General features: G+C 54.6%; 813 protein-coding genes, 3 tRNA genes, 8 pseudogenes, 3 riboswitches and 3 other annotated features (2 of these 830 cut by a window edge). Of the genes and pseudogenes, 312 read left to right on the top strand and 512 right to left on the bottom strand.

What is annotated here, in order from left to right; translation table 11 throughout:
* The 20 genes from MJA45_RS14910 to MJA45_RS14815 form a co-directional block, all read left to right on the top strand.
* Positions 1-2,076, top strand: the 3' portion of a protein-coding gene (locus tag MJA45_RS14910; protein ID WP_315602708.1) for a glycoside hydrolase family protein. 48 nt of this gene lie to the left of the window's left edge; the window shows 2,076 of its 2,124 coding nt (coding positions 49-2,124); its start codon lies beyond the left edge, outside the window; its stop codon occupies positions 2,074-2,076.
* A complete protein-coding gene (locus MJA45_RS14905) occupies positions 2,051-3,343 on the top strand; it encodes a four-carbon acid sugar kinase family protein (RefSeq protein ID WP_315602707.1) in 1,293 nt (430 codons plus the stop codon). Before MJA45_RS14910 ends, MJA45_RS14905 begins: the two co-directional genes overlap by 26 nt.
* On the top strand, positions 3,340-4,368 hold the full coding sequence (pdxA, locus tag MJA45_RS14900; RefSeq protein ID WP_315602706.1) for a 4-hydroxythreonine-4-phosphate dehydrogenase PdxA: 1,029 nt from the start codon (positions 3,340-3,342) through the stop codon (positions 4,366-4,368). Before MJA45_RS14905 ends, pdxA begins: the two co-directional genes overlap by 4 nt.
* The gene (dapA, locus tag MJA45_RS14895) at positions 4,362-5,261 is read left to right on the top strand and encodes a 4-hydroxy-tetrahydrodipicolinate synthase (protein ID WP_315602705.1); all 900 of its coding nucleotides are present in this window, start codon (positions 4,362-4,364) and stop codon (positions 5,259-5,261) included. The genes pdxA and dapA (MJA45_RS14895) overlap by 7 nt, the downstream gene beginning before the upstream one ends.
* Positions 5,258-6,445 carry an iron-containing alcohol dehydrogenase gene (locus tag MJA45_RS14890; protein WP_315602704.1) on the top strand — a complete coding sequence of 396 codons (1,188 nt, stop codon included), beginning with the start codon at positions 5,258-5,260 and terminating at the stop codon, positions 6,443-6,445. The genes dapA (MJA45_RS14895) and MJA45_RS14890 overlap by 4 nt, the downstream gene beginning before the upstream one ends.
* Before the next feature lie 16 nt (positions 6,446-6,461).
* The gene (locus MJA45_RS14885) at positions 6,462-7,400 is read left to right on the top strand and encodes a pectinesterase family protein (RefSeq protein ID WP_315602703.1); all 939 of its coding nucleotides are present in this window, start codon (positions 6,462-6,464) and stop codon (positions 7,398-7,400) included.
* Positions 7,401-7,686: 286 nt separating this feature from the next.
* A complete protein-coding gene (locus tag MJA45_RS14880) occupies positions 7,687-9,918 on the top strand; it encodes a helix-turn-helix domain-containing protein (RefSeq protein WP_315602702.1) in 2,232 nt (743 codons plus the stop codon).
* Positions 9,919-10,208: 290 nt separating this feature from the next.
* Entirely contained in the window at positions 10,209-11,198 is a 990-nt protein-coding gene (locus MJA45_RS14875; protein WP_315602701.1) for an ABC transporter permease, read from the top strand.
* A 28-nt stretch (positions 11,199-11,226) separates the two neighbouring features.
* On the top strand, positions 11,227-12,126 hold the full coding sequence (locus MJA45_RS14870) for a carbohydrate ABC transporter permease (RefSeq protein WP_315602700.1): 900 nt from the start codon (positions 11,227-11,229) through the stop codon (positions 12,124-12,126).
* A 50-nt stretch (positions 12,127-12,176) separates the two neighbouring features.
* On the top strand, positions 12,177-13,760 hold the full coding sequence (locus MJA45_RS14865; protein ID WP_315602699.1) for an extracellular solute-binding protein: 1,584 nt from the start codon (positions 12,177-12,179) through the stop codon (positions 13,758-13,760).
* A gap of 77 nt (positions 13,761-13,837) precedes the next feature.
* Positions 13,838-16,906, top strand: a complete 3,069-nt coding sequence (locus MJA45_RS14860; RefSeq protein ID WP_315602698.1) for a glycosyl hydrolase 2 galactose-binding domain-containing protein — start codon at positions 13,838-13,840, stop codon at positions 16,904-16,906.
* Complete coding sequence (locus MJA45_RS14855; protein ID WP_315602697.1) at positions 16,893-17,672, top strand: SDR family NAD(P)-dependent oxidoreductase; 780 nt, start codon at positions 16,893-16,895, stop codon at positions 17,670-17,672. The genes MJA45_RS14860 and MJA45_RS14855 overlap by 14 nt, the downstream gene beginning before the upstream one ends.
* Before the next feature lie 25 nt (positions 17,673-17,697).
* Positions 17,698-18,615 (top strand): dihydrodipicolinate synthase family protein, encoded by a 918-nt coding sequence (locus MJA45_RS14850; protein WP_315602696.1) that lies wholly within the window; start codon positions 17,698-17,700, stop codon positions 18,613-18,615.
* Complete coding sequence (locus tag MJA45_RS14845; RefSeq protein WP_315602695.1) at positions 18,612-20,048, top strand: aldehyde dehydrogenase family protein; 1,437 nt, start codon at positions 18,612-18,614, stop codon at positions 20,046-20,048. The genes MJA45_RS14850 and MJA45_RS14845 overlap by 4 nt, the downstream gene beginning before the upstream one ends.
* 14 nt (positions 20,049-20,062) lie before the next feature.
* The gene (locus MJA45_RS14840) at positions 20,063-21,226 is read left to right on the top strand and encodes a mandelate racemase/muconate lactonizing enzyme family protein (protein WP_315602694.1); all 1,164 of its coding nucleotides are present in this window, start codon (positions 20,063-20,065) and stop codon (positions 21,224-21,226) included.
* A 40-nt stretch (positions 21,227-21,266) separates the two neighbouring features.
* The gene (locus tag MJA45_RS14835; RefSeq protein WP_315602693.1) at positions 21,267-23,519 is read left to right on the top strand and encodes a glycosyl hydrolase family 95 catalytic domain-containing protein; all 2,253 of its coding nucleotides are present in this window, start codon (positions 21,267-21,269) and stop codon (positions 23,517-23,519) included.
* On the top strand, positions 23,516-25,174 hold the full coding sequence (locus tag MJA45_RS14830) for a hypothetical protein (protein WP_315602692.1): 1,659 nt from the start codon (positions 23,516-23,518) through the stop codon (positions 25,172-25,174). Before MJA45_RS14835 ends, MJA45_RS14830 begins: the two co-directional genes overlap by 4 nt.
* 74 nt (positions 25,175-25,248) lie before the next feature.
* A complete protein-coding gene (locus tag MJA45_RS14825) occupies positions 25,249-27,972 on the top strand; it encodes a hypothetical protein (RefSeq protein ID WP_315602691.1) in 2,724 nt (907 codons plus the stop codon).
* A 20-nt stretch (positions 27,973-27,992) separates the two neighbouring features.
* Positions 27,993-29,102, top strand: coding sequence for a Gfo/Idh/MocA family protein (locus tag MJA45_RS14820; RefSeq protein WP_315602690.1), 1,110 nt, complete (start codon positions 27,993-27,995; stop codon positions 29,100-29,102).
* Positions 29,080-30,645, top strand: a complete 1,566-nt coding sequence (locus MJA45_RS14815; protein WP_315602689.1) for an alpha-L-fucosidase — start codon at positions 29,080-29,082, stop codon at positions 30,643-30,645. Before MJA45_RS14820 ends, MJA45_RS14815 begins: the two co-directional genes overlap by 23 nt.
* Positions 30,646-30,741: 96 nt before the next feature.
* Here the strand turns inward: MJA45_RS14815 and MJA45_RS14810 are convergent, their stop codons facing one another.
* Positions 30,742-31,800 carry a LacI family DNA-binding transcriptional regulator gene (locus MJA45_RS14810; protein WP_315602688.1) on the bottom strand — a complete coding sequence of 353 codons (1,059 nt, stop codon included), beginning with the start codon at positions 31,798-31,800 and terminating at the stop codon, positions 30,742-30,744.
* 351 nt (positions 31,801-32,151) lie between these two features.
* On the opposite strand from MJA45_RS14810, the gene MJA45_RS14805 reads away from it, so the two are divergent.
* The 3 genes from MJA45_RS14805 (at position 32,152) to MJA45_RS14795 (ending at position 37,918) form a co-directional block, all read left to right on the top strand.
* Positions 32,152-34,830, top strand: coding sequence for a family 78 glycoside hydrolase catalytic domain (locus MJA45_RS14805; RefSeq protein ID WP_315602687.1), 2,679 nt, complete (start codon positions 32,152-32,154; stop codon positions 34,828-34,830).
* Between the two features lie 97 nt (positions 34,831-34,927).
* Entirely contained in the window at positions 34,928-35,959 is a 1,032-nt protein-coding gene (locus MJA45_RS14800; protein ID WP_315602686.1) for an alpha/beta hydrolase family protein, read from the top strand.
* Between the two features lie 150 nt (positions 35,960-36,109).
* Positions 36,110-37,918, top strand: coding sequence for an LTA synthase family protein (locus tag MJA45_RS14795; RefSeq protein WP_315602685.1), 1,809 nt, complete (start codon positions 36,110-36,112; stop codon positions 37,916-37,918).
* Between the two features lie 9 nt (positions 37,919-37,927).
* Here the strand turns inward: MJA45_RS14795 and MJA45_RS14790 are convergent, their stop codons facing one another.
* Positions 37,928-38,773: an ABC transporter permease gene (locus tag MJA45_RS14790; protein ID WP_315602684.1), complete on the bottom strand. Its 846-nt coding sequence runs from the start codon at positions 38,771-38,773 to the stop codon at positions 37,928-37,930.
* A gap of 46 nt (positions 38,774-38,819) precedes the next feature.
* Positions 38,820-39,596, bottom strand: a complete 777-nt coding sequence (locus tag MJA45_RS14785; protein ID WP_315602683.1) for an ABC transporter ATP-binding protein — start codon at positions 39,594-39,596, stop codon at positions 38,820-38,822.
* Positions 39,597-39,815: 219 nt separating this feature from the next.
* Between MJA45_RS14785 and MJA45_RS14780 the strand changes: the two genes are divergently transcribed.
* The gene (locus MJA45_RS14780; RefSeq protein WP_315602682.1) at positions 39,816-40,079 is read left to right on the top strand and encodes a hypothetical protein; all 264 of its coding nucleotides are present in this window, start codon (positions 39,816-39,818) and stop codon (positions 40,077-40,079) included.
* Here the strand turns inward: MJA45_RS14780 and MJA45_RS14775 are convergent.
* Positions 40,021-40,881 (bottom strand): AraC family transcriptional regulator, encoded by an 861-nt coding sequence (locus tag MJA45_RS14775; RefSeq protein WP_315602681.1) that lies wholly within the window; start codon positions 40,879-40,881, stop codon positions 40,021-40,023. The genes MJA45_RS14780 and MJA45_RS14775 overlap by 59 nt on opposite strands.
* Before the next feature lie 125 nt (positions 40,882-41,006).
* On the opposite strand from MJA45_RS14775, the gene MJA45_RS14770 reads away from it, so the two are divergent.
* The 7 genes from MJA45_RS14770 (at position 41,007) to MJA45_RS14740 (ending at position 47,563) form a co-directional block, all read left to right on the top strand.
* Positions 41,007-42,155, top strand: coding sequence for a glycoside hydrolase family 88 protein (locus MJA45_RS14770; protein WP_315602680.1), 1,149 nt, complete (start codon positions 41,007-41,009; stop codon positions 42,153-42,155).
* 153 nt (positions 42,156-42,308) lie between these two features.
* Positions 42,309-43,013, top strand: coding sequence for a response regulator transcription factor (locus MJA45_RS14765; RefSeq protein ID WP_315602679.1), 705 nt, complete (start codon positions 42,309-42,311; stop codon positions 43,011-43,013).
* 1 nt (position 43,014) lies between these two features.
* Positions 43,015-43,956 carry a sensor histidine kinase gene (locus tag MJA45_RS14760; protein WP_315602678.1) on the top strand — a complete coding sequence of 314 codons (942 nt, stop codon included), beginning with the start codon at positions 43,015-43,017 and terminating at the stop codon, positions 43,954-43,956.
* Positions 43,957-44,031: 75 nt separating this feature from the next.
* Entirely contained in the window at positions 44,032-44,949 is a 918-nt protein-coding gene (locus tag MJA45_RS14755) for an ABC transporter ATP-binding protein (RefSeq protein ID WP_315602677.1), read from the top strand.
* Positions 44,942-45,715 carry an ABC transporter permease gene (locus tag MJA45_RS14750; protein ID WP_315602676.1) on the top strand — a complete coding sequence of 258 codons (774 nt, stop codon included), beginning with the start codon at positions 44,942-44,944 and terminating at the stop codon, positions 45,713-45,715. Before MJA45_RS14755 ends, MJA45_RS14750 begins: the two co-directional genes overlap by 8 nt.
* A gap of 12 nt (positions 45,716-45,727) precedes the next feature.
* A complete protein-coding gene (locus tag MJA45_RS14745) occupies positions 45,728-47,245 on the top strand; it encodes an alpha/beta hydrolase family protein (protein WP_315602675.1) in 1,518 nt (505 codons plus the stop codon).
* 168 nt (positions 47,246-47,413) lie between these two features.
* Positions 47,414-47,563, top strand: coding sequence for a hypothetical protein (locus MJA45_RS14740; protein ID WP_315602674.1), 150 nt, complete (start codon positions 47,414-47,416; stop codon positions 47,561-47,563).
* Here MJA45_RS14740 and MJA45_RS14735 read toward each other — a convergent pair.
* Entirely contained in the window at positions 47,556-48,278 is a 723-nt protein-coding gene (locus tag MJA45_RS14735; protein ID WP_315602673.1) for a stalk domain-containing protein, read from the bottom strand. The genes MJA45_RS14740 and MJA45_RS14735 overlap by 8 nt on opposite strands.
* Positions 48,279-48,495: 217 nt before the next feature.
* Here MJA45_RS14735 and MJA45_RS14730 point away from each other — a divergent pair, with 217 nt between their 5' ends.
* The gene (locus tag MJA45_RS14730; protein ID WP_315602672.1) at positions 48,496-49,758 is read left to right on the top strand and encodes a Gfo/Idh/MocA family protein; all 1,263 of its coding nucleotides are present in this window, start codon (positions 48,496-48,498) and stop codon (positions 49,756-49,758) included.
* Here MJA45_RS14730 and MJA45_RS14725 read toward each other — a convergent pair.
* Positions 49,738-50,613 carry an AraC family transcriptional regulator gene (locus MJA45_RS14725; RefSeq protein WP_315602671.1) on the bottom strand — a complete coding sequence of 292 codons (876 nt, stop codon included), beginning with the start codon at positions 50,611-50,613 and terminating at the stop codon, positions 49,738-49,740. The two genes, MJA45_RS14730 and MJA45_RS14725, sit on opposite strands and share 21 nt — an antisense overlap.
* Positions 50,614-50,780: 167 nt before the next feature.
* On the opposite strand from MJA45_RS14725, the gene MJA45_RS14720 reads away from it, so the two are divergent.
* Positions 50,781-51,770 carry a stalk domain-containing protein gene (locus tag MJA45_RS14720; RefSeq protein WP_315602670.1) on the top strand — a complete coding sequence of 330 codons (990 nt, stop codon included), beginning with the start codon at positions 50,781-50,783 and terminating at the stop codon, positions 51,768-51,770.
* 37 nt (positions 51,771-51,807) lie between these two features.
* On the opposite strand, the gene MJA45_RS14715 is transcribed toward MJA45_RS14720, so the two are convergent.
* Positions 51,808-53,007, bottom strand: coding sequence for an MFS transporter (locus MJA45_RS14715; RefSeq protein WP_315602669.1), 1,200 nt, complete (start codon positions 53,005-53,007; stop codon positions 51,808-51,810).
* 103 nt (positions 53,008-53,110) lie between these two features.
* On the opposite strand from MJA45_RS14715, the gene MJA45_RS14710 reads away from it, so the two are divergent.
* Positions 53,111-53,905: an alpha/beta fold hydrolase gene (locus MJA45_RS14710; RefSeq protein ID WP_315602668.1), complete on the top strand. Its 795-nt coding sequence runs from the start codon at positions 53,111-53,113 to the stop codon at positions 53,903-53,905.
* A gap of 39 nt (positions 53,906-53,944) precedes the next feature.
* Here the strand turns inward: MJA45_RS14710 and MJA45_RS14705 are convergent.
* Positions 53,945-54,447 (bottom strand): annotated as a pseudogene (locus MJA45_RS14705) (class I SAM-dependent methyltransferase).
* Positions 54,448-54,797: 350 nt separating this feature from the next.
* On the opposite strand from MJA45_RS14705, the gene MJA45_RS14700 reads away from it, so the two are divergent.
* From MJA45_RS14700 to MJA45_RS14670, 7 genes are all read left to right on the top strand, one after another.
* On the top strand, positions 54,798-59,192 hold the full coding sequence (locus MJA45_RS14700; RefSeq protein ID WP_315602667.1) for an S-layer homology domain-containing protein: 4,395 nt from the start codon (positions 54,798-54,800) through the stop codon (positions 59,190-59,192).
* A 186-nt stretch (positions 59,193-59,378) separates the two neighbouring features.
* Complete coding sequence (locus MJA45_RS14695; RefSeq protein WP_315602666.1) at positions 59,379-61,142, top strand: cache domain-containing sensor histidine kinase; 1,764 nt, start codon at positions 59,379-59,381, stop codon at positions 61,140-61,142.
* Positions 61,139-62,743, top strand: coding sequence for a response regulator (locus tag MJA45_RS14690; RefSeq protein ID WP_315602665.1), 1,605 nt, complete (start codon positions 61,139-61,141; stop codon positions 62,741-62,743). Before MJA45_RS14695 ends, MJA45_RS14690 begins: the two co-directional genes overlap by 4 nt.
* Before the next feature lie 287 nt (positions 62,744-63,030).
* Complete coding sequence (locus MJA45_RS14685) at positions 63,031-63,888, top strand: ABC transporter permease (RefSeq protein ID WP_315608028.1); 858 nt, start codon at positions 63,031-63,033, stop codon at positions 63,886-63,888.
* A 9-nt stretch (positions 63,889-63,897) separates the two neighbouring features.
* Positions 63,898-64,776 (top strand): carbohydrate ABC transporter permease, encoded by an 879-nt coding sequence (locus MJA45_RS14680; RefSeq protein WP_315602664.1) that lies wholly within the window; start codon positions 63,898-63,900, stop codon positions 64,774-64,776.
* A 71-nt stretch (positions 64,777-64,847) separates the two neighbouring features.
* The gene (locus MJA45_RS14675) at positions 64,848-66,377 is read left to right on the top strand and encodes an extracellular solute-binding protein (RefSeq protein ID WP_315602663.1); all 1,530 of its coding nucleotides are present in this window, start codon (positions 64,848-64,850) and stop codon (positions 66,375-66,377) included.
* Positions 66,378-66,389: 12 nt separating this feature from the next.
* A complete protein-coding gene (locus tag MJA45_RS14670) occupies positions 66,390-67,790 on the top strand; it encodes an FAD-dependent oxidoreductase (RefSeq protein ID WP_315602662.1) in 1,401 nt (466 codons plus the stop codon).
* 108 nt (positions 67,791-67,898) lie between these two features.
* Here the strand turns inward: MJA45_RS14670 and MJA45_RS14665 are convergent, their stop codons facing one another.
* Positions 67,899-71,156: an OmpL47-type beta-barrel domain-containing protein gene (locus MJA45_RS14665; RefSeq protein ID WP_315602661.1), complete on the bottom strand. Its 3,258-nt coding sequence runs from the start codon at positions 71,154-71,156 to the stop codon at positions 67,899-67,901.
* 182 nt (positions 71,157-71,338) lie between these two features.
* On the opposite strand from MJA45_RS14665, the gene MJA45_RS14660 reads away from it, so the two are divergent.
* Positions 71,339-72,724, top strand: a complete 1,386-nt coding sequence (locus MJA45_RS14660; RefSeq protein WP_315602660.1) for an extracellular solute-binding protein — start codon at positions 71,339-71,341, stop codon at positions 72,722-72,724.
* 94 nt (positions 72,725-72,818) lie between these two features.
* On the opposite strand, the gene MJA45_RS14655 is transcribed toward MJA45_RS14660, so the two are convergent.
* Positions 72,819-73,193, bottom strand: coding sequence for a YciI family protein (locus MJA45_RS14655; protein WP_315602659.1), 375 nt, complete (start codon positions 73,191-73,193; stop codon positions 72,819-72,821).
* 287 nt (positions 73,194-73,480) lie between these two features.
* Here MJA45_RS14655 and MJA45_RS28655 point away from each other — a divergent pair, with 287 nt between their 5' ends.
* From MJA45_RS28655 to MJA45_RS14605, 11 genes are all read left to right on the top strand, one after another.
* Positions 73,481-73,924: a class I SAM-dependent methyltransferase gene (locus tag MJA45_RS28655; protein WP_407083043.1), complete on the top strand. Its 444-nt coding sequence runs from the start codon at positions 73,481-73,483 to the stop codon at positions 73,922-73,924.
* Positions 73,828-74,115: a hypothetical protein gene (locus MJA45_RS14650; protein ID WP_315602658.1), complete on the top strand. Its 288-nt coding sequence runs from the start codon at positions 73,828-73,830 to the stop codon at positions 74,113-74,115. The genes MJA45_RS28655 and MJA45_RS14650 overlap by 97 nt, the downstream gene beginning before the upstream one ends.
* Before the next feature lie 273 nt (positions 74,116-74,388).
* Positions 74,389-75,984, top strand: coding sequence for a type 2 periplasmic-binding domain-containing protein (locus MJA45_RS14645; RefSeq protein ID WP_315602657.1), 1,596 nt, complete (start codon positions 74,389-74,391; stop codon positions 75,982-75,984).
* Between the two features lie 62 nt (positions 75,985-76,046).
* A complete protein-coding gene (locus tag MJA45_RS14640; protein ID WP_315602656.1) occupies positions 76,047-76,952 on the top strand; it encodes an ABC transporter permease in 906 nt (301 codons plus the stop codon).
* Positions 76,953-77,027: 75 nt separating this feature from the next.
* Positions 77,028-77,921, top strand: coding sequence for a carbohydrate ABC transporter permease (locus tag MJA45_RS14635; RefSeq protein ID WP_315602655.1), 894 nt, complete (start codon positions 77,028-77,030; stop codon positions 77,919-77,921).
* 65 nt (positions 77,922-77,986) lie between these two features.
* Complete coding sequence (locus tag MJA45_RS14630) at positions 77,987-80,323, top strand: helix-turn-helix domain-containing protein (protein WP_315602654.1); 2,337 nt, start codon at positions 77,987-77,989, stop codon at positions 80,321-80,323.
* Positions 80,324-80,327: 4 nt separating this feature from the next.
* Complete coding sequence (locus tag MJA45_RS14625) at positions 80,328-81,131, top strand: hypothetical protein (protein ID WP_315602653.1); 804 nt, start codon at positions 80,328-80,330, stop codon at positions 81,129-81,131.
* 1 nt (position 81,132) lies between these two features.
* Positions 81,133-83,016, top strand: coding sequence for an FAD-dependent oxidoreductase (locus tag MJA45_RS14620; RefSeq protein WP_315602652.1), 1,884 nt, complete (start codon positions 81,133-81,135; stop codon positions 83,014-83,016).
* Positions 83,017-83,127: 111 nt separating this feature from the next.
* A complete protein-coding gene (locus tag MJA45_RS14615; RefSeq protein WP_315602651.1) occupies positions 83,128-84,630 on the top strand; it encodes an FAD-dependent oxidoreductase in 1,503 nt (500 codons plus the stop codon).
* Positions 84,631-84,756: 126 nt separating this feature from the next.
* On the top strand, positions 84,757-85,245 hold the full coding sequence (locus tag MJA45_RS14610) for a DinB family protein (protein ID WP_315602650.1): 489 nt from the start codon (positions 84,757-84,759) through the stop codon (positions 85,243-85,245).
* 104 nt (positions 85,246-85,349) lie between these two features.
* Positions 85,350-85,916 carry a YdcF family protein gene (locus tag MJA45_RS14605; RefSeq protein WP_315608027.1) on the top strand — a complete coding sequence of 189 codons (567 nt, stop codon included), beginning with the start codon at positions 85,350-85,352 and terminating at the stop codon, positions 85,914-85,916.
* Positions 85,917-85,934: 18 nt separating this feature from the next.
* On the opposite strand, the gene MJA45_RS14600 is transcribed toward MJA45_RS14605, so the two are convergent.
* Both MJA45_RS14600 and MJA45_RS14595 read right to left on the bottom strand, forming a co-directional pair.
* Positions 85,935-86,825 carry a helix-turn-helix transcriptional regulator gene (locus MJA45_RS14600; RefSeq protein ID WP_315602649.1) on the bottom strand — a complete coding sequence of 297 codons (891 nt, stop codon included), beginning with the start codon at positions 86,823-86,825 and terminating at the stop codon, positions 85,935-85,937.
* A gap of 381 nt (positions 86,826-87,206) precedes the next feature.
* Positions 87,207-87,647 (bottom strand): hypothetical protein, encoded by a 441-nt coding sequence (locus MJA45_RS14595; RefSeq protein ID WP_315602648.1) that lies wholly within the window; start codon positions 87,645-87,647, stop codon positions 87,207-87,209.
* 962 nt (positions 87,648-88,609) lie between these two features.
* On the opposite strand from MJA45_RS14595, the gene MJA45_RS14590 reads away from it, so the two are divergent.
* The 5 genes from MJA45_RS14590 (at position 88,610) to MJA45_RS14570 (ending at position 98,344) form a co-directional block, all read left to right on the top strand.
* Entirely contained in the window at positions 88,610-90,916 is a 2,307-nt protein-coding gene (locus MJA45_RS14590; protein ID WP_315602647.1) for a helix-turn-helix domain-containing protein, read from the top strand.
* A gap of 147 nt (positions 90,917-91,063) precedes the next feature.
* Positions 91,064-92,038, top strand: a complete 975-nt coding sequence (locus MJA45_RS14585; protein WP_315602646.1) for an ABC transporter permease — start codon at positions 91,064-91,066, stop codon at positions 92,036-92,038.
* Positions 92,039-92,049: 11 nt separating this feature from the next.
* Complete coding sequence (locus MJA45_RS14580; RefSeq protein ID WP_315602645.1) at positions 92,050-92,937, top strand: carbohydrate ABC transporter permease; 888 nt, start codon at positions 92,050-92,052, stop codon at positions 92,935-92,937.
* A 61-nt stretch (positions 92,938-92,998) separates the two neighbouring features.
* The gene (locus tag MJA45_RS14575; RefSeq protein WP_315602644.1) at positions 92,999-94,555 is read left to right on the top strand and encodes an extracellular solute-binding protein; all 1,557 of its coding nucleotides are present in this window, start codon (positions 92,999-93,001) and stop codon (positions 94,553-94,555) included.
* A 126-nt stretch (positions 94,556-94,681) separates the two neighbouring features.
* Complete coding sequence (locus MJA45_RS14570; protein ID WP_315602643.1) at positions 94,682-98,344, top strand: glycosyl hydrolase family 28-related protein; 3,663 nt, start codon at positions 94,682-94,684, stop codon at positions 98,342-98,344.
* Positions 98,345-98,527: 183 nt separating this feature from the next.
* Here MJA45_RS14570 and MJA45_RS14565 read toward each other — a convergent pair whose 3' ends face one another.
* Entirely contained in the window at positions 98,528-100,621 is a 2,094-nt protein-coding gene (locus tag MJA45_RS14565; protein WP_315602642.1) for a GxGYxYP domain-containing protein, read from the bottom strand.
* A gap of 347 nt (positions 100,622-100,968) precedes the next feature.
* On the opposite strand from MJA45_RS14565, the gene MJA45_RS14560 reads away from it, so the two are divergent.
* The 6 genes from MJA45_RS14560 (at position 100,969) to MJA45_RS14535 (ending at position 111,753) form a co-directional block, all read left to right on the top strand.
* Positions 100,969-102,138 carry a GntR family transcriptional regulator gene (locus MJA45_RS14560; RefSeq protein ID WP_315608026.1) on the top strand — a complete coding sequence of 390 codons (1,170 nt, stop codon included), beginning with the start codon at positions 100,969-100,971 and terminating at the stop codon, positions 102,136-102,138.
* Positions 102,139-102,340: 202 nt separating this feature from the next.
* Positions 102,341-105,571: an alpha-mannosidase gene (locus MJA45_RS14555; RefSeq protein ID WP_315602641.1), complete on the top strand. Its 3,231-nt coding sequence runs from the start codon at positions 102,341-102,343 to the stop codon at positions 105,569-105,571.
* Positions 105,572-105,656: 85 nt separating this feature from the next.
* Complete coding sequence (locus tag MJA45_RS14550) at positions 105,657-106,574, top strand: ABC transporter permease (RefSeq protein WP_315602640.1); 918 nt, start codon at positions 105,657-105,659, stop codon at positions 106,572-106,574.
* A gap of 21 nt (positions 106,575-106,595) precedes the next feature.
* A complete protein-coding gene (locus MJA45_RS14545; protein ID WP_315602639.1) occupies positions 106,596-107,492 on the top strand; it encodes a carbohydrate ABC transporter permease in 897 nt (298 codons plus the stop codon).
* Positions 107,493-107,617: 125 nt separating this feature from the next.
* On the top strand, positions 107,618-109,279 hold the full coding sequence (locus MJA45_RS14540; RefSeq protein WP_315602638.1) for an extracellular solute-binding protein: 1,662 nt from the start codon (positions 107,618-107,620) through the stop codon (positions 109,277-109,279).
* Between the two features lie 101 nt (positions 109,280-109,380).
* A complete protein-coding gene (locus MJA45_RS14535) occupies positions 109,381-111,753 on the top strand; it encodes a hypothetical protein (RefSeq protein ID WP_315602637.1) in 2,373 nt (790 codons plus the stop codon).
* A gap of 96 nt (positions 111,754-111,849) precedes the next feature.
* On the opposite strand, the gene MJA45_RS14530 is transcribed toward MJA45_RS14535, so the two are convergent.
* The gene (locus MJA45_RS14530; RefSeq protein ID WP_315602636.1) at positions 111,850-112,518 is read right to left on the bottom strand and encodes an LrgB family protein; all 669 of its coding nucleotides are present in this window, start codon (positions 112,516-112,518) and stop codon (positions 111,850-111,852) included.
* A complete protein-coding gene (locus MJA45_RS14525) occupies positions 112,515-112,886 on the bottom strand; it encodes a CidA/LrgA family protein (protein WP_315602635.1) in 372 nt (123 codons plus the stop codon). Before MJA45_RS14525 ends, MJA45_RS14530 begins: the two co-directional genes overlap by 4 nt.
* A 115-nt stretch (positions 112,887-113,001) precedes the next feature.
* On the opposite strand from MJA45_RS14525, the gene MJA45_RS14520 reads away from it, so the two are divergent.
* From MJA45_RS14520 to MJA45_RS14505, 4 genes are all read left to right on the top strand, one after another.
* Positions 113,002-113,895, top strand: coding sequence for a LysR family transcriptional regulator (locus tag MJA45_RS14520; RefSeq protein ID WP_315602634.1), 894 nt, complete (start codon positions 113,002-113,004; stop codon positions 113,893-113,895).
* Between the two features lie 136 nt (positions 113,896-114,031).
* Positions 114,032-114,301, top strand: a complete 270-nt coding sequence (locus MJA45_RS14515; protein ID WP_315602633.1) for a metal-sensitive transcriptional regulator — start codon at positions 114,032-114,034, stop codon at positions 114,299-114,301.
* Between the two features lie 268 nt (positions 114,302-114,569).
* On the top strand, positions 114,570-115,466 hold the full coding sequence (locus tag MJA45_RS14510) for a hypothetical protein (RefSeq protein ID WP_315602632.1): 897 nt from the start codon (positions 114,570-114,572) through the stop codon (positions 115,464-115,466).
* Positions 115,467-115,617: 151 nt separating this feature from the next.
* Positions 115,618-116,022 carry a hypothetical protein gene (locus MJA45_RS14505; protein ID WP_315602631.1) on the top strand — a complete coding sequence of 135 codons (405 nt, stop codon included), beginning with the start codon at positions 115,618-115,620 and terminating at the stop codon, positions 116,020-116,022.
* A gap of 35 nt (positions 116,023-116,057) precedes the next feature.
* On the opposite strand, the gene MJA45_RS14500 is transcribed toward MJA45_RS14505, so the two are convergent.
* Both MJA45_RS14500 and MJA45_RS14495 read right to left on the bottom strand, forming a co-directional pair.
* A complete protein-coding gene (locus tag MJA45_RS14500) occupies positions 116,058-117,659 on the bottom strand; it encodes a hypothetical protein (protein ID WP_315602630.1) in 1,602 nt (533 codons plus the stop codon).
* A gap of 176 nt (positions 117,660-117,835) precedes the next feature.
* Entirely contained in the window at positions 117,836-119,263 is a 1,428-nt protein-coding gene (locus tag MJA45_RS14495) for a sialidase family protein (RefSeq protein WP_315602629.1), read from the bottom strand.
* Between the two features lie 148 nt (positions 119,264-119,411).
* Between MJA45_RS14495 and MJA45_RS14490 the strand changes: the two genes are divergently transcribed.
* From MJA45_RS14490 to MJA45_RS14465, 6 genes and pseudogenes are all read left to right on the top strand, one after another.
* The gene (locus MJA45_RS14490; RefSeq protein WP_407083042.1) at positions 119,412-120,920 is read left to right on the top strand and encodes a UDP-N-acetylmuramoyl-L-alanyl-D-glutamate--2,6-diaminopimelate ligase; all 1,509 of its coding nucleotides are present in this window, start codon (positions 119,412-119,414) and stop codon (positions 120,918-120,920) included.
* A 189-nt stretch (positions 120,921-121,109) separates the two neighbouring features.
* Positions 121,110-121,697 carry a DUF6241 domain-containing protein gene (locus tag MJA45_RS14485; protein WP_315602627.1) on the top strand — a complete coding sequence of 196 codons (588 nt, stop codon included), beginning with the start codon at positions 121,110-121,112 and terminating at the stop codon, positions 121,695-121,697.
* 208 nt (positions 121,698-121,905) lie between these two features.
* Complete coding sequence (locus MJA45_RS14480) at positions 121,906-122,250, top strand: ArsR/SmtB family transcription factor (protein ID WP_315602626.1); 345 nt, start codon at positions 121,906-121,908, stop codon at positions 122,248-122,250.
* Between the two features lie 29 nt (positions 122,251-122,279).
* Positions 122,280-122,795: an SRPBCC domain-containing protein gene (locus tag MJA45_RS14475; protein ID WP_315602625.1), complete on the top strand. Its 516-nt coding sequence runs from the start codon at positions 122,280-122,282 to the stop codon at positions 122,793-122,795.
* 22 nt (positions 122,796-122,817) lie between these two features.
* Entirely contained in the window at positions 122,818-123,198 is a 381-nt protein-coding gene (locus tag MJA45_RS14470) for a VOC family protein (RefSeq protein WP_315602624.1), read from the top strand.
* A gap of 83 nt (positions 123,199-123,281) precedes the next feature.
* Positions 123,282-123,458: pseudogene (locus MJA45_RS14465) on the top strand (ArsB/NhaD family transporter); the annotation flags it as partial.
* Positions 123,459-123,463: 5 nt separating this feature from the next.
* On the opposite strand, the gene MJA45_RS14460 reads toward MJA45_RS14465, so the two are convergent.
* Together MJA45_RS14460 and MJA45_RS14455 are read right to left on the bottom strand one after the other, a co-directional pair.
* Complete coding sequence (locus MJA45_RS14460) at positions 123,464-123,952, bottom strand: ArsI/CadI family heavy metal resistance metalloenzyme (protein ID WP_315602623.1); 489 nt, start codon at positions 123,950-123,952, stop codon at positions 123,464-123,466.
* Between the two features lie 279 nt (positions 123,953-124,231).
* Positions 124,232-124,690: a MarR family winged helix-turn-helix transcriptional regulator gene (locus MJA45_RS14455; RefSeq protein ID WP_315602622.1), complete on the bottom strand. Its 459-nt coding sequence runs from the start codon at positions 124,688-124,690 to the stop codon at positions 124,232-124,234.
* A 167-nt stretch (positions 124,691-124,857) separates the two neighbouring features.
* Between MJA45_RS14455 and MJA45_RS14450 the strand changes: the two genes are divergently transcribed.
* Positions 124,858-125,571 (top strand): DsbA family oxidoreductase, encoded by a 714-nt coding sequence (locus MJA45_RS14450; protein ID WP_315602621.1) that lies wholly within the window; start codon positions 124,858-124,860, stop codon positions 125,569-125,571.
* A gap of 93 nt (positions 125,572-125,664) precedes the next feature.
* Here MJA45_RS14450 and MJA45_RS14445 read toward each other — a convergent pair whose 3' ends face one another.
* Positions 125,665-126,555: an AraC family transcriptional regulator gene (locus tag MJA45_RS14445; RefSeq protein ID WP_315602620.1), complete on the bottom strand. Its 891-nt coding sequence runs from the start codon at positions 126,553-126,555 to the stop codon at positions 125,665-125,667.
* A gap of 146 nt (positions 126,556-126,701) precedes the next feature.
* The gene (locus MJA45_RS14440; protein ID WP_315602619.1) at positions 126,702-128,774 is read right to left on the bottom strand and encodes a hypothetical protein; all 2,073 of its coding nucleotides are present in this window, start codon (positions 128,772-128,774) and stop codon (positions 126,702-126,704) included.
* A 284-nt stretch (positions 128,775-129,058) separates the two neighbouring features.
* Here MJA45_RS14440 and MJA45_RS14435 point away from each other — a divergent pair, with 284 nt between their 5' ends.
* The 6 genes and pseudogenes from MJA45_RS14435 (at position 129,059) to MJA45_RS14415 (ending at position 133,450) form a co-directional block, all read left to right on the top strand.
* Positions 129,059-129,505, top strand: coding sequence for a hypothetical protein (locus MJA45_RS14435; RefSeq protein ID WP_315602618.1), 447 nt, complete (start codon positions 129,059-129,061; stop codon positions 129,503-129,505).
* 52 nt (positions 129,506-129,557) lie between these two features.
* Entirely contained in the window at positions 129,558-130,067 is a 510-nt protein-coding gene (locus MJA45_RS14430) for an isochorismatase family protein (RefSeq protein ID WP_315602617.1), read from the top strand.
* An 854-nt stretch (positions 130,068-130,921) separates the two neighbouring features.
* Positions 130,922-131,788: pseudogene (locus MJA45_RS14425) on the top strand (P-loop domain-containing protein); the annotation flags it as partial.
* Between the two features lie 102 nt (positions 131,789-131,890).
* A complete protein-coding gene (locus tag MJA45_RS28650) occupies positions 131,891-132,223 on the top strand; it encodes a hypothetical protein (protein WP_407083161.1) in 333 nt (110 codons plus the stop codon).
* A 175-nt stretch (positions 132,224-132,398) separates the two neighbouring features.
* Entirely contained in the window at positions 132,399-132,911 is a 513-nt protein-coding gene (locus tag MJA45_RS14420; protein ID WP_315608025.1) for a GNAT family N-acetyltransferase, read from the top strand.
* The gene (locus MJA45_RS14415; protein ID WP_315602616.1) at positions 132,908-133,450 is read left to right on the top strand and encodes a CYTH domain-containing protein; all 543 of its coding nucleotides are present in this window, start codon (positions 132,908-132,910) and stop codon (positions 133,448-133,450) included. The genes MJA45_RS14420 and MJA45_RS14415 overlap by 4 nt, the downstream gene beginning before the upstream one ends.
* Here MJA45_RS14415 and MJA45_RS14410 read toward each other — a convergent pair.
* Both MJA45_RS14410 and MJA45_RS14405 read right to left on the bottom strand, forming a co-directional pair.
* Positions 133,447-134,271, bottom strand: a complete 825-nt coding sequence (locus tag MJA45_RS14410) for a M55 family metallopeptidase (RefSeq protein WP_315602615.1) — start codon at positions 134,269-134,271, stop codon at positions 133,447-133,449. The two genes, MJA45_RS14415 and MJA45_RS14410, sit on opposite strands and share 4 nt — an antisense overlap.
* A gap of 172 nt (positions 134,272-134,443) precedes the next feature.
* The gene (locus tag MJA45_RS14405) at positions 134,444-135,241 is read right to left on the bottom strand and encodes an IclR family transcriptional regulator (RefSeq protein WP_315602614.1); all 798 of its coding nucleotides are present in this window, start codon (positions 135,239-135,241) and stop codon (positions 134,444-134,446) included.
* 282 nt (positions 135,242-135,523) lie between these two features.
* Here MJA45_RS14405 and MJA45_RS14400 point away from each other — a divergent pair, with 282 nt between their 5' ends.
* From MJA45_RS14400 to MJA45_RS14270, 27 genes and pseudogenes are all read left to right on the top strand, one after another.
* Positions 135,524-137,239 (top strand): extracellular solute-binding protein, encoded by a 1,716-nt coding sequence (locus MJA45_RS14400; protein ID WP_315602613.1) that lies wholly within the window; start codon positions 135,524-135,526, stop codon positions 137,237-137,239.
* Positions 137,240-137,321: 82 nt separating this feature from the next.
* The gene (locus MJA45_RS14395; protein ID WP_315602612.1) at positions 137,322-138,227 is read left to right on the top strand and encodes an ABC transporter permease; all 906 of its coding nucleotides are present in this window, start codon (positions 137,322-137,324) and stop codon (positions 138,225-138,227) included.
* 16 nt (positions 138,228-138,243) lie between these two features.
* Positions 138,244-139,119 (top strand): carbohydrate ABC transporter permease, encoded by an 876-nt coding sequence (locus tag MJA45_RS14390; RefSeq protein WP_315602611.1) that lies wholly within the window; start codon positions 138,244-138,246, stop codon positions 139,117-139,119.
* A 31-nt stretch (positions 139,120-139,150) separates the two neighbouring features.
* A complete protein-coding gene (locus tag MJA45_RS14385; RefSeq protein WP_407083160.1) occupies positions 139,151-139,996 on the top strand; it encodes an amidohydrolase family protein in 846 nt (281 codons plus the stop codon).
* Positions 139,997-140,034: 38 nt separating this feature from the next.
* A complete protein-coding gene (locus MJA45_RS14380) occupies positions 140,035-141,144 on the top strand; it encodes a mandelate racemase/muconate lactonizing enzyme family protein (protein WP_315602609.1) in 1,110 nt (369 codons plus the stop codon).
* A gap of 13 nt (positions 141,145-141,157) precedes the next feature.
* Entirely contained in the window at positions 141,158-141,895 is a 738-nt protein-coding gene (locus MJA45_RS14375) for an amidohydrolase family protein (RefSeq protein ID WP_315602608.1), read from the top strand.
* 1 nt (position 141,896) lies between these two features.
* Positions 141,897-142,658 carry an amidohydrolase family protein gene (locus MJA45_RS14370; RefSeq protein ID WP_315602607.1) on the top strand — a complete coding sequence of 254 codons (762 nt, stop codon included), beginning with the start codon at positions 141,897-141,899 and terminating at the stop codon, positions 142,656-142,658.
* Between the two features lie 10 nt (positions 142,659-142,668).
* Positions 142,669-143,418, top strand: a complete 750-nt coding sequence (locus MJA45_RS14365) for a creatininase family protein (RefSeq protein ID WP_315602606.1) — start codon at positions 142,669-142,671, stop codon at positions 143,416-143,418.
* A 20-nt stretch (positions 143,419-143,438) separates the two neighbouring features.
* A complete protein-coding gene (locus MJA45_RS14360; RefSeq protein WP_315602605.1) occupies positions 143,439-143,819 on the top strand; it encodes a RidA family protein in 381 nt (126 codons plus the stop codon).
* A 17-nt stretch (positions 143,820-143,836) separates the two neighbouring features.
* Complete coding sequence (locus tag MJA45_RS14355; protein ID WP_315602604.1) at positions 143,837-144,856, top strand: Gfo/Idh/MocA family protein; 1,020 nt, start codon at positions 143,837-143,839, stop codon at positions 144,854-144,856.
* Positions 144,857-144,869: 13 nt separating this feature from the next.
* Positions 144,870-145,541 carry an RraA family protein gene (locus MJA45_RS14350; RefSeq protein WP_315602603.1) on the top strand — a complete coding sequence of 224 codons (672 nt, stop codon included), beginning with the start codon at positions 144,870-144,872 and terminating at the stop codon, positions 145,539-145,541.
* Positions 145,542-145,650: 109 nt separating this feature from the next.
* Positions 145,651-146,535: a ComEC/Rec2 family competence protein gene (locus MJA45_RS14345; protein ID WP_315602602.1), complete on the top strand. Its 885-nt coding sequence runs from the start codon at positions 145,651-145,653 to the stop codon at positions 146,533-146,535.
* 49 nt (positions 146,536-146,584) lie between these two features.
* The gene (locus MJA45_RS14340) at positions 146,585-147,139 is read left to right on the top strand and encodes a HupE/UreJ family protein (RefSeq protein ID WP_315602601.1); all 555 of its coding nucleotides are present in this window, start codon (positions 146,585-146,587) and stop codon (positions 147,137-147,139) included.
* Between the two features lie 26 nt (positions 147,140-147,165).
* On the top strand, positions 147,166-147,834 hold the full coding sequence (locus MJA45_RS14335; RefSeq protein ID WP_315602600.1) for a hypothetical protein: 669 nt from the start codon (positions 147,166-147,168) through the stop codon (positions 147,832-147,834).
* Positions 147,835-147,866: 32 nt separating this feature from the next.
* Positions 147,867-149,585, top strand: coding sequence for a DUF4091 domain-containing protein (locus tag MJA45_RS14330; RefSeq protein ID WP_315602599.1), 1,719 nt, complete (start codon positions 147,867-147,869; stop codon positions 149,583-149,585).
* 21 nt (positions 149,586-149,606) lie between these two features.
* A complete protein-coding gene (locus MJA45_RS14325) occupies positions 149,607-151,325 on the top strand; it encodes a DUF4091 domain-containing protein (protein WP_315602598.1) in 1,719 nt (572 codons plus the stop codon).
* Between the two features lie 39 nt (positions 151,326-151,364).
* Positions 151,365-153,866, top strand: a complete 2,502-nt coding sequence (locus MJA45_RS14320) for a discoidin domain-containing protein (RefSeq protein WP_315602597.1) — start codon at positions 151,365-151,367, stop codon at positions 153,864-153,866.
* A 149-nt stretch (positions 153,867-154,015) separates the two neighbouring features.
* A complete protein-coding gene (locus tag MJA45_RS14315; protein WP_315602596.1) occupies positions 154,016-155,878 on the top strand; it encodes a DUF4082 domain-containing protein in 1,863 nt (620 codons plus the stop codon).
* A 174-nt stretch (positions 155,879-156,052) separates the two neighbouring features.
* A complete protein-coding gene (locus tag MJA45_RS14310; protein WP_315602595.1) occupies positions 156,053-157,168 on the top strand; it encodes an acyltransferase domain-containing protein in 1,116 nt (371 codons plus the stop codon).
* A 78-nt stretch (positions 157,169-157,246) separates the two neighbouring features.
* A riboswitch (ZMP/ZTP riboswitch) is annotated at positions 157,247-157,326 on the top strand.
* 60 nt (positions 157,327-157,386) lie between these two features.
* On the top strand, positions 157,387-158,004 hold the full coding sequence (locus tag MJA45_RS14305) for a DJ-1/PfpI family protein (RefSeq protein WP_315608024.1): 618 nt from the start codon (positions 157,387-157,389) through the stop codon (positions 158,002-158,004).
* Between the two features lie 42 nt (positions 158,005-158,046).
* Entirely contained in the window at positions 158,047-158,442 is a 396-nt protein-coding gene (locus MJA45_RS14300) for a GNAT family N-acetyltransferase (protein WP_315608023.1), read from the top strand.
* A gap of 99 nt (positions 158,443-158,541) precedes the next feature.
* Entirely contained in the window at positions 158,542-159,414 is an 873-nt protein-coding gene (locus MJA45_RS14295) for an AraC family transcriptional regulator (RefSeq protein WP_315608022.1), read from the top strand.
* Positions 159,415-159,484: 70 nt separating this feature from the next.
* Positions 159,485-159,931, top strand: a complete 447-nt coding sequence (locus MJA45_RS14290) for a hypothetical protein (RefSeq protein ID WP_315602594.1) — start codon at positions 159,485-159,487, stop codon at positions 159,929-159,931.
* A 79-nt stretch (positions 159,932-160,010) separates the two neighbouring features.
* Positions 160,011-160,264, top strand: a binding site (T-box leader).
* A gap of 64 nt (positions 160,265-160,328) precedes the next feature.
* Positions 160,329-162,002: a glutamine--tRNA ligase/YqeY domain fusion protein gene (locus MJA45_RS14285; RefSeq protein ID WP_315602593.1), complete on the top strand. Its 1,674-nt coding sequence runs from the start codon at positions 160,329-160,331 to the stop codon at positions 162,000-162,002.
* 136 nt (positions 162,003-162,138) lie between these two features.
* A pseudogene (locus tag MJA45_RS28645) lies at positions 162,139-162,462 on the top strand (HD domain-containing protein); the annotation flags it as partial.
* A 354-nt stretch (positions 162,463-162,816) separates the two neighbouring features.
* Positions 162,817-163,263 (top strand): hypothetical protein, encoded by a 447-nt coding sequence (locus tag MJA45_RS14275; protein ID WP_315602591.1) that lies wholly within the window; start codon positions 162,817-162,819, stop codon positions 163,261-163,263.
* A gap of 13 nt (positions 163,264-163,276) precedes the next feature.
* Entirely contained in the window at positions 163,277-163,720 is a 444-nt protein-coding gene (locus MJA45_RS14270) for a GNAT family N-acetyltransferase (RefSeq protein WP_315602590.1), read from the top strand.
* A gap of 12 nt (positions 163,721-163,732) precedes the next feature.
* Here the strand turns inward: MJA45_RS14270 and MJA45_RS14265 are convergent, their stop codons facing one another.
* Together MJA45_RS14265 and MJA45_RS14260 are read right to left on the bottom strand one after the other, a co-directional pair.
* Positions 163,733-164,077 (bottom strand): YrdB family protein, encoded by a 345-nt coding sequence (locus MJA45_RS14265; protein ID WP_315602589.1) that lies wholly within the window; start codon positions 164,075-164,077, stop codon positions 163,733-163,735.
* A 51-nt stretch (positions 164,078-164,128) separates the two neighbouring features.
* Positions 164,129-164,746 (bottom strand): NUDIX hydrolase, encoded by a 618-nt coding sequence (locus tag MJA45_RS14260; RefSeq protein ID WP_315602588.1) that lies wholly within the window; start codon positions 164,744-164,746, stop codon positions 164,129-164,131.
* Positions 164,747-165,009: 263 nt separating this feature from the next.
* Between MJA45_RS14260 and MJA45_RS14255 the strand changes: the two genes are divergently transcribed.
* From MJA45_RS14255 to MJA45_RS14230, 6 genes and pseudogenes are all read left to right on the top strand, one after another.
* On the top strand, positions 165,010-166,026 hold the full coding sequence (locus MJA45_RS14255; protein ID WP_315602587.1) for a medium chain dehydrogenase/reductase family protein: 1,017 nt from the start codon (positions 165,010-165,012) through the stop codon (positions 166,024-166,026).
* A gap of 13 nt (positions 166,027-166,039) precedes the next feature.
* Positions 166,040-166,474 (top strand): MerR family transcriptional regulator, encoded by a 435-nt coding sequence (locus tag MJA45_RS14250; RefSeq protein ID WP_315602586.1) that lies wholly within the window; start codon positions 166,040-166,042, stop codon positions 166,472-166,474.
* The gene (locus tag MJA45_RS14245) at positions 166,471-167,046 is read left to right on the top strand and encodes a histidine phosphatase family protein (RefSeq protein WP_315602585.1); all 576 of its coding nucleotides are present in this window, start codon (positions 166,471-166,473) and stop codon (positions 167,044-167,046) included. The genes MJA45_RS14250 and MJA45_RS14245 overlap by 4 nt, the downstream gene beginning before the upstream one ends.
* A gap of 71 nt (positions 167,047-167,117) precedes the next feature.
* Positions 167,118-167,531, top strand: a complete 414-nt coding sequence (locus MJA45_RS14240) for a helix-turn-helix domain-containing protein (RefSeq protein WP_315602584.1) — start codon at positions 167,118-167,120, stop codon at positions 167,529-167,531.
* A 91-nt stretch (positions 167,532-167,622) separates the two neighbouring features.
* Positions 167,623-167,776: pseudogene (locus tag MJA45_RS14235) on the top strand (glutamate--tRNA ligase family protein); the annotation flags it as partial.
* A 557-nt stretch (positions 167,777-168,333) separates the two neighbouring features.
* Positions 168,334-171,519, top strand: coding sequence for a polysaccharide lyase family 8 super-sandwich domain-containing protein (locus tag MJA45_RS14230; RefSeq protein ID WP_315602583.1), 3,186 nt, complete (start codon positions 168,334-168,336; stop codon positions 171,517-171,519).
* A 115-nt stretch (positions 171,520-171,634) separates the two neighbouring features.
* Here MJA45_RS14230 and MJA45_RS14225 read toward each other — a convergent pair whose 3' ends face one another.
* Positions 171,635-172,099, bottom strand: a complete 465-nt coding sequence (locus tag MJA45_RS14225) for a DUF1259 domain-containing protein (protein WP_315602582.1) — start codon at positions 172,097-172,099, stop codon at positions 171,635-171,637.
* 152 nt (positions 172,100-172,251) lie between these two features.
* Between MJA45_RS14225 and MJA45_RS14220 the strand changes: the two genes are divergently transcribed.
* From MJA45_RS14220 to MJA45_RS14180, 9 genes are all read left to right on the top strand, one after another.
* Positions 172,252-173,187: an aldo/keto reductase gene (locus tag MJA45_RS14220; protein ID WP_315602581.1), complete on the top strand. Its 936-nt coding sequence runs from the start codon at positions 172,252-172,254 to the stop codon at positions 173,185-173,187.
* 32 nt (positions 173,188-173,219) lie between these two features.
* Positions 173,220-174,635 (top strand): MFS transporter, encoded by a 1,416-nt coding sequence (locus MJA45_RS14215; RefSeq protein WP_315602580.1) that lies wholly within the window; start codon positions 173,220-173,222, stop codon positions 174,633-174,635.
* Between the two features lie 144 nt (positions 174,636-174,779).
* The gene (locus MJA45_RS14210; protein WP_315602579.1) at positions 174,780-174,941 is read left to right on the top strand and encodes a hypothetical protein; all 162 of its coding nucleotides are present in this window, start codon (positions 174,780-174,782) and stop codon (positions 174,939-174,941) included.
* Between the two features lie 162 nt (positions 174,942-175,103).
* Positions 175,104-175,502: a hypothetical protein gene (locus tag MJA45_RS14205; protein WP_315607905.1), complete on the top strand. Its 399-nt coding sequence runs from the start codon at positions 175,104-175,106 to the stop codon at positions 175,500-175,502.
* 3 nt (positions 175,503-175,505) lie between these two features.
* Complete coding sequence (locus tag MJA45_RS14200) at positions 175,506-176,102, top strand: gluconate 2-dehydrogenase subunit 3 family protein (protein WP_315607904.1); 597 nt, start codon at positions 175,506-175,508, stop codon at positions 176,100-176,102.
* Positions 176,099-177,685 carry a GMC family oxidoreductase gene (locus tag MJA45_RS14195; protein ID WP_315607903.1) on the top strand — a complete coding sequence of 529 codons (1,587 nt, stop codon included), beginning with the start codon at positions 176,099-176,101 and terminating at the stop codon, positions 177,683-177,685. Before MJA45_RS14200 ends, MJA45_RS14195 begins: the two co-directional genes overlap by 4 nt.
* A 127-nt stretch (positions 177,686-177,812) precedes the next feature.
* Positions 177,813-177,953, top strand: a complete 141-nt coding sequence (locus tag MJA45_RS14190) for a hypothetical protein (RefSeq protein WP_315607902.1) — start codon at positions 177,813-177,815, stop codon at positions 177,951-177,953.
* A gap of 12 nt (positions 177,954-177,965) precedes the next feature.
* Positions 177,966-178,370, top strand: coding sequence for an HIT family protein (locus MJA45_RS14185; protein WP_315607901.1), 405 nt, complete (start codon positions 177,966-177,968; stop codon positions 178,368-178,370).
* A 56-nt stretch (positions 178,371-178,426) separates the two neighbouring features.
* Positions 178,427-178,649, top strand: a binding site (T-box leader).
* 52 nt (positions 178,650-178,701) lie between these two features.
* A complete protein-coding gene (locus MJA45_RS14180) occupies positions 178,702-179,514 on the top strand; it encodes a class I SAM-dependent methyltransferase (RefSeq protein ID WP_315607900.1) in 813 nt (270 codons plus the stop codon).
* 63 nt (positions 179,515-179,577) lie between these two features.
* Here MJA45_RS14180 and MJA45_RS14175 read toward each other — a convergent pair whose 3' ends face one another.
* Positions 179,578-180,183 (bottom strand): dihydrofolate reductase family protein, encoded by a 606-nt coding sequence (locus MJA45_RS14175; protein ID WP_315607899.1) that lies wholly within the window; start codon positions 180,181-180,183, stop codon positions 179,578-179,580.
* A 115-nt stretch (positions 180,184-180,298) separates the two neighbouring features.
* On the opposite strand from MJA45_RS14175, the gene MJA45_RS14170 reads away from it, so the two are divergent.
* The 8 genes from MJA45_RS14170 to MJA45_RS14135 all read left to right on the top strand — a co-directional run bounded on the left by MJA45_RS14170 (position 180,299) and on the right by MJA45_RS14135 (position 185,984).
* Positions 180,299-180,667, top strand: coding sequence for a histidine phosphatase family protein (locus MJA45_RS14170; protein ID WP_315607898.1), 369 nt, complete (start codon positions 180,299-180,301; stop codon positions 180,665-180,667).
* 226 nt (positions 180,668-180,893) lie between these two features.
* Positions 180,894-181,439 (top strand): cysteine hydrolase family protein, encoded by a 546-nt coding sequence (locus MJA45_RS14165; RefSeq protein ID WP_315607897.1) that lies wholly within the window; start codon positions 180,894-180,896, stop codon positions 181,437-181,439.
* A gap of 41 nt (positions 181,440-181,480) precedes the next feature.
* On the top strand, positions 181,481-181,975 hold the full coding sequence (locus MJA45_RS14160) for an NUDIX hydrolase (protein ID WP_315607896.1): 495 nt from the start codon (positions 181,481-181,483) through the stop codon (positions 181,973-181,975).
* 34 nt (positions 181,976-182,009) lie between these two features.
* Positions 182,010-182,474 carry an NUDIX domain-containing protein gene (locus MJA45_RS14155; protein ID WP_315607895.1) on the top strand — a complete coding sequence of 155 codons (465 nt, stop codon included), beginning with the start codon at positions 182,010-182,012 and terminating at the stop codon, positions 182,472-182,474.
* The gene (locus MJA45_RS14150; RefSeq protein WP_315607894.1) at positions 182,471-183,094 is read left to right on the top strand and encodes a hypothetical protein; all 624 of its coding nucleotides are present in this window, start codon (positions 182,471-182,473) and stop codon (positions 183,092-183,094) included. Before MJA45_RS14155 ends, MJA45_RS14150 begins: the two co-directional genes overlap by 4 nt.
* A gap of 114 nt (positions 183,095-183,208) precedes the next feature.
* Complete coding sequence (locus tag MJA45_RS14145; protein ID WP_315607893.1) at positions 183,209-183,586, top strand: hypothetical protein; 378 nt, start codon at positions 183,209-183,211, stop codon at positions 183,584-183,586.
* 29 nt (positions 183,587-183,615) lie between these two features.
* Positions 183,616-184,092: a GNAT family N-acetyltransferase gene (locus MJA45_RS14140; protein ID WP_315607892.1), complete on the top strand. Its 477-nt coding sequence runs from the start codon at positions 183,616-183,618 to the stop codon at positions 184,090-184,092.
* Positions 184,093-184,223: 131 nt separating this feature from the next.
* Entirely contained in the window at positions 184,224-185,984 is a 1,761-nt protein-coding gene (locus MJA45_RS14135; protein WP_315607891.1) for a Rieske (2Fe-2S) protein, read from the top strand.
* Between the two features lie 88 nt (positions 185,985-186,072).
* On the opposite strand, the gene MJA45_RS14130 is transcribed toward MJA45_RS14135, so the two are convergent.
* Positions 186,073-186,864: an IclR family transcriptional regulator gene (locus MJA45_RS14130; protein ID WP_315607890.1), complete on the bottom strand. Its 792-nt coding sequence runs from the start codon at positions 186,862-186,864 to the stop codon at positions 186,073-186,075.
* A gap of 308 nt (positions 186,865-187,172) precedes the next feature.
* Here MJA45_RS14130 and MJA45_RS14125 point away from each other — a divergent pair, with 308 nt between their 5' ends.
* The 14 genes from MJA45_RS14125 (at position 187,173) to MJA45_RS14060 (ending at position 208,163) form a co-directional block, all read left to right on the top strand.
* Positions 187,173-188,111 carry a dihydrodipicolinate synthase family protein gene (locus tag MJA45_RS14125; protein WP_315607889.1) on the top strand — a complete coding sequence of 313 codons (939 nt, stop codon included), beginning with the start codon at positions 187,173-187,175 and terminating at the stop codon, positions 188,109-188,111.
* 49 nt (positions 188,112-188,160) lie between these two features.
* Entirely contained in the window at positions 188,161-188,985 is an 825-nt protein-coding gene (locus MJA45_RS14120) for an SDR family NAD(P)-dependent oxidoreductase (protein ID WP_315607888.1), read from the top strand.
* Complete coding sequence (locus tag MJA45_RS14115) at positions 188,982-190,001, top strand: aldose 1-epimerase (RefSeq protein WP_315607887.1); 1,020 nt, start codon at positions 188,982-188,984, stop codon at positions 189,999-190,001. Before MJA45_RS14120 ends, MJA45_RS14115 begins: the two co-directional genes overlap by 4 nt.
* Positions 189,982-191,166 carry a mandelate racemase/muconate lactonizing enzyme family protein gene (locus MJA45_RS14110; RefSeq protein WP_315607886.1) on the top strand — a complete coding sequence of 395 codons (1,185 nt, stop codon included), beginning with the start codon at positions 189,982-189,984 and terminating at the stop codon, positions 191,164-191,166. Before MJA45_RS14115 ends, MJA45_RS14110 begins: the two co-directional genes overlap by 20 nt.
* Positions 191,167-191,340: 174 nt before the next feature.
* Positions 191,341-192,861, top strand: a complete 1,521-nt coding sequence (locus tag MJA45_RS14105) for a helix-turn-helix domain-containing protein (RefSeq protein WP_315607885.1) — start codon at positions 191,341-191,343, stop codon at positions 192,859-192,861.
* Between the two features lie 29 nt (positions 192,862-192,890).
* Positions 192,891-194,693, top strand: coding sequence for a sensor histidine kinase (locus tag MJA45_RS14100; RefSeq protein WP_315607884.1), 1,803 nt, complete (start codon positions 192,891-192,893; stop codon positions 194,691-194,693).
* Between the two features lie 244 nt (positions 194,694-194,937).
* Positions 194,938-195,831, top strand: a complete 894-nt coding sequence (locus MJA45_RS14095; protein WP_315607883.1) for an ABC transporter permease — start codon at positions 194,938-194,940, stop codon at positions 195,829-195,831.
* An 11-nt stretch (positions 195,832-195,842) separates the two neighbouring features.
* Positions 195,843-196,727, top strand: coding sequence for a carbohydrate ABC transporter permease (locus MJA45_RS14090; protein WP_315607882.1), 885 nt, complete (start codon positions 195,843-195,845; stop codon positions 196,725-196,727).
* A 61-nt stretch (positions 196,728-196,788) separates the two neighbouring features.
* The gene (locus tag MJA45_RS14085; protein ID WP_315607881.1) at positions 196,789-198,336 is read left to right on the top strand and encodes an extracellular solute-binding protein; all 1,548 of its coding nucleotides are present in this window, start codon (positions 196,789-196,791) and stop codon (positions 198,334-198,336) included.
* 118 nt (positions 198,337-198,454) lie between these two features.
* Positions 198,455-203,410 carry a hypothetical protein gene (locus MJA45_RS14080; protein ID WP_315607880.1) on the top strand — a complete coding sequence of 1,652 codons (4,956 nt, stop codon included), beginning with the start codon at positions 198,455-198,457 and terminating at the stop codon, positions 203,408-203,410.
* 76 nt (positions 203,411-203,486) lie between these two features.
* Positions 203,487-205,361 carry a glycoside hydrolase family 97 protein gene (locus tag MJA45_RS14075; RefSeq protein ID WP_315607879.1) on the top strand — a complete coding sequence of 625 codons (1,875 nt, stop codon included), beginning with the start codon at positions 203,487-203,489 and terminating at the stop codon, positions 205,359-205,361.
* Between the two features lie 13 nt (positions 205,362-205,374).
* The gene (locus MJA45_RS14070) at positions 205,375-206,091 is read left to right on the top strand and encodes a glycosyltransferase family 2 protein (protein ID WP_315607878.1); all 717 of its coding nucleotides are present in this window, start codon (positions 205,375-205,377) and stop codon (positions 206,089-206,091) included.
* A gap of 158 nt (positions 206,092-206,249) precedes the next feature.
* Positions 206,250-207,266, top strand: coding sequence for a TIR domain-containing protein (locus tag MJA45_RS14065; RefSeq protein ID WP_315608021.1), 1,017 nt, complete (start codon positions 206,250-206,252; stop codon positions 207,264-207,266).
* A gap of 366 nt (positions 207,267-207,632) precedes the next feature.
* On the top strand, positions 207,633-208,163 hold the full coding sequence (locus MJA45_RS14060; protein WP_315607877.1) for a DinB family protein: 531 nt from the start codon (positions 207,633-207,635) through the stop codon (positions 208,161-208,163).
* A gap of 6 nt (positions 208,164-208,169) precedes the next feature.
* On the opposite strand, the gene MJA45_RS14055 is transcribed toward MJA45_RS14060, so the two are convergent.
* Entirely contained in the window at positions 208,170-209,054 is an 885-nt protein-coding gene (locus tag MJA45_RS14055) for a GNAT family N-acetyltransferase (protein ID WP_315607876.1), read from the bottom strand.
* Positions 209,023-209,604, bottom strand: a complete 582-nt coding sequence (locus tag MJA45_RS14050) for a hypothetical protein (RefSeq protein ID WP_315607875.1) — start codon at positions 209,602-209,604, stop codon at positions 209,023-209,025. Before MJA45_RS14050 ends, MJA45_RS14055 begins: the two co-directional genes overlap by 32 nt.
* Positions 209,605-209,825: 221 nt before the next feature.
* On the opposite strand from MJA45_RS14050, the gene MJA45_RS14045 reads away from it, so the two are divergent.
* The 11 genes from MJA45_RS14045 (at position 209,826) to MJA45_RS13995 (ending at position 223,116) form a co-directional block, all read left to right on the top strand.
* Positions 209,826-211,997, top strand: a complete 2,172-nt coding sequence (locus tag MJA45_RS14045) for a histidine kinase (protein ID WP_315607874.1) — start codon at positions 209,826-209,828, stop codon at positions 211,995-211,997.
* Positions 211,998-212,027: 30 nt separating this feature from the next.
* Positions 212,028-212,657 carry a response regulator gene (locus tag MJA45_RS14040; RefSeq protein WP_315608020.1) on the top strand — a complete coding sequence of 210 codons (630 nt, stop codon included), beginning with the start codon at positions 212,028-212,030 and terminating at the stop codon, positions 212,655-212,657.
* A gap of 229 nt (positions 212,658-212,886) precedes the next feature.
* Positions 212,887-213,111, top strand: a complete 225-nt coding sequence (locus MJA45_RS14035; protein WP_315607873.1) for a hypothetical protein — start codon at positions 212,887-212,889, stop codon at positions 213,109-213,111.
* A 37-nt stretch (positions 213,112-213,148) separates the two neighbouring features.
* The gene (locus MJA45_RS14030; RefSeq protein WP_315607872.1) at positions 213,149-214,945 is read left to right on the top strand and encodes a stalk domain-containing protein; all 1,797 of its coding nucleotides are present in this window, start codon (positions 213,149-213,151) and stop codon (positions 214,943-214,945) included.
* Positions 214,946-215,272: 327 nt separating this feature from the next.
* Positions 215,273-215,452 carry an aspartyl-phosphate phosphatase Spo0E family protein gene (locus tag MJA45_RS14025; protein ID WP_315607871.1) on the top strand — a complete coding sequence of 60 codons (180 nt, stop codon included), beginning with the start codon at positions 215,273-215,275 and terminating at the stop codon, positions 215,450-215,452.
* Positions 215,453-215,594: 142 nt separating this feature from the next.
* Positions 215,595-216,056, top strand: a complete 462-nt coding sequence (locus MJA45_RS14020) for a GNAT family N-acetyltransferase (protein WP_315607870.1) — start codon at positions 215,595-215,597, stop codon at positions 216,054-216,056.
* A gap of 349 nt (positions 216,057-216,405) precedes the next feature.
* Positions 216,406-217,725 (top strand): extracellular solute-binding protein, encoded by a 1,320-nt coding sequence (locus MJA45_RS14015; RefSeq protein ID WP_315607869.1) that lies wholly within the window; start codon positions 216,406-216,408, stop codon positions 217,723-217,725.
* A gap of 212 nt (positions 217,726-217,937) precedes the next feature.
* On the top strand, positions 217,938-218,810 hold the full coding sequence (locus MJA45_RS14010) for a carbohydrate ABC transporter permease (protein ID WP_315607868.1): 873 nt from the start codon (positions 217,938-217,940) through the stop codon (positions 218,808-218,810).
* A gap of 26 nt (positions 218,811-218,836) precedes the next feature.
* Positions 218,837-219,664 (top strand): carbohydrate ABC transporter permease, encoded by an 828-nt coding sequence (locus tag MJA45_RS14005; protein WP_315607867.1) that lies wholly within the window; start codon positions 218,837-218,839, stop codon positions 219,662-219,664.
* A 78-nt stretch (positions 219,665-219,742) separates the two neighbouring features.
* Positions 219,743-221,542 (top strand): sensor histidine kinase, encoded by a 1,800-nt coding sequence (locus MJA45_RS14000; RefSeq protein WP_315607866.1) that lies wholly within the window; start codon positions 219,743-219,745, stop codon positions 221,540-221,542.
* Positions 221,539-223,116 carry a response regulator gene (locus tag MJA45_RS13995; protein ID WP_315607865.1) on the top strand — a complete coding sequence of 526 codons (1,578 nt, stop codon included), beginning with the start codon at positions 221,539-221,541 and terminating at the stop codon, positions 223,114-223,116. The genes MJA45_RS14000 and MJA45_RS13995 overlap by 4 nt, the downstream gene beginning before the upstream one ends.
* Positions 223,117-223,195: 79 nt before the next feature.
* Here the strand turns inward: MJA45_RS13995 and MJA45_RS13990 are convergent, their stop codons facing one another.
* Positions 223,196-224,212 (bottom strand): glycoside hydrolase family 130 protein, encoded by a 1,017-nt coding sequence (locus MJA45_RS13990; RefSeq protein WP_315607864.1) that lies wholly within the window; start codon positions 224,210-224,212, stop codon positions 223,196-223,198.
* 193 nt (positions 224,213-224,405) lie between these two features.
* Here MJA45_RS13990 and MJA45_RS13985 point away from each other — a divergent pair, with 193 nt between their 5' ends.
* The 9 genes from MJA45_RS13985 to MJA45_RS13945 all read left to right on the top strand — a co-directional run bounded on the left by MJA45_RS13985 (position 224,406) and on the right by MJA45_RS13945 (position 233,099).
* On the top strand, positions 224,406-225,506 hold the full coding sequence (locus tag MJA45_RS13985; RefSeq protein ID WP_315607863.1) for an amidohydrolase/deacetylase family metallohydrolase: 1,101 nt from the start codon (positions 224,406-224,408) through the stop codon (positions 225,504-225,506).
* Positions 225,484-226,587 (top strand): DgaE family pyridoxal phosphate-dependent ammonia lyase, encoded by a 1,104-nt coding sequence (locus tag MJA45_RS13980; RefSeq protein WP_315607862.1) that lies wholly within the window; start codon positions 225,484-225,486, stop codon positions 226,585-226,587. The genes MJA45_RS13985 and MJA45_RS13980 overlap by 23 nt, the downstream gene beginning before the upstream one ends.
* A gap of 1 nt (position 226,588) precedes the next feature.
* Positions 226,589-227,344, top strand: coding sequence for a 2-dehydro-3-deoxy-phosphogluconate aldolase (gene dagF / locus MJA45_RS13975; RefSeq protein ID WP_315607861.1), 756 nt, complete (start codon positions 226,589-226,591; stop codon positions 227,342-227,344).
* On the top strand, positions 227,337-228,353 hold the full coding sequence (locus MJA45_RS13970; RefSeq protein ID WP_315607860.1) for a sugar kinase: 1,017 nt from the start codon (positions 227,337-227,339) through the stop codon (positions 228,351-228,353). The genes dagF and MJA45_RS13970 overlap by 8 nt, the downstream gene beginning before the upstream one ends.
* 8 nt (positions 228,354-228,361) lie before the next feature.
* Positions 228,362-229,072 (top strand): GntR family transcriptional regulator, encoded by a 711-nt coding sequence (locus tag MJA45_RS13965; RefSeq protein ID WP_315607859.1) that lies wholly within the window; start codon positions 228,362-228,364, stop codon positions 229,070-229,072.
* Between the two features lie 304 nt (positions 229,073-229,376).
* Positions 229,377-230,282: an HPr(Ser) kinase/phosphatase gene (hprK, locus tag MJA45_RS13960; RefSeq protein ID WP_315607858.1), complete on the top strand. Its 906-nt coding sequence runs from the start codon at positions 229,377-229,379 to the stop codon at positions 230,280-230,282.
* A gap of 31 nt (positions 230,283-230,313) precedes the next feature.
* The gene (locus MJA45_RS13955; RefSeq protein WP_315607857.1) at positions 230,314-231,099 is read left to right on the top strand and encodes a PhzF family phenazine biosynthesis protein; all 786 of its coding nucleotides are present in this window, start codon (positions 230,314-230,316) and stop codon (positions 231,097-231,099) included.
* Positions 231,100-231,297: 198 nt separating this feature from the next.
* Complete coding sequence (locus MJA45_RS13950; RefSeq protein WP_315607856.1) at positions 231,298-231,903, top strand: class I SAM-dependent methyltransferase; 606 nt, start codon at positions 231,298-231,300, stop codon at positions 231,901-231,903.
* 194 nt (positions 231,904-232,097) lie between these two features.
* Positions 232,098-233,099: an FUSC family protein gene (locus tag MJA45_RS13945; RefSeq protein ID WP_315607855.1), complete on the top strand. Its 1,002-nt coding sequence runs from the start codon at positions 232,098-232,100 to the stop codon at positions 233,097-233,099.
* Here MJA45_RS13945 and MJA45_RS13940 read toward each other — a convergent pair.
* From MJA45_RS13940 to MJA45_RS13930, 3 genes are all read right to left on the bottom strand, one after another.
* Entirely contained in the window at positions 233,090-234,007 is a 918-nt protein-coding gene (locus MJA45_RS13940) for an alpha/beta fold hydrolase (RefSeq protein ID WP_315607854.1), read from the bottom strand. The genes MJA45_RS13945 and MJA45_RS13940 overlap by 10 nt on opposite strands.
* A gap of 24 nt (positions 234,008-234,031) precedes the next feature.
* Entirely contained in the window at positions 234,032-234,655 is a 624-nt protein-coding gene (locus MJA45_RS13935; protein WP_315607853.1) for a TetR/AcrR family transcriptional regulator, read from the bottom strand.
* Between the two features lie 152 nt (positions 234,656-234,807).
* Complete coding sequence (locus MJA45_RS13930; RefSeq protein ID WP_315607852.1) at positions 234,808-235,638, bottom strand: aldo/keto reductase; 831 nt, start codon at positions 235,636-235,638, stop codon at positions 234,808-234,810.
* Positions 235,639-236,215: 577 nt separating this feature from the next.
* Here MJA45_RS13930 and MJA45_RS13925 point away from each other — a divergent pair.
* From MJA45_RS13925 to MJA45_RS13845, 17 genes are all read left to right on the top strand, one after another.
* On the top strand, positions 236,216-237,697 hold the full coding sequence (locus MJA45_RS13925) for a hypothetical protein (protein WP_315607851.1): 1,482 nt from the start codon (positions 236,216-236,218) through the stop codon (positions 237,695-237,697).
* A 191-nt stretch (positions 237,698-237,888) separates the two neighbouring features.
* On the top strand, positions 237,889-239,970 hold the full coding sequence (locus MJA45_RS13920; RefSeq protein ID WP_315607850.1) for a PrsW family glutamic-type intramembrane protease: 2,082 nt from the start codon (positions 237,889-237,891) through the stop codon (positions 239,968-239,970).
* 1 nt (position 239,971) lies between these two features.
* Entirely contained in the window at positions 239,972-240,301 is a 330-nt protein-coding gene (locus tag MJA45_RS13915; protein WP_315607849.1) for a hypothetical protein, read from the top strand.
* Positions 240,302-240,422: 121 nt separating this feature from the next.
* Positions 240,423-241,160 (top strand): 5-oxoprolinase subunit PxpB, encoded by a 738-nt coding sequence (gene pxpB / locus MJA45_RS13910; protein ID WP_315607848.1) that lies wholly within the window; start codon positions 240,423-240,425, stop codon positions 241,158-241,160.
* Positions 241,157-242,161 (top strand): 5-oxoprolinase subunit C family protein, encoded by a 1,005-nt coding sequence (locus MJA45_RS13905; RefSeq protein WP_315607847.1) that lies wholly within the window; start codon positions 241,157-241,159, stop codon positions 242,159-242,161. The genes pxpB and MJA45_RS13905 overlap by 4 nt, the downstream gene beginning before the upstream one ends.
* A gap of 12 nt (positions 242,162-242,173) precedes the next feature.
* Positions 242,174-242,953 (top strand): LamB/YcsF family protein, encoded by a 780-nt coding sequence (locus tag MJA45_RS13900; protein ID WP_315607846.1) that lies wholly within the window; start codon positions 242,174-242,176, stop codon positions 242,951-242,953.
* A gap of 135 nt (positions 242,954-243,088) precedes the next feature.
* Positions 243,089-243,769: a serine/threonine protein kinase gene (locus MJA45_RS13895; RefSeq protein ID WP_315607845.1), complete on the top strand. Its 681-nt coding sequence runs from the start codon at positions 243,089-243,091 to the stop codon at positions 243,767-243,769.
* 68 nt (positions 243,770-243,837) lie between these two features.
* Positions 243,838-244,413, top strand: a complete 576-nt coding sequence (locus MJA45_RS13890) for an RNA polymerase sigma factor (protein ID WP_315607844.1) — start codon at positions 243,838-243,840, stop codon at positions 244,411-244,413.
* Complete coding sequence (locus MJA45_RS13885; RefSeq protein WP_315607843.1) at positions 244,400-245,989, top strand: WD40/YVTN/BNR-like repeat-containing protein; 1,590 nt, start codon at positions 244,400-244,402, stop codon at positions 245,987-245,989. Before MJA45_RS13890 ends, MJA45_RS13885 begins: the two co-directional genes overlap by 14 nt.
* A gap of 24 nt (positions 245,990-246,013) precedes the next feature.
* A complete protein-coding gene (locus MJA45_RS13880) occupies positions 246,014-246,724 on the top strand; it encodes a class I SAM-dependent methyltransferase (RefSeq protein ID WP_315607842.1) in 711 nt (236 codons plus the stop codon).
* Positions 246,725-246,914: 190 nt separating this feature from the next.
* Entirely contained in the window at positions 246,915-247,490 is a 576-nt protein-coding gene (locus MJA45_RS13875; RefSeq protein WP_407083133.1) for a sulfurtransferase TusA family protein, read from the top strand.
* A 15-nt stretch (positions 247,491-247,505) separates the two neighbouring features.
* Entirely contained in the window at positions 247,506-248,654 is a 1,149-nt protein-coding gene (locus MJA45_RS13870) for an MBL fold metallo-hydrolase (RefSeq protein ID WP_315607841.1), read from the top strand.
* A 14-nt stretch (positions 248,655-248,668) separates the two neighbouring features.
* Positions 248,669-248,896 carry a sulfurtransferase TusA family protein gene (locus MJA45_RS13865; protein ID WP_315607840.1) on the top strand — a complete coding sequence of 76 codons (228 nt, stop codon included), beginning with the start codon at positions 248,669-248,671 and terminating at the stop codon, positions 248,894-248,896.
* A gap of 317 nt (positions 248,897-249,213) precedes the next feature.
* Complete coding sequence (locus tag MJA45_RS13860) at positions 249,214-250,005, top strand: sulfite exporter TauE/SafE family protein (protein WP_315607839.1); 792 nt, start codon at positions 249,214-249,216, stop codon at positions 250,003-250,005.
* A 47-nt stretch (positions 250,006-250,052) separates the two neighbouring features.
* Positions 250,053-250,526 carry a DsrE/DsrF/DrsH-like family protein gene (locus MJA45_RS13855; protein ID WP_315607838.1) on the top strand — a complete coding sequence of 158 codons (474 nt, stop codon included), beginning with the start codon at positions 250,053-250,055 and terminating at the stop codon, positions 250,524-250,526.
* A 48-nt stretch (positions 250,527-250,574) separates the two neighbouring features.
* Positions 250,575-250,820, top strand: coding sequence for a metal-sensitive transcriptional regulator (locus MJA45_RS13850; protein ID WP_407083159.1), 246 nt, complete (start codon positions 250,575-250,577; stop codon positions 250,818-250,820).
* Positions 250,821-250,859: 39 nt separating this feature from the next.
* A complete protein-coding gene (locus MJA45_RS13845; RefSeq protein ID WP_315607836.1) occupies positions 250,860-251,171 on the top strand; it encodes a rhodanese-like domain-containing protein in 312 nt (103 codons plus the stop codon).
* A gap of 21 nt (positions 251,172-251,192) precedes the next feature.
* Here MJA45_RS13845 and MJA45_RS13840 read toward each other — a convergent pair whose 3' ends face one another.
* Together MJA45_RS13840 and MJA45_RS13835 are read right to left on the bottom strand one after the other, a co-directional pair.
* Positions 251,193-251,534 (bottom strand): hypothetical protein, encoded by a 342-nt coding sequence (locus MJA45_RS13840; protein ID WP_315607835.1) that lies wholly within the window; start codon positions 251,532-251,534, stop codon positions 251,193-251,195.
* A gap of 14 nt (positions 251,535-251,548) precedes the next feature.
* On the bottom strand, positions 251,549-251,779 hold the full coding sequence (locus MJA45_RS13835) for a hypothetical protein (RefSeq protein ID WP_315607834.1): 231 nt from the start codon (positions 251,777-251,779) through the stop codon (positions 251,549-251,551).
* Between the two features lie 114 nt (positions 251,780-251,893).
* On the opposite strand from MJA45_RS13835, the gene MJA45_RS13830 reads away from it, so the two are divergent.
* Together MJA45_RS13830 and MJA45_RS13825 are read left to right on the top strand one after the other, a co-directional pair.
* Entirely contained in the window at positions 251,894-252,229 is a 336-nt protein-coding gene (locus MJA45_RS13830) for a rhodanese-like domain-containing protein (RefSeq protein WP_315607833.1), read from the top strand.
* Between the two features lie 75 nt (positions 252,230-252,304).
* Positions 252,305-252,688 carry a DUF302 domain-containing protein gene (locus MJA45_RS13825; RefSeq protein ID WP_315607832.1) on the top strand — a complete coding sequence of 128 codons (384 nt, stop codon included), beginning with the start codon at positions 252,305-252,307 and terminating at the stop codon, positions 252,686-252,688.
* Between the two features lie 71 nt (positions 252,689-252,759).
* Here the strand turns inward: MJA45_RS13825 and MJA45_RS13820 are convergent, their stop codons facing one another.
* Complete coding sequence (locus MJA45_RS13820; RefSeq protein WP_315607831.1) at positions 252,760-253,068, bottom strand: hypothetical protein; 309 nt, start codon at positions 253,066-253,068, stop codon at positions 252,760-252,762.
* A gap of 192 nt (positions 253,069-253,260) precedes the next feature.
* On the opposite strand from MJA45_RS13820, the gene MJA45_RS13815 reads away from it, so the two are divergent.
* Entirely contained in the window at positions 253,261-253,617 is a 357-nt protein-coding gene (locus tag MJA45_RS13815) for a group I truncated hemoglobin (protein ID WP_315607830.1), read from the top strand.
* A gap of 126 nt (positions 253,618-253,743) precedes the next feature.
* On the opposite strand, the gene MJA45_RS13810 is transcribed toward MJA45_RS13815, so the two are convergent.
* From MJA45_RS13810 to MJA45_RS13795, 4 genes are read right to left on the bottom strand one after another with little or no spacing between them, the layout of a single operon-like run.
* Positions 253,744-254,589: an ABC transporter permease subunit gene (locus tag MJA45_RS13810; RefSeq protein WP_315607829.1), complete on the bottom strand. Its 846-nt coding sequence runs from the start codon at positions 254,587-254,589 to the stop codon at positions 253,744-253,746.
* Complete coding sequence (locus MJA45_RS13805; RefSeq protein ID WP_315607828.1) at positions 254,586-255,572, bottom strand: ABC transporter ATP-binding protein; 987 nt, start codon at positions 255,570-255,572, stop codon at positions 254,586-254,588. Before MJA45_RS13805 ends, MJA45_RS13810 begins: the two co-directional genes overlap by 4 nt.
* The gene (locus MJA45_RS13800) at positions 255,569-256,678 is read right to left on the bottom strand and encodes a hypothetical protein (protein WP_315607827.1); all 1,110 of its coding nucleotides are present in this window, start codon (positions 256,676-256,678) and stop codon (positions 255,569-255,571) included. Before MJA45_RS13800 ends, MJA45_RS13805 begins: the two co-directional genes overlap by 4 nt.
* Complete coding sequence (locus MJA45_RS13795) at positions 256,635-257,201, bottom strand: sigma-70 family RNA polymerase sigma factor (protein ID WP_315607826.1); 567 nt, start codon at positions 257,199-257,201, stop codon at positions 256,635-256,637. The genes MJA45_RS13800 and MJA45_RS13795 overlap by 44 nt, the downstream gene beginning before the upstream one ends.
* A 172-nt stretch (positions 257,202-257,373) precedes the next feature.
* Here MJA45_RS13795 and MJA45_RS13790 point away from each other — a divergent pair, with 172 nt between their 5' ends.
* From MJA45_RS13790 to MJA45_RS13780, 3 genes are all read left to right on the top strand, one after another.
* Positions 257,374-258,408 carry a dienelactone hydrolase family protein gene (locus tag MJA45_RS13790; RefSeq protein WP_315607825.1) on the top strand — a complete coding sequence of 345 codons (1,035 nt, stop codon included), beginning with the start codon at positions 257,374-257,376 and terminating at the stop codon, positions 258,406-258,408.
* A gap of 82 nt (positions 258,409-258,490) precedes the next feature.
* Positions 258,491-260,482 (top strand): TetM/TetW/TetO/TetS family tetracycline resistance ribosomal protection protein, encoded by a 1,992-nt coding sequence (locus MJA45_RS13785; protein ID WP_315607824.1) that lies wholly within the window; start codon positions 258,491-258,493, stop codon positions 260,480-260,482.
* Positions 260,483-260,687: 205 nt separating this feature from the next.
* A complete protein-coding gene (locus MJA45_RS13780; protein ID WP_315607823.1) occupies positions 260,688-261,263 on the top strand; it encodes a hypothetical protein in 576 nt (191 codons plus the stop codon).
* Between the two features lie 115 nt (positions 261,264-261,378).
* Here MJA45_RS13780 and MJA45_RS13775 read toward each other — a convergent pair whose 3' ends face one another.
* The 3 genes from MJA45_RS13775 to MJA45_RS13765 all read right to left on the bottom strand — a co-directional run bounded on the left by MJA45_RS13775 (position 261,379) and on the right by MJA45_RS13765 (position 264,960).
* On the bottom strand, positions 261,379-262,305 hold the full coding sequence (locus tag MJA45_RS13775) for a carbohydrate ABC transporter permease (protein WP_315607822.1): 927 nt from the start codon (positions 262,303-262,305) through the stop codon (positions 261,379-261,381).
* A 12-nt stretch (positions 262,306-262,317) separates the two neighbouring features.
* Positions 262,318-263,283, bottom strand: a complete 966-nt coding sequence (locus MJA45_RS13770; RefSeq protein ID WP_315607821.1) for an ABC transporter permease — start codon at positions 263,281-263,283, stop codon at positions 262,318-262,320.
* 63 nt (positions 263,284-263,346) lie between these two features.
* Positions 263,347-264,960: a type 2 periplasmic-binding domain-containing protein gene (locus tag MJA45_RS13765; RefSeq protein WP_407083132.1), complete on the bottom strand. Its 1,614-nt coding sequence runs from the start codon at positions 264,958-264,960 to the stop codon at positions 263,347-263,349.
* 257 nt (positions 264,961-265,217) lie between these two features.
* On the opposite strand from MJA45_RS13765, the gene MJA45_RS13760 reads away from it, so the two are divergent.
* The 3 genes from MJA45_RS13760 to MJA45_RS13750 are packed head-to-tail and all read left to right on the top strand — an operon-like array spanning position 265,218 to position 268,697.
* The gene (locus MJA45_RS13760; protein WP_315607820.1) at positions 265,218-266,630 is read left to right on the top strand and encodes an FAD-dependent oxidoreductase; all 1,413 of its coding nucleotides are present in this window, start codon (positions 265,218-265,220) and stop codon (positions 266,628-266,630) included.
* Between the two features lie 28 nt (positions 266,631-266,658).
* On the top strand, positions 266,659-268,071 hold the full coding sequence (locus MJA45_RS13755) for an MBL fold metallo-hydrolase (RefSeq protein ID WP_315607819.1): 1,413 nt from the start codon (positions 266,659-266,661) through the stop codon (positions 268,069-268,071).
* A gap of 29 nt (positions 268,072-268,100) precedes the next feature.
* The gene (locus MJA45_RS13750; RefSeq protein WP_315607818.1) at positions 268,101-268,697 is read left to right on the top strand and encodes a histidine phosphatase family protein; all 597 of its coding nucleotides are present in this window, start codon (positions 268,101-268,103) and stop codon (positions 268,695-268,697) included.
* On the opposite strand, the gene MJA45_RS13745 is transcribed toward MJA45_RS13750, so the two are convergent.
* A complete protein-coding gene (locus MJA45_RS13745; RefSeq protein ID WP_315607817.1) occupies positions 268,694-269,509 on the bottom strand; it encodes a helix-turn-helix domain-containing protein in 816 nt (271 codons plus the stop codon). The genes MJA45_RS13750 and MJA45_RS13745 overlap by 4 nt on opposite strands.
* A gap of 537 nt (positions 269,510-270,046) precedes the next feature.
* On the opposite strand from MJA45_RS13745, the gene ppsA reads away from it, so the two are divergent.
* Positions 270,047-272,665: a phosphoenolpyruvate synthase gene (ppsA, locus tag MJA45_RS13740; RefSeq protein ID WP_315607816.1), complete on the top strand. Its 2,619-nt coding sequence runs from the start codon at positions 270,047-270,049 to the stop codon at positions 272,663-272,665.
* Positions 272,666-272,680: 15 nt separating this feature from the next.
* On the opposite strand, the gene MJA45_RS13735 is transcribed toward ppsA, so the two are convergent.
* Complete coding sequence (locus tag MJA45_RS13735) at positions 272,681-273,583, bottom strand: LysR family transcriptional regulator (protein ID WP_315607815.1); 903 nt, start codon at positions 273,581-273,583, stop codon at positions 272,681-272,683.
* A gap of 196 nt (positions 273,584-273,779) precedes the next feature.
* Here MJA45_RS13735 and MJA45_RS13730 point away from each other — a divergent pair, with 196 nt between their 5' ends.
* From MJA45_RS13730 to MJA45_RS13690, 9 genes are all read left to right on the top strand, one after another.
* Positions 273,780-274,247 (top strand): DinB family protein, encoded by a 468-nt coding sequence (locus MJA45_RS13730; protein ID WP_315607814.1) that lies wholly within the window; start codon positions 273,780-273,782, stop codon positions 274,245-274,247.
* Positions 274,248-274,292: 45 nt separating this feature from the next.
* On the top strand, positions 274,293-274,697 hold the full coding sequence (locus tag MJA45_RS13725; RefSeq protein WP_315607813.1) for a nuclear transport factor 2 family protein: 405 nt from the start codon (positions 274,293-274,295) through the stop codon (positions 274,695-274,697).
* A gap of 261 nt (positions 274,698-274,958) precedes the next feature.
* The gene (locus MJA45_RS13720; protein ID WP_315607812.1) at positions 274,959-275,459 is read left to right on the top strand and encodes an NUDIX domain-containing protein; all 501 of its coding nucleotides are present in this window, start codon (positions 274,959-274,961) and stop codon (positions 275,457-275,459) included.
* A gap of 49 nt (positions 275,460-275,508) precedes the next feature.
* Positions 275,509-276,102: an RNA polymerase sigma factor gene (locus MJA45_RS13715; protein WP_315607811.1), complete on the top strand. Its 594-nt coding sequence runs from the start codon at positions 275,509-275,511 to the stop codon at positions 276,100-276,102.
* A 3-nt stretch (positions 276,103-276,105) separates the two neighbouring features.
* Entirely contained in the window at positions 276,106-277,059 is a 954-nt protein-coding gene (locus MJA45_RS13710) for a DUF4871 domain-containing protein (protein WP_315607810.1), read from the top strand.
* Positions 277,060-277,206: 147 nt separating this feature from the next.
* On the top strand, positions 277,207-277,956 hold the full coding sequence (locus MJA45_RS13705) for an NRDE family protein (RefSeq protein ID WP_315607809.1): 750 nt from the start codon (positions 277,207-277,209) through the stop codon (positions 277,954-277,956).
* A 295-nt stretch (positions 277,957-278,251) separates the two neighbouring features.
* A complete protein-coding gene (locus MJA45_RS13700) occupies positions 278,252-281,650 on the top strand; it encodes an S-layer homology domain-containing protein (RefSeq protein ID WP_315607808.1) in 3,399 nt (1,132 codons plus the stop codon).
* A gap of 214 nt (positions 281,651-281,864) precedes the next feature.
* The gene (gene gap, locus MJA45_RS13695; RefSeq protein WP_315607807.1) at positions 281,865-282,938 is read left to right on the top strand and encodes a type I glyceraldehyde-3-phosphate dehydrogenase; all 1,074 of its coding nucleotides are present in this window, start codon (positions 281,865-281,867) and stop codon (positions 282,936-282,938) included.
* 55 nt (positions 282,939-282,993) lie between these two features.
* A complete protein-coding gene (locus MJA45_RS13690; RefSeq protein WP_315607806.1) occupies positions 282,994-283,911 on the top strand; it encodes an NAD(P)-dependent oxidoreductase in 918 nt (305 codons plus the stop codon).
* Between the two features lie 68 nt (positions 283,912-283,979).
* Here the strand turns inward: MJA45_RS13690 and MJA45_RS13685 are convergent, their stop codons facing one another.
* Together MJA45_RS13685 and MJA45_RS13680 are read right to left on the bottom strand one after the other, a co-directional pair.
* Positions 283,980-284,408 carry a MerR family transcriptional regulator gene (locus MJA45_RS13685; protein ID WP_315607805.1) on the bottom strand — a complete coding sequence of 143 codons (429 nt, stop codon included), beginning with the start codon at positions 284,406-284,408 and terminating at the stop codon, positions 283,980-283,982.
* Between the two features lie 96 nt (positions 284,409-284,504).
* The gene (locus tag MJA45_RS13680; RefSeq protein ID WP_315607804.1) at positions 284,505-284,834 is read right to left on the bottom strand and encodes an ArsR/SmtB family transcription factor; all 330 of its coding nucleotides are present in this window, start codon (positions 284,832-284,834) and stop codon (positions 284,505-284,507) included.
* A gap of 214 nt (positions 284,835-285,048) precedes the next feature.
* Here MJA45_RS13680 and MJA45_RS13675 point away from each other — a divergent pair, with 214 nt between their 5' ends.
* From MJA45_RS13675 to MJA45_RS13665, 4 genes are all read left to right on the top strand, one after another.
* Positions 285,049-285,471, top strand: coding sequence for a DoxX family protein (locus tag MJA45_RS13675; RefSeq protein WP_315607803.1), 423 nt, complete (start codon positions 285,049-285,051; stop codon positions 285,469-285,471).
* 170 nt (positions 285,472-285,641) lie between these two features.
* Positions 285,642-285,986, top strand: coding sequence for a carboxymuconolactone decarboxylase family protein (locus MJA45_RS28640; protein ID WP_407083158.1), 345 nt, complete (start codon positions 285,642-285,644; stop codon positions 285,984-285,986).
* A gap of 355 nt (positions 285,987-286,341) precedes the next feature.
* A complete protein-coding gene (locus MJA45_RS13670; protein WP_315607802.1) occupies positions 286,342-287,121 on the top strand; it encodes a class I SAM-dependent methyltransferase in 780 nt (259 codons plus the stop codon).
* Positions 287,122-287,384: 263 nt separating this feature from the next.
* A complete protein-coding gene (locus MJA45_RS13665; protein WP_315607801.1) occupies positions 287,385-289,316 on the top strand; it encodes an alpha/beta hydrolase family protein in 1,932 nt (643 codons plus the stop codon).
* A gap of 40 nt (positions 289,317-289,356) precedes the next feature.
* Here MJA45_RS13665 and MJA45_RS13660 read toward each other — a convergent pair whose 3' ends face one another.
* Both MJA45_RS13660 and MJA45_RS13655 read right to left on the bottom strand, forming a co-directional pair.
* Entirely contained in the window at positions 289,357-289,899 is a 543-nt protein-coding gene (locus MJA45_RS13660) for a cyclic-phosphate processing receiver domain-containing protein (protein ID WP_315607800.1), read from the bottom strand.
* Entirely contained in the window at positions 289,851-290,594 is a 744-nt protein-coding gene (locus MJA45_RS13655) for an MBL fold metallo-hydrolase (RefSeq protein ID WP_315607799.1), read from the bottom strand. Before MJA45_RS13655 ends, MJA45_RS13660 begins: the two co-directional genes overlap by 49 nt.
* Positions 290,595-290,703: 109 nt before the next feature.
* Between MJA45_RS13655 and MJA45_RS13650 the strand changes: the two genes are divergently transcribed.
* From MJA45_RS13650 to MJA45_RS13615, 8 genes are all read left to right on the top strand, one after another.
* Positions 290,704-291,603, top strand: a complete 900-nt coding sequence (locus MJA45_RS13650) for a LysR family transcriptional regulator (RefSeq protein WP_315607798.1) — start codon at positions 290,704-290,706, stop codon at positions 291,601-291,603.
* 157 nt (positions 291,604-291,760) lie between these two features.
* Positions 291,761-292,315, top strand: a complete 555-nt coding sequence (locus MJA45_RS13645; protein ID WP_315607797.1) for a dihydrofolate reductase family protein — start codon at positions 291,761-291,763, stop codon at positions 292,313-292,315.
* A 131-nt stretch (positions 292,316-292,446) separates the two neighbouring features.
* Positions 292,447-294,723, top strand: a complete 2,277-nt coding sequence (locus tag MJA45_RS13640) for an excinuclease ABC subunit UvrA (protein WP_315607796.1) — start codon at positions 292,447-292,449, stop codon at positions 294,721-294,723.
* A 593-nt stretch (positions 294,724-295,316) separates the two neighbouring features.
* Positions 295,317-297,281 carry a golvesin C-terminal-like domain-containing protein gene (locus tag MJA45_RS13635; RefSeq protein ID WP_315607795.1) on the top strand — a complete coding sequence of 655 codons (1,965 nt, stop codon included), beginning with the start codon at positions 295,317-295,319 and terminating at the stop codon, positions 297,279-297,281.
* Positions 297,282-297,499: 218 nt separating this feature from the next.
* Positions 297,500-299,341, top strand: a complete 1,842-nt coding sequence (locus MJA45_RS13630; protein WP_315607794.1) for an FAD-dependent oxidoreductase — start codon at positions 297,500-297,502, stop codon at positions 299,339-299,341.
* A complete protein-coding gene (locus tag MJA45_RS13625; RefSeq protein ID WP_315607793.1) occupies positions 299,338-300,486 on the top strand; it encodes an alpha-L-fucosidase in 1,149 nt (382 codons plus the stop codon). Before MJA45_RS13630 ends, MJA45_RS13625 begins: the two co-directional genes overlap by 4 nt.
* Positions 300,487-300,501: 15 nt before the next feature.
* Positions 300,502-302,907, top strand: a complete 2,406-nt coding sequence (gene galA / locus MJA45_RS13620) for a beta-galactosidase GalA (RefSeq protein WP_315608017.1) — start codon at positions 300,502-300,504, stop codon at positions 302,905-302,907.
* A 60-nt stretch (positions 302,908-302,967) separates the two neighbouring features.
* The gene (locus MJA45_RS13615) at positions 302,968-305,907 is read left to right on the top strand and encodes a discoidin domain-containing protein (RefSeq protein ID WP_407083131.1); all 2,940 of its coding nucleotides are present in this window, start codon (positions 302,968-302,970) and stop codon (positions 305,905-305,907) included.
* A gap of 55 nt (positions 305,908-305,962) precedes the next feature.
* Here the strand turns inward: MJA45_RS13615 and MJA45_RS13610 are convergent, their stop codons facing one another.
* On the bottom strand, positions 305,963-306,826 hold the full coding sequence (locus MJA45_RS13610) for an AraC family transcriptional regulator (protein WP_315607791.1): 864 nt from the start codon (positions 306,824-306,826) through the stop codon (positions 305,963-305,965).
* A gap of 127 nt (positions 306,827-306,953) precedes the next feature.
* Between MJA45_RS13610 and MJA45_RS13605 the strand changes: the two genes are divergently transcribed.
* The 6 genes from MJA45_RS13605 (at position 306,954) to MJA45_RS13580 (ending at position 318,788) form a co-directional block, all read left to right on the top strand.
* On the top strand, positions 306,954-308,420 hold the full coding sequence (locus MJA45_RS13605; protein WP_315607790.1) for a HEAT repeat domain-containing protein: 1,467 nt from the start codon (positions 306,954-306,956) through the stop codon (positions 308,418-308,420).
* A gap of 290 nt (positions 308,421-308,710) precedes the next feature.
* Positions 308,711-309,721 carry a glycoside hydrolase family protein gene (locus MJA45_RS13600; RefSeq protein ID WP_315607789.1) on the top strand — a complete coding sequence of 337 codons (1,011 nt, stop codon included), beginning with the start codon at positions 308,711-308,713 and terminating at the stop codon, positions 309,719-309,721.
* Positions 309,722-309,999: 278 nt separating this feature from the next.
* Positions 310,000-311,589: an extracellular solute-binding protein gene (locus MJA45_RS13595; RefSeq protein WP_315607788.1), complete on the top strand. Its 1,590-nt coding sequence runs from the start codon at positions 310,000-310,002 to the stop codon at positions 311,587-311,589.
* 304 nt (positions 311,590-311,893) lie between these two features.
* Positions 311,894-315,391, top strand: coding sequence for a golvesin C-terminal-like domain-containing protein (locus MJA45_RS13590; protein ID WP_315607787.1), 3,498 nt, complete (start codon positions 311,894-311,896; stop codon positions 315,389-315,391).
* A 196-nt stretch (positions 315,392-315,587) separates the two neighbouring features.
* A complete protein-coding gene (locus tag MJA45_RS13585; protein WP_315607786.1) occupies positions 315,588-316,556 on the top strand; it encodes a GDSL-type esterase/lipase family protein in 969 nt (322 codons plus the stop codon).
* A gap of 18 nt (positions 316,557-316,574) precedes the next feature.
* Complete coding sequence (locus MJA45_RS13580; RefSeq protein WP_315607785.1) at positions 316,575-318,788, top strand: glycosyl hydrolase family 95 catalytic domain-containing protein; 2,214 nt, start codon at positions 316,575-316,577, stop codon at positions 318,786-318,788.
* 168 nt (positions 318,789-318,956) lie between these two features.
* Here the strand turns inward: MJA45_RS13580 and MJA45_RS13575 are convergent, their stop codons facing one another.
* The 3 genes from MJA45_RS13575 to MJA45_RS13565 form a co-directional block, all read right to left on the bottom strand.
* Positions 318,957-319,781 (bottom strand): AraC family transcriptional regulator, encoded by an 825-nt coding sequence (locus MJA45_RS13575; protein ID WP_315607784.1) that lies wholly within the window; start codon positions 319,779-319,781, stop codon positions 318,957-318,959.
* A 107-nt stretch (positions 319,782-319,888) separates the two neighbouring features.
* Positions 319,889-320,959, bottom strand: coding sequence for a mannonate dehydratase (uxuA, locus tag MJA45_RS13570; protein WP_315607783.1), 1,071 nt, complete (start codon positions 320,957-320,959; stop codon positions 319,889-319,891).
* A gap of 84 nt (positions 320,960-321,043) precedes the next feature.
* The gene (locus MJA45_RS13565) at positions 321,044-324,700 is read right to left on the bottom strand and encodes a glycosyl hydrolase (protein WP_315607782.1); all 3,657 of its coding nucleotides are present in this window, start codon (positions 324,698-324,700) and stop codon (positions 321,044-321,046) included.
* A gap of 174 nt (positions 324,701-324,874) precedes the next feature.
* Here MJA45_RS13565 and MJA45_RS13560 point away from each other — a divergent pair, with 174 nt between their 5' ends.
* The 10 genes from MJA45_RS13560 (at position 324,875) to MJA45_RS13515 (ending at position 336,793) form a co-directional block, all read left to right on the top strand.
* Positions 324,875-325,699 (top strand): AraC family transcriptional regulator, encoded by an 825-nt coding sequence (locus MJA45_RS13560; RefSeq protein WP_315607781.1) that lies wholly within the window; start codon positions 324,875-324,877, stop codon positions 325,697-325,699.
* Between the two features lie 249 nt (positions 325,700-325,948).
* Positions 325,949-326,917, top strand: a complete 969-nt coding sequence (locus MJA45_RS13555; protein ID WP_315607780.1) for a glycoside hydrolase family protein — start codon at positions 325,949-325,951, stop codon at positions 326,915-326,917.
* A 216-nt stretch (positions 326,918-327,133) separates the two neighbouring features.
* The gene (locus tag MJA45_RS13550; RefSeq protein ID WP_315607779.1) at positions 327,134-328,090 is read left to right on the top strand and encodes an ABC transporter permease; all 957 of its coding nucleotides are present in this window, start codon (positions 327,134-327,136) and stop codon (positions 328,088-328,090) included.
* A gap of 10 nt (positions 328,091-328,100) precedes the next feature.
* Positions 328,101-328,967: a carbohydrate ABC transporter permease gene (locus MJA45_RS13545; RefSeq protein WP_315607778.1), complete on the top strand. Its 867-nt coding sequence runs from the start codon at positions 328,101-328,103 to the stop codon at positions 328,965-328,967.
* 64 nt (positions 328,968-329,031) lie between these two features.
* On the top strand, positions 329,032-330,621 hold the full coding sequence (locus MJA45_RS13540; RefSeq protein WP_315607777.1) for an extracellular solute-binding protein: 1,590 nt from the start codon (positions 329,032-329,034) through the stop codon (positions 330,619-330,621).
* A gap of 113 nt (positions 330,622-330,734) precedes the next feature.
* Positions 330,735-332,459 carry a cache domain-containing sensor histidine kinase gene (locus MJA45_RS13535; RefSeq protein ID WP_315607776.1) on the top strand — a complete coding sequence of 575 codons (1,725 nt, stop codon included), beginning with the start codon at positions 330,735-330,737 and terminating at the stop codon, positions 332,457-332,459.
* A gap of 3 nt (positions 332,460-332,462) precedes the next feature.
* A complete protein-coding gene (locus MJA45_RS13530) occupies positions 332,463-334,058 on the top strand; it encodes a response regulator transcription factor (RefSeq protein WP_315607775.1) in 1,596 nt (531 codons plus the stop codon).
* Positions 334,059-334,137: 79 nt separating this feature from the next.
* On the top strand, positions 334,138-334,809 hold the full coding sequence (locus MJA45_RS13525; protein WP_315607774.1) for a GntR family transcriptional regulator: 672 nt from the start codon (positions 334,138-334,140) through the stop codon (positions 334,807-334,809).
* Between the two features lie 102 nt (positions 334,810-334,911).
* Entirely contained in the window at positions 334,912-336,009 is a 1,098-nt protein-coding gene (locus tag MJA45_RS13520; RefSeq protein ID WP_315607773.1) for a mandelate racemase/muconate lactonizing enzyme family protein, read from the top strand.
* Between the two features lie 19 nt (positions 336,010-336,028).
* On the top strand, positions 336,029-336,793 hold the full coding sequence (locus MJA45_RS13515) for an SDR family NAD(P)-dependent oxidoreductase (protein ID WP_315607772.1): 765 nt from the start codon (positions 336,029-336,031) through the stop codon (positions 336,791-336,793).
* Between the two features lie 127 nt (positions 336,794-336,920).
* Here MJA45_RS13515 and MJA45_RS13510 read toward each other — a convergent pair whose 3' ends face one another.
* The 3 genes from MJA45_RS13510 to dapA (MJA45_RS13500) form a co-directional block, all read right to left on the bottom strand.
* Positions 336,921-339,182: a glycoside hydrolase family 95 protein gene (locus MJA45_RS13510; protein WP_315607771.1), complete on the bottom strand. Its 2,262-nt coding sequence runs from the start codon at positions 339,180-339,182 to the stop codon at positions 336,921-336,923.
* A 245-nt stretch (positions 339,183-339,427) separates the two neighbouring features.
* Positions 339,428-340,429, bottom strand: coding sequence for a LacI family DNA-binding transcriptional regulator (locus MJA45_RS13505; RefSeq protein WP_315607770.1), 1,002 nt, complete (start codon positions 340,427-340,429; stop codon positions 339,428-339,430).
* A gap of 105 nt (positions 340,430-340,534) precedes the next feature.
* Positions 340,535-341,422, bottom strand: coding sequence for a 4-hydroxy-tetrahydrodipicolinate synthase (dapA, locus tag MJA45_RS13500; RefSeq protein ID WP_315607769.1), 888 nt, complete (start codon positions 341,420-341,422; stop codon positions 340,535-340,537).
* Positions 341,423-341,537: 115 nt separating this feature from the next.
* On the opposite strand from dapA (MJA45_RS13500), the gene MJA45_RS13495 reads away from it, so the two are divergent.
* From MJA45_RS13495 to MJA45_RS13435, 13 genes and pseudogenes are all read left to right on the top strand, one after another.
* Positions 341,538-342,419 carry a LysR family transcriptional regulator gene (locus MJA45_RS13495; RefSeq protein ID WP_315607768.1) on the top strand — a complete coding sequence of 294 codons (882 nt, stop codon included), beginning with the start codon at positions 341,538-341,540 and terminating at the stop codon, positions 342,417-342,419.
* 70 nt (positions 342,420-342,489) lie between these two features.
* Positions 342,490-342,882, top strand: coding sequence for a GNAT family N-acetyltransferase (locus MJA45_RS13490; RefSeq protein ID WP_315607767.1), 393 nt, complete (start codon positions 342,490-342,492; stop codon positions 342,880-342,882).
* A 187-nt stretch (positions 342,883-343,069) separates the two neighbouring features.
* On the top strand, positions 343,070-344,140 hold the full coding sequence (locus tag MJA45_RS13485) for a hypothetical protein (protein ID WP_315607766.1): 1,071 nt from the start codon (positions 343,070-343,072) through the stop codon (positions 344,138-344,140).
* Between the two features lie 231 nt (positions 344,141-344,371).
* Positions 344,372-344,938, top strand: coding sequence for a hypothetical protein (locus MJA45_RS13480; protein ID WP_315607765.1), 567 nt, complete (start codon positions 344,372-344,374; stop codon positions 344,936-344,938).
* A 6-nt stretch (positions 344,939-344,944) separates the two neighbouring features.
* Positions 344,945-345,109 (top strand): annotated as a pseudogene (locus tag MJA45_RS13475) (DUF5915 domain-containing protein); the annotation flags it as partial.
* A gap of 343 nt (positions 345,110-345,452) precedes the next feature.
* Positions 345,453-346,517, top strand: coding sequence for a Gfo/Idh/MocA family protein (locus tag MJA45_RS13470; protein WP_315607763.1), 1,065 nt, complete (start codon positions 345,453-345,455; stop codon positions 346,515-346,517).
* 120 nt (positions 346,518-346,637) lie between these two features.
* Positions 346,638-346,877, top strand: coding sequence for a hypothetical protein (locus MJA45_RS13465; protein WP_315607762.1), 240 nt, complete (start codon positions 346,638-346,640; stop codon positions 346,875-346,877).
* Between the two features lie 596 nt (positions 346,878-347,473).
* Positions 347,474-348,400, top strand: a complete 927-nt coding sequence (locus MJA45_RS13460; protein ID WP_315607761.1) for an MFS transporter — start codon at positions 347,474-347,476, stop codon at positions 348,398-348,400.
* Between the two features lie 134 nt (positions 348,401-348,534).
* A complete protein-coding gene (locus MJA45_RS13455; protein ID WP_315607760.1) occupies positions 348,535-348,735 on the top strand; it encodes a hypothetical protein in 201 nt (66 codons plus the stop codon).
* Between the two features lie 132 nt (positions 348,736-348,867).
* Positions 348,868-349,626, top strand: coding sequence for a phytanoyl-CoA dioxygenase family protein (locus MJA45_RS13450; RefSeq protein ID WP_315607759.1), 759 nt, complete (start codon positions 348,868-348,870; stop codon positions 349,624-349,626).
* 45 nt (positions 349,627-349,671) lie between these two features.
* The gene (locus MJA45_RS13445; RefSeq protein ID WP_315607758.1) at positions 349,672-350,505 is read left to right on the top strand and encodes a helix-turn-helix transcriptional regulator; all 834 of its coding nucleotides are present in this window, start codon (positions 349,672-349,674) and stop codon (positions 350,503-350,505) included.
* A 363-nt stretch (positions 350,506-350,868) separates the two neighbouring features.
* On the top strand, positions 350,869-351,906 hold the full coding sequence (locus MJA45_RS13440; RefSeq protein WP_315607757.1) for a sialidase family protein: 1,038 nt from the start codon (positions 350,869-350,871) through the stop codon (positions 351,904-351,906).
* A gap of 250 nt (positions 351,907-352,156) precedes the next feature.
* Positions 352,157-352,999, top strand: a complete 843-nt coding sequence (locus MJA45_RS13435; protein WP_315607756.1) for a polysaccharide deacetylase family protein — start codon at positions 352,157-352,159, stop codon at positions 352,997-352,999.
* Between the two features lie 932 nt (positions 353,000-353,931).
* Here MJA45_RS13435 and MJA45_RS13430 read toward each other — a convergent pair.
* The 17 genes from MJA45_RS13430 to MJA45_RS13350 form a co-directional block, all read right to left on the bottom strand.
* Positions 353,932-354,966: a sialidase family protein gene (locus tag MJA45_RS13430; RefSeq protein WP_315607755.1), complete on the bottom strand. Its 1,035-nt coding sequence runs from the start codon at positions 354,964-354,966 to the stop codon at positions 353,932-353,934.
* 2 nt (positions 354,967-354,968) lie between these two features.
* Positions 354,969-355,919, bottom strand: coding sequence for a dihydrodipicolinate synthase family protein (locus MJA45_RS13425; RefSeq protein ID WP_315607754.1), 951 nt, complete (start codon positions 355,917-355,919; stop codon positions 354,969-354,971).
* A gap of 503 nt (positions 355,920-356,422) precedes the next feature.
* Positions 356,423-358,678 (bottom strand): ATP-binding cassette domain-containing protein, encoded by a 2,256-nt coding sequence (locus MJA45_RS13420; RefSeq protein WP_315607753.1) that lies wholly within the window; start codon positions 358,676-358,678, stop codon positions 356,423-356,425.
* Between the two features lie 223 nt (positions 358,679-358,901).
* Positions 358,902-361,631, bottom strand: a complete 2,730-nt coding sequence (locus MJA45_RS13415; protein WP_315607752.1) for a DUF6528 family protein — start codon at positions 361,629-361,631, stop codon at positions 358,902-358,904.
* A 38-nt stretch (positions 361,632-361,669) separates the two neighbouring features.
* Positions 361,670-363,238, bottom strand: a complete 1,569-nt coding sequence (locus MJA45_RS13410; RefSeq protein ID WP_315607751.1) for a discoidin domain-containing protein — start codon at positions 363,236-363,238, stop codon at positions 361,670-361,672.
* Positions 363,189-363,680: a hypothetical protein gene (locus tag MJA45_RS13405; RefSeq protein WP_315607750.1), complete on the bottom strand. Its 492-nt coding sequence runs from the start codon at positions 363,678-363,680 to the stop codon at positions 363,189-363,191. The genes MJA45_RS13410 and MJA45_RS13405 overlap by 50 nt, the downstream gene beginning before the upstream one ends.
* A gap of 41 nt (positions 363,681-363,721) precedes the next feature.
* The gene (locus MJA45_RS13400; RefSeq protein ID WP_315607749.1) at positions 363,722-364,633 is read right to left on the bottom strand and encodes a DUF6528 family protein; all 912 of its coding nucleotides are present in this window, start codon (positions 364,631-364,633) and stop codon (positions 363,722-363,724) included.
* A 13-nt stretch (positions 364,634-364,646) separates the two neighbouring features.
* A complete protein-coding gene (locus MJA45_RS13395; protein WP_315607748.1) occupies positions 364,647-365,474 on the bottom strand; it encodes a sugar phosphate isomerase/epimerase family protein in 828 nt (275 codons plus the stop codon).
* A 54-nt stretch (positions 365,475-365,528) separates the two neighbouring features.
* Positions 365,529-367,127, bottom strand: a complete 1,599-nt coding sequence (locus MJA45_RS13390; RefSeq protein ID WP_315607747.1) for a type 2 periplasmic-binding domain-containing protein — start codon at positions 367,125-367,127, stop codon at positions 365,529-365,531.
* 31 nt (positions 367,128-367,158) lie between these two features.
* Positions 367,159-368,034, bottom strand: a complete 876-nt coding sequence (locus MJA45_RS13385) for a carbohydrate ABC transporter permease (protein ID WP_315607746.1) — start codon at positions 368,032-368,034, stop codon at positions 367,159-367,161.
* A 60-nt stretch (positions 368,035-368,094) separates the two neighbouring features.
* Positions 368,095-368,949, bottom strand: coding sequence for an ABC transporter permease (locus MJA45_RS13380; RefSeq protein ID WP_315608016.1), 855 nt, complete (start codon positions 368,947-368,949; stop codon positions 368,095-368,097).
* Between the two features lie 298 nt (positions 368,950-369,247).
* The gene (locus MJA45_RS13375; RefSeq protein WP_315607745.1) at positions 369,248-371,488 is read right to left on the bottom strand and encodes a helix-turn-helix domain-containing protein; all 2,241 of its coding nucleotides are present in this window, start codon (positions 371,486-371,488) and stop codon (positions 369,248-369,250) included.
* A 22-nt stretch (positions 371,489-371,510) separates the two neighbouring features.
* Positions 371,511-373,589: an alpha-galactosidase gene (locus MJA45_RS13370; RefSeq protein ID WP_315607744.1), complete on the bottom strand. Its 2,079-nt coding sequence runs from the start codon at positions 373,587-373,589 to the stop codon at positions 371,511-371,513.
* An 82-nt stretch (positions 373,590-373,671) separates the two neighbouring features.
* The gene (locus MJA45_RS13365) at positions 373,672-374,439 is read right to left on the bottom strand and encodes an SDR family NAD(P)-dependent oxidoreductase (protein WP_315607743.1); all 768 of its coding nucleotides are present in this window, start codon (positions 374,437-374,439) and stop codon (positions 373,672-373,674) included.
* Between the two features lie 63 nt (positions 374,440-374,502).
* Positions 374,503-375,498: a zinc-dependent alcohol dehydrogenase gene (locus tag MJA45_RS13360; protein ID WP_315607742.1), complete on the bottom strand. Its 996-nt coding sequence runs from the start codon at positions 375,496-375,498 to the stop codon at positions 374,503-374,505.
* 15 nt (positions 375,499-375,513) lie between these two features.
* Positions 375,514-376,701 carry a mandelate racemase/muconate lactonizing enzyme family protein gene (locus MJA45_RS13355; protein ID WP_315607741.1) on the bottom strand — a complete coding sequence of 396 codons (1,188 nt, stop codon included), beginning with the start codon at positions 376,699-376,701 and terminating at the stop codon, positions 375,514-375,516.
* 38 nt (positions 376,702-376,739) lie between these two features.
* Complete coding sequence (locus tag MJA45_RS13350) at positions 376,740-377,375, bottom strand: GntR family transcriptional regulator (protein WP_315607740.1); 636 nt, start codon at positions 377,373-377,375, stop codon at positions 376,740-376,742.
* 72 nt (positions 377,376-377,447) lie between these two features.
* On the opposite strand from MJA45_RS13350, the gene MJA45_RS13345 reads away from it, so the two are divergent.
* Positions 377,448-378,077, top strand: a complete 630-nt coding sequence (locus MJA45_RS13345; protein WP_315607739.1) for a GntR family transcriptional regulator — start codon at positions 377,448-377,450, stop codon at positions 378,075-378,077.
* An 86-nt stretch (positions 378,078-378,163) separates the two neighbouring features.
* On the opposite strand, the gene zupT is transcribed toward MJA45_RS13345, so the two are convergent.
* The 3 genes from zupT to MJA45_RS13330 form a co-directional block, all read right to left on the bottom strand.
* Entirely contained in the window at positions 378,164-378,961 is a 798-nt protein-coding gene (gene zupT / locus MJA45_RS13340; protein WP_315607738.1) for a zinc transporter ZupT, read from the bottom strand.
* Positions 378,962-379,036: 75 nt separating this feature from the next.
* Positions 379,037-380,881: a sensor histidine kinase gene (locus tag MJA45_RS13335; protein WP_315607737.1), complete on the bottom strand. Its 1,845-nt coding sequence runs from the start codon at positions 380,879-380,881 to the stop codon at positions 379,037-379,039.
* A 37-nt stretch (positions 380,882-380,918) separates the two neighbouring features.
* On the bottom strand, positions 380,919-382,418 hold the full coding sequence (locus MJA45_RS13330) for an extracellular solute-binding protein (RefSeq protein WP_315607736.1): 1,500 nt from the start codon (positions 382,416-382,418) through the stop codon (positions 380,919-380,921).
* A gap of 332 nt (positions 382,419-382,750) precedes the next feature.
* Between MJA45_RS13330 and MJA45_RS13325 the strand changes: the two genes are divergently transcribed.
* Both MJA45_RS13325 and MJA45_RS13320 read left to right on the top strand, forming a co-directional pair.
* Positions 382,751-383,809: a Gfo/Idh/MocA family protein gene (locus tag MJA45_RS13325; protein ID WP_315607735.1), complete on the top strand. Its 1,059-nt coding sequence runs from the start codon at positions 382,751-382,753 to the stop codon at positions 383,807-383,809.
* Between the two features lie 42 nt (positions 383,810-383,851).
* The gene (locus tag MJA45_RS13320) at positions 383,852-387,043 is read left to right on the top strand and encodes an Ig-like domain-containing protein (protein WP_315607734.1); all 3,192 of its coding nucleotides are present in this window, start codon (positions 383,852-383,854) and stop codon (positions 387,041-387,043) included.
* A gap of 143 nt (positions 387,044-387,186) precedes the next feature.
* On the opposite strand, the gene MJA45_RS13315 is transcribed toward MJA45_RS13320, so the two are convergent.
* The 24 genes from MJA45_RS13315 to MJA45_RS13200 form a co-directional block, all read right to left on the bottom strand.
* Positions 387,187-388,029 (bottom strand): Gfo/Idh/MocA family oxidoreductase, encoded by an 843-nt coding sequence (locus tag MJA45_RS13315; protein WP_315607733.1) that lies wholly within the window; start codon positions 388,027-388,029, stop codon positions 387,187-387,189.
* A gap of 75 nt (positions 388,030-388,104) precedes the next feature.
* Entirely contained in the window at positions 388,105-389,625 is a 1,521-nt protein-coding gene (locus tag MJA45_RS13310) for an extracellular solute-binding protein (protein WP_315607732.1), read from the bottom strand.
* 101 nt (positions 389,626-389,726) lie between these two features.
* Complete coding sequence (locus tag MJA45_RS13305; RefSeq protein ID WP_315607731.1) at positions 389,727-390,638, bottom strand: carbohydrate ABC transporter permease; 912 nt, start codon at positions 390,636-390,638, stop codon at positions 389,727-389,729.
* Positions 390,639-390,656: 18 nt separating this feature from the next.
* Positions 390,657-391,625, bottom strand: coding sequence for an ABC transporter permease (locus MJA45_RS13300; RefSeq protein WP_315607730.1), 969 nt, complete (start codon positions 391,623-391,625; stop codon positions 390,657-390,659).
* Positions 391,626-391,870: 245 nt separating this feature from the next.
* A complete protein-coding gene (locus MJA45_RS13295) occupies positions 391,871-393,481 on the bottom strand; it encodes a response regulator transcription factor (protein WP_315607729.1) in 1,611 nt (536 codons plus the stop codon).
* Between the two features lie 218 nt (positions 393,482-393,699).
* Positions 393,700-395,007, bottom strand: a complete 1,308-nt coding sequence (locus tag MJA45_RS13290; RefSeq protein WP_315607728.1) for an FAD-dependent oxidoreductase — start codon at positions 395,005-395,007, stop codon at positions 393,700-393,702.
* 26 nt (positions 395,008-395,033) lie between these two features.
* The gene (locus MJA45_RS13285) at positions 395,034-396,581 is read right to left on the bottom strand and encodes an extracellular solute-binding protein (RefSeq protein WP_315607727.1); all 1,548 of its coding nucleotides are present in this window, start codon (positions 396,579-396,581) and stop codon (positions 395,034-395,036) included.
* A gap of 48 nt (positions 396,582-396,629) precedes the next feature.
* Positions 396,630-397,490 carry a carbohydrate ABC transporter permease gene (locus MJA45_RS13280; RefSeq protein ID WP_315607726.1) on the bottom strand — a complete coding sequence of 287 codons (861 nt, stop codon included), beginning with the start codon at positions 397,488-397,490 and terminating at the stop codon, positions 396,630-396,632.
* Positions 397,484-398,449 carry an ABC transporter permease gene (locus MJA45_RS13275; RefSeq protein ID WP_407083130.1) on the bottom strand — a complete coding sequence of 322 codons (966 nt, stop codon included), beginning with the start codon at positions 398,447-398,449 and terminating at the stop codon, positions 397,484-397,486. The genes MJA45_RS13280 and MJA45_RS13275 overlap by 7 nt, the downstream gene beginning before the upstream one ends.
* A 180-nt stretch (positions 398,450-398,629) precedes the next feature.
* Entirely contained in the window at positions 398,630-400,096 is a 1,467-nt protein-coding gene (locus MJA45_RS13270; protein ID WP_315607725.1) for a response regulator transcription factor, read from the bottom strand.
* Positions 400,074-401,849 (bottom strand): cache domain-containing sensor histidine kinase, encoded by a 1,776-nt coding sequence (locus tag MJA45_RS13265; protein WP_315607724.1) that lies wholly within the window; start codon positions 401,847-401,849, stop codon positions 400,074-400,076. Before MJA45_RS13265 ends, MJA45_RS13270 begins: the two co-directional genes overlap by 23 nt.
* 256 nt (positions 401,850-402,105) lie before the next feature.
* Positions 402,106-403,056 carry a C40 family peptidase gene (locus MJA45_RS13260; RefSeq protein WP_315607723.1) on the bottom strand — a complete coding sequence of 317 codons (951 nt, stop codon included), beginning with the start codon at positions 403,054-403,056 and terminating at the stop codon, positions 402,106-402,108.
* Positions 403,053-404,156, bottom strand: coding sequence for a dipeptide epimerase (locus MJA45_RS13255; RefSeq protein ID WP_315607722.1), 1,104 nt, complete (start codon positions 404,154-404,156; stop codon positions 403,053-403,055). The genes MJA45_RS13260 and MJA45_RS13255 overlap by 4 nt, the downstream gene beginning before the upstream one ends.
* Before the next feature lie 13 nt (positions 404,157-404,169).
* Entirely contained in the window at positions 404,170-405,099 is a 930-nt protein-coding gene (locus MJA45_RS13250; protein ID WP_315607721.1) for a S66 peptidase family protein, read from the bottom strand.
* 142 nt (positions 405,100-405,241) lie between these two features.
* The gene (locus MJA45_RS13245) at positions 405,242-406,867 is read right to left on the bottom strand and encodes a peptide ABC transporter substrate-binding protein (RefSeq protein WP_315607720.1); all 1,626 of its coding nucleotides are present in this window, start codon (positions 406,865-406,867) and stop codon (positions 405,242-405,244) included.
* A gap of 28 nt (positions 406,868-406,895) precedes the next feature.
* Positions 406,896-407,939, bottom strand: a complete 1,044-nt coding sequence (locus MJA45_RS13240; RefSeq protein ID WP_315607719.1) for an ABC transporter ATP-binding protein — start codon at positions 407,937-407,939, stop codon at positions 406,896-406,898.
* Between the two features lie 5 nt (positions 407,940-407,944).
* Positions 407,945-408,862: an ABC transporter permease gene (locus tag MJA45_RS13235; RefSeq protein WP_315607718.1), complete on the bottom strand. Its 918-nt coding sequence runs from the start codon at positions 408,860-408,862 to the stop codon at positions 407,945-407,947.
* A 3-nt stretch (positions 408,863-408,865) separates the two neighbouring features.
* Positions 408,866-409,798 carry an ABC transporter permease gene (locus tag MJA45_RS13230; protein ID WP_315607717.1) on the bottom strand — a complete coding sequence of 311 codons (933 nt, stop codon included), beginning with the start codon at positions 409,796-409,798 and terminating at the stop codon, positions 408,866-408,868.
* Positions 409,799-409,812: 14 nt separating this feature from the next.
* Complete coding sequence (locus MJA45_RS13225) at positions 409,813-410,637, bottom strand: M55 family metallopeptidase (RefSeq protein ID WP_315607716.1); 825 nt, start codon at positions 410,635-410,637, stop codon at positions 409,813-409,815.
* A 189-nt stretch (positions 410,638-410,826) separates the two neighbouring features.
* Positions 410,827-411,177 carry a DUF3870 domain-containing protein gene (locus tag MJA45_RS13220; protein WP_315607715.1) on the bottom strand — a complete coding sequence of 117 codons (351 nt, stop codon included), beginning with the start codon at positions 411,175-411,177 and terminating at the stop codon, positions 410,827-410,829.
* 140 nt (positions 411,178-411,317) lie between these two features.
* Complete coding sequence (locus MJA45_RS13215) at positions 411,318-412,481, bottom strand: serine hydrolase domain-containing protein (protein ID WP_407083129.1); 1,164 nt, start codon at positions 412,479-412,481, stop codon at positions 411,318-411,320.
* Positions 412,482-412,534: 53 nt separating this feature from the next.
* Entirely contained in the window at positions 412,535-413,413 is an 879-nt protein-coding gene (locus MJA45_RS13210) for a radical SAM/SPASM domain-containing protein (protein ID WP_315607713.1), read from the bottom strand.
* Positions 413,414-413,456: 43 nt separating this feature from the next.
* Positions 413,457-414,443, bottom strand: coding sequence for a lipoate--protein ligase (locus MJA45_RS13205; RefSeq protein ID WP_315607712.1), 987 nt, complete (start codon positions 414,441-414,443; stop codon positions 413,457-413,459).
* 268 nt (positions 414,444-414,711) lie between these two features.
* Entirely contained in the window at positions 414,712-415,110 is a 399-nt protein-coding gene (locus tag MJA45_RS13200; RefSeq protein WP_315607711.1) for a hypothetical protein, read from the bottom strand.
* 177 nt (positions 415,111-415,287) lie between these two features.
* Between MJA45_RS13200 and xerS the strand changes: the two genes are divergently transcribed.
* Positions 415,288-416,367 (top strand): tyrosine recombinase XerS, encoded by a 1,080-nt coding sequence (gene xerS, locus MJA45_RS13195; RefSeq protein WP_315607710.1) that lies wholly within the window; start codon positions 415,288-415,290, stop codon positions 416,365-416,367.
* A gap of 34 nt (positions 416,368-416,401) precedes the next feature.
* Here xerS and MJA45_RS13190 read toward each other — a convergent pair whose 3' ends face one another.
* The 3 genes from MJA45_RS13190 to MJA45_RS13180 all read right to left on the bottom strand — a co-directional run bounded on the left by MJA45_RS13190 (position 416,402) and on the right by MJA45_RS13180 (position 419,442).
* On the bottom strand, positions 416,402-417,238 hold the full coding sequence (locus tag MJA45_RS13190; protein ID WP_315607709.1) for a DegV family protein: 837 nt from the start codon (positions 417,236-417,238) through the stop codon (positions 416,402-416,404).
* A gap of 14 nt (positions 417,239-417,252) precedes the next feature.
* Complete coding sequence (locus MJA45_RS13185; RefSeq protein WP_315607708.1) at positions 417,253-418,101, bottom strand: DegV family protein; 849 nt, start codon at positions 418,099-418,101, stop codon at positions 417,253-417,255.
* Positions 418,102-418,326: 225 nt separating this feature from the next.
* On the bottom strand, positions 418,327-419,442 hold the full coding sequence (locus MJA45_RS13180) for an aminopeptidase (protein ID WP_315607707.1): 1,116 nt from the start codon (positions 419,440-419,442) through the stop codon (positions 418,327-418,329).
* A 474-nt stretch (positions 419,443-419,916) separates the two neighbouring features.
* On the opposite strand from MJA45_RS13180, the gene MJA45_RS13175 reads away from it, so the two are divergent.
* Complete coding sequence (locus MJA45_RS13175; RefSeq protein WP_315607706.1) at positions 419,917-420,714, top strand: phytanoyl-CoA dioxygenase family protein; 798 nt, start codon at positions 419,917-419,919, stop codon at positions 420,712-420,714.
* Between the two features lie 115 nt (positions 420,715-420,829).
* On the opposite strand, the gene MJA45_RS13170 is transcribed toward MJA45_RS13175, so the two are convergent.
* Entirely contained in the window at positions 420,830-421,597 is a 768-nt protein-coding gene (locus tag MJA45_RS13170; RefSeq protein WP_315607705.1) for a helix-turn-helix domain-containing protein, read from the bottom strand.
* A 579-nt stretch (positions 421,598-422,176) separates the two neighbouring features.
* On the opposite strand from MJA45_RS13170, the gene MJA45_RS13165 reads away from it, so the two are divergent.
* Entirely contained in the window at positions 422,177-422,545 is a 369-nt protein-coding gene (locus MJA45_RS13165) for a hypothetical protein (RefSeq protein ID WP_315607704.1), read from the top strand.
* Positions 422,546-422,751: 206 nt separating this feature from the next.
* On the opposite strand, the gene MJA45_RS13160 is transcribed toward MJA45_RS13165, so the two are convergent.
* The 10 genes from MJA45_RS13160 to MJA45_RS13115 form a co-directional block, all read right to left on the bottom strand.
* Entirely contained in the window at positions 422,752-424,035 is a 1,284-nt protein-coding gene (locus tag MJA45_RS13160; RefSeq protein WP_315607703.1) for a hypothetical protein, read from the bottom strand.
* Between the two features lie 30 nt (positions 424,036-424,065).
* Complete coding sequence (locus MJA45_RS13155; protein WP_315607702.1) at positions 424,066-424,875, bottom strand: phytanoyl-CoA dioxygenase family protein; 810 nt, start codon at positions 424,873-424,875, stop codon at positions 424,066-424,068.
* A gap of 24 nt (positions 424,876-424,899) precedes the next feature.
* Positions 424,900-425,823, bottom strand: coding sequence for a phytanoyl-CoA dioxygenase family protein (locus MJA45_RS13150; RefSeq protein WP_315607701.1), 924 nt, complete (start codon positions 425,821-425,823; stop codon positions 424,900-424,902).
* Positions 425,824-425,872: 49 nt separating this feature from the next.
* The gene (locus MJA45_RS13145) at positions 425,873-428,065 is read right to left on the bottom strand and encodes a hypothetical protein (RefSeq protein ID WP_315607700.1); all 2,193 of its coding nucleotides are present in this window, start codon (positions 428,063-428,065) and stop codon (positions 425,873-425,875) included.
* Entirely contained in the window at positions 428,062-429,117 is a 1,056-nt protein-coding gene (locus MJA45_RS13140) for a phytanoyl-CoA dioxygenase family protein (RefSeq protein ID WP_315607699.1), read from the bottom strand. The genes MJA45_RS13145 and MJA45_RS13140 overlap by 4 nt, the downstream gene beginning before the upstream one ends.
* Before the next feature lies 1 nt (position 429,118).
* Positions 429,119-430,501, bottom strand: coding sequence for a dipeptidase PepV (gene pepV, locus MJA45_RS13135; RefSeq protein WP_315607698.1), 1,383 nt, complete (start codon positions 430,499-430,501; stop codon positions 429,119-429,121).
* A complete protein-coding gene (locus MJA45_RS13130; protein ID WP_315607697.1) occupies positions 430,473-431,915 on the bottom strand; it encodes a DUF455 family protein in 1,443 nt (480 codons plus the stop codon). Before MJA45_RS13130 ends, pepV begins: the two co-directional genes overlap by 29 nt.
* Before the next feature lie 125 nt (positions 431,916-432,040).
* The gene (locus MJA45_RS13125; RefSeq protein WP_315607696.1) at positions 432,041-434,806 is read right to left on the bottom strand and encodes a family 78 glycoside hydrolase catalytic domain; all 2,766 of its coding nucleotides are present in this window, start codon (positions 434,804-434,806) and stop codon (positions 432,041-432,043) included.
* A 99-nt stretch (positions 434,807-434,905) separates the two neighbouring features.
* On the bottom strand, positions 434,906-436,249 hold the full coding sequence (locus MJA45_RS13120) for a DUF455 family protein (protein ID WP_315607695.1): 1,344 nt from the start codon (positions 436,247-436,249) through the stop codon (positions 434,906-434,908).
* Positions 436,233-437,960: a hypothetical protein gene (locus MJA45_RS13115; protein ID WP_315607694.1), complete on the bottom strand. Its 1,728-nt coding sequence runs from the start codon at positions 437,958-437,960 to the stop codon at positions 436,233-436,235. Before MJA45_RS13115 ends, MJA45_RS13120 begins: the two co-directional genes overlap by 17 nt.
* 171 nt (positions 437,961-438,131) lie before the next feature.
* Here MJA45_RS13115 and MJA45_RS13110 point away from each other — a divergent pair, with 171 nt between their 5' ends.
* A complete protein-coding gene (locus MJA45_RS13110) occupies positions 438,132-439,202 on the top strand; it encodes a M42 family metallopeptidase (RefSeq protein WP_315607693.1) in 1,071 nt (356 codons plus the stop codon).
* A 264-nt stretch (positions 439,203-439,466) separates the two neighbouring features.
* On the opposite strand, the gene MJA45_RS13105 is transcribed toward MJA45_RS13110, so the two are convergent.
* The 27 genes and pseudogenes from MJA45_RS13105 to MJA45_RS12975 form a co-directional block, all read right to left on the bottom strand.
* Entirely contained in the window at positions 439,467-440,114 is a 648-nt protein-coding gene (locus tag MJA45_RS13105) for an HAD family hydrolase (RefSeq protein ID WP_315607692.1), read from the bottom strand.
* A 101-nt stretch (positions 440,115-440,215) separates the two neighbouring features.
* Positions 440,216-440,491, bottom strand: a complete 276-nt coding sequence (locus tag MJA45_RS13100) for a hypothetical protein (RefSeq protein ID WP_315607691.1) — start codon at positions 440,489-440,491, stop codon at positions 440,216-440,218.
* Positions 440,492-440,621: 130 nt separating this feature from the next.
* Positions 440,622-441,074: a MazG nucleotide pyrophosphohydrolase domain-containing protein gene (locus MJA45_RS13095; RefSeq protein ID WP_315607690.1), complete on the bottom strand. Its 453-nt coding sequence runs from the start codon at positions 441,072-441,074 to the stop codon at positions 440,622-440,624.
* Between the two features lie 433 nt (positions 441,075-441,507).
* Positions 441,508-442,077, bottom strand: a complete 570-nt coding sequence (locus MJA45_RS13090; protein ID WP_315607689.1) for a dihydrofolate reductase family protein — start codon at positions 442,075-442,077, stop codon at positions 441,508-441,510.
* A 586-nt stretch (positions 442,078-442,663) separates the two neighbouring features.
* Positions 442,664-443,173: a DinB family protein gene (locus tag MJA45_RS13085; RefSeq protein ID WP_315607688.1), complete on the bottom strand. Its 510-nt coding sequence runs from the start codon at positions 443,171-443,173 to the stop codon at positions 442,664-442,666.
* A 257-nt stretch (positions 443,174-443,430) separates the two neighbouring features.
* Positions 443,431-445,038, bottom strand: coding sequence for an extracellular solute-binding protein (locus tag MJA45_RS13080; protein ID WP_315607687.1), 1,608 nt, complete (start codon positions 445,036-445,038; stop codon positions 443,431-443,433).
* A 35-nt stretch (positions 445,039-445,073) separates the two neighbouring features.
* Positions 445,074-445,988: a carbohydrate ABC transporter permease gene (locus MJA45_RS13075; RefSeq protein ID WP_315607686.1), complete on the bottom strand. Its 915-nt coding sequence runs from the start codon at positions 445,986-445,988 to the stop codon at positions 445,074-445,076.
* Between the two features lie 29 nt (positions 445,989-446,017).
* On the bottom strand, positions 446,018-446,980 hold the full coding sequence (locus MJA45_RS13070; RefSeq protein ID WP_315607685.1) for an ABC transporter permease: 963 nt from the start codon (positions 446,978-446,980) through the stop codon (positions 446,018-446,020).
* 171 nt (positions 446,981-447,151) lie between these two features.
* Entirely contained in the window at positions 447,152-448,249 is a 1,098-nt protein-coding gene (bglB, locus tag MJA45_RS13065; protein ID WP_315607684.1) for a beta-galactosidase BglB, read from the bottom strand.
* A gap of 77 nt (positions 448,250-448,326) precedes the next feature.
* Complete coding sequence (locus MJA45_RS13060) at positions 448,327-449,952, bottom strand: response regulator (RefSeq protein WP_315607683.1); 1,626 nt, start codon at positions 449,950-449,952, stop codon at positions 448,327-448,329.
* The gene (locus MJA45_RS13055) at positions 449,927-451,711 is read right to left on the bottom strand and encodes a sensor histidine kinase (RefSeq protein ID WP_315607682.1); all 1,785 of its coding nucleotides are present in this window, start codon (positions 451,709-451,711) and stop codon (positions 449,927-449,929) included. Before MJA45_RS13055 ends, MJA45_RS13060 begins: the two co-directional genes overlap by 26 nt.
* Positions 451,712-451,901: 190 nt before the next feature.
* The gene (locus MJA45_RS13050; RefSeq protein ID WP_315607681.1) at positions 451,902-455,165 is read right to left on the bottom strand and encodes an alpha-mannosidase; all 3,264 of its coding nucleotides are present in this window, start codon (positions 455,163-455,165) and stop codon (positions 451,902-451,904) included.
* A 24-nt stretch (positions 455,166-455,189) separates the two neighbouring features.
* A complete protein-coding gene (locus MJA45_RS13045; protein ID WP_315607680.1) occupies positions 455,190-455,972 on the bottom strand; it encodes a phytanoyl-CoA dioxygenase family protein in 783 nt (260 codons plus the stop codon).
* Positions 455,973-455,998: 26 nt separating this feature from the next.
* Positions 455,999-457,075 (bottom strand): glycoside hydrolase family 172 protein, encoded by a 1,077-nt coding sequence (locus MJA45_RS13040; RefSeq protein ID WP_315607679.1) that lies wholly within the window; start codon positions 457,073-457,075, stop codon positions 455,999-456,001.
* A gap of 78 nt (positions 457,076-457,153) precedes the next feature.
* Positions 457,154-458,548 (bottom strand): Sapep family Mn(2+)-dependent dipeptidase, encoded by a 1,395-nt coding sequence (locus tag MJA45_RS13035; RefSeq protein ID WP_315607678.1) that lies wholly within the window; start codon positions 458,546-458,548, stop codon positions 457,154-457,156.
* The gene (locus tag MJA45_RS13030; protein ID WP_315607677.1) at positions 458,545-459,720 is read right to left on the bottom strand and encodes a trans-sulfuration enzyme family protein; all 1,176 of its coding nucleotides are present in this window, start codon (positions 459,718-459,720) and stop codon (positions 458,545-458,547) included. The genes MJA45_RS13035 and MJA45_RS13030 overlap by 4 nt, the downstream gene beginning before the upstream one ends.
* A 10-nt stretch (positions 459,721-459,730) precedes the next feature.
* Positions 459,731-461,572, bottom strand: coding sequence for an ABC transporter ATP-binding protein (locus MJA45_RS13025; protein ID WP_315607676.1), 1,842 nt, complete (start codon positions 461,570-461,572; stop codon positions 459,731-459,733).
* Positions 461,529-463,337, bottom strand: coding sequence for an ABC transporter ATP-binding protein (locus tag MJA45_RS13020; protein ID WP_315607675.1), 1,809 nt, complete (start codon positions 463,335-463,337; stop codon positions 461,529-461,531). The genes MJA45_RS13025 and MJA45_RS13020 overlap by 44 nt, the downstream gene beginning before the upstream one ends.
* A gap of 104 nt (positions 463,338-463,441) precedes the next feature.
* The gene (locus tag MJA45_RS13015) at positions 463,442-464,284 is read right to left on the bottom strand and encodes a patatin-like phospholipase family protein (protein WP_315607674.1); all 843 of its coding nucleotides are present in this window, start codon (positions 464,282-464,284) and stop codon (positions 463,442-463,444) included.
* Positions 464,275-464,883: pseudogene (locus tag MJA45_RS13010) on the bottom strand (alpha/beta fold hydrolase); the annotation flags it as partial. The gene MJA45_RS13015 and the pseudogene MJA45_RS13010, both read right to left, overlap by 10 nt.
* Positions 464,856-465,077, bottom strand: a complete 222-nt coding sequence (locus MJA45_RS13005) for an alpha/beta fold hydrolase (RefSeq protein ID WP_315607673.1) — start codon at positions 465,075-465,077, stop codon at positions 464,856-464,858. The gene MJA45_RS13005 and the pseudogene MJA45_RS13010, both read right to left, overlap by 28 nt.
* A 167-nt stretch (positions 465,078-465,244) precedes the next feature.
* Entirely contained in the window at positions 465,245-465,838 is a 594-nt protein-coding gene (locus MJA45_RS13000; RefSeq protein ID WP_315607672.1) for a MerR family transcriptional regulator, read from the bottom strand.
* 238 nt (positions 465,839-466,076) lie between these two features.
* A complete protein-coding gene (locus MJA45_RS12995; RefSeq protein WP_315607671.1) occupies positions 466,077-466,598 on the bottom strand; it encodes a mismatch-specific DNA-glycosylase in 522 nt (173 codons plus the stop codon).
* A complete protein-coding gene (locus tag MJA45_RS12990; RefSeq protein ID WP_315607670.1) occupies positions 466,595-467,065 on the bottom strand; it encodes a low molecular weight protein-tyrosine-phosphatase in 471 nt (156 codons plus the stop codon). Before MJA45_RS12990 ends, MJA45_RS12995 begins: the two co-directional genes overlap by 4 nt.
* A gap of 33 nt (positions 467,066-467,098) precedes the next feature.
* The gene (locus tag MJA45_RS12985) at positions 467,099-467,782 is read right to left on the bottom strand and encodes a metal-dependent hydrolase (protein WP_315607669.1); all 684 of its coding nucleotides are present in this window, start codon (positions 467,780-467,782) and stop codon (positions 467,099-467,101) included.
* 144 nt (positions 467,783-467,926) lie between these two features.
* A complete protein-coding gene (locus MJA45_RS12980; protein WP_315607668.1) occupies positions 467,927-468,532 on the bottom strand; it encodes a Sak single strand annealing protein in 606 nt (201 codons plus the stop codon).
* Between the two features lie 284 nt (positions 468,533-468,816).
* Positions 468,817-469,899, bottom strand: a complete 1,083-nt coding sequence (locus tag MJA45_RS12975; protein WP_315607667.1) for a Gfo/Idh/MocA family protein — start codon at positions 469,897-469,899, stop codon at positions 468,817-468,819.
* 209 nt (positions 469,900-470,108) lie between these two features.
* Here MJA45_RS12975 and MJA45_RS12970 point away from each other — a divergent pair, with 209 nt between their 5' ends.
* Both MJA45_RS12970 and MJA45_RS12965 read left to right on the top strand, forming a co-directional pair.
* The gene (locus tag MJA45_RS12970) at positions 470,109-472,184 is read left to right on the top strand and encodes a carbon starvation CstA family protein (protein ID WP_315607666.1); all 2,076 of its coding nucleotides are present in this window, start codon (positions 470,109-470,111) and stop codon (positions 472,182-472,184) included.
* Position 472,185: 1 nt separating this feature from the next.
* Positions 472,186-472,389, top strand: a complete 204-nt coding sequence (locus MJA45_RS12965) for a YbdD/YjiX family protein (RefSeq protein WP_315607665.1) — start codon at positions 472,186-472,188, stop codon at positions 472,387-472,389.
* Between the two features lie 125 nt (positions 472,390-472,514).
* Here the strand turns inward: MJA45_RS12965 and MJA45_RS12960 are convergent, their stop codons facing one another.
* Positions 472,515-473,771 (bottom strand): erythromycin esterase family protein, encoded by a 1,257-nt coding sequence (locus MJA45_RS12960; protein ID WP_315607664.1) that lies wholly within the window; start codon positions 473,769-473,771, stop codon positions 472,515-472,517.
* Positions 473,772-473,918: 147 nt separating this feature from the next.
* On the opposite strand from MJA45_RS12960, the gene MJA45_RS12955 reads away from it, so the two are divergent.
* Positions 473,919-474,566 (top strand): metal-dependent hydrolase, encoded by a 648-nt coding sequence (locus MJA45_RS12955; protein ID WP_315607663.1) that lies wholly within the window; start codon positions 473,919-473,921, stop codon positions 474,564-474,566.
* A gap of 81 nt (positions 474,567-474,647) precedes the next feature.
* On the opposite strand, the gene MJA45_RS12950 is transcribed toward MJA45_RS12955, so the two are convergent.
* From MJA45_RS12950 to MJA45_RS12925, 6 genes are all read right to left on the bottom strand, one after another.
* Positions 474,648-475,391, bottom strand: a complete 744-nt coding sequence (locus tag MJA45_RS12950) for an amino acid ABC transporter ATP-binding protein (RefSeq protein WP_315607662.1) — start codon at positions 475,389-475,391, stop codon at positions 474,648-474,650.
* Positions 475,392-475,408: 17 nt separating this feature from the next.
* Positions 475,409-476,098: an amino acid ABC transporter permease gene (locus MJA45_RS12945; protein ID WP_315607661.1), complete on the bottom strand. Its 690-nt coding sequence runs from the start codon at positions 476,096-476,098 to the stop codon at positions 475,409-475,411.
* A 9-nt stretch (positions 476,099-476,107) separates the two neighbouring features.
* Positions 476,108-476,953, bottom strand: coding sequence for an amino acid ABC transporter substrate-binding protein (locus tag MJA45_RS12940; protein WP_315608014.1), 846 nt, complete (start codon positions 476,951-476,953; stop codon positions 476,108-476,110).
* Positions 476,954-477,159: 206 nt separating this feature from the next.
* Complete coding sequence (locus MJA45_RS12935) at positions 477,160-478,377, bottom strand: MFS transporter (RefSeq protein ID WP_315607660.1); 1,218 nt, start codon at positions 478,375-478,377, stop codon at positions 477,160-477,162.
* A 95-nt stretch (positions 478,378-478,472) separates the two neighbouring features.
* Positions 478,473-479,243, bottom strand: coding sequence for a LysM peptidoglycan-binding domain-containing protein (locus tag MJA45_RS12930; RefSeq protein WP_315607659.1), 771 nt, complete (start codon positions 479,241-479,243; stop codon positions 478,473-478,475).
* Positions 479,244-479,250: 7 nt separating this feature from the next.
* Positions 479,251-479,409: riboswitch (cyclic di-AMP (ydaO/yuaA leader) on the bottom strand.
* 152 nt (positions 479,410-479,561) lie between these two features.
* A complete protein-coding gene (locus tag MJA45_RS12925; RefSeq protein ID WP_315607658.1) occupies positions 479,562-480,428 on the bottom strand; it encodes a polysaccharide deacetylase family protein in 867 nt (288 codons plus the stop codon).
* A 192-nt stretch (positions 480,429-480,620) separates the two neighbouring features.
* Between MJA45_RS12925 and MJA45_RS12920 the strand changes: the two genes are divergently transcribed.
* Entirely contained in the window at positions 480,621-482,210 is a 1,590-nt protein-coding gene (locus MJA45_RS12920; RefSeq protein ID WP_315607657.1) for an S-layer homology domain-containing protein, read from the top strand.
* A gap of 157 nt (positions 482,211-482,367) precedes the next feature.
* Here MJA45_RS12920 and MJA45_RS12915 read toward each other — a convergent pair whose 3' ends face one another.
* From MJA45_RS12915 to MJA45_RS12895, 5 genes are all read right to left on the bottom strand, one after another.
* On the bottom strand, positions 482,368-482,631 hold the full coding sequence (locus tag MJA45_RS12915; RefSeq protein ID WP_315607656.1) for a DinB family protein: 264 nt from the start codon (positions 482,629-482,631) through the stop codon (positions 482,368-482,370).
* 33 nt (positions 482,632-482,664) lie between these two features.
* Positions 482,665-484,428 carry an ABC transporter ATP-binding protein gene (locus MJA45_RS12910; RefSeq protein ID WP_315607655.1) on the bottom strand — a complete coding sequence of 588 codons (1,764 nt, stop codon included), beginning with the start codon at positions 484,426-484,428 and terminating at the stop codon, positions 482,665-482,667.
* Entirely contained in the window at positions 484,425-486,179 is a 1,755-nt protein-coding gene (locus MJA45_RS12905) for an ABC transporter ATP-binding protein (protein WP_315607654.1), read from the bottom strand. Before MJA45_RS12905 ends, MJA45_RS12910 begins: the two co-directional genes overlap by 4 nt.
* Before the next feature lie 149 nt (positions 486,180-486,328).
* Positions 486,329-487,468 carry a metallophosphoesterase gene (locus tag MJA45_RS12900; protein WP_315607653.1) on the bottom strand — a complete coding sequence of 380 codons (1,140 nt, stop codon included), beginning with the start codon at positions 487,466-487,468 and terminating at the stop codon, positions 486,329-486,331.
* Positions 487,469-487,746: 278 nt separating this feature from the next.
* Positions 487,747-487,971 (bottom strand): hypothetical protein, encoded by a 225-nt coding sequence (locus MJA45_RS12895; protein ID WP_315607652.1) that lies wholly within the window; start codon positions 487,969-487,971, stop codon positions 487,747-487,749.
* Positions 487,972-488,183: 212 nt separating this feature from the next.
* Between MJA45_RS12895 and xylA the strand changes: the two genes are divergently transcribed.
* From xylA to MJA45_RS12875, 4 genes are all read left to right on the top strand, one after another.
* Entirely contained in the window at positions 488,184-489,500 is a 1,317-nt protein-coding gene (gene xylA / locus MJA45_RS12890; RefSeq protein WP_315607651.1) for a xylose isomerase, read from the top strand.
* Between the two features lie 373 nt (positions 489,501-489,873).
* The gene (locus tag MJA45_RS12885; RefSeq protein ID WP_315607650.1) at positions 489,874-490,644 is read left to right on the top strand and encodes a glycoside hydrolase family 25 protein; all 771 of its coding nucleotides are present in this window, start codon (positions 489,874-489,876) and stop codon (positions 490,642-490,644) included.
* Positions 490,645-490,736: 92 nt separating this feature from the next.
* On the top strand, positions 490,737-493,361 hold the full coding sequence (locus MJA45_RS12880; RefSeq protein ID WP_315607649.1) for an Ig-like domain-containing protein: 2,625 nt from the start codon (positions 490,737-490,739) through the stop codon (positions 493,359-493,361).
* 23 nt (positions 493,362-493,384) lie between these two features.
* A complete protein-coding gene (locus tag MJA45_RS12875) occupies positions 493,385-494,116 on the top strand; it encodes a hypothetical protein (protein WP_315607648.1) in 732 nt (243 codons plus the stop codon).
* An 83-nt stretch (positions 494,117-494,199) separates the two neighbouring features.
* Here the strand turns inward: MJA45_RS12875 and MJA45_RS12870 are convergent, their stop codons facing one another.
* The gene (locus MJA45_RS12870) at positions 494,200-495,426 is read right to left on the bottom strand and encodes an MFS transporter (RefSeq protein ID WP_315607647.1); all 1,227 of its coding nucleotides are present in this window, start codon (positions 495,424-495,426) and stop codon (positions 494,200-494,202) included.
* 265 nt (positions 495,427-495,691) lie between these two features.
* On the opposite strand from MJA45_RS12870, the gene MJA45_RS12865 reads away from it, so the two are divergent.
* On the top strand, positions 495,692-496,021 hold the full coding sequence (locus tag MJA45_RS12865) for a winged helix-turn-helix transcriptional regulator (RefSeq protein WP_315607646.1): 330 nt from the start codon (positions 495,692-495,694) through the stop codon (positions 496,019-496,021).
* A gap of 194 nt (positions 496,022-496,215) precedes the next feature.
* Here MJA45_RS12865 and MJA45_RS12860 read toward each other — a convergent pair whose 3' ends face one another.
* Both MJA45_RS12860 and MJA45_RS12855 read right to left on the bottom strand, forming a co-directional pair.
* Positions 496,216-497,166, bottom strand: a complete 951-nt coding sequence (locus MJA45_RS12860) for a 3'-5' exonuclease (RefSeq protein ID WP_315607645.1) — start codon at positions 497,164-497,166, stop codon at positions 496,216-496,218.
* 76 nt (positions 497,167-497,242) lie between these two features.
* Positions 497,243-499,546, bottom strand: coding sequence for an ATP-dependent DNA helicase (locus tag MJA45_RS12855; protein ID WP_315607644.1), 2,304 nt, complete (start codon positions 499,544-499,546; stop codon positions 497,243-497,245).
* A gap of 169 nt (positions 499,547-499,715) precedes the next feature.
* On the opposite strand from MJA45_RS12855, the gene MJA45_RS12850 reads away from it, so the two are divergent.
* On the top strand, positions 499,716-499,937 hold the full coding sequence (locus tag MJA45_RS12850) for a hypothetical protein (protein ID WP_315607643.1): 222 nt from the start codon (positions 499,716-499,718) through the stop codon (positions 499,935-499,937).
* 42 nt (positions 499,938-499,979) lie between these two features.
* On the opposite strand, the gene MJA45_RS12845 is transcribed toward MJA45_RS12850, so the two are convergent.
* Positions 499,980-500,945, bottom strand: a complete 966-nt coding sequence (locus MJA45_RS12845; protein ID WP_315607642.1) for an MsnO8 family LLM class oxidoreductase — start codon at positions 500,943-500,945, stop codon at positions 499,980-499,982.
* A gap of 112 nt (positions 500,946-501,057) precedes the next feature.
* A complete protein-coding gene (locus tag MJA45_RS12840; RefSeq protein WP_315607641.1) occupies positions 501,058-501,570 on the bottom strand; it encodes a type 1 glutamine amidotransferase domain-containing protein in 513 nt (170 codons plus the stop codon).
* Between the two features lie 154 nt (positions 501,571-501,724).
* Here MJA45_RS12840 and MJA45_RS12835 point away from each other — a divergent pair, with 154 nt between their 5' ends.
* Positions 501,725-502,249 carry a CBO0543 family protein gene (locus MJA45_RS12835; RefSeq protein ID WP_315607640.1) on the top strand — a complete coding sequence of 175 codons (525 nt, stop codon included), beginning with the start codon at positions 501,725-501,727 and terminating at the stop codon, positions 502,247-502,249.
* A gap of 18 nt (positions 502,250-502,267) precedes the next feature.
* On the opposite strand, the gene MJA45_RS12830 is transcribed toward MJA45_RS12835, so the two are convergent.
* The 5 genes from MJA45_RS12830 to MJA45_RS12810 form a co-directional block, all read right to left on the bottom strand.
* The gene (locus MJA45_RS12830; RefSeq protein ID WP_315607639.1) at positions 502,268-504,415 is read right to left on the bottom strand and encodes an MMPL family transporter; all 2,148 of its coding nucleotides are present in this window, start codon (positions 504,413-504,415) and stop codon (positions 502,268-502,270) included.
* A 17-nt stretch (positions 504,416-504,432) separates the two neighbouring features.
* Positions 504,433-505,563: an NAD(P)/FAD-dependent oxidoreductase gene (locus tag MJA45_RS12825; protein WP_315607638.1), complete on the bottom strand. Its 1,131-nt coding sequence runs from the start codon at positions 505,561-505,563 to the stop codon at positions 504,433-504,435.
* Between the two features lie 23 nt (positions 505,564-505,586).
* The gene (locus MJA45_RS12820; RefSeq protein ID WP_315607637.1) at positions 505,587-506,306 is read right to left on the bottom strand and encodes a methyltransferase domain-containing protein; all 720 of its coding nucleotides are present in this window, start codon (positions 506,304-506,306) and stop codon (positions 505,587-505,589) included.
* Positions 506,299-507,408 carry a type III polyketide synthase gene (locus MJA45_RS12815; protein WP_315607636.1) on the bottom strand — a complete coding sequence of 370 codons (1,110 nt, stop codon included), beginning with the start codon at positions 507,406-507,408 and terminating at the stop codon, positions 506,299-506,301. The genes MJA45_RS12820 and MJA45_RS12815 overlap by 8 nt, the downstream gene beginning before the upstream one ends.
* A gap of 179 nt (positions 507,409-507,587) precedes the next feature.
* Positions 507,588-509,126 (bottom strand): FAD-dependent oxidoreductase, encoded by a 1,539-nt coding sequence (locus tag MJA45_RS12810; protein WP_315607635.1) that lies wholly within the window; start codon positions 509,124-509,126, stop codon positions 507,588-507,590.
* 148 nt (positions 509,127-509,274) lie between these two features.
* Between MJA45_RS12810 and MJA45_RS12805 the strand changes: the two genes are divergently transcribed.
* Positions 509,275-511,380 carry an LTA synthase family protein gene (locus MJA45_RS12805; protein ID WP_315607634.1) on the top strand — a complete coding sequence of 702 codons (2,106 nt, stop codon included), beginning with the start codon at positions 509,275-509,277 and terminating at the stop codon, positions 511,378-511,380.
* 124 nt (positions 511,381-511,504) lie between these two features.
* Here the strand turns inward: MJA45_RS12805 and MJA45_RS12800 are convergent, their stop codons facing one another.
* The 5 genes and pseudogenes from MJA45_RS12800 to ku form a co-directional block, all read right to left on the bottom strand.
* A complete protein-coding gene (locus MJA45_RS12800; protein WP_315607633.1) occupies positions 511,505-511,705 on the bottom strand; it encodes a cold-shock protein in 201 nt (66 codons plus the stop codon).
* A 241-nt stretch (positions 511,706-511,946) separates the two neighbouring features.
* A complete protein-coding gene (locus MJA45_RS12795) occupies positions 511,947-512,177 on the bottom strand; it encodes a DUF2188 domain-containing protein (RefSeq protein WP_315607632.1) in 231 nt (76 codons plus the stop codon).
* Positions 512,178-512,245: 68 nt separating this feature from the next.
* Positions 512,246-513,138 (bottom strand): annotated as a pseudogene (gene ligD / locus MJA45_RS12790) (non-homologous end-joining DNA ligase).
* On the bottom strand, positions 513,135-514,043 hold the full coding sequence (locus MJA45_RS12785) for an ATP-dependent DNA ligase (protein WP_315607631.1): 909 nt from the start codon (positions 514,041-514,043) through the stop codon (positions 513,135-513,137). Before MJA45_RS12785 ends, ligD begins: the two are co-directional and overlap by 4 nt.
* Before the next feature lie 3 nt (positions 514,044-514,046).
* Positions 514,047-514,961, bottom strand: coding sequence for a non-homologous end joining protein Ku (gene ku, locus MJA45_RS12780; RefSeq protein ID WP_315607630.1), 915 nt, complete (start codon positions 514,959-514,961; stop codon positions 514,047-514,049).
* A 413-nt stretch (positions 514,962-515,374) separates the two neighbouring features.
* Between ku and lepB (MJA45_RS12775) the strand changes: the two genes are divergently transcribed.
* A complete protein-coding gene (lepB, locus tag MJA45_RS12775) occupies positions 515,375-515,983 on the top strand; it encodes a signal peptidase I (protein ID WP_315607629.1) in 609 nt (202 codons plus the stop codon).
* A 166-nt stretch (positions 515,984-516,149) separates the two neighbouring features.
* On the opposite strand, the gene hisA is transcribed toward lepB (MJA45_RS12775), so the two are convergent.
* The 7 genes from hisA to MJA45_RS12740 all read right to left on the bottom strand — a co-directional run bounded on the left by hisA (position 516,150) and on the right by MJA45_RS12740 (position 521,762).
* Positions 516,150-516,905: a phosphoribosylformimino-5-aminoimidazole carboxamide ribotide isomerase gene (gene hisA / locus MJA45_RS12770; RefSeq protein ID WP_315607628.1), complete on the bottom strand. Its 756-nt coding sequence runs from the start codon at positions 516,903-516,905 to the stop codon at positions 516,150-516,152.
* A gap of 8 nt (positions 516,906-516,913) precedes the next feature.
* Positions 516,914-517,498, bottom strand: a complete 585-nt coding sequence (locus MJA45_RS12765) for a nucleotidyltransferase family protein (RefSeq protein WP_315607627.1) — start codon at positions 517,496-517,498, stop codon at positions 516,914-516,916.
* A complete protein-coding gene (locus MJA45_RS12760) occupies positions 517,495-518,124 on the bottom strand; it encodes a hypothetical protein (protein ID WP_315607626.1) in 630 nt (209 codons plus the stop codon). Before MJA45_RS12760 ends, MJA45_RS12765 begins: the two co-directional genes overlap by 4 nt.
* A gap of 50 nt (positions 518,125-518,174) precedes the next feature.
* Positions 518,175-518,624 carry an NUDIX hydrolase gene (locus tag MJA45_RS12755; protein ID WP_315607625.1) on the bottom strand — a complete coding sequence of 150 codons (450 nt, stop codon included), beginning with the start codon at positions 518,622-518,624 and terminating at the stop codon, positions 518,175-518,177.
* Between the two features lie 192 nt (positions 518,625-518,816).
* The gene (locus tag MJA45_RS12750) at positions 518,817-519,323 is read right to left on the bottom strand and encodes a GNAT family N-acetyltransferase (RefSeq protein ID WP_315607624.1); all 507 of its coding nucleotides are present in this window, start codon (positions 519,321-519,323) and stop codon (positions 518,817-518,819) included.
* 140 nt (positions 519,324-519,463) lie between these two features.
* Positions 519,464-521,209, bottom strand: a complete 1,746-nt coding sequence (locus tag MJA45_RS12745) for an ABC transporter ATP-binding protein (protein WP_315607623.1) — start codon at positions 521,207-521,209, stop codon at positions 519,464-519,466.
* Positions 521,210-521,297: 88 nt separating this feature from the next.
* Positions 521,298-521,762 (bottom strand): DUF4385 domain-containing protein, encoded by a 465-nt coding sequence (locus tag MJA45_RS12740; protein WP_315607622.1) that lies wholly within the window; start codon positions 521,760-521,762, stop codon positions 521,298-521,300.
* 149 nt (positions 521,763-521,911) lie between these two features.
* Between MJA45_RS12740 and MJA45_RS12735 the strand changes: the two genes are divergently transcribed.
* The 3 genes from MJA45_RS12735 (at position 521,912) to MJA45_RS12725 (ending at position 524,220) form a co-directional block, all read left to right on the top strand.
* The gene (locus MJA45_RS12735; RefSeq protein ID WP_315607621.1) at positions 521,912-522,103 is read left to right on the top strand and encodes a hypothetical protein; all 192 of its coding nucleotides are present in this window, start codon (positions 521,912-521,914) and stop codon (positions 522,101-522,103) included.
* Positions 522,104-522,263: 160 nt separating this feature from the next.
* A complete protein-coding gene (locus MJA45_RS12730) occupies positions 522,264-523,949 on the top strand; it encodes a glycoside hydrolase family 13 protein (RefSeq protein WP_315607620.1) in 1,686 nt (561 codons plus the stop codon).
* A 73-nt stretch (positions 523,950-524,022) separates the two neighbouring features.
* On the top strand, positions 524,023-524,220 hold the full coding sequence (locus tag MJA45_RS12725) for a YwbE family protein (protein ID WP_315607619.1): 198 nt from the start codon (positions 524,023-524,025) through the stop codon (positions 524,218-524,220).
* Positions 524,221-524,504: 284 nt separating this feature from the next.
* On the opposite strand, the gene hrpB is transcribed toward MJA45_RS12725, so the two are convergent.
* The 3 genes from hrpB to MJA45_RS12710 all read right to left on the bottom strand — a co-directional run bounded on the left by hrpB (position 524,505) and on the right by MJA45_RS12710 (position 529,023).
* Positions 524,505-527,048, bottom strand: a complete 2,544-nt coding sequence (hrpB, locus tag MJA45_RS12720; protein WP_315607618.1) for an ATP-dependent helicase HrpB — start codon at positions 527,046-527,048, stop codon at positions 524,505-524,507.
* Between the two features lie 222 nt (positions 527,049-527,270).
* Positions 527,271-527,510: a YkuS family protein gene (locus MJA45_RS12715; protein WP_315607617.1), complete on the bottom strand. Its 240-nt coding sequence runs from the start codon at positions 527,508-527,510 to the stop codon at positions 527,271-527,273.
* A gap of 79 nt (positions 527,511-527,589) precedes the next feature.
* On the bottom strand, positions 527,590-529,023 hold the full coding sequence (locus MJA45_RS12710; protein WP_315607616.1) for an NAD(P)/FAD-dependent oxidoreductase: 1,434 nt from the start codon (positions 529,021-529,023) through the stop codon (positions 527,590-527,592).
* 69 nt (positions 529,024-529,092) lie between these two features.
* Positions 529,093-529,191, bottom strand: a riboswitch (purine riboswitch).
* A 188-nt stretch (positions 529,192-529,379) separates the two neighbouring features.
* Between MJA45_RS12710 and MJA45_RS12705 the strand changes: the two genes are divergently transcribed.
* Positions 529,380-529,544, top strand: coding sequence for a hypothetical protein (locus tag MJA45_RS12705; protein ID WP_315607615.1), 165 nt, complete (start codon positions 529,380-529,382; stop codon positions 529,542-529,544).
* A gap of 180 nt (positions 529,545-529,724) precedes the next feature.
* Here MJA45_RS12705 and MJA45_RS12700 read toward each other — a convergent pair whose 3' ends face one another.
* From MJA45_RS12700 to MJA45_RS12640, 13 genes are all read right to left on the bottom strand, one after another.
* Positions 529,725-530,585: an alpha/beta fold hydrolase gene (locus tag MJA45_RS12700; protein ID WP_315607614.1), complete on the bottom strand. Its 861-nt coding sequence runs from the start codon at positions 530,583-530,585 to the stop codon at positions 529,725-529,727.
* A gap of 27 nt (positions 530,586-530,612) precedes the next feature.
* Positions 530,613-531,071, bottom strand: coding sequence for a DUF441 domain-containing protein (locus MJA45_RS12695; protein ID WP_315607613.1), 459 nt, complete (start codon positions 531,069-531,071; stop codon positions 530,613-530,615).
* Between the two features lie 3 nt (positions 531,072-531,074).
* A complete protein-coding gene (gene msrB / locus MJA45_RS12690) occupies positions 531,075-532,046 on the bottom strand; it encodes a peptide-methionine (R)-S-oxide reductase MsrB (RefSeq protein ID WP_315607612.1) in 972 nt (323 codons plus the stop codon).
* Between the two features lie 184 nt (positions 532,047-532,230).
* Positions 532,231-532,326 (bottom strand): YjcZ family sporulation protein, encoded by a 96-nt coding sequence (locus MJA45_RS12685; protein ID WP_315607611.1) that lies wholly within the window; start codon positions 532,324-532,326, stop codon positions 532,231-532,233.
* 78 nt (positions 532,327-532,404) lie between these two features.
* The gene (locus MJA45_RS12680) at positions 532,405-533,667 is read right to left on the bottom strand and encodes a DUF445 domain-containing protein (protein ID WP_315607610.1); all 1,263 of its coding nucleotides are present in this window, start codon (positions 533,665-533,667) and stop codon (positions 532,405-532,407) included.
* A gap of 153 nt (positions 533,668-533,820) precedes the next feature.
* Complete coding sequence (locus tag MJA45_RS12675) at positions 533,821-534,744, bottom strand: hypothetical protein (RefSeq protein WP_315607609.1); 924 nt, start codon at positions 534,742-534,744, stop codon at positions 533,821-533,823.
* Between the two features lie 21 nt (positions 534,745-534,765).
* Positions 534,766-535,305: an NAD(P)H-dependent oxidoreductase gene (locus MJA45_RS12670; protein WP_315607608.1), complete on the bottom strand. Its 540-nt coding sequence runs from the start codon at positions 535,303-535,305 to the stop codon at positions 534,766-534,768.
* A 50-nt stretch (positions 535,306-535,355) separates the two neighbouring features.
* Positions 535,356-536,993 carry a DHA2 family efflux MFS transporter permease subunit gene (locus tag MJA45_RS12665; RefSeq protein ID WP_315607607.1) on the bottom strand — a complete coding sequence of 546 codons (1,638 nt, stop codon included), beginning with the start codon at positions 536,991-536,993 and terminating at the stop codon, positions 535,356-535,358.
* A 13-nt stretch (positions 536,994-537,006) separates the two neighbouring features.
* Complete coding sequence (locus tag MJA45_RS12660) at positions 537,007-537,657, bottom strand: efflux RND transporter periplasmic adaptor subunit (protein WP_315607606.1); 651 nt, start codon at positions 537,655-537,657, stop codon at positions 537,007-537,009.
* A gap of 7 nt (positions 537,658-537,664) precedes the next feature.
* Positions 537,665-538,027 carry a MarR family winged helix-turn-helix transcriptional regulator gene (locus tag MJA45_RS12655; protein ID WP_407083157.1) on the bottom strand — a complete coding sequence of 121 codons (363 nt, stop codon included), beginning with the start codon at positions 538,025-538,027 and terminating at the stop codon, positions 537,665-537,667.
* 259 nt (positions 538,028-538,286) lie between these two features.
* A complete protein-coding gene (locus tag MJA45_RS12650; protein ID WP_315607604.1) occupies positions 538,287-538,928 on the bottom strand; it encodes a response regulator in 642 nt (213 codons plus the stop codon).
* Complete coding sequence (locus MJA45_RS12645) at positions 538,925-539,755, bottom strand: sensor histidine kinase (RefSeq protein ID WP_315607603.1); 831 nt, start codon at positions 539,753-539,755, stop codon at positions 538,925-538,927. Before MJA45_RS12645 ends, MJA45_RS12650 begins: the two co-directional genes overlap by 4 nt.
* A 70-nt stretch (positions 539,756-539,825) precedes the next feature.
* Positions 539,826-540,635: a YihY/virulence factor BrkB family protein gene (locus MJA45_RS12640; RefSeq protein ID WP_315607602.1), complete on the bottom strand. Its 810-nt coding sequence runs from the start codon at positions 540,633-540,635 to the stop codon at positions 539,826-539,828.
* Between the two features lie 185 nt (positions 540,636-540,820).
* On the opposite strand from MJA45_RS12640, the gene MJA45_RS12635 reads away from it, so the two are divergent.
* Positions 540,821-541,324, top strand: coding sequence for a hypothetical protein (locus MJA45_RS12635; protein WP_315607601.1), 504 nt, complete (start codon positions 540,821-540,823; stop codon positions 541,322-541,324).
* Here the strand turns inward: MJA45_RS12635 and ald are convergent.
* Positions 541,300-542,406 (bottom strand): alanine dehydrogenase, encoded by a 1,107-nt coding sequence (gene ald, locus MJA45_RS12630; protein WP_315607600.1) that lies wholly within the window; start codon positions 542,404-542,406, stop codon positions 541,300-541,302. The two genes, MJA45_RS12635 and ald, sit on opposite strands and share 25 nt — an antisense overlap.
* Before the next feature lie 191 nt (positions 542,407-542,597).
* Between ald and MJA45_RS12625 the strand changes: the two genes are divergently transcribed.
* Positions 542,598-542,744, top strand: a complete 147-nt coding sequence (locus MJA45_RS12625; protein ID WP_315607599.1) for a hypothetical protein — start codon at positions 542,598-542,600, stop codon at positions 542,742-542,744.
* Positions 542,745-542,801: 57 nt separating this feature from the next.
* Here the strand turns inward: MJA45_RS12625 and MJA45_RS12620 are convergent, their stop codons facing one another.
* Both MJA45_RS12620 and MJA45_RS12615 read right to left on the bottom strand, forming a co-directional pair.
* The gene (locus MJA45_RS12620) at positions 542,802-543,938 is read right to left on the bottom strand and encodes a DUF3900 domain-containing protein (RefSeq protein ID WP_315607598.1); all 1,137 of its coding nucleotides are present in this window, start codon (positions 543,936-543,938) and stop codon (positions 542,802-542,804) included.
* A gap of 125 nt (positions 543,939-544,063) precedes the next feature.
* A complete protein-coding gene (locus MJA45_RS12615; protein ID WP_315607597.1) occupies positions 544,064-546,418 on the bottom strand; it encodes a sensor domain-containing protein in 2,355 nt (784 codons plus the stop codon).
* Between the two features lie 288 nt (positions 546,419-546,706).
* Between MJA45_RS12615 and MJA45_RS12610 the strand changes: the two genes are divergently transcribed.
* Positions 546,707-547,195 carry a cysteine dioxygenase gene (locus MJA45_RS12610; RefSeq protein ID WP_315607596.1) on the top strand — a complete coding sequence of 163 codons (489 nt, stop codon included), beginning with the start codon at positions 546,707-546,709 and terminating at the stop codon, positions 547,193-547,195.
* Positions 547,196-547,223: 28 nt separating this feature from the next.
* Here MJA45_RS12610 and MJA45_RS12605 read toward each other — a convergent pair whose 3' ends face one another.
* The 4 genes from MJA45_RS12605 to MJA45_RS12590 all read right to left on the bottom strand — a co-directional run bounded on the left by MJA45_RS12605 (position 547,224) and on the right by MJA45_RS12590 (position 551,654).
* Positions 547,224-547,517, bottom strand: coding sequence for a hypothetical protein (locus MJA45_RS12605; RefSeq protein ID WP_315607595.1), 294 nt, complete (start codon positions 547,515-547,517; stop codon positions 547,224-547,226).
* A 119-nt stretch (positions 547,518-547,636) separates the two neighbouring features.
* Positions 547,637-549,943, bottom strand: a complete 2,307-nt coding sequence (locus MJA45_RS12600) for a thiamine pyrophosphate-dependent enzyme (protein WP_315607594.1) — start codon at positions 549,941-549,943, stop codon at positions 547,637-547,639.
* Between the two features lie 27 nt (positions 549,944-549,970).
* Positions 549,971-550,981, bottom strand: coding sequence for a 2-oxoacid:acceptor oxidoreductase family protein (locus MJA45_RS12595; protein ID WP_315607593.1), 1,011 nt, complete (start codon positions 550,979-550,981; stop codon positions 549,971-549,973).
* A 400-nt stretch (positions 550,982-551,381) separates the two neighbouring features.
* On the bottom strand, positions 551,382-551,654 hold the full coding sequence (locus MJA45_RS12590) for a YciI family protein (protein ID WP_315607592.1): 273 nt from the start codon (positions 551,652-551,654) through the stop codon (positions 551,382-551,384).
* 180 nt (positions 551,655-551,834) lie between these two features.
* Between MJA45_RS12590 and MJA45_RS12585 the strand changes: the two genes are divergently transcribed.
* On the top strand, positions 551,835-552,566 hold the full coding sequence (locus MJA45_RS12585; RefSeq protein ID WP_315607591.1) for a phytanoyl-CoA dioxygenase family protein: 732 nt from the start codon (positions 551,835-551,837) through the stop codon (positions 552,564-552,566).
* 63 nt (positions 552,567-552,629) lie between these two features.
* Positions 552,630-553,484 carry a helix-turn-helix domain-containing protein gene (locus MJA45_RS12580; RefSeq protein WP_315607590.1) on the top strand — a complete coding sequence of 285 codons (855 nt, stop codon included), beginning with the start codon at positions 552,630-552,632 and terminating at the stop codon, positions 553,482-553,484.
* Positions 553,485-553,583: 99 nt separating this feature from the next.
* On the opposite strand, the gene MJA45_RS12575 is transcribed toward MJA45_RS12580, so the two are convergent.
* The 101 genes from MJA45_RS12575 to MJA45_RS12075 all read right to left on the bottom strand — a co-directional run bounded on the left by MJA45_RS12575 (position 553,584) and on the right by MJA45_RS12075 (position 655,576).
* Positions 553,584-554,039: a YlbF/YmcA family competence regulator gene (locus MJA45_RS12575; RefSeq protein ID WP_315607589.1), complete on the bottom strand. Its 456-nt coding sequence runs from the start codon at positions 554,037-554,039 to the stop codon at positions 553,584-553,586.
* Between the two features lie 33 nt (positions 554,040-554,072).
* A complete protein-coding gene (gene miaB / locus MJA45_RS12570) occupies positions 554,073-555,554 on the bottom strand; it encodes a tRNA (N6-isopentenyl adenosine(37)-C2)-methylthiotransferase MiaB (protein ID WP_315607588.1) in 1,482 nt (493 codons plus the stop codon).
* 70 nt (positions 555,555-555,624) lie between these two features.
* Positions 555,625-556,194, bottom strand: a complete 570-nt coding sequence (gene pduL, locus MJA45_RS12565) for a phosphate propanoyltransferase (RefSeq protein ID WP_315607587.1) — start codon at positions 556,192-556,194, stop codon at positions 555,625-555,627.
* A gap of 85 nt (positions 556,195-556,279) precedes the next feature.
* Positions 556,280-557,146, bottom strand: coding sequence for a 2-oxoacid:ferredoxin oxidoreductase subunit beta (locus MJA45_RS12560; protein WP_315607586.1), 867 nt, complete (start codon positions 557,144-557,146; stop codon positions 556,280-556,282).
* Positions 557,134-558,882 carry a 2-oxoacid:acceptor oxidoreductase subunit alpha gene (locus tag MJA45_RS12555; protein WP_315607585.1) on the bottom strand — a complete coding sequence of 583 codons (1,749 nt, stop codon included), beginning with the start codon at positions 558,880-558,882 and terminating at the stop codon, positions 557,134-557,136. The genes MJA45_RS12560 and MJA45_RS12555 overlap by 13 nt, the downstream gene beginning before the upstream one ends.
* A gap of 209 nt (positions 558,883-559,091) precedes the next feature.
* The gene (locus MJA45_RS12550; protein ID WP_315607584.1) at positions 559,092-560,030 is read right to left on the bottom strand and encodes a dipeptidase; all 939 of its coding nucleotides are present in this window, start codon (positions 560,028-560,030) and stop codon (positions 559,092-559,094) included.
* 104 nt (positions 560,031-560,134) lie between these two features.
* Positions 560,135-560,395 carry a stage V sporulation protein S gene (locus MJA45_RS12545; RefSeq protein ID WP_006286829.1) on the bottom strand — a complete coding sequence of 87 codons (261 nt, stop codon included), beginning with the start codon at positions 560,393-560,395 and terminating at the stop codon, positions 560,135-560,137.
* 129 nt (positions 560,396-560,524) lie between these two features.
* Positions 560,525-561,322, bottom strand: coding sequence for a TIGR00282 family metallophosphoesterase (locus tag MJA45_RS12540; RefSeq protein ID WP_315608013.1), 798 nt, complete (start codon positions 561,320-561,322; stop codon positions 560,525-560,527).
* Between the two features lie 74 nt (positions 561,323-561,396).
* On the bottom strand, positions 561,397-562,941 hold the full coding sequence (gene rny / locus MJA45_RS12535; RefSeq protein ID WP_315608012.1) for a ribonuclease Y: 1,545 nt from the start codon (positions 562,939-562,941) through the stop codon (positions 561,397-561,399).
* Between the two features lie 323 nt (positions 562,942-563,264).
* A complete protein-coding gene (locus MJA45_RS12530; RefSeq protein ID WP_315607583.1) occupies positions 563,265-563,921 on the bottom strand; it encodes a regulatory protein RecX in 657 nt (218 codons plus the stop codon).
* A gap of 124 nt (positions 563,922-564,045) precedes the next feature.
* Complete coding sequence (gene recA, locus MJA45_RS12525; RefSeq protein WP_315607582.1) at positions 564,046-565,092, bottom strand: recombinase RecA; 1,047 nt, start codon at positions 565,090-565,092, stop codon at positions 564,046-564,048.
* Between the two features lie 219 nt (positions 565,093-565,311).
* Positions 565,312-566,571, bottom strand: a complete 1,260-nt coding sequence (locus MJA45_RS12520; RefSeq protein ID WP_315607581.1) for a competence/damage-inducible protein A — start codon at positions 566,569-566,571, stop codon at positions 565,312-565,314.
* Positions 566,572-566,638: 67 nt separating this feature from the next.
* Positions 566,639-567,220 carry a CDP-diacylglycerol--glycerol-3-phosphate 3-phosphatidyltransferase gene (gene pgsA / locus MJA45_RS12515; RefSeq protein WP_315607580.1) on the bottom strand — a complete coding sequence of 194 codons (582 nt, stop codon included), beginning with the start codon at positions 567,218-567,220 and terminating at the stop codon, positions 566,639-566,641.
* On the bottom strand, positions 567,217-568,545 hold the full coding sequence (gene rimO, locus MJA45_RS12510; RefSeq protein WP_315607579.1) for a 30S ribosomal protein S12 methylthiotransferase RimO: 1,329 nt from the start codon (positions 568,543-568,545) through the stop codon (positions 567,217-567,219). The genes pgsA and rimO overlap by 4 nt, the downstream gene beginning before the upstream one ends.
* A 133-nt stretch (positions 568,546-568,678) precedes the next feature.
* On the bottom strand, positions 568,679-569,170 hold the full coding sequence (locus MJA45_RS12505) for a YajQ family cyclic di-GMP-binding protein (protein WP_315607578.1): 492 nt from the start codon (positions 569,168-569,170) through the stop codon (positions 568,679-568,681).
* Positions 569,171-569,194: 24 nt separating this feature from the next.
* Positions 569,195-570,091 carry a helix-turn-helix domain-containing protein gene (locus tag MJA45_RS12500; RefSeq protein WP_315607577.1) on the bottom strand — a complete coding sequence of 299 codons (897 nt, stop codon included), beginning with the start codon at positions 570,089-570,091 and terminating at the stop codon, positions 569,195-569,197.
* A gap of 35 nt (positions 570,092-570,126) precedes the next feature.
* Positions 570,127-570,885 (bottom strand): YmfK family protein, encoded by a 759-nt coding sequence (locus MJA45_RS12495; protein ID WP_315608011.1) that lies wholly within the window; start codon positions 570,883-570,885, stop codon positions 570,127-570,129.
* Between the two features lie 149 nt (positions 570,886-571,034).
* The gene (locus MJA45_RS12490; RefSeq protein ID WP_315607576.1) at positions 571,035-571,283 is read right to left on the bottom strand and encodes a DUF3243 domain-containing protein; all 249 of its coding nucleotides are present in this window, start codon (positions 571,281-571,283) and stop codon (positions 571,035-571,037) included.
* Positions 571,284-571,358: 75 nt separating this feature from the next.
* A complete protein-coding gene (gene ymfI, locus MJA45_RS12485) occupies positions 571,359-572,108 on the bottom strand; it encodes an elongation factor P 5-aminopentanone reductase (protein WP_315607575.1) in 750 nt (249 codons plus the stop codon).
* Positions 572,108-573,391 carry an EF-P 5-aminopentanol modification-associated protein YfmH gene (gene yfmH / locus MJA45_RS12480; RefSeq protein WP_315607574.1) on the bottom strand — a complete coding sequence of 428 codons (1,284 nt, stop codon included), beginning with the start codon at positions 573,389-573,391 and terminating at the stop codon, positions 572,108-572,110. Before yfmH ends, ymfI begins: the two co-directional genes overlap by 1 nt.
* 4 nt (positions 573,392-573,395) lie before the next feature.
* Positions 573,396-574,676, bottom strand: a complete 1,281-nt coding sequence (gene yfmF / locus MJA45_RS12475; protein ID WP_315607573.1) for an EF-P 5-aminopentanol modification-associated protein YfmF — start codon at positions 574,674-574,676, stop codon at positions 573,396-573,398.
* A 116-nt stretch (positions 574,677-574,792) separates the two neighbouring features.
* A complete protein-coding gene (gene sleB, locus MJA45_RS12470; RefSeq protein ID WP_315607572.1) occupies positions 574,793-575,563 on the bottom strand; it encodes a spore cortex-lytic enzyme in 771 nt (256 codons plus the stop codon).
* 180 nt (positions 575,564-575,743) lie between these two features.
* Positions 575,744-578,206 carry an FtsK/SpoIIIE family DNA translocase gene (locus MJA45_RS12465; RefSeq protein WP_315607571.1) on the bottom strand — a complete coding sequence of 821 codons (2,463 nt, stop codon included), beginning with the start codon at positions 578,204-578,206 and terminating at the stop codon, positions 575,744-575,746.
* A 57-nt stretch (positions 578,207-578,263) separates the two neighbouring features.
* A complete protein-coding gene (locus MJA45_RS12460; protein ID WP_315607570.1) occupies positions 578,264-578,500 on the bottom strand; it encodes a YlzJ-like family protein in 237 nt (78 codons plus the stop codon).
* On the bottom strand, positions 578,497-579,264 hold the full coding sequence (locus tag MJA45_RS12455) for a ClpP family protease (RefSeq protein WP_407083128.1): 768 nt from the start codon (positions 579,262-579,264) through the stop codon (positions 578,497-578,499). Before MJA45_RS12455 ends, MJA45_RS12460 begins: the two co-directional genes overlap by 4 nt.
* A 138-nt stretch (positions 579,265-579,402) precedes the next feature.
* Entirely contained in the window at positions 579,403-581,079 is a 1,677-nt protein-coding gene (locus MJA45_RS12450) for a ribonuclease J (RefSeq protein WP_315607569.1), read from the bottom strand.
* A gap of 178 nt (positions 581,080-581,257) precedes the next feature.
* A complete protein-coding gene (gene dapA / locus MJA45_RS12445) occupies positions 581,258-582,142 on the bottom strand; it encodes a 4-hydroxy-tetrahydrodipicolinate synthase (protein ID WP_315607568.1) in 885 nt (294 codons plus the stop codon).
* A 15-nt stretch (positions 582,143-582,157) separates the two neighbouring features.
* On the bottom strand, positions 582,158-583,363 hold the full coding sequence (dapG, locus tag MJA45_RS12440) for an aspartate kinase (protein WP_315607567.1): 1,206 nt from the start codon (positions 583,361-583,363) through the stop codon (positions 582,158-582,160).
* Between the two features lie 31 nt (positions 583,364-583,394).
* Positions 583,395-584,432: an aspartate-semialdehyde dehydrogenase gene (locus MJA45_RS12435; RefSeq protein ID WP_315607566.1), complete on the bottom strand. Its 1,038-nt coding sequence runs from the start codon at positions 584,430-584,432 to the stop codon at positions 583,395-583,397.
* 69 nt (positions 584,433-584,501) lie between these two features.
* Positions 584,502-585,095, bottom strand: coding sequence for a dipicolinate synthase subunit B (locus tag MJA45_RS12430; RefSeq protein ID WP_315607565.1), 594 nt, complete (start codon positions 585,093-585,095; stop codon positions 584,502-584,504).
* Positions 585,092-585,991 carry a dipicolinate synthase subunit DpsA gene (dpsA, locus tag MJA45_RS12425; protein ID WP_315607564.1) on the bottom strand — a complete coding sequence of 300 codons (900 nt, stop codon included), beginning with the start codon at positions 585,989-585,991 and terminating at the stop codon, positions 585,092-585,094. The genes MJA45_RS12430 and dpsA overlap by 4 nt, the downstream gene beginning before the upstream one ends.
* 187 nt (positions 585,992-586,178) lie before the next feature.
* Positions 586,179-586,634, bottom strand: coding sequence for a dUTP diphosphatase (gene dut / locus MJA45_RS12420; protein ID WP_407083156.1), 456 nt, complete (start codon positions 586,632-586,634; stop codon positions 586,179-586,181).
* Positions 586,588-587,871, bottom strand: a complete 1,284-nt coding sequence (locus MJA45_RS12415; RefSeq protein ID WP_315607563.1) for a M16 family metallopeptidase — start codon at positions 587,869-587,871, stop codon at positions 586,588-586,590. Before MJA45_RS12415 ends, dut begins: the two co-directional genes overlap by 47 nt.
* Positions 587,872-587,937: 66 nt before the next feature.
* A complete protein-coding gene (locus MJA45_RS12410) occupies positions 587,938-588,969 on the bottom strand; it encodes a polysaccharide deacetylase family protein (protein WP_315607562.1) in 1,032 nt (343 codons plus the stop codon).
* 226 nt (positions 588,970-589,195) lie between these two features.
* The gene (gene pnp, locus MJA45_RS12405; RefSeq protein ID WP_315607561.1) at positions 589,196-591,304 is read right to left on the bottom strand and encodes a polyribonucleotide nucleotidyltransferase; all 2,109 of its coding nucleotides are present in this window, start codon (positions 591,302-591,304) and stop codon (positions 589,196-589,198) included.
* Between the two features lie 167 nt (positions 591,305-591,471).
* The gene (gene rpsO / locus MJA45_RS12400; RefSeq protein ID WP_315607560.1) at positions 591,472-591,741 is read right to left on the bottom strand and encodes a 30S ribosomal protein S15; all 270 of its coding nucleotides are present in this window, start codon (positions 591,739-591,741) and stop codon (positions 591,472-591,474) included.
* A gap of 130 nt (positions 591,742-591,871) precedes the next feature.
* Positions 591,872-592,813 (bottom strand): bifunctional riboflavin kinase/FAD synthetase, encoded by a 942-nt coding sequence (locus MJA45_RS12395; RefSeq protein ID WP_407083155.1) that lies wholly within the window; start codon positions 592,811-592,813, stop codon positions 591,872-591,874.
* A gap of 39 nt (positions 592,814-592,852) precedes the next feature.
* Positions 592,853-593,764, bottom strand: coding sequence for a tRNA pseudouridine(55) synthase TruB (gene truB / locus MJA45_RS12390; RefSeq protein ID WP_315607559.1), 912 nt, complete (start codon positions 593,762-593,764; stop codon positions 592,853-592,855).
* Entirely contained in the window at positions 593,761-594,753 is a 993-nt protein-coding gene (locus MJA45_RS12385; protein WP_315607558.1) for a DHH family phosphoesterase, read from the bottom strand. Before MJA45_RS12385 ends, truB begins: the two co-directional genes overlap by 4 nt.
* The gene (rbfA, locus tag MJA45_RS12380) at positions 594,750-595,106 is read right to left on the bottom strand and encodes a 30S ribosome-binding factor RbfA (RefSeq protein ID WP_315607557.1); all 357 of its coding nucleotides are present in this window, start codon (positions 595,104-595,106) and stop codon (positions 594,750-594,752) included. Before rbfA ends, MJA45_RS12385 begins: the two co-directional genes overlap by 4 nt.
* Before the next feature lie 6 nt (positions 595,107-595,112).
* Positions 595,113-597,791, bottom strand: a complete 2,679-nt coding sequence (gene infB / locus MJA45_RS12375; RefSeq protein ID WP_315607556.1) for a translation initiation factor IF-2 — start codon at positions 597,789-597,791, stop codon at positions 595,113-595,115.
* A gap of 1 nt (position 597,792) precedes the next feature.
* Positions 597,793-598,113: a L7Ae/L30e/S12e/Gadd45 family ribosomal protein gene (locus tag MJA45_RS12370; protein WP_315607555.1), complete on the bottom strand. Its 321-nt coding sequence runs from the start codon at positions 598,111-598,113 to the stop codon at positions 597,793-597,795.
* Positions 598,106-598,417: an RNase P modulator RnpM gene (gene rnpM / locus MJA45_RS12365; protein WP_315607554.1), complete on the bottom strand. Its 312-nt coding sequence runs from the start codon at positions 598,415-598,417 to the stop codon at positions 598,106-598,108. The genes MJA45_RS12370 and rnpM overlap by 8 nt, the downstream gene beginning before the upstream one ends.
* Positions 598,418-598,448: 31 nt before the next feature.
* On the bottom strand, positions 598,449-599,546 hold the full coding sequence (nusA, locus tag MJA45_RS12360; RefSeq protein WP_315607553.1) for a transcription termination factor NusA: 1,098 nt from the start codon (positions 599,544-599,546) through the stop codon (positions 598,449-598,451).
* 41 nt (positions 599,547-599,587) lie between these two features.
* On the bottom strand, positions 599,588-600,046 hold the full coding sequence (rimP, locus tag MJA45_RS12355; RefSeq protein ID WP_407083127.1) for a ribosome maturation factor RimP: 459 nt from the start codon (positions 600,044-600,046) through the stop codon (positions 599,588-599,590).
* 176 nt (positions 600,047-600,222) lie between these two features.
* Positions 600,223-604,551: a PolC-type DNA polymerase III gene (locus tag MJA45_RS12350; protein ID WP_315607552.1), complete on the bottom strand. Its 4,329-nt coding sequence runs from the start codon at positions 604,549-604,551 to the stop codon at positions 600,223-600,225.
* 285 nt (positions 604,552-604,836) lie between these two features.
* On the bottom strand, positions 604,837-606,285 hold the full coding sequence (gene proS / locus MJA45_RS12345) for a proline--tRNA ligase (RefSeq protein ID WP_315607551.1): 1,449 nt from the start codon (positions 606,283-606,285) through the stop codon (positions 604,837-604,839).
* Positions 606,286-606,308: 23 nt separating this feature from the next.
* Positions 606,309-607,565, bottom strand: a complete 1,257-nt coding sequence (rseP, locus tag MJA45_RS12340) for an RIP metalloprotease RseP (protein ID WP_315607550.1) — start codon at positions 607,563-607,565, stop codon at positions 606,309-606,311.
* Positions 607,566-607,781: 216 nt separating this feature from the next.
* Positions 607,782-608,930 (bottom strand): 1-deoxy-D-xylulose-5-phosphate reductoisomerase, encoded by a 1,149-nt coding sequence (locus MJA45_RS12335; RefSeq protein WP_315607549.1) that lies wholly within the window; start codon positions 608,928-608,930, stop codon positions 607,782-607,784.
* A gap of 18 nt (positions 608,931-608,948) precedes the next feature.
* The gene (locus tag MJA45_RS12330; protein ID WP_315607548.1) at positions 608,949-609,746 is read right to left on the bottom strand and encodes a phosphatidate cytidylyltransferase; all 798 of its coding nucleotides are present in this window, start codon (positions 609,744-609,746) and stop codon (positions 608,949-608,951) included.
* A gap of 24 nt (positions 609,747-609,770) precedes the next feature.
* The gene (locus tag MJA45_RS12325; protein WP_315607547.1) at positions 609,771-610,535 is read right to left on the bottom strand and encodes an undecaprenyl pyrophosphate synthase; all 765 of its coding nucleotides are present in this window, start codon (positions 610,533-610,535) and stop codon (positions 609,771-609,773) included.
* A 102-nt stretch (positions 610,536-610,637) separates the two neighbouring features.
* The gene (gene frr / locus MJA45_RS12320) at positions 610,638-611,192 is read right to left on the bottom strand and encodes a ribosome recycling factor (protein ID WP_315607546.1); all 555 of its coding nucleotides are present in this window, start codon (positions 611,190-611,192) and stop codon (positions 610,638-610,640) included.
* On the bottom strand, positions 611,192-611,920 hold the full coding sequence (gene pyrH / locus MJA45_RS12315; RefSeq protein ID WP_315607545.1) for a UMP kinase: 729 nt from the start codon (positions 611,918-611,920) through the stop codon (positions 611,192-611,194). Before pyrH ends, frr begins: the two co-directional genes overlap by 1 nt.
* A gap of 75 nt (positions 611,921-611,995) precedes the next feature.
* Positions 611,996-612,649, bottom strand: a complete 654-nt coding sequence (tsf, locus tag MJA45_RS12310; RefSeq protein WP_315607544.1) for a translation elongation factor Ts — start codon at positions 612,647-612,649, stop codon at positions 611,996-611,998.
* Between the two features lie 123 nt (positions 612,650-612,772).
* On the bottom strand, positions 612,773-613,471 hold the full coding sequence (rpsB, locus tag MJA45_RS12305; protein WP_315607543.1) for a 30S ribosomal protein S2: 699 nt from the start codon (positions 613,469-613,471) through the stop codon (positions 612,773-612,775).
* 209 nt (positions 613,472-613,680) lie between these two features.
* A complete protein-coding gene (locus MJA45_RS12300; RefSeq protein ID WP_315607542.1) occupies positions 613,681-614,166 on the bottom strand; it encodes a hypothetical protein in 486 nt (161 codons plus the stop codon).
* Positions 614,159-614,701 (bottom strand): DUF6115 domain-containing protein, encoded by a 543-nt coding sequence (locus tag MJA45_RS12295; protein WP_315607541.1) that lies wholly within the window; start codon positions 614,699-614,701, stop codon positions 614,159-614,161. Before MJA45_RS12295 ends, MJA45_RS12300 begins: the two co-directional genes overlap by 8 nt.
* Positions 614,702-614,771: 70 nt before the next feature.
* Complete coding sequence (locus tag MJA45_RS12290; RefSeq protein ID WP_315607540.1) at positions 614,772-616,184, bottom strand: flagellar assembly protein A; 1,413 nt, start codon at positions 616,182-616,184, stop codon at positions 614,772-614,774.
* Positions 616,185-616,206: 22 nt separating this feature from the next.
* The gene (locus tag MJA45_RS12285) at positions 616,207-616,992 is read right to left on the bottom strand and encodes a FliA/WhiG family RNA polymerase sigma factor (protein WP_315607539.1); all 786 of its coding nucleotides are present in this window, start codon (positions 616,990-616,992) and stop codon (positions 616,207-616,209) included.
* 15 nt (positions 616,993-617,007) lie between these two features.
* The gene (locus tag MJA45_RS12280) at positions 617,008-617,427 is read right to left on the bottom strand and encodes a hypothetical protein (RefSeq protein ID WP_315607538.1); all 420 of its coding nucleotides are present in this window, start codon (positions 617,425-617,427) and stop codon (positions 617,008-617,010) included.
* Between the two features lie 3 nt (positions 617,428-617,430).
* Positions 617,431-617,928 carry a chemotaxis protein CheD gene (locus MJA45_RS12275; RefSeq protein ID WP_315608006.1) on the bottom strand — a complete coding sequence of 166 codons (498 nt, stop codon included), beginning with the start codon at positions 617,926-617,928 and terminating at the stop codon, positions 617,431-617,433.
* Positions 617,922-618,539: a chemotaxis protein CheC gene (locus tag MJA45_RS12270; protein WP_315607537.1), complete on the bottom strand. Its 618-nt coding sequence runs from the start codon at positions 618,537-618,539 to the stop codon at positions 617,922-617,924. Before MJA45_RS12270 ends, MJA45_RS12275 begins: the two co-directional genes overlap by 7 nt.
* A gap of 5 nt (positions 618,540-618,544) precedes the next feature.
* Positions 618,545-619,006, bottom strand: coding sequence for a chemotaxis protein CheW (locus MJA45_RS12265; protein WP_315607536.1), 462 nt, complete (start codon positions 619,004-619,006; stop codon positions 618,545-618,547).
* A gap of 29 nt (positions 619,007-619,035) precedes the next feature.
* The gene (locus tag MJA45_RS12260; protein WP_315607535.1) at positions 619,036-621,072 is read right to left on the bottom strand and encodes a chemotaxis protein CheA; all 2,037 of its coding nucleotides are present in this window, start codon (positions 621,070-621,072) and stop codon (positions 619,036-619,038) included.
* Between the two features lie 40 nt (positions 621,073-621,112).
* On the bottom strand, positions 621,113-622,192 hold the full coding sequence (locus MJA45_RS12255) for a protein-glutamate methylesterase/protein-glutamine glutaminase (protein ID WP_315607534.1): 1,080 nt from the start codon (positions 622,190-622,192) through the stop codon (positions 621,113-621,115).
* Positions 622,193-622,242: 50 nt separating this feature from the next.
* On the bottom strand, positions 622,243-623,112 hold the full coding sequence (locus MJA45_RS12250; RefSeq protein WP_315607533.1) for a MinD/ParA family protein: 870 nt from the start codon (positions 623,110-623,112) through the stop codon (positions 622,243-622,245).
* Positions 623,109-624,383: a flagellar biosynthesis GTPase FlhF gene (gene flhF / locus MJA45_RS12245; protein ID WP_315607532.1), complete on the bottom strand. Its 1,275-nt coding sequence runs from the start codon at positions 624,381-624,383 to the stop codon at positions 623,109-623,111. The genes MJA45_RS12250 and flhF overlap by 4 nt, the downstream gene beginning before the upstream one ends.
* The gene (flhA, locus tag MJA45_RS12240; RefSeq protein WP_315607531.1) at positions 624,380-626,413 is read right to left on the bottom strand and encodes a flagellar biosynthesis protein FlhA; all 2,034 of its coding nucleotides are present in this window, start codon (positions 626,411-626,413) and stop codon (positions 624,380-624,382) included. Before flhA ends, flhF begins: the two co-directional genes overlap by 4 nt.
* Before the next feature lie 17 nt (positions 626,414-626,430).
* Positions 626,431-627,540 (bottom strand): flagellar biosynthesis protein FlhB, encoded by a 1,110-nt coding sequence (gene flhB, locus MJA45_RS12235; protein WP_315607530.1) that lies wholly within the window; start codon positions 627,538-627,540, stop codon positions 626,431-626,433.
* Positions 627,541-627,548: 8 nt separating this feature from the next.
* Positions 627,549-628,343, bottom strand: coding sequence for a flagellar biosynthetic protein FliR (gene fliR, locus MJA45_RS12230; protein ID WP_315608005.1), 795 nt, complete (start codon positions 628,341-628,343; stop codon positions 627,549-627,551).
* Positions 628,344-628,356: 13 nt separating this feature from the next.
* Positions 628,357-628,626 (bottom strand): flagellar biosynthesis protein FliQ, encoded by a 270-nt coding sequence (fliQ, locus tag MJA45_RS12225; RefSeq protein ID WP_315607529.1) that lies wholly within the window; start codon positions 628,624-628,626, stop codon positions 628,357-628,359.
* 24 nt (positions 628,627-628,650) lie between these two features.
* Complete coding sequence (gene fliP, locus MJA45_RS12220; RefSeq protein ID WP_315607528.1) at positions 628,651-629,421, bottom strand: flagellar type III secretion system pore protein FliP; 771 nt, start codon at positions 629,419-629,421, stop codon at positions 628,651-628,653.
* A complete protein-coding gene (locus tag MJA45_RS12215) occupies positions 629,411-629,884 on the bottom strand; it encodes a flagellar biosynthetic protein FliO (protein WP_315607527.1) in 474 nt (157 codons plus the stop codon). The genes fliP and MJA45_RS12215 overlap by 11 nt, the downstream gene beginning before the upstream one ends.
* 33 nt (positions 629,885-629,917) lie before the next feature.
* Positions 629,918-630,280, bottom strand: coding sequence for a response regulator (locus MJA45_RS12210; RefSeq protein WP_315607526.1), 363 nt, complete (start codon positions 630,278-630,280; stop codon positions 629,918-629,920).
* A 26-nt stretch (positions 630,281-630,306) separates the two neighbouring features.
* Entirely contained in the window at positions 630,307-631,641 is a 1,335-nt protein-coding gene (fliY, locus tag MJA45_RS12205) for a flagellar motor switch phosphatase FliY (protein ID WP_315607525.1), read from the bottom strand.
* Positions 631,631-632,629: a flagellar motor switch protein FliM gene (fliM, locus tag MJA45_RS12200; RefSeq protein ID WP_315607524.1), complete on the bottom strand. Its 999-nt coding sequence runs from the start codon at positions 632,627-632,629 to the stop codon at positions 631,631-631,633. Before fliM ends, fliY begins: the two co-directional genes overlap by 11 nt.
* Positions 632,630-632,667: 38 nt before the next feature.
* Positions 632,668-633,132, bottom strand: a complete 465-nt coding sequence (locus MJA45_RS12195) for a flagellar basal body-associated FliL family protein (protein ID WP_315607523.1) — start codon at positions 633,130-633,132, stop codon at positions 632,668-632,670.
* A complete protein-coding gene (locus MJA45_RS12190; RefSeq protein ID WP_315607522.1) occupies positions 633,133-633,354 on the bottom strand; it encodes a flagellar FlbD family protein in 222 nt (73 codons plus the stop codon).
* A 63-nt stretch (positions 633,355-633,417) separates the two neighbouring features.
* Positions 633,418-634,248: a flagellar hook-basal body complex protein gene (locus tag MJA45_RS12185; RefSeq protein WP_315607521.1), complete on the bottom strand. Its 831-nt coding sequence runs from the start codon at positions 634,246-634,248 to the stop codon at positions 633,418-633,420.
* Between the two features lie 92 nt (positions 634,249-634,340).
* Positions 634,341-634,724 (bottom strand): TIGR02530 family flagellar biosynthesis protein, encoded by a 384-nt coding sequence (locus MJA45_RS12180; protein ID WP_315607520.1) that lies wholly within the window; start codon positions 634,722-634,724, stop codon positions 634,341-634,343.
* Positions 634,721-635,170, bottom strand: coding sequence for a flagellar hook assembly protein FlgD (flgD, locus tag MJA45_RS12175; protein WP_315607519.1), 450 nt, complete (start codon positions 635,168-635,170; stop codon positions 634,721-634,723). The genes MJA45_RS12180 and flgD overlap by 4 nt, the downstream gene beginning before the upstream one ends.
* Before the next feature lie 43 nt (positions 635,171-635,213).
* On the bottom strand, positions 635,214-636,467 hold the full coding sequence (locus MJA45_RS12170) for a flagellar hook-length control protein FliK (protein ID WP_315607518.1): 1,254 nt from the start codon (positions 636,465-636,467) through the stop codon (positions 635,214-635,216).
* Between the two features lie 245 nt (positions 636,468-636,712).
* On the bottom strand, positions 636,713-637,612 hold the full coding sequence (locus MJA45_RS12165; RefSeq protein WP_315607517.1) for a MotE family protein: 900 nt from the start codon (positions 637,610-637,612) through the stop codon (positions 636,713-636,715).
* A gap of 31 nt (positions 637,613-637,643) precedes the next feature.
* Entirely contained in the window at positions 637,644-638,087 is a 444-nt protein-coding gene (fliJ, locus tag MJA45_RS12160; protein ID WP_315607516.1) for a flagellar export protein FliJ, read from the bottom strand.
* Positions 638,088-638,093: 6 nt separating this feature from the next.
* Positions 638,094-639,416, bottom strand: a complete 1,323-nt coding sequence (gene fliI / locus MJA45_RS12155) for a flagellar protein export ATPase FliI (protein ID WP_315607515.1) — start codon at positions 639,414-639,416, stop codon at positions 638,094-638,096.
* Positions 639,400-640,251: a FliH/SctL family protein gene (locus tag MJA45_RS12150; protein ID WP_315607514.1), complete on the bottom strand. Its 852-nt coding sequence runs from the start codon at positions 640,249-640,251 to the stop codon at positions 639,400-639,402. The genes fliI and MJA45_RS12150 overlap by 17 nt, the downstream gene beginning before the upstream one ends.
* Positions 640,244-641,260 carry a flagellar motor switch protein FliG gene (gene fliG, locus MJA45_RS12145; protein WP_315607513.1) on the bottom strand — a complete coding sequence of 339 codons (1,017 nt, stop codon included), beginning with the start codon at positions 641,258-641,260 and terminating at the stop codon, positions 640,244-640,246. Before fliG ends, MJA45_RS12150 begins: the two co-directional genes overlap by 8 nt.
* Before the next feature lie 14 nt (positions 641,261-641,274).
* Entirely contained in the window at positions 641,275-642,849 is a 1,575-nt protein-coding gene (fliF, locus tag MJA45_RS12140) for a flagellar basal-body MS-ring/collar protein FliF (protein ID WP_315607512.1), read from the bottom strand.
* 42 nt (positions 642,850-642,891) lie between these two features.
* Positions 642,892-643,197 (bottom strand): flagellar hook-basal body complex protein FliE, encoded by a 306-nt coding sequence (fliE, locus tag MJA45_RS12135; RefSeq protein WP_315607511.1) that lies wholly within the window; start codon positions 643,195-643,197, stop codon positions 642,892-642,894.
* A gap of 28 nt (positions 643,198-643,225) precedes the next feature.
* Positions 643,226-643,675: a flagellar basal body rod protein FlgC gene (flgC, locus tag MJA45_RS12130; protein ID WP_315607510.1), complete on the bottom strand. Its 450-nt coding sequence runs from the start codon at positions 643,673-643,675 to the stop codon at positions 643,226-643,228.
* Between the two features lie 5 nt (positions 643,676-643,680).
* Complete coding sequence (gene flgB / locus MJA45_RS12125; protein WP_315607509.1) at positions 643,681-644,088, bottom strand: flagellar basal body rod protein FlgB; 408 nt, start codon at positions 644,086-644,088, stop codon at positions 643,681-643,683.
* A 275-nt stretch (positions 644,089-644,363) separates the two neighbouring features.
* A complete protein-coding gene (gene codY, locus MJA45_RS12120; protein WP_315607508.1) occupies positions 644,364-645,113 on the bottom strand; it encodes a GTP-sensing pleiotropic transcriptional regulator CodY in 750 nt (249 codons plus the stop codon).
* Positions 645,114-645,140: 27 nt separating this feature from the next.
* Complete coding sequence (hslU, locus tag MJA45_RS12115; protein ID WP_315607507.1) at positions 645,141-646,535, bottom strand: ATP-dependent protease ATPase subunit HslU; 1,395 nt, start codon at positions 646,533-646,535, stop codon at positions 645,141-645,143.
* A 62-nt stretch (positions 646,536-646,597) separates the two neighbouring features.
* Positions 646,598-647,140: an ATP-dependent protease subunit HslV gene (gene hslV, locus MJA45_RS12110; protein WP_315607506.1), complete on the bottom strand. Its 543-nt coding sequence runs from the start codon at positions 647,138-647,140 to the stop codon at positions 646,598-646,600.
* A 25-nt stretch (positions 647,141-647,165) separates the two neighbouring features.
* Positions 647,166-648,068 (bottom strand): tyrosine recombinase XerC, encoded by a 903-nt coding sequence (xerC, locus tag MJA45_RS12105; RefSeq protein WP_407083154.1) that lies wholly within the window; start codon positions 648,066-648,068, stop codon positions 647,166-647,168.
* Positions 648,069-648,183: 115 nt separating this feature from the next.
* Complete coding sequence (trmFO, locus tag MJA45_RS12100) at positions 648,184-649,512, bottom strand: FADH(2)-oxidizing methylenetetrahydrofolate--tRNA-(uracil(54)-C(5))-methyltransferase TrmFO (RefSeq protein ID WP_315607505.1); 1,329 nt, start codon at positions 649,510-649,512, stop codon at positions 648,184-648,186.
* A gap of 76 nt (positions 649,513-649,588) precedes the next feature.
* The gene (gene topA, locus MJA45_RS12095) at positions 649,589-651,679 is read right to left on the bottom strand and encodes a type I DNA topoisomerase (protein WP_315607504.1); all 2,091 of its coding nucleotides are present in this window, start codon (positions 651,677-651,679) and stop codon (positions 649,589-649,591) included.
* Between the two features lie 24 nt (positions 651,680-651,703).
* Entirely contained in the window at positions 651,704-652,795 is a 1,092-nt protein-coding gene (gene dprA, locus MJA45_RS12090; protein ID WP_315607503.1) for a DNA-processing protein DprA, read from the bottom strand.
* 85 nt (positions 652,796-652,880) lie between these two features.
* Positions 652,881-653,813 carry a succinate--CoA ligase subunit alpha gene (gene sucD / locus MJA45_RS12085; RefSeq protein ID WP_315607502.1) on the bottom strand — a complete coding sequence of 311 codons (933 nt, stop codon included), beginning with the start codon at positions 653,811-653,813 and terminating at the stop codon, positions 652,881-652,883.
* A 33-nt stretch (positions 653,814-653,846) separates the two neighbouring features.
* Positions 653,847-655,013, bottom strand: coding sequence for an ADP-forming succinate--CoA ligase subunit beta (sucC, locus tag MJA45_RS12080; RefSeq protein ID WP_315607501.1), 1,167 nt, complete (start codon positions 655,011-655,013; stop codon positions 653,847-653,849).
* A gap of 329 nt (positions 655,014-655,342) precedes the next feature.
* Positions 655,343-655,576, bottom strand: coding sequence for a hypothetical protein (locus tag MJA45_RS12075; RefSeq protein WP_315607500.1), 234 nt, complete (start codon positions 655,574-655,576; stop codon positions 655,343-655,345).
* Between the two features lie 198 nt (positions 655,577-655,774).
* On the opposite strand from MJA45_RS12075, the gene MJA45_RS12070 reads away from it, so the two are divergent.
* A complete protein-coding gene (locus MJA45_RS12070) occupies positions 655,775-657,322 on the top strand; it encodes a YifB family Mg chelatase-like AAA ATPase (RefSeq protein ID WP_315607499.1) in 1,548 nt (515 codons plus the stop codon).
* Positions 657,323-657,517: 195 nt separating this feature from the next.
* Here MJA45_RS12070 and MJA45_RS12065 read toward each other — a convergent pair whose 3' ends face one another.
* The 26 genes from MJA45_RS12065 to MJA45_RS11940 form a co-directional block, all read right to left on the bottom strand.
* Positions 657,518-657,895, bottom strand: a complete 378-nt coding sequence (locus tag MJA45_RS12065; protein WP_315607498.1) for a YraN family protein — start codon at positions 657,893-657,895, stop codon at positions 657,518-657,520.
* The gene (locus MJA45_RS12060) at positions 657,892-658,179 is read right to left on the bottom strand and encodes an EscU/YscU/HrcU family type III secretion system export apparatus switch protein (RefSeq protein ID WP_315607497.1); all 288 of its coding nucleotides are present in this window, start codon (positions 658,177-658,179) and stop codon (positions 657,892-657,894) included. Before MJA45_RS12060 ends, MJA45_RS12065 begins: the two co-directional genes overlap by 4 nt.
* Positions 658,176-660,065, bottom strand: coding sequence for a hypothetical protein (locus MJA45_RS12055; protein ID WP_315607496.1), 1,890 nt, complete (start codon positions 660,063-660,065; stop codon positions 658,176-658,178). Before MJA45_RS12055 ends, MJA45_RS12060 begins: the two co-directional genes overlap by 4 nt.
* Before the next feature lie 64 nt (positions 660,066-660,129).
* Complete coding sequence (locus MJA45_RS12050; protein WP_315607495.1) at positions 660,130-660,750, bottom strand: ribonuclease HII; 621 nt, start codon at positions 660,748-660,750, stop codon at positions 660,130-660,132.
* Between the two features lie 23 nt (positions 660,751-660,773).
* Positions 660,774-660,965 (bottom strand): hypothetical protein, encoded by a 192-nt coding sequence (locus MJA45_RS12045; protein WP_315607494.1) that lies wholly within the window; start codon positions 660,963-660,965, stop codon positions 660,774-660,776.
* 142 nt (positions 660,966-661,107) lie between these two features.
* Positions 661,108-661,998, bottom strand: a complete 891-nt coding sequence (gene ylqF, locus MJA45_RS12040; RefSeq protein ID WP_315607493.1) for a ribosome biogenesis GTPase YlqF — start codon at positions 661,996-661,998, stop codon at positions 661,108-661,110.
* A 30-nt stretch (positions 661,999-662,028) separates the two neighbouring features.
* Positions 662,029-662,613 (bottom strand): signal peptidase I, encoded by a 585-nt coding sequence (lepB, locus tag MJA45_RS12035; RefSeq protein WP_315607492.1) that lies wholly within the window; start codon positions 662,611-662,613, stop codon positions 662,029-662,031.
* A gap of 75 nt (positions 662,614-662,688) precedes the next feature.
* Entirely contained in the window at positions 662,689-663,030 is a 342-nt protein-coding gene (rplS, locus tag MJA45_RS12030) for a 50S ribosomal protein L19 (protein WP_315607491.1), read from the bottom strand.
* A gap of 189 nt (positions 663,031-663,219) precedes the next feature.
* Positions 663,220-663,963: a tRNA (guanosine(37)-N1)-methyltransferase TrmD gene (gene trmD, locus MJA45_RS12025; protein WP_315608003.1), complete on the bottom strand. Its 744-nt coding sequence runs from the start codon at positions 663,961-663,963 to the stop codon at positions 663,220-663,222.
* A 2-nt stretch (positions 663,964-663,965) separates the two neighbouring features.
* Entirely contained in the window at positions 663,966-664,484 is a 519-nt protein-coding gene (gene rimM, locus MJA45_RS12020) for a ribosome maturation factor RimM (protein ID WP_315607490.1), read from the bottom strand.
* 93 nt (positions 664,485-664,577) lie between these two features.
* A complete protein-coding gene (locus MJA45_RS12015) occupies positions 664,578-664,808 on the bottom strand; it encodes a KH domain-containing protein (RefSeq protein WP_315607489.1) in 231 nt (76 codons plus the stop codon).
* Positions 664,809-664,830: 22 nt separating this feature from the next.
* Positions 664,831-665,103 (bottom strand): 30S ribosomal protein S16, encoded by a 273-nt coding sequence (rpsP, locus tag MJA45_RS12010; RefSeq protein ID WP_315607488.1) that lies wholly within the window; start codon positions 665,101-665,103, stop codon positions 664,831-664,833.
* Positions 665,104-665,148: 45 nt separating this feature from the next.
* Positions 665,149-666,513, bottom strand: a complete 1,365-nt coding sequence (gene ffh, locus MJA45_RS12005; protein WP_315607487.1) for a signal recognition particle protein — start codon at positions 666,511-666,513, stop codon at positions 665,149-665,151.
* A 25-nt stretch (positions 666,514-666,538) separates the two neighbouring features.
* Positions 666,539-666,886, bottom strand: a complete 348-nt coding sequence (locus MJA45_RS12000) for a putative DNA-binding protein (RefSeq protein WP_315607486.1) — start codon at positions 666,884-666,886, stop codon at positions 666,539-666,541.
* A gap of 278 nt (positions 666,887-667,164) precedes the next feature.
* Complete coding sequence (ftsY, locus tag MJA45_RS11995; RefSeq protein WP_315607485.1) at positions 667,165-668,157, bottom strand: signal recognition particle-docking protein FtsY; 993 nt, start codon at positions 668,155-668,157, stop codon at positions 667,165-667,167.
* A gap of 174 nt (positions 668,158-668,331) precedes the next feature.
* On the bottom strand, positions 668,332-671,907 hold the full coding sequence (gene smc, locus MJA45_RS11990) for a chromosome segregation protein SMC (RefSeq protein WP_315607484.1): 3,576 nt from the start codon (positions 671,905-671,907) through the stop codon (positions 668,332-668,334).
* A gap of 126 nt (positions 671,908-672,033) precedes the next feature.
* On the bottom strand, positions 672,034-672,732 hold the full coding sequence (rnc, locus tag MJA45_RS11985; protein WP_315607483.1) for a ribonuclease III: 699 nt from the start codon (positions 672,730-672,732) through the stop codon (positions 672,034-672,036).
* Positions 672,733-672,736: 4 nt separating this feature from the next.
* Complete coding sequence (fabF, locus tag MJA45_RS11980; protein WP_315607482.1) at positions 672,737-673,981, bottom strand: beta-ketoacyl-ACP synthase II; 1,245 nt, start codon at positions 673,979-673,981, stop codon at positions 672,737-672,739.
* Positions 673,982-674,071: 90 nt separating this feature from the next.
* The gene (gene acpP / locus MJA45_RS11975) at positions 674,072-674,305 is read right to left on the bottom strand and encodes an acyl carrier protein (RefSeq protein ID WP_315607481.1); all 234 of its coding nucleotides are present in this window, start codon (positions 674,303-674,305) and stop codon (positions 674,072-674,074) included.
* A gap of 125 nt (positions 674,306-674,430) precedes the next feature.
* Positions 674,431-675,171, bottom strand: a complete 741-nt coding sequence (gene fabG / locus MJA45_RS11970) for a 3-oxoacyl-[acyl-carrier-protein] reductase (RefSeq protein WP_315607480.1) — start codon at positions 675,169-675,171, stop codon at positions 674,431-674,433.
* A gap of 37 nt (positions 675,172-675,208) precedes the next feature.
* Entirely contained in the window at positions 675,209-676,135 is a 927-nt protein-coding gene (gene fabD, locus MJA45_RS11965) for an ACP S-malonyltransferase (RefSeq protein WP_315607479.1), read from the bottom strand.
* Between the two features lie 36 nt (positions 676,136-676,171).
* Positions 676,172-677,158, bottom strand: a complete 987-nt coding sequence (locus MJA45_RS11960) for a beta-ketoacyl-ACP synthase III (protein WP_315607478.1) — start codon at positions 677,156-677,158, stop codon at positions 676,172-676,174.
* A gap of 10 nt (positions 677,159-677,168) precedes the next feature.
* Complete coding sequence (gene plsX, locus MJA45_RS11955; protein WP_315607477.1) at positions 677,169-678,158, bottom strand: phosphate acyltransferase PlsX; 990 nt, start codon at positions 678,156-678,158, stop codon at positions 677,169-677,171.
* Positions 678,142-678,747, bottom strand: coding sequence for a transcription factor FapR (gene fapR, locus MJA45_RS11950; protein WP_315607476.1), 606 nt, complete (start codon positions 678,745-678,747; stop codon positions 678,142-678,144). Before fapR ends, plsX begins: the two co-directional genes overlap by 17 nt.
* Before the next feature lie 137 nt (positions 678,748-678,884).
* Positions 678,885-679,058: a 50S ribosomal protein L32 gene (gene rpmF, locus MJA45_RS11945; protein WP_315607475.1), complete on the bottom strand. Its 174-nt coding sequence runs from the start codon at positions 679,056-679,058 to the stop codon at positions 678,885-678,887.
* Between the two features lie 28 nt (positions 679,059-679,086).
* On the bottom strand, positions 679,087-679,611 hold the full coding sequence (locus MJA45_RS11940; protein WP_315607474.1) for a YceD family protein: 525 nt from the start codon (positions 679,609-679,611) through the stop codon (positions 679,087-679,089).
* A 142-nt stretch (positions 679,612-679,753) separates the two neighbouring features.
* Between MJA45_RS11940 and MJA45_RS11935 the strand changes: the two genes are divergently transcribed.
* Positions 679,754-680,980, top strand: a complete 1,227-nt coding sequence (locus MJA45_RS11935) for a nucleotidyltransferase (protein ID WP_315607473.1) — start codon at positions 679,754-679,756, stop codon at positions 680,978-680,980.
* Between the two features lie 85 nt (positions 680,981-681,065).
* Here the strand turns inward: MJA45_RS11935 and MJA45_RS11930 are convergent, their stop codons facing one another.
* Positions 681,066-682,223, bottom strand: a complete 1,158-nt coding sequence (locus MJA45_RS11930; protein WP_315607472.1) for a SepM family pheromone-processing serine protease — start codon at positions 682,221-682,223, stop codon at positions 681,066-681,068.
* A 139-nt stretch (positions 682,224-682,362) separates the two neighbouring features.
* On the opposite strand from MJA45_RS11930, the gene MJA45_RS11925 reads away from it, so the two are divergent.
* Complete coding sequence (locus MJA45_RS11925) at positions 682,363-683,610, top strand: nucleoside recognition domain-containing protein (protein ID WP_315607471.1); 1,248 nt, start codon at positions 682,363-682,365, stop codon at positions 683,608-683,610.
* Here the strand turns inward: MJA45_RS11925 and coaD are convergent.
* The 4 genes from coaD to MJA45_RS11905 form a co-directional block, all read right to left on the bottom strand.
* Positions 683,591-684,094 (bottom strand): pantetheine-phosphate adenylyltransferase, encoded by a 504-nt coding sequence (gene coaD, locus MJA45_RS11920; RefSeq protein ID WP_315607470.1) that lies wholly within the window; start codon positions 684,092-684,094, stop codon positions 683,591-683,593. The genes MJA45_RS11925 and coaD overlap by 20 nt on opposite strands.
* Positions 684,075-684,677, bottom strand: coding sequence for a 16S rRNA (guanine(966)-N(2))-methyltransferase RsmD (rsmD, locus tag MJA45_RS11915; RefSeq protein WP_315607469.1), 603 nt, complete (start codon positions 684,675-684,677; stop codon positions 684,075-684,077). Before rsmD ends, coaD begins: the two co-directional genes overlap by 20 nt.
* Before the next feature lie 343 nt (positions 684,678-685,020).
* Positions 685,021-686,205, bottom strand: a complete 1,185-nt coding sequence (locus MJA45_RS11910; RefSeq protein WP_315607468.1) for a NupC/NupG family nucleoside CNT transporter — start codon at positions 686,203-686,205, stop codon at positions 685,021-685,023.
* A gap of 161 nt (positions 686,206-686,366) precedes the next feature.
* Positions 686,367-686,672: a hypothetical protein gene (locus MJA45_RS11905; protein WP_315607467.1), complete on the bottom strand. Its 306-nt coding sequence runs from the start codon at positions 686,670-686,672 to the stop codon at positions 686,367-686,369.
* Positions 686,673-686,999: 327 nt separating this feature from the next.
* Here MJA45_RS11905 and MJA45_RS11900 point away from each other — a divergent pair, with 327 nt between their 5' ends.
* Positions 687,000-688,181: an MGDG synthase family glycosyltransferase gene (locus MJA45_RS11900; protein ID WP_315607466.1), complete on the top strand. Its 1,182-nt coding sequence runs from the start codon at positions 687,000-687,002 to the stop codon at positions 688,179-688,181.
* A 48-nt stretch (positions 688,182-688,229) separates the two neighbouring features.
* On the opposite strand, the gene MJA45_RS11895 is transcribed toward MJA45_RS11900, so the two are convergent.
* The 6 genes from MJA45_RS11895 to MJA45_RS11870 all read right to left on the bottom strand — a co-directional run bounded on the left by MJA45_RS11895 (position 688,230) and on the right by MJA45_RS11870 (position 694,394).
* Entirely contained in the window at positions 688,230-688,565 is a 336-nt protein-coding gene (locus MJA45_RS11895; RefSeq protein ID WP_315607465.1) for a YolD-like family protein, read from the bottom strand.
* 218 nt (positions 688,566-688,783) lie between these two features.
* Positions 688,784-689,071 carry a stage VI sporulation protein F gene (locus tag MJA45_RS11890; RefSeq protein ID WP_315607464.1) on the bottom strand — a complete coding sequence of 96 codons (288 nt, stop codon included), beginning with the start codon at positions 689,069-689,071 and terminating at the stop codon, positions 688,784-688,786.
* Positions 689,072-689,332: 261 nt separating this feature from the next.
* Positions 689,333-691,381, bottom strand: coding sequence for an ATP-dependent DNA helicase RecG (gene recG / locus MJA45_RS11885; RefSeq protein WP_315607463.1), 2,049 nt, complete (start codon positions 691,379-691,381; stop codon positions 689,333-689,335).
* Positions 691,378-692,235 (bottom strand): DegV family protein, encoded by an 858-nt coding sequence (locus tag MJA45_RS11880; protein ID WP_315607462.1) that lies wholly within the window; start codon positions 692,233-692,235, stop codon positions 691,378-691,380. Before MJA45_RS11880 ends, recG begins: the two co-directional genes overlap by 4 nt.
* 12 nt (positions 692,236-692,247) lie before the next feature.
* Complete coding sequence (locus tag MJA45_RS11875) at positions 692,248-694,014, bottom strand: DAK2 domain-containing protein (protein WP_315607461.1); 1,767 nt, start codon at positions 694,012-694,014, stop codon at positions 692,248-692,250.
* A gap of 20 nt (positions 694,015-694,034) precedes the next feature.
* Positions 694,035-694,394: an Asp23/Gls24 family envelope stress response protein gene (locus MJA45_RS11870; RefSeq protein WP_315607460.1), complete on the bottom strand. Its 360-nt coding sequence runs from the start codon at positions 694,392-694,394 to the stop codon at positions 694,035-694,037.
* A gap of 216 nt (positions 694,395-694,610) precedes the next feature.
* On the opposite strand from MJA45_RS11870, the gene rpmB reads away from it, so the two are divergent.
* Positions 694,611-694,799: a 50S ribosomal protein L28 gene (gene rpmB / locus MJA45_RS11865; RefSeq protein ID WP_315607459.1), complete on the top strand. Its 189-nt coding sequence runs from the start codon at positions 694,611-694,613 to the stop codon at positions 694,797-694,799.
* 148 nt (positions 694,800-694,947) lie between these two features.
* Here rpmB and spoVM read toward each other — a convergent pair whose 3' ends face one another.
* From spoVM to MJA45_RS11770, 19 genes are all read right to left on the bottom strand, one after another.
* The gene (gene spoVM / locus MJA45_RS11860; RefSeq protein ID WP_315608002.1) at positions 694,948-695,028 is read right to left on the bottom strand and encodes a stage V sporulation protein SpoVM; all 81 of its coding nucleotides are present in this window, start codon (positions 695,026-695,028) and stop codon (positions 694,948-694,950) included.
* A 205-nt stretch (positions 695,029-695,233) separates the two neighbouring features.
* Positions 695,234-695,515 carry a hypothetical protein gene (locus tag MJA45_RS11855; protein WP_315607458.1) on the bottom strand — a complete coding sequence of 94 codons (282 nt, stop codon included), beginning with the start codon at positions 695,513-695,515 and terminating at the stop codon, positions 695,234-695,236.
* Positions 695,508-696,185, bottom strand: a complete 678-nt coding sequence (gene rpe, locus MJA45_RS11850) for a ribulose-phosphate 3-epimerase (protein WP_315607457.1) — start codon at positions 696,183-696,185, stop codon at positions 695,508-695,510. Before rpe ends, MJA45_RS11855 begins: the two co-directional genes overlap by 8 nt.
* Before the next feature lies 1 nt (position 696,186).
* On the bottom strand, positions 696,187-697,101 hold the full coding sequence (gene rsgA, locus MJA45_RS11845; RefSeq protein ID WP_315607456.1) for a ribosome small subunit-dependent GTPase A: 915 nt from the start codon (positions 697,099-697,101) through the stop codon (positions 696,187-696,189).
* A 2-nt stretch (positions 697,102-697,103) separates the two neighbouring features.
* A complete protein-coding gene (gene pknB / locus MJA45_RS11840) occupies positions 697,104-699,164 on the bottom strand; it encodes a Stk1 family PASTA domain-containing Ser/Thr kinase (protein WP_315607455.1) in 2,061 nt (686 codons plus the stop codon).
* A gap of 6 nt (positions 699,165-699,170) precedes the next feature.
* Positions 699,171-699,926: a Stp1/IreP family PP2C-type Ser/Thr phosphatase gene (locus MJA45_RS11835; RefSeq protein ID WP_315607454.1), complete on the bottom strand. Its 756-nt coding sequence runs from the start codon at positions 699,924-699,926 to the stop codon at positions 699,171-699,173.
* Positions 699,927-699,931: 5 nt separating this feature from the next.
* On the bottom strand, positions 699,932-700,984 hold the full coding sequence (gene rlmN, locus MJA45_RS11830) for a dual-specificity RNA methyltransferase RlmN (protein ID WP_315608001.1): 1,053 nt from the start codon (positions 700,982-700,984) through the stop codon (positions 699,932-699,934).
* 43 nt (positions 700,985-701,027) lie between these two features.
* On the bottom strand, positions 701,028-702,422 hold the full coding sequence (rsmB, locus tag MJA45_RS11825) for a 16S rRNA (cytosine(967)-C(5))-methyltransferase RsmB (RefSeq protein ID WP_315607453.1): 1,395 nt from the start codon (positions 702,420-702,422) through the stop codon (positions 701,028-701,030).
* 24 nt (positions 702,423-702,446) lie between these two features.
* Positions 702,447-703,397 (bottom strand): methionyl-tRNA formyltransferase, encoded by a 951-nt coding sequence (gene fmt, locus MJA45_RS11820; protein WP_315607452.1) that lies wholly within the window; start codon positions 703,395-703,397, stop codon positions 702,447-702,449.
* Complete coding sequence (def, locus tag MJA45_RS11815; protein ID WP_315607451.1) at positions 703,394-703,876, bottom strand: peptide deformylase; 483 nt, start codon at positions 703,874-703,876, stop codon at positions 703,394-703,396. Before def ends, fmt begins: the two co-directional genes overlap by 4 nt.
* Before the next feature lie 90 nt (positions 703,877-703,966).
* A complete protein-coding gene (priA, locus tag MJA45_RS11810) occupies positions 703,967-706,573 on the bottom strand; it encodes a primosomal protein N' (protein ID WP_315607450.1) in 2,607 nt (868 codons plus the stop codon).
* Positions 706,563-707,780, bottom strand: a complete 1,218-nt coding sequence (gene coaBC / locus MJA45_RS11805) for a bifunctional phosphopantothenoylcysteine decarboxylase/phosphopantothenate--cysteine ligase CoaBC (RefSeq protein WP_315607449.1) — start codon at positions 707,778-707,780, stop codon at positions 706,563-706,565. Before coaBC ends, priA begins: the two co-directional genes overlap by 11 nt.
* A 116-nt stretch (positions 707,781-707,896) precedes the next feature.
* On the bottom strand, positions 707,897-708,118 hold the full coding sequence (rpoZ, locus tag MJA45_RS11800) for a DNA-directed RNA polymerase subunit omega (protein ID WP_315607448.1): 222 nt from the start codon (positions 708,116-708,118) through the stop codon (positions 707,897-707,899).
* Complete coding sequence (gene gmk / locus MJA45_RS11795; RefSeq protein WP_315607447.1) at positions 708,119-708,760, bottom strand: guanylate kinase; 642 nt, start codon at positions 708,758-708,760, stop codon at positions 708,119-708,121.
* Positions 708,750-709,010, bottom strand: a complete 261-nt coding sequence (remA, locus tag MJA45_RS11790) for an extracellular matrix/biofilm regulator RemA (protein ID WP_009672664.1) — start codon at positions 709,008-709,010, stop codon at positions 708,750-708,752. The genes gmk and remA overlap by 11 nt, the downstream gene beginning before the upstream one ends.
* Positions 709,011-709,060: 50 nt before the next feature.
* Entirely contained in the window at positions 709,061-709,948 is an 888-nt protein-coding gene (locus MJA45_RS11785; protein ID WP_315607446.1) for a YicC/YloC family endoribonuclease, read from the bottom strand.
* Positions 709,949-709,973: 25 nt separating this feature from the next.
* The gene (locus MJA45_RS11780) at positions 709,974-711,857 is read right to left on the bottom strand and encodes a bifunctional homocysteine S-methyltransferase/methylenetetrahydrofolate reductase (RefSeq protein ID WP_315607445.1); all 1,884 of its coding nucleotides are present in this window, start codon (positions 711,855-711,857) and stop codon (positions 709,974-709,976) included.
* 52 nt (positions 711,858-711,909) lie between these two features.
* The gene (dapF, locus tag MJA45_RS11775) at positions 711,910-712,752 is read right to left on the bottom strand and encodes a diaminopimelate epimerase (protein ID WP_315607444.1); all 843 of its coding nucleotides are present in this window, start codon (positions 712,750-712,752) and stop codon (positions 711,910-711,912) included.
* A 247-nt stretch (positions 712,753-712,999) separates the two neighbouring features.
* Positions 713,000-715,774, bottom strand: coding sequence for a calcium-translocating P-type ATPase, SERCA-type (locus MJA45_RS11770; RefSeq protein ID WP_315607443.1), 2,775 nt, complete (start codon positions 715,772-715,774; stop codon positions 713,000-713,002).
* Positions 715,775-715,959: 185 nt separating this feature from the next.
* Between MJA45_RS11770 and MJA45_RS11765 the strand changes: the two genes are divergently transcribed.
* A complete protein-coding gene (locus tag MJA45_RS11765) occupies positions 715,960-717,714 on the top strand; it encodes an Rqc2 family fibronectin-binding protein (RefSeq protein ID WP_315607442.1) in 1,755 nt (584 codons plus the stop codon).
* A 30-nt stretch (positions 717,715-717,744) separates the two neighbouring features.
* On the opposite strand, the gene MJA45_RS11760 is transcribed toward MJA45_RS11765, so the two are convergent.
* The 6 genes from MJA45_RS11760 to MJA45_RS11735 all read right to left on the bottom strand — a co-directional run bounded on the left by MJA45_RS11760 (position 717,745) and on the right by MJA45_RS11735 (position 722,374).
* A complete protein-coding gene (locus MJA45_RS11760; RefSeq protein ID WP_315607441.1) occupies positions 717,745-718,668 on the bottom strand; it encodes a MerR family transcriptional regulator in 924 nt (307 codons plus the stop codon).
* A 93-nt stretch (positions 718,669-718,761) separates the two neighbouring features.
* Positions 718,762-719,622 (bottom strand): UTP--glucose-1-phosphate uridylyltransferase GalU, encoded by an 861-nt coding sequence (gene galU, locus MJA45_RS11755; RefSeq protein WP_315607440.1) that lies wholly within the window; start codon positions 719,620-719,622, stop codon positions 718,762-718,764.
* Entirely contained in the window at positions 719,609-720,469 is an 861-nt protein-coding gene (locus MJA45_RS11750; protein WP_315607439.1) for a PHP domain-containing protein, read from the bottom strand. Before MJA45_RS11750 ends, galU begins: the two co-directional genes overlap by 14 nt.
* 25 nt (positions 720,470-720,494) lie before the next feature.
* Positions 720,495-721,406, bottom strand: a complete 912-nt coding sequence (locus MJA45_RS11745) for a selenium metabolism-associated LysR family transcriptional regulator (protein ID WP_315608000.1) — start codon at positions 721,404-721,406, stop codon at positions 720,495-720,497.
* Positions 721,407-721,583: 177 nt separating this feature from the next.
* Positions 721,584-722,021 carry a hypothetical protein gene (locus MJA45_RS11740; protein WP_315607438.1) on the bottom strand — a complete coding sequence of 146 codons (438 nt, stop codon included), beginning with the start codon at positions 722,019-722,021 and terminating at the stop codon, positions 721,584-721,586.
* Positions 722,022-722,110: 89 nt separating this feature from the next.
* Complete coding sequence (locus MJA45_RS11735; protein WP_315607437.1) at positions 722,111-722,374, bottom strand: YlbG family protein; 264 nt, start codon at positions 722,372-722,374, stop codon at positions 722,111-722,113.
* Positions 722,375-722,422: 48 nt separating this feature from the next.
* Between MJA45_RS11735 and MJA45_RS11730 the strand changes: the two genes are divergently transcribed.
* A complete protein-coding gene (locus MJA45_RS11730; RefSeq protein ID WP_315607436.1) occupies positions 722,423-723,445 on the top strand; it encodes an asparaginase in 1,023 nt (340 codons plus the stop codon).
* A 5-nt stretch (positions 723,446-723,450) separates the two neighbouring features.
* Here the strand turns inward: MJA45_RS11730 and MJA45_RS11725 are convergent, their stop codons facing one another.
* From MJA45_RS11725 to MJA45_RS11715, 3 genes are read right to left on the bottom strand one after another with little or no spacing between them, the layout of a single operon-like run.
* The gene (locus MJA45_RS11725; protein ID WP_315607435.1) at positions 723,451-723,906 is read right to left on the bottom strand and encodes a YlbF/YmcA family competence regulator; all 456 of its coding nucleotides are present in this window, start codon (positions 723,904-723,906) and stop codon (positions 723,451-723,453) included.
* 38 nt (positions 723,907-723,944) lie between these two features.
* Positions 723,945-725,636 (bottom strand): helicase-associated domain-containing protein, encoded by a 1,692-nt coding sequence (locus tag MJA45_RS11720; protein WP_315607434.1) that lies wholly within the window; start codon positions 725,634-725,636, stop codon positions 723,945-723,947.
* 18 nt (positions 725,637-725,654) lie between these two features.
* The gene (locus MJA45_RS11715; protein ID WP_315607433.1) at positions 725,655-727,295 is read right to left on the bottom strand and encodes a DNA repair helicase XPB; all 1,641 of its coding nucleotides are present in this window, start codon (positions 727,293-727,295) and stop codon (positions 725,655-725,657) included.
* A gap of 203 nt (positions 727,296-727,498) precedes the next feature.
* Between MJA45_RS11715 and MJA45_RS11710 the strand changes: the two genes are divergently transcribed.
* Positions 727,499-728,218, top strand: a complete 720-nt coding sequence (locus MJA45_RS11710) for a thermonuclease family protein (protein WP_315607432.1) — start codon at positions 727,499-727,501, stop codon at positions 728,216-728,218.
* Between the two features lie 106 nt (positions 728,219-728,324).
* Here MJA45_RS11710 and MJA45_RS11705 read toward each other — a convergent pair whose 3' ends face one another.
* The 3 genes from MJA45_RS11705 to MJA45_RS11695 all read right to left on the bottom strand — a co-directional run bounded on the left by MJA45_RS11705 (position 728,325) and on the right by MJA45_RS11695 (position 731,956).
* Complete coding sequence (locus MJA45_RS11705) at positions 728,325-729,989, bottom strand: stalk domain-containing protein (RefSeq protein WP_315607431.1); 1,665 nt, start codon at positions 729,987-729,989, stop codon at positions 728,325-728,327.
* 244 nt (positions 729,990-730,233) lie between these two features.
* Positions 730,234-730,653 (bottom strand): CBS domain-containing protein, encoded by a 420-nt coding sequence (locus MJA45_RS11700; protein WP_407083153.1) that lies wholly within the window; start codon positions 730,651-730,653, stop codon positions 730,234-730,236.
* Positions 730,654-730,762: 109 nt separating this feature from the next.
* Positions 730,763-731,956 carry a M20 family metallopeptidase gene (locus tag MJA45_RS11695; RefSeq protein WP_315607429.1) on the bottom strand — a complete coding sequence of 398 codons (1,194 nt, stop codon included), beginning with the start codon at positions 731,954-731,956 and terminating at the stop codon, positions 730,763-730,765.
* Positions 731,957-732,116: 160 nt separating this feature from the next.
* Between MJA45_RS11695 and MJA45_RS11690 the strand changes: the two genes are divergently transcribed.
* Both MJA45_RS11690 and ftsW read left to right on the top strand, forming a co-directional pair.
* On the top strand, positions 732,117-732,464 hold the full coding sequence (locus MJA45_RS11690; RefSeq protein ID WP_315607428.1) for a YugN family protein: 348 nt from the start codon (positions 732,117-732,119) through the stop codon (positions 732,462-732,464).
* Between the two features lie 9 nt (positions 732,465-732,473).
* On the top strand, positions 732,474-733,625 hold the full coding sequence (ftsW, locus tag MJA45_RS11685; protein ID WP_315607427.1) for a putative lipid II flippase FtsW: 1,152 nt from the start codon (positions 732,474-732,476) through the stop codon (positions 733,623-733,625).
* Positions 733,626-733,659: 34 nt separating this feature from the next.
* Here ftsW and MJA45_RS11680 read toward each other — a convergent pair whose 3' ends face one another.
* Positions 733,660-734,043, bottom strand: coding sequence for an Asp23/Gls24 family envelope stress response protein (locus MJA45_RS11680; protein ID WP_315607426.1), 384 nt, complete (start codon positions 734,041-734,043; stop codon positions 733,660-733,662).
* Between the two features lie 151 nt (positions 734,044-734,194).
* Between MJA45_RS11680 and cax the strand changes: the two genes are divergently transcribed.
* Positions 734,195-735,262, top strand: coding sequence for a calcium/proton exchanger (gene cax / locus MJA45_RS11675; protein ID WP_315607425.1), 1,068 nt, complete (start codon positions 734,195-734,197; stop codon positions 735,260-735,262).
* Positions 735,263-735,317: 55 nt separating this feature from the next.
* Here cax and MJA45_RS11670 read toward each other — a convergent pair whose 3' ends face one another.
* From MJA45_RS11670 to MJA45_RS11655, 4 genes are all read right to left on the bottom strand, one after another.
* The gene (locus tag MJA45_RS11670; RefSeq protein ID WP_315607424.1) at positions 735,318-735,605 is read right to left on the bottom strand and encodes an Fpa/YlaN family protein; all 288 of its coding nucleotides are present in this window, start codon (positions 735,603-735,605) and stop codon (positions 735,318-735,320) included.
* Between the two features lie 155 nt (positions 735,606-735,760).
* Positions 735,761-736,009, bottom strand: coding sequence for an HPr family phosphocarrier protein (locus tag MJA45_RS11665; protein WP_315607423.1), 249 nt, complete (start codon positions 736,007-736,009; stop codon positions 735,761-735,763).
* 83 nt (positions 736,010-736,092) lie between these two features.
* Positions 736,093-736,758 (bottom strand): TVP38/TMEM64 family protein, encoded by a 666-nt coding sequence (locus tag MJA45_RS11660; protein WP_315607422.1) that lies wholly within the window; start codon positions 736,756-736,758, stop codon positions 736,093-736,095.
* A gap of 97 nt (positions 736,759-736,855) precedes the next feature.
* Entirely contained in the window at positions 736,856-738,739 is a 1,884-nt protein-coding gene (locus tag MJA45_RS11655; RefSeq protein WP_315607421.1) for a GGDEF domain-containing protein, read from the bottom strand.
* 441 nt (positions 738,740-739,180) lie between these two features.
* Between MJA45_RS11655 and rpsD the strand changes: the two genes are divergently transcribed.
* Positions 739,181-739,783 (top strand): 30S ribosomal protein S4, encoded by a 603-nt coding sequence (gene rpsD, locus MJA45_RS11650; protein ID WP_315607420.1) that lies wholly within the window; start codon positions 739,181-739,183, stop codon positions 739,781-739,783.
* Positions 739,784-740,007: 224 nt separating this feature from the next.
* On the opposite strand, the gene tyrS is transcribed toward rpsD, so the two are convergent.
* Positions 740,008-741,264, bottom strand: coding sequence for a tyrosine--tRNA ligase (tyrS, locus tag MJA45_RS11645; protein WP_315607419.1), 1,257 nt, complete (start codon positions 741,262-741,264; stop codon positions 740,008-740,010).
* A gap of 510 nt (positions 741,265-741,774) precedes the next feature.
* Between tyrS and MJA45_RS11640 the strand changes: the two genes are divergently transcribed.
* Positions 741,775-744,867 (top strand): transglycosylase domain-containing protein, encoded by a 3,093-nt coding sequence (locus tag MJA45_RS11640; protein ID WP_315607418.1) that lies wholly within the window; start codon positions 741,775-741,777, stop codon positions 744,865-744,867.
* A gap of 88 nt (positions 744,868-744,955) precedes the next feature.
* Here MJA45_RS11640 and acsA read toward each other — a convergent pair whose 3' ends face one another.
* Complete coding sequence (gene acsA / locus MJA45_RS11635; protein WP_315607417.1) at positions 744,956-746,680, bottom strand: acetate--CoA ligase; 1,725 nt, start codon at positions 746,678-746,680, stop codon at positions 744,956-744,958.
* 161 nt (positions 746,681-746,841) lie between these two features.
* Between acsA and MJA45_RS11630 the strand changes: the two genes are divergently transcribed.
* Positions 746,842-747,474, top strand: coding sequence for a GNAT family N-acetyltransferase (locus MJA45_RS11630; RefSeq protein ID WP_315607416.1), 633 nt, complete (start codon positions 746,842-746,844; stop codon positions 747,472-747,474).
* 80 nt (positions 747,475-747,554) lie between these two features.
* Entirely contained in the window at positions 747,555-748,736 is a 1,182-nt protein-coding gene (locus MJA45_RS11625; RefSeq protein WP_315607415.1) for an acetoin utilization protein AcuC, read from the top strand.
* A gap of 105 nt (positions 748,737-748,841) precedes the next feature.
* Here the strand turns inward: MJA45_RS11625 and MJA45_RS11620 are convergent, their stop codons facing one another.
* The 12 genes from MJA45_RS11620 to aroA form a co-directional block, all read right to left on the bottom strand.
* Entirely contained in the window at positions 748,842-749,543 is a 702-nt protein-coding gene (locus tag MJA45_RS11620; RefSeq protein ID WP_315607414.1) for a 5'-methylthioadenosine/adenosylhomocysteine nucleosidase, read from the bottom strand.
* 52 nt (positions 749,544-749,595) lie between these two features.
* Positions 749,596-750,603, bottom strand: coding sequence for a catabolite control protein A (gene ccpA / locus MJA45_RS11615; RefSeq protein ID WP_315607413.1), 1,008 nt, complete (start codon positions 750,601-750,603; stop codon positions 749,596-749,598).
* A gap of 243 nt (positions 750,604-750,846) precedes the next feature.
* Positions 750,847-751,257, bottom strand: a complete 411-nt coding sequence (locus MJA45_RS11610) for a hypothetical protein (protein ID WP_315607412.1) — start codon at positions 751,255-751,257, stop codon at positions 750,847-750,849.
* Positions 751,258-751,308: 51 nt separating this feature from the next.
* Positions 751,309-751,755 (bottom strand): VanZ family protein, encoded by a 447-nt coding sequence (locus tag MJA45_RS11605; protein WP_315607411.1) that lies wholly within the window; start codon positions 751,753-751,755, stop codon positions 751,309-751,311.
* A gap of 12 nt (positions 751,756-751,767) precedes the next feature.
* Positions 751,768-752,295 carry a type 1 glutamine amidotransferase domain-containing protein gene (locus MJA45_RS11600; protein WP_315607410.1) on the bottom strand — a complete coding sequence of 176 codons (528 nt, stop codon included), beginning with the start codon at positions 752,293-752,295 and terminating at the stop codon, positions 751,768-751,770.
* A 16-nt stretch (positions 752,296-752,311) separates the two neighbouring features.
* Entirely contained in the window at positions 752,312-754,036 is a 1,725-nt protein-coding gene (gene ptsP / locus MJA45_RS11595; protein WP_315607409.1) for a phosphoenolpyruvate--protein phosphotransferase, read from the bottom strand.
* Positions 754,029-755,924, bottom strand: coding sequence for a glucose PTS transporter subunit IIA (locus tag MJA45_RS11590; RefSeq protein ID WP_315607408.1), 1,896 nt, complete (start codon positions 755,922-755,924; stop codon positions 754,029-754,031). The genes ptsP and MJA45_RS11590 overlap by 8 nt, the downstream gene beginning before the upstream one ends.
* Positions 755,925-756,051: 127 nt before the next feature.
* Positions 756,052-756,804, bottom strand: coding sequence for a hypothetical protein (locus tag MJA45_RS11585; protein WP_315607407.1), 753 nt, complete (start codon positions 756,802-756,804; stop codon positions 756,052-756,054).
* Positions 756,805-756,996: 192 nt separating this feature from the next.
* Entirely contained in the window at positions 756,997-757,638 is a 642-nt protein-coding gene (gene thiE, locus MJA45_RS11580; RefSeq protein ID WP_315607406.1) for a thiamine phosphate synthase, read from the bottom strand.
* Positions 757,635-758,060, bottom strand: coding sequence for a CoA-binding protein (locus tag MJA45_RS11575; protein ID WP_315607405.1), 426 nt, complete (start codon positions 758,058-758,060; stop codon positions 757,635-757,637). Before MJA45_RS11575 ends, thiE begins: the two co-directional genes overlap by 4 nt.
* A gap of 11 nt (positions 758,061-758,071) precedes the next feature.
* Positions 758,072-758,890 carry a C39 family peptidase gene (locus MJA45_RS11570; RefSeq protein WP_315607404.1) on the bottom strand — a complete coding sequence of 273 codons (819 nt, stop codon included), beginning with the start codon at positions 758,888-758,890 and terminating at the stop codon, positions 758,072-758,074.
* 12 nt (positions 758,891-758,902) lie between these two features.
* Positions 758,903-760,195 carry a 3-phosphoshikimate 1-carboxyvinyltransferase gene (gene aroA, locus MJA45_RS11565; protein ID WP_315607403.1) on the bottom strand — a complete coding sequence of 431 codons (1,293 nt, stop codon included), beginning with the start codon at positions 760,193-760,195 and terminating at the stop codon, positions 758,903-758,905.
* Positions 760,196-760,371: 176 nt separating this feature from the next.
* Between aroA and MJA45_RS11560 the strand changes: the two genes are divergently transcribed.
* Entirely contained in the window at positions 760,372-760,674 is a 303-nt protein-coding gene (locus MJA45_RS11560; protein WP_315607402.1) for a rhodanese-like domain-containing protein, read from the top strand.
* Between the two features lie 55 nt (positions 760,675-760,729).
* Here MJA45_RS11560 and MJA45_RS11555 read toward each other — a convergent pair whose 3' ends face one another.
* Positions 760,730-761,239, bottom strand: a complete 510-nt coding sequence (locus MJA45_RS11555; RefSeq protein WP_315607401.1) for a shikimate kinase — start codon at positions 761,237-761,239, stop codon at positions 760,730-760,732.
* A 99-nt stretch (positions 761,240-761,338) separates the two neighbouring features.
* Between MJA45_RS11555 and MJA45_RS11550 the strand changes: the two genes are divergently transcribed.
* Positions 761,339-761,650, top strand: coding sequence for a hypothetical protein (locus MJA45_RS11550; RefSeq protein WP_315607400.1), 312 nt, complete (start codon positions 761,339-761,341; stop codon positions 761,648-761,650).
* Here the strand turns inward: MJA45_RS11550 and gndA are convergent.
* From gndA to MJA45_RS11515, 7 genes are all read right to left on the bottom strand, one after another.
* Positions 761,647-763,059, bottom strand: a complete 1,413-nt coding sequence (gndA, locus tag MJA45_RS11545) for an NADP-dependent phosphogluconate dehydrogenase (protein WP_315607399.1) — start codon at positions 763,057-763,059, stop codon at positions 761,647-761,649. The two genes, MJA45_RS11550 and gndA, sit on opposite strands and share 4 nt — an antisense overlap.
* A 21-nt stretch (positions 763,060-763,080) precedes the next feature.
* Entirely contained in the window at positions 763,081-763,848 is a 768-nt protein-coding gene (locus tag MJA45_RS11540; protein WP_315607398.1) for an SDR family oxidoreductase, read from the bottom strand.
* Between the two features lie 14 nt (positions 763,849-763,862).
* Positions 763,863-765,416 (bottom strand): gluconokinase, encoded by a 1,554-nt coding sequence (gntK, locus tag MJA45_RS11535; protein WP_315607397.1) that lies wholly within the window; start codon positions 765,414-765,416, stop codon positions 763,863-763,865.
* Positions 765,413-766,684: a nickel pincer cofactor-dependent isomerase, group 22 gene (locus MJA45_RS11530; RefSeq protein ID WP_315607396.1), complete on the bottom strand. Its 1,272-nt coding sequence runs from the start codon at positions 766,682-766,684 to the stop codon at positions 765,413-765,415. The genes gntK and MJA45_RS11530 overlap by 4 nt, the downstream gene beginning before the upstream one ends.
* Before the next feature lie 30 nt (positions 766,685-766,714).
* The gene (locus MJA45_RS11525; protein WP_315607395.1) at positions 766,715-768,178 is read right to left on the bottom strand and encodes a tagaturonate epimerase family protein; all 1,464 of its coding nucleotides are present in this window, start codon (positions 768,176-768,178) and stop codon (positions 766,715-766,717) included.
* Between the two features lie 33 nt (positions 768,179-768,211).
* Positions 768,212-769,225 carry a LacI family DNA-binding transcriptional regulator gene (locus MJA45_RS11520; protein WP_315607394.1) on the bottom strand — a complete coding sequence of 338 codons (1,014 nt, stop codon included), beginning with the start codon at positions 769,223-769,225 and terminating at the stop codon, positions 768,212-768,214.
* A gap of 108 nt (positions 769,226-769,333) precedes the next feature.
* Positions 769,334-769,930 (bottom strand): hypothetical protein, encoded by a 597-nt coding sequence (locus MJA45_RS11515; RefSeq protein ID WP_315607393.1) that lies wholly within the window; start codon positions 769,928-769,930, stop codon positions 769,334-769,336.
* Positions 769,931-770,168: 238 nt separating this feature from the next.
* Between MJA45_RS11515 and MJA45_RS11510 the strand changes: the two genes are divergently transcribed.
* Positions 770,169-770,792, top strand: coding sequence for a YktB family protein (locus MJA45_RS11510; RefSeq protein ID WP_315607392.1), 624 nt, complete (start codon positions 770,169-770,171; stop codon positions 770,790-770,792).
* Between the two features lie 291 nt (positions 770,793-771,083).
* On the opposite strand, the gene MJA45_RS11505 is transcribed toward MJA45_RS11510, so the two are convergent.
* The 19 genes from MJA45_RS11505 to MJA45_RS11415 all read right to left on the bottom strand — a co-directional run bounded on the left by MJA45_RS11505 (position 771,084) and on the right by MJA45_RS11415 (position 798,385).
* Positions 771,084-772,556, bottom strand: a complete 1,473-nt coding sequence (locus MJA45_RS11505) for a four-carbon acid sugar kinase family protein (RefSeq protein WP_315607391.1) — start codon at positions 772,554-772,556, stop codon at positions 771,084-771,086.
* A 1-nt stretch (position 772,557) separates the two neighbouring features.
* Complete coding sequence (locus tag MJA45_RS11500; RefSeq protein WP_315607390.1) at positions 772,558-773,817, bottom strand: ribulose-bisphosphate carboxylase large subunit family protein; 1,260 nt, start codon at positions 773,815-773,817, stop codon at positions 772,558-772,560.
* A gap of 83 nt (positions 773,818-773,900) precedes the next feature.
* Positions 773,901-774,560, bottom strand: coding sequence for an aspartate/glutamate racemase family protein (locus MJA45_RS11495; RefSeq protein WP_315607389.1), 660 nt, complete (start codon positions 774,558-774,560; stop codon positions 773,901-773,903).
* 40 nt (positions 774,561-774,600) lie between these two features.
* Positions 774,601-776,331 (bottom strand): glycoside hydrolase family protein, encoded by a 1,731-nt coding sequence (locus MJA45_RS11490; RefSeq protein ID WP_315607388.1) that lies wholly within the window; start codon positions 776,329-776,331, stop codon positions 774,601-774,603.
* Between the two features lie 21 nt (positions 776,332-776,352).
* Positions 776,353-777,936 carry a response regulator transcription factor gene (locus MJA45_RS11485; protein ID WP_315607387.1) on the bottom strand — a complete coding sequence of 528 codons (1,584 nt, stop codon included), beginning with the start codon at positions 777,934-777,936 and terminating at the stop codon, positions 776,353-776,355.
* Between the two features lie 32 nt (positions 777,937-777,968).
* Positions 777,969-778,793, bottom strand: a complete 825-nt coding sequence (locus MJA45_RS11480; RefSeq protein ID WP_315607386.1) for a carbohydrate ABC transporter permease — start codon at positions 778,791-778,793, stop codon at positions 777,969-777,971.
* The gene (locus MJA45_RS11475) at positions 778,790-779,659 is read right to left on the bottom strand and encodes a carbohydrate ABC transporter permease (RefSeq protein WP_315607385.1); all 870 of its coding nucleotides are present in this window, start codon (positions 779,657-779,659) and stop codon (positions 778,790-778,792) included. The genes MJA45_RS11480 and MJA45_RS11475 overlap by 4 nt, the downstream gene beginning before the upstream one ends.
* Before the next feature lie 79 nt (positions 779,660-779,738).
* Positions 779,739-781,103, bottom strand: coding sequence for an ABC transporter substrate-binding protein (locus MJA45_RS11470; protein WP_315607384.1), 1,365 nt, complete (start codon positions 781,101-781,103; stop codon positions 779,739-779,741).
* 88 nt (positions 781,104-781,191) lie between these two features.
* Positions 781,192-782,991, bottom strand: coding sequence for a sensor histidine kinase (locus tag MJA45_RS11465; protein WP_315607383.1), 1,800 nt, complete (start codon positions 782,989-782,991; stop codon positions 781,192-781,194).
* A 77-nt stretch (positions 782,992-783,068) separates the two neighbouring features.
* Entirely contained in the window at positions 783,069-785,462 is a 2,394-nt protein-coding gene (locus tag MJA45_RS11460) for a glycoside hydrolase family 95 protein (protein WP_315607382.1), read from the bottom strand.
* Positions 785,459-787,510 carry a beta-galactosidase gene (locus MJA45_RS11455; protein ID WP_315607381.1) on the bottom strand — a complete coding sequence of 684 codons (2,052 nt, stop codon included), beginning with the start codon at positions 787,508-787,510 and terminating at the stop codon, positions 785,459-785,461. Before MJA45_RS11455 ends, MJA45_RS11460 begins: the two co-directional genes overlap by 4 nt.
* Before the next feature lie 17 nt (positions 787,511-787,527).
* The gene (locus MJA45_RS11450) at positions 787,528-790,749 is read right to left on the bottom strand and encodes a glycoside hydrolase family 2 TIM barrel-domain containing protein (RefSeq protein WP_315607380.1); all 3,222 of its coding nucleotides are present in this window, start codon (positions 790,747-790,749) and stop codon (positions 787,528-787,530) included.
* Positions 790,750-790,850: 101 nt separating this feature from the next.
* The gene (locus MJA45_RS11445; protein ID WP_315607999.1) at positions 790,851-792,896 is read right to left on the bottom strand and encodes a beta-galactosidase; all 2,046 of its coding nucleotides are present in this window, start codon (positions 792,894-792,896) and stop codon (positions 790,851-790,853) included.
* A gap of 39 nt (positions 792,897-792,935) precedes the next feature.
* Positions 792,936-793,631 carry an SDR family oxidoreductase gene (locus MJA45_RS11440; RefSeq protein ID WP_315607379.1) on the bottom strand — a complete coding sequence of 232 codons (696 nt, stop codon included), beginning with the start codon at positions 793,629-793,631 and terminating at the stop codon, positions 792,936-792,938.
* A gap of 22 nt (positions 793,632-793,653) precedes the next feature.
* Entirely contained in the window at positions 793,654-794,760 is a 1,107-nt protein-coding gene (locus tag MJA45_RS11435; protein ID WP_315607378.1) for a Gfo/Idh/MocA family protein, read from the bottom strand.
* Between the two features lie 12 nt (positions 794,761-794,772).
* Positions 794,773-795,603 (bottom strand): amidohydrolase family protein, encoded by an 831-nt coding sequence (locus MJA45_RS11430; RefSeq protein ID WP_315607377.1) that lies wholly within the window; start codon positions 795,601-795,603, stop codon positions 794,773-794,775.
* Positions 795,604-795,635: 32 nt separating this feature from the next.
* Positions 795,636-796,778: a CaiB/BaiF CoA transferase family protein gene (locus tag MJA45_RS11425; protein WP_315607376.1), complete on the bottom strand. Its 1,143-nt coding sequence runs from the start codon at positions 796,776-796,778 to the stop codon at positions 795,636-795,638.
* A complete protein-coding gene (locus MJA45_RS11420; protein ID WP_315607375.1) occupies positions 796,775-797,932 on the bottom strand; it encodes an extracellular solute-binding protein in 1,158 nt (385 codons plus the stop codon). The genes MJA45_RS11425 and MJA45_RS11420 overlap by 4 nt, the downstream gene beginning before the upstream one ends.
* A gap of 3 nt (positions 797,933-797,935) precedes the next feature.
* Entirely contained in the window at positions 797,936-798,385 is a 450-nt protein-coding gene (locus tag MJA45_RS11415; RefSeq protein ID WP_315607374.1) for a MaoC family dehydratase, read from the bottom strand.
* Positions 798,386-798,542: 157 nt separating this feature from the next.
* On the opposite strand from MJA45_RS11415, the gene MJA45_RS11410 reads away from it, so the two are divergent.
* On the top strand, positions 798,543-799,253 hold the full coding sequence (locus MJA45_RS11410; protein WP_315607373.1) for a FadR/GntR family transcriptional regulator: 711 nt from the start codon (positions 798,543-798,545) through the stop codon (positions 799,251-799,253).
* 72 nt (positions 799,254-799,325) lie between these two features.
* Here the strand turns inward: MJA45_RS11410 and MJA45_RS11405 are convergent, their stop codons facing one another.
* The 18 genes from MJA45_RS11405 to MJA45_RS11320 form a co-directional block, all read right to left on the bottom strand.
* On the bottom strand, positions 799,326-800,978 hold the full coding sequence (locus MJA45_RS11405) for an extracellular solute-binding protein (protein WP_315607372.1): 1,653 nt from the start codon (positions 800,976-800,978) through the stop codon (positions 799,326-799,328).
* Positions 800,979-801,074: 96 nt separating this feature from the next.
* Positions 801,075-801,983, bottom strand: a complete 909-nt coding sequence (locus tag MJA45_RS11400; RefSeq protein ID WP_315607371.1) for a carbohydrate ABC transporter permease — start codon at positions 801,981-801,983, stop codon at positions 801,075-801,077.
* Positions 801,977-802,951 carry an ABC transporter permease gene (locus MJA45_RS11395; RefSeq protein WP_315607370.1) on the bottom strand — a complete coding sequence of 325 codons (975 nt, stop codon included), beginning with the start codon at positions 802,949-802,951 and terminating at the stop codon, positions 801,977-801,979. Before MJA45_RS11395 ends, MJA45_RS11400 begins: the two co-directional genes overlap by 7 nt.
* 105 nt (positions 802,952-803,056) lie before the next feature.
* Positions 803,057-804,646 carry a response regulator gene (locus MJA45_RS11390; RefSeq protein WP_315607369.1) on the bottom strand — a complete coding sequence of 530 codons (1,590 nt, stop codon included), beginning with the start codon at positions 804,644-804,646 and terminating at the stop codon, positions 803,057-803,059.
* Positions 804,643-806,379: a sensor histidine kinase gene (locus MJA45_RS11385; RefSeq protein ID WP_315607368.1), complete on the bottom strand. Its 1,737-nt coding sequence runs from the start codon at positions 806,377-806,379 to the stop codon at positions 804,643-804,645. Before MJA45_RS11385 ends, MJA45_RS11390 begins: the two co-directional genes overlap by 4 nt.
* 161 nt (positions 806,380-806,540) lie before the next feature.
* Entirely contained in the window at positions 806,541-809,213 is a 2,673-nt protein-coding gene (locus MJA45_RS11380; protein ID WP_315607367.1) for a family 78 glycoside hydrolase catalytic domain, read from the bottom strand.
* A 23-nt stretch (positions 809,214-809,236) separates the two neighbouring features.
* Positions 809,237-810,193, bottom strand: a complete 957-nt coding sequence (locus MJA45_RS11375) for an SGNH/GDSL hydrolase family protein (RefSeq protein ID WP_315607366.1) — start codon at positions 810,191-810,193, stop codon at positions 809,237-809,239.
* A 20-nt stretch (positions 810,194-810,213) separates the two neighbouring features.
* Entirely contained in the window at positions 810,214-811,221 is a 1,008-nt protein-coding gene (locus MJA45_RS11370) for a hypothetical protein (protein WP_315607365.1), read from the bottom strand.
* A 34-nt stretch (positions 811,222-811,255) separates the two neighbouring features.
* Entirely contained in the window at positions 811,256-815,110 is a 3,855-nt protein-coding gene (locus MJA45_RS11365; protein ID WP_315607364.1) for a hypothetical protein, read from the bottom strand.
* Positions 815,107-817,509: a glycoside hydrolase family 95 protein gene (locus tag MJA45_RS11360; protein WP_315607363.1), complete on the bottom strand. Its 2,403-nt coding sequence runs from the start codon at positions 817,507-817,509 to the stop codon at positions 815,107-815,109. Before MJA45_RS11360 ends, MJA45_RS11365 begins: the two co-directional genes overlap by 4 nt.
* 107 nt (positions 817,510-817,616) lie before the next feature.
* Positions 817,617-819,272 (bottom strand): extracellular solute-binding protein, encoded by a 1,656-nt coding sequence (locus MJA45_RS11355; protein WP_315607362.1) that lies wholly within the window; start codon positions 819,270-819,272, stop codon positions 817,617-817,619.
* A 131-nt stretch (positions 819,273-819,403) separates the two neighbouring features.
* A complete protein-coding gene (locus MJA45_RS11350; RefSeq protein WP_315607361.1) occupies positions 819,404-821,062 on the bottom strand; it encodes a response regulator transcription factor in 1,659 nt (552 codons plus the stop codon).
* Between the two features lie 6 nt (positions 821,063-821,068).
* On the bottom strand, positions 821,069-822,808 hold the full coding sequence (locus tag MJA45_RS11345; protein ID WP_315607360.1) for a sensor histidine kinase: 1,740 nt from the start codon (positions 822,806-822,808) through the stop codon (positions 821,069-821,071).
* A 31-nt stretch (positions 822,809-822,839) separates the two neighbouring features.
* Positions 822,840-823,727 (bottom strand): carbohydrate ABC transporter permease, encoded by an 888-nt coding sequence (locus MJA45_RS11340; protein WP_315607359.1) that lies wholly within the window; start codon positions 823,725-823,727, stop codon positions 822,840-822,842.
* 21 nt (positions 823,728-823,748) lie between these two features.
* Positions 823,749-824,654: an ABC transporter permease gene (locus tag MJA45_RS11335; RefSeq protein ID WP_315607358.1), complete on the bottom strand. Its 906-nt coding sequence runs from the start codon at positions 824,652-824,654 to the stop codon at positions 823,749-823,751.
* Between the two features lie 127 nt (positions 824,655-824,781).
* Positions 824,782-826,860, bottom strand: coding sequence for a glycoside hydrolase family 65 (locus tag MJA45_RS11330; RefSeq protein ID WP_315607357.1), 2,079 nt, complete (start codon positions 826,858-826,860; stop codon positions 824,782-824,784).
* A 183-nt stretch (positions 826,861-827,043) separates the two neighbouring features.
* Positions 827,044-828,213, bottom strand: a complete 1,170-nt coding sequence (locus MJA45_RS11325) for an MFS transporter (RefSeq protein WP_315607356.1) — start codon at positions 828,211-828,213, stop codon at positions 827,044-827,046.
* Between the two features lie 106 nt (positions 828,214-828,319).
* Positions 828,320-829,570: an MFS transporter gene (locus MJA45_RS11320; protein ID WP_315607355.1), complete on the bottom strand. Its 1,251-nt coding sequence runs from the start codon at positions 829,568-829,570 to the stop codon at positions 828,320-828,322.
* Positions 829,571-829,674: 104 nt separating this feature from the next.
* Between MJA45_RS11320 and MJA45_RS11315 the strand changes: the two genes are divergently transcribed.
* The 3 genes from MJA45_RS11315 (at position 829,675) to MJA45_RS11305 (ending at position 833,197) form a co-directional block, all read left to right on the top strand.
* Positions 829,675-831,141 carry an aminotransferase class I/II-fold pyridoxal phosphate-dependent enzyme gene (locus tag MJA45_RS11315; protein WP_315607354.1) on the top strand — a complete coding sequence of 489 codons (1,467 nt, stop codon included), beginning with the start codon at positions 829,675-829,677 and terminating at the stop codon, positions 831,139-831,141.
* Between the two features lie 315 nt (positions 831,142-831,456).
* A complete protein-coding gene (locus MJA45_RS11310; protein WP_315607353.1) occupies positions 831,457-832,518 on the top strand; it encodes a Gfo/Idh/MocA family protein in 1,062 nt (353 codons plus the stop codon).
* A 256-nt stretch (positions 832,519-832,774) separates the two neighbouring features.
* On the top strand, positions 832,775-833,197 hold the full coding sequence (locus tag MJA45_RS11305; RefSeq protein ID WP_315607352.1) for a DUF1885 family protein: 423 nt from the start codon (positions 832,775-832,777) through the stop codon (positions 833,195-833,197).
* A gap of 85 nt (positions 833,198-833,282) precedes the next feature.
* Here the strand turns inward: MJA45_RS11305 and MJA45_RS11300 are convergent, their stop codons facing one another.
* The 4 genes from MJA45_RS11300 to MJA45_RS11285 all read right to left on the bottom strand — a co-directional run bounded on the left by MJA45_RS11300 (position 833,283) and on the right by MJA45_RS11285 (position 835,868).
* Positions 833,283-833,594, bottom strand: coding sequence for a DUF1292 domain-containing protein (locus MJA45_RS11300; RefSeq protein WP_315607351.1), 312 nt, complete (start codon positions 833,592-833,594; stop codon positions 833,283-833,285).
* 214 nt (positions 833,595-833,808) lie between these two features.
* The gene (locus tag MJA45_RS11295) at positions 833,809-834,423 is read right to left on the bottom strand and encodes a stalk domain-containing protein (protein WP_315607350.1); all 615 of its coding nucleotides are present in this window, start codon (positions 834,421-834,423) and stop codon (positions 833,809-833,811) included.
* 88 nt (positions 834,424-834,511) lie between these two features.
* Entirely contained in the window at positions 834,512-835,432 is a 921-nt protein-coding gene (locus MJA45_RS11290; RefSeq protein ID WP_315607349.1) for an alpha/beta hydrolase, read from the bottom strand.
* Between the two features lie 91 nt (positions 835,433-835,523).
* Positions 835,524-835,868 carry a YhjD family protein gene (locus MJA45_RS11285; protein WP_315607348.1) on the bottom strand — a complete coding sequence of 115 codons (345 nt, stop codon included), beginning with the start codon at positions 835,866-835,868 and terminating at the stop codon, positions 835,524-835,526.
* Positions 835,869-836,048: 180 nt separating this feature from the next.
* Here MJA45_RS11285 and MJA45_RS11280 point away from each other — a divergent pair, with 180 nt between their 5' ends.
* Positions 836,049-836,204 (top strand): aspartyl-phosphate phosphatase Spo0E family protein, encoded by a 156-nt coding sequence (locus MJA45_RS11280; RefSeq protein WP_315607347.1) that lies wholly within the window; start codon positions 836,049-836,051, stop codon positions 836,202-836,204.
* Between the two features lie 86 nt (positions 836,205-836,290).
* On the opposite strand, the gene MJA45_RS11275 is transcribed toward MJA45_RS11280, so the two are convergent.
* Both MJA45_RS11275 and MJA45_RS11270 read right to left on the bottom strand, forming a co-directional pair.
* Complete coding sequence (locus tag MJA45_RS11275) at positions 836,291-836,776, bottom strand: CcdC family protein (protein ID WP_315607346.1); 486 nt, start codon at positions 836,774-836,776, stop codon at positions 836,291-836,293.
* Between the two features lie 102 nt (positions 836,777-836,878).
* Positions 836,879-837,082 (bottom strand): hypothetical protein, encoded by a 204-nt coding sequence (locus tag MJA45_RS11270; protein ID WP_315607345.1) that lies wholly within the window; start codon positions 837,080-837,082, stop codon positions 836,879-836,881.
* Between the two features lie 125 nt (positions 837,083-837,207).
* Between MJA45_RS11270 and MJA45_RS11265 the strand changes: the two genes are divergently transcribed.
* Both MJA45_RS11265 and MJA45_RS11260 read left to right on the top strand, forming a co-directional pair.
* Positions 837,208-838,002: an MBL fold metallo-hydrolase gene (locus MJA45_RS11265; RefSeq protein ID WP_315607344.1), complete on the top strand. Its 795-nt coding sequence runs from the start codon at positions 837,208-837,210 to the stop codon at positions 838,000-838,002.
* 48 nt (positions 838,003-838,050) lie between these two features.
* The gene (locus MJA45_RS11260) at positions 838,051-838,311 is read left to right on the top strand and encodes a DUF3892 domain-containing protein (protein WP_407083126.1); all 261 of its coding nucleotides are present in this window, start codon (positions 838,051-838,053) and stop codon (positions 838,309-838,311) included.
* A gap of 104 nt (positions 838,312-838,415) precedes the next feature.
* On the opposite strand, the gene MJA45_RS11255 is transcribed toward MJA45_RS11260, so the two are convergent.
* A complete protein-coding gene (locus MJA45_RS11255) occupies positions 838,416-838,862 on the bottom strand; it encodes a GNAT family N-acetyltransferase (RefSeq protein ID WP_315607343.1) in 447 nt (148 codons plus the stop codon).
* Positions 838,863-839,032: 170 nt separating this feature from the next.
* On the opposite strand from MJA45_RS11255, the gene MJA45_RS11250 reads away from it, so the two are divergent.
* On the top strand, positions 839,033-839,452 hold the full coding sequence (locus MJA45_RS11250) for a CBS domain-containing protein (RefSeq protein WP_315607342.1): 420 nt from the start codon (positions 839,033-839,035) through the stop codon (positions 839,450-839,452).
* A 75-nt stretch (positions 839,453-839,527) separates the two neighbouring features.
* On the opposite strand, the gene MJA45_RS11245 is transcribed toward MJA45_RS11250, so the two are convergent.
* The 4 genes from MJA45_RS11245 to MJA45_RS11230 are packed head-to-tail and all read right to left on the bottom strand — an operon-like array spanning position 839,528 to position 842,155.
* Entirely contained in the window at positions 839,528-840,739 is a 1,212-nt protein-coding gene (locus MJA45_RS11245; RefSeq protein WP_315607341.1) for an ArnT family glycosyltransferase, read from the bottom strand.
* Positions 840,740-840,761: 22 nt separating this feature from the next.
* Entirely contained in the window at positions 840,762-841,109 is a 348-nt protein-coding gene (locus MJA45_RS11240) for an EamA family transporter (RefSeq protein ID WP_315607340.1), read from the bottom strand.
* On the bottom strand, positions 841,081-841,452 hold the full coding sequence (locus MJA45_RS11235; RefSeq protein ID WP_315607339.1) for a DUF2304 domain-containing protein: 372 nt from the start codon (positions 841,450-841,452) through the stop codon (positions 841,081-841,083). Before MJA45_RS11235 ends, MJA45_RS11240 begins: the two co-directional genes overlap by 29 nt.
* 4 nt (positions 841,453-841,456) lie before the next feature.
* Positions 841,457-842,155: a glycosyltransferase family 2 protein gene (locus tag MJA45_RS11230; protein ID WP_315607338.1), complete on the bottom strand. Its 699-nt coding sequence runs from the start codon at positions 842,153-842,155 to the stop codon at positions 841,457-841,459.
* 334 nt (positions 842,156-842,489) lie between these two features.
* Between MJA45_RS11230 and MJA45_RS11225 the strand changes: the two genes are divergently transcribed.
* Complete coding sequence (locus tag MJA45_RS11225) at positions 842,490-842,720, top strand: hypothetical protein (protein WP_315607337.1); 231 nt, start codon at positions 842,490-842,492, stop codon at positions 842,718-842,720.
* A gap of 109 nt (positions 842,721-842,829) precedes the next feature.
* A tRNA-Val gene (locus tag MJA45_RS11220) sits at positions 842,830-842,905 on the top strand.
* Between the two features lie 804 nt (positions 842,906-843,709).
* On the opposite strand, the gene MJA45_RS11215 is transcribed toward MJA45_RS11220, so the two are convergent.
* Positions 843,710-844,357: a TetR/AcrR family transcriptional regulator gene (locus tag MJA45_RS11215; protein ID WP_315607336.1), complete on the bottom strand. Its 648-nt coding sequence runs from the start codon at positions 844,355-844,357 to the stop codon at positions 843,710-843,712.
* Positions 844,358-844,376: 19 nt separating this feature from the next.
* On the bottom strand, positions 844,377-845,636 hold the full coding sequence (locus MJA45_RS11210) for a glycosyltransferase (RefSeq protein ID WP_315607335.1): 1,260 nt from the start codon (positions 845,634-845,636) through the stop codon (positions 844,377-844,379).
* 200 nt (positions 845,637-845,836) lie between these two features.
* Between MJA45_RS11210 and MJA45_RS11205 the strand changes: the two genes are divergently transcribed.
* Positions 845,837-846,043 carry a hypothetical protein gene (locus tag MJA45_RS11205; RefSeq protein ID WP_315607334.1) on the top strand — a complete coding sequence of 69 codons (207 nt, stop codon included), beginning with the start codon at positions 845,837-845,839 and terminating at the stop codon, positions 846,041-846,043.
* A gap of 177 nt (positions 846,044-846,220) precedes the next feature.
* Positions 846,221-846,490: a phage holin family protein gene (locus MJA45_RS11200; RefSeq protein ID WP_315607333.1), complete on the top strand. Its 270-nt coding sequence runs from the start codon at positions 846,221-846,223 to the stop codon at positions 846,488-846,490.
* Positions 846,491-846,521: 31 nt separating this feature from the next.
* Here the strand turns inward: MJA45_RS11200 and MJA45_RS11195 are convergent, their stop codons facing one another.
* Positions 846,522-847,358 (bottom strand): alpha/beta hydrolase family protein, encoded by an 837-nt coding sequence (locus MJA45_RS11195; RefSeq protein ID WP_315607332.1) that lies wholly within the window; start codon positions 847,356-847,358, stop codon positions 846,522-846,524.
* A 128-nt stretch (positions 847,359-847,486) separates the two neighbouring features.
* On the opposite strand from MJA45_RS11195, the gene MJA45_RS11190 reads away from it, so the two are divergent.
* Positions 847,487-848,158, top strand: coding sequence for an S-layer homology domain-containing protein (locus tag MJA45_RS11190; RefSeq protein ID WP_315607331.1), 672 nt, complete (start codon positions 847,487-847,489; stop codon positions 848,156-848,158).
* 138 nt (positions 848,159-848,296) lie between these two features.
* Here MJA45_RS11190 and MJA45_RS11185 read toward each other — a convergent pair.
* The 4 genes from MJA45_RS11185 to MJA45_RS11170 form a co-directional block, all read right to left on the bottom strand.
* Positions 848,297-848,373, bottom strand: a tRNA-Ile gene (locus MJA45_RS11185).
* Positions 848,374-848,395: 22 nt separating this feature from the next.
* A tRNA-Met gene (locus tag MJA45_RS11180) sits at positions 848,396-848,472 on the bottom strand.
* 78 nt (positions 848,473-848,550) lie between these two features.
* A complete protein-coding gene (locus tag MJA45_RS11175) occupies positions 848,551-848,715 on the bottom strand; it encodes a hypothetical protein (RefSeq protein WP_315607330.1) in 165 nt (54 codons plus the stop codon).
* A gap of 127 nt (positions 848,716-848,842) precedes the next feature.
* Positions 848,843-849,460: a phosphatidylglycerophosphatase A family protein gene (locus tag MJA45_RS11170; RefSeq protein WP_315607329.1), complete on the bottom strand. Its 618-nt coding sequence runs from the start codon at positions 849,458-849,460 to the stop codon at positions 848,843-848,845.
* A gap of 367 nt (positions 849,461-849,827) precedes the next feature.
* Between MJA45_RS11170 and MJA45_RS11165 the strand changes: the two genes are divergently transcribed.
* Positions 849,828-849,995, top strand: a complete 168-nt coding sequence (locus MJA45_RS11165) for a hypothetical protein (protein WP_315607328.1) — start codon at positions 849,828-849,830, stop codon at positions 849,993-849,995.
* Positions 849,996-850,114: 119 nt separating this feature from the next.
* On the opposite strand, the gene MJA45_RS11160 is transcribed toward MJA45_RS11165, so the two are convergent.
* The 8 genes from MJA45_RS11160 to pyrR form a co-directional block, all read right to left on the bottom strand.
* A complete protein-coding gene (locus tag MJA45_RS11160) occupies positions 850,115-850,288 on the bottom strand; it encodes a hypothetical protein (protein ID WP_315607327.1) in 174 nt (57 codons plus the stop codon).
* A 102-nt stretch (positions 850,289-850,390) separates the two neighbouring features.
* A complete protein-coding gene (gene pyrE, locus MJA45_RS11155) occupies positions 850,391-851,023 on the bottom strand; it encodes an orotate phosphoribosyltransferase (RefSeq protein ID WP_315607326.1) in 633 nt (210 codons plus the stop codon).
* Positions 851,016-851,756, bottom strand: a complete 741-nt coding sequence (pyrF, locus tag MJA45_RS11150; RefSeq protein WP_315607997.1) for an orotidine-5'-phosphate decarboxylase — start codon at positions 851,754-851,756, stop codon at positions 851,016-851,018. The genes pyrE and pyrF overlap by 8 nt, the downstream gene beginning before the upstream one ends.
* A gap of 2 nt (positions 851,757-851,758) precedes the next feature.
* The gene (gene carB / locus MJA45_RS11145) at positions 851,759-854,980 is read right to left on the bottom strand and encodes a carbamoyl-phosphate synthase large subunit (RefSeq protein WP_315607325.1); all 3,222 of its coding nucleotides are present in this window, start codon (positions 854,978-854,980) and stop codon (positions 851,759-851,761) included.
* Positions 854,967-856,136, bottom strand: coding sequence for a carbamoyl phosphate synthase small subunit (locus tag MJA45_RS11140; protein WP_315607324.1), 1,170 nt, complete (start codon positions 856,134-856,136; stop codon positions 854,967-854,969). Before MJA45_RS11140 ends, carB begins: the two co-directional genes overlap by 14 nt.
* 85 nt (positions 856,137-856,221) lie before the next feature.
* Positions 856,222-857,508, bottom strand: coding sequence for a dihydroorotase (locus MJA45_RS11135; protein WP_315607323.1), 1,287 nt, complete (start codon positions 857,506-857,508; stop codon positions 856,222-856,224).
* Positions 857,509-857,587: 79 nt separating this feature from the next.
* Positions 857,588-858,481, bottom strand: a complete 894-nt coding sequence (locus tag MJA45_RS11130) for an aspartate carbamoyltransferase catalytic subunit (protein ID WP_407083152.1) — start codon at positions 858,479-858,481, stop codon at positions 857,588-857,590.
* A gap of 14 nt (positions 858,482-858,495) precedes the next feature.
* Entirely contained in the window at positions 858,496-859,050 is a 555-nt protein-coding gene (gene pyrR / locus MJA45_RS11125; RefSeq protein WP_315607321.1) for a bifunctional pyr operon transcriptional regulator/uracil phosphoribosyltransferase PyrR, read from the bottom strand.
* Between the two features lie 495 nt (positions 859,051-859,545).
* Between pyrR and dapD the strand changes: the two genes are divergently transcribed.
* Together dapD and MJA45_RS11115 are read left to right on the top strand one after the other, a co-directional pair.
* Positions 859,546-860,256, top strand: a complete 711-nt coding sequence (dapD, locus tag MJA45_RS11120; protein ID WP_315607320.1) for a 2,3,4,5-tetrahydropyridine-2,6-dicarboxylate N-acetyltransferase — start codon at positions 859,546-859,548, stop codon at positions 860,254-860,256.
* 19 nt (positions 860,257-860,275) lie between these two features.
* Complete coding sequence (locus MJA45_RS11115) at positions 860,276-861,409, top strand: N-acetyldiaminopimelate deacetylase (protein ID WP_315607319.1); 1,134 nt, start codon at positions 860,276-860,278, stop codon at positions 861,407-861,409.
* 165 nt (positions 861,410-861,574) lie between these two features.
* Here the strand turns inward: MJA45_RS11115 and MJA45_RS11110 are convergent, their stop codons facing one another.
* Genes MJA45_RS11110 through lspA form a run of 3 tightly spaced genes read right to left on the bottom strand, consistent with a single transcriptional unit; the run spans position 861,575 to position 864,203 of the window.
* Complete coding sequence (locus tag MJA45_RS11110; protein ID WP_315607318.1) at positions 861,575-862,735, bottom strand: aminotransferase A; 1,161 nt, start codon at positions 862,733-862,735, stop codon at positions 861,575-861,577.
* 39 nt (positions 862,736-862,774) lie between these two features.
* Positions 862,775-863,713 (bottom strand): RluA family pseudouridine synthase, encoded by a 939-nt coding sequence (locus MJA45_RS11105; protein WP_407083125.1) that lies wholly within the window; start codon positions 863,711-863,713, stop codon positions 862,775-862,777.
* Complete coding sequence (gene lspA / locus MJA45_RS11100; RefSeq protein WP_315607996.1) at positions 863,694-864,203, bottom strand: signal peptidase II; 510 nt, start codon at positions 864,201-864,203, stop codon at positions 863,694-863,696. The genes MJA45_RS11105 and lspA overlap by 20 nt, the downstream gene beginning before the upstream one ends.
* Positions 864,204-864,309: 106 nt before the next feature.
* On the opposite strand from lspA, the gene MJA45_RS11095 reads away from it, so the two are divergent.
* Positions 864,310-865,053 (top strand): TraR/DksA C4-type zinc finger protein, encoded by a 744-nt coding sequence (locus MJA45_RS11095; RefSeq protein ID WP_315607316.1) that lies wholly within the window; start codon positions 864,310-864,312, stop codon positions 865,051-865,053.
* A gap of 98 nt (positions 865,054-865,151) precedes the next feature.
* Here MJA45_RS11095 and ileS read toward each other — a convergent pair whose 3' ends face one another.
* From ileS to MJA45_RS10905, 38 genes are all read right to left on the bottom strand, one after another.
* On the bottom strand, positions 865,152-867,923 hold the full coding sequence (gene ileS, locus MJA45_RS11090; RefSeq protein ID WP_315607315.1) for an isoleucine--tRNA ligase: 2,772 nt from the start codon (positions 867,921-867,923) through the stop codon (positions 865,152-865,154).
* 66 nt (positions 867,924-867,989) lie between these two features.
* Positions 867,990-868,222: a binding site (T-box leader), on the bottom strand.
* Between the two features lie 49 nt (positions 868,223-868,271).
* Positions 868,272-868,763, bottom strand: coding sequence for a DivIVA domain-containing protein (locus MJA45_RS11085; RefSeq protein WP_315607314.1), 492 nt, complete (start codon positions 868,761-868,763; stop codon positions 868,272-868,274).
* A gap of 108 nt (positions 868,764-868,871) precedes the next feature.
* The gene (locus MJA45_RS11080) at positions 868,872-869,654 is read right to left on the bottom strand and encodes a YlmH family RNA-binding protein (RefSeq protein WP_315607313.1); all 783 of its coding nucleotides are present in this window, start codon (positions 869,652-869,654) and stop codon (positions 868,872-868,874) included.
* Between the two features lie 9 nt (positions 869,655-869,663).
* Positions 869,664-869,960 (bottom strand): YggT family protein, encoded by a 297-nt coding sequence (locus MJA45_RS11075; RefSeq protein WP_407083124.1) that lies wholly within the window; start codon positions 869,958-869,960, stop codon positions 869,664-869,666.
* Between the two features lie 2 nt (positions 869,961-869,962).
* Complete coding sequence (locus tag MJA45_RS11070; protein ID WP_315607312.1) at positions 869,963-870,397, bottom strand: cell division protein SepF; 435 nt, start codon at positions 870,395-870,397, stop codon at positions 869,963-869,965.
* Positions 870,398-870,413: 16 nt separating this feature from the next.
* Complete coding sequence (locus tag MJA45_RS11065) at positions 870,414-871,079, bottom strand: YggS family pyridoxal phosphate-dependent enzyme (RefSeq protein ID WP_315607311.1); 666 nt, start codon at positions 871,077-871,079, stop codon at positions 870,414-870,416.
* 41 nt (positions 871,080-871,120) lie between these two features.
* Complete coding sequence (gene pgeF / locus MJA45_RS11060) at positions 871,121-871,975, bottom strand: peptidoglycan editing factor PgeF (RefSeq protein ID WP_315607310.1); 855 nt, start codon at positions 871,973-871,975, stop codon at positions 871,121-871,123.
* 89 nt (positions 871,976-872,064) lie between these two features.
* Positions 872,065-872,379: a YlmC/YmxH family sporulation protein gene (locus tag MJA45_RS11055; RefSeq protein ID WP_315607309.1), complete on the bottom strand. Its 315-nt coding sequence runs from the start codon at positions 872,377-872,379 to the stop codon at positions 872,065-872,067.
* Between the two features lie 121 nt (positions 872,380-872,500).
* On the bottom strand, positions 872,501-873,283 hold the full coding sequence (gene sigG / locus MJA45_RS11050; protein ID WP_315607308.1) for an RNA polymerase sporulation sigma factor SigG: 783 nt from the start codon (positions 873,281-873,283) through the stop codon (positions 872,501-872,503).
* A gap of 253 nt (positions 873,284-873,536) precedes the next feature.
* A complete protein-coding gene (gene sigE, locus MJA45_RS11045) occupies positions 873,537-874,259 on the bottom strand; it encodes an RNA polymerase sporulation sigma factor SigE (RefSeq protein WP_315607307.1) in 723 nt (240 codons plus the stop codon).
* A 38-nt stretch (positions 874,260-874,297) separates the two neighbouring features.
* Positions 874,298-875,197, bottom strand: coding sequence for a sigma-E processing peptidase SpoIIGA (gene spoIIGA, locus MJA45_RS11040; RefSeq protein ID WP_315607306.1), 900 nt, complete (start codon positions 875,195-875,197; stop codon positions 874,298-874,300).
* A gap of 265 nt (positions 875,198-875,462) precedes the next feature.
* Positions 875,463-876,593 carry a cell division protein FtsZ gene (gene ftsZ / locus MJA45_RS11035; protein WP_315607305.1) on the bottom strand — a complete coding sequence of 377 codons (1,131 nt, stop codon included), beginning with the start codon at positions 876,591-876,593 and terminating at the stop codon, positions 875,463-875,465.
* Positions 876,594-876,662: 69 nt separating this feature from the next.
* On the bottom strand, positions 876,663-877,892 hold the full coding sequence (ftsA, locus tag MJA45_RS11030; RefSeq protein ID WP_315607304.1) for a cell division protein FtsA: 1,230 nt from the start codon (positions 877,890-877,892) through the stop codon (positions 876,663-876,665).
* A 253-nt stretch (positions 877,893-878,145) separates the two neighbouring features.
* Complete coding sequence (locus MJA45_RS11025) at positions 878,146-878,916, bottom strand: cell division protein FtsQ/DivIB (protein WP_315607994.1); 771 nt, start codon at positions 878,914-878,916, stop codon at positions 878,146-878,148.
* Between the two features lie 184 nt (positions 878,917-879,100).
* Positions 879,101-880,381, bottom strand: a complete 1,281-nt coding sequence (gene murA, locus MJA45_RS11020) for a UDP-N-acetylglucosamine 1-carboxyvinyltransferase (protein WP_315607303.1) — start codon at positions 880,379-880,381, stop codon at positions 879,101-879,103.
* 46 nt (positions 880,382-880,427) lie between these two features.
* The gene (gene murB, locus MJA45_RS11015) at positions 880,428-881,336 is read right to left on the bottom strand and encodes a UDP-N-acetylmuramate dehydrogenase (RefSeq protein WP_315607302.1); all 909 of its coding nucleotides are present in this window, start codon (positions 881,334-881,336) and stop codon (positions 880,428-880,430) included.
* A 167-nt stretch (positions 881,337-881,503) separates the two neighbouring features.
* On the bottom strand, positions 881,504-882,616 hold the full coding sequence (gene murG / locus MJA45_RS11010; protein ID WP_315607301.1) for an undecaprenyldiphospho-muramoylpentapeptide beta-N-acetylglucosaminyltransferase: 1,113 nt from the start codon (positions 882,614-882,616) through the stop codon (positions 881,504-881,506).
* 4 nt (positions 882,617-882,620) lie between these two features.
* Positions 882,621-883,718: a stage V sporulation protein E gene (gene spoVE, locus MJA45_RS11005; RefSeq protein ID WP_315607300.1), complete on the bottom strand. Its 1,098-nt coding sequence runs from the start codon at positions 883,716-883,718 to the stop codon at positions 882,621-882,623.
* A 71-nt stretch (positions 883,719-883,789) separates the two neighbouring features.
* Positions 883,790-885,184: a UDP-N-acetylmuramoyl-L-alanine--D-glutamate ligase gene (murD, locus tag MJA45_RS11000; RefSeq protein ID WP_315607299.1), complete on the bottom strand. Its 1,395-nt coding sequence runs from the start codon at positions 885,182-885,184 to the stop codon at positions 883,790-883,792.
* Positions 885,185-885,187: 3 nt separating this feature from the next.
* Positions 885,188-886,150, bottom strand: coding sequence for a phospho-N-acetylmuramoyl-pentapeptide-transferase (gene mraY / locus MJA45_RS10995; RefSeq protein WP_315607993.1), 963 nt, complete (start codon positions 886,148-886,150; stop codon positions 885,188-885,190).
* 74 nt (positions 886,151-886,224) lie between these two features.
* Complete coding sequence (locus MJA45_RS10990) at positions 886,225-887,613, bottom strand: UDP-N-acetylmuramoyl-tripeptide--D-alanyl-D-alanine ligase (RefSeq protein ID WP_315607298.1); 1,389 nt, start codon at positions 887,611-887,613, stop codon at positions 886,225-886,227.
* Positions 887,610-889,097: a UDP-N-acetylmuramoyl-L-alanyl-D-glutamate--2,6-diaminopimelate ligase gene (locus MJA45_RS10985; protein ID WP_315607992.1), complete on the bottom strand. Its 1,488-nt coding sequence runs from the start codon at positions 889,095-889,097 to the stop codon at positions 887,610-887,612. The genes MJA45_RS10990 and MJA45_RS10985 overlap by 4 nt, the downstream gene beginning before the upstream one ends.
* A gap of 157 nt (positions 889,098-889,254) precedes the next feature.
* Positions 889,255-891,195: a stage V sporulation protein D gene (locus MJA45_RS10980; RefSeq protein WP_315607297.1), complete on the bottom strand. Its 1,941-nt coding sequence runs from the start codon at positions 891,193-891,195 to the stop codon at positions 889,255-889,257.
* 122 nt (positions 891,196-891,317) lie between these two features.
* Positions 891,318-893,663, bottom strand: a complete 2,346-nt coding sequence (locus MJA45_RS10975) for a penicillin-binding transpeptidase domain-containing protein (protein WP_315607296.1) — start codon at positions 893,661-893,663, stop codon at positions 891,318-891,320.
* A gap of 8 nt (positions 893,664-893,671) precedes the next feature.
* A complete protein-coding gene (locus MJA45_RS10970) occupies positions 893,672-894,088 on the bottom strand; it encodes a hypothetical protein (protein ID WP_315607295.1) in 417 nt (138 codons plus the stop codon).
* Positions 894,089-894,101: 13 nt separating this feature from the next.
* Positions 894,102-895,052 (bottom strand): 16S rRNA (cytosine(1402)-N(4))-methyltransferase RsmH, encoded by a 951-nt coding sequence (gene rsmH / locus MJA45_RS10965; protein WP_315607294.1) that lies wholly within the window; start codon positions 895,050-895,052, stop codon positions 894,102-894,104.
* 29 nt (positions 895,053-895,081) lie between these two features.
* A complete protein-coding gene (gene mraZ / locus MJA45_RS10960; RefSeq protein ID WP_315607293.1) occupies positions 895,082-895,519 on the bottom strand; it encodes a division/cell wall cluster transcriptional repressor MraZ in 438 nt (145 codons plus the stop codon).
* A gap of 199 nt (positions 895,520-895,718) precedes the next feature.
* Complete coding sequence (locus MJA45_RS10955; RefSeq protein ID WP_315607292.1) at positions 895,719-895,970, bottom strand: hypothetical protein; 252 nt, start codon at positions 895,968-895,970, stop codon at positions 895,719-895,721.
* Positions 895,971-896,158: 188 nt separating this feature from the next.
* Positions 896,159-897,421, bottom strand: a complete 1,263-nt coding sequence (locus MJA45_RS10950) for an adenosylhomocysteinase (protein ID WP_315607291.1) — start codon at positions 897,419-897,421, stop codon at positions 896,159-896,161.
* A gap of 22 nt (positions 897,422-897,443) precedes the next feature.
* On the bottom strand, positions 897,444-899,072 hold the full coding sequence (gene bshC, locus MJA45_RS10945; RefSeq protein WP_315607290.1) for a bacillithiol biosynthesis cysteine-adding enzyme BshC: 1,629 nt from the start codon (positions 899,070-899,072) through the stop codon (positions 897,444-897,446).
* A 114-nt stretch (positions 899,073-899,186) separates the two neighbouring features.
* Positions 899,187-900,143 carry an ABC transporter ATP-binding protein gene (locus MJA45_RS10940; protein ID WP_315607289.1) on the bottom strand — a complete coding sequence of 319 codons (957 nt, stop codon included), beginning with the start codon at positions 900,141-900,143 and terminating at the stop codon, positions 899,187-899,189.
* Entirely contained in the window at positions 900,136-901,164 is a 1,029-nt protein-coding gene (locus MJA45_RS10935) for an ABC transporter ATP-binding protein (protein WP_315607288.1), read from the bottom strand. Before MJA45_RS10935 ends, MJA45_RS10940 begins: the two co-directional genes overlap by 8 nt.
* An 11-nt stretch (positions 901,165-901,175) precedes the next feature.
* Complete coding sequence (locus tag MJA45_RS10930) at positions 901,176-902,093, bottom strand: ABC transporter permease (protein ID WP_315607287.1); 918 nt, start codon at positions 902,091-902,093, stop codon at positions 901,176-901,178.
* A gap of 3 nt (positions 902,094-902,096) precedes the next feature.
* The gene (locus MJA45_RS10925) at positions 902,097-903,029 is read right to left on the bottom strand and encodes an ABC transporter permease (protein WP_315607286.1); all 933 of its coding nucleotides are present in this window, start codon (positions 903,027-903,029) and stop codon (positions 902,097-902,099) included.
* A gap of 109 nt (positions 903,030-903,138) precedes the next feature.
* A complete protein-coding gene (locus MJA45_RS10920; protein WP_315607285.1) occupies positions 903,139-904,815 on the bottom strand; it encodes a peptide ABC transporter substrate-binding protein in 1,677 nt (558 codons plus the stop codon).
* Between the two features lie 358 nt (positions 904,816-905,173).
* Positions 905,174-905,443, bottom strand: coding sequence for a late competence development ComFB family protein (locus MJA45_RS10915; protein ID WP_315607284.1), 270 nt, complete (start codon positions 905,441-905,443; stop codon positions 905,174-905,176).
* A 21-nt stretch (positions 905,444-905,464) separates the two neighbouring features.
* Positions 905,465-906,397, bottom strand: coding sequence for a ketopantoate reductase family protein (locus MJA45_RS10910; RefSeq protein ID WP_315607283.1), 933 nt, complete (start codon positions 906,395-906,397; stop codon positions 905,465-905,467).
* A gap of 116 nt (positions 906,398-906,513) precedes the next feature.
* Positions 906,514-907,158 carry an RsfA family transcriptional regulator gene (locus MJA45_RS10905; protein WP_315607282.1) on the bottom strand — a complete coding sequence of 215 codons (645 nt, stop codon included), beginning with the start codon at positions 907,156-907,158 and terminating at the stop codon, positions 906,514-906,516.
* A 290-nt stretch (positions 907,159-907,448) separates the two neighbouring features.
* On the opposite strand from MJA45_RS10905, the gene MJA45_RS10900 reads away from it, so the two are divergent.
* A complete protein-coding gene (locus tag MJA45_RS10900; RefSeq protein ID WP_315607281.1) occupies positions 907,449-907,679 on the top strand; it encodes a DUF2626 domain-containing protein in 231 nt (76 codons plus the stop codon).
* A gap of 148 nt (positions 907,680-907,827) precedes the next feature.
* Here MJA45_RS10900 and MJA45_RS10895 read toward each other — a convergent pair whose 3' ends face one another.
* On the bottom strand, positions 907,828-908,940 hold the full coding sequence (locus tag MJA45_RS10895) for a class I SAM-dependent methyltransferase (RefSeq protein ID WP_315607280.1): 1,113 nt from the start codon (positions 908,938-908,940) through the stop codon (positions 907,828-907,830).
* A 116-nt stretch (positions 908,941-909,056) separates the two neighbouring features.
* Here MJA45_RS10895 and MJA45_RS10890 point away from each other — a divergent pair, with 116 nt between their 5' ends.
* Positions 909,057-910,010, top strand: a complete 954-nt coding sequence (locus MJA45_RS10890) for a hypothetical protein (RefSeq protein WP_315607279.1) — start codon at positions 909,057-909,059, stop codon at positions 910,008-910,010.
* A 106-nt stretch (positions 910,011-910,116) separates the two neighbouring features.
* Entirely contained in the window at positions 910,117-911,193 is a 1,077-nt protein-coding gene (locus MJA45_RS10885; RefSeq protein ID WP_315607278.1) for a coiled-coil domain-containing protein, read from the top strand.
* Between the two features lie 7 nt (positions 911,194-911,200).
* Here MJA45_RS10885 and MJA45_RS10880 read toward each other — a convergent pair whose 3' ends face one another.
* A complete protein-coding gene (locus MJA45_RS10880; RefSeq protein WP_315607277.1) occupies positions 911,201-912,523 on the bottom strand; it encodes an ABC transporter substrate-binding protein in 1,323 nt (440 codons plus the stop codon).
* Positions 912,524-912,695: 172 nt separating this feature from the next.
* Here MJA45_RS10880 and MJA45_RS10875 point away from each other — a divergent pair, with 172 nt between their 5' ends.
* A complete protein-coding gene (locus MJA45_RS10875) occupies positions 912,696-913,184 on the top strand; it encodes a hypothetical protein (protein WP_315607276.1) in 489 nt (162 codons plus the stop codon).
* Between the two features lie 111 nt (positions 913,185-913,295).
* On the opposite strand, the gene MJA45_RS10870 is transcribed toward MJA45_RS10875, so the two are convergent.
* On the bottom strand, positions 913,296-914,618 hold the full coding sequence (locus MJA45_RS10870) for a PhoH family protein (protein WP_315607275.1): 1,323 nt from the start codon (positions 914,616-914,618) through the stop codon (positions 913,296-913,298).
* 131 nt (positions 914,619-914,749) lie between these two features.
* Here MJA45_RS10870 and MJA45_RS10865 point away from each other — a divergent pair, with 131 nt between their 5' ends.
* Complete coding sequence (locus MJA45_RS10865) at positions 914,750-915,274, top strand: YhcN/YlaJ family sporulation lipoprotein (protein ID WP_315607274.1); 525 nt, start codon at positions 914,750-914,752, stop codon at positions 915,272-915,274.
* Positions 915,275-915,335: 61 nt separating this feature from the next.
* On the opposite strand, the gene MJA45_RS10860 is transcribed toward MJA45_RS10865, so the two are convergent.
* The 7 genes from MJA45_RS10860 to MJA45_RS10830 form a co-directional block, all read right to left on the bottom strand.
* Positions 915,336-915,788, bottom strand: a complete 453-nt coding sequence (locus tag MJA45_RS10860; RefSeq protein WP_315607273.1) for a pyridoxamine 5'-phosphate oxidase family protein — start codon at positions 915,786-915,788, stop codon at positions 915,336-915,338.
* A gap of 74 nt (positions 915,789-915,862) precedes the next feature.
* A complete protein-coding gene (locus tag MJA45_RS10855; RefSeq protein ID WP_315607272.1) occupies positions 915,863-916,138 on the bottom strand; it encodes a hypothetical protein in 276 nt (91 codons plus the stop codon).
* Positions 916,135-916,572 (bottom strand): hypothetical protein, encoded by a 438-nt coding sequence (locus MJA45_RS10850; protein ID WP_315607271.1) that lies wholly within the window; start codon positions 916,570-916,572, stop codon positions 916,135-916,137. Before MJA45_RS10850 ends, MJA45_RS10855 begins: the two co-directional genes overlap by 4 nt.
* A gap of 1 nt (position 916,573) precedes the next feature.
* Complete coding sequence (locus MJA45_RS10845) at positions 916,574-916,852, bottom strand: YlaH-like family protein (protein ID WP_407083123.1); 279 nt, start codon at positions 916,850-916,852, stop codon at positions 916,574-916,576.
* A 24-nt stretch (positions 916,853-916,876) separates the two neighbouring features.
* A complete protein-coding gene (gene typA, locus MJA45_RS10840) occupies positions 916,877-918,718 on the bottom strand; it encodes a translational GTPase TypA (protein ID WP_315607269.1) in 1,842 nt (613 codons plus the stop codon).
* A 121-nt stretch (positions 918,719-918,839) separates the two neighbouring features.
* Positions 918,840-919,328 (bottom strand): hypothetical protein, encoded by a 489-nt coding sequence (locus MJA45_RS10835; protein WP_315607268.1) that lies wholly within the window; start codon positions 919,326-919,328, stop codon positions 918,840-918,842.
* A gap of 171 nt (positions 919,329-919,499) precedes the next feature.
* On the bottom strand, positions 919,500-920,153 hold the full coding sequence (locus MJA45_RS10830) for a TerC family protein (RefSeq protein WP_315607267.1): 654 nt from the start codon (positions 920,151-920,153) through the stop codon (positions 919,500-919,502).
* Positions 920,154-920,247: 94 nt separating this feature from the next.
* Here MJA45_RS10830 and MJA45_RS10825 point away from each other — a divergent pair, with 94 nt between their 5' ends.
* Positions 920,248-920,550 (top strand): 4a-hydroxytetrahydrobiopterin dehydratase, encoded by a 303-nt coding sequence (locus tag MJA45_RS10825; protein ID WP_315607266.1) that lies wholly within the window; start codon positions 920,248-920,250, stop codon positions 920,548-920,550.
* Between the two features lie 145 nt (positions 920,551-920,695).
* On the opposite strand, the gene MJA45_RS10820 is transcribed toward MJA45_RS10825, so the two are convergent.
* The 3 genes in view from MJA45_RS10820 to MJA45_RS10810 are tightly spaced (at most 42 nt apart) and all read right to left on the bottom strand, a layout consistent with a single transcriptional unit that may run on beyond the window.
* On the bottom strand, positions 920,696-921,358 hold the full coding sequence (locus tag MJA45_RS10820) for a tRNA sulfurtransferase (protein ID WP_315607265.1): 663 nt from the start codon (positions 921,356-921,358) through the stop codon (positions 920,696-920,698).
* Entirely contained in the window at positions 921,352-921,897 is a 546-nt protein-coding gene (locus tag MJA45_RS10815; RefSeq protein ID WP_315607264.1) for a THUMP domain-containing protein, read from the bottom strand. Before MJA45_RS10815 ends, MJA45_RS10820 begins: the two co-directional genes overlap by 7 nt.
* A gap of 42 nt (positions 921,898-921,939) precedes the next feature.
* On the bottom strand, positions 921,940-922,746 hold the 3' portion of the coding sequence (locus MJA45_RS10810; RefSeq protein ID WP_315607263.1) for a cysteine desulfurase family protein. The gene runs 336 nt beyond the window's last position; 807 of the gene's 1,143 nt are visible here — the last part of the coding sequence; the start codon falls outside the window, past its right edge; the stop codon is at positions 921,940-921,942.

Raw genomic sequence — 922,746 nt, 5'->3', positions numbered from 1 at the left:
CGGGTTATCGAGGTTACGGAACGCGGAGGGAAAATCGGATTGCGGTTAGGGCTCGCCGATCAGCCCGGCTCCTTCTGTGAAGGAACGCTGTCCTCCATCCTTAAGTTTTCCACGGGAAGGCCCTGGCGGGCCGACCGGATGGCCATCCGGGAGCAGAAGGCGGAGCAGCTGGAGAAGGGGATTCTGCTCTCCATTCAGGGAGATTCCGTAAACGTAAGGATAGAGGTTACCTTTGATACGGAGGGGTTCCTCCGGATGGAAACCGCTTGGACAAATACGTCCGGCCGGATACTGGCGGATGCTTCCGTCGGGTTGGAGTGGGAGCTTGCCCCCCATGATAAAGAGATGGTCACCATTCCTCATATGATCTACAACAACAACCCGTCTGCCGACCCCGACCGGTTGGTCCCGCATTTAGGCGTCGGAGAGGGGAAAGGGCTTCTGTGCGAGGAGCACCGCCTCCCCATTCCTTGCGTGAATGTGGAATGGCAGGAAGGGCAGGGGCACCTGTTTTTGTCCTTTTTCTCCCTTCCGTCCTATGTGGAAACCGCTGACGGTGTCGTGCATTACGGCTCTCTCGGAGCTTACCAGCGTAACGGGCAGACCACGATTGCCGCAATGAGCGGAGTGCTCATGTTTAACGGCGAGAAGGATATCGTCTATGTCAGCAAAAGCTTGACCGCGCCTTACGAGGGAGGGTACCTGGATTTCGAGCCTGGCTTCACCTTGTCCAAAACCTACGTTATGGAATGGGGACCGCTGGACAACCCGGGCCGCGGCTTTGTGGAGGTCGTGAGAAGCGCCATAGCGCTTTATAACCCTCAAGGAGCGGAGCCTCATACGCTGGACGAAATCATCCGGCTCAAAACGGCTGCCCTCGATGACCGCTGGAGGGAATCGGAGAAGGGGGCGGGCTACGTTAAGTTTTCCGACTCCAACTCCTTCGGTTTGGTTTCTAAGCATGGGCTCCATTATATGTATGGCTGGACGGGGCAATGCTTGAAGCTGGCCTGGTGCGACGCCGTTCTGGGATTGGATGGGGAAGAGGAATCACGGGTCAAGCGGTGTGAAAAAGCCGTTGATTTCTATATCCGCCAAAGCATCACGAAGGTTCCCGGCCTGCGCAACGGAGCTTACTTCCTGAAGGACGGCCGCTGGGATAACTTCAACTGGCAGGAAGAGCCGGTCGTTTCCACCCGGGCATACGGGGAAACGGTAAGCGACTTGGCCGACATCATCCTCTTATTCCGGAGCCGGGGGAGGGAGGTGCCTTCCGGTTGGGAGCCAGCCTTAATCGAGGCGGCGGATTTCTTCCTGGGAAGCGTGCTGCCATCCGGGATCTTCCCGGCCGCCTGGCGGATGGATGGAAGCGCAGCGGATGACCGGATTACGGCCGCAGGAATTCCTTGCGCATTTGCGCTTCTAAAAGCTTATCAGGTAACCGGAAAAGAAGAATATAAGAGCTGTGCATTTACCTGCATGGAGCAGTATTACGAGCTTCATGCCCGTACCTTCGAGCGCCCGTTTGCCCGGTCCACCCTGGATGCGAAATGCGAGGACAAGGAAGCGGGAATGTTCTTCTTTCTCGCTGCTTACGAGCTGTTCCGGATGACCGGGGACGCCCGGTACAAGGAATGGGCGGAGCTGGCCGCGGATTGGCAGCTGACCTATGTCTACCTGTGGAACCCGGTTTACGACCGGGGCACGGCTTTTCGGGAAGCCGGGTTCCAGGCGACCGGCTGGCCGGGTGTCAGTGTTCAGAACCATCATGTGGATGTATTCTTTCCAACCTATGAACTTTATCAATTCGGGGTGGAAACCGGTCAGGAAACCTACCGGCGCCTCGCTCAGATGATATTCCTCGCTCTTGGGCAGGGCATCTGCACCGCCCCGGGAGAATGGGGTTTTACGGTGGTAGGCGAGCAGGCCGAAGGATTCTTTCCCTCCAACTTTCAGGGAAGGGGAAGAAGCAACACCTGGAATCCGTCTTGGGTCATCTCCGAGGTTCTGCATCACGCGCTCCGCTTCCGATTGGAGAGGGGGGAGGAAGATGCTGGCCGTTCTGCTGGCGGATGATCTGACCGGAGCGGCCGACACGGCCGCGGCCTTCCTCGGAGCGGGACGAAAGGTGTCGGTCTCCCTGTTCGAGCCCGGCGGGGGCCTGACCCCACCCTCCTGCGACGTGTGGGCCATAGACGTGTCCTCCCGCGGCTGCTCCGCCGAAGAGGCTTACCGGCGAACCCTCGAAGCCGTTACGGGCTTGCCTGACGGGGGGATCCCCATCCTCTACAAGAAGCTCGATTCCGCGCTTCGGGGAAACCCGGGAAGCGAGTGCGAGGCGATCCTCGAAGTGACCGGGGCAGAGCTTTGTATTGTGGCGCCGGCCGTGCCGAGGCTTCGGCGTACGACAAGCAGCGGAGTTCAAATGATCGACGGGATTCCGGTTCATGAGACCGAAATGGGCCGGGATCCGATGAATTCCGTCCTAAGCTCGGAGGTGGCGGCCACACTTGCCCAACCGGCCCGTTATCCGGACGGGCATGTCGCCGCCTCCTCCGATCCGGCCGAAACGGCTGCAGCCCTTCGCCTGCTGGCGAGTCAGGGCAAGCGATATGCATTCTGTGATGCCTTGACAGATGAGCATCTGGATAATCTTGTGTCGGCCGGGGAGCAAAGCGGGCTGCACCTCGTCTGGGCGGGGGCCGCCGGACTCGCCCAAGCTCTGGCCAGGGGCTTATACCGGAGAGCTCCGCAAGAGGAACAGCCGGAGCCTGCCGCATTCCTTGGAGAGAACGGGGCGGAGGAAGGAAACATCTGGTTCATAAGCGGGAGCCAGACGGCCGTTACGGCCGTTCAGCTTTCCAAGCTGGAAGATCTCTGCGTAAGCGGCCGGTACTTTACAGGGCAGGAGCTTATGGAAACGGACGGGGAAGATGCTGACGTGCTCTCCTCTGAACCCTTGGAAGGTGATGCGGTTCTTGCCATGGGGAAGCAAGAGGGTGCGGCGCAGTGGCTGCAGGAAAAAGCGGCCCAGAGGGGAATGACCTTGAGCCTCGCCAGCGAAATGCTTCTAAGGAACTTGGCGAAGGAGGCGGGAGCTCTTCTGTCCGCTTCCCCTCGGGTGACCCGGCTGGTGCTGAACGGAGGGGAAACGGCAAGGGCGGTGATGAAGGAGCTCGGCATCTCGGTCTTTTCCTTGCACCGGGAGTGGGAGCCCGGCATCATCGAGGCAAGCTGCGACGGTCCAAGACCGTTTAAGCTCGTGACCAAATCGGGCGCCTTCGGAGATGAAGAAGCGTTAGTGAGGATCTGGAAGGCCCACAGGAGAGGAGTCGGGAAATGAGCGGAATGCTGCCGACCATCGGGATTACGATGGGGGACCCGGCCGGAATCGGTCCGGAGATTATTGCCAAAGCGTTATCGCGCCCGGACGTGTATGAATGGTGCCGGCCGGTTGTATTCGGGGAACGGAGAACGATGGAGAGGGCTTTGTCCCTGCTGTCCCTTCCGAGCAAAATCGTGGAGGCGGTGGGGCCTGATGCGGCTCTTGTTGAACCCTCCGCCAACGTGCTTGCTCTGGTGGACATAAGTTTTCCGTCAAGTCCCCCCGCATTCGGTGAACTTTCCCCCGAGGCGGGCGATGCGGCTTATCGTTATGTGAAGGAAGCGGTTCAGTACGGAATGGCAGGAAGGATTGACGCTATTTGCACCGCTCCCCTTAACAAAGAAGCTATGCATTTGGGCGGCCACCGCTACCCGGGGCATACCGAATTGCTCGCGGAGCTGATGGGAGTGACGGAATACGCCATGATGCTGGCTGCTCCCCGGCTAAGGGTTATCCATGCAACAACGCATATAGGGCTTGTGGAGGCCATTGCATCCCTTACCCCTGCCCGGGTATTGAGGGTCATCCGGCTTGCCCATGATCTCTTGAAGAACGGAGGGATGGACAACCCGCGGATCGCCGTTTGCGGAATCAACCCGCATGCGGGGGAGAACGGCTTGTTCGGACAGGGAGAGGAAGAGGCCAAGATCGTCCCTGCCGTGCAGGAAGCGGCCGCAGCGGGAATCGAGGTGACGGGTCCTTATCCAGCCGATACGCTGTTCTACCGGGCGGTCAAAGGGGATTTTGACGTGGTGGTGGCCATGTACCATGACCAAGGGCATATTCCGGTGAAGGTGCTGGGGCTGGAGCAGGGAGTTAACATTTCGGTCGGCATGCCGCTGGTTCGCACAAGCGTGGATCACGGGACGGCCTTTGATATCGCGGGAACGGGGAAGGCGGACGAATCCAGCCTGCTCGAGGCCATTCGCCAAGCGGCTCTTCTAACCCGGACCCCTAAGGAAAGGAGGGAGGCTTCATGCTGAAGCCGGAAGGAATCATCCCGGCCATGGTGACCCCTTTTACCGAGGACGGGAGCTTAAACGAACCGGCGGTACGCCGGTTGATCGAACACCTGCTGAAGGCCGGAGTTCACGGTATTTTCGTGCTGGGCACGAACGGGGAATTTTTCTCCATGACGGAAGAAGAGAAGGTCGAGCTTGTCCGGATCGCAGCCGATGCCATCGGAGGCCGCGTCCCCCTGTATGCCGGAGCCGGTACGATAACGACCGCGGGAACGGCCCGGCTGGCCCGGAAGCTGGAAGAGGCGGGAGCCGACGCCCTCTCGGTCATTACTCCTTATTTCGTACCGGTTACCCAGGCGGAAATGAAGAGGCATTACGAAGCGGTGGCCGCATCGGTGGAGCTCCCGATCCTGCTGTACAACATTCCGTCGAGAACCGGCGTTACGCTTGAGGTGGAGACGGTGGCAGCGTTAGCCGAGCTTCCTAACGTCGTTGGAATTAAAGATTCCAGCGGGAATTTCGAATATGTGCTGCAGCTCATCCATAGAACCGGCCCCTGGTTCGCCGTCATGGCCGGCACGGATTCCCTCATTCTCTCCACTCTTCTTGCCGGCGGCACCGGGGCGGTAGCGGCATCTGCTAACGCTGCCCCCCATACGGTAGTATCGCTTTATGACCAATGGCGTTCGGGGAACTTGGAAGAGGCCCGGCTGCGCCAGCAGGAGCTGGGACCTATCCGCAAGCTTATGCAGATGGGTACGCTTCCCAGCGCATTGAAGGAAATGGTGACACAGCTGGGGATCGAAGTCGGCCCTCCCCGACTGCCGGTTCAGCCGGTCAGCCCGGAGATCCGTCAACGGATCAAGGAAGGCCTTAAGGCTGCCGGTCTAGGGAAGGAGAGCACCCCCTCATGACGGCCGTCTTTCAAACAGCCGGAACCCTACTGGCGGGGCATGGCTCCTTTCAGTCGATCGCCGGACGGCTCGCCGCCTGGGACAATAAGCCCCAAAGAGTCCTTGTCGTGACCAGCCCTAGCTTAGCGGCCGCCGGCTGGGCCAAAACTCTTCAGAACGGGCTGAGCGTGGAGGGGATCGCGTCGGATTGCTTGACGATCCATCTTAAGGAACCGACGGCTGAGCAGATCGAAGATCTTAACCGACGCGTGGAGCGGGAGCCGTTCGATGCGTATGTGGGAGTAGGCGGAGGAAGCATTCTCGACGCGGTTAAGCTGCTTTCGGTCCGACGCACGAATTTCCAGCCGGTCGAAGCCATGCTCGGCGTCGGCAAGGTGATCCGGGAGGGGCTCCCGACCGTTCTGGTCCCCACAACGGCTGGGACGGGGGCGGAGGTTACGCCGAATGCCATCGTCACCCTGCCGGACCAGGAGCTGAAGGTGGGGGTCGTCAGCGACCGTCTGTATCCCCGGCTCGCGGTACTGGATCCGGAGCTGACCTTATCGCTGCCCCAAGAGGCAACCGCGGCGACCGGGATGGATGCCTTCACCCATGCCCTGGAATCGTACCTGGGCAAGAAGGCGAACCCAATCAGTGATATGTATGCGTTGGAATCCATCCGCCTCATCAGCGGAAGCCTTGTGCGCTCCTATGAGGATGGGCAATCGCTTTCCGCCAGGAGCGACATGCTGTATGGGTCCGCTTTTGGCGGAATGGCTCTGGCTGCCGCCGGTACCGCTGCGATTCATGCCATGGCTTACCCGCTTGGCGGGAGGTTCGGCATCACCCACGGCACGGCCAACGCTATGCTGCTTCCGCATGTACTGGAGGCGCAGCTTGACGAGGTGCGCGGCCGGCTGGAAGCGGCCGCCGCCGCCATGCGCCAAGGGCTCTCGGGCGCCGGGGAGGACGGCATCCCCATTCAGCCGGGTGCGGACTGGGCACTGGAGCAAATGGCCGATTGGGTGAAGCGTCTCCGCATTCCCCAAGACCTCACCGCCTGGGGCGTGAAGGCCGCCGATCTTCCGGATTTGGCGGAAGCCGCATCCAAGGTGACCCGGCTTATGGCCAATAACCCCAAAGCTTTTACGGTCGGGGAGCTGGAACAAATTTATCGCAGGCTTATGCCCGCTAAGAATGCTTAAGGAGGGGGGAAATGAAATGAAGGTCATCTGGGTGGATCATAAAGGAAGAGGGGATTACCGTACCGTCACGGAAGCGGTGGCGGCGGTTCCCGACCATTCCGGGGAAAGAACCGTGATCCGGATCCGGGATGGGGAATATTTTGAGAAAATCAGGATCCCGGCCAGCAAAACCAATCTTAGCCTGATCGGAGAAAGCCAGGAAGGGACCGTGCTGGTCTATGACGATTCCGTATCCAAAAGGCATCCCGACGGAAGCAAGATGACGGTGTACGAAAGCGCAAGCACGTCGGTTTTGGCTGCCGACTTCTACGCCGAGAAACTGACCTTTGCTAACTCGGCAAGCCGGGGAGAACGCCGCGGCCAGGCTCCAGCGCTTCAAGTAGAGGGTGACCGCGCTGTCTTCCACCAGGTCTCCATTTGCGGTCACCAGGATACGCTCTATACCCCGGGTGCCGGAAGACAGTTTTACGAGAACTGTTACATTGAGGGAACCGTTGATTTTATCTTCGGATCGGCCACCGCTTATTTCACCTTTTGTGAGCTTCACAGCATCACCCGTCATAACGGGTATGTGACGGCCGCTTCCACGGGCGAAGACCAAGAGTTTGGTTATGTGATGGCGAACTGCCGGCTCACTTCCTCCGCTCCGAAAGCGACGGTAGCCTTAGGGCGGCCCTGGAGGCCGTACGGCAGCGTCTATTTCATCAATACCTGGATGGACGAGCATATCCGGCCGGAGGGCTGGGACAATTGGAGAGACCCGGAACGGGAGAAAACCGCCCGCTACGCGGAATACGGCAGTTCCGGGCCCGGAGCTTCCCCGTCTACCCGAGTAGGGTGGGCCAAGACGCTTGATGCGGAAGAAGCGGCCCGCCTGACAGCCGAACGGGTGCTGGGCGGGAAGGATGGCTGGCAGCCCGAGAAGGTGAGGGGTCAGGCCGGGATAACCGCCTGACGTAACAAGAGGCCAACCTTAGACGGGCTGGCCTCTTGTTACGTCAGCCTTGGCGGGGCTTAGGAAGAACGCGGAAAGGAACGGGGCAAGGATCGTACACGAACATAGGTTTAATAAACGGAACGGACGTGAACTAAACAAAACCCTTAAATTTTACTAAAATTTTATTGACGGCAAAAAGTTTCCAATGCTACGATACCTCTAAGATATCCAAGCCTGGCCTGGAAAACAGAAAAATCGGTCGTCCAGTCAGCCGGATTGATCCTTCGAAAGGAAGAACTCACTGATGAGGAATTCGTTGCTGCGTTTACTGGAAAAAAGGGGAAAACCATCCGTTTTCGTTAAGTACGTGCTCTCCTACCTGCTTATCCTGCTGATCCCGATTGCCTTCGGAGCGGCGCATTACGAGAGAACCCAGCAAGTGCTGACCGATGACGCCACGGAGTTAAACCTGCAAATTCTTCAGATGAGCCAGGATATCGTCGATCGCCTTTTCCTGGAATCCGATAATGTCGTCTCGGCCCTGGCGGTGGATAATGACGTGATTCGTCTTCTCCAGAGTCCCCAAAAACCGCCCACGCCCGAACAGCTCTATAATTACTCTCTGCTGCGGAACAGCCTGAACCGGTATGTCATTACCAATAAATTGTTCCAGGATATCTTTATCTGGTTTCAAGAGAGCGGCTCCGTGGTCACCTCCCGAACCGCTTACGATCTTACCAATAACAACGTCAGCATAGAGGGGAAGCCGCTTGCGGAATGGCTTCAGGAAGTCTCGTCCACGGACGGGAAGAAACAGGTCTTCAACCTGAATGATGTCAAGCTGGAAGGAAGAGACTATTCCCTGATCGCCTATGTGAGCCCGCTTCCTAACGGGGTGCAAGGCAAGGCAAGGGGGTCCATCGTCGTTTTTATCGATCAGAAGGACATTACCAGCCTTTTTCAGCGCCTTGTTAAGAAAGGGGGATACGCTTACATTGCCGATCGGCAGGGACAGCTGATTGCACCCACCTTGTCACCGGAGCAGCTGAAGGCGGAGGGGAAGCTTCCTGCCTTCTTTGACGGGAAGGCAGGAGCGGCTTTTCAACAGCTGGGGGGGCGGGCCATGCTGGTTTCTCATTCGCGTTCGGTCCAGAACGGGTGGACGTATGTGTCCGCTCTTCCTTCTTCCGTCGTTCTGGCCAAGGCAGAGGCCATCAAACGGACGATTCTGCTCTTCGCGGCCTTGACGCTGGGGGGCGGAGGGCTGGCCGCCTTGTATCTGGCTTATCGAAACAGCAGGCCTTTTGCCGAATTGCTGAGCTCGTGGACCGAGCTGCACTCCCGAATCGAGCATCAGCTGCCTCTCTTAAGGGAAACCGTGACGGAACGTCTTCTGAGGGGCTATTACAAGCAGGAGGAAGAGGCCAAGGAGGCGGTCGCGGAAGCCCGGATCCCGCTGAACGGCGAGGGGTATTTCGCCGCTTCCGTCATCGCTTATAAGGATGAGCTTGCCGCCCCGCTGACTCAAGACCCCCAGGAGCTGAGCTCCTTTCTGACAGATCGGATTGCTTTCCTGTTCGGAGGGATGGACGTCATGATGAATACGGAAGGGAACAAGGCCGATATGATCGTGTCTTTTCCCGAAGCCGATCGGGAACGCCTGCCCGAGTTACTTAGGCAGCGTTGGGAGGAACAGCTGGATCAGCTGCAGGAGAAGAACGGAATGCGGCTGATCGTCGGACTCGGCCGAACGACTTCTCAGCTTCATGAGCTTTGGCGTTCCCACCGCGAAGCGCGCCAGGCGCTGGAATATTATATTCCTTCGGAGCAGGGAGCGGTGATCCGGTACGAAGACAGGGCCACGGATTCCTCTCACTATTACTATCCGCTCGATGTGGAGCTCAAGCTGATTCAAACGGTTAAACACGGGGACCTGGAAGAGCTGGAGCGTATGCTGCAGCATATCCAGGAAGTGAACTATTCGGAAAGGCGGCTGAACGGAGCCACCCGGAGGCAGCTGAATCAGGAGCTTCAGGGGACCCTTGCCAAGCTGCTGGAGCAGATGGAAGCCGGGTCGGAAGCGTTCGCGGAATGGAAAGAGAAGCTTCCCGTTGCCGCCACGGCGGAAGTTGAAACCTTTGACTGGGAAGGCTGGAAGGAATCGCTGCGGCTTCTTTGCAGCCATATTGCCTGCCACAAGAAAGAGAAGCACAACCGGACGGCGGAGGCCATGCTGGAGATGACGGCCCAACAGTTCGCGGACCCGAATTTCAGTCTGGCGGGAATGGCCAGCCATTTTAAATTATCGGAAAGCTTTATCTCGGTGCTCTTCAAGGATTATGCCGGAGAGACGTTCTCGGAGTATTTGGAGCGCTTGCGCTTAACCAGGGCGTGCACCCTATTGAAGGAATCAGACAAAAGCATTATCCAGATCGCCCAGGAGACGGGGTACAACAGCGACAAAACTTTCCGCCGTGCCTTCAAAAGGGTGTACGGGGTTCAGCCGACCGCTTACCGCGAATCGTCCCAGACCTGAAGCCAATACCCGCAAACCCCTTATTTTACTGGGGCGGTAAGCGTTTTCCAAAGAAAAGGGCGTTCTTAAACTGGTGTACCTAACCCCCATAACCGTTGGAGAGGCAAACGGAGGTCCCAATAAATTTATCCGCTCCCTGTAAGGGTTTTCACAGGTTCAGCCAAGTGAAAGTATGCCTCCTAAAGAACTGTTCCTTTACGGGGATCCCACCGAACCTATAGAGTTTGTGGTGAATAAAGCGTTTGCAAAAACTTCGCCAAAACGTCTAGCAAAGGGTGGTGGGAAAACACATGGGCGCCAGTCATCAGTCGCTTCTCGCGGGTGCCTCTATCAAGCGGGCAAAAGCGGGAAACGGACTCTGGTTCAAAATCAAGCAGCAAAAAATTCTGCTGCTGCTTCTCGTGCCGGGTCTGCTTTACTTCTTTCTATTCTCTTATGTACCGATGTACGGAATATTGGTGGCCTTCAAAAAGTTCCGCATGCAGGCGGGACATCCGTTCTGGAGCTCGGTGTTCACGGCACCGTGGGCGGGAGCTTACGGGCTGGATTATTTCAAAGCCTTCATAAACGGCCCGTATTTCTGGATGCTTATGAAGAATACGTTCCTCCTGGGGTTCTATTCGATCCTCTTCGGGTTCCCGATTCCGATTCTGTTTGCCCTTCTTCTTAATGAATTGCGTAACCGCTATTACAAAAGCTTCGTCCAAACGGTGTCGTATCTGCCTTATTTTCTTTCCATTGTGGCGGTGGTGGGCATGATGAAGCTGATGCTCGCCCCGGACACCGGTATCGTCAACGTGCTGCTGGTGAAGCTGGGGTTCGAGCCGATCTACTTCTTCGGCCTGCCGGGATGGTTCCGCACGCTGTTTGTCAGCTCACATATTTGGAAGGACCTCGGGATGGGCGCGGTCATTTATCTGGCGGCCTTGTCCAAGGTAGATGCGGAGCAGTACGAGTCGGCCGTGCTTGACGGAGCGACCCGTCTGCAGCAGATGTGGAATATTACCCTTCCTGCCATTAAGCCCGTGGTGGTCATTACCCTCATTCTCGGGTTGTCCCATGTACTCGGCGTCGGAGCGGAGAAAATTATCCTGATGTACTCGCCGCTCACCTACGATACGGCCGATGTGTTCTCCACCTATGTGTACCGGCAGGGGCTGGTCAACATGGATTTCAGCTTCGGGGCGGCGGTTGACCTGTTCAACTCGGTCATTAACGTCTTCTTCCTGGTCAGCGCCAACTACCTGGCCAAAAAAATAACGGAGGAAAGCCTCTGGTAAGGCCGGCTGGCGGAAAGGAGAGTCCTTTATGGTAAGAGACACATCGGTTGGTTCGCGAATTCTAGATATCGTTATTCACCTAGTCATGATCCTGGTCATCGTCGCGACGCTGTTTCCCGTGCTGAATGTCGTCGCAGTCTCGTTCAGCAGCCCGGAGAACATTGCGAGCGGCCAGGTGGCGCTGCTGCCAAAAGGCTTTAATTTAAGCGCTTATCACACCATTTTGTTCGAGGATGTGCATATTCCCAAATCGTTTCTTAATTCCGTCTTTATTACCTTAATCGGAACCGCGGTCAATGTCTTGATGACAACCATTACGGCCTACGCGCTTTCAAAGAGATATTTGGTGTTCCGGGGTGTGTTCATGACTTATGTCGTGATCCCCATGTTCTTTGGAGGAGGAATCATCCCGCTCTTCCTGGTGGTGAAAACCTTGGGACTGGTCGGTTCGTTCTCATCGCTTATCATTCCCTATCTGATTAGCCCTTGGTGGCTCATCATCATGATTTCCTTCTTCCGCACCTTTCCGATTGAACTGGAGGAGGCGGCCAAAATCGACGGGTGCGGCGACTTGGGCGCTCTCGTGCGGATCGTGCTTCCCCTATCGACCGCCGCCGTGGCGACCATTGCGCTATTCTATGCGGTTTCGTATTGGAACTCTTTCTTTCCCGCTTTGATGTTCCTGAACGACTATGCGAAGTATCCCCTTCAGCTGATTTTGCGGGATATCGTGCTGCAGAATACGCTTGCCGACCAGCTGGCTTCACAAGGAAATGCGGCGCTCGCCAACGATCTCCAAGAAAGCATAACACCGCAAAGCGTTCAGTATGCCACCTTGGTCATCTCCATTGTCCCCATGCTGATCGTGTACCCGTTCATCCAGAAATATTTTGTGAAGGGGATCATGATCGGCTCGCTTAAAGGCTAAGGAAACCAGAATCCGAGGGAAAATTCATGTAAAGAGAGGCGAATGTAAGCATGAAGAAAAAGAAATGGGCGATGGTGACCGCCGTCACCGCCCTATCGTCTGCCGTTGTCTTGACCTCCTGTTCCTCCTCCAAGCAGAACGCAGCGGACCCCAGCCCTAGCTCGAGCGATTCGAACAGCGCGAACAAAACCATTTCGCTGTCCGTCGTGAGCCAGACCAAGTACGCGCCTAATGCCGTTCCGAACGAATACACCAAGCGGACGGAAGAGAAATTCAATATGAAATGGGATTACCAGGCCATTCCATTATCGGCGGGGATGGACAAATACAACGTCATGTTCGCCTCCGGGGACTATCCGGATTTCATCCCGAACATGAACCAATGGAATGCCGTTCGCAAATGGGCGGCCGCCGGTTATCTGCTTCCCATCGGGGATTATTTCGACAAGCTGCCGAACTACCGCAAGCTGTACTCCGACGACCAGTGGAAGATGCTGAAGGATTTTACAAGTGTAAACGGCAAGATGTACATGCTTCCCTTCATTACGACTAGCTACGATCCGATGACCTTTGTTTACCGGAAGGATGCCTTTGAGAAAGCGGGCATCACCTCCTTCCCCAAAACAACGGATGAGCTGATGACGGTGCTGCAGAAGCTGAAGGACTCCAATCCGGACTTTATCGGACTCGGGGTGCGGGGGGGCTCGGGCAATACGGGGGTCCGCAATCTTCTGATCAGCTTTGACAACACCTTCCGGATCCCGCCCGACTTCAACGGCTCGAACGGCTGGTACGGGTTCTGGCATGATCCGGATTACAACAAGCAGCTCGTCTTCGCTCCCGCGACCGATAAGCAGCGTGCGATGCTTACGTACTTGGCCAAACTGTATAAGGCGGGCCTGATCCAGAAGGATTTTGCCACGGCGACGGAGGACCAGTTCAACCAGAACCGCAAGAACGGCAAGGATCTCATCGACTTCCAATATGTCAGCCACGTGATCTCCCTGGAGAAGCAGAGCAAGGATCAGGATTGGGATTATGCAAAGGCGTTTGTGAAGGATGAAGCCTTCGGCAAAAACCCCGTCATGTTCAAAGGCCCGGATTTCGCGCTGTTCGGCTCCATCTTCAGCAACAAGCTGGCGGACCAGCCCGACAAGCTGAACCGGCTGCTGCAGTATCTCGATTGGGCGTCGACACCGGAAGGGACGCTGTTTAACCAGATGGGTGTGGAGGGCCTGACGTACGAGCGGAAGGACGGCCTCCCGGCGTACAAGGGCGACCTGGACCGCAAAAAAGTTTTGGAGCAGTACGGCTTCGACTACTATCTCACCAAGAACGACGATGCCCAGAAGACGGATCCGGTGTTCAAGATCGATGAGGAGGCAGCCCCCATCTTCAAGGCGATGGAAACGATGTACGCCCAGAGCGCTTCGATGAACGACGAGGATTCCAACACCGCTAACACGATCATGACGGGAGTTTGGAACGAAGTTTACCAATTCGCCACAAAGGCTATCATGGGCGTCGTCAATATCCAGGATGACAAAGTGTGGAAGGACCATCTCGCGAATCTTAACAAAGTCGGCTTAGATAAGGCTCAAGCCCTCTATGAGAAGGCCATGAAGCCGCAATAACAAGGGAACGGGCTGGCATCCAATTTGCATAAGCGGGTGTCCGCCCCTTCCGTTCGGAAAAAGGAGGCTGTTCGATCGTGGCAGAGACAGGGAAACCAGGGCCGGCGGACCCGTTCGCCGAAATTGCCTTAAGGGAGCACCCGATGGCAGGGGAAGGCTTGGAGTCAGTCGGGCCCCGTCCTTGGAAGAAGCGGATGTTCCTTCCAGGCAAGGAAGCGGCTGTCCGCTTGCCGGTTGCGGAGTACGAGGACCAGCTGGAAACCTTTAAAGAAGAGCTGGAAAGGTTGAGGAAGCAGTATCGTCCTTATTTGCGGCGGTTCACGCCGGAATCCGGCTTCGCACGGCCCCGTCATGATCTGAAAAGGTTTGATTTTCGTTATGAAAACGAGCAGGATGGGGACTTCTCCAGGGTTTTGTCGGGGCAAGGGGAGTGGGAACAAGTAGAGGTTCCGGACTTTCGCGGCCCTACGAAGGAGAAAGGAAGATGGACCGGCTATTACCGGACAACGTTCAAATGTCCCCAGCCTCCTGCGGGCAAACGGGCCTTTCTTGTCTTTAAAGGGGTGGACTACAAGGCGGCCGTCTATGTGAACGGCAAATGCGTGGGCACCCATGAAGGCTTCTTCGCACCGTTTGAATTCGATATCAGCTCCGTGCTCCGGGACGAGAACGTTCTGGTCGTGGAGGTACATAACGATTATCCGATGATGGGGGTAGGCGGCACCCGGCTGGACGGGGATAAAATGTACGCGGCCACCGGGCCGGGCTGGGATGAGCCGGTTTACGGCTGGCATCATTGCCCTCCCGGCGCCGGCATCTACAACCGCATCTATGTGGAAGAGCGCTCCGAGCTGCATATTCAGGATGTGTTCGTAAGGCCGCTGCCCGACGAGGATAACTTCGAGGCCTGGGTGGATGTGACGAATACGACGGGAGGGCTTCTGGAGAATGCCGAGCTACGGCTTCAAGTCTTCGCGGACAATTTCACCGGAGAAGGACTGGATGTTATGTCCTTTCCTGTGGCGTATGCCGGGCCTGGGCAGAACAATTACCGGTATAAGATCGCGTTCCCCGGTTTCCGCCGCTGGGACCTGGAGAACCCTAATCTCTACACCTTGCGGGTGAGCCTTCATTCCGGAGAACGGCTTCTGGATGAATCAGACCGGAGATTTGGAATGAGATCGTTTCGGATGGACGAAACGGAGGAACCCAAGGGGACCTTGTATCTGAACAACCGTCCGATTCTTTTGCGGGGGGCCAATGAAATGGGCCACCTCCAGCAGTGTGTCATGCAGGACGATTATGACCAGCTGGTTGATGATATTCTGATTGCCAAGCTGGCTAATCTGAATTTCTACAGGCTGACACAGCGGCCGGTTCAGGAAGAAATTTACGATTATATGGACCGGCTGGGGATGCTGAACCAGTGTGACCTCCCCGCGTTCGGGTATATCCGCCGAAGCCAATTTTGCGAGGCGGTGCGCCAGTCGGCCGAGATGGAGCGGCTGGTGCGCAGCCACCCGTGCGTCATCCTGGTGTCCTTAATCAACGAGCCCTCCCGTCCGGCAAAACGGGGCAAAGGGCACCGTCATCTGTACCGGGGCGAGATGGAGGCGTTCTTCACTGCCGCCCGTCAGGCCATCTATATTGAGAATCCCGACCGGATCGTCAAGAATGCCGACGGGGATTATGACCCGCCGACCTCGGAGGGATTATCGGACTTTCATTGCTACACGATGTGGTACACCAACCATATGATTCCATTCGGCGAGCTGTATAAGGGAGGGCTTCCGCCCCTAAAGACCGGCTGGAAAACGGGGTGCGGGGAATACGGCTCGGAAGGGCTTGACCGCCTTCCGCTCATGCAGTCCCGCTATCCGAAGGAATGGCTGCCGGAGAAGCTCACCGATCCCTGGATGCCGAACGCTATCGTGGACGCACAGTCCTATGCGCTTCATGGGGACTGGTATCCGGAGCCGAACCGTATAGAGGATTGGATCCGGGAGAGCCAGAGCTACCAGGCACACGTGACCCGGCTCATGACGGATACCATCCGCCGGCGGTCCGACCGGATCGTTCAATCCGCCATTCATCTGCTTATCGACGCTTGGCCGTCCGGCTGGATGAAAGCGCTCGTTGGGGTCGATCGTATCCCGAAACCGGCCTATTTCGCTTACCGGGAGAGCCTGGAGCCCATTCGCGTGAACCTGCGCGGGGACCGCTGGCGCGCTTATGCCGGAGAAAGCATCGAGCTGGAGGCCTGGCTGCTTAACGATTCGGCGGAGGAGGTAAACGGCGCCCGGCTATTGGTTACGCTGCGCGACAAAACGACCGATTATGCCACCTATGAGCAGGCGGTGAACCTGGAGGCCGCTTCCTCCAACTATGCCGGATCGGTTTCTCTGCGGATGCCGCAGGCGGCCGGCCGGAAAAGGGTTTATGCGGAAGCGAGTCTCCTGGATGCCTCCGGACAACTCATCAACGGGGAACGATTCGAATTGGAGGTTTTCGAGAAAGCGGCCCCGGCTGGGGAAGGAGTTCGGATAGCTCACTTGGGAGCTCAAGCCCAGCAGGTGTGCCGGGATATGGGCTTGAAGAGCCGGCCCTATTCCGCGGGAGATGAATTCGATACACTCCTTGTCTCTTCCTCGGAAGGCTTCCGGGTTCATGAGCCGGAGGTTTCCCGAAAGATTAAGGCCGGTGCCCAAGTAGCGTTTCTCGCAGACGAGGATGGGAGCGCCTCCTGGTTGGTCGGGGAAGTGGAGGTTCATCGGGAGAAGGCGGGAGGGGTGTTCACCGTTTCCTGCCAAGCCGCAGATCCGGGTGGAGAAGGATGGGATTCCTTGGATTTCCGGTATTTCTACAACCGGACCACCGATCGGATCGAACCGCTTGCGGGCTGTGCCTGGAGAACGGAAGGCTTGGTCCCCTTGCTCTACACCTACGGAAAGCCGCCGCACGGCAGCCGGCCGACGGTGGAGGGAAAGCCCAAGCTGGCGGTTGTCGGTTCTCTTGAGCTGGGCCAAGGCCGGGCCGTGTTCATCGGCCTTCTGCTGCAGGGACGCTTAGGGGTAAACCCGCCGCTTGACCGTCTGATAGCAGGTATCCTAACCGGAGTAAGGAGAGAAGCCGATGCTAACCGGTAAATTGGAACAGAAGACCGCTGTGGTCACCGGCGCGGCGTCCGGGATCGGCCGGGCGATCGCCCTCCGTTACGCTGCGGAAGGCGCTCATGTGGTCGTCAATGACGTTTCGGACAGGGGGCAGGAAGTCGTCGAGGAGATTACGCGCTCCGGCGGCCGTGCCCAATTCTTTAAGGCGGATCTCCGCCGTGAGGCGGAGGCCGCCGCTTTGATGAGAGAGGCGTACGATCAATTTGGCTCCCTGCATATTCTGGTCAACAATGCCGGGGTATCCGGAGGGAAATCCGTGGTGGAGGCTGAGGAGAAGGATTGGGAGCGGATCATGGACATTAACCTGAAGGGCTCCTGGTACTGCAGCAAGTACGCCATTCCCTTGATGATCGACAGCGGAGGCGGCAGCGTGGTGAACATTGCCTCCACCCATGCCTTCCGGACGCAGGCGAACCACTTTCCTTATCATTCTTCCAAGGCAGGCATGATTGCGATGGCAGCGGGCATCTGCGTGGATTTCGGACGATATAACATCCGGGCCAACAGCATCTGCCCAGGGTTTATCGAAACCCCGCTTGCCGAAGAACACATGAGGCAGTTTCCGAACCGGGAAGAGAAGACGAAAGCCATGCTGGCGACTTATCCGCTCGGGAGATTCGGGCAGCCGGAGGACGTCGCCTCGGCCGCCGTCTTCCTCGCTTCGGAGGACGCCGCCTTTATAACAGGCACGACACTTGTGGTCGACGGAGGCCGTTCGGCACTCCAGAAAGCCGAATAAGGAAGCAGAAGGAGGGGACGACCCATTGTTCGAAGCATTTGCCGGGAGCTTGAAGGGCATCAACGCCATTCCCGTTACTCCCTTTAATGAAGAAGGCCGGGTGGATTACCCGCTTTATGCCGAAGTTCTGGATCATCTGCTGGCCAGTGGGATCCAGGCGATCTACCCTTGCGGCAATACGGGGGAATTTTATTCCCTGACCGTAGAGGAGGCGAAGGAGGTCATCTCCTACTCCGTCGATCACATAGCCGGGAGGGCGAAGGTGATTGCGGGGGTCGGGTATGACGCCGCAACAGCCGGAACGATGGCACGTCACGCGGAGGAAGCAGGGGCGGACGGCATCATGATCCACCAGCCTGTTCATCCGTTCCTTCTCGACCGGGGACTGGTCGCGTACTACCGGACCGTCGCCCGGTCCACCCGCCTGCCGCTTATCTTGTATATCCGCAGCGAGAACGCAACGGCCGAAGCGATCCGGGAGGCCGCGCAGGAGCCGAATATCGTCGGCGTTAAATATGCGGTTAACCACTTGCCTTCCTTTGCCAAGGCAGTGGGCTTGATCGGAGACGAGCTGGTATGGATTTGCGGAACGGCCGAAATGTGGGCGCCGTTCTTCTATGCCGCCGGCGCCGTCGGCTTTACATCCGGCTTGGTAAATGTGGATGCCGGACGGTCCAAGGGCATGCTGGAAGCGCTCGAGGCCGGGAGATTTCCTGAAGCGATGAGGATCTGGGACGAGGTTCGCCCTTTCGAGGAGCTTCGGGAAGGGAACCGGAACGGTAACAACGTCAGTGTCGTGAAGGAGGCGATGGCACAGCTCGGCCGCATCCCGTCCCGGGTTCGCCCGCCGATCGCGGAGCTGCTGCCGGAGGAGAAGGTGAAGGTACGCGTCCTCTTAACGGGATGGGGCCTGCTTAAGGAAGAAGGAGGAGGAAGCCGATGAAAAGGGCTTTGAATTACGTGGCAGGGGAATGGAGAGAATCGGAATCCGGCGAATGGGCAGCTGCCTATAATCCCGCCCGTCCTTCCGAGCAAGTCGGAGAGGTAACCCAGTCCACCCGCGAGGAGGTTAGCCGCGCAGTGGATGCCGCGGAAGCCGCTTTCGCCGCCTGGCGCGGCTTGCCGGGGATGAAGCGCGGAAAGTTTCTTGCAGCGGCAGCCCGAATTCTGGAGGACAGGGCCGATGCAGTAGCCGAAACCATGACCCGGGAGATGGGCAAAACCTTCGCGGAAGCCCGGGGAGAAGTTCTCCGGGGAGCGGCCATCCTGCATTACTACGCAGGCGAGGGGGAACGGTCGAACGGAGAGCATATTCCTCCTGCTGATGGAAAATCCCTTCTTTATACCCGTCGCATCCCTCTCGGGGCTGTCGGCCTGATTACCCCGTGGAATTTTCCGGTTGCGATCCCCGTTTGGAAGCTGGCTCCCGCTCTTGTCTATGGCAATACCGTTGTGCTTAAGCCGGCGGGCAACTCTTCGGTTACGGCCTGCCTGCTGGTGGAAGCGCTGGAGGAGGCGGGACTGCCGCCGGGTGTCGTCAACCTGGTGCACGGCTCCGGCCGCCTGACGGGCGACGCTCTCTTGGAGCATCCCAAGCTGGCCGCCATTTCCTTTACCGGCTCGAATGCGGTGGGCCGGAAGATCGCGGAGAAGGCTTCCCATAGAGGATTGAAATACCAGCTCGAAATGGGCGGCAAGAATGCGGTCATCGTCATGGAGGACGCCGATCTGGATCAGGCGGCCGATATGGTCGTTTCCGGCTCCATGAAAAGCACCGGCCAGAAATGCACCGCCACGAGCAAGGTTATCGTTATGAGTGCGGTGGCGGAGGTTTTTATAGAGAGACTAACGGAACGGCTGCGTTCCATCCGGATGGGAGACGGCATGGAGCCGGAAACGTATTACGGCCCGCTTTCCTCCCGTCAGGCCCAGCAATCCGTCTTGTCCCATATCCACCAAGGCCAGGAGGAAGGAGCCCGGCTGCTTACCGGGGGAAAAGCACCTGATGCCGAAGGCTACCACGTCGAGCCGACCCTTTTTGCCGGCGTAACTCCTTCCATGTCGCTCGCGAGGGAAGAAATCTTCGGTCCTGTGCTGGCCGTCATGGAAGCAGACAGCCTGGACGAGGCCATCGGGATGGCGAACGACACGGATTTCGGCTTGAGCGCCGCCATTTTCACACAAAGTCTCTCCAATGCCCTGACCTTCGTATCCCGTATAGAAGCGGGCATGATCAAGGTCAACGCGGAAACGGCGGGAGTAGAGTACCAAGCGCCGTTCGGCGGCTTGAAGCAGTCCAGCTCCCATTCCCGTGAGCAGGGGCGTGCGGCCATGGAGTTTTTTACTCATACCCAGACCATCTCATTGTCCCTATAAGGAGGTAAGACCAAGTGAGAATTACCGATGTTCTGCTGGATATCGTCAGCATCCCCCGTTATACGGGCTTCGTCTGCCAGCACGGCTTGATCCGGATCATGACCGATGAAGGGATCGTCGGAATCGGAGAAATGTCCGACTTCTCCCATTTGCCGAAATATTCGCTGGATGCGCGGGATTTGCAGGCGACCCTCCGGGCACACCTCGTCGGACGCGATCCGTTCGATCTGGTGGGGATAAACGGAGAGGTGGCCGGTCTGTTCCCCGAAACGATGTATTACTACGAGAAGGGTACCTTTGTCCGCTGCGGTGTTGATCTGGCTTTGCACGACCTTGTGGGCAAGGCCCTCGGGGTTAACGTAAGCACGCTTCTGGGAGGACGTCTGCGGGATAAGCTGAAGGTGTGCTACCCCATTTTCCGGTCCCGGACTCTGGAGGAAGTTAAGGCGAATGTGGATGTCGTCCGGCAGCGATTCGCCCAAGGCTTTGACGTCTTCCGGCTGTATGCGGGCGTAAACCCGGATGCGGATGAAGCGTTTCTCGATGCGGTCCGGCAGGAATTCGGCAGCCGGGTGACCATCAAATCGCTTGATTTCAGCCACCTGCTGGACTGGAAAAGCGCCCTTCGGGTGACGAAGCGTCTTCTTCCTTACGGAGTACAGCTCATTGAAAGTCCGGCGGTGCGCAACGATTTTGAAGGCTTGAGGCACTTCCGCTTGGCGGTCGATCTGCCGGTAAGCGAGCACGTCTGGAGCTTCAAGCAGCTGCACGATATGCTCCGCCACGATTCGGTGGATATCTTCAACATTGCGCTGATCTTTATCGGCGGATTCGCAGCGGCACGCAAAGCGGCGGCGGCCGCGGAAGTGGCCGGCAAGGGGGTTCTGATCGGGACGACCCAAGAGCTGTCGCTCGGGACGGCGGCTCAAGCACTGCTGGGCGCAAGCCTGCCTAACTTGAACGCGATCTCCGATCCGACCGGACCGGAGCTGTATATAGACGATGTAACCACCGCGCCGGTTCGCTACGAGAACGGATATCTTCTCGTGCCGGATGCCTCGAAGCCGGGGCTTGGAATGGACATCGATTGGAACAAGGTGGAGCGTCTGCGGATCGAAGGGTTTCACTGGAGCGCTGAACGGGTCGCCAATCTGCAGGACCGCACGAGCGCCTCATAACGAGGAGGCACATCCTGTTAGTAGAGAGGAGCTTGTCATTGTGAGTAAGGCGGAGCCGATTAAACCGGATTATACGATTCCCTGGACGCTGGAAACCCGCTACTGCCATGACGGAATCCCGTTGTCCAACGGAGTGTTCGGCGCTTTGGTCTGGTTTCAGCCAGGGAAGATTATGCTGACCATCAACCGGGCGGATTATTGGGATCACCGCGGCGGAACCATTTGGCGGGAGGACGGCACCTATGACCGGCTAAAGACCCTTCTTCAGGGCGGGGATTTTGAAGGGGCCCGCAGCCTCTACCCGACGATGCAGCTGAACGGCAAGGAAAAGCGGCCGACCCGGCTTGCCATGGGCCGGTATGATCTTCAGCTGAAGGAAGGAATCTCTATCGTCTCCGCTTCTTTGCAGCTCGAAGAAGCGGAAGCCGTTATCCGCCTGCGTGCGGATGAGGAGGAATGGGTGGTCCGGATCAGCGTTCCGATGGAACGAAACATGCTCGCCGTTTCTTGCAGCGGGGAATGCCTGGCGGATCTCGAGGCCAAGCCTTCCTACAGCTTTGCCCAGGTCAAAGCCTATTTCGACGACTTCGGGATCCCCGCCCCCCAGGTGGACCGGACGGGCTGGGTACAGGAGCTACCCGAGGACCCGGCCTGCGCCGTTCGCGCGGAATGCTCGCCTTCCGGGCTATGGATCTCAGCCGAGTACGGACCTGATGCGGAAGCAGCAGGGAAAGCCGCGGAAGCCCGGCTAAGCGAGGTCCGGGAGTCTTCCTACGATAAAGAGCTTATGGCAACCAAGCGGCACTGGCGTGCGTTGTGGCAGCAGACGGCGGATATCTTCCTTTCGGACCGGGAGATCGAGACCATGTATTATTTGGGACTCTACCGCATGCTGGGCAATTCCATGCCGGGCAAGCTGGCGCCGAGCCTTCAGGGACCTTGGGCTGAGGAGTACCGGAATCCGCCCTGGAGCTGTGATTATCACTTCAATATCAATGTGCAGGAATGCTTATGGCCGGCTTACGGAGCCAACTTGCTGGACTGCCTGCAGCCTCTATTCACCATGATCGACGGCTGGAAACCGATTATCGCGGAAAATGCCAAACGCTTTGTCGGAATTGACGACGGGTATATGCTGGGCCATTCAGTCGATGACCGGGGCCGGCCGGTAGGAGGAATGTGGACCGGGACCATCGATCAGGCCAACACTTCCTGGGTGGCCCAGATGATGTGGCTGTATGCCCGCTACGCCGGGGACGAAGCCTATATGATCAACGAGGTCTATCCTTTCATGAGGAAGGCGCTGAATGTCTTCTACGCCATGATGGAGCGGGAAGAGGATACTTATTCCCTGCCGGTCTCCGTTTCGCCGGAGTACGGCGGCTCGAGTCCGGACGGTCTCGGCCGCAACTCCACGTTCTTTCTCGTTAACGTTCACTTTCTGTGCGAGAAGCTTCTCGAGCTGGAGGAGCGTTACCGGCTCGATGCCGATTATGCAGCCTTCGCGGCCGACATTCAAACGAAGCTGCCTCCCTATACCGCAGGCCCCCGCCAATATCAGGAATTCGGCCGCAAGCCCGGTCTAGAGCTCTATTTATGGGAAGGGCAGCCGCTTGCGGAATGCCACCGGCATCATTCCCACCTGGCAGGCATCTATCCGTTTGACACCGTCAATTTGGAGGATGCGGTGCAGGCCGAGGTGGTCAAGAACGCCTACAAATCGTGGGTGGATAAAGGGATGGGACGCTGGGCGGGCTGGTCGATGCCTTGGGCCTCCATCCTCCATAACCGGCTCGGGTACCCGGACATGGCGCTGCTGTCGCTTCGTCTTCTGAGAGAAGTCTTTATGATGCCGAGCTATGCCACCCAGCATAACGGAAGCTATGGGGGCTTCACCCAATTCGTCGGAGGCGAAACGATGCAGGTGGAGGCTTCGATTGCCGCCTCGGCCGCCGTTCTTGAAATGTTCGTCCAATGTGTCCGGGGGACGGTAAGGGTCTTCACCGGGCTTTCTTCGAGGTTCAAGGACGCCGCATTTTCGGGGATTCGGGCGGAAGGAGCTTTTCTCCTATCCGGCCGGAAGGAGAACGGAGCCGTTCAGTCGGTTACGGTGTTTAGTGAGGGCGACGCGGTCCTGCGGCTTGCCAATCCCTTTGGAGGAGCAGCCGAGCTATACCGGGACGGCAAGACGACGGAGATGTCGGGGAACCTTTTGGAAGTGAAGCTGAAAGCAGGCGAGACGGTCGAGTGGAGGGCCGCTGCCGAGATACGGGAAGGGGTGGAAAGCCGATGACAGACGAGCAGCGGAAGCACCGGCCCCGGCTCGGGATCCAGGGCCCGGTTCTGGCTTGGCAGGATCCATGGGCAGGAGAGGCATCGGACCGGATCATGAGAACCGGCACGGGGATGATTTATCTATCCCAGGACCCGGTTCCGTCGGGGGAGCGGTTCGTCGAAGCTATGCAGAACCTTGGGGCGGATTTCTACCTGCATCACATGATGCCGGGCCTCGAAGGACAGACGGATATGCTGAAGGACATGGTCCGGTCCGGCATGGACGTGTGTCTCGGTAATGAATACGGCAATATTAACGGTCCCTGGGTGGAAGGGACGAACCGCTGGGATGTTCCGGACAAGGCCATTCTGGAAGCGGCCCGGAGCGGAAGGCTCATCGGATTGCTTTATGACGAGCCGGAGCATCTGCAGATTAACGCCGGCCAGTACCGCAAGGACGGCTGGTATCCCCACTGGGGGACGACAGACGGGCTTAGCCTGGAGGAGTCTTACCAGAAGGTGGTGAAGGCCGTTTCCGACCGGACCGGCCATGTTAGGGAGCTTATGCGGAAGCACGGGCTTGACCCCGCCTCCGTCCCGCTGCTGTCGGAGCAGGTGTTTCCCACCCTGTTTCATGCCAAAGCCCGTGCCGGAATGGACCTGTGCCCCAAAATCATGAAGGAGTCATTCCAGGCCCTTCAGCTAGGAACAGCACTTGGAGCGGCCCAGCAGTATGGACGCGACATGTGGATCTGCGCCGATCTGTGGGGACCGGACATCGGGCATTGGTTCACCCGGACCTCGGGCTTTCCCGGCCATTCTCCGGAGGAATTCGAATCCGCGCTTCACATGGGGTATTTGATGGGGCCGACCCATCTGTTTACCGAGAATGTGGACGTGCTGCTCCATCACGGGGGGGACCGCTTCGAGAAGACCGCTTTCGGCGAAGTCTGGGACCGCTTCGTGAAAGAGTATGTGCCTCAACATCCGCTTCACTGGAGTCACCGGGAAGCCGCACCCGATATCGTGATCATTCATTCGGATGACAGCAACTACGGGCAGAACGCCCGTTTGTTCGGCAACCGAGGGCTGGAAGCACCCGAATCAACCAAAAGCCTTTTTGCGGTCTGGCACCTCATCAGCCGGGGATCCATTCCCGCTCATGGCAGCTGCATGCACATCCCGGGCTATTCGTTCCCGCGGCATGAGCTTAAGAAAAGGGTCCCGCCGGAGGGGTATCCGCTGCTGTCCGGAAGCGCAGAACTTACGCAAACGGCCATGCACGGGCTGTTCCACCCGGTGAACAATGCCATCGCCTTCGACGAGCGGGTGCGGGACGATCAGTTGGGCCGTCCCAAGTTGATCTTAGCCGCCGGGTCGCGTCTTTCCTCCCATACGGCAGCCGCCCTGCGGGGCAGAGCGGAGGATGGCGCCGTAGTGATCGTCGCGAGCTGGCTTGCCCCCGGGGAGTGGAAAGAGAGCCGGCGTTTCGCCGGAGGGGGAGCCTGGCTGGTTACGGAGGATTTCCTTAGCGAGGAAGTGCAGGAAGCGGCCGCTCCCTTTTTGGGGGCAAAGGATTGTTGGAGACAGTGCTTCGGGGAGACGGAAATCCGTTTCTATCCGGAGGATGCTTCCGGCAGCCGGCTGAAGGCGGAAGTGCATACGAGATCGTAAGTGACCACGCGTTTGGAGAATAAGAAGCAAGAGATGAATGGGCAGCCAGTAAAAAGGTTTGGAGGAGAACATACATGAATAAGGAGAAAGAAACCGTCTATCTGGGTACGCAGGGCCAGGAATCACCGCGTCTGCTTTTTGCGTTGGAATTGCTGAAGGAGAGCCTGGAAGCGACCGGGTATCGGGTGGAGAAGGCTTCCGGGGAAATATGGACCGCTGAAGCTTACCGGAATACGAAGGGAACCCAAATCTACATCGGCAGCCGGGAGGACTCCGCGTTCCTCCGTACGCTTGAAGAGCAGGAAGTGCTGATCTATCACTCCACTCCTCCAGGTAAAGAAGGCTTCTACCTGGCCACGCTGCCCGGCGATTTGATTACCGTTTCGGGCGGCGGAGAGACCGGTGCCTTGTACGGGGCTCAGGAGCTTGCCCGGCAGATTCGAAAGGCCGGCCGCCTTCCCGAACTGCTGGCGGTTGGAGAAACGCCGTCTTTTGTGCTTCGCGGGCCGGTGCTCGGCCTCCAGAAGACGAAGATCGAGCCTCCCCGGAGAACCTACGAGTACCCCATTACGCCGGATCGTTTTCCCTGGTTTTATGACAAGGATATGTGGCTCGACTATTTGGATATGCTGCTCGAACAGCGCAGCAACGTCGTTTACATATGGACCGGTCATCCGTTCGCTTCCCTGGTTAAGCTGAAGGATTATCCCGAAGCGCTGGAAGTAACGGAAGAAGAATACCGTTTGAACGTCGAAACCTTTCATTGGTTGACGGCGGAAGCCGACAAGCGGGGAATATGGGTCGTCCTGAACTTCTACAACATTCATATTCCGCTGCCCTTTGCCGAGAAGCACGGATTGGAGCTGCACCAGCCGAAGCCGCTCCCCATCACGGCCGATTATACGCGGAAGTCGATTGCCGAGTTCGTCCGTTCCTTCCCGAACGTCGGGATCATGCTCTGCCTGGGCGAGGCTCTGCAAGGCAGCGTTTACGGGACGGAGTGGTTTACCGACACCATCATTGCCGGTATGAAAGAAGGCTTGGAGGACAACAAGCTGAAGGAGCTGCCGCCGATCATTCTCCGGGCCCACGCCGTCAAGGCCGAGCCGATCATCGAGAAGGCCATGCCTCTCTATTCGAATCTCTACACGGAAGCCAAATACAACGGAGAATCTCTCACCACTTGGACACCAAGAGGCGGCTGGGTGGAGACTCATAATAATTTGAGCTCCATGCAGTCCGTTCATATCGTCAATATTCATATTTTGGCCAATCTGGAGCCCTTCCGCTATGGTTCACCGGCTTTCATTCACAAAAGCATGCAGGCGGCGAAGCACCGGCAGCATGCGAACGGCCTTCATGTCTACCCGCTGTTTTATTGGGATTGGCCTTACACGGCAGATAAAACCACTCCAAGGGTTAAACAGGTCGAACGCGATTGGATCTGGTATGCCGCTTGGGCCCGGTATGCCTGGAACCCGGATCGGGATCCGCAAACCGAGCGCTACTACTGGGCCGAAGAGCTGGCGGAACGCTTCGGAAGCCGGGAAGCCGGCGCCGCCCTTCTTGATGCCTACGACGCCTTCGGCGAATGTGCCCCGCGCCTGCTTCGGCGTTTCGGCATTACCGAAGGGAACCGCCAAACGCTCTCTCTTGGCATGACCATGAGCCAGCTGACTAATCCCGACCGTTACTCGCCTTATAAGGCGCTTTGGGAAGACCATGCCCCTCAGGGAGAGAGGCTGGAGCTCTACGCCGAGCGTGAGGCGAAAGGGGAGCCGCATATCGGAGAAACGCCTTATGACGTTGTGGAAGCGGCGGAAGCCTTTGCGGACCTGGCGGCCAAGGCGATCGAACGGGCTCGACCCCATGTGACCCGGCATGCGGAAGAGTTCGAGCGGATTGCGACGGACGTGGAAGCGATCCGGGATATGGTTTATTTCTATGGCGCCAAGGTGCGTGCCGCGGTTCAGATCCTGCTCTACAAGCATGCCGCCGGCGGAGATTATCTCCGTTCGCTTGATATTCTGGAGAAGGCCCAGCCGTATTTCGAGGAAAGCGTGGAGTGGTACCGGAAACTGACGAAGCTGACGGAGCAAACTTATCTGTATGCCAACAGCATGCTGACGCCGCACCGCAAAATTCCTTTCCCCGACGGCCAGAAATACTGCCATTGGTCCGACTGCCTGCCGCTGTACGAAGAGGAGCTTGCCCGCTTTACGGCACAGCTGGAGAGGCTGAAAGCAGGGGAGCTGCCTACTTCCGTCGCAAGCGAAGAGAAAATACAGCCTTACCGCCAGGCGGAGTTCCGGCTGCTGTCGGACAACGCGGAAACGTATACCATCCAGAAAGACAGCTGCCTCTTCACCGACGGAGAAGTATACGCCCAAAGCTGGGCGGAGGAGCTCGACGGGCTGACCGGGATCCGGTTCAGCCGGGAGGAAGCCGCCAAGCAGGGAGTTGCCCTGGAGTTTGAGCTGGCGGAACCGGCGCGCGTGCTGGTGGGGTACTTCCGGTCCGAAGACAGCCAGTGGCTTCAGGTCCCCACCCTGGACGAGAATACCCACGCCGACGACCGGGGCGGACTGGCGCCCGTTCTGCGTAAAGGGGTTAAGCCGGCTTTCTATCCGTCCGTCAACGTGCATGCCTTCCTGTATGAGCCGGGCCGGCATACCCTTAACCTGGGGGTAGGGGCGTACGCTGTCTTGGGCGTGATCCGGGCGGACCAGAAGCTGGCCGAGCGCGATGTTTCCCCGTTTAGCGAAAGCGCCCGTTCGTTGGATTGGCTTTACCAGTAAGCAAAAAGGGAGTGTGACCCATGAGTCGAACCTACAAGCTGGGAGTAATCGGGCTGGGGGAGGGACGCAGCATCATCTCGGCGGCGCTTCAAAGCGAACGCTGGGAGTTGATCAATGTCTGTGACTTGAACGAGGAAGTCTGCCGCGCAAGAAGGGAGGAATTCGGCCTATCCCGTTATACCCTGCGTTATGAGGATTTGTTAAACGATCCGGAGATTGAGGTTATCGCCATCTATACTCCGGATCAGCTGCACGGCCGGCATATCCTGCAAGCGCTGGAAGCCGGAAAGCATGTGATCGTGACGAAGCCCCTCCTGCATTCGCTTGAGGAGGCCTCGTCCCTCCTGGAAGCGGCGAAGAAGGCGGGCAAGCTCGTGTTTGTGGGCCAGAGTTCCCGGTTCTTCGAACCGATGATTCATCAGCGGAAGGATTATGAAGCGGGACGCCACGGGGAAGTGGATACCGTGGAAGCGTATTACATTTCGGATGCCCGCTGGTTTCTGAAACGGGACTGGAGCCGGCAGAAGGGCTTCTCCTGGATGCACAATTTCCTCAGCCACCCGGTGGACCTGGCCAAATGGTACCTGCCGGGCATTGAGGAGGTTTTCGGATACGGTCACTCCAGCCGGGTGAACCAGGAGTACGGCTTGTCCTCACCCGATACTTTGCGGTTCCTGCTCCGGGACGGAGAAGGCCGGATTGCCCAGGTGAGCGGGTCCTATACGAAGCCGACGCTCCGCCAGGTCGATTCGGGGATCGGCTGCACGCTTCGCGGCTCGGCCGGGACCAGCCGGGCGCTGTATTCCAAGCTGCTTTACCACACCCATTTTGCCGGTGAGGGGCCGATGACGCATTCCTACGAGGAGAAGCATCCCTATTATTTCCGCTTCGAGGGGGAAAGCCACCATGCGGGCGAATACCAGAATTATATCGAGTATTTCGCCGATTGCCTGGACCGGGGAGAGACCCCGAAGCCGGATCTTCTGGAAGGAATTCATACACTGGCGGTCATGGCCGCCATGGAAAGAAGCCGGGAGACCGGGCGGCCGGTGAAGGTCGACGAGCTTCTGCGTGAATATTCTCTTCCGGTACAAGGAGGTGAGACGGATGCTTACGCCAACCGAGCTTGAGATCATGGATACCTTTCTGAAGGCGGCGGGAATGCCGGCGGAGGAGAAAGCGGAGTATCTGCGCCGTCAGCTGGATAATCTCTCGGAAGAGCAGCTGAATGAATATGCAGGGAAGATCAACCGTCACCAATCGACGCTGAACCCCGAAGAAACCTACTGGTTCTCGCTTCAGGAAGTGAAGAAGCTGATGCAGAACGAAGCCAACCGGCGCAAGCTTGAGAAGCGGGGGCTGACCTATTCGAACGGGGAGCCGTCGCCCATGAGCGGGGCGGAGCTTGCTTCCATGCTGAAGAGCAATGTCCGGTTCAAGAGCACCGACGGCATCAAGTGCCCGGAGCTTAAGCTGGTGGAGGAAGATCTACGCTGGTGGCGGGACGCCAAGCTGGGCATGTTCATCCATTGGGGCGCATACTCGATCATCGGACGCGGGGAGTGGGTGCGTCACCACGAGCAGATTCCGGAAGAGGAATACCGGAAGATTGCGATGTCCTTCAATCCGCAGTCGTTCGATGCGGGCGAATGGGCGAAGCTGGCCAAAGACGCCGGCATGGGCTACATGGTCATGACCGCGCGGCATCACGACGGCTTCTCGCTATGGGACAGCCCGGGCAGCTACGATTCTTTCACCACCATGCAGGCGGACGCCCACCGGGATTTCGTGAAAGAATACACGGAAGCGGCCCGCCGTCAGGGCCTCCGGGTCGGGCTCTATTATTCTCCGCTCGATTGGCGGTTCCCCGGCTACTTTGAGCCGGTGGAGAAGTATGACAACGCCCTTCTTCTCAAAAAACAAGCCTATGACCAGGTGGAAGAGCTGATGTCCTCCTATGGGACAATCGACATCCTCTGGTACGACGGGTCATGGCTTGCCCACAAAGGATCGGATGCGGGCGGAGCCTGGCTGTGGGAGCCCGTTAAGCTGAACACGATGGTTCGCAAGCATAACCCGAAGACGGTCATTAACGAGCGCTCCGGGTGGGAAGGGGATTTCTCCTGCGACGAGGGACCCCATGACATTGGCGGGGCAATCATCCCTTTTCCTTGGGAGAAGAATTTCAGCATTGGGGGTTCCTGGGCGTGGAGGCCGGAGAACCGGGCGATGCCTTTCGAGAAGGTAATGGATTTGATCCTGAACGTGTTTGTCCGGGACGGCAATGCTCTGTTGAACGTTACCCCGGATAAGGACGGAGTCATACCGGACGATCAGGTTCAGCTTTTCCGCGAAATCGGGCAATGGATGCATAAGAACGGTGAAAGCATTTATGGGACGCGCGGAGGGCCCTGGCAGCCGGTTGACGGCGTATACGGCTCTACCTTCCGTGACGAGACGGTTTATGTGCATGTTCGGAATCCCGAAGCCTTCCGTTCGGAAAAGCTTCCTCCCCTGCGTCAGAAGGTGGTAGCCTGCCGTACCCTGGAGGGAGAAGAGCTGGCGTATACCCAAGATGAGGCCGGAATTTCCCTAACCCTTCCCGAGAACCTGTGGCAGCCGGTCAATACGATTATCAAGCTGGTCCTGGATGGGAAAGCGGCCCGGGAATAACAAAAAAGACAAAGAGCTCAACGGGAAATTCCCTTTCTGTTGAGCCTCTTTGCCTTCCGGCTGTGGCCGAGCCGTTCATAAGGTGGAGAAGGATTCCTAATGGTTCACGTTTAAGGCGGTCCGGACTTCCGGCGGGCGGCACGACTGACGCTCCACATAGGTGGTGTCTACCAGAGTCTTTACACGGGCGAGCGAAGGGTCTTCCAACGTTTGCACGAGCAGATCGACGGCTAACTGCGCCATTCTCTCCTTCTCTACATGAATCGTGGTCAATTCAGGGGAAACAATGACCGCTTCGGAAATGTTATCAAACCCGATGACGGAGATCTCTTCGGGAATGCGGACCCCGAGCTCGGTTAACGTTTTAATGGCAGAGATCGCGATATAATCGCATTCGCAGAACAGCGCGCCCGGAAGTCTTCCCTGGCGTTTCCGGTAAGCGGCAAACTGGTCGGCGAGCGAAGGCTGGGAGGTCAGGACGGTGGGGGAGCAGGTGAAAACGTCCTTTTCGGCCAGCGACATCCCGTTCTCGGCTAAGGCGGTCTCGAAGCCCCGCCGCCGGTCGTTAAAATTGTTGATTCGGACGGAAGAGGCCACATACCCGATCTCGGTATGACCCATCCGGCAAAGCGAAGAGCCTGCTTGATAAGCCCCCATTCCATTATTGATCTGCACAAAATGAACCGGCAGCGTTTCGAAGGACGTATCGAGCACCACCAGATGAGGCAGCTTTCGGGAAATGCTTTCGATCTCAGGGCGGCTTAGGTTTGTACCGAGCAGAATAACGCCGCTTTCCCGGTGCTCCGACGCCACGAGTTCAATCTCCTGTTCGAAGGATTCCATGTTCACGGAACGAAACAGAAGGGAAAAGCCTTTGGATCGGCAGCGTTCCTCCGTGTGCTGGATGAGCTCGCGAAAGAAAGGCTGCCGGTAGTACTCTTCGAGCACGATGCCTGAATTGGTGAAGGCGAGAAAGACCAGCGATTTCTGCGGTCCGGTCTCGGAGGATTTGCTTTTGGGCATGTAACCGGATTCCCGGGCGATCTGGAGTATGCGTTCCCGTGTCTCGGCCCCGATCCCGGGCTTACCGTTAAGGGCTAGGGAAACAGCGGCTTTGGAAACGCCGGCCAGTTTGGCGATATCTTCTATTTTCAAGAGCAAGTCTCCAATCTGCTTAATATAGGGAATGCGTTAAGTTGAGTTTACTATTAGTTCTCCCCCTCAAGCAAGGGAGTATACGAAGAAGTTTAACGGAATTAGCCTATTTTACTTAAATAAATATAAAATAAACTGAATAATTCACGATAAACGCTAAACGATCGTTGACGTTTAAGTAAATACGGTGGTAGGATGAGGTTAACCGGTGAGGTTTGGAAGAATAAGACTATGTGCCTAGATAAACATTTAGTGAGGCAGCCAGTTGCGCCGGCCGAAGGGGAAAGGTTGGAGCCCGGGTTAAGATGCCGAGCAGCAGCTGTTCCATACATACAATAGGAGGAATCCAACATGACCATCCAAGTGACGGCCTGCCGGACCGAATACGAGACGAACCCGGTAGGATTGGACGAAAGGAAGCCCCGCCTGTTCTGGCGATTGGAATCGGACCGCAGGAATGCGCGGCAAACGGCCTATCAGATTCTGGTGTCCTCAACCCGCGAACGCATCAGCCGGGAAGAAGGGGACCTGTGGGACAGCGGCCGGGTAGAGAGCGGGGAGTCTACCCATATTGTTTATGAGGGGAAAGCCCTTCAATCGGACACCTCCTATTGGTGGAAGGTTCGCGTATGGGACGAGGACAACCAAGCCTCGGAGTGGAGCGAGACGGCCTCCTGGGCGATGGGCATCCTCGAGCGCGGAGAATGGAAGGCCAAGTGGATCGGGCGCAAAGCCAAGCCGGATCTGGAGCTGCAGCCCTCCCCATACTTGCGCAAGGAATTCTCGGTTCGTAAAGGACTTCGGCGGGCGGTGGTCTATGCAACGGCGCTCGGATTGTTTCAGTTAAGAGTAAACGGCTCTCCGGTAGGCCATTTGTTTGCCCCCGGCTGGACGGATTACGACAAACGCGTTCAAGTTCACGCTTATGACATCACGGGTCTTCTATCTGAGGGTGACAATGCGTTCGGCGCCATAATAGGAGACGGCTGGTATGCTGGAACGGTAGGCTTCCTGGGTCGGCATGTGTACGGGGAAAGGCCTTTTTTCCTGATGCAGGCCAGCCTGGAGTATGAAGACGGCAGCCAAGAGCTCGTCATCACGGACGGCTCTTGGCGCACCTCGGAGGGACCGATCCGCTATTCGGATATGATTCTCGGGGAGACCTACGATGCGAGGCTCGAGCTAACGGGGTGGGATCGACCCGGCTTCGATGCGGCCGCCTGGGAAGAACCCGATGTCCGAGCCGGTTACAATGGAATCCTGTCGGCGGCCGTGGAACCACCCATCCGGATTACGCAATCGATGCAGCCTGCATCCGTCCGCCGGACGGAAGCAGGCACCTATATCTATGACATGGGCCAGAACATGGTCGGCTGGACGGACGTCCGCGTGAAGGGTGAGGCGGGCACGAAGGTGTCCTTAAGCCACGCCGAGATGCTGAATCCGGATGGAACGCTCTACCTGGACAACCTGCGTAAGGCCGTTCAGCAGGATCACTATATTCTGAAGGGCGACGGAGAAGAGCGTTATGAGCCTCATTTTACCTTTCACGGTTTCCGTTATGTGGAGCTGATCGGCTACCCGGGTGAGGCGGATTTGTCCACGATTACCGGCAAAGTCATTCACTCCGATACCCCGGTAACCGGCACTCTGGAAACGTCCGATCCGATGGTCAATCAGCTGTTCTCCAATATCACCTGGGGGCAGCGGGGAAATTTTCTATCGGTTCCGACGGACTGTCCGCAGCGCGATGAGAGGCTGGGCTGGACAGGAGACGCCCAGATTTTTGCCCGTACGGCTTCCTATCATATGGATGTTTCTCGGTTCTTTACCAAATTCGTAGGGGACATGATCGATTGCCAGCAGCCGTCCGGCGCCTTTACCGACGTGGCTCCGGATGCGGGCTGGATCCGGCACAAGATGTGGAATACCCGTCTGAACTGGTTCGCTCCGGATAACGCGGGCTGGGGCGATGCGGGCGTTATCATTCCTTGGACGCTGTACCTGATGTACGGGGATAAGCGCATTCTCGAGACCCATTACGGAGCCATGGTCCGCTGGGTAGAGTACTTGACGAATAACACAGACGGGCTGATCCGGCCGGATTACGCCAACTACGGCGATTGGCTGTCCATTGATGCGGATACGCCGAACGAGGTGCTGGCCACCGCGTATTTTGCCTACAGCACGAAGGTGCTGGCCCAAATCGCGGGGGCCCTGGGCCGCACGGCCGATCAGGACAAATATGAAGCCCATTTCGCCAGTATAGCAGAAGCCTTCCGCCGGGCATTCGTGGAGGAAGACGGCCGGATTCATGGAGAGACGCAGACCGTTTATGTGCTTGCTCTTCAATTCGGGCTGCTTACCGAGAGGCTGAAGCCGCTTGCCCTTGCCCGTCTCACGGCGGATATCCGGGAGCGCGGCAATCGTTTGTCCACCGGCTTCCTCGGAGTGGGCTATCTGCTTCCGGCCCTGACCGACAGCGGTGAGCTCGAAGTTGCTTATACGCTTCTGACCCAGGAAGCCTTCCCTTCCTGGATGTACTCGATCAAGCACGGGGCTACGACCATCTGGGAAAGATGGGACGGATGGACCGAGGAGAAAGGCTTCCAAACTCCATCCATGAACTCATTTAATCATTATTCCTTAGGTTCCGTAGGGGAGTGGATGTTCCGCTATATGGCGGGCATAGAAGCCGATCCAAACGCACCCGGTTTCCGCCGTGCCATCCTTCGCCCGCAGCCGGGAGGCCGGTTAACCAGCGTCAAAGCTTCTTATGATTCGCTTTACGGTCGTTACTCCATAGAATGGCAGTTATCCGATTCGGGCCAGCTGACGCTGGAGGTCGAAATCCCGGCTAACGCAGCGGCCATCGTGGAGGTTCCGGGCAAGGATATCCTCTTAGACGGAAAACCGGCTGAAGGCGGAAGGCCGGCAGCGGGACAGGAGCAGGGAATGGCAGTTGAACTAGGCTCCGGCAAGTATACCTTCACCTCCACCTTGGTCTCCAGGCAATCCTTGAACGTTTAGATCCTGTTATGATAACGGCTTAACCCGAGGGGACGTGGAAGCGTCCCCTTGGCTTTTGCAGGGAATGGCCCGATAATGGAAACGAGGTGAAAGAAGCATGTCTTTCAATTATTCGATGGATGCTTATGTGAAAAGGCTGTATGGGGAAGCGGCGCAGCGGCGCAGCGGCCGGCCGGAGGAAGGGACGGAAGCGTGGAGGGAAGCCCTGCTGGGAGGCTTGCGTCAAGCGCTTGGCCGTCTTCCTGATGAGGATGCGGCTTCGCCGCTTGAACCGGTCCTTCTGGAAACGAAGGACTATGGGGATTTTGTTATGGAGCGTGTGGCCTATTCCACTATACCTTCCGTAACGGTTCCGGTTCTGGTGCTCAAGCCGAAAGACGGAGAAGGTCCATGGCCGGCGGTTATCGCCTGTCATGGCCACGGGAACGGGCAGCTCGATGCCGTCGGCATGGATCCGGAGGAAGCCCTTCTGGACCAGCCGGGCATCCACAACCGCTTTGCGGTGGAACTGGTCAAGCGCGGTCTTCTCGTGGTCATCCCCGAGATCATGGGGTTCGGCTTGCGGAGAATAACGGAGGAGATGCGGAAGAAGCCTCACTTGAGCTCCTGTGCTACTCTGTCGTCCCACCTGTTGATGCAGGGCAGCACGTTGGCCGGGATCCGGGTCTACGAAGCGAGGAGAGCGATCGACTACCTCCAGTCCCGGAACGATGTGGACTCGCAACGGGTGGGGATCATCGGCTTCTCGGGAGGCGGATTGGTCGCCGCCTACACGGCTGCTTTGGATGACCGGATTTCGGCCGCCGTCTTGACCGGCTGGACCAATACCTTCGAAGGAAGTATCCTGAGCGTGACTCACTGCATCGACAACTACCTGCCGGGGATTCTGAACGAGGCGGAGCAGCAGGAACTGGTGGGGCTGATCGCTCCCCGGCCGCTATTTGTAGAGGCGGGAGAAGGGGACCGGCTGTTTCCGGTGGAGCATGTGAGGAAAGCGGCGGCCTATCTGGAGGGAGTCTACGAGAGGATGGGAGCCGGCGGCCAATTCGGGCTGGATGTGTTTCCGGGCGGGCATGAAATTTCCGGAAGAATCTCCTTTGACTGGCTCGCCGACCGGCTTTTCAGGTAACCTTCAGTTTATTTTAAGCTTAGATTAAGGTTAGTGGGGTACCTTTACCATACCTACATAAAACCCGATCCAAAGGAGGAGCCTTTCACCATGGGGTTCCTCTATTTTTTTCGGGCACCGGCTAATCAAGATGGGAAAGGAGATCCACCCTTGTCGATCCTTAGAAGAATGGTAAGCTTCCTATTGACCTTTGCCGCCGCGAACGCCATGGCGATTTCGCTTCAGTATGTGACCCTCAAACCCTATCAGGACAGCCTGAAGGATTGGATGGGCACTCATCTTACCCTTTATCTGCTCAGTACATTCATTCTGTATCTGTTGATTGTCGGTCTCGGAGCCCTAGTGAACAATGTTTATTTCGCTATAGGCTTAACCGCCGCTTTGATCGGATCGGTGAGCTTCAGCCAGTACCATAAGCTTAAGCTTCTGGGCGAGCCCCTGTATCCCTGGGATTTAAAGCAGCTGGTCAATTTATCCGAGATGCTGAAAATTGCAAGGGGAATTGCTTCCCCTGTCGTCCTCATGGCGGCCGCGGGGGGCGTCGTTCTGGCGTTGGCCGCAACCTTTGCTCTGCCCAGAGTCAAGCGGAAGCTGCCCTCCCGGATGGCTTGGGTGGCGGCGGGACTGCTTACGGTCTTCTTCTGTTTTCACATTCAGCATTCCGTCTTCGCGAAGCCGCTTGCCAAGATGGGAATGGTCAACTATAACTGGAACCAGCGAGAAAATTATCTGATGAACGGATTCATGCTCGCCTTCCTGCAGAACATCAATTCGAAAATTCAAAGCCAGCCGCCCGATTACAATGAAGCCGCGGTTAGTCAGGTTGCCGGGAAGTATGCTAGCCTTGCCGCCAACACCTCCGGTGTTAACGGGGAGAAGCCCAACATTGTCGTCGTGATGGATGAGTCCCTCTTTGACCCGACCAGGCTGAGCGGTGTAACCTTCAGTGAAGATCCGATGGCGAATATCCACCGGCTGCAGGCGGTTTACCCTTCCGGAACGACTCTCTCCCCCATGTATGGAGGGGGAACCTCCAACGTGGAGTTCGAAGCATTGACCGGGCTGTCCATGTCCTTCCTGAACCAGGGAACGGTCCCGTATCAGCAGCTTCTCGTTAACAAAACAAGCTTTCCTTCCATGGTCAGCCTTCTCAAGGCTCAAGGCTATTCGGCCACGGCCGTTCATCCGTTTGACGGAACGTTCTATAACCGCAACCGGGTCTATCCGGTTCTCGGGTTTGACCGTTTTATTACCCAGGACGACATCGCCTACAAGGACAAATTAAGCCCCAACGCCTTTATTTCCGACCGGGCCGCCGCCCAGCAGGTGGTCGATGTCTTAAAGGAGGGGGACCAGCCTCATTTCGTTCATTTGGTCACGATGCAGAACCACCTTCCCATTATGGAAGGCTTGAACGGACCCAACACCGTTACGGTTACCGGGTTGGAGGGCAGCGGCAAAACCGAGCTCGAAAGCTACTCCCAGAGCGTGAAGGAGACCGATAAGGCGATCGGCTACCTGGTGGAGGCGGTGCAGGCGATCAAGCGTCCTACCCTTGTGCTGGTTTTCGGGGATCATTTGCCGGCTTTGGAGGATTCCACCTTATTCCCGACGACCGGTAACATGTCCGGAGCCGAGCAGCAGCAGTTCATTCATGAGACTCCTCTGCTCATTGCGGCCAACTATCCCCTGGAGCAGAAACCGTTAGGGGCCCTCTCCCCTTCTTTCTTCGGGCCGGTTCTCTTCCAGCTGGCCGGGCTGCCCGAGCCGCCTTTCTATCAGATGCTCAACACGGTACGTCAGCAGCTTCCCGGCGTCAGCCGGAACGTCTACGTCAATCAAGAAGGCCAGCCCCTTCTGGAGCTGACCCAAGACCAGACGAACCTGCTTCATGAATACGAATTGGTTCAATATGATATTCTTTACGGCAAAGGGTACGCCGCTTCCATGCTTCCTTGACGGTTCCGGTCAGCCTGAGTAGGAATCCCGCCATTTCAGCAGCTTTCTCTCGAGAAAGCGGACGAGGGAGTCTGTCGCCTTGCCAACCACCGCGAAGATGACGATGCCCACAAAAACGATGGCCGTCTGGGAGAACTGCCTCGCATCCATGATCAAGTAGCCGATGCCTTCGCTTGAGCCCATCAGCTCGGCGACGACCAGACCGAGCCAGGATACCCCAAGCGACAGCCGGAGGCCGAGCAGAACGTTGGGCAGGGAGGCGGGGAGCACGAGACGGGTAATTTGCTTCCACCGGGAAAATTCCAGGATCCGGGCGACATCGAACAGCTTGGAATCGGCGCTGCGGATGCCTAGGAACGTATTGACATAGAGCGGAAAGAAGGCGCCTTTGGCAATCAGCAATATTTTGGATACCTCCCCAAAGCCGAACCACAGAATAAAAAGAGGCGTGATGGCCAGGTGGGGAATCATTCTCAGCATTTGGACGCTGGGGTCGACTGTCTGCTCCACCCGGTTGAACATTCCGGTCAGGACGCCGAAGAGAAGACCGAGGCTGCCTCCGAGCAGAAAGCCGATGGCCGCCCGCCGGATGCTTACCTGCAGGTGAAGCCACAGCTCTCCGGACACGGCCAGCTCCCACGCCGCTTGAGCGATAGCGGATGGCGGAGGCAGAAGGGTGGGAGAGATCAAGCCGAGTGTTCCGGAGATTTGCCAGCCCAGCAAGAGAAGGAGGGGCAAATACAAGCCCCTGCGTACCGTCCTCCATTTGGCCGATCCGGCACGGGGGACGGTTTTTTTGTTCCTTTTGCCAGCTGCCTCTATAACGGGTCTAACCAATGTTTCCGATGTGCTCATTAGGTGATACCTTCCTTTCCGGATTGGATTAATAATTGGATTTAAATTAAATGCCGGAGCTGTCCACGAGCTCAAGCTCGTCAACGCGTTCAAATTCATTCAGAACGAGCCGCCTGTATTCCTGAAACGAGACGCTGGATTTCTTGCGGGGAAACGGCAGGTCGATCCCAACGATTTTACGGATCGTCCCCGGCCGGGGATCCATGATGACGACCCGGTTCGCCAGGAACACCGCTTCGTCAATGTCATGGGTCACGAGAATCATAGTCGTTTGGTTCTGCCGCCAAATATCGAGAAGCACCTCCTGCAGATGCCCTCTGGTAAAGGCGTCCAGCGCCCCGAAAGGTTCGTCGAGCAGAAGGACCTTCGGGTTGCGCAGCAGGGCGCGGGCGATGGCCACACGCTGGGACATGCCTCCCGAGAGCTCCCGGGGAAAAGCTTTCTCAAAGCCCTTGAGCCGGACGGTCTCAATGAGCTCATCAACTTTCTTTCGCACCTGAGGATCGGATAGTGACAGATCGGCGGCAATGTTTCTCTCGACATTCAACCAGGGGAAGAGCCGGTGCTCCTGAAAAATAAATCCCTTGTCGATGCTTGGCCGTTCCACCGGCCGGTTCTCCAGCAGCACTTTCCCTTGGTGAGCGGTGTCCAGCCCCGCTATAATTTTGAGAAGGGTGCTTTTGCCGCAGCCGCTCGGGCCAATCACCGTAACAAATTCCCCTTGCTTAACCTGCAGCCGGATGTCGCGAAGGGCCTGAATGGAACCCGCCGGGGTTTCGAACGTTTTGTCCAGATGATCGATGTCCAGAATAATGATGCTCATTGAGATCTCTCCTTTGCGGGGGATGTGAAAAAAAGAAAAGACTCTCCACAGCGCCTGTACCTGTCAGGCGAGAGGAAAGTCTCCGGTGTTCCGGTTGACCTTAAGTAAGATCAAGCTTATAATTCCGATATGTTTAGTTTGATATGTTATCCTAGTATAGTCATGTCCGGGCTCCGGTGTCAATGGCTTATTTTCCCCCCCCATGGAAGGTGCCTTGTGATGATTCTTCGTCTTGTTCTCCTGATCGCGTTATCGTTCCAGTTTATGCTTTTTAGCACTAGGCCTATCCTGTCGCTCTATGCGTCGGTGCTGGGCGTCCGGCTGGCGACCAACCGGCTGTCGCAATTTATCGCTCCCCTCGTCTTCGGGTTAATCGGCTCTACCGCAGGTGTCGTTTCGATCTTCCTGGCAAGCGGAGCCTTTCCTAACTCCCCGACTGTTCATCGTACAGCCGCCTCGTTTGGCGGAATTGATGGGGAGTAAGCCCTGTATGCCGTTTGAAGGTCTGGCAGAAATACGAGAAATTGGTCAATCCGACGGCTTCACCAACGGCCTTTACGGACTGGTCGGTCGAGCGGAGCAGCCAGCACGCTTGGCGGATCCGGCGGGCCATCCAGTACTCCGTGATACTGCTGCCCACCGCCTTTCGGAACAAGCTTGACACATGGTTGGGGGATAAATGAACCGCTTGGGCAAGCTTGCTTAATTCAAAGGGTTCTGTATAGTGCTCTTCAATCCATTCCATGATGCTCTCGGCCGTGGCAGAAGCCCGTTTAGCGGAAGCCAGCTCGGACGCTTCCGTCCAGAAATGGCGGATCCGCTGCAGCAAGCCGCCAAAAAATATAAGCTCATCTTCGAGCCGCCGTTCGGGAGGACTGGCCCCTATCTGCCGGGAATAAAGGAGAATCCATGACTCCCAATCGTTTTCCTCCTGAAAAGTCATGATTTGCCTAAGGGAATCTTTACAGAGTGTTCGGAAAAAGGCTTGAAGGCCGGGAAAAGGCTGCAGAACGGTATCCACCATCGACGGTTCGCAAACGAACAGAGAACGCCTGTATCGCTGATTAGGCTGCAGCTTCAATTGAATGCGATGAAGCTGATAAGGGCGGAAATAGAACAAGGTTCCGGGTTGGAGTTCGAAAATCTGCCGGTCGACCACCACATGGCCTTGTCCTTCATGAACATAAAGAAACTCCATTCCCTGGTGGGCGTGGTAAATTTCCGTAAATTCCTGGGTGCGGTCCTTGAAGAAGGACAGATAAACGGGATGCTGATTCAAGTTCATATAGTTTAGGGAATTCATGGGCGCTCCCTGCTTTAGGATATCGTAATACAGCAACATTTTATCATAAGCGAACGAAACACCGGTAGAGCCGGCATCTGCTATCCTGTAAGAAAGGGGGAATGACGATGGGTAACGGAATAAGCGCATGGCAGAAAGCGGAACGGCTGGAGGAAATCCTGCCGGAGGTAAGAGAGGCCTTAACGGCAAAAGTCGACCGGATGATCGATCAGCTGAAAGGGAAGTCGCCGCATGTGGCGAAAGCGGATGGAATCTACGACGACTTGCGTCTGGATTGGTGGACATCGGGCTTCTGGCCGGGTATTCTGTGGATCCTCTACGAGCAAACGGGGAAAGAGCATTACCGGAAGGCCGCTTGGGACTGGGACATCCGGATCGAGGGGAAGTTCGCGGAGGACAACAATTTTCATCACGATGTGGGGTTCCAGTTCCTTCCGACTGCGGTCATCAAGCATGCGTTAACCGGCTGTAAAGATGCTCTAAGGCGCGGGGTTCAAGCGGCGACCTTCCTGAGCGGCCGGTTCAACCCGGCCGGCTCGTTCATCCGGGCATGGAACCAGGAGAAGACAGGCTGGGCGATCGTGGATTCCACGATGAACCTCTCCCTGCTGTTCTGGGCTTCCCGGGTTACCCAAGATCCGCGTTTCAGCCAGATTGCCCGTCTGCATGCGGATACGGTCGTCAGCCGCTTTATCCGGCCGGACGGCTCCGTCAACCATATTGTCAGCTTCGATCCGGCGACCGGAGAATTCATCGAATCGCTTGGCGGGCAGGGGGCCGGGCCTCACTCCTCCTGGAGCCGTGGAGCGGCGTGGGCGCTGCACGGCATGGCCAACGTCTACCGGTATACGGGGGACAGGCGGTATTTGGAAGCGGCCCAGAGAGTGGCTCATTATTTCCTTGCCTGCCTGCCGGAGGATGCCGTACCCGCCTGGGATTTCCGCGCATCCGAGAACCTGGAGGAGGAACCGCGCGATTCGTCGGCGGCAAGCTGTGCGGCTTCCGGTCTGCTGGAGCTCGCAGATGCGCTTCCGGGAATCGAGGGCAGCCTCTATCGCCGTGAGGCCGAACGGATCCTGCTGTCGCTGACCCGGAATTACGGAACGTGGGAGAATCCGGCCCATGAGGCAATTCTAGTGGCGGGAACCGGCAACAAGCCGGCGGGCCAGAATATTAACGTGTCTCTGATTTATGGCGACTATTATTATGTGGAAGCCATAGCGAAGCTGAGCGGCTGGAAGTCTAGAATTTTTTAGCGGCAAGCTGACATAAGCCCATTAGTAACCTTAAAAAGCCCGCCTATCCGGCGGGTTTTTCTTTTCCGGGATTAACGTCCGTCATGTCAATTTCTGGTGGGGCCTGCTACAATACAGAGGATGATTTCATTAGACGGGAAGAGGGGATTAGGCATGAAGGCAGCCCGCATTCTGATCATAGAAGACGATCGGGAAATCAACCAATTGATCGCCAACTATTTAAGCAAAGAGGGGTTCGTTACGGAGTCCGTCTACAACGGTCGAGAAGCGCTTACGCGGATCGCCCGGCCGGATTATCAGCTGGTGATACTCGATATGATGCTCCCTATAGTGGAGGGTCGCGAGGTATTACGGAAAATTCGGGAGAACCAGACGATTCCCGTGATCATCCTGTCGGCCAAAGACCGCGAAATGGACAAAATTGACGGACTCGGGCTGGGAGCGGACGATTACATGACCAAGCCGTTCACCATTGGAGAGCTGGTGGCGAGGGTAAACGCTCAGCTTAGGCGCTATATGGCCTTCCAACCGGACCATACGTCCGCTTCTCCTCCGGTTATCAAGCATGGGGGACTGGAGCTAGACACGGGGACCTATCAAGTTCGCGTAAACGGAGAGGAGAAGCCGCTCACAGCTAAAGAGTATGCCATCTTGAAGCTGTTCCTATCCCATCCGAACCAGGTCTTCTCCAAGCCGCAAATCTTCGAATCCGTCTGGCAGGAGGACAGCCGCTCCGACGATAATACCGTGATGGTCCATATCAACCGGCTCCGGGCCAAAATCGAATCGGATCCGTCCCGCCCGGTTTATCTCCTTACGGTATGGGGGATCGGCTACCGGTTGGGAAAGGGGGACTAGCATGCTTATCCCCAGCCTCTTTTTAACAATCCTTCTCCTCTGTTCCCTTCTTCTTAGGTACCACATCCGGCTTCGCAAAGAAATAGAAGGAATTGCCCGGACGACTAAGGACATCCGCAGCGGCCAATTGAACAGAAGGTACCGGCTCTACACCAGACACAATTACTTGCAGGACCTGGGAGGTGAACTTAACCGGATGGTTGATTCCTTCCAGGCCGCTTTGGAACGGATCCGCACACTGGAGGACGAGCGCAAGCGGATGATCTCCAATCTCTCCCACGACCTCCGTACTCCGCTTACCTCCCTCCTCGGTTATATGGAAGCCCTCCGGACCGATCCCTCCTTAACCGAGGAGGAACGTGCCGCTTTTCTTCGCATAGCAGCAGATAAGGGACAAGCTCTGATGACGCTTCTGGAGCAATTCTTCGAGCTGGCCCGGCTGGAATCGGACGGTTCCGCACCGGAGCTGGAAGAAATCAACCTGACGGACCTGCTCCCGGAGGTGGTTCTTGGCTTCTATCCGGACTTCACCAGGGTGGAGATTACTCCCTCCCTAGACTTACCGGATAAACCGGTCTATGCAAGAGGGGATGCCGCTTACGTGAGGCGCATTCTGAACAATCTGCTCTCGAACGCCCTGCGTTACGGCACGGATGGCCGCGAGATTGGACTCTCGCTGCGGGAGGAGAACGGTCTGGCCTGGATGGAGGTCTGGGACCGGGGACAAGGGATCCCTCCGCAGGAGCTGTCCCGTGTGTTTGACCGGCTGTATACGGGAGAAGCTTCCCGTAACCGGAATATCCGAGGTACCGGCCTGGGACTGACCATCGTGAAGCATCTGGTGGAGCAGCAGGGCGGACGGATCGAAGTGTCAAGCCTGCCCGGGGAACGAACCGTCTTCTCGGTTGGCCTTCCCTCGTTATCCGTTTCTCGAAAAATGTAAGAGTTTTGTAAGACCTTTCTTAAAGGTTTGTTAGAACTCTCCGCCATAATAGGTTCCGAAAGGAGCGAATGGGTGATGAGCTATATAGTAAGAACCAACCGGCTGACCAAGAGGTATGGGGAGCACACGGCCGTAGATTTCGTCAATCTGTCCATACGGACAGGGGATATCTACGGGTTCCTCGGGCAGAACGGAGCGGGCAAAACGACAACGCTTCGGATGATCATGGGCCTGATCCGTCCGACATCGGGAGATATGGAATTATTCGGGGAAGGAGGGCCGGGCAGCAGCCGGGTGATGGAACGGATAGGAGCCATTATCGAATATCCGGGATTTTATTTGAATTTGAGTGCGGCCGACAATCTGGACCTTCACCGCCGGCTGATGGGGATCGGCAACAAGGAATACATCGACGACGCTTTAAGCACGGTTGGCTTGCTGGATGCGAAGCATAGCAAGGTGAAGGGCTTCTCGCTTGGGATGAAGCAGAGGCTTGGGCTGGCGAGAGCCCTGCTTCATCGGCCGGAGCTTCTTGTCCTGGACGAGCCGACCAACGGACTGGATCCGGGAGGCATTAAGGAAATGCGTCAGCTTTTCAAGGAGCTGGCCCGGCAGAGGGGAATCACCTTTCTGATTTCCAGCCATCAGCTGAGCGAGGTCGAGCAGCTGGCTACCCGGATCGGAATCCTCCATCAGGGCAAATTGGTAGAGGAAATGGATTATGCGGACCTGCAGATCAAGTCGAGACGCTATTTGGCCATAAAAGTCGACGAAGACAAGAAGGCGGCCTATGTACTGGAGCAGCAGCTTCGTGTCTCCGACTATGTGGTGACAGAATCCGGAGTTATCCATCTTTATGAACTTCTGGATCACCCGGCTTCGGTTACTCAAGCGTTGACCAGCCATGGAGTAGGAGTACACGAGATTAGGCTGTCGGGGGACAGCCTGGAGGATTATTTTATCCGATTGACTGGAGGGAACGCCCATGCTTAGCTTACTTCTTACGGAATGGAGAAAGCTTAAGCATACGAGGATGCTTTGGCTGGTTCTGATCGGGGCGCTGCCCTCCAATTTAATATCCTTAATGGAGCTTTTGCCGAAAACGGCGCCGGATGGAACACCGGTTGGCTTCGACCTGCAGAGCCTATTTTACCGGCAGGGGATGATGCTCGTCATGATGGCTCCCTCGATTTTCACCTTGATGACGGGTTATATCGTGGCGCGCGAATATCAGGAGCGAACGATCAATCAGCTGTTTTCCTACCCGGTTCCCCGGTGGCAGATCGTAGCGGCTAAGCTGCTGGTTGTTCTCCCGCTCATTTTTCTAACGGTCTTGATTTCCTGCGTGTTCGTCTTCTTGTTCGGAAGCGTGCATCTCTTCCGGCACCCGGGACAAGCCGAAGCGGTATGGCTCGGCATCCGGATGAATCTCTTCATCGGCTTGCTTTCCTTCGGAACCGTTCCGGTTGCGGCCGCTCTCAGCTTTGTAGGCAAAAGCATCATTCCCGCTGCGGTAGTGGGCGGAATGGCGACCATCGTTACGGTCATCGGGGAAATAGGTCATGGCCGGGGAGGCATTCTGTTTCCCTGGCTGACCCCCTATTGGCCGGTCCGGCATTTGGCGGAGGGCATCGCGAATAACGTAGGGCCGAATCCTTACGGACCTGCCGCTCTTGGAATCCTACTATCCGTTTTTGTGGTTTCTTCCGCTTTCTGCATCGTCTATACGACGAAGGCGGACGTCCACAGCGGATCCTAAGGGAGGGTGGACATGAGATTATTGGAATGGCTGCTTATAGCCGCTAATCTTGTTGCTTTATTCCTTCTTTTGGGAAAAGCCAGCCGCCGCACGCGCAGTTGGGCCGTCGCCCTTAACGTCTCGGTCTTGATTCTTCATGCCCTCGTGGAGGGCATCCGTTATCAGCTGGCGTTCTCGTATCTTCTGGTCCTTCTGTTTGCGGCACACCTGGCCGTCGTAAAGCGCGGCAGCCTTCAGAGGACTACCCTGTCGAAGGCCCTGAGGGGCTTTGCCTATGGCTTGGCCATACTACTGTTGGCTTTCTCCGTGCTTCTGGCTTATGCGCTGCCGGTCTTCCAGCTTCCCCGGCCATCGGGAAGTTACGCGGTCGGGGTGCAGCGCTTCCACCTGGTGGATGAGCAACGCCAGGATCCCTTTTTGGATAAGGCCCCCAAGAAGAGAGAGCTTATGGTCAAGCTGTACTATCCGGCTGGGATGGAGAAGGGAGGGACCCCTCTACGCTATTTCGACGGCAATGGCGAACTGCTTCGGGCGTTCACCGGCTTCTATCAAGGCTTACCTTCGTTTCTCTTCGATCATCTAAAGCTGGTTAAGACGAATGCCCTGCCGAATTCTCCGATCGCAGACAAGGAACCGAGTTATCCGGTTGTGCTGTATTCTCACGGCGCCGGTACGTCCATGGAGGTCGAAACCTCTCCTTGCGAAGACTTGGCGAGCCGCGGTTATATCGTGGCGGCGATCGATCATACGTATGTATCGGCTGCAACGGCCTTTCCCGATCGCATTGTTTCGCAAAAGGAGGCGACAACCGATTTCCAGGCGGTTGAACCGGCGGGAATCATCTCGGAAATCATGGCGGAGGATGCCCGATTCGTGATCGGGAAGCTGGAAGCGCTCAATGCCGGAAGCCTGGATGCCCGGTTTAAGAACAAGCTCGATCTCGATCGGCTTGGAGCCGTTGGCCACTCCGTCGGCGGAGCCGCCGTCTATGACCTGGCCTTCACCGATAAACGAGTCAAGGCCGCCATTAATGTGGACGGATTTGTTTACCGGACGCCGCCGAAAGACGCCGCATCTTTGGCTCCCCTCCTTATGATAGCTAATGACCGGTACCATGTTCAGCTGTTCGAGAAACGGCGCGCTTTAATGGAGAAATTCGAGGATCTGCCCGAACTGGACCAACAAATCAATCTTGAGCTTTATGGAAGCAGGGAGGCGTACGACGAGGAATATCGGAAGGCGAATGAGAATTTGCTTGGGCTCGCGGATGCCGTCAAGCAGAACGGGGCCTTGTATACCATTCAGGGCAGCGATCATATGAAGTTTACGGATATCGGCCTTTACTTCGGACTTCAGCCGCTCCGGGAGAGGATCGGAATAGGAGGAGAAATTGAGCCTGTGCGGTGCCTGAGGATTACCGAAGATTTGACCGCGGCTTTTATGGACCGGCACCTAAAAGGGAAATCAGAGGCGTCTCTAGAGAAGTTGTCCGAGACTTATCCTGAGCTCAAAAAAGTAACTTTGCCGTAAAGCACCGCCTGAAGTTCGCGTAGGATCGGCAAGGGACGGGCAGGAGGAGGCTGCGATCCTCGCGGCTTCCTTTAGTTTGCGGCAAGGATTTGCTCAAAAGGTGCGGTTCAGCCGCGCCAGCAGGCTACCGAACTTGCGGCGGGAACTCCGCTCCTCAGAGAGCAGGGCATGACGCTGGGCGTGCAGGATGTATTCCTGACGGCCGCGGTGATCTGCCTGCTGGCCACTCCGTTTACCTACATCCTGAAGGAGAAGAAGAGCGCTCCCGAAAGAGAAGAAGGCGGGGATCCGAGAGGGGAGCGGCCCCGTTCTATTTGACCTCGATGTCCATCTCCCGGTAGAGCCGGATTTCTTCCTGATTTTGCGGACGGATGACCGCCTGCACCCCTACCGTGTAGATACCAGGCTCCAAAATGTCCGTATTCGGAGACTGGAGGAAGGCCTCGAAGTCACGGCTCCCGCTGCGCTGAAAGTTAAAATAGCGGATGATGGACGGCGTTAAGCTCTGTAGGTATTGAGCGTCTTTCTCCAGAACGGAGCCTCCTGCGTCAAAGGACGCCTCGGTCCGGACGGTTCCGGAACGGTCCTTGATGGAGTATTGAAGGATCGGGGTGGAATGCGCAAGCGAAACGGCCGTCTGTCCTACATTCTCTAGCGTACTCCAGATGGTTAACGGCTCTCCTGCAGAATATGCCTTTTTGGCGGAGTAGAGAGCAAGCTGGAAGGCTCCATCGGTCTGAGTTGAGCTTAGCTCGGAGGAGACGGGCCGCGGGTCCGGGTACCGGATCGAAACCGTTTGGGATTCATGATGATAGCCCACCAGCCCGCCCATGTTCTCTGCTATAAAACGAACAGGAACATAGGCATGTCCGTTATAATTCAGAATGGCGCTGTCCGCGTCGGGCTCTTTGCTTTGTCCGTTGAAGGTAAAGTGGATAGGGAACAGGCTGGTCACCAAGGTTGGGGAAGCCAACGCCGTAGTGGCCAAGGAGACGATGACGCCGCATGCAAATCCTGTGATTAGCTTCTTCATTAAATTCAACTCCTTCTATTTATGTAAGGGAATGGAAAGTTCCTTCTAACGTTATACCTCCTCCCAATGAAAAAGTTTCTAGCTCTATGAGAGCCAATGTTCGCCCTACAAAATGACAAGAGGGCAGACATAATGATATTTCACCCTTTCCCGAGCTGCCTTACTATAAAGGGGAATGCAGGCATGCCGCCAATGAGAGAAAGGGAGAGAAGAGATCATGAGTCCGTTGACCGCCATCTTGATCGGAGCCGGAGCTAGAGGGGCCGGATGCTACGCCCCTTATGCCTTGAAGTACCCGCATGAGCTGAAGTTTATCGCCGTTGCCGAACCTAACCGGGAACGCCGGGAAGCGTTTGCCGAAGCCCACGGCATTCCCGCCAAGAACCGGTATGAGTCGTGGGAGGAGCTTTTGGCTAACCCGCAGCTGGCGGATATCGCCCTGATTACCACGCAGGATCGTCAGCATTATGAGCCTACCCTGCGGGCGCTGAAGCAGAAATACCACGTGCTGCTCGAGAAGCCGATGTCTCCCGATCCGGCCGAATGCCTGGAGATGGAAAGAGCGGCGAAGGAGAACTACCGGCTGCTTACCATTTGTCACGTGCTGCGGTATACTCCCTTCTGGAGCAAGCTGAAAGCCATCATAGCCGAAGGAAAGATCGGTGAAGTCATATCGGTTCAGCTAAACGAGAACGTGGGCTACTGGCACATGGCCCACAGCTTTGTCCGCGGAAACTGGAGCCATTCGGCGGTATCGAGCCCGATGATCCTGGCTAAATCCTGCCACGACATGGATGTGCTGTCCTGGCTGGTGGACCAGCCCTGCGAGCGCGTCAGCTCCTTCGGTTCCCTTAAGCATTTCCGACCGGATCAGGCGCCGGAAGGGGCCGCCGACCGCTGCTTGGACTGCCGGGTGCAGGGGGAATGCCCCTATGCCGCCCCGCGCTTCTATCTAAGTGACACCTACCGGCATTGGGCGCGCCATTTTGCCCCCGAGCTAACCGAAGCGCAAATCATTCAAGGCCTCCGCGATACGGATTACGGACGATGCGTATACAAGAGCGACAATGACGTCGTGGATCATCAGGTGGTAAATATGGAGTTTGCGAATGGAGCGACGGCCATGTTCAGCATGTGTGCGTTTACGATGAATTCGGAGCGCCGCATCCAAATTATGGGGACCCGCGGGGAGCTTCGAGGGGAAGAGAACAAGATCATCTGGTGGGATTTCCTCAGTGGGGAGAAGATGGAGATCACGATCCCGGTTCCCTCCAGCGGCCATGGCGGCGGAGATGAGGGAGTGGTGGACAGCTTCGTCAAGGAAGTCCGGGGTTACGACGGTCAAGAGTCTTTAACGTCGGCCTCGGCTTCCGTCCGCAGCCACATGATGGCGTTCGCCGCGGAGCATTCCAGGGTTAACGGCGGCAAGGTCGTGGATCTTGCAGCATTTGCCGGCGAATTAAACGTACCCGTCCGTTAGCCTGTCGGCGCGGAACTCCGTGGGGGGAAGCCCGTAGTAGTTGCGGAACGCGCGGGTGAAGGAATAGAGGTCGGGATACCCGAGCGAAAGGGCGATGTCCGTTACGGTCCAATCGGTCTCCTCGAGCAGATGGGAAGCGTGCTGCATTCTGAGCCCCTGCAAATACTGCAGAGGAGACTGCCCCATCTTCTCCGAGAAAACCGCTGAAAAATGGGTGCGGTGCAGACCCGCGAAGGACGCGGCATCCTGAACGGTTAAGCCTTTGGCATAATGAGAGTTCATGTAGGAAAGGCATGGGTTCAGCCAGGCAGGCTGGTCCTGCTTTTCCATGTCTTTTTGACCTGCAGCCGCCAGCTGGGAGAAGAGCCCGTATAAGTGGCCGATGAGCTGCAGGGAGCTGCCGCCTATGCCGAGCTGGCGGTATTCATGAAGCAGCTCGCGGAATTTAGCGGGAAGCCCGCTCACGGGAACCTCCGGCCAGAAAGGCCGGGATTCTTCAAGACCCGCCTGCTTTAACAGAGGTCCAGCAGCAGGTCCGTTGAAACCGATCCACGTCATACGAAGCTTGCGTTCGCCCGGAACGGCGGAATATTGAAAGGTCGTTCCAGGGAATAAGACGAACAGGCTTCCTTTGCCGAGGGTGGCTTCGATCGTCCCGCTGCGGAATGCCGCCTTACCGTCCAGAATCAGATGCACATTGTAATACCGGATCTGGCGCGGTCCGGACAGATAATGCGGCTTGGCCATGTTGCGTCCGGCTTGCACAGGCCATAGGCCTAGGGATTGCTGTTCTTCATCCGGAGTATGAAACAGAAATTCGGCGTATTCGCTTGGGTATTCGTTTAATCTGCCCATGGTTTCCTCCTGTTGCCTTCAGTTTACGGCTTGTCCGACAAAATGACAATCGGCAAAGGGAGAGTTCTGGTCATGTTTTACGGGGAAAGTTACCGTAAAGTGTAACCTATTCGGGGAATTCCCCGTCTATAAGGGGGAAAGACCAACTTTATCCAGGGGGGATGACAATGAAGAAATATGTAATAGCAGGATCCGTCCTGCTCTCCAGTGTGATGGGGGCTACGGCTCTGGCGGATGGAGCATTGAAGGTTGTCGTCAACGGCAGCCTGCTTGGGGTGGAAGGACAAGCAGAGCTTAGAGAGGGAGTCACGATGGCCGCTGCCCGTCCGTTGGCGGAAGCGCTTGGGGCGAAGGTTACGTGGGACAACGAGACCCGAACCGTACATATCGACCGTCCGGACGATAAACTGCTTCAGCAGCAGATCTCCTTGCTGGAGGCGGCTGTAGCGGCCGAATCGCCGGAAGAAGCCGCCAAGCAGTGGGCCGAAGCGGTTAAGAAGCGCAACGGGGCCCTCCAATATGCCCTTATGACGGATGACCTGCGGGCCCAAGAGAAGGAGAAGATGGAAGCCTCCTTCTGGGTCACCGGCACCTCCTCGCCATGGGTGGACCGATATACCGTGAGCAAGGGGACAGATAATGCCGATGGAACGGTCAGCTATACGATTACGTTCGTCTATGCCGATTCTACCAAGAAGGAAAGCGAGCAGAAGGCGACCATCCGGGTTAAGCAGCAGGAAGAGCATTGGTATGTAGCCCAGATTCCGGAGAATCCGGCAGGGGAGGGGGATTCGACCGAGGAATTCCCCTTCGATCATGTGACCTATGAGAACCAATATTGGGCGTATAGCTTGACCTTGCCCAAGTCCTGGTTCGGCAAGTTCCTTGCTGTTGAAGAAGAGACCAAGACCGAGCTGGTCTACAATTCCAAGACAGGGCTGAAGGCCACGATCCTCGTCATCTATTCCGTTCCCGCCAAGGAATGGAAGCAGGATGAAAACGGCCTATTTCATAAGCTGGGGGAACATAACGGGAGGGGATATTACTATCTGGATCCTCTGGATTATGACAATCCGTACCAAGGGGCGGAAGCCGAGGAATTCACGCGGATGTTTGGAGAGGCCCGGAAGGCGGTTTCCACCTTCCGGCTGGAGTAGCCGCTCCAGTCCTCTTCAATAGAATAGGCTAAGCCCACTAGACGGGAACGGTTTCTCCTTTTTCTTTCTCGAAGGAGTCCGTTCCCATTTTTGAGAAATAGGGGATGGTTGCCGCGCAGAATAGAGCGAGGAATAGTAGCAGGAAGAAGCCGGCCCCCTGGAAATCCTTCACCTGAAGTCCCAGCACCAGAAGAAGAAGGACTATCCGGGAGACATTCAGGAAGCATTCCCGCCAAATAAAGATCCGGGCTTGCTCCACCGGGGTAGACACGCTGATGATGGCAAACTGCCGGGTATTCCATATCGTGGAGAAGTAAAACATGCCCATCGTCGTGAGAAGGTTGGACACAATAAGCAGCGGCGCGTAAGGGATCATCGTGACCAGAAAACCGGCGGACACACAAACCATCCCCCCGGTAAGCCAGACGTTATCCCGAAGGGCGAATTTACGGTAGAGCATCATCGCGGTTATCGCCGACCCCGTGTACAGTACGTTCAAGAGCGCGATGATCAGCTTATCCTTCGAAACCGAGAAGGTAAACAGCAGGGCGAACAGGCCTTGAAACTGCAGGAAGATCCCGGCCGCCAGGCAGGAGGGAACCATCCACCTCAAGGAAGCGGTGGTGAAGACCCGGGAGAACGAGACGTGCTGGAACAACGGCATTTTCTCACCCGACAGGGAGATCGGGGGAATGAGAAACGAGACCACCAGCAGGATCGTGACGAAAACGAACATAAGCACGAAAGAGCCCGTGTACCCGATCCATTTAATCACCAGGGCAAAGACAATGGGATTCAGGACGGAAATCGTTTGACCGATAATGGTGGAGGCAGAGAAATAGCCGGCAAAATCCTTCCCCTTGCCGAACAGGCTGAGGGTAATGTTCTGCGCGGCCGCGTAGATTCCCCACATCGTTCCGACCGGTATAGCAATGATCGTGATCCAGAGCAACCGGTTATCCAGATGAAGAAAGGTAAGCAGGAGGAAGGTAGCCGCTCCGCTCAAGGCCACCGCCCGAACGAGCAGCCGGTTGGAGAACCGGGTCATGAGCCGGGCCCCGGCGATAAAGGTGACGGTCCAGGCCGCAAAGAGGATGAAGTTGAACCAGGTCACGTCCCGGATGCTCTTGCCCGACTCCCAAATATACAGATTTACGAAAATGCCGACATAGTTGAAAATAATATTGGACGAGGCATTCATCACCAGCAGCCGTTTGATTTCCTTCGAGACGCTCAAGATCAACTCTCCCATGGGGTTTTGACCCCAGCATACTCCTTTTGCACCAAAATGCAATGGCTTTTTTCGCACATTTTATTCCTGTATAAGGAGACTGAAAGCTATGGCCATGAAAACGATTAATGGAATCCAGCTCTATGTGGAAGGGAAAGGGGAAGGGGAGCCGATCCTGCTTATTCACGGGAACGGCGGAAATGCCAGCCAGATGAGCCATGCCATCGAATGGCTGTCTCGCGCCTACCAGACCATTGCCTATGACTGCAGGGGGCACGGGAGATCGGAGAAGCCCGCCAGCTATACATTGGAGGATCATATTCAAGACGGCCTCGGGCTGCTGAACGAGCTGGGCATCGAGAGGGCTCACGTGATTGGGGTTTCAGGCGGGGGGTATATCGCCCAAGGGTTGGCCCTTGCGGAGCCAAGCCGGATAGGCAAGCTGATTCTGGTCGTGACGAAAGCCCACGGTTTGAAATCGTCTCTTCAGGAATTTAGCGAAAGGCATGCGGACGAGCTAAAGTCCCTTACCGAGCCGGATAGAGGAGCTTTCTTTATGGAGCGGGTGTTTGCCTCCGGTTTCGCACAGAAAGTGAGCCCGGAGCTGCAAAAACAACTGCTGAGTCCGGAACCGGTCATGACTATGGAAGAAACGGCTGCGGCGAACCAAGCTTTTCAAGGGTTCGATTTTCGTTCCTTATTGCCCTCCATCCAGACGCCGACCTTAATCATAAGCGGCAAATACGACGGGCTTAATCCGCCGGCTTACGGACAAGAAATCTCCAGTCTCATTCCCGATTCCATCTTTGTGGAGATGGAGAACTCTGGTCATGCGCCAAGCGCCGAGGAACCCGAACGATTCAAAGAACTGGTGTTGGGCTTCTTAAAAGAAAGGCTAGGTTAGATCTTAATGTAGCGTCACATGGTTCTTACCGGGTGAGGCTCAAGGCTTTTCGGCTGATACAATTAAAAACATGGGCCTTCGCAGCTCATCCATCCGGAATGTTTTGCAGCATTTCCTCAGAAGGAATGGGTTTTTTCACCGCTCTAATACGGAAACCCGCGTCAATTAAGTTATTTATATAAGTGGATAAGGTTCGGTGATATTTTATCACGTTATCCGTTAGAAATGATGTTTCCCGAACCCCCTCATTCTGATAGGTATCGACCGCCCAATGCAGACGATTTTTTTGGTCATCGTAATACCAATCTTGCTCGGTTCCCGGATATGTCTACTCCGACCACTGAACTTGCTTGCTGCTCACGAGCATATCGGCAATGCCAGCCAAAACCGCAACCCAAATCCAGGACACTCTTATTTCGCAAATCTGGTAATAAGTTTTGCCATACATGCCATTCCCCTGCGCCTTCCAGACCTTTTACGGAACGCGGCATTTTTTCATACGCCGAATAAAAATTCACGTCATCATACTTGTTTTGCTTCATCATTCAGACACCCCTTCCATGGTTCGTATTCCATAATTATTATGAGACCTGCTAAATCCACTTACCAGGTGAAACACTTGTATAATCAAATTCAACCGGCAAAAGCCGGCCAGCTACTATCGAAAAGCATGGGAATTGTCCAGGAACACGAATAGAGCCTTTCCGACTTCCTATTGGGAAGGGGAAAGGCTTATCGGTTTGCAGATTTTTGTTCCGAAAATGTCACGAATCGAACAGATCAAGTCATGGTAGTGACCTTACCAAGCCCACTAGGGAGTTTTATAATCAACTCGACTAGAATTACCATCTTAAACCCGGTTCAAATTCAAAGGAGAAAGGATGATGGGACTTTGAGAAAATGGAACGCCTGGCTGCTCATAATGGTCCTGGTTAGCGGCGTTATTTGTGGAAGCGATTACAAGGTCGTGGCGGAAACGTCCTCCGTTAATATCGCAGGTCTTGCCCAGCTTCAAGTCGATTCGGTAACCGGAAGCAACACCGCAACCATGGCGGTAGACGGGAACAAAACCACCCGCTGGGTGTCCGGCAGTGGAACGTACGAGCACGAATTTATCATGACGTGGGATAAGGCCAAGTCCATCAATCAGGTTAAGGTATGGAGTGGAAATACGGGAAACGGTGCCTCTAACTGGCATATTCGCGATTATACGCTGGATTACTGGGATGGAAGCGCATGGGTCACAATCGCCGCTGTAGTCGACAACGACAAAGATAACAATCAAGGGCAATTCAATGATCTGGTCTTTGCTCCTGTGACCGTATCCAAGCTCAGGCTTCATATCACGAAGCCCAGCTGGGGAGGGTATTACTCCACCGACGACAAAATCGCAAGATTGGCTGAGATAGAGGTTTATTCCATTCCTTTGGCTGACCAGACAGCCCCGCAGGAAGTAACCAATCCTGTCGTAACCCCCGCGGACGGACAGTTAATGGTTACGTGGAATGACCCGCCGGACGAAGATTTGGAGAGCATCCGGATCACACAAACCGGAGCGGTCACGGAGTCGGTATATGTTCCGGCAACCGTTCAAACGCGCCTTTTCTCCGGACTGACGAATGGAACAGCCTATGAGTTCCGCATACAGGCCATGGATCACTCCGGCAATGTCTCGAACGGAATTGTTGTATCCGGTACTCCCGATGCCTCTGTCGATCCTCCGTCTGCCGGAATGGATCATTTCATTACACGGAACGGAGACAAGTTAATGAACGGCAGCAAAGAGTTCCGGTTTGTTTCCGTCAATGCCTCCAACCTTACTTATATGCCTGCGCCTGCTTGGCACCGGGCCGATCCTTGGGAACAGGAGGATATCTTTAAGTCGTTAAGGCAGATGGGGGGGACGGCTACCCGCATCTATACCTTTACCGTCAAAGGAGGGACGGCGAACGGGGATCAGAAGAGTCATATCAATGGGCTGCGGGACTATGACGAAGAGTTCTTCCGCGATCTGGACAAGGTTCTTCAGTTAGCCAATCAATACGGGGTCCGGGTAATCATTCCTTTCCTGGATACGTGGGACCATGTAGGAGGGATTAAGCAGTTTGCGGCTCTACGCGGCAAAACACAGGATGTCTTCTACACCGATCCGGAGCTGAAGGATGATTATAAGCATCTGGTCCAATATGTCGTGAACCGAACGAATACATACACGGGAGCTAAGTACAAGGATGATAAGGCTATCCTCGCTTGGGAAACAGGAAACGAACTGTATTCGCCCGACGAATGGACCCAGGAAATGGCCGCCTATCTGAAAAGCCTGGATCCTAATCATTTGGTTATGGATGGGCACTATGGCATCACCGATGCCTCGTTGGAAGACCCGAACGTCGATATCGTATCCAATCACTATTATGAGAGCGGAGGAGCCCATTACGCTCTTCGTGCCGAGGCGGACAGAGCCAAGAGCATAGGCAAAAAGGCGTTCATCGTAGGGGAGTTCGGCCAGTCCAATACGGAAAATTTAAAGAATCTGACGGATAAGGTTATCTCCTCCGGGATTCCAGGTGCTCTTCTATGGACCTTGAAATCTCATAACAAAGAGGGGGGCTTCTATAACAAGGCAGGCGATTACCGCTGGCCCGGCTTTTCTTCAGGAGACAGCTTTGATGAAAGAATCCTGATGCAATGGATACAGGAAAAGGCTTACGAGATCCGGGGATGGCCTGTTCCCGCCCAGGAGAGACCGGATGCACCGGTTCTGCTTCCGATTGAATCGGTTCTCGGGATTTCGTGGAGAGGGTCGGCTGGAGCGGATTCCTATCGGATCGAGCGCGCGGAGAACGAGTCCGGTCCCTGGACAACGGTCGGCACGCAAGTATTGGACAGCGATGTTCCTTATCAACCGTTTCGGGACGACACCGCGGTAAGCGGCATCCCTTACTTCTACAGAGTCCTGGCAGAGAATGCGGCAGGTGTTTCCGAGCCCTCTAATCCGGAAGGGGCCGTCGGGGCAAGCGCTCCTCCCGTCCCCGCTTCACCGGCTATCCTCCCCTTCCAATCGGTTTCCTCCATTTCCTGGGAGCCGGTCAAATGGGCGGAGGCTTACGATGTTGAAAGAGCTTCCTCTCCATCCGGACCGTGGGAGGTTGTAGGTTCGCATCTTAGCGAAAACCAACGGCCATTCCGGGATACAACGGCCGCCAGCGGAGTTCCCTACTATTACCGGGTGAAAGCCGTTAATCAAGGTGGGACTTCGTCGCCTTCTCCGGCCTTCGGGCCCATTGTCGTCACCAATATCGCACAATTGGCGGAGATTACGGTGGACTCGACAACGGGCAGTAATCCGAAGGAGAATGCCGTGGATGGCAATCTGGCCACCCGATGGCTGTCCCAGGGAACGGAAGCCCGGCACGAATTTCTGCTTAGGTGGCCGACTCCCCAGACGATTAACCGCGTCAAGGTATGGAGCGGAGCTTTAACAGGGGAGAAATGGAACCTGCGTGATTATACGGTGGAGTATGCCGATGGAGAGGAGTGGAAAACAGCCGGCTCGGTTAGGGATAACGAGAAGGACGGATTCTTCAGGGAATTCAACGATATCGTGTTCGAGTCGGTCCGAACCACCGCCTTACGGCTTACCATCCTGAAGCCGTCCTGGGGAGGCAAGCCGGTTAACCCTCAAGATAACATAGCGCGCTTAATGGAGATCCAGGTGGAGAATGACTTGCTGGAGCCGGTGGCCAGTCTTCCTTCGGGAACCTATCCGGGCACCCAGACGGTTACACTCGAGACGTATTCCAAAGATGCCGGTATTCACTATACGTTGGACGGGTCGGTACCGACCGCCGAAAGCCTGCGTTATACCGGTCCCCTTTCCATCTCGAGAACGGCAGTTCTCCAAGCCGTCGCCATTCGGGACGGAGGGGGAAGCAGCCCCGTAGCGGAATATCATTACAACATCCAGCAACAGGAGGAAGAGGAGGAACCATCTCCATCACCAGCACCAACGCCGACGCCAACTCCGTTGCCATCGCCATCACCGGAAACGCCTTCTGAGCCATCTGTTCCATCTGCTCCAACGGCTCCATCCGATGGAGAGACGACTTGGCCCCCAGCACCTGCACCTTCTTTACCATCTGAGCCGTCAAACTCAATGGGACTTGACGTAATGGTGACTCCGGATTCCCTCGGAACGGCGAATGGGGAGGTTTCCAGAGAGTCCCTGGATGCAGCCATCCGGGAAACGCAAGGACATGAGATAGAAATTCAGGTACAGACCACCGGGGAAGCCAAGAAGATTTCCGTTACCTTCGCGGCTGCTCCGCTCCGAGCGGCGTCCGCCAGGGGCATCGAACGAATAACCATTCGAACCCCGCTCGCTGACATCTCGCTTCCTTATACCTTATTGGATGGTCTAACAATATCTCAAAAGTCAGCGTTTCGGTTCGAGGTCGGGAAGGGCATTCCTTCTTCACCGGAGGCTAAAGCAGAGCGGGAGATTCATCTGAGCCTAGACGGGCAAGTCGTTGAAGGAGCAGATAATGGGGCGAAAATGAAGGTCTCCATACCCTATAAGCCCAAACCGGGTGAGCCTGCCCATCGTCTGGTCATCTACAAAGAAAAGGTGGACGGGGAGGCGGAATTGATCAAGAACAGCCGCTACCAGTCGGATAACGGAAGTATAAGCTTCACCACCAAGGAATTTGGCAGATATGTCGTCAAATTGCCTGAGGTTTCCTTCGATGATCTGGGAAGCGCCGCCTGGGCCTCAGCCGAGATCGAAGGCTTAGCGGCCCGTGAGATCGTAAACGGAACCACCGATCGAACCTTCGATCCATTCCTCCAGGTGACCAGGGCACAATTTGTACAAATGCTGATGAACGCTTTCGAACCTGGCGGCAGCGCATCTCCTGGAGCGTTTACCGATGTACAGACGAGTGACTGGTATGCCGGAGCTGTGGCTGCTGCTCAGCAGATCGGTATTGTCAGCGGCCGGGAGGATGGAACCTTCGGCCCTGAGGAAAGCATTACCCGTCAGGATATGGCGGCGATCGCCTTCCGGCTGGCCCAAATCCTCCATACCGATTGGAATAAGCCCAATCAGCCTATGCGATTCACCGATCAAGCCGGCATTTCTCCTTATGCAAGAGAGGCGGTTATTGTCTTACAGGAGAACGGGATTTTGAACGGTCTGGAAGAGGGCCGGTTTGGTCCAAGCTATTCCGCCACCCGTGCGCAGGCGGCGGTTATGATTTACCGGCTTCACCGGCTAATCGAAGGATAGTCTAATTAAGGGGCATCCTGCCAAGAGGATAGCCCTTTCTTTATTGGGCTTGCCAGGGCCAAAGAATAGCCTAAAATAGAAGCATATGGATGACCCCTTCAAGACGTACGGATAGGAGAGCCTATGGTTTTACTTTTTAGAAAACGTTTCCGGGAATCGGTGCAATTCCGGCTTACCTTCTGTTTCGTGTTTATTCTTATCCCGATCTTTGCCGTTTCAATCTTCTCGAATTACCGCTCGAGCAGAATCCTGCAGGAGCAGATCGGGGAGAGGACCAGCAGCGCCATGCTGTCCGTAATCAATTACATTGATCTTTCGATGCAGAATGCATTTGAACTGACGACGGTTCTGGCGAACGACAACGACCTTAACCGCATATTTGTGTCCGCCGGAAAGGAGCTGACGCCGGAATCCCTGCTTGATTTTCAGAAGGCCACCAACCAACTGGTGTCTGTCACCACCTCAGTTAACCGTATGATCTCGCAGGCTTCCCTGTTTCATTCTTCGTCCGGTATACTGCTGTCGACATCCGGTTACCAGCATATTTCAGAGAAGGATTCCGGCGAATGGGCCCGGATCGCGATGGAGGCCAATGGAAAGACGGCCCTCTACTTTCCCGCTGTTAACAAGTTCAACTCCAACCACCAGCCGGATCCTATCTACAACAAGGAGAATCTTGTCGTCATGAGGCTCATGAACGTGCTGAGGCAGCCCAACGACAATATCGTGCTGCTCCCCATCAAAAAACAATACTTTGCCGACTTGATACGGGACCTGCTTCCCCGCTCGGGGGCCCAGATCTATTTGCTGACGGACAAGGGACAACTGGTCGTGAATTCGATGGGAGACAACAGCCTGCCTCCCTTATCTCCGGAGAAAACAATAGAAATCCGGGAGCTTCCCGGCGGAAGTGACCAAATGCTGATAGTGAAGGCGGTATCCGCTGCTTCAGGCTGGTCTCTCGTGATGATCCAGCCCGCCAAGGCCATTTTTCATGACACGACGCAGCTGAAGTGGTGGACGTTCGGTGTTATCGGGGCCAGCCTGATCGTGGCGCTCTGGATGTCCTTGACGATCTTTAATGGAATAGCCCGCCCGATTAAAAAGATGGTCCATGCCATGAAACAGGTCCGCAACGGCCAGCTGGAGACCGTTGTTGCCCATGACCGTCAGGATGAATTCGGCTATATGATGGATTCCTTCAACCTCATGACACAAGGCCAGCGGCATTTGATCCAAGACGTATATGAGAAGCAGCTGCGCCTGGCCAAGACGGAATTTAAATTGCTTCAATCTCAAATCAATCCCCATTTTCTGTATAACACGCTCGATACGATCTATTCGGAGGCGGTCCTTAACGGGGCGGACGAGTTGGGAGAGATGGTCCTAAACCTTTCGCGATTTTTCCGTTACAGCTTAGGCAAAGGGCGGGAGACGTATACGGTAGTGGAAACCTTCGAGCATCTGGCTTATTATTTGGCCGTTCAGAGAATTCGCTGCCAAGGGCAGCTAATCGTTCATTCGCGAATTGCTCCGGAGGCGAAAGACCTTCACGTGCTTAAGCTTGCGGTCCAGCCGTTGGTGGAGAATGCTATCCTGCATGGCTTGGAAAAGAAAACCGGTACACGAGAGCTCTGGTTGTCGGCTCAGGCCGTTAACGGCGTTCTTCAAATTGACATCCGGGACAATGGAATTGGCATATCGGATGAACGGCTCGCCGCGATTAAGGAAAGCCTGGCCAAAATAAGAGCCTTTGATTTTGATCTTATTGTAAGCGAAAGCCGAAGCTCGGCCGATTTGTTTGGACTGCGGAATGTGAAAGCCAGAATCAAGCTGCATTACGGTGAGGAAGCGAATATGGAAGTGGACAGTGAGGAAGGAACAGGGACCCGCATTCGTTTAAGCTTACCGATAGCTATGCTTTCAGCGGAGGGGAATACAACCAAGTGAATGTGTTAGTAGTGGAGGATGAACCGGGCATTAGAACCCGGGTGGCGACAATGATTCCATGGGAGATGCATGGCATTGATATTGTCGGGGTGGCGGAGAACGGAGAGGAAGCGCTTCGCCTCATGGAAAGGACCAAGCCGGATATCGTCTTGACGGACGTGAGTATGCCCGGAATGGACGGAATTACCCTAGCGGGGAGAATTGCCCGGCATAATCCGACGATCCGGGTTATTATTTTGAGTGGTTATGACGATTTTGACTATGCCCGATCCGCCATGGAATACGGAGTTCAGAAATACTTGCTTAAGCCCGCCAGCAATGAGGAGATCCGTGACGCGGTAGTGGAAACGGCGGAGAAGGTAAGGGCGGAGAGGGAGCAGCGCCACAATCATGAGGCTCTTGCTCTTCAATGGAAGAATCATCTTCCTCGTCTGAGAGAACATTTCTTTTTGAACTGGATAAGGGGAGCTTATGCGCAGTGGGAGCTTGATCTAAAGAGCAGGGACCTGCAAATCGCACTGGACAACACGTCATGCTATACGGTTGTTCTGTTCGATATGGATCCTCTGCCGGAAGAAGAACACCGCTTCCAGGAAAAGGACAGCGGCCTGCTGCAATTTTCTCTGAAAAGCATCGCGGGAGAAATCATTTATGATCATAACGGCGGAGTTTTCCAAGATGAGCAGGGCCGGTGCGTCGTTTTGTTTCAGAGCACCGAAGAGGGGGAGGGAGAGTTCAAGCTGAGAATCGGCTACTCGGTTGCCAAAGTCCTCACCACGGTGAAGGAAATCCTTAAGCTGACCGCGAGCGCCGGAATCAGCGGAACGGGGATAGGAGGAGACGCTGTTCCACTTCTCTATGGCCAAGCGAAGGATTCGCTTCAGAAAAGGGTCATGTATGGACGCGATATTGCCATTCCCTACTCGGAAGAGCAGGATGTCCCCGATAAGGTGACCCTTCCTTCATCAGCTGAACGCGAGCTGGAAATTGGCATTGAGACGGGCAACCTGGCTAAGGCCGAGGCGGCGATCCTGCAGCTAGCGGAGCTAAGCCTGGACCAAGCCGGTACGGTAGAAGAGGCCCAAGTCTGCGTCCTTCATCTGTTCCATCTCTTTTTTCAGATAGCCAAATCGAACAATTGGGCGATTCAAGAAGCGGCCGGCGAGGATTTTATTTACTTCGGCAGTCTGCAAAGCCTACAAACGCGCGAGCAAGTCATCGGGTGTCTGGTGCGTATCGCCCGGTCGCTCGCCAAATTCGCTTTGGAGAAATCACAGGCTAAGGGGGGCGGAGCCAAGCTCATTCAGAGCATTCTGGATACGGTGGAGAAGGAGATCGATCAGGATATCAGCCTGCATGCGATAGCCGGGCGATTCTTTATCAACTCTTCCTACCTCAGCCGGCTTTTCAAGCATGAAGTGGGGGAAACCTTCTCGGATTATGTGGTCAAGCGCAAGATGATTCGGGCCAAGCAGCATCTTCAGGACGGATCCAAAGTTCAGGATGCGGCCCAAAAGGTCGGCTATACGAATGTCGGCTATTTCTCCAAACTGTTTCAAAGGTATTGGGGGGTTCTTCCCAGCGAAATTAAACAAGGATAGCCGGCAAGGCGCAGAAGAGGAAGGAATATCCGACAAGCCCGGTCCGAAGGACGCGGGCTTGTCCTTTGTCCATCAGGTCATGAGTCGAACAGGAGATGTCATCGCCGTTATATAGGAATAAGAGCAAGGGCAAGGTAGGATGAAGATAGACCAAATCCTATCGATTGGAGGTGCTTAGAGTGAGCATTACCGCTGCCGAACTGAAAAGACCGGATCCGAAAACAGACCAAAGGGTCAAGAGCAACAGCCGCCTGCGATTAATCAAAGGGAACCTCGGCCTGTACTCGATGCTGGTTCCCGGGATGATCTTCCTTATCCTTTTCAAGTACACGCCGATGTACGGCATTCTGATTGCATTTCAGGAATTTAATATTTTCGACGGCATCAGCGGCAGTCCGTGGGTAGGCTTGGAGCAATTTCAGAAGCTGATGGTATCCGATGAATTTGGCAGAGTATTCCGTAACACTTTGCTGATCAGCTTCTACAAAATTGTTATTCTCTTTCCCATTCCCATTCTGCTCGCGCTCTTCCTGAACGAAGTGGCCAAAATGTGGTTCAAGCGCCTTGTCCAGACGATCGTGTACCTGCCGCATTTCTTGTCCTGGGTCATTATAGCCGGGCTGTTCGTCAACATTCTCTCTCCGAGCGGCGGATTGATCAATGAAATGATTGTGGCCCTTGGGGGCAAGCCGATTTCTTTTCTGATCGATAACAATTATTTCCGGAGCGTGCTGGTCCTCACGGCGGGATGGAAGGAAGTCGGATGGAACGCCATCATTTTTATCGCGGCGATTGCGGGGATTGAGCAGGATCAGTATGAAGCGGCCGCACTGGATGGAGCCGGGCGGATCAAGCAAATGATTCATATTACCCTTCCGGGGATCGCCCCCACGATTGTCCTCATGTTTCTCCTGCGGATCGGCCACCTTCTGGAGGCTGGAACGGAGCAGGTTCTGACCTTGTACAACCCGGTCGTCTACGAAACCGGAGATGTCATCGGAACCTATGTGTACCGCGTCGGTCTCGGCAAGCTGGATTACAGCTTCAGTACGGCCGTCGGCCTGTTTAACTCGGTTGTCGGCTTCCTGCTGATCGTTTCCGGCAACTGGCTAAGCAAAAAACTATTAAACCGGAGTATCTGGTAGGAGGGCCGCATGAACAAAAGAACGTATGCCGATTACTCGCTGGATGCCGTCATCTACCTGGTTTTGATTCTCATGGCTCTTTCCACTTTGCTGCCCTTTGCCAATGTCCTGGCCAAAGCGGTAAGTGCGGAGTGGGCCGTCCTTTCCGGTAAGGTTGGCTTGTTTCCCATCGGCTTCCAGCTGGATACGATGAAGTTTGTGGCCACCTCACCTCAGTTTATCCGGTCGTTTCTCATATCCGTTGGGGTAACGATTGTCGGGACTTTGCTTTCCCTGCTAATCACGGCCGTCACTGCTTATCCGCTTTCCAAGCGGAAGCTTCCCGGTATTAGTGTCATTCTTATTCTGTTCGTTTTTACCATGATGTTCAGCGGCGGGATCATTCCAAATTACTTGCTGGTCAGAAAATTGGGATTGCTGAATACTCTCGGGTCGCTCATTCTTCCAGCCTTAATCAGTGTGTTCAACATGCTCGTGATCAAGAGCTATTATGAGAGCCTTCCCGAAAGCCTGGAAGAATCAGCCAAGATGGATGGTGCCAAAGATTGGACCATTCTCTTCCGCATCATTCTTCCGCTGAGCGGACCGGTTCTTGCCACCATCGGCTTGTTTTATGCCGTTTCATACTGGAACGATTTCTTCAGCCCGATGCTGTATATCAACAGCCCCTCCTTGAAACCGCTGCAGTTGTACCTTCGCGACATCGTGATGGATGCTAACTCCGTCACCGCCGGATTGGACCGAAGCGCCGACGACCTCATGAACGTGTCCTCCGAAGGGGTTCAAGCGGCCACCGTGATCGCATCGACTATTCCGATCCTGTTGGTTTATCCCTTCCTGCAAAAATATTTTATTAAAGGAGTGTTAATCGGCTCGGTTAAAGGATGAGAGGGCGATTTCTGATCATCGTTTCTTGGGACACCAAATCATTGAACTCATATACTTGAGGAGGAAATTCTATGAAGCCTACGACTAAAAAATGGACCACTGTTGCTTTGGCGGGATTAATGGCCGTCGCTGCAGCGGGATGTGGAAACAAAGCCAATGAAGCGGATCTCCGTTCCGGTGCGGGAGAAGCCAGCCAGGCCAAGCCAACGTTAAAATCCTTGCAAATCTGGATGAAGGACGATTACAACACTTATCCGGTTGCCAAGATGCTGGAAGAGAAAACCGGGTACAAGGTGCAGTATGACATGCTTCCCCAAGACAAGCCGGAAGACAAGCTGAACCTCATCCTTTCTTCAGGGGAAGCCTACGATGCCATTACCACCTTGGGCAGCGTGGACATGAAGGCGCTGTATTCCGATTATGCCAAACGGGGCGCGCTTCTCGATCTCGGACCTCTATTAGATAAGTACGGTCCGAATATTAAAGCCTCTCTGTCACCGGAGACATTGGAATCGGCCAAAATCGACGGGAAGCTGTACGGCATTCCGACCAGCGCGACGGAATCGGCTGCCGCCAGCCTCATGATCCGCCAGGACTGGCTGGATAAGCTGGGCTTGAAAGTACCGACCACCACTGATGAGCTTGCGGCCGTGCTGAAAGCCTTCAAGGAGAAGGACCCAGGCGGGAACGGGGACAAGAATGTTCCGCTCGCCATTAAATCCGATGCTCCGTTTGTGGAGAACCTAGCAGGGGCGTTCGGACTGGCCAATAACTGGAATGCGCTGGATGGCAAGCTGGCACCACGCGTTCTGGATCCGGCTTATAAAGACTATGTCACCTATATGAACGGACTTTATAAAGACGGCCTGCTGGATAAGGAATTTGCGATCAACAAGGATGCCAATGTCAAAGAAAAATTCTCCAGCGGGAAAGCCGGCGTGATTCCGATGAGCTGGTCGGATGTGCCGTCGCTCACCGATGCTCTAAAGAAGAACCAGCCGGATGCCAAATGGACCTATCTGCCTGCCTTGAAGGGACCAGGAGGAAAATCGGGACTGGGGATGGCATCGGGATGGGACCGTATCACCTATATCCCGAAGTCTTCCAAGCATCCCGAGGAAGCCATCAAATGGATGAACGCCAAGCTGGATAAGGATACGTTCAAGCTCATGGCCATTGGGGAAGAAGGGAAGCATCACACCTTCAAAGACGGAGCTTATACCCCTATTCTGCCGATCTTCGCGGATGAAAGAAACCAGGCTAACAATTTCCTGATGGGGGCGGACGAGAAAAATTATCCGACCTATTGGCAGGCCCGGGTAAGAAAAGATATGCGCTTGTTTGAGGCATGGGATTACTTGAACAACAAGCTGCCGGCCGAAGTACGCTTGTCCGACCCGCTTGGCAAGAGTCCCTTCCTTCCCGAGTTCTCCCGTAACAACGGATCGCTTACGGCCATGATGAACGAGCAAACGATCAAGTACGTGATGGGAGTAGATGGCTTCGCCAATTATGACGCTTTCGTTCAGAAATACAAGGCGGCGGGCGGCGAAGCAAGCGTGAAGGAAGTCAATGACTGGTATGGAAAAACGAAAAAGTAGGAGGAGAGCCAAATGACGATAGAAGCTAAGCGAACCGTTACCATTCCCTCTCAAGAGCTGCCCGTCTCCTATACCCCGGATGTCGTAGTGGTGGGCGGAGGGCCTGCCGGAATTGCCGCCGCCCTGGCCTCTTCCCGTAACGGGGCGAGGACGCTTCTCGTCGAACAACGCGGCTACTTGGGCGGAATGGCAACGGCCGCCCTGGTGCCGGCCTTCTGCCCTTATACCGACGGGGAGAAGGCGGTGATCCGGGGGATTGGACTTGAGCTGCTGGACCGGATGAAACAAGAAGCCGGCGGCGACTATCGGGAGTTGAACGAAGACAAGATCGACTGGGTCCCCATTGACGCGGAAGTGTTGAAGCGTGTTTACGATGAAGTCGTGGCAGAGAGCGGCACCACACTGCTCTTTCATACGGCCGTTGAACAGGTGCTGGTAGAGGGAGAAACGATTACTGGCGTGGTGGTCAACAACAAGTCAGGCCGTTCCGTCATCCAAGCGAAGCTGTATATCGATGCCACGGGAGACGCCGATTTGGCCGCCTTGTCCGGAGTGCCCTTCCATAAGGGGGGAGTGGAGGGAGAACTGCAGCCCGGAACCATGTGTTATTTGGTAGCCGGGGCCGACAGGGCCAAGTTTCAGGCCTTCCTGGAAGAAACCGGACAAAGCCTGCAGCTGGAGAAAACGGTGGTCGAGGCCCAGGAACGAGGCGATCTGCCGGCAGGGAGGAAGAGAATCTCCGGGATTGCCTGGGTGACTCCTTACGTGGCCGGCTTCAATTTTGGCCATATTTTCGGGGTTGACGGGACCAAGGCGGAGGATCTTACACGAGCTGCCGTAGAAGGCCGGCAGCTGATTGCCCGCCAGATGGCCTTTCTGCACCGTTATGTTCCCGGCTTTGAGAACGCCCATCTCGTTCATACCGGCGACCAAGTCGGAATTCGCGAAACAAGGCGGATTGTAGGAGATTATACTTTGGTTGTCGAGGATTTTTTAACCATGCGCACGTTTGAAGACGATATTGCCCGCAATTCCTATTTCATCGATATCCACCTGGCCCATGCGGGCAGCGCCATGGCGATCAAGCATTTGCCCAAGGGAGAGTCTCACGGAGTACCCTACCGCTGCATGCTGCCGGTCGGCAAAGCCAATCTGATTGTGGCGGGACGTGCCGTTTCTTCCGACCGGCCCGTTCAAGGGTCGCTGCGGGTGATGCCCAATTGCTTTGCCATGGGGCAAGCGGCTGGAACGGCGGCAGCCATGGCAGCAAGCGGCGGTCAAGGATTCCGGGAAATTGAGATCAAAGGGCTGCAGGAGCGGTTGACCCGCCAGGGAGCCTGGCTCGGTGTAGGGGAGAGGCGGCAAACGGCCGCTCTAGCAGGTTCTGTGATTGAATTTGAGGAAGAATGTTGAGGGAAGTAGAGCTCATTGAGCCATACAACCCTAAAGTTCCTATCACAAAGAGGCACCCTCGCTTGATAAGCGAGGGTGCTTCTTTTGTGTTTATTGCACAAGTTGACCCTACTTCAAAGCCTGAGCATCTCGCATCAGGTAGCCGGCGGCCTCCTCTTGAATGTGTTTTCCGGCTTGGGCCGAAATTTCATTCAGGAAGGATGCCGGGTCGGCCTGGTCCAGTTTGCTGGTCAGGCTGTTGCTGATTCCTGCGTTATCGATCCAGCCTTTGGCCGTGAAGGCAGCCACTAGACTACGAAGGGAATCGACGTTCGATTCCGTTGTGAACGAGACTTCCTTGGTCAGGCTGTTGCCCGCTTGATCGACCGCTGTGACCGACAGCGTATGCTGGCCGAGCGGCAGGGTGTAGAGAGGAAGCCGGGCATCCGGTGACACGGTTTGACCGTCCAGTTGGACAAGGGTCGCGGCTTGGTCTATCCCCGAATCGCTATCGGAGAGGGCGATGCTTACGACCAGCTCTTCTGACGTGCTGTAGCTTTTCCCTATCGGCTCTTTAATCTCGATGACCGGAGCAGCCGTGTCAATGGACATGGTAATGCTTTGAGTGGACTCGACATTCCCGTCCTTATCCATTGATTTGTACTGCACGGTATTCAAGCCATTGCGTTCCAGCAGGATAGGAGCGGTGTAGGCTGCCCAGGTGCTGCCGGAATCCAGGCTGTACACCGTTTCCGTGACGCCGGAACGGTTATCCGTGGCCTGCAGGCTGACGGTGACCGGAGCCGTATACCAGCCGTTCTTTCCGTTAGGAGCAGGTGGGTCCAGAAGGGCATTGGTCACGGGAGCCTGAAAGTCCGATTTCACACCGGGAGGCGTATATTTCCACAGGACCGAGCTGTTGTCGGAAAAGTAGAAATTGCCGAAGGGGTCCCGGTTCAAATAGTTGCCGAAACTGGAATTGAGAAGAATGAATTCATTCGTTTCCGGCTTCATCATAAAGAATTGACCGCGGGACGTTCCGTACATGTTGCCGTCTGTTCCCGGGTGCAGGAAGGCGTACGTCCAAGTGGTGCCGTCCGCTTTATACCGGCGAAGCTTGGCGGCCTTGTATACATATTGTCGCGTGGAGGGGTCGAATTTAAAGATCGTATCCTCGGCTACCCCCCAGATTAGACCGTCCGGTCCAACCGAGAGTCCCGTGACTCCTTTGCGTCCGGTTACCGGCGCGCTCTCATAAATCTTCGTCTTGGTGGCGGGGTCAAAAATGATCAGCTTGCCGCTTGTTTCCGTAGGTCCGTCGGTTCCGAGCCCTCCGTAAACCGTCGTGCCCGCGTAGACCAGTCCATCCTTGTAAACGATGGAGATGAGGCTCTGGTTCTTCACGATGTTGCGGAAGACATCCAGCTTGCCGGTGGCAAAGTCATACATCGCCAAAGCTCCCTGCAGGGAGGTCGTGTTCGGAACCGTTCCGACGAACAGCTGATCCCGGTCTTCGGCATAGGCCATAGCGAACGGACGGTCTTGGCTGTCCTTACGCATATCGAAGAGCTGAACCGGGTTAGAGCCCGAGAAGGGCTTAGCCGGATCGTATTCCAGAATACGGGCTCCGGCATAGGCGCCCAGGATCATTTTTCCTTTGCGGATGGCGGACGATTCGATCTGGCCGAGCGGATTGGTATCCGACACGGCGCCCGTCACCGGATCATAGGACGTCAGTCCTGACATGTAGCCGGCCACGTACATTTTGTTGTCTAATCCCTTATGAATGCTTTGGATGAGAATCGGAGCTCCACTGTAATGGGCGGGCTCTACCAGTGTCTTGCCGGTGGAGAGGTTATAGTAGAGCATGTTGCCGTATGGACCCATGCCGACAAAGGTCATACCGGGCCACTCGGTGCTCTTCAAATCTACGAATGCTCCATCCTGAAAATTCGTTCCGCCTTCGATTTCTTTCAAGAGGGTAGAAGAGCGGGTGCTGCTGTCATAGACATACAGGTTGTAACCCAGGGTAAAGAGCGCTTTTCCGGGCTGACCCGGAATGGCGGCCACCGCGCCGGAGTGGATATCCTGCCCGTTGGGATCGTAGTACTCGACCGTATCCTCGGGGGTCACGACCAGCAGATCGCCGTTGGAGAATTTCACGAACAGCCGGTCCTCTTCAAAATCCATGCTGTAGGGCCATGCGTAATTGTCTCCTCCGCCTGGGATCAGCGTACTGAGCAATTCCTTGCGGGTTCCGTCAGGCAGGATCTTATAGATCCGGCTCTTGTTGCCCCCGGCGCCGGCATATAGAACATTGCGCTTGGCATCATAGGCGAGCGAACGCAAATACTTCTGCTCGGGATCGACCTCCCCGAGATCCGTAATCTTATTTGTGGCCGGATCATATTCGTACAGCTTGCCGTTCGGATAGGTTCCGGCAAAGATTTTACCGTCCGGTCCTGCGGCCATGGACCAAACATGCGTTTCCCCGGTAAAGTTGCCTAAGGATTCGAGCTGATCGTTTCCGGGAGTGTACCGGTAAAGACCGCCATCATAATGCGTACCGATATAGACGCGTCCATCCGTTGCCACTTCGATTCCCCAAGCCGCTTCAACACCGGGCATCGAATAAGTATGAAGAACTTCCCGGGTTAAGGCGTCGATAACGGCAAAGGCCGTCGGAACCTCGTCCCTTCCTTTGAACACGGTGTAAAGGACGCTTTTCCCATTTTCCATTCCAATGGCGGTTTCTTCGTTGATCATGCCTCTAACCACGCCGCCGATTCTTTCGAACGTGCCGATCTCGTTCTCCTGCACTTTTACGGAGTCCGCATACCCTTTGGTCAGTCCGGGAGCCGACGAATAGAGGAGAACCGCCGCACTAACCGCATTATCAGGAACGACGGAAGAGGCGGCGTTCTTCACCCATTGTCCGTTCGTCGGCGTCACCCAATTCGATGCCTCGCCTACCTTCGTTCCGGAAGCGTCGTAGAAGCGGAAATAGATGGCCATCGAGCCGGCTTCTACCTTCATCATAGCGGAAGCGGAATAACTTTTGCCTGGAGTAACCGTTACTGGAACGGATTCCAGACCTAAAGCACGGACCGAGTTGCGGTCATCGAGCAGTAAACTGTAAGCGCCTTCATAATGTTCAGAAGAATTCACCGAATAGTAGACATCGGATTCCCCGTTGCCGAACACCTGATTCCAGCCGGGAATAGAGGTTCCGGAAGCCGGTTCCTCGAAGCCGGGGTTAGCCAGGTTCACAACGGCGGGGGCCATTCCTTCCGCTGCGGATCCGGGGGAGGGCAACAAGGACAGACCTAAACCTAAGGCAGCCATCACACTTGTCAATCGGCGATAAATCGGTTTAATGCCACTCATCTCCTTTATTTGTGATTCACATCTGACTCACTTCTCATTGTACGGGCGGAGGTATTTTCTGTCAATTGGGATTTATCATAAAAAGGAGCGGGAAGAGGCGGACTTGCCTGCCTGGCCTATCCTCCGGTATGCTGGTAGGGAAAAAGGCCGTATGATCAAAAATTTGATGATCGGGTGTTCTCATGACTTCTGAAAAACAAAGCCGCAAAACGTTTCGCCTGCGTCTAGAGCAAATGCAGAGCGTTCTTCGCGGAGAGATTCTCACAGGAAAAAGGAAGGCGGGAGAGTTCCTGCCTTCCGAGCGTGACCTGACGCGCCAGTTTCATCTGAGCAACAAGCTGGTGCGGACGGGACTGGAGGAGCTTGTCGCCGAGGGGTTGATCGTTAAGATTCCGCGCGTGGGCAACCGGGTAACGGAACAGGCCGGGGAGCATACCGTCACTCTGCGGTTTGGTTATCATGCAAGCCTGGAGACCGAGGCGCAAATGGAAGCGCTGCTCGCCGATTTTCACTGCAGCCATCCCGCCATCCATGTACAGCCGATCCGGATTTCTTATAACAGCTATGCCTCGACGGTTCACGAATACCTGGATGCCGGCATTATGGATGTGGTGACGATGAATCACAACAATTTCGACCACTTCTGTACGAACGGCAAGCTGGATCTGCTTCAGGAGCAAGAGCCGGCTGCCGGAGTGTATCCCGAGCTGTTCCGAGCGTATTCCCGGGAGGGCAGGCTTTATGCCAAGCCGTTCCTTTTCTCTCCCTTGGTGCTGTGCTACAATCGGCGGCATTTTCGCGAAAAGGGGGTTACCCTGCCCTTCAAGCCCGACAGCTGGGAGGAATTGATGCAAACGGCTTCCCGTCTGACCGTCGAGAACGAACGATTCGGCTTCTACTTTTTTCTGCTGTCCAAGAACCGCTGGCCGGTATTCCTGCTACAAAACGAAGCCAAGCTGGGACGAGGACGGAGGAAGGCGGAAGAAACGGTCGACCGGATGCTGGAAGGCTTCTCGCTGTGCCGGGACATGATCCACGATTCGCAAACCTTCCCTACCTTTCTGGCCGGAAGCGATGCCGACGCGGAGGAGCTGTTCGGGCAGGGGAAGGTATCCATGATCATGACCTCTTATTTCGCTTTGAACTCGATTCACTATCGCGGCGTGGAATTTGACATTGCCCCGCTTCCGGGAAGGAAGAACCGCGATACGATTCTGATGACCATCGGATTGGCCGTCAACCGGAAGTCCAAGGCATTGGTGGCGGCCCAAGCGTTGGTGGATTATCTGGTTTCGGCACAAGCGCAGAGCAAAATCCGGGAGCTGACCTTGAGCATCCCCGCCCGCCAAGCCGCCGCAGAAGCGGACGTGACGGATGCCGCCACGGACAGCCCGGAGCATTTTGACCTCTATGAAGAGCTGCTTCCACAGTCGCGCCTCTACACCGAATTGAACCTGAGCTCCGACGAGCTGGATGGGGTTATCCAGGAAGCGCGGATCTTCTGGGCTCGGCTGCAGACAGAGGAGCAGCTGCGGAGCCAGCTTCTTAAGCGGCTGCTGCCCGAATGACCTAGTGCCTTATCCGGTAACTTAGTCGGTGAGACCGCCCCCGTATGCGAACGAAAATCAATAGGAAAGAAGAATTTCATTTGCGGATAAGGCACTAGCCCTTCATCTCAAAGTGATGAATAGGACGGATTTCGATTCTCCAGCCCCATTCCTCTTCAGCGTCCAGCTGAGTAGCGGGATGAAGGGAGGCAAGCCGAAGGGCTTCCTCCATGTCCTGGGCTTCCAGGATAAACACGCTGCCGATCATTTCCTTGGATTCGGTAAACGGACCATCCGTCACCTTCACCTCGCCGTTAGTTCTGCGCAGCCCTTTCGATTCCAGTTCTAGACCGGCATCTAAGATGAGGTGCCCGCTCTCATACAGCTGCTTCAGGTGGGGACCGCATTCATCCATTACCGCCTGAATTTCCTCTTCCGGGTGCGCATTCATTTTCTCAGGGTTGAAGTATCCGATACATAGAAATTTCATTGTCATGCTCTCCTCTCGGCTGGCTAAATTTGTTGGGCCGGTTATCCTACTTGTACCATCCCTGAAACCTCCTTTGCCGTCAAGTCTTTCTCTTCGCGGGAAGGAGGAGCTAAAGGGAATCAATCAGGTTATCCGGCCCTATTTTAGCAACGAATGACTTGGCGCAATATCGACATGGAAATGGCAAGGAGCATCAAAAAGCCGCCGTTGCAGAACGGCGGCCTTTAGGCTTTTCTGTAAACAAGAAAAGAATAAGGTAAACTCCTAATGGGAGAGGGTGGAAAAAGATGTTTCCAGATTTAACTAAGCATCCGGAATGGTTGAGCGGGCAAAGCCGGGAATGGTGTAATCAGTTAGCTGCCATGACGGGGAAATACGAATATACGTGGAATTACATTTATGAAGGGCAGCCGGCGGAGAACCGTTTAACAGAAAAGCTGACCTCTCGCCTGCATGGAAAGGTACTGGAAGTCGGCTGCGGACATGGCGATTATACGAAGCAATGGGCGGAGCTTGTGGAAGAAATGGTCGGATATGACATGACAGAAGGATTTCTTGCAACGGCGGAAAGGAATCGAACGAACTCTAACGTCCGCTACGTGAGGGCGGGGAACTCGGGAAAATCTTTCCGGGATTGTTCGCTCTCCCTTCGGCAGGAACCCCGATTCTGGATAAAATTCAGGAGAGGCTGGAAACAAGCGGCCTCACGGTCATCGAGTTGTCTGTCTTGAAAGAAACCATATCGATTCCGTCACCGGACGATGTGTTGGAGATGATCTGCTTTGGCCAGAGCGACGGATTTAAGCAATATACCCGGGAGGCAGGCTACCAACGAATCGTATCTCAATTTGAAAAGCATGCGAGTGCACAGGGGATCAAAACGACAGCCTTTTACTATTTCATTAAAGCCAAAGCCTCCTAATTTTGGGAACCAAGACGCTATACCAAAGAGAAATCAGCTATGCAAAGCTATGCTAAGGGGGATAACACCCCCCAGGCCTAGCTTTATTTGTATTCCCGTGTTCTCCATTTCCATTTGTTGCTCTCGGTTTGCATCTCATGACCTGATCATCCGATACGAATCCATATCACCAATTACCGATTGTCACGTCTTCCGAGGCGACGATATACTTAAGGCGAATTCGCGAAAACGTTTACACCTATCTTTTGAAGCCCACAAGGGAGGTCATGTTCAATGAGAAAAAAGAAAACAGGCTCGTACATCCGCACCGCTTCTTTACTCGCCCTATCCGCAGGTCTTGCTGCCGGATGCAGCCCCCGTACCGAAGAGAAAGCGGCCGTCGCATCAACGGATTCATCCTCGCCCGGTCCGCTCAAGCTTACTTATTGGGTCGGCCTGCCAGGCGATGCGGCAAGACTCATGAAAAACTACAATGAAAACACCTTCTATCAGGAGCTGGAAAAGAAAACAGGGGTGAAGGTCGATTTCCAGCATCCGGCGATCGGCAGCGAGAAGGAGCAGTTCAATCTATTGATTGCATCGGGCAATCTGCCCGACGTTATTGAAAACAACTTTACCGCCTACCCGGGCGGACCGGAGAAGGCCATTGCGGACAAGGTCATCATCCCGCTCAACGAACTCATCGACAAGAATGCCCCTAATCTGAAGAAGTATCTGGATGCCAATCCGGCTATGAAGAAAGAAATCAGCACGGACTCCGGCGTTATTTATTCTTTTCCTGCAATCGGGGTCGGCAATTCCCAAGTCAGCAGCGGGCTCATGGTACGCAAAGACTGGCTGAACGAGCTGGGCTTGCCAACTCCGGAGACCGTGGAGGAATGGACTGCGGTCCTGCGTGCTTTTAAAGAAAAGAAAGGAGCAAAGACCCCGCTCACCATGACGAGGGATGAATTGAAATCGGATAAGTTCAACGGGGCCTATGGCGTTGGCAGCTCCTTCTACCTGGACAATGGCAAAATCAAGTACGGACCGTACGAGCAAGCGTACAAGAATTACTTAATGCAGTTGAACGCCTGGTATAAGGAAGGCTTGCTGGATAAGGATTTTGCCACACAGGATACGAAGGCGAAGGATGGAAAAGTGACCAATGGCAGCGCGGGAGCCTTCACCGCCTTTATCGGCAGCGGCATGGGCAAGTATTTGAATGCGCCAAGCGATAAAGCCTTCGATCTCACCGCTACGCAGCATCCCGTTATGCAGAAAGGGCAGGAACCGCGCCTCTTCACGGCGGCTTATGAATATCGGGGAGATGGAAGCGCCGCTATTACACCGGCCAACAAGCACGCCGCCCAAACCGCTAAATGGCTGGACTACCTTTACTCCGAGGAAGGAAACAATCTGAAGTCCTTCGGTATGGAGGGACTTACTTACAAGAACGAGAACGGCTTTCCTAAATATACGGACCTGATTACCAATAATCCCGATAAACTGTCAGTGGGCGAAGCCATGGCCAAGTATCTTCGAGTGGCCACGCCCGCCCCAGGATTTGTCGGGGATGACCGTTATACGGAGCAGTACTACAAGTTCAAGCAGCAGAAGGAAGCGGTCGCCATCTACAACAAATACTACAAGAATCTGGAGCAAACCCGCGTCCCCCGGATTTCCCAAACCCCGGAAGAGGCGCAGGAGCTGTCTGCTATTATGGCAGAGGTCGAGACCTATAAGGATGAAATGTTCCTTAAGTTTGTCATGGGCGCCGAGTCCTTCGATAACTACGACAAATATATCGCCCAGCTGAAGAACATGAAGCTCGATCGGGCCATCGCCCTTAAGCAAGCGGCATTGGAACGTTACCTTAAACGGAAATAATCTCATCCATTGGGCGATTCGAGAGGGGCGGCCCCAGAGCGGCAACGGACAGGAGGAAGAGCATGAAATCGCTGGCTCTTGACTATCGAAGAAACAAGTATTTGTATTACATGATTTTCCCGGTCATTCTGTATTATCTCATTTTTCACTATGTCCCCATGTACGGAGCCATCATCGCCTTTAAAAATTACCGGATAGCCGACGGGTTTCTTAACAGCCCCTGGGTGGGCTTCGAGCATTTTACAAGCTTTTTTCAAAGCTATTATTTTTGGCGATTGATCAAGAACACGCTGCTGCTCAATCTTTACATGCTGATTTTTTCGTTTCCCGCTCCGATTGTCTTTGCCTTGTTAATTAACGAAATCGTTGTTCAGAGATTTAAACGGGTGGTCCAAACCGTTACCTACCTTCCTCACTTTATCTCGATGATTGTGGTCTGTGGCATGATTACCCAGTTCCTATCCAGAGACGGCTTTATTACGGACATTCTGGTTTTTCTGGGTATGGAACGGCAGGTGCTGCTGGCCCATCCGGAATATTTCCGTACCGTTTATATCGTTTCGGATATTTGGCAGGGAATAGGCTGGGGCTCCATCGTGTACCTGGCGGCCATTACCGGAATCAATCCCGAGCTGTATGAAGCCTCCCGCATAGACGGAGCCAGCCGCTGGAAGCAAACGCTGCATATTACGCTGCCGGGCATTTTGCCCATTATCATCATCCTGTTCATCCTTAAGGTCGGGCATATGCTGGATGTGGGATTCGAGAAAATCATCCTGCTTTACAATCCCAACACGTATGTTACAGCGGATATGATCAGCACCTTCGTGTATAGGAAAGGCCTGCAGGGCTCCTTTGAATTTAGTTACGCTACCGCTGTAGGACTGTTCCAGGCGGCCGTCAACTTCCTCCTGTTGATCGCAGCGAATCGTATCAGCAGGAAAGTAAGCGAGAACAGCCTGTGGTAAGGCGGCTGCGTCTGGAGTACCTGCTGCCCGAGACTGGCGGTTAAGCAAACGAAGATCAGCTAGGAGGAGTCGCTTATGGCAAACCGTACCATTCAGAGAAGCGCTGGAGAAACGGCCTTCCAACTGTGCAACAACTTATTCATGGCGCTCATGGTCGCCATTACGCTATACCCTTTCGTTTATGTCGTCTTCTCGTCCATCAGCGATTCCCGGCTGCTGCTCTCCCACACGGGAGTGCTGCTCGCCCCCCTTGGATTTACGCTGGAGGCATATACCATGGTGTTTAAGAACCCCAATATTCTGACCGGCTATCTGAACACGTTGATTCTCGTGGTGGTGGGAACCGCACTTAATTTGTTCATGACCAGCCTTGGGGCTTATGTGTTATCACGCAAGGGGATTGCTTGGACCAAGCCGATCATGCTTATGATTGTGTTTACGATGTTCTTCTCTGGCGGAATGATCCCCATGTACCTTTTGGTCAACAATTGGCTGCATCTGGGAGATACCTTGCTGGCGTTGATCATTCCCGGACTCATCTCTACGTGGAATCTGATCATTCTTCGCACTTCTTTCGGGACCATACCGGAAAGTCTGATCGAGTCGGCACGGATCGATGGTGCTCAAGATTTCAGCATTTTGTTTCGGATCGTGATTCCCCTTTCGCTTCCGGTCATGGCGGTTATGGTGCTTTTCTACGGCGTAGGCCACTGGAACTCTTGGTTCGGTGCGATGATTTATTTGCGGGATAGGGAATTGTTCCCCCTTCAGCTCATCCTCCGAGAAATTTTGATCCAGAACAATACGAGCTACATGTCAGGGAATGCCTCTATTGAAGATGTGGAAGCCATTGGCGAAAGCATCAAGTATGCGACCATTGTCATTGCCACGCTGCCGATCCTGTTTGTCTACCCTTTCTTACAGAAATATTTTGTTAAAGGTGTTATGATTGGGTCAATTAAGGAGTAACAGGCAAATTGGCAGCAGGAGTGAGATAAGTGAGGATAAACTATCCGTGGAAAGGGAAGGGCATCTTGAGCAGGTGGCTGTGGTCTTATGCCGTAGTTCTGCTTATTCCTATCCTGGTGATGGCTGCGACCCATTTGCAGACCCGGCGGGTTCTGGAGGGTGAAATTTTAAGAGCGAATTCTGCCTTGCTGTCCCAGCTTCAGCAGGAGATCGACAATTACATTGACTTCACTTATCGGTTATCCGAGGTAATCAACTTTAATCCGAAGGTCACTTCTACGATTCGTAACCAGAAGGATATCGGGACCACCGAACGTATGGCGATCGTCCAGCTTCTTGCGGATTTTAAAGCTTATAACCTTACCAAAGACTACGTCAGCAGCTTTTATCTTTACTTTCCCGAAGGCGATTTTGTTCTTACGGGCAGCTCCTTCTACGACACGGTCTTGTTCTACCAGCAATTTATTCAATCTTCCGGCTTGTCCCTGGAGGAGTGGAAGAAAGGACTCGCCCGTGCAGGGCGGGGGACTTTTTCGGGCATCGAAAGCCTTGATGCGAAGGGGAAGACCGGCATCCAATATTCGCAGATGCTGCCCATTCAACAGAACAGTCCGTCTAAGGCTACTCTGGTCATTGAGCTTAATGAGGAACAGCTGGTTGCTACTCTTCGGAATATTCAATCGTATAACGAAGGACATGTGTATATTCTGGATGCCGCGAATGTCCTTCTGGCTTCAACCGAAGGGGAGCCCGCAAAGAAACGGGAGTTCGATTTTGACGGAGTAGCGGGAGAGCGGATTCAGAAGACAGATGCCGTCTGGGACGGAGAACCGGTCGTGATCTCCTACATCGAGTCAGCCAAAAGCAATTGGAAGTATGCGTATGTCCTCCCCGCCAGGATATACAGCGAAAAGGCCGAGTACGTGTGGAATCTGGCCCTCCTCATGCTGGCCATTGCCGCAGCTCTCGGCTTTGCCATCGCGGTACTGCTGGCAAGGAGGAACTACTCTCCACTGAAGAAACTGGTCAACAACGTGGCGAACCGAAGTGAGCTGAAATCGTTAAAGGGATCGAAAGTCAATGAATATGATTATCTGGAAGAAGCGATTGACAGCACGCTCGACCGTTACCATCTGATGAACCGGACGCTGGAGAAGCAGAACAAGACGCTACGTTCCAATCTGCTCGTCAAGCTTCTGAAAGGGCGGATTGAGCAGGACTTCCCCATGGCGGACGTTCTGCCTGAATACGGGATTCAGCTGCATTCCGAGGAGTTTGCCGTCGTCTTGTTTTATTTGGAGGACTACAGCGGCTTTTTCCGGCTGGATGAACAAGATGAGGAGAAGAATCGGGAGTTCGTTCACCTTATCATGATTAACATCATAGAGGAGATGGCCGGCCAGAAGCATCAAGGCTGGATGACGGAGATCGACGAGATGCTGGCGTGTATCGTCAACCTCAAGCCGGGTACCCCGCAGGAAGAGTCAGTAGAGCATCTCAAAAGCCTGACGGAGGAAGCCCAACGGTTTATCGGAGAGCGCTTTCATATCCGGTTTACCGTATCGGTCAGCTCCATGCATCGATCCGCCGCCGAACTTCCTGTCGCTTATCAGGAGTCGCTCGATGCGATGGAATACCGCATGCTGTTCGGAGACCAAACGATCATTTGGCATGACCGGATCAAGGACCAGAAGCCGTCGTACGATTATACGATGGAGAAGGAGCAGCAGCTGCTCAATTATGTGATGGCCGGGGATTTTCCGGGAGCGAAACAGATGCTGCATGACATTATAGACCGCAATCTGGCGCAGGAGAACATTTCCGTCGATATGATCCGCTGTCTGATGTTCGATATATGCAGCACCATGATGAAGGTGGCCATGGAGTCTCAATTGGACCCGGTCGAGCTTTATTCGGAGAATTTGGAAGCCATCCGGGAATTGATGAACGGAAGCACAGTAGCCTCCCTGCGGGAACGGATGACGCTCTTTTTGCAGAAGGTATGCGGGTTTGTGGAAGAGCGGAAGAAGAACAATAAGAAGATCAGGCTGAAGGAAAACGTGATTGCCTATATCGAGGAGCACTATCGGGACACCGAGCTAAGCATCAACATGATTGCCGAGCATTTCCATGTGCATCCTTCTTATTTGTCCCGCTATTTCAAAGAACAGGTGGGAGACAATTTGACCGAATACCTCAACCGCTATCGGGTGGAGCAATCGAAAGTCCAGCTGCTGCAGGAGGAGATTTACATCCGGGATATCAGCGAGAAGGTCGGATTTCATAGCATCAGCACCTATATCCGCTTGTTTAAAAAGTACGAAGGCGTGACACCTAGTGCTTATCGAGAGGCCAAAAAGTATCAAGTCCAGCTGGACTTGCCGCGCAAACAAATGAGGTGACGTGTTGATAACAAACCGAGACTACTTTCCCACGGTTATTTTGGGTGCGACCTTTGCCGGACTGGGCGCAGCCTATGCGAATGAAGAATCGCTGGTCATGGAAAGAACCTCTTTTGTCGGCCACGAATTTATTAACAGCTTTCATCCTGGTGTTGGCTGGCACGAAACGGCCCTTACCGAGAAAGGCATGAAGCTCAAGCAGGAGCTGATGGAGCGCGGCGTCATGTCGGATGAGGGGAGCGTTCATATACCTGCCGTCGCCCCGATTCTGTATAACAAAATTATTCAGGACTCCCTTTCCGTCCTGCTTCAAACGGAGGTGACGGAGATCGTTTCCGCAGGAAACTCCTGGGAGGTTACGGTCTACAACAATTCCGGCTTCCGCCGGATCAAGACCGACCGGGTCATCGATACGAGGCCCGAGATGGCTCCGACCGAGCTGCTCCGATCGAAGAGCCTTAATGCCCTGTTGAACTGCGGGGAGGAAGAGCTGGTGCTGCCTGAGGAGATCAGGGGGCAGGCCCACTTGGTGAAGGGGAAGCTGAAAGGGGAAATCATTCTGAAATTCCCAGTTGATGTTAAGGATGACTGGTTTGTGTCCAGACAAAAGCTGCATCAGTTTTGGGTGAACCGGCCGGAAGCCTGGAAGGCGTGGACGATCTCCGCCATCTCAGGCTGCTTCGAATGGCGGCATGACCAAGGAGAGCCGGCTTCCGCTTCACCCGGCCGGGTGAGTCTGCCGTCATCAGCCTACCGCAATCCGTTAGAAGCTTTCGAGGCAGGCCTTGCCGCGGGAAGGGGGAAGTAACTTGTTGTTATCCCAGAAGGTGAACGGACAACTAACCGTAACGGATAGGGAAGCACCTGCATTTTCGGAGCATTATGATGTGATTGTAACCGGTCTCGGGACCGCAGGAGCCATCGCCTTGATATCCGCAGCGAGCAGAGGCCTTAAGGTGCTGGGGATCGAACGTCTGAATTGCATGGGGGGAATGGGAACGGCCGGCTCGGTTAACGGATACTATTTCGGATCGCCTGGAGGCTTATATGAGGAAATCGACCGGAAAGTTATTTCTTTGGTGGAAACCGTTTACACTCGGTCCAGCTATTACAACGTGGAAGCGAAGAAGTATGTGCTGGAGCAGGAAGCCGTGAGGCATGGGGCAGCCCTAGCTTACGAATCGACCGTCACCGGCATCTATATGGATGGCAAAACGGTCAAGGGGGTACAGTGGATTGGTCCCGACGGGCTGCAATCGGCGGACTGCAAAGTGCTGATTGACTGCTCGGGCGATGCGGAAGCCTGTCATTTGGCTGGCTGTTCAACGTCCTTCGGCCGACAGCTGGATGGAAGGGCGCAGCCTTATACAAGCGTAAAGATCTTTGCTGCGGGCAACAAGGTGAGCTGGAGAAATTTCGATTCCGGCTGCACCAACCAAACGGACGGAGATGAATTGTCACAGGCGCTCCTCTTCTCGCATGCCCAGCATCTCGAGGACTATTATACGGACGAGAACCGCCTGCTGCAGCTGGCCCCTCACTTGGGCATTAGGGAAGGGCGTTTGATCGAAGGTGAGGAGACGATCACGATTGAGGATTTCTTCGCAGACCGGATATCCGATAAGCCGGTATTCTATGCCTACGCGGATATCGATAAGCATGGCCGGGATAATGCTTTTGAGAGCCAGCATCTGAAGGATTGGTTCGTGGCGAGCAATCTGGGGGCGGTGAATGTCACAGTGCCGATCCCGCTGGGCGCGTTGATTCCGAGAGGCTATGACGGTTTGCTTGCGGCGGGACGCTGCTTAGCCGTTGACCATGACCTGTCTACCTGTGTCAGAATGAACCGCGATATGCAGAAGTCGGGCGAGGCGGCTTCAACGGCGGCTTGGCTGGCCATCACGAAGGAAGTGCCGGTAAAAGATGTGCCTTATGAGGAGCTGATCGCCCTCCTAACGGAAACCGGCTGTTATAATCCAGAGAACAACAAAGGTTACCAATTTGCCTATCCCTCCGGCAACAAGCCTGTCCAGCCGATTGCATGGCTTACGGACCCCGAACAAATCCGCGTGGGCTTGTCGACCCTTCAGCCGGGAGTCGCTATCTGGTCTTGCCGGAGGCTGGGCTCCACGATCGTAGCTTCGTTACGGGAATGGGTACTTACGGAGGAAGAAACGCTTCGCAAGCACAGTGCTTTTGCACTCGCGGTTCTTGACGATGAGGCGTGCCTTCCGGTGCTGAGGGAGATGGTTAAGGAGCGCGATTCTGTTGTCCTTCAGGATGTAAGGAAAAATAACCAGATGCGTGGTCATGTGGCGATCTACTTGCTCGGCCGGATCAAGGATGTGCACAGCGTGAAGGAGCTGGCGGCTATTGTCACGAACCCGGAGGAATACGACAGGCCGTTGTACCGGCTGGGGGAAGGGACGGACGGGAAGGCGAAGAAGTACAACGATGTGTACTTTCAGTTTTTCTCCCATGCGGTCATGGCCCTGATCCAGATCGGAGAGCATCATCCTGCGCAGCGGGAAGCTATCGGAGAAGCTTTGATACAAGCGGTGGAGAACGGCACTTACCTCCCCCGGATTACCCATATGCCGTACGGCACCTATGAACATTCCATTGCGGCCAACATTCAATCGGTGGCCCATGATGCCTTGGAGCGTTGGGGGCAAGTGGACAAAGGGCTGTAAATACGAGGGTGGGCAGCAGGATACACAGGGTACCCCCATCTCCATTAGATGACGAGGGAAGACCCATTCACCAATTAACGGAGAGAACGGGAGTAGAGGAGGAACTGGAACATGGCTAACCGGCAGGGAGACATCATCATTTACGGGGGAACCTCGGCAGGCATTATGGCCGCCGTACAGGCTGTTAGAATGGGAAGAAAAGCGATTGTTATCGAGCCGACTAACCGGATCGGTGGACTCAGCACCGGCGGTCTCGGCGATACGGACTCCGGGGAGAAGTCGGTCATTGGGGGGCTCTCGCGGGAGTTTTACGAACGGTTAGGCCGCAAATACGGTCAGTCGGAGGCGGTATGGCTATTCGAGCCGAAGATGGCGCTGGAAGTGTTTCACGATTATGTCAGGGAATATGCTATCGAGGTCGTCAACGGAGAACGTCTGGATCGGGGCTCCGGAAAGGGTGTGGTTAAGGAGGGAGATCGGATTACGAGCATCCGAATGGAATCCGGTCTTACATTCGAAGGCCGAATGTTCATCGATGCCAGTTATGAGGGGGATCTCATGGCAGGCGCCGGCATCCGCTACACCACAGGACGCGAGCCGAACAGCCTATATGGAGAGCGGCTGAACGGCATTCAGACGGAGCAAGCCACTAAGAACCAGCTGCCGACCGGCATCGACCCCTACTGGACTCCAGGAGACCCTGCAAGCGGGCTTCTTCCTCATGTGAATGCTAATGCAGGCGGCTCGGATGGCGATGGGGACAGCAAAATCCAGGCCTACTGCTACCGCATGTGTTTGACGGATCGGCCAGATAATAGAGTTGCGGTAGAAAAGCCGGAGGGGTATGACGAGAAGGAGTATGAGCTGCTCTTCCGCTCCATTGAGGCCGGGCAGACCCGCTTCTTCAAATTAGCGATGCTCCCCAATCGCAAGACGGATTCCAACAACGATTTCGGCTTCTCTACGGATTACATCGGAAGGAACTACGGCTATCCCGAAGGGGATTATGCAGCACGGGAACGGATAGGCAAGGAGCATGAAATCTACCAGAAGGGTCTGGTCTGGACGATTCAGAACCATCCGCGCGTACCGGAGGAAATCCGGGAGTATTACCGGCCCTGGGGCCTGCCAAGAGACGAATTCCTCGAGAACGGTCACTGGTCTCCGCAGCTATACATACGCGAATCGCGGCGGATGCTGGGTGTCTCTGTCATGACGGAGAAGCATGTCCGGCATGAGGAGAAGGTGGAGGCTCCTATCGGAATGGGGTCTTACGCCATGGATTCCCATAATGTACAGCGTCATCTGGATGCCAATGGTTATGTGACCAATGAAGGCGATGTCCAGATGTTGAGTGTAAAGCCCTATTCGATCAGCTATCACACGATCGTGCCCAAAGCGGAGGAGTGCGCGAACCTGCTGGTGCCGGTCTGTCTGTCCGCTTCGCATATTGCGTATGGTTCGATTCGCATGGAACCCGTCTTCATGGTTCTTGGGCAATCGGCAGCAACGGCCGCGGTCCAGGCGATCGAGGCCGAGTGCAGCGTGCAAAGGGTCGATCTCGCCAAGCTGACGGAGCAGCTGCTGAAGGATAGGCAAGTGCTAACACAATAGAAATAGACAGACGTCAAATAGCGAAGACCGGATATGACTATGAAGGATGTTTTCGCACGCCCTGGAACTCTTTTCACTTGATCGGGTTTATAGTATGCTAAGCAGAGATGGGAGGAGTGGGAATATATGGGGAAACAATTGATCATGGGTGATGTCCAGCAGGAGCTGGCCAGCACGCGCCGGATTCTGGAACGCTTGCCGGACGAGCATATGACCTGGAAGCCTCACGAGAAATCGATGACAGTAGGAGAGTTGGCAACACATCTAACCAACCTGCTGAATTGGCAGTTGGCCATTTTTCAGTATCCGGAATTGGATCTTTCCACCGTGCCGTTTCGTCGGGAAGCTATAGAAAGACGCGCAGACGTGCTGGAGGAATTTGATACGAACCGCGCCAAGCTGGAGCAGCTGTTAGCTAAAAGCGACGAGAACCAGCTCGGGGAGGAATGGACCTTACGGAACGGCGACCATGTTATCCTTCGTCAGCCTCGGGCCCTTGCTCTTCGTACCTTCGGAATAAGCCATATGATCCATCATCGGGCGCAGCTCGGAGTGTATCTGCGGCTTCTCGATCTTCCGGTGCCGGGCCTTTACGGTCCGTCGGCCGACGAGTAAGGCGTCCACGAAGACGCGGCAAACAGTCGCAGGGCAATCGGCTTACGCTGATCACCTGCGGCTTTTTTTCTGAACCCTAGTTTCCAGGGAGTGAGAAAATGAACATGTCTTATCCTTTTGACTGTATCAGCGACTTTATGTTTTTTGAAACAGAGGTTTCCCTTTCCGATGTCATTCTGATCCCAGGGGCCAGTCACCCTCAACTAATGGAGAGAGCGGCGGAGCTCTATCATCAAGGCATCGCTCCCTATATTCTTCCATCCGGAGGGGCTACAGCTCAAGTCCAAACGACGGAATGGGAATTCCTGCGGGACCTTGGAGTGCAGTTAGGGGTTCCGGCACAGGCCATTCTAAGAGAAGATCAAGCCGCCAATACGTTCGACAATGCCCGGTTATCAAGGGAGACCTTGGAACGAAAAGGGATTCATCCGAAAAAAGTCGTGCTGGTTTGTAAAAATTATCATGCTCGAAGAGCGCTGTTGACTTATCAATTTCATTTCCCAAAAGAAACGATCTTCCAGGTCAGCCCCGTTGTGGACCTGACCGGAACGACCAAGGACAACTGGTTTCAGGATGAAGCCCGCATAGCTTATGTCATGAATGAGCTGGAGAAAGTCGGCCGCTATTTCCGTAAGGCCATCTACCAGACGGGAGCGTCTATTGAAAGGTAACCGTACCAAGGAATTCTTCTAATGGTCCCTATGAAGCTGCCGGTATTTGCCGGGAGAGACGCCGAGCAGCTGCTTAAACAGCTTGTTAAAGAAGCTGAGATCGTCAAATCCCACCTCATGGGCAATGGACAGCAGATTGTCATCGGAGTGGAGGAGGAGCTCCTTGGCGACCCGGATGCGAACCTCGTTCCGGTACTCGATGAAGGTTTTGCCGATGGCCTGCTTGAACTTGGAGGTGAACGAAGAGGTGCTCATTCCGCACATCTGGCTCACTTGCGCGAGCGAGAGCGGCCGGGCATGATGCAGCTCGATAAATTCGCAGACGCGTTCCATCATTTTATGCTCCGAAGCCATGGCGGCCATCGGGCGGTGCTGCAAAAGATCGTAGCAGCGGCTGAGATAGATGAGGATTTCAATGAGCCGGGTTTTGACTAGAATCCGGTAGCCGATGCGTTTGTCGTTGTATTCCTTGACCAGGTGGGTTAGCAGCTGCAGAAGGTCCAGCCGTTGGGCCGGATCGAGGGTCAGGTGGGATTGGAACTGGACGGACGGCCGTAAAAACGGCTCGACAAAGAAGAAATTGACGAACGGGGTAACCTTCGAAAGCGATTCCAATTCGTGGGACAGAAACGTATGATGAAACAAGATGTTGTATACAGTCATGCCGGTGGGGGAATGGACGAGATAGCTGTGCTCGGCGTCGGGCTCAATGATAAAAACATCCCCTTCCCGGATCGGATAGCGGTTGTTCCGGTGGGTATGAATCCCCGAGCCTTCGGCGATATAGACAAATTCGATGAATTCATGCGAGTGCGGCTCGAGAAGCTGACCCGGCTCGAGGCGGTAAGGAGCCGCATGAAACGGAAATTCCGGGCTTTCCAGAAAGGCGTCATTGCTATACCGGGTCATTTGGAACCCTCCGACCGTAAGGATGCAGAACTCCCTCTAAGTATAGCATAGTGGAGAGCGCAGCCGGGAGTTCTGCTCCTATTCCTCATGAGTGTAGGGTATCAAATTCATAAATCGGGTTTATACAACTCAGGATAGAGACAATCGCATTGTTATATCCAGACTTTTTCGCCGTTTCTTTCTCATCCGTAAATTCTTCTTTTTCGAATCGTATAGCAAGGTTACTTATTATTTAGAGGTACTTGTTTACAAATTCGTTCTCATCCATCACCTTAACATCAACTAACATTTCATTAACCCCCTTATTATTTATGCAATCAACAAGAAAAAGCTTTACGCCGGATTCCAGCATTCGTATCCGCAAAAAAGAAAAACAGCCCGTCACTCGGGCTGTTCCTTCTGACATTGATAAAATTCCCGGTAAAGCTCCAAGAGCTCGGATTCCTTCACCTGAATCAAGAAGGATAGCTTCCGGAGCCGATCCTCTCTATCCTTCTGGTCCAGCTGGCTGCCTGCATAAGGAAGATCATCCCCGCAGCCAAACACCTCTTGGGCCCATTGATGAGCCTGGTCGAAGCCATGCTCCAAGTAAATTTGCTTGTACGATTCGAAGATGAGATTAATGCTTTGCCTGCGCTCGTAGCTAAGGACGCCAAGTCCTTTTTTGGCATGTGAAACGGCCGCCATCATTTGGAACTCGCTCAGATGTCCCCGGGATGACTCGATGCGGATGATTTCGCCCACGAGCTCCGGATAAACCGATTGAAACAGCTTGGCCTCCGATTTCATTTCCTCCAAGGTGACCGGTGATAACTTTTCCATGGTGTCCTTCCTTTCCTAACTTACCCTTTTATGTATACTCTTCGTTGAAAACTTTCCATATGGGGGAGAGGGGGAGCCGCTTCTTATAGGATAGCACACCTAGTGCCTTATCCGGTAACTTTGATGGCAAGAAAACTTCAGGATGCGCACGAAATTCAACAGGAAAGCAGAACTTCATTGGCGGGTAAGGTACCGGGAGGTGACTTGAAGGGCAGGCAGAGAGGTACAATCCATTAGAATGAATAACTAACGATGTTAATAAGCGGAAGGGATGACATCGTGAAAAAGGTTTACCTAATCAGACCGGAGGGCTTCCAGACACATTATCAAGTTTGGGGGTCGAAGAATACGAATAAGCTGCCGATCCTCTGTATTCATGGCCTTTTGTCCAATGCAAGGCTCTATGACTGGATAGGAGAAGAGCTTTCCTCCGGAACGGAGGAGAACGCCAGGCGGGTGATTGCCCTGGACATGAGAGGGTGCGGGACATGACGTCTTGGAGCCGAGGAAGCAAGTTCGTGACGCTTTGAGAAAGTTTTTCGATTACCTCGAATAGTAGAAGGAAGAAATCCACGCGCTGCGTGGATTTTTACGTTTTTATCCTGCCACATTCAGCGGAGTCCTCGGAATATACGGCGAAAGTCCTCGATTCATAGTCCGGGGATTTTCCAAGCCAATATAAAAATGTCGTTGAGTCCTTTATCCATTTCCTGTAAGCTTAGATTAATCATGCTAAGTGGGAGAAGATTATTCCAAATTAAGGAATCTGAACAACCGCCTTCTTCCACACGGGCGGTTTCTTCCTTTTTCTATGCAAACGCCGGGTTAAGAACTGATCATAGTAATGGAAAACCCGGTTCGATATAGTAACAGAACTATAGTAACAGAACGTGTGTCGTATGGAAAACAAGAGGCTGGAGTTGAAGGAAATCATGATGAAAAGGCTACCATGGCTTCGCCGAATGGCTAATCAACGACTGATCATTGCCGTTCTGCTGCTGTCGATCATTCCCGTCTTGGGCTTCGGCTCGACGGTGTACGTCATGGGCACCCGGATCATTGAATCCGAGATCGACCGGTCCTCCCGGCTCGCTCTCGGCCAGATGAAGGATCAGGTGGACCAGCTGTTAGGGCAGACGGAACAGCTGTCCGGGCAGCTTGCCATGCAGGCGAATGTGGGGGAAATCATGAACCTCGGATCCTCACCGCTGCTTGGGGCGCTGCCTCAAAGCAACGTCCTGCGCGGCGATTTATCCTCCTTGGTCGGTTCGTATCCTGCCCTTCATTCCGCCTATTTGTTTCATAATGCCCAAAATGTCGTCATCACCTCCCAAACCATTACCGATGCTGGGGAGCGCCAATTGTTTCCGGACCAGAGCTGGCTGCCCGCTGTACGGGAAGCCGCACGTCAGCATAAAATGAACTTTTGGATGGCCCCCCGGCAGGTGCCGGACTCTACCGGCAAAGAGCGCAGCGTGATTACTTATGTCAAACTGCTTCCGCTTTTTTATACCGAGATGCACGGAGCTTTGGTTATCAACATTGATACCCAGTCCATTGCCGAGATGGTCAAGAGCTTTCCTCTCCATACCTCAGGTGGCATGCTTGTCCTTTCCGATAGCTATGAGCCCATTGTCCAAGCGGGATCCTATTCCCGGGTAAACGCTCAGGACCTCAACCGTGTTGTCGAAACGGTTCAAGCCGCCGATTCCTCCGACCGGTCTCCCAAGCTGAAGCTGAAGGATCAGACGATGTTCCTCACCATCGAGAAGTCGTCGAAGAATAACTGGACCTACGCCATGCTTATACCCGCGGATCAGCCGTCCCGCCATGTCCAGCAGCTGAAGGAGATCGTCATCTCCAGTACCATTCTTCTTTCCCTGCTGGCGCTCCTTATGTCTTTTATCAGCTTTAACCGCTTTCAGAAAGGGATTCAACGCATCTCTTCGGTGCTCTGGAAGAGCGGAAGAACAGAGCCGGAAGCCCATACGGATATTTCTTTGGCTCCCTACAAAGATAATATCGTCCGTATAGAGCGCGGGATCTCGGGTCTGCTGGAGGAGGTGCATGAGGTCAGGGGACAGTGGAAGGAGCATCTACCTCTGCTGAGGGACCACTATCTGCAATCGGCGCTGCTTGGTAATGGGGAAAGGCTTGGAAGAACCTCATACGGGGAATCCACGATCGGAAGCCTGTTCGGTTCCTCTAAATTAATCGTGATGGCGGTTGAAATGGATGAAGTCAAGGAGGGAGGAAGCTTTCGGGCCGGCGACGAGAAACTTTTCCAGTTTGCGGTAAAAAATATCGTGGAAGAGCTGATGAAGGACGTCCATCCGACGGAAACCGTTCTCCTCCATAAGCATGTCGTGATGATCTTGAGTCTTCCGGATGGTTCGGAATCAACGGCGTTCCAGGCAGCGGAAATGGTAAGGGATACAGTTAAACGTTTTCTGAAAATGACCGTAACCATTGGGGTAGGGCGTCCTGTCGATTCCTTCGAGGATCTGTATGTGTCGTACAATGACGCGGTTCAAGCTCTGCAGCTCCACTGGTTCCGGACCGGGCATGAAGTCGTATCGTACAAGAAGGGCGCGAAGCTTGCCCCTAAGACACCGCCTTATCCAGCTGGAATCGAGCAGCAGATCATGGAACGGATTCGAACATCAGACGAAGGGGAGATCCGGGAGGAGCTTCTCCTATTCGGAGAATATTTTCAGCATGAGCAGGTGCCGTTCAACCTGCTGAAAATTTATTACATGCAGCTGCTGGTGGCGCTTCTCCGTTCGCTGCAGCTGTATGATGAGCTCGACCGGGTGTTCCCGAACCGCAACCCCTATTCTGAAATGATGACGTTGGACCAGGGTTCGGACCTGTCCGACTGGTTCTACCGCGAGCTGATCGTTCCGGTCTCCCGCTACCTGGACCAATGGAAGAAGAGCAGAACGAATGAGATCGTCTCCCATGCCTTCGCTTTTATTGAACAGCATTATTCCCGTGACCTCTCCCTGGCCATGGTGGCCGACCACTTTCAGGTGAGTACCTCCTATATCAGCCAAGTCTTCAAAGAGAAAACCGGAGAGACGTTTATTCAATACGTGACCCGGTTCCGCATCGAGAAAGTGAAGGCCATGCTGCTCCAGACGGAGCTCACCATCTCTCAAATTGCGGAAGAAATCGGGTACAGCAATGCCCAGCAGCTGATCCGCGTCTTCAAGAAGCTCGAGGAGATCACGCCCGGGGAATACCGGTCGCGCGCATCGGCCGAATAATTAGGAGCAATGGGCAAGCCGCGTGAAGGATTTAGCTCCTCATGCGGCTTTTTTACGCCCTAAAAAAATGAATATCGATGTGGAATCCGGGTATCTGCTATGCTTCGCCTTGTAGTCACACCAGGGAAAGGATGAGTTGCTGCCCCCATGTCAAAGTTATATCTCCCAAGCAAGGAATGGAAACGGTCTCCTTATCCGGCAAGCCGGCCGGCGGCTCAATCGGGCTGGAGACGAAAGCTCTTAAGGAAACACTCCGGTCTGATTCTGATGTTTCTTCCCGGTTTCCTGTTGTTCCTATTATTCAGCTATGTCCCGATGTACGGCATTCTCCTTGCGTTCAAGCAGTTCCGTATCGTCGATGGAATCTGGAACAGCCCGTGGGCCGGCCTGGAGCATTTTCAACGTTTGTTTACCGGCGAGGATTTTCTTCTTGCCCTCAAGAACACGCTGGTCATCGCATCCCTTAAGCTGGTGTTCACCTTCCCCGCGCCGATCGTATTGGCGATTCTCTTGAATGAGGTCCGGCAGGCGGCCTTCCGCCGCATCGTCCAGACGGTATCCTATCTGCCGCATTTTTTCTCCTGGGTTATCTTAGCAGGGATTCTCTTTTCCTTCTTGGGAAGCGAAGGCGGCTTCAATCAGATGCTTCGGTTCATCGGGCTGCAACCGGCCGATTGGATGCTCGATCCGGATTCCTTCTATCCCATTATCGTGATCAGCACAATCTGGCAGAGTATCGGTTGGGGCTCCATCATTTATTTCGCAGCTCTCTCCTCGATCGACCCAACGCTGTATGAAGCCGCGGTAGCCGACGGGGCGGGGCGGTGGAAGCAAATTGCCCATATCACGATTCCATCCCTTATGCCCACGATTATCATCATGTTTCTGCTCTACATCGGGCATTTTCTCACCGTCGGGTTCGATCAGATCTACAACTTGACGACACCGACGAATTCCAGCCGGGCGGACATTCTGGACACGTACGTGCTGCGCCATCTGCTTACTATGGATTATGAGCTTGGGGCGGCGGCCGGAATCTTCTCTTCTTTGGTCGGTTTGGTGCTTGTGGTCGGCTGCAACGGGCTGGTCAAGCTCTATGACAAAGACCAAGGATTATGGTAGGAGGTGACGGCATGATTCCATCCAAAGGAGACCGCTTCTTTAATGTGGTTAATCTTCTCCTGCTCACGGCGCTGGCACTGGCCACCTTATATCCCTTCCTGTATGTGCTGACCATCTCCCTGAGCAAGCCGGCCGACATTAACCGGCTGGGGCTGCATGTTCTGCCGTTGGATCCGACCTGGACGGCGTACCGTAAGGTCCTCGCCAATCCGAATCTGTACACCGCCTATCTCAACACGATGGTTCGTACGGGACTCGGAGTGGCATGCGTGGTCGCGCTGACTTCCCTGACCGCCTATCCGCTCGCCAAGAAGAGCTTTCCACTCCGATCCCTGTGGATGAAGCTGCTCGTCTTCAGCATGATGTTCAGCGGGGGGCTGATCCCGAGCTACTTGCTGATCAAGCAGCTGGGCTTGATCAATAGTGTGTGGGCTCTCGTTCTGCCCACGGCTGTGACGGCTTTTAATCTGATTGTCATGCGCAACTTCTTCGAAGCGATTCCGGTTGAGCTGGATGAATCGGCCAAGATGGACGGGGGAGGGGACTGGACGGTTTTTATGCGGATCGTGCTGCCTCTTTCTACGCCGGTGCTGGCCGTCATCGCTCTGTGGGCTGCGGTCGGACACTGGAACGCCTGGTTCGATGCGATGATTTACATGAACGACCTCAAGAAGCAGGTCCTTCAGCTGTTCCTGAGGCATTACATCATCAACGATCCGAACAATCCGACGACGGCTAACCTAAGCTCGGAGTTTGCGCTGAATGACATGGCCCAGGTGGTGCCGGAAAATCTGAAAGCGGCGCTCATCATGATCATTTCCTTCCCCATTCTTCTTGCTTATCCGTTTACACAGAAATATTTTGTCAAAGGCATCATGCTGGGCTCCGTCAAAGGCTAATGGGCTTACCAAACATAATAGCTTGATAAATTTCTATATTCACAGGGGAGGATTCAACGGTATGAAAAGAAAGAAAATCGCTTTATGGGCCGTCTCGGGGGCAGCAAGCTTGTCTCTGGTAAGCGGTTGTGCGTCAAACGAAGGGACGAAGGTGGAAGGAAAACCGGCGGATTCCGGGAAGCAGCAGCAGCCTATCGTGATCGATTGGATGAACTACCCGGGTGCGATAATGGAGAATTCCTACGGGCAAACCTTTCTCGAGAACAAATTCAACATCAAGCTCAAGAAAGTTTATCCCATCGCCTACGACGATTACAAAAAGAAGCAGCAGCTCATGCTCACCTCCGGGGAAGTGCCGGACGTCCTGTTCGTCTTCGATCCGGGCGATCTGAACAAATATGCGTCTCAAGGGCTGCTGGCCGAGGTTCCGTTTTCGACCATCGAGAAATACGCCCCCCGTACGAAGGCCAATCTGGACAAACAAGCTCCCCAGGGCTGGTTCTACTCCCAATCCGGGGGCAAAAATTACGGCGTGCCTACGTTCTACTACACCGGCCAATTTCACACGAAGCAGGCCTGGAGAACCGATCTGTTGCAAAAAGCGGGCATCACCAAAATTCCCGAAACGATCGACGAAATGACGCAGGCGTTCGCCGCTCTGAAGAAGATCGGCGTATACGGGATGAGCTCCAACGGGCAGTCCTATTACAACCAGTTTCATTCCTTGTTTGGGGCCTTCGGTGTGATGCCGACCCAATGGATGGAGAAGGACGGAAAGGTGGTCAATGGAGCCGTACAGCCGGAAGCGAAGGAAGCGTTGGCCGTGCTGAGCGACTGGTACAAAAACGGTTATATCGATCCGGAATTCGTCACCGGCAAAGACTTGATTCCTAAATTTGCTGCGGGCAAGTATGCGTTCATGGATGCTGCCAGCGCGACGGCTACCGATGAGAGCGACCCGAACTCCGTCATCAGCGCGGTAAAGAAGGTAGATCCGAACGGCAAGGTGGAATTCGGACCGCTTCCCAAAGGCCCACGGGGACAAACCGGAGGTTGGGCATGGGGAACGGCAGGGAACATCTGGGCCTTCGGCAAGCAGGTCGAGAAGGATCCGGCCAAGCTTCAGAAGGCTCTAGAAATCCTCGATGCGCTTCAGAATGACGAGCAGACTTGGCTCGCTCTGGCGTGGGGGGAGAAGGGCAAGCATTGGGATTTCAAGGATCCGGCCAAAAGCCCGTCCGGCGGATTGAAGCGTCTCTCTCCCTATGATGATGTTAACAAGCTTCAAGCGGAAGGGATGCCCGAGCTTTCTAACGGCACCATGTATTGGGGCGGCCAGCCGAACCTGGATTTGAACGGAAACTACAATGCCAACAAGGAGAAGGCCAAGCTCTATAATCACTCCGTCTCCGATATCTTTGGGAAATCCGATATTTTGCCCTCGTCCGGGAAGTTCTGGTCCGATCTGATCAAGCTCAAAACGGAAACCTATGCCGCCATCATCCGGGGAGACAAACCGGTCTCTTCCTTTGATGATTTTGTTAAACAATGGAACGATAAAGGAGGTGCCCAGCTCGAGAAAGAGGCAAACGAGATGTATAAGCAGGTCAAGAAGTAAGCCCTTTCAATAGAAGGAGACCGGCCGGACAGGACCGGTCTTCGTTTCTACCTGGCAGGGTAGAATAGCCACAAGGCGGAGAGGGAGAACCATATAAAATTATTATCCCTAAAGGAGAGGATACGGATGCGTTACCTTGACTGGAAGCCGCGGCGTAACAGGCAGCGCCGAGCATTCCCGTTCGTCTTGTCGTTTGTCATGCTGCTGGGCTGCTTGGCCGGAGGATGGGTTCAGCCTAATGGGGCTTCCGCTGCAGGAGATCCCCCGGTGGTCATTCGGGCTTCCTGGAAAGCAGGTCCGGGAGAAGTCATCGAGGTAAACGGCGGGCATTTAACGGGTTCATCCGGGGGAGAGCCCACGCAGGTGCTTCTTCAGCCGTTATCCGGACTCACCGGCCCTCTGGTGCCCGAAGAGGCGCCGCTGCAGCTTGTCCCTCTAAAGGCAGAGGACCAAATGGTTCAGGCGCTGATTCCTGAGAGCGCTCCCAAGGACACCTATGCCCTCTGGATTCGAACGGAAGCGGGATACAGCGATCCTGTCTTCGTCGGGCAGGCGGAGCCGTTCTGGCTTGCGGAGCGCCTGGCCTATCCCAGACAGCAGGTCCGGGTCTTCGGTCGCAACTTCCTGAACCCGGCAACGGGAGAAGGACATACGACTCAAGTCCAGCTTGTGGACACGGTGGACGGGAGCACCATCAGCGCCGTTCCGGCGGAGGTCACCGACTATGCCCTGGATTTCATCGTTCCGCCTCAAGCCGTTCCCGGCCGATCTTATTCGCTTAAAGTGACGAACGGAGCCGGAGGAGAATTCGGCTGGGTATCTCTTCCCGTGAATGAAAACTTTCAAGTCATTTCAGCCAACTCAAACGTAAATTACTTCCGGAACAAGCTCGGCGTAGATGCCGCGTGGGTAGCCGACATTCCGCACGGCCAGCATGTTCAGGTTCGGGATTTCGGGGCGGCAGGTGACGGCTTATCTGACGACACGGGGGCCATTCAGGCTGCTTTGAACGCTGCAGGAAGCATGGGCGGGGGAATCGTCGATTTCGCCACGGGGACTTATCTGATTTCCGAATTGACCGTCCCGGCTAGAACGGTGCTTCTGGGAAACAAGGAGACGAACACCATTCTTCGCTATATCGGCGGACGCGTTCCGGCCGACCAGACCAAGCAGGGCTGGAACTATGGAGAGGCGATCCCTCTCATCCATACCAAGGGTGACGCGGTTGGCTTCGCCCGCCTGACGATCGAAAGCGAGGAGCGCCGGCCGGCCGACGATACGAGGAGACGTTTGAACGGATGGCTGACTCCTCTGGCGCTTGGCTTCGATGCCAGCCTCAAGGTAGGAGATACTCCACAGTACGTTAACCGGGGGTATTTTGTAAGCGAGGTGAAGATCCGTAATGCGGACGGCAATGGAATTCAGACCGTGGCTCTATCGGATCTGATCGTCCAGAACTCCGATATTAACGTGACGCACAGCGCGGTCCAGAACGATATGCGGGAGAAATCCATTCGTGTCCGGAACAACACGATGTTCAATTCCCAAAGACCGCTGGTCTTCGCCGGGCCCTCTGCCTGGATCGAAGGGAACGAGCTGTCTGCCCTAAGCTGCAGCAACCGCACGGATATCGGCTGCGAACCTCCGCAGAATGCGACGACCCAGGAGCACCGGATTATGGAGATGTCCCCGACCCACAGCTATGTGGCCAACAATCATGTAACGGGCCAGTTCGGAACGGCGACCAATGACGGAGAAGGGATCCTATGGCAGGGAACCCAGCGGATGGTTTACAGCCTGGTAAGCGCCTCCGATACCTTAGGGTTGACTGATAACGTCAAAACGTTTACCCCGGGTGCTTTTACGGGCATGAAAGTGATCATCGTAGGAGGAACCGGTGTGGGGCAGATGCGCACGGTCACCTCCAATACGAATCACGCTCTCACCGTCGACACTCCTTGGCAGATCGTTCCGGATGCGACGAGTGTCTATACGGTGGACCGGTATGTGGCCACCCACAATCTCCTCATCGGCAATACGATAGAAGGCAAGACGAAGAAGGGCGGCATCATGTTCTACACGAAGGACTATGATAATGTGATTTTCGGCAACTGTTTGGCTAACACCGGAGGAATCTGGATGACCACGACACAGAGTGCGGGACAGAACCGGGCGGATTTCTCCTACTTCTCCTATGTAGCCAACAACCAGGTGAGCGGAGCGTCCGACCCGAACGGCCATATGCCCAATCATGTGACGATCGGATCGGCCAGCGACGGCGGGGTGGCGACCAGCCTCGATATCACCCTGCCTTCAACAGGAATCTACGGAAGTGAATTCCGCGGCAACCGGCTGACCGGAATCGGCACGGATGCGGCCGCCCTCTATGTCAGCACGGCCAGCATGTCCAAGAAGTTCGTCGACGGAAGCGGAATTATGGTTTCGACTCCTTCTACCTTGTCCTATCCCGGTGTCCTGGGAATGATAGTCGAGGGCAACCGGGTCACCAATACCATTGCCGGCGTTCATTTGGCTAACACCGCCTACCACACGGTTCTTCATAACAATGATTTCAGCGGCAACGGAACCGAGTACGATGACAAAGGGAGCATCGGGACGCTGCAGATCGAAGGAGACCAGGTCCTGCCTTCCGCTCCCCAGCAGGTGAAGGCCTCCATGGATGTCAAGGGCGATGTAACGGTATCTTGGGCGGCGGGGGCTCCAAATGTAACCTACCGGCTAAGCCGGGCCGAACAGGCATCCGGGCCCTATTCGGAGCTGAATGGCTGCGTGACTTCTAATGTTTACAAGGACCAGACGGCGGACGGGAAGTTCTATTCCTACCGGGTTACCGCGGTCAATGCCTTCGGGGAAAGCTACCCCATCACGGTCACTTCCTCCTTGAAGCTGGCAAAGGAAGGATCCGTCGACACACCGGGACGGGCCGTCTCGGTCACCACCAACACGTACTATGCCTATGTAACGGATGCGGAAAACGGATTTCTCGTGGTGGACGTCTCCAATCCGGCGGCCCCAACGGTGGTCAGCACCTTGGATACCCCGGTCAGTGCCGGTAAGGTGTACGTGGAGGATAACCTGGCCTATGTGACTGACCAGACGGGCGGGCTGCTTGTTATCGATATCTCCAATCCGGTAAGCCCTTATCTGGCGGGTAAGGTTCAAACCACCTATGCAAGAGGGGTTTACGTAAGCGGCCAATATGCCTACGTTGCGGACAGCACGACAGGCCTGAGGGTTATCGATATTTCCGATCCAACCAAGCCTTCCGTCAAAAGCATCGTAGCGACAGGCAACGCCACCTCGGTCACGGTCCGGGATCACTATGCTTATGTGGTTAACGGAAGCGCCGGGCTTAAGGTGGTCGATGTGGCGGATCCGATTCATCCCGTCATCGTCGGGCAGGCGGACACCCCGGGGAACGCGCAATTCGTCGTGCTTAGCGGGTCGTATGCTTATATCGCAGACGGAACGACGGATAAGCTGAACGGGGTTCAGATCGTGAACATCGAGGACCCTGCCAACCCAGTTATCGCCGGCTCCTTCAATACGGCGGGGGCTCCCGGCACGCTGGCCGTGCAGGACAACATACTATATGTAGGCGATTACTTCAACAAGCTTCATCTTTACCGGATCGATAACCCGGTCCAGCCGGTCAAGGTAGGGGACTTTACGACGACCAACAATGTGTTTGGAATAGCGGTCGGGGAGAAGGAACTCTATCTGGCGAACAGCTATGACGGGTTAACCGTCATCGGAACCCAGCTTTAAATCCGGCTTCATATAGCCGTAATGGCGCAAACAGAAGCGGATTGCAAGAAGATTAACCTAACTTTGCTTTTGAGAAGCTTCAATAAACAAAAGGGACCAAAAAAGCTCCGAGGCGATAAAGCCCTCGGAGCTTTTTTCATGATATCAGCTTCTTATTCGCTTCCCAAGTCAGACACAAGCAAATCAGCGTGCTTCTTCCGAAGCGGAGCGGGGAGGGAGACCGTTAGCTTCACGCAGGAGCGTAAAGTAGTGATCGGCCCGTACCGCTTCAAATTCGGGACCAAGGGAATCGGTCAGCTTCATCAGATCCGTAGGCGTCATGCTCCACGCCAATGCCCCGAGGGACACGAACAACGGCGACTTTCCGTCCCACTTGGCCTTCGCGTCGGCTAGAATTCGCTGCCCGTCCTGCACCGTGCTGATGCCTTGAATGGTCGACACCGGAAGCGTACCGTTCGCCAGCTCGACTCCGTGCCGATCCTCCCAGCTGAGGAAAAGGCCCGGTACCTTGTACTCGTCTTCGTAGGCATCGGCTTTGGCTTTGCTAAGCGGAACGTTCTGGCCGTCGATGCGGTTGAGCACGTATGGAATGGTCATGCCGGTCCTCTTCAGATACGGATAGGTTTTCTTCAGGTAGGCGGCGAAGGTGTCATCCGGCCAGGCATTGGGATAGAAGTATCCCGCTCCTGAAGGACCGGCGATCAACAGGTCGTTGGCGGTAGCCGTCTTCCGGTAATGCCCCAGAATGGCCGGAGCCGCGTCGTCCAGCAAGGGACTGGACGTCCAGTTGATCGGAACCTTGCCCCGGTTCGGATCGTCCCACAGAATACGCATGCGGTGCTGGTTGTATTGGAGGTTATCTCCCTCACTCATCGTATAGGTGACATAGATTTTGTTTTCCAGCTTCGGGGCTTGAACCGGCTTCGCAGGAGCGGCATCCGCCTTCGTTCCCGAAAATACCGTCAGGTTGCTGAACCAGTCGGCTGCCAGCACATAGACGCTGTGGCGGGAAGTAATTTCCACGGAGTTGAACTCTCCCTCCACGTCGTTGCTGAACCAGCCCAGGTAAGGGGTTCCCGGATCGACGGACGAGAGGATCCGCTCGAACAGCTCCCGCTGCTCCGGAACGTTAGAGTCCAGCCAGAACACCATCGCCTTGTTGGAAACGGCATAATCCCTTAAATAGCCATAAGGCTCCTTCTGCCCGGAGGAAGGCGGCTGCTCATTGCCTGCCCAGACCTTGAACTGGTTCCACATGTCCACTTTGGCGGTCAGCTGTTTGGTTCCGGCAGGCGGGGTGAACTTGTAAACAAAGTAACGGCCGTTATCGGCAAAACGGTGCCCGCCGCTTCCCGAAGAGAGCTGGGAGCTCTGGGCGTCAAAGAGATAGGGCTCCTCCTCAGGCGTCCCGGGAATGAAATGGGCGATGGGTTGTCCGTCGGCTTCCACGGTCACTTCATGAACGGCCGTTCCCCAGCCGTCCTGCGGAAAAGCATCCTCGAAGCGCAGGTAGACGGAGTCTTGGCCGAGGAAGGAAGACAGGTCTAGGGAATAGACTTGGCGGTTACCGGCATCCCGCTCCTGCTTGGTCTCTTCCGCAACGATCCGGAAGGAAGGGGGAAGACTGGAGGGCAGGCGAATGGACGTGTCCGGGCTCAGGCCAACGAGCATCCGGTGGGTGGTCTGGCTCCAGAGATGGTCGAACTGCCATGTGTACGCGTCCAGCCGGTTCTTGAAGCGGCCCTGCAGATCTTCAAGCACAGGAAGGCGATAAGGGGCGGCTGCCAGCTTCTTCGCCAGCTCGGGACTGGCGACAACGGCATCTTTAATGCCGGCCAGAGTCGTCGCGACGTTGATGGAATCGGGAACGGCCGGGTCATAGACGATGACGCCCTTCGCTTCCTCCCGGAAGCGCTCAACGATATCCCAGTAGTTGTCCCGCACTTTGTAGGGAATGTCCAGATCGTTCAGCCAAGTAAACTTCCCTTCTTCTTTATTTTCCAGCAAGTAGAGGCGGGGCTCTTGACGGTTAACGAGACCTTGGAGGGTGGAGAGTAGAAGCTTGATATCCCCTGGCGCGTCATAGATATCCGCCACCTCCAGCTCTTTGGCTTTGGAGAACGTGGGGAGCTGCTGCTGGGCGGGCCATGTAATAGAGCCTGCTCCCGGCCGTGAGGAGGACGGCTCGCCGGAAGCGCCGGAATCGGCGAATGCGGACCAGGAGAGGGAGAGTGTGCATACACAAGCGAGAGTGACGGCGGTAAGCTTACGGATCATGCTTCGGAACACCTCGTCTTATTAGGGTATGGGTAGCCAAAAACACCTGCCTTGCGGGGATCGCTTCACCTCCTGACCTTTCCGAACTGATCTTTCCAAAAAAAGGCGATAAGCGAGAGACAGCATCCAACAAGTAATATTTAATATATTGTATATATTAATTTCAAGTCATTCGACAAAGGTTGTCAAAAAAGCCCCTTCATTTTGAAACAAATGAGGCAAGAGTCATAAGTCTTTAAGCCGGGGTGCTCCCCCTCTTTTCCTACGCGTACAGAGGGGCGGGTTGCATTGGGCAATAATTGGATATATTATATATATAAATTTGGACGGAAATTTGGTGATGACTTATCAACACAACCGAAAGAACCCCGTTATACCAGAAAATTCAAGATTATATCCGGGATCTCATCAACTCCAGGGGCTTAAAGGAAGGCGACCGCATTCCGACCGAGAAGGAGCTGATGGAGCTGTTTAACGTCAGTAAAATCACGGTGGTCAACGCCTTGTCAGGCCTTGCCAATGAGAAGATCATTACGCGCGTGCCGGGACGCGGAAGCTTCGTAAGCGGAAGAGAGTCCGAGGAAACCGGCGCCGAAACGCCTTCCAAGCAGCCGGGCGGAGCCAAGACGTCTGCCGAGCGGGCGGACCGCGGACCGGTTACCGGCATCATAGGACTGATCATGCCCTCCATTTGCGATTATTTCGCCATCCGGCTTATTGACGGAATTTCGAAGGGGCTTGAATCGAAAGGCTACCGCAGTGTCATTCTCCTATCGGAGGGCGACATCCAGAAAGAGAAGGAAGCCATCAAAACCTTGAAGGAAATGGGGGCCGAGGGCCTTCTTATTTTTCCGGTCGACGAGGAGCAGTACAACGAGGAAATTCTCGCCATGAAGTTTACGGGGTTCCCGTTTGTGCTGATCGACCGTTATTTGCCAGGGGTAGAAACGAATTATATCGCGGCGGACGGCCGGGCGGGCACCGCCCTCGCAGTCGATCATCTGTGGGAACTGGGTCATCGGGACATCGCGATCTGCTCGGATTCCCCTCTGCAGACGGTGACCGTCCAGGAGCGGATAGAAGGCTATATGAATGCCCTGAAGAACAAAGGGGCGCTTATTAATCCCGCTCATATCATTACGGATTTCCGGGTGGAAAGCTTGAAGGATGCGGAGACTCATCCGCTCTACCGGTACATCCGCAACCGGATGGCGACGGCTTACATTTCCCTGAACGGAACGCTCGGGGTGCAGATTTATCAGATGGCGAGACAGGCAGGCCTGAAGGTTCCCGAGGATTTATCGATCGTGAGCTTCGATGACCCTACCTCGATCGTCGAGGAATTCAGTATTTTTACGCACATCAAGCAGTTTGAATACAATATGGGCGTGCAGGCGGCGGAGAAGCTGCTGAAGGTGATCCAGAAGGGGAGCGGCAAGATAGGAAAGGATGCCAAAACGCTGCTGACGCCCGAGCTTGTCGTGCGCCAGACGACTGCCGGTCCCCCTGAGCTGTAGAACGGCGGTCTTCCGAATGATTTATTTCTCTGTGATGGCATTTAGCCGTAACAGCAGCCGGTTCCAGAAGGGGGCCGGTTTTTTTGTGCATTCAGTCAAGTATTAAAAATATATTGAATATATACAATATTTAGATTATAGTTAGGGAGAGACGAAAGGCAGCTCCATCCCACTTCGATGTGTAAAGGAGACGAGAGAGCCGATGCCCTATGAAGTCATCAAATCCAACCAATTAAGAGCCCTGCTGCAAAGGCTGCAGGAACGAATTTACGAGCCGGTTTCCGAGCTTACCGTTAGCGCCTGGGTAACGCGGGAACCGGTACCCTACGAGGAACGGACGTCCGGAGCAAGAGTTGACCTAAAGGCCGGTGACCGGTGGGGAAGCCTGTGGGACTGTGCCTGGTTTCATTTTGCTGGTGCGGTGCCCGAATCGGCCGCAGGCCGTAAAGTAGTGCTTCTTCTGGATATTAACGGGGAGATGTGTCTGGTGGACGGCGAAGGTAGTCCTGTCCAGGGGTTGACTAATGTCAATTCCGAGTTCGATTACTCTTTGGGACTCCCGGGCAAGCGGGTGGTGGAGGTAGCGGAGGCCTCGACCGGCCGAGAAACGATCGATGTATGGGCCGATGCCGGCTGTAATGACCTGTTCGGAAAGTATCGGAGCGGAACCTTGAAGGAAGCGGTCGTTGCCGTTTGCCGGGAGGAGGTTCGGCAGCTCTACTACGATGCGGAGGTGCTGCTCGAAACGGCAGAACGGCTGCCGGAGGGCTCGGCCCGCAAGGAACGCCTCTTCCGGAAGCTGTACGAGGCTTCCCTTCTGTTAACGGATCTGTCCGAGGATCAGGTGAAGGAGGCACGGAGTCTTCTGGGCGAACAGCTCGCTAAGCAAGGGGGCGATCCCGTTCTAACGATCAGCGCAGTCGGTCATGCCCATATCGATCTGGCCTGGCTGTGGCCGATCCGGGAGACGATCCGCAAAGGGGCCCGCACCTTCTCCACCGCCCTTAAGATGATGGAGCGTTATCCCGACTACGTGTTCGGGGCAAGCCAGCCCCAGCTGTACGAATGGATGAAGGAGCATTATCCGAAGCTGTACGCGCGGGTGAAGGAGAGGATCCGGGAAGGGCGCTGGGAGCCGCAGGGGGCCATGTGGGTGGAGTCGGACACGAACGTGCCGGGAGGCGAATCGCTCGTCCGTCAAATCTTATACGGCAAGCGCTTCTTTCAGCAGGAGTTCGGCCTGGAAATGAAGTCGCTGTGGATGCCGGATGTATTCGGCTATACGGCGAGCCTGCCGCAAATTCTCCGCAAGGCCGGCGTCGAATATATGATGACCCAGAAGCTGTCGTGGAGCGTCTACAACCGGCACCCTCATCACACCTTTCTGTGGGAAGGGATTGACGGCTCGCAGGTTCTGACCCACATGCCTCCGGAGGATACCTACAACAGCCCGGCGGCCCCCCGGTCTATCGTGAAGACGGAGGAGCAGTATCTGGATAAGGGTGTGTCGGACCGGGCCCTCCTGCTGTTCGGCATCGGAGACGGAGGCGGCGGGCCGGGGGAAGAGCACCTGGAACGGTTAGCTAGAGAGAAGAACCTGCTCGGGCTGTGCCCGGTCGAGCAGGAGCCTTCCTGGCGGTTCTTCGAACGGCTTGAAGAAGGCAAGGACCGCTACCAGACTTGGCGCGGGGAGCTGTATCTCGAGCGCCATCAGGGTACGCTGACGAGCCAAGGCCGGAACAAACGATACAACCGGAAGCTGGAGAAAGTGCTGCGCGAGCTGGAATTCGCCGCTATTCTGGCGGAAATGGCCGGCGGCAGCCCTTACCCGGCGGAGGAGCTGGAGAGGATCTGGAAGGAAGTGCTCCTGTATCAGTTCCATGATATTCTTCCGGGCTCCTCCATCAAGCGGGTTTATGACGAATCGCTGGAGCGGTACCGGGTGCTCGCCGAGAGGACGGAACGAATGACGGCGGAGGCCTATGGGCAGGCGGTTTCCGGCTTTACTGCCGCGGGCGGCGGGGCGGCCGTGTTCAATTCCCTGCCGTGGGAACGCAAGGAATGGCTGAAGCTGCCTGGAGGCTGGCAGGAGGTAAGCGTTCCGCCTATGGGTTTCGCGTTGGTGGAAGCACACGCGCTGGAAGCCGCCCCGGCGAGTTCGCCGGAACGGGCGGATAACCGGTTGGCGGCCGCCCCGTCACCGAGCGCCTCGGCGAAGGAGCTTCGTCTGGAGAATGATAGGGTGGCCGTGCGCTTCGGTGCGGACGGGGCGGCCGTCTCGATCTTCGACAAGGAGAACAGCCGGGAGATCGTGCCGCACGGACGGAAGGCGAATCGGCTGACGGTGTACTCCGATGACGGCGATGCCTGGGATTTCCGTCAGGAATACCGGCTGACTGGGAGCGGCGGAGATCCTTTTGTTCTCCGGCAGGTCGAAGAATTCGCCGACGGCCCGACGGTCGGGCTGATCATGCGGTACACCTACGGCCATTCCGAGCTCGTCCAGCGGGTGGTGCTGACGGAAGGAAGCCGGAGGATCGATTTTGAGACGACCGTCGACTGGAGGGAATCGGGCCGGATGCTTCGCACGTCGTTCCCGGTCAACGTCCGGACGCCCTCCGTCACCTGCGACATCCAGTTCGGCTTCTACCAGCGGCCGACACACCGGAACACGATGTGGGATTACGCCCGCGATGAGATTTGCGCGCATCATTACATCGACTTGTCCGAGCCGGATTACGGCGTCGCCCTGCTGAACGACTGCAAATACGGCCATCGGGCGGAAGGGAACGAGCTTGATCTGAACCTGCTGCGCAGCCCGTCCTTTCCGGATCCCGAAGCCGACCGGGCGGAGCATACCTTCACGTATTCGCTGTTTCCCCACCGGAGAGATTCCATTGAAGCGGAAGTGTATAAGCGCGGATACGAGCTTAACGTTCCGCTGCGTACGGTGCAGGCAGCGCCGGCAGCGGGAGGGACAGGGCAGGGAGCGGTGCTTTCCAACGCAGCGGCAGCAGGGGAGGAGCTTCGCGGCCGGCAGCCCGCGGCCGGTACTGCGACGTCATCCGCCGGTTATCCGGCTGAAGGCGAAATCCCCGGCTCCGGCCGCGACTCGGCTGGCTCCGCCAACTCCGGCTGCGCCTTGGCCCCGGGCCGCTCCTTCCTTCTAACCGGCCATCCGCATGTCATGGTGGAGGCCGTCAAGAAGGCGGAGGAGAGCTCCGATCTCATCGTCCGCCTGTATGAAACGGCCGGAACCCGGCTGCAGACGACCGTGACGGCAGGCTTCCCGATCTCGGAAGCGTGGCTCTCCGATTTAATGGAGAACAAGCTTCAGCCGGTGGAAGTGAAGGACAGATCCCTTCCGCTAACATTCGGCCCCTTCGAGATCATCACGCTGAGACTTGCCCGGGCATCCGCTTATGAAAATTAACCGGTCGGCCAAGGCGGAAGCAGTTTCTCAAGAAACCGCTCGACTTAATGTCCGCCGCCTTCATTCCAGGAAGGAGGATACGCGTATGACGGCACATCCGCTTGTGAAGCGAATCTGGCGGCATAAATTGTTCTACCTGTTCATGCTGCCCGGGATCGTCTGGTTCTTTCTGTTTTCTTATGTTCCGCTTTTCGGCATCCAGGTCGCCTTCCGAGACTTCCGGTTCTCGGGAGGATTCTCGGGAAGCCCGTGGGCCGGTTTGAAATATTTTCATCAATTCTTCGGGTACTACCAGGCGTGGGAGCTCATCCGCAACACGATCCTCATCAGCGCCATGAAGCTCTCCGTCGGGTTTACGATGCCCATTGTTCTGGCCATTCTTCTTAACGAGGTGCGTAACCTTAGATTCAAGAAAGTCGTGCAAACGCTTTCGTATCTGCCATACTTCGTTTCTTGGGTTGTCGTGGTGACGCTTATGCAGCGCTTGCTGACGCCTTACGGCGGACCGGTTAACGATTTCCTGAGGGGGACCGGTCTCATCCAAGAGCCGATTACCTTCTTGAACAACACGACCTGGTTCTACCAGGTGATCCTCGGATCCGACGTATGGAAGAACATCGGGTGGAACTCCATTATCTACATGGCGGCCATCGCAGGCATCGACCAGCAGCTGTATGAGGCGGCCCGCATCGATGGAGCGGGGAGGTTCCGCCAGATGTGGCACGTGACGCTGCCCGGCATCCGCAACATAGCGGTCATTCTGTTCATTTTGGCGACAGGCAGCCTGATGAGCGCCGGGTATGAGCAGCTGCTTCTGCTTAACGGACCCGCCACGGCGGCCATTGGCAGTGTCCTGGACGTGCATGTCATCAACTCCGGGATCAGCGAAGGGCGTCTCAGCTATGCGGCGGCCGTCGGCTTGTTCCAGAGCGTGATCGCCCTGGTGCTCATCGTGACCGTTAACCGGGTGGCCCGCAAAATCAGCGACGTGTCGCTCTTCTAATCCGAAAGGAGTGTTGCGTTAATGGGGAAGCGCAAACTATCTCTGTTCAGCCTTCTTAACGGGGCGTTCCTGATCCTGTTCAGCATGTCCATGCTCTATCCGTTTCTTTATATCCTCATTTATTCGCTGAATGACGGCAAGGATTCCATGCTGGGGGCGCTGTACTTCTATCCGCGCCAGTTTACGCTGGACAACTACGCTCAGGTGTTCCACAATCCCAAAATATGGCAGGCATACCGCATCACCATTATGAGGACGCTGCTCGGTACGATTCTTCATGTCTCGCTCTGCACCCTCATGGCGTACGCCCTGTCCAAAAAGACCCTGCCCGGTCGTACCTTCTTCACGTTCTACATCTTCCTGCCGACGATCTTCAGCGCCGGCTTCATCCCCTATTTCATTACCCTGCAGAAGCTTCATCTCGTTAACACCTTCTGGGTGTATATCATTCCGATGCTGTTCAGCTTCTTTCATATTGTGATCATCCGGACCTTCCTGCAGGGGATTCCCGAGGAGCTGGAGGAGTCGGCACGGATTGACGGCTATGGGGATTTTCAAATTTTCCTGCGCGTCATCCTTCCGCTCTCAGGGCCCGTGCTGGCCACCATCTCGCTCTTTAACGGAGTGGCCCACTGGAACGACTGGTTCACCGGGACTTATTTTGTATCCGATAAAAGCCTGATTCCCGTCCAGACGCTTCTTCAGCAGATGCTGACGGAGGCGGAGGCGCTGTCTTCCTCCATGCAGCGGGCGGCCCAGCAGGGCGGTCAGACGATGAACAATAACGTGGCGGGGGCTACGCCGGAATCGCTCCGGATGGCGCTTCTGGTCATTACCGTTTTCCCGATTCTGTGCATCTATCCATTCCTGCAGCGTTATTTCGTCAAAGGGGTGATGATGGGTTCCGTGAAGGGCTGATCCCTCCGGCCGCCCGCCATCATGATCGAAGCGTCACCGGATGAATGCTCCTGTGCAGAGCGCATCGAAACGTTAGGTGCGGGGGCTTTATCTTATATCCAATCTCGTTCTTAGGAGGGTTTCTTATGAAAACCAATCGGGCAAAAGTCTCTTCAGCTCTTCTTGCCGCCGCTTTGATGGGAAGCACGCTGGTCGGCTGTACCGGGGGCGGCAAGGACGGCGGAACATCGTCAAGCGGGAACGACGGAGGAGGTTCGGGGAAGGAGGTCACGCTCAAAATCCTTCACAACTGGAACGGCTCCAGCGCCGGGGATGTGGACCTGACTCCGATCACCAAGGCGATTCAGGAGAAGACGGGCGTCAACGTGAAGCTGGATTACACGAAAGGCAGCGAAGTGGAGAAGGTCAATACGATTTTCGCTACTCAAGATCTGCCGGATATCTACACCGGCCCCGCTTGGGGAGGAGAGCTTGACGGAATCATCAAGGCGGCTAAGGAAGACCAGCTGGTGGACTTGTCCGGGAAGCTGGCTCAGTACCCGAACCTGGCCAAAGGCATCAAGAAGGAGAACGTGCCGCCCGCTCTCTATGAGAAAGCGATCGGAGCCTTCGGCGACAAGAAATATATGCTGTACCAGAACCAGCCGGCCACCGACAAGGATGCTCTGGATTGGCTTTACGGCTTCTACGTCCGCAAAGACATAGCGGATAAGATTGGGGTCGATCCGCAGAAGGTGAAGACGAAGGACGACCTGTATGCCTTTCTAAAGAAGATTAAGGATGCGGGCTTGAAGGAGAATGGAATGCCGGTCATCCCGCTAGGGGGCTTCCACAACGGCTGGGCGGTTGGAATCGGCAGCACAATGTTCTACGGCTCCAATTATGTGGATAAAGGAGACGGCACGCTCGAGAATGTTTTCTTCACGAAGGCCTATGAGGACTATACCCTGTACTACCGGAAGCTGCTTTCCGAAGGGCTGCTCGATCCCGAGGCCTTCACCCAGACCGACCCGATAGCCAATGAGAAAATCAAGCAGGGACGCATCGCCGTTCTGGCCGCTCACTACCCGGCCATTCTGGATGCTTCGAAGGATTACGTGAAAGCCCATCCGGGCAGCGACTATATCCCGGTTGGTCCGCTGGAGCGCGCCGGAGCCGAGCCGAACCGGCCTGCGGATCTAGCCATTCAGGGCAACAATGTCACCGTTATCACGAAATCGTGCAAGAATGTGGACGCGGCTCTGAAGCTGCTGGATTTCCTAGCCTCGGATGAAGGCTTCAAGCTGGTCCATTACGGGGTGGAAGGCGTCCATTATGACATGGCGAACGGCAAGCCGGTCGCGAAGAAGGAAATCTTCGACAAGTTTGCCGCTGACACGACCGGCAAGCAGAAGAAGAACGAAGGGTTCGGCATCGGTTTCGAGTCGTTGACGGGACCGGACCGCACGAATTCCCTCGGCGGCGACATCTGGATGGACCAGGACCGGATGAAGGCGATGGAGAATGCGCGCAAAATTTTGAGGCCGAACGGAATCAAGGTAATCTCGGCCTATAACGCGGGTGATGTCATCACGAAGGCACCGAACTGGGAGACGCTTAAGCCTTCAATGGATAAGATGAACGATGTGTGGAAGGAAGCGATCTTCGCCAAGTCCGACGAAGCGGCTCTTAATGTGCTTAATGCGCTTCGGGGGCAGTTGAACAAAATGAACTATCCGGAAGCGATCAAGTACGTCAACGACAACCTGAAGGGAAAAGAAGTGGTGAAGGTGCAGATGCCGAACTAACGGCCGTTATTTTTGCTTGAGAGTTCGCCACCCGTAAACGTTCCTCCCGGGCCTGCTTTTGACCCGGGGGGCCTTTTTTCCAAGAGAGGAGATCTGCCTGTATGACCCGTCTGAGCCAGAAGAGTCCGGAATGGACCGGCTTTCAGGAGTCCCGGCCCTATGGGGCCAAGTATGATCTGCGAACCGACTTCGTTATGGTGTATGGCCTTTCGGACGACCTGCCGGAACGCATCGAAGGTTGGAGAAAGGCCGGCTATACGATTCACCTGATGACCGGCGTTTCCTGGGGGGAGTATCAGGATTATCTTTACGGGCGATTCGACGGGCGCAGCCATTGGGACGAAGCCCAAATGGACCGTAAAGGGAAATACGTGCAGCACGGCCCCGACGTGCCTTATATGGTTCCGACGATCGCGTTTGCCGATTATTTGGCCGCCCATCTGAAAAAGGCGGTGGATTGCGGCGTAGAGGCGATCCATCTGGAGGAGCCGGAGTTCTGGGCGCAGTCGGGTTATTCGGAGGCGTTCCGCCGGGAGTGGCTTACCTTCTACGGAGAGGAATGGATTCCCCCTCACTCTTCGCCGGACGCGCAGTACAGAGCTTCGAAGCTGAAGGCTGTCATGTACTACCGGGCCTTGGACCGCCTGTGCAGCCAGCTGAAGGACTATTCGCTCGTAACCTACGGACGGACGATCCGCTTCTATGTGCCGACTCACAGTCTGATTAACTACACCCAGTGGAGAATCATCAGTCCCGAGGCGCTGCTCGTGAATATGCCGGCCTGCGACGGCTTTATCGCCCAGATTTGGACCGGCACGGCCCGTACGCCCAACATCTATCAGGGAATCAGACGGGAACGGACCTTCGAGACGGCGTACCTGGAATACGGCATCATGCAGGAGCTGACGCGCGGTACCGGACGGGAGATGTGGTTTCTGCATGATCCGATCGAGGATAACCCCCGATATACCTGGAGCGATTACCGGCGCAACTACCGGGCCACCGTCACCGCCTCGCTGCTGCATCCCGGCGTGAAGCAGTATGAGGTCTGCCCCTGGCCTTACCGCGTCTTCGAAGGGAGTTACCCGAAGGAGGATGGCACCGGGAAGGAGCCCCTTCCCGGGGAGTATGGAACCGTTCTTTTGACGGTCATGAATGTCCTGCGCGATATGCATAGTCATGAAGAAATAGCGGAGGGGGAGGGAAGGGAAGCGATATATACCCGCGGCATCGGCCTCTGTCTTGCCAATTCCGCGATGTTCCAGCGGGGAGACGTGTTGGCTGACGACGAAAGCAGCGCCTTCAAGTATGACGGCACGGACACGTCGGAGGTTCTGCCGGAGGCACAGCGCGAACTGCTGGATTGGTCGGCTTTTTACGGCCTGGCTCTTCCCCTTGTGAAGAAGGGGATTCCGCTCCGTCCCGTCCAGCTGGATAATCTTCTTGCTTTCCCAGGCTATCTGGAAGGATACCGGGTGCTGCTGCTCAGCTACGAATTCATGAAGCCCGAACATCCCGGCCTCCATCAGGTGCTGGCCCAATGGGTACGGGAAGGCGGAATTCTGCTGTATTACGGAGATGGGACGGACCCGTTCCACGAAGTAAGCGAATGGTGGAACCGTTCCTCCGGCTCCCGAACCTACGAGCGGCCGGAGCATCATCTGTTCGAGGCCTTGGGACTCGGACGGGAGCCCGCGGAGGGGGATCATCCGGCAGGCGCCGGTGCCCTTCGGTATCGCCGAATTCATCCGGCGGCGTTTGCCCGGACGAAGGAAGGAGCCGGGCTTGTCGCGGAGGATGTCCGCTGGGCACTGGAGCGGCGGGGGGAAGAAGAGGAGTACCGGGAAAGCGGGCTTTTGCGGATTCAGCGGGGCCCGTACGTCATCGCCCATGCCCTCGACGAAACGGAGACGGGGGAGCCGCCTGTTCTACAGGGACCGTTCCTGGACCTGTTCGAAGCGGACCTGCCGGTCGTGGCGTCCGTCAAGCTCCAGCCAGGTGAGGACGCTCTGCTGTATGATCTCGCTTATGAGCGCCGAGAACCGTTCGGATCGGACGATTGCGGCGAGTCCGGTGGGGCGGGCATTGACGAAGCCGGATTAAACACGCCCGCTGTTCTAGTGAGTTCTTCGCGCGTGCGTAACGAGCGGCGCGGAGAGGGGCGGCTCTTTTTCCACTCCGAGGCTCCTGCCGGGCTGACGGTCAGCACCCGAATCCGCTCGGCCTCGGCTCCTCTGCGCATAACCGCCGAGCAGAGGAGCGCCGGCTTGGCTGGAGCGGGGGACCGGGCAGCAGAGGAAGGAGCTGGCGGTAACGTTGAATCGCAGAAGACAGGGCGGGATGAGCGCGGATCCTCTTCCGTTCCCGTCGAGGTCGCCTCGGCTTACGATCCGGCGTCGGCCACGCTGCTGCTCCGTTACCCGGGCATTCCGGAAGGAGTCCGGCTGGTTGTGGAGTGGCCGTCCCCTATCTGATCCCTACCCCAAAAGGGGCTTTCCTAGCGAGCCGACTCGCCGGGAAAGCCCCTTGTTATTGCCTTCTTCCCAGGTGTCCCATTCCGGATTGACGAATCACGGCATAAGCCACGGAGCGAGGAGCAGGGTGAAGAAGGCGGTAAGAATCATGGAGATGCTGGCGATGCTTCCGGCGGCCGAGCCCGACTCGAAGGCCTTCGAGGTTCCCGCATTGTGCGAGCTCGTTCCGAACAGAACGCCGCGTGACACCTCGCTGCGGATGCGCAGCAGCCGCACCATATAAGGACCGAGGATCATGCCGGACAAGCCCGTCAAGATAACGAAGACCGCCGTCATGGTCGGAATGCCGCCGATCCTTTCGGAAACCGCCATGGCGATCGGGGTGGTGGCCGAACGGGGGGCGAGGCTTTCCACCAGCCGGTTGTCGAGATGAAGCTCGCGTGCCATCCAGGCGGAGCTGATCAAGGCAGCGGCGGAACCGAAAAGCACGCTCAATGTTATTTCCGCCGCATGCTTCTTAAGCATGCCGAAGTTTTGATAGAGCGGGATCGCCATGGCGACGGTTGCCGGCCCGATCATCCGGGTCAGCCAGTGAGTGCCCGCCTCATAGGATGGATAGGGAAGATGGGCCAGAGTGAGAATCCCGATAATGATCACGGGTGCGACCAATAGCGGGGTCAAGTAAACCCGCGGAAAAGCCCGGTAGACCCGCTTCGCGCCCCAGTAGATGACAAGCGTGGCCAACAGGCAGCCCAACGCGATCATGGCATCTTCCTCCCTTTGCGTCTGATGATCAGCTCCGCCGCCAAGCCGGCACAACCCATTACGAGAGCGGTACCGGTTAGGACGACCAGCAGAATTTGCGGACCGCTGCTGAGGAGCATGGGCTTATATTCGACAACCCCGGCCGCGGACGGAATAAAGAACAGGAGCATTTCGGCAAGCAGCCACTTCGCTCCTAGCTCGACGGCGTTCAGGGGGAGGATTTTTAGTTGAAGCAGAACAAAAACGAAGCCCAGCCCCAGAATGCTTCCCGGAACCGGCCAGCCCATGAAGCCCACCCACGCATTCATTCCATAAGAAACCAGGACGAAAAACAAAATTTGCAGAACGCCTTTACCGAAACGAATCAAGAAGATCCCTCCTATGAAAATTGTACACCTCCCGCTTTCATGGGTAAAATGAATAGATGGAATGTTTTTCATTCCATTTGTCTATTGTACAGGTGTGGCAAAGGAGCTTTTTCACATGGATATCCGGGATATGAACTATGTTTGGGAGGTGGCCCGCCATGGCAGCTTCACCAAAGCGGCCGAAGCGCTTCACGTCACCCAGCCCACCATTAGCAAAATGATCAAAAGACTGGAAGAAGAGCTGGGCGTCACCTTGTTCCTCCGAACGGGAAAGAAAGCGGAGCTCACCGATGCCGGGAAGGCGGTAGCCGCCCATGCGGAAACGATGGTTAGTTCCTTCCGCAGCCTGAAGGAGGAGCTGAACGACCTTACCGGGTTTCGGAAAGGATCGATAAGGCTTGGGCTTCCGCCTATGGTGGGCGTCAGCTTCTTTCCGGAAATGATGGGAAGATTCGGGGAGCGCTACCCGGGCATTGCGATTCGCATGGTGGAGGACGGGTCCAAGAAGCTGGAGAACGAGCTGCGCGGGGGAGGTCTCGATGTCGCGGTCATCCTGCTCCCCACAGGGGATTCCGCCTTGGATGGCTATGTATTCGTAGAAGAAAGCCTCCAGCTCGTGCTTTCTCCCTTACATCCGCTTGCCGACAAGGAGAGCATCCGGCTGGCCGAGCTGGCCCGGGAGCCCTTTATTCTGTTCAGGGAAGACTTTGCCCTTAACGACCGGATTCTAGCGGCCTGCCGGGAGGCGGGCTTCGAGCCGCGGGTTGCCTATGAAAGCGCCCAATGGGATTTCATCAGCCGGATGGCAGCGGAGAGGCTGGGGGTGGCCCTGCTCCCGACGACCATCTGCCGGCAGCTGGATCCCGGGAGGATCCGTGTCGTACCTTTGAACGATCCTATCATTCCGTGGAGGCTCGCCATGATGTGGCGCAAGGAAGGGTATCTGTCCTTTGCCGCCCGGGAATGGATCCGGTTCAGCCGGGAACGGCTCCAGGAGATAGGGACATAAAGGCGTTTCTTCAGCAGATTACCGATTAGGATTCGTCTTCCGACACTATCGTATACCATTTGTCCCTTTATCCTTCTGAGGGTATACTAGCAATAGGGATACCTGTACCTGTATCATGTGAAAGGCGGGGAAATCGTTGGATTATAACTACACGGACGCAATGAAAACAAGGCTGAGAAGAATCGAGGGCCAGATCCGGGGAGTCCTCCGGCTGATGGATGAAGAGAAGCCATGCAAAGAAGTGGTGGCACAGCTGTCGGCCATCCGGAATGCGTCGGACAAAGCCATCGCCCATATCGTAGCGGAGAACCTGCAGCAATGCATCCTGGCCGAGCAGGCCGCAGGCAACCACGACACCGGCAAGCTGGTGAAGGAAGCTGTGGAACTGCTGGTTAAAAGCCGCTGATTCGGGTAGGAAAAGGAACCATGACCGTTAAGGGCAGGCTCCTTTTTTTGTGCCAAAAAAAGAATGAGAATTTTACGAAAATAACAAAAATTCTTACGGCTAAATTCACCGAATGGGGACGGATTCAGGGTAATATATATTGACGTACTCAAATCCATTTTATGGAGGTTAGGGAATGACGATTATGCCGGCAAGAGGAACGGGAACGAGGATAAAGTCATGGACAAGAAGGAAGCGCTTTACTACTTTTCTGGTACTGCTCTTATGTATGGCTTTTCTGTTGCCGATTACAGCCAGCGCCGCGTATTACAATACCTACACCACGATGGCCACACTAGGAAATGCCAATGATTGTTATGCTGCTCAAGGTTTTGCCGTGGGGTCTTCTTACACTTATTCGGTCAAAATTAACGGAGACGACACCAAGGCCGTCATTTACCGGACCAGAATGAGCGACGGAACGACCACTCTCATGACCAATGGAGACAACGGGACCACCTACAATACCTACCTCGGCCATGCCAATGATATGGTGCTCAGCACGATTGACGGAGAATACTACATGTTCGTTATCACCATGAAAGCCGGAAGCATGAGCCTCGTGAAGCTGAAATATGTCGGAACGACCTACTACAAAGTAGGGAACTACACAATCCAGTACAACGGGGTAGACAAAGGAATGTCGGGTGTAGCCATCACCAGCAAAGACGCGAGCAACATCTACTTCCTCTTCAAGTCCGGCCTTACTCTCTATCGGGGAACGCTACCTTTGACCGCTAACGGCGGCACGATCAATGCCACCTACGGTTTCACCCTGAACACGTCCGATGCTTTGGTCAACGGCAGTACCATTTCGAATATCAGCTCGTATGTTTCCCAAGGCTTCGGGTATTATAACAATACCATCTATGTTCCCCTTACGTATGAGAATGTAAGCATCGTTCTGGTGTATCGGAGCATTTCTACGGCCTCGGGTACCATCTATTCGGATGACAATCTCTCGTTCCGTATTACATCATCGACCTACCCTGATCTATTTGAGATCGAGAGCGTCGGAATCGCCAATGGCGATAAGCTCTGGTTTAACACCAACCGAAGGACAGCACCCGGGGATACCGCCCACGACGGAGTGCATTACTTCAACGGGTACAGCGCTACACCATAATAAGGAACGCCGAACCGACCATATCTCAGTTCTGCAAAATGATAAATCCTCCCGCCTGAGCAGGAGGATTTTTTTTGTTGGTTGTGCCCTATATGCTTCTGAAACATAATAACCTTCCGTACCGTCTTACTTGCTATAGGAGGCGGTAAAAATGAAACCATTCCTTTCGTTCCTTGTCCTTTTGCTAACTCTTACAGGCTGCATGCCGTCCGAGAAGAGTCGTTCCGTGGATGACTCCCTAGCTATTGCCACCCATAATCCAACAGCCGAGGAGGTGTTGGATCAATCTCCCGATGCGGATCTTTTCCAGTTCAACGGATTTGTCTATCTCAACGCAAGGGAAGTGGAATGGGTTCAACAATCGGAATGGACCATAGGCTCGAAGGTGGGCACGATTGCGGAACGGTATAGGTCCAGTTTCCCTTTCGAAGAAGGAATGGCGACCAGGCTTCCGGTAGGTACCGAGCTGTATGAGTCCCGGGAGCGAGCGGCAACGATTCTGATCGCAAAAGCCGATGGAAAACAAATCTGTTATCTAAAAATGGTGGAAGGGTAGCAGCGCCGACTCCTGGCTTTTCCAAATGGATTGTGTTATGGCTTCTCCACATACCATTTGGCGATTTCCTTGGAGCCGGTTCCGCGTGGATAGCTGAGCAGGCTAACGGCGGTAATCCGGTACAGCCCCTTCCCGTTCTCCAGAGGAAGAATAGTGTGAAAGTCATTCCCCTCAAAGGGAGCGCTTGTTTGAGAGAGGAAACGGTACTCTCCGTTCTCCTGCTGCTTCTCCACCTTAAAGGTAATCCCACTGCCTATTTTTTTCGTCGCCTGGCCGTTCACTTCAAATAAATTCCCTTCCGTGGTTTGGTGTGCCTTGGAGGGATTTACGGAGGAGAGCTCCGTGAAATCGCCGTGGCCGACCGGGCCGCTCCAGTCGATTATGGGCTCTACCGTTTGCATCGTCAAATCCACGTTGATCGATTTCTGGTAGAGGATCCGCTGGTTGGAGCTGAAGACTACGCTAATCTCGTTGGAGCCCAGGTCTGCCGGGGTTACCGCTCCAAATCCATACAAGGGAAGGGCGCCGGGATTCTCCGCCTTCTGGTAGGCCGTGGCCCCTCCGCTGGTGTAGCTGCCGTTCAGCCAATTTCCGACCCGCAGCTCCGGCATCAGCTTATTCCCCTGCAGGAAGCCCTCCGCCTCGACCTTATAGGCATAATTGGTCAAGCCTTCGGTTACTCCCCAGTCCTCCACGAGAAAATCCCGGTATTCAATATTCAGCGTTCGCGTATCGTTGTGCCAGTCATAGTCATAGCCGAACAGCTGCTTCAGATCGAGCTCGTGGGCATACAGCCTTCCGCTGCTCTCGACAGGAGGGGTGATGGTCGGGTACTCCTGCACGACCCCGCCAAACCAGGTAAGGGGAACGGAGGAGGCCCCCTTGCTCAGGTCGAACCGGTAAGGGCCTTTCTGAACCAAGAGGTGGTCATCTGCCCAAGTGGAGACCGTGTAACCCAGCTTTCCGGCCATCCATTGGACGTCCAAGAGGGGTGTACCATTCGAGATAAGGCCCACTTCTTCTCCCTTATAGGTAATAACCTCTTCTCCATAACGGATAGAATCCAGCCGGACTGAGCCGGTTTCTTGAATCGTCAGAGGAACTTGCACCTGCGCATGCTCTGCTTCCGGGAGCGCCTCGGGCGTAAAGGTAAGGGTCCGGCTTCCGTTATCGTAGGCCAAATCTCCGAACGGATCCAGGTCGTTCAGCCGAACGGCGGTCCGTCCTCCTATGTTGTAGGAAGGGATCGGAGTATTCCCGTAGAAGGCTTGGATATCCGTGTAGAGCACGTCGCCGATCTTAGTTCCGACCGGAAGCGGGGAAGAAGGGGCGGGCAGGGGAGAGAGCGGCTTCTCCCCGCTGCGGTAAATGACCACTTTATGCTCGGCCGGTACCCACGCCACCTCGAATCCGTAATGGCGAAGATCCTCCGCCGCCACCGCCGTATAGCCGTCGACATTAAAGGACGGAATGGGCAGCTTATTCACATAAGCCACAATGTCCGTAGAGAGAACGCGGCTTAAGGGGGTTCCGATAGCGGACGCCGGGGCGTGATTTTCAGCATGCAGAACGGAGGCTCCGGCCGGCAGAGCAAGGGATAAGGCCAGCAAAGCCAAAGAGAACTTGCGGATCTTCATGTAAGGACTCCTTTTCGATTGGATTCTTTTTCCATATGTAGTTAGACGAGATAACCCGCAAAAAGTTACTGCCGGATGATGTTTAACCTTAAGTCTGCCGCAATAAGCAGGAGACCTCTTTATCCGCTCGACAAAGAGGAAGGCCGTCCCGCCTGTTTTGGTGGAGCGGCTTCCTTTCATTTAACCGGTCTTTTCCAGAACGGCCAGCGAATTTGGCTGACTTTAACCACGGTTGCATACACTCCAACGGGATCCTTGGCTGACGGGCGATTGACTTTGGAGAAAAACAAATGAAAGTCGTTGCCGAAGGTTTCCAGCCCTTGGTAATCCCCAATAAAGAGACCCGGCGAAAAAGGAGAAGTAGCCTCGGGGGCTCGCAGCAGATTAAACGGTTTGGTAATTAGCAGGGGAGGCCGGAAGGTACGGCCGTGATCCGTGGAGCAGGCGAACCAGTAGTCGACGGGCAGCGTTTTGGGACTGCGCCGGTTGCTCACGATCCGGTAGTAGGTCACGCCCACCACGCCGGCATAGTTGATGCGCACCATAGGGGTGAAGGCAGCCGTCCCGGAAGGGGGATTGACTCGAATGGGAGAACTCCAGGTAATTCCTCCGTCCGTCGAACGGGTGAGGGCGATTTCATCGTATTTGCCGCCGTTGAACCTCGCACTCTGCCACACGACAAAGAGTTCTCCGGTCCGCTGATGGATGGCGGCTTCGGGCATCATATCTCCGCCTCCTCGAATCGTTTTGCCCGTCACCGGATCAATGACCGCCACGGAGTCGAAGGGAGCGATAATCCGGCCCTTGGACCATGCTTGCCCTCCATCTTTGGACGTTTGGACCGTAATCCAGTTTTCGGGGTTCTTTGAAGACGTCCCCTTGGTCCAGTTGAAAAAGTTGTACAAGGTGCCTGTCCTCGCATCCACGATGATCTGGTTGCCGAACGTCTGGTTTCCCTCCCCGGGCGGGAAGATGACCTTCGGCTTGCTCCACGACCGGCCTCCGTCCGTCGTCTTGCTGAAGATAGTGGCGACAGTCGTTGCCGTTCCCCGGTTCCATACGATGTAGGCGGTGCCGGCCCTGGTGGGATCCGCCGTGATGAGTTCTTTATCATTGAGGATCCAAGGCCCTTTATCCGATTGGATGAACCGGAGGTTCTTCCATGTTTGGCCCCCGTCCGAAGAGGTGGCGGCGGTGATGGTTGACTGGGAGACGTCGGTGCCGTTCGGGCTTTTACTTAAGGAAAGGGCCGAGGCATAGGCTTTCCCATCGGGGCCAAAGGAAACATTCGGATCGGAAGCCCTTTCGAATTTCACGTTGAGTGAGGCGCATTGGCTGAAGGGCAGCGTCCTACGTCTCCAGGTTCTTCCTCCGTCCCTCGAGAAGGCGGCAACCAGTCCCCGCGCTCCGCCGTTGGACCAACGGTCCTGCTGCCAGATGCCTAGCAGGTGCGGCTTCCCCGATTTCGTTGGGAGGGGGTTGACGGCCACCCATGGCTCCACGGCTGTATTAAGAAAATTGGTTCCCGGTCCGCCGATTTTGCAGTTCCGATAAGGGCTGATGCCCGACACTTTAACCAGACGTGATCTTCTTACCCGAATCAATGACTAATCCCTCCTGGAAGCAATTTGCCTTCAGTGTATTCAGCCGTCTGGAGTCAGGTCCCTGAACTACCCCGTTGAATAGTGGGTTTCCATTATCCCTGAAAGGGAATAAAATCGATAAAGGACTACAATGATGAGGAGGGATCATTTGGAACTCAAGGAACTGGCACAACAGCTGCCGACCGCCCGGATCTCGGGTGATACCGCGATCGAAATATCGGGCCTCTCGATTAACACGCGTACCCTTCAACCAGGAGAGCTGTTTATTTGTATTCCAGGCGTAGAGGGGCTGCAGGAAGACCGGCACAGCTTTATTAAAGATGCGTTAAAGGCGGAGGCCGCCGCCTTGGTTGTCGAAAGGGAAATAGAAGCGGAAGTGCCGGTCATCCGGGTAGAGGATGCACGCTATGCTCTTGCCGTTCTCTCTGCCCATTTCTTCGATTATCCAAGCTCCAACCTGAAGCTGATTGGGGTAACCGGAACGAACGGGAAGACCACAACCACCTACCTCATCGATGCCATCCTCTCCCATGCCGGTTACCGGACGGGAAGGATGGGGAATATCGGAACCAAGATCGGGTCCACCTTTTACGAGACGGATATCAACACGCAAGATCCGATCCGCCTTCAATCCAATTTACGGAGAATGAAGGAGATCTCCGCTGATTTTTGTACGATGGAGGTTTCCTCGCAAGGTCTGGATTTGGGAAGGGTGCTCGGTTGTGAGTTTCGGACGGCCGTTTTCACCAACCTTACGCAGGACCATTTGGACTATCACGGCTCCATGGAGGAATACCTGGCCGCCAAAGGACTTTTATTTTCAAGGCTGGGCAATTCTTTCTCCAAGGATCAATCCAAACGCAAGTTTGCTGTTCTAAATGCCGACGAGGAGGCCTCCTCTTATTTGAGAAAGGTGACTCCGGCACAGGTGATAACCTACGGGATCGATAACGCGGCGGATGTGAGAGCCAAAGACATTCAGCTCACCTCAAGAGGCACCCGATTTACTGTAGAATCCTATGCGGGTCAGGGAACCGTGGACATGAACCTGATAGGAAAGTTTAACGTGTATAACGCCCTGGCCGCCATAAGCACCGCACTTGCGGAGCAAATTCCACTGGAGACTTGTGCAGAAGGGCTGTCCCTCCTGCAGAACGTCCCGGGCCGCATGGAAGTGGTGGAAGAAGGCCAGGATTATCTTGTTATCGCCGACTATGCTCATACTCCAGACGGGGTAGAGAAGACTCTTTCCGCTTTACGGGAATTTGCCGGGAGGAGAATCCTAACCGTGTTTGGCTGCGGAGGAGACCGGGACCGCGCCAAGAGACCCATCATGGGGCGAATCGCTGCCAAGTACAGCGATTATGTTATTCTGACGTCCGACAACCCGCGTAAAGAGGATCCTGACCAAATCATTCAAGACATGGAGCCCGGGTTATATGAGAATCAGGCGGTGATTTGCCCTTACGAAAAACAACCCGACCGGCGGCAGGCCATTCGGCGCGCCATATTCATGGCGGAGCCAGGGGATATTGTTCTTATAGCAGGAAAGGGACATGAACCTTACCAAATCCTGCATGACCGCACCATACCTTTTGATGACCGCGAAGAAGCGAAAGAGGTCATATGCAGCCGCATGAAAGAAGAATCGAGTTGAGAACAAGGGAGCCGCTGTTAAGCGGCTTCTTTTCATGTTCGGCCCGTAATTTGGAGCCGGATTACGAATCCTTTAGTAGTTAGAGTTACGGCCCTAATGGCAAAAAATTCTGATGAGGCTCTTAAGGTATAATGGATATAACCACGAGAGGGCCAAAACCTTTTCAATCCAACAAGGAGATATGCAACCATGAATTCAACGAAAAAAGTCGTCCTTACGTCTCTCGCTGTCATAGTTGTTCTGTTTGGAGGGGCCTTGGCCTATTTCAGCATCACCGATCAGGCGGCGCCCTCCCCTGCCACTCCTCCTTCCGAAGCCTCTCCGGCTCCTAGTCCAAGTTCCAGTCCAAGTCCGACTCCAGCGGCCTCCGGAGCTCCTGAAGCGACGGCCGATTTTACCATGGGCGAACCCTTCGCCAAGCAAGCTTTTCTTCAACTGGCGAATGGCGAACGGAAAGAACCGGAGGAGGAAAGCACCATAGTAGCGCTTATGCACCACATGACCCATCAAAAGGTTAAAGCGGACGCCAAGTGGACAAGCGTTCAAATGCTGCCCGACCGAGTGGAGACGGTTGTCCAGATCGTGGAGCACCATCCGGAGTGGGAGCACCAGAAAAAGCTTCTGGAGATAGCCCGTAAGTGGAAGGCAGGAGACTTCTCAACCGTCGACCAGGACCATAATTTCTTCTGGGGCCTGGAAGGCGGCAACTTGGGAAAAGCGGAAGGAATTTTAAGTGCAGTTGAAGAAAAAGAGTTTATTGAAAAAACCTTTAAATAATCCGATCCGTTCCTGACCTCTGACATAAAGACGAGCAGAACGGGCAAAAACTACAAGGGCACCGGACTAAAACCGGTGCCTTGCATTCTTTAAAATATTCCTTGACAGGAATATTCCTTTAAGTGTATATTTAGGTCATCAGGAAAACGAACCCGATGGGAAGGAGAGAAGCCTATCCGATAGACCAGCACATGATGAGGTGAGCGGCATGCCAGGGAACCATAAGGCATTGGAGATGACAACACTAAGCGCATTAGCCGCAAGGATCAGAGTGGATATCGTGGAACTGCTGCGGCACGGTCCCTTGACTGTGGGGGAAATTGCCGGCCGGTTGGGGGTAAGCCAGCCTCATGCCTCGAAGCATTTGAAGATTCTTACCGACAAGGGTCTGCTCGAAGTAAAGGCGGAAGCCAACCGCCGGAACTATAAGCTGCGGCCCGGACCTTTTCAAGCGATGGATTCGTGGGTTAGAACCTTCCGCAGCGAAATGGAGGAACGATTCGACAGCTTGGAGAATTACTTAAGGGAAGTTCAAACAAAAGAAGACCTATAATGGAATGAAAATAAGGAGGATGAAGGTAAATGGCTAATCAAACGATGGTTTCAAGAGTGGAGAATGAACGGGTGCTGGTGCTGGAACGAGTCTTTAATGCGCCGCGTGAGCTTGTATTCAAAATGTTTAAGGATCCAGAACATCTTAAGCGCTGGTGGGGACCACGTGGCTGGGAGCTTCCCGTATGCAACATCGATTTCCGTCCGGGCGGCGTATGGCACTACTGCATGAAATGTGTCGATAAGAACCAGGGGGATTTTTACGGTATGGAATCCTGGGGGAAAGGCATTTATGGGGAGATTGCCGAGCCGGAAATGTTCCAATATAAGGATTATTTCTCCGATGCCGAAGGCGGCGTTAACGAGACCCTTCCCGCAACCGAGATCACGTTGGAATTTATTGAAATGGACGGGAAGACGAAGCTCGTTAACCGCGCTCAGTATGTTTCGGCGGAAGCCCTCAAGACAGTTATGGATATGGGAATGATGCAGGGCATTACCGAAACATGGGATCGCCTGGAAGAGCATTTGAATTCCGTTAAGTAAATTAACCAAGGGAGAGAGGCCCATGATTACGAGAATTGGACAGATTATGCTGTATGTGAACGACCAGGATAAGGCCGTCAAGTTCTGGACGGAGGTCGCCGGATTTCAAGTTCTCTATGAAGAGAATAATGGGGAGGGCTTGAGATGGATGGAGGTGGCTCCTTCCAAGAGCTCCGAAACCAGCCTTATTCTGCATAACAAAGACTTCGTTGCCAAGATGTCTCCGGGATTGAACCTTGGGACGCCATCGCTCATGTTCTTTACCGACCAGTTCGATCAACTCCACCATGACCTGTCCACTAAAGGTATAACCGTTGGCGAGATCGTCGAGCTCCCTACAGGAAGAGTCTTTAATTTCTCCGATTATGAAGAAAACTACTTTGCCGTGATGGAGAAGAAGTAAGGCATAATCTCAAAATGAACCTTGCCTAACGAGGCGGCTGACCGATAAGTCGGCCGTCTTTTGTTATGCCTGAAGTGTGATTAGTGATGACCGATGCTTTGGCCATTCAAGGTACAGGGGCAGAAGGAGTATTCCGGGGAGTGTTGATCTACGCCAACGTGATCGAATCGGACCTCGGACCGAAAATAACACCCATCGGCTCCCTGGCTACCTTGTTGTTAAGGCTGCATGTGCGGTCCCGCAAGGGGATCCGGATGAGCTGCCGCTATTCCGAGCAGCCGCAGCTATTTCCTTTGATGGACGTTGTAACCTTAGAGACAGGGATCCTTTGGACAGGAGCAGGTGTGCAGCAAACGTCGGGAAGAGATCGGGCTTCCGCCGATTCGAATTCCGAGTCCGCTTTCGTATAGAATACTTCCCAGGAGTTGCCTTCCGGGTCGGTTACCCAAATTTTGTCCTGAACGGCATAGCAGCAGGTGGTGTCCATTTCATCGAAGGATACGAGACCGGCTTTCTGCAGGCGTTCTTTAACCGCCAGGACCGTTTCCTTGCTGTCTACCTGAAAACCAAGGTGGTTTAGTACGCCTTTGTCTTCATAGGGACGAACATTCAGGGAGAAATGAAGAGCAGGCTGATTCAATTCGAACTTGGCGTAGTTTTCCTTTACTTTGGTCGGTTCGGCGTCAAAGAGCTTTCGGTAGAAGGCTAGGGAAGCTTCTAACTTTCTCACGTTAAGGACAACATGCATTTTCATCAACTTAATCATCCTCTCTTTATGTATGGATTAGCAGCAAGGTGCGCAGCAAACGGCAGGTGATTTCTGTGGAATTCCTTTCTGTGCGGCTATACGAATCCAAGAAGGAGAATGGATGGGCAAGGTGCTCCATTTCCAAGTGTTTTGGAGTTTTTTTATCAATTCTTGTTCACGCTGGTGCATAAGACTCTCGGTAAGAAACCAATTTTCATTCAAGATAATCACTCCCGTTTAATAATAATTGATAAATGCAACTATTGGTTAAAAAGAAACTCCTTTTTATAAAGGAGGGGTGCAGCAGTTGGGGCTTTTACTCATGGCCGTGCTCAGCAGGTGAAGACTTTCCAAGACCTGATCCTTTTTGTCAGAGGGGATATTCTTGAAAATCTCCTGAATATAGTCTTCCATGGACTGGGCAATGGAGTGTGCTTGGGCTTCCCCTTCAGGGGTAAGAGATAGAACGACGTAGCGGCGGTCCTTAGGGTCCGGAATCCGGCTGATGAATGTCCATTCCACCAATTGATGAACCTGCCGGCTAAGCGTACTCGTATCGACACAAAGAATGTGGCCCAGATCATTCAAGGACTGGTTAGGACGTTTAAGGAGCTCATACAGAACATGACTCTGTAGGACCGTTACGCCGCAGCATTGGGCGCCGTCCTTCTGGAGCAGGCCGAACCTTCTGACCAGAACTTGAAGAACTTCTCGGACATTTACGTATGGAGGAAGCTGTTTCATTATTATCACCTGAGATAGTTATAACATGAATTAGTTGATTCTTGCAAGTATTAATTTGCCCGTTAGTGGAAATGGGTGGAGTTTGGTTTAGTTGACATAGCTATTCTAATGTTCCTACAATGATCACAGCCGCTCCGTTAAAGGAGAGAAGGAAAGGTGGTAGTGTCATGAAAGTTGAAATATGGTCCGATTTTGCATGTCCCTTCTGTTTTATTGGGAAACAGCGGTTTGAAGAAGCATTAAGCCAATTTGCCCATAAAGATGAGGTAGAGGTGGCATTCCGGAGCTTCGAACTTGACCCGAACGCACCGAAAGAGGTTGACCAGGATGTCCATAGTATGCTTGCCGGTAAATACGGCATGAGCCGGGAACAGGCCGTCGCCATGAACGAGAACGTAACCCGGCAAGCCAAGGAAGCCGGGCTGGAGTTCCATCTGGACACGCTGATCCTCACTAACACATTTGATGCTCACCGGCTGGCTCAGTATGCGAAGAAGTTCGGCAAAGACCAACAGATAGTGAAAGAGCTCTTTCAGGCGTATTTCACCGACTCAAAGCATTTGGGCGACCCGCAGGTGTTGGCTGACTTGGCCGGGAAGGCCGGGCTGGACCGGGAGGAGACTCTCCGGATCCTTGCCGGTGATGATTATTCCGCCGAGGTACGGGAGGAGGAGGAAGACGCCGGCCGGCTAGGCATTAATGCGGTCCCGTTCTTCGTGATCGACCGCAAGTATGGGGTCTCCGGAGCCCAGCCAAGCCCTCTGTTTCTCGAAGCGCTGCAGAAGGCATGGAGCGAGTCGCAGCCGCTGCAGGTGCTGAATGAGACGATCTCGTCCGAGGGATGCGGCGATGGCAGCTGTACACCCGGCAACAAACCTTGAGATGAAGTCGAGTGAGATCTAGTACAGTGTAAATAAAGGGCTCATAAAAAAGGGATTAATGGCAGGCGAACCGCCTTCCTTAATCCCTTTTCTCTATGGATTGGATATTCCGTTCTCTTCCGCAAGCACCCGGTACTGCTTGGGGTTCATGCCTACAATTTCCTTGAACACCCTTGAGAAAGAACGGGTATGCTGAAAGCCAACCTCCTCAGCAATATCCGTTACACTCATATCGGTGGAGGCGAGCAGACTGAGGGCACGGTGAATCCGCAGGGTATGTAAGTAGACGGTAAAATTCTGGCCGGTCACCTGCTTGAACAGCCGGCTGATCGAGGAAGAGCTCGAATGAAAGACCTGGGAGATTTCTCGAAGATTGATCGGCTCGTTGTAATGCTGGTGTACATAAGGTACCAATTCTCCGATATGGCGCTTCTTGGGCCGGGGAGGATCTTCCGTCTCCGTGTGACCGGCTAGGTGACAGCGCAGCATAAGAAGCAAGGCTTCCGTTAGCTTCGTCCGAAGATACGTGTTTCGGCCGTACCGGTTGCTTTCATATTCCTCTTTAAGGTTTACCATGAAGCTTTCCATTTCCAGGGTTTGCTTTTCGTTCAATTGATAGTAGGAAGGAAGCTCGAGACCAACCTTAAGAAGGTCGCCGATCCACTCCTGCTCATCAGGGGAATGGGTCAGAATAGCTAAGTCAAACATGCAGGAATAGAGTACAATCGGGGTCTCGGGATGGCTTTGAATCTCGTGGATATGATGAGGCATCAGGAAAGAAACCGTGCCTCTTCGCATGGTGTGGGTCTTGCCGTGAATCTTTTCCGAACCCAATCCTTCAATGACCAGGGAGAGTTCGGCAAAATCATGATAGTGGAGCGGAGAGCGGACTTTAACGTTATGCAGAACGTACAGAGGGAGCTGACCGCTGCGATAAAAGTTAGTTTGCTTCGCGTCTTGGTAAACCGGAAGAACGGAAACCATACCCTCACCTCATTAGGTTGGCTTGAGCCCAAAAAGAAGCTCTTTCGGCCTCATTATAGCATGAAACCTTGTCTTATAGAGGAGGTTTCCGTCCGGCAAAAAAAGCGGTCCCGGCCTTGTTGGCTTAGGACCGCTTCTTCGTTTATCTACCAAGTATCCCCTTGTCTTTTGATGACGACATTATCAAAGTGGGCCTGCCCATTGGTAACCGCTATATTGCTGTGTCCCAAATACAGCTTGAGCGTATCGGTCGCGGATGCGGGAGCCGTGAACGTAAAGGAATAAGTTTGCCACGAGGATCCCGTAAAGGTAAGGCTTCCAAGTGTGGTTCCCGTGGTTTCATCGTACATCCACACCTTCCCGCCGGCGCCTGATCCGTCGGTCTTTCCGTCAAACGTTACCACATAAGCGGCGGAAGCCTGCTCCTCATCCCAGCGCTGGTAAACGGTCTGGGCCGTAGAGCCGTTCGAAACGAGAGTCAGTCCATAATCGCCAGAGGCTTTCTGCGAAGCGTTCCGGTACGCAGTAGAAGAGGTAGATCCTGCCCGGGTCCAGCGGGAAGGACGGGTGCTGTCATCGCTTGCCTGAAGCTCAAATCCTTGGTTTACGAGCTTCACCGGGTCCCATCTCATTATCTCGGCAAGGACGAGACCGCGGATGCCGCTATTCAGCGCAAGCCCGCTGTCATCATACTGATAGGCGGCTATTTTCCAGGCGGTGTTGTCAAACTGAGCAAGCTTGGTCCAGCCCGGGATATCCAGCGTATACAGATAATCCGATGAGGCGCTTCCTTGGGTCCCGTTTACGTAATTATGAAGCTTGGGAGCGGTAAGGGAGCCATTCCACAAATTAGCGGTTAACGTATCGGTCAGCTGCTCCAATTGGGTCCCGTTAAAAACAAGCCCATGGTTATAGAGCTGCAAAGCGGCGTTGATGTCGATGTTCCCGTGGGAAGCGTCCTCAACAGCAGATCCTGCATAGGCGGCATAGTCCCACACATAAGAGGATCCGCTTGCCGTCAGGTGGTTTTTGAAGTAGTTCCCCATCTTCGTGGCTTTGTCCAAATAGCCGGTATTGCCATTTACATCGTAGAGAAGAAGCATCATTTCCGAGAAAACGAGAAATTGGTTGAAGGGCAGAGGGTTCAAAACCGTTGAGGTAGAGAAGGCATTAATATTAGTCGATTCCTTGTAATATCCCTCATTGGTGGATGGTAAATCCACCCAGGTGTTGCCGACATAGCTGGAGGAGGTCTGCCATTTCGGGATGATCTCATTCTCAAGGAAAGTCTGATAGCTGCCGGCTGTCGTTACATAAGAGGATAGTGCGGTTGAATTTTGATTGACGAGCTTGATGAATTTCGCCATGGCAATGCCGATGATTCCTTCGTGCACGAGATAAGGGAAGCTTCCCGAGACCGAGACATTGTCGAAATAGGCATATCCGTTTGTATACGTATAGGTATCGTGACCCAGCCAAATTTCCAGTGTGTGACCGGCTGCCGGTGTCGTAAAGTTAACGCTGTAATCTTTCCATGCGGTGTTGTCTACCACGACGCTTGTCAGAATAGTGCCCGCCGTCCGGTCGTAAATGTAGGCTTCGCCCTTGGCGGCAGAACCGTTGGTCTTCGCCTGGAAGCGAAGGTTGTATTTCGTGTTTGCCTCATACCCGGTGAGAGGCTGGTAAAGCTTCTGCCAGGAGGTGCCATTCGTCTTCAAAACAAGTCCGTTCGAATCCGATCCGGGATAGTAGTCACCCGAGGTGCTGGACACATAAGCGGTGGAGCTCGTCGACTGAAAGCGGGTCCAGCCTGTCGGGAGAGTGGTATCGGACGAGGAGCGGCTTGCGAAGGTTCCGTTGGTCGTGACCACCGGAGAATACCGGTGAGCCGTCCATCCAAGATACCCGTCACCATCGGGATCGGATGCATTTGCCACCATCGTGTCGGCATGGGTTTTGAATTTGGTCAGCCAGCTGGTGTTCTTGGTCAATTCATATAAGGCCAGATACCCTTCCAATACGTAACTTTCTCCCCAAGCGAGGAGAGCGGAGTCCTCGCTGGTGTAATATTGATTTCCATAAGCGTTATCATAGGCTGCATACTTGTCGTACCATGGATTGCCGGATGCATAAGCAGGGACGGAGTAGACCATAAGCAGCAAACCAACAAGCACCATGACAATTTTTTTACTCCAGGAATGGCCCTTTCTCATCTTCAAGTGAGCTTACCTCCTTCAGATTGATCTTAAGCCATAGATTGCTTAAGAATGTTGGCTTGCTGTCCGTCACCTCCCTGGTCTAAGTATGAGAAAGATTCGTAGAAGAAAAGGGACGAAATTTTCCCTTCAGCGGTTGTATTTTTAATTATTTGAATTTGGTTGAGGGAGACATCTTCCTTCCGTTGAGCGTAGGTCCGATTAATAGTAAGATTAAAGTACCGACGATCGGAAGCAAACACGGATCCCTAAGATCAGTATGTTCATGACCCAAAGGAAGAATAAACATGACGCAATCTATCGTGAAATTAATTCCAATCGATGAAACCTTTGTTCCTCGTTTGGAGGATACGGACCAAGCCGTCTCCCTACTAAAGACGCTTTTTAAGGAGACCATTGAAGTAAACCGCTTCGAAGAGATTGAATTTATCGACCAGGGGAGCAATTTTGAACAAATTGTCTGTCCCGTTTGCTCAAAGGAGATAGATCCCAATTGGTGGCAAGAGGAAATGAATAAAGCTTACCTGACCAAGTTCCGTAACTTGATGACCATCCTGCCTTGCTGCAAGGCAAACCTATCCTTGAATGAATTGGGATATACCTGGCCAGCCGGATTCAGCAAATATTGTATTGAAATTCTAAACCCGTCGGAAACCGCTATAATCTACGAACACATAAAGGAACTGGAGGATCTTTTAAAGACCAAGCTAAAGATCATTCTCAGTCGCTATTAATAGAGAAGTAGGCGAGTGGCGACAATAGGATATTAGGATAAGGAGGCCGATCATGAAAATCGCATTCTTGATCATCGACATGCAGAAGCTGTTCCTCGATGATTCCGTAGACAAGCGCCAGATAGAGTCAGCGTGCGAGTATATCAACTATGTTTCGAATATCCTGCGCAAGACAGGCCATCCCGTGGTTCACATTCAAGATATGGAGGGCCGTCAGCACGATCTCAATCCGGAAGTCCGGAACATTATTCCACAGATTGCCGTGGAACCGGACGATCTTCGGGTGGAGAAAGAATACTCCAACGCTTTCTGGCAAACGAATCTGGAGCAGCTTCTTCGCGACCGCGGCGTGAAATTCGTGGTGACGGCGGGCTTCTCCGCGGAATACTGCGTCACCTTCACGACCAATGGCGCCGCGGAACGGGGGTTTCCGGTCGCCATTCTCCAGAAAGGATTTCTAAGCCAAGACCCGGATGCCGTGCGCTCGGTTTATCGGGACCGGCAGGTGGTGTCCTATTCGGCTATCGAATTTATGGCGAAAGCCTGCCAGGGGTTGAGTTAATTATAATTAATCTTTCCCTTTATAGTGGACGATCTTAATGATATGTTTGTGATGTAAAAATAAATCGTAACGAGGTGAGGACAATGAAAACAAAAAAATATACGTTTTATCCTCATGGTGCTTTTTAGTTATTTTTCTACGAATTCATTAGGCTCTGAGGGTAGGATTCACTCTCAGGGCTTTTATATTTAGGCAGAAGGAGCGCTTAAGCTTCCTAACTGGTCTATGACAGCCACTCCCAGAGTGGCTGTCATTTTTTTTAGGACAAAAAGTCGGTCAAGGCAACCACTCCATTAGGGGGAATAGATATTATGTTTGAACAGGCTCCTGCCTGGAGATTAGGGGAGGACCCGTTTCGTCGTCACCTTGTTCCAAAGGATAAGGGGCCCCCTTCTTGAGGTATCGTTTTAACTTCGGCATCGTTTCCCGTTATTCACCGCTTTGCTAATAAGAAAGGATGATGCTTTATTAAAAGACTCGCTCAATATTTTCGCTCCTTACAATCCAACCAGTCCTCTTACGGTATAATTTACGAAGACCCAACCTATTGGAACCATGATGTTGCCTATTGCATTGACCGGACCCATAAACTCACCCTGGATAAACCATGTATCACCATAAAAATCCCATTTGACCGACTAGGCTTAGATGAAAATAGGGATCCGGTGGTTCTCTCCGATTTTGCCCTAAGGGAATGGGTTCCTCATATCGAGGCATTAAATGAATCCATCTATAACCGCTCACGTCCCGATAAAGAAAACGGTGCTTTTTATTGCTTTCGTCCAACGAATGCGGTTCTGCACCGTAATGCCTCTTTTGTCGAAGTCCTGCCGGACAACTGCTATTTATGCTTGATGATTACGGTTCAGCTCCCCTTCCAGAATAATGATAAAGCGATGCGCATGCTCTGCAAAATGCTTCCAAAAGCGGTAGAAAAGCTTATTGCCGAGTTCGATCTCATCCAAATGCAGGCTGCCTATGAATTGGCAGATAAACAAAATAGGATTCGAGAATGGCTGAAATCCAGTGATTATTGTGCGTTTATTGCGAATGGCAGCATTTTGCCAAGAAATAAAGACAACAGCGGGCCGCTGGAGGGTGCCTTGCCTTTTACATCCCCGGAAGATGTTGAAGTTGAAATTTGTGGTTTGCGCGGAATGGGGATCAAACAGGGAGTGACGGTCATCACCGGCGGTGGTTATTCGGGGAAAAGCACCTTGCTGGACGCACTTAATTCAGGGATTTACAATCATATCCTGGGCGATGGACGAGAATTTGTGGTTACCGAACAAAGTGCCATGGAAATATCGGCGGAGGAAGGCCGTTCCATCAAAAATATCAATATTACGCCTTTCATAAAATGGATACCCCATGGTTCGGCTGAACAGTTCTCGACGGACTACGCCTCCGGTTCCACCTCACAAGCCGCAAATATTATGGAAGCCATCAACATCGGGTGTAAACTTCTTCTTATAGATTAAGACAGAAGTGCCACGAATTTTATGATCCAAGACATCAAAATGCGTTCCTTAATCAAGCATGAACCCATTACCCCTTTTACGGAACGTGTCAGGGAGCTTTATGAGGCAGTTGGCGTATCTTCCGTTCTTGTTATTGGAGGCAGCGGTGAATTTTTATCCGTTGCCGATCAAATCATCCTGATGGACAATTTTGTGCCCAAAAACGTAACCGAGGAAGCAAAACAGTTATGTAAACACGACAAACCACGCGAACGGGTCCCCTTTACCAAGTGGGAGATAGAAAGAAAAATAACCGCCGATCACTTTTCGAGCTATCCAAAGGGTAGTGGGACAGAAAAGCTGATGGTCTCATCCATGGGATACCTGATGATAGGTGATGAACAAATTGATTTCCGAGGGCTTTACAATATCACATCGCACGCCCAGCTTGCCGCTATTGCCTTTTTACTTCGAAAAATCGCTGTAAGCAATCAGGATCGCCTCATCTTCCTTCATGATAAGATCAAAAAAGTTCTTGATGATATGGAGAAGGAAGGGGTGGACATTGTATTTTCTTCCTTTTTTCCCGGTTTCGAAAGATGGCTTGAATTACCAAGAATTAATGAGGTATTATCTGTCCTAAACCGAATGAAACATTTGAATTTCATTCAGTCTGAGCCCTCTGAACACCTCTAATTACGACATAATTATACGTTTATCCCATTAGGAGACGGGTTGTAGAGGCCCTGCCTGATATAGAGCAGGGCCGTGTCCGTGATTCAAGAAAAGCAAAAAGGAGGGAACCAACCTGCCGGCTACTGTAGAGATAAGAAGACCCGCTTACCAGGATCTAAACGAACTGGATCATTTGATGGAGCTCGTGATCACGGATACCTTTGACAAGGAAGGAATCGCCCATTTAACGGATGAGCGGCAGCAAGAAATCGAAGCCAAGCGAAGAGCCATTCGATTGGACCTGGAAACGGATGGGAGAGAGAGGCATTTTTATTTGGCTCTCCATGCTGACCGGATCATCGGAACGGTGGAGGCTGGGCCTTCCAGCAGGCTTATTCATGACCTTACCCAAGGGGCCATGGACCAGGTGACCGAGGTGGGGACGGTGTTCGTTCATCCCGGCTATCAGGGACAGGGAGTCGGAACTCTTCTTCTTAATGCCATTTTGCTGCACTTGCAAGGGAAAGGGGTTTCCGAATTTTGTCTCGACAGCGGGTATCCAAGGGCGCAGCAGCTATGGACGAAGAAGCTCGGAGAGCCGGCCTATCTCCTACCTGATTATTGGGGAGCCGGGATGGATCATATGATCTGGAGATGCAATATGGAAAAAATCGTGACAGGTTATTCTCCTAAAGGAGGTTTAATATGATTATCTCTCTTCGACGGGAGGCAAAATACCGCTGTGAGGATTTCCAAGAAATTCGAAAAGTCCTCCAAGACCAACAAGCTCGATATGTTACGAAAAAGCAGCAGACCGATCGGATTTACAAGGTTCCTGATCCTCTCACCGGGACCTACTCCAAACGGATCAAGGTAAGAAAAGAAGAGGACAAGCCTTTTATGGTGTACATCTATAGCAGGCGGGATCGAGAAGTAGAGATCGAATTTGATTATTTTGAGTTGAACGATCCTTCAATTGTCTCCATGTTTGACACTCTCTATGGTCAACCTGTCCTGATTACAAAGGTTAGGGAGGTATGGACCAAAGGTCACGCGATCTTTCACCTGGACAGCGTGGAGGGAATTGGCCTCATTTTCGAAATGGAGCTTCTGGAAAGCCTGGTTTCATCGGGAGCCGAAGAGGTGGATCGACTTTTGCAGCCGTTTCAGCCTTATCTTCTAGAAAAGATAGAAGGCTCTAATGAGGATCTTCTCTCGGGAAGGGATAATCGCAGTGACATCTTTTAGCAATCAACCGGTCTACCCGGCTCGTTCATCAACTCAATGAGATCGGAGGGATGGTCGGCTGCCAAGGTGCGGGCGGGCGAATCCCCTTGCTTGCGGTAACGGGTGATCATCCGGTAGGGGGGAGCCAGTTTCAGCAGAGGAAAGGATTCGGGATCGCGCAGGAAGCGGGCCAGCGCCTTCTCTGCTCCTTCTCGGATACGTGCCCTCGCCACGGCAGGGTGGAGATGGATGGCAGAGAGGTTGCGGCTGCGGTAAGCGTCGGTTTCGCATTCGTCTCCTGATCCGGGGACTTTTCCCTGCTTCACGCTGACGGTTTCGATTCCGCCGGTCAGCTTCCTCGCCTCCTCTACAAACGCTTCGTCACCGGAGCCGAATATCGACGGGATCCCCAGAGCGGCAGCACAAAGGGCGACTTTGCCGAATTCTCCTACCGATAGACCATTAATCGTACAGTCGAGCACGTCATAGGACCCCGTATGCGGCAGGTGGGCATAGTCCGTTCCCGCTTTGGCATGCTGCCCGACCCAAGCGATAGCCGAATAGGTGCTATCCAGATAAAACGGATAGGGCTTAGGAAGAAAGTACCTTATGTACGAAACGCGGGGGTCAAGTAAAAGATGATTGACCCCTCCCCAGCCATGACCGTCGACCACGTGGATTTCCGTCGCGCCTGCAGCATAAAATCCTTCCACGGCCGCATTGACCTCCTGGGTCAGAAGCTCTTTGCCTTCCTCGTAATAACTCCCGCCAGGCTCACACCAATCCTTATTATTAATAACTCCGCTGACGCCTTCCATGTCCGTCATGATGTAGATCTTCATGCTCCCTCATCCTCTCGTCCTAGAATTCACGCCTATTTTTAGAAAAATAACGAACCTCTAGTGAAAATATTGGAACGCAGCTAAGCGGGTTATCGATTATCGTAAAAAAGTAAGCTTAGCTCAAGAAGGCCGTCCCGGTCATCGATGATGACTTTTGGAACGACCTCTCTTCTTATGGCTTGGGATAGGAACCGGCGTAACCGAGGCTGCGGGAGAGCTTCTCTGCAACCTGCATGAGCAGCTGGCCGTATTCCTGGAACTTCTGAACGGGCAGGTTGCTTTTCAGTGTCGATACGCTCACCGCGCCGAACATTAGCCCGTCTTCCATGAAGATGGGCGCACCCAAGCAGCGAACCCCGATCTCGCCCTCCTCATCGTCCACCGCATATCCGAATTGGCGGATCTGAACGAGATGCTCCCTGAACTCCCGTTCATTAGTAATGGAGTTGGGGGTCAGGTTGTTGAATCCTTTGGAGAAAACCACTTGAAGCTCATTCTCCGGTAAATACGCTGCTATTGCTTTTCCGACGGAGGTCGTGTTCATCAGCTTCCGTTCTCCCACGTAGGAGAGGAACCGGATGGTACCGGGGCCTTCGATTTTCTCCAGGCAGACGGTTTCGCCTTTCTCGTAAGCACAGAGATGAACGGTGAAATGAGTGTCATCCCGCAGTTGTTCCAAATAAGGAACGAAAGAATCTTTGATGTTTATGTTCCGCAGCGAAGACATCCCCAAACTATAAAGCTTTAGTCCAAGCTGAAACAAGCCGCTGCTATCCTTGCGCACCCAATTATAAGCTTCCAACGTCTGCATAATATTAAAAACACTGGTTTTGGGAAGACCTAGCTCGCTGCTAAGATCCGACAAGCTTACTCCCTTACTGTTTTTCGACAAATGGTCCAAAATGACCATCGTTTTGTCGAGAGCGGGGACGGAGTATTTGGCTTTCTGAATTTCGGTATCCATTTTCATTTTCGTTCCACCTATTGAATATATTTTGAGGAAATAATCCTTATCATAGTGCGTTATCGTTCATTTTACAATATCTAAACATCAATTACAAAAAACCCGTTGACAGGAGTATGGCGGCGGATTATCCTTTATTTAGAACAACTTCATATTAATGTTCAACATATGGAACAGAACGATCGTGCTAAAAGAACTTACAAAGGAGGTGTCGGCTTTTATTGCCGCTGGTTCAGGAAGGAAAGTATGGTTACCGCTGGACGAAAACAGGTAAAAGGGGATGTTGCAATGGGATTGCTACATAGGAAACGTAAAGCGTTCGTATGGTCCTTGTGTCTTCCGGTTCTCTTGTTAGCGGCTTGTTCGAAAACAGGGGAGGTTGCACCCTCGCCAAGCGCGGCCGGCACCAATGCACCATCTAACGCGCCTTCTGCAGCTAAATCGGAATACGTCATCAAGTACATGGTGCCGGGCGGGGACGGCAAGATCAAACGCAGCGATGAAACGGAAATCGGAAAAGTGATTAAGGATAAATTCAATATTGTCATCGAATATGTCCCCTATGCAGGAAACTATGACGAGAAAACCAATCTGATGCTCGCGGCCAAGGACTACCCGGAGATCATGTGGATTCAAGGGAACATCAATTTCAAGAAATACCAGCAGGCAGGAGCGCTTCTTCCCCTTGACGAATACCTTCCGCAGATGCCGAATTTCTCCAACCGCTGGAAAGAACAGATCCCCTTTTGGAAAGCGTTATCAACCGACGGCAAGCTCTACAAGTGGGAATTCCGGAACTATGATTCCACTTCCCTTGGAACCGGGAATGATGTCTGGACCCGAATCGATGCTCTGGCGAAGCAAGGTTATCCCAGCCTCGTCTCGGAAGACGATTGGGTTAAATTCCTGAAGCAGGCGATGAAAGACTTCCCGACCGCTCCGGACGGCTCCAAAACCATCGGAATGGTCGCTCCCTTCGGAGAAGCCTGGGGCATGGCGGGGATCGCCGGAATTATGTATGAGAAAGGCGGCAAAACAACAGGCGTAGCCGGCAACGAAGGCGTCCTGTTCAGCAGTGCGGAGAACAAGTTTCTGGACTATTTCAAAAACCAGGATGTTGTCGACTCCTTTAAGTTCTTCAACCGCCTATACCGGGAAGGCATCCTCGATCCCGAGAGCTTTACGGATAAGGTAGCGCAGGTCGGGGAGAAAATGAACAGCGGACGCGCGCTTACCTCCTGGTATTCCAGTGGTACGGCAGACAATAAGAAGATCAAAGCTTCGGGTCGCGGGGACCAGCAGTATGTCATGATGCCGATCCAGAGCAACCGGCAAGTGCAGAACAAAGAACCGCGCCTGATGATGGAGCTGGATATTTATCCGTTCTACTCAACCGTCATCACGAAGAACGCCAAAGATCCGAAACGGATCGTCGAGCTGCTGGACTGGTTTGCCTCCGAGGAAGGTCAAATCCTAATGCAGGACGGCATCGAAGGCAAGCATTTCACCGTGCAGAATGGCAAGCGCGTACCTACGGACCTGTATAAGACGGAAACGAAAAATCCGGATAACCGAATCGGACTCAATCTGTTCGAAGTCTTCGGCAAAGATGTGCGTGCGGGTAAAGACGGCAAGCCTTACGGGTTCACCTACGATCCGCAGCTCCGCGATGAGCTCATTCAATCGCCTGAGTCCATGGCGGTATTCCAGAAGCTGGGTTGGAAATCGTCCATCGACTGGTGGCAGAAGAACGGCAAAGGCGCCAAGGTGGGCATCATCGGCAACATCAAGCTGGATCCAACCTCGGAGCTGACTCCAACGTATCAGAAGATGGTCGATCTGCGTGTCAAGAACACGCCGAAGCTCATCATGGCGAAGAGGGAAGCGGAATTCGACCAGATCTACAACGACCTGGTCAAGGAATATGACAAATTGAATCCGGATAAAGTCATCGCCAAGTTCAACGATATGTACAAAGAAGAAATGAGCAAAGTCAAGAAGTAATAAATCCTAGTTGCGCAAAACGTCTGACAACCGGTCGGGTAACCGGTTGTCAGGCAATCTTCGGAAAGGGGGGTGCTGTAAGGTGGCGGCAAAGCTCTATAAACAACGGTATTTGTATCTCATGCTGGCACCCGCCGTTATAGCGGTGCTCATCTTTCATTACATCCCGCTTGCCGGCTGGACGATGGCGTTCAAGCGGTACCAAGTCGGATTGAGCATATGGGATGTTCCTTGGGTCGGCTGGGATAATTTCAAAATGTTCTTCGTTCAAAGCAAGGATTACATCTACCTGCTTCGCAATACCCTCAGCATGAATCTCATGTCCATCGTCATCAATCTCTCTTTCGGGTTGATCCTGGCCATCCTCTTCAACGAAATCCGCATCCGGTTCTTCCTGAAAACCATCCAAACCGTTTCCTTTTTTCCCTTTTTCATCTCCTACGTCATTACGTATTCCATCGCCAACAGCTTCCTTGCTCAGAATTCGGGCATTCTCAACCAGCTGCTCGTCAAATGGGGCATTCTCTCGCAGGGCCTCAATATTCTCGGAGACGGCAAATATGCGTGGTTTCTCGTTGTGGCCTTGGAAGCCTGGAAATCCATCGGGTACATAAGCATCATCTTCTTGGCCTCCATATCGGCCATTCCCACCGATCAGTACGAAGCGGCCGATATCGATGGAGCAAGCCGCATTCAGAAAATATGGAACATAACCATTCCCAACCTGATGCCGACACTTATTGTCATTCTCATTCTGAACAGCGGATGGGTGCTGAATTCCAACTTCGAGCTGTACTTCATGTTCACCAATCCGACCAACTGGGAGCGGATGGAGGTCCTGGATATGTATATCTACAAATTCGGGTTGAAGCAGCTGGATTACTCTTACGCCACCGCTGTCGGAATCATCAAGACCGTCGTCAGTATCCTTCTCGTCTTCAGTGTGAATGCCTTATCCAAGAAATTTACGGAAAGATCCATTTTCTGAAGAAGGAGAATCTCTCATGTATAAACCCTCTCTTGGAGACCGGCTGTTCGATATCCTGAATACCTTGATCATGCTTCTCCTGTTTGTCGTTATGGTGTTCCCTTTCCTTCACCTGATCAACTATTCCTTGAGCGATGCCACCAAGGTAAGCGGAAAGTTCCTGCTGCTGCCGAGAAGCCCGACCTTCGAATCGTACATAACCATGTTTAAGAACCCCAATCTCCTGCACAGCATCTATATCTCGATAGCAAGATCCGTTCTGGGAACCGCGCTGATGATCTTCATCACTTCTATGGCCGGCTATGTTATCTCGCGGGACGATTTGATCGGGATACGTTTATTTCGCCGATTCTTTGTTCTGACGCTTTATTACTCGGTCGGCCTGATTCCCTCCTATCTTCTCGTTCAGAAGCTCGGGCTCACCAATACGTTCTGGGTGTACATTGTACCCGGAGCCGTTAGCGTGTTTAACATGATTCTCTTCAAAACCTATGTGGAAAGCTTACCGAAGGAGCTCGAGGAAGCGGCTTTGATCGATGGGGCAAGCGATCTGTACTTATTCTTCCGGATCATCTTTCCGTTAAGTACGCCGGTGGTAGCGGCCATTTCTCTTTTCTCAGCCATCGGCCAATGGAATGCTTTTATCGATACCCAGTACTACAATGCCATGAACCCGGACTTGTTTCCTCTCTCCTACGTCTTGTACATAGCGCTTCAGTCCATTAACTCCATTGAACAGTTTCAGATGGATAAAGAGGCCATGCATTTCGTAACTCCCGAAAGTTTGAAAATGGCGATGACGGTCATTACCGTATTTCCGATCATGGTCGTGTATCCCTTCCTGCAGAAGTATTTTATGAAGGGGATGTTGATCGGCTCCATCAAAGGCTAAACTTGCACCCCATTTCGAATCAAAGGAGACGATTCCCATTATATTCGATTGTCATACTCATCTGGTGGAAAGAGAACATCTTTCCGGCCATTTTCTGGCGGATGCCAAGAAAGCGTGGGGAGAGCAGTTCACCTTGAGCAGCACACCCGAGGAGCATCGGCAATCGATCGCCGGCTGTTCCGGTGCGATTGTGCTTGCCCTGGATGCCCCCGCCGTGGGCTTTAATGTACCGAACGAATGGGTGGCGAAGTATACGGCGGAAGATCCGACAAGGCTGTTCGGCTTCGCGAGTGTCGATCCCAACCGGGACAGCCCGGAACGTATTCTGGAGCAAGTCGTCAAAGATTGGAATATGAAAGGGCTTAAGCTGGCTCCGATTTACCAGGACTTTCATCCGCTTGACCCGATATGCTTTCCGCTTTATTCGAAGGCGCAGGAGCTCAAGCTGCCGATCATGTGGCATCAAGGCACGTCGTTCGTCCATAAGGGGCCATTGGAAAAGTCCCGTCCCGTTTACCTCGATCCGGTAGCAAGAGCCTTCCCCGACCTGAAGATGATCATTGCGCACATGGGCCATCCGTGGATCGGGGAGACGATCAGTGTGGTCCGCAAAAATCCCAACGTCTTCACCGACATTTCCGCCCTAGCGAGCCGGCCCTGGCAAATGTACAACGCCTTGGTGGAAGCGATCGAATACGGAATCGAAGACAAGCTGCTGTTCGGTACGGATTTTCCCTTCTTCACCGTCCAGAGGATGGTCGACGCTCTCCAGAACATCAACGAATTGGCCCAAGGAACCAAGCTTCCGCATGTCCCCGACCGGGTCATCGAGAAGATTCTTCATAAAAATACGCCGGAGTTGCTGGGGCTGGCATAGGGCGGCGGTATAAAGGGTGAGAACGGAGGAGGTACGGTTTGAAAATAGTATCGGTTGAGGCCATCCCCATCAATCTACCGTTTCGCGAACCGGTAAGCGACAGCTGGGGGAAGTACCACTCGTCCAACCACGGGATTGTCATTGTTCGCAGCGAGAACGGCGACTATGGCGCCGGGGAAATAGCGCTCGCCTGGTTCGGGGGAGCTCATGCCCTTTGCCAGGAAGTAAACGAAAGGTGGGCCCCGCGGCTCGTTGGCTTGGAGGTAGGGGACATTACGCGGGGATGCACCATCATGGACGGGTTTTGCGCATTCTCCAAGAGACATCTTCTCGCCAAAGCGGGAGTGGAGATGGCGCTTTGGGACTTGTGGGGAAAACAGACGGGGCTTCCTGTTCATCGGCTGCTGGGCGGGAAGCTGAGAAATACCGTGCCGCTTACCGGTGGAATTTCTATGGGAACGGTAGAGTCCATGGTGGAGGTGGCGTGCCGGAAGGCGGCCGAGGGCTACAAAGAGCTGAAGCTGAAGGTCGGGCTGGAGGAGCAAACGGACCTGGAAACGCTGAAACGCATTCGCAAAGCCATTCCGGATTCCATTCGAATCCGCGTCGATGTCAACATGGCCTGGACCAGTGCCAAACATGCCAAACGGCTGATCGACGAAATGGTCCATTACGGCGTACAGATCGTGGAGCAGCCGCTGCCCAGTGAGCAGCTTAAGGATCTGGCATGGCTCCGCGAGCACACGGAGGCTCTAATCTTAATTGACGAAGGCGTGTGGGACGCCGAGGACGCCAAGCGCCACCTGGAATCCGGGGCGGCGGATATGCTTCACCTCTATATCTCCGAAGCGGGAGGGATCCGGGAATCGCGTCGAATTTTTGAGCTCGCCGGGCTGTATCGGCAGGACTGCACCATCGGCTCCATGCCCGAGGGGAGAATCGGCGCGGCAGCCTCCGCCCATGTGGCAGCCGCGATGCCGAATCTGTCCCGGCATGCTTCGGACATCCGCGGCTTTACCGGATATGCGGAGGATGTCACCGTCGAAGAGCTGCTCATTATCCATGGAGAATTGCACGTGCCCGATAAGCCCGGCCTCGGCGTTACAGTGGATTGGGATCAGATAGAGAAGCTGAGAGTGAAACCATAAGGAGGGGGAAGAGATGAAATGGATAGACGCCCACTGTCACGTGGGCAAGGGATTGATGAACGGAATGGAGGAGGAGGAGCTGCTGGAGCAGATGGACCGCTATGCGATTGAGACGGCGGTCATCGTGCCGTGGGATCAAGCGATTGCGGTTCATAACCGGGAAGGCAACGACTACGTCCGCCGGTTGACGGAGAAACACCCGGACCGGTTCGCCGCCTTCTGTACCGTAAATCCCTGGTTTGGCGACCAAGCTCTGGACGAGCTGGAGCGCTGCGCCAAGAGCGGGATGAGCGGCCTGAAGCTGCATCCGGTATACCAGGGCTACCAGCTGACGGACCCCTTCATCCTTCCGGTCATTGAGAAGGCCGTCTCCTACGGACTGCCGATCTACATAGCCACAGGGACGCCGGTTTCTTCCCTTCCCATGGCACTTTCCTATGTGGCCGATCTATACCCGGAAGGCGTATTCATACAAGGACATTTTGGCTTCCCGGACTTCTGGATCGATGCGGTTCCTTCCGTACAGAAATCGGGCAATATCTACATCGATACCGCCTACAACATGCTGACTTCGATTGAGAATGCGATTGAGCTGTTCGGAGCCGAACGCGTTATTTTCTCGACGGACTCTCCCTATTTGTCCATTCAGCATGAAACGGGCAAGCTCCTGGATCTGGAGATTACCGAGGAGCAGCGCCGTATGATCGGCTATGACAATATGAAGAAGCTGCTGAGCAGGGGAGGCCGCTGACATGGTGATCGACTTTCATACCCATTACTCCGGGGGGCTTTACTTCTATAAAGAAGCGTCACGCATGGATACCGTTCTGGAGGAGATGGACAGCAACGGGATTGAGAAAAGCCTGCTGCTTCCGCTTGACGGCTTTTTCAGCAACTGGGAAGAAGACAACGACCGCATACTCGACGTCATCGCGAAGCGCCCGGACCGTTTTGCCGGGGTCGGCACGTTTAGCCCGCGGCTCGTGGAACCGGCCGTACGCGAGATGGACCGCTGCCTGTCCCAAGGCATGATCGGCATCAAGTTCCATCCTTGGCTGCAAGCGTTCAGCCCGCTGGAGGATTGCTTCATGGAAGTGGCGGCGGAGGCGAACGCCCGCAAGACCTTGTTTTTCTTCCACGACGGAACTCCGCCTTATACGGAACCGTTCCAGATCGCCGAGGTGGCGAGACGCAACCCCGAGCTGACGGTGGTGATGGGCCATAGCGGTTTGAACGATCTATGGCGCGAGTCGATGCTTTCCGCTTTGCAATACGACAATATGTGGCTCTGCTTCTGCGGCTGTCCGCATTGGGGCATGACGGAAATTGCGAAACGAATGAGCGGCGAACGCATCGTATGGGGCTCCGATTACCCCCTTGCCTCGAAACGGGATACGAAGGAGCGCATTCAGCAGATCGATCATCTGCCGATCTCCGATGATTGGAAGGAGAAGATTTTGTACCGCAACGCCAGTCAGCTCTTGGCCAAATTCGAGACTCGCTCGAAGGGGTAGGTGCTCCGCCATGATTTATCAACAGATGACCTGGATGGAATTGAAGGAAGTGGATTACAGCCGGACGATCGTGCTCATCCCCACCGGGGCGATGGAGCAGCATGGCCCCCATCTTCCGGTTGATACCGACACGCGGCTCGTGACGAAGCTGGCGGAAGAGGTGGAACTCCGGAAGCCGGATACGCTGCTGCTCGCGCCTACCGTGTGGCTCGGCCATTCCCCGCACCATCTCTCGTTCGGGGGCACCTTGTCGCTGCATCACCAGGTCTATATTCAAATGCTCGTATCGGTCTGCAAGTCGTTCATCGGCATGGGAGCCGAGCGCATTTGGCTGCTTAACGGTCACGGCGGCAACCGGAGTCCTCTTTCGATCGTGCTGCAAGAACTGAAGAATGAGCATGATAAGGTTGCTGTCATAGCATCGGACTATTGGACGATCGCGAGGGAGAAAATTGAAAGCATTCGGGAATCGGGACTTGGCGGCCTGGGTCACGCCTGTGAGCTGGAGACGTCTTTGTATCTTTTTTTGGATGGAGACAAGGTCCGAAAGGATCGCATTCAGGATGACGGCCGTCAACCGGACAGCCCGTTGTTCCGGCAGGATATGCTGCATGGCGGCCCCGCAGCCAGGGTGTTCAACTTCCGGGAGCTGACGGCGTCCGGGGTGTTCGGCCGGCCGACGCTCGCGTCTGAGGAGAAGGGGGAACGGCTTTTTTCCGCGATCTCCGACAAGCTTCTAGCCTTTTCCGATCAACTTTAAGCCAAGAGGAGGTTCCACCCATGAGTTCTAAACAAATTCTGGAATCACCACGCGTCCATACGCCGTTCGGCAACTATTCGTCTGCCGTGCTTCGCGGCAGTCACTTGTATTTGTCAGGCTTCGGCCCGTTCGACCGGGAGAAGCAACTGGTCGGCGATAACATCACGGATCAGACTCACATGACCATGAAAAATATTAAGCATTTGCTGGAAGACAACGGGTTCACGATGGATGATATCGTTCGGGCTACCGTCTACTTGAGCGACATCGGCGATTGGAGCGGGTTCAACGAAGTGTTCGGGCAGTATTTCGAAGGAAGCTTTCCGGCCCGAACGGTTGTCGCATGCCAGTTGAACGGCTTCCTTGTGGAAGTGGAATGCACGGCCATTAAAGGAGACTAGACAAGGAGGACACGGTCATGCTGGATCGGCCGATTCGTATGGGTGTGATCGGATGCGGAGATATCGCGGTTAGCCGGCATATCCCGACCATTCACGCCCATCCCGATGCCATGCTGCTTGCCGTATGCGATGCCGACCCTTCGCGTGCGGAAACGGTGGCTGCCCAATACCCGATGGCATCGGTGGAGAAGGATTATAAGGACCTGCTCGCAAGGAATGATATCGATGCGGTTATTGTTGCGACACCGCCCTGGGTGACGCCGCTCATCACGATGGAAGCCTTGCGGGCCGGCAAGCACGTCTTGTGCGAGAAGCCGATGGCGGTCGACGGGGACACAGCGAGGCTGGTCCAGGAAACGGAACGGGAGACGGGGAAAAGGGTGCAGGTAGGCTTTACGTACCGTCACGGTCCCCTTCTGGAATCGCTGCGTTCGTGGATCCGGGAAGGCCGGCTGGGCGCGCCTCTTGTATTCCGGCTGGGCATTTTTGATGAGGTGTGGGATCCGGAAGGCCATCCCGAGCATTACGAACGCCTATTCCGAACCATGCAGCACGGCTCTCCGTCGGTGCATGACGGGGCTCATGTGGCCGATTTCCTGCATTTTTTGGCGGAATCGAAGGTGGCAAGCGTGGAATCGTACGGCTTGAAAACAAGACCGGAGTTTCCCACCTCCAATTACGACGTCTCCGTCATTCGTTTCGAGAACGGGGATATGGCCAAGGTGGAGATCGGCTGGTTTCTGCCCCATTTTCCCAAAGGGGAATTTGAAGTTGCCGGCCCGCTCGGTCTCGCGGTATTCGATCGGTTTGAACAATACGTGAGCCTGCGCACGGGAACGAAGACCGAGACCGTTCGTCTGGAGGAAGACTGGGCGGCTTCGTGCTTCCGCATTCAGCTGTCAAAATTTATTGTGAGCATTCGACGTGACGAGCCATGCGTTCCGGGAACCGAGGAGGGGCTTCAAAGCTTGCTTCTCACGAAGGCCATGGAGCAGGGAGTCCAAGCGCACTTATCACGATCCGATGCCAAATGTTGAAGGAGGGAACCGCATGGGCAAGGCTCTAATGACAGACGAGGAGCTCTTCGAGCTTATGAGTCAGAAGCTTTATACAGGAGTGATTTGCGATACGCTCGATGAACTCGGTTACCGGAATCAGGCGATGAACGAACGGCTGCGGCCTATCGTAGACGATACGGTCATCGTGGGCAGAGCCAAGACCATCCTGGCTGCCGATGTGTATCACGTGCATGAGAAACCGTATGACACCGAGATTAGCGCCATGGACAGCATCAAGCCGGGCGAAGTCGCGGTCGTTTGTACGAACCAATCCAAGAATAACGGGATTTGGGGCGAGCTTCTCTCGACCGCCACTCATATGCGCGGCGGCCGGGGTGCCATCGTGGACGGTCTCATCCGGGATACGAAGAAAATCAAGGAGCTCGGTTTCCCGGTATTCTGCACGGGGTTCAAACCAGTGGATTCGCGCGGCCGCGGACTTGTCATCGACTACGATTGCCCGGTAGAAGTCGGAGACATCCTCGTGCAGCCGGGCGATCTGGTCTTCGCGGACAGCGACGGGGTTGCGGTTATCCCGGCCGCGGTCGTTTACGATACCGTAGAGCGGGCGGTGGAAAAGGTGGAACGCGAGAACAACACCCGCCGGGAGCTGCTTGAAGGAAAGCTGCTGCGGGACGTTTACGAGAAGTACGGAGTTCTTTAATACAAAGCCGGACATCAAGAGCCACGGTACAATTCCTCCTAAAGACAGAAAGGGATCTTTAGTTTGAGGGTACACTGCGGCTCTCTCTATTTTGCGGGAGGTGGTAGATATGGGCTTGATCCGGAACGATAGCCATATTTTTGACCGTAGGCGGGAGGAAGGGCTTTTTACGGTTCGCTATTTGTGCATGCGCTGGGAATACCCGACCGGAGACTGCATCCTGGTTCGCTCGCCTGACGGGAAGACGATGCTTATCGATTCGGGGGTGTCGCATACGGCAGACCAGGTACTCGAATATTTGGAACGGCTTGGAGTGGAAACGATTGATCTCGTTCTGCTGACTCACCCTCACGGTGATCATGTTGGGGGGATGGCCCGCATTCTCGAGGAGAAGCATGTTAAGAAACTCTACACGATTAACGTTTCGCTTGAGAATTTATATTCGGATGCGTACCGGGACGCCGAAGAGGTGCTGGCCCGCAAGCAGATTTCCCGTCATGTTGTCGGTGAGGGAGAAAAGTTCTCACTAGGGGCGGATGTCTCGATTGAAGTGCTGAGCCCGGAGAAGGAGTTTAAGCTTTCCGAGCTTGAATACCGGTACGATTCGATCCTCAATAACCATTCCATGGTCTATAAGGTGACTTATAAGAACAACTCGTTTCTTTTTTCAACCGATATTTACGAAGAACGGGAACAGCTGCTTATCGAGAAATATGGAGCCTATTTACAAGCCGATGTCATGCATGCCCCGCACCACGGAAGCACGTCCTCCAGCTCGGTCGCCTACATCCGGTCGGTTAATCCGCAAGTGGCAATCGTCAGCTTTCACCGTAACAATCCGGTTACGGCTGAAATTCTCGCCCGGTATAGATCACTTGGAGTGAAGCCTTATCACGTCGGCATTCACGGGAACATTATGCTGGTGTCGGATGGAAAGCAGATTGAAGTGGTTACGGAGAACGGGGAAGACCAGGAAGAAAAGATTGTAGGTTGAGCCGGAGACGAGGGAAAGGGATGCAGCCCGGACAAGGAAGAGGGAGTGGATGAGGGTGGAGTGGAGCAGCTTCTGGGATTACGTGAATCTGGGAGTGGAGCATATCTGGACGGGATATGATCATCTCCTGTTTCTGCTTGCCGTGATGATCGGGACGGGGAAGCCGGCGCATTATATCCAAATTCTTACTGCGTTTACGATCGGGCATAGCCTAACCTTGGCACTGGCTTCCCTGGATCTTGTTTCGCTGCCATCCTCTATCATCGAGCCTCTTATCGCGCTGAGCATCGTAGTTGTCTCGTTAGAGAGCCTGTTTCGTCCAGCCCTCGCCGGCCGATGGCGTCTTACCTTGCCGTTCGGGCTTATTCATGGGTTTGGCTTCGCCGGGGTGCTGCAAGGCTTCACTTCCTCAAATTTCGCGCTTGCTCTGTTTTCCTTCAACTTAGGCGTGGAAATCGGCCAGCTGGCGGTTCTCCTGATCATCCTTCCGGTGCTGCACTATTTGCTTAGGCAAACGACCCGAAAAGAATGGTTCAAGCATGCACTGGCTTTGGTAACAGGAATTTTCGGTCTGGTCTGGCTTGTAGAGCGTACGATCTTCTAATCTGCCGAATGAAAGGAGCTCTTCGTGTGTATAGCCGATTCCTTGCCGCTTTCCTCCTGTTGGCTGTCCTGCTGCTCCTGTACGCGATGCCGCCTTCCCTATACGCCCATTCCTTCGGGACCGCAGGCTATTCGGAGATTTCGATCAGCGGCCGGACGATTGACTATGAGCTGCTCCTCGATCATGATCAGCTCCTTGCCTATTTGCCTATTGATCAAGACGGGAATGGTACGGTCGATAAGAAGGAATGGGACAATACGACGATGATTCAGGAATTTATGGCCGATCACATTACGGTCAGCGCTGACGGCATACAAGGAAAGCCGGAGCTGACGGGCGCATCGGAGGTGAAACGAAACGAACAGTCTTTAATCCGGTTTGCTTACCGATACACATTCGATCAGCCTGTCCGCAGCTATGAAGTCGATTATCGCCTCTATTTCAACGAGTTTGATAACGATCATAAAAACTTTGCCGCCGTGAAAGCTTCGGGCACCAGCAAAGATAAAATTTTCTCGAAAGGCAGCAGCGTGCTCCAAGGAACGATTAACGGGATCTCCGGTGAGGCGCAGGGAGGACATTCGGAGCGGGAATCGGGAAATCGGGCTTTCCTCTGGATTGCAGCATCGGTATTCGTACTGGCTGCGGGAGCCTGGTTTATTCGGTTAGCCGGGCACAAACAATTGATGCGTTAACCATAAACGATCTCACATAAGGAGGTGAAGGGGTGAACACAGGGCATTTGGAAGAAAAAGGACCAAGGAAAATTCCACTGGATGCCAATAGCCGTTACGGTATCGTACGAAAGGATGCGCATCTCGCCTTCTGGCTTCAAAACTCGCTCCAACGGGTTTACCCGCTTTCTGAGCCTGCGGGGGGAGCGGAGATCGAGCTCGTCTCGCCCCGCAAAGCCAGACTTTCCTTTCAAGCCTGCGTTCGAAACCACAGAGGCCAGCCGATCTCGGTCGGTTGCGAGGTGGAAGGGGATGACGGCATTGTGCCGCAGGTACGCCGGGTTGGTTATGTCCCGCAGGCGTACATCACGCATGATACAGCAGAGTCCGAACGGGATGGACTAGGTCATGTCCCGGGGCTTGTTCCGGATCCGCTCTTTCCCGAGCCGCAAGCTCTAGTCGGGCCATTCGCCAATCAGGCCTTCTGGATTACTCTACACGTTTCGGAGCAAGCCGGGCCGGGCATGCATACGATTCGGGTCCGCTTAATCTGTGAAGGATTAGCGGAAGACGTGACCTTGAACGCCGTTGTCAATGTAAAAGACGTAGTGCTGAAGCCGCGGCAGCATTTTCACGTCACCCATTGGTGGAACGCCGATTGTCTTTACGATTGGTATAAGGTCGAGCCGTTCGGCGACGAGTTTTTCGACCGACTGAGGCCTTACTTGAAGAACATGTATGAGCACGGCAGCAACGTCATTTATGTTCCTATCTTAAATATTCGGCGAGAGCTTACGGACCGGCCGCCTCAATTATTGATCGTAAAGGCTCAGGGGCCCGGAAAGTACGAGTTTGATTTCAGCCGTGTGCGAAGATTTGTGCACATGGCCAAAGAAATCGGCTTTGAGCTTTTCGAATGGACCCACTTCTGGACATACGGCAATCTGGTCGACAAGCCGATGCCGGCCGGAACGCCTACGCGAATCTATACGGAGCGCGAGGGCAGGATGGAGCTTTTGTTTCCGGAAGACCTTGATGCGACGGGGGACGTTTTCCAAGCCTATATGCAGCAGTTTCTGCCGGCCATGAAAGAGTTTCTGCTCGAAGAAGGCATCCTGGACCACTCCCTGTTTCATATTTGCGATGAACCGCCGGAATACCCCGAGGCAATCGAAAGCTACGGTCGGGCCCGTAAGATGCTGGAGAAAATCGATCCGACCATCAAGGTAATGGATGCCCTCTATCATGACGTGTACACCACTCTGGGTTTGGTGGATTATCCGGTTCCGCAGGCGCCAGGCGCGTGCCGTTATTTAGAGAAAGGGATTCCCCACTGGGTGTACTACTGCCTCAGTCCTCAGGGTCCATATATTAACCGCTTTTTCGATACGATTCTGACCAAAATCCGAATGCAGGGGCTCATTTTCTACAAGCTGGGAACTTTGGGCTTTCTGCATTGGGGCTTCAATTATTGGTATCACTTGACCAGCATGTATGACCAGGAGTGTCAAAAGATGCTGGATCCGTTTGCGGATGGTTCCGCCGGCGGCAAAGCTCCCTATGGGGACCCGTTTGTCGTGTACCCCGGTCCCGAGGGGCCGATCGACTCGATCCGTTGGGAAGTGTTTGCCGAAGCCATGCAGGATTATGCGCTCTTGCAGACGCTTGGAATAAACCCGGATGACGAATTGTTGAAGCCGATCCAGTCGTATGCCGATTTCCCTAAGTCGGAGAAATGGTTCCTGGACACGATGAAGCAGCTTATCAAATGATGACTAAAGGAGTGGAAAGGATTGAACTTGTCGACTGCTAAGGAAAGCCAACCGAAAGTGATTCCCTTTGGAGCGAAAAGCCGGTACGGGCTCGTGCGCGAGGATGCCCATCTTGCCTTCTGGCTGCAAAGCTCGCTGAAACGAGTCTATCCGCTCTCGAGTGCAGAAGGAGGTGATTCCATTGAGCTCCTAACCGCGCGCAATGCCAGGCTTTCGTTTCAGGCATGCGTGAAGAATCACAGAGCCCAGCACGTTTGGGTTACCTGTGAAGTCGAAAGTGCCGGTGGGATAGAAGCGCAAGTCCGGCGGGTCGGTTACGTTCCGCAAGGGTACATTACGCACGATACGGCCGAGGAGGAGCTGGACGGCTTCGGGATGATCCCGGGTCTTGTGCCGGATCCCCTGTATCCGGAGGCAAGAGCCCTTATCCGTCCGTTCGTGAACCAGTCGTTCTGGATCAGTCTGCGGGTGCCGGAGGAGACCGTCCCGGGCAAGCACGAGCTGCGAATCAAGCTTACCGGAGAAGGAGTGGACGAAGACGTAGTCCTGACCGCCTTGGTGGATGTGCGCGAACCTGTCCTGCAGCCGAAGAAAAATTTCCCCGTCACTCACTGGTGGAACCCGGACTGTATCTACGACTGGTACAAGATGGAGCCGTTCAGTGACGAATGCTTCGACATGCTGCGTCTGTATTTGAAGAACATGGTCGAGCATGGCTCCAATGTGATCTATGTCCCTATCCTTAACATCCGGCGCGAAATCATGAAACGGCCCCCGCAGCTGCTTCGCGTGAAGGAAACCGAGCCCGGTCAATATGAATTTGACTGGACCCTTATCCGCAAGTTCGTACATATGTGCAAGGAGCTGGGCTTCGAATATTTCGAATGGACCCATTTCTGGGCTTACAGCCATTACACGGAAAAAGCAGTCTCCGCCGGAACTCCGACCCGGATCTATACGGAACGGGAAGGACGCATGGAGCTGTTGTTCCCTCCGGATCTGGATGCGACCGGGGAAGTGTTCGCGAATTATATGAAGCAGTTTCTTCCCGCCTTCAAGCAGTTCCTTGTGGAAGAGAACATCATCGAGCAGTCTCTTTTTCACATTTGTGACGAGCCGCTTGATGTTCCCGAGGCGATCGAAAGCTACCGGCGCGCCCGCAAGCTGCTGGAACAGATCGATCCCTCCATCAAGGTGATGGACGCCGTCTTTAGCGATAAATATGCGGCTCCGGGACTTACGGATTATCCGGTACCGCAGGCGGCCGGCGCCACGAACTATCTTCAGAAAGGAATCCCGCATTGGGTGTATTACTGTATGAGCCCCCAGGGACCTTACATCAACCGCTTCTTCGATACGCCGCTGATCAAGGTCCGGATGCAGGGGATTCTTTTCTACAAGCTGCGGACCCTCGGCTTCCTGCACTGGGGCTTCAATTACTGGTATGAGCTTCACGACGGCTTCGATCCGGAAACCCAGGTGATGATCGATCCGTATACGGACGGTTCGTCAGGGGGCAAGGCACCATACGGAGACGGCTTCGTCGTCTATCCAGGACCGAACGGGCCGATTGATTCCATCCGCTGGGAAATCTTCGCAGAAGCGATGCAGGATTATGGGCTGTTCCAAACGCTAGGCGTCAATCCGGAGGAAGAATGGCTGCAATCGATCACGACGTATGGAGAGTTCCCGAAGACCGAGGAGTGGCTGCAAACGGCTATGCAGAAGCTTTTGACCTAGCATTACTAAAAGTGGATATGAGGAAGAGGAGGATCTGGAATGAAAGCCAAAAAGCTCATCTCGACCATCCTGTCAGCCGCCATGGTAGTCAGTCTCATGATAGGAGCTCCGCTCCCGCGAGCGGAATCGGAAGAGTCCGGCGGCAGCCTAACCGCGCAAGCCGGAGAGGTCAACCTGGCCCTGAACAAAACCGTCACGGCATCATCCAGTTATGAAGCCGGTGTCATCGGCAAGAAGTATTTGGTCGATGGCGTCCGGGGCGTGACGAGCAAGAGCTTTGGTTGGTCCAGCGACGTCTACAATACCGGCGATACCACTTGGGTGTGGGCCACCGTAGATCTGGGCGCATCCTATAATGTCAAACGCATCGATTTATATCCGAGGAATGACGGCTCGTTCACCGGTAATAACTTTCCCGTCAACTTCGAGCTCAAGGTATCACTGGACAACATTAACTGGAAGGTTGTCCGCAAGCTCAGCGATTACCCCCTGAACCCAAGCGGCGTGCAGTCCTTTGACTTCCCTGCTGAACGCGCTAGATATGTTCGGGTGGAAGGGCTTGGCGTGAAAACGTGGATGTACGGCATGCAGCTCTCCGAAATGGAAGTATACGGCGATCCGGCCTCCGGGCTCGGAGCGGTAAAAGGCGTTCATGAGAACGGCGAATTGAAGCTGGAGGTTCAGAACTCGTCCGGCGTTCCCCTGGATGCCCAATTTTACAAACGGGTTCTTATTCCCGCCGACCTGACTCAATACGGCGTCTCCGCCTTTCAGAATCCGGATGCGAAGGAGCTTCCCGCTTATTATCCGCAAGAATATGGGGATATCAGCCTCTCACCTGAAGAAATGGCCAAGATAACCCAATCGGACGACAAGTACCAGATTACAAAGTCCGTGGAGAATTCTCCTTACCAGCGCTTCGATCTGGAATTCGACCAGCCGGTGGAACGGGAGCTATATGTGACCTGGGAAGGGCGGACGGACCAGGTGGCGACGCTGTATGTATGGGACTATGCGATAACGAACTGGGTGGCGTTGACCTCCCGGGAGGGCAATCCGCTGCGGGATATCCAATTAACCGGTAAATTCGGTACGTCGAACGTCCAAGGAGGCAAAGCTCACTTTATGGTGGCGGCCGCACAGAAAAATATTACGGAACCCTCCAAGAAACCGGCCCCGAACGAGTACGATTTCACGTTTATCTGGGAAACGGATACCCAGTATTATTCCAGGAGTTATCCTAACATTTTTGAGAAGATGAACCGCTGGATTGCCGACAACAAAGACCCGCTCAAGATCAAGTATGTCATCCACACCGGGGACCTCGTGCAGAATTGGAACATGGCGGACCAGTGGGGAGTGGCGGACCGAAACATGAAAATATTGGAGGAGGCCGGCATTCCGTATGGCGTGGTTTCCGGTAATCACGACATTAACCATAATGTCAACGATTACGAGTACTATTGGAACTATTTCGGCCGCGACCGGTTTGCCGGGCAGCCTTGGTACGGAGGCGACCTGAGCAACAACCGTCATCATTATGATCTGATTTCCGCCGGCGGCATGGATTTTGTTATCTTGTATCTCGGGGTGTATGGAAGGCTGGACCAACAAACGGTCGATTGGGCAAACAGCGTATTATCCAAATACAAAGACCGTTATGCCATTGTGGGGACTCATGCTTACATTGAAGGAAGCGGCAAATATGGGGTCAACGGCAAAGAAATCATGGAGAAGGTAATTGCCCCCAACGAGAATGTGTTCATGGTGGTAAGCGGTCATTATCACGGCGCGTTCTACAATGTCAAACGCATCAACGGGAAAGTGGTCTATGAAGTACTGTCCGACTATCAGGAGGGGCCGGAAGGTGGCTTGGGCTACATTCGTTTGCTGCAGTTCGACGCGAAAAATAAGCGGATGTACATGAACACGTACTCTCCTTATAAGGATGACTACAATTTCTTTGCCGACGACAAGGAGCAGGCGACCTTTCCGCTTGATACGGCAAAAGGGGAGATGACGCTGATGACGGACCGTTTCGGCATCAGCACGGAATGGAACGATGAGCTGCTCGGGACACTCCCGAACGTACAGACCGGTCCGGCCTCGATTAAGCTGGAACCCGTTGCAGTGGGGAACGCAAACGAGTGGTTCGTGAAGCTGATTGACTCGAACGGGAACGCCACCTCTTCGGAACTGTGGAGGTTCCAAGAACCAGCCTACCTGGATACCGCTTCGGTAGACGGCGATAAGATGGTTCTACGGTTTGATAAACCTTTGGCGGACGGAGCAGCCGCTGATCCCGCTGACTTTAGCGTACAGGTACAGGGAAAGCCCACGGTCGTCCGTTCGGTTTATTCCGCCGGTAACGAGGTTCAGCTGACTCTCTCCCAGGCTGTCCTATTCGATCGAACCGTTACCATCTCCTACACGCCGGGGACCAAGCCGCTGAATGATTATGCCGGATATCCCGTGAAAGGAATCACGAACATTCCGGTAACTAATTTAAGTCCAAAGCCGGGGCGTGCGTTTACCCCATAGGTCATCCGGAAAACGAATAGGCAGCCAGCAAGAAATGGGGAGCAGCGCTATTGTGCTCTCCCCATCCATAGATGAAACGTGCCTCCCCTTTTATTGACTAAGCTTAGGATTGCTTTATAGAAGCAATCCTCCAAATGGAGGGAAAGGAAATGAAGATAATCAAGCGTTTTGTCGCCATCGTACTGGTCTTGATCCTCACCACGTTAATGCCCGTCACAGCCGGTGCCGCTTCCTACAGCACCTATACCCAGGTCTCCTTGCTGCCCAATGACGTGTTTACCGCAACGGAAGGATTGGCCCTGGCCAACGGCTATGCCTATTCCGCAAAAGTCGAACCTAACGATACCCAAATGGCCCTTTACTCTACGAACATGACCAGCGGGGCCACTACGCTCATGACGAATGGCAGCGACAATACTACCATCCTTTCGTATTTCAGCCATGCCAACGATATGGCTGCCACGGTAATCGACGGAGTGACCTATCTTTTCGTCGCCACCTTGAAGAACAGTCCCGGAACTATTCAGCTGTTGAAGCTGAAGGTGGTAGGAAACACCTATTTTCTAGTGGGGGAGTTCAATATTCAAGATCCTACCGGTCAACTCTGGGCCATGTCGGGAGTTGAGGTTACGGGGCAAACCGGCAGCACTATAAATTTACTCCTCAAATCGGGAACGGAGTTTCGCCGGGCATCGCTCAGCATGAGTGCGACCAGCGGAACCATAGCGGTAGCCGCAGCGCCTGATTTCGTGATTGATCTTGGAAGCTACACGGGATCCCAGCATCAGGGGTTGGGGTATTGGAGCGGTAACGACAGCATCTATGTTCCTATGACCTTCGGTTCCCCGGTCGAGAGTGCTGTACTGGTTTATCATAATATATCCACAGCATCGGGAACGATCTCATTGGATCTTAATCTGACTTTCAGCCTTAAGGAAAGCACCTGGATTGAGATTGAGTCCGTCAATGTTGCCCCCGACGGAAAGCTCTGGTTTAATACCAATCGGCAGGGCGGGTACGACAATGTCGGCTATTGGAACGGCTACACGGTACCGGGGATCAATACGATGTTCGCAACGAAGGTACCTACGGGAACAGGCTCACAGCAAGTGGAGCTCGGGACGAAGTTCCAGGCAGCGACTAACGGTTACATTGCGGGCGTAAAGGTTTACGGGGTTACAGGGGAATCGGGGGTCCATAAAATAAGGATATGGAGGAATTCGGACGGAGCCTTGATCGCCGGTCCTTATGACTTCACCTTTACAGGCTCAAACAGCTGGAAAACCTTCTATCTGCCTACTCCGCTATATATTGAGTCATCGACGAATTACACGGTCTCCGTTTCAGTAGGTACCGATGTGTCGCATAAGTACGCTGCTATCAGCGGAGACCTAACCAGCGGCGGGAGCAGCGGCAACCTGACATGGGCTGCGAACGCCGGTGTGTTTACCACGACAATGGGAACTTTACCGACCACCACCTTCAACAGTACGAACTATTTAAGAGATGTTATTTTCTATCCGGAATCCTTTACTTCGGAGAATATGTTCGGCGTGAAGGCGGATACGGGAAACGGGGGCAACGGAGGGGCCTATGAACTCGGCACGGTGTTCACATCCTCGGTTGCGGGTCAGGTAACCGGGGTTCGATTGTTCGGGGTGCAAGGGGAGTCGGGAAACCATACCATCCGGATATGGAGAAACTCGGACAATACGGTCATCGGCGGTCCGTACACGTTCAAGTTTAGCGGTAATGACAGTTGGGTGCAGTACAATTTGGCCACTCCCGTCAACCTAGCGGCGAATACCGACTATACCGTGTCGGTTACGACGGGAACGGATTCCGGCAAGCTCTATGCCGCTGTCGCCGGCGACTTAACCAACTCCGGCAGCAACGCGAACCATCTGTCCTGGACGGCCAATGCGGGTGTCTTTACGACAACGCTCGGAGCAAGACCGACCAGCACGTTTAATGGAAACAACTATTTGCGCGACATCGTCTTCAAACCATAAAACCATTAACAGGGAGGCTGCCGGCAACTCGGCGGCCTCTCGTTCATCGAGGAGGAAGGAACAGGGATGGACTTGGAGCACCTCACGCAGGAATTGACAGGAAGCCCTGCCCCAGCAGGCTGGCCGGACCATTGGCCGGCCTATCTTAAAGCAGTGGAGTCCGGAGAGTACAAGATGTCATTTCAAAAAATACCGGAGAACGCTTCCCTTATTTATGATTTACCGCAGGAAGCGATGGCCGAGATAGCCGGGCTTTATCCCGTTATCGGCGCGAATCCCGGATTGTCCCTGCTCGCGCGATTCTGGTCCTATCTCATTTTCCATCAACCTCCGGGAACGGCAGGCGCTGTTTCCACCTGGCCGCTCCCTGTGCCCGTGCTGGGGGACCAGGCTGGGATCTGGCCCTTAGCTATCTTGGTCTCCGGCGCCGAACGGGCATTTGAGGCTTATCGCAAGCTGGGAATGGAAAACCGGATTGCGCTGGAGACGCTTGCATTCGGCGGTCTTTATACACGTGACTATTACCGAAGAAACGGAAGATGGGGGTTATCCGAACTTAATTGGCTCAGGCGCCACGTCCAGGCCCGCATTTTCCGGTTAGGCAGGCTTGTCTTCAATACCGGCACCTACTCCTGGCCTTTTATGACGGTCCGCAACAGGGAATCCCAAATCATAACGTTATGCGACGGGGACGTCCCGTATCGGGCCGATGGCCTGCCGGATGGGACCAACAACCGAAGGGAGGCGGAATCCTGGCTGCCGGTTCTTCAGAAGTCGGACCTCTCGCTAGTCGGTCATCCGGTCGCATCCGATGGAACGGTGCAGAGGGAGACGATCGCCCTTGATCCGAACGAGTGGAGGGTGGTTCTCCGAAAAGGAGATCGCGTCGTGGACGTGCACATCCCGTCCGGCAGCAAGCTTTCCCTTAAAGAATGCGAGGACGCTTACCGTGAGGCGTATCGTTTCTTTCCCAGATACTTTCCAGGAATTCCGTTTAAGGCGTTCGTCTGCAAATCCTGGATTATGGATCCCGCACTTTCCCTCATCCTGCCTCCGGAGTCCAACCTCGTCAAATTTCAACGAATGTTTAAGCCGCTTCCCGTTATAGGGGACGAGAGGCAAACCTATGAACTTGTTTTCGACGATCCCCATGTGGAGCTTGATCAGTTTACACCCGTTACCTCCCTGCAGAAAGCGATCATCCGGCACGTTAAGCTTGGAAATCGAATGAGGTCCTCCGCGGGATTCAGACTGTGGGAACAGCCGGCGGGTTCCGTAGCGTTGTCATAGCTGCGGCCCAAAGCCGTGACTATCCTGTGAAAAAACATAGACAAAATAACCATCTCCCTTGTATAGTAAAAGTAAATATATGGAATGCGTGACTGGCGTAAACGTGGAGGACCACGAGGGAGCGCATGGAACAACCGCCGTACGCCTGGGCAAAGTATTTGATCCTTCGATCAAATGCTTTTTTTATTTTCTTAACGAAGAAAGGACAGGTGGAAGAAATGAGGATGGCGTTTGTATTGTTCGACGGAATGACGTTTATGGATTTGGCGGGGTTCTACGAAGCAATCACGTGGCTGGGTATTATGAAGATCAAGGAGAATGTCACCTGGAGGTTCTGCGCCGACCAACCGGAAGTGAAGGATGACCGGGGGCTGAAGGTAAAAGCGGATCTGGTGCTGCCGCCTTTAAGTCAATTCGACCTGGTCTTTCTGCCGGGCGGCATGGCGACCAGGAAGTTGCGGTTAGACGATGCTTTTGTGGAATGGATCCGAACCGCCGAGTCTGTGCCGTATAAAGTATCCGTCTGCACGGGTGCCCTGCTATGGGGAGCAGCCGGCTTCCTGGAAGGCAAAAGAGCCACCACCAATCCCTCCGCCTACGATCTGCTGGTTCCTTATTGTGCGGAAGTGGTAAAAGCCCGGGCGGTGAGGGATGGAGATACCTTTACCGGAGGCGGCGTCACGGCCTCGGTGGATTTGGGCCTCTTCATGGTCGAGAATCTGACGGATCCAGAGACGGTTCGTCAGGTTCAGAAGAAGCTGGTCTATCCCTATTACAAGGCTGGCCAGACAGGCGACGTTTATGGGCAGATAGATCCACAAGAAGAGGAGCGGTGAAGGTGGAGATTCGTCTGCTGCTCTTTCTCCTTTCCCACCTTCATCCGGGAACAGTATCCCTGCCGATGGAGCTCTTTCCTGGAAGCCAACGATGACAGCAGCGGTTATTTCGTGATGGTCAACGCACAGAATGAAGTGATTGGTCATGCCGGTTATCTTCTTCAGCATTCGAAAGGCCGTTATGAAATCGTAGGTGTTGTAACCTGTAAGGATTGGCTCCGCAGAGGAGTAGGGGCTTCCCTGATTGCTGCCATATGCCAAAAAGCAAAAGAACGGGGACATGACGAAGTTGTCCTGTATACCCTCGACCATGAGCGGAATCAGGCGGCGCTCGCTTTTTATGATCGATTGGGGTTCCAGGCTGTGCATCTGGAGAAAGACTATTATCAACCAGGTTACCATCGGTTAACCTTGGTTAAATCGCTCGAAACGGAATGATTACCATACTCGAGGAACCCCACAGAACCGTGCAAGCATTGTCGGGAAACGAAAAGGAAGTTTTGTTATCTTTGAGGTAACGAGGGAGGCGTGAATGTCTTGGATCTGCTGGCCAACTGGAACGTAGCTTTGTCCTACATCGAGGAGAATCTAACCGATACGATTGACTATAAGGAGGCTGCCCGAATCGCCTGCTGCTCGGAATATCATTTTACCCGGATGTTCTCCTTCCTGGCAGGGATTACGTTATCGGAATACATCCGGCGCAGGCGGTTAACCTTGGCGGCCCACGAGCTCTGTCATGGCGATCTCAAAATCATAGATGCCGCTTTGAAGTACGGCTACTCGTCTCCAGATTCCTTTGCCCGGGCTTTTCAGGGGGTCCATGGCATCACACCTTCGGAAGCCCGGATTCACGGGCATTCCCTCAAAGCCTTCCCTCGGATGAGATTTCAGCTGACCATTCAAGGAGGAGAAGAAATGAATTACCGTTTGGAGAACAAAGAAGCTTTTCGTATCGTAGGGATCCAAAAGCGGGTGTCCGTTGTATTCGACGGAGTGAATCCGGAGATTGCCTCAATGTCTCAAAGTTTGACGCCCAAGCTTATTGAGGAAATGAAGAAGCTGTCTAACATGGAGCCTGCCGGAATCATCAGCGCTTCTACGAATTTTTCTGAAGGAAGGATGGAGGAAAAGGGGCAGTGCGACCATTATATCGGTGTGGCCACCACGGAGCAGGCCGGTCCCGGGATGGTTCAGCTGGAAGTTCCGGCTTCCCGGTGGGCGGTCTTCACAGCAATCGGACCTTTCCCGCAAACGCTACAGGAAACCTGGGGCCGTATTTATTCGGAGTGGTTCCCCTCCTCAGGCTATGAAGTCAAAGAAGGACCGGAAATCCTCTGGAATGAGCACAAGGATACCACAGCTCCCAACTACAAAAGCGAAATTTGGATCCCGGTCCAGGAAAAATAAGCCTGGCCATTGGGTTCCAGGTAACTTTCTCCATCCCTTTTACGTCTGAGGCTAGGAAAGGGGTGGAGTTATGTTTATGCCCATAAAACCATCATTTCGCGTCATCCTGGCTGTCTTCCTTGTGCTAATGATGGGATGCGGGAATAGCAAAGACAAGATCGAGCCATTCTTACTTGTAGGGGACAGCGATTCGTTCAGCCTCGAGGAGATGATAGTTCGTTTCGGGGATGGCCGTGAGCTTATCATTACCGATCAAGAGACACTTGGAAAGGTGACCAGCCTTTTGAAGAGTATCCGATTACACAAGGTCGGAACAGAACCGAATGGGGTCGGACAGCTGTATCAACTGGAAATGAAGAGCGGGTCAACACATATCCGTTTTTCCAGCGGGCTTTACCTAAACAGAGCCCAGTACGAAGCCCGTCCGGAATCCGCGAGGAGGGAGCTGGACGAATACATCGTTACCCTGGGAAGAGCCCCGTACCCGGATCTGCTGCCAGGATTACCTGCCCGGTGAGGCCCCCTAGAAGATAGAAGCAGGACTAAACAAATGTCCGTTTACAAGAAAGGAAGGAACTGGTATTATAGGACCAACTTGAAACGCGATGACGAGAATAGTAAGGGAAGCCGTTCTTCTGCAGAGAGCCCCGGCAGCTGAAAAGGGGCAGGAACGTAACCCTGAACCAAGCCTCAGAGCAGCCTGCCGGAACCTTCGATGGGGATGGCAGGACGGGCGCTCCCGTTATAGGGCTAGAGTATAAGCAGGGCTCGACCCTGCCGTACTTGAAGAGGTTAATATGGCGACATATTAATGAACCTGGGGTGGCACCGCGAGAACTTCGTCCCCAAGACTTAACCGTCTTGGAGGTGAAGTTTTTTTATTTCGCTGAATATTCCACAAGGAGGAATCCACCATGGTCCACCCAAGGGACAACAACGAGTCATTTATCTTAAAGCTTATTCGAGAGGAACTGGAGCAAAGTCCGTTTAGCCGGGATATGTGCACCCGCTTCCCTCCCGAGCCCAACGGCTACCTTCACATCGGAAGTGCTTACGCGATCCACACGAACTATACCGCGGCTCAAAGGTTTAACGGAGCTTTTCACTTGCGGCTTGACGATACCAATCCACGTAAGGAGGACTTGGAATACGTCCATGCCATTATGGAGGACATCCGTTGGCTGGGGTACGATCCTGGCGACCACATCTACTACGGCTCGGATTACTCGGACGACATCTACAAGGCCGCGGTCACTCTGATCAAACGCGGAAAAGCGTATGTCTGCGATCTTCCCCCCGACGAGCTGACGAAGTACCGGGGGACCCTTAAAGAACCCGGCCGCAACAGCCCTTATCGGAACCGATCGGTGGAGAAAAATTTGGAGCTCCTGGAAAAGATGAAGAACGGCGTTTTCCCGGACGGCTCTAAGGTTCTCCGTGCGAAGATCGATATGGCTTCGCCCAATATGAACCTCCGTGATCCTGTTCTTTACCGGATTATTCATGCTGAGCATTACCGGACGGGACGGGACTGGTGTATCTATCCTATGTACGATTTTGCCCATCCGATTCAGGATGCGATCGAAGGCATTACCTACTCCCTCTGCTCGATAGAGTTTAAAGACCACCGTCCTTTGTACGAGTGGGTCTTGAACGAGCTGGGAATTCCTGAGCCCCCGCGGCAGAGGGAGTTCGGCCGGCTCAGCTTGACGGGAGTCGTGACGAGCAAACGTTTTTTGAGGCAGCTGGTCGAGGAGGGGCACGTTGATGGATGGGACGATCCCAGGCTGCCGACGATCCGGGGCATGAGAAGAAGAGGGTACACCCCGGGCAGCATTCGAAGGTTCATGGAAGAGATCGGCAGCATCCGAGCCCATAGCATGGTGCACATTTCCCTTCTGGATCACGGTATCCGGCAGGAGCTGAAGGACCAAACAATTAGTGTAATGGCCGTATTACAGCCGTTAAAGGTGATCATTACCAACTACCCGGAGGGTGAGGTGGAGTGGTTGACGGTTGCGAACAACAGCGAGAATGAAGCATTAGGGGAGAGGAAGGTTCCGTTCTCTCGAACCATTTATATCGAGCGGGAAGATTTTAACGAAGAGCCTCCCAAAGGCTTCCACCGCCTTAGCCTGGGGGCTGAAGTCCGGTTGAAGGGTGCGTATTTTATCCGGTGTGAGCAGGTCGTCCATGATCCTGTTACCGGAGAGGTAATGGAGCTTCACTGCACTTATGATCCGCTTACCAAAAGCGGCACGGGCTTTACCGGGCGCAAGGTAAAAGGAACGATCCACTGGGTGTCGGCCGACCACTCCGTCCAAGCGGACCTTCACCTCTATGACAGCCTGCTGCTGAACGATGACCTTCCAGAGAATGGCGAGCCTTGGTCAAGTATCGTCAACCCACATTCGCTGGTTACCCGAAAGGACGTAAGGATCGAGCCGTTTGTGAAACTGGCTTTGCCCGGGCAGAGGTTTCAATTTTTCCGTCACGGATACTTTTGTGTGGATTCGAAATCGTCCGCGGGAAACAAGCTTATCATTAACCGGATCGTTCCGCTAAAGGACACGTGGAACCGGGAGTAGGCGTGCGCCCGTCATAGAAAGGAAAGTCTCTCGAGGAAGCCGAATCTATAGGAAGATTTAGGGAATCAAGAGGAGGGAGTAAGATTTGATTTTATCCGATCCGATTCACGGACTCATAGAAATAGACGACCCGGATATGCTGGATATAATGAAAACCAAAGCTTTTCAACGGTTAAAAGGCTTGAAACAGCAAGGAAACACTTACTATCTGCTACCCGATGCGATTCAGACGCGGTTTTCTCATTCCTTAGGCGTCTACGCCAATACGGCTGCTATTCTTGATCGTTTGGTCACGGGGAACGGGATTAAAATTTCCGCTTATGAAAGAAAACTCGCGGGAATGGCTGCTCTTCTGCACGATATCGGGCATGGACCTTATTCCCATTGCTTTGAGTACATGACGGGCAGGCACCATGAAGAATGGAGCATAAGGATTATCCAGGAGGAGGAAGAGGTTGGCGGAATCTTGGATAGAATACCCGGATTGCGGACCGATGTCGCGGATGTCATAAGCAAGAGCGGAAGATTTCCTGTCATGGAGAACGTGATATTCTCCCAGCTCGGTGCAGATTCCCTGGATTATAATAAGAGAGATCATTGGCATTCCGGGCTTAAGACAGATTCCTTCAATTTGCAAAAGCTGATCGATCATCTTACGTACAAGGACCATCATTTGGTTATCGACCGGCTGGCGATCCCGGAGATCGAAAATCTTATGAAGGTCCGAAAGGACTGGTTTGAGCGAGGATTTGGCCATCCGTTCGTTGCGGGAAAGGATCTCTTGCTGAAGCTGATTTTTAGAAGAGCTTCCTTCTTGCATAAATCAAAAGGGTGGGAGCCCACTCCACCCCGTCTTCTTCCTATCCTAGACCCTTCCGCCCACTGGCCGGTTGACCATTACCTCGAGTGGAATGACGACTTTATTAACCAGGTCGTCGTTAGTTGGATGGAACGGGAAGACGAATTGTTGTCTCAACTTTCCGCTTGTTACCTTAATCCCGTGCTTACCTTGAAGTGGACCGAAGTGGATGACGAAACCAGTCCAGCAGCTTTGGAGAAGGTGAAGCATCCGGAATGGCACTTCCAAACGGAAGTGTTGGTGCCTAATCCGAGATACGGCTATTATACGGGAGGCATTTTCGTTTGGGAAAAGGACCAAAGGGTAGATGTTAGGGAACGGTCGCCCTTCATCAAGGAATTCTCTAGGCTTTCACCCAAAAGCTATTTATTCTACGTGGATAAAAGTCCATTGGAAGGGTAGGGAGGCCATGAAGTTGATAGAAATCCGAAAAATCGGATCACACGACATTCACCGCCTCGATTTGTTGGTGGAGGAAAGTGTAAGGGAAGGCTTTCGTCACCTGACGAGGCTGGTGAACGAGTATGCATCCGGAGTCAACCGATTTGGTAAGGACGGGGAAGCCTTATTCATGGCCATGCGCAATAAAGAAGTTGTGGGCGTTTGCGGCGGCCTGAATCGGGATCCTTTCACCGCTGGTAAGGAGAGGGGACGGGTTCGCCGGCTTTATACCTCTCCTTCCGCACGCCGGTCGGGAATTGGCCGAAAGCTTATGCAGGCCGTTATGATAGAAGCAAGAAAGCATTACAAGTGCTTAACCTTGAAAACGGACAATCCCGCTGCTGATGCTTTTTACCGTTCTTTGGGGTTTCAAGTAATCTCTGGCTCGGATACGGACACTCACGTTATTTTTTTCTAGTCAATAGGTAGGCTAGAGTTCAATCCCTTGCTTGAACTTGAGAATGATGAATCGGTTCACAAAAGATACCAAGAGAAAGATTATGGCAAATACCTTGAATCCATCACTTAGTAAGCACAGAAAAGCGGCACCGAATATCAGCAATTCCGTTAAAATGACGCCAAGTAGAGGCAGCTTGATCGTCGCTTTTGGAGATATGATCTTTCCCCATAGGATAGCTGCAACAAGCGGCAGTCCAAGTCCTAAAAGAATCTGAATGATGAATTCCGAATCATAATGAAATCCCCAATAGCCCAGTGCAAAGAGTATAACCAATTCTAATATAAATCGTATGGTAAGATTAATAGCTTTGCCCATGTCTCCCATCCCTTTTTTGGAAAAGTCCCCGTCCTTCTCGTCCCCTTATTTTTAGTCGAGAAGGGTCTCTTTGGCCGGGTTATGCAGAAACTCAAACATCGTTTGGATCTGAGCCGCCGTGTTTCGTTCCGCGGAAAGCTCGGGCAGCCGGTCCCGGCCGAAAAAGGCGACCTCGCTGGTCTCCAAGCCGCTGATGGCTTCTCCCCCTATGATTTTGCATTGGATGAACATTTTATAGACATGGTATGGCTCCGGGGGATGCTGATGAAACTTCTTGTCGAGGACCGCGAGCAGCCGCATTGGTTTCACGTCATATCCGGATTCTTCCTTGACCTCTTTAACCGCTACCTCTGAAGGGGAGTACCCGATATCCGCCCAGCCCCCCGGCAGGGACCAGGCCCCATCGATCTTTTCCCGAACCAATAGAACCTGATCTTTTTCGAAAATAACTGCCCGGATGTCCACTTTTGGCGTAGCGTAACCCGTTTCGCTGGCAAAAGTAAGACTAATCTGCTCCCGGCCCGCCGTCGTATAGTTGGCAAGAATATCCACACTCAACTCCCTTAAGGCTTCGTACCGCTCGAGGTCGTAGGGGTCCTTCGAATAGGTCAGGCCGATTTGAGAGATGGCTTGGATCTGCTTGGCCCATTCCAGCCATTTGGTGTCCATGGTTCCTTCCTCCTCGTGAACAACTTATGGAAATACCTGTTAGATCGAAGTATAGACCGAAAAAGGATTATTTTCTATAACAAGTGTCTGATTCGGTAACTTTGTTGGCAAGAAAACCTCCTTACGCGCACGAGAATCAATAGGGTAGAACTTCCTTTGCGGATAAGGCACAAGTTGGGGTTTCCCCAAATCCCTTGACTTAGAGTTTACTCTAACCTGTAGAGTTCTAGGTATCTTGCGAACTTTACAAAGGAGCGAACGAAATGGGAAACAAGCGAGTGATGGTATCGGAATACGGAGGACCGGAAAAGCTGCAGATCCACGAGGAGCCTCTGCGTCCGTCTCAGCCGCATGAAGTTCGTATCCGGGTGCACAGTGCCGGTGTGGCGCTTGGGGATGTGATGCGGAGAGAAGGTAAGTTTCTGGGAGGTCCGGCAACGCCCTTTACACCGGGATATGAGGCGGTCGGCTTCGTCGATGAGGTTGGCGAGCGCATAAAGGGGATTCCAAAAGGAAGCCGAGGTGCCGTATTTTATAACGGAGCCGGGGGCTATGCCCAGTATGTCTATGCAACGGCCGACGAGTTCTATCCCGTACCGGAGGGGGTCGATATGGGTAAAGCGGTGGCCGTTATCCTGAATTACGTGACGGCCTATCAAATGCTTCATCGGGTCGCAAAGGTTGTCTCAGGAGATCAAATCTTGATTCACGGAGCAAGCGGAGGCACGGGGACGGCGCTTCTCGAGCTCGGCCGGCTTGCAGGGCTGAGGATGTATGGCACGGCGTCGGCCCCCAAGCACGACATTGTCGCCGGATACGGGGCCGTGCCGATCGATTACCGAAGCGAAGATTTTGTGCAGCTGATGCGGTCACGGGTACCGGATGGGGTGGACGCGGTTTTTGATCCGATCGGGGGAAGCCATTGGGTGCGGTCTTTTCAAACGCTGAACAAGAAAGGACACTTCGTCGGCTATGGGTATACCTCTGTTCTCGAAGAGGAGGATTCCAGCGAATGGGCAAAGAACTGGACGTATCTGATGACTAACCAGACGACTCCTCAAGGAAATCCCGCCTGTCTTTATTCCATTACCACGCTTAGAAAGGAACGCCCGGACTGGTTCCGCGAAGACCTTGCCCATCTGTTTCATCTCTTGGTCGAAGCTCGGATTGACCCGGTAATTGCCGAGCGTATCCCGTTAACGGAAGCCGTTCGGGCTCATCAGCTGCTTGAAACCTCTCAAACCGCTGGTAAAATAGTTTTAACAAATCCATGTCTTTGAAGAAGGTGCTAGTGTGGTCTATTCGATCGGGGATATCGCAAGATTATCCGGGGTGACAGCTTTTACGCTTCGCTACTATGAAAAAATCGGATTGCTTCCCAACCCCCGTAGGCAAGAAGGGAGGAAGGACGGTGTCCGGCAGTACAGCGAGGAGGATTTGCGGTTTATCCGGTTTATTCACAGCATGAAGCAAACGGGAATGAAGCTGGAGGATCTTGCAAGCTTTACGGAGGACGGTTGTCTTCTTAATCTGCCGGAGGAAACGGATTGGAAAGAGATGCTGCAGAAACGGATCGAGCTGCTGGACCGGCACCTGGACGATCTGGATCATCGAATGAAGCAGCTTCAGGCCGGCAAGGAGTACGCGGAGAATAAACGAGCCTATTACACGAACATGCTGAGGGAGCAGGCGGTACTTCATCTGCCGGAAAACGGAGGAATATCATGACGAAGCTCGTATGGATTAGGCATGGCAGAACGGACTGGAATTCGGAAAGAAGGGCGCAAGGACAAAGTGATATCCCTCTGAACGAACAAGGTCGTCAGCAGGCACGAGCCTTGGCCCTTCGAATGGCAGCGGAAGGAGTAGACTTTATCTATTCAAGCGATCTTTCCAGGGCCAAAGAAACAGCAGCCATCCTAGCCGGAGCGCTTGGTCTGGAGGTGCAAACGGATTCCCGGTTAAGGGAAATGCACAAGGGCGAAACGGAAGGAACGACATTAGAGGAGCGAATAAAACGATGGGGCGCTGGGTGGGAAAGCCAGCCACTCGGGATCGAAAACGATCATTCGGTAACGAACCGGGGGTTAGCCTTTGTCAATGAAATGGTAAGGACCTTCCCCGATAAAAGAATAGCCGTAGTCAGTCACGGAGCCTTGATCGGCTTAACGGTGAAAGAGCTTGTGCCCGCATTACCGGACGTTGCCCATTATCACAATACCTCCATTACCACGATTACTTACAACGGATCGGAGTGGTTCTGTGACCTTCTGAATTGTGCCAAACACGTAGTTCGGTGAAGCTTCCTTCTTTACCTATCCCTCGTTATCTCTTATCATATGGATAATAGTGGATAGGAGAGTGGGCAAAGATGAATGCTAAAGAAGCGGCTCTAATGCTTGGTGTTCATTACAAGACCGTATTGAACATGATCAATGACGGTCGTTTAGCAGCTTCCAAGTCGGATTCCGGCGATTGGGAAATCAAGGAGAGCGACCTCGCGGCTCGAGAGCAGTCCATCGAGGATAAGGAATTTTCAGCGATTTATACTCATATGGCCGTTAAGATCATTGAGAAAGTACACCATCGTTCGGTTAGAGCGGCGCAGGAGGAGCTTATTCTGGCGGCACGCTCGATAGTGAAGCAGGCCGAGAATCCAAGCGAGTTGGATCATCTAGCCAAGCGGCTTCAGGCTGCCTTGGATGTCTACAAAGCGGCCCAAGCCTTCAATCAGACGGTAGACTCCATTCGAAAACAGGCAGATGCCGAGAGCCTTACTCTTTAAAAAGTTGTTGTGCCTCTGTCTTTCCCTTGGCAACGACGAGCAGAATGGAAGTACCTGCTCTTTTTTTGTATTCTGCAAGGAGCGTGACCGTATGAATCGACGACGCGGACGTTTCTCCCCGAGCCCTACCGGCTTGCTTCATATAGGCAACGCCTTCACCGCTCTTACGGCATGGCTGCAAAGGCCAAGCGGGCGGGGAATTCCTGCTGCGGATAGAAGACATCGATCAAGCCCGTTCCCGTCCGGCATAACAGTGCCCATCCAAGCGCGACCATTCGCTAACGCTTGTCTCTCTCCGAGAGGCGGGATCCCGCCCGAGTGGCTGCTGGGCACCTTGGCTTACTTGCCCGGATGGATCGATCAGCCGGAGTCTTTAACCGCCCAAGAGCTCATCCCGTACTTCCGACCGGTTCCTCCCAAAGGGTCCCTGATATTACAGACCCCATCCAGAAGGTTTTGTTAGCGGGGCGTCACCAAGGGTCGAGCTTAGGGTAACCTCCGCCTTTTCCCGGGCGGTTTTTTTGTGCCCCCTTTTATGAGCTTTTTTCATGGATAGGATTTTCGCGATTCGGACGACACTAGAACCTTCACAGTACCATTCTCATCAGACCTTAAAACCGGTTTATCCGCATGTAATCGGTTTATCCAGAAAAATAACTCCGGTTGGTCATCCATCGAAAGGGTTATGGAAGGGAAACGGGACGGAGCGTATAATCGCTTTGATGCGTTATACGTAAGCGCTTTCCATGAAGCGATCGTTACGCCTCAAAAAAAGGGCAGTGCAGAAGGGAGAAGGTAAGGAATGGCCAGGAAGACGGTGATAGTGGGAATGATAACAAGCTTGATGCTCGGGGGGGTAACCGTAATACCCAGTAATCCCCTGCCCGTACATGCGGAATGGATGGAACCGTCCGACGCCGCGGCAGCCGAGAATATTTTGTCTAATGGCGGTTTTGAACAGACAAAAGTAACCACCCGAAACAAATGGACGGGTAATGTGGAGCCGCTCGGCTGGTCGGAATGGTATGCCTCCGGCAGCATACAGGCAACGGTGGATTCAGCGGTTTACCGGGATGGCAGCCATGCGCTTCGTCTCGAATCGGCAACTGGGGGGCGGGGGGCCGTGTCCACGGCGGTGAATGTGACGCCAGGACAAACCTACCGGTTGAGCATCTGGATGAAAACCGATAATATTCAGTCTGCCTCCGGAGGAGTTTTTACACGGGCTCAATTCATGGATACGTCAGGCAAAAAGGTGGGGAATCTCCAATACACGGATAGTCTGACGGGAACCCAGGATTGGGTCCGGAAAGAAATCCTTTTCAAGGTTCCCTCCAACGCCAGCCAAGTGAAGATAGAGCCTTTCTATGAAACTGGAACCGGCAGAGCCTGGTATGACGGCATCGAATTGGTCCCTTACAATGGCCTGACGGGCCTGCTCCTGAATCGGAGTTACTTGGCATTGGAAGAGGGAGCGTCCTCTACCATTCTTCCTGTTTTCATTCCGGAGAATGCCACCGATAAGACGGTAATCTGGTCCAGCTCCGATCCCGGGGTAGCGGAAGTTATTAACGGAACCGTAACGGCTAAGAAGGAAGGGAACACCCGGATCACCGCGTCCACACCGGATGGAAAGTTTTCAGCGAGCTGTGAGGTGAGCGTCGAAGCTTCGGATACATTTGCCCGTTTCGCCGAACTCCGGCAGAAATGGTTCCACAAGCTGATCGGAGATGACCATCCCGATCTATCCGATCCCCAGGTGAAGAGTTATTTGGATGGCTTGGTCAACAGCCTTACGAACGCGCAGGGGGTCGGAATTTGGGATACGTTCAACCGGTCCGCTGACAGGACCTATTTGTGGAGCAACCTGGACAGTACGACCCGCTCCGGAGATATACCGGTTGGGTACGGCCGGTTGAGAACCATGGCCTTGGCGTACAACACACCGGGAACAAGCCTTTACCGGAATGAGCAGCTGGCGGAGGATATTATCGGTGGGCTGGACTGGATGTATGCGAACCGTTACAATGAACGGTCTTCCGAATACGACAACTGGTTTCACTGGGAAATCAGCGGACCGCAAGCTTTAAATGACGCGGTTATCCTCATGTACGACAAACTGTCGGGCACCCAGATCGAGAATTACATGAGGGCGGTGGACCGGTTCGTGCCTACCCCGTATTACCGGACAACCAATAACGCTCAAGAAACCGGAGCCAACCTGCTGGATAAGGCCATGGTAACAGCGGTTCGAGGGATGATCGGCAATATTAATCAAAAGACTTCTCTTGGCCGGGATGCGGTCAGTCCCGCGCTTCCGTATGTGAAGAGCGGGGACGGCTTCTATGAGGACGGCTCGTTCATCCAGCATACCCAGGTGGCGTACACGGGCGGCTACGGATTGTCGCTGATTAGCCGGGTGGGGGATCTGATGTATCTTCTGCAGGACTCCCCGTGGAAGATCACGGATCCTCAGCTGGCTAACGTGTATCGTTGGGTCAGCCATTCATTCGAACCGCTCATCTACCGTGGAGGGATCATGGATATGGTGCGGGGCAGGGAAATTGCCCGTCCGCTAACCAATGACCACAGTGTTGGCCGCAACATGGTAGTGGGGCTTTTACGGGTAGCGGAGGGAGCTCCGGCGGACGAAGCATTGAAGATTAAACGCATGGTGAAGGAATGGATCAATACCGATACCACCTATGCCGATTATAAAACGGGATTGTCGTTGTATGACATCCGCCTGATCGAGGCTTTGATGTCTGATTCCTCCATTGCTCCGAGAGGCGAGCTGATTAAAAATCAGGTTTTCGCTAGTATGGACCGGGCGGTGCATCTGCGGCCCGGCTTCGGATTCGGGATTGCGATGTTCTCCGACCGAATCTCCGCTTTTGAATACGGCAATAATGAGAACCCCAAGGGATGGTACACGGGAATAGGTGCTACGTCTCTATATAACAACGACCTGACGCAATTCAGCGGCGGCTACTGGCCGACGGTCGACAGCCTTCGGCTTCCCGGAACGACGACGGACGGATCCCAGGGCATCCTGAAAAACTGGCAGTTCTACCGTAATCCCAAGAGCTGGGTAGGGGGGGCTTCTCTCAATAACAAGTATGGAGCGGTGGGCATGGATTTCTCGCTTCAGGAGACGACCGGCTCCAGTCTTCAGGGAAAGAAATCCTGGTTTCTGTTCGATGATGAAATCGTCGCACTGGGAGCCGGCATTAGCAGCTCAGAAGAAGCTCGGGTGGAAACCATCGTGGAGAACCGCAAGCTAAGGGACAGCGGGGACAATCGGCTAATCGTGGACGGCCAAAATAAATCGAATGGGTTGGACTGGTCGGAAACGATGACCAATGTCTCCTGGGTTAATCTAGAAGGGAATGTTCCGGGTTCGGATATCGGATACGTGTTTCCGAAAGGAGCGGATCTATACGGCATGCGCGAGTCCCGTACCGGTTATTGGAAGGAGATTAATCCGGGAGGGACGACGGAGCCTATCACCAACGCCTTCCTCAGCCTGGCGTTTGAGCATGGATCCCACCCGCAAGACGCCAGTTATTCGTATATCCTGCTTCCCAATAAAAATGCAGCCGAAACCCAGTACTACAACCAGCATCAAGACGTTATTGTCTTGAAGAATACGGCGGATATCCAGGCGGTAAAAGAGAAGAGGCTTCATCTCACGGCCGTTAACTTCTGGAGCCCGGGCAGCATAGATGACCTTACCTCTCACAATCCGGCCTCCGTGCTGCTGGAGAAAGATCGGGGCGAGTGGACCTTGGCCGTGTCCGACCCTACTCAAGCCCAGAGCACCATCACGATAGAGGTAAACAAGCCGGGCTTGTCCGTATCGAGCAGCGATCCGTCCATTGAGGTGGAGAAGACGGAAACCTCCCTAATCGTGAAGGTCAACACGGAAGGATCGCAGGGGCGAACCGTTACGGTAAAGCTCACAGATACCCTGGAGAAGGCGGAGTAGTCCAAACCTGGTCCGTATCTGATGATAGGGAGTACGGCGGTTACCCAATGAAAAAGAAGGAGTCCCTCAGCCGTTTACACGACTGGGGGACTCCCTCTTTATTTCAAGCAGAGGTTCAGCCCTTACGGACGGCATCAATAGCTTGCCTCACGGTCTTGGCTAGGGCCATCTGGTCCCCGATTCCCTGAAAATGAAGATACAGGATCCGGGGCTGCTCCCCTATCAGGTGGTTGTGGATGGCGGTAATCTCTATGCCGCCTTTCCGCAGCGCATCCACAACAGGGTTAACTTCTTCTCCCAGAAGAGCGAATTCTCCCGTCACCACGGTTTGGGAATCCTTCTTCTCGAAGTTAGCTTCAAAGCCAAGCTCTATCAGCTCAGGAGATACGGGAACCCCCATCAAGGAAACCTGGAGATTCTTGCGGGGGACTTCCGCCTTGCATACGTTTTCCTTCTGATTAACTTCGCCACCTACTATTTTTTGGATTTTCGAACAATCGGAACCATCCGCTCCATATGCCGTCCCGGCGGGGACGAGCAAGAGCATAGGCAAGAGCAACTTCCGCCCCAGAATTTTCACAGGCTGACCTCCTTTATTTTCCCATACTATCCCACAATAGCCCGGAATAAATTCATCGCTTACCAGACTTGTATTCCGATGATTTCCATTCCCGAGTTAATGTCATAGAATAGAGATAGTTCATAACCACAAGAAGCAAGGAGGGATTCCCAATGTACCATAGTCCTCATCCATTAGATAAAAGGAAGCTCGGCCGTTCCGATATAGAGGTGAGCCGGCTCTCCCTCGGCGGTGCCGGGCTTGGCGGGATCTTTGGGCAGGTACCGGAAGCCGAAGGCATTGCCGCTGTTCAAAAGGCATTGGAGCTGGGCCTGCACTGGCTCGATACGTCCCCCTTCTATAAGGAATCGGAACGAAGAATGGGGATGGCACTTAGAGGAGTCCCGAGGGAGCAGTATGTTTTGTCCAGCAAAGCCGGGACGCACCCTGACTGGTTTCAGCAGTACTCCGCGGAGTCTTTCTACCGGTCAGTCGACAACAGCTTGCGCCTGCTGGGCACGGATTATCTGGACCTCTGTCTGATCCATGATCCGCTTCCCCGGCATATGGATGAGGTCCTCGGACCCGGCGGAGGCCTGGAGGCGCTGAGGGACCTGAAGCAGCAGGGGATCATTCGCGCTATTGGAATCGGGGTTCGCCAGCATGCGTCGCTTCAACGCGCTATCGATACGGGGGAAATGGACGTCGCCCTTACCTTCAGCGATTATACCCTCATGCGGCAAACCGCTCTAAAGCTGCAAAGTCATGCGCAGAATCACGGAACGGCTCTGGTCAATGGAGCCCCGCTGGCGATGGGTCTTCTTAGCGGACAAGCTCCGGAGAAGATCGGAACCTCCGCCTGGAAACCGCCGCAGGAGGAGGTTTCCGCCGTCAAAGAAATCGCCGCCTGGTGCGGACAGCGAGGCATTACCGTCCTGTCGCTCGCGCTTCAGTTCAGCTTGCGCCAGGAGGCTTTTGCCGCGACCCTGATCGGAGCCTCTACACCGGCCGAGGTGGAGCAGAGCTTCGCGGCAGTCTGTGAACCCATACCCGTTCCGATATGGGAAGAGCTTCCCGAGCTGCTTGCCCGCTTACGGCTTTCTAATTAAACAGTTTATTACCTACAGGGGGCTTACTTTTCATGACGTATTCGAAACGATGGGGCATCCTTCAAATCATCAACATGGGAACGCTGATGTCGACGCTGGATGTCGGAATCGTTAACATCGCCATGCCGACCATGGCCGATCAGTTCGGCCGGCCGCTTTCGCAAATCCAATGGGTGGCGACCCTTTATCTGCTGACCATGGTCACGCTGCTGCCCTTCCTCGGCAAGTTCTCGGATCAATGGAACCGCCGCCGCGTCTACAGCTGGGGCTTCCTGCTGTTCAGCGCAGGTTCCCTCTGTATTGCGCTGTCCGACGGGCTGGCAGAAGTGCTCCTTTCCCGGGTTCTCCAGGGAGTGGGAGCTACTATGATCATGGCCAACAGCCAAGCCATGGTCAGGCAGATCTTCCCGGATCATGAGCGCGGACGCGCGCTGGGGATCAATGCCATCGTGATCTCGATGGGGACCTTGTCCGGTCCCGCGGTCGGAGGTTTCCTGCTCCACTATGTCACATGGCCATGGCTCTTCGCGATCAATGTTCCGATCGGCCTCGTTGCGTTTGGCCTGGGGCTGCGCTGGTTTCCGGATACGGAGAGCACCGGAAAGAAAGGCTCGTTCGATCTTCCGGGCTCGGTGCTGCTCGGGGCCGGAACCTGTCTCCTCATGCTGGCTGCCGAAGGCAGTCAGGCTAGCGGGTGGATGAGCCCAGTCGTTATCGGAGAAGCTGCTGCGGGCGCCCTCTTGTTCGTTGGGCTCTGGCTGCATGAACGAAGGATCGAGAACGGCATCCTGGACCGGGAGTTGTTCGGGAACCGGGCCGTTTTGTTCGGCAATGCCGGTTCGTTCCTCATCAACCTGGCCCAAATGGCTACGATTATTCCGATCACCTTCTATCTTCAGGGCCAGCTGGGCTTATCCGTCCAGTCGGCCGGCTTGCTCCTGATCCTGCAGCCGCTTCTCATGGGAACGATAGCTCCTTTTGCCGGCTGGTTTCGGGACCGGTATGGCGCGTTCTTCCCCGTTATGGCCGGATCCATTTGCTGTGCCTTCTCGATGCTGTTCGTGATGCTTGCTCCCGAGGCCCATGTCTGGATCATCGGCCTGCAGCTGGCCTGGTTCGGGGTAGGGATGGGGCTTTTTCATTCCACCAACAATGCGGAAATCATGAGTGCTGCGCCTTCCTCCAAAAGCAGCCTGGCCGGCAGCATGCTTGCCTTGGTACGCTATCTAGGGCAAATCGCCGGCATCGGCCTGGCCACTTTGCTGGTAGGTACCTGGGGGCTTACACCATCCACGGGCAGCGGAATCGACGTTCCGATGAGAATTCTGTTTGGATTATGCCTGATTTCGTGTATCGGGGTGACCCTGTTAACCCTTTCCCTTAAGCGGGGCAAGAGAAGAGAACCTTCAAGGAACCTCTCGCCCAGGGACTTGGGATCGGGCCGGTAAAGGAAGGAGAGGGATTTCGCTACGAATCGACAATAGGTATCAAGAAAAGTGCCGGATAAACACCAGCATTAGACAGCCTTTTTGCTTCCGCCCAACTATGATGGAGAGACAGGAATCCAAATCATGTTGGGAGAGGATCCGATAATGATGCTAAAAGAGTTGGAGCAAGAGCAGCGGAACGAAACCATTTCGTATGGCCAGGCCGCTTCCTTGGCGGCCGAGCAGAAAGAAAGCGTGATTCACCGGATGATCGCCGTCGCCGAGCTGCATTGGGCGGACAAAGAGAAAGCCAGCCATTATTGGTAAGCGATATTGACATAGGCAAAAGCCGCGCGAAGCGCGGCTTTTTGCTTTGTCTTCTTACCCTTCCCAACTCCCCCGTTTCTTTTGTGGAGGAAAATGGATAAGACGTAAAGAAACTGAAAAAAATACCAGTAAACCATAATCTTGCGGAAACGGGGTTGAAGCATGTATTGGAACGACTGGTCACTCGATCGTATTGTGGTCTTGTTTGTCAGCCTGGCCTTCCTGCTGATTGGCATTCAAGTAACCTTGTATCATTATCGTCAAAATTTTCATCACAAAGCCATGTGGCTGCCTGTCCTGGCCTCTCCTGTATTTTTTGTCGCCGGGATCATTCTCACTTGGTATAACGCTTCGTGGCTGCATACGTTGTTCCTTGTTCTGATGTACGTCGGTGCCGTGGCCGGCTTGATCGGCGTGTATTTCCATTTTCGAGGGGTTGGGATACGCGTAGGAGGGTGGGCCCTGCGGAATTTTATGATCGGACCGCCCGTCATCCTGCCTATGGTGTTTACGGCTGTCAGCGTGCTGGGCCTCATCGCCCTCTATTGGAAGGGGATGTAGGAAATGAGCCGGCAAACCCATTATCCATCTTATAATGTCATGCGGGAAGAGGACGCATGGGATGACCACACCCAGAGCATCGTAAGGGCCAGGCATTCGGTTTCTTCGGATCTCCATTTTCTAACCCAAGAGGAAGCGGATAAGCTCACCGTCCTTTGCGGCTTGCTTGTGAATGATGACTCGCCGGAGGTGCTGAGCTATGTCGTCCGGCATATCGACGATACCCTTTCTTCTTCAGCGGGAGAAGGGCAGCGGCAGCAAGGAGTTCCGGCAGCGAAGACGCTGATTCGTCAAGGGTTACAGGCCTTGGATAACTGCGCTAAAGAGGGTCATTCGGTTTCGTTCTTAAAGCTCGACCGGGCGGGACAAAAACGGATGCTTGAGGAGATAAGCGCGGGAAGCGCGGAGCCGCATACAGCATGGAGCGGCATACCCCAGAAGCCTTTCTTCCAGAAGCTCTTGAATCTGACGGTGGAATCCTATTGCTCGCATCCGCAAATATGGTCAGAAATCGGGTATGGCGGACCGGCCTATCCGCGCGGCTATGTTCGAACGCAGATCGGTCAATTGGACCCTTGGGAGGCGAAGCAGGAGAGATGAAGAGAAGATGGGCTAACGAGGAAGTCGATGTCGTTATTGTCGGTGCCGGGGCGGCCGGGGGAGTATTGGCTAAGGAGCTGAGTGAAGCCGGAATGAGCGTGGTCGTGCTGGATGCCGGTCCCTTTCGGGACCCGCAAAAAGAGTTTGCCAGCGATGAGCTGGCGATGAAGACTCTCGGTTGGCAGGATACCCGCCTGGTGGACGGCCGCGATCCGCTGACGATGGGGCACAACAATTCCGGCTTCGGAATCGGAGGAGGAACAACCCATTTTACCGGTGTGTTCCTTCGGTTTCATGATGTAGACTTCAAGGGAAAGTCCATAGAGGGAACCGGAGAAGACTGGCCGATCTCCTACGAGGAGCTCGAGCCGTATTACAGCCGGAACGAGAAAGAAATCGCCGTTTCCGGCCCCAAGCACTTCCCCTGGGGAAGCTATCACGGTCCGTATCCTTATCCCGAGCGGGAGCCCCTTAGCCCGAACGCGTACCTCTTCATGAAGGGATGCGAGAAGCTGGGCATCCGTTCCTCCGTTGCGCCTCTTGCCATTTTGTCGGCTCCTTTTGAAGGGCGGCCTCCTTGCATCAACAGGGGATTTTGCAACCAGGGATGTATGCCGAATGCCAAATTCAGCACGCTTATCGTTCATATTCCGAAGGCCATCCAGGCAGGCGCCGAGGTGCTGCCGGATTGCAGGGTGACCCGGATTCAGATGGGAACGGACGGAAGAGCCGAAGGGGTGGAATTTGTTAATGGCGGAAAGACGTATGAGCAGAAAGCCAAACTAGTCATTCTCAGCGCCTTTGTCGTGGAAACGCCGAGACTCCTTCTCCATTCCGCGACCTCCGCTTTTCCCGATGGCCTGGCGAATAGCAGCGGGATGGTGGGCCGGTCTATCATGGTCCATAGCAGCAATGACGTCTATGCCAAGTTTCCTAATGAAATCCGATTCTACAAGGGTACGCCGGTCTTGGCCACAACGCAAGATTTTTACCGGACCGATCCGGCACGATCGTTCGTCAGAGGATACACCCTCCATGCCCATGGATCAAGACCGGTCGAGTTTGCCAAAGGCATTTCGAAAGCGCAGGGAGGACCTCTATGGGGCGAGAGGCTTCGGGACGCGTTGCTTCAATACAATTACTACGGAAGGATAACCATGGTGGGAGAAGTGCTGCCCCATCCGGATAATCGGGTTACCTTATCCGAGGAGGTGGACGAATATGGAGTTCCACGGGCCAAAGTGACCTTCAGCTATGGAGATAACGATCAACAGCTGGTCGATCATGCGGTACGTACGATGAGCTCCATCCTGGAAGCCGAAGGCGGCCAAGTCGAATTTGTCGTACCGGATACCGCTCATATGATGGGAGGATGCCGAATGGGGACGGATCCTTCCCGCTCCGTCGTCAACTCCTATGGACAGACGCATGATATTGAAAATTTGTTCATTTGCGATGCGAGTATATTCGTTACCTCGGGCGGCGGAAACCCGACCAATACGGTCATGGCTCTTGCGCTGCGCACGGCGGATTACATCAAAGAGAAAGCGGGAAAACGGGAAATACAAGCAAGCCGGTCTTGACCGGCTTGCTTGTATTTATTTATTGAATTGGCTGGGATTAAGCTTAGAAGTTCTCGCTTGCGTCAAGTTGACTTTCCTCTTTAGGCTCCCTTAAGATAATAGGCAAACTAGATTGGGAGGTTGGAGGATGGAGCCCAGACGAGCAACCGAAGTCCCGCCATGGAAATGCTTCAACTGCGGACAATGGAACGGATGCTGCGGGGACAGCACCGGCGATCCGGGAGGCTTGTGGTGCGAGCCGAAGGAATTGAAGCGGGAGAAGGAGTAGGGGGAGCTATTTTTGAAGAAATGTCCGCTATGCACTGTCCATGAAGATCCTGAGCAGCGGATCGTGTTTGAAAATGAATACTGCCTGTTTATTCAGAAGAAAAGTGAGCAAGAAGTGTTAGAAGGCAGCGGACTGATCATCCCAAAAGCCCATAGAGAAAATGTATTCGAACTTTCCCTGGAGGAATGGAACGCAACCTACGATCTCTTGCATCGGGCTAAGGAGTTTCTAGATGGCCAACATTCACCGGATGGATACCTGCTGGGGTGGAACGTGGGGAAAGTATCCAATCAGCACCTGGACCACGCTCATTTTCACATTATTCCGCGGTTTAACGATGAGCCTCACGCGGGTAAAGGAATCCGCTACTGGATCAAACAGCCGGAAAACAAAAGAAGAACGGAACCTAATAACTAGAAACAAAAATAGGTTTGACAGGATGTTTATGGGAAATTATACTTGGTTTCAATACTTTAAACGCAATGATCGGGAGTAGTAAGAAGAACCTATTGTCCAGAAAGCTGTCGGATGGTGCGAGACAGTCATTAGATCTTCCCAACTCACCCGTAAGCGGTAAGACTGAATCGTCAGGTCTTAACGGATTACCTCCGTGATCGGGTACTTAAGATGGTTCGTCGTTATCCAGCACGAATCAAGAAGAGTGGTACCGCGTGGGCCAAACCTATCGCCTCTTTGCAGGTGATAGGTTTTTTATTTTTCCCAAAATTCAAGTAGGGGGTAAGCGAAGATGAACCAGGTCTTGGACTATTATTCCGGTTTCGATGAGTGGGGAAGGCTGGACCGGGAACCCTTGGAATTTCTCATTAATTGGCATTATATTCAGACCTATTTGCCGTCGCATGGCCATGTACTCGACAATGGGGCGGGGCCCGGGAAGTATTCCATGGAGTTAGCCAAGCGGGGCTACAAAGTAACCCTTTCAGACTTAACGCCAAAACTGGTGGAATTGGCAAAGGAAAAGGCCGGTGAACTAAACGTAACGGAGAATTTTCATGGGTTTCATGTAAGAAATGCCACACAGTTGGAAGGAATGCCTGACGAGCAATTTGATGCGTCCTTAATGATGGGCCCGCTGTATCATTTGCAGACGGAAGAGGAGAGAACTTCCGCCGTTCAAGAACTGTCCCGCGTTACGAAAGCCGGCGGGTTGGTATTCGTTGCATTCCAAAGCCGGACTAGGATGATGATTACTTCCCTGCAATACCCGAAGTTTTGGAAGCCCAACGATAACCTGGAGGCCATTAAGACGTTTCAGGAAACGGGGGTTTTCAATCATCAAGATAAAGGTCGATTCACGGGAGCTTACTATTACGAGATTGCCGACATTAAGCCCTTCATGGAGCAGAATGGATTTGAAACCGTCGATTTTATTGCTTCCTCCAGTATGGGCGGGCTGCTAACCGCTGACCAAAAGCGATATTGGGAAGAGCAAGGAGATCAGAAGGAACTGCTGGGATTGCTCATTAATATGGCAAAAGATCCTTCGATCCTGGGCATCTCCTCGCATTTGTTGTACATCGGAAGAAAGAAACAGAAATAATCTCATTGAACCGTAGCCTCAAATGAATGGCCTCAATTTTACGGACCTTCCCTTCCGTCAGCATCATCCCATGTTGCCGAAAGACGGTTTTCCCGCAGGCTCGTAACGCAATAGAACCGTGCCCTTCGAAAACACCCTGGACTCAACCAATTGGAGGGCCGTTGGTATCGTTCCATCGCCGAAGAACCTTTTTCCCTTTCCAAGCAACACCGGAAACTGCCAGATGTTCATTCGGTCAATCAGTTCGTGACGAAGCAAGGTCTGGACCAAGTCGCTGCTGCCGGCGACGTGAACCTCTGCGTAGCGCTCTTTCAACAAAGGCACGCTTGTCGTAACATCCGCGTCTAGCAGCTTGGTATTGTTCCAATCGACGCTGGTCAATGTCCGGGATGCGACAAATTTGGGTTTCTCATTCAGCAGCTTGGTGAACGGGTTATCCAGAGGTGCCTTCGACCAGTAGGGGGCGAAGATTTCGTAAGTCTTGCGACCGAGCAGCAAAGCGTCGAGGCTTGCATAATCGGCCGCTATCACTTGTCCGGTCTGCGCATGTTGATACGGTGCCTGCCACCCGCCATAGGCGAAACCGCCTTCGCGATCTTCCTCGAGCTGGCCGGGCGCTTGAACAACGCCATCCAAGGTCATGAACATATGTACAATAAGTTTTCCCATTTTGAGTTGACAGCTCCTCACCTACTAGTTTCTTATAGGATAGCATGTCACCCAAGGTAGAACTTCTTTTTTATTGCTCTTTTTATTGGTGTCTGTCGTATAAGGAGAGAGGGAAATGACGACTTTTTATCTGATCCGGCATGGGGAAGCCGATTGGGCATTTAAGGAGGAAAGGAACCTCCAGCATGCTTTACGGGATTTTGTCCCTTTAACAGAAAGAGGGGTTCAGCAGGCGGAGCAAGTCTTGTCTTGTCATCCCCACTTGCAGGATTGTGAATTGATTCTTTCTTCTCCGTATACCCGGGCTTTACAGACCTCCGCTATCATCAACAGATCCCTAAGCTTGCCCATAAAAGTCGAGTACGACTTGCATGAATGGACCCCCGACAACTGGCAGGCTGCATCGGTGGAAGAACTAATGGAACTGTGGGAGGCCTACAGAAAGCATAACGGCCTCCACCCTGCCCATGAGCGTAAAATATGAGAGTCCAGAGAAAGCGTACTTCAGCGCGTCCATAACGTTTTACCTAACTATCTCAACCTTTCCAAAGTAATGGTCGTTTGTCACGGCATGGTTATCTCTACTTTACTGGGCATCCCGGATGAAGAAGTGGAGCTATGCATTATATATGAATACATCTTGACTAAGGGATAGGAAATACATACTAAACCAAATAAACGAAAAAACAGCTTAAGAAAGGGAAATTCACATGCGATCTGCCCTGCTTGTTTTGGATGTACAAAAAGATTTTTTGGGGGAGCACGCCCTACTGCCGGTTGCGGCAAATCAACAGGAGCCCCTCATTGCAAACATCAATCAATGCATTGAAAAAGCAACACAGGAAAACCTGCCTGTCGTTTACATAGGAAATGAATTTGAGAAAACTCAATTTCTCTCGAATTGGTTTCGAAATCACGCTGCCCTTAAGGGCTCACCGGGTACCGAGCTGGACGATCGAATTTATCGGGTGGAGGGCGACTATTTTCCGAAAAACCGGGGGGATGCCTTCACAAACCCCGAGCTGCTCTCTTTTTTGAAAAGTAAACAGATTAGCCATTTGTTTATTATAGGCGTGTTCGCTGAAGGTTGTGTAACGGATACCGCCAAAGGAGCATTACGCCGTAGCTTTAAAGTAACCGTCCTAAGTGATGCGGTGGCGGGGGCTAACGATAGCAAGAGGGATAAAGCGCTGCAAAAGCTGTTTGCTTGCGGTGTATCCGTAAGAAAGAGTATGGCAGAAGCTCAGGTAAAATAAATGGCAGAAGAAATCCTGGTTGGATAGAAGGAGGGGTTCCGGTGTTTTTAGTCAATTCACGAGCCATTATTGAAAGAGTGGAGAAGGGGGCATTAGAGATCGTGGTCCAGACACGGAATAAACCGGGCGAACCTCAACAAATCGAGCTTCCCGGAGGGCGAATAGAGCCTTTCGAATCTTTACCCGCTGCTCTAATTAGAGAAGTTCAAGAAGAAACGGGTCTTGAGGTAGTCGAAATAGAAGGTGCGGATACCCGGGTAGATACCGTTGGGATGGAGGAAAATTTCGAGGTGGAATGCATTAAGCCCTTCGCGGCTTATCAGACCATCAAAGGGTCTTTTGATTCGGTTGGAGTTTACTTTCGATGCAAGGCACAAGGGGAATTGCTATCTTCGGGGGATGAGACCAAGAACCCGCGATGGGTGGCCGTAAACGAACTGAGACGAAGGATGGAGGAGGACCCGCTGCATTTTTCTCCTGTTGATCGAGCGGGAATCTTGTTTTATTTAAAAGTCTTACAACAGGAAAGGGGATAGGGTGCTGGAAAAAATACGTCTACGCTCTTGCGCTTTGATCATTAGTAATGGAGCCGTTTTGTTAATCGAGTTTCGGAATGATCAAGATTCCGGGGTGCACTACAATCTTCCGGCAGGGGGTGTGGAACCCGGAGAAACGTTGGTCGAAGCGGTGATAAGAGAAGCTAGGGAAGAGGCCTCCGTTGACATTGAAGTAGGGCCAGTGGCATTCGTTTATGAATACCAGCCAACTAAGAACAACAACCTCTATGGAGAGACCCATTCCGTGTCGGTTACCTTCCAATGTGATTTGAAGCCCGGCTCTACGCCCAAGCTTCCCGATAATCCCGACTCGAACCAAACGGGGGTCAAATGGATCTCGATCGAGGAGCTTCCCTCGATTCAGCTTTACCCGGAAATCTGCCAAGACATTATGAATTACTATAACGGCTTGCCATACCGTAATTACGTGGAAGAGCATGAAATCCAAAGAGAGCGCTTAATGGGGGGCAGCCCATGATTCGCGGAGTTATCATCGAAGGGATGTCCACAGCAGGAAAAACGTCTACCTTTGCTGCCATCAAGCAAGTACATAGTCATCTGCCGAATGCCGAACGAACAACCGTAGCCATAAGCGAGCATTATTCTCAAGTTTTGCATTCTCATCACGGAAGCTTAAGAAAAATGGCCCGGGAAGACCATCTTCAATTTCTGGGTCGTCACGTGGATTATCTAGAACAGCAAGCGGAATGGATTCATTCCCTGGGGAATACAAAAGTCTCCAATGGAACGTTTTTTCTTCTGGAGAGATTTCATCTGAATCATCGGGCCGCCTTCCAAGATGACAGGGAAATCGAGAAGCTTGAAAAGCGATTAACCAGGCTGAATGCCCTCTGTGTTCTTTTGACCTTATCGGAAGATATTGTCGAATCCAGGTATTTGGATAGCCGCGGGGAACACTGGAAAGCTTATGTGATGCAGAATCACCGTACAGCTGCGGAGGCTTGCCAAACGTTTCTAAAAGAGCAGGAAAGGTTACGCCAAGGTGCGAAGCTGTCGCCAATTCCTACCTTGGAGATAAACACAGATGGAGCTGATTGGGAAGGTTACGCTAACCGGATTCTGTCCCGTTCTCAATAATCTTCCCATTGACCGCGTTGCTCGCTAATCCATACAGGTTAGAAGGAAAAGGGGCTTGAACGTGGAATAGTATACAGCCTGTCATGGATTGGTAAATAAATGAGGAGGGATGGAATGCTGTCTGCCTGGATCGGAAGCTTGGCTTTTCTGTGTGTTGCGATTCTGTATGTTTTCTTGGCATTGGGGTTTCCGCTTGGCGAGTTTGCAATGGGGGGAAAACACAAGATCATGCCTAGGCCGATGAGAGCGGCTTGTGCGGTGTCAGTCTTGATTCAACTCCTAGCCATCTTCTTTATTTTGCAAGCCGGTCATGTTATTAACGTAGGTTTCCTGAATCAAGCAGCCAAGTGGGTCTGTTATTTCTTCGCCGTGTACTTGATCTTGAATACGGTGATGAACGGCATGTCCCCCAGCCGAAAAGAAAAAATGCTCATGACCCCTTTATCCTTTATTGCGGCGATTTGTTTTCTCATCACGGCGTGGAATGGATAAGCTTCTGAATCCGAAAGGAGCAGTTCGGTATGATAACACTCAGAAAAATAACGCTGGATAACCGGCGTGAGATCTTTAAGCTGGAGGTAGCAGAGGATCAACGCGGTTACGTGGCGTCTAATTTGTCAAGCGTGGCTTCGTGTTATGTCCTTTCCACCAATGGGGGCCATCCCTTTCCGTTTGCCATATACGCGGAGGAGCAGCCGGTCGGGTTTGTGATGTTGGTTTATGGAATTACCGGATACGACGAGCCCTCGTTGGCCAAAGACAACTATTGCATCCTGCGGCTGATGATTGACAAGCAATACCAGAACCGAGGGTATGGTCGCGAAGCCATGGTCCAAATTCTGGAGTTTATCCGCACCTTTCCGGCCGGTCCTGCAAAGTACTGCTGGATTCCGTACAAGCCCGAGAATACCATGGCCAAAAAGCTTTATGAAAGCTTCGGCTTCCGTGATAACGGCGAAATCTTCAACCAGGAGGCCATAACCGTTTTGCAGCTGTAATGCGCTTGGGTAGGGGGACAGGCCAGGGAAGGGGATGTAGGAACAGAAGCTACCGGACCGGCGGATCCTGCACGGTCCCACATGCTGGTGTATACTGGATAGGTACGCACATTCGTGAGGAGGAGAGCAGGATGAGCACACCGGAATGGATTCATGCGGGAACGTTGGAAGAGCTGAAGAAGGAGCGCGCCAAGGTCGTCAAGGGAGGAATCGCGGTCTTTTATCAGGAAGGACAGGTAGCCGCGGTCGACAATCGCTGTCCTCACCTGGGCTTTCCGCTTCATTTGGGAAGCGTTTGCGACGGGATCTTGACCTGTCACTGGCACCATGCCCGCTTCGATGTGTGCAGCGGCGGCACTCTGGATCCTTGGGCGGACGATGTACCGGCGTATGATGTCAAGGTTGAAGACGGGGACGTCTGGGTAAACACCGCCTCCCGATCCAAGGACAATGTAGACAAACTTAAGCGGCGGCTGCGCGAAGGACTGGAGCAGAACATAGGGATCGTCATAGCCAAAGCGGTCGTCGGGCTTGTCGAAGCGGGGGTCCGGGCCGACGATATCTTTGGCATCGGGATAAGCTTCGGAACCTCGCAGGGAAACGGCTGGGGAGCGGGGCTGACGATTCTCACCGCGATGCGCAAAGTGCTGCCGAAGCTGGATAAGACGGGACAGATTCTGGCCCTCTATCATGGACTTGTGCATGTGGCCAGAGCCAGCTCCGGGCGGCCTCCCCGGCATTTGCTTGGCCCGCTGCCGCCATCCGGTACCTCTACCGGCCATTTGGTGAAGTGGTACCGGAACTGTGTCGAGGTACGCGACACCCAAGGGGCCGAAAAAGTCCTTCTCACCGCCATAGAGAACGGAAAACCTATGGAAGAATTGGCGGAGATGATGCTGACCGCTGTCACCGACCATTATTACTTGGACGGCGGTCATACCTTCGATTTTCACAACAAGGCCTTCGAAGCGCTGGAGCTCATGGGCTCCGACTCCTCGGCTGAGGTACTTGCCTCGCTAGTCCCCCTGATGCGGGATCCGTCGCGCAGCGAGGAGCTTCATCACTGGCAGGCACCCGTCGATTTGGTATCCCCCCTGCGGCAAGCCTTCGAGCAGCTGGGTGAGGAAGCGCGGCCTGCAAACGAAGCAACATTTGAGGAAGGGGCGTTCGTGGAGCAGGTGCTGAGCGACCGTCCCCTGGAGACGATCCAAAGGCTCAAGGAGCTTCTCTTGGGTGGTGTGCCGGCGGCACGCTTGGCGCAGCTCATCGCGCTCGCAGCGGCGGAACGCCTCGTGCGGTTTCACACCCAGAATGACTTTGGCGACTGGATATCGGTGCTGCATACCTTTACCTACGCTCATGCGGTCCATGAAAGGCTGCTTCGCTCCAGCGGGCCGCTCTTGACCCGCGCGTTGTTTTATGGGGTTGTTGCGGTCTACCATGACCGGTTTCTTAACGTACCCCGGGCGGCTAGACCTGCAGGGGACCCAGACGTTTCGAAGGGCCGCGAGTACCGTACAGAAGAACTGCTAGACCTGATGGACCGCCGTCAGCAGGTGAACGAGTCGGCCCGGTGGGTGGCCGGATACCTGGCGGCCGGCAAGGACCCGGACCGACTTCTCAATACGCTTGGCCATTGCCTTCTGCGGGAAGACGCGGAGTTCCATACGTTCCAGCTTTACGAAGCGTGTGTCTCCGAGTATGAGAGGTGGCGCGATCGTTCCGACGCCTTCGCCGCTCAGGCTAAGGAAACGCTGCTCCTTGCCTGTACCCGTTATCTGGCCGCCCATGCCCCGACGGCAAGGGAGATGCCCCACACGGCGAGGATCGCCTGGCGGCTTTATCGGGGCGAGCGTCTATTTGAGGAAGAGGATGCTCCCCCCACCAGCTAGTTCTAATGCAAAGGTTGACCAAAGAGAAACGACAAAGGCTGCCGGCCATTCCCGCAGCCTTTTCAGCATGTCCCTGACTAACTAACCTTCACATTCTTGCCGTCACGTATCCCATTTTGACGGAGATCCGGTCGGCGACTTCAATCAAGATGCCCGCCAGTTCCCGTTCCCGTTCCGGCAAGCGGATATCCGAGAGAGGACCGGATAAGCTGATCCCAGCTACCACCTTGCCGCTTCTTCCCCGAATGGGGGCCGCCAAGCAGGCTCTCCCTAAGGCAAGCTCCTCCAGCTCTGTGGCATACCCACGGTTGCGAACGCCTTCCAGCTCTTGAAGCAGCTTGTCTCGATCCGTAATGGTATGTTCCGTGTATGACTTCCATTCCATCCGGTCCAGAAGCGCCACCGCATCCTCTTGGTCCAAGTGGGCCAGCAGTACCTTGCCGATGCCGGTGTTATACAGTGGGTTGCTCCGCCCTAGGAGGGTGTACATTCGGGGGGACCGGTGGCTGTCCACATGCGCCAGATAGAACATATGCCGGTCCTTTAAAACAGCCACATTCGCGCCAAGTCCCAGCCTTCTCTCCAAATCGAACAGCTCGGGAAGAGCGAGCTTTCGAATTTCGGAATTGTTCAGGGCAATCCCGCCGAGCGTAATAATCTGGTGCCCCAGCCGGTAAAACCCGCTCATCTCATCTTTCTCTACATATCCCAAGCTGACCATGGTGGCAAGAAGTCTCGAGACATTGCTTTGGGTCAGATTCAGCTTTTTGGAGAAGTCAATGACCCTAAGCTCTGGCTGCTCGTCGGAGAAACAGGATAAGATGGCCAATGCCCTCGTGACGCTTTGGGTGATCATCGGATTTGCGTTATCGGTCTTCATTCTGATCCATCCATCCCTCTTATTCAAATTGTTGACCTTTTGAAATCGGTAAGGGTAATTAGCAATTTATCCGGATCATAAATATTGTATTGTAATATCCACATTCGCATTATAGAATACAATTGTATATTAGACAATCCAATATTTGGTTAACGCTTTCAGAAGAGAGGAAGACACCATGAAAAGGACCACATGGAGTTTTCTTTCTGCGAGGTTCCCCAGGGCCGGACTATCTTAGGAGTTGGCTTCCGTTTTAGAGCCATTGTAAACGCATTCACCTCTAGTCCAAGCGAAGGAGTGAAAATGACATGTCCACATCGCAAGTAACCTTGGAAGGCGTTTATCCGATCCTCGCCACCCCATTCACAGATAGGGGTGAGGTGGATGAGGAGAGTCTTCGTGAGCTTGTCCGATTCCAGCTGCAAGCGAAGGTAAACGGCATCGCCTTGTTCGGCAATGCCAGTGAGATGTACACCTTGCTGGAGCGGGAACGGGAAGTGATTGCAGCCATCGTAACCGATGAGGTGAAAGGCCGGGTTCCTCTAGTGTTTGGAAGCGGCCATACCGGGCTCGAAGGAGCGGTTCAGCTGAGCAAGTGGGCGCAAAAGGCGGGGGCCGACGCGTTGATGGTCCTTCCTCCGTACATGGTGAAGCCCGATGGGAAACGCATGATCGAATACTTCTCGGCTATCGCAAAAGCGGTTGATATTCCCATTATGCTGCAGGATGCGCCGGTCGCAAGCGGGGTGAGCATCCCCGTCTCCACCATGGCCAAACTGGCTAAAGAGTGCGAGAACATCTCCTATGTGAAAGTGGAAGCTCCCCCGACGACGGTTAAAATAACCGAAGTGCTCGAGCAATCGGAGGGTCGATTAACGGTTTTCGGCGGCTTAAACGGAATGTACTACTACGAAGAGCTGTGCCGCGGGGCGGCCGGTACGATGCCTGCCTGTGAATTTCCTGACGTCTGCGTAGAGATCTATCGACGCTTTGTTTCTGGCGACAGGGAATCTGCGAGAGCTCTGTTCTATCAGTACCTGCCCTTCATCCGGATCGGGACGGTTGCCGGCTTCGCCATGTCCGTACATAAAGAAGTACTGAAGGAGGGAGGCGTCATTCAATCCGCTTACGTTCGTAACCCGAACGCCCCGATCGACAATATCCTGCGTAAAGAAGTGTTGGAAACCTTAAGCGGGTTGGATCCGCACGTGCTGCGATGGAAGCGTAGAACTGATCTCAATGGATAGGGATTGGGACCGTCCGCCTATATTTTAGAATGAATGGGAGCTGCTGATATTGCTATTAGCCGGCAAAAAGGCTCTGGTTACCGGGGCAGGCGGAAAATTGGGCGGGGCCATCGCCGGGCGATTCGCCTCGGAAGGCTGCAGCGTGATCCTGGCGGATATCCATTCTCAGAAGGCAGAAGAAGCCGCGGATCTCCTTAACAAGCAAGGGCACGAGGCCAAAGCCGTTGCTATGGATGTAACGGACGAGCAATCGGTAAACCGCGTCTTCGACGGGTTGGCCAAGTTGGATATTTTGGTCAACAATGCCGGGGTCACCCGGGGACATTACAACCTGCAGAGCACGCTTCAAGAATGGAATGAGATCCTGAATGTAAACCTCACCTCTGTATTCCTATGTGCCAAATCCGCTTTTCCGCTTCTGAGGCAGTCCCCCTCACCCGCTATTGTTAATATGTCTTCCATCAACGCCTTCCGGATGAATCCGGGACTGCCTGCCTATGCGGCAGCGAAGAGCGGCATTATCGCCTTGACGGAGCAGCTTGCCTTAGAAGGGGCTCGGGATCGCATACGGGTCAATTGCCTTTCACCCGGAAGGATCATGAGCGAAGAACAGCAGCAAGAAAGATCCCATGAGCCGGTTTTTGCTATTGATCGGGACTGTTATCCACTCGGTCGACTCGGGTATCCAAGGGATGTCGCGAACGCCGCCTTATTTCTTGCCTCCGATCTCTCCGCCTTCGTAAACGGCATCAACTTGGTCGTGGATGGCGGGATGTCCATTCAGGCGGTCTCCAGTCTGGTGCGGCCGGATTTGCGCCGTAGGTGGAAATCCGGCCTCTATAAGCTGGAAATGGAGGAAGAAAGGGAGAGATGAGCCGCTATGAGGTCGTTTGGCTGAAAAGGGAAGGGGATCTCGTCTGCCGGTTGAAGGATTTCCAATCGGAAGCCGAGGTCGATCTGATCCCGGCACTCGGAATGAATGTCATCCGATATGCGGTCCGAGAGAAGGGGGTCATCCTGCCGCCGCCCTCCCTTACAGCCTTAAGGCAAACCCCTTTCCGGTATGGAATTCCAGTGCTGTGTCCACCGGGACGAACGCGCTTTGGAAGATTTACATACCAGGGGATAAGTTGCCAGCTTCCGTTGAATACAGGCATGCACAATGTTCACGGAGAACTCGGCACCCTTCCGTGGAAGGTCATCTCATGGGGGGCTGAGGAAGGGGAAGGAGCCTGCCTCCGAGCTTGTTATGCCTACCGGAAGGATCCCGAGCGGTTTGCCTATTTTCCGTTTGATCTCATTTATACCGTGGCCTATTCCTTGAAGGAAGGAGCCCTGCAGCTCGAAGGGTGCGTGTTGAATGCGGGAGACCGATACGCTCCCTTCTCGCTTGGTTATCATCCTTATTTCACTTGTGACAGGAGCCGGACCTCGCTCCAGCTGCCGGCTAGCCTGGAATGGCCCAAAGCTCCAAGAGGAGTGGGAGAAACATTGCCCCTAGCAACGAGACTCGCAGCCGAGCTCCACGATGGGGCGGATTTGGCCGGCCTGAAGGAGAGCCTGCATTATTTTCAGTGCCGGGATAACGGTTTAGAGAGAGGCGGCGCTTATGTTTGCCGGCTCCACGACAAAGGAAGCGGCCGGCGGATTCACTTTCAAGTGGATGGACTCTTTTCGGTGATGGTGCTCTTCCTGCCTCCGTGGGGGGAGGCCGTTTCCTTAGAACCGCATACCTGTATTCCGGATGCCTATAATCTCCCGTGGGACGCTTCCAAGACAGGCGCCTTGGAGCTGGCTCCCGGAGAAGAAAGACGATTCGGCTGGCGCCTAGAAGTGGAAGACAGGGAATTCGATGAGGAGGATCGTAATCATGAAAGTGAGCCAAATTGAAGTCTTTATTGTAAAGCTTCCGCCTTCAGGACCGGTTCAAAGAGGCGGCAAACGGTTTATTACGCCCGACTATTTCGTAAGCGACAGCAACCGGCGTTCCTGTGTGTACTCCGTTAACGCCGAAACCGTCTTCGTGAAGCTTACCACCGATGAGGGCATTATCGGATGGGGCGAGATCCTGGCCCCTACGAACCCGGAAGTCGTGGCCGCGATCCTGAAGCATCATCTGGCCCCGATGGTGCTTGGCGAGAACCCGATGAATAACCAGGTCTTGTGGGACCGAATGCTCGACACGCTTCGTGAACGCGGCTATACCGGAGGATATTTGGTAGATGCCATGGCAGGGCTTGATATTGCCTTCTGGGATATTAAAGGGAAGGCGCTTAAACAGCCGGTCTATCGGCTGCTTGGAGGCGGATACCGCGACAAGCTGCGGTGCTACTGCTCCAGCGTGCCGGGCGGGGATGCGAAGGAACGGGTGGAAAGTGCGATCCGTTTGAAGGAGGAAGGCTTCGATGCCATCAAATTCCACACGTTTGGCAAGGGCAAGAAAGCCGACCTCGAGGCGCTGTACGCTATCCGTCATGAATTCGGAGCGGACGAGATGGAATTGATGCTCGACGCACATGGGAAATACACGCACTCGGAGGCCTATACTGTCGGGCGAGCGTTAGGAGAGCTCGACGCTACCTTCTTCGAAGCGCCTTTGACGTTTGAGGATCGGGATGGCCACCGCAAGCTGGCGGAAGCGATTGATACGGCGGTTGCCGTAGGCGAGCCGCTTCGTACGATTTATACGTTCAAGGAGTGGATCAGCTCGGGCGCCGTCGAGGTCGTTCAGCCGGATATGGGAAGGAACGGGATTACCGAAATGATGAGGATCGCCCACTTGGCGGAAGCGTACCACGTGACGTTTGCCCCTCATCTAAGCGCTCATCAGGCTGTTGGCCATGCGGCTTCTATCCATGTGTCCGCCGCTGTTTCGAATTTCCTCATCTATGAATACCAGCCTAATGCGCTGCAGCGAAGTGCCCCTTATTCGAACGCCTCCTTCCGTCTCGAGAAGGGACAGATTATCGTCCCGGATGATCCCGGTCTTGGGGTGGAGATCGACGAGCAGGCCATGCGCAGCGTGGTAACGGAGCATTTTGCGGTCAAGGGCTAAGGTAAAGGGCTGCGTAGAATAGGAAGTGCGGCATCCGTTTCGGCCTTCCCCGCTGAAACGGATGCTTGACGTTTTTCCCTGCCTGCCGCCTTTTCCATGATCTGCAAAAATTAGTTGATTGTTTGCTGTCCCCTGTGTCAATCTAGACTTATCCCAACAAAGTGGAGGGCTGACATGAAGGATACGGCCTATCGGATTTTAATCGTGGACGATGACGAAGAAGTCAGAAGCGGGCTGGCGGAGATTGTGGATTGGGAAAGCTGCGGATTTCAAGTGGCGGCCGTTCTTAAAGATGGGGGAGAAGCGATCCAGTACCTCGAGGGTGCCAGGGTCGATGCGGTTCTATCCGACATCCGCATGACCTTCGTGTCGGGGCTCAGCCTCGCGAAGCATATTTATGAAACCCGCCTTCCCGTTAAGGTCGTCCTGATCAGCGGGTACCAGGAATTTGAGCTGGCGAAAGAAGCCATCCGCTATAACGTGCAGGACTATTTGCTGAAGCCTACCGATTTAGACGAAGTGTACCGTGTCTTCCGCTCTCTGAAGGAGCAGCTGGATAAGGAGCGGTCGGAGCAAAATCAGCAGGAGGCCAAAAAGGAAATGTGGCATCAAATGCTACGGTATTTGAAGGATCGGTACCTGCCGCATCTCTTGTTCGACACGCTGGCCGACGAAGGGGAAATCCGGAGACAATTCGAGATGATCGGGATGAATCTCGATCCGAGAGCATGCGCCTGCGCTCCTGTCCGCCTCTCGTGGACAACCGCTGCCCCGGCCGAAGCGGTGCAGCGCACCCTGCTTCACAGCCTGGCCGAATCTTCATCGGCCATTACGCTTTTGCCTCTCGGCCCGGCAGGGAATCCATTGACTATGCTCGCCATCAGCCTGGATCCGGAAGAGGAACCGTTATCCATTGCGGTTTCCCGAATTTTAAGTCTAGCCGCTGCCCGGCTTCGTTCCTTGATCGGCCTTACCATCGACTGGCAGGTGGAACACGTCTATCCTGCTCTGTCGGAATTTTTGGAGGAACACCGCAGCCTTCGAATGCAGTCAGGGCCTCTGTCCGTCTCGCGGCTTCGTCAGTGGAAAGAGGACAAACGGCTTTGGACGGAATTGCTGGAGGAGGGGCGCTATGAGAAAGCGGGTCAGCTTCTGGATCACTATATGGTCCACTACGGCCGGGATCAGATCGACCTCCTCAAATCGATTCTAATCCAGCTGTTCGGAAGCCTGGATTCCGTGTATGCGCACGACAGCGGCAGCGCCCGGCTGATGCAGCTCTGCAAATCCGAGAATCCGGAGGAGATAAAACAAATTAGTCATTCCCTCCTGAAGGAGTTGGGCCGGAGAGAGGCAGGCGGCTCCGCCGAAACGGAGAGAAGGGTCATCACGCAGGCCAAGCAATTTGTAAAGGCCAATGCCGGCAAGGAGATCACCTTACAGGAAGTGGCCAATCATGTTTATCTTAATCCTGTCTATTTAAGCCGTTTATTCAAGCTGGAGACAGGGGAGAGCTTCTCCGATTACGTAACGAACATCCGAATTAACCAAGCGGCCCATCTGCTGCAAAGTACCAATATGAAGATCTATGAGGTTTGCGAACAGGCAGGCTATAAAGACGTACGGCATTTCTATAAGCTGTTCCGAAAATACAAGGGATGCTCGCCGAGCGAGTACCGGGAAGGCTTAGGGTAACAAGCGGCGGGAACGAAAGAGGGGCGGTTATGAAAGGAAAGCCGACGTTGTGGACCGATATCAAGACTTACAAATTCAACAGCATTTTTATCAAAACCTTCATTGTGGTTTTCTTTCTTCTCATGGTCCCCTTGGTTTGCCTGCATTATCTCGTGTTTATCTACAACGATTCGTCGATGAGGGAGGAAATCAGCCGCGCCAGCCTCAACGAACTAACCCGAATCCGCGATAACGTTGATCTTATTATGGCGGAAGCCGAAAGCCTCAGCATCCGTCTTGGCAACGACCCCGACATTGAAGTATTTCTCAAGGAAGACCTCTTCGATTACCCTTTGGACTATTCCACCATTTCCAGAATAAGGAGAATTCAACACATCCTCGGTATCTCCATCCTGACAAATCCTTATGTAGAGACCATACAGCTGTATTCCGGATCCGGAAAGAATGATTATTTGCTCTCCGAGACAAGCGGAGGAACATTAGACAAGTTTGATCATCAATGGTGGTACGACGAGTTCTCAACCAGAAGAGACGGGCGGAACTTCTGGATCCGTACGCTTCCTAAGCCAGTTAGGGATACGTTCGAACACTACCTCGTTCTCTTCCGTAAGCTGCCGGTAACCGGCTCCAAACAAGAAGGGGGGCTGATCATGAATATCGGCTCCGAGCAATTGGCACCCCTGCTTAAAGAGATAACACCCGAACAAGAAATCTATATCGTGGACCGGGAAGGAAGAATTGTCTTTACTCAGGATCAACTCCTGATCAATCAGCAGCTAAAGAGCCAGCACCCCCAACTGCCGATGCCGTTCCTCGGCTCCACTTATTCCAGCATCCTTTCCTTCGAAAAAATGGATCATGTCGTAACGGCGGTGCCTTCCTCCCGGGGGGAATGGACCTTCTTTTCCATCGTTCCGCTTAAGCATTACGAATCCAGACAAAGCCAGCTTCGGTCCTTTATCGTTCTCCTGATTGCCATCGGAGTGGTGTCCAGCCTGCTTATTGCTTTTCTCGTTTCGGTCAAGACTTACCAACCGATCCGGGGAATTCTCTCTTTATTGAAGAACAGCCAGCCTCCGATGAGGGACTTTAAAGGAGCCGGGGCTGTCAACGAGATCAAATATATAGCCGCAACCATCCAAGACTCCAGCGAACAGAAGAAAGAGATGGAAGAGGAGTTACGGCGACGCTACGAAATGATGAGCAAAGCCCAAGCCATAGCGCTTCAAGCGCAAATCAACCCGCACATGCTCTACAACACGCTCGAAGCGGTGAATTGGAAGGTGATGCGGCTGACCAAAGGCAAGAACGAGGCGTCGGTCATGATTCATACCTTGTCGCGTTTGCTGCGGCTGAGCCTTTCCCGAGGAGAAAACATCATTCCGCTGCGGACGGAGATGGAGCATGCCCGCTTGTATGTCGAGGTTCAGCAGCTTCATTATAAAGACCAGCTGGAAGTGGCCTGGAAGATCAACGGCAGTATTCTCGACTACTTAACGGTCAAGCTCACCTTGCAGCCGATTATTGAGAACGCCATTTATCACGGCATCAAACCATCCGACCGGCCGGGCATGATCACGATTATCGGATACGAGGAAACGAATGCCGTCGTGCTGAAGATCAAGGACAATGGCGTAGGCATCAGTCAAGCTTTGGCGGATAGAATCAACCTGGGCTTTCAATCCAATGAAATAAAAGAAGACGAGCATATCGGGCTCAGCAACGTGAACCAAAGAATCCGGCTAATCTTCGGAGAGCCTTATGGATTACGGATATTCGGAAAAGAAGGGGAGGGAACGTTAGTCGAAATGCGAATTCCGAAACAGACCTAATGTTGACGGTCTCCCACCAAATCTTGATTTTCTCCCACAGATTAGGCGCGAATTCATAAAAGCGTTTACATCCCCTCACCATTTGTAAAGGGAGGGGAATTTTTATTTGGTCCTGCGGCTTATATACTCAGGGTAAGTCATTTAAGAAGGGGAGGAGAGAGGTACGGTGGAACCATCCAATCCCGGGATCCGGCAAGGAGCCCTTCCAACGCAGAGAGTGCTAACGATAAAGAAAGAAAGCTTCATGAGATACCTGATCAAGAACAAATGGCTGTATGTCTTTCTAATTCCCGGACTTCTGTACCTGCTGATCTTCAAATACGTTCCGATGTTCGGAATCGTAATCGCTTTCAAAAAGTTGAGCATCGTGAAAGGCATCTGGGGTAGTGACTGGGTCGGCTTTCAAAACTTTGAGACGCTGTTTCAGTCCGCCCATTTTATCCGGGTATTGAGAAATTCGATCCTGTTAAGTGTTTATCAGATTCTTTGGGGCTTTCCTGCTCCGATTCTCTTGGCGCTTATGCTCAATGAGGTCAGGCAGATGCTTTTTAAGAGAATCACCCAAACGATTCTATATTTGCCTCATTTTATCTCATGGGTGGTGCTGGCCGGCATTGTCATCAACTTCCTCTCTCCCACGTCCGGGCTGGTGAACCAGATCATCACCTCTTTCGGCCACGAGCCGGTTAAGTTTCTGATGGAGCCCGGCTACTTTCGAAGTATCATCGTGAGCGCCGAAATCTGGAAAGGTGTCGGATGGGGGACCATCATTTACTTGGCAGCCATGACCGGCATCGATCCCACCTTGTACGAGTCAGCCAAGATTGACGGAGCCTCAAGGCTGCAGCGGATTCGCTACATTACCATTCCGGGAATCGCGACGACGATTATCATCCTGCTGCTTTTAAACCTGGGCAACATCCTGGACAACGGATTCGAGCAGGTTTTTCTGCTGTATAACCCGGTAACCTACGAGACCGCCGATATTTTCGAAACCTATACCTACCGGATCGGGTTACAGGATGGACGGCTGTCTTACGCCACGGCAGTCGGCTTGTTCAAAAGTGTAGTCGGCTTCGTTCTGATCCTTTCGGCGAATTATGCGGCACGAAAAATCAGCGGAAAATCAATATGGTAGGAGGGAAGCGAATGCGGCTGCGAAGGGTCAGTCTTTTTGACATCCTAAACAATACGGTCATCACCATTATTACCCTGCTCATGCTTTACCCGTTCGTCAACGTCTTCGTCGTTTCCATCAGCTCCTATTCCGCCTTCGTGGAAAACCCGATGCGCATTTGGCCGAAACAGGTGACTTTCGAAGCGTACAAGGAAATTTTTGGCCATCCGGTGCTCTGGAGCAGCTACTGGAATACGATCGTGGTTACGGTCTCCGGCGTGCTGCTCGGCATTCTTCTCTACATTCTTACTGCTTACCCGCTGTCCAAGAAGCATCTGCGCGGCCGCAACCTCATCATGATCGCCGTTGTCTTCACGATGCTGTTCAACGGTGGCCTGATCCCGAATTACTACTTGATGCGTTCACTCGGGTTGATCAATACATTGGCCGCTCTCGTCATACCGGCGCTGCTTACCGGATTCAATCTCATCCTGATGAAGACATTCATGGAAAATATCCCGGAAGAACTCGAAGAAGCGGCACGCATCGACGGCGCCTCGGATCCCTATATCCTCTTCCGCATCGTCGTCCCGCTGTCGGGTCCCATCATTGCCACGCTCTGTTTGTTTACTGCCGTGGGCTATTGGAATAACTTCTACAGCGCCATCGTGTATATCCGGGATGTAGACAAGTGGCCGCTCATGCTGTTTCTCCGGGAGATCATCGAAGGGGCCAAACTGACTTCCATCTCGACCGGTGCGGGGGACAATGCGGCGGAAGCGGCAAATCTGAACATCACCCCCGTCACCCTCCAATATGCCACGCTGATCTTCGTGATGATTCCGATTCTCTGCGTCTATCCGTTCGTCCAGAAATATTTCGTCAAAGGCATCATGCTGGGTTCGGTCAAAGGCTAACGATTCGGTAATAGAGGCCATGCCTTTGTTATAGAAAAAAAAGATTGAGGGGAGTACGGCAATGAAGCGTTCATTCAGAGGTATGATCGGCTTAGGGATGACCACGGCCCTGCTTGCGCTGGCGGCTTGCTCTGGCAGCAGCTCAGGAGGCGACGCTCCAAAGACGAGTCCGGATGGATCCGCCGGACCGAAGGAGAAGGTCACGATTAAGATTATGGCTAACTTCTCGTCAGCCGACATTGCGCCGGCCGACAAGGCTATATTCGACAAGCTCGAGAAAGCACTCAATGTTGAGCTGAAATGGATCGTCCCTCCGTCGAGCGGATATAAAGAGCAGCTGCAGCTGTCGCTCGTGTCCGGAGATTATGCCGATCTTGTCATGTTTCCGTCCGAAACGGACGAATCGTTCCTGAATGCCGTTGACGAAGGGGTGGTTATTCCCGTTAACAAGTATCTGGATCAGCTGCCCAACATCAAGAAATATACGTACGATGTCTCTTGGGAAGCGCTCGAAACGAAACGTGACGGGAAGATTTATGGGGTTCCCCGCACGTCTGTCGCACGGAACGACGGTTTTATAATCCGCGAAGACTGGCTGAAGAACATCGGATTTCAGATGCCGGCTAACCGGGAAGTGACAATCGAGCAGTTTACGGACATCATGCGCAAGTTTACCTTTAACGATCCTGACAAGAACGGCAAGAACGATACGTTCGGATTTGCGGGGTACTTAAACACGACGAAGATGATCGACCCCATTCTTTCTTCCCAATTCGGCAACTTGGGCTGGCAGAAGACGAATGGGGGAGAGTATGCCTACATGACGCCGATGTATGACAAGAATTCCACCGTATACAAAGACGTACTCGCCTATACCCAGATGGCGTTCAAGGAAAAGCTGGTCGATCCGGATTCGGCCGTCATCGACCGGAACGCTTCGATAGACCGTTTTCAACGCGGGATGACCGGTATCCGCTACGAATTTGCGGGGAATGCTCCCGGCGCAGAGAAGAAAGGGAAGGAGCTCAATCCGAACACGGAGATTTCTTATATCTTCATCAAGGATAAACAGGGCCAGCTGAAGGGGGTCTCCTACGGTACGGCGATCTTCGGTGTCTGGGGGGTAACGAACAACGCGAAGCATCCGGACCGGGCCCTTCAAGTACTCGATTGGCTGCTATCGGACGAAGGCTTCGATATGGTGAAGTACGGCGTGGAGGGCGTCGAATACAACAAAGAGAACGGACAGCGGAAGTACATCGACGGGGTTAGCGCTCCATGGAGAAAATCCATCGTCAGAAGAGCGAATGACGGAGACTTCTTTATTGACGCCAAACTGGATGAGGCCACCCGGAACAAAGTCAAGCCATGGGTAGACCGGTCGATTGAGACGGTTGCTTTCTCCTTGGATCAAGGCTACATTCCACCCGCAGCGAAGGAACCGAAGTTTATGGATTTCAAGCTGATCTGGGATGAAACCATAACGAAAATCATGATCGGGGAGCTGCCGGTCAGCGATTTCGACAAGCTTCTCGCTCAGTGGTATGAAAAAGGCGGCAAGGAATATGTCAAGCAGATGAACGACTATATCGCCAGCACTCAAAAGTAAAATCCTTTCAGCGCAGATTAGGCCGCCGGCCGCAGCTTCTAGAATCGAAAGAAGCTGCGGCCGGCCATGTTTGAGCATGCAACAAGCCGATTTTGAGGATAGGGAGGGTTAAATTAGCATGAAGAGAAGAAGGCTGTCCTTTTTGTTGCTGTGGACCTTGATCATTTCCTTGAGCGCCCCGTTCGCTTCGGTACAGGCAGAAACACCTGTCATCACAAATATGCCGAACATTTCCAATCAAGCTGGCGATCATCAACGTTATTTCCTTGTTCCGGAGCATTTCCAATCCAACCTCGGCACATGGTTGATCCAGGCTTCAGACGGAACGCTGCGCGGGAAAACGTTGGTCGGCCGCACCGACCGGAATGTTAGCGCCACGAGGCCCACCAGCACATCCGTCTCCATTGCCTCATCAGACGTCTATTATGTATGGGCCCACACCCGGGATTTCAACACCTTTACGGGACAAAGGCAATTTACGATGAGCTTCAACGGGTATACGCTTCCTTACAAGTTTGGGGCCCACGGCTTCCATGGCTGGAAGTGGGAGAGAGGCGGAAGGGTAAAACTTAACGCCGGCGAAGCGGCTGTGGCTTTGCAGGACATTTCCGCCTACTATCCAAGGGTGGATGGAATCGTCCTGACGACGGATCCCAACTTCGTACCCAATGAGAACTATACGACGCTTAAGACACAGCTGGAGTCTCCTCAGCCCAAGACTCCACTCTCGCCATACGAAGACGTTCCGTATATTTTCAACATGCCCGGGTATTTCTCTAATTACTTCGTAGTCCCCGAGCAGTTCGAGAGCCGATTGGGGACCTGGACGATTGATAGTACTACGGAAGCGCTCCGTGGTGTCGCGCTGAAAGGGAAAGAAGACGGGCAACCCGCCTCAGCGATGGCGGCAGAGGCGTCTTTAACGGTAGAGACGCCAGGCATCTATACGGTGTGGGCGTATACCCGGGATAATGGGACGGGAAGCGGACACTTCTCCTTAGCTGTGAACGGGCAGGTCGTCTCTGAAACGCTAGGGGATCACGGAACAGCTGGCTGGAAGTGGGAAAAAGGCGGCCGGGTGAACCTGGCTTCAGGCTCCGCGGCGTTATCCCTTACCGACACGTCGGCAGCAGGTCCCCGTGTGGCCGCCTTGTTGTTTACAGCGGACCCGGAGTTCGTCCCGAGCGAGACCTATGCCACGCTGAAGACTGACCTGGCGGCATCCCGCCCGGTATCGGAAGGCCCGCCGCCGTCGGACGTAGTGTTCCTGCGCTCGGGAAGCTTCGAAGAGTTCGGTACCTGGACGCTTCAAGGCTATGAATCCGCCTTCGGCACGGTCAATCTGATCGGAATGACGAAGGACGATGACGCCGTGTTCGATCCGTCTACAGCGAGACCTGCCGTCGCCCGGTTTGAAGCGCCGATCTCCGGAACCTATAAAATATGGGTTCGATCCCGTGACTTTTCTGCACGGCAGGGGACCCGCTTCTTCAATGTGGATGTGAACGGGCAGCCGGTGGCCAAAACCTTCGGAAAGCACGGCATCAACGGCTGGGCATGGGAGGATGGCGGCACAGTCGAGCTGACACCCGGAACGAACGTGCTGAAGCTTCATGATACGTCAGGCTATTATGCCCGGACGGACGGCATCTTTCTGACGAACGACTTGAACTTCACACCTCCAAGCACCTATCGGGAACTATTGGAAATCGCGAAGCCGAGTTATGTTTTCCAGGATCGTTTGGATTACCCAACCTGGGCAAAAACCGGTGCCGAACCCTCTCAAGTTCATACCCTGGAAAACGACCATGTACGGGTGGAATTTTATGAGGTATCCACTCCTCAAGGGAACGTCATACAGAAACGCACCTATGTGAACCATAACGGAACCTTCGTGCCGGTCGATTCCCGAACGGACGAATTCGGCTATCTCCTTCTGTATGGGGAGGAAAGTGAGCCTGCCGGCATGGCCCAGCAAAGTCCGATCTTCTCGACGGAAGTGGAAGATGGCGGCAAGGAAATCCGGCTCGTGACCGTCAATGCCTTCGAAGGGGGATTGCCCCAGTGGATGATTCCGTCTTCGGTATCCCCCCTTGGTTCAGACGGAGCGGTGCTCGTGGCAGAGAATGACAGGGCCCGTCTGGAAGCGGAATGGAGCTTGCCGGACGACGCCATGGAACCGGTTGTGACCCTGAAGCTGCATGCCAAACAGCCTGGTGCCTACAGCATCGGAATGTTTAACGGGACGGAGCAGCGCTTGGAGGATGTCGATTATTTGCTTAATCCGTTCCGTTATCACGGCAAGAGAATGCCCGAGGATCCGGTACTCAATACGGAACAAACCTCTTCCAGCGCGTCAAGTTCCATGACCTTATCCGGTAAGCCTCAGCTGGCGAACGGGATGGAAGTGACCTACGCCGTCGTCCCGGATCCTGAGTCGCTTAAGCCTCGGTGGGCGTACGACGACAACTCAGAATTCGGCCTTGGGATCATGGGAAGAAACCGCGGCGTGCAGCCTTCCTTGTTTGCCCCGCTGCTCGGACTGCCGGACTCCCAGCTGGCGCAAGGAGAAACCTTCACTTTTACGTATCGCCCCGTGACCCGGCTTCAAGGCTGGTACGAAACGTATCAGCATGTGACGCAAGATATTCTTGGCCTGGAGGATTACCGCAAAAACGTGGAATCGTCCTTGACTGATACTATCCTGAACGTTCAAGACTTGATGATGGACGATAACTACGGCGGCTGGGATTCGGATATGTTGGGCCATTATAACATGGAAGGCCAAAATGTTGTGACCACCAGCAATCCCCTCGCCACCATGCAGGCTTACCTGTTGACTGAAGATCCGGCTATCTACGAACGCCGGGTTCTGCCGACGCTGGCCTCGATGCTTACCCGGAAGAACCAGCATTTCACGTCCAAAGGCAATACGGAAGCTCATCAAGCCTTAACGTTCCCCAATCCCCTCCCGATCGGGTCGCCGATAGGGGGCTTCGGAACCAGTGTCTTTGGCGGCTTGTTCGAGATGACCCAGGGTCTATCCCCGGCCTTCCGGCAAGTTGGCATTGACAATGGCGTTAAAGGAACAGCCGGCAATGCCCCTGCCTGGTCGGACGATGTCTGGATGTACCGGTACACGGGGAATTCGGCTTATCTCGATAAGGCAAAAGCCGCGGCCGATCAATACTTACAGAACGTCGTCTATGCTGCTCCAGGAACCCTGCCTGATTTTGGTAGCTTTATCTACATGAGCTATTATCCGAATCTAAATGCTCTGCTGGATCTGTATGAAATCAGCGGAGAGACGAAATATTTGGATGGAGCGGCGCAATCGGCCCGTATGCTGATGACAACGCTTCGGACCTTCCCGGTTCCGGAAGGGGAATTGACGATCGATGCCGATGCGATCCGGGAGAGAGGATTCCTGAATAATGCGAACTTCTGGTGGAAGGGAGAATATTCGGACCGGTTGGGTTATCCTGAGAAATTGGCCGATCTACAGGACGTTACGGTTCCGGCCTGGATGCCTTCTCCCGTCGGCCTAGGAGTAGAACAGGCAAGCACGTTTATGGGAACCGACTCCGGCTTCATTACCATGTCGAACTGGGCACCCGATTTAATGCGCCTGGCGAAATGGACCGGTGACGATACGTTCGAGATGTATGCCCGAAATGCCGTTCTCGGCAGGGGCGCCAATTACCCGGGCTATTATCAAAATCAATATATGATGCACCAGAAATCGGCGGAGTTCCCTTATGTGGGACCCGATCTTACGAGCATCTATTATCATCATATCCCGGTCTATTATGGCATGCTGACGGATTACTTGTTCGCGCAGGCTTGGAATTGGTCTGACGGGCAGATCGACTTCCCGTTCCTGCGCCAGCAAGGGTACGCTTACTTCAACAACCGCCAGTTCGGAAGCGAGCCGGGCAAATTTTTCGGTGAGACGGGAATGTGGCCTTGGCTGAAGCGCGGGCTTGTGACGACAGATAACATCCAGATCGATTGGCTGGCGGCCCGCAAGGACGGAGCCTTTGGTGTCGCGCTGATGAATGAAGAGTCGGCGGCCATCACGACAACCGTTCATTTTGGGGAGGCTTTGGGGGGAGCGCTGCTGGAGGGGAACGCAACATTGTATGACGCCCAAGGCAACGCCTCGACTGTGACGGTATCCGGCGGAGCGGTTACCCTCACGGTTCCCGCCCATGGATTGGTCGGACTGGTCATGAATCAACCGGAGGTGAAGGCGCCGGCCTTCGCGGCAATCGATTCCTCGCAGGAGATGACACGTCCAGTCGGCGAAACCGTTGTTCAGGCGGCGGGCGGCGCCGATTTCGGGGCAGGGGCGGTGCTGCAGACGAATCCAACGTTCTACCACGCGTATACTTATGTGACAGATATGCCGGACACAACCGATCATGTCTCGCTGCACTATCGTATTGGAGATGGGGAATGGCAGGTAACGCAAAAGGCCACCTATCCTTATGAGTTTACCGTCAAGGTGGAATCCGATGCCCCGTTCCGTTTCTACTTTGATGTGTATGGAAAAGACGGAACGGTACGCACTTCCTCAGAGAAGCGGTTAAAGCCCTTTGCCGCCGGCACGGATATTACAGGCTTCCAAGTGAAGGATCAAATCGGGAATGCGTTTATCTCAACCGAACAGAAAACCGTCGTTTCGATAGTCTATGGTTCTGATCTCACGAGTTTAAGTCCTACCGTTAGCTTGTCCGAGGGAGCGTCGCTTCTTACCCCTACGGGACCCGCCGACTACAGCGATCCGGTACACTATAGAATCCGGGCTGAAAACGGATTAACGAAAACCTGGACGGTATTCGTTACCGCCATCCAGGACAACAATAGCCTGCAAAAGCTGGTAAACCTGCTTAGGGAGCAGGGCTGGATCGGGACGGACGGGATCGCCAATTCCTTAGAGAAGCAGGCGCTTCACGAACAGTACCGGGCCTTCAAGCAGCATGTGGCATCCTTGGAGACCGACGGACAAATCACACACGAAGCCGCTTCGCTTTTGTACCAAGCGGCAGATGTTCTGCTGGAAGGGCCATAAAGGAACGTTAGAGAGCTGGCCGGCATCCCGCCGGCCGGCTTTTTACCGTACTATTCGTAAAGGAGACGGTTACTATATGAACAGCGGCGACAGCTCATGGGTCCTTAGAAGTCCGAATGGAGGCCTGACGGCGTCCATCCGACTTACTCCAGAGGGGCGGCTGAAGTACAAAATAAGAAGAAATAATACGGTTATCCTGGAGGAATCGGATATGGGTCTAACCGCGGATGGGGTAGACCTGGGAGGAAAACTCCTCGTAGAAGCCGTTCATCAGAGGACTGTCTTAGAGACCTATGAGACTCGAGGAGGGCATACCAACGCGGTAAATCATGGCCAGGAAGCCATCCTGATGCTGCGGCATGGCTCCAGCGAATGGAAATACGGGCTGCATGCAAGAGCTTATGATGACGGATTCGCTTTCCGGTACGAGCTTCACGTGGAAGGGAGCATCCTCATCCAAGAGGAGGCTTCCAGCTGGAGCCTCCCTCCGGGCAGCCTCGTATGGCTGTTCGAGCGAAACAACGCATGGAAGCTTAAGAGCTATGCCGGCGAATGGATCCGTGTCGACGCCGACGAGCTTATTACCATATCCAGCCAAGGTCCCGTTCAAGGTACCCCTCTCGTGGTGGAGCTTCCAGACCAAGGCGGCTATGCCGCTATCGTGGAGGCCGCCTTGTATGGCTACAGCGGCATGCGTCTCGAAGCAGTCGGGAACCGATCGGTTAAGGTTCATTTTACCGAAGCGGAAAGAGGTTTTACGGTGAAAGGCCCGTTCACGACCCCTTGGCGCGTTACGATCGTGAGCTCGGACTTAAACGGTCTCGTGAATAGTGATTTGATCACAAGCCTAAATCCCCCTCCCTCCGAGAAGCTGTTCCAGGATACGAGTTACATCCGGCCGGGACGCTCCGTATGGCGCTGGTGGAGTCTCGGAACCGGCACACCCGAACAAGAACGGGAGATGATCGAATTCGCGGACCGTCTGGGTTTCGAATATACGACCATCGACGAGGGCTGGGAAGCATGGGAGAATCCATGGGAAGAGCTGCAGAAGCTGACCGCCTATGCGGGAAGCAAAGACATCGGCGTCTTTGTTTGGAAAAGATCCGGTGAAATTAATGACCCGCAGGACGACTGGAGAGCGATGCGCGAATTTTTCGATAAAGCCCGGTATGCCGGGGCGGCAGGCTTAAAAATCGATTTCATCGATAACGAATCGAAAGCCGCCATCGATTTTCAAATAGCCGCACTTGAAAAGGCAGCCGAACGGAGGCTGATGATAAATTTCCATGGGATCTCAAAGCCGACCGGTGAGTCGCGGACTTATCCCAATGAAATATCGAGAGAAGGGATCCGAGGGCTGGAGCTGAACAAGATGAAAGAAGGCCCCATTCCCGCCTGGCACAATGCCGCGCTGCCGTTTACCCGGTTCCTCGCCGGTCATGGTGACTACACGCCTTTAGGATTTTCCAACCGGGGAGAGACCACGTATGCCCATCAGCTGGCGACGATGGTTGTCTTTACCTCGCCGCTTCAAGTTGTCGCCGAGAACCCGGCTTATCTCTTGGAAGAAGAATCGGTTCGGGCAGGGCTTGACGTGCTCAAAGCGATTCCTTCGGTATGGGAGGAAACCAGGGTTCTGGAACCAAGCGTCATTGGCGAGCTGGCTGTCTTTGCCCGGCGGAGGGGGGGCATCTGGTTCCTTGGTATACTGAACGGCAAACCGGAAGAGGTCGTGTTGGAGCGACTTTCGTTATCCTTCCTGGAAGACAAGACAAGGTATGAGGTAACGGAGATCACCGATCGAAGAGAGCGGCCGGGATTGGAACGCACCGTGCGTGAGGTGGTCCCGCCTTCTGCATTGACGACTATAAGACTGGAGCCAAACGGCGGCTATGTGGCCATGTTCACCAGTGTAGCGGAGGGACATATTATGAAAGACCGAAGCTAAAGGGGGGACGCTTTTGGCCGGAGCAGCGGCTGCTGACGGAGTCTCGATTGTGGTCTGTACCAATCGTCCGGAATTCATTGGAAACATTCTCGCCAACTATCGAAACCAGCGGTACCGAAAGAAAGAGCTTATTCTTATCCTCAACAAAGACAGCATGAAGCTAAGCCTGTATCAGGCCGTAACCCGGAAATATGATGATGTGAGGGTGTATCAAGTTCCCGAAACCATATCATTAGGCCAATGCTTAAACTGCGGCATTGCCAAAGCTCGATACCCGTTAATCGCCAAGTTTGATGATGATGACTATTACTCGCCGTATTACTTGAAGGAGCAGGTGAAAGCTCTCTATCGGACGAAAAGCGACGTGGTCGGAAAGCATTCCTGCCTGGTTTACCTGGCCGCTGCCAAAAGGCTCCTCCTTAGGTCACCCGGAGAGAAAGACAAGGTTTCCCTGCTGGTTCAGGGAGGTACCATATTATTCAGGAGACGGGTACTCGCCCGTGTACGATTTGCCGACCGTTCCATCGGCGAGGATGTGAGATTTTTGATCGATTGCCGAAAGAAAGGGTATAAGACTTACGCTACCTCGCCTTATAATTACGTTTATATGCGCAGAAGAGACAAACAGAGCCACACCTGGAGGGTCGGCGACGACTTCTATAGGAAAGGGAGTCTGGCCTTGGGGGTAACGGACAACTACGAAAAGTATGCCGACCGCACGATAAGATAAGGGCTGGTGGGCAGGTCTTGGAACAACAATTACGAAGTAATCTTGGTCGCGCTAAGCGCGGCTATTTTTTTAAGAGGAAAACCAGCTTTTCCCAATGGCGGAAATGGTGTATAATTAATAGGTACATATGTTCGTAAAAAGGAGTCTGCCTTGTGATTATGAAGCCGGCAAGCAAACCGAAATTGTTCATTGGCTCTTCTCGCGAATCCATAAAATACGGGCCTGCTATTCATTCCAATCTCCAAAGGGTTGCACAGGTTTTGCCCTGGTATAATGGTACGTTCCAAGAAAATGACTATACGATGGAATCGTTATCCAGAAGATTAAGCCAGTGCGATTATGGGGTGTTTATTTTTTCACCGGATGATGTAGCCATTATTCGCCATAAACCTGTATTCATCACTCGAGACAACACGATTTTCGAAGCGGGACTGTTTATGGGGAAATTGGGATTAAAGCGTGTTTTCTGTCTAATTCCTCAAGATCTTGAAGTGAGCGACGGGGACCATATCAAAGACGTGCGAGTAGGCACTTATCACCTTTTGTCTGATCTGGCCGGTATTACCATTCTGCAGTATGAATACGGTCATGATGACGAGCTGGAAGCAGCCGTTTCCGTAGCCTGTGCTCGTATTGCTAAAGTGATCGCGGAGGAATCTTTCTTCATCGATCCAATCGATAAAGCCAAAAGAAATGGAAGCATCGTCAAATTATTTTGGGAAATGAGCAGAATTGTCCCTCTTACCGAAGAGGCCCCGCTCTCCAAAAGGTACCATGCCTTAAGCGAAGGCATCCGGGTCTCCTTCCTGGTTCCGCCTATGGGCGAAACGAAAGTCACGCACGTCGCCCTATATGCCAAACGAGGGACAGATGGAATGGCCTATGCAGCGGGTAATATAGATGAAGGGGCTTTTTATCCCTTTCAATCGTTTGATTCCGAGAAGGAGCCGCCTATCGTCATTAAAGTTCAGCAAAGCAACAAGTGGTCCTTCACTCATGAGCAGCACGTTGAAAAGGTTAGTGTGCTATGTTATCCTTTAGGTGAAAACCATGTTTTGTCAATCAACCTGGTAGGAGATTCGGTTCTTACCAAAGAACATCTTCCAAAGGTTGTCGATCATAATGCGGAGCTGTTAACCACCATTAAACACATCGTCGGAGGGGATTCAAAATGAGCGACAAAGGAAAAGGGACGAGTCAGCCAGGAAAATCCGCCGGAAACCGATGGGGGGTAGGAGGAAAGCTCGGATCTTCACGCTTGCGCCGGAGTCGTCCTTCCGCTCTAGTTATGAAATGTTCCTCTAAGCAGATCCTGCGGGGTCCTTCCATTCAGGGAAAGCCCATGAAGCTGGTCGAAGTGGTGAGCGGCGAGGTAATAGACCGGATGCCTTCTTTTGTATAGCAGCAAATCATACAGGAAGCTATTAACAGAAGATGATCTCTGGAGGGACAGAGGTCATCTTTTTTCGTGGTTCCGCGGCGTTTAATAACCCGCTAGTCGGGCAGAGCGGAGGCAGTCAATATTTAGGGAGGTCATTGATTTGAAACTAAACGATATCGTTCTGAGGGAAATGAACAAGCAGCTGAAGCGAATCGAGACTTGCTTAACCAAGCTGTCCGATGAACAAATTTGGCACCGCGTCAAACCTAATATGAACAGCATAGGGAACCTATGTATGCACCTGGCGGGTAACGAATACCAGCATTTGGTTAGCGGAATAGGGAAAGCTCCTTTTACGCGGAAGCGGTCAGAGGAGTTTTCCCTAAACCAAGGCCTATCCGGAAAAGAATTAGTCGCACGGCTACGTGAGGTTAGGCTGCAGGCGTCCCGCATCCTTGAAGGTATAACGGAAAACGACCTGCAGACCAGCATCGACATCCATTACTCGATCGAGGATTGGAATAAAATGATAGAGCGCCCGGCTTACGAAACCGAATCGCATTATACGAGGGATCTGACGACCCTGCTCATTCAAGTTTGCGAGCATTACAGCTACCATGCAGGGCAAGTGGTTCTCCTAACCAAGCTATTAATCGATACGGAGGACAATCTTACGGGTACTTATCACTAAGTCCTTTTATTGGTTGTAGGACATGAGGGTAACCGATGGGGCGGACCAGAAGCCCAGTTTCTCGTACAAGTTCTTGGCTGGATTCCCCTCCGTCACGAACAAAAGGAGCAGCGGTTCTTGTTCATATAGTCGGGACAAGGCCTGCTGGATCATCGCGGTGGCCAATCCTTTTCCCCTATAAGCCGGCAGTACGGCAAGATAGGAAATGAAAGGCCAGCCTTCATTGCGTCCGATCAAGCAGACACCGGCAATCGAGGAGGTGTGGTTATCCCAGACGACCGTTGAGGCTTGCCGGAGGGGGAGGTCCTTCTCCGATAAGAGAAAAAAGTCCGCCAGGTCCCGCTTCAAGCCCTCCTCGGTTTCGGTCATGGAAGGATCGGCCGTTCCCTGTCGAAAGGCCGTGTGAAGAACCGAGGCCAGTTCGTCGATATCCGCCCGATCGGGCTGCCCCGCTGTCCAGTCGTGCGGAAATGCCGCTGGGAACGGGGCGGTAGGCCGGATCATGCCATGACGGGTTAGGATCGGGGCAAATCCGTTCCTCCGGAACCCTTCCAACTGGGAAGAAAGGATACCGGCCGCCTCGATGGGTACCGTGAAATCGGAGATCGAAATCACGTAGGCGACGAGCTCCTGCAGCCAGGAGTCCTCCAGCTTATTCGGCGGGATGACAAACAGGGGGCCTAGTTTATTGGCTTCTGCCAGCACCCGGCCGATTCGTTGACCTTGCCGCATGATCCAATAGCAGACCCCATTCCGGGGAACGGAGGTAAGCGGCAGGTTCCAGTCTTTGCGCAGTCTAATGTTCTCCCGGTATACGGAGAAATATGTGGTAAATTCCAAATGCTCGGCTTGAACCAGTTCAAGACTTATAAGTTTTATGGTTGATCTCATTCAGCACCTTTGATGGATTTAATCTTCCCCTCCAGATGGCATAGCCCATTCCCACATACGTCAATCCCCAGAAAAACGCCATATATTTGTTGTCTTCTACGGGCAGCACCATGGACAAAAGCATCATGACCAGCAAAACGATAACCCAACGCGGAAAGATGTTTGCCCGGTAGGAGAGAAAGGTAAAGGCGAGGGTTCCTCCGGTTAATCCTACCATCATCAGCAGGCCCAAAATCTTGACGGCTATTCCCTCAGATTCGGCGGGCGGCGCAGCGGATTGGATCAAAGACCAGAGCATGCAGGTGGTGGCAATGTTTCCGAGAATTATGGCAAGAACCGTAACAAATCCTGGAATTCCTGTCTCTTTTGCCTGTACCATATAGATGGCGATCGTGCCGACGGACATGAGAATGCTGGCAGTGATTCCGAAAGTCAACTCCTGGATGCTGTCCGTCCCCCAAATCATGGAGCTCGGTGTCATCCCCATCCGGCTTAAACCGGCCAGCAGGCAAATCATACCTAACCATTGAATAACTCGTGTTTCTTTCATGTTTTTATTACCTCCTGAATGAAGTGGTTTGGCTTACGAGATTGATTATAGGGGAGAGGAAATCACGAGAAACAGAGCAGGGCTCTCACAAGATTCGGGGAACGGAGACTGGGAAGATTTTTGGGAAAATCGGGAATTCCTTTGGGAAGTTCCGTTTCCATCGTATTCTGGCAGCAGGCTGCCTATTATAATAGAAGGAGTTCAATTGTCGGAGGGGTCTCATGCAGCAAACGCAGGATCAGATCGTCAGTCGCACCGCGGAACCAGCAGCCCGTGTGCCGCACAAAGGGCTTCTTGCTGCCCTTCAGCTCTTTACCGCTTTGTTTTCTCTCGTTACCGTCGTCTTGTATTCATCAGGGGTTCCCAAGTATTACCATAAGCTCTTATCCACTTGCATCTCAAACGGCTGCGGCAGCTTGGTCCCGGCCATGCCCCTTGCTAATGCCCAAGGCCTTTCCCTCTCCCTGGAGACCTATGCCGCCTTATTTGTGATGATCGACGTTGGGTTTACGTTCGGCTTCTACGCGGCGGCGCTGCTTCTATTCCGGAAAGGCTTTCGGGAGCCGATGGCCCTTCTGGCCGCCTTGGCCCTGGTCGCGTTCGGCACGTCTTTTCCTTCCCTAACGCCGGTTGCCTTTCAAGGGAATGCCGCCTGGGAATGGTGGTTTTCTCTGGTCTCGGCTCTCGGATGGATGGGATTGTCCCTCTTGTTCTTGATCTTCCCCAACGGTTCGTTTGTGCCCAGATGGACAGCAGGCGTCTTCCTGTTCATTCTGCTGGTCGATGTAAGCAGCTTCTTCAACCAGGGAATCATCTGGAACCGAATGCCGGGCTCCGCTTACCTTCTGCCCTTATGGTACGTCGGATCCACGCTTATCCTTATTTATTCGCAGGTTTTCCGGTATCGGAAGGTATCCTCGCGGGCTCAGCGCCAGCAGACCAAATGGGTAGTATACGGCCTTGCCGTCAGCATGATCGGCTTTGTCGTCATGAGCATCTTATTCGATCCCCGTCTGAATGACGGAAGCGCCCTGACCTATGTGTACCTCAATGCCATTCTGAATATGAGCTTATTGGCCATTCCGCTTACCCTCACCCTCGCTGTATTGAGGCGCAGGCTGTGGGATATCGACCCGCTTGTCAGGAGAACGTTGATCTACGGCGCCTTGACACTAAGTGTGGCAGCCCTTTATATTTTCTCGGTCTATTATTTAAGCCGCATCTTCGAGACCGAGAACAATCTGTTCATTTCCTTAACCTCGACGGCCCTCGTGGCGGTCGCTTTCGCTCCCTTGAAAGAAAAGCTACAGAGGCTCATCAACCGGATGTGGAAAGGCCGCCACGACGATCCGTATGCGGTCCTGCTGGACCTGGGAAGCCAGCTCGTTCGGCCGATGGCTCCGGAGGCCATGCTGGAAGCGCTCGCCGCTACCATTAAAGATTCACTGCGCCTTCCTTACGCCGGCATTGCCCTAGGAGTAGGGGAGAAGGATGCTTTAGTCGCGTCCTCCGGCTCCCCCCTCGATGAGGTGCTGTCGTATCCCATTATCCACCGCGGGGAAAAGCTGGGGACGCTCTACTTATCCAGGCGTTCCCCCGGAGAAGCCTTCTCGTCGGAGGACAATAAGTTTCTGGAGGTGCTCCTGCACCAAGCCGGCCCGATCGTGGAAAATGTGAACATGACCTTGGGCATGAAGCTGCTCGCTAAGGATTTGCAGGAATCCAGAGAAAAGCTGGTCTTGGCCCGGGAGGAGGAACGGCGGCAAATCCGGAAAAATCTGCACGATGATCTAGCCCCGCGTCTTGCCGCACTAGCGCTCAATTCGGCGACGGCGGAGAAATTCGTAACCAAGAAGCCTGACATTGCCATCGAGATGCTGGGAGATCTCCGTAAAACCATCCGTACAACCGTTGAGGAAATTCGGACGCTCGTTCATGACCTGCGTCCGCCCTCCCTCGACGAGCTGGGGTTGATCAGCGCGATTGAAGAAAGAATTAACGAGCTCAATAAGCCGGCCAGGCTGCTTGCGGATGACCAGGGAGTGACCCCTATCCATATCCAGCTGCAGGAACCGCCTCCCCTTCCGGCTTTACCGGCGGCGGTAGAAGTAGCCGCTTACCGGATTGTTACGGAATCGCTGGCAAACGTGATTAAACACAGCCAAGCGACCGAGTGCACGGTCATGCTTTATGTGATGGATTCCCAGAAGCTGGTTGTCGAGGTGGCGGACAACGGCAATGGTCTTCAATCCGCTTATACGCCAAGGCTTCCCGGCAAAGGAGGCATTGGCCTTCAATCCCTGCGGGAAAGAGCCGCGGAATTAGGCGGACATTGTTCTATAGAACCAGCGGAGCAGGGTGGCACAAGAGTGCTTGCCGTATTGCCCATCTAACTTGAAGGAGGAGCATGAATTTTGAGAATCGTGATTGCAGAGGATCATCCGTTATTTCGGAGCGGTGTCCGTAATTTGCTGAGGACGACGGACGATCTGGAAGTGATTGGGGAAGCCGCATCAGGGGAAGAGGCGTTAACGCTTGTCGAGCAGCTGCAGCCTGACCTGGTGCTCATGGATATCCGCATGCCCGGAATGAATGGAATCGAAGCGACGCGGCTGATCAAGGAAAAGCATCCCGCGACCGAGGTCTTGATCCTCACGATGTTTAGAGACGACCAGTCGGTTTTTACTGCGATGCGGGTGGGGGCCAAAGGGTACATCCTGAAGGATTCCGATGAGGAGGAGCTGCTGCAGTCCATCCGAATGGTAGGCAATGGAGTAGCGGTGTTCAGCTCGGATATTGCGAGCCGGATGATGCATTATTTTTCGCAGTCTCCTGCCGTTCCGGCAGACGACCCTACGTTCTCAGAGTTAACGAAACGCGAATTCGAAATATTGGAGCAGATTGCGGAGGGAAGCAGCAACGCTCAAATTGCCGCCCGTCTGCACATCAGCAGCAAGACCGTCGCCAATTATGTTTCGAATATCCTGAATAAGCTGCAGGTTACGGATCGACACGCCGCGAAACGATTGGTCCAGAAAGCCCGTGAGGAATAGGGAATCTCCCGATCCTTACGGCATCCTTCCTTTACAGCCTCCCGGTTGCGTTTTGAGAGCGCGGCCGGGAGGTTTTTTGGCGTCCTATCCCAGAAAAAATTCCCACTCCGTTCCCGGATTCCTTCCCAACTTCTTCCCGCGGCTCTTCCTGGCCATGACTCATGAAACCGGAAGCCGAACCACGTTATGATCAAGGGGTAAGCGATACGAGAACATGGAGGTTATGGAGATGAATCAAAAAGTAAAAGCAATGCTAGCGTTGACTCTGCTTGGTGCGAACGCCGTTCCGGCAGCCATGAGTGCCAAACCGGAAGCGAAGCCGGAAATGGCTTCCACGGCTCAAGCCAAGTGGACGGTTGCCGCCAAGCCGGAAGCGAAACCGGAAATGGCTTTCACGGCTCAAGCCAAGTGGATGGTTGCCGCCAAGCCGGAAGCGAAACCAGAGGTAGGTTGATTTTACGCCAATTTTAGAGGGAGAAGGAGAAAAGGAAATGATGAAGGGTTACGGAAAGAGAAAACAAATGGCCGGCTACTCGCTGCTGCTGGCAGGTTGTCTGGCGTTTAACGGGATAGCGGGTGCTTTCGGGGAAACGCAGCCGGAGGGAATCAAGATTAAAGAATTCAGCCTGCTCGACACGGGATCGGATGTGGTCGGGGCGGCGGATTTCACCCCTGAGGGCAAGAAGGACGGCCACTTTAAGCTTCAGCTTCACTTGAACCAGAAAACGACGATTAACGCCGTTGTCTTACGGTCCACCGATGATTATGGCAAAGACAATTACCAGGGGGTATGGAGAACCAATCGGGTGACCACCGGATGGCTGCTCGGCATTGTGCAGGATAAAACGGTAACCACCGGCAGCGGCACGACTCATGAACGCATCATCGTTAATCCGGGCTTCCGGAAGGATATCAAAGAACCGGTCGGCCAGTTTGAAGGCGACCTAACGTTCGACCTGTATGCGAGCGACAATGGGACGATCAAGGAAACGCAATCCTACGTACTGGAAATCGAAACCCCTCAGGGCACGGTGTTTTCCAAGCCGATCAAATACAAGCAGCCGATGACTTCGGGAGAAACACCGGCGCCTTCGCCTAGTCCGGTTACGTCGCCAGCCCCGGTACCGAGTCCTACACCAGTTCCCACGCCGACTCCTGTCCCGGCTCCTGCGCAGGGCTCGCATGACCTGGAGATCCGCGTCTTCTTTAAAGGGACGGAGCTTCATTTTGACGAGATGGCGCCTGTCCTAAAAGACGGCCGGACGCTTGTTCCGTTCCGCCAGTTGTTCGAAACCTTGGGCTTCAAGGTGGACTGGGTGGAGGAAGGAAACGTACGCAAAGCAATCGGGAAGAAGAATGGGCAATCCATTGAATTGACGATTGACAGCACCACGGCCATGGTTAACGGCAAGGCGGTCGCTTTGGATGTGCCGGCTCAAATTATGGGAGGCCGCACTATGGTTCCGCTGCGCTTCGTATCGGAAAGCAGCGGCTACGAGGTCGGTTTCTCCAGCAGCGGCCAGGTGTGGACGATCCACATTGAAGAAGCGGCTCCCGGCACACCTGTTCCAGTGCCGTCCCCCTCTCCAACTCCGGCCCCCATTCCTTCGGTAGGGGAAGTGGAGCCCTATGTGGTCAAAGGCTTCCTGCGTAATGCCCACGGAGATCCCCTTCCCGGCGTGACGATCAATGCGGATAACATGCTGTTCTCCGACAGCAACCTGGCGGCGGTAACCGATGAGAAGGGCTTTTACCGGATCGAGCTGGCTCAGCTGCCCACCACCTGGAGCATGACGACCACCTTCACCAAAGAATATAACGGGAAGGAACAGAGATTTTTCTTAAGATCGGACGTCGATCAACCTTTCGCCGGAAGCACGGGAGCCATTCGCCATTTCACCCTTAAAGGGGTAGTCGGGCATATCGAGATTCATCCCGATTTCTGGTCGTTTGACGACAACTTGCCGATGTTTGAAATGAAAGACCTGGAGGTAACCCTCACGCCGGTCGGTCTCTTATTCGACGGAAGCGGTGGCGAAACGATCACCACAATGGCCGATGTCCTCCCGACAGGCGGTCACGGAGTGGATAAAATCCCGCTCGGCCGGTACAAAATCTCCGCTGCCTGGAAGCCGGAAGGGCACGCACCTATGCCTATGCTGGTACGGGTTACAGGAAAGGGTAAGTTTGGGCCGTCCGTCGAATTCGATTTCCATAATCCCTTGGGAGCCCCTTCGATTTTTGTGAACGAGATCGATGCCAAGCTCGACAGCCAATCCGTCAACTAGTGCCTTATCAGGTAACTTTGTTGGCGAGAAAACTTCTCTATGCGCGCGAAAACAAAAGGGAAGCAGAACTTCATTTGCGGATAAGGTACTAGCAAACGAACTTTATTAACCAGAAGCCTCTTATTCCTTTATGGGATAGGGGCTTTTGGTTATTTTGCTGCCCTCCCTATATGTTGAAAAAGAACAACTTTATCAAACTTTTTTCTGAATGCGTGCCTTTTACCGTTTGGACTGGCTATCTGCTGGGTATTAAATAGAAAGAAGCTTTGGAAATAATATCAAGTTTAAGGAAGTTTCTGCCGATATAAGAAGAGGAGGTCGATGAAGATGAATTTAGATCCCTTGGAGTTGGCAATCGAACAAAAGCGTATGGAAATGAACGACGCCAGCGAGCGGTTCGGTTTGTCGTCGTCTATCGTCTTGCAGCTTTCCCAAGAGCTCGACATTCTCTTAAATCAGTACAAGTGGAACGGTTTCTGGAAAAACACACAGATGGTGGCTGTTTAAATACAAGAGGAACTTGACCAGAAGGTATGGATGAAGAGGCTATCTGCTGCGCGGAGCGCGGCTTTTTTGGCGTTCTATAGGGTGTGCCCGATATGGTAAAATGATTCCATCGCACTCCATTACCTGCAGGAAGGGATAAAGAATGATCAGGAAACTTACTCCAAGTGAGCCCACTCCATGGGGCCTTCTGCTAATGGCAGATCCTTCCCGAAAGCTGATAGAAGGTTACCTTAACCGGGGAGAATGTTATATTTGCGAAGAGGATAAGGAAATAGTCGGAACCTACGTTCTTTTGCCTACAAGACCGGATACGGTTGAATTGGTGAATGTCGCCGTTGCCGAGCATAGACAGGGCAGAGGAACCGGGAAGCAGCTGGTCATGCATGCTATCGAAACGGCGGCTTCCCAAGGCTTTAAAACAATCGAGGTAGGAACAGGCAATTCCAGCATCGGGCAGCTGGCGTTTTATCAGAAATGCGGCTTCCGAATCGTCGGGGTGGATTTAGATTTTTTCACGCGGCACTATTCGGAGGAGATCTATGAGAATGGAATTCTCTGCCGGGACATGATTCGGTTGTCTCGGGACAGAGGACTTAGTGGTTAAAAATTCCACGAAACGAAAAGGAAATACAAAAATCCCGTGAGCCAGGCTCACCGGGATTTTCTTTTTTTGCTAGTGCGTTACTAGGTACATACTAATGTGGCAAGCCTATGAGTCAGACGGCTTCGAGGAAGCTGGTTATCCAGGAAGGCGTTCGGGCTGGATCATTCCCTTAAAGGTGTCAGTTATTCTAACATGACAAGGAAAATAATTACAGTTTTATAACTTTAGATTAAAAATTTGAACTTTATTGTAAGTTAAACGGATAGTTAAGCGGTCTCACCAAACGTTATAATGTTTTTGTAAAGACGTGCTCCATACCAGATAGACATTTAGAAAGGGGAACCGAAGAATGAAGAATGCCATTCGCAAAACGATGCTCGTTACCGCTTCCACGACTTTAATCACGGCCTTGGCGGGGTGCGGCGGGTCCACAACAGATGAGGGCAAAGAGAACGGCACGCCAGCCAACAGCCCGGTAACGCTGACGATGGAATACAACTGGTCCACTCCTAACGTGGACAACACGATTTACAAGGAACGGATCAAGAAGTTCCAGGAGCTTAACCCTAACATTAAGATTGAAGCGCAGGATATCCCATCCGCCCAGTACCGCACAAAGCTTCGTACGGAAGCGGCAGGAAACAGCATGCCGGATATGTTCATCCTCTATCCGGGAATAGAGATGGATCCTTACATTGCCGCCGATGTGCTGATGCCGATCGACGAAATTATGAGCAACTGGAAGGACATCCTGCCGGAACAAGCACTCGCCGGTTATAAAGTGAACGGCAAACAGTATGCCATTCCGACCAAGATGACGTTCGTCGATATTGTTTATTACCACAAAGACATGCTGGCCAAGGCAGGTTATAAGGAATTCCCGAAAACCTACGACGAATTCCTTGATCTCGTGAAGAAACTGAAGGACTCCGGTGTCACTCCGCTGGCCATGGGTAACAAGAACAGATGGCCGATGCAGTCGACCTTCATGTCCGCCGTCGGAGATCGGTTTACGGGAAGCGACTTCCTCCCGAAGGTTAACAAAGGGGAAGCCAAATTCACCGATCCGGACTATGTGAAATCGCTTTCTGTCATTTCCGACCTCGTTAAGCTTGATGCTTTCAACGCGGACATTAACACGATGGACGAAGTGCAGCAGCAGGATTATTTCCTGCAGAAGAAAGCCGCTATGACCATGACGAGCTCGACGATTGACGCCAAGTTCAGAGGAAGCAACTCCGACAAGGCGGCTGCCGACAACATCGGTATTGCCTTGTTCCCAGCCGTCAACGGAGGCAAGGGGGATCCGACTGCTAGTGCAGGGGTCATTCAGTACGGGATCGGCCTAAGCAAAAGTTTGAGCGGTGCAAAGAAGGATGCCGCGATGAAATTCCTGCAATATTTCTACCAGCCTGAGCTGTATCAAACCTTGATGAGCAAAGGGATCGTCGTACCGGCCAAAGTCGAGGTTCCCGCCGATGCGTCTCCTTATCTGAAAGAAATGCTGGCGCTGACCAAGAACGGCTCTGCTCCCGTGTTCGACAGCGTGATGCCGGCGGCTGTGAAGGATGTCCTGGAGAACGGCATTCAGGCTATCACGACCAAGCAGAAGACGGCGGAGCAGCTTGCCAAGGATATGCAGGATGCCCAAGACAAGAGCAAGAAATAACGTACCGCTATTTAGAATCGCCTGACGAGATAGGGCGGTCTGCCACGAAGGACCCGCAGGGTCCGGTTCCCCTAGAGGGATCCGGATCCTGCGGGTCACGACAGGCAGCACCGTAAAGTGCTTGACGACTGCACGATGCGGGCAGGAAAGGGCAGCCAACGCACAGTCTCTTGCCGTCAAATTGCAATTTCACCGGGAACGGAGGCTGTACCATGCATGTGTTGAAAAGAACAGGCTGGACCGTTTTTATCGGAATGCTGCCGGCCCTCGTGATTTATATTGGAATCGCGCTGGTGCCGATCGGCATGTCCTTCTATTATTCTTTCTTTAATTGGGACGGGTTATCTCCCATGAGATATATCGGTCTCGATAACTTTACTTCGACGTTAAAGGATTCGGTCTTCTGGAAAGGCGTCGGGAACAACCTGATTATGATGGCGACGGGGCTTCTGGGCCAACTGCCTCTCGGTTTGTTTTTCGCTCTGATGCTTAACCGCGGGCTAAGGGGCATCAAGGCCTACCGGTCTATGCTTTTCCTGCCGGTTGTCATCTCGGCGGTCATTGTGTCCATTATTTGGGGCATGGTGTTTAAGATTGAAAACGGCATGCTGAACGGACTACTCGAGCTCGTCGGCCTCGGCAGCTGGCAGCAGGACTGGCTGGGCAATCCCAAGCTCGGGATGCTCTCGATCAGCGTCGCATATATATGGCAAAATTACGGCTTCTACATGGTTATCTTCTTGGCGGCCCTGCAAAACATTTCGGCAGAAATCAAGGAAGCGGCCGTTATGGACGGAGCCACCGGTTGGAAGCAGTTCTGGTACGTCACCCTGCCTATGCTGAAGGAAACGATCTGGGTCACTCTCGTATTCGCCATCAGCAACAGCTTCCGCGTCTTCGACCTCATCTATGTCATGACGGCCGGCGGACCGGCGCATAACACCGAGGTCATGACAATTTACATGTACAACAACGCTTTTCAGAACATGAGCTTCGGCGGAGGAAGCGCGGTGTCCATGCTGATTCTGGTATTCAGCCTGATTGCCATTTATGCCGCTAATCTGTTAACAAGACGCAGCCAATAAGCAGGATGTGGCGGAAAGGAGAAAATATGCACACTTCGCGTTTCAAATTGTCGGTCGTCCATGCCTTTCTGGCTGTCCTATGTTTTCTTAACGTGCTTCCCTTGGTATGGATGGTCATCAGCTCGTTTAAATCCGAGAACGAATTTGCCGTCAACCCGATGGGATGGCCGAAGCTGTGGGATTTCAGCAATTACGCCAACGCCTGGAAAGTGGCGCATCTCGGAACCTATTTCTGGAACAGCTTGTACGTGACGGTATTGGCCATCTTGCTGACCGTGCTGCTCGGTGCGCTTGCTTCCTATTTTATCTCAAGGTTCGATTATAAATTCACCAAATGGGCTTACGCCTTATTTATCATCGGCATGACCATTCCGATTCATGCGACTCTTGTGCCGATCTTCATCCTGATGAAGAAAATCGGCCTGTTGAACACCCATATGTCCCTGGTGCTTCCCTACACTGCGTTCCATTTGTCCATTACGATTTTCATCCTCGTCGGATTCATGAAATCCTTTCCGAAGGACATTGAAGAATCGGCGATCATCGATGGTGCCGGGGTGTACCGTATTTTCTGGTCGATTATTTTGCCGATGACCCGGCCTGCACTGGCTACCGTTATCATCATCAACTTCATCTACAACTGGAACGAGTTCCTGTTTGCTCTCGTGCTGATTAACAAGGAGCCCCTCAAGACGCTGCCGCTTGGCCTGGCGAACTTCACCGGCACGGAAACGAAGTTCCAAACGATGCAGATGGCGGCTCTCGCCATGGCATTGGCACCGGTGCTGGCCTTCTATTTGCTGCTGGAGAAGCAGCTTGTACAGGGAATGACCGCAGGGGCGGTCAAAGGATAGCCAAACAATTTCCATAGCTTCTCCTCCCACTCTCTTATATGATAAAAGAATAGAAGCCAAGGGGAGGGGGGAGCAACTATGATAGCTAACAAGCTGGGACGGTCCGGCATCAGCTTACGGCAAAAATCCATTGCGATTTTCCTTCTGCTGGTGACGCTGCCTTCGCTGGTCGTGGGGTACGCGTTCCTTAACTGCTATGACAAGATCTTGCGGCAGCAGTTCATCTCTTCCACCGAGAAGAGTCTCAATACCATTGAGATGAACCTTTATGAGAAAATAAAGGCCGTGCAGGATATTACGGATTATATGATCTACCAGAAGGAATTCCGTGATTTCATGCAGACCCCCGAGACACCAGATACGCAAAGACAGCTGGAATATGACCGCCAGACTATTGAAGGCTTCGTCACTTTTCAGCTGATGTCCAAGAGCTATATCAAATCCGTTACCCTTCAGGGAAACAATGGGAATAAAATGCAGCTCGGCGAACCGGTGGAGGGACCCGAGCAGCCATGGATCGATCAGGCGAGAATGAGCCGCGGAGGCAACGTCTGGTCGAATTCCTATTCCCTCGTAAGCGGCTGGACGGGACCGAAGAAGGTCCTTTCGCTGTTTCGCGTCATCTATTCCTTCGATGATTTAACAAAGGATGTAGGGATTGCGGTTGTGCGGCTGAACGAATCGGAAATCTCGGGCCTGCTGGCATCGGCCATCCCGCAGGAGCAGACGTCCACCTTTATTCTCCGGCCGGATGGCACGGTTCTTCTGCATAAGGACGACCAATGGATCGGAAAGCCATACCCGAACGCCGATGTTCTGAAAACGCTTCAGCAGCATCCCGGCAAGAACACGGTACTGCAGATGGATGGCGAGAGCTATGTCCTCTTCAACAAAGTGATGAGATCAACCGGTTGGAATATCGTGACCCTGGTGAAAGATAAAACGATTGTGGCCAAAACGAACGCCCTCAAAATCACATTGCAAATCCTGTTCCTGCTCGTTATCCTGTTCGGTATGTTTGCGCTGATCGGCTTCGAGGTGGCGATTATCCGCCCTATGCTGGAATTGAAGAAGGAAACCGGCCGCTTGAAAAGCGGGGATTTCTCGGCCCGGGTGACCATCCGCTCCCACGATGAAATCGGCGAATTGGGCCGTCAATTCAACAACATGGTCACGACGATTAAAGACTTGATTGACAATAAGTATAAGCTGGAAATTCAGCAGAAGGAATCGGAGCTGCGGATTATGCAGAGCCAGATGGATCCTCATTTCCTGTACAATACGCTCGATATGATTCGCTGGACGGCAAGACTGGAGAAGGCTCCGGAAACGAGCCAGCTGATCGAGGCTTTGTCGGGATTTTTCCGGATGAGCATGAACCGGGAGAAACAGACAGCCACTCTTGCGGACGAGCTGGAGTTTGTCCGGTCTTATCTTAATCTGCAGCAGAAGCGAATGGGTGACAAGCTGGCGTTCTCCTTGCTGATGGAAGCTTCCTTGGAGGACACGGTCCTGCCAAGACGCCTGATCCAGCCGCTCGTCGAGAATAGCATCAAGCACGGCTTCGCCGCCCGTCAGAAGGGCAATATTCGAATACAAGTTCGCTGTTATAGGGGCCGGGAGAATGAGCTGATCATCGACGTGTCAGATACCGGCATCGGCTTCCCGCCGGAACGGCTGCAAGCGATCCGCTATGCCCTAGCCGAGAAAAGCGGGGAACGGGAGCTGATCGGCCATGCGCTCTACAACATTCATGAGCTGATCACCCTTCTGTATGGCAGCGGCTGGGGTATCGACTTCCCGGAAGAAGGCAACCGGTATGGAGCTTGCGTCCGTTTAACCATTCCCGTTCTGGAGAAGGAGCTGAAAGCGCTATGACCATCAAAATGCTGATAGTAGACGACGAACCGGTCATTTGCCGGGGGCTGAGGGAGACGATCCCATGGGAAACGATTGGCGTGGAGGTAGTGGGCGATGCTTCCGACGGGGTGGAAGCCCTGGAGCGGATCGAATCGCAGCCTGTTGATCTGGTGCTGACGGATATTCACATGGACGGCATGGATGGTCTGGAGCTGGCCAAAGAATTGCGGCAGCGGTATCCGCACATCCGTATTATCATCCTGAGCGGCTACGATTATTTCGATTATGCCCGCCAAGCGATCCGGATCGGCGTTGAGGACTATCTGCTGAAGCCGGTCGACGTTGACGAGCTGATGGAGATGGTACGACGAATCGGGGGAGAGCTGGAGCAGGAAGTGAGCCGCGGGAGAGAGCAGGTGAAAGACCGCTGGCAGAATTGGTTAAGCCGTCTGCTGCAGAACGACCAAACTCTCCCGGAGGGGTCTCCGATTCCGGGCGTTTCGGCATCGGAATTGAGCTTTGGCTTGATAGCCAGCCAACGGGAGGACTATGCGCTTTGGCGCGAACAATCGACGCCGGAGGAGAGGCGGGCAGCCCGCCGGGATTGGGAAGAGAGAGTGAGGGAAGCCTTAGCGGGCCACGGGCATGAGGTGATCTCCGCCTTTCTTCATCCGAATCTGCTGATTGTCCTATGTGTTTACTCCCGAGAGCCGAGTCGGGAAAACTTGCCCTCGATTCTGACGAAGCTGGCGGGGCAGGCGGCCTCCGGCCGCCGCCTGCATTTTGGCGTTTCGCCTGTCTTCCATTCGTTGACAGAAGCGTACGTGCATGGCCATGAGGCGATCGAAAGCGTTCAGCTTGGAGCCTTGCAGGAGCGTACCGTCACGTTTCCCGGAGAAGAGGTTCGCTCCCGTAAAAATCGCGGGTTGGTCACCGCGTTGGAGCTGGAGAAAGAACTGGTGAACTTCCTGTTCAACGGAGGAGAAGACGAGCTTAAACAGGTATGGGGAAAGATAATGGAGCAGTACCGGATCAAAGGCTGTTCGCTCGCGGAAATCGACCAGGCGTACAAGGAGCTGAAGATCGTCATCCAACGCAGATTGAGGACGAGCGGCATCGAGCTTTCGGAAGAGCTCGTGAACATCCTGGAAGGAACCATCGACCTGTATGCGAATAACTCCTACCGGGCGATCGAAGCGCTAATTCGGAGCGAGCTGATGTCACTATTTTCCTCGATTCATTCCACCTTAGGCGGGAAAAACCATTGGACGGTCGATCGGGTTACGAAATATATTGAAGCCCATCACAGCACCGATCTGAAGGCTTCCGAGGTGGCGGCTTGGCTCAAGATTACGCCGAACTATTTCAGCATTATCTTTAACCAATCGTTTGGCAAAGGATTTGCAGAGTATTTAAACGAGGTTCGGATCGAGCATGCCAAGGAAATGCTGAGCGGTACGCACGACAGGGTTTTCGAAATTGCGGAGAAGGTCGGCTACAACGATTACAAATATTTTTGCTCGATTTTTAAAGCGCATACCGGCGTCACGCCTACGCAGTACCGCAAGCTTGCCGATTCCACAACAGCTTAAGATAAAACGGCTCCCGGACCGAGTTGAGGCCGGGGGCCGTTTTATAATTATGGACAAGAGGATCAGTTGGTTCTCTATCTCAGCTGTTTTCGTTCAGCACATGTTCCACCAGCTCATCCAGCGGCACGGTGGCAAGCGCAATCGCCGTATCGGTGACCCCGTAGTAAATATAGAGCAGGCCGTCCTTCACCACGTTGCCGGTCGGAAAAACGACGTTCGGGATCTGGAAGCCGAATTTCTCGTAGTACGTTTCGGGCTCCATAATAAAGTTACGGGTCCGGGCAATAATGATTTCCGGATTCTCCAAATCGAGTAGCATCGCTCCGACACGGTAGACGGTGTTTTCGTCGACCCCATGATACAGGACGAGCCAGCCTTTGTCCGTCTTGACCGGAGGAGTGGACCCGCCGATTTTTTTGAATTCCCAGTCCATGTTTTCCGCCTTGGCCAGCAGCTTCGGTTCTTCCCAGTTAATCAAATCGTCCGAATAGGTAATCCACATGGCGGCCTTCTCCGTGCCGTACTTCTCGCCTACATATTCCTCCGGCCGGCGCAGCAGCACGTATTTCCCTCCGATTTTCTCGGGGAACAGGATGTTATCGCGGTCGTTGATATCAAGCGGGGTCGTATCCGCCAGATACTCCCAGTGAATCAAGTCCTTGGAGGTCATGATGCCCGAGCGGGTCAGCCAATGCTCCGGCTGCTCTCCCCATCCGTCTGGGTACTTGGGAACGGAGCGCTCGGGAATTCCGGCACCGGTAGGATAGTAGCTCATGGCGCAGGGGCGCAGGGCGTAATTGAGATAGAACGTGTCGTCGATCTTGACGATGCGCGGATCCTGAACGCTTCCGTACGGAAATCCGAGCATATCCGGGGTGACGACAGGCTCCTCCACCACATGGCGGAAATGAACGCCGTCTTCGCTTTCGAGCAAACCCAAGAAGTTTTTGCATGGTGTCAGCGATTCGGCGGTCCGCTCGATCATATAGAATTTGCCGTTGTCGATAATGACAGCCGGGTTAAAGACGGTCACTTTCCGCCAGTCGTATTTGCCCGGCACCACGATCGGATTGGCCGGATGTCTTTCGATGTGCATGTCTGTTCCTCCCGTTGAATGCGGATAGTATGATGCTCTTCTATCATTCTAATCGATTGAAAGTATCGCTAATATCCCAGGAAGCTATGAAAATATCGTAATTTTTATAGCGGTAAGCATATATACTCGGGCTATGACAGGTGGTAAAATAACATTATAACGTTATAACTTATTTTCACCGAAGGAGAACATCATGAGCGAGCGATTGGTACTACGCGGAGTAAAGCGGGTTAGCGGGGAAACCGTCGATATCGTCATAGCGGACGGCAGGATCCGGGAAGTGACGGAAGCGGGCAGCGGATCGGGCGACCGGGTGATGGACTTCTCCGGTGTCTATGTGTCGAGCGGATGGATTGACCTCCATGTCCATGCTTTTCCTGAATTCGATCCCTATGGGGATGAAATCGATGAGATTGGTGTCAAGCAAGGGGTCACATCTATCGTGGATGCGGGAAGCTGCGGAGCGGACCGGATCGGAGATCTGGTTGCGAGCGGGAAAAGGGCCAGAACCCATCTGTATGCGTTCCTGAACATCTCCCGGATTGGGCTGCAAAGAATCGACGAATTGTCCCATCTGGAGTGGATCGACCGGGAGAAGGCGGCTGATGCCGTACACCGGTATAAGGACAGCATCGTCGGGCTGAAGGCCAGGATCAGCCGCAGCGTCGTCAAGGAAAGCGGACTTCAGCCACTGGTTATGGCCCGTGCGCTCTCCGAGCAGCTGTCTCTGCCGCTTATGGTGCATATCGGCTCCGGACCACCGGACATTCAGGAGATTATGCCGCTTTTGGCGAAGAGAGACATTGTCACCCATTATCTGAACGGCAAGAAGAACAACCTATTCGGCCCGGACGGTCAGCCTCTTCAGGTACTGAGGGATGCGGTGGCAAGAGGGGTGCACCTCGACGTTGGCCATGGCACCGCCAGCTTCTCGTTTAAGGTTGCCGAGGCCGCCAAGCGGTACGGCATCCCCCTCGGCACGATCAGCACGGACATCTACCGAGGCAATCGCATGAACGGCCCCGTGTTCAGCATGTCCCACGTGCTCACGAAATTCCTCTCCTTGGGCTATCCGCTGGAGGAAGTCATAGCCTCGGTCACGACGAAGGCGGCTGACTGGCTCGGCAAGCCGGAGCTAGGCCGAATTCAACCGGGAGACCCCGCGCGGTTAACCTTATTCACGGTAGAGAACAAACCGGTGGAGCTGACGGATTCCGAAGGGAAGAAGCGCACGGCCGGTCTAACTTTGGAAGCAAAAGGAGCAATGATCCATGGCGAATTCATTGAATGCTAAATACGGCTTGAAGCGTGTAATCAACGCCAGCGGAAGAATGAGCATATTGGGCGTATCGGCCCCGACGGACACCGTCATGGAAGCCATGAAGCAGGGCGGGCAGAGCTACGTGGAGATCGCCGATCTGGTCGACAAAGCGGGGGAATATATAGCCCGCACGATCGGCTCCGAGGCCGCGGTCGTCGTCAATTCGGCGTCTAGCGGCATTGCGCTCTCCGTAGCAGCGGTCGTGACGCAAGGCGATCGCCGGAAGAGCGACCGACTCCACCAGGAGAGCATCGCGAGAAATGAAATCATCATGCTGAAGGGTCATAATGTCCAGTACGGTGCCCCCGTCGAAACCATGATCTATTTAGGCGGAGGCAGGCTCGTCGAGGTCGGATATGCGAACGAAGGCAAGGCGGGGCACATCGAATCGGCAATCGGAGAGAATACGGCGGCCATTCTGTATGTGAAATCCCATCACTGCGTGCAAAAGAATATGATCACGGTCGAAGAGGCTTGGGAGGTCGCCAAGCGGAACCGCATTCCGCTTATCGTCGATGCGGCGGCCGAGGAAGATATCCGCAAGTATGTGCTGGTTTCCGATTTGGCCATCTACAGCGGTTCCAAGGCCATTGAGGGGCCGACTTCGGGAATTGTAGCCGGCAAGCAGATGTATATCGAGTGGCTCAAAGCCCAGCTGCACGGCATTGGACGAAGCATGAAGGTGGGCAAGGAAACGACCTTCGGGCTGCTTCAGGCGCTGGATGAATACATGGAGAAGGATGACAAGAGCGAGCAGGAAAAAGCAAGCCTGCAGGCCCTCCTGCCGCTGAACGACATCAAGGGCGTCAAAGTGTCGGTCGTCCAGGATGAAGCGGGACGGGCCATCTACCGCGCGCGGATCCAGATCGATCCGGACGAGTCGGGAACGACCGCCAAAGAGGTCGTTCATAAGCTGCAGAACGGAGACATCGCCATCTATACGCGTGATTATGGCGTGAAACAAGGGTATTTCGACATCGATCCCCGCCCGCTCATGGGCGATGACATTCTGGTGATCGCATCCAAACTTCGGGAATTCACAGGAGGCAAATAAGATGGCTAACCTATCCAAACGATTTTACAAAGACCGGGTTTCCTTAAACGTGCTGGCGAACAGCATCGAGAACGCCAAGGCCGTGTTCGAGGCGGCGGAAGGGTATGTGCTCGTGGGCGTTCTGTCGAAGAATTACCCGACGGTGGAGGAAGCCGTATCGGCTATGAAAGAATACGGCAAAGAGATTGAGGATGCCGTATCGATCGGCTTGGGGGCTGGGGATAACCGGCAGGCAGCCGTTGTAGCCGAAATCGCCAAGTCGTATGCCGGCAGCCATATCAATCAAGTATTTCCCGCAGTCGGTGCGACACGTGCCAATCTGAATGGAAAAGAAGGCTGGATCAATAGCTTGGTTTCACCGACGGGCCGAGCCGGATACGTCAATATCTCGACAGGTCCGGTCAGCGCGGCAGGGGAAGAGCAGGCGATTGTGCCGGTCAAAGCGGCGATTACCCTCGTCCGTGACATGGGCGGCAATGCGCTGAAATATTTCCCGATGAACGGATTGAGCCGGGAAGACGAGCTGCGGGCCGTGGCTCAGGCTTGCGCGGAAGAAGGCTTTGCGCTTGAGCCGACCGGAGGCATTGACAAAGACAACTTTGAGGCCATTTTACGCATTGCACTGGAGGCGGGAGTGCCGCAAATCATCCCTCACGTCTATTCCTCCATCATCAGCAAGGAGACGGGAGCAACGAACGTACAGGATGTCCGCGATTTGCTCGCGATCGTGAAGAAATTGGTGGACGAACGTGTCTAAGAAGCTGGCAGCCTTCGGTGAGGTGATGATGCGCCTTCAGGTACCCGGCTATAACCTGCTGTCCCAGTCGAGCACGTTAAGCTTTTCCTTCTCCGGTACGGGCGTGAATGTCGCTTCGGCGTTAGCCCGTTTCGGGTACGACGGCTTCCTCGTAACCCGGCTGCCCGACAATGCGGTGGGAGACGCCGCGGCAGCTTATCTCAGCCAGCTTGGCATCGCCCGGGATTTTATCGTACGGGGGGGCCAATACGTCGGCATGTATTTCTTGGAGAACGGCTTCGGCGTCCGGCCAAGCCGTGTGACCTATACGAACCGGTTGGACAGCAGCTTCAATACGGCTCCGGAAGGATCGTATGATTATGAAAGCATCGCCGGGCAGATCGACTTGATCCATTTTTGCGGCATTACGCTGGCCATGAATGATACCGTGCGGCAGCATATGAAACGATTGGCCCAAGCGGTCAGAGCCAAAGGAGGCCACGTGGTCTTCGATTGCAATTACCGCCCCTCTCTCTGGGGCGAAGGCGGCTACGAGAAAGCCAAGCCGCATTACGAGGAGATGCTGGAGCTTGCGGACCTCGTCATCATGAACGAGAAAGATGCCATCCATACGCTCGGAATGAGCACGGTGCAGCAGGACCGTCATCAGCAGCTCGCCGAGCTCATTCCGGCCGTGGCGAACCGTTACGGCATTCAGGTCATTGCCGGTACGCACCGTTCGATCAACGGGGATAACTCGCATTCCTTGCGGGGGTATCTCTATAAGAATCAGACGTTCACCTTCTCTCCAACGCTTACTTTCTCCGTCTATGACCGGATCGGCGCGGGTGATGCCTATACGGCCGGCATTGTTCACGGGGAACTGGCGGGATGGGAGCCGGAGGAAACGGTTCGTTTCGCGGCGGCTTCGAGCATGCTGGCGCATACGACAGCCGGCGATACGCCCATGTCGTCTGTCAGCGACATCCGCCGGGCTATGACCGAGTCGGTTAGCGACGTGCAAAGGTAGGGAGCTCCATGAGTCTATCCAGAACCAACCGTCCTCTATACAGACAGATCTATAAGATTATCAAAGACCGGATTCTGCACGGTGCGTACCCGATCGGGTCTAATATTCCGTCGGAGCCGCAGCTGGAGAAAGAATTCGGCGTCAGCAAAATTACGGTCCGCAACGCCATCAAAGAGCTTGCCCAGGAAGGTTACGTCGAGCCGGGCAGCGGCAAAGGAACGAAGGTTATCCGGAACACGTCGGCCTCCAAGCTCTCCAAGTGGAAACGATTCACGGAGCTCTTGGTCGAGGAAGGCCATCAGCTGCAGAAGGAATGGGTGCAGGCCAAAGCCATACTCAACCAAGCGGAAACGGAATGCTCCCTTTTGTTCGGGGAGCGCTGTATCTGCATTGAACGCTTGTACCGCTTGAACGACGTACCCTATATTCATTTCACGCACTACCTGGCTCCTCGGATTAACGGACTGGAGACGGCGATGGATATCCAATCGCTGTATGAAATGCTGGAGGAGCAGAACATTTCGCTCGGAAAGTTTCGGGACGAATTCACTGTTGAGGCAGCTCCTTCTGATGTGGCGAAGCAGCTGCAGCTGGAGGAAGGCTTCCCCTTGTTAAAGAGAACACGGTACTCCTATGAGGAAAGTGGAGACGCCATCGAGTACAGCATAGGTTATTACAACACGAAGCTGCATCCTTATGTTGTCAACTATGATGCCTAAGCGAAGCTATTGCCTGGCAGATGGTTTCATTAGTAAAGTCGCATAATCTGCGGCTTTTTTTGTTTGGAACAAGAATTCTGTATATTTTATGGAGTAAAGACAGGCATTCCAAATACGTTCTGACAAGTGGAGGTACTTTTTCCATATGCTTAGACGGAGAGTCCGGGGAAGCCAGTGAAAGAATCCGATTAGGCTTTTGCCCAGGTGTTTGGGTTGTCAGTGAGCCTTACGACGAACCCCTGCTTCTCGGAACCCGATTAGGTATAATAGGAATAGACGAGTAAGGAAAAAAGGGGGAGCAGGGATGAAGCCATTGAAGGTTCAGGATTTGATTGACCGGTTTTCGCTGGAGGTACTGGTAGAGGGAGACACCTCCCGTACCATCTCCAAGCCGAAAGCCCACCGCCCGGGCTTGGAGTTCGCCGGCTATTTCGATTTCTTCTCTCATGATCATGTTCAGGTGCTCGGCCGCAAAGAAATTACTTACCTGCACAAACTGACGGAGGAGGAACGCAACGACCGGATCGGTAACGTCGTGAAATACCGTCCCCCGTGCTTCGTCGTGACGCGAAGCCAGGAGGGCTTGAAGTACATAACGAAATACTGCGAGGAGGAGGGCATCCCTTTGCTGCGCACCCCGCAGCCGACCTATAAATTTATAGAAATGGCCGACATCTATATGACGAAGGTGTTGGCACCGGAGATTGCCATTCACGGGGTGTGCGTAAACGTATCGGGAATCGGGGTTCTGCTGCGTGGCAAATCCGGCGTTGGCAAAAGCGAAACGGCCCATACGCTCATCCGCAGGGGACACCGGCTGGTCGCTGACGACATGGTCGTCCTCAAAAAAATCAGCCCCGAATCGATTCTGGGCACCCATAACGAAGTCAACAAAGAGTTTCTGGCGCTGCGAAGCATCGGTCTGATCAACGTTTCCCGGCTCTACGGCCGTCGGGCCTTCCAGGACGAGACCCGAATCGTGCTGGATATCGAATTGACGCATTGGCAGGAGCATGCCTTGAACAACGATCTGGAGCTGGAGCCCAAATTCACCGAGTACTTGGATGTCCCTGTTCCGCATATCGAGATCCAGCTTCAACCGGGTCGGGACGTAGCGGGACTCGTGGAAGCGGCGGCGAACAGCTGGTATTTGCGTATGCAGGGCTACAGCGCGGCCGATGAGTTCATGAAGCGGCTCGAACAGCAATAGCCTTGTCACATTTAGGAAGGAGGTTATCAACATGAGTCTAACCATTTACGTGGTGGATGCGTTTAGCAAACAAGCCTTTCGAGGCAACCCGGCCGCCGTATGCCTCACAACAGACCCGCTCCCTGATGAACAAATGCAGAAGATCGCCCAAGAGATGCATTTATCGGAGACGGCCTTCTTGGTCCCTGTACAAGAAGGCTTCAGCCTAAGGTGGTTTACCCCCTTGGCGGAAGTGGAGCTATGCGGCCATGCTACACTGGCCAGTGCCCATATTTTATGGGAAACCGGTACCTTGGATCCAAACCGGCAAGCGGTGTTTCATACAAAAAGCGGAAGGTTAACAGCGGACCGGAACGGTTCTTGGATAGAACTGGATTTCCCGGCGGAAGAAGTGGAGAGAAGCGATTATCCTGAAGAATTGATAGAAGCGCTGGCGGTGGAGCCTGTCTTTGTCGGAAGAAATCGCTTCGATTATTTCATTGAGGTCGAATCCGCGGATCTCCTTTGTTCGCTTCAACCTAACTTTTCGTTATTGGCGGGAATCCCAACGAGGGGAGTCAACGTGACCAGCCGCTCGGATGACTACGATTTTATCTCGCGGTGTTTTTTTCCGGCCATTGGCGTTAACGAAGATCCCGTTACGGGGTCCGCCCATTGCGGCCTTGCTCCCTATTGGGGCCGCCTGTTACAGAAAACGGAAATGACGGCTTATCAGGCATCCAGCCGAGGCGGCGTGTTGAAGCTAAGCCTTCGGAACGACCGGGTCCGGATCGCCGGACAAGCGGTTACCGTGATGAGAAGTACTCTTTTGGTATGATTTGAAAAAGTAAGCAACCGAGAAGAAACCGGATTGCCGCTCTCGCTCAAGAAGACACGAGTCATGGAAACGGGCCGGCGTACGGACTTATGGTTTACCGTACAGAATTAAGAGGGATCAACAATTAGCCTGCTGGAAATAGCAGGTTTTTTGCTTGCGTATCTAGCCTAATTATCGGAATGAAAAAGGGAGTGGACCATGAACCCTACGAAGAAGATCCGCAAATTCAATAAGCAGGCGGTCAGATACGACAACCGGAGAAGTAAAGGCGATTTGGCTCATCTGCGTGCCCCCCTTATCGGGCGTGCTTCCGGCAAGGTATTGGAGCTGGGGGCGGGAGCGGGGGCCAACCTTCCGTATTACCGTCCCGATGTGATTTTAACGGCCGTGGATTTCAGTCCGGCGATGCTGAGCAAGGCCAGGGAGGCTAACAACCGGCACTTTAACCTGTCGGCTGAGTTCAGGGAAGGTAACGTGGACACCATTGACCTTCCGGAGCAGTCCTTTGATACCGTGGTCTCCACGCTGTCGCTGTGTGCTTATCATAACCCCGAAAAGGCTCTGCTTAACATGAACCGGTGGTGCAAGCCGGACGGCCGCGTTTTGCTAATGGAGCATGGACTGAGCTCACGCCAAGCGATGGCGCTTGCCCAGAAGACGGTTAACCCCCTCGCTTACCGGCTCTTCGGATGCCACCAAAACCGGGATGTGCTCTCCCTGATCCGCCGGTCTCCCTTGAAGATCGAATGGGCGGCTTCTCATATGGCCGGTATGCTTCATGTAATGGTCTGTCATCCCTCCTAAACGAGGTTGCCGACAACTCGGAATGGGTATTAGAAGAAGAGGCAATCGGGATGCGGTCAGGGACCTTTCCAAGAAAGACTTATGCGGCGTGGTCCGATTGGGCCATACTGGATATTCAGGAAGGAACCGACGGACCGGGGCGATGAGATCGCAGTTTGATCCTTTCAGCGACTTGGAGAATGGGAGGGGAAGACATGGAGAGACATCCTTGGGTGCCCGGCAACCGGATATGGAAAACGGCTTTGGCGGCAACCGTCTCCTGGGCCGTGGCGGGCGTGGTCAGCTCGGAGCATCCCTTCTTCGCTCCTCTTGCCGCGGTGCTGTGCATGCAGGCTACGGTTGAACAGTCGCTGACGAAGGGCATGCAGCGTGTGCTCGGCATTGTGATGGGCGTGATTCTTGCAGGTGCGGCCCTTCAGATTGGGGGACCCTCCTGGTGGAGCATCGGCCTCCTTCTGCTAGTGGCGCTGACCGCCGCCCGGGTGCTCCGGTTGCCAGAGTACAGCGTCACGCAGACAGGAATTAGCGCGCTGCTGATGTTTACCATCGGGGCGGGAAGCGGCCACTACGGCCTGGACCGGATTCTGGAAACGATGATCGGGGCCGCCATTGCTACGCTGATCAATCTTCTCGTGGCACCGCCTGATTACACCCGGATATTTGCCGATTCGCTAAAAGCTTCGGTAGAGGAGATGAGCCTGCACTGCCGCAAGCTGGCCGCATGGCTCGACCGGGAGGAATCTGCGGAAGACGGCATGGCGCTGCAAGAGACCTTGAAGGAGCTGTGCCGTACGATTGAGCAGGCGTCGGACCGCATGGAACAGGCGATTCAGGCTTTAAAGTTCAGTCCTTTCGTGCAAAGCCGCCGAAAGCAGCTCGAGAGGTACCGGAACTTGCTTCATGCCGTGAACCGGGGATACGCAAGAGGAGAAGAAATCCAGCGTCTGCTGGTCACGATGGCGGAGCAGGGTGTCCTGACGAAAGAGGATCGCAAGCGCTGGGCGGAGGGGCTCGAGCGATTTGCCGGATACTTGGAAGAATGGTGGTTGGCTCAGAAAAAGGGGGGAGACTCCATATCGGCTACCGATTCCTTAGTAAGGTTGGCTGCCGGTCTGCCCCCTTTGACCGCAACCCATTGGCTTCATGCCTTGGAGGTCGAAGCGCATCAGCTTCTAAAGGATCTCAATCATCCATGACCCGCATGACCGAGCAAAGTCTCGATCGCTTCGACCACTTCATCGGGACTGTCCGTATGGATGGTGGTGTGACCGGCATCGGGGAAGAGGCGATGCTCTCCTTGCGGAACAGAGCGGGCTAATCTGGTGTAGATGGTCTTCTTTGCTTCCGTGAACGGTTCCATAGACTCCCGCAGGAAGGAGGAACTCACGACCGGAGTTAGAAAGGGGTCGATCCCCGTTCCCGTCACCACGATCAGCGGGACATCCGGCAGGTCTCCTCCTTCGCGAAGCTCTTGGTACAGCTTGTTGTTCAAGTTTTTCCTCTCGGTCATCGTACTCGATAGGGTCCGGAGATGATACTCGACCAGCGGTTGGCGTACCGAATCCGGCCATTTTTCGAACATGCGATCGAATAGTCTGCGAAAGGTCCGCTTGTAGGTTAGGGCGGTCCGAAGGATGGTGTATGCCTGCTGAGGCAGGTGGCGTTTCTTAAGCTTGGGGGTATGCGATAGAAAATCCTCGTGCGGCGGCTCCAGGAGAAGCATCCCGGCCACCTCATCCGGGTAGCTTTGGGCGTACCGGCAAGCGTATAGGCCGCCCAGCGAATGGCCGACGAACAGATAGGGAGCGGGGACCCCTGCGGTATGCAACAGGCTCCGCAATTCATTCGTGACCTCCGCGGCACTTCGGGGAAGCTTGACTGGATCGCTCCAACCCGTTCCTGCCCGGTCGTAGATGACGGATGTCGTGCTTTTGCTAATGCGCCGGTGAATATTATCATAATCGAGACCTATCATGCCGGCCGCCGGAATAAAAACGACAGCGGGAGTTCCCGTCCCCGAACGGTGGAGGAACAACTGCCGCCCCTCGACGCTGTAGAAGCATCCGTTGACGGGTAACGGATGCTTTTTGACCGAATCGTTCATACGGAATCAAGCCCCCATCCTTATTCACTTATAGAAAAGCTTCCGCAGCTCATGAAAGAAACCATCCAGCTTGGCAGCAAGGCTGTCCGAGTCCCATATGGATGCGTCTGGATTTTGAAGATCGGCCAGGAGCTCATTGGTAAACCCGACGTTCGCCCAAAAAATAATCTGCTTGCCTTTCTCGACGTCCAATCCTTCCCGGAAGTTAGATTCGTCGATAGAACCAAACATCGCCTCATAGCAAAACGGCTGCTTCTCATGCTGCCTCCGTTCCATTTCCTTGTTGATTTCTGCTGATTGAGTAGGCGCCGAAAGCTTCTGGAATTCAAAAATCCAGGGATAGCGTCTCAGCAGCTCCAGCTGGAGAAGATAAGATTGCCGCAGTCTCTCAAAAAGATCCGGTTCCTTGAAGTTCATCAAAGCCAAGTATTCTTTATGAATAAGGTCCGAGCAGTAATCGTAAAGGAACAGAAAAAGGTCCTGTTTGCTCCCGACATAATGAAAAAATAACCCTTTCGATAGGCCGGCTTCTCTCGCCATCACATTCGTTGACGCTTCATCAAATCCTTTCCCGGAAAATTCCTTTAAAGCCGCGTTTAGAATGGCATCCCGTCTTGCCGCTTCCAGATTAGAAAGCAATATAGGCATGTAATCCTCCTTCCCATCTAAAATATCGTATTGACCTAATAGGTCAATCCTATTATATCTATATTTACCTGTTAGGTAAATGATGAATAAATAAAAACGCGAAGCCAGATGGCTTCGCGCTTTTCCGTCTTTCGTTTCCATCCAAACAGCCATCAAAACAGCTTGTCATCGGGGTCAGACCCGAACCGGTGGTTCTGGTTCAAGCCGTCCAGTGCGGTCATGTCTTCGTCCGACAAAGCAAAGTCGAAGATTCCGGAATTCTCAACGATGCGTTCCTTGTGTACGGATTTGGGAATAACCACCACGCCATGCTGCAGGTCCCAGCGCAGCACGACCTGTGCAGGCGTTTTGCCGTGCTTGGCGGCCAGCTCCTTCAGCAGCGGAAGGTAAAGCTTGCCCTGCATAAGCGGGCTCCAAGCTTCAAGCTGGATGCCTTTGTCCTGGCAGTAGTCAAGCAGCTCCTGCTGACGGAGCAGCGGGTGGAATTCCACCTGGTTAACGGCCGGAACCGTGTCGCTCACCTCACGCAGGCTTTCGAGGTGGTGGATTTTGAAGTTGCTTACCCCAATGGCGCGAATATACCCTTCCCGATACAGCTTGTCGAACGCTCGCCAGCTGTCTTTGTACTTGTCTTTGCCTGGCCAGTGAATAAGATAGAGATCGAGGTATTCCACCCCCAGCTTACGGCGGCTTTCGTCGAATGCCCGCAAGGTGGACTCATAGCCATGGTCGGAATTGGCCAGCTTGGTCGTAAGGAACAGCTGGTCCCGGGGAACGCTGCATTCCTTGATGGCGGTGCCGACGCCTTCTTCGTTCTGGTAGCCCGCCGCGGTGTCGACGGCACGGTAGCCGGCTTCGATCGCATGGCGGACGGCTTGAATGACCTCGTCGCCATCCTTGACCTGCCAGACGCCGAGGCCGAGCCGAGGCATAGCGACGCCGTTGTTCAGTGTTGTCGTATCGGTAATCTGCTGAAGAGTCATTTTGATTCCTCCCTGTCCAGATGTTTCCTTTCGCTACCCAGTGTAGTCGATTAGCTAACCGGGTGCAATAAAACGCGGCAGGACGGCTGCCGGCAAGTGGCGTTCTTACGGCTTGATGAAACAAATCGCATCCATTTACGTTAATAACTGGGAGGAGGTTGGTGAAGCAAAGAATACCATAACAAGCTGGGAGGTAGGGATGGCTTATCTGCGCTTGATAGTTCTGGTGTTGGCCTTTGAGGTTCTAATCACCGCTTTACTCGGATTGGGAATGTATTATGGGTTTGCCGTCTTTCCTTATTCTCCCTCACCGCTGGTGACGACAAGATCCGCTGCGCAGTCAGGCGGATTTCAAGCTACCCTTCCGATGTATGTTCCCTCCTTACAAGACCTAAAAATCCCCTACACGCTTCTGCAGGAAGGGAAGCAGAGATGGGGCATTGCGGCGTTCCTTGTCTCTGCGGCTGTGACGGTTTTGCATAGCTTTTTCCGAGGGATGTACCTGGGAGGGCTAAAAGGTTGGGTAACGAACAAATCTGCCGCCTTATTTGCCTGTGGACGCCAATATTTCGGGAGGATGCTGGCTTGGTCGATTTTTCAAATCTTGACGGGAGGACTGATGATTTTCATCGCGGTCACCCTCTTTCCGATAGCAGCCGTCCTCATGCTTGTCTTATTCCTGTATTCGCTGACGCCTTATCTGGTAGTCCTTCAGGATATCTCGTTTGGCGAGGCACTGGGGAAAGCTCCGCGCCTGCTGCGGCGTTATTTCATCAAGCTGCTGCCCCTGTCACTTCTCGCCTTGATCGGCACCTTCTCCGTAAGTCTTCTACAGTCACTGCCCGCTCCTTGGGGGTACGCCGTGCCGCTGGTTGCCTATGCATTCGTCGGAACGTGGCTGATCGGAGAGCTGATGAGGCAGCTGGCCGGGAAGCTGAGAATATACGACGAACCGGCTCCGAATCTGCCGGTGGGAGAGTTCCAAGCACCTAGATGGATCCATGCTTTGATGATCCTGCTCGTTCCGGTGCTGGTCGCCGCAGGAATTCTGGCGGCTTCGGGCAGGCATCTGAGCGTTCTGGATATTGGACGGAAGGATAAGCTGATGGACGGGGTCGCCTATCGGTCGAATTTCTCCGATGCCTATTATGCGTCTCAGTGGAACTATACGGCATACGAATGGCAGACGAACGGGTATAGCCTGACCATTAGCCTTCCGGATCTGTCCGGAGAACAGAAGCCGGAGGTACTAAGGGGGATAGCGGACATTACATGGCAGGTGACAGAAGACATTCGTTCGGTAAAGGGGCATTCCACCCTAATGGAACGAAAGCCGGTCACGCGAAAGAGTCGGATCATGTACCGCCTTGTACGGCAAACCGCAACCAATGGCGGCTTCTACTATTCCAGCAAAGGGGGCGCTGCTTCGATCCTTCCGAATGGAGAACGGCCGCATGAGCCCCTTTCCGTGGGTATGATGATCAGCGGAGATGGCAGCCAGCTGTATGTTCTGCAGTTTCCTTCAAGATTCGACAGCTCGCAGGTGTTCCGTGTCTCGGATGACGGGCGTTATTTCATCCCTAAAACGAACGAAATCAACCCGACGGATTTTCACGCCTACTGGTTCACGGCTGAACAGAATACCGATAATTTGTTCGGCTTGCTGGCCGCCAAAAACAAAACGAATAACCTGGGAATTCTCAACCAGTCAGCTATAGTGCTTGCGAGCGCCATGCAGGAAGGGGATGGTCGAATGGTCGTGAACCTGCTGGAAACGCTACGGAAGGCCGGGGTAAGCGTGACCTCACCCGACTGGGATGAACGGACTTGGACCGACCATTTGCATAGCCGTTATAACGGAGTAACGCTGCAGCAAACGCTCGAGCTGCTGACCAAGGCCGGCGTTCAAGGAACCTATCAAGCCAAAGAGCTGCAAGACCTAAGCGATGATAAGACAGGGGTTTACCGGCTGGAGGTTTCGTTCCCGGACGGGAAGCTGCCGATCACCTACCGGATCTCCAAGGCGGACGGCAAGCTGTTGTCTATGAGCTTAGGATGACTTTTAGTTGATATGGAAGTGGGAAGAAAGTCCGGTTTTTGGCTTGGGTTTCCCTTTCTCCTGTCCGGTTTGGTAGAATATAGAGTGTGTTTTGCCGACCGACAAAGGAGGGATGGGAAACGGAAAAAGTATGGAAGATCCGAACAAGGATCCGAGATATTGCGGAAGCCGGCTATCAAGCGATACGGGAAGTGCTTCAGCGGCTTCCCTGGCTCAAAACCGTTTATACGGTATGGTGCTGGATCTCCTTGCTGTTTTTTATCGTGTGCCTCTTCCTGTTCAGGGATTCCCGCACCATGCTGGTCCAGTATTTGTGGTCCTTCTACGTCATGCTTCAATTCTGGTTCTTGTGCCGGAGCAAAACCTTCACCTGGAAACAGGCCGCCCTGTTCATGCTGCTGGGAGTGTTCCTTGTTATCCCGCTGACAGCGCTTACTTTGCTGGCGGCCCACGGGATATTCGGCGGGAACACGAGGGATACCTGGTCCCAGGCCGTGCTGACCCCGATTGCGGAGGAAGTCTGGAAGCTGCTGCCGCTCGGGTTGTTCCTGTTCTTCTCCCGCCGCGCGTCCTCCATGAGTCTGGCGGACTATACCCTGGCTGGGGCTGGGGCTGGCGTGGGCTTCCAGCTGATGGAGGAGCTTACCCGGCGCTGGCTGAACTCAGGTATCATCGGACGGACCTATGGCTACAGCACGACCTTGCTCGGCGGGGAGACCATCCATTGGGATTTCTGGACGCTTTTCCCCGGCCGGTTTGAAGAGAGCCTCTTTCCGACCGTCATGTCGGTCAGTCATCCGGTGCATACCGGCCTAGTCGCGCTGGGGCTCGGGCTGGCCGTCCGCTTCCGCAAGCAGCGGGGAAATAAAGTCTTCGTGCTGCCGGGACTGCTGCTGGCTTGGTCCATCCTGGATCACATGGGCTATAACGGCCAGGATTCCCTGCCGGACTGGTTCTTGAAGCTGAGTGACTGGACCGGAAGCGGGTACCTCACCAAAGATGCCTTTATTCTGCTCTTGGCGCTCGGACTGTTTATCGACTATGCCGCTCTTAACCGCATCAAAGGCCAGCTTCCCAAGATAGAGGGAGAAGGATGGCTTACCCCTTTCTCAGAGCTGTGGTATATGGGAAGGGCTCTGTTCACGCGAAGAGAGACGTTCGCCCCTGTCTTGGCATGGACACGGGAGCGAAGGGAGATGGGCTTCTCCCTTCTCTATGGCAACGAGGAAGCGGTCAGTCTGCGGGATTCCTTGCACACGCGGCTGCAGCGTCATTACCGGGCGGCGGCCGGGGTAACCGCTGTGCTGCTCCTGCTCGGCGTATGGGCCGGCTTTGCCGCCTATTCCCACATCAGTGGGCATCCCACGGAATCCGCCTGCTTCTCCTGCATGTTCGATTCGCTTCAGAATTGGTGGGACCGTCTCGATACATGGGAGAAGGGAGCCATCGTCCTGGGGGCGTTCGCGCTCTCTCTCCTGTTTGTCGGCTTCTGGCCGGCTCTTGGCATCGCCCTTACGGCGGCAAGCATCCCGGCCAGCGGCCATGAGATCGCCAAGGACATCCGGGATCCCAAGCGGCTTCTGACGCCGGAGACCGCGTTGTCCACGCTTATCGCTTTGGCGCTCAGCCGTGTTCCGTTCGGACGGCTCGCCGAACGCCTAAGCGGAAAAGCAGGCAGACGGCTCAAGGAATGGCTTGAGAATCTGCTCAAGCGGCCGAAGAAGCCGAAGCCGGAGCCGGATCTTCCGCAGAAGCCTCATAAGCCGCAGAAGCCGGAAGGGGAGGAACCGCCGTCGAAGAAGAATCCGGAGGAGGATCCCCCGCCTAGCGACCCTGAAGATTATGTGCACTGGAGCCAAGCGAGGTACAAAGGGGTGGAGCTGTATGACAGCCGCAATGGTGCGCTAGGCGAGTTCGATGGGGTCGATCTGGAGAAGGGTGTCTTCTATGAAGCCAAATCGGCCAAGGGTTTGGACCGTATCCACCCGAAAACGGGCAAACCCCAGCAAACACCCCAGCAGTTTACGGATAAACAGCTGTACCAGAAGACGAAGGTGCGGATCAACAACCTGGAGAAAGCTGTCGGGACGCGGACAACGCCGGACGGGACGTCGGACATTCCGACACTGGAGCAGATCAAAGGAATCCGGCATTTTGAATTTCAGCTTGACGGGGATTCCCCGGCGCTTCGGGAAGCGGCCGAGAACAGCCTCAACCGCCTGCGCCAGGATTTCCCGGATTACACATTTACCATACGGTTTGGGGTGAACTAGCATGTCGATCAGCGCGATCATTATCGATCCGGAAGATGAGTTTGAAAGCTCGTTTATGCTCCCTGTAGCGACGGAATCATTCTATTCGAAATATTGGCTTCCGGCCGTCGAGGAACTCAATCTGCAGTGGGCCGCCCTTTTTCAGGACGGAACGGATGTGGAGAGCGAGGACATTCCTGCAGTACTCGAGGAAGTCGCCCGGCTCAAGGAATGGGCACACACCCGTATGGACGGGGAGGACCGGGAGCATATGCTGCGCCGGCTCGAGCTGCTCGAAACGGAGCTGCCGAAAGCATACAGGCGGGGCGGGGCCGTCGTGTATATCGGCTGAGAATGGTAGAATAGGGATAGAGGCTATTCCGGAAAAGCCGGAGGCTCTATCCTTTTTTAACGGCCCGGAAGATAGAAAGCGGCGCTTTCTTAACAAGAAAGAACAGACGGTAAAGGGGGGGATGGGTATTCAATACGTGGACATGACCCGGCTCGGGGATAGCGCCATTATCATAAGGCTGGGTAACCGGATCGACGAGGAGACCCATACGAAAGTAAGAGCTTTGTCGCGCTATCTGGAGAATCATTCCTTCGAGGGGATGGTGGAGGTGATCCCAGCCTACGCTTCGGTTACCGTCGTCTACGATCCCGTACGTATTTTTAGGACAACCGGCGGGTCCAATTCGCTAGAGGAAATACGGTATCCCTACGAAGAAGTGGAGAGCAGGCTGAAGAACCTGCTGGACCATCTGCAGGAGGACAACGTCCCCGACCATAGGGTCGTCGAAATCCCGGTCTGCTACGGGGAAGAACTTGGACCGGATCTGAAGCACGTCGCCGGAATGACCGGCTGGAGCGCGGAGGAAGTGATCCGGATTCATGCGGGCACGGAGTATTTGGTTTATATGCTGGGGTTCGCCCCGGGCTTTCCCTATCTGGGAGGCATGGATAAACGGATAGCGGCGCCGCGGAAACCAACTCCCCGGTTATCCATTCCTCCGGGAACGGTTGGGATTGCCGGGGAACAAACGGGGATCTACCCGATCGAGACCCCGGGAGGCTGGCAGTTGATCGGCCGAACGCCGCTGCCGCTGTTTTTGCCGGATAAAGAGCCCCCCACCTTGCTGGAAGCCGGCGACCGCATCCGGTTCTATCCGATCACCCGCAAGGAGTATGACCGGTGGGAGGGAAGAGGATGACCATTCAGGTACGTAGGCCGGGTCTGCTTTCCACCTTGCAGGATCTGGGCCGGTACGGGTACCAGAAATATGGGGTTATGGCTGGCGGGGCCATGGACGGCTTTGCCCACAGAGCGGCTAATCGTCTGGTTGGCAATGACGACGCGGAAGCCACGCTGGAAATGACGGTAACGGGACCCGTGCTGTATTTTGAAGAGCCGGCACTTATCTCGCTGTGCGGCTCAGACTTATCGCCGCGGATAGACGGGATCCCCATCCCTTCCTGGAGGCCCATTTATGTAAGAGCAGGAGGGACGCTTCAATTCGGCTCGGCTCGTGAGGGCTGCCGGTGTTACCTGGCTGTGTCCGGGGGTTTCAACGTCCCTCCGCGAATGAACAGCTGCTCGACCTATCTGCGCGCAGGGCTTGGCGGCTTCGAAGGCCGTGCTCTTCAAGCGGACGATCGGCTCCTCCTCAAGCCCGCCACGTCGCTAGGGAAGCGCATGATGCGCCGATTAAGCGAACAGTCGCCCGAGGCGCCTTTCAGCGCTCCTGCCTGGCGGGTGTCCTATGAAATGGTCCCCGACTACAAGGCCAACCCCGAAATTCGGGTGATGCCCGGAGGCCAGTACCATTGGTTGGAGGAAGCCGGCAGGAAAGCCTTTTTCGAGTCGGAGTTCAAGGTCCTTCCCCAATCCGATCGGATGGGCTACCGGTTGTCCGGGACGCCTCTGTATATGGCCAAGCCACAAGAATTGCTGTCCGAGCCGGTAGCGTTCGGGACCGTTCAAGTGCCGCCGGACGGACATCCCATCGTCTTGATGGCGGACCGGCAGACGACAGGAGGCTATCCCAAGGTGGCTCAGGTCATGACGGCGGATCTGCCTTTGCTTGCCCAGGCTTCAATCGGCAGCCGGATACGCTTTCGGCTAGTTGACTTGAAGGAGGCGCAGGCTGCGCTGCTGCGGACCGAATGGAACTTGGACTTGCTTCAACTGAGCATTCAAATGTTCTTCCAGTAAGGGGGAAACCAAATGAAATATGCTGACCTTAATTGCGACATGGGAGAAAGCTTCGGAGCGTATAAGCTGGGACAGGACGCCGAAATGCTGTCTTATGTCACCTCGGCGAACATTGCTTGCGGCTTTCATGCGGGCGATGCCTCCACCATGAGAAGAACGGTCAAGCTTGCCCTGGAGAAGGGAGTCGCTATCGGGGCTCATCCCGGTCTGCAGGACTTGATAGGCTTCGGCCGTAGAAGGATGGAAATCTCGCCTCAGGAGGCTTATGACATCGTCGTGTATCAGATCGGCGCCTTGTGGGGAGTTGTCCGCTCGGAAGGCGGAACCCTGCAGCATGTGAAGGCGCATGGGGAATTGTATAACATGGCGGCCGTGAAACCGGACCTGGCCGAAGCAATAGCCGAAGCCGTGTACAAGGTGGACCCGGAGCTGATCCTGTTCGGCCTCGCCGGAAGCGAGTGGATCCGGACAGGCCGGAAGGCGGGACTTCGCACGGCAAGCGAGGTCTTCTCGGACCGCACTTACCAGGCGGACGGAGCGTTAACTTCGAGAAGAGAAACGGATGCTCTCATCACCGATGACCGGGAGGCGGTGGCTCAGGTGCTCCGCATGGTGAACGAAGGTAAGGTGCTGTCGCAGCAGAACGTGGACGTTGGGATTCAAGCGGACACAATTTGTATTCATGGAGACGGGGAGCATGCCCTCGCTTTTGCCAAGACCATTAGAGATTCTTTGAAGAAATCCGGCGTTGTCGTGCAGCCCATCGGTCAAACAATGAAGGTTCGGACATAACGGGCTTTTTTATGGCACCCCGGAGCCCTTTCATGCGTATAACTTGGGAAGCGTCCGGTTACGATGACCCTTAAGCCGAGCAAGCTAAGGGGAGGATGGCATCAGCCGCGCTGGTAGGATGAAAGGATGTGCTGGATGAAACCGGATTGGCGGGAGGCGGATGAACCGCTTCGCAAAATTACGATTACCGGTAGTGAGCTTAATGAGATGGTCGAAATCACCGGATCTGCAAAAGGGCTGCATTGTATAGGAATCGGGACGGATGCCGCCGCATTCACCTATGACGGCACACCCGGGTACGCGTACAAAGTCTATTCCGATCTTGCCCTGCCGAAAAAGGAAATCGAAAAACAGGTTTATGAACGGCTTGCGGGGATTCCCTTTTTTCCGAAGTTCTATGGGGAAGGAGAGCATTATCTGGTCATCAGCTATGAAGAGGGGCCGACGCTGCACGAGTGTCTTACGTCAGGCATTCCGGTTCCCGAGCAGGTGATCCGCGATGTGGAGGAAGCACGCACGCTTGTCCGCAGCAGAGGCTTGAATCCGCGAGACATTCATTTGAAAAACGTTCTCCTTCAGAACGGACGCGCCAAAATACTGGACGTGTCCGAATATGTACGGGACGGTGACGACAAGCGTTGGGAGCATCTGGTGTGGGCTTACCGTCTGTTTTACCCGAGTGTGGAAGGAAGTAAAGTCCCTGCCTGGGTGCTGGATTCGATCAAAAAAGGTTACAACCGCCTCGACCAGGCAAACGGAAGCATAGAGGAGTTCGCCCAGCGGATCTCCCAGCTGTTCTCGAAATTTATGAAGTAGCGCCAAGCCGGCGCTATTTTTTTATATTTTTTTAGAATTTGGGTGACCGGCGGGGAACTTACGAACCGATGAATTGTCTAATAGATGAGGTGATCGGGGTGGAGCATGAGTATTTGCGCCATATGAGCCGGATGGATGAGAACGGGCTGCGTGATTTGATGAACAGCTACGGACAGAGCGTATGGGATTACGCCTTTGTCCTCACGAAAAGCCCTCATCTGGCGGATGACATATCCCAAGATGTGTTTCTTAAGGCGTTTCAGCGGATCAGTACGTTTCGGGGGGAATCGTCGGTCAAAACCTGGCTGCTTGCCATTACCCGCCATACGGTTTTCAATTACCGCAAGTCCGCGTTCTTTCGTAAGGTGCTGCTCGTCGGGTTCCGGCCGGACCGCCAAGCGTCACAGTCGGCTGAGAAGGAATATCTGTCGCATGCTTACGCTCATGATCTATGGGCGCTGGTGCTTGCACTGCCAACCAAGTACCGGGAAGTGCTTGTTCTTGAGGTGAAGTACGGACTCAGCATGCAGGAAATGGCCTCGCTGCTTGGCATCTCAGAGGGCACAGCAAAATCACGGCTGCACCGGGCGCGCAAAAAAGTATCCGATGCGTTAAAGGAGGGGGAAGGCTATGAAACGATCTAGACCCGACTGGTACGATCACTTGGCCAAAGGTCCTTTTGCCGGGGCGACCTTTACCCAGCGGCATGTGGAAGGCACGCTTAAACGGGTGACGCAGGCCAAGCTCAATAGACGGCCGAGCAAACGATGGGCAGCTTGGGGGGCGGCGGTGTGTGTTCTTGCCATCGGAGTTGGGCTGGTGTGGCGCGGGGGCGATTGGCTGCCGATGAATGTGGTAACCGAGCCTGCTCCCCAAACCGTTGTTGCCTCCCCCGCTCCGACAGCCGGAACCACGCCGAAGCCGACGTATATAGACGAAGCGACGGCACTGCGGGTTGCGAAGGAGCACAATGCGGATCCATCCGTGAAGTGGACGGCTCGCTTCAACGAATCCATGAAGGTGGAGGCTCAGCACCAAGAGCTTCCTGTTTGGATAGTGGAGGGAGAGTTTCCGGCAGGAAACAAGGACATTTTCTATGTCGACGGGATAACGGCAAAAGTACTGGCCAACACCGAAACCGAGGCGCCGGGTCTGGATTCCCGTTTTACGGAAGCCCTGGACAGCAAAACGGAAGCTTCAACCGGTTGGCTTCTTACGGCAGCGGACGTTTGGCGGACGGCCAAGCCAGGCACCGGCTGGAATCTCGTTACTCCGCCAAACTATACGTCGGGTAAAGCGGCTTCCCAGAGTCCAGCTAAAGCGGCGTTCCTGGATAAGGAAACGGCCGTCGTGGCGGTGCCGCAGGCGGGGAAACCCCGGGTGACGGTCTATCGGACTAAGGACGAAGGCAAGTCTTGGCAGCAAAGCGAGCTGGAATCGTCGTTCGCCCGGGACCGAAATCCGGACATCGTCCAAGTAACCTTCGCCGACCCGGAGCATGGCTGGATGCTGCTGTCGTGGGGGGTCGCGGCGGGCTCGAATCCCGTGGAGATCTTCCGCACGGCCGACGGCGGTGCTACTTGGACTCTTGCGGCGGGCAACGATCCCGAGAACCGTCCCCGCTCCAATGGGCTTCCGTTTGGCGGCGGCAAAACCGGCTTGGTGTTTGCCGATTCCAAGCACGGTTATTTAACCGGGTATTCCGCGGCACCTGGTATCTGGCTTTACGCCACGACAGACGGCGGAGTGAATTGGAAGCCGGCTACCATCCGCTTGCCCTCCGGCTACAGCCCTGACGGAATCATGACGGGAACCCCGCAATTTGTATCGGCCAAGGACGGCTTTTTGGCGGTACAGGGAAATGGGGGGGAGGTCACCCAGCTGTTTTATGAGACCCACGATGGAGGACTCACCTGGAGCCCATTGGCTCCCCTGTCTCTTGCTCCCGGTGAACCGGCTTCTTACAGTTTTCTGGATGCGCGGCTCGGTTTTGTCACGGACGGGGAGGCACTGTTTAAAACTCAGGACGGAGGGAAATCCTGGTCGGAGGTAATCAACAACCGGAAGGATGCTTCCAAGCCGCTGCCGCTCAAAGGCGTGAGATCGCTGCAATTCGCGGATGAGCAAACCGGTTATGCCCTCGCCGACGGCAGCTACTACATGACCAAGGATGGGGGCCGGACGTGGCAGCCTATCTATACGAGCAGCGGGAAGCTGTAAAGGCCTCCATTTATAAGCCGCCTGATGCGGCTTTTTCTTTTGCAGGAAATAGAAGCTGCCAAAAGAATATTACTATTACACCAAAGTGCATCACCGCAGCATTTCACCATCACTAACGGCGTCCATAGGGTCGCAAAAGGCGGATCGATAATGACCTTCTTCAGCAGAAACTACGACCGGCTCATGGGGCCATTGGAAAATAAAATCATCCGGTCCTTTCGGGAACGTCTATTGCGAACGGTAAAAGGAAACGTGTTGGAAATCGGATCGGGCACCGGCTTAAACTTCTCATGTTACCGGGAGGCTGACCAGGTCGTCGCCATAGAGCCGAATCGCGTCATGCGGGAAAAGTCCATGATTCGAGCGGAGCAAGCATCCGTTCCGATTGAGGTAGTCGGCGCAGGAGCGGAAAAGCTGCCGTTTGAGGATCAAACCTTCGATGCCGTTGTGGGTACCTTGGTCTTATGCACGATTCCGGATCCGGAATCGGCCTTGCTGGAAATGAAAAGAGTTTGCAAGACGGGCGGGACTTTGGTATTCCTGGAGCATGTGCGAATGAATCATGCGCTGTGGGGACGGTTGCAGGATTGGCTAACTCCGGCCTGGAGCCGTGTCTGTGACGGATGCCACCTGAACCGGAATGCGGTGGACATGATCCAGAAGGCCGGCTTTCGGATTGTTACGGTAGAAAAGAAATACAAAGGCCTGGTCGTTGTGATCCACGCGGAAAAATAAAGCGCCGCAGTAAGCCTGCTTGAAAAGCATAGTTCGTCCATCCCTATGGGACAGCCAGATTAATCGGGTTGTCCTTTTTTCCATTTATGAAACCACCGGGAGACGATTGACAAAGTGATCACCCCCTTGTATTATACCCATAGGGGTATAAGTATTAAATTAAATTCCAAACTTAATAGGAGGGTTTACCTTGTCAGACATTAAAGCCGATCAAACATTGGATTGCAAAGGGCTTGCCTGCCCTATGCCTATCGTGAGAACAAAGAAGGCCATCGACCAGCTTGAACCCGGCCAGGTCATCGAGGTTCAGGCGACGGATAAAGGTTCCCTCGCAGACATGCAGGGCTGGGCCAAGAATACCGGCCATCAGTATTTGGGAACCGTAGAAGAAGGAGAGGTTCTAAAGCATTTCATTCGGAAATCAAGCCCGGGTGAAGTAAAGGAAGAGAAGAAACACCCTCATTTGGTGACTAACGAGGAATTGGAGAAGATGCTGGCCGGGAATAAGGAACTGACGATCCTGGATGTCCGCGAGCCCGCTGAGTTTGCTTTTCATCGGATACCCGGTGCCGTATCCATTCCGCTGGGCGAGCTGGAAAGCCGTCTTAACGAGCTGAAGCAAGAGGACGACATTCATGTCATTTGCCGAACCGGCACCCGCAGCGACCTGGCATGCCGGCTGCTTACGGACAAAGGCTTTAAGCATGTGAAGAATATTATTCCCGGAATGACCGGTTGGACCGGTCCGACAGATAAAACCAACTAAGGGGGAAACGTAAGGATGGAGGCCACAACAAATCTAAACGTGATGACGGCCAAGGAGCTTACCCGTATTGTCCTGGCCAAGGAAGAATTGTTTATTCTGGACGTTCGCAATGAAAGTGATTTTAACGATTGGAAGATCGAAGGCGAAAGCATCGAGATTGTCAATATCCCGTATTTCGACCTGCTGGACAGCGTGGATGAGGCGCTCAAGCAAATCCCGGAAGGCGCAAAAGTGCTGGTTGTCTGCGCCAAGGAAGGTTCCTCCCTATTTGTGGCGGAGCAGCTCATGGAAGCAGGCAGGAAAGGGGTCTATTACCTTAAGGGCGGCATGAAATCCTGGAGTGAACACCTGGAGCCGGTAAAGATCGGCGCGCTCGCCGGCGGCGGTACCTTATACCAGTTCGTTCGAATCGGCAAAGGCTGCTTGTCCTATATGGTTATTTCCGATGGGGAGGCGGCCGTCATCGATACGCTTCGAATGACGGAAGTATTTGAGCAATTCGCGAAGGACAAAGGGGCCCTTATCAAGCACGCGCTGGACACTCATCTGCATGCCGACCATATTTCGGGTGGACGTAAGCTGGCCGAGCAAACCGGTGCCGCCTACTGGCTGCCGCCTAAAGACGCGGGAGAGGTGACATTCGATTATGAGAGACTGGAGGAAGGCCGGGACATTACAGTCGGCAGCACGACCATCCGCATTCAACCGGTCTATTCACCGGGCCATACGATTGGCAGCACTTCCTTCATTGTTGACGATCAGTATCTGCTGTCTGGTGACATTCTATTCATCGAGTCGATCGGACGTCCTGACCTCGCCGGCAAGGCGGAGGACTGGGTAGGCGATCTCCGGGAAACCCTCTACAACCGGTACAAAGGCTTGCCCCAGGATTTGATTGTTCTCCCGGCCCATTTCGGCAAAATAACGGAATTGGGCGAAGGAGGAAGGGTGATGACGAAGCTCTCGGAGCTCTATCATAAGAATCCCGGGCTAAATATTTCCGAGGAGGATGATTTCCGGCGCACGGTAACGGAGAACCTCCCGCCTCAGCCCAATAGCTACCAGGAAATCCGCGAAACCAATATGGGCAAAAGAACACCAAGCGAAGAGGAGCAGCGCGAGATGGAAATCGGTCCGAACCGCTGCGCCGTACACGACAAATAAAGGAGGATTACACAATGAAAGCTGATGTGATGGTAGACACAAAAGGAATGGCATGCCCGATGCCGATTGTGAAGGCGAAGAAAGCACTGGACAGCCTGGGAAGCGGTCAGGTGATGGAGGTTCAGTCTACGGACAAGGGTTCCGTTAATGACTTTCAGGCATGGGTGAAGCAAACCAATCATGAGCTTCTCGGTTATGAAGAGGATAATGGCATCTATAAATTCTTTGTGAAGAAGATATAAAAAAATAAGCGGACACCGGAAGGGGTGTTCGCTTATTTACAACCGTCATAGACGATGGTTACCCCAAGGGTCCCATAATTCTCTTCCTTATAGTGCCCCTGTGGACAGAGCTTGGTGCAGCAGGCGGCTTCGTTTACGGCTTGAAGCTTCCCGCGGCAGACAGGGCACTTGTCCTGGAAGAGGGCCTTCACTCTAGAAAACAAAATTATCACCACATTCCAATGAGTTTACTTGGTTTAATTATATCCTTTTTTTCAGGTTACGTACAGGGGGAGAGTTACCTTTTCTCTACAAAACAGCAGAAGGGGGGGAGAGGGATGGATGTTCCACTTTTTCTTGTGATGCTGGTCCTCGGCCTGGTGGGGTCTTTCTTCTCGGGATTGCTTGGGATTGGCGGCGCCATTATCAATTATCCTCTCATATTGTATGTACCGGCCATGGCAGGGGTAGCCCATTTCTCGGCTAACGAGGTCTCTTCCATCAGCATGTTTCAAGTCTTTTTTGCTTCGCTCTCCGGGGTCTTGGCGTTTCGGCAGAATAGCAAAGCCGGACCAGCAGCCATTAATAAAGGGCTTGTTCTGTACATGGGAAGCAGCATCCTGGCGGGAAGCCTGATTGGCGGATTCCTATCCGGCAGACTGAGCGGCGATATCATCAACTTGATCTATGGAATTCTGGCCGTCTTAGCCGTGATCCTCATGCTGATCCCGCGTAAAGGCAAAGAAGACGGGGCGGATCCTCTGTCCTACAACAAATGGATCGCCGCGGGATCTGCTTTTGCCGTCGGCATCGTGTCCGGCATCGTAGGGGCGGGAGGAGCCTTCATCTTAATCCCGATTATGCTGACCGTTCTTGCCATTCCGACACGCACGACAATCGCTTCTTCCCTCGCCATTGTTTTCCTATCGGCCGTAGGTGGCGTTCTAGGTAAGTTCACGGGAGGGGATATTCCCCTTTGGCCGACCGTTTTAACCGTGGTGGGAAGCGTAATCGGCGCACCGCTCGGATCGTGGGTCAGCTCGAAAATCAATGTGAAGATTTTGCGGTATGGCCTTGTTGTTCTGATCGCCATTACAGCCGTCAAGGTTTGGTCGTCTATTCTTGATTGAACCGAAAAAATTGAATTTCTACCATAAGAGAAAGGTGGGTCTTATTAATGTCTGATCAATCTACCATTGTCCTATTCAGCGGCGATCTCGATAAGGCGATCGCAGCGTTTATTATTGCGAACGGTGCGGCAGCCTACGATCATGAGGTTACGATATTCTTCACCTTCTGGGGCTTAAACGCTCTGCGGAAGGACGAGCTAGTCCAGACAAAGAAAGGGTTTCTTGAGAAAGCGTTCGGCTGGATGATGCCGCGCGGGGCCAACAAGCTCGGTCTTTCCAAAATGAATTTTGGGGGACTGGGTCCGAAAATGATCAAGCATGTCATGAAGAAGCATAATGCCTTGACGCTGCCCCAGCTAATCGAGCTTGCCCGGGAGCAAGGCGTGAAGCTGGTGGCTTGCACCATGACCATGGATCTTCTTGGTTTGAAGCAGGAAGAGCTCATCGATGGCTTGGAGTACGCCGGTGTGGCCGCTTATCTAGGGGATGCGTCGAATGGTAAAGTGAATCTCTTTATCTAATTCAGAAGAGAGGAGCGGATATTCGTGGAGTACAACTATACCGAAGAGATGAGAAGACGACTGCGCCGATTGGAAGGGCAGGTACGAGGAGTATTGCGGTTAATGGAGGAAGGCAAATCGTGCAAAGATGTCGTTAGCCAGTTGTCGGCGGTCCGTAACGCTTCGGACAAGGCCATTGCTCATATTGTGGCCGAGAATTTGCAGCAGTGCCTAATGGCCGAGCAAGCCAAGGGCACCCAGGATACCGGAAAAATGGTTCACGAAGCCGTTGAGCTTCTCGTAAAAAGCCGCTAAATTGGAGCAGACTAATATCGAAGTTAGGAGAGAAGCAAAATGGCATTTACCTTTCCAAAAGCTACGACGCCGCAGGAGGTAGCGGCGAGATTGAATGCCGGTGAAAAGCTTTTCCTGCTGGATGTCCGCGAGTCGGAGGAGTGGGCAGCCGGACATATCGCCGGAGCCGTGCACATACCGGTAGGCCAGCTATTCGGTCGGCTGCAGGAATTGGACCCGTCGAAGGAAACCATTGTCATCTGCCGCAGCGGCAATCGCAGCGGGCTCGCTTGTGAAATGCTGAGTGAGAAGGGATTTAATGTAGTGAATATGACGGGCGGTCTTAATGCCTGGACGGACAAACTCGTGTAAACCATACTATATAGGCAGCAATCACTCCGCCTGGTTTTTTATAGCCCAATTGCCGATATGATCTAAATCCATGCTGTCAATTTGGTCTTTGGTAGCTTGGTCGCTAAGTGAACCAATCGTAGAATAAATTTCTTTTAAATTGTTGTCATAGGCAACATTCTCGATATCGTCGCTATAAGGAATTTCTGGAGTAATGGCACGAAGACATGTGGAGTCGTCAAGCTCTGACTTGAGTTCAAGAAGCATTTGCAGATTGTTTATTTCTTCAGAACTTGCATTAACTTCAAATTCATACGAGGCTTCTCCTTGATTTTCGTGAATAGTACCTGCTTGGACGGAAACATAATAGGTCTTCTTATCCATTCGAAAGGACTCCTTTATTTGAGATAGTACAGGACGATCAAGGATAACAGCACCACGGTTACAGGAAACAAAACGTAAGTGAGCAGCATGCGGTTCCCCAAAATATGGTGTTTGGTCGAGAAGGCATTGACCCCTTTATCCAGCTCCTTTTGTTCCTGCTTCTTCATGAGATTGACGGATGCAACAAGTGAGATGACACAAATGACCAGTGCAACTGCCAATAAAGCATACAGCCATATTTGCATTATGCATTCCCCTTCAGCGAAGTTTGCCTTGCTTGATTCGGATTTATTATGTCCTCGTGATTTTGCAGCATTCTTGTGGAGTTTGCCAAAATAATGGTTATCCATGCAACCTTAATGAAGAAAGGAGTTGTCGAGATGGATACCGGGACTATCCTCAACATCCTCATCATCGCGCTTCTCGTGTGGTTTGGGTATAAACCGCTGATCCTCGATGTCCGGGAGCCGGGCGAGTATATAGGCGGCTATATTGCCGGAGCCAAGAACCTACCTCTTTCCCAATTGTCCAGGAGGCTTTCCGAAGTATCTCCTGATCGGCCGGTGCTGCTATACTGTCGAAGCGGAATGCGCAGCCAAAATGCGGCGAAGCTGCTAATCAAGAATGGCCACCAAGATCTCGCCCACCTGCAGGGCGGCCTCAACGCATGGAACGGGCCATTGGCAGGCAAGTAAAGCAGGCAGTTGCGATAGCTTGCCGCTAATTAGGGTAAAGATAAACGATAGTCATAATATCGGGAGGCGATATCCATGTTTCATTATACGGTAGAGACCACCAAGACCCCTGAACAAGCCATCGATGCCTTAACGGAAAACCTCAAGGAGGACAAGTTCGGTGTGCTTTGGCACCTGGATATGAAGGAAAAGCTGAACGAAAAAGGAGTGGAGCTGGACCGTCCTTATCATATCCTTGAGGTATGCAATCCGGTTGAAGCGAAACGGGTCCTATCGGAAAATGCTTTGGTCGGGTACTTCCTTCCTTGCAAGCTGGCCGTTTATGAGGAGAACGGGACGACGAAGATCGGCATGCCGAAGCCGTCCGCTCTAATCGGATTGGTCGAGAATGATACGTTAATGAGCATTGCCCGGGATATCGAGGAGCGGTTGACCGCTTGCGTCGACAAGAGCATCTAAACTTAGAGCGATAAGCCTAACAAAAAAAGAATCCAAGTGGCTCAGCCCCCACAGGCTGCCGCTTGGATTCTTTACTTTTCCTCTTTTTTCGGAGATGTCGCCACTTTGACGTCAGCCTTGATCAGCGAGTAGGGGATGGTTTTTCTATCCTGGTCCATCAGATACTCATCGAGTTCTTCGGCATTGCCTACGGGATAGGTGCTTTGCCGGCTGTTCGCTACCGTCTCGTAAGAGGAGAGACTTTTTTCCAGTGCGGGGGTAGCTTCTTGTTCCGAGCCCTTCTCCTTCAAGCTCTTCTTCTCCATGGCGATTTGTTCCTCTAACATTCGGAGGACTTCCGACTTCTTGAGCTGCGGCCCGCGAGCTTCTCTCGAGTTCATATTCCTCTCCTCCTGTAATCCGATTGGATTCAGACTGAATTCATTTGTTTAATGGTAAGGGAAACCAACATTATCCTTCTATTCTTCTTAACACTCTTTGTCCAGCCTGAAACTACAATCGACAACATAGCCGTTACATGAAATGGTTTCTTGTGGGAAAAACTATTCCAAACAAAAAATTAGGGAGGGCCTATGAGTAACTTATACGACAAGTTTGGCGGCGAGGAGAACATTTCGAAAGTAGTGGATTATTTTTATGACTTGGTTCTAGCGGATCAGAAGGTGAATGCCTTCTTCGAAAATACCGATATGGAGAAGCAGCGGCGCCATCAGACTAAATTTATCAGCTTCGCATTAGGCGGGCCTAATAACTACAGCGGTGGAGCGATGGCCAAAGTACATGAAGGAATGAATTTGCAGCCGGAACATTTCGATGCGATCGTCAGACACCTGCGGGCCGCACTGGAGCATTTTGGCGGGAAGGAAGAGGACATAGCGGCGGCATTGGATAAGGTGGAGTCCCTGCGAAACGATATCTTGTACAAATAAAACAAGTGGGACCTGTGGTGTATGACGAGAAAGCCGAAAGAAAGAATCCAAGTGACGGCCCTGGCAGGCTGCCCCTTGGATTCTTTCCTTTTCTCTTTTTTCTTAAGATGTCGCTGCATTCGGGCTCTATAGATCTTTGCGATTGAACGCCCGGCATCCCAAAAAAAGCAAAAACAAGGCGTACCCTACCGTATACAGCAGGTAGCTATTCGAAGGAACGCTCGGCATGGAAAAAGGACCCATGTCAGACGTCGCCAACCCGGCAAAGTCGGCTCCCCCAAAAGCTTCATAAAGGCTTCTCCGGTAGACGGAATCCGTAGGGAGGAGCAGCCCCGTTAGAAGGAAGAATTTGTCTAATGCCGGATGGTTTCCTCCATAGCTGGAAACCCCTTCCACCAGCCCGCTAAACAGGGCAAATCCATACAGTAGAGCGGAACATATTCCGTTCCCGAGCATCGGCAAATAGACGGAACCCAGCATGGTCAAGGTAAGAAGAAGAAGCGGCATCCAAAGAAACAGGACGGCGCCCCGCAGCAAGTCTGAGATCAATACGGGAAGTCCGGCCAGACTGTTTGCCACCCAAACCACGGAAACAAACAAAACGGTGCTGTACACGGAGATCCAGATGGCGTGTCCCAGCCATTTGGCCAAATAGAGCTTCCAGCGGGGGATGGGGCGGGCGGCGACCGCCAGCAGCAGGCCGTTTTCCTGTTCACCCGTGATCGTTCCCATCGTGGAAAACAGCACGAAGAAAGCGGCCAGCAGCTGGGAGAAAAAAAGCCCCAGTATCATTAGAACCATACCATTCAGCATGGCTTCGGCAGGGGAGACCCTGTTCTGTTCCCAGACCGAGCTCAACTCCCGGATTCCGAAGGCGAAGAGGACCAGAAAGACGAGGGTTAGAATAAGCGTGACCAGAAACACCTTTTTTCGCGTCAGCTCCTTAAAGGTGGCCATAATGTACATGGTCATTGCGGAGCACCCCCTTCCCGATAACGTGCCATCCGGAGAAACCAGGCCTCCAGGCTGTTAGGTTCAGGGCCGGATTCGTAGAGGCTTAAGCCGCTTTGGATGAACAGGGAACACAGGTAGCCGGCCTGTTCCCGGCCGGTCACGCGTGCTCCCAGGAGAGCATTCCCGCTTGCATCTACTTCCACTAGCTGCAGCGGGGAAGAGAGGACGTTTCTGACGGCTTCGTTCAGTTCCGTTAAGGTATAGGGCAGCCATCCACCGAGCCGGAAGCGCCAGTTGGCTCCGCTTTCCCCAAGTTCACCGGAACTAAGAAGAAGCTGATGCAGCGGACCCGACGCCAGCAGTTCTCCTCCGTATAAGAAGGCCGCTTCATCGCAGAGGTCCTCCACATCCTCCAATAGATGAGTGTTAAGGAAGATGGTCACGCCTTGGTTCCGAAGCCGTTTGAGCAGCTCCCGGATTTCATAGCGGCCGACAGGGTCCAAGGCAGACGCAGGTTCGTCCAGAATCACCAGCTCGGGATCGAGAAGAAGGGCGGCAGCCAGGCCTAGACGCTGCTGCATCCCCTTGGAGAAGCCCCCGACCCGCCGGTTTGCCGCTTCGGACAAGCCGACTAGCTCCAAAGTATCCCGGACCCGGCTGCGAAACGCGGATGTCCTCGTCTCTATCGGGCGTAGCCCCCCCAGCTGTCCATGGAAGCGGAGCACCTCCTCCGGGGTCAGCCAATCCTGAAAGCGGAACAGCTCGGGCAAATACCCGAGCTTGCGCCTTGCCTCCGGCCGGCCCAACGGATGTCCCAGCACGGCGGCCCGTCCGTGATCGGGACGATGGAGGCCGGCCAGCATTTTGACGAAGGTGCTTTTGCCGGCACCGTTAGGACCTAACAGGCCAAAGATGCACCCCTCCGGCACCTGCAGGGTGATTCCGCGGCAGCCGCCTTGGCCGTTATAGGTTTTGGTTAATTCCACCGTGTCGATCATCATGGCCGGATGAGTTCCTCCGCCGCTTGCTGCATGTCGGATTCCGTTGAGAACAACTTCGTATCTCCGCTCAGCAAGTTGATCCGGTTCCCATCGACCCAAAGCAGATAACGCGTGCTGCCATTTACGGTCATGACCGCATCATGCCCTCTCAGGCTAAGGTTCTTGGTCACACCGCCGCGGGCCGGAATCGGCAGGGTGTTCTTCCAATCGCCGATGGCCGCGAGCTTGGTCCGCAGGCTGTCCGGCAGAACAGGCAGCCCCAACACCGCCTCCCGAACGGCTGCTGCATCGATCCCGTCATCCACGTTCAGTTCCGGCTTGCCGAACTGAAGCAACCGTACCGGCTTGCCCGCCAAAGTGCCCTCTGTCGAGATGCCGTCCGGGATATTCAGCCGGAGGGCTTTACCATCCGCCTCGGCAGGCAGATTCGTCGCGCTGCCCAAACGGGTGAGGAGACGGTTGACTGCTTTTACTTTCAAATTAAAGGTTAAGGTGGTTCCGGGTTGATAAAGCGGATCCGTCGAATCCTCAAGCTGAAGCAGGGAGGACCCTATCCCTTGTTGTGCTTCGCTCCAAGTAACCGTATGGGCTTTCCCGCCGCCGAGCTGGGTCAAGGTGCCGTATTGGGCAAGATCAAATCTACGGTCTCCGTCAGGGGATCCCCGGTCTATTAAGGAGGAGATGGCCGTCATGTCATCCGCGGAGATTTCGACTCCGACCACATGCTGAATACGGAAGGTCTGCTGCATAGCGGCCAGAGCCCGGTCTCCCAGCGTGGTGGTGAAAAGACCGATCACCAGAACAGAGGCCGCCGCGCCGGCGGCTAGTCTTCGAATTTGGCGTCTGACGGGTTTCTCCGTCCGCCAGGTGCTCATCTTTACGGAACTTCCCGAGTAGGAAGTCTTTGCCGCTACGTCAGCCGGAAACTCTGGAGTGAATGGGGTAAAATTCGCTTTCTTCATGCTTCGGTCACCATCCTTATTGAAATGTTTCTGTTTCCAAACCGTTGGCACCGGCTCCCGGGCAGCTAGCCTTTCGAAACGGTGCCAAGCCCGATCCGTGTCAAAAACCGGCTCCCCGCCGGTCCGCTTCGTCTCGTCCGCCATTGTGGGGTTCCTCCTCTTGATCGTATTTCTTCTTCAGCCGAGCCTCCGCCCGAGCCAGCAGCGTGCCGACAATCTTCGGATTGACCTCCAGTCGGGAGGCAATCTCTTCGTAGCTGTATCCTTCTTCCCGTAAAAGTAAGGCGGTCCGGTCCCGATCCGTTAGCTTCTTCAGCAGACGGCGGACCACTCCTTTTTCCCATTCCCGGATTGCCTCCGTCTCTCCCGAAGGCACCGTTCCTTCCGCAGCCGCTATACGCGCGCTTTCCTTTTCCATTAAGGTCTTGCCTGAAGAGCGCTGTCTCAAATAATCATAGCCCAATCGGGTCAGTACCCGGTGAAGCCAGGCGCCAACCGCTTCCAGCCGATCCGGAGGGTTCCGGTACAGACGCAGGAATACCTCTTGGGCCAGATCCTCCGACGCCGCATAATCGCCGGTCAGCGCAAAGAGCTTCCGTGCCACCCCAGGGTAATGCTCCCGGAACAGACTCTGGAATAGCTCAGGTACCTGTTCGCCTTTTTCCATGCTGCCGCCGTCCCCCTTTCGTATATAAGACGGATGCCGATCCGTTTTTGTAGCAGGCAGAATAAAACAATAGGAAAGTCTTTATAGTGGATTTTACTGGAAGACGCTCCGGAAAAATAGTAGGATCAGGTTAGATAGAAGTCAGGTTTGTTACAAGAAGGGAGTGTAGGTCATGTCATGGCATCCGGACGATTATTTGGAGCAGCTCTATACGAAGGTGCAGCCGGAGCTTAGATTCCGGGCCGCAGACCTGGCGGAATGGGGGGCTTGGCGGGAACGGCTGCGTCAGCGGTTCCTCGAGAGGCTCGGCGGCTTTCCGGCCGAACGCGCAGCGCTTGAGCCTCGTTTGCTGGAGGAGAGGGACTGCGGGGATTATACGCTTCAGCGAATCGAGATAACCACGTATGCAGGCTTGCGCATGCCGGTTTATCTGTTAATCCCCAAGCATTCCGAAGAGCAGGCCCTGCCCGCAGTGCTGGCGCTGCACGGTCACGGATATGGCAGCAAGGAAATCGTCGGTCTCTCGCCGGACGGGGAGATGGAGTCCACGGAGGAGAGCTACCAGAAAAACTTTGCCGTATCGCTTGTTCGCCGCGGTTTCCTCGTAGCGGCACCGGAGCTTCTGGGATTCGGCGACCGCCGTCTCCGGCAGGAGGCAAAGGAAGGAGCATCCCATTCCTGTCACTCGTTGTCCACGTATTTGCTGCACATGGGACTTACCATGGCGGGTCATCGTGTTTATGAAACGATCCGGGTGCTGGATTACCTCCTGAGTCGAGGGGATATCGATCCCGGGCGAATCGGCTGCATGGGCATCTCCGGAGGCGGACTGACGGCCGGGTTTGCCGCCGCCCTCGATGACCGGATCCAGGCCAGCGTCGTCAGCGGCTATGTCAACACGTTTCAATCGAGCATCCTGTCGATCCACCACTGCGTTGACAACTATGTGCCCGGGCTCGGAGCAATCGCGGAAATGCCCGATTTGATTGGATTGATCGCGCCTCGGCCTTTGCTGATTGAGGCGGGTGACCGGGATCCGATCTTTCCGGTCGGGGCGGTACATGAAGCTTACGGACAGCTGACCCGCATTTACCGGCTTCTCGGTGCGGAAGACCGGCTGGCGTTGGATCTGTTCGAGGGAGATCATCGCATTAACGGAGCCGTAGCTTACGACTGGTTGGTTCAGCAGACCGGCAAGGATTGTTAAAAACGGATTCAACTTCTTTAGCACGTTCCGCCCGCTCGGTTATGGTACAATCGTCTGAGACCAGCTTGAGGAGGAAGCCCTCTTGAATCAATCCTTACCGGTGCCTATTCGTAATGTAGGCATATTCGCCCATGTCGATGCGGGCAAGACGACAACTACGGAGCATATCTTGTATGAAAGCGGGCGGATTAGGACTCTCGGCAGTGTGGATGCGGGAACGGCGCAGACGGATTGGCTCGACGTGGAGCGGGAGCGCGGAATATCCGTTCACGCAGCGGTTACCCGGTTTGACTGGAACGGGATTCAAGTTAATCTCATCGACACCCCTGGGCACGTGGACTTCTTAGCGGAGGTTGAACGATCGATGCGGGTTCTGGACGGTGCCGTCGTCATCGTTTCGGCCGTCGAGGGCGTGCAAGCCCAGACGGAGGTCGTCTGGCAGGCGCTTCGGGATCTGCAAATCCCTGCGATCTTCTATATAAACAAAATGGACCGGGTCGGAGCCGACCCCGAACGGACGCTCGCCCATATTCGTACCTTGCTATCGGACGGCGCCGTTCCCGTCCAAGCTCCGGCGGGCAGGGAAGAGGCGTTCGCCGGAAATGTTGACTTGTTAACGGACCTGCCGGCTTCACCCGAAGCAGCCTCCTACCGGCTGATCCTGGAGGAAGCGCTGGCTGAAAGGGAGGAATCGCTGCTCGAGGCGTTTCTGGAGAAGGGGAGTCTGGACAACGCGGACTTGCTTCCGAAGCTGGAGGAGGGAATCCGCCGCTGTGAGCTTTTTCCGGTGCTGTTCGGAGCCTCCAGCCGGGGCCTAGGTGTTAACGCTTTAATGGAAGCGATGGTGCGCTGGCTCCCAAGCCCGGTCGGGGACCCCGAGGCGAAGGTGTCCGGAATTGTCTTCCGCTTGGAGCGCGATCCCGAGATGGGGCGTGTCGCCTTCATGCGTCTCTATAACGGTACCTTGCGCAACCGGGATACCGTTCACAATGTAAGCCAAGGCATAGACGAGAAGGTTACGCAGATCCGCAAGATCGACATCCGCAAATCGGAGGACGTCGGCTTGCTCCAAGCCGGAGACGTGGCGGCGGTGTACGGCTTCGGTCGCACGCGAATTGGCGATATCCTCGGTTCGACGGACGGGATTCCGGGTGAGCGGAGGCTCGCGGTCCCTCTCCTGACCGTTCAGGTGCGCTGGCAAAGCGAGGTTGACTATCCGAAGGTCGTGGCGGCCTTTCAGGAATTGGCGGATGAGGATCCTCATCTGGATGTCCAGTGGCTGCAGGGGGAAAAAGAGCTGCATCTGAAGGTGATGGGTCCCATTCAGGCCGAGGTGTTGACAGCCATCATGAAAAGCCGCTATAAGCTTGACGTTACCTTTGACCCGCCGTCGGTCATCTACAAAGAAACGCCTTCGCAGTCAGGGGAAGGGTATATTGCTTATACAATGCCTAAGCCTTGCTGGGCCATTCTGCGGTTTCGGATTGAGCCCGGTCCGAGGGGAATCGGTCTTGTGTACCGGTCGGATGCCCGGCCGGAGCGTTTATTGGAGAGATACCAGAATGAAGTCGAGCGCCGGGTCCCCGAAGCGCTGCAGCAGGGGCTATCCGGCTGGGAGGTGACGGACCTCCGGGTCACGCTGCTCGAAGGTGAGCATCATGTGTGGCACACCCACCCGCTCGATTTCGCCGTGGCGACCCCGATGGGGATCATGAACGGTCTGGCGAATACAGGCACGAAGCTGCTGGAGCCGCTCTTGAAATTCCGCTTGTCGGTGCCGGAGGAGTTCGGAGGCAAGGTGATTAACGAGATCGTCGTCATGAGAGGCGAGTTCGATTCGCCGTTCATCCGAAGCGGGCGGCTCGAGCTCGAGGGGATTCTGCCCGTGGCGACGTCTCTCGATTTCCCGGCGCGTCTAGGGTCGATGACCAAAGGGCGCGGGACACTCGCCACCTCTTTTGCCGGCTATCAGGAGTGTCCGCCGGATGTACGAGCGGAACGCAAACGCCAAGGAGTGAACCCGCTGGACCAATCCAAATATATTTTGGCGGTACGCAATGCCATTACCCAGTAGAAAGGCGATCCCGCCGTTACTCTTACAAAGTCCGGGGTTTTTAGGAGATGCTTAGTAGCGTGATGCAAGGAAGCTCATGAGAGGCAAAAAACCGGGAAGGTCCGAGACCTTTCCGGTTTTTTGTATGATGGAAGCCCGAACAAGCCGGCAACCCTAGCATATCTTGAAGGGAGGCTAATTCAGATAGAAGAGGAGGATAACAATAATGATCCAAAAATCGAACCCCAACCGGTTTGTCACGGCTCGCGTTCTGCGCGAGGTGGCCAGGGCGATGCTTCCGTTCTACCAGGCCGTTGCTCTCAACAAGGACTACGCCACCCGATGGGGAAGGGCGGTCATAACCCTCAACGTGACGGAGATGCTGCGGTTGTTCCGTCTAGTCTCCCCTTTTGCCAAGAAGCCGCTTCCCGGCACATTCAAGAGCGGGTATACGGTAAATTTTGAATTCACGGGTCCGGTCAATCTTTATGGCAGCAGCACCACGCTTCCGCCGGGAACCCTTAAGCTTATCGCGCAGGAAACGAGAGCCCATCAAGCAGTGGCTCGGGCGATTTTGCCGCTTTATAGGGCATTGGCCTTCAACGCCGCCTTTGCCGAAGTATTGGCTAAGGCGATCCGCAGGGGGGATACCCAGACGGTCACGTTCCTGGTGCGCAGTCTGATTCGAGACCCGCGGCTCCGGACGGTCAAAATCGAAGAATCGGGAGTGGCGCTCGCTTTCAAGTTTGCTTTCAGTCCGAACACGTATGAACATTTTCTGTTCCATGAAGTGTTCGAATAGTTCCCGCACTCCTCTTTAATCAACTTAGGGAGACTTCAGTGAACAGGAAAAAGGCAGCCGAAGTTTGAAATCGGCTGCCTTTTCCTACGGCGGCTTTTTACAGCCATTTTAACGATTACCCTTTTACCGAACCGATCATCATGCCTTTGACAAAATACCTCTGAAGGAAAGGATACAGCACGAGGACCGGGATGCTCGCGACCATGATGAGGGCATACTTGATGAGCTCGGCGTAGCGCTGGGCTTCCGCGATGGATTCGGGATCGACGACGGCATCGGAGCCGTGAGCCGACATCTGGCTCGATATCAGGATGCCGCGCAGGACGAGCTGCAAGGGGTAGAGCTCGGCATTGTGCAGGTAGATCAAGGCGCTGAAGAACGAGTTCCATTGGGACACGGCGGTAAACAAAGCCATGACCGCGATAATGGGGGCCGAAAGAGGAACCGCCATTTGGAAGAAGAAGCGGAATGTCGAGCAGCCATCCACCTTGGCCGATTCGAACATTTCCTCCGGCAGCGTGTTCTGGAAGAACGTCCGCACCACGATGACGTAATACGCCGATACGGCGGAGGGCACGAACAGCGCCCACATCGTATCCACCATCCCCAATTTCTTGATGATGATATAAGTCGGAATCATGCCGCCGCTGAAGAACATGGTGAACACGATGAGAAACATGAGAAGATTGCGCCCGGCCATTTCTTTGCGGGATAGGGCGTAGCCCCCTGGTATCATGAGGGCTAGGCTGATCACGACGTTCAGCACCGTGTACAGAAGCGAATTGCGATAGCCTCTCCAGACATCGTTGTTATTAAGAATGATGCGGTAGCCTTCCATGGTGAAGCCTTTGGGGATTAAGCTGACCCCCCCTGTATTGACCGCCGTCGGATCGCTGAACGAGGAGATGACTATGAAATATAAAGGATACAGCACAATTAAGAGAAAAATGGACAATAGCGTGTAGTTGATATAGTCAAACGCCTTGTCGGCCCGGGAACGGGCAATCCTGGACACGGCATCGAACGCATCCGTTTTGGCCATGGCCGATTCCTCCTAGAACAGGCTCTGCTGCTTAAATTTTTTGGCGAGCTGGTTAGCTGATAACAGCAGAATGAAGTTAATGAGATTGTCGAACAGTCCGATCGCCGCCGAGTAGCTGTACTGCGCGCCGACCAAACCGGTTTTGTACACATAGGTTTGAATAACCTCGGAAGCATCGATATTGAGGTCGTTCTGCATGAGCAGGACCTTCGAGAAGCCGAGGGAGGCAAAGTGTCCCATCTTCAGAATAAGCAGGATCATGATGACGGGCATGATCGACGGGATGTCGATATGGCGTACCCGGTGGAATTTGTTGGCCCCGTCCATAATAGCGGCTTCATGAAGCTGTGGATCGACGGCCGTTAAAGCGGCCAGATAGATGATCGCGCTCCAGCCCGTCGTCTGCCAAATCTCCGAGATGATGTAGATCGGCTTGAACCAGGCGGCTTCTCCAAAGAAGTTGATTCGTTCCCCGCCGAGGAGATCGATCAGGTTGTTGACCATACCCGTCCGCGGGTTAAGGAAGATGAACAGCATGCCCACCAAGACGACCGTCGATATGAAGTGGGGAGCGTACGTGATGGTCTGCACCCATTTCTTGAACCGGAGCTTGGTAACCTGGTTCAACATTAACGCGAAGAGGATGGCGATCGGGAAAGCAAAAATCAGTTCGTATAGATTGATCAACAGCGTATTGCTGAGCGTGTTCCAGAAGGAATAGGAATTAAAGAAGCGTTCAAAATGCTCCAAGCCTACCCACTTGCTCCCGAGAATGCCGGCGCTGGCTCTAAAATTTTTGAAGGCGATTTGAAGGCCGTACATAGGCGCGTACTGAAAAATGGCGACATGCGCAAGCAGCGGCAGCAGTAAAACGTAGAGCTGCCAGCTGCGGAGAATCCGCAGCCGCAGCGCGACGACCCTCGGTTTGGCAACCGGTTTGGAACGCGCTAACATCGCCCTTTCCGTTTTGGTATTCATCCGTTATCTACCGTCCTTTGCATGATGCAAGCCGAGAAATACCCGCTAGATAAAGGATTGCGGTTATTTTTTGGCCAGATTCTTTTTGTTGGTGTCATAGCCGTCCTGATAGACCTTGATGAAATCCTTCAGGCCCATTTTGTCCAGCGTCTTAAGGTAGTTGTCCCATTCTTCGTCAATTCCGCCTTTGGCGATCCATTGGGCTTCCGTTTTATCCGTATATTTCTTGATGTCCGTTTGGTAACGCTCAATTTGCTTGTACTGCTCGTCGGTGAACATGATATTCGGGAAGATCCAATGCTTCATGTAAGGTTTGAGGGCTTCATACCACTCGTCGAAGTCGGGATCCAACTGACCGGGCTCCGCCTTCGGAAGGTTCTGCTTCTTACGCATTTCTTCGGAGAATCCGTAGACGAAGCTGTTGTAAGGCGTCTCCTTAACCTTCCATTCCCCGGCGGTAAAGTTGGATGGATTCTCAATGATGTCATACGTTCCGTTATCGAGCTTCTTCAGACGGTTAGGACCTTCGCGAAGCATTAGGGACATTTCGGGTTCGTACGCCCGGTCCACCCATCTCATGGTCGCTTCCGGATGCTTGTTAACCTTCGTGATGGTGAACATGCCGGGCGTCATCTGCAGGTTGTTGTACGCCGTGACCTGTGCTCCGGTAGGACCGACCAGGGGAACCATAGGAGAACCATAATCCCAACGGAACGAAGCATTCGTGATCTGATCCGCGCTCCAGGCGAAGAATGCGCCGACCGACGCCTTCTTGCCGGCCGAAATCTTGGCAATATGCTGCGTGGAATTTTGCGTAAAGCTATCAGGATCGATGAGGCCTAGCTCGTACAAAGAATGAAGGTACTTGATCGCATTCTTGAACTCTTCCGTTCCCCGAACGAATTGAACCTTGTCATCCTTCACGATGAACTGACGGTCCAAAGTATTGAAGGAGCCGAACAGATTGCCGAAGCCATACTGGCTATCTCCATATACGCCGGTCAGCGGGATCTCATTGTTGGGGTTGCCGTCCCCATCCATATCCTTCTCTTTAAACGCTTTCAAAACTTTAAGTAATTCTTCTGTTGTTTTGGGCATTTCCATTCCAATCTTCTTCAGCCATTCTTTGTTGATCCAAAGGGTGTTCCCGTCGGCATGCTTATACTCCGACATGTTGGCGAGCGGAAGGGAGTAGATATGCCCGTCGGGAGCCGTGATCGCCTGCCGGACCTCCGGATATTTAGTCAGAAAATTTTTGAGATTCGGAGCATACTTCTCAATCATATCCTCCAGCGGAATAAACATCCCGTCCGCTCCGCCCGTCACGACCTGCGAGGTGGTGAGATCGAGAAGGACATCGGGAAGATCATCGCTTGCAATGATCAGGTTTCGCTTCGTCTTCCAGTCGGTACCCGGCGTAAGATTCCAATTGATCTGAACGTTCGTTCCCTCGTTGATTTTCTTGAACGTCTCCAATTCGTTCCATTTTGCTCCGGTTCTGTCGTCGAAATTGCCGGCAATGGTCAGCGTAATCGGATTATCCACGATCGGCAGCCCGGTTTCATGGAAGTCTGCCGGCGTTTTTGCTGTTGCTTGCTTCTCGCTCGAACAGCCTGCCATCAGAATCACGACCGCGCCCGATACGGCCGAGATTGTAGTTGCCCGTTTCATTTTCACGTTCCGTTTCCTCCTATAGGTCTGTATTGGGAATGACCCCCGCTTGAATCTTACACCCACATGTTAGCAACCGCTTCCGGGAAGAGTCCATGCACGTTTTTTTTCCGCACATAGATTTTGTTTCATAGTGAAACAAAGTCCATCTTTCATGAAGGAATCTTACATGTTCAGGCAGAGGAGCGCTCCGTATAATGAGGGCCAAATAAGACTTCTTGCCCAAGGGTTGGAAGATTCCATCACAAGAAAGCAGGGAAAACATGGAAAATTATTCGAAGCGAGAAGTTGTCCACACGGAAGTATTGGTGCTTGGCGGGGGATCCGGAGGCATCGGTGCAGCCCTTGCCGCCGCCCGGGAAGGAGCCAAAACGATGATCGTCGATCGCCAGGGGTTTCTTGGCGGGAATATGACCATCGGGCTGCCGCTGCTCGCTTTCCTGGATGCCCAAGGCCGCCAGGTTACCGGGGGGCTGCCTCAGGAAATCGTCGACCGTTTGACGGAGCTGGGCGGTTCCTTCGGCCATCGTGAATGCCCGCTGCATAACTCCACCACGGTCATTGATCCCCAATTAATGAAGATCGTCATTTTCGAGAAAATCAAAGAATACGGGGTGCAGCCTCTTCTGCATTGTGAAATAATAGGGGTGAATGTCGAAAACGGTGAATTAAAATCCGTTCTCTTAAAAGGAAAAGGCAAGGAAATCGAAGTGTTCGCCGATGTGTTCATCGATGCGACCGGAGACGGCGATGTGGCCTACATGGCGGGAGCCGAGTTCGAAAAGGGGCAGTACGCCAACGGGGAAACCCAGCCGCCTACTCTCATGTTCACCGTTGGCGGGTTCAACCTGGAGAAGTTCATGGATCACCTGGAAGAGCATCCGGAGGAATTGAGGCACGGCCATTCGATGAAAATCCGTCCCGGTTACACGGCGGAATTCCTGCGGGCGAGCGAGAATCATGTGTTCGTCGGCTTGAAGAATACGATTTCCAAGCTCCGGGAACAGGGCAAATGCCCGATCAGCCGGGATACGATCATCTACATCAATCTGCCAAGAGAAGGACATATTGCCCTCAACTGCATCCGTATTCTGAACTTCGACGGAACGAATATCGAAGAGCTCAGCCGGGGTGAAGTGGAATCTCATCTGCAGGTTCTGCCGTTGATTAACATGCTGAAGGAACACATCCCGGGCTTTGAGGAGATCTATCTCTCTTCGATCGCACCTTTCCTGGGGATCCGCGAGACCCGCCGGATCGTCGGCAAGCAGATGATTCGGGAAGAGGCCGCCGTGAACGGCACCATTCCGGACGATACGATCGCCTTGGGCTCCTACATTATCGACATTCACAGCGGAACGAACGATTCCACCGTCATCCGTTCGCTTGCCGGCCCTTACGGCATCACCTATGGGGCGGTGATCCCCAAAGACATCAAGCGCCTGATGTTGAGCGGACGCTGCATCAGCGTCGATCCCGTCGTTTTCGGTTCATCCCGGGTCATGCCGACCTGTATGGCCGTTGGAGAAGGGGCGGGAATCGGAGCCGCTCTGGCCGTTCAACAGAAGATTGCCCCGGAGGACGTGGACGTTCAGGAGATCAGAAGCCGGCTGCGGAAGCACGGAGCCATTCTTTCGCTGGAGGACGCCGCCGCAACCGCAGGCGCCCAAGCCTAACCTTTAATCGAATCGGGAGGGGATTCTTGTGTCGGAAGGACAATTAACCTTTTTTGGAGGAGTCGCGAAATCCGGTGGCGTGCAGGTGATGTACGGGAAAGAAAAGCAGGCGCTGTTGTTCGATTTCGGCGTGGAGCACAGCAGCCTTCTGTTCCCTACTCAGGTCACGCTGTACGAACCGGTCAATGCGACGCCGGGGCGTGAGCTGCGCCAGTTTCTGCTGGGCGGCATGACGGCGCCGCTGCTGGAGCTGTACGACCCGGACCAACGGAAAGGGCTGGATGAGGCTAGTGTGCTTCGTGCATGGGGGGGAACCGAGTTCCCCCGTTATGAGCAAATTCATCTCTACATCGGGCATATGCATACCGATCATATGGCGCTGCTTCCTTTTGCCCATCCGGATCTTCCGGTGTACATGAGCCACGATTCGCATGCCCTGTTCCGCGGGATGGTGGCTGGCGGACACAGCTTGGATACCAAAGCCCGGATCACCGCCTGCGACGATCTGAGAGTATTGGATTTCGGTGACTTTACGGTTCAGATCGTGGAGATGGATCACAACGCGACCGGAGCGTCCGGCATCATCATCGACGACGGTACTCATAGAATAGCGTATACGGGAGACTGGCGGAGACAGGGCAAGCACCCCGACCGGATTGACCGGTTCATCGAGCTCTGCCGCAGCAAGCAGATCGACGTCCTGATCACGGAAGGAACCCGGCTTACGGCCGATCCGTCTTCCGTGCCTTATCAAATGACGGAGGAAACGCTGCTCTCTCGTTTCAACGACCTGATCGGTGAAGCCGAAGGGCTCCTGTACCTGCAGGTTTCACCGAGGGATCTGGAGCGTATGGCCGACATGATCGCCATCGCCGCAGGCGAAGGGAAGAAATTGGTCATGGATGCTTCGCTAGCCGCGGTTTGGGACGCCGCCAACCGGGAAGGGGTACGCCGGCTTAACGGACATCCGGCTCTGGACATTCCTATTCGTATTCTCGATGCCACTGTCACGCCGGACTTGGCTGTGCCGTATGAAACCGTTTCTCTCGAAGAGGTTGCGGAGCACAAGAGCGAGTACGTGTATTTTTTCAAATTCCCATCCCTTGCTCTTCTCATTGAGCTGGAGACGCTTGGGGATGCGCAGGGCCGCTCGATGTTCATTCAATCGGATTACAGCGTCAAAATCGACAGCCCCGCCATCAGCAAGTTCCTGAACGCCTTCGGCATCGCAGGCCATTCCTTGTCGAACGGCGGACATGCCCATCCCGAGGCGCTGGCGGACCTGATCGAGCGAATCGCGCCGAAAACCGTCATTACGCTTCACAGCAAATTCCCAGAATCGCAAAATACAAAAGGAATCCCCGCTTACTTCCCGACGAAAGGGGAAACCGTCCCGGTTTCTTCCATCCTGAATTCCGTCGTAAGCAGCGTGAAGGGATGAACGACAATGAAGAAGGGAGCGAAAAACCGGTGACAACCATTACATTTGTCAGACACGGAATTACGGATCACAACATCGAGAACCGGGCACAAGGGCATACCCAAAATCCGCTGAACGCGACCGGCCGGGCACAAGCGGGCCTGGTGGCCAAGCGGCTGGCTAAGGAAAGCTGGGATGTCTTTATCTCGAGCGATTTGCGGAGAGCCAAAGAGACCGCTGAGATCATCTCGGCGGAAATCGGCAAACCGGTGGATTTCTACGATGAACGGCTGCGGGAGATGGACCGCGGCATGATCGCCGATACGATCGAAGAGGAACGGGTTCAGCGGTGGGGAGAGAAGTGGCACGAGCTGGACATGAAGCAGGAAACCCATGAAAGCATGCGGGCCCGCGGCCTTCACTTCATGGAAGATATCGCGGCCCGGTTTCCCGGCCAGAAGATTCTGGTCGTCACGCACGGCTATTTCCTGGGCCAGACCTTAAAGGAACTGATGGGAGACGAGACGACCGGCGAGAAGATGCGTAACACATCGGTGACGACGGTCTATCTAGACAGCAGCAAATGGTGTTATTCGCTGTACGACTGCATCCGTCACTTGGAGGAAGCCAAGGACCCGGTGCTTTAAAGCCGGTTCTGATCCCGGTACTTGGAAGGGCTGGCGCCCATGTTCTTGGAGAAAACCCGGCTGAGGTACAGCCCGTTCTCATACCCGCAGCAGGTGGCGATCTGATCAAGCGTCATATCGGTGTCGAGAAGCAGCTCGGCCACCTTGCTCATGCGCAGGGAACGAACGTAATCCGAAGGGGCAATGCGAAAGGACTTCCGGAACCGACGCGTAAACTGGACGGGGCTGAGCTCGAGAGAGTCGGAGAGCGCTCTCATGCTGAACGGTGTGTAGGCGTTGCGGTAGATCCATTCCGCGGCGCGTTTCATCAAGGCATCCTCGGAATCGACCAGAAGCAGCAGCTCATCGCGCAGGTGCTCTTCTTCCCAGACCTCGCAAGCCAGCTGCCAGACATCGTTCAGAATCATCTCTTTGCGCATCACACTGCGCGGATCGGACGAAAGGTGAAGCCTTCGCAAATAGGCAAAGTCGGAAACGAGACGCTTGTTGTCTAGCGTTCTCGCGAGAAACGACGGCGGCAGCGGCTCATGCGAATTAGAGGTGCCCTCGTCCATTTCGAAGTTAATGTAATGAAGCGCCAGGGGAGAGACCATTTCACGTTCGAATGAAACCCCAGGGGGACAGAAGACCAGGTCTCCGGCGCCGGCTTCTCCCCGTTCCTCACCGATGCGGTAATAGAACTTGCCTGATTCTACGGCAAACAGCACCCATACGGGGTAGCAGTCGCGGTCCATTTCGAACATTTCTTTGCGCTCGAAGTAGGCATGTGAAACAACATGAAGCGTTTGACTCCACAAGGTTGAGGTACTCATCTGTGTCACCCGAATCCTTTACCGGTTAGATAGTCTAATTGTAGCCGCATTTCCGAGGAGCGTTCAAGAGGAGGAATGACAATATCACAAAAGCTTTACAGAAGAGAAGGAACGGCATCCAAATATAAACAGACATTCCACATTATACACTATGCCAACGCTATCCTCGTGAGGGGACGGCGTTTTTTATCTACTGGGTCTTTAATCAGCCATGACGGCCTCCGGACGGTTACCGCCAACTGTGTCGGAACAGTGCTTATTAGCCGACCTAAAATCATAGCAGGTAAAAAGGGCGCAAGATGCCATTCATTCTGTTCGTTCTATTTATCGGTCACTATCAGAAATCAAAAAAGAACCTGGACAGGTGCCCAGATTCTTTAGGTATTGCACATCACGAATTACGGTGCTATAATCGGTCTACGACTGTATTTTTTGGTCGAAAGAGCATAGCTTATGTATCTTACACTTTCAGTGTACCATGCCGGCGGGATCTTGTCAAATGGTTTCTACAAATTCATGGTTAGGGGAGATGCTTTAATGAGTTCTTTGGCTATTGGTTTTCAGGAAATGGATGGAACACAGCTTCAGCTAGTTGGTGGAAAAGGGCTGCATTTAGGGAGATTATCCAAAATAGACGGCATCCATGTTCCAGAAGGATTCTGTCTTACCACCGAGGGGTACCGCAAAGCCATCGAACCTAACGAGACGTATCGTGGATTATTGGATCGACTAACCATGCTGAAAGCAGAGGATCGGGAACAGATTGGGGAAATCAGCCGAAAAATCCGGCATTTCATCAGGGAAGCAGGGATTCCTTCCGAGGTCAGGGAAGCCGTTGCTCGCCATCTCTCGCTTCTTGGCGAAGAGCACGCTTATGCCGTGCGGTCCAGTGCAACGGCGGAAGACTTACCGCATGCTTCTTTTGCCGGTCAACAGGACACGTATTTGAATATTATCGGACTGGAAGCGATCCTGCAGCATATCAGCCGATGCTGGGCATCCCTGTTTACCGATCGAGCGGTCATCTACCGGATGCAAAATGGGTTTGACCACAGCCAAGTCTATCTATCCGTTATCGTTCAAAGGATGGTATTCCCGCAGGCTTCCGGCATCTTATTTACCGCGGATCCGATTACCTCCAACCGAAAACTGCTGTCCATCGATGCCGGTTTTGGACTGGGAGAAGCCTTGGTCTCGGGCTTGGTATCGGCGGATTATTATAAAGTTCGTGATGAGCAGATTGTCGAGAAGAGGATAGCCGCCAAAACATTGGCTGTCTATGGACGAGAAGAAGGCGGAACCGATACAGTGCCGATCCCACCCTATCAGCAAAAGACCCAAACCCTCACGGACGATCAAATTATTCAATTAGCCCGCATCGGAAGGCGGATCGAAGCCTATTTCGGCTGCCCGCAGGACATCGAATGGTGCTTGGTCGAGGATACCTTCTATGTTGTCCAGAGCCGGCCCATCACAACGTTATTCCCGATCCCCGAGGCGAATGATCAAGAAAACCACGTGTATGTATCGGTCGGTCATCAGCAAATGATGACCGACGCCATGAAACCGTTGGGCTTGTCCTTTTACCTGCTGCTAACTCCTGCACCCATGCGTAAAGCCGGGGGAAGGTTGTTTGTTGATGTTTCGCCTATGCTGGCTTCCCCTTCCGGCAGGGATACTTTAATAAATGTGCTGGGAAAAAGCGATCCGCTCATAAAAGACGCACTGACGACCGTCATCGAGCGGGAGAATTTTATAAAACCCATACCGGATGATAAGAAAGAACAGAGTAACGGTAAAAGCAATCAAAGTCCGGCGCCTGCGAATTTTCAAACCCTCAACGATTACGATCCGACAGTCGTTTCGGATTTGATTAAACAAAGCGAATTATCGATCGAAGAACTAAAACATAAGATCCAAACGAAATCGGGAGCGGATCTATTTGATTTTATCCTGGAAGATATCCAGGAATTAAGGGAGAGGAAGCTAGCTGACCCCAAAAGCTTTGGTGTGATTATGACGGCTATGAATGCTTCCTCCTGGATCAATGAAAAAATGATGGAGTGGTTGGGTGAAAAAAACGCAGCCGATACGCTGTCTCAATCAGTGCCAAACAATATCACTTCGGAAATGGGTCTGGCTCTAATGGATGTCGCCGATGTGATCCGTCCTTATCCGGAGGTCATTGCTTATTTACAACAGGTGAAAGATGATCGTTTTTTGGATGAACTGGTTAACTTTAATGGGGGCCAGGAAACCAAAGACGCGATCTGCCATTTTCTCAACAAATACGGAATGCGGTGCGCTGGAGAAATCGATATAACCCGAACCCGTTGGAGCGAAAAGCCCATCGCCCTGGTCCCCATGATTCTGGGTAACATCAAAAACTTTGAGCCTAATGCCGGAAAGCGGAGATTTGAGCAAGGGCGGCAAGAAGCTTTGAAAAAAGAACAAGAGCTATTAGAGCGATTGAGGCAATTGCCGGATGGCGAATTAAAAGCCAAAGAAACAAAACGAATGATCGATCTAGTCCGGAATCTCATTGGATATCGCGAATATCCGAAATACGGGTATATCAATCGCTACTTCCACTATAAACAGGCTTTACTTAGAGAAGCCGAGCATCTCGTGCAGGCGGGCGTTATTCAGGAAAAAGAAGATATTTTCTACCTCTCGTTTGAAGAGCTTCACGAGGTCGTACGAACCCATAAACTGGATGAGCGTATTATCAGCAAACGAAAGGACGAGTACAAACGATATGAGAAACTAACTCCACCGCGTGTCATCACGTCGGATGGGGAAATCCTTGCAGGGAAGTACAAGCGGGAGAATCTCCCGGAAGGGGCGATTATCGGTCTGCCTGTATCTTCCGGGGTGATAGAGGGCCGGGCCCGTGTCATCTTAAACATGGAGGAGGCGGACCTGGAGGAGGGGGATATTTTGGTTACCCCCTTCACGGACCCTAGCTGGACCCCGTTGTTTGTATCCCTTAAAGGTTTAGTAACCGAAGTTGGCGGGCTGATGACCCATGGTGCTGTTATCGCACGGGAATATGGCTTGCCGGCCGTTGTCGGAGTGGAGGAGGCCACCAGGCTGATCCAAGATGGTCAGCGCATTCGCGTGAATGGAACGGAAGGGTATATCGAGATTTTGTAAAAGGCTTGCCTCTAACTAGGAAGACTTCGACTGTTTAATAGCCGTCTCGATGTAAGCTCTCAAAGTCTTAATAAACGTACGCATGGCGTATCCGATATATCGGTCGCTGCGGTAAATCAGGCAAATGTCCTGAGAAGGCGTGGGATTCCTCAGGGGCACGACTTGGATGTCCGGGTTCTGAAGATTCTCCAGAAGAAGCCGAGGCAGAACACAGGCGCCCACTCCGCTCTGAACCATCTGGAGAAGGGAAGATAATGTGGTCGTCACCATATGCGGCTGTACGGCAAACCCTTTGTCCTGGCAAAAGCGGTCGATCAGCTTGCGGCATTGATGCTCGGGCGGAAACATGACCATTTTCAAGGTATGCAGTCTATTCAAGGAAATGAAATTCTCCGCCGCTAGGGGATCCCTCCTGCTTACCGCCAAGGAAAATTCCTCGTTAAACAGGGGGATGGACGTGAGTCGTTCATCGTTCACCGGTCCAATGGTTACACCGACATCGAGGCTTCGGTCCAGGACTTGTTCGGTTACTTTCATGGTTTCCAGAAGTGACAGTGAGATCGTAGGATAGGTCTGATGAAAATCCAACAGCAAGGCATTAAACAGGAGATCCGCATCACCGGGCAAGACACCGATCGACAACGACCCGCCCCGCATCTGCTTAAGGTCCGCAATGGCATCGCTCGCCTGCTGCAGATGTCCGAACACGGCAGCGCCATGTTCTTGAAGAATCGCTCCTGCTTCGGTTAGGACGATGGTTTTTCCCACACGATCGAATAATAGAACCCCTAATTCTTCTTCCAGTTTCCTTATCTGCTGGCTGATGTTGGGGGCGCTGACTCCCATTTTCTCTGCAGCTCTTGAGAAGTGAAGCTCTTCGCAAATAGCCATAAAATATTCGAGTTGCTTTAATTCCATACCTCGCACCTGCTTTCGCTGGCATTGCGGAATGCCTGTGATAGGATCATTGTTACTCCATCTTCCTTATCCTGTCAATGAATAACCATTAACTTATACTTAACGTTCCGGTAACGCCCACTGCATTGATGGGGAAGGCCGGGAAACCTATACTGGAAACAGATCAAGCGGTTCCCAAACCAAAGGAGGAGTTAACATGTCCGAAATGATCATCAACACGGTAAAGATTGTACGTCCCGTAGTGCTGCAGCAGGTGCAGGGGATCCCGGAGGAGAGGTTCGACGTTCAGCCTGCAGGGTTTAACAATACCATCCGCTGGAATGTCGGCCATATGATTTATTGGATGCAGGAGTATTCCGCCCTTAGCTTCGGCTTCCCGTCAACCATACCGGACTCGTATGCGGCACTGTTCAACTCCGGGACCAAGCCCTCGGACTGGACGATGGCTCCTCCATCCAAGGAGGAGATGATCGACTTGTTGACGGCCCAGCTGTCCCGATTATCGGAGCTGACACCGGAAATGTTGAGTCAGAAGCTTTCCACTCCGTATGCCATGGGGCCGTTCCTATTCCACACTGCCGGCGAGCTGTTCAACTTCGCCTTGATCCACGAGGCCATTCACCTTGGCACGATATCGAGCCAGCTTAAGGTTCTATCACACTAGCCTACGTTTGAGCGGACCCTATACCATTCAAAGGAGGAATTCTTTATGATAGAATCTACAGGCTCCGTCACATCCCAAACCAGCGCAGGGTTTGAAGCTTTCAAGCTGGCTTTGGAAACCGGGCATACGGAAGAGTTTCTTGAGAAGGTTACGGAAGATTTTCGTTTCTCCGTTCCGCTCCCGCTGGAGGGATGGAACCACGAGCAGCAAGGCAAAGAACGGTTCGAGGAATTGGTCCGGTTCGAGCGATCCGTTTTTCAGATGCAGCTGACTCCGCTGCTCTCGCTGGAGAATGGGGATAACGGGGTAGTAGTCTTTCGCTCGGAAGGTTCGTTGAATGGGCGATCTTTTCAGAATGAGCTAGCCATCGTCTTCCAGTTCGAAGAGGGGCGGATCCGCTCCTTTCGGGAATACGTAGGGATGCCGCTGAAGAACTACGAGAACCCCTAAGAAGCAAACCCGCTGCATTCGGTGAATTTTGAAAGAATAAGCTTGCCATTAGGCGAGCTTATTTTTATTTTCCTGTTGTATGATAGAGACCGATCGATATTTTTGGGTCCGTAATAATTGATGACAGTCTTGGTGTCACCGGTTAGTCCAAGAGGAGAAACGGATTGGCGCGGCTGGTTAACGGTGGAACGGTTGAAGACTTTGAGGTCGTATGGGGTTACTTAATGCTTTGCTAGGATTGGATTAAGGAGGAGGATCCCCATGATTCGAAATACAGTAAGGGCCTTGATTACTCAGGAAGGCAAGCTTTTATTAATAAAAAAACACAGACCGGATATAGGCATTTACTACGCACTTCCTGGTGGAGCTCAGGAACCGGACGAAACATTGGAACAGGCGTTACTACGCGAATGCAGGGAGGAATTAGGCGTTAAAATCTCAAGTAGTAAATTAGTTTGCGTAAGAGAATACATATCTCACCATCATGAGTACTCGTTCATCATGAAGGAAGTTCATTCAATTGATTTTATTTACGAGTGTGAAATTTCAATCAGTAATGAATTAAAGAGCGTACAAGCTGATGTCGGACAGGTCGGGATCGATTGGTTACCCATCACTGAAATCAAGAAAACTGTTTATAAGTCAGAAGGATTAATAGAGCCATTTCAATTCCCTAGAACAACCAATGAATTCTTTATGGAATACTTTTCAGAGAAAGCGGTTGAACCGTATCTTAGTAAGAATTATGGGAGTCCTTCATAGATGACAGACGGAACAGGAACTTGATCCCGAAAGAAATTTTTTTTGTAAAATGGAACCATTCCAAGTAATCTACGGTCTTATTAGTGGGGTGAAGGCATTGATGGACCAGTGGAATTACTTAAAGCATCTGGCGCAAGGATATGACAGGGGTGTCGTGCTTCATGATTTGATGGATTCGTTCGGAAATGATGTTTGGAACTTTGCCTATTTTATGACGAATCGTTCCGATTTCGCCGACGATCTATCACAAGAGGTGTTCTTAGCCGCTTATAACGGCTTGTATGCTTTTCGAGGAGACTGTTCAGTCAAGAGCTGGTTGCTGACCATTACGAGGAACAAAGCCTTACATTATTTGCAAAGTGCCTTTATCCGTAAAGTAATCCTGACCGACAAATTTAGGAACAGGGGGACCTCTCCAGCCGCGGAGCAGGTAGTATTCGATCGTCTTGGTAACCGCGCGGTTTGGAAGGCAGTCATGCAATTGCCACGCAAATACAAGGAGGTATTGGTCCTCGACTTTCATTACGGTCTGAAGCAAAAGGAAATTGCCACCTTGTTAAAAATATCAGAAGGAACAGTTAAATCCAGATCGCATCGAGCGAAAATACGGATGAGCAAACTTCTAACCCGTGAGGAGGTGTAAACCATGAGCGACGAAAAACCCGCTTGGGCAAAAAGGTTGGTCGATCCACCTTTTGTCAGTAGTCAGTTCTCATCGGATTTAAAGCATAAAGTGATGCGGCGTACGGGTGAATCGCATGGTAAGCGTACTACTATCGCGAAGGCCATTTATATACCTCTCTTGCTAGCATCGTTTGTCATCGGGTCGTTGCTTCTCAAAGAGGATGGGGTTCTTTCTGTTGATCCGCAAAGTGAACTTTCTGGCAAATCAGCAGCGATAAAGAAAACTTTTTATGAGAAAGGGCGACTATTATTCACGCTGTATCCGGAACCGTATGCGAATGCGGGCAAAACAGCGGGCTATCTGATTCATTTCGAAGAACCCTTGGAAAATTTCCTAGGAAAAACGCTGACACTTCAAGCGGTCCATAGGTTGTCGGGAGTGAAAGACACCGTGTCTTCCCAGGTCATTACGAAACCAAGCCCCGGGTCTTCGGGATTGGAGCAATACACAGCCCGGTTCGCTTTGCCGCTGGAGGGGGTGTGGGAACTGAATGTTCTTTTGGACGATAAGCCCTATGGTAACGTACAACTGGTCATGCAAGAACCGTCATGGGAAGTCACACCAGAGTTCAAGTCTGGAACTTACACGATGCGCGGGGTGGAGAATAAGGTGGGGTTCATAGAAGCCGGGTTCATCGCCGGCAAACCCCAAAAATACATGTGGCATTTCTGGGGAAACGAGGACCTGCTTAACGGGCCATTTGAGGTGAAAGCTGTTAAACAAGGCACAGACCAGATCATCGATGTTTATTCTTCCAACCTGATGAGCTCCGCGAACGCTTTGGCCGGGGGATTAAACGGAGCGGACCGTACGGCCGTCACCATGATGGAATTACCGGAAGCAGGGCGTTGGCGGTTGCTTCCCTACGTAAGGGGACGGCTGCTGGATACCATTGTCGTGGAGGTATCGGAGTAAAGCAATTCATGGGTTATGATAGTAATTTTAGGCAAATTAAAAAGAAAGTAATATATACCTATGAAAACTACGTACCAAAGCAATGGTTCATTTAACTTGAGGCAGCTACCGAAAATAAATTTCGTCTGGGAAGGTTGAGGGAACATCATGTGCTTGATTTTATTCGCTTACCGCATACACCCCGAGTATCACCTCATCCTGGGTGCTAATAGGGATGAGTTTTATAATAGGCCGACAGCTTTAGCTAATTATTGGGACGATTATCCAAACATACTTGCAGGCCGCGATTTAACCAAAATGGGAACCTGGCTGGGAGTTACGAAAAAGGGGAGATTTGCAGCTCTTACCAACTATCGAAACCCCGAAGAAGAGGGACAAGGCAAGAAATCTCGTGGAGAGTTGGTTGCCGACTTTTTAAAGGGCCATAAAACCCCAGAAGCTTTTATGTCTGAAGCCAAACAAAAACGTAATTCTTACCCAGGCTATAATTTGCTGACAGGGGACGCAAATGAACTGTATTACTATTCAAACGTTGAAGATGAGGTCCGAAGACTAGAGCCTGGAATCTATGGAGTGAGTAATCATTTGTTGGATACCAGTTGGCCAAAGGTAACCCACGGCAAAGCAGGTCTGGCTAACCTCCTCCATCGTAACGATCTTGTCGAACAATTGTTTGAACTATTAAGGAATGAAACTTCCTTTCCGGATGAAATTCTACCTCGAACCGGAGTTTCTCTTGAGTGGGAACGACTACTTTCTCCACTCTTTGTTAAAAGTGACGGATATGGAACCAGATGTTCAACTATCCTTCTGTTAACGGATGAAACCCTTGAATTCAAGGAGAGGACTTATTCGATCGATGGGATGAAAGAACAAGAATTCACGATAAGAAAATAAAGACGTAATTAAAGGGCGGGAATTAAGAAAAAAATAGAAGACGTATGGCTATTGACCATTCGGCCCATACGTCTTTTGCTTTGCCATTGGGTTTGGAAATTCGGGATTTCAAATCTTTGTAAAAATTAAAAGGGGATTTGACCATAATTGTCGAATACTAGAAAGTTTAAGTTCGGGTTGCTTAGGGTTTGAAGGGGGGAACTTTACAGGATAAACAACCAAACCTACCAAAACAAAAATCGCAGACACCCTTACTGCCCTTTTAACCATTTTACCTATTGAAAGGTGATTAATAGTGAGAAAGTTGATATTGGCCATTATTATAATTGTAACGATCGCCTGTCCTCGGCTGCAGCCAGCCGTAGCCGACGCGGCGAGTCCGATGTTCACAACCGTTTCTTCACAGCTGAACACGACGTTATCCCTTGATGCCGCGGGTCATCTTTGGGCTTGGGGCTCTAATGCCTCCGGTCAATTCGGCGACGGAACATTGAATTCCTCTTCTACGCCCAGGCGGATTACGGTTACGGATAACGGAACGGAAGTGCTGTTCAAGGAAGGGAAAGCAAGCTTCAACACCGCTCTTGCTTTGGATCAAGACGGAAATTTATGGTCAGCCGGGTCGGACGGGAACGGCCAGTTGGGACTTGGAGAGGCCGTTTCGTCCGCACATATCTGGACAAAAATCAGCGTGACGGAAGGGGGCTTGCCGATCTTATTTAAGAAGATCGCGATCTCGCGCTATTCCGCTGCGGCCTTGGACCAGGACGGGAACCTGTGGGTATGGGGGTTCCGGACAAACGGAGCCGGCAGCTATTATATTCCGACCCGACAACCGGTAAGCAGCGGTGGCAGCCCCGTCACCTTCGAAACGTTGGAAATGAACGATGAGCACGGGATTGCGATCGATTCCGAGAACCATGTATGGACTATTATGTCTCAAGTGATCAATCCTTCGATGTTTGCCATCCAGGAAGGCGGTGTAGACGTCCCATTCCAATCGATCGCTGCGGGGTCGACCTATGGAACGGGTTATTTCTTTAATACGGCGATCGATAAGAACGGAAATCTATGGACGTGGGGCTCAGATGCCGGATTGTACGAAGGACAGCTCGGAGACGGACAACCCCTGGGGACAAGTGTTCAGGGTGTGTGGGCACCGGTCAAAATCTCGGTGTCAGATAACGAGAGTCCGGTCCATTTTGAACGAATTGCCGCGGGGAGGAAGCATGGGCTGGCGCTGGACGAGAATGGGAATCTATGGACGTGGGGGAGCAATAGAACAGGGCAGTTAGGGGACAACAGCACCGCAAACACGAACGTCCCTCACAAAGTTCAAGTTTCGGATAACGGGACCCCTGTCCAATTCTCGGATGTATGGGCCGGTTATGATGTTTCCTATGGACTCGATGGGAACGGCCGGTTATGGTCATGGGGAGCCCAAGGGTTGCTCGGCGGCAATTCGTCTGGCGGCGGAATGCAGAAGGTTCCGCAAAGGGTGTTCCTACCCTCGCAAGCATCACTAACGGCATCCGTAACCTCCTCTACGTATCTTCAGCCCGTCACGCTTACGACTTCCATCGTCGGTGCCCTCAACACGCCGACTGGAGTGGTGGAATTTAAGGACGGCGCCGCTGTGCTGGGAAGCGGGACTGTCGCCTCGGATGGAACAACTCAATTCACTACTTCGGATTTGCCAACCGGTCATCATTCGATTACCGCCCAATACAAGGGCGACGCGATTTATTTGGCTCACACTTCGGAGGCGGTCAATCTTACGGTAAGTATGCCGGCGGCGCCTTCCCTAATGATCACACCGTCGGTTACCGCCCCTACGAACGGTCCTGTGACGCTAACCGTGACTACCCAAACGTACGGGAGCGGAAACTCGCTTACCGCTTTAAAATGGCTTCCGGGCCATAACGACGCCGAAGCATTTGTCAGCGCAGGCAACGATATACTGGCAGCTTCAAGCTTCGAAGCCGTAGACAACGGGACTTATACGGTGTATGCCAAAGATTTGGCGGGGAATGCGTCGGTGCAAACCATTCAGATAGCCAATATTAATAGCGTGCTTAACCCGTCAACCGCAAGCTTCGATAAGTATGCGGCCTCTGCGGGGAATGCGGATGTTTCAACGGCGCTGACGCTGAATGGCAATACACTGACCAGCATTACAAACGGAGCGACTCCTCTGGTAGCCGGGAGGGATTACAAGATAACGGATGACACCGTCACGATCCTGAAAAGCTACTTGCAGGCACAGCCTACCGGCCCGGTCAACCTGGCATTCACGTTCAACGAAGGAGAAGCGCAGACGCTTGCCATCACCATAACTGATTCGACGCCGACAGAAACCAATCCCAATCCCCCCAGCTCCGGTTCTGAGCCTGCTGAGGAAACGGAACCGTTTGGGATCGTGGTTGATCCTTCCATCGGCGTAGTCATCAACGTTGATTCGTCAGCTTTGGTTACGGAAACTGCGGCGGATGGTACGCGCATTCAGAAGCTGAATCTCCCTAAGCCTATTTTGGACCAAGCTGCGATCCAGCTGAAGAACTCTGTTAAAGCAATCATTACTATTAAAGTGCCAGATACTCAACGGTCTGTGCAAGTACAGCTCTCCGGGTCATCCGTAGCAGCTATTGGGAGTGCGTTCCCCGGCACCGACATCGAAGTCGAGCTGAACGGTTCCAGTTTGCAGTTGAAAGCGAGTGATGTAGACCTGGAAGGCATTGCCGAACGACTAGGAGTGGACATTTCCACTCTGAAGATCGTTACGACTATGAAACAGGTAAGTGATTCTATGCAAACGGAGTTGGAGAAGCTTGGCACAAGCGAACGGTTCCGTTTAGCAGGCAGCCCCGTGGACTTTCATGTGAATGTCGAGACGGAGAGCGGCCAGTCGGTTGAGATGCGGGATCTCGGCGGCAAGTATATGGTGCGTGCCATCGTGTACGATGCCAGTCAAGCAGCAGGCAATGTAATAGCCGTCCACTTTGATCCGCTCGCCAATACCGTGTCTTACGTTCCGACTCACTTGGCCACGCGCGAGGACGGCAAGAAGGAAGCCGTTATGAAAGTACTGCATTACAGCATTTACGCGGTCATCCATTCGGAAGACCGCCATTTTGCCGATCTGAACGGCCACTGGGCGAAACAAGATGTCGAGCTCTTGGCATCGAAGCTGATCGTAAACGGCGTGACGTCAGAACGGTTCGTGCCGGACACCAGCATTACGCGGGCGGAATTCGCTTCGCTGCTCGTCCGCGCAATGGGGTTATTGATGGAGCATGACGCCGCTTACAAAGGTTTTGCCGATGTCGCCGGTACGGCTTGGTACGCGTCTGCCGTAGAAGCAGCCGCGAAAGCCGGGCTCGTGAACGGAGTGACGGCGGATCGGTTTGAGCCGAATGCGCTGATTACACGGGAGCAGATGGCGGTAATGATCGCCCGATCGCTTGCTCTTGTTTCCGGTGAATCAAACGGGCCGGGGAACAGCCATTCGCTTGCCGCGTTCACCGACCGCGAATCGATCTCCTCCTGGGCACAGGCTGCCGTCGCCGGATCGGTGGAGGCGGGAATTATCAACGGGATGGACGGCGGACGTTTCGAGCCGCTGCAGTTCGCAAACCGGGCCCAAGCCGCCACAATGCTGAATAGGTTGCTGCAAAAGGTAAACTTTATCGAGTAGTCCGGCTTTTCCGTTCTAACATAAGCACCTCGCGCCTGGTGAAAGGCTGCAGGGTGCTTTTTTGCGTTTGGAGTCCCATTTTGTGGAAGGGAAATTTTAACATTAGTATGTCATTAATCATTCACATTTCTGTAATATATATTTATATTATGGACTATTGAAAATAATAGTGTGTAATATATAATGAAAAAAACGAATAAGAGGGTGTGTAAATATGAAGGTTGGACTTAGCGGTACCGGTAGAATCGGAAGATTGTTCCTTCGAAGAGCATTCTCGCAGGTGGGAACACTTTGCGATACGGTCGTCATCAACTCGACGTGTTCCTTGCCTACCTTAGCGCACCTGCTTCAATATGATACCGTCCATGGCAAGTGGGATGCGGAGGTTCTAGCGGATTCAGACGGGTTATTCATTAATGGTCGGCGGGTACATGTTCTTGCGGAAAGGGATCCCGGAAAGATCAAGTGGCAACACCATGGCGTCCAGCTTGTCATTGATGCGACAGGGAAGTTTACCGACCGAGCTTCCCTCGGCAAGCACTTTCAAGGGGGCGTCCGCAAGGTTCTGCTGACGGCGCCGGGAAAAGGGTTGGATCTCACTGTGGTCATGGGAGTCAATGAGAAGGCTTATGATCCCGCAAGGCATCATCTGCTCTCGGCTGCCTCCTGCACGACCAACTGCCTGGCTCCGGTTCTCCATGTTCTAGACCGTGCGTTTGTGGTTGAGGAAGGGTGGATGACTACTGTGCATGCTTACACCAATGATCAGAATCATCTAGATAATCCTCACAAGGATTTGCGCCGGGCGCGGGCGTGCACGAGTTCGATCATCCCAACGACATCCGGCGTAACAAGTGCTTTGGCGGATGTGCTTCCTCACCTAGCCTCGCGCCTGAATGGGCTATCCATTAGAGTTCCAACACCGGATGTATCCCTGCTTGATCTTCAAGTTTCTCTAGGCAGAACCGTTCAAGCCGCGGAAATCAAGGAGGCCTTCGAAGCAGCGGTTAAGGATGGGATGGGGACCTATCTTGAGTATAACGAGTTGCCACTCGTTTCTTCCGATTACATTGGAAACGAAAAGTCGGCAGTGATCGATGGCATCAGCCTCATGGTCCGAAATAATCAGCTCAAACTGTTGGCCTGGTATGACAATGAATGGGCTTATGCATGTAGAGTATTCGATCTTGCTCAATACATTGCGAAAGCTGAAGGCAGGCTTCAACAGGAGGAGGAGCCCAGTAGTTCTTGTCGTTCGACTGACTTTATCATCAAAAATACAAGTTGACTTTGACACAGTGTCAATCTTTTAAGATAAGGGGGAAAGGAGAGGAGATATCCGAATGAAAGAAAATGAACAAAGGGAGAATACGAACACAGCGAGAGTTACCTACCCGCCAGTAAGCGTAATCGGCTTAGGCATGATGGGTTCGGCTCTTGCCCGAACGTTCCTGAAGGAAGGACATCAGACGACCGTCTGGAATCGCACGCCTGGCAAAGCAGATGCCCTTATGAAGCAAGGGGCGAAGGTCGCAAGCACAGTAAACGAAGCGATTGCAGCGAGTCCGATAGTGGTGATCTGCGTGCTGGATTACGGGGCCCTACACGAGATACTGGAGGAGGCAGGTGAGCTATTGGTCGGCCGGGCGATCGTAAATCTCACAAACGGGACTCCGGCACAGGCCCGACGAACAGCCGCCTGGGTGACCCACCGGGGTGCCGAATATCTGGACGGCGGGATTATGGCTGTTCCCCAGATGATCGGCACCTCTGGCGCACTTGTGCTGTACAGCGGATCGGAAAAGGTTTTTCAAACCTACCAACCGACACTGAAGGGGATCGGGGGCGTGAATTATCTTGGCGAAGACCCCGGGTTGGCACCCCTGTACGACTTGGCGCTGTTAAGCGCCATGTACGGGATGTTCGGCGGCTTTTTCCATGCCGTTGCGATGATCCGTTCGGAGCAGATTAAAGCGGAAACGTTCACTTCGCTTGTGGTGCCTTGGCTCCAAGCCATGTCGGGCTCGTTGCCCTTGATGGCACAGGCGGTTGATGCAGAAAATCATCAAACGGACGTATCCAGCCTTTCTATCAACCAGACGGCATTTTCCAATTTCATCGAAGTCTGCGGAGAGTTGGGTATCAGTAATGAGCTTATGATTCCTATTCAAGGGCTGATCAATCGTGGTGTTGCGGAAGGCTACGGTGCGGATGGGCTTTCAAGGATAGTTGAGCTTATCCGGAATCCGGTTTCGGTTTAACTGATTGCCAACAATATTTCTGAATTTAACGGAAAAGGTCAGGTCCACATCCTGGATCTGACCTTTTCTTAAACCTTTTTCGCTACTATAGCTTTGCTTGATTGTTCGGCGGAACCGATAGCCGTGCTTATCATCGTTTTCTGAACTCTCATTTGTTCAATACGTTTTTCCAGCTTCCGTTGTACCGTAGTCATCGTTTGAATTTGAAGGACGATCTCTGCATGTTTTTCCTCATAAGCTCCGAGCATTTCCTCGCAGAACTCATCGCTGTCGTAAGCATCGTAATTATCATGGCACTTCAAAATTTCAAGAATTTCCTTCGTTGACATACCGAGCTCTAAATAAATTTGTATCGTTTTGATTCGCTTGACGTCCGCTTCGTCAAATTCGCGATAATCATTATCTAACCGCTTTGCAGTCAGCAGCTTTTTCTTTTCGTAATATCGGATCGATCGGGCACTGGCACCGGTCTCTTTGGAAAGCTGGCTTATTTTCATCGGAATTACTCCTAATATTCTCTTTTAATTATGAAAAACGAGCCCCGATTGGTCCAAGCTAATTTAGACTTCTGTCTAGGAGCGTCAGATCTTGCGTTATTCCTGTTCCTCCTTAAGAAGTTCATCCAGACGAGCCATATTATGTTTCCAAAATTTCTCGTAGTACGACAACCAATCCTGTAGCTCCTTCAGAGGAGCGGTAGTAAGCCGGTTTCGCGTCTCCCGGCCGACTTTACGCTCGATGACGAGGCCGGCTTCTTTCAAAATCGTTAGATGCTTAGAGACTGCGGCCCGGCCCATCGTAAAATGCGGGGTTAACCGATGGAGCGGCAATTCATCCGAATCTGCCAGCAGTCGAATGATTTTACGCCTGCTCGGATCGGCCACGGCATAATAGACATCCCGTGTCTGCGCAACGGCGCTCATCAACCACCACTCCTTTGCATGTAAAAATTATGGCCAAAGATTGCCTAGATTATAGGACACTATTTAGTATCCTGTCAACTGTAACCATCCGTCTTTTATAGCAATCGACCCGTTAAAAGGAAGATGAAAATTATGGTTGACAGGATACCATTTGGTGTCCTATAGTGATAAGCGACACCAAATGGTATCCATTTAATTGTGGAGGAGGAGAAGAATGATCAAAATGGTTGGGGCGGAAGCAAACGCGAAAGAAGGAACCAATCCCCGGGGAAAAGTTATCGCTTATTGGGTTGCCACGGCGCTGCTTGCATTCATTGTGGGGAGTGGAGGGATCGGGGATATAACCAATCAATGGGGAACCCTCGAGACGGTGGAAATCTTAGGGTATCCGGTGTATTTCCTGACCGTTATCGGAGTTTGGAAGGTTCTGGGGGCGGTCGCCATCCTGGTACCTCGATTTCCGCGGATTAAAGAATGGGCTTACGCCGGTATTTTTTTTGAAATGACAGGGGCTGCGGCCTCACATGCTTTCGTAGGGGACTATGGGGCGTTTGCCTACCATATTTTGACCACCCTCGGTTTTGCAGCCTTGGCCCTTGTCTCATGGGTGCTGCGTCCAGAGAGCCGCAAAGTTTAAGGAGGTGATGAACTCCGCCGCCCTTCTAGAACTACACCACCTAAAACCATTCAAGGAGATGATGTCATGCAAGGACGTATGAAAAACCCTGCCGTAATCGTATCCGACGCCCATGAAGGCCATTCAGTCCAGCCTTACACAAAGGCTCCCTATCAGAAACAACCCTTCATCTGACTCACTTACGTGCGAGTCAAATAAACGGTTGCAACTCTTGCGTTGACTCCGGTACAGCGTATGCCAAAAAAGCTGGTGAATCGGATGAACGCCTATTTGCCGTAGCAGCCTGGCGGGACTCTCCGCATTTTACGGACGCAGAACGGGCTGCTTTGGCGTTAACCGAAGCGATAACCAGGCTCAGTGATCGGGAAGACCCGGTTCCGGACAAAATTTGGGAGGAGGCCACCCGGCATTACGACGAAACGGCTTTGGCTACCCTGATTCTCTCCATAGCTACAACCAACCTCTTTAATCGCCTCAACGTTACAACCAGACAAGTGGCGGGATCTTGGGGTTGAATGTCTAAGGTTTCGCTGCAGCGACCGGTCAGCAACCTACGAGCAAAGCTTACTAAAAGGAACTTCCATACATGTTGAAGTTCCTTTTTCTGTCCTATCCTTTGATTCGTGATCCTTTTATTGACACGGCACGGGAGCAGCCGGTTCCGGTTGGGATAGAACCCCTTATTAAAAACCTGCCATCCACGTGTAGTCAACCGATAGAACGATCGGGGGAATAATGTAATAATAAACATAAGCTTTCCGTTGTCCAGTTTTTTCCCATCCTGTATTCTGGAAGCATCCCTTTAGAAGGCGAGTGATTGTCGTGAAAATTAAATTTGTTGTCGTTTCAGATAATGGAGGGAAAGGATAAATGTCTTTCAGTAATTACGGTGAGCTCTGTACGGAGGTCTATGACCTAACCAAGAAAATTGGACAATCACTCGGCGGAGACATTGAGTATTACCGCGAAAAGCTTAAGCATTGCAAGGGGCGCATTCTGGAAGCAATGGTCGGTTCAGGGAGAGTGATCATTCCTCTTCTAGAATCTGGGCTAATTGTGGATGGGGTGGACTACTCCCCTCAAATGCTGGCTTCTTGCCGAGACCGATGTGAAGAGCGAGATTTAAGACCAGAATTATATGAAGCGAACTTACAGGAACTTTCTTTGCCACATAAATATGAGGCAATTATCATTCCTGGGGGCTCCTTTTTGTTGATTGAACAACGGGAAGAATCGCTGCGGGTTTTACATCGATTGTATGAACATTTGGAATCAGGCGGGCGGTTGATCCTTGATCTGTTTTTACCAGACAACAATTACAACAGTTCCGAGCTTGGACGATGGGGCGGATCGGCAACGTACCACATGCCTAATGGTGACATGATTACGTTGGAAAGCAAGTGCGTGGAAGCTGATTTATTCTTTAATCAATACCGTGTAAGCTACTTGAAATATGAAAAGTGGCGGAAGGGGACATTGGTACAAACGGAGCTTCAGCGTTTTGCTTTACGCTGGTACGGGGTCGAGGAATTTAAGTATATCCTTGAGAGTGTTGGATTTTCAAATATAACCGTTTGCGCAGATTTTGACGATGAAAAAAAGCCGACCTGCGGCAATCAGAAAATCGTTTATCAAGCCTTTAAATCCTGATTAAGCAAGCCTCCCTTACCATTTCATTGTGGGAGGCTTGTTGCGCTAGCAAGCACGATAGATACTTCCAATAACTATTATAATAGAATAGAGGATTGGGGCAAGCGGGAGGAGCTGATCCAAGATCAGGATCACTTTCCACTAGAAAAATTAAAAGCCTCTCATACCGGCGGGGCACATTCCTATATTATGCTAACAGGATAGAGGGACTGCGGAGATATTGAAAAGGCTTGGAACATCAAGGTAAGATGGGAGGCAGGCGCATGAATCTTTCTCAGCTGGAAAACTATTTTGTCGATTACGACGTCAAAGACGAGCTGAAGCAGCATGTGTACGGACGTTCGATCGAGGCTTTCGCACGCGGCGATCAAGCCCGTGACGCGATCGTCAGCTGGGATCAGTTGGAAGCCAGAAGAACGCAACTTCGAGGCAAATTTATGGAAGCGATTGGCGGAATTCCCGCCTGCGATACCCCTCTGAATCCGAGAACGACCGGTAGGGTACAAGGGGAAGGTTTCTCCATCGAAAAAATCATGTTCGAGTCCAGGCCGCAAACCTATGTAACGGCGAATCTGTATATCCCGGACGGCCTTGACTCGCCCCGAGGGGCCGTGCTGTTCCTTTGTGGACACGATCGTGAAGCGAAGCATTCCGAAGAATACCAAACCGTATGCCGGATTCTCGTGCATAGCGGGCTTGTCGTACTGGCCGTCGACCCGATCGGCCAAGGCGAACGCTTCAGCTATTACGAAGCGGACACCGGGGAGCTTACGGTAGCGGACGGCATCGTGGAGCATGAGTATGCGGGCATGCAATGCTTGCCGCTCGGGGACGGACTCGCAAGATATTTCGTGCATGATGCGATGCGGGCCATCGATTACTTGACGACCCGTCCCGAGGTCGATCCAGCCAGAATCGGCGTGACGGGAAACTCCGGAGGCGGAACACAGACGAGCATGTTGATGCTCGCGGATCCACGCCTGGCGGCGGCCGCTCCGGGCACTTTCATCATGAGTCGGCAAAGTTATTTGATCACGGGCCAAGCCCAGGATGCCGAGCAAGTCTGGTTTGGCATGTCCGCCGCCGGCCTTGACCACGAGGACATCCTGCTGGCGATGGCTCCTCGTCCGGTACTGGTACTGGCCGTGACGAACGATTTTTTTCCCATTGAAGGCACGCATCGAACTTTCGAGCGGACCAAACGATTCTGGGAGATGTATGACTGCGGAGACAAGCTTGCGCTTGTAGAAGACGATTCCCAGCATAAGTATACGCTGCCGCTGGCAGCAGCGGCAGCGCAGTTTTTCAGCAAACACTTGTTGGAGCGTCCTGCAGGCGGTACGGGGGGAAAGGCCGGATTACTGGAGCAACGTTCGCTCTGGTGTACGAAGAGCGGGCAAGTGAGGGGAGAAATTCCGGGGGCGCGCGGGGTCCACGAAGAAGTGCTCGAACATTTGGAGGTCCTGGGGCAGGCTCGTAAGCGACAGTCCCCCGATGCCCGGAAAACCCTTGCTCTGGCTTGGCTGAGGGAGAAGGTGTTCACCGGCCGCCAAGAGAGTCCGTTATACCCGCGATTTACAAGGCTCGGACAACTGAATGAGCTGAGCGTTCAGAGCGTAATCTGGTGGAGCCAAGCGGGGATGCACGGCCATGCCTTTCTTTTCCGACACGTGAGGGAAGAGGGAGGCGACCTTCCGGTTACGATCGGGTTATGGGAGCACGGTACCCGCGACTTGCAGCATCATCTGCCGGCGATCCGGCGCATCTGCGAGAGCGGAAGGCAGCTGATGGTCCTCGATGTATCGGGGAGCGGGGCGCTTATGCCGAATGCGATTAACCGATATGACCTCTATGCCTTCTTTGGTACCGTTCACAAGCTGACGGCCGATTTGTTCTGGCTGGGCGACAGCTTGGCGGCCATGCGTGTCTACGAGGTAATCCGCGCTCTGGAGGTAGCGGAGCAGCTGACTCAGAAGCATAAGGGAGACATTCCGTGCTACGTCACGGATCGTTTCAGCCTTTATGCCCAGCTCGCCCAAGCCCTTGACCCGAGAATAGCCGGTATCGAGGGGCAAAGCAAGGTAGACAGCGTCAGCTCGTGGGTTAAGGCACGCTATTACGACGACTACAACCACATCGGCTTGGTCATTCCGGGGATGCTTCGCCACTTTGATCTGAAGGATATTGGAGATTGATTCCCGAATAGGATGCGTGGGCTCATTTTACGCGTTATCTTTATAATTTGAAAAAGATTGGTTCAGGACGTATATATAGTTCAACCTGAGCCGGTTTATGCTTCTCCAACAACTTAAACATCCTTATTCGACCAAAAGGGTTAGCACTGTGGATAATGATCTTTTTTGCATATATCTTATGGGTGACCATGTACTTTACAAGCTCATATCCACTGGGTCTACCAAAGCCTAAATCATGATCGAGAGAAAGGGTATTAACCTTTTTCAAGCTAATTAACTTAATACATGCCTCTACGGTTCTAACTAAAATAAAGCCTTTCGGACATGGACGCATATCGTCTAAATAAACGTTAATCATTAATAATCGCCTCTTTCTGTCTTTACTATATGAAGAGGCCGAATAATAATCTTGGACGGTAGGGCCTTTGTTACAATGACCCTGTTTATGAAGGGATGCCTCCCTTATATGTTCGCCTGTTGCTGCAGACGAACGTACAAGGGAGGCATCCTTTTTCTTTTCTGAGATAGCTTCGTTTAGCTGTTTGCTAAATGAAGGATCCGCTGATTCACGTTTTCTTTCCATACCCCTCCATGATAACAAATGACGGTTTGGATGTCGTAAGGAAGGAATTTTTTTAACGACCTTTTCGCCAGATCCGCATCCACACAGTTGTCAGGTGCAATGAACCTCCCGTCTTCGATCATAAAAGCGTCTCCTGCAATAAGGAGTTTACTTCGTTTAAGATAAAGGCTGATATGTCCCGGAGTATGGCCAGGGGTATGAATGACGATGAGTCCACCGAGAATAGGAAGCTCTTCTCCATCCGCTATGGTTTGGTCCACTCTCGCTTTTGGCGGATTTTCAAACACTTGAAGAATCGCTTTGCGTCTTTCGGGCGGAAATTCAGCAGGGATCCGAGCGCTGATTTGACGGATGAAATCGGGTGTTACTTTCAGTAACATTCGGTCTCCTTGGATATAGGGTTTTTCTTCCTCAGCGGCAAGCACGTCGACAGGGTGAGAGAATTCGTTCAGCAACTCCGGCAATCCGCCGATATGGTCCAAATCCTGGTGGGTAATAATGATTTTGCTAAGCTTTGAAAACGGAATTTCTGCCCTGGTCATCGCTTCCTTGAAAGCGGACAATTGGTTCGGGATTCCCGCATCTACCAAGACGGCTTCGTGATCGTCCCAAATCAAAGTCGGATGGTACACTTCCGGTTTACCTCTAAAATTCGTCGAGATCTCAACAGTTTCCACTCCATCAATGGCTTTCATCTTTAGTATCATCTCCTTTACAAACAGCTTACCCTTGATCTTATATAAAATCTAATTTATTATAAAAATGATTATCATGAATTATATTAATGAATGGAGATCGAGGATAATGGAACTGACTCAGTTAAAATATTTTTTAACAGTGGTTCGACTCCAACATGTGACAAAAGCATCAGAAGCTTTATCCATTACTCAGCCGGCATTAAGCCATTCCATATCCAAATTGGAAGAGGAATTGGGTGTGCCGTTATTTGAACGTAGCGGACGGAACATCAAGGTAAACCGATATGGACGAATGTTTGCCGATTCCGTAGAACGTACGCTGCTCGGGTTGGAAGAGGGCAAACAAGCGCTTGAGGAATACTCGAATCCCGAGTCGGGTGTAGTCAGCCTTGCCTATCTGAATATACTTGGTGCGGAGCTCGTGCCGAAACTAATTCGAGGATTTCAAGTGCTTTGCCCGAAGATCCGATTTGAGCTCGTACAAGGTAACCACAAAACTATAGGTAAGCATATGGAAAACGGTGATTGCGACCTTATGATTTCATCCATAAAGATGGAGTCGGATGAGTACGGATGGATTTCGTTAAAGACAGTTCCCTTATATGCGGTGGTACCCGTGACTCATCATTTTGCACAGCGGGAGGAGCTCCAATTATCGGAATTAACCGGTGAACCGTATGTGGAAGTAAAGCATTATTGCGGGCTGAAAACAACGCTGGAGACGTGCTTCCTTCGGGCCGGTTTCACTCCAACTTCATCTTATGAAGCGGAAGACTTAATGACGGTAGTTGGCTTCATAGCGGCTGGTCTCGGTGTATCCATACTTCCTAAAACCAATGGTTTGATGCTGGACGGCCTTGCGTGGGTGCCAATAAAGGACGAAGGAAGCTTCTGTGAAATCGGCATGATCTTGAAAAAAGGTACTTATCTTACGCCGGCGGCAAAACGATTTTCAGAATATGTGAAAGGATGTTTTCCTAAAGCGCATGAGAAAACGAATGGATAGAACCTATGACAGCCACTTACGGAGTGGCTGTTATTTTTTAGGACAAAAGCTCGGTCAAGGCAACCATGTGAAAAAGATATCCTTTCTTTTATATGACACAAGGTGACATATATAAGGTCTATAATGGGTAGTAGATCAACGAAAGGAGTAAGATATCATGAAGCGAAAAATAATTTTAGATTTAGCCGTTACGTTAGATGGTTTTATTGAAGGGAAAAATGGGGAAGTGGATTGGTGCATTATGGACTCTGAGATGGGGTTTAATAATTTCTTAAATCAAATTGATACTATTATTTATGGAAGAAAAAGCTATGATCTGTGGGGACAATTTACTCCAGGAATTAAACATCCTGATTCTGAAAAAGAATTTTGGGAATTGGTTCATAGTAAAGAGAAATATGTGTTTTCCAGGACTCAAAAGGGGACGGATAATAAAGCAATATTCATAAATAATAATATTCTTGAAGAAGTAAATAAATTAAAGAATAAGCCTGGTAAAGACATTTGGCTATATGGTGGAGCAAGTCTTATTACAACCTTTGTAAATTTAGGACTTGTTGACGAATTTAGATTATCTGTTCACCCTGTTGTTTTGGGAGAAGGGAAACCGCTGTTTGTGGATATAAAACAGAGGTTGAATTTAAAATTGGTTACTACAAGAACGTTCTCCTCAGGCGTTGTGCAACTAATTTATCATTTTGATGGGTACTAATAATATTGCACATTCCCGTGATAAAAGCGTTAGTACCATAACAGCGGCAAGTCTAAGACTTGATTTTCTGGTCTTCGACCGCCGCTTTTTCACTGGGAAAGCTAAGAAAAAGGGAAATCGAGGTGGAGTCTATGAACGTCGAAGATATCATAATCAAAGGAGCACGCGAGAATAACCTGAAAAACGTGAATGTCCGTATTCCGAAGCGAAAAATCACCATCTTCACCGGCGTCTCGGGCTCGGGAAAATCTTCCTTGGTCTTCGACACCGTAAGCGCAGAAGCACAGAGGCAGCTTAATGAGACTTTTACCGCATTCATCCGCAACCGGCTACCCCGGTTTAGTCAGCCGGATGCCGATCTTATCGAGAACTTGTCTACGGCGGTTGTTATCGACCAGAAACGGCTCGGCGGCAACTCCCGTTCAACGGTCGGCACCATCACGGATATTTATGCCATGCTCCGGTTGCTTTTTTCCAGAATTGGCACGCCTTTTGCCGGCTCTTCCCATATTTTCTCGTTTAACGAACCGGCCGGCATGTGCCCGGAATGCTCCGGAGTCGGACAGGTGGTGCAGTTTGATGTGGATAAACTGCTCGACAGGTCCAAATCGCTGAATGAAGGCGCGATCCTGTTCCCCGTATTTAAAGTGGGAAGCTGGTACTTGAATACCTATACCCATTCCGGCTTGTTCGACAACGACAAGCGGCTTGCCGACTATACACCGGCAGAATGGGATACCCTCCTCCACGGCAAAGAAAGCAAGATCATATACCGCACCAAAGGCGGCGATATCGAATCGGATTATGAAGGTCTGCTGCCTAAGCTCACCCGCCTGTATTTAAAGCGAGACAGCAGCGAGATGTCAGATGCCAAACGCGAAACCCTTGACCGCTTTCTATCCTATAGCGAGTGTAACCTTTGCGGGGGAAGCCGGCTTAATCAAGTGGCCTTGGGCTGCCGGATTAACGGATACAACATTGCCCAATGCGCAGCGATGGAGATTGGCGAGCTAATACGTATGATGGAAGCTATTCGAGATCCTGTTGCCGGTCCGATGGTTAGCGGGATTCTGATCCGATTGAACCATCTGGTCTCTATTGGGCTGGAGTATCTGAGTCTGGACCGTCAAACCGCAACCTTGTCGGGCGGGGAGTCGCAGCGCATCAAGATGATCCGGCATCTGAGCAGCAGTCTTACCGACATGATCTACATATTCGATGAACCGAGCGTCGGACTGCATCCGCGGGATGTCCATCGTCTGAATGGCATGCTATGCCAACTCCGGGACAAAGGGAATACCGTACTGGTCGTCGAACATGACCGCGAAGTAATGGAGATCGCCGATTACATCATCGATGTCGGACCTCATGCTGGAACCCGCGGCGGAGAAATCGTCTACGAAGGCGATTTTGCGGGCTTGCTCCGCGCGGATACCTTGACAGGACGGTACTTAAAGCAAAGCCTGCCCTTGAAAACTTCAACCAGGGTGCCCAAGGGTCGGATGACCGTGACCGGCGTCAACCTGCACAATCTGAAGGATGTGACAGTCGATATCCCCGTCGGTGTGCTGACCGTGGTTACGGGAGTAGCGGGCTCAGGCAAAAGCACGCTGATTAACGGAGCATTCCTGCCGTTGCATCCGGATGCGGTTGTCATCGATCAGACGGCCGTGGGCACGTCCATCCGCTCCAATCCGGCTACCTACACGGGGATGATGGACGAGATCCGCCGGCTGTTCGCTGCAGCCAACAAGGTGAGCGCTTCCCTGTTCAGCTTCAACTCCAAGGGAGCCTGTTCCAACTGTCAGGGTCTCGGGATGATCTACACGGATTTGGCCTTTCTCGAGCCGGTAAGGACGACATGTGAAATATGCGCGGGTAAGCGGTTCAGCGATGAAGTGCTGCAGTATAAACTGAACGGAAAATCCATCAGTGACGTCCTCGGTATGACCGTACGGGAAGCTTCGGATTTCTTCAGCGGGAAGGAACTGCTCCGTCAAATGCGGATGCTTGAGGAGGTGGGACTCGAATACATAACGCTGGGCCAGCCTCTGAGTACCTTGTCGGGCGGGGAGTGCCAACGCATCAAATTGGCCGGGGAACTTCACAAAAAAGGCAACCTCTATGTAATGGACGAGCCGACAACCGGATTGCATATGTCCGATATCTCTCGTCTTATGAACATTATTAACCGCTTGGTCGACGGGGGCAACACGGTGGTGGTCATCGAACACAACCTGGATGTGATCAAGAGCGCCGACTGGATCATTGACATGGGTCCCGAGGGCGGCCACCGGGGTGGCCAAATTGTATTCGAAGGCACCCCTGTCCAGCTTGCTGCTGCTGAGCATTCGATAACGGGGGCGTATTTGCGCAAGGCAGAAATCGGCCAGGGAGCGTCTTCCTGATTGGCGAAAGGCATGGCATGGGCCATTCCCGGACATCCGCTAAGCCTAAAATGCCATTCACCATTAGCCACGGTGGGCAATTCACTAGATAACGAAGTAGTGAGTAAGCCAAAACCCAAACGAAAAATAAGACAATCTGAAGACAGAGATTAGTGAAATTAAAACACATCATCATATTGATGTGTTTTTTCACTTTCAAAATTTTCTCTGTATGGGGAATGGGATAAGGTTCTTGTCATTGAAAATTTCAAAAAATATTGGAAGAAAGACCAAAATTATTGGAAATTTCAGACTTTCCTCTGTGATACATTTACAGAGATTTCGCACGGTTAAATCCAGTGGAGTCTCAGTCATTTATACTTGGTAAGAGGAGAAAGGAGGAAGGAGCCGAGTCAGCGAATGCCCCCTGGTCAGGCAGAAACTATGGGTTTGGGAGGGATTGTATGAAAGCGCTTAAATTATTTCGGATGGTATTACCTGCACTTGCCCTTATGGTAGGGTGTTCAACGTTTGTTATGCAAAACTCCTCGGCAGAGGCAGCCGCACCAAACTCGGATTACTCACTAGAATATGAAGACAATTTCGATGGCGGGGTGCTGAATACGAATGATTGGTATTATCGCGCTTCCGATACCGTCCGGTACGGAGGTTACAGCCAGAAAGAAAACGTATCCGTGGAAACCGCAGACAATACCGGTTACCTGCGGATCGGTTACAGCAAGTGGGATGTCAACAACGACGGGGTGGATGACCTTGTCGGCGGCGGGGTTATGTCGAAACGAACCTTCGGATATGGCTATTATGAAGCGAAAATAAAATTCTATAATAACAGCCAGGGATTTCACCAATCCTTCTGGACAACCGGGTTGGGTTATTATACTTCCTATTCCAACCAGTACACCTACAACACGGATGCTACCAACGAACAGGTTCCCTGGAGCAACAGTATGCTGGAAATCGACGCGATCGAATTGGATTCGAGTTACAATTACGGAGCGGCCAATTTTCATTGGCATAAACCATCCTTCAGCACTCCCACGGGGGCAAACAAAAGCTATTCCTCCACTTACATGAATCTAAACAATTGGATCACGGTAGCCTTTGACTGGCAGCCCGGCGTGATCATCTACTACATTGATGGGGTAGAGAGGCATCGGGTCACATATACCGATACTCGTTACGCACCGCAGGAAGTATGGCTGAGCGGCTTGGCGAATAACAACTGGGGATCGGGAGTTCCTGATCCGACCGCCAGTATGAAGGTTGATTACTTCCGGTACTATACCAAACGCTACCCAGGGACGAACCTAATCGGAAACAACGGGTTTGAAACCATTGGCGGGAGCTACCAGATTGTTAATAATTGGACGGAAGTAAACGGGATTCCGGGACAGCCGGATACAGACGAAAGCAAAATTATAACCGCAACGGATGCCTATGAAGGAAGCTCTTATTTGAAGCATGAGAACCCTTCTAATGCCTATAACGTTACAACCAAGCAGAGGTTGGATTATATTCCCAACAGCACTTACCGTTTAACGGCATGGGTTAAGAGTTCCGGGGGCCAAGCGGTGGCGGCCATGAAGATCCAGAATGACGGCTCCACCCGGAGTGCCGTTATTCCAGCATCCAGCACCTGGACTAAGGTATCGATCGATAATATTGTCGTGACCGGTAATCGGGCGGATATTTCTTTTACTTCCAATGCGTCGGCAGGTCAATGGCTGCAGGTTGACGACGTCATTTTGGAGGACACCGTGCCGCCGTCAAGCCAAATTCTCGTCGACAATGGAGATGTCGGCTATGTGGAATCCGGTGTGTGGAACCCAAGCAGCCTGACGGGATATAACAACTCAGGGACTAGATATGCCGGAAGTTCTTTGGGCCCTTCCGTCAAATGGACTCCGAGCCTGCCGTCTTCCGGGAATTATGACGTCTATTTGTACAAAATCGTGAGCCCCAACAGCGATCCGAATGCCAAAATAGATGTCATTTATAACGGAGGTACGGATACTCAATATGTTAACTACACAAGCGGAAGCTCGGGATGGATCCATCTGGGCACGTACTCCTTCTTGTCTGGAACGGGCGGGTATGTCAAAAATACATTGAACACGGCTGGAACCTACGCAAGGGCGGATGCCGTAAAGTTCGTGCCGGTAGAAGTTATAGTAGACAACGGGGAAGCGGGATACTCCGAAACGGGGACTTGGTACAACAGCAGTTTGACAGGGTATAACGGATCCGGAACCCGTTATTCCGATAACCTTGGTTCCCATACGGCCAAATGGGTGCCTAATCTCCCCATCCAAGGAAATTATAGAGTATACCTTTACAAAATTGTGAGTTCAACCGGTGATCCCAATGCCAAAATCGACATTGTCCACCAGGGTGGAACTCAAACGGTTTATGTAGATTACTCGACGGGTACGTCCGGATGGATGGATCTGGGACTATATGCCTTCGACTCGGGAACCGGCGGCTATATTAGGAATTCCTTGAATACCCAATATAAGAATGCCCGGGCCGATGCCGTTAAGCTGGTGAGGGTAAATTAGATTATTTGAAGTAGATCCACAAAGCAGAAGGAACGGGGAAGACTGCCGGTCATGTTACCACAGTCTTTTTCCTGCTTAAGGAGGAAAGTTGGTCAGTCGTTTCTTCCTATTCGACCACTGAAATTATGTATATATTTTGTTTGCTTTTCTGCATGTTTCCAATTGGGATCGGGTGTTACATTTACGGTAGCCGGAACTAGCAGCTGGGAGGAAATGATATGTTTACGAATCTTTCGAAACGTCACAAGGCAAGTACGCAGATCCTTATAGCGGGGGGAGGCATGTCCGGCATAACCGCGGCCCTTGCAGCGGCCCGGTGCGGCTCCAAAGTCATTCTATGTCATAATCGACCTGTGCTCGGCGGAAATGCTTCCTCCGAAATCCGCATGCATATTCTCGGTGCCTGTATACGAGGCAGGGCCCTGGAAACCGAAGGACGCGAAACCGGAATTTTGGAAGAAATTATGCTGGAGTGCGCGGTTCGAAACCCTCAGGCCTCCACTAGCATGCTGGATTTAATCCTGTACGAAAAGTGCCGGGCTGAGCCTAATTTAACCCTGATGCTGAATACGTCCGTGACAGGCGTAATAAGGAAAGAAGATCAGATTCAGTCCGTTCTTGCTGTCCGGGAAAGCACGGAGGACGAATTCGAGATAGAAGCGGACTTGTTTATCGATTGTACGGGGGATGGCCGGTTGGGCTATGAGGCGGGCGCCTTGTACACGACCGGTAGAGAAGCGGAGGACGAATACAAGGAAGCGGGAGCGAACGCCGAGCGGGATTCGTACCGTCTCGGTTCCTCGCTGTTATTTACCACCCGGGATATGGGCAGGCCCATGCCCTTTCAAGCGACGCCATGGGCCAAACGATTCGACGAAGAAGACCTGAAATATCGGCCGCATGACGCGTGGGAATACGGGTACTGGTGGGTTGAATTTGGAGGGACACTGGATACGATCAAGGATAATGAGCGGATCCGCGATGAACTTCTGGCCATTATGCTGGGAGTCTGGGACCATATCAAGAACAGTGGGAATCACCCCGAATCCGAGAACTGGGCGCTGGATTGGTTCGGCTTCCTGCCCGGCAAGCGGGAATCGCGCCGTTTCCTCGGCCATCATATGCTGACTCAGAACGACATCGAACAAGCGGTCGACTTCCACGATACGGTTGCTTACGGCGGTTGGTCGATGGATACCCACCCGCCCGAAGGCATAGCGGCTAAGGACCGTGATCCTTGCCATCAGCCGCTTACCCCCTACATGTACAGTATTCCTTTGCGAAGCATGATCTCCCGCAATATCCGGAATCTGATGTTTGTGGGACGCAATCTTTCCGCTACCCATATTGCTTTTTCGAGCACGCGGGTTATGGCAACCTGCTCCGTTATGGGACAGGGGGCAGGCACGTTTGCCGCGTTGGCGCTGGCGAGCGGGAAACCGTTCGAACAAACCTGGAGCGATCCCGACATCCTGATCATGACTCAGCAGAGCCTGCTTCGCCAGGGGGCTTACCTGCCTGGGAAGAAGCTGCTTGACCGGAACCTTGCCGCCGAAGCGGACATCCGGGCTTCCTCCGAACAGGAAAACGGAAAAGCGGTTCAGGTGGCGGACGGTTATTCCCGGGCGGACCATGGCCCGCGGGGCATTCGGCCGGATCTCGCGGAGCCGGGTACCCACCGCTGGATGTCGGACCCTTCCGACCGCGCTCCGTGGCTCGAGTGCTTATGGGAAAAGCCTGTCTCCATCTCTCATCTCACCATTGTTCTGGACACGGGACTTCACCGCTTTTTGACCCAAAGCCATCAAGCCAGCTTTTTCAAACATATGGCCTGGGGACCCCAGCCGGAAACGCTGAAGGAATTTAAAGTAATGGTGGAGAGGAATGGAGAATGGGAGCAGGCGGCCCATATCAAGGACAATTATCAACGTATGGTAGATCTGCCTGTCAGACTGGAGGGAGTAAACCGTTTGCGGCTCGAAGTGTTGTCCACCAACGGACTGGATCATGCCCGGGTTGTCGAACTCCGGTGTCTGCCCAATAGGAGGAGTCAAGAATGACAAGTATAGTCACGGTTCCAGCACATTTGAAAGGCTATGAAGAATTATACCGCACCGATCCGAGAGCAGCGTCGCTTCAATGGTTTCAAGATGCTAAATTTGGACTCTTTATTCATTATGGGCTATACAGCATCCCGGCCCGCGGCGAATGGGTGATGTACCACGAGAAAATTCATGTAGCGGGTTATGAAAAGCTCAAGGATGAATTTACGGCGGACCAATTCGATGCGGAGGCTATCGCCGATCTGGCTGTGGAAGCCGGTATGAAATACATCAATTTGACGACGAGGCATCATGACAGCTTCTGCTTGTTCGAGTCGCAGGAGACCGATTTTCACAGTGTCCATTCCCCGGCTAAACGGGATTTGGTGGCCGAGCTGGCTGCCGCCTGCGAGAAAAGAGGATTGGGGTTATTCCTTTATTACAGCTACGGAATCGATTGGCGTCATCCTTATGCTCCTAATAACGACAGCGGTGTGTATTGCGCCCGCCCGAATTACGATGAGCCGGAGCCCGCTTATCTGGGCAGGACCGATGCCGATGTGAGAAAGTATGTGGATTTCATGCACAAGCAGCTGACCGAGCTGTTAACCAACTATGGAAGTGTCGCTGGAATCTGGTTCGACCTCATCACCGCTTGTTATTACCGGCCGGATCTGTTTCCAGTACAGGATACGTATGACCTGATCCGGGGTCTTCAACCCCATTGTCTTATCTCCTTCAAGCAAGGCGTGAACGGTGATGAGGATTACATGTCGCAGGAGATTCATTTTGTTCCGCTGAAGGACCGGTTGATTCAAGGTGGCGCATCCGAAGAAGCGGTGAGGATGTCGGAAGAGGTATGGCAGAAGCATATCACCAAATGGAATGAGGTCTGTACCATCCTGCAGAATAAGGGATGGGGCTATATGGAGGGGGCCGGTCACAAGAGTGCGGACGAAGTGATGGATCTATTGGCCCGAACGCTAGGCAAGCGCTGCAATCTGCTCTTAAACATCGCCCCGGTTGGCAACGGTGCCCTTCAACCCGTGGAAGTCGAAATCCTTCGGGAAGTCGGCCGCAGAATAGCTGGAAACGGCTGGCCGGAACCCGTTACAGAAGAGGCACCAGCCTCACAAGTGGATACAGGGGCAGGGGCCGAATAAGAGAGAGGGAAGGTGATGAGAATGAGAGTCCGGGAATCCTTTGACAAGGATTGGCTTTTCCATAAAGGCGATATCCCGGTTCAGACCGCAGTGAAAGCAGGAATGACGGGCGGCGTCACCGACTGCAAGAAGAACGGGCAGGGCGAGTGGCTGCTTATCGCCTACGCGGACAAAGAGAAAGATGCGGACGAAGGCTCCATAGAGTGGCAGCCGGTCACGCTTCCCCACGATTGGGTAGTGGAAGGCCAGTTTGTGAACGATCCGACGATCGGCAGCCGTCCCGCCAGCCATGGCTATCTGCCGACAGGGATCGGCTGCTATTTGAAGTCGTTCGACATACCGGAAGAGGATTTAGGGAAGAAGATAACCCTGCATTTCGATGGGGTGATGAAGAAGGCGACGGTCTGGGTTAACGGTCATCTGTTAGGCACGAACCAGAGCGGATATTCAAGCTTTTATTATGATCTCACCCCGATGCTCCGTTATGGGGACGAAGGACGGAACGTGGTATTCGTCAAAGCTGATGCGGAGGAGTATGAAGGCTGGTGGTACGAAGGAGGCGGTATCTATCGTCATGTATGGCTGCAGAGAACTGGCCGGCTTCATATCGCCCACCATGGAGTCAACATCACGATTCCTACGGTTACCGATACAGAGGCGGAGACGGTGGTTCGAACCGTCATTCATAACGAGGAATTTAGCAAGCAAGCTTGTGAACTTATTACCAGGCTGTTGAATCCTGACGGGGTTATTGTCGCAGAAGAGCGGCGTAAGGTCGATATCGAACGCTACGGTCATTTGGAAGTAGAACAGCGTTTACAGGTATCCCATCCCAAACGATGGTCTCCTGAAAAGCCCAATCTGTACACCGCCTTAACGGAACTTCGGAAGGATGGACAAATCCTGGACCTTTTGGAGACTCCTTTTGGCATTCGGACGATTGAATTTACGGCCGATATAGGGTTCTTGTTGAACGGCAAGCCCTATCGGATCAAAGGAACATGCAATCACCAGGACTTTGCAGGGGTAGGAGTCGCTCTCCCGGACCGGTTGATCGAGTACAAAATCAAGCTGCTGAAGGAAATGGGCTGTAACGCCTATCGTTCCGCTCACCATCCGCCTACCCCTGAGCTGTTGGATATTTGCGACAGGCTGGGCATGTTGGTGATGGACGAGAACCGCAAGCTGGACTCCTCACCGGAAGGTCTAGCCCAGCTGAAGAATCTCGTTTGCCGGGACCGGAACCATCCGAGTGTGATTCTGTGGGGCTTGGAGAATGAGGAGATTCTGGAGGGGACGCCAACGGGCGCTCGAATCCTTAGAGAACTTGCGGAAACGGTGCGCCGGTTGGATCCGTCGCGTCCTGTACTAGCCGCAATGAATCATGGCTGGACGGATGGAGAGTACAGCGAACAGGTTGATATCGTAGGGTACAATTACGGCCAGCGTGTCATCGGCTATCGGGGGACGGACCGTCCGGGACAGTACTTAACGGACAAGGAGCGCTATCCCGAGCGGCTTATGATCTGCAGTGAATCGACGAGCAGCACGACAACGCGCGGAATTTACGAGGACGATCCCATCCGAGGGTATTGTTCCTCGTATGAGACAAGCATGCCCGTATGGGCGTGCAGCCATGAGAAGTCGTGGCAGGATCTTTTAGCCTATCCTTTTCTGACCGGCATTTTCGTGTGGACCGGATTCGATTACCGGGGAGAGCCAACGCCTCACGCATGGCCTTGCGTGACCTCGCATTTTGGCATTATGGACCTGTGCGGCTTTCCCAAGGATGCCTACTATTATTACAAATCCGTATGGACCGACGAACCGACCATTCATCTTATGCCTCATTGGAACTGGCCGGGGAAAGATGGACAGATGATTCCGGTGAGGATCTGCACGAACGCCGAGCAGGTAGAACTGATCTTAAACGGCCGCAGCCTGGGGGTGCGGGAGGCCGCTACAGCTTCTTATTTGGATTGGGATGTCCCTTATGAGAAAGGCTCTCTCTACGCGGCAGCTTATTCGAACGGGCGTCGGATCGCAGAAACCGCGATAGTGACGTCCGGGCCCCCGAACCGGATTGAACTGGTGCCCGATCGGGATTCGATGAATGCCGACGGGGTGGATGTGCTTGTTTTGCGGGCTTCGGTTGTCGATGCCCAAGGGTGTATCGTGCCAACCGCCGATCATGAAATCGAATTTCATGTAGCAGGAGCCGGAAAGCTAATCGGAGTCGGCAACGGGAATCCAAGCAGTCATGAATCGGATAAGGGCACTATTAGACGTGCTTTTAACGGGCGCTGTCTGGCCATAGTGCAGTCAACCGGAGAGGAAGGAGTCGTTGCCGTTACCGCAAGTGCCACCGGGCTGCTTAAAGGGTCTTGTAAATGGAGCGCAGTCACGATTATAAGGAGGTGATCAAGGAAGTAAAGCGTTCTTAATTTGGGACATCTTACCAAACAAAGGAGGAAAAATTCCATGGGCAATCGATGGATAAGCAGGTGGATAAGCAGATGGATGATTTTCATTCTTTTAGTTAGCTTTATGCTGCCGGCCGGGAAGATGCACGCCGAACCATCTGAGGTAAATCTTCTTCTGAATAAACCTGTATCCGCTTCCAGTGAAATGACGACCAATCCTGCCAAATGGGCCGTCGATGCAAACGGGGGATCTTATTGGCAGGTCAAAGAACAAAAGGGAAGTATCTGGCTGACGGTGGATTTAGGAGAAGTGATCACCTTCAACAAGTTCATGGTCTCCCTATACGGATACCCGAACTTCTCTAAATTCATCATCCAGTATTCCAATGATGGGGTGCAGTGGGCGGATGCCTATACCAAAGAGAATGCCTCCTCCTTGGAAACAGGGATTTTCGCGGATGTTTCGGCCCGGTATGTAAGATTCTTTGGTGTCATTAAGAACAACACCACCTACGTGGGCCTGAGGGATTTTCAGGTATACCACCTGGACCCGGAAACGGCTGTCCATCTGGCGGAGCTAAAGGTGTCACCCCTTCCTTTCTCTGTCACTTATCCTACCCAAACGGAATTTACAGTCACACCGCCGGAAGGATCCGATCAACTCACCGTCGAGGCGGTTCCCGGTGTAGAAGGACAGAAAGTCACAATAGACGGAGAGGAAACGAACTCCAAGACCCTCGATCTATCCCTTCTCCCGAACAATGTGAGCAGCCAAACCGTTGATATTGCGGTAACGGCAAGGAATGGCCGAGTTACCCAAATTTACTCGCTTGTCATCATGATTCCGATTCCCGAAGAAGCTCGCTTGAAGGAGATTAAAATTCAGCCCATCGGAAAAACGATTACCGCTCCTGCCGAATACCAGCACGAAGTTCAGATTCCCGAAGGGATCCATTCGGTGAACGTGGAGGTGACCCCGTCCCAACCGAACCAAACGATCCTCATTGAGAATACTGTGGGAACCTCGAGCCCCATTGTCATTCCGGAGGACGGCCACAAGACGGTTTCCATCACCGTGCGTTCGGAGGATCTGTCCGTACAGCGCACCTATACCTTGTTCCTGGTTTCCCCTCCGCCGGCGAGAGACGATTATGACCTGCTGTATGAGGATCATTTCCAAGGAAACTCATTAAACGAGAACGATTGGAGCTACCGGACCGACTCCCGGTTCGGCGGGTACAATCTTGCCCAGAATGTCAGGGTCGCCCCGGACGTAGACGGGAACTCCAATCTTTATATCGACTTCAAGTATGAAGATTATAATCATGACGGCAAAATGGATTACACCGGCGGAGGCGTCATTTCCCGGCATAACTTTGGATACGGCTACTACGAAATCAGGACTAAGCTTTACGGCGGCTCCAAAGGACTTCACCAATCGTTCTGGACGATGGGAACGAATAATGGAAATGACATCATGCCGGTTAACAATACCGTGCTGGAAATTGACGGATTCGAGGTGGATTCCGGCACTCCCGGACACATTGGCTCCAATACTCACTATTACATACCGAATCCGAATCCTTTAGGCGGTCCTTCGGTTGATGTGGATACGACCCAATGGTTTACGATGGGCTATGAATGGCTGCCGGACCGGGTGAATTATTATGTTAACGGTCATTACTATGGAAGCGCGGCCAATGGAAAATACTTTGCTCCACAGAATCTGTGGCTGACGGCCCTCGCCACTCCGGACGGGTTTGGCGGCGCGGTTCCTCCGCTTCCGGGAGCCGCCATGCAGGTGGATTATTTCCGCTATTACGGAAAAAATCTCGATGGAGTGAACCGGATCGGGAATGCTTCCTTCGAGTACAATTCCACCACCAAAAATGCCCAGGATCCGGTAAGCTGGATGGAGACGGGGGTTAAAACCGCCAGCCGTGTGATCGAAACGGACTCTCACTCCGGCAAATACTCTCTGGAACAGGGAGGCGCGACCCCCTACAGCGCAGAGACGATGCAGAATCTGGAGTATCTCCCGAATGGAACCTACCGGGCTACAGCATGGGTGAAAAGCTCAGGAGGTCAACAGGCAGCCAGACTGAAGCTGTCCGGTACAGGAAGCGGCGATCGTTATGTGGATATCCCGCAAACAGACCAATGGATTCCCATCACGCTGGATAACATCGAAGTGAGCAGCCATCAAGCTGTGGTTATCGTGAACTCGAAGGGAGAGGGGAACCAATGGCTTCGGGTGGACGATATCCGGCTGGAAAGGGTAGGACTGGAAGATACGGAAGCCCCAGAGATCCAGGCCTCCGTTCTTCCGAAGCCTAATGAGTGGGGATGGAACAACAGCGACACAGCTGTGTCCTTTACCTGTCTGGATGCGGCCAGTGGAATTGCGGATTGTACGCAACCCGTTAACGTGGAAACCGAAGGGGCCAATCAACGGATCACCGGTAAGGCCACGGACCATTTCGGGAATCAGGCCAGCACCAGCGTAGTGCTGAATATCGATAAAACGGCACCAACGGTTACGCCCCTCGGAAACACCGTGACTTATGAGGTCTATGAGGAGGTAAACATTACCTGGAAGGCGGAGGATGGCTTATCGGGTATAGCTTCCGAAGCCCTGCCTGAGATAGCTGGACCCGCCTATCAATTTCTGCTTGGTGAGAACAGCTTCACGGCCACGGCGGTGGATAAAGCCGGGAATGCAGCAGAAGCCAAGACCGCTTTTACCGTAAGAGTAAGCTATGAAGGAATCGCCCAATTAACCGAAAAATTCCTGGAGAAGAAGGAGCTTGCCCCATCCTTTACTGCCAAACTGAAAGCGGCTGAGAAACTGGGGAGAGATGGTAATCGCAAGGCCCGGGACCAGGTTCTGGAAGCTTATCTTCATGAAATTGAGGCACAAACAGATAAAGCCATTACAAAAAGCAATGCGGATGTCCTCATCCGACTGGCTGAATATATGAAAGAGCAGGCGCTCTAAACGATAGAGGGGTCAGAGCATACAATGCTCGGATCCCTTTGTTTGTATAAGAAGGTTACGTTCTTTCCCGGTATTCACTCGGCGTCATGCCGGTCAGCTGACGGAACAGCTTGGAGAAATAATGGATGGAGGAAAATTGATACTTCTCCGCAATCTCCGTAATGCTTAGACCTGAACCTTGGAGCTCCTCCTTCGCCCGGTTGATCCGGTAGCGGTTGACATACTGGATAGGAGACATTCCAGTCGTCTCCTTGAACAGAGAGAAGAAATACCCGCGGCTGAGCCGGCATTTTCGGTAGTATTCTTCCAAGGGGAGGACTTGGCCGTGGACCAGATCCTGGTCCATCTCTTCCAGCAGCCTGACGATGCGCGGATCCGGGATATGCTCATCCTTTAGCACGAAAGATAGGAAATGACCGATAAAGTCCTGGAACTGGCTCTGCACCTTCAAATGGCGGAAATAGGTCCGGTCGTTAGGAAATTCATTAGGCGTATAGAAGAGCTCGAAGCGTTCGACCCACTGCCAAACTTTATCGACCTGGGTATACTCCGGGATGGTGTAGGGAAAGGCCGGGCCGACAAGGGCGGAGTTCAGTTTGGAAAGGTCATAGCAAATGATGTGCGGATGATCGTGCTGTGCTTGGAGGGGAATATGGTGGGCCCAATCGAAATAGCAGCATACATGCACCATCGGGTCCTCCGGTTCGGCAATCCAATCGTGCGGCTGTCCGGCGGGAATATACACCAGGGCTCCTGGATAAGTTTTATAGGTTCGCCCGCATGTGGTAAGCCTACCCTTGCCTTCACTTATTAAATAGAGGGAAGAGGAATAGCACATTCTGGAACGGCTTGCTTGACCAGGAGCAAAAGGAAAACGGGTTGCATAATGAACGTAGGGATGAAGCTCCGCTATTTTCATGCCTTTACCTCATCTTCAAAGATTGATAGGACTATTGTATAAAAATATACCGATTCTGCAAATACAGAATGAGGTTCTTTTACTACAATAGGATTATTAAATCTAGCCGCTAGGGAGTGAAAGAGGGATGACGGAGAGAATGGATTTGTTGACGGATGAACAAATGGCCCAGTTTATTACAAAGGGATACCTGGTGCTTAAAAATGATCTTCCCGAGCAGCTTCATCAGAAGGTAAGGGATAAGATTTATAAAGTAATTCACGAAGAGGGGAACCCCGGGAATAATATCCTGCCCCGGGTGCCGGAGATTCAACAATTCTTCGAGACTCCTGTCGTCCGGGGAGCGCTGACCAGTATACTTGGCGAAGATTACTACATGCATCCTCATCGGCACTGCCATTACAACCGGCCGGGCAATCCTACACCGGGAGGAGGAAAATGGCACAAGGACGGATATTGGTCCTCCCTGCGCAGCCATCGACCTTGGTGGGCCATTCTTTTCTATTACACCCAGGACATCACAGAAGAGCTGGGCCCAACGGCGATTATGCCGGGAACCCAGTATTATGAGAAGTTTCTGGGGGACAAGGGAGAGACCCTGCTTCCGACAGGAAAGGCGGGAACGATGGTCCTGGTGCATTTTGACCTATGGCACAAAGCAACCCTTAACGTATCTGAGCTCGACCGCTATATGTTGAAATTTCAATTCGTACGGTTGAAAGCACCGGATCGCCCCAGCTGGGATCACCGAAATCCGGGGATGACCGTCCCGGACGGAATGCCGGCTCAACATCCCGAGTTGTGGAAGGATGTGTGGGATTGGCTGCGTGGGGATCAGGACTCCGGAGTCCGCTCTTCCGATTGGACGGCTGGGAAGGTGGAGGAAATTGGGAACAACCTGGGAAGTTCATCCGAAATAGAAGCTCTGAACGCCGCCTATGCCCTTGGCCGAATGGGAAGCAGCGGGGTGGAGGAGCTGGTGAAGCATCTTGGAAACGGAAGTAAACAGGTAGCGGAACGCGCGAGTTACGGCTTGCAGCCTGCCGGTGCGCAGGCGATTCCCTTTGTTCAGCCCTTGTTGAGCCATCCGGATGATTTCTGCAGAGGGCTTGCCTGTTTTGTTATTGGCATGATGGGACCGGCTGCCCGGGAGGCGGTACCTTCCCTAGTTTCCTGCCTGGAGGACGAAAGCGAATGGGTAAGGCGAAATGCGGTCGAGGCGCTGGGGATGATTGGTAAGCCCTACAGCGTAAGTGTTCAAGCGGTGACGGAGACCCTGCAGCGCTCAGTGGAGCAGGAAGCGGATGAGGTGGCATTGAATTCGGGAGATATGTACGTCGGTCAACAGAAGTACATTATCAACAAAGTCGGCTATACGGCTGCTTTATCCCTGCTAAGGATAGGAAAGTACGGGGAGGAGGAAATCGTCATCCGCGGCTTGGAGCAGGCTCTGACCAGCAGGGACCGATATGTCCGGGCCTATGCTTCGGAAGCTCTTACTCAACTTCGGACGGATAAAGCCGTTGAGGTGCTGATCCGTTATTACCGCACCTCCCGATGGTGCCCGGATACCAGCAAGGCCAGTACCTTCTAGAATAGACCTTATCGACGAATAGCCATCGGAAAACAGACAGAAGCCAGGAGAGCCTTTTTCTCCCGGCTTCCTTTTTATTGCCCTTTGCCGGTACTAAGGCTTTTGACAGTTTCTTATACCGTTCGGATCTATCAGGGAAATAATGATAAGGGTGAGGCGGTAGATGGAACAATGATCCGTGCCATCATCTTAAAATCGTGGAATAATTACTTAAAATCGTGATAATCCTGGCCTCCTTCTGCCAGTATGATGAACAGACAGAACGTTCAGAGAACAAGGAGGACCTAACCATGGATTTTAACGGAATGATAAAGCCGGTTCCCCGAACCGCTGTTTTTCGTATGGACGATTATTTGGTATGGTGCGGAAGCATGGTGGAGCACGACGGAAAGTACTATTTGTTTTTCTCGAGATGGCCTAAGGCAAAGGGACATTATGCCTGGGTGACATGTTCCGAAGTGGCTTACGCGGTTGCGGACCATCCGCTTGGCCCTTATACGTACAAGGGAATGGCTATAGCCGGAAGCGGCGGCAGCAACTGGGATGCAGCGACTATTCACAATCCTACGGTCGTTCCGATAAACGGAAAATATTATATGTATTATATGGGAACCAAGGGACCCGCTGCTTACCAGACCAAGCCGACCATGAACGATCCCGAATGGTGGGAATACCGGAACAATCAGAGAGTCGGAGTGGCCGTGGCGGACCATCCCGCAGGACCGTGGCAGCGGTTTGACAAGCCTTGCGTTGACGTTACGCCGGGGTCATTCGATCACTTGGCCACAAACAATCCAAGCGTAGCCCAAGGGCCGGATGGCCGTATTTACATGGTGTACAAAGCGGTCGGAGACGGTCCGATGCCGAAGGGCGGGGGTGTTATATGCGGAGTTGCCGTTGCTGACAACCCGGAAGGGCCATTCGAGAAGATGCCGGAGCCGATCATGGTGAATCCCGAGGAAGGCTGGTCTGTCGAGGATCCGTTTATCTGGGTTCAGGATGGCCGGTTCTATGCACTGGTTAAAGATTTTCAGGGGTATTTCACCAAAAGGGGGAAAGCAACCGTCGCGCTTTTTGAGTCCAGCGATGGAATAAATTGGGGACAAGCAGCCAACCCCTTTGCCTTTGACCGCGAAGTAATCTGGGAAGATGGAGAGGTGGAGCGGTTGGATGCGCTCGAACGGCCGCAGCTTTGGCTTGAAAACGGCAAGCCGGCCGTCCTGTTCTGTGCGGCAGCCCGCCTGAATGACCCGGAACGGGAGGATTCCTTTAACATCCACATACCGCTCGTTCGTGATTAGTTCCTATCTTCCGGCAGCAATCTGCCAGGCTGAAGTTGCCAGCAACCGCCCTTCCCCCTGGGGGAGAGCGGTTTTTTTTGTAGGAAAGGCCGGCGCAAATTTATCGGGATGGATGGTTCAGGGCAAACGCGTCTTTCTTTACAGCCCACGCAGCACTTGGTCTAATATCCTTAAAATTTTGGACTTATTGCTTAATTTTATGGAAAGAGAATCGAAGGAAACCCGATAGGATAGGAGCATAATGGATAATATAATCATGCACCAAAAGGAGAGGTCAAATGAAAGCTAAAGGAAAGATCATGGGTTCTCTGGCCGCTGTTATGGCGGGCAGCCTGTTGTTAAGCGCCTGCGGAAGTTCCGAGACCAAAAGCCCGTCTGCCACCTCAGCTGGTAATGGAGGGAATGAAGGCGGCTTTGGCAAGCAGATGAAAATTACAGCTTACCATTCAGCCGCTTATCATCCCGAGGTACCCATGCCGGCTCGCGAGGAAGACCCTATCCGTCAAATGATGGAGAAGGCGGTGAATGTGGATTTCAACATGATCATTCCGCCTGCTGATCAGAAGGTGACTAAGCTCAATACGATGATCGCATCGGGGGATATCCCGGATATGATCTTCATGCCGGATCGGGGAACGGCCGTCCAATACTACGAACAAGGTATTTTGGCTGACCTTGACAGCTACATCAAAGATTATCCGGCCCTGCAAAGCCGCTTTAAACCGGAAGAATGGGAAGCTATGAAGTATAAGGGGAAAACGATCGGGACGCCCGGCTACGAGTTCGTTAACGGCATCTCCAGCTGGTGGATCCGCAACGACTGGCTGACGAAGCTTGGCTTAAAGGCTCCGACTAATCCGGATGAGCTTCTTACTGTAATGAAAGCGTTCACTTTTAACGATCCGGATGGAAACGGCAAGAATGATACCTATGGCTTCGTCGCGGGAATTGGTAAAGATGGCAACCTGTCGGGAGCCTGGGGAATGATTTTCTGGATGTTCGGAGTTAATCCGAACGTCGTCGACATGGTGAACGGGAAACTCACCTTCGACAACACGGACTCCAGAATGCAGGAGGCCCTTGCCTATATCAAAACCATGCTGGACGCCAAGGTAGTCGATCCCGACTGGGTCACGATCAATGACGGGACGGCCAATGATAAGAAAATGTACAGCGGGAAAGTCGGTATCCTCATCAATGACTGGAGACGAATGGAAACGAACACCCAACAGGCCATGAAGGAGGTTTCCGGAGAAATTCCGGACTGGATCGTCTTTCCTCCTGTGAAAGGGCCCCATGGAGATCAAACGGTCGGCTTAAAGTCCTTCCAGAACAACTCCTGGGCCATCTCAAAGACGGCTGCAAAGGATCCCGAGAAGGTAAAACGCATTTTGGCCCTGCTGCAGTACTGGTACACGGACAAGGACTTTTACCCCTGGGCCAATTACGGGATAAAAGGAATTCATTGGGATTTGGCGGATGGCAAAATCCAACGCCTTACCGACAACCTAAACAATAGAGAGCTGATGAACAAGTATATTTGGACTTCCAACTACGCTCTGTCAAGAAGGGCGGATGACGCCCTCTATTTCAACTTCACGAATCCGAAAACGTCGGATTTTCATAAGATCAACCTGCAGTACATCCGACCCAATCCGGTTAATCCCTTTGTTATGCCGGACCCGAATGATACCTTATATAGCGACCGCATCAAATATGTAAATGAATCGCTGTTGAAATTCATGATGGGCAAAGAGCCTCTGTCGAATTGGGACAATTACGTCAAGACGTTGGAGACCAAGTTCGAGTATACCAAATACAAAGAGTATGCAGCCAAGCAATTGAAGGATGCCGGTTTATTGAAATAAGAAAATGCAGCAGGAGAGGCGGGCGTTCCCCTCTCCTGCTGCTGTTTCAATGGATAGTGAAAATATGTATATAAAATCGTAATCTTCTGCATGTACCTGCGAAAGCAAACCTTATAGATTAGTAAAGAGACCGATAGGTCAGCAGGAAAACAAGCGGCGCCATGCCGATTGCAAAACGGGAAAGGAGGGAATGCCAATCAAACAACGAGGATCAGATTTGTAATGTAAGCGCTACAAATCCATTGCTCCTGTCTGAATCTCTCAGCCAAACCGCCCAACTACTTTGTTACAAAAGGAGAATGATATGAAGAAGAGAGTCTGGAGTATCGTATTACCCGTTTGCCTGGCGGCAAACCTGCTGGTCACTGCATCACCTGCCGCTTACGGAGGGATTGTCACCGAGGCGGCTGCTGCAACAGACAAGTCGGAGCTTCTAAAGATCGTTAACGAGGCAGCCTCCTTGCTGCCGGGTGTTGAGGAAGGATCGTCAGAAGGGCAGTATGCGCCCGGGTCACGAATTAGGCTGCAGGAAAGAATAGACAGCGCCCGCACGGTTCTGAACAGCCCTAGTCCAACAACGGAGGCGGTGGATGCCTCAACCGCTGATCTGAATGCCGCTATCGCCTTTTTCAAGTCAGGTCTTAACGCACGGATTGCCGGCTCCGTATACCAGGTATCCAACCCCAAAACCAATTTGATTCCGGCTGATACCCTTACCAAGCAGCCGGGCTTAAAAAACACCGTCACCCGGTTCGTGTATGGACCTCTGCAGGGAACCAAACCGCAGTCCGTCGTGATAAGTTACAAAACCAGTGCCAATTGGACTAACGCCACCCTTCCCAACAAAGAGCAGGGACTGAAGAAGTCCACCATACCGGGGGAATACTACCAGTACAATTCGTCTACACCTAGAGGAATGACGAAACTGAAGGTGTACAAATATGCCGGTGTGGCTGCGGATGATCAAGCGGTCGTTACGATCTATCATAACGGGAAGTCCGAGACTCTTACCCTCGATATGAATGGCGCGCAAGACGGCTGGTACGAGATCGGCGACTATTATTTTGATGGAAGCCCTGAAGAGTACGTAAGATTCACAAGAGGATCGAAAGATGCTTCCAAACCGACCCTCACCTTGCTCGTAACCTACGAGGTTATGCTCGAGCGGACCTCCAGAAGCCAGACGGAGGCGGAACGAACGGCTGTATTTCCGGCAGGATACCGGGAAACGGGCAGCTGGCAGGATACTTCGCTAGCCTCGGATAACGAGTATTCCGTACCGAGACGAAGCTCGGAGAAAGGGGCTACCGCCACCTATAATCCGGGAAAGCTGGAGTCCGGGAAGTATGAGGTCTTCACGTACATACCGGAACGGACCCAGTCCGGAGACAATTCTTTGCAGGTTGAAATCTTCCATGACTCGAAAGTGGAAACGTTGGTCTTTGACCAGAAAAAGCTGGAGAGCGGATGGTTTCGCCTCGGGGAGTTTGACTTCAAGGGAGCCGGCAGTGAACTGGTCAAAGTGACCAAGCTGGGTTCCGGGGGAGAAACGATTGCCTCCAGCGTGAAATTTGAAACACCCCAACTGGAAGGAGTGACGATCAACCGAACTATTGTCACGACCAATAAAGCAGAACCATCCATCGAGCTGCCTAACATTACCATGAAAGAAAAAGTGCGGGCATCCAAGGTAACGCCTGGACTAAGTCCTCATGATGGCTCGGTCATTAGAGGCAGCTCGTTTGCCCTGGATCTTCCTTACGGGAAATATTATTACATTGAAGATAGATTCGGGCCGGACGGCGCCAACTACCAGTATCATATTGATTTCAAATGGAATCCGATGCTCTTGGAACCCGGTGACTATAAAGTTTCCTATTATATTCTGAATGCGGCCCACTTTCCAAACAGCTTCCACCTGGACGTCCATCATAATAGCGTTACGGATTCGGTTTATGTGCCGAAGGAGAAGCTGGTTACGGGAACCTGGTACGACCTGGGGACGTATAATTTCGCGGCCGGTACAGCCGATGAGTATGTTTCATTCAAAGACCTGCCCAGAATGACCGCCTTCAAGTACGAGAAAGTAACCCCGGATCATGCGATCATCAAGCAGGTGATAGCCTCCACCCATAAGTTTTTTGATCAATATCAGGTAGACGACCTGAACAACGAAGAAGCGGTGCAAATCGTCAACGCCATGGCAGTAAAAGGGATTACGGACGGATTGATCACAAATCACCAATTCGATCCCGACCGCAAAATCACCCGGGCCGAAATGATCGCTCTGTTGACCCGGATGATGAATCTCCCGGAGGACCCGGAAGCGGCAGACTACGGGGATACACAGGGGAAGGCAACTCCCTACAAAGGAAATATTGGAGCGGCCGAGAAGGCCGGACTTTTGTACGGAGTATCGACCAACGGCCGGGCATTGGGAGTAAACATGCCGGCGGACCGTGAATTTGCCGCACGCCTTCTTTCCAACGCCATCGATTATACGGGAAGATACTTGAACGTGGACAATTTCTTTGCGGATGATCCGGCCGACTATTTGGTGAAAAATACGACGGATTCCTCCTCTCTAGAAACCTATGCTCTTCAGGAAGCTTTTTACCGTCTATTGAAACTGGAAGTACTCAAAGAAGAGCCGGACCAATCGCTGAAGCCTTCCCTGAAGCTGTCGAGAGAAGAGGCCGTTCTTATGTTGAACCGGTTTGACGGACAGCTTCTGTCGGCAGGACCTGATTTGCGTTTTGACTGGCATAAGACGTTTGCCGATGAGTTCAACGGTTCGGCTTTTGACTGGAGCCAATGGTCGGCGGATAATTATATCCGATTTGACGGCATATCCGGCAGGTGGTCCGAATACGTAGAGCAGAAAGAAGGGGTGGTCCGGCTCAGAACCGATGTGGATAACCGGTTGGGTGCGCCTTATTCGTCTGCCTCGATTACCTCCGCCTACCGGCAGAACTACGGATTTTATGAAGCCAGGTATAAATATCCCAATGCTTATGGCAGCCACACTTCTTACTGGAGTATCAATGGCTCCAATACGGATTTTGACTGGAATGAAGGAACCCTTCCGGACACGGTCGGCAACAACGTCTGGTTTATTAGAGAAGCCAAGCCGGCACCGGAATTCGGTCTGAAGAATGTCCGGGAAGTGAATTGGTCCACCAATGATAATAATGCTAAAGAATTCCACAACTTCTCCGGTTACATGGAGCCGAACCGGTTCTACATGGCTTATGACAATAAGGTGAGCTACGAAGTGCCGGATTACTCCAAGTATATCGCCCCAACCGGGAAAACAAATGGGCAGTATCCGAACATTCTGAGTACGGTCGTCACGGCTTTTGACGGCAATATGAATGTAAACAAGATTGACGGAACGGTAGCGGAATTCGATTGGGTGCGCAATTACCTAAAGACGGCCGACAGCGACCCGGCATCCCCGTATGCCGCTTTCCCCCCGGTTCTAATTCCGGAGGACAGCGTAACCGTTACGGACAAACGGAATCCTCCTGGAAAACAGACCTTCGTGCTGCGGTTCAACAAGCAAATGAACGGAGCGACCCTTACCAAGGACAGTGTGCTCGTTGCCAAGGTCGGCGGAGGAGAAGTTCCGGCCTACAAGATCGTTCCGATCAGCCCGCTGCGGTTCCAATTATCCTTCGACGGAGCGCTTGATCCTAAAGGTGACTATGAAGTGAAGGTAACCACGGCAGTCAAGGACAGCTTGAACAACAGCCTGGCGGCTGAACAAAAGGTAACGTTCCGTTCGGGTAACAAAAAGTAATTTAACCTTAACCAGATTACACAAAAAGCAGAGATCAGAATGCAGCTCATTCTGATCTCTCTTTCCATGCTTAACCCTCATGGGAGTGCATTGGGATCATAATTAGATTTATATGGAATGGGGGAAACGTGTGATTAGCCACCAGGTTGAGCTGTTAAATGTGGAGGAACTTGTAGAAATACCCGGCAGACCCGGCTTGCTGCTGCAAAGGATTCCCGAAGCTGTCCGGCAGCGCCTGCGTGAGCAAAGCCAAGCCATGTATCGGAAAGCGGCTTGCTGTGAAATCCGTTTCGTCAGCGACTGGAAGCCGGCTGTCGTCACCTTGGTCAGCTATGAGGGAAACAGCGTCATCAGTATTTTTTATGGCGACTATTTTGTGTCCCAACGCCTGATCATGGAAGAAGCGACCGACTTTTTACTGGAGCTGCCTTCCCCCTACTTTTTGCCGAGAGAAGAGCTGAATACGGTTCAGCATTCTTTTGCCCCCCAAGTTTGGAGATTGGTGCTTCATGGCGGGGAAGTCCATCTGCTTAATATTAAAGGAGAAACGCTTAGGCCTCCAGATAGGAAGGAACTGCCACCTTATACCTATCTCGCCTATGGACCCTCCATTACCCAGGGGGCGGCTGCTGCAAGTGCGGACTTGACCTATGTGAAGCAGGCGGCCTGGAGGCTCCGGTCGGACGCCATTAATCTTGGAGTTTCGGGCTCCGCCTATTGCGAGGAAGAACTTGCTGATTATATCGCGGACAGAGGGGACTGGGATGTAGCGTCACTCTGTATTTCGGTGAACATGCTGAATCAAGGGGTTCCCGTCGAGAGCTTTCAACAGAAAGCAGCTCATATGGTGGAGAAAATGGCCGCCAAGAATCCCGACAAGCCGATTATTTGCATCGGCCTGCTGCCTGTCTTCATGGACATCGGGTTGATCTGGCCGGAGCGGAATCCCGCTTCCACATCGGAGGCTTTTCGGACCGCTTTGCAAGAGGTCGTGCATTCCATCGATTCGCCTAATGTTCATTATGTTGATGGGCGCCAGCTGCTGCGTTCAGGCTTGTATGGGCTTTCCCATGATCTGCTTCATCCCGGGAATCACGGCATGATTGAAATGGGCGAACATTTGGCTGCTTACATCAAGCCGCTTTTGGAAAGGAATCAAGTTTAGAAACGGAGGTCGTCTGTAATGAAAGTAACCGAGATAAACCCGAACTATTGTCTAGATTGGCCGATTGACACGGACTATTGCCACCATGGAATTCCCTTATCCAATGGAAGATTCGGTGCCCTCCTCTGGTTTCAAGAAAATACAATCATGGTCACCGTGAATCGGGCGGATTATTGGGATCACCGCGGGGGAATGCTTTGGAATGAACAATGTCATTTTTATCGCTTGCGAAAGCTGCTTGAGGCGGGAGCCTACGCCGAAGCACAGGAATTGTTCCAAATCGAACAAATCAACGGTCAAGAAAAGAAACCGACCCGGATGCCCATGGGACGCTTTGAACTGAAGCTTAAGGATGAGCTTCAGATCGTTTCCGCACATCTGGATCTGTTCCATGCAGAAGCCTCTATTGTGTGCACTCATCCCGATGATGGGGAGATCACCTTCAAAGCAACCCTTTTGATCGATGAGCCTGTGCTTGCTTTCTCTATAAATAGCCGATGGTTGGATTCAATTACGGTTCGGCCGGCTTATGCATTTCCGGAAGTGAAAACTTATTTCGACCAATTTGACATTCCCCCTCCCCGTGTCGTTCAAGGGAGTGGACAAGAAGGGTGGATTCAGGAGCTTCCGGCTGACCCGGCGTGTGCCGTCCTTGCCGAGGCTTCCGAAAATCTGCTAGTGACAAGCCATTACGGCGAAACGAAAAAGGCTGCATGGGCAGCGGCCAAGGATCAGCTGGAAGCCTTGAAGGAAACGGCCTATGAGCAACTGACCGCTCCCACAAAGGAAGTGTGGAGCCGGCTCTGGAAGAAGACGGCCGATATCCGGATTCCGGACGAGGAAATCGGCACGATGTATTACCTCGGCATCTATAAAATGCTGGGTAACTCGATGCCCGGGGGGATTGCTCCCACACTGCAGGGGCCTTGGGTGGAAGAGCATCGGATGGCTCCTTGGAGCGGGGATTACCATTTTAATATTAACGTGCAGGAATGTTTATGGCCGGCTTATGCCTCGAACCATCTGGAAAGCCTGCTTCCCTTATTTAACATGATCGATAGCTGGAAGCCGCTGCTGGCGGAAAGGGCCAAATTGTTCACGGGAGAAGAGGACGGCTACCAGATGGTTCATGCCTGCGATGATCGCGGCAAAGTGATCGGTAAATTTTGGACAGGAATCATCGATCACGCCAACACCTCTTGGGTTGCCCAGTTGATGTGGCAGTACGGCCAATATGCACGTGATGAGGAATTCCTGCTGCGTGAAGTCTACCCTTTTATGAAGAAAACGCTGAATGTGTTCATTCGTATGATGGAATTCAAGGATGGCATCTATACTTTGTCTGTCTCGATCTCGCCGGAATACGGAGGCGCGGGAAATGAGGCCTGGGGCAAAAATTCCACCTTCTTTCTAACCAATGTTCATTTCTTGTGCGACAAAATCCTTCGTTTGGCCACTCGGTATCAGATCGACAGCGATTATGCCGAGAAGGTCAGGAAGATCCGGGAGAATCTGCCCCCCTACACGACGGGGCAAGGGGCAAGTGGCGAAGAGATCTATTTGTGGGAGGGCCAGCCGCTGGCGGAAAGCCATCGCCACCATTCCCACTTGGGGGGAATTTATCCTTTTGACACGATCCCTTTAGAGGATGAAAAGCATAAGAGCCTAGTCCGCCATTCGTATCAAACCTGGGTCGCCAAAGGGATGGGGGCATGGACGGGATGGTCGATGCCGTGGGCCTCCATACTTCATGGTCGAATGGGCGGCAAAGACATGGCTTATACTTGTCTGAAGCTGCTGCGGGAATTCTTTATGATGCCCGGGTTTGCGACACGCCACAATGCCCAGTATCCCGGCTTCACGACGTTTACGGGCGGAGATGTCATGCAGCTCGAGGCTGCTATTGCCGCTTCGGCCGCTGTCCTGGAACTGTTCGTCCAATGTGTGCAGGGCGAAATCCGCTTGTTTCCGGCGCTTCCCGACCGGTTCAAGGATGCGGCTTTCGCAGGGATCCGGGCGGAAGGGGCTTTTCTCATCTCAGGGTCACGCAGCAATGGCCGGATCGACAGCATTTCGATTTATAGTGAGAAAGGCGGTACTTTACGCTTGAAAAATCCTTTCTCAGGGAAGATGATGATCGAGAGAAAAGGAGTGAAGAGGGAAACGGACGCCTCTGTGATTGAACTAGAGACCTCCGCAGGAGAAACGATTCATATGAGAGATTTCCATTAGTGGTGGAAAAGCCGGAATCATGCCGGTTGCGATAAGTTTGAATACCTGCCATCCTCTGGTAAACAAAAGAAGCAGGATCTTACGGCAGTTGCACCCGCCGGGTAAGAGCCTGCTTCTTTGCTCATGTCTTATCCGCACATGAAGTTCTGCTTTCTACCGGATAAGGCACTAAATCATATGAGTTTTGCGGTATTGGGACGGGGTGAGACCAACATGCTTAAGGAAAACACGAGCAAAATAAAATCCGTTGTCGTAGCCGCAGGATCGGGCAATCCGGTCGATGGTTTGATCGGAGCCGGACAAAAGCGACCGGGCTTTCTTAATGCGAAGCTGGGTCACATAATCCATTGGATTGACTCCAAACGACCGGCGAAACCGGCGGGTGAGCTGGACTTTATTAAGGTGAAAACGCTCAGCTATATCCATAAGCAGGAAAGGCTGATAGGCAAGCTCTTGGATGGCCGACTTAACCTCAATCATAAGTGGATCCTGATAAGATGGTGATGCTTTTGCGCTTTGAACCGATTCCAAATAGAGCGCCAGCCACAAATCATTGAGAAGGTGCTCCCTAAGCTTAAAGAGAAACGAGGAATTGGGAGTAGAATGGGATAGCCTCCGGAAATGGGCAAGCGTAGAAAGGGTTCGGTCGTCATCCAGCAGACGGAACCGGCAGTCGGGAAACCGGGAAAGCACCCCCCTTGCTTTCCTTTCTTCTTCCCCGAGCTCTCCCTCCCGCCAGTCGAACAAAATAAAATGAAACGTCAGCCACCCGCTTGCCAAACGCCGGTGAAAATCCGTTTGCGGCGGACATAGCACGAAATCTCCCGCTGCAGCCTGACCGGTGTATCCATTAATCGTGTATTCAAAGCTGCCTTCCTCAACGGCGAAAATGGCCCAGTATTCATACCGATCGGCATCGAGCAGGAAGCCGGGCTTATCCTTCCAATAGTTATAAGCGCGTATAGCCATGGAGTACTCGTTGTAGATCGGCATAGGCTCCCCCCTGTCTTGTTTCTAACAACGCTATTATAAAGCCAGGGGGGAGGGAGTGCGAGAGGAAAACTTGATAAAGGTAGAGAGGGCTGAATGATGCTTGGAGGTTACCGCCCTTGATTAGCACGCTCCAAAGAATCCCATATTCCCCATAGATACATAATGCCGAGAGCTCTATCGTATAAGCCGTATCCGGGTCGACAAGACTCATCCCATAGGTGCCGGCCATGGTCGGGACGGGCGTAGCCTCGAAATCCCGTCTCGTGGTAGGCTCTTACAATTTCACATATATCGACCGTTCCGTCAGAAGCCCGGTGGGAGCATTCGATAAAATCGCCGTTCTCGTAGGTTCGCACGTTTCGAATATGAGCAAAAGGGATACGGTCCGCAAATTCCCGGATCATGGCCGGGATGTCGTTGGCGGGATGGGCGCCGAGCGACCCGCTGCACAACGTGACCCCGTTATAAGGACTGTCGACCAGCTGCAGCAGCCTGCGAATGCTATCGCGCCCCGTCATGATTCGTGGCAGCCCGAAGACGGGCCAGGGCGGATCGTCCGGATGGATCGCCATACGAATGTCAAGCTTCTCCGCAGCCGGCACGATTCTCACCAAAAAATACTTTAAATGGTTCCACAGATGCTCGGAGGTGATTTCCCGGTACGCTTCAAACAGAGGGATGAGCTTACGCAGTCTATCCGGCTCCCAACCGGCCATCGTGTAGGTGGGGTTGCCCGCTATGGCGAGTACGAGTTCTTCGGGGTCGATCGAGTCAACCTTGGCCTTCTCATAAAATAGAGCCGTCGAACCGTCTTCCAGTTCCTTAAACAAATCGGTCCGGATCCAATCGAAGACCGGCATGAAGTTATAGCAGATGACCTTAACGCCAACCCGGGCAAGCTTCTCCATCGTGCGGATGTAATTACTAATGTATCCGTCCCGGGTAGGGAGCCCCAGCTTAATGTCCTCATGAATGTTAACGCTCTCGACAACTTCGAGATGAAAGCCGTATTCGTCGGCTTGGGCTTTGTAGTCCAGGATTTTGTCCAGGGGCCACTCTTCACCGGGAGGAACGTCATGGAGTGACCAGACAATGCCTTCCACGCCGGGAATTTGTTTAATGTGCCGGAGGGAAACCGTATCATTGCCTTCCCCATACCAGCGAAATACCATTCTCATGACGATTCCCCCCAACTAATTACATCCTAGCCGACTCCGAGCCGGATTAATAAAAAAATCTTGCGAAAAAAAGTTCTGATCTTGCTATTCTCTGATCTGCAGACGGACCGGACCCATTAACCCCGAAGTCAGGTCACCGCGATACCGGGTTGGAATCGTCACATAGTGATTGGCTAGCGTATTGTATATCCGAACTTCGAGCCGATTGTCCCCGCTTCGCAAATAGGAAGTGATATCAACGGACCAGGGGGGAGCAACGAGGATTTGGACAAGTTCTCCGTTCATCCACACCTCCGCTGAAGCTGACAGTTTTCCTAAATCCAGAATGACTTTTCTATTCTTGCCGGCTTCGTCAGGCTCCCAGCAGAAGGATTGGGAATAGGAGGCTCCGCCGGAGTAACAGTGTAACCCGTCAATGGCCGACCAATCGCCAAGCTGCATTTCCCCTTCGTCGCATTCCAGTAAGACTGGTTCCGGCAGCGCAGCCCCGCCGTAGGAGCAGGCTTCGTAGGCGATGCGAAGGGCGACCTGGTGAATCTTCGCTTTGTTCACCGGACCAGCCGCCACATATTCGAGCGATCCCTCCGCACCAGTGCCGGTTTGCCGGACTTCCCATTCCTCATCATCCACCCATACCTGAAGCCGCCCGTGAGCAGCTACTTTCATGCTCTTTAAGCCGGGAGGTGCCGTGAACCGGTACCAGCCCGCAGCCGGCCTGCTGTGTCCTGGAAAAGCATCGAAGGGGAATAGGGCGGGATTCTGATACCAGGTAGTAGCCAGCGGCAGGGACTGTTCCCAGTCCGCCGCATCCGGTCTCTCAAAACGAACGCAGCCGCGTCCCGGTTGGTCGTAACGAACAAGAACGATATTTACTCCAGGCTGGATGGCCAGTGGTTCCGGGTCTTGCACGATGGTTCCGTTTAGCCATATCCGCGTTGGCACGTTGCCGCTCACCCGCATGACTGCGCTGCGTTCTCCACCGGCGTCGAAGGTAGACCAGAAGTAGGTCACCGCTCCTTCTTCTTCAACGTCATAGACCGTATCCGTATGAACGAATCTTTTGACGCCGACGGCAAGAAGATCGTCGTTCATCTCGCCCTTCAGCCCATGATAGCCTTGATGGCCCGGATCGCCTTCGATCCCGTACCGCATAGAAAACTCATAAGCTTTCCATGGATATTCATTCCCGTGTTCGGTTAGAGGCTGGCCGAGTGCCGGTGCCGATCTCGAAGTGAGAAGCCGCTGCTCCAGCTCCGGCGTTGCGTCTTCTTCTGGAAGCGGTCCAAGTTTCCAGAAATAGGGGCCGTACCCATTGGTAACTTTTGGCCAAGAGGAGTCGTCGAATTCAGATAATTGCCATTGCCCGACGGATTCCGCGTGTTCCAAGGCATGCTGGAATTGGCGAGCTTCGGCGCCGATATAGACCGGTTCGGGAGGCTGCCGATAATCCCCGAATCGGTTATCCATCGTAGGCAGCAGCTTAAACGACCAAGGATCTCCCAATTCGATGAACCGGCTGGATTCGTTCCCGTAGCGGGTGATAATCGCACTCCCATGACGGTCCGGAATCGTCATCTCCCGGGAGAACACGAGTAACTGGAGCTCTGTTTGCTCAAGAGGCAACCGGATAAAAGTGCCTTCCGACGTCGTGCGGCCAGGTTCCAGGGGAGTGACGGAAGCATCCCAAGGATTCCATAGCTCTACCGTGCCTTGACACCGGAAGAAGCATTCCGTCCCGCTTGGAACGCCGTAAACCGCATAAAGGTCGCGGCTGCCGATGCGGCGATGCATGACATAAGGAAACGTCGTGTCATCCATGTCCATGCCGCAAGCAAAATCGCGGGGAAAGGCCTCGGTAATGGTCCTCTCCACTTCCTGGAAGGAGCGAGCGGTAACGGCCCATCCCCCTGACGGGTTACGGAACGTCCGGTTATCGCCTGATCGTTCGGCTTCGGACGCCGTCCAACCGAATAATGTACGCACGGCCGCATCCAAATCCGGATCGTCCGCTCCGAAGCGGTCACTGGCTTCCGGGAGACAATCGAACGCGAGAACGAGTCCCCCCGCTTCGTAGAATTCCAACGCCTTCCAGAGGGTGGAATGGCGGATCGCACGCATGGCGGGCAGAATCAGCACCCGGTAAGCTTCTCCGGCTGCTTGCAGCTTCCGGTCGGCGATCACCGCGCGGTCGACGGATTGGAAGTCGATAAAATCCCAATCGATTCCCCGTTTGTACAGGTACTCGCCGATCCCGAACGCCGCAGCCACCGAGGCCTCTCCGCCCATTCCGGCCTCCATGGCTTCCACCGGATACAGGACGGCCACGTCGCATACGTGAACGCCTTGACTTAGCAAGTAACTGAGTCGTTCCGTACAATCCAGAAGCGGCTTCATATGCTTCCAATAGGGCATACGGAAATGGTTGCAGGGCGGGGCCCATTCCCACCAGCCTCCGTAGGTTGTGTAATACAGACCGTGGAGGGTCAATAGATTGTGACCCGACACGAAATTACGGAAGATGGCATCCGTCAGATCGGCGGTCGTCGATCCCCAGCCGGAGCTGTAGAAGCCTTCCAGCCAAGTGCGGGGACGCTCATACAGGTGGGCGATGGAGCTCGCCACTTTGTTTTTGATCAGGTCGCAATAAAAGTAAGGTTGATCGCAGCCCGGCCCCTGATTCCAGCGCTGGGTGCGGAAGTAATCGCCGAACTCGGTCACATCCTTGCCCCGGCCTCCGTGGTCGCAGCCATAGATCATGTCCCGCTGTTCATGCCATTCAAAGATAGGCTTAAAATAATGTTCTTCGGATAGGGCAACCAGCACGTCGGCGTAATCCATCCGAATTTTCGGTGCCCGGGGATCAACGGGGAGGAAGAGGGAGGCGAGTTCAGGCAGGAGGTCGTAGCCTTTACGCCGCATGAATTCCTTCCGGAACGTATCGTTCCACAGCCGCCCTTTGATGCCGAAGCCCAGCTCATCCGAGAAGAAGAAGCCCAGCTTGGCGTTCGGAATGTTGGCGAGCCTTTCTTCGAATCGCTGGAAAAAGTGCGAGATGACGAGCGCCCCGCTTTCCGGGTGCATCGGATCAATGGATCGGGGACGAAGCTCGGAATAGACGGCGGCAACACGCCAAGTCCCATCCGGCTTCGCCCAATGGAGGGAGTTACCGCGGACATGATCCGCAAGGCTCGTCCACTCGCCGGTCGATTGACCCGTTTCGTCACAGCGATAGGAGATGACCGAGAGGACACCGGGAGGAAGCGCCAGCTCCAATAGGCCATCCCCGGCATCCCATTCCTGGACGAGCAGGTTATATCCGCTGATGTCCGGTCGGCTGCCGAGTATCTCATCGATGTACCACCCTTGTCCCGGCCAGCACAGCGTGTAATCGCTAAGGCTGACGGATATCCCGTAGGTGCCTGCTTTCTCAGCAAACCAAGCGAACAGCTCCCACCAGGCTTCAGAGAAGAGAGGGGGATCGCTCGGAATCGTCAGTCCCCAAGCGTCCCCGCCCTGATCGGAATGCGCATAATTGATCTGCAAAGAGGTGATCGGGTAATCCTTCAACTGATCCAGCTGCCATTCCAGCCTCTCCTTGGTTAAAGGCTCACCGACCCACCAATAGAAGGCCACTTCTCCATAACCCGAAGGCGGAGAAACAAACCCGGGATAAACATCCAGTCCGGGATCGCGGCTCGGGAAACCGGGAGCTTGCTTTGCCGTGCGTTCCAACTTATCCATGCGGATCACATTCCTTTCTTTGCCTTTACGAAATGATCGTAGCAAATTAAAAAGGGGACCGCAGTCTACAATATTCCCGACTATGTGTCGAAAAGTATCCCATTTCCGGTCTCCATGTATGGTAATCTCTAGTTACATAAGCAACGCTTACGGCCAAAAGATGGAGGAGAACCCGTGGAAGCAACACATCTGAAGAAGCATTTGGAGGATTTATCGGTAAGCGTTTCAGTCGCCGCCCACGTCAAGGTGCCGAGCCATTGGAAGCACCACAATCATGTGACGGTGAATAACTGCTTGTATTATTTTCGCGAAGGAGAGGGGAGCCTGCACATTAGGGACTCGGTCTTTCTGCCAAAACCAGGGGACCTATATGTCCTGCCTGCCGGCGACCGCATTTCGTTCTCGACGGTTCCTGAGGCTCCCTTCCGGCTGATGTATTGTCATTTTCATGCGATGTCCGGTCGGTTCCCGCTCTTTCAAGTCGTGGATACCCCGCTATTCATACGCCTGCAGGACCAGGATCGGGCGGAAGAGCTCTTCGGTCGCTTGATCCAGAACGTTAGGCGAACGGACGACTTGTCGCCTCTTGCGGTGAAAAGCGCCATGTTTGACCTTCTTCTCTTTATTTGGGAGCAGGAATCGCGCAAGCCGGTCCCGATCCTCTCTTCATCCATGCAGCGCTGGAACGATATCGTCCACTTCATGGAGCTGCATTCCGACAGAGCTTTAACGGTTACGGAAATAGCGGAGAAATTTAACTACAGCACCAAGTATTTCATTCGATTGTTCAAAGCCGCCTTTGGCGTCCCTCCTCATCGTTATCTGGTAAAGCTGAGGATGGAACGCGGGAAACACCTGCTTCTTACTACGGATTGGACCGTGACCCGTGTTGCGGACGAACTGGGGATGGAACGCTCCCACTTCACCCGGCTCTTTCAGGGGGAAACCAACATGACGCCTACCCAGTACCGCGACTGGTTAAAGGCTTCGGATGGATGAAGAGAATGCCAAGACGAGATAGGACAATCGCGAAAATTTTATGACTACCGGACAGGTACCCTCGGCATAAATTAGAACAGCAGGCCAAAAAGAACCGGCGATCGTCAGATCGCCGGTTCTTTGTCTTAATATTTTGAACGGTTTTCCATAAATTTTGAAACCTGGGCTTTCCATCGTGAATTATTCTTAACCTAAACACGAACCAAGGGATAGGGTCGGGTTATGTTACCCAGTTGGGAGAGATTTTTCATGTCCATTATATCCGTTCCGGAAGGGTTGAGGTTGGCTTATCGTGCCAAGTTTGAATTGCCGGATTGGAATGTATGGGGTTCCACTATGCTTCGGACGGAGGAGGGAACCTGTCACTTGATTTTCTCGAGATGGCTTCGTTCCCTCGGCCATCAGGCGTGGGCCACCCATTCCGAGCTGGCGTATGCTACTTCTTCTCATCCGGAAGGACCGTACGAGGTGCAGGGGACCGCTTTGACGCAAGACGAAGAAGGAAAGTGGGACTCGGGCGGGTTCCATAACGAGAGCTTGATTGAAGCCGACGGAGTCTATTATTTATACTACATTGGCCAGCATGGCAATGGGGAATGGTGGAATCACCGCAACAATCAGCGGGTAGGGGTGGCGGTAGCCGAACATCCCAGCGGTCCGTGGAAGCGTTTCGACAAGCCGCTGCTCGAGCCCCGCCCGGGTCATCTCACTACCGGGACGCCTCACGTTTTCAAGCGGCCTGACGGAAAATACCAGATGGTGTACAAAACGGTTACGGAAGGGCCCATGCCCTTCGGCGGCAGTGTTCGCCATGTCATCGCCCTTGCCGATCATCCGTTAGGTCCATTCGTTGATCATCCGGAACCGTTCATTCGAACGCCCAGAACCCATTTCCCTATCGACGATCACGTCGAGTGGGTGCAAGACGGCAGGTACTATGCCATCGTCAAGGACAACAAAGGGGAATTTACCGGAATGCACAGCGCCATGATCCTGTTCGAATCCGAGGACGGCTTTCACTGGGAGCTGAGCCGCGACCCGCTCGTCATGAAGCCTCAACTCACATGGGAGGACGGAGTCGTGCAGCATTTCGAGCGATTGGAGATGCCGAAGCTTTACTTCGAGAATGGAAAACCCGCTATCCTGTATCTTGCCGGCCTTCCAAAGGGCAGTGAACATTCCTTTATGGTTGCTGTCCCGCTTAATAAAGCATTCTAGAAGCCGCGTTCCATGTTTCCATTCCGCTAGAGAGTGAAGAAGGGGAAAGAGCATCTTTGGATGGCCCTGCCGTCGGAAGGTGCTCTTTTTGTTAAACGGGAAGCTCATATCTTAAAATATTGAAGTCTTTCGTTAATATATTGGAAAACACCGTAGCCGAAAACCGGTACGATAAGACCATAAGAAACCGACTTACCAGACAGGGGGAAACCAAAAATGAACGCACCGACCGACACGGCGGCTGCTCTTCTCAGGGAGAAAGGGGCCAGGCAGACCACGCTGTGGGCGCGGATGAGAAGATATCGCATCCTGTATCTCCTTCTGCTGCCGGAACTCATCTATTTTGCCGTATTCAAGTATATCCCGATGTTCGGCATCCTGATTGCCTTCAAAAATTACAACCTGGCGCTTGGATTTTGGGATAGTCCATGGATCGGATTTAGCAACTTCAGCAGCTTCATCAACGGGGTTTACTTCTGGGATATTATGGAGAACACCATCTTAATATCGGTTTACAAGCTGCTCTTCGGCTTTGCCGCCCCCATTGTGCTGGCTCTCATGCTGAATGAGGTAAAATCGAACTGGTTCAAGAAAGTGGTGCAGACGATCACCTACCTTCCGCACTTTGTTTCGTGGGTCATCGTGTATGGCTTGATGGTAGCGCTTCTCTCCCCGGGAGAAGGCTTGGTCAATCTGCTTCTGAAGGAGTACGGCTACAGCCCGATCTCCTTCTTGACCGAACCCGGTTGGATTCGCCCGATTATCGTGTCCTCCGATCTGTGGAAGGAAGTCGGCTGGGGAGCCATTCTCTACCTGGCTGCGCTGGCGGGAATCGATCCGAGTCTATACGAGGCCGCCCGGATGGACGGGGCCTCGAAAGCCAGACAGCTGTGGCACGTCACCCTGCCCGGCATTCGCAACATTATCATCATTCTGCTTGTCATTCGGCTCAGCCATATTCTCGACGCAGGCTTCGATCAAATCTTTATGATGGCCAATACTTTCAATCAAGAGAAGGCGGATATCATCGACACGTGGGTGTACCGCCAGGGCCTCGAGCGCATGCAGATTGGCCTGGCGACCGCGGTAGGGCTTTTCAAAGCCGTGATCGGGTTCATTCTCGTCGTGGCGGCGAACAAAGCGGCCAAAAAATTCGACGGCCAGATCTGGTAGGAGGGATATCATGAAAACCAACATAGCGGGCAGGCTCGGTCATTCGGTAAACTATCTGCTTCTAACAGCGATCGCCGCTGTTACACTCTTTCCGTTTCTTTATGTCTTAAGCGTCTCGTTCACACCGGAGTCGGAAGTACTGCGCCGGGTCATCGTCCTCATTCCCGAGAAGATTACCCTTTCCGCTTATCATACCGTCTTCGCCGGCCTTGGGCTGGGCCAGGCGTATAAGATTACCTTGTTTCGGACGCTGGTGGGAACGGCGCTGAACCTGCTGTTCACCGCCATTCCGGCCTATGTGCTCTCCAAGAAGGCATTGCCCGGAAGAAGTGGTCTCCTGCTGTTCATCGTCTTCACCATGCTGTTCAACGGGGGGTTGATTCCGACTTATATTCTGATCAAATCCCTTGGCTTGATGAATTCTATCTGGTCCCTGATCATACCGGGGTTAATCAGTGTGTTTAATCTGATCGTGATGAAGACCTTCTTCGAACAGCTTCCCCCGGAACTGGAAGAATCCGCGAGAGTGGATGGGTCGGGAGAACTGACCACTTTATGGAAGATCATTCTTCCGCTATCGCTTCCTTCGTTTGCCACGATCGGCCTTTTCTATGCGGTCAGCCACTGGAACAGCTACTTTGACGCCGTCATGTATATTAACAATCCGCAGCTGATGCCGCTTCAAGTGGTCCTGCGTAACATTCTGCTCAGCGTGCAGAATCAAAGTGCCGAGCAGTCGGCTTTAGACGGACCGGTTAGTACCTTCGCCATCCAGATGGCTGCGGTTATCGTCTCGACGGTGCCGATTCTATGCGTGTATCCGTTCATTCAGAAGCATTTTGCCAAGGGTGTTCTGGTCGGTTCGGTAAAAGGATAAAGTCCCTTTGATTATCCCGGCAATCCCGGATAATATAAACATGAGTATAGAGGAGAGGTCGAACATGAGAGATAAACGAAGAATTACCGGAGCCCTTGCCGTGGTTATGGCAGGCAGCATGATCCTTAGCGCATGCGCAAGCCAGGAAAGCAAACAACCTTCAGGTTCCCCGGGACCATCCGGCAATGGAGGGAAAACGGACAAGACGATCAAAGTAACGGCTTATCATACAGGCGCCTATAATCCGCAGGTGCCGATGCCGGCCCGGGAGGATGACCCCATCCGGCAAATGCTGGAGAAGGCGGTGAATGTCGATTTCAACATGATCATCCCGCCCTCCGACCAGAAAATTGCGAAACTGAACACCATGATTGCTTCCGGGGATATCCCGGATATGATCTTCATGCCCGACCGGGCCACGGCCATTCAATACTATGACCAGGGGATTCTTGCGGACTTGGACAGCTACCTGAAAGACTACCCGGCTCTGCAGTCGCGTTTCAAGCCGGAAGAGTGGGAGGCCATGAAGTACAAGGGCAAGACCTTCGGAACCCCCGGCTATGAATTCGTAAACGGCATCCAGGGATGGTGGATCCGCAACGACTGGCTCACTAAGCTCGGCTTGAAAGCACCTACTACTCCGGATGAACTGATGAACGTCATGAAAGCGTTCACCTTCAATGACCCGGACGGGAATGGCAAAAACGATACGTACGGCTTTGTGACGGGGATTGGCAAGGACGGCAGCCTGACTTCCATGGGCTGGCAGATGATCTTCTGGATGTTTGGGGTTAACCCGAATACGGTGGATATGGTGGATGGCAAGCTCACCTTTGACAACTCCGACCCGAGAATGCAGGAAGCCCTCGCTTATATCAAGTCGATGCTGGACGCGAAGGTAGTGGACCCCGATTGGGTGACAATTAACGATGGCACGGCATTGGACAAGAAAATGTATGCCGGCAAATCGGGCATTCTAATCGGCGATTGGAGACGAATGGAAAAGACTTCCCAGCAGGCCATGAAGGATGTTTCGGGAGAAGTCCCGGATTGGATCGTGATTCCTCCGGTAAAAGGACCTCATGGAGATCAAACGATAGGCCTGAAGTCGTTCCAGAACAACTCCTGGGTCATCTCGAAAACCGCCGCCAAGGATCCTGAGAAGGTAAAACGTATACTGGCTCTTCTTCAGTATTGGTATACGGATAAAGACTTTTATCCTTGGGCCAACTATGGGATCAAGGGTGTCAGCTGGGACGTAGTAGACGGCAAAATCCAGCGGCTTACGGAAAATATGAGCAAAAAAGAAGTGTCGGATAAGTACTTATGGACGACGAACTATGCCCTGCCACGGCGTGCAGACGACGCTCTTTATTTCAACTTTACGAATCCTAGAACGACCGATTTCCAGAAGATTAATCTGCAGTATGTCAAGCCTAACCCGGTTAATCCGTTTATCGTGCCCGATCCGAACGACAGGCTGTACAGCGACCGCAACAAATACGTCAATGAAATGTTCTTGAAATTTATGATGGGCAAAGAGCCTTTGTCGAACTGGGATGCTTTCCTTAAAACCTTGGACAGCAAATTCGAATACGCCAAGTTTAAGGAGTACGCCACGACGCAGCTGAAGGAGGCCGGTGCTCTGAAATAACAAGATTTGGCTAGGAGAGGGGGGATTCCCCTCTCCTAATGCCGTTTTATTTGATAGGATATAAGAACCACAGTGGAATAGGACTGATGATCTTGGGGAAATGGTTCAGCAGCATGACGTTCAAACTGTTCCTGATTTGCTTTATTTTCGTGTTTGCTACGGTGTCCCTGGTCAGTCAGCTGGCCTACCGGTATATTCAGAACGAGACGCGTAGCAACAATCAATATTTCGTCCAGCAGATTCTATCCAAGGTGGATCAGTATTTGACCGTAACATTCTCCTCCTTCCAGACCATCCTGTTCTCTATCGATTCGGCCTATACCCCCGGGCAGGATACCATCGAGTCGCTCAAAACGGAAATGCAGAAGCTGCTCGAGTTAAATTCGGCTACCCTTAAGAATGTCTATATCATCCGGGAAGACATGTCCATCGTAGGAGGAAGCTTGATTACGGTCGCCTTCGATGAGCCAAACGAAGAGAGGCGTCCGTTGTATGACCAGGCGATGAATTCCAAATTGAGCACCGCCATCAGCAGGCCATACCGATCTTCCTCGTCCGGCTGGACGGTTACGATGACCAAATACTTGCACGGAAGCAATCCGCCTGCAGCAATTGCGGTGGATCTAGACTTAAACGCAGTCGAACAGACCATTCTCAAAATCATGCGGGATGACCTTATCACGCTTACGCTGATCGATCCGGAAGGGTTTGTCGTGGCCGGACAGAACAGTGAGCTTGGGATGAAGCCAGACCCCGATCACCGGATGGTCTTTGGCAGCATGAGCTCCCGGGAGGTTGCCCAAATCAATGAGAATACGATCCACCTGACGAGCGACACCGGGAAGCCATTTACTTTGTTGAAGCTCCCGACGTCCCGGTTCAACTGGTCCATCATCTCCGTGAATAATGAAGCGAGGATTCAACAGTCCCTGCAGAAACTGGAACACTATTACCTCCTGCTGCTCGGGATCGGGCTTCTTATAAGCGGAATTGTGGCTTCCATCATCGCCCGATATATCCGCAAGCCGCTTCAGTACCTTATCAACAAAATGAAGCTGATCCGGCAGGGGCACCTGGATGTGAAAGTGCAGTGGAAGCGGCGGGATGAATTCGGTCTTCTCGCCCACACATTCGACCTTATGATTAAACAAATCGTAGGGTTGCTCGATCATTTAAATGTGAGCAACGAAAGCAAGCGGAAACTGGAAATCCAGGTGCTGCAGTCCCAGATCAACCCGCATTTTCTTTACAATACGCTCGGCTCGGTTTGCAATGTGGTCGGTTTGCAGCAGTATGACAAGGTGGACCCCATGATCCGGGCTCTGATCAATATTCTGGAATACGGCATTGCGGACGCTTCGGAGTGGGTTACGCTCGATGAGGAACTGCAGAACGTGCGGGATTATGTCCTTATCCAGAACATCCGTTATAACCGGATCTTTGACGTGCAGGTGGAGGTGGAGGAAGGCCTCCGAGCCTTTCCTGTATTCCGTCTTCTCCTCCAGCCGATAGTGGAGAACAGCCTTTTTCACGGCTACCGGGGAGGAAGGGTGGAAGGACCGATTACCATTAAGGCTTACCTGCAGGATAACCGGGTCGTGGTGGAGGTGCGGGATGAAGGGGAGGGAATGTCTCCGGAAACCGCTGACAACCTGCTTCAAGCCGAAAAACCCGGGAGGCCGAACGAACGGGGAAGGGTTAGAATAGGGCTGCGGAACATTCACCAGCGAATCAGGCTCTACTATGGGGAAGCCTATGGATTAACCATCTTGAGCGAACCGGGAAGGGGCACCTGCATACGTGCCGTCTTTCCAAAAGGAGAAAGGGGGGAGGCCTAACCCATGAGGCTGTTCCGTTGCTTAATCGTAGATGATGAAGATTTGATTCTGCAAAGGCTGGAAATGATTTTCCGGGAGTTTGACCAGTTTGAAATAGTGGGAAAGGCCTATTCTGGTAAGGAAGCGCTGGAACTAGCCGTCGAGCTCAAACCGGATATTATCTTAACGGATATCGTCATGCCGGCCATCGACGGAATCGAGATGATTGAACGGCTAAAGGCAATGCTTCCCCGGACCGTCTTCATTATCCTCACCGCGTATTCCGATTTCGCCTACGCCAAGCGGGCTATTAAGCAGAACGTGCTGGATTATTTGATGAAGGTTCCTCTTACCTCTTCGGATATTAAAGCGGCTTTGGAGAAGGCGGCCGGCGAAATCGGGATCATGGAGGCCAAGGAAGAGGAACTGTCCAAATTAAACCGGGCCCGCTTGGAAAATGTCCATCGGATGCGGAAGCAAATTTTCCAGGAATTTCTTCGAGGTGAAGTGGAGCCGGGCCAGATGGAGCGGATGAGCGACGATCTAAGGCTGGATGGCAAGCTTGGCCCCTACAGCTGTCTGGTTATGGAGATCGGCAAGTATGAAGAGTTTGAACGGATATATAAAGCAAGGGAACAGAGCGTATTGAAATACGCGATGCTGAACGTATTGGAAGAGACCCTTCGGCAGGTCGGGAACGGCTTTGCCTGCGAGACTTCGGAGTTCACGATGATGGGGGTCATTTCTTGGCCTACCTACCACAGTCAATCGGAACAGGAGGCAAGGGCTCAAGCCTTAGGAAACACGATTATTTACAACATGAAAACTTATTTGAAACGGAACGTTAACCTGGCGTTTAGTCCGGTGTACAACGGTTGGTCGACCCTTCCGGATGCTTACCGGCAATGCCGCCAAAGGCTGCGCGCCGTCTATTATCTTAAAGATGGCACGGTGCTGGGCCCATTCCAACCCATTCGGCCGGATGAGGAGAAAGTAAGCGCCCTTCAGGAACAGCTGCGAAGATTGGTCCGGCTTCTTACCTCTCAGCAGATGGAGGAGGTGGAAGAGGCCTTTGAACAGATGGCCGAAACGGCAAGAGAGGGGAACATTCCTCGGGAGCGGATGGAGTTGTTTCTGCGGGGGTTCCTGTCAGAGGTGGAGTCTCATTATGCAAGCTCCGGCGGGGCGCTGCCCTCCAACCCGGCCGAACGGATGTCCGGCCTGAAATTTGAGGACCAGCTCGAGCTGTGCCGATCTTACTTAACCGGCTGCTGGCAGATGAAGCTGTCTTCCCTCCGTCCCGAAATCATTAAAGCCAAGCAGTATGTGGAGGATCATCTTACCCGGAAGCTCTCCCTTGAGGAAGTTGCCGACCATGTCAACTTGACTCCCCCCTACTTCAGCAGTTTGTTCAAAAGAGAAGTCGGAGAAAATATGGTGGATTACATTAACCGCTGCAGGATCGAGTTGGCGGTGAGATTGCTCAAGGAAAAGGATTATACCAATTCACAATTGAGCGATGCCGTCGGAATTAATAACGAGAAATATTTCTGCACGCTGTTTAAACAGCATTTTGGCGTATCGCCGCAAAAGTTCCGCAGGCAGCATTTTCGGACGTAACTTTTTCAGTTTGATTGAGGCATAAGACCGTGCTATCATAAACCATACACGATTCTGAACAGAAAGTATGGGATGACTGATGCGTAAGCCGACACGTTCTGTTGTCACGGAAGAGATCTATGAGATTATTAAAGAGAATATCCTGAACCATAAGCTGATTCCCGGCGAGAAAATCAACATTGATCAGTGGTCAAGGGATCTGGAAGTGTCGAACATTCCCATACGGGAGGCCCTTTCCCGTCTCACAGCGGAAAGCCTGGTAGCGGCCGTTCCTTTTAAAGGCATGTTTGTCACACACATGAGCCTTAAAGAGCTTGATGAAATTTTTGAGCTGCGTGTCCCCTTGGAGCTGCTTGCCCTCAAGAAGGCTTTTGATTCACTGGACCGTAAAGAGATCGATAAGCTGCTCGGCGAGTGGCGGGTTGCCTCATTCCCATCAGACCAGAGCCTGGAAGTGGCCCTGCAAACCGTCGCCGAGATGAACGACAAGCTGCATGGCTTGTTTTTGAACCGCTGCGGCAATGAAACGCTAAGCCAACTGATTAAGCAGTATATCGAGCGGATCCAACGGTATCTCTTGGTGCTTCATCCTGATATTCAGAAAGGTTTTCTGCTCACCGAGCACAACGAGCATTTGCAGGTGCTCGAAGCTTTAGCCGAAGGGAACATCCACCAGGCGGCGGAACGGCTGGAAACCCATCTGCGTAATTCTCATCTTCGGACGAGAAAATATTTTACCGAATCTCAATAGCTGAATACTAGGGATGATCTTCCTTTTCTCATTGACAAGATCACCCCTTCCTTTTATTATAAATCATACACGATACATTATATTAGAGAAGGTGCGAAACTTATGAAAATTATCAAGGTTGAACCGTTTATTCTCCATGTTCCGATTACGCCTCCTATTACCGATGCGATCAATGCCGCTACCCATTGGGGGCTTGCGGGCGTACGTATTTTTACGGATGAAGGAATAACAGGATACGGGTATACGGGGACTTGCGCACAAGGGGATGACCTGATCACTAAAACCATTGAGCAGTACTATGCCCCCATTCTGCTTGGCAGGGATCCTTTCATGGTAAAAGAGTTGTGGGATGACATGCGATTCGGCAAAATGCACTGGATAGGGCGTGCCGGAGTGACGCATATGGCGCTTGCCGCGGTCGATATTGCCCTATGGGATATTATGGCGAAGGCGGCCGGCAAGCCGCTTTGGCAGTATCTCGGGGGACATAAGTCCAAGAAGATCAAGGCGTACAATACGAACGGAGGCTGGCTCAACTGGTCGAAGGAGCGGCTGCTTCGCGACGTCGGGGAAATTGTGGAGCAAGGTTTTACGGGGGTGAAGATCAAAGTCGGCAAACCAGACCCGCATGAAGATTATGACCGGGTGAAGGCGGTTCGCCGGCTGATCGGTGATCAAGTGATTTTCATGATCGACGTCAATCAGCAGTGGAACATCAATACGGCCATGACATGGGGGAAACGGCTGGAAGAATTCGACCTGTTCTGGCTCGAGGAACCCCTGAACCCGGATGACATACTTGGTCATAAGAAGCTGGCGGATGCCTTGAATGTTCCCATTGCGCTCGGTGAGCATGTCTATACGAAATATGCCTTCCGCGACTATATTCACCAAGGAGCGGTCGAATACGTGCAAGTGGATGTGACCCGTGTCGGGGGAATAACCGAATGGCTGCAGGTAGCTGGACTTGCCGCCTCTTACGAGCTTCCGATTTGTCCCCATGTAGGAGACATGGGCCAGATTCATCAGCATCTGGTCGCCTCCACTTCGAATGCCATCATGCTGGAGTATATCCCGTGGATCCGGCATATCTTCGTGGAACCGGCCACCGTGCAGGACGGTCACTATATGCTGCCACAAATGCCGGGTGCCTCCACCGAAATCATCCCGAGCTGCTTTGAACAGTACCGGATCGGTTAAACCAAGGGAGGGAAATAGATTGATCTTGAATGGAAAAACGGCTATCATCACCGGTGGCGGCTCCGGTATAGGGGAAGCGGCCGCCCGGTGCTTTGCCTCCGAGGGTGCAAACCTCGTGCTTGCCGATTGGGATGAGGCCGGTGGAACGAGAGTGGCTAATCAGATTAACGAGATAACGAAAGGCCGGGCAAGGTATGTTAAAGCGGACGTCTCCTCCGCTGAAGATGTGAAGAATGTGGTGGGGTGCACCCTCACGGCCTTCGGCAGATTGGACATTTTGTTCAACAATGCCGCTTCGATCCTTCCTAAGCCGCTAGAGGAGGTAGAGGAAGAAGAGTGGGACCGTTTGATGGCCATTAACCTGAAAAGTATCTATCTTGCTATCAAATACTCCATTCCGGAGTTACGCAAAACAAAAGGGGCGATTATCAACATGGCCTCGCTTAACGGGTTGGTAGGGCAGCGGCAGAATGCGAGCTACGCGGCAACCAAGGGGGGCATCGTAGCCATGACCAAATCGCTTGCCTTGGATTATGCAAAGGATGGCGTACGGGTCAACTGCTTGTGCCCGGCTGGAGTGATGACCCCTCTAATGGAATCATGGATTGATCAGCAGGAAGATCCCGCCGCCGTTAGGAAGTCGTTAGACGACATGCATCCCCTTGGACGAGCTGCCCAGCCGGAGGAGGTCACTCAAGCGGCCTTGTTCCTCGCTTCCGAGAAAGCGAGCTTTATTACGGGGGTTGCGCTTCCGGTAGAAGGCGGCGCTTCGCTCGGGTACTGAATGAGCAAGGAGGGCCGTCAAAGAGCCCGCAGGTTCGACGAGCATAACGATAAAAAACTTGAGAACGGTAACGCTCCTCAAGTTTTTTTGTCATTCCTTTCGGACGGTTTATAGGAAAATCGGATTATTACATGTAGGAAAGCAAAGTATGTTGATCCATCCTAAGAACACCGCTCTTGCCCAATTGAAAGTCGTGATCCTGATGGTTCACTCGAATGACTCCGCTGCGGCCGGCTTGCCCATATAAGACGACGTCAACCAGCTTACCCTCATTCCATCGCATGTCGATGGTAAAGCCTCCTCTTGCGCGAAGTCCGCGGATGAATCCGCTTCTCCAAGCGGCAGGGAGTGCCGGAAGCAGATGAATAGCTCCATCCAACTCGCTTTGCAGCAGCATCTCTACGACTCCAGCAGTAAATCCGAAATTGCCGTCGATTTGAAACGGTGGATGAATATTAAAGAGATTATCGTGAACCGAATGGCGAAGAATCTTCTGCACAAATTCATAGGCTCGCTCGGCTTCATATAGCCGGCTCCACAGGCTGACCTTCCAAGCACGAGCCCATCCTACTCCTTCGTCCCCCCGGCAGGTCAAGACCACTTCCGCTCCCTTGGACACCTCAGGCGTCTTCTCTGGCGAGAAGAGCTGACCCGGATACAAGCCAAATAGATGCGAAACATGCCGATGGGTATCTGCTGGGTTATCCCAGTCCTGATACCATTCCTGAATTTGACCATATCTCCCGAGCTGTACAGGAGCCAGCCTGGATAGCGCATGCTCCAGAGATTTCTTAAACCCATCGTCAGTGCCGAGCAGCTCACATGCTTTTATGCAATGGCGGAATAAGCTTTCGATAATGCGATGATCGATCTCTGAGCCGTCGCTCACGGTGCATTTCTGACCCTCCACCCAGAAGCTATTCTCCGGAGAGGTGGAAGGAGACGATACGAGGTATTCCTCCTGGTTCTCGGTTAAATAATCCAGATAAAACTCCGCGCTCTCCTTCATGATAGGGTAAGCGGTTTGAGCTAAATAGTCACGATCTTGGCAATAGCTGTACATCTCCCAAACGTCCTCGCATAACCATCCTCCTCCACCGATGAACAAACCGTTCACCGCTGCCGCATACGGTTGGGTAAAGTTCCAAATGTCCGACTTTTTCGCAGCGAACCAGCCCTTTGCGTTAAAATAAGCTGCCGCGGACTTCCTGCCGCTGGGCCGCAGCCGGTCAATAAATTCAACCAAGGGCCGGTGACATTCGGCGAGGTTCGTTGATTGCGCATGCCAATAATTCATATTCAAGTTGATGTTATAACAAAACATGGAGCCCCACATCGGGTTATTGCTATCATTCCAGATCCCCTGCAGATTGGCAGGCAGGCATCCCGGACGAGAGCTGGCGATTAACAAATATCGTCCGTACTGAAAGAGCAGCGTCTCGAGTCCAACATCCGACTCCCCATTCCGGTAACGAAGCAATCTTTCGTCCGTAGGCAAAGGATGCCGTTCCGGCCCGTCTAGCATTAGCTCTACACGTTGAAACAACGCTTGATAGTCAGCCACATGCGACTGCTTTAATTCTTTGAACGATTTCCGTGAGGCCTGTTCCAGCACCAATCGGTTATACGCATGGAAGTCTTTGCCCCGGTAAGATTCTTGTTTCACGTCATAATCGGTAGAGGCGCTCATCAGCAGGATTACTTCGTCCGCCTCATGTACAATTAATGTCTCGTGATCATGCTCCAAACGACCTCCTTGAGGGAGGACCTTAAGCACCGCTTCATAAGATAGATTCGATAATTGTCCTCTCAATATCAGTTCAGACAAGGAGGGGGCCACCGTGATTTTGTCTTCCTCATGAGCCCCGGCCAACTTGATATGTAAGGTAACAGAGCCAGGTTTCGAGCAGCGATACCGGACAGCGAGCACATGATCGGGGTAACTGGATAAATACTCACGCCGGTAATGATGCCCGCTGCAGGTATAGCTGACGGAGACGACGGCATCATCGAGATTTAATTCCCTTCGATAATCTGCCGGCGTCCCCTCAGGGTGCATGACGTCAACAAAAATATCCCCGAAATTTTGATACATGCCAAAATCGCTTTCATCTCCATAGGAGGCAGGCTTTAAATAGACGTTCTCGGTGTGCTCTTGTGCGGCTTTGTAATTTTTTTGCGCCAGTAGCTTCCTGATTGTGCTTAGCTCTTGGTAAGGGCTTCCTTCGACGGTGACCGGTCGCCCCGTAAACAAGGTTTCTTCATTAAATTGAATCCGGTCTCGTGCCACGCCCCCGAAGATCATCCCTCCCAATCTTCCGTTACCAATCGGAAGGGCATGCTCCGCCCAGTGGATTGCCGGCTCCCGGTACCAAAGCGAATGATTCATTATGTCCAGACTCCTCCATACAGAATTATCTTACATTAATAAACGTTACTCGAAGCAGCGTTACCTGATCGTAAGGGTTCAACCAAGGAGGAGATAGCAAGCTTCGATTCAACCGAAATAACTACCTCCTATATAAAAATATACACGTGTAGATTTCAGGCGAAAAAGGAAAAAGCCATTGTAACTACTATCCATCGGAATGATTATACACGTGTAAATTCGACTTGACAACCGCTATTTTTGTATTATTTTGATGCTTTTCCAGTGGATTGCCGAATAATTAACTCAAAATCAATCTTCTCATTCTGCAACTGGATACGACTATTCGTATGCCGCATGATGGCCTCGATGGACTTAAACCCAATCTCCCTTCTGGGGAAACGCACGGTAGTTAAGGTGGGGGTGGTGTGGGAAGCCATTAAGATATCTTCGCATCCCGCGACAGACAGATCTTCTGGTACGGACAACCCGAAATCTCTGCAAGCGGACAATAGACCGATAGCCATTAAATCATTAGCACAGATCATCGCACTAAAGGGAAGCTGCCGATTTGCGCATAATTTCTTGTTCATGACTTGATAGGCCGACTCAAGGTTTTCTGCTTTTAGGAGCATCGTTTTTTCTTGAAACACAAGTCCGGAAGCCTTCATGGCTTCTGCGAAAAAGCGATACCGTACCTGGTGATGATGGTCACTTGAAGTATTGGTCATGAAACCGATATGACGATGTCCAAGCTTTTTCAAGTGAGTGATTAGACACAGCATGGCTTCATACCAATCAATATCCATATACTTCACGTAGGGATGGGCAGAGACGGGAGTCGTAATGGAATAGAGGGGGATTTCTAATCTTGAAAAGTAATCAATGGTTTCGGCCTTCAAGTTCTGGCCCAAAAGGAGGATGCCGTCCGTTCGGCCCATAAAGATCGTTTTTAATTTTTCTTCCTCCGTATCAATGAACGTATGAAAAATTAGAGAGTATCCATATTGTCGCGCTCTTTCTTCAAGTCCGAGTGAGATACCGGTCTCAAAAGGGTTGGCAAGACTGTTAAACAATACCCCGAGTTGACCAGCTTTTTTCGTCTTCAGGTTTCGTGCAGCCAGATTGGGATTATATCCGAGCTCCTGAATAGCTTTAAGTACCTTTTGTCGAGTAACTTCTTTAACATTGTTTTTATTATTTACTACGTACGATACCACGGCGACGGACACACCCGCATGCCTGGCTACGTCATCTCTTGTTACCATGGGCAGCCTCCTTCCTGAGAGCCATTGTATCATTTATCAGCATGAGCAGAATAGCGTAAGCCGGATGACCAGAACTTTAACCCATTCGATGTGTTAATCCCGGTATTAAGTGAGATTAGGAATCGTTCGTTCCAATTCCATTTGCAATTCTTTGGTAATCGGTCCCATTGGGGAACGGAGAGTGTCAGAAGAAATGATCCCTTGCCGAGCAAGCAACCATTTTAGCGGGGAAGGGTTAGATTCCTGGAAAAGTTTTTGGATAAAAGGAACCAGAAGATCAAAGGCCCTTTTCGCGTTAACCAAGTCTCCTTTGCTAGCAAGACGGAAAACATCGACAGAAGCGTGCGTTTTTACATTCGCTGAAGCAAGTATGCCACCGCAGGCACCTTGGCTTACCATAGCATAAAAATAAATGTCCTCTCCACAAAGAACCGGCTTCGTATCTAGGCGTGTCAATTCAGAAAAGAGCTCCAGGCCACCTGAGCTGTCTTTTAAACCAATAACCCCATTCAAATCCATAATCCTTCTAATCGTATCGGTGGTTAACCGAACGCCGGTACGGGAAGGGACATCATAGACAATAATCGGCACCCCAACTTGTGCCACCTTCCGAAAATGCTCAAGAATGCCCTCTTGCGATGGACGGCAGTAATAGGGTACCACGACAAGGACAGCATCCGCCCCTATATGTCCTGCCATTTCGGTCCGATTCACGGTAGAGACCGTATCATTTGTCCCTGTGCCTATGACAATGGGTATACGTCTCGGCCTACCCTTCCTACTTGCCTTTGTCGTCTGGACGAGATCCACCACCTCTTCCCAGGAAACCGTTGCAGATTCTCCAGTTGTACCATTAATGACCAATCCTTGTATTTCTTGTTCTAACAGACCGCCTAAGTAGTTCCGATACGAATCCATATCCAACTCTCCATTCGGCAAGAAGGGGGTGACTACGGGTACGTAAATACCTTTCAGATCCTGTTCATTCAGCAAAACTTTTCCTCCCCATGTTCTTTAGTGACCTAATCTTATCATGGTTTTGGAATCATGGTTATCTATAATAAGTGATGATCAGTATCAATAATATTAATGAGTGGAGGGAGGGAATATGGAGTTACAATATTTTCAAACCTTTCGGGAGGTCGCTTTACGCCAAAGTTTTACAAGGGCTGCCGAGGAGCTCGGCTATGCACAGTCCAGTGTCACGATACAGATTCAGAAATTGGAAAAGGCCTATGGAGTACAATTGTTCGAACGGTATGGCCGGCGGCTTCGTCTAACTTCGGCTGGAGAGGAGCTGCTGAAGATTGCTGTTCAGATGCTCGATCTTTATCAGCAGTCGAAGGAAACGTTGAACAAGCAAGGGGGAGGAACCCTTTCGATTGGGACGATCGATTCCCTAGCTTCCTACTATCTACCGCCTTTGATCCAACACATTCGGCAGAAATATCCCGATCTTTCTATTCGGCTTCAGCCCGACCGCGAAACAATCATTGTAAACAAGGTCAGGGAAGGGGAAATTGATCTAGGCCTTATCCTAGAAAGCAAACCATCGGATTCCACTCTTCAATGGATAGCGATCAAGGAAGAGCCTTTGGTTCTGTTAGCCAATCCAGATCATCCATTATCCGTATTTGATGAAATCGATCTCAACCATCTAAGTGGTGTGGAATGGATTATGCCAGAGGATAGCTGCAATTACCGGATTATGCTGGAGAAGGTGCTGCGGGAAAAAGGAATCTCCTATCGAATTGGTCTAGAATTAGGTAACCCGGAAGCCATCAAAAGATGCGTCAGGGCAGGTTCGGGTATCTCCCTTTTGCCAAAAATGGCAGCTGCAGAAGAGATCCGAAGAGGGGAATTGATAGTCCTTCCCTTCACCCATCCCGATATCCGGTTGGATTTGCAAATGATTATACACCCCAAAAAATGGATTTCGCACTCGCTATTGGAATTTATTGAAATTCTCAAGTCGAGTTCGAAAGAATAGAAAAATATATAGTCAGATAGGGTGGTTCTTATATAAGAGCGACCCCAAATCTGAAGATAGGTGGTTATATATGCCAAGCAGCCATTACGAAATCCTTAAAACATTATGGGAAGCGGTTGGTTGGGGAAGCGTCAATGTAGAGATGACGGAAAAGTCCATTGCTAATTCTGTTTATGGTTTAGTTGCCATAAGCGATGGAAACGTAATCGGTATGGGACGCATTGTTGGGGATGGGGCCATGTACTATTATATTCAAGATGTAGCTGTCTTACCTGAATATCAGAATAAGGGAGTAGGCAGGCAAATGATCGAGAAACTGCTGAAGCATATAAAGGATCATTGTCCCGGAGCCGCATTTGTCGGACTGTTCGCCTCACAAGGAAAAGAGGATTTCTATGAACGGTTCGGATTCAAAAATTATTCTCCCGAAATGACCGGGATGTTTATGGTCATGGACATATAGAAATGGTTACTAGTGGAAAACGGCGCAATAGAGTTGAGCGACCGTCCATAACTCCGTATCGCGGTCATCTGACAAGGGTCCCTAATTACGAGAGCAGGAGGTCCTGGCTAGATTAAAAATCCCCGCAACAAAAACGTGCTATCCAGCGTCATTTGTGAGTAGTGGTAACACGGGGAGGGATAACAAGATGAGTCATCGTTGGAAAGGTTTTACGGCATTTGGTTTAGCATTAATGATCGTGTTCAGCGGCTGCCAAGAATCCGGCAATCCCGCCGACGGAGCGGACAAAGGGAAATTCGAATCACCGGAGCAGGAGAGCGGAAAAAGCCAAAGCTCAGATACCCCTTCAAAACCCACGGATTCGGTCGGCGCAGCCGGCACATCCAACGGCAAGCTCACCGGTACCTCGCCAATCACGTCGAGGCCGCCTTCCGACAATACCTCCGCAGCATCGATCGGCCCTACTGGCGAAAATGGCGCTGCCAAAACCAATAAACCACTGAGGTACGATCCGTTCACGGTTAAGGAGGGTGATCAGCTCGGAAGCTGGACAGTGACGAAAGTCCGTGCGAAGCCGACGGGCGACTATATCGTTTCGTTCGTGGATTACTCCGGTTCGGCTGAGGTAACAGGTCACTTCACACATTTTGAAGAAAATGTCGACTTCTTGGGCGGCCAGGTCTTTTTTACTCTCCTTCCGGACTCTGCCAACCGAATTCCGATGGTGTATATTGATGGGAATATGACGGATCGCTCTACCATTTCTTTCGTGCTTGAGAACGCCGATAAAGCCCGCCAACTATTTGGCGGCGCTGGCACACGCGGAGTCGCGACGATTAAAATCTCCGACTACAAGACGCAATACGCACCCAAGGAAATTTGGGATACAGCGAAGTTGGTGGAGGTTATAAACAAAGAAACGCCGGTTATCGATCTCCATTACGTTAAGAAGTACATTCGCATGGGAATGACACAAAATGAAGTGTCCGATTGGTTCGGTAATCCATCCGCCTTTGATACGAGCGGTGCCCTTCTATGGCGTTACGATTACGGCAGTGCAGCAAATGGGAACATCGCTCAGCAAGGGCAGAGTACCATTGATGGAATTCATCCAGATACTCCTGCAATCGAAAAAGGAATATTATCGATGCAACTATTCGTTGGTTGGACGAAAGATCATACCATTGACTATTTGGAGGCCTACACCAAAGGCAGCGACGGAAAAGTCCAGTTGTATCGAATCCCGGCAACCAAATAACCCTTGGCTTCCAAGCGTACAGACGAAGGTGAATATACAACAAATGTGCTCCAAAAAAAGCAGCTCTTGTTATTTCTCAAGCGTCTACACTAGTTCAAATTAGAAGGGGCAGCCGCGCGGCTGCCCTCCACTCCACTAGCAGGCAGTTAAATGGTGAAACAAGTCAAGTGGGCAGGATTGAAGAAATCTTTATTGTTTGGGGCACAAATACGTTGGGAGGAGGGAATACAATTGGGCAAGTTGTTGATAATCATATGTGCCATCACCTTCGCTTTGGCAGGGTGTTCTAAAGATACAAAAGCGTACGAGCAAAACGGCATACAAGAGACAAAGATTAGTCCTACTGCTAAGGTGACCGAAGGTGATTTCATATATCGACTTGTTTCAGAAAAACCCATTTACAACAAAGGTGAGAAAGTGAATGTATATTCGGAACTGGAGTATGTGGGAAATGAGAAAGAAATCAGAATTGCGCATTCCGCCTCTCCATTTTCATTCCCGATGAAAGAAAAGACAAGAGGGTTTGACATTGTCTATATGATGGAACAGCCTCGTATTGAAACAGTGCTTAAAAAAGGGGAGCCCCTTAGGGAATACTATAGAGGCGGAGGCGGATACGGATCACAAGATCCGAAGGAATATATAGATTTTATTGAAGCTATAGCAGAGGCATCTCAAAAAGGCACACTCCCTCGGGGAGAATATGAGGTTTCGGGAGTAGCTGAGTTCCAACCACTGGATGGATTGGCAGGAGAGTTAAAAAGCATGAAGGCAAAAATCGAGTTTAATGTAGAGTAGTGAGGGGAAGGTTTCGCTTCAGCGGCCGGTTACCAAATGACTGTCGCCCTGAATACTGTAATTTCGGAGGAATTGCAGCAGGAGGGTGTGGTACGTGAGATCATACGCGCCGTTCAAGACTACCGTAAAAAACGGGATTTTCCGATTGAGAAACGTGTGAACCTTTTCCTACGATAAAAAAGCAGGCATGGAAGCCGTATCGATCGCAGACAAAACAGTCCGCCTGTTCATTGATTAAGATACAACCATATAGGGAGTAAAGCTTACTAAAAGGAACTTCGGCTCATGTTGAAGTTCCTTTTTTCTGTGCCTGAAGAAAAATTGCAAATGATTTTTTCGAAGAATATTTTTCAAAGCAGTCCTATCTATTGGATGCGGAGATTTGCTTTTCTTTCAGCCTTCCGGGTCTGTAGGAAATCTCCTAAATAGTAAAAAAAGTAGCATAGAAACGGCTTCCTATTGATGGTATGTTGTTGGAAAATACCGGAGTTTCCTTGCTTAGGAGGGATATCAGTTGACTCAACCCTTACGATTTATTTTGGTTGGATTGGGGACGATGGGCAGTGTTTGGTGCCGGCAAACCGTGCCTTATCTGACCGGCAGCCTGGGGGCGGAATTCACAGCGGCGGTGGATCCGAACGAAGCGTCCCATCGCCATGCCATAGAGGCCGGACTTTCCCCGGATAGCTGCTATACGGATTTGCGGAGTGCGCTTCAGCAGCACAACGCGGATTTCGTCATTTCCGTTGTTCCGCCTGCCCTTCATGAAGGAATCGTGGACTTGGCTCTGGAATTTGGCTGTGACATCCTGTCCGAGAAACCGATCGCCGACACATTGGAAGCAAGCTGCCGGATCTTTCATAAAGTTACGGCGGCGGGCCGGAAGATGGCGGTCACGATGAGCCACCGGTTTGATCAGGACAAACAAACACTGGAGCGGTTGATCCACAGTGGCAAATATGGAGCCGTCGATTCGATCATTGGTCGGTTCTCGGCTGATTTTCGCCGTTTTGCCTCGTGGGGGAAGTTTCGACATGAGATGGAATACCCCCTCTTGGTCGAAGGGGCTATCCATCATTTTGACATCTTACGTTCGCTTGCCGGATCCAATCCGAAGACGCTTTATGCGAAAAGCTGGAAAGCGGACTGGGGCCAATACAGCGGGGATAGCAACACCATGGTGATATGCGAAATGGAGAATGGGGTCAAGACATTTTTTGAGGGATCCAAGACGAGTGCCGCCACAACGAACAGCTGGAGCCAAGAGTACTTCCGTGCAGAGTGCGACAAAGCCACGCTTGAGTTGAGCCGAAGGGAGGTCACGGCCAGAAGCTCGCTGGGCTTCCCCTATCCGGAGCTGGAAGTGATCCCGTTGGCCAAACAAACGGTATGGACCAATACTTGGCTTGCGGAGTTGTTTGTAGATTGGCTGAGGGGCGGAAGCATCCCTCCGAACAGTCTGGAGGATAATTTGCAGTGCACGGCGATGGTGTTCGCCGCTATCGAAAGCGCCAGAACCGGCAAGGAAATCCATGTACCATCCTTCCTGCATGAGTATTTAGCAGCGGCAGCCGAATAGGGAATTGCACATTATAGCCGGAGAGCGCGGCGATCAACTGTTCCGCCGAAACGGGAAGCACCGTAAAACTGCCTATGGTATAGGCATAACAACTATAGGTACGAAAGGGAGACGATTAAGATGCCATTGATTCGCGGTGGAGTCGGACAGATGCCCGCTTGGTGCGAACTTGAATCGTTTGAAATCATTCGGCTTCCTGACGGGGGGTCACGGAAGCTGCAGCGGATGGGCCGCAAGGAGCGTATTGTGATCGGCTGGGGGAGTACCGTGGTGAGCAGCGGAGAAGAACAAGTGAACGTATGCAGGGGCGCGGGCTTGATCTTACGGCGGACTCCGACCTATTCACGATTATCGGGTTAGAGCCGGATACGGTGGCGGTTCGATTGGTCGGACGCTGGGGAGAGGAAACCGGCTTGCCGCAAGTCGGGAAGAGACGATTCGGGAGCCGATCGGCGATCCGGTCGACTATCCAAGATAGACGAATTTCGACTGCCACTATCATGACTGCGACGAATATTGGATTTTTTTCGAGGGTCGGGGGTGTGCGGTTTCGGAGGGTGTCCGATACGAAGTCGAACCCGGCGATTGCATAGCGACGGGCATGGGCCATCATCACGATTTTCCGCTTGGCTCCGAGCCAATCAAGGCCGTCTTTTTCGAAACGACGTTGGAAGGGCGAAAGCGCCGCGGCCATTTGTGGAATCATACGCACGGCTCGGCTGAGCCGAATCCGGAACGAGTATAGACGACTCGACAAAGATTCCGAAGCGGCGAAGAATTTCAAGTCGTGAAGACGAGCTGCCCGGCATGGTTTCTTTCTACAATTATGAGGGAGAAACGCACAGCTTCGATGCCTAGGCGGCTAACGGAAAAGGGCTGGGGAACGGGCAAGCGGCAGATCGATAGGCTAAGCTAGAAATGGGAGTGAGCAGAAGAAGATAGAAGGGATTTGTCGAATGGGGATCACATCACTTTCGGCCGGGCTGCGGAAAATTCTCTTAATGAACGTAATAGGAAATGTTATTTTTATTTATATTAATTTATTCGTCAATCTGTTTATTTGGGAGAAGAACAAGCAGATCGGGGATTTGGCTTGGTACCATTTCATTCTCTATTTGTCTTGGGTGATCATCTTCATCCTTAGCGCCCATTTGTTAACCAAACGATCGATTCGGATGCTGGTCGTGCTGGCGGCAATATGCGGTTTTGCGGCGTTCCTGGTGCTGCAGTTGGCGCCGTTCTCCGATCGGCCGCTGATGTTTATTTCCTCGTTTGCCGTGCCGTGCGGGTTTATGTTCGGATTTTTCTATGCGGCTAACAACTTAAGCATCACACAGCTCTCAAAGGACAAGGAGCAATTCACCCATTTCATGGCATTGGCGAACATCATCAACCATCTCGTTTCCATGACAGTTCCGCTTGGCTCAGCCTTAATCATCGAGCATTTCTCCTATAAGGGCTCCTTCGTCCTGATGCTCATGATCGTCGGCCTGCTGTTGGCGGTTTCCCTTGGTCTTCCGAAGATCACGCTGCAAGGTGTATTCCACTTGGAGGACGCGCTGTACAGGCGAGCGGCCTGGGTGAAGCTGATGGCGAACCCGCCAGGGGTGTGGCTGCAGCTGTCGTTTGCTGCGGCAGGCATCTTTTATATGTTCCAAGGCTTGTTTGTGCTTGTGTTTACGTTCAGCGTCACGGGAAGCAAGCTGACGATCGGGCTGTTAAACGCAGGGTACATGCTGGCAGCGGCCATCGCTAATTTCATCTACAGGCGCACTCGCGGAAAAGAGCAGGTCTGGATGATCGTTTCCATCCTGTTCATCGGGGCCGGCTTTCTGATATCGCTGTTTCCTGCAGCCTTCATTCTAATTTTGTCAATTTCCTGACGACGGTCGGCACGTTTTTCTTCGCCATCCTCTGGACGGCGCAGCATCATCATTACATCAAGTGCTCCTCACCCGGAGAACAAATGCGATTTCTCATCTGGAGGGAAAGCATGGTCTGCTTGTCGCGCTGCCTCATGGTGCTGCTGATTATTCCGGTCCAAACCCTCGAAGGCCCTAAGTTTTGGGGCCTGCTGACATTCTCGATTATGTGTATAGGGCTGGTACCCTACTTTCAGCAAAAAGCCTTTCGCTTGGCCGCAAGCTTGTCCGAACGTTCAAATGCCATTACTCCATCCACTCCGATGGATAGGGAAGAGGCGAAAGCTTCCGTTTGAAGGTGGGTGAGGTCACGATCGCTCTATTATGGCCGGAATATCAACTGCAGACACAAACTCGCCGTTCTCGTGCATTTTCTAAAGGGCCGACTGACCTTATAATCAACTACATATCCAGTCAGGAGGTATTCTATGACCATCCAGCAGAAAACAGAACGATTGGCGCCGCTTAGCGAGGCTCAAGTTAAGCAATATCACGAGCAGGGATATTTCGTCATGAAAAACGGGTGCAGCCATGATCTAATCGACACCTATAACGCTCATATCCACTCCATACGTTCCGCTGAAGTGCTTGAGGAATGGGCTAAACCGCGCAAAGGAAAAGAAGCGGTCAACGACAAAGATCGATTCTCGGTACGTTTGTTTAACCCCCATCTTCACGATGGCTTTTCCCTTCAGATGATGAAGCTTCCCGTCGTCCGCGGCGTCCTGGCGCAGGTGCTTGGCGACGAAGCGTGCGGCGTCCAAAGCATGTACTTCTATAAGGAGCCCGGTTCTCCCGGACAAGCCGCACACCAGGATTATTACTATATTCGGAATGAACCGAATACGCTTACAGCGGCTTGGGTTGCCATGGAATTTACGAATGAAGAGAACGGCTGTCTGTGGGTTATTCCCGGCACGCATCGGCTGGGGCTGCTGCCGCATGGCGCGGTGAAAAATCTGAAAGAGCACGAAGCATGGACGAATGAGGTAGAGGGCATCGACTTGAGTCAGGAAATTCCGGCGGTGCTCGAGAAGGGAGACATCCTGTTCTTCGACAGCCTCTTGATTCACTCCTCCACGCGTAATCGTTCCGAGCGCTGGCGGCGCTCCTATGTGTGTCACTACATTCGGCACGACTCGACGATCGAACGGGAAGATTTAAAGCGAAAAATTTCTTTGGTATAATGGTTTCGCTGGTTCAGGCTGGACCAAGCAAGAGGAGAGTCGTAGATGAAAGACAGAGCCGCGGAGCATCGTTTGTCGCGCCTACCTGTTACCGAGACGCATGCCGGTACCGTTGTCTATAGTCCCGGCGGGACCTACGGCCCGCGGGTGCAGCAGGATTTGCAGCTGGTCCTGCTTCATACGGGATCGGCGACGATCGAAATCGATGGCCGTCGGCATCTCCTGCAGGGCGGAGGAGTGGCGCTGTTGAAGCCGGGTTGCCAGGAACATTTTGCTTTTAGCGAGATAGGGGAAACCTGGCATAGATGGATTGCGGTCACGATCGAGAGGGAAGACCCGGCCGAGCTTCAATCGCTGGAAGGCCTGCCCTTCTCGATTCCCATCTCCGATCAAATGAACACGATTACCGATATGCTCCTCACTTTAATGAATAGTGGCAGTACGCCTGCGGATGAGCTGATAAAGTCGCTCGGACGCTCGGCGATCCTGCTTTATGCAACCGAGTGCGAGCGAAGGCAGACCAACATTTCCAAACACCCGGCCGTGCTGCAAGCTAAGGATATCATCCACCACGACTATGCGGACGATCTATGCCTTGAAGATTTGGCTAAGCGGGTTTACAAAACTCCTGAGCATTTTATTCGCCTATTTCGACGGGACGAAGGGGTAACGCCGATTCAATATTTGTGGCAATACCGCGTGAAGCAGGGCTTAGCTTTGCTGCGGAACACGGGATTAAGCATTGGGGAAGTGGCGGATCAGGTGGGCTTTAAGACCTCCTATCACTTTGCCCGGACAATCAAGCGGCACACAGGTAAAACGCCAACCGAATACCGTATAGCAAGCAGTCCAGTATCTTTTACCAACTATCGAAAATAAACCGTAAGCCTCTCGCACAATATTTATGGCGGGAAGGCTTGCTTTTTTAATGAGGCAGGATCCTTCTAATAGGGGTTATATCGAAGAGAGGAGGGGGGCAATGCTGCTCCTTTGAAAAAGCAAATGGAACTTAACAAAACTAAAATATATCGCAGAAAAATTATTGACTTAGCTAAAAATTTAACTAAATCTTAGGTTGACAGCGGTATCTTTTGAAAATATGATAAGAACTGTAGGAAAAATTTGTATGACTTCAATGAACAATATAATATATCTAGGTAAAATTTTATATTCTTTTCCAGTTATCAGTCATCAACACAGGCAACATAATTTGCGTTGCATTATAAATAAAGAGGTGCGACAATGAATCGGTTTGATGGGATTATTCGCAATCATTCGGAACTAGCAAATTGGAAGGAAGCCTATTTACCGAATTTATATGTTTCCAGTCATGCTGCAAATTTTCTTGAGCTGAACAACGGAGACTTGCTTTGCGTCTTCTTCTCAGGCAGCGAGGAAGGAGCACCCGACTGCAATATCGTGATGTCCCGATTGCCGGCGGGTTCCGATACGTGGACCAGACCAATAGACTTGTCTAAGGATTTGACTCGCTCTGAGCAAAATCCTGTCCTTTTTCAGACGCCGGGCGGGAGTATTTGGCTGCTGCATACCTCCTACGATCCTGGCAAAGAAACGGAGCCCAGGGTTATACGCCGTATTTCTGACGATAACGGTTACACTTGGAGTGAACCGGAAATCTATTTTGAAGATAATAGCGTAGAAACACGGCATCCGATATTGGTTTTACCAAATGGAGACTGGCTTTTGCCATGTAATCGATTAGACAGCCTCGTAAAGATTTCTTCCGATCAGGGGCAGTCTTGGCAGGAATTTGTTGTGCCCAACAGTAGAAAAAGAATACATATGAATGTAATTCCGCTTCGCGATGGTAGTCTATTCGCTATGTATCGCAGCAGTGAATCGGATCGAATCTATTTCAGCCGATCATCCGACTATGGCCGTACTTGGACGGAGCCTGTACGAAGCGATCTGCCCAATAATCATTCCTCTACACAGATGATTCGTCTTTTGGATGGACGCTTGGCCTTGGTTTACAATCCGGTCAGTATGGAGAATGGGGATGTCCGATGGTACATGAAAAACGGAAAGAGACTGCAAAAAGCCGTACGGACCCCTCTTGCCCTGGCCATATCCGAAGAAGAGGGGAAGACCTGGCCAGATAAACATATTATCCAAGCGGCCGATGACGAGTATTGGGAGAATGAAATGGGATACTCTTATCCATCGATTATCCAAACACGGGATGAGCAGCTTCACATTGCCTACACTTATTTACGTAAGGGAATTAAATATGTACGGCTGGATAAGGCATTCTATTAATTTTTACCGTTAATTGCCGCGTAAATCGCGGCTTTTTCTTTTTTTGGGATAAGGTTCTTGTCAAAAACAAATGACAAGAACCTTATCTCATTCCCGATTTTGACAAGAACATTATCTCATTCCCGACGTGCCAATCACAGGTAGAGAAAGGGGGGTCCGAACGCAAAGTGCCGTATTTGGTTGTTCCCGCATAATTTACCCGGCAATAAGAAAACCTATACGACAAATAGAAAAGTAGGAGGTTATTTCTGTGAAGTTACGCTGCATCGCCCTATGCGTCGTTGGTTTATGTATCAGTTCCGGGTGTTCGCAAAATAACTTGCAAAGAGCACAGCAATCCACACCGCAAAGTTTGTCCGAACAAACTAAAATACGTGTGGAATCCTTAACCCCTAATTTGGCGGGTGGACTGGAGCAAAACATTCGTAAGCCGCATCCCATGACTCTGGCGGACTTGCGAAATAAATACCGAAGCACTTTTTTGTTAAATGGCCCCGGAACGAAACGAGAGGTCGCCTTGACATTTGATGATGCGCCAGACGCAAACTTTACCCCGCAAATACTGGATGTATTGAAACGCAAGGGGGTAAAAGCAACCTTTTTTGTTGTTGGTAACAGAGTGCTGGCCCACCCAGATATCGTAAAACGCATGGTTCAAGAAGGGCATACAATTGGTAATCATTCGTACAATCATGCGAATCTTCCAAAACTAACGGATGCTGAATTTCGAGATCAAATTACGAAGACCGATGAGCTAATCCGCCAATATACTGGATTTACCCCTAACATTGTTAGACCTCCATACGGAAACATCGCAGAAGAACAAATCCAATGGTTAGCGAGTCAGCATAAAAAAATTGTGAACTGGAATGTGGACTCCTTGGATTGGAAAGGCTTAAGTGCTAAACAAGTCGAGACCAATGTTCTTGCGCACGTGCATCCAGGGTCCATTGTTTTAGAGCATGCCGCTGGTGGAACGGGCGAAGATTTATCCGGAACGGTACTCGCGTTGCCGAAAATTATTGATGAGCTTAGAAACGATGGGGTTAAGCTAGTGACGATTCCCGAATTGTTGGATATCCCCACCAAATAGACAATGATTAACAAATAGGAGTTACACATATTAAGCTATAATTCAAAAGAAAATAGACAATTTGATCTTAGAGATTAAAACACATCACCATATATGATGTGTTTTTTACTTTCAAAATATTTCTGCATGGGTAATGGGAGAAAGTTCTTCTCATTTATGACATCAAGTTCTTGTCACCCGACAAGAAAGAAAAGCAAAAGGTTAAAATTTCGTCAATAAAATTGAGTCCGATAATATATATTATGTAAACAAATTTTGGGAAAGGTAGTTTATCACTCGGGGTAGCTATCATTCTTTTAGATATAAATGAAACTAACACAATGGCCATCCCATCATCGACTTGGTGTCGTTCAAACATCCTTCTGATAAATAGAAAAAAACAAAACAAATCGACCTCAACCATTTGATCGCCAACTAGCTAAGCCAAGCTTGATTAGAGTCTCCATGGGATACTCTATAAATCGGATTGACGAAACGACCACTTAAACAAGGTCGGAAATATTCAGAAGCTTTCTAAGGCCAACAAAACTTGCTTAGGAGTTGACTGTTACCGATTAAACATAACGCGTACCACATAAGAATTCGTATAGACCAGCTTAATGACAAGGCAGTTATCATTCGGGACAGCCTGGTTTTCGTTGGGGATCGTCGTCCATCCCAAATGAATTCTTCCAAACCGACATATGTACAAAATACGGTTTTTGTGAACATGTCTCTCTGGCATACTTAATCTTTTCCTTTTTCTGTGCAAGCGAAAACTATAAATTTCTCTAATTGATCATCCTGCCTAACGGCAATTTGCCGAACCAGCTCCTTCCGCTCCAACATGTCGTTCCAAGCCCAGAAAGGCACGAACCGGAAGCCGGATGCCAGCTCCCGGAACGGTTCCTTACCGGTTTCCAATCCGTCAAGGTATCGACTCCCCTCCCCGATCAGGCTTCCAGCTCCAGACTCCAGCAGACTATTCGCTGGCGCTTCCACGTATAGGTCACGTAGATCCGGTTGCTTTCCGCGATAACGGCGGGGTACGAATATTCCCCCGTCCCTTCGGGCAGCTTATACGTCTTAGTATCGCCCTCCAGCACCAGCAGTTCCTCCCAGGTTTCCCCGTTGTCGGTAGAGGCGCTCAGCAGCAGAGGCATTCGGGGGCCCTTGTACATGCCAACCGGATTGTAAGCAAGAACAAGTGTTCCGTCTTCCATTTTGGCTAAATCGATGCCGCTGTTGTTGTTCGGCAGATACGTCTTGTAGCAGGTCGACCAGGTGCGCCCGCCATCGTTCGAATCGGTGCGGTAAATAAAGCCGGCCGTGCTCCGCATCAGCATATGCACCTTCCCGGGCTCCGATTCCCAAGCCGTCGGCTGAATTAGACCAGCCCCCCGAACCATGTGCTTGGCCCTAATCTCGGCCGGCACGTCGTCCGTGCTCCTCACGATCGGAGCCTGCTCACTCATCTGCCACGTGGCTCCCTGATCGGGGGATAAATCGGCGAAGACACGCCAGCCTGCCCCCTCGAGAGAGGCCGGTGCCAGCCAGGAGCCGTCGTGCAGCTCGATCAGTTTGTTCTTCACCGGGCCACGGCCCCCGATCCGGTCTCCCGGGACAAGCTCCGCCGGCTCGCTCCAGGTCTTCCCGTCATCATCCGAAACGATGACACGCGTAAACCATTCCGGAATGGGCCTCCCGACCTTGTAGTGCAGAACGACCTGGCCGTCCCGCTTGCGGAACAGCACCGGATTCCAATGCACGAGCCCCTCCTCGTCCGCCACCTTATAGGGCGGCGACCAGACACCGTCCGTCTTCCTCGAGCACCAGATGGCCACATCCGGCACCCCTTCGCGAGAACCGGCAAAATAGGCGACAAGCAGATCGCCATTCGGAAAAGTAATCACTGTGGAGGCATGGCAGCTAGCAAACGGGCGTTCGTCCTCGAACAAAAATTCCCTCAGGCTGCTTTTCAGCTCCATCGTTACACGCTCCCCTTCTTCAAGTGCTCGTATTGCTCACGATACTGCTGGGTCAAGGCATATAGCTGCTCCACTTCCCGGCAGTTCGAATAGGTCAGGAGCGCCTTGTTCTTGGTCCGGGTATGCAGCCCGACCGGCAAGCCCTCCAGCTGCAGATAATATTTGGCGTTCACCGGGTATAGCTGATTCTCAATAACGGAGGCCAGCCCGAGAAAAGCTTGCAGCCGTTCCGCTTCTTCGGGCAGGCGATCATGGATTTCAAGCAGCCTGACGTACAGGTCGGGGTGAAAATTGGCCATAATGCCGCTGTATCCATGTACCCCGAGCTTTAGCGATTCCAGCAAGGTGGCCGAATTGGCATTGTATAGCTGCAGAGGACGGTTCCTTACGGCATTGAGCTTACGTCCGATCTGCTCCGTATCGCAGCACGTATCCTTCAGGAACTGAAACCGTCCCGTATCCGCACACCACCCCAGCAGCTCCGGGGGGAGCAGCCGCTTGTAAGGGTAAGGGCATTCGTAGAGACCGAAGGGAATATCCGGCACCTCTTGCAGCAGCTTCTCCGCATTTGCCTTCCAGACATCATCGGAATCTTCCGCCGCGGCCAACCTGTTGCTAACAAGCACTACCGCCTGTACTCCGGTGGAAGCCATCATCTGCAGCTCCGTGATCTGATCCACGATCGAGTCCGACACATGGCCGGAAGCGATGACGGGAACGCGGCCTTTTGCCTGTTCGACCACGAAGCGGGCGATCTGCCGGCGCTCCTCTAAGGTGAGAAAGAACATTTCGCTTGACTGGCAGACGGCAAACAGCCCGTTCACCCCCTGCCGGATATACCATTCCACGAGCTGCTCCAGGGCAGCGTAGTCGACTTCATTCGAATCGGTAAAGGGCGTAATCATCGTTGGCCATACGCCCTTGTTCATCGTATTCTCCGGTTGAATATTCATCATGGCCTCCCTGCCGCAAAATATTCCGCCCCCGCTATCCCTCTCTCGATAAACTCATAAGATCTTGCGTCTCTATTTGGGATTGCTGGTGCCAAGAAAATTCACTTCCCCTTCCCCATTATTCTGAACGTCAAAATAGACGGTGGCCGTGTAGTCCTTACCGTTGTTGCCGTAGATCTTTAGTTAGTTAATTTCAGCTAGACCATCTTTTTTGGTTTCCATTTGATAAAATTTCCTTTAGACATTTTATTTTACTGTAAAAGGTGAATATTCCTACATCCTTATTCCTACTAATATATAGGCGTATACAACCAAATGATGAAGCCTGTTCCCACACCAAAAGAGGCGGGTCCACTCCCCAGGAGTAGAATCCGCCTCTATACCTCTTATAGGTCAAACCACGCAGACCGTACCTCGGTTGATGCCGGGCTCGGTCCTCCTTGGACTTGGAGGAACGGTCGGGATTACTGCCCGAGGAACGTGGTCAGCTCCGGAGGGTACCCCTACTTCAAATAGCTGCCCGTGATCGACTGCTCTGCATGGATGATCTGCGAGGGTGTCCCCTCGAACACAACCTGGCCGCCCTTGCTGCCGCCGTCCGGACCCATATCGATAATCCAGTCCGCTTGGCTGATCACCTCAAGGTTGTGCTCGATGACGATCACCGTATTGCCGGCATCCACGAGCCGGTTCATGATCTCCAGAAGGTGACCGATGTCGGACATATGCAGGCCGGTCGTCGGCTCGTCCATCACATAGATGCTTCCCTTCTTATGCAGCTCACTTGCCAGCTTGATGCGCTGGCATTCCCCGCCCGATAACGTGCTGAGCGGCTGGCCGAGGGTAAGATAAGTTAAGCCCACATCACTCATCGCCTGCAGCTTGCGAACGACCTCCTTCAGCTCAAAGAAACCCAAAGCCTGCTCCACCGTCATCTCCAACACCTCGGCAATAGACTTGCCGTTCAGCTTGTACGCCAGCACTTCTTCCTTGAACCGCCTGCCTCCGCATACTTCGCAGGGCAGCTTCACGCTGTCCAGGTAGGCAAGATCCGTATACACCACACCGAGCCCTTGGCAGTTCTCGCACGCTCCCTTGGAGTTGAAGCTGAACAGCCCCTGGTTCACCTTGTTGGCTGTTGCAAACGCCTTGCGCACGTCATCCATGATGCCCGTGTAAGTCGCAGGATTCGAGCGGGTGGACACGCCGATCGCCGATTGATCGATCACGACGGCATCCGGATGCTGGTGGAGGAAGATTTCGTTAATGAGCGTACTCTTACCGGAACCAGCGACACCGGTCACGACGGTCAGCACACCGGTGGGAATGTCGACACTGACGTCCCGCAGGTTGTGGAGGGTCGCGTTTCGGATCGGCAGCTTGCCGGAGGGCAGCCGGCAGGCTTGCTTAAGCTCGAGCGGACGTTTCATATGGGTGCCGGTCAGCGTATCCGCCTCCAGCAGACCGCGGAAGCTTCCCTCATACACGATAGACCCGCCGCGGCTGCCGGCGTAAGGGCCGACGTCGACGATATGATCCGCCACCCTGATCACATCGGGATCATGCTCGACGACAAGGACGGTGTTGCCCTTGTCGCGCAGCTTCTGAAGCAGGTCATTTAACCGGTGGACATCGCGGGGGTGCAGGCCCACGCTCGGCTCATCGAAGATGTAGGTCACATCCACCAGACTGCCGCTCAGGTGCTTGACCATCTTGACGCGCTGCGACTCGCCGCCGGACAACGTATCCGTCTCCCGGTCCAGCGTCAAATAGTCCAGCCCGATGTCCACCAGGTGCTGCAGCCGCTCGGCCAGCGCCCGGATGACCGGTGCGGCCGCCGGATCGTCCATCTCGCGGATGACGCGGATGAGCTGCCCGACCTCCATAGAGGACAGGTCCGCGATGTTGTAGCCCTGGATTCTGCAGTTGAGCGCAGCCTGACTGAGTCTGGCCCCGCGGCAGCTTGGGCAAACCCCCTCTGTGATGAAAGGAGCAACCGTTTGCTGGGTTCGCTCGGACTTTGTTTTGAGATCCCGCTTTATGTACTTGTTGGTAAACTTCTCGATAAAGCCTTCCACCGTTATGTTCATGGTCTTCCCGCCGAACTGCGTCGCTACCTTCTTGGCTTTGCCGTACAGAAGCGGTTCCAGCTCTTCCTCCGTATAATCCTTCAGCTTCTTATCCGGATCGAAGGGTCCCGACTCGACGAGCATCATCCATTCGAACCCGTCCACCGAATAGCCCGGCAGCAGGATGGCTCCTTCCCTCAGCGACTTCGATGGGTCGAGGGCCTTGCTCAGGTCGACGCCCAGGCTGCGTCCGATTCCATTGCATTCGGGACACATGCCCTGCGGATCATTAAAGGAGAACTTATTCACATGGCCAATAGGGGGCTGGCCCACCCGTGAGAAAAGAAGGCGGAGGATGGGAGAGATATCCGTAATCGTCCCCATCGTGGAATGGGAGCCGCCCCCCAGCCTCTTCTGGTCCACGATCACGGCCATGCTCAAGTTCTCAATCGCGTCCGCCTCCGGCTGCGGGAAACGCGGCAAAAAGGTGCGGACGAACATGCTGAAGTTCTCGTTCAACAAGCGTTGGGATTCGGAGGCAATCGTATCGAAGACAATCGAGGACTTGCCGGACCCGGATACCCCGGTGAAGATCGTGATTTTTCTTTTGGGGATACGCAAGGATACATTCTTGAGGTTGTTCTCCCGCGCTCCCGATAGGACGATATACTCCTGATTCGCTTCGCTCATCATCAACATCCTTCCCAATCGTGTTAAATTCTTCTAATCCCCATCTTCCATCATTATATCATTCTTTCCCCTTTCCGCTTCAATAGAAAATCCGGTAGGACCGACCATCCTAAGCTCTGGAAACAGCAAAAAAAGCCCCTCTTTTTACCTGCAAAAGAGGAGCTTCATCGTAACGATTGGGCTGGACGGGGCCCCCCCCTCCCAACTTGAACCTATTCCCTACTTATTTGCTGGGCTGCGTTTCTATATGGATGCCGGTTAAACGAGATAAGGTATACAACTTTTCCTCTTTTGAAAATACCGAAATTCCAGCTTTGATGAACTTGCCCATATTTACACTAACACCCGAATGGCCTTGATTTCCGTTAAATGGCACCCATGATTCATTTTTTTTGTAGAAGCCGGTAAAACGATTGCCTGTCTTGACCAGCTTCAATTCCGTCGGGAAAACCGAATATTCCCCTTCGATTTCTTCAACTGTCCCGGCTTCCGTCCGAGCCGTCATGATCATTCTTCCCTCCGGATTGATGGCCAGAGAAACGAACGGTTCGTCATCATCCTCATTCGCCCCGTCCCGAATCATGATTCCAACCTCACCATTTGTTCCGTTTGAAGTTTTGTAGAGGGATTCCACTGCCGCTGTCACCGTGACCGGATTCACAGTAGCAAGCTTTTGATACAAATAAACGAAGCTATCGTCCGTTTGCCCCGTTCCCCTCCCGTTTGCCCGAACCTCAAAACCGTCCGGAAACGAGGTGACGACCCCGTAGGCATGCCCGTAGAAGTCTGCCCTCCATGGTGAAGGCAAGGTTTCGACGTTCACTTCCAATCGGGCGGACTCTATCCTTCCATCCCTCCTAGTCACCTTAGCCGTAACGATTGACGTCCCTTCGGAATGGGCGGTTACTACGCCTTTATCATCAACCGTGGCAATGTGGGGATCGCTGCTTTCAAAGTCCACGATTGCCCCTTCCATCGGATCCATGGTTCCGTCCGGCATCCAGCCAATCACCTTGATTGAACCTGAATTCCCGACCAGCAGCTTAGACGGTGACATGTGGAGCGACAAGCTGCTTCCTGTACGGAAATAAATCTCGGCCTCGGCTAACTGGAGATGATAGTTGCCATTGGGGTCTTTGGTCAAATTCGTCCCTTCAATCTTCACGTAGCGTGCCGTTACCGCATCAAAATCATACCGCAGCATGCCTGAAGGCCTTGTTGCTTGGTGTCCGTAGACAACCGTACTCCAATTCAGGTTATCCTCGGACACCTGAATCGTAAAATCCGTCGGGTAACCCAATCCGGTGTTATTGCCGTCCGCCCGCGGATACAAATCTACCGTATTGATGCTGTAAGATGAGCCCATATCCACCGTTACCCATTCCGTGTGATTATTTTTAATATCATTAAAGCTGGTCCAGCCAAGTGAGTCTGAAGTGGAAGTCCTCCGCCCATCAACCAATGCATTCAAGCTCCACCCTGACTTTCCGTAGCTGCTTGATGCGGATACCTTGGCATTCCGAGCAAGATTGGTATAAGGGCCGATTTCCGATATCTCGGGCGAAAGCTGTTGAGGAATTTGGTATCGGAAGCCGACGGGTAACGCAAATAGCTTGCCCTCACCCGGCATGAGCCTATCGGTAAGCGTACCGGTTTGGCTATCATAGTTGGTTGCCACCTCTGCTCCGGTTTCTTTGGACACTTCGGTCACCTGATCGATGCGGCGTGCCGGGTCGAACCGGAGTTCAAGCGGTATCGTCTCCGTCAACGAATTATTGACAACCATCACAAAGCTTCTGGAGGTTGTCGTGTCCATAAAGCGGGTAAACCCAAGATTTTCCGTCGTATGAATCGGTTGTACAAAGAAGTACCCCGGCAATTCGCTTGCGCCAGCGGGAATGCTGCCCGTGAAATGAGTTTCCACAGGGACTGTATTTATAAGAACCGATCCCCGCTCATCCACACCCGTGTCCAAAGCACGCGCTTTGTAGAAAGCGGCCCCGGTCACCGTTCGCGTCATATCCGGCGCATAAAAATCTACTGTATCGGTGCACCAAGTGCTCAACTTGCAACTGCCGGCAGGACTCTTATCGCCATCCGGTCGGGTCTCTACAATCTGACCGGTAGGTAGGTTGCTGATGGCTTTCACGGAAGACCGGTTTGCCCCGGCCGGAGCGGGTGTAAACGTCTTCGTCCTTTTGTCGTATAGGTAGGCTCCCGCGTTCGTGCTGACCCAAAGCTTGGTATTATCATAAGAATAGGAAGAAATATCATGGCCCCAAGGACTTGGCAAAATGCTTCTCCGGCTTCTGTCTTCTGTCAATGTCGGATTACCCGCCGTCCCTCCCACCTGTAAAGCGGTTAGAATATGCTCTTTCGTTACAGCATCATAGCCAATAACCCAGAGAAGATGATTTTCTGCGTCCCACTCCGCTGCATGGGCGAAATCAAGGCTGTATTGAGCAAAAGTTGTGCTATTCGGGCCTTGGGACGAAGTATAGACGCGCACCCATTTTCCATCGCTGGCGGCGACGGCAACATTGCCGTCCGGAAGCAATTCAATGGAATGAGGGTTGCTGTTGCTGCCAACGTCAGCTGCCCATATCCGGGTACCGGAGGGGTAAGCGGCGATTGTGGCCAAACGCCCAGCCGTAGATAGAAGCACATCACCTCTTATTTTTGCTTCCGAGGGTCCCGACCACATTTCCACCTCCGCAGAGGAATACCCCAACGCTGTGCTCGGCTTCCAGGACCATTTTAAGGCAGCTTGATCATCCCACTGATTGACCGCCGGGTCGTACACTTCAACCTGGTAGTTCATCTGATTCGTGGTGATAATCATACAGTCGCAGGACGGGGAAGCTTCCGCTTTGCCATCCCAAAGCATCCAAATCAAGAGGCTGGCCAGGATAAAGAGCGAAGGCCCTGCCACTAACCATAACCATCTTCTCATAACAATCATCCTCCCTATGTCATTGCCGCGGCCCGGTTTTAGTGCACCTCGACTTCTGAGAATTGCATCAAATAGTCCGTGGAACCAACCTTTCTGAGATTGGTTGCATAGATCCTCACCTTGCTTGTCGTATCCGAATAGCCCCAGGAAAAAGATTGCCCATCGTTTCCGGGTTGGGGATAGCCGGTTTTGGTTACCCGATCCACCCAAGCGGTTCCGTCCCATATTTGGAGTTTAAAATCGATCGGGAAGCCGGCTCCGACATTTCCGCTATCGTTTCTCGGAAATAGATTGATGCTCGATATGGTCTTCGGAGAAGCCAAGTCGACGACCAGCCACTCGGTGTGATTCGCTGTCACACCCGTCGCACTCGAGTATCCCAGCGCGCCATTAGCCGAGTTCCGTTCTCCATCTGTAACATACCCCTTCCCCCAACCCCAATAGGTACTTTCATTCGAGCTGGAGGCGGTGACCGTCGAGGAGGTGGCAAGATTATTTCCATCCGTCAAACTGTTATGAAGCACCTTTACTTCAGCGAATTGCATCAGATAATCGGTTCCGCCTACCTTCCTGAGATTCGTCGCATACATTCTGATTTTGTTTGTTCTGTCCTTAAATCCCCAGGAGAACGTTTGAGGAGCATTACCCGGAATCGGGTAATTCGTTACCGATACCCGATCCACCCACGAGCCGTTCCAGACCTGAATTTTGAAATCAATGGGGAAACCTGCGCCTATGTTCCCGCTATCGTTCCTCGGATAAAGGGTGACACTTGAGAAGGTTTGCCGTTCCGGAAGATCGATTTCCAGCCACTCGGTATGGTTTGTCGTCATGCCGGTTTGGCTGGAATACCCCAGCGCTCCGCTAATCGAATCGACGATCCCATCCGTGGCATATCCTTTTCCCCAGCCCCAGTAGGTGCTCACGTACTCACTTGATGCCGATACAGGGGAATTCAAGGCCAAATTCTCTTCCGCCTGCCCCGTCGTCCCATAATAGTCGGGGTTCCAGAAACGAGCTTTGTAGGTGGCGGCCCCGGTCACCGTTCTCGAGCCGACGTGTGAGCCATCGACGGAACTATACAAATCCACCGTATCCGTACACCAAACGTTGATAGTGCAAGCACCTGCCGGGGATTTGTTAACATCCGGCCGGGTTTCGTAAAATTCACCGGTAGACAAATTCCCCGCTGACCTGACCTCATTTTGTTGGAGATCTCCGGAAGGCTTGGAAATACTTTTCGTTGATTTGTCGTATAGATAAACCCCGTCGCTTGTCGTCAGTACCAATTTATTCTTATCATTATAATAAGGCTGGAGATCATGGGCCCACCGGGAAGGCACAAGATCCTTGCGGTATGCCGGATCTTCGGTGAGCGTAGGATTAGCAGCCGTTCCCCCTACGATCAATGCTGTCAATATATGCACTCCTGTCACGGGATCTTGCCCGTTTACCCAGAGTCGGTTTCTGTCCGGGTCCCACAAAACGGCATGGGCGAAGTTGATGTCGTACTGGGCATAGGTCGAGTTGCTCGACCCTTGCGAAGACGCATACACCCTAACCCAATTGCCATTTGATGCAGCAAGGGCGATATTCCCGTTCGGCAACAGCTCTGCCTCGTGCAGGTTCCCGGAGATGACATTCGCCCATTTCTTTACGCCCCCTGGATAGGAAACAATGGCGGCAAACGAAGAATCCGTTACGACTACCCATTGCCCCCCCCCATACGCTGCTATTCCGCAGCTTCATGCCGGAACCACCATTCCATGCGTTGATTTCAGATGCAGTGAATCCAAGAGCGGTCGAAGGGGCAAATTCCCATTTGATTGCGCTATCGCTATTCCAATCGGTGACGGCTGCATCGTAAACATGCATTTTTTTGGTTGTACTATCGGTCGTGCCGATCCATGTCCCTGTGCCCGCGTCTACCGGATTCGTCTGAGCGAGAATCGCGCAAATCATACTGATTATAAGCATGTACCGGAAAATTCTTTTCCCCCCTGCCCCTGTAGGAAGAGCATGTAGGTTCTTGCTCGCATCTTTTCGCATCTTCATTCCTCCGTCCGGATATGATCGTTGGATGGCGAAACCTAGCAATAATCCGGCCGCCATATACGCGCCTTATAAATGGCGGCGCCGTCTTTGACAAACACTGCCTCTTCTTGGAACTGATGAATCTTGTCGGTAGCCCATTCGTAGAGGCAGCCCTCTTCCGGTTTTGTTAATACAACGGGGCCATTGGGGAAATTCCCGATGCTTTTCACGAAACGAAGATCAAACGGATCGTTCGTCAGAAGAGGCTCCGACCACGCGACGGCCGATTTATCGAAATGATAGACACCGTAATTCGTCGTCACCCAGAGGCGGTTAGTGTCGCCATAAACAGGGGATAAATCGTGGCCGTACCTCGTCGGCAAGTAGCTGCGAAGCGAGGGATCCTCCTGCAGCAAGGGAGCTGAAGACGTCCCCGATACGACCAAGGCGGTGAGGTAATCGTCCCCTACCGTCCATAGAACCTGTCGAGTCGGATCCCACAGAACCCCATGAGCTCCGGGAAGCTCGTATTCCGCATAGTGGAAGGGAGCATCGCTTTGGGAGGCTGTGTAAAGTCTCACCCATCCTCCATGACTTGCCGCAATGGCCATATTCCCATCCGGCAGCAGTTCCGCCGCGTGAGGATTGCCGCCGACATCGCAAGCCCACCTGGGTGCTCCCCCTTCCGGATAGGATACGATGGCGGCCAGCCCATAGGAATCCGTCACCAACATGCACAATCCTTCGAAGTGAGGACTATGCCGCAATTTTACGTCGGAAGGAAGCCCCCATGCATGTAGGCTGTGCTCGGCATTCGGATGCCATGACCACTTGACGGCTCTGCCATCCTTCCAATCCGGAACCTCCGGATCAAGCAACAGGATTCGTTTGGAGGCTTGATCCGTTACCGCCAGGAGGCGGGGCGTATCGGCGAATATAGTGGATTTTACGAAATTAGGTTCCGTCATCACGAACTTCTTCTCACCAGTCAATGGCTTCCAGTCCTTTCCAACACGCCGAAACTTGCTCGGCCGTCTGATTCCGCACTTCGAAAATCATGGGTCCGCGATAGCGAGTCTCCTGAAACGAACGAAAAACGTTCGGCCACTGGATGACTCCGCTGCCCGGCAGCCAATGCTTCTCGTCAACCCCGTCATTGTCAGAAATATGGGTCGTCACAATCCGTGATCCAAGCTCGCGGATAAAGCTTTCCGGCGATTCCTTAAATAAGTGATTGACGTCGCAGCAAACGTTCAGTGCCGGATTCCCCTCTAACAAATAACGAATTTCGGTCGAAGAATGCCCTAGACAAGTTCTCGGTAAGCATTCGATCGCCAGCGTAAGGTGGAGGCGTTCGACTTGTTCCGTTAGCCGGTTCAAAGACTGGCGGCATACTTCCAAGCGGGATTGCCGTTCCTCCGGCCGTATGGGTTCATAGCTCGGATGGAGAACCGCATTGGGAATTCCCCACTCCGATGCCAGTTCTATGACCCAGGCAATCTTACCGTGGGCCGCCTCCCTGACTTGCGCATCAAGAGAGGACAGATCCCATTCCACACCGAACGGGATATGAAGCGACCAAACGGAAATCCCCGCGTTTCTCGCCTCGTTTACGATCCGCGTACAGGTCCTTCTGTTCTCCGGAGTGAAGATATCCAGCTCCCGCCAATTGAGTTCCATACAGCGGATCCCGTTGTCGGCAAGACTGGACAGATCTAACGGCTTCGCTGCATTATAAGACATGCCGAGCTGCCACCCGTCGAGACTGTTATTGTCGAACGTTAGAGCCAATTTGCTCCCTCCCGCCATGAAAATGAACCCTCCCGACAATTTCGGAAATCGTCGTGGAGGGATGGCCGTGCTTTAATTATTCATGCTGTTGGCTTCGTCAATGATTTCTTGCCCGTGGTTTTTATAGAAATAGTCGACCCATTTGTCGAACGTCTCGAGCGGCTCGCCTCCGGTAACGATCTTCATTTTGATCTCGTCAAAATAGGTGATCAAATCCGGCAAATATTGGGAAGCTTTAGGTCCGGCAATTTTCAAAGCGTTTTTAACGCCATATTGGGACTGGATTTTCATATCGTCGGAAGTGCCTGGTTTGGTCGCATCGCTAAGCTTGCCGAATTCGATCATTTTATCGTCGGGAAGCATATGCGTGGAGGAATAGAGCAGCCGGTAGGAGAAGCGGTAATTGTCCGCTTTCGCTTCTTCCGTCGCCTTCGAAGCAGGCATTTCCGATAAGAATTTCTCTCCTAACAGCTCGCTGTTGACGCCCAGCACCCCCATATTCAGGGCATCGCCCAACGTTTTGTTATAATTGACCGAAGTGTCCTTCTCCATAAACCAGTTCAATAGCTTCGCAATAGCGGTAGCTTGCTCAGGTGTCGTGCCCTTGGTAACCGCGAACAAGTTTCCTACGTTATCCCCGCGCGGAACCCCTTGCCCGCCTTGAGGCCCTTTCGGAGGAGTAAGCACGATAAACTCCGCATTCGGATCTGCTTTCTTGATATTGTTGTTGATTCTTCCGCGCATAGCCGAATCATAAAACGTGGCGGCGCCGTATTTTCCGCTGGTCAACTTTTCTTCCAGCTTACTGTAGTCGAGCACCAACGACTCCTTGTCATAAACCCCGCTCGCATACATTTCCTTAAAGTAGGCAAGGGCTTCTTTCGCGCCGGGGGCCACGATATCGGGCAGCAGCTTGCCGTTCACCCGATGCCAGTTAATATTTTTGTTTTGAGTATCCAAATTCACCCTGAACGACAAGGCAAGCGTGCTGTCCATGAAGATCAGATTTTTTTGGCTGGCGAATCCGAACGTATCCTTCTTGCCGTTTCCGTCAGGATCCTGATTCGCAAACGCCTTCATCACATTCATGAGCTCCTCCGTTGTTTGCGGGACCGGAAGCTTCAGCTTATCCAGCCAATCCTTGCGAATATACGTGACCAACGGATTTTGCAAACTCGACAGCGGAGTCGGAATCAGATACTGCTTGCCAAGATACTTGCCGTTTTTCATATCTTCTTCATTCAGGTAGTTTTTCAAATTGGGCATATTATTCGTTACGAATTCGTCAACCGGAATAATCATGCCGTTGTTCGCCCAGTTCACCATATCCGTTTTGGTCGCGAGCACCAGATTTGGAAATTGTCCCGATCCCATCAGCAGCTGTTTCTTTTGCTCGAACTGCGCTGCGTCGCGGGGGGCGAGAATCCAATTGATTTCGAGATCCGGAAATGCTTTGCTGATGACATCCGTCCATTTGTTCTTATTGGGATCCACGCCGGCCGGAAGATCCCACAACCCGTTCAGAATGGAGATCTTAACCTTCCCCGTCTTGGTCGGTTCCCCTGTATTCCCACCGGAAGGGGTCACCTCGGAACCGGTTTTTGAGCAAGCCGACACAAGCAGCGCGATTGACGCCGACAACAGGAGCGAAGCCGTTCCTACTTTTCTCATTGCGCACCTCTTATTTTTTGTTTTTCTGCTGTTAGCTCTTAATGGCCCCCAACGTAACGCCTTTAACAAAATACTTTTGCAGGAATGGGTACACAATCACAATCGGCATCGTGGAGACAACGATGACAGCCATTTTTAAGTTCTCCGAACCGAACATGTTATGCATGTCTTGATCAGCGGCATGCTGGCTGTCAATAGAGCTCTGCGCGAAGATGAGCATCTGATTCAGCACTTGCAGCGGATACAGCTTCGGCGATTGAATGTACATGACGGCCGGAACATAGATATTCCAGAAATGAACCGCCGCGAACAGACCGATGGTCGCCACGATAGGTTTCGAAATGGGCAAGAAGATCTTCGTCAAGATCTGAATGTCATGGCACCCGTCCAGTGAAGCGGATTCTTCCAGCTCGGACGGCAGCTGTTCAAAGAAGCTTTTTACCAATAACATGTAGTAGACATTCATGAGGCCCGGCAAAATCAGCGCCCACAGCGTATCGTAAATGCCCAACCTTTGAATATTGAGGAAGCCCGGAATCATGCCGGCGCTAAAAAACATGGTGAACAGAAAGTAGAGCATAATCGTCCGGCGGGCAAGAAGCCTTTTTTTGGACAATGCATACCCGCTTGTAATGACCACAAACAGGGTAAGCAGCGTTCCCGCCAACGTTATGAATACCGTGACCTGAATGGAACGCATAAACATAGGACTTTTAAACACCAGGTTATAGGCATACAAGTTGAACTCTTTGGGCCAAAGGCTTACTTCTCCCGCCATGACCATCGAGTTGCTGCTAAGCGATTTGGCAATCACATTCAGGAATGGCAGCAGCATCGCCAACGCGAGCAACAGCATCAAGAGCAAATTGAACCTATTGAACCATCTTTCCCCGGTAGACAGCAGCATGTTTGAAATCCCCCCACGGTTAAGTCCTTGGGCATAATGGCGATTGTACGAGACCCATTATCACCATAGCCCTCCTCCGACTCTACGGCTTAACCGATTTGCGATCATGATTAACGTAAACCCGATAACGGACTGAAACAAGCCGACGGCCGTCGTAAAGCTGTACTTGCCTTGAAATAATCCGAGACGGAACACATACGTGGAGAGAACGTCCCCTACATCGTAAACATTCGCCGAGTAAAGGACTAGGATCTGCTCGAAATCGCTACCCATCATGTTCCCGATCCTCAGCACCAGCAAAATAATGATGGTCGGCATAATGGCGGGTAACGTGACGTGCAGCGTTTGTTTCCATCTTCCCGCCCCATCAATGACAGCCGCATCGTAATACTCCGGATTGACCCCGGTGATGGCCGCCAAATAAATAATCGCCCCCCAGCCCACATTCTTCCAGATCTCCGAGATAACCAGGATGGCGCGAAACGCCCGCGAGTCCGTTAGCAGAAACAATTGACTGCCTTCATAGCTTAGCCAGTTTTGAATGGTTGTCAGAATCCCTGTGTTGGGTGATAAGATCGCAACCACAAACCCGCCAATGACGACCCACGAAAGAAAATGCGGAAAATACGTAATGGTTTGCATCCATCGCTTCACCATCATCGACCGGATCTCATTCAACAACAAAGCAAACACAATGGGAGCCGGAAAGGCGAACAAGATTTGATACCCGTTCAGAATGAGCGTGTTCTTGAAGGCCCTCCAAAAAAACGGGGAGTCGAACAGCTCGGTGAAATTGCGCAGCCCTACCCAGTCACTGCCCCATATTCCTTTGATCGGATTATAGTTTTTGAAGGCAATGATGACACCGTACATGGGTAAATAGTGGAAGATAAAGGTGAGAACGACCCCTGGCACCAACAAGACAAACAACAATTTTTGTTTGCCGAATGTCTGCAGCACCTTATGTTTTTTTATTCGAACAGTTGCCGCGGTTGTAATGATGACACCTCCTTTTTATCCCGTCGTGTTGAAACCGTTTACATGTTATAAAGTAACAGGATCCCGTTTCGCTTTCTACAGTACGTTTATTGGATTAGGCTTCACTTCTTTAGTTAACATGCGCTGTTTCACTTTTATGGATGGAGTCTTCACTCTTTTAGGCGACATGCACAAAGAAAAAACGGATCCCTAAGCCTAGGGCCAAGGGATTCGCTTAATTCAGTTGACGCCGATATTGTCCTGGTGTACACGATTCATACTTCTTAAAGAAACGGTTAAAGCTTTGCGTATTGTGATAGCCTACTTTCTTTGCCACTTCATCCAGCGGCATATGGGGGAACCTCTGAAGGAGCTCTTTACTTTTGTTGATCCGCAGCTTGTTCACGTATTCCACATAATTGATGCCCGTTCCATCCTTGAACAGTTTGCTGAAATAGGCCGGATTCAAACCTATTTGCCCGGCTAAGGATTCGAGCGTCAGCTCTTGATCGTACTGTTCCCCGATCATGGTCTTTGCCATTTCCACTTTGCCATGGGTATCACTCTTCTCGTCCAAGTCATGAAGGCGGGAGATGATTTCCTTGTAAAATCGCTTCACCCAGCTTTGGAGATCCTGAGCGGATTCCAGGTTAGCGAGCTCATGATAAACCGCTCTTTGCATAAGCTCCTGATACAGGATAACATGGAGTTCTTCCAGCTTTTTGATGGAAGCGGACAATACTTGTAGCCACATATTCATGTTTTGCGTCCACGTGATGGACGATTTCCCTTTGGCATAGCTGATCAAATCATCAACAGCCTGCATCACGCCGCTCTCATCTGCATTCGCCAAGCTATAGCATATTTTCTTTTCATAAAAAGCAACCTGCATGGTTGGTAATGCCATATCACTCGAAACGTCGGTGTGGTAAACGAGAGAATAGCGCGCTTGCCTGCATGATTCGTAAATTTGCGCCCACCCGCTGACATAGCCCCCAACGCCGATTCGCAGAGGAAAGGGCACAAGCTCTATCATGGCACTTTTCATTTCTTTGACAAAATGATTCTTCCTATTCTCATCCTGATTATCCGAATTGACGAGAAGTACAACGGTATCGGAATCCATCTCGAACGCCAGGCCCTTTAATGCGTACTTTTCCATCAATTCCTCGGCCAGCATATAAGCGGACAGTTTTCCGGCCGCCGAATCATGATACGAAGCCTTATCCCAAATCTCCATTTTAAAACCTTTAATGAAAACAGCGAAAAAATAGTCGAAAGGGAGATCTCCCCCGAGCAACGACAGTTTCTCGCGAATGGCGCCTTCATTTAATTCCCGTCCCTCGACGACATTAAACAACAGCTGGTTCCGCATCAAATCTTTGTTCGTATCGAGGAACGTCTCCAAATGCGCCTTGTTGTTCAGCACCTTATGGTAGAGCTGATCGATGATCCCAAATTCATCGCTGCCGCCGGGTGCCGAGTCGACCGTCGGATTGTTTAAAATCCGACGAAGCAAGCTTCTCAAGGGGCGATACAAAATTCTTCCGTAGACAAAGGAGAACATGACGGCTACCGTACTCGCCAATAAAAAAATCAGCAGCGACATTTGCCCGAATACACTAATTTTGCTGGTTAGACGTTCTGCGGGAAGCAAAGAAACCAGCGTCCATTTATTCAAGCTCAACTCGCTTCTCGATACGACCAGGTTCTGATGCTCCCTCTTCACGGTACGATAGTTCCCCGGTATGGGGTCCGCCGCCACAGCCTGAAGCGATTCCCAACTGCAATCGTTGCCTTCGCACCAAATCGTTTGGTTCTTTTCGTCGAGTATGGTGATCGTATCCTTATCGGACGTTCGGATCGGTTCAAAAATTTCCTTGAACTTTGCTGCGCTCACGGTAATTACAATGGCGCCTACCGTTTGATAGGAAGCATTTTGTATCGGTCGAACCATATACAACATGCGGTCCCCCTCATCGGGATAAAAATAAAATCGGGTATAATCCGAGTGCAGCATCGTTTCGTCCAAGGCCGTCGTTTGCTGAATCGGCAGCAGGAAAGCATTGTTCGTTGTATGGGTGCCAATGACGTAGTCGAATCGATCAAACACTACATAGATCGAGGAGAGGTACCGGCTCCCGCTCCGCATGGTGCCCAGTTTATCCATCAGATCGTTGAATAACTTCGCATCGGAGGTGTAGTCCGTCTGCATAAAATAACTCACGCTGGGATCGTTCAGCAGCGCGCTTGCCGTATACGTCATTTCATTGATCATCATGTTTCCGTTCAATGATGCCTGTTCCAGTAATTTGGTATTCGAATTGCCGATTTCGTCCATCATGCTCTTGATAAACTGATGATGCAGCGCATACACCGTCGCCGCTGTCGGAATGACGGCAACGAGGAATAAGCCCGCCATCAATTTATAGAAGAACATTTTTCCTCTTGGATAAAAGAGCAGCAATCGATTCACCGAATTAGTCCCCCCGACTCGATTAAGAATCGTTATCTATGCCAAAGAATGCTATGCAGGCGGTTGGTTTATCGAACGTGCAGCTCAAAACCGCTCTTCCCGCGGAATCGAACTGTACCTCTCCCCCCTCGGAAACCCACGCGTTCCGGTCTACCTTTTCGAAGCTGATATATTGACATTGGGTAGGCCGGGGGGTCCCCCACGGCTTGCCGAAGGAACTGGCGAATGCGACCATAACCCCTTTTCCGGTCGAAGGGTCGATTTTTTCATATACTTCTCCATTACTGCCCGGCAATCCTGTACGCCTTATGGTGGCTTTCGTGATTTCATCACGAACCTGCTTGTACAAGGATAGGCATTTTGCCATCAAGTCCACGCCTTCCGCCGATAGGTTCAACAAATCCCCCCAAATCCCATTCTGGCCAAGAATGAGTGATCCGATATTGATCCGTTGTGATTCTTTTGGATCATCCGCTAAATAGTGGGTTAACAAAAGGACGGTAGGGATCCACTTGTCGTAGGTCAGCGGCGACCGGCAGATCCAACCCCGTGCAGGACCGGGATGAAAAAACAGGTTCTCATTAGAAAACTGAATATCTACATTTTTGGAAATATCGAAATTTGCAAAGTACGGACCATTATTAAGAAGGAAGAACTTTCCGGCGGACAAGAAGCTCAGCCCTGCACAACGATATCCTTCCGTAATGTCCAAATCGATGATGGCGTCAGGACACTGAGAGGTCACCTTTTCCACAATACGAGTCAGATAAAGCGGGAGCTCAAAAGCATAGCATTGTTCCCTTTCCTCTAATGAACAATGGGTATTGCCGTGATGGTGGTCAGGGTCGTTGCAGCCATATTGACCAATCGCATCCCATTTAAAATAAGTCACTCCGATTTCCCGGTGTAACCGGATTAATTCATCAGCGAAGTCAACGGCATAGTCGCTCACCAAGCACATGGGCGAGCTTTCTTCGGTTTCCCAAACCGGATGCTTATCATAGACCTTTCCGTTATAGGATTGACGATTGTTTATGTTATGGGAAAGCATTCGGCTGCTGGCTGCCGCGGCCTTGGGATCGAACCACAGCCCCAATTTCATCCCGTAATTATCCAACTTGGCCTTGATCAAATGCATTCTGTCCGGAAATCGAGCCTCATTCACTTGCCAGTCGCCTGTTTTATCGTACCATCCCGTATCGATGACGAAGACTTCGATTCCAATCGCGTGCGCTCTGTCGATCTCCGCATCCATTCGAGCAAAATTCATGGAATCCAAGTACGACTTCTGGTACCAATGTTTATTTCTTTCCTGAAAGGCCCAGGTATTGTAAAACAAATACGGTTTCCTGGATTCGTTATTTAGGCTGAGATACCGGAGAACGAATTGCCGATAGTAGGCAGCCATGCTTGTTTCATCCCCTGCACAGATGCCTGCCTCAAACCAGATCGTGTCGTAGGAAGAACGGGGGCCAATCAGTCTTCCCTTATAGTAGTTGCCTTTCACCGCACGAACACGAACACTTCGGTTTCCCTTTAGTGCAAAGGCAAGGTAGGCATCCGGATATTGAGACCCGTGTTCATAGGCGATCAAGGAAGTCAGGTTGTCCAAGGTGCTAACCATCATGGGCCCCATAATCCATTGATTGGCTTCGAATTGCTCCTGCCTAACCTCCGTTTCGGTCATGGTATAACTATGGACCATCTCGTTAAACTCGGAGAAACGCACCTCTTTGGCGGATCCCATGGCATGGAATGAAAAGTATAGGATGGAATCTTCGCCATGAGTCTTGGTCATTTGGCACTCGCGAACACTCATCAACGAATATCGAAATCGAATGATGGGGTTGTCGTACGCCATTCGAAAAACCAGCTTGACGCTTAGAAATGGATGCGACATCAACGGGCCCTGCAGTTCAAACTCATGACTTCCGTTCGCCAGAGCGCAGGTTCGGATGAGCTGCACGCCGGCAAGTTCTACAGGTATCGTTTCGCCGTCGATCTCAAAGCTCGGCGCACTGATCGGATAGGTCTTACCCGAGGCCAAATCGCGAAGCAGCCAAAAGGAATCCCGCTTTCCTTTCATCTCGATTTCAGTCATTCCCTTTGCGACCTTTATTATCACTTTGATCTACACCTGCCTTTCATTGGCTCTCCCAACCAGAACTTTCTTCGGCTGCTGCTCATAAATCTGCTGTCATCCCGCCATCGGCGACGAGGGTGGCCCCTGTCATGAAAGAATTTTCGGGACTGGCAGCGAACATAACAACGGTGGCGATCTCCTCGGGTTGTCCTACGCGGCCGATCGGCTGCGCTTCATTCCATTGCTTCATGATTTCCTCACGAGGCATTCCCAGGTTTTTCACGCTGTTCTCAAGCATCGGGGTTTGAACGGCACCGGGAAGTACGGTATTAACCCGTATGTTCTGACGGGCATAATCAAGCGCTATGGCCCTCGTCATGGCCACGATGCCCCCTTTGGAAGCCGAATAAGCCGAATACCCCTCAAGCGTTGCCAGGGCATGAACGGAGCTGACATTCACGATCGAACCGCCGCCATTCGCGAGCATGCACGGAATGACTTCCCTGCAACACAGAAATACCGAGGTAAGGTTATTCGTGATCACTTGATTCCATTGGTCCAGACTCATATCGGTAAGGCGAATTTGAGGACACATGGCAGCATTATTCACCAAGACGTCGATTTTCCCAAGCTTGCCCAGCGTATCTCGAATTACCCTTTTCACATCGATTTCCAGAGCCACGTTGGCCTGCATCTCAATAGCTTGGCCCCCGGCGTCTATAATTTCCTGCGCAACAGTCTCCGCATGGGCGGCCATAAGATCAATTACGACGACCTGCCCCCCTTGGGCAGCGAACTTATGGGCAACCGCGCGCCCTATTCCGCCGCCGCCACCCGTCACCACGATAACCTTCCCCTGCCAATTCATTCCGAACCTACCTCCACATACGTAACGTTATGGTTCCGATGCCAAAGTCCGAATGCCCTCCCTCTACAAACCCAGCATTATTTTGGCGACCTTCCCCGGACCGGAAATCAATTTCTCAAAGCACAGACTCCCCTCGCTTAAGGAAGCGTGCTCCACCCAGGGGAGCATACTGACTCTTCCTTGTTCAATCCACAATAGGGCCGTTTCAAAATCTTCTCTTGAATACGCGAACGCCCCCATGGTTAGCGTCTCCATGCGGATCATGTCGTTGACCTGCAGATTGCTTTCCGCCTCATGCAAGCCGGTGAAGACAACTTTGCCACCAGGCCGGGCCGCCTTTACGCTGATTCTGCGGGTAATCTCCGCTCCAACCGCATCAACGACCGCATCGAAGCCTCCTTGGAATGTAGAATCAATCTGATCCAGGCCGGTAACGGCGATTCCGCCAAGCTCACGAACGATTTCTAGTCTGGCTTCATTGAGATCAGCAACCACGATATTGCGAAGTCCGTAAACTTGAGCAGCCTGTAAGGCGAACAGACCGATGGGTCCGGCTCCATATATCAGCAATCGGTCGGTCGGCGTTAAGGCCAGCAGCCGGCATACATGAACCGCACATGCAAACGGTTCGGCGAATGCCCCTTCCTCCCAAGACACGTGATCCTCCAATCGATATACATTTGACGCAGGTACGGCAACAAATTCGGCAAATGCTCCCGGCCTGTGTGCGCCAAGTAAATTTCGTTCGCCGCATAATTGCGACTGTCCGTTACGGCAAAACCGGCAATGTCCGCATGTTACCAAGGGGTTGGCTGTCACGCGATCTCCCCTTTGCCATCCTTCCGCCTGAGAACCCAACCGTTCCACAACGCCTGAAAATTCATGGCCCATGATCAGCGGCGGCTTGCGAAGGGAGTTATGACCCAAGTAACCGCTAAGCTCGGAGCCACAAATTCCAGCCCGCTTCACGCGGATTAACACCTCATCTGGCCGGAGGTCGGGAACCGGAACTTCTCGGATTATCAGGGAACGAGGACCTTCATATACCAATGCTTTCATATCCATTCGGCTCCTTTATTCAACTCGCTCGCGTTTTTCCCAGCCTTGCTTAAACAAGGGCAGCCAGTGGCCGGGGTCATACGGATGCTTGGCGATTTCGTCCAAGTTAAGCTCGAATCCTAAGCCCGGCCGTTCCGGCGGCTGAAGATAACCGTTCTCGACTTTAAACGCTGGAGACAAGATGGCCTGTGCCCACGGAGCATTAAACTCATCAAAAATTTCATGCAGAAAGAAATTCGGACTGGCCATGTTCAAATGGGCACAGACGATGGAACATATGGGGCCTTGTGCGCTGTGCGGAGCGGTTACCCCATTATGGGCATGGACCATCCCGCATATTTGCTTCGATGCACTAAGACCCAAGAATTGCGGCTCTAACTGAATGATATGAACGGCATCGTGTTTGAGAAGCTCCGCGAACTGCTCACGATTATAGTAATCCTCACCGCATGCAACCGGCACCGGACTACGCTTGGCCACTTCGATCACGGAGGAGAGCCGGTAAGGGGGAACCGGCGCTTCAAACCAAGTTGGACGATACGGTGCCATCGCTTCTGCGAACTGTAGGGCCGTATGAACACTGAAACGGTTATGCCCCTCGATTAAGAGATCGGCATGGGGACCGACCGCCTCACGGACAACGGCGATTTTTCGGACGGCATCAGCAAAATCGGCTCGCTCTACCGTTCGCCAGGCCACTCCAAAAGGATCGAACTTCAATGCCGTGTAGCCTTTCGCAGCGACTTCCTTGGCTTGGGCGTGCAAGCTCTCTTCATCGGTTCCGCCACGGTACCAACCGTTGGCATAGCAGCGCAGGTTATGATGGCATTTGCCTCCGAGCAATTTGTAAACCGGTTGTCCCGTCGCCTTCCCCATAATATCCCAGCAAGCGGTTTCAATTGCCGCAAGCGCCGAGCCCTGAATCTGACCTCCGTCCGAGTATACATCCCGAATCATCTTCAAGGAAATGGTCTCCACATCAAACGGACTCATTCCGATAACCAAATGCTTAAGCTCATGGATCGCGGCCTCGACTGTCTTTGCAAAGCCATTTAAGGTTCCTTCCCCGATACCGGTCATTCCCTCGTCGGTTTCCACCTTGACGAAAAGCCAGTTTTTCCACTGGTTTCCAACGATATAAGTATGTACATCCGTTATCCTCATGTCCTTTACCCCCTCATTTGATTGAGTAAAAGGTAACATGGCACCTGTATATCTACAAGATGTCTCACTTGTATACATCAAAGCATGATCTTTTTTACAAACTCAATATGGTGGTACACCAGCTCTTCAGCGGCAGTCGGATCGTTCCCCTCCAGCGCTCTTCGGATTTGCTTGTGCTCATTCAAGCTTCCCGCCAAGCGATTATGATTTTTGTAAAAGGTGACCCGTACCGCCATCAAAAATTTATCCTGCAGCCTCGACATGACCTCCCTGTACTCCTCGTTGTCTAACCCCGCGATAATCGTTTCGTGAAAGGTACGGTCCAGCTGGACAAATCCAACAATGTCCTCCTCACGTACGCAATGCTCCTGCCGTTCTAAATTCTCATCTAACCGGTGAAAAAAAGGCGGATCCATCTTTCCTGTCAGTTGCTTGACTGCAAAGGTTTCCAATGAAAGCCGCAGCTCATATATCTCCATGATTTTCTTAAGGGAAAGTTCTTGAACGATCACTCCCTGGTTGGGCGCAAGCTTCACCAGTCCGATCATTTCAAGTCTGTCCATGGCCGAACGGATGGGCGTTTTGCTCATTCCCAGAAGCTCGCTTAGCCGTTTCTCGGAAAGAAATGTCCCGCCTTCCCATTCCCCGTTCACAATTTTTTGTTTGATGGTTTCGAACGCTACTTCTCTTAACGTGGTTCCCATGACGGGCATAACACTTGCTTCCTTTCGATGAACCGTTGTTTTATGATAATTATACCATTTCTATGTGGGGGGAATTGCCAATTGCGTACACCATCCTTACGCCATCATGCTTATCAATCGATTCACCAATGGATTGTTTCCGGACAATTGCCAAAAGGGACATCGACTTCTGAGGGTGCACTGAGCTCGATGCTGGATATGAGCCGCACACCTGTAAGAGCCGCTCTTCAACAGCTGGAACAAGAGGGATACGTTCGAATCGCTCCCAAACATGGAGTCATTATCTTAGATTCGTCTTCCCAACGAGTAAGCGATCTATTGGAAATTTTGATTTCCCTTGTCTTATTTTCGGTACACGCCGCATGGGAATTAAAACATCAGGAGCTCCTGGAATATTCATCCAAACAACTTCAATCCTTTCGGGTTCTACTTAACTTGGATACGGTTGATGCCGATTCTTTGGTTATATTTGAATATGGCTATATGTTGGGTCTCATTCGAATCGGCCGCAATGAAGAAATGTCCGTCCAATTTCAGAACACCGCCTCTAGAGTATTTTGGTCTGCCAACAACAAGAGGTGGAAGGCCCCTTATCAAGCGGAAACCACCCATGCAATCGGTCAACTGCTCATGGCGATACCAATCGGTTTGGGTGCCTTTCGTGAGTCCTTATTTCTCTATCTGCAAATTATAAAACGAACCTGGCTATAGGCGACCTGGCAGGCGGTCTCGTCAGCAAAAAAGGCCAAACTCCCCCAGGAGTAGGCCCTCGATTTACCTATCCGATTCCATAACAATTAAATAAACAAAAGCAGGCTGACCGCCATGATGACCATTCCCCCGATAAGCCCGTAAATGGAAAGGTGTCCCTCGTCGTACCGTTTGGCTGCGGGCAGCAGGCCGTCCAGCGAGATAAACACCATGATTCCGGCAACCCCGGCAAAAATGACCCCGAACAGGAAATCGTTCAAGAAAGGCATTAAGATGAGGTAAGCCACAAGGGCCCCTACCGGCTCGGAAAGCCCGGACAGGAAGGACAGCTTGAAGGCCTTTTTCCGGCTGCCCGTGGCATAGTATATCGGAACGGAAACCGCAACCCCTTCGGGCACATTGTGAATGGCGATAGCAATGGCAATGGCGATGCCGAGCGACGGATCCTGAAGTGCGGACGTGAACGTCGCGATCCCTTCGGGAAAGTTGTGAATGGCAATGGCCAAGGCGGTGAAGGTGCCCATCTTCTTCAACGCCCGTTCGTCGGAGGCTTTGTCGCTCTCCAAGCGGGCTTCCGCATGGGGGTTCTCCTGCTGGGGGACGAATTTATCGATAAGCGCGATGAGGAGCATGCCGCCAAAAAAGCCTATCGCCGTATACCAGTTCCCCGCCGGACTGCCCGAAGCGGAGACCAAGGCATCCTTGGCCTTCACATAAATTTCGATCATCGAAACGTAGATCATGACCCCGGCTGAGAAGCCAAGCGTCAAGGACAGAAACTTCTTGTTCGTCGTTGGCGTCACAAACGCCAATAAGCTGCCGATCCCGGTCGACAAGCCCGCGACCAGCGTCAACCCGAAAGCCAGCCATACATTTTCCGGCATTCCGCAGCTCCTTTGCCATAACCAAAATAGTTTTCCCTAAGGAAACATTTTAGGTCATATCAAACTTTTTGTCAATCATCCGGCCGTGGCCGGAAGAGGGCGGGTCAGGTCCGAGGCCAGGCATTTCTCGAGCGGAAGATAGATTAGGGAAGTCGTCCCCACTCCCTCTTCGCTCTCGAATACGAGCTCCGCTTCCTCTCCGTAGAAGACAGCAAGCCTGGCGGCGACATTGCGCAGCCCGAACAGGTCCTTGCCCTTCCTCTCGTCAGCGGGAACCCCGCTGCTTTCGCGGGAAGCCCGGTCCAACTCCGTACGAATATATGCCAGCCTGTCGGCGTTCATGCCGATTCCATTGTCTCGGACCCCCAGCACGAGCCGATTGCCTTCTACCATAGTAAAGATGACGAGCTCGCCTCCCCGGCTTCTTTTCTCCAGCCCATGCAGGATGGCATTCTCCACCAGCGGCTGAAGCAGAAGCTTGAGCACCTGATACGGCTTGCTTTCCTCCGAAACGGCGTACCGGACCGTAAAATGATCGAGAAAGCGGAGCTGCTGAACCTTGATATAGTATTGCAAATGCTCGATCGTCTCCGAGATGGACACGGCTTCCCTGCCTTTGCTGAGGCTGAGCCGGAAGAACTTGGAGAGGTTCAGCACCATTTCGCTGATCTCGTCGGCTTCGTAATTTTTGGCCGTCCAGTAGATGGAATCCAGGGTGTTGTATAGAAAATGCGGGTTGATCTGCGACTGCAGAAACTTGAGCTCGACCTTGGACAACAGAAGCTCCTTCTCGTAGTGATCTCGAATAAGGCTTCGCTGGTTCTCGGCCATCCGATTGAAGGATTCGATTACATAGCCGAGCTCATCGACCCGCTTATCCGCGAGCTGGATGTTGAAATTCCCTGTCCTTAGCTGCTTCATCCCGTACGCAAGCTTGCGGAGCGGCGAGGAAATTCCCCGGTAGACGATCCACGAAATCCACACGGCCAGAATCAGGCTGAGGGCAATAATTCCGTAGGCAAACCGCTTTATGATGTCGGTCTCCCGGCGAAGCTCCTTCAGCGGCTGCTCCAGCACCATGGACCACCCGGTGAAAGCGGAGGTTACGCGAATGCTCACCAAATCCTCACCCGTATCCGGAGAACGGCGGATCGTCTTCTCCTCTCTTTGGAGGTTAAGCTCCTGCGTCCCTGTGCCAATCCCGGTTCCCGTGATGAGATGCCCTCCCTTGCCGTACAGGTAGAGATTGGCTTGCCCGGACGGAAGCAGCTTGCGGGCCACCTCGATAAGTGTGCTTTTCTTCAAGGACAAGAGCAGCAGATTCGGGTTAATGACCGTCCGGTTATATGGGTCCATCGTGCGGATGAGGTAGACGCTGTCGGACGCGAGATAAGCATCCCCCTCCTGGGGAGTGTAGAAGATCATGCCTTCGTCGGATTCCATCAGCGACCGGTACCACCCCTGCTTCTCCGCCCCTTCGGGAAGCCGGATCCCCCCGCCCTTCGTGGAAATGACGGTACGCGAGGGCATATGGATGATCGAGATCTGGTCGACCATCAGGTTAACGGCCGAGATATCGGTGATTTCGTTCATCACCTGGGCGAACTGAACATACGCCCGTTTCTCCGGCTCCCGGCCCACGCCCTGAAGATTGGAGTTGATTTCCGTATGGAAAGCCACGAGCGAAGAAAGCTGGACGATGTTCTGCAGGGCGAGATCGAGGGAATCGGCCATCGCATGAAGGGCCGCCTGCGTCCTTTGGCCGGTCTGCTCCTCCAGCACCGCTTGGGAGCGGAAAATGGCGAACAGGCTGAGCCCGACGAGCGGGAGCAGGATCAGAAGGAAATACCAGGTCAGCCGGACTTGAATATAACCGGCCAACCGGTAGCGTATGCGGGTAAGCCATTCTTTTGCGGTCATGCCGTTTGCTCCTTTCGGGCGGTATGCGAACCCCTGGTTAATGGCCGTTTTCCCGCCACCACTCGTTCACCTCTCCGGTAATTTCGTCGCCGCCCATCTCCTTCCACTTCTGCACGAACGTATCGAAGTCGTCGAGGGGGCTGATCCCCGCCACGATCCGGGTGAAGGTCTCCTCCTGAAGGCCGGACAGCTTCACCTGATGCTTGCCCATGGCAGGCACGGATGGACCCGTGAACCGGTTGATCATCAAATGGCTCTCGATGCTCTGCACGTTCTCAGAGAGCCGCAGGGAGGGGCCGAGCGCTTCCAGTCTCTCCTTCGTCATGACGGGATCCGCCATATCTGCGAGCGCTCCGTAGATGCCGCGGTAGCCCTGCTCCACATGCCGGTCGAACCGGATGGCGAGACGGTCGTTCTCCCTCGTCCAGACATCACCTTGGAAGCCGAGCTTCAAGGTCGTTTGGCCGGGACCCGCCACGAAATCGAGGAAGCGGATCACTTCCTCCGCATGCCCGCTTCCGACGGGAATCATGTTGTACGACCGGACCACCGGCGTGTTGTAGACCCCGCTCCGCCCGCCGCTTCCGACCGGAAAGTCCAGCGGGATCCACTCCGCCTTCGGATCCTTCGCCCGGTTCGCGGCAATATACGTCCGGGTGTCCGACCAGGCGGCGGAATAGAGGCCCACCTGGCCGTTCGCGATTTTATCCCCGAGCACCTCCATCTTGTTGATGGGAAATTCCGGGTCGAGCACATCCTGCTCGTACAGGTCGCGGAAATAGGCAAGCGCCTGCTTCATCTCCGGAAGAATGCCGGAATAGACAAGCTTGCCATCCCGCTCGTACCACGCGTTCCACTGCACCCCAAACGCGCCCAAGAGGGGCGACGTGCGGCCCATGCTCTCCAGCATGGAGAAGCCGTAGGTGTCATTCCGGCCGTCGCCGTCCGGGTCTTGTCCGGCAAAGGCTTTCATCACGGCCGTATACTCCTCCAGCGTATGGGGAGGCTTCAGCCCGAGCCGGTCCAGCCAATCCTTGCGGGCGTACATGATCTCGTTTCCTTTCACCTCATTCAAACTCGGGATCGCGTAGATTTCCCCGTTTACCGTCACCATATCCCAAGCCTCCTGGGGAATCTTCTTCTTCAGGTTCGGGCCGTATTTCTCGATAAGGCCGGTCAAGGGGAGAAGCGCACGGCGGTTCACATGATGAACGAACCACGAGGAATTGCTTGTGTTAATCATATCGAGTCCCTTCCCGGAGCCCATGATCAGGTTCAGCTTCTCGTCATACCCGTTCAAAGGAGGCAGGGTCACATTCAGGCGGATGCCCGTTTCCTTCTCGATATAGTCCACGTAAGGGTTGTGGTTCACATCCGTTCCCTTAGGAAAGGCAACGCCCAGGCTGTTGGCCACGATTTTGATCTCCCGGGTTTTTTCATGGGGAGAAGCCTGGGGAGAGCTCGGTCCGAGGACCGAGCAGCCGGCGGAGAAGACAGGCAGAAGGACGAAGATGAATGAAACGGTTTTACGCAGCACGGGCTTGTTTCTCCCCCTTTGATTAGGACTTATAGGCTTTTCCTCCTATTATAATGCCTTTTCCCGCTTCCATCGACGGATAAGTCGACTGACTCCCTCTCAAAGGTTATTAAAGTACCAAAAAGAGTCATGGTCCTCCGCTGTCCCCCCGCTGCCCCGGGACTACAATGAAGATAGCCGGGCGAGGTTGGCCCTGTATGCCGACGTAAGGAGATGATGGATGAGTAAAGACCTGTCCATAACAGCTGATTAACCCGGATAGCCGGTTTGGCTATCCCCTGTCGTTCGTTTCTCGTTCCCATTCCCTTAAATCTTTCAACGAGGTGTTCCCATTGGAAAAAGTCCGCATTGCGGTGATCGGAGCCGGCTCCATCTCCGCAGCCCATCTACGAGCCTATCAGAATCATCCGGAGGTGGAGCTCTACGCCATCTGTGATTTGAACGAAGAACGCGCCACGGCCAAAGCCGAGCAGTACGGGATTCCCCGGGTGTTTACCGATTACCGGGAGCTGCTCACGCTTAAGGAGATTGACGCCGTCAGCATTTGTACGTGGAACAACAGCCACGCGCCTATCTCCATCGCCGCCCTGGAGGCGGGGAAGCACGTCCTCACCGAAAAACCCTTATGCAAAACGGTGGAAGAAGCGCTGGCCGTCGAGGAAGCGGTCCGCCGTTCGGGCAAGACGCTTCAGGTCGGGTTCGTGCGCCGGTATGGGGCCAACACCGAGATTGTGCGCACCTTCGTCGAGAATGACGAGCTTGGGGAAATCTACTATGCCAAAGCTTCCTGCATCCGCCGTTTGGGGAACCCGGGCGGATGGTTCGCCGATGTGGAGCGCTCGGGCGGCGGCCCGCTTATCGATGTGGGTGTCCATGTCATTGACCTGTGCTGGTATTTGATGGGCCGCCCGAAGGTCAAGACGATCTCCGGCAATACCTACAACCGGCTGGGCAACCGGGCCAATGTGAAGAACCTGTCCTACTACAAAGCCGCCGATTACGACGCGTCCCTTAATACGGTGGAGGACATGGCCAATGCCTTGATCCGATTCGAGAACGGGGCTTCCCTCCTCGTGGACGTCAGCTTTACCCTGCATGCGAAGGAGGACGGCCTGACCGTCAAACTGTATGGGGATAAAGGCGGTGTCGAGCTCGAGCCGGAGCTGACCATCATCACCGAGAAGCACGACACGATCCTGAACGTGACTCCCCAGATCAACAACCGGACCTTCGATTTTATCGCCGGCTTCCAAAGCGAAATCAACACCTTCGTCGGCGTATGCCAAGGAAAGGCGGAAACCCTCTCCCCCGTCGAAGACGGCGTCGAGATGATGAAGATCTTGTGCGGCATTTACGAATCGGCCGAAAAACAGAAAGAAATCCACTTCTAATCTGGAATCACCGCAGCTAACCCATACGAAAGGATGATTTCCTTGAGTAAAGCGAAATGGCTTCGATTTCCCTTATTGGTTACCTTGTTGGCTTCTTTATGGCCAGCTGGGGCATGGGCCGCCGATTCCGGCACCACTGCCTCGCAAGCTGCCGCTCTCTCCCCCTCGTCCTCCATCTCCGCCGACGATTACATAGAAGTGGAGGCGGCCCCGGCCGACGTTACCGTCGAGATTGAAGGGCCGAGGAAGCAAATCAACGCCGTCGATGAAGACATGACCGGCGTAACGGATTACCTCGCCCTGTTCACAACCGAATATGCCCCGCAGATTACCGTCGGCAAAACCTCGGTGGCAGTCGTCGTCGATTCCACCTCCCGGGTCACCCGGGTCGTCAATCCGTCCGTTAACGGCGGGGTACCGGTCTGGACCGGCCCGACGGACCTGGCGCTTCCCCCGGGAGGCTATATTCTCGTGGCGAACGACGACAGCTGGGCAAATAAAACCTATAAGCAGTACCTTGCCAAAAACTTTAAAGTCGGCGACGCCATCAAGCTCCGCAAGAACGATCAGGTCGTTCCGGTGACCGATCTTATGACTGGCCAAGGCCTGAAAGCCCGGCTGAAGCTGGACAACGACGCCTGGAGTACGGTCACCTCGCCTTCGGTTGGGGTAACCGGCAAGGTGGAAAATCTGGATCCGGCGGCTTCCTATTCCGTTCAAGTCAAGGACAGTCTGGTTTCCTTGCAGGCGGACGGCACCTTCCACACCACGGTCGGCCTGCAGGAGAGCGTCAACTACGTGGACGTGGCGGTGCTCAAGAACGGGACGGAAACCGACCGGAAGTCGCTCGTCGTGTTCTACAAGAAGCAGACGGACGCCCCCAAGGAAGTGGTGCTCTGGGTAGACCAGGGGACGAATATCTTCAAGCTGCAGACACCGGAGGACGTCAAGAACATGCTGATGAAGGCCAAGGACGCCGGAGTGACGGCGGTCGCCTTGGACGTCAAAGGCGTGGAGGGCTTTGCCAATTACAAGAAGAATGACCTGACCGGCCGTCCTCACATTTCCCAGATGACCGCCCCCACCCGGGCCGGCGCCAACCCTAATCTGGATATGCTGCAGGAGTTCGTGACCTCCGGTCATCAGCTGGGGATCAAAATCCACGCTTCGTTCAATGTCTTTGCCGAAGGCTCACCCGCCCATAATGAATATGCCCTGCTCAATGACCATCTGGATTGGGAAGAACGCGTGTTCCGTCCGGAGGACGGCGGGAAAATTCTCCGCTTGCGGGACAGCCAATACTACAAAACCGGCAAATCGCTCGTCGCTTTCGTCAATCCGGCTAACGACGATGTCCGGTCCTTCGAGCTGAAGAACCTCGAAGAGGTCATCAAGAACTATGACGTGGACGGCATTGTGCTGGACCGCGCCCGTTACGACAACGAAACCGCGGATTTCAGCGAGGTGACGCGAGCCAAGTTCGAAGCCTTCCTGGCCGCCAAAGGGAAGACGCTTACGCACTGGCCGGCCGATGTGTACACCTACGTGGACAATGCGCGGCAGTACGGACCGCTGATCAACGACTGGTGGGAATTCCGTTCCCTTATTATCAAGTCGTTCTTCGATGAGGTTCGTGCCTTGACGAACACGTATACGGACCAGAAGGGCAAGAAGATTCAGATGTCCGCCTATGTCGGGTCCTGGTTTGAATCCTATTATTTAAACGGCGTCCATTGGGGAAGCCCCACCTTCCGCTACGATGACCGCCTGAATTTCCCTTCGGACGACCTGTACACCGACTCCTATGCGAAGACCGGGTACGCGAATGACCTGGATTTCCTGATGATCGGCACGTACCAGACGACCCAGAAGGAGATTGAGAAATACATTACCCTGGGCAACATCGTGACGGACGGCAAGATTCCGATGTACGCGAGCATCGCGCTTGCCAACATCCAGGACCCGGCGCTTCAGCGGTCGGTTTTCCAGACGGGGCTCGCCCAATCCAACGGTTTGATGCTGTTCGATTATTCCCAGGTTAACTGGCCGGTGATCAAGGCCTCCCTGCATGACGAGGTCTATGTAAAGGATTATCAGCTTGGCCTGAGCGTTCCCGGCAGTCCGGAGGCCTTCCTCGAAGGGGACGAGCATAACGTCAGCCGGAACGAGAACAACCTGAATGTGTTTACCGATTCGTTCGGCCAGTCGACGGCAACCAATAAGTTCGGGGTGGAAGCGGTCGTCGACGGCAAGGGCAAGGTGACCCAGGTGGTGAACCAGACCCAGGCGCTAACCTGGAACTGGACGAACCCGTCGCCGAACAATAGCCTTATTCCGACCGGCGGTCTCGTTGTCTCCGCCTTGGATGCCTCCGGGGTGCGAACGAAGAGACAGCTGGTAGCCCGGACCTACAAGGCCGGTGACGACGTCAGGGCGGCTCTCCTGCGGGGCTGGCTTGCGCTCGACCACACCTCGACTCCGCTTAAGAGTCTCCCCATTCAAGGAAATGTGGAGGTGCTGGGAGCTGGAGGCAAAGTTGAAGTCAAGATTAACGGGGGTTCGGCTGCCGTCCAGTCAAACGGCGACTTCACCGGTGCCGCCGAATTGAGCCTGGGGGAGAACACCGTCCGGATCGCTGTCTATGTTGACGGCTTGAAGACGAATGAGAAAGCCGTCACCATTACCCGAACCGCTCCCGTTCTGACGGGCCTCTCGCTGGATTCCTCCGCGTACCGCCTCGTCAAAGGCGATCAGCACCAAACCGTAGCCGAAGCGGTATATTCGGATGAATCGAAAAGAACCGTCACAGAGGGGGTCCAGTATACCTCAAGCACGCCGGATGTGGCTTCGGTCGATGAGCATGGAGTCGTAACCGCCAGGAAAGCGGGAACGGCGGAAATCACCGTGACCTACGAAGGCCAGACGGCCAAAGCTGTGGTAACGGTCGCCGAGCTGACCCTTCTCACTTACGAGTCGGAGAAAATCAGCCTCGTTCAAGGCGAGACGGTCCAAGCGCCGCTCACCGCGGTCTACTCGGATGGCGTAGAGGAACGGATCACCACCGGTCCGGCCTACTCCTCCTCTCTGGCCAAGGTCGCTTCCGTTGATAGCAGCGGCAACATAACGGCCGTGAAGCCGGGAACGGCAACCATTACCGCCGTCTACCGTGACAAGCAGACGGAGCTGAAAGTGAAAGTTTTCAACGATCATAAAGCGAAGCAGAGCGAAGAATAACCGGCCCCAGGCCGTAAGTCTCCTTTCTCCCCTGCCGAACGAAAAAGCATCCCGGCCTTCGAAAGAAGGACCGGGATGCTTTTTTTGATATTGGCTGGCTTTAGGATGGCTTGCTTCTGCCTACGTTTAGCGGGAAGAACAAATTACTTCTTCGGAAGCTCCACCCATTGGTAAGGAGTCTCCTTCGCCTTACGGCCATTTTCCAGAATAGCCGCGATGGCAATCGTCTCTTGCTTATCAAGCTTCACTTCCCGGGTCCGGAAAAACTCGGTGAGGCCCTGGATAAAGGCGCCGAAGAAGTTCGATTCAATCTTCAGCATGCGGTTCTTGCCGTTATCGTATTTAAGCGCCATGGCGAACGGACAGTCATCGCCGTAATGATGAATTTCGGCCTGCCGGCCGCCGGAGAAGCCGATTAGCATGGACTCCGACTGATCCGTACCGGTCCACATGACCCGTTCGGCCTCCGTTCCCATCAGCTGCACAATAGGCTCTACCTGGTGAATCGAGTAGGTCTCGAACTTGCCCGCGCCAAAGCAGCTGATGGCGGCGATTCCGGCTTTCTCCACATCCGCATATTCGGCCGCATAACGCAGAGCGGAGGAAGAGTACATCGGGGTTCCGTGCTTCTCGGCCAGCTCGAACAGGCGGACCGCCGTCTCCCGGTCGGGAGCGAAGGTTTTGTCTATGTACACCGGCTTACCGGACTGAAGCGGAAGCCGGGCCAGCTCTTCATGGTATTCGGGGTTGTTCGGCGACAGCACGACCAGCGCATCGCACGCTTCGATGACCGCTTCAATGGAACCGAGCAGCTCGATGCCCTTCTCCCGGCACCACTCCGCGTTCGGCTTCATCCCTTCCTTCTCGCTCAAGGCAAAGGCATGGGTGACTTTCATCTCCCCGTTGGTCGCCTCGTCAATCCAGCCCGGGTACATCTTGGAATGCCAATTGTCCAGAAAATAATCGATAAACCCAATCTTCATCATATTTCTCTGTTCTCCTCTCCTGATGGAAAACCCCCGGAACCGAAGCCCCGGGGGTGCCTGATCTAGAATCAGGTTCTACTTCTTGGTACTAGCATACCATTCATTGACAGCCTTCGTCATCTCGTCCCCGCCGTCCGCTTTCCATTGGGCGAGGAACTTATCGTAATTCTCCAGAGGCTCGGCTCCCGTAATGTACTTAAGGAACGTATCCTCGACCAGCTTGTTAAGCTTCTGGTTGTATTTTCCGACCGCTTCCAAAGGAGGGGCGAAAGAAAGAGGATCCAATACGGCGCTGCCTTTGGCATTCGCTTGGTTGCTCTCAAACGCGCTGAACAGAACGGGATCCTTGCGCACCCTGGCCTGCCAGTAGATCGGATAGTTCTTCTCATCGACACCGGTCAGGAAACCGGAGGCATCGTTGTAATCCTCTGTGAACTTCGGAAGAATCGGAATGTAGTTGCCGTTCTCCACTTTATGGTGAACGCCCTCTTTCCCGATCGTCGCTTCCTTGTGGATGTCCTTATCGAGCTTGAGATCCAAGTATTTGATGATCTCTTCCTTGTTCTCGGCCCACTTCGGAATGCCTACATAGAAGCTGATGCCCGCGGTTCCAACTACCCGAACCTTGCCATCGTCGCCCTTCAGATAAGGCACCGTGCCGATCTTGGCGGTAGGGGTATTCTTCTCCAGCGCCGTCTTCACCGTAGGCGCGTTGAAGTAGCCCATGGACATCATAGCGGCTTTGCCGCTTGTGAAGTTCTCAATGACCTTGTTCGACTGGTTCAGCGACCACTCCTGGTCGATCAGCTTCTCGGAGTACAGCTTGCGCATGAACTCGAGGTATTTCTTCATGTTCGGGTTCTCGACGGCATTCACGAGCTTGCCGTTGACTTCCTCCCAGCCGAGGGCGGCCGTCGTCATGGGGAGGCCGAAGGTCGGCAGAATTTCAGGAGCGAGCGGGCTCTTGCCGCCCGACAACGCCATCACGTTCTTCTTTTCCTTGATCGTCTTCATGACGTTATACAGCTCATCCCGGGTGGTCGGCATCTTCAGGCCGAGCTCATCCATCCAGTCCTGACGGATCACAAGAGAGGAGTTGACGACCGTACCGGAGCCGGTTTGCGGAATGCCGAATATTTTGCCGTTCAGCTTGGCTCCGTTCCAGGAGTTCTGGGAAATGACGTTCTTCAGGTTCGTACCGTACTTGTTGACCAGCTCGTCAATCGGCTCGAGGGCGCCGGAGGCGGCCAGCTTGGAGTACTGGGTGGCGGACAGGATCATGAAGGAATATTTCTCTTTGTTCGCCATGAGCAGGTTCAGCTTGTCGTCCGGGTTCTCCACCGGCAGCATGTCGTAGGTGACCTTATATCCGGTTTTTTCGTTGAGCAGCTTGGCGACCACCTGCTCGTTCGGGTCAAACCGGCCGTACTGCATAAGTGCTTTGAATTCCGGTTTTGGCTTGGAAGCGCCGGCCGTCGCTCCGGGGGATGCGGACGGGGCATTCGTCCCGGAGGCGGAACCGCCCCCTCCACCACAAGCGGTAAGAGCCGCCGTCATGGCCGAGATGGACAGAACAGCAATCGATTTTTTTAACATGGATGAACCTCCCTTATAATAGCCCTACAAGTTGTCTTGCTTCTGGTGATGCTCTCGTCCTTCCGGATTCCTTCACCTCCTTGCGAGAGTTCCCTTCCCGATCAGCCCTTCACGGAACCGATCAGAACCCCTTTGACGAAATATTTCTGTAGAAACGGATACACGAGCAGAATCGGCAGGGTGGCCAGCATGATGGAAGCCGCCTGGATGGACTGGGGCGACACGTTCAAGTTGGCTTCCACGTTATCCCTCAGGAAGGTATCCGTTGACGAAACGAACAGCTCTTTCAAGTAAAGCTGCAGCGGCTTCAAGGACGACGAGTTGATGTACAGGAGCGAGGTGAAGTAATCGTTCCAGAACTGCACCGCATAGAACAAGGTGATCGTGGCAAGCACCGGAAGCGACAACGGAAGAACGATCCGCACGAGAATGGTCATGTTGCTCGCTCCGTCGATTTTGGCCGACTCCTCCAGCCCTTCCGGCAGACTTTCGAAATAGCTCTTGATGATGAGCATGTTGTAGACGCTGATCATAAACGGCAGGAACAGCACCGGAAGCTTATCGATCAGGCCAAGGGAGTGGATCAGCAGGTAAGTCGGAATCAGTCCCCCGCTAAACAGCATCGTAAACAAATACATCAGGATGAAAAATTTGCGGCCTCTGAGCCTCGGCTTGGACAGCGGATACGCGGCCAGCGTGGTCATGAACAAAGCCAGGAACGAACCGATGACCGTGACCGTAACCGAGACCATAAAGGCATTCAGAAACATCGAGCTGCTCGCTACGTATTTGTAGGTTCCGACCTGGAAGTCGATCGGGAACAGCGTAACCATGCCGGAGACGACGGCCGCTTCACTCGAGAACGACTTGGCAATCAAGTTAAGAAACGGGAAAACGGTCGTAAGGCCGAGCAGAACAAAGATGACGATATTGATCGCTTGAAAGAGCTTCTCTCCAACGGAGGAACGAATGGCTTGACTTTTGGCAGGCTTTGCTGCCGGGCTGTTTTTCATATGACTCCCTCCTACTCCCTACCAGATGCCCCGGCCGAAAAACTTACGGGCCAAGGCGTTGCCGGACAGAATCAGAATGAAGGCGACCACCGATTCAAAGACGCCGACAGCCGTCGTGAAGCTGTAGTTCTGTTCGCCGAGGCCGATCCGGTACACGTAGGTCCCGATGACGTCCGCTACGTTGTAAACGCTCGGGTTGTACATGACGAGGATCTGCTCCGTTCCCGCCTCCAGGACGGAGCCCAGTCTCAGGATGAACATAAGAAGAATGATCGGGATGAGACCCGGCAGGGTGATATGGATGATTTGCTTCCACTTGTTCGCTCCGTCGATCCGGGCCGCTTCGTACAAGCCGGGGTCGATCCCCGCCAAAGCAGCCAGGTAGATGATGGTGTTCCAGCCCGTCTCCTTCCAGCCGGCAGACGAAACCAGCACCGTCCGGAAGATACTGTTGTCAAGGAAGAACCGGATGGGCTCCCCTCCCAGGGCGACGATGATTTTGTTCACGATCCCGCCGTTGGTCGACAGCATATCGAGGAACAAGCCGCTAACGATAACCCAGGACAGAAAGTGGGGCAGGTAAATGACCGTCTGAACGGTCCGCTTGAATGCCATGTTTCTTAATTCGTTGAGAAGAATGGCAATGACAATCGGAAGCGGGAACAGAAACAAGATTTTGTACACCGAGATAACCAGCGTGTTCCGAAAGACGTGAAGGAAGCTCTCGGACGAGAACAATTTCTCAAAATGCTCCCATCCTACCCAAGGGCTCGCCGCCAATCCGTCAAAAATGTTGAAGTCTTTAAAGGCGATGATGATTCCGTACATGGGGGCGTACTTGAATAATAATAGAAAGGCGATGCCGGGGATCAGCGCTATATACAGATCCCAATCCTTCGCCACATCGCTCCCGAGCTGCCGCAGGTAACTTCCGCGTCCTCGTTTTACGGGAACGGGGACAGCTTCGGGGGCCGTGCTTTCTCTCATGGGGATGTCCTCCTTCCGCGTAGGGGTTTATGACATTAAGTTTACCACCGCGGCCCTTTTCGGGAATGAGAGGACGATTACCTGTTTTGGTAATCTCATAACTTCTCGTGCCTTATCCGTGAGGATGGTTCTGCTTCCTATGAGATTTCCATGCGCAAAGCAACCGGATAAGGGACTGGCAGAAGAACGGCAAAAAACCTTCCGGCAAAGGAAGGTTTTTTAGGAGGAATCGGGGGGTGTCCCCTCTATTGTCCGCGAATTTCGCCGGGGGTGACGCCCCAATACTTGCGAAAGACCCGGGTAAAGTAGCTGACGTCCCGGTAGCCGACGGCGGCAGCAACATCCATAATCCGTCCCCCGTCCTGCAGGTGGGCCTTCGCCCGTTCCATTTTGCGCTCCAGTACGTAGGCCGAAAAAGCCTTTCCCGTTTCCTGCTTAAACAGCCGGCTCAAGTAAGAAGAGTTGACGTAAAGCCGGTCGGCGATCGTATGCAGCATCATTTCCTGATCCATCTCGTTCTCTACGAGATCGAGGATGGCGGCTATCGTTTCGTTGCTGGTCCGCTTACGCCGCTGATTGGCATACCCCAGGTAAGCCCTAACCATCCGCGTGGTCCAGGCGAGAAATTGTTCGCGGGCGGTAAACCTGCCGTGATTGTGAAAATAGGAATAATCGTCACCCGCTACCTCCTTCACGCGCCAGCCCTGCTTCTGAATAATGCGGACGAACAGACTCGCGAAATACAGGATCTGCTCCTGCATCGTTTCCACGGATTCCGCCTTGTTCATTCCGTCGGTCCACATGGCTTCGACCGCCTCCATGGCCCGTTCGCCGTCTCCGGTTTCCAGGGCGATCTCCAGCATCTTCTCGTGGTTCGGCTGCGGGGTGACGGATGCCGCTTCGCCGGCTTCCTCCCGGTACGGAATCGCGAGATTGTCCCCGAGCACGATCCGGTTCTGGAGAGCCCGAACCGCCTGCAGGTAAAGCTTGTTCATCTCTTCCGCGACGCCGGTCGTTCCACTGATGCCGGCGCTCGCCGTCAGCTTCAAGCAGGTGAGTACGGAGTTTAACGCTTTCTCCGCAAGAGCATTCGTCTTCTGCAGAGCGGCGGGAGAGTCCTCCCCTTCCCCGTGACGGAAAATGATCACGGTTGCCCCTGTCGCATCGCTAGCTACCCAGCAGGCAACCCGCTGGAAGGTTTCCTTTACGATACTGTTCAAGCTAAATTGCAGGAGCGGCGCATCTTTGTGGCTGAAGCGGGTTTCGTCCTCGGACAGCGGGTCCATGTCGATAACCGCCACCGTATACCGAGTGTCCGGCGTGAGTTCCAGCTGCAGGTCGCGGCCCTTCTGCTCCAGCTCCCAGGACTCGTACTTGCCTTCCAGCCAGCCCTTGATGAATTCTTCCACAAGATGAGGAAGATGCAGCATCCATTTCTTGCGGATCTCCTCGCTGTTGTGCCGGCGGTCCCACTCTTTACGCAGGCGCTCCGCCGCTTCAAGCACCGTCCCCAATATTTCTTCATCGCCGGCCGGCTTAAGCAAATATTTCATAACCCCGAGTTCAAGCGCCTTCTGCGCATATTCGAAGTCGTCATGCCCGCTTAACACGATAATCTGCAGAAGAGGATCGGTCTCCCGCAGGCGTTTGGCCAGACTGAGCCCGTCCATTTCGGGCATCTGCAGGTCAAGAAGGAGAATGTCCGGCCTTCGGCGGTCGATCAGCGTCAAAGCCTCCCGCCCGTTTCCCGCCTGCCCGACGATCTCGATTCCATGCTCCTCCCAGGGAATGTTGTGGACCAGAGCATTCCGCAGACGGATTTCGTCTTCCACGATAAGCAGATTCAACGTCAGCACCTTCCTTGCGACTAAGCTGTTCTTGTCCTTCGCCTCCCGGGCCGCGGATTCCTGCTTGACGGAGAAAAGGCACCCGGCTGTTCCGGGTGCCCGTTCTTGCTATGTCCCATCTGCCTTCCAACGTCTTCCAGGCCGAGCTGGGCGCTTGGTCTCTTTCCCTGTCCGGGAGCCGGGACGTCTCGCTATGGCCTAAAACGAGCCTCAGAAGGAGCAACCGATCAGCTGCCTGCCGCTTCGGCTGCTTCGCCCTCGGTCTCGCCGTACCCGAGCACCGCTCCCTGCTTGGTGAGGGCTTCCTGCACCAGCCGGACGTCGAGCTCGCGCGGGGTCGTCTTCTGGGCCGCGCACAGGGCGGCTGCGGTCCCCGCCGCCTGGCCGATAGCCATAGCGATCGGCTGGACGCGGATGGCCGAATGCGCTTCGTGGGTAGCGGAGATCGGACGCCCGCCGATGAGGAGGTTCTCGATCTTCTTCGGAACCAGAGCCCGGTACGGAATGTCGTACCACTCCCCTTGCGGAAGGTGCTGCAGAATCGTTCCCTCCCCGTCGGGGTTGTGAATGTCCACCGGATAAGCCCCGCGGGCGATCCGGTCCTCGAACCGGCAGGAAGCGAGAAGCTCCTCCGCCGTGAGCCGGTATTCGCCTACCACCCGGCGAGATTCGCGGACGCCGATCTGGGGGGCGGTCGTCTGCAGGTAGGCGTCTTCGAAGCCCGGCACCTCTTCCTTCAGAAAGGCGACGAGCTGCTGAACCTGACGGCGGCCTTCGATCTCCGCTTCGGTCAGCTCCCACGGATCGGTGGCATCCTTGCGGACCACGCGGGTCGTGTTAAAGTGAATGACACCCGGCTGATTCGCGTAGAACCACAGCACATTCTCGCGGGGACATTGAATTCGGCCCTGGCGCTTGGCTTCCAAGTACCGCTCGGTAATCCCTTTCCGGTCGGGCATCCGGTCGACGTCCACCTGAGCCATCCGGAAGTTGAGCGTCATCGGCTGGCTCAAGCTGTCCACGGCTCTACCCTTCTCGACCAAGGCGCCTGCCAACGCGGCAAGGTCGGCATCTCCGGTGGCATCCACATACACCTGGGCTCGAAAATCCATGAGCCCGGCCTTGTTCGCCAGCCGGACACGCTCAATGCGGGTCCCCTCCTCGTTCATGACGGCCTCTCCCAGGAAGGAATGATAGAGCAGATGAACGCCCGCTTCCCGGCACAGTTCCTCGGCGGCGACCTTCAGCGCTTCCGGATCAAATGCGGTCTTCTGCTTCGGATGGCCGTACATGCCCATCGCCGTCATCCGGTCGATCAGCTCCTGAAGCACCCCGAAGATCAGCTGCACCTGATTCCCGCCGGATGCCCAATAGGACATCCACGGATTGACCATCATGGCGGTTCCCGCACCTCCGAGAAAACCGTACCGCTCGGCAAGCAGCGTCCGCGCCCCCATTCTTGCCGAAGCGACGGCTGCCGCGATCCCGCTCGGGCCGCCTCCCGCCACCACTACGTCATAAGTCGATTTGTCCATGTTCTCCACCTTCCCTTTCTTGGGTATTATTTGACAAAGCCCTGCTCCTTGATCTGCTTCGTTCCTTCCTCGACAAACAGTTTGTACTTGAACGTTGTTTCGAGCGTCTTCAGGAAATCCGGATACTCGGCGAGGGGACGCTTGCCGGTGACGAACTTGATCATCTCCTCCTCGGCGAACCGGTCCGCATCGGCCTTATTGAACCCGGTCGGCGGAATGACCGAGCTGTCGAAGGAAGGAATGCGGGGCGTTTTGATCGCAAATTCGGTAGCCGCCGCCTGGTTCGGGAACTTGATGGCCAAATACTCCTTGTTCGGACGGCCGGTGATTTGGTACAGGTTGAAGTAATTGCCTTCCTTCGCCATCAGGTCGGTGGGAACGACCTTCCCGTCCTTCAAGTTGTAATGCTTGCCCTCCAGGCCGTACATGACGAGTGTGTTCCCTTCCTTGCCGGAAACATAGTTGATCAGCTCGAGCACCTTTTGCAGCTTGGCTTTGTCCTTCTCGATCGCCTTCGGAATCACCCAATAGCGGGAGGGGCGGTCATAATCGAACGTTCCGTCGAACGCTCCGCCGGGCCCTTTAAGCGGTGCCATCTGCACCCAATCCGCGTTAGGGTTGATGGCCTTGTATTGGCTGACGAATTCATCCTTGGCGATTTCCGTCCAGCCCTTGAAGATAAAGCCGGCTTTTCCTTGAAACGCCTTCTGCACCTCGACATTGCCTTTGTTCGTCATGATCTCCGGGTCCACTACCCCCGCATCAAACATGGACTTGATGTACTTCAGCGCCTCCGGCATGGCCGGGTCAAAATAGGCGTTGGTCACTTTGCCGTCCTTCTCGTAGAACGTGCCCGGCTGGCCGACCTTGTACGCCCCGAAGATCGTGGCAAAGCCGTCGAGCTTCGCTCCCGTTATGCCGTACGTGTCTTTCTTGCCGTTGCCGTCCGGGTCCTGCTCGGTGAAAGCTTTGGCGACGGTGAGGAATTCATCGAGAGTGGTAGGCATCTGCAGATTCAGCTTCTGCAGCCAGTCCTTGCGCACCCACATGGTAGAGAAGGGAACATCCGCCACGCGGGGGATGGCCAGAATTTTGCCGCCTATGGTAACCTTCTTCAAGATTTGGGGCGTCAGATTCGTTAAGAATTCCTTAGACGGCTTCAATTCCTTGTCCATGTAGGCGGTCAGGTCGAGAAGAAGCCCCTTATCCGAAAACTCCTTCACGTCGGAGAAATCGACCGAGAACAGATCGGGATAGTTGCCGCCCGACAGCCTCACCCGGACCTGGTTCTTGTAATCCTCCCCGGAGGCGATGGTCGTCAGCTGCAGGTCGGTGTTCAGCTTCTTGTCGATCGTCTTCTTGATGTCGTCCGCTTCCGGCGCCGGCAGCCCCGACGCGGCCATAGCCATTTGGATTTTAACCGGCGCCCCCGTTCCCTCGCCGGCTTTGGCGCCGCCTGCCGGACTGGCCGCCGCCTCCTTCTCGGTCTGGCCGCCGGAGGAACACCCCGAGAGCAGGACACCCGTCACCAATGCTGCGCTTACCCCAATCGGAATCCATTTCTTCTTGTTCATCCTATCCCTTCCCTTCCGGTTCTAATGAGGATAGCCGGGAAACCGGCTTCAGCCTTTAATCGAGCCAAGCAGCATGCCTTTCGTAAAATGCTTCTGCAGGAACGGATAGACCGCAATAATGGGAAAGCTGGCGAACACGACCGCCGCCATCTGCATCGTGACGGTAGGAACCTGGTCCTCTGCATTCTCAAGCGGCTGCTGGCTCAGCATCAGAATTTCCCGGACGACGACTTGCAGCGGAAACAGCGTCCGGTCGGTGACATACATAATGGCGGCGAAGAAGGAGTTCCAATGGCCGACCGCATAGAACAAACCGACCGTAATCATCACCGGCAATGACAGCGGAACCGCCAGCCGGAGGAGAATGCGGAATTCCTTCGCTCCGTCGATCCGGGCGGATTCGAACAATTCCTCCGGAAGCTGCTCGAAGAAGCTCTTCATCAGCAGCACGTTGAAGCTCGATACGGCGGTCGGCAGGATGAGTGCCCACAGGCTGTCGATCAGGCCGGTTGCCTTGACGACCAAGTACGTCGGGATGATCCCTCCGCTGAACAACAGGGTGAAGACGACCATGATCAGGAAGACATTCCTTCCCGGCAGGCTTCGACGGCTGAGCGGATAAGCCACCAGTGTCGTCAGAATCAGGTTGATCGCAGTTCCCAGCAAGGTGATCGTAACGGTTATGACGAGAGAACGCGGAATTCCCGAAGTCTCCATCAGCTTCCGGTAGGCGTGAAAGGTAAATTCCCGCGGGATGAGAACATAACCACCGTGCTTCAGCACCTCCGCAAATGGAGTTAGCGACACGGAGACGACGTACAGCAGGGGCACGACGGCCACGATCCCGACAGCGGCCAGGACGGCATACGTGAAGGTGAGAAACGCTTTGTCCTGCTTCGTGTTTACCATATGCTCTCCCCCCATCGCTTGGCGAGTGTGTTCGAGAGGTAGACCAGAATCAAACCGATGCCCGATTTGAACAACCCGACGGCAGAGGCCAAGCTGTAGTTCCACTGCTCCAGACCGGTACGGAACACCCAGGTGTCGAGAATGTCGGCTACCGAGTAGACATGCACGTTATACAGGACATAGATCTGCTCGAAACCGGCATCCAGCATATGCCCGAGACGGAGGATCAGAAGCAGAATGATGACATGGCGGATGCCGGGCAAGGTAATGTGCCAGACCATCCTCAGCCGGCTTGCCCCGTCCACCCTTCCGGCTTCATAGAGCGTGGGATCGATGCCGGCAATCGCGGCCAGGTAAATGATCGCTCCCCACCCGAGGTTTTGCCAAATCTCGGAGCCGACGAGCACAGAGCGGAACCATTCGGTCGACGTCAGGAACGGAATGGTAGAAGATCCGCTTTCCACGAGCCAGCGGTTGACAATGCCCGAATCCTGGGAAAGAAACATGAGCAGAATACCATAAATGATCACCCACGAGAGAAAATGAGGCATGTAGCTGAGGGTCTGGACCAGCCGGCGGAACCAGGGGGTCCGGCATTCGTTCAGCAGGATCGCGAGAAGAATAGGCGGCACCATGCCGAATAGAAGCTTGTACACGCTGATGAGGAACGTATTGGCGAGCAGCTGGGTAAAATACGGGGATTCATAAAATTGCTGAAAATACTTGTACCAGGGGTCCGCCCACGGACTGCTCCAGATGCCTTCCAGCATGTCGTAGTCCTTGAAAGCGATGATGACCCCGTACATCGGGAGGTATTTGTAGACCAGGTAGTAGATCACACCGGGCAGAAGCATCAAATAGAATTCTTTGTGCGCCCAGAAGGCCTTCCTGGTTTTGCCCAGCCGGGAAGAGGCAGCCGGTTGAGCATACGAGCGGGAATTGGCGGTTTTGGCGGGCATGGCCCTCCCCTCCTTTTGGCGATTGGCTTCGTCGGTCGTCGGTCTACCGCTTTCGCTTGGCGGTACGTTTCCCTCCCTTCTTCGGCTTAACTATTGGCTGAAGTGGTAACTGATTTAACGATACCATCCGACTCTCAAAGGGATAAGGAACAGATTTGAGGGAACCTGGAACAGATTTGGTTATCTGCACAAGTGGCGGTAATCCCCGGGAGTCGCTCCTGTCCATCGCTTGAAGATTTTGTTGAAATAATTGGCGTTCGGAAATCCCACCTTATCTGCGATCTCGGCAACAGGAAGGCCGGTCTGCTCCAGAAGGCGCTTCGCTTGTTCCACCCTTTCTTTGTGAAGGTAATGAATGAGCGTATAGCCCGTTTTTCTTTTGAAGAGCGCACTGAAGTACGTTTCGTCAAGCGCAACAAGGGACGCAACGGACCGAAGGGTCACTTCCTGGCTGTAGTGCCGGCGGATATGCTCCAGCGCCTTGTCGATCTCGGGGTGTCCCGTCCGAAACGAGCTTGTGCCGTCCCACGGAATCCCGTACCGGTCCATATTGGCGAGCAGCCGTACAAGCAGGTCCTCGTGAACGACATACCCGGCGAGCTCCCCCTCGGTCATCCCCTTGCATCCGGCCGTAAGGGACAGCATACGGTCCACCCGGCGGGCGCATTCCTTTACGACGGGCATCGGCACCTCATGCTCGGCAAGAGAGGCCCAGCCTTCCTGCAGCTTGCAGCGAAAGTCATCCCGGTTGCGCTGATCGAGGCTCTTGATCCATCTTCTCTCCAGGGACCAGATCAGGGTCCGGTCGTAGGCCGATTCCCGGCTGGCCGGTCGAACCGGCTCCTTCCCGTACCAGAGGGAGTCCAGCCTACTCAGGCAGGCCATCCAAGCCTCCCGCAGCTGACCGGAGGGGGCGATCGGTGACCAGAAGCCGGGAAGAGCGGGTTTAGACCGGGCGCTTACCGGAGAAGCGATGGCCGGCGGGTTCCATATAAAAAAAGTCGTATGCCCCAGCCGGCGGAAAGCATGAACGACGGTTCGAGCCCCCGGGGACAGCCCGCTTTCCCGTAAGAAAGCCTCCAACGGAATCGACTCCGTTCCATGAAGGAAAGAGGCGACCCGGACCGTCTCATAATTCCCGGTCCGCCCCCCTTCTGCCAGGGCTTCCACATTATCTTCCGACGGCCGTCCGTCCAGCCAACCATGCCACAGGTTCTGGTAAACCCGCTGAAACGATGTCTCTTCAAGCGAGGATCGGGTAAGTTCCACCCGAAGGAGCTCCTGCCGGATTTTGGCCAGCACGATGGCCAGGGATTCGGGATTCATCGACAACTTGAGCAGGTAAGACGACGCTCCGTATTCCAGAGCCTGTCGGGCGTATTCAAATTCATTCATGCACGTGAGCATGACGAAAAGGGATGCCATCCCCTCTTGCTTAGCCTGATTCAGCAGCTGCAGGCCATCCATCACCGGCATGACGATGTCCGTGATGACAAGATCGGGGACCTGCTTTCTCATCAGATCAAGAGCCTCCTCGCCGTTAGCCGCTTCCCCGGCAATCCGGAAGCCGTACTCTTCCCAGGAAATCAGGTGCTTGAGCGACCGCCGGACAAACCCTTCATCTTCAACGAGCAGAACGTTCCACATGGGGATCCCCTCCTTCGGTATAGGGAGTCGAGAGCAGCAGCGGGAAGCCCAGGATGACCTTCGTTCCATCGGCTGACGGTTCGATGGTTAACGTGCCCTCCTCTTTGAACATCAGCCCCAGCCGTTCCTTTACGTTTTTCAGTCCGATTCCTTTTCTTTTGCGTATGGCGGTACCGGACGAGGCTTCCTTCCATCCTCCGTTGTCCTCCACCTCCAGAAAGCAGCGATTCCGCTCGGCATAGGCCCGGATCCGGATCTTCCCCCCGCCCTTAGGGGCTAGCCCATGAAAGATTGCGTTCTCCACCAGCGGCTGCAGGCTGAGCTTGGGCACCAGGGCATACTCGAGCCGGCTCTCGTACTCCCACTGGATATCGAAGGCCTGCTCGTAACGGAAGGCTTGAATGGAGACATAGGCCTCCGTCAGCCCCCGCTCCGTCCTCAGGTGGATAAGATCAGTCTCCTCGTTCAAGCTGGTCTCCAGCAGAGTCCCCAGAGAAACGCAGATACCGGCCGTGTCCTCGTCCCCTTTGCTCAGCGCATTCCATTTCACCACGTTCAAGGTATTGAGCAGAAAGTGCGGGTTCATCTGGGAAAGCAGCATATGGTACCGGACCGCCTCTTTCTGTCTCTCTTCCGCCTTAAGTTTCTGGAGAAGGCCGCTCAGATCGCTGACCATTTGGTTAAAGGCTTGAGCAACGGCAAGCAGTTCCCCCCGGAAGGAGCCGGTAGGCAGATGGGTTTTGAGCTGCTGGCGGACCACGTTCTGCATCTTCTTCTGAAGAAGAGCAAGCGGCCGGGTAATGGTGGACAGCAGAAGAAAGGTTATGATGACAAAAAGCAGGGTGAACAGCAGCGCCGTCGTGATCATCTGGCGTTTTACCGCCTCTACGTCCCCGAACAAGAGACGAAGAGGAAACCGGCTCATCATGGTCCACTGCATCGTAGGAATTGGCAGCCGATTGTACAAAAAGGAGCCCGTGATTTGGTGGGAATTCCCCTCTGTTTCGAGGGTCCGGTAGCGGTAAGCCGCCAGGGCGGGATCTGAGGAATCGCCCGTCCCCCCAATGACGATGCCTTGTTCATTGAGCAGATAGAAATCCTGCGTGATAGGGAAGCTCTTGGCCATCGCGGACAGCCAGGCCTGAAAATCGATGGAAATGCGCACCACAGCGGCCGGCTCTTTCCGGTTGTCGCGAATCAAGGAATAGAGAGAAAGGTAGTGAGTGCTTCGGCTTTCTTCGGTAAGCTGGATCAGCTCGTCCCCGGGAATCCACAGATAATCCGTTTTGCCGGAGCGGATGGCCTGGAGCTTGTCATTCGGAAGCCACGTGAGATCGGAGGGCTTGCCCGGACGGTAAGAAGGGTACTCCCTGCCATCCCGGGTTAACAGGGAATAGTAAATGTAGGGGGAAGTCAGGGCTTTGCTCTTGATATCGGTCCACAAGGCTTCCATTTGGCGCGTGGTCTCCGCCTCGTCTTGCGGAGGGTCGTTCAGGAGGCCGAGCACCACCGGCTCTCTTTCGAGCCGGACGGCGATCCGAAAGACGGTGCTGCGCATATCTTCAAAAATGAACTTGAGCTGCTCAAGCTGTTCTGTATTCTGGTGAACCACTTGGTCGACAAAGGACTGCTGAATGCGGCTGACGCTGTAAAACTGGAGCAAGGAATACGGGATGAGAATAAAAAGCAGAAAAACGAGGAACAGCCGGTTTCGTAAAGAAGAGAATCCTCCTAACCAAAGCTTGTTGAGCATAGGCATGCCTCCTTTTCTTCGTGTAAGCGCCATCAAAAGTAAGAAAAGCGATTGACTTGATGTTAACATCCTCTGAGGAGTCTAACAACGGGACTCTGGTTGGAGCGTAAGGTTGGCGAAATCGTTTGGGGCAGGTTTGGGTACCAGATTTGTTTACATAATTATTATTATGTCACCTTTCCTGTCGTCTGTTGATGTCAGTATTCCTTCTCCGATAAAACAAAAAAACCTTCCGGGCATCCCGGAAGGGTCTGTTCTATTCCCAATAACGACGGGAGATGCAGTGCTCCTCCGCCAGCTTATACGTGGCCAAGTCCACCAACTCAATGGAGAAAATCGTCTCGGGTGAGTGCAGCATCTTGCCTTCCCCCGCATAGATACCGACATGATGCACCGCCCCCTTCCCCTTCTCATGGGCGAAAAACATCAAGTCACCCGGCTCCAGGTCGTCGGGGGCAATTTCCTTGCCGTGCTTGGCTTGATCGGAGGCATCTCGCGGCACGAGGATGCCGAACGACCGGTGCATGCTGTAGGCAAAGCCCGAGCAGTCATAGCCGTAAGAGGACATGCCGCCCCACAGGTACGGAAGATCGAGGAAGCGCAGGCCCTGCTCGACAATCGCTTGGCCTCTCTTTCCTTCCGGAACAAGGGAAGAGGAATCCCCGTCGGTAACTCGCACTTCCTCCGCCGACAGGTAGGCGATGCCGTGCGGAGTCAACACTTCCACCCGCTCCCCTTCTTGGGCAACGAGCGGCAAGGTGGTTAAGAAGCTGAGCTCGATCAGCGGCGCGGAGCTCCCGTCCCTTAGCCATGCCTTGTCGGCCATCACGACAGCCTGCGGCCCACCGGCTTCAACGGCTGAGTCGCCGGATTCTGAGGAAGCGGCAGGGTCATCGATCAACTGATCCCGCGGCACCCAGCCGGGGTAGCCCAGCGGATTTTTGCGGGTGGGTTGATCCGGAATGAGCACCTGCACCCAGTCCTCCTGCTCCTCGGTAACAAGGACCGGCGTGCCGTACAGCATCTGGGTTTGCACCCGGTTGCCGTTGCAGAGATCCAGCTTACCTTCTATTCCCATGCGGTCAATCCATTCCTTGGGATCGGCCGGCCGGGCAACCGCCGGAGCGTCAATCGGGCGGACCGACTCTGGACTCGTCCAGACGGTGGCTACGGAAACCCCGCATATCAATCGCTTGGGCGCTGTCATGTCGCCACCCCTACGTTCGTCGTATACGCGACGTCGGTGATCCCCAAACCGGCTCCGGCCGGGAAGGTCATCTTCCGGCCTTCGTACTGGACCCCTCCCGTCACGATATCGCTGCTCATCATGAGGGGCGCGTCAAAATCAAACCGGGTAATGTTCTTCTTGCTTGCCGCGAGATGGGCCGCGGCCGTTACCGCCAGGCGGGATTCGATCATGCTGCCGACCATGCATTCCACACCGAACTCCTCGGCGATGTGGTTGATGATTTGGGCTTTGTAGATTCCACCGGATTTCATGAGCTTGATGTTGATCATGTCGGCCGCGCGGCGCTTCAGCACCTCGAACGCTTGAGCCGGCGTAAAGACGCTCTCATCGGCCATGACAGGGGTCTCGACGGCATCGGTCACCGCCTTCAGCCCTTCGATGTCCAGAGCCTTGACCGGCTGCTCGACAAGCTCGATATTCAGGCCCAGATCCTCCATGCGGCGGATGGAGCGGACGGCGTCCTTGACCTGCCAGCCCTGGTTTGCATCGATGCGGATCTTGACCGCCTGCCCGACGCAGCTGCGGATTTCCTTAATCCGTTCAATGTCTTCCTGAATGTCATCCTTGCCCACCTTGATCTTCAGGACATTGAAGCCGTCCTTCACATAACGAAGCGCATCCTCCCCCATCTCCTTCGGGGAATTGACGCTGACGGTGTAATCCGTCTCGATTTCGTCCTTGTAGCCGCCCAGGAACTGATACAGGGGCAGCCCGCAGTACTGGGCGACGAGATCATAAACGGCCATATCGACCGCCGCCTTGGCGCTGCTGCTGCCTATCATGGAAGCGTGAAGCGTCTGCAGCACCTGTTCATAGGCAAGCAGATTTTTGCCAAGGAGCTGCGGCTTAAAGGTATGGACGATGGCGGAATGAATGCTGTCCAGGCTGTCGCCTGTGATGACCACGGTGGCCGGCGCTTCGCCCCAGCCGACCCGCCCGTCGTTCGTCCGGATACGGACGAGAACGGATTCCGCGTGGTGCACGGTCCGCAGGGCCGTTTTGAACGGCTTGATGAGCGGTGTGGATTGTCTCATGACTTCTATGCTTTGAATAATCATGGCTGCGGCCTCCTTATGCCTGTACCCCCGGTTCCAAGCCTTCCAGCAGCTTCTTCCTCGTGCTGAGCCGGGCCCGGATGCCTACCGGAACAGCCGCATTCGGAGAACAATGTCCGATCCGGAACCCGGCCAGGGTCGGCTTTCCGGACGTAAGAATGTGATCCCCGATGACCTGTTCCAGCGTTAGCGATTCCTTGCGTTTGTTCGGTTCGCAATTATGAAAATCACAGATGGCGATGCCGGCCGCATCGTCAAACTTGCCTGCCTGCTTCAGCTGGTTGAACATCCGGTCAAGCCGGTACGGCTCTTCGTCGATGTCCTCCAGAAACAGAATTTTGCCCCTCGTGTCGATTTCATAGGGCGTTCCAAGGGTACTTGTCAGGAGCGAAACATTGCCTCCCGTAAGCTCCCCTTCCGCCTCTCCTTCAACCAGCACCTGGAGCGGAGACAGCTCTTCTCCGTAGGCAGGAACCACAGGCTCGAGCATCATCCGGAAGCCTTCCAAGGTGGCGGGGTGAAGATCCTCCCGGCCGAGGTCGATAAGCATAGGTCCATGAAAGGTTACCAGACCCGCATAACGGCCGATGGCCGAATGAAGGAATGTAATATCGCTGTAGCCCCAGAAAATTTTCGGATTCGCCCGGATGGCGGCGTAATCGAGCATGGGAGCGATGCGGCCGGTTCCGTAGCCTCCGCGTGCACAGACGATAGCCTTTACGGATTCGTCTGCGAACAACCGGTTAAGCTCGTCTGCGCGTTCCGCATCCGTACCCGCCAAATAGCCGTGTTTCTTGCGGGTCGTTTCCCCAAGTATGACGTTCAACCCCAAACGTTCCAAATAGCCGGCTGCCGCCTCCGTCTTGTCCCGGTCTCCCCAGCTGGCCGGGGCGGTAACCGCCACCGTATCTCCGGGGAGCAGCCGTTTCGGTTTGATTCGTTCCATCGGTCATCCGCTCCTCTTCCATCCTTACAAAAAAAGGGGAGGAGCGCCGGGATCCGGCGCACTCTCCGCTTAAGACAAGGGAACCTTGCATCTGTGTGATTTTTGAGCATCCGAACGGCATAAGCCGTCCAAGAGCAGCCCCTTATTTAAAGGAAGCCCACTTGAAATCAACGAAACCAAACGGATGCTTCACGATCCCGTCTACTTTGTCGCTTTTCAGATAGGCGGTGTTGTAGAAGTAAAGCGGCAGGATCGGCGCTTCGTCCATCAGGATTTTCTCCGCCTCATGCATCATCTTGAAGCGGTTCGCTTCATTCGGTTCATTATATGCGTCTTTGATCAATTTATCATATTGCGCATTGGCCCAGCCGGTCCGGCTGAACGGGTTCGTCGACTGGAAGCCATCCAGGAAGTTGATCGGATCGGCAAAATCCGGGAGGAACGACGAACGGGAAAGCTGAAGCTGAAGCTTCTTCTGCTCGTCGGTCAGCACCTTGCCTTCTTTGTTCGCGAGCTTGATGTCAATCCCCAGGTTGTCCTTGAACATGGCCTGCAGAGCTTGGGCAATGCGCTGGCTCGTATCGTTCGTGTTGTAGGTCAGGGTCACTTCAGGCAGCGTGGTATAGCCGGCCTCCTGCATCCCTTTGGCTAACAGGCTTTTGGCTTCGGCCGCGTCGAACTTGATCAGACTGCCGCCGACTTTGCGGAAGTCACCGCCGGCCGGATCCTTAAGGCCTGGGGAGACATAACCGTCCGCCGGCTTGTGCTTCTGCTTAAGCACGAGATCCACGAGTTTCTGGCGGTCTACCGCGGCCACGAAGGCTTTGCGGATATTGGCGTTCGTGAACGGCGCCATCTTCGTGTTAAAGCGGTAAAAGGCGGTTCCGGCGGCATCCTCTATCGTTACCTTGTTCTCGGCGAACAGCTTCTCGCTCATGTCCGCCGGGATGGATTCCGTATAGTGGAGCTCACCTGTGGAGAACAGCTGGTAAGCCGTGTTGGTGTCGTTGACCATTTTGTAGGTTACGCCGTCGAGCTTAACGTTCGCCGCATCCCAGTAGGAGTCATTCTTAACCACCTTCAGCTCGCTGTCGTGCTTCCATTCGGAAATTTTGAAGGGTCCGTTGCTGACGATGGTGGCCGCTTCCCCTGCCCATTTGGCATTGCCTTCCACCGTTGCCTTATGTACGGGGAAGAATGCGGGACTGGATACCATTCCGATGAGCCACGAGGCTGGCTGGGCCAGCTTGACCTCCAGCGTCTTATCGTCGACCGCCTTAATCTTCACGTCGTCGGCGGAGCCTTTCCCGGAGTTGTAGGCCTCGGCTCCTTCAATCGGATAAGCAAGGAAAGCCGCATCGGAGGCCGTTTTCGGATTCAAGAGGCGCTTCCACGCATACTCGAAATCCGAGGCTTTTACCGGATCACCGTTCGACCATTTGATGCCGTCCCGGAGCGTGAATGTAACCTGCTTGCCGTCGGCGCTTACCTTCCATTCCTTGGCCATGGCGGGCTGCGGCTGCTGGTCCTTGCCGAGGCGGGTCAGCCCTTCAAACACATTGTTGACGACATCATACGAAATTTGGTCAAACCCGATAGGAGGATCCATGGACGTCGGTTCTTTGCTGTTGTTGAAAAGCAAAATTTTCGATGCCGTGCTCTTGCCGGAATCCGTTGACGGTCCGGACGCGTTGTCTTTGCTGCAGCCGGCGAGCGCCGTACCCATGATCAGAGTGCAGCTGATCAACAGTGTGGAAACTTTCTTCATCGCATTCTCCCCTTAATCCTTATAGTATTTATCCTAGAGCCGACTTGATGTTAATCTTGATCGGCGGCTGGAACACGTTTTGAGCTCTTTCGTCCTGAAGCCAGCAGGCGGCTGTGTGGCTGGCGGATACCGAGACGGGCTCCGGCGGATAAGCCCCGCACACCTTCATAGCGTAAGGACATCGGGCGGCAAAGGCACACCCTTTGGGAGGAGCGAACAAGTCCGGCGGCGTCCCCGGAATGGGCGTTAGCGGAACATCCTTTTCCATATCCAGCCGCGGCATGGACCCAAGCAGGCCTTGCGTATAAGGATGCTGGGGATGCTGAAACAACTCATCTACCGTGCCGCTCTCGACAACCTGGCCCGCATACATGACGTTCACGCGGTCGGCGATCTTGGCGACTACCCCTAGATCGTGAGTAATGATGATGATCGAAACGCCCGTCCGTTCCTGCAGCTTCTTGAACAGCTCGATGATCTGGGCCTGAATCGTGACATCCAGTGCCGTGGTTGGCTCGTCCGCAATGAGCACCGAAGGTTCGCAGACGACCGCAATGGCGATCATGATCCGCTGCCGCATCCCGCCGCTGAATTCATGAAGGTACTGCTTCAACCTTGCCTCGGGATTGGGGATGCCTACCAGCTTGAGAATCTCGATCGCTTGCTTTCGGGCTTCCGAGCGGGAAACCTTCCGGTGCCGGACGATCCCTTCCATGATCTGCTCGCCGATGGAGATGGTCGGATTCAAGGCCGTCATCGCATCCTGGAAAATCATAGAGATCTCCGAGCCGCGTAGCTCTCTCATCTGCCTCTCATTTAAAGCGGTGAGCTCCCGCCCCTTAAAACGGATGCTCCCCCCGGTGATCCGGGAGCTGTGCTCCGGGAGCAGACGCATCAGGCTTCGGGCGGTTACGCTTTTGCCGCAGCCCGATTCCCCGACGATCGCCAGCGTCTCGCCCGGCTTAAGGGATAAGCTGACGCCGCGGACCGCTTGGACGGTGCCGCCGTGCGTGGTGAAGGTGACATGCAGGTTGTCCACTTCAAGCAAAGGGTTCGGATTGGCATTGGTCATGGGAATTATCTCCTTTGCTTCGGATTGAAGGCGTCTTGAAGCCCGTCGCCCACCAGGTTAAAGGCAAGCATGGTCATGGAAATGAAGAACGCCGGAAAGAACAGTCTCCACCATTGGCCCGAGATCAGGGTGGTCAGGGCGTCGTTCGCCATGACTCCCCAGCTGGCGAGCGGCGGCTGAATGCCGAGTCCGAGGAAGCTCAGGAAGGCTTCCCCGAAGATAGCGGACGGGACGGAGAATGTCACCTGCACGATAATCACCCCGAGGGCGTTCGGCAGCAGGTGCTTGAAGATGATGTAGCCCCCGCTTCCCCCGAGAGTCTTTGCCGCCTGGACGTACTCCGCCGACTTCAGGCTTAACACCTGGCCGCGCACGATCCGGGCCATGCCGATCCAACCGGTCGCGCTCAAGGCGATGATGATGGTCTTCAAGCCCGGTCCCATGACGACCATGAGGAGGATGACGATGAGCAGATACGGGATGCCGTACAGCAGGTCGACGAACCGCATCATGATGTTATCGACCCGGCCGCCTACATAGCCGGCAATCCCGCCGTAAACGATGCCGATCAGGAAGTCGATGAGCGCGGCCATCAAGCCGATGAAAAGCGAGATGCGCGCCCCATAGAGTATCCGGGCGTACACATCGCGGCCCAGGTCATCCGTGCCGAACCAATGAGCGGCGGACGGCTTCTGGTTCGCTTCGAGGAGCGCCTGCTTCGAATAGCTCTGGTCCGTCAGGAGGGGGCCGAAAATGGCCAGAATCGCCAGAATGGCGATGATAATCAACCCCAGCATGGCCAGCTTGTTCTTGCGCAGCCTGAGCCACGCCTCCTGCCACAGTGAAAGACGGGGACGCACAATGGCTTCTCCGGTCCCTTCCTGCTTGGGCATGGGGACAAATAATGAATCGGGAACCGCCATCGGCTAGCCCTCCTTTCGGTGAAGCTTGATTCGAGGATCGATGATTCCATAGGCGATGTCGACCAGGAACATCATGAAAAGCAGCAGAGCACTGTAGAAAACGGTGGTCCCCATGATGACGGCGTAATCGCGGTTGTTGATGCCGTCAACGAAATATTTTCCCATCCCCGGGATGGCAAAAATCTTCTCAATAACGAAGCTGCCGGTCAGCACGTTCGCCACCAAAGCCCCAAGCAGGGTAATGACGGGAAGAACGGCATTGCGAAGCGCATGCTTCAGAACGATCGTCGCCGGTGAAAGCCCTTTTGCTCGGGCGGTTTCGATGTAATCCGCGGTAAGGACTTCGAGCATGTTCGCTCTCGTCAGCCTGGCGATAATGGCAATCGGTCCCGTCGACAGCGCAAGTGCCGGTAGAATGACGTGCCTCCACGTTCCCCACGTGGCTACGGGCAGCAGCCCCCATTTGACCGCCACGTACTTAATGAGCAGAGTCGCCATAATAAAGTTCGGCACCGCGATCCCGATAACCGCGATAATCATGGCCAGGTAATCAATGATCCGGTTATGCCGCAGCGCCGCCACGGTCCCGAGTGCGATCCCGGAAACAATCGCGAAGAGAATCGCCACCATGCCGAGCTGGAACGAAACCGGAAACCCGCGGTCGATCATGGAATTGACCGTATCCGGAAAATGGCCGATGGACGGGCCGAGATCGAAGGTCAGCAGCGACTTGAGGTAGAGCAGGTACTGAACGGGAAGCGGCTTGTCCAGGTTGTAGAATTCCATCATGTTCTGAACAGCGGTCGGATTTGCGTTCTTGCCGTCTTTCTCAAAGGGAGATCCCGGTACGGAATGCATCAGGAAAAAGGTTACCGTGATGATCAGCCACAGCGTAACGACCATCGACAAGAAACGGCGCAGTATGAATTGTGTCATGGGTTCCCCCGCTTCTAACAGAATGTGGTTCGCATGGCCAGCTCGGTCATGACGAGCATCGCGCGGTAGGCTTCCAGGATATCTTTGGCCTGGTAGGTGACGATCGGACTCTCGCTGTCAATCTCCGTTCCCGGCATCAGATGGGCCCATTCGGCCTGCCCATAATTGTTGAATTCGATCGTGAGCAGCGGATTTTCAGGCGGGACAAGAGGCTTGACCTGATGGCGGTTGGACCAGGCTTCCTCCGTCTTGTCCTTCAGCAGCTTGGAGCTCTTCTCCGGGGTCAGGCAGAGAGCCGAGGTGCGGGAAATGCGCTTCTTCACGACAGCGGTGGTGACGCCCGGAATGAGTTCCTCCGCCTCCAGCGCCGTTTCGTCGTCTCCCGCGACCAGGAGCACCGGCACGCCATAATGCCCGGCGACCATTGCGTTGAAGCCCATCTCCCCGATCGGACGGTCGTTGATCAGCATGTTTCTGACACCGAAGATCATCGTGTGGCTCAGCACACCCTTCCGGGCTGCCCGCGTATGGTAGCCGATAAAGGCGGCTCCGGAAAAGGACGAATCGAGTCCCTGAACCATGGAAAAGGGCTTGACGTCACCGGAGATGAGCTGGGCTTCCGGATGGAGTCTCTCGATGAGCAGATTGTTCATTTTGGAGTGGCTGTCATTGACCACCACTTCCTCGAGTCCGAGCTCAAAAGCCGTTCTGATGACGCTGTTGGCCTCCTCCGTCATGATGACCTGCCCGCGGGAATAGTTGGATTCCCTCGAGTCGATGAAGGTGGTGTCCACCAGTCCGGTAATGCCTTCCATGTCAACCGAAAGATAAAGCTTCAACCTTGCTTCCTCCCTTAGCTATCTGTTTGGGTATAGTCCGCTCTATCCGCCTCTTAGACGAAGCCTCGTCGCGAATGCGGACGGAGGGACGCAAAAACCCAGCAACCGCCCCGGACATGGCATCCCAAGGAGCGTCTGCTGGGTTTTATTTACGGGTATGCCGGGCATACGGATAAATAAAGCAGCTTATTATGTACTTGTTGGCAGCGGATGGATCTCTTCCCGGCTGGCCAAAGCCAGCTTGTATTTCTTGGCGGCATCCTTGAAGGCGACGATGAGGGCCTTCTGGGAGGAGCCGTGGTACCTCATGCGGATCTCTTGAGCCACCTCGTCGTAATCCGACATCCGGTAGCCGATGAAGAGAGAACGTACAAATTCATTAGTTAAAGGAATGGTAGAGGAACAGCCCGCATCGATAATTTTGTGGCTTGCGGTATCCACGACCAAGCCGATAAAAAAAGCGCTGTACTGCTGGGTGATCGGGTTGTTCACGGACGCTTGAGCGTCGCCGATCACATAAAGCGTGTCCTTGTCGTACACCGACGCCACTCCTTGTCCTTATTCTGTTCGTTGTCCGTTCGGGATGTGGGAAGGTCGGCTTCCACGACCGGCGGACTTCAGAATAATGTAGAGATGTTATTTAGTCTAACACCGCATTAACATGTTGTAAATGGAAATTGCTATAAATGAGAATGAATCCACTCTTCGTATAATAGACGGAACAAGTCCTCCTCCGCCTCAAAGAACACCCCGTCCCCTTTGGTTTGCCGAAGACCGTTCATCAGGAGGACGATTCCCCAACCTTCTTCCGGATCGAAGAACCAGTCGCTCAGCAGACCGTAAGCGTCCCCCGCATGCCCGATCAGTCGACGGCCCGGAAACAGGTCATCCGTCAACTGAAGCTGCAGGCCGCTATTGCGGAAGAAGCCATCCGTCCGGTAGCCCGACCAATGCGGCTTATGCATGAGACGGATCGTTTCCGGCTTAAGGATGCGGGTCCCCTCCGCCTCTCCTCCATTCAGATGGGTGAGCATAAATTTGGCGAGATCCGCTGCCGTTGAACGAAGCCCTCCCTGCGGGCTGAACAAAGCCCCGTTGGTGCCGGGAATATAACCGCTGTAATCTACCGATTCCGGCATTCCCGTCTTGAAATCGTCCAAATTGGCCTCGTAGGCATGCTTCTCCTCGGAGTATGAATACAGGACAGCAAGCCTATTCGGGTTGGCGAAGTCGGCCAGTCGGAAGCTGGAATTCATCATGCGCAGTGGTTCGAACAGATGCCGTCGGCAGTAAACGTCGAACCTCTCACCCGACAGCTTCTCCACGATCGTGGCAAGCACAATCGCTCCGAGGTTGGAATATTCGAAACCATGCGGATCCCCCGGCATGGTTCTCCCCCACAAATCCTCTGTGTGGTAACGGCCACCCGTGACCATCAGCTCTTCCAGCCGGATGAGAGGCGGGTTCTCCTTCCGGGAATCGACCGCGAAGCGGACATATTCATCCTGAAGACCGGAGGTATGAGTTAGCAAGTGCGCGAGCGTGACTTTACCTTCAGGATAATGCGGATGGCGGAACGGAAAACCTAGAAGTTCGCCTGCGTCCGAATCCAATGCGCAGAGCCCCTTCTCCACCAGCTGGAGAAGTGCCGTCGCCACGAACACTTTGGAGATGGAAGCGATGCGGAAGGCCGTTGCTGTCGTCATGGGCCGGCCGCTCTCCAGATCCGCTTGGCCGTACGCACCGGTCCAAACGTCTTCCCCCCGGCGGACCACCGCAGCCGAAAGCCCAACGATGCGGTGCTTTTCCATGATCGCTTGTAGGGACCTCTCCAGTCTTTCCATTCGTAAGTCACCTGCCTCTCTGCTTTTTTATGGCAGCATGCCTCAAGGGATTGTTATGTTCCAAACCGCTTGCGATAGCCGCATTTCCGGCATAGCTCCTCCACCGCTTCCCGGCGGGAAAAGCCTTCGTACAACCGGTTAGCGCGCTCCCCCTCTACGATTTCCGAGAAAGGGGTTTGCTTCACATTCCCCAGGTTGATAACCCCTTCCCCGTCGAGGCAGCACGGAACGACCGTTCCGTCCACCAGAACCGCGGCTTGGTTGCGAAGGGCATGGCAGAATCCAGGCGAATGATCTTCCTCTTCCTTAAGATCCGGCCATTTGAATTCATGGTCCTGGTTCAGGTACACCCGTTCCGTCAGCTTGAGCCCGCTGCCGCGGACGAAGCTTTCTTCGATCCGGTAAGGGAGTTCATACTCCTTCTCCAGCATTTCGAGAATGTCCCGGTTCCGTTTCTTTTCGGCGTTCGTGGCATTATCCTCCGTCAAATTCCACAGCCGCAGCGAGAAGATAATGGACGTGGCCGCCAACGCTTCCCGGATAAAGGACAGGATGCCGCCCACATACCCCTCTTTGTCGGTTGACCCGACATGGCCGTCAAAGCTGTGCAGCGAGAAGTTCATTTGACGCAGCGCCGGCTTTCCGAGGAGCTTGTGCCGGTTTTTGGCGAGAAGGGTGCCGTTCGTGGTGATGTTGACCTTGAAACCCTTCTCGTGGCTGATGTCCAGCAGTTGATCGATTTTGGGATGCAGCAGCGGCTCACCCTTAACGTGGAAGTATAAATAATCAGTATGCGGCTTAACCTGATCGAGCAGGTCGGTAAAATCCTCAATGCTGATGAACTGGGCCTGTCGCTTCGTCTGAGGACAAAAGATGCAGGCCAGGTTGCAGACGCTCGTGGTTTCGATATAGAACTTCTTGAATCGTTTCATTAACCGGTTGGCTCCATTCTCGTATCCTATATAGTCGGTCTCCTTAGAACAGGAGGCTGTAAAATTCCTCTTCTTCCAGAGGGCCGAAGTATTGCTTCAAATCCAGACCGGCTAGTGCTTCGCGCACCGAAGCGGCATCGTAGCGGACATCCTTCAATCGGCCCTCCACATCGGCCACCTCGCCAACCCCGAAGAAGTCGCCGTAAATGGAAGCCTGGCGAATGATTCCGCCGACAACATGCAGCCTAACATCAAACGTTCCTGTCGAAAGGCGGCGCACTTCCCTCACGTTAAACTCGGGTGAACGGCCGTACGTCCAGTCCCAGTTGCGATACCGGCTTTCCGAGATGCTTCGAATGGTTTCCCAATCCTTGTCGGTCAAACGGTATTCTTGGACCTCGCCCCCTCCGAAGATCGAGGAAAGCAGCGACTGGCGGAACTGTTCGATGGTCATCGGTTCCTTCAGAAACTCCGATATGTTGGCGACCCGGCTGCGGATGGACTTGACTCCCTTGGATTTGAATTTCTCAGGGTTCGCTTTAAGCGCGGAGGCGACGTTCTCCATTTCGGAGTTGAATAGGAGGGTACCATGGGTAAACATGCGGCCCTTCGTCGCAAATTGCGCGTTCCCGGATATTTTGCGCTCGCCTACTTGAATATCGTTGCGTCCCGACAGCTCGGCCTCTACCCCCATCTGACGAAGGGCTTGCACGACGGGTTCGGTAAATTTGCGGTAATTGTGAAACGATTGGCCGTCATCCTTAGTGATGAAGCTGAAGTTCAGATTGCCGAGGTCATGATAGACGGCACCGCCGCCCGATAGCCTCCTGACAATATGGATGCCGTTTCTTTCGACATACTCCGCATTGATCTCTTCCAGCGTATTCTGGTTCTTCCCGATAATGATGGAAGGCTCATTGATATAGAAGAGGAGATAATCTTCCTCCGGGGGCAGGTGCTTCAAAGCAAATTCCTCTATGGCCAGGTTGACCCGGGGATCCGTAATTCCCTGATTGTCTATAAAAAGCATGGTTAATTCTCCTTTGCGGCAAGCGGCCTGGGCGGCCGGCTGACTTACATCCTCTCCGCATTATACCACCGGAAATAGCAAGAATGAAAACATTCCGACCGTTTTCGACGGCAAACGTTAATCTTTTTAATGGTTAATTGCATAATTTGTTTATAACATTAATTATAAATATAGCGAATCGTGTCGATTGGGTCAGATTTAAACAAAAAAAGAGCGGATTTCCCCGCTCTCTGCTTGGTTATTCATGTCTATGGCACGCTATCTCTTTTTATCCGGTCCTAATCGCATCCATTCCCCCGTAATGAGAGACGGCTTCCAGAATTTCGCCGATAATCGGCAGGATGAACTCCGTGGGGCCGATCCTATAAATTCCGCTGCGGTTATGCATCCATACGTCCGTGGCGTAAATTTTGAAATGGCGGGAGCCGACGGAATGATTCGTGAACTCTCTCCCGGAAGCGTTCTGATTCGTAATGGTCAGCTTACGGGAGCCGTGGAACTCATAAGGCATAATACTTACAATACTTGAAAGCGCGACGTGGTAATTGACGTGCGGCTTCTGAATAACGAGCTCCCGGGTAGAAACGGTTAAGCCAAGATGGTGGTTCTTATGCGAGAGCTTCAGCTCCCCGCCCATTTCCTTGATGCTTATAAAATCATTGTACATACGTCCTGCCTCCTTTACGGCTTCTACTAAAGGACTTGTCCGGTTGAACGGCCTGACGGCATCTTTTGAGTAGCATACCATACCTTCCCGACCCTCTGCAAAAGAAAGCGGCGAACGTGCGTTCACATTCCCGGGAACTTATGAAATAATAGAAGGATATTCCTTGCGAGGTGTCCTATGAACGTTTTCCGTATCAAAGCCCGTCAGGACCTGGAGTCCCGGCTTCCTTCCATGCCCTGGTATATCGATAATTTCGTTCACCATAAGCTTCCCGATCTCTCCCCTTCCACTTTACTCGAATACGTCCGGGATTATGAAGCTTTCTTCTCCTGGATGCTCGCCGAGGGGCTGTCCTCCGCTGGGTCTATCGGTGCCATCACGCTGGAGGATCTGGAGAAGCTGCATGCCGAGCATATCGACTTGTTCAAAGCTTATCTGGCCTCCCGCCGGGAGCAGGCCAACACCCGAACGACGATCACACGCAAGCTTTCTTCTTTGAAATCCTTGTTCCATTACCTCAGTCAAATAGCCGAGGACGAGAATTTCTATCCTCTTCTCAAGCGAAATGTGATGGCGAAGGTGGAGATCCGCCGCACGCAGAAGCCGAAGGAACGGGCGGGCCGGCTCGAAGGTAAGCTGCTGCAGGAGAGCGAGATCGACGAGTTCATCGCTTACCTTCACGAAGGCTATGGGGAGGATATAGCCGATAACAAGCAGGCCCTTCATTCCTACCGGCTGAACAAAACAAGAGATGCGTGCATCGTGAGCCTGATTCTGCATTCGGGCCTGCGTGTGTCCGAAGTCGTCAACCTGTCGGTCGAGGATATTGATCTGAACCTTAAGCTCGTCCACATCCAGCGCAAAGGAAGCAGCGAAGACGCCTTTAAGACCGCCGTCTATTTCCGCCAGGAAGCCCGGGATGATCTGGCCCACTACTTGTCCTTGCGCTCCACCGCGTACCATCCGCCCAAAAAGGAAAAAGCCCTGTTCCTCACGATACCGAACGGGCAAAAGGAAGGAAAGCGCATGACCAAGCGCGCGATCCAGGAAATGGTGATCAAATACGCGAAGCGGTTCGGCAAACCTTACCTGAGGGTTCACATGCTCCGGCATTCATTCGCCACCGATTATTATTTGCAGAACGACCTGTACAAAACCCAGGAGCAGCTCGGGCATGCCTCCCCGGAAACGACTCAAATCTATGCCCATCTTACCGACAAAACCATGTCCCGCGCCATCGACAACCGCAAAGGCTGACAAATGTAGACCCGCTTAATGCCGCGGGCCCGCCCTAAAAAGCCAGGAGAAGACCGCCTTCTCCTGCATAGGTCCCGATGACCGGTCCCATATCCGACACCACGATTTCCCGGAAGGAATACCGCTTCTCGATCTCCTCCTTCACCGCCAAGGCTCTGTCGAGGCAGTTGGAGTGTGCGATGCCGAGCACGCGGTCGCCGAGCTCGGTTTCCTTCTCTCCTACGAAGTCAATGAGCCGGCGGACGGCATTCTGCCTGCCCCGGCATTTCTCAACAAGCTCCAGGGTCCCTTCCTCACTCGCCTGCATGAGGAGCTTGATGTTAAGCACGGTGGCAACGGTTCCACGGAACCGGTCGAGTCTCCCTCCCTTGATAACATTCTCCAAGGTATCCAAAGTAAACAAGGTCGCCGTGTGGGGGATTCGGCTGCGAACGAACGCGGCCGTCTCTTCGATGCCTCTGCCTGATGCGGCAAGGCGGGCCGCCTGCATAACCAGCACCCCCAATCCAAGGGAAGTCGTACGGGCATCGAGCACCTCAATGATTCCTGCGAAGCCTTCTTCGAGGAGCATTTCTTTGGCCATCAAAGCATGATGATAAGTGCTGCTGAGGCCCGAAGACAGGCAGATGACGAGAAGATCGCGGTCTGCCGACTTCCGATAAGCCTGCAGGAAATCATGAGGACTAGGGCTTGAGGTTTTGGGCAGGGATTTCCCCTGCTTCATCCGCTCGTAGAATTCTCCGGCATCCATTTCCGAGGTGGACTCCTCTTCGTCAAACATTACTTTCAAGGGAACTACATGGACCCCCGCCTTCTCCCTCCAGCCTGCAGGTAAATCCGAACTGCCGTCTGTTATAATCTGGATGCTCATCTATTTCCCCATCTCTACTTGTTGATATAAATAACCCCGACCGTCCCGGGTCCGCAATGGCTGGAAATGACGCAGCCCGTCTCAGTCAGAAGAACCTGCCTGGCTCCTGTGTGAGCCTCCAGCTGGTGCTTCACGAACTGGGCTTCCTCATAAGCCATGGAGTGCGTAACAATCAGAATACTATTGTCCAGATGGTCACGTTCGGCCAAAACATTTTGAAGCAGCTGATCAAGGGCCTTCTCCCGTCGGCCGCGAATTTTGGAGGCCAAAATCATAGAGCCGTCCACCACTTTGACGATCGGACGAATTTTCAAGAGGCTTCCTACGAAGTTCTGCAGGCTCGACAGCCTTCCGCCCTTGTAAAGATAATCCAGCGTGTCGATAATGAACGCCGTCTCTACTCTAGTACGGATATCGGTCACCAGCGTTTCAATCTCGGCAGCCGACTTCCCTTCTTCCGCCGCCAGGGCTGCCGTCAGAACCTGAATGCCTATACCCGTCGACAGGTTATAAGAGTCCACGACCCGGACCCGGCCTTCTGGAAGCTGAGAAGCCGCAAGAGAAGCGTTCTGCACCGTGGAAGACAAGGCGGAGGAAAGCCCGATGTACACGATGTCTTTCCCTTCCCCGACCGCCGGTTCAAATGCATTCAAAAAGTCGGCCGGAGACGGCGCGGCGGTCTTCGGCAGCCGTCCTCCCGTTTCCACTTTGCGGTACAGAAGCTCCGGGTACATATCCACGCCATCCCGGTACGACTCCTCGCCAAAAGTAACATACAGGGGAACTACACCGATTCCATGCCGCTCCAGCAGCTCGGGGGTTAAATCATTGGTGCTGTCGGTAAAAATTTGAACGGGTGCCATTCGATGTCCTCCTGATTAATTAATCCTATTAATTAATAATATTAATTATAAACTAAATTAATTATACATTTCTTCTTTCCAGCAAGTACTCATTTTACAGGGGCTCTGCCCCTCTGTAAATAACCTTTTCCCTTCGGCGGCATCAGCCGGCAAAAATATTTCCTCTTCTTCAAGAACAGCAAAAAGACACCCGTTTTGGAACGAGTGTCTTCACAAGACGCTAGCTTATTTCAAGTTTTCCGGGTTAAGGCTTTCAAGCTCCGGCACCACAAACCGTCCGTCTTTGCGGATCAGTCTGCCGTCGAACCAAATTTCGCCTCCGCCGTACTCGGGGCGCTGGATGCATACCATATCCCAGTGAATGGAAGACTGGTTGCCGTTGTAAGCCTCGTCGTAGCATTGGCCGGGGGTGAAATGAAAGCTTCCGTCAATCTTCTCATCGAAGAGAATATCCTTCATCGGCTCCCGGATAAACGGGTTGACCCCAATGGCGAATTCTCCGATATAGCGCGCCCCTTCGTCGGTGTCGAGGACTTTGTTAAGGCGCTCGGTATCATTCGCTTCCGCCCGGATGATCTTGCCGTCCTTGAATTCCAATACGACATTTTCGTAAGTGAAGCCATCATTAGGGGTAGGCGCGTTGAAAGAAATGACCCCGTTCACCGAATCCCGGACCGGCGCGGTAAACACCTCTCCATCAGGAATGTTGTTCTCGCCGGAGCACTTGATGGCGCCGATTCCTTTGATCGAGAAGCGAAGATCCGTCCCGTTGCCTTTGATCTGAACCTGGTCGGTGCGGTCCATCAGGTCCTTGAGGGAATCCATGGCCTGCGACATTTTGGAATAATCGAGGGTACAGACATTGAAATAGAAATCCTCGAACGCTTCCGTGCTCTGATTGGCGAGCTGCGCCATAGATGGATTCGGATAGCGTAGCACGACCCATTTGGTCTTTTTCACCCGCGTTTGCAGATGAACCGGATGGGAGTACAGACTGGAGTACAGCTTCAGCTTCTCCTCCGGAACATCCGACAGCTCATTGATGTTGCTTCCGCCGCGGATTCCGATGTAGGCCTGCATTTTCTCCATCTGGTGCTGATCGAATTCTGCCCAAGTTCGGATCTGATCTTCCGTCGCATTCATTAGCAGGGCTCGGGTAACGGACTGGTCCCGCAGGTTAACGTACGGATATCCGCCTGCCTCCTGCACGAGACGAACCACTTCCTTGACAAGGGCTGGTTCGATTCCGAAGGCTTCAATGAGAACATTCTCGCCGGGCTGCACCCGGGTCGAGTAATTAACCAGCCCATCGGCCAGCTTGGATAGTCGGGGATCTAGCATAAGTATGTCTCCTTTTGTATGGGGAATGGGTTTTGTAGGAAGAGATATCTTACCTATTGTGTCATAGAGTTCGGGTCCTATTCAAGTCGGGCGGAATGCTGAACCCCATAAGTTAACATAACATTTATTATGTATACAAACTAATCGCGGAATCCGGAACTAGCAGATAAACGGCCCACACTGGACTGGATAGTTTCTGCTGATGTGGTCTACCTACCTTCCCTCTTGCTTCTGTTAACCTCCGCTCTTCCCCCTTCTTGGTTGCCCATGGGGACTCCATCTCTTCATCAGGTCATGCTCCTCTTCGAGAAGGTCAACCGTGTAGTTTGGCAGATCACCAATAATCGTTAGCAAATCCTCCAAGAAAGCTCCCTTTCCATAAGCTACACTTAAAACAACAAATGCTTGAATCTGGAATGGAGTTTACGCTTCCTTCCGGGATAAGCATCACCAAGGTCGAAGGGGAGAGATCCGATGAGCCAAATGGTAACACAGGGCCTGCTTAAGCAGGAGCAGATTGATTTCTACCGCCAGAACGGCTTCGTTCAGGTGAATGACGTTCTGACTTCCGAAGAGTTGGCCGAGCTAAGGGAATACATGGATGAGGTAATGGGAGCCGACCAAGGCATGTCCCTGCAAACCGACCAGCACGGCGGCGCTTATTACCGGGTGCTGAACCAACGGGTCAATACGTGGCGAGATCACGCGGGTATGGCCCGGTACACCACCCATTCACGATTCGCCGAAATGGCCCGGCTGCTGACCGGAGCTTCCGGGATCCGTTTGTTCCACGACCATGCGTTGCTGAAGATGCCGGGCGATTCCAAGCCGACGCCTTGGCACCAAGATTCCACCTATTGGCCGATGAACGAGGACGGAGCGCTGTCGATCTGGATCGCGCTGGACGATGTCGACGAGAACAACGGCTGCATGATGTTCGTTCCAGAGTCCCGCCGGGCCGGCAAGCTTAACCCGATCAGCCTGTCGGATCCCCAGGATCTTTTTCAATACGCGGAAGGAACCGGGCATGACCAATCCCAATCGGTCATCTGCCGCATGAAGGCGGGAAGCGCTACGTTCCATGACGGCCTCACGTTTCACTTCGCGCATGCGAATGTAACCGATAAGCCCCGCCGGGCGCTCGCGATCATCTTCATGCCGGATGGTACCACGTACAGCGGCAAGTCCCACGCGGTGACGAACGGACAGCCGCTTGAGAAGGACCAGCCGATCCGCGGCGGACTCTTCCCTCTTCTTGCCCGCGGCGTTTAGCGAAATAGATAAGTATGGGCTTCCTTATAGAAACAGCGGCTGCCTTGGACGGAAAATAAAGTCCTGGACTGCCGCTGTTTTGTTAAGCTATCTTCTGTCGTTATTTCAAAGGCGGTTACTTAGGTTTCCCCACTGTTACATTCATCGTTCCCTGCTTGTTGATCGTTTGATGAAGGATGGCCAGTAATCGCACGGCAAGATCAGCCTTGAAATTAAGCCGGTAGCCGCCTCTTACCCGGTCTACAAACCCAAGCTCTATACACTTTACAAGGATATGGTCGAAATTTAAAGTGTTTGGCAAGAGCGACTGTAGCGTCTTTTCATCCACCGCATAGTCCGGTTTCAAATCATCCATGTCCCGCAAGAGGGCTAATAGGACAAGACGAATTTCATCGGGCAGAAGGGTGAGCGGGAACTCGGCTTCTTTCTCTAATGTTTCCACGGCTTCATTCAAAAACGTCGTCGTCGCTATGCAGACAAGCCGATCCTTTGCCCATAGACCGATCCCCGCTGGACCCAGGTGAATGTGTACCATGGAAGGATGCGCTCCAACCGGCGGCGCAAGTATCGAGACTTCTGCTGCTGTGATAATATCACCAAGGAATCCGATTTTATCTTCTATCGTCATGTTGACAAACGCTTCACGAATCTGGGGCAGCAGCGATCGGAGTCCGCCTTTCCGCCCTAATAAATAATCCGTCGAACAATCAAAAATATCCGCCAGCTCCACGATAATGGAAAGATCAGGTAGAGAGTCCCCCTTCTCCCATTTGGATACCGCTTGTGCAGACACGGATACGTGCTTCCCCAGTTCTTCCTGGGTTAGGCCACGGGATCGCCGCAGTTGAGCAATTTTTACACCAATCTTGCCTAATTCAGCCATTCGAACAAAACCTCCTTGTCACCTTTACCTTTACAATAGCGTGTTTTCTTTATTTTTAGTATGGAGGTGTACGAGAGTCTTCAACTAGCGGTTGTGAAATCATTATTAACTAGTTGTAACATCACAATTATGAAATTATGTTGTCTGCCCACTTGGTCGTCGGTACGGCCATACGCCGCATAGGATAAGTATTTGTAACGAACCTTTCTTACAGAATGATTTCTCCTCGAATCTCTTCATCTACATCCGCTGAACCTGATTACACCGTGAAACTGCAGGTCTAAATTCCACTCTAATTTTGTCTTATGGATCGTTTGCTGATAGGTGGGCTTTTGGCGAGATTCCGCTCCACCCTCCTGAAAACTCGAAGAAGCTGAGCCTGAGTATCTTGGAAGTGAGTTTCGTTTCTTGTCGTTACCACTAGTAGTGTACCGAAGCTCGATTTGGATCGTTTCCACGCGGTCAAGCGACCCGTTTCCGTCCTTACCAAAAAATCGAACACTAATTTCTCTTCTGTCTATACGGGCGGTGATATGCATGCATATCTTATCGTATCTGTACGGATGGGAGGTGAAGACCATGAAAGGAAAACTTAGGATGTCCCTCACACGGACTGCTTCCTTTATTCGTCGGCTTGTCACGTTCCGCTTCCTCAATATTTTGCCGGGAACATCGCGCCTTACCCGTTCTCTCCAGCTGACCCGGGTGACCAACCGGGGAGAAGTCATCGCATTCCAGCGCCGTGCGGTCGGGGCAACCGGGACTACGGTGGTCCGCTATCAATTCGTCAACGCTGCGACCGGCGTACCGGTTAGCAACAGCGTTACGGTCTCAGGCAACCGTGTCGTCGTCCTGCCGTTCGTTCTTCCTGCCGGAACAGTCAAGCTCCGAATCACCAACGTAGGCACGGCAACCGTGCAGGTAGAAGGAGTTATCCTTGTATTCTAATGCCCGCTTACAGGGGCAACCTGATGGGGTCACCTACAGGATGACCATGCGTTAAGAAACGGCTGCTGATCCCTTGCGATCAGCAGCCGTTTTAGGATGTTGTAAATGAATAGCAAAGACTGTAACTTTTACTTGGAACGCGAAGATAACAAACCCCCTATGGTTAGACCCAAGGGGGTTCTTCTTTGACCTTCCACTCACACCTATCAATAGTTTCCCGCGAACCCGTTGTCCGTTTGCTTCCCCTGCAGCCGATCCATGTAGGCCTGCCTTATCTTCACCGTGCGGTCCGCCGCCTCCATGGCCTTCCGGGTATCGCCTCCGAAGACGGTTTCCACGATCCACTTCTGGCCGAAGCCGGCATGAATCACTTCATCGGCCCAATCGAAATCCTGGAAGGTGGTCATCAGCGGGTCCTGCACCACATCCCGGCAAAACTCCCATTCCTCCCGCTTCCCAGGCGGATATTTCATTCCCGCCTTCTCAATCGCGATCGTCAGGTGAATGTAGGCTTCCTCCACGCTGAACGCATTCGCCGCCATATCGTGCCAGCCGACCCAGTTGGGCGCCTCGTAGATGTCCTCTCCCCTCGCCCGGAGAGCGGCTTCTCCGAACCAGGAGTGGCGGACTTCGTCCCACAGATGGCGAGCTGTATCGTAATAGAAGCCCCAAGGCTTGTTCTCCGACAGATAATGAACCCGGGCAATTCCCTCTGCCGGAGACATTTCAAAGAAACGGTGATAGAGCATCGTTCGAAAGCGGCCCTGCTCGGTCGCGTCCAGGTGCATGCCGTCGAATTTCAGCTCCGAGGTGCGGAACCTCCCATCCCTGGCACTCTTCTTCGGCAGGACAAAATCTTCCCGTTCAACCGTCTGGGCCGGATCCTTGTCCGGTTTGGCATGTTTACCATCTACCCCTCCGGCCAAGCTCAGCAAATGCTCCAGATAAGCCCCCCATCGCCTCGCTTCCTCGATCGTCTCCTCCGGAAGAGAGTCCGACAGCTCGATGATCGCCTCTTCCCCCCAGGCAAGCTGTTTCTTTCGGTCCATCTCCTGGTGGGCAAGCAGATGCAGCGTAGGCTCGTCAACGAGCGGCTGCGTTTCCTTCCGGTATGCCTCGATCGCCTTCAGCTGGGCGGGCTTGATGACCCCGAAGAGAGCCACCAGCAGCTCCAGCGTGGAGGAGGATTTCAGTGCTTCCTCCATGAGGAAGCGGAGGTCTTCATCGGGACACTTGTCAAAGGCGACCGAGCTCATGCGCAGCTGCTGGCAGCGGCCGCGGAGCTGATTGTGGTGCTCGGCATCCTGCCAGACCAAGCGGCCCAAGGCCCCTTTCACCTCATATTCGGGCCTGGCGATCATGTGCCCGGCTTCCACCTTCATGCACGCTCGGTCCAAATAAGCGAGGCGCTGCAGCCTTCGGGAGCACTCCCCTACCGGTAAGCCGACACGGTCCCACTGCCGGATCTCCATAAATGGCGACAGCCCCATAGGTCCCCTCCTTTCCGTGGTAAATCCTTTTTATTGGCCGCTTTCGTATTCATCCGCACTCGCAATATGGAATTCCTTTGGCAGCCGTGCGAATTTCTCGATAGGCAGCTCTCCTTGGGGATTATGGAGAAATTCATCTGTGCCATTCACCAGATAAGCACGAAACTGCGGCGCCCGGGAAAGGTCGCATTTCACCTTCGTTCCGGAATAGCGGATCGTCAGGCCGATCCGCCAACGGTCGGAAGGGTTAGCGGGCGACCCGTGGACGATGGCGTCATCGTGCAGCGAAACCTGCCCGGCCTTCAGCCGAAGCGGCTTTGCCGCCGACTCGTTGAAGGTACCCTGCTCCAGCTCCAGGGTAAGGACGGAGTCCCCGCTGACGTTCCGGTGCTTGATCAGGCCGGCTTTATGACTGCCCGGGATGATCCCCATGGCCCCATTCTCTTCATCCACGTCAGTAAAGGCGAGCCATACGGTAACCGTATGGTGAGGATGAAGCGGCCAATAGTACGCATCCTGGTGCCACGCCACCGTATCGGGGGAACCTGGGGCTTTGGCGAAAAATTGGGAGCCCCACACATAAAAGTTCGGCCCCAGGATTCCCTCCACATAGCGGAGCAGCTGAGGATGGGTACAGATCTCGTACAGCCAAGTGCTCGACATATGCCATTCCCGAATGTCCTTCATGGTCTCGCCGGGCTCAAGCCGCTTCGTTAATTCCTGTAGGTCCCGGTTCAGCTGCTTCATTTCCGCTTCCGTGTAAACGGGAGCCAGATCGAGGAGGTAGCCGTTTGTACGGTAGAACTCCTTCTGCTCCTCGCTTAACTGCTGTAGTTCCATTACACCAGCCTCCTAAAGCAAAAGTTATCCCTGCCGCCAATAATCCGCATGCGCGTACCGATAGGTGGGCGGCTTCCGAACCCCGTGCAAGCGGAAAGCCCCGTGGGGCCGATACTCGAATGCCGTCTCCCCTTTCGCATAACCGGCCGCTTTTCTCCGTTCCAGGCAATCCACCAGCATATGCTGCTTTAGGGAGAGATACTCCAGCGTATGGGGACCAAACTCCGCTTCAGTATCTCCCGGCCGGAATTCGTAATAGACCGTGCGCCTCAAGGCGTTGCCGTCTCCGCTCGGAGACCCGTGGACCACCGTAATGTCGTGGAGAATAACATCGCCCGCCCTCATCGGAACGGGAATGGCATCCGACGTGTCGAAGCCTTCCCGTTTGCAGCGCAGAGCGGCTTGCTCCTGGGACCAGCGGTTGCTGCCCGGGATGACCCACAAACAGCTTCGGAGATCCGCGTCATCCAGGTAAAAATCCACGTTAAAGATCGGCTTGGCCGGATCGGCGCCTTCCGGAACTTCGGCATCCCGGTGCCACGGGACGATAATGCCCTCGTCCGGCATTTTCAGCACCATCGAATCCCAGGTCGGGATAAAATTCCGCCCCTGAAGCTTCTCCACGCTTCGCAGAATAAAAGGTTGCCCGAGCAGCGCCTTCATCGGGTCGCTTTTGTCGATGACGTATTCGATTCGTTTCAGGATACGGCCTCCGCTTTTGACCCCTGTGCCGTAGCTGTAATCGGGGTCCCCCGCCATACCGGCCGCCCCTTGGTCCACCAGCTTCATCATTTCCGCTTGAATTAGCTCAAGCTCGGCTCCCCGCAGCACGTTGCGGATAACCAAAAAACCGTTGTCCAGAAAAAATTGCTGCTGCTCCTCCGTGATGCTTTCTTGAACGGCTGCATCCGCAATAAGCATCTCCGGGTCCTTCGCTTCCATGCTCATGTTCCCATCCTTCCTTTGGTTTGTTCTTCTTTCCGTTCGGGAAGAACCGTCAGCCGATCGGGCCGGTCCACGCCCTCCATTTGTGATGGGCCGTTAAGTACGTCCCGGTATGAAATTGATAGGAGGACATGACCGGGGTTAAGTAGAGATCCCTATCCTCCAAGCGGATGCCGGCTCCATTGACGAATCCATAGCTCCCTTCACCGGAAGCGTCCCGATCCACGAACGCAAAATCCGCATCGGATTCGATGCTTCCATACGCGAGCCGGCTTTCGTCCCACGAATATTTGGGATAATGGGGGGTGTCCAAGAGGCCTTTGTTCAAATCGAGCTTATAGGCCAACTCGATGGTTCGACCCGGACGGCGGTAGGTCAGGGCCAGCTGATCGTTCTCCGGCGAAAGAGAAGCCACCGTTACCCTCCCGGCGTAGTCCTCCGCTTTGTCCTGTACCGCGAAAGGAGTTAAAACCGTGACGAAAACGTTCATGCTTCCGGCTGGAGCATGCCGGCTGTCCGCTTCATAGATCATATCGCTCTCCCCATAGCAGCGTCTGATCTCTTCATGCCCCTTCCGGCGCCCGCTTCCGGGGAACTCGATCAGCAGGGCCAGCTCCTTGCGGTTGACGAACGGCTGCGTATCCCCCGGGTACCGGTAAATATGCTGAACCTGCCCGACAAAGTAATCGTCCCGCGCCTCCAGAACCTTTCCCGGATGCCACAGGTTCACGGTGCTGAGCCATTGATCCGCCTGCGAAACGGTCCAATCCATAACGAGGTAAACCCCTTCCTCCTTCAAATAGGTAATGGCTCGGTCCCAAAGCATTTGACGGTAAGGGTCGTTCAACCGGGTACGGGAGTATTCGATCCCCCCAAAGGTATGAAAATGAAGCAGCTCCGTTGTCACGCGCCGATAGGTTCCGTCGTCATGAATGAACTCATACATCGAGCCCTCTTCACCGGGCTGTCCCTCGCGAAAGACAAGGCGGTTGTGATAAATGTCCGCGCGGTATTTGCCATTGGGGGCCTGGTCCCGGTACCCTCCGTCGTGCAGGAGAATGTTTTGCTGCTTCGCGAGCATGAGCACGGCGTTCTCGTCGGCATGACCGTGATGGGCCTTCTCCGCGGGAGCGTTGATCGTACGGCGCAGGTATTCACGCGGGGTATAAGCATAATCGCCTTCATCCCGGAAGTTGTGAAGGAAATACCCGGCATCTTCATGGGAGCCGTCCCGGAACAAGATCTTCTTGCCGATCACGTCCTCGAGCAGCAGCCCGCTTTTCCAATCCGGCTTTACGGGATCGAGGGTGTCGTCCCCCCATAGATAAGCGTAGCTGTAATACGCGGCCAGAAAGACGGACGGAGGCCCTTCGATTTGCCGGGCGGCATACTCCTGAATCCGCTCGGCGGCATATTTCATCTGCCCGCACCGGTAGCGGGAGGCTCCTTTTTGCAGGCAGGCATACCACAGGTACCAGTTGCAGTTATAGTGCGAGTCGCCGAAGTCCGGGATCTGACCATAAGGAGTGATGGCCTGGGTGATATAATCAAAATAATATTTCGTCTGCGGCTTGGCGTAATACTCCTCTTCCCTGCCCGTATGCTCGGCGTAAACGATGCAGGAAATAAGCCAAAGCGGCAAATAAAGCTCCGAATCCTCAATGGACCACCGGCCGAAGGATTCTTCGGCGAGTACGTCCCTAAGCCTGGCCCATTCCCTAGTTTCGTCCGTCTCTCCTAAGGCGGTGATGGCAAGCGATAAAGCATGAACCCTCAGCATAGAGCGGTTATGCGCCCCCCATTCGGGGAAATGCAGCATGCCATGGATGGCGCTGCGGATGGAGTCCTCAATTTGGCGGGTTTCCTCTTCGTTTACCAAATCCGAACCTTTGATGGACAAATAGCCTTGAATATAATGCGTTCCTTGAAACATCGTTTCAAAGGATGGAATTCCGTTCGCGTACTCCGGATGACGGCTTACAATGCTCTCCGGAATGATGGATTTGAATTCTTCGATTGCCAGGAGCATCCGCTTCGCCTGCTCGCCATACTCGCGCTCGCCGGTGATTTGGTACAGGAAGCCTTCCGTTTGCGCTTGAATGGGGATGTTTCCCGGAGGAATGTACATGCCGAGGAAGCGGTCTGGATCGAACGATTGCCTCCAGTTCTCGATGCTCCTCTCATACTGCCTCCGTCCTTCCAGTACCGCTGCTTGGATATACTCCACATAGGCCTGCCGGTTCATGAGCCCATCTCCCCCTCTTCTCGATTGCCATCCTTCTCTCGGTCTTCCTCCATCCTCCTATGCGGCTGATCCGCCATCATCCCGTCCCCCGTTCCCATCATTCGGCCAGGCATAGCTTTCCCGGTCCCAGCCTGTTTAGGGGAGACGGTCTCCACTACAGTGCCGTAAGCTGGACGGGCATAGGGCAAATGGGTCTCGCCGCGGGCCAGGATATGCAGGGAATTGGCCGCCGGTCCTTTGAAGGGCGCCCCATGATTCCAGGGAACCCACGATCTGGCATTGCAATAATGGCAAACATAGGAACGTCTAAACCTTGTGGCGGACCGGTTCGGATACGACCGGTGCAGCAGGTGGCTGTGAAAGAACAGAACGTCGCCTGCCTCCAGCAGGACCGGAATCTTCTCGGGATAGAGGGCAGCCCGGAGGGACAGCGTATTGATCTCATCGTCCAGATGACTCACATTCTCAATGGGATCGAGATTCCGGAAGGCTTCGAGCGAATGAACCGATGGCAAGTTCTGCTGAACGGGAGGATAGATCGGCTCGCAGTGCGAGCCGGGCGCAACCCACAGGCAGCCGTTCTCTTCATCCGCCCGTTCCAGGGCGAACCAGGCCCCGATCAGCGTTTCCGGGTAAGTCGGTATGTAATAGGCATCCTGGTGCCAGCCCTGGCCCCCTTGGCCCGGCGGATTAAAGAAATTCATCGACTGAAGCGCCAATACGTCGGGACCGACCAGCGCCTCCACGACATCCAGCACCATCGGGTAGAGAAGTCCCCATTCAGCCGTGGGATGAGAGCGGTGTAGCATATGGATACGGGTAAAGCGTTTCACGAGCTGGTCCACCGGGGTGTGAGGCCCGACCGGGGGCAGCCCGGGCACCTCTACCCGGCCGTATAGGATATCGTCCGCCCACTCGCGAAGACGCACGATATCCTCGGGAGCGATCAGTGACCGGACGATGAGATAACCGTTCCGGTGGTAGAACTTGTATTCCTCTACACTCACCCGGTAACGCTCGGGGCGGGAAAACGCGGCACGCTGTAGAGTCATGCTATCCCTCCTCCTCATCCAGCATTTCGAAGATGGCCTGCGTGCAAATGACGGCATGCCGCATCAAATCATCGATCGGTACAAACTCGTCGGGCTGATGCGCTTTCGTGTCCGTTCCCCGGAAGCCGGGTCCGAAGGCAACTCCGCGGTTTTGCAGCTTACGGGCATAGGTCCCCCCGCCGATGGAAAGCAGCTCGGCCTTCTCGCCCGTCACCGCCTCATACGCCCGGGAAAGCTTGCGGATCAACGGATGATCCGGCGGAACATACAGCGGCTCCAGATGCTGTAACACCTCTACGCGGATCCCATATTCCCATGCCGCTTCGCGTAACGAGTCGATAAGGGACGGTCCATTCTCCGTAACCGGGTATCTCAAATTAAGCAGGGCCATGCTTTCCTTATCCCTTACCTCCATCTGTCCCAGGTTGATGGTAAGCCGGCCGTGTACCGGATCGCTGACCGCGAGCCCCAAGGATTCGCCGAACGCCTCCCGGCCGATCTTCTCTCCCACAAAACGGATCAGGTTCATCGGCCCGCCGACGAACGGAAGCCCCTGCAGCAGTTCAACGAGGATCGAGACGGCGTTGATTCCAGACGGCGGGTACGAGCCGTGGCCGCTCTTGCCTGCCGCTGTCAGCCGGATTCGGTTCTCTTCGGGTGAGCATTCGATCCTTCCGGAAGCTGCCGCTTGTTGAAGGAGAGGCTCCAAAGACTTCTCCCCCAGGGCGATACGGTCGATATCGGCTCGGCAGCGGTCGGGCACCACGTTGGGAGCCGTTCCCCCGGTAAGCGTCACCGGACTGGACGGGTGCTCCACGGACAGCCGGATGACGTAATAGCCTTTCTCGGCATGGATGATGGGGTAAGCCGCATCGGGGGTGAAGCCATAGTCGGGCAGCGGCTCCTTTGCAAAATAATGATCCAGGTCCGTCATGCCATTCTCCTCGTTCGTTCCGAATATAATCCGGATCCTTTTCTTCGGGAGCAAGCCGGAGTCTTGTACGGCTTTGAGACAGAACAGCGCCGCAATGGCTGCCGCCTTGTTATCCGATGCGCCCCGGCCGTAAATGCGGCCGTCCCGGAGCAGCGCCTGAAAGGGGTCAACGCTCCAGCCGTCCCCTTCCGCCACCGTATCCACATGCACGAGAACGGCCGCCAGCTTCTCCCCTTCGCCATATTCCGCGTGACCGGCGTGGCCGTCGACCTGGGCCGTCCGAAAACCCAGCTGTTCTGCCAGCTGCAGGACATAGGTCAAGGCCGCATGAACCCCTTCGCCGTAAGGCATGCCCTCCTTCGGCTCGGAGAGGACACTTCGAATCCGGATCAGCTCCCGGACATGATGAAGGATGTCTTCCCTATAGACTAGAACCTTCTCGCCAATCATCTTCGGCCCCTCCATGCTCCGTGCTGGTTTGCGCGGCATAAACCGGGATGGCCTTGCCCTTCTCCTCCATCCATCTCTCCATATGCTCCCGAATGGATTCCAGCGTATGGCGGTTCGCGTCCGGCATCGTTCGGGTGAAGGCGGCCGCCTGCTCTTCCCGCAAGGCCGTTCCGAGCTTCTTGACTTCCGCCACAAATTCGTCCACCGTCCGGCTATCCCCGTAATGGCGCATCAGCTTCTCCACCCACTTGTGGCCGAAGCTGACATGAAGGGTTTCATCGGCCAGATCGAATCGGAGCAGCTCCACCGCCAGGTCTTCCCCTCCGGCTTCTTCCGCGAGCCTTGCCAAATAATCCGGCTTGACCTGAAAGCTGCCCGGCTCGTACCAGCACGTAACCGCGGCATACCGTTCATAGGGCTTCAATTGGATGGAGCTCATATAGGTCGCCACCCACACTTCAAACTCCCCGGGAGTGAACCCCAGAGCCGTCATGAGCTTTAACCCGAATTCGGAATGCCGGGCCTCGTCCCAGGTATGCCTCGCCACGTCATAATAGAACTCCCACGGCATGCCTCTCACTTCATACAGAATCGGAGAAAGGTACTCGGCCGCGTCGAGCTCGTTGTACAGCCAGACGGCCAGAGCGGCCCGTTCGATCAACGGGTCGCCCTTCAAGTTGTTTGACCACAAATACCCTTCGATCGGATGCTCATAGGAGTAATGCGAACCAACCGTCCGGTGCTGCATCTCCGGCGAACGATAAGTTCGACCGGCATAGCGCCGCTTCGCTTCCACGGTTGCCGTTTCGGCTTTCCCCGAAAGGCCTCCCGCTGTATCGAGGAGGGCTTGCATATGCCGGACCCATTCGGCAGAGGAGTCAGAACCCGAAGCAGACACGTCCGAAGCCGTATCCGGAGCGGTGTCACGCTCCCTCCGGAAGGACTGGAGCATGTCTCGGCCTTCCTGGAGCTGCTGCTCGATAGTTCTCGCCGCGTCTTTAAGAAGATGAACGGAAGGACGGTCCGGCAGTTCCACCGTGGACTGAATATAACCAAGATATGCACGGCGGAGAGCGGGTAGGAGGACATTATATAGAGCATCCAGAAAGGGCTCTTCATCCGCCGCAAAGAGAGCCTCCTCTAGCACGCTGTTCAAATGATTCTCAAGCGGGGCATCCGGCTTTCCTCCGGGCATTTCCAGAAGCCTCTTCCTCAGGCCATCGAAAATCTCGGCCCATTCCCACAGGTGACGGGCTGCCATGTACTTGCACTCGGCATGCCTCAAGCGTGCGATCCATGCGCCCGTTATGCCGATCAGGCTTCTCTGAAACGCCGCCGCCCGGCGCAAACCGGCAGCTTGCGGGATGCGCCGCAGTTCTTTTTTGCTCCACTCCCGCTTAGATTGGTCCGACATTCCCCTTCCTCCTCTGCTTAACCGTTAGGTCCGGCTTAATAGGCGCGTGCCGGTGCCATATCCGTGAGTTTGTTCGGCTTCCCTGCCCATGATCGTACTCATACGGAGTCTTTTTGAGAACAAACCTACCGGGAATAAGGCACTTGCCCCTCGATGGGGGCCAGACTTTTCCGCGGCTCGCCTTCGACCCGAAACAGATAGTCCCCGGAGCCGGCATCGAGCAAACAATAATCCTTCTCGTGAACGATCACCCGCAGGTCTTCCGACAAGCCGAGATCCCGGCCGCTTTCTATGATTCTCTGGCCGGCCTTCAGCGGGATGCGGATAGAAGCGGACGTGTTGGCGGGAATCGAGACGGACAAGTGAAGCCTCCCCGCCTCCTGCTGCCAGGAGCAGGCGATGGGTCCATAGATCGACTCATATTGGCAGCGGGCCGACTCGAGGCCGCCTCCGATTCTCGGCTGGATGCGGATACGCTTGAAGCCCGGCTCGTCGTAATCGATTCCTCCCACATACCGGTACAGCCATTCGCCGACCGAACCGAGGGCGTAATGGTTCAAGGAATTCATGCCCGCCCGCTGAAAGCCTCTCTCCTCCGTCCATCCGTCCCAGCGCTCCCATATGGTGGTAGCCCCCTGCCGAATCGAGTACAGCCAAGACGGGAACGTCTCTTTCATCATGATCCGGAATGCGGCCTCCTCCTGTCCGGCTTCCACTAGCAGCGTCAGCAAGTAGCGGGTTCCGTGAATGCCGGTGGAAAGGTGCCAGTTCCGCTGCTCCAGAAGCTGGAGAAGACGTTCCACGGCTGCCTGCCGCTGGTCCTCTGGAAGCAAATCCATCGCGAGTGCCAGCATATACGCCGATTGGGTGTCTCCTTTAATCCGGCCGGAACCGTCGATGAACGCCTTCTGGTAGGCCTTCATGATGTCCTCCTTGAGCTCTGCCCACTCCTTGGCTTCCTCGTGACGCCCGAGCTTTTCGGCCACAAGGGCCAGCACTCCTACGGAGTAAGCATAATAAGAGGTGGCGAAAACGTCGTACGGTGTCGTGGACAAGGAGGACACATTCCGCAGCTCGGCGATCCCCCCGGTTTCCGGAATGGACAGCCAGTCTCCATACTGAGGCAGATCCTCCCGGATATGGCGCGGATGCATTTCTTGCAGGAACCGGATCCACCGGATCATGGACGGGTAGTGCTCCTGAAGAATCCGCTTGTCGCCGTACACCTGATACATCATCCAGGGAACGAGAACCCCCGCATCCGCCCATCCCGCCGAAGCCGTATGGTCATAGGTCATGTCTCCTCCGTGCTCCGTTTTTCCACCCGGTATAAATGGGGCGAAATCGGTGAAAGCGCCGGTCGGACGCTGGGCGTCAGTTAGATCCGTCAGCCATTTGGTAAAGAAGGAGGCGGATTCCAGCTGGTAGCAGGCCGTCCGGAAAAACACCAGGGCATCCCCCGTCCACCCGTGCCGTTCGTCGCGCTGCGGACAATCGGTTGGTACGCTTACGAAGTTGCCCCGCTGCGTCCATTCGATGTTGGAGATCAGTTGGTTAAGCAGCGGATGGGAGGTTTCCAGCGTCCCCGTCTTCGGCAGGGCCGAGTGCAGGACAACGCCCACCACGTCCTCAGTGCTTAGAACATCCGGGTAACCGGATAGCTCCACATACCGGAAGCCGTGAACGGTAAAGAACGGCTCAAACCACTCCTCCTCTTCCCCGTTCAGAATGTACGTGTCGGTCTGGCGGGTTAAGCGTAGGTTATCCGTGTACAGGTTACCGTTTTCATCCAAAGCCTCCCCATGGCGGAGGATGACCGTGGTCCCCGGCTCGCCCGATAACCGCACCCGCAGCCGGCCGACCATGTTTTGCCCCATATCGATCACATAAGTGCCGGTTTCCTTCCGCTCGACCGACACCGGAGAGAGCTCCATAACCGGCTTTACCGGAGGGCATACCGCCCCGCACAGAAAGCCTTTGTAATCGTAAAAGACCTCCGCCTGCCTCCATTCCGCATCGTTGAACGCCGGTTCCTTCCAGCCGGGAAAAGCCAACCGGGCGTCGTACGTTTCGCCCATCTGAAAATCCGTGGCAACGAGCGGCCCGAACGAGGCTTTCCATGTAGAGTCCGTGTATGACTTCTCGACCGTTCCGTCCTGGTACTCCACGTTCAGCTGAAGCATAATCCGGGGGTCCCTGCCATACCGCTGATAGCCAAACATGCCGATATACCCGGAGTACCAGCCGTGGCCGAGCAGAACCCCCAAGCCGTTGCCTCCTTCGGCCAGCTGTCCTGTCACATCGAAGGCCTGGTACTGGAGCCGGATGGCGTAGTCCGTCCAATCGGGGTTCAAGGAGCCATTGCCGATTGGACTTCCGTTCAGGTAAAGCTCATAAGCCCCAAGTGCCGCTGCATACAGGACAGCCCGCCTGACCGGCTTGGATACTTGGAGGCTCTTTCTTAAGTACACGGCAGGCTTAGGCGCGGCATGGGTCGGAGCATGCGGCGATTTCAGGCCGATCCATTTGCCCTTCCACTCGCTTCGTTCCAGCAGTCCCATGGACCAGACGGCCGGCTCGCTCCATGGGGATGGGCGTCCCTCCCGGTCCCAAACCATCACCTTCCAGAAAACCTCCTGACCGGATGTCAAGCCGGCTCCTTCATATTCGATATGCTGGGAACAATCGGACGGCACTTTCCCCGTATCCCACAGGTCGCCGGAATCCCCGAGCAGCGCCTCCCGGCTGGAAGACACTATAAGGCGGTAAGCCGACTGAACGTCCCTCCGCAAGCCGGACTGGAGTCTCCAGCCGAGACGGGGCCTCAGCCGATCGATGCCCAGCGGATTCTCTTTATATTCCACTCGTAAATGATAGGCGGTTAAGTGCATCCTTCTTCCTCCCCGACTTAGGTTTCCTGCGAAGCTCCTCCGGTAAACCGCCTTATATAGACGGAAGGATCGGACGAAGCCCGACCCCGGTGGTATTCATTAATACTTCGCATAGTTCAAATCCATGGTGGCAAACCCGCAAAATTCGGGAAAGCTCTTCAGAACCTGATCGATTTGCTCCTGGGTGTATCCCATCTTCACCAGATGGCTTCGCTTGACGGTCTCCGCCACCTTGCCGGCCGTCACGAAATCCCCCGTGTGTTCATACAGCTTGGCTCCCCACTTCTGGCCGAAGCCCACATGAAGCCTTTCGTCCGCAATATCGTATTCCGACTGAATGGACGATAAAGGATCCCCATGCTCCATAAAAGCGGTGATCGATTTCCGTTTCTTGATGAACGAGCAGGGCTCCATGACCATAGTCAGACTTGAATAAAATTCCGGAAAAACCTGCTGCATCGTTTCCGGGGTCGGAATGGTCGGCGGATGCCAGGCAAAATCCTCCGTCCGGTAGCCCCACTGCTTCAGCCGGCGAACCCCCATCTGGCTGTGCCGGATCTCGTCCCACGTATGACGGGCGACATCCATGTAGAAATCCGCGGGCATGCCCTGTACTCCATAGTACAGGTAGCACAGGCTTTCCGCCGCCGACATTTCGCTGGCGTTGATGAACACCATATGCTTGACGCTGTCATAGGTCGGGGATTGCGGGTCGAACATGGCGCTTTTGTATTTCGTCAGATCCACAAGCGGATACCGGGGGTCGTGCGCCGCTTGCAGAGGAATGGGGCCAGCCGGTTCCCGGGCGGGAGGGGCCGGCCAATCGGGCACAGAGCCCGGTACGGATTTTTCCAGCGCGGTCCAGACGTCGTTCACATACCGGGTCCACTCCCGATAGGCATCCCGCTCTTCGGGATCGTCTATTCCTGCAAACATCGTGAAGGGGACCGCCCAGCCGAGCAGCCGGTCACGGTCGACCAGAATATGCCGAATCCGGTCCAGGGTCGGAGCATCGAGGACGGGATCGAACGATTCCATGAATTCTTCGTACCTCCGGTTAAGCTTGGAGACAAGATGGTGGTAGCCGGTGGCGAATTCCGCGAACGTCGGCGCACAGGAAATGCGCTGGCAGGCGTCCCGGATTCCTGCAGGGGGCGAAGCATGCTCCCCGATGTCCGGTCCGGGCAGCTCATGGATCCGGTCCCGCAGCAGCTTCATGTGCTCCGTGTGCAGATAGCCCATCCGGACGAGCTCGCCTTTAACGTCCCAGTCGGGAACCCCCGGCACCCAGCCGATGGTCATGCGGGACAATTCAAATTCCAGCCAGAAGCACGGTTGCAGCAAACGGGCGGTGTCGATCGGACGGAGAAGCGAGCCCTTGTAAGCCGAATCCTCCTCCAGGAAGCTGTAGTCGGTTACGTCGACTTCAATTTTTCTCGCCATGGCTTTCATCTCCCTGCCCTTTCGGGTTAGTTATGCAGCGGAAGCGGAGGGTCCGGTCCGCCGGCGTCACCCAATTTACGGTAAGGTTAAGGGCATCCCGGTTGACTTTGTCGTTGCGCATCGACAGATCCCCATGCTCCTTCGCTCCCCCGGACACCACGATCGTATCCCCTCCTCTGGTAAAGCTCGCTTCTCCTTCCTTTAAGCACTGAATCCCCGGGGCGGCTTCCTCCAGAGAAGGACTGCTTAGCGTTCCTTGCGGGTCAAACATACAGACGGCCTGCAAATAGATGTTAGGAATGGCTTCAGAGAGAACGCGGACATCCACCCCGTTATCCACCAAGGTAAGTTCCACGGCTACCGGCAAAAACTGAACGTGGGTCTTCTCCCGAAGATGGTTCGGCATCTTGACGTACATGCCGTCCGTCCCTTCCGTCAAATGCTTCGGCAAAGGATTCCAGTAGCAGCCTTCGAGCTCGATCTGCATCCGGTAGGTCGCTTCCCCGGTTTGCCGGATCGAGGGAAAGGCCACCCCGCCGATGCCGAACCAGCCGGCTCCCAGCTTAAGCCCGTACATAGCGGCTTCCCCATAGCGGATGGTTAGAAGCTCCGGCTGGCCGGCCATCGCCGTTACGCTCAGCTTGCCCTTGCGGTGCCGAAGAACGGAAGCCCCGTGGGGGTGCTGGACCAGTTTTCCCAGGTAAGGGACGTTCTTCGGGACAGGAACCTCGTTCTCTTCCCCAAACAGGATCGTGTATTCGTCGGACAGCGGTCCCATGAAGGTCCGGGCTCCGCTCATCTCGTCCGGATACAGCATCCAGAACATCAAAGCATGGGACCCCCGGGGAGCCGTCTTCTCGGCTACGCCCGCCATCGCTCCGAAAACAGGATTCTGATCGCGGGAGGCCATCAGATGGCAGATGACGTAGTACCAGTCGCTCATCATCATCGTCTGCCCCAGATCCTGCCGCCCGGAATACTCCGTGACGATCGAATCATCCGGATGGAACATGTACTGCATCATCGTCAAATTGGAGCGGATCGCCTGAAAGGCCGGCTCATAGCCGAAGATCAGCCCAACGTCATACAGGTGAATGGCGCACGCCCCGTTATAGATGGCATTGCTGCGCTCCGTCCATTCTCCGTATTCCGTCATGTCGAAGCCCTCGTCGAGAAATTGAAAAGCCCGGTCGCGGAAAGTATCCTCTTCAAATATCTCGTACATTTTGGCAAGCGCACCCGCCATAACCCAGCGGTGGTTCGGAGTATGAATTCCACCGTTTAGCAGGCACGGCTTCGCCCGCTCCAGAAACAGACGAAGAGCTCCCTGCACCCCTTGAAGCTCAGGCAGGCCCGATCGTTCAGCCACCTGGTACAGCAAGGAGGTAAGGTGAGTGGTAAAAGCCGTATCCGGAGGAGAGTCGATGTTGCAGTTCACGAGGGAGATGCAGCCGCTCGGCAGCTGCGTCTTCAGAAAGTTCTCCGCTCCCACTTCCATTTCGGGCAGCAGAGAGGCATCCCGGTAATAGGCCGAATCGGGGTGGGCGTACAGAGGCAGCATGAGGGAGACCGTACCCAATCCAAGAGGATCCGGTGTTCTTCTTTCCGCGGCCGCGGCTTGCCGCTTTTCCCTATACTCGCTTAATCTTCCGTCCTGCAGCTTAACAAGGTCCTGTACCGCTTCCACCATGGAACTGTTCAGAGGAATCATCTCCTGTGTTCGGTTTATCGTCACCCTCAGTATAAAGAGCGATGTAAGCGTTTCACATCATGCGATCTTGCTGTTTTATTAGGAATCTTGCCTTTTTGGATAGGCAGGATTGACAGCCCCCAAGACGGCGGATAAGTTGGAAAAGAGTACCGTTACCGGGAGGGATTAGGGATGGATCAGACGACGAGAGACATGTTCAGAACGTTGACGGAGCTTCCGGGGGCTCCGGGCTTTGAGCACGAAGTGAGACGCTTCTTGCTCGGGGAAATCAAGAAACATACCGGGGAGATTGTAGAGGACAGACTGGGAAGCTTGTTCGGGGTTCTCCGCGGAGATCCGGCCGGTCCGCGCATCATGGCCGGCGGCCATATGGACGAAGTCGGGTTCCTGGTCACCACCATTCTGGACAATGGAATGGTTCGTTTCCAGGCGCTTGGCGGCTGGTGGAATCAAGTGCTGCTCGCTCAGCGTATGACGATCTTGACGCCGCAGGGGCCCGTTCTGGGGGTGATTTCCTCGACTCCCCGCCACCTACTCGACGAAGCGCAGAGAAGCAAGCCGGTCGACATCCCCTCCATGTATCTCGATATTGGAGCGGACAACCGTCAGCATGCCCAGGCCCTGGGGGTCCGTCCAGGTCTTCCCATCGTGCCCGTCAGCGAGTTCACGCCCCTTGCCAATGAGAAGAAAATTTTGGCCAAGGCTTGGGACAACCGGTTCGGGGTCGGCCTTGCGATTGAGCTGCTCCGGGAGCTGAAGGACGTTTCGCTTCCTAACACCTTGTATGCGGGAGCGACCGTCCAGGAGGAGGTCGGCATGCGCGGTGCACAGACGGCGGCCGCCCTGATCGAGCCGGATCTGTGCTATACGCTGGAGGCCGGGCCGGCGGGAGATGCCGGAGGGGATCCGAACGCGTTCGGCCGCCTCGGACAAGGCGCCGTCGTCCGCATTCTGGACAGCGCCATCATTCCTAACCGCACCTTGACGGAGTTTATTCTGGATACGGCCGAAACCCACCGGATCCCTTACCAGCTCTACATTTCCCCGGGAGCGACCGACGGCGGCAAAATTCACCTGTACGGGCGCGGCGTACCGACGGCCGTCCTCGGCGTATGCGCCCGCTATATTCATACCTCCGCCTCCATGATCCATACGGATGATTATGAAGCCGCTAAGGAGCTGCTTCTGAAGCTGATCCAAGCCTCGGACAAATCGATGTACGAGTCCGTTATTTCGTTCTAGGTGTCCGATCAAAATGGTGGATTGAGACTACCTTAAGAAATGGAAACAGCGACAGCCAAGGACGAGAAAATAATGTCCTGGACTGTCGCTGTTTCAACTATGTCGTCCGTTAGCGTAGTCACTTAACTCCTTATCCATTCATCGAAGCGATCTGTTACAAACTGAATCTCACTCTCTTAGGTGCCTGTCCATCGTCAACCATTTCAGCACTACTCATGCATCCATTGAGCAAAACTCGAAACAAGATTACGAACATGAAGAGCTTCAGGTCGGGTGGCTGCTTAGGATAATGTCCTTTAGTTCCATCAGAGTCTTGATTCGATAACTAGCCTGCGAGAAGTCATGTGTTTTGGTGAAGTCGTTATGGACAATAGCACAGTCGATACCAGCCGCCACGGCTGAGTTCAAGCCTCTATTTGAATCCTCTACAACCAAGGTTTCTTCTTTGGCAGCTCCGAAGCGCTTTAGGCCGGTCAAGTATGGTTCCGGGTGCGGCTTCGTGCGCTCGTAGTCTTCGCGAACAAGAACGAATTCCATGAATTGTCTAATCTGGCGCTTTTCATGAATAAGTTGAAAATCAGCACGTTTTGCAGTCGTCACGATGCTCATGCGGACGTACTTTGACAGTTCGGCTAGTGTTTCCACTACGCCTTCAATCTCTATGGCTTCTGTTCGTAGATATTCCTGATAATAGACGTTGCGGACCTCACGCTGCTTGCTGATGGTCTGTTCATCAATACCTGCCACCCTAGCTTGGGACCAAGTGCCCAATGACTGGGTCATGTCGATGAGGTATTGATCTTTATCCAAGGTAAATCCAATGTCAGCCAGAGCGCGTTCTCCCGCTTTGTAATACCAGAACTCAGTATCAACCAGAACACCATCATGATCAAAGAGTATGTACTTTTTCAATGTTTCGTTCCCCTTTGTCAGCTGCGGCAACCATATTACATCTAGATGGGACAAGATAAGTCCCCATCACGCCATACAATAAGCCTACTTCATAAATAGGCTCATGCTTTCATACTCACTTTTTGTCTCTCATTTATTTCATGGAGCAACTTGATTACTTCTCCAAATCCAATGAACAAAACTCCAGTTACAATACCACCAAACAGATAAGCAACCAAGAATCCATTCCCCATACTTAATCCAATCAATATACCACAAATAATGTTCAGAACTCCGATTCCTTGAAGAATCATGGCAACTCGGTTATCCCTATATTGCTTAGTTCGCTTCTCTTTTTTATTGACCGGTTCCTTTAAAACGAACTCCTGCATATCCATGATCAGCACTCCCCTTTTGTTATATATTACCATATCCAAAGGAGAATTTATGTATGTTTATTTATGCGATATGCCACGCGCATAGGAACGATCGTTCCCCGGTTGGTTGAGTAGAGAAATATTGTTATTTTTATTTTAATGTCTGTTCCTTGTTATTTACTTCTAAAAATTCTTCTAAATTTGGAGATTGATTATATTTAATTGAAGCTTGCTTATCCTTTTTGATAATGGCCTTAGTTAAATCAATATGATTTATGCTCGCAATGGCCACTGCGTAATGTATAACATCAACTAACTCTTTTTCTAAAGAAGCATCCCCTGAAGTTTCCTTTTGACCTTCTAACTGGTTTAGTATCTCTGCTACCTCACCAATTTCTTCTACTAGTTTCATAAACAAAGCAGATGAAGTACGTCCTTCTTTGTATTTTAGTGCTAGGTAGCTCTGTAACTCATGGAATGTTAATTGCTTCACAGGAATTCTCCCTTTTAATATTGTATTTCTTATTTCCCTAGATGAAATATGCTCTGCCATATAACGATAATCTTCCTCAAAATCGGTACGGCGGAAAATCCCAATCACCATATGCGTTATTCATTTTATCGACGACATGGAAAAACCATGCTATATCATTTTCTTAAGTTAAATACGAAGGAACTCCTTCCTCAATTCCAAACTCCGATATATCGGTTACGACAGGGCCGATATAATGCCTCTTCTTCGCCAATAATCCGTCTGCCAATGCAACATTTTTTCCGTCGTTTCTAAGAAATAACTGAATCCACTCATGAATTGCACCCCGTTGGGCATAATCAAGAGCACATTTTGTACTGCCATATATCATTAGGTTCACACTCTCCTTGATGGAGTTTGTTCAACCTATCGTACACCATTTCCAAATAGGACAAAATGGTATTAATAGATATAAATAAGCGGAACAGCCTGCCGGAATCACGCCGGCAGGCTGTTTAATTATAGTATCGTTCCCCGTTAGAGCGAAACTCCTTGTAAAGGGCGACTATTTCTCCAACTCATAACGGGTCGCAATAATACCCGAATCGAGCGTACGGCTGGACAGCAGCTTTAGCCTGAATTTCTCGAAGCCCCCGTCGAATACCGATTTCCCTCTCCCCAGGACGACCGGACAAATCGTCAGCAGGAATTCGTCGATCAGGCCGAGCTCAAGCAGCGTCTTCGCAGCCCCCGGGCTGCCGAAGATAACGAGATTTTTGCCAGGCTGCTCCTTGAGCGCCTTGATTTCCTCTGCAATTTTGTCCTTGATCAGCATCGTATTGTTCCATTCCGCCTTGTCCATCGTACCGGAAATAACGATCTTCTTAACATCCTGCAGCCATTTGGCATGCTCCATATCGTGCCTCGACGAATTCGGGTCATCCAGCACCTTGGGCCAGTAGTTCTCCATCATCTGATACGTCGTACGTCCGTAAACGGGAGAGCCGACTTCGGCTACGACCTCCTCAGCGTATTTTTCTAATTCCTCGTTGTACGGAATCCAATCGAGTCTTCCCATTGAATCTGACGCATACCCATCCAGCGACACATGCATGAACAATACGAGTTTTCTCAAGTTCGGTTCTCCTTCGATTTCGAATTTATTTTGTTCTATTTTTTGGCCGTTGTCCTGTGTTTTGTCCTGCTGTTACGTTCACTATAAACCATCACGTTACGTAAGGGTCAAGCAAAATATTTGAAAACAACAATATTGCGCGAAACTGCCGGGTAGTCGAACAAAGACTGCCGTTGCTGCCAGCAGCTATACAATTTCCTGGTATAGAGGCTCTACATCTTTCAGTAGATCAGGTATCCAGGTTTCTGATCCAAGTCTTGTATCTGTACCACCATAAACAAGCCAACGCAATGTTTTGATCAGCCAGCATAAAAGCCGCCTATCCTCAATTGCCAGTTCAGATGATCACATGAAGATCAGTTACGTAAAGGTATGCTGAAATCAAAAGTAGACCATGCCGCGGCATGGTCTTCTTGTCAATTCGCTTGATTTAAATGGCCGTTCTGGCGCTTATCATTTGCCCATCCCTAAGACCCTAATGACCTGGCAAAATTCGCTTCGTCCCCTGCTTGACTAGTAATCAACTGGCCTTCCATAAAGAAAGGAAGACGCGTTGCCGAGCAGCTTCCGCCGATCTTCCGGACGACTAACTCAAGTACCGATTACGGATGACACCCATGTGATGAAGTTCGTGTCCCGCAATGCCATACGCGATGGCGCGCGCCGTAATGCTTACGTTGTTGGCTGTGCCCTTGCGGGACCACGCCTCCTCCGGCAACCCGCGCAGCAGCGCGATCGTCGATTGCCGTACGGCCCGGTAGTCTTCAGCCAATTGGGGCATTGTCCAGTTTTCAAAAGGAGAGATGAACAATTCCTGGTCAAAACCGGGCAGAGGCGTCTGGTCCCCTCTCGCGAACCGGAGCAGGCGGTAGGTCATGACGCGTTCCCCGTCCGCGATGTGGCCAACGACTTCTTTCAGCATCCATTTTCCTTCCGCATACCGATACGCGCCTTGGCTTTCGGTCAACGATGCCAGCAGCTCGGTCATTTGCTTTTCCTGGGCGAGTAGAATGTCGATGATGTTGCCTTCCGGCACCAACCGAATATAATAGCCGAAGTCCCCAGCGTATTCTTCTTCTGACGGTCTTTGGTTCATGCGTGGTCCCCTCTCTTTGGAATTGTAGAGAATTATAGCACTCGTCTTATGTATAAGCCATCGTTTCCCTTTGGCCCCTCTCGGGGCAGCACAGATTAGGTTACTGCATGTATCAAGACAGCTGAAGGAAAGTTTAGACGTTTTCTACCAAGCCTGTTTTCTGTTCAAGATAGTGGTCTGGCGTCAAGTCCCAGACAAAGTTCCCGTGCAAGAAGAAAGGACCTTCACCCGTTGGGTGAAGGTCCTCTTCCTTATGCTTATTTCTTCTTCATTTCCGCCAGCTTCTCGGAAATTTCCTTATCGTAATCTCTACCGCCCAGCTTCACCCAGCCATCCAGCGTATTGGTCCATTCCTTCTCGAAATCGGAAGCGATAATGGCTTTGGAGAGCGCCTCGTACCCGTATTTCGTCAAGTTTACGATGTTTTTCTGGGCGACCGGACGAGGGCTGTCGATAAACGGCGCTTCTTTCCCGTACTTCTCGAACTGCTCATAGAAAGGAGTGAGGAGCTCCGCATATTCCGGGTTTGTATTCATTTTTAGAAGCTGCTCTTTGGTTGGAGGCCCCATATAACCCTGCGTCAGAAGGTTCAAGTCGCCGAGGTACCAGCCGATTTCCTTAGCGTTCTTATCCGGATCGATCGGCAGACGAAGCCCGTTCTCAACTTTGTAATGGGTTCCTTCAATCCCGCTCTGTACGACGTTGATATGCTTGGCGAGGAAGTTCAGGAACTTAACAGCGGCTTCCGGATTTTTGGTCGTTTTGGGGACCATGTTGAACAAGCCGTAGGAGCTCGCTTTCTGCATGTACTGGCTGCCGTCGCTCCGTTTGAACGGCATGACGGTGACCCACTTGGCGGTCGGAACCGTTTTTCTGGTGTTCACGGTCAAGCTCCAGGGATCGTCGTTCGAATCCACAAAGCCGGCTTGGCCCGACGTATACTGCTGGGTATATTTCTGGGAGTTGACGTCGGTGACGAACTCCTTGGAGATCAGTCCCTCTTTGTAGAGCTTGTTCATGAAAGCAAAGAATTCTTTGCCCTGCTGGGTGTCGATGGAGGAATGGAACTGTCCGCTCACCAGGTTGCCGGTCGGCATATACAGATCGATCCCCGGCCCTTCGCTGTTAACCCCCGCTCCCCACATCGGTCCGAAGAAGAACCCTTTGGCCGACTGGTTAATGGCCGGGATGGCCCACGGCACGACGTTCTCTTTGCCTACTCCGCCCGGATCCTTCTCCTTGAACGCCTTCAGCACGGTATAGAGCTCGTCGAGCGTCGTCGGGGCTTTCAGACCGAGCTTATCGAGCCAGTCCTGGCGGATCTTCATCGAGGGTCCGGCCGCTTGGCTCATCCGGAAGGCCGGAATGGCGTAGCGCTTGCCTTTATACGTTCCCGCCGTGTCTAAGGCCGGCTTGATCAGCTTATTGATGTCCGCCCCGTATTTGTCCAGCAGCTCGTCAAGCTGCCAGACTCCTCCCTGCTCGGCGTACTGGAAGACCAGATCAGCGTTATACGTAATGATAATGTCTGGTGCCTCTCCCGAAGCCATCCAAACGTTCAGCTTCTCGGTTTCTTGAGATCTTGGAAGCGGAACGTACTCCACCTCCAGGTTATCTTCCTTCAAAGCGTTCTCCTGAATCCACTTGACGATGACACTGTCTGTAATCTTCGTGCCGTCCGGCGAGTTCGAGCGGTCCCACACGGATACTCTAACCTTCTGCGGCTTTCCCGGAGTCTTCGTGGCCGAGGCCGATGAGCCGGGTGCGGGCGTGCTGGCGCTGCCGGCATCTCCGTTCTTCGAGCAGCCTGCAAATACGGTCGTAACCAGGGTGAGGGTCAAGCCAAGCAATAGACCTTTTTTCACTTCGGTTCCCCCTTCTTCCACCTACAAGATATGGATCAGCCTTTGATGGAGCCAAGCATGGCTCCCTTGACAAAATGCTTTTGCAGGAAAGGATAGACAATCAGAATCGGCAGGGTGGCAAAGACAACGGTTGCCGATTTTAGGGACTCTTCAATCACATGCAGCTGATTTTGCTGCTGCAGCGTTTCGAGAGAAGTATCCATCTGCGCGAGTAGCAGAATGTTTCTTAACTTCACCTGAAGCGGATAATAATCCGGATTGTTGATGAAGAGCACCGCATTGAAGAAAGAATTCCAATGGCCCACCGCATAGAACAAGCCGATGGTCGCCATCGAGGCTCCCGACAGGGGAAGTACGATCCGGAGCAGAAAGCGGATGTTGCCGCAGCCGTCCACGATCGCCGCTTCGCGCAATTCGTCCGGGATGCCCTGGAAGAAGGTCTTCATGATGATGACATTGAATGCGCTGATTAAGCCGGGAATCATGAGCGACCACAAGGTGTTCAGCATGCCGAGAGCCTTGACCAGCAGGAAGAAAGGAATCAGGCCTCCGCCGAACAGCATCGTGATGATCATGTAGTTCATAAAGAGGGTGCGCCCCTTCAGATCCCTCCGGGACAACGGGTACGCCGTGAGGATGGTAAAGATCATGTTAAGCGCCGTTCCGATCACCGTGATGTAGACAGTGACCCCGAGAGACCGAATTACCTGCTTATCGCCCAATACGGTCTTCATCGCGTCCCACTGCCATTCAATCGGGAAGATGGTGACGAGCCCCGTCTGGATAGCCCGGTTGCTGCTGAAGGCATTGGCTACTGCGTTGAGAAAAGGAAACAAACAAGTAAACGTGATCAGGGTGATGAGGCTGTAGTTGAGAATGTTGAAAAGAATGTCGCCTGTCGTCCGTTTGGGGGAAAGCCGTTTGGCCCTCCCTTTGGCCGCAGCCTGCATAAGATCGTCCTCCTTTCCGTTGCTCGCTTCTACCAGATTCCCTCACGGCCCATCCGTTTGGCCGCATAGTTCGCCCCGAGTACAAGGCAAAGATTGATGACGGATTGAACCATTCCCACCGCCGTCGTTAGTCCGAATTGGCCCTGCTTGATCCCGACGGAATAGATGTAAGTACTGATGACCTCCGACACATCGGTGACGACCGGGTTGGTCAGGGCCATCGGCTGCTCGATGCCTATGGAAACCATGTGGCCGATGGTTAGGATAAGCAGGACCACGACGGTCGGCATGATGCCCGGAATGGTAATGTGCCAGATCTTGCGGAAGCGTCCGGCTCCATCCATCACGGCGGCTTCATAGAGGGAAGGGTCGATGGACGTCATGGCGGCCAGATAGATGATGGTTCCCCACCCGGCTCCCGCCCAAACGCCCGTGAGGGTATAAACCGCAATCCACCAGGACTTGTCGGCCATAAAATAAATCTCGTTAAAACCGAGCTGCCGGAGGAGTTCATTGACGATCCCGTACTTGGGAGAAAGCAGATTGTACACAATGCCGCCAAGCACAATCCAGGACATGAAGTGCGGCAGGTAGAGGAGGGACTGGGAGATCCGTTTGAAATATTTGGCCCGGATTTCATTCAGCATCAGCGCCAGAATGATCGGAGCCGGGAAGCCGAAGATTAAGCCAAGAACATTCAGCGTGAGCGTGTTCCGGACCATCTGCCAGAAGGCGGGGATCTTGAGCATCTCCCGAAAATGAGTCAGTCCGGCCCAATCGCTCGCAAAAACCCCTTTAAACAGGTTGTAATCCTTGAAGGCTATCAGCAGACCGAACATGGGGACGTAAGAGAAGAGCAGGAAAAACAAGAAGCCGGGAACGAGCAGCAGATAAAGATCATAATTTTTTCTCAGTTCCTTATGAAGCGGCTTCATCTTAGCGGGAACTTCCGTTTCTCTTATCTCGGTCAAACTAGCGGAACGAGCTTCCACCTCCAATCCCTCCTTATCCAATTGTAATCGAACACAGGAAACGCTTACATTTTCGTCTGGCTGCTTCAGTCGACTTGGCCGTGAATTCAGTATACGAAAACATGTAAGCGCTATATATAGGATTTTCTGTACATTTTATTAGGTTTCTTTAACCGAATTTTCCGCCATCCCTTATAGGCTGTCGACGTGCTTCAGGCTCTCCGCGTGTCTCAGGCTCTCAACCAGCATAAGCAGAGTCATGGACTGGCCGTAAGGCATCGGACACTGCGGGATGTGCTTGTAGAAATCAAGCGTTCGTCCCATTCTCGTCCCATACGAGACTCCGTGGACCGCGCCTTTTCCGTCGATTTTGCCGATTACCGCATGGAGTGCCTTCATGCCCACTTCACGGTATTCTTCGCTGAGGTAGCCTTTGCGGATCGCCTTCAGAATCCCATAGGCGAAACCGGCCGTTGCCGACGTTTCTTCATACGAGGTGGGATCGTCCAGCAGGGTGTGCCAGAGGCCATTAGGCGACTGGAGCTCTGCAAGCTTCTGAACCTGCCGCTCCAAGGAGGACAAGAGAAAGAACTCCACGCCATGCGGAAGCTGGATAATGTCCAGAAAATCCACCAGGCCGGCCGTATACCAGGCGTTTCCTCTTCCCCACAGCGCTTTGGCAAAATTGTGATTGCCTTCGAAGGTCCACCCGTGGAAGAACAGACCGGTCCGGGTATCCGTCAAGTATTTCAGATGGACCAAAAACTGCCGGATGCTTTCCTGGACGTAATGCTCCTTGTTTAGGAGAACGCCCATTCTTCCCATGAACAGAACCGTCATGTACAGCGTGTCGTCCCACAGCTCCCCCTGGTTCGGGTTGTCGATGGCATTGTGCGTAATTCCGAACTCCATGGTTCGCGGCATTTCATCGGCCGCATAGCTCGCCCACTCCTCGCAGATCCGCAGGTAATCGGGGTTTCCCGTCAGATCGTAGAGATAGCTCAAGGTCAGCAGCGGGCACATCGTGTTCACGTTTTTGGCGGGGAGCCCTTCTTTCAAGCGCGCATCGAACCAGCCGGTCAGATAAGACAAGATGGATTCGTTACCTGTTTCCAGATAATAACGGTAAAGGGAAAACAGGCCGACTCCTTGCGACCAATCCCACTTGTCCATCGAAATGATGCTGACGGGCGTGTCCTCCTGGATGGTGATTTCCAGGTTCTGCATACCCGAAATGACTTTCTGAATCAAGCTTTCCGTTTCTTCCCTAGGCAGCGGCCTAATCATCATTCGATTCCCTCCTTTGTTCCTGCCTTAAATGTAAAAGAGAGTAAAGAAGGTTTACATACGGGAATTTTAAGGTTTTATTAGGTTTCTTTACTTCGGTTCTTGAATTCTTTAGGGGACTGTCCCTCGATCCGTTTGAATACCTGATAGAAATAAGCGTATTCCTTATAGCCGACGAGCTCGCCGACCTCATTGACTTTGTATTTGGGATCCCGCAGCAGCCGTTTGGCCGCCTCGATTCTTGCCTTTGCCACCAGATCGACGAAATTGATCCCGGTTTCCGTCCGCAGGAGCCGGCTGAGATAACTGGGGCTGATTCCGAAATGCTGGGCGACGGAGGTCAGGTTGATGGTTTCGGAGAAATGGGTGTTGATATAGTCCACCGCCTTCTTCACCATAAGGCTGTATTCCTTGTCTCCCCCTTCCACCTTGCGCTTCACGATCGTGATCCAGCCGGCCAAATAGTCCGAGGCTTCCTTAAGGCTATTCAGCCGGAAAACGTCGTCCAGCATCTGGTCAATGCTTTTCCCGAGCCCGAATTCGTTGCCCGTCAATCGGAAATAATACCGGGCGGTCGACAGGCAGACCTCGGAGAGCAGACCCTTCACCACCAGGATGTTTCCTTCGCTGTACATCCGGATTTGCTCCAGAAATCGTTCCAGGTAGCTGATCACTTCCTCGCCGGACGACTGCTCGAGCATCCGGTTGAAGTTCTCCAGGTCATGCATGATGGCGAATTTGCCGGACTCCCGGGAAACGGGATTCGCTTCGTGGAGCAAAATCTCCTCCTCCCCCCGGAAAAAGCCGGACTCCAGCAAAGCCTTCACCTCGCTGTAGGCTTCTCCCAGCTCCTTAAGCGATTTGCGGAGGTGCCCGATGGCGATATGGCAGCGCTCGCCGTTCAGGCATCGGATGCGCTCGAGCCAATCGGACGCGATCGTCTGAAGCTTCATCCGCGCTTCCCGTGTCGTGGGGATGCGGGGGAACAGGCAAACAAACAAGAGCTCGTCATTCCAGACGGTATCGATGATTTGGAGCTCCTCCTTCTCCGGTGCGGCCATTACGGTCTGAACGATCCGCTCCCGATGGGCGGAAGTCAGGGACTCCTCTCCTCCGTTGCTATACGGTTTGATGGCAATCAGCGAGAACCGGCTGTATTGAATGCCAAGCTCCCTCTGGGCAGCCGGCAGATCGGCCTCCTCCACCTTTCTCCGGATGAGATCGGTCATCCATTTGCTGCGCAGAGCCGGAAGGCTGTTCGTGTGAAGCTGCTCGAGGTCGCTGTAGTCCCGGCTCAGCTGCTCGACGGCATGCTTCTCCGATCTTGTCGCTTCGATCTCCCGGACCGCCGCCTCCACCACCCGGTACAGCTCATCATTGCGGAGAGGTTTGACGATGAGGTCGAAAGCCCCCAGGCGGACGGCTCGTTGGGCGTATTCAAACTCCTGGTATCCGGTGATGAGGATTGTTTTGGAACGGGGAAAGCGGCTGTGCATCAATTCGGACAAATACAGCCCGTCGTGACCGGGCATCCGGATGTCCGTTATGAGGATATCGGGCTGCATGTCGAGAATGAGGCGCTCCCCTTCCTCCCCATCCTCCGCCTGGCCAATTACTTCGCAGCCAAGCCGCTCCCAGTCGATCGTCTGCACAATGGACCGGACAATTAGGGGCTTGTCGTCAATCACGATAACCTTCTTCTTCATCTCGCTCCTCCTCCCGTATGATAGGCAGCCGGATCTGTATGATGGTGAACTCTCCCGGAACGCTTCGGATCGCAAGGCCGTACCCGCTTCCGTAGAGGATGCCGACCCGTTTATGTACGCTGATGATGCCGACTCTCGTGTGTTTGTCTTTAACCGGCTGGCCGGGGTATTTTTCCGGGTTCATCACTTGGTCAATCGTTTGATCGTCCATTCCGATTCCGTTATCGGATACTTCGAGAAGCAGGGTTTCGCCTTCGGCCCGGCAGCCGATTCGGATAATCCCTTTCCCGGGCTTCTCTTCGATTCCATGCTTGATCGCATTCTCCACGAGAGGCTGGAGGATGAACTTGGGCACCCGGCTGTCGAGCAGCGATTCGTCGAGCTCATAAATAATTTCGATTTTGTCCTCATAAATGATTTGGTGAATGTCCAAATATTTCCGGATGTAATCCAGCTCGTCCCGCAGGGGAAGAATATCCCCCTTCCTTCCCAGACTCTCCCGCAGCAGCGACCCCAGAAGGTAAATGAGCTCGCCGATCTGCTCCTCCCCCTTCAGCTTGGCCATGGAGTAGATCGACTCCAGGGTATTGTATAGAAAATGCGGGTTGATTTGAGCCTGCAGGGCTTTGTATTCGAACTGCAGCGTCCGGTACTCCGCCTTCTGCTTGAGGAGCTTCTCGTGATAAACCGAATTGACGAGCTCCTTGATTTTTTCGGCCATCAAATTGAATTTCTCCGCCATCAATCCGACCTCGTCCCGGCTTTTCGGCACAATGATTTTGTGGGAGAAATCAACGGAGAAACTTGTCATGCTTTGCAGTAGCATCCGGACGTTTACCGTAATGCTCTTAGAGAGGATAGCCGCCAGGATGGACGCCACAAGGAGCGAAATGATGATAATGCTGACGGTCCAGAAGGTAATGGCGGACGTGCCCCGCGTCAATTCTTCCACGGAAATGATCTGCACGATCTTCCATTTGTCCATGGAGGTGGAGAGCACCGTGAACAAATAGTTGGTCCGGTTCCATGTAAAGGACGGACTGGGGAGGTTCTCTTCGAGATACAGTTTCTTCTCCATAAAATAAGCCGCAAAGCCGGGAACGTTACCGCTTCCCTCCATAAGCTGATTGTCTTCGTTCAGAATGAGGATATTGGCGCTCGTCAGCCGGTTGATCTCCGTATAAAGATTCTCTATGTGATCGCTGCCGATCCCGAGAATGACCGTGCCGGCATAAGCCCCCGAGGTCAAGCTGTAGAGGGCTTTGGCCATCATCACGGTTCCCAGAGGACCGGGGTACCAGAGGGCTTTGCCTCTTTTTTGCTGGATCTTCTCCAGATGGGCTTCATCCGCTAATCCGGTGCCGGTTGGACTGGCGTCAAAGACCCGGCCGATTTGGTGGGAGTCGCCGTTCGGCTCCACATAAGCCGCATATTGGAAATATTCGCGGGAATAAACGAGATGGGATAAATAATTGGCGATTTCTTTGCTGCGGAAGACTTGATTGGCCGGATCCAAATTTTCCTGGGCCAGCGTACGGTCCAGCGAGGAGGTCCGGAACAGCTCGAAGGCCAGCTCCTCGATATCCGATGTCCGTTTATCGAGGTTGATTCCGATCTGCCCGATCAGGAAACGGGAATAATTCGCGGTATTGGATTTGATCGTGTTGACGGATACCTGGTAGATAACCGTTCCAATCATCAGAACCATAATCAGAATGATCAACACGAAGGAAAGGAGAAATTTCGTGTGGAGCTTCATATGGGAGGGTTTGAGCACTTCCGGAATCAAGGGGGTCACCTGCCCGAGTCTCGAGGTAGATAGCGCTTTCTTTTTAATAACTGTACCACGTCCCTCCCCAATCGGCCATCCTAATGTTTCTTAGCAGCCCAAAACAATAGACCGGGGCGCGGTCCCCCGGTCTATCCCGATTGGAATTCGGTTGCATCTGTCACCCGGTCCGTGTCGGCCGAATGCGAAGAGTGAGAAGGTCAGCCGGCTTAACCGTACCCAGATCAAGAAGGTTGTTATCGAGAGACAGCCGTCTGATGGCATCCTCCACCAGATTCACTTCCTCTACGAAGGAGACCGGAAAGGAGAAAACGATCCGGGCCCTCACCGGCCGGCCATGCGGCTCCAGAATTCGTAAGATGACGTCCTCCGAAGCGCCGCTGCTGGTGTAAGCCGGCTTGAGTGCCGTGGCAAGAAGCCCCCGCGACGGCTGCCAGCCGGCTGCGCCAAGCTCCTCCAAACGAATGGCGCCAAACGGCTCCGGAGCCGGAGCACCTCCGCTTTCCGTCGTACATACCGTCATGGGCTGGTTGAATTCCCACGCTCTCCGGTCGGCTTGACTGGCCTTCCAGTCCGAGGCATGGGGATAGACCGCATAGGCGAATTCATGGTCGCCCCGGTCGGGAAAGTTATCCGGTTCATACGAGCTTCTAACCAGCGTAAGGGATAGGGTCGATCCCTGCACGGAGCAGCCGTATTTCCCGTTGTTAAGGACGGCGAGGCCGGCGCCCTCCGGGGTACCCGTTTCCGAAACGCCGAACCAGTGGGTAGCGGGAACCTCCTGTCCGTTGGTTTCGCGGCGGATGGTTCCGAACGGAATATCAAACACGGCCTCCGGGGCTTTCAGATCCGTCGCGAACGTCACCTTCAGCATAGGGGCGTCGGTTTCGGCCGTCCCTTGTTCCTCCCAGCGAATATTTGTCAAGAAATCGATCCGTTCAATCCCCGCGTACAGACGAATTTCCTGGCGGATTTCGGAGGCTTGATGACGGTGCACAACCCATACCGATTGGAAGACGGGCCCGTTCTCTCCCGGCCGAACCTCGGCCTCTCGGAGAAGCCGGTGAATCCGCGTGATGGGACCAATCGTCCAGGCGGACATTCCGTGCGGGGCTTCCTCGTGGACCTCGAACAGATTAAAGCCGGACGCCCTCGTCATCTCCCGTTGCAGCATTTTGTCATAGAGACTCGTGACTGTACCGGATCCCTTGTGCACGGCGAGACGGTAACGGGAGTTCTCCAGCACCTCTTGGCCACCGCCTGCGGGAACGCTCATCCCGGCCACGGTAGATAAGCCCTGATCCGCAGCCTTCGCATAACGGTAAGAGGCGAAGCCGTAAGCCGGGATGCTTCCGGCCAGGAAGACGGCGGAGCCGTCGCTTAGCTTTTGCAGCGGAGTCCGGTTTCCGGCGGAATCGATCAGTTCATCCCCGGTTTCCCACGCTTCCACCTGCGGGAACCGGCTTAACGGAAGCGTGACGATATCCGTCCGGGCCCAGGAAAGCGAATTAAACACCGCCAAGACTTCCGAGGAAGAAGACGTTCCTCCATCGCCGTTAGTCGAAACGGCGGCCGGAAATGCCTTAACGATGGTCTCCATCGCTTGATCCGCCTGTTTTTCCGCCTCAAGGCCGGCAAGACGAGACGCCGGTACCGCCTCCTCATAAGTCAGCCGGATCGCACAGCCGCATACGATATCGTGGAATTGGTGGAAGCACTGGGTCCGCCACGGCTCCCGCAGCGCCTGCAGTGCTTGCCCAGCCTCCCCTCCCTGTTGGCCGGATGCCGTCCCTTCCCTTTGGCCGGAGGCCAGACGGTAGAGGTCGGCCAGGACCGCCAAGCTTTCCGCTTGAACCAGGGCATGCTCCGTTTCCCGGTTAGCTTTCTTGATGTCTCCATGCGACGTGTAGCACCCCTCGAAGGCGGGATTCAGTTCTCCCCGTATGACGGGTAGCCTAACGCCGGATTGCTCCACCTCCCGGTAGAAGGCCGTACTTCCTGAGAAGACAAATTGGGGAAGCAGACGGCTTTCGTTCAGCCGCAAGCCCCGGCGGACATCCTGTTTGGTTACGCCGCCCCCGTGGTCGCCAATGCCGTACACGTACATATTGCAGCTCAATCCGTAATCCCTGGCCATCTCGATCGTTCCCGGCACCATGTCGGAAGCATAGATCCTTCCGTTATAATGCCGCGGATCGTTGAAGGCGAGCACGCGGGATCCGTCTTCGCCTTCCCACCAGAAGAGAGGGACTCCCCGGCCCGCCCGGCAGAAGTAATAATACTTCAGCCCGGCCCGAGCGAGCAGCATCGGCATCGTCGCCGGGTGCCCGAACGTATCGGGCTCCCAGCAAATTTCCGGTGAGACCCCAAGCTCATCGCGGCAGTAGGAGATCCCCTCCAGAAACTGGCGGATCATGGTCTCGTATCCGGCCATGTTCAGATCGCCTTCCACCCAGGTAGCGGCCGTTACATCCCAGCGCCCCTGCTCGATCCGCGCCTTGATTCGGGACCATAACCCGGGTTGCTTCTCCTGCATCGCCCGGTAAGTGGCGGCTTGGCTGTGGGAGAAACAGACCTCCGGGAACTCCTCCATGATAGAGTTGACCGATTCGAAATCCCGGCGGATCAAATCCTCCGTTTCCTTCCACGGCCACAGCCAGTTCATGTCGATGTGCGCATGGCCGACCATATAGATCTTGTACCGCTTGGCAAAAGGTTCGAAGCCGCGAAGCTTCTCCCGTACCGTCCCAATGGACTCTGCTAGCTCTTCCCACCGGTTCTCTTCGAGCGCCGCTGAGGAAAAGCCCCCCAAGGCCTCCTGCAAAGAGCGGGTCAGCTCCGTTTCCTGGACAACCCCGTTCTCGAGCAGAAAGAGAACGAAGCGGAGCTCTTCGGAGAAGGTGTCCAGCGTAAAGAACCAATCTTCCACGGCGCTGATCCGGAGATCGGCATCATGAAAATAACCGAACCCGTCTCCCTTGCGGCAGTGGATCACGACGTCATAGCTTTCGTTCCCTTGGACCTCTTTCGTGAGAGGAATGGGAACGACCTTCGTGTCGGCCCAATAGTCCACGCCGTACACAAGCTCCCCGTTTAGATAGACTTGGGATCCGATTAAGAGACACAGCTCCAGCTCCGCCTCAGCGCCCGCCAGATCAAGACCCAAGTGATTCCCGGGGATACGGATTTGACGGTAAAACGTCTTGTCGCTTTCCTGGGGGGGCCAGGCAAACCGGATCCGAGCCTCCTCCCACCCTTGATGCCGTGCCGGGCACTCCTCTACCGGAATGATTTCGTTCGTATAATGCCACGTTTTCAGCGTAGAAAGCGCAGCAAGCTGCTCCTTTTTCCCCTGGAGCGCTTCTCTTAGGCGGTCAATTGAAGCAGCGGCCTCTGACAAGGACCATTGCGCAGCCGTTTCCATTCCGTCTCCTCCTCTCATACAGCGTTAACGCCATTGTTCACAGCCCTGAAACGGCATATGCTCGCCTTCTACATAACGGGGAAAAGGAAGATACGTGTTAATGCCGGGGACGGCTTCTCCGCGGAGCAGGAAGGCGGACGCCCACTGCCCGTCGGTTTTGATTCGGGTCGTCGTCGGGATGTACCGGATGGTTAAGCCACACCTTCTTCTTGCAGACTGGTTCGCGTTGGAGCCGTGGATGATGTTGGGGTTGTGCACGGAAACGCTCCCCGCCTTCAGAATCAAATCCACCGCCTTGTCCTCCTCGACTAGTGACGGATCCACCTCGGAATCCAGAACGTTCTCGATGTCCGTGCGCCGGCGCATCTGCTGCAGTTTCATCGTATGGGTTCCGGGGATGACACGGAGGCAGCCGTTCTCCTCTACAGAATCGTCTACCGCCAGCCACAGGGTGACGACTTCCATCGGTTCGAGCGGCCAGTAGCTGCCGTCCTGATGCCAAAGCACGGGACGCCCCTCGAACGGGGGCTTGGAGATATAGTGGGAGGCAAAAAGCGCGATATTCGGACCAATGAAAGCTTCCGCAATATCCAGCAGGCGTTCGTCGCTGATCAGGCGCACCCAGAAAGGATCTTTGGCTACCAGGTCGTGCGTCAGAAGCTCCGGTCGCTTCTCCGGATATTTGTGCATGAGCCAGGCTATATGCTCCTGCGCCTCCCGAACCAAGCCTTCATCCAGTACATCCGGGAATACCGCGTACCCCTGCTGATCGTAGTGATCCTTCGCTTGCGTAAGCTGTGCGTTCATGCTTATCCGCTCCTCCATATTGGTTTCTAACGCGGCAGGTCTTTGCGGTCCTTGCCCGGCCAACGCTCCAAGCCGCCGAAGGCATAAGGAATCCGCGAGTCGAAGCTCCCCAGATCAGGCAAGGGCGAGGTACGCCCGACTTGGTACCAATAAGCCGTGCTGCTCCAATCCCCCTGGCGGTCGTTCGCATGTCCATGCTCGATTGTAAACCGTAACGACTTCTCGAAATAAATCGGATCCTCGAGATGGAACCGGTATTGGGAGTGCTTGCCGGTGTAATCGTTATTTCCTTTGAAATGGTAGCCGTAATAAGGGGTGCAGTACGGCTTCTCCAGTTTGTTGTAGTTCCAGGCCCCGCAAAAATAATCCTCGGTACCCGTCCCATGAAGCGTGGGCGGCCACTTCTCGCCGTCCAGGAAGAACATGTCGTCTCCTTCCCCCCACCAGCCCGCTTCGTCCGTATCGATGTGGAGCACGCAGCCCACATAATGGCCTTTGCCGGTTGCCCGCAGAACCTCATAATTGTTCCGTCCCGTCAAGTTCAGGGCTTGAACGGTGCCGTTCGCATTCGGCCCCTGCTCCTCCGTGGCAGTGTGGAGCAGCTCTCTTCTCCAATTGGCGTGAAAGCGCCCGCATGCTTCCGGAAGCGCGTCCATCTCCTGGTAATCGATATAGAAATAGAGAAAGGAATCCGACTCCATCTCGTTCGTCACGGTGATCACCGCTCCGTTCTCATAAGGCATCGGAAACCAGGCGTTCAAGCCCAAATACGACGCTTGAAGCGGCAGCGACTCGAAATAAGCGGCTTTCCCATGACCCAAGCCGAAAAAATCCCCGAGCGGACATTGAACCGATGGCGTGTCCTCCCCGTCCCAATACATCCGGAGGACAAGGCCGCGAAGGTTGTGATTATCTTCCTTGGTCGTCAACCATATATGCTTGATTATCCCCGGGCCCGACATTTGGCCGAGGGTAACCGTTTCTCCAGCCCGGATCTTCCAATTGTCATAGTTTCCACCCGTCCTGTCGTAGGACGCATGCCGGCGGCTGCGCACTCCGCTGCCCAATCGGTAAAGCGTGCTTAAGGATTGGCTGCCCAGCATAACGGCTTTCTCCTCTCTCGGATAGCAAGTATGGGTTATTCCCTGTTACGGCAATGAATCCGTTTACAAAAGAGCTTGTCAACAAGGCTCTGTTTCCTCGGAGGACAGCTCTCGTAAGGCCTGAAAGGAAATGTCCGCATGCCTCATCATATCCTCGATGCGGACAAATTCGTCCGGCCGATGCACATGGGTATCGACTCCTCCCGGCAGACCTGCCCCAAAGGCGACTCCGTTATTCCGCAGCTTGCGGGCATAGGTACCGGCTCCCATTCTAAGAAGGACCGCTTTCTCTCCGGTCACTCTCTCGTACACCCGGCTTAAGATGCGGATAACCGGATGCTCGGGAGGAACATAAACCGGCCGGAGATGGCGGAGGATGGCCGTTTGCAGCCCATAGGCTTCCGCTTGATCCGCGACGAGGCCGAGCAGCCGGTCGCCATCCTCCTTCACCGGGTACCGGATATTGATCACCGCGGTAAGGAGATCTCCCTCCGTATAGATCTGCTTCAGAAAGACTACCGTGGAGCCGGAGACCTCATCGCTGCGGTGAATGCCGAGCAGCCTCCCGTCCGTCTCATGACCGAGTTTGTCGTTCAAGAAGGCAATCATTGGATCCGCGTCCGTCTTCATGGGAAGAGCGGCGAGCCCCTTCATCAGGTCGGCGATCGCGTTGCGAGGCTCCCCCGCCGCTTTTCCGTCAGCCGTTAGGACCGCCGCTCCGTTTTCCTTCCGCCAGGCTGTTACATTGGAGGAACCGGCTGCGACAGCCTGCCAGCCGCTCTCCGGGAAGTGACCGGAACGGAACCGGACCTCGCATTTCTCCGGGACAAGCACCATCGGCACTCCTCCCGTCAGACTGTCGATTCGAAGCTTCTCTTCTTCCTTCTGCCTATCCAGAAAACAGGTCACCGCCACATTCGCGTTTCCCATCTCCACGTTGAAGATCGGATAGCCGGCATCGGGAACGAACGCATAATCCGGTAGCGGTTCCTTGGAGAAGTAATAATCGAGATCCTTCATCCCGCTCTCCTCGTTCGTTCCGAAAATGATCCGGATCCGGCTGCGGATGGGGATGCCTTGGTCCCGGATGGCCTTCAGGCAATAAAGGGCGACGACTGCCGGTCCTTTGTTGTCCGAGGCTCCTCTGCCTATGATCCGCCCCTCTTCCACCGTTCCTCCGAAGGGCGGATAGGTCCAGCCTTCCCCTTCCTGAACGGTGTCCAAGTGGACGAGAACGGCGGTTAGGCGATCGCCGGCTCCATACTCCGCATGACCGGCATACCCGTCTACGTTCTTCGTCCGAAATCCCATTGAGGCGGCCAAGTCCAGCATATACTCCAGCGCCCGGTTGACCCCCGATCCGAACGGCTTCCCAGCTTCTCCCTCTTCTTGCACGCTCCGGATTTGGACAAGTTCCGAAATGTGATGAACGATCTCGTCCCGGTAGCGTTCCATGAGTCTGCTGCCCGTCATCCGATTTCCCGTCCTTTGCTGAGGGAATAGAGCCCACGGTCCAAGTCATCGATCAGCGTCTCGGCTTTCTCCAAGCCGATCGAGATCCGGAGAAGACCCGATGGAATCCCGGTAAGCCGGGACGCTTCCTCCGAAATCCCCAAGCCGGGAGAGTTGATCAGGCTCTCAAAGCCTCCCCAGCTAGGCCCCTCTTCGAAGAACTTCAGTCCCTTCATGAAAGCGTGGATTTGTTCGCCGCGTCCCTTCGGGACAAAGCTCAAGAGCCCGGAGCAGCCGGACATCTGCCGGCGGCCGAGCTCGTACTGCGGGTGGCTCGGAAGGCCGGGATAATAGACCCGGGAGACCGCCGGATGCTTCTCCAGAAATTGCGCCACCTTCATGGCGTTTGCCTGGTGCTCCCGCATACGCAGGGGCAGTGTACGGATCCCGCGCAGCAGCAGCCACGCTTGATGAGGATCCATTATTCCGCCCAGCATGCCTCTTTCCCGGTGCATGATTTGGGTCATCGCCTCCTTCCTGCCGATGATGACCCCGCCGATGATATCACTGTGTCCGCCTAAATATTTGGACGCCGAATGCACGACAAGGTCAATTCCGAAGCGGATCGGGTTCTGGTACATCGGGGTCGCCCATGTATTGTCGACAATCGTCGTCAGGCCATAGGCCTTGGCCAGCCGGGACAGCTCGGACAAGTCCTGGAGGCTGAATACATTGGATACGGGGCTCTCCAAATAGATCACCTTCGTATTCGGGCGGATGGCCTGCTCGAAGGCTTCCACCGACTCCGATTCCACGAAGGTCGCTTCCACCCCGAACCGGTTCAGATAGATTTCGAGAAATCCGCGTGTCGGGGCATAGACGCTTTTCGGACATAGGACATGGTCCCCCTGTTCCAGAACACTGAAAAGCGCCGAGGTAATAGCCGCCATGCCGGAAGCGAAGCATTTGGCCTCCTCCCCTTCCTCTAATGCGGCCAGCTTCTTCTCGGCCACCTCGGTGGTGGGATTCGTTACGCGCGTGTAGGTATAGCCGTGATTGACCGTTTTGCGTGTGAAGAGCGAGTTCTGAAAGATAGGAGGAACGACGGCCCCGTGAAACCGGTCGTAATCATCCCCAAGATGCGCGCAGATGTCTTCCTTCGTCCAACCCTCTAAGCTTTGACGATCGTCCATTTCCCCACTCCTAGGACAGGTATTTGTACTGCGACTGAATCAACCCGTAGTAAAGCCCGCGGCGCTCCATCAGGCCGGCGTGATTTCCCTCTTCTTTCATGACTCCGTGATCCATGACGATGATTTTGTCGGCGTTCCGGATCGTCGACAGCCGGTGCGCGATAAGGAAGGAGGTTCGCCCGGCCAGCAATGTTTTTAGGGCTTCCTGAATTTTCAGCTCCGTTTCGGTATCGATGCTGGCTGTCGCCTCATCCAGAATGAGAATACGCGGATCGCTTAGCAGAGCCCGGGCAAACGAGATCAGCTGCCGCTGCCCCATGGAGAGCACAGACCCTCTCTCCTCGACCTCGGTATCATAGCCGTTCGGAAGCTTGACGATGAAATCATGCGCATGAACGGCCTTGGCCGCCCGTTCGATTTCTTCATCGGTGGCCTCCAGCTTGCCGAAACGGATGTTGTCCCGGATCGACCCGGAGAAAATGAAGGTATCCTGCAGCACGATGCCGATCTGTTTCCGCAGGCTGTTCAGCGTGACGTCACGCAGGTCGTAGCCGTCGATGCTAACTTTCCCTTCGGTCGGGTCGTAGAACCGGCAGATCAGATTGATGATGGTGCTCTTGCCCGAGCCGGTATGGCCGACAAACGCCACGGATTGACCGGGCTCGGCCGTGAGGCTCACCCCTCTGAGAGCGGGCCTTCCCGGCTCGTACTCGAAGTGTACGCGGTCCAGTTGGATCCGTCCCTGAATCGGCGGCAGGTCCACGGCATCGTCCTTCTCGTCAATGCCCGGAAGTTCATCCATGAATTCGAAGATACGCTCGGAAGAAGCCATCGCCACCAGAAGCTGGGAATACATGCCCCCGAGCCGGTTGATGGGCTCCCAGAAGCTTCCGATATAGTTCGCAAAGGCGACCAGCAAGCCGATCGTGATGGCGCCGGACTGAACCTGATGGGAACCATACCAGAATAGGATGCACGTTCCGACAGCCATTGTTATCTCGATCAAGGGTCCGAAGCTCATGTTAAGCGAGAGTGCCCGGTTCCAATTCAGCCGGTTCCGTTCATTCACCTCCGAGAAATACCGCATGTTCGGCTGCTCCTGGGTATAGGCCTGCGTGATGCGGATTCCCTGGATCGATTCGTTGAGGTGGGCGTTCATCTGGGACTGGATCGTCCGGACTCCCTGCCAGGCCCGGCGGATCCGCAGGCGAACGGCTTGGGAGACGATGAACATCAGCGGCACCACCACCATAATCGCCACAGCCAGCTTAACGTTCAGAAAAAGCAGAATGATGATGACCGCGGTCAGCTGGATGCAATCGATCAGCAGATTAACCGCCCCGTTGGCGAAAAGATCCTGCAAAGCGTTAACGTCGTTCGTGATCCTCACCAGCACGGAGCCGGCCGGGCGCTTGTCGAAGAAACGAAAGGATAATTTCTGAATATGCTGGAACAGATCCGCCCTCAGATCGTAGATAGCCCTCTGCCCCATGACGCTCGTCAGCCGGATCCTCCCCATATTCGCTCCCCATTGAACCGCGTACAGGACGAGCATGCATCCCACATAGATTACGAGCAGGTTCCCGTTGCCTTTCATTAACGCTTTGTCGATGGACCAGCTGATGAGCAGCGGAATGGACAGCTTCGTCACCGTTCCGAGAAGGGTGAACAGGACGGTCAAGGGAATGACCTGGCGGCGATAGGGCATCAGGTAACGGAGCAGGCGGCACAACTGGGCCCAGTTGAAGGCTTTCTCCATCTCCTCGTCGTCCTGGTAAATGAACCTCGTCCGCGGCGGAGTCCGGACTTCAGGCCGGACTGGCCTGGTCTCGGCGAGCTTCGGTTGACTCATCATACAGCCCTCCCTTCGCTTCTGCCTGCTGATCGTCCAAATAATCGGCATACTGGATGCGGTAGGTTTCCCGGTAAGGTCCCGGCTTGCCCAGCAGTTCGGCATGCGTGCCCCTCTGAACCGTGGTCCCCTCTTCCAGAACGAGGATCTCATCGGCATGCTGCAGCGAGGAAATGCGGTGCGCGATTATGAAGACGGTCGTGCCGCGCAGTGTGCGAAGCCCCATCTGGATCTCATGTTCCGTTTCCATATCCACGGCACTCGTGGCGTCATCCAGAATGAGGATCCGGGGCTTGCGGATAAGCGCCCGGGCAATGGCGATCCTCTGCTTCTGGCCGCCGGATAAGCCCAAGCCCCTTTCGCCTACAACGGTATCGTAGCCGGCCGGTAGCTCTGTAATGAAGTCATGCGCCTGGGCCAGCTTGGCGGCCGCGATGATCTGCTCCATGGTCGCCTCGTTCAGGCCGTAAGCGATATTATCCCAGATGGTGGCGGAGAAGAGGAACGTTTCCTGGAAGACAACGGCCATCCGTTCCCGCAGCTGCTCGAGCCGGTAGTCCTCCAGCTTCTTTCCATCGATCGTGAGGAGGCCCGTTTTGACCGAATAGGCCCGGATGAGCAGCAGAACCGCCGTCGTTTTGCCAGAGCCGGTTCCGCCTAGCATTCCGACGATATGACCCGGGGGAGCATCCAGGTTCAGTCCGTTCAGCACCTGGTGAACGCCGTCATAAGAGAACGAAACCTCCTCGAAGCGGACATGCCCCCGGAACCCGTCCTCCGGTACGGCTAAGGCGTCCGGCTTGTTCCGGATATGCTCATATTGCTGAAGAAGATCGACCAGACGTTCGGCAGCCGCTTTCGTCTGCGTATAGACATTGATGTGGTAACCGAGCGACCATAGGGGACCGATTATGAAGCCGATCATGCCGAAGAAAGCGACCAGTTCCCCGATGGTGAGCATTTTATGCAGGGCCAGGTAACCGCCCGCACCCATCAGAATCACGAGACTTAGGTTCGCGGTCATTTCCATGGCCGGAAAGTACCGGGACCAAATGTAGGCGGTTTCAATATTCTTATCTTGATACAGACGATTTCTTTCGGAAAACTTCTCCACCTCGAAGGACTCCCGGCCGAACGATTTGACCGTGCGCACCCCGGAGATATTCTCCTGGGCGGCCGAGGTCATCCGGCTGAGCGCCTCCCTAATGGAGCGGAAGGCGGGATGGATCCGGTCCTGAAACCGGACCGCCATAAAGCCGATGACCGGCATGGTGACCATCGCAATCAGCGTCAGCTGCCAATTGATCGTGATCATGAATAAAGAGCCGAGAATGATGCAGGAGCAGAAATTGATGAAATGCCCGAACTCCCAGGCGACAAAGTGTCGGAACTGCTCCAGATCGGCCGTGAGCTTGGACATCAGGTCTCCGGTCTTGGAACGGTCATAGAAGGTGAAGGACAGGTTCTGCAGCTTCCGGTAAAGGGCGTTCCGCAGACGAAGCGCCACCCGGTTCCCGGCTCGCCCTCCGATATGCCCGTACAGGAAGCCGAACAACGCCTTCACGCTGATCAGTACGATGACGAAGAGGGCCAGAAAAGGAACCTGCCCGTAGCGGTTCTCCCCGATAACGACATCAATCAGATAGCGGAGCAATTGAGGATAGACAAGGCCGAGGGCGGTGTTCAGCGTCAGGCATAAGACGGCTAATGCAATGGTCTTGCGTTCGTCCCGGTAATATTCGTTTAGCGCCTTAAATATTTCCACGGGGCGCCTCCCTTCGGTTTCGCGCTTCTTCTGAGTCGTACTCCATTGTAGAGAATACGGGAGGCGCTTCCCATAGGAAGACCTTTACTTTTTATTAGTTATTTTTACGTCGGCTCCTGCAGCTTTCGTATGATACCCTCCATCCGTTCCTTGGTGTACCGGTAGCCGATCTCAATGCAGTGATTCACCTTGCCGAAATCAAAAGCACTGACCTCCCCTACGGAAGGATACAGGGCGATGTCGGAATGACGGTGCTCTTCCCTCATCTGCCCTTGGAGGGTCAGGTTAACAATCTGGTTGAACACGGCATAAGCCGATGGAATCGAGAAGGTGCGGCGGGTTACGAACGGGGTGACCGGGTCGACCGAAATCACCTTGGCGGCTCCCATCGCCTTGACGATCCGGACCGGACAATTGTTCAACACCCCTCCGTCCACCAGCACGTAGTCCTTCCACCGCACCGGCTGAAACAGAACGGGAATCGAGAAACTCGCCTGAACGGCCTGGGCGATGAGCGCCTCGGTTTCCGTCGAATAGCCTTCTACGGCCGAGTTGGAGAAGAGAACCGGCTCGCCGCGGCTCAGGTCCGTCGTCATTACCGCACAGGGAATACGGAAACGCGACAAAGTAGAATCTTCCGTCAGCTTGGCGATCAAGTCATGAAGCCTCTTGCCCTTCAGCCAGCCCTCCAGGTAAGGACGGTAGAACAGAACCTTCATCATGACCGCCTTCCAGTCAAAATCCAGATACCTCCGGTTAAGCTGGGGAACGACCTCCGTCATGTCATCGGGTGTGAGACCATAGGCATACAAGGCGGCGATCATGGCTCCTGAGCTTGCCCCTCCGACATGAGTGATGCGGATTCCCTCCTCTTCCAAGGCTTTTATCACGCCGATGGATACCGAACCCGGAACGCCGCCCCCGGCCAGTGCCAAGCCTACCTCCATTCTCTTTCCTCCCCCGGAAATTCTCCCGATTCGACGGCTTGAATAAACCTCCAGATTTGCTCGTTCAACGCCCGGCTCCACCGTCCGGGAAGCTCGTGCTCGGCTGCAGGCAAATAACGCACCTGAGCGATTGGGACAGCCTCGGCAAAAGAATTGCCATAGGGCGCAAACAGGATGTCCTTCTCTCCATACAGAAACAAAGCGGGCTTTGTCAGGGACGACATCCAGTCCGCACAGGAATAATGCAAATAATTTAGATAGTAGGCCCGGGCGTCTGCCGGATGGGTCCGGAGGGAGTCGAAGAACAGCCGGCGGAACATGGAGAGATCCTGGGCATTCCGCAAGGTCCCGAGAAAAGCGAGAAGCGGCAAACCTCCCAGCCGGGCTATTGCGGCCCCGAGCTTGATCAGGTTGGCGAGCAGGCCCTTCTTCATTTCCGGCAGCGCTCCTATCAGAATGGCTCCAGAAACGCGGTCGGGGTAACGGATCATAAATTCGATCGCAATGGAGGCTCCCGCCGAATACCCGCACAGGTAGACGGTTGCGAGCTGCTTTTCGTCAAGAAGCCGCCTTAAATCATCGGCCGATTGCGCGAAGCTCCACCCCCCGGGGAGGGAGCGCTTCGTCCGTGTCCGCGCAAATCCGGTACGATCGTTTGCAGGAAGGGCGACAGCTCGCTCACCTGCCTCTCAAAGACTGTCCCCGGCAGGACGGGGGGATGCACGAAGAGAAGGGGGATGCCGGACCCCCGGATGGAGCAGTGGAGATCGCCTGCGCTTCCGTTATTCTCCATTAGGCCCCCTCCATCTCTTTCAAGAAGATTTCCTATCTTTCTTTCCTTTTCCTTCCGGTTAGGGTTTGTCATTTATGGGTTCTCTATCCATCAACAACACAAATAACCGTCCGGCAAGATGCCGGACGGGATAAGGAAGACGGGGCTTTCCTTGTAACGGATGCCCTTTATAAATGCAGGAGGCTGGCCAGCAGCGTCTTGCGCTTCTCGGTCCTTGGCGGGCCGGCGTAAGCCGCGGCCACGGGAGCCGGCTCCGCCAGCTTCTGCAGGTGCGACAGGGATTTGTCGATCGCCTCGACATATTGCGAAAGCTGGTGCAGCGAGCTTCTCAGCTCGTCGAGCTCCTTGCGGTGCTGGAGCAGCTGCACGGACACGACCGTGCCCGCTTTCTCCGCCAGCTTGTGCTCCATCGCGTCGAGACGGCCGTTCAGCTGGACTGTGGTTGTCATCAGCAGCTCGGATAGGCCGGAGCCCGCAGCCTCAAGGACCTCTTCCGAAACGATAGTGGGGGCGGGAGCGGGGGATGCTTCCTCCCGGTTCACGCCCCTATTGTTCAGTTCGATCCGGTTTAAGCTGGCCCCCCGATCAAGCTCCTTCTGAATGTAGGCAAGCTCCTGAAGATCCGGCTCGCTAAAATAATAATGGCCCCAGTGGTCTTTGCGGAAACGGTCCTGGAAATGTGAAGCCCACCGTTTAATCGTTGTGGGACTGACGTTCAAGGCGGCGGCCGCTTCCTTCGTTTTGTACACGGCGGTGGTCATCGTCATCACCCTCCTCGGTCTTTACAGAAACGTATTCGCGCCGGCGAACCCATTCCCTGCAAGGCCGACAAAGGTAGTCAGCGTTCGCTAAACAAAGTGGAAAACCCCGTTTATCTTCCACAAGTGCTCTATTTTGACGGATTTCCCCGTTCCCCGGACAACCGCTTCTTGCGTCGAAAAAGAAAAACCCGGCTGTCGGAGAGCAGACCAGCCGGGATGGAAGCCGGAGACAGCCGGCTTATCCGTTTAGATAAGCCTCCAGCTCCTTGTATATGTCGATCATCTCTTCGAGCTTCATCCGGACCAGCCCGCTGGAGGAAGGGGCGACGAAGTCTTTAACCCCATTAACCGTCTCTTCCTCTTGAAAGCCCCAAGGGATGCGGCCCCGGCTTCCTCTAAACTCTTCATATACGCCTTTTCCGACATAACAAGCCACCCGGGGCTTGGCCTTCTCCAGCTTGCGCCGAAGCAGAGACCGCCCTTCGCGGTATTCCTCGCGGGTGATCTCATCGGCGGCCCGGGTCGGCCGGGCGACAATGTTGGTGAAGCCGTACCCGAGCTCCAGCAGGTCTCCATCCTCTTCCGGCCGGTACAAGCGGGGAGTCAGACCCGACCCTTGGAGAATTCTCCAGAACCGGTTATTCGGGTTCGCGTAATTGTGGCCGGTCTCTCCGGACCGCAGACTCGGGTTAAAGCCGATGAACAGAACGCGGAGCCCGGGACGGATGTGATCCGGTACCGGCGCATGTGCGTCTGTCATAAGCCTTCCTTCTCCCGGATGGACGCGAGCAGCCGGCTGCAGCCGGTGTCAATCCGTTCATACACCTCATCGAAGTTGCCGGTAAAATACGGATCCGGCACATCGGTGCCCTCCCCGCCGGGCACGTAATCCATGAACAGCGGAATGGAACATGCCCGGCCTGTCCCGGCCAGAGCCTCCAGATCCTTCTTGTTCTTGCTGTCCATCGCAATGACGTAATCGTACTCCTTCAGATCGGCCGCCAGCACCTGACGGGCCTTCATCCTCTCATAGCCGATACGGTACCGATCCAGCAAGGCGCGGGTTCCTTCGTGCGGCGCAGAGCCGATGTGCCAATCTCCAGTTCCCGCCGAATCGGCCGCTATCCGATTCTCGAGCCCGGCTTCCTTCACTTTATGCCGGAATACCGCTTCGGCCATGGGGGACCGGCAAATGTTCCCCAGGCAGACAAACAGAACGCGAATCATCTCTTCTCTCCAGCTCCTTTATCTCTTGAGCCTTTAGACTTCCAGGCTTTCTTTGCTCTGCAGGGCTTCACAGCGGATTCCGAGCTTCTGAAGCCGCTCGGCGAATTGGCCGACATCCTGTCGGATGGGCGGGAAGGTATTGTAATGCAGCGGCAGGATCCGCTTGGCTTTCACCCACTGGGCGGCCATGGCGGCCTCTTCGGGTCCCATGGTAAAGTTATCTCCGATAGGGAGAGCCGCGACATCAATCGAATGCAGCTCGCCGATCAGCTTAAGGTCGCTGAACAGGCAGGTGTCCCCTGCATGGTAGAACGTTTTACCGCCTGCGGTAATCAGGAGGCCGACGGGCTGGCCGACATAGATGATCTGGTCTCCGTCTTGCACCGAGGAGCTATGGAAGGCTTGGGTCATCTTGATCGTAAAGCCTAGAAACGTGTAGGAGCCGCCGGTGTTCATGCCATACGATTCGGCTCCCTTCGATGCGCAGTAGGCTGCCAGCTCAAAGACGGCAATAACCGGACAGTTATTCGCCTTCGCAATCTCGATCGTGTCCCCGAAATGATCGCCGTGCCCATGCGTCAGAACGACGGCGTCCACCTGAAGGGAAGACGGGTCCACTCCCGATTGGGGATTACCGGACAGAAACGGATCGATGATCAGGCGCTTCCCCTCATGCTCCACCAATACGCAGGAATGCCCGTAATAAGTAAGCTTCATCATGCTTCCTCCTCTCCTCTATTCTCTACCATTGTATCCAAAATGACGCCATCGACACAAATCGCCCTCCTTCCCGCTGCCAACAAAAAAAGAGCAAACCGGTTCGTCCGGTCTGCTCTCCCTCTGCTTCTATCTAGATCTGGGTCAGCTTACTTTGCTTTCCTCGGCTTTCTTGTTCAGCGCTTCCTGCAGGATGTAATCCATCTGCGGGAACGTCATGCCTTTGCTCTTCATTTTTTCCATCCAGGCTTCAAAGCCTTCAGCGTTTCCGGTTCCGAGCTGAAATTTCGCTTTCAGCCTTGCCGACGGATCGGCTTCTTCTTCCTTAACCGGCTGGGCGGATTCCGGAAGGTCTTCCCCGGCATAAATGTACAGCCCCAAGCCATGCAGAGCGATAGCTTTCACCAGACAACGCTGGATACTGGTATTGATCTGAAAAGCATTCGGCTGGGCGATCGGCCGGTTGTTGTTATCGAGCACAGGATGAATTTGCGAAAGGGTAATGCCTTTGCACGTGACGGCCACTTCCACAAAGTAGCCGCATTCGGACTTCAGATACGGAAGCCCGTCAAAGCGAATCACTTCCCAAGTGGCCTCGGGATCGTTCTTGCGCAGCTGATCGACCGCCCAAGCCCAGCTCAGGTAAGAGAATTTGCCCTTCTTCTCAATGTGCTCCGAGACATCAATACTGGCCAGCTCAGTAAAATAATTGTCTTTCGAACGGGAGGCGGCGGTCTTGGCTGTCGTCATCTATGGTTGTCTCCTTTATGGTTCAATTTAGTCTATCACCAACTGCTATACTCATATATATATTATAACAAACATTTGTTCTTAATGGAAGAGATAAACAAAGATTTTTGCTAGATTTTTTCAAATCATTTATGAGGTTAACTATCGAATGAAAGTAACAGGATTTATAATTGTTATATAACAATAATGAATGGGACATTCGGAATTAAAAAGAAGCCACTCCGCTCTGGCGAAATGACTTCAAACGACTTGCCTTTATATTAGCTTTCATCCGTCGGAGCAGCTTACCTGCCCGACTGCTTAAGAACCCGGTCGATCCATTTCTCCGCAATCAGGCAGTCACCGAGCGTGGGGGCCAATCCGATCCAGCGCTCCTCTCCGGCGATCCGGTGCAGGAAATGGTTCAAGCCGCCGAAATGAGCGTCCATCGCGAAGCCCATGGTCGACTTCTCATCCGGAATAAGCTCGAGCGAAGAAGGGCCGGGAATGACCGGTGCGGAGCCGTCCAGCCGCTTGATCCGGGGGACCGTGTCCTTCTCCAGGTTGCAGATCAGGCTTCCTTCCGTTCCGAAAACCTCCACGTCGAAGGCTTCAGATCCCCAGGCGATCCGCGAAACCTCCGCCGTTCCCTTCACTCCCGACTCCAAGGTTACGTTCATCAGCGCCCAGTCATCCACACGGATATGGACCTTCTCCGCCGAGCCTTGGGTCACGGGACGCTCCTTGACGAAAACATTCGTCGTTCCCTCAACCCGCGAGATCTCTCCGAACACGTGGCGGATAAGATCCAGCACGTGCACCCCGAGATCGGAAATGGCCCCGCCTCCTGACAAGTCGTCCTTCAGGCGCCAGCTGACCGGCCGCTTGGCGTCCAGATAGCCGGAGCGGCGGTAGGAGAGCTTAATCTGCAGCACATCGCCGATCAAGCCGAGCCGGACCGCTTCCTTAAGGCGCATAACGGCGGGATGATAGCGATAGACGAGTGCGACTTGATGAGGGTGACGGTCCCCGGCTGTCCGGACGAGCTCGGCGGAGTTCTCATACGTATCCGTCAGCGGCTTCTCGCAATAGAGGATCTTGTCCGCAGCTGCGGCATGCCGGACGGCCTCCAGATGCATGGCATTCGGCGTACAGATATCCACCACTTCGAGCTCTCTGTCCTTCAGAGCCTCCGACAGGGAATCCGTCACATGAGCGAAGCCCATCGCGCGCGCCTGGTTCTCGTTGGCCGACAAGTTGCGGGTAACCAGGGTATCGAGCACCGGTTGAAACGGCAGCTTTTTGATGACGGGCATGGCCTTCAGGGCCACGATATGGGTTTTGGCGATGTTGCCCAGTCCGACGAAAGCAAAACGAACGGTTTTCATGAAATTCTCCTTTGGATGGATAAGGTTGTATGTAGTGTTTACCATAGTTTAGCACAATTATGCTGCTAACGGCCTAGCTGGTCCGGCAAGAAGAGCAAGCCTAACAGGTATTAAGTCTCACTTCCAGATAAAGCGATTTCATTTTGCCGGAATTGTCTATATAATCTTGCTTGAGGTTCCTAACTCTATTGACGGAAAGGCGGGTTATCATGAAAGCAGGACTTAAATCGGTACTCCTCTGGGGAGTGATTTCCCTTCTTGGCGCTTTCGGCTTCGGCGTGCTGGCGCTGAACCGCGGTGAGACGGTTAATGCCGTTTGGCTCGTCGTGGCGGCCGTCTGCGTCTATGCCGTCGCTTACCGGTTCTACAGCCGGTTCATCGCCAGGCGCGTGCTGGAGCTTGACGACAACCGCAAGACGCCGGCCGAGCTCAACAACGACGGCAAGGATTACGTGCCCACCAACAAATGGGTGCTGTTCGGCCACCATTTCGCCGCGATCGCCGGCGCCGGCCCGCTGGTCGGTCCGGTGCTGGCCGCCCAGATGGGCTACCTGCCGGGTACGCTCTGGATAGTCGTCGGCGTGGTTCTGGCCGGCGCCGTGCAGGATTTCATCATCCTGTTCGCTTCCGTCCGCCGCAACGGCAAAACCTTGGGCGAAATGATCAAGGATGAGATCGGCCCCGTGGCTGGTGCGATCGCCAAGGTTGGGATTCTCGGCATTATGGTTATTCTCCTTGCCGTCCTCGCACTTGTCGTCGTGAAAGCGCTTGTTGGCAGCCCGTGGGGAATGTTCACCATTGCCTCGACCATCCCGATTGCTCTCCTGATGGGCGTGTACATGAGGTACATCCGGCCTGGACGCGTAACCGAAGCCTCCTTGATAGGCTTCGTTCTTCTGATCGCCGCTCTCCTGCTCGGCCGGTCCGTTGCCGAAAGCCCGACCTGGGCTCCCTTGTTCAGCTACAAGGGCGAGACCATCGCCCTCCTGATGATTGGCTACGGCATCGTCGCCTCCGCCCTTCCCGTCTGGCTGCTCCTGGCTCCGCGGGATTACTTGAGCACCTTTATGAAAATCGGCACGATTGTCGGACTGGCCTTGGGCATCTTTATCGTCGCCCCTGATCTTCAGATGGCGGCCGTTACCAAATTCGTCGACGGCACCGGCCCGGTTTTCTCGGGTAACCTGTTCCCCTTCCTCTTCATCACAATCGCGTGCGGCTCCGTCTCAGGCTTCCATGCGCTGATCTCCTCCGGCACCACGCCGAAGATGCTCGAGCGTGAGCCGCAGGCCCGCATGATCGGCTATGGAGCCATGTTGATGGAATCGTTCGTGGCCATCATGGCGCTCGCCGCCGCCTGTGTCATTACGCCCGGTACGTATTTCGCCTTGAACAGCGGGGCGGCCGTCATCGGGACCGATGCGGCCAGTGCCGCCGCAACCATCTCTTCCTGGGGCTTCACGATAACGCCGGACGTGCTCACCCAGACGGCGAAGGATGTCGGCGAAACGTCCATCCTGTCCCGTACCGGAGGAGCGCCGACGCTGGCCATCGGAATGGCCCAGATCTTGTCCCAGCTGATCGGCGGCAAAGCGATGATGTCGCTGTGGTATCATTTTGCCATCCTGTTCGAGGCTCTGTTTATTCTGACGACGATTGATGCCGGCACCCGCGTCGGGCGGTTTATGATTCAGGAGATTCTGGGAAGCGTCTACAAGCCCCTTGGCCGGACGGAGGCTTTCCTCCCGAATATGATCGCGACGGTCCTGTGTGCGGCCATGTGGGGCTATTTCCTGTACCAGGGCGTGATCGACCCGCTGGGCGGCATCAACTCCCTGTGGGCGCTTTTCGGGATCGCCAACCAGATGCTGGCCGGCATCGCGCTGCTGCTCGGGACCACCATCCTGTTCAAGATGGGCAAGAAAGCGTACACCTGGGTCTGCCTGGTTCCCACCGTCTGGCTGCTGATCGTCACGATGTCGGCCGGCTACCAGAAGCTGTTCCACGCCAATCCGTCCATCGGATTTTTGGCCCAGGCTAACAAATACAAGGATGCGCTGGATGCCGGCAAAACGCTCGCCCCGGCCAAAACGGCCGAGCAAATGCAGCAGATCATCACGAACAATTACGTCGATGCGGCCTTATGCGCCATCTTCATGATCGTGGTACTGGCGGTGCTCCTCACCTCCGTAATCATCTGGTACAAGGTGCTTACGAATCAGTCGACGGGAACCAAAGAAACCCCGTATGTGCCGAGAAGCTCCGGAAAAGCGAGGGTGGTGTAGCATGCTGACCGCATGGAAGAAAATCATGAGCTACCGCCGGCAGTTTCTCGATCTGCTGGTGGGGGTCCCCTCCTACGAGAAGTATGTGGAGCATATGAAGGAGCATCATCCGGACGACCCGGTCCAATCCAGAAAGGACTTCTTCTGCGAGGCCCAGGAGGCCCGCTATAATGCGAAGGGGGGCAAAATCTCCCGCTGCTGCTGATCCCCTGCCCTGATCCTTTACCGGATAAGGCTTGGATGGATGCACCAAAAATAGAGGGTGTCCCAAAAGCCATCTAACTGGCTGAGGGATACCCTCTTTTTATGAGGATCCGGGACTTGCCGCTTCTAAACCTCCTGAAGGACCAGCGGCTCCAGCGCCCGGGTTTCGTCGACGTGCAGGAAAGCATCGTATCGCTCCGGAACCACGGTAGGGACATAATTCCCCCGTTCGTACTCGGGATGATAGACAACCCCAATGGCCCGGTGTCCCACCCTCCGGTAGAGCTCTTCCGGCGCATTATCGAGGAGAAGCAGCTGATCGTGGCTGCCCGCCTGATGCATGAGCTCCTCCCAGCTGCCCGCAGCGGCTTCCGGAACCTTCATGCGGCTTAGAGGAGCCCCCCAGGACCGGCCAGCTATCACGGTTCCGCGGTAAGTGCCGAATCCGAGCGCGAACACCTCGCCGGGATGCTTTTCCCTTAACAGCTGGCCGACATTGACCATGCCGTCCTCCTTCATATCCGTCGCCCGGGCATCCCCGATGTGGGTATTATGCTCCCACACGATGGCTTTGGCGACGGAGCCATGGAAATCCATCAGGCGTTCCAGCGCTTCTACCATATGGCGGTCGCGGACATTCCACGATTCCGGCCCGCCCCGCATCATTTCGCGGTAATAATGCTCGGCGTTGGCGGCGGCCATGGCATTCATCTCGGCCCCGAGAGCTTCCTCGCTGTCCCCTTGAGCGGCCTTGTTGCGCCCTCGCATATCCTGGAGAAGGGCCTGCACCTCCTTCTCGCAGTCCTCCGACAGGAAGGCAGCCGCCGCCCCGTACGTTTGCTCATCCCGGGAATAGGGCTCGAAGCATGAGAAGGCCTGACGGGCCTTTTCCAGCTCATCCATCAACCCTTTGTCAGTCAGATACTCCATCACCGCATCCATCGATTCCCATAAGCTGTAAACATCGAGCCCATAGAAGCCCGCCTGGCGCCCCTGTTCCCGGCTGCGGTTAAGCTCCTTCATCCAATCCAGCAAACGCGCTATCTCCCGGTTTGCCCACATCCACTCGGGCCAGCGGCCAAATGCCTTCATGGCCTCGGCCGGGGATTCCGGGGCGCCGGGATAGCTTTTGATATATTGGTTTAAGGCATAGCAGGAGGGCCAGTCTCCCTCTACCGCCACAAAGGAAAATCCGTGACGCTCCAGCAGCCGCTGCGTGATCCGGGCGCGGATGGAATAGAATTCCGAGGTCCCGTGGGAAGCCTCGCCAAGCAGCACGAACCGCGCATCGCCGATGGCTTCGAGAAGGCGGTCCATCGTTTCCTCCTTCCTCCAATCCAGCGAATGGGAGCGAATGTATTCGACCAAGCTCCAGGTTTTCATAACCAATCTACCTCCTTGTCAGGGTGAGGGCAGGACGGCAGAGGGAGATTTCCCTTCTGCCTAGCGGAAGAATCTGGACACAAACAAGCGTTCGGGATATAATGGGACCGGGCTCTAATGCCAACTTTACCTAAGGACGGGGACTGTATGAAGGGCACGACACATTTGGCCATAGGAGCGGCGCTTGGTGTGGCGGCCGGCCTGCGGCTGCAGACCGATTTTGAGACGGGTATGGTATGGATCGCCGTCTCTTCCCTCTCCGCCCTCATTCCCGACCTGGACGGCCCCAGCATCCTGAGCGGGAAGCTGAGCAAGTTCGCCAAGACCTTCCGGGAGGTCGTTCTCTCTTCCGGCATTCTCCTTGTGATTGGGCTCGCCGCTCTCTACCATTGGAAAGGTTACTATCACTTTCCCCTTACCCTTCTTGGGGCCGCTCTGACACTGGCTGGCTTTGCCTTCCGGGAAGGCTTTATCCGCAATGCCCTGGTCAGCGGGATCGGAGCGGGACTCGCCGCTTGGGGAGCTTTCCACTCGATCTACTGGCTTATCGGGCTCGGAGCCTATGTAGCCATTGCGCCTTGGCTGAAGCATAGAGGATTGACCCATACCGTTTGGGCGGCGGCGGTCTGGTGGGGAATCTCCTTAGGTTTCGAGGCGTATGTAGGCTATGAGGGAATTGCGACGATCGCTGTGCTGGGTTATCTTTCTCATCTTATGGCGGATACCTTAACGCCCAGCGGAGTGAAATGGCTCAACCCGCTAGTCAAGAAGACCTTCAAGCTTCCTTTTCTCTAAGGACTTAAACGGCCGAACGACCAGAAAAAGAAAGAAGCCTCCGCAATCCTGACGCCGCGGAGGCTTCTTGGCGCTGTTGTCTTATCCCCGGATGCGCTGCAGGAAACGGACCGTCCTCTCTTGGGAGGCCCGGTCAAACACCTCCTGCGGAGTCCCCTTCTCCACCACCATTCCTCCGTCCATGAAGATGACCTCGTCGGCCACCTCCCGGGCGAAGTTCATCTCGTGGGTGACGATGACCATGGTCATGCCTTCCTTGGCGAGCTGCCGCACCACCCCAAGCACCTCGCCGACCAGCTCGGGGTCAAGCGCCGAGGTAGGCTCATCGAACAGCAGCACCGCCGGATCACCGGCCATCGCCCTCGCAATGCCTACCCTCTGCTGCTGGCCCCCGGAAAGCTGCCGGGGATAGCTGTCCCGCTTGTCGGACAGCCCGACCTTGGCGAGCAGCTCCTCGGCCCGCTCCCGGGCTTCCTTACGGCTCCTGCCCAGTACGGTGACCGGCCCTTCCATGATGTTCTCTAATGCCGTCATGTGGGGGAACAGGTGATAGGCCTGGAATACCATCCCCGTTTGCTTGCGGAAAGCAAGAATGTCACCCGACCGGGGAGGCGCGTCTCCCCCGAAAACCACTTCCTTGTTTTCGATGCGGACCTTCCCGGATGTAGGCATTTCAAGAAGGTTGATGCAGCGCAGCAGGGTCGTTTTTCCGGAGCCGGACGGTCCGATCAGCACCGTGGTCCGGCCGGAGGGAACCTCCATCGAGATTCCCCTCAGCACCTGCAGGGTTCCGAAGCTTTTGTGCACGTCGGTCATCGCAAGCAAGCCGTTTCCCCTCCCGGTCAGGCTCCGGTCAGCCGGTCGAACCGGCGTTCCAGCTTTCCTTGAATGTAATACAGAATGGTGCAGAAGACGAGATACAGAACCGCCACCTCGACGTACAGAAGAAGAGGCTCATAGTAATAAGCGACCTTCTGCTGGGAGACCTGAAACATCTCGGTCAGGGTAATGGTAGCGGCGAGCGACGTATCCTTCACCAGGCCGACGAAGGAATTGGACAGAGGCGGAATCGAGACGCGGACCGCCTGCGGAAGAATGATCCGTCGGAGCGACTGCCTCCGGTTCATGCCGATGGAAGCGGCCGCCTCCCACTGGCCGTCGGGAACGGATAGAATCGAGGCGCGGAGTATTTCCGAGTTGTAGGCGCCCATGTTAAGCGTAAAGCCGATTACCGCTGCCAAGAACGGATCGAGCGTGACGCCTGCCCGCGGCAGGCCGTAGAAGATAATAAACAGCTGGACGAGCAGCGGCGTTCCCCGAATCAGCCCTACAAACAGCGACGCCGGAACCGAAAGCACCCGGTAACGGGAAATCCTCGCCAGAGCAAGCAGGAAGGCGAGGCACAGCCCGAGCACGAACGAGATCACCGTTAAGGTGAGCGTATACTTTAATCCCGCCTGAAGCATCGGCCAGAACGACTCGATGACGATCTGCCACAGCCGAGAGGTTCCCGCCGCTTGATCCATCTCCATTCCTCCCCTTTACTTGGATACGTCCGCCACCCCGAAGTAGGTTTGCGATATTTTGGCGTAGGTGCCGTCTTTCTTGATTTCGGCCAAGGCCGAATTCACGGCATCCACCAGCTCTTTTTGACCTTTGGCAAACAGCATTCCGCTTTCGGAAGCCCCGCCGGCCTCGTCCACTGTTTTGATGGCCGCATTCGGCTTCTGCTTCTTGAAATCCAGGAAAGACAGCTTGTCATTTACGGTCGCGTCGATCCGTCTGGACAGAAGCAGCTCCACGGCCTGGTTGAAGCCTTCGACCGTCACGAGCTCGGCGCCGTTCTTGCGGGCGATGTCGGCTAGATTGCTCGTCAGCGACTGTCCGGATTTCTTCCCTTTCAGATCAGCAAACGTCTTGATCGCGGTTTCGTCGCTGCGGACGATAAGCACGGCGGGCGAGGAAATATACGGATTCGAGAAATCGTACTTGACTTTGCGGTCTTCGCGGATGCTGACCTGGTTCGCCACCATATCGAACCGCCCGGCGTCAAGCCCGGCCAGCATGCCGTCCCATTTGGTCTCGACGAATTGGGGCTGAACGCCCAATCGCTTGGCAATTTCCGTGGCCAGCTCCACATCGAAGCCGGTCAGCTTGCCGCTCGGATCGTGGAACGTGAAGGGAGCATAGGTTCCTTCCGTACCGACCCGCAGCTTGCCGTTCGCTTTGATAGCATCAAGCGAGTTCTTGCCGGCAGGAGGATTCGTTGACGCTCCCGGTGAGCCGGCAGGAGCAGCCGATGGAGCACCCGGTCCGGCTGATCGGTTGGAGCATGCCGAAGCTCCGATTAGAGCCGTAAGGAGCAGGAGCAGAGCAAGAAAGCGCATTTTCAAAGAGATCCCTCATTTCGGTAATTGGTCTTCTTTGGATTAGGCTTTCCCAAGTTCTCATAAACATTCGACCTTCCCCAGGTTTTCCGGTCCATATAAAAAAGCCGCCCAAAGAAAGGGCAGCTTAAGAAAGCTATCTAAATCATCTTTGCCTTCGGGCCGGATAAGGGCTGCGGCAATAAATCTGCATCTTGGCATGCGGTTTATCCGACAGGTTGCTTCTCCCCTCCCTCCTCCTGCCTCCCCTTAAAGAAGAGGCCGGCAAAAGCAAATAAGAGAAAGAACCCTCCCAGAAAATAGAAAAGCGAGCCGAGCGACAGGTACTGGATGCCCAACCCCCCGGCATTCGGTCCAGCGATGGAGCCAATGCTGAAGTTCAGGGAAGCGATCACGTTGGCGGACGCGAGCAGGGGCCGGGGCAGCAAATCCGCCAAATACGCGAGTCCCAAGGAGAAAAACGAGCCGACCAGCCCTCCGGCCACCGCAAAGAGAAGGTGAACCACCCATAACCGGTCTCCCGCTGCCGGCACCATTAAGAAGGCAAGAGAGCCTATAAAAGCCGCCGCAATTAGAACCGGTTTCCTCCCGGCCCGGTCGCTCAGCACCCCCAGCGGCATTTGCAGCACCAGACTGCCAATCCCGATCGCGGGCAGCAGCACGGAGATCCACCCTTCACTCCAGCCCATTCTCAAACCGTAAACCGGAAAAGAGCTGTTCATCGTCGCTTCCATATAGCCATACAAGAAGGACGGAATAAGGGCGAACCACGCCAGCCGGATAATGCGCGCGTAACGCCGGCCATCTGAAGAAGCACGGGACGGATCCTTCTCCGGATATTCATTCGGCAGGCGGGCCATGAGCAGCAGAGAGAGCGCAAAGCAAGCTGCCATCGCCGCAAACGGAACCCAAGTTCCGAAACGGAGCAGATTGAGCCCGACCGGTCCAAGACTGAAACCAATCGCATAGGACATCCCGTAGAACGAAATGTTCCGTCCCCGCCGCTCGGCCCGGCTCGAAGAAATGATCCACAGCTGGGTACAGAAATGCAGGGAGCTTTCGCCGATCCCGACAAGAATCCGCAGCACCACCCAGAACCATAGATTCTCCCAGGCCGGGAATAAAAGCGAGGCGGCCATGACGGCGATCATTCCGCCGACAATGATACGCTTGTACCCGAACCGGGCAAGCGGCTTCTCAATGAAGAACATCGAGGCAAAAACCCCCGCATAGAGAGCGGCGGAGTTAAGCCCGTTCATTCCGGAGGTGACCCCCGCTTGCTCCAGAAGCACCGTGAGCATAGGCAGAAGCATTCCCTGGCTGACGCCGGCCAGCACGGTAATGACAATCAAGGTGGCGAATCGGTATCTCTCTTGCTTTATCTGCGTAAGTTCGTTGTTGTCTGTCATTTTAATCCCGTCCATTCCCTAGTTCCTAACTAGCAAAACAGTCCTTATTCTATCACTATTCCTCCATAGAAAAAAGCCCCACGAGGTGGGGCTGCTTTCATGCTTATGGATTAGTCCAATACGTATACCGTCACATTCTGAAGGCCGAACTCGCTGACCTTCTCCCGGCTGCCGGGCATAAAGATGTCGATCCTCGAGCCCTTGATCGCGCTGCCCTGGTCGTTGGCGTAGGCGATCATTCCGCCTGCCGGCAGGCCGTTGCTCGTATAACCGGTAATATAGACCTTGCTGCCCATCGGAATGACCGACGGATCGACGGCGATCGTCCCCAGCTTCAGCGGGTTCCCGTTGTAATCGACGGGTCCCCATTTGCCATTCTCTTCTGCCGAGGCAGAGTAGGCGGTGGCTGTCACCGGGATGGCTTTTTTATATGAAAGGGCTTGTCCGGAAGCCGTGACCACCTGGGAGCCGCTGGAAGCGGCGGCCGCTTTCACTTTAGAAGTTACGGGAGCAGACCCTTTCGCGGGAAGCGTAAGGACCAGTCCCTCATATAGGTTAAGAGGATCCAAGTGAGCGTTGGCTTTCACCAGCGCATCCAGCGGTACTCCGAGCTTCTTGGAGAGGTTCCAGAAGGTATCCCCTTCTTTAATGCGGTAAGTATCCGGCAGCTGAACCGATTGTCCTGCCTGAAGATTAGCGGGGTTGACCCCAGGGTTAGCCTTAAGAACGGCTTCAAGCGGGATTTGACGGGCTTGCGCCAGCTTCCAGAACGTATCGTCTTCCTTGAGCTGATAAGAGGCAGCCATGGCGGGCGCTGCGGTCATAACCAGACCGGCCGTCAAGGTCAGACCCAGGAAGGATTGGCGGATGAACGATTTCATGAAAGGTGTTTCCTCCTTTTGTTTGCCTGCGAGGTTAGCTGTCGGGTTCGGAATGAGGATACATCCCTACGTCTGCACGATTAGCCCCACCGGGCAGGAAAGCCCGGATGTCAATCATCCCCCGTGCTTCCTTCTTTTTCTTCGGAAGCTTCGGCGCTTACAGAGTAGCATGGGCCAAAGGGCGTCTGAAACAAGTAAATGTTGGTAAAAGGATTCGCAGGAACCCATTTCCCTCTATATTTTCCAGACGACAAAACCAAAAACCCGCCTGGGGGCGGGCTTGGAGGAAGGTTCCGTTTCCTGTTCGTACGGAGCCTTTTATTTGCTTTTGGAAATATGAAGCAGCTCCGGAAGGGTCACCAGCTCGTATCCTTCCCCCTGAAGCTTCGTAATGATAGTGGGCAGGGCTTGGACCGTCCCGGTCATGTCAATGCCTCTTCCCCCGGAGGAATGCTGCAGGATAATGGCTCCCGGCTTCATGGTAGACAAGACGTTTCGGGTCACCTGAGGGGCCTTCAGCCCTCTCCAATCCAGGGAATCGACATTCCAGTTGGTGACCAGGCTGTTCCGGCTTTCCAGCCAAAGAAGCTGATGTTCTTTGATGCTGCCATACGGCGGGCGGACGAGCTTGGGGGTGTAGCCGGTCAGATGGTGAATGACCATCTCCGTTTGCCGGATTTCGGTTTGGAACCTCGTATCGGATAGACGGGACAGATCGGCGTGGCTGTAAGAATGATTCCCGATGATATGCCCCTCCCTGACCATGCGGCGGATCACGTCGGGGTACTTCTCCGCCCTCCAACCGACCACGAAGAAAGTAGCCTGGACATGGTGCTCACGAAGGACATCCAATACCCGGGGGGTATACTTGTTGTCCGGCGCGTCGTCAAAGGTAAGGGCCGCCTGACGAACCAGGGGATTCCCGTTAAGGATGAGAAGCTGCGGGTATTTGCGGTGAAGCTGAGCCAGGGTAAGCGTCCGGGACCGTTTTGTCTTTCCGGTGTTGTCCGTTCGTCCGGTCGTTTTGTTGGCTGGCGGGGAGGGCTTGGGAGCAGGCTCCGCCGCTGCCTCCTGGCTAGCCAAAGCAGATGGAGGAATAAGGGCAGGAGACCCGGTTTCCCGTCCGCCGGCGCAAACGGCCGTCATCAGGAGGAAGACAGTGAAGAGCAGCAACAGTTTGGGCATGTTCGGCTGACCTCGCTCGCAGGGAAATTTTCGTTCCCCCTAATGTTTCCGCACCGGCCGGAATCCATACCCCGCTTTCCGCCAAAAAGCCTCTCCACCCACCATTTCCCAGTTGGCCCTGTCCCTCTCTCCCTCTATAGTTAATAGAGATGGTACTAGAGACATTAGGTGAGAGAGGAATCATTTACTGTTATGAAGGCAAAAGCAAAAGCGGCACTTCTGCTAGTCCCGGTCCTGCTTGCGGGAGTGCTTATACCGGCATCAGCGGGAAAAGCTGCCGGTCGTTTCAACCTGTCCTATCTCTTCTCCGGGACCCCCGAAACCTTCGTTCGGGATGTGGATCAGGCGAAAGGAAGCCTGCAGACGGTTGCCCCGGCCTACTTGGAGCTGACGCAGGAGGGAACCGTTCAAGCCGCTCCGGATATGGGCTCCTCCTTTATCCGGGACATGCACGACCGGGGAATCCGGGTAGTGCCCTATTTAAACAACGAGTGGAACCGGACGCTGGCCGTCAAGACGGTCAACAACCGGGCGCAGGTAACGGACCAGCTGGCCGAGCTTGTAAAGACTTATAATCTGGACGGAATCCAGCTGGATCTGGAAAACCTGCCCGCCTCCAGCCGGGAGTCGTATACCGACATGGTCCGGCTCCTTCGCGGGAAGCTGCCGACCGGCAAGGAAGTGTCCGTTGCCGTAGGGGCGAATCCGACCGGCACCTCGTCGGGCTGGCTTGGGGCTTTTGACTACAAAGCCCTCGCCCCCTATTGCGATTACTTGCTCATCATGGCGTATGAGGAGCATTTCGAGGGGGACCCTGTCCCGGGACCGGTTTCGGGATTGCCCTTTACGGAATCGTCGCTGCAATTCGCCCTATCCCAGCTTCCTCCCGAGAAAGTCGTTCTCGGCATTGCCTTCTACGGCCGGCTTTGGAAGGACGATGGCACCCTGCTCGGGGTCGGGGTCCCGGACCGTCTGGTGGACACGCTAGTCCGCCGCTATAACGGCAAGGTCGAAGTGGACCGGACGTCGGGCTCAGCCGTTGGAACCTTTACGATCGGGCCGGCGGATACCGGAATCACGATCAGCGGACATCGGCTGACTCCCGGGAATTACACGGTTTGGTTCGAGAACGAATCGACCCTGAAAACCCGTCTCGCCCTCGCCGACCGCTATAACCTGTTGGGCACCGGAAGCTGGAGCCTGAACCAGGAATCGGCTGGAACGTGGGACTACTACTCTCTTTGGTTGAACGGAGCAGCCTTCGGCGATGCGGAAGGCCATTGGGCGCAGAACGAGATCGCGTCCACCGTACATAAGGGCTGGCTGAACGGGATGGAGCCCGGCCTCTTCTCCCCGGACGGTCCGCTTACCCGCGCCCAGGCCGCCGCGGTGCTGAGGCGGGTCGGGAACGGGTTGTCCCCCTCGGCAGACGCCTCCACTCTGTTCCGCGATGTGCCGCAGAATCATTGGGCCGGCGCGGACATCGTGTGGGCGTACACGGAAGGTGTCATCGACGGAACCGCTCCGGGCCTGTACGAGCCGGAAGCTCCCCTCACACGCGAACAGCTGGCCGCCATGCTGGCCCGCTGGTACTCCCTCCCGTCGAAGGGGACCGCTTCCTTCTCGGACGTGTCCCCGGGACGCTGGTCCGCGAACTCCATTGCCGCCGTTCAGGAAAACGGCCTGGTGAACGGCTTCGAGGACGGGACCTTCCGTCCGGCGGAGCCTCTTACCCGCGCCCAGATGGCGGCCGTTCTTGACCGTCTTAGCAAGCTTGCTTGAAGGACGGGAGCCAGGCGAAGGAACTGTAGAACCCCCAAAAAAACTAACTAGTTAATGGTGTTAATCAAAAAACTGCCCTTGAATCGTTTGTACCCTATGGAGACCTTGGTAAAGTATCTACTCCATAGGTTACAGATTATTCAACGGGCAGTTTTTGTTATAGCGGGCCGGCAATGCGGAGGCCAAGGCATCGTTTTCGCTTAGGGATCCATTTATTACGGTCTTCCGGGTCCGCCAGCGCGCGGGCCATTCCTCCCGTAATCGTCTGCTCCATGAGACGAAGGTGTTCGATCACTTGAATGAGGGACCACCGGTTATCGTCCGGCCGGCGGTTCAGCTGTTCGTCGCTCAGCCCCTCGACCGTCTTCCAGACTTCCTCCCGAATCCGTTGTTTCTCCTGGCTGTTCATCTTGGCTGTCATCCTTTCTTCTGCGCACTTCCCTCCTATTGTAGCCTATTCCTTGCCGCGGCTCCAAAGGCGGCGCATTTCGGCGCTCGATTCCAAGAGCTCCTCCAGAGAGCCTTCCGCCTCGATGCGGCCGTCCTTCAGGACGATAATGTGATCGGCATGGGCAAGCACCGTTTTGCGGTGCGAGATGACGAGACAGGCCGCCTCCCTCCGTTCAAAAAGCCGCTGCCAGAGCGTCTTCTCCGTATCCACGTCCAACGCGCTCGACAGATCGTCGAAGACGTACAGCTCCGCATCGCGCACGAACATCCGGGCAGCCGCGGTCCGCTGGGCCTGCCCGCCGGACAGCTTCACCCCGCGGGGGCCGATCACGGTGTTCAGCCCGCCGGGCAGGGCCGCGATGTCCCGCTCCAGCACCGCCGCCTCCACCGCGATCCCGATGTCCCCGGGACCGGCCGGATGGCCGAGGCGGATGTTCTGCTCGAGCGTGTCGCTGTACAGCCGGGGCACCTGCGGCGTATAGGCGCTGTGCGGCGGCACGAAGAACGAGCCGGGGTCCCCGACGGGGCGGCCGTTCCAGCGGATCTCCCCGCTGTCCTTCGGCAGCAGGCCGAGCAGCACGCGGGCCAGGGTCGTTTTGCCCGAACCGATGCGCCCTGTAATGACGGTGAACGAGCCGCCGGGGATCCTCAGGCGGATATCCTCGATCCCCCGGCCCGTCCCCGGGAACCGGTAGGTCAGCCCGTCCGCCTCCAAGAGATGCAGGCGTTCCTTCGGCTCCTGCTCCGGCAGGGACGGACTCTCCTCTTTCTTCGGCCCCTTGAGATTCAACCGGTGAAGCTCGGTGAGCCGTTCGGCCGGGGCATTCTGAAGCAGGTCGATCAAACGGTCCTTCGAGACCGTACTCTGCTTGTAATAGGTTATAAACTTGCCGAAGTTCTGGATGAACTGGGTCACGAAGGTCAAGTAGTAGATAAACAAGGCAAAATCCCCTACGCTGAAGCTTCCGTCCTTCATGGACTGCGCGGCCAGCAGAAGGATCAGCCCCGTGCCGATATTGACGGTGTTCGAGAAGACCGACTCCAGCACCTGGGTCAGCACCTTGTCCTTCAGCACCGACTGCCGCCGCTGCTCGTTCAGCTTACGGAACCGGCCGATCACCCGGCCCTCTGCTCCCGCTACCTGAATGGCCTGGACGGTCGTAAACATCTCGCTGATCGCTCCGGTAACCTGGCTCGTGGCTTCCCGGCTGGCAGCCCGGTATTTCTGCAGGAGGGCCGTCGCCAGCTGGGCGACGGTCACGACCACGACGAGCGGCACGAAGACCCAGAAAGTCAGCTGCGGGCTGATGCCCACCAGAATCCAGCCGGAAACGAGGGCGAAGCAGGTCATCCCGAAAGCGTCAACCGACCAGGAGACCGCTTCCTCCACCTGCTCGACGTCGTCCCGGAACGTGCTGATGGCCTCTCCCGGAGAGCCCGGTATGGCTTTCGCTCCCGGTTCTTTCAGAATGTGTCGTAGGAGGTTGCGGCGGATGAGCCCGGCTATGCGGAACCGGAAGTTCACATCGGTCACAAAACCGAAAAGGATCATCACCACCCGGCCCAAGGTTGCGGCCGCTAGCAGCCCGATCAGGCCCCAAACCGTAAACCCGTAAGCCGACTCCCCCGCCAGCATATCGAAAAATTGCTTGGTGACCAGTCCGGGAAGGACCGGTGCCAAGTAGATGAGGGTCCAGGCCAGGGCATTCGCCCAGTAGAGCCATGGGTTATAGCGGTATAAACGGTATAACAGCGTCCAAGTGCTCATGCCGGCGTCTCCTCCAATCCCTTCTCGAGAATGCCGCTGAACCGGGTGTGGCGGTCGGCCGCCAGGCGGCTCCGCTCTCCGTATTCCACAACCCGGCCATTATCGAGGACCAAAATCTGGTCCACCCGCTGTACGGTTGCAAGCCGGTGGGCGATGATGATGCTGGTCCGGTTGCGCAGCAGCTTGCTGATCGCCGATTCGATTCTTTGCTCCGTTGCCGGGTCCAGCCGGGAGGAGGCTTCGTCGAGAATGACGAGGCCCGGGTCCATCAGGAAGACGCGGGCGAAGGCCATGAGCTGCGCTTCTCCGGCGGACAGCCCGCCTCCGGACGATTCCAGCGGCGAGTCAAGGCCGAGAGGCATGGAATGCAGCCATTCCCCCATGCCGAGCTCCTCCAGAACGCCGATGATCCGGCTGTCGGGGATCGACTCGTCAAAGAAGGTCAGATTGTCGCGCACCGTTCCCTGGAACAGCTCAATCTGCTGCGTAACCATGCCGACACTCCGGCGGAGCTCGGCCAGCTTGGCGTCGCGGATGTTCACTCCGTTCAAGTAGATCCCCCCGGAGGCGGGATCATAGAACCGGAGCAGGAGCCGGGCCAGCGTCGATTTCCCGCTTCCGGTCCGTCCGAGCACCCCAAGCGACTCGCCCGGCTTCAGCTCGAAGTGAATGGAATCGAGCGTGACCGAACCCGGCTCGTACCCGAAGGTCATCCGGTCGAACTTAACCCGGACGGGACCGGCGGGAATTGAGGTGCCTCTTCCATCCGTAACCGCCGGGCGCAGCTCCAGCAGCTCCTTGATCCGGGTTATGCTCGCGTCGGCTTTCTGAAGATCCTCCATCTGCGTGCGGATCTGCTCGATCGGCTTCGCGAGAAGCTCCGTATAGTAGAAGATCATGTAGACGGCCCCGATCGTGAGGCTGCCCTTCTTCCATAGATAAGCGCTGACGGCAAAGGCCATGGCGTTGCCCATGGCGAACACCACGATGGTCGTGATCCACATGGCAGCGAACCCGAAGAAAGCGCGGATCCGGATCGGAAGCCACTTTCTCAGCAGATCGTCGAATCGGCTCAGCACGAACCCGGAGGCGCCGTTCGCCCGTACGTCCTCGGTGCCGTCCAGCTGTTCGCCCAGGAAGCCGTAGAAGTCCGCGGAGATTTGGCGCATTTTGCCCCAGAAGGGAGAAGCGTACCGGCGGATGTACTGAATGGACCAAATGGCGAAGACGGTAAAGACCAGCATGCCGAGCCCGATCTCCCAGCCCTCCCGAAACAGGAGGATGATAATTCCCGCGACAAGGACAAGGTTGCTGAGCAGGGTGACCACAAGCTTGGAGAAAAAGTTGGCCAGCGCGTTAATATCGCCGTCCACCCTCTCGATGAGAGAGCCGGACGTATGGGCCTTGTGAAAGGACATATCGAGCCGCAGGCAGTGCTCGGCCACGTCTCCTCTCAGCTTGTTGGTGGCGATCCAGCCGATGTTCTCCCCCAGATAGGTGGCCGCCAGCATGATCGCCTGGTACAGAAGGGAAACGCCGATAAACAAGACCGCGGCATAGATCAGCTTGGTGGAGTCGGCCTGCTCCTTGGCCATGTCGATGAAGGACCGGATGATTTGCGGATTGATCAGCTGCATCCCGATCGACAACAGCAGAAGAAGGAGCAGCAGGGTGATGCTTTTCCATTGAGGACGCAGGTAAGCGGACAGCAGGGCCGCGTACTGGCGGAGGGGAATGTTAAGTTTGCGCATAGATCTACTCTCCCGAATCGTCTAAAATATCCAAAAAGATGGAATGTCTAACTTACTTTAGTTCACCCGTGGGCAAGCGTCAACAGGAGAAAATGGCTAAACTCGTTTCTTCAGCCAACTAAAAAAGAGCCCGGAGGCTCTTTCTCGGTTCAATCGGTGAAGGTGACAACCAGCTGGATGATTTCACTCCGGCTTGCGAGCCGGATCGGCGGGCCCCAGGTTCCGAACCCGGAGGACACCGCAACGTGAAGGTTTCCCTTGCGCATATAACCCCAATCCAGCTCGAACAGCCGGCGGGTAATGAAGTGATTAGGGGCGAACTGCCCCCGGTGGGTATGCCCCGACAGCAGAATGTCGGCCCCCGCCTCCGCCGCTTGCTGAAAGCCGTACGGCTGATGATCCATCAGGACAATCGGCAGCGTCTTGTCCAGGTCTGCGAGCAGTGCTTCCGTGCTCATGCGCCCGCCCCCTCCGGCTGCTTCGGAGGTTTTGTCCTTGCGGCCGGCGATGGCCAGCGTCCCGGGCAGGGTGACCGTTTCATCCCTCAGCACCCGCACGCCGATGGTGTCCATCTGACGGATGTATTCCTCGATGTGCCCGCCGTAATACTCATGATTGCCCAGGACGGCGTAGATGCCGAGCCTCGACTTCAGCTGCTGCATGACCTCTCCCATCCGGTTGCGGATGAACGGCTCAATGACATCGTCGATGACGTCTCCCGGGAATAGGATGAGATCGGGCTCCATGGCATTGATCCGGCGCACCAGCCGGTGAAGATGACGGCGGCCCACCAGGTTGCCGAGATGGATATCGGAGGCGACGGCTATTTTGAGGGTACGGGCAGCCCCCGGTTTCTTGCGGATATCGATCGGGTAGGTCCGGACCACAGGCGACCAGGCGTTCCAAGAGCCCCACAGAAGAAGGACGATCATGACGGCCGTAACCGTATACCCGATCGCCGGGATATAGACGGAGGCTTCGACTCCTCCCAGATGGAGCAGCCAGGCGGCCAGGTCTGCCAGCGGAAGCAGCAGGACCGAGAACTCAAGTACCGCAAAATAGTACGAGCCGATCACCTTGAACAAGCGGCCCGCCGGTCCGGGCAGCAGACGCGCACGTCCGATCAGGTACGAGAAGGCGATCAGGAAGAAAACGATCCAGTACACGCCTTGCGGCACTCCGGCTCCTGAATAGCGGAGCAGAAAAGCCCCGTGCCAGCCAATGTAGAAATTAAGCAGCAGGTAGACGGAAATGAAGATGATAAACATGAGAACCATTCGTGGTTTCAAGCGGGACGGGCTCCTTTACCTTATCTGGATACACTCTATTCGTCACACAGTATAGCACAGCTCGTCTTCCCTTCCCAGCGGAACGGCCCCCTCGGAGACCCCAGGGCGAATTCCCGCCTGGATAGCCGCCAGGTCAACAGGTCAAGACTCTCCCGTTTCCCCCCGCTTCCATGCTGAAAGACTTACCGGCTTCCAGATGGAAATCCCGAAGCATACAGGAACAGCCTTTTTTCGCGGCAAAAAGACGCCCGTTCCCGGGCGCCTCCCTCACTAAGGCGCTAGCCTTTCTTATACTTCTGCTCGCTTGAGGAGTTATTCTTAGTCTTGGTGTTCTGCTTCTCCTCTTTCTGCTCCATATTTAAATCTTCCAATGGAATGGAATCGACGTTCTGCTCGCTTTTGAATTGATCCAGGAGGCTTTCCTTTTCGGTTGGAAACTGTTCGGGGTTATCCCGCTTACCGGCCTGGTCTAACGTATCCCTGCTTTTCTCGAACGGATCCATGACATTCACCTCTTTCTTGGGTCTACTCCTTTATACCGTCAAAGGACGGGCTTTGAAACAGAAACCTGGCCGCAGGGAATCACCGAAAAACTTTGTTTAACGAATTTACAAAGTGCGTAAGCGATGCTATGATGAGAATGAAAGCGTTATGCATCCCGATTCGACCAACATCCTATCAAGCCAATATCCTTTATAACCGGAGGGAATGTACCATGAGTTATTTCGGCAATGTGAACCCCATCAAATTCGAAGGAAGACAATCCACCAACCCGCTCGCCTTTAAATTCTACAATCCGGATGAAGTCATTATGGGCCGGACGATGCGCGAGCATCTCCGCTTCAGCGTCGCTTACTGGCACTCCTTCACCGCTAACGGCTCCGACCCGTTCGGCGGCGGTACGGCCATCCGCGGCTGGGACCGCTTTTCGGGCATGGATTTGGCCAAAGCCCGCGTGGAGGCCTGCTTCGAGCTGCTGAACATCCTCGGCGTCGATTATTACTGCTTCCATGACCGCGACATCGTGCCGGAAGGCGATACGCTTCAGGAAACCAACAAGAATCTCGACGAGATCGTGGCCCTCTTGAAGGACAACATGAAGGCGCACGGCAAGAAGCTGCTGTGGAACACGGCCAACATGTTCTCGAACGCCCGTTTCGTTCATGGGGCGGCGACGACGAGCAATGCGGACGTGTATGCTTATGCCGCCGCTCAAGTCAAGAAAGCGTTGGAGCACGGCAAAGAGCTCGGCGCCGAGAACTACGTTTTCTGGGGCGGACGCGAAGGGTATGAGACGCTGCTTAACACTGATCTCGGGCTGGAGCTCGACAATCTCGCCCGCTTCCTTCACATGGCGGTGGATTACGCGAAGGAAATCGGCTTCGACGGCCAGTTCCTGATCGAGCCTAAGCCGAAGGAGCCGACGAAGCACCAGTACGATTTCGATGCGGCCACGTCCCTTTCTTTCCTGCAGAAATACGACCTGATGAAGGATTTTAAGCTGAACCTGGAAGCGAACCACGCCACTCTGGCTGGTCATACGTTCGAGCACGAGCTGCGGGTGGCCCGGATCAACGGAGCGCTCGGTTCCATCGATGCGAACCAGGGGGATATGCTCCTCGGCTGGGATACGGATGAGTTCCCGACCGACCTGTACGGAACCACGCTTGCCATGTACGAAATCTTGAACAACGAGGGCGGAATCGGACGCGGCGGCGTCAACTTCGATGCCAAGGTACGCCGCGGTTCATTCGAAGCCATTGATGTGGTTTATGCTCATATCGCCGGAATCGACGCCTTCGCCCGCGGCCTGCAGGTAGCCGCCAAGCTGATCGAGGACCGGGTTCTGGATAAAGTGGTGGAAGACCGCTATGCCTCCTTCAAGACGGGAATCGGAGCCGATATTGTAAGCGGTAAAGCCGACTTTAAATCCTTGGAGACTTATGCCCTTCAGAACAATCCGATTGAGAATGCATCGGGCCGTCTGGAATTGATTAAGAGTGTGGTAAACCAATACATTCTTAACGTCTAATAGCTTCCCTCCACGAAAGTAAGTTTGCGCCCTGCCGGTCTCCCCTGGGATTCCGGCGGGGCTATTTTATACTGGCTGTACAACCAAGCAAAGACGACCCTTCTCTTTCTTAAGGAGAAAAGGTCGTCTTTTTGTTTGCCTGAGCTGACTTGGTCAGATCTTTATTATCCTCTCGCCAATTCCGGATGGCGGACCGGATCTGGTCCACCTTGTTTCGATGCCGCTTCAAGGCCGGGTGACCGGCAGGTACTAGAAAAAGTTAGTACTATGCCATAATATGGCAATCCCAGTAGAATAACATTTGTAAGCGGGACGGCGAGAAGGGAAGCCGGCGCCGCTCCCCAACAACCTAACTAGAAAGGAGTAAAGCTCAATGCAGAACCGAACAGAAGTAATGGCACGGGGCATCGACGTTTCGCATCACCAAGGCCGGATTGACTGGCCGAAGGTTCAGTCTTCCGGAATCTCCTTCGCCTTTATGAAGGCAACGGAAGGCTCCACCTTCAAGGATCCCCGCTTTGCCCGCAATGCAGCCGAAGCCGCAGCAGTGGGTATCGCCATCGGAGCTTACCATTTTATGCGGGCCAAGAGTCCGGAGGAGGCGGCGCGGGAGGCGGACCATTTTGTCCGCACCCTGGAAGAGGCGGGACCGGAACGCTTCACCCTGCCTCCCGTACTCGACGTGGAGACCAACGACGGAGGGCTCAAGCCCGCGCAGCTGTCGCTCCTGTGCCGGATCTGGCTGGAGCGGGTGCAAGCCGCTTTAGGCAAAACTCCCTTGCTGTACACGTACCTGCATTTTGCCAGGACGGCACTGGATGACACGCTCGCTGACTTTCCCCTGTGGTTCGCCTATTACAACGATTCGTGTCCCCCCGACTGCCGGGGCTGGACACGATGGAGCTTCTGGCAGCACAGTGACAAAGGAACGGTACCCGGTATCTCGGGACCGGTCGATCTCAATGTCTATGAAGGGACGGTGGCCGACTTGACGGGCTACAAATTAAAAGAGGAAGACGCGAACAAGATCATCCAACTCCTGCAGGCCTCTTGGAGCATGATTCAGGATTACCCGGAGGCGAGGGATGAAATCCACCGGCTTGCCGACGAACTTCGACTGGCCTCGGGCCAGCCTGTTGCTTAACACTAGAAACGAAACACCATCCATACGGGTTGCCCATTACGGAAGCTTGGAGCGCCCTCCCCATATTAGAAAATTAAAGGAGAAGATTAACGATGGCAAATCACCTGGAACCCATGATCAAGCTTCAACCCGGAGGAGAAGCATCCGTCCTCAGCTACAACGTACCGGAGCCCACTACATACAGCGGACGTAACTTTATTGATCTTCAGCTGCCGGACAGTTATTTTATCCCGAGCAAGCCGGAGGTTACCATTAACGGACTTGCCGCAAGCCCGGAGAGCCGTGCGGCTGCCTTGCCCACTGAGCCCTACAACGTACTGGCTGCCTCCGGCGCCGACCGGCTCAGCCCTAAGCTGGCCAGCCTGACGCCTGAAGAAGTGGCGCAGATGGCGGAGCAGGGCAAGAAGCTGAACCTGTACCGTTCCATGACCGGGGCGCTTACCTACAATTACATTGATGCCGAGGGGGTCGATGCTCCCGTGCTTGCTTCCGCTCCTTACGCGGCAAGCGGACGGTCCTCGCTGCTCAAGGCGGATGACGGTGGGATCGTCGGGATGCTTCCGATCGACGATGATAACGATCCCGATCCCGAGCCGGACCCTGTCGAAATTTCATGCGACATTACCTCCCCCGCCCCTAACTCCACGATCAACGGAGTCTACACCGGAGCTGTCTTCGATGTCAGGGGAAGCGCGACCGTCGATTACGGAGGAGGCAGCATCACCAAGGTACTTGTGACCGTCGGTACCCGTACGGCCCAGACCGCGAACCTGTCCGGAAGCTCTTGGGTGCTTCCCGGCGTAACCGTCACCACACCGGGTACGCTCGATATCACGGCCAAAGCCTACCATTCGACGGGAATGACCAGCCTGCGCAAAATTACCGTTACCGTCACGATCGCGCCGGCACCAGATGTGACGCTTCCAGTCGTCAAAATCACGACCCCATCCCCGGGTCAGATTTATTCCAGCGGTTCGATTGTGGTGGAAGGGACGGCCTCGGACAATAAAGGCGTCTCCCGCGTAGAGCTTTCCGTTGACGGCGGTCCCCTCGTTCAAGCCGAGAGCCTGAACGGTTGGGCCAATTGGAAGAAGGGGCTTACTCTCGCCCCCGGAAACCATTCCATCGTCGCGACTTGCACCGATGTGAGCGGCAATAAAGCTACGGCAAGCCTGACGGTCGGCGTGGATACCTCTCCGCCCAAGGTAACCATTGTGTCTCCGACGGCCAACCAACAAATCGCGGGCACCTTCTCTCAAGGCGCCATCATCGAAGTAACCGGAACCGCGCAGGATGCCGGCGGGATCTCCCTCGTGGAAGTTTCCCTTAACCAGAATCCCGTCTATGTGCGCGCAGCGGAGAAAGCTCCCGGTGACTGGTCGCAGTGGAAAGCGACGTTCAAGGTAACGGAGCCGGGCATCCATATCCTTACCGCACGCTGCACCGATCCGGCCAAAAATTATTCCGAGACAACCGTGGCCGTCCAGGTCACCATCCTGCCGGAGGTCAATTCACGGCTGAAGCGTATCATTCTCGTCGAATCGTATCGTCTCTCCTCCTATCTTGGAAACTATGGGGCCGGACGCACCCTCAAGACGTTCTCCCTCCTGCCCGGCGAGAAAACGAAGATCAGCGTCAAAACGTATACGCAGAATGAAACGACGGCCAAAAGCGCCTCCACCATCCTCGACTCCGTCACCGATGAAATTGCGGATGAGTTCGAGCAATCGATGGGACGCGAGCAGACCGACCAGAAGAAATACCAGGAAAGCTTCGACTATAAAGTAAGCGCCGAGGCCGGAGCGAGCTGGGGCTGGGGCAGCGCGTCGATCTCCGCAAGTGCCAGTGGCGGCACCAATGCGGCCCGCGAGCAGTTCGCGAAGAACATTGCCGGCAGTACCCAGAAGCATGTCGCCAAAGCTTCCGCCCGGCGCGATGTCCAGGTCAACACGTCATATGAGGTCAAAACCACTTCTTCCGATGAAGTGTCCATCGTCCGGGATATCGAGAACATCAACGTTAGCCGTACCCTTAACTTCGTATTCCGTCAAATGAACCAGGAATTCATTACGCTGCTTCACCTCGTAGATGTACGCATCGGCTTCTACAAAATCGACATGGTCAACAATGTGGAGAAGCGCACCTATCAGGAGGTGACCCTTCCACAGCTTGACTCCCTCATCGCCGAAACGATTGTACCCGATAAGCGGACCGAGGTGAGAAATGCCATCATTCACCAGCTGACGAATATTTTTGATTACCAGGACCGCCATCACCGCTTTGTCGAAGAGGAGCCGTTCCTGGACAACGACGGCAACATCATCCCCCTTTCTCACTACCTCCGGGTGAAAAAGGATTATACCTCCTCTTACACTGACGCAGCATCGGGGACGCATATCGAGGTGCCAGGCATTATTTTGGCGGCTAACCGCCACGTGCTTCGGACCGAAGGAATTATCGTCGAAGCCCTGCTCGGCCAAGGCGAGGCACTGGACAATTACTCCCGCGACCTCCAGACCGAAACGGTACGGGAAAAAGAGCTTCGCAACGAGCTGCTGGAAGCCGAAATGAAGATGAAACGTTATGCCCTGAAGATTCTGGAGAACCGCGACGAAACGGCAGCTCAGCTGTATGGCATCCTGAATCCGCCGCCCAAAGCGCCCGAAACCAAAGAAGAATCCCAGCCGGCTTCCCAGCCTGTCGGTACCTTCGCTTAACCGGCTGATGAAAGGAGAACGGCATGGATACGGATCTGGAAATTACGTTGGGTGACCGTCATTCGACACGGGTATTAAGTGAGGATGCGCTGAAGAACAGCGACAAAGCCTCTATCGATTACAAGGTGCTGGAGAAGCGGTATAAGCTGCTGTTCAAGCTCTTGCAGAAGCTGCTGCCCAAGGTGGGGGGCAAAATTCTGGAGTATCATAAAATTCATTTTCAATATCTGCTGACCGTCCTGGCCGCCGTCGAGAACATGAAGCCGGTCGACCAGCCCGTGGAAGCCATTAAGAAGAATCTCGACGACTATGTGTTGGAGACGGAAGACCTGTTCCGTACCCTGGAGGAAATTCCGGATAGTCCGTTCGAAGACATGAACAAGATGGGCCTCATTCTTCTCGCCCCGGCGATCAAGCAGAATCCTATTCTCAAGAAACAGTACAACGATCTGCTGGATACGTACCAGAATATAACCCAGCAAGGCCTTAACGGAGCATCCGCCGCCGCCGAAACCGGACGGCGCATGGAAGCCGACGGTAAAGAGAAGACGCGTGAGCTGCTGGAGAAGCTTTCCGCCATGGAGGCACAGGGAGCGATCGACCGCCTCCTGATCGAGACGTACAAGAAGAAAGTCCAGTTTATTCAACTGGACTTGGGCACGCGGATTCAGCGTACGCGAAGCCGCGCGGATGATCACGTCCGCCGGATGCAGGGGCTTGTGCTACAGGCCGCACGAATCAAGCGGTTTGATTAATCGGATGAGGATGACAGCTAACGAAGAAAGAGCCTGGAAGAGAATTTCCTGGCTCTTTCTTCTATTCTATATGTCTATATGGCTTAGCCCTGCCCTGTCTCTTTCCGATCCTGCCTAAGCGAATAGCCCGTCAACGCGATGGCTCCCCCTACCATCAAAGCCCCGACCCAAGGAGTGTGAACGAGTCCGATGGAATCGACGACCCAGCCTCCGATCAACGAACCGGCGGCAATGCCGATGTTAAAGGCGGCTATGTTCAGAGCGGAAGCTACATCCACAGCCGATGGGGCATATTTCTCCGCCAGTTGGACCATATACAGCTGAAGCCCCGGCACGTTCATGAACGCCAGCAGTCCCATGAGGAAGACTCCGACGAGTCCTGAAGCAGGATGAGGCAGCAGGATGCTGAGCAGAACCAGAACGGCTGCCTGGAGGAGGAACATCTTAAACAGCGCTCTCGCCGGATGACGATTCGCCCAACGTCCTCCAATGGAATTGCCGATGGCGACAGCCACGCCATAAGCGAGCAGGACCAGGCTGACCATCCCTTCTCCGAGACCCATGGTTTCCTGCAGAATCGGAGTCAGATACGTGAAGGCAACAAAGGTTCCTCCATACCCTAAGGCCGTGATCAGCAGAGCACGAAGCAGCTTCGGATGCGTCAGAAGCGGGAGCATCGACGAAAGCCGGGAAGGCTCCGGCTTTCGCAGGTTACCCGGAACCAGCCAGGCGATAGCCGCCATAGAGACGACGCCGAGAAGCGCTACTCCCCAGAAGGTGGCGCGCCAGCCAAAGGTCTGTCCGATAAACGTGCCGAGGGGCACACCGGTTACCGTTGCAATGGTCAGCCCCGTGAACATAAGCGCGATGGCGCTTGCTTTCCGATGCTCCGGGACAAGCTGGACCGCTATCGTAGAGCCGATCGAGAAAAAAACTCCGTGCGAAAACGCCGTAATAAAACGGGAGATTAGCAGCAAAGGGAAGGAGCTCGAGAGAGCGGCGGAGCTGTTCCCGATAATAAAGACCACCATCAGCCACAATAAAAGAGTCTTCCGGTTCAGCCTTCCGGCAAGAGCGGTCAGGATGGGAGCACCCACCGCCACTCCGGCGGCATACCCGGAAATAAGCAGCCCGGCCCATACGATCCCCATGTTCAAGTCTTGGGCGATGGCGGCCAGCAGCCCGACCGGAACGAACTCCGTCGTGCCGATGCCGAAGGCGCTGACCGCCAGGGCAATCAGTGCCAGCGTACCGGTCCGGGATTGGGTATCCCCGACCGGGGTGGATGTGTCTATATAAACTTTACTCATCATGAACCTCCTGTTGGTTATATTCAAGCATAAGGATCCTTTACTTTTGGCTTGTAGATGCTATTATATAGCCATGGATCCCTCATGATAAGTACGTACTTTGAAGTGATATAGGGACTTCAAAGTGATATAGGGACTTCAAAGTGATATAGGCACCTTTAAGTACCTTAGTGCCTTTAAGAGAGGATGTCGTTCCAATGGGAGGGCGTCCCATATCGCTCAGGCTCTATACATCCATGAATGTCTTAAGCAGGAGGTGCCCGCTGTGGCCTACAACATACCCGTGGAAGCTACCCTTGATGTGATCGGAGGAAAATGGAAGGTCGTCATCATGTGCCATCTGATCAAGGGAGAGAAACGAACCAGCGAGCTGAAGCGCCTGATGCCGGGGATTACTCAGAAAATGCTGACCCAGCAGCTCCGGGAGCTTGAGGAGGACGGCGTGCTGAGCCGCAGAATTTACGAGCAGGTCCCTCCGAAGGTAATCTACTCGCTTACGGACTACGGCTGGTCCCTCAAGCCGATCCTGGACGCCATGTGCGCCTGGGGAGAGCAGCATATGGAGATTAACGGCTGCGAGCGGGTCACCACGTGACGTTTTTCCGGAAAGCCGCTGGTCCGCTCTATCCTGTTGCCGTTTGAACCGCTCCCCCAAAAAGCCTGCTTCCATCGGCAGACGTCGAACCAAAGGCAAAACCGCCCGGGAATGCTCCCGGGCGGTTTTGCTTTGTTCAGGCCCTTGCTCCTTGGTTCCAAGGATGCGGGCCGCCATATTTGATTTTCTCTACCCTATTCTTCCCGCTCGCCCCGCTCCGTGGTTTGCGGCGAAGGCATCGGCTTCCCGATGTCCGCCTCGGCTTCGATCCTCGGATTGGAGCCCTCCGGCCGCTCCCCCTCTAAGGGAGCAGTCGAATCCGTATCGCCTTCCTCCGGCTCGGCCCCCGGTGCGGCGACGGCTAGTGCCTCCTTGGCCGGATCCGGCACCTTTTGTTCGACCTTTTCCGTCAGCACGGCGAAGTATTCCTGAAGCTCCGCCGCCTTGCGGGGATCCTCTAGCGAAAGCTTGTCTTTGACATATTTTTCCGTGAAGAGTTCCCAGGAAGGAACCAGCTTCTTCGCCTTCATATCCCTTAGGGCATTCTTGACATATCTTCTTTCCTTCGCATTCGAATACACGTCTTTGTAATGACGGCTCAAGGAGAAGTCGAGGCTGCTGAAGACAGCCCGGAAGACGTGGGCGGTCATTTTGGCGTCGTCCAAGGCGCGGTGAGCGGTTCCCTCCAGCGGAATCCCGAGATCCTGGAGAGCCCCTTCCACACTGACGTCGTTCGTAACGTTCTTGTAGCGCAGGTATCCTTTGAGGAGATCATAATAAGTGGCCTTCATCCAGTAGGCGTCATCCAGCTTATGCATGCGGGTATCGAACACAATCCGTTTCAGGTCCTCCCCTCCCCACGTCAGAAGCAGGAAGCTTTCGCTGCGGTTCAGCCATGCCTGGAAGTCTCCAATTACCTTAACGAAGCCCGGAGCCTCGTCAATCGCCTCCTGCGGAATCCCGGTCTTCTTCTTGATGAAGGAGTTCAGCTTGGCAAAATAAACTGGCTTGATAAGAGCGGAGAATTCATCGATCTCCTGCAGATCCGGCCCTAACCGGACGGCTCCGATCTCAATAACCTCCATGGGAAGCTCACTCGCAAACTTCCTTCCGTTAAATTCAATATCCAATACAATATAGTCCACGGTATATCCTCCGATCTGCTGTGCTTGGGTATGGCGGTTTCTCCGTTCTAGCCCTGGCTTCAGGGCTAGAGCCGGTTCAGCTGAGAGAGCTTTCGTTAACGATGCGCCCGTTCCTCCACTCCGCCGGCATCATGCTCCGGTAATGAGGCTGCAGGAAACGGTCGTCCACCAGCACCAGAGTTCCCTTGTCAGTTTCCGACCGGATCAGCCGGCCTCCGGCCTGCAGTACCTTATTCATTCCCGGGTAGACATAGGCGTAGTCATAGCCGTTTTTGCCCATTTTAGCAAAATGCCGCTTGATCACATCCCGTTCGAAGCTGAGCTGAGGCAGCCCGACCCCGATGATCATGACCGTAGTCAGCCGGTCTCCCTGAAGGTCGATTCCTTCCGAGAAAATGCCTCCCATGACGGCAAACCCGATCAAGGGCCGCTCGGGCGTCGAACGGAAAGCCTCCAGAAAACGTTCGCGTTCCTCTTCGCTCATGCTGGACCCCTGCAGAAGAAGGTTATAATCCTCCGCGTCTTCTTGCGCAAAGGCTTCATAAACGGCATCGCGGTATTCAAACGAAGGAAAGAAAACGAGCATGTTCCCTCCCCTCTCCGCGGCCAGCCGGCGGATGGAACGGCTGATGGGGATCAGGGAACGGGGGCGGTCCCGGAATCGCGTAGAGAGGGGAACCATTCTTACGTCCCATTGCTCGGGGGAGAAAGGCGACGGGATGGACAGCGTATAATCCTCTTCCGTGCCTCCGAGTAGATCGAGGAAATAAGACATCGGACTTAACGTGGCGGAGAAATAAATGCGCGCCCGGTACCCTTTCCCCGTCTGGCTCAGCTGCTTCGAGGGATCTACGCAGAACAGCTTAAGGCGGACTTCGCTTCCCTTATGCTCCACACAGGTCAAGTATCGTTCATCGTATCCCTTAAGAATGCGAAGATACCCTTGGACGGCAAAATACGTTTCCAGAAGCAGCTCCCGGCTCTCCTCCGTTCCGCCTTGAATCAATTCTTTCTCGGCTTCCGCGGCGAAAGCCGTCAGTCTTTCCGGAAGCTCCTCGGGAGGATCCCGTCGTACCCATTCCCTCTTGTCCTCCTCTTTGCGCAAGGCCAGCAAGGAATCGTTGACGGCCCCGGCCGCTTGGGAGACACCGGCCGCCCGGCCCTTATAATCCCGCTTCAACGCAAGGAAGCCGGATTTGGCCAATTCCGCCGAGAACATGGAGCGGGCCCGATCCACCAAATTGTGGGCTTCGTCCACCAGCAGCACGGTCTGCTTGCGCTGGTCGTCCCCGAAGCGTTTCAAGGAAACCCGGGGATCGAACACATAGTTATAATCGCAGATGACCGCATCGGCGGCATAGGCCAAATCCAGCGAAAACTCAAAGGGACATACCCGGTGCTTGCGGGCGTAGGTCTCGATCTCCTGACGCGTCAGCGCACCGGCATGGGTCAGCGTATCCAGTACGGCTTCATTGATCCGGTCGTAGTAGCCGTCCGCAAACTCGCAATGTTCTTTGGTGCAGATCGGCTGCTCCTGAAAGCAGACCTTCTCCTTGGCCGTAATCGTCACGGTGGTCATTCTCAGTCCGCGATCGGTCATGAGCCGGAATGCGTCTTCAGCGGCCGTCCGGGTTATCGTCTTGGCGGTAATATAGAAAATCCGCTGCAGCAGGCCTTCTCCCACCGCTTTCACAGATGGAAAGAGTGTGGAGATCGTTTTGCCGATGCCGGTCGGGGCCTTTGCGAACAGGTTCCTCCCTTCCCTGACGGCTGTATAGACCGCACCGGCCAGCTTGCGCTGTCCTTCCCGGTAAGCAGGGAACGGAAAGGAGAGCTCCTTGATGCTCGCGTCCCGTTCCCGCTGGTGCCGGATCGTCCATTCCGCATAGGGAAGGAAACTTTGCAGCAGGCCGTTCACGAACTCCTCCAGCTCGGCGAAGGAGTGCTCCACCTGGAACCGGTTAAGCTCGCCGCCCGGTACCTGTACATAAGTAAGCCGGACGCCCATCCGGCTTACTCCGTTCAGAAGCGCGTACAGGTAGGCATAGCATTTGGCCTGGGCCCAGTGAACGGGATAGCGGTCCGCCGTATAAGATCCCACCTCCCGCGAGGTGGATTTGATCTCCTCGATCGTCCAGGAGTCCTCTCCCGTCTGGAGAAGGCCGTCGCAGCGCCCTTCCAGCGCGAAAAGGATTCCTCCCGCTTCCAGATCCGCCTTCAGCTGGACTTCTTTGCGGTCCGTCTCCTTATATTCGTTCTGAAGCTTCTGATGGGCCTTGGTCCCTTCGCTCAGGGGAGTCATCGTCATAAAGCCGCTTTCGATGCTGCCGCTCCGGTAAACGTACTCTACCAGAGAACGGACGGATAAAGGAATGATCATGGTCTGCCTGCTCCTGTCGGGAACGTTTGTTTCGGTTCATTATCTCATACCCGGGCGGATTAGAAAACCGTCCGATACATAGCCGGGGATGGTTTGGAGGATGCTAACGATAGACAGATAAAGGAGATAGGCCGTTATGTCCATCAGCTCATATTGGAGGTATGTATCCATGACAAGAAATGATAACCGGCAGCAGCCCAAAAATACCATTGGTCAAATCCAGGAACAGCTGAACCACCAGCTCGAAACAGCCGAATCCCTTCAAGGGGAGAACGGGATCGACCGTCTGATAGATCAGCCGGTGGGCTCGACCTCGCTGGATGAAGTGATTCCCGCTTCCGGAGAGCCTTCGGACGTAGAGGAAAGAGGCTTGACCGAATTCGAGGAATAACCCTCATCCAAGTACCTGATCCGGTAACGTTTGTTCTTCCCTCTAGAGGCAGGCTTCGGCCAGAAGCCGGTAAGATTCCAATCTCCCGGAGTAATCCGGTATCGGGCAGACGATCATCATTTCCTCCGCCCCGTACAGGAGGCTGGCTTCGGCCAGACGGTTTCTAACTTGCTCAGGCGTACCGGCAATCAGACGGTACCCGCTGTCCGTAGGCTCCGGTCCCTTCGAATCCCGCTCGTCCGAGGACGAAGGAGCCGCAGAGTCCGGGCGGAAAATAGACATCCCTTCCTCGGCAAGCCGGCGTGCCTCCATCTCGGTTGGGGCGCAGAAGACGCTGACCGTCAAAATCACGCGCGGCGCGGCTCCCGGCTTAGACGGACGAAACGAAGTCCGGTAACGGTCCAACAGACCGGCGGCTTCCCGATCCCCTAGCGGGCTCATGAAGCGGCCGAAAACATAGCCGGTCCCAAACTCCGCCGCGTAGGCGGCGCTCTTCTCATTTGTTCCGAGCATCCACAGCTCCGGGCCAGCCGAAGGAATGGGCCTGGCGGTGACCTGTGCGCCCTCCAGCACATAACGGTCCTCAAGAAGCTCCGTCAACGCCTTCAGGGATTCGGGAAGCCTTCGCACGTTCTCGAGAAAGTTCCCGCTGAGCGCCATGGTGACATGGGCCGATCCCCCGGGAGCCCTCCCAAGCCCCATATCGATTCTTCCGGGATACAGCGCGGACAGCAGACGGAAAGTTTCCGCCAGCTTGATGGGCTTGTAATGCGGAAGGAGAACAGCACCCGAGCCCAATCGGATCCGTTCGGTCAAGGCTCCGATATGGGAGAGCAGCACTTCCGGAGCCGGGCAGGCCAAACCGGCCATATCGTGATGCTCGGCCGCCCAATACCGGGTATAGCCCACCCGGTCGGCGAGCTGGGCCAGCTCGGCTGCCTGCCTGAGGGCCTCCTCCGGCCGGCAGCCGGGGTAAACGGGAACCAGGTCCAAGACGGACAGCTTCATCCCTTCCGCTCCTTTCTCTTTCGGTAATCCCTATTCTAACAAAGAAGCCTTCCCCGGCCAAACGGGGAAGGCTTCTTCTCGGGATGGCAGGCGGTGCAAGGACCGCCGAAGCCTATTCACCAAGCTTGTTCTTGATCTCCCGGATAAAGGCCGGCTCGTCCTTCGGCTGGCGGGAAGTGATGAAGTTGCCGTCCACGACTACTTCCTTATCGACGAACTCCGCTCCGGCATTGCGCATATCATCCTGCAAAGGCTGGTAGCAGGTGATCGTGCGGCCTTTCAACAGATTGGCGCTTGCCAAAATCTGCGGGCCGTGGCAAATAGCCGCAATCGGCTTGCCGTTCGAATTCATCTGCTTGACGAAATCGGTAATTTTGCTGTTAAGGCGAAGATTCTCAGGGGAGGATCCCCCGGGAATGACCACAGCGTCATAATCAGAGGCATTGACCTCATCTATCGATTTATCGGAGGTATAGGTAACCGACTTGTTCTTCCCTTGAAGCTCTTCGCCCTGTTTCTGGCCTACGATGACCGTCTCGTAACCGGCTTTGCCGAGTTCTTCGTAAGGCTTCTGCATCTCTGAATCTTCGAAACCGTTGGCGAGCAAAAACGCAATCTTCTTCACATGTACCACTCCTTCTTCCAGATGTAAAAAGCCCAACAAAGGTAACTTACCCTAAAAGGAGTGGTTTGAATACCGGCGGTCTATCATAGGGAACGTCTTTTCAGGGTAAAGTAAGGGAAGCTTTGCAGACCAATACATCCGGGAGGCTGCCGACATGCACGTGGCCATCGCCCTTTTTACCATATATTCGGTTTGGCGTTGGGGGGATTGGAGAAATTGGAAGGTGTATCACCCCACCATGCTTTACATATCCGTTGGCGGCCTGCTCTATGAATATTTAACGCACGGTTTCGTCCTCTGGAAATTTCATCCCGACTTTCTATACAACCATCCGATAACGGTCATCGTCTACGCCGTCCTCACCATGCCCTTGACCGTCCTTCTGTTTCTATCCCGTTATCCGGAGGGCGGATCGATCCAAGAGAAGGCCGTCTATTATCTGTTCTGGGTGGGCTGTTATTCCTTCTTTGAGTGGGTGCTGTATTTGGCGGGCCGGATCTCTTACGACCACGGCTGGAATCTGGGCCACTCCATCCTGTTCGATATTATGATGTTTCCCATGCTCCGTTTTCACTTCGTGAAGCCGCTCGGGGCTTATAGCGTGTCGGTTCTTATCATCATTTATTTGATGGTCCACTTCGATGTTCCGTTCGAAAGTCCGATGAAATTGTGGCCCTAGTAACCTATACGAGGCCTATCAGCGAAAAAGCTTAGGAAGCCGCCAGTTCCAGTCTCCCAGCAGCTTCATGAGCGGCGGCACGAGCATGAGCCGGATCACCGTCGCGTCCAGTGCCACGGCGGCCGCAATACCTACTCCGAGCTGCCGGACTCCTACGACCTCCCCGAAAGCAAAAGGCAGCGTAACCGCAACCATAATCGCCGCCGCCGCTGTCAGTAAACGGCTGGTGGAAGCGACCCCGTATGTCACCGCCCGTTCATTATCTCCTGTCAGCTGATAGTGTTCCGCCATCCGCGAAAGCATGAAGATCCCGTAGTCCATACTCACCCCGAACACCAGGCCGAAAACAAAGACGGGAATCATCAACGCCACCGGGTACGGCTCCATTCCGAAGGCCCCCTGAGAGAAAACCGCCGCTAAAATGCCGAAGGAGGCGGCAAGGCTGAGCGCGTTCATCACAATCGCCTTCACGGCGATAACGAAAGAGCGGAAAGCGATCAGGAGGACAAGAAAGGTGCTGGTCCCAATAAATCCCACCGAAGCGGGCAGCCCGTCCCGGACGGCATCGAACACTTCCTGCTCATATTTGGCCTCCCCGCCAAGCCGGTAAGCAACCGGTCCCCCGCTCCCTTCCCGATCCCAGCTTCTAACCCATTCTCTCGCTTCCTTCGTATGGGTTCCTGCTCTGAGCGTTATCGGCAAGAGCACGGACGTTCCTGCTGTTGAAGGAGAGCCCAGCGAAGCGGCCGCCATCCCGCTGTCGGAGGACGGCCTTCCCTCATTCCTCCCCTGGGCGGGAGGCACTATCAATAAATCCGTATCCACCCTTAGTACCTGAGGATCCCGCTTCAGCTTGTCAACCAAGCGATAAACTTCCTCTCTTACTTCCTTGTCCGAGAGTCCAGGCTTTCCCTGCAGCAAGAGATCAACGCGTGCCTTCCCTCCTTCCCCGAAGAGCTCCTCGTAAGCTTCCGCCGCGGCACGGGATTCATAGCCCGCAGGAAGCGAGGACGCATCCGGGATGGCTATCCCCATGGTTCGCAGGGGCATCATGCCAATCGCCAAAAGAATGAGGGCCAAGCCCCCGGTCCTAAACGGTCTAGCCAGGAGCTGCCTCGCAAGTCGCTGCCAGAGGTCCGGTCGGCTGGTACCGGCCAAGCCCCTTTCCCGGTTCCGGCTCTTCATCACCGGGGTGAGAAGAGCCAGTGCCGCGGGGAGCAGCGTGAAGGCAGCCAGCACCGCAGCGGCCAGAACCGTCAAAGCCCCGGCGGTGACGCTTTGAAACATCGGGAGCCGGATGCTGCAAATCCCGGCCAGCCCCAGGGCTACGCAGCAGGCCGAATAGAAGACGGCCCGTCCGGCAGTCCGGAGCGTTCGGTTCATGGCCTTTTCGGCGGTCAACCGGCCGAGCTCTTCCCGGTAGCGGCTCACCAACAGGAGTGCAAAATCAATGCTGAGCGCAATGCCCACCATTGGAACCACATTGAGAACAAAATGGGAAAGCTCGAAGGCTTGGCCGAGCCTCGACAAAGCCCCCATGGCGGTGACTACAGCGGTGAGACCGGCCGCCACGGGAAGAAGGGCGGAGACCGGGCCGCGGAACGCCCACCAGAGGATCAGAAAAGCGGCTGGAAGCCCGATCCGTTCCGCTCGGCCGAGATCCCGCCGGCTCGCAACGTTTACATCCTGCTGCACGACCGGCTTTCCCGTCAGCCTTACCGTGGCGGATAGGTCCAGGGGAAGCTTATCCCTCAAGCGGGTAACGACGGCGGTTCTTTCGCTGCCGGCAGGAGGAAGGATCAGGATGCCATAAGCCGCGGTGTCCTTGAGCATTCCTTCCTTTTCGAGAGGGGAAAGATAGCCGCGCACCCCTGGAACTTCTTTCAACTCCTCCATGGTCCGCTTGATGAACCGGATGAATTCCATGCCGGATGCGCCGGATCGCTTGTTGAACAGGACAAGGACCGGATCCTCCGGAATCCCGAATTCGGCGGAGAGCCTATGCTTAACCTCCAGATAGCTCCCATCGGCGACCAGCCCATGATCCTTAAGAACGCCGGGAAGGTCAAAGGCCGGACCCGCCGACAGGGCGAGCAGCATGCCCCACAGCATAAGGACCGTACGGGGAAACCGGAAAGCGGTCATGCCCAATCTTAACAGGAGCATAGGCTCTCCTCCCTGTCTCATCCGTCAGCAAAATCTTTCAGGCGGGTAGCTTTAAGAAGCGAGGAGGCCAGCCAAGGGCTCACCCCGGCCAGCCGAAAAAGCACAGCGGGAAGCAGCGTCCGCTCGCTTGCAGCATGCAGCCGGTTTCCCCAGCGGAGCGGCCGGCGAATCTGAGAGCTCATCGCTTCGGTATACCGGGTTTGCCAGTCCTCGACCGTGCTCTCCCCCGCCAGGAACCGGTCGGCAAGCCCCGCGCATATAAGCGCTGAGCGAAGGGCGACGGACATGCCGTCCCCGCATAGCGGGGGAAGCAGGAGAGCGGCGTCCCCCACTTGGGCGAACCGGTTCCAGAACACCGGTCTGCGGCTCAGCCGGACGGGGAAACAAGCGGAGGCCGTTCCCGGCAGCCACTCCGCATGGGCCAGTCTCTCTTCGAGCTGTGGATTCCGCCGCGCCGCCTCCCGGAGGAGGCTAAATACCGTTCCCTCCGTCCCTTCGAAGGCACGTGGATGAATCAGCGCGGCCGCGTTGAATACTCCCCCCTCCACCTCGTTCAGGCCCAGATAGCCTCCCGGGAAGAAATAGAGCTCGACCGCTCCGGATGGCGCCAGCCCCGCCATGTGGGCTTTCACCCCCATATAGGTGGGGGCTTCGCCTGCCGGCTGATTCCCTTCCCGGCTTCCGCAGGCATAGATGACGGTCCGCGCCTGTAACGAAACGCTGCCGTTCCGGCTTCGGGCCGCTATCGAACAGATTCCATCCCCCGCCTGAACGTCCGCCACGGTCATCCCCGTGTGCAGCTCCGTTCCTGCCTGAACCGCGGCACGCTGGAGGATGGGGTCGAGGGCGTACCGGCTAAGGCCCCAAGCCGGGCCGGGGAGCGGGATCTCCACCGCCTCCCCCTGGGCGGGAACCAGCCGGGCTTTCGTCAGGATCGCCGGGCTCCGGGCTTCGATTTCCGGTTTGACCCCGAGCCCCTCCAGCATGCTTAAGGCTTCGGGCGAGAGGAATTCGCCGCACACTTTGTGACGCGGAAACATTCGGCGGTCAAGCAGGAGCGTTTTCCATCCCTTATCGGACAGAAGCTTGCTTACCGCGCTGCCTGCGATTCCTGCTCCAATAATCGCCACATCATAACAGGCTTCCATCTTATCCTCCTCCCCTGCCGGGATCAAAGACTTCGCGGCTCCCTGGTCACCAGCACCGCGTACCGGAACAAGGGCCTCCACGAGCAGGTCAGGCGGTATCCCGCCAGCTCGTCCCCCACCTTCTTCCAGTCCCCCTCGCGAAAGCCTTTGTGAACGGACAACGGTCCGTCGTGGCGGATATAGCGGTTGCGCGAAACCAGTCGGGCCGTCAGCCAGACTGCGCACCAGGCTATCCAATGCCGGTGAATATCATGAATGACGGTGCCAATCGTGGAAGCTTCCGCCAACGCCCGGGCCGCAGCCGGAAGCTCCTCCTGGCCGAAGTGATGAAATACTTGACCGGCGGTCACGATATCCGCCTCACGTAGAGACAGCCCGAACAGGTCCCCCTGCCTGACTTGGACCCGTGGCTCGTAGCGGAACAGACGGGCTGCCTCGGTACACGCTTCCTCCGACCGGTCGACCAAGGTGACCCGAACGTCCACCCCCCGGGAATCCGCCCATTGGAGGACCCGCCTGTTCCCTTCGCCCGATCCGCAGCCGGCATCAAGCACCGTCAGCCGGGCCGGCTTGCCCGCCTCCCGCCACAGCCGATCCACTCCATAGAGCAGAGGACCGGCTGCGTGGAAGATTCGGTTAAGCCGGCGCAGATGCACAAGCGCCTCCTCCAGCTCCGGCCCTCCGGCGCGGAGGTCATCCATCAGCTCGGGCTGCTCCGCCCGCCGGTCTAGGAAGCTAAACATATTGAAACCGGAGAAGCTCGGCCGTCAAGCCCGGGCCGAAGGCAAGCGCCGTTCCCTCCGCTTCTCTTTTTCCCAGCTCGACCTGCTGCCTTCTCATTTCCTGAAGAACGAATAGAATCGTGGCGGAAGACATGTTCCCGTAGCGGCTCAGGATATGGCGGCTCGGGAAGGTCTGTTCCTCCGTCAACGCGAAAATATCCTCCAGCGTATCCACGATCCCCCGGCCGCCCGGGTGGATGGCCCACAGCTCGGGCTTCCTCCGTCCTTCCAGGAACCGGCCCAGCTCGTCCGGAAGATGCCGCCCGAGAAGCTTGGGAATGTCGGGAGAAAGGTACAGCTCGAAGCCGTGGTTGCCGACCTCCCACACCATATCGCCCGCCGAATCCGGAAAGAGCACCGACCGGCTGTCCAGAAGCCGGTAATAACCCTGCCGGCTCTCCTCCTCCGCTCCGATTACGCAGGCGGACGCTCCGTCCCCGAAAAACGAAGCTCCGAACAAAGCTTCCCTTCGGGTAGAAGGCTGTATGTGCAGGGTGCACAGCTCTACGCAGACCACGAGTACCTTGGCCTCCTGCTCTCCCGCCACCGTTTGCCGGGCCAGCCCGATCGCTTTCAAGCCGGCGGCACATCCGAGGAATTGGAGAGGGATCCGGTTAACCCGGCCGGACAGACCCAGCTCTTGGACGAGGGAAGCATCAAGACCGGGAAGAAATTGCCCCGTACAGCTCACGGTCATCAGATGGGTAAGGGCATCGGGCCCGATCCCGCTGTCGGCCAGCGCCCGCCTAGCGGCCTGCACCGCCAAAGGAACCGCCTCCCGCTTGTATTTCTCCATCCGTTCTCTCGTGGTGGGGGCGGCTTGTCCGGAGGCATAAGGTAGATAAGAGCATTCCGAAGCCTCCCGGAGGAGCTCCGGTTCGCAGGTATAACGGGTCTCCACCCCGCATCCGCGAAAGATTCGTTTGGCCCAGCGCATCGAATCGGGGTATTCCTTAAGCCCTTCCGCCAGCCTGCCCGCCACCTCGGATTGGATGATAAGGCCATCCGGAACCACCGTCCCTATTCCCAGAATGACGGGGTCTTGTCTACGTTTATAATCCATAAAGATCTCCTCCTGTCCGCTGCCTTCTTATCCATATTATTCCGGCTTATTCTTCTTTATGAACATAAGCCGCGCCGGAAGCTTCCGGACAGTCATCTCCAACAAAAAAAGACAGCCCGTTAGCAGGCTGTCTTCCCTTCCAGAATGAAGATTGGTTCTGGTTCGAATCTTATAGGATCTTACTCTCCCTTGACAGGATCAAGGGCCTGCTTGGCCGGACCTTCGATAACCTGGCCCGTGTGGTCGTAACGGGAGCCATGGCAGGGACAATCCCAAGTGCGCTCGGCCGCGTTCCAATTCACTTCGCACCCCATATGCTTGCAGGTGGTGTCGACCAGATGAAGCTGGCCCTGCTTGTCCCGGTAAGCCCCCGTACGCTTGCCCTTGATCTTGACGACGCCTCCTTCATCGCTGCCCAGTTCTTCGGGCTTGCGGTAATTGAGGTCGAGCTTGCCCGCCAACAGGTTGGCGGCTACGTTGGTGTTCTGGGCAACGAATGTTTTCACGTCGGGGTCGGCATGGAAGCGCTGAGGGGAGAACAGCTCCGCATAGGGGCTGCCCTCGCCGGTAATCAGCCGCGTGTTAAGGATGGCCGCCGCCACGCTGGTACTCATCCCCCATTTTTTATACCCCGTCGCCATATAGATGTTGGGTTGGTCCTTCAGCATTTGTCCAATGTACGGTACTTTATCCAGCGTATAGAGATCCTGGGCGGACCACCGGTAAGCTATCTCCTCAAGTCCGAATTCCTCCCGGGCGAACTGTTCCAGGGCTTCGTAATACTGGAAGGTGCAGATGCCCTGCCCCGTCTTATGGCCTTCGCCGCCGAAAATGACCATCGGTTCGCCGTCTATCCGGACCGAACGCAGGGACCTCGTGGGGGTTTCGGCACTGATGTACATCCCCCCGGGGAACGGAACCTTCGTTTTGCCGGCGATGACATAGGAGCGTTCCGCGTGAAGCCGGGAGAAATAGAAGCCGTTCCGGTCATTGAAAGGAAAGTGCGAAGCCACCACCACGTGGCGGCAGGTCACCTGATGACCGTCGCTCGTCTTGACCTTGGGCATCTCTTCCTTGGACACACCGTTGACCGTCGTATTCTCATAGATTCTGCCGCCCATGCGGATGATGTGGCCGGCGAGATGCTTCAGGAAAGGCACCGGATTGAACTGAGCCTGGTTCTTCATTCCCACCGCGCCTTTGGTCTCATACGGAAGGGAAATCCGCTCCGCATATCCCCCGGGAATCCCGAGCTTACGATAGGCTTCGGCTTCTTTTTGGAGTTTCTCGACATAGGAATCGGACTGGGTGTAAACATAGGCGTCTTCTTCGCTTAGCTGACAGCCGATGCTGTGGTCGTTAACCAGCTTTTTGACAAAATCGACGGCTTCCTGATTGGCCTGGTAGTAAAGCCTGGCCTTGTCCTCTCCAAAATGGGAAATAAGCTCGTCGTAGAACAGGCTGTGCTGAGCCGTGACCTTGGCTGTCGTATGGCCCGTCGTTCCGTGAACCATCCTGCCGGCTTCGAGAACGACCACCCTTACCCCACGCTCGGCCAGAAGATAAGCGGTGGTAAGACCGGTAAGGCCGGCTCCCACAATCGTCACGTCGGCCTCGATATCTTCCATGAGCTTGGGCTGGGCAGGGATTTCCTCGGAAGCGATCCAATAGGATTCGGGAAACTGTGGAAACCGGGACGATGGAGGTTGCTGAGACATGAATACAACTCCTTTACTGGGCGTATTTGGGATAATATAACCAGAATCCGGCCTTCTATTCCAGAAATTTCTTCTTATCCCCTTTACCCCATGCTATAATGGGGCAAACATGGGTTTATCAAATCTTAAAGGTTTAGGTGATTGACTAATGCCAAACGGGTTACGCCGCTTCTTCCCTCTGTTTATGCAAGCGTTTACTTTGCTGCTTCTTTGCTTCCTTCCGCTTTTTCTAACGGAATTCATGAGCCGGGGGGAGCTAAGGGAGGAGGCGGCCTGGGTCCTGCGCGGCGGACCGGCTTTCTGGGTGAATACGCTGCTGATGCTCGGTCTTCTGCTCCTGCTGACCTCCGTGTTAGGAAGGCTCCGGTGGTCGTATTGGCTCGTTTCCGCCATCCTGCTTACCCTATCCCTGGTGAGTGGAATCAAGCTGAAGATGCTTGGCGTCCCTCTTCTTCCTTGGGATTTCGTTCTGGCGGGGGAAACCAAAGACATGGCGGGATACATCAAGGGAATCGTTACGCCGGGCAGCGTTCTGGCGCTGGTGACCTTTGCTGTCCTGAGTTACCTGGTGCTGTACAGGCTCTCTTCCCTTCCCCTCAGGATAGGGTGGTCAACCAGGTTGTGGTGCGGGGCGGGAGCCGCTGCCATTCTCGTGATTCTCTACATGGACAAACCGGTCAATCCCCTGCTTGCGGTTAACATCAAGCCGCTGGCCTGGAACCAGGCGGAGAATGTCCGTGCGAACGGCTTTGCCCTATCCACTCTGCTCAATACGAAGCTGAGTCCGGGCGGAGAGATTAACGGCTACACCGACGAAGCCGTGAATGCGATCATGGACCAGTCCGTTCCGGTCGCGGGCGAGCCTTCCAGCTTCCAGCCTAACGTGATTGTCGTTCTGAGCGAATCGTTCTGGGATCCGACCGTCATGACCAACGTGTCGTTCAGCCGTGATCCGCTGCCCTTCTTCCACTCCCTTCAGAAGACATCCACAAGCGGATGGCTGCTTTCGCCGCAGTTCGGAGGAGGAACGGCCAATGTCGAATTCGAGGTGCTCACCGGCAATTCCATGCGCTTCCTGCCGCAGGGATCTATCGCCTACAACCAATATATTGATAAACCGATCGACACCCTCGCTTCCATCCTGACCCGTCAGGGCTACACGGCAACGGCCGTCAGTCCCTTCCACAACTGGTACTTCAATTCCCGCAAGGTGTACGAGAATTTCGGATTCGGCCAATTCATTCCGATAGAATTCTTTAATCCTGTATATGAGGGCCCTTATATAGCAGACCGCGAGGTGGCGAATGTCATCATCTCTGAAAGCCGTAAAACGCCCGGGCGCGACTTTATTTTTGCCAATACGATGGAAAATCACTTCCATTACTATCCGGGTAAATTCAATGACAACACCATCAAAGTAAACGGTCCGGTCAATGCCGACTCGCGGGGTCAGCTGGAAACCTATGCCCAAGGAACCTCGTCCGCCGACGCGATGCTTCAGCAGCTGGTGGAGCATTACAAGACCGTAGACGAACCTACGATTGTTGTGTTTTTCGGCGATCATCTGCCCTTCCTCGGAGACGATTATAAGGTTTACAAGGATGCCAAGTATTTGACGGACGGCGATCCCGATCTGCTCAACAAAATGTACCGGACCCCGTATGTGGTGTGGAATAACTATCTGCCGGAGAACCCCGCTCGGGTAGACATGAGCCCCTCCTTCCTCGGGCCATATGTGCTTAAACAAGCCAAGCTGCAAGGGAACGCTTACACCGACTTTCTATCCCGGTTGTATGAGCGGATTCCCCTTATTCCCCCGAAGGATAAATATGAACAATACCGGATTAAAGAGGATGACTTAAAGGAATACGAAACCCTCCAATATGACGTCTTGTTTGGGGAGCAGCATCTATTCAAAAAAGAAAAGGACCGGATCCTCCAGCCCGGTTACCGGTTGGGGTACGGTCCTCTCGAGATCGAGAAAGTAAGTCCGGAAGCTTTGGCTCCCGGAGGCCAGGCGGATCTGAAGATAACGGTTACGGGGGCCAACCTTCCCGCCTTGGGGGTCCTTTATGCTAACGGCAAAGCCCTGGTTACAAAAGCCGGTCAGCCCGGCACCCTGTCGGCTTCCCTGCCGAAGGACCTGCTGAAAGCCGGCTCGGTCGAGCTTAAGGTGAAGGTCATCGACAGCAAGGAGACGGTCATCGCCGAAACCGCCGGTGTCACCCTGCCGGTTCAGCCCTCCGCCCCTTAATCGAACAGGTAGTAAGGCAGCCGGGAGATTCCCGGCTGCCTTTGCTGTAAAGAAGCATGAACGCAAAAAAAACAGTCCCTCGGTAGACTAATCTACCGCAGGGACTGCTTTCGGTTCTGCTTTCTTACAGCTTTACAACGTTCTCGGCTTGCGGTCCGCGGTTGCCTTGAACTACGTTGAATTCAACGGCTTGTCCTTCGTCCAACGATTTGAAGCCTTCACCTTGAATAGCGCTGAAGTGAACGAATACGTCGCTTCCGCCTTCCACTTCGATGAAGCCAAAGCCTTTCTCTGCGTTAAACCATTTCACTGTTCCTGTTTGCATGGAATCTACCTCCAAAAAGTATTAATATGTTCCTAATCCTCATAAAAAAGAAAATTCACACATTGAGAAATGGACATTTACAAAAATGAACCCTTCTCAATACGTGAATTCCGGTTTCAGATTTATAGCTTGTTCCAAGTATACCACTTCGTTTCGGTTTCAGCAAGTGGTAAACGCTCTCTTTTCCATTATAAACGAAAAAGAGAGCCCTTATACCTGCCGGCTGGAAGCGATCCCCGTATTAACCCTTTGGAGGAAATGGATCGTTCCCGTAGCTGTTGGATTCGGAAATTTTACCGTCCTTGTTGTGGATTTTATGCTCGGTCTCGGACTGTCTGGCTTCCTCCCGGCCTTGCTTCTCGGCCTCGTCTTTGGTGTTATGATGACTGAGCTTTCTGCCGTTCTTCTGGTTGTCCCAGCCCCCCTTGGGGTTAGGGGTAGTGTGAACCGATGCTGGATTGGTGTCGGCCATGATAATCCCTCCTTCTGGTTTGCTAATTATATACCCTGCGGCTCAGCTGCCGAAGCAGGGAGGCTCCCTTACTGCCTTCGGCGGATATAATCCAGGATGGGATCCAGGGATTGCTTAGGCACTTGAGCAATCAGATCTCCTACCCGGTCAAGGCGTTCTTCGATGGTAAGCAATGTATAATCACGGGGATCGGCATTTTGTCGAACCTCCTCCCACAGCAGGGGAGTTGAGACCGTCGCCTCCGGTCTCGCCCTTGGCGTGTAGGGGGCCGCCAGGCTTTTGCCAGCCGCATGTTGAACGTAATCGATGTAAATCCGGTTTCCCCGCTCATGAAGAAGCCGTTCGACCGTGAACCAATCCGGGTATTTCTGCGCCAGGTACGTTCCGATGAACTTGCCGATTCTTTTCAAATCCATGAACCGGTAGCCGTCTCGGATCGGGATAATAATCTGAACGCCTGTCGCTCCGGATGTTTTGGGAACGGACTGGATTCCGAGCTCGTCCAGGGTTTCTCCTATCAGAGAGACCGCCTCCATGAGCTGGGGACGCTTGTCCTCGCTGGGATCGATATCCAGCACCCACTCCGCCGGCTCCTCCCCTCCGATGTACTCGAAGCTGGGATGAAACTCCAAGGCGGCCAGATTTCCCAGCCATAACAGCGTGGGCAGGGAATCGAGATGGATATAGGTGATCTCCTCATGCTCGGCTGTCCGGACGTAGTCGGGAAGCGGGCGCGGAGCATTTTTCTGGTAAAAGGACTTTCCCCCGATCCCGTTCGGATAGCGAATCGTAGTCAGGTACCGGTCCCGGCAGTACGGCAGAAGATAGGGGCCAAGGCCACCAGCTTCTGAAGGTACATCACCTTGCTGATGCCAAGGTCCGGCCAGTATACCTTCTCCGGGTGAGTGACGGTGACTTCCTCCCCTTCGACTTCCAGAATCTCTTCCTCGCGTTCTCTCATAAGGCAATCCCTCCTAAGGAGAGCAGCTTGGGATGACGGAGCAGCCCCGTATTCGTAAGCTCCCTGGCTGTCACCTGAGCGGTTAACGGGCGCTGCAGCCAGAAGACTTCCGTACCGCGGAGGCCTTCCGGTTCGATGGAAAAATAATCTCCGGGTTTCCTTCCTACTTCAAGCTGCAGCAGCTGTTTCTTCGCCCTGCCGCTCAATCCGGAGGAGACCCGGCCGGCATAGATTCCATTCCGGCGCATGACCAGGCTGGAAACCCGCCCCTCCTTAACGATAACACCCGGGATGTCCGTTTCCAGCTGGAGCACAATTTTGCGCTTCAGCCAGTCCTCCCCGTGATCCTTACCACTGCGGTAAGGACCCTCCAGCCGTTTGCTGACGATTCCTTCCCAGCCGTGGGCGCCAACCCATTCCCATAAGCAGTCCGCATCTTCATACAGCTCGGTGAAGACGAGCGGTTCCTCCCAGGAAGCGGCCAGCTCCTGCAACGCCCCGTATCGCTCGCGAAACGGCTTCGGCCGCCAGTCCTCCTGACCAAGCTGCAGCAGATCGAAGAGCATGTAACGGACCGGGTGATCCGCTGCGGCACGACGGATCACAGCGGGGTCCGTCAGCTTATCGCGCTGCTGCATCCTCTGAAAGCTTGGGGCGCCTGTCTCGCCATCGGGAAGAACCGCTTCTCCGTCCAGGAGGAAGGTTCCTTCAAGCGCGGATAACGCTTGGACAAGCTCCGGGTAGACGGCTGTCTTCGGCTGCATCCGCTTGGAGAACAGCTCCACCCTTCCGTTGTCAACCAAGGCCAAGATACGAAACCCGTCATACTTCAGCTGGCAGACCCGGTCGGCATCCGCAGGCAGGCGATCCACCAGTATCGGCGACATGGGGATGAACAGGGCCATGCTTTAAGCACCTGTTTTTTTGGAACGTGATTTCGAACGGGTTTTGGCCGGCTTGGACGCCTTGGATTCGGCTGGGCGGCGCGAGCTTCCCCCGGAACGGGCTTTCTTCTCGTTATCCTCCGAAGTCTTCTTAGCCGGACGGCGCTCCGCTCCTTCAGACTGCTTCAAGCTCGCCTTGAGCGCATCCATCAGGCTAACAACATTCGGGTTCTTTTCTTCCGGAGCGAATTTCACTTCCTTGCCCTCGACCTTATCCTCAATAGCCTCCAGCAGGCGTTCGCGGTATTCGTCTTCATATTTGTCCGGTTCGAAGGCCGAGCTCAGCTGATCAATCAGCATGACCGCCATATCCAGCTCTCTCTTGTCTACCTTGGACGCTTCGGGGAGATTGGGAATTTCCTCTTTAGGCCGGATTTCTTCTGCAAAGTACATCGTGACCATAGAAAGCACCCCGTCCGCTACCCGGATGGCCGCGAGAGAGCTCTTGGAACGGATGGTTACGTTCGCGATCCCTATCTTGTTTGTCTCCTCCAGCGCCTGTACGAACAGGTTATAGGCGTGAGCTCCTGTTTCTTCCGGAGCAAGGTAATAGGTCTTCTGGAAATAGATGGGGTCGATTTCTTCCAGGTCCACAAAATCCAGGATGCGAATCTCCCGGGACGACTCCGACGCGAGCTGGTTCAGCTCCTTCTTATCGAAGGTAACGAAGTGGCCGGGTTCGTATTCATAGCCCTTCACGATTTCGTCCCAGCTGACGTCGCTTTCGCATTTCGGGCAGGTGCGGGTGTAATGAATCGGTACGTTATATTCTTTATGAAGCATTTTCATAGGAATGTCATTGTCTTGGGTGGCGGTGAACATTTTGACCGGTACATTCACGAGGCCAAAGCTGACCGCGCCTTTCCATACGGTTTGCATCGTCAATTCCCCTCCCGGCATGGATTTCCTTACTCAATCGGTATACGGGTTATTAACCGTAAGGGGGTTAGCCCAATCATGGAGAGAGATGGTAGGGAGCCGGATGCATGGTAAATCGCAAGAAAAAGGGAGCCTGCATTCAGCTACCGGTTTCCGTTTTGAGTGCAATATTAAATTGTCATGAAAAATGCAGTGCGAACTGGCAACAGGTTGACACTCCATTTTTATTGTACATTTTAAAATCAACCATTTGACACGGATGAGGTTTCATCGATTTTACGATCAAAGATATTACCTTCATAATGGAATCTTTCATAAAAATTTTGGAATTATTTAGATGGGGATCTTTATTTTAGTCGTATAATGAGATTATGGAAATAATTGGGGGGGGGTGCCATGTGTATCGATTTATAATGATCTTATTAATGGTGTTTCTTTTCCCTGCTTGTTCCCAGCCATTGCGTGATAATCGCACCTCAGAAGCGGTTGCCAAGGTGGACGTTGGAGCCGGCATGGTTGTATTCAAACATATGAATGACAATATGGAGCGCGGAAACAAGGAGTTTTCCGGGGTTGGTGTAGTTATTGATCAAGGCCATTATAAATCCAACCCTGTTCAAAGAGGCGACATCGTTTATTACAAAAATCCGCAGGCAGCTAAAAGCAATAACGGTTTACAAAACAACGAAATTTCAAGAGTTGTTGCGCTTCCTGGAGAGAGTATTCGAATTGAACAAGGTCAGCTTTATATCAACGGGAAGAAACTGGATACCTTTTATGGTCAAGCACATTGGGGTGGAATGGACTTGGCTCAATTAAAGAAACAAAGTTCAAATTCGGAAGCTGTTAAAAGTGTAATTAAAATTATTCAGGAAAGCGATGAGACCAACAAGCAAGAATTGAAAATTCCTGACGGGCAGTATTATATTATCGGGGATAATTGGATTCGAAGCGGTGATAGCAGACATTTCGGCCCGATTTCAAAAGACAGCATTCTTGGAAAAGTGAAAGGTTATAATTAAACGTTGCCACAGAAATGGATCGTTGGCCTTCCCCACGAACGATTCTAAGGAAAAAGAAATAAATGAAAAAGAGCTTGGTTGATAGCCAAGCTCTTCCTTTTGCCACTTCAAATCCTATATAGTTTTGTGCCATTTTCCGTTAGTTTCACGCCAAGCCCTCAGGACTTTACCCGCGGCAGAACGCCACGACGTCCCGGTAAGGAAGGCTTCCGCCGAAAATATCCAATGCGCTGCCGATGGTGATGTCCATCCGGCCCCCGCTCAAACGTTCGAACTCCCGCAGGTCTTCGATGGAGCGTGCGCCGCCCGCGTAAGTCGTGGGGATCGTCACGCATTCAGCCAGATGGCTGACAAGGCTACCCAAAATACCGGTCCGCTTGCCTTCCACGTCAACGGCATGGATCAGAAACTCGTCGCAGTACGCTTCGAGCTCCCGAAGATTGTCGGCGTTGACCTCGAAGGAGCTGAACGTTCTCCACTGGTTCGTCACGACGAACCACTTGCCGTCCCGCTCGCGGCAGCTTAGGTCGATAACGAGCCGCTCCCGTCCGACCTCGCGGTGGATTTGCTCCAGGTGACCGCGGTTCAGCTCCCCATCCTGGAAGATATAGGAGGTTACAATGACATGAGAGGCCCCCGCTTCCAGATAAGAAGCGGCATTGCCCGGGTGAATGCCGCCTCCAATCTGAAGACCGCCCGGATAGCTTTCCAGAGCTTGGACAGCGGCCTCGTGGTTGCCGCCGCCCAGCATGATCACATGGCCGCCGGTCAGCCCGTCCTGCTTGAACAAGTCCGCATAAAATGCGGAGTCCTTCTCCGATACGAAATTTTCCACAACCCGGTTCGGGTCGTCCGTCAACGTCTCCCCCACGATTTGCTTCACTTTGCCTTGGTGCAGGTCGATGCACGGCCTGAATTTCATGATTACCTCTACCCTTCTTCTTGATTCTCTTGGCCGATCGGCTCCTGGATCAGACGGAGCTTCGGCCAGCGGGCCAGCCAGCCCTTGGTCCTTACCCTTGCGAGAAAAAAGGCCGGATCCCGGAAATAGGGACTCCGTCTAACCAGAAGCCCGAACAGATCCCCGCTTCCATGCGGGGCGATCCATTCCAGCCGGCCTTCCTGCGTAAGCCGCACTCCAGTTGCCGTCGCCGTCTCCGGCCAGCGTTTCATCGCATCCTCGACAGAGGAATACGGCTCCGCTTGACCGTTGCGCCGATGCATCCTGGCCTGGTTCTTCACCGACCAGCCGTTCCGCCGGAGAAGCTTGCGGAGCGTCTCTTCGTGTTCCTTCTCCTCCTGCTCGTCCGTTCGGGAAGGATCGTAGTAGATCACGTCACGATCGTTCAATGGTGTTCGAGTGTCATACCCGTGCAGCTTGTCCCATACATAATTGCGGATCCAGCCGGCCGATAGGCAGGCCTGCGGGAGGCCGATCATCCGGACCGCTTCCAGCTCGCTCACCATCTCCTCATCTTCCCGGATCCAGGAGAGAGCCTGTTCGATCTCTCTCATCCTTGTCCCGCACCCTCCGCCAGCCTGATCTTCGAATAAAGCTCCAGACAAAGCTGAACCGATTCCACCAGCAGATCATGAACTTCAGCAAGGCCGAGAAGCTCCAACTCCTCTTGCTTGGCCTCCTCCATCCTCGCGAAATCCTGAGACATATCCTCTTGAAGAGCCGGCAAAAAGAGCGGGTCGATTTCCTCGATCGTTCCGATAAGGGCAGGATCGATGGCAGAAGACCGCCACTGTAGCCCGTAATGGTCCGCCAGCTTGCCGTTCAGCCGCCAAAAGTCGCGATACGATTGCTGTTGGGCTTCCTTCTTGGCGGGCTGAGGCAGAAGGCCGATCCGCGGGTGGTAAATCCTCCTCACCCACAAATCGTCGGACACCAGATGAAAGTAGTAGCCGAGATGAAAAGGCGTGCTCTCATCCGGCTTGTATTTGGCTTGAAAAGCAGCGTAATCCGGGTAGCTTCTTCCCTCCTCCTTCACGAGAAAGTGGGAGAGGGGCTTCGGCACGTTCATGTTTTTGTGAACATCGGGAGCGATTCCCCCTAGCTGGAAAAGCTCGTTTTCGATCCCCAGCTCTCGCTGAAGCAGAACGGTAATGGCGTAATGCATCATTCTGGAGCCCATTGTTAACCTCTCCTTTGGGGACATTCGGATCGAACCCGTCCCGTTCCGCGTTAGTTCAGGTAACCGATTTTTCGGAGGACGAGTTCCGTAAAAGGATTCAAATCCGGAATCGGCTGATCGAGTGCAAAATACTTCAGCTCCAGCCCTTCATCATCGTTCACCGTGGGGATCCCTTCCACTCCGACCGCTTCGTACACGGCCATCACGTTGTACACTTCATCCCCATGCGGATAGCGGTAATACATGTCCTGTCCGGACAAGAGGGCGATCAGCTGGAAGGCCTTGGCCGTTAAGCCGGCCTCCTCCTGCAATTCCCGTGCTGCCGCTTCCTCCAGCGACTCCCCCAGCTCCAGCGCGCCGCCAAGGGTTCCCCAGTCGAAGCTGTCGCTCCGCTTCTGAAGAAGAAGGTGACCCTCCTCGTTGCGGACCAGAACACAGGCCCCCGGCATCAGGAGAGGCCGGGAACCTAGCGTTTCCCGCAGTTCCATTATGTAACCCATCGTTATCCCCCTATTCTAAAAAAAGAACACCAAGGCCCGTTCGTCCCTGATGTTCCATGCCATGTGTTGAACAGACGCCGTGGGTTTATCCGCTAATTATAACCCATTCGGCCGCCGCTTGTCAGATCTTTATCCCTTCGGACCTTATTCGCGGAAGTGGCACATCGAGCCGGTAAGGAAACCTCCAGCCCCCTACAGCTCCTTGAAATAGAAAACGGTCTCATGCAGCTGCCCGTCAGGGGATTTGGCATAGTTGGGAATACGACCCACTTCCTGGAAGTTAAGAGAGCGGTAAAGATGATTGGCCGGATCCCCCGTCCGGGTATCAAGGATGAGCAGCGTTCGTCCCTGCTCCTTCGCTTCTTCCTCGAGACGCTGCATAAGCATGCGGCCCACGCCCTTCCGGCGTTCCCCCGGCAAGATCATCAGCTTGGCGACTTCCGCACGGTGTCCGGCATTACGCTTCATGGCCAGATGCAGCTGGACGCTTCCGATGATTCGGTTATCGCGCTTGGCAATCCACAGAATGACGCCCGGGCTCATGAGCTTTCCCCAGTAGTTAGCGGCTTCTTCCCGGCTTAAGGGGGGCAGGAAACCAACGGAGGCTCCGTCCTCCACCACCGCAATAAGCAGATCGGTTAATCCGGCGATCCGGTCGTTATCCATGGAATTCACGGTAATAATGTCGACTTGGGCCATTTTCTCAGTCCTCTCTAATATTAATCTATTCCAATAGTTTACCTGATTTCCGACAAAAAGGGCAAAAAAAAAGAATCCTTCCGGGTTTCTTGACCCGAAAGGATCGGTTTCTTCCCCACCATCACGAACAAACGGCACGCTTAATCCCGCAGATGCTGAACGTTGAACAGGCGGGCATAGGAGCCGTCCAGCCGCATGAGCTCGGCGTGCGTTCCCTTCTCGGTAATCTCCCCATGCTCCATCACGACGATTAGATCCGCATGCGTGATGGTGGACAAACGGTGAGCCACAATCAGCGTAGTGCGGCCCCGGGAGAGACTGTCGAGGGACTCCTGGATGAGATGCTCGGACTCCAGATCCAAGGCAGAGGTCGCTTCGTCCAGAATAAGAATCTCCGGATTCTTAAGGAACACGCGGGCGATGGCAACCCGCTGCTTCTGGCCACCCGACAGTTTGACGCCCCTCTCCCCGATCTCTGTGTCATACCCGTTAGGCAGGGCGCTGATGAAGTCATGGGCGTTGGCCGCTTGAGCCGCTTGAATCATCTCCTCCTCCGTAGCTTGGGGATTCCCCATCCGAATGTTTTCCCGGACCGTTCCGCTGAACAGAATGTTGTCCTGCAGCACCATCCCGATGTGTCCCCTCAAGCTTTTCAAGGTGATGTCCCGGAGATCGGTGCCTCCAACCCGGATGCTTCCTTCCTGAATGTCATAGAAGCGGGGGATAAGGCTGATCAGGGAGGACTTGCCGCCCCCGCTCATTCCGACGAAGGCCACCGTCTGTCCCGGTTCAATGGTGAGCGAGATGTCCTTCAGCACCCATTCAGCGGACTTGTCATACCGGAAGGAAACCCGATCGAACTCGATCCGGCCCCGGGCCGTTCCGATCGGCTTGGCCCTGTCCGTATCCTTGATATCGTAGGGCTCATTCCACAGCTCCAGTACCCGTTCCAGCGAGGCGCTCGCCTGGGTCAGTTCCGTAGAGGAGTTAACAATCCTCCGAAGCGGGCTGTACAGCCGGTCCAGATACGCGAAAAAAGCTACAAAGGCCCCGAGCGTCAGGTTACCGTGAATGACCTGATATCCCCCGTAGCTGATAACCAGCAGAGGAGCGATATCCGTTAGGGTATTGATGATGGAATTCGTAAGCGCGTTCCATTTGGTCAAGGCGATGGCACGGGAGAGAAATTTGCCGTTCCGCTCCTTGAACTGTCCCTGCTCGTGCTGCTCGAGGGTAAAGCTTTTGATGACCGGCATGCCGTTCACCCGTTCATACAGGTAGCCCTGCATCTCGGCCAGCGCCTGCGAGCGGGACTTCGAAAGCTGGCGGAGCCGCTTGTACAGCAGCTTCACCGAAACCCCGTAAAAGGGAAAAATCGCCACCGCGGCGACCGTCAGCCAGAAATCCATATGAAGCATGAAGCCCATCGCAATCGTGAGGGTGAACAAATCGAGCCAGACGTTCATCATCCCGGTCTCCACCAGGCTCTTCGTCTGCTCTGCGTCGTTGATCATGCGGGAAATAATTTCCCCCGTTTTGCGGTTCTGGTAATACCGGAGCGACAGCTTCTGGGCATGCTCATACAACCGGCTTCGAAGGTCGTACAGAATGCGGCTCGTCGTGAGCTGGGCAAAATATTGGCGGAAATATTCCACCGGCGCCCGGATGATCACGAAAAGGACGAACGCCCCGGCCATGACGGTGAACAGCTTCTGCGTCTTCTCGGCAGGCGGCCCGCCCCCGAGCAGCAGGGTATCGACGACATACTTCATAATAAGAGGAAGGGTTAAAGGAATGCCGAACTTGACCATCCCGATCAGAACGGTAACCAGAATTAGCTTCCAATAAGGCTTGACAAAAACAAGATAAGAGCGGAATCCAGACATGGCGGTTCTCCTTTGGCAAGGTGGATAAAGGAAACAATCTTATTATTATAGTAGTACCGGCCCAAGGGTTCAATGTCGATCTGGGCCATTACGCCTTGTTTTCGTAGAGGGCCCTGTGTTTTTGCTTCATCCGAAGGTAATCGGCATCCTCCTTCGCTTCAAACCATTTTTCCTTGAAGATCGCCGCGGCTTCCGCCTTTACGGGATCGTTGGTATAGGGCAGCACCTTCCCGTTCTCCTTCGAGTACTTGCGGCCCCCTTTGTGGTTGGTGTACCTCCGCGCCCTCGTATAGCCCATCTGAAGAAATTTCCGGGCCATGTCCATCCCGACGAAATCGTCCGCTTCCTTGTACTCGAGAAACATCCGGTAAATGATCTCCGACGATTCCTCCGCAATCTCCGGAGTTTTGAAACGCCAATGGGGCAAAATTTCGCTTTTGTAAGGCTCCACGAGCAGCACGCCCTGCTCTCCCCGGCCGACCGTGTAAAGCTCCGGATGCCGGCGGAAATCGGTATGCTCGAAATCCAGGGTGTAGTCGAAGGCTTTGGCCATCGGAATCTCTCCTTCCCTCCGTAGATTTTCTCTATCCTTATATACCCTTAATCGGGCAAAGGAACACGGTAGGACGGCATAGAGCCGGCCAGAGAAGCAAATGCTACAGGGGATGGGCTTGCCTAACAAAAGAACAAGGAGAGGATCTTGTGACCGACCAGGACGGCAAAGTGATGAACGACCAAGCCAAAACCATTAACCGGAATTTCAAAACACCGGAAGAAGCTAATGAGATCAAGACGGAAGAGAACGGAGTCACCAACTCCGGCGACGACGCGGTTGGGGCCATCACCAGTCACCTTAACAAAACGGCAGCCTTTGATGAATCTCCCGACGCCTAGAATGGGAAAAAAGGCATGCTGTAAAAAGGCGGGTCCTCTCGGATCCGTCTTTTGCCATGGGGCTCGTAAGGGATGAGGAATTTGGCATGGACACGATGCGATGTCAGGCGGTATGGGTAAATCTTGAAATAAAAGCTTATAAGCAGGCAGGAGGCTGGCGATGAACAAAAAGTGGTGGAAGGAAAGCGTGGTGTATCAGATCTACCCAATGAGCTTTAAGGATTCGGACGGGGACGGCATCGGGGATCTGCAGGGGGTCATCTCCAAGCTGGATTACTTGAAGGATCTCGGCATTGACGTCATCTGGATCTGCCCCATTTATCAGTCTCCTAACCATGACAACGGGTATGATATCAGCGATTATTGTGCTATTATGGACGCGTTCGGAACGATGAAGGATTTCGACGAGCTGCTTGCGGAGGCCCATGCCCGGGGAATCAAGCTGATTATGGATCTGGTGGTTAATCACACCTCGGACGAGCATCCCTGGTTTATCGAATCCCGTTCGTCCAAGGACAGCCCCAAGCGGGATTATTATGTATGGAGGCAGGGCAAAAACGGCGGACCCCCGAACAATTGGGAGTCTTTCTTCAGCGGCAGCGTATGGGAATATGACGAGCCAAGCGGCGATTACTACCTTCACCTCTTCTCCAAGCACCAGCCGGATCTCAACTGGAAAAATCCGGAGGTCATCGAGGAGATCTATAAAATGGTGCGCTGGTGGCTGGACAAGGGCATTGACGGCTTCCGGTTCGACGCCATCGCCCATATCGTGAAGGCCGAAGGCTTTCCTGACGCGGACGATCCCGATAACCGGCCGGTCGTTCCGGCTTACCAGATGTTCTCCAATCTGGAGAAAGTCCACGACCTTCTCCGGGACCTGAACCGCAAGGTTCTGCTTAATTACGACCTGATGACCGTCGGGGAAACGTCCGGTCTCGGTCCGGAGCAGGCACTCTGCTACATAGGCGATGAACGTCACGAGCTCAACATGGTGTTTCAGTTTGAGCACATGCAGCTGGATGCCGCCTTCGGGGGTACCGGCAAATGGGAGCTCCGGCCCTGGAACCTGCTCGAACTGAAGCAGATCATGAGCAAGTGGCAGACCGTTCTGCACGGGAAAGGCTGGAATGCGAACTATTTCAACAACCACGACCAGCCCCGTGCCGTATCCCGTTTCGGCAACGACAAGCTTTACCGGAAGGAATCGGCCAAGCTGCTCGCCACCTTCATTCATACGCTCGAAGGGACGCCTTTCGTCTACCAGGGGGAAGAGATCGGCATGACCAACGTCCGGTTCGACTCCATTGACGACTACCGCGACGTAGAGATTCTGAATTACTATGAAGAGGCCCGCAAGGAAAGAATTCCGGAGGAAACCATCATGAAGGCCATCTGGAGCAAGGGACGCGACAATGCCCGAACTCCCATGCAGTGGGATTCCTCCCCCCAGGCCGGCTTCACCTCCGGCGTTCCCTGGATCCGGGTCAATGCCAACTACCCCGAGGTCAACGCGGAGGAGGCGGTGGCCGATCCGGATTCGGTCTATCACTACTACCGCCGGCTGATTGCCCTGCGCAAAGCCCATGAAGTGATCGTGTACGGAGATTACCAGCTTTTGCTACCGCTTCATCCCGAAATTTATGCGTACACGCGTTCCTGTAACGAAAGCCAACTGCTCGTCCTGCTCAATTTCTTCGAACGGCAGCCCGTCTGCGAGCTTCCGGACTCCATCGAGCTGGAGAAGGCGGAGCTTCTTCTGTCCAACTACGAAGGCTCTTCGCTGGACTCCGGCCGTGACTTTACGATGCAGCCTTATGAAGCGCGGGTGTATCGGCTCTCTTGAAGAGCAGTGGAACCGCAACGGCACAAAGGATAAAAGGGAGCGAGAAACCGATACGAAAGGAAGGGAATGCTTCATGAACGGACAGAACCGCAAAGATATCCGGCCCGGTCTTCAGGTGAACATCGTCCTGAAGAAGGACCAACGCACCGGAAGCCTGACACGGGGAACCGTGAAGGACATTTTGACCAATTCGCCTACCCATCCCCACGGGATCAAGGTACGCCTGGCCGATGGCCAGGTCGGCCGGGTTAAGGAAATTTTGCCGGACTAAGAATCGCCGCTTTATAACGAAAACGAATCGTCAAAAGGCAAATCGCTCCTACTCGAGTTGAAAGGATGTCCCCCGCCCATGATAACGGGATAGCCTGACCATGATTCGTTAGTCCGAAGAAGAAATAGGATAAGGCAAAAAAGCCGTTCCTCCAGTAGAATGACCTACTTTGGGGACTGCTTTTTTGCTTTTTTTGCGTCGGAAGAGCATTCCGAACTCCCCTTATGAAAGGAATTTGAGCCCCTTCTACGGCCTTCCGAAAAAGACTCCCGGCCTTCGCCCTGCTACCTCTCTCCTTTTCCCTGCGCACTAGGCTTCGGCCTCACCCGGCTCGTGGCTTCCGCGATCAGCGGATCGTCGGGCCAATAATGCTTCGGATAACGTCCCTTCAGGTCCTTCTTCACCTCGAAGTAACCGGTTTTCCAGAAGCTTTCCAGGTCCCGCGTCACTTGCACGGGCCGCTGGGCCGGGGAAAGCAGATGAAGCGTTAAGGGCAGCCGCCCTCCGGCAATCCGGGGGGTTTCCCGCAGCCCGAACACTTCCTGAAGCCGCACCGCCAGAACGGGCGCTTCGGGATGGGTATAGTCTATTGGTATTCTCGACCCGCTAGGAACGGTGTAATGCGTGGGCAGCGCTTCTTCCAGTTCTCGTCTCTGCGGCCAGGATAACCGGCTTTCCAGCGCCTGAACCAGATTCAGCCTCTGCAGATCGCTCCGTGTCCTCATCCCGTAGAGCGGATCGCCGAGCCAAGAGTCGAGATCGGCGGCCAGCGCTTCATCCGAAACATCCGGCCACTCCTCCGAGACGGAACGAAGGGCCAGCAGACGCTGCTGAAGCTGCCTCGCCGGCTTCGTCCATGGCAGGAGCTTCAAACCCTCCTCCCGGATGCCGAGGATTAAAGCCTGCTTAACCGCTTCCGGTTCCGGTTCCGGATCCACCGTCTCCTTCAGCGTCAGGGCTCCGAGCTTTATTCGGCGCCGAGCCCGTACGGCTTGGGCGGAGCGGTCCCATTCGACCGTCGCTTCCTCCTCCAGCTGCTCCTGGAAATAACCTTCCAGCTCGGACAGAGCAAGAGGAGCGGCCAACCGGATGCGGCTGTCCACCCCGCGGTCCTCCAGGTCGGCAACGGCCAGGTAGGACTCCGCAGAGAGCGGCTGAAGCTCGGGAAGAGCGGCTCCCCGGCCGCTGGCGAGCAGAAACCGGCCGTCCCCCCGCCGCTCGGCGATCCGGTCGGGGTAGGCGAACGCGAGCAGCACGCCGCACCAGGCGGCATCCCCGGCCCGCCGGTCTTCTCCGCGCACCCCCGCCTCCCGCTTCAGCTGGGCGGCCTCGGCCTCGATCCGCCGGCACGCGGCTCGATCGGCCGCCAGGCCGCCCGTCCCGGCCGTGCCGCTGCCGGCTTCGCCCCGGAAGCCCTTCAGGGCTTCCCAGCGAAGCCGGAGGTCCGCGTTACGGCCGGCATCCGGTCCGCCGCGCAGCACATCCCGCTCTCCGAGAAGCGCCGCCAGCTCGCAAGCCGTGCCGCCCAGGCCGAGCGGAATCGCCCGGCGGATCATGTGCGCGAGCCGCGGGTGCAGCCCGAGGCCGGCCAGCTCCCGGCCGTAGGGCGTGAGGCGGCCGTCGCGGCCGACCGCCCCGAGCCGGGCGAGCAGCTCGCGGGCTTGCGCCAGCGCCGCAGCCGGAGGCGCATCGAGCCAGGCGAGCTCGCCGGCGTCGGCGGCGCCCCACGCGGCCAGCTCCAGCGCGAGCGGCACGAGATCGGCCTCGCGGATCTCCGGCACGCTGTGCGGGGCGAGCCGGCGGTGCTCCTCCTCGGTCCAGAGGCGGTAGCACACGCCCGGTCCCAGGCGCCCGGCCCGTCCGCGCCGCTGGTCGGCGGAGGCAGCCGACACCGGAACCGTCTCCAGCCGGGTCAAGCCGGTGCGCGGCGAGAACCGGGGGACCCGGCTTTGTCCGCTGTCCACGACGACCCGGACCCCTTCGACGGTCAGGCTCGTCTCCGCGATGGAGGTGGTCAAGACCACCTTTCTCCACCCGGGAGCAGCGGGAGTGATGGCCAGGTCCTGGCCTTCTGCGGGAAGGCTTCCGTGCAGGGGGGCTATCACGATCCGGCGGTCCCTAACAAGCGGAAGCAGCGCTTCCTCCACCCGGCGGATTTCGCCCATGCCCGGAAGGAACACGAGCATATCGCCTGTCTCTTCCGCCAAGGCTCGTAAGACCACGCGCGTAACCGCCGGCTCCAGCCTCCCTTCGTAGGGCCTGTCGAGGTAACGCGTCTCCACCGGGTAGCTTCTTCCGCTGCTGGCCAGAATCGGCACGCCCCCCATCAGCCCGGACACGGCCCCGGCATCCATCGTCGCCGACATGACGAGCAGCCGGAGGTCTTCCCTCAAGAGCTGCTGCACCTGCAGGCAAAGGGCCAGCCCCAGGTCGGCTTGCAGGCTTCGCTCGTGGAACTCGTCGAAAATTACGAGGCCGACTCCTTCCAGGGCCTGATCCTGCTGAAGCATGCGGGTCAGCACGCCTTCCGTGATGACCTCGATCCGGGTACGGGGCCCGACCGCCGTATCCTGCCGGACGCGGTACCCGACCGTCTCCCCCGCTTTCTCGCCTAGGGAAGCGGCCATGAAGCGGGCGGCGGCCCGGGCGGCGAGCCGCCTGGGCTCCAGCATGAGGATGCGCCGGCCCTGAAGCCACGGCTCGCGGAGAAGCTCGAGGGGCACGCGGGTCGTTTTGCCGGCTCCCGGCTCAGCCGTCAGAACCGCCCCTGTCCCTTGGCGCAGGGCCTGCTGTAGGGCGGGGATAATGCTATCGATAGGAAGGGTCATGAGATCACTCCATTGGTTGCTCCCTCTCTTTTCTTAGATGGAGAAGGGGTAAAGTAGTGTCTTATCCGGCAGCAAAAGTTCTCTGCCGATAAGGCATTGGACTACCGCTAATCATAAGACAAGGAAGAAGCCCTGACAACTTCCGGTGTCCCTCCCCGCAACAAAAAAAAGAAATACAGCCGGGGCCGTATTTCTTCGTTCCTACACTATAACCTACTTAAATTAACGGTTAGCCATGCTTTCGTTGATCCGATTCAGAATCTCCTCATCGGTCAATCCTTCCGCATTGATGACGGAGGCTTGGGTAACCGCGTTGCTGATTCCCATCATGTTGGCATCCTGTCCGGAAATGACGCAGCAGTCGCATCCTTCCGCCTGGTCCATCGACACCACCTCGTGTCCGCTGTTCTGGAGGGCTTCCGTCATGTGGCTCAAGCTGTTCTCAACGGCGATTCTAGCCATTCGTTCCTCACCTCCCCGGCAGGTTATCTTTCCCTGCTATTATGGATGGGTTGTGGAAGAAATATGCATGCCGCGCCGGTTACTTCAGCCGGTCGATGACGCTGCGCGCGATCCAGACACCGGCCGCTCCCGCCTGAGCCAATCCCCGGGTGATTCCCGCCCCGTCTCCTCCGCAGAACATGCCGCGGATCTCCGTCTCGAACTGCTCTGTCAGTTTCGGACGGGCGGAATAGAATTTGGCCTCCACACCGTAGAAGAGCGTATGCTCCGCAGCGATGCCCGGGGTGACCTTCTCGAGAGCCTGGATCATTTCCACGAGACTCTTCATCGTGTTATACGGAAGAACGAGTCCCAGATCGCCGGGTACGGCTTCCTTGAGCGTCGGCTCCAAAAAGCCTTCTTTGATGCGGTCGGCCGTGGAACGTCGTCCTCTGACGATGTCCCCGTATTTCTGAACGATCACACCTCCGCCGGAGAGATCGTTCGCCCTTTTGCAAATTTCGCGGGCGTATTCGTTCGGCTTGTCGAAGGGCTCCGTAAACTTATGGGAGACAAGCAGAGCAAAGTTCGTATTCGGGGAGCCCAGCTTAGGATCCTTATAGGAATGGCCGTTCGCCGCCATGACCCCGCTGTGATTCTCCACGACGACGTGGCCCGAAGGGTTGCTGCAGAAGGTGCGGACCCGGGTGCCCACGGACGTGTTGAAAATAAATTTCCCTTCATACAAATGCTCGTTGATTTCCCTCATCACGACATCGGAAGTCTCCACGCGTACCCCCACGTCCACCTGGTTGTTCGTCATGGACAACCGGCGCTTCTTCAGAACCTGGGTAAGCCAAGCGGAGCCGTCACGGCCCGGGGCCACCATTACATACGGCGCTTCGAGGATCTCCCCGTTCTTCAGCTGAATGCCCTTAACCACGAGCCCTTCCGCTTCCTTGACCGTCACGACGTCCTCGACCTCCGTCTTGAACAGCATCTCGATGCGCGTGGTCAGGTATTCGTAGATGGACTGCAGAATCTGCAGATTCTGTTCCGTTCCCAGATGCCGAACTTGAGCGCGAAGGAGCTTTAACCCTGCGGCATACGCACGCTGCTCAATGTCCATGACCCGCTCGGTCGTAGGATCCGTAATGTCCCGCACCGCCCCATGCTCGAGGTTAATGTCGTCCACGTAGCGGATCAGTTCAAGCACTTTGGAAGGCGCCAGGTAGTCGGTCATCCAGCCGCCGAATTCGGTGGTGATGTTGAACTTTCCATCGCTGTAGGCACCCGCTCCCCCGAAGCCGCTGGTAATGGAGCAGGCCGGTAGGCAGCCGGCGAAATCCTTTTTCCCGGCCGGCGGCGGGCAGAGCTTGATTTTCTCCTCCAGAATCGGGCAGCTGCGGCGGTAAATATCATGTCCCTTGTCGACCAGCAGAATGCGGGCAGAGGGATGCTTCAAAGTCATTTCGTAGCAGGCAAAAATTCCGGCCGGCCCAGCGCCGACCACGATAAAATCATAGGCTTTCATGGAAAAAGACCTCCTGAATGAGAAGATTGTCAGGCGAAAACCACACAAAAAAACCCAGCCCCGTCCGGGTACTCCAAGAGCACCGGTCGTAGCTAGGAAGTTAAGGCTTCCTCTAGAAACCTTCGAGCCCATTCTCGAAGTTATACGATCGCCAGGGGGGAATCCTTCCCGCCCTAATCGATGATACACGAACGATTATTAAGAGTCAATGGGTAATAGTTCGCCTTTGGTTGCGTGAAAGGGTTTCTTCAGGGAAGACGGCTGGTTTTGTTTGATTTTTTGTTTTCCGGCAGGTGTTAAAGGGTAAAGAGTATGTGAGGCTTACCCGCCTTTCCCTTTTAAAGGAGGAGATCTCAATGGATAAACAAGCTTCGTGCTTTGAGGCCCGCAATCGCGAGAACAACGAGAACAATTCCGAAGAGCAATCCGGCAAAATCCGGAAGAAGCAGGACATTGAACCGCAGGCCGAAAAATGGGATACCCAGCAGCCCGAGGACCGGGACAAGAAGAGCCCGAACTGACGGCTGGTTCCCCTGCAGATGCCCCGAGCCGGCTATTTCCTTGTATCTAAGGGAGAAACATTACGGCCGGCATCGGAAAGCTTGGCAAGAGAATGGTCCGGCATAGCAAAAAGACCAGCTTCTTCTTTAATAAGAGGATCTGGTCTTTTTGCTTTCCGCCCTATCGCAGCCGGCACCCCGTTAGTCCCGGGCAAAGTCAGCTATCTTCTCAGTGACGATCATCGGTTCCTCATGGTGAATCCAATGCGTGGCTTCCTCCATCATCACCAGCGTTCCATTATCACACATTTCCAAACTTGGCCGAACGAGGGATCGGCTCAGGAATGCGTCCTTCGCTCCCCACATTAATAGAACGGGTAGGGAGATTCTACCCACACGGGGTCTCCCCTCCTGCAGCCGTAAAGCCCGGTAGGCATTTAACATTCCCTTTAAGGCCCCCGGTTCCTTCCAAGCCTCGCGGTACCTGGCCAATTCCCCGTCACCGAAAGTGCCCGGACGGCTTGTCTTTTGAAGGGCTCTCTCGAGAACACGAAACCGGTTTCGTCTAAGCACCCACTCCGGAAGTCCTGGAAGCTGAAAAAAGAGCATGTACGAGCTTCGCAGCATTTGAGAAGGCTTCCTTACCACTTGACTATACATAACGGCGGGATGAGGGACGTTCAGGATGACTGCTTTACGCACCCTTTCCGGGAAGCTCCAGGAAGCATACCAGGTTACAGCCGCCCCGAAATCATGCCCCACCCAAACCGCCCTTTTTACCCCTTCTGCATCCATCAAACCGAGAATATCCCCGGCAAGCTGCGGAAGCGTACTGGAACGATAATGTTCATCCTTGCCGCTTGCCGCATACCCTCGCATGTCCGGGGCCCATACGCGGAATCCTTGTTCCGCTAACTCAGGAATCTGCTTATGCCAGCCGTACCAAAATTCAGGAAAGCCATGAAGCAGAATGATAAGCGGCCCATTCTCCGGACCGCTTTCCACTACATGGAGGTCGATATCGCTCACTCTAACCCATTTATGACGAAGGGAAGTATTCATGCTCAGTCTCCTAAAGGAGGATTGACCTTACCCGCCTTTTCCAATTAAAAGAGTCAGCAGCCCGGCGGCGATTAACGGACCGACCGGCACTCCGCCGAACAAGGCTACTCCCAGAATGGTGCCGGTCAGAAGGCCGACCACGATGGTGGGCTCCCCTGCCATCAGGGTGACCCCCCTCCCGCCGAGATAGGAAACCAGCACGCCGATAACGACAGCCAGCAGCGACTTCACCTGCAGGAAGGAAGCGCCCATGGCCTGCAAGCTGTATTTGCCGCTCGCCACAGGAGCCAGTACGCCAATGGTTAGAACGACGATGCCGATCGTCAAGCCGTACTTCTCCAGCCACGGGAAGACTTCATGCAGGCGGGTCACCCGGAGGAGAAGCAAGACGACGGCCGCTATCGTAACCGAGCTGTTGCTGCTAAAAATACCTAGAGCCGCGAGAAGCAAAAGAAGCAGGGCAGGTCCGTCCCACTGTGCGGCCATCGGTTAAGTAAACAGGGAAAGGAATTCGCCGTAGCCTTCCTTCTCCAGGTCCTTCTTCGGAATAAACCGAAGGGCGGCCGAGTTGATGCAGTACCGAAGCCCGTTCGGGCCGGGTCCGTCGTTAAACACATGGCCCAGATGCGAGTCCGCTTCCCGGCTTCTCACTTCCGTCCGGACCATGAAATGGCTCCGATCCGTCTTCTCTTCCACTTGATGGGGCTTGACCGGCTTCGTGAAGCTGGGCCAGCCGCAATTCGAATCAAATTTGTCCAGAGAGCTGAACAGGGGTTCCCCGGACACAATGTCCACGTACAAGCCTTCCTCCTTGTGATCCCAGAAATCGTTGCGGAAAGGAGGCTCGGTTCCATTGTTCTGGGTGACGTGATACTGCATGTCCGTCAGCCTTTGTTTCAGCTCTTCTTTCTGTTTCGGGGATTTCCGGTGCTGTTCGATAAAATCTTCCCGGCCCGACCCTTTGCGGTAGCGCTTGTAGTGGGCCGGGTTTTTGCGGTGATACTGCTGGTGGTACTCCTCGGCCGGATAGAAGACGGAAGCGGGAACGATCTCGGTTACAATCGGTCCAGGGAAGCGTCCGCTCTCGGCAACCTCTTTCTTGGAGGCTTCCGCCTGCTCCCTCTGCTCCTCGCTGTGATAGAAAATGGCGGTCCGGTAAGAGGATCCCCGGTCATGGAATTGCCCCCCCGCATCGGTGGGGTCGATCTGGTTCCAGAAGATCTCCAGAAGCTTCCGGTAAGGAAAAATCTCCGGATCGAAGGTGATTTGAACGGCCTCCGCGTGGCCAGTGGTTTCGCTGCATACCTGCTCGTAGGTCGGATTGGCGGTATGTCCTCCGGTATAGCCGGATAAGACTTGATGGATGCCCGGCATCTCCTCAAAGGGGGACACCATGCACCAGAAGCAGCCCCCTGCGAAGGTTGCTTTTTCCAGTTTGCCTTGTCGGGTTTCGTTGTTCATTGCGTTCCCTCCTCGCTATTCTGTCTACAAGTATTGTAGCAGGTGTCCGGGGAAGAACCAAATCAAGCGGGAGAACGATGCAGGCGGGACACGGGGCATCCACCCAGCAAAAACACCGATCCTTGGCAGGACCGGTGTTTTCTTAAAGGGTAAAGATCTTCCACGTCGATACACTCCGGCTTACTTACACAATCCAAGCCTGGCTTACGATAACCAGCAGGATGAAAAGAACCAGGATGACCCCAACGGAAGTGAAACCTGCGCCGGCTACACCACCCATGACAACACCCCCTTGCCTTTATCTAAAAACAAGATATGGGATAAGGGGGCCCTTTGATTGGGCGGACGAACGGTTTATTTAGACAACCAGCTTGAAGACGGCGAGCACCAAGCCGATCAGGAAGCCGCATAACGCTCCGTTGATCCGGATCCATTGCAGGTCCTGGCCGATCCGGTCTTCCATCATGGCGATTAGGGTTTCATTGTCGAACTGGTTAAGCTTCTCTCTTACCAGCTGACCGATTTTGGAATGATTGGCTTCCAGGAAAACGGCCAGCTTGCCCTGAATCCACCCCTCGGCCTTGGCGGACCGGCCTTCGTCCTCCCGCAGCTTGTCCAGCAGAAGGGAGAGCTTCGGCCGGACGAAGCCGTTCACATAATCCGGGCTGTCAACGAAGGCCCTCGCCTTCTCCATTAACCGGTCGATCATCCCGCTAACCGGCTCTCCGAACTCCCAGCTCCCAATCCACCCCTGCTGCCAGCGGCCGATCTGCTCGGCGAATTCGGGAGAACCCTTCAACCTTAGCATCTCATTGCGGATGGCCCCGAGGGCTCCCTCCCGCTTGGGACTGCCGTCCTGCTGAAGCTCCCAGATCGTAGTCAGCAGAAATTTCTGGATCATTCCGCCGACCTTGTCCGCATCCATCATGCCGATGAAAGCATTCACCGCGAAGCCCATGAAGCCGTTCACCTGAAGGCCCTCGAGCGCCTTCATGGCCATCGTTCCCATCTGCTGCCGGGTTTCCGGCTTAACCGCCCATTCCTCGAATTTGCCTACCGCGAGGTCAAAGGCTTTGGCTTCATATCCATGGGTGAGAACACCGTCCATCGCCTTCTCGACGAGCGGCATCAAATCGACTGAGAGGAGATACTCCTTCAGCTCTTTCACGAGCATCAAGGCGATCTGCTCCGTAGGAAGCCTGTCCAGCAGGTCGCGGCTCAGCGCAAGGATCATTCTCTCGGCCTCATCCGAGTTCAACTCCCGGGAAGCGGCATCCAGCAGCTTCCCGAAAATGGCGGTTTGCCGAAGGTGACCGGCCAGGGTCTCCTTGCTAAGCAGGTCGTTCTCCACCGTATTAACGAGCGCGTCGGTGATCTTCGCACGGTTCTTGGTCAGAAGCGCGGTATGCGGGATCGGAATCCCGAGAGGATGCCGGAAAAGCGCCGTCACGGCGAACCAGTCGGCCAGTCCGCCGACTACTCCCGCCTCAAAGCCCCCCTGGAGGAGTGCTCCCCATACGGTGCCGTTCACGGGCAGAGTAGCGAGAAAGCCCGCTCCCATAATGCCCAGGGAGACGGCGGCAATGGATTTCGTCCCTCGTTTCGGTTTGGTTGGTTTCATCTGGCGGTATCCCCCGTCCGTTCATATTTCTCTTCTTATTCTAGCCTCTTACCCTTATTTTGTACCAAAAAAACGCCCCTGTCGACAAATTCCGCCGCGCGCCCGCAAAAAAAGCCCCGCCATCGGATGATGGACAGGGCTTTGATGTTCTAGCTATTTCTTATCCGGCCGGCTCATGGAGCGCAGGATGCTGCGGTAATCATCGTCGCTCACGTCATCCGCCTTGGCGGAGGAAGACTCCTCAGCCCTGCGCTTGGCTGCAGCCAGCTCCTGCCGGAGCGCGCTGCGGTAGTCGCGGTCGCTCGGAGCCGGGTCCGCCGGTGGGACAGGCGGCTCTTGCGAGGCGGCAGGCGCGGCGCTGGACGGCGCGGCCGGCAGCTCGGGCATAGGCTCGGGCGCTGCCGTTGGAGCGGGCGTGGCCGCTTCCGCGGCAGCCGGAGCCTCCGCCTGACGGCGCGGCTCGGCCAGAGGCGCCTGAGCCCGGCGGCCGCGGCTGCGAGCCAGCCGGCTCTTGCGAGGCGGCAGGCCTTCGGCCGGCAGCTCTAGCGATGCCGCCGTTGCCGCCGTCTCGCTGGCCCCGACGCCGCCGCGGGCGGACTCGCCCGGCTCGTGCAGCGCCGCTGCCCGCCGGCCGGCTTCCTCGCCGCCCGGCGGATGCGGCCTCACCGCGTCAGCGTCCGCTTCATGCGGCCAGCGGCCGTCTGCGGCTTCCCGATCATGCGCTCCTTCCGCCATGGGGCCGGTCTCCGGCCAGCGGCCAGCGGCCGCTCCTGCCTCGCTGCCTTCGGCAGTTTCCGGATAGCTTCCAGCCTCCGGTTCGCGGACAGCTGCCGAGGGCTCACCGCTTCCGCGGGTTTCCTCGGAAGGGCCCGGTCTTCCTGCCTCAGCCGATGCCGGGCGGGATGCTCCCCTTTCCGCTGCGCCATCCTGGTTAGGACGGGTGACGGCTTCTTCTCCTGCCTCCTCCGGCTCAGAAGCGTCGGCTCCCGTCTTGCGTTCCTTAAGAAGCCGCAGGTTGAGCGGGATCAGAATACAGCCGGCCACGATGACGAACAGGATGAAATAAGTAACAAACACATCCTTCACCTCCCCGCACGTTTATGACGTAAGTTTGCGGGCAACATCCGCTACCCGGCGTCCCAGCGCCCGGCCCAAGGCCAGGTCATTCTCGGTCGGCATGTTAAGCGGAGCGTTTTCGTCCAGTTCGACCGGACAAGTGATGCCTACTCCATAATAGGTTCCGTAAAGAGCGTTCTCGGGGATATTGCCCGGCAGTCCGACAATGATCATGCCGTTATGCAGCATAGGGGTGATCAAGTTCCAAAGGGTCATCTCTGTCCCCCCGTGAACCGTAGCCGTCGTACAGAACGCGGCTCCTACCTTGCCCACCAGCTTGCCGGCCGCCCATAAATACCCGAGCTTGTCGATCCATGATTTGAGCCCCGAGCTTATCGTTCCGAAGTGACCGGGGCAGCCCCAGATAATCGCATCGGCATCCTCAAGCTTCCGGACATCGGCCTCCTTGACATGCATCAAGGAAACCTCCGCTCCCGGAGCAGCCTCGGCTCCTTCGGCTACAGCCCGGGCTAACGCCTCCGTCCTTCCGCTTTCACTGTCATAGATTACATACACTTTCATCCAACGGTTCCTCCGTTCTTGATGCGGCTTTACTTGTTAATTGGATGGGATTATCCCTGCTTGACGACAATCGTCCTCTGCTGTTCCCTCGGAACGGGGACAAGCTCCGTTTTGACGGCAGGTGCTTTGTCCAGCTTCACTCTTTTCAGGAAAAAGGAGCAGACGAGCGCGATAACCGTAAGAACGGTCGCCACGACAAAGGCATCGTTGATCCCCATAATCGTGGATTGCTTAACCGCAAGCCCGTACAGCATCTGGGAGACGACTCCTTGAGAGGCGTCCGCCGGAATGCCCAGTTTGGCTGCGAAGCCCGCCCCGAGCTTCTGGACGATATCCACCAGGTTCGGGTTGGTCGAGGTCATCGTGTTCGAGAATTCCCCCAGATGGAACGTCGAACGGTTGGACATGACGGTAACGAGAAGCGCCGTTCCAAGAGAAGCCGCTACCTGACGGGCCGTGTTGGAGGCCGCGGTTGCGTGGCTCACGAGCTCCCTTGGAATTTGGTTGAGTCCGGCAGTCATAATCGTCATCGCAATGAACGACATTCCAAACATGCGCAGCGTATAGAGCAGCATGAGGGAATGATAGGTCGTATCCGGGCCAAGCTTCGACAGCTCCCAAGTCGTAACGGCCGTAATGGTTAATCCGATGATGGCGAGCGGCCGTGCTCCCACTTTGTCCATCAAGGCGCCTGTTACTGGCGACATGACCCCCATCAGAAGAGCTCCCGGCAGCATCAGCAGACCGGAATCCATCGCGGAGAAACCCCGGATGTTCTGAACATAGATAGGAACGAGAATAGTCGCCCCGAACATAGCCATGTTGACGATACAGCTGACAATGACGCTTGTGGTGAAAATACCGAATTTGAAGACCCGGAGGTTCAGCATCGGATTAGGAGTCGTCAGCTCCCGGATAATGAACAGCACGAGAGCGATGGCTCCGATGATCAGGGATACGTCCACGATCGCGTCCCCCCAGCCTTTGCTTCCTGCCTCACTGCAGCCGTACAGCAGAAAGCCGAGACCGACGGTCGAAGTCAGGAATCCCCAGAAATCAAAAAGAGGATTTGTCTTCTTCGTTACATTTTTCAGCAGGAAGTACGCCAGAATGATATCGGCGATGGCGAGCGGCATGGCTACGTAGAACAGAATTCTCCAAGACCAATGCTCGATAATCCATCCGGAAAGCGTCGGCCCTACCGCCGGAGCAAAGAACATCGCGATCCCGATCATCCCCATGGAACGCCCCCGGGTTTCCGGAGGGAAGATGTTAAGGATGACGGTCATCATAAGAGGCATGATAATACCGGCTCCGAGCCCCTGAACGATCCGGCCGATCAGCATGACGGAGAAAGTAGGCGCCACTCCGCAGATCAGGCTCCCGACCGTAAAGGAAATCATAGCGCCAAGAAAAAGCTGCCGGGTCGTAAAGGTCCCGATCAGATAGGCCGAGATCGGGATGACGATCCCGTTCACGAGCATGTACGCCGTCGACAACCACTGGATGGTGGAGGACGATACATTGAAGTCGTTCATGAGATGCGGAATCGCCACATTAAGCAGCGTCTGATTCAGGATGGCAATAAACGCCCCCAGAACCAGGACAAAAAGGAGAACGCCGCGATGAACAGGTTCTTCCTTCACCGGAACGGCGTCATAAACAACTAACGATTTAGATTCTGCCATAAAGTCCTCCCCCTCACTTATGGATGCGGACTTCAGCGCTCATGCCTGGTGCCAATCCCGCGGCCTGGCTGTTGTTCAGAGTAATTTTTACCGGAATGACCTGAGTCACCTTCGTATAGTTCGCATTGCTGTTCGACTGGGGCAGCAGAGAGAACGTTCCCGCCGTCGTCATGCCGATCTGCTCCACGGTACCGTTGAACGTGATGTTAGGATAAGCATCCACATATACATCGACCGTTTGGCCGACCTTGACGTCTTCGAGATCCGTTTCACTGATGTTCGCCGTTACCCACAGATTCTTAAGGTCGTAAGCGTAAGCAAGGGGCGTCCCCGGTGCCACCATCTGGTTGTCCACCGCCATGTTCTGGACGATCGTTCCGTCCTGCGGAATGGTTACGTTAACCTGAGCCGTGCCTTGCGCTCCGGCCGTTTCCACGTCGCCAACGGTTTCTCCGGCTTTCAGAGCCGTCCCCGACTTGCCTTTCCAATCTTTCAGATGGCCGGCGGCCGGTGCGGCGATGGTCATCTGCTGGCCGGCTACCTGTGCGTTTTTGGTTTTCAGATATAAAGTGGACTGGTTGTAGTAATAATATCCGGTGAACCCGCCAGCAATTAAAAGCAGCAGGACCACGATGTTAATCATTAAGACTTTGGTGGTGTTCATAAAGGCGTTACGCTCCTTGTTTAAAAATTTTCATTAGTTTTTTGTGTGTATCGAGCATTTGCGTTACTTCGTCTGCAGAGAATCCTTGCAGCTTGGACAAGCAGTCACTGTACAGCGAATCGCCATGGTGAATGCTGCCCAGCTTCCGCGTCCCTTCCTCCGTCAGCGTAAGGCCGACGATCCGCCGGTCATCCCGGTGCCGTGTTCTTTCAACAAGTCCCATCTGAACCAGCTGATCACTCGCTATGCTGACGGCACTTCCGGACATGCAAACCTTGTCGGCCACATCCGTAACCTTCAAATCGTGGCCGCGCGAGATGGCCCCCAGGATACTCAACTGCAGAGGGGTCAGTCCCGCCTCCTCGGCAATGCTGCGCAGCAGGTGGTGGAGGGCTCCGTTAATCTCCTTAACAGAGAGAAAGACCTCCGTGAATTTCTCTTGAGCGTTATCCGTAACAATTCCTCCTTTCGCAAATTATTTAAGTATTGAATATATTAGTACTAAAATATTAACCTTCGATCTATTATAGACCTTTTCCCCGAAAATTCAAATCCATTTTCTTACAATTGGTATCCATTTTAGAATTAAAAAAAGCCGGCCCAAGGAAGCGGGCCGGCCGTTCGTAAGTCTAGAATAATCCTTGTTCAAAAGCGAACCGGGTTAATTGAACCCGGTTCTCCAGATGCAGCTTCTGAAGCAGGTTCTTCAAGTGATTTTTGACCGTATGCTCGGAAATGATAAGCCTCTCGGAAATTTCCCGGTTGGACAGGCCCTTGGCGACGAGCTCCAGAATCTCCTGCTCCCGTGCCGTCAAGGGGAGCTTCTTCGGCTGGCTTCTTTCCCGCAGCGTAAATTCTCTTAAGAACTGCAGAGCGAGCTCCCGGGACATCGGGACCTCATCGGTTGCGATCGCCCGTAAATATTCATGCCATGCCGTCGGACGAAGGTTTTTGAGAAGATAGCCCTGCGCCCCTTTCTTTAACGCTTCGAAGAGATCGGTGATGTCGTCGGATACGGTCACCATGACAATCTTAACATAGGGGTACCGGTCCTTGATCCTCTTCGTCGCCTCCAGCCCATCGAGCTCCGGCATGTTAATATCCATCAGAATGAGGTCCGGCATCCATTTCTCCGTGAGCTCCAAAGCCTCTCTTCCGTCTGCGCCCTCGGCCACCACCTTAAAGATGGGGTCCATGCTCAAAATTTCGGCCATCCCCTGCCGGGCAAACGCATTGTCGTCTACGAGCAGCACCCGATATTCCGCTGTCATCTCTTCCCTCCTTTCTCCAGGGTCAGGCTTGTACCGGCCGGGGAAGAAACGATCTCCAGCTTCCATCCCATCTCGGCCGCCCGTTCCTTAAGAATTCGAAGGCCATAACGCTCCGGAGCTGCGGGCGCCTCCGCTTTGAAGCCTTTTCCATCATCCCGGACGGTGCACACCCAGCTCTCCTTCCGACCCGCGGCCGTAACCTGAACGCTGTCCGCCTGGGCATGCTTCTGAACATTGATCAGCGCTTCGCGGACAAAAGCATACAGCTCCACCTTCTCCTTCGGAGTAAGGCCTTCCTCGTCCAAGGTCCAGTCCAGCGAGGTCCGGATCCCCGCCGACTCCTCCAGGCCCGTCAGAAGCTGCTCGATGGACTGCCTCCAAGGATAAGCCTCCGATTGGGGAGGGAAGCGGAGATTGGAGATCGCCTGCCGGACATACTCATTGACCTGGTGAACCGTCTGGCGAAGTTCCCCATACCTTTTCCCTTGTCCTTCCTCTCCTTCATGCTCCAGCCGGTCCATTTTGACCGATAAGAGGAAAAGAGACTGGGCGATCCCGTCGTGAAGCTCCCTGGCCAAACGTTCTCTCTCCTCCAAGGCCGCTTTAACGCTCCGTTCTTTGTTCAGCTCCTCTTGTGTACCCTCCAGCAGCTTGAACAGGATCCGCATCAGGACGAGCAGGACTGCCAGCAGAATGACGGGGGCCAGCCAGTTGCCGAGTCCCATCGAAATGTATTTCATGAACAGGTTATGCCGCGCATACTCGAACAAGCCGAGAACGATCGTGGGTACGATCAGAATCATCCATTTGATTTGCTTGTAGGTCAACCGCCACTCCCCCAAAATAGGCCTTTCCCTTTAGTTTACCTTACTTGGCCGCTCCCGGGTATGGCCCGTCCTAGGCATTCTTCCGCCTTCCATAAGTGATAGCGTTGATTTCTCCTCCGATCAGGATAAGAAGAGCGCTTATGTAGAACCAGACCAAGAGCACGATGATCCCCGCCAAGCTTCCATAGGTGACATTGTAGCGCCCCCAATGGCTCACGTAGAAGGAGAATCCAAAAGATGCGACCTGCCATCCGAGAGCGGCAAACAGCGCCCCGGGCAGCACATCCTTGCACGTCAAGCAAGTGTTGGGGGCGACGAAATATACTCCCGTAAACACCAGGAACAGGACGACAAAGGCTACTACCCAGCGCAGACCGTTCCAAAGCGATACTTGATCTCCTGAGAGGAAATGCCATTGAAAAAGCCAGTCTCCTATGGTTTGTCCGAAAACACTGAAGAGGAGTACGAAGACGACAACCAGGAGAAGGGCCATGGTTAACCCAATCGCAAGCAGCTGGGAATGAATGAAGCTCTTGCGCGCCGGAAGCCCATAGGCTTTGTTAACATTTAGAACAATAGCATTAAGAGCGGTGCTGGAGGAAACCAGTGTAAATAAGATTCCGAAGGAAAGAGCGCCGCCGCGCCGAACCTCAAAAATATGCTGAAGCTGCTCCCGGACACCCGGTTCGACTCCTTTCGGGATATACTGGCGGGCCAGCTCAAGAACACTTTGCGTCGTAACGGGCAGGTAGCCGAGCAAGCTGACGAGAAAAAGCAGGAAAGGAAAGAACGATAGCAGGAAATAATAGGCGCATTGAGCCGCCATGCCGAAGGGCTCGTCTTCCTTAATGTGACGGAACAGCTCTTTAATAAAGGTCACGGCCGGTCTCCCTTCCTTCTTCGTTTCCGCCATCGGCGTACCCTTTACGTTCCCCGTTCTTTCCCTTTCTTACTCTGGGAGGCCGGGTCCCTTCTTCTCTCGGAAGGCCCCCGCCGGCTTCTTTAAAACTCTTACCGATTGTGTTAAATTATATGCAATCATCCGCTAAAGGAGAATCGCCGCCCATGAAGAACGAGCCTCTGCATCTGCTGGAGAAGGCCCAAACGGAAGAAGACCTCCTGGTGTTCCAGGAGATCGTGACCCGCGGAGGGTATTCGGGCTTTCATGCCCTGCTGGAAGGGTTTAAGCTCAAGATCAAGACGTTTATGGACGAAGAGGCAGACTCCCTGCTAACGCTTGTCGCCACAGCAAGAAGGCTGCTTCCCGATCCCGGCAGCGTTAGTCCTTCCTGGCAGGTGGTTTGGGACGAGCTGGAGAAAGAAGTGGAGGCCAAGCGGGAGGTCTTGAAGCGCATACCTCCATACGAGCGGGACGGGGAATGGCAGATCATCATCGATAATCCCCACGCCGTGAAGGAGGTCGTTTGCTACCCGGGGCTCGTCTTCCCCGATGCCGCTTACCTGTACGCTTATTTCAGCCACCAGCTCGAGAATAATGAATACATACGGCTTCAGAAAATTGTAAATGTACTCGTGAATTACGGTCAGGATGCCGGCCAAGCCGAGTAAGCCATCTGATGGGCGTCCGCTACGGCCTTGTAGGTAATCTTCCCGTCATGCACGTTTACTCCGGTTGCCAATGCTCCTTGCGCGGCCGCTTTCAGCCCTTTATCCGCCAGCTCCATGGCATAAGGAAGGGTGGCATTGTTCAAGGCAAGCGTGGAGGTGCGGGGTACGGCTCCCGGCATATTGCCGACCGCATAATGAAGAACTCCGTGAACTTCATACACCGGATGGCTGTGAGTGGTCACCCGGTCAATGGTCTCGATGGAGCCCCCTTGGTCCACAGCCACGTCCACGATCACCGATCCCGCCGTCATCTGCCGGACCGTTTCTTCGGTGACCAGCCGTGGAGCTTTCGCCCCCGGGATCAGAACGGCTCCGATGAGGAGATCGGCCGCCCTTGCCGCCTCATGCACATTGTAGGGATTAGAGTACAAGGTCTGCAGCCTGGCCCCGAACTGATCATCGAGCTGCCGCAGACGGTCAAGGCTTCGGTCCAAGATCGTCACGTCGGCCCCGAGCCCCATCGCCATCTTGGCGGCATTGGTGCCTACCACCCCGCCCCCCAGAATGACGACCTTGGCCGGCAGCACGCCCGGAACGCCTCCTAAGAGAACGCCTTTGCCTCCATAGGCCTTCTGCAAATAATGGGCTCCGGCCTGTACCGACATGCGGCCCGCTACCTCACTCATCGGGGTAAGCAGAGGGAGAGCGCCGTTAGAGGCTTGTACCGTCTCGTAAGCGATACCGGTTACCCCGCTCTCCACCAACGCTTCCGTCAGCGCGCGATCCGCAGCAAGATGAAGATACGTGAACAGGAGGAGTCCTTTGCGGAACCGGGGGTACTCGGCCGGAATGGGCTCCTTCACCTTCATCACCATATCCGCGCGGCTCCAGACTTCCTCCGCCGAATCGAGCAGCATGCATCCCGCCTTTTGGTATTCCTCGTCGGAGAAGCCGCTGCCCGCCCCCGCTTTTTTCTCAATAAAGACTTGGTGGCCCCTCCCGATTAACGTATAGGCCGAAGCGGGGGTTAACGCCGCCCGGTTCTCATCCGGTTTAATCTCTTTCGGTACACCGATTATCATGATCTGTTTCCTGCCTCTCCTATGGTAGACGCCGTCCGGCCAAACCGAAACCATCCCGCCTAGCTTTCCCGGTTTCGCCTGTCCTTACTATATTATACAGGGAGAAGAATCCCATCACTAGGCCCAAGGTACCGCTTCAACGGATGAACGCGGGAGGTTCAAGATAAACTAACCGGGGAGGTGAAGGACAGATGGCACCGAAGGAGAAGAAAGCCCCCGCTCACCAAATCAACAAGGTCATCCAGGAGCCCCCGTCTCAGGAGACCTTGTCTGCAAGCAAAGCGGCCGAGTATCCACCCAGCCTGAACCGGATCCCGAAGCAGAACAACCCGCAATAACAGCAAAAAAAGAGCAGGCGCTACAATCCGCCTGCTCTTTTTGCACGTTCATTTCTCTTACCAAGGGGGCGCATCGTCCTCCGCCGTCTCCGGGGTCGCCGGCTGCCCGGCGTCCTCTTCTTCCCCATTCCAGCTCTTGGTCTGCACCCGGTCGATCACCTGGTGAAGGTCCTCCGGCTCCAGCAGCTCGACCGGGGAGAAGCCTTTGTCAAAGAGCAGGGAATCTCCTTCGATGAGAACCACATACCGGCCGTTCAGCTTGGAAATATGAAGCTTGTCCCCATAGTCGGCCAGCTTGGCTCTCACCATAATGTCGTTCACCTTGAACTTCATTTCGAGCTCGGGCTGGTATTCGATCATGCGGGCTGCGGCTTCCCGGACCTGCCCATGGTCCCACTTCTCCTGGAGCTCCCTCTTCTCGCTCGCCGCCCACAGCTCAATGTCCTGCTCTACCTTCTTGCGCTCCTCGTGCTCCGGCTCCTGCCATTTCTGTTCGATATATTCCTGCACCATGCCCATCACCTGATCCGTTACGATCTCCGGCATGGATTTCTCGTAATACACGAACTTCAGAAAGTCCTCAAAGTACCGAGCGTGGGAGGACTGATGGATCTTCAGCTCCCATTCCTCTCTCATTCCTTCCTCCGGCATGTGAGGATATTGAATCGATTTGATGTTCCGGGCATTGATGGCCATTTCCACCTGCCCGATCAGGCTTCTTTCATCCGTAATCCTTACGATGTTGCTCTCAAAATCACATTTCAGCACAAAAAGAAACGGCTCATCGAAATATTTCGTCAGCCTAGCCCGGACAATAATCAGGGCTCCCCCCCGCACCGCGCTCGTTTCCAGGTAATCGCGCACCAGCTCATCGCAAAAATCCAGAAAGCTTTCCTTGTTGCCCGCCGACGCCAGCCGCATAAACAGGTTGTAATTGGGGTTGCTGGTCAGGTCATGCCCGGGCTCCACAATGAACCGGCCGATCTTCGTCGGCGCCTGCTCGGTGCTCGGGTGCTTCTCCACCTTCCGCTTGGCGGTTCGCTTCAGCTCGGCATCCAGGAACCCTTTGATCTCGCTGTCTTCATAGTCGTCCCGGTCAAGCGTCTGGTAGTGCTTATAGTGCTTGGAAGACTGGCCATCGACCCCTTCCAGCTGAATGACGAAAAAAGACAAATAATCCACCGTAAAATCCAAACCCGCACCGCTCCTCACCAATAATTGAGTTCAGACCTCTACTTTATCCAGATTTCCCTGCCGGCGCAACCCTCGTTGGGATTCTTTCCCGAAGCAAAAAGCCCCGCTCGGCGCGGGACTCTGGTCTAGGCTCCTTCGGGGACGGCGGTCTTCTTCCAAACCTCCTGCCAATTCCCGGCCGTTTCCAGCCAAGCCCTCTTCATGATCTCCTCAGCCGGAAGCGGGCGGCTCAGCAGGTACCCTTGGATTCCGTCGCAGGAAAGGCGGGAGAGGAAGGCCAGCTGTTCGGCCGTTTCCACCCCTTCGGCCACCACCTTCATGTTCAGGTTGTGGGCCAGCCGGATAATGGTCTTGATAATATTCTCATCCTTGGATTCCGAATGAATTTGGCTGATGAAAGAACGGTCGATCTTCAAATAATCGATAGGAAAATGGTTCAAGTAACTTAATGACGAATACCCGATGCCAAAATCGTCGATCGACAAGCTGATGCCGAGTGCCTTCAAATCATAAAGAAGGTCCATGTTCTTCTTGGAGCTGCGGAGCAGCAGACTCTCGGTGATTTCCAGCTCGAGCCACTCGGGAGCCAAGCCCGTTTCCTTCAGGATGCGGTCCACCGTCCGGACGAAATCCCCCTGCTGGAACTGGATCGTGGAGATATTGACCGAGACCGTAAGCGGCGTCATGCCCGAATCCTGCCAGCGGCGGTTCCGGGTGCAGGCTTCCCGCAGTACCCATTCCCCTATGGGCAGAATCTGCTTGCTGTCTTCAGCTACCGGGATGAACCGGTCGGGAGAGACTTTCCCCAGCTCTTCGTTTTCCCAGCGGAGGAGAGCCTCCATTCCGTAGACCTCACCCGTTTTCAAATTCAGCTTGGGCTGGTATTCCAGGTAGAATTCCTTCCGCTCCAGCGCCCGCCGCAAGTTGGTATGTAAGGTCAATCGTTCCTCGTTGGCTTCCTTTAAGGCCGTCGTGTACAGCTCATAATGATTGCCCCCGTTTTCCTTCACTTTGTACATGGAGGCATCGGCCATTTTGATCAAGGAATCCACATCCTGTCCATCGTCGGGGTACAGGCTGATTCCAATGCTCGGAGTAAGAAACAGCTCGTGTTCGCCAACGGTAAACGGGTTCGTAAAGGCTTCCAAAATCGTTTCGGCCGCCCTCACACTGTCTTCCGGTCTCTCCAACAGAGGAAGGATTACGGTAAATTCATCACCGCCGAGGCGGGAGACCGTGGACGGGGCCGGGAGGCTGGCCTCCAAACGCCGGGCGACTTCGACAAGCAGGAGGTCGCCGGTATAATGGCCGAGCGTATCGTTGATGGTTTTGAACTGATCCATATCGAGAAAGAGAACCCCCGCGGCCCTGCCGGCCGCGGCCGATTCCTGGATCGCCTGCTGCAGCCGCTCCTTGAACAAGGTCCGGTTCGGAAGCCCCGTTACCGCATCGTAATAGGCCATCCGGTAAATGATGCGCTCGTACTCCTTATTCTCGGTAATATCCTTGGCGATGGCATACACGCCTACCACCGCATGATCCACAACGATGGGGGAACTGGATACGAACAATTCCCGGCTGTCCCCGTTCTTGTGCTTCGCCATCATGGTGAACTCTTGAGGCTTTCCGGTCATCACCCTTTCGTAAGCTTCCCGGATATAATCGCTTCCGGGCCGATCATACATAAGGCTCAGGTTAAGCTTCATAAACTCCTCGGGGGTATAGCCTAGAAGCTTCTCAAACATAGGATTCGCACTAACAAAATTACCCTTGCGGTCAAGCGTGCATACCAGGTCGGGATGATAATCGAACAGGGAGCGGTACCGCTGGTTGCTCTCCTCCATGGCGAAGAGCTGCTTGCTGTAAGCCGCAGAGAACAGATTGATAATGACCATAAAGAGAGAGGCATAGAGCATTTCCATCAGCAAGTCGTAATGGCTTGGCTGGAGGAACAGCCGGTACAGGACCAGTGAGCAAATCAGGCAGGAAACGATCAGGTTCAAACGGTTGCTCCAGAGGGTATGACGGACGGAGATCCGGTTGACGGATTGGAGGATGCAGCCCAATAGAAACAAATTAACCGTTTCATAAACGACAATACCCGCACTGATCATGACGATTACCGGCAGCTCCGCCAAGCCTTTCATCACAAGCACCGAGCTCAAATAGCTGATGAGGTACATCCCGTTGGTCGCGAGAAATTTGTACGCGTTAACCGCGTTGAAGGATTTCGCCTTAATAAAATAAATGGCAGCCGTACTGACGAGAATCACCGTGACCCCTGTACCGGCGGCAACCTTAAGGTCCATATACAGGATGGGAATAGTGGCGAAGCTGTACAAATGGCCGCTTGGCATTTTGGTCGGGATGAAATCGACGAGAATGACGAAAAGCAGCAAAATCAAAAAGACGGGCCAATCCGTCACCTGAAACAAATGATAGACTCCCGTCAGGATGGATAGAATCCCAACCATACCCATACTTGCGGTAAACCTGTTTTTCTCTCTCATGGTTTCCTTCCCTTTAATCAGGCTGCAAAGCGTAATAGACTAGTAAAAATGGATATATTTTCATCCTGATTATAGCCCGATCGGGAAGGTTTAACAATATCTGAACCAAAACAAACCTAACATGCAAATGCGCAAACGAGTCACCCGTCCCCCTATCGGGACATATGGTAAGGTAACCAGCTGTCGGTCATTTATAAGCATTTCTTATGGAATTTGCCGATTCAGGTTATATCTCACCTGCAAACAGGAGGATTTCCTATGAATTTGATTCAGCAAGCGGAAAATAAACTCGCTAGCTTGTGCCACCCCACCCTGGAAGAGCTTCGGCAAGCACTAAGCTCTTTGGACCTCACCCCGGAGCAGACATCCCCCTATGTGACGGAGCCGGATCGGCTTCCTTACGGGAGGCGGGTCATTTTCCGGTCGAAGGATGTGGAGGCTGTCGTTCTTCATTTTCCCCCGCACGTAAAGACGGCCATCCACAACCACGGCGATGCCATTGGATGCGCCTGTGTCCTTCAAGGGACCATCCTCAATACCGTCTACAAGGTAGGGGCATATGGCTTTGCCGAGCCGGAGGAAAACCAGGTGGTGACGGAGGGCCAGTGGCTGTTTGCCCCCTATTCCCAAATTCATGCGTTGAGCAATCCCTCCGACAGCCCGGCGGTCAGCGTCCACCTCTATTCCCCGCCCTTGGAAGGGATAAAAGGGTTCCAACCGATCCCCGAGCTTGACTTTGTCATTTGACTAGGGACTGATTAGAGCAGCGGATTCTTTAACGACCCGGCCGTTTCTCGGCTGTGATTCCCTTTCCTTCTTCGTAGAAGACCATCCAATCCGCATTGTTCCTTAGCTTGACGTTGAACAGCTTTAGACGGCTTTCGTCCACTTCCGTCAGGACCCATGCTTCCTCCGGTTGTCCTTGGTCACGCAGAAAGTCAGGTGCTTCGTTCTCCGCTGCCTCCTCGGTTTCCCAAAACTTGGTTCCATAGTAAGGAAGCCGGTAGGCGTTAACCAGCATGCAGGAATAGACCTGTCCGGTCTCGCGCTGTCTAAGGATGTACGGCATATTCGCTCTCTCCTTTCCCTTGATTGGAACAACAGAAGGCCCTGTCCTTAACGGACAAGAGCCTTCTGCTCCTCACTGCGGCTTAGCCGCTTATCGGACTTACCACCAACCGATTACCATTAGAGGTACGGATTCTCGTGCTTCGCCTTCAGCATGTTCCAGCGGCGCTCCACTTCGGTCTCAAACGATTTGTAGGATTCCTCATATTCCGGTTTAGTCAGGTGCTTGGTCTTGCCCATCGTCTTAAGCCAATCGGAGAGCGGAACCTTCTTGTTCTTATCCTCCGGGTTGTAAGTGAGTGTCGTCACCCCGTGCTCCACCTCATATAGAGGGAAGAAGCAGGAATCGACCGCCGCCCCGACAATGTTCGAGCCGTCCTGGTCTTCAGACAGCCAGTTAAGCGGACAGGCGATCAGAATTTTGCCGTAGACCATGCCCTCGTTCTGGGCGTACCATTGGGCCTTGGCCGCTTTCTTGACCAGGTCCTGAGGGAAAGCCTCCGAGCCGGTGAACACATAAGGAATGTGAGTCGCGGCCATGATTTGAGCGGTGTCCTTGTGGTGAAACACCTTACCTCCCTGCTTGGACCCGATATTCGAGGTCGAGGTGCGGTGCCCCATCGGCGTCGAGTAGGACAGCTGGGCCCCCGTATTCATATAGCCTTCGTTATCGTATTCGAGGATGATCATCTTGTGGTTCCGCAGGGCCGCACCGATGGCAGGTCCCATCCCGATGTCCATCCCTCCGTCACCGGTAATCATCACGAACGTAAAATCGTCCGGCAGGTTAAGATGATCCAGCTCGCCTCTGCGCTTGCGCTCCCAGAACATTTCGACGACACCGGACAGGGTGGCGGCTCCGTTCTGGAACAAGTTATGGATATACGTCGCTTTGTGCGCGGAATACGGATACCCGGTGGTCACCACCATCGCGCAGCCCGTATGGAAGAGGGCCACAATGTCTCCTTCGATTCCTTTAAAGAATAGCTCGAGACCCGAGAAAATGCCGCAGCCCGGGCAGGCTCCATGTCCGGGAGCAATCCGCTTCGGCTTCTTCGTCAAGGACCGGAGAGGCGGAATGCGCACGTTGATTTTGCCGGTATTGGCATCCGGGGTCACCGTAATCAAGCCTGACTTCAAATCCTCGTATTTCATCGGATTTAGCACACGCTTCGGTGCTTTTTCCGGGTCTCCGGGGGTATGCCCGTAATAATCGAACGGCACCTCCACGGTCCCCTTCTCCACCGCTTCGATGGCGAAGCGGAACAGGTTATGCCCGTCCTCGGCATAGAAATCCTTGCCGCCCAGACCATAAATGCGGCTGATGACCATGGTGGTCGAGTTGCCGTGGGTGAACAGCGCCGCTTTGATCTCGTTGACCATGTTGCCGCCGTGCCCGCCGTAGGAATCGGCCCGGTCACCGACCGTAACCGCTTTGACGTTGCGAAGCGCTTCGGCGATCGCCTTCTGGGGGAACGGACGAATCATGTTCGGGGCGATCGACCCCGCCTTGATGCCCTGCTCCCGCAGCTGGTCGACCACGTCCTTGATGATCTCCGACGAGGAGTTCATCAGGAACACCGCCACTTCGGCATCCTCCATCCGGTACAGGTCGAGGATCGGATAATCGCGGCCTGTCAGATCGGCATATTCTTGGCGGATGCGGTCATATACTTCCTCCGCCTTGTACATGGCGACGGACTGCTGGTAGCAGTTGTTGATATAGTCCGGCTCGTTCATGTACGGGCCGACGGTGATCGGATTGTTCCGGTCGAGCGTATCGGGATAACCGAGCGGCGGCTTCTCGCCGATAAAGGCATGAACATCCTTCCGGTGGGCGAAGGTCTGCACCTTCCGCTTCTGGTGGGAGGTGAAATAGCCGTCCGATGCGACAAGCACCGGCAGCCGAACCTCCGGATCCTCGGCCAGCTTGATCGCCATGATGTTCATATCGTAGACGGCCTGCGGATCCCGGCACATCAGAATCGGCCATCCGGTGTTAAGCGCATAGTACAAGTCCGAGTGGTCTCCGTGAATGTCCAGCGGACCGGAAACCGAGCGGCAGACGAGGTTCATGACCATGGGGAAACGGGTACCGGATTGAACGGGCATTTGCTCCAGCATGTACAAGTAACCGTTTGCGCTGGTGGCGTTGAATACCCTTCCTCCGGCCGTGGACGCTCCATAGCAGACTCCGGCGGAGCCATGCTCGCCGTCTGCGGGAATCAGCTTGATGTCATGCTGCCCGTTCGCCTTCATAAGATCGAGGAACTGGGCTACCTCTGTGGAGGGAGAGATCGGGAAGTATCCCATAATATGATAGTTGATTTGATGGGCAGCATAAGCCGCCATTTCATTGCCGGACTCATATACAATCCGCTGTTCTATCTTGGCTTCGCCCAGCACCTTCTTAACATCTATAGCCAATGTCGATTCCTCCTTAACCCGGGATCATTAATGGTTTGCCGCCAGATCGAAGCGGTGAGGCACGCGTTTCGAATCCGCGTAGCCGTCCTCTTCCCTTTCGCTCGACAACGCTTCGGTCGGACAAGCCTGAACACATTTGAGACAGCCTTTGCAGTACTGATAGTCGACTCCCTGCAGGAACATTTGCGGACGGCCCTTCTTGTCCGGCTGCTCCTCCCAGACGAAGCAGAAATCCGGGCATACCGTATCGCAAGCTGCACAATGAATGCACTTGTCTTCATGGAAGTCCGGCATCATGCCCGCACGGGAGATGCTTAAATTTTTGAGAATGCTGTTGCCGGGGTTCGTGATCAAACCGCCAAGCGGCTGTGTCGCATAGCCCAGAACGGGCGTATCCTGCCGGATGAAGGCGGGCATTTCCTCCCCTGCCGGAAGAGGGAAGGTCTGGAACTTTACTTCTTGATAACCGCGGTCGAAGGTACGAAGGGCCGGTGCAACCGCCTGAGGATATTTCTTCTCCAGCGATTTGCGGATAACCCCTTTCATGATTTCCGGATCCAGGAAATCACAGAGCCGGAAAAGCGCCCCGAGCATCGCCATGTTTACCCGGTTCTTCTCCTCCAATGCGATTCCTATCGCATCTACAACGGCAATCGTTCCCCCGCGCATCTTCATCCGGTCCTTAAGCTCCTCCGGTGACTTCGACGAGTTAACGAGAACGAGACTGTCTTCGTAGATCCCGCTGATGACGTTAACCGTCTTGTACAGAGCCTCGTGAAAAATTCCTACCACATGAGGCCGTTCGACTGGGGAAGTGTCCCGGATATTGGTCCGGGGGTCGCAAAACCGGATATGCGCTTTAACGGCAGACCCTTTCTTCTCCGAGCCATAAGAAGAGAAGCTTACGCCGTCGAAGCCCGCACCGACTACGCCTGCTTCCGCAAGCATTTTACCGGCCAGGTTGGCGCCCAGGCCACCGATGGATTCAAGCCTGATTTCAAAAAAGCCAAGTTCGTTGATTTTCGGCAAGGTAGCCACTCCAAGTCCCCCTCCATATTTTACGGAATTAATAATATATTCTTAACGGGCCGGGATTTTCCTGCTATGTTTCTCCAAATTTTTTAAGGAGAGTGCCAGGTGAAGGGTTTTGGGTTGGAACGATGCAGTCTTTCCCATGCCTTTAGTGTCCATTAAAGGACAGGCTTCACCTGAAAAAAGAGGGTTCCTGCCTACTATATTCAACGGGGCGAATAAAGATGAGGAAAGCAGCAGGTTAAGAAAATCTTAAGAAATAAAAAAGCCTCCGAATGGAGGCCAAATTCAAATGAGAAATGAGTTCGAATGGGAAAAGGATTCCCTATGCTTTCCTAGCCACAGGTTGGTTGTCCGATTACAGAATAGGAAATAAGTTTACATAATATTTATTATGTATCCTTCCTTACAACTGGACCGTTTGGGTAAATTTCCATTCCCGCAGCTCGAGCCGCCGGACCCCCTCCGTCACATAAGGATCCTTCTCTGCTATTTCTTTTGCTTCCTCGTAAGAATCCGCCTTGTAGATGACGAGCCCGCCGCTCCCATCCGCAAAGGGACCGCACCCGAAAAGCTTTCCCTCCTCTTCCCGATCCTTCAAATACTGCAAATGCTGAGGCCGGAGCTCCTGGTTTCTTTCCGGATTCTGCATTGCCAAAAACGCTGCGAAATAAGCCACTTCCGTTCACTCTCCTTGTCTCCTGGATTCCCGATCATTTTACCATATCCCCTCTTCCTTTCACAAAGCGGGTGCACCGGAAGATAAGCTAACTTTTTCTAACCAAATGATAAGCATTAAAGAAGCTTGTTACCTTATAGTAAGCCTAAGAAACAAGAACAAGCGAGGAGGGCCCTGACCATGAGCAAGCTGACGGCCGAAGAAGTGCAGTTTTATAAGGAACATGGGTATTTGTTGTATCACAAGCCGTTGTTTTCTCCTGAGAAAATGGCGGAGTTGACGCAGCTCTTCGAGGAGCAGCTGGCGCAGAAGGGAAAGAAGCTATCGGATGAGCTCGACACTCCCCACTTTCGGGAGGACAGGCTGCTGGACTTTCTGCTGAGCGAAGAAGCGCTTGATTTGGTAGAGCCGTTAATTGGGCCGAACATCGGGCTTTGGTCCAGCCATTTCATTTGCAAGGACCCTTATGTGGGAAGAGCGACTCCCTGGCACGAAGATTCGGCTTATTGGAAGGGGCGGGTCAGCCACTTCCACTCGATCGTCACCATCTGGCTCGCCCTGGACCGAAGCAGCAAGGAAAACGGCTGCATGCGGGTGATTCCCGGTACGCATACTAACGGGTTCTCGGAATATGAGCCGGTCGACGGCTCCCGCAATCTTTTCCGGACCCAGATCAAGAACCTGGACGATTCCCAGGCGGTCTATTTCGAGCTCGAACCGGGAGAATGTTCTCTGCATGACTCCCGCATCATCCATGGCGCTACTCCTAACACAAGCCCCTACCGGCGATGCGGCTATACGATGCGCTATTTTGCAACGGACATGAAGGTATACCCCGAGAAGAACCCGAACTTCAAAGTATGGCTCGCGAGAGGCAAGGATCTGGCCGGCAACGAATACGCCAATGCCTAACCGTGTTACGCCGAATGTGCTATACTCGGGCTAACCATTAGTTTCGGGGAGGGGTCCTCCGCAATGAACGGCAAACAACCCAACCGGCTTAGGAAGGAGCAATTCCTCCACTCTTCCTCTCCTTTGAAGCTCTACCGCCAGGAAGTCGGAGGCCGCCATGAGCTTCACTGGCATGAGTTCTATGAGCTTTGTTTCATCACGTCCGGCAAAGGGTGGAATATCGTCAATGGGCAGAAGCATCCTCTAACGCCCGGCAGCCTGTTTTTGCTCACCCCCGCCGATTTTCACGAAATTTACGCCGAAGGCTCGGATTCGATGCGGCTGTTCAATCTTGTTTTCGACGAAGAGATGCTTTCGGATGAGCTGCGCGGGCTGCTATTTGCAGACGGCCGCCTGCTGATGGCCGATTTCGCGCCAACGCCGGCCATCCGAATCCAAGCGGAATTCGAGAGAATCGAGGAAGAAACGACCGATCGTCGGCTTGGGGGCAGCCTGATGATTCGGGGAGCCATGGAGAGAATTTTGCTGGAGCTGGCAAGACAAAGCGGGGTCGAGACGGAAGCCGGGGCCTCCCCGCCTCCGGCCTTCTCCCCGATTCAGAAGGCGTTGGTCTATATGCATCATCATTTCCGGGACCCGCTTCCGCTCGAAACGGCGGCCCGGCAGGCCCGATTGTCCCCTAACTACTTTAGCGAATGCTTTCGCAAGCACACCGGGATGCCCTTTCAGGCGTATTTGCAGCATTTAAGACTTACTTTTGCCGTTTCCTTATTAAGCGCTTCCCGGCTGCCGATTACGGAAGTTTGCCACATCTCCGGCTTCCAGACGCTCACCCACTTCGAGCGAGTGTTCAAAAGCCGCTATGGCGTCTCTCCCCGACGTTACCAGAAAAGACGGACCCTACCGGATGGAGGGTGACGGAAAAAAGCACCGGATGCCTGTCATCCGGTGCTTTCTCTATTCCTCGTTGTCTTATCCGCAAATGAAGGTCTGCTTTACCGGCGGATAAGGCATAAGTTATTCGCTGCAAGACGCCGGCTCATCGGCTTGTCCCTGCTCGACTTCGATTTTTTCCGAAACGGTATCACGAACGATGGTCATCACAAGCTGCAGCACATAATTGATGTCGCTCTGGGTTTGCTGAAATTCGCGTACGATCGGAATGCCGTCGAGTTCATCCTGAAGCACGGCAATTTCCCCTTCGATCTTTTCCACCATGGCTTTGTTTTGGAAGGATTCGAAGGCTACAATCTCCTTCTGCTTCTTCTTGATGGCGCTGATCAGCTTCTGCACATGGTCATTGCCTTGGATCTGCTTCTCGGCCTTCTTATAGAATTGAACGTCATCCGACGTGGAAATCAAGTCAGCGAGTTCCTTTGCTTTGGCGATGATGTCTTCGCTTACGATCATTTCGGTATTGGTGTGTCTCTCCATCATGCAGTGATCGTCATTGTGATGATGTTCGGCTGTCATCCGATTCCCCAACTTTCCTTAGTAAATAAGAGATTAAATAACCTTCTGAACCGGCTCTTCCACCCGTTCCCCTTTGAGAATCCAGGTCTGGGATTCCGTTACCTTGACGTACATCAGCTGGCCGATCCATTCTTTAGGACCCGTAAAATGAATCAGCTTGTTGCCGCGCGTGCGTGCCGCCAGCACCTCGGGGTTGTTCTTGCTTTCCCCTTCGACCAGTACTTCCACGATCTGGCCCTTCAGCTTGTCGTTGCTAGCCTTGCTTAAATCGTTCATTGTGTCGTTCAGCCTCTGCAGGCGTTCCTTCTTGACCGATTCCGGAACATTGTCCTCCATGGCCGCCGCCGGTGTCCCTTCCCGGGGAGAGTAGATGAAGGTAAAGGCCATATCATACCCGACTTGTTTGACGAGCGATAGGGTATCTTCGAACTGCTCGTCCGTTTCACCCGGGAACCCGACAATAATGTCCGTCGTCAGGACCGCATCCGGGATAGCTTGGCGGATTTTACCGACGAGCTCCAAGTAATGCTCCCGCGAGTATTTGCGGCTCATCTTCTTCAGGACCTCGGTGCTTCCGGATTGGACCGGTAGATGAATGTGCTCCATCAGGTTCCCGCGTTTGGCCAGCACTTCAATAAGTCGATCGTCAAAATCCCTAGGATGCGAAGTCGTAAAGCGTACCCGGGGGATGTCGATCTTGCGGATGTCATCCATCAGGTCGCCGAACGAATACGAGATATCTTCAAAATCTTTGCCGTAGGCGTTGACGTTCTGTCCAAGCAGCATGATTTCCTTGAACCCTTGGCGGGCCAAGTCTCTTACCTCGGCCAATACGTCTTCCGGACGGCGGCTTCTTTCCTTGCCGCGCGTATACGGTACGATACAGTACGTACAGAATTTATCACAGCCGTACATGATGTTGACCCAGGCTTTGATGCCTTCCCGCTTCTTCGGAAGATTCTCAACGATGTCGCCTTCCTTCGACCATACTTCGACGACCATCTCTTTGCTGAAATAAGCTTCCTTGAGCAGATGCGGCAGCCGGTGGATGTTATGTGTTCCGAAAATCATATCCACAAAAGGATGCTTCTGCGAGATCCGGTTTACTACGGCTTCTTCCTGGGACATGCAGCCGCATACGCCGAGCACAAGATTTGGCTTCTCCGCCTTCAGCGCCTTCAGGTGGCCCAGCTCCCCGAATACCTTATCCTCCGCATTCTCCCGAATCGCACAGGTATTGAGAAGAATGACGTCGGCCAGCCTTTTGTCTTCGGTCGGTTGATAGCCCATCGTTTCGAGAAGGCCCTTCATCGTTTCGGTATCATGCTCGTTCATCTGGCAGCCGTAGGTGCGGATAAGATAATATTTATCCTTTCCGAACGTCTGCATCTCTTCCGGGATGGCAAAATCGTAATGAACCTCAATCGATTCCTTCCCGCGTTTCTTGGCATCGGTTAGGGAAGGAGGCTGAAAATATATAGAGAAATCCTTGTCGGATTTATTCTTTGCTGGCATCTCGAACTTCCTCTCTACAAAATCTCATGCCTTATATTATATCATTGAGAGGCGCCCGAACACAAAGACATTATCCGATGATTTCCGCCGTATCCCCGGTTTGAACCCCTGCGGCATTCGCTTCATCGGTATCGATATGCATGTCCAAGGCATAGGAATCCGAAACCCGGGCCAGCACTTCTTCAAAAATGAGCGGGCGTTCTCCGTTTACTCTTACCTTCAGCAACTGCTTGTCCTGGATCCCCCAGCGTTCGGCATCGCTTGTATGGAAGTGAATATGACGGGCCGCGACGATCACCCCTCTGTCCAGCTCCACCTCGCCGGCGGGGCCAATAACTTTGATCCCGGGCGTTCCTTCAATACGGCCGGATTCCCGGACCGGCGGCTTAACGCCCAGACCGAACGAATCCGTTCGGGAGATTTCCAGCTGGGTGTTTCCCCGGGCGGGCCCCAATATGCGGATCTTGCCGATCTCCCCCTTCGGCCCTTGAACACGGACCGTTTCCTCCGCTGCAAATTGGCCGGGCTGGGAAAGGGGCTTCATCTCTTTCAGCTCATACCCCTTGCCGAACAGGACTTCGATATGCTCAGGGGAAAGATGAATGTGTCGGGCGGATACGCCGATGGGCACTTGTTTCATAACGTCTTCCTCCTCGTGGTCTTCTTCTCTTTGATTCTAGTTTAAACAAAAAAAGCATAGGGGATAACCCCTATGCCTATGAACATTATTTGAACTCGGCTACCAGCTTGTCGAATTCGGCTTCCGTCAGCTTGATGTTCTGGTTGGCCAGCCCTTCCGGCTTAAAGCCCGCGACCAGATCCTCATAGCTCTTGCGGTTCTTATCTTGGTAGATAAGACCAGTAACCATCCCGTTCGTCTCCATCAGCTTCGTCATAGCGGCTACCCGGTTGGAAGAATCGTAATTCGCATCTTCTTCGAGGTCTACGATGTTTTCCTTGAACCAGTCGTAAGTGTTGATCTTGTTGAAGGTTACGCATGGGCTGAAAACGTTGATCAGCGAGAAGCCTTCGTGTTTCATCCCTTCTTCAATTAACGTCGTTAATTGTTTCAGGTTACTCGAGAAGGACTGGGCTACGAAGGTAGCGCCCGAAGCCAGAGCCACTTCAAGTGGAGCCAGCGCCGATTCAATCGAGCCTTGCGGAGTGCTCTTCGTCTTGAAGCCTTCGGAGCTGCGGGGGGACGTTTGTCCTTTGGTCAGCCCGTAAATTTGGTTATCCATGACGATGTACGTGATGTTGATGTTGCGGCGGATGGCATGAACCGTATGCCCCATCCCAATGGCGAAGCCGTCGCCGTCACCGCCTGCTGCCAGAACGGTCAGTTCGCGGTTGGCCATTTTCAAGCCTTGCGCGATCGGAAGGGAGCGTCCGTGCACACCATGGAAGCCGTAGGCATTAACGTAACCGGAAATCCGTCCCGAGCACCCGATTCCGGAGACGATAGCCAAGTTCTCAGGCTCGAGGCCGACATTGGCAGCCGCTCTCTGGATGGCCGCTTGTACGGAGAAGTCTCCGCAGCCCGGGCACCAGTTAGGTTTTACGTTATTTCTAAAGTCTTTTAATGTTGCCATACGAACATCCCCTTGCATTCGTTGTAAATTTCAGAAGGTAGGAACGGATTTCCGTTATATTTCAGGTGGTTGTGGATTTTCTCCGCCGTGTGCGGCAGGTTCAGCTTGATCAAGGAAGCCAGCTGGGCCGTTGCGTTGTTTTCCACGACAACCACTTTCTTCGCTTTGTCCATGTAGGGACGGAGCTCTTCGGCAGGGAACGGATGCATCAGACGAACGGTAACATGGTTCGTTTTGATGTTCTCGTCAGCAAGACGCTGTCTGGCTTCGTCGATCGTTCCACCCGTGGAACCCATTCCGATGATGAGCAGGTCCGGCTCTTCGTGCGGAGCGTCAACCAGAATCGGATTGGTTACCTTCACTTGCTTCAGTTTATCCATACGCTTATCCATCATTTTACGGCGGTTAACCGGGCTTTCGGACGGACGGCCGTCCTCGGCATGCTCTACGCCGGTCACGTGGTGAATCCCGTTCTTCTGCCCTGGAAGGACACGAGGAGAGATTCCGTCTTCCGTAAACTCATAACGCTTGAACAAGCTTCCGTCTTCGCGGGCTTGAACGTCGCCTACAAGCTGTCCGCGGTCGATCACGACACGGTTGAAGTCCAGCTGCTCGGCCGATTGCTTACCAAGGCTCAGCTGAAGGTCCGTCACGATGATAACCGGGCATTGGTATTTCTCAGCCAGGTTGAAGGCCTCCACCGTATCATAGAAGCACTCTTCCACAGTACTTGGGGAAATGACGATCTTTGGAATCTCGCCGTGCGTACCATGGATCATGGCGAGAATATCGCTCTGCTCCTGCTTGGTAGGCAGACCGGTCGAAGGACCTCCGCGCTGCGTGTCCACGATAACGACCGGCGTTTCGGTCATACCGGCAAGGCCGATTGCTTCCATCATGAGGGACAGGCCGGGACCGGCGGAAGCCGTCAAGGCTCTTACGCCGCCGTAGTTGGCTCCGATGGCCATCGTGCAGGCTGCAATTTCGTCTTCGGTTTGAATAACCGTACCGCCGAATTTCGGCAGCGTCTTGATCAGGTATTCCATGATCTCGGAAGCCGGTGTGATCGGATAAGCAGGCATGAAACGGCACCCCGCCGCCACTGCGCCGAGTCCGATCGCATCATTACCGATCATGAACAGCTTCTGCTTGCCGTCGGCTGGCTCAAGTTTGAATTGATCCAACGGTCCGCCGGCTTGGTCCAGAATGAATTGGGCTCCGCTCGCTACGGCTTGAATATTTTTCTCTACAACCGCAGGACCTTTGCGTCCGAATTCTTCTTCTACTGCTTTATTGAAAACTTCCATTGGCAAGCCCAGGAGAGCCCAGGATGCGCCGGAAGCTACCATGTTCTTCATCAGGGATGTTCCCAATTCTTCAGCAATCGCCGTAATCGGAACGGCGAACAGGCGGGCGTTTACTCCTTCCGGAACGGTAGGGTTAAACTTGGCATCCGCTACTATGACTCCGCTGTCGCGAAGCTCGCGTGCGTTCAGATCGATGCTCTCCTGGTCAAAGGCAACCAGAATGTCCAGATCATCCGAAATGGCCCGGATGGGCTTCGTGCTGATGCGAATTTTGTTATTCGTATGTCCGCCTTTGATCCGGGATGAGAAGTGGCGGTATCCGTACAAGTAGTAACCCAGACGGTTAAGAGCGGTCGAGAAAATACGGTCCGTACTTTCGACACCTTCCCCCTGCTGTCCCCCGATTTTCCATGATAACTGATTAATCACGATGTCCATCTCCCTTTTAACTTAACGAACGAATCAATGTGGAGCTTATTAATATTTCTTTTCAATCCCATCAAACAAATTTTATGATTTCACCCAGCAAAAAGCAAGGAAATAAGTCCATTTGATATATAGTATTATTAGATGAAACATATCTCGCATCGAGATAGATTGAGGTTTTTACTATCTATTATTGTGATATAAAGCTTATTTCATACCTGTGGGAGATTGTCTTGCAAAAATTTGTACCAATTGTCAAACAGGAGGCCGCGAACCTCGTCTTCCTTATAATGCTTCTGCAATTCATTTACCAGGTTAGGAAAGCACCCGGGGTGCTCCAAGCCGGGGATCCCGCCGTCGAAGCCGTCAAAATCCGATCCGAAGCCCAGGTAAGGCATACCGCCGCGGGAGCCGATGTAGTCGATATGCTTAAGAATATCCTTAAGGGAAGCTTTTCCTTCGCTCAGAAACCAGGGAACGAATGTAATGCCTATTCTTCCCTGGCGCTCGATCAGCGCTGTGATTTGGTCATCCGTCAGATTTCTCCGGTGGGGGCAGAGGGCTTTCGCATTCGAATGCGAGGCGATGAAGGGTTTATCCGACAGGTCCGCCAGCTCCCAGAAGCCTCGCTCGGCCAAGTGGGAAACGTCCATAATAATTCCCAGCCGGTTGCACTCCCGGACCAGTCCTTTTCCCTTCTCCGTAAAGCCGCCGTTCCGCGATTCACCTACACCGTCCGCCGCCCAATTCGCATGGTTCCAGGTAAGTCCTAAGAGACGCAGCCCCAGCTCATGCAGCGTCCGCAGGCAGGTTAGGCTGCCTCCCAGCCCCTCGGCGCCCTCTAATGACAGCAAGCCCCCCAGCTGTCCTTTCTCCGCCGCTTTCTGCAAGTCGGACACGCTCCGAACGAGGATCACGTCCCCTTCCCGGCACACCCGCTCCCGGAACAGATCCACCATCTCCAGAACCTCGGGAAATCCCGGCCGTCTCAAGGATTCCGACAAGTAAAGCGCGAAAATTTGAAAAGCATAGTTCGCTTCCTGCATCCTTTGCCGGTTCACCCGGGTATCCGGATGTTCCGTTACAAAGGACACCGTAGAATCCACCAGCATCCGGCCCAGCAAATCGCAATGCGCATCGATGATTCTCATGATGACCCTCCTTAAATGGAAAAAACCTCTTGCGAGGTTGGAATGGGTTTAATGGCATGAAAAAACCCGTTTACCAAAGTAAACAGGCTGTCATTCGGCTAATCTTATCTGGGCTCGACAATCAGCTTAATAGCGGTCCGGTCTTCTCCATCAATGACAATGTCCGTGAAAGCAGGTATGCAAATCAAATCCACCCCGCTGGGAGCAACGAATCCCCGGGCAATGGCAACGGCTTTGATCGCCTGGTTGAGGGCGCCTGCGCCGATGGCTTGAAGCTCAGCAGCGCCGCGTTCCCGCAGGACTCCGGCCAAAGCCCCGGCGACGGAGTTTGGGTTGGACTTTGCTGAAACTTTTAATACTTCCATGAAAAGTACCTCCTCAGGAATGATGGATTGATCCCCAGTACCATTCCTATTCTAGAGCTTCAGCAAAAATTCCTTCTTCGCCCCAAGAAACTTTGAGAAGAGAGACACAGACCGCTTAAGACTTGGGAACTATTCGAGCAACAGATCTTCTTCATACTTGCGAATCAAATCTATCCGGGTCGCCTTCCCCGTCGCTTCGTCAATTTCTACGATGACGGCATGGAAGTGCCAGGTTCCTTCATCCACGACAAAACGGACCGGAAGCTGGGTTCTGAACTTACGCAGCACGGCTTCCCTTTCCATGCCGAGAATTCCGTCGCGAGGGCCCACCATCCCCACATCGGTCACATAAGCGGTGCCCCCCGGGAGAATTCTTTCGTCATGGCTCTGGACGTGGGTATGCGTGCCCACCACCACGGACGCCCTTCCGTCCAGGTGCCAGCCCATGGCGATCTTCTCGGACGTTGCCTCCGCATGAAAATCAACCAGAATCGCCTTGTTCTTCCCCTTAAAAGGGGCCAGAAGGGCATCGACCTTCTCGAAGGGGCAGTCAATCGGCGGCAGGAAGGTTCTTCCTTGAAGGTTCATAATGATTAGCTCCTTGCCGTTCGCCTTGATGGTGGTCCATCCCCGGCCAGGGGTGGTCCCTTCAGGGAAGTTGGCCGGACGAACCAGCCGCGGCTCATCGTCGATAAAGTCAAAGATCTCCTTCTGGTCCCAAGTGTGATTCCCCATGGTGACACCATGAATGCCCCATTCAAAAAACTCCTTGGCGATCTGCCGGTTGATGCCCCGGCCGGCCGCCGCGTTCTCTCCGTTTGCAATGATGATAGAGGGCTTATAACGGGAGGTTAAGGAAGGAAGCATCTGCTTCACGGCTTTCCTTCCCACCGCGCCTACGATGTCTCCTATAAACAAAACCTTGATGACCGGTCACTCCTTAAACGTCAATTGGTCCTACAATAACAGAAAAGTGGCTTATCAGCCACTTTTCGTTCCACCTATTTAGCGTATTCCACAGCCCGGGTTTCGCGAATAACGGTAACCTTAATGTGGCCGGGATAATCCAATTCATTCTCGATTTTCTTCGTAATATCACGGGCCAAGCGGAACGCCTCGGTGTCATCCACCTTGTCCGGCTGAACCATAACCCGGATTTCACGGCCGGCCTGGATGGCGTACGATTTCTCGACCCCTTCGAAGGATTCCGAAATATCCTCCAGTCTTTCCAGCCGCTTGATGTACGTTTCGAGCGTTTCGCGGCGGGCCCCCGGCCTTGCAGCCGATAAGGCGTCCGCAGCACCCACGAGCATCGCGATGACGGAAGTCGCCTCGGTGTCTCCATGGTGCGACGCAATGCTGTTGATGACAACCGGATGCTCTTTGTATTTCTTTCCGATCTCTACGCCGATTTCCACATGGGAGCCTTCGACTTCGTGATCCAAAGCTTTACCGATGTCATGCAGGAGTCCGGCACGTTTCGCCAAAGTAACGTCTTCTCCAAGTTCTCCTGCCATAAGCCCCGACAGATAAGCCACTTCCATCGAATGCTTAAGCACATTCTGTCCATAGCTGGTTCTGAATTTGAGCCTTCCCAATATCTTGATAAGATCGGGATGCAGACCATGTACGCCGATCTCGAAGGTGGCTTGTTCCCCGTATTCGCGGATTCGTTCGTCCACTTCCTTCCGGGATTTCTCCACCATCTCTTCGATTCGTGCCGGATGGATTCGTCCATCCGCCACAAGCTTCTCCAGGGCCGTCCGCGCGATTTCGCGGCGGATCGGATCGAATCCGGAGAGGATAACGGCTTCCGGCGTGTCGTCGATAATGAGGTCGATGCCGGTCAGCGTCTCCAGAGCCCGGATGTTCCGTCCTTCGCGACCGATGATTCTGCCCTTCATTTCTTCGTTAGGCAGCGTAACGACGGATACCGTCGTCTCGGCAACATGATCGGCTGCACAACGCTGGATAGCTAGCGTAATGATCTCTCTGGCCTTCTTGTCCCCTTCTTCTTTAGCCTGCTGTTCAATCTCTTTAATCAGTTGGGCTGCTTCATGACGGACTTCCTGTTCAACATTGGTGAGAATGATGGACTTCGCTTCTTCCATTGTCAATCCGGAAATACGCTCTAACTCGGCAACCTGGCTGCGATAAAGCTGATCAATTTGTCCTTGGGTCTCGTCGATCCGCTTCTCCTTGTTGGCCATTTGTTCTTCTTTGCGTTCCAGAGATTCTAATTTTTTATCCAGCGACTCCTCTTTTTGCAACAATCGTCTTTCTTGTCGTTGTGTTTCATTCCGACGTTCACGAATGTCTTTTTCAGCTTCGGCCCGAAGCTTGTGGACTTCGTCTTTGGCTTCGAGTACCGTTTCTTTCTTAAGTGCCTCGGCATCTTTCCTGGCGTTCTCAATAATCTGTTCGGCCGCGTGTTCCGCACTCGAAATTTTCGCTTCAGCAAGAGATTTGCGGATAAAATACCCAATCCCAGCGCCAAGAAGAATCCCAACAACGAGAGCGACCACGGCCCAGATGACGGTAGTCATCATCATGTTCACCTCCCCGTTGTTCCTCCAAGGTGTTAGCTTGGGATATGTTCGGTTTTTAATCCGAGCTTCATTGTACAGGTAACTGCTTTACATTCTTGTGGGATCATTCGATTCGCCGTCATAAAAGGTTATGAAAAGTAAAATTGGCGATTTTACTTTGCGAATCCAATGATTTGAAGAAAAGATATACAAAATTTATTTTATCTTTTGTCGAAGAATATTGTCAAGCTTGTGACTAATGGAACTGGCAGGCATCCCCATGGAGAGAACAGGAATATGATTAATATCATTAAATAATAGGTTAACGACGTTAATCTAATTCAATCAAATTCCTCTATACTCTCTCCTGTTATCCGTTTGACGGCCTCTCCTACGATGGAGGGGGTATACCCTCTCCTCATGAGAAAAGCATACAGTTTCCGCTTCTTCTCGTATTCCTCCCCGGATAACGTAGGCCATTTTTTGCGGGCCAGGTCTTCAGCGCTGGTCAACTCCTCTTCCTCCCCAATTCCCTCGACAGCTTCTTGAATTTTGCTGCGGTCGATTCCTTTCTGGGCGAGCTCGGCTTGAATCCATTTCTTCCCTTTCTTGTTGAAGGTTACTCGCTGTTCCGCCCACATCTTCGCGAATTGGGTATCGTCCAAGTAGTTCTGATCCAGCAGCTTGTCAACCGTTCCCTGAATTAGAGGCGGTTCGTACCCCCGCTGTTTCAGCTTGAGCTTGACTTCCTTTACCGATCGTGGCCGAACCCCAATAAACCGGATGGCATCGAGGTAGGCACGGTGTTTCTCGTCTTCCTCCAGTATGGTTTGAAGCTGTTCTTTGTTTACGACCTCTCCCTTAAGGAGGCGGTATTTGATAAGCAGGTCCTCATGCACGGAGAAGGCATATTCCCCATCCAAGTGAACGTTATACCGGTGCTTGTTTCTTTTCTGTTTGTCGACCCGGGTAACTGTCGATTCTTCCGATGCTTTCATACTCTCTCCTTTCCGGGCTCCTGGCAGCCATTAGGAATGAGACTTTCACCAACCCTTCCTGCCTTCGGGTTAGGTGAGCAAATTCCAAAAAAGCCGCACCTGGTAGGCGCGGCTGGTTGTATAATTATTCCAAGCTAAGCAGCAAATCCTCGTCTTCCTCTTCCTCGGTGTCTTCGGTCACAACCGCAACCAGATTGCTGGATTCCCGTATCTTCTTCTCAATGTTATCGGCGATGTGAGGGTTCTCCTTCAAGAACTGCTTGGCGTTCTCGCGTCCTTGTCCGAGGCGTTCGCCCTCGAAGGAATACCAGGCGCCGCTCTTGTCGACGATATCCATCTCGGTTCCGATATCGACGATGCTGCCTTCCCTCGAAATGCCTTCTCCGTACATGATGTCGATGTCGGCTTGTTTGAACGGAGGAGCAACCTTATTCTTAACAACCTTGATCTTCGTACGGTTCCCGATCATATCATTGCCCTGCTTGATGGTCTCTACCCGGCGCACTTCAAGGCGGACAGAGGAATAGAACTTAAGGGCACGTCCTCCTGGGGTAACTTCCGGGTTACCGAACATAACCCCAACCTTCTCGCGAAGCTGGTTGATAAAGATGGCGATAACCTTGGATTTGTTGATCGCACCGGACAGCTTACGCAATGCCTGAGACATGAGACGGGCCTGCAGGCCGACGTGAGAATCTCCCATATCCCCTTCGATCTCGGCTTTCGGTACGAGAGCCGCAACCGAATCAATGACAATAATGTCCACCGCTCCGCTTCGCACTAGAGCTTCCGCAATTTCAAGAGCCTGTTCTCCGGTATCCGGCTGGGAAAGGAGGAGCTCATCAATGTTAATGCCTAGCTTCCGGGCATAGACAGGGTCCAAAGCATGCTCGGCGTCGATAAACGCCGCTTGTCCACCCGTCTTCTGAACTTCCGCGATCGCATGCAGAGCCACCGTCGTCTTACCGGAAGATTCCGGTCCGTAGATTTCTATAATTCTCCCGCGGGGAAATCCCCCGATGCCTAATGCTATATCCAAAGCCAAGGAACCGCTAGGAATTGTCTCTACCTTCATATGGGTAGATTCACCGAGCTTCATGATGGAACCTTTGCCGAATTGCTTCTCGATGTTACGCAAAGCCATTTCTAATGCCGCACGACGATCTGACAAATGACTCACTTCCCTCTTCGTTTATATTTATATTTTACCCTTTTTCCTCCCGCTTGCCAAGCATTTTTTCGAACATACATTCGTTTTTTTGGTCGTGCCGGGTCAAGAGGACAACAAAAAACCGCAGCCAAAGTCGATAACTTCGCTGCGGTTCTTCCGCTAAAAAGGATACTCTTATTTTACTCTATTTCTCTCGTCCTGGCAATGCGGTGCAGCCTATTACGGATTCGGGGCCTCTGTCAAAGTAAGCCACAGGTGGTAATACGCCGCCTTAGCCGCTCTCCATTTGATAGATTCCCGATTGCCGGAAGCCTGGATCCGGATTACCTTGGCCGGCTTGTTCCTTTCGGCAATGCCCAGAAAGACGAGACCAACCGGCTTGCCTTCCGAGGGACCGGGTCCCGCTACACCGGTTATGGCTGCGGCATAATCACTTCCGGTTGCCTCCATTGCCCCGGCGGCCATAGCCGCAGCCGTTTCCTCACTTACCGCTCCCGGTGCATGCTCTCCCTCCAACAGCTCCAGCGGTACCTTCAGGACATTATGCTTGACCTCATTCGTATAGCTGACAATACTGCCCTTGAAGACGGTCGAGCTCTCCGGAATGTCGGTGAACATATCGCTGAACAAGCCCCCTGTGCAACTTTCGGCGGCCGAAAGGGTCCGCTCCCGGGAGCGGAGAATCCGGAATACGGCCTGCTCGATCGGTATGTCCTCTTCCGCATACAAGTGACGTCCCACCCGCTTCTCAATTTCCTGCTGGGCCGGCTTTATTTTGGCCCATGCCTCCTGCTCACTGGCGGCACGGGTAGTGAGACGGATGGTCACTTCGCCTTCTTTGGCGTAAGGCGCGATGGTCGGATCCTGCTGGCCTTCGATAAGATCCAGAAGAGCATGCTCCAAATTGGATTCGCCGATTCCCGCGAATTTTAGCATTCTGGAATACAAAGGGGTCTCATCGGTCATTCGCTTGCGGATCCAGGGAATCCCATGCTTCTCGAACATCGGCTTCATTTCCTTCGGAGGCCCGGGGAGCAGCATGTAGTGAGTCCCATTCTGGGTTAAGGCCACCCCCACCGCCAAGCCCGTTTCGTTCGGAAGAGGGTCGCTCCCTTCCAAAACAATCGCCTGCTTGATATTGCTCTCCACCATTTCCGCTCCTCGTGCTTCAAAAAGACTGCGGATTTTGTTCATGGCTTCTTCCTGGATATGCTGCTTGCGGGTAAGGTAAACCGCCAGCACCTCTTTGGTCAGATCATCCTGGGTTGGCCCGAGTCCCCCCGTGCAGATAATCAAGTCCGCCCGGGATTTGGCCAGCTCCAAAGCGTCCCGGATCCGGCCGGCGTTATCTCCGACGACCGTCTGAAAATAAACATCCACCCCGATCCCAGCACACTGCCTGGACAGAAATTGGGCATTGGAATTGACAATTTGGCCCAGCAGCAGCTCCGTTCCCACTGCAATGATTTCCGCTCTCATACCGCCATCTCCTTTTTCCTAAGCCCTTATGGGGGGAATAAAAAACAATAGGGTGTCCCCTACTGTTTTAGATGTTGTCATAGTTGATGACATGCTTGTTTTTAATAAAATAGACGTAGCCGGAGTAAAGCGTAATGATCGCCGCCAGCCAGCTGACCACCTGGTCAAACGGGAAGTCGATGAAGTTAAAAGGAAAATTGTTCAGCAGAAGGGAAATGATCGCCGTGATCTGTACGGCCGTTTTCCATTTGCCCCACTTGTCCGCCGCCATGACGATCCCCTCAAGCAGCGCAATTTGGCGCAAACCGGTCACTGCAAATTCCCGGCTGATGATGACGATGACGATCCAAGCGCTGAGCTTGTTCATTTCCACCAACGAAACGAGTACCGCCGACACCAGAAGCTTGTCCGCCAACGGATCAAGCAGCTTGCCTAGGTTCGTCACGAGCTTCCGTTTCCGGGCTATGTAGCCGTCCAGACTGTCCGTGCTTGCGGCGACAATAAAGATCAGGGCGGCAATAATCTGGTTATAAGTAATGCTGAACTCCTGCAGCTTAATGTCAGGGAATTTCACTTTCACCAGCAGAAAGAAAATGATGACGGGGACCAGCAAAATTCTGGCCACCGTTATCCGGTTGGCCAGGTTCATGCGATTTCCTCCCCTGACAGATCAAATTCAAAGGAATGCGTAATTCTGACCTTGGTAATTTCTCCGATATTCGCCTTGCAGCCGCTGACGAATACTTCCCCGTCGATCTCCGGCGCATCAAATTGGGAACGCCCGATATACACATCGTTGCGGCCGTCATAGCGCTCAATAAGCACGTCCAAATCCTGGCCGATGCGCAAGCCGTTGCGTTCGTTTGCAATCTCACGCTGGACTTCCATCAGGGTATTCGCCCGGAATTCCTTTACGTCATCCGGAACCTGATCCGGAAGGCGGGAGGCCGGCGTATCCTGTTCTTGGCTGTAGGTGAAAACTCCCAAGCGGTCGAACTTGATTTCACGCACGAACTCCACCAGATTCGCGAAGTCCTCTTCCGTTTCACCGGGAAACCCGACGATAAGGGAAGTTCTAAGCGAAACGTTAGGGATTCTTTCGCGAATTTTGCGGACCAGCTCCCGGGTATCCCGCTGGCGGCCCGGTCTTCTCATTCTCTTCAGAATGGAATCTTCACTGTGCTGAAGCGGCATGTCGATGTACTTGCATACTTTAGGATTCGTGGCAATGGTTTCAATCAGCTCGTCCGTAAAGAAGCCCGGATAGGCGTAATGAAGCCTCACCCACTCAATTCCCGGAACTTCACTAACCTTGTTAAGAAGCGCGGGTAGCATGAACTGCTCGTACAGATCGGTTCCGTAGTTCGTGGAATCCTGGGCGATCAGACTGATTTCCTTTACGCCTTGGGAGGCCAGCTGGGCCACTTCGCCGAGAATCGATTCCACGCTGCGGCTGCGGAACTTTCCTCTCATGATGGGAATGCTGCAGAAGGTGCAGTTGTTGTCGCAGCCTTCGGCTATTTTGACATAGGCGGAGTAGCGCGGAGTCGCCATCCGTCTAGGCAGCGCCTGCTCGTAGTTGAAGATAGGATTGCCGACGGCGACAGGTTTCTTGCCGACCAAAGCTTCGTCAATGATAGCATTGATGTTGTGAAAATCCCCGGTCCCTACAATTCCGTCAATCTCCGGCATTTCCTTCATGAGCTCTTCCTTGTACCGCTGGGTCAGACAGCCGGACACGATCAAGGCTTTCAGGTTCGCCGTTTCCTTCAGTTCCGCCATATCGAGAATGGTGTTGACGGACTCTTCCTTGGCTGCATCTATAAATCCGCATGTATTAACGATAATAACCGTGGCTTCTTCCTTGCTGTCGACAAGGGAATACCCCCGCTCGTGCACCAAACCTGACATGATTTCGGAATCAACCAGGTTCTTCTCGCACCCCAATGTAACCACTTTAATCTTCTCTGTCATCCGTAAGCCTCCAATACGTTCCGTTCATCCTTAACAAGTATAATACAACGATATTGGAGTGTCAAAATGGACAACCCCTTGATCCACAGGGCCGGAAGCCGCTGAAATCAAGGGGTTGGAGGGGGGATGCCGTTTAGCGGAAATTCGAGAATTGAAGCTCCAGCGGCAGATCGGCCTGCTTGATCAGCTGGATGGCCTTCTGAAGATCATCCCGGCTCTTGCCCGAAACCCGGATCTGGTCTCCTTGAATCTGACTGGATACTTTCAGCTTCGAGTCACGAATCATGACATTGATCTTCTTGGCCATGTCCTGGTCGATTCCCTGCTTGAGGGTGACCTTCTGCCGGACCGTACCGGATGAGGCGGGCTCCACCTTTCCGTACTGCAGATTTTTGAGGGAAATCCCCCGCTTGGCCATCTTGGATTGAACGATATCGATGACATTCTGCAGCTTGAATTCATCGTCCGAAATCAGCACGAGCTCGTCTTTTTCCAGCTTGATGCTGCTCTTGCTTCCTTTAAAGTCAAAGCGGGTTTCGATTTCCTTCTCGGCTTGGTTGATTGCATTGTTCAGTTCCTGCATATCGATTTTTGAAGTGATGTCAAAGGAGTTATCGTTTGCCATGTGCCCTCATCCTTTCCCTTATTGTTATTGAACGGTGGCCGGGGATCCCGAAGGTAACGGTGCTCCTCCCGGATCAAATTGGAACCGCTTCGGATTGGGGGCTTCTCCCACATTAACAACCGTTCCATTCACCTTTAACTCGACGGCGTTGGCTTTGCCGAGCAGCAGGAAGGTCGATTGTGCCTGGGTCCACGTCTTCGTTTGCCCTTTCTTAGGCTGTCCCTGTTCGATCATCGTTCTTTTGTTGTTTTCCACCTTATCGAGCTTGTAATAGCATTCATCGCCCGTCACGGTTAGCTGAATTTGAACGGGGCCTTGGGTCACCGCGTAATAGTCGACTCCATCCTCCGTTTTGACCAGCTTAACCTCCGGTACCGGGGTAGGCGTTGGAGTTGGAGTTGGTGCAGGCGTAGGTGTAGAAGACGAAGCCGCCTGAGGGTTATCGCCTGTTCCGGCTGCTTTGGATGTGGACGAAGGGGTCTTCTCCGTGAGCCGCTTGGTTTCTTCTTCGGTAAATTTGGTGCCACCGCCGGAGGCATTATGACTTAGCACGTAATACAGGATAACGGCTATAAGAATGAAGAAGGCCCATAAAATGACGCCCGTAGCCCAAACGTTCCATTTGATGGCGGATTTGGCCGGGGTTCGGTTTCGCCGGAGCGGCTCGCTGACCGTTTCCGGTGCGGTGGCAGGAATAACGTTCTTGTACATGCTAAGCACTTCACTGGGATCCAGGCCTACGGCCTCTGCGTAGCTCTTGATGAAGGCGCGGACATAGAAATTTCCGGGAAGGTCCTTGAAGTTCCCTTCCTCAATTGCTTCCAGGTATCGTTTACGGATCTTGGTGGTTTCCTGCAAGTCTTCCATGGAAATGCCTTTGTCCAATCTGGCTTTCTTAAGCTGCTGGCCCAACTCAAACACACGGTCACCCCCTTGCTAGAAATTTCTCTTAGGAATCAGAAGCCTTCGTAGTTTCCGGTAAAGGTTTCATAATTGATTTCTTCGTCCGGCGTGTTACGCAGTTCAATAATATAATCAAAATGACTGTAATCATACTCCGATTCCCGGATAAAAATATCCGGATGCTCAATAACCTTTGTGGAAGGAGCGCCCATGATATCCTGAAGGAGGGCGTAATGCTTCTCGTTGGAACGAATGGTAGAAACAATTCCGTCAATGATGAAGACGTTGTTAACATTCATCTCATCCTCGGACAGCTGGCTTCGCACCGTTTGCCTCAGCAAGGTGGAGGAAACGAACGTCCATCGCTTATTGGAGCAGACGCTTCCTGCGATGATGGATTCCGTCTTACCGACACGCGGCATTCCGCGCAGGCCGATGACCTGGTTGCCTTCCCGTTTGAAGATTTCCCCGAGGAAATCCACCAAGAGCCCCAGCTCGTCCCTCGTGAAGCGGAAGGTTTTGCGGTCATCCGAGTCCCTCTCTATGTATCTACCATGCCTTACCGCCAAAATGTCCACGAGCTTCGGAGCCCGAAAGGCATTGATCGTTATGTTGTCGACTTTTTTTAACATTTTACCCAATAAATCGATTTTCTCATCATCGGCACATTGGAGCAGCATTCCCCGGGTGCGGTCCTCGACCCCGTTAATCGTGATAATGTTGATCTCCAGCATTCCCATGAGGGAAGCGATATCGCCGAGCAGACCGGGACGGTTTTTGTGAATTTTGTATTCCATGTACCACTGCTTCATTTCCAAGGAAGAACACCCCATGTGTGTTATGTATTCGATCATATTCTACTTGATTAGGCATTAAGCTTCAAGTTTGTGCAGGAAGACGATCCCTACAAGTATACCAAAGAAAAACCTCCCGAAAAAGGGAGGTTTTGAGAAGGCGTCCATTAGGACTTGCTGGCCATTTTCACCATTAGCTTGGCGATCGTCTTCTGCTCCTGCTCGTCGCCTGCATCCCACAGGTCCTTCAGAACACGCTCTTCTTTATTCTCGGGATCGATTTTGTTAGCCAGAAAATCTCCGATTTCATAAGCAAGGTTCGCGATTTTCTCCTCGCTCATTCCATGGTTCTCCGCCGCGTTAACGCGATTTCCCAAAAAGTGTTTCCAGTTGTCAAACGATTTCAGAACCGACATGGGACTTTGCCTCCTTTGAGAATGTTGGAATTGCCTTTGTTAATATTCTCATCGGAGCCGCTCTTTATGCGGTCTCTATGTGACCCAGCCGCCGTTTGCGCTTATGATTTGACCGGTAATGTACCCGGATTCGGGAAGCGACAAGTAGTAGACCAGTGAAGCAATCTCATCAGGCTGAGCGAATCGGCCTGCCGGAATCTCATGCTCCAGGGCCGCCTTCTCCTCCACGCTGAAGCCCGCCATCATTTCCGTATTCACCGGACCAGGGGCCACGGCGTTTACCGTAACGCCAGACGGGGCCAGTTCCTTGGCCAAAGCCTTAGTGAACGCGTTGATCCCGCCCTTGGAGGTGGAGTAAGCCACTTCGCAGGAGGCTCCCGCCATTCCCCAGATCGAGGAAATGTTAATGATTCGTCCGTATTTGCGCTCCACCATCGCCTTCATGAAAATCTGGGAGCAGAGAAAGGGACCCCGCAGGTTAATGCTCATCAACTGGTCCCATTCCTCTACGCTTAAGTCGGCAAGCATTCCGTAATGCGACACCCCGGCATTGTTGACCAGAATATCCGGAATCATCCCGTGCTTGGTGAGCTTCTCGTTCATCTTAAGAATTTGTTCCCGGCACCCGAGGTCCGCGGTTACGGTCATGACCCGGGCTCCTGCCGAGGTACAGCGGCGTGCCACCTCATTAGCCGTTTCATGGGATTCCCTATAGTGAATGACTACATTCATTCCCACAGAAGCAAACCGTTCGGCAACCGCGGCCCCTATTCCTCGGCTCCCCCCGGTAACCAGAACCGTTTGATCCTTGAAAGCTTTCTCCATTACTCCTCACTCTTTACCAGGGACACAGCAAGCCGCTCCCAATCAAAATGTTCCTGAAGCCTGCGGTTGACATCCTCGAGCTTCATGCTTTCGTAAACGGGTAGGATCTCAAACAAGTCCCCGTCGCGGAAACGGTATTTCGTAAATTCATTGGCTATGGCTTCCGGAGAATTCAGCATTCTTAAGTAGCTGCCGATCTTCTTCTTGCGGCTTCGCTCAAAATCGGCTTCGGTGATCCCTTGCTCAACGACCTTTCCTACCAGCTCCTTGAAGGTTGCGAGAAGGGCTTCGGGATCGCGGGTATCGCCGCCCATTACAGAGAAGGCATAATCCGGGCTGCTGTTGTATTCATATCCAAAGCTGTCCGAGATCAAGTTATCGTCGTACAGCTTCTGGTAGATGGATGAACTGGGGCTTAACAGAATATCGAGCATTACCTTCGTGGAGAGCTCGTTCTGCAGCAGTTCCTTGCCGTTCATCTGGACATGAGGCTCTTTGAAGCCGAATAGACATTTGGGCAGGGAAACCGGCAAGCGGGTTACCTTTTCCGGAATATGGACTTCTGCCGGCTCTTCTGGAGTAAACCGGTGAATCTCTCCTTGCCGGTCGTACTTTTTGGCGGCCTGGTTGGCGCGAATCTGCTCCATCGTAGCCTCGGCGTCGATTCCCCCAACCACAAACAGAATCATGTTGCTCGGATGATAAAACGTGTGGTAACAATCGTACAGCGTCTCCTTGGTAATCCGGGAGATGGATTCCACCGTTCCCGCAATGTCGATATGCACCGGATGGACCTTGTACATGGCTTCGATCAGGCCGAAATAGACCCTCCAGTCCGGATTGTCCTGGTACATTTTGATTTCTTGGCCGATGATTCCTTTTTCCTTATCTACGTTCTGGTCGGTGAAATAAGGATTCTGGACGAAGTTGATCAAGGTCTCCAGATTTTCCTCAATATTACCGGTAGCCGAGAACAGATAAGTGGTCCGGTCAAAGCTGGTGAAGGCGTTCGCGGAAGCTCCGAGCGAAGAAAATTTGGAGAAAATGTCTCCCTCCGGCTCTTCGAACATTTTGTGCTCCAGAAAGTGAGCGATTCCGTCCGGAACCTGTGCTTCCTCTCCTCCTTCCACCCGGAAGTGGTTGTCAACCGAGCCGAACTTAGTGGAAAACGTGGCATACGTTTTGCTGAATCCCGGTTTCGGAAGCAGATACACGCTGAGGCCGTTGGGCAGCTGTTCATAATAAAGCGTTTCCTTGAGCCTGTCGTATTGAAGTTTCTCCATATCGTTACCCCTCCTTCCGGTCTCTCAGGAAGTAAATGGTGTCCAGCTGTACCTTGCGGGCCACTTCCTGAATGGCTTCCGGTGTAACCCGGCCGACGGCATCGATTAATTCTTCAACGGTTCTTTCCTTTCCGGATAATACACTGTTGAAGTCAAAGGAGATCATCTCGTAAGCGGAATCCTGGATTTCCCGGAGATGGTTGTAGATCATCGCCCTCGTCTGGTTAAGCTCAAGCTCACTGATTTCTCCTTTGCCCATGGCATCCAGCTGCCGTTTGATAATCTCCACGGCTTTCTCATAATTGGCGATCTCGATGCCCGATTGAATGGTCAGGATCCCTTTGTGGCCGTCCAGACGGGAAGAAGCGTAATAGGCCAGGCTTTCCTTCTCCCTCACGTTAACAAAGAGCTTGGAATGCGGGTATCCGCCCAGAATGCCGTTATAGACCAATGCGGGGGCATAATCCTCATCCGCATAGGTAATCGAGGTTCTTAGCCCCATGTTGAGCTTACCTTGGCCAACGTCCAGCTTCTCCACCACTGTGTTGACCTCGCGGGGGGCGGAAGGCTGGCTGCGGGACACATATTCTTCCCTTGCCCCGTTACCCGGATGGAAGGTTTCCTGAACGATGGACCGGACTTCCTCCTCCGTGGTATTGCCCACGACGTACAGATCAATCGGAGAGCGGCTCAACCATTCCCGGTAATGGGTGTAAAGGGACTCGGGTGTAATGGCTTGAATGGCGTCGAGCTTTCCGAGCGGATGAAGCCGGTACGGCTCGTTCTTGCACATTTCCTCTATGCAGCGTTCGGCGGCATAACGGATTTTATCGTTAATGATGGATTCGATTTTCTTCTGCAGGGTGCGTTTCTCGGCATCCACGTATTTGCTGACGAAGGCGTCCCCTTCTTTGGCAGGGCGCATGACGGCTTCCCCGAGAAATTGAAGGGCCTGCTTAAGGAGCGAATTCGACTCCTTGACAAAATCATCCTGAATGATGTCCATACGGAACTGAACCAGCTGATAATCGCCGCGCTTGTATATGTCAAAGCCAAAGCCGGCTCCGTACAGATCATCCAGCTTCTCCCGGAACTGCTTCGTCTCCGGAAGCCGCTCGGTTCCGCGGCGCAGCACAAAAGGAGTCAACGCTACCGGAGTTACCCATTCTTCCGCGAGCGGAGTGCCGATGTATAACGAGATGGCGTAGGTTTTAAACCGGTCGGTCGGTAAAACATGCAGCCTGATGTTGCCAATCTGGCTGCGAACAAATCGGTGGTTGTTCAATCCGGACGGCTCCCTTCTGATTCAGCTTGAGTGTGCCCTTTTCCGGCACGGTTACGCCCCTCCATTATATTCCTACAGAAAGAGAAGAAGCAACCGGAGCGGTTACTTCTTCCCGTTTATTTGCAGAAAATATGCTTTCCGATCGTCTTGATCTGCTGGCGGCTCCAAATCCACTTCGACGTCGCGGTGACCGGGTTGAAATAGTACGTGCAGCCTCCTGTCGGATCCATGCCGTTCAACGCATCCTGTACCGCCTGCTTGGCTCTTTCGTTAGGGGTAAGCCAGATTTGGCCGTCCGCTACCGCGGTGAACGCCCCAGGCTGAAAGATTACGCCCGATATGCTATTGGGGAAATTCGGATCATCCACACGGTTAAGGATAACGGCGGCTACCGCCACTTGACCGATGTATGGTTCCCCCCTCGACTCCCCATAAACGGCGTTCGCCATAATTTTGAGATCATTGTCCGAAAGTCCGCGTCTGGACGAGGCGGGAATGGCCGGTTTCTTGGTGGCCGCCGCCGCTTTTCCGCCGCCAGCACCGCTTGTTTCGGCCGTCGGCTTCCAGCTTTTGGTCGCCTGCCAAAGCTTCAGCTTTGTTTTGGACCCGACGATTCCGTCCACCTTCAGCCCGAACTCGCTTTGGAACCATTTGACGGATTTCAAGGTCCGGTAGCCGTAATCCCCGTCAATCTTGCCGGTGAAGAAGCCGAGGTATTTCAATCTCCCTTGAAGCTCGTACACATCGCCGCCCTCCGCTCCGTAACGGATGTCGGTTTTGCTAAACACCTCTTGATCGGACTTGGTCTTACCCATCTGCTTAACCTGGACAGCCGCAAAGATAACGAGCAGGATACCGATTGTGACATAAATCAGGCGTTTGTTCATTCTTCCCTCCAGCCTTTCCTTATCATGGTGTGAAACAACCTGAGGTTATTATTTGAAAGAGGCTGGGCTTCTATACCGGTAGAGGAAACCTAATCGGATTCCACGGCTGGCGGGGGAGTTAGCCGGAGTTCTTCCACCATGCACCCGCCCATAAAAAAACCGGGCCCAAGGCCCGGCATTTTAGGAGCTTATTCGGTTCTGCTGGAATTGATCGAGCGTAAGGAGCACTTCGCGCGGCTTGCTTCCCTCATAGGGGCCGACTACTCCTTTGGCTTCCATCGTGTCGATGAGGCGCGCCGCTCTCGTGTAGCCTACCCTCATTCTTCGTTGAAGGAGGGACACCGACGCCTGCTTGGCTTCCAGCACGATCTGGACCGCCTGGTCGTACAGCTCGTCCTCGAACGTGTCCTCCGCTTCCGGTATGTCTTCCACTTGAGGAACGAGGTCTTCCTGGTAGTTCGCCTTCTCCTGGTTGCTGACAAAGCTGACCACGGCCTCTACCTCCTGGTCGGACAAGAAAGCGCCTTGCACGCGAACCGGCTTGGAGGCGCCTACCGGCAGGAAAAGCATGTCTCCGCGGCCCAGGAGCTTCTCCGCTCCCGCCATATCCAGGATGGTCCGGGAGTCTACCTGAGAGGAAACGCCAAAGGCGATCCGGGAAGGGATATTGGCCTTGATCACGCCGGTAATAACATCTACCGATGGACGCTGGGTGGCGATGATCAAGTGAATGCCCGCGGCACGGGCCATTTGGGCGAGACGGCAGATCGCGTCCTCAACGTCGTTGGCTGCCACCATCATCAGGTCCGCGAGCTCATCCACGATAACCACGATAAGCGGAAGCGGCTCTCCCGGATTCGGGTTGTTCTTGTCGGTGAGCATGGCGTTGTAGCCTTCGATGTTGCGCGTGCCGCTCTTCGAGAACAGCTCGTACCTCTTCTCCATCTCGACTACAATCTTCTTCAGGGCAAGGGAAGCCCTTCGGGGGTCTGTCACCACAGGAGCGAGAAGGTGCGGAATGCCGTTGTAAACATTCAACTCTACCATCTTGGGGTCGATCATAAGAAACTTGACCTCGTCCGGTTTCGCTTTAAACAGAATGCTCGTGATGATCCCGTTGATACAAACGGATTTCCCTGAACCGGTTGCTCCTGCCACAAGAAGATGGGGCATCTTGGCCAGGTTGCCTACGATCGGCTGTCCGGAAATATCCCGGCCGAGCGTAATGGACAGCTTGGAGGCGGCATCCTGGAACACTCCGCTTTCCATAACCTCTCGTAAGGTAACGATGGAAACCTCCGTGTTAGGCACTTCAATCCCAATGGCGGATTTCCCCGGGATCGGAGCTTCCATCCGGATATCCTTGGCCGCTAACGCCAAGGCGATGTCATCCGTAAGGCTGACGATTCGGCTGACCTTGACTCCGACATCCGGCTGGATCTCATAGCGTGTTACCGACGGACCGCGGACGACTTCGAGTACCTTCGCCCGCACGCCGAAGCTTTCCAAGGTAGCCTCCAGCTTTCGTGCGTTCGCCTTGTAATCGTTCATCTCCCCGCCCTTCCCCGCACCGGCCGGCCGGGAAAGAAGCTGAAAGCCGGGGAGCTGATAAGGCTTGGAAGGCGGCTTTTCTTTGTCCGCCGCTAAGCCCAGCTCAGGGAAGTCCTCCGAACTTTCCGCCCCTTTGTTTTCCGGTACGGAAGAAGAGACGGGTGGAGCGGATAGAACAGCCGGATCCTCGACCGGCGGCTCGATGTGATCTTGAAAATCCCTTATGTAAGGTATGGGAGCAGCCGACTCGTTCACATAAACGGTTTCCTCTACGGCAGGCTCGGAGGGAATGGCTTCCTTCTTCTTGGCCGAGGGAAGACGCGGGAAGAATATCGGTTTCCGGACGGCTTCCGGCTCCGGTCCCCCTACTTCCTCTTCGTCCGCTTCATCGACTTCGTCCAAATATACCGGTGCTTTCTTGCTCTTTTTAGGAGCAGCGGCTTGGGCTCTTCTGGATTTGGCCCATTCGGACATCCGGTTGGAGAGGCCTTTACGTAAGGTTTGGAGAGAGGTGCGCAGCTTCATTCCGACATCCACAAAGGAGATACCGGTCAACAGCATGGCTCCTACGGCAAACAGGGCCACGACCATGATAACGGTTCCTTCGTACCCGAACAGAAAAAACAGGCAGGAATATAGAAACGCCCCTATGATCCCTCCGCCGATTTCTCTAGTGAGGATGTCTCCTTGCGACGGATAAGTGGAGATTCCCTCTTTCAGTGTCTTCCAGGTATCATTCCATATCAGACTGGGGGTGATCGCATCCGTAGAGCTCACCAGCTGATGAATGAAAGACATCTGGTTCATGAGAATCCAGCCGAGCAGAGCGAGCAGAATTCCGGATTTTTTCGGCGTCCAGGACCGGGGCCACGCCCGGTTGATCATCACGAAGAAAGCCAGATATATAAACACCAAGGGAATGATCCAGTCCAATACCCCTACCGTGAATCGGAAGAGAATGGTCAAGGATCTCCCGACCGACCCGGTGCGGAACAGGGCAATAGCCGAAAATAGGAGCATGGCAATGCCAAGAAGCTCGAACTTCAATGTTGTCTGGACGGATTTTTTCTTTTTCTTTCGGCCCTTTGCCACTATTTTCACCTCCGATATGCTATTATAGCATATTTTCCGCCTCTGTCGGCATATCGGTCAGCTGCGGCTGGAGGTCGTTCCGGGTGCAAAATTCAGCAGGCTTCCCGGCGTGTATTCGGCCCGCAGGTAATCATTCGGGTTGCCGCTGTAAATTCTTTCGATTCTTGCCTGGGTCTGGTTGATGAACCGGACCTCCATCTCGATGCCGTCATGCTTGATCAGCGTAGAGCGGTAATCTGTATTCTCACTGTTCTCAAAAATAACGGTTTCCGGAATAATGGAGTAGATCGTCATTGGATCATGGCCTCCCCGGCCTGCCCTCTTCTTTCCGCAATTCTCCGGTTCAGCTCCCGGATGGCATCGCCGACGCCGCCAATGGCATCGATCAGCCCGAACCTTACCGCATCCGTTCCCACCACGTTCGTCCCGATGTCCCGGGTTAACTCCCCGGTTTTGAACATCAGCTCCTTGACTTTCTCTTCCGGAATGCGGGAATGACTCGTGATGAACCGAATCACCCTGTCCTGCATCTTATCCAAATATTCGAACGTCTGCGGAACTCCGATAACCAAACCGGTTAGTCGAATCGGGTGAATCGTCATGGTGGCCGTTTCCGCTATGATCGAGAAGTCGGCCGAAACCGCAATCGGCACTCCGATGCTATGACCTCCTCCTAACACCAGGGCAACGGTAGGCTTCGACAACGAAGCGATCATCTCGGCTATCGCCAGTCCCGCTTCCACGTCTCCCCCGACCGTATTGAGGACAATCAGCACGCCCTCGATCTTCTGGTTCTGCTCGGCTGCTACCAGCTGGGGAATGAGGTGCTCATATTTGGTCGTTTTGTTCTGCGGGGGCATCACCATATGCCCTTCCACTTGACCTATGATCGACAGACAGAAGATGTTCGATTCCGCCGGCGGGGTGTTCATCTGCCCCAGTTGTTGAATGTTCTCGAGCACCGCATTCTTCTTCTGGTCTTCTCCCGGCTGCATGGGCATAGGCTGGTAAGGGGGTTGAGGGGGCTGCTGATTGGATTCCAGATAATAATAGGTCATGGTTTTCGCCTCCAAGGATTATACTGCCAACTCTTCCTAGTATGGGTTTCCCCCTTCGGCTTTATCCCTTGAAACGTGAAAAAGCCCTCCCGGTTAGGGAGGACTGGGCTAGTCGGTTTCAAGTGACTAATGCTGGATTTACACTTCCATAATGATAGGAAGAATCATTGGTCTTCTTCTGGTTTGCTCATATAAAAATCGTCCGAGTGCGTCTTTTACATGGGTTTTGAGCGACGCCCACTCGTTTACATTCTCGTTCATCAACCGGTTCAAGGTGCTGGTAACAATCCGGTTCGCTTCATCCAGCAGACCTTCGGATTCTCTCACATATACGAATCCACGGGAAATGATGTCCGGTCCGGACAGAATATTGCCTTCCTGCTTGCTCAGCGTAACCACCACGACCAGGATTCCATCCTGCGAAAGGAGCTTACGGTCACGAAGAACGATGTTTCCTACGTCGCCGACGCCTAAGCCATCGATCAGGATATTGCCGGCTTGAACCTTGGAGCCTTTGCGAGCCGTCCCGTTCTGAACTTCAACCGTATCCCCGTTGTCGATGATGAAGATGTTCTCCTTCTCCACCCCTACGGATTCGGCCAACACGCCATGCTGGCGAAGCATCCGGTATTCGCCATGAATCGGCACGAAATACTTAGGCCTCATCAGGTTCAACATCAGCTTCAATTCCTCCTGGCTGCCGTGTCCCGAAACGTGGACGCCGGAAACCGAGCCTGGCCCGTAAATAACATGAGCACCTAGACGGAACAACTCGTCTACCGTCCGGCCTACATATTTTTCATTGCCGGGGATTGGGGTTGCCGCGATGATAACGGTATCACCCGGAAGAATATCCACCTTGCGATGGGTCGAACGGGCCATCCGCGTAAGCGCCGACATAGGCTCACCCTGGCTACCCGTAGAGAGGATGACAACCCGGTCAGCCGCCATGCGGTTGACTTCCTCCGGCTCAATCAGCATGCCGTCCGGAATTCTCAAATACCCCAGTTCCGAGGCGATCGAGACGACATTGACCATGCTTCGTCCGATTACCGTTACTTTTCTCCGGGTCGCTTCCGCCGCGTCGATGACCTGCTGAATACGGTGAATGTTGGAGGCGAACGTAGCCACCACAACGCGCTGCTTGGCTTTGCGGAAGACATCCTCGAGCTCTACTCCTACACTCTTCTCCGAGCCGGTAAAGCCCGGACGCTCCGCGTTGGTACTATCCGACAGCAGCATGAGAACGCCTTTGCTCCCAATCTCCGCCATCCGGTGAAGGTCGGCATATTGATCATTAACCGGGGTTTGATCGAACTTGAAGTCCCCCGTATGAACAACCGTCCCTTCCGGGGTTTCCAAAGCGACCCCTACCGAATCCGGAATACTGTGATTGGTTTTGAAGAAAGTCGCTTTGATGGTTCCCAGATCCAGCACCGAATCCGCGTTAATGAGAATACGTTTCGTATCGCCAAGCAGGTTGGCTTCCTTCAGCTTGCTTTCGATCAGCCCGAGCGTAAGCTTCGTCCCGTACACCGGAACGTTCAGCTGCCTCAGGACGTAAGGCAATCCTCCGATATGATCCTCGTGGCCGTGCGTCACCAAAATCCCCCGCACTTTATCGCGATTCTCCGTCAAATAAGAAATGTCAGGGATGACAATGTCGACACCGAGCATGTCCTCTTCCGGAAACTTCAATCCCGAATCCACCACAACTATATCGTTGGCATATTGAATAACATACATATTTTTTCCGATCTCGCCCACGCCGCCTAGAGCGAAGACCACCAATTTATCATTACTTTTCTTAGACAAAACGTAACCTCCTTATTGAAATTAACGACGATTTATATAATGCCAACCAGAATTAGAAACCGCACCAGTCACTTGCCATCATTATACATGATCGAAAACCTCTATTACAAGTTTGCCGCATTTACCCTATATTCTCTCCAAAAAACGAAAACCGATGCCTGGCGGCACCGATATCTGTTCACTCGAACAAAGCCTTGATGAATTGAGCTTCCTGCTCGGTTGGGTTGACCAGCGGCAGCCTTACCCCGCCCACGTCTACCCCTTTTAGCTTCAAGGCATATTTAACCGGCACCGGACTGGGAACCGGATGAGGGCAATGGAACAGACCCTTGAACACCGGGAACAGCTTCTGATGCGTTTTGGCTGCCTGCTCTACTTGGCCGGACAGGTACTGAGAAATCATCTCTTTCATTTCTTTGCCGATAACATGACTAGCCACACTGACAATCCCCTTGGCGCCGACAGACAGGTAAGGAAGGGTCAAGGAATCGTCTCCGCAGTAAACCACAAAGCCCTCCGGTGCCTTGGCAAGGAGCAGCGTAATGTGATCCAAATCGCCGTGAGCTTCTTTGGTCGCCACAACATTAGGAATTTGGGCGAGGCGAAGCATAGTATCCGGCAGGATGTTAGCTACGCTTCGGCCCGGTACATTATAAAGCATAACGGGAAGGGCTGTAGCCTCCGCAACCGCTTTGAAATGCTGATAAAGTCCCTCTTGGGACGGTTTGTTGTAATAAGGCGCCACCAGAAGAATCCCGTCTACGCCTGTCTCCTCGGCGAGCTTGGTCAGATGGATGCTGTGGGCCGTGTCATAGCTTCCTGTGCCCGCTATAACCTTGCAACGGCCCGCAGCCAGCTCTACCACCTTGCGGAACAGCTGAAGCTTCTCTCCATCGGTTAGGGTGGGGGATTCACCCGTTGTTCCGCTTACAATTAAAGTCTCGCTTTGCTGCTCCTCGATTAGGTAATCGACAAGCACCTCCAATTGCGACCAATGGATTTGAAGATTGTCATCCAAGGGAGTCACCATTGCCGTTATTAATCTACCGAAATCCACAACCATTCCTCCTACTGTTGGTTAAACGTGCAGCTGGAATTGCTTATGAAGAACCTGAACCGCTTGAACCAGGTTCTTTCCTTCCACCAGCACCCAAATCGTTGTATTCGAATCTGCCGACTGAAGAATGGATATTCCTTCGCCCGTCAGAGCTTCTACTATTCGGGCCATGATTCCCGGAACGCCGTTAATTCCTCCGCCGATGACCGAAACCTTCGCACATCCGGGGACGGTCCTGGCTGTACAACCAAGGGATCGTATAGCGGCTTCGGCTCGCTCCCTTTCGGAATCCGCTACCGTGTAGACCATTCCCGATGGATTAACATTAATAAAATCGACGCTGATCCTCTCATGGGCCATGGCTTTAAACACTTTAAGCTGGAGATCGTATTCCCCTTCGGTCTGGTCCACTTGAATCTGGGTGACACCCGACACATGGGCGATTCCCGTAACGAAACGGTCGGTGACGGGACTTCCAGCTTCCGCCGAGGTGACGAGCGTCCCTTCTCCCGTATCGAAGGTGGAACGGACCCGTATAGGGATGTTGGCCTGCATGGCAAGTTCAACCGCCCTGGGATGAATCACTTTAGCGCCATTATACGCCATGTTGCATATCTCTGTGAAGGTAACCCTTTCCAAGGGGCGGGCGTCGTGGACAAGCTTGGGGTCCGCCGTCAGAATGCCGTTGACATCCGTAAAAATATCCACAATCTCCGCTTTCAGAGCGGCACCGAGCGCCGTCGCCGTTGTATCGCTTCCCCCGCGTCCCAACGTGGTAAAATCCCAGGAATCCGTTCTTCCCTGAAACCCCGTGACAATGACGACCTGTCCCTTGTCAAGCAAGTCGTATATGCGGGCAGGCTGCACCGATTGAATGCGGGCGTTGCCCCAATGGTCATTGGTAATGATACCCGCTTGGGCGCCGTTTAGCACCGAAGCCGGAATGGATTCCGCTTGCAGCAAGCTGCACAAGGTAACGGCGGAGATCATCTCTCCGCAGTACAGCAGCATGTCTTTTTCCCGGTCGGGAAGACGATTGCCGTTACGTTCCACCCAATCCAAGAGAGTGTCCGTTGCGTAGGGCTCGCCTTTTCTTCCCATCGCTGATACGACGACGACCAGCTTATACTGCCGGTCTATCGCTTGTTTAATATGACGAATGACATGATTTCTGGCTTCAACGGTGGAAAGGGAAGTGCCTCCGAATTTCTGAACGAGAATTCGCATATTCTCCCCCTGTTCTAAGCTGTGCCTGATGTTACTGTTCGATGGCGATGTATTCGCCGATTTGAACGGCGTTCCAAGCCGCACCCTTGAGAAGGTTATCGGAAACGATCCAAAGATTCAAGGCCTTCGGGTTGCTTAAGTCCCGTCTCACCCGCCCCACGTACGTTTCCAGCCGGCCGGCTGCGTTAGAAGCTAGCGGATACTGTTGTTCCGCCGGGTTGTCCTGCAGGACGATCCCCGGAGCGCTGGCGAGAAGACTCTTCACTTCCTCCAGGTCGTACTCTTCCTTAAGCTCCACATACACCGATTCGGAATGCCCGTATAAAACCGGGATGCGGACACAGGTGGCGGTAACGTCCAGTCCTTCCTCTCCCAAAATCTTCTTGGTTTCCTGGATCATCTTCATTTCTTCGTTGGTAAAGCCGTTATCGTGAAACTTGTCGATTTGAGGAATGGCATTAAACGCGATCCGATGCTTCACCGGGAGAGAGGCAACCGGCAGCAGCTCCGGCTTATCTTCCTCGCCGTCCAGAAACCGGCGGGATTGCCTTACAAGCTCGTCGACCGCCCGGCTGCCAGCCCCTGACACCGCCTGATACGTCGAAACAATGATACGCGAGATGCCGAACCGGTCATACAGAGGTTTCAGGGCCGCTACCATCTGAATGGTCGAGCAGTTGGGATTCGCAATAATCCCTTTGTGCTCGTTGAGCCGGTCCAGGTTAACCTCCGGAACGATCAGCGGAACTTCCGGGTCCATACGGAAAGCGTTGGTGTTGTCAATGCAAACGGCACCGCTCTCCACCGCATGGGGAACGAGCTCTCGGCTGACATCTCCCCCTGCACTGAAGAAGGCGATATCGACTCCCTCGAAGCTGCCCGGTCCCGCTTCTTCGACGGTTATTTCCCGTCCCTTGAAGGGAACCTTGGTGCCGGCCGAACGCTTGGATGCAAGCAGCTTAAGATCGCCGACCGGAAAATTCCGCTCTTCGAGCAGCCGAAGGATTTGCCGGCCGACCGCTCCTGAACTCCCTACTACCGCAATATGGAACAGCTTCTGAGTCGACATCTCCGTCCCTCCTGACCAGTCTCTTCCTAATCGGCTTCCAACGCCGCCTAGCGGCAGCTATAAGTCATTTCAGTAATTAAATCTCTCGATCAGAACAGGCTGGAGCTGGGTACCGTGTAAAGCAGCTTCACACGTTTCCATGATCAGATCCATCCGGGCCACGAGAGAATTCGGTTTAACCAAGGGGGCGTCCTGCCCGTATGGTACGAAGTAAATGTTTTTGGCTACGATCAATTTGGCAATGTTGGCCGCATTAAAGCCCAGGCCGTCATTGGTCGATATGGCCAGGACGAGCGGCCTCTGGTTGCGCATCTGGGCTTTGGCAGCCATAAGAACCGGACTTTCGGTCATGGCGTTAGCCAGCTTGCTGGTGGTATTTCCCGTGCACGGAGCTATGACCATGACATCCAGCAGCTTCGACGGTCCCAATGGCTCCGCCGCTACGATGGTCGAGATGATCTCGTTGCCGGTAATCTCCCTAAGCTGCTTCTGCCATTCCTCGGACGTCCCGAATCTCGTATCGGTCGTCATCAAGGTGTGAGAGGCGATGGGAATGACCTTCGCTCCCGCCTTAACGAACCGTTCGATCTGAGGCATAACCTCCGCAAACGTGCAATGCGAACCGGTTAAAGCAAACCCTACCGTTTTTCCCTGCCAGCTCATTCTCCGTTCCCCCCGTTTCGGTCGTCTTCCATCAGCAATGTGCTCAGCGTATTCGCAATGATGCGGCCGGCTGTTTTGGGAGCGACGATACCAGGCAATCCGGGGGCGAGCATGGCTTTGATCCCCCTCTTCTCGGCAAAGCGGAAGTCCGTTCCGCCGGGCTTGGAAGCGAGGTCGATAATCAGGGCACGGTTGGGAATTTTGGCTATAATTTGTGCTGTGATTATCATAGTCGGAATTGTATTGAAAATCAAGTCAATGTTCCCCACATGCTGGCTTATTTCCTGCGTGTAGAAAGGCTCGAATCCCATCTCCCAAGCCCGGGCATAATGCTCCGGACGCCGCACTCCCATCTTCACATGAGCGCCCAGTCCCTGAAGGGTTCGGGCCAAGGTAAACCCGGTTCTCCCCATCCCGAGCACCATGCTTTGCGAGCCGTGTATCGTGAAGTCGGTGTTCTGGATCGCCATCATGATGGCTCCTTCCGCGGTCGGAATGGAGTTATAGATGGCTACATCGTCGCGGTCAAACAGCTCATAGAGCTTAAGGGAATGTTTGGCGCAAAGCTTCTTCAGATAGCCTTTTGCCATTCCCGTAAAAAGTTTAGCATGCGGCGGGAGTGCTTCCACAAGCTCCTCGGTGAGCATCAGTTCCTCGGAGGAGAACACCGCCTCCACCTTCCCCGAATCATCCGTACCGACGGCAGGCAGCACCAGGGCGTCTGTTCCCGCCAGGGCTTCCTTGGTCAGGCTGGTCTTGGTAACCCCATTATAAGACAACTGCACGTGCTCAAAGCCGATCAGCTGTACCGATGCATCCAATTCGCTCAGCTTCTGGATGACCTCGAGCTGCCTCGCATCGCCGCCGATAAAAGTTACCTGGGTACCGGTAAGCATGGTAAACACCCTTTTCTTGGCCAATTTCGATAGGGTAGTTTATGCACCGGGCAAGGGATAGGTGACACGATGCCCCATGAATGAAATGGCCTGTCTGCCGGCCGGCATGACGGGGAGGAAGCAATCTCAAGAATTCAACAAAAAACCCCTGATTCCATTCATCAGGGGTTTCTTTGGGGCTATGCAGTCAGGAGCGCCCGGTATGGCCGAAGCCTCCGGCGCCGCGGGCTGTTTCCGTCAGATCCTCGACTTCCTCCAGCCGGATGTCCGGGACGTATTGGAAGACCATCTGGGCCATCCGGTCTCCCCGCTTGATGCGGAACGATTCGCTGCCGTGATTGATGAGAAGCACCTTCACCTCACCCCGGTAATCGGCATCAATCGTTCCCGGAGAATTAAGGGCGGTTATTCCATTCTTATAGGCCGTTCCCGAACGCGGTCGAATTTGCGCTTCCAGTTCTCCCGGCATGCTCAGGCAGAACCCGGTTGGAACTAAAGCTCTCTCTCCCGGTGACAGAATGACCGGTTCGCCGACGGCGGCATGAAGATCAAAGCCGCTAGCGAGCTCGGACATTTTGCAGGGCAGGGGAATATCCTCACAGCCCGGTAGTCGTTTGATCTGGACGGTGTGCCGCAAGCTGATCCCTCCTGAATCCTTGAATCGCTTTATCCGACTGCCCCACCATGGCAAGGGCGAACGGATGGGAGAACAGCTCCTTGGTCAAAGCGCGAACGTCTTCCATCTGCACCGACTGGATCCGTTCGATGGTTTCGTCGAGCGTATAGTGCCGGCCGAGCATGAGCTCATTTTTGCCTATCCGGTTCATCCGGCTGCTGGTGCTCTCGAGACTAAGAATTAAGCTTCCCTTCAGCTGCTCTTTGCCTTTGGCGAGCTCCGATTCCGTCATGCCCTTGGTCACCATCTCTTCAATGATCTCCATAGAAACCTTTAGCACTTCTTCCGTCTGCTTCGGAGCCGTGCCGGTGTAGATCGTAAACAAGCCGCTGTCAAGATGTGCGGAGTGATAGGAGTAGACGGAATACGCCAGCCCTCTCTTCTCCCGGATTTCCTGAAACAGCCTGGAGCTCATTCCTCCGCCGATAGCATTGTTCAGCAAGATCATGGCATACAGCCGGTCGTCTTTCAAGGAACAGCCGGGAAGGGACAAGCAGATGTGATTTTGCTCGGTTTGCTTGGATTCGTACTCCAATTCGCTCTGGAAAACCGGACTCGAGCTGGACTGTTCGATTCCCGCTGTCCGAAACTCTCCGAAATGCCGTTCGATGAGGTCTAAGACGTCGTCTCCGAAATTCCCGGCCAGGCTGATAACCGTGTTCGGTATGGCGTAGTGCTCATCCATGTAGGCCCGCAGATCGTCCGGCGTCATGGCAAGAAGATTCTCTTCCGGTCCCAGAATGGTGTAGCCGAGCGGATGGTCTCCGTAGGCCGCTTTGGCCAGCAAGTCATGAACCAAATCATCCGGCGTATCGTCGTACATGGAGATTTCCTCCAGGATGACGTTACGCTCCTTCTCCAGCTCCCCTTGATCGAACCGGGAATGGAAGAACATATCGGATAGAACGTCGACCGCAATGGGCAGATGCTCATCCAGAACTTTGGCATAGTAACAGGTATATTCCTTTGTCGTAAAAGCGTTCACGTTCCCGCCGATACCGTCGAAGACTTCCGCAATATCTTTGGCGGAGTACCGGTCCGTTCCTTTGAAGAGCATATGTTCAATAAAATGCGAGATCCCGTTCTGCTTGACGGATTCATTCCGGGATCCGGTCCGGACCCATATTCCGAACGAAACCGAACGGCCCGTAGCAATTTTCTCCAGAACCACTCTTACTCCGTTAGAAAGCTGGTGTTTGATCACTAGGATTCCTCCCACTAGTTGACTCGCTTATTTGGGTTGCCGGTCCGTGTCTTTCTGCCGGCAAGGTTACTTCTTCGGTGCCTCTTTCGGCTCCAGCTCCGGGATTCGGTCCGGCGAGAGCAGCTCGCTAACCGTACCGAGTACGAGCCCGCGGCTTTTGGCCGCTTGAATGATGGAGGAAAGAGCCTCACTCGAGGCGTGGGTAGGATGCATGAGAATGAGAGAGCCCGGTTCCAGCTGGGAGGTAATCCGCTTGACGACGGCCGAGGGTTCGGGTTTCTTCCAGTCTACGGTATCCAGCGTCCACAGCACGGTCCTCAGCTTCATTTCATGGGCAACCTTAACCGTTTCCGCATCAAAATCTCCTGACGGAGGGGCAAACAACGTATTATGTACGCCAAGCTGTTCGAGAAGCTTCTCGGTCCGGGTGATTTCCTCCACCGCTTTGGCCCTGCTCAGCTGGCTCATGTTCTTATGCGTATAGGCATGATTGGATAACTCGTGCCCCTGTTCTCCGATTCGGCGGGCTGTTTCCAGGTTTTTGCTCAGCCAGGTACCGTCGAAGAAAAAGGTGGCGTGAACATTCTCCTTCTTCAAGGTATCGAGCATCTTAACGAGATATTCATCGCCCCAGGCCACATTGATCATCAAGGAGATCATCGGCTTGTTGGGGTTGCCCTTATAGATCGGCTGCGGCCCCAAATCCTCCAGCCCGACCTCCGGCTTGATCTCCCGGTAAACAAAAGGAAGCGGACTTCCTTTCGGCAGATCCCGGGTCAGGGCCAACGTGCGCTCCTTGTCCACTTCCCGCCCGTTGTAGCCGGGAATGGCCTTCCATATCCGATCGACCTTGGCATTAATCGGAGCAATCCGCTGGGCCGGAGCTTCCTTCTCAATCCTGGCCTTCCACTCTTCTTCCGTCAGCCCTTCCCCCTGGACGGCCGTCTTCCACGCGGCCAGTTGCTTCCATGGATCGGCCGGCCGGCTGGACGGATGCCGGATGGTCTCGATATAACGGTCAATGCCCGTGACTGGCCCCAGTCCCCACAGGAGAAGTGCCACCACCAGGGCACCCAGGCCGATATATTTATGCTGCATGTCCAGTCTCCTTTACTCAAAGGGGGCTTGCATGACAAGCCGCTTGATATAAAGGTATGCCGGCCTGGACAAGTTTAGACGCGAGGGAGAAGTAACCGATTACCGCTTCATAAGAAAAAAGAGACAGAAGGGCTCTGGCTCTTTATTCTAACGTATTTTGTTGGATGCAACAACTTTCTCCCGGTGCGGATCCGGCGGAATGCCGTCCATTCGGAAAAAGGCGGCTTTATTGCTGAGGCTGGGCTTGAGGAGCCGCGGTCAATGTAGCCTTGCGGGACAGGTTAACCCTTCCCTGCTGATCGATCTCGGTTACCTTAACGGTGATCTTGTCTCCGATCTTGACCACATCTTCCACCTTTGCTACCCGCTCGGTCGAAAGCTGGGAAATGTGAACGAGGCCTTCCTTGCCTGGAAGCACTTCAACAAAAGCACCGAATTTCTCCACCCGCTTGACCGTCCCCAGGTAAACTTCCCCGACGACTACTTCGCGGACGATGCCTTCGATGATTTCCTTGGCTCTGTCGTTCATCGCCTGGTTGGAAGAAGCGATATACACCTTTCCATCCTGCTCGATGTCGATCTTTACGCCGGTTTCTTCAATGATCTTGTTGATGATCTTTCCGCCGGCTCCGATAACATCGCGGATCTTATCCGGATGAATCTGCATGATCGTAATTTTGGGAGCGTAAGGAGACAGTTCTTTCTTCGGCTCGCTGATGTGAGCGACCATTTTGTTCAGGATGAACATGCGGCCTTCTTTCGCCTGTGTAAGGGCTTCGGACAAAATCGCCCGGTCGATCCCTTCGATCTTGATGTCCATCTGAATGGCTGTCACGCCTTTGGCCGTTCCGGCCACCTTAAAGTCCATATCGCCGAGATGGTCTTCCATTCCTTGAATGTCCGTCAGAATGGAAACATGCTCGCCGTCCTTAATCAGACCCATGGCTACGCCAGCCACCGGAGCTTTAATGGGAACTCCAGCATCCATCAAGGCCATCGTACCGGCACAGATACTCGCTTGGGAGGTCGAGCCGTTCGATTCCAGCACTTCCGAAACGACACGGATGGTATACGGGAACTCGCTTTCGGGAGGCAGTACCATCTGCAGAGCGCGTTCCCCTAGTGCTCCGTGACCGATTTCGCGGCGGCCCGGTGCCCGAAGCGGACGGGCTTCCCCTACGCTGAACGGAGGGAAGTTGTAGTGATGCATAAACCGCTTGGTTTCTTCCAGGTCCAAGCCGTCGAGAATCTGAACATCTCCCAAGGCTCCAAGGGTACATACGCTCAAGGCTTGCGTCTGACCCCGGGTGAACAGCCCCGTTCCATGCGTGCGCGGCAGAATGCCCGTATCGCATTCGATCGGACGGATTTCGTCCAAGGCCCGGCCGTCCGGACGGATTTTGTCATGCGTGATCAGGCGGCGGACTTCTTCCTTCACGATATCGTACAAGACTTCCTTGACATCGCCAAGCTTGTCCGGTTCGTCCACATAGACTTCGTTGAAATGGGTGATGGTGTCGTCATTGATCAGATCGATAGCATCTTGACGGGCGTGCTTCTCGCCGATGCTCACGGCTTGAACCAGCCGGTCTTTAGCATACTGGCGCACCAGCCGGTTCACTTCTTCGTCGACCGTATGGAGCTTCACTGCCATCTTCGTCTTTCCGACTTCTGCGGTAAGCTCCTCAATAGCGGCTACAATCTTCTTGATTTCTTCATGGCCGAACATAATGGCTTCCAGCATAATTTCTTCGGGAACCTCGTGGGCTTCCGCCTCAACCATCATGATGGCATCCTTCGTTCCGGACACGACGAGATAAAGCTCGCTCTTGTCGGCCTGCTCGACCGTCGGATTGATCACGAACTGACCGTCCACGCGGCCCACCACCACACCGCCGATCGGACCGTTAAACGGAACATCGGAGATGCTGAGCGCCGCAGAGGTTCCGATCATCGCGGCAATTTCCGGCGAGCAATCCTGCTCTACGCTCATGACGATATTGACGATCTGCACATCATTCCGGAATCCTTCCGGGAACAGAGGGCGGATCGGACGGTCGGTCAACCGGCTTGCCAGAATGGCTTTCTGGGTCGGACGGCCTTCCCTTTTCACATAGCCTCCGGGAATTTTCCCGACGGCATACAGACGCTCTTCATAATTCACCGTCAGCGGAAAGAAATCGAGGTCCTTCGGCTCCGTGGAGGCGGTTACTGTACAAAGAACAGCCGTGTCTCCATATCGCACCATGACGGCCGCATTGGCCTGCTTGGCAAGACGCCCCGTTTCCAAAACGAGCGGGCGCCCGCCCAAATCTATCTGTATCTTTTTCTCCATAACACCCTCCTGGTCTGGAATCATCCTACCTATCCTTCGGCATAGAAGTCATTATTTCCTTCTTCTTTCCTTATATAAACCCGGAATCTATGAGAAAAAGCAACCCTGCCGTCCGTGCGCATAACCGGCACGTCGGATCAACGGTTGCTTTTCCCTTTGAATTCGGCTTATCGGCGAAGGCCGAGTTTTTCGATCAGTGCGCTGTAACGTCTGACATCGTTGTTCTTCAGGTATGTCAGCAATTTACGGCGTTGTCCTACCATCTTAAGCAATCCGCGGCGGGAATGATGATCTTTCTTGTGCTCGCGCAAATGCTGGGTAAGGTTAACGATGTTTTCCGTTAGGATAGCCACTTGAACTTCGGGGGACCCGGTATCCGTTTCGTGGACCTTGTGCTCCGAAATCAACTGCTGCTTACGCTCTTGGGTAAGTGCCATCCTGTTCACCTCCTTTACGTGTTGGATCCCCAACAACCCAGAAACCGCTGGTGAGGCGAATCTCCATGTCGTGGTTCTTTGTTGCCGATAGTCAGTATACCACATCCGTGGAAGGAAAGTAAATGTTTCTTCAAAAGTCCTGCAGAAGCTCTCGTGCCTGTGCGGCATCCCTATGAATCTGCTCCACCAATTCGTTCACCGAACCGAACTTGATTTCAGGGCGCAGGTGACGGATAAACTCCACCCGGACCATTTCCCCATAGATGGATTCCTGGAAATCGAACAAATGTGCTTCAAGCGACGGAGTAAGCTCACCGGTGGCAAAGGTCGGCTTCACCCCTATATTCATGACGCCTTTATAGGCTTGTCCGCGGACATAGGCTTTAATGGCGTACACCCCGTTGGCCGGCAGAACGTAACGCCAGTCCGTCTCCAGGTTCGCGGTCGGAAAACCGATGGTCCGTCCCCGGGCCTCCCCGTGAACGACCGTCCCCTGGATGGAGTACGGACGTCCGAGCAGACGGGCGGCTTGGTCCACCTTGCCTTCCTGAAGACTCTCCCGGATATAAGTGCTGCTGACTTTATGATCATCCATCTGATAGGGGCGCACAATCTCAACGGCAAATTGCCCATGGCCCTCTTGGGCGAGGGTGTCGGGCGTCCCCCGGCCTTGATAGCCAAAAGAGAAATCAAACCCGACGATTACCGACTCCAGGCCGATCCCAAGCAGAATATCGGAAATAAACTGCTGGGGGCTCAATCTCGAGAAGGGTTCGTTGAAGGAAACCACATAAGCATACTGCACCCCGAGCTCCCGGAAGATTTCCAGCTTTTCCGGCAGCGGGGTGAGAATGCTGCGGTATTTATCCTGTCCGAGAATTTCCCTCGGGTGAGGATGAAAAGTCATAATGGACGCCGGAATCCCCAGCTTCCTTGCGGTCTCCAAGGCACGTCCGATGACTTCGCGATGCCCCCGGTGGACGCCGTCGAAGTCGCCGATGGCCATCACTTGGGCGGCCGGCATCCCCGGCTGGGGGAGCAGGCATGGATAGTTCAGTTCAAAAACCTGCATGCTGCGGTTCACCAATCCTTAACCAATCCTGACGGACCGTTAATTAAAAACTTTAACCGGGCTTAGCTGCCGGTCCTTGTCTTCCCACTGAAAGATACCTAGAAAAGGACCTTTTTCCGAGTAGACCCGGTACAATCCCGCTTCGCCGGCACCCCCCTCATGGGAGAGAGTCAAGTGCAGCTTACGTCCCTGCAGAGCCTTGGCCGAATCCGATTCAATCAAAGTCAGCTTAGGGAGATATGACACGGCCTGATCGGCCGGAATTAATCTCTCCTGCAGCCTCCCGCTCTCCGCTAAAGCCTGGATCTCCTCCAGCGTGAGGCACTGCTCCCTCGTCATCGAACCGGTCGACGTGCGGACCAGCGCGGACATGACCGCCGGATAGCCGAGCGCCTTGCCGATGTCGGCACATAAGGTGCGGATATAGGTTCCTTTGGAACAGAGAACCCGGAAACGAACGCGGGGATAAGGCTCGTCCAAGGCAAGAAGGATAATGTCGAGCTTGTAGATCTCGACCTTCCGCGACTTACGCTCAATCTCCTTGCCTTCTCTAGCGAGCTCGTACAGCCGGCGCCCGTCGACCTTAACGGCGGAATACATAGGAGGAACCTGGTCGATCACCCCCACGAAGGCTTTCACCGCGTCTTCCACCTGATTCTCGGTGAGCGAGACGCTTTCGACCTGCTCCGTGATGGCTCCGGTTGCATCTTCCGTATCCGTCGCATATCCAATAGTGAGCTCTGCTTCATATTCCTTCGGGAGCTCTTGGATATATTCGACCACCCGGGTTGCCCGGCCAATACAAAGAGGAAGGACACCGGTTACTTTCGGATCCAGTGTCCCCGTATGGCCGATTCTTTTAATCCGCGTCATTCTCCTCACCTTGGCGACCACGTCATGGGAGGTGAAATCAACGGGCTTCCATACCGGCAAAACTCCTTCAAGCGTCATACGAGTGCCTTCCCTACTTCCTTTACGATCTTGTCCAGAACAGACTCGATGGTTCCTTCGAAGGAGCAGCCTGCCGCGCGGACATGTCCTCCGCCGCCAAAACGTTGGGCTATTTCAGCCACATTCACCTTTCCGGCCGAGCGGAGACTGGCTTTGAACCGGCCGCCCTCCCCTTCCTTAACGAGGATGCCCACTTCTACCCCTTCAATATTGCGGGGGTAGTTGACAATCCCTTCCAAATCTTCATTGGACGCTCCCGCTTCAGCAATGTCCTGGGCCGAGACCGCTATCCAAGCAATCTTCCCTTCGTGCGAGAAGGAAAGCTGAGCAAGGGCTTTGCGGAGAAGGGCTACGTGGCTGCGGGTCATCCGCTCGAGCAAATGTTCCGCCAGTACGCTGCCCTTAACGCCGTAGCCCAGCATCTCGGAAGCAATCCTCATGACATTCGGAGTCGTGTTGGAATACCGGAATCCGCCTGTATCGGTCAATAGTCCTGTGTAAATACAAGAAGCAAGCTCTTCCTCCCAGCGGATGCCGAGAACGACGGCCAACTCATACAGAATTTCAACCGTAGCGGCAGCATCCGGCCGGATCAGCTGAACGGTACCGAAATAGTCGTTCGTGGGATGATGATCGATATTCAATAGAGAGGGGGCCTCCCCGAAGATCGAGGAAACCTGACCAATCCGTGAATAATCGGCACAATCCACGCTGATCACATGCTGGAAGTCTGGCTTCCGTTCGATAACGGAGAAATCCGCAATATCGCTGTTTCCCCACAAATAATCAAACTTATCCGGAGACTTGCCCTCGTTTACCATGACAAAACGCTTGCCCAATTGCTTGAGCATCCAGCCGACGGCCAGGGTCGAGCTAATGGCGTCTCCATCCGGATTTATGTGGGCCACCACGAGAAAATCATCCTGCTCCTCCAGGAAGCGCTTGGCTTCCTGCAGCTGCCAGTCGTAAGAAGGCCTCTCCGGCTTCATAGATCGGTCTTCCCGTCGTTAAGCTGCCCGAGGAGCCCTTCGATCCGGCTTCCATACTCAATGGAAGTATCGAATTTCCAGAGAAGCTTCGGAACCACCCGAAGCCGGATTCGTTTTCCGAGCTCCGAGCGGATAAACCCGGTTCCCCTTGCGAGCGCCTTTAAGGTTTCTTCCTTCTGTTCCTCCGATCCCAGCACGCTAAGGTAAACCTTAGCCTGCGAAAGATCGTTCGTTACCTCCACCCCGGTAATCGTCAGGAATCCGATTCGGGGATCCTTGAATTCCGTCTGGATGATAAGGCTCAATTCTTTCTTGATCTGTTCTCCCACTCGGCCTGTTCGAACCTTAGCCATACTAGATCACCTCTCAACGGTTTCCATTACGAAGGCTTCAATGATGTCGCCTTCCTTCAGATCATTGTAACGTTCGAGGGTAATACCGCACTCGTAGCCCTGTGCCACTTCTTTGGCGTCATCCTTAAACCGCTTCAGGGAATCGATCTTGCCTTCGAAAACAACAATCCCGCCGCGTACCAAGCGAACCTCTGCCGACCGGGTAATCTTCCCGTCTATAACCATACAGCCTGCGATGGTCCCGACCTTGGAAATTTTGAATGTGTTCCGCACTTCGGCGTGCCCGATGACACTCTCCTTGAAGACCGGATCCAGCATTCCCTTCATGGCCTGCTCGATTTCCTCGATTACGCTGTAAATGACGCGATGGAGGCGGATATCCACTTTCTCCTGATCGGCCTGTACTTTGGCCATAGGCTCCGGACGAACGTTGAACCCGATGACGATGGCGTTCGAAGCCGATGCCAAGCTGATATCGGACTCGGTAATGGCTCCTACTCCGGTATGAATGATCTTTACCCGGACGCCTTCCACTTCAATCTTCTCAAGCGATCCTTTCAAGGCTCCGACGGATCCTTGTACGTCCCCTTTGATGATAACGTTGAGGTCCTTCATTTCGCCTTCCTGGATGTACTTATGCAAATCATCCAAGGTTACGCGGGTATTCGCTCCCATCTCAGACTGACGAAGGGTAGACGCCCGCTTCTCGGCGATGTCTCTTGCTTTGCGCTCGTCTTCATAGGCAAGGAACGGATCCCCCGCCTGCGGAACCTCGGTAAGACCGGTGATTTCGACCGGAGTAGAAGGACCGGCTTCCTTCAGGCGCTTGCCCTTGTCGTTGACCATGGCGCGGACACGGCCGAAGCAGACACCGGCAATAAAGCTGTCCCCGACGCGGAGCGTTCCGTGCTGAATGAGCACGCGGGCCACAGGACCTTTCCCTTTATCCAGCTCGGCTTCGAGCACCGTACCGCGGGCTCTCTTATCCGGGTTCGCTTTAAACTCCTGAACCTCGGAGACGAGAAGGATCATTTCAAGAAGCTGATCCAGGTTCGTGCGCTGCTTAGCCGAGAGATTAACGAAGATCGTATCGCCGCCCCACTCTTCCGGAACCAGTTGATACTCGGTAAGCTCTTGCTTTATTTTGTCCGGGTTGGCACCCGGCTTATCGATTTTGTTTACAGCCACAATAATCGGCACATTGGCTGCCTTCGCATGGTTGATGGCTTCCACCGTCTGCGGCATGACACCGTCATCGGCCGCCACCACAAGAATCGTAATGTCCGTAACCTGCGCGCCGCGGGCACGCATCGAAGTGAACGCTTCGTGACCCGGAGTATCTAGGAACGTAATTTTCTTGCCGTGCGTTTCTACCTGGTAAGCTCCGATGTGCTGGGTAATCCCGCCGGCTTCCCCTTCGGTCACGCTGGTCGAACGGATGGCGTCCAGCAGCGTCGTCTTCCCGTGGTCGACGTGACCCATAATGGTAACAACCGGAGGACGCTCCATCAGATCTTCTTCTTGGTCCTTCTCCTCGATCAGCTCGAAGTTCTCTTCATCCACACGGATCTTGATCTCGACATCCACCCCGAATTCCGTCGCGATCAGCTGGATCGTATCCAGGTCAAGCTCCTGGTTGATCGTGGCCATGACGCCAAGAGTCAGAAGCTTCTTGATAACCTCCGAAACATCTTTGTGAAGCAGTTTAGTCAGCTCGCCGACGGTCATGGCACCGCGGACGATGATCTTCTTAGGCGTATTGTCGATCTTCTCTTTACGGACTTGAGGCTGCTGCTGTCTTCCCCGCTGTCCATAACGGTTGCCGCCTCGACCTTGGCCTCCGCGGTTTCCTCCCGAACGGTTGTCATCAAAACGCCGGCCGTTCGGCTTCGTACGCTTGCTGGCCACTCCTTCGTTCGCCTTTACATCCATGGCGTCCACGCCAGGAACGACCGCATTGCGGTTCGGACGGCCCTCGGAAACTCTCTGATTGCCCTGCTGTCCCCCGCGGTTATCGTGGGACTTCCGCTGTTCCGGTGTGCGTGTCGCCGGCTGGGCAGAGCTTGCCGCCGGACGGCTCGCTCCGCCGGCTTGAGGCCGTTGCCCGCCTTGGCCTTGGCCTTGACCGGAACGCTGGTCCCGGCTTCCGCCGCTTGAGAACCCGCCGCCGGACGGACGATTGCCTCCGCCGCCTTGACCGCCGGTGCGGTTAGGCCCGCCGCTGTTGTTATACGGACGAGATTGCCCTTGTCCGCCGCCTGATCTTTGCTGCGACTGCCCGCCTGGGCGCTGCTGGGACGATCCGCCCCCTTGGCCCGAACGCTGCTGGCCGCTTCCTCCCTGCTGGGTGCGCTGCTGGCCTCCTTGGCCTTGGCCTTGGCCGCCTGCTTGCCCTGCCGGGCGGTTGCCCGATCCTGCCGTTTGAACCTTCGGCTGCTGGGACTTGGCAGGCGCCGAAGCTACCGAAGCCGAACCTTCGTTAGCGCGTTTGGCCGCCGCATTGGCCTTTACATCGCGAAAAAACTTTTCCACTGCATCCACCGCCTCATTTTCCATCACACTCATGTGGTTATTAACCGAGATGTTTAGTCGTTTTAGAATGGTGATAATTTCTTTGCTGCTCATATTTAAATTTTTGGCGTATTCATAAACCCTAAGTTTATCCTTGTTATCTTGTTTACTCAAATCATTCCACCTCCGCAGGTTTTCCCTGGCTCCTGACAAGCATCTGTGCGAATCCGGCGTCGATGACGGCGATCACCACTCGTTCCGCCTTGCCGATTCCGGCTCCCAGCTGGTCCCGGGTCCCAAACTCCGTTAAGGGGACCTCGTAGTGAGCGCATTTGTCCCGGTACTTCTTCTGTGCGTTGGGAGAAGCGTCCAAAGCCATAATCACCAGCTTGGCTTCCCCGCTGCGGATGGCATCCAGAACACCGGTATCGCCGGTAACCAGCTTTCCCGCCCGCATGGCAAGACCCAGGTTGGAGAAAAATTTATGATTATTCATCATCTTCGATGGTATCCTTATTGGCTATGAATTGATCTTCCACTTTCACAAAATCCTGTTCCAGCTGCCGGTAAATATCCGCATGGACATTATGCTTAAGCGCCCGGTCGAGCGCCTTGTTCTTCAGAGCCAGCTTAAAACAGGCCGTTTTCCCGCACAGGTAGGCGCCGCGGCCTGATTTTTTGCCGGTGAGGTCGATCTGAATCTCTTCCTGGGGAGTCCGCACCACCCGGATCAATTCCTTCTTCGGCATCATTTCCTGGCAGGCTACGCATTTTCGCAAAGGGATTTTGCGCGGTTTCATGGTTCATCCCCCGTTTCTAACCAACCTAACGTCAGTCGATACTTACGGAATCCTGGTGCATCTCCTCGGTGATGGCTTTAGGCCGCCCGTATTCCTGCTCCGCTTGGGTCTCGCTCTTGATGTCGATCTTCCAGCCTGTCAGCTTGGCGGCCAGTCTTGCATTCTGGCCCTTGATTCCGATAGCGAGAGAAAGCTGATAGTCCGGAACGATAACCCGGGACATTTTTTCCGATTCGAAGACGTTGACCTCGAGCACCTTGGAAGGGCTGAGCGCATTCGCCACATACTCTTCCACGCTCTCCGACCAGCGGACGATGTCGATCTTCTCGCCCTTCAGCTCGTTAACAATCGTCTGGACGCGCATGCCCTTCGGTCCCACGCAGGAGCCGACCGGGTCTACTTCGGAATTGCGGGAGTGAACGGCGATCTTGGAACGGAAGCCGGCTTCCCGGGCAACGGAGCGGATTTCCACGACACCGTCGAAGATTTCCGGCACTTCGAGCTCAAACAGACGCTTAAGCAGGCCCGGATGAGTGCGGGACAAGAAAATCTGCGGCCCTTTGGTCGTATTCTCGACCTTGGTGATATAGGCCTTGATGCGGTCGTTGTGCTTGAACTTCTCGTTCGGCATCAGCTCGTTAAGCGGAAGCACCGCCTCCACTTTGCCCAGGTCCACATAAATGCTGCGGGTATCCTGGCGCTGAACGATTCCGGTTACGATATCTTCTTCTTTCTCTATGAAGGCGTTGTAGATCAGCCCTCTTTCCGCCTCGCGAATCCGCTGGGTTACGACCTGCTTGGCAGTCTGGGCGGCGATCCGTCCAAAATCACGCGGAGTGACTTCGATCTCGACGATGTCGTCCAGCTGAAAATTGCCGTTGATCTCCCTTGCCGCTTCGAGCGAAATTTCCAGTCTCGGATCCAGCACTTCCTCCGAGACCGTCTTCCGGGCGTATACCCGAATGACGCCGGTGTGGCGGTTGATGTCGACGCGGACATTCTGGGCCGTATTGAAGTTGCGCTTATAGCTCGAGATAAGGGCCGCTTCAATGGCCTCGATCAAGATGTCCTTGCTGATGCCTTTGGTCGTTTCGATTTCATGCAGAGCTTCAATAAAATCGGTGTTCATTTGCGAGAGGTTCCCCCTTCCAATAGTAAAAGCAGCCCCCATTAAAAAACGATCGCAAGACGTGCGCTGGCGACCTTCTCACGGGCGATGCTGTGCTGTTTCTTTCCGGTTTGGATGACCAGTCCGGTGTCGTCGTAGGAAAGCAGCTTTCCTTCGAACTCCTTAAGTCCGTCAACCGGTTCATAGGTCGTCACAAAAACATGTTTGTCGACGGCTCTGCGGTAATCCTCCGGCTTCTTGAGCGGACGCTCGGCGCCTGGAGAGGAAACCTCCAAGAAATAAGCCGCAGGGATCGGGTCATTCTCATCCAGCTTCACGCTTAAATATTCGCTGATACGGCCGCAGTCGTCGATGTCGATTCCGCCTTCTTTGTCTACGTACACGCGCAGGAACCAGTTGCTGCCTTCTTTGACGTATTCCACATCGACGAGCTCCATCCCGTTCTCTTCGAGATAAGGCGTGACCATGGATTCAACCGCTGCTTTGATATGCGAACTCATTATTTGTTCTAAGCCCCCTTTATATCTGAAGAAAGGAGTCCGAAAACTCCCCTATCAAAATGTAAAGAGTGGGTTGCCCCACTCTCCATTAACTAAAGCTTATCATCATTATTACCAAAAAAATTATACCATAACAGATGTTCCCTTACAATAGGGGTTACCTTTTCACGGGCCGCCTAAAACAAAGAGAGCTGGTTGGATTCCGGCAGACCGCGGAAGCAGCCCATGGAAGCCAAAACCTCGACGGCTGTCTTCGAAGCGCGGGAGCGTCGCTGGAAGTCCTCGATGGAGAGGAAATCCCCCTCCTCCTTGGCGGCGGCGATCAGCTTAGCAGCGTTCCCGCCGATCCCGGCAATCGCCGAGAACGGAGGAATGAGCGAATCCCCATCAATGATGAAGCGGCTTGCTTCGGACCGGTACAGATCGATCGGCTTGAAGCTGAACCCGCGCGCCGTCATCTCAAGGCCCATCTCCAGAATGGAGATCATGGCCTTCTCCTTCGGAGCGGCGGCGAAGCCTTTTTCCTCAATCTCGTTCAGCTTGCGGAGAATGGCGTCATAGCCTTGGCAGAACAGCTCCACATCGAAGTCCTCGGCCCGTACGGAGAAATAGGTCGCATAGTAAGCGATAGGATAATAAACCTTGAAATACGCCGTTCGGACTGCGGAAATAACGTAAGCGGAGGCGTGGGCTTTCGGAAACATGTACTCGATGCGCTCACACGAATCGATGTACCACGCCGGAACGTTGCATTTCTTCATCTCTTCCTTCCATTCCGGGGTCAAGCCCTTCCCTTTCCGGACGCTCTCCGTAATTTTGAAGGCGAGCCCGGCGTCCATGCCGGCTTTATAAATCAAGTATAACATAATATCGTCCCGGCACCCGATTACGGTCTTGATGGAACATATTCCCTTGCGGATAAGCTCTTGGGCATTCCCGAGCCATACGCCCGTTCCGTGGGAGAGTCCCGAGATCTGCAGAAGGTCGGCAAAGGTCGTCGGCTGGGTTTCCTGCAGCATCTGGCGGACGAACTTCGTCCCCATCTCCGGAACCCCGAACGTGGCCACAGGGCTGCGAATCTGATCCGGCGTTACGCCAAGCGCTTCCGTGGACGAGAAGATGCTCATCACCTTCGGGTCGTTCATCGGGATGGTCGTCGGATCGACCCCCGTCAAATCCTGAAGCATCCGCATCATGGTCGGGTCATCATGGCCGAGAATATCGAGCTTAAGCAGGTTCTCGTCGAAGGCGTGATAGTCGAAGTGCGTGGTCTTCCATTCCGCGCTTGTATCATCGGCCGGATATTGGACCGGAGTGATGTCCTCTACGTCGATATAGTCCGGTACGACCACGATCCCCCCGGGATGCTGGCCGGTGCTGCGCTTCACCCCGGTACAGCCGGCGGCAAGCCGTTCCACCTCCGCCTTGCGCCAGTTGTAGCCCTTCTCTTCCTGGTACTTCTTGGTGTAGCCGAAGGCTGTCTTCTCGGCCACGGTTCCAATGGTGCCCGCCCGGAAAACATTCTTCTCCCCGAAGATGGTCTTCGTGTAATTATGGGCTTCGGGCTGGTATTCTCCCGAGAAGTTAAGGTCAATATCGGGGACTTTGTCCCCCTTGAACCCGAGGAAGGTCTCGAACGGAATGTCTTGGCCTTCCCCTTTCATCATCTCTCCGCATTTCGGGCACATCTGATCGGGAAGGTCGAAGCCGCTCGGAATCCGCCCGTCCGTAAAGAACTCGCTGTGCTTACACGACTTGCACATGTAGTGAGGAGGCAGCGGGTTAACCTCGGAAATCCCAAGAGCGGTGGCGACGAAGGAGGATCCGACCGAACCGCGGGACCCGACCAGATAGCCGTCGGCGTTGGATTTCTTAACCAGCTTCTCCGAGATAAGATAGTTTGCCGAGAACCCGTACTGAATGATCGGTTTAAGCTCCTTCTCGAGCCGGGCGACCACAATTTCCGGCAGCGGCTCGCCGTACATGGCTTTCGCGGTGGCATAGCAGGTGTTGCGGATTTCCTCGTCCGCCCCTTCAATAATCGGCGAGAACAGGCCGTTGTCGGTCGGCCCGCCCGTTTTGGGGAACAGGCTGAGCTCCTCGAACTCATCCGCGAGCTTATTGGTGTTCTTCACGACCACCTCATAAGCCTTGTCCTGACCGAGGAAGGCGAACTCCTCCAGCATCTCCTCTGTGGTACGGAAGTGGACATCAGGCTTGCGGATCTCCTTCAGCGGGCTGAAACCCGTTATGCCGTTGATGGTAATATCCCGGCACAGCTTATCGCGCGGATCAAGGTAGTGAACATTGCCCGTCGCGATAACAGGCTTGCCCAGCTTGTGACCTATGGAGACAATTTTGCGCAGGGAGTTCTCAATATCGAGCTTGCTGCCGACGAGGCCTTTTTCCACGAGATGAAGGTATAAGTCCATAGGCTGAATTTCCAGCACATCATAGAATTCGGCTACCTGCTCTGCTTCTTCCTCAGACTTGTTCAGGACGGTTTCGTAGAATTCCCCTTTCTCACAGCCCGAGATGATCAGCAGGCCCTCCCTCATTTCGACGAGCTTGCTTTTGGGAATGCACGCCACTCTTTTGAAATATTGGGTGTGGGAAAGTGAGATTAGCTTGTACAGATTCTTCTTGCCGACGGCATTCTTCGCATAGATGCAGCAGTGGAACGGACGCGCGTTGCTCAAGTCCTTCCCGACGTAATCGTTCAAGGAACCCAGCTCGGCAATTCCATGTTCCTCCGCGGCATCCTTGATCATGTGATACAGAACGTTACCCAACGCTTCCGCGTCATCGATCGCCCGGTGGTGGTTCTCCAAGGAAACCTTGAATTTGGCGGACAACGTGTTCAGCCGGTGATTCTTCAAGGATGGATAGAGGAACCTGGCCATCTCCAGCGTATCCAGCACGGGGTTCGGCAGCACCGGATGGCCCAGCCTTTTGAGATTGGCTTGAATAAAGCCCATATCGAAGCGGGCGTTATGCGCGACCAAAATCGCGTCCCCCACGAATTCCACAAACTTGGGCAGCTGCTCCTCCAGCTCGGGAGCGCCTTTCACCATGTCGTCTGTAATGTTAGTGAGCTGACTGATGTTATACGGAATGCTCTCATGAGGATTGATGAAGGTCGCAAACCGGTCGATGACCTTCTCATTCTCAATCTTAACCCCCGCTATCTCGATAATCTTGTTGTTTACGACCGACAAACCGGTGGTCTCGATATCGAATACCACGTATGTCGATTCCTTGAGCGGCCGGCTGTCCGCGTTGTCGACGATCGGAACGGAATCATTGATTACATTCGCTTCCACGCCATAAATTACCTTGATGCCATGCTTCTTGCCTGCTTTGTTCGCATCGGGATAGGACTGGACCCCGCTGTGATCGGTAACGGCAATGGCCTTGTGGCCCCACTTGGCCGCGGTTTTGATATATTCGCCTACCGGAGTAATCCCATCCATCGGACTCATGGAGGTATGTAAATGGAACTCCACCCGCTTCTCCTCGGCCCGGTCCATCCGTTCCGGAGGAGCCATCACTTCGTTCACGTCCTGCGGAATGAACATAAGCTCCGGCGGGTTGCTGAACGTGTCGTAATCGATTTTGCCGCGCATCTTGACCCATTTGCCGTTAGCGAGAAGATTGTAGACCTTCACATCTTCCTTGTTCCGGGCGAAAGCCTTCACCATAATCGAATCAGTATAATCGGTTACGTTGAACATGAACAGCGTCGTCCCGTTCTTAAGCTCCTTGGAATCGAGATTAAACACCATGCCCTGGATCGTAATTTTCTTCTCGACGTCCTTGATTTCCTGAAGAGGCACGGGAACGTCCTTGATCTCGATTCCGACCATGAGCTTCAGTTCCGCATCAGCCAGCTTGTCCTCCTCGTTCTCTTTATCGATGGAGGTCATGATCGTTTGGGTGACCACTCTTTCTTCCTGCTCGATGAGCTGGGCGAACTTGTCGTATTCCTCTTGGCGCGATTCGCTGACCTTCAGGATCACCTCGCACTCATGACCGAAAAAATCTTTGTAGAAGCGCTTGACCCAGCTGTCCAAACTTTTCTTCCTCGCCAATTCGAGTCCGATCGAATCAAGAAGATGCAGGGTGATCCGGCGGCCCGCCACTTCCCTCCGCGCCTTCGTCAGCCAGCCGTTGATGGAGGTTTCCTCCCGCTGCAGCCATTCCAGCAGCAAGCTCCAATACTCTTCGATCAGCTGCTCGCTCTTGCACTGCTCCGAATATTGAATGACGAACTTTACTTTCGCAATATGATGAAATTTATCCTGGATCGTCCGGCAGAAGGAACGGTAAACGTCCTGAGGTACCAGCTGGTCCTTGTTCAGGTAAAACGTCCATTCCCGGTTCGTCTTGCTCACCTCAACCCGATCGATATGTCCGTCGGTAAAATACGTGCCCGTTATGTCCGGCGCGATTTCCGCCTGCTTCATCAGCAGCTCGAACCGGCTCCTCTTCTCAGCAATACTCATTCCTCGTCCTCCTGCAAATCCGAAATTCTATAAACCTTCTATCTACTTCCTCTATTGGATTCCAGCAGACGGCAAAACCAAACCCATGCATGCCGGCAAAAGACGGATTTCTCCATCGGGTACCCTATGCAGGTATCTTGACCAAGAGTCTCCAAAGCAAGAATAGGAAGACTCTCCTATCTATCCAAGATTTCGCCATGGGGATGCCAAAATTCATTTGGGGATAAGGCACCGGCAATAAAAAAAGGCAAAAGAGAAAGTTCTCTTTTTGCCTTTCTATTGTATCTAATAAGCACGTCCGAAGACAACCGTATGTTTGGCTTTTTCTCCACAAACGAGGCAAGTGTCTTTCTCTTTGGCCGGCTCAAACGGGATGTTTCGGCTCGTGGCGCCCGTTTCCTCCTTCACCTGCGCTTCGCAGGCTTCGGACCCGCACCATCCGGCAAGGATGAAGCCGCGCTGCTTATCGAGGAATTCCTTCATCTCGTCCAGCGTATCGACATCGGTAAAGTTCTCGTCGCGGAACCGCTTCGCTTTCTCGAACATTTCCTGATGGATGGCTTCAAGAAGCTGCTGCACTTCTTGTACGAAATTCTCTTGGGCCACGATCTTCTTCTCTCCGGAAATCCGGGACACGAGTACCACTTGACCGTTCTCCATGTCGCGAGGACCCAGTTCGACCCGGATTGGAATGCCGCGCATTTCGTATTCGTTGAATTTCCAGCCGGGGCTCTGGTCCGGCCGGTCGTCGACCTTGGCCCGGATTCCGGCCTTCTTCAGTTCGGCGAACAGCTCGTCCGTCCGTGCGATCACCTGCTCCCGCGTCTTGGGCGGCCCGATCGGGATCATCACGACTTGGGTTGGAGCAATCTTCGGCGGAATCACGAGGCCACGGTCGTCGCCGTGTACCATGATCATCGCCCCGATCAGTCGGGTACTGACTCCCCAGGAGGTGGTATGTGCGTACGTATGCGTGTTCTGGCGGTCCAAATACTTGATATCAAAGGCGACGGCGAAGTTGGTCCCCATGTAATGGGACGTTCCCGCCTGAACGGCTTTGCCGTCTTTCATCATCGCTTCAATGGAGAACGTGTCTACCGCTCCGGCGAACTTCTCGGACGGCGTCTTTTGGCCCATGATGACCGGAATGGCCATGATGTTCTCCACAAATTCGCGATACACTTCGAGCATCTGCATGGTTTCGCGTCGGGCATCCGCCTCGTCTTCATGCGCCGTGTGTCCTTCCTGCCACAGGAATTCACTCGTCCGCAGGAACGGCTGGGTGCGCTTCTCCCAGCGGACAACGTTCGCCCACTGGTTAATGAGCAGCGGCAGGTCCCGGTAGGAATTGATCCACTCGGAATACATATGGCCGATCATCGTTTCGGAAGTCGGCCGGATGGCCAGACGCTCCTCCAGCTTCTCTCCGCCCGCTTCGGTTACCCAGGGAAGCTCCGGGTTGAAGCCTTCCACGTGCTCCTTCTCCTTCTGGAAGAAGCTCTCCGGAATGAAGAGCGGGAAGTAAGCGTTGCGGTGACCGGTTTCCTTGAACCGGGCATCCAGCTCCCTCTGCATGAGCTCCCAGATTTCATAGCTGTCCGGCTTGAAAACGATGCAGCCCCGGACAGGCGAATAGCTCATCAAATCGGCTTTCTTGATGACATCCAGATACCACTTGGAGAAATCCTCGCTCTGAGGAGTGATTTCCCTTACGAATTGCTTATCTTTGGACATGGCGACCTCCGTCGTTCTCCCCGTCAGCCTTTAATCAAACGAAGGATATCATTATAGGTTACAGCAATCATTAACAGCATTAACATAGCAAATCCGATAAAATGAACGAGGCTTTCCCGGTTCGGATCCACCGGACGTCCTCTAAGCGCTTCGACTCCCAGGAACACCAGACGGCTTCCGTCAAGCGCCGGAATCGGAAGAAGGTTGAAGATTCCCAGGTTCAAGCTTAGAATTGCCGACCAGTACAGCATCGGAGTCACTCCTGCCGAAGCCACTTGGCCGCTCACTTCTACGATTCGCACGGGTCCGCCAAGATCGTCCATGGCGAACTGTCCGAAGACAAGTCGCTTAAACCCGATCAGCAGCTGCTTGCTTATGTTGACCGTATGATCCCAAGCCCCGGTAACCGCCTCGCCAACGGAAGGAGCCCTCGTGTCTTGAGTCAGGTTGGTTCCGATTCGCGGCGTTCCTTCGATCACTTCGGGGGTGACCGTCTTCTGAAGCTGCTCCTTGTTGCGCTGGATGATCAGTTGAACGGGCTGGTTGAGCGAACCGGCGATAATGGTGCGCAGCTTCTCCATGTCATCCCCGATCGGCTGGTTGTTCGCTTCCTTGATGATATCGCCTGGCTTAAGTCCGGCTTGGTCGGCCGGCTTGCCCGGCACCAGCTCCCCGAGCTTTACATTCGTAGGAACACCGGTGGAGATGACAAAAATGAGGAAAAGCACGAAAGCCAAAATAAAATTCATCACCGGGCCGGCGAAGATGGCGAGCGCTCTTTGGCCAACCGATTTGCTTCCGAATTGACGGTTCCACGGGGCGATTTGGTTCTCGCGTCCCTGTGAAACGGTTACCGCCTGAGGGTGAATGGGAAAACGCACCGATTCCCCATCGACGTCCAGCTTGACGAACAGGTCCTTCTCCAGATCGATTTCTTCCACAACGCCTTGTACCGTATCCGACCGCTGGTCAAACCGATCGGTGAACAAGTGCGTAACCTGGTCTTGATTTAGCTGAAGAGCAACGGACTGGCCCGGCACAATCTGAATGGTTTCGGGGTCCTCCCCCGCCATCCGGACAAAACCGCCGAGCGGGAGCAGCCGGAGGGTATACTTGGTCTCCCCTCTCTTATAGGAAAAGAGCTTCGGACCAAACCCGATGGCAAACTCGCGCACCAGAATCCCGGCCCGCTTGGCAAAGTAGTAATGCCCCCATTCGTGCAGGGTGACCAACACAAAGAACATTAGAATGATCTGAATCCCGATTTGTAAAGAATGCAATACGCTTCCTCCTTCTATAGGAACAACCTCGTCGGCAATTGGAACGGATTGGCTCTAGTCTGTTCTAAGATTAACATGTTTGACAAGAACAATACAAGCCGACGCCCTGTCCTTGAGGTATATGCCCGGAAGGCGTATCTTTATTCAACGGAAGAAATCCCCGGGCTTCCCGCGGCAGAAAAAAAGCCGATCAGCCCCGGCTGTCCGGCTTTTCCCTTACGGGCGAAACTGCCCCGCTCTTTCCCGTGCCCACTGATCGGCTTGAAGGATCTCTTCTAGCTCCGGATTCTTCTTCGTAACGTGCTCGTCGAGAACCCAAGCCAGGACGTCCTCAATCTGAAGAAAGGAAATTTCACCCTTCAAGAAACGGGCAACCGCCTCTTCATTAGCGGCATTAAAGACGGTAGTAGCGGTTCCGCCTTCCCGCCCGCAATCGAAAGCGATCCGCAAGCAAGGAAACCGATTATAGTCCATCTCCCGGAAATTCAGCCTTCCGATTTCCGCCAAATTCAGCATGTCGGTCGGCGTCTTCTTTCTTCTCGGGTAAGTCAGCGCATATTGAATGGGAACCCTCATATCCGGATTGCCCAGCTGGGCCATGACGCTGTTGTCAACAAATTCGATCATGGAGTGAATGACGCTTTCCGGATGCAGCAGCACTTCAATCCGGTCGTAGGGAATGCCAAAAAGCCAATGGGCCTCGATGACCTCTAACCCTTTGTTCACCATGGTAGCGGAATCGATTGTTATTTTGGCACCCATGGACCAATTGGGATGTTTAAGCGCATCCTCCACCGTCACTCCATGTAGCTCCTCCCGGGTGCGGTCCCGGAAGGAGCCGCCCGACGCCGTTAGAATCAGCTTGGCGATGTCCTCCGGCGATTCTCCGTTAAGGCATTGGAAGATCGCCGAATGCTCGCTGTCCACCGGAAGCAGCTTCACTCCTTGCCGCGCCGCCTTCTCGGTCACGAGATGGCCGGCGCTTACCAGGGTTTCCTTGTTGGCGAGTCCGATATGTTTTCCCGCCTCGATAGCGGCCAAGGTAGGCTTAAGCCCCTGACTGCCTACAACCGCGGTGATCACGATGTCCGCCTCCGTTTGCGAAGCGACCTCCTGCAGTCCTTCCTCCCCGTAATAAACCTGCACCGGCTCGGAAAGATGAGCTTTCAAGCGTTCCGCATGCTCCCGGTCGGCAACCGATACCTTGCTTGGACGGAATTGGCGGATTTGCTCCAGCAGCAGAGGAAGATTCGTCCCCGCGGCCAAAGCTTCAACCCGGTAGCTGTCCGGATCGTTCGCCACAATATCGAGCGTTTGGGTTCCGATGGAACCCGTCGATCCCAGTATGGCTAGTCGTTTAGTCATGATTTCCTCCCGGATGGATTAGTGGGGTAGCAGGGAGAACAGGTGAAGAAACGGGAACACGATCAGCCAGCTGTCCACCCGATCGAGTACTCCTCCATGACCGGGAAGCAGCGTTCCCGTGTCTTTGATTCCTTTGACCCGTTTGTAAGCGGATTGAATCAGGTCTCCCAGTTGTCCCACGACGGCAATGACGGCGCCCAATACGACGGCCTGTCCCAAGGAAACCAGGTCGGGGCGTCCGAAGTGAAAGCAGACGGCGACGATAATGGAGATCACCACACCGCCTAATGCCCCCTCCACCGTTTTGTTGGGGCTAATGGCCGGCCATAGCGGATGCTTGCCGATCGCCCGTCCCGTGAAGTACGCGCCGCTGTCGGTTGACCAAATGCACAGAAAAATCAATAGAGTCCAGAACAATCCGTGCGGCTCCATCATCCGGGTGACGATCATATAAGCGAACCCCAGCCCTATGTATACCACTCCGATCAACACGAGAGCGGCTTGATCCAGCGTTACCTTATTCTTGCTTATCACCGTGACAGAAAGAAGAAGGAACATAAGGACCCAAATCAATCGTTCCAAGGTCAGCCAGCTTCCCCATTCCAGGCCGAGGCTCGGACCGATTAAGCAGACAAGCCCGGCCAAGCCGGCCAGCATGACCGTGACACTGTGCTTCAGATGATTCATCCGCAAATACTCGTTGTATCCTATTAACGCGAGCAGTGCGATAAGCCCCCCGTACCAGTACCCGCCCAACAGCAGCAGGCCGATAAAGGCGGCCCCCGCGACGATGCCCGTTACCAAACGCTTCTGCAAAAGTCATTCCTCCGTCTTAAGGAACTACAAACCGCCGTATCGGCGAATTCGCTGCTGGTATTCCCGGATTGCCTGATGAAAATCTTCCTTAGAAAACTCAGGCCAATACAGAGAGGTAAACCAAAGCTCCGTGTAGGCCAGCTGCCAAAGCATGAAGTTGCTTATTCTCAGCTCGCCGCTGGTGCGGATCATGAGATCCGGGTCGGGCAGCCCCGATGTCTTCAAATAGGAATCATAGACATTCTCCGTGATCGAATCCGGATCCAGCCTTCCTGCTGCAATGTCTTTGTACATGAGCTGCATGCCTTCGATCATCTCTTTGCGGCTGCCGTAATTCAGGGCAAAATTAAGAATAAGTCCCGTGTTGCCGCTTGTTGCGCGCTCCGCTTCCTCAACTGCTGAGAGGGTATGATCCGGCAGGCCTTCTTTCCACCCGGTCATGCGGACGCGGACGTTCTTCTCCACCAGTTCCTTGAGCTCGAGGGAAAGGAATTCCTGGGGCAGCTTCATCAGGTAATCGACTTCGTCCTTGGGACGTTTCCAGTTTTCCGTAGAGAAGGCATACAGGGTTAGAATCTCCACCCCAAGCTCATCGGCCGCCATGGTAATCTTCTTTACGGTCTTCATGCCGGCATGATGGCCCGCAATGCGCGGCAGTCCTCTTCTTCTTGCCCAGCGTCCATTGCCGTCCATGATGACCGCAATGTGCTTGGGCACCTTATCCCGTTCGATTTCCTGTAACGTTTCGGGTTTCCTTTTGGAACTGAAGCCCTTGAAAAGTTGAACCATTTTGTATGTCCCCCAGAAAGGTTAGAATGCCGTCTACCTGAGTCGTCTTGTGAGAGGATGCATTAAAAAGCCAAAAGCCCCCTCTGACAGGGGGTTTCCGTATTAAACTTCCATGATTTCCTTCTCTTTGGCCGTCAGAATTTTATCGACCTCGGCTATGTACTTGTCGGTCATTTTCTGGATATCATCCTGGTGCCGGCGGGATTCGTCTTCCGAAATGCCCGTTTTCTCCAGCTTCTTGATTTCATCATTGGCGTCGCGGCGAATGTTACGCACCGCTACCTTGGCTTCTTCTCCGGACTTGCGGGTCATCTTAACCAGGTCCGACCGGCGCTCTTCCGTCAGAGCCGGAATGACAATGCGGATCATGCTTCCGTCGTTGGACGGATTCAGCCCCAAGTCGGACTTAAGAATGGCCTTCTCAATGGCCGCTAGAGAGGATTTGTCCCACGGCTGAATGAGCAGCGTGCGGGGATCCGGCGTATTGACATTAGCCAGCTGGTTCACGGGAGTCATGGCCCCGTAATATTCGACTTGAACCCGGTCAAGCAGGGCAGGAGTTGCGCGTCCCGCGCGCAGGGAGGCGAGGTCTCTCTTGAGGGCCCCCATCGCTTTCTCCATCCGTTCTTCGGCGTCTAGCTTAATTGCGTCTGGCATTAGTTGACACTCCCTTTTACAATGGTTCCGATTTTCTCACCCAAGGCCACGCGGCGGATGTTGCCTTCCTCCGTAATCGAGAAGACAATCAAAGGAATATTGTTGTCCATGCATAGCGACGAAGCGGTGGCGTCCATCACGCCCAGGTTCTTGTTCAGCACTTCCATGTAAGTCAACGTTTCGAACTTAACGGCCGTTGGATCCTTGAACGGATCGGCGGAATACACTCCGTCCACTTTGTTCTTCGCCATAAGAATAACCTCGGCCTCGATCTCCGCCGCCCGAAGGGCCGCCGTCGTATCGGTCGAGAAATAAGGATTTCCGGTTCCTGCCGCGAATATAACGACGCGGCCCTTCTCCAGATGGCGAATCGCGCGGCGGCGGATGTATGGCTCCGCTACCTGCTGCATGGCGATGGAGGATTGCACGCGGGTCGGGACTCCGACATTCTCGAGAGCATCCTGCAGAGCCAGGGAGTTCATAACCGTCGCGAGCATGCCCATGTAGTCGGCGGTCGCCCGGTCGATTCCTTTGGCGCTTCCGGCGATTCCGCGCCAGATGTTGCCCCCGCCGCATACCACGGCCACTTCCACGCCCAGCTCATGCACGCTTTTCACTTGCTCGGCTACCGACGAAATGGTCTGAGAGTCAATGCCATACCCCTGCTGGCCAGCCAGCGCTTCCCCGCTGAGCTTAAGTATGATCCGTTTAAACCTTGGCTGCTCCAACTTCGTAACCCCCATCAACAGATTTCTTTGTTTACAAAAGAAGGAACACAGCGTGTTCCTCTCTCTTGTTGTTGCTTATTGCATTTTAGCTTGCGCCATTACTTCTTCAACGAAGTTGTCAACTTTCTTTTCCAGGCCTTCTCCGAGCTCGAAGCGAACGAAGCGGCGGATGGAGATGTTCTCCCCGATCGTGCTGATCTTCTCGTTCAGAAGCTGTGAGATCGTTTTGTCGGGATCTTTAATGAAAGCTTGCTCCATCAAACAGAATTCCTCGTAGAATTTGCTGAGGCGGCCTTCCACCATTTTCTCGACGATTTTCTCCGGCTTGCCTTCGTTCAGAGCCTGGGCTTTCAGAATCTCGCGCTCTTTCTCGATATCTTCTGTCGGTACTTCTTCCCGGCGAACATAGCGAGGGCTGGAAGCGGAGATTTGCATAGCGATATCTTTAACGAGCTGCTGGAACTGGTCGGTTTTGGCAACAAAGTCGGTTTCGCAGTTGACTTCAACCAGAACGCCGATCCGGCCGCCGGCATGGATGTAGGAGCCTACTGCACCTTCCGTTGCGATACGGCCGGCTTTGTTGGCTGCTGCCGCCAAACCTTTCTCGCGAAGGATTTCGGATGCTTTCGTAACATCCCCGTTTGCTTCTTCCAGAGCTTTTTTGCAATCGAGCATTCCTGCTCCTGTTTTCTCACGCAATTCTTTAACCATTGCCGCTGTAACTGCCATAATGGAACCTCCCTATAGTGGATAGCTTATTAGTTTCTAGAAATGAAGCCGTTCGCAGGCTCAAAAAAAAGGGTGGCGATCGGTTATTACACCATCAACCCACCCTTTTTCTAATTAGTTCAATTAAGCTGTCGTTTGCTCGCCTTGGTGAGCTTCGATAACAGCGTCCGCGATTTTGGCGGTAAGCAGCTTAACGGCACGGATCGCGTCGTCATTACCAGGAATCACGTAGTCGATTTCGTCCGGATCGCAGTTCGTATCAACAATACCGACGATTGGGATACCCAGCTTGCGGGCTTCGGCAACCGCGATGCGTTCTTTGCGAGGGTCGATAATGAAAAGCGCGCTTGGCAGGCCTTTCATGTTCTTGATTCCGCCCAGGAATTTCTCGAGACGCTCTTTCTCTTTGCGGAGAATGATAACCTCTTTCTTAGGCAGAAGTTCGAAGGTGCCGTCCTCTTCCCACTTTTCCAGCTGATGCAGACGGTCGATCCGCTTCTGGATGGTTTGGAAGTTGGTCAGCGTTCCACCCAACCAGCGTTGGTTGATGTAGAACATTCCGCAGCGTTCAGCTTCCTCGGCAACCGAGTCCTGAGCCTGCTTCTTGGTTCCGACAAACAGGAAAGTACCGCCTTCGGCAGCGACAGACTTAACGAAGTTGTAAGCCTCTTCTACCTTCTTGACTGTTTTCTGTAAGTCGATAATGTAAATTCCGTTTCTTTCGGTGAAGATGTAACGATCCATTTTAGGGTTCCAGCGGCGGGTTTGGTGACCAAAGTGTACACCAGCCTCCAGCAGCTGCTTCATGGAGATTACTGCCATCTTCACACACCTCCTCTTGGTTTTGTATTTTCCCTCCGTCTCTCGCATCTCCGATCAAAACTCCCTAAGGAGCACCCTTGAACGGATTGATTGACGTGTGTTTTTAACACCATGAGTTAATATATCACAACTGTTGGAGCGATGCAACTGCCCATCCGACAAAACCAAACAAAAGTCCCAAGCCTTCGATAAGGCCTGGGACAAGGGGTTTACGACTTGGGGGGAGGAGCGATTTTGGCGATCACTTCTTCTATAGAAGAGTTGACTTTGAAGGTATACAGTCCGGCTTGAATACGGTTCTCCAGCTTGCCGGCCGCTATCTTCTGCTGGAAGGCAAGCCGGTCCTGTATGACGCCGGATACAAAAAGATATTCCTCGACCTGCGAGAAGCTCATATCTTTATAAAGGAAGATAGTTCTCTCCGGTGCCGAAGGTGCGGGGGCAGTGGTAGGGGCCGGCGTCTGCTCTGCTTTTTTAGCGGCAGCGTTCAGCGCTTCCCAGTCTTTCCGGCTTTCCACCACCAGTCCCTTCTCCGCTGCCTTCGTTTTCAGAGTCTCAACATCGTAGCTCGGCTCCGGATTATTCAAGGCGGTGCGGGATTCGATGGCGGCCGCCCCATTCATCAGCTGGACGAGGAACGCTCCCACCATGAGACCGATCCCCAATCCTTTCAGAAGGCTTCTGTTCTTAAGCACGATTAGCTTCCTCCTGCTTGGAAAGCTGGAGAATCAGCTGTACCTCTCCCTTGTTCATCCCGAGCTTCTTTGCGATCTGCTCCACCGATTTGCCTTCGGCATAAAGCCCGAAAAGCTCACCGTAGCGGCTCTTCAGATCGGCTGCAGGCGGCTCGGGTTGAGGGGAAGGAAGGAGCTCCTCCCGGACTCTCTCTTCGGCCTTAACCATCACTGCTGCAGGCGGAGGTGAGCTTTGGGCTTTCAGCCGTACGCTCTTCAGCTCTTGGGAGAGAGCATGGGAGTGCTTCTCCAGCTGATCGATGCGCGTCTCCAGACGGGCCATCTGCTTCTCCTGCTCCTTTTTCATGACCGCAATCGTCTCCAGAAGCTCCCGGTTCTCTTCCTCGAGTTCCGCTGCGAAGCTTCCCATCGTATCTTCCATGTCTTTCAGAAGGGAAGCGGAGGACTCGGACGGCTTCGGAGCGAACCGGGAAACAACCAAGAGAAGCAGGCCCAAAAGCACAATATAGATCCAAGCGTAAGTCAAATCCTTCATCCTCTCTTGCAAAACTAATCTCGACATGACGTCCTTTGCAGAAGTGCGCGTCTGATAGGAACCTTACCGGCTAACCCGTCCGGGATCCCATCACGATGTCTCCCTCTTCCAGCCGGAAATGAACCCTCATGACCGTGTCTTTAATAAACCGGGTGGAACGTCCGATCACAAGCTTCGTGCCGCTGTAGATGGTGGAGCCGATTTCTATCCCGGCTTTGTCCGCATCCTCGAGGGACGATTCCAGCTCGTAGATGCGTTCGCGTATTTCGGTCAGCTCCCCGGTATTCTGCCTTCTTGTATTGGTGAGCCTGATTCTAAGTGCCAGCTTGTCGGGCGTGAGCTGACCTGATGCCGCCAGCTGATCCAGAAGAACGAGCGCCTGCTCCGCCTTCTTCAAATTCTCCGAAACCGTCCTCGCCTGCGAGCGCAATTCGATCAGTTCGTTTCGGAGCTCCGGCAGGACGCCTACCTCTATCACGGTTGACGTCGACATCGAGTTGCCTACCGTTCGGGCCTCGACTTTCTCTCCCGCCTGGATAAGACCGCCTACGATCAAGCCCTTGGCTCCCGTACAGATAACATGGCGTCCTGCGCGTACGGTGGAGTGCATGATGCTTTGGTTTACGACAATGTCTTCCACGGCTTCCACCCGGCCGTCCTGGATAAAAGAGCTTCTCACGTTTTTGCCTGCCGTGATGACCCCTTTGTTCTGCCCGAGAAAGCCGGCACCGATCTCAATGGACCCGCCGGCCGTCAGCTCAGCGGCCTCCACACTGCCGGTGATGCGGATATCGCCGGAGGCCTTAACCCGAAACCCGCTCAGCACATTTCCCCGGATAACGACCGATCCGATAAAATCAATGTTTCCGATGTTATAATCCAGATCACCGTTTACTTCATAAATCGGAAAAACATTGATTTTATCCCGGTCGGTACGGGTAAGGACTCCATCAATAGCCGCATACAAACGCATCTGCTCCGCATCCGTGACGACATTCTTCCCAACCTTGAACCGGACCTCCCGTCCTTTCTTGGGGGAGATGGAATCGCCGGTGACGGTAATGCCCGCCGTTCCTTCCTCCGGCAGAAACCTTTGGGCCAGCAGTTCTCCCTTTTGGATATTATAAATTTTGGTTAGTTCCTTATAATCCACCGTTCCGTCTTCCAGCTCCATCGGTTTGTGGTGGTCGTTGTCCAAATCGTACTTGTAGTCGATGCGGCCGTTTTTCCCGTTCTTGGGAGGAACCCCGCATGCCACTACCATCTTTTGGTTCACGAAGGCTTGAGGAGCGGCGGCGATAGCCGCCAGGGTGTCCTGCTGAAGACCGTAAACTACTCCTTTTTTCTCTAGCAGCTCTTCAAGCTGAACCCGGCTGCACAGGAACGCGTCATCCCAAGAGGTTAGATGAAGATAAGCCTGCAACCGATCGTCGGTTAGCGTGATCTGAATATAATTCTCTAACGGAAGTTCTGTTCCGCTCATATTCGTTCTCCTTAGCTTCTTTCTAATTTTGGAATAGTTGGCCTTTAAAACGGCCCAAGGAGCCCCTGAGTCTCAGAATAGCCTTCGAGTGCAGCTGGGAGATGCGGGACGGAGACAAGCTCATGACCTCTGCAATCTCGCTTAGCGAGAGCTCCTCGAAATAAAACAGGGAAACCACGGTTCTTTCTTTTTCCGTAAGCTTGTCTATGGCTTTGGCGAGGGTATCCTTCAGGTATACCTCGTTAACTTTGTAATCGGGATTTTTGGCCGTCTCGTCGACCAGAAGGGACAAGCGGGTCTCCGCCTCTTCTTCTTTAATAGGATCGTCAATCGAGCAGACGGACGTGATCGCGATATCGTTAACCATTTGCTGAAAGTCCCCTTCCGAAACCTGAAGGTATTCGCTTATTTCCGCATCCGTCACCGACCGCAAATACTTCTGCTCCAGCTTCTGGTAGGCATCCTCAATCTTCTTCGCTTTTTCCCTGACGGAACGAGGGACCCAGTCTCCCTGGCGCAGCCCGTCAATCACCGCGCCGCGGATCCGCCAGGAAGCGTACGTTTCGAATTGAAGCCCCCGGGTATAGTCGAATTTGTCAATCGCGTCAATCAGGCCCATTATACCATAGCTGGACAGGTCGTCCCGCGATATGTTTTTGGGTAAGCCGATGGCCAACCGGTTGGAAACAAAGTCGACAAGCGGAATGTACTGCTCGATGAGACTTTTTTTGGCCTCGGTCGAGCCCTCTTCTTTCCACTGCTTCCAGAGAGGCAAATTGGATAAGGGGGAATGCTTGACTTCCTTCATTAAAGAATCACCACCTTATTCTTCTGAAATATGGCGTACGGCCTTCGCCAGTTCCTCGGGATCTAGAGTCTTGGTTGCAAGCTTCGGCGGCTTCAGCGGAGTGAACACGTCCGTGTCTTTCGAAGAATCCCCCTGCGGGGTCAACAGCTCCTTCAGGGAGCCAGGGTCCTCCGGTGTCGTTATATCCAAGCTTCTTCCTTTGTGGGAATCCTGCTCCTCCTGACGGTATCCGCTGCTTGGAGAAGATTCTTTTGGCGGAGCAAGAAGGACCGATAGAACGAATCGGATCAGAAACATAAGGAAGAAAAAGAACACCCCGCACAGGACCGCCCGGATCAAGGAAGTAGTCCAAACGTTGCGGGATAAGGATAAAAGCAGGGTAACCCCGAACCCGAAGACGGCAAAGGCCAGATTCCAGCTGATCCTGCCCTTCATGATTTACAATTCCTTGCTGCCCTTTTGCACACTGCGCACCGATAAGACACCCGTCGAACAGTCAAATTCAATGGTTCGTCCATGGTTCCCTCCCGTGTCTTCCGCCATAAGCGGGATTGCGTATTTGCTCAGCATGGTTTTGCACGATTCCGCGTTTCTCGGTCCGATCCGCATGCTGTCGCTTCCGGTCGAGAAGGCAAACATCTGGGACCCGCCCGCCATTTTGGATTCCAGTCTCTTTACAGAGGCTCCCCGGCTGACCATTAACCGGATGAGCTCGGGAATGGCGGTGTCCGCATACTTCGCCAGATTTAGCTGACCTTCTCTCGCAATATCGGAGGAAGGAAGCATGATGTGCGCCATCCCCCCCACCCGGCTCTCGGGGTCGAACAACGTAACTCCCACGCAGGAACCCAGCCCGGCTGATTTCAGAACGTCCGGTTGGGCGGCCACCTGCAGATCAGCCATTCCGACCTTAATCAGATTGGACGACTTCATGATGTGACTCCCAATGCAGAGAACAGAACATCGAAGGAATCGGGATCCGGTATGAGAAAGAATCGGCCTTCGACTTCCTCTTCCCCGTTCAGAAACTTGGTGTCGATGAACAAGGCGTGGTCCCCCATCTGCCCGTGCTGGAGCAGCCCGTAGCTTAGGATGGCACCGGCCATATCCATGGCGAGAGCCGGAACCGTAGGGGCCATGTTGAGCTTGGTTAAGTCGGCGAGAGAGCTTAAATAGGAACCGGCCAGAATGTTGCCGATCTCGTTCAGAGCCGATAACTCCATATCGGTAAAACCGTCTTCTTTCTCGGTTTCCATCCCGGCTAGGTTCCGAAGAAGTCCTTTGGCGGATTCTTCGGATAAGATAAAAAACATATTCCCCGGTGTTTCGCCCTCTACCCTTAAGTAAATGGCCACCACCACTTCCTCCGCGCCGCCGACACTTTCCGAAATGCCTTCGAAGGGAACGAGGCGGACCTGGGGAACCAGCATGTCCACCGGTTTATCGAGCAGATTGGATAACGCGGTCGCTGCATGACCCGCGCCGATATTGCCCACTTCCTTTAGAACGTCCAATTGAAATTCGGCGAGTGGCTTCCATTCCTTCACGCGGCCTAGTCCTCCAGGTGCTCCAGCTGAATAATCTCTTTCCGGTTGAGTACTTCCGATAGATTCAGAAGGACCAGGATGCGGTCATCTCCGATCCGGGCAATTCCGCGTAAATATTTGGCCCGGATTCCTCCTACTAATTCAGGAGCTTCGCTGATCGAATCGGAGTCCACGTCGATGACATCATTGGCGGAATCCACAATCAGCCCGACCTCCAGGTCATTGACCGCGACGATAATAATTCGGGTGTTATCGGTGTATTCGCTGGTTTCCAAGCCGAATCGTTCCCTCAAGTCGATGACGGGCACCACCACTCCCCGGAGGTTGATGACACCGCGAATAAAGGCCGGCGTCTTGGGCACCCGCGTCATGGGTTGCATTCGTTCGATCGTCTTTACCTTCTCTACCTCTACGCCGTATTCTTCACGGCCCAATGCAAATACGATTACCTTCAACTCTTCTGCCATGCTGAACCCCTCCATCACTATAATGGTCCTTACTTGATCAATGCGTTCGGATCCAGGATCAAAGCGACCTGGCCATCGCCAAGGATGGTTGCTCCCGATATGGAAAACACTTGAGTCAAATAGCTGCCTAAGGACTTAAGGACAATTTCCTGCTGCCCGATAAACTCATCCACGATTAGGGCAGCCTGTCTGTCCCCTTTGCGGATAATCACCATGTTGACCTCTGCTCTTCCCGCTTCATCATGTTTGGGCACATCCAAAACCTCCTCAAGCGACAGAACCGGCACCACGGCCTTCCGGTAATCCATCAGCTTGTTGCCGTGCACCGAACGGATTCTGTCCGCCGGAACGGCAGCCGTTTCAACGATGGAGGACAGCGGGATGGCATATTTCTCCTGGCCAACGCGAACCAGCATCGCCGCAATGATGGATAGGGTGAGCGGAAGCTGGACGGAAAACTTCGTTCCGAGTCCCCATTTGGAATCTATCCCGACATGTCCGCCTAAGGACTGGATCTTCGTCTTCACCACGTCCAGACCGACGCCTCTTCCGGAAATATCCGAAATCTTGTCGGCGGTGCTGAAGCCCGAGGCAAAGATCAGCTGCTGCACCTCGTCATCCGCCATTTTGGCCGACTGCTCCTTGGTGATGACCCCGTTCTTGATCGCGGTCTGAAGAACCTTCTCGCGGTTGATGCCCCGGCCGTCTTCTTCGATCTCGATAAAGACGTGGTTGCCGCTGTGAAAAGCTCGGAGATGAATGGTTCCCGTTTCGTTCTTTCCAGCCGCTATCCGTTCCGATACCGTCTCGATTCCATGATCGACCGCGTTTCGCAGCAGGTGAACAAGCGGATCCCCGATTTCATCGATAACCGTACGGTCCAGCTCGGTCTCTGAGCCGGTGACGACCAGATCCACCTTCTTGTCCAAGGACTTGGCAATATCTCGGATCATTCTGGGGAAGCGGTTGAAAACCGTTTCGACCGGAACCATGCGGAGCTTAAGGACAATGTTCTGCAGGTCACTGCTGACCCGGGACATATGCTCCACGGTTTCCACGAGATCGCTGCGGCGGATTTCCGCTGCCAGCTGCTCCAGTCTTACCCGGTCGATCAGAAGCTCGCTGAACAGGTTCATCAGCGTATCCAAGCGTTCGATATCCACGCGGATGGTCCGGCTTGCCACCGGGGCATTCGTCTGAGCGGCCGCCGGTCTGGCCGGTGCCGCCGTGGCTGCGGCGGCTTGTGCCTTGGCTTCCTGAAGCTCGGCGGCGGCTGCAGGAACAGACGATTCCGCCGGCTGCGCCCAACCCTTGAGCGAGTCGGAATCGAGACCGGCCGCGGACGCCGATTCAATCTCCGATACGCCAGTGATGCTTTCCTCCAAGGTTTGTCCATCCACCTGCGTAACGAAATAGACGGTGAAGGTGCGGTCGAATTTCTCTTGTTCGATTTCTTCGACAGAAGGAATCGATTTGACGACCTCTCCGCTCTGTTCCAGCACGTTAAAGACCATATAGGCACGGGCGGCCTTCAAGACACAATTTTCCTGAACGGCCACCTGGATGCGGTAGACGTGAAACCCTGATGCGAGAGACTGCTCGAGGATGGAAAGCTGAAAATCATCGAGCTCCCCTCCCGGGCTAAAGCCGGCAGCTGATGCTGGTGAAGCTTCCCCCTTACCGTAATCGCCGCTTACGATAGACTTGAGGGCGAGGACAATTTCGGTGACATCGGCTTTCCCGGTGCCTCCCCCGATGATATCCTGAACCATAGCCTCGAGAGCATCCGTGCTCTTGAACAAACAATCGAAGATAAACGAATTCATCGCGAGCTTGTGGTTCCTTACAAGATCCAGAACGTTCTCCATCTCATGCGTAAGAGAGGCCAGATCCTCAAAGCCCATCGTAGCCGACATTCCTTTCAGGGTATGGGCGGAACGAAAAATGGTATGAACGATCGACGTATCTTCAGGATTCTGTTCGAGACCGAGCAAGTTCTCGTTGATGGCCTGCAGATGTTCGGTGGATTCATCGATAAACATGGATAGATATTGATTGAGTTCCAACTAAAGCACCCCCGCTAATATTCAAAGCTTGTCCTTGCGGCTATCTTCTGTCGATCCCATCCTCCGTCAGGCGGACCAGATGGGAGGCGATTCGGGGAAGAGGCTGAACATGCATCGCCCCGTTTAGATGGACCGCCGCCCTCGGCATTCCGTAAACCACACACGACTCTTCGGATTCCGCTGTCGTGGAAAAGGCTCCTGCCTGGCGCAACGCGAGCATTCCCTTCGCTCCGTCGCTTCCCATGCCTGTCATCAGGACGATATGGCGCTTCAGTCGGCGGAATGGAAGCAGCGATTCAAACAGATAGTCAACCGAAGGCCGGTGACCCATGCGGGGCTCCTCCTCCGTAAGCTTGATCCGGAAATGTCCGCCATTCTCCTGAACCATCGCCATATGATAGCCTCCCGGCGCAAGGAGAACCTTTCCCCTTTCCACCCCTTCCCCGTCCTCCGCTTCCTTCACAAGAAGGGGAGAAACGGCATTAAGCCGGTCCGCCAGAGACTTGGTGAATTTGGGCGGCATATGCTGCACCACAAGGACCGGTGCCGGGAAGTCGGCGGGAAGACCGGAAATGACGGCATGGAGGGCTCTTGGCCCTCCGGTTGAGGTTCCCATGGCGACCAAATGCTCGAAGGACCCCTCGGGGCTGGTTTCTTTTATCTGTCGCACCCGAGGAAGGACCGGCTCCGGCGCCGCGTCCTGCACCCAAGCAGGAAGGACTTTGGAGTGTACGGCGGCCAAGAGCTTCTCGTGAAGCAGCTCTCTCACTTTATGCAGATCGAACGAAACGGAGCCGGATGGCTTCTGGAGGAAATCGACGGCTCCTCGTTCCAAGGCTTTGACCGTTTCCATGGCCCCTTCCTGAGTCAGGCTGCTGAGCATAATGACCGGTGTCGGCTTCTCCTTCATAATCAGAGCCAGGGCCTCAAGGCCATCCATAACGGGCATCTCCACATCCATGGTGATGACGTCGGGGTTCAGCTCCTTGACCTTCTCAAGGGCTTCCCGCCCGTTCTTGGCCGTTCCCGCCACATGGAAACGCGAATCTTCTCCGACCATATCGGAAATGATTTTGCGCATAAAGACCGAATCATCCACCACCAGCACTTGATAAGCCATAGAATCCCTCCTTCTCAGCTGTCTATCTATCCTTGTGCAGGCCAAGCGGATTATTTAAGCAGCCGGATCATCCGATGCAGAAAGCCCTTTACCCCACCGGTGTGGACCGGCTCCATTTGCTGGCCCTTGATAAAATGATCGACCAGCTCCTCCAGGCTTCGGGCGGCCGGGCTGCCCGGAAACGCTACGGTGAACGGGGTCTGCTTCTTCACGGCTTTGGTTACCGAGCTGTCATCCGCCACATAGCCCAGGATGGGAATATCCAGCTGCAGAAACCGCTTCGCCACAAGACGGATCTTATCCGCCGTCTGAAGCCCTTCCCGGTCATCCGATACCCGGTTGATTACGAGCCGGAAGGGAACGTTTTTCTCCTCGCTGTGAACCATTTTGATAATGGCATAGGCATCGGTGATGGAAGTCGGCTCGGGTGTGGTGACCACGAACGTTTCATGAGCGGCGAGAATAAATTTTAAAGTTTCTTTGGAAAGCCCGGCTCCGGTATCAAACAGAATAAAATCGACATGACCGTTCAGCTGGCTGATCTGATCCGAGAAATAATCGAGCTCGCTGTCCTTTAACCGCAGCAGATCGGTAAAACCGGAGCCTCCCGCAATGAACCGCAGCCCGTGCGGCCCTGTCTGGATGATGTCCCAGATGTTTTTTTCCTTCTTGAGAAGGTGATACAGGCTGTACGGAGAAGCCACTCCCATGAGCACGTCGATATTGGCCAACCCAATATCCGCATCGAAGATGAGCACCTGGTAGCCCCGCTTCTGTAGAGTTAAGGCAAAATTCAAAGTGAAGTTGGACTTTCCCACTCCCCCTTTTCCGCTCGTCACCGTGATGACCCGTGTGTTCTTAACAGAGGAAGCCTGCCGCGTTAGAATTAAATTTCTTAAGCTTTGAGCCTGGTCACTCATGACAGATCCTCCAGAAGAAGCTCGGCCAGCCGGTTAACATCCGCCGGAACGATATCGTCCGGAACGTTCTGTCCGTTGGTCAAATAGGACAGCTGGAGAGGAAAATCATTAACGAGGTTAACCACCGCACCGTACGAATCGGTTTCATCCATTTTGGTGAAGAGCACTTTATCCAGTTTGAATTTCATGAAGTTCTCGGCGATCACTTTCATGTCTTTGTATTTGGTGGTCAAGCTTAGAACCAGAATCGTTTCGCTTCTCCCCTTGGTCTGCAAAAGCGCGTTCAGCTCGGAGACATACATTTCATTGCGGAAGTTTCGGCCGGCGGTGTCCATGAAAATCATGTCACAATGGGCAAGCTTCTCGAACGCCTTATGCAGATCCTGTGGAGAGAAGACTACCTCCAGAGGGACGTTAAGGATGGTGGCGTAGGTCTTCAGCTGTTCGACGGCCGCGATCCGATACGTATCCGAGGTGATGAACCCGACCTTGCGCTGGTGCTTGAGAACCTGCTCGGCGGCCAGCTTGGCGATCGTCGTCGTTTTGCCGACACCGGTAGGACCGACGAAATGAACGATTTGCGTATGGGGCGAAATCTGCTCCCCTTTTCGTCCTCCCATTCGTTCCTTCAGAAGAGCAGAGGCGTTCTCCCGAACGGTTTCTTCCGTCCATTCCACGCCCTCCCTCTCTTCCGCTTCCAGGCAGTCCACAATATGCTCCGCGAGATCCGGGCGGATTTCCTGCTCCAGGAGCCGGCTGTGCAGCCGTTCTAAGAGCGGATGGCGGGCAGGAGATCCGGAATCCGTTCTGCGGGAGAGTCGGGTGACCATCTCCTTCATCTGGCGGATCTCCTCCAGCAGGGTCTCTTCACTTCCTGAAGAACGGCCTCCGTTTCGCTGCGGAATCCCGGTAAGAGCCGCCGTCTCTCCCTCCGTAAGGACATCAGGCACGTAAGGCAGTCTTTGCTCAAACGCAGCGGCCGCGGGGTCAGGCCGCTTGGGGAGCGGGGGTACCCGTGTTTCCTCGGCTTGCTGCCGAAACGGCAGCGAAACGGCAGGAGGAGGGAACGCAGGCGGCACAGATGGCGCAGCCGCAGGGGCGGATGAATCGGTGGCGGCCACCACTTCGATCCTCTTCTTCCCGAACATCCCGAGAAACCCTCCGGTACGGATTTCTTTCGTATTGATGATAACGGCGTCTTTCCCCAGCTCGTTCCTTATTTGCTGTAGAGCATCCGGCATGGAGTCCACCACATATCGTTTAACTTTCACAGGTTAACCACTCCCATGCTTTGGATTTCTACGCTTGGCTCCAGTTCACTGTAAGACAGCACCGGGATATCCTGCATCGTTCTTTCCAGCAGCTGCCTCAAATACATGCGAATGGTCGGCGACGTCAGAATAACCGGCTGCTGGCCCGTTTGGATGGCTTTGCTCACCTGCTCATTGAGACGGTGATAAATGATCTGGGAGGAGGACGGGTCCAGCGCCAAATAAGAGCCTTGCTCGGTCTGCTGAACCGCCTCCGCTATTTTCTTCTCTAGAGAAGGCCCTACCGTAATGACTTTAAGGGAATCCCCCCTGTCGGAATACTGCAGGGTGATTTGCCTGGAAAGCGCCTGCCGGACGTATTCGGTCAGAATATCGGGATCCTTCGTATAAGTTCCATAATCGGCGAGGGTCTCGAGGATGGTTACCATGTCCCGCACCGATATTTTTTCCCGAAGCAGCTTGGCGAGCACCTTCTGGATGTCTCCGATGGAAAGGATGCTCGGGATCAGTTCATCCACCAAGGCCGGGTACGACTCCCTCACATTGTCCACCAACGCTTTCGTCTCCTGGCGTCCCAGAAGCTCATAGGAATGCTTTTTGATGATTTCCGTCAGATGAGTGGCCACGACGGACGGCGGATCGACCACCGTATAGCTGGCAAGCTCGGCTCTTTCCTTGGTCGCTTCATCTATCCAGAGGGCCGGGAGGCCGAACGCAGGTTCCGTCGTTTCGATACCGGTTACGGAATCGTCGTCGAAGCCCGGGCTCATGGCCAAGTAGTGGTTTAGGAGAAGCTCTCCTCCGGCCACGGTGTTACCTTTGATCTTGATGACATATTCATTCGGCTTCAGCTGAATGTTATCCCGGATGCGGATGACCGGCACGACGATCCCGAGCTCCAGGGCGCACTGGCGGCGGATGAGGATGATCCGGTCCAGAAGGTCTCCTCCCTGCTGCGTATCCGCCAGAGGGATAAGCCCATAGCCGAACTCAAATTCAATGGGATCGATCTGCAGAAGCGAAATGACACTCTCGGGGCTGCGCACCTCTTCGATCTGTTGTTCCTCCTCCATCTGCTCCTCTTCGGCCTGCTTGCGGCTGAGATTGGTCTGCATGCGGCGCGCCGAGATGACCAGAACGATGGCGAGCGGATAGGTGGCGGTAGGTCCGATCGGCGTAAAGGTCCCGAGCACGAACACGGTGGCGGCGACCACGTACAGCAGCTTGGGATAGGCCAAGATTTGACCGGTAATATCGGAGGCCAGGTTTCCTTCCGATGTAGCGCGCGTGACGATAAGTCCGGCCGCCGTGGAAATAAGCAGCGCCGGAATTTGGCTGACGAGGCCGTCCCCGATGGTCAGCTTGGAGAACAAGGCGGCCGATTCGGCTGCGGATTTGTTAAGAAAGAGCATTCCGATGATCAGCCCGCCGATCAGGTTAATGATCAGAATGACGATACCCGCAATGGCATCTCCTTTTACGAATTTGCTCGCTCCATCCATCGCTCCGTAGAAGTCCGCTTCATTCTCAATCTTCTTCCGCCGTTCCCGGGCCTGCTGCTCGTTGATCATTCCGGCATTCAGGTCTGCATCAATGCTCATCTGCTTACCGGGCATGGCATCGAGGGTGAACCGGGCTGCGACCTCCGCCACCCGCTCGGAGCCCTTGGTGATTACGATAAATTGGACGATGACTAGAATAAGGAAAACAACGAAACCGACGACCAGGTTATCCCCGGCGACAAAAGACCCGAACGTTTCCACCACATGTCCGGCCTCGCCCTTGGACAAAATGTTCCGCGTCGTGGACACGTTTAGTGCCAGCCGGAATAAGGTCGTAATCAGAAGCATGGACGGAAAAATGGAGAACTGCAGGGCGTCCGTCGTGTTCATGGCGACCAGAAGAATCATCAGGGCCAGGGAAATATTAATGACGAGCAGGACGTCCAGCATGACGGTTGGAATGGGAACGACCATCATTAGAACGATTCCGATAATCCCGACCAGTACAAACAAATCTCTTGGCTTCATAACCGACGTCTCCTTCTCTACTTGCTTCTGCCTTTCAGCTTATATACGTAAGCCAATACTTCCGCTACCGCTTGGAAAAGATCGGCCGGTATGGACTGGCCGATCTCCACCTGGTCGTGAAGGGCCCGCGCGAGCGGCCGGTTCTCCATCAGGACGATTCCGTGCTCCCTTCCGACTTCCTTGATCTTCTGGGCGATGAAATCCGTTCCTTTGGCGAGCACCTTCGGCGCCTCCATCCCCGATTCATACTTGATGGCAATCGCATAGTGCGTCGGGTTCGTGATGATGACATCCGCCTTGGGAACATCCTGCATCATCCGCTGCATGGCCATCCGGCGCTGGCGTTCTTTGATTTTGCCTTTCACCAGAGGATCGCCTTCGGATTTTTTATATTCGTCTTTGATGTCCTGCTTGGACATCTTCAGATTTTTTTCATGTTCATAGCGTTGGTACATGTAGTCGAATGCGGCCAGTACGATGAGAATGAGGCCGATTTTGATTCCGAGCTGAACGGTCAGGCCGGAGACGAAGCTCATCGTATTCGCAAGCGGCATTCGGGACAGGCCCAGGATCTGGTCCTTGCTTCCCATGATGGTGCTGTAAACCACAACGCCGATCACCGCCAGCTTGAGAATGGACTTTAGGAAATCCACCGCCGTTCGGAGACTGAAGATCCGTTTGGCTCCTTCAAGCGGGTTGATCTTATTGAATTTCATAAGGAGCGGATCTCCTGTGAACAGGATGCCGATCTGCAGGTAATTGCCCACGAGGGCGATCAGAACGGCGACGAGAAAAATGGGAGCAAGCAACAGCAGGCTCTCCACCAGCAAATTGCCGAATAAGGAGTTGACGTTCGAGATGGTAACCTCCATCCCCATGTAATCATGGAACGTTACGCGAAAGAGTTTGATGTATTTCTCCTTCATGAATCCGCCGAACAGAATAAAAGCAAGAAAGCAGAAAAACAGGATGAAAGCCCCGGGCAGCTCCATGCTTTTGGCGACCTGCCCTTTTTTTCTCGCCTCCTGGCGCTTCTTGGGGGTAGCAGGCTCCGTCTTCTCCCCGGAAAAAAGCTGAAGATCCAATCGATAGCGATACGCTGACACTAGCTTCCTCCCTGTCTTCATGTACTCTCTTACGGCTGTGCGGGAGGGGCTCCCCCCAGCAGCTGAATCATGCTGCGGACTTCGTCGATCATATCCTGGAAAAGATCCGAGAAAAGGGGACTGAAGCCGGGAATGAGCAGGATCAGAATCATCAGCCCAACCAAAATTTTAAGCGGCATGCTAAGGACGAAAATATTGAACTGCGGCGCCGTCCGGGCGAGGATCCCGAGCCCCACATCGACCAGGAACAAGGCGACCACCAGCGGGGCGGCCATCTGAAAAGCGAGCTCGAAAGCGGTGGAGAGAGAACGGACCAGGAACTCCGTGACGCCTCCCTGATAAAGCCGCTCAAAGGCTTGGTTATCCAGCGGCACCCATTGGTAGCTGTCGATGATGGCGGAAAACAGATAATGATGCCCGTTGAAGGCCAAGAACAGTACCGTCGCCAGCATATATTTCAAGTTTCCCAAAATGGGACTTCCCGCCCCGGTCATCGGGTCGATGATGTTGGCGATGCTGAAGCCGATTTGGATATCTACAAAAGATCCCGCAATCTGCACGGCCGCAAAAAAAACATAAGCAACGAAGCCGAGCAGCAGACCGATTAGCGTTTCTTTAAGGATGGAAAGGACATAGTTCCCGTCCATCGGGACTGGCGCTCCGCTAACCAGAGTCAACACGATTAGGGAGACGAAAAAGGAAATCCCCAGCTTGAAGGGAGTTGGGACGTTGCGGGCGGAAAACACCGGTGCCGCGACAAAAAACGCCGCAATTCGACAGAAAACAAGCAGAAAGGATGGAAAAGCCTGCAGGATCGGCTCGATGTTCACTCAACCCCTAACCTATATATTTGTAGAGGTTCCCAAGCAGATTGGAAGTGAAATCCGCCAAGGTGGTGAGAATCCATGGCCCGAACAGCAGCAGCACAAGCAGTACGGCGATAATTTTGGGAACAAAAGCTAACGTCTGCTCCTGGATTTGGGTGGTCGCCTGGAAAATGCTGATCACGAGACCGACCACCAAGGCGGCGATCAGCATCGGCGCACTGGTTTTTAATACGGTATAAACCGCCTCGCCCGCCAGACGGATAACAAAATCGGAAGCCATGACTCTACTCCTTCGTAAGGTCGATCAAGTATTAAAGCTGAGCAGGAGCGATTTAACAATCAGGTACCAGCCATCGACCAGAATAAAGAGCAGGATTTTGAACGGCAGGGAAATCATGACCGGTGGAAGCATCATCATTCCCATCGCCATCAGCGTGCTGGAGATGATCATGTCGATCACCAGAAAAGGAATGAAGATCATAAAGCCCATCTGAAAAGCCGTCTTCAACTCACTTATGGCGTAAGCCGGGATGAGTGCCGTAAGCGGCGTGTCTTCCACCCCAGCCGGGGCTGCTTTGGCATAATCCAGGAACAGCTTGAGGTCCTGCTCACGCGTCTGCTTGATCATGAACTGCTTCATCGGACCCGCCGCCTTCTCCAATGCCTGGGTCTGATTGATCTCTCCCTTAAGGTACGGCTGGAGCGCTACTTGATTGACTTCCCCCAAGGTCGGCGACATGATAAACAATGTCAGAAACAAGGCCAAACCGATCAGCACCTGATTGGGAGGCATCTGCTGGGTTCCAAGCGATGTCCGTACAAACCCCAGCACGATCACGATTCGGGTAAAGCTCGTCATAAGCACCAGAATCGAGGGGGCCAGGCTTAGCACCGTAATCAGAAGGATGATGGAGATGGTGCTGGAGCCTCCTGCCCCGCCGTTCCCGATTCCGATATTAATATCCGGAATGGGATTCACCGTGCCGGTTTCGCCTGCCGCCGAAGCGGTGGACAGGAATCCTAACGAAAGAAGCAGGAGGGCGGGGACGAGCAGCATCCATTTCCTACTCTTCATGCTTTTTCCACCGTTCTTCTAGACTTTCTTCCTGGATCAATTCCTCTACCCTCTTTTTTCGATTCGGCAGAGACTGCATCTTTTGCCGGAATACCTGCTGGAAGGTCGGCAGCTCCTCTTCCCGGGAGCGGGATGCTGTCGTCATCCCCTGGATCCATTTCATCAAGGAAGCCGGGCTCCGGTCTGCCGACCGGCCGCCCATCATATGATCCCGGATATACTCCGCTTCTTCCTCGTCCTCAATGATCGAAATCAGGTTAATGCTATCCCCTACTCCGAGAACATACAGCTTGCGACCGATCTCCACGATCTGGACCGATTTGTTTTGTCCGAGCGGAACCCCTCCCAGCGGTTTTACCGAACGTCCCGCCAGCATGCTTTTATTTTTTTGCGCGAGAAGCTTAACTATGACATAGAACAAACCGATAATAAGGAGGAGATAGAAAACGACCTTAACGATCATGGTGAGATTGCTGGTTTCGATAACGGCAACACCTTATCCCAAAGTTTTCTTAATCGCTTCGATAACCCGGTCAGCCTGGAAGGGCTTGACGATAAAATCTTTCGCGCCCGCTTGAATGGCGTCGATAACCATCGCCTGCTGGCCCATGGCCGAGCACATGATGACCTTCGCGTTCGGATCCAGCTTCTTGATTTCCTTCAGGGCGGCAATCCCGTCCATCTCCGGCATCGTAATGTCCATCGTGATCAGGTCCGGCTTGACTTCCTTGAACTTCTCGATGGCCTGCGCCCCGTCATTCGCCTCTCCTACTACGTCATATCCGTTTTTCGTCAGAATATCGCGGATCATCATCCTCATGAATGCTGCATCATCAACAACTAGAATCCGGTTAGCCATGGTAAACCATTCCTCCTGAAATATGTCTATTGTAGTTTTTGAATCCGATCCCACTGGTTGATAATGTCGGTTACCCGAACGCCAAAGTTCTCATCGATGACGACAACCTCTCCTTTGGCGATCAATTTGTTGTTCACCAGAATATCGACCGGCTCTCCCGCCAGCTTGTCCAGCTCGATAATAGAGCCTTGCGAAAGATCCAATATGTCTTTAATAACCTTGTGGGTTCTTCCCAGCTCTACTGTGACCTTAAGCGGAATGTCGAGCAGCAGATTGAGATTCGTTTCGTCGGCACGGCCGGCGAAACCGGGGGTAAAGCTGCTGAACTGGGCCGGCTGCACGTTCACGTTCCGGTTCGCAGCTTCTCCGTAAGAAGCCGGCGGAGGCGGCGTCGGATAACCCTGCTGGGCCTGTACTCCGTACCCGTAAGCCGGATCCGGAGGATAATACGCAGCCGGCTGCGGAGGATATCCCGGAGGCTGTTGCTGCATGGGCGGTTGATACATAGGCTGCTGCACAGGCTGCTGATATACCGGCTGCTGGGCGGCGGGCTGCTCGGGAGCATCGGCTTTGGCGGCGGCCGGAGGCTGCTGCTGAGGTGCTGGAGCAGGTACTTCCATACGAGGCTCTTCGAATCCTCCGGGAATGGCGGACTCGTCTGCATCTCCGCCTCCCATCAGGATATTGACCATGTTTTTGGCAAAGGAAACGGGAAGAAGCTGCATGATGTTGCTGTCAATCAAATCCCCAATCGTGAGACGGAAAGAAACTTTAATAAAGACATCTTCCTCCGGAAGGTTGTCCTGACCTCCGTCGCCAGCCAAATCCAGAATGTCAATCCCGGGAGGAGAGATATTCACCAGCCGGTTAAAAATAGTCGACATGGAGGTGGCCGAGGAGCCCATCATCTGATTCATGGCTTCCTGAACGGCGCTGATGTGGATCTCCGACAGCTCGGCTTCCTGGGTATTCGTCCCGTCTCCTCCCATCATCAGGTCGGCTATAACTTTGGCGTCATTCGTTTTGATGACGAGAAGATTGATGCCGTGGAAGCCGTCTACATAGTTAACGTGCACGGCCACATGCGGCTTCGGAAACTCGAACTTTAATTCGACTTTGGAAATAACCGACACTTGAGGAGTGGTAATCTCCACTTTTTTACCGAGTAGAGTGGACAATGCCGTTGCTGCACTTCCGAAGGTAATGTTCCCAATCTCGCCAAGGGCATCCTGTTCGAGCGAGGTTAAATAATGGTCTACATGGGGGGAACCCGGCTCGGAAGCTGCCCCTCCGTCATCCGACGTCTGCCTCAGCAGGGCGTCAATCTCCTCCTGCGACAAATAGTCTTTGTTATTCGTCATGCTCTTCCACCTCTTCCGTAACAATATCCGTAATCTGTATGGCTACCTTGCCTTTTAGCGTCCCCGGGCTTCCCATGTACTTGATTTTGTCACCCACTTTGATGTGCAGCCCCTCTTCAACCGGCTTGTTCAGCGAAATGACATCCCCCGGAGCAAGACCGAGAAATTCCCGGACGGACAGATGCGATTCCCCCAGCTCCGCTATGATCGGCAGCTTGGCCATGTTTACCCGGGCGTGCAGAGCTTCGCTTTCTTCCGGCGTCTTGCTCTTCTTGTGGGTGACGAACATATGATGAACGGACAGGCGCTGCATGATGGGCTCGATCACCACATGAGGGATACAGAGGTTGATCATTCCGCTTGTGTCACCAATCTTGGTACTGAGGGAAATCAGAGCAATCGTATCGTTAGCCGAAGCAATTTGCATGAATTGAGGGTTGGTTTCCAACGCCTCCATTCTTGGCGTCAGATCCATGACCGTCTTCCACGCCTCCTGCAAGGAATTCAACGCCCTGCTGAAGATTCTTTCCATTATCATGGTTTCGATTTCCGTCAGCGCATGGATTTTGGAGGGCGACACTCCCATTCCGCCAAGCAGACGATCCAGCATGGCAAAGGCAACATTCGGATTGACCTCCAGCACCATCCGGCCTTCAAGCGGTTCCGCCTCAAAAATATTCAGGATGGTCATCTTCGGGATGGAGCGGATGAACTCATCGTATGGAAGCTGTTCGACCTGAACCACGCTGATCTGAACGAACGTCCGAAGCTGTGTCGAAAAATAGGTGGTGAGAAATCTCGCAAAATTTTCATGTATCCTAGTTAAGCTCCGCAGATGATCTTTAGAGAATCTCGTAGCCCGCTTAAAATCGTAAACCCTGACTTTCTTCTCCGTGTCCTCTTTTTTGAGCTCTTCCGCATCCATCTCTCCGGAGGAAAGGGCGGCGAGAAGGGCATCAATTTCATTTTGCGAGAGTACGTCAACCAATAAAGTCACCTCCTTCGAAGCGTCATAGCCGAATTACGCTACTGCACAATCATTTCCGTAATGTAGATTTGGGTGATCTTCCCATCGTGCAGGAAGGAGTTGATTTTGTTCATGAGAAGAGCGGTCAGGTTGTCCTGGCCTTTGCTTCCGGCGATCTGTTCAGCGGTCATGTCGGCCAGCGTCTGATTAAGCACGCCTCTCACTCTGGAATCGACCAGATTCTCGAACTCCGTCTTGCCTTTCTTGTTATTAAGCTCGAAGGCAAAGCTGGCTTTCACCACTTTGTTCTTCTCCGAAAGATTCGTCAAAATTTCTTTTACCGGGACCGTAAGCTCCTTGACTTCGGCAGCCGTCAGCTGCTTCTCTTCCGCTGCCGCCTTAACGCCGGGAACCGTGCTATTGTTCTTGTCCAAATAGTTCCATAGGACGACGAAGGTAACCAGGATCAGGGTAATGACGATCAGCATGGCGATCACGATTTGAAACAATCTGCTCTTAAGCAATTAAGTCCCCTCCGAATCCACACTCTTGATAGTCCCTTGAATGGAGCCGATCGAGCGCATGTAGGTTTCCACCAGGCTGACCACTTCCTGGTTCTTTTCCAGCACCATAATCTTCTTACCGTTGGTTAAGGTAATGACGGTGTCCGGTGTTTCTTCAAGACTCTCAATCAAAATGGCGTTAATGTAAATTTGCTTACCGTTCAACCGGGTAACGGGTATCATGCTTGCCCTCCAGACATTAGCAGCGGGGGCCAGGTTGTCCCCCGCCCGCTAACGGAGTTTAGATTAACGCTTAAGCCCTACAACCTCTTGCAGCACTTCATCCGAGGTGGTGATGATCCGGGAGTTTGCCTGGAACCCACGCTGGGCGATGATCATTTCCGTAAATTCGGAGGTAAGGTCCACGTTGGACATCTCCAGCTGGCCGGTTACAATCGCCCCGGTGCCGTCCGCCGAACTGTTTGCATTGTAGAGGGTCAACTGCCCGCCGCCCGCCGTAGCCGCATCGGCGTTCGGGGTCGTACGGTACAGGTTACCTCCCACTTTCTCAAGACCCGACGGATTGGTCACTTTGGCAATCCCGATAGACGTTTGCACCGTAGGTGCGGCTCCACCAACCGAGGTGATGATATCTCCGTTCGAGGCTATGGAGAAGGAAGTAACACCCGCCAGGTTGATTTCCGCTCCGCCCACATCCAGAACGAACAACCCATCCTGGGTGACCAGGTTGCCATTGGCATCGACTTTGAAGTTACCGTCCCGCGTCAGAAACGGGTCTCCGCCGTTTGCCATATCGGCCTTTACCGCAAAAAAACCGTCTCCGTCAATTCTTAGGTCGGTCGCCACATTCGTCGTCATGGCCGATCCGGGAGTATGGATCGTATCGATGGACCCGATCGCCGAACCGAGGCCGATCTGCTTGGCGTTCACGCCGCCTTGGGTCGTTCCGTTCGGAGCCGTAACCCCGGCGGTCGTCTGGCTGAGGATATCCTTGAAATTCACCCGGCCTGCTTTAAAGCCGACCGTGTTTACATTGGCAATGTTGTTACCAATAACGTCAAGCTTGGTCTGAAAGCCCCGCATACCGGAAACACCGGAGTAAAGAGATCTCAACATATGGGAAGTTCCTCCTAATAAATAAAGTAATGGAATCGGCTGCTTCAATCGGTCCGCAGCCGCCGGCTTCCGGGTAGGGCCAGCCGGGTTCTTTAGCTCACCACAATGGCACTGTCAATTTGGGTAAAAACATTGTCTTTCATCGTCGCTCCGTCCAGAGCCGTCACGATGGTTCGGTTCGGAACGTTCACGATCAGCGCCATGTCATTCATCAGGACAAGGGAGTCTTTGGCGCCTTTGGCTGCCGCCTTGTCGATGGCACTTTGAATTTTGGTCAATTGTTCGGGCTGAAGCTGAATTCCTCTCTGCTGCAGCCTGACCTCCGCATGATGACTCAGCTTCATTTGACTGCTGAGGAGCTTGTCGAAGGATGTCGGGTTATCGCTGCGACCGGAGGAAGACGCCGTTTGCTTCGGCTGAATTCCCGGCTTTGGCGGGTGGGGATACAGTTGACCTATGGAGATGCGTCCTGTCATGGAGCCACCCCTTCAGCATTCCAAATTTTGGTTAGGCGGTCAATAGGAATCTCTTCTCCTTGTATATGCGCATACTGGAGGCCCTCTTTAATGGAGAGCGCTTCGACAATCCCTGATTTTGTGACCTTTTTCCCATCGGTGTCCATCGTTTCCCAGTTAACCGATTTTCCTATTAGTTCAGGAGACAAGCTGAAGGATTGACGCAGCATTTTCATTTCATTGGCCATGTTGGTGAGCTGTTCCACCGACGTGAATTGGGCCATCTGGGCGATAAATTCCTTGTCCTCCAGAGGCTTGCTGGGATCCTGATTTTTGAGCTGGGTAATCAAGATTTTGAGAAAGTCATCTTTCCCCAGGTTATTGCTTTTGGCCTTGGCCGCACCGTTGTCAATATTGGTTTTGGAATAATAAGGCCAAACGTTGTTGGTTCCCGTCACATTGGACATGTTGACACCTCCTGTCCGTGAGTATCCTTCTGGTATAGAAGAATTAGGCGGTTGTATCGACGGTAGCTCCGAAAGCCTGCTGCCGGATATTCATCAGCTGCGAAATTTCCTTTGCATAATCTTCCTCCGTGAGCTCGGCTTCTATCGTCCGCTCCCGGTTTTTCCGGGTAAACTGCTGGGAGGACTGCTGCTGGCGCTGGTCCTGGAACATTCCCGAGGCAAGCGAGGAAGCTTGAGCCACTTCCAATCTTTCCACCTGAATGCCTTGGTTTTGGAGATTCAGGCGAAGCTGCGAAAGCTGGCTTTCGATCATCTCTTTGCCCAGAACGGATTGTGCCGCAAAATGGGCGATAACCTGGCCGTTATGGACGCTGATCTTCACTTCCACCTTGCCCAGATTTTCCGGGGTCAAAGTCAAGCTGGCTTCCGACATCCCGTTGAGAGGATTCACGTTAAAGCTTTTCATGACCAGCTGGGTCATTTCTCTTGCAAAGCTTTGAGCGCTCACCGGCTGGTTCTTGAAGGTCTCTTGAGGAACAGTCTTCAGAAAATCCTGCACCGTGACCGGTGCGAACTCCGGCAGGTCATGATCCGCCGGTACCATACCATCCGGAATCGGTGCCCCCTCCGGCTTAAGCTGCTGAACCATTCTTTCCCTTACTCCGCTCTTAAGAGCCAGAACCTCCAGTTTGGTCAACGGTTTAGTCTGTGGCGGAAGAGCGGGTCCGGATTCCTTCTGGTCTTCATTAAGCGGCTGGGCGAAAAGAACAGCTGCCGCCTTCTCTCCTGCGGACCGGGGCTTGCCCTCTGCCCTTCTGCTTTCTTGAGCGTCTGCAGCAGTCGAAATCGCCTTGTCCAGCGCCAACCTAATCCCCTGCTCTGTTTGACTGCTTGCTGCCGTCCCGCCAACCGGGTTCAACACCCGGCTCATGGTGGAAGCCACCAAGGGCTGCAGAGTCGAGGCCAGCTGCTGAAGCAGTTCGCTCCCCGGCTCCTTCTTAAAGGCCTTTAGAAAAGTGCTGAGAATGTCTCCTTCTTCTGCTGAAGGCGTCCCATCTGCTACAGTCTCTCCCTCTTGGGAAATCCCCTGTGCGGCTTGTCCTTCCCCGGTGGAACCCGAGGAGGATGGGAGCAGTCCCATGCCGGCTAGCAGGTCTTTGGCCTGAGCCAGCCAACTTGTCCATTCGGCCGCAGCCTGTGCACTTGCCCCATTCCCTAGCTGTCCGAGGAGGGATGCCATATTTTCCGGATCGGGATTAGAAGCTTGATCTACAGGTGCGGGAAGCATAAGACTCATCCATGCGGCCGGGAGCCCTTGAAGTAGTGCATCCCAAGCCAGTTCCTCCCCAAAAGGGTCGGCTGCCTTCTTGTCTCCGCCCCCCAGTTTCTCGTTTAAAGCTGAAAAGAAAGAGACAGGACTCCCCGGCTCGGCGGTGGTCTGTCCGGCGGAGGAAGGTAACTTTGTCTGGGCAGTCGGGAGAGCGGTATTTGTCATGCTAATATCCATGCTTATTCACCTCCTCTCCAAGTTCAATTCTGATGTTACGAGCCCAGCTTGCTGGTGATTTTAGCCGCCGTGTCCTTATTCGCATCGGCAAGGGCCGACATGATCTTGGAGCGTGCCTGGGTGTCCGTTGCGGTTAAAATATCCAGTACCTTGGTGGGGTTGACGGCATACATTTCCACGAGAACGGCTGCGGCACTTTTCGGCGTCATGTTGGAGAAGGTTTGACCCAAATCCGTAGTCGTCAGCTTCTGACCTGCCTTCGCTGAATTGTCATTCAGTTGAATTCTTTCCTGAAGGGCTGCTATCTCCCGGTCCTTGACCGGTGTCAGGTCTTTCAGATAGATAGAGGCTTCCGCCGCTTTTTTCGGATCCATCTTCTCCAATATTTTGACCCGGTCGTCCGGCTTCATTTCGCTGAACAGGAGCACCTGCTCCTTCAACGTTAAGTTTTCCATGATAGGTGCGGCCTTGGAAGGATTCATCTTGGTGTACATGGAGGCGGTCTGCTGAATTTGAGCATGATACTCTTCATCGGTTTTGGCTTTACTCTTCAGCTGCTCCTCGAGCTGGGCGACTTTGGCTTGGAGGTCTTTAATCGTCTGGTCCTTCTGCAGGAACAGCTCGTCGGACTTCTTGAGCTCGTTGTCTTTCTCACCCAGCTTCGCGGTTAAGTCCGCTACCGTCTTGTCCTGGGCTTTGGCCTGTTCCGCCGGCTTCTCCCCACTCCCGGATAACGCGCCCGCCGCCGGATCAGGAACAAGCTTGCTCACAACCGGAACGCGGTTGGCGGCTTTCAGCAGGCTGTCCTTGACGTCATAATCAAACAGTGTCAGGAGGACGACGATCAGCACAAGAACAAAGACGATCGGAACGAGAAACCAGTATAAGAATCGTTCAAATGCGCTTAACTCCGGCTTGTCCATTTCCGTTTCCAATGTCTACTCCCCCTTTCCGGATGTTTATCGGCTATGACGGCTGCTTGTGACGCGACACGGACATTTCGTCCAACGCTTCCTGGTCCTTTTTGAGAAGAGCAGCCGTAAAATGAAGCTTGGCCTTCTCCCTTGCTTTGGACCAAACCTTCTCTTCTCTCATTTTGGCGGTAAGGTTGCTCTGCTTATCTTCGACATTGATTTGCGCCGCCCGGACAGCGGCATTCTTGTTAAGGATCTGATGGTCGATGTGATCGAGATATTTCTGATAAAGCATCAGCTCGGATACCGTGGTCCGGTTGGCCGCAGCCGAAACGAGCGTTTCCTGTACTTCCGATTTGTGATGCTTAAGATCGGAAAGCTGATCTTCTTCGACCCGCAGGTCATTTACCGCAGAGGAGAGAATCCATTCCGCTTGGGTTTTCTCATTGGTTTTCAAATCCACTATCTTCTGAAAGGAATAGCGAAACCGCGACACTCAGGATCAACCTCCGTTAAATTCGGCCAAGAGCCGCTCTTGAGCTTCCAAATAATTGACCTTCTCATCGGTTCTCTGGCGGGTAAAAGCCCAAATGGATTGAATGTATTGCAGGGAAGCATCAATTTCTGCATTGGAGCCTCTCTGGTACGCCCCAATATTAATGAGGTCTTCCGAATCTTTATAAATAGAAAGCATTCGTTTTAGAAAATTGGCGGCATCCTGCTGCTCCCGGGGAACAATTTCCTTCATCACCCGGCTGACGCTTGACAGAACCTCGATAGCCGGATAATGCCCCTTGTTGGCCAGGCTCCGGTCAAGCACGATATGCCCGTCCAGGATTCCCCGCACCGCATCGGCTATGGGCTCGTTCATGTCGTCTCCATCCACGAGTACGGTATAAAAAGCGGTGATGGACCCTTTGGGTCCGGTCCCGGAACGCTCCAGCAGCTTGGGGAGCGTGGCGAAAACGGACGGCGTGTATCCCCTTGTAGCGGGAGGTTCTCCGACCGCAAGACCGACTTCACGCTGGGCCATGGCATAGCGGGTGACGGAATCCATCATAAGCATGACGTTCAAGCCTTTGTCCCGGAAATACTCCGCAATGCTTGTTGCAATAAGCGCTCCTTTGATCCGGATAAGGGCGGGCTGATCGGAGGTAGCCACGATGACGACGGAACGGGCCAAGCCTTCCGGCCCCAAATCCCGCTCGATAAAATCCAGCACCTCCCGCCCCCTCTCTCCGATCAAGGCGATGACATTGACATCGGCGGATGTGTTGCGGGCAATCATCCCGAGCAGGGTGCTCTTGCCGACGCCGGACCCCGCGAAGATTCCTACGCGCTGTCCTTTGCCGATGGTTAGGAGACCGTCGATGCAGCGCACCCCGACGCTTATGGGTTCGAGAACCCTCGGCCTCTTCAGGGGATTGCCGGGCGCATTATGCGTCGAATAATGAGTCATCTGAGCCGGAAGGACGCTGCCGTCAAGCGGCTGGCCGAGACCGTCGAGCACTTGTCCGAGAAGCTCATGCCCCACTTGAACGGTGAGGGGCTTCCCCGTACTGACCACCTCACACCCCGGTCCGATGGAATGCAGCTCTCCAAGGGGCATCAGGATGACCTTGTTGTTGCGAAATCCGACCACTTCAGCCTTGATGGGCTTGTCCGATTTGTAAGGGTAGATGTGGCACACATCGCCTACGCTCGCATCAGGTCCTTCGGATTCTACCGTGAGCCCGATCACCTGTGTGACTTTCCCATTGACCACCACCGGATCCAGCCTTCTTAACTCCTCGGCATACTTGGAAAAATCAGGAAAGTTCGTCATGATCCGTGCCTGCCTCGCTGCGGAGTGCGATCTGCCGCAGGGTTTCTTTGATTTGCTGCAGCTGGGTATCGATTCGGGCGTCCATGCTGCCAAAATCGGTCCGGATCACGCAGCCTTCATCCGAAACCGTGGCATCCGGCACAATCTGAAGCTCCGCCTGGGAATCCATGACCATCTCGAATTCCTCCCTTGCCTCCTTGAAGAAGGTAAAATGCTTGGGAGCGACACACAGGGTGACGATGCCTTTGTCTCTTTTTCGGGCAAGCTGGCTGCGGGTCAGGTCCAGAATCCAATCCGGCGATAAGGATAGCTGCTTCTGGATGATTTTTTCGGCGATCGACGTACTTAACTCGATAAGGAACGGCTCCGCTTCGCGAATGATTTGCCTTTTGCGTTCATAGGCTTGAGCCAGCACCGTCTGGGCTTCCTGGATGCTATCGGCATATTCCTCACGCACGCTCTGCCGTGCCTGCTCCAATCCGGCCTGGTAGCCGGCCTCAAAGCCCCGGCTCTTCGCTTCTTCCTGCTCCTGCTCGTCGGATTGCCTTCTCTCCTCCCACCAGCTGCGAATGTCAGCCTCGGTTTCCTCCCGCAGTCGCTGCGCTTCCGCCGCCGCTTGCCGCATGGTCGCTTCCGCCATCTCTTCGGCATCCTTCAGAATTTGATCCCGGGTTCCATACACCCGATCGAGCTCATCCTGACGCGCTGCCGTTTCCTCTTCCGAAAGTACCGTTCGGGAAGTAGCTTGAAGCTTGCGGGCGAGCAGCTGCAAATGGTCGATGATCTTGGAATCCTCGAGCGAAACATAATAATTCGGCTTGATCAAGTTAGACAATGATATCGTCTCCTCCACCGCGTGCAATGATGATCTCTCCGGACTCTTCTAGGCGGCGAATGGTGGAAACGATGCGGGTTTGGGCTTCTTCCACATCACGCAGCCGAACCGGTCCCATATACTCCATTTCTTCTTTGAAGGTTTCGGACATGCGCTTCGACATATTCCGGAAAATGACTTCCCGGACCTCTTCGCTCGCCACCTTGAGGGCCAGCTGGAGATCGGCATTCTCGATATCCCGGATGATCCGTTGAATGGACCGATTGTCGATGTTGACGATATCCTCAAAGACAAACATTCTCTTCTTAATCTCTTCAGCGAGCTCGGGATCCTGGATCTCCAAGGAATCGAGAATGGTCCGTTCGGTCCCCCGGTCGACCCCGTTAAGAATCTGAACGATCGCTTCGATTCCGCCTGCCGAAGTGTAATCCTGGGTAACGGTCGCGGAAAGCTTCTGCTCCAGAACCCTCTCGACCTGGCTGATAATTTCAGGAGACGTGCTGTCCATCAGGGCGATTCGCTTCGCGACCTCCGCCTGCTTCTCCTGAGGCAGGGAGGACAAGATCATAGAGGCTTGATCCGCCTGCAGATAGGAAAGCACGAGAGCGATGGTCTGCGAATTCTCGTTCTGGATGAAGTTAAGGATTTGAGCCGGATCGGCTTTGCGGGCAAAATCAAACGGACGAACCTGCAGGGTCGCGGTCAGCCGGTTGATAATGTCCATCGCCTTTTGGGCACCGAGCGCTTTCTCCAGAATTTCTTTGGCGTAATGGATCCCGCCCTGGGAAATGTATTCCTGCGCCATACAGATTTGGTGAAACTCGGTCAGGATCGCATCTTTCTCGGAGGAATCCACCTTCCGGACGTTGGCGATTTCCAACGTGAGCTGCTCGATTTCTTCATCCCGTAAATGCTTGAAGATTTGGGCCGAAACCTCAGGACCTAAACTGATAAGCAGAATAGCGGCCTTCTGGCGGCCGGATAAGCCTTGCTGAATGCCTTTAACCAACCCCGTACAACCTCCTATTCATCCACAAGCCAGGTGCGCAGCAGGTTGACGAATTCCTCAGGCTTCTTCTTCGCAAGGGTCTCGAGCTGTTTACGCACTTGATTGTCGTTGGTCACACTTTCCAAATCCACTGTCGGATATTCGATTGCCGACGAAGCGGGCAGATCGTTCTCCTCTTCGGCCGATCTCCTTCTGCGGGAGAGGAAGAATCCTCCTGCTCCGGCTAGAGCAAGGGCAGCCAATCCAATGCCTCCAAGCAGATACCAGTTGGTCGGATTAGGAACATCCGTATTCGCCGGTCCGGCAAAAGCATGGTTGAATACCGTTACTTTCTTGAGCAGGTCTTCATCGGTGTAGGTTTTGCCATTATTGGCAAGCGTCGAGCTGATGACGTTGGCTAATAGCTGCTTTATGGCATCCGTTGTGTCGGGAGTGAGACTCGCGGAATTTGTTTTTTCCGGTGGTTCGACCCCGACGGAAATGGTTAAATCATTAATAACGAATGGATTGGAATCAATTTCCTCATTGAGCTGATTGACTTCGTAATTGATAATATTCTGCACTTCTTCCGACGTGGACTTCCCTGAGCTGCTGGCTCCGGGGTAGTTAGGCACGTCGGTTTGACCTGTTCCCGGCGTTCCTCCCGTCGTGCCGCCATCGCTGCTGTACGATTTCTGAATCTCTTGAACGCTGCGCTCAATCCCCTTCTGATCGATGACCGGAGAGTACGTTTGACGGGTACTGTGCTTCTTGTCAAAGTTGATGCTAGCGGTCACCATAGGAATAACCTTGCCGGGGCCCAGAATCCCGCCCAGAATGCGGGAAACGTTCTTCTGGATATCCTGCTCCAACTGCTTCTTGATCTGGAACTGGCTCGCCGCCAAGGTGGAGGCCGTGGCCGCACCGTTCGACTTGGAGTAAGGGAGGAGCTCCCCGTTCTGCTCCGAGATGGTGATGTTATCGACCGGCAGGTTCTTGATGCTCTTGGAGACCAGGCTGTACATCGTATCGATTTTCTGCTGGTCGAGCTCGTAGCCCGGCTTGATTTGCAGAACGACGGCTGCGGAGGATTGCTCGGCTTCCTTGCCCGGTGTCACGAACACCGATTTCTCGGGCATCGTAATCATAACCTTCGAGCCGGCCACCGGTTCGAACGAATTCAGCATCTGCTGAAGCTCGCCCTGGACCATCGAAAGCTTCTTGACTCCCCACTCGTTGTCGGTGCTTCCGAACGGGCTGTCTTTCAAAGACTCGTACCCGATGGACCCGTTCTTGTTCAGCCCCTGGGAGACGACATTGATCTTCACGTCCGCCACCTGGCTGCGGGGAACGGAAATTTCTTTCCCGTCCGGACTCAAAATGTAAGGGATCTTCGAACTATCTAAGTACTTGGTAATGCCAGCCGCATCATTGGGCTGAAGATCGGTAAACGCCAGCGCATATTCGGTTTTGGAAAAATAATAAATGAGCCATGGTATGGATACGGCTAACAGAAGGACGGTTGCCAGCAAGGTCATCTTCTGTGTTTTGGTATAACTGGCCCAGAATTGTTTGGCCCGATTCCAGTACTGAAGAATCGACTCGTTCACTATGTCACCCCATCTAAACAAGCAATAAATGATTACGTTCCATTACATTTGCATTCTCATCATTTCCTGGTAGGCTTCGATCACTTTATTGCGTGCTTGGACGGTAAACTCCAACCCCAGTGACACTTTCTCGGCTGCGATCATGACTTGATGAACGTCGGTTACTTCCCCTTTGATAAACTTCTCGTTCAGCTGGTCCGCCTGCTGCTCCTGAACCGAAAGCTTCGTTAACGCCTCGTTCAGATAAGAACCAAACTGCTTCGTCAACTCCGCTGCAGAGCCCTGGGCTACCGGTTTAGGTGCGAGGGCTGCCAGGTTAGCGGCTTTCAACCCCACTTGTTCGATCATATCCACTCTACCTCTCTAGTCTGGTAATCTATTTACCAATCTCCAAAGCCTTCATCATCATCGATTTGGAAGCGTTCAGTGCCGTTACGTTCGCTTCGTAGGACCGGGTGGCGGACATCATGTCGACCATCTCTTTCAACACGTCCACATTCGGCATTTGCACATATCCATTCTCATCCGCGTCGGGATGGGTGGGATTGTAGACAAGCTTGTTTGGAGCCGTATCCTCGAAAATGCGGGTAACCTTCACGCCTTCTCCCCCCGCCTGTCCCATTGCGTTTTGAAGGTATTGGGAGAAAGGGGCGGCCGCCTTAGGTTCCATGGTGACCAGCTTGCGCTGATAAGGCACCCATTTGCCGTCGACCATACGTCCCCGGGTCGTTTCGGCATTGGCGATATTCGATGAGATGACATCCATTCTGAGCCGCTGGGCCGTTAAGGCCGATGAGCTAATGTCAAAGCCGGTATTCAGTCGCATCGCTCTTATTTCCCTCCGTTAAGCGCCGTTCTGAAATGCTTGAACTCCGTATTCATCTGCTGGATCATCACATTGTAGCGAAGCTGGTTTTTGGCCAGGAGGGACATTTCCGTGTCGATATCCACGTTGTTGTTATTGTTGTTAATCACGGATTGCTCATCCAGTTTAATCTGGGGCTTTGTTCCTTCGTCGGATTGGCCTATGGCGAAATGTCTCGAATTGGTTCTTTGGCCCTGTATGCCGACTAGTCCGTTGGTTTCGTTCTGAAGCATCTCTTCGAAGCTGACATCCGACCTTTTGAAGTATGGAGTGTCGACATTTGCGATATTGTTCGCAATGACATTCTGCCGAAGGCTTGCCGCATCCAGGGAGCGCTCCAGCAGGCTAAATCCAGGTTTATTAAGCATTATCATCATCTAACCTCCCTGTTTTTGGTAGTAGGTACTTAAATCATATTCCACGTCAAAATGGATAATCCTTCTTCATTCGACAAAAATTTCGTCGTTGTCATATTTTAGAACTACGTTCTCTATATTGGATGGTTTGCCCAATTAGTACAATGAGAAATTAGTGCTATCTTTCAGAAAATGAGAAGAAATATCCTAAAAAAAGGAAGAACCCGAGCCGAGTATCAAAAATTGATAGTCGTCCTCAGGTTCTTCCTTCCTACTTCCTATGCAGTTATGTCTTATACCTTGGTCTTATCCAGCCCTTGGATAAGCTGGTCGTTCAAGATTTTGATATAGGTCCCCTTCATACCGAGGGATCGGGTTTCGATCACACCGGCACTTTCCAGCTTGCGCAGGGCATTTACGATAACGGAACGGGTAATGCCTACCCGGTCGGCGATTTTGCTTGCGACCAAGAGCCCTTCCTGTCCCTTCAGCTCCTCGAAAATATGCTCCACGGCCTCCAGCTCGCTGTAGGAAAGAGAACTGACCGCGACCTGGACGATCGCCTTGCTGCGGATTTCCAATCCGCTCTCCTCGGCCTTCTCGCGTAAAATCTCCATCCCCACAATCGTGGAGCCGTACTCGGCCAGAATCAGATCGTCATCCTCGAACGGCTTTTCGTCCCTTGTTAGGACCAAGGTGCCCACCCGGTCTCCCGCTCCCGTTATGGGAACGACGGTGACCACCGCATCCTCAAACAACCGGTGAACCGGGTCCGCCGAATTGGAATCCGTTTCTTCGATTTTGAGCAGATGGCCGTTGTAATCCTCCGGGATTCTGCGGTCCTGAACGATCATTTGATCAAGCTCGGCCGAATAGTCTCCGGTCATGGAGCATCCAAGTATCTTTCCTCTGCGGCTGACCACATAGATGTTGGCGTCAATAATATCCCGCAGAACCTGAGACATCTCCATAAAATTGACGGACCGCCCGGCAGCCTTCTGAAGCAGCCGGTTCAGCTGTCTCGTTTTCGTTAATAAGCTCATGTTTGCTTACTGCCCCCTACGCATTCCCTATAAAATGTACTGGCTCAAATCCCGGTTCTTGGCGATCTCCACCAGCTTCTCCCTCACGTATTCCGGTGTGATAACAAAACGGTCCAGCGTGATATCCGGAGCTTCGAAGGAGAGATCCTCCAGCAGCTTCTCCAGCACCGTATGCAGCCGCCGCGCGCCGATGTTGTCCGTATTCTGGTTAACCTCGGCCGCTATGCGGGCCACCTCCTGTATGGCTTCCTCCGAGAACTCTACCGTAATCCCTTCCGTTTCCAGCAGGGCGGTATACTGCTTCGTCAGGGCGTTCTTGGGTTCCTTCAGGATCATCTCAAAATCCGCTTGGGTCAAATTGTTCAGCTCGACACGAATAGGAAACCGTCCTTGCAGCTCCGGGATCAAATCCGAAGGCTTGCTCGTGTGAAAAGCCCCTGCGGCGATAAAAAGGATATAGTCGGTATGAACGGGACCATACTTGGTCGTAATGGTGGACCCTTCCACAATAGGAAGAATGTCCCTTTGTACTCCCTCCCGTGAGACATCAGGGCCATTGGCTCTTCCTGCACTAGCCACTTTGTCGATTTCATCGATGAAAATGATCCCCGACTGTTCGGCGCGCTTCAGCGATTCCTGGATGACTTCATCCATGTCCATCAGCTTCTGGGCCTCTTCATGGGTCAAGACTTCCCGCGCTTCCTTGATAGTCAGCTTGCGGCGCTTCTTCTTCTTCGGCATCATGCTGCCGAGAATTTCCTGCATGTTCATGCCCATCTGGTCGTTCCCCTGACCCGATAGCATATCGAGCATGTTAGGGGCGTTGTCTTCGACCTCGATTTCCACCGTTTCGTTCTCCAGCTCCCCCTTGGCCAGTCTCTCCAGAAGGTCCTTACGCTTGGCCTGAATGCCCGGATCGGGAGCCGGCTCTTCCTGCGCTCCCTGATTCTGGCCGCCGAAGATCATCTCGAACGGGTTGCGCTGCGACTTGGGAGGGACCGCCGATGGCGCCAGAATGGCAGCGATCCGTTCGTTTGCGGCTTTCTCCGCCTTGTCCTTCAGCTTCTCGGTCTTCTCAGCCTTTACCATCCGGATCGACGTCTCGACCAGGTCGCGCACCATCGATTCGACATCCCGGCCCACATACCCGACCTCGGTGAATTTGGTCGCTTCGACCTTAACGAACGGAGCTTGCACCAATTTGGCCAAACGGCGGGCGATTTCCGTTTTCCCTACCCCGGTCGGACCGATCATCAAAATATTTTTGGGAACGATCTCATCCCGTAGGGCTTCATCAAGCTGGTTCCTTCGATACCGGTTGCGCAAAGCCACCGCTACCGACTTCTTCGCTTTTCCTTGCCCGATAATGTATTTGTCCAACTCCGCTACGATTTGTCTTGGAGTTAATGCAGCATGATTCATGGCGGTCCCTCCTTATCGATCTATAGCCTTTACAGCGAACGGCTCTACGGATAGGAGCCGGGTTACTCGATTTCTTCCACGATAATATTGTGATTGGTATATACACAAATGTCGGCAGCCGTCTCCAGCGCCGCTCTTGCGATTTCCTTAGCCTCCAGGTGCGGGGCATACCGGTGCATCGCCCGGCCGGCGGCCAGCGCAAAGCTGCCTCCGGAGCCTATGGCGAGAATGCCGTCATCCGGCTCGATAATCTCCCCGTTACCGGAGATGAGCAGCAAACCCGAGGAATCCATGACGATCATCATGGCCTCCAGTTTGCGAAGAACCCGGTCTGACCTCCATTCCTTGGCCAGCTCCACGGCGGCCCGCTGCAAATTCCCGTGGTGTTCTTCGAGCTTGCCCTCGAATTTCTCGAAAAGCGTAATAGCATCAGCAACCGAGCCGGCAAAACCGGCGACTACCTTGCCGCGGTACAGCCTCCGCACTTTTTTGGCCGAGCTTTTCATAACCATGCTGTTGCCAAACGTCACTTGACCGTCTCCGGCAATCGCTCCCTTGCCGTTATGACGGATGGCGAATATTGTCGTCGCGTGGAAATCGCCCATCGTATACCCCTTTCCCCTCTTAAGGCTAAGCCCTGGGATGGGCTTGATTATAAACCGATTGCAGATGATCCTTCGTCACATGCGTGTAGATTTGCGTAGTCGAGAGATTCACGTGCCCGAGCAGCTCCTGCACCGTCCTCAAATCCGCCCCGGCCTCCAGCATGTGGGTCGCGAAAGAATGACGAAACGTATGAGGACTGATCCTCTGATGGCCGGCAAGAGAATCCAGATACTTGTCAAGCACCCGGCGAACACTCCGGTCGCTTAATCGGGTGCCCGTATAATTAAGAAACAGCGCTTGTTCTTCTCTGCCTTGCAGCAGAGAAGCCCGGCCTTCTTGTACATACAGCCGGATCGCTTCAACTGCCGGATCCCCTAGAGGAACATAGCGCTCCTTCGAGCCCTTCCCGCGGACAAGCGCGATACCGGCCGGCATGTCTATAGACTGAATATTCAGACTTACAAGTTCGCTGACACGCATCCCGCTTGCATAGAGAGCCTCCATGAGCGCTCCATCCCTCTGGCCGAGCGGAGTGGAACGGTCAGGAGCTTCCAGCAGCGAGATCATTTCATTCGTATACATGAATTTCGGCAGCCTTTTGTCCTGCTTCGGCGTTCGAATGTACGTAAAAGGACTGACGTCCACCTCCCCCTCCCTTACCAGGTACTGATAGAAAGACCGGAGGGCGGAAAGCTTGCGGCTTACACTCTTCTTGGCGTACTCTTGCTCATTCAACAAGGCCAGGTAGGTTCTGACATTCAAATAAGAAACCTGCTTGAAGTCGTCCAGCTGCCTCTCCTCCAGAAAGGCCGTGAATTGATGCAGGTCCTTGGCATAGTTTTCTATGGTGTGCTCCGAGGCATTCCGCTCCGAAGCGAGATAGCGCAAAAAACCGTCGATCCAATGCTCATTGATCAATAGGAACACACTCCATTCGGTGGAAATGGAAGGGATTGGCCGGTTCAAAGCAAGCTTATCGTATCACAGCAAGCATTTCCCTTACAAGTCAAACCCATGCCGGAGTACGATCCCCATCGCCATCCTACTTATTGATACTATGCGGCAGGGAGGAAGCAAAATGCCGGATCGAGTCCAGAGCTCTTTCGGCTAGCTTCTCGTTTTTGGCCTTCTTGTTGCGGATCCGTTCGGACAGCGGCGGGAACAGGCCAAAATTCGCGTTCATCGGCTGGAAATTGGTAAACTCCGCGTGCGTAATGTAGGCGGCCATTCCACCGAGTGCCGTTTCCTCCGGCAAGGTGACCGGCTCGAGACCTAGAGCAAGACGCCCTGCGTTAAGTCCCGCGATAAGCCCGGATGCCGCAGACTCCACGTACCCTTCCACTCCCGTCATCTGACCGGCAAAGAACAGGTTATCCCTTCCTTTAAACTGGTACGTCTGATTCAGCAGCTTAGGAGAATTGATAAACGTATTCCGATGCATAACGCCGTACCGGACGAACTCCGCATTCTCGAGCCCGGGGATCATGGAGAAGACTCTCTTCTGCTCTCCCCATTTCAGGTGCGTCTGGAAGCCGACCAAGTTATATAAGGTACCGGCGGCGTTATCCTGCCGAAGCTGAACGACCGCATAAGGAAGCTCTCCCGTGTGCGGGTTCACCAGCCCAACCGGCTTCAACGGACCGAACAACAGCGTCTGACGGCCGCGGGAGGCCATGATTTCCACCGGCATGCAGCCCTCAAAATAAATTTCCTTCTCAAACTCCTTAACCGGAGCTACCTCGGCGCTGATCAGGGCATCGAGAAAGGCGTTGTATTCTTCCTCGGACATGGGACAATTCAGATAAGCGGCTTCTCCCTTGTCATAACGGGATGCCAGGTAGACCTTGTTCATGTCGATGGAATCCTTCTCCACAATAGGAGCGGCCGCATCGTAGAAATACAGGTACTCCTCTCCCATTAGGCTCTTCAGGTGCTCGGAAAGCGCAGGAGAGGTAAGGGGCCCCGATGCAACTACCGTAATGCCTTCCGGCAGCTCGGTCAGCTCCTCGTTCTTCACTTCGATCAAGGGATGGTTTCTTAAGGTTGAAGTAATTTCTCCCGAAAACAAATCCCGGTCCACGGCCAGGGCTCCTCCTGCCGGAACCGCATGCTTGTCCGCGCTAGCCAGGATGAGGGAATCCATGATTCTCATTTCTTCCTTCAGGACGCCTACTGCATTGGACAGCCCGTTCGCCCTAAGCGAATTGCTGCAGACGAGCTCAGCGAACTTGTCTGATATATGGGCCGGTGTTTTGCGGACCGGACGCATTTCATACAGGGTAACCGGAACGCCTTGACGGGCGATTTGCCAGGCGGCTTCGCTTCCCGCCAACCCCGCCCCGATAACGGTAACTTTCTGTGGTGCTGACACTGGAACTCCCTCCAAATTCTGTTCTACAAATTCGAAAACTAAGCCCCCGCCTGCGGGAACTTAGTTTCCATCGTCTTTATTCGGCCGCTTCTTCCTGCGGCTCTTCTTTGAAGTCGCATTCCACGCATTGGATGACCGGACCGTTCTTCGTGTTCTTCTGGATCAGCATGGCCCCGCAGTTGGGACAAGGACGGTCGACCGGACGGTCCCACGAAACGAAATCACAAGCCGGGTACTGGTCGCAGCCGAAGAAGATCCGGCCTTTCTTGCTCCGCCGCTCGACAATTTTGCCTTCCTTGCACTTCGGACAGGTAACCCCTATGTCCTTCACAATCGGCTTCGTATTCCGGCACTCCGGAAAGCCGGAGCAGGCGAGGAACTTGCCGAAGCGGCCCATTTTATAAACAAGCGGATTGCCGCACTTCTCGCAAATCTCGTCGGAAACCTCGTCTTGGATCTCGATTTCCTTCATTTCTTCCTCCGCGACCTCAAGCCGCTTCTCGAAGGAGCTGTAGAAGGAATCCAGCACCTTCACCCAATTCTCTTTGCCTTCCTCCACGTGGTCAAGCTCTTCTTCCATATGGGCGGTAAACTCGACATCGAGAATTTCCGGGAAAAACTCTTCCATCAGCTGGATGACGAGCTCCCCGAGTTCCGTCGGCACGAACTTCTTCTCTTCGAGTGCCACATAACCCCGCTTCTGGATCGTTTCCAGCGTAGGGGCATACGTACTCGGGCGTCCGATGCCCATCTCCTCAAGCGCTCTTACGAGCCGTGCCTCCGTATAACGGGGAGGAGGCTGCGTGAAATGCTGCTTCGGTTCAATGTCTTCCTTCTTGACTTTATCTCCCTGGGCCATGATCGGCAGAAGCCGGTCTTCCTCGGTCGTGCCGTCATCATTGCCCTCAATATAGACCTTCATAAAACCCGGGAACTTCACTTGCGAACCGACAGCCCGGAACACGTGATCGTTGGCATGAAGATCCACCGTAACCGTATCGAGGACAGCCGAAGCCATCTGGCTCGCTACGAAACGCTCCCAGACAAGCTTGTACAGCCTTAGCTGATCTCGGGACAAGTACTCCTTCAGCTGATCCGGCTCCCGAAGAACGGAGCTTGGCCGGACCGCTTCGTGCGCATCCTGGGCGTTTGCCGCCTTCTTCGAGTAGTTGCGGGGCGTTTCCGGAACGTAATCGGCTCCGAACTTCTCCGTAATAAACTGTTTGGCTTCCTCTTGAGCGACCGGCGAGATCCGGGTGGAGTCGGTACGCATGTAGGTGATAAGACCGACGGTCCCTTCCTTGCCGAGGTCGATGCCCTCATACAGCTGTTGGGCCACGGACATGGTTTTGGCCGCCCGGAAATTTAGCTTGCGTGCCGCTTCCTGCTGCAAGGTACTTGTGATGAAGGGCGCGGAAGGGTTCCGGTGCCGTTCCTTCTCCTTGACCGTGCTGACCACAAAGTCCGCCTTCTTAAGGTCGGACAGGATAACATCGACTTCTTCCTTGTTTCCGAGTTCCCTTTTTTCTCCCGCGGTTCCATGATATTTCGCTTCAAAAGTAGCTTTGGCCGCCGCCAGCTTGGCGGTAATGGACCAGTATTCCTCCGGAACGAATTCCTTGATTTCGTTCTCCCGGTCATTGATGAGCTTAACGGCAACCGATTGAACGCGGCCGGCGGATAAGCCCTTTTTGACCTTCTTCCAGAGGAGCGGGCTGATTTTGTACCCGACCAGTCGATCCAGAATCCGCCGCGCTTGCTGCGCGTTCACAAGATCTATATTGATCGGCCGAGGGTTCTTGAAGGCGTCCTTGACGGCCTGCTTGGTGATTTCGTTAAAAACCACCCGGCAGGAGTCCGTGTTCTGGACCTCCAGGTAATGGGCCAAATGCCAGGCTATGGCCTCCCCTTCACGGTCAGGGTCAGCCGCCAGATAGATTTTTTTGACTTTCTTGCTCGCATCCTTCAATTCCTTCAGGACGGAACCTTTGCCGCGGATCGTTATATATTTAGGTTCAAAGTTGTTGGTCACTTCTACGCCGATCTGGCTTTTGGGAAGGTCTCGTATGTGGCCCATGGAAGCCTTTACGATATACTTGCTGCCTAAATATTTGCCGATAGTTTTCGCTTTGGCGGGTGATTCTACTATGACTAACGAATCGGCCATTGGTACCGACCTCCCTCAAAATTTCTATATCACGACGTACGCTGCGCCCGGCAGCGGCTTGATCTTTTTTTTCAAAGTTAAAGATAACAGAATTGTATGCAAATGTCCAAAATTTGTTTGGCTTTGCTCCAAAATGCTGTCCAACGTTTGGGGCTCATGAGACAGAAGATTCCAGATCGCTTCTTCCTCCGAGGTGAGTTCGGCCGCCTGAAGAGGCTCTTTATCGCCTTCCCAGGAGAGACCGGAAACCCTTCCCGCATACTCCTGCCAGATGTCCTCCGGCTCCGTCACCAGCTTCGCTCCCTGCTTGATCAGGGACATAGCACCCAGGCTTTTTGGTGAGGTGATAGGCCCGGGAACCGCAAAAACATCGCGCGATTCCTCCAATGCTTGATCGGCGGTAATCAACGACCCGCTGCGAAGGGCGGCCTCTACCACTATCGTTCCCCAACTAAGCCCCGCTATAATCCGGTTGCGAAGCGGAAAGAGACCGGGCTTGGCGGAGGTGCCTGGCGGGAATTCCGACAAAAGAAGTCCTTTTTCCCCGATCTCCGCATAGATCGCTCTATTCTCCGGCGGGTACAGGACATCCACTCCGCAGCCCAGCATGGCTATGGTGCCCCCCTTCTCACTTACTGCCCCGCGGTGGGCGGAGGTATCGATTCCGCGGGCCATCCCGCTGACGATGCAGAAGCCCGCCCGGGCCATAGCTCGGGCTAAATCCTCCGCAACCTTGCGGCCGTAAGGCGTAGGGACCCGGGTACCCACCATCGCAAGGCATGGCCGTTCCAAAAGCCGGAAGTTCCCGATTCCGTACAGCACCCAAGGGGGCTGAGAGGTTTGCTTAAGCAGAGCGGGATAGGACGGATCATACAGCGTGACGACTTGAATCCCCTTCTCCTGGTACTTCTCCTCCCAAGCTTCGCCTCCGCTGTCGCGTAAAGCCGACAAAATCTTCTCTCCCAGGGGAAGCGGAATGTCCAGACGGGTTAAGTCGCCGGCTTCCAAGCTTGCAAGCATGCTTAGGTCCGGCAAGCCGCTGACCAGCTTCAGAATGGTCTTCCAGCCTACCTGCTTGATCTCATTCAAGGCGAGCAATGCCGTTCGATTGTCCATCCTCATCCCTCTTTCTTCTATATATAATAAAAAAACCTTCCAGTTCCCGGAGGAATTGGAAGGTTGCTTACCTTCTGGGTGGTGCTTATTTTTTGGTGATGCACTTGTCGAGCAGGCCTTTTTCTTCCAGCACGCTTACCAGCGTGGAGCCCATCTCGGACGGAGTCGGAGCTACCTTGATTCCGCAGCGCTCCAGAGTAGCTACTTTCTCCGCAGCCGTTCCTTTGCCTCCGGAGATAATGGCACCCGCATGGCCCATGCGCTTGCCGGCCGGAGCCGTCTTGCCGCCGATGAAGCCGACAACCGGCTTCGTCATGTTGGCTTCGATCCACTCGGCTGCTTCTTCTTCCGCCGTACCGCCGATCTCCCCGATCATGATAACAGCGTAAGTATCCGGGTCTTCATTGAACATCTTCAGGATGTCGATGAACTCGGAGCCTTTAACCGGGTCTCCGCCGATACCAACGGCAGAGGATTGGCCGATGCCGCGCGTCGTCAGCTGATGAACGGCTTCGTAAGTAAGGGTTCCGCTGCGGGAAACGACCCCAACGTGACCTGGGGCGTGGATATAGCCCGGCATGATGCCGATCTTGGATTCGCCTGGCGTAATAACGCCCGGGCAGTTAGGCCCGATCAGGACAGTGCGCTTGCCTTCCATATAACGGCTTACCTTCACCATATCCAGAACCGGAATGCCTTCGGTGATACAGATGACTAGATCAAGATCCGCGTCTACGGCTTCCATGATTGCTTCCGCCGCGAACGGAGGGGCCACGTAGATAACCGACGCGTTGGCGCCCGTTTCTTTAACGGCATCCGCTACCGTATTGAAGACGGGAAGGGAAACCGTCGAGCCGTTCTCCAGGTCGAAATCCACCTTGGTGCCGCCTTTACCGGGAGTAACCCCGCCTACCATTTGAGTACCGTAGTCCAGTCCGCCCTTTGTGTGGAACATTCCGGTCTTGCCCGTCATTCCTTGGGTGATGACCTTCGTATTTTTGTTGATCAAAATACTCATCGTATGTTCACATCCTTTACCAATTATCCAGAATTAAACGTTCTTTACTTGCTCAACGATCTTCTGAGCGCCGTCCGCCATCGAATCCGCTGCAATGATGTTAAGCCCGGACTCGTTAAGAATCTTTTTGCCCAGGTCGACATTCGTTCCTTCGAGACGAACGACGAGGGGCTTGTTCAAGCCAAGCTGTTTAGCGGCTTCCACGACACCGTTCGCGATAAAGTCACAGCGCATGATTCCGCCGAAGATGTTAACGAAGATCCCTTTAACTTTAGGATCGGAAAGAATGATTTTGAAGGCTTCGGTAACCTTCTCCGTCGTCGCACCGCCCCCTACATCAAGGAAGTTGGCCGGTTCGCCGCCGTAGTATTTGATAATATCCATCGTAGCCATGGCTAGACCCGCGCCGTTAACCATACACCCAATGTTTCCGTCCAGGGCAATGTAGCTCAGGTCGAATTTGGAAGCTTCGATTTCTTTCTCGTCTTCCTCGGTCAGGTCGCGAAGCTCAAGGATGTCTTTATGACGATAGAGGGCGTTAGAGTCGAAGTTCAGCTTGGCGTCGAGAGCCATTACATTGCCGTCGCCCGTTACCACGAGAGGGTTGATTTCCGCGATGGAGCAGTCTTTGTCCACAAAAGCGGTGTAAAGAGCCAGCATGAACTGAGCCGCTTTGTTTACAAGCGCGTTCGGGATGTTGATGGCGTAAGCCAAACGGCGGGCTTGGAAAGCCTGCAGCCCGACAGCCGGATCGATCACTTCTTTGAAGATTTTCTCAGGGGAATGCTCGGCGACCTCTTCGATCTCCGTTCCGCCTTCTTCGGAAGCCATCATGACGACACGGCCGGTGGCACGGTCAACGACAACCCCTACGTAATATTCTTTCTTGATGTCGCAGCCCTGCTCGATCAAGAGACGCTTGACTTCCTTGCCTTCCGGACCCGTTTGGTGGGTAACCAGAACCTTGCCGAGAATTTCCTGGGCGTATGTACGCACTTCGTCCAGGTTTTTGGCGACTTTAACACCGCCGGCTTTTCCCCGTCCGCCTGCATGGATTTGCGCCTTGACGACAACTACCTGAGTGCCGAGTTCCTTAGCCGCTTCAACCGCTTCATCCACGGTGAAAGCCACTTTGCCATTGGGAACGACGACTCCATATTGTCTCAGGACTTCTTTGCCTTGATACTCATGGATATTCATTCTCGAATCCTCCTATCAGCATTTCTGTATGTTTAGCCTAAGCTTCACAAACAATGGGTCACCGAAATAGGCATAACCGTATAAACCCGTTCCTCGGATCTCCAGTCACACCGCTCGACAAGCCTCATCTATTGTACCACGTTTTCTGTCACGTTTCCTCTTTTTTAACACGAAAATAACATTTTGCTTTCCCTGCTGTGCGGAACCGCTCGGAATAAGGCGTTTTTTCTTATTGTTCAGGAAATAATTGCATTTCCCTGGCTGCGGCCGGACATAGAAACAGCGCCTATTTTCTATACGAAAAAGGCGCGTTTCGAGTTCAGAGCCGGTCAGCGTCTCGGCTCCCGCTCCGCCTGCTTGATGAATCGCAGCTCGTTGCCTTCGAAGCCGCATACCTGGCACTGGATAACCGCCTCCGGCTCGTGAACGAGCTCCGGCTCCATCCTCTCGACGACCTCTCCGGTTACCGCATCCTTGTAGAAAGGCTGGGTGTACGTGATGACCTGCTTGAATTTGTACCGGTTGGACCGGCAGCTAGGACAATAATACGGCTGGTTGTTCATTCGTCTCACCTCCAGGTTAGTATGTCCGGTTGAGCCGAACTTCCATCCGTTTTTCCAAATTTGGCAGGAGTACCTTTTCAGATGGAATTGGTTTATAATAGTAGAAAGACATTATGGAAATGAGGAAGCACCTTTTTCCGCAGGACTTTCGCCGCCTATTGGGCAGGGGGAATATATCCGGGAGAGAGGTGCTTTCATTTGTTTGGCAAAGTATGGAGTGCATGCGTCCATGGAATCGACGCACAGTTAATTGAAGTAGAGGCGGATATCAGCAGCGGACTCCCCCAAGTTAATTTGGTGGGGCTACCTGACTCCGCCGTAAGGGAATCGGCGGAGCGGGTGCGGGCTGCTATCCGCAATTGCAACTATACCTTTCCGATGGAACGGGTCACGATTAACCTCGCTCCTGCGGATGTCCGCAAGGAAGGGTCTTCCTTCGACTTGGCCATCGCCATCGGTCTTCTTGTTTCGAGCGGGCAGCTGGAGGCGAAAGGCTTCGAGCGGACCCTGCTTATCGGAGAGCTAGCTCTGGACGGATCTCTTCGTCCCGTTCCCGGCATTCTGGCTATGGTCCACCATGCCCGGGAAAAAGGTTTGGAGAAGATCGTCCTCCCCGCAGCTAACTTGCACGAGGCGCTGCTCGTAGAAGGCCTCAAAGCTTACCCCTTATCCCATCTGAACGACATTCGACAGGTTTCGGGGGATTTGATTAACGGGATTAATTATTCACAGCATATAATAAATCCTGCTCCGGGTTCGATCTCAACCGCTTCGTCCGAACCCGATTATGCCGATGTTAATGGCCAGCAGCATGTGAAGAGAGCCATGGTCATTGCCGCCTCCGGCCTTCACAACATCATTCTCGTGGGTCCACCCGGCACCGGCAAAACGATGCTCATCCGGCGGCTCCCGGGCATTCTTCCGGACATGCCCGACTCCGAAGCCCTGGAGGTAACCAAGATTTACAGCGTAGCCGGGAAGCTGAACGGGCGGGCGGAGCTTTTACGCCGGCGGCCCTTTCGCTCCCCTCATCATACCATCTCCGGCGGGGGCTTGATTGGAGGCGGAGCCATCCCCAAACCGGGTGAGGTCAGCCTCGCCCATCGGGGTGTGCTGTTTCTCGACGAGCTTCCCGAATTCTCGCGCAGCGTTCTGGAGGTGCTGCGGCAGCCTCTGGAAGACAGGAGCGTAACCATCGGACGGGCACGCGCCGTCTTCACTTTCCCGTCCCATTTCGTCCTGGCGGCCTCCATGAATCCATGCCCTTGCGGTTATTACGGTGCGGAGACCCCCTCCCACTCGTGCACCTGTTCGCCGCTCAAAATCGGAAATTACCGGTCCAAAATATCCGGGCCCTTGCTTGACCGCATCGACCTTCATGTGGAGGTTCCCCGAATGGATTATGCCTCCTTGACCTCCAAGGAAGCCAATCTTTCCTCTGCCGCCATGAAAGAACAGGTGGAGAAAGCACATGCCATCCAGGCCCGCCGGTTCCATAATACCGGGATTCGCTTCAATGGGGAATTATCGGGCAGCTCGCTTCGCCGGCATTGCGCCTTAAAACCCGAAAGCGAAGATCTGCTTCGCCTCACCTTCGACGCTCTGGGGCTCAGTGTCCGGTCCCACGACCGGATTCTCAAAATCGCCCGCACCATCGCTGACCTGTCCGGATCCCGGGACATCGAGACCGAGCATCTGGCCGAAGCGATCCAGTACCGCAGCCTGGACAAGAAGCAAGAAGGTTAGACAATTATTGACAATAATAATTAACCTCGTTAAATAGTTATTTTCTCAGGATCCGGTCCGTTCTCTATCCTTCTAGCTCCTTCCATTCCACTTTCATCCCCCTCTTCCTCCTTCTCCCCCTATCCGTTCAAATGAAAAAGGAGCCCTTCACGGGCTCCTCCTCTTCTTGTTTATTGTATGGCTTATCAAAGAGACTTAGAAGGCAAACGGCAGATGCTGGATCTCCAGGACGTCCCCCTTTAAATCAAGCATAACCGACACCAGATCGAAACGGATTTGGCGGTCGTGGCCTCCCGTCTGATGCAGATAGACTTGAGCGGTCTCTCTTACCTGCCGCTGCTTGCGGTAATCAACGGATTCCTGCGGGGTCCCAAACCGCCCGGTTGCCCGCCGGGTCCGCACTTCGACAAAAACGAGGATACCTTCCTCCTCCACAATCAAATCCAGTTCGCCTGACCGGCATCTCCAATTGCGTCGGATTACCCGGCTTCCCTTGTCGGTGAAGAATTGAGCGGCCAGGTCTTCTCCCTTTTGCCCCACTTCTCTTCGGCTTCCCGGCTTGGCCGCCTTCATGATGGACCTCCCTTGGCTCTCTGATCCGAACGGTAGACAAAGCTTAAAATTTCGGCCACAAGCTGATACAGCTCAGGGGGAATCTCCTGGTTAATTTCCAGCTTGGAGAGCACCTCCACCAGGGACGGATCTTCCTGGATCGGAACGCCATGCTCCCGCGCTTTCTTCAGAATGGCTTCCGCTACTTGCCCTTTCCCCTTGGCCGTCACGGTCGGGGCTTGTTTGGTACCGGGAGAATACCGGAGAGCCACCGCTTGTTTAAGGTTCGTTTTGGATGGCTTCATATCCGTAGATCCACTCCTTTATATGGCTTGGAGCGGTAAGCAGCCGGAACGGGCGGTATGCCCGCCGCATCGTTCCCTTCATTCAGGTCCGCGGGCTGCTCCGGAAAGGACGAGCATTTCAAAGAGAGGAACCGGTAACCCAAGCCGGAGAGTCCGTTGGCGATCTCCTCTTTGTGGCTCTCCAGAAGGGAGGCCGTAAAGGGCTCGTTGTTCAAAACCTGCAGGCTCACGAGGCGGTCATATACTTGAACGTCCACCAAGGTACTGCCCAATGCCTTCATCTGCAGATCAAAAACAAGCCGGCAATTGGAGGGATCCAATTCCCCCCGCGGGCCTTTGCGCGACTGAACGTGAACGGCTGCCGTCTGAACTCCGTTCCCATCTCGGAAGGGAAGAAGAATCGTAACATGGGTGAACGCGGATTGACGATCTGAAGCCAGAAGGAGCTGCTGCCCGGTCACCTGCTGAAGAGCCTGCTGCACCGAATCCTTTAAAGAGGAAGGCAGTCCTTCGGTTGCCGTCAGCTGCAGCAGGAGACTTTTCAAATTATCTCCCGCCGCCCGTACGGCTTCGTGCGCTTCCGGACTTCCCTCCAGCCAGGCTACTCCTTCCTCCAGAGAGTTCGGAGAGACGGCTGAGGCGGCTTGCAGCCTTCTTGCCACGTGATGCTCATGGTCGATCCCTACCGCTTTCAAGAGCTTGCCTATCCAAGGTTCTTCTTCAATTGACGGAGAAACCTTCCTTTCCTGCGGCGTATTCGAGCTTTCCTCTGTTTCCAAAGTCTCGGATCGAATAAGGGCCTGCTGCCTGTCCAATCCTTTCCTTGGCCCCACTTCATCTCCGTTTTCCGCTCCTGTTATCCCGGATTCAGGTCGGGTAGAAGCGGTTTCGGGAGGAGGAGAATCTTCCGCGGAAAGAGAGGAATCCGTTTGGCGAAGGGGGGCAGGAACCGGGCTGCGCTCTGTGGCAGGCTCGGATAATGTCCGATCTCCCGATCGTTTACCCCGTGCGGTTTCCTGACCCTTGAGATTTCCGTCCGCTTCCTTAGGTGGAATGAACGGGACACTCGCGCGGAATTCCGCAATTTCTTCCGGAACAGAACCCCGAGCTGCTGCCACCGCAGCCGACGGAGGCCTGCTTCCTCCTTGGATTTCCTCAGCCATCAGAGAGGAGGAGGGAGTAAGCGTAGTTCCCTTCGCCTCCATCGCCTCCTGTCCCATGCCAAGGACCGTTTCGAGGAGCTGCACGGTCTGCTGCAGCATTCGGCCCGTCGGGGTTGAGCTTGCCCCTGGCTGGCTTAGAAAGGTCTCCACTTGTTCTCTCAGACTAGTAAGCTTCTGGTGAAGCGGAATGCCATACAAGACCTCCCGAAGGGGAGCTACGGTCTCCCGGCTAAGCGGAATGCCCTTCTTGACGGCCAGAAGAGCCGCCTGCTTCCACTCTCCGGACGGGACGCCCGAAGGGGCCTGCCCGCTCATTTCCGCGTATCCCCTGATGGTTTCTTTCGTTAGCGGGATGCCTTCTCTTTGCAGAATCCTCGCCGCTACCCGGTTTCCCGGCTCGTCCGGCAGAGCAAAGCTTTTAAGAAGCAGAGCTAAGGATTCCTCCCCCTCAACGATTGCGGTTCCATTAGCGGCCGGACTAAGGACGAGCGGGCCGCCATCCGGGGACGGCTGCACCTGCAGCCAAGTCGCTTCTCCCGCCTTCAGAGGGGCCTCCAGGCGCGCTTTAACCGTGATGCCATCTATCGACACCATCGCCTGCTGATCGGCCAGCAGACGAAGCACCATCCCTTTTACCACCTGGCCTGCTTTCAGCTCCAAGGTTTTGGGCTCCGCCGGCTGTCCTTCTCCGATCATGCTCCGAAGAAGCTGACCAATATTCATGCCTTCCCCATCCCCTTCGCTCTTCTGTGTCTATGGGTTATTTATCGGCAGGCGGAAGCCTATTTCACAGATCAAATGTCAGCTGTTCCTTCTCTTCTTGAAGCAGCTTGCCGAGAAAGCTTTTTCTATGTAACGGACTAGGTCCCAATTCCCTTAATTTGGCCCGGTGATGCTTGGTGGCATATCCTTTATGCTTGGCCAGCCCGTACTCGGGGTACTGCTTGTCCCATTGCTCGCACATCCGGTCCCGGGTCACCTTCGCGACGATAGAGGCGGCGGCTATGGACTGGCTGACCGTGTCCCCGTGAACGATGGCCAGCTGCCGGATCGAGGTGTCCACCTTCTCGGCGTCCACCAGCAAATAATCCGGACGAATCGTCAACCTCTCCAAGGCCTGCTTCATCGCAAGCCGTGCGGCCTGTTTGATATTGATGGAATCGATGGTCGCACAGTCAACCATTCCGATCCCAACCGCCAACGCTTGGTCCATGATTTGGGCATACAGCTCCTCCCTCTTCTTGGCGGTCAGCTTCTTCGAATCATTGACCTCTTCTATAATCAGGCCGCAGGGCAGAATGACCGCCGCCGCCACCACATCGCCGAACAAACAACCCCGCCCGACCTCATCAATTCCCGCTATCCGGGTATAATTCATTTTCCATAAATCCTGCTCGTATTGCAGCATGCTGTCCTCACCCCGTTACTCGATTATACTCCATCCCCCCTACCCGGGCCAGAACCAAGAGACTCCATAATAAAAAAACCGCCGGCGGAAACCGAACGGTTGCGTATGCGGATGGCCGCTATTTTTTCCATGAACTCCACCGCCTCATCCACCACCTGCTTACGCAGACTTTCCTCTTCCGAGGCGGTTCCCAGCAGACGGACTGCGGCCGTCACGAGCTTCGCCCCTCCTCCACTACCCTTACTTTGGACCTTAATCTCAAGCATTTCTTCTCGTCTTACCAAAAAAAAAGACCAGCCTCTTCGGCTGGTCTTTGCTCTTCTGTCAAGCTATTGGTATCCGGTTACCCGGTGGTTTTCAGCGTTCTACCGACAAATCCACTCCGTCGTCGGGATGCTCCAAGGAAATCCGGCCCATTTTGCCGGCCCGAAGATCGCGAAGAATCAGGGTGGACGCCTTCTCCAGATCGACTCGTCCGCCGCTCTGCAGGCATCCCCGCTTGCGTCCGATCGCTTCCATGACCTCTACGACTTCTTGCGGATTCTCCAGGTCGATTCCTTCCACGTCCAGGGAGAAGCGTTCCTTCAACGCTTCTTCGTAATACTGCACCATATATTTCACGGCGAAAAAGGCGACTTCCTCCCAGGGCAGCACTTCATCCCGGATGGCCCCGGTCGCGGCAAGCCGAAGGCCCACGCCCGGATCCTCAAATTTCGGCCAGAGGATACCGGGCGTGTCGAGCAGCTCGAGCTCCGATCCCGCCTTGATCCACTGCTGCCCCTTGGTAACGCCGGGCTTGTCCCCGGTCGCGGCTACCTTACGTCCTGCCAGACGGTTAATGAGGGTCGATTTGCCGACGTTAGGAATCCCCACGATCAAGGCCCGCACCGCACGCGGCTGGATGCCTTTGCGAAGCTGCCGCTCGATTTTTTCCTTCAAGAGGGCTTGGCTGCGGGGAACAATCTCTTTCATCTGGTTACCCGTTACCGCATCGATCGGCAGGGCGTCGAGACCTTTCCTTTTAAAATAAGCCACCCAAGCCTGAGTCGTTTGAGGGTCGGCCAAATCGAATTTATTCAAAAGAACGAGCCGCGGCTTCCCCTGCAGAATCTCATCGATCATCGGATTGCGGCTCGATAGCGGGATGCGCGCATCCAACAGCTCGATCACGACATCGATCAGCTTCAATTTCTCTTCAATCTGCCTTCTGGCCCTCGTCATATGGCCCGGAAACCATTGAATCGTCAACAGGATCACCCCCTCTTCGGTCTAAAGGTTCTAGTAGTCGTGCTTGATTAGCTGCAGCTTGGAGAGCGGCCAGAAGATAATATCCGCACGCCCGATGATTTTCTCATAGGCAACGGGTCCGATCATCCGGCTGTCCGTACTGTTCACGCGGTTGTCTCCCATCACGAAGATTTCCCCGTCCGGAATAGTCATTTCCTTATAGTTCGCGTTATAGTCGGCGTTGTTCTCCTTAAAATATTTATCAATCGCCTCTTGGATATAAGGCTCCTTTAATTCCTCGTTGTTGATGTAGACTTTGCCCTTCTCGATCTTGATCGTTTCGCCGGGCAGCGCGATGACCCGTTTTATGTAATCCTTCTCCTGCGGGGCGTGGAACACGACCACTTCTCCCCGGTGGGGCTTCCGGATGGTGTAGATGATTTTGTTAACGATGAGCCGTTCTCCCGTGTAGAAGTTAGGTTCCATGGACGGTCCTTCGACGATAAAGGGGGCAAACACAAAAAAACGGATCAACAACACCAAAGCTCCCGCAATGATAAGGGCTTTGGCCCATTCCCATATTTCGCTTTTTACTGCATCCGGCTGTTGAACCTGCCCATCTTCCACTGCCCACACCGACCTTTCTCCAGCATCTGTCCGTTTCTTGGAAAACGAAAAGGGACTTGCTTGCACAAGCCCCCCGTTTCAATCTTATCGAATTTCTTGAATTCTCGCTGCTTTACCGCGCAGGTTACGCAGATAGTAGAGTTTCGCACGGCGAACTTTACCACGGCGAGCCACTTCCAATTTGTCGATCTTAGGTGTATGCAGCGGGAAAGTTCTTTCCACGCCCACGCCGTAAGAAATTTTACGAACGGTAAACGTTTCGCTGATTCCGCCGCCGCGACGCTTAATTACAACGCCTTCGAACAGCTGAATCCGCTCGCGGGTACCCTCGATAACTTTTACGTAAACCTTCACCGTGTCGCCAGGGCGAAACTTAGGAAGATCTTGGCGCAATTGTTCTTTCGTAATCTCCTGAATCAAATTCATGGGACTCCCTCCTTCCACACAGGTGTTCATTCCGCTTTCATCGTGTCACTAATCTAGCTGTCAATGCGTAGAGGACCACCAGGATAACAACCCTTTAATAACCGAATTCCTATAAGAGGAACGGCCCTAAAGGAAAATTCACAACAGAATTAATCCTACCACAGCTGCCGTTAAAATACAATAGCGGCGCTAGGTTTCCGCCTCATTCTTTTGGAGTTCCTCCAGGAAGCGTCGATCGGCTGGGGTAAGCTCCATCCGCTCCAGAAGGTCGGGCCTGCGCCGGAAGGTCCGTTCCAGCGATTGCCGGCGGCGCCAAGCTTCGATATTGCCGTGATGGCCGGATATGAGCACCTCGGGCACCTCCCAGTCGCGGAATTTGGCGGGTCTGGTGTAGTGAGGATATTCCAGCAATCCCGTGCTGAAGGAGTCCGTAACGGCGGACAGCTCGTTGCCGAGGACACCGGGAAGCAGACGGACCACGCTGTCGATCATGACCATAGCCGGAAGTTCTCCTCCCGTCAGGACATAATCACCGATGGACAGCTCGTCCGTAACCAAGTGCTCGCGAATGCGTTCATCATAGCCCTCATAGTGGCCGCAGATGAACACCAGGTGCTCCTCCCGGGAAAGCTCCTCCGCCTTGGATTGGGAGAAGGTCTCGCCTTGCGGGCATAATAGGATAACCCGGGGCTTGGGCTCTCCTTCCCGCATCAAGTCCTCCACCGCCGCGAAGACGGGTTCGGGCTTAAGCACCATCCCTCCGCCTCCCCCATACGGATAATCGTCCACCGTATTGTGTTTGTTGGTCGAATATTCACGGAAGTTGACCGTGGCCAAGGAAACGATTCCCTTCTCCCGGGCCTTGCCCAGAATGCTGGCGCCGAAGACGCCCTCGAACATTTCCGGAAACAGGGTCAGCACATCGATTCTCATCACTACAGCAGGCCCTCCAGCAGGGATACGGTTACGGTCTTGCCGGGAACATCCACATTCAGCAGAACATCATCGATGACCGGAATGAGCACCTGCTTGCCTTTCGGCCGGCTGACCACCCAGACATCGTTCGCTCCGGGCGACAGAATCTCGGTAATCGTTCCGAGCTCCTCCCCTTCATCCGTGATCACACGGCAGCCGATGATCTCGTGGTGATAGTACTCGCCCTCTTCGAGCTCGACGAGGTGCTCTTCCTTGACCTTCACGAGCCAGTTTCGGTACTTCTCCACTTCATTGATATCAGTCATGCCCGCAAATTTAACCAAGTATACGTTTTTCTGCGGACGTCCGGATTCCACCTTTACCGTCAAGGTTTCGTCGCGCTCCGGATGCAGCAGCACCAGCTCGCTGCCCTTGGCGAACCGGACTTCGGGAAAGTCCGTTTGGGGGACGATTTTCAGCTCGCCCCGGATGCCGTGGGTATTCACAATCTTACCTACGTTATAAAGCTTGCCGCTCATGGCAACCTCCCTGTTGGTTATTGAAGGGTACAGCAAAAGGGCTAGGTTTCCCTACCCCTTTACTGGATGTGCCGTGAGAGAGACTCCTAGAAGCTAAGAGTCAATCTCGACGGAAACACGTTTGTTTTCCTTCACCGCTGCCGAGGTGACAACGGTACGGAGTGCCTTGGCGATGCGTCCCTGCTTGCCGATCACCTTGCCCACATCGGACGGGTTCACGGAAAGCCGGTACACAACACCTTGGCTGTCTTCCACTTCCTTCACATGGACATCTTCGGGATGATCAACCAACGCTTTAGCGATAACGGTCACCAGATCCTTCATGATAGACCTCCAAAGGTAAGGCTTACTTCTGGAGCTTGGATTCGTGGAATTTGGTCATGATGCCGGCTTTGCTGAACAGGTTGCGAACCGTGTCCGAAGCTTGTGCACCGGTTTGAAGCCATTTCAACGCTTTCTCTTCGTCGATGTTTACAGCCGCCGGTTGAGTCAGCGGGTTGTAAGTACCGATTTCTTCGATAAAACGTCCGTCCCGGGGGGAACGGGAATCCGAAACGACCACACGGTAAAAGGGAGCCTTGTGAGCACCCATGCGCTTCAAGCGAATACGTACTGCCATGATGTTTCACCTCCTTAAAAGAATCGTCAAATCCTAACCGCCGGATTAACCGAACGGGAATTTAAAACCTTTGCCCAGCTTGCCGAGCGGGCCTTTGGGGCCCTTCGGTCCCATCATGCCGGAGAACTGCTTCATCATCTTGCGCATATCATCGAACTGCTTGATGAGCCGGTTCACTTCCTGGATGCTGGTCCCGCTTCCGTTCGCGATCCGCTTGCGGCGGCTCGCGTTGATGATCTCAGGCTGGCGCTTCTCCTGAACAGTCATCGACTTCACGATGGCTTCGATGTGCCCCATCTGTTTGTCGTCGACCTTCAGATCCTTCATGCCCTTCATCTTGTTCATGCCGGGGAGCATCTCGAGAATCTGGTCCAGGGGACCCAGCTTCTTGACCTGATCCATCTGTTCGAGGAAGTCCTCGAACGTGAACTCGGCGTTGCGGAGCTTGCGCTCCATTTCCTTCGCCTTGTCGGCATCGATGTTCGACTGGGCCTTCTCGATCAGGGTAAGCATATCCCCCATCCCGAGAATCCGGGACGCCATCCGGTCCGGGAAGAACGGCTCCAGCGCATCCACCTTCTCGCCCATCGCCGCGAACTTGATCGGGCAGCCGGTCACAGCTTTGACCGACAAGGCCGCACCGCCGCGGGTGTCCCCGTCGAGCTTCGTCAGAACAACACCGGTCAGCTCCATCTGCTTGTGGAAGCTTTCCGCCACGTTCACGGCGTCCTGTCCGGTCATGGCGTCCACGACCAGGAGAATCTCATCCGGCTTGACGGCTTCCCGGATGTTCTTCAGCTCGTCCATCAGTTCCTCGTCGACATGGAGCCGGCCCGCGGTATCGATAATGACGTAATCGTTATGGTTGTCCTTCGCCTGCTGCATGCCCTTACGGGCGATCTCTACGGGGCTTACCTGGTCTCCAAGAGAGAACACCGGGGCTTTGATCTGCTCGCCCAGCACCTGCAGCTGCTTGATCGCAGCCGGCCGGTAAACGTCGCAGGCGACAAGCAGAGGGCGCGCATTCTGCTTCTGCAGCAGCTTTGCTAACTTACCGGTAGTGGTGGTCTTACCGGCCCCTTGAAGACCGACCATCATGATCACGGTAGGCGGCTTGTTGGCCTTCGCCAGCTTGCTCTGCGTCCCGCCCATAAGAGCGGTGAGCTCCTTGTTGACGATGTCCACGACCACCATGCCGGGGGTGAAGCTCTTCATCACATCCTGGCCGATCGCCTGTTCCTTGACCTTGGCAACAAATTCTTTGACGACTTTGAAGTTGACGTCCGCTTCCAGAAGGGCCAGGCGAACCTCGCGCAGGGCTTCATTGACGTCTTCTTCCGAAAGCTTCCCTTTTCCTCTCAGCTTGCCGAATACATTCTGCAGCCGGCTGGCCAAACCTTCGAATGCCATGAATGCCCACCTCCGTACCTAAAGATTATTCTATATCTTCCAGCTGTTTAATCCATTGAGCCAATCTTTCGGCCGAGCCGTCCTGGACAGACAGGGCCGCTTCCTTCAGCTGCCCGAGCAGGGCCTTGCGCTGTACATGCTTCTCCCAAAGCTGAAGCTTGTTCTCGTACTCCTCAAGTGTGGCTTCCGCCCGCTTGATGTGCTCGTATACCGCCTGCCGGGAGATCTCAAATTCCGAAGCGATTTCTCCGAGGGACAGGTCATCGTGAAAATAGCAGGACAGAAAGGTTCTCTGCTTCTCCGTTAAGAGTGGAGCGTAGAAATCGTAAAGCAGGTTAACCCTGGTTGTTTTGGCCAGTGCATTCTGTTCCATCCGGCTAGATCACCCCCGTCAAGGAAAAACCCTTTACATCAACCTTGATCAGTTTACTCCAGACCGGGACTAATGTCAAGGGTTTGACCTTGTCACTCTTCCGGCGGCCTTTCAAGCTTCAGGGACCGGATTAAAAGGCATGACGCCGGACGAAGAAGTCGGTATCCGGAAATTCGGACCAGCTTGTCTGTCCTGGCCCGGCTGGCAGGCTGCGAAATCCTATCCGGGCCCTTTGAGGCTTCAACGGCTGCTGGCGGGTAATAACCCCCCCGTGTTCCTTACGGCGTATCGGCGGCTTCCTCGGTTACCAGTCCAGCGAACAGGGCATGCACGAACTGTTCGGAGTCGAACTCCTGCAGGTCGTCCATTTTCTCGCCGAGGCCGACGAACTTGACGGGAATGCCCACTTCCTGGCGGATCGCAATAACGATCCCTCCCTTGGCCGTTCCGTCGAGCTTCGTCAGCACGAGACCGGTCAAGCCCGTCTTGTCGCCGAACAGCTTCGCTTGGCTGAGCGCGTTCTGGCCGGTGGTGGCATCCAGCACCAGGAGCACCTCGTGGGGAGCATCCGGCACTTCCCGCTTGATGACGCGGTAAATTTTGTTCAGCTCCTCCATGAGGTTGACCTTGTTCTGAAGCCGCCCGGCCGTGTCGCAGAGCAGAATGTCGGCTCCGCGCGTTTTGGCGGCCTGCACGGCGTCGTACATGACCGCTGCAGGATCAGAGCCCGCCTGCTGCTTGATGACGTCGACGCCTACACGCTGGCCCCACACCTCCAGCTGCTCGATGGCACCCGCGCGGAACGTATCGCCCGCCGCCAGGAGCACCTTTTTGCCCTCCTGCTTGAAGCGGTGCGCCATCTTGCCGATAGTGGTGGTCTTGCCGACGCCGTTGACCCCGACAAACAGGATGACGGTCAGCCCGCTCGGAGCGAGCTTCAGGCCGTTGTCCTCATCGGAGCGAAGCAGGCCGACCAGCTTCTCCGACAGGACCGGCTGAAGTTCGTCTGCGTTCTCGATGCGCCGCTTGCGGACTTCCACCCGCAGCTCGTCGATCAGCTTCATGACCGTATTGACGCCTACGTCGGCGCCGATTAGGATTTCCTCGAGCTCCTCGTAGAACTCCTCGTCGATTTTTTTGCGGCGAATGATGAGGTCTTCGACCCGTTCCACGAAGGCGGTCCGCGTCTTGGTCAGGCCTTCGGTAAACTTCTTGGTGACGGCCTCGGTTTTGCCGGTGATGCTCTCTTTAAGTTTTTTGAAAAAGCTCATGGTTTCCCTCCGGGTGGGGTTTGCCGGGAAAGCATCTGCGAAATTTGAAAATGGCCTCCGGCTTCTCTTGTCATCGGGTTTATTCAACTTACCAAGCGGTAAAAACCCGATAAGCCCGTAAACTCTCCGGCCCACTTTCAAATTCTCCGACTCTTTCCCGGCAAACGTAATGTATTAAGCCGAGACAATCGCCTCTTCTTCCTCGAGGCGGACGGAGACAAGCTTGGACACGCCGCCCTCCTCCATGGTGACGCCGTACAGAACGTCGGCTTCCTCCATCGTCCCCTTGCGGTGCGTGACGACGATGAACTGCGTGACGTGCGAGAACTCGCGCAGGTATTCGGCAAAGCGGGAGACGTTCGCCTCATCCAGCGCGGCTTCGACCTCGTCGAGCACGCAGAAGGGCACCGGCTTGACGCGCAGAATCGAGAAGAGCAGCGCGATCGCCGTCAGCGCCCGCTCGCCGCCCGAGAGCAGCTGCAGGTTCTGCAGCTTCTTGCCGGGCGGCTGAGCAACGATCTCGATGCCGGTATCCAGCGGGCTGTCGGGATCGGACAGGATGAGGTCGGCCCGGCCGCCGCCGAACAGCTTGGCGAAGACCACGACGAAGTGCGTGCGGATCTGCTCGAACGTCGTGTGGAACCGCTTGGACATCTCTTCGTCCATCTCGCGGATGACGTGATACAACGTCGTTTTGGCCTCGATCAGATCGGCCTTCTGGCCGCTCAGGAAGTCATACCGCTCGCTTACACGGCTGTACTCCTCAATCGCACCCAAGTTCACGTCGCCGAGGGAGGAGATTTCCCGTCGGATCTCTTTGACGCGGAGCTGAGTGCCCGCCACATCCTCGGGAACCGGGTAGCGGTGTTTGGCGAGCTCGAAGCTCAGCTCGTACTCCTCGGACAGCTTCTTGAGCAGGTTGTCGAGCTCCACATCAAGCCGGTTAACCCGAACCTCCGTCTGGTGAAGCTCTTCCTCCACCTCTTTCAGCTCGTTGCGCTGCTCGCGGGTTTTGCTTTCCTCTTCCTCGAGCTTGCGCAGCCACTCCGTCCGTTCGGCACGCTTGAACTCCGTCTGCGACGTATAATCCTGCTTCTTGATCTTGAGGTCGTTCAGCCTCTCCGTATGAAGCACGCTCTCCTGCTCATTCAGCTCGGTGTCCTGGTTGAGCTGCTTCAGTAGGCGGCGGTTCTGCTCGAGCTCCGTCTGCCAGACGGCATAATCCGCCTGAAAACGGCGGTATTGATCGCCAAGCGACTGGCGCTCCTGCGAAGCGGCCGCCGTCTTGACCCGCAGCTCGGTGAGCTGGGTCTGCAGCTCTTCCTTCTGGGATTCGCTTGCCTTGCGGGCAAGCTCCGCCGCGCGGATCGCCTGCTGCAGCTTCTCTTCCTTCGCCTGCAGCTTCGCAAGAGATTCAGCCGCCGCCTCCTTGCGGGCGGTCAACTCGCGGATTTCGTCCTTCAACGCATCCCGGTCCTGCAGATGCACGGCCAGATGATCTTCCGTGTTCCTTGCTTCGTTTTCCAGCGGATTAAGCTCCGCCGCATACTGCTGCTCCTCGATGCGCTTAGCTTCGCCCTCCTGGCGCAGCTGCTCGATCCGCTCGGCATGGGATGCCAGCTCCTGCTTAAGCTGAAGGCTCTTCTGGCGCAGCTGCTCAAGCTGCCTCCTCGTCTGGGTGATCTCGTTGTCCATCTCGTCGATCTGCCGCTGGCGGCTGAGCAGGCTGGTCGCTTTGCGATGCTGACTTCCTCCGGTCATGGATCCCCCCGGATTGACCACGTCTCCCTCCAAGGTGACCACGCGGTACCGGTACTGGCACTTCGCCGCGATGTGGTTCGCATCCTCCAGCGTCTTGGCAATGATGACATGACTGAGAAGCGACGAAACAATTTGCCGGTATTTCTCGTCGAATTGAACCAAATCCACCCCAACGCCGACGAATCCGTCGGCCTGCCGGGCCGAACGCAGCTCCATCTCGTTGACGGAGCGGCCGCGGATAACATCAAGCGGAAGGAAGGTAGCCCGTCCGAGCTGGCGTTTCTTCAGGAAGGCAATGGCCGCACGGCCGTCGGATTCGTTGTCCACGACAACGTTCTGCAGCGCCGCTCCGAGCGCGGTCTCGACAGCCGTTTCCACCTCGCCCGGAACCCTCACCAGCTCGGCGACCGCGCCGTGAATTCCGCGCAGTCCGTCCGGCCGGTTCTTCGCCTTCAGCACTTCCTTGACTCCCTGCAGGAAGCCGTCATAGTCGTTCGCCATTTCCTTCATGGTGTCCCGTCTGGAGACAAGGGAATCGAGGCGCTGCTCCCATTTGCGGAGGGCGGCCATCGCTTCCTCTCCCAGGCTCTGCTTCGTCCGGGTCTCCTGCAGGAGGGCCGAGTACTCCTCGCGGATGCGGGTGGTGGCTTGAGCCGCCGCCTCCCGTTTCTCCTTAAGCTCCGCCCGCCGGCGGACGAGCCGGTCCTTCTGCTCGGCCCACTTGGCCTTCTCTTCCTCGAGCCGCTCGCTTCTTCGGAGAAGCGTCTCGATCTGCTGCTCGGTATAGCGGATCTCATTGCGGGCCTGGGCCGTCTCGTTCAGCGTCTCGAGGAGTTCCCCTTTGTACCGCTCCTCCGTCTCGCTGCTGATTCCCCCTACCACGCCAAGCAGACTTTCCTCCTCCGCCTTCAAAGCCCCCTGGTAGTCCTCCAGACGCTTCGTCAGCTCAGCCATCTTCTTCTGGTATTCCTCCAGCTCGGCCTGCTGGCCTTGAAGACGCTTGTCCTGCGAGGAAATGGTCTGCTCCAGCTGAACCCGGTTCGCCGCCAGGTTCTTACGTCTTTCCTTCAGCACTTCCCCGTGTCCTTCGCATTTCTCGAAGTCTTCGCTCACCTGCAGCAGCAGCCGCTGGAGCCGTTCCAGCTCCTCATCGAGACGCCGGGTTTCCCAGCGGTGCTTCTCCAGATGGGCGTCATGCTGGTTGACCACCGCCCCGAGCTCCATTTGCTTGCTCCTTAGCTGAGACAGGCGGGAATTCGTTTCGGTCCAGCTCGCGTGAATCTGCTCGATCTGGTACACATACATGGAAATTTCGCTGTTCTTAAGTTTTTCCTTCAGTTCCTTGAACCGAATGGCCTTCTCCGACTGGTCGCGAAGAGGACCGATCTGGTCCTCCAGCTCCGAGACCAGATCATGGATGCGCAGCAGGTTCTGCTCGGTTTCATTCAGCCGCTTCTCGGCTTCTTTCTTGCGCGATTTATATTTGACGATCCCCGAGGCTTCCTCGAAAATTCCCCGTCGATCTTCCGATTTTGTACTGAGAATTTCTTCAATCCGGCCCTGCCCGATGATGGAATAGGCTTCTTTCCCAATGCCCGTATCCATGAACAGCTCGGTGATGTCCTTCAGGCGGCAGGCCTGCTTGTTGATAAAATATTCACTGTCCCCCGACCGGTGAACCCGGCGGGTAACCGTCACCTCGCTGAAATCCAGAGGCAGGGCGTGATCGCCGTTCTCGAGCGTGAGCGAGACTTCCCCGTAGTTAACGGCCCTTCTCGCATCGCTACCGGCAAAAATAACATCCTCCATCTTGCCGCCGCGCAGGCTTCGGGCGCTCTGTTCGCCGAGCACCCAGCGGATTCCGTCGGAAATGTTGCTTTTGCCGCTTCCGTTCGGTCCGACGACGGCTGTTATGCCCTGGACGAATTCCAGCTCCGTTTTGTCGGCAAAGGATTTAAACCCTGCCAGCTCAATCCTTTTTAAAAACATGGACTCACCTCAACCATATTGTAACATAACGCCCATCCGCTCAAAAGGGAAGGACCCTTGCCAATCAAAGAAAAGAGAGCAGAAAGTCCGCCCGAATTCAGGCGGTCTGCCCTCTTGCTCAACAGCCTATTTGGCCTTCACCTGGAGCTTGGCAAGCGCCCGTTCCGCTGCCTGCTGCTCCGCTTCTTTCTTGCTGCGTCCGCTGCCCCTGCCGAGGAGGCCGTCTTCCATCCAGACCTCGGAAACGAATTCCTTCTCGTGGGCGGGTCCGCGCTCCTCGACAATGCGGTATTCGAGCGTGCCCAGGCCATGCTGCTGGGTATGCTCCTGAAGACGGGTTTTGTAATCGACGATTTGGGGCTTGCCGTCTGTCGATATCTTCGGAAACAGGATCTTCTGGAGGAACGCTTTAACCGCCTCGAGCCCCTGGTCCAGATAGAGGGCCCCGATGAACGATTCGAACACATCGGCAAGCAGCGCCGGCCGCGTTCGTCCCCCCGTCAGCTCTTCCCCTTTGCCCAGAAGGACAAAGCGCCCAAACTCCAGCTCTTCGGCAAAGATCACGAGCGAAGGCTCACATACGATGGAAGCCCTAAGCTTGGTGAGTTCTCCTTCGGACCGGCCGGGATGCAAGTCGTACAGATACTCGGAAACGGTCAATTCCAGAACGGCGTCGCCCAGAAACTCCAGGCGCTCGTTATCCTTGTTGCCGGAGATTCGATTCTCATTCACATAGGAAGAATGGGTGAAGGCCTGCCTCAAAAGCGACGGGTCTTTGAAGCGGATACCGAGCTGCGCCTGAAGCTGCTTCAAGTCGCGGTTCATCGGATTACGCCTCGAACCTTTTCAGGATGATCGTCGCGTTGTGGCCGCCGAATCCGAAGGAATTGGACATGGCCACCTCCACGTCCGCTTGGCGCGGTTTGTGCGGGACGTAGTCCAGGTCGCATTCCGGATCCGGGTTATCCAGGTTGATCGTCGGAGGAATAATCCCATTCACGATCGTCAATCCGCAGATAACGGCCTCCACGCCTCCAGCGGCTCCAAGCAGATGGCCGGTCATCGATTTCGTCGAGCTGACCGGTACCTTGTACGCCTGCTCGCCGAATACGGACTTAACCGCATCCGTTTCGCCTTTGTCGCCGACCCCCGTCGAAGTTCCGTGGGCGTTGATGTAATCGACGTCCTCCGGCTGAAGTCCGGCATCCTTCATCGCCTTCTTCATACAGCGGGCCGCACCTTCCCCACCCGGTGACGGATCGGTCATGTGATGGGCATCCGCGCTCATTCCATAGCCCACGACCTCGGCATAGATTCTCGCTCCCCGCTTCTGTGCGTGCTCAAGCGATTCCAGCACGAGAATTCCTGCGCCTTCGCCCATGACGAATCCATCGCGGTCCACGTCGAACGGGCGGCTCGCTTTCTCGGGCTCGTCGTTGCGGGTGGACATCGCCCTTAGGGCACAGAACCCGGCCATCCCGGTCGGGCTGATGGTCGCTTCCGCACCGCCGCAAATCATGACATCCGCATCCCCGTGCTGAATGAGCCGGAAGGAATCGCCGATGGAATGAGTTCCGGTGGCGCAAGCCGTCACCGATGTGCTGTTCGGTCCCTTAGCGCCCGTATTCATCGAAACCTGCCCGGATGCCATGTTCGCGATCATCATCGGAATGAAGAAAGGGCTTACGCGTTTCGGTCCTTTCTCGAGGAGAATTTTGTGCTGCTCCTCCCAGGTTCTCAATCCGCCGATGCCCGACCCGATATAGACGCCGACGCGTTCCGGATCCGTATCTTCCTTAACGTTCAGACCGGCGTCTTGGAGCGCCTTCTCGCTTGCCACAACGGCAAATTGAACGAAACGGTCCATGCGGCGGGCTTCCCTTTTGTCCATGTAGTCTTCCGGGTTGAAATCTTTGATCTCCGCCGCGATGCGCGTAGGGTATTCGCTTACGTCGAAGCTTTCCACGAGAGAAACACCGGACTTGCCTTCCATAAGGCTTGCCCAGAACGTCTCCAGGTCTTTCCCCAGAGAGGTCATGACTCCCATTCCTGTTATCACGACACGTTGTACCATTGAATTCACCTCTATATCCGAGACCGTATAGCGTCCGATTATTCTATCTTAATGAGGAGAAGTCCCGTCGTAACCAACGGGACTCTGTTCTTACGTATGAGATTGTATGTAATTTACTACTTCTCCCACAGTCGTAATTTTCTCTGCATCTTCGTCGGAGATCTCCATATCAAACTCATCTTCAAGTTCCATAACCAATTCCACTACATCCAAGGAATCGGCCCCCAAATCATCTTTAAACGATGCTTCGAGGGTAACTTCAGACTCTTCCACCCCGAGGCGATCGATGACAATTCGCTTAACACGATCCAAAACATCGGACATCCGGTTCACCTCCTCTTTGGTATTATACGAGAATTGATTCATAATTTCCATAGCCAACCGGGACAGGCTCCAAAAAGCTTTCCAAACCGCAGGATATAGGGCTTTTGGGACTCCTAAACGGACCGTTACATGTACATGCCGCCGTCTATATGAACCGTCTGTCCGGTCATGTAAGAGGCGTCGTCGGATGCCAGAAACCTGACGGCCTTGGCAATATCCTCCGGCTGTCCGAGGCGGGCCAGCGGGATCATGCCGATCATGGCCGCTTTGGCTTCCTCCGTCATCTTGTCGGTCATGTCGGTGACGATAAAGCCGGGAGCCACCGCATTGACGGTAATGCCCCTGGAGGCAAGCTCTTTCGCCGCGGACTTGGTCAGGCCGATAACGCCCGCCTTGGCCGCCACGTAGTTGGCTTGTCCGGGGTTGCCGAGTGCCCCCACCACGGAGGAGATGTTGATGATCCGCCCGTACCGCTGCTTCATCATCGGACGCGTAACGGCCTTCAGGCAGTTAAACACGCCCTTCAGGTTCGTGGCGATGACGTCATCGAATTCCTCTTCCTTCATGCGCATGATTAAATTATCCCGCGTAATCCCGGCGTTATTCACCAAAATGTCAAGACGGCCAAACGCTTCCAGCGTCTGCTTGACCATCTCGTCCACCTGGCCGGAATCGGCTACGTTGGCTTGAATCTTGAATGCCCGGCGGCCCATCGCCTCAATTTCCCGGACGACCGCCTCCGCTGCGCTCTCGCTGCCGGCGTAGTTGACGGCAACGTCCGCTCCGGCTTCCGCCAAGCCTAGCGCGATGGCGCGGCCGATGCCCCTTGAGGCGCCGGTGACCAGCGCGGTTTTTCCTGTAAGCATGTATTCCGCCTCCTTCTCCACATGATTACGCTTCTCGTTACAGCGATAAGCTCTCGACCGCTTCGCGGCTGTTGACCGATAGGACCTTAACACTCTTATCGATTTTCTTAATTAGGCCGGCCAGAACGGTTCCCGAACCGATCTCCACAAAGGTATCGACTCCTTGAGCGATAAGCCACTTGACGCTGTCCTCCCAAAGGACGGGAGAGTAGACCTGCTCCGTAAGGAGCCGGCGAATCTGCTCAGGATCCTCCACCGGCTCCGCCGTCACGTTAGCGACAACCGGAACGGCAGCCTGTTTCACTTCGATCCCCGCCAGAACTTCCGCCAGCTTGCCCGCCGCCGGCTTCATGAGAGAGGAATGGAACGGGCCGCTTACTTCAAGCGGAATCACCCGTTTCGCTCCGATTTCCTTCCCTCGCTCCGCAACGGCCTGGACCCCTTCCCGGCTGCCCGAGATGACGATTTGGCCCGGGCAGTTGACATTGGCGAGCTCCACTGTGCCTGTTTCCGCACTTACCCTGGCGCAGAAGTCCGCCAACGCCTCCCGCTCCGCGCCGAGAACGGCCGCCATGGCCCCCTGTCCGCCCGGAACCGCCTGCTCCATGAACTCTCCGCGGGAACGGACCGTCCGGACGGCATCCTCGAAGGTCAAAGCGCCGGCCGCCACCAAAGCGCTGTATTCGCCCAAGCTGTGACCAGCGGTGTAAGACGGCTCGATCCCTTTGTCCTTCAGTGCCTCCAGAATAGCCACGCTTGTCGTGAGCAGAGCCGGCTGGGTGTTATAGGTCTGCTTCAGCTCCTCGTCCGGCCCGTTAAAAATAAGCTCCGAAAGCGGGAAGCCGAGCGCTGCGTCCGCCCGTTCAAAGATTTCTTTAGCCCCGGGATGACTGTCGTAAACGTCCTTCCCCATCCCGACGGCCTGGGCTCCCTGGCCCGGAAAAACAAATGCCACTTTTCCCATGTGTTCTTGCCGTCTCCCTTCTTTCGTGCGTTTTCCTTACCAGATGAGAACCGACGCGCCCCAGGTGAGGCCGCCGCCGAAGCCGACCAGCACCAGGCAGTCGCCTTCCTTCACGCGCCCTTCCTCTACGGCTTCTGCCAGAGCGATCGGGATGGACGCCGCCGAAACGTTCCCGTATTTGTTCAGATTGATCATGCACTTCTCCTCCGGAAGATCCAGCCGGTTAAGCGATGCTTGGATAATCCGGATGTTGGCTTGATGCGGGACCAGCAGGTCGATGTCCGACTTGTCCCGGCCCGCTTTCCGCAGGGCCTCCTCGGCCGCATTGCCCATAATCCTCACCGCGAACTTGAATACCTCACTGCCCGCCATCTGGATAAAATGCTGCTTGCCCTCCAAGCTATCCGGCGAAGCCGGGCAGCGGGAGCCGCCTCCGCTGATCTTAAGCAGGTCGGCACCCGTGCCGTCTGCCCCGAGCTCGAAGGACTGGAAGCCGCGTCCTTCCTCCACCGGGCCGATGACGACGGCGCCAGCGCCGTCGCCGAACAGGATGCACGTATTCCGGTCCGTATAATCGGTAATTTTCGATAAGCATTCCGCTCCTACCACCAAGGCGTATTTATAGGTACCCGTGGCAATGAAGTTGGCGGCATTCGCGAGACCGTAGATGAAGCCCGAGCAGGCGGCGGACAAATCAAAGGCCGCCGCCTTCTTCGCCCCGAGCTTCGCTTGAAGGTGACACGCCGTGGAAGGAAACGCCATATCCGGCGTCACCGTCGCCACCACGATCAGGTCGATCTCCTCCGGCTTGACGCCCGCCCGCTCAAGCGCAATCACCGAAGCGTGATAAGCCAGATCGGACGAGGCCTCCTCGGCGGACGCCAGCCTTCTCTCGCTTATTCCCGTCCGGGTCCGGATCCATTCGTCATTGGTTTCCACCATCTGCTCGAGATCGAAATTGGTCAGAACGCGCTCCGGCACGTATTTGCCCGAGCCCAGAATTCCCACAGGTGTTAGTTTCATTCCCCACAACTCACTTTCCACTGCTGATTTCACTTGATATGGCTTCCACCAGACGACCGGCGAGCGCCGTTCTCGCCTGACGCACCGCATTCTTGATGGCATTGGCGTCCGAGGAGCCGTGGCTCTTCAGCACCAGGCCGTCGATTCCAAGCAGAGGGGCGCCGCCGTGCTCGGTGTAATCCAGCTTCTTCTTGAAGCTGCGGAGCCCGGGGGCCAGGACGGCCGCCGCCAGCTTGGTCGTCAGGCTTCGGGTGAACTCCTGCTTCAACACCCCGAATATTGCTTCCGCCGTCCCCTCGAGAGACTTCAGAAGAATATTGCCGACAAAGCCGTCGCACACGAGCACGTCGCATTCCGCCTGCAGCACATCGCGGGCTTCCACGTTACCCACAAAGTGGATCGGAGCTTCCGCGAGCAAGGGAAAAGCCGCTTTGGTCAGCTCATTTCCCTTCTTCTCCTCCGTGCCTACATTCAGCAGGCCTACCCGAGGCTTCCCGATCCCGTGCACCTTGTTTCGGTACAGGCTGCCCATGATGGCGTACTGGAGCAGGTTCTCGGGTGAAGCGTCCATGTTGGCTCCCAGATCAAGCGCCAGCACTCCGCTGCCGTCGAGCGTCGGGATCATCGGCGCCAGGGCCGGCCGGTCGATGCCGCGGATCCGCCCGACCACCAGCAGACCGGTGGCCATAAGGGCGCCGGTGTTCCCGGCCGAGATCATGGCGTCCGCCGCTTTCTCCCGGACGAGACGGCCCGCCACCACCATGGAAGCGTCTTTCTTGCGGCGCACCGCCTTAACCGGTTCGTCCTCCGCATCAATGACTTCCGCTGCATGATGAAGGCTTACATGGGCCGGCTTGTCCCGGAGAAGCGGCTCCAGGGTGGCGGAATCGCCCACCAGAATGAGCTCGGTATCCTGCCACTCCTTTGCGGCCAGGAGCGCTCCCTCCACTACCGCTTGAGGAGCCCGGTCCCCGCCCATAGCATCAATCGCTATCCGCATGACTGTCTCCGCCTCCTTCTCCCCGGTTCTTGGAGTGATAAATAATAAAGTTTCCTTGGAAAACGAGTTCGTCGTTAACGTACGTAAAAACTTCTACCTTAGCCTTGCCCTTCGAGACCGACCGCACATAGGCTTTGGCCACGCATTTCTCCTGCAGGCGGATCGACCGGATAAACCGGATATCCGCCGAGGCGGTCAGAGCGATTTCATCATTGATGACAGCCACGGCGAGCGAATTCGCCTGGGAGAAAATATGGTGCCCCCGCGCAATTTTGGTTCGGGAGAAGACATGCTCCTCGCGTATTTCAAAAAGCGAGATTCCGCTTTTGTTAAGCTGAAGGTCGATGACGTCCCCGATAACCTCATGCAGAGGAAGGGAACGGACTTGATCGTAGCTTTGTTCCGCCATAAGCTTAAGCCTCTCGCGCAGCTCCGGAATTCCGAGTTCCATCCGGTCGAGGCGGACGGTTTGAATGCTTACGGTAAACCGTTTGGTCAACTCTTCGTCGGTGACGAAAGGATTCTCTTCAATCACCTTCGCCAGCTGCTGCTGGCGCTGCCTCTTAGGTAGACGTTCGATAACGGGCACCGCCTTTTGCTATCATAATAGGCTCGGATAATGCTATGACCTGGTACTAAACTGAGTATATAGAATTCCTTCTCAAAAGAAAAGGCAAAAAAAATAGCACTTCACCAAAGATGAAGTACTACATAGGGAAACTGCTACTATTGCTTGATGATCTCTCTTCCTTTGTACGTTCCGCAAACTTTGCAGATGCGGTGAGCCAATTTCAATTCTCCGCACTGCTCGCATTTAACCATGCCCGGAACTTCCAATTTAAAGTGAGTACGGCGCTTATCGCGACGAGTTTTGGACGTTCTTCTCTGAGGTACTGCCATATTCCCACCTCCTTAAGCGAATTCAGGATTACTCTTTATTCTGGTTGAAGAAATCGGCCAGCCCGGCAAGCCGGGGATCCACCTTCTCCTGGCTGCAGCCGCACGGATCGGTATTCCGGTTCTGTCCGCAAGTCGGGCACAGCCCCTTGCAAGCTTCGGAGCAAAGCGGAATGTAAGGCAAGGCCATCCAGACGTTCTCTTCCACATAGGGCCGGAGATCGAGACGATCTTCCTTTACCAGATGGACCTCTTCTTCGGATTCCTCGTTGTCCTGCGGGATCAGCTCGGTTCTCTGCGTAAATCTTTCCCGGAAAGGAATGGTTAACACTTCGTCAATTTCCGTCAGGCACCGGGAGCAAAGCATCGTTACAGGCAGGGTCAATGTTCCCGCCACTTCTATTATTCCGTCCTTGGAGGCTGCCTCCAAGTCGGCTTCGAGAGTGCCGAATTTGGACAAGTCCTGTCTTTCCTTAAGAAAATCGGAGAGGTCAAGCTTATCCTTCCATTGGACCGTATGATCTTTGGTGTTCCATTCTTTTAAATTGAGCAGCATGTAACGATCACCCCAAACAAACAAAGATTATTATAGCTTTAAAGATTTAGTCTTGTCAACCTTTTCTCTTTACACCCCCCGCATGCACCGCGGGCCAATGTTTGTTATGATATAGGAAAAGGCCGTGTACGGGAGGGTGGATGTGAAGACCGTCGGAATCATTGTCGAATACAACCCGCTTCATTACGGGCATGTGTATCACTTCGAGCAGGCCAAAAGCGCCTCCGGAGCCGATGCCGTCATCGCCGTGATGAGCGGGCATTTTCTGCAAAGGGGCGAGCCCGCTCTCGTCAACAAATGGGCGCGCGCCGAAATGGCGCTGCGGATGGGAGTGGACGTGGTGATCGAGCTGCCCGCCGCCTTCGCCTCCCAGCCGGCCGAATGGTTCGCTTACGGTGCCGTGTCCGCTCTGGATGCCTCAGGCGTGACGGACAGCCTGTGCTTCGGCAGCGAAAGCGGAGAGATCGGCTGGCTGGAGCGGCTCGCGGAGGTGATGCACCGGGAGCCGGAAGGCTTCGGCGAGCTTCTGCGTCAAGAGCTGTCCCGGGGCGCCGCCTATCCGGCGGCCTACAGTTCCGCCGTTAGCACCCTGACCGGACAGCCGGCCGAAGGCTTGGCCCAGCCGAACAACACGCTCGGGCTGCATTACCTCATAGCCTTGAAGCGGCTGAAAAGCTCCATTCGTCCCCTGACCATTACCCGCCGGAAGGCAGGGTACCACCAGCAGGAGGTGACGGACAGCCGGATCGCCAGCGCCACCGCCATCCGGAAGCTTCTCTTCGAAGAGAAGGACCTGCGCGCCGCCGCCCGCCTGCTTCCGGACTACACCTATGCCATTCTCGAGAGAGAATGGGCAGCGGGACGAGCCCCCATGAGCTGGGAACGCTTCGCCGGTCCGCTGTTCCATACGCTGCTCAGCCGCACAGCCGCTGATCTCGCTTCCATAAGCGAAATGACCGAAGGGCTCGAGCACCGCATCAAGCGTGTTCTCCCCCTTCTCGATTACAGCCGGCCCGACCAGGTGGGCCAGCTCCTTGCCGCTCTCAAAACCAAGCGCTATACGCAAACCAAGCTGCAGAGAACTTTACTCCGCATCCTGCTTCATCATTCAAAGTATGACCTTAACCGGGAAGCTTTAGCGCTGGGAGTTCCTTACCTGCGCATCCTTGGCTTTACCACCCGAGGAAGAGAATTGCTGAAACGCATGAAGCGGGTGGCCCGAGTTCCTATTATATCAAAAGTGACCGAAGAAAGCGCGGATTTCCTTCAGCAGGACATCCGCGCCACTTCGGTGTACAGCTTGGGCTATCCGACCCGGAACGCCCGTGACTTGTTCAGGGATTATTACGAGCCTCCCCTTCGTTTGTAGTGACTTGATCCAACGCCGACGAAGGTACCGGAATATGGACCTCGCGTTACTCCACACCGATACAACAAAGGCTAAGCCGTCCGGCTTAGCCTTTGCTGCCTTTTGGCGGCAGATTTTTCAAATAATCCAGCGCCTCTTCCATTGTTCCTACGGATACGACCTTCATCTTCGTCCCGATTTTCTCCGCCTGCCGTTTGGCGTCCGTTGTGTTAAGCACCGGCTGGAACGTCTGCCCCGCCGCCGGATACAGATCCTTCGGAGCGAAGAAAATCTCGGCTCCCTCCCGGTCCGCCGCCACCACCTTGTGCTGAATTCCGCCGATGACTCCGACATGACCCAGCTCATCGATCTCTCCCGTTCCCGCTACCCGGTAGCCTTTCGTGATATCCTCGGGCACCAGCTGGTTGTAGATTTCAAGCGAGAACATGAGCCCGGCGGAAGGGCCTCCGATCTCTCCCGCTTGAATGGTCACCTGCTTGCCTTCGTCATCGGCCTGAACGGATTGCACCTGCGAGAACGTAAAGCCGATTCCTACGCGGGGAGGCTCGGAGGACTGTCCCGCCGCGGGAGAAGCCGCGGGTAGAATGGCGAGAGAGACGGTTTCCTGCTTCACTTGGTCTCCCCGGCGGAAAGTCACCTTAACCGTGTCGCCCGCCTTTTTGGTTTTGAGATAATTCACCAGCTTCTCGCCATCGGTAAGAGAAAGTCCGTCAATCTCCAACAGGTAATCGCCGACCTGCAGCACTTTCTCCGCCGGCATTCCCTTGACCACATGAAGCACCATCACGCCTTCGTCCTTGATGTGATAAGGAATCCCGAGCTTGTTATAGGCGGCCTGGATGGCGCTGCTCTGGGAAGAGATCATTTTGTACACTTGGCGCTGGGTATATTCCTGATCCGTTTCATCCGCCTGCTTTACCGAGGTCTTCGGCCGGATCTCTTCCTTAAATAGCTTAGCCCAGAAGTAGGAGAACACGTTGGAATCCATCACCCCTACGGTAGTAAGCAGGAAGGCCCCCTGCTCGGGAGAATCGCCCTGGGTGACCTTAACCATGGGATGGATCTCTTCGGCCGAACCCGGCTTGAAGATATAATAAGGCAGCGGAATGATAAAAAGAATGTAGGACAGCAGGAACACGATTACCAGTCCTGCTAAAAACCTCCTAAGCGACCATCCTCTTTTCAGAGAACGCTCAGGAGCAAGATAAGAACCGGGCTCCCCCGGCTTGTACTCTTCGTCCATTAGGCTTCCTTTCCTTTCGTCTTGTCGGTCCCAGTGCCTTATCCGAACAATACTCACGGATAAGGCACTACAGGGGCTTGGTCTATTCCCGCTCTCCGGGGCGTAAACATGTAGCAATCCACGAAAGGAAGGTGCAGGCATGTCCCCCTCGCCCATCGGAACGCAAAGCAAAGCCGTCACGCTTGCCTTGGGAGTTCTGGCGATCCTACTGGTCGTCTTTATCATTATATACCCGGATGATGCCTTTCAGTCTTCCTTGGGAGGGCTTAAGCTTTGGTGGAATTATGTGTTCCCCGCTCTGCTGCCTTTCCTCGTCGTGACCCAGCTCATGACCGGCCTTGGCGTCGTTCAAGCGGTTGGCGTCCTGCTGGACCCGTTCATGCGCCTCTTCTTCCGCATTCCGGGAATCGGAGGCTGGGCACTCGCGGCCGGCCTCACGGCAGGCTACCCGGCCGGTGCCGAGCTGACGGCGTCTCTTAGGAAGGAGGGCCGCCTTAGCGTGGCGGAAGCGGAACGCCTGCTTGCCATCTCCCATCTCTGCAGCCCGGTGGTCCTTATCACCGTCATCGGCATTGGCTTTCTTCACAGCGCCAAAGCCGGTCTGGTGCTCGCGGGGATCCATTACCTCTCGGCCATTCTTATGGGCATCTGGTTTCGGCTTACCGCACCGAAGGAGCCTGCCGGAGAGGCGGCCAAGGCTCGCAAGCCGCTTAGGAGCAGCGATCGGCAGGGGCTCCTGACACGAAGCCTGGCTGCTTTAAGAGAGGCCCGCAGCCGGGATGGCCGGGCCTTCGGCAAAATGCTCGGCGATGCCGTCTCCTCCGCCAATCAAACCCTTATGATCGTGGGAGGGTTTATGATCCTGTTTGCCGTTCTTACCCGGATGGCCCTGCTCCTGCTGCCCGCCCCTCTTAAAGGGCTCTCCCTCTTCGTGCCGGGGCTTCTGGAGCCTCATCTGGGGGCGTATGCCATCACCCAATCGGCCCTCCCCCTGCCTCTGCTGCTCGGCTTGCTGGGAGCTGCAGCCGCGTGGAGCGGCCTTTCCCTTCACGCTCAGGTCAGAAGCTTCAGCCTCCCGGCGGGCATCCGTTACGGCTCTTTCCTCTACGCCCGAACGGTGCACGCCGTCTTGGCTTTCGGGCTTACCCTGGCGCTGTGGAAGCCGCTGGCCGGATGGCTGGCCGATCCGAAAGCCGCCTTCCTCCCCTTTTCCGGAGGGGAATGGAGCACCGCCTCGGGAGAGCCCGTCTCGGGCTGGGCCCTGTTGCTTAAAGGAGGCGGACCGCTTGTTTGGTTTACCGGTCTTATAGCCTTACTGGGTGGCGCCTCCCTTGTCATTTTCCTTACACGCGGCCTGGCTAGAGTCTTTAACGCCCGGCGTATTTGACCCGGAGCGCCTTTTCCACCGCAGGGGGAACCAGATCCTCGATAGGCCCGTGAAACATGGCCAGCTGCTTCACGATGCTAGAGCTCAGGTAGGAATACTGGCTGCTCGACATCATGAAGAACGTTTCGATTTTATCGCTGAGCTTGCGGTTCATCGAAGCCATCTGAAGCTCATACTCAAAATCCGAAACGGCCCGCAGCCCTTTGACGATAATATGGGCTTTTTTCTGGGTCATGTAGTTGATCAGCAGATCGTCAAATCCGTCGACCTCGACGTTAGGAATGTCCTTCGTCACTTCCTGCAGAAGCTGCATCCGCTCTTCCACGGTGAACAGCGGCTTCTTGCTTGCGTTGTTCAGCACCGCCACGATGACCCGGTCAAACGCTTCGGCCGCCCGGGAGATAATATCCAAATGCCCGTAGGTCACCGGATCAAAGCTTCCGGGGCACACCGCCACCGTAGCTTCATGCTTGATCTTCTTCATCCTGCGTCAGCTCCTCGTTGTCTCCGTCCTCTTCGTTATACCGGTATACCGTTATAGCGGTCTCTCCGTAAACGGAATGCTTCACCGTATGAAACGAACCGGCCTCCTCGGGGTACGTATGGGACGAATCATGCTCGATCATAACCGTCGCCCCGTCGTTCAGCAGGCGCTGTTCTTTCATAAGGAGCATAAGTGCGTCCATGTCTTTCATCCGGTAAGGCGGATCCAGAAAAACCAGATCGAACCGCACCTCCCGTTTGGCAAGCGCCTTCAGCGCCCGCACCGCCTCATTGCGGTAAACCTCGGCTTTCCCTTCCACCTTGGCCGTCTTCAGGTTCTCGCGGATCACCTCGATGCTCTTGCTATCTTTGTCAACGAAGACCGCTTGTTCCATCCCCCTGCTTAACGCTTCAATGCCCAAGCCGCCCGTCCCGGCGAACAGGTCCAAAGCCCGTCCCCCGTCAAAGTAAGGGCCGATCATGCTGAAAACGGCCTCCTTAACCTTGTCCGTCGTAGGACGCGTCCCTGTGCCGGGCACGGCTTTAAGCGGCCTTCCTTTGGCCGTTCCCGATATGACTCTCATGCTTCCATCACCTGCTTTAGGATTACCATCGTTGCTATAGTACCACATTCTTAACCGCCGTCAAAAAAATTTGGACAGGCATGTATAATTTACCGCCGGCCTGTCCATTCTATAAGTATCGGCATGAAAGTGCCGTAGACAACCGCGGAGAAGACTTACGTTTCCCCATAAGCCTTCGTCCGGTTTCTCCTCTCCCATGAGGGCGTCGTGCAAACGGCGCCCAAACCTTTTCTCCTGCAGCCTAGGGCTTGCAGGTTTTTTTTGCTGTGCGGGCTTGCCCCATTAAAAAAGCCCCCTGGAAAACAGGGAGCATTTGCCGGTCGTGTCGGGGGCAGGCTGCAGGCTAGATAAAGAGTCCCGCTATCGTCCCCGAAAGGACGGAGGCGACGGTGGAGCCGAGCAGAAGCCGGAGCCCGAAGCGGGCTACCTGATCCCCCTGTTTCTCATTAAGGGCTTTTACCGAGCCGGTAATGATGCCAACGGAGCTGAAATTCGCGAAGCTGACGAGGAAGACGGAGACAATCGCCACCGTTTTGGCGGAGAGTCCTCCTGCCATGTCCTTGAAGGAGAGCATCGCCACGAATTCGTTCGAGATCAGCTTGGTGGCCATCACGGACCCCGCCTGAACCGCCTCTCCCCACGGAACCCCCATCAGGAAAGCCACGGGGGCAAAAATATACCCGAGCACCGCCTGGAAAGAGATCTGAAAGACCAGCTCGAACAAGTAGTTGATCATGGCGATTAAAGCGATGTACCCGATCAGCATGGCTCCGACGATGATCGCCACCTTGAAGCCGTCCATGATGCTGTCGCTGATCATCTGGAAGAAAGAGTCGTGCTTCTCTCCTTCCCCGATCCCATACAAATCTTCCCCTTCCGCCAGCTCGTACGGATTGATGAGATTGGCCACGATCAGCGCGGAGAGGATGTTCAACACAATGGCAACCACCACATATTTCGGAGGAAGCATAGTCATGTAGGCCCCTACGATGGCCATGCTTACGGCACTCATGGCGGAAGTACAAAGGGTATAGAGCCGCCTTCTGGAGACGAGACCGAGCTGCTGCTTCGTGGTCAGAAAGACTTCGGACTGCCCCAAGAAAGCCGAGGAAACGGCTATGTAGTTCTCCAGCTTGCCCATGCCGTTCAGCTTGCTGAGCCCGAGTCCCACGTATTTGATGATCCAGGGCAAAATCCGGAAGAAATTCAGAATTCCGATCAGAATGGAGATAAAAACGATCGGAAGCAGAACATCGAGAAAGAAGGTCGAGGCTCCGGGGTTTTCCAGTCCTCCGAACACAAAATCCACTCCGGCGATTCCGAAATCAACCAGCTTGCCGAACATCCGGGAAACGAGACTGATGAGCCAGATCCCTACCTGGGTATTGAGGAGAAGAAAGGCCAGGATCAGCTGGGCGGCCAGCATAGCCAGAACGGGACGCAGCCGGATGCCTTTGCGGTTATAGCTGAACAGCGAGCATACGATAAAGACCAGGGCGAGCCCCGTCAACAGATACAGAATCCTCATCGGTCAAACCTCCGTTATCGTCTTAAAGACCATAAGAAGATTTTTCCTCAGTCCTCCTCCGCCTATTCAAGCCATTCCCTGGAAGCCGCGAGGTTGTCCTCTTTTACGCCCAAGCCAAAGCCGCAGACGGGTAATCGCCGCGGCTTCGGTTGAGGGTCGGTTTATTCGTTGTGGGTTTCGACGATGACATGGTTCTTCAGGGCCACTTTCCTCAGGTAGCTTTCCGCAGCGGAAAAGGATGATTTGAGCTTATCGCTGCGAAGGACCAGCGGTTCCTCGCTCTGCTTCGTGTAGATTCGGATGCTTTCCACCGTTTTGGAGCCGAACCACTTCTTGACCTTCTCCCGGTTGAATTGGATTTTCTGGATGGACTCGTAGGCAATCGTCTGGGATGAGGCGGTTTTGCCGTTCTCCACCTGCACCTTCATTTCCTCGATATCCAAGTTCACGTCCAGAACCTGCGCCACTGTATCTCCCTCCCGGCATCTTGATTTTCCTATTGTATTTAGCCGGAAAGGGAAACAGAAGCGGTTGCTCCCGAAACTCTGCAAAAAAATTTCCGCCCCTCCCTCCCCGGCCTTCCCTTTCTTTGGGCCTTTTCCTTATCAGGCATAGCCCGGGACGGGCTGGGAAATGTTATTAAAGCCTGGTACTTGGTAAGCGGCTTGCTTCATCCCGATGCTCTTGGGTAAATAGCTGATAAGCAGGGAGACCGGTCTCCTTCCGTCAAAGGGAGGCCGATTTTCCGATCAAACCGAAAACAGTCCTTAGGGGGTACCTGAAGGAGGAACTCTATGAAAACAACGAAGAAAGCGCTGATTCTATATGCCAGCTACGGAGACGGACACCTTCAGGTGACGCGCGCCCTGACGGAAGCCCTTTCGGCGGAAGGGGTGGAGGTGGAGACGGCCGATCTTTTTGCGGAAGCCCATCCTTTTCTCAACGCGGCGGCCAAATGGTTCTACATCAAGAGCTACGCCTGGTTTCCCAGCCTGTACGGCTGGCTATACTCGAGTTCCAAGGAAATGAATCACGAGACACCGTTCTCCCGCGCTCTGCATTCCTTCGGGATTTCCCGGCTTCAGAAGATTCTACAGAATAGCCGTCCTGACTTTGTTATCAACACCTTCCCCATGCTCGCCATGCCCGTTCTCCGCACACGGGGGATCGTGATTCCTACCTATACGGTGATAACCGACTTCACCCTTCACAACCGGTGGATTCATCGGGATATCGACCGGTTCTACGTCGCTTCGGAAGAGCTGCGGCACGAATTGGTCGGCCGCGGACTGGAGACGGAGCAGGTCCGGGTCACCGGCATTCCGGTCAAAAAAGCGTTCCGCCAGCCGGCCTCGGTCGCCAGGCTGTGCCGCAAATACGGCCTGGACCCCCGCCGGCGTATCCTTCTCGTCATGGCCGGGTCCTACGGGGTCATGCGCGATCTGAAGGAGCTGTGCAGCGAAATTTCGGACGATTTCGCCATTCAGACCGTCATGGTATGCGGAAACAACCAGAAGCTCCAGGAAAGCATGGAGAGGGTCTTCCGGGACCATCCCCATGTGAAAGTGCTCGGGTTTGTCGAGGAGGTTCATGAGCTCATGGCCATCTCCTCCTGTCTCGTAACCAAGCCGGGCGGCATCACTCTCACCGAAGCCCTGTGCTGTCACCTGCCTACCCTGCTGTACCGGCCGGTACCGGGTCAGGAACGGGATAACGCCGAGTTCATGATGGCCAAAGGAGCGGCTCTCGTGGCGGACTATGCCGATCAACTGGTGCGTCAGCTCCGTTTCCTGCTTCACAACCCGTCCGCGCTCGATCGGATGCGCCGGGCCGCCGCCAAGCTGCGGAATCCCCGTTCGGCCGAAGATATCGTCTCGGACATGCTGCAGCATATCCAGGCTCCGGTTCAAGAGACCCTTTCGGCGGCCTCGGACCAGGCCGTCGAGAGCATGCCGCTATTTCATACCCATTCTTAACGGGCGGCGGCTTATGTATGGATTGGATACTGCGTCCCAAAGGAAAGCTTACTCCAGGACAATATCGAGAATATCACGGAGCGGGACTCGCCACTCCTCCTCCCCGGCTGTCACCCTTACCCTTCCCAGCAGGGGATCCACCCTCTCGATTCGCCCATGCAGGATGGAGGGGCTGATAGGATCATAAAGCGTGAGCTGCACCGCCTTCCCCCGGTTTACCGCTTCCGCCAGCAGGTCCGAGAGCTCCTGAATCCGCTGCTCGTCCAGAGCGGGCTTCGCTTTCTTCGGCAGATCCCCGCGGTGGCGGATGATCTGCTCCCTATGCTCGGGGAGCATCATGCGCGATGCCTCCCATATTCCATTTCCCTCCAGCTTTCTTCCCATGGAACCTCTCTCCTTTCATTTACTGTTCCCCTTTATCCTGTCCCTACAAACAAGTGTTCCTATTCGTACGCTTATTATACTACGAACATGCATTCCCCTTTCAAGAGGAAAGTGTTTGCTCCCGTTCCAGGTAACAGGAAAAAACCCGCTGAGCTTACAACCTCAACAGGTTAAAGAATCCCTCGCCCGACGGAAGGCGAAGTCCGATTTAGGCGGTCTTAGCGGAACATTCCCCACAGCTTAATGAGGTGAAAAGTGTTGGAAGGATCAATCTTCTGGGCGATCACGAACCGGATGATTCCGTCCGCCTGCTGGGCCGTCAGCTTTTCCCCCAAAGCAGCCGCGGTTTGGGAGAGCAGACGGCTGACCTTATTCGGATTTTGCAGGTCGGCCTTCGTCACTCCGTTCATCAGATTCTTAACCCGCTCCTTGTAGACGGGATTTTTAAGCTTAAGCTTGATTCGTTCCACGAGGTCGCGGTCGATTCCATAATTCAAGTAGCTCATTAGGCACCTCCCCAAACAGTCATTCTCTAGTCTATGAAGGGATCCGCCCAAATGTGACCCGAAACTCCTGCCGGGGACGGGAAAGAGGTCATCAAGCATACCGCTTGCAATCGGGAAAAGGCCGCGAGGAATTCCCCTGGTTTAATCCCAAGCCGCCCGCCTTGTGTTAAGTAACTGGAAGCTGGAACTGGGCTACAACATCAAAAAAAAAAAACGCCTCCGGGCAAGCCCGGCAGGCGCTATAGCTAAGAAAACGATAGGTTAATCCAGCAGGTCGCTGCTGAGAACCTGCTCCCGCTGCAAGTATTCCCGCAGGGGAAGGTATTCCGCAGCTGTCCAGAAATCGGTCCGGGCCACCAGTTCGACGGCGTCGTCCCGGGCCTCTTCGAGAATTTCGAAGTCGGCCGCCATGTCCGCCACGCGGAATTCGGGAAGCCCGCTCTGCTTCGTGCCGAAAAATTCCCCCGGGCCCCGCAGCTCCAGATCCCGGCGGGCGATCTCGAAGCCGTCGTTCGTCTCGGTCATGGCGCGCATCCGTTCCTTGCCGACCTCACTCTTCGGATCGGCGATCAGGATGCAGTACGACTGGTGTTCCCCCCGGCCCACACGTCCCCGCAGCTGGTGCAGCTGAGAGAGGCCGAAGCGGTCTGCATCGTAGATGACCATGATGGTCGCGTTCGGAACGTCGACCCCCACCTCGATGACCGTAGTCGACACGAGCACCTGAACCTCGTTCTCGCTGAACCTGCGCATGATCCCGTCTTTCTCGGCGGCCGGCAGACGTCCATGCAGGAGACCTACCTTCATATCGGGGTATTGATTCTGCAGCTGGGCGTGAAGATCGATGGCATTTTGAACGTCCAGCTTGTCCGATTCCTCGATCAAGGGGCAGATGATGTAGGCTTGGCGCCCCGTCCGCACTTCTTTGCGGATAAACTTCAGAATCCGATCGAGCAGGTGATGCTGCACGAAGTAGGTTTCGATCGGCTTACGGCCTTTGGGCAGCTCCCGAAGCGTAGAGACATCGAGGTCGCCAAACGCCGTAATGGCAAGGGTCCGGGGGATCGGAGTCGCGGTCATCGTCAACACATCCGGAGTCATGCCCTTGCGCCGCAGGATGCTTCGCTGGTTTACCCCGAACCGGTGCTGCTCATCCGTCACGACCAGTCCCAGCTGACGGAAGAACACATCCTCTTGAATCAGGGCATGGGTGCCGACCACAATGTCGATCAACCCGATCTGCAGGGCCGCCAGAACATCCCGGCGCTTTCGTTCTGTCAGGCTGCCCGTCAGGAGCCCCACTTGGATGCCGTAGGGCTCGAACAGCTTCTCCAGGGAGCGCTTGTGCTGTTCGGCCAAAATTTCCGTTGGCACCATGAGCGCCCCTTGGTGCCCGGCTTTGACCACGGCATACAGGGCCACGGCCGCCACTATCGTCTTGCCTGCGCCGACATCGCCCTGGAGCAGCCGGTTCATGCAGGCCGGCTGCTTAAGGTCGTCGAGTATCTCCGCGATGACCTTCTTCTGGGAATCGGTCAGCTGAAAGGGCAGCGCCCGGACGAACTCTCGAACCGCCGGCAGATCAATGTCGTGAGCGACCCCGTCCGCTTTGCTGCGGTTCAAGGAACGAAAGGCCTGCAGCTTTAGCTGAAACAGGAACAGTTCCTCGTAGACCATCCGCTTGCGCGCCTTCTCCCCTTCGCTTAAGCTTTCCGGGTTGTGAATGACCGCCACAGCCTGCTTTCTTGGCATCAGCGAGTACTTGGCCACCAGCTCGCGGGGCAGCACTTCTTCGATCATCTGGCCGTACTGGACGAGAGCCTGGCGAATGGTTTTACGCATCCAGTTCTGCGTAATGGCCCCCGAAACGGAATAAACAGGCTGCAGCGTGCCCGTCCGGGAAGCTCCTTTGCCGGGAAACTCCGATTCCGATACCGAGATCTGCAGCCTGCGGGCATCCCACTTGCCGGTTAGAACGATGTCCTCCCCAGCCTTCAGCTGGGCTTTCAGGAAATGCCGATTGAACCAGACGGCCGTCACCAGAAACCGGTCTATCATGACTTTGCACGACAGGCGGGATTTGGTCCGTCCGTACATCTGCAGGGACGGCTCGCTGAAGATCCGTCCTTGCACGGTGATTTTGTCCCCGTCCTTCACTTGGGTCAAATCTTTAAGATGATAATCCTCATAACGAAAAGGAAAATAATCCAGCAGCCCTCCGGCGGAATGAATCCCCAGTGCGCCCAGGTCATCCGCCTTCTTCCCTATTCCCTTGATGTTGGTTACGGGAATGAGATGAAGATCCGTCATAATACGGGAAGCATGAAGACCGCAACCGTTCCCGGGCCCGTATGGGTTCCGATAACCGGACCGAGAGGGGTATAAGCCACCGATTTCACGTTAAAATGCTGACCGACCAGCGCACTGAGCTCTTCGGCATAAGCGGGAGCATTCGCATGAGCGATGATCACTTCCACTTCCCCGTTCAGCTTAGGACGTTCTTTCAGAAGTTCGACAATCCGACCCATGGCCTTCTTGTGGCCCCGCACCTTATCCACCGAGTAAACCTGTCCTTCTTCATCCAACGAGAGAATCGGCTTGATGTTCAGGAGAGAACCGAACAAGGCCGCTGCCTTGCCGATCCGGCCGCCCTTCTGCAAGTATTCAAGCGTATCGACGAGGAAGAACAGCCCGTAATCATCCCGAAGCCGGTGAATGAGAGCCAGGCACTCCTCCAGGCTCTTTCCATCCCGTGCCGCTTCCGCCGCCTTAACCACCAGGCAGCCGAAACCGTACGAGGCCGACCGGGAATCCACAATGGTGATATCGGCTTTCTCTTCCAGGAGAGACTTGGCCAGAACGGCCGACTGGTACGTACCGCTCAACGCGGAGGCCAGGTGGATGGAGATGATCTGAACCCCCGGCTCCTGCGCCAGTCGTTTGTAGGTTTCGAGAAAATCGACCGGAGAGGGCTGGGAAGTGGTCGGCAGCGTTGACGATTGGGCCAGCTTCTCATAGAAGGGGCCTGACTGCAAGGTGACCGCATCCTGGTAGGTCTCCGTACCGAAGTGCACCTTAAGCGGGACCATTTCGATTCCGAGCGCCTCCCGGATTTCAGCGGGAATATCCGCCGTACTGTCGGTTACTAACCGGATCCTGCTCATAGACGCTCCTCCCTATTCCACAGAAAAAATATAAACATACAAAGGCTGACCGCCCGGGTGAACCTCCACATCCACCTCGGGATGGTGCTCTTTCAGCCAGGTCAACAAAGAAGCCGTCTGATCCTCCGACGCGTTTTCACCGGTCAGAATCGTGACGATTTCCCCGCCGCCCGCCAGCATGGCTTCCAACAGACGGGTGCAGGATTCCTCCAGAACCGTCTCGGAGGTGACGATTTTGCCCTCGGAGAGGCCGATATAATCGCCTTCCTTGATGTCGAGCCCGTCGATGGACGTATCCCGGACGGCATACGTCACTTGTCCCGAGCGGATCTGGCTGACGGCGCGAAGCATCGTCTGCTCATTCGTCTCGGGATCCGCCTGCTCCTGAAAGGACACGAGCGCAGCCATTCCTTGAGGAATGGTTTTGGTCGGGATAACGACCACCTGCTTGTCCTCCACCAGATCCTTCGCCTGCTTGGCGGCCATAATGATATTCGAGTTGTTCGGAAGCACGAAGATCGTGCGGGCGGGAACTTCCCGGACCGCATTGACGATGTCCTCGGTACTCGGGTTCATCGTCTGTCCACCCGAGATGACGACATCGACTCCGAGGCTTGCAAAAATCTCCTCGATTCCGCTTCCCATGGAAACACCTACGAACCCGTAAGGCGCAAGCTCTTGTTCCGGCTGGGCTTTCTCAGCTGCAGCGTGAGCGGTTTCCGAAGCCGCCTCTTTATTCTCGGCAAGTCCTGGCGCCGCATGACGCGGATCGTATTCGTTCGTCTGCACGATGTGCGTATGCTGCTCCCGCATATTTTCTATTTTGATCCGGGTCAATTCCCCGTAATTCTGGGCATAAGTCATTACTTCCCCGGGATGCTCGGCATGAATGTGAATTTTGACCAAATCGTCGTCGGCCACGACCAGTAGAGAATCCCCTAGCTTGGACAATTCCCCGCGGAACTCCGTCTCGCGGAACTCGTAGCCCTTCACTTTCCCCGGAACAAGCTTCACGAGGAATTCCGTGCAGTAGCCCTGCTCGATGTCTTCTGTAGCGAGCATGGACTGGGCGTTCCGGTGCTCATGACCCGCATGAGCTTCACGGGCCAGGTTGACTTCCGCCACCGGCGTCGCGGGGATGGCCAAAGGCTCCTCGTTTCCGCTGAGAGCGGCAACCATGCCTTCATAGACGCAGATGAGTCCCTGTCCGCCTGCATCGACGACTCCGACCTGCTTCAGCACCGGAAGCTGCTCCGGCGTTCTCGCCAGGGCCTGTTGGCCGTGGGCCAGCACTTCCTTCATAAGCTCCAATACATCGCCGGAGCGTCTGGAATAATACAAAGCATGCTTGGCTGCTTCCTTCGCCACGGTCAGAATCGTTCCCTCGACCGGCTTTACGACGGCTTGGTAAGCCGTGTCCACCCCTTGCTGCAGAGCGGCTGCCAGCTGCTGGGGGGTGATTTCCGCATGAGGTTGAACGGATTTGGCGAAGCCTCGGAACAGCTGGGAAAGAATCACGCCGGAGTTGCCGCGCGCGCCCATAAGCAGTCCTTTGGATAGAGCCTCTGCCGAGCGGCCGATATGGTCGTTCTGCTTCTTTCTCAATTCCTCCACGCCCGACGTCATCGTCAGGTTCATGTTCGTTCCGGTATCCCCGTCGGGTACAGGAAACACATTAAGGGCATTAACGTTATTTACATTCCTTCTAAGATGATCCGCCCCCGATAGCATCATCCGGACGAAATCGGAACCATTGATTGTATTGAAGCGCTTACTCAACAATAACTTCTCCTTCCTACCTAACGAGCTCCTCGGACGCCCTGAACGAATATATTGACGAAATCCACCTTAAGTCCTACTACCTCATTAAGCACATACTTTACGCGGTTCTGCACGTTAAGCGCCACCTCGGAAATTTTGGTGCCGTAGCTGACTATGATATGAAGATCAATGTGGATTCCTTCCGGAGCGTGCCTGACTTCCACACCGCGACCAAGGTTGTCCCGGCCGAGAATTTCGGCGATGCCGTCTTTCAGCTGCTTACGGGAGGCCATGCCTACAAGACCATAGCAGTCCAGGGCGGCCGAGCCGGCCAGAACGGCAATGACTTCATCCGTAATGTTAATTTTTCCTTTTTCATTCGCAACTTGTATAGGCATGTTGAACCATCACCTTTATTCTCTAAATGATTGGGATTAATCCTGATTGTACTATACCGAAGCCGATAAAGAAATGCAAATTCCCCATATTCAAGGAGAGGGGCAGCGGTTTGCCGGTTGACTAGGCAATTCCGGCTATGCTATTATGTTCTAGTATGTTTTCTACGAATGTATCGTAAGTTGTACTCCGAAAGCTCATCAGAGGAGGTGTCATTCATGTCTCGCAAATGCTTCATCACCGGCCGAGCGCCGAAAGCAGGTAACCACGTTTCCCATGCCAACAACAAAAACAAGCGCACTTGGGGCGTTAACGTGCAGAAGGTACGCATTCTTGTGGACGGAAAGCCTAAGCGCGTTTATGTAAGCACACGTGCTTTGAAATCCGGGAAAATCACCCGCGTATAATAGAAGCGCCGAACGCGTTCTTCCCTTTAGGGGACGGACGCGTTTTTTCGTATGCTTCCCTTCCCTTGTTCTCCCTTTCCCTTATTAGCAAAAAGCACCTGCTCCCCAGGTGCTTTCCTCTCGGCAGCCGTCGGCCTGCCGCGCCCCATTAGTTTTTGCTGAAGGTTCCGAGAACCGCTTTGACAAAGCCGCCCAAAAACTTCGGAAGTTTGATGGTATAGAATTTCATTGCTTCGCCTCCCTACATGCATTTCCCCTCGATACTGACAGTATATTCCCGCATCCGCGAAAATGTACCCGCCCGATCGCTTTTCTTCCCGAGAAAGAAAAAAGGCCGCAAAAGCGGTAAAGCTTCTGCAACCCATTCTATGCCGGAGACTAACCGGCTATGCCTTTGTAGTGCTAATTCGGTAGGTTGGCGAGCGGGTAAGGCTCTAAGGAGTGGAGATTCCTTCCGTCATCCGGGGATCGACCGGCCAGCCGTTGGCCACGGCCAAGGCGACATAGAGAACGGGAAGAAACAAAGCGAGCACGAAGGTGATGGCAATGAAGCCGATCCGGATTCCTTTGCCGTCGTACGTTTTGAAAAATTGAATTCCGAGGAACAGAGCCCCCAACGAAAAAACATATTTGATCATGCCGGTTACCAGAATAAATCCGCTCATCAGAAGGGCCGCCGCCAGGCTGAACCCGAGTAAAGCCAACCACCTAGGCACGCTGTCCTTCCTCCCCCCGTCCGCGAAGATGAGCAATGGCCTCCCGGCGCTCGGAGACACCGAATACCGCGCTTCCCGCCACGAGAACGTCGGCTCCGGCTTCCGCCACGAGAGGAGCCGTTTCCCCGTTGATTCCTCCGTCCACTTCAATGCGGACGTGGGAAAGTCCTTTTTCGTTCAGCGTGCGCCGCAGCTCACGGATTTTAGGGAGAACCCCGGGAATAAAGGACTGCCCGCCGAAGCCGGGGTTAACCGTCATCAGAAGGATGAGGTCCACCTCGTCGAGCACATACTCGAGCGACGTAAGCGGTGTGGCGGGATTGAGCACGACCCCGGCCTTCACCCCATGCTCTTTGATGAGGTGAAGCGTCCGGTGAAGATGCGGGCTGGCCTCGGCGTGAACCGTCAGGCTGTCCGCCCCCGCTTTGGCAAAAGCAGGGATGTAGGCGTCCGCCTGTTCGATCATAAGATGAACGTCCAGCGGCAGGGTGGTATGAGGGCGTATGGCCTCCACTACTACCGGGCCTAACGTAAGATTAGGAACAAAGTGGCCGTCCATGACGTCCACGTGAATCCAGTCAGCCCCTCCCTCCTGGACTTCCCGCACCTCTTCACCAAGCTTGGCGAAGTCCGCGGAAAGGATCGAAGGGGCGATCAACAGTTTGTTCAAGTTAGTACCTCCGTTTCCGGTCTTTGATCTCCGCAAGGAAGAGCAGGTAATGTTCGTAGCGCGAAGGAAGAATGTCCCCGCTTTCCGCCGCCTGCCTGACATGGCAGCCGGGCTCTTGGTGATGGAGACAGCCGCGGAATCGGCACCCCTCGGCGAACGGGGTGAAATCGCGGAAGCAGCCGCCCAGCTCCTGGGCTTCCAAGCCGCTGAAGTCCAGCTGGCTGAAGCCCGGCGTATCGGCTACCCAGCCGCCGCTCTCAAGCGGAATCAGTTCCACGTGCCGGGTCGTGTGCTTCCCCCGTCCAAGACGGGAGCTGATCTCATTGGTTTCAAGCCGCAAGTCCGGCATCATGGCGTTCAAGAGGGACGATTTGCCTACCCCCGACTGTCCGGAGAATACGCTGATCGTTCCGCTGAGTCGCTTGCGCATAGCGTCGATCCCCCAGCCCTGCCGGGAGCTCGTGGAGTAGACCTCATACCCCATCTCCTGATAAGGCAGGATCGAGGCGGGAACGCAGTTGTCACCGCCGTCTTCCCCGTCCAGATCCTTCTTCGTTAGGCAGATAAGAGCTTCTATGCCGGCCGCTTCAATGTGAACCAGGAACTTATCCAGGAGCTGCAGGTTAAGGTCCGGCTCCGCTACGGAAAACACGAGAACGGCCAGGCTGACATTTGCGATCGGGGGCCGGATCAGCTCCGAGGTGCGGGGCAGGATTTCATCCACGGTCCCTTCCCCGTTCTCCGTCGCTTCATAGATTACCTTATCTCCTACAAGCGGCGTCACCTTGTTCTTTTTGAAAATGCCTCTTGCCCGGCACTGGATGGATTCCGTCCGATCCGGTCCGTGCGTCGTGCCGCCTTCCGGAAGCACATAGTAGAATCCGCTTAAAGCTTTAATAATGGTTCCTTGTGCCATACCTACCTTCCTCCTGACGGGGAAGGGGATGGGCTTTTTCCCGAGGCCCCGGGACTCACTCCCGGAGACCCGGATGGAGCCGGGCTTCCGGATGGAGAAGGAGTCGGAGTAGAGGACGGACGGGTTTGGGCATCGGTATAGTCCTTATAGGTGAACGTCTTCGTGTCGATCAAGGCATTGTCCCGGAAAATTTGAATGGTCGCCGGTTTGTCGGCCGTCACAATGATCGGAATATTAAAAATTTCCTGCTTGGAGATGGACTTGGTGGCAAATTCCGCGTTATCCGCCTTTGCGTCGCTGACGACAATCCGCACAATGGACGGTTTTCCTTCCGCGGCAGGAGAGGCCGGAACGCTGAAGACATACTCCCCGGCATTTTCCGGCATGCCTGTTGAGACATAAAGGACGATGTCCTTCGCTCCCTGGTCAACCGAATCACCAGGCTTGTAAGGGAACTGATCGTAAATTTTGCCCTTCGGCTGCTGGAAGCTCGGCTTATAAATAATGTTCTCCTGGGCAACCTTAAGCTTGGCCGCCGTTAAGCGGGCCGTAGCCTGGGTCAGCGTCTGGCCGATCAGATCGGGCATGGATGCACTTTCCTTGCCTTTGCTTACCGTTAAGGCGATGCTTACTTTGGTCGGATCGTAGGGGTCGTTAGGATTAGGAGACTGCTTGATAACTGTTCCTTCCGGCTGATCTGAGAATTCATCCGTCCGGGCAATCTGCTCTTCCTTTAATCCGCTGTTGATGAGCGCATCATGGGCTTCGTTGAAAGACTTCCCGATATACCCGCTCATCGTCTGCATTTCCACGCCCTTGCTTACAAACAGCTTAACCGTGTAGCCCGGCTTTACCTTCATGCCGGACGGCATCTGGCGGATGACATAGCCCTTCTCCACGCCCGGATCAAATTCCTCATGGACTTCCGACTTCAGCTCGGCTTTGGCCAATTCGTTCTGGGCTTCGGCCAGGGGCTTCTTCTCCACGTTCGGAATGGCCACATCCTGAATGAAGATGGAACCCTGCATCGCTTTGGCCGTGACCCATAAGCCGATGATGAGAACCAGCAGAACGGCTGTCCAAACCGTCGGTTTGACCCATCGTCTTTTCTTCTTTTCGACGGCCCGTGGTACGGAGGCGGCGGCCTCTCCTTTGTCTCGATCGGGACGAATGGCCGGGACGACCCTCGTCCTCTCCTCATCGTCTTCGTCGTCGTCGAAAGCAAGCTTGGGCTCGTTTCTCCGCTCCGGCTTCAAGCACGTTTCCAAGTCCATCAGCATTTCATGAGCGGACTGGTACCGGTTTTCGGGATTTTTGCGCATCGCTTTAAGGATGATGTTCTCGACGCTTTGCGGAATGAGGGGATTAACCTTCCTCGGCTCCTCCACATCCTCCTGCAGGTGTTTCAAGGCTACACTGACCGGGCTGTCTCCGGAGAAGGGAAGCTTTCCCGTCAGCATCTGGTAGAGCACAATGCCAAGCGAATAGAGATCGGACTTGGCCCCTGCGGTCGTTCCTTTGGCATGCTCGGGAGAGAAATAATGAACGGAGCCCAGGACCGAGCCCGTCTGGGTAATGCTTGAGGAGGTCCCCGCCCGGGCAATGCCGAAGTCCGTCACCTTTACCCGGCCGTTGCGGCCCAGCAGGATATTATGGGGCTTGATATCCCGGTGAACGATCTGATTGCTGTGCGCATGCTCGAGAGCATCGCAAATCTGGGAGGCAATATGTATGGCTTCCTCTACTTGAAGAGGGGCTTTTTCTTTAATCAAGTCATTCAAGGTCTGGCCTTCCACGTATTCCATAACGATATAATGGGTTTCGTCCTTCTGGCCCACATCGTATATGCTTACCACATTAGGGTGTGAGAGTGCGGCTGCCGACTGGGCTTCCCGGCGAAACCGGTGGATAAACTCTTCGTCGTGAACGAACTGGGAACGAAGCACCTTGACGGCCACTTTTCGGTTCAACAGGATGTCACGCGCCTTGTAGACAAGCGCCATGCCTCCCCCGCCGATTCGATCAAGGATTTCATACCTCCCGCCAAGTACCTGACCGATCACTAATCATCACCTCTTTTTATCACTGTCGCCGGGTTCGTTGGAAACAAGAACCGCGGTTATGTTGTCATCCCCGCCTGCTTCCAGTGCACTATGTATCAATTGGTCGGCCTTCTCCTTCAAGGATCCCGCTCCGTTAAGAATGTCGCTAATCCGCCTATCGTTCACAAGTCCGCTAAGCCCGTCGCTGCACAAAAGGAGAATATCTCCTTCCGCCCACTCGTGGTGCAGAATATCGACTTCTAAGGTGGCTTCCGTGCCGAGGGCCCGGATAATCATATTACGCCGCGGATGATGCTCGGCTTCTTCCGGGGTAATCTGGCCGGACTTGATTAAGGCGTTAACGAGAGTGTGATCTTCGGTCAGTTGGACCATCCGGCCGCTGCGGCATAGATAGGCCCGGCTATCGCCGACATGCCCCAAAGTGACCCGGGCGGGATCCGCCACCGCTACAAGGAGAGTGGTTCCCATTCCCTGGAATTGGTCCCGGCCGTCCGCGAATTCGAACACTTTGCGGTTCGTGGCGAGGACCGCATATCGGATTAATTCCGCCCTCTCTTCGGGTGTCATCCCGGAATGAAGCCCTTCCATCCCTTCCCGCATAAGATCAATCGTCATTTGGCTCGCGATGTCTCCGGCCTGATGTCCTCCCATGCCGTCCGCCACCAGAGCCAGAGCAAAGCCGTTTAGGTCGGACTGGGCATACGCCCGGTCTTCATTGACCGGACGTACCCTGCCGACATCGGTTCTACTGGCTGTTATCATCCAACTCACCTCTTACCCGACTCCATATGCTTCGCGCGAAGCTGTCCGCACGCCGCTGCTATATCACTTCCGTGCTCCCTGCGTATGGTTGCGTTAATTTTGTTTCTCTCTAATATTCTTTGGAATGTAAAAATGTCGTCCCGTTCGGTCCGTACGTAATCCCGTTCCACAACAAAATTGACCGGGATCAAGTTAACGTGGCAGAGCGGGATGTTTTCCTTCAGCACCTTGGCGAGCTCCTCCGCATGCTCCGGCTTGTCATTTACCCCGCCCATAAGAGCATATTCGAAGGTAAGCCGGCGGCCGGTCTTCTCCACGTAGTACTTGCAGGCCTCAATCAGATCGGCAAAAGGAAACCTCCGGTTCACCGGCATCAGCTTGGACCGCAGAGCGTCATTCGGAGCGTGAATCGAGATCGCCAGGTTAATCTGGGTATCCTCATCGGCAAAGCGGTAAATGTTCGGAACAATCCCGCTTGTCGAAACGGTGATGTGCCGCTGCCCGATGTTCAACCCCTTCTCGTGGATCATCACCTTCAGGAACTTCATCATGGCGTCGTAGTTCTCGAACGGTTCCCCGATGCCCATGATGACAATGCTGCTTACCCGCTCTCCGGAGGCATCCAGCAGCTTCTGCGCCGTCACCACCTGCGCGATGATTTCGCCCGGAGCCAGATCCCTCTTAAGCCCTCCCAACGTAGAGGCGCAGAAGGTGCAGCCCACACGGCAGCCGACCTGTGTCGTAACACATACGCTGTTCCCGTAATTATGTTTCATAATGACCGTTTCGATCGCGTTCTTGTCCTGCAGCTCAAACAGAAATTTGACGGTGCCGTCCTTGGATTCGTGACGGGCGACCTCCGTAAGCGTGACGAAGACGAACTGTTCCGCCAGCTTGTCCCTCAAGCCCTTGGGAAGGTTCGTCATTTCCTCAAAGCTTCCGATTCGTTTGACATACAGCCAGTCGAATATTTGTCCGGCTCGGAACCCGGGCTCTTTATTGGCACGGACCCATTCCTGCCAGTCTTCGTATGTTAGATCATAGATGAACGGTTTCACTCTTATCACAACCTGTTTTTTCTTATATTGTAGCTTATCCTGTCTAGTTTAACACATCGAACTTTCGTTTGCGCAGGCGTGCGATAAAAAAGCCGTCCGACCCGAAGTGATACGGCAGAATTTGAACCATTCCTTCCCGCGCCCCTTCTTCGAGGGGGGTTCCCTTTAGAAGTTCCTCCGGAAAAGGGATTCGTTCGAATTCCTCATGCTCCCGAAGGAAGCGTTCGATCATTCCGCCGTTCTCCTCCCGCTCGGTCGTGCAGGTGCTGTACACCAGCACGCCGTCCGGCTTCAGAAGACCGTGGACGGCCTCCAGCAGCGAATGCTGCACTTGGGTAATCTCGGCAATTTCCTTCTCTTCCTTCGCCCATTTCAGATCCGGCTTGCGGCGGATCACCCCCAGGCCCGAACACGGGGCATCGAGCAGAATCCGGTCGAAGGAAGCCGGTTCGAAGTGCTGCGCCAGCTCCCTCGCGTCGCTTACGACTGTCCGAATGATGTCAAGCCCAAGCCGGCCCGCCTGTTCCGCGATCAACCTTTCCTTGTGCTCATGAACGTCGCAGGCGATAACCTCCCCCTTGCCGTCCATGAGCTCGGCCATGTGGGTCGTTTTGCCTCCTGGAGCGGCACAGCAGTCCAGAACCCGCATGCCCGGCTCCGGACGGACCGCCTCGGCTACCAGCATGGAACTTTCGTCTTGTATGGAAATGTCCCCATTCCGGTACCATTCGGTCTGGGCCAGGTTCCCTCCGTTCTCGAGGAGGATTCCGGCGGGGGCGAGCGGGGAAGCTTGTGCCGAATAGCCCGCCTCGAACAGGCGAATCAGCATTTCACTCCGGTCGTGCTTAAGCCGGTTGACCCGCACACTTGGGTGGGGACGTTCATTGTTCGCTTCGCATATCCTTTGCGCGGCTTCTTCCCCGTACCGGTAGAACCACCGGGCTACCATCCATTCCGGGTGAGAGTGCTCCAAGGCAATCCGCTGGATCGGAGGAAGGTCATCGGGAAGGGCCAAGAGGTCGTTCTGGCGCTGAAGAGTCCGCAGGACCCCGTTTACCATCCCCGAGATACCGGAATGCCCTCTCCGCTTGGCGATTTCCACCGCTTCATGGACAGCCGCATGCGCCGGAATTCGTTCTAAATAATAAAGCTGGTAAAAGCTGAGCCGAAGGAGATTCCTCACCCACGGCTCTAGCTTGTCCAGCCCTCTCTTGACCGCTCGGCCGAGCCCGTAATCGATCGTGTTCCTCCGCTGGATGGTTCCGTAGACGAGCTCCGTGACGAGCCCGGCCTCCACCCGCTCGAGCTTATGCTTCTGCAGCATCTGATTTAACAGGAGGTTGCTGTAGGACTTGTCCTGATCTACGCGGGTCAGGATGTCCATGGCGAGCTCTCGGGCTCCTATCTGGCGTCCGGGCTTCTCCGGGCTCTTTCTCATGAACCGTTCCTCCCTCTGGTTGGTTTATCGTCCAAGCACCGTTCCCGCCGCAATTCCGCTTCCCCGGTTAAAGGTAGCGGCATCCATCGCTTTCTTTCCGGCCGGCTGAATCTCCGTCAGCACCAGGATTCCGTCTCCTGTCAGCACTTCGATTCCGCGGCCTTCGGCCTTCAGCACGGTTCCCGGTTCGGCTTCGGCCTGTTTAGGAGATGGTTTTGTTTCCGACTTACGGGAGGACCATACCTTAAATACTTCACCATTCCACAACGTAAAAGCCACCGGCCACGGATTCAGTCCCCGGACCTGGTTGAACAGCTCTTCCGCGGACCGTGTCCAATCCAGCCGCTCGTCCTCCCGCTTGATGTTAGGCGCGTAGGTGGCCTCCTCTTCCTTCTGGGGAACGGGAGTGATTCTACCGGCCAGAAGATCGGGCAAGGTAGCCTTCAGCAGGTCCGCGCCGGATAGGCTCAGCTTCTCGAACAAGGTCCCGGTCGTATCCTCCTCGGTTATCGGGATGGCCACCCGGCTCAGCATGTCTCCGGTGTCCAGGCCTTCGGCCATGTACATGATCGTTACCCCGGTTTCCTTCTCTCCGTTCAGAACGGCATGCTGAATCGGGGCGCCGCCCCGGTATTTCGGCAGCAGCGACCCGTGGACATTGATACAGCCGTGCTTCGGCAGATCCAGGACATCCTTCGGCAAAATCTGGCCGAAAGCGGCCGTAACAATCAAATCCGGTTTAAGGGCCGCGATTTCCGCTACCGCCTCCGGCTCGCGCCGGAGCCGCTCGGGCTGCAGCACCGGAAGACCGTAACGCTCCGCCTCCACCTTCACGGGTGGAGGCGTGAGCACCCTTTTCCTCCCTTTGGGCCGGTCGGGCTGGGTAACGACTGCGATTACGTTGTACCCTTCCTCCATTAGCATGCGCAGAGAGGGAACGGCGAAGTCGGGCGTTCCCATAAATAAGATGTTCATCGTTCTTCTCTTTCCCTTTGATCGTCCCGGTAGACAGACTCCGCCACATCAGTGAACAGGACTCCGTTCAGGTGATCCACCTCATGCTGGATGCAGCGGGCGAGCAGGTCCGTTCCTTCAATGACGATTTCCTCCCCTTCGCGGTTCCATCCTTTTACGGTAACCGTTTGGGCGCGGCGGACATCGCCGGTCAGCCCCGGAATGCTCAAGCAGCCTTCCGGCCCGAATTGCTCGCCGTCCTTCGAAATGATCTCCGGGTTAACGAGATGAATCAGCCCGTGCTCATCCCCTACGTCCATCACGATCACTCTCTTCAGAATGCCGATCTGTGGAGCGGCCAGCCCCACTCCAGGCGCATCGTACATCGTATCGGCCATATCATCGAGAAGCTTCTGAATATTGGGGGTCATTTTCGGTACCGGCTTCGCTTTCTCCCTCAGCACCGGATCCGGGTCTTTCACAATCATTCTAATCGCCATGAGGCAGCACCATCCTTTATTCGATTCGACGGCCTGCTAAAGCAGGACCTATCGGCATTATATTCGCTGCTGCGTTACTTTCACACACGTTTACATCAAAAGCTGGGGATCGACGTCGACGCTGATTTGCAGCCCTTCCTGGCGGCACATCTCGTCAAACGCGGCCACGGCCTTCCCGACAAGCTCGGAAACCTCCCGCCCCCCCTTGTATTTTACCATGCAGCGGAACCGGTAGCGATCCTTAATCCGCGGGATGGGGGAGGCAACCGGGCCGAGAACCTCCATCCCTTCGGCACCTCCGCTCTCCGAAAGAGCCGAAACCAGCAGGCCGGCCTGTCCGGCCAAGTCCTTGAGCCGCTTGGCGAGCGATTCGGAGGCGCGGACCAGAAAGGGGATTTCCTCGTGGGACAGGGTAAGCAGAATGAGCCGGCAGTAGGGCGGATACCCGCAGGCCAGCCTTGTCTCCAGCTCGGTGCGGATAAACCCGTCATAATCGTGCTGGGCGGCATTGATGATGCTGTAATGTTCGGGGGTATAGGTCTGCACGTAGACCTCCCCGGGCAGCTGATGCCTCCCCGCCCGTCCCGCCACCTGCGTCAAGAGCTGAAACGTTCTCTCCCCCGCCCGGAAATCCGGAAGATTGAGTACGGTATCGGCCGCAATAACCCCAACCAGCGTAACATCGGGAAAATCCAGCCCTTTGGCAACCATCTGGGTCCCGAGCAGCACATCCGCCTTGCGTTCCCGAAACATCGTTAACCACTTCTCGTGGGAGCCCTTCTCGCTCGTCGTGTCGACATCCATGCGAATCACCCGGATCCCGGGGAAAAGCTTGCCGAGCTCCTCCTCCACCCTCTGTGTGCCGGTGCCGAAATAACGGATGTGATCACTGTCGCAGCTCGGACAAGACGTTACCTGCCGCTCGGCATGCCCGCAGTAGTGACAGCGGACCATACGGGTGCTCTGGTGGTAGGTCAGGGCTATATCGCAATGAGGGCACTGCAGGGTATAACCGCACGTCCGGCACATGACGAAAGTGGAGTATCCGCGGCGGTTAAGGAGAAGAACCGACTGCTCCTTGCGGCGGAGACGTTCGGCTATCGCCGCATGAAGGGGCCGGCTGAACATGGAGCGGTTCCCGTCCTTCAGCTCATCCCGCATGTCCACTATGCGGACAGGAGGGAGCGGACGATTCTGAACCCGCTGGCGCATGGTCAGGAGGGTAAACGGCTTCTCCGGCTCGGGAGGCGGTTCTTCTTCCTCAAAGAAAGAGCCCTGTCGGGGAACCGGAGACGACGCCCAGCTGGAAGCGAAGCGCGAGGCAGCCGAGGCACCAGCCGCCACCGGCTCCTTTTCGAGAGTCCGGTAGAAGCTTTCCAGAGAGGGCGTAGCAGACCCCAGAAGCACGGAAGCGCCGTGAGCCTTAGCTCTTTCAATCGCCACCTCACGAGCGTGATATTTTGGACTCTCCTCCTGCTTATAGGACGATTCATGCTCCTCGTCGATGATGATCAGCCCAAGCTTTGTGAAAGGAGCAAAAATCGCCGACCGCGCTCCGATGACGACCCTGACCTGCTTCATGGAAATTTTTCGCCATTCATCGAACCGTTCCCCGGTGGACAACCGGCTGTGGAGAACGGCAACCTCGTCACCGAAGCGGCCTTTGAACCGCTCGACCATCTGGGGGGTCAGGGCGATCTCGGGAACCAGCACGATCGCCTCTTTGCCGAGGTCCAGGCACTGCTGAATAGCCTGAAGGTAGACTTCTGTCTTACCGCTTCCCGTTACTCCATGAAGAAGAAAGACCTCGTGCTTCGAATCAATCACCGCCTGACGGACAGGCTCGAACACGCGTTTCTGCTCCTCCGTCAGCGGCAGCGGCGAAGTGCGGGGGAAGTTCCGCTGGGCGTATGGGTCCCGCAGAACCTCCACCTCCTTCAGCTCGACCCAGCCTTTATCAGCCAGTCCCTTAACCGTTCCCGCCCCAACGTTAAGCTTAAGCATCACTTCGGTTAATCGGATCGGCTCCGGGTTCTGGAGCAGAAAATCAAGCACCTCCCGCTGCCTCTTGGCATTCGGCGGAACGAGTTCGCGATAGACCTCCAGCTGGCTTACGGGTTCGGGAGGGAAGAGCGTCAAGGCCTTCTTCTTGGAAACCCGGTTCTTGATCGTTTGGCTTTCATTCAGCACCCCGCTGCGGATCTGCTCCTTGATCCACATGCTTTCCTGGGGAAACCGCTGCAACAGGGAGTCCAGCGGAACGCTTCCCTTTTCTTTGATATAGCGGACGATTTCATCCTGACCCGAGACCGTCACATGCCACGGATTGGCGTCTTCCTCTTCATTTACCGTTATGTACCGCTCGTATTTGGCTTTGAGGGCGGCCGGCACCATCGCCTGCAGAGCGGAGAGCTCATGGCATAAATAGGTGCGGCTCATCCAATGTGCCAGCTCCACGAGCTCGGGGGTAAGGGGGGGATACAGATCCATTACATGATCCACCGGCTTGAGCTTCTTAGGGCTGAGGTCCGTGCGGTCCGACAGCCCGACGACAAAGCCTTGAAGAATCCGCGGTCCGAACGGCACCCCCACCCGGCTCCCCACCTCGATCCAGGGAGACAGGGAATCGGGTACGGTATAGTCGAACGGCCGGTTGGTCTGCTTGGCCGGAACGTCGACGATGACTTTAGCGAACATCCGGGCTCACCCTCTGCCGGGTCATTCGTTCGGCGGCCAGCCGGAGAAGCCGGCCGGCCACTTCCTTCTTGCTCATCAAGGGCATCGCTTCCACCAGCCCGTCCTTGTCGTACACACGGACGATATTCGTATCGGTTCCGAACCCGGCCCCCTCCACAGACACATCGTTTGCCACAATAAGATCGCAATTCTTACGATTTAGTTTGCGGAGAGCATGCTCTTCCAGATTCTCCGTTTCGGCAGCAAAGCCTACGACGAACTGACCGGTTTTTCTCCGGCCGATGGCTTCCAGAATATCGGGGTTCTTCACAAGAGTAATCGTTAGCGTCTCTTCCGATTTCTTGATCTTCTGCGGGGCGGTTTCCGCCGGGCGGTAATCCGCCACTGCAGCCGACTTGAACACCAGATCCATCGTATCGAGCCGGTCCATGACGGCATGGTACATGTCTTCCGCCGACTGTACCTGCACGACCGTCATGCCGCTGGGAAGAGGAATGGATGATTTAGCGCTGACCAGGGTGACCTCGGCTCCGAGATCCCGGGCGGCTTCCGCGATGGCATAGCCCATTTTGCCGGAGGAGTCATTCGTGAAGTAACGGACCGGATCCAGCCGTTCGACGGTGCCCCCGGCCGTGACCAGCACTTTGCGTCCGGCGAGCCGGGTCCGGTCGGTCCACAGCCTGTCGATGGATGCCGCAATCTCCTCCGGTTCCGCGAGCCGTCCCTTGCCCACGTACCCGCAGGCAAGCTGTCCTTCTCCCGGCTCGACAAAGCGGACCCCCCGCTCGGACAGAATCTTAAGATTCTGCTGGACGGCCGGATGCTCGTACATATGAACGTTCATAGCCGGAGCGACGAGGATCGGAGCGGTCGTTGCCAGCAGAGTCGTGCTCAGCATATCGTCGGCGATTCCGTGGGCCATTTTGGCCAATAGATTGGCGGTCGCCGGGGCAACGACGAAAACATCGGCCCGATCCGCCAGGTCGATGTGGGAGACTACCGTTGGGTCCTTCTCATCAAATGTATCGATCATGACGGGATTTCGTGTCAGCGTCTGAAGGGTTAGAGGAGTAATGAATTGGGCCGCCGACTCGGTCATGATGACCCGGACGTCCGCTCCGGCCTGTGTCAGACGGCTGCACAGCTGGGCCGCCTTGTAGGCTGCAATTCCTCCGCAAACGCCAAGCACAATCGTTTTGCCTTTCATTGGGTAATCACCGTCCTCTTGTAAAATATCATCCGAGGCCGCTCCGTGCTGCCTGAATGGGGCGAAAGCCGGCAGGTTAGAAAAAAATAACAACCCGCCGGGTTGTTATCGCATGCTTACTTCAAGCCTTCTTGGTTCGGACTTTGGATTTTCTCGTAGTGGATGTTGTCCAGGTAGAGCTCCTCCAAAGCAACGCCCACCATTTTATGAGACTTGGGCTCGGTGATTTCGGATTTGGTTCCTTCGCGCAGCTGACGGGCTCTTTTGGCCGCGGCCACCACCAAGGAATATTTGCTGTCCACTTTATCGAGAAGCTTGTCGATCGACGGGTATAGCATTCAATGCACCTCTTCCAACCATTTTTGTAGTACGGGTAAGTAGCGTTCCTTCTTGCAGTGCTCGGCTTCAAGAATGGCTTGAATCCGCTGGCAGGCGAGCTCCACCCGGTCGTTCACGATCGCGTAATCGTAATGCTCCAGCAGGGCGATCTCTTCCCGCGCCGCGTTCATCCGGCTCCGAATGGCGTCCATCGAATCCGTTCCGCGGGTCACGATCCTTTGCTCGAGTTCATCCAACGATGGCGGCAGCAGGAAGATAAACACGCCTTCGGGGAACTTCTGTTTGACCTTCAGAGCTCCTTGAACCTCAATCTCCAGAATGATATCTTTGCCGGCATCGAGCGTGCTGCGGACGAACTCCCTCGGAGTCCCGTAATAATTGCCCACGTACTCGGCCCACTCCAGCAGCTCATCCCGTTCAATCATGGACAGGAACTGCTCTTTGGACTTAAAGAAGTAATTAACGCCTTCCTGCTCCCCGGCCCGCGGGCTGCGGGTCGTGGCCGAAACGGAATAGACCAGATCACTCGTGCATTGGCGGAGAGCCGAGCATACCGTTCCTTTGCCCACTCCGGAAGGCCCGGAGAGAACGATCAGGATGCCTTTATCCGATTTCTGCGTCCAGCCGTTGTTATTCGTCATGATCGTCGTCCTTGTTCGAAAGTCGATGGGCTACCGTTTCGGGCTGCACCGCAGACAGGATCACGTGGTCGCTGTCCGTAATGATGACCGCCCGCGTCCGTCTGCCGTATGTAGCGTCAATCAGCATATGCCGGTCCCGGGCTTCCTGAATGATACGCTTAATCGGTGCCGACTCCGGGCTTACTATCGAGATGATGCGGTTCGCGGAAACGATGTTTCCGAATCCGATGTTGATTAATTTGATAGCCATCTTGTTCCTCCCAAGCCTCTCTTGAACCAATTTATAGAATGAATTAGATGTTATTCGATATTCTGTACCTGCTCGCGGATTTTCTCCAGCTCCGCCTTCCATTCCACGACCGCTGCAGAAATCTGCGCTTGGGAGCCTTTGGAGCCTATCGTGTTCACTTCGCGGTTCATTTCCTGAATGAGAAAATCAAGCTTGCGCCCTGCGGGCTCCTCGGCTTCCAGCAGACCGGCGAACTGGCCGAAATGACTCTCGAGCCGCGTCAGCTCCTCCTGAATGTCCGCCCGCTCAGCAAAAAAGGCCGTTTCGTTCGCGAGCCTCTGCTCATCGACGGGCACCTCGCCCAGCAGGTCGCTGATCCTCTGCCTCAGCCGGGAGCGGTATTCCTCCACCGTAAGGGGAGCCAGGGACGAGAGCAGGGAATGCAGACTTCGCAGGGAAGACAGCCTCTCGGAAAGATCCTTCTGAAGGAAGGCTCCTTCCCGCTTCCTCATGGTTACCGCCTGCTCCAAGGCATCCCGGAAACATTCGTTTACGAGCGCCGCTACCGGCTCATGCCCCTCTTCCGCAGGGCTTTCCGTGAGGAACAGCCCCGGCAGAGCCAATAGATCCTTAGCGGTTACCTCGCCGGGAAGGCCGAATCTCTCCTTCAGGGCTTGGGCCGCTTCCACATAACGTCCGGCAAGCTCCCAGTCGATCGCGGCGGCGCCGCTTCGTTCCCCGGAGCCTTCCCGGCTGATGGTCACGACCGCATCCACCCGGCCCCGCTTCATTCTCTCCCGGATCTCCCGCTTCAAGGACTCCTCGAGAGCGGAGTAGCCGGGAGGAAGGCGAAGCGACGCTTCCAAATACCGGTGGTTCACCGTTTTCACTTCGGCGTGCATGCGAAAACCGGCTGTCGTACGGCTCGCTTGTCCGAACCCGGTCATGCTGCGAATCATGTGCCATCACATCCGATACCCTATTTTAATTCATTTTGTTACCGGGTACAAGGGCGTTTGTCTTTTTCCAAACGTGCCTTGTAAGCTCGGCCGTCATCTCGTAAAAAAGAATCGGCGTCATATAATAGATGCCTTTAAAATAGCGAATCGCCGTATCCGTAAGCTCTCTTGCAATCTCCGTGCCGACCCTCCGGCCCTCTTCTCCCTCCAGCCCCGCCATCCTCTTGCGGATGCCGTCGGGGATGCGGATTCCGGGGACTTCGTTATGCAGGAATTCGGCGTTTCGTCCGCTGATTAGCGGCATGATCCCTATGAATATAGGCACCTGGAGATGTTTGGTAGCTTCATACAGCATTTCTATTTTCTCGTGCTCGTATACCGGCTGGGTCATAAAAAAGTCCGCTCCGGCCTCGATTTTTTTCTCCATGCGCTGGACAGCCTTCTCCAAGTATTTCACATTGGGATCAAAGGCGGCTCCGACGATGAAGCGGGCTTTTTCCTTGAGCGGCTTACCGGAGAAGGCGTGGCCGTCGTTCAGCTGCTTCGTCATCCGGATAAGATCGATCGAATTCATATCGTAAACGGAGCTTGCCGCGGGCAGGTCTCCCACTCTTGCGGGGTCCCCCGTAATGGCGAGCACATGATTGATGCCGAGCGCATGAAGTCCCATCAGGTGGGACTGCGTTCCTATCAGATTCCGGTCCCGGCAGGCAATATGAAGAAGCGGGCGCATCCCCAGTCTGTCCTTCACGAGGTACCCCATCGACAGGTTGCTCATCCGGGTCTGGGCGAGCGAATTGTCGGCCATCGTAATGGCGTCAGCCCCGGCCTCCTTCAGGGCGGCCGCTCCCTTCATGAACTTCTCAATGGACAGCCCGCGGGGAGAGTCCAGCTCGACGATGACCGTATGCCGTTCCTTCACCAGGTCCAGAACAGTCGGTTCCTCCGCCGGGCCGCCAGCTGATGCAACAACGGAGGCGGGCTCCGTCCGGAGTTCGACCGGGCGCTCCGCCTGCTCCTGCCGGGCGGCTCCCGAACCGGGCACATAGCCTTCCAGAGCCTTCGCCATCGCGGCGACATGCTCCGGATTGGTCCCGCAGCAGCCGCCGATCAACCTGGCCCCTAGGTCCGCAAACCGGCGCGCGGTGTCGCCAAAATACTCCGGAGTCGCCCGGAACGTCAGCCTTCCGTCCACCAACCCGGGGAGACCGGCATTGGGGAACACGGAGAAGGGGAGTCCGCTTGCGCCGCTCACTTTCTCAAGGGCCCTCAGGATGCCGTTCGGACCGCTGTGGCAGTTGAAGCCGACCACATCCGCGCCTTCGTCCTTCAAGCGCTGAAAGGCTTCCGGATAGGAAATCCCGTCCTGGGTGGAGCCGCTGCCGTCGGTGGCAAACTGGCAGATGACGGGAACCGTACTCAACTTTCGGATCAGGCCGAGCACGAGATTCATTTCTTCCCATTCGTAGAACGTCTCCAGAAGAATGCCGTCGACTCCCGCCTGAAGAAGCACCACGATCTGCTGGCTCAAGTCCTGCTTGATTTGTTCCGCCGGGATCATCCGGCGGCGGGCGGTGCGCAGGGAGCCTACCGCACCGACCACGTAGGCGTCGGCGCCCACCGAGGAACGGGCGAGCTCCACCCCGGCCCGGTTAATAGCCTCGACCTCCTGCTCCAGCCCGAACTTGGACAGCTTCTCCCGGTTCGCCGAGAACGTGTTCGTTTCGATCACCCGGGCTCCGGCTTCGTAATAGCTTCTATGCACATCCCGGATAACCTCAGGCCGGGTCAAATTCAATTCCTCATAGGAGATCCCCACAGGAAAGCCCTGTTCATACAAATAGGTCCCCATGGCACCGTCTCCGGTCAAGACCCTTTCCTTCAGGGCTTCGCGCAAATCGGGTTTCATCCGTCATCCCACCTAACTTCCTTATTAAAATCCGGCTGGCGCCGGAATCCTTTTACTCCTCCGCAGCCAGCCGGCCTTCGAATACCTCTTCGGCCGGGCCTGTCATATAGAGGTGTCCGTCCGCTTCGTTCCACTCGATCTGCAGGTCTCCGCCTTTCAGTGAAACGACCGCCTCCCGGTCTGCCTTGCCGTTCAAGACAGACGCGACCAGCGTCGCACAGGCTCCCGTGCCGCAGGCGAGCGTCGGGCCGGCTCCGCGCTCCCATACCCGCATATCGATATGATTCCGGTCCCGGACGGTTGCGAATTCCACGTTAACCTTATTCGGAAAATAAGGATGAGTCTCCAGCTGCGGACCCCATTTCCCCAAATCGAAGGCAACCGCGTCATCCACGAAAATGACGCAGTGCGGGTTGCCCATGGAGACGGCCGTGAAATGATAAGATTCCCCGCCCGCTTCGATCGGCTGGTTCACGACCGGCGTCCGGTCTATGGTAGTCGGAACCTTGCGCCCTTCGAGGATGGGCTTGCCCATGTCCACCTTCACGGCAGCGGCCTTCCCGTTCTCGACCCTAACCGTTACCTTCTGCGCGCCCGCTCCGAACGTCTCTATCATAAGCTCCTCCGAGGATACCATTCCCCGGTCATACAGATATTTGGCCGCGCAGCGGATCGCATTCCCGCACTGCTCCGCTTCGGAGCCGTCGGAGTTGATGATACGCATCTGATAGTCCGCTTTGTCCGAAGGAAGAAGATAGACCATCCCGTCCGCTCCGATTCCAAAGTTCCGGTCGCAGAGCTTCACGGCAAGACGGGCCGCTTCCGCCGGAAGCTCCTGCCGGTCTCCTATTACAATAAAATCATTGCCCAATCCGTGCATTTTCGTAAACTTCACAGCCGCCGCACCCCTGCTCCATTAAGAATAGATAGCACCTATCATAGCTAATAATGCTCGAAAAGTGAAGCCATTCCTGCTAAAACAGGCCGATTCCCCCTTTTCTTCCTGCACTAGAAGAATAGCCAACGAAGCATCCGGCAATGGGAGCGTTTCCACTTCCCCTTCCTGCACGTAAGCCCATAAAAAAGAAGCCGACCGCCTGGGATCGGCTCCTTCCCTATGGTCCACTCAACCTACACCCGGTTTAGCGGGTCACCGGCTTGGAGGAATAGGTGAGCTTTTTCTTTTTGCCCGGATTTTGGGACACGCTTCCGATCCCCATCAGTACGGATGGAATGGCGGCGGCTACGAGCACGAGGATCCATTCGGCCGTCCCGATCGGAACGGTTTTGAAGATGGGCTGAAGGACCGGCACGTACATCACGCACAGCATAAGGGCGACGGAGGACAGCACCGCGACGACAAGATACCGGTTCTGCAGCGGATTGCGGTGGAAGATGGACCGCGAGCTGCGGCAGTCAAATACATGGATGAGCTGGGCCATGACAAGAGTGGCGAAAGCCACCGTCTGGGCTTTAACAAGCGTTCCGGCGCCGCTCGGGTTGGTATGAAGCGTAATCCAGAAGGCCCCAAGCGTACAGAGACCTATCAGAATCCCTCTGGAAATAATTTTCCAACCCAGCCTTCTAGCAAAAATATTCTCCTTGGCGGAACGCGGGCTGTGCTGCATCAAATCCTTCTCGGCCTGGTCCACCCCTAGCGCCATGGCGGGCAGACCATCGGTTACCAGGTTGACCCACAGGATTTGAATGGGAACGAGCGGAAGCGGCATGCCCATCATCATCGCCAGGAACATCGTCAAAATTTCGCCGACATTGGAGGCCAGCAGGTAACGGATGAACTTCCGGATGTTCTCGTAAATTCCGCGGCCCTCTTCAATCGCGGCGACAATCGTGGCGAAATTATCGTCGCTGAGAATAAGCGCGGAGGCTTCCTTGGACACATCCGTGCCGTTGATGCCCATCGAGATGCCGATATCCGCCGCTTTGATGGCCGGAGCATCGTTCACCCCGTCTCCCGTCATGGCCACCACATGCCCCCCGCGCTGCAGGGATTTCACAATTCTAAGTTTGTGCTCCGGCGAGACGCGGGCGTACACGTACGTGTTCTCCACCTTCCCGTCCAGCTCTTCATCCGACATAGCCTCGATCTGCTGGCCGTTCAGGGTCATGCCGTTAGCGGGAAGCATGCCCAGCTGCTTGGCAATCGCCTCGGCCGTGGTCAAGTGATCCCCGGTGATCATCACCGTCTTGATCCCGGCTTTTTTGCATTTGGAGATGGCATCCCGTACTTCCTTGCGCGGCGGATCGATCATGCCGGTCAACCCGACGAACACGAGGTTCGCCTCCACGGAGTCCTGGCTGTCGTTTCTTTCGCTGCTTTTCATTTCCCGGTAAGCCAAGCCGAGAACGCGGAGAGCCGATTTGGCCATCCCTTCATTCGCCGCCATCACTTTTGTTTTCAAGGTATTGGTAAAAGGGATGATTTTGTCGTCCCAGAGAATGTATTGGCACTGCTGGAGCAGCATGTCCGGAGCACCCTTTGTAAAAACGAGCCGGCCGCCCTGGTGCTCCAGCAGCACGGACATCCGTTTGCGCTCCGAATCAAACGGGTATTCGCCTACCCGGTTAAACGTGTCTGCGAGCGACTCCTGCGTCAAGCCGGCTTTCGCTCCCAGGACGACCAAGGCGCCTTCCGTCGGGTCCCCTTTGATCTGCCAGCTTTCGGCGGCTTCCTCCCGGCTTTTCTTGCCCTTGCTCTCCGTCTCTTCCTTATGCAGGGTAGCATTGTTGCAAAGCACGGAAATTTGCATCAAACGGCGAAGAGAGGGATCCTGGCGCAGGTCGGCCGGCTTACCGTTGTGCAGAATATCCCCGTGAGGCGTGTAGCCGTCCCCGGTTACTTCCAGCAGGTCTCCTCCCCGCCATAGATGGGTCACGGTCATCTTGTTCTGCGTCAAGGTGCCGGTCTTGTCCGAGCAAATGACGGAGGCGCAGCCCAAGGTTTCCACCGAGGGAAGCTTCCTGACAATCGCTTTACGTTTGATCATTCGCTGCACGCCAAGGGCAAGAGCAATGGTTACGATGGCCGGCAGGCCTTCGGGAATGGCCGCCACCGCGAGACTGACTCCGGCGAGGAACATCGCATAAGGCGGCTGTCCGTGAAGAATACCCGCGAGCACGACCATGACGGTCAGCCCGATGGAAACGAGAATGAGAATTTTGCCAAGCTGCTCCAGGCGGTGCTGCAAGGGCGTTTCCATCGCTTCCGTCCCTTGAATCAGGCCGGCGATTTTGCCCATCTCCGTGTCCATCCCGGTCCGGACCACCACGCCTTTCGCCGTCCCCCGGGTGAGCATCGTACCCATAAAGCCTAAATTTCGCTGATCCCCGAGCGGGACTTCGGCATCCCGAAGAGCATCCGTATGCTTGCTTACCGGAACGGATTCGCCCGTCAAGGCGGATTCTTCGACATAAACGCCATTCGTCTCCATCCATCGGATGTCTGCGGGAATACGGTCCCCCGCTTCGAGCATGACGAGGTCGCCCTCTACCAGCTCTTTAGCGGAAAGCAGATGCTGGGCTCCTTCCCTCACCACCTTGGCCGTCGGCGCAGACAGCTCCTTGAGCGACTTAAGTGAACGCTCCGCCCGGAATTCCTGGATAAATCCGAGAATGCCGTTAATGAGGATGATGGCCACGATGGTAATGGCATCCAGGTATTCCCCGAGAAGACCGGACACCAGAGTAGCTCCCATCAGCACCAGTACCATAAAATCTTTGAATTGATTCAGAAACAAGGTAACGGGCGATACCGATTTCCCCTCCGACAGAACATTCGGTCCTCGTTCCTCCTGCCTCTGCCGAACGGCTTCCCAGGACAGCCCGTGATTCGGGTCCGATTGCTGGGTGTGCAGCGTCTCCTCCACGGACATTTGATACCACTTCTTCTGACTCATTCCATTCCCTCCCTGATCGTCGGACAGCCTCCTGAATTTAAATCTATTCAGACAAGCGTCGGAATATCCCAAACGAAAGAATGGTTTACAGCCAACCGCGCCCTTAAAATTTGCGTTCAAATATGGCATGATAGTACAGGATGGAATTGAACGGGGCCTATCCCCCGGAAATGGAGTGTAACCTTATGGCTTTAGACGGACTAGTGGTGCGCGGCATGGTGCACGAGCTTCAGAAATTGACCGGAGGCCGGATCGCCAAGATCCACCAGCCTTCCGGAACCGATATTGTTATGCAATTACGAGCGCAGGCGAGCAACCTGAAGCTTCTGCTTTCGGCCAATCCAACCTACCCGAGGATCCATTTGACCCGGCAGTCGTTTCAGAATCCCCAGGAAGCGCCTATGTTTTGCATGCTTCTGCGGAAGCACTGCGAAGGCGGCGTGATCGAAGAGGTACGCCAGGTCGGAACGGAACGGATCGTCCATATGGACATCCGGCAGCGGGACGAACTTGGAGACGTCTACCTCAAGAGAATTGTGGTGGAAATTATGGGACGCCACAGCAATATCATTCTTATTGATCCCCGAACCGGGACGATTCTGGACGGGATCCAGCATGTGACGCCGGCGATCAGCTCCCACCGGATCGTGCTGCCGGGCAGCTCCTATACCCCGCCTCCGGAGCAGGGGAAAGCGGATCCCCTTACCGTAGACCGCGATGCTTTTAGGGAAATCCTGGGGCAAGCTGCCGAGGCCGACGAGTCAGAGGGCCAATTGGCCAAACGTCTGGTAGGGGCATTCAGCGGGATCAGCCCTCTCGCTGCGGCGGAGACGGTCTTCCGTTCCCGTGCCGAGCGTGATCGGATCGGCCCGTTGGACGCTTTAGGGAACGCCTTTGAAGGCATTCTGTCCAATATCCGGGATAACCGCTATTTCCCTGAAATCCGGGAGGATGCGGCAACGGGCAAGTCGGCCTTTTCGGTCATCGAGCTAACGCATATTCAAGGGGAACGGGAGACGTTCTCCTCGGTAAGCGAATGCCTCGAAGCCTTTTATGGGGACAAGGCCGAAAAGGATGCTGTCAAGCAGAGAACGGGAGATCTGCAGCGTTTTCTAATCAATGAACGGAACAAGAACGGCAAGAAGCTGGAGAAATTGGAAGAAACCTTGGAGGAAGCGAAGGACGCGGACAAGTACCGCATTCTCGGGGAGCTGCTGACCGCCTCCCTCCATCTGCTCAAGAAAGGCGACAAGGAAGTGGAGGTCGTCAACTATTACGACGAAGAGCAGAAGCCGGTCACGATAGCTCTGGATCCGCTGCTGACCCCTTCGGAGAACAGCCAGCGTTACTTCAAGAAGTACACCAAAACCAAGAACAGCCTTCTGGCCGTGGAGGAGCAGCTCGTTCAAACCCATGAGGAGATCCGCTACCTCGACTCGCTGCTTCAACAGCTGAACAGCGCGAGCCTGGCGGATATCGAGGAGATTCGTGAGGAACTGGTCGAGCAGGGGTATGTCCGGGACCGGGGACGCAAGCAGGCCAAGAAGAAGAAAAAGGACAAGCCCGCCCTCACCCGCTACGTGTCCAGTGAAGGAATCGATATCTATGTGGGCAAGAACAACATCCAGAACGAGTATTTGACCAACCGGCTGTCTCATGCCAGCGATACGTGGCTTCATACGAAGGATATTCCCGGCTCCCACGTCGTCATCCGAAGCGCCTCCTATGGAGAGGCCACTCTGCTCGAGGCCGCCTCGCTCGCCGCCTATTACAGCCAGGCCAAGGAGTCGAGCCAGGTTCCGGTCGATTATACGCTTATCCGGCACGTACGCAAGCCTAGCGGAGCCAAGCCCGGGTTTGTGATCTACGACCATCAAAAAACTTTATATGTAACGCCCGACGAAAAGCTCATCAAACAAATGCAAAACTCACCGGCCTGAGGCCCGGTGAGTTTTTTTGTTTCGTTCTATTCAATGGAGTGCCGGATTCCGGATGAGGTTTCTCATCTTCTCTATCGCGACTCTGGCGTCTCCGGTCAGCATATGAACGTGCTTGGTCCCCGGCATGGTGCCGTCTTCCCGAACAACGGAGCCGCCTACGACCACCTTCGTGGGATACCCGTTCTCTTCGATGAGCCTGTCGAGCTCGCGGTAGAACGACTCGGCTTCCGCAAGCAGCATTCTCGAGGAAGAGGAGAAAGCAAAGGCGGCCGGCTTGAATCGGTGCAGACAGTCCACAATTCCTTTCTCCGATGGCGAGGTGCCGAGATGAACGATCCGAAAGCCGCTTTGGGCGGCGAAATAGACAAGAATCAGCACGCCCAGCTCATGCCGCTCATTCGGGGAGCACGAGGTGACGAGCAAGGGCCCGTCTACCGGAGAGCGATACATGTTCTTCAGGGCAAGGAGACGGTCCCTTACAAAATGGCTCCCGAAATGCTCCTGAAACTCGGAAATCTCCCCGCTCTCCCAGCGCTTCCCGAGCTCCACCAGGACGGGCTGGAGAACCTCCAGCAGAACGTAATCCATATGATGGCGGGAAAGCATCCGGTCAAAAAGATGCTGGGCGGCATAGGCATCCAAGTTAAGAAAGCTTTGGAGCAGGCTCCCGACATAATCCTCTCCCGGTGCTTCACCGGAGGATTTGATCTCGGACGGGTCAGGTCTCTCCGCCATCAGCCGGTGCTCCTGGACCGCCATCCCGATCGGAATGCCTTCATCCGCTTTCTTCTTCAGCCAAAGCAGCGTATCTATATTCTCCTGAGTGTAGCCCCGGTAGCCGTTCGGAAAGCGCGAAGGAATAACGGCTTCGTACCGCTCCTCCCATTTGCGGATCAATTGGGTGGAGAGTCCCGTTCTAAGTGCTGCTTCTTTGATGGTATATAATCTTCTCACGGTAGGACACCCCCATAAACGTGACTATGGAACCATCGCAGAATGGCCCTACCAGAACTATAAACCATTTACAAAGATTATACAACTGAATCGTTACTCCCAGGACTGAACCAATTGGCGCAAATACTCCTTCAAATGCCCTTGGAGCTCGGGACGGGCCAGGGCAAACTCAATCGTCGCCTCGATGTAGCCCTGCTTATCCCCCACGTCAAACCGCCGACCCTGCTGCAAATAAGCGGCCATCGGCTTGTTCCGGTTCATCACGCGGAGGGCGTCCGTCAGCTGGATTTCCCCGCCGCGGCCGGGCTCCTGCTTCTCCAGAATGGAGAAAATCTCAGGCTCGATCACATAGCGTCCGATCACCGCAAGGTTGGACGGAGCCGATTCGCGCTCCGGCTTCTCGATCAAATCCCCGATCCGGTTGTCCTGCGACAACGAGATGATGCCGTATTTGTTCACATCTTCCCAGGGAACCTCCTGAACGGCGATGACCGAGGTCGACGCCTGCTCATAAAGATCGATCATCTGCTTCAGACACGGAGGCTTGGAGTCGATGATATCATCCCCGAGCAGCAGGGCGAATGGCTCCTCCCCGATGAACTTGCGGGCGCAGTAAACGGCATGTCCGAGCCCGAGCGGCTGCTTCTGCCGGATGTAATGGACGTCCACCAGATTGGACACCGTCTGAACGATCTGAAGCAGCTCCCGGCTGCCCTTTTCTTCGAGCATGGTCTCCAGCTCAACATTCTTGTCAAAATGATCCTCAATCGCCCGCTTGTTGCGGCCGGTAACAATAATGATGTCCTCCACCCCGGACTCTATCGCTTCCTCGACAATATATTGGATCGCCGGTTTGTCCACGATCGGAAGCATTTCTTTCGGCTGTGCCTTGGTGGCAGGCAGGAAACGGGTGCCGAGGCCGGCTGCCGGAATGATGGCTTTACGAATTTTCATAGAAGTGGCTCCTCTTTTTCATAGTTTCGATACCCTTTATAGGTATGCTGCGGGAACCGATTGGTCCATGAAATACGCTGCCGCCCCGGGAGCCGTGAAAATCGGACCCGCCGGTAACGAACAAATGATGACGATTCGCCAACCCGGCATATCTTTCTTCGTCTTCGGCCGAGTGGTCGGAATGGAACACTTCCAGTCCGTCCAATCCCGCCTGGGCGAGCTCGGGAATGAGGTCATCCTGACCGTACAAGCCCGGATGGGCCAGGACGGCACAGCCGCCCGCTTCATGGATCCAGCGTACCGCCTCGGACGGAGGAATGCGCATAGGACTTATGTAGGCGGCCCCGTCTTTGCCCAGGTACCGGTCAAACGCATCCTTCATGTCGGACGCATACCCGCGGGCCGTGAGAAATTCGGCAAAATGCGGCCGTCCCACGGTTTCATCCGGCTTAAGCTCCTTGGACATGTTCGCGATTACCGCTTCCATGGTAATGTCCACGCCCAGCTCGCGAAGCCGCTCGATTAAGAGCCGGTTGCGGTTCTCCCGGACGTCCCGCAGGCTCTTCAGCCGTTCGAGAAAGACGGGATCTTCCGTATTCATAAAGTAGCCCAGGACGTGGATATCCTGCCCGCCCGCAGCGGTGCTGATCTCGACGCCGGGGATCACCGTAATGCCCAGGCGATTTCCTTCTTCCATGGCCTCGGGAATACCGGCTACCGTATCGTGATCGGTGATCGCCACACCGGCCAGTCCGTTCTCTTTGGCCATTCTTACGTTCTCCGCAGGAGAATGAAGGCCGTCGGAAGCCTTCGTATGGGTATGTAAATCAGCTCTTGGGTTCGTCATCCGGACGCTCCTTATCCAATTAAGGTTACAGCCATTGGGCGAGTTCGCGTTCCCTCATGAAGGTCAGGAAGGTAACCGCCGAAATGGGCAGAAGGGTGGATTTTAAGTAAATCGAATAGAAGCTTCGGGTAAAGCGGATTCCTTCGATGCTTCGGGCATGAAGAAGGCTCAGGGCCGCTTCGTGCTTGATCGAGGATTGGGAGAGGATGGACAGCCCCAAATGGGCTTCCACCGCGGATTTGATCGCCCCGGTGCTCCCCAGCTCCATCACAATCTTCATTGTGGAGGCATCGTAGCCTTGACGCTGGAACTCCTCCTGCATGACCGAACGGGTCCCGGACCCCTGCTCCCTCAGGATGAAGGGATATTGAAGGGCGTCGTCAATGGTGATGGCTTCTTTCTTGAGGAGCTCATGGCCGGCCGGAAGAATCAATTTCAGCTCATCGTTAAGCACCGCTTCCACATGGAAATCCGGATGGCTGACCGGGGCCTCCACAAGACCGAAATTCAGCTGATGGGACAGAATTTCCTCTACGATCTGCGTCGTGTTAATTACCTTCATGGAAACGGAGATATGCGGGAATTCCTTATTGAAAGGCCCGAGCAGACGAGGCAGGATGTATTCTCCCACCGTCAGGCTGGCCCCCAGCTGCAGACGCCCCTCCAGCATGTGCGTATAGCGGGACATTTCCCGTTCCGTCTCGATCATGAGGTCCATGCTCCGCTTGGCGTAAGGAAGAAGCGTCCGGCCCGCTTCCGTCAATTCGATTTTTTTGGTCGAACGGAGAAACATCTTGGTCCCGAAGTGATCCTCCAGGGATTGGATCTGCATGGTTACGGCCGGCTGGGTCATATGTAAGGCTTGCGCCGCGCTTGAGAAGCTTCCCTTCTCCGCCACGGTGAAAAAAATATGCAGCTGATGAAAATTTAACGCCATCGCGTGAACGCCTTCCTTTCGCTCCCCCATTATATCACAAACCGGCCTGGTTCCTTGAACCCCGGTTCCCCCGGGCCATAGGAATTCCTTCTCAAGGGTTTTACGTGTCTTCCTTAACCTAGGGCAAATAAAAAAGCATACATTTCGAGGAAAATGCATGCTTTGTTCGTTTATGGGTCAGCGGCGCTTGCGGCTGTTCTTGATCAGGGTCATCCGGCGCGAATGCCGCAGCCAGGAATAATAGGACTTAAGGTCCCGGAGCTCTATCGTTTCGGACATGCGGCCGAGGAAGGTGACTACGATCATCTTGTGCAGCGGATTGCCCGCTATATCGGTCTCGTTCTCGATGACGGCGAATTCCGCCACCATGACGAGATCCTCATCGATCAGATAGACGTCCTGTTCGTTACGGTAATAAGGATCGACCTTGCCGTCCTTCAGCTTCTCCCACAGAAACGCGCAAATGTCCTCGAAGCCTGTCTTGGTCCCCTCGATCCGGTCGCTCCACCGCATTCGAGCATGGTTTGTGATGACGATGTCCGCAATCTTCTTGTCGGCAAGATTCACATAAAACGGTTCGTAGGTGCTCCATCTGTCCATAATCTTGTCTCTCATGCCACGACCCCTCCTCACAAACCAGGACTTAAGACTATGCTTCGCGATACCTATATTCTACTTCAAAATTAAAATATTTCCAATAGCCTTTATAGCGAGTAAAATCTTGTCTTGTCCGCCATGTTACTGGTATACTCCGTCTTGATCTCATTTCGGTATGAGCGCTCTACCTTCTTGACGTAAGGAAGTCTCTGAAGGTTGCGCATCGTATCCTCCAGCTTATCGGCATGCACGTACATGGCGACGTACTGCATCTTCTTGGAGATATAATGAACGGTCCCGTAACGCTCCAGGTTGCGGGCGGGTTTCGTATCCGTGACCCACACGATGAGTCCGCTTCGTTCGGTAAACAAAGAACAATCCCTCATTTCCACAATAAAATAATTCAGGAGGTGGCCGTCATGCCAACCGAGCCTATTGTTAGAATCACCCGGGGCGGCTATACCGAAAGCCTTCACCGGGGAGCGGCAGCCGTGGTGAACACGGAAGGAACCGTGCTGCATCAAGTCGGGGATCCTTCCCATTTTACTTTTGCCCGATCGTCCGCGAAGCCCCTTCTGGCCATTCCCGTGCTGGAAAAAGCCGCCGCGGAGGGAACAGCCTTCTCGCCGGAGGAAATTTCCCTCCTGTGCGCTTCCCATAACGGAGAACCGGCTCACGTCCGCATTGTGGAAAACCTGCTGCAGAAAATGGGAATGAGCCGGGACCTGCTTCAGTGCGGGGCGCATGAGCCGTTTTACAAGCCGGCCGCGGACGCCCTTCGCGAGGAGGGAAAGGCCCCGACCGCCTTGCACAACAACTGCTCCGGCAAGCACACCGGCATGCTGGCGCTTTCGCAGCTGCTGAACGTCTCCTCCGGGCATTACATGGACCCGCAGCATCCTGTCCAGCAGCTTATGCTGAAAGCGGTTAGCGTTATGGCCGGCCTGCCCGAGGCGGATATCCGCCTCGGAACCGACGGCTGCGGGGTCCCCGTCTTCGGCATGCCTCTGTCTAATCTCGCAGCCGCTTATGCCCGGCTCGGCCGGCCGGATTCGCTCGGCGCCGCCAGGGCGGAGGCCTGCCGCCAAATTGTCGGGGCCATACGCGCTTTCCCTTTCGGGATCGCCGGAACCGGACGGTTCGACACTCGTCTAGCCGAAGTGACCGGGGGCCGCATCATCGGCAAAATGGGCGCCGAAGCCGTCTTTGCCCTTACGGTTCCCGCGGAAGGACTGGGCATCGCCGTTAAGGTCGAGGACGGCAACCTGCGCGCCCTTTACCCGGCGGTGATGGAGGTGCTGCTCCAGCTCGGCCTGCTGGATGGAGAGGAAAGCAAAGAGCTCCGCTCCTTCCACCGGCCCATCCTTCACAACTGGAGCGGGACGAAGGTCGGGGAAATCATTCCCGATTTTCGCCTTTCGTCCCCTCCACCCGTGACTTAAGTCCTTTATCCGCAGCTTCCGCTGCAGTTTCCGCTGCAGCCTCCCGAGCTGCAGCCTCCGCTTTCCACGCCCGGGTTGTTGCTCGGTACCTTGATGGTATCGGACACGGCATGGGCGATGGTTTTGGAGATGGTGAAGAGAAGATTGTCCACGGCGCCCTCGGCCTGCTGATACCTTCTCAGCGCCTCACACTCCTCCATCTTCTCCTGCCAGCGCTGAACTTCCTCCAGAGCCTTATGATAATCCGGATGAAAGTGACCGAACCGTTCGCATTCCTCGAACTTTTCTTTGAGGCGGGCGAACCCGGCAATCAATTTCTGGGCCTCCTCATCCTTCTGTACCCGTTCTTTCCAATATAAGTAATCCGCCATCTCGGCGGAGGAATTGATTAAATCTCCCAGCTCGTAAGCCTGCAGCAGCACGGAAGACATGTCGAGCGCGGCGGCTTCTTTGATGCTCAAGAAGCAACTCTCCCTTCCTATAAACTGCTTCTATCATATCACGAATCGCCTGTTTCCGGTAACAGAATCTGTAATTGGAGCGTCTCTTTCTGCGGGATCACGACCATCCTATTGCCTTCCAGCGCTTCCAGTCTCCATCTTCCTTTTTCTTCGTGAAGCTTCTTGGGAAGGACCTTTCGCGCGGTTCCGGCGTCTTTCAAGTAAAGAAACGTCTTCCATTCGGCCGCCTGCCGGATCATCTCCTTCATCGTACTAAAATGATAGGGCCGGCACTCTTTCAGCCACATGGCGGGAACGGTATGCCTCTCCTCCTCCCACTCCGGAGCCCAGGGCGCTACAGCTTGGACCGATGCCTTCCGGATGGACGGCCGGGTGCGGCGTCCTTTTTCTCCCCGGGAAACCGCTGGCTCCGGCAGAGAACAGGGATTGCTCGCTCCTTCACGGCCCAGCTCCAGATAAAGTGGGCTGGCGCCGCCTGTGCCGCTGGAAATGCCTTGCTCTTCCCCCCACTCCCGCAGAATGAGCTCCACATTACCCGGGAGTCCATAGACGGCATGCCCGTCCAGGAAACGAATGAGCCTCTCCGCCGAACGACCGCCGGCTAAAGCGCGAAGCCAGGTCTCCCGGGTGAGCCGGTAGAGCAGACAATCATCGCTCCCGACCCGGAGGGCCATCAGCTCGAGCTCCCATAGAAGCTCATGAGGGATACCAGGAGGCACAATAACCTCCAGATCGGGCTGCACATACCAACGGACCGCTTCCTTCTCTTCCTCTTCTAGTTCTTCCAGCCTATTTATTTCAGCCGCTTCTGCTGCCAAACGGCGAAAGCAGATAGTGCCATCCGGACGCTCCGCCTGCTCCATCCAGCCCATGCCCGCCATCGGCTTAAGCCATTGGCTTTCGAAGCTGGATAGGGTTGGGTCCTCCTGGTCAATCGGAATCCCCCAAGCTTTAAGCTTCTTGACCAGATCATCGACGGAGAAAGAACAGCCGGCGGAACCGTTCTCGGCAGCGGCAGCCAGATGGGCTTCCAGCGGGCTGCGGATCGGCTGTTTCCCCAGCCAGATGCCGCGAAGCTCTTCATCCCTGACACAGGGCCTCTTACCGAGCCATTCTTTCAAGGCGGGGGGGACGAGACGAAGCTGCCCCCCTACCACCTTTAGAAGCCCTAGCTCCTGGGCCCACTCCATCAGCCGTTCTCCCGTTCCGGGCCCGGCATCTGTTCGTCCGTCTTTTCCGTAAGGGCTGAAACCCTCGAGCCGTTTCTCCAGGCTCTTCCCGGCCCGGAGGGGGAATCGCCCCGCCTGCGTAAGCCGGATGTCCTCCCACGAGACATAGGATAGAAACTGCAGCATGGCATGAACCGCCGCCAGCGGCCGGTAGAGGATGGGCTCTTCCCTGTCCAGCGGGGAGATGGGCTCCTCGTCAAGGCGCGGAAAAAGCACTTGATGCCATTCGGCAAGGCGCTCCTTAGGAAGCATATGATAGGGAGCGGTTCCGGGTTCATGGAAGAAGCCGACGGCGCCTCTTCTTCGAAGAACCGCAAGGCCGGCCGCGGCCTCCGCCCCCGACAGCCCCTCCCGCTCCGCCCAGTCCTCCAGATGGCTTATTCCGAACGGGCAGCAGGCCGAATAGCTCACAATTATCCTCACGACGTCCTTCGCCAGAGCGGGAAGCCCTGAATAAAGAACGGCCGGACGGCCGTTCCCCTGTTGATCGCTATTGTTCATATTCCAGCCGCCTCCGTTTTACGATTCCACAATCCGGTAATGATAGCCCTGTTCGACCAGAAACATCTGGCGCCTAAGGGCAAATTCCTGCTCGTTCGTCTCCCGGCTGACCAGCGTATAGAAGTATGCCCGGTTCACTCCGGCTTTCGGACGGAGGACACGGCCGAGCCGCTGAGCCTCCTCCTGACGAGATCCGTAGCTGCCGGACACTTGGATGGCTACCGCGGCTTCCGGGAGATCCACGGCAAAATTGGCTACCTTGGAGACCACCAGAAGGGACACTTCCCCGCTTCGAAAACACCGGTACAGCCGCTCCCGTTCCTCGTGGTCCGTTGCTCCGGTAATGAGAGGAGCCCCGGTCGCCTCCGCGATCAGACGGAGCTGGTCCAGGTATTGGCCGATGATAAGGGTAGGCAGGCCCTTATGCCGGTTCAGCAGCTGCCGGACCACCTGGAGCTTGTCGGGATTCTCGGCTGCGAGCCGGTAACGGCTCCGGGGACCGGCCTTCTCATACCCGGCTCTCGCCTTCTCGCTGAGCGGAAGTCTGACTTCCGTCGTGGTCACTTCGGCTATCCAGCCCTTTGCCTCCAGCTCCCTCCAGGGGAGCTCGTACTGCTTGGGACCGACCAGGGCGTAGACATCCTCTTCGCAGCCATCCTCCCTGACCAGTGTGGCCGTCAGACCGAGCCGCCGGGTTGCTTGGATGTCTGCCGTGACGCGGAAGATCGGAGCGGGCAGCAGGTGCACCTCGTCGTAGATGATCAACCCCCAATCCCGCTCGTTAAACAGATGCATATGGGGAAATTCCCCTTCCTTCGACTTGCGGTGGGTGAGAATCTGGTACGTGGCAATGGTAATGGGGCGGACTTCCTTCCGGACTCCTGTATATTCCCCAATCTGGTCCTCCCCGGCCCCCGTCTTCTCCAGAATCTCCTTCCTCCACTGGCGCACCGACGCCACATTGGTGGTCAGAATTAAGGTGGCGCAGTTCAGCCGGGCCATCACCCCGATCCCGACGACCGTTTTGCCGGCTCCGCATGGAAGAACCACGACTCCGCTTCCCCCATGACGGCTTCCCGTCCGGCAGAACACCTCGACCGCTTCCGCTTGGTAGGATCTAAGAGAGAAAGGAACCCCTTTCGCGTTGGCCGTCTGAAGACGAATATCCAAGGCTTCTCCTTCGTGGAAGCCCGCGTAATCGATGACCGGATAGCCGAGCCGCGTCAATTCCTTCTTAAGCAGCCCTCTCGCGGATTCCTTGATTTCGATGGTTTCCGCGGAGCAGCGGCCGATGAGCATTCCGCCCAGGGAGGGGTTGGCTTCCAGCCGGTCGAGGAAATCAGCGCTGTTGGAAACGAGCAGCAGCCGGCTTTCCTGCCTCTCCAGATGAAGCATTCCGTAACGGCTGTAGTAGGCCGTGATTTCCTTGCGGACGGAGTCGGGTACCCGAAACTTACCATACTGCTCCAGAAGACCGAGTATGTCTTCCTCCCGTACCCCCGCCGCCGCCGCACTCCATAAGGAAAAAGGCGTGATCCGGTAGGTATGAAGATTCTCCGGGCTTTTGACCAGGTCGGCAAACAGGGCCAGTCGGCTTCGGATCGTCTCGTATTCGGGATGGTCCGTCTCAAGGAGGACCGTTCTATTGTTTAACAGCATTAATGGTTTAGGGGCTGCCTTCATGCCAGAGAACCTCCGATTGCTTGCCAGCTTCTTTTTATACGCCCAGAATAAGGCATTAGCTATAGTATGAAGGCAACCCGTGGAAATTAAACCTTTTTCCTCTTGCCAAAGCACGCCGACTATGGAAAAATGAGTTTCTACTTTCCTTGCGAACATGACGAGAACAGGAGTCCGGATCGATGATGAAATTTTTGCTGATGCTGCTTTCGCTGCTTATCCTGTCGGCGGGCTGCTCCCCGGCCCCGGGTAAGCCGGATCATGACTTTGTGAGCTCCCTCTATAAAGACTACCCCGCTCTTAAGGATAGAAGGTATTCGGTCGAGAAGGTTCAGCGGGTGGTCGACGGGGATACGTTCGTCACCGGAACCGGAGAGAAGGTCCGGCTGATTGGAGTGAACACACCCGAGAGCCTGGGTACCGTCCAGCCTTTCGGCAAGGAAGCGAGCGCCTACACGAAGAAACAGCTGGCGGGCAAGACTGTATATTTGTTCAGCGACGCGGGGAACACCGACAAGTACGGAAGGCTGCTGCGGTATGTGTTTCTCGAAGGGGAAGCCTTGATGTATAACGAAAAGCTGGTTCGGGAAGGGTACGCCAACCCGATGACCGTTCCCCCTAACGTGCTCTACGCCGATCGTTTTGTCCAAGCCGAGAAGGACGCCCGCAGCCAGAAGAAAGGCTTATGGGGAAAGCATGCCTCTGATGGAAGCAAGCCCTCTTCTGCGGTGTCCTCCGGCTCCTCCTGCGAAGATCCCCAAATCAAAGGCAACATCAACTCGAAGAACGAGAAAATCTATCATCTTCCGGGAACCGCCTATTATGACAAAACCGTCCCGGAAGCCCTGTTCTGCACCGAAAGCGAAGCGCGCAAGGCCGGCTTCCGGAAGGCGGGAGGCTAGAGGCCAAAAAGAAGACAACCTTCTTCTCTGTACCGGATTCCCGGCTTCGAGGAAGGTTGTCTTCTTTTTACAGCCCGTCATAGGGGCATAGAATGGCATTAGCGGCTCAGTAGGTAATTTTCACGGTCCGGGTCGCATCGATATAATCCACCTGACAGCCCAGCAGATCGGAGAGCAGCCGCACGGGGACCATGGTCCGGGGATTATCCGTTCCGACATCCGTTAACCGGGCCGGGGTATCGGTCGGGTAAGCGGTGCCGTTGATTTCATAGCTGCTGCGGTTCACGTAGAACACGACGGTGCGGTTGTTTTTGGTATAGACGGCCGCCTTCCGCGTATCGTCCCACTCCACCCGGGCCCCCAGGGCCTTCTCCAGATCCCGGATCGCGAGATAAGAGAAGCCGTATAGAAGGAGCGGCTTTACCGTCATCGGCAGGCGGGTCTGGTCGACCACATAGGTGGAATCATCCAAGCCGAAGGTTACCGTATGTCCGGTATGGCCGGTTGTCGAGGAAGCCAGATCGGAGGGAATCGGCGGATGAAGGACCTTCCGCCCGTCGCCGCTCAAGCTTTCGGTGGTGAATGTCCACTCCCGGTCAACGGCTTCCTCGGATCCATCCTGTTTGCCGATCACCGCCCGGAGCTTGACCCGGTAGGTTTCGCCTGCCTGGAGCGGCTTGGCCGGAAGAAGAAGGAGCTGGTTCGTGAGATGAGTATCCCCGGCCGGCGAATTAAGGAGGAGTTCGATATCCCGTCCCGAGGAATCGGCAAGAGAGGCGCCAGCCAGCCGGACCTCCTTAAAGTCCGGGCTGTAAAAGCCCGCCATGATCGGATAGCCTACCGGATAGGCGGCTTGTCCGTGAAGACGGAGAGGATCGGGAATTTCGTGGCCGTTCCAGCCGGCTGCTACTCCCCTCTGGTTCCCCGCCGGGGAGACGACGGTCTCCACCCCGCTCTTTCGGGCTCCCTCTATCCCGAACAGCAGGACATGGAAGCTTCCCTGCTGCCCGTATCCGATCTCCTTAAGGCCGGGATCCAGGAACGGAATCCGGTGGTAGGGAGCATCGAACAAGCTGTCCACCGCTTCGGTTGGGCTGGTGCTCGTCTGCTGGCTGATGTCCTCGGCTGCCGAATCATTGGAATAGCCGAAATAGGCAATCCGCTGGCTTAACGTTTGTCCGGTAAAGCCTTCCTTGCCGGCTGTTTCCTCATGCGTAATTATCCCCTGCTTGTCCTGGTAACGGGCATGGGCCGCAGCCGACAGGTTCAAATTGTTGTTGAGGACGACTTCGGATAATCCAAGCTGGCGGCGAATATCGTTGACGGCCCTCAGGGCCTCGAGCTGGCTCTCCTCCCACGCCGGGAACGCTTGAACCGCTCCCGGAACGACGGTGAAGGTCCAGGCATACTTCTTGGGCTGGTACCCTTTAAATTGAAGCTGAAAGCCTACCGCATAACCCCCAGGGGCAAGGTTCTCTTTCGGGCTGTATTGAAACCTTCCGGACATTTCATCATATTGAACCGGCACCGGAGCTCCGTTCAGCATCATGCTGTAGGAAGTGACTTCCAATCCGGTGTATTTCACTTTCATTTGAACGACGGGTTTGGCCACTCCCACACTTCCCGAAGGAGAGGCGGGCCAGGTATAGAAGGTAGCGCTCTGGGCTGAAGCCGGCGTTACCGGAACGGCCGGCGTGAGACCGATAACCGTAAACAATAGGGCACTGATAAGAGCGGAAATCCACTTCGTGGAGCGGGACGTCGGATGCAAGAACCATTCCTCCTACTGCGTTTTCTCCAAAATCCTTTTCTACTATAAAATAGAGAAAAGAGAGACGTCCATAGGAAGGTGGTCTAATTCGACAAGATTTTTGCGAATTAGGAAGAAATTCCTTGAAATTCCCCGGTTGGTCCTCGGTTCAGGTCTCTCTCAACAGCAAAAAAACGGCACTCCGCAGGTGGATTGCCGTTTCTTAATGTTCTTCAAGATAAGCCGATTGGAAGCCGGGTTTCCATTAGTGATAGGCTTGGGTTTCGTTCAAGTCCGGTTCGGAGATGCGGCTAAGTGCTTGTCCGGCTTCGTCTTCGAGCTTTTGGCGAACCGCCAAATCCCCGATCGCCACAACGCCGGCCAATTCCCCGTTCTCGACGATGGGAAGACGGCGGATTTGTTCACGTGCCATTAATTCCGCCGCTTCGCGGACGGTCATGTCGGGAGAAGCCGTGACCGTCTTCTCGCTGATGACCTCTTTCACAGCCGTCGAGCCGGAACGCTTCTCCGCATAGCCGCGGACGACCAAATCCCGGTCCGTTACCACACCAATTAGCTGCTTGCCGTCGACAACGGGAATGAACCCGATGTCATGCTGTTTCATTTTGACGGCGATTTCGTATACATTGTCCTCTAGCGTGACAGTTACGCAGTCCCGGGTCATGATTTCTTTAAGGGTCGTCAAGGATGGAAGCCTCCTGTTGTTAAGTTGGATCCCCGCCCGCTTAATGGCAGAGCAAGGGTTTTCCATAGGCTGTCCAAACGACCGGGATTCATTCACCGGGCTGCCGCACCGGCAGGTCCGTATACCCCTCCGCCAGACGGACGAACAGACGCGCCGCCGTTCTCATGCAGCTTTCGTCGATGTCAAACTTGGGGTGATGATGCGGATGCACGATGCCCTTCTCCGGATTCCCGGCTCCCACGAAGAGGAAACAGCCCGGAACCTTCTGCAAATAGTAGGCAAAATCCTCCGCCGCCATAATCAGGGGAGACGTGAAGACCTCGCCGTCCGCATGAGCCTCCGCCGCTTTCCACACCCGTTGCGTTTCCCGCTCATGGTTGATGACCGGAGGGTAGCCTAGCTTGTACTCCACCTCGCCTTCCGCCCCGAACATGGCGCAGGTGTGCCGCGTTATTTCTTTGAGACGCTGCCGAATATAGTCCCGGACTTCCACGTTAAAGGTTCTCACCGTTCCATTCAGTGTACACAGATCGGCAATGACATTAAAGCTCGTTCCCGCCTGGATGGAGCCGATGGACACCACACCAGGTTCAGTCGGATCCAGGTTCCGGCTCACAATCGCCTGCAGGTTAACGGCCAGATGAGCCCCTACCACGAGACTGTCCACCGTTTCGTGAGGAAGGCCGCCATGTCCTCCCTTGCCTTTGATGGTAATGGTAAATTCGTCGGCTGCCGCCATAAAAGGGCCGGGCCGGGTTGAAATGCTTCCGGCCGGATAAGGTGTCCAGAGATGAATGCCATAGATGGCGTCGACCCCGGTGAGAACCCCGTCACGGATCATCGGCTGCGCTCCTCCCGGACTCATTTCCTCCGCTGGCTGAAAGATCAGCTTGATCTTTCCGCTCCAGTGCTCCTTGCGTTCTTTCAAGATTCCCGCCGCGGCGAGCAGGACGGACGTATGGGCATCATGTCCGCAGGCATGCATGACGCCGTCCACCTGTGATGCATAATCGCACGATTTCCCATCACGGATCGGCAAGGCGTCCATATCCGCCCTTAGGGCGATGGTCGGCCCCGGTTTTCCGCTGTCGATCAGACCGGTTACTCCGTGGCCGCCGATTCCCGTCTCGGTTTCCAATCCCAGCTTTCTTAAGACTTCCGCCACCATGCGGGAGGTCTCGGTTTCTCGGTACGAAAGCTCGGGATTCCGATGAAGGTGCCGGCGCCATTCGATCATTCGCGGAAACCATTCGTCCAGCTGTTGTTCTAAGGTCTCGCTCATCTTGTCCCCCTTTCGCTTCGTCAATCCGGGTCTCTATATGCATTCTACCAAATCCACAAATTAGCCACAATTGCTCGGAACGCCCGGCGGGTTAAGGCTTGCACAAGTAAGGGAAACATACTATCATGAGTAACAAACAGACTCAGGAGGCGTACCACATATGATTATTGAAAATGCCGGACTTAAGGGATTGAAGAGCGACCTTGCGCATCTCGATGAGGTGACCGAGAAGCTCGGCTTTTTCCGCGGCCAATGGGAGTCCTACCGGGCAACCTACGACTACAAGATGACGGATAAAAACGGAACAGACGAATATTACCTGCGGATCAACTCCCGTGTGGAATCCGGTAAGCTGGAGAACCCGTACTCCATTCTGGTCCTTACGGAAACCTACATAGGCAAAACCTCCTTCCCGCACGGACTGGACTACGATGCACCGATCCCGCCAAGCATCTTGAAGGAAGCACAGGACAAGATCGCCAAGTTGAAGCAGCTCCTGGCGGAATAAGGTAGTCTTATGACTTCCCCAAGGCGAGGAACACCGGACTTTCTGCTTTTGTTCTTGACCCTTGCTCTCGTCGCCTTCGGGTTGATGATGGTATACAGCTCCAGCTCGATGGTGTCTACCTTTAAATATGACAACTCCTTCATCTTCGCCAAGAAGCAGGCCGTTGCGGTCGGATTGGGCGCCGTCGGCATGCTGTTTTTTATGAATGTTCCTTACAGCAAGCTGAAGAAATGGACCCTGCCTTTGTTCGCGATTGTCCTACTCTTGCTGGTGCTGGTTCTCTTCATCGGAAACGGGGACACCCAATACGGGGCCCGAAGCTGGATCGACTTGGGGCCTTTCAATCTGCAGCCTGCCGAGTTCGCCAAGCTGGCCGTCATTCTGTATTTGGCCAACCTGATCCGCAAAAAAGGGGACAAGATGTACGACCTTAAAAAAGGGCTGATCCCCTGCCTGGTAATCACAGGTATCCTGGCTTTCCTGATTATGCTGCAGCCTGACTTGGGTTCGTGCTTGGTGCTGGTCTTAGGCGCCATGGTCATCATCACCATCGGGGGAGCCAACCTGAAGCATATCTTCGTGCTTGGAGGATCAGCTCTTGCTCTTGGTATCGCCTATTTCGGCCTTTCCTACCTGAGCAACCCTAACTCGAGCAATTACCGGCTAAAGCGGATCACGACTTTGTTCGACCCCTGGTCCGACAGCTCGGATTCCACCTACCAGATGGTCAATTCCCTGCTCGCTTTCGGGCATGGAGGGTTTACGGGAACCGGGCTGAGCCGAAGCATTCAGAAAATCAACTTTCTGTCCCAATCGCACAGCGATTTCATCTTTGCCATTATCGGGGAAGAACTGGGCTTCCTGGGGACGAGCCTGTTCCTCCTTGTGTACTGCTTGTTTGTATGGCGGGGAATCGTCGTTTCCCTGCGCAACCCCGATCCATACGCGTCCCTCATCGGGGTAGGCATCATGAGCATGATTGCCATCCAGACCCTGATCAACATCGGCGGAGTAACGAATTCCATCCCGATGACGGGGATCACCCTTCCCCTGATCAGCTACGGCGGGTCATCGGTACTTGCTACCATGATCTCCATGGGCATGGTGCTCAGCATCTCACGGGATCAGACCAAACCGTCCCCCAACAAAAAGAGAACTTGACCAAGTGGACAAGTTCTCTTTCTTTATGCCTGGATTATTTGACGCGGTTCGGATCCTCGGGCTCTTCCTCCCGCTCTCGGAAGGCTACGCCCTCCACCTTAACGTTTACTTCCACTACTCGAAGGCCTGTCATGTTCTCCACGGCTTCCCGCACGTTCAGCTGCAGTTCATGGCAAACCTCTTGAATGTTCGTGCCGTAATGCACGATAACCCGAAGGTCAATGGCCGCTTCCAGCTGGCCGACTTCAACGGTTACGCCCCTTTGGACGTTTTTGCCGCTCAGCCGCTTGGCCAGGCCCTCCGAGATTCCTCCGGACATCCCCGAAATTCCTGGGGTATCCATAGCGGCAAGCCCTGCGATGGTGGATACTACGTCATCGGATATGCGAATAAATCCTGCTTGGTTTTCTTCTGCCATCGGCTCACTCCCTTTTCATCTATTATAATAAAGGCGCTGTCAACGAGTCAACGCTCGGCCTTTCGGCGATTGGGAGTTTGCCCCCGGCCAACTTTTGTAATAAAATGAGTTAGGCAATCTTGGAAACGAACCTGTATGGGAGTGGAAACCTGTGAAGCAGAAGTTGTTTTTTATCGGGTTGGGAATCTTTTTCGTGGCGGCCGGAGTGGCCCACTACACGCATCAAGGTCCTATCCTGCAATTCATTCTCTCCTGTGTCGCGGTCATTTTCGTAGCCGGGTTTCTCGGCAAAGCTACGGAGAGTGTCGCTCATTACGCGGGAGAACGGGTAGGAGGCTTCCTGAACGCCACCTTCGGGAACGCCGCCGAGCTGATCATCGCCATCATCCTGATCAAGGATGCCGTAAACGGCAAGCCGCAGCTGTTCGAAATGGTAAAGGCGAGCATTACCGGTTCGATCATCGGCAATCTGCTGCTGGTCCTTGGCCTGAGCGTTCTCCTGGGCGGCATCAAATTCAAAACCCAGCGTTACAACGTCATGCTGGCCGGGCATAATGCTTCTCTGATGCTCCTTGCGGTCATCGCCCTCTTCATCCCGGCCATGTTCTTTACCAAGCTGACCCCAGGGGAAACGAATACCCTCAGTCTCGTGGTAGCCGGTATTCTGATCGTCTGCTACTTCCTGTGGCTGTACTTCTCCATGGTGACCCATAAGGACGAGCTCGCGGATTCCCAGGTAGTGGACGAACACCAGGAGGTTCCGTGGAGCAAAGGACGCTCCATCCTCTATCTGGTCGTGGCTACCGTTATGGTCGCCCTGGTCAGCGAATGGCTGGTGGGAACCGTGGAGGAATTCGCCCATCTATTCGGCTTGTCCGAGCTTTTCGTCGGGGCCTTCCTGATCGCCATAATCGGGAACGCCGCCGAGCATTCCGCCGCGGTTATGCTGGCCATGAAGAACAAAATCGGAGCCGCCGTCGAGATCGCCATCGGCAGCTCCCTGCAGATCGCCTTGTTCGTGGCCCCCGTGCTGGTCTTCATCAGCTTCTTCATGGGCGAGACCATGAACATTGTCTTTACCGTTGCGGAGCTCGTGGCGATCGGAGTCAGCGTCTTCATCGCGAAATCCATATCGCGGGACGGCTCGACCAACTGGTACGAAGGCGTGCTGCTGATCGCCGTCTACCTCATTCTCGGCATCGCCTTCTTCCTCGTTTGAGGTTCGCCGCCCGGTTATACGCCTGATAAATATAAAAGAGTAACTCCCGCGGGAGTTACTCTTTTATATTTAAGGCTTCATACAGCTGCGCCAGGTTGCGCTCCAGCTTGCTCAGAAGCTGCTTGCCGGTTGATTCGCTGATTAGCCCCGCTCTGGTGGCAAAATCAATTTCCCGGGAGAACCCGTACATCTGGGTATCCAGCACTTCCTCGTAGAGGGGACATTTCCGGGTTGTCAAATTCTCCATCTGAACTTCAATCAACTTCTCGATTTTATCGGCATCTTCCTGAAGAAGAGTGAGTGCTTTCTGATTTAAATTCAACAATAGATCAGATGAAGTCATGATCCTTCCCCCCGTCCGTAAAGAACAATTCCTTTATGCCTTATATTAGACGAAATCGCCGGAAGATACAAGAGAATCGCCGGAATGGGGGTTGAGACGCCCATAGGCCAAAAAAGCATTCCGCCCGGGCGAAATGCTTGATTGTTCTTTCTTAATTAATCGGTGATTACGTTTACCGCCATGTTGTGCTTGGCAAAGACTTCGCTCATGGCCGTCTTGGCTTCTTCCGCATCGGGACCGTGGACATGGAGATTATACTGTCCGCTGGTCAGCAAAGTGGTGAATAGACCAAGGATGCTTTTTACGTCGATATACTTGTTTTCGTACTGCAGAACGATCGAAGAGCGAAACTTGTTCGCCGTCTGGGAAATTTCCACAATCGCTGCATTGCTGGAATTGGACATCGTATTCCCTCCATTTGATTATGAAATCGGTTAAATCTTCTTTATGATACCTTTTCAAGCGCTTGCATGCAATACGAAGTGTCTTACTTTTTGGGGGAATTGGATTTCCCGGTGATTTTGCTTTTAAACAAACTCCCAATATACAGCAGCACGAGGAAGATGACCACGTAGAGAACGAGCCGGCCCTTGTACCTGTGAATATGAAGCATGTCATGGGCGATGGTGGACTCCAGGTAGACGATCGGGAGCTTCCCGATTAGGGTTGCCAGAATAAAGTGAGAGACTCGAATCTTGCTTACGCCCGCCCCTAGATTGATGGCTGTCGAAGGGAGAATGGGAATAAGCCGCCCGACTAGAACATAGAAGAAGCCATGGGTTTCCAGCCGCTTGTTGAACTCCAGCACCGCCGGATACCGGTCCAGTTTCTTCTCCACCCAGGAGTGCCCGTAATAACGGGCGAAGAAAAAGGCGGCAGCGGCCCCGATACAGGCCATCATGTAGTTGATGGTAACTCCTTGGACAAGCCCGAAGACAAGAACATTCGCCCCGGCCACCAGCATAAAAGGAACGATCGGGATAAGGGTCTGGATAAAAACCGCGAGCATACCGAGAAGAAGCGCATAAGGCCCGAGAGCCTGAAGGTCCTCCGACAAATCCCGCATGTTGACGTGCGTTAACCGGAGACCGGTCCGGGTGAAGAAAAGAAAATAAATGAGCCAGGCGGCCGCGGCCAGGATACCTGCGTACATTATGCATTTCTTGATGGATGGCATTCTCAAAAAACAATCTACCTCCTTGGCATTCCCGCTCCCTGTAACCAAGGAACGGCCAAGTTCCCTGTTATCCTTACCCTATCCGGTGTTGATTCTTTCCGCCGTGCTTGGCTTTGTACAAGGCCATATCCGATTTGTAGAAAAGCGATTCCACGCTGATCTTGCCGTCCCCGTATCTCCAGTCCGAAATGCCGCAGGAGACGGTGACCGTCGGATCCGTCTCACTCAACACCCGGCAGCGAATTCTTTCCGCTATGCGGACAGCGGCATCGCTTCCGATCTGGGGGAGATAAATGGCCAGCTCTTCCCCACCCCACCGGGCGGGGATATCCGTTTCCCGGATGGATGAACGGACGATCGTACTGACCTGGATGAGAATGCGGTCTCCTACCAGATGACCGTACGTATCGTTGATGCCTTTAAAATCGTCGATATCCACTACAATCAGCGAACCGCATTGGTCCTTATGCTGCATGTGGGAAACCTGCTCGTTCAAATAATGCCTCGTGTACAAGCCCGTCAGGTTGTCGGTGATGACCATCCTTCTTACTTCCGCATGCAGGGAAGCATTCGCCATCGCCAAGCCGATATGCCCGGAAAGCACCTGGAGAAGCTTGTAATTGTCATACGTAAAATAATGGGGATACCGGTGAGTCACCAGGATGACTCCGATCACCTCCCCATTCACATACAAGGGGCACCCGATTAAAGAGCGCGAGTCCGTCATTTCCATGAGCCGGGAAGCGAACGTCCGGTTCTCTCTGTAATCGGAGACGATTACCGGCTCCCGGGTTTCGTAAATCAATCCGGCATAACCTTCCTGAAGCGTAAACTTCGCTTGCTCAAGGGCCGGCAGATTGCTTGCCTGGACGATCATCTGTTTGCTGCTCCGGTCGTGCTGGAGAATGCAGCAGAAATCCGCATCGAAAATAGAGATCAGCTCCGAGGAAGCGAAGCTGTAGATCTCTTTCAGCTTCAAGCTTTCGTTCAGCCTTCTTGTAATTTCATTAATAAGCCGCAGCTCTGCGACGAGCAGATTGGACTGCTCGTACAGCAGAGCGTTCTCGAACGCCGCGCCGGCCGCCCGGATCGCCGATTCCAGCACGCTCGTATCCAAACGGAGCTCGGCCCCTCTCTCATGCAGGAAATGAACGACGCCGTACACGCCCTGCTTGCCTGCCAGGGGAGCCGCCAGCTCCCGAATCCCCTCCGGTCCTCCTTCGGTAAGGAGACGTCCCTCCATGAACGCCCGGATAGAGATCTGGCTGGTTCCGTTAAAAATGCTCAAGGGCTTCGCCGGGAGGCTTCCCTCCTGGCTGTCCTGGGAAAGAAGCAGGTCTACCCGAAAATTCGGGAAAAACCGGTGAAGCGAATCGAGCAGCTCCGTTAAGATGGAGGGCCCGTCATTTAGAGAGAAGAGCCGCTCAGACAGCTTGAAGACTTCCTCTTTACAGGATATCAGCTGTTCGCGAGCTCGAATTCTATCTTCCCTGAGACGGGACAATTCCCTCTCCCAGGAAAGCAGCACATAAGGAACCAGAGCGGCAGCCGTCCTGTTCCCCCACTTCTCCATATAAGCTTCCGATTTCTCCGCGAGGCCGAAAAGGCCGACAACAGCAATTGCCCTGCCATCTTGGTCAGCAAGCGGAACTCCAAAAGCTCCTTCCCACGCCGATCGGATGCCCGACTGCAGGCAGAAGCCTGCTTGCTTCCACAGGTCCCGAGCATCCTCCGGAAGCTCATGGACGCAGTACCATACCGTGCCCTCTTCCCGGTCCAAGCCCAGCTTGTCTTCCATTCCATTCGTCGTATACATATATAGCAGACCTTCCCTCTCCGGAGGCAGCTGCTCCTTCCAAAGGGCAAATCCGCTTACCACCGACCGGTACAGGAGTAGAGCCGGCTCATCCGGAATCTCCCGGCAGGGCAGGTTAACCATTAGGGAAGCTTCCGCCATCCGGACAGGGCCGGCGGGGGGAAGATAACAGCTTTCAGGGGAGGAAGACTCTTGAGGACAGTCCTTCATTAGGAGCTCCTTTGTTCGGCATAAGGTAAGATCGAATGCTGTCGTTTCTTACTGTCATCATACTATGAATATATGAATATTGCACTAGAAATCCCGCTTTCCTACCTGATATCCTTCCTTAACGAGCCTAAATGCCCTTGACATGCAGCATCGATATCTTATAGAATTAGATGTTGTGTGAACCAACCTATTTGTTGATACGTCGTGTCAACCCTCGCTGATTTTGTTGCTGGCAGGACTGCGGCTGAACATGCTTGCCAGGAGGCTCAACGTCTCTTTAAACAAAGTCAGGCACGACCGGGATCAACCCCATCACGTTTTACCCAACTACACACAAACCCAAAACTAAAAAGCTGAAGGAGCCATTGATACATGTCTCGTTACACAGGTCCTAAATTTAAACTCAGCCGTCGCCTGGGCATCTCCCTGAGCGGCACCGGCAAAGAATTGGCAAAACGTCCTTTCCCTCCAGGCCAGCACGGCCCAGGGCAAAAAAGAAAAATTAGCGGCTACGGCATGCAGCTGCAAGAGAAGCAGAAGCTTCGCCATATGTACGGCTTGAACGAGAAGCAATTCCGCAACCTGTACACGAAAGCTTCCAAAATGAAAGGCATTTCCGGTGAGAACTTCATGGTTCTGCTGGAAAGCCGTCTGGATAACCTCGTTTACCGTCTTGGGTTCGCTAACTCACGCGCCGGCGCGCGTCAGCTGGTTTCCCACGGACACGTACAAGTTAACGGCAAGAAAGTGGACATCGCTTCCTACACCGTTTCCGTTGGCGACGTAATCGGTCTTCGTGAAAGAAGCCGCGGCCTCGCTTCCATCAAAGAAGCCGTAGGCAACCGCCACCACATTGCCGCTTACCTTGATTTCAACGATACCGCTATGGAAGGCCGTTATGTTCGTCTTCCTGAGCGTTCCGAGCTGTCTCAAGAAATCGACGAGAAGCAAATCGTCGAGTTCTACAGCCGCTAATCGGATCCTTCCCCCGGAGTCTTTCTCCGGGGGTTTTCTTTTGGGGGCAGGCGGGAACCAGTGGTTGATCCATGACCGCCTTCTGCCACCGTCCATAGCAAAAAAGCGTGCCTTCTTCCCTTCGAAGGCACGCTTTTTTGCTGTTAGATGAGCCTGCACCGTTATCCGGCACGGCCGGTGTCCTCGGCCGAAAGTACCTATGGCCAAAGGGCCAATAGGCAGCGTTAGGCCAGTCGGATTTTGGCAAACTTACGTTTGCCCACCTGGATGATGTCCCCATCGGCCAGGGCAATCTCCGCTTGGGGATCGTCGTTCTTCTCTTCGTTGATCTTGACGGCTCCCTGCTGAATGCTCCGCTTGGCTTCCCCGTTGGAGGCTTGAAGGCCGGCGGTCACGAGCAGCTTCACGAGCCGGATCTTGCCGTTATCGAGCTCGGAGGACGGAACCGTAACCTCCTCAATCTCATCCGGAAGCGAACGCTGCTGGAAGACCGTCACGAAATGCTGCTCCGCTTCCTTCGCGGCCTCTTCCCCGTGATACATCCTTACGAAGGAGGCGGCCAGCTTCATTTTGGCATCCCGCGGGTGAACGGTTCCGTCCGTCAGCCCCTGGCGCAGCGCAGCCAGCTCCTCATTAGAGATGTCGGTAGCCAGCTCGTAGTATTTGATCATGAGTTCATCCGGGATAGACATCGACTTGCCGTAGATCTCGTTAGGAGCCTCATCAATCCCGATGTAGTTACCCAAGCTTTTGCTCATCTTGTTCACGCCGTCGAGCCCTTCAAGCAGCGGCAGCATGAGCGCCGCCTGCGCAGGCACCCCGTATTCCTTCTGAAGCGTACGCCCCATGAGGAGATTGAACTTCTGATCCGTTCCCCCCAGCTCCACGTCACTCTTCAAGGCAACGGAATCGTATCCCTGCATGAGCGGGTAAAAGAATTCATGGATATGAATCGGCAGGCCGCCGGCATAACGCTTGCTGAAGTCATCCCTTTCGAGCATGCGGGCAACGGTCAGCTTAGCCGACAGCCCAACCACATCCGCAAAGGTCATCGGAGCGAGCCATTCGCTGTTGAAGTAGACCTGGGTCTTGTCCGCATCAAGAATTTTGAAAATTTGCTTCCGGTAGGTTTCCGCGTTGCGGGTCACATCCTCTTCGGTCAGCTGCTTGCGGGTTTCTGATTTTCCGGTGGGGTCTCCGATTCTTCCCGTGAAATCCCCGATGATCAGCTGAACCTGATGCCCCGCCTCCTGGAATTGACGAAGCTTATGCAGGACCACCGTATGACCCACGTGGATATCGGGTGCGGAAGGATCGAGCCCCAGCTTTACTTTCAAAGGAGTCCCGGTGGCGACGGACTGAATGATCTTGTCCTTCAGCTCTTCCTCAGGTACAATTTCGGCCGCACCCCGGCTGAACAGCTCCCACTGGCGGTTGACCTCCTTCTGCTGCTCTTCGCTTAATTCATTCCATTTAACCATGCTTGCAAACCCCTCTCGACAGAAATAGAAAAAAGCCTTTCGTCTCCACAAGGGACGAGAAGGCTTAGCTCGCGGTACCACCCTACTTAAAGCACACCCTGACCAGCCCTTACCAGGCAGGCGGTGTACTTTCACTCCACAAGGAATAACGGGATTGCCCCGGTAGGAAGATAATGAAACAGGAGCTTTACGGAAGCCCTCCCGCTTGTTCCCTTCCCCGGCTCCGGACGGTAATTCGAATGCCGCCTGTACCGGTTCGCACCTCCCACCGGCTCTCTGAAATGCTGCAGCTTGCATTCTACTGCGGAGCGGATAACGGATCCGCTCCTGTCCTTCAACGCTTTTTGAGATTAAATTTTATGTTAAGTATATATCATTTCTTACCAACAAAGTCAACCGGAGCCTGTATGCCGAACCCGGCCGCCCCTCTTTCCTAAAGCATCCAGCAGCCCTCCACCCCCATTTTAACGCTTTTGTGCTATAATGTAGCTGTTCTAAGGAGGTTTCTGAATGTTCAAAGATAAACTGAAGCGGGGGTTGGCCCATTTTCGCCGGCCGTTTTACCGTAAATCGGGACTCTTTTTGCTCCTAACGATTAAATGGCTGGTGATTGGCGGAATCATCACCGGATTTCTCGGTGCGGGGGTCGCCTTCGGGTATGTCTCCGCCCTCGTGAAAGACGATCCGGTCCGAAGCCGGGAGTACATAATGAAGGAAATGCAGGACGATGCCCAGACCGGATTCGTGTACTTCAACGATGGAACGAAATTGGGCCAGCTTCGGACGGACGAAGACCGGAGGCTTGCCACCCACAGCGAAATTCCCGAGACGCTGCGCCATGCCGTCATCGCCATTGAGGATGCCAATTTCTATGAGCATCACGGCGTTTCCGTAAGCGGCTTCCTAAGGGCCGCCAAGGAGAAGCTGCTGAACGAACCGATTCAAACGGGAGGAAGCACGCTGACCCAGCAGCTCGCCCGCCGTGTCTTTCTCAGCCTTGACAAAGAGATGAGCCGGAAGTTCAAGGAGCTTCTGCTTTCCTTTCGTCTCGAACGGTATATGTCGAAGGATGAAATATTAACGGCTTATCTGAATAAGGTTCCTTACGGGAATGGAGCAACGGGCTACAACCTGTACGGGATTAAAGCGGCGGCCAAAGGGATATTCAACGTGGAGGACTTGAACCAGCTCAACCTTGCCCAGTGCGCCTACTTGGCGGGAATTCCCCAGCAGCCGAGCAATTTCTCCACGTACAACAGCAAAGGCATCCGCGACGAGGACAACATCAAGAAAGCGATTGTAAGGGAGCAGCAGGTTCTGCGCAGCATGAGAAAGGAAAATTATATTACCGAGGAGCAGCTGCAGGAAGCGCTGAACTTTGATATTGCCTCCACGTTCTCCGAGAAGCAGGAGAAGGCTTACAATACTTATCCTTACTTGATGATCGAAGCCGAAGAGAAAACGGCTGAAATTCTTCTTAAGGTGAACAACCCTAAACTCGATCAAGAGAAGGATCCGGAGGCCTACTCCGCCGCTCTGAAGGAAATGCGCATTACCCTGCGCCGCGGCGGCTACCAGATCTATACGACCATCGACAAAACGATTTATGACGCCATGCAGGCCATTGCCCAGAACGAGAAGAACTTCTCGCCCGACGATAAGGTCAAAGGTGCCGAGCAGGTCGGTGCCGTCCTCATGGAGAACAAGACCGGCGCCATCCTCGGGATGATCGAAGGACGAAACTTTGAGAACCAGGTCAACCATGCCACACGTACCTTCCGGCAGCCCGGTTCCACCATGAAGCCCATCGCCGCTTATGTGCCGGCTCTCGAGAAAGGCGCCATCCAGCCGGCCGGGGTCATTGACGACGTGCCGATCCTTCTCAAGGACGGCTCCAAGGGCTATCATATTCCCGAGAACTGGGATGATGACTTCCATGGCTTGGTTACAGCCCGCAAGGCCTTGAACCAGTCCTACAATATCCCGGCCATCAAGCTGTTCTTAAACGACGTAGGCATCAAGGAAGCCTGGACCTACGCCAAAAAAATGGGGATCAACACCATTACAAAATCCGATGAAGCGGCCCAAACCGGGGTAATCGGCGGTCTGAGCAAAGGCGTTTCGGTATCCGAGCTCACGAACGCGTACGCCACGATCGCGAACCAGGGAACGTTTAACGACGGGTACATGATCAGCAAAATCGTCGATTCCCAAGGCAAAACGGTCTATGAGCATGAACGCAAGCCGGCCTCGGTCTTCTCCGAGGAAACCGCCTACCTGATGACGGATATGCTGCGTACGGTTATCACCGACGGGACCGCCGTCTCGCTTAAGAAGGACTTCAAGCATTACGGTCAGATTCCCGTGGTCGGCAAAACGGGATCGACCCAGGATGACGCCGACGCCTGGTTCATGGGGTACTCGCCGGATATTACCGTCGGCGTCTGGGCCGGCTACGAGAAGCCGGTCAACAAGCTGAGCAACGCCGGCAAGAACCGGGCCAAAGCGATCTGGGCCTTGGTTATGGACGAAGCCATTAACAAGAAGCCGGAGCTGTTCGCCACCAAGGAATTCAAGCGTCCGGCCAATATTGTCGAGATGACCGTCTCCAATCTGTCCGGCAAGCTTCCAAGCGATCTCGTGGCGAGCTCCGGTCATCTGGTGACCGATCTGTTCAACAAGAAGTTTATCCCTACCGAAGTGGACGACGTGATGATTCCGATGAAATACATCTCCTACAATGGGGTCAACTATGTCCCCCATCCGGAGACGCCGGAGGAGTTCCTTCATGAGAAGGTCGTGATCAAACGCAAGGAGCCCATCAGCTCGATCCTCGGCAAAATTTCCAGCGTGATGGACAAAGTGGCGAAGGACCGCCGCAGGCCGCTCAGCTTCTATGTCCCGCTCGATGCGGACAATGACGCTCCGGTGGATACCGATCCCCGTACCGATGACGGTGCTGCTCCAAGCGCTCCGGGAGGGCTGGTCTTTACCGCCAATGGAGAAAGCGGACGCCTTTCCTTCTCGGCCTCGGGCAGCAAGGATGTCGTCGGGTACCGGCTTTACCGCTCCGTTAACCGCGGACCGTTCCAGCGGGTTCCCGGCCAAATCATTGAAGCCGGGAATGAGACCATGTTCCGCAACGTTCCGCTCGCGGGGGGCTTCTCCACCTTCTACGTAACGGCCGTGGACGTGGCCGGCAAGGAGTCTCCTCCAAGCCAGGCCATTACCGGCGACGGAAGCCTGTTCGACCCCAACTCGGCCATTCTGCCTATCGGAGGGAACCCGCAAGGCGGCAGCAGCAAGCCGGAAGGACCCAGCGATGGGAAAGAAGGCAAGCCCGGCTCGCCTTCCGGCCTGAGGGCCAAATCGGAAGGGATGTCGGTTCAGCTTTCCTGGAACGCCAGTCCTTCTTCCGAGCAGGTGACCCAGTATACCGTCTATTACAGCAACAAGGAGAACGGTTCTTACCGCAAGCTGGGCACCTCTCCGATTAACGGCTACCTGCATATGTCGAATGTCACCGAAGGCTTCTACCGGGTCACCGCGGAGAACCGCTCCGGGGAGTCCCCTCCCTCCCCCTCTATCGAAGTTAAGAAATAAAGGCATGCAATAACAAGACCCCGCCGTTCCGGACATTTCCGGAACGGCGGGGTCTTGTTTAAGGTGAGGTCTTGTTTAGGATGTAGGATTAGTCCTCGATGGTCGAGAGGTCTCCGGTCGGAAGGTTCAGCTCCCAAGCCTTCAGAACCCGGCGCATGATCTTACCGCTGCGCGTTTTGGGAAGCTTATCCTTGAACTCAATCTCTCTTGGTGCGGCATGAGCGGAAAGGCCTACTTTGACGAACTTGGCAATATCGGCTTTCAGTTCATCGGACGGCTCGAATCCTTCCCGCAGGGAGATGAACGCCTTGATGACCTCTCCGCGGAGAGGATCCGGCTTGCCGATGACACCGGCTTCGGCGACGGCAGGATGCTCGACCAGCTTGCTTTCGACCTCGAACGGGCCGACGCGCTCACCGGACGTGTTGATCACGTCGTCAATTCGTCCCTGGAACCAGAAATACCCGTCCTCATCCTGATAGGCGGAGTCGCCGGAGATGTACCAGCCCTGCAAGCGGAAATACTCCTCGTACTTGGCCGGATTGTTCCAGATTTTGCGCATCATCGACGGCCAAGGGGTCTTGATGGCCAGATTGCCCATCCGGAACGGCGGAAGCACGTTGCCCGCATCGTCCACGATGGCCGCCTCAACGCCCGGAATCGGCTTCCCCATGGAGCCCGGCTTGATCTCCATCGAAGGGTAGTTGCAGATGAGCTGGCCGCCCGTTTCCGTCATCCACCACGTATCGTGAATACGCTGGTTGTATACCTTAAGCCCCCAGCGTACGACTTCCGGGTTAAGTGGCTCGCCTACGCTAAGGACATGACGGAGTGAGGAAAGGTCAAACTGTTCAACCACATCGTCTCCGGCTCCCATCAGCATACGGAAAGCCGTCGGAGCGCTGTACCAAACCGAGATGTTGTAACGTGCAATTGTCTGGTACCAATCCTGCGGGCTGAAGCGGCCGCCGCGGATCACGTTGGTGGCTCCGTTCAGCCAAGGAGCGAAGATTCCATAGGATGTTCCCGTTACCCAGCCAGGGTCAGCCGTACACCAGTACACATCGTCTTCCCGGAGATCCAGAACGATCTTGCCGGTGTAATAATGCTGGACCATAGCGTTATGGACATGGAACACGCCCTTCGGCTTGCCGGTCGACCCGGAGGTATAATGAATCAGAAGACCGTCCTCGCGGTCCACCCATTCGATGTCCAGCTCATCCGAAGCCTGCTCCATTTCTTTGTGGAAGTCGTACTGGCCTTCCGCAAGCTCAGGCGAATCCCCCACGAGGATCACATGCTTCAGCTCCGGAAGATCCGCAACCGGCACGCGGGAGAGCTGGGAGGGCGTAGTGATGATGGCTGCCGCTCCGCTGTCCTCCAGCCGGTCCTTGACCGCCGTCTCCATGAAAGCTTCAAAAAGCGGACCCACCACCGCTCCGATCTTGATGGCTCCGAGAAGCGAGAAGTACAGCTCAGGCGTTCTCGGCATGAAGATAAAGACGCGGTCTCCCTTTTGGATGCCCATTTTGCGGAGAACGTTTCCAAATTTGTTCGACTGGCGCTTCATTTGCTCATATGTATACTGCTCGTCACGCGTATTGTCCGAATAATACAGCGCTACTTTATCTTTCCGTCCCGATTCCGCGTGACGGTCAATGGCCTCGTAAGCCGCATTTACTTTCCCCGTTGTCGACCAGGAAAAGTCTTTTTCAACCTCTTCCCAGCTGAAATTCTGCCTGGCCTCGTTATAGTTTCCCAGGTTGCTCCGGTCCGCGGTTACCGGTACGATTTCCGAATTCGTTTGCTCCATCCTCTATCCCTGCTTTCTTTCGATATTAAACGCTTACATCAGAATTGTGACGTTTTTCGCACTTCTATTATAGCATAGCGCTTACGGTAAGCCTATTTCTTTTAATCGTCGCAAAAGTTTGTTATAAGTAGGTATAAGCCAAATAAAGGGGCCAATCACCTATGGAGCATGTTAAACGGTATCAAACGATGACCCTGCATGGTAAAAATAAAGAGGTCGTTCTCGAAGGGCCGGTGCCGGCGGAGAAGGTCTCCCGCCTCGTTATGCACCGGGACCTGGATGCCTTCCGCCGTCCAAAGGATCAGCAGGAGGCGTTGGTTGAAATCGCCGGTCTTCCGGAAGGCCGGATCATCCTTGCCCGGGACGGGGAAACCATTGTCGGCTACGTTACCTTCCATTATCCGGATGAGATGGAGCGCTGGTCACAGGGGAACATGGTGGATCTTATTGAATTGGGCGCCGTAGAGGTGGCCAACGAATACAGAGGACTTGGGATAGCCAAAGAGCTGATCAAGCTCGCCTTCCGGGACGAACAGTTGGAGAATGTCATTGTTTTTACAACCGAATATTACTGGCACTGGGATCTTCAATCCAGCGGCTTGTCCATATGGGACTACCGAAAAATGATGGAGGATCTCATGAAGAATGTGGACATGGTCTGGTTCGCCACCGACGATCCCGAAATCTGCTCGCATCCCGCCAATTGTCTTATGGTGCGAATCGGCAAGGAGGTTCCGATTTCTTCCGTAGAACAGTTCGACAAGGTGCGTTTTCAGCAGCGGTTTATGTATTAAACGTCAGGGGGCCTGCCCCCTTTTGCGGTTTTTGTGTTATGGTAGACAGGAGCGTTGTTATCCTTTAGGAGGAATTTCCGGTGAAAGATGCATCCGTTTTCATATACGATCCCGAGGAAAGCGATTACCGATTTAACGACGAACATCCCTTTAATCAAAAAAGACTCGACCTGACGGTCGATCTTCTGAACCGCATGGGCGCCCTGCCGGAAGAAGCCCTGCGTAAGCCTATAACCGCAGAAGCCGAGAAGCTCCTGCTGGTCCATTCGGAAGAATACATCCAAGCCGTTCGCGAGCTTAGCTGCCCTTCTCCCCGGGAGCCGTGGCTAAGTGCGGCCGAGCGGTACGGCCTGCGGACGGAGGATACCCCCTTCTTTCCGCGCATGCACGAGATTACCTCCCATGTCGTGGGAGGCTCGCTGCTGGCTGCCGAACTGGTTATGAAAGGCGAAACCAAGCATGCCCTACACCTGGGCGGAGGCCTTCATCACGCGCTGCGGAATCAGGGCGCCGGCTTCTGTGTGTACAACGATGCCTCCATTGCCATCGCTCACCTGAAGAAGGAATACCAGGCCAGGGTGCTCTATATCGACACCGACGTCCATCACGGAGACGGGGTCCAGTGGTCCTTCTATTCGGACCCGGATGTCTGCACCTTCTCCATTCACGAGACGGGAAAATACTTGTTCCCGGGAACGGGAGGCGTTCCGGAACGCGGTGAGGGAGAAGGCTTCGGCTTCAGCGTCAACCTTCCGGTCGAGCCGTATACCGAGGATGATTCCTGGATGGAATGCTTCGAGGAGGTGCTGGAACGGACGGCGGCCACCTTCCGGCCCGATGTCATCGTTTCGCAGCATGGCTGCGACGCCCATGCGTACGATCCGCTTGCCCATGTGCACTGCAGCATGAGAATTTACAAGGAAATGCCCGCCCTCATTCATAAGCTGGCCCACACCTGGTGCGGCGGCCGATGGATTGCTCTCGGCGGCGGAGGCTATGACCTGTGGAGAGTAGTCCCCCGGGCGTGGAGCCTCGTCTGGCTTACGATGACCGATCACCCTCTGCTGAAGCAGCTGGAGGAGAACCCGAAGCTTCCCCTGCCCCTGGAGTGGCTGGACCGCTGGCAGCCGGAAAGTCCTGTCGAGCTTCCTCCCACCTGGCTGGACCCGGTGGATTGCTGGACGCCGATGCCCCGGCGGATCGATATCACAGCGAAGAATAAAGTGACCAAAGAGCTTGCGATGCTCTACCTGAACAAATAAGACCTTCCCATTACCCTCTGGGTTCATCACAAAAAGCCGCCGGGCAAGAGATCGACTCTCTGCCAGACGGCTTATTTTTACGGCTTGTTTTTCTTCGACTTCTGCTTATATCTTCCCCACAAGCCCTTCCACAATGCGGTAGGAATGAAGGGAAGCCTGCTTGGTAAATTCGGGGAAGTTGATGTGCGCGGAGCCGTCCGCTTTGTCCGACATGGAACGGAGAATCACGAAAGGAACTCCATTCATGTGGCACACTTGGGCGACGGATGCCCCTTCCATCTCCGTGCAGGCTCCGTTAAGCTCCCGATGAAGCTCGGCTACCGTCTCACGGCTTGCGATAAACTGGTCGCCGGAAAGCACACGTCCGCGCTTGGTTCTTCCTTCGAAGAGGGACTCGCTCACCTCATAGGCCTTGTCGGAAAGTCCAGGGTCGGCCGGGAAGACCGAAGCCTCTGCGAACGGAATAACCCCTCTCTCAAAGCCCAAGGCCCGCACATCCATGTCATGCTGCAAGCATTCGGTGGAAATCACAATATCTCCGATCTCAAGCGACGGATCCAAAGCCCCTGCTACCCCGGTAAAAACAACCGCCTCCACCCCGAAACGGTCAATCAAAATTTGCGTGCAGACGGCGGCATTGACCTTGCCTACTCCCGACCGGCACAGCACCACCGGCTTGCCTTGAAACGTGCCTTCCCAATAGGTGATCCCGGCTTTCTCGTGCTCGGTCACTTCCTTCATATGCTCATGGAACAACTCAATCTCCTCAACCATGGCTCCAATCAGACCTACTTTTGTATAAGTCATCGCGGTTAGTCTCCTCTCCTGCCGGCCAAAGGGCCTAAACGTAAAAAAAGGCTCACGCTTGGTGAGCCACCGATTGACGGTTTATGATCTCGTGAGAGAGAACATATTTGACCTGCTCGACATTTTCCTTATTCATGAGCTTAGTCAGAAGCCGCATCGAAACCGCCCCGATGTCATACATGGGCTGAGCCGCGGTTGACAGCTTAGGGCGAACCATCGAGGCCATGCGGCTGTTGTCCACACCCATCACGGAGATATCCTCGGGCACCCTCAATCCTTGGTCCTGGATCTTATGTATGGCTCCAATGGCCATTTCATCCGTTGCGGCGAAGATGGCCGTAGGGCGGTCTTCCAGGGAAAGGAAGTAGTTCATCGCTTCCATTCCCGATTCATAACGATAGTTGCCGACCCTTACATAATCCTCGCGGAAAGGAATGCCGGCCTTCTCCAGCGCCTTCTTGTAGCCGTTGTAACGGGCAAAGCCGTTAGCCGGATCCTCCAGCGTCCCGCTGATCATGCCGATCTTCTGGTGGCCGTTCGCAATAAGGACACTGACCGCGTCAAAAGCCGCCTTCTCGTGGTCGATATCCACTCCCGGCATGGCGTTGTTCTCATCGGATGTGGCACAAAGCACCACCGGCACCGAGGACGTGCGGAAGGCTTCCATATGCTCCTCCGTCACCGTTCCGCCCATGAACAACAGCCCGTCCACCTGCTTCTCCAGCAGGGTGTTGATGACGCGGATCTCCTTCTCTTTCTTCTTGTCGGCATTACACAGAATAATATTGTAGTGGTACATGGTCGCGATATCTTCAATCCCCCGCGCCACCTCGGCATAGTTGTTGTTCGAAATATCCGGAATGACCACTCCAACGGTGGTCGTCTTCTTGCTTGCCAAGCCGCGGGCTACCGCATTCGGGCGGTACCCAAGCCGTTCGATCGCTTCGAACACCTTCTTGCGGGTTTGCGGTTTCACGTTCGGATTGTTGTTGACTACACGGGAGACGGTGGCCATCGACACCCCGGCTTCGCGAGCTACATCATAAATGGTTACGGTCACGTTAACTCTCTCCAATTTGTCTTAATTTGATTGTCGTTCTTCTCTGCATTAGAAACATGATACGACAAAAGACAGCTTTACGCAATGACAAGCCCTGTCCGGTAAGCTTACATCAGTACCCTGGCCCATTATGCCGGATATTTCCGCTTGACGGGGGTTGGGTAGGTTTGGACTAATACTAACAAAAAAAAAGAAAAAAAGCCACTTTTGAAGGCGGCTTGGGTAGAAAAAGAGCGATTCTGTTCATCCTTTGGCCGGATGATGGCTCGAAATTTGCGAAAGTCTTCCGCGGATATCTTCGGCCCATGCTTGATCGGACAAAGACTGGGCGAGCAGAAGCAGATCCAGAAGCTCGTTGATCCGGTCTTCCAGAATCCTCTCCACCGGAAGGTGATGGTTTTCTTTTTCGGTCACTTTCTTCATAAGATCCGCCAACTCACACATTTCATTGAATTGGTACTGACGCCGGCCGGGATCGGATCCAAGGGTTCCTATAAAGCCTGTCAGGTTCGGTTTGACCGGGGGATAGACCTCACTCCTACTGCATTCTTCACAGCAATAAATCGGAACGTTGTCTATTTCCACTTTGTTCTGGTAGATGACCGTCCGCAGCTTGATATGCATCCGGCGGCCGCATGGACAAGGTTTGTTCACGACAATTCCACTCCTTCAAATCCCACAGCGTATGACATTTCTAGATAATTTCTACTTCCTCTGGGAAAATCCTTCTTTTACGCTCTGGGATTTACTGGAGTAGTGGAGCTTGGCATAGGCCTTCGCCACAGGAGGAGAGGAGACGAACAGCATCGCTAGAGCCGCTCCTATGCCGTCGTTGCGCAGATCGTGAAAATCCGGGCTGCGCTTGGGAACAAACATTTGATGAAATTCATCGGTGACCCCATAGAGGAGACATAGGAGGACTACCGCCGCCTTCACTACCCATGGAGGCCGCGGCGTCCGAAACGACCACAAATAGGTCAGAGCCAGAAGAAAATAAGCGACAAAATGCCCGCCGTCAAATCCTTTCATGCCGGGAAACAGATGTTGGAAGAAAGGAAGCACCGAATCCAGTTCATCCCCCGTTCGGGAAGAGAAATAGAAGATTAGGCCCATCATGATCAGGCAGGGCAGCAGGGCAGCGTAACGCTTCATGTCATCCGCCTCTTACTTACGGGCGGCAAGCAGGGAGATGAATTCCCTCATGAAAGCGGGAAGATCCGGCGGACGGCGTCCCGAGACGATATTCCGGTCCACCACCACTTCTTCGTCCACCCAGGCGGCTCCCGCATTCTCCAGGTCGTCCCGAATTCCGGGCGTTGAGGTCATCGTATACCCGTCTACAATTTTGGCCGAGATAAGGACCCATCCGGCGTGGCAAATTTGGCCGATCGGCTTCGAGGCCGCATGAAAATTCTTCGTCAGCTGAAGGACCGGAGCATAACGGCGAAGCTTGTCCGGAGCCCAGCCGCCCGGCACATACAAGCCGTCGTATTCCTCGGAATCGGCTTCTTCAAAGGCTATGTCGGCTTGCAGCGGCACCCCGTATTTGCCATGATAAACGGTCTTGGCTTTGGGACCGGCTACCACCACCTCGGCTCCTTCCTCCCGTAAACGGAGAACCGGGTACCACATTTCCAAATCTTCAAACTCATCATCCACAAAAGCCAGAACACGGCTTCCTTGAAGCTTCATGTCACATACCTCCATTTTAATCGGTTTCGCAGGAGTTAAATTGGAACAGCTGGCGGATCTCTTCACTGGTCCGACAATTTAAAGCACGGCTCAACAGGGAAGCACTTTCGCCTCCATCCGATTTCAGCAGCCGGTCCTTTACGGGAAGAATGGACTGGACCGACATGCTGATCTCCTCAATCCCCAGGCCAAGCCACAGGGGGATAGCACGCTGGTCTCCCGCCATTTCTCCGCATACACTGACAGGGATTCCATGGCGTTTGGCCGCTTCCACGGTCATTTGCAGCATTCTAAGCACCGCGGGATGGAAAGGGTCATACAGATGGGCCACCGACTCATTCATCCGATCGACCGCCAGCACGTACTGGACGAGGTCGTTCGTCCCGATGCTGAAGAAGTCGACTTCACGGGCCAGCAGGTCCGCAATGGCCACGGCAGCCGGGATTTCGATCATGATGCCGATAGGGATTTCCTTGTTGTAAGGAACTCCTTCCTTCTCCAGCTCCCTCTTGGCCTCCTCCAGCGCTTCCTTCGCCTTCCACACTTCGTCCAGAGAGGAGATCATGGGAAACAGCAGACGGATATTCCCGTGCAGGCTCGCCCGCAGAACCGCTCTCAGCTGCGTGTGAAACAGGTCCTTCCGATCAAGCAGGATCCGGATGGACCGGTAGCCCATGGAGGGATTCTCCTCCGCGGGAAGGGGCAGGTAGCTGACCATTTTGTCCCCGCCGATATCAAGGGCCCGAATGTCCAGTGAATTTCCGTTAAGCTTTTCGGCCGCCTGCTTGTACAGCTCCATCTGCTCCTCTTCGGAAGGCATGACGCTCCGATCCATGAAAATGAACTCTGTCCGGAAAAGCCCCACGCTTGACACCCCGTTCTTAAGTGCCTGCTCCAACTCCTTCAAGGAATTGATATTCGCTTTAAGCACCAGCCGCCGGCCGTCCCGGGTCACAGGCGGAACCTCGACAATCTCCTGAAGCATCTCCCGACGGGCGACCTGGTTAACGTGCCGGTTGCGGTACTCCTCGATAAGAGCGGGCTCCGGGTTAATCAGGACGACTCCGTCGTCTCCATCCACGATGAGGAAATCCCCGGTCTGGATGGGGCGCTCGATCTTCCCTTCCATGCCGACGACGAAGGGGATCCCCATCGCCCGGGCCATGATAACGGCATGAGAGGTCATCCCCCCCATGAAGGTGACGATCCCGAGTACCTCGGACGGATTCACATTCGCCAGCTGCGAAGGAGTTAATTCCTTGGCCACCAGCACGTAAGGCTCCTCCAACGGCGGGGAAGCGTCCTGAAAGTTGCCCAACAGATGCTTCAGCAGCCGGTTTCCCACATCCTTGATGTCGGCCGCTCGTTCCTTCATGTAATCATCGTCCAGCAGGTCAAACATGTTGACGAACTTGTCGATGGTTTCTTTTACCGCTACTTCAGCCGCCTTGTACTGCCTCTGCATGATCGAACGAACCTCGGTGATGAAGATCGGATCCTCGAGAATGGCCAGATGGGCGTTGAAAATGTGGGATTCTTCCTCCCCGATGAGCTCGCTTATGTCTTGCTTGATGGCTTCCAGCTCTCCTTTGGAGAACCGTATGCTGTTATGAAGCTTCTCCAGCTCCAGTGCCAGATCGGTGACATCGACCATCTTGTCGGGAAAGTCCCATTCCAAAACGGGAAGAACGTAGGCTCTTCCGATGGCGATTCCCGATGAGGCGCCTATCCCTCTACCCATTTTTGATCCCTCCTGCCTGCAGAGCTTCGTCCTTCAATATGACGGAAAAAACGGAGGCCTGCCCTTTCTTGACGGCCTTGAACGGGGCAAAGCTCCATGACTTGACCATGTCCGGATTGGTGATAAGCATAGGAGTAGCCAGCGACTTGCTGTGCTTCTTAATCTTCTCAAAATTGAACCTCACGAGAAGCTGGCCGGCCGTCACCATATCCCCTTCCTTGACATAGGCGGTAAACCATTTGGGCTGAAGCTGGGACGTATCGATTCCGATATGTAAGAGAACCTCCAGCCCCTCCTCGGTTTTGATCCCAAGCGCATGCTTGGTCGGGTAGATGTGAATGATCTTCCCGGCAACGGGAGAAACCAGTTCTCCTTTTTCCGGTATGAACGCGACCCCGTTGCCTACGATCCGTTGGGCGAAAATAGGATCGGGTACCTCCTCGAGGGGAATCATCCTTCCCTGCATCGGGGAGTGGAACGGCACCTGCTGCAGATCTTTCCGGGAAACCTTCATGATTTCCTCGCGGATCAGCTCCGAATAGGTCCCGAACACGACCTGAATGTTTCCCCCGCCGAGCCGGATGACCCCGGCGGCGCCCAGGTGCTTCAAGGCGGAAATGTCCAGCAGCTTCTCGTTCTCCAGCGTAATCCGAAGCCGGGTGATGCAGGCCTCCATCGTCTTGATGTTATTTTTGCCGCCCAATGCCTGCAGGATAAGGGGAGAGCGGTAAGGAATGTCCCCTGCCCATTCCTCCAGCTGCGAGCCCTCCTCCCTTCCGGGAGTCGGAATTCGAAACCGCCGGATCGCCCAACGGAACAAGTAATAGTAAACGAATCCGTAGACCAGGCCGATGGGTACGAGCCAAAGCCCGTTGACCGACAGATGGAGATTGACGATATAGTCGATAGCTCCTGCCGAATAAGAGAATCCGTGGTGAATGTTCAGCGTATAGGTAATCCACATGGCGAAGCCGGAAAGAATCGCGTGAATGACGAACAAGTAAGGCGCCACAAACAGGAACGCAAATTCGATCGGCTCTGTTACCCCGGTCAGGAAACAGGCCAGAGCCGCCGTTAGGAAGGTAACCTTAATCTTAGGCTTGAGGTCTTCACGGGCTTCCTGGATAATGGCCAGAGCGATGGCCGGAAGGGCGAACATCATAATCGGATACAGTCCGGCCATGAAGATTCCGGCTGTCGGATCCCCCGCAAAGAAGCGGGGAAGATCGCCGAAAACATAGGAGCCGTCGGGTCTCTTGAAGGCCCCGAGCTGAAACCAGTACACATTGTTAAGGATGTGATGCAGGCCAGAAGGAACGAGAAGCCGGTGAACGACCCCGTATAGAAACGTACCAAAGCCTCCCATGGACAGGAGTCCTTCTCCCATGAAAACGAGAGCATCCGCCACATAGGGGCCAACCGCCACTGCCAGCAGGGAGACGATCACCGACACCAGGCCCATGACAAGGGGAACCAGGCGGGCGCCGCCAAAGAATTGAATCGATTCGGGAAGCTGGACATTCTTAAGACGGTGAAAGCAGAGGGCGGCCAATATACCGATAACGATCCCGCCGGTTACTCCAAACTGCAGATCGGGACCGATAAATTTCTGGGTAATTTGAGTAAACAGAAAATAGCTGAACAAAGCGGACATACCGGCAATGCCTGCACTCTCGGTAAGGCCCAGGGCTACACCGACAGCAAACAGAAAAGGCAGATAAGTAAAAATCGATTGGCCCGCAAAATAAAGGATATCGCCGAATTGCTCCAATCGGCCGCCTTGCCAAGGGAGAGTCCCTAAGCGAATGAGGAGAGCGGCCACCGGGAGTGCGATTGTAGGCATCATAAGGGAGCGGCCCAGCTGCTGCAGGTTGCCCATCCAGTTCAAACGTAAACCTCCTCCTTTCTATTAACGATGGTAAGCTTTGTCCTTCCTTTTGTAAAGCTTTATCCCGCTTACGAAAAAACGGCGGCCCCCTTTAAGGGCCGCCGTCTTCTTCAATCAGAGAAAGAAATTAGAAAGTAGAACCGGACTGGTTAGCTTGCTGGGAATCGGCACGCAGGGAAGCATCATGCCCTTGCTGGTTTCCCTTATAATTCGAAGCATGGAAGGATTGCGTTCCTTGGCTTTGGTTCTGGCCGTAGGAAGCTCCTTGGCTGCTCATCGACGTGAAGCTTTGGCTTCCCATCGGGCTGTAACCGGATTGAGCCGGCTTCTGGGAATCGCCCAGGTAAGCGTCATGTCCTTGTTGGTTTCCCTTGTAGTTCGAAGCATGGAAGGATTGGGCTCCCTGACTTTGATTTTGGCCACCTTGGCTGCTCATCGACGTGAAGCTTTGGCTTCCCATCGAGCTGTAACCGGATTGAGCCGGCTTCTGGGAGTCGGCACGCAGGTAAGCGTCATGCCCTTGCTGATTTCCCTTGTAATTCGAAGCATGGAAGGATTGCGTTCCTTGGCTTTGGTTTTGGCCATAAGAAGCACCTTGGCTGCTCATCGAAGTGGAGCTTTGGCTTCCCATCGAGCTGTAGCCGGATTGAGCCGGCTTCTGGGAGTCGGCACGCAGGTAAGTGTCATGCCCTTGTTGATTACCTTTGTAGCTGGAAGTATGGAAGGATTGCGCTCCTTGGCTCATCCCATAGCTTTGTCCACGGGTGCCCGATTGAGCTTGTTGGTTCTGCTTGTAGCTGGATTGCACATATCCGGTTGGCTGGAACGCGTTCATCTTGGAACTGCGGCCTTGGTTGGAACCGGCTTGTTGTTGGAACATGGGGGGTGTCCTCCTAGATGGGTAGTCCTCCCGGGTCTGCCAGCAGCCCGCAGGAAGCCTTTTTTATTGTCGGCTCCCTCCCCGCTTTTTATATCTGGAAAGATCTGTCCTTCCCCTTTCCCACTTAAGCAAAAACCGCCCCTAAGGGGCGGTCTCCACGCTGCTTCTGCAACTGAATGGCTGAATAGAAGATCAGGCAGACATGACGGACTTCTTCAATATCGCAGCCGCCTCCCGGGGGTCCGTGCTCCGCGTTATGGCGGAGATCACGGCCACTCCGTCGGCTCCGGCTTGAATGACGGGACCTGCATTGGCAGCAGTAATCCCGCCGATTGCGACCTGGGGAACGTTCCAGCGCTCCTTGATTTCGGAGATGAGGGCCGTTCCAATGGCCTCGCCGGCATCCGCCTTGGAGGAAGTCGCATAGATAGACCCAACCCCCAGGTAATCGGCCCCATCCCTGACCGCCTGCTCCGCTTCCTCCGGCGTTCCGGCCGAAACCCCGATGATTTTACCGGGTCCCATCAGCTTTCGGGCATAGACGGCGGGAATGTCCTCCTGCCCGACATGAACGCCATCGGCGTCGAGCAGAAGGGCCACATCGACGCGGTCATTCACGAGAAAGGGGACCTCGTGCTTTCGGCACAGCTCCCTCAGCTCCCTGCCGGTCTCCAGCACCTCGGACAGCGGAAGGTTTTTCTCTCTCAACTGAAGCATTGTCACGCCACCGGAGAGGGCTTCCCCGGCCAGCTCGACCGGGCTTCGCCCCAGCACAGGCTCCAGCCCCATAACCAGGTAAACGGCCAGCTGCTTCCGAATGTCCGCTCCGCTCATGAGCTTCTCGGATGGAGAATGGCGTCCTCCACCTTGATGCAGCGGTCCATGACCACCTCGAGCCCTGCTTCGGCAGCAATCCGGGCGGCCTCCTCGTTCACAATCCCCTGCTGCAGCCAGAAGACCTTCGCTCCGATCTTCACTGCCTCCTCCGCAATCGGCACCACCTGCTCGCTGCGGCGGAAGACATTGACGATGTCGACCGGCTCAGGAATGTCCGTCAAGCTGGGGTAGGACTTCTCTCCGAGAATTTCCCCGGCATTCGGATTAACCGGAATGATCCGGTAGCCGCGTGTCTGCATGGCGGCCGCCACCATATGCGAAACCCGTTCCGGGTTATCGGAAAGCCCGACGACCGCAATGTTTCCAGCGTCTCTCAACATTTCTTTAATCCGCTCACGCGGCGGGTTCTCAAAGCTCATCGTAATCCCTCCTATTGTGTAGCTCTGGACGGATAGGAAAGAGCCTGCTTTCCCATCGCTTCCCATGTTTCCAGAAAGGCTGCTTTGTTGACCGGTAAAGAGCTTTTGCCGCTCAACGGGTCGTTCACGTAAACGTTCTGCTCGTCATAACCCACGAGCACGACGGCATGCTCGGAGAAGGTCGTCCGGATCGGGCCGAGGGACGTATCCCAAACCACCCAGCGATCGGGCTCCGGGACGATATAATCAATGGTCGTCCAGACCACGACCGGACTGCCGGATGCCACCTGTTTCTCCAACGCTTCAAAGGAACCTCCGGTCAGGTCGACGGCATCCGGGATATACTTCCTCATCAGTTCGATCAAGGCCGTATGATAAATCCCGAAGCCTTTGGCCCTGCCGGTGATTTCACCCACGAAGCCGACGTTGGGGTTGCCCCATGATAGTATGGTCCCGTCCGGGGCTCTTTTTAATTCGGTAGTGTCCCTCTTCATTTCAGCGGCCAGCTTCAGCTTGTCCGTCTTCGCGCCGTAGTAGGCGAGAAGCATGCTGAGGCTCGTCACCTCGCAGCCTGACGGAAGCTCCGGATTCTGGCGGATGAGAGGGACCTCCAGAAGGGCCGAAGCCGGCTTGGCCGGTGCTGGGGAAGGCGAGGGGACGGGCAGCGTTTCGGCGAACGCCACCGCGGTGTCCGACTTCCAGGACAGCACCCAGTCCTTCCCCGTCATTTTGGCATAGAGAAGAACGCTCATCACCCCGCTGGAAAACACCAAACCGGCTAGAAGCAGAAAGCTTATCGTGTAGTTGACCGTTTTGCGGATTCCATTCATGGGGATTCCTCTCTACTCCGTAAATTCGATCTCGGCCCCTAGGGCAAGCAGGTGTTCAAAATAATGCGGGTACGATTTGGCCACATGCTGAGCGTCCAAAATCGTCAGCCCTTGACGGGAACGGAGCCCGACAACGGTCAAAGCCATGATGACCCGGTGGTCATAGTGGGCATTGATTTCGACTCCACCCTCCACTCCTTCGGGCTTCCCATGGATAATGATCTCGCTCTGCCGCTCCTCCACATCCGCCCCTGCCTTACGCAGCTCGTTGACGTAATCGGTAATGCGGTCGCATTCCTTGTAGCGGAGATTCTCCACGTTGTAGAAGCGCGAGGTTCCTTCGGCAAAAACCGCCGCGGCTACCATGGCAAGCACGGCATCCGTAAAGTGATCCCCGTCAAACTCGCCCGCCCGGAGCTTCTCGTTCCCCAGCACGTGCACAACTCCGTCCTTGTGCGTCAGGTTAACGCCCATGGCCTTCAGTACGTCAACCACGGCCCGTTCGCCCTGTCTGCTCTTCTCTTCGAGCCGGTGCACGACGACATCCGAGTTCGTTACCGCCGCTGCGGCCAGGATGGCCGCGGAGCCGGGATAGTCCCCTTGCACGGTGTACTTCTGGGCCTGGTAGGACTGGCGTCCCGGAATGCGGTAATGCATCAGGTCCTCGCTTGCTTCCACCTGGATTCCGGCTTGAGCCAGAACCTCCAGCGTCTGCCCTACGATCACCTTCGATTTCAGGTCATGCAGCACCTCGATCTCGCTGTCCTCCTCCAGCAGAGGAGTCATGAACAAGAGTGAGCTCAGGAACTGGGAGCTTACGTTGCCGGATACGGTAATTTTGCCTCCTCTCGGCTTGCCGCCGCGGATCGTGATCGGCAGCTTGCCGTCCCGGTCTTCCACTTCAATCCCCATCTGGCGAAGGGAGTCGATGAGGTCGTTATGCGGCCTTTTGCCGAGGGATGCGGGATATTTGTTGACGAAGGTGACCTCAGGGCAGAAGGACGCGATGGACATCAGAAAACGGAGCACCGCTCCCGCATTGCCCACGTCGAGCTCTTTAACGTCCTTAGGATGACGGCCAAAGCCTGTGATCGTGATCTTCTCTTCGTCCTCTTCGATGACGGCTCCCAGATCCCGGATGCAGCGGCGCATGGCATCGCTGTCCTCGCTGTGGGCCGGATAATGAATGGTGCTTGTCCCTTCCGCCAGCGCGGCAATCAGCAGGTAGCGGGTCGTGTAATTTTTGGAGGAAAGCGCCTGGATTTCCCCCTGCAGCCGGGCTGCCGGTTTGACGATGGCCTTCATGTACGGTTAACTCTCCCTTTGTCTCATATAAAGTGAACTAGTTTTACAGCCAGTGTACCACAGCTTCGGGCGGGATGGAATAAATTCGAAAAGGCCCGATTTGACTTCACGGGTTGGCCTCATTATGATGAAAGGCGTAACCAAGACGCACCCATCAACCCTAATGGAGGTAACCCATGAGCGATATCCAAACCATTACCCCCGAAGAAATTCGCGACCGTCTCCGCAAGGGGGAAAAGCTCAACCTGATCGACGTCCGGGAGGACGAAGAAGTCTCGGAAGGCATGATTCCGGGAGCCAAGCACATTCCCTTGGGCCATTTGCCCGAACGGCACTCCGAGATCGAGCGGAACGGAGAGATTATCCTGGTCTGCCGGAGCGGCAACAGGAGCCGGCGTGCTTATGATTTCCTACAGGCCAGCGGCTTCCAGGGACTTAAGAACATGACCGGCGGGATGCTGGAGTGGGACAAGCTGTAATTCGCAAGGCCTCGGCCGCCCCCGTAAGCCCGCCCTGCGCGAAGGGGACAAGGGGCTATTTACCGGCTGCCAGAGCGGCCAGCTCCTCCACCATTTCCTCCAGAGACCGTTCATCGGTCATTAAGGTAAGATCCGCAAAATCGTAAGCCTCCTTGCGCTGTTCAAGCAAGCCCGCTACCCGCTGTTCCAGGTCCCCCTGCAGCAGCGGGCGGTTGGCGTCCCCCCGAACTCTATCGACGATCGTCCGCGGAGAGGCTTTAAGGGCTACGATCGTTCCGGCCGCTGCCATCAGCCGGCGGTTCTCTTCTCTTAAGACACAGCCGCCTCCCGTCGAAATCACCTGGTTGGTCCCTTCCGCCAACTCGGCCAAGACCGCCGTTTCCACCCTGCGGAAGTAGTCCTCCCCCTGAGATTCGAATATAGAGGGGATCCCCCTTTCCTCCTTCTCTTCTATTCTTTCATCCATATCCACAAACGCCCAGCCCAATCGTTCGGCCACTCGGCGTCCGAGGGTCGTTTTCCCCGTCCCCATAAACCCGATTAAAATAATGTTATTCTTGTTCACTCGACGAACCGCTCCTGCCTATTTTTTATGAATATTTTACAGGAATTATAGTAATGATGGTAGTAGACTTATCATTTCGCATAGGAAAGGAGAGGCTTTATGTCCGCCCTGCTGCCCAATCCCGCCGAGGACCGCTTCGCCCAAATCCTCCGCCCTTCTCATGTTCTCTGCAAGGACGACGTCGTCTGGATGCTGGAGTATATCAAAAAAAAGGTGGCTGAGAAAGACCCCCGGTTGTTGGAGCTGTCTCAGCCACGCCTTCTTCAAAATTACCAATATTACTCGGAAACGGCCATGCTCCTTATTCACCGGCGCTCCATGTTCGATCAGGAAGCGGACCGGCTAAAGGCTTGGCTGAGGGAGGCAGCATACGGTCTCTATCCGAATCCGGAAGACCGCCAACCCTTCTAGTTCTCGAGCCACTCGAAGTGGAAGCTGCCTTCCTTGTCCACCCGTTCGAACGTATGGGCTCCGAAGTAATCCCGCTGGGCCTGCAGCAGGTTAGCCGGCAGGCGTTCCGTCCGGTAGCTGTCATAGTAAGCTAGAGCCGAAGCGAAGGCAGGAACCGGGATTCCGTTCGTAACCGCCGCGGCGACGACTTGTCTCCACGCGTTCTGGTAGTCCTGAACCACCCGGCCGAAGTACTCGTCCAGCAGCAGGTTGCGAAGCTCCGGATCGCGGTCGTACGCATCCTTGATGTTCTGCAGGAAGCGGGCCCGGATGATGCAGCCGCCGCGGAAGATCATCGCGATGTTGCCGTACTGGAGATTCCAGTTGTATTCCTCGGAGGCGGCGCGCATTTGAGCGAAGCCTTGGGCGTAGGAGCAGATTTTGCTCGCGTACAGGGCTTTGCGCACCGCTTCGATGAACTCTTCCCGGCTGCCTTCATATTGCGAAGCGGAAGGTCCGCTCAGCACCTTGCTCGCTTGGACCCTCTCCTGCTTCATGGCCGAGAGGAAACGGGCGAACACCGACTCGGTAATGATCGACAGGGGCACGCCAAGATCTAGGGAGCTTTGGCTCGTCCATTTGCCGGTGCCCTTCTGGCCCGCGGTGTCGAGAATAACGTCCACCATCGGCTTGCCGGTTTCGGGATCCGTTTTGGTAAAGATGTCCGTCGTGATTTCGATGAGGTAGCTGTCCAGCTCCCCTTTGTTCCATTCTGCAAAGATATCATGAAGCTCCGTAGTCGTTAAGCCCAGAACGTCTTTCAGGAGCTGGTAGGCTTCGCAAATCAGCTGCATGTCGCCGTATTCGATGCCGTTGTGAACCATCTTGACATAGTGGCCGGCACCATCCGGGCCGATGTAGGTGCAGCACGGATCGCCGTTTACTTTAGCGGAGATGGCCGTGAGAATCGGCTCCACGAGCTCGTAAGCGTCCTTCTGTCCGCCCGGCATGATGGAAGGTCCCTTCAGTGCCCCTTCCTCACCGCCCGACACGCCGGTGCCGATAAAGCGGAAGCCCTTCTCCTGCAGCTCTTTGTTGCGGCGCTGGGTGTCCGGGAAGTAGGCGTTCCCGCCGTCGATCAGAATGTCGCCTTGATCCAGGTAGGGAACCAGCTGGTTGATCGTATCGTCGGTAGGCTTTCCGGCCTTGACCATGATCAGGATGCGGCGCGGCGTTTCCAGCGATTGAACGAATTCCTCCACGCTGAAGGTTCCGTGCAGATTTTTGCCTTTGTGTTCTTCAAGGAGCTCGTGCGTCTTCTCCGGTGAACGGTTGTAAACGGAAACGCTGAAGCCTCTGCTTTCAATATTGAGGGCCAGGTTCTTGCCCATAACGGCCAAGCCGACCACACCGATTTGCTGCTTAGTCATGTACCCAACATCCTTTCCTAATTAAATGGTCATGGAGCCAAAGCCGCCGTCCACACGCAGAAGGGAACCGGTGACGAAGCCGGAAGCCTTGTCGGAGGCAAGATAAACGGCTGCCCCTTGAAGCTCCTCGGCCTCTCCGAACCGTCCCATGGGAGTATGCGAAAGAATGGATTCCGTTCTCTCCGGAGATAGAATCTTGCGGTTCTGCTCGGCTGGAAAAAAGCCTGGAATGATGGCGTTAACGCGAACCCGGCTGGGGGCAAATTCCCGGGCAAGGAATTTGGTCACGTTGTTGACGGCCGCTTTGGAAGCGGAATATGTAAAGACCCGGGAAAGCGGAGGCTCGGACGAAACGGAGGAGATGTTAATAATGCTTCCCCCCTGGCCCTGATCGACCATATGCTTGCCGAAAATTTGACAGGCCTGCACTACTCCCTTAAGGTTAACCTCCATGATGGAATCCCATTCCTCCATGGTCAGTTCAAAAAACGGAGTCGGGCTGTTCTTGCCGGGGGCATTCATTAGAATGTCCACACGGCCCGTCCAGGCCAGGACGTCCGCGAGCAGCGCTTTCAGGTCATCCGCCTTCGTGGCGTCAGCCGAGAAGACCTTGGCCTTCCCGCCCGCTTCCTCAATCCGGCGGCGGACCTCTTCCGATTTCTCCGCGTTACGGCCAACGACCGCTACATCGGCACCGTGCGCACCGAGGGCGACGGCCATCGTTCCACCCAGTGTGCTGTTCCCTCCGATAACGACGGCGGTTTTCCCCGACAAATCAAACAAATTCATCTCTTATCTCTCCCTTATCTCCCGATATGTTTAAGCTGGAAGGCCGAGATTTCGTCGAATTCATTGGTCAACTGATGATACACCCGGGAATAAATGCCTGTCAATTCACGGTAGATCTCATGGTTGGCCTCATCGACCGAATGCCGGCTTCCGGTTTGCACCCATTCGTGGATGCCGCTGAAATCCTGAATCTCTCCCATGGCCAGCAGGCCCAGCTGGGCGGCTCCCAAACCGGACGCTTCAATGGCATCCGGGACCGTAACGGAGGCTCCCAGCACATCCGTCATGATCTGCCGCCAGAACGTGGAGCGGGCAAAGCCGCCGGCCGCGCGGATTTCACCCGCTTTCCCGCCAAGCTCCTCCAAAGCAGTCATAACCGAATGAATGCGGTACACGACCCCTTCGAGGACCGCGCGGATCATATGGCTCTTCTGATGGTACATCGACAAGCCGAAGAAGATTCCCCGGGCATTGGCATTCCAATAGGGTGCCCTCTCCCCGAGAAGGAATGGAAGAAAAAGAAGTCCGTCGGAGCCCGCCTTGACGCCTTCCGCCAGCTTGGTGAGATGATCGTAAGGATCCAGCCCCAGACTTCGCCCCTCCTCCGCTTCGAGAGTAGCCAGCTGGTCCCTCACCCAGCGGAACATGATTCCACCGTTGTTGATCGCCCCGCCGATTACCCAAAAGTCCTCTTTCAGCGCATAGCAGAACAGCCTGCCCTGCGGATCGGTAACCGGCTCGCGGACCACTCCCCGTACCGCACCGCTCGTGCCGATGGTGACCGCATAAACTCCGGGATCGATGGCTCCGCCCCCCAGATTTGCCAACACCCCGTCGGACGCCCCGATGACAAACGGCGTATCCGGGGAAAGCCCCATCTCAATCGCCTGGACGACGGGAAGCCCCTCGAGGCGGTAGGTGGTCGGCACGGGCTCCGACAAGCGTTCCCGGGTAAGGCCGGTGAGACGCAGGGCTTCGTCGTCCCAATCCAGCACCTTAAGATTAAACATTCCGGTCGCGCTGGCGATGGAATGATCGACCACGAACCGGGAGAACAGCTTGGCAAAAACAAATTCCTTGATGCCGATAAATTTATACGCCTTCTCGTAAATCTCCCGGTCATGGTCTTTCATCCAGAGAAGCTTCAAGAGCGGGGACATGGGATGGATAGGCGTTCCCGTTCTCCGGTATATTCCGTGTCCGTCATGGTCCTTCTTAACGATTGGGACATAAGCGGAGCTCCGGTTGTCCGCCCAAGTGATACAAGGGGTAAGCGGATTCCCTTCCCGGTCCACCGCAATCAGGCTGTGCATGGCCGAGCTGAAGGAGACGCATAAAATCTCCTTAGAGGAAATCCCGGCCTTCCAGATGACTTCCTTGATCCCTTTGGTAACCGCCTGGTAGATTTCCAGCGGGTTCTGCTCGGCCCGGTCGGGTGTCGGCGTATGCATCGGATACTCGATGGAATGGGAGGCCAGCACCTTTCCCTCCCGGTTGATCACGAGCGTCTTGGCGCTTGTCGTCCCGATATCCGACGCGATCACATACGGCTTGGCGGCAGGACTCATCCGAAAAGGTTCCCTTCGCTGTCAAACGCCAGGTCATACGGCTCGGTAAGGATTTCGATATCCGGATGCTGTCTGGCTTCCTCCAGAAGGTTGACCGAAATTTCAATTTCCCCGAGATGCAGCGTATCCTGAATGCGGACGAGCCGGCATTTCGTGTAATCGAGAATGTTGCAGGTTTTGACCGCGGCTTTGATCGCATAGAGCTGATTCTCGAGCGTCGTCGCTAGTTTGGTCGGCGCACATACGGTGGAGGTCAGTCCATTCGCATAGGTCCCCGGCAGATCGGTCTTGTCCACAAGCCGCTGGGTCGTAAAATCCGCCGTGCCGACTCCGTTCGCGTTCCCGTTCGTTTCCTCCGTCAGGTCGAGCACTACCATCTTGCTCACATCCGGTCCTCCGTGCGCATACGGGGTGGGGTACCGTCCGGTCACGTTCGGATCCATGCCGTCTCCGCTGATGTTCTTCCCGATATAGTCGATTACGAGCACGTCCACCTGGCCGAAAAGAATTTGCGGAAGCCGGCTCTTGGCTTCCTTCAGAAGCTCGACTTCCCTTTCTTCGATGTCGGAAGCGGGGAGCACTTCGATAAGGCACGTCTCGTCATACGCGTTCTCCACCACGGCCACCCCGAAAAGAATAGGCAGCTTGTCGATCATGATACGGGCCATTTGGGGGACGTTCTCCGCCATATACTTGAACCCGAGCTGATGGCACGCCTCCGCCCCCTTCTGCTTGCCAAGGCCGATGGCGATCATTTTCATGATGCCGCTCTCGATCGGACCGCGGAAGGCGGTGTGCGGCTTAACGCGGTTGATGACCACGATGGCGTCGGCCTCGGAAGCGATCTTGTCGACATAGACGGGAAGCCCGTTCGGCAGGGAATCGATCTTCACCACTTCCATAGAAGACAGAATGGGAGCGCCCATGGCCTCCTCGGTCACGCCAAGGTGATGCAGAATATTCTTCTGCCCTTCCGCCGTCGCTCCTCCGTGGCTGCCCATGCAGGGAACGATGAAGGGCTCGCCGCCCCGCTCCTTAATCGCGTCAATCGTCGTGCGGGTCAAGAGACCGATGTTCGCCACGCCACGGCTTCCGACCGCAACGGCTACCCGCTGGCCCGGCTGGATCCGGTCGACGGCCCCCGGCTTGCGCAGCTCTTCCTCGAGCACCTCCCGGATCTCGGTCACCGCGGTCCGGTCAAATTTCTGCCGGATTCGGACCATTTGAGGAACGGGAATGTCCTTAAGCAGCTCTTGTAAAATACTCATTGCCTCTCAGCTCCCAACCATAATATTCGTTCACAATCCCAAGGCTTTGACATGCGACTCGATATCGGCCGCCACCATCCCGGCGTAATCTTCCTCCCGCTCCGTCAGCAGCCGGACCAAATCCCTTCGGATCAGAGGTTGGCCGTCCGCCCCCGCGGCCTGCAGCAAACGTCCGTATAGAATATAGAACATTTGCCGGACCGGTCCATCGTTCAGGTAATCCGGAAGCCGAACATCAGGCGTTTCATTAAGAGGCCGGATCTCGTCGGGCCGAACGGAAACCGGATCGTAGACGGAAACCTCATCCACCTGCTCCAGGGCGTATTCATGCATGAGACGATAGAGAAAGGGTTCCCCTTCCGCTGCGAGCTTTACCGCGGACAGCCACCCGCTTCCCGAGGTCTTGATGTGGAACCTTCCGCGGGTTTTCTCGGCCAGCAGCGGAAGCACGGTAAACTTATTCCCTGCTTTGTGCAGGCAGAGCTTATAGCCAAAATGGTCGGCCACCGCCGCGTGCAGCTCCAGCTCTTTCTCCAGAAGCACCGGATCCCCTTCGAAATCGACACCCTTGCCGAAGACCCCGGTTAAGCCGGGAGCGACTCCGAACAGCTCCATCCCCTTTGCATATAACTCGTTGGCCAGCAGAAAATGCTCCTCCGCCGACGTCGGCACCAGTCCGCCGTCAAGCGCTATCTCGAGCTCCACCGGCCGGGAGGAGAGCCGGATATACTTGTCGTACAGCCGGATGATTTCGGCCACCGCCCGCTCATAGAGGAGAACGGTCCGGACAAGACACGTCCGGTTATAGGAGAGCCGGGTTCCCCCCACGGTAAAGGATTGGTTAAGATACCGGTTCTCATAATGCTTGCGGGTTTCGGCGGACAGCCTGCTGTAGGCCGCCTCCAGCTGTTCCTCATCGGAGGAAAGCACGGGATAATGAAGCCAGTCCCCCGTATCGAAGGTAAGCAGAGTCGCCCCCTGCTCCACCGACATCTGCATGTCGGCTTCCGAGCGCAGCCGGTCGGCATCCGCCCCATATCCGTCCCGGTAGCCTTCCTGAAAGACGGCAAAGGCAGCTTCATCGACCACATCCCGGAAGCTCCGTCCCGTCTGGATCAGCTCGCCGACACTTTGCTGGGCGAGAATCGGGAAGACGGCCTTGCGGCGGATGGCCCGGATATAACCGGGGATAGCGCAGCCCAGCCGGTCGCCAAGGCCGAAGGAAGGGTGCCGGGTACCGGCCGGCTTGGGAGCGGTGAAAGGGAAGAACCGGTTCAGGACGACCCGGTTGGCATGGGTCAGCGGGCAGAGCTTCCCTCCCGATTCCGGCTCTCCCTCCAGAGCTTCCAGCAAAGCTCCTTCCCCCGCGGCAAACAGCTTTCGATCCCCATCTTCCTTTATCATAACCACAGCCGTTCCATCCACGGCGGCAAAGGATCGGGAGTAGACGATAAGCTTCTCGCTCGCGGCGTCGGCCGGTCTCTTGTCAGTCATAGCCATTCGTAAGCCGGTTAACCGTTCCATCCCTCATTCCCCCTGTTCGATTCGTCTGACGGACTCCCTCTCCACAAGCTCGGTATGCATAAAGACGGGATCGTCCGGCATCTCCTGCCTCCCCATCAGCCTGAGGAGCATCGAGGCCCCTTCCCGGCTGATGCTTTCAATGGGCCGTTTAACCGTCGTAAGAGCGGGAAAGAGGTAGCCCGAGAAAAGGTTATCGTCGAACCCGCTGACCGAGATGTCCTTGGGCACCCGCAGCCCATGTTCTTCTATGGCGCGGATGGCCCCCACGGCCATGTCGTCATTGAAACAGAAGACGGCGGTCGGCAGGGGCTCGGCTTTCAGGAGCTTCTTCATCGCCTTGTATCCGCTTTCCATCGTATACGCCCCTTTGACCGAGTAGCTCGGGGTAAAGGGCAGTCCGTTAGCCTGAAGCGCATCCTTCACGCCGTTTAACCGTTCCTGTGATGAACGAAAGCCTGCCTTTCCCTCCAGCACCGCTATCCGGGTATGGCCCATGGCGATCAGGTACTCCGTCATCCGGAAGGCTCCTTTTCGCTCGTCCGATAGAATGTTGGCAGCTTTCACCCCTACCAGCTCCCGATTCAGAACGACCAACGGGATCCCAATGCCGGTCACATAGCGGATGAAGGCATCGTCCTGCTCACTCTGGCTCATGAGGATGATGCCGTCGAAGCTCTTGCGGGTAATGCGGGGGAAGCCTCCGGCGTAATCGTCAATCCCTTTGACTACCAGGTTGTATTCGTCTTTGATGACGCTGTTAACCCCGCGGACGGTATCGTGGAAGAAGCCGGCGGACGTTCCCGTCTCCAAGGTGGAAAAGAACAGGCCCACGTTGTAGGAACGGTCGAGAACGAGACTTTTGGCACTAAAATTGGGTGTATAGTTCATCTGTTCGGCCAGCGCTTTAATGCGGTCTTTCGTCTCCTGGTTAATCAGGGGACTGTCGTTCAGCGCCCGGGATACCGTCGTGTGCGAGACATTCGCCCGCTTCGCGATATCCTTGATCGTCACGCTCATGATACCACCTCACCCCTAATGATAGCATGGAGTGCACACGTTAAACAACCAAAACCTCCCTCCCTTGAACGCAAAAAAGCCGGTCCCAAGACCGGCTTTCCCGCTTTACTAAAGCTCCATCATCAGCATTTCCTGGCGGAGCTCCTCGAGCCGCTGCTTGATGGCTTCGGCTTCCTCGTGGTCTCCCTTGCGGATGGCATCCAGCAGAGAGGCCAGCTCGTAGTCCACTTCCAGGCGAAGAACGGGAATCCGCTCTTCAATTCGTTTGGATTTCATAGCATGCATAATCTCTTCCCCCGTTACCACAGGCTCTCGTTGAAACAATATTTTATGCTCTACTCCGGTGATCTCAACCATTCGGATGATCTCGCCGAACATGATGTTCTCGATTAGGATCTGCCGGTCCTTGAAACGCTTTACGACGGCGTGGCCTCTTGTGTCACCAATCATCTTTTCCATAAGCTCAGCCAATTTCTCGTCTTTCAGCACGTAATTCCCGACAATTTTGAAACGCTCCCCCACCCTTTGAAACTTGAGCTTAACCAGCTTGCGTCCTGTCCGTATGGAGACAATGAACAGATGGTCCGTCTCGTTCCAGTAGAGGGAGTAGCCTTCTTGAATCAAATGTTTAATGAAGTTGCGGATTAGCCGGCGATCGAAACGCAAATCCAAGTTGCAGTATTCCACTTCATGACTCTTATTCACGGCAATCCCTCCCAGTAGTTAACCGCAATTAGACTGAATGTTCTGACAACTCAGTGTTTGTTATATTTTATTATGATTAATATGTTTTAGCAACTTGGATTATTGACTATTTCTTTAGCAAACGGGGATGTTCGTTCTTTAACGGAAATGGCGGGCACCCCGTATCTTCTCTGTGCTATAATCTTAAAATAAAATTACCCTGCTCCCTTGCTTATTAATCATCCAGAGGAGGCTCCCCATGACCTTTCCAGGCTTCACCGATCAAGATTTCGACGTATTCACCGTACCCGGGCTGGAGCCCCGCATGAACCAGCTTATCGAGCAAGTCCGTCCGAAGCTTCATGAGCTCGGAGACCGGCTTCAGCCTTTTCTCTCGGCGCTCTGCGGGGAACCGATGTTTTCCCATGTGGCCAAGCATGCCCGGCGGACCGTCCATCCTCCCGAGGATACCTGGGTCGCTTGGGCGCCCAGCCGGCGAGGCTATAAAGCTCACCCCCATTTTCAAGTCGGTCTATGGTCCACCCACCTGTTCATTCAGTTTGCCTTGATTTACGAAAGCGGCCAAAAGCAGGCTTTTGCCGACGGGCTGGAGGGCCGCCTGGAGGAAATCCGCGGCGCCATCCCTTCCTCCTTCTTCTGGTCGACCGATCATACGAAGCCGGACGTGCAGCTCCACAAGCAGATGACCGGAGACGACTTTGCTCAGATGCTGTACAAGCTGAGGCACGTGAAGAAGGCGGAAGTGCTTTGCGGAGTCCGTCTGGAACGGAACGATCCGCTTGTCGGGCAGGGAGAGGCTTTACTCGAAACGGCGGAGCGTACCTTCGAAACCCTGCTTCCGCTCTACCGTCTCTCCTATTGACTCTCTCGTATTGCTATGTATATTCACATCTTTGACCGTTTTGTCCGATATATTCACCCCGCTCTAAAAAAAGCTTCCATCTCTTTTTAAAAAGGTACCCTGTGGAGAACACCTTAACGTGTTTCTCTATAGGGTATATTTTTTGGGCAGCTGGCAGAGGAGCAGCCGCATAAAAAAACCTACGTCAAAGGGAATCGTAACCCTTCGACAGAGGTGCAGGAAGATCCTTATTAGCTGATAGATTCACCGCTCCTTCGGCTTCTTCCGGGGGGTCCACTTCCGCGGCCGGCTTTATCGGACTCGCCCAAGGCGAACATGCTCGAAAAAGGAGTCGCTGCCGACCTGGCCGCCTTTGAGTGCCAGCTCCAGGCCGTCCAAGCCGGGATCGGTGGAATGGGCCCGGCAGATGGGCCCTCCCGGCTCAAGGGTGGAGACGCACTCCAGGGCATAGATGCCGAGCTCGCGTGTGACGTAACCCGAGGTGTCGCCACCAGCGATGACGATACGGGTCAACCCGGCTTCCCGCACCAGCTCACGAGCCAGTACGCCGAGCGCGCTGCCCAACATCCGGCTGCTCTCGTCGCTGCTCCGCCCATGTTTAGCGAGCTGCTCGCGCAGCTCGCCGATGGAGGAGTCCTGCGGGCCGGCGGCGCTGTAAAGAAGCACGCTGCGGCCGGCAGCCAGCTGCTCCAGCGCCTCCCGCTTCAGAGCCGCGCAAACCTGCTCGGCGCGATCGGCTTGAACCAGCAGCGCGGCGGGTACGCGAATGCCCGCGTAGCCGGCCTCGATCGCTTGCTGCAGCTGGCGTTCCGTCACGGGCGAGCAGCTGCCCGAAACGACGAGCAGCTGCGAGACCTCGCCCGCCTCGTCTTTCGGGGGCGTTTCGTCTCCCCTCCCGTTCAGCCGCCCGACCGCACGCCAAGCCATCGTGAGCGCGTATTCGACGCCCGAAGAGCCGATGACGAACAATCCGCCGTCCGGCTCCGGAGCCGTCTCCGTCCCTTGCGTCGAGCCAGTCTCGGATGCTTCCGTGTCCGGCATTCGTGACGCCTCTTCCCACAGCAGCCGTCCGACCGTCTCCAGATGAAGATCGTCGAGTACGTCAAATAGCAGCAGCTCCGGCCTTTCCGTCTCCACGAGCCGTCCAAGTCGCTCCCGGACTTCCGCCAGGTCCCCCTGCTGGGCCGTCATATCAAAAAGACCGGAGCGCAGCTCCGTTTGCTCCGCTAGATGAAGCCGGAGATCGGACTCCTTCATCGGGGTGACCGGGTGCTGCGACATCGTGGGGTGGCGATCGATCCGGTACACCTCGCCCCCCGCCCCGGCAAAATGGTGCCCGAACAGCGTGTACCGCTTCAGGTACGGAACCCCGGCTATAACCGGGATATAGCGGCCGCCGAACACGTCCCGGCCGATCTCCGCCGCCTTCCCTATGCTCCCTACCCGTGGAGAGGAGTCAAACGTCGAACACACCTTATAGTGAACGACGGCCGATCCGGCAGCCCGCAGCGTCTCAAACAGCGGACGCAGGTCGCGCTCCATCTCCTCCGGCGAGAGAGAACGGCCGACCCCGGCTACCCCGAAGCAGTCGGCGTCATGGAACCTTCTTTCCAGCATATCCGGCTCCGGCGGTTCGAGAAACAGTATGGTTCGCAAGCCCGCGCGGAACAATGCCTCCAGCACATCGGTCGAACCTGTAAAATCGTCTCCGTAATAGCAAAGCAGCCGCTTGCGCGACTGCTTCCCCATTTCCGTTCGTTTCATGTCAACCCCTCCCGAACTTTTCGATCGCCCGCTTCAGAACCTCATGTTGCTCGGCATACTCGGTGAGCGGAATCCCGCTCACCGCTGCCTCCCAGCCAAGCTTCATGCTCGTGAAGCCCGCCGCCGGACCGTCCGGGTGGGCCAGCATCCCCCCGCCGGCCAGGTGCATGACATCGACCGAGTTTATCGCCTCGTAGGTGGCTGGAGCCGTGCCCGCCCACTGAGCCGACGAAACGACCGGCATCGTGCCGTAGCCTCCGAAGAGCGGTGCCGCACAAGCCTGGATGGAACGAACGACTGAGTCGTTGCTCTCGTAAAATTTACTGTTCAATCCGTTTACATGAAGGTGATCCGCACCCGCCAGACGGCACAGCTTCTGGAACACGGTGAACTCCATTCCGAGCAGCGGGCAGCGGGTCAGCATTCCCCACTGATTCCGGTGGCCGTGAATGGGCACCTCGCTGTAGGTGTTAAGTGCGGCGAGACCCGCATACCCCACGCTCATGATGCTGACCATGACGCAAGTGCCGCCCTTCTCCACCACCAGGTCATGACGTCTTCGCAGCTCGTCGTAATCGCCCGTAATGTTGAAGGCGTACATGATCTTGCGGCCGGCGGCGTCCGCCGCGCGCTCCACCGCCTCTATCACCGCTTCGACTTTCTCCTCGAACGGCGCGTATGGGGGGTCGGCGTTCAGTTCATCGTCTTTGATGAAGTCGATTCCGGCTTCCGCCAGCCGCGTGACGAGACCGGCCAACTCCTTGGGAGAAAGCCCGACGCTCGGCTTGACGATCGTACCGAGAATAGGACGACCGTATACATTGGTTAGCCGGCGGGTTCCTTCCACCCCGAATTTCGGCCCCGGGTACCGGGCCGCGAATGCGTCCGGCAGCTCGAGATCAACGAGACGCAAGCCCGACAGCTCCTGGAGCTCATACAGATTTCCGGCGATGGCGGACAGCAGATTCGGAATCGACGGCCCAAAATTTAACAGCGGGAACGACACCTTGATCCGTCCCCTCCGAAACCGCCCGTCATGCCCCGGTGGAACGGCAGCGCCCGGCAAGGCCGGCGCCCCCGCTTCGTCCAGCTCCTCTACAAGTTCGATTCTCGCCGCGTGCCGATCCTTCACTTCCTCCGTCTCCCCCGGAACGGCCGTGAAGGTGCCGGTCGATTGCTCTCCGGCGATCACTTCGGCCGCCCTCTGCAGCGAGAACGGGGTTTCCACATAATAGGTGGCGACCACCCGGTCTTTACTCACTCCCGTTTCTCTCCCTTCCCTACATCCTCCGCAACATGCCAGGTACTGGCCGATGGGATGGTACGTCGTCGTGTCCCTTTCTTTTATAAAGCATCCAGTACCGCCTTCACATGCTCCACACCTAGCCGGGGCGAAGAGAATACCGGCTTGCCCGTCGCTTCGGCCAGCTTCTTCTCCATACGTGCCATTGAGCCCTGTGCGAGCACAAGCACGTCCGCGTCCGCCGCCGTACGCAGCGCCGTTTCGAGCAGAAGCCGATCGTGCTCCTCCGGCTTGCCGGAGACGAGCGCCGCGAACGCGCCTTCGGCGAGTCCGTTCACCAGCTTGACCTCGCGTCCCGCCCGCTCCGCCTGCTTCTGTACCAGACGCATGGTGGGCTCTAACGTCGACGGCAGCGTCGCCAGAACGGCGATCCGGTCGTAGGATGCCGCCGCTTTCGCTGTCATGGTATCGTCGATCTTCACGATCGGCACGCCGATCAGGCTGCGCGCCAAGTCGGCCACCTCGCCTACGGATGAGCAAGTGTTCAAGATGACGTCCGCCCCGATTTCTTCCGCATGGCGGTAATATTGCACGAGCCGGCGGGCGACGCCGGGCGGGATATGTCCCGCCTTGTTGATGTCTCCGATCAGGCTGTCATCGATGATATTGACGAGCCGAACGCCCGGCAGAACCTCCTGGAACACCGCCTTAAGCGGATCCGCCAAGCCCTGCCCTGTATAAATCGCCACAACCGTTCTCAATGAAATCTCCTCCTATTCCTTATTCCGCCTGGTGCATGAGTTACCAAACAAACTCTTTATCGACGCGGCGGTATTCTCCTTCGCGCATGGGAGCCGTGTCGAACACCTGCCGGTCGCTGTACATCGGCTTATGCTTGCCCTTCGGTGTAATGCCGACGACATCGTCTCCGCGCCACAGCGTTTCGAAGGTATGGCCGACTGCGTTCTCCAGCGTACGGCGTTCGCTGAGCGGGAACGTGACGGTGATCGTCTCCCCTGCCTTCGCCGGACCGAGCAGCAGAAACTGCTTGTTCACCCAGCGGCTTTCCTCATTGCCGCGGCCTTCCGTGACCTCGCCGTCAAACTCGCGGCGGAAACGGATTTTCGTGAAGCCCGCCCACTCCGGAATCCGAATCTGCAGACGCGGGATGTCTTCCCGAACATGCAGCACCACCTTGCCCTCATGCGGCAGATAACTGTCCACATCCAACCACTTCGAGCCGCGGTTCAGCAGGAAGTTGACGCTGATCGTCCCGTTTTTCTCGGTAATCGTGTTGCTCCACCCCATGAACAGGCCGCGGGTGCCGGAGCCGAGGCAGCACAGTTGCAGGTCGTTAATATGGCCGCGGCCTTCGATGACGTCGCAGACGACGTCGTTCGGCGCCGAATAGCCGGCAAAGGCACCGCGCGTACGTTCCGCTACCTTATAGCAGGAGCATTTGCCGACGATGTCGTGCGACTTGTCCTCTGCATGCTCCACCCAGCTCAGGTCGAGCAGCTGCGACTCCGCCAGATGGTTGCGCAGGAAGCGTTCGACGACACCCCAATATTCGACATAGCCGCTCTTCGCCAGCGTAATGCCCGTAGCGATGAGGTCGACGAGCGAGCACGTCTCATGCTCATAAGCCTGCTCCTGCAGATCGCCCGGCGTCCAGCCGAAGGTCGTGCACTTCGTCAAAGCCCAGTCGTAGCATTTTTTAACCCAGGCGATCTTGGCCGCATCGCCCGTGAAGGCTCCGAAGCGGGCGATCGCATCCAAGGTGCCGAGACGGGTATGGAAGTGGCCGCTGCGGTAAGCGAGCGCGTCATTAAAGCTGCCGTCCGCATGGAACACGCCGCTTCTCTCGATAATCAGCGCCGTAAAAAACTCGCAAAGCTCGAAGGCATCCTGATTGCCGGTAAGCTCATGATACTTGAGCAGCGGCATCACCAGGCGTCCGCAGAATGCCGCAGGATCCGGAGCGAGGCGCAGCTGCACGGCATTCGCCGAGGGCCAGCCGCCTTCCTTATACTCCGAAGCCGGGTAATACCAAACGTCGCGTTCCTTCACGGCGATCCGCTTGAGCGCCGCCACATGACGATCCGCCGCCTCCTTCACCTTCGGGTCACCGGTCTCCATATACCACGACGTAAGAGACAGGATGACTGCACGCTGGTCGATCAGGTTCGCGTTTGGCTCCCAGCTGCGGGTCGGATTGATCTGGCGGTAGCTCATCCCGTCTTCCTTGAAGAAAGTCAGCAGATTGGCGCGGTAACGCTCCTCGATCTCCTGGCCGAATGTCTCGCCCGACATGTGACGGGCCAGTACCAGGCCGTCGATCATGCGGCCGTGCGAGGAACCGTAGTCCCAATCTCCGTGCGTCATAACGGCAGGCTTTTTGACAAAGTTGGCGGCAAAGAAAGGGATATACCCGAAGTCTTCGTCCGCCATGCCGATCATCGCATTGATGGCGTGGGCGGCGCGCTCCTCGAGCATTAGGGTATCGGGAATCAAACGTTTAGTGGAAGTCATTACATTTACTCCTCTCATTTTTCATTGGTCAGCTAACCCGTGCATGCGGCGGTATTCGCCGATCGTCATGCCGGTCTTCCTTTTGAAAATCTGGCTGAAATAACGGTAATCTTCATAACCGACACGTTCGGCAATCTCGTAGTTTTTGTAGCGCGAGCGAAGCAGCAGCTCCTTCGCATTGCCGATCCGAACGTCGGTCAAGTAATCCACGAAGGTCTTCCCGGTCATCCTCTTGAAAATGCGGCTTAGATAATCCGGATTCCTATCATGCTGGACCGCAAGCTCGTGCAGGGTGAAAGGCTGCTCGGGATGGGCGTCGATCTGATTCTTGATTTCCGCAATAAGCTTCTCCCCCGACTTCTCGGAGAAACGCCCGTAAACGGCAAGCAGGAGCGGGATCAACTCATCCTCAAACATCCGGCGAATGGAAGCACAATCGGTTCTCTGCTCGATGGTTTCGTCGTAAGCTTTCCGCGGCCTTCCTCCCGTCTGCTCCCAATCGCTCCCCTGCGAATGCAGCTGCTTATCCAGGGCATGGAGCAGAAGCAGCGCATGCTGCTGCAGCTGTCCTATCGACACGGCAGACGCTTCGAATGCGGCGTAGAGCCGCTCAAATTCCCGTTGTACGGCTTCCGGATTTGCCGTCTGCAGCGCGAGCAGCAGCGCGTTCTCCCGCTCCTGGGGATACCCCGCTCCGCCGTTGGCGGCGCCGGCTCCACCGTCGCATGCATGGAGGACCACCCCGTTAGCGTGCAATGGTCTTGCCTTCAGCGCCTGCCTGGATTCGCGGTAAGCGGCGTTCAGCCGCTTTAGCCCGGAATCTCTCCCCTCCCTCGTCTCGCCGACGCCGAAGCTGACGGTCCCGCAGCCGGCTTGCCGTACGGCCGCCTGCGTAACATGGTGCAGCCGCAGAAGGTCTTGACGCGTCAGCTTGGCCCCGTGCAGAACGACGACCGTCTCCCTCGGCGATTCCGGCGACGCCGTCAGCTCGCAGCTCCACTGCCCGCCGAACAAGAACGGACGGGCCAGCTCCAGCTGCTTCTTCAGCAGCGGAGCCAGCGAGCCCCGCTCCTCCTGCTCCTCGAAGACGTCAGGCTGGACAAGCAGCACGGCATAGGCATCACCCTCCCGCCATTCCGGGGGCCGATACCCGTCCCGGTCCCTCGTCCCGAGAAGCAGGGACTTGAGCCAATCCCCTCCGGAGCGGTCCGCCGTCCGCCGCAAGTCCGCGGCCCGCCGGTCCAGCTCGGCCATGGCCTTCTCGAGGACGGCGGCGAGCTCCTCCTTCTTGACCGGCTTCAGCAAATAGTCGAACGCCTTGTGCCGAATCGCTTCCTTCGTATAGTCGAAATCGGAATAGCCGCTGACGACGATCGTCAGCAGCTCAGGCAGGTCTCGCTGAAGCAGGGCCAGCAGCTCCCGGCCGTCGAGGCCGGGCATGCGCATGTCGAGGAAGAGCAGGTCCGGCTTCAGCTGAAGCGCCAGCTCGTGCGCTTCATTCCCGTCCGCCGCTTCCCCCGCCAGCTCCAATCGATCCCAGGGGATGGATTGGATAAGTCCGCGGCGAATCCATTTTTCATCGTCGACAATAAGAACTTTGCGCACGCCTCCACCTCCTTTCCCGACAACCCGGGAAATCAACCCTTGAGCGATCCTGCCGTCAAGCCGTCGATGATAAACCGCTGAAGCAACAGGTAAAGCAGCAGAATCGGAGCCACGACCAGCACCATGAAGGCGAATACTATGCCCCAGTTCGTACTGTACATCGTGACGAAATTAAAGATTTGCAGAACGATCGTCCACTTCGTGCTGTCCGTCATCAAGTAGAACGGACCGAAGAAGTCGTTCCAGACAGACACCATCACTACAATGGTTATGGTAACAAGCACCGTCATCAAGAGCGGCAGGATGATTTGCGCGTACAGCCGGAAAAAGCTGCAGCCCTCCAGCAGCGCCGCCTCGTCGAGCTCCCGCGGAATCGACTTCATGAAGCCCACCAGAAGGAAGACCGCAAACGGCAGCAGAACCGCTGTGTAGTACATGATGAGGCTGAAATAAGTACCGCGGATATGCAGGTCGCCCATCAGCTTGATCGTCGGAACGATCGAGACCGGAACAATCAAACCGCAGATGAACGTGTAGAAAATGGCGCGCATGAGCTTATCGTCCCGCCTCTGAATGACGAAGGCGATCATCGAGGCGAACAGGTTGACGCATACCACGACCGAGCCTGAAATCAGGAAGCTGTTCTTGAACCCGCGCAGCACGTGGGCCTGTTGAAGCGTATCCTTGTAGTTCTTGAATTCCCAAACCGACGGAAGGGAAAGGCCGAACAGAGCCGACTCGCGAATGCCCTTGAACGAATTGACGAGAATCATGTAGAAAGGGATGAGGATCAGCAGCGCAAGAGCTACCGCGATCAACTCCAATATAATAAGGCGGACGCGCTCCTGGGTCGTCACATCTCCACCTCCCTCTTCTTCATAGCCAGCAGAACCGGAACCCCGACCACCGTCACCAGGACGAACAGCATAAGGTTAACAGCCGTCGCATAGCCGAACTGGCCGGTGCTGAACATCGACCGGATGTAGGTGAAGAACACCTCGGTCGTATAGCCCGGACCGCCTTCGGTCAGGACGTAAACCATCTCGAACACCTTCATGGAGCCGATCATGGACAGCAGGACGTTAACCGTAAAGGCAGGTGCCAGAAGCGGAAAGATGATCGAGCGGAACCGGCTCCAGTAGCCCGCCCCGTCTATGGCGGAGGACTCCGTCAGGTCCTTCGGGATGAATTGAAGGCCGGCAAGGTACACGACCATCGAGAAGCCGGCTACACGCCAGACGTCCGTCCCGATAACCGAGTACAAGGCGATCTTCGGGTCGTTCAGCCAATCGTGGGCCAGAAAGCCCAATCCGAACGTCTGGAGCAGGTGATTCACGACGCCGTTCTCCGGATGATAAATCGCCCGGAAGATGTAGCCGATGACGAGCGGAGAAATCACATACGGCATGAAGAATACCATGCGAAGCAAGTTTCTAAGCTTGAGCGCTTCGTTTAGGATCAAGGCCAGGCCAAGACCGCATACGTTCTGAAGAACGGTGACACAGGCGGCGAAGATAAGCGTATTCGTCAAAGCCGTCTTGAGCCGAGGCTCGCGGAAGAGCTCCCTGTAATTGTCGAGCCCGGTGAAACGAATCGTATCCGCGTTAATATTCCAATCGGTAAAGCTGAAATAAAAGCCGATCAGCGTCGGAGTAAGAAAGAACAGCAGAAAGATGGCAAGAGCCGGAAACGAGAAGTACAGCGGGTATTTGCGTTTTTCCATGACTCTCCTCCTTAGGCGGGTAGGCGCCGGCCGATGACCCGGAGGATCGGCCGGCAGGGCTGCAAAGGATAGAGGGCCATTACTGGAAGCCCGGCAGCAGCTTCGCTTTGCCGTCCTTCTCGTAGTTGGTGGAGAACTCCTTCAACGCCTTGTCAACGTCGCCGTCGATGAAGAACGTTTGCAAGGTCTTCTGGAAGTCGGCAAAAGTCGGAGTAAGACGGTTCTGAACATTCACCTTGGCTTTGCCGGCGTCGATGAATTCCTTCACGGTCTTCTGAACCGGATACAGGTCGCTGGTCGCATTCTGGAAGATCGGAATGCCCGGCTGCGTCTGGTAGTAAAGATTGACCATTTCCGGTGAAATCATGAAGCGGATCAGGTCGGCCGCTTCCGCCGCATGCTTGGCTTTGGTCGGGATCATGAGCTGGTTCGGAGGCGTCATCAAAGCCGTACCGGCATCCGTATTAGACGGGAACGGGAAGAAGCCCAGCTTATCGGTTACGAACGGCTTGCCGAATTTCTTCTCAAGCTGAGGGATAATGCCGTCGAGCATGAACGCCATCGCTACCTTGCCGTCGCCCATCAGATTCTGCATTTCGTCGTAAGTACCGGCCAGAACGTTGTTCTGATAAAGACCCAGATCCTTGATCTGCTTTTGCTTCATGAACAGATCCTTCAGCTCCGGAATGTCGGCAAGCTTCATCTGGTTGTTCTCTAGCTTCTGAACCCCCGCATCCTTGATCGCCGGATCTACGTTCGATACCCAGCCGGTGAAGTAGAAAATTTGAGGAGGCCAGCTATCCTTAACCCCTTCGTAGAACGGAGTGATGCCCGCTGCTTTGATCTTCTTTGCGCTTTCAATCAAGTCATCGTAATTTTTGGGCGGCTGGACACCGACCTTCGCGAATACGTCTTTGTTGTAGAAGACGCCGTAAGCGCCGATCGAGCCGAACGGTACCCCGTAAATTTTGCCGGTCGTGGTCGTCTGGAATTCTTTCATCGAAGGGATGATGCGGCTCCAAACCGCAGAATCGCCCGACCATTCCTTAAGCGTTTCTTCCGCACGCAGCTTTACGTTCTGCTTCGTGCCCGGCTGCATAAGGAACAGGTCCGGGAAATCTCCTGTGGAGAAGCGGGTCTTCATCATGTTGTCGAAGTCGCCTCCCGGCAGGGCTTGCAATTCCACCTTGTTGCCGGTTTTTTTCTCATATTCCGCAAAAATCTTGTTGTACGGGGCGGCGTCCACGGTGTTGGAGATGACGAACGTGAGCGTAACCGGTTCCTTCTTGCCCGCAGCGGAAGAAGAAGACGGAGCCGTGCTCGGGGCAGGCGAAGAATCGGACTTGCCGGACGAGCTGTTCGACATCGAGTTGCCGCAGCCTGCGGCCGCCAAAGCCGCTATGGACAGAGTGACGAGCGCTAGAGCAGGTTTGTTATTCTTCATTGGGGAACCCCTCCTAAAGTAATCGCTTACCTCTTTATTATAAGAAAGCGCTTACTAATGCCCCATCCACTTTTTTGACTTCTAATGTTTAAGATTCCGACTTCTCTTCAAGCCGAATCCGGATGGTCGTACCTGCTCCCTTGCGGCTGTCGATGGAGAACTCGAATCGATCCCCGTACAAGATCGCATAGCGCGCATACACGTTGCGAATTCCGATGCTGCCGCCGCTCGGAGCCTCCTTCAATTCGCCTTGATAAAGCGGCTGGCGCAGCTTTTCGCGAATCTCCTCGAGCTTGCGCTCCGATATGCCGACTCCGTCGTCTGCCACCTCGATCGTGACGCTCCTGTCCTCGCGGTAGGCGGACAATCGGATCGTCCCCCGTCCGCGCTTTTGCTCTATGCCGTGAAACACGGCGTTTTCCACGAGAGGCTGCAGCGTCATTTTGAGTAACGGGAAGTTGTAAAGACCCTCTTCTACGCGAAGCTGATAATCAATCTTCTCTTCAAACCGGATTCGCTGAATTCGTAGATACGCATCGATCTGCGCCAGCTCCTCCTGCAGCGTGACGATCTCGTCGCTGCTCTTCGTGTGATAGCGGAACATGTCAGCCAGGGAATGGGCCATCTCTCCGATTTCCTCTGCCCCGTGGTAATCGGCCATCGCTTTGATGCTGTCGAGCGTGTTGTACAGGAAATGCGGATTAATCTGCGAATGGAGCGCCGCCAGCTGGGCCTCCTGCAGCTTGATCTGATAGACGTATTTGTTCTCGATGAGCTCTTGGAGCTCGTCCATCATGGAATTGAAATTGGCCGCGATGCGGCCGATCTCGTCGGAACGCTTGATATCCGCCCGGATGGAGAAATCGCCCCGCTTGATGTTATTGACGGTCTTGTACAAATGCAGGATAGGCTTCGTGATGCTGCGGCCGAACAAAATGGACATAAGGAACGTAAGCCCGAAGGCGAAAATCGCCGTATACAGCGTCGCCGTCTTGATTCCCTTTAACGGGCCGATAATATCTCCCTTCGGCAGCAGCAGGACGATTTTCCATTTGGAGTAAACCGATTCCGTATAGGAGACCAGCTGCTCTTCCCCGTCCACATTAGCCCAGAACCGCCCGTTCTGCCCGTTCATGCGCATTAGCAGACTCTCGCCGACGTGATGGGTGCGTTCATTATCCGAGGAATACACCTGGCGATGGCCGTCGTCCAGGACGACGAACTGGCTGTTCGCCGTTAAGTCCGCATTCTGGCCGATGCTCTCAAACAGCTTGGCGTTATAATCTGCGCGAACGACGATGAAGTCCACCGGGTTGGCGAAATCGCGGATCAGGATGGAGACCGAGTAGGAATCCTCCTTATCCGGCATCCTCCCCCCGGAAGCGCCGTTAAAGAAATAGACCTGCCCGTCGCGGGCCACGGTGTTATAAAACCATTCCGACCTCTGCACCTGCAGCGGGGTGTCGGAAGGGGAGCTGTCCGAGGCGCTGAGCAGCTCCCCCGTCGTGTAATACACCTTGAACCGAACGAAGCCGGGTACGGGCGTCGTGTTGAAGCTCTTGAGGAACAAATCCGTCAGTCTTTGGCGGAACAGGAATTTCTCCTGGGGGCCCATCGTTTTGTATAAATTGATGCTGTCGATATACTCTTGGCTGTAATAGGGAGCGAGCAGCAAATTCCGCTTGGCACGAAAATCGTTGTCCATGTTGTTCTCGATCTGACGCACGATCTGCAGGCCGGCCGTCTCGACCTTTTCCGAAGTGGATCGGTAGGAAATATAGAAAGAAAGCGATCCAACCAAAGCGATGCTTAGCAGGATAATGATGAAATAGCTGAGCAGCAGTACGGTACGGATGCCGGATAACGCCGATGCTATTCTTTTCCACATAGTTGATAATCCCCCATCGTGCGCAGCGAATGAAACCGTTTCTTTCTTACTTTGACGGCCCGGCCGCAATTCCTTCCTTACCGATGGGCTTTGATCGTGTAACTCTCCCCTGCTTCCGTCCGGAATTCGGCCGTGGATGGTCCGATGGCGGTCACCGGGACCGGGCGGTCTCCTGTCGTGACCTCGACCTGGCCGCTCGTACGGATGCGGCACATGCTGCCATTCACGGAGCGGATGACGGCACGCTGCAGCGCCCCATCGTTCCACTCCAGGTCGACGGTGAAGCCGCCCCGTGCGCGCAGGCCGCGGATACGGCCTGCCGGCCATTCCGCCGGCAGAGCCGGAAGCAGAACGAGCTCGTCCAGGTGGCTTTGCAGCAGCAGCTCCGCGATCCCCGCCGTCGCTCCGAAGTTCGCATCCACCGTCAGAGGATAGAAGGTCAGCTTCGGGTGCCGATGGGCGTTGAACAAGTTCGGGAAGGGGTTGCTGAGCAGCTTGGTCAGGTAATGATAGGCTCTCTCCGGCTTCTCCAGCCGGGCGAACAGGCTGATGAGCCAAGCGAAGCACCAGCCGACCGCGTCTTCCTTCTCATGAACCAGCCGCCGTTCGATGCTTACCCGGCACGCTTCCGCCAGTTCGGGATCCGTGTGCAGACCAATCTGATGACCCGGATGAAGCGGGTACAAATGAACCATATGGCGGTGCCCCGGCTCCGCTTCCTCAAAATCCTCGAACCATTCCTGAAGCTGGCCGTGGCGGCCGATCTTCAGCGGCCGCAGCCGGGCGCGCGCCGCCGCCAGCTCTTCGCGGAACAGGACGTCCTGCCCCAGCATCTCCGACGCCTCGATGCAATGCGTGAACAGCTCCCAGGTGAGCGCATTGTCCATGGTGGAGGCGATGCTGACAGCGGCTTTTCGGCCATCCGGTCCAATAAAGGTATTCTCCGGCGAAGTGGATGGATTCGTGACCAAGTACCCTTCCGGATCCTCTACCAGCCAATCGAGCAGGAAGAGAGCGGCCTCCTTCATGATCGGATAGGCCGTACCCCGCAGGAAATTGGCATCTCCGCCGAAACGGTAGTGCTCCCACAGATGCTGGCACAGCCAAGCCCCGCCCATCGGCCAAAACGCCCAGCTCGCCGGTCCCTTGGACGGGCCGCCGGACGGCGTCGTGATGCGCCAAATGTCAACGTTGTGATGGGCGACCCAGCCCCTGGCTCCATAATGAGCCCGCGCGGTCTCCCCGCCGGTCCGCCGCAGATCCTCCAGCATATTGAACAGCGGCGTATGGCACTCCGCCAAGTTACCCACCTCGGCCGGCCAATAGTTCATCTGTGTATTGATATTGACGGTGTAGTTGCACGCCCACGGCGGCCGGGCCCGGTCGTTCCAGATTCCCTGCAGGGTAGCGGGTTGAGTGCCCGGTCGGGAGCTGGATAGGAGCAAGTATCGTCCGAACTGGAAAAACAGAATAGCCAGCTGCTCGTCCCGCTCCCCGTCACGGACCGCCAGAATCCGCTCATCCGTCGGCAGCTCCTCCCGTCCGGGCGCCTCGAGCTCAAGCTCCACTCTTCCGAACAGCTCCTGATAATCGCGCAGATGGCGGGCCAGCAGCTCTTCGTAGGAAAGCTGCGACGCCCCTGACAGCCAATCGGCACAAAGCGCCCCCGCATCCTTGCCCTCCCGGACCGGATCCTTATCGAAGCCGTTATAGCTCGTTGCCGCTGTAAACAGGAACGTAACGGCATTCGCTCCCTTGACCCACAGCAAGTTCCCGTGCGCCTCCACATGCCCGCCTTCCGGCAGCGCCCGCAGCACCGCTTCGAACCGGATCCCTTTGTCTTCTTCGTAGAGGACGGGCTCGGTGCTCTTCGCATGGAAGGGCTCGACGTGACTCGGCGCCTGACCGCTCATGGCGATCGAATCGGCTCCGCCCTTGCGCACGCTATGATTCAGGAGACTGTCCAGCGAGGCTCTTAGCGACACCTTTCCCGGGTGATCGGCCGTTACCCGAACGACCATCACTTGATCGACTGCGGAAACGAACACCTCACGCGCGTACCGGACCCCATTCATCCGATAGCTAGTGCGGCTCACGGCATCCCTCAGATCAAGCTCCCTTCGGTAATCGGATACCGGGCCCGCCCCATCCAGCTCGAGGATCATATCCCCGAGAGATTGGTACGATTCCGTCCACGGGCCGAGCATGTGCTCCTCGAGTACGCTCTGCGCTTCCGGGTAGTTACCCTCGAAGGCCAGCCGCCGCACCTCGCCGAGATAGGCGGCCGCTTCCCGATTGTTCGGATCGTACGGGTGTCCCGACCAGAGCGTATCCTCGTTCAGCAGGATGCGCTCGTGCTTCGTCCCGCCGAACACCATGCCGCCGAGCCGGCCGTTGCCGACCGCCAGCGCCTCCACCCATTCGTCCGCTGGCTTCCGGTACCACAATGTCAGATTAGCCGCTGCGCTCATACCCTTTTGTCCTCCAGAATGAATACGCCGTGCGGCGGAAGTATCGTTTCCCCCTGCAGCTGCAAGCCGCTAAGCAGCTCTGTTCTCGCTTCGATTCCGAGTTGTACCGGAACTTCTTCGTTTTTGTGGTTGAGCAGGAACGTAAACCGCCGGCCGTCCTTCTCCCGGACGCTGACTTCCACGCCTTCGGGGGTTTTCATTACCGGCTCCACCCCCAGATGGCCGGACAGACCCCCCAAGAATCGCTGAAGGAAAGCTTCCTCCGGATCCGACGCGATATACCAGGCTTCCCCCTTGCCGAAACGGTTGCGGGTAAGCGCCGGCATGCCGCGGTAGAAGTCGCCGCCGTATTCGGCCGCCACCTCGGCACCCTCCGGGTGCAGCAGGTCGCACAGCATTCCGCAGGAGTAGGCTCCCTCCAGTCCCAGGCCCAATGCTTCGGCCTTCAGGACCAGCGAGTTTGGCTGTCCCGGGAACAAGGCGTCGATCTCCTCGACCCAGATCCCGAGCAGCTGGCGAAGCTCCCCGGGGTAACCGCCAAGTGTGACGAGATCATTCTCGTTCACGATGCCGCTGAAGAACGTCGTCACGAATGTGCCGCCGCCAGCCACGTAGGCCTCCAGCTTCTGTGCATAGCCCGGCTTTACCATATAGAGCACCGGGGCTATAACGAGATCGTAGCCGCTCAGCTCGCTCTCAACGCCGATCATATCCACCATGATGCCCTGATGATAGAAGGCGTCGTAGTATTTTTGAATTTGATCCAAATACTTCAGCTGCACGCTCGGCCCGCTGGAATGCTCGATCGCCCACCAATTGTCCCAGTCGAATACGATCGCCACCTTGGCCGGGCTGGTCGCCCCGAGCAGCGTGTCGCCAAGCTGCTGCAGCTCACGGCCGATCTCCGCGACCTCTCGGAACACCCGGGTATGCTCGTGCCCGGCATGATCGATGACCGCTCCGTGGAACTTCTCGAACGCGCCGGCCGACCGACGCAGCTGGAAGTACATGACCGATTCTGCCCCACGGGCGATCGCCTGGTAGCTCCAGAGGCGGGTGACGCCTGGCCTCTTCAGCGGATTGACGTCTTTCCAGTTGAGCTGACTCGGGCTTTGCTCCATAAGCAGGTAAGGCTCCCCGCCTTTCAGCCCGCGCATCAGGTCGTGCCGCATCGCAATGCGGCTCATCGGCATGTCGTTCGTCGGGTAGCTGTCCAGGGCGACGACGTCCAGCTCCTTCGCCCATTGGAAATAATCGAGCGGCTTGTAAGTCCCGTTGCTCTGGAAATTGGTCGTTACGATGGCGTCCGGGATGACTGCTTTGATGGCGTCGCGTTCCAGCTTGTAGCACTCGAGAATGCTGTCCGAATTAAAGCGGTCATAGTCGAGGGAAATGCCTTGGAAAGCCGTTTTGTCATGACTTTTCGGGTCCATATGCTCACTCAGGTGGCTCGGCAGCACGATCTCGTTCCAATCGTAGAACGTATGCCCCCAGAACGAGGTATACCAGGCCCGGTTTACCTCCTCCAGCGTGCCGTACTTCTTCTTCAGCCATTCACGGAAAGCAGCCTCGCAGTTATCACAGTAGCACCGCCACCCGTACTCATTGTTCACGTGCCAGAGCAGAATGGCAGGATGGTCCTTGTAACGCTCCGCCAGCTTCCCCGCCATCCTCCCGGAAAACTTGCGGAACGTCGGGCTGTTCGGGCACGAATTGTGGCGGCGTCCGAACTTCTTCTTGCGGCCTACGGAGTCGACGGTGAGCACATCCGGATAGTGGCGTGCCATCCACGCCGGATGAGCGGCCGTGCTCGTGCCCATGCAGACATGGACGCCGTTCGCGTGGAGCAGATTGATTACGTCGTCAAGCCAGCCGAAGCGGTAAGTATCCTCATCCGGCTGATTGAGCGCCCAGGAGAATACGTTGACCGTCGCGATATCGATGCCGGCCAGCTTGAACAGGCGCATGTCTTCGTCCCATATTTCACGCGGCCACTGATCAGGGTTATAATCACCGCCGTATAATATTTTCGACCATTTCGGTTTCATGGCTTCCCTTTCCTTTCCTACTCTTTAGTTGGGATGGCCCCAGGCTTCAGATGAACCGTAAACACAGTCGGCTCCGGCTTGATCAGATAGTGGGGCAGTGTCGGCGCATAGCCGCAGCTGTGGTTGCCGATGCCGGATTGCAACAGATCCACACATACCTCCAGCTCTTCCAGAGGCGTGAGGTCGGTCCAATGGCGCGTTTTGCCGAGCGCCTCAATCGAGAACGGCTGCACGCCCACCTGACCGAGAGGAGCTCCTTCGCCGGTCACCAGCAGCCCGGCTCCTTCTTTCCCCCGAAAGGCAGCCCACCGGACGTCCGCTTTGCTTCCGTTTTCCTGAGGCTTGATATATGGAACGAACTGCTCGGCGGACGGGCCCTCGTACAGGCCGAGCTTCCCGCTGTCCTTGCGGTCGGCATAGCATTCATGCGGGCCTCGTCCGAACCAGGCCATGCTCTCGAGCTCGCGCGGGATGCGGAAGCGAAGCCCGATTCTTGGCAGCGGCGGCAGTTCTTCTTTGGTAGGCTCCAGGCGAGTCTCAATGCGAAGCTCTCCGTTGACGAATATCGTGTAGTGCTGGGTAACCGCGAACAAGCTGCGGGAACCCCGCACACCAAGCGTGAGCTCGGTGCGGATGTTCACGGACTTGCCGTCGGCAGCCCGCTCCACCTGCACTGACCTGGCATCCGTCAGCAGCTCATGATAGCCGGCCTCGCGCCATTGCTTCGCAAGATGAACGTCGTTGTCCACCGGCGCCCGCCACAGGTTGACCTGCGGCCCGTGGCCCTGCGCCAACATGGCCACTCCGCCATGCTCCCAGGACACGAGGCGTCCAGCCAGCTTATCGAAAGTAAAGGCGAACCCGCTGGCGTTAACATGGATGTGCCGCCCGAGCTCCTCCACATCCAGCCCGGCCGAAGGCTCAACCGATGGGGGCTGGGATACCGGCTGAACGGCTGCAGGCTGAGCTGCGACAGGCTCAACCGCGGCAAGCTGGGACGCAGACTGAGCAGCCGGTGGCGCTTGCAGCGGAAGATCCGCCCATGCGATCTCGTGCCCCGCCGGCGCCCACAGCGTTTCCTCGCGCAGCGTGAAGCTCAGATGCAGCCAGTATTCAGCCCGAGCCCCGGCAAGCCCGGTCCGATAAGGAACCGGCACCGTCTCCTCGCCCCCGGCCGGAGTAGAAAGCGAAGCCAGCTCCCCCTGCTCCACCACGCGGCCGTCGCGATACAGCTGCCAGTGGACGGCCAGGTGCTCCAACGACACATGATCGTAACGGTTGCGCACCCGGATTACGCCGATTTCGGCGTCTTCGAGGGTTACAGTGACGGGCTCGATCGCCTTTTTGTACTCGAGGAGAGCCGGTTTAAGCCCGCGGTCCGGAAAGACCAGACCATCCAGGCAGAAATGACCGCTGTTCGGCTCATCCCCGAAATCGCCCCCGTAGGTATACTCCTGGGTGCCGTCTTCCTTCCGCCTTCGGACGGACAGGTCCATCCATTCCCAGATGAGGCCGCCGCACAGCCGGGGATATTTATAAACCGTGTCCCAGTACTCCTTCTGGTTGCCGAGCGCGTTCCCCATCGCATGGCCGAATTCGACCATCAGGTACGGACGGGTTTCCTCCCTCTTCTCGCCTTCTGCTCTAAGCATATCGACGGAGGGGTACATGCTGCTGACAATATCCGTAATCAGAGCTTCCTTCGCCCGCTCATAATGGATCGGGCGCGTAGGATCGGCTTCCCGCACCCATTCGGCCATCGCGTCGTGATTGACTCCATACCCAGACTCATTGCCGAGCGACCAGACGATGATAGACGGATGATTCTTATCCTGCTCCACGAGGCGCCGGACGCGGTCTAGATAAGCCTCCTGCCAGGCCGGGTCTTCCGAAATCCGGCTCTCGAAGGCCGTCTTCTCATCCGGGTTGTTGACCCAGCGGCTGATTTCGCCGAGAAAGACGCAGCCGTGCGTCTCCAGATCGGCTTCGTCGATCACATACAGGCCGAAACGGTCGCACAGCTCATACCAACGCTCGTCATTCGGGTAATGGGAGCAGCGAACGGTGTTGATGTTGTGCTGCTTCATTAGCACAATATCTCGGAGCATCGCCTCGGGTGTCGTCACGTAGCCGAGGTCCGGATCAAACTCGTTGCGGTTTACCCCCCGGATGATGATCGGATGGCCGTTCACCAGCACTTGGCCGTCCTGAATGCTAATATCCCTGAAGCCGACGGCGTACCGGTGAACCTCCGTGGTGTGCCCCTTCTCATCCAGGAGGCTGAGCAGCAGTGTGTAGAGCTCGGGCTGTTCCGCTGACCACAGCTTGGGTGCCGGTAAGGTAAGCTCCACACGGGTCGTGCTCTCTCCTTCCTTCTCCTGAGCCAAAGGGGTAACGGCCTCTAACACCGCATCAGCCGCCAATCGAGCTTCCAGCAGCTCCGCACGGAGGCTGCCTCCCTGGAGCGGACGGCCGGATTGATTGCGGAGGGCGACGCTCAGCTCGAGCAGGCCTTTGCTGTACGAATCGGTTAACCGGGTCCGCAGGCTGACATCCCGGATGTGAACCTTCGGCGTACCTAGCAAGTACACATCCCGAAAAATGCCGCTCAGGCGCCACTTGTCCTGATCCTCGAGATAGCTTCCGGTCGACCATTGGTAGACGCGCACGGCCAGCTTGTTCTGCCCGGTACGAATGTACGGCGTCACGTCGAACTCCATCCGGTTGTGGCTGCCTTGCCCGAAGCCCACCTCATGCCCATTCACCCAAACATGAAAAGCGGCGTCCACCCCATCGAAGCCGAGCAGCACCGAACGCTCCGACCAATCGTCCGGAACGCGGAACCTATGTACATAAGAGCCCGTCGGGTTCAGCTTCGGGATATAGGGGGGATCGACGGGAAAAGGGTATTTGCTGCTGCTGTATAACGGAGAGCCGTACCCGTGCAGCTGCCAGTTCGAAGGAACGGGAATGGCGGCCCATTCCTCCGTCCCATACTCTTCCTCATAAAACCTCTCCGGTGCGTCGTACGGGCTTGGCGCGTAATGAAACTTCCATTCCCCGTTAAGCAGCAGGTAATAAGGGGATAGGCTGCGATCATCCGCCAGCGCCGATTCCCGGTCGGCATATGGTACGGCAGCGGCTCGGGGCGCTTCCGCTCCGCGCTGCTGCACCTCGAGGTTTTCCCAATCCGGGATCGGATTTGTGTAAGGATAGATACGGCGGGATAGTTGGGACATCTTTGGTTATCCTCCTCGTCTGACTAGCTCGAAACCATCGGGACCGCCGGCCTGCGTGCCCCTTCAGCGGCAGCTCCAGGTCGTGGGCAGGATGTCCCTTCTTATTGTTGTTCGGCGATCAGGACGTCCTTGGCCGGGAGCACGACACTCTCCGCGTGCGTTTCTCCGGAAAGCAAGTCCATGAGCCGCAGTTCGTCCAGCGCCACTGTCCGTTCCCCGTCGCCGTGATTCAGCAGGAAGTAAAACCGCTTACCGTCCTTCGAGCGGCAGGTCACTTCGACATCCTGCGGGACATTCTTCAGATGGGGATGAATGCCCTTCTCCTCGCAAAGCCCTCGGGTGAACTCCTTCAGGAATGCCGGCTCCGGGCTGGAAGCCAGATACCATGCACTGCCTTCGCCAAAACGATTGCGGGTAAGGGCGGGCCTATTCCGGTAGAAGTCGTCGCCGTAAACGGCATTTACCTCAGCCCCCTCCGTATGGAGCAGATCGCAGACGATACCGCACTCATACTCGCCATTCAAGCCTCCGATCGGCTTCTGCAGAACCAAGCGATTCGTCTGGCTTGGGAACAGAGCGTCGATCTCCTCAACCCAGATGCCGAGCAGTTTCCTCAGCTCGCCCGGGTAGCCGCCTAACGTCACGAGATCCGACTCACCGACGAGGCCGCTGAAATAGGTCGTCACGAACGTGCCCCCTCGGGCGACGAACCGTTCGAGCTTCTCGGCATAGCCCGGCTTGATCATATATAGCATTGGAGCGACGATCAGATCGTAGCGATCCAGGTCCCCTTCGGTGGAGATAACATCGACGGGTATGTTTTGGGCGAAAAAGGCGTCATAGTACTTCTGGACCTCGTCCACGTACTTCAGACGCACGCTCGGGCCGCTGGAGAGATCGGCGGCCCACCAGATTTCCCAATCGAACAGGACCGCCGCCCGCGCTTCCAGCCTGGAATCAAGCAGCGTATCGCCAAGCTTCTGCAACTCGGTGCCGAGCTCCGCCACCTCGCGGAACACGCGGGTGTTCTCATGGCCGGCATGCTCGATCACCGCGCCGTGATACTTCTCGCACGCTCCGTACGAGCGCCGGAGCTGGAAGAACATGACCGTGTCGGCCCCGCGCGCGACCGCTTGATAGCTCCACAAGCGCATAACGCCTGGACGCTTCAGCGAATTGTACGGCTGCCAGTTTTGCTGGCTCGGGGTCTGCTCCATCAGCATGAAAGGGTCGCCGTTCTTCAAGCCCCGCATCAGGTCGAGACGGAACGCCGTTACGCCGGTCGGCGTATCGAACGCCGGATAGTTGTCCCAAGCGATGATGTCGCAGTATTTCCCCCACTCGAAGTAATCGAGCGGCTTGTAGGTGCCGTGGCCGTGGAGGTTCGTTGTCACCGGCAAATTCGGCGTGACCGCTTTGATGGCGTCATACTCGAGACGATACGTGTCGAGCACGCTCTCGTTATTGAAGCGGTAGTAGTCGAGCGAGATCGCCTGAAACGCCGTCTGGTCCGGATGGCTTGCGCTCAGATGCTCGCTCAGCAGGCTTGGCAGCACAATCTCATCCCAGTCGTAGAACGTATGCCCCCAGAACGAGGTGTACCAGGACCGGTTCAGCTCATCCAGCGAGCCGTAGCGCTTCCGCAGCCATTCCCGGAACGCCTTCTCGCACGTATCGCAGTAGCACGGGCAGCCCATCTCGTTGTTGACATGCCAAACGACAAGCGCCGGATGCGAACCGTAGCGTTCGGCCAGCTTCGCCGCCATCCGCTGCGCGTACTTGCGCCAAGTCGGGCTGTTGGGGCAGTTGTTGTGCCGCATGCCGTATTTGCGCTTATTGCCTTTGAAGTCCACCGGCAGCACGTCCGGATAGCGCGTCGCCATCCAGGCGGGGTACATGGCCGTGCCGGTTGCGAGGCAAACGCTTACCCCGTTCGCGTGAAGCTTCTCGATGATCTCGTCGAGCTGCGTGAAATCATAGGTATCTTCAGCCGGCTGCACACGGGCCCACGAAAAAACGTTGATCGTCGCGACGTCAATGCCGGCGAGCCGGAACATCCGCATGTCCTCGTCCCATACGTCCTTTGGCCACTGCTCCGGGTTATAATCGCCGCCGTACAGTATCTTCTTCCGTTTCGTGCTGATGATCATAGGTACCGTCCTCTCTCGTGATAGATGAAACGAAGGTCAGATCGGCAGAGCTTGTCCGTTATGGTCTACGAAAACGTAAGGACCTTCGCAGGGCTTCCTGCCTTCCGCGAGGTCGAGGATGCCCGGGGCCGGAACGTCAGGTTCATTCGGCGCCTGGCTTCCGCCCATATCGGTGCGCAGCCACCCCGGGTGAACGGCGTACACCCGTACTCCCTTGGGGGAGAGCAGGCGGTGCAGCTGCTGCGAGAACAAGTTGAGCGCCGCTTTAGAAATCGCATAGGGATAATCCCCTCCGTACGCCTTCTCGAAGCTTCCCGACGCGGACGAGATGTTCACGATCGTGCCGCCCTCCCTCGGGAGTAGCGGCAGCAGGTGCTTGACCATACGAATCGGACCGTAGACGTTCACATCCATCGTCCTCTGCACCTCCGAGAGATCGAGGTCCTCCAGCTTAGAGCCCCTCGCCTGGACGACCGCGGCGTTATTGATAATCGAATGAACGGGCTGCCCTTCCTGCTTAAGTCGTTCTGCCAGGCGTGCAACCCCGGCTTCATCCGTCACCTCCAGGCTGACGAGCTCGATCGTCCCCGGATGCTCCTCCGCCACGTTCCGCAAGGCCGCATAATCGGACCCGTCCCGAAGTCCTGCCCATAGGCGGTGCCCGCGCTTCGCAGCCTCCTTCACGAGCGCTAGACCGAGCCCGCGGTTCGCTCCCGTTATAACAATATTCATCCGTCCCGCCTCCCTGTGGGTTTTATTGGAATTCCTTCAGATAAACCGGACGATTCTCAGCCATCGAGCGATAGGAGGCAAACACCATCTGCATGGTAATCAGGTTATCCCGCACGCTGTTTTCCGGTTCCCGGTTCTCTTGCACCGCTAGCATGAGCTCGCCCATCGGTCCCATGAACGCATGGGGGAACCAGCGCCCTTCCAGCTTGGGGGTAAGCAGTGTCCTCCCTTCCCCAAAAGCTTTGGAGTACAGGCTGATCGTATCCTCCCGGCCGACCGGATAGTTGTAGAGGGCCCCGTTCGTCCCCTTGACCACCCCTTCGGTCCCTTCGAAACGGAAAGTGGCGTACCAATCGTCCTGCGGCTGGCGGTTGTTATGACTGTCATGGATCAGCCCCCGGGCTTCTCCCGGAAACTTGATGTGAATAAGCGTGCGCGTTTCCCCTATGTACGGCTGGCCCGGCAGGCGTGCTCCGTCCGCATAAATGTACTCGGGCGTCATTCCCATGACATACCGGATCGAGTCCATATAATGGATGCTGTGATACATCACTTCGAGTGTCTCGATCTTCGTAAGCCATTCCCAGTTCTCCCATTCGGTGAGCACGTTCACCTGAATGGAGCCCTGCACCGGCTGTCCGATCAAGCCCCGGCGCACGAGGCTGCGGCTTGCGCTGATGCCGGGAGACCACCGCATTTGCTGGTTCGAAGCCGCTCTTATGCCGGCCGCCTCACAAGCCTCCACAATCATCCGCGCCTCCCCGTAGCTTTCGGCGAGCGGCTTCTGGCACAGCAGGTGCTTGCCGGCCGCCGCACCTTCGCGTACGACACCAAGCTGGTGCTTCGCCGGAACGGCGATGTCGACAATCTGCACCTCCGGATCCGCGCATAACTCCGCCATCGAAAGATATACTCTCGGAAGGCCGAATGCCTGCGCGGCTGCCTGGGCTTTATCCCTGTCCAAATCGAAGATGCCTCTAACATTGAAGCCCGCCATTCGATAGGCGGGAAGATGACAGCTGCGAACGATCTCCCCCGCTCCGACGATGGCGATGCCCATCGACAGGTCCTGCGGAAGCTTGGGAGCATAATCCAGATTCAGAAGCTGATCGGCCGTTTGCTCGTTCAATGGCAAGACCTCCTACAAGTTATAGAACCGGGCGGCCGTTCCACCCAGAATCGCCGCTTTCTCGCTGTCCGAGTAACGGGCCAGCGCCCGGTTCGTCTCGTTCCACACCTGTGCGTAGTCGCCCGCCAGCAAGGCCACGGGCCAATCACTGCCGAACATAAGGCGTTCCGCTTCGAACGACTTCACGGCATGGTCGATGTAAGGTTGCAGATCCTCAGCAGACCAGTCGGCAGACGCCGCCGTGTTAAGGCCGGATATTTTCGCGTATACGTTCGGGTATTGAGCGGCGCGGGCCAGTTGCTCGGCCCACGGCTCCCAGCCTTTATCCGCAATCGGCGGCTTCGCCAGGTGGTCGATGACGAGCTTCAGTCCGGGCACCTTCTCCGCCAGCAGCGGAACATGCTTTAGATGATTCGGGAAAACAGCCACGACGTCGTACGTCATGTCGTAAGCGGCAAGCACTTTCAGTCCCTCGATCGCCTTGTCCTGAAGGATCCAGTCCGGATCGGGCTCGTCGTGAATCAGGTGACGAATTCCCTTGAACGCCGGGAGCTTGGACCAGCGTTTCAGCTTCTCCTCCGCTTCCTTCGGTTCGAGGAGCGGAACCCAGCCGACGACTCCTCCGATCCACTCGTAACGCTCGGCCTGGCGCAGCATGGCCTCCGTGTCCTCGTAGGAGTTCGCCGATTGCACGAGCACGGTCTTGCCGATGCCGGCCGCCCTCAGCTCAGGCTCCAGCTCCTCCGGCTCAAAGGTGCGGTAAATCGGTCCGTGCTGCGGGCCTAGCCAGGGATAGGCGACCTTATCCGGATTCCAAAAGTGCTGATGGGCATCCACCTTCATGCTTCCAATTCCCCTTTCGCTGATTGTCCGGGTCACAATTGAAATTCCTTGCGGATCCGTTCGTTATGCTCCCCGATCTTCGGTGAGCCGACGCCGGACTTGTAGATTTCCCCGTCGATCCGGATCGGGCAGCGCGTTGTCTCAAGCTGAGCCCCGTTATCGCGGGCAACCGTCTGAACCATCTTCAGCGCCTGGAAGCCTTCATGCCTCAGCAGCCGATCCCAGCTGAGCACGTCCGCGCACCAGATATCGGCCGGCTCAAGGATCTTCAGCCACTCGTTCGTCTTCCTCGTGCGCAGATGGTCACGCAGTATGCTCTTGATCTCGTCTCTCCCGGAGAAGAGCCGCTGCGGATCCGTATAGTTCACAAGCGGCGGGCATTCGAGCAGCTCTCCGAGCCGAACGACGGGGTTCATGGCGATGGCGATGTACCCGTCAGCCGTTCCGTAGATCCCATAGGGAGCGCCCAGGTAGGCGTTGGCATTGTTCACGGCGCTGCGCTCCGGAAGCTTGCCCCCGTCGTTTAGGTGTGTCGTGAGCACCTCAAATTGTACGTCCAGGATCGATTCGAGCAGGCTTACCTCAACGAGGCCGCCTTCCCCGGTGACCCCGCGGCGGACGAGGCAGGCGAGTATCCCTTGGACCAGGTGGGCCCCCGCCATCATATCCGCCACGGACAGTCCGAACGGCACGGGACCTTGATCGGCATCGCCGCTCAGCCATGTTAAGCCGGACAAAGCTTGAACGAGCAAATCCTGCCCCGGCTTATCCTTCCAGGGCCCTTCCTTGCCGTATCCGGTTACAAGACCGTACACGATTCGCGGATTGATCTGCTTAACCGCCTCATAATGCAGACCGATCTTCTCCATTACGCCGGGACGGAAGTTCTGGATGAGCACATCCGCTTGCGCGATCAGCCCGCGAACGGCCTCCAGATCAGCGGGATCCTTCAGATTCGCAGAATAGCTCAACTTGTTGCGGTTGATCGAGTGAAACAGCGTGCTGTCCCCGTCCAGCTCCAGATTCGAAATGTACAGCCTGCGGCATAAGTCGCCGCCATCCGGCCGTTCGATCTTGATGACGCGCGCTCCGAGGTCCGCCAGTCTCAATGCGGCCGAAGGGCCGGACAGAAATTGACTGAAATCGAGAACGGTTAAGCCTGAGAGTGGTTTCATAGATGCTTTCCTCCCTGCAAGGACTGGGTGTATAACTGGTTCAGCTTCTTCAGCACCCCGTCTACGCTGCCCCCGTTCTTCAAATAGTCCTGCACCACATCGCCGGCATGATCTTGAAAATACAGATAACCGTCATAGCGGGGACGTAAGTAAGCCCGATCCAGTGCGGGAAGCGTATTTTGAAAATAATCCTGGGCCTGCCGGTTTACCTCTTCGTTCTCCCATGCCCCGCGGTGGCCCGGCTGCCCTCCGCTTTCGACATACAACGTCCGCTGGATGACCGGATCCGCTGCATAAGCCGCATACTGGAGCGCCAGCTCCTTGTTCGAACAGCCTGCCGAAATCGAAAGCCCCGTTCCCCCGAGTGTGCTTTGCAGCCTGCCGTGATGGCCGAGGCGGACCAGATCTCCGAAGTGCAGCACCTTTTCCGCATAGCCGGGACGGGAATAATTGGAGTACCCGTAGGCAAAAGGGCAGTAGACATAGTCGTCCGTGCTCGTCATGGCCTCATAAACGGCGATCGGGTTCCAGCCGAAGATGCGCTCCGTACACAAACTGACGAGCTCGCGGTACATTTCGAGCGCCTGTCCGGCCGTTTCCTTCCCGACGACCTGCTCCTTCTCTCTAAACGGAGCCTCGCCCAAGGTTGCACAGAACATATAGAAATTCATGAGGCTGTCGATGGGAATGCCCGGCAGCACGACACGCCCCGTACGGGCAAGCGAGAGCAGCTCCTCCCAGGTGTCGGGAGCCTCTTGCCCCGCCTGCTGCATCAGGTCGTCCCGCCGCGACGCCACCGGAGTAGCCGCATCGATGGCAAGGGCTGTCTGGCGTCCGTTAAAGCGATAGCTTTCATGCGAGGCCCCTACGGAGTGAGCGGCTTGATCGGCGAGATACTCCGCAGGCAGATGCTCGGCCAGATCAACGAGCGCTCCGTGTTCGGCCGCGAAGCCGGCCCACGGATGATCGATCACCAGCAGGTCGTAACGCTCGATGAGCGTCTGAATCGGAGCGTCGGCGAATTCCTGCAGAGACCGTTTCTCCCACGTGATCTCGACGCCCGGATGCTTCTCCATAAAACGCTGGGCGGTCGCCACCATCGGTACGTAGCCCCTTGTATGATTCCAGGTAATCCCCTTCAGTTGAATCGGCATGGTCTAGATCGCACCTTTCCGCTTCACCAGGAGCAGATGCTCGCAGGCCAGCACCGTTTTCCCGTGTTGATTGGTTACTTCCAGAAGCTCACTTACGATGCCGAACTCCGGCCGCTTATGATGATCCTTCTTCTCCTTGACGGTGACCTTTGCGGTAATGGTATCGCCTATAAAGACCGGAAGGATGAAGCGCAGCCGGTCATACCCGTAAGACATGGCTTCCGGGTTGATTTCTCCCGCCGTCATGCCGACCCCGATGCTGAAAACCAGAGTCCCGTGCGCGATCCGCTGCTTAAAGTCCTGCGTCCGGCACCACTCGGCATCCATATGATGAGGGTAGAAATCCCCGGTTTGTCCGGCGTGCATCACTATATCCGTTTCGGTAATCGTTCTGCCCATCGACTGTCTGGTTGAGCCAAACTCATAGTCTTCGAAAAATAAGGAACGGATCAAGGGCTTCCCGCCTTTCCACTTTTGTTCGTTCGGATTTGTTGGTATAATGAATGCAGTTCTTCCCGGTCCCCTGGTACTACCAGAGAACCACAACACCAGATTACCACCGAACAAGGATGAACTCAACACGAAAATTCAATTTTGGAGGATAGATGAAATGGTGCAAATTAAATCCGTCAAGCGCATCACGGTAACCGAGCAAATCATGGAACAAATCGTGCAGCTGATCCGCTCCGGCGAGCTGCAGGCGGGACAACAGCTTCCAAATGAACGCGATCTGGCCGAGCAGTTCGGCGTCACCCGCGGACGCGTGCGCGAAGCGCTGAGGGCCCTGTCACTGGTTGGTCTGATCACGATCAAGTCCGGCGAAGGAAGCTTCGTCAATCACCGCCAGGAGCCGATTCCGTCCGAGACCATCGTGTGGATGTTCCACAACGAGCTGGACAATCTGGACGAGGTGTATGCGGCACGCAAGCTGATCGAGTCGGAGGTGTATTTATCGGCGGCCGTACACACCGGGCCGCAGGACCTGCAGCCCCTGCATGAGATCATAGGTAAGCTCAAACCGCTTGTCGGCGACGAAGAGCCGGAAGCCTTCCTGGATGAGCTGGACCGGTTCGATCTTCATGTCGGCGGCATATGCGGCAACCGCATCTACGCCAAGCTGATGCAGACGATCGTCTACTTGCGCAGGGAAACGAGCCTCAAGCTGCTCTGCGTGCCCGGCGCCATGGAGAACAGCCTACACAACCGCTCCCTGCTCCTCCAGGCGTTGGAGCATGGCAGCTTGGAGCAGACGCGGAAGGCGGCCGATGCTTTTTTCGAAGAGTCCAAGGAATTTTATAAGCATATCGGAGAATCCGAGTAAAGCCATGGCAAGAAGACGGCCGATCTCCACCCTTGCGGGGCGGACCATCGGACGTCTTTTTTCTCGTGCCCGTCACTTCATCTTGTCAAGATTGGCCTTCCAGATCTTCGTCTTCTCGGCGAGCACCTTCTCGTAGCCCGCTTTCGTTACGTCCGCCTTCAGCTTGTTGTAGACCGCTTCGAGCTCGTCGTCCGATTTGGCGAACACCATTTTGGCATTGGCGTCATGCCAGATTTGCTTGATCTGCTGCTCGATGATGCCGACTTCCGACTTAGGATCCAGAGACATATTGTTGAATTGGTCGGCGTTCAACTTGGCAAAGCCTCCGAAGAATTCGCTCGCCGCATTGCCCCAATTGAGGGCGTCCGGGTTTTGCGCATTCTTGTAATGACCGATGACATAGAACTTCCAGGAGCCTTCCGGGTTGAACAGGCCGATCTTCAGGTTCGCCTTCTCCTGCGGAGTAATCGTCTTCGCCTTCTCGTTGTCGATCGGCGCCCCGTGCTCGTCTACCTTGTCGTAGAGTACCCCTGGAGGTCCGAATGCGTTGATGCGCTGTCCTTCCTCGCTCGCCCACCAGTCATAGAACTGGAAAATCTGCTCCGGATTTTTCGCTTTCTTCGTTATGACGTTGACGTTCCAGCCCAACGTGCCGTACGTATGCGGGTTCACTGTTTTGGGATCCGCTCCCTTGTTATACAGGAACGGGATAAAATCGTAGCCGGCATTCGGGTCCTTTGCCTGCAGCACGTTATTGGCACTGTTGCCGAGACCCGTGATGTTCGAGAGGCCGGTTACGGCAATACGTCCCGTATTTAGCTTCTCCTGCACCTGCTCCAGCTTCTGCGTGAACATATCCTGGGTAACCAGGCCCTCGCGGTACAGCTTGTTCAAGAATTTATAGGCGTCCTTGTAGGCGGGATCGTTAAAGATAGGCTCCAGGGTGTTGGTCTTCAGATTCGGGAAGGACGGCACGTCGCCGATATTCCAGATCGTGCGGTTATCGCCGAAGCCGGCGTAAATCAGCTTGTAAAGCATGTTGATGCCGCTCAGGGTCATCCCGGTTTCAAGTGGAACGACATCCGGATACTTGGCCTTCACCTGCTTCAGATAATTGTACAGATCATCGAACGTCTTGAGCTCCGGCTTCCCGAGCTCGGTATACATTTTGCGGTTGACGGTCCAACCGGTGTTCGAATACTTATACGGATTGTTAGCGCTGTCAAACCAGTTCGGGATAACATAGATATGTCCGTCTTCCGCCTTCAGCATGTTAAAGGTTTGCGGATCAATCAGCTTCTGCAGCACGGGATACTTCTTATAATAATCGTCGAGAGGGACGAGCATCCCGTTCTTCTGCATCGTCGTATATTCCGACGATCCCCGGTCCAGCATCATAACGTCCGGCAGGTCGTTCGCCGCCACCATCGCCCCGAATTTCTGCTTCGCGTTGCCGTTCGAGCCGATCTCGAGGATATTCAGCTTCTTGTTTTCCTTCAGCCACTTCGTCGACACGTCGTTGCCATAGCCGATCGGAGACGCGAAGTCATAGTTCGAATAGAAGCTGAATTCGAGCGGCTGCTCGCCAAACTGCGCCGCGGCCTTCGTGCCGGTTTGGCCGGGAGCCGGGGACGATGTGCTCCCCGAAGAAGTTCCCGCATTCCCTTTGCTGCAGGCCGTTAGCGCTGTAGTCGACAGCATGGCCGCCGCTACGAGCAAACTCATTTTTTTACTCGCTTGCATGGTGTAACCCCTCTCGTTTAATTTCTTTCATTTAAGGGCGGTGCCCGTAAATGTACCCTGGAAGTAAAGCGGTTAGTGTTACTCCTTCAATGACCCGATCATGACGCCCTTCACGAAAAACTTTTGCACGAAAGGGTAGACGATGATGATCGGAAGACTGACCACCATAAGCGCGGTCATCTGGAGCGACTTCGGAGTGATCGTGCGGGTGACCATATCGCCGACCCCGCCGGGAACTCCGCTCAGCTGGCTGATCATTTCCTGTGCGGAATTGGAGTTGATCATGTTCATCAGATAATTCTGGACGGGCAGCAGGGTCGCCTCATTGATGTAGATGCCCGACGCAAACCATTCGTTCCAGAAGAACACGGCTTGGAAGAGCGACAAAGTCGCGATGACCGGACCCGACAGCGGAACGACAATGCGGAAGAACAGGCCGTACGTGCTGCAGCCGTCGATTCTCGCCGATTCCTCCAGACCGTCCGGAAGCCCCTGAAAGAAGGTGCGGAACACGATCATGTTCCAGACGCTGATGATCCAGGGAACGAAAAGCACCCAGAAATTGTTGAACAAGCCCAGCTCACGGAGCCACAAATAAGTGGGAATGAGCCCGCCGTGAAAGTACATCGTGAACACGGCCGCCAGCATGTAATAGTTACGCCCGATCGTATCCTTCCGGGACAGCCCGTAAGCCAATAGGGCGGTGAAGAAGATCGCGGCCACCGTTCCGCACACAGTCCTCGCCACGGAGATGCCGAGCGCTTTGAAAAACCGCGGGTCGCTAAGCACGACGTTGTAATTGTCCACGGTAAACACCCTAGGCCAAACGGTAATGCCTCCGAGCGAAGTATCCGCTCCCGAATTAAGGGAAAGCACGAAGGCGTTCCAGAACGGATAGAGCGACAAGAGGGACAGGACGAAGAGCGCCGTATAAACGATCGCATCGATCAGGCGATCCTCGAGAGTCAGCTTCCGATATCTCACCACAGCGACGACCCCCCTGCTTTTCTGGCTAGCGAATTGGCGCCCCATAGCAGCAGCACGTTGATCAGCGACTTGAACAGGCCCGCTGCCGTGGCAAAAGAATACCTCATCTGGTTCACGCCGACGTTGTACACATACGTATCGATTACTTCGGAAACCTCTCGCAGAATCGTATTTTTTCCGCCGTTCGTAATCGCCAGGATATCTTCAAACCCGGCATTCAGCAGATTGCCGATTTGCAGAATGAAGAAGATCGTGATAACCGGAGCGATCGTCGGGAGCGTCACGCTAAAGATTTGCCTCAGCCTGCCGGCGCCGTCGATGGCGGCTGCTTCGTACAGATGGGGATTCACCCCGACGATCGCCGCCAAGTACACGATCGAGCTGAAGCCGATTTCCTTCCATACTCCCGAGGAGATCAGAATCGCATAGAAGTACTCCGGAAGCGACAGCCAGTTGACCGGCTGGCGGATCAAGCCGAGCTTCTGCAGCATCATGTTCAGGCTGCCGTTCTCCACGGACAAGATGGAGAAGACCAGACCGGAAACGATGACCCAGGAGATAAAATGCGGGAGGTAGGTCAAGGTCTGCACCAGCCTCTTGTAGGCCGAGTGCCGGACTTCATTCAGCATGAGGGCCAGCGCGACCGGTGCCGGAAAGATGACCACCAGCTTCAGGAAGGCGATCACGATTGTATTCTTCATGATCATGGCAAAGTCGGGAGAGCCGAAAAACATTCGAAATTGCCTTAAGCCGACCCACGGACTTCCTGAGACCCCCTGGAAGATGTCGTACTCCTTGAACGCAATCGTGATCCCCCACATGGGAATATAACTGAACAGGATAATAAAGATGATACCCGGCCAAATCATGCTTTGGACTTCCCACTGAGCCGCCAGCCGCCGAAGCAGGCCTTTGGGCCTCACCCTAAGCCTTGCCGCAGTCTCGGGCACGGAGACGGGTTCGTTCATGCTGCTCACACCCTCTTCTGCAAAGTTTCTATATCCAGCATAAGACTTTGACAGCGATTCCATAAGGGAGCCGAACAACGAAAAGCCATACAAATTCAATGGTCCTTATACCTTGTTCGCCTTGCGGTAATCACCCGGCGTCATTCCGGTCTGCTGCTTGAACTGCCGGTTAAAATACAGGATATTCTTGTATCCCATGCGGTCGGCGATTTCGTAAATTTTGAGTGCTGGGTCGAGCAGCAGCTCGCACGCCCGCCGTACCCGGGCACGGATCAGATAATCGCTGAAATGTTCTCCCGCTTCTTCCTTGAACAACTGCCCCAAATAATTGGGGGAAAACCCGAAGTGTTCGGCCACCTGCTTCAAGGTCAGCTTCGATTCCAAGCCTTCGTCGATATAAGCGAGGATTGAGGCGATGGTTTTGCGGTTCTGCTTCTGCTGCTTCCGGTAGAGAAGCTCCGACAGCTCGAAAAATTTCCGGCGCAGCCACGATTTCATATCCTGCAGCGTCTCGAACTGATCGAGGGCACGGAGGCTTCCGTACTCCCATTGCAGAAGCTCGTACAGGTTCTCGTTCCATTGCCCGCAATGCATATGCAGCCTCGATATATAGTGAACGATCAGGTGAATGATCGCCGCTTTATCGTCATATCCGTCGAGCTGACGGAACAGCGCTTCTAGAAGTTCATCTATGGAAACCAGTTGATAGTTTAGCATGTCATGGAACATGGCCTCCGCGGCCTTTTCGATATCGGCCGTTAGCCCGGGGGCCGGCTGCTTCGTTTCCGAACGATAAAGGATCAGCCTGTTTTTGCCAACAAAAAGCTTTTCTTTAAGCGCGCACCTCGCATGCTTGAACGCCGTTCTCAGCTCGGCGGGATGGCGGGCTGTGCTGCCGACGGCTAGGGTGGCCGTAAGGGGATGGTATTGCTCCCGGATGCCGGCGAGCACCCGTTCGGCAAGCCCCTCCAGCCGGCTTCTCCCACAGGCAGCGACCAGCACTAGCCGGTGCTGCTTGTCCGGCAAGCAGAGAATCTCCCCTTCTTCCTCACACAGAACCCGAATGGTTTGATGAATCCGGTGCAGGAGGCTTCTTCTCTCCTCCTCCCCCATGTCGCTCAGCTTCCATTCCAAGTCGTCGATTTCGAGCACCGCGAGCTCGAGCCCTTCCTCCCTTGCCAGCGGTTCCAGCATCTTGGCGGCGACCGGCTCCAGCTCGGGAGAGACGGTCCCTTCCAGCCAGCCTAGCAGAAGCTCCTTCTCGATATGAGGAAGCGCTTCTTGCAGCCGCTTCCCCGTATCCCGGCTTTGCCGTTCCGCGTCCAGCTTGGCGACCAGCTGCCTCACCGTGTCCTTAAGCTCGTCGTCATCCACGGGCTTAAGAAGGTACGCGCTGGCGTTCACCTTGATCGCCTGCTTCGCATACTCGAAATCCTCGTGTCCGCTTATAAAGACAATCTGCAGCTCCGGCCGAAGCTCCCGCGCTTTGGCGGCCAGCTCCAGCCCCGATAGGATCGGCATGCGGATATCGGAGATCATGATGTCAAACGGCCTCTCCCGCAGCAGCTGCAGCGCTGCGAACCCACTGTTGACGGCAGCGTCGACGGAAAGCTTATCCTTGTGCTCGGACACTCGTCTGGACAGCCACTCCAAATCGATCGATTCGTCATCTACCAGCATGGTCGAATAAGTCATGCTTCGTTAAGCCTCCTTTGCCCTTTCCCGTCTTCATAGGGAAGCATAATGCGTACCGTTGTTCCGATTCCCAGTCTGCTGAAGATGTGAACGCCGTACAGGTCTCCGTATTGCAGCCGGATGCGTTCGTTGACGTTCCTTACCCCATACCCTCCCGTCTCCGGCTGATGGGGGTCGGACAATCGCCGCAGGGCTTCTCTCGTCATGCCGAGACCGTTATCGATGATGCGGAGCTCAATGCGCTCGCCTTGGCGGCTTCCCATCAGACGGATATGAATTCTTTCCTCAAACCAGGCATGCTTCAGAACGTTCTCGACGAAAGGCTGCACAATCAGCTTTATTGTCTGGCAGGGCAGAATGTCAGGGTCCAGCTCATAGCTGACGGTAAACCGATTGGCATACTTGATCGCCTGGATGTCCAGGTAGCTCTTCACCTGATCGATCTCCTTGCCGATCGGGATAAACAGGTTTCCCTCATTCAGCGTCAGCCGGTAAAACCTGGCCAGGCCCGCCACCATAGCCCCCAGCTTCTTGGTCTCGCCGATGTGCGCGAGGCTGTTGATCGAGGACAGCGTGTTGTAGAGAAAATGCGGGTTGATCTGCGCCTGCAGCGCCGTCAGCTCCGCCTCCTTTTTCTGAATGCCCTGGAGGTAAACCTCCCGGATCAGCTCATCTATGTTCTGGGCCATGCGGTTGAAAGCGGCCGATATTTGCGCGAACTCATCGTTTCCCGTTAACGCCAGACGCTTAGAGAATTGCCCGGCCTGAAACAGGCGGATGCAGGACAAGATATGCTTGATGCTTCGTCCGGAATACTGAGCGACCAGAAAAGCCATGACGGCCATGACGACAAAGCTGATTCCGCAAACCGACAGCGTAATGAGACCGATCCGGCCCGCGTCCTGGTGCAGAGCGCTAATCGGAATATTAGCCCGAAGCACGAGATCGGTATTCGGGATCTCCTCGGCTATCGTCAGAAACCGGCCGTCCTTAGCGGAAAGCTCCCGGTCCGGAGCGTTCGAGAATAACACCCTGTTCTCCCGTTCATCGACGACTTGAATAATGGAATCCTGGCTGATTCCCGAGATGAGCAGAGAATGAAACAGCTCCTTCATCGGGACCGTAATGCGCAGAAACCCGATCTCCGTCTGGTAGTCCGTAAAGGAAATCAGCTTTCTTAGGAGGGACAGGTTTCCAAACTCCGCATCGTTGTCCACTTGCCGCCAGACGTTGTCTTCTCCGCTTGCGACCATATCCGCGTGCCAGCTCTGGGAGGACAGCCGATTAATGGACAGCAGGGCGTAGCTTTTGTCCTGAATGTCCATGTTCAAATTCCCGTGGATTTCGTCGATCCGGCTGTTGGTCACATACACGATCATTCTTAGGTTTTGAGCCGTCATCTTGAGCGGGGTTTCCATTAGCGGCAGCAGGCCGCGCATGGTCGTTTCATAAACCGCCGCACGGTCGCCGGCCACCTGCAGGTAGGATTGGTAGGACGGACTGCTGAACAGAGAGTCGGAAACGGCTTGCAAATCCGCCATCTGGTAGCGGGTGTTGTCGCGCATTTGCCGCAGCGCCCCTGCCGCGTTCGCCTGGACGAGCTCGGTTCGGGATTGTACGGCCGAATGGTAAGAAAAATAGCCGACGATGATATCGGTCATCATCACGAGCAGCAGATAGGGGACCATCATTTTGTAGGAAAAAGGGATATACCTCCCGGGCCGGTCTGGCATGATGCGTCGTCCTCCTTCGGGATGAAATAACTCTATCGAGGCGCTGCTTAACCTCAGGGGGGCGTTCCGCGCTTCTCGCGCACCGCAATCTCACTTGGTAGGTCCAACAAAAAAGGGGAACCTTCGCGGTGATTGCGAGGCCCCCCACATGTTTCCACCGCTTAGCGGGTCATCGATTCTTGCAGCCGGCTGGTGAAGGTATAGCTTCCGGAGCCGGTGCGGTATACCGCGTATCCGTCCTTGAAGCGGAGAAGCTCCGAGGAAGTCCCGCCGCCGCGAACCTTATCCGCTGCCTCTGCAGGAACATAGATCAGCCCGTCCGCATTCACGGGGATTTCCGCCGCAAGCGTGATCGAGCCTCCCTCGCCCCGCTCCCAGCGTACGCTGGCCCGGCCCGCTCTCAGGTCATACCAGGCTTCCGCCCAGGCGAGGTCGTTCGCCATATCCGGCTTCACGATCACTTCCATCCGCCCGGCTTCCGGGCGGAAACGATAATCCAATCCCGCGAGGGAGCTGTACAGCCACTCCTCGATATGTCCCAGCATGAAATGATTTTGCGATTTCCCGACCGTCGGCCCGTCCCATGCCTCGGTCAGCGTAGTCGCTCCGTTCGCAATCATATAGCCGTAGCCCGGTTTATCCGTCGTGCGCGTCATCCGGTAGATCACGTCCGAGCGCCCGGCTCTCGACAGAGCCAGCAGGACGTAGCGGTGGCCAATGTCGCCCGCTGTCGTCTGGTAGTCGCGGCCCGCAATGTTCCGCACCAGACTTTCGAGCAGGTGCGCCCGATGCTCCTCCGGAGCAAGGCCGATCGCAAGAGGCATCGCCAGCGCGGCGTCGCTGCCCTCGGCATACATCCGCTTGCCGGAATCGAAGTATTCCCCGTTGAACGCTTCCTTGATCGATGCCGCAAGCGACGCGAAGACGTCTGCTTCGTCGGAATGTCCCAGCAGCGAGGCGATTCGACCCATGACGACGGTCAATCCGTAATAGATCGCCGTTTCGGCAAGCGGAACCGGCGTGTTCTGAGCGAAGCCCGGACCCTCCGGTCCGATATCGTACCAGTCCCCGAGTCCCCCGCGAATGATAAGGCCGTCGGCGCTGCTCGTTAAATAATCGATATAGCGCTTCATGCCGTCATAATGGCGCTCCAGGAGGGCACCGCTGCCGTAGCGCTGAAGCACCTCCCACGCCGTCAGCACATAGGTGCCCCCCCATGCGGTGGCGTCGCGGAACATTTGCCACGGCTCCTTGAACACAACGTATTCCGGAGCGGTCGTCGGGACGAGTCCGTCCTCCGTCTGCGCGTCGGCGATATCGTCCAGCACTTTGCCGAACAGAGCTTCCACATCGTAGTTGAACAGGATGGACGGTCCGAGCAGGTGAACCTGTTCGAGCCAACCGAGCTTCTCGCGGTGCGGGCAGTCGGTGAAGACGCTCTTCATGTTGCTCAAGATCGCCCAGTCGATGACTTCGTGAATCCGGTTCAGCATCTCGTCCGAGGAACGGAAGCCGCCGACGACCGGGGTGTCCGGGTAGATCATCTGGCCAATGATGGCGTGCAGCACCGGAAGCCCCGAAACGGCTCCCGCACCCGCTTGCCCAACTGGTGCGGCACCCTCCAGCTGAACGTAGCGGAAGCCATAGTAGGTGAAGCGCGGCCTCCACACCTCCACTCCGTCGCCTTTTAACGTGTAGTTCAGCTCATAGGGAGCCCCGGACCATTTCTGGTTGGCGAGTCCGTCTTCCGTCAGAATCTCCGCCGGGATCAGCTTGATCTGGGCGCCGGCTGGGCCGCTTACGGATATCTCCGGCCAGCCGGAGAAGTTCTGGCCGAGATCCAGCACATAGGTGCCGGGCTTCGGCTGCGTCACACCGGTTAGAGCAAAGCGGCGCATCACCTTGAGCGGAGGCGCCGGCTGCGCAAGCAGCCGGCCTTCCGGCGCTTCCACCTCCGCCGCCGGACTCCAGCGGGCATCCTCGGCATAACCCGGCTGGTCCCAGCCGGCCTGCTCCAGACGGGCGTCGTAGTCCTCTCCGCCGTAGATGCAGGAGAACGTGAGCGGACTGGCGCTGACGGTCCAGCTTCCGTCCGTTCCGATCGTTTCCGTCCGGCCGTCCTCGTGCTCGACGACCAGATCCATCCGGCATCTCGGGTGGCCGAAGGAGTCTTTAAACTTCGTATACCGTCCGCCCGGCACATGGAAGAAACCATTGCCGAGCGAAATGCCGACGGCGTTCTCTCCTTGCTGTAGCAGAGAGGTGACGTCGTAAACCGTATACTGCACGGTCTTGTCGTAATTCGTCCAGCCGGGATCGAGCTCGTATTCCCCGACCCGGCTCCCGTTCAGACGCAGCTCGTAGTGGCCGAGGCCGCTAATATAAGCTCGCGCGCGGCGGAACGGGCCGCTCAGCCGGAACTCACGCCGGAACTGCGGCATTCCCTGTTCCTCGGCATGGGCTTCGGGCTCCCCGATCCAGCGTCCGGTCCAACCGGACTCAGACAGTTGGCCGGTCTCCCACCAGGCGGTAGGGCTTTCCGCAGGCTCCCCCGCTTCGTCCCATACCGTGACGCGCCAGTAATAGCGCTGTCTCGGCTGCAGCGCGGCTCCTTCATACTTGATGGACGTATGGGCCGCACTCCGAATGACTCCGCTGTCCCAGGCGTCGCTCCCGTTTTCGGTTGTTCCTACGACGATCCGGTAAGCCGTCTGCTTCCGGGCGTGTTTCGGAGACGCCCCGAACGACCAGCTGAACCGAGGGCTCCTTGCATCGAGTCCGAGGGGACATTGCCTTCCCTCGGTCCACTGTGCAGCTATTTGAATCGGTGCCATATGCTTCCCTCCGCTTTCTTCCGCTACCGGGGGAGCCGCTTCAGCAGCTCCAGCGTCATATGCATGAAGCCGAGGTCGTTCGGATGCAGACCGTCGGCAAAATAGTCGTTGTGATGCGGCGTCAAGGCAAGTCCGTCGAGGTATCGGACGTTTTCCCGCTCGCTGATTCTCTCAAGCGTGCGATGGATGTCCGTGAACGCCCCGGCGGGCTTCGGATCCGTCAGGTCGGACCGCCAGATCGGCGAGATTACCACGACGGGAACGTCTCGGTATAAGCGTGCCAGTTTGCCAATGAAGGCACCGGCCTGCTCCTCGAACTGCTCCGGTGTCTCGCAGAGCGCCCAATCGTTCGTCCCGTAGGCGACCGTGACGAGATCCGGACGGTACGGAAGCTGTGGATCGATCAGGTCCGGATGGAAGACGAAGCCGCTGACCGCCTGGTTAAGCAGGTTCATACGCAGCCCGCGGGCTACTTGAACCGCATACGTTTGCGACGGATGAACGGCGTTCAGCCCTTGTGTAATGGAGTCGCCGAACATCAGCAGATTCTGCTCATAGGACGGGGCCGGCTCGCAGACCGATCCCTCCCCGAACGTCAAAGTCTGGACCGTCACGCTTGCGAGATACGGGAAATAAATCGTCAGCTTGCACGGACGTCCCGCTTCGATCGGCAGCGACGCGCTCCACTCGCCCGTCCCTTCCTCCGTGAACGTATCCCCTTCAAACCCGATCAATACATCGTCTACATAGAGATCGAAATAAAGCTGCTCCGTCGTCCCCGGCTTGAGAGAGACATGATAGAGCATGGAGACGGAAGGCGAATCCGTCAGGAGCTCGAGCTTGATCCCCGCCGAATTATAGCATCGAAACAAATGAGGCCGCTTCTTGAAAAATTCCAGCTGCGCGTCGGTAAAGCGAAGCGGGAGCACGCCCCCGCCCTTCTCCGTCAGCTGGATAGCATGTTGAAACCACTCGCGCATCCTACTATCCTCCGATTTCTTTAATCTTTCAGCTTTTTCGAAGTCGCAACGGCGATGGACCGAAACTCCGGCCAAATGTTGCAGGTTCGGTCCCCCTCCTGGGGACGGCGGCTGGCCGTATAGAAATGATACAGAATGCCGTTATGCGAAATAACCGACGGTTTATGGGCGAAGATCGCATCCAGCTCGCCTTCCTGTCCCACCGTAAGGATCGGCTCCGGAAGCTTCGACCAATGGAACAGGTCGGTCGACAGAGCAAGGCCTTCTTGGGCGTGCTTGTAGTTGTAGCCGAAGAAGAACATCGCCCAGCGGTCGCCGTCGCGCAGGACGCAGGGGTCGCTGACGAAGCCGCTGTCCCAGGCGTCCGGTGTGACGCGAAGCACCGGGTTGTGCTCGTACCGGTCCCAGTGAACGAGATCCGTCGAGGTGGCCAGCCCCGTCTGCTCGAGCCAACGTCCGTGGTCCTGGTTCTTGGCGTTGTAGAACAGGTAGAACGTTCCCTCGTGCTCGATCAGGCATTCCTTGTACAGACCGCCCTTCTCCCACTCTTCTCCGTCCTCCGGCACAAGAATGGGGTCGGGGAGCCGGTTCCAGGTAAGCAGGCTTTCGTCCTCGGTCCATGCCAGGCCGATTTTGGCGGAACCCTCCTCGTACCCTTCTCCCGGGTACGAGTGATAGGCGAGCCAGTATTTGCCGTCCCATTTCTTCAGCGTTCCCGGGCCGGACATCTCGTTGTCCCGCAAGATCCAGGTGCCCGCGATGTTCCGCGAATCCCACTCCGCCCCTTCGTCCCGGCGCAGAATCGTGGACAGATGCTCCCAGTGCAGCAGGTCATCGCTTACGGCGAGTGCCGTCTGGTAGCCGGACCCGTCGAAGCCGACGTACATCATATAGAACCGGTCGTTGTGGCGAAAAACGAACGGGCAATCGACCGCGTGATAGTCGAACGCGCCTTCCACACCGGAGCCGACAAGCACCGGCTCCGGATATTTATAAGGGGTTAAACAGCTGGTAATCTCCATATCCATCGTTGCTCCTCCTTTTCGTACGGGCGGATTCTGTTTAGATCAAGGCCAGGCGGACTGGACCGTACAGTCCCCCGGAAGGGAACGCCGCCTGCCATTCCGGACGGTTCGTGCGGTCCCAGTATGTGATGTCCGGGTTTGCTCCAACCAGACTGGTCGGCCGGCCGTATTCGTAATGGGTGCCAAGCGTATTGGTCACCCGGATGCGCAGCCGGTGAGCGCCCGCTTCAAGCGTGCCGAGGGAGAACCGGTAAGGCCTCCAAACGCGAACGCCGAGCGGCCTGCCGTCCAGCCAGACCTCGGCCGTTCCGCGGACGTGCCCGAGATCGAGCGCGGCTTCGGCGGGTGAGGCAAGGTCAAGGTCCGTTTCATACTCCACGACGCCGCTGTGATGAAGCAGATGCAGCGCTGTTCTCCAGTCGCCGAGCTCGCCGCTGAAGGGCACAACCTCGAAGCGGACCGGAGCCGTTAGGACGGCGGCCTCCGTCTGCGCGCCGTCCGGCACGATGCGAACCGCCGCAAGCGTTCCCGCCGGCTGCGGCGGGAACGACACCGTACCGGCTGCGCACGGCCTTTCCTCGCCGTTAATCCAGACGCGGGCTTGCCCCGTCGTCTCCAGCTTCATCCGGTGCGCGCCGACCGGCAGCGGGAAGCGCAGCCAGACCGGCTTGCCCACGGCGTTCAAGTCGGCCGCGAATGGAACAGGAGGCGACGACGGCACCGACTCCGGCATGAGCCAGCCGACGCCCGGGAGCGGATGGGGCCGCGGGTTGATCCAGAGCGACTCCGTCTCGGCGAATTGGAGTACGGCGTCATGCAGGATCAGCGGCTGCCGACCCTCCTCGTCTTTCCAATCGAGTCCCGTGCAGAACGGCGTGGCCCCGCCGTCCAGCCATTCGATTCGGCCGTCCGCGAACACTTCGCCCGCTCCCTCGGGGAGGAGGAATTTCACTTCGTTGCTCCCCTCTCGCCAATACGGCGTCAAGTCCACCTCTTCCTGCCCCTGGCGGATATAGGGATTGAAATCCCCATGCTCCGTCACAGCCGCTCCATTGACCTGCAGCACGACTCGTCCGCGCGCCGCGAAAACGAGGCGAACCTTGTCAGCCCGTTTACCGGGCGGGGTTTCCAGCACCTTGCGGAAGGTTGAGTTCGGGTTCGGCTGCTGGGCGTAAATCCATTTCGGCAGCGGCTCGCCCGCTGCGGCATTCAGCTCCACGCCGGCGCGCATCATCCCGTTCGCTCTCGCTTCCGCCCGCAGCAGCACGGTATTCGGCCCTTCGAGAAGCTCGACCCAGGCCGTTTTCTCCTCCGGTCCGCCGAACCATTCGATGGCCTGCCCGTTCACCCAGCCGGTCAGGTCGGCGTTGCTCTCGGTCCGGAGGGAGTAGCGCCCGGCCTTGGGGGCCACCGCTGCTGTTTGCGCCCAAACGTGTTCGCCCTTCCGGGCGCTGCCGAGATGCAGGAACCGTCTCGGAACGCGGCCCATCCGGCCGGCCCAGGTGCGGAACGCCAGATCGCCGAAAACGGTGCTGTACACGAGCGGCTGAGCAAGGTCCGCATCGAACGAATCTCCCTTATGGACCAGCCAGTAGGCGGACTCGCTCCACAGCCGTTCCTCCCAATCGCCGTCCGGCGTAGAAGGCAGGTGCCAGTCGGCGGCCAGACCGTCTCCCGGCCCTTCCTCCGTCCTCACCTGCATAATCCTTCTCTCCGGCGGCATGAGGCCTCGTTCCTCCTGATGAAGGTCGAAGTCCCCGTAGCGGTTGTCGAGCGTCGCTTCGACACGAACGCGCCAATCGGCCAGGAGGCGAATGTCTGCCGCCTCCTCCGGCCAAACCCCCGGTTCGGCCGGATAGCGTCCGCCCTCGGCCTGCGCAGGCAGCGGCGCGTTCTTTGCGGCAGGAAGCTCCTCGGCGCAGACGATCAAAGCCGCCGGCCAGTCTCCGAAGGAGACGTCCAGCTCCACGTATTCGCCATTACGGCGAAATGCGATTTCTTCGATCCGGCCGGTGACCGGATCCCACAGCTGGGGCGTTCCGGCCGTCCGCAGGCGGTAGGCCGCCGGCTGGAGGGTTTCCGTCTGTCCGTCCGCCGGCTCATGCATCCGGAGGAGCGAGCCGTCAGCCGGCATAAGCAGGTACATGTCGGCGCCGTCGACGGTGCGATGCAGCGACAGACCGGGGCCTTCCACCCGCTTCGGCAGCTGCCGTTCGATAAGCGTTGCCGCTTCTTCCGCCGTCGCGACATATACGGCTCCCGGAAGCGCCCTCTGCTCATTCTCCGGCACCTTCACGCCGATGACAAGACCGCCCTGCTCAAGCATCTGGTTAACGTGTGCAAGCGCCTGATCCGTCATGATCGTCGTACCGGACAGAACCAGGACGCGGAACTGCTCGCCGGCAAGCGCAAGGCCACCCTCCGTCGTAATCTCGGCTCTCTCGATGGCCGAATCGTCGAGAATGTCGAAATCGCGGTGAGCGCTTCGAAGCGCTCCCGGATAAGCCGCCGTGTCTCTGCGGTTCACGGTGCCCGATACGTCCCGGAACACCTCGTGGAGGTGCGTGATCTTCTCGTTCGGATCACGGTTCGACGCCGCCATCGGATGCTCCATCGGCTTGATGTCGTCGAGCGACAGGTAGCCGACCGCCGCATAGGACGGATAATGAACGGCGATGTCCGCGACATGAGTCCCGCTGCTAAGCAGGCGGCAAACCCGGCTGACCGTATCGGCGAAAATCCCGTAATGCTCGAAATAAGGCTGCCGCCACCCCGTATCCGGCGGAGCCCACTCCCACCAGCCTCCTCGGGTGGAATAATAGACCGCATGGGGGCTGAACAGCGTCGCTCCCGCCTGAAGCCACGGAACGAGCCAGTGCATCGTTTCCTCAATCGTGCCGCCCCAGCCGCTCGAATGGAACGCCTCCAGCCAGACGCGGGAGCCCTCGTTCAAGTGAACCATGGAGGAATGGGGCTTGATCTCGCCGTCCATGTCCGAGCCCGGCGCGTTATACCAGCGATGCGTACGGAAATAATCGAGATAAAGCCGCTGCGATCCATGAACGTCCGCACGGCGGGCCGGGCCCGCCTGGTCGCAGCCGATCAGCATGCCGTGCTTCTTATGCCAGCTGCCGAGCGGAATGAACCATGACTGCTGCGCGAGCTCCGCCGCGATCGCGTATACCCGGCGGCGGACCTCCTCCGCCCCCTCGATATCGTCGAACAAGGCGGCAAGCTTACCCAGCAGATCTTCGCCATAGCGCTCGGCATAGAGAGCCGGCACGTCCGGCGACCAGAGCGGCATCGGCGGAAGCTCGTCCTGAAAGCTGCCGGCCAGCGTCTTGCCGAGATCGTTCGGGAAGCGGCGCTCCAGCTCTCCGTGCACCCGATCCATAAGCACAGCGGCCGCCTCCGGGTCGAGCCAGTTGAAGCCCTGCCGGACCGCCCCGTAGCGGTAATCGGGCGTTTCGGCCAAAAGCTCGGCGTCCGCCGGAAACTCTTCGCCGGGGGCGAAGCGGCGCAGTTGATAGCCGGCGTAATCCGGGTGAACCGACACCAGACGAGCCAGCTCGTTCGCTCCGGAGAAGCCGATCTGATCGTAGAACCACAGGCGCATGCCGAGACGCTCGGCCTCCCGCAGAGCGACCTCGAACAACACCCACCATTCCGAGCTCCTATGTACGGGGCTGTCCCCGCATGATCCGTACTGGGGACCGGTCGGGGCCAAATGAATGATGCCGATGTTGCGAAGGCCTCCCTCCCTAAACTTGCGGAGCTGCCAGCGAACCCTCTCCTCGGTTACTTCCTCGCCGCTCCACCACCAGAACGGCACCGGTCCGTAATGCGGATCCGGCGAAGCGAATCGTTCCGCCATCTGCTTGATTGTCATCATGGACGTAATCCTCCTGCCAACCTTGTAATGGAATAACGCGCTTCCCTCACGGTTTCAAACCGGTACAGCATCCCGCTGCCGTCCTTTGCCGATTCCACCGTAATCGGATATCCCTCTTTACATTCTACCTGAAGAGGCATCTCCGAATAAATCCCAATTCGCCTCCCCGCCAGGCTTGTCAGTTCCGCCTGCCATAGCCCGCCGTTCCTCCACTCCAGATCAACGGCAAACCCGCCGCGGGCTCTAAGCCCCCTTGTGGAGCCGTTCGGCCACGAGGCCGGCAGGGCGGGCAGCAGCTCGATAAAGCCTTGATGCGATTGCAGGAGCATTTCCACCACGGCCGCCGTGATTCCAAAATTTCCGTCGATTTGAAAAGGCGGATGAGCATCGAGCAGATTCGCATAAACTCCGCCCTCGTGAAATTTTTCCGTATCGCTCGTCACAAGTGTCAGCAGGCGGTCTACGAACCGGTAAGCCCGATCGCCATCCCCGAAGCGTGCCCAGAGGGCCGCCTTCCACGCCAAGCTCCAGCCCGTGCCTTCGTCGCCGCGGCGATCGAGCGCCCGGGCCGCTGCGGTGAACAGCTCCGGAGTCGCCCGCCGGGTAATCTGGCAGCCCGGATGAACCCCGAACAAATGGGCCATATGCCGATGGTGAACGTCTTCCTCGGCAAAGTCGGCGTCCCATTCCTGAAGCTGCCCGTGCCGGCCCACCTGCACCGGATAGAGACGGCTTCTCGCGTCCTGAAGCTCCTCTCGAAACGCCTCATCCGTTCCGAGCACCTGAGACGCCTCCATGCAGTTCGTGAACAGATCCCAGATAAGGGCCATATCCATCGTCGAAGCCTTTGTCACGGCGGCCGTCCCTCCGGACGGCGTCCTAAACTTGTTCTCCGGCGAAGTGGACGGAGACGTGACCAAATAGCCGTCCTCGTCCTCGTACAGCCAATCCAGGCAGAAAAGGGCGGCCTCCTTCATAAGCGGGTAGGCGCGTTCCCGCAGGAAAGCCTCGTCTTCCGTGAACGCATAATGCTCCCATAGGTGCTGGGTCAGCCAAGCGCAGCCCATCGGCCAGGTTGCCCATACCGCGTCGCCGGCCCCATAGCCGCCGCTTGGCGAAGTAAGGCACCACAGGTCTGTGCAATGATGCACCGCCCAGCCGCGGGCGCCATACAGCTGCGCCGTCTTCCGGCCGTTCACGGCCAGATGGCCGATAAAGTCGAAAAGCGGCTCGGCACATGCTGCCAGCCCGCCCGTCTCCGCAAGCCAATAGTTCATCTGCGTGTTAATGTTCATCGTCCAGTTGCTGCTCCACGGCGGCCGTGTCTCCTGATTCCAAATCCCTTGCAGATTCGCCGGCTGGGAGCCCGGCCGGGAGCTGGCGATCAGGAGATAGCGTCCATACTGGAACAACAGCTCGGTTACCCCCGGATCGTCAGCGCCGTACTCTTTAATTCTTCGAGTCGTGGGGAGTTCGTCGTGACGGCCTTTCCCGTTGTCGAGCCGGAGCTCGACTTGATCGAACAACGCTTTGTAATCCGATACATGCCGGTCGCGAAGCTCCTCATACGTCCGGGCGAGCGCTCCCCTCACGGCCGCCGCACACTCCGCCGGGTCCTTCCCCTCGGTGCGGGGCGAGCGGGTCGGACCGTTAAAGCTGGTCGCCGCGCTTAGGACAAGCGTTGCGCTCGAAGCTCCATAGACATGCACGCCGTCATGATCGACCTCCACGATGCCGTCCTCGCTCGCTGCCGCCATTCGGCATTCGAAACGGATCGCCTCCGTCGTATCTAGTTCTCCGTATTGAAGCGGATGAGTGGTCCGCACATGATTCGGAGCGGAAACCTCCGGCGCCGCCCCCTTCATGATGAACATTCCTTCTCCCACACTCGTACGATGGCGCAGCGGGCTCCCCAGCCGGGCATGAACGTACAGCATACCGGGCCGGTCGCAGCTCAGACGAACGACGATAACCCCATCGGGGTAAGAAGCGAACAGCTCTCTCGTGTAACGCACGTCTCCGATCTTATACTCCACGCGGGCGATCCCGTCCTGAAGATCGAGCGAACGCTCGTAAGCCTGAACGAGCGACCCGTGCTCGAACGACAGGTGCAAATCACCGAGCGGCAGGTACGACTCATTCCACGGTCCCATGATCTTCTTGCAAGCGAGATCCGCTTCTTCATAGCGGCCTTCCGCCACAAGCCGGCGCACCTCGGCCACGGTCTGCTCGGCATCGGGACAAGCCCACTCCTGCGCGGTTCCGGACCATAACGTATCCTCGTTCAGCTGCAGGCGCTCGGTTTCGGTCCTGCCGAAGATCATGGCCCCGAGCCGCCCGTTTCCAATCGGCAGCGCTTCGTTCCATGACTCCGCCATTTTCTCATAATGCAGCCTCATCGGCTTATCTCCTCCTTATCCCCAGGCGGAAAAGCAAATCTGCGGAACGATCGCCGTCCCGCAGATTTATTCCTTTCAAGGCTAGCGGTAATGCCGCTTCTTGTGTGTTATTTGGAAGCTTGGTTCACTTCGTTCGTGATTTGGTCGCCGCCGAGCTTCTTCCAGTTCTCGACGAATTTGTCGAATTCGTCTACCGGCGATTCGCCGTATATGATCTTCGTGAACGTCTCCAGCTCCAGCTTGTCGAGCGTCGCCTTCTTGGTAGCCATCGTCGCCGTCGGAGGGGCGCTGAACTCGTTTACCTTCATCAGCTTGTTATTCATGTATTGCTCAATAACGGAGATCGAGCTAACTGGACCGAAAATGCGCTCGTATACCCACTGCGCACGGTCGCCGCCGCGATACTTCATGATGAAGTCGTAGTTGCCCTTCTCTTCGCGGTTGAGCTTGCTCGGATCGTTCGCCTTAAGAGCAGCCGACACGTTCTTGTAGATCGTGATGTTCTTATTCGGCTGAAGAAGCTTGACCGGAGCGACCTGGAAGCCTTGACCGCCGGTTCCGAGATAAGTCGCCGCTTCCTTCTCGGCCGATTTCCCGTACAGCTTCTCTACGGAGAAGTTCAGCATCTTCACGAGCGCTTCCGGATGCTCGAAGCCCTTGCGCACGACGAACACCGTTGCGTTTAGGATCCGGCTGCCCACTACGGCAGGCTTGCCGTCGGCGGAAGGAATCGGATAGGCCGTCCAGTCGATATTCGGATCCTTCATCATCGCGCTGATCGCGAACGGAGAAGCGAGCGGGCCGAAGAAGATCCCGGATTTGCCCGCCATGATCGTTTCGGAAGCCTTCGTTACGTCCTTCGTTCCGAATTCCTGTTCGATGATTCCCGCCTTGTACAGCTCCTGGAGCTTAGCCAGCGCCGGCTTCATTTCCGGCTGGATGCTGCCATACACGAGCTTGCCGGAGCTGTCCTTCACCCACATCTGCGGGAAGGCATGGTATCCGTTGGCAAAGCCATCCAGCTTGATCGTCCAACCGGCGTCCAAATCCTTGTTCAGCTGAATGCCGAACGTGTCCTTCTTGCCGTTGCCGTCCGGATCCTTCTCTGAGAACGCTTTCGCGATGTTCAGCAAATCATCCATCGTTTTGGGAGGCTCCAGATTAAGTTTTTTCATCCAGTCGGAGCGGATGTAGACCATGGGAGCCGCATCGATCGTGCCGCTGTAATCCGTCAAGCCGAACAGCTTGCCATCCTGCTTCACCGGCTTTAATCCGTCTCCGCCCTCCGTGTAGAACTGCTTCAGCTGCTCGGAGCCGTATTTATTGAAGGCGTCCGTCAGATCGGCGATTTTACCGGCGTCGAGAAGCTGCTTGTACTGCGTCTGGTTAACGGAGAAAATATCGGGAATGTCGCCGCTCGCTAGCGTGGCGTTCATCTTGTTGGCGGCGTTCGCTCTTTCCACAACCCAATCGTACTTCACTTTAATGCCCAGCTCGTTCTCATAGCCCTTAAGCCATACGTTGTTTTCGAGCGTATCGCCCGGTGCAAGAAAATCTTTGCCCACGTCATTGATGGCCGAACGGACGTTAATCGGCGGATCGTATTTCGAGAGCGGGCCCTCGTTTCCTTTCGGAGCGGCCGACTGAGCGGGAGAGCCGCTTGCCTCCGTGCCGCTTCCCGCATCCTTCGTCCCGCATGCCGCCGTGAACGCCAGCGCCAGTACGCTGACCACAGCAAGGGATTGTTTCCTATACCGTTTCATTGTTTAACCCCCCTTAAGTTCTGTAACCTGTTTCCCTGCATTTCTTATTGTAGTTTCCAGCGTTTTCCCGGGGTAGTGGACGCTTTTTACTTTCGGTATCTTTCCTTTACTTGTTAATTTCCGGCGGACGATTAGGGGGAGATCCGGTTCCGGAACTCCTGCGGCGTGCACCCGACCGTCTTCTTGAAGAAGCGGAAGAAATAATGAGGATCGGTGAAGCCGAGCATCTCCGAGATTTCATGCATTTTGTGGCTTGTCGTATGAAGTAGCTCTTTGCCCCGTGCGATCCGGACTTCCTGGATATAATCCGAGAGCCCCTTGCCTGTCGTTTGCTTATACCAGCGTGACAAATAAGAAGGATTCAGCGATACTTCTCTCGCTATTCGGGAGAGAGACAGATCGGAACGGAGATGATTTTGGACAAAATAATGAATGCGGCCGATCAGGTTGGATTCCTCCAGACGAAGACGGTCGACCCGCTTCTCCTGAATCCACTCCAGCAGATTCTGAAAGAAAGCGACGATCTCGCTCCACGGGGTTTCGCCTCCGAATTCCAGCATCGTCAACAAATTCGCTTCCGAGACCGCCCGGTCTTTCAGGCCGAGCTCCTCCAGGCAGACAAGACTGCATTTGGTAAGCGCTTGCCGCACCAGCAGCATGTCAAACGGGTCTCCCGGGCCGTTCTCGGGCAGGAGACGAATGAGCTTGGAATAGAGCTCCGACCATTCTCCGCCGCTTCCCTCCAGCACACTCTGCTGCAGCTGCTCAAGTATAAACTGGGCGGTCAGCCGGCCGTTCTGCTCGGCTTCCTTCTTCTGGTCCGCATCCTGCCTGTTCAAGATGGTCAGCCTCTCGGCCCCTCTCGAACGGCCATTGATGATGGCAAGCCGGAGCCTTTGCACTTCACGAGCCAGCTCCTCCATCGGGAGAAACCGGCCGCACGCCGCGGCGGACAGCGGTATTTGGAACAAATCCCGGCATACCTGCTGAACGGTTTCGAGCGTTCCATGAACGAAGCTTGCCGTCAACTCCTGGTGCCTATCCGCTTCTATAAACGGCTGTTCGACGGCCTGAACGAAGCCGACCAGCGAGTGGCCGTCGTACTGGACGCACTTGACGACGGTCCGCGAACTTAGCAGCTCCTCCACAATGTTGCCGATCGCGAAAAGCATCAAATTCCTCTCGTAGAGCGATTTGTATTTGCCCCACTCCTCTACGAAGAAGGAAACCGCCAGGACCGGCTCGCTTGCTTTCAGCTGAAGCTTTAAGGCATCGAATTCGTTCTGCAGTCCCCTGAAGCCCGCGGGCTCCGTTCGTCTCAGCACATCCAGCAACAGCTGCCTCTGCAGCTGATTGATTGCCTTCGGCATCTCCTCCTGCAGCCATTCGCGCTGATGGTAGACCGACAGCTCGTCCTTCACCATTTGGAAGGCTTTATCTACCGCCGGGCCGATCCGGTCCATCCCTTCCGTCTTCAGAATGTAATCGAGGACGCAAGTGCTGCGAACCGCCTTGATCGCGTATTCGAATTCGTCATGTCCGGTCAGCAGAATGACTTTGCAGCGCGGCCACTGCCGCTCAATCCGGCCGAGCAGCTCCATTCCGTCCATCTCGGGCATGCAGATGTCGCTCAGCACCACGTCAATTTTGATGGAATTCAGCCAGGACAAAGCTTCCAGCGCCGAATAAGCGACCACGATCTCTACATCGGGAAGGCTGCGCTTGGTGAAGTATTCGTGAAGCCCGTTCACGATGATCGGTTCGTCGTCGATAATCATCAATCGGTACATGATGTCTCAATCCTTTTGGTTTGGATGAAAAGGCAGGTTGACCTCGGTTCGCAATCCCCCGAGAGGACTTCTCGACAGGCTCAGGCCGTATTCCGGGCCGAACCGGATCTGCAAACGGTGATGCACGTTCATGAGCCCCGTCGTTTCGCCCTCCTCGTTTAAGTCGGACACTCTTCCCAGCTTCTCCCGAAGCCCGTCCAGCGCCTCGTCCGTCAGCTTGTCCCCGTTGTCCTCGATCGTTAGGACGATCGCTCCCTCTTCCACGCGATGGCTGATTCGGAGGAAGCCTCCCGATGCCTTCTGGGCCAAGCCGTGCTTGAACACGTTCTCGAGGATCGGCTGCAGGATGATCCGGGGCACCATGACCGGGCGACACTCCGGAGGAAGAGGCTCCGCCTCTACCGTCATTCGATTCGAGAAGCGGATTTCCTGGATGTGAAGGTAGACGAGCGAATGCTCCATCTCTTCGCCGAGGGTGACTTCCTTGCTGAAGTCGCGGGTCATGAACCGGAAATACCGGCCTAAATAGTCGGAGAAAATTTTGATGTCCTCCGTATTTTCCAGCTCGGCCATCTGCTTGATGGTGAACAGACTGTTATAGAGAAAATGAGGCGTGATTTGCGACTGCAGATGCTTCAGCTCCGCATCCTGCGTGCGGATTCGCTGAACGTAGTTGTCTTCGATCAAGGCATGAAGCCGCTGCAGGGTTTGGTTGAATTGACTGTATAAATAACCGAATTCGTCCCCGCGCCGGTGCTCGATCCTCATGGACATGTCGCCCCGCTCCAGCGAGCGGAACCCCCGAATCAGCTTGAACAGCGGCTGATGAATGAGCCGATAGATGCCGTAGGTGGATACCACGATCAGGGCGCAGGAGACGGCGGTCAGGCTGCGCATCCAGAACGCATATCGCCGAAAAGGCTCAAGGAATACGTTCTTGGACACGTAGCTGACCAGGTGGAATTGATAATTCGCATCCGAGATCGCATAGAAATAGCCGTCCTCGGATTCGCTTCGTATGACTTTGCCCGGCCGGTCCCCGTTTTCTTCCGGAAGGAACACGCTGAATTTCTCCTGCAGCCGGGCATCCGAAACGACAGCCAGATGGTTTTTCTCGAAGCTGATAAACGCGCCGCCGTCCCCCTCTTTGCGAATACTGCGCAGCTGCTTGGCAAGCTCCGGCTTGGAGAGCTCGGTGATGAGAAGGAAGTTTGGCGCCGCCGTGGGGTCGAGGGAATCGGGGGTCGCTTTGGCCAAATAAAAGTCTCCTTTGTATTCGAGAACGTTGCCTCTCAGGTTGGCGCGGCTCGCGAGCAGCCCTCTCCACTCGCTGGCGGGCGCATCCGCAATTCCTCTCCTAACGGAAACCACTTTATTCAATAGCGGCAGATAGTACCGGACATCCTCCAAATAAGGGCTGCTGGACTTCATTTGCCGCAGCTTTTGAAGGATGTCATTCAGTCTCCGGTCAATTTCGTAATTGGACATAATCGGAGCGAACGTGCTGAAATCCGCCAGCTGACTGTCCACCGAATATTCCGCCAGCAGACTCGTCATGCGGGCAAGCTCCAGCTGCAAGGTCGAATAATGGAAAAGAAGGACAGACTCGTTGGAGCGTTCGATCTCCCCCCGCATCTGTCCGGAACTGTTATTGGTAAACCATACGCTTAACCCGTATAACGGAACAATGAGCACGAAAAATGTGAGCATCAGCTTGACAAAGAGGGAATTGATCTTCGAGCGCATCGGATAGCCGCCTTCTGTCTTTTTTAATAGATTATCCTTTTACGCTCCCCATCACTAGACCTTTGACAAAATATTTTTGCAGAAAGGGATAGATTGCTAGAATGGGAAACGCCGCGATGAAGATTTGGGCGGCTCTCACCGTACGGCTCGACACGCTTTGGAGCAGAATAGCCTGCTCCACCGTCATCTCCGTTTGCGGAATGGATGTCTTGTTCAGCACCGACTGCAGATAGGTGGCGAGCGGATATTTGTCGGTATGGTTCATATAGAGCATCCCGTCGAACCAGGAATTCCAGTGCATGACCAGGGTAAAAAGGACGATCGTCGCTAGGCTCGGCAGAGAGATCGGCAAATACACCCTTAGCAGCGTTTGCAGGTGGCTGGCTCCATCCATCAAGCATGCTTCCTCCAGCTCCTTCGGCAGGCCGCGGAAGAAGTTCAGCATGAGCAGGATGTTAAACACCTGGACGCCTACCGGCAGGACGAGCGACCACATCGTATCCAGCATATGAAGCTGTTTGATGACGAGGTAGCTCGGGATGATTCCGCCGCTGAACAGCATCGTAAAGACGAAGATCCAAGCATACATCGTTCGCTGCGGAAACACGTGGCTTTCCTTGGACAGCGGGTAGGCTACAAGAACGGTAATGATCGTACTCAGGCTAACGCCGGTCAGAACCCGGATCACGCTGTTCTGGAAAGAGCCGGTGAACTGCCCGCTTTGAAGCACGAACTGGTAAGATTTGACGGTAAACTCCACCGGCCATTCCGCCACTTCCCCCGCCGCGGCCGCTGCACTGGAGCTTAAGGATACTGCCAGAACGTTGATGACCGGAAACAGGCAAAGGAGCGTAAGCAAGACCAGAAAGAGGTTGTTGAAGATCAGGAAGGTCTTATAGCTTCTTGACATTAAATGCATAGGACGGTCGCCTTCCTTTCCTTAGAAAATCCGGTATTTCGCAAACCGGTAAGCAATCCAGTAGCCGAAACCGATGAGCGCAAGCGACACGACCGACTTAATCAGGCCGATGGCCGCCGCCACCGCATATTGGGTTTGCACAATGCCGATCCGGTACACGAGCGTATCTAGAATGTCACCGGTCCGGTAAACCATCGGGTTATACAGGTTGAACACCTGGTCGAAGCCGCCGTTCAGAATGTTGCCGAGGCTGAGCGTTGCCATCAGCACGACGATCGGGCGAATGCCCGGCAGCGTCACGTTCCAGGTTTGGCGCCAGCGGCCCGCTCCGTCCATGACCGCTGCCTCGTACAGTCCCTGGTCGATCGAGGTCAGAGCAGCGAGGTAGACGATGGTGCTGAAGCCGAATTCCTTCCATTGGTCCGTGATGACGAGCACATAGCGGAACCATTGATTGCTGGACAGGAAGGAGATCGGCTTGCCGCCGAACGCCTGAATGATCTGGTTCACGATCCCTTCGCCGGGCGAGAGCACATCAATGACGATCCCTCCCAGGATGACCCAGGAGAAAAAGTGCGGCATATAAATAACGGTCTGCACGGAGCGCTTGAATAGGACCGAACGAACCTCGTTCAGCAGCAGGGCCGCCGTGACCGGCACCAGGATGCCTGCAGCAATTTTCATGATGGAGATGATCACGGTATTTTTCACGGCGGGCATAAAATCCGGAAGGGCCCACATGTACTCGAAATTGTCCATTCCGTTCCAGTTAAGCTTGTTAAAGCCTACGATCGGGTTGAAATCCTGAAAGGCAATGCTCAGACCCGCCATTGGCAAATAACTGAAGACCGCGATCAAGATCAGCCCGGGCACCAGCATGAGATGCAGCTGCCCATTGTTGCGGCGACGTTTCGTTCCAGCCCGCATAATCCCCCTCCTCTTTTACATTTAGTATAGGTGGGGTGGCGCGGCGGCCGATAGTGGGGCATTTTTACCTGGAGTATCTTTTGTTTACCTTTCACACGAAAAAGAGCCGCCCCGAGGCAGCTCCCAATCAAATATAGGTCATTAACCCTTCCGAACGGATTTTCCAGGTTCCTTCGTTCGGAAACCCGGGCGCCTCTCCGGAATCGCTGTCGGTCCAGCCGGCGGCCATCATGGCGACGGCGGACAGTAAACCTCCGTTGCCGGGGAGGTAGATGGTAAGAGAATGATTCTGGAAACAGTGCCCGTTCGGCAAATACCGATTTTTCTCCGCATCCATCAGAAGCACATCGACTGCCTTCTCCGGCATGCCCAACCGTGCAGCCGTCATGGCCATCATCGGAAAGTCCCATCCCCAAGCGGATTTCCAGTTCCATACCTTGATAATTTTATCGTAAGTGTGCCGCATGGTCTCCTTATCCGCCATGGCGCCGGGCAATAGCCCCATACTGGCTGCCATGGTCGGGTGGTCGGTCGTGTATTCCTTGTTAGAGAAAGTATCGGGAGCCGTTTCCGCCGCTACATACACCCCGTCCACAACAGGCAAGGGCGACAGATTAGCTAGGATATGGTCCCACTTCTCCTCTCGAGGCAGTCCTAAGCGCATCCTCCATTGCTGGGCCGTTTCCAGCCCAAAATGCCAATACGCCAGCTCGAAGGTTGGATTGATGGTGGTTTCATGATCATATCTCTCCTGCGCCGGAGCCACCGGTGGACCGAGAACATAGCGGGAGCCCGCTTCGTCCCACTCCACGAAAGAAGCCATGAACAGAGCACTTTCGTGCACAAGCTCCTGATAACGCTCCAATACCTCGCCGTCCGGATGGGACCGGTAAAGCAGTTCACAATAATAAATGGGATGCGGCTGCTGCCAGATCAGGAACGGCTCGATATAGCAAGGCATTTGCCGGCCGTCGGGCGCCACGCATTTCGGCCATCGTGCTCCTTCATAGCCTTGGCTCTTAGCGGTTTCCCGCGCGATCGGGAGGATCGATTGGTACCACGGAAGGCTGTTTTCCAATAACTGCGGTCTTCCCCACAAAGCAAAATGCACCGCATGCCACCAATGCATTTCGAGGTGGAATTTACCGTCCCAGCTATTGAACACGTAGCCGGTTTCCTGCGGAGGAAGCGATCCGCTGGAATTAATGTACGTTTGATAAAGGGAGAGAACCGTACGCCGTTCCAGCTCGGGTGCTCGGGGATCCGTGGCGTCTCCGAAATCGATAAACCCTCCATCGCTCCAAAAGGAGCTCCAGTGATCGGACGAGGCTTCCGCCGTTTGTTTATAGGACGGTAGTTCAAACCGGCCCTCTTCCGGTGTGAACAGGGTGACACATTCGAAACGGTTCCCTTCCGTTCGAGGCTTGAGGACAAAATGATGGCCCTCCTCGCCGATCAGCTCTCCCGGGACGTTCCACTCCGTTATCACCTCAAAACGGTCCTGGTCAAGCGTCCGTTTAAATACCGCGTGACGGTCTCCGGCCGTTAGATCCGTCTGATGAGCCTCAGGCCGGTCCCATACAACCGATTGCTTATGCTGGCTTCCGTAGGGGAAACGATAAACGCATTCGATAGCCCCTTCTGACAAGAGGTCGGACTCGACTTGTACGGCGATCAGATCCCTTGCCGGATGACAGCACGTGCGCACCGTTATGGAGGCATCGTCCAAAAGGAAACGGCTCTCCAGGATTCCGGTCCACAAATCAAGAGTTTGTTCCAATTGGCCAAACTGCTCCGGCTTGGCGTAAGCCCCCGACTTCGTACGGAACCGGAGACCCACATGACCGAGATGCAGACGATGCGGATTCGCCCGCAGCCAATCGATGGCGCCGGTTCTTCCCTGGGTTAGCCAGGGGAAGTACCTGTACCCGGTTTCACGGCCATTGAAGGTTTTATAATTCGTTAGCGGAAAGCCCTCGGCCGAATAACCGTTCGGATTCGGAGAGGTGTGCCATCCCCAGTTGGACATGGTCCCCAAGGGTATAGTATTCGTATACAGTTCAGGAAAACTCTGCAGCCCCGTAAAATCCACCGTCATGGCAAATTCGCCATTGCCTACGGAGAATGGGGATAAGGGGTCTATCCCCCACACCATCGGATTATTTCTCGTAACCACTCTCTTCCTGTCGATCTTCAATCGGTTCACCCTTCCTATTCCCAGTTCACCTGCACAGCTTCACCTTAGCCCACGGAACAAGGATGGAAAAGTGTAGATTCTTTACCTTTTGTAGCTTTTGTTTACTTGAAGGCTATTGTTACCCTGGAAAATAAAAAAGATGACCCCGGTTCCATATCGGGATCATCTTCTTCGAGCCGGGTAGAGGCGGCATCAGGCCGGCGGACGCACCGTCGTCCCTTGCGTGTCGAGCGCGGCGAACCGGCTGAGGAGCAGAAGAGCCGCCAGGCAGAGCACGCCTCCGATGATGAACGGGACGGCGGTCTGCCAATTGAATACGGCCACGGCGAGCAGCGGACCGAGGATCCGGCCCAGGCTGTCCATCGACGAATTCAGCCCTGTGGCAACGCCCTGCCCCACGGTGGTCCGTTGGGTGATCAGGGACGTGACACACGGCCGGATGAGGGCGTTCCCTGCGCCGAAAACGGCCAGGTACAAGGTGGCGTCAATCAAATTCGACGACAGCAGCAGCAGGAAGAAGCCGGCGGCCGAAAGCGCAAGCCCAAGCGCGATAGCGGGCTTCTCCTTGCCGCGGAGACGGCGGACGACCCCGCCCTGAATGGCGGCGCCAACGATCCCGTTGGCCAGGAACATCCAACCGATCTGATAGCTGGTCGCTCCGACCCGCTCCAGCTCGAAGAGCTGGAAGGTGGACTCGAGGCCGGCTAGAGTAAAGGAAACGAAGAACGACAGGACATAAAGGTACTTAAGCTTTCCCTGGAAGGCCGTCCAGCGGGATGGCTTGGGCATGTCCTTGGCGTGCCTCTTGTCCGGAGTCAGGGACTCCTTCAACACGCTGAGCGCGAACAGGAACACCAGGAAGGACAGGGCTCCCGAAGCGTAGAAGGGCAGGTACGAGCCCCATACGCTGAGAATCCCCCCGATGGCCGGGCCGAACACGAAGCCCATGCCGATCGCCATTCCCACGAAGCCCATCCCTTTCGTCCGGTTCTCTTCAGTGGTGATATCCGCCACATAAGCCACCGCACAGGAGGCGACCGCACCGGAGAAGAGGCCCCCGATAATGCGCGAGAGGTACATCATCCACAGCACCCCGTCCGATAAGCCGAAGATGAGGAAGGAGATGCTGAAGCCGAGCAGTCCCGTCAGGATAACCGGCTTGCGGCCGATGCGGTCCGACAAGCCGCCCCAGAACGGAGACATGAAGAAGGAGACGGCCGAGTAGACGGACAGCAGCATGGCCAGATGGAAGTTGTTGTTCCCGGTTTCCACGATGATGGCGGGAAGAACGGGAATAATAATGCCGAACCCGACGAAGACGGTGAACAGCATGAACACGATGGTCAGAAGTTGTTTTTTCATGGAGAAATGCAGCCCCTTACACGATTTTGAAATTTTGCCTGAGCGTCGCGGCGCTTACCTAGAATTAGATTCCCCTCAGCAGGGAGGAATCGTCCGGTCTAGAAGATTAAACGGCGGCCCGCTTGCCGAAGCGGATGAACCACTGCATGACGAGCAGCAGGAACAGCACGACTCCGCTTCCGATGAAGGAAGCCCGGATATTGATCCAGTCCGACAGCCAACCGGATACGATCGGTCCAATGGTCGTTCCCAGCCCCTCGATTGTCAGGAAGAACCCCCAGACGGCTCCCCTCTTCTCTTTCGGTATGGCCTTAGCCAAGAGAGCGTTCCATGACGGAATGATCAAGGCATAGCCCAAACCGAGCAGCGCCACCAGAACGTACAAAGCCGGCAGGCTTCTTACCAGCGTAAACACCAGAAGAACCGCCGAGCTTATGACCAGACCGGCGTTAAGAAACCACTTGATGCCCCACCGGTCCACCAGCTTCCCTACGGGAATCATGCTCAGGACGGTTATCCCGCCTCCCACGATCAAGAAAGCCCGGAATTGACCGTTCGTCAAATGGAGTTCCCGGGTGGCGTAAAGGGTAAGAACCGGCGTCAAGAGGCCTAAAGCGAACGTCTGTGCGAACATAGCGGGGAAGATAATCCGGCTGACGTTCATCGATTTCCGCACTTCGCTTAAATAAAGGCCCATACGTTGAACACGGCTCAACCCGAGTCTTGCCGTTCTCCGGCTGTCCCGGCTGCGGCGCAATCCCTCTTTCTGCTTCTTCCTGCCCGGCAGAAAGAGCGCCACGATCACAACCAGGATCATCAGCCCGATGTAGAGCTTAAAAGCTGTCGAATACCCGCTTCCTATAAAATAGGTAGCCACGAAAGGACCGAGGCCCACTCCCGACAGCCAGGCCATGTACACCACGCTCATGACCGTCCCGCTGCCCTCTTCGCCGGCTATCTCCGTAGCCCCGGTTATGACGCAGGGCCAAAGCGGAGCCGTTCCGATCCCGAGCAGGGCACAGGAAACGATAATCCATCCGAAGCTTGAGGCCGAGGCGATAATCAAGACGGAAGCAAGTGTCGAGAGCACGCCGATCAGCATGCTCGTCCGGTAGCCGATCCGGTCGATCAGCCAGCCGATCGGTGTCCGAAGCAGGTTGTCCCCTATGTATTGGACGGCCAGCGTCCAGCCGATCACCGTAACGGAGGCTTTCAGAACATCGTTAAGGTAAACGGGAAGAAAGGTCACCAGGAGAGCGCCCTTCACGAATTCCACCAGGAACATGATCACAAGCAGCTGCAGCACGAATGGGGATGTCAGCATCTTCTTGTCGAGTTTCTTTTTTACGGGATTCATGCTACACCTTCTATTCGGACAAAATTAACTTGCATCTGCGTCCCTATTTGTTATACTCATTTTGTTTGTTTCCATAACACCTCACGAAAGGAAGAGACGAAACCATGGATCACCATCGCACCCCCTTGTTCTCCGCCCTGGTCCGGCATGCGGAAAGCAATCCCGTCCAGTTTCATATCCCCGGTCATAAAAAAGGAGTGGGCATGGATCCGGAATTCCGCCAGTTTATCGGGGAACGCGCTCTTTCCATTGATTTGATCAATATTGCTCCGCTTGACGATCTTCACCAGCCGACCGGCGTGATCGAAGAGGCCCAGAAGCTTGCCGCGGATGCATTCCATGCAGATTATACCTTTTTTTCCGTTCAAGGCACAAGCGGCGCCATCATGACCATGATCATGTCCGTCTGCTCCGAAGGCGACAAAATTATCGTTCCCCGGAATGTTCATAAATCGGTCATGTCGGCCATCATTTTTGCCGGCGCCAAGCCGATCTTCCTCTCTCCGGTGCGGGACGAGAACCTCGGGATCGATCACGGCATCACGACCCGGTCGGTTCGAAGGGCGCTGGAGAAGCATCCGGACTCCAAGGCCGTCCTTGTGATCAACCCGACCTATTATGGAGTCTGTACCAATCTGAAGGAAATCGTCGAGCTCGTGCACAGCTACGACATCCCCGTGCTGGTCGACGAAGCGCATGGCGTCCTCATTCACTTCCATGACAAGCTGCCCGTGTCGGCTATGGAAGCGGGAGCCGATATGGCGGCGACAAGCGTTCACAAACTCGGCGGCTCGCTCACCCAGAGTTCCGTTCTGAACGTCAAATCGAAACGGGTGAATCCGAAGCGGATCCAGACAATCATCAGCATGCTGACGACAACTTCGACCTCCTATATCCTGCTTGCTTCCTTGGATGCGGCCCGCCGCAATCTGGCCGTCCACGGCCGGCAGATGGCTGAGGAAGCGCTCAGGCTCGCCATGCATGCCCGCGAGAGCATCAACCGCATTCCCGGACTGTACTGCTTTGGGGAAGAGATTCTCGGGACGGAAGCGACTTTCGATTATGATCCGACTAAGGTTACCGTTCATATCCGGCATCTGGGCATTACGGGCTACGACGCGGAGAACTGGCTGCGCGAGCGTTATAACATCGAAGTGGAACTAAGCGATATGTATAATATTCTTTGCCTGGTGACCCCCGGCGATACCCAGGACACCGTCGACCTGCTCATTGCCGCCCTTAGAGAGCTTGCCGAAACACACACCAACCGGGAAGCCAACGAGCTCGTCATCAAAATTCCGGAGATCCCTCAGCTCTCCCTATCCCCGCGGGACGCTTTCTACGGCGATACGGAGACCATTCCTTTCAAGGATTCAGCAGGCCGGATTATTGCCGAGTTCATCTACGTCTATCCGCCGGGCATCCCTATTCTGCTTCCCGGGGAAGTCATCTCCCAGGAAAACATCAACTATATACGCGAGCATGTGGAGGTCGGCCTTCCGGTCAAAGGTCCCGAGGACCGGGGCATCGAATTCGTGAAGGTTATCGTGGAAACCACCGCTATTTTCTAAGCTCGCTTCCCAGGACCCGGCCCTTTCCCAAGGACCGGGTTTTCGCATGTCCGGGCAACCCTTCTCCCCTGTCTTTCCTCTTGGCGGCACAGCCTTTCCAGCAATCCCCAATGCCAAAATCCAATACAAAATGCGCTAGATTCAACACTATCTTTTTAGGCATAACTTCACTATAATTTTACCTGCATAGCAAAAAAAGAATACACCCAAACGACCTGCCGAGACCGTATGAGGCCGACCACCGTTTGGCAAGACATCCAGGTTTTACAACCATTCCTTCATTAAAATAGCTGGTTTCGGACCAACAAACAGGAAGTGAAGCGGATCATGAAATACGGGGTCGTCCTCGTCGGCTGCGGATATATGGGTGCCACCCATTTGGATAACATAAGCAACCACCCGCAGGTTAATCTTATAGGCGTTTCGGATTTGGTCGAAGAGAAAGCGAAAGAATTCGCCGACCGGTACCAGGCCGCCTCTTGGAGCACCAATTATAACGATTATCTCGTCCGGGATGATGTGCACATCGTGATCATTGCCACCTATCCCTCTTCCCATCTAGAAATTACCCGGGCGTGCGTACTGGCGGGCAAGCACGTTCTTTGCGAAAAGCCTATGGCCCCCAACCTTAAGGATGCCGCTGAAATCGTTCAGCTTGGCAGTACGGCTAAGACCAAGGTGCTGGTCGGCCATATTCTCCGGCACAATTCCACCTTTCAGCGGGTGGGAGAAATGGTGCGCGATGGGGCTATCGGAAGCCCTGTCGTCATGAGAATGTCCCAGATCAAGAAAACGGTGGACAACTGGAAGTCTCACTTGGCCCTTCTCAATCAGGTCTCCCCCATCGTCGACTGCGGGGTCCACTATGTCGACGTTATGCGGTGGTTCACCGGCGCGGAGGTGGTGTCCGTGAGCGGGTTCGGCCAAAGGCTGGAGCCCGACGTTCCCGAGCACACCTACAACTACGGAATGATTAACGTGAAGCTGTCCGACGGCTCTATCGGGTATTACGAGGCCGGATGGGGACATAACATGCCGAACGAGAATCTGAAGGAATTTATCGGCCCCAAAGGGCGCATCCGGATCACGTACCGGACCCACCGTCCCCTGGAGGAACAGCATCTCGGCAACCTGATTGAGCTTGAGCACTATCCTGACGGCCGTAAGGAAGAATTCAACATCGATTTCTCCTATAAGCCGACCGGTAGCCAATTCCAATACCTCATCCGGATGATCGAAGAGAACCTGGATCCTAAGCCTTACCTCCAGGAATTCTACCGGGCGCTGGAAGTGACCATTCTCGGCGACAAAGCCATCCATGAAGGCCGGACGATCGCCTGCGTGGAGCAGCGGCTCCCCGATGTCGTCAACCTCTGAGCTCCAGCCGTCCATAGCGACTGATTTCCCCAAGCCCTGCCTCCGCGGCGGGGCTTTCTTGATTCTTCGGGTAGGGACAACAGCATCGGGGATCCGCTCCTGTTCCCTGGCCGCCGCCTTCTTCCCGAGAGGCACCGGGCTGAGAGAGCTTTGTCCCAGCGTATCGTTCGGCATTGGACCGGGAGAGCCCTTCCCTTACCGGGTGACAAATGCTATGATGGGAAAAGAATTTTATTCCATAGGCGGGTGTTCATGCATGAGTCAAAGCGCTTACATTCAATTGGTCGAAGGCTCGGCGCAGCCGACGTTTACCCTGGACGAGCTCAAGGAGGCTCTCGTCAGCTACAAAGACCAGCTCGCCCTAACCGGCAAGCAGCTGGGCTGGGATTACGAGGACGCCGGATTTCCTTACAGCTTCGAAACAAAGCCGGAGGGCGAAGGAAAATGGTTCTACCTGAAAGGGAAGAACAGCCTGTACAAATATATTGTGCTGGGCGTAGGAAGCCGCCCCGACGGCAGCGGGACGGAACGCTCGTTCATCCAGGTGGTGCTCCCCGACGACTCCACCCACGGAGACAAAGCCAAAGCCAATGAGCTGTGCAAGCATCTCGGGAAGCGCCTTAAAGCGGAGCTTCACCTGTTCAACGGACGAATCATGTATTTCAACCCGCGCAAATAAGCTTGCTTACAGAAGAAGAACCCTTTCCTAGCGGGAAGGGTTCTTCTTGGTTAGGCAGGCTCGCAAGCCCGTTTACGGTTACCTCTTACTTGTCATTCTCTTCGGCTGCGATTTCATTATAAATGGCCACCACACGGTTCCATTCTTCATCGTCCTCGATGCTGACGAGATACGCTTCGTCGTTCTCTTCCTCAATGCGGAAGATGACCCCGTCGGCTTCCGGATCATTGCGGTCCAGCAGAACCGCATAGGCCTGGCTCTCGGATTCGAAGGTGTAGACCATCACCATCTCGTGTTCCTTGCCTTCGGCATCGGTTACGAGAAAGACATCTTCTTCGTGTTCGTGCTCGTGGTCATGACCGCATCCGCAGTTATCCTCATGCTTATGATCGCTCATGGTTTTCCCTCATCTCTTCGGTTAAATGGTGTGCTTAACGTATAGTACCATTTAAGCTCCCGGCAGGTCAAACCCTGACCTCTCCCTGGCCGATCGGCAGGTCCGCCCTGCCGCCAGGATCGATTAGCGGGCCTCTCTCCCTCGTTTCCTGGGCTCCATACAGCAAAAAGCCCCGGAATCGGATAAGATTCCAGGACTTCTCGGCCGGTTTCGCTTATTCGGAAACGATAACCTTCTGAGAGACCACCGTATACTCGTTGTTTAGCAGGAAAGAGAACTTAACGGTGTAATTCCCCTTCTGGGTGAAGTTGACCTTGAACGGCCACGGGTACCAGAACGATTCTTCGTTCGTATCGAGCGGAACCTCGAGAGCCGGCGTTGCCTCTTCTCCACTCGGCGCGGTGATGGAGATCTTGAAGCCGTCCACATGGAGCTTCAGGTTATCCACCTGGGAGAATACGACGAAGTTAACGGTCTTGCCCTGGTCCACCTTGGCGAAAGGTTTCTGAAGGGAATAATCCTTGTTGCTGACATCCTGAGCAAAGAACATGTGTACGTTGGGCTTATAAATATCCGCCGTCTTGGCGTCATTATCCCATTTCACCATAGCCTGTAAAGAATCCGTCAGCTGACGAAGCGGGAGCACCGTTCGTCCGTTCATAACGAACGCCGGAACATCCCCTTCCGGGAACGCTACATCGGACCCATTAATCCGGACTTTGGCTTTCGAATATCCTTCATAGCTTCCCCACAGCGAATCCGCAAAGACGGTTGCCGTAAAAAGCATCGAGAAGACACAGATAAGGACAGCCACTCGTTTCGCCTTCATCGTCCACCTAACCTCCATCTGATGTTGTTTACATGATAGTTTATACTCGGTCCCTCAGGAAGAGTTGCGATGGTTTTGTAAAAAATCTTCACAAGTTCCCTGCCAAAAATTGCAGCACCTTCTCCGTATAGGCCTTGGGAAAAAGCTTGTACGAGCCGACATGTCCCGCCTGCTTCGTTTCCCAGAATTCGAACTTGTCGGGATGAGCCTGCCACATCGATTGGCTGTTGACCGACGGAATCTTGTCGTCATCCTTGCTGTGGATAAACAGAACGGGACGCGGATAAACGGCGTCCGCTGCCGCCGAAACGTCCACGAGCCCCGGGTGGACGCCCACCAGCGGGGGAAGAATTCCCAAGATCAAGGGAGTAAACGGAAAGCTCGGAAGGTGGGACCACGCCGGCAGGTTCTCCTTCAGGTAGCGTTCGAGGTGGCTGAACGGGCTGTCCGCTATGACGGACGCGACCGACGGCTCCTCCGCGGCCGCCAGAAGGGCCGTACTGGCCCCCATCGAGAACCCGAGCAGCGCCGTCCGTCCCGGATGCTCCTGTTTCACCCAATCAATCGCTCCCAGCAGGTCCTGCTCCTCGTACTCGCCTACCGAGGTCAGGCTTCCTCCGGATTCGCCGGAATTGCGGAAGTCAAACATCACCACCCCATAGCCCTCTTTGATTATCGATTGGACCAGCGGCATGATGTGCGCGTCGTCTTGCAGACGGTTCTTCGAGTAGCCGTGGGCGATAATAACCGTCTTCCCGCCGGTCCCCTCCGCCCCTGGAAGAAACCAGCCCTTCAGAGAGATCTTGCCGTCCCGGCTAGGGAATGAAATCTTCTCGTAGGCCAGCCCGTAATCCGACGGCGTCTCGGTTAAAGGCTTCTTGGCGGGATGGGTAAGGCTCCATCCTACGTAAGTGGAAAGACCCGCCGCGCATAGCGTCAGGAGGGCAGCCAGCACGAGCGTGATTCTGACCAGCCTCCCCCGCCATACTCCGGCTGATCTTCTTCTCATGTCCATCCTGGTGACTACCATTATAAATTCACGGCCCCTTTATCTAATCAGCATCACATTTCCTGATTATAGCATGGAAGGACGGGGCCGTTTAGCGGGTAAGCAAAAAATCCTTAAGCCTTGTTTCGCACTTTCCTTTCAGCACCGACGGCATGATCACGCAGTGATGCTCATACCCTTTATGGCGGTACATCACATGGACATTCCGGTCCGCCGACATCTCTTCCAGCAGGATGCGGCAGCCGGTGCTCCTCAGCCTCTTGCGGATCCGGGCATGCTCGGCTTCCGCATACCGGGCGAGCTGCCCGGCCAGCTCCTCCCAGAACCGGTCGAGCTTGAACAGCCCCGTCTGCTTCCGGTCCCAGTCCAGCGCCTTTTGCAAGTACAGCGTCACTATGTAGTCGTGGATCCCCTGCTCGATTTCAAAATCCGGCATGCGATCACCTTACGGATAGATATAGTAGAAGCGCAGGATCGGCTTCTTTATTAGTATAGCGAACACACGTTCCTTTATTCAACCGGTAAAATTTTTCTTCCCTGGAGCCTTTTGATTTCTTGTCCTCAAACCGATATAATCAGGGGCAAGGCCGACTTACCGCGAGGGAGGAATTCAGGCATGAGGAAGAACCGCCGGCTGGATGCCGAAATCGAGTCCGTCAAGAAACACCTGGCCCTGATCGCGCACAAATACCAGTACAACTTCCGGCATCCCCAGGTGGTTGCCGTCAGCGAGAGGCTCGACCGCCTGATCCTCCGCCAAATGAAGCCCTAATGGAACGTGAAATCAAACTTACCTAATCATAAGAAAAGTCCCTCCCGCTAAACGGTGAGGGACTTTCTGCTGTTCTTGGCACTTGATCAACGAAGGGCGGCTTCCAAGCGGCGGAACTGAGCAGCCATGGCGAGCCTCCACGGAAGCAGCATGCCGTAGGCAAGCAGGAAGAACAGAGCACCCGTCTGCGGCAGGGTTACGTAACGCTCCACATAACTGTGCAGAAGAAGGCGGATCGCCAGCAGCACAAGCAGGATGACCACGAACGCCTTGGAACGCTCCAGGTAGATCTCCCGGCCGGATGGAACGAAACGCGACGTGCGGATCAGCGGGTAAGAGAAGAAGAGCGCTCCCGCCGCCCACGCCCCAACCGCCCACAGCCAAGGGATCCGCGTCATAGGGAACAGAAACATTAGAAAGCCCGAGCTCATGGCCAGAGGGGGGATGATTATTTTACGAAGGGTAACCGGCTTGGCGGCGCCCTTGATGCGATAAAGAATGACCATAACGGCAAACAGCGCCGATCCGACGGTGGATGTGGCCTGAAGGCCGGCTTGAGTCGGATGGATCATATGGCACGCCTCCCTTGTTTTCACTCCCTCTATTATATCATGAAGCGGAGAGGATTAGGAGGACATGCGGGAACAGCTTTCTATTGGAAGCGGCCGGCCGGGTTACTTGTAGCCCTTTCCTTTGGTAAGCATGCAGGGAACTCCTCTGCCCAAGGCTCCGGGCTGGGCCATGGCCTCCATATACCGGATGCCCCTGGCGCATTTATGCTTGCAGGCATGACACACATCGGACGTTACGATTTTCATGTTGAACTGGTTCCGGTCCACCGTCGATAGTTCTTTTTTCTTGCCCGTTTTCTTTGCCATGCCCAATCCCTCGCCCTTCATTTGTGATGGTACGATAGCCTATGCCGGGCAGGTGCCCATGGTGCAGGCACGACGGGCTTTTTTGGGTTAGGAGGAAGGGATTTTTTGAAATCAGACCCTCCGGCATGTTAAATTATAGAAAAACGGCCAAGCGCCGCACGGAGGATCCGTCCATGACCATCCGCATTGAAATGCTCGGCACGGGAAGTGCTTTTGCCAAGAAATATTACAACAACAACGCCCTCATGACCGGCGGGGATTATACGCTGCTCGTGGATTGCGGCATTACCGCCCCTTCCGCCCTCCACCACATGGGAGTCGGCCTCGAGAAGATCGACGGCATTTTCATCTCCCACACCCATGCCGATCATGTCGGAGGGCTCGAAGAGATTGCTTTCCGAATGAAGTTCGAACACGAACGTAAACCCGACCTGCTCGTGCCGGCGGGAATTCGCCGCTCTTTGTGGGAACATACGCTTAGAGGAGGGCTGGAGAGCCCGGAAGACGGGGCCGACAGCCTGGACGCTTACTTCCGCGTCATCGAAATTCCGGAAGAAACGGTTCATGAGGTGGCACCCGGCTTTACAATCGAGCTCTTCCAGACGAAGCACGTGCCCGGCAAGCTGAGTTACTGCCTCATCGTCAACGGAGGGCTGCTTTATACGGCCGACACCCGGTTTGACCGCGGGTTAATCCGGTATGCCTACCACGAACGGGGCTGCCGCCATATTCTGCACGACTGCCAGCTGATCACGCCGGGGACGGTTCATGCCACACTCGAAGAGCTTCTTACCCTTCCCGAAGACATTCAGAAATCCGTGCTTCTCATGCATTACGGAGACAACATGGAGAGCTTCATGGGGAAGACGGGGCGGATGACGTTCATGAAGCAGCATAAGGCTTACGAATTCGATGTATGATTCTTCCGGTCCGGTCGGACACTATGGGGAGAAAGGAGGCGATCCACCATGGAACCGAACAACGGACAATCCGCCATGAGGCCGGACCGGACTCAGGTTAAAGCTGTGCGCAAGAACGGGGACGGGGATATCGTCGAGCTTCTCCTCGAAAGCGGCCAAGTCGTGAATTACAAGGAAGCCCAGGCGATGGCCAAGAACGGCCAGATCGAGCACGTGAATGTGTTCAAGGGGCGCGACGGCGACGAGCATTTAAGAAGCGATGCGGACGGGGATCCGACGAACAACCTGGATAACCTTCCGACGTTCTGATGAAATCTGCCGATCGGGCAGCCCGGAGCATCCGCCATTCGTAAAACACAAAAAAACCAAGGGCATGGAAACCCTTGGTTTTTTTGGTCTGCCAGAGGACGTATCTACTCCACCAGGCTTTTGCGCATCCGGACATGAGGAATGCCGGCGTCGTCGAAGGGCTCGTCCGAGATCGTCTCGTAGCCCAGCTTCGCGTAGAACGCCTCTGCTTGGCACTGTGCGTCGAGCAGGGAGTAAGCGGCTCCCTCCTCCCTCGCCCAGGCCTCTAAAGCTGCAATAACGCGGCGGCCTGCTCCGATCCCTCTATACTCAGAGAGCACGGCGATCCGCTGAAGCTTCGCCGTATCGGGGGTATAGAAGCGCCATCGTCCCGTACCGACGGGGGTGCCGTCCTCTCCCTGCAGCAGAAGATGATGGCAGGCATCGAGTGAAGCATCGAACTCGTCGATTTCCAGATCGGCCGGCACCTTCTGCTCTTCTACAAATACTTTAAGCCGCACGGAGAAGCACTGCTTCAGCTCCTCGCCGGTCATTACCCGCTTGGTTTCCATTCTCTCACCTGTTCCCTGAAAAAGTAGGTTCTGCCCGGCGATGACACGCTTCCGGACTTCCCTCCTACTTTACCTCTTTTGAGGCTTCCACGTAAACCCGCTATCCTCGGCTTCTTAATTTTGTTACACTTATAGATGGAGAAAGAAATCGGTAAAGGAGCCCTTTTGTAATGAACATTGCCTTTTTCCTGCTTCCCAAGCAGGAAGTGATTTGTCTTACCATGCAGACTACTTTGCGCCAGACATTGGAAAAAATGGAATTCCACCGCTATACCGCCGTTCCTATTCTGAACGACGACGGAACTTACGCCGGAACCGTTACGGAAGGCGACCTGCTGTGGTACTTCAAAGGCCTTAAGGATCTGAATTTTGAAACCGCCCACCGCCATTCCCTTTCGGAAATTCCCTTGCGGATCCAGAACCGGACCGTCCGCATCGATTCCAATATGGAAGATTTGATTGCCCTTGCCAAAGCCCAGAACTTCGTTCCGGTCGTAGACGACATGGATAAATTCATCGGTATCGTCCGCCGCAGCGATATTATTGAATATTGCACCGCCCAGCTGTTTAAAGAAGAAGCGACCTCCTGACGGAATCCGCTCGATCTAAAGAAGAGAACCAGCACAGCTGGAGCCATACTGCCAAAAAACCCGGTCAAGGACCCCTTAGGTCCTGACCGGGTTTTTTATGAATTGTTTTCGGAGAAGGAGCTCCATCCCCGTTACCAACAATTGAGCGGTTCCCAGCATAAGGAACGGAAGCATTCCGTAGATGTAGCGGTCCACCGGGATAAACATGGCGTGAATGCCATAGAAGATAAACAGGCTGACCGTCAAGTAAAGAGCGGACCGGCTTCTCATAAGGGAAAGCAGAGGCAGAGCCGGCCACCCGATATAGACCAAGGCGAAGTGAAGCTTCTGAATCAGAGTGGCATACCACTGCGGAACATACGACGGATAGGCGCCCTGCCAAATATGAAGGTTGAACACCTTAAACTTCCCGATCGTGTACCACCGGATCCATAAGGATGGATCTTCCCGCAAGCCTTCCTTCAGGCGGCGGATCCCTTCTTTCATCTGATCCTCTTCCTTGATGCTTCCCCAGTCGATGGTTCCCCGAAAATAGGGATCCGTCCCTCCGAGGAAAGGGTTCCCCGATTCGCCCTTGGCAATCGGAATGAAGGTGTGGAAGGTCAGCGCATTGCGGATCCACCACGGCATCATGATGATGGCGAAGGCCGCCACGGAACGCACAATCATGGGCAGAAACAGCTTCCGGTGGGTAAACCACAGGAAGAAATACGGCACGACGGCGAGCGGAAGCACATTAGGGCGGATCAGCACGGTAAGCCCGAGCAGGATCCCCATCCCCACATGATCCCAAGGTTTGTTGTCTTGGATGACCCTCACCTGGAAGTACAGAAAGGCCGTGAAGCAGGTAAGGAACAGGACCTCGGTCAAAATAAGCGAAACGGAAACGGCATACGACGGATGCACCGCGGCAAAAAGCGCAGCGAGCAGGCCGGTCGCCGGATGAAACAGGCGCTCCCCGATCTTGTAAATAAAGAAGATGGCCCCGAGCGCCACGAAGCATTGAATGATCCTTACGGTCATCAAAGCCGGCTCGAGCGGCTCATAGCCGAAGAGGCCGAGTATGGCGGTCAGGAAGGCGGGGAAGCCTGGGGTGACCAGCGTGTTCGGCGCCGTATCCCGATAGGCGTAGACCCCTTTTTCGAGCCACTGGATGGCCAGCTTCGTATAGTTGAGCTGATCATAATTAACCGGTTCAAACGGATAGGTTAGAACATAATGAAGCCGCAAGGCAAGGGCCAACAGCAGAATGGCCCCGATTCCATAGGAATAGTAACGCCTTTTCAACGGGAGTCCCCCTTCGGTTGGATTAGGATCTGGCAATTAGAAACGCTCCACCCACAATGAGCAGCAACCCGATCCATTGTCCGCCGGACATCGTTTCCCTGAAAAACAAAATACCCGATATTGCCCCCATGACATAGGCCATGGACTGCAGCGGGTACACTCGGCTTAAATCATATTTGCTCAGCGCGTAGAACCAGATAAGCGTAGCCGCGGCAAACAGGAAACATCCGACCAGCATGGAGGGCTGCAGAAAAATGGGAATCAAATCATGCACCGATTTCAACGGATGCCGGCTTAAGGCTACCTTCCACAGGAGCTGTCCGGTAACCAGCAGAATCACGTTAGCCAGTACGATCAGAAGAATAGCCACGGGCTCCGTCCTCCTCTGGGCGTTTGGCTTGCAGCAAGGCCACTTCCTGGGTCAGGCGGGTCACTTTGCGGTGCAGCTTGGAAATAACCATCGTTAAGTGCATGATAAAAACCAGGGAAAACAATAGGCCGATCAAGAAAAGCAACGACGGGGCGTAAAAAATATGTACGGCTTCGGATAACCGGATCAGCAGGTTCGGAAACAGGCTGAAGAGCAGCATAACGAAGCCAAGCACGAGCCAGAGCAGCGCATAGCGCTCGGCGATCTTCTGCCGGCGGATCAACTCGATGGTAAAGCCGACAAAGGCCAGGCAGAACACGGTAGAAAGAAGATAAATGTTCATGTTGTCATCCCACATTCCTTATTCGGGTCATCAGTACGGCAAGGGACACCTTGACCATATAATACAACGATTTGAACGGCGTAATCGATGACTTGCCGGCCGTCCGGCTGTGCATCTGAACCGAAGCCTCTTTGACCCGGAAGCCCATCCGTTCCAACAGCACGACTGCTTCCACCTCGGGGTAATCGTCCGGATAGTAATTGGCGAACACTTCGATAATTTTACGGTTCACCGCCCGGAAACCGGAAGTCGGATCTGTAATCCGCTTGCCTACGGTCAAGTGAATCAGCCAAGTAAAGAACTGAATGCCGAGGCGCCTGGACAGGCTGGACCGGTAAGACGTCTTCTGGACGAAGCGTGAGCCGACGCAGCAGTCCGCTTCCCCGTTCGCAATGCTGGCAATAATTTTATTCAGCTCCGCCGGATCATGCTGGCCGTCCGCATCAATCTGAATGGCGATGTCATATCCGTTCCGGTACGCAAACAAATACCCGGTCTGCACCGCCCCTCCGATGCCGAGGTTAACCGGAAGGTCTACGACATGGGCTTTCCCCGAAGCTCTCGCCGCCGCGCTCGTCCCGTCCTTAGAACCGTCATTAACGACAACAATGTCTATTTCGGGATGCCGGCTTTTGACCGATTCAATGACGCTTCCGATACTTTTCTCTTCATTATAAGCCGGAATAATTACCAGAATGTTCATCGTTCTCCCCCTTCCTACAATAGTCATGTCTACCTAAATATACCCAATGGATTTCGGGCTTAAACAAATCCGTTCCGACCTGTATAGACGTCAAGTATAGCCCAAAGGTTTCGCTTGGAACTATTAATTTTTTGTGAACTCTGGAATAGCTGGCAAAAAAAGGCCTTCTGGTATAGGCCATGCCGTCACGGGGCATACTAAAAAGTGGAATGTTTTTAAAGGAGGACTTCATAAACTAGAGTAACCCGCCGATAAATAGTTTAGGAAAGCCGATTCCATACGCAGGAGTTCCGGCCCCTCCCGTCGAAATGATTGCGTTATTCTTATCCATGAGGTGACCATTGTGCAAATCAACAACCAACCGCAAGTTCTTCTCCATGACGTCGACTTTGACAACGCCATTCTGTTCCAGCGCCGCATCTCGGTCTGGCAGCAGGGCAAGTGCGTGGAATATTGCGGCACCGTAGAGAAGTTTACCGAAACCTCGGTCATTATCCGAAAGTCTAGCCCCGGGAAATGCGATGCTTATTTCTTAAGAGAGTTCTCTGAATTCCGCGTGGAATAACAGGTTTGGACCTCTCGGCGGCCCAAGGACAATGTCCTTGGCTCTACATAAAAAAAATGTTTGACATCCGCACATAACCTTGGTAATATACTAATTGTCCCTGACACGTGACTTGATAGCTCAGCTGGGAGAGCACCATCTTGACAGGGTGGGGGTCGTCGGTTCGAGCCCGGCTCAGGTCACCATACATACCAGCAGAAGCTCTTGAGATTCAAGGGCTTTTTTGTTTTTCACTAAATATCACCACTATAAGCTAATGACCATTATGTGCCGATCTCCGCCACAAATACCTGCTGGATCGTGTCCCGAAACAGGTCACGAAGCTTGGCATGGATATCTTCAGCTGTCCGGCAATCTTTCGCTAATTCTTTGAAGACTTGCATCGACGTCGCTCAACGCTTAATGATTTTGACAAAGAGTGGGATTGCTATAAAGATAATCATATATTTTGTGTATGGTTGTATTGTCTCTTGGAAGCCTTTTATCGCTTTGAATGATTCTTCTAGAGGTGTACCTAAAAAGAGGTTTAGGATTATAAATCCCCCTCCACCGAGAAGGGAAATGCCAATGGGAATGGCGAGGGCAGAGAAGCCGATGAACACTATCTTTTTTAAAACGGTTTACCTCCTCCTTTCTTTTATAAGGCTGGTTCTTCAGACGGTACTCTCTTTCTATATATCTGCATCACTCCTAAACCGATAATAAGGGTCAGGATGCCGACGCTGAAAATGAGCAGGTATATCTGACTCGAGAATATCTATCCACCAAGACACCGAAAAGCATTTGACCAATTGGTACAGCGGTTGTTCCAGCAGTGATTTAGATAGCCATGACTTTTCCGATTAGGTTGTTAGGTGTTTCTTCTTGGATTTTGGTGTTGATAAAGATGTTAACTACTGTTAATGCAAACATGACGAGCATAGAACTTATCGTTACAATCAGATATTCGATAAAAGGACTGGAAATCAATCCGGTTGTTCCGGCTGCCATTATTCTCCCACTAAAAGCTTTTGGAGTGCAGATGATAATACGCTTATTTGCTTGCTGATTTTCTCTGTTAGTTCGTCCGATGTTTTAGAAATGGGGTTTTGGTGATGAATCAGGCCTGTCATATACACTTCGATCAGCGTTAGCACTTCTTCCTTATGCATAGTTGTCTTAAAAGTGCCGGTCTCTATCTGTTCTACTAAAAATGTAGCAAATGATTTCTGTAGATATTGAAGATTGGACACTTCGTTCAGTTGATCCTTCACTGTCTCAAATCGCGCAGGATCTTTTGAGTACAAGGAAACAAGTTCATAATAAATCGACCCATCTTCCTTTAGGGAAGCAACTATGTGCTGGCCGATGATGAAAAGAAATTGGTCCAGCTTTTCAACAGGCTCTGACTGACTTTGAAAAATGGCGTCAACTCCCTCCTTTATCGAAAGAGTTAAGGTTTCCTGGTTTAAGATCGCGACAAATACTTCATCTATATTAGCGAAATATTTATAAACGCCCCCCTGGCTCATCCCTGACTCCATCACGATATCTCTCATCGCCACTTCATAGACGGGCTTTTTTCTGCAAACACGCTTTGCTGCTTCTACTATTTCTGCTTTTTTCCGTTCGGCATGATCCGGTTTAACTTTTGGCATGAATCGTTCCCTCATTCTGTTAAGATTGGTTATTCTTTATCGTATCCATAATAAGTTCCGCTGCCTTTTGGGCACCCTTTTCTGCTTTTACCTTCATTCCTAAATGATTTGCCTTTTCTTGAACAGAAGCTGTCTGGGTAAAGCGGATGGCAGCTCCCAGTTTTTCCGCAGTCAATTCCTTCCTTGGAATAGCTTTAGCGCCTACTCCCAATTCATTCATCCTTCTGCCCCAAGCAAACTGATCGTTTCCAAACGGAATTATCACTTGTGGAACACCGAAACGTAAGGCCGCAGCTGTCGTCCCGGCCCCGCCGTGGTGAACGACGGCTGACATATAAGGAAAGAGCCATTCGTGAGGAACACTCTTTACAAAGAAGACATCCTTAGTATTTGGTCTTTCTTCCATCCCTCCACCCGCATTGATGATGGCGCGTTTTCCTGTTGCCATCAATGCTTCAAGTACCATGTCTGTAGATTCTTTGGCCCTCTTCTTATCCCCCACACTGCCAAACCCGACATAGATTGGTGCGTCTCCGGTGTTTAAAAATTGTTGCAACTCTTCGGAAGGCTGGTAATCGCTTTGATCCTCTATGAACCAATAGCCAAAAGAATGCACATGCTCCGGCCAATCCTTAGGAACAGGAAAAACGCTTGGACTTAATGATACGATGGTAGGGTTATTCTTGGTCCGCTGCTTTTGGTAAGGGTTAGTGAATCCTTTTGGCAGCTGTCCGAATTTTTCTGTCCAGTAACGCTTAAACCCTGTATTGGCCATCTTCCAAAATCCCTGCTCAAAGATAAGGTGTGTCAGTTTATTGGAAAGCTTCCCAAGCCTCACCTTGTCATAAAAAATAATCGCAGGATACTCATTGGTCGGAACCAAAGGGAAAGGGGAGGCAAGTATGCTTGGGATTCCCATTTCATTGGCAACAAAATAGCCAAGAGGCGAGCCCGGATGATACACAATAGCATTCGCTCCCTCGCACGCTTTATGTTGATCCTCCTGTGCACCTACCATTAAATCCATCAAGTCATCGTTCTTTAAGCTTGAAAAAAACTTAAAGGGATTATCCGCCTCTTTCACCACACCACTCTCAATAATTTTGGCAACATCTCCACGGATCTCGGCATAATCAAATCCATAACTCTCCACCAATCCTCGATAAGACTCCGAAGCGGCAATTCGAACATCCACTCCAAGCTTTTTTAATTCTAATCCAAGTGCAATATATGGCTGTGTATCACCGCGAGTCCCACTCGCTAACATCGTAACTAACATGTAAATTAACCTCCTGTAATAAAGTAGGAATTAAAAACGACAAACCTGTCGTTTTTATCTTATAACAGCTCTGTGCTAAGGTCAATAAAAAAACGACAATATTGTCGTTTTAAAACATTATGTAGATGTTTATGTCTCATTCCTTACGCTGCTTCCCCGAAACCCACCCCCGCCCGGTTCCGTATTAAGGAGGAGAAAGGATGATGGCGATGTCGTTAATTATAGGCTTCATTGCTTTGTTATTCTCGGCGGTTTTTTTTGTGATCCATGTGGCCCTGTGTGTATGGGCCTACCGGGACAGCCGAAGAAGGGGCAGGACTCAGGAGTTCGGCTTGCTGGCCGCGGTCGGGTTATTTTTCTTCCCGGTTCTGGGGTTGGTGGTTTATCTGATCATTCGTAACGATTAACCGAATTACCAATAGGCCTTTTCCGATGTCGGCGAGACGGGAAAAGGCCTTTTCGGTGTTCACGTGGGTGACGGGCCAGGATCCCCCCTCCCGCCTTTTTTAGGGGAGATTTAGCACTCTCTACTCTCCCGGCATATTCTAGTAATACCAAGAGAACTTTAGGAGGAGGGGAGCTTCATGATGGCCGATCTGTTCGCCTTGATTGATCCCAGGCTGGTTCTGGTCGTAACCGCTTGCTGGGTGTTCGGCTATTCTCTGAAGAGGACGCCGAAAATCCCGGATTGGAGCATCATCTGGCTCGTGACGGCATTGGCCCTGGTGCTAACCGTTCTGATTCTCGGCTTGTCCGCTGAATCGGTGGTTCAAGGCATTCTAACCGGAGCCGCCGCTGTGTATGGAAACCAGCTTTACAAGCAGACGATGGAGCGGGACAAAAAGGATCCCTAAGAAGAGTACGGCACCTATTCGCCATGTCGCTTTATTGCTGAGCCAGCCGTTCCTCGATCCAGCTTAACGTGTATCCCAGCGCCTGCTCCAGCTCCTCCGTTGTACCTTGAAAAGGATGAACGGTATTAAAAGTATGCCCTCCTCCCTTCACGGGATAGAGCGGAATATCGGGACGAACGGCGCGGAGTTCATCGCTGCCTCGGCGAAGCCTCTCAAAATCCTCGGTGCCTTGAACAAGAGCGATTGGAACGGACGAATGCCCGGCCCTGTTAAGAATATCGAAGCGCTCGCGGTTCCGCTCCATATCCTCCAGAATCTCGGCATCCAGCGGCATGGCCTGCTTGGTCCTGCCGTTAATGGTGTACGCCCGGCCTTCTTCCCTCATCTTCTTCTTCTCTTCTTCGGAAAAGAGATCGACCTTCACAATCCCGTTCCACGAAACGACTCCTGCCAGCTTACCCGGGTTATCGAAGGCGTAGATCAAGGCTGTCCCCGCTCCCCGGCTGTGGCCCAGGAGAAACAGCGGCTTCCGGGAGTTGTCCTCCAGGCCGAGGAATTTCTTCTGCTTAATCGCCGTTACCAGAAAAGCCACGTCCTCCTGCTCCCGGGAATATGTATTTCGAGCAAACTTGTCCAGCTCCGTGAACTCCAGCAGGTCCTCCCCCACTCCATTATGGGAAAAATTAAAAGCAACCACATCCACGTTCTCCGCCAGCCGCTCGGCCGCGTACGGAAAGAAGCCCCAATTTTTAAAACCTTTATACCCGTGACAGATAAGGAGAGTTCCGTGTGCTTCTTTCCTCGCCGGATACCCGTCCCCCCGGATGACCCGGTCTTCCCCCAGACGAAATTCAAATGCCGTAGCCATAGACAACCGCCTCCCTTGGTTAATCCTATAAGTATAAAGCCGTGGGACAAGCGATAGCAAACCCGTCTGGCAAAGGCTGCAACCTTTTTCCAGCAAGCCCCGTCTTAGAGGGTGGAGGTGATAACACTATGAAACTTAACCGCAAAACATTAGCCGCCGGCGCTCTTCTGCTGACTCTGGCGTGGGGGCAAGCTGCTTATGCCTTCTCCGACACCGCCGGAGATCCGCAGCAGGCCAAGATTGAAGCCCTGCAGAAGGCCGGACTGGTCAGCGGCATGGACGACCAGTCCTTCGTCCCGAAAGGCGAGGTGACCTTCGCCCAAGGTGTCCAATTCATCGTAAACGGAGCGGGGTTGAACATCGACAACATGCGGTTCATCAAGGAACCGAAAGCGAGCGATTACTTCACCTCGGTACCCGACGATGCCTGGTATGCCAAGGCCTTTATCGTGGCGCATCATAACGGGTTGACCTTCCCCAAGGACGTTAATCCGAATGCCACGATGAGCCGGGAGCAGTTCGCCTTGTACTTGGCCCAGGCGATTGATGCCAAAGGGGACTTCCCTGTCATCATGACCTTCATCATGTTGAAGGACGAAGACAAGGTGGACAAAGCAACCATGAACTCCATTCAGTTTCTGTTGAAGCTCGGGGTTGCCCAGTTGGACGGGAATAAGAACTTCCGTCCGAAGGACGTCATTACCCGCTCGGAAGCGGCCGGCATGATCTATGAAACCGACCGTTTCCTTCAGGAAAAAGGCGTGAAGAACCAGCCGGGCCCCGTTAGCGGAAATAACTAAAGCCGGCGAGTGCTAAGGTCGGACCGATCCGCCCTAAATGCCAAAAACCGCATTCCTTCGCCCTTCGGCGCGGGAATGCGGTTATTTATCTTCAGTAGGGAAAATAAAAAAAGCCTTGATTCTCCAAGGTTTTTTCATTGGTGGGCCCTGAGGGACTCGAACCCCCGACCAATCGGTTATGAGCCGACCGCTCTAACCAACTGAGCTAAGGGCCCCTGACATCTTCCATAGTAGAATTGGTTGCGGGGGCAGGATTTGAACCTGCGGCCTTCGGGTTATGAGCCCGACGAGCTACCGAGCTGCTCCACCCCGCGTTAATAGTTAGGCCGCCTGCCTTCCGACAGCGACAGAACTAAATATACACCAAACCAAAAGAAGATGTCAAGAGGAAGTTAAAGGACATAACGCACGCCAAAACGGCCTTTCTTGGACCGGTAAACCTCTACGTTATGGGGGCATTCGTATCCGTAAATCCACCAGTCTTCTTCCATTCGCTTAGCCAGGCAGCCGGCTTGAAATTTGCTTTCGTACAGCTTGGCCCAGTACACCCACCTCATCCTCCACCCTCCTGCCTGTCCGAGTTTCCCTTAGCTTTGCCCCAAACCCGGCCCCGCTATCCCCGAACAATTCAAAAAGCTTCCCGCAGGAAGCTTAGGAACGTGCATAATAAAGCGGACTAACCATTCAGCTGGCGTTCTCCTCGGCGGAAAGCGGTACCACAGATGATTCCGTTTCTTCGAAAACCCGGCTGATCGTCGGCTTCTCCGTATCCCCCGCAATGAGCTCGAAGGGTGGCCCGATTTCCTCTTCCCAATCGCGATGCTTATGGGCGATCCGGCTTGAAGCCGAAGCCGCGATGCTCGCTACCAGATCGTCCAGAAACGTATGAACGCCGTTTCCGATTTTGGTATCGAGCCGTTTGATGATTCCAATTTTATGTTTATCGAGATGGCCGAAGGTCGTTACACCGATACTCCCGTACCCGAGAACCGAGCCGAGCGCAAGCGTTTCATCGCAGCCGAACAAGCCCTCATCGGAAGCGACGATCGTTTGGAGCGGCTCGGAGAGCAGCCTTTGCTCCGCCAGCATATCGAGCTCAATTCCCACCAGAATGGCATGCTGCAGCTCTCTTTTCTCGAGAACCGCCCGGACACTCTCCAGGCAGACTTCCATCTGCAGGCTCGGGTTATAGGGGGCTTGCATTTCATAAACTATCTCCGCGATGTCCTCCAGCCTAACTCCCCGCTGGGACAATTTCTGAAGAACCGCATTTCTTACTTCCGTGCTGTGAACCCTGCGCATCCGAATCTCCCCTTTTCCACCGGTCCGCCCTCCAACCGTACGGCAAACCGAATGCATAGCATTTGATTGTTCTTCCCATTACCCCGCTGGAAGACAAATCAAACATTCCATTACGATATCGTTCTACAGGGTATGCTTGACCGTATTGGTTGGTTCCCCTGTGACGTGACCTGATGGGCAGCCGGCCAGCTCCTTGTAGGAGTGGTAAGGTTATGTATATTCCTCTGGACCCGAAGCATGCGCAGAAATTAGGATGATTGCCACCAAACCGTCACCCCTGAAACTCCTAGCAAAACACTCGGAAAAGTGATAAACTGTTAGTAAACCCAATCGGTAACGGATAAATCAAGAAAGTGAGTGTTTCCCCATGAGAAAATGGATTATCGCCTTAAGCGCAGCGGCCATCGTCGGAATCGCAGCCGTCGTCACCCAGCTGCAGACTCCCGCCAAAGCCGAACCCCTCACTCCGGATCCGCTTATCAAATTCAACGGGAGCACCGTAGAATACGCCCCCAATATGCCGGACTGTCATTAATCGGGACTGTCTCCTGTCAATGTTCCCTGTTCTCTTCCTAAACACTCAAGCCCCTTCCGGCCTGTTAAGGCTCGGAAGGGGCTTTTGGGTTCCACCCTAGCGCCAACCCCGCACCCGGGTCAGCTCCAAACGTCATCCCCTGAGGAGCCGTCGTCTATCTGGCCCTTTTCGTTAACGTCGGACGGCATTTGGCTTCCTTTGCTCAAATGAAAGCCGTGGCGCTCATGAGCGGATAGATCTTCCGTCCGTTTCGGGTCGTCCTCTCCCCCGGTCTGCTGCTTTGTATTGGGCATGCTTCTGGCCTCCTTGTTCTTCTTCTCCCTTATCTTTCCCTATCCACAGAAAAAACGGCATCTCCCGTTTAGAGGAAATGCCGTTTTACCGGTAAGCAATGCTTATTTTCCAAATTGCTGTGGATTCTCCCGCCACGATTGCAGATAAGCCACGTCCTTCTCTTGAATCGCGCCTTGCTTAACGGCGGTTTCAAGCAGCGAGGTGTAGTTCGACAGTGTTCTAAGCGGGATCTCTTTCTCGGCAAAGGCCTGCTCCGCTTGCGCGAACTGGTAGGTGAAGATGGCCAGGGTAGCCAGCACTTCTCCGCCGGCTTCCTTCACGCCAAGCGCCGCCTTCAAGGAGCTGCCTCCCGTCGAGATCAGGTCCTCGATGAGCACGACCTTCTGGCCCGGCTTCAGCACGCCTTCGATCAGGTTCTCCTTGCCGTGGCCCTTGGCTTTGTCCCGCACATAGATCATCGGCAGATGAAGCTTCTCCGCTACAAAGGCCGCGTGAGGAATACCTGCGGTGGCCGTCCCCGCGATTACTTGAACCTGGGGATAGAACTCGCGGATCACGGAAGCGAACCCTTCGGCAATGAGGCTGCGGATCTCCGGATAGGAGATAGTCAGCCGGTTGTCACAATAAATCGGGGACTTGATCCCTGACGTCCACGTAAACGGCTGATCCGGACGCAGGCTGATGGCCCCGATCTGCAGAAGAGACCGGGCAATGGTTTCCGATAAATTAAGCATGGCGCACATCTTCACTCTTCGCCTCCACCAATATGGTTTCCAATGTAAGCCGCGGGTCAGGAGAAGCGGTGATGGGCCGGCCGATGACGACATAATCGGTTCCCTGCCGGAAGGCTTCCCCGGGTGTCATAACCCGCGTTTGATCCTTAAGCTCCGCTCCCGCCGGGCGAATCCCTGGAGTCACCGTTACGAAGGAAGGACCGGCGGCCTCCTTGATCCGTTTGACCTCGAGGGGAGAAGCCACCACCCCGTCCAGCCCCGATTCCTTCGCCAACAGCGAGTAGCGGACGACGGTCTCTTCCAAGGAGCCCGGAATGCCAATCTCTTCATTCATCATGGCTTGTCCAGTGCTCGTCAGCTGGGTCACTCCGATAAGCAAAGGCCTCTTCGCCCCCGGCATGGAGGAGAGGGCCTTGTCGACCCCTTCCCTGGCTCCCTGCATCATCGCCCGGCCCCCTGCCGCGTGAACGTTGAACATGTCCACACCGAGCCGGGTAATGCTTTCCGCGCCGAACATGACCGTATTCGGGATATCATGCATTTTCAGATCGAGAAAAACGTTATACCCGCTATCCTTCAAGTAATGGATGAAAGAAGGGCCGGCCGCATAGAACAGCTGCATGCCCACTTTCATGTAACAAGGGATTCCCTTAAGGGCCTGCAGAAGCCCTTTGGCGCTTTCTGCGTCGGGGTAATCCAACGCTACGATAATCCGTTCCGCCTGTCCCGTCATGCTCATTTCACGGTTCCTGCGAATGCCGGCATGGAGTGGGAAGAGAAATTAATGGTCTGAAGCACATGCAGGAGAGCGCGAACGGTATCGAGCGAAGTCATGCAGACAATCCCGTTCTCGACCGCTTCCCGGCGAATCCGGAAGCCATCCCGCTCCGGCGCTTTGCCTTTGGTCAGGGTGTTGACTACGAAATGCGCTTCTCCGTTGCGGATCAGGTCCAGAATGTTCGGAGAGCCTTCGCTCAGCTTGTTGACCTGGTTTACCCGCAGGCCGGCTTGCTCCAGCGCCTGCGCCGTTCCGCCCGTCGCCACAATTTTGTAGCCCAGCTCATCGAAGCCGCGGAGAATCTCGATCGCTTCTTCCTTGTCCTTGTCGGCCACCGTGGCAATGATCGAGCCGGTCGGCGGAATTTTCATGCCGGAGCCAATCAGGCCCTTGTACAGAGCTTTGGCATAGTTGCGGTCGCGGCCCATGACTTCCCCGGTGGATTTCATCTCCGGACCGAGGGTCGTATCCACCCGGCGCAGCTTCGCGAAGGAGAAGACCGGAACCTTAACCGAGACATACTCATCCTCCGGCCACAGCCCGGATTCGTATCCGAGATCCGCCAGCTTGCGTCCGAGAATGACCTGGGTAGCCAGGTTCGCCATCGGAATCTTGGTGACTTTGCTCAGGAAGGGAACCGTCCGGGAAGAACGAGGGTTCACCTCGATCACATACACCTGCTCCTGGAAGATAACGAACTGGATGTTGACGAGTCCGACAACCTGCAGGCCTCTTGCAATTTTGGTCGTGATTTCGACGATCTGCTCTTTAATCGCGTCGCTGATCGACTGCGGCGGATACACGGCGATGGAGTCACCTGAGTGAACCCCCGCACGCTCGACATGCTCCATGATGCCCGGAATGAGCACCGTCTCCTTGTCGCAGATGGCGTCTACTTCCACTTCCTTGCCGAGCATGTAGCGGTCGATCAGCACCGGATGCTCCGGATTGATCGTGACGGCGTACTTCATGTAGCTTACCAGCTCTTCATCGGAGTAAACGATCTCCATGGCACGTCCTCCCAGAACATACGAAGGACGGACAAGAACCGGGTAGCCGAATTGGGAGGCCGTGCCCACCGCATCGTCCACGGAGGTCACAGTGCCTCCAGGCGGCTGGGCAATCTCCAACTCGCGAAGAAGGGCTTCGAACTTCTTGCGGTCTTCAGCGGCGTCGATATTCTCAAGCTCGGTGCCCAGAATGCGGACTCCCGCTTTCGCCAGCGGCGCGGCCAGGTTAATCGCCGTTTGACCGCCGAACTGTACAATTACGCCGATCGGCTGCTCGCGCTCGATGACGTTCATGACGTCCTCGAAGAAAAGCGGCTCGAAGTAGAGACGGTCCGACGTGCTGAAGTCGGTGGAGACGGTCTCCGGGTTGTTATTGATAATGACGGCTTCGTAGCCGGCTTCCTGGATGGCCCATACGGCATGAACCGTCGAGTAGTCAAACTCGATGCCCTGTCCGATCCGGATCGGACCCGATCCCAGCACGATAACCTTGCCCTTGGAGGAAGGCTGAACCTCGTCCTCCGTCTCATAGGTGGAGTAGTAGTAAGGGGTCGTGGCTTCGAATTCCGCGGCACACGTATCCACCATTTTATAGACCGGCTTGAGGTTCATGGATTTGCGGTATTCGCGAACTTCCTCTTCCTGCGTGTAGCTCTTCAGCCCGCGAGCCGCGCGGATTTCGGCCACGGCCCGGTCGGTAAACCCTTTGCGCTTCGCCTGGTAGAGGAGCTCCTCCGAGAGGGTATCCTGTGCGAGTTCGTTCTCGAAGGCAACCAGCCCTTGAAGCTTGTTCAGGAACCACCAGTCGATCTTCGTGAGCTCCTGGAGCTGTTCCAGGGTGTAGCCGCGGCGGTAAGCTTCCGCCAGAAGGAAGATCCGCTCGTCGTCCGGCTTCATCAGACGCTGTTCGAGCACGTCGTTCTCGAGCGCTACCGCATCCTTCAGGTACAGACGGTGTACGCCGATTTCCAGGGAGCGGACGGCCTTGTGGATGGACTCCTCGAAGGTCCGTCCGATCGCCATGACCTCACCGGTCGCCTTCATCTGGGTTCCCAGCTTGCGGTTGGCCGCCGTGAACTTGTCGAAAGGCCAGCGAGGGATTTTAGACACGATGTAATCGAGCGTCGGCTCGAAGCAAGCGTACGTTTGTCCCGTAACCGGGTTCTTCAGCTCGTCCAGCGTGTAGCCGATGGCGATTTTGGCGGCCATCTTGGCAATCGGGTAGCCGGTCGCCTTGGAAGCCAGCGCCGAAGAGCGGCTGACACGAGGGTTTACCTCGATGACATAGTATTGGAAGCTGTGCGGGTCGAGGGCAAATTGCACGTTACAGCCGCCTTCGATGTTCAGCGCACGGATGATCTTCAGGGAAGCCGAGCGAAGCATCTGGTATTCACGGTCGGAGAGCGTCTGGCTCGGAGCCACGACGATGCTGTCTCCGGTATGAACACCGACCGGATCGAAGTTCTCCATGTTGCAGACCACGATACAGTTGTCGTTCGCGTCACGCATGACTTCGTATTCGACTTCCTTCATGCCGGCGATGCTCTTCTCGATCAGGCATTGGCCGATCGGACTGTACCGGATCCCGGAGCTTACCGTCTCCAGCAGCTCTTCCTCGTTCGCACAAATCCCGCCTCCGGTTCCGCCAAGCGTGTAAGCGGGACGGACGATGATCGGGTACCCGATCTCATTCGCAAAATCAAGAGCTTCCTGTACCGTTGTGACTATCGTACTGTCCGGTACCGGCTGCTCCAGTTCGCGCATCAAGTCGCGGAACAGGTCGCGGTCCTCGGCTTTCTCGATGGCCGTCAGCTGCGTTCCGAGGAGCTTCACATTCTCTCTCTCCAGAACGCCGTGGCGGGCCAGCTCAACGGCCATGTTCAAGCCCGTTTGGCCTCCAAGCGTCGGAAGAAGCCCATCCGGACGCTCCTGGCGGATGATTTGGGTAACAAAGTCCAGCGTAATAGGCTCAATGTATACTTTGTCGGCCATATTGGTATCGGTCATGATGGTGGCCGGGTTGCTGTTGATCAGCACGACCTCCATGCCTTCTTCTTTAAGCGCCTGGCAGGCTTGGGTACCGGCATAGTCAAATTCCGCTGCCTGGCCGATGACAATGGGGCCCGAGCCGATGACGAGTATTTTCTTGAGACTGTTATTTTTTGGCATATTCCGGTTCTCCCTTTCCTTGTACGATTCCCGATGCTTTGGCCGCTGCGTACAGCTTGGCCTGCTGGGGCGGTACCGGGTTGCTGCGTTTGAACTCGCGGATCGACTCGATGAAGTCGTCGAACAGGTAGCTGGAGTCGAACGGTCCCGGTGCCGCTTCCGGATGATATTGAACGGAGAAGGCCGCGTGCTTCGTATGCTTCAATCCTTCGATCGTTCCGTCATTGTTGTTGATATGGGTAACCTGAAGGCCTGTGCCTTCGATGGAGTCCTCTTTTACTGTGTAGCCATGGTTCTGGGATGTGATATAGCAGCGGTTCGTGCTCAGGTCCTTAACGGGATGGTTGCCGCCGCGGTGGCCGAATTTCATTTTCTCGGTGTCGGCTCCGCACGCCAAGGCAAGCAGCTGGTGACCGAGGCAGATGCCGAAGATCGGGAATTCACCTAGCAGCTCAGCAATCATCTTGGCTGCGTGAGGGACATCCTTCGGATCCCCAGGGCCGTTCGACAGCATAATGCCGTCCGGTGCGATGCGGCGGATCTGCTCGGCGGTCGTGTTCTGAGGCACGACGACCACGTCGCACCCTCGTTTGCTGAGATCGCGCACGATCCCGCTCTTAGAACCGAAGTCGACGACTACGACACGCTCCTTGCTGCCCGGCACGTGGAAGACGCTCTTCGTGGATACCCGGCACACCTGATCGCGCATGAGGCTCATGCCGCCCAGCTGTTCCTGGAGATCCGCAACCGAACGGTTCGACGTGGTTAGAAGTCCTCTCATCGTTCCGTGATGGCGCAGAATCCGGGTCAGCATCCGGGTGTCGATTTCGCTGATCCCGATAATGCCGTACTCCTTCAGCAGGCTGTCCACCGTATATTGGGCGCGCCAGTTGCTCGGCACCTCTTCATGCTGGCGGACGACGAATCCGTGAACGAACGGCCGGATGGCCTCGAAGTCGTCCCGGGTGATCCCGTAGTTGCCGATCAGCGGATAAGTCATGGTTACGATCTGCCCGCAGTAAGAAGGGTCGGATAGAACCTCCTGGTATCCCGTAATTCCTGTATTAAAAACAACCTCACCGGTTGATTCGCCTTCCGCTCCAAACGCTTTTCCCGTAAAAAGCGTACCGTCTTCAAGCAGCAATCTTGCCTGCATGCCTACACTCCCTTTCTCTAGTCCCGTTCGTTATGTGCTTCTTGATGGGTTGCTGCATTCCTACACCTAAGGTGCGGATTTCTTCCTATTCCCATTCCGTCCACACGGTCCGTCCCTCGACGATCGTGTGAACCGGCCACCCCTTCAGCTTCCAGCCGGTAAACGGCGTGTTGCGTCCCTTGCTCAGGAACTCGTCCGGATTGACTTCCTTCTCCGTGTCCAGGTCAATGATGGTAAGATCCGCCACCGCGCCAACTTCCAGTTTTCCTTGTGAGAGGCCGAATACCTCGGCCGGCTTGACCGTCATTTTATCGAGCAGAAACTCCAGTGTCCACTTGCCGGTTAGAACAAATTTCGTATACATAAGCGGGAAAGCGGTCTCGAAGCCGACAATCCCGAACGGGGCGAGCTGCATGCCCTTCGCCTTCTCTTCCTCACTGTGAGGAGCGTGGTCGGTCACGAGGATATCGATTGTGCCGTCCTCGATCCCTTCTATGACCGCGTCCACATCTTGCGGAGTCCGGAGAGGCGGGTTCATCTTCCAGTTGGCATCCATTCCCGGGATGTCTTCGTCCGACAGTATCAGGTGATGGGGGCAAACCTCCGCCGTCACGTTGATGCCGACCTGCTTGGCATGGCGGATCAAGCGGACGGACTGCTCGGTGCTGACGTGGCATACATGATAGTGCACCCCGGTAGCCTCCGCGAGAAGAATGTCCCGGCCCACATGAATGGCCTCGGATTCGTTCGGAATGCCTTTAAGGCCGTGCTTCCGGGCAAAAGCCCCCTCGGTGACGGCGGAGCCCTCCACCAGCGTATTGTCCTCGCAGTGGGCGATCACCGGCATGCCGAGCGATGCGGCGCGGGCCATGCCGTCCTTCATCATCTGAGCGCTCTGCACACCGACGCCGTCATCCGTATAGCCGACGACTCCGGCTTCCTTCAGGGCTTCGAAATCCGTCAGCTCGCGTCCCAGCTGATTCTTCGTGATGCAGCCGTAAGGCAGGACGCGCACGGAGCCTTCCGTCTCGGCCTTGTCCAGAACATAGCGGACCGTGTCCACGGTATCGATGACCGGCCGGGTATTCGGCATGCAGGCGATCGTGGTGAATCCTCCACGGGCCGCTGACCGGGTTCCGGTCGCGATCGTCTCCTTATGCTCAAAGCCAGGCTCGCGCAGATGGACGTGCATGTCGATCAAGCCGGCCGAGACGAGCCGGCCCTTGGCATCGATCACCTCATGATTGTTAAGGTCAGGTTCTCCCGCCTTGGCGTCATGAAGGCTTACGATTCGGCCGTTCTCTATATAGAGGTTTCGGAGATCGGTCCGGCTTCCCGAGCCGAGCCATCCGTTAATTATCCAAGTTCCCATGATGCCCTCCTGTTTCATCCTTAATATTCCCAGCCTGCCTGGTATCCTCCGCGGCCGGCTTGTTCAGCCTGACCGCCTATTAGGACAGAGCCCGTTCAATAACGGCCATCCGGATCGGAACCCCATGGCTGATCTGGGTAAAAATTTTGGAGCGTTCGCACTCGACCATCTCATCGTCGATTTCCACATTACGATTGATGGGAGCCGGGTGCATGATGATCGCGTGCGGCTGCATCGTAGCGGCCCTTTCAGCGGTCAGCCCGTAATGCAGGCGGTATTCTTCGGCGGAGCCGAACATTGATTCTTCATGGCGCTCCAGCTGAACCCTCAGCATCATCACCACGTCGGCCTCCGTTACCGCTTCTTCCATGGACACATACTGGACATGATCGGCAAGCTCCGCCGCTCTCATCGGCTCGGGTGCACAGAAGCGGATCTCCGCTCCCATTTCCTTCAAAGCCCACAGGTTGGAGCGGGCTACGCGGCTGTGCTTGATATCACCGACGATGGAAACCTTCAGGCCCTTCAGGTATCCGAAATGCTTGCGCATCGTGTACAGATCGAGCAGCGCCTGGGTCGGATGCTCGTTGTTGCCGTCCCCCGCGTTAATCAGCGGGATCTGAATATGGCTCGCCAGGTGCTCGAGCACCCCGCTCGGCTTCAGCCGGATGATTCCGGCGTCGATCCCCATGGATTCCAGCGTACGGACGGTGTCGTAAATCGACTCTCCCTTTTGGACGCTCGACACCGCGGCACTGAAGTTAAGCACTTGAGCGCCGAGTCTCTTCTCGGCTACCTCGAACGAGAAGCGCGTTCTCGTGCTGTTTTCGAAGAACATATTGGCTACGAATTTACCCTGGAGCTCCTGGTGCACCTTGCTCGGATGCTTCTCCCAGTAAGCGGCGCGGTCCAGGATGGATGTGATTTCTTCCCGGCTCATTCCTTTGAGGCCGAGCAAGCTTTTGGATGTCATAACGGAAACCTGACTCAAGTGGTCCGCCTCCTCTGCTGCAGTATGCTAACCTGGTCTTTCCCGTCTACTTCATGCAACGAAACTTCGATTTCTTCGTTCTTGGCGGTAGGAACGTTCTTCCCGACATAGTCGGGCCGGATGGGCAGTTCCCGGTGGCCCCGGTCAACGAGTACGGCGAGCTGGATCATCTCCGGGCGGCCGATGTCCATCAGGGCATCCATAGCCGCTCTCACCGTGCGTCCGGTGAACAGGACATCGTCGAACAGGATGAGCTTCTTGTTCCGGATAGCCAGTCTTTCCGCCTGCCGGATGGAATCGAGTCCAGGCGGCTGCTCCCGGTCGTCGCGGTACATGGTCACATCGATTTCTTCGACCGGCACCGGTACCTTCTCAATTTCCCGGATGCGCTCCGCAATCCGTTTGGCCAGGAAGATGCCGCGTGTCCGGATCCCGACCAGCATGCAATTCTCGACTCCCTTGTTCCTTTCGAGAATCTCGTGGGCAATCCGGGTCAATGCCCTTCGGATCGCCATCTCATCCATCAACACGTGCTCCTGCATGGTCTCCATGCTTGAACCCTCCTCGGAACTAACCCCTGTGAACGCAAGGATAACGGCCTTGCCGTCTCTACGGACGGACGAGGAAACTCATGAATCCTCATGGTCTCCACCGCTTTCCGATACAAAAAAACCTCTGCCCGGGGGCAGAGGTTTGGACAAAGTGCAGGCAGATTGAACAGAACCGGCTCTCTGGCCTGTTCTGAGTGGGTGTGTTTCCGAGCGGTATTCCGCTTCGCCTGCAGCTTTGTTGACGTTCACCTTGCCAGCCTCACGGGACTGCTATTAAAGGTGCTACTTAAGCTACATGGATTATCCCACTTTCGACAAAAGAAGTCAAGGCCAAATCGGATTTTGCGATTTCCCGGGCCATAGACTCCCGGATGGCGCTTCTTCTTTTCTACTATATAGAAGGAACACGCATTGATTGGACCCCCTTGTTGTGCTATAAAAGAGGTATTGCCGTTCAACCGGCACCAGATGTTGATCCCAAAGGAGAGAATTCGAATGAGTGAAATGAACACCATGGAAGTTATCAATTTTATTAAGAACAGTGTAAAAAAGACCCCGGTTAAGGTATACATCAAAGGCCAGCTGGACGGCATTGATTTCGGCTCCGAGATCCAGTCCTTCGTTTCCAGCGGAAGCGGCGTTCTGTTCGGCGACTGGAAAGACATTCAAGCCGTTCTCGAAGCCAACCAAGGCGCGGTTGAAGATTATGTGGTAGAGAACGACCGCCGGAATTCCGCCGTGCCTCTGCTTGATCTGAAGAACATCAATGCCCGCATCGAGCCGGGAGCGTTCATCCGCGAGAAAGTGGCCATCGGCAACAACGCCATCATCATGATGGGAGCGGTCATCAACATCGGCGTGTCCATCGGCGAGGGCACCATGATTGACATGGGAGCCATTCTTGGCGGACGCGTGCAAGTCGGCAAAATGTGCCACATCGGAGCGGGAGCCGTCCTGGCCGGCGTAATTGAGCCGCCTTCGGCTCAGCCGGTTATCGTGGAAGACGATGTCCTTGTTGGGGCAAATGCCGTAGTCCTCGAAGGCGTGCGCATCGGACAAGGGTCCGTCGTAGCGGCTGGAGCCATTGTGACTCAAGACGTTCCGGAATATTCCGTGGTAGCCGGGGCCCCTGCCCGCGTGATCAAGAAAGTCGACGACAAGACGAAATCCAAAACCGAGATCCTGATGGAGCTTCGTACGCTGTAAGAAGAGGAGCGCTGCGGGTATGACAACAGCTACTTATCCCTTCGCCGAGATCCGCCGGCAGCTGCACCGGATTCCGGAGCCTGGCTTCCAGGAGTTCAAGACCCAGAAGTTTATCCTGGATTACCTGGCGGGCCTCCCTCAGCACCGGGTTGAAATCCGGACCTGGCGGACCGGGATTATCGTTCGGGTAAAGGGAACGGATCCCCGCCAAAGGATAGGCTACCGGACGGATATGGACGGCCTCCCGATTGAAGAGGAGACCTCCTACCCTTTCCGTTCCAGCCATCCGGGCTATATGCACGCCTGCGGGCACGACTTGCACATGTCCATCGCACTGGGGATTCTCACTCATTTTGTAGAGAACGAAATCCGCGACGATGTGATCGTGCTGTTCCAGCCGGCCGAGGAAGGGCCGGGCGGCGCCCTTCCGATGCTCGCCTGCGACGAGCTGCAGGACTGGATGCCGGACATGATCCTCGCCCTGCACATTGCGCCCGAGTACCCGGTGGGCACCATCGCCATCAAGCCCGGCATCCTTTTTGCCAACACGTCCGAGCTGTTCATCGATCTGACGGGTAAAGGGGGACACGCCGCTTATCCGCACCAGGCCAACGATATGGTCGTGGCGGCCGCCCAGCTCGTGTCCCAGCTTCAGACCATTGTAGCCCGCAATGTGAATCCCCTCGATTCCGGAGTCATTACGATCGGCAAAATCGAAGGCGGAACAAAGCAGAACATCATCGCGGAGAAAGCCCGGCTGGAGGGCACCATTCGAACCCTGTCCGCGGAGACGATGGAACGGATCAAAGGCCGGATCGAAGCTATGGTCCGGGGCGTAGAGGCCGGCTTCGAATGCAAGGCGGCCATCGATTACGGCTCCAACTACCGGCAGGTTTACAATGAAGAAACGCTGACCGATGAGTTTATGAGCTGGGTCCGGGAGACGGGAGTCATGAACCTGGTGGAATGCCGGGAAGCGATGACCGGAGAAGACTTCGGGTATTTCCTCGAGAAAATCCCGGGGTTCCTCTTCTGGCTCGGCGTGGACACCCCTTACGGGCTCCATCATGCCAAGATCGAGCCGGACGAAGACGCGATTGCTCTAGCTGTGACGACCGTCACCCGTTATATCGAATGGAAAAGCACCCCTTGATTCCTCCAGCAGGTCCGGTTCCTCCGGGCCTGCTTTTTCTATCGCTGCCCACACGTCCGCGTGACAAAAAACACCCTGCCCAGTGGTTCCGTACGGAACCACTGGGCAGGGTGTTGGGTGAGCAAAATTAGCTCAGCGGATAAGACCTTTTGCTGTTTGCTGATTCTAGCCTAGCTTGCTGACGAACTTGTCCATGCGATCCAGCGCCTGCCGGAGTCTTTCCATAGAGTAGGCGTAGGAAATGCGGATGTAGCCTTCTCCAAGCGGCGAAAACGCGTCACCCGGCACGACGGCCACTCTCTCTTCCTCAAGCAGCTTCAAAGTAAAGTCCATGGAGTTCAAGCCGAACTGGCGAATGGAAGGGAAGATATAGAAGGCCCCTTCCGGCTTCTCTACTTTGATGCCCATCGCGGTTAGCCGGTCATAGACATAGTCTCGCCGCTCGCGGTATTCGTCCTTCATCGGTTCGGCATCGTCTATGCCAACCGTCAACGCTTCGAGAGCCGCATATTGGGAAATCGAGCTCGCACATGTCACATTGTACTGATGGACCTTAACCATATGCTGAGAGATGGCGGCCGGAGCAAAGGTAAATCCAATGCGCCAGCCCGTCATGGAATGGGACTTGGACAGCCCGTTGATCACGATGGTTTTCTCGCGCATGCCCGGCAGCTTGGCTATCGACTCGTGAGGCCGCTCATAGATAAGCTCGCTGTAAATTTCGTCGGAGATGACGAAGATGTCCCGGCCATCGAGGAGTTGCGCAATCGCCTCCAGCTCTTCCCTATCCAGCACCCGTCCCGTCGGGTTCGAAGGATACCCGAGTACCACGCAGCGGGTTCGGGCCGTCAGCTTATCCTTCAACAGATCCGCAGTGAGCTTGAATCCGTTGTCACGGGTATCCACGTACACGGGCACTCCCCCGCACAGCCGGATCAGGGGCTCATACCCCGGGTACAAAGGCCCGGGCAGAATGACTTCGCTCCCTTCCTCCAGAATGGTGCGGAGGGTTATGTCGAGCGCTTCACTCGCCCCGGCTGTCACGATAACTTCCTGGTCGGGCCGGTAGACGAGACCGTATTTCGTTTCGACAAAGCGGGCGGCCGCTTCCCGGACGTCCGGAAGGCCGGCGTTTGGCGTATAGACGGTTTTGTGGCCGTCGATGGCCCGTTTGGCGGCCTCCATAATGTGAGCCGGTGTCGGGAAATCCGGCTGACCAATGGTCAAAGCAAGCGCATCCTGGTATTGGGTGGCGACCAGGTTTGCGATTTTTCGAATTCCGGAGATTTGAATCTCCTTCAATGCGGGATTGACCAGATGCTCCATGGCCTTCTCTCCTCTCCTCCCTGTCCTGCTTGGTTGTCTCTATTTCTTGCGAAGCCTGTCCAGCAGCTGCTTCATGTCCTCCGGAAGAGGAGCTTGGAATTCCAGATATTCATCGGTTCGGGGATGCTTAAAGCCGAGCACTGCTGCATGCAGGGCCTGCCCCTGCATCTCCCGGTCCTTAGGCCGGCCGTAAGCCGGATCCCCGACCAGTGGGTGTCCGATGAACTTCATGTGGACGCGGATCTGGTGAGTCCGTCCCGTTTCCAACTTCAGCTCCAGCACCGTGAAAGGCTCCAAGCGCTCCACCACTACGAAATGGGTCACGGCATGCTTGCTGTTCCGGTCCGTTACGGTAAACAGCTTGCGGTCGTGAGGATCCCGACCGATGGGGGCATCAACTGTTCCATGGTCATGCGGCATGATCCCGTGAACGACCGCCGTATATTTCCGGGTCACGCTGTGTTCCTTCAGCTGTCCGGCAAGAGACTGATGTGCGGCATCGTTCTTCGCGGCCATTAACAGCCCGGAGGTGTCCTTGTCAATCCGATGGACGATCCCGGGACGCATCACCCCGTTGATGCCCGACAGGTCCTTGCAGTGAAATTGCAGGGCATTGACTACCGTACCCGAATAATGTCCGGGAGCCGGATGAACGACCATCCCCCGCGGCTTGTTTATCACGATGACGTCCCGGTCCTCGTATATGATCTCCAGAGGAATGTCCTCGGCCTCAATTTCGAGCTCCGCCGGCTCGGGGACCGTCAGAAGGATCTGATCCTCCGCCTGAAGCTTGTAGTTGGCCTTGACTTCGCGGCCATTAACGAGCGCGTGCCCCTCCTTGATCCATTGCTGGATCTGGGAACGCGAGACTCCATCTTCCATGGACTCCGCCAAATATTTGTCGATCCGTTCTCCCGCCTCTTCCGCGGCAACGGTCCATTCCTGAATGTCCTGCTGATCAGGATCCATGGGATTCATGAGCGTTGTCCTTTCTTTCCTTAAGCCAGCTTTGCAAGGAATCCAGCAGAATAAGGGCCACCCCAACCACAATGGCGGAATCCGCCACATTGAAGATAGGAAAGACATATTCCTCTACTCCGAATGCCGACAGGTTGAACGTAAACTGCAGAAAATCCACCACTTCGCCCCAGCGGGCCCGGTCGATAAAATTCCCGGCGGCCCCTCCCAGAAGCAGACTTAGCGCTATGCTAAGCAATCGGCGGTTTTCCTGAACCATCTTGCGCAGGTAGAAGAGAATAGCGATAACAACCACAAACGTAATAATCAAGAAGAACCAACGCTGCTCCTGCAGGATGCCGAAGGCGGCCCCCCGGTTCCGGTGGGATGTAATTTGAAAAAACTGCCCGATGACCGATATGGACTCGTGAAGCTCCATTTTGGTCAGGATCAGCCATTTCGTTGCCTGGTCAAGTAAAAAGACAAGCAGTGCTATCACTAAATAAACGATCAACCTAGTCCCTCCTAATGGTTGCCTTACATCACAGGCAATCCCCCTGATACATCGGCTGTCCTCCGCTAACACTAGCTTTAACACCGACAAGGGGGAAGGCTGGATGAAACATCTGACGACCGTCCAACGAAAAAAACTGCATGACCGGCTACTTCAGGAGAAAGCCGATCTGGAAAAGCAGTTTGCCGGTAACAGCAACTTCGGAATGGCCCTTTCGCTCCGCGATTCCATTAGTGAACTGTCTGCTTATGACAATCATCCGGGCGATATCGGAACGGAAGTGTTTGAACGCGGCAAAGATCTTGCTTTGAATGAGCATGCCGAGCGTCACTTGATGGATGTCGAGGCCGCTTTGGCCCTTTTTGACAAAGGGGAGTACGGCACCTGCGCCGAATGCGGCCGGGCGATCCCTTACCGCCGGCTGGATGCCGTTCCTTCCACCGCTTACTGCATCGAGCATGCCCAGGACAAGAGCATTTCCCAGCGCCGCCCGATTGAGGAGAAGATCATGGCTCCTCCTTTCGGTCGCACCAGCCTGGATGAGCTGGATGAGCAGAACCAGTTTGACGGGGAGGATGCCTGGCAGATCGTCTCGAGCTGGGGGAATTCAAATTCCCCGGCCATGTCCGAGCAGCGCGACGTAACGGATTACAATGACATGGAAGTGGAATCCGACGAGAACGACGGATATGTCGAAGACCTGGAAAGCTTCCTAGCCACCGATCTATACGGAGGTCAGGTTTCGGTTATCCGAAACAAAGCCTACTACGATTATTTGCAGCGCAAGGATGGAGACCCGCTTCTGGAGCCGGACGATTTGGAGGAGAGTGAAGACCGCTTTTCCTAAACGCACGTTCCTATCTCCTTTTGCCCGGAAACCGTGCAGGACCGGATCAAACCTGAGGTTGGATCCGGTCCTTCGGGCCGGGAAGCTTCTGATGCTCCTTAAGCTTGGGCAGGCAGCTGCGCAACCACCGAAGCACAACGTTTGCAGAGGGTAGGGTGTTCCTCTACCTGTCCGACTTCCGGAGTCACGATCCAGCAGCGCTCACATTTCTCGCCTTCTGCCGGTACGACCTTCACCGCCAACTTCTTGAGAGCGACCGCGTCCTCGGGAACAGCCGAGCCTGCCGGGTGAACCGTGGCATGGGAAACGATAAACAATTCGTCCAGCCGGTCAAAGCCGGCGAGAAGCTTTTCCGTGTCCGCATCCGGATAGAGATGCAGGGAAGCTCCCAAGGAATTCCCGATCGTTTTCTTATTCCGGGCTTCTTCCAGCGCTTTATTGACTTCGGTTTTCACCTCGATGAACTGGTTCCATTTGGCTTCCAGCTCTTTGTCGTACAGGCTGGAGTCGGCCTTCGGCATGCGGGACAGCTGCACGCTGACCTCCTCAACGCCCAATGTGTGCCTCCAGACCTCATCGGCCGTATGCGGAAGGATCGGAGCAATCAATTTAGTTATAACCGTCAGCGCCTCATATAATACCGTCTGGGCCGCTTTCCTGCCCGCATCCTCCGGTGCGCTGGCATAGAGGCGGTCTTTGACGATGTCCAGATAGAAAGCACTCATTTCCACCGCACAGAAGTGGTGCACGGCCTGGTAAACAATGTGGAATTCGTAGTTGTCATAGGCTTTGAGCACCCGCTCCGTCAGCCGGTTAAGCTGAATCAAGGCGAACCGGTCCAGCTCGTTAAGCTGGCTTTTCTCTACTTTATCCTTAGTGGGATCAAAGCCGGCGAGATTCCCCAGGAAAAACCGGAGCGTGTTACGAACCTTCCGGTACACCTCCGTAATTTGCGACAGGATGTTATCGGAAATCCGGACATCCGCTTGGTAATCGACCGATGCGACCCACAGGCGGAGAATGTCCGCTCCGAGCTTGTTGGATACCGCATTCGGATCCACCGTATTTCCGATGGACTTGGACATCTTCCGCCCTTCGCCATCCAGCGTGAAGCCGTGGCTCAGAATGCCGCGGTACGGGGCTTCCCCGTAAACGGCCGTCCCGGTGATAAGCGAAGAGTTGTACCAGCCGCGGTATTGGTCCGATCCTTCGAGATACAGGTCGGCCGGCCATTGAAGCTCGGGGCGCTGTTTAAGCACCGCCGCATGGCTCGAGCCGGAATCGAACCAGACATCCATGATGTCCGTCTCTTTACGGAACTCGCCGTGGCCGCACTCCGGACAGCTTGTGCCTTCCGGCAGAAGCTCGCTTTCGCTGCGGATAAACCAGGCGTTGGAGCCTTCCTTGGCGAACACATCCGCCACGTGCTCGATGGTATGCTCATTGACGAGCGGATGGTTGCAGGAACGGCAGTAGAAGATCGGAATCGGAACTCCCCAAGCCCGCTGGCGGGAAATACACCAGTCTCCGCGGTCGGCGATCATGTTATGAAGCCGGATTTCCCCCCAGTTCGGGGTCCAGTTTACCTTTTTGATTTCGTCCAGCATATCCTCGCGGAACTTGTCGATAGAAGCGAACCACTGCTCCGTCGCCCGGTAAATGACCGGCTTCTTCGTCCGCCAGTCATGCGCGTATTGGTGGGTGATGCTTCCCGCCTTCAGCAGATGCCCCGTTTCCTGGAGCTTCTCCATAATCGGACCGTTGGCTTTCTCGTAATACAGCCCTTCGAAGCCCGGGGCTTCCGCGGTCATTTTCCCTTGGTCGTCGACCGGACAAAGAACTCCGATATTGTAACGCTGTCCGATCAAGAAGTCGTCTTCCCCGTGCCCCGGTGCCGTATGAACGGCTCCCGTACCGGCTTCCAGGGTGACATGTTCCCCTACCATGACGAGGGAATCCCGGTCGTAGAAAGGATGGCGGCACACCGCCCGGTCGAGCTCCGCGCCTTTGACTTTATCGAGCACCTTGTAGTCGGTCCAGCCGATTTCTTTGGCCGCCGTCTCCAGCAGCCCTTCCGCCAGAACATACTTGCGGCCATTCGCTTCGACCACCACGTAATCGAACTCCGGATGAAGGCTGATCCCGAGGTTGGCGGGAAGCGTCCATGGCGTCGTCGTCCAGATCACGATCGCGGAATCTTCCGGAAGCTTGCCCTTGCCGTCCTTCACATCAAAAGCGACATAGATCGAAGGAGAGGTCTTCTCCTTGTACTCGATTTCGGCTTCCGCCAGAGCGCTCTCCGAGGACGGGGACCAGTAAACGGGCTTCAAGCCTTTGTAGATGTAGCCCTTGTTCACCATTTCCCCGAAGACGCGGATTTGCATCGCTTCATATTCCGGCTGGAGGGTGATGTACGGGTTCTTCCAATCCCCGCGAACCGCGAGACGCTGGAACTGTGCCTTCTGCTTCTCCACCCAGTTCAAGGCATAATCCTTGCAGTACTCCCGGAACTCGGGCACGGACATTTTCTTGCGGTCCACCTTGCCGCTGTTCGTGATCGCCTGCTCGATGGGCAGTCCGTGCGTATCCCAGCCTGGAACATAAGGCGCCTGAAACCCATTCAGCGATTTGTAGCGGACGATGATGTCCTTCAAGATCTTGTTCAGCGCATGCCCGATATGAATATCTCCGTTCGCGTAGGGAGGCCCGTCATGGAGAATAAACTTAGGCAGCCCCTCCGTCGCTTCCTGAACCTTCGCATAAATGTCCAACTCGTCCCACCACTGCTGAATCTTCGGTTCCGCCTGAGGCAGGTTGCCGCGCATCGGAAAATCCGTCTGCGGCAGGTTTAACGTTTTGCCGTAATCCATATTCACCACTCCTTATTTGCAATCCAGCTCGCCTTTCCTTATAAAAAGCAAAAAACCTCTCATCCCAAAAGGGACGAGAGGACATCTCGCGGTACCACCCTCATAAAAACCGCCGCTGTCGGCAGACGCCCAGCGGTTCTCACTCGAAGATCGTTAACGGGATCACCCGATGCTCTTTACTCGGATTTCAAGAGATACTCCTGGTGGATCTTCCGGCGCTTTCGAAGATTAGGCTCACACCGTTCCCTAACTCGCTGACCCCGATTGGGCGCCTTACTCGTACCAGTCATCGCTTTGTGACGATTATTTTACCATGGAGTATATCGAAAATAACTGCTTACGTCAACCTTACAGCGATTGGGACGTCTCGGCCGCCGGACGTCCCTCGAGCGAATCCCAGCTGTCGGTGTTCAGAAGCTCCAGCTGCGTTTCGAGCAGCGTCCGGAACCGGGTCCGGTAAATGGACGCCTGCTTCTTAAGCTCTTCGATCTCCAAAGACACTTTCCCGGACTTCACAAGCGCTTCATTGATGATCCGGTCCGCATTCTTCTCCGCTTCACGGATAATGAGCTGGGCTTCCTTCTTGGAGTTGCCTTTCACCTCGTCGGCCGCTTCCTGGGCTACGATGATGGTTTTGCTCAAACTTTCCTCTATATTCGTAAAGTGATCCAGCCGTTCCTGCAGAGCGGCGATCTGGTTATGCAAATCCTTGTTCTCGCGGATGATGGATTCATAGTCCTTAATCACCTGGTCCAAGAACTCGTTCACTTCATCCTCGTCGTACCCCCGGAAGGAACGCTTGAACTCCTTATTATGTATATCTAACGGCGTTAACGGCATGTGGTACACCTCCTGAGATGGCTTGTATTGATGTTATTCGACAGGAAAAACAAATTTCCTGCACCTGGCTGTTGAATTGTCATGGTTATGAAGACAGCAAGCGGGCCGTTACTTGTACCGGCCCACCTTGAGTCTCATGCGTCCCTTCTTGGTCACTCCTTCGACCTCCAACACCTTGAATCGGCCAAAGCCCTGGAGGGACACCACGTCCCCTTCCTTAAGCGGCTTGCTGGGGTCTTCTTCCACCTTCCAGTTCACCCGGCAGCGCCCGGCCTTGATGGGGATCACCGCTTTGGCCCGGCTGAGCCGGCACACATCGCTTACAATCCCGTCGAGACGCAGGGAAGCGACCGAGAGGTTCATCTCCTCGAACTCGACGGCCGTCGTCTGCAGGCGGTCGAGCGGAAGAAGCTCGGTCATGACATGAACGCGGTGTACCTGCTGCAGGTTGAGCCGGATGAAATCGGCGATCTCCTCGGCTACGAGGCAGTGGCATCCCGACTCCAGCACATGGATGTCTCCGATCTTGTCCCGCTTGATCCCGAGCCCGAGAATCGCTCCCATGTAATCCCCGTGGTCGAGTGCCAGGAACTTATCGTCTCCTGAGGTAACCGAGAGGACCTGAATGCCGGGGGATTCATCGGAAGGGTCCCGATAGTCGGGGGAGAGGATAGCTCTTTTCCTCTCGGCCTGAGGGTATCCCCCGTTAAGATGCAGGGCGACATCCGGCTCCCGGTTGGCGAGGGCGGTTAGAATGACCGCCTGCCGCGGATCGAGAAAATCCGTCCGCTTCACGTCATGCTGCCGCGCCGCCCGTTCGATCCAATCCGTGGCTTTGTCTGCGAAAGCATGCTCATCCGGATGAAAATGCGTATACCAGTCTTTGCTCATGCCGCCCGCCTACATGAACAGCTCGGCGATATAGACAATAACCCCGATGATCCCCTGAATGACGAACTGCAGGGCGATCAGGGCTACGATAGGAGATAAATCGAGCATTCCGCCGATAGGGGGGATGATTTTACGGAAAGGAGCCAGATAAGGCTCTACCAGCTTGGCCAGCCATTCGCCGACCACGCTGTCCCTTGCGTTAGGCAGCCAAGAGAGTAGAATGTATGCGATGATCATGTAGCGGTAAATGGATCCCAAGACTCCAATGTAATGTACGATGCTGCCCAATAAATCCAAGCGGTTCACCCCTAATTGTTGTATTGCGCCTCTTCGTCCACCATTTCCTTAATCGCTCCCTGGATTTCCACGGAGTCGGGGGTGCACAGAAAAATATTAGGCCCGATTTTGGAAATGTTGCCGTTCAAGGCGTAAACGGTCCCGCTCAGAAAGTCCACGATGCGCATAGCCTGATCGGACCGGACCCGCTGCAGATTGACAATGACCGGTCTGCGCGAGCGGAGATGATCGGCGATGTCTTGCGTTTCTTCGTAAGAACGCGGTTCGTTCAATACGACGCGGACATTCTTCTGGGTGTGGATGCTGACGACGTTCCCCTGTTTCTTACGCTGTTCGAAAGGATTGGTTTCAACTTCCTCCTGCGTCTCCACGATCCTTTCGCGTTCCACCATTTCTTCTTCCTCTTGAAGCCCGAAAAAATTCATAATTTTATTCATTACTCCCATAGCTGCCGCCTCCTGTTCATTCTTTTCCCATCAGTACCGTACCGAGTCTTATCCAGGTTGCTCCTTCTTCAACGGCTACTTCGAAATCATTAGACATCCCCATGGATAGTTCGTTTACCGGCTGAGGCAGAATTCCCCGCTCGTTCAGCTCATCCCGGAGCTCCCGCAGCCTGCGGAATACAGGCCGGGTTTCTTCCGCCCGGGCTTCATAGGGAGCCATCGTCATCAGTCCGCACACGTCCAAGCCCGGCAATCCCTTAAGATGCTCCGCAAACTCCATAAGCTTGTCCGGCGCAAGACCGAATTTCGTTTCTTCTCCCGATACGTTTAACTGGATGAAGACTTTCTGGCGAATGCCGAGCGCCGCCGCCTTCTTGTGGATTTCATCGGCCAGACCGGGCCTGTCCAAGGAGTGTATGTACGTACACTTCCCGACAACGTCCTTCACCTTGTTGGTCTGCAGATGCCCGATAAAATGCCATTCGGCCTCGTCACCTATGGTCTCCCATTTGACTTTGGCGTCCTGCCAGCGGCTTTCTCCGATATGCCGGAGACCGAGCCGTACCACTCGTTCGGTATTCTCTAGAGACGAGTATTTCGTGACGGCGATGATCCGCACGTCTTCCCTGGGGCGGCCGCTTCTATCGCATGCGTCCGCTATCCGGCTTTCTACCTGTTCCATTCGATTAACGAAATCCAAAGCTACCGTTCACCTCAATTTCCTTACTCACCGTTCCAGCCTATCCAGGCCAGCAGGCGGCCCGTCCGCCCCTGCTCTTTCCGATGAGAGTAAAACCAATCGGTCCGGCAGCTGGTGCACAGCTTTGTTATTTCGATAGCAGACGGCAAGATTCCTGCTTTTATCATAATTTGTCGGTTCACTTGTTGCAAGTCCAAACGGTATTTCCCTTCGCTTTCTTCCCGGTAAAAGAGCGGCTGCCGGCCGTTTTGAGGAACACCCGCTTCTTCCAGCGCCTCGTCCACCCGGTCGATCACAAAGCGGTCCACCTCGTAGCAGCAGGCTCCGATCGAGGGCCCGACGGACGCTACCAGATTAGAGGGACGGCTGCCGAACGCCTCCTGCATCTTCTCTACTGTTCTCGCGGCGATGGAAGCGACGGTGCCTTTCCACCCGGCATGGGCAAGCCCGGCTGCACGGACGACCGGATCATAGAAGAACAAGGGAACGCAGTCGGCAAATAAGGCCGCCAGGCAAACGCCCGGATCCCGCGTGATAAACCCGTCGGTATCCGCCCATGCGGTTTCCCGGCTGAGGGTCCCCTTGCCCCTGTCCGCTGCGGTCACGACGGCAATGCGGTCTCCGTGTACCTGCTCGCCATAGGACCACCGGGTAAGCGGGATTCCTATCGCTTCGGCTACCAGCGTCCGGTTGGCGATGACATCCTCCGGCCGGTCCGCCACGTGGAGCCCGCAGTTCAAGCAATCGAATTCCCCCGTACTGACTCCGCCGCTTCGAGACGTAAACCCGGCGGTAACTCCTTCAAACTTCTGCATCCAGCTGTCTATATAGAACAACGCAGGCCCTTCTGCCGACTCTCTGCGCACAAACGGCTCCATGGTCTTATGCCTCCTGTCTGGTGTGAGAATGATCCAGCCCCTGCGGCCGGATCCGTTCTCCTAAGTGTACCACAAGGAGGCCGGCCGCGTTACCGGTCCTTCTCCCGGTCTCTTTCCCGGTACGGCCTTGCATAATCCTGCCCGTCCTCTTCATTCTGGCGGTACACGCGGGCGTCGTCCAGCTTGACCAGCACGACGTCGGCCCCTATTTTAACTATGTTCCGCCAGGGAATCACAACATCCGTCCCGCCTCCAAAAAAGCCGAAGAACCTCGTTTGATTCGGAACGACAATCGAGTCGATCCGGCCCTGCCGGAGATCCAGCTCCAGGTCCGAGACCTGGCCCAGCTTTTTGCCGTCGACAATGTTTATAACATCCTTGGATTGAAAATCGGATATTTTCATGCCGAACCACCACATATCCTCATAGTTTTGGGCCTGACTCTTATTACTATATGTGGGCGCGGGGCGAAATGTCCTGGCGAATGAAAAAAAGACCGGCATAGCCGGCCTCATCAGGGCTTGGTTACGATTTGACATGCTTCTGCATTTGGGAAATAGCCGACTTCTCCAGGCGGGAAACCTGCGCTTGAGAGATGCCGATTTCATCCGCTACCTCCATCTGCGTTTTGCCATCGTAAAACCGCATGGAGATGATCATTTTCTCCCGGTCGTTCAGCTTCCTCATTCCTTCCCTAAGGGCGATGCCTTCGATCCAGGTAATGTCCCGGTTCCGGTCGTCGCTGATCTGGTCCATCACGAAGATCGGGTCCCCTCCGTCGTGATAGATCGGTTCGAAGAGCGAGACGGGATCCTGAATGGCATCCAGGGCGAACACCACATCCTCCTTAGGTATATTAAGGGCTTCGGAAATTTCGTATACCGTCGGTTCGCGGGAATTTTTGTTGGTTAAGTTGTCCCTCACCTGGAGAGCTTTATAAGCGATATCCCGAAGGGAGCGCGAGACCCGGATCGGGTTGTTGTCTCTCAAGTATCGGCGGATTTCCCCGATGATCATCGGAACCGCATAGGTGGAGAATTTGACGTTCTGGCCCAGATCGAAGTTATCGATGGCCTTCATTAGCCCGATGCACCCCACCTGAAACAAGTCGTCCACGAACTCCCCGCGATTGTTAAAGCGTTGAATCACACTCAGCACCAGGCGCAGGTTGCCGTTAACCAATTTCTCTCTTGCCGACCGCTCGTTCTTGGTCTGGAGTTCCACGAAAAGCTCGCGCATCTCGGTGTTAGTCAAAACCGGCAGTTTAGAAGTATCAACGCCGCAAATTTCTACTTTGTTTCGGGTCATCGTGATTACCTCCCAAGGAGAAACATTACTGTACATTATCTCCTTGGAAAATTTTTTTATGCGCCACTAAACGTTCCCTAAAAAGAACGGAAATGGCTTCCATCAACGAGAACCCCTTGAAATAAAACGCTTTCCCGTTTCTTTATTTCTTTATCTCCTTTCAGGACCTAGCCAAAGTTGTTTCCTTTAGAGAACGGCATCGCCAGCCGAGGACACCAAAAAAACGGCCGGACGGCCGTTTTTCATGCGTGTCTTACACCATTTTGTTGAACTCCTTGCGGAGCCGTTTGATAATCCGTTTTTCCAGGCGGGATATGTACGATTGGGAGATGCCGAGAAGATCAGCGACATCCTTCTGGGTCTTCTCCTCCCCGTCCTGAAGGCCGAACCGGAGCTCCATGATCACCCGCTCCCGTTCCGTCAGCTTATCGAGCGCCTTATGAAGAAGCTTGCGGTCCACCTGCTCTTCAATGTTCCGGTAGATCGTATCGTTCTCGGTTCCCAGGACATCCGACAGGAGAAGTTCGTTTCCGTCCCAGTCGATGTTTAGCGGCTCATCGAACGAAACCTCGGTGCGGATTTTGCTGTTCCGGCGAAGGTACATGAGGATCTCGTTCTCAATACAGCGGGAGGCGTATGTGGCCAGCTTGATTTTCTTCTCGGGGTCGAAAGTGTTGACCGCTTTGATCAAGCCGATCGCCCCGATCGACACGAGGTCCTCGATGTTGATTCCCGTATTCTCGAATTTCCGCGCGATGTAAACGACGAGCCGAAGGTTTCGTTCGATCAGCATGGCGCGAATGGCCGCATCTCCGCTTGGAAGCTTCTGAAGAAGGTATTCCTCCTCTTCTCTCGTTAAAGGCGGAGGGAGCGCCTCGCTACCCCCGATATAATAAATCTCATTTCCCTTAAGCCCCACGAGCAGGAGCAGACGGTAATAATTGAGCTGCAGCAGCATTTTCCATTTTAATAGCATAACCAGTTCCTCCTGTAATAAAATGAATCGACGCCGGATTACGCCTCCAGCAGGGTAGGATGCAGGATCGCCTGGTAAGCCCCGTCCGAGCTGAGCTGCCCGCCGTCCAATCCCACTAAAACCTTCTGCGTCTCTACCCGTTTCTCGTTATACCGAACCGTGACCCGGTCGGGCTTGATCGCCAGCATGAACTGGGTTCCCCGGTTTACGCCCCGGTAAGGCACCAGCCTCAGGCGGTCCTGCCAGGCGAACTCCTCCGTTCCCAGGGCGGCCACGATCTGATCGACCTCCGCCTGGCGAATCCGCTTCATCCACGTCTCCGGCAGCACTTCCTTCCACTGTCCGGCCTCCATGATCATCACCGGCGTCTTAGTCAGCGGATCGTACAGATGATTGCCCGTATCGATTAGACCGGTGCACTGGTAATGGAAGTCGTCGATGCATACCTCCACCTCCGCCATGTAGCTAAGCATCTCGGTCTGCCGACGAGCGGTATGAAACACCTTAAGGTACAGCCAGACGAGAAGCGGCAGCGTAACGACGATCAAGGTGGTGCCGGGAACGCCCATCATCGAGAACAGAAACCCGTCCATCAGTTCACTGGAGGACAAAAAGAAATAATAAACCCCGATCACGCTTCCGGCCGCCGCAAAATTAACAAGATAGAACGCCCCCATGTGCCGCCAAAACCGTTTAACCGGACGAAACCCGAAGGCGGTGCCGATCATCAGCACCGAAAAAATAAATTTGATGCCCAGCGTAAAAAGGAAGGAAAGCTGCGGGTAAAGCATAAAAATAACGTAAAGGGCCCCGATGGCCGCAGAAGCGGCTACCCTCCAGGCGCGGACCTTGGTATGGGAAACCCAGGCCGTCGTCAGCAGCAAGGCCCCGTCCACCGCAAAGTTAAAGAGGAACAAGAGATCCAGATAAACGACCAACCGCATTCCTCCCCATCCCGGCGATTGACGATGAACCCAGTATACGGGATGCCTCCCGCTAAGTCTGTCTGTTTCCGCCGGGGGGGAGCCTGTTTTTTTGTCGAAGGCTATACTATATATGCGTTGCTTCCCGCTCTTATTCATGGGATTCCTGTTATTCCGACTTATATCGCGGCCGCCCTCCCGAGGCTTTTTCCCAACAAAAAACCGCTCCCCTTCAGAAGAAGGAAGAGCGGTTTCGTCATAAAAATAAGCTAACCAGCCGTTAGTCGTTGTTATGGTTTTTGCGGTTCCGCAAGAACGTAGGAATGTCCAGCTGATCCCCGGAAGGCTGAGCTCCGAAAGGACGCAGGTTAGACGATCTCGATTCCGTCTGCTCGGTCTGCTGTTGTTGCTGCTGCTGAGCAGGCTGGGGACGTTTAATAGGAGGAGCGACATGGGCTTTGGTTTCGAAGCCGGTCGCAATAACCGTTACCTTGATTTCCTCTTTCAGCGTCTCGTCGATAATGGCACCGAAGATCACGTTAACCTCCGGATCGGAAGCCGCGATGACGATTTCAGCCGCCTCGTTGACTTCGTACAAGCTGAGGTTGGCTCCCCCCGTAATGTTCATGATAACCCCGCGGGCTCCTTCAATAGAAGTCTCCAGCAAAGGGCTCATGATGGCTTTCTTGGCGGCTTCCGCTGCGCGGTTCTCGCCTGTGCCAAGCCCGATTCCCATAAGCGCGGATCCGCGCTCGGTCATGATGGTTTTGACATCGGCAAAGTCAAGGTTAATCAGACCCGGAACCATGATCAAGTCCGAGATGCCCTGCACCCCTTGGCGAAGAACGTTATCCGCTTCCCGGAAGGCTTCAATCATCGGGGTCTTCTTGTCCACGATCTCAAGCAGCCGATCGTTCGGGATAACAATTAGTGTATCCACCTTTTCCTTAAGGGCGTTAATGCCCTGCTCCGCCTGCATGGCCCGCTTGCGGCCCTCGAATGTAAACGGGCGGGTTACGACGCCCACCGTCAGGGCTCCGCATTCCTTGGCGATTTCGGCGATGACCGGAGCCGCTCCCGTACCCGTTCCTCCGCCCATTCCGGCGGTAACGAACACCAGGTCCGCCCCTTTAAGGGATTGGATAATGGCTTCTCTCGACTCTTCCGCCGCTTTCTTGCCGACTTCCGGGTTGGCGCCTGCCCCGAGACCTCTAGTCAGCTTCTCGCCGATCTTAAGCTTGGCCTCCGACCTGGCCAGATTTAAGGCTTGGGCATCCGTATTTACCGTGATGAATTCCACGCCCTGAATTCCGTTCTCTATCATTCGGTTGACAGCATTGCTGCCGCCGCCGCCGACGCCAATCACCTTGATTGTCGCCAGCTGATCTACATCCAGATCAAATTCAAACATAGCGATTATTATCCTCCTCACTAATCCTCGTCAACCTGAGCAGCCTATACTTGCTCCGCACTTTCGGCATCAGATAAATTCACTTAACCAATTTTTGACCTTATCAAACCAGCCTGTTTTCTCCTTTGCCGGCTTCTTGGCGGGGATTTTCATTGTCGTCGGCACACGGTGCCGAATCGACTTGGTCACATGCTGAATAATGCCTACACCGCTGGTATAGGATGGATCACGCACCCCGATGAAATCGGGTGTAGCGATCCGGACCGAGGCGGCCAGCTCCGCTTGGGCAATCGGAAGCATCCCCGGCATGGTGACGGTTCCTCCTGTAAGCACATATCCTCCGGGAACATCCCCATAGCCCAGCCGGTAAGCTTCTCCGCGAATCAGCTGGAAAATCTCCTGCACACGCGGCTCTACGATATTCGCCAGATCCACTTGGGAAAATTCCTTCTCGGTGTTGCTGCCGATTCTCGGCACCTTGAAGACTTGATCTTCGGCCGCAACCGCTACCTGGGCGCAGCCGAATTTAAGCTTGACTTTCTCCGCATGTTCCATCTGCGTGTGCAAGCCGTAAGAAATGTCGCTTGTAATCAGGTCACCGCCGATGGGAAGCGTGGAAGTGGCGGCAATTGTTCCATTCTCAAAAACGGCAATGGTAGTAGAGCCTGCTCCGATATCGACGAGAATGGTCCCAATGGTCTTCTCATCCTTGGACAGGGTAAGGTTTCCGGATGCAAGCGACATAAGGACCATGTCGGCTGTGTTCAAGCCGGCTTTCTCTACGACGCGGCGCAGGTTATGTATAGCGGTTTTGGCGCCGGTAATAATGGTGGCTTCGACTTCCAGCCTGACGCCGATCATTCCTCTCGGATCTTGAATGCCTTCAAGCCCGTCGACTAAGTATTGTTTGGACACGACTCCGATAATTTCACGCTCCGGAGGCAGAGCGATAACGCGTGAAGCTTGAAGCACCCGTTCGATGTCTTCTTCCCCGATTTCTCTGTCTTCATTAGAAACGGCGACCACTCCGTGGCTTGGCTGAAGCGCTATGTGATTGCCGGTAATTCCTACGTAAACGTCATGTATCTCAATTCCCACCATACGCTCGGCATGCTCGACGGCATTGCGTATGGATTGAACCGTCTGGTCTATATCGACGATCGAGCCCTTGCGGATGCCTTCCGATTCGGCAGCCCCGACCCCGATTATGTTAATGGCTCCATTGGTTACTTCTCCAATTATAGCACGAACCTTGGATGTACCAATGTCCAGACTAACAATGATATCATTGCCGCTCAACCTTAGGCACCTCCCGGAATGTAATCGTGAATGTTGATGGCAAAATGGTTCCTGTACATATTCAACATGGTTCCTATTTTCCCTCTTTTTTCTACAATTTTTTTATATGGTTAATAATGAGAAAAAGTGTCTCTGGTACCGGCCGGACAAAGCTGGAAAAGATCGGATGAAAGCCTGTCCCGTTAGATGCCATGAGTTCAATTTTAACACTATTTCCATACAAAGAGTAGTCTTTTTTGGGTTCTGGAACCCATTACCTCTTCTTGGAATCCTTGTTCCCGTCGCTTGTCTCGGCGGAGCCGGCATCCTTGCCGAACAGGCTCCCGCGGTCCGTATCGAGCAGGGTCAGAATTCCGGTCGCTCCATTATTTCTCTCCTTAAATTCGTTGATCATAAAATCCAGGTATTGAATCTTGTCGCCTAGTAAAGCTATTCGGGTAATCACCTCAAACTGGGACCGTGTAAAAAGTTTAATCTTGTCCGGATAGGCGGCCGACGGGTCGGGCTTGATCTCGGATATATCCGAAAGAAGCGCCGGATTGATCCCGGCCAGCACCTTGCATAGGGCGGCCCTTTCGGGGGTCTCCGATCCCCAGTTGGTCAGAATCGGCTTGTCGATCACGGCGCCTTTGTCCTTGACCGGGTAGGCGCTTCCGTCCGCCATCAGCACCTCGATGCTTCCTTCCGGGGTAAGCTGATAAGCGGCCCGTGGATACTCCTTGACCTCAATCCGTATCTTGCCCGGGAACGACTTCGTCACCTGAACGGACTCTATCGTTTGGAGAGCTTTGACCCTCTCTTCTACAACGGAGGAACCGACCGCAAAAAACTGGTCCCCCACGGCCGCCTGCGAGGCTTGTCCGATCTGCTCGGAGGAAACCACGTCGTTTCCCGCAATTTCAATAGAGGTTATTTTGCTGAAAGAGGATTGAAAAAATAGAATCGCGAATACAATAAGAAAAAAGACGATTAACAAATAAAGCAGCTTGCGGCTGCCGGGTTTTTTGTTTCTCTCCGATTTCATCACTGGAATTTTGGAATCCGCGGCCAACCGTGACACCTTCTTCTGACAAGGAATTGACGGGCTCCTCCATCACTAGGATTAGGGGTGCCCGCTGTTTCCCTCTGATAATGGTAAACCAATCCGGGCCGTCCTGGTCCCTGCCGATTAAAGGCAAGGGATGCTTCCCCGCCTACCGTCCATCCGGTCAGGTAGGCTGAGGGCTTTCGGCAACAGCACGGCTTCGCGTGATGCTCGCTCCTAGACGGTTCAGCATAATCTCTATTCTATCATAACCCCGGTCGATATGATGAATCTGCTCCACCACGGTCGTCCCGTGGGCAGCCAACCCCGCCACGACCAAGGCGGCACCCGCCCTGAGATCGGTAGCCTCCACCGTAGCCCCATAAAGCCTCGGAACCCCACGGATAAAGGCGGAATTGAGGTCCACCCGGATATCCGCCCCCATTCGGGACAGCTCATCCACATGCTTAAAGCGGCCTTCGAACACCGTTTCCTTGATGATGCTCAAGCCGTCCGCCAAGGAAAGCAGAACCATGATAAGAGACTGCAAATCGGTTGGAAAGGATGGATGAGGAGACGTGACAATGCGTTCGACAAGCTTCGGCCTTGCGCCGCAGCTTACGCTCATTATATCACCGCTGCAGGAGATTTGAACACCTGCCCGCTTCAGCACATGAATCAGCGAGGTTAGATGTGCCGGGCATACCCTTTCAAGCGTAACGCTCCCCCGCGTAACGGCTGCGGCCACCATCATCGTTCCCGTGACGATTCTATCCGGGATGATCCGGTAACGGCAGGCATGGAGACGGCTTACCCCTTCAATGGTTATCGTGCTCGTTCCCGCCCCGAAGATCTTGGCCCCCATGGCATTAAGAAAGTTCTGAAGGTCCTGAATCTCCGGCTCCCTGGCCGCATTATGAATCGTTGTGATCCCATCGGCGGTGGCGGCGGCCATCATGATGTTTTCCGTTGCCCCGACACTGGGGAAATCAAGCGGGATCTCGGCACCGACCAGCTTATCCGCCGTACAAATAATGGTACTCCCCTTCTCTTCAATGCGGGCTCCCAGTGCTTCAAGCCCTTGAAGATGAAGGTTGATCTTGCGTTCGCCTATGGCACAGCCTCCCGGCTGGTAGACCTGAACGGAACCGAATCTTGCGAGAAGCGGCCCCATCAGAAAAATAGAAGAACGCATGGACTTCATCAAATCCTCCGGTATGTGGGAGGAATGAAGCGGCTCCATATCGAGCGTAACGGTTTCTTCCGAATGTTCCGCCCGGCAGCCCAAGGAGCGGAGGATATCCAGCATGACCCGGATATCCAGCAGATCCGGAACATTGTCGATCGCAAAAGTCCCTTCGGCGAGGACACAGGCTGCCAGAATGGGAAGGGCCGCATTCTTCGCCCCTTGAATCCTCATGGTCCCCGAGAGAGGCCGTCCGCCTTCGATCACCAATTTTTCCAAAAACTCACCTCCTGAAAGCTTGCACAGCAAGCCGTCGCGGCGAGCGTCAGTCGGTGTCACCCGCAACTAGAACTTCGGGCACTAGGGTTATTCCGTATTTTTCTTGGACGATTGCTTGGATCTTCTCAATAAGAGTGAGCACATCTTTCGCCGTAGCTTCGCCGGTGTTGATAATGAAGTTGGCATGCTGTGTCGATACTGTGGCCCCCCCAACGGTCAGGCCTTTCAACCCCGCTTCCTCGATCAGCTTCGCGGCATGATGGCCTTCCGGGTTGCGGAACGTACTTCCTGCCGTTGCCAGCTGCAGCGGCTGAGTCCGCATTCTCCGGTCCTTGTAGGCCGCCATCGCGGCACCAATTTCCTTGCGGTCGCCCGGCTGAAGCTCGAAGACCGCTTCCGTCACGATGCCGGGCTGACGGTGAAGCACGGAGTGACGGTAAGCATACTGCAGGTCTTCCTTCTGCAGCACCACCCGCTCCCCATTATCGAGCACCACCTCGGCTTGCTTAAGAATTCGCGACACATCCGACCCGTGAGCCCCTGCGTTCATGTAAACGGCGCCACCCACGCTTCCGGGGATTCCCCCGGCGAATTCCAGTCCGGTCAGCCCTTCCTTTCCCGTCAGGACACAGAGCTTGATGAATGAAAGCCCCCCGCCCGCATAGACTAGATTCCCTTCAAAACGAACCTGTTCGAAGGCTTGCCCCAGCTTCACGACCACGCCTCTAATCCCGGTATCCGCGACGAGCAGATTGGATCCCCGGCCCAGCACAAACCAGGGGACCCGGTGCTTATGCAGCAGCTTGACGGTTTGAGCAAGCTGCTCCTTCGATCCGGGAACGACCAGGACGTCGGCGGGGCCGCCTATTTTCCAGGTGGTGTGAGGCGCCAGAGGTTCGTTCAAGCGAACTTCCCCTACCTGGGCGGATTGAAGCTCCGAAATGATTTCCTGCATGGATAACCCTCCTTCACAAACATCGGGGGAGCAAGCAGCGGCTTGCAGAACCAAGCCGCTAATGTTCCGCTTTTCATCCGGGTGTTTGTCACGGTTATAGTGTAGTTTATGTGATTTCTCCGATAGTGTGACAGCAGCCTAGCTGCCCCCGGAGACAAGAATTCGGTCTAACGCGAGGCCAGCTTGAGCATCTCGCTGTAGAACAGACCGGCTGCCTCCCGGTTGCCCATCCGCGCCGAATTGCGCGACATGATGGAATGCCGGCCGGGATCCTTCATGATCCGCTCCACCTGGGCATAAAGAAACGTTCCGTTCAAGTCCCGTTCCAGTATGACCTTGGCGGCATTCTCTTTCTCGAGCCACCGGGCATTGGCCTCCTGGTGATTATTGGTCACGTTGGGAGAAGGGATCAAGAGGGAGGGAATGCCGAGCGCCGTAATCTCCGCGAGAAAGGATGCTCCTGCCCGGCTGATGATGAGCGAGGTGGCAGCAAGCACCTCATGCATATTGTGAACGTAAGGAACCAGAAGGAGGTTGTCCGGCATGGTCTTTCCTTTGGCCAGAATCTGTTGGCGGGTCGCTTCGTAATAAGGCTCGCCCGTCACGAACAGAAACTGAACGTCCGGAAGGCCCGCCATCAAAGGAGCCATAGCGGCGACGGCTTCATTCACCGCCTTAGCCCCCCGGCTCCCTCCCACCGCGACGACCAGCCGGCTGCCCTCGGGCAGGCCAAGGGAGGACAAGCCTTTGAGGGCGTCCGCCTGGACTACCGTTGTGGCACGGGGATTTCCCGTGTAGACCACTCTCTTTGCTCCGGGAAACTTGCCCTCGGAGCCCTGGAAGCTGACGGCCACCGTATCGGTGTACCGGCTCAAAAATTTATTCGTCAGTCCGGGAATGACGTTCTGTTCATGGATCATGGTCGGGATGCCGAGCTTGGCAGCGGCATAAACGACCGGTCCGCAAACGTAGCCCCCCGTTCCGATAACAACATCCGGCTTGAATTCCCGCAGGAGCTTCTTGGCCCGGCCCACTCCCTTCAGAAACCGGATAACCGTGCGTACATTGTCCAAAGACAGCTTCCTCCGGAAGCCGCTGATCTCAATGGCCTCAAAGCGCAGCTTGGGATCCGCTTTGGCGACAATTCCTTTCTCCAAGCCGGAAGAGGTCCCGATGTATAGGAATTCCGATCCGGGCTGCTCCCGGCGGACTTCCTCCATAATGGAAAGGGCGGGGTAGACGTGGCCCCCCGTCCCTCCCCCGCTGAGTACGATGCGCATAACTTCACCTCGAATATCGCGAAATGTTTAACAGGATGCCGATCGCGGTCAGCATTAACGTAAGCGACGAGCCGCCCGCGCTTATAAAAGGAAGCGTGATCCCGGTGACGGGAAACATTCCGATGACCACGCCGATGTTGATCATAACCTGAACCGCTACCATTCCCGTAATGCCAATCGCGAGCAGACTGCCGAACGTATCCTGGGCACTGATGGCCGTTCGGATTCCTCTCCAAACCAGCACGGCGAAGAGTCCGATGACGAACGCCCCGCCCATAAACCCCAGTTCCTCCGCCACAATCGAATAAATAAAATCAGTTTGGGGCTCGGGAAGGTAGCTGTATTTCTGAAGGCTCTTGCCGAAGCCAAGCCCCACCAGCCCGCCAGGGCCGATCGCATAGAGCGACTGGATAATCTGGTAGCCGGACCCGAGCGGGTCGGCCCAAGGATCCAGAAAGCCCGTAATGCGCTTCAGCCGGTAAGGGGCATTCAAGATAAGACCGACGAATCCGGCCACTCCGGCCAGTCCCAGCATGGACAGATGCATCACCCGGGCGCCGGCCGTCCAGATAATGAGCAGCGAAGCGCCCACCAGCACCGTTCCCGATCCCAGATCCGGCTGCAGCATGATAAAGCCGAAGGCGGCCCCCATGATCAGCAGCGGGGGAAGCAAGCCCTGCGTGAACTGCGTGATCCGGCTCTGCTCTTGGGATAACAGCTTGGCTAGAAAGAGAATCATGCCGAGCTTCATAAACTCCGACGGCTGGATTCCGAAGGATCCGATCCCGAGCCAGCTGCGGGCGCCCCCGCGAACGACGCCGATCCCGGGAATAAGCACGATAAGCAGAAGAACGAAACAGATCAGCAGACCGAGCTTGGCGTATTTCTTCCAAACCCAGTAATCCACGTTGGCCGTCAGGATCATAGCGCCGATTCCCAGTGCGGCAAAGATCGCCTGGCGTTTAACATAATAGAAGGAATCCCCGAATTCCCGAAAAGCCAGCACGGCACTCGCGCTGTACACCATTAGGACGCCTATCACCAGCAGCATGACGGCAGATGTCATGATTATCAAATCCGGCATTGCCCGTGCTTTTCCCATTGTTCCCACCTCTGCCCCATGATCTGGGGAAAGACAGGCGCAAAAAGACGTAAGGCCTGTACATCCCCTCTTTAAAGGGTATGCACGGCTTGTTTAAACATTCTTCCCCGCTCTTCAAAGGACGGAAACATATCCCAGCTGGCGCACGCCGGCGAGAGAAGCACCACTTCTCCCGGAGAAGCCGCAGCGCTGGCAAGCTGTACCGCCTCCTGCATGGCAAGGGCAGCGTCATCGGTCCGCTCCACGGTCCGGATGACGGGGACGCCCGCTTGCTCCGCTACGCCGTTCAGCTTCACTCGTGTCTCGCCCAGCGTGACGATGGCGCTAACCCGGTCCCGGAAATACGGGAGCATGTCCAGGTAATCCATCCCGCGGTCCAGTCCGCCGGCAATCAGGACCAGCTTGCTGTCGAAGGCCTCCATGGCTTTGAAGGTAGCCGAAGGATTGGTTGCCTTGGAATCGTTATAATAAGGGATTCCCTTGACGGTTGAAACGTATTCCAGGCGATGCTCCACTCCACGGAACGTCGCCAGCCCCTCTGCGATGGAAGGAATGGAAGCTCCTGAGGCGATGCTGATGGCAGCGGCGGCCAACGCATTCTCGATGTTGTGCTTTCCGGGAATGCCGAGCTTACCGGCCGGAAGGATCGATACGGTCGATCCGGCTTCATCCCGGTACATCAGCGTATCGTTATGTAGATAGACTCCGCTCGGAAGCTCTCCCTTGCTGGAGAACCATAGCAGCTTGGCTTTCAGATTAGCGGACTCAGCCAGCTCCCGAACCAGAGGATTGTCCGCATTAAGAACGGCGGTGTCCGTTTCCAGCTGATTGGCGAACAATTTGGCCTTCGAGCTGATATAGTCCTGCATGTCCCCATGGTAATCCAGATGGGTTTCGTACAGGTTCAGCAGGACGCCGATGCTCGGGCGGAAGCTAGAGGTGCCTTTCAGCTGAAAGCTGCTCAGCTCGACAACGAGCCGATTGTCCGGCGTTGCCTCGCGGGCCGCGTCGCAGAGAGGACGCCCGATGTTGCCCGCCACAATCGGCTTCTGGCCGGCGGCTTCCAAAATTTTACCAACCCAGGTCGTTGTCGTGGTTTTGCCGTTGGAGCCGGTGATGCCGATAATCGGAGCCTGGCAGATCGGGTAAGCGACCTCCACTTCCGTCACCACCTCGATGCCGAGCTCCTGGGCTTTCACGACGGGGGCGGCGCTGTAGAAGATGCCCGGGTTTTTGACGACCAGCGAGACCCCGCTGTGGATCAAACCGTCCGGATGGCCCCCGCACACAACAGAAATACCCAGAGCCTCCAACTCTTCGGCTTCCGGGCATGCCTCACGTTCTTTTTTATCGTTGACCGTTACCTTCGCTCCGAAATCGTGGAAGAGCTTTGCCACGGCGACTCCGCTTTTGGCCAAGCCCAGTACCACCACTTCTTTATCGCGATAATCTTCAGGATGCCTCATGTGCTAGAACACCTCGTTCAAGTATAGTCCCACTCCGGCCAGCACCAGACCCGCCGCCCAAAACGTAATAACAACGCGCCACTCGGACCAGCCGACCAGCTCGTAATGATGATGGATCGGGCTCATCTTGAAAACCCGCTTTCCCCTCGTTTTAAAAGAAACCACCTGTATGATCACCGACAAGATCTCAATTACGAATACCCCGCCGATGATAATAATCAGCATCTCGGCCTTTGTCAGAATGGCCGCGGCCGCGAGCCCTCCCCCGATCCCAAGGGAACCGGTGTCTCCCATAAAGACTTTGGCCGGATGGGCGTTATACACGAGGAAGCCCAGCACCGCCCCTACCATAGCCGCGGAGAAAATAGCCGTCTCCGGGCTGTGCACCTTGATGGCGATTACGACATACGCTCCGAAGGCGATGGCGCTGGTGCCCGAAAGCAGACCGTCCAGACCGTCGGTAAAATTCACGGCATTCGATACCCCGAGCATCATGAAGACGACGAAGGGATAATAAACCCAGCCCAAAGGCAGGGTGCTGTCGACAAAGGGGATGGAAATGTCCGTCGGATGGTCGATCCGGAACAAGAAGTAGCAGACCACGGCCGAAACGACCAGCTGCCCGAGAAGCTTCTGCTTGGCGGTCAAGCCCAGCGAGCGTTTGAAAACGATTTTGATGTAATCGTCCAGGAAGCCGACCAGCCCGTAGCCAAGAGCGGCAATAAGCAGGATGACCAGCTCGCTGTTCTTCTCGGCGAATTTGAGGGAAGCGAGCGACAGGGCAAGCAGAATAATCACTCCGCCCATCGTCGGGGTTCCGGCCTTCTTCAGATGGCCCTGAGGACCATCGGTTCGGATCTGCTGCCCGAATTTCAGCCTCCTTAAGAAAGGAATCAGCAGCGGGCCCGCCAGCAGCGCGAGCAGAAACGCCACGCCAAGCGGAAACAGAATCTCGTAAAATCCCATCACAACAAACACTCCTTAAATTTGGCTTTCCTTCGGAAAGCGGTTATCGTCCACGCCTTTATGTAAGATTCGGATCAGGATGGCAGAAGCGCGTGTACGATCTCTTCCAACTTCATTCCCCGGGAGCCTTTAACGAGAACGGCATCGTCCGGCTTAACCGCCGATCGCAAGTCTTTTGCCAGCTCTCCCTTGTCTTCGTACCAGCTCACCGCACCGGCGGGATAACGGTTCTGCGCCTCCTCCGCCAGATGGCGGGATAAACGGCCGTATACGTATACGCGGTCAATCCGCTCCGGACGGAGCAGCCTTCCGATTTCCCGGTGAAACTCCTCTTCCCGTTCTCCGAGCTCAAGCATATCGCCAAGCACGACAATTTTGCGGGAAGGTCCCTCCAATTCCTCCAGAAGAGCCAGCGCAGCCTTCATCGAGGTCGGGCTCGCGTTGTAAGCGTCATTCAGTACGAGAGCTCCCGAATCGGCACGGAGAGCTTCAATTCTCATGCTGGTCATCTTGAGGGACTTCAATCCCTCCGCGATGTCCTCATTCGACACCCCAAGCCGCCTGGCCGCGGAGATCGCCGCCAAAGCATTGATGACGTTATGCCTTCCGAGCAGCGGGAGGTAGAATTCGGGGGAATCCGGGTCCTGGATGCGGAAACGGGTTCCTTCCCCCTCCATCTCTATAGAGGTCGGATAGATATCGTTATTAGGGTGGGTACCAAATCGTATGCGGTCAAAATGGGCCGGCTGCGGCATTTCGGGAAGCACCTTCGGAATAAGCGGCTCATCTCCGTTGAAGATGAAAGCCCCTCCTTCCTTCAGCCCCGCCAGGCTCTCCGTCTTGGCTCTTGCTATCTCTTCCCGGCTCCCGAGCTGCAGCAGGTGGGATTCTCCGATATTCGTAATGATAACGATATCGGGCGCGGCAATCCGGGTGAGCAAATCAATCTCCCCCCGTCCGCTCATTCCCATTTCCACTACAGCGGCTTGAGTATCTTCCTCCAACCGGAGCAGGGTCAGGGGCAGGCCGATATGATTGTTGAGATTCCCTTCCGTTTTCCTCACGCGCAAAGAAACGGAGAGGATCGAAGCCGTCATATCTTTCGTGGACGTTTTGCCGTTGCTGCCCGTAATGGCGACCACTTGGACCGGAAGCTCGCTTCGGTAGCTCTTCGCCAGGCTCTGCAGGGCCGCAAGGGTATCCTCGACCAGAATGAGAGGATGATCCCCTTCCGGAAGCTGGCGGTCCTTCTGCCATAGAGCCGCGGCGGCTCCTTTCTCCAGCGCTTCCAGCACGTAGGCATGCCCGTCGAATGTTTCCCCGATCAGCGGGATATACAGCTGTCCGGGCTTCAGCGTCCGGGTATCGGTGGAGACGCCCTGAAAGAGCGTGGTTCCTTCCTTGGTACCGGCAAGAAGGCCGGCGGTCATCGAAGCCGCTTGCTGCAGGGTGCGCTTGATCATGATTTCTTCTCCTTAATGGCATTCCGGGCTTCTTCCCGGTCATCGAAATGATGGGTGGTACCGCCAATGATTTGATAAGTTTCATGGCCCTTGCCCGCAATCAATATTACATCGTCAGGGCCTGCCATTTCAACCGCTTTCCTAATCGCTTCCCTGCGGTCGGGCAGGAGAATGTAGCCTTTGGCATCGCCTGCTTCCCTCACAATCCCGGGGCGGACATCCTCGAGTATGGCCGAAGGATCTTCCGAACGGGGATTATCCGAAGTCGCGATAACATAATCGCTGTAGCGTGCGGCAATGGCTCCCATGAGCGGACGTTTCGTCTTGTCCCGGTCCCCTCCGCAGCCAAAGACCGTGAGGATGCGGCCCTCCGCAAATTCGCGCACCGTGGTCAGGGCATTCTCCAGCCCGTCTGGGGTATGCGCGAAATCAACGAGGACGGAGAAGGACTGTCCTTCGTCAACCGGCTCCATCCGGCCTTCGATGAGCGAAAGCTCCGACAAGCTCTTTTTAATGGAAGAAAGCGGAACCCCTTCGATCCAGGCTGCCGCTATGGCCGCCAGAGCATTGTAGACGTTGAACTTGCCGATCAGCTTGAGCAGAATCGTTTCTTCCTCTCCGAAGGCTGTGAGCTTAAACTCTGTCCCCCGCGAAGTGACACGGATATCCGTTGCCTGAAAGTCGGCGGGCTTGTCGATGCCGTAGGTAAGGACTTCGACCGCGGTCAGACTCTGATAATAGTAAGAGGCGGGGTCATCCCCGTTAAGAACGGCAAACTGCCGGCTGCCGGCATCGGAGGCGTATTCGTTGCCAAGCCGCGAGAACAGAAGCCCCTTGGCCGCCCGGTATTCCTCCATAGAGCCGTGGTAATCCAAGTGGTCCTGGGTCAGATTCGTAAAAATAGCCGTGCGAAAGCGGACTCCCTTTACCCGGCCCATCTGCAGGGCATGGCTCGACACCTCCATGATGCAGTAATCGGCCTGCTGGTCCCGCATGCGCCGGAAATTGTGCTGGAGGGCCAACGCTTCCTGAGTCGTGTTCTGCACGGGAAACGTCTCGCTGCCAATCTTCATTTCGATGGTTCCCATCCGCCCGGTCCGTGCGCCATGATCCGTTAACAATTTGTCAATTATGTATGTTGTCGTGGTCTTTCCGTTCGTTCCTGTAATGCCGATGACTTTAAATTCCCGGCTCGGGTAATCATAGAACCGGTTGGCAAGGATCGCCATAGCCAAGCGGCTGTCTTTCACGTGGAGGGTGGGAACCTTCTCCCCCACTTCCCTTTCCACCACCAGGGCGGCAGCGCCCTGCGCCACCGCCTTAGCCGCATAATCGTGGCCGTCGGCGGCATGCCCCGGAAGGCAAATAAACAAATCTCCCGGCCTTACTTTGCGGGAATCCGTCTGGATCCCCGTCAGCTCCACCGATTCGTCTCCGTCTAATCGGGCCCCTGCCAGCAGCGAGGCCAGTTCGCTAATTTTTATCAATGTGAGAACCCCCTGTACTCCTGCTATACGTGAGCTAAACGGCCTACTACCCACTATACACCCATTATACACAACCTTATGAGAAAAACCTTCGCCAAACAAGCAACCTTTATCGTTACCCGTTTTTGCGGCGGATGAAACCGTCCCCTTGTCATTATTTCGCCGGCTCCTCCGGAGGATTGGAGAGATAGATGCGGATCGTCGATCCTTTCTCCACCCGGGTTCCCGCTTTAGGAGCCTGGCTGATCACCGTTCGGCCGTTCCCCGACTTGGCCAGCTTGAAGTCCATGTTGAGGTCCTCGTAAATATCCTCCACCGTAGCACCAACGAGATCCGGCACTTCCACAATAGGGACGTCCCCCAGCTCCGGCTTCAGTTCCCGGGAGATCTGGTCCTTGCGAGGCTCCACTTTCATGTAGCGAAGGGCGTCCGCCATAATATTCTTGACGATCGGAGCGGCGATAAGACCTCCGAATTGAATACCCTGCGGGTCGTCGACCGCGGCATAGATGACGATTTTGGGATCATCCGCCGGCGCGAAACCGATGAACGACACAATATGCTCATCCGCGGAATAGCGTCCATTGATGACCTTCTGGGCCGTTCCGGTTTTGCCGCCCACCCGGTACCCGTCCAGAAACGCATTGCGTCCCGTTCCTTTGGCCACCACGCTCTCCAGCGCCTGACGAACCTGGGCCGAGGTGCTTTCGGAGATCACCTGACGCACCAGCTCCGCCTGTACGGTTTCGACGGTTTCGCCCGTCTCCGGGTTAAACCAGGCTTTCGCGACATGAGGCTTGAAAAGCTTGCCTCCGTTGATCGCGGCCGATACCGCGGCAATCTGCTGAATAGGCGTCACCGACACCCCTTGGCCAAAGGCCGTGGTCGCCAATTCCACGGGACCGACTTTGGACGGCTTGAACATGATGCCGTTCTCCTCGCCGCCCAGATCAATGCCGGTCTTCTTCCCGAACCCGAACCGGGTAATATAATCGAACAATTTATCCTTGCCGAGTCTTTGGCCCATGAGCACAAAACCAGGGTTGCAGGAGTTCTCCACCACTTCCAGCATCGTTTCGCTGCCGTGGCCCCCCCGCTTCCAGCAGCGGAGCCGGGCTCCCCCTACCTCTACGGCGCCGGAATCATAGAAAGGCTCATTGAAGTTGACTTTCTTCTCCTGGAGCGCGGCGGCCAAGGTGATGATCTTAAAGGTCGAGCCTGGCTCGTACGTCATCCAGATAGGCAGGTTGCGGTTGTAATCCTCCACCGGAAAGTCGCGGAAATGGGACGGGTCGAACCCCGGTCTTCCGGCCATGGCGAGGATTTCACCGTTGGAAGGATCCATGGCGATGGCAATGCTGTGCTTGGCCTGGTATTGCAGCATGGCCTGGTCCAGCTCCCTTTCCATGACCGACTGGATGTAGCTGTCGACGGTCAGCTGCAGGTTAAGCCCGTCCTGCGGCTTGACATACTGCTCCGACGTATTCGGCATCGCCCTGCCCGCGGCATCTGCCAGATAGGAGACATTGCCTTGAATGCCGGTAAGCTGGTCGTCATACTTGGCTTCGACTCCGCTTAATCCTTTGTTGAACACATCCGTAAAACCGAGAATGTGGGAAGCTAACGGGCCCAACGGATAGAACCGTTTGTTGTCCTCGGCGACCACGACACCGGGAATGGCTAGATCGCGGATTTCCTTCGCCTTCTCCTCGGTGATCTTGCGTCCCGCCGGTTGGATGCGGACGATGCTTTCTTTCTTCGTCACCATCTTATAGATGGGCTCCTGGGCCGACTGGAGCACTCGCGCAAGCTCCGCCGTCGCCGCCTTCGCATCCTGGATCTGGGCCGGAATCACCCAGACGGAGGGGGAGGTGATATTATAAGAAAGCTTTACGCCGTTGCGGTCCAGTATCTCCCCCCGCTTGGCCGCGTAAGGGATGTCCCTTCTCCAGTTATTCTCCGCCTTCCGGGCAAGCTCCGGCCCCATCCAAAGCTGGACATACGCCAGTCTCAGGATCAGCGAAACAAAAATGACGGCCCCGCCCAGCATTACAAACAGTAGCCGGCGGCGCACCGTTACGTTAGACACCTTCATACCCCAGCCTTCCCCCTTACCCGAAAAAAGTCATGTTCGTTTCCTACTCATGACTATTCGGGACAACCAGGGGATAGAACAACCCTGCCGTATGGCAGGGTTGTTCTTGTTCCTATGACCCGTTACCGGCTGTCTTTCTTGGGAGTGGGAGTCGGGGAAGGGGAAGCACTACCTGCCGGTTTTTTGCCCGTCTGCTCCTTGGACGAAGCCGCCGAAACAGGACCTTCCCTGGCAGTCGTCTGTCCGGAATCCGGCGTTCCTCCCTGCGCCACAGCCAAGGACAGCTCCAGCTGCAGCAAACGCTGGTCCCCTTCGCCGCTGACCGTCTGGGAGGCTACATAGCCTTCGCCCGAGGTTTTGCAGGCTACCCCGAGCATCGAGCACACTTCCAGCGCATCACGCAGCGACTTGCCTTTGAGATCGGGAATCTCCGTTGAAGCCGCGTCCTCGGCGCCCAAATAAATGCGCTGGGAGAGCAGAATCTCGCTTCCCGCTTGCGGCATTTGGCTGACCACCTTCCCTCCGCTGCCGACCAATTCGACCTTGAAGCCGATTTTCTCGAGCGTTTTCTTCGCTTCGTTGAGGTCTTTTCCGATAACATCCGGCACCGGAGCGACTGCTTCTGAAACGGCGGGATTTTTGAGCGGAGCTCCTTCCGTTGGAACCCCCATGTAGCTCAAGGACTGAGACACAATTTCTTTAAATACGGGGGCGGCGACTTCTCCCCCCAGATGGTAATCTCCTCCGAGCTCCGGCTGGTCGGCAATGACGGCCACCAGTATTTTGGGATCGTCCACCGGGGCATAGCCGATAAAGGAAATGAGCCACGTGTCTTCGGAGTAGGTTCTCTCCCCGTCCTTCACGATATTGGCCGTCCCCGTTTTACCGGCGACCCGGTACCCGTTGATGTAAGCGCGGCGTCCGGTTCCCTGCTCCTGATTGGCGACTACCTGTTCGAGCGCCAGGGAGGTTTGGCGGGCCGTCTCCTCCGTCACCACCTGCCGAATCACCTCCGGAGCGAACGATTTCTCCACTTCCTTCGTCTCCGGGTTAATGATTTCCTTAATAAGCTGCGGCTTCATCAGCTTCCCGCCATTGGCTATTGCCGCGTAAGCCGCCGTCTGCTGCAGGGCCGTAACCGTAAGCGACTGCCCGTAGGTAGCCCTCGCGTAGTCAGAATCATATTTCAGGCCGGTCACTCCACCGACCTCGCCCGGCATTGCGATGCCGGTCTTCTTGCCGAAGCCGAATTTGGCGATCCAGGAATCCAGCCCTTCTCTCTTCAGCCCCTCATAGCCCAGCTTGACGAAAGCCACGTTACTCGAGCGAAGCAGCCCCTCCATGAAGGAGATTTTGCCCCAGCCGACACGGTTATGGTCATGCACCGCTCCTCCGGGAATGGCGATAGAGCCGGACTGGTATTTATCGTTCGGATGCCATAACCCTTCCTGAATGGCCCCCGCCAGCGTAACGAGCTTGAAGGTGGAGCCTGGTTCATAGGCGGAGGCGACGGCATGATTGGTGAAGTTCGCCTGGCTTTTGGCCTCCCAGAATTTGTTGGGATTGAAATCAGGAGCATTCGCCATGGCCAAAATTTCCATTGTTTTCGGATCGACGGCAATGGCCGTCATGCTCTTGGCCTTCCATTTGTCCATCGCCTTCTTCAGCGCATTTTCCGTAAAGTACTGAATTTTGTTGTCAATCGTCAGCCGGACGTTCTTGCCGTTCACGACGGGGTCCAAGGATACCTTTGAATCCGGAAGCTCCACGCCCATGCGGTCCTTCTCCCTCACCAGCTTGCCCGGCGTTCCTTTGAGCTGGTCGTCGAGATACTTCTCGAGTCCTTCGACCGCCGCCCCTTCCCGGTTTACGTAGCCGAGGACGTGGGAAGCGAGATTATCGTTCGGGTAGTAGCGCTTCTCGGTTTCTTTGAGGAAAATGCCCACATCCCGGATTTTCCCTTTGGACTCCTTCAAGTCGTCCTTCAGCTTGGCAATAAAATCCTCCACCTGCTGCTTCTTGTCTCCGTCGATCTTCTTGCCTTCGGAGTTAATCGGAACTTCCAGCGCATATTTATCCGGATAGTCCGCTCTTTTCTTGGTGGCAAGCCCGTAAATTTTCTCCTCCAGCTCGGAGATTTTGCCGGCATCCGCAGAGAGACTTAGAATGGGAGCCAGCCCATGGGCTATCTCCCTGGCAATTCCTCTCTCATTAATGACTTCTGGGTTTAGGGCGACGGTGTAGGCGGGAGCGTCCTCCGCCAGAACCCGGTCCTTGCGGTCCATGATCGTCCCCCGGACGGGCAGCAGCATCTCTTCGTTCGTCCATTTGTTCGCGGCTTTCTCTCTCAGCATCGACGCGTCTACCACTTGAAGCCAATAGAGCTTTCCGATGATAAGGAAAAAGGCCAGGAAAAAAAAGACACCGATCAATAAAGACCGGATTTTCATTTTTTTCTCCATATTCATTAACCCCATTAACGTTTAGCCGTTTTCTTCTCTGGATTGGCCGACGCGTTAGGAGCGGAGCTTCCGCGGGCAATATTCTCTTCACTGGTAGGGCGCAGACCCGTGCCGCTCGCGGCTTTCTTCAGGTTGTCCGCATTAAGCATGGCGCTCTTCTTGTTAAGAAGCAGCTTGTTTTCTTCTTCGAGCTTCTGAATGGAGGTGCTGGTGTCGTAAATCTCTTTGTTCAGTTCATAGATTTTGGAGTGCATAAAAATAACGGAGCTTGCTACGGATACTCCAATCACGAGCATCCCCAGAAGCTGGAGCTTGAATTTCATGGTAAGGGCCGGGCGCGATACGACTTTTGTCTTCTCCCGGTACTTGACCGTCTGCCTGGCTTGCTGTTTCTCCTTGACGGCTAAACTACCCTGTGTATGATAGGCCAAAGGTTCGTCCCCCCTATAGTTTCTCCGCTATTCTCAGTTTTGCTGACCGGGAACGCGGGTTTAGTTCCAACTCTTGTTTCGACGGCAAGATAGGCTTACGTTGGACCAGTCTAAGAATCGACTTTTTCTGGCAAACGCATATAGGAAAATCCGGTGGACAGGTACATTTTTCAACAAATTTCGCAAAAAACTGCTTACAGATTCTGTCCTCGAGGGAATGAAAGGTAATGACGGAAATTCTCCCCCCGGGGGCAAGGCAATCGACAGCTTGCTCCAATGCCTCTTCGAAAGCTCCCAATTCGTCATTCACGGCGATTCGAAGCGCCTGGAAGCTGCGCTTGGCGGGATGGCCACCCGTTCTTCTGGCGGCTGCCGGAATCCCTTCTTTTACGATTTCAGCCAGCTGGGATGTGGTTTCAATGGTGCCCTTAGCCCGGTGTGAAAGGATTTGGGCGGCAATCCGGCGGGAAAACTTCTCCTCGCCATATTCAAACAGAATCTTCGCTATCTCGGCTTCCGACCATTCATTGACAATTTCCTTGGCGGTTAACGATGAAGTCTGATCCATCCTCATATCCAGGTCGGCTTCCTGGTTGTAGCTGAACCCTCTCTCCGCCTCATCCAGCTGAGGGGACGATACGCCAAGGTCGAACAGAATTCCGTTAACCTGGGGGTTCTCTCCGGACCGGGGCAGGTCCAGCTTCAGGAGCTCTTGCCGTATGTATCGGAAATTGCTTCTCACCAGCGTTACGCGTTCGGCATAAGGGGCCAATCTCGTCTTGGCATTAGCCAGGGCGGTATCGTCCTGATCAAAAGCAATCAATCTCCCCTGCCCGCCGAGCCTCGAGGCAATGGTTTCGCTGTGCCCGGCGCCGCCTAGTGTACAATCGACATAGATGCCGTCCGGATGGATGTTCAAGCCTTCTACCGCTTCTTCTTTCAATACTGTGATGTGATGAAACAATGCTGTTCCTCCTATGCGTCCGGGAAAGCCTACAAGTCAAAATTAAAATCCACAAGCTTCTCCGCGATTTCGTTAAACGATTCCTCGGACTGCTGGAAGTATCCTTCCCACACGTCCTTGCTCCAAATTTCCACCCGGTTGGATACGCCAATGACGACGCAGTCCTTCGCTAATCGGGCATGCTCGACCAAAGTATTCGGTATATTTACCCTTCCCTGTTTGTCAAGCTCGCATTCGGTGGCACCGGAGAAGAAGAACCGGGTAAACGCGCGGGCATCGGATTTCATGAGAGGCAGCGACTTCAGCTTCTGCTCCATTACGGCCCATTCGCTATTCGGATAAACAAACAAGCAGTGGTCCAGTCCGCGGGTGATGACAAACGTGGCTCCCAGGGCTTCTCTGAACTTCGCCGGGATGATCATGCGGCCTTTATCGTCGATCGTATGCTGATATTCGCCCATGAACATATTCGGCTACCCCTTCCCTCCACTTTACCCCACTTTCCACCACCAATTATATTGAATATTCTATCCGATTGCAAAAATTCCTTCTTCCCCGGAAACATTTACTAATAATTTTTGTGAACTTTTACAGAATCCCGGCAAAAAAAAGAACAGGCCGTCAGCAAACGGCCCGTCCATAGGTTATGTACGTAATCGGCTGTTCCTATTTCTTTTCCGGAAACCCTTCGTCAAACAAAAAATACGGAAGAAACGCGGAAGGAGTTTGATCTCGGCAATGACGGTCAATGATCTCGAGTCCCACCTCGGCCTTCTTCTCCTCCGGCAGATCCCGGTTGAGTACGATATGCTTCTGTCCGTTGCGGCAGGCGTAATAGCCGCCCAATTGCGCCGCCATTGTGTCCTCCCGCAGCTCTAGTCTGAATTTGTGAAGCAGCGGGGTCAAGCTCTCCGTCATTCGGTTCCCTCCATCTCCTTCTCCTTACAGGTTATTACCCCAGTTCCAGGTAAAGAAACCATCCTTGGATGATTTTCCACAAATTGCTTACCCGACATGGAGCTTATCCTTCGGCCGGGATAAAGAGGAAAGTGCGCTCACCCGCCTTTTAGCAAAAAGACGCCTTGCGGCGTCTTCTCAGAAAGGGCTTAGTGCTCAGCCCAGCTATCCAAATAAGCTTTCTGTTCATCGGTCAGGCGGTCGATCGAAGTGCCGAGGGATTCCAGCTTATAGCGGGCCACCTGCTCGTCGAGCACGTACGGCACGTTGACCACATGAGAGCCGATCGACTTGTAGTTATCGTTCACATACTTAAGAGACATCGCCTGGAGGGCGAAGGTCATATCCATGATTTCAGCAGGGTGGCCGTCTCCCGCCGCCAGGTTAACGAGCCGGCCTTCGGCGAGCACATAGATGCTGCGGCCGTCCTCGAGCTGATACTCCTCAATGTTGCGGCGTACCGTTCGCTTGGCTTTGCTCATGGCTTCCAGTTCCGGCTTGTTGACTTCCACGTCGAAATGGCCGGCGTTGGACAAGATCGCACCGTTCTTCATCACCTTGTAATTCTCGCCGCGGATGACATCGCGGTTGCCGGTCACCGTGACGAAGAAATCCCCATGCTGGGCCGCTTCGCTCATCGGCATAACGGCAAAGCCGTCCATATAGGCTTCCACTGCCCGGATAGCATCGATCTCGGTTACGATGACGTTGGCCCCAAGACCCTTAGCCCGCATGGCCACGCCTTTGCCGCACCAGCCGTATCCGACCACAACGACCGTTTTGCCCGCGACCACCAGGTTGGTTGTCCGATTGATGCCGTCCCATACGGATTGCCCGGTTCCGTAACGGTTGTCGAATAGATACTTGCAATAAGCATCATTAACCGCCACCATCGGAAACTGGAGGCTGCCTTCTTTCTCCAAAGATTTCAAGCGCAAAATACCGGTTGTCGTTTCCTCTGCCCCTCCGCGGACATTCTTCAACAGGTCCCTGCGCTCGGAATGAAGAATCGTCACGAGGTCGCCCCCGTCGTCAATGATCAGATCGGGCTCCGTCTCCAGAGTCTTGATCATGAGCTCCTTGTATTCCTTCGGATCGGGGTTGTACTTCGCAAATACGGTAATGCCGTCTTCAACGAGTGCCGCGCAAACGTCGTCCTGCGTCGAAAGCGGGTTGCTTCCCGTAATGGTCACTTCGGCTCCTCCGGCCTGCACGACCTTGGCCAGATAGGCCGTTTTGGCTTCCAGGTGAAGAGAGATGGCGACTTTCAGCCCTTTGAACGGCTGTTCTTTCTCGAACTGGGCCTTGATCCGGTTCAGAACCGGCATATGGGCATTCACCCACTCAATCTTAAGATGTCCCTCTGGAGCCAGCTTCCGATCGGTGATGATGCTTCTGTCTTTGGTATTCATCCATCTTCCTCCTTAAGGCAACTTATAAATAAACGAGGCGGTGAAGGCCGTCTCCCGCCGGTGCCTGCTCGGCAAGCTCCTTCAGCCACCAGTGGCCGTACCGGTTCAAATAAGCAAACACATTATACACCCGTTCCTGCGGTTTGCCCAGAGGGTACAGGGAGAGCTGAATCCGGTCGAGCTGGCGAAGGGACGCTTCGAACTGGGATTCATTCGCTCCCTTGGCGCGTGCTTCAAAAAATTCGATTTGTTCCATGATTTTGAGATAGTTGGTGTCGCCCAGCTTCGCCATTCCGGGATTGATAGCGCCCACGGCCTCCAGCAAGGGATTATAGAGGCCGCGGAACTTCTCTTTGACCTCGGCAAAGCGTTCGTCCAGGTTCAGGGTATCCTGTTCCTTAAGCCAATTCGCCTTGAACTCTCCGAACCGTTCGGCCACGACCTCGGACGTAAGACCGAACTTATCCATATGCTTCTTGACCGTTCCTTCTATTAAAGTAAATTCCGATCGGGGAAGAAGGAGGGGCATTTCCATCCCAAGGGTCCGAAAGCCATCCTTAAGCAGACCCCAATAGGCAATCTCCCCTGGGCCAAGCACGGCCGCCAAGACAGGAAACAGAAAATCCTGCATGATCGGCCGGGTCATGACATTGTTGCTGAAGCGTTCCGGAGCCGTCCGGGCAAGCTCCAGCAACTGCTCCTTGGTAAACCGGCGTTCCTTCTTCTTGTCGGTAAATCCGCCGCCGTCCCGTTGAAGCAGGAATCTTTCTCCGTCATCGTCATACAGAAACAGATTCGCGTTTTCTTCATAAACCTCGGCCTGCGGCTTGTAACCGAGGCTCTCCACCTGCTCCCGGCCGTTTCGGTACGCCGAGGCAAGCTCCTCCTGATTTTCCAGAAAGCGGATGAACATCTCCGATTCGACTCGGCGGATGGCCGGATCGTCCGAATCCATCAGCACCAGACCGCTTTCGCCGAAAAGCCAGGCCATGATTCTTCCGAAGTAGTCCGAAAGCGTCCCGGAGGATGCCGCGAACTCCCGGAGCTTCGCCATAAGATCCGGCTTGAACTCGGTTGGAAGCAGCGACTCCTCCAGCTGCCCCACCATCTCTTCCCAATCCGCGATCCGGATCCGGCTGACTGAGGTGCGGGTTCCTTCCGGCTGGTCGAGCTTGATTCTCTCGACGTCCTGCTTCTGGCTTAAATAATAAATATGATTGACTTCATCCCAATCATGATCCTCACCGGCAATCCAGAAGACAGGGACGACCGGCCGGTTCAGCTCGGCGGAAGCTTTGGCTGCCGCCTGAAGGATGGTAATGGCCTTGTAGATAACGAGCAGCGGCCCGGTAAACAGCCCCGCCTGCTGCCCCCCTACCACGACCAGCGTTTCGGGTTCGCGCAGGAGCGCAATGTTGGCAAGAGCCTTGTCGTCATTCGAAAGAAGGCTATTATAGGCGAGCATCGCATCGGCCAGCCGGTCCCGGTGCCCATCCGGCACCACTCTCTCATTAAGCCTTCTGGCGCGTCTCTCCCAATCCTCCGGCTGACGCGGATTATATTCGTACAAAGAACGAACCCGTTCAAAGTCGCGCAAGTAATGTTCGGTTATCTCCTGGGTGCTTTTCCCATTCGTAATTTCCAGTTTCAACGAAAAGCCTCCTCAACCTTATGTATGGCAGAAATGCTCCTTTGATTGTACACATCCACAAGATTTTAGTCAAAAAAACTGCCGCCCGTGCAAAGCGGGCGGCAGTTGCTTTCCTTAGTACAAGTGGCAGGCCACATAGTGATCCGGCTTGGCTTCGATCATCTCCGGCATCACCTCGGCGCATACCTGCATGGCATGCGGGCAGCGCGTGCGGAATGGACATCCGCTCGGCGGATTCAGCGGACTCGGCACTTCTCCCTGCAGAATGATGCGCTCTCGGGTCCTTTCCACCTCCGGATCCGGGATCGGAATCGCCGAAAGCAGCGACTGCGTGTACGGATGCAGCGGATCGGCATAGAGAGCAGCCGAAGTGGTGATCTCCGCCATCTTGCCGAGGTACATAACCCCGATCCGGTCCGAGATGTGCTTCACCATAGCCAAATCGTGAGCGATGAACAGATAGGTCAGCCCATGCTCCTTCTGCAGGTTCTGGAACAGGTTAACCACCTGGGCCTGAACGGAAACGTCCAGGGCGGAAATCGGTTCGTCGGCAATGATGAACTGCGGCTCAATCGCCAACGCCCGGGCAATGCCAATCCTTTGACGCTGGCCTCCGGAGAACTCATGCGGGAAACGGCCCGCATGCTCGGGGTTCAAGCCGACAGCAGCAAGAAGCTCGTTAACCCGTTCTTTGCGCTTGGCGCCGGAGTACAGCTTATGAATGTCGATCCCTTCGGCAATGATATCGCCAACCGTCATCCGCGGATTTAGCGAGGCATACGGATCCTGAAAGACCATCTGCATGTCGCGGTTGAATTTCAGAGCATCCTTGCCTTTCAGGTTCTTGGTGCTTTTGCCGTTAAAGATAACCTCGCCATCCGTCGGATCATAGAGCCGGATCAGCGTTTTGCCCGTTGTGGATTTGCCGCAGCCGGACTCACCCACGAGACCAAGCGTTTCTCCGCGTCTTACCTGAAACGTGATTCCGTCGACCGCTTTAAGCTTGCGGTCGCCTCCTACGTCGAAATGCTTCTTTAATCCTTTTACATCCAAGATGATATCGTTAGACATGTTTGACCTCCCCCAATCCTTCCGGTCTGTCCACTTTAGGCGCTTGGGGATGATTCAACCAGCAGGCCGCATGGTGGCCGGTATTGATCTCGAAGTTATCTGGAAACTCCTCCAGGCAGATATCCATGGCGTAAGGGCATCTGGCCGCAAACGGGCAGCCCTTCGGCGGTGCGAACAGATCGGGCGGTGTCCCCGGAATCGGAACCAGCTCACTCTTGTTCTCCGTATCCAGACGGGGTACGGATTTCAGCAGTCCCCAGGTGTAAGGGTGGCGAGACCGGTAGAAGATATCGTCGACCGTTCCGTCCTCTACGATTTTACCGGCATACATCACCACAACCCGGTGAGCCATATCCGCCACAACACCCAGGTCATGGGTAATGAGGATGATGGAAGAGTCCGTTTTCTCCTGCAGCTTCTGCATCAGTTCGATGATTTGAGCTTGAATCGTGACGTCGAGTGCCGTTGTAGGCTCATCCGCAATAAGAAGCTTCGGACTGCAGGCCAGGGCGATGGCAATCATGATCCGCTGGCGCATCCCGCCGGACATTTCGTGAGGGTACTGCTTCACACGGCCCTCCGGATTGGAGATCCCAACAAGCTTAAGAATTTCGATCGCCCGCTCACGGGCTTGTTTCTTGCTCATCCCTTGATGCTTGATCAAGCTTTCGGCGATCTGATTGCCGACTGTCATGGTCGGATTCAGCGATGTCATTGGATCCTGGAAGATCATGCCCATTTCGGAGCCGCGGATCTTCTGCATCCGTTTCTCCGACAAGGTCGTGATTTCCACGGATTCATCGAATTTGATGGAGCCGTTCTTGATGACGCTGGGAGGGGAAGGTATAAGCCTCATGATGGTCTGGGCCGTTACGGACTTGCCGCAGCCGGACTCTCCAACAATCGCGAGCACTTCCCCTTTATTCAGGTGGAAGGATACCCCGCGAACCGCTTGAACTTCCCCTGCGTACGTTTGGAAGGAAACTTGCAGATTCTCCACTTCCAATATTTTTTTCGCCATCTCTCTCCCCCCTATTTTCTAAGTTTCGGGTCGAGTGCGTCCCGGAGACCGTCACCCAACAAGTTAAAGCTCAGTAGAATCAAGCTGAACACGACAGTAGGGATCAGCATGCGGTAAGGATAGAATTTCATGGCTGCCGCTCCATCGGAGATAAGAGAACCCAAGGAAGCGAGCGGCGGACGAATCCCGAGGCCGATGTAGCTCAAGAAGGCTTCCGCGAAGATGGCGCTCGGTACCGCAAAGGTAATCTGTACGATAATCAATCCGAGAGAGTTCGGAATCAAATGCTTCAGAATGATGCGGGCCGGGCTCGCCCCGAGGGTGCGGGCGGCCAGCACGAATTCCTGTTCCTTCATTTGAAGAAGCTGACCGCGCACGAGACGGGCCATCGGAACCCAGCCGGTTATGGAGTAGGCGATAATGATTGTCCAAATCCCCGGTTGAAGAACCATAATGAGAAGAATCGTGATGAGCAGGAAAGGAATCGCGTAAATAATCTCCATGATCCGCTGCATAACATTGTCCACCCGCCCGCCATAATAAGCGGAAATCCCTCCGTACAAGACCCCGACGCAGAGGTCAATGACGGCGGCGGTAATCCCGATGAACAAGGAAATGCGGGTCCCCCACCAGACGCGGACCCACAGGTCGCGGCCAAAGTCATCCGTTCCGAAATAATGCTCGCCGGACGGCTTCTGGTTCGTGATATCGTAATTTTGGAAATCATAGGTTTGACTAGACAAGAAGGGAGCCACAATCGCTACCAAGGTTAGAATGATCAATATAGTTAAACCGGCCATGGCCAGCTTGTTTTTTCGAAGCCGTCGCCACGCGTCCTGCCAATAGGTCAGGGAAGGACGGACGATTCGTTCGCTGCCGAGCGTTTCGCGTTCGACCGGCTTGAACTTCGCTTTGCTGATATCCTGCATCGCTTATTTCCTCCCTTTCGCCAGACGGATACGCGGGTCAATAATCCCGTAAAGAATATCGGTCAAGAATAAAACAAATATCAAGATTGAGGAATAGAAGATAGTCAATCCGACTATCATCGTGTAGTCATTCGAGTAGATAGACTGCACGAAGTGCTTCCCGAGTCCAGGAACCGAGAAGACGTTTTCAACGATTAACGTTCCCGTCACGAGATTAACCGCGATGGGTCCTAAAGCGGTAATGACTGGTAAAATGGCGTTTCGAACGGCATGCCTAAAGACGGTCACGAATCTGGACAGTCCTTTGGCTTTAGCCGTTTTGATAAAGTCTTGATTGAGAATATCCAGCATGGAGGCACGCATGAGACGGGCCAGAATAGCAATGGTTCCAAAGGACAACGTGATGGCAGGCAGAATGCGGTGCTTAGGCGTATCCCACAGAAGCGGCGGGAGCCAGCCCAGTTTAACCCCGACATAATAGGAAAGAAGCGGTCCAAGCACCATGGACGGAACCGAAACCCCAACAATGGCCGTAAACATGGCGGAATAGTCGAGCCCCTTGTTATGGTTGAGGGCAGCGACCGTCCCGAGAACGATACCTACCACTACCGCAATGATCAGCGCCCATAATCCCAATTCCAGAGACGCCGGGAAGGCTTGAGCGATTTTTTCCGTCACTTTATGGGTGGGGAACTGGAAAGAGACACCGAAATCCCCCTTAAGCGCATCTCCCATGAACTTCAAATACTGCTGCCAGAGAGGTTTGTCCAATCCATACTGCTCGTACAGAATCTGCAGCTGGGCCTTTGTCAACTTCTGCTTGGCTTCTCCAAACGGATCGCCGGGCAAGTTCTTCATCAGAAAAAATGTGGCCGTCGTGATGGTCCATAACGTGATGATCATATAAATCAAACGGCGAATGATAAATTTGAGCATGCGGCACCTCCCTCTTCAAAATTGACAGTCCGGTTTTACCAATAAAACGGGCCGTTCTGTCAGGTGCTAGAACGGCCCCTAATCTTATGCAATTGATTCTACGTTTGTTTTATTTAATGGAAACCCACTTCAATTCGAATTCCGGTCCAAAGCTCGGGAAGAACAGCCCATCGATATTCGTCCGCTTCGCATAAACTTTACTGCGGAAGTACAGAGGACCAACCGGCATTTCATCCATCAGGATCTTCTCTGCGTCTGCAAGCTGCTTAGCACGAGTAGCCGGGTCTTTCTCGGTTTCGGCCTTCTTGATCAGCTCGTCGTATTGAGCGTTCGACCAGTCGGTTTCGTTGAACTCACTAGTTGTGGTCCACATGTCAAGGAATGTCATAGGATCGTTGTAATCCGCGCCCCAAAGTGCGATCAGCGCTTCGTAATCCTTCTTATGCTGTCTGTCGACACGAAGCTCGTGAGGAACCGCATCCGCTACAGCGGTCACGCCCAGGTTCTGCTTCCATTGAGCAATAATGAACTCAAGGGATTTCTTACCGCCTTCCGTATCATCGGTCGTCAGCTTAAAGGACGGCAGCTGGGTCATGCCGAGCTCTTGAAGTCCTTTGGCGAGAAGCTCCTTCGCTTTAGCCGGATCGTACTTAGGCTGAATATCCCCGGACAGCTTGCGGAAATCACCGTTGTTGCCGTCGGAAGTACCCACCGGAACAAGACCTGTAGATTCCACGGAACCGTTCTTCAATACGGTCGCTACGTGCGCTTTGCGGTCGACCGCCATCGTCAACGCTTGACGGATGTTCTTGTTAGCCAGGAATGGAGCTTTCTTCTGTTCGAACATCAGATAGGAGTTGGTCAATTCTTTCTTAATCGTGTATTCCGGCTTACCTTCGAATTGCTTAACGAAATCCCCGTTGATCTCGGTCAGATCGGCTTCTTTCGTTTCGAAAAGGTTAACCGCACCTGCACGGTCTTTAACGATATTCATCGTGATCTTCTCAAGCTTAACGTTAGCGGCATCCCAGTATTTAGGGTTCTTCTCGAATACGAGACGCTGCTCGTGCGCCCACTCTTTCAGAATGTAAGGACCGGCGCCGGTTACTTTATCGGCGTCCTTACCGTAGCTCTCGCCTTGCTTCGTTACTTCGTCCGTTTTTTGCGGGAAGAAGAGAGGGAACGCCAGAAGCTGGGTAAAGAAGGCTACCGGCTTCTCGAGCTTAATTTCGATCGTTTTGTCATCAACGGCTTTTACACCGAGTTCTGCTTTTTTGGCTTTGATTTCGTCTGGAGTTTTGGCTCCGAGGAGCGCCTCTCCGCCTTTGAGCCAGGCTACCATGAAGGCGTACTGGGCTTTCGTACCCGGATCCAGCGTGCGCTGGAACGAGCTTACGAAGTCGCTTGCTTTAAGAGGAGATCCGTCGGACCAGGTCAGGTTATCCCGGAGAGTGATCGTATAAGTCAGTTTGTCGTCGGAGATTTTAGGCATGTCTTTTGCCAGACCGGCCACAGGCTTGCCGTCTTTATCAAGACGGTACAGTCCTTCGTTCATGGCATTCAGCATCGTGAAGGATGCATTGGTCGTAGCCTTGGAATTGTCCAGAGCAGGCGGTTCCGCCGTAAAGTTAATTTTGATCTCCTGCTTAGCAGCCGGTGCACTGCTGTTGCTGCCGCTGCTTGGGCTAGTGGATGGGCTTGCGGAATCGCTCTTGCCGCAGGCTGCAACCACGCTTCCCAGCATGCTTACTACGACAGCTGTGGTTAATACTTTGTAAACCTTCATCAACTTTGCCTCCCCTTAATAAATGAACATCTATGGCAAGTCCGGTGAGAGCCCGTCTACATGCAGGCACATCTCCCCTGAACATTTACCCAATACTAGCAAGGCTAAAACCTATAAGTTAATATTTTTTTCCTATTAACTTTTTTCATTATACAACCAACGGTTAATAAAATCTACGCTTTTTATGGAACAACTTCATACTTTTTGGTTAAACAATTTTTGTAAATGAGGCAAAATTCTTATAATGTCGACCAAAGTTTCGACTTATTTCGACTGCTTTCTCCTCACTCGATCCTCTGGGTGGGAGCCCATTCCTCACAAAAAAGGTCCCGAGGAATTCGGAACCGTATGGGTAAACTTATGTCTCGCCCCGATCGAAGATGGACGCTCTTGACGGATCCATCGCCTTCTCCAGCGCTTCCGCCAATTCTCGCAGGATATCCGTTTCCAGCTGTTTACCAAGCCGTGTTTTCGAATAAATTTCCCCTTTCGGTGTGGACACATACTTGGGGGGAATCCTGTTCAGCACGATGGCCATTGCGTCACTTTGGCATTTCTCCCCACAGGAGCTATACCGGGGATCGGACGCCAACATTTCTTTAAGACAGTTTTTCACTAATTCTTCCATCAAATTGCGTACGGCCATACCTTATCCCTGTCCTTCCTTCAGCTTAATTAGAGAATACAGGGTGCGGTTAACCGGCAAATCGACTCCATGCTTATCCGCCAGGCGCAGAAGATAACCGTTGATCCACTCGATCTCCGTCTTTCTTCCTTTGGTTAGATCCTGCAGCATGGAGGAGGAATTGGCCGCCGTTTGCCGGCATACCGTTCTCACTCTGTCCCCTAACGTATTATCGGCCGTATACCCCTCCCGGGTTAATACTTCCACCCCTTCTTGAAGCAGCCGCCGCATCAAATCCTCCGATTCCCTATTCTCCAGCAAGGCTCCGTTAGGAACGGAAAGAAGGCCCGTCAACGGATTAATGACCGCATTGATAAGAAGCTTGTCCCACATGGCCGTCCGAATATCCTCCGAACGTTGAGGGGTAAACCCGGCTCGCCGAAGCACGTCGTTAAGTGAAGCGTCAACCGCTGGGGACGTTCCCCCCTCAAAGGGCTTTGGGATTCCCCAAAGGATGGTCCCCTTTCCGGTATGGCGGACCTCCCAGGGAGATTCTTTCCTTGCCGCCTCCGTCGTAACCGCTGCATAGATCCGGTCAGGCGGAAGCATCGCCCCCAGCCTCTCCAGATGGCCGGCCCCGTTCTGGAAGCATAGCAGACGGGTCGATTCTCCCATCCGGCCAGCCAACTGCCCGGCCAATCCGGCTCCGATGTCCTTCTGCTTCACCATTAGAAAAATCCAGTCGGGGTTATCCCTCGCACCAGCCGGGTTCTCCGTTACGATAGGACGGGAACGGCATTCCTCTCCATCCGGCTCCAGAACCTTGACCCCGTTGGCCTGAAGCTCTTCCCGCTGGGCGGCACTCCGCGGGACGAGCTCCGTCCGGTATCCCGAGCCGGCAAGCTTTCCTGCAAAAAGCAAGCCCAGCGAACCTGCTCCCCATACGGTAATGTGCATGTCCATTCCCTCTTTTCCCTACTACTATATCATGAGAAGGCGGACCGATAAACGCAAATACCCGTTCGCCTCCTCCGGCTGATTTCCAGAAGGGTGAACGGGATGATCGCGTCTTGCTATTCAATTCTTTCCAGATTGCCGTTAGCGTCCATTTTGAAACGGGCTTTGCTGTCTTCTTCTTCTTCCACCAGGAAGGCAAGCTTCCGGGCGCGGTCCATGATTTGAATCAGGGCTTTGTAGTCATCATTAACCACCCGGTAATCCGTTTCGACCTCGTTGACCTGCTTGCCGAGCTTCTCGTTGTCCTCCCGCAGCTTGGCCAGCTCGTCACGTGTGTCCTGAAGCTCTTTCTCTACCAGACGGGCATGGCGCGAAAGGTCCTGGTAAGACGACCTCCACTGCCGAAGGAACCGGATCACGGAATCGATGGACAAGGTTTCTTCCAGACCGTGGCTTCGGATGCCAAGCTCCCCTGTCTCCAGCGTGTCCACGGAGGACAGCACCGGTACGGCATGGTTCTGCTTCTTGATCTGGCTTCTTTTCTGCCGTTGGGCTTTGGCGATTTGGATCGCGGCTTCGTACTTCTTGCGTACGCAGCTGTTCCACCGGAACCCGCAGGCGGCTGAAGTCCGGCCGATTTTTTCTCCTACCTCTTCAAAAGCCGTCAGTTGGGTGCTGCCTTCTCTTATATGCCGCAAGGTGACCTCTGCCAGTATCAAATCATCCTCTTCGCTCCAAGCGTCTTGTCTGACTGCCGACATCCCTATACCTCCCAAAATTGTCATATCATAAATTCAAGAGCCCGATGCAGCACGCATTTTGCCGCCTACTCATCTTTATGCCCATAATAGAGTTCATAGAATCTATTTGATACTATTTGGTATTGCCAATTTGCCTCGGGCTCATACATGAGAACTTCATTTAAGGGCACGCTAGGCATAGGCGAAAGATATTGCAGAATCGTCATAGGTTGCAGGTTTACACGTGCGTAGCCAGCAGGTATAATGGATAACAGTTAATGGGATTGTCGGGTAGAAGGGAGGTTGGCACGATGGCACGCATGTTTCGCGTCCTTGGCTTTTGGACATTGGTGATCGGCCTTATGGCAATTGCAGGCGGGATGATTCCCATGGCCTTCATTTTCTTGTTCCAAACAGCGGTTTTCGTTTTGTTGGGGTATATGAACCTCTCCGAGCGTACCTACATATTACTGTTCTGGGGGTACATGGTTCTTTCCTTCTCCGGATTTACGTACTGGTCTTTCTTCCACATGAGTGTGTAAGGAAGAGCAGCCGCTTCCCCGCTTTCGGCGAAGCGTTCGCCTTAACTTGACCAGGGACCCGGACGGGCTCCCTTCTCATCAAACAGCCTTCTCCCTATCCTATACGGATACAAGGAGAAGGCTGTTTTTTGGCTTAGAGGCCAGGCCGCTAAGCTAGGGAAAGGCCCTTGGTCTGCAGGAGCACCTTGAAGAGCTCACTCATTCCGTCGCTGAGAAGCAGCTGGCGTATGGCGCGGTTGCGTCTGGCCTCCGGACCGAAAGGGTCCGGAGAAGAATGATCGGCCATCAGCTCGAGCAGCCCGTTATCGACGAGGAACTCTTTTTGCGTGCGCAGCGTTTCCTGCTGTATCCCCCCTTCCTTCCCCGCGCGGATGCAGGCAGTGAAATTCACGTGCGAGGTCATGTCCTGCTCTCCGGGGAACCGGAAAGGATCGTCATACGCCAGATGCCCGCGGTAGCACAGCAAGGTTCCGTTCATGCGGTGGGAAGAATAAAGCTCCTCGGCGGTATCCCCGTAATCAATAGTAAGCAGCACGCCTTCCTCCAAACGGGAAGCCTGTTCCTTCACCCAGGAGCGTGCCTGCAGATTGACCTCCGCTGTTTGTCCTTCGAGGAGCCGGATTCCTTCCTGATCCAGATATTCTCGTACGGCGGGGGTACAGGGCCCTTCCCGCTCCACCAGGCACTCCTTGCCGGAATCCCACGCGACATACAGCTCTTTCCATTCGCCTCTTTCCATCCGCACCCGGTGCACCGGAAAAGCATCCAGCAGCTCGTTCGAGAAGACGAAGGCGCGGCATGGGAGGCCTCCTCCTTCCTCCGGTCCCCCCCATTGCGTGTGCATTGCATGACGCCTTAGCGTTTTTTGCTGCATCGCCCTATGATAAGGAGACTTCTCAACCAGCCAATAGGCAAGGCCTTGGTACACGACCGGATTCAACCGTTCGACGGCATCGAGAAAGTGCTTCGCCATCTCGCCCGTTCCGCCTCCCCATTCTACGACGGGAAGAGGACGCTCTCCTTCCAGTTGGAACCGGAGATATTGCCGGGCGATCATCTCCCCCATGAATTCACCGAGGGATGCGCTCGTGTAGAAATCCCCTTCTTTACCAACCTTGACTTGTTCCTTCATATAATAACCGTCCTCCGGATCATACAGGCACAAGGCCATATAATCATGAAACGAAAGAACTTTATCCGGCTGATCGGCGAGGTGTTGGCGAATCTTGGCCATAAGCGGCATTAAAGGCAGATTCTTCATAAATCCTTCCTCCGCTCCAGGAGCTGATGTGATATAATTATGGTCGTTCACTTTCGACAAGGATGGGTAATACATAGATGTGAACCAACTGAATACATAGGATAAAGGAGATTACCATGCTCAAGAAGAATGCGGCGGTGCTGACCCTTCTCGTAACCGGCTCTCTGCTGGCCGGCTGTACGGACGGGAAGCAGCTGAAACAAGACGCCCAGAATGCTTTAACCAAGCAGGCCCAAGTGAACTATTATACTTTCTCGGGAGATGCCGACCTGGACATCGGCACGCCTCCGCCCGCCAAGGACGCCAATCCGACGACCAGCCTTCTGGTGTCTCTATTCTCCAAGAGCAAGCTGGTTTGGAGTGGAGCCGTTTCCGCGAACCCCGCCCGCATGGAAGCTCTCCTGAAAGCAACTCCCAGCGGATCGAATACGGACTACGGGCTTCCTATGATCATGAAGGATAACCGCCTCTTCCTAGGAGTTCCAGGTCTTAGCAAGACGGACGAGTATTACTCCTTTGACTTATCCAAGTCCTCTTCCGCCTCCGGCTTCCCGAAGCTTTCTCCCGCCGTTTCCGACGCGGCCAAGCTGCTCCTGGCCGACCTGGATACCAAATGGTTTAAGAAGGACAAAGCTCCGATGGATTTCAAGGACGGCAAAAAGGGAACGGTCATCCAAATGGAGATCACCGAGAAGAACCGCCAGGACGTGTCCGCCAAGCTTCAGGCCAAGCTTCCGGAGATGATCGACGTTCTCGCGAAGAACAGCCTCTTGACGGCCGATCAGGCGGATAAGCTCAAAAAAGATATGGCGGCTCATCCGCCGGAGCTGAAAGCCCCCGGCTTGATTTCCCTGGCGACTGACGACACCGGCTTTATCCGGGATGAAGTGATCCGGCTTGACTATACGTCCAAGGGCAGTGACGGGGCTGCCGCCGATCACCATATCCATCTGCACCAATCGTTCGACAATATCAACGGAGAAGCCAAGTTCGAGAAGGACGTTCCCAAGGATGCCAAGCCGATCGAGGATCTCTTAAAGACCTTAAACCAGGCTCCAGCCAAAAAGTAAGCAGCCGACGCCTCCCGATGGGAGGTGTTTTTTTTGGCCGTCTGCAGGAATCTTTTGGGCGTTACGGCGATATGGTAATAATACCATTCTTAATAAGGAGTCGACTATGGCCAAGCTGATGAGGGTTGCCTTCATCGTTCATTTGTTTTTCTTCTTTCAGCTGAGCTCCCTTTCCGCGGTTTATGCCAATCCTTCTCTTGAGGAAGTGAAGGAGCTTCTTACCAAAAGCTTGACTCTGGCGCAAATCGACCAGGAGATCGAAAGGCTGAGCGGTCAGGAAACCGTGGTTTCCGAGCAAATCCGTGCCTCCGGGGAAGACATTCAGCGTCAGGAGCAGCTGCTCGGCCGAACGCGCGAGCGCGTGGGACAAGTTCTCCGCGCTTATTACATGGGAGAGCGGGATTCCCTTTGGCTGCTGCTCTTCTCCGCCAAGTCCTTTGCCGAAATGATCTATACGTACAACAGCCTTCAGCTTCTCTTCCTTAACGATAAAATCGTGCTCGATGCCTACGTGGCCGCCTACCGGACTCTGCTTTCGACTCACGACCGGCTGAAAGCGAACCAGGCGGAGCTCGCGCAGGTGAAGGCGGAGTTCCTGCACCAGAGAGAACGGACTGTCGCCCTCCAGCAGGAAATCGACCGAAAGCTGCAGGAGTATCCCGACGCCGTGCCTGCCTTGACCGCTCAAATGAATGAGGTTCGAACCGCATACACGACCAAAATCCTTCCCTTGTTTCAGAGTTACATGGGGGCCGTGGCCGATACGATCTCCCGAGGCTTTCCCGAGCTGGTGCAAGGCCCAAATGCCGGCCGTTACTTGAAGGGAACAACCTTCCAGATCAGCGATGAAGAGCTGAACCGGTTCTTTCATGAGAAGAACAGCCGGCTGACCGGACTCTCCTTCCGCTTCGACGGCGGCAAATTCCATGTGATCGGCAAAGAGACCGACGTGGAGGGAACCATCGTCGGCCATTATACGGTAGAGCAGAATCCCAATCGCCTTCAGTTTCATGTTGACCAACTGTCCTATAACGGCACGGAGCTGGATTCCACCACTAACCGTTCGCTGGAGAAGGACTTCGATCTGACGTTCTCTCCTGAGAAGCTGTCTCCCCTTCTTCAAGCAACTGAGGTGACCACTGACAAAGGGATGCTGACGGTCAAGCTCAAACTCAAGCTGTGAAAACCAATCAAGAGTCTGATTTGGCCCCATAGAGCTTAGCTATCTGCTCGGCAAAGGTTTTAAGGTCCTTCTCGCCCTTCTCCAGAAGGGCTTTTTCTTTCTGGACCTGGTCCAGCTTCTTGGCCCCGTCAATTTCAAAAGGAAGCACCTTGCCTTCCCGAACCAGCCAAGCGTACGAATTGTACTGCTCGTCTCCCCTAAGCGGAGAGGCTGAATAAGAGGAAAGAAGCACAGGAAGGCTTCCCGCTTTGTTCCAGGTTTGGGTCTCCGCTTCCGGCGACGTCATTTCCTTGATCCAATCAGCCGCCGCCTGAACATGAGTGGACCGGGAAGACACACTGAAGCTTCTCCCCTTCAGCCAGGCACCGGAGCCTTTTCCGGCAAAATTAATCGGCAGAGCGGCCAAAGCCAGCTCTCCCCCTTTGTGCTGGCGGAATTCCGAAATCGTCGTGATCATCGCCGTTATTTTGCCTTCCGCCAGCAGATCCCACGGCTTCCAAGTATCCGACGGAGCGGGATAGTTCACGGAAAAGGTTTTGCTGTTCCAGTTCGCCTCCTGTGGAAGGAGGAAGCTTTGCAGGGCTTTCAGCAAATTCGGGTCGGCCAGCTTCTGCAGCGGATGAGGCGTTTCCGTGGGCTGACTCATCAAGGAGGTCACCATCGAAATCAGAGCCATGTTGTCCGACGGGTCCAAATAGATGCCGTATCGGCCTTCTTCCGGTTTCAGAAAGCTTTTGTTCCACTGGATCATTTCCTCCCGGTTCAGCGGGGCATGCTCCACCTTCCCTTCGGCCGCGGCTTTCTTGTTCCAGATGAGAACATAAGGGTCCACATCCCGCGGAATTCCCCACAGGTAGCCGTTCCATTTCACTTGGTTCATCATGGAAGGAATCCGCTGGCTTTGCTGCTCTGTCGATAAACGATCGTCCAACGGTTTGAGAAAGCCCAGTGCGGCAAATTCCTGAATCCAGGCGTTGTCTAACAGCATAGCGTCCGGTGCTTCCCCCATTTGGCTTGCTTTCTTAAGCTTGGCATAAACCTCGGCCCCCGGAATGTTCTCCAGGGTGATCGTCGTCCCTTCATGAGCTTGCATATATTGAGCGGTCTGTTCCTGCAGAACCTGGAACTCGACAGGCGTCATCGATACCGCCGCTTTGATCGTTTGCCCGGATGCTCCCGCTTCTTTTTTCCCATTAAAGGCAGACCCGTTATCTTTGCCCCCCGTAGCCGCTTGGGGACGAATTCCGGATGAACCCGAAAGCTGCCAGATCAAGAGAACCGATAAGGCCGCGATAATGAGAAGAATGATAGCCTGTTTGCGCTTAGCCAAAGAATCTACTCTCCTTTTGTACACGTTTCCTTTTCCATCATACCAAATTCATCTTTCAATCTCATCCGAAATGAAGGAGGATGGACCTATCCTTTATTTGGCGTTTTTGCTATTGACGAGGGAATGATGGATAATAAGACGAGGGAAAGACGAGTTGGAAAGGAGAAAGCTTATGCGTAAACCTGCCGTAATGATGGACATGCCCGAAGGGAAACAGCCCGGGTTCTACGCCCAGGTGGTCAAAGGCCTGGCGGGAAAAGTAGCCCTCCTGGACCGGGACAAGGAACTTCTGATTCTGGAGAAGGACGAGGACCGCGGACCGGTTCTGGAAGTCTTGAATCATTACAAAATCGCTCACGAAGACATTCCGCTCTATTGGCTGCCGGAGAATGCGACCGTAAGCGGATTGTTCGAAGATTACGGATTCGTCACCCGTTCCGACAACCGCTTCTTATATGCGAAGCTGATTGTCGTCTTTCGGTTTGCCGATGAGCTGCCGACCGAGGCCGAACCCGATCAAGCCGTTCTCCAGATGGAGGAACATTTGATCGCCCGCTGGAACCGGGATGGCTTAGAGTATCTCGCTGCCGACCAACAACAGGCCGAGCTGATGGAGGGTATCGCCCGTGCCTACAAATGCTCACTGGTGATGGGCGACTAAAGCTGCGGAATGCCCTGTTAATGAGAAGAACCTGTACCGGCATATAACAGGCCGATACAGGTTCATTTGATTTCCATTATCGGAAGAGCCGCTCCCTCGCAGCGCTTGGCTCTATAGCAGGTCCGCCGCCAGGTGGGAACGCTCGCCACGCTCCAGCGTAATATGGCCGCTCACCGACTGATCCTTGAACCTCTCCACCACGTAAGTCAAGCCGTTGCTCGAAGCATCGAGGTAAGGATGGTCGATCTGCTCGGGATCGCCCATAAGCACGATTTTGCTTCCTTCGCCTACCCTCGAGACGATGGTTTTCACCTCATGCCGGGACAGGTTCTGGGCCTCGTCAATGATGATGAACTGCCCAGGTATGGACCGGCCCCGAATATAGGTCAGAGCCTCAACCTGAATGCTGCCCATTCCCGCCAGGATCTTCTCGATATCTCCCGGTTTCTTCGTATCGAACAGAAATTCCAGATTATCGTAAACCGGCTGCATCCAAGGCCTCAGCTTCTCTTCTTTCTCCCCCGGCAAATACCCCAGATCCTTGCCCATGGGTACGACCGGGCGGGCGATCAGCAGCTTCTTGTATTTATGCTCGTCTTCGATTTTCATCAATCCGGCTGCCAGGGCAAGAAGGGTTTTGCCGGTCCCCGCTTTCCCCGTCAGCGTCACCAGCGGAATGTCGTCGTTCAGCAGGAGCTCCAGAGCCATTCTCTGCTGCGCATTCCTCGCGCTTATTCCCCAGATGGGGTCGTTGCTCAAGTACAGCGGCTCCAGCTTCCTTCCTTCGGAATCCACCTTAAGAAGAGCGGATTTGGTCGTGCCCATTTCATCCTTAAGGATGACGAATTCATGCGGATGAAGCTGGTACTTCAAGTTCAGGCTCGTCACGCTCAGCTTTCGATAGGAATAAAATTCATCGATAACCGAAGGGTGCACCATCAAAGTCACGCAGCCCATATACATGTCAGGCAAGGGCACGAGGTGATCCGACAGATAGTCTTGGGCGGTGATGCCCAGAACATCGGCCTTAATCCGGACAAGCGTGTCCTTGCTGACGAGGATAACCGGCTTCGGCTCCTCCTTCTCCTGCTCTTCCTGATGATAGTTCAGCGCCACCGCCAAAATCAGGTTGTCATTGTTCAGCTCGCTGAACACATCCTGCATTTTCTGAAAGCTCCGGTGATTGAGTTCTACCTTCAAGGTCCCCCCGCCTTCGAGAGGAACGCCGTCGTAGAGGTGTCCCACGGAACGGAACCCATCCAGCAAACGGGAGACGTAGCGGGCATTCCGCCCTATTTCGTCCGCTAGCCGTTTCTTGGAATCGATCTCTTCCAGCACGACGGCGGGAATGACTACATCGTTATCCTCAAAAGCATAAACCGCTTTGGGATCATGCAGAAGAACGTTGGTATCGAGCACGTAAATTTTCTTCATATGGCTGTCTCCCCCAAGTGCATGACGTATTCAAAGCAAGGGCGGCGGTGACTTGCCACCGCCATACATAGATCAAGCCGGCCAGGACAAACTAGCCTTATCTTAGCCTACTCAAGAAAGGAAGATGAAGCTTGAAGCCCTTGAGACCCTTGAAGCCCATTCTGGTCGGCTTTGCTGCCTTGGTGGTCCTATCCGCCTGTACCCCTACGGTTAAGAACGGAGCTCCTTCCGCCAAGTCTCCCATGAACGGGACCCGGATTCTTTCCCAGGACCCTGCCATTGCCAATGAGGATCCCCGCCAAACGGCCTCCCGTTTGGAGGAACTCGCTTCCCGGCTGCCCAACGTGCAAGGCGTCAACTGTGTGGTTGTCGGCAACACCGCCATAGTCGGAATTAACGTCCCTCCTACGCTCGACCGGGCCCAAGTCGACACCGTCAAATATACGGTAGCCGAAGCATTGAAGAAGGATCCCCGCGGGGTGAATGCCCTCGTGACGGCCGACTTGGACCTCAACCAGAGAATCCGGGAGATGCGGACCGACGTTCAGAACGGACGGCCGGTAGCCGGTTTTGCGGAAGAATTGGGTGACCTGATCGGCCGCATCATGCCTCAATTTCCGCGGGATGTTCAATCCAGAGGCAATATTCCGCAATAAACCGACTCCTTTCCCCAAAAACCTACCCCAAAAAGACAAAAGCCTAGCTGGCAGAATGCAGCTAGGCTTTGTTCATGGCATGAAACACTTGTCCGTCCAATTTCTCGGCGGCACGCTTGTCATAAGTTTTCTCATACTGCGGCTCTACGGAAATGCGCGAGCCGTAGAACATCACGTCGCGGACGGAGGCAACCTCCACCTCCACGCAGGCCAGCTTAATGGGGACTCCATCCAGCTGCTCGGCGACAAGCTTCGCGGTTCCGTTCACCGTGTGAACCGAACCGCCGCCAAAAAACGTGATGGCGGCTTGAGCGTGAGCCTGTACGTTCTGGATGATGCGGGAACGTTGATCCACGGCGAACCGCAGGCGGTCCGGGCCCATGGCATAAACCCAGGAAATCGCGTTGACGCTGGGCGCTCCGGTCTCTGCATCAATGGTACTAAGAAGGACAAACTTCTCTTTCTGGAGCATAGGAAGCTGTTGATCGGTTAAAGCCGTTAACGTTTCCGCCATAGGCAAACCCTCCTTCCGGATGACTACGCTACAAGTATAACACAGTCCGATGCCGGTAAACCAGCAGGCCGGTCCTACTCGTTATACTTCGGATTGGCCTCAATATCCGCCAGAAGCCGTTCGGCCGCCTCCCGATCGAACATCTGAAGTTTCTTCCTTCCATCGGTTTCATATTGAATATGAACCATCGTGTCATCGGTCCGGACCACTTCGAATACTGTCATCTTATGATCTTCCCGCAAAATTTGTTCGAAGAAATCGACGGTTTCCTTCGCGGCCCCGTCATCCGGACGGGCCTCTTGCACCAGTTTGATCTGAAGCCAGTTAAAGAGCGCATCCTGAACGTTCAACTTCCATCCTCCTTGATCAAGAGGACTCGCCTCCCGGAGGCTGTCCATTCTTTCATGCTGGCAAGCCACATTTGCTGAATCGGCGTCCACCCCGTTCGCAGAAGAGCTTGGTCCAGTCCAGCCCGCACCTCTTCTACGGATGGAAGGCGGTCGAGAAAAGCCTCCGCACAAGAGGAGAGAACATAGGAAGACCCGTCAAACTCAATAGGCTTCCCGTTATCCCATTGAAGCTCATGACCAGCCGATCCGCAGACCGAAGGCTCTTCGTCGGAAAGAAGAGTTCCCGCTTTAAAAAGCATGAGCAGGCGCGGATGAATCGACGTGAGCTTCTCCCGGAAAGCAGCGACTTCCTCGACAGGTTCACAAGCAAATCGATCCTTTTCTAGAACAAGAAAGTCCGTCGTATCCGCCGGTGTTAGCCAATAAGTCGTCATCCTACTGCTGCCTCCGCCGATCGGCAAGCCCCGTTATGAAATAACGGATCCGCACGATAAGCATCAAGGAAACGGCAGCGGCCATGCAATAGATGATCGGGAGCCCGATGGTAAACTGAAACAGATACAGAATAAAGGCTCCGAACGCAATCATCAGGTACACGATGAGGTCCTTCAGGATCGGCAGCTTGCGCACCCGAAACACCTTATTGTAGACATATGTCATCAAGCCGTAAATTATGAGGTAAGAAATCAAAGGGTGTGCTCCGAGCCATTCCATGCGGAATCCCTCCCCAGACGGAAATTAAACGTTGGTTTCCGCCATTTTGCGATGCTTCTCGGCACGCTCGCGCTCGTTCTTGTTAAGAATTTTCTTGCGCAGGCGGATCGATTTAGGCGTTACTTCGCAGTATTCATCATCGTTCAAATACTCCAGAGCGCCTTCCAGGCTGTACAGACGAGGGGTCTTCATCTTCACGGTGTCGTCTTTACCCGCCGAGCGGATATTCGTCAGCTGCTTCTCTTTGCAGATGTTCACGATGATGTCATTATCCCGGGTATGCTCTCCCACGATCATGCCTTCGTAAACCTCCGTGCCCGGCTGCAGGAACAGAATCCCGCGGTCCTCGATTGAGAGGATTCCATAAAGGGTGGATACGCCGGTCTCACTCGATACCAGAACGCCTTGATGACGGCCGCCGACGTTGCTTCCATAGTAAGGGCCATAGCTGTCGAAGGCATGGTTCATAACCCCGTAACCACGGGTAAGCGTCAGGAAGTAAGTCCGGTAGCCGATCAGGCCGCGGGCCGGGATCAGGAATTCCAGGCGAACCTGACCGGATCCGTTGTTAACCATGTTAACCATTTCGGCCTTGCGTGTTCCGAGGCTTTCCATAACGGCTCCCATGCTTTCTTCGGGAACATCGATAATCAGGCGCTCGACCGGCTCCATTTTCTGGCCGTCGATCTCCTTGATAATAACCTCCGGCTTGGAAACCTGCAGCTCGAAGCCCTCGCGGCGCATGTTCTCGATGAGAATGCCCAGGTGAAGCTCGCCACGGCCCGAAACGATGAACGCATCCGGGCTGTCGGTTTCTTCGACACGCAGGCTCACGTCGGTCTCCAGCTCATTGTAGAGACGTTCGCGCAGCTTCCGGGACGTCACCCACTTGCCTTCGCGGCCTGCGAACGGACTGTTGTTGACCAGGAAGGTCATCTGAAGCGTCGGCTCATCGATCTTCAGGACCGGAAGAGCTTCCGGCTTGTTCGGATCGGCGATCGTCTCTCCGATGTTGATGTCCTTGATTCCGGCAAGAGCGATGATGTCGCCTGCCCCGGCCTCTTCGACCTCAACCCGCTTCAAGCCCTGGAAGCCGAACAGCTTCTCGATCCGGGCCTGCTTCATTCCACCCTCGCGGGTCATAACGGTTACGGATTGTCCCTGACGGATCACTCCGCGGTTAACCCGGCCGACGGCGATACGTCCCAGATACTCGTTGAAATCCATAAGGGTAACGAGGAACTGAAGAGGCTCCTCGGTGCTTTCGGTTGGATGAGGAATATGCTCGACGATGGTCTCATAGAGAGCTCCCATGTTGTCGTCTTGTTTCTCCGGATCCAGGCTGGAGGTTCCCTGCAGGGCGGATGCGTACACGACCTGGAACTCCAGCTGCTCGTCGTTCGCGCCAAGCTCGATGAACAGATCCAGCACCTCGTCCACCACTTCAGCCGGGCGGGCGTTCGGACGGTCGATTTTGTTCAGGACGACGATCGGCTTCAGGTTCTGCTCCAGCGCTTTGCGCAGAACAAATTTCGTCTGAGGCATGCAGCCCTCGAAGGCGTCCACGACAAGCAGAACACCGTCTACCATTTTCATAATGCGTTCCACTTCACCGCCGAAGTCGGCGTGTCCTGGAGTATCGACGATGTTGATCAAGAAATCCTTGTAATTGATGGCCGTGTTCTTGGCCAGAATGGTGATTCCCCGCTCCCGTTCCAAGTCATTGGAATCCATGGCGCGCTCTTGGACGGCTTCGTTCTCCCGGAAAGTACCGGACTGCTGCAGCAGCTTATCCACCAAGGTCGTTTTGCCGTGGTCGACGTGAGCAATAATAGCGATATTGCGGATTTTGTCTCTTGAATGCATGATGTATTTTCAAACCCTTTCTGGTTGGCTTATCACAAAACAAGCGCCGGACTCAGCGCCGACGCTTGACATTTAAACTTATCATACTGCAAATGGCTGAAAATAGCAAGCACAACCCCGCCTACCAACTCCGGCCGCGTCGCCCGAGAACCATCCACAAGCCGGCCGCGATAAGGAGAAGGGCAATGGCATAGATTCCGATGGCAAAAAGCAAGGTGATTCCAAATAATACGGCGGATATAATCCCAAGTACCACAGCTCCGGTCAAAGCCCCCTGCCCCGCGCCGTTGCGGTCGAATAGGTGGAGCTCGTACAAGCCGACGGCTATCCCAAGCAGGAAAGCGGGCCATAAGTACGCCATCGTTCCCCACCCGAACAAGTTGCAGAAGAGGAACAGAACCGAATAAGTGATCAGCATCCCTCCCGGGACCAGAACGCCCGATGGGAGCACGCGGTTGAAGTACAGATAATGCAGAAGCAGTCCGGCTGCCAGAACGAGTAAAGGCCAGAAGAGGCTGCCGATAAAGCTGAACACGCCCAGTTTCCCGAGAAGAAGCACCACGGCGATGCCAATTAGCAGAAGACCGGCGGAGTAGTTGTTTCTTGCCATCCTTATCCCTCCGAAAGAGACCGAATTCGACATGCGTATGCTTCAAGTGTAGCGGAAAAAGCGGGAAAATGCCAGAAAAAGTCTGACCGTTTATCTCCCTCTCCCCAACTCCTAATCCAACAAAAAAAGCCTGTCCCCCCACGAACCTCGGGGAAGGAACAAGCTTTGGTATCAACCTTTTTTGAGGCGTTTGTTCACGATTCCAAAGGCGATGACGAACAGAGCAAGACCGATAGGCAGCAGCCAGTGGATCATCTCTCCATGCATATAGTGCAGGGCGATCTCGTCTTTCATGAACATTTCTCCCGCCGTGTACCCAAGGATTCCCGCCCCGAGAAAAACAAGCACCGGGTACTGATGAAGAAGACGCATCACGAGGTTGCTTCCCCATATGATAATCGGGATGCTGAGCCCAATCCCTAGAATAATGACGGTAATATTATTCTGAGCGGCTGCCGCAATGGCCAGAACGTTGTCCAGACTCATAACGAAATCCGCCAGAATGATCGTCCAGATCGCTTTCCCCAAGGAGGAAGCTTCCTTTACTTTGGCTTCTCCCTCGTCATCAATCAGCAGCTTAACGGCTATATAGAGCAGCAGGAGGGATCCGGCCGCCTTGATATAAGGCACCTGCAGCAGGCCAACAGCGGCAATCGTTAGGATGAGACGCAGGCCGATGGCACCGACCGCTCCCCACCAAACCGCTTTCTTTCTCTGTTCCAGAGGAAGGTTCTTACTCGCCAAAGCAATGACAACGGCGTTGTCTCCGCTCAGGACGATGTTAATCAGCATAATTTGCAAAAAAAGCAGAAACCATTCCAACATCGGTTAATGACCTCCTGTGTTCGGTGCGGCAAGATAGGGTATATAATGGTATAGCCGTAAGGCTCAGGACAAAGAAAAGGAAGAGGTGACTCCCATGTCCAAACTGTCCGAAGAACAAATCTCGGTCTATCTGGGAAAGCTTCCTCACTGGAAGTACGAGGACAATGCCCTGCACAAGACGTTCGAGCTGGCCGGTTTTCCGGAAGCCATCGATTTTGTGAACCGGATAGCGGAATACGCGGAGAAGGACCGCCACCATCCCGACCTGCTTATCCGTTACCGCAAGGTTACCGTGACGTTAACGACTCACGAGAGCCATGGGGTAACAGGCAAGGATTTTCTGCTTGCCCAACAGATTGAAGACCTAAAGGCCCGAGAGATCCCCTCTCATACGTAACCGGAGCCAAAAGGTTTCAAAAAAAATATCCATTAGCGGAATCAGCAGCATTCTGGTGCCTTATCCGGTAACTTTGTTGGCGAGAAAACCTCTGTATGCGCACGGAAATTAATAGGAAAGCAGAACTTCACTTGCGGATAAGGCACTAGAAATATTCATCAAATTCCTGCTTCTCGTTCCAGCGGATATACAAGGTCTCCGTCCTCTCGGCGGCGGCCTCTTCCGCTTGCTCAAGCCATTCCATTGAAGCCTCCATCCGGTCCAGCACCTTGATGTTCGGATTGGTGGCCGGAGACCTGGGGACAAACAACGTACAGCAGTCCTCGTAAGGGAGAATGGAAATTTCATAGGTTCCAATGTGCTCGGACCAATGGGTAATTTCCGCCTTATCCATCATGATCAGCGGCCGAAGGATAGGAAGCGCCGCCACCTTTCCGATGGCATGGAGGCTGGGAAGCGTTTGGCTCGCCACTTGCCCCAGGCTTTCTCCCGTGATGACCGCTCCCGCCTTGGAACGGGAGGCAAGCCTCTCGGTGATCCGGAACATGGATCGCCGCATCAGCGTGATCATCAGATTTTCCTGCCCCTGATCATTCAAGTTCGTCTGAATGTCGGTAAAAGGAACGAGATGAAGCTTAATCCGGTCGGTATATTGAGACAGCCTCCTCGTAATATCGACGACCTTCTGCTTCGCCCGTTCGCTCGTGTAAGGATAGCTGTGGAAATGGACCGCCTCCACCTCCAATCCCCTTCGCATGGCCAGCCACCCGGCTACCGGGCTGTCTATGCCTCCGGAAAGCATCAGCATGGCTTTGCCGTTGCTGCCGAGCGGATATCCCCCGTGCCGGCAACGGTCCGGGTATACAGATAGACCTCCTCCTGGCGGATGTCCACGTTAAGCTCTATTTCCGGGTTGTGCACATCGACCTTCAAGGATTCCATTCCCCGAAGGATATATCCCCCGACGAGACGGCTAAGCTCATTCGATGGGTAGGGGAACTGTTTATTGGCCCGGTTCACGGAAACTTTGAAGGTGGCCTCCCCTCTTACTTCCGATTTAACCAGGTTCAGCCCTTTGGCGCGGATGGCTTCCAGATCCATCTCGCTTTGGTAAGCGGGACTGTAAGAAACCAGTCCGAAGATTTTGTCCAACCCTTCGGCTATCTTTTCGTACGGCTCTCCGTTCAATTCGATATAGATTCTTCCGAATTCCTGCTTCAGTCCGATCTTAGGGTAAGGAACAAGCAGCGCCTGCAGCTGGTCCTTTAGTTTGCGCTCAAACCGGTGGCGGTTCCTTCCTTTCAAGGTCAGCTCCCCCAGCCGGACGATGACGGCTTCAGGCTGCATCACATTCAACTCCTGTTTACAATGTCGAAGGGCTCGCCCGGTTCAGGCTCTTGCCAGCCTCTTCGTCGTTTCGGCCAGCGAACGAACGAACCGGTCGGCGTCCTCAGGCTTTAAATCGGCGGGGTAGCTGATCCTGAGCCCGCTTGATGCCCTCTCCGGATCCATGCCCATAGCAAGAAGAACCCGGCTCGGGCTGATCTCTCCCGATGCACAGGCGGAACGGGTAGAGATCAGGAAGCCGCGCTCTTCCATGGCGTGAACGGCCACCTCGGCTCTTAGTCCGTCCAAGGTCAAATGGATGACATGAGGAGCCATATCCCCCGGATAGCGGGAACCGGTCAACCGGATTCCAGGAATAGCCTCCAACCCCTTCACCATGCGTTCCCTTAGCTTGTACAGCTTGGCGGTGTTCATTGGCTGGTGCTCCGTTGCGAGCCGAACCGCCTTGGCCATTCCCACGACGAGAGGAACGTTCTCGGTACCCGACCGTCTGCCGGATTCCTGTCCGCCCCCTGTTACGATAGGTGTCAGATGAACCCCATCCCTCACATAGAGAACCCCGGCTCCTTTGGGTCCGTGGATCTTGTGGGCGGAGACGGACAGAAGATCGGCTCCAAGGCCTTGCGGGGACATGTCCAGCTTGCCGATGCTTTGAACCGCATCCACGTGAAAGAGGACGCGGGGATGGTCCCTCAGCATTTTGCCGATTTGAGCGGTTGGCTGGATTCGGCCTGTTTCATTATTGACGTGCATGAGGCTGACAAGTATGGTGTCCTCCCTCAAGGCCTGCCGAATGTCCTCCGCCCGAATCGTGCCCGTTTCGTCGGCTCGCAGATAGGTCACCTCAAA

This window comes from Paenibacillus aurantius (assembly GCF_032268605.1).
GTDB lineage: Bacteria > Bacillota > Bacilli > Paenibacillales > NBRC-103111 > Paenibacillus_AO > Paenibacillus_AO aurantius.
Note: the sequence above shows the minus strand (reverse complement) of the source record. Positions and strands in the feature narration are given on the sequence as shown.

Bases quoted from the DNA above. Each gene is read 5' to 3' on its own strand.
- MJA45_RS14905 (WP_315602707.1), top strand. From the start codon at position 2,051: ATGCTGGCCGTTCTGCTGGCGGATGATCTGACCGGAGCGGCCGACACG.
- pdxA (WP_315602706.1), top strand. From the start codon at position 3,340: ATGAGCGGAATGCTGCCGACCATCGGGATTACGATGGGGGACCCGGCC.
- dapA (WP_315602705.1), top strand. From the start codon at position 4,362: ATGCTGAAGCCGGAAGGAATCATCCCGGCCATGGTGACCCCTTTTACC.
- MJA45_RS14890 (WP_315602704.1), top strand. From the start codon at position 5,258: ATGACGGCCGTCTTTCAAACAGCCGGAACCCTACTGGCGGGGCATGGC.
- MJA45_RS14885 (WP_315602703.1), top strand. From the start codon at position 6,462: ATGAAGGTCATCTGGGTGGATCATAAAGGAAGAGGGGATTACCGTACC.
- MJA45_RS14880 (WP_315602702.1), top strand. From the start codon at position 7,687: ATGAGGAATTCGTTGCTGCGTTTACTGGAAAAAAGGGGAAAACCATCC.
- MJA45_RS14875 (WP_315602701.1), top strand. From the start codon at position 10,209: ATGGGCGCCAGTCATCAGTCGCTTCTCGCGGGTGCCTCTATCAAGCGG.
- MJA45_RS14870 (WP_315602700.1), top strand. From the start codon at position 11,227: ATGGTAAGAGACACATCGGTTGGTTCGCGAATTCTAGATATCGTTATT.
- MJA45_RS14865 (WP_315602699.1), top strand. From the start codon at position 12,177: ATGAAGAAAAAGAAATGGGCGATGGTGACCGCCGTCACCGCCCTATCG.
- MJA45_RS14855 (WP_315602697.1), top strand. From the start codon at position 16,893: ATGCTAACCGGTAAATTGGAACAGAAGACCGCTGTGGTCACCGGCGCG.
- MJA45_RS14845 (WP_315602695.1), top strand. From the start codon at position 18,612: ATGAAAAGGGCTTTGAATTACGTGGCAGGGGAATGGAGAGAATCGGAA.
- MJA45_RS14830 (WP_315602692.1), top strand. From the start codon at position 23,516: ATGACAGACGAGCAGCGGAAGCACCGGCCCCGGCTCGGGATCCAGGGC.
- MJA45_RS14825 (WP_315602691.1), top strand. From the start codon at position 25,249: ATGAATAAGGAGAAAGAAACCGTCTATCTGGGTACGCAGGGCCAGGAA.
- MJA45_RS14820 (WP_315602690.1), top strand. From the start codon at position 27,993: ATGAGTCGAACCTACAAGCTGGGAGTAATCGGGCTGGGGGAGGGACGC.
- MJA45_RS14815 (WP_315602689.1), top strand. From the start codon at position 29,080: ATGCTTACGCCAACCGAGCTTGAGATCATGGATACCTTTCTGAAGGCG.
- MJA45_RS14805 (WP_315602687.1), top strand. From the start codon at position 32,152: ATGACCATCCAAGTGACGGCCTGCCGGACCGAATACGAGACGAACCCG.
- MJA45_RS14800 (WP_315602686.1), top strand. From the start codon at position 34,928: ATGTCTTTCAATTATTCGATGGATGCTTATGTGAAAAGGCTGTATGGG.
- MJA45_RS14790 (WP_315602684.1), bottom strand. From the start codon at position 38,773: ATGAGCACATCGGAAACATTGGTTAGACCCGTTATAGAGGCAGCTGGC.
- MJA45_RS14785 (WP_315602683.1), bottom strand. From the start codon at position 39,596: ATGAGCATCATTATTCTGGACATCGATCATCTGGACAAAACGTTCGAA.
- MJA45_RS14780 (WP_315602682.1), top strand. From the start codon at position 39,816: ATGATTCTTCGTCTTGTTCTCCTGATCGCGTTATCGTTCCAGTTTATG.
- MJA45_RS14775 (WP_315602681.1), bottom strand. From the start codon at position 40,881: ATGAACTTGAATCAGCATCCCGTTTATCTGTCCTTCTTCAAGGACCGC.
- MJA45_RS14770 (WP_315602680.1), top strand. From the start codon at position 41,007: ATGGGTAACGGAATAAGCGCATGGCAGAAAGCGGAACGGCTGGAGGAA.
- MJA45_RS14765 (WP_315602679.1), top strand. From the start codon at position 42,309: ATGAAGGCAGCCCGCATTCTGATCATAGAAGACGATCGGGAAATCAAC.
- MJA45_RS14760 (WP_315602678.1), top strand. From the start codon at position 43,015: ATGCTTATCCCCAGCCTCTTTTTAACAATCCTTCTCCTCTGTTCCCTT.
- MJA45_RS14755 (WP_315602677.1), top strand. From the start codon at position 44,032: ATGAGCTATATAGTAAGAACCAACCGGCTGACCAAGAGGTATGGGGAG.
- MJA45_RS14750 (WP_315602676.1), top strand. From the start codon at position 44,942: ATGCTTAGCTTACTTCTTACGGAATGGAGAAAGCTTAAGCATACGAGG.
- MJA45_RS14745 (WP_315602675.1), top strand. From the start codon at position 45,728: ATGAGATTATTGGAATGGCTGCTTATAGCCGCTAATCTTGTTGCTTTA.
- MJA45_RS14740 (WP_315602674.1), top strand. From the start codon at position 47,414: ATGACGCTGGGCGTGCAGGATGTATTCCTGACGGCCGCGGTGATCTGC.
- MJA45_RS14735 (WP_315602673.1), bottom strand. From the start codon at position 48,278: ATGAAGAAGCTAATCACAGGATTTGCATGCGGCGTCATCGTCTCCTTG.
- MJA45_RS14730 (WP_315602672.1), top strand. From the start codon at position 48,496: ATGAGTCCGTTGACCGCCATCTTGATCGGAGCCGGAGCTAGAGGGGCC.
- MJA45_RS14725 (WP_315602671.1), bottom strand. From the start codon at position 50,613: ATGGGCAGATTAAACGAATACCCAAGCGAATACGCCGAATTTCTGTTT.
- MJA45_RS14720 (WP_315602670.1), top strand. From the start codon at position 50,781: ATGAAGAAATATGTAATAGCAGGATCCGTCCTGCTCTCCAGTGTGATG.
- MJA45_RS14710 (WP_315602668.1), top strand. From the start codon at position 53,111: ATGGCCATGAAAACGATTAATGGAATCCAGCTCTATGTGGAAGGGAAA.
- MJA45_RS14685 (WP_315608028.1), top strand. From the start codon at position 63,031: ATGCTGGTTCCCGGGATGATCTTCCTTATCCTTTTCAAGTACACGCCG.
- MJA45_RS14680 (WP_315602664.1), top strand. From the start codon at position 63,898: ATGAACAAAAGAACGTATGCCGATTACTCGCTGGATGCCGTCATCTAC.
- MJA45_RS14675 (WP_315602663.1), top strand. From the start codon at position 64,848: ATGAAGCCTACGACTAAAAAATGGACCACTGTTGCTTTGGCGGGATTA.
- MJA45_RS14670 (WP_315602662.1), top strand. From the start codon at position 66,390: ATGACGATAGAAGCTAAGCGAACCGTTACCATTCCCTCTCAAGAGCTG.
- MJA45_RS14665 (WP_315602661.1), bottom strand. From the start codon at position 71,156: ATGAGTGGCATTAAACCGATTTATCGCCGATTGACAAGTGTGATGGCT.
- MJA45_RS14660 (WP_315602660.1), top strand. From the start codon at position 71,339: ATGACTTCTGAAAAACAAAGCCGCAAAACGTTTCGCCTGCGTCTAGAG.
- MJA45_RS14655 (WP_315602659.1), bottom strand. From the start codon at position 73,193: ATGAAATTTCTATGTATCGGATACTTCAACCCTGAGAAAATGAATGCG.
- MJA45_RS28655 (WP_407083043.1), top strand. From the start codon at position 73,481: ATGTTTCCAGATTTAACTAAGCATCCGGAATGGTTGAGCGGGCAAAGC.
- MJA45_RS14645 (WP_315602657.1), top strand. From the start codon at position 74,389: ATGAGAAAAAAGAAAACAGGCTCGTACATCCGCACCGCTTCTTTACTC.
- MJA45_RS14640 (WP_315602656.1), top strand. From the start codon at position 76,047: ATGAAATCGCTGGCTCTTGACTATCGAAGAAACAAGTATTTGTATTAC.
- MJA45_RS14635 (WP_315602655.1), top strand. From the start codon at position 77,028: ATGGCAAACCGTACCATTCAGAGAAGCGCTGGAGAAACGGCCTTCCAA.
- MJA45_RS14615 (WP_315602651.1), top strand. From the start codon at position 83,128: ATGGCTAACCGGCAGGGAGACATCATCATTTACGGGGGAACCTCGGCA.
- MJA45_RS14610 (WP_315602650.1), top strand. From the start codon at position 84,757: ATGGGGAAACAATTGATCATGGGTGATGTCCAGCAGGAGCTGGCCAGC.
- MJA45_RS14605 (WP_315608027.1), top strand. From the start codon at position 85,350: ATGTCTTATCCTTTTGACTGTATCAGCGACTTTATGTTTTTTGAAACA.
- MJA45_RS14600 (WP_315602649.1), bottom strand. From the start codon at position 86,825: ATGACCCGGTATAGCAATGACGCCTTTCTGGAAAGCCCGGAATTTCCG.
- MJA45_RS14595 (WP_315602648.1), bottom strand. From the start codon at position 87,647: ATGGAAAAGTTATCACCGGTCACCTTGGAGGAAATGAAATCGGAGGCC.
- MJA45_RS14590 (WP_315602647.1), top strand. From the start codon at position 88,610: ATGGCTAATCAACGACTGATCATTGCCGTTCTGCTGCTGTCGATCATT.
- MJA45_RS14585 (WP_315602646.1), top strand. From the start codon at position 91,064: ATGTCAAAGTTATATCTCCCAAGCAAGGAATGGAAACGGTCTCCTTAT.
- MJA45_RS14580 (WP_315602645.1), top strand. From the start codon at position 92,050: ATGATTCCATCCAAAGGAGACCGCTTCTTTAATGTGGTTAATCTTCTC.
- MJA45_RS14575 (WP_315602644.1), top strand. From the start codon at position 92,999: ATGAAAAGAAAGAAAATCGCTTTATGGGCCGTCTCGGGGGCAGCAAGC.
- MJA45_RS14570 (WP_315602643.1), top strand. From the start codon at position 94,682: ATGCGTTACCTTGACTGGAAGCCGCGGCGTAACAGGCAGCGCCGAGCA.
- MJA45_RS14565 (WP_315602642.1), bottom strand. From the start codon at position 100,621: ATGATCCGTAAGCTTACCGCCGTCACTCTCGCTTGTGTATGCACACTC.
- MJA45_RS14555 (WP_315602641.1), top strand. From the start codon at position 102,341: ATGCCCTATGAAGTCATCAAATCCAACCAATTAAGAGCCCTGCTGCAA.
- MJA45_RS14550 (WP_315602640.1), top strand. From the start codon at position 105,657: ATGACGGCACATCCGCTTGTGAAGCGAATCTGGCGGCATAAATTGTTC.
- MJA45_RS14545 (WP_315602639.1), top strand. From the start codon at position 106,596: ATGGGGAAGCGCAAACTATCTCTGTTCAGCCTTCTTAACGGGGCGTTC.
- MJA45_RS14540 (WP_315602638.1), top strand. From the start codon at position 107,618: ATGAAAACCAATCGGGCAAAAGTCTCTTCAGCTCTTCTTGCCGCCGCT.
- MJA45_RS14535 (WP_315602637.1), top strand. From the start codon at position 109,381: ATGACCCGTCTGAGCCAGAAGAGTCCGGAATGGACCGGCTTTCAGGAG.
- MJA45_RS14530 (WP_315602636.1), bottom strand. From the start codon at position 112,518: ATGATCGCGTTGGGCTGCCTGTTGGCCACGCTTGTCATCTACTGGGGC.
- MJA45_RS14520 (WP_315602634.1), top strand. From the start codon at position 113,002: ATGGATATCCGGGATATGAACTATGTTTGGGAGGTGGCCCGCCATGGC.
- MJA45_RS14510 (WP_315602632.1), top strand. From the start codon at position 114,570: ATGGCTTTTCTGTTGCCGATTACAGCCAGCGCCGCGTATTACAATACC.
- MJA45_RS14505 (WP_315602631.1), top strand. From the start codon at position 115,618: ATGAAACCATTCCTTTCGTTCCTTGTCCTTTTGCTAACTCTTACAGGC.
- MJA45_RS14500 (WP_315602630.1), bottom strand. From the start codon at position 117,659: ATGAAGATCCGCAAGTTCTCTTTGGCTTTGCTGGCCTTATCCCTTGCT.
- MJA45_RS14485 (WP_315602627.1), top strand. From the start codon at position 121,110: ATGAATTCAACGAAAAAAGTCGTCCTTACGTCTCTCGCTGTCATAGTT.
- MJA45_RS14480 (WP_315602626.1), top strand. From the start codon at position 121,906: ATGCCAGGGAACCATAAGGCATTGGAGATGACAACACTAAGCGCATTA.
- MJA45_RS14475 (WP_315602625.1), top strand. From the start codon at position 122,280: ATGGCTAATCAAACGATGGTTTCAAGAGTGGAGAATGAACGGGTGCTG.
- MJA45_RS14470 (WP_315602624.1), top strand. From the start codon at position 122,818: ATGATTACGAGAATTGGACAGATTATGCTGTATGTGAACGACCAGGAT.
- MJA45_RS14460 (WP_315602623.1), bottom strand. From the start codon at position 123,952: ATGAAAATGCATGTTGTCCTTAACGTGAGAAAGTTAGAAGCTTCCCTA.
- MJA45_RS14455 (WP_315602622.1), bottom strand. From the start codon at position 124,690: ATGAAACAGCTTCCTCCATACGTAAATGTCCGAGAAGTTCTTCAAGTT.
- MJA45_RS14450 (WP_315602621.1), top strand. From the start codon at position 124,858: ATGAAAGTTGAAATATGGTCCGATTTTGCATGTCCCTTCTGTTTTATT.
- MJA45_RS14445 (WP_315602620.1), bottom strand. From the start codon at position 126,555: ATGGTTTCCGTTCTTCCGGTTTACCAAGACGCGAAGCAAACTAACTTT.
- MJA45_RS14435 (WP_315602618.1), top strand. From the start codon at position 129,059: ATGACGCAATCTATCGTGAAATTAATTCCAATCGATGAAACCTTTGTT.
- MJA45_RS14430 (WP_315602617.1), top strand. From the start codon at position 129,558: ATGAAAATCGCATTCTTGATCATCGACATGCAGAAGCTGTTCCTCGAT.
- MJA45_RS28650 (WP_407083161.1), top strand. From the start codon at position 131,891: ATGGTCTCATCCATGGGATACCTGATGATAGGTGATGAACAAATTGAT.
- MJA45_RS14420 (WP_315608025.1), top strand. From the start codon at position 132,399: ATGGAGCTCGTGATCACGGATACCTTTGACAAGGAAGGAATCGCCCAT.
- MJA45_RS14415 (WP_315602616.1), top strand. From the start codon at position 132,908: ATGATTATCTCTCTTCGACGGGAGGCAAAATACCGCTGTGAGGATTTC.
- MJA45_RS14410 (WP_315602615.1), bottom strand. From the start codon at position 134,271: ATGAAGATCTACATCATGACGGACATGGAAGGCGTCAGCGGAGTTATT.
- MJA45_RS14405 (WP_315602614.1), bottom strand. From the start codon at position 135,241: ATGAAAATGGATACCGAAATTCAGAAAGCCAAATACTCCGTCCCCGCT.
- MJA45_RS14400 (WP_315602613.1), top strand. From the start codon at position 135,524: ATGGGATTGCTACATAGGAAACGTAAAGCGTTCGTATGGTCCTTGTGT.
- MJA45_RS14390 (WP_315602611.1), top strand. From the start codon at position 138,244: ATGTATAAACCCTCTCTTGGAGACCGGCTGTTCGATATCCTGAATACC.
- MJA45_RS14375 (WP_315602608.1), top strand. From the start codon at position 141,158: ATGAAATGGATAGACGCCCACTGTCACGTGGGCAAGGGATTGATGAAC.
- MJA45_RS14370 (WP_315602607.1), top strand. From the start codon at position 141,897: ATGGTGATCGACTTTCATACCCATTACTCCGGGGGGCTTTACTTCTAT.
- MJA45_RS14365 (WP_315602606.1), top strand. From the start codon at position 142,669: ATGATTTATCAACAGATGACCTGGATGGAATTGAAGGAAGTGGATTAC.
- MJA45_RS14360 (WP_315602605.1), top strand. From the start codon at position 143,439: ATGAGTTCTAAACAAATTCTGGAATCACCACGCGTCCATACGCCGTTC.
- MJA45_RS14355 (WP_315602604.1), top strand. From the start codon at position 143,837: ATGCTGGATCGGCCGATTCGTATGGGTGTGATCGGATGCGGAGATATC.
- MJA45_RS14350 (WP_315602603.1), top strand. From the start codon at position 144,870: ATGGGCAAGGCTCTAATGACAGACGAGGAGCTCTTCGAGCTTATGAGT.
- MJA45_RS14345 (WP_315602602.1), top strand. From the start codon at position 145,651: ATGGGCTTGATCCGGAACGATAGCCATATTTTTGACCGTAGGCGGGAG.
- MJA45_RS14340 (WP_315602601.1), top strand. From the start codon at position 146,585: ATGAGGGTGGAGTGGAGCAGCTTCTGGGATTACGTGAATCTGGGAGTG.
- MJA45_RS14320 (WP_315602597.1), top strand. From the start codon at position 151,365: ATGAAAGCCAAAAAGCTCATCTCGACCATCCTGTCAGCCGCCATGGTA.
- MJA45_RS14315 (WP_315602596.1), top strand. From the start codon at position 154,016: ATGAAGATAATCAAGCGTTTTGTCGCCATCGTACTGGTCTTGATCCTC.
- MJA45_RS14310 (WP_315602595.1), top strand. From the start codon at position 156,053: ATGTCATTTCAAAAAATACCGGAGAACGCTTCCCTTATTTATGATTTA.
- MJA45_RS14305 (WP_315608024.1), top strand. From the start codon at position 157,387: ATGAGGATGGCGTTTGTATTGTTCGACGGAATGACGTTTATGGATTTG.
- MJA45_RS14290 (WP_315602594.1), top strand. From the start codon at position 159,485: ATGTTTATGCCCATAAAACCATCATTTCGCGTCATCCTGGCTGTCTTC.
- MJA45_RS14285 (WP_315602593.1), top strand. From the start codon at position 160,329: ATGGTCCACCCAAGGGACAACAACGAGTCATTTATCTTAAAGCTTATT.
- MJA45_RS14265 (WP_315602589.1), bottom strand. From the start codon at position 164,077: ATGGGCAAAGCTATTAATCTTACCATACGATTTATATTAGAATTGGTT.
- MJA45_RS14260 (WP_315602588.1), bottom strand. From the start codon at position 164,746: ATGGACACCAAATGGCTGGAATGGGCCAAGCAGATCCAAGCCATCTCT.
- MJA45_RS14255 (WP_315602587.1), top strand. From the start codon at position 165,010: ATGGGAAACAAGCGAGTGATGGTATCGGAATACGGAGGACCGGAAAAG.
- MJA45_RS14245 (WP_315602585.1), top strand. From the start codon at position 166,471: ATGACGAAGCTCGTATGGATTAGGCATGGCAGAACGGACTGGAATTCG.
- MJA45_RS14240 (WP_315602584.1), top strand. From the start codon at position 167,118: ATGAATGCTAAAGAAGCGGCTCTAATGCTTGGTGTTCATTACAAGACC.
- MJA45_RS14230 (WP_315602583.1), top strand. From the start codon at position 168,334: ATGGCCAGGAAGACGGTGATAGTGGGAATGATAACAAGCTTGATGCTC.
- MJA45_RS14220 (WP_315602581.1), top strand. From the start codon at position 172,252: ATGTACCATAGTCCTCATCCATTAGATAAAAGGAAGCTCGGCCGTTCC.
- MJA45_RS14215 (WP_315602580.1), top strand. From the start codon at position 173,220: ATGACGTATTCGAAACGATGGGGCATCCTTCAAATCATCAACATGGGA.
- MJA45_RS14210 (WP_315602579.1), top strand. From the start codon at position 174,780: ATGATGCTAAAAGAGTTGGAGCAAGAGCAGCGGAACGAAACCATTTCG.
- MJA45_RS14205 (WP_315607905.1), top strand. From the start codon at position 175,104: ATGTATTGGAACGACTGGTCACTCGATCGTATTGTGGTCTTGTTTGTC.
- MJA45_RS14200 (WP_315607904.1), top strand. From the start codon at position 175,506: ATGAGCCGGCAAACCCATTATCCATCTTATAATGTCATGCGGGAAGAG.
- MJA45_RS14195 (WP_315607903.1), top strand. From the start codon at position 176,099: ATGAAGAGAAGATGGGCTAACGAGGAAGTCGATGTCGTTATTGTCGGT.
- MJA45_RS14190 (WP_315607902.1), top strand. From the start codon at position 177,813: ATGGAGCCCAGACGAGCAACCGAAGTCCCGCCATGGAAATGCTTCAAC.
- MJA45_RS14180 (WP_315607900.1), top strand. From the start codon at position 178,702: ATGAACCAGGTCTTGGACTATTATTCCGGTTTCGATGAGTGGGGAAGG.
- MJA45_RS14175 (WP_315607899.1), bottom strand. From the start codon at position 180,183: ATGGGAAAACTTATTGTACATATGTTCATGACCTTGGATGGCGTTGTT.
- MJA45_RS14170 (WP_315607898.1), top strand. From the start codon at position 180,299: ATGACGACTTTTTATCTGATCCGGCATGGGGAAGCCGATTGGGCATTT.
- MJA45_RS14165 (WP_315607897.1), top strand. From the start codon at position 180,894: ATGCGATCTGCCCTGCTTGTTTTGGATGTACAAAAAGATTTTTTGGGG.
- MJA45_RS14150 (WP_315607894.1), top strand. From the start codon at position 182,471: ATGATTCGCGGAGTTATCATCGAAGGGATGTCCACAGCAGGAAAAACG.
- MJA45_RS14145 (WP_315607893.1), top strand. From the start codon at position 183,209: ATGCTGTCTGCCTGGATCGGAAGCTTGGCTTTTCTGTGTGTTGCGATT.
- MJA45_RS14140 (WP_315607892.1), top strand. From the start codon at position 183,616: ATGATAACACTCAGAAAAATAACGCTGGATAACCGGCGTGAGATCTTT.
- MJA45_RS14135 (WP_315607891.1), top strand. From the start codon at position 184,224: ATGAGCACACCGGAATGGATTCATGCGGGAACGTTGGAAGAGCTGAAG.
- MJA45_RS14130 (WP_315607890.1), bottom strand. From the start codon at position 186,864: ATGAAGACCGATAACGCAAATCCGATGATCACCCAAAGCGTCACGAGG.
- MJA45_RS14125 (WP_315607889.1), top strand. From the start codon at position 187,173: ATGTCCACATCGCAAGTAACCTTGGAAGGCGTTTATCCGATCCTCGCC.
- MJA45_RS14115 (WP_315607887.1), top strand. From the start codon at position 188,982: ATGAGCCGCTATGAGGTCGTTTGGCTGAAAAGGGAAGGGGATCTCGTC.
- MJA45_RS14110 (WP_315607886.1), top strand. From the start codon at position 189,982: ATGAAAGTGAGCCAAATTGAAGTCTTTATTGTAAAGCTTCCGCCTTCA.
- MJA45_RS14105 (WP_315607885.1), top strand. From the start codon at position 191,341: ATGAAGGATACGGCCTATCGGATTTTAATCGTGGACGATGACGAAGAA.
- MJA45_RS14100 (WP_315607884.1), top strand. From the start codon at position 192,891: ATGAAAGGAAAGCCGACGTTGTGGACCGATATCAAGACTTACAAATTC.
- MJA45_RS14095 (WP_315607883.1), top strand. From the start codon at position 194,938: ATGAGATACCTGATCAAGAACAAATGGCTGTATGTCTTTCTAATTCCC.
- MJA45_RS14090 (WP_315607882.1), top strand. From the start codon at position 195,843: ATGCGGCTGCGAAGGGTCAGTCTTTTTGACATCCTAAACAATACGGTC.
- MJA45_RS14085 (WP_315607881.1), top strand. From the start codon at position 196,789: ATGAAGCGTTCATTCAGAGGTATGATCGGCTTAGGGATGACCACGGCC.
- MJA45_RS14080 (WP_315607880.1), top strand. From the start codon at position 198,455: ATGAAGAGAAGAAGGCTGTCCTTTTTGTTGCTGTGGACCTTGATCATT.
- MJA45_RS14075 (WP_315607879.1), top strand. From the start codon at position 203,487: ATGAACAGCGGCGACAGCTCATGGGTCCTTAGAAGTCCGAATGGAGGC.
- MJA45_RS14065 (WP_315608021.1), top strand. From the start codon at position 206,250: ATGAAGCCGGCAAGCAAACCGAAATTGTTCATTGGCTCTTCTCGCGAA.
- MJA45_RS14055 (WP_315607876.1), bottom strand. From the start codon at position 209,054: ATGAGATCAACCATAAAACTTATAAGTCTTGAACTGGTTCAAGCCGAG.
- MJA45_RS14050 (WP_315607875.1), bottom strand. From the start codon at position 209,604: ATGAAAGAAACACGAGTTATTCAATGGTTAGGTATGATTTGCCTGCTG.
- MJA45_RS14045 (WP_315607874.1), top strand. From the start codon at position 209,826: ATGCAGCAAACGCAGGATCAGATCGTCAGTCGCACCGCGGAACCAGCA.
- MJA45_RS14035 (WP_315607873.1), top strand. From the start codon at position 212,887: ATGAATCAAAAAGTAAAAGCAATGCTAGCGTTGACTCTGCTTGGTGCG.
- MJA45_RS14030 (WP_315607872.1), top strand. From the start codon at position 213,149: ATGATGAAGGGTTACGGAAAGAGAAAACAAATGGCCGGCTACTCGCTG.
- MJA45_RS14025 (WP_315607871.1), top strand. From the start codon at position 215,273: ATGAATTTAGATCCCTTGGAGTTGGCAATCGAACAAAAGCGTATGGAA.
- MJA45_RS14020 (WP_315607870.1), top strand. From the start codon at position 215,595: ATGATCAGGAAACTTACTCCAAGTGAGCCCACTCCATGGGGCCTTCTG.
- MJA45_RS14015 (WP_315607869.1), top strand. From the start codon at position 216,406: ATGAAGAATGCCATTCGCAAAACGATGCTCGTTACCGCTTCCACGACT.
- MJA45_RS14010 (WP_315607868.1), top strand. From the start codon at position 217,938: ATGCATGTGTTGAAAAGAACAGGCTGGACCGTTTTTATCGGAATGCTG.
- MJA45_RS14005 (WP_315607867.1), top strand. From the start codon at position 218,837: ATGCACACTTCGCGTTTCAAATTGTCGGTCGTCCATGCCTTTCTGGCT.
- MJA45_RS14000 (WP_315607866.1), top strand. From the start codon at position 219,743: ATGATAGCTAACAAGCTGGGACGGTCCGGCATCAGCTTACGGCAAAAA.
- MJA45_RS13995 (WP_315607865.1), top strand. From the start codon at position 221,539: ATGACCATCAAAATGCTGATAGTAGACGACGAACCGGTCATTTGCCGG.
- MJA45_RS13990 (WP_315607864.1), bottom strand. From the start codon at position 224,212: ATGCACATCGAAAGACATCCGGCCAATCCGATCGTGGTGCCGGGCAAA.
- MJA45_RS13985 (WP_315607863.1), top strand. From the start codon at position 224,406: ATGAGCGAGCGATTGGTACTACGCGGAGTAAAGCGGGTTAGCGGGGAA.
- MJA45_RS13980 (WP_315607862.1), top strand. From the start codon at position 225,484: ATGGCGAATTCATTGAATGCTAAATACGGCTTGAAGCGTGTAATCAAC.
- dagF (WP_315607861.1), top strand. From the start codon at position 226,589: ATGGCTAACCTATCCAAACGATTTTACAAAGACCGGGTTTCCTTAAAC.
- MJA45_RS13965 (WP_315607859.1), top strand. From the start codon at position 228,362: ATGAGTCTATCCAGAACCAACCGTCCTCTATACAGACAGATCTATAAG.
- hprK (WP_315607858.1), top strand. From the start codon at position 229,377: ATGAAGCCATTGAAGGTTCAGGATTTGATTGACCGGTTTTCGCTGGAG.
- MJA45_RS13955 (WP_315607857.1), top strand. From the start codon at position 230,314: ATGAGTCTAACCATTTACGTGGTGGATGCGTTTAGCAAACAAGCCTTT.
- MJA45_RS13950 (WP_315607856.1), top strand. From the start codon at position 231,298: ATGAACCCTACGAAGAAGATCCGCAAATTCAATAAGCAGGCGGTCAGA.
- MJA45_RS13945 (WP_315607855.1), top strand. From the start codon at position 232,098: ATGGAGAGACATCCTTGGGTGCCCGGCAACCGGATATGGAAAACGGCT.
- MJA45_RS13940 (WP_315607854.1), bottom strand. From the start codon at position 234,007: ATGAACGATTCGGTCAAAAAGCATCCGTTACCCGTCAACGGATGCTTC.
- MJA45_RS13935 (WP_315607853.1), bottom strand. From the start codon at position 234,655: ATGCCTATATTGCTTTCTAATCTGGAAGCGGCAAGACGGGATGCCATT.
- MJA45_RS13930 (WP_315607852.1), bottom strand. From the start codon at position 235,638: ATGACTCTTCAGCAGATTACCGATACGACAACACTGAACAACGGCGTC.
- MJA45_RS13925 (WP_315607851.1), top strand. From the start codon at position 236,216: ATGCTGGCTTGGTCGATTTTTCAAATCTTGACGGGAGGACTGATGATT.
- MJA45_RS13915 (WP_315607849.1), top strand. From the start codon at position 239,972: ATGTCGATCAGCGCGATCATTATCGATCCGGAAGATGAGTTTGAAAGC.
- pxpB (WP_315607848.1), top strand. From the start codon at position 240,423: ATGGGTATTCAATACGTGGACATGACCCGGCTCGGGGATAGCGCCATT.
- MJA45_RS13905 (WP_315607847.1), top strand. From the start codon at position 241,157: ATGACCATTCAGGTACGTAGGCCGGGTCTGCTTTCCACCTTGCAGGAT.
- MJA45_RS13900 (WP_315607846.1), top strand. From the start codon at position 242,174: ATGAAATATGCTGACCTTAATTGCGACATGGGAGAAAGCTTCGGAGCG.
- MJA45_RS13895 (WP_315607845.1), top strand. From the start codon at position 243,089: ATGAAACCGGATTGGCGGGAGGCGGATGAACCGCTTCGCAAAATTACG.
- MJA45_RS13890 (WP_315607844.1), top strand. From the start codon at position 243,838: ATGAATTGTCTAATAGATGAGGTGATCGGGGTGGAGCATGAGTATTTG.
- MJA45_RS13885 (WP_315607843.1), top strand. From the start codon at position 244,400: ATGAAACGATCTAGACCCGACTGGTACGATCACTTGGCCAAAGGTCCT.
- MJA45_RS13880 (WP_315607842.1), top strand. From the start codon at position 246,014: ATGCGGCTTTTTCTTTTGCAGGAAATAGAAGCTGCCAAAAGAATATTA.
- MJA45_RS13870 (WP_315607841.1), top strand. From the start codon at position 247,506: ATGGAGGCCACAACAAATCTAAACGTGATGACGGCCAAGGAGCTTACC.
- MJA45_RS13865 (WP_315607840.1), top strand. From the start codon at position 248,669: ATGAAAGCTGATGTGATGGTAGACACAAAAGGAATGGCATGCCCGATG.
- MJA45_RS13860 (WP_315607839.1), top strand. From the start codon at position 249,214: ATGGATGTTCCACTTTTTCTTGTGATGCTGGTCCTCGGCCTGGTGGGG.
- MJA45_RS13855 (WP_315607838.1), top strand. From the start codon at position 250,053: ATGTCTGATCAATCTACCATTGTCCTATTCAGCGGCGATCTCGATAAG.
- MJA45_RS13850 (WP_407083159.1), top strand. From the start codon at position 250,575: ATGAGAAGACGACTGCGCCGATTGGAAGGGCAGGTACGAGGAGTATTG.
- MJA45_RS13845 (WP_315607836.1), top strand. From the start codon at position 250,860: ATGGCATTTACCTTTCCAAAAGCTACGACGCCGCAGGAGGTAGCGGCG.
- MJA45_RS13840 (WP_315607835.1), bottom strand. From the start codon at position 251,534: ATGGATAAGAAGACCTATTATGTTTCCGTCCAAGCAGGTACTATTCAC.
- MJA45_RS13835 (WP_315607834.1), bottom strand. From the start codon at position 251,779: ATGCAAATATGGCTGTATGCTTTATTGGCAGTTGCACTGGTCATTTGT.
- MJA45_RS13830 (WP_315607833.1), top strand. From the start codon at position 251,894: ATGAAGAAAGGAGTTGTCGAGATGGATACCGGGACTATCCTCAACATC.
- MJA45_RS13825 (WP_315607832.1), top strand. From the start codon at position 252,305: ATGTTTCATTATACGGTAGAGACCACCAAGACCCCTGAACAAGCCATC.
- MJA45_RS13820 (WP_315607831.1), bottom strand. From the start codon at position 253,068: ATGAACTCGAGAGAAGCTCGCGGGCCGCAGCTCAAGAAGTCGGAAGTC.
- MJA45_RS13815 (WP_315607830.1), top strand. From the start codon at position 253,261: ATGAGTAACTTATACGACAAGTTTGGCGGCGAGGAGAACATTTCGAAA.
- MJA45_RS13810 (WP_315607829.1), bottom strand. From the start codon at position 254,589: ATGACCATGTACATTATGGCCACCTTTAAGGAGCTGACGCGAAAAAAG.
- MJA45_RS13805 (WP_315607828.1), bottom strand. From the start codon at position 255,572: ATGATGATCGACACGGTGGAATTAACCAAAACCTATAACGGCCAAGGC.
- MJA45_RS13800 (WP_315607827.1), bottom strand. From the start codon at position 256,678: ATGGCGGACGAGACGAAGCGGACCGGCGGGGAGCCGGTTTTTGACACG.
- MJA45_RS13795 (WP_315607826.1), bottom strand. From the start codon at position 257,201: ATGGAAAAAGGCGAACAGGTACCTGAGCTATTCCAGAGTCTGTTCCGG.
- MJA45_RS13790 (WP_315607825.1), top strand. From the start codon at position 257,374: ATGTCATGGCATCCGGACGATTATTTGGAGCAGCTCTATACGAAGGTG.
- MJA45_RS13780 (WP_315607823.1), top strand. From the start codon at position 260,688: ATGATCCAAAAATCGAACCCCAACCGGTTTGTCACGGCTCGCGTTCTG.
- MJA45_RS13775 (WP_315607822.1), bottom strand. From the start codon at position 262,305: ATGGCCAAAACGGATGCGTTCGATGCCGTGTCCAGGATTGCCCGTTCC.
- MJA45_RS13770 (WP_315607821.1), bottom strand. From the start codon at position 263,283: ATGAATACCAAAACGGAAAGGGCGATGTTAGCGCGTTCCAAACCGGTT.
- MJA45_RS13760 (WP_315607820.1), top strand. From the start codon at position 265,218: ATGGAAAATTATTCGAAGCGAGAAGTTGTCCACACGGAAGTATTGGTG.
- MJA45_RS13745 (WP_315607817.1), bottom strand. From the start codon at position 269,509: ATGAGTACCTCAACCTTGTGGAGTCAAACGCTTCATGTTGTTTCACAT.
- ppsA (WP_315607816.1), top strand. From the start codon at position 270,047: ATGAGTTCTTTGGCTATTGGTTTTCAGGAAATGGATGGAACACAGCTT.
- MJA45_RS13735 (WP_315607815.1), bottom strand. From the start codon at position 273,583: ATGGAATTAAAGCAACTCGAATATTTTATGGCTATTTGCGAAGAGCTT.
- MJA45_RS13730 (WP_315607814.1), top strand. From the start codon at position 273,780: ATGTCCGAAATGATCATCAACACGGTAAAGATTGTACGTCCCGTAGTG.
- MJA45_RS13725 (WP_315607813.1), top strand. From the start codon at position 274,293: ATGATAGAATCTACAGGCTCCGTCACATCCCAAACCAGCGCAGGGTTT.
- MJA45_RS13720 (WP_315607812.1), top strand. From the start codon at position 274,959: ATGATTCGAAATACAGTAAGGGCCTTGATTACTCAGGAAGGCAAGCTT.
- MJA45_RS13715 (WP_315607811.1), top strand. From the start codon at position 275,509: ATGGAACCATTCCAAGTAATCTACGGTCTTATTAGTGGGGTGAAGGCA.
- MJA45_RS13710 (WP_315607810.1), top strand. From the start codon at position 276,106: ATGAGCGACGAAAAACCCGCTTGGGCAAAAAGGTTGGTCGATCCACCT.
- MJA45_RS13705 (WP_315607809.1), top strand. From the start codon at position 277,207: ATGTGCTTGATTTTATTCGCTTACCGCATACACCCCGAGTATCACCTC.
- gap (WP_315607807.1), top strand. From the start codon at position 281,865: ATGAAGGTTGGACTTAGCGGTACCGGTAGAATCGGAAGATTGTTCCTT.
- MJA45_RS13690 (WP_315607806.1), top strand. From the start codon at position 282,994: ATGAAAGAAAATGAACAAAGGGAGAATACGAACACAGCGAGAGTTACC.
- MJA45_RS13685 (WP_315607805.1), bottom strand. From the start codon at position 284,408: ATGAAAATAAGCCAGCTTTCCAAAGAGACCGGTGCCAGTGCCCGATCG.
- MJA45_RS13680 (WP_315607804.1), bottom strand. From the start codon at position 284,834: ATGAGCGCCGTTGCGCAGACACGGGATGTCTATTATGCCGTGGCCGAT.
- MJA45_RS13675 (WP_315607803.1), top strand. From the start codon at position 285,049: ATGATCAAAATGGTTGGGGCGGAAGCAAACGCGAAAGAAGGAACCAAT.
- MJA45_RS13670 (WP_315607802.1), top strand. From the start codon at position 286,342: ATGTCTTTCAGTAATTACGGTGAGCTCTGTACGGAGGTCTATGACCTA.
- MJA45_RS13665 (WP_315607801.1), top strand. From the start codon at position 287,385: ATGAATCTTTCTCAGCTGGAAAACTATTTTGTCGATTACGACGTCAAA.
- MJA45_RS13660 (WP_315607800.1), bottom strand. From the start codon at position 289,899: ATGGAAAGAAAACGTGAATCAGCGGATCCTTCATTTAGCAAACAGCTA.
- MJA45_RS13655 (WP_315607799.1), bottom strand. From the start codon at position 290,594: ATGAAAGCCATTGATGGAGTGGAAACTGTTGAGATCTCGACGAATTTT.
- MJA45_RS13650 (WP_315607798.1), top strand. From the start codon at position 290,704: ATGGAACTGACTCAGTTAAAATATTTTTTAACAGTGGTTCGACTCCAA.
- MJA45_RS13645 (WP_315607797.1), top strand. From the start codon at position 291,761: ATGAAGCGAAAAATAATTTTAGATTTAGCCGTTACGTTAGATGGTTTT.
- MJA45_RS13640 (WP_315607796.1), top strand. From the start codon at position 292,447: ATGAACGTCGAAGATATCATAATCAAAGGAGCACGCGAGAATAACCTG.
- MJA45_RS13630 (WP_315607794.1), top strand. From the start codon at position 297,500: ATGTTTACGAATCTTTCGAAACGTCACAAGGCAAGTACGCAGATCCTT.
- MJA45_RS13625 (WP_315607793.1), top strand. From the start codon at position 299,338: ATGACAAGTATAGTCACGGTTCCAGCACATTTGAAAGGCTATGAAGAA.
- galA (WP_315608017.1), top strand. From the start codon at position 300,502: ATGAGAATGAGAGTCCGGGAATCCTTTGACAAGGATTGGCTTTTCCAT.
- MJA45_RS13615 (WP_407083131.1), top strand. From the start codon at position 302,968: ATGGGCAATCGATGGATAAGCAGGTGGATAAGCAGATGGATGATTTTC.
- MJA45_RS13610 (WP_315607791.1), bottom strand. From the start codon at position 306,826: ATGAAAATAGCGGAGCTTCATCCCTACGTTCATTATGCAACCCGTTTT.
- MJA45_RS13605 (WP_315607790.1), top strand. From the start codon at position 306,954: ATGACGGAGAGAATGGATTTGTTGACGGATGAACAAATGGCCCAGTTT.
- MJA45_RS13600 (WP_315607789.1), top strand. From the start codon at position 308,711: ATGGATTTTAACGGAATGATAAAGCCGGTTCCCCGAACCGCTGTTTTT.
- MJA45_RS13595 (WP_315607788.1), top strand. From the start codon at position 310,000: ATGAAAGCTAAAGGAAAGATCATGGGTTCTCTGGCCGCTGTTATGGCG.
- MJA45_RS13590 (WP_315607787.1), top strand. From the start codon at position 311,894: ATGAAGAAGAGAGTCTGGAGTATCGTATTACCCGTTTGCCTGGCGGCA.
- MJA45_RS13580 (WP_315607785.1), top strand. From the start codon at position 316,575: ATGAAAGTAACCGAGATAAACCCGAACTATTGTCTAGATTGGCCGATT.
- MJA45_RS13575 (WP_315607784.1), bottom strand. From the start codon at position 319,781: ATGCCGATCTACAACGAGTACTCCATGGCTATACGCGCTTATAACTAT.
- uxuA (WP_315607783.1), bottom strand. From the start codon at position 320,959: ATGAGAATGGTATTTCGCTGGTATGGGGAAGGCAATGATACGGTTTCC.
- MJA45_RS13565 (WP_315607782.1), bottom strand. From the start codon at position 324,700: ATGGATAAGTTGGAACGCACGGCAAAGCAAGCTCCCGGTTTCCCGAGC.
- MJA45_RS13555 (WP_315607780.1), top strand. From the start codon at position 325,949: ATGTCCATTATATCCGTTCCGGAAGGGTTGAGGTTGGCTTATCGTGCC.
- MJA45_RS13550 (WP_315607779.1), top strand. From the start codon at position 327,134: ATGAACGCACCGACCGACACGGCGGCTGCTCTTCTCAGGGAGAAAGGG.
- MJA45_RS13545 (WP_315607778.1), top strand. From the start codon at position 328,101: ATGAAAACCAACATAGCGGGCAGGCTCGGTCATTCGGTAAACTATCTG.
- MJA45_RS13540 (WP_315607777.1), top strand. From the start codon at position 329,032: ATGAGAGATAAACGAAGAATTACCGGAGCCCTTGCCGTGGTTATGGCA.
- MJA45_RS13535 (WP_315607776.1), top strand. From the start codon at position 330,735: ATGACGTTCAAACTGTTCCTGATTTGCTTTATTTTCGTGTTTGCTACG.
- MJA45_RS13530 (WP_315607775.1), top strand. From the start codon at position 332,463: ATGAGGCTGTTCCGTTGCTTAATCGTAGATGATGAAGATTTGATTCTG.
- MJA45_RS13525 (WP_315607774.1), top strand. From the start codon at position 334,138: ATGCGTAAGCCGACACGTTCTGTTGTCACGGAAGAGATCTATGAGATT.
- MJA45_RS13520 (WP_315607773.1), top strand. From the start codon at position 334,912: ATGAAAATTATCAAGGTTGAACCGTTTATTCTCCATGTTCCGATTACG.
- MJA45_RS13510 (WP_315607771.1), bottom strand. From the start codon at position 339,182: ATGAATCATTCGCTTTGGTACCGGGAGCCGGCAATCCACTGGGCGGAG.
- MJA45_RS13505 (WP_315607770.1), bottom strand. From the start codon at position 340,429: ATGGTAACAAGAGATGACGTAGCCAGGCATGCGGGTGTGTCCGTCGCC.
- MJA45_RS13495 (WP_315607768.1), top strand. From the start codon at position 341,538: ATGGAGTTACAATATTTTCAAACCTTTCGGGAGGTCGCTTTACGCCAA.
- MJA45_RS13490 (WP_315607767.1), top strand. From the start codon at position 342,490: ATGCCAAGCAGCCATTACGAAATCCTTAAAACATTATGGGAAGCGGTT.
- MJA45_RS13485 (WP_315607766.1), top strand. From the start codon at position 343,070: ATGAGTCATCGTTGGAAAGGTTTTACGGCATTTGGTTTAGCATTAATG.
- MJA45_RS13465 (WP_315607762.1), top strand. From the start codon at position 346,638: ATGCCATTGATTCGCGGTGGAGTCGGACAGATGCCCGCTTGGTGCGAA.
- MJA45_RS13460 (WP_315607761.1), top strand. From the start codon at position 347,474: ATGGGGATCACATCACTTTCGGCCGGGCTGCGGAAAATTCTCTTAATG.
- MJA45_RS13455 (WP_315607760.1), top strand. From the start codon at position 348,535: ATGGTGCTGCTGATTATTCCGGTCCAAACCCTCGAAGGCCCTAAGTTT.
- MJA45_RS13450 (WP_315607759.1), top strand. From the start codon at position 348,868: ATGACCATCCAGCAGAAAACAGAACGATTGGCGCCGCTTAGCGAGGCT.
- MJA45_RS13445 (WP_315607758.1), top strand. From the start codon at position 349,672: ATGAAAGACAGAGCCGCGGAGCATCGTTTGTCGCGCCTACCTGTTACC.
- MJA45_RS13440 (WP_315607757.1), top strand. From the start codon at position 350,869: ATGAATCGGTTTGATGGGATTATTCGCAATCATTCGGAACTAGCAAAT.
- MJA45_RS13430 (WP_315607755.1), bottom strand. From the start codon at position 354,966: ATGGAGCTGAAAAGCAGCCTGAGGGAATTTTTGTTCGAGGACGAACGC.
- MJA45_RS13425 (WP_315607754.1), bottom strand. From the start codon at position 355,919: ATGAATATTCAACCGGAGAATACGATGAACAAGGGCGTATGGCCAACG.
- MJA45_RS13420 (WP_315607753.1), bottom strand. From the start codon at position 358,678: ATGAGCGAAGCGAATCAGGAGTATATCGTCCTATCGGGAGCGCGGGAG.
- MJA45_RS13415 (WP_315607752.1), bottom strand. From the start codon at position 361,631: ATGAGAAGATGGTTATGGTTAGTGGCAGGGCCTTCGCTCTTTATCCTG.
- MJA45_RS13405 (WP_315607750.1), bottom strand. From the start codon at position 363,680: ATGCGAAAAGATGCGAGCAAGAACCTACATGCTCTTCCTACAGGGGCA.
- MJA45_RS13400 (WP_315607749.1), bottom strand. From the start codon at position 364,633: ATGACGGAACCTAATTTCGTAAAATCCACTATATTCGCCGATACGCCC.
- MJA45_RS13395 (WP_315607748.1), bottom strand. From the start codon at position 365,474: ATGGCGGGAGGGAGCAAATTGGCTCTAACGTTCGACAATAACAGTCTC.
- MJA45_RS13390 (WP_315607747.1), bottom strand. From the start codon at position 367,127: ATGAGAAAAGTAGGAACGGCTTCGCTCCTGTTGTCGGCGTCAATCGCG.
- MJA45_RS13385 (WP_315607746.1), bottom strand. From the start codon at position 368,034: ATGCTGCTGTCTACCGGGGAAAGATGGTTCAATAGGTTCAATTTGCTC.
- MJA45_RS13370 (WP_315607744.1), bottom strand. From the start codon at position 373,589: ATGACTGAAATCGAGATGAAAGGAAAGCGGGATTCCTTTTGGCTGCTT.
- MJA45_RS13365 (WP_315607743.1), bottom strand. From the start codon at position 374,439: ATGAATTGGCAGGGGAAGGTTATCGTGGTGACGGGTGGCGGCGGCGGA.
- MJA45_RS13360 (WP_315607742.1), bottom strand. From the start codon at position 375,498: ATGAAAGCATTGGTATATGAAGGTCCTCGTTCCCTGATAATCCGAGAA.
- MJA45_RS13355 (WP_315607741.1), bottom strand. From the start codon at position 376,701: ATGTTACCTTTTACTCAATCAAATGAGGGGGTAAAGGACATGAGGATA.
- MJA45_RS13350 (WP_315607740.1), bottom strand. From the start codon at position 377,375: ATGCCCGTCATGGGAACCACGTTAAGAGAAGTAGCGTTCGAAACCATC.
- zupT (WP_315607738.1), bottom strand. From the start codon at position 378,961: ATGCCGGAAAATGTATGGCTGGCTTTCGGGTTGACGCTGGTCGCGGGC.
- MJA45_RS13335 (WP_315607737.1), bottom strand. From the start codon at position 380,881: ATGACCGCAAAAGAATGGCTTACCCGCATACGCTACCGGTTGGCCGGT.
- MJA45_RS13315 (WP_315607733.1), bottom strand. From the start codon at position 388,029: ATGATGAAGATTGGGTTTATCGATTATTTTCTGGACAATTGGCATTCC.
- MJA45_RS13310 (WP_315607732.1), bottom strand. From the start codon at position 389,625: ATGTTAAAAAAATCGATTGCTGTTCTGTCCATCTCGGCCATGACGGCG.
- MJA45_RS13305 (WP_315607731.1), bottom strand. From the start codon at position 390,638: ATGAAAAACAGCCCGGCAGCAAAGCCTGCCAAAAGTCAAGCCATTCGT.
- MJA45_RS13300 (WP_315607730.1), bottom strand. From the start codon at position 391,625: ATGAGAGAAAGCACGGCCCCCGAAGCTGTCCCCGTTCCCGTAAAACGA.
- MJA45_RS13290 (WP_315607728.1), bottom strand. From the start codon at position 395,007: ATGGACAAATCGACTTATGACGTAGTGGTGGCGGGAGGCGGCCCGAGC.
- MJA45_RS13285 (WP_315607727.1), bottom strand. From the start codon at position 396,581: ATGAACAAGAAGAAATGGATTCCGATTGGGGTAAGCGCAGCATTGGTG.
- MJA45_RS13280 (WP_315607726.1), bottom strand. From the start codon at position 397,490: ATGGTAAACACGAAGCAGGACAAAGCGTTTCTCACCTTCACGTATGCC.
- MJA45_RS13275 (WP_407083130.1), bottom strand. From the start codon at position 398,449: ATGCCCGCCAAAACCGCCAATTCCCGCTCGTATGCTCAACCGGCTGCC.
- MJA45_RS13270 (WP_315607725.1), bottom strand. From the start codon at position 400,096: ATGTGGAACGTTCTGCTCGTTGAAGATGAAGGGTTTGTCCGGCGGTCG.
- MJA45_RS13265 (WP_315607724.1), bottom strand. From the start codon at position 401,849: ATGCTCAACAAGCTTTGGTTAGGAGGATTCTCTTCTTTACGAAACCGG.
- MJA45_RS13260 (WP_315607723.1), bottom strand. From the start codon at position 403,056: ATGACAGCGCCCAAGCGATTGATATGCGGGGTTTCCGTAGCCACCGTC.
- MJA45_RS13255 (WP_315607722.1), bottom strand. From the start codon at position 404,156: ATGATTATTCAAAGCATAGAAGTCATGAGACAATCCACACCGCTCATC.
- MJA45_RS13250 (WP_315607721.1), bottom strand. From the start codon at position 405,099: ATGGAACGAATCAAACCGAAACGGCTGCTCCCCGGAGATACGGTGGCG.
- MJA45_RS13245 (WP_315607720.1), bottom strand. From the start codon at position 406,867: ATGAAGAAAGTTTCCACACTGTTGATCAGCTGCACTCTGATCATGGGT.
- MJA45_RS13240 (WP_315607719.1), bottom strand. From the start codon at position 407,939: ATGACCAATGCCAATCCGAACCCTTTGCTTGAAGTGGACAACCTGCAT.
- MJA45_RS13235 (WP_315607718.1), bottom strand. From the start codon at position 408,862: ATGGCGGTTCCCGATTCATTATTTGTCCCCATGCCCAAGCAGGAAGGG.
- MJA45_RS13230 (WP_315607717.1), bottom strand. From the start codon at position 409,798: ATGACACAATTCATACTGCGCCGTTTCTTGTCGATGGTCGTTACGCTG.
- MJA45_RS13215 (WP_407083129.1), bottom strand. From the start codon at position 412,481: ATGGAAAGACTGGAGAGGTCCCTACAAGCGATCATGGAAAAGCACCGC.
- MJA45_RS13210 (WP_315607713.1), bottom strand. From the start codon at position 413,413: ATGAAACGATTCAAGAAGTTCTATATCGAAACCACGAGCGTCTGCAAC.
- MJA45_RS13205 (WP_315607712.1), bottom strand. From the start codon at position 414,443: ATGCTTTTTATAGACAATCAGGGAATTACGGATCCCCGGGTCAACCTG.
- MJA45_RS13200 (WP_315607711.1), bottom strand. From the start codon at position 415,110: ATGTACAATGATTTTATAAGCATCAAGGAAATGGGCGGGGAGCTGAAG.
- xerS (WP_315607710.1), top strand. From the start codon at position 415,288: ATGAACGTTTTCCGTATCAAAGCCCGTCAGGACCTGGAGTCCCGGCTT.
- MJA45_RS13190 (WP_315607709.1), bottom strand. From the start codon at position 417,238: ATGAGCATCCAGATTATAACAGACGGCAGTTCGGATTTACCTGCAGGC.
- MJA45_RS13185 (WP_315607708.1), bottom strand. From the start codon at position 418,101: ATGGCACCCGTTCAAATTTTTACCGACAGCACCAATGATTTAACCCCC.
- MJA45_RS13180 (WP_315607707.1), bottom strand. From the start codon at position 419,442: ATGCTAGATCCCCGACTATCCAAGCTGGCCGATGGGCTGGTTAATTAC.
- MJA45_RS13175 (WP_315607706.1), top strand. From the start codon at position 419,917: ATGAGCCAAATGGTAACACAGGGCCTGCTTAAGCAGGAGCAGATTGAT.
- MJA45_RS13170 (WP_315607705.1), bottom strand. From the start codon at position 421,597: ATGGCTGAATTAGGCAAGATTGGTGTAAAAATTGCTCAACTGCGGCGA.
- MJA45_RS13165 (WP_315607704.1), top strand. From the start codon at position 422,177: ATGAAAGGAAAACTTAGGATGTCCCTCACACGGACTGCTTCCTTTATT.
- MJA45_RS13160 (WP_315607703.1), bottom strand. From the start codon at position 424,035: ATGGGGCTGTCGCCATTTATGGAGATCCGGCAGTGGGACCGTGTCGGC.
- MJA45_RS13155 (WP_315607702.1), bottom strand. From the start codon at position 424,875: ATGGAACTACAGCAGTTAAGCGAGGAGCAGAAGGAGTTCTACCGTACA.
- MJA45_RS13150 (WP_315607701.1), bottom strand. From the start codon at position 425,823: ATGAGCATGGAAGCGAAGGACCCGGAGATGCTTATTGCGGATGCAGCC.
- MJA45_RS13145 (WP_315607700.1), bottom strand. From the start codon at position 428,065: ATGAACCGGCAGGCCTATGTGGAGTATATCCAAGCAGCGGTACTGGAA.
- MJA45_RS13140 (WP_315607699.1), bottom strand. From the start codon at position 429,117: ATGACTCTACAGCGTGCCGCGTTTTCCCGCCCCGAGCGTTACCGGGTG.
- pepV (WP_315607698.1), bottom strand. From the start codon at position 430,501: ATGATTGGCGAGAAGGTTCTAGTCTATAGGGAAGACATCCTTCATCAT.
- MJA45_RS13130 (WP_315607697.1), bottom strand. From the start codon at position 431,915: ATGTCGGACCAATCTAAGCGGGAGTGGAGCAAAAAAGAACTGCGGCGC.
- MJA45_RS13125 (WP_315607696.1), bottom strand. From the start codon at position 434,806: ATGCACTTAACCGCCTATCATTTACGAGTGGAATATAAAGAGAATCCG.
- MJA45_RS13120 (WP_315607695.1), bottom strand. From the start codon at position 436,249: ATGGCGAGAAAAATTGAAGTCGACGTAACCGACTACAGCTTCCTGGAG.
- MJA45_RS13115 (WP_315607694.1), bottom strand. From the start codon at position 437,960: ATGATTCCTCTGAACAGTTCCATGGTGGAAGCGGTACAGGACCTTGTT.
- MJA45_RS13110 (WP_315607693.1), top strand. From the start codon at position 438,132: ATGGATCAGACGACGAGAGACATGTTCAGAACGTTGACGGAGCTTCCG.
- MJA45_RS13100 (WP_315607691.1), bottom strand. From the start codon at position 440,491: ATGGATATGCAGGAGTTCGTTTTAAAGGAACCGGTCAATAAAAAAGAG.
- MJA45_RS13095 (WP_315607690.1), bottom strand. From the start codon at position 441,074: ATGGTGATTGGGATTTTCCGCCGTACCGATTTTGAGGAAGATTATCGT.
- MJA45_RS13085 (WP_315607688.1), bottom strand. From the start codon at position 443,173: ATGAACCAAAGACCGTCAGAAGAAGAATACGCTGGGGACTTCGGCTAT.
- MJA45_RS13075 (WP_315607686.1), bottom strand. From the start codon at position 445,988: ATGCAGGCTGCGGCCAAAGGGAGGGCCAAACGGCTTTCCCCCAAACGG.
- bglB (WP_315607684.1), bottom strand. From the start codon at position 448,249: ATGATGATTAGGCCGCTGCCTAGGGAAGAAACGGAAAGCTTGATTCAG.
- MJA45_RS13060 (WP_315607683.1), bottom strand. From the start codon at position 449,952: ATGAAGAAGAAGGTTATCGTGATTGACGACAAGCCCCTAATTGTCCGG.
- MJA45_RS13055 (WP_315607682.1), bottom strand. From the start codon at position 451,711: ATGAAGCTCCACACGAAATTTCTCCTTTCCTTCGTGTTGATCATTCTG.
- MJA45_RS13050 (WP_315607681.1), bottom strand. From the start codon at position 455,165: ATGGAAACGGCTGCGCAATGGTCCTTGTCAGAGGCCGCTGCTTCAATT.
- MJA45_RS13045 (WP_315607680.1), bottom strand. From the start codon at position 455,972: ATGAACGCACAGCTTACGCAAGCGAAGGATCACTACGATCAGCAGGGG.
- MJA45_RS13040 (WP_315607679.1), bottom strand. From the start codon at position 457,075: ATGCTGGGCAGCCAATCCTTAAGCACGCTTTACCGATTGGGCAGCGGA.
- MJA45_RS13035 (WP_315607678.1), bottom strand. From the start codon at position 458,548: ATGACGGGCAGCAGACTCATGGAACGCTACCGGGACGAGATCGTTCAT.
- MJA45_RS13030 (WP_315607677.1), bottom strand. From the start codon at position 459,720: ATGGACGATCGTCAAAGCTTAGAGGGTTGGACGAAGGAAGACATCTGC.
- MJA45_RS13025 (WP_315607676.1), bottom strand. From the start codon at position 461,572: ATGAGTCAACCGAAGCTCGCCGAGACCAGGCCAGTCCGGCCTGAAGTC.
- MJA45_RS13015 (WP_315607674.1), bottom strand. From the start codon at position 464,284: ATGGAGGTAGGCTTGGCACTGGCCGGGGGCGGCGTTCCGGGTTCGGTA.
- MJA45_RS13005 (WP_315607673.1), bottom strand. From the start codon at position 465,077: ATGGAGAATAACGGAAGCGCAGGCGATCTCCACTGCTCCATCCGGGGG.
- MJA45_RS13000 (WP_315607672.1), bottom strand. From the start codon at position 465,838: ATGACCACCGCCGTGTACAAAACGAAGGAAGCGGCCGCCGCCTTGAAC.
- MJA45_RS12995 (WP_315607671.1), bottom strand. From the start codon at position 466,598: ATGACAGACGCACATGCGCCGGTACCGGATCACATCCGTCCCGGGCTC.
- MJA45_RS12990 (WP_315607670.1), bottom strand. From the start codon at position 467,065: ATGATTCGCGTTCTGTTTGTCTGCCTGGGGAACATTTGCCGGTCCCCC.
- MJA45_RS12985 (WP_315607669.1), bottom strand. From the start codon at position 467,782: ATGAAGCTTACTTATTACGGGCATTCCTGCGTATTGGTGGAGCATGAG.
- MJA45_RS12980 (WP_315607668.1), bottom strand. From the start codon at position 468,532: ATGACGACAGCCAAGACCGCCGCCTCCCGTTCGAAAGACAATTATTTT.
- MJA45_RS12975 (WP_315607667.1), bottom strand. From the start codon at position 469,899: ATGAAAACCGTTCGTTTTGCTTTCGTCGGACTGGGCAACATCGCCAAA.
- MJA45_RS12970 (WP_315607666.1), top strand. From the start codon at position 470,109: ATGAAAGCAGGACTTAAATCGGTACTCCTCTGGGGAGTGATTTCCCTT.
- MJA45_RS12965 (WP_315607665.1), top strand. From the start codon at position 472,186: ATGCTGACCGCATGGAAGAAAATCATGAGCTACCGCCGGCAGTTTCTC.
- MJA45_RS12960 (WP_315607664.1), bottom strand. From the start codon at position 473,771: ATGAAAACCTGGAGCTTGGTCGAATACATTCGCTCCCATTCGCTGGAT.
- MJA45_RS12955 (WP_315607663.1), top strand. From the start codon at position 473,919: ATGAAGGGCACGACACATTTGGCCATAGGAGCGGCGCTTGGTGTGGCG.
- MJA45_RS12945 (WP_315607661.1), bottom strand. From the start codon at position 476,098: ATGGAGATGGATCAAGCGGCGGGAACCTCTCGGCTGTGGCAGATCGTC.
- MJA45_RS12940 (WP_315608014.1), bottom strand. From the start codon at position 476,953: ATGCGCTTTCTTGCTCTGCTCCTGCTCCTTACGGCTCTAATCGGAGCT.
- MJA45_RS12935 (WP_315607660.1), bottom strand. From the start codon at position 478,377: ATGGACGGGATTAAAATGACAGACAACAACGAACTTACGCAGATAAAG.
- MJA45_RS12930 (WP_315607659.1), bottom strand. From the start codon at position 479,243: ATGAAATCGTTCATCCGCCAATCCTTCCTGGGTCTGACCTTGACGGCC.
- MJA45_RS12925 (WP_315607658.1), bottom strand. From the start codon at position 480,428: ATGCCCAAACTGTTGCTGCTCTTCACTGTCTTCCTCCTGATGACGGCC.
- MJA45_RS12920 (WP_315607657.1), top strand. From the start codon at position 480,621: ATGAAGGCAAAAGCAAAAGCGGCACTTCTGCTAGTCCCGGTCCTGCTT.
- MJA45_RS12915 (WP_315607656.1), bottom strand. From the start codon at position 482,631: ATGACAGCCAAGATGAACAGCCAGGAGAAACAACGGATTCGGGAGGAA.
- MJA45_RS12910 (WP_315607655.1), bottom strand. From the start codon at position 484,428: ATGAGCACTTGGACGCTGTTATACCGTTTATACCGCTATAACCCATGG.
- MJA45_RS12905 (WP_315607654.1), bottom strand. From the start codon at position 486,179: ATGCGCAAACTTAACATTCCCCTCCGCCAGTACGCGGCCCTGCTGTCC.
- MJA45_RS12895 (WP_315607652.1), bottom strand. From the start codon at position 487,971: ATGGATCCGTTCGAGAAAAGCAGGGATACGTTAGACCAGGCCGGTAAG.
- xylA (WP_315607651.1), top strand. From the start codon at position 488,184: ATGAGTTATTTCGGCAATGTGAACCCCATCAAATTCGAAGGAAGACAA.
- MJA45_RS12885 (WP_315607650.1), top strand. From the start codon at position 489,874: ATGCAGAACCGAACAGAAGTAATGGCACGGGGCATCGACGTTTCGCAT.
- MJA45_RS12880 (WP_315607649.1), top strand. From the start codon at position 490,737: ATGGCAAATCACCTGGAACCCATGATCAAGCTTCAACCCGGAGGAGAA.
- MJA45_RS12875 (WP_315607648.1), top strand. From the start codon at position 493,385: ATGGATACGGATCTGGAAATTACGTTGGGTGACCGTCATTCGACACGG.
- MJA45_RS12870 (WP_315607647.1), bottom strand. From the start codon at position 495,426: ATGAGTAAAGTTTATATAGACACATCCACCCCGGTCGGGGATACCCAA.
- MJA45_RS12855 (WP_315607644.1), bottom strand. From the start codon at position 499,546: ATGATCATTCCTTTATCCGTCCGTTCTCTGGTAGAGTACGTTTACCGG.
- MJA45_RS12850 (WP_315607643.1), top strand. From the start codon at position 499,716: ATGACAAGAAATGATAACCGGCAGCAGCCCAAAAATACCATTGGTCAA.
- MJA45_RS12845 (WP_315607642.1), bottom strand. From the start codon at position 500,945: ATGAAGCTGTCCGTCTTGGACCTGGTTCCCGTTTACCCCGGCTGCCGG.
- MJA45_RS12835 (WP_315607640.1), top strand. From the start codon at position 501,725: ATGCACGTGGCCATCGCCCTTTTTACCATATATTCGGTTTGGCGTTGG.
- MJA45_RS12830 (WP_315607639.1), bottom strand. From the start codon at position 504,415: ATGCTCCTGTTAAGATTGGGCATGACCGCTTTCCGGTTTCCCCGTACG.
- MJA45_RS12825 (WP_315607638.1), bottom strand. From the start codon at position 505,563: ATGGAAGCCTGTTATGATGTGGCGATTATTGGAGCAGGAATCGCAGGC.
- MJA45_RS12820 (WP_315607637.1), bottom strand. From the start codon at position 506,306: ATGTTTAGCTTCCTAGACCGGCGGGCGGAGCAGCCCGAGCTGATGGAT.
- MJA45_RS12815 (WP_315607636.1), bottom strand. From the start codon at position 507,408: ATGGATTATAAACGTAGACAAGACCCCGTCATTCTGGGAATAGGGACG.
- MJA45_RS12810 (WP_315607635.1), bottom strand. From the start codon at position 509,126: ATGTCTCAGCAACCTCCATCGTCCCGGTTTCCACAGTTTCCCGAATCC.
- MJA45_RS12805 (WP_315607634.1), top strand. From the start codon at position 509,275: ATGCCAAACGGGTTACGCCGCTTCTTCCCTCTGTTTATGCAAGCGTTT.
- MJA45_RS12800 (WP_315607633.1), bottom strand. From the start codon at position 511,705: ATGCAAACAGGAACAGTGAAATGGTTTAACGCAGAGAAAGGCTTTGGC.
- MJA45_RS12795 (WP_315607632.1), bottom strand. From the start codon at position 512,177: ATGGCCGACACCAATCCAGCATCGGTTCACACTACCCCTAACCCCAAG.
- MJA45_RS12785 (WP_315607631.1), bottom strand. From the start codon at position 514,043: ATGGCCCTGTTCATCCCCATGTCGCCGATACTGGTGGATCGCCTGCCT.
- ku (WP_315607630.1), bottom strand. From the start codon at position 514,961: ATGCAAACCGTATGGAAAGGCGCGGTCAGCTTTGGCCTCGTGAATGTA.
- lepB (WP_315607629.1), top strand. From the start codon at position 515,375: ATGATCTTATTAATGGTGTTTCTTTTCCCTGCTTGTTCCCAGCCATTG.
- hisA (WP_315607628.1), bottom strand. From the start codon at position 516,905: ATGAAATTCAGGCCGTGCATCGACCTGCACCAAGGCAAAGTGAAGCAA.
- MJA45_RS12765 (WP_315607627.1), bottom strand. From the start codon at position 517,498: ATGAGAGAGATCGAACAGGCTCTCTCCTGGATCCGGGAAGATGAGGAG.
- MJA45_RS12760 (WP_315607626.1), bottom strand. From the start codon at position 518,124: ATGGGCTCCAGAATGATGCATTACGCCATTACCGTTCTGCTTCAGCGA.
- MJA45_RS12755 (WP_315607625.1), bottom strand. From the start codon at position 518,624: ATGGGTTACATAATGGAACTGCGGGAAACGCTAGGTTCCCGGCCTCTC.
- MJA45_RS12750 (WP_315607624.1), bottom strand. From the start codon at position 519,323: ATGGCCCAAGTCGACATTATTACCGTGAATTCCATGGATAACGACCGG.
- MJA45_RS12745 (WP_315607623.1), bottom strand. From the start codon at position 521,209: ATGTCTGGATTCCGCTCTTATCTTGTTTTTGTCAAGCCTTATTGGAAG.
- MJA45_RS12740 (WP_315607622.1), bottom strand. From the start codon at position 521,762: ATGGCCAAAGCCTTCGACTACACCCTGGATTTCGAGCATACCGATTTC.
- MJA45_RS12730 (WP_315607620.1), top strand. From the start codon at position 522,264: ATGAACAAAAAGTGGTGGAAGGAAAGCGTGGTGTATCAGATCTACCCA.
- MJA45_RS12725 (WP_315607619.1), top strand. From the start codon at position 524,023: ATGAACGGACAGAACCGCAAAGATATCCGGCCCGGTCTTCAGGTGAAC.
- hrpB (WP_315607618.1), bottom strand. From the start codon at position 527,048: ATGACCCTTCCTATCGATAGCATTATCCCCGCCCTACAGCAGGCCCTG.
- MJA45_RS12715 (WP_315607617.1), bottom strand. From the start codon at position 527,510: ATGGCTAGAATCGCCGTTGAGAACAGCTTGAGCCACATGACGGAAGCC.
- MJA45_RS12710 (WP_315607616.1), bottom strand. From the start codon at position 529,023: ATGAAAGCCTATGATTTTATCGTGGTCGGCGCTGGGCCGGCCGGAATT.
- MJA45_RS12705 (WP_315607615.1), top strand. From the start codon at position 529,380: ATGGATAAACAAGCTTCGTGCTTTGAGGCCCGCAATCGCGAGAACAAC.
- MJA45_RS12700 (WP_315607614.1), bottom strand. From the start codon at position 530,585: ATGAATACTTCCCTTCGTCATAAATGGGTTAGAGTGAGCGATATCGAC.
- MJA45_RS12695 (WP_315607613.1), bottom strand. From the start codon at position 531,071: ATGGCCGCACAGTGGGACGGACCTGCCCTGCTTCTTTTGCTTCTCGCG.
- msrB (WP_315607612.1), bottom strand. From the start codon at position 532,046: ATGAACAACGAAACCCGACAAGGCAAACTGGAAAAAGCAACCTTCGCA.
- MJA45_RS12685 (WP_315607611.1), bottom strand. From the start codon at position 532,326: ATGGGTGGTGTAGCCGGCGCAGGTTTCACTTCCGTTGGGGTCATCCTG.
- MJA45_RS12680 (WP_315607610.1), bottom strand. From the start codon at position 533,667: ATGAAACCAACCAAACCGAAACGAGGGACGAAATCCATTGCCGCCGTC.
- MJA45_RS12670 (WP_315607608.1), bottom strand. From the start codon at position 535,305: ATGAAAGTGTATGTAATCTATGACAGTGAAAGCGGAAGGACGGAGGCG.
- MJA45_RS12665 (WP_315607607.1), bottom strand. From the start codon at position 536,993: ATGGCAGAATCTAAATCGTTAGTTGTTTATGACGCCGTTCCGGTGAAG.
- MJA45_RS12660 (WP_315607606.1), bottom strand. From the start codon at position 537,657: ATGAACACCACCAAAGTCTTAATGATTAACATCGTGGTCCTGCTGCTT.
- MJA45_RS12650 (WP_315607604.1), bottom strand. From the start codon at position 538,928: ATGACAGCGGAATATCGGGTGCTGCTCGTAGACGACAATGCGTTTGCC.
- MJA45_RS12635 (WP_315607601.1), top strand. From the start codon at position 540,821: ATGAAGAACGAGCCTCTGCATCTGCTGGAGAAGGCCCAAACGGAAGAA.
- ald (WP_315607600.1), bottom strand. From the start codon at position 542,406: ATGATAATCGGTGTACCGAAAGAGATTAAACCGGATGAGAACCGGGCG.
- MJA45_RS12625 (WP_315607599.1), top strand. From the start codon at position 542,598: ATGGCACCGAAGGAGAAGAAAGCCCCCGCTCACCAAATCAACAAGGTC.
- MJA45_RS12615 (WP_315607597.1), bottom strand. From the start codon at position 546,418: ATGGGTATGGTTGGGATTCTATCCATCCTGACGGGAGTCTATCATTTG.
- MJA45_RS12610 (WP_315607596.1), top strand. From the start codon at position 546,707: ATGAATTTGATTCAGCAAGCGGAAAATAAACTCGCTAGCTTGTGCCAC.
- MJA45_RS12605 (WP_315607595.1), bottom strand. From the start codon at position 547,517: ATGCCGTACATCCTTAGACAGCGCGAGACCGGACAGGTCTATTCCTGC.
- MJA45_RS12585 (WP_315607591.1), top strand. From the start codon at position 551,835: ATGAGCAAGCTGACGGCCGAAGAAGTGCAGTTTTATAAGGAACATGGG.
- MJA45_RS12580 (WP_315607590.1), top strand. From the start codon at position 552,630: ATGAACGGCAAACAACCCAACCGGCTTAGGAAGGAGCAATTCCTCCAC.
- MJA45_RS12575 (WP_315607589.1), bottom strand. From the start codon at position 554,039: ATGACAGCCGAACATCATCACAATGACGATCACTGCATGATGGAGAGA.
- miaB (WP_315607588.1), bottom strand. From the start codon at position 555,554: ATGCCAGCAAAGAATAAATCCGACAAGGATTTCTCTATATATTTTCAG.
- pduL (WP_315607587.1), bottom strand. From the start codon at position 556,194: ATGAAACAAGTGCCCATCGGCGTATCCGCCCGACACATTCATCTTTCC.
- MJA45_RS12560 (WP_315607586.1), bottom strand. From the start codon at position 557,146: ATGGCAACATTAAAAGACTTTAGAAATAACGTAAAACCTAACTGGTGC.
- MJA45_RS12550 (WP_315607584.1), bottom strand. From the start codon at position 560,030: ATGAGAATCATCGATGCGCATTGCGATTTGCTGGGCCGGATGCTGGTG.
- MJA45_RS12545 (WP_006286829.1), bottom strand. From the start codon at position 560,395: ATGGAAGTATTAAAAGTTTCAGCAAAGTCCAACCCAAACTCCGTCGCC.
- rny (WP_315608012.1), bottom strand. From the start codon at position 562,941: ATGACTACCGTCATCTGGGCCGTGGTCGCTCTCGTTGTTGGGATTCTT.
- MJA45_RS12530 (WP_315607583.1), bottom strand. From the start codon at position 563,921: ATGAAAGCATCGGAAGAATCGACAGTTACCCGGGTCGACAAACAGAAA.
- MJA45_RS12520 (WP_315607581.1), bottom strand. From the start codon at position 566,571: ATGAGAGCGGAAATCATTGCAGTGGGAACGGAGCTGCTGCTGGGCCAA.
- pgsA (WP_315607580.1), bottom strand. From the start codon at position 567,220: ATGAACCTGGCCAACCGGATAACGGTGGCCAGAATTTTGCTGGTCCCC.
- rimO (WP_315607579.1), bottom strand. From the start codon at position 568,545: ATGACAGAGAAGATTAAAGTGGTTACATTGGGGTGCGAGAAGAACCTG.
- MJA45_RS12505 (WP_315607578.1), bottom strand. From the start codon at position 569,170: ATGGCAAACGATAACTCCTTTGACATCACTTCAAAAATCGATATGCAG.
- MJA45_RS12495 (WP_315608011.1), bottom strand. From the start codon at position 570,885: ATGAAGCAGTGGTACATGGAATACAAAATTCACAAAAACCGTCCCGGT.
- MJA45_RS12490 (WP_315607576.1), bottom strand. From the start codon at position 571,283: ATGTCGGTTCTGAAATCGTTTGACAACTGGAAACACTTTTTGGGAAAT.
- ymfI (WP_315607575.1), bottom strand. From the start codon at position 572,108: ATGGAGAAAGCTTTCAAGGATCAAACGGTTCTGGTTACCGGGGGGAGC.
- yfmH (WP_315607574.1), bottom strand. From the start codon at position 573,391: ATGGAGAAACTTCAATACGACAGGCTCAAGGAAACGCTTTATTATGAA.
- sleB (WP_315607572.1), bottom strand. From the start codon at position 575,563: ATGAACAAACGCCTGATTTATGTCACAATCGGTATCCTGCTCGTTATC.
- MJA45_RS12460 (WP_315607570.1), bottom strand. From the start codon at position 578,500: ATGACGATCTACTCCATTATTCCGGAAACCGTTATTTTTGAGAACAGT.
- MJA45_RS12455 (WP_407083128.1), bottom strand. From the start codon at position 579,264: ATGACCTATTATTATCTGGAATCCAATCAGCAGCCCCCTCAACCCCCT.
- dapA (WP_315607568.1), bottom strand. From the start codon at position 582,142: ATGGTTGTGGATTTCGGTAGATTAATAACGGCAATGGTGACTCCCTTG.
- dapG (WP_315607567.1), bottom strand. From the start codon at position 583,363: ATGCGAATTCTCGTTCAGAAATTCGGAGGCACTTCCCTTTCCACCGTT.
- MJA45_RS12435 (WP_315607566.1), bottom strand. From the start codon at position 584,432: ATGTCGACTCAGAAGCTGTTCCATATTGCGGTAGTAGGGAGTTCAGGA.
- MJA45_RS12430 (WP_315607565.1), bottom strand. From the start codon at position 585,095: ATGAGCTGGCAGGGAAAAACGGTAGGGTTTGCTTTAACCGGTTCGCAT.
- dpsA (WP_315607564.1), bottom strand. From the start codon at position 585,991: ATGCTTACCGGTACCCAGGTAACTTTTATCGGCGGCGATGCGAGGCAG.
- MJA45_RS12410 (WP_315607562.1), bottom strand. From the start codon at position 588,969: ATGCAGCATAAATATATCGGCCTGGGTGCCCTGGTGGTGGCACTTCTC.
- pnp (WP_315607561.1), bottom strand. From the start codon at position 591,304: ATGGAGAAAAAGATACAGATAGATTTGGGCGGGCGCCCGCTCGTTTTG.
- rpsO (WP_315607560.1), bottom strand. From the start codon at position 591,741: ATGGCACTTACCCAAGAGCGTAAGCAGCAGTTGATTTCGGAGCACAAG.
- MJA45_RS12395 (WP_407083155.1), bottom strand. From the start codon at position 592,813: ATGCAGGTTTTTGAACTGAACTATCCATGCCTGCTCCCCCAGCCGGGG.
- truB (WP_315607559.1), bottom strand. From the start codon at position 593,764: ATGACGCTTGAAGGAGTTTTGCCGGTATGGAAGCCCGTTGATTTCACC.
- MJA45_RS12385 (WP_315607558.1), bottom strand. From the start codon at position 594,753: ATGAAGCCGGAGAGGCCTTCTTACGACTGGCAGCTGCAGGAAGCCAAG.
- rbfA (WP_315607557.1), bottom strand. From the start codon at position 595,106: ATGGCTAAGGTTCGAACAGGCCGAGTGGGAGAACAGATCAAGAAAGAA.
- MJA45_RS12370 (WP_315607555.1), bottom strand. From the start codon at position 598,113: ATGAATAATCATAAATTTTTCTCCAACCTGGGTCTTGCCATGCGGGCG.
- rnpM (WP_315607554.1), bottom strand. From the start codon at position 598,417: ATGAAACCGCGCAAAATCCCTTTGCGAAAATGCGTAGCCTGCCAGGAA.
- nusA (WP_315607553.1), bottom strand. From the start codon at position 599,546: ATGAACACCGATTTTATTGAAGCTCTGCATGAAATCGAAACGACCAAA.
- rimP (WP_407083127.1), bottom strand. From the start codon at position 600,046: ATGAGTTCGCATATCAAAGCAGCGGTTGAATCCATGGTCACGCCTTAT.
- MJA45_RS12350 (WP_315607552.1), bottom strand. From the start codon at position 604,551: ATGAGTATTGCTGAGAAGAGGAGCCGGTTCGAGCTGCTGATGAAGCAG.
- proS (WP_315607551.1), bottom strand. From the start codon at position 606,285: ATGTCCAAAGATAAGCAATTCGTAAGGGAAATCACTCCTCAGAGCGAG.
- MJA45_RS12335 (WP_315607549.1), bottom strand. From the start codon at position 608,930: ATGACTAAACGACTAGCCATACTGGGATCGACGGGTTCCATCGGAACC.
- MJA45_RS12325 (WP_315607547.1), bottom strand. From the start codon at position 610,535: ATGGTTCAACTTTTCAAGGGCTTCAGTTCCAAAAGGAAACCCGAAACG.
- frr (WP_315607546.1), bottom strand. From the start codon at position 611,192: ATGCCAGACGCAATTAAGCTAGACGCCGAAGAACGGATGGAGAAAGCG.
- tsf (WP_315607544.1), bottom strand. From the start codon at position 612,649: ATGGCAGTTACAGCGGCAATGGTTAAAGAATTGCGTGAGAAAACAGGA.
- rpsB (WP_315607543.1), bottom strand. From the start codon at position 613,471: ATGGCAGTAATCTCCATGAAGCAGCTGCTGGAGGCTGGTGTACACTTT.
- MJA45_RS12295 (WP_315607541.1), bottom strand. From the start codon at position 614,701: ATGAAGGATTTGACTTACGCTTGGATCTATATTGTGCTTTTGGGCCTG.
- MJA45_RS12290 (WP_315607540.1), bottom strand. From the start codon at position 616,184: ATGAGCGGAACAGAACTTCCGTTAGAGAATTATATTCAGATCACGCTA.
- MJA45_RS12285 (WP_315607539.1), bottom strand. From the start codon at position 616,992: ATGAAGGAAGTCAAGCATTCCCCCTTATCCAATTTGCCTCTCTGGAAG.
- MJA45_RS12280 (WP_315607538.1), bottom strand. From the start codon at position 617,427: ATGAAGGGCAGGATCAGCTGGAATCTGGCCTTTGCCGTCTTCGGGTTC.
- MJA45_RS12265 (WP_315607536.1), bottom strand. From the start codon at position 619,006: ATGGCAGAAGAGTTGAAGGTAATCGTATTTGCATTGGGCCGTGAAGAA.
- MJA45_RS12255 (WP_315607534.1), bottom strand. From the start codon at position 622,192: ATGGCTTATCAAGTGCTGGTGGTGGATGATTCGGTCTTTATGCGCAAA.
- MJA45_RS12250 (WP_315607533.1), bottom strand. From the start codon at position 623,112: ATGAGTGACCAGGCTCAAAGCTTAAGAAATTTAATTCTAACGCGGCAG.
- flhA (WP_315607531.1), bottom strand. From the start codon at position 626,413: ATGAAGCCAAGAGATTTGTTTGTACTGGTCGGGATTATCGGAATCGTT.
- flhB (WP_315607530.1), bottom strand. From the start codon at position 627,540: ATGAAGACAGGGAGGAAGCTAGTGTCAGCGTATCGCTATCGATTGGAT.
- fliQ (WP_315607529.1), bottom strand. From the start codon at position 628,626: ATGGCTTCCGATTTTGTTATCCGTCTGGCGGGCGAGGCGGTTTATACC.
- fliP (WP_315607528.1), bottom strand. From the start codon at position 629,421: ATGAAGAGTAGGAAATGGATGCTGCTCGTCCCCGCCCTCCTGCTTCTT.
- MJA45_RS12215 (WP_315607527.1), bottom strand. From the start codon at position 629,884: ATGATCGTTAAGGTCGTTTTCTATCTCCTCCTTATTATCGGTTTGTTC.
- MJA45_RS12210 (WP_315607526.1), bottom strand. From the start codon at position 630,280: ATGGCTAACCGGATTCTAGTTGTTGATGATGCAGCATTCATGAGGATG.
- fliY (WP_315607525.1), bottom strand. From the start codon at position 631,641: ATGACGAATAACAAAGACTATTTGTCGCAGGAGGAGATTGACGCCCTG.
- MJA45_RS12190 (WP_315607522.1), bottom strand. From the start codon at position 633,354: ATGATACCCGTTACCCGGTTGAACGGTAAGCAAATTTACATTAACGCC.
- MJA45_RS12185 (WP_315607521.1), bottom strand. From the start codon at position 634,248: ATGTTGAGATCTCTTTACTCCGGTGTTTCCGGTATGCGGGGCTTTCAG.
- MJA45_RS12180 (WP_315607520.1), bottom strand. From the start codon at position 634,724: ATGACAGGACGCATCTCCATAGGTCAACTGTATCCCCACCCGCCAAAG.
- flgD (WP_315607519.1), bottom strand. From the start codon at position 635,170: ATGTCCAATGTGACGGGAACCAACAACGTTTGGCCTTATTATTCCAAA.
- MJA45_RS12170 (WP_315607518.1), bottom strand. From the start codon at position 636,467: ATGAGTCTTATGCTTCCCGCACCTGTAGATCAAGCTTCTAATCCCGAT.
- fliI (WP_315607515.1), bottom strand. From the start codon at position 639,416: ATGACGAACTTTCCTGATTTTTCCAAGTATGCCGAGGAGTTAAGAAGG.
- fliE (WP_315607511.1), bottom strand. From the start codon at position 643,197: ATGATCGAACAAGTGGGGTTGAAAGCCGCTAACCTGGCAGCCCTCGCA.
- flgC (WP_315607510.1), bottom strand. From the start codon at position 643,675: ATGCGACTGAATACCGGCTTTGACATTAGCTCATCGGCCTTAACGGCC.
- flgB (WP_315607509.1), bottom strand. From the start codon at position 644,088: ATGATAATGCTTAATAAACCTGGATTTAGCCTGCTGGAGCGCTCCCTG.
- codY (WP_315607508.1), bottom strand. From the start codon at position 645,113: ATGAGCTTATTAACGAAAACGAGACAGCTGAACCGGCTGCTTCAGAAG.
- hslU (WP_315607507.1), bottom strand. From the start codon at position 646,535: ATGAATCATGCTGCATTAACTCCAAGACAAATCGTAGCGGAGTTGGAC.
- hslV (WP_315607506.1), bottom strand. From the start codon at position 647,140: ATGGGCGATTTCCACGCGACGACAATATTCGCCATCCGTCATAACGGC.
- topA (WP_315607504.1), bottom strand. From the start codon at position 651,679: ATGGCCGATTCGTTAGTCATAGTAGAATCACCCGCCAAAGCGAAAACT.
- dprA (WP_315607503.1), bottom strand. From the start codon at position 652,795: ATGGACAATCGAACGGCATTGCTCGCCTTGAATGAGATCAAGCAGGTA.
- sucD (WP_315607502.1), bottom strand. From the start codon at position 653,813: ATGAGTATTTTGATCAACAAAAATACGAAGGTCATCACCCAAGGAATG.
- sucC (WP_315607501.1), bottom strand. From the start codon at position 655,013: ATGAATATCCATGAGTATCAAGGCAAAGAAGTCCTGAGACAATATGGA.
- MJA45_RS12075 (WP_315607500.1), bottom strand. From the start codon at position 655,576: ATGAACAACCAGCCGTATTATTGTCCTAGCTGCCGGTCCAACCGGTAC.
- MJA45_RS12065 (WP_315607498.1), bottom strand. From the start codon at position 657,895: ATGAAGGCGGCCAAGCCGGGAAGCCGAAGAGAAGTGGGGCAAAAGGGA.
- MJA45_RS12060 (WP_315607497.1), bottom strand. From the start codon at position 658,179: ATGAAGCCATCCAAAACGAACCTTAAACAAGCGGTGGCTCTCCGGTAT.
- MJA45_RS12055 (WP_315607496.1), bottom strand. From the start codon at position 660,065: ATGAATATTGGTCAGCTTCTTCGGAGCATGATCGGAGAAGGACAGCCG.
- MJA45_RS12050 (WP_315607495.1), bottom strand. From the start codon at position 660,750: ATGCTGCAATACGAGCAGGATTTATGGAAAATGAATTATACCCGGATA.
- rplS (WP_315607491.1), bottom strand. From the start codon at position 663,030: ATGAATTTGATTCAGGAGATTACGAAAGAACAATTGCGCCAAGATCTT.
- trmD (WP_315608003.1), bottom strand. From the start codon at position 663,963: ATGAGAATCGATGTGCTGACCCTGTTTCCGGAAATGTTCGAGGGCGTC.
- rimM (WP_315607490.1), bottom strand. From the start codon at position 664,484: ATGAGCGGCAAGCTTTATAACGTAGGTAAGATTGTGAATACCCACGGC.
- MJA45_RS12015 (WP_315607489.1), bottom strand. From the start codon at position 664,808: ATGAAGGATCTGGTGACCGTTATCGCTAAAGCGTTGGTTGATCATCCC.
- rpsP (WP_315607488.1), bottom strand. From the start codon at position 665,103: ATGGCAGTACGTATTCGCTTGAAGCGCATGGGTGCTCACAAGGCTCCC.
- ffh (WP_315607487.1), bottom strand. From the start codon at position 666,513: ATGGCATTCGAAGGTTTGGCCAGCCGGCTGCAGAATGTATTCGGCAAG.
- MJA45_RS12000 (WP_315607486.1), bottom strand. From the start codon at position 666,886: ATGGAACAGAATGCACTGGCCAAAACAACCAGGGTTAACCTGCTTTAC.
- ftsY (WP_315607485.1), bottom strand. From the start codon at position 668,157: ATGAGCTTTTTCAAAAAACTTAAAGAGAGCATCACCGGCAAAACCGAG.
- smc (WP_315607484.1), bottom strand. From the start codon at position 671,907: ATGTTTTTAAAAAGGATTGAGCTGGCAGGGTTTAAATCCTTTGCCGAC.
- rnc (WP_315607483.1), bottom strand. From the start codon at position 672,732: ATGAACCGCGACTTGAAGCAGCTTCAGGCGCAGCTCGGTATCCGCTTC.
- fabF (WP_315607482.1), bottom strand. From the start codon at position 673,981: ATGGTACAACGTGTCGTGATAACAGGAATGGGAGTCATGACCTCTCTG.
- acpP (WP_315607481.1), bottom strand. From the start codon at position 674,305: ATGTCCGATGTTTTGGATCGTGTTAAGCGAATTGTCATCGATCGCCTC.
- fabG (WP_315607480.1), bottom strand. From the start codon at position 675,171: ATGCTTACAGGAAAAACCGCGCTGGTCACCGGCGCCTCAAGGGGCATC.
- fabD (WP_315607479.1), bottom strand. From the start codon at position 676,135: ATGGGAAAAGTGGCATTTGTTTTTCCGGGCCAGGGAGCCCAGGCCGTC.
- MJA45_RS11960 (WP_315607478.1), bottom strand. From the start codon at position 677,158: ATGAAACTAACACCTGTGGGAATTCTGGGCTCGGGCAAATACGTGCCG.
- plsX (WP_315607477.1), bottom strand. From the start codon at position 678,158: ATGCGGATAGCGATTGATGCTATGGGCGGGGACCGGGCTCCTCAAGCG.
- rpmF (WP_315607475.1), bottom strand. From the start codon at position 679,058: ATGGCAGTACCTCAGAGAAGAACGTCCAAAACTCGTCGCGATAAGCGC.
- MJA45_RS11940 (WP_315607474.1), bottom strand. From the start codon at position 679,611: ATGCTGCTCAATTTAAAAGAATGGAACACCAAAGATCATACGGTCCAA.
- MJA45_RS11930 (WP_315607472.1), bottom strand. From the start codon at position 682,223: ATGGACGAAGAGTACAAGCCGGGGGAGCCCGGTTCTTATCTTGCTCCT.
- MJA45_RS11925 (WP_315607471.1), top strand. From the start codon at position 682,363: ATGTCCCCCTCGCCCATCGGAACGCAAAGCAAAGCCGTCACGCTTGCC.
- coaD (WP_315607470.1), bottom strand. From the start codon at position 684,094: ATGAAGAAGATCAAGCATGAAGCTACGGTGGCGGTGTGCCCCGGAAGC.
- rsmD (WP_315607469.1), bottom strand. From the start codon at position 684,677: ATGAGAGTCATATCGGGAACGGCCAAAGGAAGGCCGCTTAAAGCCGTG.
- MJA45_RS11910 (WP_315607468.1), bottom strand. From the start codon at position 686,205: ATGAGGATTCTGTATCTGTTGACGGGGCTCGCCCTGGTCTTTATCGTA.
- MJA45_RS11900 (WP_315607466.1), top strand. From the start codon at position 687,000: ATGAAAACAACGAAGAAAGCGCTGATTCTATATGCCAGCTACGGAGAC.
- MJA45_RS11895 (WP_315607465.1), bottom strand. From the start codon at position 688,565: ATGGGAAGAAAGCTGGAGGGAAATGGAATATGGGAGGCATCGCGCATG.
- MJA45_RS11890 (WP_315607464.1), bottom strand. From the start codon at position 689,071: ATGAGCTACTTGAATTATGGAATCGACCGCGACCTCGTGGAACGAATC.
- recG (WP_315607463.1), bottom strand. From the start codon at position 691,381: ATGACGGATCTTCATCTCATTCCCGTAACCAACATCAAGGGAATAGGG.
- MJA45_RS11880 (WP_315607462.1), bottom strand. From the start codon at position 692,235: ATGAGCAGGATCCGGTTAGTAACCGACAGTACGGCGGATATTCCCGCT.
- MJA45_RS11870 (WP_315607460.1), bottom strand. From the start codon at position 694,394: ATGCCTATACAAGTTGCGAATGAAAAAGGAAAAATTAACATTACGGAT.
- rpmB (WP_315607459.1), top strand. From the start codon at position 694,611: ATGTCTCGCAAATGCTTCATCACCGGCCGAGCGCCGAAAGCAGGTAAC.
- spoVM (WP_315608002.1), bottom strand. From the start codon at position 695,028: ATGAAATTCTATACCATCAAACTTCCGAAGTTTTTGGGCGGCTTTGTC.
- rsgA (WP_315607456.1), bottom strand. From the start codon at position 697,101: ATGGCACAAGGAACCATTATTAAAGCTTTAAGCGGATTCTACTATGTG.
- MJA45_RS11835 (WP_315607454.1), bottom strand. From the start codon at position 699,926: ATGATAACAGCCAGTAGAACCGATGTCGGCAGGGTACGTCCGGTCAAT.
- rsmB (WP_315607453.1), bottom strand. From the start codon at position 702,422: ATGAGAAAGAGCCCGGAGAAGCCCGGACGCCAGATAGGAGCCCGAGAG.
- fmt (WP_315607452.1), bottom strand. From the start codon at position 703,397: ATGAACATCTTATTTATGGGAACGCCCGACTTCGCCGTTCCCTCTCTG.
- def (WP_315607451.1), bottom strand. From the start codon at position 703,876: ATGGCGATTAGAATGATTGTGAAAGACCCGGATCCGGTGCTGAGGGAG.
- priA (WP_315607450.1), bottom strand. From the start codon at position 706,573: ATGTTCGCTAAAGTCATCGTCGACGTTCCGGCCAAGCAGACCAACCGG.
- coaBC (WP_315607449.1), bottom strand. From the start codon at position 707,780: ATGAAAGGCAAAACGATTGTGCTTGGCGTTTGCGGAGGAATTGCAGCC.
- rpoZ (WP_315607448.1), bottom strand. From the start codon at position 708,118: ATGCTATACCCGTCGATCGACAAGCTTCTCGATAAAGTGGACAGCAAA.
- gmk (WP_315607447.1), bottom strand. From the start codon at position 708,760: ATGACGAATAACAACGGCTGGACGCAGAAATCGGATAAAGGCATCCTG.
- remA (WP_009672664.1), bottom strand. From the start codon at position 709,010: ATGGCTATCAAATTAATCAACATCGGATTCGGAAACATCGTTTCCGCG.
- MJA45_RS11785 (WP_315607446.1), bottom strand. From the start codon at position 709,948: ATGATTCGCAGCATGACCGGGTTCGGACAAGCGAGCCGTACGACAGCC.
- MJA45_RS11780 (WP_315607445.1), bottom strand. From the start codon at position 711,857: ATGAAACCCGATTTGCGCGAAGCCCTGAAGGAAAGGGTCTTGACCGGA.
- MJA45_RS11770 (WP_315607443.1), bottom strand. From the start codon at position 715,774: ATGAGTCAGAAGAAGTGGTATCAAATGTCCGTGGAGGAGACGCTGCAC.
- MJA45_RS11765 (WP_315607442.1), top strand. From the start codon at position 715,960: ATGGCTTTAGACGGACTAGTGGTGCGCGGCATGGTGCACGAGCTTCAG.
- galU (WP_315607440.1), bottom strand. From the start codon at position 719,622: ATGAAAATTCGTAAAGCCATCATTCCGGCAGCCGGCCTCGGCACCCGT.
- MJA45_RS11750 (WP_315607439.1), bottom strand. From the start codon at position 720,469: ATGACGAACCCAAGAGCTGATTTACATACCCATACGAAGGCTTCCGAC.
- MJA45_RS11745 (WP_315608000.1), bottom strand. From the start codon at position 721,406: ATGGCGTTAAATTTTCATCAGCTGCATATTTTTTTCACCGTGGCGGAG.
- MJA45_RS11740 (WP_315607438.1), bottom strand. From the start codon at position 722,021: ATGAGAGACAAGATTATGGACAGATGGAGCACCTACGAACCGTTTTAT.
- MJA45_RS11730 (WP_315607436.1), top strand. From the start codon at position 722,423: ATGCCAACCGAGCCTATTGTTAGAATCACCCGGGGCGGCTATACCGAA.
- MJA45_RS11720 (WP_315607434.1), bottom strand. From the start codon at position 725,636: ATGAACAATAGCGATCAACAGGGGAACGGCCGTCCGGCCGTTCTTTAT.
- MJA45_RS11715 (WP_315607433.1), bottom strand. From the start codon at position 727,295: ATGCTGTTAAACAATAGAACGGTCCTCCTTGAGACGGACCATCCCGAA.
- MJA45_RS11710 (WP_315607432.1), top strand. From the start codon at position 727,499: ATGATGAAATTTTTGCTGATGCTGCTTTCGCTGCTTATCCTGTCGGCG.
- MJA45_RS11700 (WP_407083153.1), bottom strand. From the start codon at position 730,653: ATGACCCGGGACTGCGTAACTGTCACGCTAGAGGACAATGTATACGAA.
- MJA45_RS11695 (WP_315607429.1), bottom strand. From the start codon at position 731,956: ATGAGCGAGACCTTAGAACAACAGCTGGACGAATGGTTTCCGCGAATG.
- MJA45_RS11690 (WP_315607428.1), top strand. From the start codon at position 732,117: ATGATTATTGAAAATGCCGGACTTAAGGGATTGAAGAGCGACCTTGCG.
- ftsW (WP_315607427.1), top strand. From the start codon at position 732,474: ATGACTTCCCCAAGGCGAGGAACACCGGACTTTCTGCTTTTGTTCTTG.
- MJA45_RS11680 (WP_315607426.1), bottom strand. From the start codon at position 734,043: ATGGCAGAAGAAAACCAAGCAGGATTTATTCGCATATCCGATGACGTA.
- MJA45_RS11670 (WP_315607424.1), bottom strand. From the start codon at position 735,605: ATGACTTCATCTGATCTATTGTTGAATTTAAATCAGAAAGCACTCACT.
- MJA45_RS11665 (WP_315607423.1), bottom strand. From the start codon at position 736,009: ATGTCCAATTCCAGCAATGCAGCGATTGTGGAAATTTCCCAGACGGCG.
- MJA45_RS11660 (WP_315607422.1), bottom strand. From the start codon at position 736,758: ATGTACGCAGGTATCCTGGCCGCGGCCGCCTGGCTCATTTATTTTCTT.
- MJA45_RS11655 (WP_315607421.1), bottom strand. From the start codon at position 738,739: ATGGCGGAAGCTTCCCTAATGGTTAACCTGCCCTGCCGGGAGATTCCG.
- rpsD (WP_315607420.1), top strand. From the start codon at position 739,181: ATGTCTCGTTACACAGGTCCTAAATTTAAACTCAGCCGTCGCCTGGGC.
- tyrS (WP_315607419.1), bottom strand. From the start codon at position 741,264: ATGGTTAAATGGAATGAATTAAGCGAAGAGCAGCAGAAGGAGGTCAAC.
- MJA45_RS11640 (WP_315607418.1), top strand. From the start codon at position 741,775: ATGTTCAAAGATAAACTGAAGCGGGGGTTGGCCCATTTTCGCCGGCCG.
- acsA (WP_315607417.1), bottom strand. From the start codon at position 746,680: ATGGAGCAAACGAATTCGGAAATCGTACCGGTAACCGCGGACCGGAGC.
- MJA45_RS11630 (WP_315607416.1), top strand. From the start codon at position 746,842: ATGGAGCATGTTAAACGGTATCAAACGATGACCCTGCATGGTAAAAAT.
- MJA45_RS11620 (WP_315607414.1), bottom strand. From the start codon at position 749,543: ATGACTTATACAAAAGTAGGTCTGATTGGAGCCATGGTTGAGGAGATT.
- MJA45_RS11605 (WP_315607411.1), bottom strand. From the start codon at position 751,755: ATGAAGCGTTACGCTGCCCTGCTGCCCTGCCTGATCATGATGGGCCTA.
- MJA45_RS11600 (WP_315607410.1), bottom strand. From the start codon at position 752,295: ATGAAGCTTCAAGGAAGCCGTGTTCTGGCTTTTGTGGATGATGAGTTT.
- ptsP (WP_315607409.1), bottom strand. From the start codon at position 754,036: ATGGGTAGAGGGATAGGCGCCTCATCGGGAATCGCCATCGGAAGAGCC.
- MJA45_RS11585 (WP_315607407.1), bottom strand. From the start codon at position 756,804: ATGTTCCAACAACAAGCCGGTTCCAACCAAGGCCGCAGTTCCAAGATG.
- thiE (WP_315607406.1), bottom strand. From the start codon at position 757,638: ATGAGCGGAGCGGACATTCGGAAGCAGCTGGCCGTTTACCTGGTTATG.
- MJA45_RS11575 (WP_315607405.1), bottom strand. From the start codon at position 758,060: ATGAGCTTTGAGAACCCGCCGCGTGAGCGGATTAAAGAAATGTTGAGA.
- MJA45_RS11570 (WP_315607404.1), bottom strand. From the start codon at position 758,890: ATGAATGGAATCCGCAAAACGGTCAACTACACGATAAGCTTTCTGCTT.
- aroA (WP_315607403.1), bottom strand. From the start codon at position 760,195: ATGAAGGCCATCGTCAAACCGGCAGCCCGGCTGCAGGGGGAAATCCAG.
- MJA45_RS11560 (WP_315607402.1), top strand. From the start codon at position 760,372: ATGAGCGATATCCAAACCATTACCCCCGAAGAAATTCGCGACCGTCTC.
- MJA45_RS11550 (WP_315607400.1), top strand. From the start codon at position 761,339: ATGTCCGCCCTGCTGCCCAATCCCGCCGAGGACCGCTTCGCCCAAATC.
- gndA (WP_315607399.1), bottom strand. From the start codon at position 763,059: ATGACTAAGCAGCAAATCGGTGTGGTCGGCTTGGCCGTTATGGGCAAG.
- MJA45_RS11540 (WP_315607398.1), bottom strand. From the start codon at position 763,848: ATGAATTTGTTTGATTTGTCGGGGAAAACCGCCGTCGTTATCGGAGGG.
- gntK (WP_315607397.1), bottom strand. From the start codon at position 765,416: ATGAGTCCTGCCGCCAAGCCGTATGTGATCGCGTCGGATATCGGGACG.
- MJA45_RS11530 (WP_315607396.1), bottom strand. From the start codon at position 766,684: ATGAGTATTTTACAAGAGCTGCTTAAGGACATTCCCGTTCCTCAAATG.
- MJA45_RS11525 (WP_315607395.1), bottom strand. From the start codon at position 768,178: ATGACTGACAAGAGACCGGCCGACGCCGCGAGCGAGAAGCTTATCGTC.
- MJA45_RS11520 (WP_315607394.1), bottom strand. From the start codon at position 769,225: ATGAGCGTGACGATCAAGGATATCGCGAAGCGGGCGAATGTCTCGCAC.
- MJA45_RS11510 (WP_315607392.1), top strand. From the start codon at position 770,169: ATGACCTTTCCAGGCTTCACCGATCAAGATTTCGACGTATTCACCGTA.
- MJA45_RS11505 (WP_315607391.1), bottom strand. From the start codon at position 772,556: ATGAAACGAACGGAAATGGGGAAGCAGTCGCGCAAGCGGCTGCTTTGC.
- MJA45_RS11490 (WP_315607388.1), bottom strand. From the start codon at position 776,331: ATGACTTCCACTAAACGTTTGATTCCCGATACCCTAATGCTCGAGGAG.
- MJA45_RS11475 (WP_315607385.1), bottom strand. From the start codon at position 779,659: ATGGAAAAACGCAAATACCCGCTGTACTTCTCGTTTCCGGCTCTTGCC.
- MJA45_RS11470 (WP_315607384.1), bottom strand. From the start codon at position 781,103: ATGAAGAATAACAAACCTGCTCTAGCGCTCGTCACTCTGTCCATAGCG.
- MJA45_RS11465 (WP_315607383.1), bottom strand. From the start codon at position 782,991: ATGTGGAAAAGAATAGCATCGGCGTTATCCGGCATCCGTACCGTACTG.
- MJA45_RS11460 (WP_315607382.1), bottom strand. From the start codon at position 785,462: ATGAGCGCAGCGGCTAATCTGACATTGTGGTACCGGAAGCCAGCGGAC.
- MJA45_RS11455 (WP_315607381.1), bottom strand. From the start codon at position 787,510: ATGAAACCGAAATGGTCGAAAATATTATACGGCGGTGATTATAACCCT.
- MJA45_RS11450 (WP_315607380.1), bottom strand. From the start codon at position 790,749: ATGTCCCAACTATCCCGCCGTATCTATCCTTACACAAATCCGATCCCG.
- MJA45_RS11440 (WP_315607379.1), bottom strand. From the start codon at position 793,631: ATGAATATTGTTATAACGGGAGCGAACCGCGGGCTCGGTCTAGCGCTC.
- MJA45_RS11430 (WP_315607377.1), bottom strand. From the start codon at position 795,603: ATGAAGGTGGATGCCCATCAGCACTTTTGGAATCCGGATAAGGTCGCC.
- MJA45_RS11425 (WP_315607376.1), bottom strand. From the start codon at position 796,778: ATGAAACCACTCTCAGGCTTAACCGTTCTCGATTTCAGTCAATTTCTG.
- MJA45_RS11420 (WP_315607375.1), bottom strand. From the start codon at position 797,932: ATGCCGATTCAACTGAAGGGGATTACCTGGAATCATACAAGGGGCTAC.
- MJA45_RS11410 (WP_315607373.1), top strand. From the start codon at position 798,543: ATGGTGCAAATTAAATCCGTCAAGCGCATCACGGTAACCGAGCAAATC.
- MJA45_RS11405 (WP_315607372.1), bottom strand. From the start codon at position 800,978: ATGAGTTTGCTCGTAGCGGCGGCCATGCTGTCGACTACAGCGCTAACG.
- MJA45_RS11395 (WP_315607370.1), bottom strand. From the start codon at position 802,951: ATGAACGAACCCGTCTCCGTGCCCGAGACTGCGGCAAGGCTTAGGGTG.
- MJA45_RS11390 (WP_315607369.1), bottom strand. From the start codon at position 804,646: ATGACTTATTCGACCATGCTGGTAGATGACGAATCGATCGATTTGGAG.
- MJA45_RS11385 (WP_315607368.1), bottom strand. From the start codon at position 806,379: ATGCCAGACCGGCCCGGGAGGTATATCCCTTTTTCCTACAAAATGATG.
- MJA45_RS11380 (WP_315607367.1), bottom strand. From the start codon at position 809,213: ATGGCACCGATTCAAATAGCTGCACAGTGGACCGAGGGAAGGCAATGT.
- MJA45_RS11375 (WP_315607366.1), bottom strand. From the start codon at position 810,193: ATGCGCGAGTGGTTTCAACATGCTATCCAGCTGACGGAGAAGGGCGGG.
- MJA45_RS11370 (WP_315607365.1), bottom strand. From the start codon at position 811,221: ATGGATATGGAGATTACCAGCTGTTTAACCCCTTATAAATATCCGGAG.
- MJA45_RS11365 (WP_315607364.1), bottom strand. From the start codon at position 815,110: ATGATGACAATCAAGCAGATGGCGGAACGATTCGCTTCGCCGGATCCG.
- MJA45_RS11360 (WP_315607363.1), bottom strand. From the start codon at position 817,509: ATGAGGCTGCATTATGAGAAAATGGCGGAGTCATGGAACGAAGCGCTG.
- MJA45_RS11355 (WP_315607362.1), bottom strand. From the start codon at position 819,272: ATGAAACGGTATAGGAAACAATCCCTTGCTGTGGTCAGCGTACTGGCG.
- MJA45_RS11350 (WP_315607361.1), bottom strand. From the start codon at position 821,062: ATGTACCGATTGATGATTATCGACGACGAACCGATCATCGTGAACGGG.
- MJA45_RS11345 (WP_315607360.1), bottom strand. From the start codon at position 822,808: ATGCGCTCGAAGATCAATTCCCTCTTTGTCAAGCTGATGCTCACATTT.
- MJA45_RS11340 (WP_315607359.1), bottom strand. From the start codon at position 823,727: ATGCATTTAATGTCAAGAAGCTATAAGACCTTCCTGATCTTCAACAAC.
- MJA45_RS11335 (WP_315607358.1), bottom strand. From the start codon at position 824,654: ATGCGGGCTGGAACGAAACGTCGCCGCAACAATGGGCAGCTGCATCTC.
- MJA45_RS11325 (WP_315607356.1), bottom strand. From the start codon at position 828,213: ATGAAAAAACAACTTCTGACCATCGTGTTCATGCTGTTCACCGTCTTC.
- MJA45_RS11320 (WP_315607355.1), bottom strand. From the start codon at position 829,570: ATGAATCCCGTAAAAAAGAAACTCGACAAGAAGATGCTGACATCCCCA.
- MJA45_RS11315 (WP_315607354.1), top strand. From the start codon at position 829,675: ATGGATCACCATCGCACCCCCTTGTTCTCCGCCCTGGTCCGGCATGCG.
- MJA45_RS11305 (WP_315607352.1), top strand. From the start codon at position 832,775: ATGAGTCAAAGCGCTTACATTCAATTGGTCGAAGGCTCGGCGCAGCCG.
- MJA45_RS11300 (WP_315607351.1), bottom strand. From the start codon at position 833,594: ATGAGCGATCATAAGCATGAGGATAACTGCGGATGCGGTCATGACCAC.
- MJA45_RS11295 (WP_315607350.1), bottom strand. From the start codon at position 834,423: ATGAAGGCGAAACGAGTGGCTGTCCTTATCTGTGTCTTCTCGATGCTT.
- MJA45_RS11290 (WP_315607349.1), bottom strand. From the start codon at position 835,432: ATGAGAAGAAGATCAGCCGGAGTATGGCGGGGGAGGCTGGTCAGAATC.
- MJA45_RS11285 (WP_315607348.1), bottom strand. From the start codon at position 835,868: ATGCCGGATTTTGAAATCGAGCAGGGGATCCACGACTACATAGTGACG.
- MJA45_RS11280 (WP_315607347.1), top strand. From the start codon at position 836,049: ATGAGGAAGAACCGCCGGCTGGATGCCGAAATCGAGTCCGTCAAGAAA.
- MJA45_RS11275 (WP_315607346.1), bottom strand. From the start codon at position 836,776: ATGATCCATCCGACTCAAGCCGGCCTTCAGGCCACATCCACCGTCGGA.
- MJA45_RS11270 (WP_315607345.1), bottom strand. From the start codon at position 837,082: ATGGCAAAGAAAACGGGCAAGAAAAAAGAACTATCGACGGTGGACCGG.
- MJA45_RS11265 (WP_315607344.1), top strand. From the start codon at position 837,208: ATGTTAAATTATAGAAAAACGGCCAAGCGCCGCACGGAGGATCCGTCC.
- MJA45_RS11260 (WP_407083126.1), top strand. From the start codon at position 838,051: ATGGAACCGAACAACGGACAATCCGCCATGAGGCCGGACCGGACTCAG.
- MJA45_RS11255 (WP_315607343.1), bottom strand. From the start codon at position 838,862: ATGGAAACCAAGCGGGTAATGACCGGCGAGGAGCTGAAGCAGTGCTTC.
- MJA45_RS11250 (WP_315607342.1), top strand. From the start codon at position 839,033: ATGAACATTGCCTTTTTCCTGCTTCCCAAGCAGGAAGTGATTTGTCTT.
- MJA45_RS11235 (WP_315607339.1), bottom strand. From the start codon at position 841,452: ATGAACATTTATCTTCTTTCTACCGTGTTCTGCCTGGCCTTTGTCGGC.
- MJA45_RS11230 (WP_315607338.1), bottom strand. From the start codon at position 842,155: ATGAACATTCTGGTAATTATTCCGGCTTATAATGAAGAGAAAAGTATC.
- MJA45_RS11215 (WP_315607336.1), bottom strand. From the start codon at position 844,357: ATGCCAAAAGTTAAACCGGATCATGCCGAACGGAAAAAAGCAGAAATA.
- MJA45_RS11210 (WP_315607335.1), bottom strand. From the start codon at position 845,636: ATGTTAGTTACGATGTTAGCGAGTGGGACTCGCGGTGATACACAGCCA.
- MJA45_RS11205 (WP_315607334.1), top strand. From the start codon at position 845,837: ATGATGGCGATGTCGTTAATTATAGGCTTCATTGCTTTGTTATTCTCG.
- MJA45_RS11200 (WP_315607333.1), top strand. From the start codon at position 846,221: ATGATGGCCGATCTGTTCGCCTTGATTGATCCCAGGCTGGTTCTGGTC.
- MJA45_RS11195 (WP_315607332.1), bottom strand. From the start codon at position 847,358: ATGGCTACGGCATTTGAATTTCGTCTGGGGGAAGACCGGGTCATCCGG.
- MJA45_RS11190 (WP_315607331.1), top strand. From the start codon at position 847,487: ATGAAACTTAACCGCAAAACATTAGCCGCCGGCGCTCTTCTGCTGACT.
- MJA45_RS11175 (WP_315607330.1), bottom strand. From the start codon at position 848,715: ATGAGGTGGGTGTACTGGGCCAAGCTGTACGAAAGCAAATTTCAAGCC.
- MJA45_RS11170 (WP_315607329.1), bottom strand. From the start codon at position 849,460: ATGCGCAGGGTTCACAGCACGGAAGTAAGAAATGCGGTTCTTCAGAAA.
- MJA45_RS11165 (WP_315607328.1), top strand. From the start codon at position 849,828: ATGAGAAAATGGATTATCGCCTTAAGCGCAGCGGCCATCGTCGGAATC.
- MJA45_RS11160 (WP_315607327.1), bottom strand. From the start codon at position 850,288: ATGCCCAATACAAAGCAGCAGACCGGGGGAGAGGACGACCCGAAACGG.
- pyrE (WP_315607326.1), bottom strand. From the start codon at position 851,023: ATGCTTAATTTATCGGAAACCATTGCCCGGTCTCTTCTGCAGATCGGG.
- pyrF (WP_315607997.1), bottom strand. From the start codon at position 851,756: ATGACGGGACAGGCGGAACGGATTATCGTAGCGTTGGATTACCCCGAC.
- carB (WP_315607325.1), bottom strand. From the start codon at position 854,980: ATGCCAAAAAATAACAGTCTCAAGAAAATACTCGTCATCGGCTCGGGC.
- MJA45_RS11140 (WP_315607324.1), bottom strand. From the start codon at position 856,136: ATGCAGGCAAGATTGCTGCTTGAAGACGGTACGCTTTTTACGGGAAAA.
- MJA45_RS11135 (WP_315607323.1), bottom strand. From the start codon at position 857,508: ATGGGAACTTGGATAATTAACGGATGGCTCGGCTCGGGAAGCCGGACC.
- MJA45_RS11130 (WP_407083152.1), bottom strand. From the start codon at position 858,481: ATGACATCCAAAAGCTTGCTCGGCCTCAAAGGAATGAGCCGGGAAGAA.
- pyrR (WP_315607321.1), bottom strand. From the start codon at position 859,050: ATGGAGACCATGCAGGAGCACGTGTTGATGGATGAGATGGCGATCCGA.
- dapD (WP_315607320.1), top strand. From the start codon at position 859,546: ATGAGTGAAATGAACACCATGGAAGTTATCAATTTTATTAAGAACAGT.
- MJA45_RS11115 (WP_315607319.1), top strand. From the start codon at position 860,276: ATGACAACAGCTACTTATCCCTTCGCCGAGATCCGCCGGCAGCTGCAC.
- MJA45_RS11110 (WP_315607318.1), bottom strand. From the start codon at position 862,735: ATGGAGCATCTGGTCAATCCCGCATTGAAGGAGATTCAAATCTCCGGA.
- MJA45_RS11105 (WP_407083125.1), bottom strand. From the start codon at position 863,713: ATGAATCCCATGGATCCTGATCAGCAGGACATTCAGGAATGGACCGTT.
- MJA45_RS11095 (WP_315607316.1), top strand. From the start codon at position 864,310: ATGAAACATCTGACGACCGTCCAACGAAAAAAACTGCATGACCGGCTA.
- ileS (WP_315607315.1), bottom strand. From the start codon at position 867,923: ATGGATTACGGCAAAACGTTAAACCTGCCGCAGACGGATTTTCCGATG.
- MJA45_RS11085 (WP_315607314.1), bottom strand. From the start codon at position 868,763: ATGCCGTTAACGCCGTTAGATATACATAATAAGGAGTTCAAGCGTTCC.
- MJA45_RS11080 (WP_315607313.1), bottom strand. From the start codon at position 869,654: ATGAGCAAAGACTGGTATACGCATTTTCATCCGGATGAGCATGCTTTC.
- MJA45_RS11070 (WP_315607312.1), bottom strand. From the start codon at position 870,397: ATGGGAGTAATGAATAAAATTATGAATTTTTTCGGGCTTCAAGAGGAA.
- MJA45_RS11065 (WP_315607311.1), bottom strand. From the start codon at position 871,079: ATGGAACAGGTAGAAAGCCGGATAGCGGACGCATGCGATAGAAGCGGC.
- pgeF (WP_315607310.1), bottom strand. From the start codon at position 871,975: ATGGAGCCGTTTGTGCGCAGAGAGTCGGCAGAAGGGCCTGCGTTGTTC.
- MJA45_RS11055 (WP_315607309.1), bottom strand. From the start codon at position 872,379: ATGAAAATATCCGATTTTCAATCCAAGGATGTTATAAACATTGTCGAC.
- sigG (WP_315607308.1), bottom strand. From the start codon at position 873,283: ATGACCCGAAACAAAGTAGAAATTTGCGGCGTTGATACTTCTAAACTG.
- sigE (WP_315607307.1), bottom strand. From the start codon at position 874,259: ATGCTATTAAAATGGAAAATGCTGCTGCAGCTCAATTATTACCGTCTG.
- ftsZ (WP_315607305.1), bottom strand. From the start codon at position 876,593: ATGTTTGAATTTGATCTGGATGTAGATCAGCTGGCGACAATCAAGGTG.
- MJA45_RS11025 (WP_315607994.1), bottom strand. From the start codon at position 878,916: ATGAAATCGGAGAGAAACAAAAAACCCGGCAGCCGCAAGCTGCTTTAT.
- murB (WP_315607302.1), bottom strand. From the start codon at position 881,336: ATGCAGGAAATCATTTCGGAGCTTCAATCCGCCCAGGTAGGGGAAGTT.
- murG (WP_315607301.1), bottom strand. From the start codon at position 882,616: ATGCGCATCGTACTCAGCGGGGGAGGGACGGGGGGCCACGTCTACCCC.
- spoVE (WP_315607300.1), bottom strand. From the start codon at position 883,718: ATGGGAAAAGCACGGGCAATGCCGGATTTGATAATCATGACATCTGCC.
- murD (WP_315607299.1), bottom strand. From the start codon at position 885,184: ATGAGGCATCCTGAAGATTATCGCGATAAAGAAGTGGTGGTACTGGGC.
- mraY (WP_315607993.1), bottom strand. From the start codon at position 886,150: ATGGGATTTTACGAGATTCTGTTTCCGCTTGGCGTGGCGTTTCTGCTC.
- MJA45_RS10990 (WP_315607298.1), bottom strand. From the start codon at position 887,613: ATGATCAAGCGCACCCTGCAGCAAGCGGCTTCGATGACCGCCGGCCTT.
- MJA45_RS10980 (WP_315607297.1), bottom strand. From the start codon at position 891,195: ATGAAGGTGTCTAACGTAACGGTGCGCCGCCGGCTACTGTTTGTAATG.
- MJA45_RS10975 (WP_315607296.1), bottom strand. From the start codon at position 893,663: ATGAATATGGAGAAAAAAATGAAAATCCGGTCTTTATTGATCGGTGTC.
- mraZ (WP_315607293.1), bottom strand. From the start codon at position 895,519: ATGTTCATGGGCGAATATCAGCATACGATCGACGATAAAGGCCGCATG.
- MJA45_RS10955 (WP_315607292.1), bottom strand. From the start codon at position 895,970: ATGACGGAGAGCTTGACCCCGCTGCTTCACAAATTCAGACTAGAGCTG.
- MJA45_RS10950 (WP_315607291.1), bottom strand. From the start codon at position 897,421: ATGAATACCAAAGACAGAAGCATCATCACCGATCGGAAGCTGGCTCCA.
- MJA45_RS10940 (WP_315607289.1), bottom strand. From the start codon at position 900,143: ATGTCTAACGATATCATCTTGGATGTAAAAGGATTAAAGAAGCATTTC.
- MJA45_RS10935 (WP_315607288.1), bottom strand. From the start codon at position 901,164: ATGGCGAAAAAAATATTGGAAGTGGAGAATCTGCAAGTTTCCTTCCAA.
- MJA45_RS10930 (WP_315607287.1), bottom strand. From the start codon at position 902,093: ATGCAGGATATCAGCAAAGCGAAGTTCAAGCCGGTCGAACGCGAAACG.
- MJA45_RS10925 (WP_315607286.1), bottom strand. From the start codon at position 903,029: ATGCTCAAATTTATCATTCGCCGTTTGATTTATATGATCATCACGTTA.
- MJA45_RS10920 (WP_315607285.1), bottom strand. From the start codon at position 904,815: ATGAAGGTTTACAAAGTATTAACCACAGCTGTCGTAGTAAGCATGCTG.
- MJA45_RS10915 (WP_315607284.1), bottom strand. From the start codon at position 905,443: ATGGAAGAATTAGTGAAAAACTGTCTTAAAGAAATGTTGGCGTCCGAT.
- MJA45_RS10910 (WP_315607283.1), bottom strand. From the start codon at position 906,397: ATGCACATTACCGTATGGGGAGCAGGTTCGCTGGGCTTGCTTTTTGCA.
- MJA45_RS10905 (WP_315607282.1), bottom strand. From the start codon at position 907,158: ATGTCGGCAGTCAGACAAGACGCTTGGAGCGAAGAGGATGATTTGATA.
- MJA45_RS10900 (WP_315607281.1), top strand. From the start codon at position 907,449: ATGGCACGCATGTTTCGCGTCCTTGGCTTTTGGACATTGGTGATCGGC.
- MJA45_RS10895 (WP_315607280.1), bottom strand. From the start codon at position 908,940: ATGAAGAATCTGCCTTTAATGCCGCTTATGGCCAAGATTCGCCAACAC.
- MJA45_RS10890 (WP_315607279.1), top strand. From the start codon at position 909,057: ATGCTCAAGAAGAATGCGGCGGTGCTGACCCTTCTCGTAACCGGCTCT.
- MJA45_RS10885 (WP_315607278.1), top strand. From the start codon at position 910,117: ATGGCCAAGCTGATGAGGGTTGCCTTCATCGTTCATTTGTTTTTCTTC.
- MJA45_RS10875 (WP_315607276.1), top strand. From the start codon at position 912,696: ATGCGTAAACCTGCCGTAATGATGGACATGCCCGAAGGGAAACAGCCC.
- MJA45_RS10870 (WP_315607275.1), bottom strand. From the start codon at position 914,618: ATGAAGAAAATTTACGTGCTCGATACCAACGTTCTTCTGCATGATCCC.
- MJA45_RS10860 (WP_315607273.1), bottom strand. From the start codon at position 915,788: ATGGCGGAAACGTTAACGGCTTTAACCGATCAACAGCTTCCTATGCTC.
- MJA45_RS10850 (WP_315607271.1), bottom strand. From the start codon at position 916,572: ATGACGACTTATTGGCTAACACCGGCGGATACGACGGACTTTCTTGTT.
- MJA45_RS10845 (WP_407083123.1), bottom strand. From the start codon at position 916,852: ATGGAATGGCTCGGAGCACACCCTTTGATTTCTTACCTCATAATTTAC.
- typA (WP_315607269.1), bottom strand. From the start codon at position 918,718: ATGCATTCAAGAGACAAAATCCGCAATATCGCTATTATTGCTCACGTC.
- MJA45_RS10835 (WP_315607268.1), bottom strand. From the start codon at position 919,328: ATGGCAAGAAACAACTACTCCGCCGGTCTTCTGCTAATTGGCATCGCC.
- MJA45_RS10830 (WP_315607267.1), bottom strand. From the start codon at position 920,153: ATGTTGGAATGGTTTCTGCTTTTTTTGCAAATTATGCTGATTAACATC.
- MJA45_RS10825 (WP_315607266.1), top strand. From the start codon at position 920,248: ATGTCCAAACTGTCCGAAGAACAAATCTCGGTCTATCTGGGAAAGCTT.
- MJA45_RS10820 (WP_315607265.1), bottom strand. From the start codon at position 921,358: ATGCTGATGCTTTCCGGAGGCATAGACAGCCCGGTAGCCGGGTGGCTG.
- MJA45_RS10815 (WP_315607264.1), bottom strand. From the start codon at position 921,897: ATGCAGCCTGAAGCCGTCATCGTCCGGCTGGGGGAGCTGACCTTGAAA.